The 922,746-nt window shown below is 46.8% G+C and carries 852 protein-coding genes, 8 tRNA genes, 15 pseudogenes and 3 riboswitches (2 of these 878 running past the window's edge); of the genes and pseudogenes, 405 read left to right on the forward strand and 470 right to left on the reverse strand.

What is annotated here, in order from left to right:
- From ACWQXP_RS04610 to ACWQXP_RS04625, 4 genes are all read right to left on the reverse strand, one after another.
- A protein-coding gene (locus ACWQXP_RS04610; RefSeq protein ID WP_454061671.1) for a M16 family metallopeptidase crosses the window boundary here: on the reverse strand, positions 1-545 show its 5' end (the start). The gene continues 910 nt to the left of window position 1, outside the view; the window shows 545 of its 1,455 coding nt (coding positions 1-545); its start codon is at positions 543-545; its stop codon lies off the left edge, out of view.
- Entirely contained in the window at positions 545-2,113 is a 1,569-nt protein-coding gene (locus ACWQXP_RS04615) for a M16 family metallopeptidase (protein ID WP_454061672.1), read from the reverse strand. Before ACWQXP_RS04615 ends, ACWQXP_RS04610 begins: the two co-directional genes overlap by 1 nt.
- Positions 2,114-2,310: 197 nt before the next feature.
- Positions 2,311-2,958 carry a sulfite oxidase-like oxidoreductase gene (locus ACWQXP_RS04620; RefSeq protein WP_454061673.1) on the reverse strand — a complete coding sequence of 216 codons (648 nt, stop codon included), beginning with the start codon at positions 2,956-2,958 and terminating at the stop codon, positions 2,311-2,313.
- A 417-nt stretch (positions 2,959-3,375) separates the two neighbouring features.
- The gene (locus ACWQXP_RS04625; RefSeq protein ID WP_454061674.1) at positions 3,376-4,443 is read right to left on the reverse strand and encodes a NosD domain-containing protein; all 1,068 of its coding nucleotides are present in this window, start codon (positions 4,441-4,443) and stop codon (positions 3,376-3,378) included.
- Positions 4,444-4,597: 154 nt separating this feature from the next.
- Here ACWQXP_RS04625 and coaE point away from each other — a divergent pair, with 154 nt between their 5' ends.
- The 4 genes from coaE to ACWQXP_RS04645 all read left to right on the forward strand — a co-directional run bounded on the left by coaE (position 4,598) and on the right by ACWQXP_RS04645 (position 8,838).
- Entirely contained in the window at positions 4,598-5,227 is a 630-nt protein-coding gene (coaE, locus tag ACWQXP_RS04630; RefSeq protein ID WP_454061675.1) for a dephospho-CoA kinase, read from the forward strand.
- 101 nt (positions 5,228-5,328) lie between these two features.
- Positions 5,329-6,249 (forward strand): thioredoxin-disulfide reductase, encoded by a 921-nt coding sequence (gene trxB / locus ACWQXP_RS04635; RefSeq protein WP_454061676.1) that lies wholly within the window; start codon positions 5,329-5,331, stop codon positions 6,247-6,249.
- Positions 6,250-6,373: 124 nt separating this feature from the next.
- Positions 6,374-7,552, forward strand: a complete 1,179-nt coding sequence (thiI, locus tag ACWQXP_RS04640; RefSeq protein ID WP_454061677.1) for a tRNA uracil 4-sulfurtransferase ThiI — start codon at positions 6,374-6,376, stop codon at positions 7,550-7,552.
- 188 nt (positions 7,553-7,740) lie between these two features.
- A complete protein-coding gene (locus ACWQXP_RS04645) occupies positions 7,741-8,838 on the forward strand; it encodes a hypothetical protein (RefSeq protein WP_454061678.1) in 1,098 nt (365 codons plus the stop codon).
- Between the two features lie 17 nt (positions 8,839-8,855).
- Here the strand turns inward: ACWQXP_RS04645 and proC are convergent, their stop codons facing one another.
- On the reverse strand, positions 8,856-9,668 hold the full coding sequence (gene proC / locus ACWQXP_RS04650) for a pyrroline-5-carboxylate reductase (RefSeq protein WP_454061679.1): 813 nt from the start codon (positions 9,666-9,668) through the stop codon (positions 8,856-8,858).
- A gap of 421 nt (positions 9,669-10,089) precedes the next feature.
- Between proC and ACWQXP_RS04655 the strand changes: the two genes are divergently transcribed.
- From ACWQXP_RS04655 to ACWQXP_RS04665, 3 genes are all read left to right on the forward strand, one after another.
- On the forward strand, positions 10,090-11,193 hold the full coding sequence (locus tag ACWQXP_RS04655; RefSeq protein WP_454061680.1) for a HEAT repeat domain-containing protein: 1,104 nt from the start codon (positions 10,090-10,092) through the stop codon (positions 11,191-11,193).
- 51 nt (positions 11,194-11,244) lie between these two features.
- Positions 11,245-11,787, forward strand: a complete 543-nt coding sequence (locus ACWQXP_RS04660; RefSeq protein ID WP_454061681.1) for a hypothetical protein — start codon at positions 11,245-11,247, stop codon at positions 11,785-11,787.
- A 120-nt stretch (positions 11,788-11,907) separates the two neighbouring features.
- Positions 11,908-14,460, forward strand: coding sequence for a hypothetical protein (locus ACWQXP_RS04665; RefSeq protein WP_454061682.1), 2,553 nt, complete (start codon positions 11,908-11,910; stop codon positions 14,458-14,460).
- Positions 14,461-14,676: 216 nt separating this feature from the next.
- On the opposite strand, the gene ACWQXP_RS04670 is transcribed toward ACWQXP_RS04665, so the two are convergent.
- From ACWQXP_RS04670 to ACWQXP_RS04690, 5 genes are read right to left on the reverse strand one after another with little or no spacing between them, the layout of a single operon-like run.
- Positions 14,677-16,536 (reverse strand): AsmA family protein, encoded by a 1,860-nt coding sequence (locus ACWQXP_RS04670; protein ID WP_454061683.1) that lies wholly within the window; start codon positions 16,534-16,536, stop codon positions 14,677-14,679.
- Positions 16,537-16,585: 49 nt separating this feature from the next.
- A complete protein-coding gene (locus ACWQXP_RS04675; protein ID WP_454061684.1) occupies positions 16,586-17,725 on the reverse strand; it encodes an LPP20 family lipoprotein in 1,140 nt (379 codons plus the stop codon).
- Between the two features lie 12 nt (positions 17,726-17,737).
- Complete coding sequence (locus ACWQXP_RS04680) at positions 17,738-19,273, reverse strand: COG3014 family protein (protein WP_454061685.1); 1,536 nt, start codon at positions 19,271-19,273, stop codon at positions 17,738-17,740.
- 20 nt (positions 19,274-19,293) lie between these two features.
- Entirely contained in the window at positions 19,294-19,935 is a 642-nt protein-coding gene (locus ACWQXP_RS04685) for a penicillin-binding protein activator LpoB (protein ID WP_454061686.1), read from the reverse strand.
- A gap of 37 nt (positions 19,936-19,972) precedes the next feature.
- Positions 19,973-20,533 carry a hypothetical protein gene (locus ACWQXP_RS04690; RefSeq protein ID WP_454061687.1) on the reverse strand — a complete coding sequence of 187 codons (561 nt, stop codon included), beginning with the start codon at positions 20,531-20,533 and terminating at the stop codon, positions 19,973-19,975.
- Positions 20,534-20,738: 205 nt separating this feature from the next.
- Between ACWQXP_RS04690 and ACWQXP_RS04695 the strand changes: the two genes are divergently transcribed.
- From ACWQXP_RS04695 to trmL, 4 genes are all read left to right on the forward strand, one after another.
- Positions 20,739-20,909, forward strand: a complete 171-nt coding sequence (locus ACWQXP_RS04695) for a hypothetical protein (RefSeq protein WP_454061688.1) — start codon at positions 20,739-20,741, stop codon at positions 20,907-20,909.
- A gap of 183 nt (positions 20,910-21,092) precedes the next feature.
- A complete protein-coding gene (locus ACWQXP_RS04700) occupies positions 21,093-22,646 on the forward strand; it encodes a DUF4301 family protein (protein ID WP_454061689.1) in 1,554 nt (517 codons plus the stop codon).
- Between the two features lie 114 nt (positions 22,647-22,760).
- Positions 22,761-24,647, forward strand: a complete 1,887-nt coding sequence (gene acs / locus ACWQXP_RS04705) for an acetate--CoA ligase (protein WP_454061690.1) — start codon at positions 22,761-22,763, stop codon at positions 24,645-24,647.
- Positions 24,648-24,851: 204 nt separating this feature from the next.
- Positions 24,852-25,316: a tRNA (uridine(34)/cytosine(34)/5-carboxymethylaminomethyluridine(34)-2'-O)-methyltransferase TrmL gene (gene trmL / locus ACWQXP_RS04710; protein WP_454061691.1), complete on the forward strand. Its 465-nt coding sequence runs from the start codon at positions 24,852-24,854 to the stop codon at positions 25,314-25,316.
- Between the two features lie 275 nt (positions 25,317-25,591).
- Here trmL and ACWQXP_RS04715 read toward each other — a convergent pair whose 3' ends face one another.
- Positions 25,592-25,984: a DUF4168 domain-containing protein gene (locus ACWQXP_RS04715; protein ID WP_454061692.1), complete on the reverse strand. Its 393-nt coding sequence runs from the start codon at positions 25,982-25,984 to the stop codon at positions 25,592-25,594.
- 571 nt (positions 25,985-26,555) lie between these two features.
- Between ACWQXP_RS04715 and ACWQXP_RS04720 the strand changes: the two genes are divergently transcribed.
- Together ACWQXP_RS04720 and ACWQXP_RS04725 are read left to right on the forward strand one after the other, a co-directional pair.
- Entirely contained in the window at positions 26,556-26,723 is a 168-nt protein-coding gene (locus ACWQXP_RS04720) for a hypothetical protein (RefSeq protein ID WP_454061693.1), read from the forward strand.
- A gap of 647 nt (positions 26,724-27,370) precedes the next feature.
- A complete protein-coding gene (locus ACWQXP_RS04725) occupies positions 27,371-28,342 on the forward strand; it encodes a hypothetical protein (RefSeq protein WP_454061694.1) in 972 nt (323 codons plus the stop codon).
- A 270-nt stretch (positions 28,343-28,612) separates the two neighbouring features.
- Here the strand turns inward: ACWQXP_RS04725 and ppnN are convergent, their stop codons facing one another.
- Positions 28,613-30,010 carry a nucleotide 5'-monophosphate nucleosidase PpnN gene (gene ppnN, locus ACWQXP_RS04730; RefSeq protein ID WP_454061695.1) on the reverse strand — a complete coding sequence of 466 codons (1,398 nt, stop codon included), beginning with the start codon at positions 30,008-30,010 and terminating at the stop codon, positions 28,613-28,615.
- A gap of 400 nt (positions 30,011-30,410) precedes the next feature.
- On the opposite strand from ppnN, the gene kaiC reads away from it, so the two are divergent.
- From kaiC to ACWQXP_RS04755, 5 genes are all read left to right on the forward strand, one after another.
- Positions 30,411-32,063 (forward strand): circadian clock protein KaiC, encoded by a 1,653-nt coding sequence (gene kaiC / locus ACWQXP_RS04735; protein ID WP_454061696.1) that lies wholly within the window; start codon positions 30,411-30,413, stop codon positions 32,061-32,063.
- A 101-nt stretch (positions 32,064-32,164) separates the two neighbouring features.
- Positions 32,165-32,506 carry a circadian clock KaiB family protein gene (locus ACWQXP_RS04740; RefSeq protein WP_454061697.1) on the forward strand — a complete coding sequence of 114 codons (342 nt, stop codon included), beginning with the start codon at positions 32,165-32,167 and terminating at the stop codon, positions 32,504-32,506.
- Between the two features lie 69 nt (positions 32,507-32,575).
- Entirely contained in the window at positions 32,576-32,866 is a 291-nt protein-coding gene (locus ACWQXP_RS04745) for a circadian clock KaiB family protein (protein WP_454061698.1), read from the forward strand.
- A 34-nt stretch (positions 32,867-32,900) separates the two neighbouring features.
- Positions 32,901-36,830, forward strand: a complete 3,930-nt coding sequence (locus ACWQXP_RS04750) for a PAS domain S-box protein (protein ID WP_454061699.1) — start codon at positions 32,901-32,903, stop codon at positions 36,828-36,830.
- A 651-nt stretch (positions 36,831-37,481) separates the two neighbouring features.
- Positions 37,482-38,126, forward strand: coding sequence for a tetratricopeptide repeat protein (locus tag ACWQXP_RS04755; RefSeq protein WP_454061700.1), 645 nt, complete (start codon positions 37,482-37,484; stop codon positions 38,124-38,126).
- Positions 38,127-38,322: 196 nt separating this feature from the next.
- Here ACWQXP_RS04755 and ACWQXP_RS04760 read toward each other — a convergent pair whose 3' ends face one another.
- From ACWQXP_RS04760 to ACWQXP_RS04770, 3 genes are read right to left on the reverse strand one after another with little or no spacing between them, the layout of a single operon-like run.
- A complete protein-coding gene (locus ACWQXP_RS04760) occupies positions 38,323-38,979 on the reverse strand; it encodes a riboflavin synthase (RefSeq protein WP_454061701.1) in 657 nt (218 codons plus the stop codon).
- Positions 38,980-39,030: 51 nt separating this feature from the next.
- Entirely contained in the window at positions 39,031-39,156 is a 126-nt protein-coding gene (locus ACWQXP_RS04765) for a hypothetical protein (protein WP_454061702.1), read from the reverse strand.
- A 39-nt stretch (positions 39,157-39,195) separates the two neighbouring features.
- Positions 39,196-40,383 (reverse strand): MFS transporter, encoded by a 1,188-nt coding sequence (locus ACWQXP_RS04770; protein WP_454061703.1) that lies wholly within the window; start codon positions 40,381-40,383, stop codon positions 39,196-39,198.
- Positions 40,384-40,775: 392 nt separating this feature from the next.
- On the opposite strand from ACWQXP_RS04770, the gene ACWQXP_RS04775 reads away from it, so the two are divergent.
- Positions 40,776-42,140: a chloride channel protein gene (locus tag ACWQXP_RS04775; RefSeq protein WP_454061704.1), complete on the forward strand. Its 1,365-nt coding sequence runs from the start codon at positions 40,776-40,778 to the stop codon at positions 42,138-42,140.
- Between the two features lie 140 nt (positions 42,141-42,280).
- Here ACWQXP_RS04775 and ACWQXP_RS04780 read toward each other — a convergent pair whose 3' ends face one another.
- Positions 42,281-42,616: an STAS domain-containing protein gene (locus tag ACWQXP_RS04780; protein ID WP_454061705.1), complete on the reverse strand. Its 336-nt coding sequence runs from the start codon at positions 42,614-42,616 to the stop codon at positions 42,281-42,283.
- A 215-nt stretch (positions 42,617-42,831) separates the two neighbouring features.
- On the opposite strand from ACWQXP_RS04780, the gene ACWQXP_RS04785 reads away from it, so the two are divergent.
- The 3 genes from ACWQXP_RS04785 (at position 42,832) to ACWQXP_RS04795 (ending at position 46,816) form a co-directional block, all read left to right on the forward strand.
- On the forward strand, positions 42,832-44,691 hold the full coding sequence (locus ACWQXP_RS04785) for a hypothetical protein (RefSeq protein ID WP_454061706.1): 1,860 nt from the start codon (positions 42,832-42,834) through the stop codon (positions 44,689-44,691).
- A 12-nt stretch (positions 44,692-44,703) separates the two neighbouring features.
- Complete coding sequence (locus ACWQXP_RS04790) at positions 44,704-45,759, forward strand: DEAD/DEAH box helicase (RefSeq protein ID WP_454061707.1); 1,056 nt, start codon at positions 44,704-44,706, stop codon at positions 45,757-45,759.
- Between the two features lie 679 nt (positions 45,760-46,438).
- Positions 46,439-46,816, forward strand: coding sequence for a hypothetical protein (locus ACWQXP_RS04795; RefSeq protein WP_454061708.1), 378 nt, complete (start codon positions 46,439-46,441; stop codon positions 46,814-46,816).
- Between the two features lie 170 nt (positions 46,817-46,986).
- Here the strand turns inward: ACWQXP_RS04795 and ACWQXP_RS04800 are convergent, their stop codons facing one another.
- The 12 genes from ACWQXP_RS04800 to radC form a co-directional block, all read right to left on the reverse strand.
- Positions 46,987-47,343: a gamma-butyrobetaine hydroxylase-like domain-containing protein gene (locus tag ACWQXP_RS04800; protein ID WP_454061709.1), complete on the reverse strand. Its 357-nt coding sequence runs from the start codon at positions 47,341-47,343 to the stop codon at positions 46,987-46,989.
- Entirely contained in the window at positions 47,343-48,137 is a 795-nt protein-coding gene (recO, locus tag ACWQXP_RS04805) for a DNA repair protein RecO (protein WP_454061710.1), read from the reverse strand. The genes ACWQXP_RS04800 and recO overlap by 1 nt, the downstream gene beginning before the upstream one ends.
- An 85-nt stretch (positions 48,138-48,222) precedes the next feature.
- Entirely contained in the window at positions 48,223-49,113 is an 891-nt protein-coding gene (gene era / locus ACWQXP_RS04810; RefSeq protein ID WP_454061711.1) for a GTPase Era, read from the reverse strand.
- Between the two features lie 90 nt (positions 49,114-49,203).
- The gene (locus tag ACWQXP_RS04815) at positions 49,204-49,560 is read right to left on the reverse strand and encodes an FtsB family cell division protein (RefSeq protein ID WP_454061712.1); all 357 of its coding nucleotides are present in this window, start codon (positions 49,558-49,560) and stop codon (positions 49,204-49,206) included.
- Between the two features lie 9 nt (positions 49,561-49,569).
- Positions 49,570-50,853, reverse strand: a complete 1,284-nt coding sequence (gene eno / locus ACWQXP_RS04820) for a phosphopyruvate hydratase (RefSeq protein ID WP_454062980.1) — start codon at positions 50,851-50,853, stop codon at positions 49,570-49,572.
- 17 nt (positions 50,854-50,870) lie between these two features.
- Positions 50,871-52,307, reverse strand: a complete 1,437-nt coding sequence (gatB, locus tag ACWQXP_RS04825) for an Asp-tRNA(Asn)/Glu-tRNA(Gln) amidotransferase subunit GatB (RefSeq protein ID WP_454061713.1) — start codon at positions 52,305-52,307, stop codon at positions 50,871-50,873.
- Positions 52,308-52,331: 24 nt separating this feature from the next.
- A complete protein-coding gene (locus ACWQXP_RS04830) occupies positions 52,332-52,652 on the reverse strand; it encodes a YtxH domain-containing protein (RefSeq protein ID WP_454061714.1) in 321 nt (106 codons plus the stop codon).
- Positions 52,642-53,043, reverse strand: a complete 402-nt coding sequence (locus ACWQXP_RS04835; protein WP_454061715.1) for a DUF948 domain-containing protein — start codon at positions 53,041-53,043, stop codon at positions 52,642-52,644. The genes ACWQXP_RS04830 and ACWQXP_RS04835 overlap by 11 nt, the downstream gene beginning before the upstream one ends.
- 24 nt (positions 53,044-53,067) lie before the next feature.
- Positions 53,068-54,543 carry an Asp-tRNA(Asn)/Glu-tRNA(Gln) amidotransferase subunit GatA gene (gene gatA / locus ACWQXP_RS04840; protein WP_454061716.1) on the reverse strand — a complete coding sequence of 492 codons (1,476 nt, stop codon included), beginning with the start codon at positions 54,541-54,543 and terminating at the stop codon, positions 53,068-53,070.
- Positions 54,544-54,604: 61 nt separating this feature from the next.
- On the reverse strand, positions 54,605-54,979 hold the full coding sequence (gene panD / locus ACWQXP_RS04845) for an aspartate 1-decarboxylase (protein WP_454061717.1): 375 nt from the start codon (positions 54,977-54,979) through the stop codon (positions 54,605-54,607).
- A 150-nt stretch (positions 54,980-55,129) separates the two neighbouring features.
- Positions 55,130-55,432 carry an Asp-tRNA(Asn)/Glu-tRNA(Gln) amidotransferase subunit GatC gene (gene gatC / locus ACWQXP_RS04850; protein WP_454061718.1) on the reverse strand — a complete coding sequence of 101 codons (303 nt, stop codon included), beginning with the start codon at positions 55,430-55,432 and terminating at the stop codon, positions 55,130-55,132.
- A 183-nt stretch (positions 55,433-55,615) separates the two neighbouring features.
- Positions 55,616-56,320, reverse strand: a complete 705-nt coding sequence (gene radC, locus ACWQXP_RS04855) for a RadC family protein (protein ID WP_454062981.1) — start codon at positions 56,318-56,320, stop codon at positions 55,616-55,618.
- Between the two features lie 179 nt (positions 56,321-56,499).
- Here radC and rsmD point away from each other — a divergent pair, with 179 nt between their 5' ends.
- The 4 genes from rsmD (at position 56,500) to ACWQXP_RS04875 (ending at position 59,283) form a co-directional block, all read left to right on the forward strand.
- Entirely contained in the window at positions 56,500-57,093 is a 594-nt protein-coding gene (rsmD, locus tag ACWQXP_RS04860) for a 16S rRNA (guanine(966)-N(2))-methyltransferase RsmD (RefSeq protein WP_454061719.1), read from the forward strand.
- The gene (gene coaD / locus ACWQXP_RS04865) at positions 57,062-57,547 is read left to right on the forward strand and encodes a pantetheine-phosphate adenylyltransferase (protein ID WP_454061720.1); all 486 of its coding nucleotides are present in this window, start codon (positions 57,062-57,064) and stop codon (positions 57,545-57,547) included. The genes rsmD and coaD overlap by 32 nt, the downstream gene beginning before the upstream one ends.
- Positions 57,504-58,751: a pyridoxal phosphate-dependent aminotransferase gene (locus ACWQXP_RS04870; protein ID WP_454061721.1), complete on the forward strand. Its 1,248-nt coding sequence runs from the start codon at positions 57,504-57,506 to the stop codon at positions 58,749-58,751. The genes coaD and ACWQXP_RS04870 overlap by 44 nt, the downstream gene beginning before the upstream one ends.
- A 94-nt stretch (positions 58,752-58,845) precedes the next feature.
- On the forward strand, positions 58,846-59,283 hold the full coding sequence (locus tag ACWQXP_RS04875; RefSeq protein ID WP_454061722.1) for an FmdB family zinc ribbon protein: 438 nt from the start codon (positions 58,846-58,848) through the stop codon (positions 59,281-59,283).
- Between the two features lie 47 nt (positions 59,284-59,330).
- Here the strand turns inward: ACWQXP_RS04875 and ACWQXP_RS04880 are convergent, their stop codons facing one another.
- Entirely contained in the window at positions 59,331-59,957 is a 627-nt protein-coding gene (locus ACWQXP_RS04880) for an SGNH/GDSL hydrolase family protein (RefSeq protein ID WP_454061723.1), read from the reverse strand.
- 277 nt (positions 59,958-60,234) lie between these two features.
- Between ACWQXP_RS04880 and ACWQXP_RS04885 the strand changes: the two genes are divergently transcribed.
- Entirely contained in the window at positions 60,235-60,786 is a 552-nt protein-coding gene (locus ACWQXP_RS04885) for an OmpH family outer membrane protein (protein WP_454061724.1), read from the forward strand.
- 102 nt (positions 60,787-60,888) lie between these two features.
- Here ACWQXP_RS04885 and ACWQXP_RS04890 read toward each other — a convergent pair whose 3' ends face one another.
- From ACWQXP_RS04890 to ACWQXP_RS04930, 9 genes are all read right to left on the reverse strand, one after another.
- Complete coding sequence (locus ACWQXP_RS04890; protein ID WP_454061725.1) at positions 60,889-61,269, reverse strand: rhodanese-like domain-containing protein; 381 nt, start codon at positions 61,267-61,269, stop codon at positions 60,889-60,891.
- 21 nt (positions 61,270-61,290) lie between these two features.
- On the reverse strand, positions 61,291-62,205 hold the full coding sequence (locus tag ACWQXP_RS04895) for a hypothetical protein (protein ID WP_454061726.1): 915 nt from the start codon (positions 62,203-62,205) through the stop codon (positions 61,291-61,293).
- A gap of 135 nt (positions 62,206-62,340) precedes the next feature.
- Positions 62,341-62,739, reverse strand: coding sequence for a hypothetical protein (locus tag ACWQXP_RS04900; protein ID WP_454061727.1), 399 nt, complete (start codon positions 62,737-62,739; stop codon positions 62,341-62,343).
- A 162-nt stretch (positions 62,740-62,901) separates the two neighbouring features.
- Positions 62,902-62,978 (reverse strand) — tRNA-Arg (locus tag ACWQXP_RS04905).
- 459 nt (positions 62,979-63,437) lie between these two features.
- Positions 63,438-65,027 (reverse strand): ferredoxin--nitrite reductase, encoded by a 1,590-nt coding sequence (locus ACWQXP_RS04910; RefSeq protein ID WP_454061728.1) that lies wholly within the window; start codon positions 65,025-65,027, stop codon positions 63,438-63,440.
- A 34-nt stretch (positions 65,028-65,061) separates the two neighbouring features.
- Positions 65,062-65,883: a formate/nitrite transporter family protein gene (locus ACWQXP_RS04915; protein WP_454061729.1), complete on the reverse strand. Its 822-nt coding sequence runs from the start codon at positions 65,881-65,883 to the stop codon at positions 65,062-65,064.
- Positions 65,884-66,269: 386 nt separating this feature from the next.
- Positions 66,270-67,499: a sigma-54 interaction domain-containing protein gene (locus tag ACWQXP_RS04920; RefSeq protein WP_454061730.1), complete on the reverse strand. Its 1,230-nt coding sequence runs from the start codon at positions 67,497-67,499 to the stop codon at positions 66,270-66,272.
- 507 nt (positions 67,500-68,006) lie between these two features.
- Complete coding sequence (locus ACWQXP_RS04925; protein ID WP_454061731.1) at positions 68,007-68,327, reverse strand: DUF5615 family PIN-like protein; 321 nt, start codon at positions 68,325-68,327, stop codon at positions 68,007-68,009.
- Position 68,328: 1 nt separating this feature from the next.
- Complete coding sequence (locus ACWQXP_RS04930) at positions 68,329-68,556, reverse strand: DUF433 domain-containing protein (RefSeq protein ID WP_454061732.1); 228 nt, start codon at positions 68,554-68,556, stop codon at positions 68,329-68,331.
- A gap of 167 nt (positions 68,557-68,723) precedes the next feature.
- Between ACWQXP_RS04930 and ACWQXP_RS04935 the strand changes: the two genes are divergently transcribed.
- A complete protein-coding gene (locus ACWQXP_RS04935) occupies positions 68,724-69,734 on the forward strand; it encodes an SDR family oxidoreductase (protein ID WP_454061733.1) in 1,011 nt (336 codons plus the stop codon).
- A 69-nt stretch (positions 69,735-69,803) separates the two neighbouring features.
- Here the strand turns inward: ACWQXP_RS04935 and ACWQXP_RS04940 are convergent.
- Together ACWQXP_RS04940 and ACWQXP_RS04945 are read right to left on the reverse strand one after the other, a co-directional pair.
- Positions 69,804-69,880: transfer RNA gene (locus ACWQXP_RS04940), tRNA-Pro, on the reverse strand.
- Between the two features lie 11 nt (positions 69,881-69,891).
- Positions 69,892-70,140: pseudogene (locus ACWQXP_RS04945) on the reverse strand (tyrosine-type recombinase/integrase); the annotation flags it as partial.
- A gap of 288 nt (positions 70,141-70,428) precedes the next feature.
- Here ACWQXP_RS04945 and ACWQXP_RS04950 point away from each other — a divergent pair.
- The 5 genes and pseudogenes from ACWQXP_RS04950 (at position 70,429) to ACWQXP_RS04970 (ending at position 73,878) form a co-directional block, all read left to right on the forward strand.
- Positions 70,429-71,229, forward strand: a complete 801-nt coding sequence (locus tag ACWQXP_RS04950) for a DUF4158 domain-containing protein (RefSeq protein ID WP_454061734.1) — start codon at positions 70,429-70,431, stop codon at positions 71,227-71,229.
- 157 nt (positions 71,230-71,386) lie between these two features.
- Complete coding sequence (locus ACWQXP_RS04955) at positions 71,387-72,130, forward strand: hypothetical protein (protein ID WP_454061735.1); 744 nt, start codon at positions 71,387-71,389, stop codon at positions 72,128-72,130.
- 51 nt (positions 72,131-72,181) lie between these two features.
- A pseudogene (locus tag ACWQXP_RS04960) lies at positions 72,182-73,177 on the forward strand (Tn3 family transposase).
- A 55-nt stretch (positions 73,178-73,232) separates the two neighbouring features.
- Entirely contained in the window at positions 73,233-73,469 is a 237-nt protein-coding gene (locus ACWQXP_RS04965) for a ribbon-helix-helix domain-containing protein (protein WP_454061736.1), read from the forward strand.
- On the forward strand, positions 73,453-73,878 hold the full coding sequence (locus tag ACWQXP_RS04970) for a putative toxin-antitoxin system toxin component, PIN family (protein WP_454061737.1): 426 nt from the start codon (positions 73,453-73,455) through the stop codon (positions 73,876-73,878). Before ACWQXP_RS04965 ends, ACWQXP_RS04970 begins: the two co-directional genes overlap by 17 nt.
- 72 nt (positions 73,879-73,950) lie before the next feature.
- Here the strand turns inward: ACWQXP_RS04970 and ACWQXP_RS04975 are convergent, their stop codons facing one another.
- Positions 73,951-74,661, reverse strand: coding sequence for an IS6 family transposase (locus tag ACWQXP_RS04975; protein WP_454062982.1), 711 nt, complete (start codon positions 74,659-74,661; stop codon positions 73,951-73,953).
- 238 nt (positions 74,662-74,899) lie between these two features.
- Here ACWQXP_RS04975 and ACWQXP_RS04980 point away from each other — a divergent pair, with 238 nt between their 5' ends.
- Complete coding sequence (locus ACWQXP_RS04980; RefSeq protein ID WP_454061738.1) at positions 74,900-75,247, forward strand: hypothetical protein; 348 nt, start codon at positions 74,900-74,902, stop codon at positions 75,245-75,247.
- A 399-nt stretch (positions 75,248-75,646) separates the two neighbouring features.
- Here ACWQXP_RS04980 and ACWQXP_RS04985 read toward each other — a convergent pair whose 3' ends face one another.
- Entirely contained in the window at positions 75,647-76,297 is a 651-nt protein-coding gene (locus ACWQXP_RS04985; RefSeq protein WP_454061739.1) for an XTP/dITP diphosphatase, read from the reverse strand.
- A complete protein-coding gene (rph, locus tag ACWQXP_RS04990) occupies positions 76,294-77,034 on the reverse strand; it encodes a ribonuclease PH (protein WP_454061740.1) in 741 nt (246 codons plus the stop codon). Before rph ends, ACWQXP_RS04985 begins: the two co-directional genes overlap by 4 nt.
- A gap of 344 nt (positions 77,035-77,378) precedes the next feature.
- Between rph and serS the strand changes: the two genes are divergently transcribed.
- The 5 genes from serS (at position 77,379) to ACWQXP_RS05015 (ending at position 80,178) form a co-directional block, all read left to right on the forward strand.
- Positions 77,379-78,668 carry a serine--tRNA ligase gene (serS, locus tag ACWQXP_RS04995; protein WP_454061741.1) on the forward strand — a complete coding sequence of 430 codons (1,290 nt, stop codon included), beginning with the start codon at positions 77,379-77,381 and terminating at the stop codon, positions 78,666-78,668.
- A 17-nt stretch (positions 78,669-78,685) separates the two neighbouring features.
- On the forward strand, positions 78,686-79,132 hold the full coding sequence (locus ACWQXP_RS05000) for a hypothetical protein (RefSeq protein ID WP_454061742.1): 447 nt from the start codon (positions 78,686-78,688) through the stop codon (positions 79,130-79,132).
- A gap of 84 nt (positions 79,133-79,216) precedes the next feature.
- Positions 79,217-79,304 (forward strand) — tRNA-Ser (locus tag ACWQXP_RS05005).
- A gap of 206 nt (positions 79,305-79,510) precedes the next feature.
- A tRNA-Ser gene (locus tag ACWQXP_RS05010) sits at positions 79,511-79,598 on the forward strand.
- 316 nt (positions 79,599-79,914) lie between these two features.
- Complete coding sequence (locus tag ACWQXP_RS05015) at positions 79,915-80,178, forward strand: hypothetical protein (RefSeq protein WP_454061743.1); 264 nt, start codon at positions 79,915-79,917, stop codon at positions 80,176-80,178.
- A 325-nt stretch (positions 80,179-80,503) separates the two neighbouring features.
- Here the strand turns inward: ACWQXP_RS05015 and ACWQXP_RS05020 are convergent, their stop codons facing one another.
- Entirely contained in the window at positions 80,504-81,169 is a 666-nt protein-coding gene (locus tag ACWQXP_RS05020; protein ID WP_454061744.1) for a DnaJ domain-containing protein, read from the reverse strand.
- A gap of 728 nt (positions 81,170-81,897) precedes the next feature.
- Between ACWQXP_RS05020 and ACWQXP_RS05025 the strand changes: the two genes are divergently transcribed.
- Complete coding sequence (locus tag ACWQXP_RS05025; RefSeq protein WP_454061745.1) at positions 81,898-82,311, forward strand: hypothetical protein; 414 nt, start codon at positions 81,898-81,900, stop codon at positions 82,309-82,311.
- A gap of 22 nt (positions 82,312-82,333) precedes the next feature.
- Here ACWQXP_RS05025 and ACWQXP_RS05030 read toward each other — a convergent pair whose 3' ends face one another.
- Entirely contained in the window at positions 82,334-83,419 is a 1,086-nt protein-coding gene (locus ACWQXP_RS05030) for a hypothetical protein (protein WP_454061746.1), read from the reverse strand.
- A 189-nt stretch (positions 83,420-83,608) separates the two neighbouring features.
- Here ACWQXP_RS05030 and ACWQXP_RS05035 point away from each other — a divergent pair, with 189 nt between their 5' ends.
- Entirely contained in the window at positions 83,609-84,037 is a 429-nt protein-coding gene (locus tag ACWQXP_RS05035) for a tetratricopeptide repeat protein (RefSeq protein WP_454061747.1), read from the forward strand.
- A 241-nt stretch (positions 84,038-84,278) separates the two neighbouring features.
- Entirely contained in the window at positions 84,279-84,542 is a 264-nt protein-coding gene (locus ACWQXP_RS05040) for a hypothetical protein (protein WP_454061748.1), read from the forward strand.
- A gap of 62 nt (positions 84,543-84,604) precedes the next feature.
- Here the strand turns inward: ACWQXP_RS05040 and ACWQXP_RS05045 are convergent, their stop codons facing one another.
- Entirely contained in the window at positions 84,605-85,507 is a 903-nt protein-coding gene (locus ACWQXP_RS05045; RefSeq protein WP_454061749.1) for a hypothetical protein, read from the reverse strand.
- Positions 85,508-85,622: 115 nt separating this feature from the next.
- On the opposite strand from ACWQXP_RS05045, the gene flgM reads away from it, so the two are divergent.
- From flgM to ACWQXP_RS05060, 3 genes are all read left to right on the forward strand, one after another.
- Positions 85,623-85,955 carry a flagellar biosynthesis anti-sigma factor FlgM gene (gene flgM / locus ACWQXP_RS05050; protein ID WP_454061750.1) on the forward strand — a complete coding sequence of 111 codons (333 nt, stop codon included), beginning with the start codon at positions 85,623-85,625 and terminating at the stop codon, positions 85,953-85,955.
- A gap of 331 nt (positions 85,956-86,286) precedes the next feature.
- A complete protein-coding gene (locus tag ACWQXP_RS05055; RefSeq protein ID WP_454061751.1) occupies positions 86,287-86,949 on the forward strand; it encodes a hypothetical protein in 663 nt (220 codons plus the stop codon).
- Between the two features lie 257 nt (positions 86,950-87,206).
- On the forward strand, positions 87,207-88,283 hold the full coding sequence (locus ACWQXP_RS05060; protein WP_454061752.1) for a 3-deoxy-7-phosphoheptulonate synthase: 1,077 nt from the start codon (positions 87,207-87,209) through the stop codon (positions 88,281-88,283).
- A gap of 263 nt (positions 88,284-88,546) precedes the next feature.
- Here the strand turns inward: ACWQXP_RS05060 and ACWQXP_RS05065 are convergent, their stop codons facing one another.
- From ACWQXP_RS05065 to ACWQXP_RS05080, 4 genes are all read right to left on the reverse strand, one after another.
- Positions 88,547-89,059, reverse strand: a complete 513-nt coding sequence (locus tag ACWQXP_RS05065) for a MerC domain-containing protein (RefSeq protein WP_454061753.1) — start codon at positions 89,057-89,059, stop codon at positions 88,547-88,549.
- The gene (locus tag ACWQXP_RS05070) at positions 89,034-89,456 is read right to left on the reverse strand and encodes a Fur family transcriptional regulator (protein ID WP_454062983.1); all 423 of its coding nucleotides are present in this window, start codon (positions 89,454-89,456) and stop codon (positions 89,034-89,036) included. Before ACWQXP_RS05070 ends, ACWQXP_RS05065 begins: the two co-directional genes overlap by 26 nt.
- Before the next feature lie 360 nt (positions 89,457-89,816).
- Positions 89,817-90,581, reverse strand: coding sequence for an iron-containing redox enzyme family protein (locus ACWQXP_RS05075; RefSeq protein WP_454061754.1), 765 nt, complete (start codon positions 90,579-90,581; stop codon positions 89,817-89,819).
- A 225-nt stretch (positions 90,582-90,806) separates the two neighbouring features.
- Entirely contained in the window at positions 90,807-91,592 is a 786-nt protein-coding gene (locus ACWQXP_RS05080) for a hypothetical protein (RefSeq protein WP_454061755.1), read from the reverse strand.
- Positions 91,593-92,430: 838 nt separating this feature from the next.
- Here ACWQXP_RS05080 and ACWQXP_RS05085 point away from each other — a divergent pair.
- A complete protein-coding gene (locus ACWQXP_RS05085; RefSeq protein ID WP_454061756.1) occupies positions 92,431-93,261 on the forward strand; it encodes a hypothetical protein in 831 nt (276 codons plus the stop codon).
- A gap of 21 nt (positions 93,262-93,282) precedes the next feature.
- Here ACWQXP_RS05085 and ACWQXP_RS05090 read toward each other — a convergent pair whose 3' ends face one another.
- From ACWQXP_RS05090 to ACWQXP_RS05140, 11 genes are all read right to left on the reverse strand, one after another.
- Positions 93,283-94,167 carry a metal ABC transporter permease gene (locus ACWQXP_RS05090; protein ID WP_454061757.1) on the reverse strand — a complete coding sequence of 295 codons (885 nt, stop codon included), beginning with the start codon at positions 94,165-94,167 and terminating at the stop codon, positions 93,283-93,285.
- A gap of 10 nt (positions 94,168-94,177) precedes the next feature.
- Positions 94,178-94,882 (reverse strand): metal ABC transporter ATP-binding protein, encoded by a 705-nt coding sequence (locus ACWQXP_RS05095; RefSeq protein WP_454062984.1) that lies wholly within the window; start codon positions 94,880-94,882, stop codon positions 94,178-94,180.
- An 8-nt stretch (positions 94,883-94,890) separates the two neighbouring features.
- On the reverse strand, positions 94,891-95,856 hold the full coding sequence (locus ACWQXP_RS05100) for a metal ABC transporter substrate-binding protein (protein WP_454061758.1): 966 nt from the start codon (positions 95,854-95,856) through the stop codon (positions 94,891-94,893).
- Positions 95,857-95,863: 7 nt separating this feature from the next.
- A complete protein-coding gene (locus ACWQXP_RS05105) occupies positions 95,864-97,489 on the reverse strand; it encodes a hypothetical protein (protein WP_454061759.1) in 1,626 nt (541 codons plus the stop codon).
- A 132-nt stretch (positions 97,490-97,621) separates the two neighbouring features.
- A complete protein-coding gene (locus ACWQXP_RS05110) occupies positions 97,622-97,873 on the reverse strand; it encodes a hypothetical protein (RefSeq protein WP_454061760.1) in 252 nt (83 codons plus the stop codon).
- Positions 97,874-98,089: 216 nt separating this feature from the next.
- A complete protein-coding gene (locus tag ACWQXP_RS05115; protein ID WP_454061761.1) occupies positions 98,090-99,001 on the reverse strand; it encodes a type II secretion system F family protein in 912 nt (303 codons plus the stop codon).
- A 9-nt stretch (positions 99,002-99,010) separates the two neighbouring features.
- Positions 99,011-99,868 carry a type II secretion system F family protein gene (locus tag ACWQXP_RS05120; protein WP_454061762.1) on the reverse strand — a complete coding sequence of 286 codons (858 nt, stop codon included), beginning with the start codon at positions 99,866-99,868 and terminating at the stop codon, positions 99,011-99,013.
- Positions 99,855-101,306 (reverse strand): CpaF family protein, encoded by a 1,452-nt coding sequence (locus ACWQXP_RS05125; RefSeq protein WP_454061763.1) that lies wholly within the window; start codon positions 101,304-101,306, stop codon positions 99,855-99,857. Before ACWQXP_RS05125 ends, ACWQXP_RS05120 begins: the two co-directional genes overlap by 14 nt.
- Entirely contained in the window at positions 101,299-102,540 is a 1,242-nt protein-coding gene (locus ACWQXP_RS05130) for an AAA family ATPase (RefSeq protein ID WP_454061764.1), read from the reverse strand. Before ACWQXP_RS05130 ends, ACWQXP_RS05125 begins: the two co-directional genes overlap by 8 nt.
- Before the next feature lie 11 nt (positions 102,541-102,551).
- A complete protein-coding gene (locus ACWQXP_RS05135) occupies positions 102,552-103,397 on the reverse strand; it encodes a hypothetical protein (protein ID WP_454061765.1) in 846 nt (281 codons plus the stop codon).
- Between the two features lie 84 nt (positions 103,398-103,481).
- Entirely contained in the window at positions 103,482-104,384 is a 903-nt protein-coding gene (locus tag ACWQXP_RS05140) for a TadE/TadG family type IV pilus assembly protein (protein ID WP_454061766.1), read from the reverse strand.
- 377 nt (positions 104,385-104,761) lie between these two features.
- Between ACWQXP_RS05140 and ACWQXP_RS05145 the strand changes: the two genes are divergently transcribed.
- From ACWQXP_RS05145 to ACWQXP_RS05170, 6 genes are all read left to right on the forward strand, one after another.
- Positions 104,762-105,337, forward strand: coding sequence for a retropepsin-like aspartic protease family protein (locus ACWQXP_RS05145; protein WP_454061767.1), 576 nt, complete (start codon positions 104,762-104,764; stop codon positions 105,335-105,337).
- Positions 105,338-105,547: 210 nt separating this feature from the next.
- Positions 105,548-105,991 (forward strand): gamma-glutamylcyclotransferase family protein, encoded by a 444-nt coding sequence (locus ACWQXP_RS05150; protein ID WP_454061768.1) that lies wholly within the window; start codon positions 105,548-105,550, stop codon positions 105,989-105,991.
- Positions 105,992-106,094: 103 nt separating this feature from the next.
- Complete coding sequence (locus tag ACWQXP_RS05155; protein WP_454061769.1) at positions 106,095-106,421, forward strand: (2Fe-2S) ferredoxin domain-containing protein; 327 nt, start codon at positions 106,095-106,097, stop codon at positions 106,419-106,421.
- 15 nt (positions 106,422-106,436) lie between these two features.
- A complete protein-coding gene (locus ACWQXP_RS05160) occupies positions 106,437-106,994 on the forward strand; it encodes a MogA/MoaB family molybdenum cofactor biosynthesis protein (protein ID WP_454061770.1) in 558 nt (185 codons plus the stop codon).
- A gap of 187 nt (positions 106,995-107,181) precedes the next feature.
- Positions 107,182-107,322, forward strand: a complete 141-nt coding sequence (locus ACWQXP_RS05165) for a hypothetical protein (RefSeq protein ID WP_454061771.1) — start codon at positions 107,182-107,184, stop codon at positions 107,320-107,322.
- 8 nt (positions 107,323-107,330) lie between these two features.
- Positions 107,331-107,720: a Uma2 family endonuclease gene (locus ACWQXP_RS05170; protein WP_454061772.1), complete on the forward strand. Its 390-nt coding sequence runs from the start codon at positions 107,331-107,333 to the stop codon at positions 107,718-107,720.
- Between the two features lie 543 nt (positions 107,721-108,263).
- Here the strand turns inward: ACWQXP_RS05170 and ACWQXP_RS05175 are convergent.
- On the reverse strand, positions 108,264-109,196 hold the full coding sequence (locus ACWQXP_RS05175; RefSeq protein ID WP_454061773.1) for a PhzF family phenazine biosynthesis protein: 933 nt from the start codon (positions 109,194-109,196) through the stop codon (positions 108,264-108,266).
- 252 nt (positions 109,197-109,448) lie between these two features.
- Between ACWQXP_RS05175 and ACWQXP_RS05180 the strand changes: the two genes are divergently transcribed.
- Positions 109,449-109,700, forward strand: a complete 252-nt coding sequence (locus tag ACWQXP_RS05180; RefSeq protein ID WP_454061774.1) for a J domain-containing protein — start codon at positions 109,449-109,451, stop codon at positions 109,698-109,700.
- A 14-nt stretch (positions 109,701-109,714) separates the two neighbouring features.
- Here ACWQXP_RS05180 and ACWQXP_RS05185 read toward each other — a convergent pair whose 3' ends face one another.
- Both ACWQXP_RS05185 and ACWQXP_RS05190 read right to left on the reverse strand, forming a co-directional pair.
- Positions 109,715-111,622 (reverse strand): B12-binding domain-containing radical SAM protein, encoded by a 1,908-nt coding sequence (locus ACWQXP_RS05185; protein ID WP_454061775.1) that lies wholly within the window; start codon positions 111,620-111,622, stop codon positions 109,715-109,717.
- Positions 111,623-111,792: 170 nt separating this feature from the next.
- Positions 111,793-113,688 carry a B12-binding domain-containing radical SAM protein gene (locus ACWQXP_RS05190; protein WP_454061776.1) on the reverse strand — a complete coding sequence of 632 codons (1,896 nt, stop codon included), beginning with the start codon at positions 113,686-113,688 and terminating at the stop codon, positions 111,793-111,795.
- A 328-nt stretch (positions 113,689-114,016) separates the two neighbouring features.
- Between ACWQXP_RS05190 and ACWQXP_RS05195 the strand changes: the two genes are divergently transcribed.
- Entirely contained in the window at positions 114,017-114,529 is a 513-nt protein-coding gene (locus ACWQXP_RS05195; RefSeq protein ID WP_454061777.1) for a hypothetical protein, read from the forward strand.
- A gap of 136 nt (positions 114,530-114,665) precedes the next feature.
- Here ACWQXP_RS05195 and ACWQXP_RS05200 read toward each other — a convergent pair whose 3' ends face one another.
- A complete protein-coding gene (locus tag ACWQXP_RS05200) occupies positions 114,666-115,238 on the reverse strand; it encodes a hypothetical protein (protein WP_454061778.1) in 573 nt (190 codons plus the stop codon).
- Between the two features lie 200 nt (positions 115,239-115,438).
- On the opposite strand from ACWQXP_RS05200, the gene ACWQXP_RS05205 reads away from it, so the two are divergent.
- The gene (locus ACWQXP_RS05205; RefSeq protein WP_454061779.1) at positions 115,439-115,642 is read left to right on the forward strand and encodes a hypothetical protein; all 204 of its coding nucleotides are present in this window, start codon (positions 115,439-115,441) and stop codon (positions 115,640-115,642) included.
- A 24-nt stretch (positions 115,643-115,666) separates the two neighbouring features.
- Here ACWQXP_RS05205 and ACWQXP_RS05210 read toward each other — a convergent pair whose 3' ends face one another.
- A complete protein-coding gene (locus ACWQXP_RS05210; protein WP_454061780.1) occupies positions 115,667-116,893 on the reverse strand; it encodes an acyloxyacyl hydrolase in 1,227 nt (408 codons plus the stop codon).
- A gap of 591 nt (positions 116,894-117,484) precedes the next feature.
- On the opposite strand from ACWQXP_RS05210, the gene ACWQXP_RS05215 reads away from it, so the two are divergent.
- A complete protein-coding gene (locus ACWQXP_RS05215; RefSeq protein ID WP_454061781.1) occupies positions 117,485-119,395 on the forward strand; it encodes a tetratricopeptide repeat protein in 1,911 nt (636 codons plus the stop codon).
- Between the two features lie 90 nt (positions 119,396-119,485).
- Positions 119,486-120,394 carry a hypothetical protein gene (locus ACWQXP_RS05220; RefSeq protein ID WP_454061782.1) on the forward strand — a complete coding sequence of 303 codons (909 nt, stop codon included), beginning with the start codon at positions 119,486-119,488 and terminating at the stop codon, positions 120,392-120,394.
- A gap of 187 nt (positions 120,395-120,581) precedes the next feature.
- Here the strand turns inward: ACWQXP_RS05220 and ACWQXP_RS05225 are convergent, their stop codons facing one another.
- The 3 genes from ACWQXP_RS05225 to metH form a co-directional block, all read right to left on the reverse strand.
- Positions 120,582-121,079 carry a nucleotidyl transferase AbiEii/AbiGii toxin family protein gene (locus ACWQXP_RS05225; protein WP_454061783.1) on the reverse strand — a complete coding sequence of 166 codons (498 nt, stop codon included), beginning with the start codon at positions 121,077-121,079 and terminating at the stop codon, positions 120,582-120,584.
- Positions 121,057-121,266 (reverse strand): hypothetical protein, encoded by a 210-nt coding sequence (locus ACWQXP_RS05230; protein WP_454061784.1) that lies wholly within the window; start codon positions 121,264-121,266, stop codon positions 121,057-121,059. The genes ACWQXP_RS05225 and ACWQXP_RS05230 overlap by 23 nt, the downstream gene beginning before the upstream one ends.
- A gap of 190 nt (positions 121,267-121,456) precedes the next feature.
- Positions 121,457-125,131: a methionine synthase gene (metH, locus tag ACWQXP_RS05235; protein WP_454061785.1), complete on the reverse strand. Its 3,675-nt coding sequence runs from the start codon at positions 125,129-125,131 to the stop codon at positions 121,457-121,459.
- Positions 125,132-125,299: 168 nt separating this feature from the next.
- Between metH and ACWQXP_RS05240 the strand changes: the two genes are divergently transcribed.
- A complete protein-coding gene (locus ACWQXP_RS05240) occupies positions 125,300-126,094 on the forward strand; it encodes a hypothetical protein (RefSeq protein ID WP_454061786.1) in 795 nt (264 codons plus the stop codon).
- A gap of 95 nt (positions 126,095-126,189) precedes the next feature.
- Here the strand turns inward: ACWQXP_RS05240 and ACWQXP_RS05245 are convergent, their stop codons facing one another.
- Positions 126,190-126,543 (reverse strand): hypothetical protein, encoded by a 354-nt coding sequence (locus ACWQXP_RS05245; protein WP_454061787.1) that lies wholly within the window; start codon positions 126,541-126,543, stop codon positions 126,190-126,192.
- A 94-nt stretch (positions 126,544-126,637) separates the two neighbouring features.
- On the opposite strand from ACWQXP_RS05245, the gene ACWQXP_RS05250 reads away from it, so the two are divergent.
- Entirely contained in the window at positions 126,638-127,009 is a 372-nt protein-coding gene (locus ACWQXP_RS05250; protein ID WP_454061788.1) for a hypothetical protein, read from the forward strand.
- A gap of 78 nt (positions 127,010-127,087) precedes the next feature.
- Here ACWQXP_RS05250 and ACWQXP_RS05255 read toward each other — a convergent pair whose 3' ends face one another.
- Entirely contained in the window at positions 127,088-127,372 is a 285-nt protein-coding gene (locus tag ACWQXP_RS05255; RefSeq protein ID WP_454061789.1) for a hypothetical protein, read from the reverse strand.
- Positions 127,373-127,525: 153 nt separating this feature from the next.
- Between ACWQXP_RS05255 and ACWQXP_RS05260 the strand changes: the two genes are divergently transcribed.
- The gene (locus ACWQXP_RS05260) at positions 127,526-128,269 is read left to right on the forward strand and encodes an iron-containing redox enzyme family protein (protein WP_454061790.1); all 744 of its coding nucleotides are present in this window, start codon (positions 127,526-127,528) and stop codon (positions 128,267-128,269) included.
- A gap of 109 nt (positions 128,270-128,378) precedes the next feature.
- Here ACWQXP_RS05260 and ACWQXP_RS05265 read toward each other — a convergent pair whose 3' ends face one another.
- The 3 genes from ACWQXP_RS05265 to ACWQXP_RS05275 all read right to left on the reverse strand — a co-directional run bounded on the left by ACWQXP_RS05265 (position 128,379) and on the right by ACWQXP_RS05275 (position 130,027).
- Positions 128,379-128,765 (reverse strand): (deoxy)nucleoside triphosphate pyrophosphohydrolase, encoded by a 387-nt coding sequence (locus ACWQXP_RS05265; RefSeq protein WP_454061791.1) that lies wholly within the window; start codon positions 128,763-128,765, stop codon positions 128,379-128,381.
- A gap of 13 nt (positions 128,766-128,778) precedes the next feature.
- Positions 128,779-129,492, reverse strand: coding sequence for an A/G-specific adenine glycosylase (locus ACWQXP_RS05270; RefSeq protein ID WP_454061792.1), 714 nt, complete (start codon positions 129,490-129,492; stop codon positions 128,779-128,781).
- A gap of 103 nt (positions 129,493-129,595) precedes the next feature.
- Positions 129,596-130,027 carry a thiol-disulfide oxidoreductase DCC family protein gene (locus ACWQXP_RS05275; RefSeq protein ID WP_454061793.1) on the reverse strand — a complete coding sequence of 144 codons (432 nt, stop codon included), beginning with the start codon at positions 130,025-130,027 and terminating at the stop codon, positions 129,596-129,598.
- A 294-nt stretch (positions 130,028-130,321) separates the two neighbouring features.
- Here ACWQXP_RS05275 and ACWQXP_RS05280 point away from each other — a divergent pair, with 294 nt between their 5' ends.
- Both ACWQXP_RS05280 and ACWQXP_RS05285 read left to right on the forward strand, forming a co-directional pair.
- Positions 130,322-130,993: a hypothetical protein gene (locus ACWQXP_RS05280; RefSeq protein WP_454061794.1), complete on the forward strand. Its 672-nt coding sequence runs from the start codon at positions 130,322-130,324 to the stop codon at positions 130,991-130,993.
- Between the two features lie 577 nt (positions 130,994-131,570).
- Positions 131,571-132,536 carry a class I SAM-dependent methyltransferase gene (locus ACWQXP_RS05285; protein ID WP_454061795.1) on the forward strand — a complete coding sequence of 322 codons (966 nt, stop codon included), beginning with the start codon at positions 131,571-131,573 and terminating at the stop codon, positions 132,534-132,536.
- A 1,042-nt stretch (positions 132,537-133,578) separates the two neighbouring features.
- Here the strand turns inward: ACWQXP_RS05285 and ACWQXP_RS05290 are convergent.
- The 3 genes from ACWQXP_RS05290 to ACWQXP_RS05300 form a co-directional block, all read right to left on the reverse strand.
- Positions 133,579-135,879 (reverse strand): hybrid sensor histidine kinase/response regulator, encoded by a 2,301-nt coding sequence (locus ACWQXP_RS05290; protein ID WP_454061796.1) that lies wholly within the window; start codon positions 135,877-135,879, stop codon positions 133,579-133,581.
- Between the two features lie 130 nt (positions 135,880-136,009).
- A complete protein-coding gene (locus ACWQXP_RS05295; protein WP_454061797.1) occupies positions 136,010-138,187 on the reverse strand; it encodes a histidine kinase N-terminal 7TM domain-containing protein in 2,178 nt (725 codons plus the stop codon).
- A gap of 303 nt (positions 138,188-138,490) precedes the next feature.
- A complete protein-coding gene (locus ACWQXP_RS05300; protein ID WP_454061798.1) occupies positions 138,491-139,225 on the reverse strand; it encodes an HAD-IA family hydrolase in 735 nt (244 codons plus the stop codon).
- Between the two features lie 476 nt (positions 139,226-139,701).
- Here ACWQXP_RS05300 and ACWQXP_RS05305 point away from each other — a divergent pair, with 476 nt between their 5' ends.
- The 8 genes from ACWQXP_RS05305 (at position 139,702) to ACWQXP_RS05340 (ending at position 149,823) form a co-directional block, all read left to right on the forward strand.
- On the forward strand, positions 139,702-142,491 hold the full coding sequence (locus ACWQXP_RS05305) for a valine--tRNA ligase (protein WP_454061799.1): 2,790 nt from the start codon (positions 139,702-139,704) through the stop codon (positions 142,489-142,491).
- A gap of 14 nt (positions 142,492-142,505) precedes the next feature.
- Positions 142,506-143,393: a carboxylating nicotinate-nucleotide diphosphorylase gene (nadC, locus tag ACWQXP_RS05310; protein WP_454062985.1), complete on the forward strand. Its 888-nt coding sequence runs from the start codon at positions 142,506-142,508 to the stop codon at positions 143,391-143,393.
- A gap of 4 nt (positions 143,394-143,397) precedes the next feature.
- Positions 143,398-144,261: a biotin--[acetyl-CoA-carboxylase] ligase gene (locus ACWQXP_RS05315; protein ID WP_454061800.1), complete on the forward strand. Its 864-nt coding sequence runs from the start codon at positions 143,398-143,400 to the stop codon at positions 144,259-144,261.
- Between the two features lie 29 nt (positions 144,262-144,290).
- Entirely contained in the window at positions 144,291-145,061 is a 771-nt protein-coding gene (locus tag ACWQXP_RS05320) for a type III pantothenate kinase (protein ID WP_454061801.1), read from the forward strand.
- Between the two features lie 145 nt (positions 145,062-145,206).
- On the forward strand, positions 145,207-145,842 hold the full coding sequence (gene grpE / locus ACWQXP_RS05325) for a nucleotide exchange factor GrpE (RefSeq protein WP_454061802.1): 636 nt from the start codon (positions 145,207-145,209) through the stop codon (positions 145,840-145,842).
- Positions 145,843-145,900: 58 nt separating this feature from the next.
- Positions 145,901-147,784 carry a molecular chaperone DnaK gene (dnaK, locus tag ACWQXP_RS05330; protein ID WP_454062986.1) on the forward strand — a complete coding sequence of 628 codons (1,884 nt, stop codon included), beginning with the start codon at positions 145,901-145,903 and terminating at the stop codon, positions 147,782-147,784.
- Between the two features lie 87 nt (positions 147,785-147,871).
- On the forward strand, positions 147,872-148,999 hold the full coding sequence (gene dnaJ, locus ACWQXP_RS05335) for a molecular chaperone DnaJ (protein WP_454061803.1): 1,128 nt from the start codon (positions 147,872-147,874) through the stop codon (positions 148,997-148,999).
- Between the two features lie 41 nt (positions 149,000-149,040).
- Complete coding sequence (locus ACWQXP_RS05340; protein WP_454061804.1) at positions 149,041-149,823, forward strand: RsmE family RNA methyltransferase; 783 nt, start codon at positions 149,041-149,043, stop codon at positions 149,821-149,823.
- Here the strand turns inward: ACWQXP_RS05340 and ACWQXP_RS05345 are convergent.
- The 6 genes from ACWQXP_RS05345 to recA form a co-directional block, all read right to left on the reverse strand.
- Positions 149,804-150,793, reverse strand: a complete 990-nt coding sequence (locus ACWQXP_RS05345) for a YCF48-related protein (RefSeq protein ID WP_454061805.1) — start codon at positions 150,791-150,793, stop codon at positions 149,804-149,806. The genes ACWQXP_RS05340 and ACWQXP_RS05345 overlap by 20 nt on opposite strands.
- Positions 150,794-150,807: 14 nt before the next feature.
- Positions 150,808-152,460 carry an IPT/TIG domain-containing protein gene (locus tag ACWQXP_RS05350; protein WP_454061806.1) on the reverse strand — a complete coding sequence of 551 codons (1,653 nt, stop codon included), beginning with the start codon at positions 152,458-152,460 and terminating at the stop codon, positions 150,808-150,810.
- Between the two features lie 317 nt (positions 152,461-152,777).
- A complete protein-coding gene (locus ACWQXP_RS05355) occupies positions 152,778-153,239 on the reverse strand; it encodes a RidA family protein (RefSeq protein WP_454061807.1) in 462 nt (153 codons plus the stop codon).
- 18 nt (positions 153,240-153,257) lie between these two features.
- Positions 153,258-154,253 (reverse strand): endolytic transglycosylase MltG, encoded by a 996-nt coding sequence (gene mltG / locus ACWQXP_RS05360; protein WP_454061808.1) that lies wholly within the window; start codon positions 154,251-154,253, stop codon positions 153,258-153,260.
- Between the two features lie 212 nt (positions 154,254-154,465).
- The gene (gene alaS / locus ACWQXP_RS05365) at positions 154,466-157,114 is read right to left on the reverse strand and encodes an alanine--tRNA ligase (RefSeq protein WP_454061809.1); all 2,649 of its coding nucleotides are present in this window, start codon (positions 157,112-157,114) and stop codon (positions 154,466-154,468) included.
- A 67-nt stretch (positions 157,115-157,181) separates the two neighbouring features.
- Positions 157,182-158,267 (reverse strand): recombinase RecA, encoded by a 1,086-nt coding sequence (recA, locus tag ACWQXP_RS05370; RefSeq protein WP_454061810.1) that lies wholly within the window; start codon positions 158,265-158,267, stop codon positions 157,182-157,184.
- Positions 158,268-158,964: 697 nt separating this feature from the next.
- Here recA and ACWQXP_RS05375 point away from each other — a divergent pair.
- Positions 158,965-159,603, forward strand: a complete 639-nt coding sequence (locus tag ACWQXP_RS05375; protein ID WP_454061811.1) for a PEP-CTERM sorting domain-containing protein — start codon at positions 158,965-158,967, stop codon at positions 159,601-159,603.
- A 488-nt stretch (positions 159,604-160,091) separates the two neighbouring features.
- Here ACWQXP_RS05375 and ACWQXP_RS05380 read toward each other — a convergent pair whose 3' ends face one another.
- The 4 genes from ACWQXP_RS05380 to ACWQXP_RS05395 all read right to left on the reverse strand — a co-directional run bounded on the left by ACWQXP_RS05380 (position 160,092) and on the right by ACWQXP_RS05395 (position 164,137).
- Positions 160,092-161,162: an MBL fold metallo-hydrolase gene (locus tag ACWQXP_RS05380; protein WP_454061812.1), complete on the reverse strand. Its 1,071-nt coding sequence runs from the start codon at positions 161,160-161,162 to the stop codon at positions 160,092-160,094.
- A gap of 437 nt (positions 161,163-161,599) precedes the next feature.
- The gene (gene thpR / locus ACWQXP_RS05385) at positions 161,600-162,178 is read right to left on the reverse strand and encodes an RNA 2',3'-cyclic phosphodiesterase (RefSeq protein ID WP_454061813.1); all 579 of its coding nucleotides are present in this window, start codon (positions 162,176-162,178) and stop codon (positions 161,600-161,602) included.
- Between the two features lie 9 nt (positions 162,179-162,187).
- Positions 162,188-163,468, reverse strand: a complete 1,281-nt coding sequence (locus tag ACWQXP_RS05390) for a competence/damage-inducible protein A (RefSeq protein WP_454061814.1) — start codon at positions 163,466-163,468, stop codon at positions 162,188-162,190.
- Positions 163,469-163,534: 66 nt separating this feature from the next.
- Entirely contained in the window at positions 163,535-164,137 is a 603-nt protein-coding gene (locus ACWQXP_RS05395) for a hypothetical protein (protein ID WP_454061815.1), read from the reverse strand.
- A 281-nt stretch (positions 164,138-164,418) separates the two neighbouring features.
- On the opposite strand from ACWQXP_RS05395, the gene ACWQXP_RS05400 reads away from it, so the two are divergent.
- The 3 genes from ACWQXP_RS05400 (at position 164,419) to ACWQXP_RS05410 (ending at position 166,943) form a co-directional block, all read left to right on the forward strand.
- On the forward strand, positions 164,419-165,123 hold the full coding sequence (locus tag ACWQXP_RS05400; RefSeq protein ID WP_454061816.1) for a chlorite dismutase family protein: 705 nt from the start codon (positions 164,419-164,421) through the stop codon (positions 165,121-165,123).
- Between the two features lie 352 nt (positions 165,124-165,475).
- Entirely contained in the window at positions 165,476-165,697 is a 222-nt protein-coding gene (locus tag ACWQXP_RS05405) for a hypothetical protein (protein WP_454061817.1), read from the forward strand.
- 58 nt (positions 165,698-165,755) lie between these two features.
- Positions 165,756-166,943, forward strand: a complete 1,188-nt coding sequence (locus ACWQXP_RS05410) for a hypothetical protein (RefSeq protein ID WP_454061818.1) — start codon at positions 165,756-165,758, stop codon at positions 166,941-166,943.
- Positions 166,944-167,024: 81 nt separating this feature from the next.
- Here the strand turns inward: ACWQXP_RS05410 and ACWQXP_RS05415 are convergent, their stop codons facing one another.
- Complete coding sequence (locus ACWQXP_RS05415; protein WP_454061819.1) at positions 167,025-168,260, reverse strand: EAL and HDOD domain-containing protein; 1,236 nt, start codon at positions 168,258-168,260, stop codon at positions 167,025-167,027.
- Between the two features lie 430 nt (positions 168,261-168,690).
- Between ACWQXP_RS05415 and ACWQXP_RS05420 the strand changes: the two genes are divergently transcribed.
- A tRNA-Met gene (locus ACWQXP_RS05420) sits at positions 168,691-168,766 on the forward strand.
- 996 nt (positions 168,767-169,762) lie between these two features.
- On the opposite strand, the gene ACWQXP_RS05425 is transcribed toward ACWQXP_RS05420, so the two are convergent.
- Both ACWQXP_RS05425 and ACWQXP_RS05430 read right to left on the reverse strand, forming a co-directional pair.
- Positions 169,763-171,256 carry a methyltransferase domain-containing protein gene (locus tag ACWQXP_RS05425; RefSeq protein ID WP_454061820.1) on the reverse strand — a complete coding sequence of 498 codons (1,494 nt, stop codon included), beginning with the start codon at positions 171,254-171,256 and terminating at the stop codon, positions 169,763-169,765.
- 121 nt (positions 171,257-171,377) lie between these two features.
- Positions 171,378-172,733: a glutamate-5-semialdehyde dehydrogenase gene (locus ACWQXP_RS05430; protein WP_454061821.1), complete on the reverse strand. Its 1,356-nt coding sequence runs from the start codon at positions 172,731-172,733 to the stop codon at positions 171,378-171,380.
- Between the two features lie 355 nt (positions 172,734-173,088).
- Between ACWQXP_RS05430 and rpsB the strand changes: the two genes are divergently transcribed.
- The 5 genes from rpsB (at position 173,089) to alr (ending at position 177,004) form a co-directional block, all read left to right on the forward strand.
- The gene (gene rpsB, locus ACWQXP_RS05435; RefSeq protein WP_454061822.1) at positions 173,089-173,868 is read left to right on the forward strand and encodes a 30S ribosomal protein S2; all 780 of its coding nucleotides are present in this window, start codon (positions 173,089-173,091) and stop codon (positions 173,866-173,868) included.
- Between the two features lie 68 nt (positions 173,869-173,936).
- Positions 173,937-174,533, forward strand: coding sequence for a translation elongation factor Ts (tsf, locus tag ACWQXP_RS05440; protein WP_454061823.1), 597 nt, complete (start codon positions 173,937-173,939; stop codon positions 174,531-174,533).
- Positions 174,530-175,261, forward strand: coding sequence for a UMP kinase (pyrH, locus tag ACWQXP_RS05445; RefSeq protein WP_454061824.1), 732 nt, complete (start codon positions 174,530-174,532; stop codon positions 175,259-175,261). The genes tsf and pyrH overlap by 4 nt, the downstream gene beginning before the upstream one ends.
- A 14-nt stretch (positions 175,262-175,275) precedes the next feature.
- Positions 175,276-175,833 carry a ribosome recycling factor gene (gene frr / locus ACWQXP_RS05450; protein WP_454061825.1) on the forward strand — a complete coding sequence of 186 codons (558 nt, stop codon included), beginning with the start codon at positions 175,276-175,278 and terminating at the stop codon, positions 175,831-175,833.
- A gap of 10 nt (positions 175,834-175,843) precedes the next feature.
- The gene (alr, locus tag ACWQXP_RS05455; protein ID WP_454061826.1) at positions 175,844-177,004 is read left to right on the forward strand and encodes an alanine racemase; all 1,161 of its coding nucleotides are present in this window, start codon (positions 175,844-175,846) and stop codon (positions 177,002-177,004) included.
- Between the two features lie 24 nt (positions 177,005-177,028).
- On the opposite strand, the gene ACWQXP_RS05460 is transcribed toward alr, so the two are convergent.
- From ACWQXP_RS05460 to ACWQXP_RS05470, 3 genes are all read right to left on the reverse strand, one after another.
- On the reverse strand, positions 177,029-177,340 hold the full coding sequence (locus ACWQXP_RS05460) for an MTH1187 family thiamine-binding protein (protein ID WP_454061827.1): 312 nt from the start codon (positions 177,338-177,340) through the stop codon (positions 177,029-177,031).
- Positions 177,341-177,343: 3 nt separating this feature from the next.
- Positions 177,344-177,991 carry a precorrin-2 dehydrogenase/sirohydrochlorin ferrochelatase family protein gene (locus ACWQXP_RS05465; RefSeq protein ID WP_454061828.1) on the reverse strand — a complete coding sequence of 216 codons (648 nt, stop codon included), beginning with the start codon at positions 177,989-177,991 and terminating at the stop codon, positions 177,344-177,346.
- A gap of 145 nt (positions 177,992-178,136) precedes the next feature.
- Positions 178,137-178,673, reverse strand: a complete 537-nt coding sequence (locus ACWQXP_RS05470; RefSeq protein WP_454061829.1) for a hypothetical protein — start codon at positions 178,671-178,673, stop codon at positions 178,137-178,139.
- Between the two features lie 243 nt (positions 178,674-178,916).
- Between ACWQXP_RS05470 and ACWQXP_RS05475 the strand changes: the two genes are divergently transcribed.
- Together ACWQXP_RS05475 and ACWQXP_RS05480 are read left to right on the forward strand one after the other, a co-directional pair.
- Entirely contained in the window at positions 178,917-179,480 is a 564-nt protein-coding gene (locus ACWQXP_RS05475; RefSeq protein ID WP_454061830.1) for a Slp family lipoprotein, read from the forward strand.
- 391 nt (positions 179,481-179,871) lie between these two features.
- A complete protein-coding gene (locus tag ACWQXP_RS05480; protein WP_454061831.1) occupies positions 179,872-180,480 on the forward strand; it encodes a hypothetical protein in 609 nt (202 codons plus the stop codon).
- 487 nt (positions 180,481-180,967) lie between these two features.
- Here the strand turns inward: ACWQXP_RS05480 and glgP (ACWQXP_RS05485) are convergent, their stop codons facing one another.
- Entirely contained in the window at positions 180,968-183,160 is a 2,193-nt protein-coding gene (glgP, locus tag ACWQXP_RS05485) for an alpha-glucan family phosphorylase (protein WP_454061832.1), read from the reverse strand.
- Positions 183,161-183,699: 539 nt separating this feature from the next.
- Between glgP (ACWQXP_RS05485) and ACWQXP_RS05490 the strand changes: the two genes are divergently transcribed.
- The 10 genes from ACWQXP_RS05490 to ACWQXP_RS05535 all read left to right on the forward strand — a co-directional run bounded on the left by ACWQXP_RS05490 (position 183,700) and on the right by ACWQXP_RS05535 (position 193,182).
- Positions 183,700-184,059, forward strand: a complete 360-nt coding sequence (locus ACWQXP_RS05490) for a hypothetical protein (RefSeq protein ID WP_454061833.1) — start codon at positions 183,700-183,702, stop codon at positions 184,057-184,059.
- A gap of 86 nt (positions 184,060-184,145) precedes the next feature.
- The gene (locus tag ACWQXP_RS05495; protein WP_454061834.1) at positions 184,146-184,499 is read left to right on the forward strand and encodes a TraR/DksA family transcriptional regulator; all 354 of its coding nucleotides are present in this window, start codon (positions 184,146-184,148) and stop codon (positions 184,497-184,499) included.
- A gap of 41 nt (positions 184,500-184,540) precedes the next feature.
- Positions 184,541-185,179 (forward strand): class I SAM-dependent methyltransferase, encoded by a 639-nt coding sequence (locus tag ACWQXP_RS05500; protein ID WP_454062987.1) that lies wholly within the window; start codon positions 184,541-184,543, stop codon positions 185,177-185,179.
- Positions 185,180-185,652: 473 nt separating this feature from the next.
- The gene (locus ACWQXP_RS05505) at positions 185,653-186,069 is read left to right on the forward strand and encodes a hypothetical protein (RefSeq protein WP_454061835.1); all 417 of its coding nucleotides are present in this window, start codon (positions 185,653-185,655) and stop codon (positions 186,067-186,069) included.
- Between the two features lie 223 nt (positions 186,070-186,292).
- A complete protein-coding gene (locus ACWQXP_RS05510) occupies positions 186,293-187,576 on the forward strand; it encodes an NAD(P)/FAD-dependent oxidoreductase (RefSeq protein ID WP_454061836.1) in 1,284 nt (427 codons plus the stop codon).
- Between the two features lie 71 nt (positions 187,577-187,647).
- A complete protein-coding gene (locus ACWQXP_RS05515) occupies positions 187,648-187,971 on the forward strand; it encodes a hypothetical protein (protein WP_454061837.1) in 324 nt (107 codons plus the stop codon).
- A 148-nt stretch (positions 187,972-188,119) separates the two neighbouring features.
- Positions 188,120-189,283, forward strand: a complete 1,164-nt coding sequence (locus tag ACWQXP_RS05520) for a transporter (protein ID WP_454061838.1) — start codon at positions 188,120-188,122, stop codon at positions 189,281-189,283.
- Between the two features lie 62 nt (positions 189,284-189,345).
- Complete coding sequence (locus ACWQXP_RS05525) at positions 189,346-190,152, forward strand: carboxypeptidase regulatory-like domain-containing protein (protein WP_454061839.1); 807 nt, start codon at positions 189,346-189,348, stop codon at positions 190,150-190,152.
- Positions 190,153-190,467: 315 nt separating this feature from the next.
- Positions 190,468-191,313: a CBS domain-containing protein gene (locus ACWQXP_RS05530; protein WP_454061840.1), complete on the forward strand. Its 846-nt coding sequence runs from the start codon at positions 190,468-190,470 to the stop codon at positions 191,311-191,313.
- Positions 191,314-191,379: 66 nt separating this feature from the next.
- The gene (locus ACWQXP_RS05535) at positions 191,380-193,182 is read left to right on the forward strand and encodes an ABC-F family ATP-binding cassette domain-containing protein (protein WP_454061841.1); all 1,803 of its coding nucleotides are present in this window, start codon (positions 191,380-191,382) and stop codon (positions 193,180-193,182) included.
- Positions 193,183-193,390: 208 nt separating this feature from the next.
- Here the strand turns inward: ACWQXP_RS05535 and ACWQXP_RS05540 are convergent, their stop codons facing one another.
- Positions 193,391-194,977: an esterase/lipase family protein gene (locus ACWQXP_RS05540; protein ID WP_454061842.1), complete on the reverse strand. Its 1,587-nt coding sequence runs from the start codon at positions 194,975-194,977 to the stop codon at positions 193,391-193,393.
- A gap of 732 nt (positions 194,978-195,709) precedes the next feature.
- Between ACWQXP_RS05540 and ACWQXP_RS05545 the strand changes: the two genes are divergently transcribed.
- Complete coding sequence (locus ACWQXP_RS05545; protein WP_454061843.1) at positions 195,710-197,359, forward strand: peroxidase family protein; 1,650 nt, start codon at positions 195,710-195,712, stop codon at positions 197,357-197,359.
- Positions 197,360-197,430: 71 nt separating this feature from the next.
- On the opposite strand, the gene ACWQXP_RS05550 is transcribed toward ACWQXP_RS05545, so the two are convergent.
- Complete coding sequence (locus ACWQXP_RS05550) at positions 197,431-198,402, reverse strand: aldo/keto reductase (protein WP_454061844.1); 972 nt, start codon at positions 198,400-198,402, stop codon at positions 197,431-197,433.
- Positions 198,403-198,671: 269 nt separating this feature from the next.
- On the opposite strand from ACWQXP_RS05550, the gene ACWQXP_RS05555 reads away from it, so the two are divergent.
- Together ACWQXP_RS05555 and ACWQXP_RS05560 are read left to right on the forward strand one after the other, a co-directional pair.
- The gene (locus ACWQXP_RS05555; protein ID WP_454061845.1) at positions 198,672-199,718 is read left to right on the forward strand and encodes an NAD(P)-dependent alcohol dehydrogenase; all 1,047 of its coding nucleotides are present in this window, start codon (positions 198,672-198,674) and stop codon (positions 199,716-199,718) included.
- Between the two features lie 243 nt (positions 199,719-199,961).
- Complete coding sequence (locus ACWQXP_RS05560) at positions 199,962-200,633, forward strand: CHRD domain-containing protein (RefSeq protein WP_454061846.1); 672 nt, start codon at positions 199,962-199,964, stop codon at positions 200,631-200,633.
- Positions 200,634-200,666: 33 nt separating this feature from the next.
- On the opposite strand, the gene ACWQXP_RS05565 is transcribed toward ACWQXP_RS05560, so the two are convergent.
- The 6 genes from ACWQXP_RS05565 to ACWQXP_RS05590 form a co-directional block, all read right to left on the reverse strand.
- Entirely contained in the window at positions 200,667-200,981 is a 315-nt protein-coding gene (locus ACWQXP_RS05565; protein ID WP_454061847.1) for a hypothetical protein, read from the reverse strand.
- 51 nt (positions 200,982-201,032) lie between these two features.
- On the reverse strand, positions 201,033-201,206 hold the full coding sequence (locus ACWQXP_RS05570) for a hypothetical protein (RefSeq protein WP_454061848.1): 174 nt from the start codon (positions 201,204-201,206) through the stop codon (positions 201,033-201,035).
- Between the two features lie 48 nt (positions 201,207-201,254).
- Positions 201,255-201,398, reverse strand: a complete 144-nt coding sequence (locus ACWQXP_RS05575) for a hypothetical protein (RefSeq protein WP_454061849.1) — start codon at positions 201,396-201,398, stop codon at positions 201,255-201,257.
- A gap of 10 nt (positions 201,399-201,408) precedes the next feature.
- A complete protein-coding gene (locus ACWQXP_RS05580) occupies positions 201,409-201,933 on the reverse strand; it encodes a hypothetical protein (RefSeq protein WP_454061850.1) in 525 nt (174 codons plus the stop codon).
- Positions 201,934-201,977: 44 nt separating this feature from the next.
- Positions 201,978-202,763, reverse strand: a complete 786-nt coding sequence (locus ACWQXP_RS05585; RefSeq protein ID WP_454061851.1) for a carboxypeptidase-like regulatory domain-containing protein — start codon at positions 202,761-202,763, stop codon at positions 201,978-201,980.
- Positions 202,764-202,838: 75 nt separating this feature from the next.
- Positions 202,839-203,207, reverse strand: a complete 369-nt coding sequence (locus ACWQXP_RS05590) for a DUF2784 domain-containing protein (protein ID WP_454061852.1) — start codon at positions 203,205-203,207, stop codon at positions 202,839-202,841.
- A gap of 201 nt (positions 203,208-203,408) precedes the next feature.
- On the opposite strand from ACWQXP_RS05590, the gene ACWQXP_RS05595 reads away from it, so the two are divergent.
- The 8 genes from ACWQXP_RS05595 to ACWQXP_RS05630 all read left to right on the forward strand — a co-directional run bounded on the left by ACWQXP_RS05595 (position 203,409) and on the right by ACWQXP_RS05630 (position 209,938).
- Entirely contained in the window at positions 203,409-204,749 is a 1,341-nt protein-coding gene (locus tag ACWQXP_RS05595; RefSeq protein ID WP_454061853.1) for a SpoIIE family protein phosphatase, read from the forward strand.
- Positions 204,746-205,204: an ATP-binding protein gene (locus ACWQXP_RS05600; RefSeq protein WP_454061854.1), complete on the forward strand. Its 459-nt coding sequence runs from the start codon at positions 204,746-204,748 to the stop codon at positions 205,202-205,204. The genes ACWQXP_RS05595 and ACWQXP_RS05600 overlap by 4 nt, the downstream gene beginning before the upstream one ends.
- 29 nt (positions 205,205-205,233) lie before the next feature.
- Complete coding sequence (locus ACWQXP_RS05605) at positions 205,234-205,566, forward strand: STAS domain-containing protein (RefSeq protein WP_454061855.1); 333 nt, start codon at positions 205,234-205,236, stop codon at positions 205,564-205,566.
- Positions 205,553-206,371 (forward strand): MlaE family ABC transporter permease, encoded by an 819-nt coding sequence (locus ACWQXP_RS05610; protein ID WP_454061856.1) that lies wholly within the window; start codon positions 205,553-205,555, stop codon positions 206,369-206,371. Before ACWQXP_RS05605 ends, ACWQXP_RS05610 begins: the two co-directional genes overlap by 14 nt.
- 8 nt (positions 206,372-206,379) lie before the next feature.
- Positions 206,380-207,201, forward strand: a complete 822-nt coding sequence (locus ACWQXP_RS05615) for an ABC transporter ATP-binding protein (protein WP_454061857.1) — start codon at positions 206,380-206,382, stop codon at positions 207,199-207,201.
- 9 nt (positions 207,202-207,210) lie between these two features.
- Positions 207,211-208,155: an MlaD family protein gene (locus ACWQXP_RS05620; protein WP_454061858.1), complete on the forward strand. Its 945-nt coding sequence runs from the start codon at positions 207,211-207,213 to the stop codon at positions 208,153-208,155.
- A gap of 30 nt (positions 208,156-208,185) precedes the next feature.
- Positions 208,186-208,830, forward strand: coding sequence for an ABC-type transport auxiliary lipoprotein family protein (locus ACWQXP_RS05625; RefSeq protein ID WP_454061859.1), 645 nt, complete (start codon positions 208,186-208,188; stop codon positions 208,828-208,830).
- Positions 208,831-208,993: 163 nt separating this feature from the next.
- Positions 208,994-209,938 carry a hypothetical protein gene (locus ACWQXP_RS05630; protein WP_454061860.1) on the forward strand — a complete coding sequence of 315 codons (945 nt, stop codon included), beginning with the start codon at positions 208,994-208,996 and terminating at the stop codon, positions 209,936-209,938.
- A 26-nt stretch (positions 209,939-209,964) separates the two neighbouring features.
- Here ACWQXP_RS05630 and ACWQXP_RS05635 read toward each other — a convergent pair.
- A protein-coding gene (locus ACWQXP_RS05635; RefSeq protein ID WP_454062988.1) for an IS1 family transposase occupies positions 209,965-210,650 on the reverse strand; the annotation gives its coding sequence in 2 pieces (ribosomal slippage) (positions 209,965-210,323 and positions 210,323-210,650; 687 coding nt in all).
- A 194-nt stretch (positions 210,651-210,844) separates the two neighbouring features.
- Between ACWQXP_RS05635 and ACWQXP_RS05640 the strand changes: the two genes are divergently transcribed.
- Entirely contained in the window at positions 210,845-211,474 is a 630-nt protein-coding gene (locus tag ACWQXP_RS05640; protein WP_454061861.1) for a VanZ family protein, read from the forward strand.
- A 48-nt stretch (positions 211,475-211,522) separates the two neighbouring features.
- On the opposite strand, the gene ACWQXP_RS05645 is transcribed toward ACWQXP_RS05640, so the two are convergent.
- Together ACWQXP_RS05645 and ACWQXP_RS05650 are read right to left on the reverse strand one after the other, a co-directional pair.
- The gene (locus tag ACWQXP_RS05645; protein ID WP_454061862.1) at positions 211,523-212,239 is read right to left on the reverse strand and encodes an SDR family NAD(P)-dependent oxidoreductase; all 717 of its coding nucleotides are present in this window, start codon (positions 212,237-212,239) and stop codon (positions 211,523-211,525) included.
- Between the two features lie 32 nt (positions 212,240-212,271).
- Entirely contained in the window at positions 212,272-212,664 is a 393-nt protein-coding gene (locus ACWQXP_RS05650; protein ID WP_454061863.1) for a hypothetical protein, read from the reverse strand.
- 745 nt (positions 212,665-213,409) lie between these two features.
- On the opposite strand from ACWQXP_RS05650, the gene ACWQXP_RS05655 reads away from it, so the two are divergent.
- Positions 213,410-214,171 carry a sterol desaturase family protein gene (locus tag ACWQXP_RS05655; RefSeq protein ID WP_454061864.1) on the forward strand — a complete coding sequence of 254 codons (762 nt, stop codon included), beginning with the start codon at positions 213,410-213,412 and terminating at the stop codon, positions 214,169-214,171.
- A 505-nt stretch (positions 214,172-214,676) separates the two neighbouring features.
- Here the strand turns inward: ACWQXP_RS05655 and ACWQXP_RS05660 are convergent.
- Positions 214,677-215,036: a hypothetical protein gene (locus ACWQXP_RS05660; RefSeq protein WP_454061865.1), complete on the reverse strand. Its 360-nt coding sequence runs from the start codon at positions 215,034-215,036 to the stop codon at positions 214,677-214,679.
- A 357-nt stretch (positions 215,037-215,393) separates the two neighbouring features.
- Positions 215,394-215,717, reverse strand: a complete 324-nt coding sequence (locus ACWQXP_RS05665) for a GYD domain-containing protein (protein WP_454061866.1) — start codon at positions 215,715-215,717, stop codon at positions 215,394-215,396.
- Between the two features lie 528 nt (positions 215,718-216,245).
- Between ACWQXP_RS05665 and ACWQXP_RS05670 the strand changes: the two genes are divergently transcribed.
- A complete protein-coding gene (locus ACWQXP_RS05670; protein WP_454061867.1) occupies positions 216,246-216,503 on the forward strand; it encodes a hypothetical protein in 258 nt (85 codons plus the stop codon).
- A 191-nt stretch (positions 216,504-216,694) separates the two neighbouring features.
- Here ACWQXP_RS05670 and ACWQXP_RS05675 read toward each other — a convergent pair whose 3' ends face one another.
- Complete coding sequence (locus tag ACWQXP_RS05675; protein WP_454061868.1) at positions 216,695-217,060, reverse strand: cupin domain-containing protein; 366 nt, start codon at positions 217,058-217,060, stop codon at positions 216,695-216,697.
- 198 nt (positions 217,061-217,258) lie between these two features.
- On the opposite strand from ACWQXP_RS05675, the gene ACWQXP_RS05680 reads away from it, so the two are divergent.
- From ACWQXP_RS05680 to ACWQXP_RS05695, 4 genes are all read left to right on the forward strand, one after another.
- Entirely contained in the window at positions 217,259-219,415 is a 2,157-nt protein-coding gene (locus ACWQXP_RS05680; protein WP_454061869.1) for a Tex family protein, read from the forward strand.
- A gap of 537 nt (positions 219,416-219,952) precedes the next feature.
- Entirely contained in the window at positions 219,953-220,828 is an 876-nt protein-coding gene (gene ku / locus ACWQXP_RS05685; protein WP_454061870.1) for a non-homologous end joining protein Ku, read from the forward strand.
- Between the two features lie 3 nt (positions 220,829-220,831).
- On the forward strand, positions 220,832-223,339 hold the full coding sequence (ligD, locus tag ACWQXP_RS05690) for a DNA ligase D (RefSeq protein WP_454061871.1): 2,508 nt from the start codon (positions 220,832-220,834) through the stop codon (positions 223,337-223,339).
- Between the two features lie 323 nt (positions 223,340-223,662).
- Complete coding sequence (locus ACWQXP_RS05695; protein ID WP_454061872.1) at positions 223,663-223,908, forward strand: hypothetical protein; 246 nt, start codon at positions 223,663-223,665, stop codon at positions 223,906-223,908.
- Positions 223,909-223,933: 25 nt separating this feature from the next.
- Here the strand turns inward: ACWQXP_RS05695 and ACWQXP_RS05700 are convergent, their stop codons facing one another.
- Positions 223,934-224,290 carry a hypothetical protein gene (locus ACWQXP_RS05700; RefSeq protein ID WP_454061873.1) on the reverse strand — a complete coding sequence of 119 codons (357 nt, stop codon included), beginning with the start codon at positions 224,288-224,290 and terminating at the stop codon, positions 223,934-223,936.
- 488 nt (positions 224,291-224,778) lie between these two features.
- On the opposite strand from ACWQXP_RS05700, the gene ACWQXP_RS05705 reads away from it, so the two are divergent.
- On the forward strand, positions 224,779-224,913 hold the full coding sequence (locus ACWQXP_RS05705; protein WP_454061874.1) for an entericidin A/B family lipoprotein: 135 nt from the start codon (positions 224,779-224,781) through the stop codon (positions 224,911-224,913).
- 32 nt (positions 224,914-224,945) lie between these two features.
- Here ACWQXP_RS05705 and ACWQXP_RS05710 read toward each other — a convergent pair whose 3' ends face one another.
- The 5 genes from ACWQXP_RS05710 to pgm form a co-directional block, all read right to left on the reverse strand.
- Positions 224,946-227,609 carry a response regulator gene (locus ACWQXP_RS05710; RefSeq protein WP_454061875.1) on the reverse strand — a complete coding sequence of 888 codons (2,664 nt, stop codon included), beginning with the start codon at positions 227,607-227,609 and terminating at the stop codon, positions 224,946-224,948.
- Positions 227,606-228,640, reverse strand: a complete 1,035-nt coding sequence (locus ACWQXP_RS05715; RefSeq protein WP_454061876.1) for a cytochrome-c peroxidase — start codon at positions 228,638-228,640, stop codon at positions 227,606-227,608. Before ACWQXP_RS05715 ends, ACWQXP_RS05710 begins: the two co-directional genes overlap by 4 nt.
- A gap of 485 nt (positions 228,641-229,125) precedes the next feature.
- Positions 229,126-232,329 carry a PAS domain S-box protein gene (locus ACWQXP_RS05720; RefSeq protein WP_454061877.1) on the reverse strand — a complete coding sequence of 1,068 codons (3,204 nt, stop codon included), beginning with the start codon at positions 232,327-232,329 and terminating at the stop codon, positions 229,126-229,128.
- 275 nt (positions 232,330-232,604) lie between these two features.
- A complete protein-coding gene (locus ACWQXP_RS05725) occupies positions 232,605-232,892 on the reverse strand; it encodes an encapsulin-associated ferritin-like protein (protein ID WP_454061878.1) in 288 nt (95 codons plus the stop codon).
- A 217-nt stretch (positions 232,893-233,109) separates the two neighbouring features.
- Complete coding sequence (gene pgm, locus ACWQXP_RS05730; RefSeq protein ID WP_454061879.1) at positions 233,110-234,762, reverse strand: phosphoglucomutase (alpha-D-glucose-1,6-bisphosphate-dependent); 1,653 nt, start codon at positions 234,760-234,762, stop codon at positions 233,110-233,112.
- Between the two features lie 577 nt (positions 234,763-235,339).
- On the opposite strand from pgm, the gene ACWQXP_RS05735 reads away from it, so the two are divergent.
- Positions 235,340-235,828, forward strand: coding sequence for a hypothetical protein (locus ACWQXP_RS05735; protein WP_454061880.1), 489 nt, complete (start codon positions 235,340-235,342; stop codon positions 235,826-235,828).
- 203 nt (positions 235,829-236,031) lie between these two features.
- On the opposite strand, the gene ACWQXP_RS05740 is transcribed toward ACWQXP_RS05735, so the two are convergent.
- From ACWQXP_RS05740 to ACWQXP_RS05750, 3 genes are all read right to left on the reverse strand, one after another.
- Entirely contained in the window at positions 236,032-236,496 is a 465-nt protein-coding gene (locus tag ACWQXP_RS05740; RefSeq protein ID WP_454061881.1) for an LEA type 2 family protein, read from the reverse strand.
- A gap of 298 nt (positions 236,497-236,794) precedes the next feature.
- Complete coding sequence (locus ACWQXP_RS05745) at positions 236,795-237,523, reverse strand: alpha/beta hydrolase (RefSeq protein ID WP_454061882.1); 729 nt, start codon at positions 237,521-237,523, stop codon at positions 236,795-236,797.
- A gap of 375 nt (positions 237,524-237,898) precedes the next feature.
- On the reverse strand, positions 237,899-238,171 hold the full coding sequence (locus tag ACWQXP_RS05750; RefSeq protein WP_454061883.1) for a type II toxin-antitoxin system Phd/YefM family antitoxin: 273 nt from the start codon (positions 238,169-238,171) through the stop codon (positions 237,899-237,901).
- 444 nt (positions 238,172-238,615) lie between these two features.
- On the opposite strand from ACWQXP_RS05750, the gene ACWQXP_RS05755 reads away from it, so the two are divergent.
- On the forward strand, positions 238,616-238,984 hold the full coding sequence (locus ACWQXP_RS05755) for a hypothetical protein (protein WP_454061884.1): 369 nt from the start codon (positions 238,616-238,618) through the stop codon (positions 238,982-238,984).
- A gap of 127 nt (positions 238,985-239,111) precedes the next feature.
- On the opposite strand, the gene ACWQXP_RS05760 is transcribed toward ACWQXP_RS05755, so the two are convergent.
- From ACWQXP_RS05760 to ACWQXP_RS05770, 3 genes are all read right to left on the reverse strand, one after another.
- Entirely contained in the window at positions 239,112-239,411 is a 300-nt protein-coding gene (locus tag ACWQXP_RS05760; RefSeq protein ID WP_454061885.1) for a type II toxin-antitoxin system RelE family toxin, read from the reverse strand.
- Complete coding sequence (locus tag ACWQXP_RS05765) at positions 239,412-239,693, reverse strand: type II toxin-antitoxin system Phd/YefM family antitoxin (protein WP_454061886.1); 282 nt, start codon at positions 239,691-239,693, stop codon at positions 239,412-239,414.
- A gap of 529 nt (positions 239,694-240,222) precedes the next feature.
- A complete protein-coding gene (locus tag ACWQXP_RS05770) occupies positions 240,223-241,548 on the reverse strand; it encodes a hypothetical protein (protein WP_454061887.1) in 1,326 nt (441 codons plus the stop codon).
- 1,047 nt (positions 241,549-242,595) lie between these two features.
- On the opposite strand from ACWQXP_RS05770, the gene ACWQXP_RS05775 reads away from it, so the two are divergent.
- Positions 242,596-243,198 carry a transglycosylase SLT domain-containing protein gene (locus ACWQXP_RS05775; RefSeq protein ID WP_454062989.1) on the forward strand — a complete coding sequence of 201 codons (603 nt, stop codon included), beginning with the start codon at positions 242,596-242,598 and terminating at the stop codon, positions 243,196-243,198.
- 261 nt (positions 243,199-243,459) lie between these two features.
- Here ACWQXP_RS05775 and ACWQXP_RS05780 read toward each other — a convergent pair whose 3' ends face one another.
- A complete protein-coding gene (locus ACWQXP_RS05780; protein ID WP_454061888.1) occupies positions 243,460-243,726 on the reverse strand; it encodes a hypothetical protein in 267 nt (88 codons plus the stop codon).
- A complete protein-coding gene (locus ACWQXP_RS05785; protein ID WP_454061889.1) occupies positions 243,723-243,965 on the reverse strand; it encodes a hypothetical protein in 243 nt (80 codons plus the stop codon). Before ACWQXP_RS05785 ends, ACWQXP_RS05780 begins: the two co-directional genes overlap by 4 nt.
- 694 nt (positions 243,966-244,659) lie before the next feature.
- Here ACWQXP_RS05785 and ACWQXP_RS05790 point away from each other — a divergent pair.
- Positions 244,660-245,961, forward strand: a complete 1,302-nt coding sequence (locus tag ACWQXP_RS05790; RefSeq protein ID WP_454061890.1) for an O-acetylhomoserine aminocarboxypropyltransferase/cysteine synthase family protein — start codon at positions 244,660-244,662, stop codon at positions 245,959-245,961.
- Positions 245,962-245,987: 26 nt separating this feature from the next.
- Entirely contained in the window at positions 245,988-247,784 is a 1,797-nt protein-coding gene (gene metX / locus ACWQXP_RS05795; protein WP_454061891.1) for a homoserine O-acetyltransferase MetX, read from the forward strand.
- Between the two features lie 57 nt (positions 247,785-247,841).
- On the opposite strand, the gene ACWQXP_RS05800 is transcribed toward metX, so the two are convergent.
- From ACWQXP_RS05800 to ACWQXP_RS05820, 5 genes are all read right to left on the reverse strand, one after another.
- Entirely contained in the window at positions 247,842-248,447 is a 606-nt protein-coding gene (locus ACWQXP_RS05800) for a lipocalin family protein (RefSeq protein WP_454061892.1), read from the reverse strand.
- A 104-nt stretch (positions 248,448-248,551) separates the two neighbouring features.
- Entirely contained in the window at positions 248,552-249,163 is a 612-nt protein-coding gene (locus tag ACWQXP_RS05805; protein WP_454061893.1) for a DUF6624 domain-containing protein, read from the reverse strand.
- A 47-nt stretch (positions 249,164-249,210) separates the two neighbouring features.
- Positions 249,211-249,699, reverse strand: coding sequence for a LabA-like NYN domain-containing protein (locus ACWQXP_RS05810; protein WP_454061894.1), 489 nt, complete (start codon positions 249,697-249,699; stop codon positions 249,211-249,213).
- Positions 249,700-250,001: 302 nt separating this feature from the next.
- The gene (locus tag ACWQXP_RS05815) at positions 250,002-252,170 is read right to left on the reverse strand and encodes an amylo-alpha-1,6-glucosidase (protein ID WP_454061895.1); all 2,169 of its coding nucleotides are present in this window, start codon (positions 252,168-252,170) and stop codon (positions 250,002-250,004) included.
- A 99-nt stretch (positions 252,171-252,269) separates the two neighbouring features.
- Positions 252,270-252,443: a hypothetical protein gene (locus tag ACWQXP_RS05820; protein ID WP_454061896.1), complete on the reverse strand. Its 174-nt coding sequence runs from the start codon at positions 252,441-252,443 to the stop codon at positions 252,270-252,272.
- A 704-nt stretch (positions 252,444-253,147) separates the two neighbouring features.
- On the opposite strand from ACWQXP_RS05820, the gene ACWQXP_RS05825 reads away from it, so the two are divergent.
- The 4 genes from ACWQXP_RS05825 to ACWQXP_RS05840 all read left to right on the forward strand — a co-directional run bounded on the left by ACWQXP_RS05825 (position 253,148) and on the right by ACWQXP_RS05840 (position 257,736).
- Positions 253,148-254,227, forward strand: coding sequence for a glycosyltransferase family 4 protein (locus tag ACWQXP_RS05825; protein ID WP_454061897.1), 1,080 nt, complete (start codon positions 253,148-253,150; stop codon positions 254,225-254,227).
- 68 nt (positions 254,228-254,295) lie between these two features.
- Entirely contained in the window at positions 254,296-255,582 is a 1,287-nt protein-coding gene (locus ACWQXP_RS05830) for an MFS transporter (protein WP_454061898.1), read from the forward strand.
- A 170-nt stretch (positions 255,583-255,752) separates the two neighbouring features.
- Complete coding sequence (locus tag ACWQXP_RS05835; RefSeq protein ID WP_454061899.1) at positions 255,753-256,376, forward strand: BON domain-containing protein; 624 nt, start codon at positions 255,753-255,755, stop codon at positions 256,374-256,376.
- A 28-nt stretch (positions 256,377-256,404) separates the two neighbouring features.
- Positions 256,405-257,736 (forward strand): MFS transporter, encoded by a 1,332-nt coding sequence (locus ACWQXP_RS05840; protein ID WP_454061900.1) that lies wholly within the window; start codon positions 256,405-256,407, stop codon positions 257,734-257,736.
- Between the two features lie 899 nt (positions 257,737-258,635).
- Here ACWQXP_RS05840 and ACWQXP_RS05845 read toward each other — a convergent pair.
- The 9 genes from ACWQXP_RS05845 to ACWQXP_RS05885 form a co-directional block, all read right to left on the reverse strand.
- Positions 258,636-259,082, reverse strand: coding sequence for a response regulator (locus tag ACWQXP_RS05845; protein WP_454061901.1), 447 nt, complete (start codon positions 259,080-259,082; stop codon positions 258,636-258,638).
- A 253-nt stretch (positions 259,083-259,335) separates the two neighbouring features.
- Positions 259,336-259,935, reverse strand: coding sequence for a hypothetical protein (locus ACWQXP_RS05850; protein ID WP_454061902.1), 600 nt, complete (start codon positions 259,933-259,935; stop codon positions 259,336-259,338).
- A 90-nt stretch (positions 259,936-260,025) separates the two neighbouring features.
- Positions 260,026-260,340, reverse strand: coding sequence for a hypothetical protein (locus ACWQXP_RS05855; protein WP_454061903.1), 315 nt, complete (start codon positions 260,338-260,340; stop codon positions 260,026-260,028).
- A 369-nt stretch (positions 260,341-260,709) separates the two neighbouring features.
- Positions 260,710-261,087, reverse strand: coding sequence for a response regulator (locus ACWQXP_RS05860; RefSeq protein ID WP_454061904.1), 378 nt, complete (start codon positions 261,085-261,087; stop codon positions 260,710-260,712).
- A 110-nt stretch (positions 261,088-261,197) separates the two neighbouring features.
- Entirely contained in the window at positions 261,198-261,854 is a 657-nt protein-coding gene (locus ACWQXP_RS05865; RefSeq protein ID WP_454061905.1) for a hypothetical protein, read from the reverse strand.
- A complete protein-coding gene (locus ACWQXP_RS05870; RefSeq protein ID WP_454061906.1) occupies positions 261,793-263,607 on the reverse strand; it encodes an ATP-binding protein in 1,815 nt (604 codons plus the stop codon). Before ACWQXP_RS05870 ends, ACWQXP_RS05865 begins: the two co-directional genes overlap by 62 nt.
- Positions 263,588-264,967, reverse strand: coding sequence for a sigma-54-dependent transcriptional regulator (locus tag ACWQXP_RS05875; RefSeq protein WP_454061907.1), 1,380 nt, complete (start codon positions 264,965-264,967; stop codon positions 263,588-263,590). The genes ACWQXP_RS05870 and ACWQXP_RS05875 overlap by 20 nt, the downstream gene beginning before the upstream one ends.
- Positions 264,968-265,390: 423 nt before the next feature.
- A complete protein-coding gene (locus tag ACWQXP_RS05880) occupies positions 265,391-266,131 on the reverse strand; it encodes a TerC family protein (RefSeq protein WP_454061908.1) in 741 nt (246 codons plus the stop codon).
- Positions 266,132-266,615: 484 nt separating this feature from the next.
- A complete protein-coding gene (locus tag ACWQXP_RS05885) occupies positions 266,616-267,065 on the reverse strand; it encodes a periplasmic heavy metal sensor (RefSeq protein WP_454061909.1) in 450 nt (149 codons plus the stop codon).
- Positions 267,066-267,416: 351 nt separating this feature from the next.
- Here ACWQXP_RS05885 and ACWQXP_RS05890 point away from each other — a divergent pair, with 351 nt between their 5' ends.
- Both ACWQXP_RS05890 and ACWQXP_RS05895 read left to right on the forward strand, forming a co-directional pair.
- A complete protein-coding gene (locus ACWQXP_RS05890; RefSeq protein WP_454061910.1) occupies positions 267,417-268,055 on the forward strand; it encodes a DUF1326 domain-containing protein in 639 nt (212 codons plus the stop codon).
- Positions 268,056-268,172: 117 nt separating this feature from the next.
- Entirely contained in the window at positions 268,173-268,946 is a 774-nt protein-coding gene (locus ACWQXP_RS05895) for a DUF2182 domain-containing protein (RefSeq protein ID WP_454061911.1), read from the forward strand.
- A gap of 14 nt (positions 268,947-268,960) precedes the next feature.
- Here the strand turns inward: ACWQXP_RS05895 and ACWQXP_RS05900 are convergent, their stop codons facing one another.
- Positions 268,961-269,995 (reverse strand): Vgb family protein, encoded by a 1,035-nt coding sequence (locus ACWQXP_RS05900; RefSeq protein ID WP_454061912.1) that lies wholly within the window; start codon positions 269,993-269,995, stop codon positions 268,961-268,963.
- An 858-nt stretch (positions 269,996-270,853) separates the two neighbouring features.
- Here ACWQXP_RS05900 and ACWQXP_RS05905 point away from each other — a divergent pair.
- The 3 genes from ACWQXP_RS05905 to ACWQXP_RS05915 all read left to right on the forward strand — a co-directional run bounded on the left by ACWQXP_RS05905 (position 270,854) and on the right by ACWQXP_RS05915 (position 272,441).
- Entirely contained in the window at positions 270,854-271,153 is a 300-nt protein-coding gene (locus tag ACWQXP_RS05905) for a hypothetical protein (RefSeq protein ID WP_454061913.1), read from the forward strand.
- Positions 271,154-271,186: 33 nt separating this feature from the next.
- Positions 271,187-271,378 carry a hypothetical protein gene (locus ACWQXP_RS05910; protein WP_454061914.1) on the forward strand — a complete coding sequence of 64 codons (192 nt, stop codon included), beginning with the start codon at positions 271,187-271,189 and terminating at the stop codon, positions 271,376-271,378.
- A gap of 637 nt (positions 271,379-272,015) precedes the next feature.
- The gene (locus tag ACWQXP_RS05915; protein WP_454061915.1) at positions 272,016-272,441 is read left to right on the forward strand and encodes a YbaN family protein; all 426 of its coding nucleotides are present in this window, start codon (positions 272,016-272,018) and stop codon (positions 272,439-272,441) included.
- 169 nt (positions 272,442-272,610) lie between these two features.
- On the opposite strand, the gene ACWQXP_RS05920 is transcribed toward ACWQXP_RS05915, so the two are convergent.
- Both ACWQXP_RS05920 and ACWQXP_RS05925 read right to left on the reverse strand, forming a co-directional pair.
- The gene (locus ACWQXP_RS05920; RefSeq protein ID WP_454061916.1) at positions 272,611-272,976 is read right to left on the reverse strand and encodes a hypothetical protein; all 366 of its coding nucleotides are present in this window, start codon (positions 272,974-272,976) and stop codon (positions 272,611-272,613) included.
- A gap of 144 nt (positions 272,977-273,120) precedes the next feature.
- A complete protein-coding gene (locus ACWQXP_RS05925; RefSeq protein ID WP_454061917.1) occupies positions 273,121-275,373 on the reverse strand; it encodes an acetylxylan esterase in 2,253 nt (750 codons plus the stop codon).
- A 353-nt stretch (positions 275,374-275,726) separates the two neighbouring features.
- Here ACWQXP_RS05925 and ACWQXP_RS05930 point away from each other — a divergent pair, with 353 nt between their 5' ends.
- On the forward strand, positions 275,727-276,491 hold the full coding sequence (locus ACWQXP_RS05930) for a PEP-CTERM sorting domain-containing protein (protein WP_454061918.1): 765 nt from the start codon (positions 275,727-275,729) through the stop codon (positions 276,489-276,491).
- A gap of 13 nt (positions 276,492-276,504) precedes the next feature.
- Here ACWQXP_RS05930 and ACWQXP_RS05935 read toward each other — a convergent pair whose 3' ends face one another.
- On the reverse strand, positions 276,505-276,945 hold the full coding sequence (locus tag ACWQXP_RS05935) for a CBS domain-containing protein (protein WP_454061919.1): 441 nt from the start codon (positions 276,943-276,945) through the stop codon (positions 276,505-276,507).
- A gap of 557 nt (positions 276,946-277,502) precedes the next feature.
- Here ACWQXP_RS05935 and ACWQXP_RS05940 point away from each other — a divergent pair.
- Positions 277,503-277,841, forward strand: coding sequence for a GFA family protein (locus ACWQXP_RS05940; protein ID WP_454062990.1), 339 nt, complete (start codon positions 277,503-277,505; stop codon positions 277,839-277,841).
- Between the two features lie 241 nt (positions 277,842-278,082).
- Here the strand turns inward: ACWQXP_RS05940 and ACWQXP_RS05945 are convergent.
- From ACWQXP_RS05945 to ACWQXP_RS05985, 9 genes are all read right to left on the reverse strand, one after another.
- Positions 278,083-278,157 (reverse strand) — tRNA-Gly (locus tag ACWQXP_RS05945).
- Between the two features lie 153 nt (positions 278,158-278,310).
- Positions 278,311-279,537, reverse strand: coding sequence for a tyrosine--tRNA ligase (gene tyrS, locus ACWQXP_RS05950; protein ID WP_454061920.1), 1,227 nt, complete (start codon positions 279,535-279,537; stop codon positions 278,311-278,313).
- 35 nt (positions 279,538-279,572) lie between these two features.
- Positions 279,573-280,016: a ComEA family DNA-binding protein gene (locus ACWQXP_RS05955; RefSeq protein ID WP_454061921.1), complete on the reverse strand. Its 444-nt coding sequence runs from the start codon at positions 280,014-280,016 to the stop codon at positions 279,573-279,575.
- Positions 280,013-281,416 (reverse strand): dihydrolipoyl dehydrogenase, encoded by a 1,404-nt coding sequence (gene lpdA / locus ACWQXP_RS05960; protein WP_454061922.1) that lies wholly within the window; start codon positions 281,414-281,416, stop codon positions 280,013-280,015. Before lpdA ends, ACWQXP_RS05955 begins: the two co-directional genes overlap by 4 nt.
- 40 nt (positions 281,417-281,456) lie before the next feature.
- A complete protein-coding gene (gene gcvH, locus ACWQXP_RS05965; protein ID WP_454061923.1) occupies positions 281,457-281,840 on the reverse strand; it encodes a glycine cleavage system protein GcvH in 384 nt (127 codons plus the stop codon).
- Between the two features lie 160 nt (positions 281,841-282,000).
- The gene (locus tag ACWQXP_RS05970; protein ID WP_454061924.1) at positions 282,001-283,551 is read right to left on the reverse strand and encodes a tetratricopeptide repeat protein; all 1,551 of its coding nucleotides are present in this window, start codon (positions 283,549-283,551) and stop codon (positions 282,001-282,003) included.
- A gap of 74 nt (positions 283,552-283,625) precedes the next feature.
- Positions 283,626-284,039, reverse strand: coding sequence for a nucleoside-diphosphate kinase (gene ndk, locus ACWQXP_RS05975; protein ID WP_454061925.1), 414 nt, complete (start codon positions 284,037-284,039; stop codon positions 283,626-283,628).
- A gap of 174 nt (positions 284,040-284,213) precedes the next feature.
- Positions 284,214-285,563: a 2-dehydropantoate 2-reductase gene (locus ACWQXP_RS05980; protein ID WP_454061926.1), complete on the reverse strand. Its 1,350-nt coding sequence runs from the start codon at positions 285,561-285,563 to the stop codon at positions 284,214-284,216.
- Positions 285,563-286,288, reverse strand: a complete 726-nt coding sequence (locus ACWQXP_RS05985; RefSeq protein WP_454061927.1) for a cyclase family protein — start codon at positions 286,286-286,288, stop codon at positions 285,563-285,565. The genes ACWQXP_RS05980 and ACWQXP_RS05985 overlap by 1 nt, the downstream gene beginning before the upstream one ends.
- A gap of 78 nt (positions 286,289-286,366) precedes the next feature.
- On the opposite strand from ACWQXP_RS05985, the gene ACWQXP_RS05990 reads away from it, so the two are divergent.
- From ACWQXP_RS05990 to ACWQXP_RS06035, 10 genes are all read left to right on the forward strand, one after another.
- On the forward strand, positions 286,367-287,095 hold the full coding sequence (locus tag ACWQXP_RS05990; protein WP_454061928.1) for an SIR2 family NAD-dependent protein deacylase: 729 nt from the start codon (positions 286,367-286,369) through the stop codon (positions 287,093-287,095).
- A gap of 520 nt (positions 287,096-287,615) precedes the next feature.
- The gene (gene thiS / locus ACWQXP_RS05995) at positions 287,616-287,816 is read left to right on the forward strand and encodes a sulfur carrier protein ThiS (protein WP_454061929.1); all 201 of its coding nucleotides are present in this window, start codon (positions 287,616-287,618) and stop codon (positions 287,814-287,816) included.
- The gene (gene cysK / locus ACWQXP_RS06000; protein WP_454061930.1) at positions 287,813-288,742 is read left to right on the forward strand and encodes a cysteine synthase A; all 930 of its coding nucleotides are present in this window, start codon (positions 287,813-287,815) and stop codon (positions 288,740-288,742) included. The genes thiS and cysK overlap by 4 nt, the downstream gene beginning before the upstream one ends.
- A gap of 73 nt (positions 288,743-288,815) precedes the next feature.
- Positions 288,816-289,643: a HesA/MoeB/ThiF family protein gene (locus ACWQXP_RS06005; protein WP_454061931.1), complete on the forward strand. Its 828-nt coding sequence runs from the start codon at positions 288,816-288,818 to the stop codon at positions 289,641-289,643.
- Positions 289,644-289,679: 36 nt separating this feature from the next.
- Entirely contained in the window at positions 289,680-290,918 is a 1,239-nt protein-coding gene (gene thrC, locus ACWQXP_RS06010; RefSeq protein WP_454061932.1) for a threonine synthase, read from the forward strand.
- A complete protein-coding gene (locus tag ACWQXP_RS06015) occupies positions 290,915-291,190 on the forward strand; it encodes a MoaD/ThiS family protein (protein WP_454061933.1) in 276 nt (91 codons plus the stop codon). The genes thrC and ACWQXP_RS06015 overlap by 4 nt, the downstream gene beginning before the upstream one ends.
- Positions 291,190-291,429 carry an NIL domain-containing protein gene (locus ACWQXP_RS06020; RefSeq protein WP_454061934.1) on the forward strand — a complete coding sequence of 80 codons (240 nt, stop codon included), beginning with the start codon at positions 291,190-291,192 and terminating at the stop codon, positions 291,427-291,429. The genes ACWQXP_RS06015 and ACWQXP_RS06020 overlap by 1 nt, the downstream gene beginning before the upstream one ends.
- Positions 291,430-291,440: 11 nt before the next feature.
- On the forward strand, positions 291,441-292,241 hold the full coding sequence (moeB, locus tag ACWQXP_RS06025) for a molybdopterin-synthase adenylyltransferase MoeB (RefSeq protein ID WP_454061935.1): 801 nt from the start codon (positions 291,441-291,443) through the stop codon (positions 292,239-292,241).
- 9 nt (positions 292,242-292,250) lie between these two features.
- The gene (locus ACWQXP_RS06030) at positions 292,251-292,757 is read left to right on the forward strand and encodes a Mov34/MPN/PAD-1 family protein (protein ID WP_454061936.1); all 507 of its coding nucleotides are present in this window, start codon (positions 292,251-292,253) and stop codon (positions 292,755-292,757) included.
- A gap of 127 nt (positions 292,758-292,884) precedes the next feature.
- On the forward strand, positions 292,885-293,253 hold the full coding sequence (locus tag ACWQXP_RS06035; protein WP_454061937.1) for a hypothetical protein: 369 nt from the start codon (positions 292,885-292,887) through the stop codon (positions 293,251-293,253).
- A 540-nt stretch (positions 293,254-293,793) separates the two neighbouring features.
- On the opposite strand, the gene ACWQXP_RS06040 is transcribed toward ACWQXP_RS06035, so the two are convergent.
- From ACWQXP_RS06040 to ACWQXP_RS06105, 14 genes are all read right to left on the reverse strand, one after another.
- A complete protein-coding gene (locus ACWQXP_RS06040) occupies positions 293,794-294,465 on the reverse strand; it encodes a hypothetical protein (RefSeq protein WP_454061938.1) in 672 nt (223 codons plus the stop codon).
- Complete coding sequence (locus ACWQXP_RS06045) at positions 294,458-294,985, reverse strand: peptidylprolyl isomerase (protein WP_454061939.1); 528 nt, start codon at positions 294,983-294,985, stop codon at positions 294,458-294,460. Before ACWQXP_RS06045 ends, ACWQXP_RS06040 begins: the two co-directional genes overlap by 8 nt.
- 45 nt (positions 294,986-295,030) lie before the next feature.
- Complete coding sequence (locus tag ACWQXP_RS06050; RefSeq protein WP_454061940.1) at positions 295,031-296,128, reverse strand: ligand-binding sensor domain-containing protein; 1,098 nt, start codon at positions 296,126-296,128, stop codon at positions 295,031-295,033.
- Positions 296,125-296,931: a twin-arginine translocase subunit TatC gene (gene tatC, locus ACWQXP_RS06055; RefSeq protein WP_454061941.1), complete on the reverse strand. Its 807-nt coding sequence runs from the start codon at positions 296,929-296,931 to the stop codon at positions 296,125-296,127. Before tatC (ACWQXP_RS06055) ends, ACWQXP_RS06050 begins: the two co-directional genes overlap by 4 nt.
- Positions 296,932-297,003: 72 nt before the next feature.
- A complete protein-coding gene (locus ACWQXP_RS06060) occupies positions 297,004-297,246 on the reverse strand; it encodes a YdcH family protein (protein ID WP_454061942.1) in 243 nt (80 codons plus the stop codon).
- Positions 297,247-297,332: 86 nt separating this feature from the next.
- Positions 297,333-297,863 (reverse strand): ribosomal protein S18-alanine N-acetyltransferase, encoded by a 531-nt coding sequence (gene rimI / locus ACWQXP_RS06065; RefSeq protein WP_454061943.1) that lies wholly within the window; start codon positions 297,861-297,863, stop codon positions 297,333-297,335.
- A complete protein-coding gene (gene tsaB, locus ACWQXP_RS06070) occupies positions 297,860-298,552 on the reverse strand; it encodes a tRNA (adenosine(37)-N6)-threonylcarbamoyltransferase complex dimerization subunit type 1 TsaB (RefSeq protein ID WP_454061944.1) in 693 nt (230 codons plus the stop codon). Before tsaB ends, rimI begins: the two co-directional genes overlap by 4 nt.
- A gap of 62 nt (positions 298,553-298,614) precedes the next feature.
- The gene (locus ACWQXP_RS06075; RefSeq protein WP_454061945.1) at positions 298,615-299,436 is read right to left on the reverse strand and encodes a hypothetical protein; all 822 of its coding nucleotides are present in this window, start codon (positions 299,434-299,436) and stop codon (positions 298,615-298,617) included.
- Positions 299,429-300,811 (reverse strand): DNA repair protein RadA, encoded by a 1,383-nt coding sequence (gene radA, locus ACWQXP_RS06080; RefSeq protein WP_454061946.1) that lies wholly within the window; start codon positions 300,809-300,811, stop codon positions 299,429-299,431. The genes ACWQXP_RS06075 and radA overlap by 8 nt, the downstream gene beginning before the upstream one ends.
- 78 nt (positions 300,812-300,889) lie before the next feature.
- Positions 300,890-301,777, reverse strand: a complete 888-nt coding sequence (locus tag ACWQXP_RS06085) for a hypothetical protein (RefSeq protein ID WP_454061947.1) — start codon at positions 301,775-301,777, stop codon at positions 300,890-300,892.
- A gap of 21 nt (positions 301,778-301,798) precedes the next feature.
- Complete coding sequence (locus ACWQXP_RS06090; RefSeq protein ID WP_454061948.1) at positions 301,799-302,050, reverse strand: hypothetical protein; 252 nt, start codon at positions 302,048-302,050, stop codon at positions 301,799-301,801.
- 169 nt (positions 302,051-302,219) lie between these two features.
- On the reverse strand, positions 302,220-302,510 hold the full coding sequence (locus ACWQXP_RS06095) for a DUF507 family protein (RefSeq protein WP_454061949.1): 291 nt from the start codon (positions 302,508-302,510) through the stop codon (positions 302,220-302,222).
- A 58-nt stretch (positions 302,511-302,568) separates the two neighbouring features.
- On the reverse strand, positions 302,569-302,850 hold the full coding sequence (locus ACWQXP_RS06100) for a DUF507 family protein (protein WP_454061950.1): 282 nt from the start codon (positions 302,848-302,850) through the stop codon (positions 302,569-302,571).
- An 8-nt stretch (positions 302,851-302,858) separates the two neighbouring features.
- A complete protein-coding gene (locus ACWQXP_RS06105) occupies positions 302,859-303,245 on the reverse strand; it encodes a cyclophilin-like fold protein (protein ID WP_454061951.1) in 387 nt (128 codons plus the stop codon).
- A gap of 328 nt (positions 303,246-303,573) precedes the next feature.
- Between ACWQXP_RS06105 and ACWQXP_RS06110 the strand changes: the two genes are divergently transcribed.
- On the forward strand, positions 303,574-304,371 hold the full coding sequence (locus ACWQXP_RS06110; protein WP_454061952.1) for a ribonuclease H-like domain-containing protein: 798 nt from the start codon (positions 303,574-303,576) through the stop codon (positions 304,369-304,371).
- Positions 304,368-305,120 carry a Stp1/IreP family PP2C-type Ser/Thr phosphatase gene (locus ACWQXP_RS06115; RefSeq protein ID WP_454061953.1) on the forward strand — a complete coding sequence of 251 codons (753 nt, stop codon included), beginning with the start codon at positions 304,368-304,370 and terminating at the stop codon, positions 305,118-305,120. The genes ACWQXP_RS06110 and ACWQXP_RS06115 overlap by 4 nt, the downstream gene beginning before the upstream one ends.
- Before the next feature lie 104 nt (positions 305,121-305,224).
- Here the strand turns inward: ACWQXP_RS06115 and ACWQXP_RS06120 are convergent, their stop codons facing one another.
- Complete coding sequence (locus ACWQXP_RS06120; protein WP_454061954.1) at positions 305,225-305,956, reverse strand: HalD/BesD family halogenase; 732 nt, start codon at positions 305,954-305,956, stop codon at positions 305,225-305,227.
- Positions 305,957-306,168: 212 nt separating this feature from the next.
- On the opposite strand from ACWQXP_RS06120, the gene ACWQXP_RS06125 reads away from it, so the two are divergent.
- The 5 genes from ACWQXP_RS06125 (at position 306,169) to ACWQXP_RS06145 (ending at position 310,194) form a co-directional block, all read left to right on the forward strand.
- The gene (locus ACWQXP_RS06125) at positions 306,169-306,510 is read left to right on the forward strand and encodes a type II toxin-antitoxin system RelE/ParE family toxin (protein WP_454061955.1); all 342 of its coding nucleotides are present in this window, start codon (positions 306,169-306,171) and stop codon (positions 306,508-306,510) included.
- Positions 306,507-306,833, forward strand: coding sequence for a helix-turn-helix domain-containing protein (locus ACWQXP_RS06130; protein WP_454061956.1), 327 nt, complete (start codon positions 306,507-306,509; stop codon positions 306,831-306,833). Before ACWQXP_RS06125 ends, ACWQXP_RS06130 begins: the two co-directional genes overlap by 4 nt.
- Before the next feature lie 404 nt (positions 306,834-307,237).
- On the forward strand, positions 307,238-308,482 hold the full coding sequence (locus tag ACWQXP_RS06135) for an IS256 family transposase (RefSeq protein ID WP_454061957.1): 1,245 nt from the start codon (positions 307,238-307,240) through the stop codon (positions 308,480-308,482).
- A gap of 94 nt (positions 308,483-308,576) precedes the next feature.
- Positions 308,577-309,191 (forward strand): hypothetical protein, encoded by a 615-nt coding sequence (locus ACWQXP_RS06140; RefSeq protein ID WP_454061958.1) that lies wholly within the window; start codon positions 308,577-308,579, stop codon positions 309,189-309,191.
- Positions 309,192-309,381: 190 nt separating this feature from the next.
- The gene (locus tag ACWQXP_RS06145) at positions 309,382-310,194 is read left to right on the forward strand and encodes an AbiJ-NTD4 domain-containing protein (RefSeq protein WP_454061959.1); all 813 of its coding nucleotides are present in this window, start codon (positions 309,382-309,384) and stop codon (positions 310,192-310,194) included.
- 112 nt (positions 310,195-310,306) lie between these two features.
- On the opposite strand, the gene recN is transcribed toward ACWQXP_RS06145, so the two are convergent.
- From recN to ACWQXP_RS06160, 3 genes are all read right to left on the reverse strand, one after another.
- Entirely contained in the window at positions 310,307-312,010 is a 1,704-nt protein-coding gene (recN, locus tag ACWQXP_RS06150) for a DNA repair protein RecN (RefSeq protein WP_454061960.1), read from the reverse strand.
- A 26-nt stretch (positions 312,011-312,036) separates the two neighbouring features.
- The gene (trxA, locus tag ACWQXP_RS06155) at positions 312,037-312,384 is read right to left on the reverse strand and encodes a thioredoxin (protein WP_447968097.1); all 348 of its coding nucleotides are present in this window, start codon (positions 312,382-312,384) and stop codon (positions 312,037-312,039) included.
- 238 nt (positions 312,385-312,622) lie between these two features.
- On the reverse strand, positions 312,623-313,174 hold the full coding sequence (locus tag ACWQXP_RS06160; RefSeq protein WP_454061961.1) for a hypothetical protein: 552 nt from the start codon (positions 313,172-313,174) through the stop codon (positions 312,623-312,625).
- A 476-nt stretch (positions 313,175-313,650) separates the two neighbouring features.
- On the opposite strand from ACWQXP_RS06160, the gene ACWQXP_RS06165 reads away from it, so the two are divergent.
- A complete protein-coding gene (locus ACWQXP_RS06165) occupies positions 313,651-314,232 on the forward strand; it encodes a cell wall hydrolase (protein WP_454061962.1) in 582 nt (193 codons plus the stop codon).
- A gap of 1 nt (position 314,233) precedes the next feature.
- On the opposite strand, the gene ACWQXP_RS06170 is transcribed toward ACWQXP_RS06165, so the two are convergent.
- The 3 genes from ACWQXP_RS06170 to lptF all read right to left on the reverse strand — a co-directional run bounded on the left by ACWQXP_RS06170 (position 314,234) and on the right by lptF (position 317,842).
- A complete protein-coding gene (locus tag ACWQXP_RS06170) occupies positions 314,234-315,124 on the reverse strand; it encodes a sigma-70 family RNA polymerase sigma factor (RefSeq protein WP_454061963.1) in 891 nt (296 codons plus the stop codon).
- A 115-nt stretch (positions 315,125-315,239) separates the two neighbouring features.
- Positions 315,240-315,332, reverse strand: a riboswitch (cyclic di-GMP riboswitch).
- 331 nt (positions 315,333-315,663) lie between these two features.
- Positions 315,664-316,752: an LPS export ABC transporter permease LptG gene (gene lptG, locus ACWQXP_RS06175; RefSeq protein ID WP_454061964.1), complete on the reverse strand. Its 1,089-nt coding sequence runs from the start codon at positions 316,750-316,752 to the stop codon at positions 315,664-315,666.
- A gap of 4 nt (positions 316,753-316,756) precedes the next feature.
- Positions 316,757-317,842, reverse strand: coding sequence for an LPS export ABC transporter permease LptF (gene lptF, locus ACWQXP_RS06180; protein WP_454061965.1), 1,086 nt, complete (start codon positions 317,840-317,842; stop codon positions 316,757-316,759).
- Positions 317,843-318,651: 809 nt separating this feature from the next.
- Here lptF and ACWQXP_RS06185 point away from each other — a divergent pair.
- From ACWQXP_RS06185 to aspS, 6 genes are all read left to right on the forward strand, one after another.
- Positions 318,652-318,861, forward strand: coding sequence for a cold shock domain-containing protein (locus tag ACWQXP_RS06185; RefSeq protein WP_454061966.1), 210 nt, complete (start codon positions 318,652-318,654; stop codon positions 318,859-318,861).
- A 504-nt stretch (positions 318,862-319,365) separates the two neighbouring features.
- Complete coding sequence (locus tag ACWQXP_RS06190) at positions 319,366-322,317, forward strand: 6-bladed beta-propeller (protein ID WP_454061967.1); 2,952 nt, start codon at positions 319,366-319,368, stop codon at positions 322,315-322,317.
- Positions 322,318-322,557: 240 nt separating this feature from the next.
- The gene (gene guaB / locus ACWQXP_RS06195) at positions 322,558-324,024 is read left to right on the forward strand and encodes an IMP dehydrogenase (RefSeq protein ID WP_454061968.1); all 1,467 of its coding nucleotides are present in this window, start codon (positions 322,558-322,560) and stop codon (positions 324,022-324,024) included.
- A gap of 52 nt (positions 324,025-324,076) precedes the next feature.
- Positions 324,077-325,633 carry a glutamine-hydrolyzing GMP synthase gene (gene guaA, locus ACWQXP_RS06200; RefSeq protein WP_454061969.1) on the forward strand — a complete coding sequence of 519 codons (1,557 nt, stop codon included), beginning with the start codon at positions 324,077-324,079 and terminating at the stop codon, positions 325,631-325,633.
- Positions 325,630-326,517 carry a pseudouridine synthase gene (locus ACWQXP_RS06205; RefSeq protein ID WP_454061970.1) on the forward strand — a complete coding sequence of 296 codons (888 nt, stop codon included), beginning with the start codon at positions 325,630-325,632 and terminating at the stop codon, positions 326,515-326,517. Before guaA ends, ACWQXP_RS06205 begins: the two co-directional genes overlap by 4 nt.
- Complete coding sequence (gene aspS / locus ACWQXP_RS06210; protein WP_454062991.1) at positions 326,511-328,274, forward strand: aspartate--tRNA ligase; 1,764 nt, start codon at positions 326,511-326,513, stop codon at positions 328,272-328,274. Before ACWQXP_RS06205 ends, aspS begins: the two co-directional genes overlap by 7 nt.
- Positions 328,275-328,297: 23 nt before the next feature.
- On the opposite strand, the gene ACWQXP_RS06215 is transcribed toward aspS, so the two are convergent.
- A complete protein-coding gene (locus tag ACWQXP_RS06215) occupies positions 328,298-329,326 on the reverse strand; it encodes a molybdopterin-dependent oxidoreductase (protein ID WP_454061971.1) in 1,029 nt (342 codons plus the stop codon).
- A 108-nt stretch (positions 329,327-329,434) separates the two neighbouring features.
- On the opposite strand from ACWQXP_RS06215, the gene ACWQXP_RS06220 reads away from it, so the two are divergent.
- On the forward strand, positions 329,435-330,433 hold the full coding sequence (locus ACWQXP_RS06220) for a UDP-glucuronic acid decarboxylase family protein (protein ID WP_454061972.1): 999 nt from the start codon (positions 329,435-329,437) through the stop codon (positions 330,431-330,433).
- Between the two features lie 15 nt (positions 330,434-330,448).
- Here ACWQXP_RS06220 and ACWQXP_RS06225 read toward each other — a convergent pair whose 3' ends face one another.
- From ACWQXP_RS06225 to lexA, 10 genes are all read right to left on the reverse strand, one after another.
- Positions 330,449-331,927, reverse strand: a complete 1,479-nt coding sequence (locus ACWQXP_RS06225) for a proteasome accessory factor PafA2 family protein (RefSeq protein ID WP_454061973.1) — start codon at positions 331,925-331,927, stop codon at positions 330,449-330,451.
- Positions 331,928-331,956: 29 nt separating this feature from the next.
- Positions 331,957-332,784, reverse strand: coding sequence for a proteasome subunit alpha (locus ACWQXP_RS06230; RefSeq protein WP_454061974.1), 828 nt, complete (start codon positions 332,782-332,784; stop codon positions 331,957-331,959).
- A complete protein-coding gene (locus tag ACWQXP_RS06235; RefSeq protein WP_454061975.1) occupies positions 332,777-333,556 on the reverse strand; it encodes a proteasome subunit alpha in 780 nt (259 codons plus the stop codon). The genes ACWQXP_RS06230 and ACWQXP_RS06235 overlap by 8 nt, the downstream gene beginning before the upstream one ends.
- A 26-nt stretch (positions 333,557-333,582) precedes the next feature.
- Positions 333,583-333,828 (reverse strand): ubiquitin-like protein UBact, encoded by a 246-nt coding sequence (locus ACWQXP_RS06240; RefSeq protein ID WP_454061976.1) that lies wholly within the window; start codon positions 333,826-333,828, stop codon positions 333,583-333,585.
- Positions 333,829-333,840: 12 nt separating this feature from the next.
- A complete protein-coding gene (locus ACWQXP_RS06245; protein WP_454061977.1) occupies positions 333,841-335,364 on the reverse strand; it encodes a proteasome accessory factor PafA2 family protein in 1,524 nt (507 codons plus the stop codon).
- A 4-nt stretch (positions 335,365-335,368) separates the two neighbouring features.
- Positions 335,369-337,138: an AAA family ATPase gene (locus ACWQXP_RS06250; protein ID WP_454061978.1), complete on the reverse strand. Its 1,770-nt coding sequence runs from the start codon at positions 337,136-337,138 to the stop codon at positions 335,369-335,371.
- A 211-nt stretch (positions 337,139-337,349) separates the two neighbouring features.
- Positions 337,350-337,673 carry an RNA recognition motif domain-containing protein gene (locus ACWQXP_RS06255; protein ID WP_454061979.1) on the reverse strand — a complete coding sequence of 108 codons (324 nt, stop codon included), beginning with the start codon at positions 337,671-337,673 and terminating at the stop codon, positions 337,350-337,352.
- Positions 337,674-338,854: 1,181 nt separating this feature from the next.
- A complete protein-coding gene (locus ACWQXP_RS06260; protein ID WP_454061980.1) occupies positions 338,855-341,284 on the reverse strand; it encodes a S8 family serine peptidase in 2,430 nt (809 codons plus the stop codon).
- Positions 341,285-342,054: 770 nt separating this feature from the next.
- Positions 342,055-343,368: a DNA polymerase Y family protein gene (locus ACWQXP_RS06265; protein WP_454061981.1), complete on the reverse strand. Its 1,314-nt coding sequence runs from the start codon at positions 343,366-343,368 to the stop codon at positions 342,055-342,057.
- Complete coding sequence (gene lexA, locus ACWQXP_RS06270; protein ID WP_454061982.1) at positions 343,368-343,937, reverse strand: transcriptional repressor LexA; 570 nt, start codon at positions 343,935-343,937, stop codon at positions 343,368-343,370. Before lexA ends, ACWQXP_RS06265 begins: the two co-directional genes overlap by 1 nt.
- 284 nt (positions 343,938-344,221) lie before the next feature.
- Here lexA and ACWQXP_RS06275 point away from each other — a divergent pair, with 284 nt between their 5' ends.
- The 4 genes from ACWQXP_RS06275 to ACWQXP_RS06290 all read left to right on the forward strand — a co-directional run bounded on the left by ACWQXP_RS06275 (position 344,222) and on the right by ACWQXP_RS06290 (position 347,788).
- The gene (locus ACWQXP_RS06275) at positions 344,222-344,983 is read left to right on the forward strand and encodes an ABC-three component system protein (protein WP_454061983.1); all 762 of its coding nucleotides are present in this window, start codon (positions 344,222-344,224) and stop codon (positions 344,981-344,983) included.
- Complete coding sequence (locus ACWQXP_RS06280) at positions 344,980-345,204, forward strand: ABC-three component system middle component 7 (RefSeq protein ID WP_454061984.1); 225 nt, start codon at positions 344,980-344,982, stop codon at positions 345,202-345,204. Before ACWQXP_RS06275 ends, ACWQXP_RS06280 begins: the two co-directional genes overlap by 4 nt.
- Positions 345,194-346,801, forward strand: a complete 1,608-nt coding sequence (locus ACWQXP_RS06285; protein WP_454061985.1) for a DUF2326 domain-containing protein — start codon at positions 345,194-345,196, stop codon at positions 346,799-346,801. Before ACWQXP_RS06280 ends, ACWQXP_RS06285 begins: the two co-directional genes overlap by 11 nt.
- A gap of 312 nt (positions 346,802-347,113) precedes the next feature.
- Positions 347,114-347,788, forward strand: coding sequence for an SOS response-associated peptidase (locus tag ACWQXP_RS06290; protein ID WP_454061986.1), 675 nt, complete (start codon positions 347,114-347,116; stop codon positions 347,786-347,788).
- Positions 347,789-347,876: 88 nt separating this feature from the next.
- On the opposite strand, the gene ACWQXP_RS06295 is transcribed toward ACWQXP_RS06290, so the two are convergent.
- The 6 genes from ACWQXP_RS06295 to ACWQXP_RS06320 form a co-directional block, all read right to left on the reverse strand.
- The gene (locus ACWQXP_RS06295) at positions 347,877-348,518 is read right to left on the reverse strand and encodes a class I SAM-dependent methyltransferase (protein ID WP_454061987.1); all 642 of its coding nucleotides are present in this window, start codon (positions 348,516-348,518) and stop codon (positions 347,877-347,879) included.
- 335 nt (positions 348,519-348,853) lie between these two features.
- On the reverse strand, positions 348,854-349,504 hold the full coding sequence (locus ACWQXP_RS06300) for an IS1595 family transposase (protein ID WP_454061220.1): 651 nt from the start codon (positions 349,502-349,504) through the stop codon (positions 348,854-348,856).
- Positions 349,505-349,634: 130 nt separating this feature from the next.
- On the reverse strand, positions 349,635-350,666 hold the full coding sequence (locus tag ACWQXP_RS06305) for a PEP-CTERM sorting domain-containing protein (protein WP_454061988.1): 1,032 nt from the start codon (positions 350,664-350,666) through the stop codon (positions 349,635-349,637).
- 266 nt (positions 350,667-350,932) lie between these two features.
- Positions 350,933-352,981 carry an NAD-dependent DNA ligase LigA gene (gene ligA / locus ACWQXP_RS06310; protein ID WP_454061989.1) on the reverse strand — a complete coding sequence of 683 codons (2,049 nt, stop codon included), beginning with the start codon at positions 352,979-352,981 and terminating at the stop codon, positions 350,933-350,935.
- Between the two features lie 24 nt (positions 352,982-353,005).
- Entirely contained in the window at positions 353,006-354,895 is a 1,890-nt protein-coding gene (locus tag ACWQXP_RS06315; protein ID WP_454061990.1) for a hypothetical protein, read from the reverse strand.
- Between the two features lie 182 nt (positions 354,896-355,077).
- Complete coding sequence (locus tag ACWQXP_RS06320) at positions 355,078-356,022, reverse strand: AAA family ATPase (RefSeq protein ID WP_454062992.1); 945 nt, start codon at positions 356,020-356,022, stop codon at positions 355,078-355,080.
- Positions 356,023-356,295: 273 nt separating this feature from the next.
- Here ACWQXP_RS06320 and ACWQXP_RS06325 point away from each other — a divergent pair, with 273 nt between their 5' ends.
- The 10 genes from ACWQXP_RS06325 to ACWQXP_RS06370 all read left to right on the forward strand — a co-directional run bounded on the left by ACWQXP_RS06325 (position 356,296) and on the right by ACWQXP_RS06370 (position 365,473).
- Positions 356,296-356,940: a LysM peptidoglycan-binding domain-containing protein gene (locus ACWQXP_RS06325; protein WP_454061991.1), complete on the forward strand. Its 645-nt coding sequence runs from the start codon at positions 356,296-356,298 to the stop codon at positions 356,938-356,940.
- 169 nt (positions 356,941-357,109) lie between these two features.
- Positions 357,110-358,606: an anthranilate synthase component I gene (trpE, locus tag ACWQXP_RS06330; RefSeq protein WP_454061992.1), complete on the forward strand. Its 1,497-nt coding sequence runs from the start codon at positions 357,110-357,112 to the stop codon at positions 358,604-358,606.
- Positions 358,607-358,699: 93 nt separating this feature from the next.
- Complete coding sequence (locus ACWQXP_RS06335) at positions 358,700-359,281, forward strand: anthranilate synthase component II (RefSeq protein WP_454061993.1); 582 nt, start codon at positions 358,700-358,702, stop codon at positions 359,279-359,281.
- A 37-nt stretch (positions 359,282-359,318) separates the two neighbouring features.
- On the forward strand, positions 359,319-360,338 hold the full coding sequence (trpD, locus tag ACWQXP_RS06340) for an anthranilate phosphoribosyltransferase (protein WP_454061994.1): 1,020 nt from the start codon (positions 359,319-359,321) through the stop codon (positions 360,336-360,338).
- Positions 360,335-361,183: an indole-3-glycerol phosphate synthase TrpC gene (gene trpC / locus ACWQXP_RS06345; RefSeq protein ID WP_454061995.1), complete on the forward strand. Its 849-nt coding sequence runs from the start codon at positions 360,335-360,337 to the stop codon at positions 361,181-361,183. The genes trpD and trpC overlap by 4 nt, the downstream gene beginning before the upstream one ends.
- Before the next feature lie 33 nt (positions 361,184-361,216).
- Positions 361,217-361,846 carry a phosphoribosylanthranilate isomerase gene (locus ACWQXP_RS06350; RefSeq protein ID WP_454061996.1) on the forward strand — a complete coding sequence of 210 codons (630 nt, stop codon included), beginning with the start codon at positions 361,217-361,219 and terminating at the stop codon, positions 361,844-361,846.
- Between the two features lie 63 nt (positions 361,847-361,909).
- Positions 361,910-363,097 carry a tryptophan synthase subunit beta gene (trpB, locus tag ACWQXP_RS06355; protein ID WP_454062993.1) on the forward strand — a complete coding sequence of 396 codons (1,188 nt, stop codon included), beginning with the start codon at positions 361,910-361,912 and terminating at the stop codon, positions 363,095-363,097.
- Positions 363,098-363,198: 101 nt separating this feature from the next.
- Positions 363,199-363,996 (forward strand): tryptophan synthase subunit alpha, encoded by a 798-nt coding sequence (gene trpA / locus ACWQXP_RS06360; RefSeq protein ID WP_454062994.1) that lies wholly within the window; start codon positions 363,199-363,201, stop codon positions 363,994-363,996.
- Positions 363,997-364,266: 270 nt separating this feature from the next.
- Positions 364,267-364,473, forward strand: a complete 207-nt coding sequence (locus ACWQXP_RS06365; RefSeq protein ID WP_454061997.1) for a hypothetical protein — start codon at positions 364,267-364,269, stop codon at positions 364,471-364,473.
- Between the two features lie 610 nt (positions 364,474-365,083).
- Positions 365,084-365,473: a hypothetical protein gene (locus ACWQXP_RS06370; RefSeq protein WP_454061998.1), complete on the forward strand. Its 390-nt coding sequence runs from the start codon at positions 365,084-365,086 to the stop codon at positions 365,471-365,473.
- A gap of 337 nt (positions 365,474-365,810) precedes the next feature.
- Here ACWQXP_RS06370 and ACWQXP_RS06375 read toward each other — a convergent pair whose 3' ends face one another.
- Positions 365,811-366,299, reverse strand: coding sequence for a YchJ family protein (locus ACWQXP_RS06375; RefSeq protein WP_454061999.1), 489 nt, complete (start codon positions 366,297-366,299; stop codon positions 365,811-365,813).
- Between the two features lie 104 nt (positions 366,300-366,403).
- Entirely contained in the window at positions 366,404-366,766 is a 363-nt protein-coding gene (locus ACWQXP_RS06380; RefSeq protein ID WP_454062000.1) for a sulfite exporter TauE/SafE family protein, read from the reverse strand.
- A gap of 237 nt (positions 366,767-367,003) precedes the next feature.
- On the opposite strand from ACWQXP_RS06380, the gene ACWQXP_RS06385 reads away from it, so the two are divergent.
- The 4 genes and pseudogenes from ACWQXP_RS06385 (at position 367,004) to ACWQXP_RS06400 (ending at position 371,653) form a co-directional block, all read left to right on the forward strand.
- Positions 367,004-368,608, forward strand: coding sequence for an Rqc2 family fibronectin-binding protein (locus tag ACWQXP_RS06385; protein ID WP_454062001.1), 1,605 nt, complete (start codon positions 367,004-367,006; stop codon positions 368,606-368,608).
- Between the two features lie 720 nt (positions 368,609-369,328).
- Positions 369,329-370,608: pseudogene (gene nhaD, locus ACWQXP_RS06390) on the forward strand (sodium:proton antiporter NhaD).
- A 399-nt stretch (positions 370,609-371,007) separates the two neighbouring features.
- The gene (locus ACWQXP_RS06395) at positions 371,008-371,289 is read left to right on the forward strand and encodes a type II toxin-antitoxin system Phd/YefM family antitoxin (RefSeq protein ID WP_454062002.1); all 282 of its coding nucleotides are present in this window, start codon (positions 371,008-371,010) and stop codon (positions 371,287-371,289) included.
- Entirely contained in the window at positions 371,279-371,653 is a 375-nt protein-coding gene (locus ACWQXP_RS06400) for a type II toxin-antitoxin system RelE/ParE family toxin (RefSeq protein WP_454062003.1), read from the forward strand. Before ACWQXP_RS06395 ends, ACWQXP_RS06400 begins: the two co-directional genes overlap by 11 nt.
- Before the next feature lie 770 nt (positions 371,654-372,423).
- On the opposite strand, the gene ACWQXP_RS06405 is transcribed toward ACWQXP_RS06400, so the two are convergent.
- The 10 genes from ACWQXP_RS06405 to ACWQXP_RS06450 all read right to left on the reverse strand — a co-directional run bounded on the left by ACWQXP_RS06405 (position 372,424) and on the right by ACWQXP_RS06450 (position 381,564).
- Positions 372,424-373,215: an ABC transporter permease gene (locus ACWQXP_RS06405; protein WP_454062004.1), complete on the reverse strand. Its 792-nt coding sequence runs from the start codon at positions 373,213-373,215 to the stop codon at positions 372,424-372,426.
- Positions 373,212-373,952, reverse strand: a complete 741-nt coding sequence (locus tag ACWQXP_RS06410) for an ABC transporter ATP-binding protein (RefSeq protein WP_454062005.1) — start codon at positions 373,950-373,952, stop codon at positions 373,212-373,214. The genes ACWQXP_RS06405 and ACWQXP_RS06410 overlap by 4 nt, the downstream gene beginning before the upstream one ends.
- Positions 373,953-373,969: 17 nt before the next feature.
- Positions 373,970-374,677, reverse strand: coding sequence for a cytochrome c3 family protein (locus tag ACWQXP_RS06415; protein ID WP_454062006.1), 708 nt, complete (start codon positions 374,675-374,677; stop codon positions 373,970-373,972).
- Positions 374,674-375,180, reverse strand: a complete 507-nt coding sequence (mobB, locus tag ACWQXP_RS06420; protein WP_454062007.1) for a molybdopterin-guanine dinucleotide biosynthesis protein B — start codon at positions 375,178-375,180, stop codon at positions 374,674-374,676. Before mobB ends, ACWQXP_RS06415 begins: the two co-directional genes overlap by 4 nt.
- 50 nt (positions 375,181-375,230) lie before the next feature.
- On the reverse strand, positions 375,231-376,463 hold the full coding sequence (locus tag ACWQXP_RS06425) for a molybdopterin molybdotransferase MoeA (protein ID WP_454062008.1): 1,233 nt from the start codon (positions 376,461-376,463) through the stop codon (positions 375,231-375,233).
- Positions 376,464-376,516: 53 nt separating this feature from the next.
- A complete protein-coding gene (locus ACWQXP_RS06430; RefSeq protein WP_454062009.1) occupies positions 376,517-377,485 on the reverse strand; it encodes an Mrp/NBP35 family ATP-binding protein in 969 nt (322 codons plus the stop codon).
- A gap of 36 nt (positions 377,486-377,521) precedes the next feature.
- A complete protein-coding gene (locus tag ACWQXP_RS06435; protein ID WP_454062010.1) occupies positions 377,522-378,007 on the reverse strand; it encodes a MogA/MoaB family molybdenum cofactor biosynthesis protein in 486 nt (161 codons plus the stop codon).
- 27 nt (positions 378,008-378,034) lie between these two features.
- Positions 378,035-378,991 carry a twin-arginine translocase subunit TatC gene (gene tatC, locus ACWQXP_RS06440; RefSeq protein WP_454062011.1) on the reverse strand — a complete coding sequence of 319 codons (957 nt, stop codon included), beginning with the start codon at positions 378,989-378,991 and terminating at the stop codon, positions 378,035-378,037.
- Positions 378,992-379,001: 10 nt separating this feature from the next.
- The gene (locus ACWQXP_RS06445) at positions 379,002-380,450 is read right to left on the reverse strand and encodes a Do family serine endopeptidase (RefSeq protein WP_454062012.1); all 1,449 of its coding nucleotides are present in this window, start codon (positions 380,448-380,450) and stop codon (positions 379,002-379,004) included.
- 760 nt (positions 380,451-381,210) lie between these two features.
- The gene (locus tag ACWQXP_RS06450; RefSeq protein ID WP_454062013.1) at positions 381,211-381,564 is read right to left on the reverse strand and encodes a flagellar basal body protein; all 354 of its coding nucleotides are present in this window, start codon (positions 381,562-381,564) and stop codon (positions 381,211-381,213) included.
- Between the two features lie 237 nt (positions 381,565-381,801).
- On the opposite strand from ACWQXP_RS06450, the gene ACWQXP_RS06455 reads away from it, so the two are divergent.
- Positions 381,802-382,758 (forward strand): MDR/zinc-dependent alcohol dehydrogenase-like family protein, encoded by a 957-nt coding sequence (locus ACWQXP_RS06455; RefSeq protein ID WP_454062014.1) that lies wholly within the window; start codon positions 381,802-381,804, stop codon positions 382,756-382,758.
- Between the two features lie 96 nt (positions 382,759-382,854).
- Here ACWQXP_RS06455 and ACWQXP_RS06460 read toward each other — a convergent pair whose 3' ends face one another.
- The 5 genes from ACWQXP_RS06460 to ACWQXP_RS06480 all read right to left on the reverse strand — a co-directional run bounded on the left by ACWQXP_RS06460 (position 382,855) and on the right by ACWQXP_RS06480 (position 392,141).
- Positions 382,855-383,454, reverse strand: a complete 600-nt coding sequence (locus tag ACWQXP_RS06460) for a Tll0287-like domain-containing protein (protein WP_454062015.1) — start codon at positions 383,452-383,454, stop codon at positions 382,855-382,857.
- Positions 383,455-383,572: 118 nt separating this feature from the next.
- Positions 383,573-384,484 carry a carboxypeptidase regulatory-like domain-containing protein gene (locus ACWQXP_RS06465; protein ID WP_454062016.1) on the reverse strand — a complete coding sequence of 304 codons (912 nt, stop codon included), beginning with the start codon at positions 384,482-384,484 and terminating at the stop codon, positions 383,573-383,575.
- A 227-nt stretch (positions 384,485-384,711) separates the two neighbouring features.
- Positions 384,712-389,619, reverse strand: coding sequence for a hypothetical protein (locus tag ACWQXP_RS06470; protein ID WP_454062017.1), 4,908 nt, complete (start codon positions 389,617-389,619; stop codon positions 384,712-384,714).
- A gap of 665 nt (positions 389,620-390,284) precedes the next feature.
- Complete coding sequence (locus tag ACWQXP_RS06475) at positions 390,285-391,697, reverse strand: sigma-54 interaction domain-containing protein (protein WP_454062018.1); 1,413 nt, start codon at positions 391,695-391,697, stop codon at positions 390,285-390,287.
- Positions 391,698-391,718: 21 nt separating this feature from the next.
- Positions 391,719-392,141, reverse strand: a complete 423-nt coding sequence (locus tag ACWQXP_RS06480) for a response regulator (protein WP_454062995.1) — start codon at positions 392,139-392,141, stop codon at positions 391,719-391,721.
- A gap of 395 nt (positions 392,142-392,536) precedes the next feature.
- Between ACWQXP_RS06480 and ACWQXP_RS06485 the strand changes: the two genes are divergently transcribed.
- The 3 genes from ACWQXP_RS06485 to ACWQXP_RS06495 are packed head-to-tail and all read left to right on the forward strand — an operon-like array spanning position 392,537 to position 393,770.
- Complete coding sequence (locus tag ACWQXP_RS06485; RefSeq protein WP_454062019.1) at positions 392,537-392,755, forward strand: c-type cytochrome; 219 nt, start codon at positions 392,537-392,539, stop codon at positions 392,753-392,755.
- Between the two features lie 15 nt (positions 392,756-392,770).
- Positions 392,771-392,887, forward strand: a complete 117-nt coding sequence (locus tag ACWQXP_RS06490) for a c-type cytochrome (RefSeq protein WP_454062020.1) — start codon at positions 392,771-392,773, stop codon at positions 392,885-392,887.
- 31 nt (positions 392,888-392,918) lie between these two features.
- Entirely contained in the window at positions 392,919-393,770 is an 852-nt protein-coding gene (locus ACWQXP_RS06495) for a universal stress protein (RefSeq protein WP_454062021.1), read from the forward strand.
- Positions 393,771-393,815: 45 nt separating this feature from the next.
- Here the strand turns inward: ACWQXP_RS06495 and ACWQXP_RS06500 are convergent, their stop codons facing one another.
- From ACWQXP_RS06500 to ACWQXP_RS06540, 9 genes and pseudogenes are all read right to left on the reverse strand, one after another.
- On the reverse strand, positions 393,816-394,340 hold the full coding sequence (locus tag ACWQXP_RS06500) for a universal stress protein (protein ID WP_454062996.1): 525 nt from the start codon (positions 394,338-394,340) through the stop codon (positions 393,816-393,818).
- A 6-nt stretch (positions 394,341-394,346) separates the two neighbouring features.
- A pseudogene (locus tag ACWQXP_RS06505) lies at positions 394,347-394,481 on the reverse strand (universal stress protein); the annotation flags it as partial.
- A 12-nt stretch (positions 394,482-394,493) separates the two neighbouring features.
- Positions 394,494-394,763: a hypothetical protein gene (locus ACWQXP_RS06510; protein ID WP_454062022.1), complete on the reverse strand. Its 270-nt coding sequence runs from the start codon at positions 394,761-394,763 to the stop codon at positions 394,494-394,496.
- Positions 394,764-394,919: 156 nt separating this feature from the next.
- On the reverse strand, positions 394,920-396,338 hold the full coding sequence (locus ACWQXP_RS06515; RefSeq protein WP_454062023.1) for an alpha-amylase family glycosyl hydrolase: 1,419 nt from the start codon (positions 396,336-396,338) through the stop codon (positions 394,920-394,922).
- Positions 396,339-396,444: 106 nt separating this feature from the next.
- A complete protein-coding gene (gene glgP, locus ACWQXP_RS06520) occupies positions 396,445-398,988 on the reverse strand; it encodes an alpha-glucan family phosphorylase (protein WP_454062024.1) in 2,544 nt (847 codons plus the stop codon).
- A gap of 455 nt (positions 398,989-399,443) precedes the next feature.
- Positions 399,444-400,223, reverse strand: coding sequence for a DUF1207 domain-containing protein (locus tag ACWQXP_RS06525; RefSeq protein ID WP_454062025.1), 780 nt, complete (start codon positions 400,221-400,223; stop codon positions 399,444-399,446).
- Between the two features lie 257 nt (positions 400,224-400,480).
- Positions 400,481-400,822: a c-type cytochrome gene (locus tag ACWQXP_RS06530; RefSeq protein WP_454062026.1), complete on the reverse strand. Its 342-nt coding sequence runs from the start codon at positions 400,820-400,822 to the stop codon at positions 400,481-400,483.
- Positions 400,823-401,495: 673 nt separating this feature from the next.
- Entirely contained in the window at positions 401,496-402,452 is a 957-nt protein-coding gene (locus tag ACWQXP_RS06535; protein ID WP_454062027.1) for a universal stress protein, read from the reverse strand.
- Positions 402,453-402,509: 57 nt separating this feature from the next.
- Positions 402,510-402,998, reverse strand: coding sequence for a hypothetical protein (locus ACWQXP_RS06540; protein ID WP_454062028.1), 489 nt, complete (start codon positions 402,996-402,998; stop codon positions 402,510-402,512).
- 828 nt (positions 402,999-403,826) lie between these two features.
- Between ACWQXP_RS06540 and ACWQXP_RS06545 the strand changes: the two genes are divergently transcribed.
- The 5 genes from ACWQXP_RS06545 (at position 403,827) to ACWQXP_RS06565 (ending at position 405,850) form a co-directional block, all read left to right on the forward strand.
- On the forward strand, positions 403,827-404,093 hold the full coding sequence (locus ACWQXP_RS06545; RefSeq protein ID WP_454062029.1) for a PepSY domain-containing protein: 267 nt from the start codon (positions 403,827-403,829) through the stop codon (positions 404,091-404,093).
- 29 nt (positions 404,094-404,122) lie between these two features.
- Positions 404,123-404,299: a glucokinase gene (locus ACWQXP_RS06550; RefSeq protein WP_454062030.1), complete on the forward strand. Its 177-nt coding sequence runs from the start codon at positions 404,123-404,125 to the stop codon at positions 404,297-404,299.
- 17 nt (positions 404,300-404,316) lie between these two features.
- Positions 404,317-404,415, forward strand: coding sequence for a hypothetical protein (locus ACWQXP_RS06555; RefSeq protein ID WP_454062997.1), 99 nt, complete (start codon positions 404,317-404,319; stop codon positions 404,413-404,415).
- Positions 404,416-404,647: 232 nt separating this feature from the next.
- Complete coding sequence (locus tag ACWQXP_RS06560) at positions 404,648-404,911, forward strand: GreA/GreB family elongation factor (protein WP_454062031.1); 264 nt, start codon at positions 404,648-404,650, stop codon at positions 404,909-404,911.
- 354 nt (positions 404,912-405,265) lie between these two features.
- Positions 405,266-405,850: a histidine phosphatase family protein gene (locus ACWQXP_RS06565; RefSeq protein WP_454062032.1), complete on the forward strand. Its 585-nt coding sequence runs from the start codon at positions 405,266-405,268 to the stop codon at positions 405,848-405,850.
- A 266-nt stretch (positions 405,851-406,116) separates the two neighbouring features.
- Here ACWQXP_RS06565 and ACWQXP_RS06570 read toward each other — a convergent pair whose 3' ends face one another.
- From ACWQXP_RS06570 to ACWQXP_RS06635, 14 genes and pseudogenes are all read right to left on the reverse strand, one after another.
- Positions 406,117-407,910 carry a V-type ATP synthase subunit A gene (locus ACWQXP_RS06570; protein WP_454062033.1) on the reverse strand — a complete coding sequence of 598 codons (1,794 nt, stop codon included), beginning with the start codon at positions 407,908-407,910 and terminating at the stop codon, positions 406,117-406,119.
- Positions 407,897-408,607, reverse strand: coding sequence for a DUF2764 family protein (locus ACWQXP_RS06575; protein WP_454062034.1), 711 nt, complete (start codon positions 408,605-408,607; stop codon positions 407,897-407,899). Before ACWQXP_RS06575 ends, ACWQXP_RS06570 begins: the two co-directional genes overlap by 14 nt.
- Before the next feature lie 8 nt (positions 408,608-408,615).
- A complete protein-coding gene (locus ACWQXP_RS06580) occupies positions 408,616-409,293 on the reverse strand; it encodes a hypothetical protein (RefSeq protein ID WP_454062035.1) in 678 nt (225 codons plus the stop codon).
- Between the two features lie 10 nt (positions 409,294-409,303).
- Positions 409,304-409,750, reverse strand: coding sequence for an ATP synthase subunit C (locus ACWQXP_RS06585; RefSeq protein WP_454062036.1), 447 nt, complete (start codon positions 409,748-409,750; stop codon positions 409,304-409,306).
- Entirely contained in the window at positions 409,738-411,525 is a 1,788-nt protein-coding gene (locus ACWQXP_RS06590; RefSeq protein ID WP_454062037.1) for a V-type ATP synthase subunit I, read from the reverse strand. Before ACWQXP_RS06590 ends, ACWQXP_RS06585 begins: the two co-directional genes overlap by 13 nt.
- Positions 411,522-412,151, reverse strand: a complete 630-nt coding sequence (locus tag ACWQXP_RS06595) for a V-type ATP synthase subunit D (protein WP_454062038.1) — start codon at positions 412,149-412,151, stop codon at positions 411,522-411,524. The genes ACWQXP_RS06590 and ACWQXP_RS06595 overlap by 4 nt, the downstream gene beginning before the upstream one ends.
- A gap of 112 nt (positions 412,152-412,263) precedes the next feature.
- Entirely contained in the window at positions 412,264-413,622 is a 1,359-nt protein-coding gene (locus tag ACWQXP_RS06600) for a V-type ATP synthase subunit B (protein ID WP_454062039.1), read from the reverse strand.
- Between the two features lie 95 nt (positions 413,623-413,717).
- Positions 413,718-413,970 (reverse strand): annotated as a pseudogene (locus tag ACWQXP_RS06605) (transketolase); the annotation flags it as partial.
- A 183-nt stretch (positions 413,971-414,153) separates the two neighbouring features.
- The gene (locus ACWQXP_RS06610) at positions 414,154-416,562 is read right to left on the reverse strand and encodes a phosphoketolase family protein (protein ID WP_454062040.1); all 2,409 of its coding nucleotides are present in this window, start codon (positions 416,560-416,562) and stop codon (positions 414,154-414,156) included.
- A 111-nt stretch (positions 416,563-416,673) separates the two neighbouring features.
- On the reverse strand, positions 416,674-419,061 hold the full coding sequence (locus ACWQXP_RS06615; protein ID WP_454062041.1) for a glycoside hydrolase family 65 protein: 2,388 nt from the start codon (positions 419,059-419,061) through the stop codon (positions 416,674-416,676).
- A 126-nt stretch (positions 419,062-419,187) separates the two neighbouring features.
- Positions 419,188-419,949: an HAD family hydrolase gene (locus ACWQXP_RS06620; protein WP_454062042.1), complete on the reverse strand. Its 762-nt coding sequence runs from the start codon at positions 419,947-419,949 to the stop codon at positions 419,188-419,190.
- A 139-nt stretch (positions 419,950-420,088) separates the two neighbouring features.
- Complete coding sequence (locus ACWQXP_RS06625; RefSeq protein ID WP_454062043.1) at positions 420,089-420,376, reverse strand: hypothetical protein; 288 nt, start codon at positions 420,374-420,376, stop codon at positions 420,089-420,091.
- A 161-nt stretch (positions 420,377-420,537) separates the two neighbouring features.
- A pseudogene (locus ACWQXP_RS06630) lies at positions 420,538-420,840 on the reverse strand (NAD(P)-dependent alcohol dehydrogenase); the annotation flags it as partial.
- A complete protein-coding gene (locus ACWQXP_RS06635; RefSeq protein WP_454062044.1) occupies positions 420,734-421,018 on the reverse strand; it encodes a hypothetical protein in 285 nt (94 codons plus the stop codon). The gene ACWQXP_RS06635 and the pseudogene ACWQXP_RS06630, both read right to left, overlap by 107 nt.
- Positions 421,019-422,085: 1,067 nt before the next feature.
- On the opposite strand from ACWQXP_RS06635, the gene ACWQXP_RS06640 reads away from it, so the two are divergent.
- Positions 422,086-422,553 carry a response regulator transcription factor gene (locus ACWQXP_RS06640; RefSeq protein WP_454062045.1) on the forward strand — a complete coding sequence of 156 codons (468 nt, stop codon included), beginning with the start codon at positions 422,086-422,088 and terminating at the stop codon, positions 422,551-422,553.
- A 357-nt stretch (positions 422,554-422,910) separates the two neighbouring features.
- On the opposite strand, the gene ACWQXP_RS06645 is transcribed toward ACWQXP_RS06640, so the two are convergent.
- The 19 genes from ACWQXP_RS06645 to ACWQXP_RS06735 all read right to left on the reverse strand — a co-directional run bounded on the left by ACWQXP_RS06645 (position 422,911) and on the right by ACWQXP_RS06735 (position 436,247).
- Entirely contained in the window at positions 422,911-423,849 is a 939-nt protein-coding gene (locus tag ACWQXP_RS06645) for a universal stress protein (protein ID WP_454062046.1), read from the reverse strand.
- Positions 423,850-424,449: 600 nt separating this feature from the next.
- Positions 424,450-424,701, reverse strand: coding sequence for an ABC transporter permease (locus tag ACWQXP_RS06650; protein ID WP_454062047.1), 252 nt, complete (start codon positions 424,699-424,701; stop codon positions 424,450-424,452).
- Positions 424,702-424,760: 59 nt separating this feature from the next.
- Positions 424,761-425,066, reverse strand: a complete 306-nt coding sequence (locus ACWQXP_RS06655) for a hypothetical protein (protein ID WP_454062048.1) — start codon at positions 425,064-425,066, stop codon at positions 424,761-424,763.
- A 396-nt stretch (positions 425,067-425,462) separates the two neighbouring features.
- Complete coding sequence (locus ACWQXP_RS06660) at positions 425,463-425,837, reverse strand: c-type cytochrome (protein WP_454062049.1); 375 nt, start codon at positions 425,835-425,837, stop codon at positions 425,463-425,465.
- Positions 425,838-425,890: 53 nt separating this feature from the next.
- Entirely contained in the window at positions 425,891-427,663 is a 1,773-nt protein-coding gene (locus tag ACWQXP_RS06665) for an acetate--CoA ligase family protein (protein WP_454062050.1), read from the reverse strand.
- 96 nt (positions 427,664-427,759) lie between these two features.
- Entirely contained in the window at positions 427,760-428,284 is a 525-nt protein-coding gene (locus ACWQXP_RS06670; RefSeq protein ID WP_454062051.1) for a hypothetical protein, read from the reverse strand.
- A gap of 54 nt (positions 428,285-428,338) precedes the next feature.
- Positions 428,339-428,923, reverse strand: a complete 585-nt coding sequence (locus tag ACWQXP_RS06675; protein ID WP_454062052.1) for a hypothetical protein — start codon at positions 428,921-428,923, stop codon at positions 428,339-428,341.
- Positions 428,920-429,399: a PH domain-containing protein gene (locus ACWQXP_RS06680; protein WP_454062053.1), complete on the reverse strand. Its 480-nt coding sequence runs from the start codon at positions 429,397-429,399 to the stop codon at positions 428,920-428,922. Before ACWQXP_RS06680 ends, ACWQXP_RS06675 begins: the two co-directional genes overlap by 4 nt.
- Positions 429,400-429,544: 145 nt before the next feature.
- Entirely contained in the window at positions 429,545-429,874 is a 330-nt protein-coding gene (locus tag ACWQXP_RS06685; protein WP_454062054.1) for a cupin domain-containing protein, read from the reverse strand.
- 87 nt (positions 429,875-429,961) lie between these two features.
- Positions 429,962-430,318, reverse strand: coding sequence for an STAS/SEC14 domain-containing protein (locus ACWQXP_RS06690; protein ID WP_454062055.1), 357 nt, complete (start codon positions 430,316-430,318; stop codon positions 429,962-429,964).
- 5 nt (positions 430,319-430,323) lie between these two features.
- Positions 430,324-430,641, reverse strand: coding sequence for a hypothetical protein (locus tag ACWQXP_RS06695; RefSeq protein ID WP_454062056.1), 318 nt, complete (start codon positions 430,639-430,641; stop codon positions 430,324-430,326).
- 214 nt (positions 430,642-430,855) lie between these two features.
- Positions 430,856-431,593: a c-type cytochrome gene (locus ACWQXP_RS06700; RefSeq protein ID WP_454062057.1), complete on the reverse strand. Its 738-nt coding sequence runs from the start codon at positions 431,591-431,593 to the stop codon at positions 430,856-430,858.
- Positions 431,547-432,128: a c-type cytochrome gene (locus ACWQXP_RS06705; protein WP_454062058.1), complete on the reverse strand. Its 582-nt coding sequence runs from the start codon at positions 432,126-432,128 to the stop codon at positions 431,547-431,549. Before ACWQXP_RS06705 ends, ACWQXP_RS06700 begins: the two co-directional genes overlap by 47 nt.
- Before the next feature lie 81 nt (positions 432,129-432,209).
- On the reverse strand, positions 432,210-432,728 hold the full coding sequence (locus ACWQXP_RS06710) for a DUF1264 domain-containing protein (RefSeq protein WP_454062059.1): 519 nt from the start codon (positions 432,726-432,728) through the stop codon (positions 432,210-432,212).
- Positions 432,729-432,794: 66 nt separating this feature from the next.
- The gene (locus ACWQXP_RS06715) at positions 432,795-433,208 is read right to left on the reverse strand and encodes a CBS domain-containing protein (RefSeq protein ID WP_454062060.1); all 414 of its coding nucleotides are present in this window, start codon (positions 433,206-433,208) and stop codon (positions 432,795-432,797) included.
- Between the two features lie 167 nt (positions 433,209-433,375).
- Positions 433,376-433,681 (reverse strand): DUF2934 domain-containing protein, encoded by a 306-nt coding sequence (locus tag ACWQXP_RS06720; protein ID WP_454062061.1) that lies wholly within the window; start codon positions 433,679-433,681, stop codon positions 433,376-433,378.
- A gap of 736 nt (positions 433,682-434,417) precedes the next feature.
- Positions 434,418-434,720: a hypothetical protein gene (locus tag ACWQXP_RS06725; protein ID WP_454062062.1), complete on the reverse strand. Its 303-nt coding sequence runs from the start codon at positions 434,718-434,720 to the stop codon at positions 434,418-434,420.
- A gap of 202 nt (positions 434,721-434,922) precedes the next feature.
- On the reverse strand, positions 434,923-435,270 hold the full coding sequence (locus ACWQXP_RS06730) for a hypothetical protein (RefSeq protein WP_454062063.1): 348 nt from the start codon (positions 435,268-435,270) through the stop codon (positions 434,923-434,925).
- Positions 435,271-435,653: 383 nt separating this feature from the next.
- Positions 435,654-436,247 (reverse strand): superoxide dismutase family protein, encoded by a 594-nt coding sequence (locus ACWQXP_RS06735; RefSeq protein ID WP_454062064.1) that lies wholly within the window; start codon positions 436,245-436,247, stop codon positions 435,654-435,656.
- 492 nt (positions 436,248-436,739) lie between these two features.
- Between ACWQXP_RS06735 and ACWQXP_RS06740 the strand changes: the two genes are divergently transcribed.
- Positions 436,740-437,171 carry a CBS domain-containing protein gene (locus ACWQXP_RS06740; protein WP_454062065.1) on the forward strand — a complete coding sequence of 144 codons (432 nt, stop codon included), beginning with the start codon at positions 436,740-436,742 and terminating at the stop codon, positions 437,169-437,171.
- A 346-nt stretch (positions 437,172-437,517) separates the two neighbouring features.
- On the opposite strand, the gene ACWQXP_RS06745 is transcribed toward ACWQXP_RS06740, so the two are convergent.
- The 3 genes and pseudogenes from ACWQXP_RS06745 to ACWQXP_RS06755 form a co-directional block, all read right to left on the reverse strand.
- Entirely contained in the window at positions 437,518-438,267 is a 750-nt protein-coding gene (locus ACWQXP_RS06745) for a sulfite exporter TauE/SafE family protein (RefSeq protein ID WP_454062066.1), read from the reverse strand.
- Positions 438,268-438,301: 34 nt separating this feature from the next.
- Positions 438,302-439,497: pseudogene (locus ACWQXP_RS06750) on the reverse strand (FAD-dependent oxidoreductase).
- Between the two features lie 303 nt (positions 439,498-439,800).
- Positions 439,801-439,962, reverse strand: a complete 162-nt coding sequence (locus ACWQXP_RS06755) for a hypothetical protein (protein ID WP_454062067.1) — start codon at positions 439,960-439,962, stop codon at positions 439,801-439,803.
- Positions 439,963-440,463: 501 nt separating this feature from the next.
- Here ACWQXP_RS06755 and ACWQXP_RS06760 point away from each other — a divergent pair.
- From ACWQXP_RS06760 to ACWQXP_RS06775, 4 genes are all read left to right on the forward strand, one after another.
- Positions 440,464-441,876: a rhodanese-like domain-containing protein gene (locus tag ACWQXP_RS06760; RefSeq protein WP_454062068.1), complete on the forward strand. Its 1,413-nt coding sequence runs from the start codon at positions 440,464-440,466 to the stop codon at positions 441,874-441,876.
- Between the two features lie 116 nt (positions 441,877-441,992).
- Positions 441,993-442,634 (forward strand): Tll0287-like domain-containing protein, encoded by a 642-nt coding sequence (locus ACWQXP_RS06765; RefSeq protein ID WP_454062069.1) that lies wholly within the window; start codon positions 441,993-441,995, stop codon positions 442,632-442,634.
- Positions 442,635-442,706: 72 nt separating this feature from the next.
- Positions 442,707-443,717 carry a cytochrome-c peroxidase gene (locus ACWQXP_RS06770; protein WP_454062070.1) on the forward strand — a complete coding sequence of 337 codons (1,011 nt, stop codon included), beginning with the start codon at positions 442,707-442,709 and terminating at the stop codon, positions 443,715-443,717.
- A 149-nt stretch (positions 443,718-443,866) separates the two neighbouring features.
- Entirely contained in the window at positions 443,867-444,238 is a 372-nt protein-coding gene (locus tag ACWQXP_RS06775) for a c-type cytochrome (protein WP_454062071.1), read from the forward strand.
- A 242-nt stretch (positions 444,239-444,480) separates the two neighbouring features.
- On the opposite strand, the gene ACWQXP_RS06780 is transcribed toward ACWQXP_RS06775, so the two are convergent.
- The 10 genes from ACWQXP_RS06780 to ACWQXP_RS06825 all read right to left on the reverse strand — a co-directional run bounded on the left by ACWQXP_RS06780 (position 444,481) and on the right by ACWQXP_RS06825 (position 454,988).
- A complete protein-coding gene (locus tag ACWQXP_RS06780) occupies positions 444,481-444,810 on the reverse strand; it encodes a hypothetical protein (RefSeq protein WP_454062072.1) in 330 nt (109 codons plus the stop codon).
- A gap of 270 nt (positions 444,811-445,080) precedes the next feature.
- The gene (locus ACWQXP_RS06785) at positions 445,081-445,533 is read right to left on the reverse strand and encodes an Hsp20/alpha crystallin family protein (protein WP_454062073.1); all 453 of its coding nucleotides are present in this window, start codon (positions 445,531-445,533) and stop codon (positions 445,081-445,083) included.
- Positions 445,534-445,677: 144 nt separating this feature from the next.
- Positions 445,678-445,995, reverse strand: a complete 318-nt coding sequence (locus tag ACWQXP_RS06790) for a DUF2934 domain-containing protein (protein ID WP_454062074.1) — start codon at positions 445,993-445,995, stop codon at positions 445,678-445,680.
- A complete protein-coding gene (locus ACWQXP_RS06795) occupies positions 445,995-446,957 on the reverse strand; it encodes a sugar phosphate nucleotidyltransferase (protein WP_454062075.1) in 963 nt (320 codons plus the stop codon). Before ACWQXP_RS06795 ends, ACWQXP_RS06790 begins: the two co-directional genes overlap by 1 nt.
- 1,061 nt (positions 446,958-448,018) lie before the next feature.
- Positions 448,019-448,270 carry a hypothetical protein gene (locus tag ACWQXP_RS06800; RefSeq protein ID WP_454062076.1) on the reverse strand — a complete coding sequence of 84 codons (252 nt, stop codon included), beginning with the start codon at positions 448,268-448,270 and terminating at the stop codon, positions 448,019-448,021.
- Positions 448,271-448,325: 55 nt separating this feature from the next.
- A complete protein-coding gene (locus tag ACWQXP_RS06805) occupies positions 448,326-448,733 on the reverse strand; it encodes a response regulator (RefSeq protein ID WP_454062077.1) in 408 nt (135 codons plus the stop codon).
- Between the two features lie 168 nt (positions 448,734-448,901).
- Positions 448,902-449,492, reverse strand: a complete 591-nt coding sequence (locus ACWQXP_RS06810; protein ID WP_454062078.1) for a CBS domain-containing protein — start codon at positions 449,490-449,492, stop codon at positions 448,902-448,904.
- Between the two features lie 210 nt (positions 449,493-449,702).
- Positions 449,703-450,365 carry a response regulator gene (locus ACWQXP_RS06815; RefSeq protein WP_454062079.1) on the reverse strand — a complete coding sequence of 221 codons (663 nt, stop codon included), beginning with the start codon at positions 450,363-450,365 and terminating at the stop codon, positions 449,703-449,705.
- Between the two features lie 146 nt (positions 450,366-450,511).
- Complete coding sequence (locus tag ACWQXP_RS06820) at positions 450,512-451,165, reverse strand: response regulator (RefSeq protein WP_454062080.1); 654 nt, start codon at positions 451,163-451,165, stop codon at positions 450,512-450,514.
- A gap of 37 nt (positions 451,166-451,202) precedes the next feature.
- Entirely contained in the window at positions 451,203-454,988 is a 3,786-nt protein-coding gene (locus tag ACWQXP_RS06825; protein WP_454062081.1) for a PAS domain-containing sensor histidine kinase, read from the reverse strand.
- 525 nt (positions 454,989-455,513) lie between these two features.
- On the opposite strand from ACWQXP_RS06825, the gene ACWQXP_RS06830 reads away from it, so the two are divergent.
- From ACWQXP_RS06830 to ACWQXP_RS06900, 15 genes and pseudogenes are all read left to right on the forward strand, one after another.
- The gene (locus ACWQXP_RS06830; RefSeq protein WP_454062082.1) at positions 455,514-455,837 is read left to right on the forward strand and encodes a universal stress protein; all 324 of its coding nucleotides are present in this window, start codon (positions 455,514-455,516) and stop codon (positions 455,835-455,837) included.
- A gap of 92 nt (positions 455,838-455,929) precedes the next feature.
- Positions 455,930-456,373, forward strand: coding sequence for a universal stress protein (locus tag ACWQXP_RS06835; RefSeq protein ID WP_454062998.1), 444 nt, complete (start codon positions 455,930-455,932; stop codon positions 456,371-456,373).
- A 58-nt stretch (positions 456,374-456,431) separates the two neighbouring features.
- Positions 456,432-457,229, forward strand: a complete 798-nt coding sequence (locus ACWQXP_RS06840; RefSeq protein ID WP_454062083.1) for a slipin family protein — start codon at positions 456,432-456,434, stop codon at positions 457,227-457,229.
- On the forward strand, positions 457,226-458,542 hold the full coding sequence (locus ACWQXP_RS06845) for a class I SAM-dependent methyltransferase (RefSeq protein WP_454062084.1): 1,317 nt from the start codon (positions 457,226-457,228) through the stop codon (positions 458,540-458,542). Before ACWQXP_RS06840 ends, ACWQXP_RS06845 begins: the two co-directional genes overlap by 4 nt.
- Before the next feature lie 183 nt (positions 458,543-458,725).
- A complete protein-coding gene (locus ACWQXP_RS06850) occupies positions 458,726-459,166 on the forward strand; it encodes a c-type cytochrome (protein ID WP_454062085.1) in 441 nt (146 codons plus the stop codon).
- Positions 459,167-459,231: 65 nt separating this feature from the next.
- A complete protein-coding gene (locus tag ACWQXP_RS06855) occupies positions 459,232-459,609 on the forward strand; it encodes a hypothetical protein (RefSeq protein WP_454062086.1) in 378 nt (125 codons plus the stop codon).
- Positions 459,610-459,849: 240 nt separating this feature from the next.
- A complete protein-coding gene (locus ACWQXP_RS06860; RefSeq protein ID WP_454062087.1) occupies positions 459,850-460,341 on the forward strand; it encodes an aminoacyl-tRNA deacylase in 492 nt (163 codons plus the stop codon).
- A 30-nt stretch (positions 460,342-460,371) separates the two neighbouring features.
- On the forward strand, positions 460,372-460,740 hold the full coding sequence (locus ACWQXP_RS06865) for a c-type cytochrome (protein ID WP_454062088.1): 369 nt from the start codon (positions 460,372-460,374) through the stop codon (positions 460,738-460,740).
- Positions 460,741-460,831: 91 nt separating this feature from the next.
- Positions 460,832-461,161, forward strand: coding sequence for a c-type cytochrome (locus ACWQXP_RS06870; RefSeq protein WP_454062089.1), 330 nt, complete (start codon positions 460,832-460,834; stop codon positions 461,159-461,161).
- 529 nt (positions 461,162-461,690) lie between these two features.
- A complete protein-coding gene (locus tag ACWQXP_RS06875) occupies positions 461,691-461,891 on the forward strand; it encodes a dodecin family protein (RefSeq protein ID WP_454062090.1) in 201 nt (66 codons plus the stop codon).
- 71 nt (positions 461,892-461,962) lie between these two features.
- A complete protein-coding gene (locus tag ACWQXP_RS06880; protein ID WP_454062091.1) occupies positions 461,963-462,127 on the forward strand; it encodes a hypothetical protein in 165 nt (54 codons plus the stop codon).
- Between the two features lie 373 nt (positions 462,128-462,500).
- Positions 462,501-462,800: a hypothetical protein gene (locus tag ACWQXP_RS06885; RefSeq protein WP_454062092.1), complete on the forward strand. Its 300-nt coding sequence runs from the start codon at positions 462,501-462,503 to the stop codon at positions 462,798-462,800.
- Positions 462,801-462,847: 47 nt separating this feature from the next.
- Entirely contained in the window at positions 462,848-463,030 is a 183-nt protein-coding gene (locus tag ACWQXP_RS06890) for a PEP/pyruvate-binding domain-containing protein (protein WP_454062999.1), read from the forward strand.
- Positions 463,031-463,095: 65 nt separating this feature from the next.
- Positions 463,096-464,123: pseudogene (locus tag ACWQXP_RS06895) on the forward strand (IS481 family transposase).
- Positions 464,124-464,297: 174 nt separating this feature from the next.
- Positions 464,298-465,161, forward strand: coding sequence for a universal stress protein (locus ACWQXP_RS06900; RefSeq protein WP_454062093.1), 864 nt, complete (start codon positions 464,298-464,300; stop codon positions 465,159-465,161).
- Between the two features lie 291 nt (positions 465,162-465,452).
- Here ACWQXP_RS06900 and ACWQXP_RS06905 read toward each other — a convergent pair whose 3' ends face one another.
- Complete coding sequence (locus tag ACWQXP_RS06905; RefSeq protein WP_454062094.1) at positions 465,453-465,752, reverse strand: hypothetical protein; 300 nt, start codon at positions 465,750-465,752, stop codon at positions 465,453-465,455.
- A gap of 811 nt (positions 465,753-466,563) precedes the next feature.
- On the opposite strand from ACWQXP_RS06905, the gene ACWQXP_RS06910 reads away from it, so the two are divergent.
- On the forward strand, positions 466,564-467,328 hold the full coding sequence (locus ACWQXP_RS06910) for an endonuclease/exonuclease/phosphatase family protein (RefSeq protein ID WP_454062095.1): 765 nt from the start codon (positions 466,564-466,566) through the stop codon (positions 467,326-467,328).
- A 15-nt stretch (positions 467,329-467,343) separates the two neighbouring features.
- On the opposite strand, the gene ACWQXP_RS06915 is transcribed toward ACWQXP_RS06910, so the two are convergent.
- On the reverse strand, positions 467,344-468,024 hold the full coding sequence (locus tag ACWQXP_RS06915) for a protein-L-isoaspartate(D-aspartate) O-methyltransferase (protein WP_454062096.1): 681 nt from the start codon (positions 468,022-468,024) through the stop codon (positions 467,344-467,346).
- Positions 468,025-468,615: 591 nt separating this feature from the next.
- Here ACWQXP_RS06915 and ACWQXP_RS06920 point away from each other — a divergent pair.
- From ACWQXP_RS06920 to pfp, 11 genes are all read left to right on the forward strand, one after another.
- The gene (locus ACWQXP_RS06920) at positions 468,616-468,891 is read left to right on the forward strand and encodes a hypothetical protein (protein ID WP_454063030.1); all 276 of its coding nucleotides are present in this window, start codon (positions 468,616-468,618) and stop codon (positions 468,889-468,891) included.
- Positions 468,831-469,007 carry a BON domain-containing protein gene (locus tag ACWQXP_RS06925; protein ID WP_454062097.1) on the forward strand — a complete coding sequence of 59 codons (177 nt, stop codon included), beginning with the start codon at positions 468,831-468,833 and terminating at the stop codon, positions 469,005-469,007. Before ACWQXP_RS06920 ends, ACWQXP_RS06925 begins: the two co-directional genes overlap by 61 nt.
- A gap of 17 nt (positions 469,008-469,024) precedes the next feature.
- Positions 469,025-470,305 (forward strand): MgtC/SapB family protein, encoded by a 1,281-nt coding sequence (locus ACWQXP_RS06930; RefSeq protein WP_454062098.1) that lies wholly within the window; start codon positions 469,025-469,027, stop codon positions 470,303-470,305.
- 431 nt (positions 470,306-470,736) lie between these two features.
- Positions 470,737-471,702: a DnaJ C-terminal domain-containing protein gene (locus ACWQXP_RS06935; protein WP_454062099.1), complete on the forward strand. Its 966-nt coding sequence runs from the start codon at positions 470,737-470,739 to the stop codon at positions 471,700-471,702.
- Entirely contained in the window at positions 471,695-472,021 is a 327-nt protein-coding gene (locus ACWQXP_RS06940; protein ID WP_454062100.1) for a chaperone modulator CbpM, read from the forward strand. Before ACWQXP_RS06935 ends, ACWQXP_RS06940 begins: the two co-directional genes overlap by 8 nt.
- Before the next feature lie 96 nt (positions 472,022-472,117).
- The gene (locus tag ACWQXP_RS06945; RefSeq protein WP_454062101.1) at positions 472,118-472,537 is read left to right on the forward strand and encodes a CBS domain-containing protein; all 420 of its coding nucleotides are present in this window, start codon (positions 472,118-472,120) and stop codon (positions 472,535-472,537) included.
- 986 nt (positions 472,538-473,523) lie between these two features.
- On the forward strand, positions 473,524-473,754 hold the full coding sequence (locus ACWQXP_RS06950; protein WP_454062102.1) for a YgaP family membrane protein: 231 nt from the start codon (positions 473,524-473,526) through the stop codon (positions 473,752-473,754).
- 316 nt (positions 473,755-474,070) lie between these two features.
- Positions 474,071-475,498, forward strand: coding sequence for an MBL fold metallo-hydrolase (locus ACWQXP_RS06955; RefSeq protein WP_454062103.1), 1,428 nt, complete (start codon positions 474,071-474,073; stop codon positions 475,496-475,498).
- A 21-nt stretch (positions 475,499-475,519) separates the two neighbouring features.
- The gene (locus ACWQXP_RS06960) at positions 475,520-476,383 is read left to right on the forward strand and encodes a universal stress protein (protein ID WP_454062104.1); all 864 of its coding nucleotides are present in this window, start codon (positions 475,520-475,522) and stop codon (positions 476,381-476,383) included.
- A gap of 101 nt (positions 476,384-476,484) precedes the next feature.
- Entirely contained in the window at positions 476,485-477,444 is a 960-nt protein-coding gene (locus ACWQXP_RS06965) for a universal stress protein (protein ID WP_454062105.1), read from the forward strand.
- Between the two features lie 34 nt (positions 477,445-477,478).
- Complete coding sequence (pfp, locus tag ACWQXP_RS06970; RefSeq protein WP_454062106.1) at positions 477,479-478,726, forward strand: diphosphate--fructose-6-phosphate 1-phosphotransferase; 1,248 nt, start codon at positions 477,479-477,481, stop codon at positions 478,724-478,726.
- Positions 478,727-478,827: 101 nt separating this feature from the next.
- On the opposite strand, the gene ACWQXP_RS06975 is transcribed toward pfp, so the two are convergent.
- The 9 genes from ACWQXP_RS06975 to ACWQXP_RS07015 form a co-directional block, all read right to left on the reverse strand.
- The gene (locus ACWQXP_RS06975; RefSeq protein WP_454062107.1) at positions 478,828-481,341 is read right to left on the reverse strand and encodes a sialidase family protein; all 2,514 of its coding nucleotides are present in this window, start codon (positions 481,339-481,341) and stop codon (positions 478,828-478,830) included.
- A 151-nt stretch (positions 481,342-481,492) separates the two neighbouring features.
- Positions 481,493-481,762, reverse strand: coding sequence for a hypothetical protein (locus ACWQXP_RS06980; protein ID WP_454062108.1), 270 nt, complete (start codon positions 481,760-481,762; stop codon positions 481,493-481,495).
- A gap of 143 nt (positions 481,763-481,905) precedes the next feature.
- On the reverse strand, positions 481,906-485,034 hold the full coding sequence (locus ACWQXP_RS06985; protein ID WP_454062109.1) for a discoidin domain-containing protein: 3,129 nt from the start codon (positions 485,032-485,034) through the stop codon (positions 481,906-481,908).
- 41 nt (positions 485,035-485,075) lie between these two features.
- A complete protein-coding gene (locus ACWQXP_RS06990; protein WP_454062110.1) occupies positions 485,076-486,158 on the reverse strand; it encodes an ABC transporter ATP-binding protein in 1,083 nt (360 codons plus the stop codon).
- Positions 486,151-487,539, reverse strand: a complete 1,389-nt coding sequence (locus tag ACWQXP_RS06995) for a GH1 family beta-glucosidase (RefSeq protein WP_454062111.1) — start codon at positions 487,537-487,539, stop codon at positions 486,151-486,153. The genes ACWQXP_RS06990 and ACWQXP_RS06995 overlap by 8 nt, the downstream gene beginning before the upstream one ends.
- 56 nt (positions 487,540-487,595) lie before the next feature.
- Complete coding sequence (locus tag ACWQXP_RS07000) at positions 487,596-490,694, reverse strand: discoidin domain-containing protein (protein ID WP_454062112.1); 3,099 nt, start codon at positions 490,692-490,694, stop codon at positions 487,596-487,598.
- Between the two features lie 38 nt (positions 490,695-490,732).
- The gene (locus tag ACWQXP_RS07005; protein WP_454062113.1) at positions 490,733-491,554 is read right to left on the reverse strand and encodes a carbohydrate ABC transporter permease; all 822 of its coding nucleotides are present in this window, start codon (positions 491,552-491,554) and stop codon (positions 490,733-490,735) included.
- Positions 491,555-491,557: 3 nt separating this feature from the next.
- Positions 491,558-492,439, reverse strand: coding sequence for a carbohydrate ABC transporter permease (locus tag ACWQXP_RS07010; RefSeq protein ID WP_454062114.1), 882 nt, complete (start codon positions 492,437-492,439; stop codon positions 491,558-491,560).
- Positions 492,436-493,755 carry a sugar ABC transporter substrate-binding protein gene (locus tag ACWQXP_RS07015; RefSeq protein WP_454062115.1) on the reverse strand — a complete coding sequence of 440 codons (1,320 nt, stop codon included), beginning with the start codon at positions 493,753-493,755 and terminating at the stop codon, positions 492,436-492,438. The genes ACWQXP_RS07010 and ACWQXP_RS07015 overlap by 4 nt, the downstream gene beginning before the upstream one ends.
- 112 nt (positions 493,756-493,867) lie before the next feature.
- Between ACWQXP_RS07015 and ACWQXP_RS07020 the strand changes: the two genes are divergently transcribed.
- From ACWQXP_RS07020 to mdoH, 4 genes are all read left to right on the forward strand, one after another.
- Positions 493,868-494,152, forward strand: a complete 285-nt coding sequence (locus ACWQXP_RS07020) for a hypothetical protein (protein WP_454062116.1) — start codon at positions 493,868-493,870, stop codon at positions 494,150-494,152.
- Positions 494,153-495,071: 919 nt separating this feature from the next.
- Positions 495,072-496,616: a glucan biosynthesis protein G gene (locus tag ACWQXP_RS07025; RefSeq protein ID WP_454062117.1), complete on the forward strand. Its 1,545-nt coding sequence runs from the start codon at positions 495,072-495,074 to the stop codon at positions 496,614-496,616.
- Between the two features lie 2 nt (positions 496,617-496,618).
- Positions 496,619-496,867, forward strand: coding sequence for a hypothetical protein (locus ACWQXP_RS07030; protein ID WP_454062118.1), 249 nt, complete (start codon positions 496,619-496,621; stop codon positions 496,865-496,867).
- Positions 496,867-498,999 (forward strand): glucans biosynthesis glucosyltransferase MdoH, encoded by a 2,133-nt coding sequence (gene mdoH / locus ACWQXP_RS07035; RefSeq protein ID WP_454062119.1) that lies wholly within the window; start codon positions 496,867-496,869, stop codon positions 498,997-498,999. Before ACWQXP_RS07030 ends, mdoH begins: the two co-directional genes overlap by 1 nt.
- Before the next feature lie 59 nt (positions 499,000-499,058).
- On the opposite strand, the gene ACWQXP_RS07040 is transcribed toward mdoH, so the two are convergent.
- Positions 499,059-499,697 carry a CBS domain-containing protein gene (locus tag ACWQXP_RS07040; protein ID WP_454062120.1) on the reverse strand — a complete coding sequence of 213 codons (639 nt, stop codon included), beginning with the start codon at positions 499,695-499,697 and terminating at the stop codon, positions 499,059-499,061.
- Positions 499,698-500,243: 546 nt separating this feature from the next.
- Positions 500,244-500,495 carry a hypothetical protein gene (locus ACWQXP_RS07045; RefSeq protein ID WP_454062121.1) on the reverse strand — a complete coding sequence of 84 codons (252 nt, stop codon included), beginning with the start codon at positions 500,493-500,495 and terminating at the stop codon, positions 500,244-500,246.
- 221 nt (positions 500,496-500,716) lie between these two features.
- Here ACWQXP_RS07045 and ACWQXP_RS07050 point away from each other — a divergent pair, with 221 nt between their 5' ends.
- A complete protein-coding gene (locus ACWQXP_RS07050) occupies positions 500,717-501,109 on the forward strand; it encodes a CBS domain-containing protein (RefSeq protein ID WP_454062122.1) in 393 nt (130 codons plus the stop codon).
- 75 nt (positions 501,110-501,184) lie between these two features.
- Here ACWQXP_RS07050 and ACWQXP_RS07055 read toward each other — a convergent pair whose 3' ends face one another.
- Entirely contained in the window at positions 501,185-502,465 is a 1,281-nt protein-coding gene (locus ACWQXP_RS07055) for a pentapeptide repeat-containing protein (protein WP_454062123.1), read from the reverse strand.
- Positions 502,466-502,810: 345 nt separating this feature from the next.
- Between ACWQXP_RS07055 and ACWQXP_RS07060 the strand changes: the two genes are divergently transcribed.
- The 6 genes from ACWQXP_RS07060 to ACWQXP_RS07085 all read left to right on the forward strand — a co-directional run bounded on the left by ACWQXP_RS07060 (position 502,811) and on the right by ACWQXP_RS07085 (position 505,749).
- Complete coding sequence (locus tag ACWQXP_RS07060; protein WP_454062124.1) at positions 502,811-503,683, forward strand: helix-hairpin-helix domain-containing protein; 873 nt, start codon at positions 502,811-502,813, stop codon at positions 503,681-503,683.
- Positions 503,684-503,765: 82 nt separating this feature from the next.
- On the forward strand, positions 503,766-503,933 hold the full coding sequence (locus ACWQXP_RS07065) for an ATP-binding cassette domain-containing protein (protein WP_454062125.1): 168 nt from the start codon (positions 503,766-503,768) through the stop codon (positions 503,931-503,933).
- Between the two features lie 112 nt (positions 503,934-504,045).
- Positions 504,046-504,198: a hypothetical protein gene (locus tag ACWQXP_RS07070; protein ID WP_454062126.1), complete on the forward strand. Its 153-nt coding sequence runs from the start codon at positions 504,046-504,048 to the stop codon at positions 504,196-504,198.
- Between the two features lie 477 nt (positions 504,199-504,675).
- Positions 504,676-505,239: a Uma2 family endonuclease gene (locus tag ACWQXP_RS07075; protein WP_454062127.1), complete on the forward strand. Its 564-nt coding sequence runs from the start codon at positions 504,676-504,678 to the stop codon at positions 505,237-505,239.
- Positions 505,240-505,298: 59 nt separating this feature from the next.
- Positions 505,299-505,445, forward strand: a complete 147-nt coding sequence (locus ACWQXP_RS07080; protein ID WP_454062128.1) for a hypothetical protein — start codon at positions 505,299-505,301, stop codon at positions 505,443-505,445.
- Positions 505,446-505,551: 106 nt separating this feature from the next.
- The gene (locus ACWQXP_RS07085) at positions 505,552-505,749 is read left to right on the forward strand and encodes a hypothetical protein (RefSeq protein WP_454063000.1); all 198 of its coding nucleotides are present in this window, start codon (positions 505,552-505,554) and stop codon (positions 505,747-505,749) included.
- Between the two features lie 621 nt (positions 505,750-506,370).
- On the opposite strand, the gene ACWQXP_RS07090 is transcribed toward ACWQXP_RS07085, so the two are convergent.
- The 3 genes from ACWQXP_RS07090 to ACWQXP_RS07100 all read right to left on the reverse strand — a co-directional run bounded on the left by ACWQXP_RS07090 (position 506,371) and on the right by ACWQXP_RS07100 (position 509,206).
- A complete protein-coding gene (locus ACWQXP_RS07090) occupies positions 506,371-507,285 on the reverse strand; it encodes a universal stress protein (protein ID WP_454062129.1) in 915 nt (304 codons plus the stop codon).
- A complete protein-coding gene (locus ACWQXP_RS07095) occupies positions 507,282-507,770 on the reverse strand; it encodes a macro domain-containing protein (protein ID WP_454062130.1) in 489 nt (162 codons plus the stop codon). The genes ACWQXP_RS07090 and ACWQXP_RS07095 overlap by 4 nt, the downstream gene beginning before the upstream one ends.
- Positions 507,771-508,003: 233 nt before the next feature.
- Entirely contained in the window at positions 508,004-509,206 is a 1,203-nt protein-coding gene (locus ACWQXP_RS07100) for a glutaredoxin family protein (RefSeq protein ID WP_454062131.1), read from the reverse strand.
- A gap of 873 nt (positions 509,207-510,079) precedes the next feature.
- On the opposite strand from ACWQXP_RS07100, the gene ACWQXP_RS07105 reads away from it, so the two are divergent.
- Positions 510,080-511,300, forward strand: coding sequence for a cation:proton antiporter (locus ACWQXP_RS07105; protein WP_454062132.1), 1,221 nt, complete (start codon positions 510,080-510,082; stop codon positions 511,298-511,300).
- A gap of 39 nt (positions 511,301-511,339) precedes the next feature.
- Complete coding sequence (locus tag ACWQXP_RS07110) at positions 511,340-512,224, forward strand: cation diffusion facilitator family transporter (RefSeq protein ID WP_454062133.1); 885 nt, start codon at positions 511,340-511,342, stop codon at positions 512,222-512,224.
- An 83-nt stretch (positions 512,225-512,307) separates the two neighbouring features.
- Here ACWQXP_RS07110 and ACWQXP_RS07115 read toward each other — a convergent pair whose 3' ends face one another.
- The 3 genes from ACWQXP_RS07115 to ACWQXP_RS07125 form a co-directional block, all read right to left on the reverse strand.
- The gene (locus ACWQXP_RS07115; RefSeq protein ID WP_454062134.1) at positions 512,308-514,248 is read right to left on the reverse strand and encodes a PAS domain S-box protein; all 1,941 of its coding nucleotides are present in this window, start codon (positions 514,246-514,248) and stop codon (positions 512,308-512,310) included.
- A gap of 60 nt (positions 514,249-514,308) precedes the next feature.
- The gene (locus tag ACWQXP_RS07120; protein WP_454062135.1) at positions 514,309-514,698 is read right to left on the reverse strand and encodes a four helix bundle protein; all 390 of its coding nucleotides are present in this window, start codon (positions 514,696-514,698) and stop codon (positions 514,309-514,311) included.
- Positions 514,699-514,766: 68 nt separating this feature from the next.
- Complete coding sequence (locus ACWQXP_RS07125) at positions 514,767-516,140, reverse strand: sigma-54-dependent transcriptional regulator (RefSeq protein ID WP_454062136.1); 1,374 nt, start codon at positions 516,138-516,140, stop codon at positions 514,767-514,769.
- A 395-nt stretch (positions 516,141-516,535) separates the two neighbouring features.
- Between ACWQXP_RS07125 and ACWQXP_RS07130 the strand changes: the two genes are divergently transcribed.
- The 16 genes from ACWQXP_RS07130 to ACWQXP_RS07205 all read left to right on the forward strand — a co-directional run bounded on the left by ACWQXP_RS07130 (position 516,536) and on the right by ACWQXP_RS07205 (position 531,600).
- Positions 516,536-517,420: a universal stress protein gene (locus ACWQXP_RS07130; RefSeq protein WP_454062137.1), complete on the forward strand. Its 885-nt coding sequence runs from the start codon at positions 516,536-516,538 to the stop codon at positions 517,418-517,420.
- Between the two features lie 540 nt (positions 517,421-517,960).
- Positions 517,961-518,416, forward strand: a complete 456-nt coding sequence (locus ACWQXP_RS07135) for an Hsp20/alpha crystallin family protein (RefSeq protein WP_454062138.1) — start codon at positions 517,961-517,963, stop codon at positions 518,414-518,416.
- Positions 518,417-518,520: 104 nt separating this feature from the next.
- A complete protein-coding gene (locus ACWQXP_RS07140; protein ID WP_454062139.1) occupies positions 518,521-518,988 on the forward strand; it encodes a c-type cytochrome in 468 nt (155 codons plus the stop codon).
- A 50-nt stretch (positions 518,989-519,038) separates the two neighbouring features.
- Positions 519,039-519,464, forward strand: coding sequence for a cupredoxin domain-containing protein (locus tag ACWQXP_RS07145; protein WP_454062140.1), 426 nt, complete (start codon positions 519,039-519,041; stop codon positions 519,462-519,464).
- A gap of 44 nt (positions 519,465-519,508) precedes the next feature.
- Positions 519,509-520,483 (forward strand): universal stress protein, encoded by a 975-nt coding sequence (locus ACWQXP_RS07150; protein ID WP_454062141.1) that lies wholly within the window; start codon positions 519,509-519,511, stop codon positions 520,481-520,483.
- Positions 520,484-520,490: 7 nt separating this feature from the next.
- Complete coding sequence (locus tag ACWQXP_RS07155) at positions 520,491-520,769, forward strand: hypothetical protein (RefSeq protein WP_454062142.1); 279 nt, start codon at positions 520,491-520,493, stop codon at positions 520,767-520,769.
- A gap of 66 nt (positions 520,770-520,835) precedes the next feature.
- On the forward strand, positions 520,836-521,876 hold the full coding sequence (locus ACWQXP_RS07160; protein ID WP_454062143.1) for a hypothetical protein: 1,041 nt from the start codon (positions 520,836-520,838) through the stop codon (positions 521,874-521,876).
- A gap of 36 nt (positions 521,877-521,912) precedes the next feature.
- Entirely contained in the window at positions 521,913-523,040 is a 1,128-nt protein-coding gene (locus ACWQXP_RS07165; protein ID WP_454062144.1) for a 4Fe-4S dicluster domain-containing protein, read from the forward strand.
- A 38-nt stretch (positions 523,041-523,078) separates the two neighbouring features.
- A complete protein-coding gene (locus tag ACWQXP_RS07170) occupies positions 523,079-524,770 on the forward strand; it encodes an FAD-dependent oxidoreductase (RefSeq protein WP_454062145.1) in 1,692 nt (563 codons plus the stop codon).
- Between the two features lie 261 nt (positions 524,771-525,031).
- A complete protein-coding gene (locus ACWQXP_RS07175) occupies positions 525,032-526,513 on the forward strand; it encodes a c-type cytochrome (protein WP_454062146.1) in 1,482 nt (493 codons plus the stop codon).
- 48 nt (positions 526,514-526,561) lie between these two features.
- Positions 526,562-527,029 (forward strand): c-type cytochrome, encoded by a 468-nt coding sequence (locus ACWQXP_RS07180; protein ID WP_454062147.1) that lies wholly within the window; start codon positions 526,562-526,564, stop codon positions 527,027-527,029.
- 10 nt (positions 527,030-527,039) lie between these two features.
- Positions 527,040-527,240, forward strand: coding sequence for a c-type cytochrome (locus ACWQXP_RS07185; protein WP_454062148.1), 201 nt, complete (start codon positions 527,040-527,042; stop codon positions 527,238-527,240).
- A gap of 66 nt (positions 527,241-527,306) precedes the next feature.
- Entirely contained in the window at positions 527,307-528,143 is an 837-nt protein-coding gene (locus ACWQXP_RS07190; RefSeq protein WP_454062149.1) for an FAD/NAD(P)-binding protein, read from the forward strand.
- Positions 528,140-528,991 (forward strand): NADH-quinone oxidoreductase subunit B family protein, encoded by an 852-nt coding sequence (locus tag ACWQXP_RS07195; protein WP_454062150.1) that lies wholly within the window; start codon positions 528,140-528,142, stop codon positions 528,989-528,991. The genes ACWQXP_RS07190 and ACWQXP_RS07195 overlap by 4 nt, the downstream gene beginning before the upstream one ends.
- Entirely contained in the window at positions 528,972-530,279 is a 1,308-nt protein-coding gene (locus tag ACWQXP_RS07200) for a Ni/Fe hydrogenase subunit alpha (RefSeq protein ID WP_454062151.1), read from the forward strand. Before ACWQXP_RS07195 ends, ACWQXP_RS07200 begins: the two co-directional genes overlap by 20 nt.
- 466 nt (positions 530,280-530,745) lie before the next feature.
- Entirely contained in the window at positions 530,746-531,600 is an 855-nt protein-coding gene (locus ACWQXP_RS07205) for a universal stress protein (protein WP_454062152.1), read from the forward strand.
- A gap of 434 nt (positions 531,601-532,034) precedes the next feature.
- On the opposite strand, the gene ACWQXP_RS07210 is transcribed toward ACWQXP_RS07205, so the two are convergent.
- From ACWQXP_RS07210 to ACWQXP_RS07220, 3 genes are all read right to left on the reverse strand, one after another.
- Complete coding sequence (locus ACWQXP_RS07210; protein WP_454062153.1) at positions 532,035-532,307, reverse strand: glyoxalase superfamily protein; 273 nt, start codon at positions 532,305-532,307, stop codon at positions 532,035-532,037.
- A 439-nt stretch (positions 532,308-532,746) separates the two neighbouring features.
- Positions 532,747-533,373, reverse strand: a complete 627-nt coding sequence (ycaC, locus tag ACWQXP_RS07215) for an isochorismate family cysteine hydrolase YcaC (RefSeq protein ID WP_454062154.1) — start codon at positions 533,371-533,373, stop codon at positions 532,747-532,749.
- 47 nt (positions 533,374-533,420) lie between these two features.
- Positions 533,421-534,284, reverse strand: coding sequence for a pirin family protein (locus ACWQXP_RS07220; protein ID WP_454062155.1), 864 nt, complete (start codon positions 534,282-534,284; stop codon positions 533,421-533,423).
- Between the two features lie 137 nt (positions 534,285-534,421).
- Here ACWQXP_RS07220 and ACWQXP_RS07225 point away from each other — a divergent pair, with 137 nt between their 5' ends.
- Both ACWQXP_RS07225 and ACWQXP_RS07230 read left to right on the forward strand, forming a co-directional pair.
- Positions 534,422-534,751, forward strand: coding sequence for a winged helix-turn-helix transcriptional regulator (locus ACWQXP_RS07225; protein WP_454062156.1), 330 nt, complete (start codon positions 534,422-534,424; stop codon positions 534,749-534,751).
- Positions 534,752-535,273: 522 nt separating this feature from the next.
- The gene (locus ACWQXP_RS07230) at positions 535,274-536,599 is read left to right on the forward strand and encodes a hypothetical protein (RefSeq protein WP_454062157.1); all 1,326 of its coding nucleotides are present in this window, start codon (positions 535,274-535,276) and stop codon (positions 536,597-536,599) included.
- 244 nt (positions 536,600-536,843) lie between these two features.
- On the opposite strand, the gene ACWQXP_RS07235 is transcribed toward ACWQXP_RS07230, so the two are convergent.
- Positions 536,844-538,559: an ATP-binding protein gene (locus ACWQXP_RS07235; RefSeq protein ID WP_454062158.1), complete on the reverse strand. Its 1,716-nt coding sequence runs from the start codon at positions 538,557-538,559 to the stop codon at positions 536,844-536,846.
- A gap of 654 nt (positions 538,560-539,213) precedes the next feature.
- Here ACWQXP_RS07235 and ACWQXP_RS07240 point away from each other — a divergent pair.
- Positions 539,214-540,464 carry an IS256 family transposase gene (locus tag ACWQXP_RS07240; RefSeq protein WP_454061102.1) on the forward strand — a complete coding sequence of 417 codons (1,251 nt, stop codon included), beginning with the start codon at positions 539,214-539,216 and terminating at the stop codon, positions 540,462-540,464.
- A 5-nt stretch (positions 540,465-540,469) separates the two neighbouring features.
- On the opposite strand, the gene ACWQXP_RS07245 is transcribed toward ACWQXP_RS07240, so the two are convergent.
- The 10 genes from ACWQXP_RS07245 to ACWQXP_RS07290 form a co-directional block, all read right to left on the reverse strand.
- Positions 540,470-541,012 carry a hypothetical protein gene (locus ACWQXP_RS07245; protein ID WP_454062159.1) on the reverse strand — a complete coding sequence of 181 codons (543 nt, stop codon included), beginning with the start codon at positions 541,010-541,012 and terminating at the stop codon, positions 540,470-540,472.
- A 484-nt stretch (positions 541,013-541,496) separates the two neighbouring features.
- Positions 541,497-541,682 (reverse strand): type II toxin-antitoxin system RelE family toxin, encoded by a 186-nt coding sequence (locus tag ACWQXP_RS07250; RefSeq protein WP_454062160.1) that lies wholly within the window; start codon positions 541,680-541,682, stop codon positions 541,497-541,499.
- A 72-nt stretch (positions 541,683-541,754) separates the two neighbouring features.
- Positions 541,755-542,027 (reverse strand): type II toxin-antitoxin system Phd/YefM family antitoxin, encoded by a 273-nt coding sequence (locus ACWQXP_RS07255; protein WP_454062161.1) that lies wholly within the window; start codon positions 542,025-542,027, stop codon positions 541,755-541,757.
- 345 nt (positions 542,028-542,372) lie between these two features.
- Positions 542,373-542,834, reverse strand: a complete 462-nt coding sequence (locus ACWQXP_RS07260) for a hypothetical protein (RefSeq protein WP_454062162.1) — start codon at positions 542,832-542,834, stop codon at positions 542,373-542,375.
- A 125-nt stretch (positions 542,835-542,959) separates the two neighbouring features.
- Positions 542,960-543,109: a hypothetical protein gene (locus tag ACWQXP_RS07265; RefSeq protein WP_454062163.1), complete on the reverse strand. Its 150-nt coding sequence runs from the start codon at positions 543,107-543,109 to the stop codon at positions 542,960-542,962.
- 154 nt (positions 543,110-543,263) lie between these two features.
- Positions 543,264-544,127, reverse strand: a complete 864-nt coding sequence (locus ACWQXP_RS07270; RefSeq protein ID WP_454062164.1) for a universal stress protein — start codon at positions 544,125-544,127, stop codon at positions 543,264-543,266.
- 134 nt (positions 544,128-544,261) lie between these two features.
- Complete coding sequence (locus tag ACWQXP_RS07275) at positions 544,262-545,890, reverse strand: NAD(P)-binding protein (RefSeq protein ID WP_454062165.1); 1,629 nt, start codon at positions 545,888-545,890, stop codon at positions 544,262-544,264.
- On the reverse strand, positions 545,880-546,890 hold the full coding sequence (locus ACWQXP_RS07280; protein ID WP_454062166.1) for a thiamine pyrophosphate-dependent enzyme: 1,011 nt from the start codon (positions 546,888-546,890) through the stop codon (positions 545,880-545,882). The genes ACWQXP_RS07275 and ACWQXP_RS07280 overlap by 11 nt, the downstream gene beginning before the upstream one ends.
- Before the next feature lie 85 nt (positions 546,891-546,975).
- Positions 546,976-548,238, reverse strand: coding sequence for a pyruvate ferredoxin oxidoreductase (porA, locus tag ACWQXP_RS07285; RefSeq protein ID WP_454062167.1), 1,263 nt, complete (start codon positions 548,236-548,238; stop codon positions 546,976-546,978).
- 9 nt (positions 548,239-548,247) lie between these two features.
- Entirely contained in the window at positions 548,248-548,820 is a 573-nt protein-coding gene (locus ACWQXP_RS07290) for a 2-oxoacid:acceptor oxidoreductase family protein (protein WP_454063001.1), read from the reverse strand.
- Positions 548,821-549,389: 569 nt separating this feature from the next.
- Here ACWQXP_RS07290 and ACWQXP_RS07295 point away from each other — a divergent pair.
- Positions 549,390-550,238: a hypothetical protein gene (locus tag ACWQXP_RS07295; RefSeq protein WP_454062168.1), complete on the forward strand. Its 849-nt coding sequence runs from the start codon at positions 549,390-549,392 to the stop codon at positions 550,236-550,238.
- 219 nt (positions 550,239-550,457) lie between these two features.
- On the opposite strand, the gene ACWQXP_RS07300 is transcribed toward ACWQXP_RS07295, so the two are convergent.
- Genes ACWQXP_RS07300 through ACWQXP_RS07325 form a run of 6 tightly spaced genes read right to left on the reverse strand, consistent with a single transcriptional unit; the run spans position 550,458 to position 557,443 of the window.
- A complete protein-coding gene (locus ACWQXP_RS07300; protein WP_454062169.1) occupies positions 550,458-552,428 on the reverse strand; it encodes an acetoacetate--CoA ligase in 1,971 nt (656 codons plus the stop codon).
- Between the two features lie 27 nt (positions 552,429-552,455).
- Positions 552,456-553,634: a thiolase family protein gene (locus ACWQXP_RS07305; RefSeq protein ID WP_454062170.1), complete on the reverse strand. Its 1,179-nt coding sequence runs from the start codon at positions 553,632-553,634 to the stop codon at positions 552,456-552,458.
- Between the two features lie 10 nt (positions 553,635-553,644).
- Positions 553,645-554,295 (reverse strand): flavin reductase family protein, encoded by a 651-nt coding sequence (locus ACWQXP_RS07310; protein ID WP_454062171.1) that lies wholly within the window; start codon positions 554,293-554,295, stop codon positions 553,645-553,647.
- Positions 554,292-555,425, reverse strand: a complete 1,134-nt coding sequence (locus ACWQXP_RS07315) for a homogentisate 1,2-dioxygenase (protein WP_454062172.1) — start codon at positions 555,423-555,425, stop codon at positions 554,292-554,294. Before ACWQXP_RS07315 ends, ACWQXP_RS07310 begins: the two co-directional genes overlap by 4 nt.
- A gap of 39 nt (positions 555,426-555,464) precedes the next feature.
- On the reverse strand, positions 555,465-556,316 hold the full coding sequence (locus tag ACWQXP_RS07320; RefSeq protein ID WP_454062173.1) for a fumarylacetoacetate hydrolase family protein: 852 nt from the start codon (positions 556,314-556,316) through the stop codon (positions 555,465-555,467).
- The gene (locus ACWQXP_RS07325) at positions 556,313-557,443 is read right to left on the reverse strand and encodes a VOC family protein (RefSeq protein ID WP_454062174.1); all 1,131 of its coding nucleotides are present in this window, start codon (positions 557,441-557,443) and stop codon (positions 556,313-556,315) included. The genes ACWQXP_RS07320 and ACWQXP_RS07325 overlap by 4 nt, the downstream gene beginning before the upstream one ends.
- 536 nt (positions 557,444-557,979) lie before the next feature.
- Between ACWQXP_RS07325 and ACWQXP_RS07330 the strand changes: the two genes are divergently transcribed.
- On the forward strand, positions 557,980-559,794 hold the full coding sequence (locus ACWQXP_RS07330) for a trans-sulfuration enzyme family protein (protein ID WP_454062175.1): 1,815 nt from the start codon (positions 557,980-557,982) through the stop codon (positions 559,792-559,794).
- A 102-nt stretch (positions 559,795-559,896) separates the two neighbouring features.
- Here ACWQXP_RS07330 and ftsH (ACWQXP_RS07335) read toward each other — a convergent pair whose 3' ends face one another.
- Positions 559,897-561,735 (reverse strand): ATP-dependent zinc metalloprotease FtsH, encoded by a 1,839-nt coding sequence (gene ftsH, locus ACWQXP_RS07335; RefSeq protein ID WP_454062176.1) that lies wholly within the window; start codon positions 561,733-561,735, stop codon positions 559,897-559,899.
- A gap of 10 nt (positions 561,736-561,745) precedes the next feature.
- Entirely contained in the window at positions 561,746-564,463 is a 2,718-nt protein-coding gene (locus tag ACWQXP_RS07340; RefSeq protein ID WP_454062177.1) for a cation-translocating P-type ATPase, read from the reverse strand.
- Positions 564,464-564,898: 435 nt separating this feature from the next.
- Between ACWQXP_RS07340 and ACWQXP_RS07345 the strand changes: the two genes are divergently transcribed.
- The 3 genes from ACWQXP_RS07345 (at position 564,899) to ACWQXP_RS07355 (ending at position 566,597) form a co-directional block, all read left to right on the forward strand.
- Positions 564,899-566,170, forward strand: a complete 1,272-nt coding sequence (locus ACWQXP_RS07345; protein ID WP_454062178.1) for an acetate/propionate family kinase — start codon at positions 564,899-564,901, stop codon at positions 566,168-566,170.
- Positions 566,171-566,235: 65 nt separating this feature from the next.
- Positions 566,236-566,442: a heme-binding domain-containing protein gene (locus ACWQXP_RS07350; protein ID WP_454063002.1), complete on the forward strand. Its 207-nt coding sequence runs from the start codon at positions 566,236-566,238 to the stop codon at positions 566,440-566,442.
- Positions 566,415-566,597, forward strand: a complete 183-nt coding sequence (locus ACWQXP_RS07355) for a heme-binding domain-containing protein (RefSeq protein WP_454063003.1) — start codon at positions 566,415-566,417, stop codon at positions 566,595-566,597. The genes ACWQXP_RS07350 and ACWQXP_RS07355 overlap by 28 nt, the downstream gene beginning before the upstream one ends.
- 277 nt (positions 566,598-566,874) lie before the next feature.
- On the opposite strand, the gene ACWQXP_RS07360 is transcribed toward ACWQXP_RS07355, so the two are convergent.
- Positions 566,875-567,465, reverse strand: a complete 591-nt coding sequence (locus ACWQXP_RS07360; protein ID WP_454062179.1) for an IS630 family transposase — start codon at positions 567,463-567,465, stop codon at positions 566,875-566,877.
- Positions 567,452-567,745, reverse strand: a pseudogene (locus tag ACWQXP_RS07365) (IS630 transposase-related protein); the annotation flags it as partial. The gene ACWQXP_RS07360 and the pseudogene ACWQXP_RS07365, both read right to left, overlap by 14 nt.
- Before the next feature lie 155 nt (positions 567,746-567,900).
- Here ACWQXP_RS07365 and ACWQXP_RS07370 point away from each other — a divergent pair.
- The 7 genes from ACWQXP_RS07370 to ACWQXP_RS07400 all read left to right on the forward strand — a co-directional run bounded on the left by ACWQXP_RS07370 (position 567,901) and on the right by ACWQXP_RS07400 (position 577,566).
- Positions 567,901-568,386 carry a hypothetical protein gene (locus ACWQXP_RS07370; RefSeq protein ID WP_454062180.1) on the forward strand — a complete coding sequence of 162 codons (486 nt, stop codon included), beginning with the start codon at positions 567,901-567,903 and terminating at the stop codon, positions 568,384-568,386.
- Positions 568,387-568,509: 123 nt separating this feature from the next.
- On the forward strand, positions 568,510-569,685 hold the full coding sequence (locus ACWQXP_RS07375; protein ID WP_454062181.1) for an efflux RND transporter periplasmic adaptor subunit: 1,176 nt from the start codon (positions 568,510-568,512) through the stop codon (positions 569,683-569,685).
- Positions 569,686-569,712: 27 nt separating this feature from the next.
- Positions 569,713-572,829: an efflux RND transporter permease subunit gene (locus ACWQXP_RS07380; protein ID WP_454062182.1), complete on the forward strand. Its 3,117-nt coding sequence runs from the start codon at positions 569,713-569,715 to the stop codon at positions 572,827-572,829.
- A gap of 34 nt (positions 572,830-572,863) precedes the next feature.
- A complete protein-coding gene (locus tag ACWQXP_RS07385; protein WP_454062183.1) occupies positions 572,864-574,126 on the forward strand; it encodes a TolC family protein in 1,263 nt (420 codons plus the stop codon).
- Positions 574,127-574,169: 43 nt separating this feature from the next.
- Positions 574,170-574,322 carry a hypothetical protein gene (locus ACWQXP_RS07390; protein ID WP_454062184.1) on the forward strand — a complete coding sequence of 51 codons (153 nt, stop codon included), beginning with the start codon at positions 574,170-574,172 and terminating at the stop codon, positions 574,320-574,322.
- 487 nt (positions 574,323-574,809) lie between these two features.
- The gene (locus ACWQXP_RS07395; protein WP_454062185.1) at positions 574,810-575,049 is read left to right on the forward strand and encodes a DUF3955 domain-containing protein; all 240 of its coding nucleotides are present in this window, start codon (positions 574,810-574,812) and stop codon (positions 575,047-575,049) included.
- Positions 575,050-575,511: 462 nt separating this feature from the next.
- Complete coding sequence (locus ACWQXP_RS07400) at positions 575,512-577,566, forward strand: S1 family peptidase (RefSeq protein ID WP_454062186.1); 2,055 nt, start codon at positions 575,512-575,514, stop codon at positions 577,564-577,566.
- 72 nt (positions 577,567-577,638) lie between these two features.
- Here ACWQXP_RS07400 and ACWQXP_RS07405 read toward each other — a convergent pair whose 3' ends face one another.
- The 6 genes and pseudogenes from ACWQXP_RS07405 to ACWQXP_RS07430 all read right to left on the reverse strand — a co-directional run.
- Entirely contained in the window at positions 577,639-577,857 is a 219-nt protein-coding gene (locus ACWQXP_RS07405) for a hypothetical protein (protein ID WP_454062187.1), read from the reverse strand.
- A gap of 37 nt (positions 577,858-577,894) precedes the next feature.
- Positions 577,895-578,035, reverse strand: coding sequence for a hypothetical protein (locus ACWQXP_RS07410; RefSeq protein ID WP_454062188.1), 141 nt, complete (start codon positions 578,033-578,035; stop codon positions 577,895-577,897).
- A 116-nt stretch (positions 578,036-578,151) separates the two neighbouring features.
- A complete protein-coding gene (locus ACWQXP_RS07415; RefSeq protein WP_454062189.1) occupies positions 578,152-579,315 on the reverse strand; it encodes an NAD(P)/FAD-dependent oxidoreductase in 1,164 nt (387 codons plus the stop codon).
- Between the two features lie 332 nt (positions 579,316-579,647).
- The gene (locus tag ACWQXP_RS07420) at positions 579,648-579,914 is read right to left on the reverse strand and encodes a hypothetical protein (protein ID WP_454062190.1); all 267 of its coding nucleotides are present in this window, start codon (positions 579,912-579,914) and stop codon (positions 579,648-579,650) included.
- 6 nt (positions 579,915-579,920) lie between these two features.
- Positions 579,921-580,064: a hypothetical protein gene (locus ACWQXP_RS07425; protein ID WP_454062191.1), complete on the reverse strand. Its 144-nt coding sequence runs from the start codon at positions 580,062-580,064 to the stop codon at positions 579,921-579,923.
- 182 nt (positions 580,065-580,246) lie between these two features.
- A pseudogene (locus ACWQXP_RS07430) lies at positions 580,247-580,378 on the reverse strand (DDE-type integrase/transposase/recombinase); the annotation flags it as partial.
- 782 nt (positions 580,379-581,160) lie between these two features.
- On the opposite strand from ACWQXP_RS07430, the gene ACWQXP_RS07435 reads away from it, so the two are divergent.
- Positions 581,161-581,236: transfer RNA gene (locus tag ACWQXP_RS07435), tRNA-Thr, on the forward strand.
- Between the two features lie 373 nt (positions 581,237-581,609).
- On the opposite strand, the gene ACWQXP_RS07440 is transcribed toward ACWQXP_RS07435, so the two are convergent.
- Positions 581,610-582,698 (reverse strand): zinc-binding metallopeptidase family protein, encoded by a 1,089-nt coding sequence (locus tag ACWQXP_RS07440; protein WP_454062192.1) that lies wholly within the window; start codon positions 582,696-582,698, stop codon positions 581,610-581,612.
- Between the two features lie 551 nt (positions 582,699-583,249).
- Here ACWQXP_RS07440 and ACWQXP_RS07445 point away from each other — a divergent pair.
- Positions 583,250-585,031 carry a M3 family oligoendopeptidase gene (locus ACWQXP_RS07445; protein WP_454062193.1) on the forward strand — a complete coding sequence of 594 codons (1,782 nt, stop codon included), beginning with the start codon at positions 583,250-583,252 and terminating at the stop codon, positions 585,029-585,031.
- A gap of 86 nt (positions 585,032-585,117) precedes the next feature.
- Here the strand turns inward: ACWQXP_RS07445 and ACWQXP_RS07450 are convergent, their stop codons facing one another.
- The 10 genes from ACWQXP_RS07450 to ACWQXP_RS07495 form a co-directional block, all read right to left on the reverse strand.
- Entirely contained in the window at positions 585,118-585,567 is a 450-nt protein-coding gene (locus tag ACWQXP_RS07450) for a c-type cytochrome (RefSeq protein ID WP_454062194.1), read from the reverse strand.
- A 4-nt stretch (positions 585,568-585,571) separates the two neighbouring features.
- Positions 585,572-586,291, reverse strand: a complete 720-nt coding sequence (gene queC / locus ACWQXP_RS07455; RefSeq protein ID WP_454062195.1) for a 7-cyano-7-deazaguanine synthase QueC — start codon at positions 586,289-586,291, stop codon at positions 585,572-585,574.
- A gap of 135 nt (positions 586,292-586,426) precedes the next feature.
- Positions 586,427-587,098 (reverse strand): TraR/DksA family transcriptional regulator, encoded by a 672-nt coding sequence (locus ACWQXP_RS07460; RefSeq protein ID WP_454062196.1) that lies wholly within the window; start codon positions 587,096-587,098, stop codon positions 586,427-586,429.
- Between the two features lie 123 nt (positions 587,099-587,221).
- Positions 587,222-587,737 (reverse strand): adenine phosphoribosyltransferase, encoded by a 516-nt coding sequence (locus ACWQXP_RS07465; RefSeq protein WP_454062197.1) that lies wholly within the window; start codon positions 587,735-587,737, stop codon positions 587,222-587,224.
- Positions 587,738-587,957: 220 nt separating this feature from the next.
- Entirely contained in the window at positions 587,958-588,314 is a 357-nt protein-coding gene (locus tag ACWQXP_RS07470; RefSeq protein WP_454062198.1) for an acylphosphatase, read from the reverse strand.
- Positions 588,311-589,753, reverse strand: a complete 1,443-nt coding sequence (hemG, locus tag ACWQXP_RS07475) for a protoporphyrinogen oxidase (RefSeq protein ID WP_454062199.1) — start codon at positions 589,751-589,753, stop codon at positions 588,311-588,313. Before hemG ends, ACWQXP_RS07470 begins: the two co-directional genes overlap by 4 nt.
- Positions 589,754-589,870: 117 nt before the next feature.
- Positions 589,871-590,908: a uroporphyrinogen decarboxylase gene (gene hemE, locus ACWQXP_RS07480; RefSeq protein ID WP_454062200.1), complete on the reverse strand. Its 1,038-nt coding sequence runs from the start codon at positions 590,906-590,908 to the stop codon at positions 589,871-589,873.
- A 154-nt stretch (positions 590,909-591,062) separates the two neighbouring features.
- On the reverse strand, positions 591,063-591,497 hold the full coding sequence (locus tag ACWQXP_RS07485) for a hypothetical protein (protein ID WP_454062201.1): 435 nt from the start codon (positions 591,495-591,497) through the stop codon (positions 591,063-591,065).
- Between the two features lie 103 nt (positions 591,498-591,600).
- Positions 591,601-591,786 carry a hypothetical protein gene (locus ACWQXP_RS07490; protein WP_454062202.1) on the reverse strand — a complete coding sequence of 62 codons (186 nt, stop codon included), beginning with the start codon at positions 591,784-591,786 and terminating at the stop codon, positions 591,601-591,603.
- Positions 591,787-591,849: 63 nt separating this feature from the next.
- The gene (locus ACWQXP_RS07495; RefSeq protein ID WP_454062203.1) at positions 591,850-592,029 is read right to left on the reverse strand and encodes a hypothetical protein; all 180 of its coding nucleotides are present in this window, start codon (positions 592,027-592,029) and stop codon (positions 591,850-591,852) included.
- Positions 592,030-592,290: 261 nt separating this feature from the next.
- Between ACWQXP_RS07495 and ACWQXP_RS07500 the strand changes: the two genes are divergently transcribed.
- The 7 genes from ACWQXP_RS07500 (at position 592,291) to tenA (ending at position 599,593) form a co-directional block, all read left to right on the forward strand.
- Positions 592,291-592,590, forward strand: coding sequence for an FmdB family zinc ribbon protein (locus ACWQXP_RS07500; protein WP_454062204.1), 300 nt, complete (start codon positions 592,291-592,293; stop codon positions 592,588-592,590).
- Between the two features lie 269 nt (positions 592,591-592,859).
- A complete protein-coding gene (locus ACWQXP_RS07505; protein ID WP_454062205.1) occupies positions 592,860-593,705 on the forward strand; it encodes a substrate-binding domain-containing protein in 846 nt (281 codons plus the stop codon).
- Between the two features lie 99 nt (positions 593,706-593,804).
- Positions 593,805-595,223 carry an acetyl-CoA carboxylase biotin carboxylase subunit gene (locus ACWQXP_RS07510; RefSeq protein ID WP_454062206.1) on the forward strand — a complete coding sequence of 473 codons (1,419 nt, stop codon included), beginning with the start codon at positions 593,805-593,807 and terminating at the stop codon, positions 595,221-595,223.
- 95 nt (positions 595,224-595,318) lie between these two features.
- Positions 595,319-597,259 carry a sodium-extruding oxaloacetate decarboxylase subunit alpha gene (oadA, locus tag ACWQXP_RS07515; RefSeq protein ID WP_454062207.1) on the forward strand — a complete coding sequence of 647 codons (1,941 nt, stop codon included), beginning with the start codon at positions 595,319-595,321 and terminating at the stop codon, positions 597,257-597,259.
- Positions 597,260-597,355: 96 nt separating this feature from the next.
- Positions 597,356-598,207 carry an alpha/beta fold hydrolase gene (locus ACWQXP_RS07520; RefSeq protein WP_454062208.1) on the forward strand — a complete coding sequence of 284 codons (852 nt, stop codon included), beginning with the start codon at positions 597,356-597,358 and terminating at the stop codon, positions 598,205-598,207.
- Between the two features lie 55 nt (positions 598,208-598,262).
- On the forward strand, positions 598,263-598,928 hold the full coding sequence (tpx, locus tag ACWQXP_RS07525; RefSeq protein WP_454062209.1) for a thiol peroxidase: 666 nt from the start codon (positions 598,263-598,265) through the stop codon (positions 598,926-598,928).
- A complete protein-coding gene (gene tenA / locus ACWQXP_RS07530; protein ID WP_454062210.1) occupies positions 598,925-599,593 on the forward strand; it encodes a thiaminase II in 669 nt (222 codons plus the stop codon). Before tpx ends, tenA begins: the two co-directional genes overlap by 4 nt.
- 416 nt (positions 599,594-600,009) lie before the next feature.
- Here tenA and ACWQXP_RS07535 read toward each other — a convergent pair whose 3' ends face one another.
- Together ACWQXP_RS07535 and ACWQXP_RS07540 are read right to left on the reverse strand one after the other, a co-directional pair.
- Positions 600,010-600,702, reverse strand: coding sequence for a TIGR04211 family SH3 domain-containing protein (locus ACWQXP_RS07535; RefSeq protein WP_454062211.1), 693 nt, complete (start codon positions 600,700-600,702; stop codon positions 600,010-600,012).
- A 29-nt stretch (positions 600,703-600,731) separates the two neighbouring features.
- Positions 600,732-601,670, reverse strand: a complete 939-nt coding sequence (locus tag ACWQXP_RS07540; RefSeq protein WP_454062212.1) for an REP-associated tyrosine transposase — start codon at positions 601,668-601,670, stop codon at positions 600,732-600,734.
- A 426-nt stretch (positions 601,671-602,096) separates the two neighbouring features.
- Between ACWQXP_RS07540 and ACWQXP_RS07545 the strand changes: the two genes are divergently transcribed.
- From ACWQXP_RS07545 to ACWQXP_RS07605, 13 genes are all read left to right on the forward strand, one after another.
- Positions 602,097-603,689 carry a B12-binding domain-containing radical SAM protein gene (locus ACWQXP_RS07545; RefSeq protein WP_454062213.1) on the forward strand — a complete coding sequence of 531 codons (1,593 nt, stop codon included), beginning with the start codon at positions 602,097-602,099 and terminating at the stop codon, positions 603,687-603,689.
- Positions 603,690-603,962: 273 nt separating this feature from the next.
- The gene (locus ACWQXP_RS07550) at positions 603,963-604,544 is read left to right on the forward strand and encodes a type II secretion system protein (RefSeq protein ID WP_454062214.1); all 582 of its coding nucleotides are present in this window, start codon (positions 603,963-603,965) and stop codon (positions 604,542-604,544) included.
- A 253-nt stretch (positions 604,545-604,797) separates the two neighbouring features.
- Positions 604,798-607,191, forward strand: coding sequence for a secretin N-terminal domain-containing protein (locus ACWQXP_RS07555; RefSeq protein ID WP_454062215.1), 2,394 nt, complete (start codon positions 604,798-604,800; stop codon positions 607,189-607,191).
- Position 607,192: 1 nt separating this feature from the next.
- Positions 607,193-607,705 (forward strand): type II secretion system protein, encoded by a 513-nt coding sequence (locus ACWQXP_RS07560; protein WP_454062216.1) that lies wholly within the window; start codon positions 607,193-607,195, stop codon positions 607,703-607,705.
- Between the two features lie 2 nt (positions 607,706-607,707).
- Complete coding sequence (locus ACWQXP_RS07565; RefSeq protein WP_454062217.1) at positions 607,708-608,106, forward strand: type IV pilin protein; 399 nt, start codon at positions 607,708-607,710, stop codon at positions 608,104-608,106.
- Positions 608,107-608,114: 8 nt separating this feature from the next.
- Positions 608,115-608,915 carry a LysM peptidoglycan-binding domain-containing protein gene (locus ACWQXP_RS07570; protein ID WP_454062218.1) on the forward strand — a complete coding sequence of 267 codons (801 nt, stop codon included), beginning with the start codon at positions 608,115-608,117 and terminating at the stop codon, positions 608,913-608,915.
- A gap of 62 nt (positions 608,916-608,977) precedes the next feature.
- Positions 608,978-610,186: a type II secretion system F family protein gene (locus ACWQXP_RS07575; RefSeq protein ID WP_454062219.1), complete on the forward strand. Its 1,209-nt coding sequence runs from the start codon at positions 608,978-608,980 to the stop codon at positions 610,184-610,186.
- A gap of 37 nt (positions 610,187-610,223) precedes the next feature.
- On the forward strand, positions 610,224-611,954 hold the full coding sequence (locus ACWQXP_RS07580; protein WP_454062220.1) for a GspE/PulE family protein: 1,731 nt from the start codon (positions 610,224-610,226) through the stop codon (positions 611,952-611,954).
- Positions 611,951-613,081: a hypothetical protein gene (locus tag ACWQXP_RS07585; protein WP_454062221.1), complete on the forward strand. Its 1,131-nt coding sequence runs from the start codon at positions 611,951-611,953 to the stop codon at positions 613,079-613,081. Before ACWQXP_RS07580 ends, ACWQXP_RS07585 begins: the two co-directional genes overlap by 4 nt.
- Positions 613,081-613,674 carry a PilN domain-containing protein gene (locus ACWQXP_RS07590; protein ID WP_454062222.1) on the forward strand — a complete coding sequence of 198 codons (594 nt, stop codon included), beginning with the start codon at positions 613,081-613,083 and terminating at the stop codon, positions 613,672-613,674. The genes ACWQXP_RS07585 and ACWQXP_RS07590 overlap by 1 nt, the downstream gene beginning before the upstream one ends.
- 18 nt (positions 613,675-613,692) lie before the next feature.
- A complete protein-coding gene (locus ACWQXP_RS07595; protein WP_454062223.1) occupies positions 613,693-614,268 on the forward strand; it encodes a hypothetical protein in 576 nt (191 codons plus the stop codon).
- Complete coding sequence (locus ACWQXP_RS07600; RefSeq protein WP_454062224.1) at positions 614,265-614,882, forward strand: hypothetical protein; 618 nt, start codon at positions 614,265-614,267, stop codon at positions 614,880-614,882. Before ACWQXP_RS07595 ends, ACWQXP_RS07600 begins: the two co-directional genes overlap by 4 nt.
- 36 nt (positions 614,883-614,918) lie before the next feature.
- On the forward strand, positions 614,919-615,662 hold the full coding sequence (locus tag ACWQXP_RS07605) for a retropepsin-like aspartic protease family protein (protein ID WP_454062225.1): 744 nt from the start codon (positions 614,919-614,921) through the stop codon (positions 615,660-615,662).
- Positions 615,663-615,841: 179 nt separating this feature from the next.
- On the opposite strand, the gene ACWQXP_RS07610 is transcribed toward ACWQXP_RS07605, so the two are convergent.
- The 4 genes from ACWQXP_RS07610 to ACWQXP_RS07625 form a co-directional block, all read right to left on the reverse strand.
- Positions 615,842-616,183 (reverse strand): hypothetical protein, encoded by a 342-nt coding sequence (locus ACWQXP_RS07610; RefSeq protein WP_454062226.1) that lies wholly within the window; start codon positions 616,181-616,183, stop codon positions 615,842-615,844.
- Between the two features lie 102 nt (positions 616,184-616,285).
- A complete protein-coding gene (locus tag ACWQXP_RS07615) occupies positions 616,286-617,047 on the reverse strand; it encodes a complement resistance protein TraT (RefSeq protein ID WP_454062227.1) in 762 nt (253 codons plus the stop codon).
- A gap of 184 nt (positions 617,048-617,231) precedes the next feature.
- Complete coding sequence (locus tag ACWQXP_RS07620; RefSeq protein ID WP_454062228.1) at positions 617,232-617,834, reverse strand: hypothetical protein; 603 nt, start codon at positions 617,832-617,834, stop codon at positions 617,232-617,234.
- A 293-nt stretch (positions 617,835-618,127) separates the two neighbouring features.
- The gene (locus ACWQXP_RS07625; protein ID WP_454062229.1) at positions 618,128-618,469 is read right to left on the reverse strand and encodes an STAS domain-containing protein; all 342 of its coding nucleotides are present in this window, start codon (positions 618,467-618,469) and stop codon (positions 618,128-618,130) included.
- Between the two features lie 376 nt (positions 618,470-618,845).
- Here ACWQXP_RS07625 and ACWQXP_RS07630 point away from each other — a divergent pair, with 376 nt between their 5' ends.
- Both ACWQXP_RS07630 and ACWQXP_RS07635 read left to right on the forward strand, forming a co-directional pair.
- Positions 618,846-619,667: a class I SAM-dependent methyltransferase gene (locus tag ACWQXP_RS07630; RefSeq protein ID WP_454062230.1), complete on the forward strand. Its 822-nt coding sequence runs from the start codon at positions 618,846-618,848 to the stop codon at positions 619,665-619,667.
- A gap of 32 nt (positions 619,668-619,699) precedes the next feature.
- The gene (locus ACWQXP_RS07635) at positions 619,700-620,950 is read left to right on the forward strand and encodes an amidohydrolase family protein (RefSeq protein WP_454062231.1); all 1,251 of its coding nucleotides are present in this window, start codon (positions 619,700-619,702) and stop codon (positions 620,948-620,950) included.
- A gap of 180 nt (positions 620,951-621,130) precedes the next feature.
- On the opposite strand, the gene ACWQXP_RS07640 is transcribed toward ACWQXP_RS07635, so the two are convergent.
- On the reverse strand, positions 621,131-621,574 hold the full coding sequence (locus ACWQXP_RS07640) for a hypothetical protein (RefSeq protein WP_454062232.1): 444 nt from the start codon (positions 621,572-621,574) through the stop codon (positions 621,131-621,133).
- Positions 621,575-621,671: 97 nt separating this feature from the next.
- Positions 621,672-622,052: a hypothetical protein gene (locus ACWQXP_RS07645; RefSeq protein ID WP_454062233.1), complete on the reverse strand. Its 381-nt coding sequence runs from the start codon at positions 622,050-622,052 to the stop codon at positions 621,672-621,674.
- Between the two features lie 226 nt (positions 622,053-622,278).
- Here ACWQXP_RS07645 and ACWQXP_RS07650 point away from each other — a divergent pair, with 226 nt between their 5' ends.
- Complete coding sequence (locus ACWQXP_RS07650; protein WP_454062234.1) at positions 622,279-622,704, forward strand: hypothetical protein; 426 nt, start codon at positions 622,279-622,281, stop codon at positions 622,702-622,704.
- Positions 622,705-622,883: 179 nt separating this feature from the next.
- Here ACWQXP_RS07650 and ACWQXP_RS07655 read toward each other — a convergent pair whose 3' ends face one another.
- Positions 622,884-623,807: a bestrophin family protein gene (locus ACWQXP_RS07655; RefSeq protein WP_454062235.1), complete on the reverse strand. Its 924-nt coding sequence runs from the start codon at positions 623,805-623,807 to the stop codon at positions 622,884-622,886.
- A gap of 158 nt (positions 623,808-623,965) precedes the next feature.
- Between ACWQXP_RS07655 and ACWQXP_RS07660 the strand changes: the two are divergent.
- Positions 623,966-624,546, forward strand: a pseudogene (locus tag ACWQXP_RS07660) (transglutaminase-like domain-containing protein).
- A gap of 67 nt (positions 624,547-624,613) precedes the next feature.
- Here the strand turns inward: ACWQXP_RS07660 and ACWQXP_RS07665 are convergent.
- Positions 624,614-624,934, reverse strand: coding sequence for an SRPBCC family protein (locus ACWQXP_RS07665; RefSeq protein WP_454062236.1), 321 nt, complete (start codon positions 624,932-624,934; stop codon positions 624,614-624,616).
- Positions 624,935-625,049: 115 nt separating this feature from the next.
- Between ACWQXP_RS07665 and ACWQXP_RS07670 the strand changes: the two genes are divergently transcribed.
- The 3 genes from ACWQXP_RS07670 (at position 625,050) to ACWQXP_RS07680 (ending at position 628,042) form a co-directional block, all read left to right on the forward strand.
- Positions 625,050-626,300: an IS256 family transposase gene (locus ACWQXP_RS07670; protein ID WP_454061102.1), complete on the forward strand. Its 1,251-nt coding sequence runs from the start codon at positions 625,050-625,052 to the stop codon at positions 626,298-626,300.
- Positions 626,301-626,695: 395 nt separating this feature from the next.
- Entirely contained in the window at positions 626,696-627,634 is a 939-nt protein-coding gene (locus tag ACWQXP_RS07675) for an RluA family pseudouridine synthase (RefSeq protein ID WP_454062237.1), read from the forward strand.
- Positions 627,635-627,724: 90 nt separating this feature from the next.
- Positions 627,725-628,042 (forward strand): tetratricopeptide repeat protein, encoded by a 318-nt coding sequence (locus ACWQXP_RS07680; protein ID WP_454062238.1) that lies wholly within the window; start codon positions 627,725-627,727, stop codon positions 628,040-628,042.
- 2 nt (positions 628,043-628,044) lie between these two features.
- Here the strand turns inward: ACWQXP_RS07680 and ACWQXP_RS07685 are convergent, their stop codons facing one another.
- The gene (locus ACWQXP_RS07685) at positions 628,045-629,061 is read right to left on the reverse strand and encodes a S1C family serine protease (protein WP_454062239.1); all 1,017 of its coding nucleotides are present in this window, start codon (positions 629,059-629,061) and stop codon (positions 628,045-628,047) included.
- A gap of 47 nt (positions 629,062-629,108) precedes the next feature.
- On the reverse strand, positions 629,109-629,663 hold the full coding sequence (locus tag ACWQXP_RS07690; protein WP_454062240.1) for a mismatch-specific DNA-glycosylase: 555 nt from the start codon (positions 629,661-629,663) through the stop codon (positions 629,109-629,111).
- A gap of 361 nt (positions 629,664-630,024) precedes the next feature.
- On the opposite strand from ACWQXP_RS07690, the gene msrA reads away from it, so the two are divergent.
- Positions 630,025-630,636, forward strand: a complete 612-nt coding sequence (gene msrA / locus ACWQXP_RS07695) for a peptide-methionine (S)-S-oxide reductase MsrA (protein ID WP_454063004.1) — start codon at positions 630,025-630,027, stop codon at positions 630,634-630,636.
- A gap of 290 nt (positions 630,637-630,926) precedes the next feature.
- Here the strand turns inward: msrA and ACWQXP_RS07700 are convergent, their stop codons facing one another.
- Entirely contained in the window at positions 630,927-631,571 is a 645-nt protein-coding gene (locus tag ACWQXP_RS07700; protein WP_454062241.1) for a hypothetical protein, read from the reverse strand.
- Between the two features lie 306 nt (positions 631,572-631,877).
- Entirely contained in the window at positions 631,878-632,522 is a 645-nt protein-coding gene (locus ACWQXP_RS07705) for a hypothetical protein (RefSeq protein ID WP_454062242.1), read from the reverse strand.
- A 403-nt stretch (positions 632,523-632,925) separates the two neighbouring features.
- Between ACWQXP_RS07705 and ACWQXP_RS07710 the strand changes: the two genes are divergently transcribed.
- Positions 632,926-633,291, forward strand: a complete 366-nt coding sequence (locus ACWQXP_RS07710) for a hypothetical protein (protein ID WP_454062243.1) — start codon at positions 632,926-632,928, stop codon at positions 633,289-633,291.
- Here ACWQXP_RS07710 and ACWQXP_RS07715 read toward each other — a convergent pair.
- The gene (locus ACWQXP_RS07715; RefSeq protein WP_454062244.1) at positions 633,260-634,144 is read right to left on the reverse strand and encodes a 50S ribosomal protein L11 methyltransferase; all 885 of its coding nucleotides are present in this window, start codon (positions 634,142-634,144) and stop codon (positions 633,260-633,262) included. The genes ACWQXP_RS07710 and ACWQXP_RS07715 overlap by 32 nt on opposite strands.
- Positions 634,145-634,367: 223 nt before the next feature.
- On the opposite strand from ACWQXP_RS07715, the gene ACWQXP_RS07720 reads away from it, so the two are divergent.
- Positions 634,368-636,212: a MutS family DNA mismatch repair protein gene (locus ACWQXP_RS07720; protein ID WP_454062245.1), complete on the forward strand. Its 1,845-nt coding sequence runs from the start codon at positions 634,368-634,370 to the stop codon at positions 636,210-636,212.
- Between the two features lie 110 nt (positions 636,213-636,322).
- On the opposite strand, the gene ACWQXP_RS07725 is transcribed toward ACWQXP_RS07720, so the two are convergent.
- From ACWQXP_RS07725 to ACWQXP_RS07735, 3 genes are all read right to left on the reverse strand, one after another.
- On the reverse strand, positions 636,323-636,601 hold the full coding sequence (locus tag ACWQXP_RS07725) for a hypothetical protein (protein ID WP_454062246.1): 279 nt from the start codon (positions 636,599-636,601) through the stop codon (positions 636,323-636,325).
- 469 nt (positions 636,602-637,070) lie between these two features.
- On the reverse strand, positions 637,071-638,756 hold the full coding sequence (locus ACWQXP_RS07730; RefSeq protein WP_454062247.1) for a di-heme oxidoredictase family protein: 1,686 nt from the start codon (positions 638,754-638,756) through the stop codon (positions 637,071-637,073).
- A gap of 531 nt (positions 638,757-639,287) precedes the next feature.
- On the reverse strand, positions 639,288-640,532 hold the full coding sequence (locus ACWQXP_RS07735) for a fibronectin type III domain-containing protein (protein ID WP_454062248.1): 1,245 nt from the start codon (positions 640,530-640,532) through the stop codon (positions 639,288-639,290).
- A 51-nt stretch (positions 640,533-640,583) separates the two neighbouring features.
- Positions 640,584-640,664, reverse strand: a riboswitch (cyclic di-GMP riboswitch).
- Positions 640,665-641,005: 341 nt separating this feature from the next.
- Between ACWQXP_RS07735 and ACWQXP_RS07740 the strand changes: the two genes are divergently transcribed.
- Complete coding sequence (locus ACWQXP_RS07740; RefSeq protein WP_454062249.1) at positions 641,006-641,188, forward strand: hypothetical protein; 183 nt, start codon at positions 641,006-641,008, stop codon at positions 641,186-641,188.
- Positions 641,189-641,372: 184 nt separating this feature from the next.
- Here ACWQXP_RS07740 and ACWQXP_RS07745 read toward each other — a convergent pair whose 3' ends face one another.
- Complete coding sequence (locus ACWQXP_RS07745; protein WP_454062250.1) at positions 641,373-645,860, reverse strand: DEAD/DEAH box helicase; 4,488 nt, start codon at positions 645,858-645,860, stop codon at positions 641,373-641,375.
- Between the two features lie 219 nt (positions 645,861-646,079).
- On the opposite strand from ACWQXP_RS07745, the gene ACWQXP_RS07750 reads away from it, so the two are divergent.
- The 13 genes from ACWQXP_RS07750 (at position 646,080) to ACWQXP_RS07810 (ending at position 657,051) form a co-directional block, all read left to right on the forward strand.
- Entirely contained in the window at positions 646,080-646,352 is a 273-nt protein-coding gene (locus ACWQXP_RS07750; RefSeq protein ID WP_454062251.1) for a ribbon-helix-helix domain-containing protein, read from the forward strand.
- Complete coding sequence (locus ACWQXP_RS07755) at positions 646,349-646,795, forward strand: type II toxin-antitoxin system VapC family toxin (RefSeq protein ID WP_454062252.1); 447 nt, start codon at positions 646,349-646,351, stop codon at positions 646,793-646,795. The genes ACWQXP_RS07750 and ACWQXP_RS07755 overlap by 4 nt, the downstream gene beginning before the upstream one ends.
- A 221-nt stretch (positions 646,796-647,016) precedes the next feature.
- Positions 647,017-647,244, forward strand: a complete 228-nt coding sequence (locus tag ACWQXP_RS07760; RefSeq protein WP_454062253.1) for a type II toxin-antitoxin system MqsA family antitoxin — start codon at positions 647,017-647,019, stop codon at positions 647,242-647,244.
- A gap of 181 nt (positions 647,245-647,425) precedes the next feature.
- Positions 647,426-648,292 (forward strand): hypothetical protein, encoded by an 867-nt coding sequence (locus tag ACWQXP_RS07765; protein WP_454062254.1) that lies wholly within the window; start codon positions 647,426-647,428, stop codon positions 648,290-648,292.
- A gap of 159 nt (positions 648,293-648,451) precedes the next feature.
- The gene (locus ACWQXP_RS07770) at positions 648,452-648,652 is read left to right on the forward strand and encodes a type II toxin-antitoxin system VapB family antitoxin (RefSeq protein ID WP_454062255.1); all 201 of its coding nucleotides are present in this window, start codon (positions 648,452-648,454) and stop codon (positions 648,650-648,652) included.
- Entirely contained in the window at positions 648,649-649,008 is a 360-nt protein-coding gene (locus ACWQXP_RS07775; protein WP_454062256.1) for a type II toxin-antitoxin system VapC family toxin, read from the forward strand. The genes ACWQXP_RS07770 and ACWQXP_RS07775 overlap by 4 nt, the downstream gene beginning before the upstream one ends.
- A gap of 203 nt (positions 649,009-649,211) precedes the next feature.
- A complete protein-coding gene (locus ACWQXP_RS07780; RefSeq protein WP_454062257.1) occupies positions 649,212-649,484 on the forward strand; it encodes a hypothetical protein in 273 nt (90 codons plus the stop codon).
- The gene (locus ACWQXP_RS07785) at positions 649,484-649,660 is read left to right on the forward strand and encodes a hypothetical protein (RefSeq protein ID WP_454062258.1); all 177 of its coding nucleotides are present in this window, start codon (positions 649,484-649,486) and stop codon (positions 649,658-649,660) included. Before ACWQXP_RS07780 ends, ACWQXP_RS07785 begins: the two co-directional genes overlap by 1 nt.
- Positions 649,661-649,889: 229 nt before the next feature.
- Positions 649,890-650,441: a hypothetical protein gene (locus ACWQXP_RS07790; protein WP_454062259.1), complete on the forward strand. Its 552-nt coding sequence runs from the start codon at positions 649,890-649,892 to the stop codon at positions 650,439-650,441.
- A 357-nt stretch (positions 650,442-650,798) separates the two neighbouring features.
- Entirely contained in the window at positions 650,799-652,589 is a 1,791-nt protein-coding gene (locus tag ACWQXP_RS07795) for a tyrosinase family protein (protein WP_454062260.1), read from the forward strand.
- Positions 652,590-653,383: 794 nt separating this feature from the next.
- The gene (locus ACWQXP_RS07800; RefSeq protein ID WP_454062261.1) at positions 653,384-654,007 is read left to right on the forward strand and encodes an NUDIX hydrolase; all 624 of its coding nucleotides are present in this window, start codon (positions 653,384-653,386) and stop codon (positions 654,005-654,007) included.
- Positions 654,008-654,507: 500 nt separating this feature from the next.
- Positions 654,508-655,806, forward strand: coding sequence for a carbohydrate porin (locus ACWQXP_RS07805; protein WP_454062262.1), 1,299 nt, complete (start codon positions 654,508-654,510; stop codon positions 655,804-655,806).
- 519 nt (positions 655,807-656,325) lie between these two features.
- On the forward strand, positions 656,326-657,051 hold the full coding sequence (locus ACWQXP_RS07810; RefSeq protein WP_454062263.1) for a PEP-CTERM sorting domain-containing protein: 726 nt from the start codon (positions 656,326-656,328) through the stop codon (positions 657,049-657,051).
- A 115-nt stretch (positions 657,052-657,166) separates the two neighbouring features.
- On the opposite strand, the gene ACWQXP_RS07815 is transcribed toward ACWQXP_RS07810, so the two are convergent.
- Positions 657,167-658,300 carry a lactonase family protein gene (locus tag ACWQXP_RS07815; protein WP_454062264.1) on the reverse strand — a complete coding sequence of 378 codons (1,134 nt, stop codon included), beginning with the start codon at positions 658,298-658,300 and terminating at the stop codon, positions 657,167-657,169.
- Positions 658,301-658,429: 129 nt separating this feature from the next.
- Entirely contained in the window at positions 658,430-659,293 is an 864-nt protein-coding gene (locus ACWQXP_RS07820; RefSeq protein WP_454062265.1) for a PEP-CTERM sorting domain-containing protein, read from the reverse strand.
- A gap of 538 nt (positions 659,294-659,831) precedes the next feature.
- On the opposite strand from ACWQXP_RS07820, the gene ACWQXP_RS07825 reads away from it, so the two are divergent.
- Together ACWQXP_RS07825 and ACWQXP_RS07830 are read left to right on the forward strand one after the other, a co-directional pair.
- Positions 659,832-660,416 carry a TetR/AcrR family transcriptional regulator gene (locus ACWQXP_RS07825; RefSeq protein WP_454062266.1) on the forward strand — a complete coding sequence of 195 codons (585 nt, stop codon included), beginning with the start codon at positions 659,832-659,834 and terminating at the stop codon, positions 660,414-660,416.
- A gap of 40 nt (positions 660,417-660,456) precedes the next feature.
- Positions 660,457-661,065, forward strand: a complete 609-nt coding sequence (locus ACWQXP_RS07830) for a TetR/AcrR family transcriptional regulator (RefSeq protein ID WP_454062267.1) — start codon at positions 660,457-660,459, stop codon at positions 661,063-661,065.
- Between the two features lie 576 nt (positions 661,066-661,641).
- On the opposite strand, the gene ACWQXP_RS07835 is transcribed toward ACWQXP_RS07830, so the two are convergent.
- The 5 genes from ACWQXP_RS07835 to ACWQXP_RS07855 all read right to left on the reverse strand — a co-directional run bounded on the left by ACWQXP_RS07835 (position 661,642) and on the right by ACWQXP_RS07855 (position 666,204).
- Entirely contained in the window at positions 661,642-661,902 is a 261-nt protein-coding gene (locus ACWQXP_RS07835) for a hypothetical protein (RefSeq protein WP_454062268.1), read from the reverse strand.
- Positions 661,903-661,952: 50 nt separating this feature from the next.
- Positions 661,953-662,516 (reverse strand): hypothetical protein, encoded by a 564-nt coding sequence (locus tag ACWQXP_RS07840; RefSeq protein WP_454062269.1) that lies wholly within the window; start codon positions 662,514-662,516, stop codon positions 661,953-661,955.
- Positions 662,517-662,536: 20 nt separating this feature from the next.
- A complete protein-coding gene (locus ACWQXP_RS07845) occupies positions 662,537-663,058 on the reverse strand; it encodes a two-partner secretion domain-containing protein (RefSeq protein WP_454062270.1) in 522 nt (173 codons plus the stop codon).
- Positions 663,059-663,269: 211 nt separating this feature from the next.
- Positions 663,270-664,778, reverse strand: a complete 1,509-nt coding sequence (locus ACWQXP_RS07850; RefSeq protein ID WP_454062271.1) for a glycosyltransferase family 39 protein — start codon at positions 664,776-664,778, stop codon at positions 663,270-663,272.
- Positions 664,779-664,938: 160 nt separating this feature from the next.
- Complete coding sequence (locus tag ACWQXP_RS07855) at positions 664,939-666,204, reverse strand: protoporphyrinogen/coproporphyrinogen oxidase (protein ID WP_454062272.1); 1,266 nt, start codon at positions 666,202-666,204, stop codon at positions 664,939-664,941.
- Between the two features lie 271 nt (positions 666,205-666,475).
- On the opposite strand from ACWQXP_RS07855, the gene ACWQXP_RS07860 reads away from it, so the two are divergent.
- Entirely contained in the window at positions 666,476-667,678 is a 1,203-nt protein-coding gene (locus tag ACWQXP_RS07860) for a substrate-binding domain-containing protein (RefSeq protein ID WP_454062273.1), read from the forward strand.
- A gap of 13 nt (positions 667,679-667,691) precedes the next feature.
- On the opposite strand, the gene modC is transcribed toward ACWQXP_RS07860, so the two are convergent.
- The 4 genes from modC to ACWQXP_RS07880 all read right to left on the reverse strand — a co-directional run bounded on the left by modC (position 667,692) and on the right by ACWQXP_RS07880 (position 671,769).
- Entirely contained in the window at positions 667,692-668,789 is a 1,098-nt protein-coding gene (gene modC / locus ACWQXP_RS07865; protein WP_454062274.1) for a molybdenum ABC transporter ATP-binding protein, read from the reverse strand.
- Positions 668,786-669,463 (reverse strand): molybdate ABC transporter permease subunit, encoded by a 678-nt coding sequence (modB, locus tag ACWQXP_RS07870; protein ID WP_454062275.1) that lies wholly within the window; start codon positions 669,461-669,463, stop codon positions 668,786-668,788. Before modB ends, modC begins: the two co-directional genes overlap by 4 nt.
- Positions 669,464-669,490: 27 nt before the next feature.
- Positions 669,491-670,165, reverse strand: coding sequence for a molybdate ABC transporter substrate-binding protein (modA, locus tag ACWQXP_RS07875; protein WP_454062276.1), 675 nt, complete (start codon positions 670,163-670,165; stop codon positions 669,491-669,493).
- Between the two features lie 125 nt (positions 670,166-670,290).
- Positions 670,291-671,769: an alginate export family protein gene (locus tag ACWQXP_RS07880; protein WP_454062277.1), complete on the reverse strand. Its 1,479-nt coding sequence runs from the start codon at positions 671,767-671,769 to the stop codon at positions 670,291-670,293.
- 422 nt (positions 671,770-672,191) lie between these two features.
- Between ACWQXP_RS07880 and ACWQXP_RS07885 the strand changes: the two genes are divergently transcribed.
- Both ACWQXP_RS07885 and ACWQXP_RS07890 read left to right on the forward strand, forming a co-directional pair.
- The gene (locus ACWQXP_RS07885; RefSeq protein WP_454062278.1) at positions 672,192-673,634 is read left to right on the forward strand and encodes an amidohydrolase family protein; all 1,443 of its coding nucleotides are present in this window, start codon (positions 672,192-672,194) and stop codon (positions 673,632-673,634) included.
- Between the two features lie 271 nt (positions 673,635-673,905).
- A complete protein-coding gene (locus ACWQXP_RS07890; protein WP_454062279.1) occupies positions 673,906-674,670 on the forward strand; it encodes an alpha/beta hydrolase in 765 nt (254 codons plus the stop codon).
- A gap of 48 nt (positions 674,671-674,718) precedes the next feature.
- On the opposite strand, the gene ACWQXP_RS07895 is transcribed toward ACWQXP_RS07890, so the two are convergent.
- The 4 genes from ACWQXP_RS07895 to ACWQXP_RS07910 all read right to left on the reverse strand — a co-directional run bounded on the left by ACWQXP_RS07895 (position 674,719) and on the right by ACWQXP_RS07910 (position 678,037).
- Positions 674,719-675,474 (reverse strand): TPM domain-containing protein, encoded by a 756-nt coding sequence (locus ACWQXP_RS07895; RefSeq protein WP_454062280.1) that lies wholly within the window; start codon positions 675,472-675,474, stop codon positions 674,719-674,721.
- Positions 675,467-676,225, reverse strand: coding sequence for a hypothetical protein (locus ACWQXP_RS07900; RefSeq protein ID WP_454062281.1), 759 nt, complete (start codon positions 676,223-676,225; stop codon positions 675,467-675,469). Before ACWQXP_RS07900 ends, ACWQXP_RS07895 begins: the two co-directional genes overlap by 8 nt.
- 61 nt (positions 676,226-676,286) lie before the next feature.
- On the reverse strand, positions 676,287-677,552 hold the full coding sequence (locus ACWQXP_RS07905; RefSeq protein ID WP_454062282.1) for an FAD-dependent monooxygenase: 1,266 nt from the start codon (positions 677,550-677,552) through the stop codon (positions 676,287-676,289).
- A 107-nt stretch (positions 677,553-677,659) separates the two neighbouring features.
- On the reverse strand, positions 677,660-678,037 hold the full coding sequence (locus ACWQXP_RS07910; RefSeq protein WP_454062283.1) for a hypothetical protein: 378 nt from the start codon (positions 678,035-678,037) through the stop codon (positions 677,660-677,662).
- 302 nt (positions 678,038-678,339) lie between these two features.
- On the opposite strand from ACWQXP_RS07910, the gene ACWQXP_RS07915 reads away from it, so the two are divergent.
- The 3 genes from ACWQXP_RS07915 (at position 678,340) to ACWQXP_RS07925 (ending at position 683,034) form a co-directional block, all read left to right on the forward strand.
- Positions 678,340-678,969 (forward strand): hypothetical protein, encoded by a 630-nt coding sequence (locus ACWQXP_RS07915; RefSeq protein WP_454062284.1) that lies wholly within the window; start codon positions 678,340-678,342, stop codon positions 678,967-678,969.
- Between the two features lie 455 nt (positions 678,970-679,424).
- On the forward strand, positions 679,425-680,426 hold the full coding sequence (locus ACWQXP_RS07920) for an HD-GYP domain-containing protein (RefSeq protein ID WP_454062285.1): 1,002 nt from the start codon (positions 679,425-679,427) through the stop codon (positions 680,424-680,426).
- Positions 680,427-680,568: 142 nt separating this feature from the next.
- The gene (locus ACWQXP_RS07925) at positions 680,569-683,034 is read left to right on the forward strand and encodes a PAS domain S-box protein (protein ID WP_454062286.1); all 2,466 of its coding nucleotides are present in this window, start codon (positions 680,569-680,571) and stop codon (positions 683,032-683,034) included.
- Positions 683,035-683,104: 70 nt separating this feature from the next.
- Here ACWQXP_RS07925 and mtnA read toward each other — a convergent pair whose 3' ends face one another.
- Entirely contained in the window at positions 683,105-684,136 is a 1,032-nt protein-coding gene (gene mtnA, locus ACWQXP_RS07930) for an S-methyl-5-thioribose-1-phosphate isomerase (RefSeq protein WP_454063005.1), read from the reverse strand.
- Positions 684,137-684,248: 112 nt separating this feature from the next.
- Positions 684,249-687,584 (reverse strand): YhdP family protein, encoded by a 3,336-nt coding sequence (locus ACWQXP_RS07935; protein WP_454062287.1) that lies wholly within the window; start codon positions 687,582-687,584, stop codon positions 684,249-684,251.
- A 418-nt stretch (positions 687,585-688,002) separates the two neighbouring features.
- Between ACWQXP_RS07935 and ACWQXP_RS07940 the strand changes: the two genes are divergently transcribed.
- The 3 genes from ACWQXP_RS07940 to ACWQXP_RS07950 are packed head-to-tail and all read left to right on the forward strand — an operon-like array spanning position 688,003 to position 690,593.
- Entirely contained in the window at positions 688,003-688,947 is a 945-nt protein-coding gene (locus ACWQXP_RS07940; RefSeq protein ID WP_454062288.1) for a hypothetical protein, read from the forward strand.
- The gene (locus tag ACWQXP_RS07945; protein ID WP_454062289.1) at positions 688,935-689,357 is read left to right on the forward strand and encodes a secondary thiamine-phosphate synthase enzyme YjbQ; all 423 of its coding nucleotides are present in this window, start codon (positions 688,935-688,937) and stop codon (positions 689,355-689,357) included. The genes ACWQXP_RS07940 and ACWQXP_RS07945 overlap by 13 nt, the downstream gene beginning before the upstream one ends.
- Before the next feature lie 60 nt (positions 689,358-689,417).
- Positions 689,418-690,593 carry a S1C family serine protease gene (locus ACWQXP_RS07950; RefSeq protein ID WP_454062290.1) on the forward strand — a complete coding sequence of 392 codons (1,176 nt, stop codon included), beginning with the start codon at positions 689,418-689,420 and terminating at the stop codon, positions 690,591-690,593.
- Positions 690,594-690,626: 33 nt separating this feature from the next.
- Here ACWQXP_RS07950 and clpB read toward each other — a convergent pair whose 3' ends face one another.
- Together clpB and ACWQXP_RS07960 are read right to left on the reverse strand one after the other, a co-directional pair.
- Complete coding sequence (gene clpB / locus ACWQXP_RS07955) at positions 690,627-693,233, reverse strand: ATP-dependent chaperone ClpB (RefSeq protein ID WP_454063006.1); 2,607 nt, start codon at positions 693,231-693,233, stop codon at positions 690,627-690,629.
- Positions 693,234-693,338: 105 nt separating this feature from the next.
- Complete coding sequence (locus ACWQXP_RS07960; protein WP_454062291.1) at positions 693,339-694,964, reverse strand: [protein-PII] uridylyltransferase family protein; 1,626 nt, start codon at positions 694,962-694,964, stop codon at positions 693,339-693,341.
- A gap of 73 nt (positions 694,965-695,037) precedes the next feature.
- Between ACWQXP_RS07960 and ACWQXP_RS07965 the strand changes: the two genes are divergently transcribed.
- From ACWQXP_RS07965 to lpxC, 5 genes are all read left to right on the forward strand, one after another.
- On the forward strand, positions 695,038-697,341 hold the full coding sequence (locus tag ACWQXP_RS07965; protein WP_454063007.1) for a [protein-PII] uridylyltransferase family protein: 2,304 nt from the start codon (positions 695,038-695,040) through the stop codon (positions 697,339-697,341).
- A gap of 956 nt (positions 697,342-698,297) precedes the next feature.
- Positions 698,298-699,446, forward strand: a complete 1,149-nt coding sequence (locus ACWQXP_RS07970) for a sigma-70 family RNA polymerase sigma factor (RefSeq protein ID WP_454062292.1) — start codon at positions 698,298-698,300, stop codon at positions 699,444-699,446.
- A gap of 140 nt (positions 699,447-699,586) precedes the next feature.
- Positions 699,587-699,928: a hypothetical protein gene (locus ACWQXP_RS07975; protein ID WP_454062293.1), complete on the forward strand. Its 342-nt coding sequence runs from the start codon at positions 699,587-699,589 to the stop codon at positions 699,926-699,928.
- A gap of 253 nt (positions 699,929-700,181) precedes the next feature.
- Positions 700,182-700,562, forward strand: a complete 381-nt coding sequence (locus ACWQXP_RS07980; protein WP_454062294.1) for a hypothetical protein — start codon at positions 700,182-700,184, stop codon at positions 700,560-700,562.
- Between the two features lie 12 nt (positions 700,563-700,574).
- The gene (lpxC, locus tag ACWQXP_RS07985; RefSeq protein ID WP_454062295.1) at positions 700,575-701,522 is read left to right on the forward strand and encodes a UDP-3-O-acyl-N-acetylglucosamine deacetylase; all 948 of its coding nucleotides are present in this window, start codon (positions 700,575-700,577) and stop codon (positions 701,520-701,522) included.
- A gap of 731 nt (positions 701,523-702,253) precedes the next feature.
- Here lpxC and ACWQXP_RS07990 read toward each other — a convergent pair.
- The 7 genes from ACWQXP_RS07990 to ACWQXP_RS08020 all read right to left on the reverse strand — a co-directional run bounded on the left by ACWQXP_RS07990 (position 702,254) and on the right by ACWQXP_RS08020 (position 710,261).
- Positions 702,254-702,532, reverse strand: coding sequence for a MoaD/ThiS family protein (locus ACWQXP_RS07990; protein WP_454062296.1), 279 nt, complete (start codon positions 702,530-702,532; stop codon positions 702,254-702,256).
- Positions 702,533-702,601: 69 nt separating this feature from the next.
- Positions 702,602-705,403 (reverse strand): FAD-binding and (Fe-S)-binding domain-containing protein, encoded by a 2,802-nt coding sequence (locus ACWQXP_RS07995; protein WP_454062297.1) that lies wholly within the window; start codon positions 705,401-705,403, stop codon positions 702,602-702,604.
- Positions 705,404-705,498: 95 nt separating this feature from the next.
- Positions 705,499-706,266: an SMC-Scp complex subunit ScpB gene (scpB, locus tag ACWQXP_RS08000; protein WP_454062298.1), complete on the reverse strand. Its 768-nt coding sequence runs from the start codon at positions 706,264-706,266 to the stop codon at positions 705,499-705,501.
- A gap of 99 nt (positions 706,267-706,365) precedes the next feature.
- Positions 706,366-707,169, reverse strand: coding sequence for a segregation and condensation protein A (locus ACWQXP_RS08005; protein WP_454062299.1), 804 nt, complete (start codon positions 707,167-707,169; stop codon positions 706,366-706,368).
- 109 nt (positions 707,170-707,278) lie between these two features.
- Positions 707,279-708,487 carry a pentapeptide repeat-containing protein gene (locus tag ACWQXP_RS08010; RefSeq protein ID WP_454062300.1) on the reverse strand — a complete coding sequence of 403 codons (1,209 nt, stop codon included), beginning with the start codon at positions 708,485-708,487 and terminating at the stop codon, positions 707,279-707,281.
- A 125-nt stretch (positions 708,488-708,612) separates the two neighbouring features.
- Positions 708,613-709,299 (reverse strand): peroxiredoxin, encoded by a 687-nt coding sequence (locus ACWQXP_RS08015; RefSeq protein WP_454062301.1) that lies wholly within the window; start codon positions 709,297-709,299, stop codon positions 708,613-708,615.
- Between the two features lie 92 nt (positions 709,300-709,391).
- Positions 709,392-710,261, reverse strand: a complete 870-nt coding sequence (locus tag ACWQXP_RS08020; protein WP_454062302.1) for a hypothetical protein — start codon at positions 710,259-710,261, stop codon at positions 709,392-709,394.
- A gap of 661 nt (positions 710,262-710,922) precedes the next feature.
- Here ACWQXP_RS08020 and ACWQXP_RS08025 point away from each other — a divergent pair.
- From ACWQXP_RS08025 to ACWQXP_RS08035, 3 genes are all read left to right on the forward strand, one after another.
- Positions 710,923-712,293 carry an MFS transporter gene (locus tag ACWQXP_RS08025; protein WP_454062303.1) on the forward strand — a complete coding sequence of 457 codons (1,371 nt, stop codon included), beginning with the start codon at positions 710,923-710,925 and terminating at the stop codon, positions 712,291-712,293.
- Between the two features lie 110 nt (positions 712,294-712,403).
- Positions 712,404-713,489 carry an acyltransferase family protein gene (locus ACWQXP_RS08030; RefSeq protein WP_454062304.1) on the forward strand — a complete coding sequence of 362 codons (1,086 nt, stop codon included), beginning with the start codon at positions 712,404-712,406 and terminating at the stop codon, positions 713,487-713,489.
- Positions 713,490-714,029: 540 nt separating this feature from the next.
- Positions 714,030-714,563: a peptidylprolyl isomerase gene (locus ACWQXP_RS08035; RefSeq protein ID WP_454062305.1), complete on the forward strand. Its 534-nt coding sequence runs from the start codon at positions 714,030-714,032 to the stop codon at positions 714,561-714,563.
- Positions 714,564-714,650: 87 nt separating this feature from the next.
- On the opposite strand, the gene amrB is transcribed toward ACWQXP_RS08035, so the two are convergent.
- The 6 genes from amrB to ACWQXP_RS08065 form a co-directional block, all read right to left on the reverse strand.
- A complete protein-coding gene (gene amrB / locus ACWQXP_RS08040) occupies positions 714,651-715,901 on the reverse strand; it encodes an AmmeMemoRadiSam system protein B (RefSeq protein WP_454062306.1) in 1,251 nt (416 codons plus the stop codon).
- 180 nt (positions 715,902-716,081) lie between these two features.
- Entirely contained in the window at positions 716,082-717,086 is a 1,005-nt protein-coding gene (locus ACWQXP_RS08045) for an ABC transporter ATP-binding protein (RefSeq protein WP_454062307.1), read from the reverse strand.
- Between the two features lie 68 nt (positions 717,087-717,154).
- Complete coding sequence (locus tag ACWQXP_RS08050) at positions 717,155-718,120, reverse strand: ABC transporter ATP-binding protein (protein ID WP_454062308.1); 966 nt, start codon at positions 718,118-718,120, stop codon at positions 717,155-717,157.
- Positions 718,121-718,128: 8 nt separating this feature from the next.
- A complete protein-coding gene (locus ACWQXP_RS08055) occupies positions 718,129-719,109 on the reverse strand; it encodes an ABC transporter permease (protein ID WP_454062309.1) in 981 nt (326 codons plus the stop codon).
- Positions 719,110-719,152: 43 nt separating this feature from the next.
- Positions 719,153-720,115: an ABC transporter permease gene (locus ACWQXP_RS08060; protein ID WP_454062310.1), complete on the reverse strand. Its 963-nt coding sequence runs from the start codon at positions 720,113-720,115 to the stop codon at positions 719,153-719,155.
- Between the two features lie 81 nt (positions 720,116-720,196).
- The gene (locus ACWQXP_RS08065; RefSeq protein ID WP_454062311.1) at positions 720,197-722,329 is read right to left on the reverse strand and encodes an ABC transporter substrate-binding protein; all 2,133 of its coding nucleotides are present in this window, start codon (positions 722,327-722,329) and stop codon (positions 720,197-720,199) included.
- 802 nt (positions 722,330-723,131) lie between these two features.
- Here ACWQXP_RS08065 and ACWQXP_RS08070 point away from each other — a divergent pair.
- Positions 723,132-725,138 carry a response regulator gene (locus tag ACWQXP_RS08070; protein ID WP_454062312.1) on the forward strand — a complete coding sequence of 669 codons (2,007 nt, stop codon included), beginning with the start codon at positions 723,132-723,134 and terminating at the stop codon, positions 725,136-725,138.
- A gap of 19 nt (positions 725,139-725,157) precedes the next feature.
- Here ACWQXP_RS08070 and ACWQXP_RS08075 read toward each other — a convergent pair whose 3' ends face one another.
- The 3 genes from ACWQXP_RS08075 to ACWQXP_RS08085 form a co-directional block, all read right to left on the reverse strand.
- Positions 725,158-725,463: a Rieske (2Fe-2S) protein gene (locus ACWQXP_RS08075; protein ID WP_454062313.1), complete on the reverse strand. Its 306-nt coding sequence runs from the start codon at positions 725,461-725,463 to the stop codon at positions 725,158-725,160.
- Positions 725,464-725,500: 37 nt separating this feature from the next.
- Positions 725,501-726,400 carry an Mrp/NBP35 family ATP-binding protein gene (locus ACWQXP_RS08080; protein ID WP_454062314.1) on the reverse strand — a complete coding sequence of 300 codons (900 nt, stop codon included), beginning with the start codon at positions 726,398-726,400 and terminating at the stop codon, positions 725,501-725,503.
- A 183-nt stretch (positions 726,401-726,583) separates the two neighbouring features.
- Positions 726,584-726,787 carry a hypothetical protein gene (locus ACWQXP_RS08085; RefSeq protein ID WP_454062315.1) on the reverse strand — a complete coding sequence of 68 codons (204 nt, stop codon included), beginning with the start codon at positions 726,785-726,787 and terminating at the stop codon, positions 726,584-726,586.
- Between the two features lie 752 nt (positions 726,788-727,539).
- On the opposite strand from ACWQXP_RS08085, the gene lgt reads away from it, so the two are divergent.
- The gene (gene lgt / locus ACWQXP_RS08090) at positions 727,540-728,337 is read left to right on the forward strand and encodes a prolipoprotein diacylglyceryl transferase (protein WP_454063008.1); all 798 of its coding nucleotides are present in this window, start codon (positions 727,540-727,542) and stop codon (positions 728,335-728,337) included.
- A gap of 278 nt (positions 728,338-728,615) precedes the next feature.
- On the opposite strand, the gene ACWQXP_RS08095 is transcribed toward lgt, so the two are convergent.
- The 5 genes from ACWQXP_RS08095 to ACWQXP_RS08115 all read right to left on the reverse strand — a co-directional run bounded on the left by ACWQXP_RS08095 (position 728,616) and on the right by ACWQXP_RS08115 (position 736,391).
- Positions 728,616-729,086, reverse strand: a complete 471-nt coding sequence (locus ACWQXP_RS08095) for a tetratricopeptide repeat protein (protein ID WP_454062316.1) — start codon at positions 729,084-729,086, stop codon at positions 728,616-728,618.
- Between the two features lie 26 nt (positions 729,087-729,112).
- Entirely contained in the window at positions 729,113-732,523 is a 3,411-nt protein-coding gene (locus ACWQXP_RS08100) for a UvrD-helicase domain-containing protein (protein ID WP_454062317.1), read from the reverse strand.
- Complete coding sequence (locus ACWQXP_RS08105; RefSeq protein WP_454062318.1) at positions 732,516-735,761, reverse strand: PD-(D/E)XK nuclease family protein; 3,246 nt, start codon at positions 735,759-735,761, stop codon at positions 732,516-732,518. The genes ACWQXP_RS08100 and ACWQXP_RS08105 overlap by 8 nt, the downstream gene beginning before the upstream one ends.
- A 157-nt stretch (positions 735,762-735,918) precedes the next feature.
- The gene (locus ACWQXP_RS08110) at positions 735,919-736,119 is read right to left on the reverse strand and encodes a hypothetical protein (protein WP_454062319.1); all 201 of its coding nucleotides are present in this window, start codon (positions 736,117-736,119) and stop codon (positions 735,919-735,921) included.
- 5 nt (positions 736,120-736,124) lie between these two features.
- Positions 736,125-736,391, reverse strand: a complete 267-nt coding sequence (locus ACWQXP_RS08115; protein WP_454062320.1) for a glutaredoxin family protein — start codon at positions 736,389-736,391, stop codon at positions 736,125-736,127.
- 663 nt (positions 736,392-737,054) lie between these two features.
- Between ACWQXP_RS08115 and ACWQXP_RS08120 the strand changes: the two genes are divergently transcribed.
- From ACWQXP_RS08120 to ACWQXP_RS08140, 5 genes are all read left to right on the forward strand, one after another.
- Positions 737,055-740,006, forward strand: coding sequence for a PAS domain S-box protein (locus tag ACWQXP_RS08120; RefSeq protein ID WP_454062321.1), 2,952 nt, complete (start codon positions 737,055-737,057; stop codon positions 740,004-740,006).
- A gap of 174 nt (positions 740,007-740,180) precedes the next feature.
- Positions 740,181-740,591, forward strand: coding sequence for a response regulator (locus ACWQXP_RS08125; RefSeq protein WP_454063009.1), 411 nt, complete (start codon positions 740,181-740,183; stop codon positions 740,589-740,591).
- 4 nt (positions 740,592-740,595) lie between these two features.
- Positions 740,596-741,042 carry a response regulator gene (locus ACWQXP_RS08130; protein ID WP_454062322.1) on the forward strand — a complete coding sequence of 149 codons (447 nt, stop codon included), beginning with the start codon at positions 740,596-740,598 and terminating at the stop codon, positions 741,040-741,042.
- Positions 741,043-741,122: 80 nt separating this feature from the next.
- Entirely contained in the window at positions 741,123-741,557 is a 435-nt protein-coding gene (locus ACWQXP_RS08135) for a response regulator (RefSeq protein WP_454062323.1), read from the forward strand.
- A 288-nt stretch (positions 741,558-741,845) separates the two neighbouring features.
- On the forward strand, positions 741,846-743,354 hold the full coding sequence (locus ACWQXP_RS08140; RefSeq protein WP_454062324.1) for a hybrid sensor histidine kinase/response regulator: 1,509 nt from the start codon (positions 741,846-741,848) through the stop codon (positions 743,352-743,354).
- Between the two features lie 456 nt (positions 743,355-743,810).
- Here ACWQXP_RS08140 and ACWQXP_RS08145 read toward each other — a convergent pair whose 3' ends face one another.
- Genes ACWQXP_RS08145 through ACWQXP_RS08155 form a run of 3 tightly spaced genes read right to left on the reverse strand, consistent with a single transcriptional unit; the run spans position 743,811 to position 748,784 of the window.
- Positions 743,811-744,980 (reverse strand): ATP-binding protein, encoded by a 1,170-nt coding sequence (locus ACWQXP_RS08145; protein ID WP_454062325.1) that lies wholly within the window; start codon positions 744,978-744,980, stop codon positions 743,811-743,813.
- Positions 744,977-745,435, reverse strand: coding sequence for a response regulator (locus tag ACWQXP_RS08150; RefSeq protein WP_454062326.1), 459 nt, complete (start codon positions 745,433-745,435; stop codon positions 744,977-744,979). Before ACWQXP_RS08150 ends, ACWQXP_RS08145 begins: the two co-directional genes overlap by 4 nt.
- Positions 745,398-748,784, reverse strand: a complete 3,387-nt coding sequence (locus ACWQXP_RS08155) for a PAS domain S-box protein (protein WP_454062327.1) — start codon at positions 748,782-748,784, stop codon at positions 745,398-745,400. Before ACWQXP_RS08155 ends, ACWQXP_RS08150 begins: the two co-directional genes overlap by 38 nt.
- A gap of 232 nt (positions 748,785-749,016) precedes the next feature.
- Positions 749,017-749,109, forward strand: a riboswitch (cyclic di-GMP riboswitch).
- 162 nt (positions 749,110-749,271) lie between these two features.
- Here ACWQXP_RS08155 and ACWQXP_RS08160 point away from each other — a divergent pair.
- Genes ACWQXP_RS08160 through ACWQXP_RS08170 form a run of 3 tightly spaced genes read left to right on the forward strand, consistent with a single transcriptional unit; the run spans position 749,272 to position 752,258 of the window.
- Positions 749,272-750,453 carry an ATP-binding protein gene (locus ACWQXP_RS08160; protein WP_454062328.1) on the forward strand — a complete coding sequence of 394 codons (1,182 nt, stop codon included), beginning with the start codon at positions 749,272-749,274 and terminating at the stop codon, positions 750,451-750,453.
- 24 nt (positions 750,454-750,477) lie between these two features.
- Complete coding sequence (locus tag ACWQXP_RS08165) at positions 750,478-750,873, forward strand: response regulator transcription factor (protein WP_454062329.1); 396 nt, start codon at positions 750,478-750,480, stop codon at positions 750,871-750,873.
- 41 nt (positions 750,874-750,914) lie between these two features.
- On the forward strand, positions 750,915-752,258 hold the full coding sequence (locus ACWQXP_RS08170) for an ATP-binding protein (protein WP_454062330.1): 1,344 nt from the start codon (positions 750,915-750,917) through the stop codon (positions 752,256-752,258).
- 138 nt (positions 752,259-752,396) lie between these two features.
- Here ACWQXP_RS08170 and zwf read toward each other — a convergent pair whose 3' ends face one another.
- Positions 752,397-754,040 carry a glucose-6-phosphate dehydrogenase gene (gene zwf / locus ACWQXP_RS08175; protein ID WP_454062331.1) on the reverse strand — a complete coding sequence of 548 codons (1,644 nt, stop codon included), beginning with the start codon at positions 754,038-754,040 and terminating at the stop codon, positions 752,397-752,399.
- 185 nt (positions 754,041-754,225) lie between these two features.
- Entirely contained in the window at positions 754,226-754,690 is a 465-nt protein-coding gene (locus tag ACWQXP_RS08180) for a hypothetical protein (RefSeq protein WP_454062332.1), read from the reverse strand.
- A gap of 734 nt (positions 754,691-755,424) precedes the next feature.
- Here ACWQXP_RS08180 and ACWQXP_RS08185 point away from each other — a divergent pair.
- Both ACWQXP_RS08185 and tatA read left to right on the forward strand, forming a co-directional pair.
- The gene (locus tag ACWQXP_RS08185) at positions 755,425-755,883 is read left to right on the forward strand and encodes a hypothetical protein (protein ID WP_454062333.1); all 459 of its coding nucleotides are present in this window, start codon (positions 755,425-755,427) and stop codon (positions 755,881-755,883) included.
- A gap of 160 nt (positions 755,884-756,043) precedes the next feature.
- Entirely contained in the window at positions 756,044-756,352 is a 309-nt protein-coding gene (gene tatA, locus ACWQXP_RS08190) for a twin-arginine translocase TatA/TatE family subunit (RefSeq protein WP_454062334.1), read from the forward strand.
- Between the two features lie 226 nt (positions 756,353-756,578).
- On the opposite strand, the pseudogene ACWQXP_RS08195 reads toward tatA, so the two are convergent.
- A pseudogene (locus ACWQXP_RS08195) lies at positions 756,579-757,225 on the reverse strand (thiamine pyrophosphate-binding protein).
- Positions 757,226-757,334: 109 nt separating this feature from the next.
- Positions 757,335-758,096, reverse strand: a complete 762-nt coding sequence (locus ACWQXP_RS08200) for a PRC-barrel domain containing protein (protein WP_454062335.1) — start codon at positions 758,094-758,096, stop codon at positions 757,335-757,337.
- 227 nt (positions 758,097-758,323) lie between these two features.
- Here ACWQXP_RS08200 and ACWQXP_RS08205 point away from each other — a divergent pair, with 227 nt between their 5' ends.
- On the forward strand, positions 758,324-758,461 hold the full coding sequence (locus ACWQXP_RS08205; protein WP_454062336.1) for a hypothetical protein: 138 nt from the start codon (positions 758,324-758,326) through the stop codon (positions 758,459-758,461).
- Positions 758,462-758,676: 215 nt separating this feature from the next.
- Here ACWQXP_RS08205 and ACWQXP_RS08210 read toward each other — a convergent pair whose 3' ends face one another.
- Positions 758,677-759,192 carry a peroxiredoxin-like family protein gene (locus ACWQXP_RS08210; protein ID WP_454062337.1) on the reverse strand — a complete coding sequence of 172 codons (516 nt, stop codon included), beginning with the start codon at positions 759,190-759,192 and terminating at the stop codon, positions 758,677-758,679.
- Between the two features lie 443 nt (positions 759,193-759,635).
- Between ACWQXP_RS08210 and ACWQXP_RS08215 the strand changes: the two genes are divergently transcribed.
- The 3 genes from ACWQXP_RS08215 to ACWQXP_RS08225 all read left to right on the forward strand — a co-directional run bounded on the left by ACWQXP_RS08215 (position 759,636) and on the right by ACWQXP_RS08225 (position 762,165).
- Entirely contained in the window at positions 759,636-760,118 is a 483-nt protein-coding gene (locus tag ACWQXP_RS08215; protein WP_454062338.1) for an MgtC/SapB family protein, read from the forward strand.
- Positions 760,119-760,235: 117 nt separating this feature from the next.
- The gene (gene mgtE, locus ACWQXP_RS08220; protein WP_454062339.1) at positions 760,236-761,585 is read left to right on the forward strand and encodes a magnesium transporter; all 1,350 of its coding nucleotides are present in this window, start codon (positions 760,236-760,238) and stop codon (positions 761,583-761,585) included.
- A 262-nt stretch (positions 761,586-761,847) separates the two neighbouring features.
- Positions 761,848-762,165, forward strand: coding sequence for a hypothetical protein (locus ACWQXP_RS08225; RefSeq protein ID WP_454062340.1), 318 nt, complete (start codon positions 761,848-761,850; stop codon positions 762,163-762,165).
- Between the two features lie 284 nt (positions 762,166-762,449).
- On the opposite strand, the gene ACWQXP_RS08230 is transcribed toward ACWQXP_RS08225, so the two are convergent.
- A complete protein-coding gene (locus tag ACWQXP_RS08230) occupies positions 762,450-762,887 on the reverse strand; it encodes a CBS domain-containing protein (protein ID WP_454062341.1) in 438 nt (145 codons plus the stop codon).
- A 311-nt stretch (positions 762,888-763,198) separates the two neighbouring features.
- Between ACWQXP_RS08230 and ftsH (ACWQXP_RS08235) the strand changes: the two genes are divergently transcribed.
- Positions 763,199-765,157: an ATP-dependent zinc metalloprotease FtsH gene (gene ftsH, locus ACWQXP_RS08235; protein WP_454062342.1), complete on the forward strand. Its 1,959-nt coding sequence runs from the start codon at positions 763,199-763,201 to the stop codon at positions 765,155-765,157.
- A 210-nt stretch (positions 765,158-765,367) separates the two neighbouring features.
- On the opposite strand, the gene ACWQXP_RS08240 is transcribed toward ftsH (ACWQXP_RS08235), so the two are convergent.
- Complete coding sequence (locus ACWQXP_RS08240; RefSeq protein ID WP_454062343.1) at positions 765,368-766,849, reverse strand: hypothetical protein; 1,482 nt, start codon at positions 766,847-766,849, stop codon at positions 765,368-765,370.
- Between the two features lie 503 nt (positions 766,850-767,352).
- Between ACWQXP_RS08240 and ACWQXP_RS08245 the strand changes: the two genes are divergently transcribed.
- The 8 genes from ACWQXP_RS08245 to ACWQXP_RS08280 all read left to right on the forward strand — a co-directional run bounded on the left by ACWQXP_RS08245 (position 767,353) and on the right by ACWQXP_RS08280 (position 776,457).
- Positions 767,353-768,825 (forward strand): BON domain-containing protein, encoded by a 1,473-nt coding sequence (locus ACWQXP_RS08245; protein ID WP_454062344.1) that lies wholly within the window; start codon positions 767,353-767,355, stop codon positions 768,823-768,825.
- Between the two features lie 192 nt (positions 768,826-769,017).
- Positions 769,018-770,514 carry a BON domain-containing protein gene (locus tag ACWQXP_RS08250; protein WP_454062345.1) on the forward strand — a complete coding sequence of 499 codons (1,497 nt, stop codon included), beginning with the start codon at positions 769,018-769,020 and terminating at the stop codon, positions 770,512-770,514.
- Positions 770,515-770,680: 166 nt separating this feature from the next.
- Entirely contained in the window at positions 770,681-771,499 is an 819-nt protein-coding gene (locus ACWQXP_RS08255; protein ID WP_454062346.1) for an SDR family oxidoreductase, read from the forward strand.
- Positions 771,500-771,832: 333 nt separating this feature from the next.
- Positions 771,833-772,306 (forward strand): CBS domain-containing protein, encoded by a 474-nt coding sequence (locus tag ACWQXP_RS08260; protein WP_454062347.1) that lies wholly within the window; start codon positions 771,833-771,835, stop codon positions 772,304-772,306.
- Positions 772,307-772,414: 108 nt separating this feature from the next.
- Positions 772,415-773,098, forward strand: a complete 684-nt coding sequence (locus tag ACWQXP_RS08265; protein WP_454062348.1) for a BON domain-containing protein — start codon at positions 772,415-772,417, stop codon at positions 773,096-773,098.
- A gap of 770 nt (positions 773,099-773,868) precedes the next feature.
- Positions 773,869-774,489 (forward strand): BON domain-containing protein, encoded by a 621-nt coding sequence (locus tag ACWQXP_RS08270; RefSeq protein ID WP_454062349.1) that lies wholly within the window; start codon positions 773,869-773,871, stop codon positions 774,487-774,489.
- Positions 774,490-774,671: 182 nt separating this feature from the next.
- Positions 774,672-775,337 carry a ribulose-phosphate 3-epimerase gene (gene rpe, locus ACWQXP_RS08275; protein WP_454062350.1) on the forward strand — a complete coding sequence of 222 codons (666 nt, stop codon included), beginning with the start codon at positions 774,672-774,674 and terminating at the stop codon, positions 775,335-775,337.
- Positions 775,338-775,443: 106 nt separating this feature from the next.
- Positions 775,444-776,457: an alcohol dehydrogenase gene (locus ACWQXP_RS08280; RefSeq protein ID WP_454062351.1), complete on the forward strand. Its 1,014-nt coding sequence runs from the start codon at positions 775,444-775,446 to the stop codon at positions 776,455-776,457.
- 300 nt (positions 776,458-776,757) lie between these two features.
- Here ACWQXP_RS08280 and ACWQXP_RS08285 read toward each other — a convergent pair whose 3' ends face one another.
- Positions 776,758-777,897, reverse strand: a complete 1,140-nt coding sequence (locus tag ACWQXP_RS08285) for a glutathione-independent formaldehyde dehydrogenase (RefSeq protein ID WP_454062352.1) — start codon at positions 777,895-777,897, stop codon at positions 776,758-776,760.
- A gap of 375 nt (positions 777,898-778,272) precedes the next feature.
- On the opposite strand from ACWQXP_RS08285, the gene ACWQXP_RS08290 reads away from it, so the two are divergent.
- The 5 genes from ACWQXP_RS08290 to ACWQXP_RS08310 all read left to right on the forward strand — a co-directional run bounded on the left by ACWQXP_RS08290 (position 778,273) and on the right by ACWQXP_RS08310 (position 788,072).
- On the forward strand, positions 778,273-780,069 hold the full coding sequence (locus ACWQXP_RS08290; RefSeq protein WP_454062353.1) for a glycoside hydrolase family 15 protein: 1,797 nt from the start codon (positions 778,273-778,275) through the stop codon (positions 780,067-780,069).
- 501 nt (positions 780,070-780,570) lie between these two features.
- Positions 780,571-781,875 carry a transaldolase family protein gene (locus ACWQXP_RS08295; RefSeq protein WP_454062354.1) on the forward strand — a complete coding sequence of 435 codons (1,305 nt, stop codon included), beginning with the start codon at positions 780,571-780,573 and terminating at the stop codon, positions 781,873-781,875.
- A 320-nt stretch (positions 781,876-782,195) separates the two neighbouring features.
- Complete coding sequence (locus ACWQXP_RS08300) at positions 782,196-785,204, forward strand: CheR family methyltransferase (RefSeq protein ID WP_454062355.1); 3,009 nt, start codon at positions 782,196-782,198, stop codon at positions 785,202-785,204.
- A gap of 88 nt (positions 785,205-785,292) precedes the next feature.
- Entirely contained in the window at positions 785,293-786,960 is a 1,668-nt protein-coding gene (locus ACWQXP_RS08305; protein WP_454062356.1) for a response regulator, read from the forward strand.
- Between the two features lie 566 nt (positions 786,961-787,526).
- Positions 787,527-788,072, forward strand: coding sequence for a Spy/CpxP family protein refolding chaperone (locus ACWQXP_RS08310; RefSeq protein WP_454062357.1), 546 nt, complete (start codon positions 787,527-787,529; stop codon positions 788,070-788,072).
- Positions 788,073-788,383: 311 nt separating this feature from the next.
- Here the strand turns inward: ACWQXP_RS08310 and ACWQXP_RS08315 are convergent, their stop codons facing one another.
- The 3 genes from ACWQXP_RS08315 to ACWQXP_RS08325 all read right to left on the reverse strand — a co-directional run bounded on the left by ACWQXP_RS08315 (position 788,384) and on the right by ACWQXP_RS08325 (position 791,040).
- Positions 788,384-789,415: a sodium:calcium antiporter gene (locus tag ACWQXP_RS08315; protein ID WP_454062358.1), complete on the reverse strand. Its 1,032-nt coding sequence runs from the start codon at positions 789,413-789,415 to the stop codon at positions 788,384-788,386.
- 280 nt (positions 789,416-789,695) lie between these two features.
- A complete protein-coding gene (locus ACWQXP_RS08320; protein WP_454062359.1) occupies positions 789,696-790,658 on the reverse strand; it encodes a bifunctional enoyl-CoA hydratase/phosphate acetyltransferase in 963 nt (320 codons plus the stop codon).
- Between the two features lie 22 nt (positions 790,659-790,680).
- Positions 790,681-791,040 carry a 2-oxo acid dehydrogenase subunit E2 gene (locus ACWQXP_RS08325; RefSeq protein ID WP_454062360.1) on the reverse strand — a complete coding sequence of 120 codons (360 nt, stop codon included), beginning with the start codon at positions 791,038-791,040 and terminating at the stop codon, positions 790,681-790,683.
- A 383-nt stretch (positions 791,041-791,423) separates the two neighbouring features.
- Here ACWQXP_RS08325 and ACWQXP_RS08330 point away from each other — a divergent pair, with 383 nt between their 5' ends.
- The 3 genes from ACWQXP_RS08330 to ACWQXP_RS08340 all read left to right on the forward strand — a co-directional run bounded on the left by ACWQXP_RS08330 (position 791,424) and on the right by ACWQXP_RS08340 (position 794,537).
- Positions 791,424-792,203, forward strand: coding sequence for an SRPBCC family protein (locus ACWQXP_RS08330; RefSeq protein ID WP_454062361.1), 780 nt, complete (start codon positions 791,424-791,426; stop codon positions 792,201-792,203).
- 121 nt (positions 792,204-792,324) lie between these two features.
- A complete protein-coding gene (locus ACWQXP_RS08335; protein WP_454062362.1) occupies positions 792,325-794,055 on the forward strand; it encodes a hypothetical protein in 1,731 nt (576 codons plus the stop codon).
- A gap of 68 nt (positions 794,056-794,123) precedes the next feature.
- Entirely contained in the window at positions 794,124-794,537 is a 414-nt protein-coding gene (locus ACWQXP_RS08340; RefSeq protein WP_454062363.1) for a VOC family protein, read from the forward strand.
- A gap of 19 nt (positions 794,538-794,556) precedes the next feature.
- Here ACWQXP_RS08340 and ACWQXP_RS08345 read toward each other — a convergent pair whose 3' ends face one another.
- The 6 genes from ACWQXP_RS08345 to ACWQXP_RS08370 form a co-directional block, all read right to left on the reverse strand.
- The gene (locus ACWQXP_RS08345) at positions 794,557-795,297 is read right to left on the reverse strand and encodes a DUF72 domain-containing protein (RefSeq protein ID WP_454062364.1); all 741 of its coding nucleotides are present in this window, start codon (positions 795,295-795,297) and stop codon (positions 794,557-794,559) included.
- Positions 795,298-795,367: 70 nt separating this feature from the next.
- Positions 795,368-795,943 (reverse strand): HPF/RaiA family ribosome-associated protein, encoded by a 576-nt coding sequence (locus ACWQXP_RS08350; RefSeq protein WP_454062365.1) that lies wholly within the window; start codon positions 795,941-795,943, stop codon positions 795,368-795,370.
- A 141-nt stretch (positions 795,944-796,084) separates the two neighbouring features.
- Positions 796,085-796,438 (reverse strand): rhodanese-like domain-containing protein, encoded by a 354-nt coding sequence (locus tag ACWQXP_RS08355; protein ID WP_454062366.1) that lies wholly within the window; start codon positions 796,436-796,438, stop codon positions 796,085-796,087.
- 224 nt (positions 796,439-796,662) lie between these two features.
- Positions 796,663-797,841 carry a baeRF7 domain-containing protein gene (locus tag ACWQXP_RS08360; RefSeq protein ID WP_454062367.1) on the reverse strand — a complete coding sequence of 393 codons (1,179 nt, stop codon included), beginning with the start codon at positions 797,839-797,841 and terminating at the stop codon, positions 796,663-796,665.
- Between the two features lie 133 nt (positions 797,842-797,974).
- Entirely contained in the window at positions 797,975-798,556 is a 582-nt protein-coding gene (locus tag ACWQXP_RS08365) for a chemotaxis protein CheB (RefSeq protein ID WP_454062368.1), read from the reverse strand.
- A gap of 80 nt (positions 798,557-798,636) precedes the next feature.
- Positions 798,637-798,816, reverse strand: coding sequence for a DUF1328 domain-containing protein (locus tag ACWQXP_RS08370; RefSeq protein WP_454062369.1), 180 nt, complete (start codon positions 798,814-798,816; stop codon positions 798,637-798,639).
- Positions 798,817-799,513: 697 nt separating this feature from the next.
- Between ACWQXP_RS08370 and ACWQXP_RS08375 the strand changes: the two genes are divergently transcribed.
- Positions 799,514-799,855: a hypothetical protein gene (locus ACWQXP_RS08375; RefSeq protein WP_454062370.1), complete on the forward strand. Its 342-nt coding sequence runs from the start codon at positions 799,514-799,516 to the stop codon at positions 799,853-799,855.
- A gap of 187 nt (positions 799,856-800,042) precedes the next feature.
- The gene (locus ACWQXP_RS08380; protein WP_454062371.1) at positions 800,043-800,648 is read left to right on the forward strand and encodes a DedA family protein; all 606 of its coding nucleotides are present in this window, start codon (positions 800,043-800,045) and stop codon (positions 800,646-800,648) included.
- Between the two features lie 117 nt (positions 800,649-800,765).
- Here ACWQXP_RS08380 and ACWQXP_RS08385 read toward each other — a convergent pair.
- The 7 genes and pseudogenes from ACWQXP_RS08385 to ACWQXP_RS08415 form a co-directional block, all read right to left on the reverse strand.
- Positions 800,766-801,524, reverse strand: a pseudogene (locus tag ACWQXP_RS08385) (enolase C-terminal domain-like protein).
- A gap of 18 nt (positions 801,525-801,542) precedes the next feature.
- On the reverse strand, positions 801,543-803,294 hold the full coding sequence (locus tag ACWQXP_RS08390; RefSeq protein ID WP_454062372.1) for a thiamine pyrophosphate-dependent enzyme: 1,752 nt from the start codon (positions 803,292-803,294) through the stop codon (positions 801,543-801,545).
- A gap of 120 nt (positions 803,295-803,414) precedes the next feature.
- A pseudogene (locus ACWQXP_RS08395) lies at positions 803,415-804,526 on the reverse strand (hypothetical protein).
- 89 nt (positions 804,527-804,615) lie between these two features.
- The gene (locus ACWQXP_RS08400) at positions 804,616-804,945 is read right to left on the reverse strand and encodes a DUF6335 family protein (protein ID WP_454062373.1); all 330 of its coding nucleotides are present in this window, start codon (positions 804,943-804,945) and stop codon (positions 804,616-804,618) included.
- 141 nt (positions 804,946-805,086) lie between these two features.
- Positions 805,087-806,775: an FAD-dependent monooxygenase gene (locus ACWQXP_RS08405; protein ID WP_454062374.1), complete on the reverse strand. Its 1,689-nt coding sequence runs from the start codon at positions 806,773-806,775 to the stop codon at positions 805,087-805,089.
- Between the two features lie 96 nt (positions 806,776-806,871).
- Positions 806,872-807,126 carry a glutaredoxin domain-containing protein gene (locus tag ACWQXP_RS08410; RefSeq protein WP_454062375.1) on the reverse strand — a complete coding sequence of 85 codons (255 nt, stop codon included), beginning with the start codon at positions 807,124-807,126 and terminating at the stop codon, positions 806,872-806,874.
- Between the two features lie 86 nt (positions 807,127-807,212).
- Positions 807,213-809,915, reverse strand: coding sequence for an AMP-binding protein (locus tag ACWQXP_RS08415; RefSeq protein WP_454062376.1), 2,703 nt, complete (start codon positions 809,913-809,915; stop codon positions 807,213-807,215).
- A gap of 520 nt (positions 809,916-810,435) precedes the next feature.
- Here ACWQXP_RS08415 and ACWQXP_RS08420 point away from each other — a divergent pair.
- Both ACWQXP_RS08420 and ACWQXP_RS08425 read left to right on the forward strand, forming a co-directional pair.
- The gene (locus ACWQXP_RS08420; protein ID WP_454062377.1) at positions 810,436-810,813 is read left to right on the forward strand and encodes a VOC family protein; all 378 of its coding nucleotides are present in this window, start codon (positions 810,436-810,438) and stop codon (positions 810,811-810,813) included.
- Positions 810,814-811,051: 238 nt separating this feature from the next.
- Complete coding sequence (locus ACWQXP_RS08425) at positions 811,052-811,483, forward strand: CBS domain-containing protein (protein ID WP_454062378.1); 432 nt, start codon at positions 811,052-811,054, stop codon at positions 811,481-811,483.
- 62 nt (positions 811,484-811,545) lie between these two features.
- Here ACWQXP_RS08425 and ACWQXP_RS08430 read toward each other — a convergent pair whose 3' ends face one another.
- The 14 genes from ACWQXP_RS08430 to ACWQXP_RS08495 form a co-directional block, all read right to left on the reverse strand.
- Positions 811,546-813,039 (reverse strand): NADH-quinone oxidoreductase subunit N, encoded by a 1,494-nt coding sequence (locus tag ACWQXP_RS08430; protein ID WP_454062379.1) that lies wholly within the window; start codon positions 813,037-813,039, stop codon positions 811,546-811,548.
- Between the two features lie 15 nt (positions 813,040-813,054).
- Positions 813,055-814,623 (reverse strand): complex I subunit 4 family protein, encoded by a 1,569-nt coding sequence (locus ACWQXP_RS08435; protein WP_454062380.1) that lies wholly within the window; start codon positions 814,621-814,623, stop codon positions 813,055-813,057.
- The gene (gene nuoL / locus ACWQXP_RS08440) at positions 814,620-816,575 is read right to left on the reverse strand and encodes an NADH-quinone oxidoreductase subunit L (RefSeq protein ID WP_454062381.1); all 1,956 of its coding nucleotides are present in this window, start codon (positions 816,573-816,575) and stop codon (positions 814,620-814,622) included. Before nuoL ends, ACWQXP_RS08435 begins: the two co-directional genes overlap by 4 nt.
- 2 nt (positions 816,576-816,577) lie before the next feature.
- The gene (gene nuoK, locus ACWQXP_RS08445) at positions 816,578-816,886 is read right to left on the reverse strand and encodes an NADH-quinone oxidoreductase subunit NuoK (protein ID WP_454062382.1); all 309 of its coding nucleotides are present in this window, start codon (positions 816,884-816,886) and stop codon (positions 816,578-816,580) included.
- Positions 816,883-817,392, reverse strand: coding sequence for an NADH-quinone oxidoreductase subunit J (nuoJ, locus tag ACWQXP_RS08450; protein WP_454062383.1), 510 nt, complete (start codon positions 817,390-817,392; stop codon positions 816,883-816,885). Before nuoJ ends, nuoK begins: the two co-directional genes overlap by 4 nt.
- Entirely contained in the window at positions 817,389-817,904 is a 516-nt protein-coding gene (gene nuoI / locus ACWQXP_RS08455) for an NADH-quinone oxidoreductase subunit NuoI (RefSeq protein ID WP_454062384.1), read from the reverse strand. Before nuoI (ACWQXP_RS08455) ends, nuoJ begins: the two co-directional genes overlap by 4 nt.
- 76 nt (positions 817,905-817,980) lie before the next feature.
- Positions 817,981-818,943 (reverse strand): NADH-quinone oxidoreductase subunit NuoH, encoded by a 963-nt coding sequence (nuoH, locus tag ACWQXP_RS08460; RefSeq protein WP_454062385.1) that lies wholly within the window; start codon positions 818,941-818,943, stop codon positions 817,981-817,983.
- On the reverse strand, positions 818,940-821,660 hold the full coding sequence (gene nuoG / locus ACWQXP_RS08465; protein WP_454062386.1) for an NADH-quinone oxidoreductase subunit NuoG: 2,721 nt from the start codon (positions 821,658-821,660) through the stop codon (positions 818,940-818,942). The genes nuoH and nuoG overlap by 4 nt, the downstream gene beginning before the upstream one ends.
- 12 nt (positions 821,661-821,672) lie before the next feature.
- Positions 821,673-822,953, reverse strand: a complete 1,281-nt coding sequence (nuoF, locus tag ACWQXP_RS08470; RefSeq protein ID WP_454062387.1) for an NADH-quinone oxidoreductase subunit NuoF — start codon at positions 822,951-822,953, stop codon at positions 821,673-821,675.
- A 74-nt stretch (positions 822,954-823,027) separates the two neighbouring features.
- Positions 823,028-823,492, reverse strand: coding sequence for an NADH-quinone oxidoreductase subunit NuoE (nuoE, locus tag ACWQXP_RS08475; protein WP_454062388.1), 465 nt, complete (start codon positions 823,490-823,492; stop codon positions 823,028-823,030).
- 76 nt (positions 823,493-823,568) lie between these two features.
- Positions 823,569-825,326, reverse strand: coding sequence for an NADH-quinone oxidoreductase subunit C/D (gene nuoC / locus ACWQXP_RS08480; RefSeq protein ID WP_454062389.1), 1,758 nt, complete (start codon positions 825,324-825,326; stop codon positions 823,569-823,571).
- 3 nt (positions 825,327-825,329) lie between these two features.
- Entirely contained in the window at positions 825,330-826,001 is a 672-nt protein-coding gene (locus ACWQXP_RS08485; protein WP_454062390.1) for a NuoB/complex I 20 kDa subunit family protein, read from the reverse strand.
- 1 nt (position 826,002) lies between these two features.
- Positions 826,003-826,401, reverse strand: a complete 399-nt coding sequence (locus tag ACWQXP_RS08490; protein ID WP_454062391.1) for an NADH-quinone oxidoreductase subunit A — start codon at positions 826,399-826,401, stop codon at positions 826,003-826,005.
- 256 nt (positions 826,402-826,657) lie between these two features.
- The gene (locus ACWQXP_RS08495) at positions 826,658-828,559 is read right to left on the reverse strand and encodes a transketolase (RefSeq protein WP_454062392.1); all 1,902 of its coding nucleotides are present in this window, start codon (positions 828,557-828,559) and stop codon (positions 826,658-826,660) included.
- 452 nt (positions 828,560-829,011) lie between these two features.
- On the opposite strand from ACWQXP_RS08495, the gene ACWQXP_RS08500 reads away from it, so the two are divergent.
- The gene (locus ACWQXP_RS08500; protein WP_454062393.1) at positions 829,012-829,407 is read left to right on the forward strand and encodes a hypothetical protein; all 396 of its coding nucleotides are present in this window, start codon (positions 829,012-829,014) and stop codon (positions 829,405-829,407) included.
- A 184-nt stretch (positions 829,408-829,591) separates the two neighbouring features.
- Here the strand turns inward: ACWQXP_RS08500 and ACWQXP_RS08505 are convergent, their stop codons facing one another.
- The 5 genes from ACWQXP_RS08505 to ACWQXP_RS08525 all read right to left on the reverse strand — a co-directional run bounded on the left by ACWQXP_RS08505 (position 829,592) and on the right by ACWQXP_RS08525 (position 834,057).
- Positions 829,592-829,933 carry a cupin domain-containing protein gene (locus tag ACWQXP_RS08505; protein WP_454062394.1) on the reverse strand — a complete coding sequence of 114 codons (342 nt, stop codon included), beginning with the start codon at positions 829,931-829,933 and terminating at the stop codon, positions 829,592-829,594.
- A gap of 224 nt (positions 829,934-830,157) precedes the next feature.
- Entirely contained in the window at positions 830,158-830,529 is a 372-nt protein-coding gene (locus ACWQXP_RS08510; RefSeq protein WP_454062395.1) for a hypothetical protein, read from the reverse strand.
- A gap of 18 nt (positions 830,530-830,547) precedes the next feature.
- On the reverse strand, positions 830,548-831,516 hold the full coding sequence (gene floA / locus ACWQXP_RS08515) for a flotillin-like protein FloA (RefSeq protein WP_454062396.1): 969 nt from the start codon (positions 831,514-831,516) through the stop codon (positions 830,548-830,550).
- Entirely contained in the window at positions 831,516-832,823 is a 1,308-nt protein-coding gene (locus tag ACWQXP_RS08520; RefSeq protein WP_454062397.1) for an NfeD family protein, read from the reverse strand. Before ACWQXP_RS08520 ends, floA begins: the two co-directional genes overlap by 1 nt.
- 847 nt (positions 832,824-833,670) lie before the next feature.
- Complete coding sequence (locus tag ACWQXP_RS08525) at positions 833,671-834,057, reverse strand: hypothetical protein (protein WP_454062398.1); 387 nt, start codon at positions 834,055-834,057, stop codon at positions 833,671-833,673.
- Positions 834,058-834,429: 372 nt separating this feature from the next.
- Here ACWQXP_RS08525 and ACWQXP_RS08530 point away from each other — a divergent pair, with 372 nt between their 5' ends.
- The 12 genes from ACWQXP_RS08530 to ACWQXP_RS08585 all read left to right on the forward strand — a co-directional run bounded on the left by ACWQXP_RS08530 (position 834,430) and on the right by ACWQXP_RS08585 (position 845,953).
- On the forward strand, positions 834,430-835,542 hold the full coding sequence (locus ACWQXP_RS08530) for a PRC-barrel domain-containing protein (RefSeq protein WP_454063010.1): 1,113 nt from the start codon (positions 834,430-834,432) through the stop codon (positions 835,540-835,542).
- Positions 835,543-835,597: 55 nt separating this feature from the next.
- Positions 835,598-836,065: a DUF5069 domain-containing protein gene (locus ACWQXP_RS08535; RefSeq protein WP_454062399.1), complete on the forward strand. Its 468-nt coding sequence runs from the start codon at positions 835,598-835,600 to the stop codon at positions 836,063-836,065.
- Between the two features lie 126 nt (positions 836,066-836,191).
- A complete protein-coding gene (locus ACWQXP_RS08540) occupies positions 836,192-836,704 on the forward strand; it encodes a cytochrome c3 family protein (RefSeq protein WP_454062400.1) in 513 nt (170 codons plus the stop codon).
- Between the two features lie 7 nt (positions 836,705-836,711).
- On the forward strand, positions 836,712-838,907 hold the full coding sequence (locus ACWQXP_RS08545; protein WP_454062401.1) for a molybdopterin-containing oxidoreductase family protein: 2,196 nt from the start codon (positions 836,712-836,714) through the stop codon (positions 838,905-838,907).
- Positions 838,907-839,635 (forward strand): 4Fe-4S dicluster domain-containing protein, encoded by a 729-nt coding sequence (locus ACWQXP_RS08550; protein WP_454062402.1) that lies wholly within the window; start codon positions 838,907-838,909, stop codon positions 839,633-839,635. The genes ACWQXP_RS08545 and ACWQXP_RS08550 overlap by 1 nt, the downstream gene beginning before the upstream one ends.
- 2 nt (positions 839,636-839,637) lie before the next feature.
- The gene (gene nrfD / locus ACWQXP_RS08555) at positions 839,638-840,975 is read left to right on the forward strand and encodes an NrfD/PsrC family molybdoenzyme membrane anchor subunit (protein ID WP_454062403.1); all 1,338 of its coding nucleotides are present in this window, start codon (positions 839,638-839,640) and stop codon (positions 840,973-840,975) included.
- Positions 840,950-841,525, forward strand: a complete 576-nt coding sequence (locus ACWQXP_RS08560) for a quinol:electron acceptor oxidoreductase subunit ActD (RefSeq protein WP_454062404.1) — start codon at positions 840,950-840,952, stop codon at positions 841,523-841,525. The genes nrfD and ACWQXP_RS08560 overlap by 26 nt, the downstream gene beginning before the upstream one ends.
- Positions 841,522-842,013, forward strand: coding sequence for a c-type cytochrome (locus ACWQXP_RS08565; RefSeq protein WP_454062405.1), 492 nt, complete (start codon positions 841,522-841,524; stop codon positions 842,011-842,013). The genes ACWQXP_RS08560 and ACWQXP_RS08565 overlap by 4 nt, the downstream gene beginning before the upstream one ends.
- Positions 842,014-842,063: 50 nt before the next feature.
- Positions 842,064-843,245, forward strand: coding sequence for a cytochrome ubiquinol oxidase subunit I (locus tag ACWQXP_RS08570; protein WP_454062406.1), 1,182 nt, complete (start codon positions 842,064-842,066; stop codon positions 843,243-843,245).
- On the forward strand, positions 843,242-844,573 hold the full coding sequence (locus ACWQXP_RS08575) for a cytochrome ubiquinol oxidase subunit I (protein WP_454062407.1): 1,332 nt from the start codon (positions 843,242-843,244) through the stop codon (positions 844,571-844,573). Before ACWQXP_RS08570 ends, ACWQXP_RS08575 begins: the two co-directional genes overlap by 4 nt.
- A 47-nt stretch (positions 844,574-844,620) precedes the next feature.
- The gene (locus tag ACWQXP_RS08580; protein ID WP_454062408.1) at positions 844,621-844,974 is read left to right on the forward strand and encodes a hypothetical protein; all 354 of its coding nucleotides are present in this window, start codon (positions 844,621-844,623) and stop codon (positions 844,972-844,974) included.
- A gap of 316 nt (positions 844,975-845,290) precedes the next feature.
- Positions 845,291-845,953, forward strand: a complete 663-nt coding sequence (locus ACWQXP_RS08585; RefSeq protein WP_454062409.1) for a response regulator — start codon at positions 845,291-845,293, stop codon at positions 845,951-845,953.
- A gap of 79 nt (positions 845,954-846,032) precedes the next feature.
- Here the strand turns inward: ACWQXP_RS08585 and ACWQXP_RS08590 are convergent, their stop codons facing one another.
- Both ACWQXP_RS08590 and ACWQXP_RS08595 read right to left on the reverse strand, forming a co-directional pair.
- Positions 846,033-846,692 carry a response regulator gene (locus tag ACWQXP_RS08590; RefSeq protein WP_454062410.1) on the reverse strand — a complete coding sequence of 220 codons (660 nt, stop codon included), beginning with the start codon at positions 846,690-846,692 and terminating at the stop codon, positions 846,033-846,035.
- A gap of 328 nt (positions 846,693-847,020) precedes the next feature.
- Positions 847,021-847,173, reverse strand: a complete 153-nt coding sequence (locus ACWQXP_RS08595; RefSeq protein ID WP_454062411.1) for a DUF3309 family protein — start codon at positions 847,171-847,173, stop codon at positions 847,021-847,023.
- An 820-nt stretch (positions 847,174-847,993) separates the two neighbouring features.
- Between ACWQXP_RS08595 and ACWQXP_RS08600 the strand changes: the two genes are divergently transcribed.
- The 5 genes from ACWQXP_RS08600 (at position 847,994) to ACWQXP_RS08620 (ending at position 854,017) form a co-directional block, all read left to right on the forward strand.
- Entirely contained in the window at positions 847,994-849,538 is a 1,545-nt protein-coding gene (locus tag ACWQXP_RS08600; protein WP_454062412.1) for a sensor histidine kinase, read from the forward strand.
- On the forward strand, positions 849,535-849,975 hold the full coding sequence (locus tag ACWQXP_RS08605) for a response regulator (RefSeq protein ID WP_454062413.1): 441 nt from the start codon (positions 849,535-849,537) through the stop codon (positions 849,973-849,975). Before ACWQXP_RS08600 ends, ACWQXP_RS08605 begins: the two co-directional genes overlap by 4 nt.
- On the forward strand, positions 849,972-851,942 hold the full coding sequence (locus ACWQXP_RS08610; protein WP_454062414.1) for a response regulator: 1,971 nt from the start codon (positions 849,972-849,974) through the stop codon (positions 851,940-851,942). Before ACWQXP_RS08605 ends, ACWQXP_RS08610 begins: the two co-directional genes overlap by 4 nt.
- 316 nt (positions 851,943-852,258) lie before the next feature.
- Positions 852,259-852,684, forward strand: a complete 426-nt coding sequence (locus ACWQXP_RS08615; protein ID WP_454062415.1) for an STAS domain-containing protein — start codon at positions 852,259-852,261, stop codon at positions 852,682-852,684.
- A gap of 400 nt (positions 852,685-853,084) precedes the next feature.
- Entirely contained in the window at positions 853,085-854,017 is a 933-nt protein-coding gene (locus tag ACWQXP_RS08620; protein WP_454062416.1) for a hypothetical protein, read from the forward strand.
- A gap of 47 nt (positions 854,018-854,064) precedes the next feature.
- Here the strand turns inward: ACWQXP_RS08620 and ACWQXP_RS08625 are convergent, their stop codons facing one another.
- From ACWQXP_RS08625 to ACWQXP_RS08640, 4 genes and pseudogenes are all read right to left on the reverse strand, one after another.
- Positions 854,065-854,442 (reverse strand): hypothetical protein, encoded by a 378-nt coding sequence (locus tag ACWQXP_RS08625; protein WP_454062417.1) that lies wholly within the window; start codon positions 854,440-854,442, stop codon positions 854,065-854,067.
- 278 nt (positions 854,443-854,720) lie between these two features.
- Positions 854,721-855,401 (reverse strand): PRC-barrel domain-containing protein, encoded by a 681-nt coding sequence (locus tag ACWQXP_RS08630; RefSeq protein ID WP_454062418.1) that lies wholly within the window; start codon positions 855,399-855,401, stop codon positions 854,721-854,723.
- A gap of 479 nt (positions 855,402-855,880) precedes the next feature.
- Positions 855,881-856,240, reverse strand: coding sequence for a PRC-barrel domain-containing protein (locus ACWQXP_RS08635; RefSeq protein ID WP_454062419.1), 360 nt, complete (start codon positions 856,238-856,240; stop codon positions 855,881-855,883).
- Positions 856,241-856,617: 377 nt separating this feature from the next.
- A pseudogene (locus ACWQXP_RS08640) lies at positions 856,618-857,147 on the reverse strand (DUF4372 domain-containing protein); the annotation flags it as partial.
- A 300-nt stretch (positions 857,148-857,447) separates the two neighbouring features.
- On the opposite strand from ACWQXP_RS08640, the gene ACWQXP_RS08645 reads away from it, so the two are divergent.
- From ACWQXP_RS08645 to ACWQXP_RS08675, 7 genes are all read left to right on the forward strand, one after another.
- Entirely contained in the window at positions 857,448-858,866 is a 1,419-nt protein-coding gene (locus ACWQXP_RS08645; protein ID WP_454062420.1) for a hypothetical protein, read from the forward strand.
- Between the two features lie 67 nt (positions 858,867-858,933).
- On the forward strand, positions 858,934-859,254 hold the full coding sequence (locus ACWQXP_RS08650; protein ID WP_454062421.1) for a hypothetical protein: 321 nt from the start codon (positions 858,934-858,936) through the stop codon (positions 859,252-859,254).
- Positions 859,255-859,626: 372 nt separating this feature from the next.
- Complete coding sequence (locus tag ACWQXP_RS08655; protein ID WP_454062422.1) at positions 859,627-860,418, forward strand: PRC-barrel domain-containing protein; 792 nt, start codon at positions 859,627-859,629, stop codon at positions 860,416-860,418.
- A gap of 352 nt (positions 860,419-860,770) precedes the next feature.
- The gene (locus ACWQXP_RS08660) at positions 860,771-860,977 is read left to right on the forward strand and encodes a hypothetical protein (RefSeq protein WP_454062423.1); all 207 of its coding nucleotides are present in this window, start codon (positions 860,771-860,773) and stop codon (positions 860,975-860,977) included.
- Between the two features lie 554 nt (positions 860,978-861,531).
- Positions 861,532-861,738: a dodecin gene (locus ACWQXP_RS08665; protein ID WP_454062424.1), complete on the forward strand. Its 207-nt coding sequence runs from the start codon at positions 861,532-861,534 to the stop codon at positions 861,736-861,738.
- A gap of 51 nt (positions 861,739-861,789) precedes the next feature.
- On the forward strand, positions 861,790-862,332 hold the full coding sequence (locus ACWQXP_RS08670) for a type 1 glutamine amidotransferase domain-containing protein (RefSeq protein WP_454062425.1): 543 nt from the start codon (positions 861,790-861,792) through the stop codon (positions 862,330-862,332).
- A gap of 118 nt (positions 862,333-862,450) precedes the next feature.
- Entirely contained in the window at positions 862,451-862,984 is a 534-nt protein-coding gene (locus ACWQXP_RS08675) for a MauE/DoxX family redox-associated membrane protein (protein WP_454062426.1), read from the forward strand.
- A gap of 67 nt (positions 862,985-863,051) precedes the next feature.
- Here ACWQXP_RS08675 and ACWQXP_RS08680 read toward each other — a convergent pair whose 3' ends face one another.
- The 15 genes from ACWQXP_RS08680 to ACWQXP_RS08750 all read right to left on the reverse strand — a co-directional run bounded on the left by ACWQXP_RS08680 (position 863,052) and on the right by ACWQXP_RS08750 (position 876,911).
- On the reverse strand, positions 863,052-864,086 hold the full coding sequence (locus ACWQXP_RS08680; RefSeq protein WP_454062427.1) for a sodium:calcium antiporter: 1,035 nt from the start codon (positions 864,084-864,086) through the stop codon (positions 863,052-863,054).
- A 257-nt stretch (positions 864,087-864,343) separates the two neighbouring features.
- Positions 864,344-865,618, reverse strand: a complete 1,275-nt coding sequence (locus tag ACWQXP_RS08685; protein ID WP_454062428.1) for an NAD(P)/FAD-dependent oxidoreductase — start codon at positions 865,616-865,618, stop codon at positions 864,344-864,346.
- A gap of 339 nt (positions 865,619-865,957) precedes the next feature.
- A complete protein-coding gene (locus ACWQXP_RS08690; RefSeq protein ID WP_454062429.1) occupies positions 865,958-866,386 on the reverse strand; it encodes a hypothetical protein in 429 nt (142 codons plus the stop codon).
- Positions 866,387-866,841: 455 nt separating this feature from the next.
- On the reverse strand, positions 866,842-867,393 hold the full coding sequence (locus ACWQXP_RS08695) for a GlcG/HbpS family heme-binding protein (RefSeq protein WP_454062430.1): 552 nt from the start codon (positions 867,391-867,393) through the stop codon (positions 866,842-866,844).
- Positions 867,394-867,458: 65 nt separating this feature from the next.
- The gene (locus ACWQXP_RS08700) at positions 867,459-868,100 is read right to left on the reverse strand and encodes an ankyrin repeat domain-containing protein (RefSeq protein WP_454063011.1); all 642 of its coding nucleotides are present in this window, start codon (positions 868,098-868,100) and stop codon (positions 867,459-867,461) included.
- Positions 868,101-868,282: 182 nt separating this feature from the next.
- A complete protein-coding gene (locus ACWQXP_RS08705; protein ID WP_454062431.1) occupies positions 868,283-869,056 on the reverse strand; it encodes a ferredoxin--NADP reductase in 774 nt (257 codons plus the stop codon).
- 1,118 nt (positions 869,057-870,174) lie between these two features.
- Complete coding sequence (locus ACWQXP_RS08710; RefSeq protein WP_454063012.1) at positions 870,175-870,513, reverse strand: glycoside hydrolase family 15 protein; 339 nt, start codon at positions 870,511-870,513, stop codon at positions 870,175-870,177.
- 98 nt (positions 870,514-870,611) lie between these two features.
- Positions 870,612-871,091, reverse strand: a complete 480-nt coding sequence (locus tag ACWQXP_RS08715; RefSeq protein WP_454062432.1) for a hypothetical protein — start codon at positions 871,089-871,091, stop codon at positions 870,612-870,614.
- Between the two features lie 564 nt (positions 871,092-871,655).
- Positions 871,656-872,852: a glycosyltransferase family 4 protein gene (locus ACWQXP_RS08720; RefSeq protein WP_454062433.1), complete on the reverse strand. Its 1,197-nt coding sequence runs from the start codon at positions 872,850-872,852 to the stop codon at positions 871,656-871,658.
- 246 nt (positions 872,853-873,098) lie between these two features.
- The gene (locus tag ACWQXP_RS08725; protein WP_454062434.1) at positions 873,099-873,623 is read right to left on the reverse strand and encodes an ATP-binding protein; all 525 of its coding nucleotides are present in this window, start codon (positions 873,621-873,623) and stop codon (positions 873,099-873,101) included.
- A gap of 225 nt (positions 873,624-873,848) precedes the next feature.
- A complete protein-coding gene (gene nuoI / locus ACWQXP_RS08730; RefSeq protein WP_454062435.1) occupies positions 873,849-874,421 on the reverse strand; it encodes an NADH-quinone oxidoreductase subunit NuoI in 573 nt (190 codons plus the stop codon).
- A gap of 82 nt (positions 874,422-874,503) precedes the next feature.
- On the reverse strand, positions 874,504-875,043 hold the full coding sequence (locus tag ACWQXP_RS08735; protein WP_454062436.1) for a phosphate-starvation-inducible PsiE family protein: 540 nt from the start codon (positions 875,041-875,043) through the stop codon (positions 874,504-874,506).
- A 117-nt stretch (positions 875,044-875,160) separates the two neighbouring features.
- Positions 875,161-875,544, reverse strand: coding sequence for a hypothetical protein (locus ACWQXP_RS08740; protein WP_454062437.1), 384 nt, complete (start codon positions 875,542-875,544; stop codon positions 875,161-875,163).
- Positions 875,545-875,572: 28 nt separating this feature from the next.
- The gene (locus tag ACWQXP_RS08745; protein ID WP_454062438.1) at positions 875,573-876,031 is read right to left on the reverse strand and encodes a hypothetical protein; all 459 of its coding nucleotides are present in this window, start codon (positions 876,029-876,031) and stop codon (positions 875,573-875,575) included.
- 589 nt (positions 876,032-876,620) lie between these two features.
- Entirely contained in the window at positions 876,621-876,911 is a 291-nt protein-coding gene (locus ACWQXP_RS08750; protein ID WP_454062439.1) for a hypothetical protein, read from the reverse strand.
- A gap of 1,201 nt (positions 876,912-878,112) precedes the next feature.
- Between ACWQXP_RS08750 and ACWQXP_RS08755 the strand changes: the two genes are divergently transcribed.
- The gene (locus ACWQXP_RS08755; protein ID WP_454062440.1) at positions 878,113-878,427 is read left to right on the forward strand and encodes an RNA recognition motif domain-containing protein; all 315 of its coding nucleotides are present in this window, start codon (positions 878,113-878,115) and stop codon (positions 878,425-878,427) included.
- Between the two features lie 836 nt (positions 878,428-879,263).
- Here ACWQXP_RS08755 and ACWQXP_RS08760 read toward each other — a convergent pair.
- The 5 genes from ACWQXP_RS08760 to rplI all read right to left on the reverse strand — a co-directional run bounded on the left by ACWQXP_RS08760 (position 879,264) and on the right by rplI (position 883,480).
- On the reverse strand, positions 879,264-879,941 hold the full coding sequence (locus ACWQXP_RS08760) for a response regulator (RefSeq protein WP_454062441.1): 678 nt from the start codon (positions 879,939-879,941) through the stop codon (positions 879,264-879,266).
- Positions 879,934-881,058: a histidine kinase gene (locus ACWQXP_RS08765; RefSeq protein WP_454062442.1), complete on the reverse strand. Its 1,125-nt coding sequence runs from the start codon at positions 881,056-881,058 to the stop codon at positions 879,934-879,936. The genes ACWQXP_RS08760 and ACWQXP_RS08765 overlap by 8 nt, the downstream gene beginning before the upstream one ends.
- A gap of 121 nt (positions 881,059-881,179) precedes the next feature.
- Complete coding sequence (gene nrdR / locus ACWQXP_RS08770) at positions 881,180-881,644, reverse strand: transcriptional regulator NrdR (protein ID WP_454062443.1); 465 nt, start codon at positions 881,642-881,644, stop codon at positions 881,180-881,182.
- Positions 881,645-881,674: 30 nt separating this feature from the next.
- The gene (locus tag ACWQXP_RS08775; RefSeq protein WP_454062444.1) at positions 881,675-882,946 is read right to left on the reverse strand and encodes a serine hydroxymethyltransferase; all 1,272 of its coding nucleotides are present in this window, start codon (positions 882,944-882,946) and stop codon (positions 881,675-881,677) included.
- 6 nt (positions 882,947-882,952) lie between these two features.
- On the reverse strand, positions 882,953-883,480 hold the full coding sequence (gene rplI / locus ACWQXP_RS08780) for a 50S ribosomal protein L9 (RefSeq protein ID WP_454062445.1): 528 nt from the start codon (positions 883,478-883,480) through the stop codon (positions 882,953-882,955).
- 347 nt (positions 883,481-883,827) lie between these two features.
- On the opposite strand from rplI, the gene ACWQXP_RS08785 reads away from it, so the two are divergent.
- From ACWQXP_RS08785 to ACWQXP_RS08795, 3 genes are all read left to right on the forward strand, one after another.
- On the forward strand, positions 883,828-884,385 hold the full coding sequence (locus ACWQXP_RS08785; RefSeq protein WP_454062446.1) for a hypothetical protein: 558 nt from the start codon (positions 883,828-883,830) through the stop codon (positions 884,383-884,385).
- A gap of 7 nt (positions 884,386-884,392) precedes the next feature.
- Positions 884,393-885,907 (forward strand): hypothetical protein, encoded by a 1,515-nt coding sequence (locus ACWQXP_RS08790; protein WP_454062447.1) that lies wholly within the window; start codon positions 884,393-884,395, stop codon positions 885,905-885,907.
- Positions 885,908-886,004: 97 nt separating this feature from the next.
- Positions 886,005-886,090, forward strand: a tRNA-Leu gene (locus tag ACWQXP_RS08795).
- A 93-nt stretch (positions 886,091-886,183) separates the two neighbouring features.
- Here the strand turns inward: ACWQXP_RS08795 and ACWQXP_RS08800 are convergent.
- Positions 886,184-886,594, reverse strand: coding sequence for a VOC family protein (locus ACWQXP_RS08800; protein ID WP_454062448.1), 411 nt, complete (start codon positions 886,592-886,594; stop codon positions 886,184-886,186).
- 217 nt (positions 886,595-886,811) lie between these two features.
- On the opposite strand from ACWQXP_RS08800, the gene ACWQXP_RS08805 reads away from it, so the two are divergent.
- The 5 genes from ACWQXP_RS08805 (at position 886,812) to ACWQXP_RS08825 (ending at position 890,099) form a co-directional block, all read left to right on the forward strand.
- Positions 886,812-887,228 carry a response regulator gene (locus ACWQXP_RS08805; protein WP_454062449.1) on the forward strand — a complete coding sequence of 139 codons (417 nt, stop codon included), beginning with the start codon at positions 886,812-886,814 and terminating at the stop codon, positions 887,226-887,228.
- A gap of 165 nt (positions 887,229-887,393) precedes the next feature.
- Positions 887,394-887,663 carry a hypothetical protein gene (locus ACWQXP_RS08810; RefSeq protein ID WP_454062450.1) on the forward strand — a complete coding sequence of 90 codons (270 nt, stop codon included), beginning with the start codon at positions 887,394-887,396 and terminating at the stop codon, positions 887,661-887,663.
- Positions 887,664-887,894: 231 nt separating this feature from the next.
- Positions 887,895-888,740 carry a hypothetical protein gene (locus ACWQXP_RS08815; protein WP_454062451.1) on the forward strand — a complete coding sequence of 282 codons (846 nt, stop codon included), beginning with the start codon at positions 887,895-887,897 and terminating at the stop codon, positions 888,738-888,740.
- Between the two features lie 294 nt (positions 888,741-889,034).
- A complete protein-coding gene (locus ACWQXP_RS08820; protein WP_454062452.1) occupies positions 889,035-889,334 on the forward strand; it encodes a hypothetical protein in 300 nt (99 codons plus the stop codon).
- Positions 889,335-889,556: 222 nt separating this feature from the next.
- Positions 889,557-890,099, forward strand: coding sequence for a hypothetical protein (locus ACWQXP_RS08825; protein ID WP_454062453.1), 543 nt, complete (start codon positions 889,557-889,559; stop codon positions 890,097-890,099).
- Positions 890,100-890,223: 124 nt separating this feature from the next.
- Here ACWQXP_RS08825 and ACWQXP_RS08830 read toward each other — a convergent pair whose 3' ends face one another.
- From ACWQXP_RS08830 to ACWQXP_RS08850, 5 genes are all read right to left on the reverse strand, one after another.
- The gene (locus tag ACWQXP_RS08830; RefSeq protein ID WP_454062454.1) at positions 890,224-893,391 is read right to left on the reverse strand and encodes an efflux RND transporter permease subunit; all 3,168 of its coding nucleotides are present in this window, start codon (positions 893,389-893,391) and stop codon (positions 890,224-890,226) included.
- Positions 893,392-893,401: 10 nt separating this feature from the next.
- Complete coding sequence (locus ACWQXP_RS08835) at positions 893,402-895,081, reverse strand: FixH family protein (protein ID WP_454062455.1); 1,680 nt, start codon at positions 895,079-895,081, stop codon at positions 893,402-893,404.
- Positions 895,082-895,094: 13 nt separating this feature from the next.
- Complete coding sequence (locus ACWQXP_RS08840) at positions 895,095-896,369, reverse strand: TolC family protein (protein WP_454062456.1); 1,275 nt, start codon at positions 896,367-896,369, stop codon at positions 895,095-895,097.
- Between the two features lie 153 nt (positions 896,370-896,522).
- Positions 896,523-896,882, reverse strand: coding sequence for a hypothetical protein (locus tag ACWQXP_RS08845; protein ID WP_454062457.1), 360 nt, complete (start codon positions 896,880-896,882; stop codon positions 896,523-896,525).
- A 54-nt stretch (positions 896,883-896,936) separates the two neighbouring features.
- Positions 896,937-897,539: a cation transporter gene (locus tag ACWQXP_RS08850; protein ID WP_454062458.1), complete on the reverse strand. Its 603-nt coding sequence runs from the start codon at positions 897,537-897,539 to the stop codon at positions 896,937-896,939.
- A gap of 192 nt (positions 897,540-897,731) precedes the next feature.
- Between ACWQXP_RS08850 and ACWQXP_RS08855 the strand changes: the two genes are divergently transcribed.
- On the forward strand, positions 897,732-898,028 hold the full coding sequence (locus ACWQXP_RS08855) for a hypothetical protein (RefSeq protein WP_454062459.1): 297 nt from the start codon (positions 897,732-897,734) through the stop codon (positions 898,026-898,028).
- Between the two features lie 245 nt (positions 898,029-898,273).
- Here ACWQXP_RS08855 and ACWQXP_RS08860 read toward each other — a convergent pair whose 3' ends face one another.
- Genes ACWQXP_RS08860 through merF form a run of 3 tightly spaced genes read right to left on the reverse strand, consistent with a single transcriptional unit; the run spans position 898,274 to position 898,950 of the window.
- Positions 898,274-898,444: a hypothetical protein gene (locus tag ACWQXP_RS08860; protein WP_454062460.1), complete on the reverse strand. Its 171-nt coding sequence runs from the start codon at positions 898,442-898,444 to the stop codon at positions 898,274-898,276.
- 42 nt (positions 898,445-898,486) lie between these two features.
- Positions 898,487-898,699 carry a GDCCVxC domain-containing (seleno)protein gene (locus ACWQXP_RS08865; RefSeq protein ID WP_454062461.1) on the reverse strand — a complete coding sequence of 71 codons (213 nt, stop codon included), beginning with the start codon at positions 898,697-898,699 and terminating at the stop codon, positions 898,487-898,489.
- Positions 898,696-898,950: a mercury resistance system transport protein MerF gene (gene merF, locus ACWQXP_RS08870; protein ID WP_454062462.1), complete on the reverse strand. Its 255-nt coding sequence runs from the start codon at positions 898,948-898,950 to the stop codon at positions 898,696-898,698. Before merF ends, ACWQXP_RS08865 begins: the two co-directional genes overlap by 4 nt.
- A 387-nt stretch (positions 898,951-899,337) precedes the next feature.
- Here merF and ACWQXP_RS08875 point away from each other — a divergent pair, with 387 nt between their 5' ends.
- From ACWQXP_RS08875 to ACWQXP_RS08900, 6 genes are all read left to right on the forward strand, one after another.
- The gene (locus ACWQXP_RS08875) at positions 899,338-899,736 is read left to right on the forward strand and encodes a MerR family transcriptional regulator (RefSeq protein WP_454062463.1); all 399 of its coding nucleotides are present in this window, start codon (positions 899,338-899,340) and stop codon (positions 899,734-899,736) included.
- On the forward strand, positions 899,733-900,059 hold the full coding sequence (locus ACWQXP_RS08880) for a YnfA family protein (RefSeq protein ID WP_454062464.1): 327 nt from the start codon (positions 899,733-899,735) through the stop codon (positions 900,057-900,059). Before ACWQXP_RS08875 ends, ACWQXP_RS08880 begins: the two co-directional genes overlap by 4 nt.
- Positions 900,060-900,092: 33 nt before the next feature.
- Positions 900,093-900,485 carry a YkvA family protein gene (locus ACWQXP_RS08885; protein WP_454062465.1) on the forward strand — a complete coding sequence of 131 codons (393 nt, stop codon included), beginning with the start codon at positions 900,093-900,095 and terminating at the stop codon, positions 900,483-900,485.
- A gap of 872 nt (positions 900,486-901,357) precedes the next feature.
- Positions 901,358-902,701: a TolC family protein gene (locus ACWQXP_RS08890; protein WP_454062466.1), complete on the forward strand. Its 1,344-nt coding sequence runs from the start codon at positions 901,358-901,360 to the stop codon at positions 902,699-902,701.
- Positions 902,702-902,767: 66 nt separating this feature from the next.
- Positions 902,768-904,243 (forward strand): multicopper oxidase domain-containing protein, encoded by a 1,476-nt coding sequence (locus ACWQXP_RS08895; RefSeq protein WP_454062467.1) that lies wholly within the window; start codon positions 902,768-902,770, stop codon positions 904,241-904,243.
- Positions 904,244-904,313: 70 nt separating this feature from the next.
- A protein-coding gene (locus tag ACWQXP_RS08900; RefSeq protein WP_454062988.1) for an IS1 family transposase occupies positions 904,314-904,999 on the forward strand; the annotation gives its coding sequence in 2 pieces (ribosomal slippage) (positions 904,314-904,641 and positions 904,641-904,999; 687 coding nt in all).
- Between the two features lie 395 nt (positions 905,000-905,394).
- On the opposite strand, the gene ACWQXP_RS08905 is transcribed toward ACWQXP_RS08900, so the two are convergent.
- The 4 genes from ACWQXP_RS08905 to ACWQXP_RS08920 all read right to left on the reverse strand — a co-directional run bounded on the left by ACWQXP_RS08905 (position 905,395) and on the right by ACWQXP_RS08920 (position 909,905).
- Entirely contained in the window at positions 905,395-906,003 is a 609-nt protein-coding gene (locus tag ACWQXP_RS08905; protein WP_454062468.1) for a DUF4396 domain-containing protein, read from the reverse strand.
- A 134-nt stretch (positions 906,004-906,137) separates the two neighbouring features.
- On the reverse strand, positions 906,138-906,761 hold the full coding sequence (locus ACWQXP_RS08910) for an RNA polymerase sigma factor (protein WP_454062469.1): 624 nt from the start codon (positions 906,759-906,761) through the stop codon (positions 906,138-906,140).
- A gap of 362 nt (positions 906,762-907,123) precedes the next feature.
- Positions 907,124-908,326, reverse strand: coding sequence for a permease (locus ACWQXP_RS08915; RefSeq protein ID WP_454062470.1), 1,203 nt, complete (start codon positions 908,324-908,326; stop codon positions 907,124-907,126).
- Between the two features lie 34 nt (positions 908,327-908,360).
- Complete coding sequence (locus ACWQXP_RS08920) at positions 908,361-909,905, reverse strand: BCCT family transporter (RefSeq protein WP_454062471.1); 1,545 nt, start codon at positions 909,903-909,905, stop codon at positions 908,361-908,363.
- 415 nt (positions 909,906-910,320) lie between these two features.
- Between ACWQXP_RS08920 and ACWQXP_RS08925 the strand changes: the two genes are divergently transcribed.
- Positions 910,321-910,545 carry a hypothetical protein gene (locus tag ACWQXP_RS08925; RefSeq protein ID WP_454062472.1) on the forward strand — a complete coding sequence of 75 codons (225 nt, stop codon included), beginning with the start codon at positions 910,321-910,323 and terminating at the stop codon, positions 910,543-910,545.
- A 601-nt stretch (positions 910,546-911,146) separates the two neighbouring features.
- A complete protein-coding gene (locus ACWQXP_RS08930; RefSeq protein ID WP_454062473.1) occupies positions 911,147-912,655 on the forward strand; it encodes an aldehyde dehydrogenase family protein in 1,509 nt (502 codons plus the stop codon).
- A 111-nt stretch (positions 912,656-912,766) separates the two neighbouring features.
- On the opposite strand, the gene ACWQXP_RS08935 is transcribed toward ACWQXP_RS08930, so the two are convergent.
- The gene (locus ACWQXP_RS08935) at positions 912,767-913,159 is read right to left on the reverse strand and encodes a hypothetical protein (protein ID WP_454062474.1); all 393 of its coding nucleotides are present in this window, start codon (positions 913,157-913,159) and stop codon (positions 912,767-912,769) included.
- Between the two features lie 291 nt (positions 913,160-913,450).
- Positions 913,451-914,695 carry a hypothetical protein gene (locus ACWQXP_RS08940; RefSeq protein WP_454062475.1) on the reverse strand — a complete coding sequence of 415 codons (1,245 nt, stop codon included), beginning with the start codon at positions 914,693-914,695 and terminating at the stop codon, positions 913,451-913,453.
- A gap of 439 nt (positions 914,696-915,134) precedes the next feature.
- Between ACWQXP_RS08940 and ACWQXP_RS08945 the strand changes: the two genes are divergently transcribed.
- Complete coding sequence (locus tag ACWQXP_RS08945) at positions 915,135-915,932, forward strand: SDR family NAD(P)-dependent oxidoreductase (protein ID WP_454062476.1); 798 nt, start codon at positions 915,135-915,137, stop codon at positions 915,930-915,932.
- Between the two features lie 622 nt (positions 915,933-916,554).
- The gene (locus ACWQXP_RS08950) at positions 916,555-918,093 is read left to right on the forward strand and encodes a sensor domain-containing diguanylate cyclase (protein WP_454062477.1); all 1,539 of its coding nucleotides are present in this window, start codon (positions 916,555-916,557) and stop codon (positions 918,091-918,093) included.
- Positions 918,094-918,322: 229 nt separating this feature from the next.
- On the opposite strand, the gene ACWQXP_RS08955 is transcribed toward ACWQXP_RS08950, so the two are convergent.
- Both ACWQXP_RS08955 and ACWQXP_RS08960 read right to left on the reverse strand, forming a co-directional pair.
- A complete protein-coding gene (locus ACWQXP_RS08955) occupies positions 918,323-919,198 on the reverse strand; it encodes an HDOD domain-containing protein (protein ID WP_454062478.1) in 876 nt (291 codons plus the stop codon).
- Between the two features lie 324 nt (positions 919,199-919,522).
- Positions 919,523-920,377: a hypothetical protein gene (locus ACWQXP_RS08960; protein ID WP_454062479.1), complete on the reverse strand. Its 855-nt coding sequence runs from the start codon at positions 920,375-920,377 to the stop codon at positions 919,523-919,525.
- Between the two features lie 293 nt (positions 920,378-920,670).
- Here ACWQXP_RS08960 and pyrE point away from each other — a divergent pair, with 293 nt between their 5' ends.
- Positions 920,671-921,243, forward strand: a complete 573-nt coding sequence (pyrE, locus tag ACWQXP_RS08965) for an orotate phosphoribosyltransferase (protein ID WP_454062480.1) — start codon at positions 920,671-920,673, stop codon at positions 921,241-921,243.
- Here pyrE and ACWQXP_RS08970 read toward each other — a convergent pair.
- The gene (locus ACWQXP_RS08970; RefSeq protein ID WP_454062481.1) at positions 921,231-921,671 is read right to left on the reverse strand and encodes a hypothetical protein; all 441 of its coding nucleotides are present in this window, start codon (positions 921,669-921,671) and stop codon (positions 921,231-921,233) included. The genes pyrE and ACWQXP_RS08970 overlap by 13 nt on opposite strands.
- A gap of 42 nt (positions 921,672-921,713) precedes the next feature.
- On the opposite strand from ACWQXP_RS08970, the gene ACWQXP_RS08975 reads away from it, so the two are divergent.
- Positions 921,714-922,139, forward strand: coding sequence for a rhodanese-like domain-containing protein (locus ACWQXP_RS08975; RefSeq protein WP_454062482.1), 426 nt, complete (start codon positions 921,714-921,716; stop codon positions 922,137-922,139).
- Positions 922,140-922,190: 51 nt separating this feature from the next.
- Here the strand turns inward: ACWQXP_RS08975 and ACWQXP_RS08980 are convergent, their stop codons facing one another.
- A protein-coding gene (locus tag ACWQXP_RS08980) for an HD-GYP domain-containing protein (protein WP_454062483.1) crosses the window boundary here: on the reverse strand, positions 922,191-922,746 show its 3' portion. Its footprint extends 323 nt past the window's final position; the window shows 556 of its 879 coding nt (coding positions 324-879); its start codon lies off the right edge, out of view; the stop codon is at positions 922,191-922,193.

Raw genomic sequence — 922,746 nt, forward strand, 5'->3', positions numbered from 1 at the left:
TCATTTTGACGTGAAATTCTGGCCATAATCTGGTTTTTCGCAATGGCAAGCTTTTCAGGATCAAACGAAGGGTTTCGAAGCAGATCAGCAAACACGTGTAGGACATCAGAGAAATCGTCTTTCAGGCAACTCATGGCTGCTGTACCAGCGGTCTCTCCAATGGATGTCTCAATTGTTGCAGCCTTGCCTTCGAGATAATCATCCAAGGCATCGCCCGCTAGGGAGGTACTTCCTCCACTACGCATGACAATTCCCATCAGTTGAGCCAACCCAATCTTCGAGTTGGGTTCAAGACGAGAACCCGTCCGAATCTTTGCCGAAACACTGACGAGTGGAAGCTCATGATCTTCCATCATGACGACAACCATCCCATTATCCAATACCACGCGCGTTGGCTCTGGAATATTCAGTTCTGCGAGAGGTGGAAATTTCAAATCTTTAACATGGTCTACTTGAGCCTGAACAGGCGGTTCCAGCCATTGGCTCAGAAGGAGCATGAGAATCAAGAACCCGCCGCCTTTGACAAGATTTGATTGCATGCGCATTATTCTAGCCCTCCTGAAGCATTCATGTTGGTCCTGACTGGTGGTTCTGAAGCTTCAGTTTCAATCATGCCAACGACACGATTGCTTTCCCGAAACGTCTGGCTGGCGACACGACGGATATCAGCTTTGGTGACGGAGTCTAATCGTTCAATATATTTAAACAATTCACGCCAATCGCCGAATAGCATTTGATAATCCGTTAAATACATCGCTAGACCCAAATTACTTCCCAATGCCCGAACAAGACCGGCTTTCGCTCGAGTGCGAAACTTTTGCAATTCTTCATCTGTCACATCTTCTGTCGTCAAACGTTGTAACTCGTCACGCAGGGCATCTTGTATGGTTGTATTGCTCACCCCTCTGGTTGGCACACCATACGCGATCCAAAGATGAGGATACTTTTCTCCAGGATAGCCACTATAGGAACCGGCTGATACGGCAATTTTCTTATCACGGACCAGTGATCGATAGAAGCGAGAAGTTCGGCCATTGGTTAAAATGTCATCAATGGCATCAAAAACGGGCTGATCCTGATGGGTGACCGCTGGTTTGTGGTAGCCCTCGAGATAAAATGGTTGAGAAGGGTCTCTGAGCACCACGGTTTTTTCCGCAATGGCAGGCGGTTCAATGCTTCTGAGCGGCTCTGGTTTTGGCCCTTCGGGTATTCTTCCAAAGTACGTTTCCAGTAGTGGAATAATTTTCTCTGCTTGTACATCGCCGACAATGGCCGTCACCATATTCGAAGGAACATAGTGTTGACGATAAAATGCTTCGGCATCTGTCATCGTATACGACTGAATATCGCTCGCAAACCCAATCACGGGATGATGGTAGGGATGAGCAATAAAGGCGGTCGAAATGAATTGCTCAAGTAAGCGACCAATTGCGCGGCTTTCTGTCCGAAGACGTCGTTCTTCCATCACCACATCTCGTTCCTTATAAAATTCACGAAAGACCGGATGCAGAAATCGCTCTGATTCGAGATAGGCAAACAATTCAACTTTATTCGATGGTAACGCATAAAAGTACCCCGTCACATCGGCACCGGTAAATGCATTTAATGACACGCCGCCTTCACGTTCAATAATGTCACCGAATTCATTTTTTACGACATACTGACCGGCCGCCTCTTGCATTTGTTTAAAGTGATCATAGCGTTCTCTGACAATCTCAGGATCGGCATTCGATGAAAATTTGGTCTGTTGATAGGATAGATAGGCGTCTTCAAGATTCTTGAGCGCAACTTTTTCTTCCGCGTAATTCGATGTTCCCAGTCGTGGAGTCCCTTTGAACGCCATATGTTCAAACATATGGGCGAGACCGGTCATGCCATTCGGTTCTTGAGCAGAGCCCACATTCACTCGTGTCATAAACGCAAAGACGGGTGCCGTCGGACGTTCAACAATAATGAACGTCCACCCATTTTTTAAGGTGTGGGGCGTGACCTGCTTTGAGAATGATGCGAGATCTTGTGCGAAAACTTGGGAGAGAAGCAGAGGGAAGGAAAAAACAAATAGGAGCACAGTTACGCGAAACGGGTTCCTCAACACATATTTGAGAGATATCATCCTGTCATTACCTCATTCAAGATAGTGGTCCATTAACTATATCGTACCCAGTCAACAAGAAAGCTTGCAAGGTGAATGAAGAATGTCATTCATGTAGGCATCATAGAAGATGACAATGGTTCTGTCACACCACATGATCTATGTAGAACTCAACGTTGCCTGTTAAATTATCTCCCATGAGGTCATCTCACAAATGCTTAGCCATATCGATCATTATTCCAGGGCAGTGCCGTATTCGAATATCCACGAACTTCCCAAAATCCTTTTTGGTCTTGCTCTGTAAAGGTGATTTTTTTAACCCACTTCGCCCCTTTCCAGGCATAGAGTTTTGGGATAATCATGCGGGCCGGGCCTCCGTGCTCTCTTGAAAGCGGCAGATGGTTCCACTGATAAGCCAGAAAGACGTCATCATCCCGACAGACGGACAGTGGAAGATTCGTCGTATATTCATCATACGCTTCAAAAAAGACAAATTTTGCTGACGGAAGTGGACCAACAATATTCAGCAGATGGTTGAAGCTGACCCCTACCCATTCATTATCTAAACGGCTCCAGCTCGTCACACAGTGAAAATCCGTCGTGAGGGTGACTGAAGGCTGTGCCTGAAAATTCTCCCAGTTCCAGACCACTGGATTTTCGACTTGGCCATCAATCTCCAACTTCCAGTCTTCCAGCGTAATCTCCGGTTTGAAGCCAAGATCCAGTACTGGCCAATTATTGACTAAATGTTGCCCGGGCGGAACACGCGGGTCACCATAATCTTCATCAACTTCTCGGGCAGAGTCTCCCCGACCACGTTGCATCAGCTTTTGCTTCGCCCTGACAATTTTTTCATTGATATCCATATTCTTCAATGCTCCCAGCCTGTGATTGCTTCTATGTCATCAGACGTTGGTTCCGAGACTTGTTTAATAGATGAGAGCCAATTAGAACTTTTGCTGATCAATACTATAGCTTAACCGAAAGGTTGAAGGTAGGTATGTTAGGACACGATACATGCAAGACCTCGCGTTTCCCACATACCTTCGACATCGTCATTCAATAACCCAATTGCTCTCTATATGACAGGTGTCCAAGTCCAGCCGATTCAAATACACCAATTCAGCGCGAAACATTGCTTCATACGTACGGAAACTCATTGGAACGGCTATAGTGCGAGAAACCTTCTTCGTCCGTAAGGTGAAGCGAATCAGCACTTGAGCCTTAGCGTTATTGGACATCGTACTGTTGCTGTTGTGCTGTTGTGGATAGGTCAAGAAATTTTATCTGCCGGAATCAACCGGCGGCAACGCTCCTAAGAATTGGAACGTCCCGATATTTCGCAATTTGGTATTGGAAACAAGCCGATAGTCATCCTTCTCCGGCTGGACAAAGGTCGGGGCGACATTCAAATCTGTCTGACTTTGCCGATCGGGTGGTGCAGGAACGTTGGACTGTTCTTTGAGGAGATAGTTCGCATCATTAGCAAACATAACATTGAAGGAGAAGGTTGTTTGGCTTTGCGGAGAGAAAAGAAAGCCAACTTGACTGTCCGTCAGGATATTCCCATGTGCTTCCCCCTGACTCGTATCATGAAAGGCAATCCCTCCTCCGTTATGGACGATGGTGTTCTGAATGATTTTGGCCGTAGACGTATCATGGACCATAATGCCTTCGAACAAGCTCCGAGTAATGACATTGTGCGTTAACAATACTTGAGAGGTTCCTCCGATTGAGACGCCATGATCATTGTCATGGATAAAATTTCCTATAAGAGTGGCTTTGGAGTTGGCAAATGCGATCCCAGTCGTCTCACTTCCGCCAATGACGCAGTCTTCAATTGTCACGTCTTCAACTTCCTGACCAAACACCATGCCTTTGATATGAATCTTTTTTAAGAGAATCCCACCACCATTAAAAATTCCTAATCCTAAACCGCCATGTTGATTGACGGTGAGGTTATGAATTTCAACATTCCGTGCACCGTAGGGCCATTTCCCAATGTGAAGAGTGCCAACACGTTTCAGGCCGGAAAGCACGACCAGGTCCATCCGCTCACCGATAATCTTGAGTCCCTCTTTGCTGTGAACGGTCACATCTTCGGCATACGTCCCGGCTTTGATCCAAATCGTATCGCCAGACTTTGACGCATCGATAGCTTCTTGAATGGAAATATATGTGCCGGTGCCATCCAAGGCCACAGTCCAATTAGCTTGATCCGGGGGGGGGACGGTCGAAGGAGACGCGGCCAAACTTGATGAACTTCCAGGAAATTCGACAGCAAGGCAAAGCATCACAATCATCAGAGTCATGCGATGGAAGTGCTGCACGTGATGCAACGGAGTAATCATGTATAGTCTGGAAAAACGAAAACAGGCAAAATACCGTGTTCAAAATGAGTAAATTCTTTGCCTGTCTTCTTAGGCAATAACCGAAATGGTCCCTGTGGGTCAAGCGAATGTGGACTCCTGCTTCTAAGTTATGATTGTGACAGAGAAAAATCCTATGCTATGGTGCGATATGCTCATCGTGGGCCTGACGGGCGGTTTAGCATCAGGAAAAACAACCATTGCTCAGATATTTCAGCAATGTGGCGCAGAGATTATTGATGCCGACAGTCTCACACGAGAAATCGTCAAACCCCGCAGAGTAGCCTGGAAAGATATTATTCGAATGTTTGGTCGAGCTATATTGACCGAACAGAACACGGTGAATCGAGCGGCCCTGGCCCACAGGGTCTTTGGTCATCCTCGTAAACTCAAACAGTTGACAAATATTTTGTATCCTCGAGTGGCGCGTGAACAGGCTCGAGAGGTTCGTCGGATTGGTCGGGAAAATCCGGATGCCGTCATTATCTATGATGCTGCCATGCTCATTGAATCAGACGCGTACAGGCGTATGGATCGAGTGATCGTCGTGAAGACCCCTCCATACATGCAAATTCAGCGCGCATGCCAGCGCACCGGGATGTCCAGGGTTGAGGCAACACGTCGAATTCAACATCAGATGCCGCTTCGCAAAAAAATTCAATATGCCGATCATGTGCTCAATGGGGCATTACCCCTACGTCAGATACGTCCGATCGTTCGAAGCCTGTATCGTCACTTTCAGGCAAAGGCACGGCAGGACACGTAACCATTGTGTTATGAGTTAGAATCGAGGGATGCCATTCCCTTATTTTCAGCTCGCCTCATAACTAAGGGCGGGAGAATGTTCCAAAGACAAGGAGTTGTTTCATGCATAATGTCGTCATTCTTGGATCAGGCCCAGCGGGCCTCACTGCGGCACTCTACACAGCCCGCGCCAATCTCTCTCCACTACTCATTGATGGCTCGCAGCCAGGTGGACAGTTAACGATTACCACCGATGTCGAAAACTTTCCTGGGTTTCCTAAGGGAATTATGGGCCCTCAGTTGATTATGGACATGCGAGCTCAAGCTGAACGATTCGGTACGGCGTTTCGTCAGGGACATGTGACGAAAGTCGATCTCAATACACGTCCGTTTTCTATCACGATTGATGACGAGGAAACGATTCAAGCAAAGACCCTGATTATTTCTACAGGAGCTTCAGCCAATCTTTTGGGACTCCCATCAGAAAGCCGCTTAATGGGCCATGGAGTCTCAACCTGCGCCACGTGTGACGGATTCTTCTTTCGAGGAAAAGAGATTGTGGTCATTGGCGGAGGAGATAGTGCCATGGAAGAAGCGACGTTTCTCACGAAATTTGCGACTAAGGTCACGATTATCCATCGCCGTGATTCATTACGTGCCTCAAAAATTATGCAGGACCGTGCCGAAAAAAATGAAAAGATTGCCTTTCGCTGGAACTCCACAATCGACGAAATGTTAGGCAACGATGTGGTGACCGGCATTCGCGTTCGAAATGTGAAGACCAAGCAATCAGAAGACCTCTCATGTGCTGGAATCTTTGTCGCAATTGGTCATACTCCCAATACTAGTCTGTTTCGAGGTTCCCTCGATATGGATGAGGCAGGCTATCTTGTGACGCAAGCACACAGCTCCGCAACAAATATTCCTGGTGTCTATGCTGCCGGTGACGTGCAAGATTCTCAGTATCGACAAGCGATTACGGCGGCAGGGTCCGGGTGCATGGCCGCCATCGATGCTGAACGATTTCTTGAAAGTCACGAATAATACTGCAGACCCAAGCTTCGTGATCGCCTCGTACCATGATTGAGGGGCTATTGGCTAAAAAAAAAACAGAGGATTGCCACAATAATCTCACTCGCATCGCATTTCACAAATGATGACTTCTTGAATGTTTCACGCACTCGTCCATTATCATGAGGTGGCACTCAAAGGAAGAAACCGAAAGTTCTTTGAGCAACGGATGGTCCACCATCTGCGATCCGCACTGAAAAATCTCAAGGCTATTCAAGTTGAGGCTTTACCCGGGCGAATTCGAATTAGCTTCCCAGAGGAACATCTTTGGCAACGAATTCAAGAAACCTTGACTCGAACGTTTGGTGTCACAAATTTTTCATTTGCTCGTTCAGCACCCATCTCACTTACCTCTTCAGATTTGACGACCTTAAAGGATGCCATTCAGAGAGACATTCCATCCCATCCATTCAAGACATTTCGCGTCGTGACCAAACGAGCTGAAAAACGTTTTCCAATGACTTCGATGGATATTGACCGTGAAATTGGCGCACATCTTTGTGAGCAGACAGGCAAACGCGTCGATCTCACACAGCCCGACGTAACAGTCTATATTGAAGTGTTAAAAAATGAAGCCTATTATGCCTTTAACAAAGAATCTGGCCCAGGTGGACTCCCGGTTGGAACTGGAGGAAAGGTATTGTGCCTCATGTCTGGCGGAATTGATTCACCGGTTGCAGCTTATCGAATGATCAAACGTGGGTGCCGGGTGGTCTTTGTTCACTTTCACGGACGTCCGTATCTCTCCCGCGCGTCTGAAGAAAAAGTTCGTGATTTAGTGACGTTACTCACGTCGTATCAACTTTCCTCAACCTTATACCTTGTGCCATTTGGTGAAATTCAACAACAGATCGTCCTTGGCGCACCTGCGCCAATCCGCGTGGTCCTCTATCGACGTATGATGATGAGGATCGCCGAAGAACTGGCTCGACAAGAAGAGGCATGGGCTCTTGTCACGGGTGACAGTCTCGGGCAAGTGGCTTCGCAAACTCCAGGCAACATTCAAGTTGTGAGTGAAGTAACCGCTTTGCCAATTCTTCGTCCACTCATTGGAATGGACAAAATCGAAATTACTGCGCAAGCGCAAGCAATTCAATCATTTGAAACGTCGATTGAACCCGATCAAGACTGTTGTACTCTCTTTGTTCCCCCGCATCCGAATACTCGCGCACGACTATCTGACATACTAAAAGTTGAAGAGGGTCTCGATATTGTCGGAATGTTGAAGCAAGGCATCGAACAGGTGGATTGTGTGAATTATGCCTTCCCCTACTGATCATTATTAAATGTCTCCGAGCGTCAATTTCGTACTTTCTTATGCTACAAAGATGGACTCATAGACCTGAACCCATTCCATCTGTCGTTATCCTGTCTACAGGAAACTCGCGCATTCGATCGTTCCACTTGTTACTTCTGCTGCTATTTGTTTTCGGACTTCCATTGTTAGGAACTTGGCTATCTGGTTTGTCTATCTGGCCATTCCTTTCATTTCCTCCAAGACCCAGTCAAACCCATTCAGGGCAAGTTTCCTGGATATTATTTACGACCATGGCGTTGAGTCTCGCTCTTGTGATGACGCCATTTCTTTGGAGATTCCTGACATTTCCATTCCCAGAAGCGACAAACGTTCAGGCTTCATCATTTCCCATTTGGGGATGGTATGGCCTAGCCTCACTATCCGTTGCTTGGACTGCTGCCTGGACTCGGTTGCCTGAACTCGCTGCAATCCAACTCCATACCTTTACCCCTCTTTGGCTTAGCTATATCGTAGTAGCCAATGCGTTGACCATGGGCCGAACAAAGCGTTGTCTCATGGTGAATCAGCCCAAAATCTTTTTTAGCTTATTTCCTATAAGTGCAGTATTTTGGTGGATATTTGAATACCTGAACCGGTTTGTCGAGAATTGGTATTACCTGCCAACCCTAGATGTCGATGCCTTCACTTACGCCTTTTGGGGAAGCTTGTCATTTTCAATAGTGCTTCCAGCTATCTACGGGACCTATGAATTCCTCATGTCATGTCACCGGATCACCCGTCCATTCAAAAATTGGTGGAAAATCCGTATCCAGAATGAACGAACCGTGGGATGGGTATTTCTTTGTGCTGCAGGACTGGGATTAGTGGGTATAGGGATCTGGCCCAAAACTTTATACCCTTTATTATGGCTTTCACCATTGCTCATGCTGCTTGCGGTTCAAATTTTTCAGGGACACGACTCTATTCTGAGTCGACTTCGTCATGGTGACTGGCGACCTGTGATTATCCCTGCACTGAGCGGACTGATCTGTGGGGGTTTTTGGGAGTTGTGGAATTCACAAAGCCTGGCACATTGGGAATATACGATACCCTACCTCCACGCGTTTCAAGTGTTTGAAATGCCAGTGCTCGGCTACGCAGGGTATCTTCCGTTTGGAGTGCAATGTTTGATCTGTATCCACCTACTTTTTTCAACCGTAGAAAGAGAAATGGCGAGAGATGATAGTAATGATCGTATTGAGGAGCCTATAGACTTACGTGTCGGTTGGAAAACATGGTGTTGCCACACGAAAAATGTGTCCTGATTTTGGACTGTTCTTTCTTACGATCCGAGTTCTTGCGATCGCTTCGTGGCCGCTTCTACTGCAGTCATAAAGATTGCTCGAACCCCGCCTTTCTCCAGCTCATGAAGTCCAGCGATCGTCGTCCCTCCAGGAGAGGTGACGCGATCTTTCAAGAGGCCAGGATGCTCCCCGCTTACCGACACGAGATTCGCTGTTCCTAATACGGTCTGGGTCGCGAGTGTTTGTGCAATGTGTCGAGGCAGTCCCATCCGCACCCCGCCATCAGCCAACGCCTCAATCATCACATAGACATACGCGGGGCCACTACCACTTAATCCGGTCACCGCATCCATTAATGTTTCTTCAACCACGACAACTTTGCCTGATGCCTCAAAAATGGCTTCAGCCATCTGTAACTGATCTTGGGTGACGGTCTTCCCTGTGGTCAGGGCTGAGGCACCCTGTTGGACCAGACATGGCGTATTCGGCATAGCACGGATAACAGAGGCAGAAGAAGAAAGACCCCCAATAATTTTCGATAGAGGGACGCCGGCTGCAATGGAAATGACCAGTTGTGTCCTTTTGAGCCCTTTCTTGACTTGGCTGAGAACGTGAGGAAGCACTTGAGGTTTGACGGCCAAAATAATAACAGTTGCCCATTTTACGGCTTCCGTATTATCAGTCCCAATATAAACTTGATATTTTTTCTTTAAGAAATTAAGGCGATCTTGAGACACATCGGTGGCCCAGATATTGGAAGACTTCACTGCGCCAGATTGAAGAAGTCCAGCCACCAAGGCCTCCGCCATATTGCCAGCTCCGATAAAGGCAATTTTCTGATTTTTCAACATTGAGGCGAGTATACCCTGCCATCATCATGGGTTCAACTCACTCGAACCGCAAAGATGCGAACCAATGAACGACGAAAATTGACTCTCTTTGTATGAATCTCTCACGATACGTTTCACCTCACATCTGACGCCTGACGAGAATCAGGGTATATCAGATTCATGATTTTTAAACCCTAACATATTCCTGAGCTGGCCTGAGTTGCTGGCCCTAGCTCTGGAAAGGTATAGTTTTAGTAAAGAGGGGGCGCAAGTGTTTTACTCTTGCATCCGTCATTATGATCAATCAATTATTCAGTACATCATCATCCTATGAGGAAAGGATTGACAACCGTGCATGAGATGGCGAGGAGGGAACACATTCCGCAGAACACTGGAGTTGGACAAAAATCTTCGTTACTCACTGATCTGGGAGGAGAATGTGATGAGGCGTGAAATATCCGCAATAAGCTGTCTTTTGATATGTTTTGCGATAATCACTGATGTTTCCGCGGCAAGTCGGGACAACTTTTCTTCTGAACAAAAAGACAAACTGGCCAAGGTGAATACCATATTTGTGAATGTCTTGGCGCTGACTGAACGAGGTCGTGGTGATGCGACTCCCCTAGCTGAGGTGATCACTCGTCGCCTACAAGAACTTGACTACACAGTCACCACTGATCGTAAGCAACCGCATGACGTTGAGTTTCGTGTCAAATGCGAAGAACGTAAAGCAGGAACGGGAACGACAAGAGCCGGCGGTGATGCCGATCTAGTTGACAACCCTGCGCGTCTTTGGAAAGGGCCGGCTTGTCTCTTGACCTATTATCTGGAGGGTCGTGACTCGGGCTGGCAAAAAGAAGTTCGGACAGATTTTGATGATGTGCGGGCTGCAGCGAAGGCAGCGAATGTAAAAAAGACGGGAGACTATGCGTTAGAGCAATTAAAACTTAAACTTGAAGAATACGACTTTCCGGTTAAGCTCGCCGCAGAATGGGGTCACGAGAAACGGCTTTTAACCTTGCTGGAAGATTCAAAGACACCTGAAGAACGAAAATTGTCAGTGCTCTCGGTAATGCCTAATCTCAAGTCACAAGAGGCTCAACCTTATTTGAAGCAATTTCACCAAGAGGAAAATCACTCCGTGGAGAGCATTGCGGCACTGGCAGCAACGGGAAGCGATGGGATACCTATTCTCACGCAAATATTCACAAATACGAAGAATGATTCTTTAATTCGGGCTGCCGCAGCCAAAGGCTTGGGGTCGATTGGAGCGATAACTGGAGATCATGACATAACACCTCCAGTCTTAAATTACCTAGTCGATCATGTGGATAAGCTCGAGTCATCGGAGGATATTGATTTTCCTGTAATGACCGAAGTGGTTTGGAGTCTCGGAAAATTACGGACTGGAAGATCGATCGACCCACTTCGAAAATTAGAAGAAAGAGTTTGGTTGATTTACGACACCTCAAAACCGATGAATGAACTTCGGAAGGCTGTGGATTGGACCATTAAACAAGTCGATATGGATGAACAAGCGAATTAATACGAAAGGCTCAAATGGTATGATGTTAGGGAGCCACTGACAAATGTAACCGTGAAGACGAGAACGATTCATTGGATTAATAGACGTTTCGTATGGATAACGTCTCTTTTTCTTCTTTTACATCTTTTGTCGCTTTTCAACACGAAACTTCACGCACAACTTGTTGGTGAGCAGGCAGAATTAGAGCGATTAGAAACACAGGCAACCAATGCCATGGCCATAGGTGATCCACATGGCGCAGCGCTTTCAATTGGTAAAGCCGCCATGATGTCAGCCATTTTGGCGAAAAAAGATTTTGATCGGACACTCAAATCGGTCTACTCAGGGACAGAAGCTTTATTCCGCACTCAGGAAAACGCGTATCGAGCTATTGCTCTTTTCGAGCAAGCCGGAGGCCAAGCACCTGCACCAACTGGTGCATGCCAATTGCTAACCTTGGCGAAACACCACAGTGTTACAGCGAAGAAAATTTTCTCGAACATTGATAGTACCGAACCGTCAAAGGCTATATCGATTGTTCAACAGTACATGCCCCAAGCTCAAGAATGGCTGGGAATTGTTCAAGAATTACAGGCTGATTTTGCCTGTTTCTAATTCCTATCGATACTTCATTCAAATCCCTCAGAAGCACTCTTTTTGCGTTCTTTTTGACTCTACGCCTCTGACACTTGTTTATTAAAAACCAATCGCTTCTCATGAGTTTGTCAAAAAAATATGAGTGACCTTATTACACATTGGCAGAATTATTATAAGAAGTTTCCTGCCGCCCTTGTCGAGAACAAAAAGTTGCTAATCATACTCACGGTTTTTCTCTTCGTTGGATCTGGTCAAATGTGGATCGATACAGACAAGCATCGTGTTCATGCTATGCCAGCAAGCCTGGATGCCCTCACTGAAGCACGACAGGTAGCCGATTCCAACGATCAAGTCACCACAGGGCCTCATTCCACTCTGGCCAATTCATCATCCTCGAGTAATACCATTCGCCTATTCAACACATCCGACTCATCACAAACGAATCGTGCCGTGTCAATCGCTCGTCCGTTCCCTAAAGGCAAGATTCAAAACTTTGTTCAAGCGAAAGTCAGTGGAGTAAAGGTTTTGACTCAATGTGATGTGAAAAACAGATGGGATGATGGATCAGTAAAATTTGCCATTATCAGTTTTGTGGTTCCTACACTTTCCGTTCAGGGATCAGTTGAAGTTGAGTTCGTGAACCAACGTTCAGGGAACAATACGCACTACCTCACGCAATCGCAGATGTTGCATGCCGCCTACAACTTTGACGCATCCATTCAGATGAAAGGCGTACGCAATCGAACAGTGCGAGCAAGGAATATGTTGAAGAGTGGGAAATTTCGTTATTGGTTACAGGGCCCTATTGTGACAGCGGTCATTATCGAAGACCGTACACCTGCTCGAAGCGAGGATCAAGATTTTGGTGACGGCAGTCAAGCTCTTCATCCCATCTTTGAAACATGGTTTTATCCTCAAGGAAAGCATGTTCAAGTTGGATACACTGTCGAAAATATTTGGGCAAGTACTGATGCTGCTAAAAGTATGCGAGATCTGTCCTATCGCTTCACACTGACTGCTGGACTCATACAGCCCGAGACAAAATGGACTCATCCTTCCTTTAGTCACATTGGTCAATCTCGATGGCATAAGATCTTTTGGGTTGGAGATGAACCTGAATCAATAAGAATCGATCATAATTTGGCGTATCTGGTCACGACGGGAGCGATTCCCCATTACGACACGTCCTTAAAGGTATTCCCTGCCCTTGAACGTGAAAGATATCAAACCTATCAACAGCACAGCGCCACGTTAGATGGGAACCACGGAGCGAAGCCCAAACATCTTGGCAATTATGTCAAGCCTCTGAATGCACCAGGAAAAAACGATTGGATTGGATTACAAGCCACATGGGAAGTGCTTTGGCTCTACTCTATGAGTGAACGAGGATATGAAATGCTGTTGGGAAATGCTGACCTGGCGGGACGTTTCCCTATTCATCTCAGAGAAGCTGGTTCCAAGGCAGGAAGTGGTGACTACTTTGATCAAACGTGGAGCCGGCACGCTAATCTTTGGCGGCAGGGTGTGAATCTCGGAACAGGCACTGTCGATACATTCGGAAGAATTGTCTCGATTAATGCTCGGCCGACAAGCCAATTTTCTGGAATTTTAGATTCCGGAACCAGTATCGACCGGATTCAACGAGGACCGGTTTCGAGTGGTGGCTGGTCCGAAACGGAATCCAGTCACCATTCGGACGCATGCTACACCGCCTACTTATTTAGTGGGAAGTATTTCTATCTCGAATGTTTGCAAATGGATGCAAACTTTCGCATTGGCTGGCAGCTATCCGGTTGGAATAGTCATTTTGCCAGGCCGGGGAATGAAGGACTGCTAAATAATCAAAATATACGGGCGGAGGCGTGGGGGTTAAAAGTCCTTGTGTATGCGGCCTTTATTTCGCCGGATGGAAAACCCGAGCAAGCATATTTCCTCGATAAACTCCACAATAACATTACCGCATGGGAAGGCGTGCAGAATCTTCCTCCAACCTATCCGGAGAGAGATGAGATCTGGAGCTGGGGAAGACATATTCGGACGATGAATCCGTATTGGTTATTTCCTAAGAAACAACCGTCTCCAATTGGTCAATGGAGTACCGGGACCAGAGATTTTATACAAAACCCACTACGCAACGACGGATCGTTAACGCATGCCACATCTCCATGGGAAGAAAATTTTATGCTTATGGTTTTCGGAATGGCGAAACAAATGGAAGTAGCTGATACGACAAAACTTTTACAATTTATGGCAAAAAAACGATTCCACATAAATCTTGACGGTGTTCCCGCAAATCTCCAAAACTTGATTGAAGCCTATCGCGATCCCACTATCGAAACATCAACTGGACAGTGGGTGCCAAATTTCACAGCATTTGCCAACCACTATCAAACATCCACCAAACCGTTCACTCAAAGGCGAGATAATCTTGCTCCCGACCACAGTTATGCGTTTATTGCCTTATCGGCAGATAGTTTTCTCACCCCCTATACGGTGGACGGTCTGAATGGGCAAGATAGTTGGAAATCCAATAAAGCCGATACGCCGTTCCAAGAACGTCTTGAGACCATCAGCCCGAAATGGTCTCTTATTCCAATGGGAAGTCCTGGCCGCAATGAAAAACCGTCAGTGAGGACTATCGCTCCAGCATCTCCACGCGACCTCAAAACAATTCCTGAGAAAAAGAAGTAGCTGATTCGTCAGGAGAAACAGTAGATCTATAGCGAATCCAAATAAGTTCGAGTCGAGCCAGTCCTTGGATGCGATCATTCCCAAGACCAAGCGTTACTGATGGACAATCGAAAATGGCGACTTCCTAATCCTTTTAATGCCAGCATTTCAGGTATCCAAGTAACCCAGCGAAATGACCCATGTCAAACATTGGAAGTTAATTGAATCGGCTATAGACTATTTTCCGAATAGCTGTTTTAAAATTCCTTTCCCTTTTTTTAAGAGTTCTTCGACGTCTTTTGGATCTCCTTCAAGAATTTTTTTCACTGTTGAGCCGACTTGTTTCTGGAGACGCCGTTGGATTGATCTAAAATCTAACCCCACAGTTGGTTTAGAGAGATGACCCTTCACTGTAAATGGCACAACAAGCTTGCCTTGCTGTGCGGCCATCTTGGCAATCGGCATCTGTTGAATAATTTTCTCAGATATCACATTCCCTAATTGCAAATCGCCATTGACGTTGAGAGATTGATCTCGCATGACCAAGCCGCTGCCCTGCATCAGAAAGTTTTCTTCAACCCCCTGCAATAAGACAGATGTGATGGGGAACTGTTCTTGTTGAAACTCAACGTCTGCTTTCAATATTGAAAAACGTGTCACGCCTTGTTCTTTACTCAAGAGACCTTTCAGTTTGAGTGCTTGCTCAATCTGTTGCAGTAAATCAAATCCCTGGAATTGACCATTCTCGACCAGGAATTGCGCGTGACCGAATAGAAACGGAATGTGGTTATTGGGAACCGTGCCCTTGACTTCCCAGTTCATCGCTCCCGTACCATGCAATGCGAACGCGGAAGGCTGAAGGATTTTCTGAATCTTTTTTATGTTTACATTGTGAATCGTTCCCGTTGAATGAAAGGCGGGAACTTCAGATCGCATATCCCAATGGCCAGCAGCTTGCAGTTGACCATCAAAAATTTGTCCTGCCAATTGTTCCACATGTATCAATGGTCCATTAATTTTTGCCTGAAAATTGAGCATACGTACCGACACTGGTCGATGGAAGGGAAGAGAAACTGGGATATTTTGACTGTGAATAACTGGTGCCGTGCCATGGAGCGTAAGCTTCGTCCCTACCGATTCTCCAGATACACGAAGTATCGACTCACCCATCTCTAGCTCAAACTCAAGAGGATGAAGACGAATTTCTTGTGGAGTCGAATTTAATGGGTCTGTTTCTGTTAATGGTATCTGAACATGCGTAAAGAGCTTGGTCAGGAGAACGGGTTTATTCTCTAACACACTGAGAGGAAGATCTTCTAAATAGATCCTTGATGATGTCAGGTCAAGATCAAGGATTCCGTCAATTGCCTGTCCTTTCACGATCAAACGTGATTGACCAAGGGAGACATGCGCATCAATCTGTGGAATATTCATATTTCTTTGAAGTGGACCAACGGTACCTTCCAACGACACAGGACGTTGTGAAGGGGTAAGCGTTCCATGGGCAGAGAGTTTGGCGATATCCCCTATTCGAACGGATTCTGTTTTCATGTCAACATTTTCAAGCAGATAGAATTGCGTCTGACCATGAGAACGATCTTCATACCGTAACGTCCCGTTTGTTATCGTGAGCTGCTCCACTCCGAACATCGCAAAGATTGAATCACTTGTCTCATCCGGTGTCGAGGCATCAGATGTCTTCTGTTGTTCCCTTCCCAGTGTATCGGCATTGAAGGTGTTATCTTTTGTTCGGAGTAACGTCATCAATGGTCTATGGAGAGCCAAACTTTGAATCTCGACTCGACGAGCAAACAGAGGTTTCCATTTAATGGCTACCTCGATTGACGAGACTTCGACAAAGGAGGCTTGTGCCATACTGGGATCATCAAAGATCTTTGCATCTTCGATTCGAAAACCGAGATGTGGGAACCACATAGCACGGATGTGCGAAATTTCAACCTTTCGATTCAATGCTTGCTCAATCATCGGAATGTACTGATCGCGATACCGGTTGAGGTCTAGCCAATAGGGCATGGTCACGATCACGAGAAGAAGAAGGCCCACAAGACTACCGATGAAGATCATGGTGCGTTTCACAGACCTTTCCTTTGCCGTCCCTCCGAACGGAATAGGGAACTCATGAGTGCTATTTAAGGGGAAGGCACGAAGAAGATGACACAGTCAGAGCCATTTGTTGATCATCATAAATAAACTGAGCCAGCAATTGAGCCATGTCTGTTGAAACGGCTCTCTGCATGGCCTGCGTTGCCCGCACACGGGCTTCATGTTGCGTGATATGCCCTTCACGTCCTGAGCGGGACACTGCACCAATGACCCGTTGACCACCTGATTCTATCACTCGGAGATCGCTACACCAACGGACATATTTGAATAATGGATCGAACAGCGTCAGGTCCTCTAAGCGGGAGGTACCAGTAATGACAAAGTCAGGGCTTTTCTGATGCGAACGATCTTGGAGTTGTCCCGCATAGTCTTGGCTGGAAACCGGTTGCGATTCATTTCGAGTGACAAACCCCTCTTGATTTAATCCGTCCCAAATAGCTTGGTAAATTTGTTCTTGTTGATCTCCCGTTACCTGTACAGCAATGTGCACTTTGTGTAACACGTAAGCATCGAGTTCTTGTTGGATACGTGCGGGGGAATATGAAGTGGGAATCCCCTCTCCGGTATGGCTGATAATCTGCAAATCCGCATTGACCGCTTGCCGAAGTTTCATATCTCGTATGGCGCGCTTGAATCCACGAAGTTTTGTGACAACATTTGTCCCTGTACGTCCATCTTCAATATGGCGTTCAATCGCCTTATCATATTTGGTAATTCGAGTTCGTAGCAAATGTTCAGTTTTCTTGCGATCCAACCCTGCTAAGACAAAGTACTGCTTATCATCTGAACGACGCCAGGCCTCGAGGATTTTGACATCCGCTAGCACCTTTTCTGTCGAGACCTGGGTGAGATGATCAAGCTGTATCCGTCGGCTCGTCTTTGTCTGATCGTCTTGGTCTACCTGTGAATACCTCTCATTGTCTTGGAGCTGAGCATTCACCTGTGCGTGAAAAATTCGAGCGACGGCCGCATAGGCGCGTTGCTCCGCAACGTCACGTGTGTCAGCTTCACCTCTCCCGAGTAAATATTTCTCAGGTGAAAATTCTTGACTCTGTCCTTCAACCCAATCAGGAATCGGGCGCTCTCCAAGAAATGTGCATCCAAAGCCTACACCCAATAAGGGCAGAAAAATACATAGGAAGAATGTCTTTCGAATAGTCATGGACGCAAACATTTATTTAAGAATTCGTTGAGTTAAGAAGTGAGTATCTCCACTTTTCAAAGTCACCTTTTGCGTCATGTGACCCGGGAGCATTTTGCCAAGCGTATCGTAGGAGTCCACCACAATATCATACGTGCCTGGCGGGACCCATAGTCGTGATACCTGAATTTCTCCTGGTAGCGTTCTCCAAGTTCGGATGTCCGCCTCTTCTGTCAAAATGGCCAATATTTTTGCCACACTGACGGCCACGAGTGCCACCCAGGCATGAGATTGGTTATTGACCGCCGCCTGTGTCCCGTAGCCAATCCCGACCGCTGCCGCCATTTTCATGGCTGCTCGTGCTACAGCACGGACAACCAGCGAGGTATATTTATCATCTAAATTCTTGGTGGCCACGGCATCCAGATCATACATCCGTTGTGTATCTCTCTGATAAGACTGCACACCATTGTCTGCTCGAATAGTACTGTACGCCACTGGGGAGGATTGTTGGAGAACACGAGGCAATGCCACACGAACGATATCGCCTTGAAGCCCATACAGCAATGCATCCGGTCCACGCATTCGCTTGGAGTTTCGTTCGAACCCTTGCTTGGTCAAAGCAATCAAGGTCAATGCGTCCAGACTGATGGGGAAATCGAGTAGCAAATCGGTCTTTGTCGGTCCGCGACCATTCAGACTAATGACCACAATTTGAGCCATATCTTGTTCGTGGCTCAACGGCTCCGATGCATTCGGGAAGGCTAGCCGGTAGTCCTGAAATTCTTCGGTCAAATGAAGAGTTTTGGTTATTCGTAATAAATCTTCTTTCAATATCAACGGCATCGAGACTCGAGACCATGGTTCAGCCAACCGATACCCTTCTTCGGCTTTTCGATAGGCGATGAAGGCATTGTTCGGATCGCCTGACGCTTCATACAGCATACCCGTCAAATAGCGGGCAAACGGATCTTCGCGATATTTGTCGCCATCAACGGTATCAGTAATGACATTGAGTCGATGATCAATACGTCTGGCTTCCACTAACGCAGCCGGTACATCGTGGAGACGTGCATAGTTCAAGGCTTTGATGACATTGACCATCACCTGTTCATAGGGGTCGCCTTGATAAGGAAGTTGAGTTTCATTGAGGAGAATCGCGGCCGTTTCATCTCGAATGCGTGTTGTATAAAAATCCTCAATGAGCATGTCAGCCTCTTCAAGAAAGGTATTACTTTCTTGATATCGCCCTGCAAGATGCAATGTCATCCCTCGATCCATGAGGTACAAGAGATGGCTCCGTTGGCCATACTCTTTTTGAGTCTCAAGAATAATCTGATCGGCCCGTTGAGGATTGCCGGCGAGTAGACTGCTTTCGACATTCTGATAGTGACTGCCAAAGGAGCTGCATCCCGATAAAAGAAACGTCAGGCACAACAGTGCAAGAACAAGTCGCCTTCGCAGATGCTGGGAGGGAATGAGGGGATGTAAGCTTAGTGAAATGAGGAAATCGGCAGGGACAGACAGATTGGATTGCTTCGAACAGGCATCATGCTGGTAAAGACCCACAGGTACACATACAGAACGGACTAAAAAAGGAATCGTTTCTTCTCAATAATTTTTTTGATTTTTTTCTGCCCATACCAAGACTTGACATTGTTTTTCAAATCAATCAAGTCAAGGTCAACTTGATAATACACGGCCTTAGTCCCATCCGCCTCGTCCAGAATGTTGGATATATATCCCTTCATCATAAAGTCGGCTCCAATTTCCTGGCCTGGCCCTTTCTGGGTATCTTCTCGAGAATGCACCGCTTGATCTCGTCGTTCTTCACGGATTTCGTCCCGTTCGCTCTTCGCGGCCACAAACGTGACTCGTTGTGAATTGGTCATCTCTCGTTCAAGGTCGGTGATAAACGTTTGAACATTGATATGGTCGTTACTTTTGTTCAAAACTGAGCCAACAATGACCACGGGCTGTCGTCCTTTGGCACGGCTGAAGTTCTCGAGCCATGGACGAGAAATCATTTCTTTGATCATGGTCTCGGCAACCATTCTTGAGTCTGTATCATTCCAACGTCCGCTAAAGTCTGTAACCAGCCCTGTATCAACTCGTGTGACTTTTTTTTCAGACCCACAAGCAGAAATCGAAAAAAGTAGAAGCAAAATGAACATAAAGCTTCCACTTCTGACGAGAAATGTCTTAACTGGTGGTGTCACAGAAATCATCATATGGTTTGCTCAATAATTCTTACTGAGACCCTGAAGGCTAACGTTTGGCTTCTTCTTTTTCCAATTTCTGAAAAAGTCGTTCGGCATTTTCTTTGACATACTCTTTCACTTCACGGCTTAACTCTCTCGCTTCTTGCAAGGCCTCTTGCATATCTTTAAATGAGAGTTTGGTCAAGACGTGATAGCTTTTGGATTCCTCATCTTTATAGCGGTCAATTGGACGCACGCCATTCAACGTCACCGTGGTCACAGTTTTGATCGCACGTTCGATATTTTGTTCTTCTGTCGCTTTCGTGAAATCACCGGCAGTCGTCGAGGCCGCATAATCCTCCATCAAATAGCCGGTATAAGTTTCAAACGTTTTGGCAAGCTCCGCGCGCGATCGATTCTCAGCAGCCTCCCAAGCCAGAGGCTCGTTGTTGACTCCCACGATAGAACCCACACCGTAAATGGACTTGGAGGCTTCGTTATTAAAGGCGCCTGATCCTTCTTTGACCCAATTAGGAGGCCCTCCGCACGCCGTTACGCTGACTATCAAAAGAAGACTGTAGCTGAGTAATAGCCAAGGTGATCGTGTTTGTTGATTGGACAGTTTCATCGTGATCTTCGTGTTGGTGTGCGAATAGGAGTGAGTGGCTGATTGAAAAAATGAGAATGTGATGTAAATTCGCGTCTCACTTAAGAAAAATGCTATCATCCGCCTCGAAACCTGTCAAGAAAACCATTAAATCTGGCGTATGTGTGAGGATTCGAGATCCGTAGTACGCATGTTTGATGTTGCGAATAAATAAAGGAGATGACCTGTGGCCGATGTCAAAATAGAAGATGGCATGATCAAAATCACCGATCTGACAATTCAAGATCCAAACTCGGCGAAAGTCTTGGCCGAATACCCAGAAAATCGATGGACAGAAGTCACTCGTCGAGCTCTGAAAATTGGCTTGGGGTACATGAAAGGGGGCGCTGACGAGTAATACCGTTGAGTAAGAAATTTTTCCTTCTTAATAATTTTAACTTTTTGTTGATTGACCTCGACAACTCTTACCCCTTTCCCTAAAATTATAGAGACTAGCAGTTGTTGAGCAATTCAAGAATACGACCACCCTCTCTCGTATCATAAGTTTCTGAGGACTTCTGTACAATTTCTGATTCTTCACATGTTCACAATCACGAAAGCCGATCAGCAAGTTCTCAACGACAGAGGGATCACGGTTCAACAGATTCAGCAACAGCTCGAAACCTTCCGTGAGGGCATTCCGTATATCACGCTTGATCGACCCTGTACGATTAACGACGGTATCACACGATTCAGCTCCGACACTCTTGATTCTTATGCGAACATTTTCCAAGACGTGCTCTCGTCTGGACGCGCGACGAAATTTGTTCCGGCTTCAGGAGCTGCCAGCCGAATGTTCAAAACTTTACTCACAGCACTTGAAGAACACCAAGGTAAGCATACACAAGCAGTGCCGGAGGATCTTCTTGCACATAGTAAGGATTCAAATGCCTTAGACCATTTCTTCCAACAATTAGAAGCCTTTCCATTTTATGAAGACCTACAAGTTCAATTAGCCAATCAAGGAATCGAGGCGAATGCTCAACATTGGAAAGCTGTATTACAAACACTTCTGCACTCTCCTGGATTAAACTACTCAAACCTTCCAAAAGGTCTATTGAAATTTCATCATTATTCCGATCATTCCCGTACGCCCATCGAAGAGCATATTGCTGAAGGATGTGTCTATGCTCAAGATGCTTCTAGAACCGTACGGATTCATTTTACCGTTTCACCAGATCATGAGAAGCTCATTCATGAACACTTGGGACAGATACGTCATCGAGTTGAAAGTCAAAACATCCAACTCGACGTGACGTTTTCACATCAGTCGTCATCGACAGACACGATTGCCGTTGACCCTGAAAACCGTCTATTTCGAGACTCAACAGGGACACTCGTCTTTCGACCTGGGGGACATGGAGCACTCCTTCATAATCTTCACAATCTCCAAGGAGATATCGTCTTCATCAAAAATATTGACAATGTCGTTCCTCAACGGCTCGTGGATCAATCGAATCGGTACAAGATGGCCTTGGGAGGGTATCTCGTGTCAATTCAACATCAACTGTTTCAACATCTGAACACGCTCTCTCAAGAAGTCATCAATGAAAAACAGCTACAGGACATAGCAATTTTCGCGGAACACACATTCGGCATTTCGATAGCAGATAAGAAAAATCCGCAATCTGTGAAAATACTACAGCAGTTGCTGTTCGAACAACTCAATCGACCGATACGAGTGTGTGGAATGGTAGCAAATACCGGTGAACCAGGTGGCGGTCCGTTCTGGGTGACACATCATAATGGCTCACACTCGTTACAGATTGTGGAGTCATCACAAGTCGATCCACACTCAGAAGATCAACAAGCCATTTTGAAATCTTCGACGCACTTTAATCCTGTAGATTTGGTCTGTGGAGTGAGAAACTTTCAAGGCCAACCATTCGACTTGCCACGCTTTACAAATCCGGAGACTGGATTTATTTCAATGAAATCCTATCAAGGACGAGACTTAAAGGCCCTTGAGTTGCCGGGGCTTTGGAATGGCGCGATGGCATTGTGGAACACACTATTTGTGGAAGTACCTGCAAGCACCTTTAATCCAGTGAAAACCGTTTTTGATCTCCTTCGACCGGAGCATCAGTCCGCCTAAGCCTTGCGAAGGTGCTGCCAATCTCAGCATAATGCATGGCGATAACCAAAAACGTCACAGACCATTATCAAGCCAACTTTTTTGATCAGCTGAGACTAACGAAGGAGTGATCTGATGGAACAGAACATAGAAACTCTCCAAAAATCCGGTCGCGTGATTCATCCACCGGCGGAACTCAAAGCCCAAGCCTATATTCGGGATTATGAAAAAGCTTATAAACAATCCATCGAAGACCCTGAGAAGTTTTGGGAAGACGTTGCGAAAGAACTGCACTGGTTTTCCCCATGGAATAAGGTCTTAGAATGGAACTATCCCTGGGCAAAATGGTTTGTCGACGGGACATGTAATATTTCCTATAACTGCCTTGATCGGCATGTACAGACATGGCGAAAAAACAAAGTTGCGGTGATCTGGGTGAGCGAGGAAGGCGAAGAACGGATTTTCACCTATGCTGAACTCTATCGACGGGTCAATAAATGTGCGAACGCTCTGAAAGCCTTGGGACTATCCAAAGGAGACAGGGTCACCATTTATCTCCCAAAAATTCCGGAACAAATCGTCGCGATGTTGGCCTGCGCGCGGCTGGGGCTTATCCATTCCGTAGTGTATTCAGGATTCAGCGCCAAAGCTCTCCAAGCACGGATTCAAGATGCAGAATCCAGACTGGTCATCACGGCTGATGTCGGCTATGATCGATCAAAAACCATTCCGCTTAAGCCTGTGGTGGATGAGGCCGTCAAACACTGTCCAACGGTCGAAAAGGTTGTTGTCGTACAACGCGAGAAAGGTGGATCTGTTCTTGATCCAGAAAAAGAAATCGATTGGGAAGACTGGCTGAAAAATCAATCCACGCATTGCGAGGCTCTGCAACTAGACTCAGAAACGCCTCTTTATATTCTGTATACCTCTGGCACAACGGGTAAGCCTAAAGGTGTGGTTCACGTTCATGGCGGGTACATGGTCGGAACCTACATCACCACTAAGTATGTTTTTGATCTCAAGGATGAGGACGTATACTTTTGTGTCGCTGATCCAGGATGGGTGACCGGACATAGCTATATTGTCTATGGCCCGTTGCTCAATGGAGGTACGATTCTCACAGCAGAAGGCAAGCCTGACTACCCGAATCCTGGTCGTTGGTGGGATTTAATCGAGCGCTATGGTGTCTCCATTTTTTATACGACGCCAACGGCTGTCCGATTATTGATGAAGTTTGGCGAAGAATGGCCAGCAAAGTACGACCTCTCATCGTTACGAGTGCTGGGCTCTGTGGGCGAACCAATTAATCCCGAAGCCTGGGAATGGTTTTATCGCGTCACGGGTAGTAACAAACCCATCATGGATACCTGGTGGCAAACAGAAACGGGTAGTATTCTGGTCACTCCCCTCCCCTGCGTTCCCTTGAAACCAGGTTCTGCTACTCGTCCATTTTTAGGGATTGAAGCCGATGTCGTGGACCGGGACGGGAACAGCATCGAACATGGCGGAGGCTTTGCCGTCATCAAAAAACCATGGCCTTCGATGATGCGCACCATCTATAACGATCCCGATCGCTACCTGCTGTATTGGAATACCATCAAAGGCTACTATACCGCAGGTGACGTCTGTCATAAGGACAAGGACGGCTATCTCTGGTTTATGGGACGCGCTGATGATGTGGTGAAAGTCGCAGGCAACCGAATCGGTACGGCTGAAGTCGAAAGCGCATTAGTGAGTCATGAAGCGGTCGTGGAAGCTGCCGTCATTGGAAAACCACATAAAACGGCCGGTGAAATGATCAAAGCCTTTGTCATTCTCAAGGAAGGAAATGCCGAAACTCCGGATTTGATTCAAAACCTGCAAGATCATGTATTACATGAACTTGGGAAAATCGCCGTTCCCAAAGAAGTGGAAATCGTCACATCGCTTCCCAAAACTCGTTCAGGGAAAATCATGCGTCGGGTACTGAAGGCCAAAGAACTGGGCCAAGATCCCGGTGATATTTCCACACTTGAGGAATAGCCATGCTATTCCAATAGATCTCGACAAGCCGCAAACTCGACTGCTGTTCATGCTCTCATTTCCAGCTTGACCGTTGATGGAGATGGGAGGTCAGGTCAAGCAACCTTCGGGTTACGTTAAGTCCTTTATCTCCACCCCACTTCACACAACGACCCACACCATGATCTTCGGTTGAGTGGCGAATGTTAAGGAAACGCTTCGACCATGCTGGACATAGTCCTCTACCAACCAGAAATTCCACCAAACACCGGTAATATCATTCGTCTCTGCGCAAACACAGGTTTTCCCCTTCATCTCATTCGACCCTTGGGATTTCGCTGGGGCGACAAAGGAGCCAAACGAGCAGGGCTTGATTATCATGAACTTGCCAACGTCGAACTTCATGACAATTTTGAAGCCTACGTCCACGCTCGAAATCCATCACGCATGTTCGGCATTACCACAAAAGGCCAATCGAGTTATCACAGCATGGACTTTCAATCTGGCGATGCACTCCTCTTTGGTCCGGAAACCAGAGGACTTCCTCAAGAAATCTTAAATGCCCTTCCTGCCAGTCATCTCTTGCGAATACCCATGAAGCCGGACTCCCGCAGTTTAAATTTAAGCAATGCCGTCGCAGTCGTCGTGTACGAAGCCTGGCGACAACATCAGTTTCCTGAATCGCGATAGATACTCGATAAGATAAATTTTAATAAAGTCAGACTCTTTTTATTCCGTTCGTGGCAGGAATTGTTACGACAGGCCGTTGGGTCAGAGGCCAATGAAACTTTTGGGGCATTCAAGGCAGGGAGTTGGCAGGCACGGTGCCTGAACAATAAGCTCGAGCCCTAGGCCCTTAAATTGAAAGGCCACTTCTGCGGTCGCCTAAGACTCGAGTTTACGGTAAATGAGTTTCTCATTGTTTTCAAAACAGGATGCAGGAAATACTTCAACACTTACTCCTGTTACTGCGTTTTATTCAAAACGGTCATAAACTCTTCCTTAAGTGCTTCATCATTGAGGATAGCCTTAAAGATTTCATTATAACCTTCAATGGTCAGGCCGTGATCTTTAACCGCTTGATTCATCTTCTGGTTGGCTTCTTCTTGAAGTGCTTCAGTTTTTGCTGGATCACCTGCCTCTACAATTCGCTGTTTATACGTATTGTTAATTTCTGAAACCTGTTTGTAGGCGCCGGCAAACGGTTCAAGCTTTTCTCCAGCAATTTGTTCTGACGGGGCTTGAGACTCAACAGGTTGTGCATTGACGACGCCGACTGGTGAGAAAATTAGTACGCTACCGATGAGCAAAAATCCTCTTAATGATTTGCATCTCTGTATCATCCGATTCATCTTCATCACGCTTCTCCTTTTTGTAGGTTTGTACATAAGTATCTGATATTTTTCACTTTTAACAGACTGCTCAATATGGCCTGATTAGGGTGAGAAATTGTTACGCGACATTAGCCGTAATGTTTATTAACGCAAAAGATGGGCCAAGGTGATTTTACGCAAGTGGATACCAATGCTCAATGCATCGTAACTCATCGTATAAAAAGGAAAAATTTTCTTTATCGATGTTCCGATCAACGGTCAATTTCGTGCTTCCATAACGTAGGGAATACCATACGAATCTTCATGCCATACCTACAGGTTGAATGAAGACGATTTGACCGACGATTCATGACATTTTTCTTTGAATCAATAAGGTATTCATAACTAGTACGATCAATCTCAATTAGGCATGCATCATGCTTATAAAAGGATTGTTAAAGACAAGAGTCAAGAGAAGTCTCTAAATAACATTTCCCATCTTCAAGCAGGATTTAGGATGTTATGAAATCACCAAATGAAACATTCATCATAGACTCTCAGGATCATTCGCCGGTCAAGGCCCCCCACCCTCTTTTGTTATTGGTTGAACATAACCGTGGGGTGGCCACGATGCTTCAGCGAGCATTGGGGCTATCAAGTATGGATAGCAGAAAATGGACAAGACGGTCTTGATATGATCGGGACTCAACCTGTAGATGGCATTCTATTAGATATGCATACCTCTATGATGGACGGGCGAACCATGCTCGATGAATTACATTAGGCAGGTTATGACAAGCCTGTATGGGTTATGGCAGGTGAGTCTGACATCAAAATGCTTCGTCAGCTTCTCGACGAAGGGGCACAAGGATTTATCATAAAACCGTTATCCCCCAAGACAATTGAAAAGTCCTGCGCTGAAGTTGTCTATCAATTGAGCCGTAGAAAAGAAAGCTTGAATCGTGCTATGACAGCCAGTTGCATAACAATGGTTCATCATTTTATTCCATCAAAAAGTCAAATCCTGATTTCTTCATCTCTAACGTCTTCTCAGAATAATCGTCCGCATGACACACCCCTTTTCTCCCCATCACCAATCCAACAGAATGCAATCCACGTCAACACCGCCAGGTGTCTCAAGAAAGGCGAGCAGCCGTTGTTCGATCGAGGCATTACTGGAGTTGCCGTTTTGCCACGAGCTATTTTTTTTTCGAGAAGACCCTAAAGGTTTTTAAGGAATCTGCCGATAGAGCTAAGGCAGGGTGCGTTATCAAAGATGGCCGTTGTGGACGGATCTAGGCACGACGCCGAAGGCTGGGACCCCTTCGTTAATTTTCGGTATACCCACTAACATCATCTGCGATTCGCCACTGACTTTCTGCAGTTGGGTGGCTCTCGTGTAACAGTGATTTTCACTAAAGGAGTCCGTGTGTGACGAATGCTCGATGGTTTGTTGAATTCCGAGGTCGACTAAATGACGCCGGCCATGTGTGGTATCACATTGGCCTGGTGAGTGTGAGTGCAACCATTGCCATGTTATTACCCTATGTGGCTCAAGGGTTTTTGATGTATTGGGACGTGATCGAGAGCGAAAAAATTTATCTTGTTTCAGTCGAAATTGCGGTAGCCATCACGCTGATCATTGTTTTGAATTTCTTGGGACAAAACCTTCGAGACTCTCAATTAGCCAAATCGGCTCGTGGTGCAGGGTTGGTTCATGTGTTTCCTGGCGGAAGACGTGTCTCTCCAGAGCGTATTACTTCTCTCATCAAGGATCATGGGTTTCCGCACCATGTGATGATCATTGGCTCAACGGGGAATACCTTTGTCGATCCTGAAGGAGACTTACATCCAGTTCTCAAGCATTGTTTTGAAGCCAAAATTCTTCTCCTCAATCCATGCAGTAAGAATGCACGGGCACGGGCTAAATCGATCTTACATCCTGAGATTACACTGGAGAGTTTGATGGCCCAGACCAAAGCCAGCATCGATTTCCTGAAACTGCTTCGAGCAACTCAAAAAAATGTACGTGTGAAGTTCTACTCGTATGATCCGAATGTGAAATTAGCCATTCTAGGAGATAATATTTGGCTCCAGCACTATCACACGAATCTCGACATTCAATGCATGCCGATGTACGCCTTTCAATATAATCCTAAAGAACACGGGCTCTATACCATTTTCTATCAACATTTTGTGGAGAAGTGGGAACACCTGGACACTCCTGAATATGATTTAGAAACCGATGATCTAGTGTATCGCTGGAATGATGGTACAGAAAAACAACGTATCCCATTCTCCTGGGACGGAATACCGCAAGTGGTCGAACCACAGGGGTTGCCGGAATCCGTTCCCGCTCAGAATGATGTTGAGCTGATGGGAGTGCCAATTTCTGCTGTGTAGGACGACACTGAATCCTGAGCTCGTAGATGATGACTTCAGGAGCACCTCGCATGATCAACGTTTCATGCGCTATTCTTGTTTGTGCTTGATAGAGATCACCATCTCGTATATTTCCCCCTCGCAACAGCCAATCCTGTATGTATTTGAACCTCGAAGAGATGGCGTGAACATCTCGACCGTGGCTTTGGACAGAAAGCAAGCTGAAGACATCGTGACTCAGACGACAGTCCCGTCGTTCTGATCATGAGCAGCTCAAGTCAGGAGTGACTGCTATGAGGTGATTCGATAGCACGGCGTATAATGTTGTTGATCAATTTTCATACGATGTTGTTTGATGAAGGATTCCAAGAGGTTATCCATCAATTTCATGATCGCGGAATCACCGTGAATGATAAACGGTCCCTGTTGTTCAATCGCAATTAAAGCTTGCGACTTTACATTTCCGGCGACAATGCCAGAGAACGCCCGACGCAAGTTTGCGGCTAACATATGTGTTGGTTGATCGCTAGAGAGATCTAATTGTGCCATCGACTCGTGAGTGGGCGTAAATGGTTTTTGGAATTCATGATCGATAGATAGATGCCAGTTAAAGTAAAACGCATCTCGAGTTTGTCGACGAAACTCCCGGACGCGCTGTATTCCTTCCTTTATTTCGTACACGCTCTGTCGAGGATTATCAATGACAATTTGATATCGTTGTGCGGCTTGAGGCCCCAAGGTGTTTTTGAGAAACGCATCAATAGTATGGAAGTATTCTTCACTACTTTTCGGTCCAGTCAGAATTAGCGGAAAGGGGATTTCGGCATTGTCTGGATGGAACAGCACCCCGAGGAGGTATAGAATCTCCTCAAATGTCCCCACCCCACCAGGAAATATTATAAATCCATGTCCGAGTCGAACAAATGCTTCAAGACGTTTTTCAATGTCCGGAAGGATGACCAGTTCATTCACAATAGGGTTTGGGGCTTCGGCAGCAATAATACCTGGCTCCGTCAATCCTAAATACCGCCCGTTTTTAATGCGTTGTTTGGCGTGAGCAATAGCTGCCCCTTTCATGGGTCCTTTCATGGCTCCAGGTCCACAGCCCGTACAAATGTCCATCGCCCGTAACCCTAGCTCATGTCCAACTTCTTTCGTGTATTGATACTCAACATCCTGAATCGAATGTCCTCCCCAGCAAACGACCAAATGGGGATCCAGAACAGAATGAATGATTTCTGCATTTCGTAAAATATGAAAAATCGCGTTCGTGATCCCGGGGGATGTTAATAAATCAAACTTGTTATTTTCTCGAAGTTCGTTGTGGACATAAATGATGTCTCGCAACACCGAAAATAAATGTTCTTTAATCCCTTGAATGATTTCCCCATCGACAAAGGCACTGGCAGGTGCGTGCCTGAGTTCAAGCTTGACTCCGCGATCCCGTTGCTCTACGCGAATGTCGAAGTCTTGATAGCGTGAGAAAAATGCTTTGGTGTCATCCGTTTCATTCCCACACGTCAATACCGCTAACGCACTGTTTCTGAACAGTTCATGGAGTCCGCCTTGGCTGGTATCACACAATTTCTCCACTTCGGAGTGGGAAAGCATGTGCATCGAGGTATCTGGCGTAATACTGGCACACAGACCGTGTCCTGAAGATCTTGGTTGTAGAGCGGTTTGTTTCATTCAAATCCTCAATATTTATAAGTAAGAGTTCGTCGTCCATTGAATTACGTTCAATAAGCATGCCTATACATTGATTGCATGGCGAGAAATAACTTTCAACGCACATAACTTCATATCTCCACGCACAGGATTAGATTAACGACAGAACAGGGTTTTGTCCAAGGATAAAATCACCCCGTATTCTCGAACCATGGAAAAGCCATCAACATCTGTCGTTCTGCTAGAACATTTACAGATATAAGAGAATTGCTTTATCATGCGAGGCTCTTTCGGAACGCTAATGCCATCATTGTTATGTGAGAAGAAATTCAATCAGAACGTCTGTACTTCAGAGATTGCCAAGGACGTCTTTTCATGCCGGATTTATGTTCATCTTGACAGTGATTATCGGAACCAACACATGAAAACAAAAAGTTTGAAACACCCATTGCGCACATTGGCAAAAGCCCCCACAGGCATTCAAGGACTAGACGAAATTACCAATGGAGGGTTTCCCAATGGTCGGACAACCCTAGTATGCGGAACTCCCGGATGCGGAAAGACCTTACTGGCGATGGAGTTCTTGATCCATGGGGTGATGAAATTTAAAGAATCTGGAGTATTTTTAGCGTTCGAGGAGTCTGCTGAAGAACTTACCCAAAACGTCCGTTCACTAGGCTATGACCTAAATGATCTTGTGCGTAGGAAAAAGCTCATCATTGATTATATCCCTATTGAAGCCACCGAATTCGAAGAGACAGGCGAATACGATCTCGAGGGGTTGTTTGTGCGTTTGGGACACTCAATCGATTCAATTGGAGCGAAGCGGGTCGCCCTGGATACCATCGAAGCACTCTTTGGAGGACTTTCCAATGAGGCTATTCTACGCTCTGAGTTACGACGACTCTTTCAGTGGCTCAAGACAAAGCACGTGACCTCGATCGTGACAGGCGAGCGAGGTGAAAAATCATTGACGCGACAAGGGTTAGAGGAATATGTCTCGGATTGTGTAATTCTTCTCGATCATCGAATACGTGAACAGACGTCCACCCGCCGTCTACGAATCGTGAAATATCGCGGTACCACGCACGGAAATAATGAATATCCCTTCCTTATTGAAAAGGATGGACTATGTGTTTTTCCTGAGACATCGTTGAAATTGAATCATGAAGCATCCAATGAAACGATCTCTACTGGCGTTCCGTCTCTCGATACGATGTTTCTCGATGGTGGAATCTATCGGGGGAGTACGATTTTAATTTCTGGAACAGCCGGCATTGGAAAGACTAGTCTGGCTTCACATTTTGTTCACGCGTCATGTCAACGAGGTGAGCAAAGTCTCTATTTGCAATTTGAAGAATCAGAACATCAACTCATTCGTAACATGCGATCCATCGGTCTTGATTTAAAGAAATGGATCAAAAAAGATCTCCTGCGTTTCCAAGCCTCACGCCCTTCCCTCGTTGGGCTGGAGAAGCATCTCATGAATATGTACCAGAGCATTCTTTCGCTTAAACCACAGCTGGTTGTCATGGATCCCATCAATGATTTTATTTCGATTGGATCACAGCAAGAGGTGAAATCCCTTATGCTACGTATGCTGAATCTTCTCAAAAGTCAACAAATTACGGTCATCTTTACCTATTTAAGTCATGTAGAAGAGGAGAATGAGCGGACAAATTTAGGAATCTCCTCATTAGCCGATACCTGGATCTCGCTGGCGAATCTCGAGTCACATGGAGAACGAAATCGAAACTTGTTCATTCTGAAGTCGCGAGGAAGCGCTCATTCCAACCAACTGCGTGAATTTATCTTCAGTCCTCACGGTATCCAGCTCAAAGAAGCTTACCTGGGCCCTTACGGGGTGCTGACCGGGACAGCAAGGCTGACGCAAGAAGCTCACGAACAGGCAGAAGCCCAAAAGCGAGAAGAAGAGCTCCAATATTTCGACAGACTGCTTAACCAGAAACGTCAGGGTTTCGAACATCAAATGGCGAGCTTACGGATAAAATTTGAAGAAGAAGAAGCTATTCTTCGACGTCAGATCCAAGCGAGGCAAGTTCAAACGGAATAGATCCTTCAAGATCGTGAAAACATGATGCATTCTCGACAACCATCGCTCGGAATTGCCACATACTCGGATGATTCATCAAAAAGATCTCTGAGACCTTCGAAATGAGAAGAAAGCTCAAACAAACACATACACGGAAAAAAATTGGGGAGAAATTCCATCTCTACCAACTGCGTTTATATGTCGCAGGACAAACGCCAAAATCGCTTGTGGCCATTTCCAATTTACGAAAAATCTGTCAAGAACATTTGGAGGGAAAATATACCATCGAAGTCATTGATCTATTACAGAAGCCGGAATTGGCTCGCGAAGATCAAGTCGTCGCCATCCCGACTCTTGTCAGAAAATTGCCTCTTCCCTTACGTAGAATCATTGGTGATTTATCGAATACGGAACGGGTGCTGATCGGACTACAACTTCGTTCGCAAGCCCCGACGATAATATAGTAAGATTGTATTCTTATGAACAAAATTCCCTCAAAATATTCGAAACAGTCATCTCGTAGGTCCACACCATTGCCGTACCTTCTCCGACTGTACGTCACTGGCGCAACACATTGCTCCATTCGTGCGATCGCAAACATTCACGCCATCTGCGACAAGTACCTTCCTCAAAACTGCGATCTTAAAATAATCGATTTATATCATCAACCGTCGTTAGCACGAGCACAGCACATTCTTGCTGCACCAACACTTGTCAAGGAACGTCCTGGTCCTCAGACTCGAGTTATTGGAGATCTATCCGACAGTCACCGAGTGCTTCGTACGTTAGGATTGCCATTAGAAACAGAAAATTCTCTCAACTGAGGATCTCACTACAATTACTTGCATTCGTCGTGCGATGAAACATAAATCCGATAAGCGTTCTCCTCAATCCATTGAAGAAGACAGACTTCGCCAAAGACTTCAAGAAGCGGAGGACACGCTAGAGGCGATTCGGACAGGTGCAGTGGATGCGTTAGTTGTTGAAAAGGATGGTGGAGAACAAGTCTATACACTCACAACGGCCGATCACCTTTATCGTCGAATCGTCGATGATATGGCACAGGGTGCCGTGGTCATGGATATTGACGGAATCATTCTTCATTGCAATACGACCTTTGCGCAAATGGTCGCTCAATCCAGTGACAGTCTTCTGGGATTGCCGTTTCAGGATTGCCTTCTGGAAAAAGACCAATCTTCTTTTCTCGAACAACTCCCCCTATCTCAGTCTCATTCTCAAACAAACGAGCTCACGTTACAGGTGCGAGAGCATGGCACGCTCCCCGTGTATATAAGCATCACATCTATTCAACTTTCCGACTCCAGGGTTTTTTGCACCATTCTGACCGATTTGACAGAACGAAAACAGCATGAGCGAATTTTGACGGAAGAAAAACTCTCACGATCGATTCTCGAGCAGACTGGAGAAGCGATTATCGTATGTGACCATACGGGAAGAATTATTCGAGCCAGTACTGCCTCCAATCGTCTTTGTTCAAAATATTATTTGTTCCAGCCGTTTGATCATATGTTTCCTTTGAAATTTTCAAATGGGACAGACGACAAAAAATCAGAGAAACATAATTTAACTCAAGCGAGCAGTCTCATAGACCAACTTCTTGTCGGCACATCTGTTCAAGGCATTGACGTTCGACTCGAACTAGAAGATGACAAAACATTTGACCTTCTCATGAGCGGTCGGTCTTTACGTGATGATACCGGACACATCATTGGTTGCGTCATTACCCTGATTGATCTCACCCAACAAAAACAGACTGAAACCCTCGCCCTTTATCATAATCACTTGTTGGAACTAGTGGTTAAAGAGATGCCACTTACCGAGATGTTGAATCAGTTGTGCTTACTGCTTGAAAAGCAAGCGGAAAAATCACTTCTCGCTTCAATTCTTCTTCTTGATCAGGATGGTCGTCATCTTCGTTACGGGGCTGGACCGTCATTGCCTCCAGAATATCGTCAAGCGACAGATGGATTGGCGATTGGACCCGCAGCCGGATCGTGCGGAGTGGCAGCTTATCGTGGCGACACAGTGTATACAGAAAGTATTGCAGACGATTCAAACTGGCGGGAGTATAAGGATCTCGCTCTTTCACATGGCTTGCGAGCCTGCTGGTCGACTCCCATACTCAGTCATCGAAGCCACGTGCTTGGTACGTTTGCACTCTATTATAGTTCACCACGCCTCCCCACCGATAGCGAACGTCAATTACTCTCACTGACATCGAAATCCATCGCCATTGCTATCGAGAGAAAGCAATCTCAGGTCCGACTTCTGCAACAGACTCATACCCTTGAAGCCGTAAATCGGATAGGCAGTTCTTTGGTGGCCGAACTTGATCTACAACGGTTAATTCAAGCCGTAACAGATGCGTGCACAGAGCTTATCGGAGCTGAGTTTGGTGCATTCTTTTACACTCAAATCAAGGAGAAGGGAGAATCTTATGATCTCTTTTCTATTTCCGGTGTTCCTCGTGAAGCATTTCAAAATTTTCCGATGCCAAGAAATACAGAATTGTTTGGACCAACCTTTCGCGGAGAGCGCATCATTCGTTTGGACGACGTCACTCAAGATCAACGATATGGAAAAATGGCTCCGCACTACGGCATGCCCCAAGGCCATCTCCCGGTTCGCAGCTATCTCGGCGTCCCCGTCATATCACGAAATGGAATGGTTTTAGGTGGTTTATTCTTCGGACATTCTCAAACCGCCATGTTTACCGTACAGGATGAAGACATTATTAAAGGGATTGCCGCTCAAGCCGCCATCGCCATTGATAATGCCAATTTGTATCAATCAGCGCAAAACGAACTCGAGGAACGGAAACGGACTGAAGCACAGTTGGCTCAACTTGCGTTTATTGTTCAATCGTCACAAGATGCCATTATTGGCGCCACCTTAGATGGCACGATCACCAGTTGGAACAAGGGAGCGGAAAAATTATATGGCTATTCCTCAGATGAGATACTAGGCGAACACTATTCTCGTCTTCTTCCGAGTGGATACGAACATGAACTCCCCCGCATTTTTGAAAAGCTTCGGAATGGAGAAGCCGTCACTTCATGGAAAACGGAACGGAAAAAGCGGGATGGAACACACGTACATGTTTCATTAACGATTTCACCGATTCATGATGCAATGAATCAACTCATCGGTAGTTCTGCCATTGAGCGAGATATCTCAGAGCAACATCATGTTGAACAGGCCCTGCGAGAAAGTGAACACCGACTTCAAGCCATTTTAGACCACTCACCGGCAATTGTATTTCTGAAGGATTTGAGCGGACACTACCGTCTCCTCAATAAACAACTTGAAATGATCTTTCGCTTACCTCCCGAACAGATTATCGGTCGAACCGATTATGAGTTATTTCCCAACTCGATCGCAAAGACTTTGTGCGAAAACGACCAGAAGGTCCTCGACACCCTCATACCGATTGAATTTGAAGAATCAGTCATGCACAGTGGGGCCATACATACGTATATCTCCATCAAATTCCCCTTGTTTGATTCAAATGGTAAACCGTATGCCCTTTGTGGTGTGGCTACCGACATTACGAATAGGAAACAAGCCGAGCGGGAACTAAAGGAACTGAATGAAACCTTGGAACAGCGTGTCGCAGACCGTACCCTTGCCTTAAGCAATTACCAAACACATTTGCGCACCATGGCCACTGAGCTAGCGTTGACAGAACAACGAGAGCGAAGACGGCTTGCCACAGAACTTCATGACTACTTAGCACAACTGCTTGTGGTCTGCCGCATGAAAGTTTCTCAGGTGAATCAGGAGATGCAGCGTAGTACATCCTTATCTGGCCTGAAAGATATAGATGATATTCTCGCTGAATCCCTCACCTACACTCGAACCTTAATAGCCGAGCTCAGTCCAACGATTCTTTACGAATTCGGATTAGTGGCAGCCCTGCGATGGCTTGGAGAACAAATGGTCCGCCATGGCCTTCACGTTCAGGTGCTGGACAACGATTACACGATTCAGCTTCCTGAAGATAAAGCCGTACTGGTGTATCAATCCGTGCGCGAGCTCCTCTTTAATATTGTAAAACATGCGGGCGTCCCCGATGCGATTGTTTCTATCCAAGGAGATAGGAAAGAATACGTCCAAGTCATGGTCCTAGACAGAGGCGTCGGATTTCATCCTTCAGCGCAGGAGACGAAACACACTCACACCGGCAAATATGGTTTATTTAGTATTCGAGAACGGTTGGAAGCCATCGATGGTCGTTTAGAAATAGAATCTGCCCCAGGCCAAGGAACACGAGCTCAGGTCATGGTTCCAACTGATTGGATATATACTGACGATGCTTACACCAGCCATTCCTCAGCTCCATCAGATCACGTACTGCGAAATACGCAACAACGACCAAATTCTCAAACCATTCGAATTCTTCTTGTGGATGATCACGCACTCGTACGCCAAGGTGTTCGCACTCTACTGGAAAATCATAAAGATTTCCATGTGGTGGGTGAAGCCACAAATGGCAAAGAAGCCATTCAATTTGTCAAAGAAGTCGAATGTCCAGACATCGTGATTATGGATATCAACATGCCAATTATGAATGGCATTGAAGCTTCCAAGATTATTACGCATAACTATCCCACGGTGTCGGTTATCGGTCTGTCAGTCCACGAGGATTCCCAACTTGAAGCCTCCCTGTATGATGCCGGGGCTATGAAATATATCAGCAAAGGAAGCGTTGCGAATGAATTGTCTGAAGCAATCCGTAGCGCTTTTCAGAGTCGTCCAAACGCCTAAGCTATGGCGAAAAGTCTTTTTGTCTTCTCACTGCAACAAGATTGTTCGTAAGAATAAAAGAGACTTGCACAATAATTGTATCCGATCGTTTGTCTCAGGCATTTGAAGGACTTATCAAAGGCCTGGTAGACAACTGCCTGTGTGCGTGATTCGGTGATCCGACTCATGGATGTTAATCTTTTGCGACTGAAGAAATCTCTACTCGACGACTCAAGAAAAACAGATCGTGGAGATTCACAGGATTTTGGATCTAAGTAATTCTATGAACGTTAGGCCTACACACAACACGTATGGGCTGTAACAGCTAGTAACCCGGAACACGTTTGCCTATCGAAGCATGTATGGGAAATTCAGAAACCACTCTCCCCCCTATCCTTCTGCATTGGACGAGCTCCACAGTTTTCCTTCCTGACGGACACAATTTTATATAGTTTAATTGACTTTTGTCATGCCCTTCAGTTTCTTTCCTATGACGTCTTGTCAGTTTCTGTAAACTCTCACCGCACCTACCCAAATGGGGTATAGCCCTGCCTAGAGCTATCACATTATTCTTGCCTTAACGACATCTGCCGATTGAGTTCCTGGCACAGTCCATTTCGCCAACGACTTTGTTGGCGGTCAACTTATCATCTCAATTGAAAAGAGCCACACATGTTCCATATTGCAAAAATCTCTTGCATTTTTGGCATGGCCACAATGCTTCTGTCATGTACGAACGCACCTGACGTCTCAATTGGAGAGACCGTTCATGGAGTCTCGAACGAATCAACATTTCAACAGCTCAAAACAGAGGGAAGATTGTTGGGACTAGAGAAAAAATTTTTGCAAGCGATTGAGAAACTTAATTTAGCAGCAACGTTACAACCAGACGATGCGCATGTCCATCTCATGCTTGGCGAAGCGAATTATCATGTTGGAAATCGACAGGAAAGCTTAACACACTTAGAACGATCTCGAGAATTAACCCCGAACAACTATCAAGTTGAAAGTTGGCTCGGTACAGTTCATATGGGACTTGGGCAATTGGGCGAGGCAGAGTTCGCGTACACCAACGTCTTAACCGTGAAGCCGAACGACTACAATGCCCTGGTGTATATGGGCTATATTGCGTTTCATAAAAAAGATTATCGAAGCTGTCATCAATATTTTCAACGATATAAGAAACTTGTTGAGGTCATCGAACCGGCAAAATTGACTGAGCAGGAAAAGCTTCGCTATCAACAAGCGACCGAATATTATCGGGCCTGTGAAACAAGTTGGCGCTATCAAGCTCGAAAATTGCAAAAGTCACTGTAACCGACATCCACTTCATGGCCAAGATCACTGTCGCTGTGGCCTTGGCAATCCTTCACAGCATTCGCACGAAGAACAGATCACTTCATAACATTGAACGACTCCCCACAACACAATCGGAACGATAACAATAAACGTCGTGATAAACAGAAACAATCGAAGTAATGGACGATCACGAAGCATGATAATCAGATGTGACCTAGATGAGACCGCGCTTTTGTAGATAATCGCGATTGATGACCGGAGTGGGTTGAGCGGAAGTTTTTCCGCTTGATTGAAGCAGGCGTTCGACATACTTTCCAATTAAATCTGTTTCAAGATTGACTGAATTACCAATTTGCTTTAAGCCCATCGTCGTAACTTTAGCGGTATGTGGAATAATCGTAACGGCAAAGGAATTATCTGAGACGTCATTAATGGTGAGACTGATCCCTTCTACAGTTATTGATCCTTTTTTGACACAGTACCGTGCAATTGAATCTGGGACCTCAATCGTCAATTGAATTGCATTCCCGTCTTGTTCCCTCCGTCGAATTGTCCCAACCCCATCGACATGACCGGTGACGAGATGACCACCAATACGTTCATTCAGTTTCATCGCACGCTCAAGATTCACTGGAGTGCCAACACTGGTGGTACCAAGTGTTGTGATGTTCAGTGTTTCAGGAGAGACATCCACCGAAAAATCTTGTGCTCCAAAATCCGTCACCGTCAGACAGGCACCGGAAATACTCACGCTTTCTCCTATATGGATGTCTTCAAGAATCGTTGCTGCCAGTATCGACAGCCGAGTCCCATGCAGTCCTTTTTGCACAGACTTGACCGCGCCCATTTCTTCGACTATACCACTAAACATTAAATCCTCGTCAGAATGTTGAGCATCTGTCCGTTTGAAGACATCTTCACGCTACTCTTTATCTTTCTTTAAAAATACGGTTTTTACCACCACGAAAAACACTACAATCATCACCACAACGCCAAGAGCGGCAATGACGCCAACGATAATATCTCCCGTGCCCATCCCTTCTCTCATCGACTCCATCCTTTCAGCATTTTAGGGGGTAGGCTGATACTATATCATGGCTCCTCTCCGGTTCCCTATCATGATCATACCGAATACCACCGCGGTAATAAACTGGAAAATACCTATCACGGTAAACCCCCCACTATAACCGATGCTGCCAATAAGAATGCCAGCGATCACAGGCCCACTTGCATGGCCAATGTCCATAATTGTTCCTCGCATACCCATTCCTGCTCCGAGAGAGGAATGGTGAGAGAGATCCGCAATCAAGGCTGTCGAAGAAGATGTGATCACCGCCTCGCCAAGTCCAAAGAATGCGGAAACAATGAGTAACATAAGCATCACCTGTATCTGCGGAATAAGGATAAGCATGCCGCCACAGAGACATAATCCAACAATGATAAGTGGTTGCCGTCCGAGACGATCCGAGACTTTGCCCATAAGTGGTTTGGCTAACAACGATGTGAATGCTTGAATACCAAATAAGACGCCAACCTCAGCGGCATTGAGCCCAATCGAAAGACCATAGAGAGGAAGAAAGGCCATGAGCGTTCCATTCGCCATCATTTTTGAGGCTTCAGTGAGACTAGTGGTGAGAATACCTCTATGTTTCAGAATATCTTGAATGCCCTGTCGCACCTCTAAGAAAAGTTTTCGGTTTGTACGCTGAGTTTTTAATGTCGGATGTGCAGATTGGGGCATGCACAAAAATAATAACAGACTCAGTACACCAAAAATGCCTGCAGTCACAAACGTAGAAGTAAAGCCCACCGCATAGACAAGCACACCTCCAAGCATCGGTCCAAGCAACCCTCCACCTTGAGCAGCTGCGGTGTACCAACCCATAGCTTCTCCTCGTCGCTCTGCGTACATCTGTGCAACCATCGCTAACGCCAGTGGGGTATACAGAGCTGTCGCCAGCCCATGAGCAAGACGGAGCATGCCCACAATGGTCAAATCAGAAATCAAGGGATAGAGAAATGGCGGAAGTGCAAAAGCCAGCAGACCGCTGATCATAAACTTTCTTCGATCGAGGAGATCGGACATGACGCCGACCGGAAGTTTCAACAAGACCCCAGTGAGTGTCGAGAGCGCAACGAGAATGCCAACGGTAATCGGTGTCGCTCCTAACGATCCGGCAAAGAGGGCAAGAGCCGGTCTGCGCACCAAGTCGTAGCTGACAAACGCCAAGAAGGCGACTGAACAGAGAAGGGCAAATGTCCGTGGTGGACTCATTCTATGCGCCTATGCGATGTGAGTGGAATAAAACGGGTGATAAATGAACGATGATTGGACTCAAACTATCATTCAAAATTTCATGCTGTCAATCAATGAATTTCTTAAGCGTTCAGGGTAAAAGTATCGTTAATTTCCGGGAACTATCTTTCTAACGATTCCAGTCCATTCTTGAAGTTTATTGACTTTCAATGAACGAGTCGGTCCAATACGCCTCCTATGTTTGTTATCTGCCAACATACTTGATCAATCAGATTTACAATATTGGTTATTGACACATGTAAAAAACTCAGTTCAATTATTAAAAAGTAGTAAGCCGTTCGACCTCCATGAACTCTTTTGTGATCGTGACATGATCTTCGACAATTGCCCGTCGGCCGTGTCCCACTCATATGAATAAGCGTGTTACCGAAGAATTCATATTATTGATCAATGTAGCCAAATGGTTGGTTCTGGCGACCGGAGTGGGACTCTTGGTGGGCTTATCAACCACCTTTTTTTTAAAAGCCCTGCAGATGATGATCGCGGAGACGACTCGGATTCCGTATAGTCTGTTCCTCCTGCCTATTGGGTTAAGCGTCTCCGCGTGGATTACGAGTTCATTAGCGCCTGAAGCGGGTGGGCAAGGCGTCGAGCGGGTGATTCAAGCCGTCCACCTTCGATCGGGACGCATCAAGGCGCAAGTGATTCCAGCCAAACTGATTGCGACGCTACTGACAATTGGAACGGGAGGTTCTGCCGGCAATGTTGGTCCGTGCGCACAAATTGGCGGTGCCGTAGCGTCATGGGCTGCTGAGATCTTTCGCTTTTCTGATGATGACCGAAAGACACTGGTCATTTGCGGTATTAGTGCAGGATTTGCCTCAGTGCTCGGAACACCCATTGCCGGAGCGTTTTTCGGAGTTGAAGCACTTTTCGTCGGGGCTCTGGCCTATCAGGTTCTGCTCCCGTCAGTTATTGCGGCTGTTGTCGGACATCAAGTGACGCTGTTTTTCGGTATTTCTTTTTGGACATCTTCAGTCGAGGTTTCTGTCCTGTTTTCCTCCCCGCTCCTCCTCTGGTCGATTCTTGCCGGTGTCTGTTTTGGTCTATGTGCCCTTGTCCTGATTGAGGGGATAAATTTGGGAAAACGAATTGCCTTCCTCTCTCCTTTCCCTCCCCCACTTTTGGCCTTCCTTGGTGGATTGGCCATTCTCGGAATCGCGTCACTCTCCTCTCTGAGTGCCTTGGGGCTTGGAGACCGTGTCATTCAAGAGGCGGTTGCAGGTCAATCAGTCCTCTGGTACGTGTTTATGCTCAAAATAATTCTGACCAGTATGACATTGAACTTTGGCGGAAGCGGAGGTGTGATTTTGCCCATTTGTTTTGTGGGCGCGACTGCCGGTTCAGTATTCGGGAATCTGTTCGCTCTCGACTCGGGAGTGTTCGCCGCATTAGGAATTGCCGGACTCTTAGCCGGGTCTGTCAACACGCCAATCACCGCGGTTCTCTTGTCTCTTGAAGTATTTGGTGTACAAATTGGGGCATGCGCAATGGTGTGCTGTGCGATCAGTTTTTTGATTTCGGGACATCGAAGTGCCATTCCGACTCAACTGCTTCAGCTCCACAAAGCGCCAGGTATACGCGCGGACTTGAATCAGGAAGTGAGTGAAACACAATTTTTTGTTGATGCGTGGGAGGTTCGAGTTAAAATCGTACGAGAAAAAATCAAAAATCGCCTGATTATTATGACCAAACGATCAAAGCCGAAGCCATAGACTTTCTCAAAATTCCGGAACGAAAACACCCATGAGCTTAAATGATGTAATGAGATATGAGTGACGATTGAATGAGACCTGACAAAAGCGCGGTTAAGGAGAAGAAATGCTCTAAGCCTGATGAGGCGAAGAACGATAGGCTATAGCTCGGACATGGCTTCTTTTTCGGACTCAAAAATGGGCACAAGCTCTCGAAGTTTCAATTCATCAAGAAACGTCGCCACCAAGCCTCTTGGTTGAATCCAGGTCATTCGTCGTTTTAATCCAGTAAATTGCATATATGCCGAGACAAGAAACCCCAGACCTGCACTATCAATAAAGGTCAACCCGGCAAGATTGATAATTAAATGTTCTGACTCATTCAAACAACACTGGTTCATAATGGCTTTAAAATGCCACCGCGCATTGATATCTAGACGACCATGGAGGTCTACAACCGTCGCGCCTTTCACTCCTCGAACTATAACATCTACCATGATTTCCTCTTAACAAGTTTATCGGTCACCTCCTGGGCGGTCTTAAAGACACATTCCTTGCAAGTCTCGGCATCTGCTGTCATTTCGTTGTAGTTCTTAAATCTGTTCCAAAAACCTCCATTTAAATTCCCAATGGAAGTGAGCTCATCAAACATGTTATTGAACATGGTCAGTTTTATCTTCTGATGAAATCTTGCTACAATTAACCGTCGTACATGCCACCAGCTATTCACCCAGTTGATTTAGTAGACGTTCTTCGCAGAAAACAGCTGACTCCTGCGATAGTCTTTTTAACCTCTCGTCGAGCTTGTGACGATGCGATTACCGCATTCGAACGAAGTACGACCCACCTTCCTCCCCAGCGAACCCAGACGATTGCCACATTTTTAGAGCAACTCGCCGTCGAGTACCCAAGTATCACCGGACATCCACTCATGCCGACTGTCGCCCGCTGCGGCGTTGCGGCACACCACGCGGGGCATCTTCCTTCGTGGAAAATCGCCATTGAAGAATTGATGCGAAAAGGGTATTTAGATGCCGTCTTTGCGACCACGACCTTAGCGGCGGGTGTCGACTTCCCAGCACGGACTGTTGTGATTACCCAATCAAGCGTTCGAAAGGCTAGGGACTTTTCTGATCTGACCATCGGAGAGATTCAACAACTGGCGGGGCGTGGTGGACGTAGAGGAAAAGACTTGATTGGGTTCGTCGTCATTACCCCGTCTCCCTATATTGACCTTCAGGTCTTAGGAAAAGGCCTAACAGGTTATCCCGAGCCGATAGAAAGTCAGTTTGTCATTTCATATCCCATGGTGCTCAATTTATTAAAAGCTCACCCTCTTGATCATATCGAAGGAATTTTGGCCAAAAGCTTTGCCCAATTCCAATTAAACCGAAGAGCGGAAGTTCATCAAAACCATCTTGATACCATCCATGAAAATATGCAGCCCTACGGTCCGCGAGTCTGTACTGATTGGATCACGCAATGGCAGGTGTTTGACCAAGCCAAACGAAGGAAAGCCCAACGCCGTCCAGTCACGCATCAAGACTCACCCGCTACTGCCGCGCAATTGCCGTTCCTTACTCCGGGCCGAGTGATTCAAGTCTCAAAAGGGTTTGCCGTGATTCTTCGTCAATATCGAAGTCGCGGACAACGACATCCGATGTTGTCGATCTTGCGCGCGAAGGGCACAATCACAGAATGCCCATTGGTGATGGTGAATCAGCTGTATGACCATGTGCTCGAATTCAAACCTCTTAGAGTTTTTCCCTGGTGTCAGGCCAATACGCTCTCTCGTCTCGCTCAGGAACTGAATGCCCTACCCGTTGGACTCCCGGTGTTACCCGTTCTTGTCGAAAAAGAACAGGAAGAAGATCAGCAAATACTTGCGGTCCTCACGGATGAATTCTCGTGCCCGAGTTGTTCGTCGCATGCGGCATGCCGAAAAGATCATGCGACGGCATCACGACTTCGCCAAAAAGAAAAAGGGCTCACAAAGACCATTCAAGCTCTGCGGACAGGATTGTGGCACCGATTTCAGGAAAAGAGCGATGTGTTACATCATTTTGGCTATTTGACCGCGACGTCTGAATTGACCTCAGAAGGTGAATGGGCTCGGCTGATTCGCATCGATCATTCCCTTCTCATCACGGAACTGATTCGAATGGAAGCGTTTGCGGCCATTGAGCCTGCGCTTTTGGCTGCCATGATGGCAAGTATTGCTCATGACGATGATCGGCCTGGAACATTCCTTCGAATGAGTTCAGGGCTCAGCACCATGCTGCACCACGTTCGTGCTGTCGCAAGCTCCCTGGCGTCGTATGAAGAACCTCCGCTTCTCCGGACAGATGTGGCCGCATTAACTGATATGTGGGTTCGTGATCCGAATCTGAAATGGGTATCACTTGTTCGCATGACGACCATGGCTGAAGGTGATGTCTATCGACTATTTGCCAGAACAATCGAATTTCTCTCTCAATTGCAAACACTCAAAGCTTCACATCCTAGTCTAGCTGAAACCGCCAGCACAGCCATCACCACGATGAGGCGGGAAGTCCTTGAAGAACTTCCGTAAAAGGCTCTATCCATGACGAATGATGAACTCGTAGGTCTTCTTGAATCACTTCCACTTCGTCATCTTCACAAGCTCGCTCAGGGACGAGTTCATCGTCATTTCCGCCTTGGCAAACATCGGTTAATTGACGTATTTCTCTCTCTCCCTTCGGAATCACGTGAAGCCTTAGAGACCGATGTATTACAGTATAAAACCCAAATGTCTGTCCGAGCATCAGACCCTGCACCTTCTCGTGGACCTGTGAAAAAGAAGCCGTTACCTCAAAAATCGAAAGCGAAACACACGACATCCTCATTGCCTCCACCCGTCACCGTGTCTCAATTGCTTGAGGGACTTGGCGTACCCCCTCCAACAAAAGAGTTTCATCCGGACCCATGGCAACAAGAGGCCGTGACACAACTGGCCACGACTGATGTGATTGTGAGTGTGCCAACTGGAAGTGGCAAAACCTTCGTTGCGATCGAAGCGACAAAATATGCCTTCGAACAGGAACGCACGGTGATCTACACTTCACCACTCAAAGCGCTCTCAAATACAAAATACATGGAATTCTCTCAACTCTTTGGTTCCGAGAACGTCGGAATTCTTACAGGGGATCGACGAGACAATGCTCAAGCCCCGCTTTTGATTATGACCACAGAAATTTTGCGGAATTTGCTCTATGATGCCGCGAGTGGAGAAGTCGATCTTCGACTCAACACGCTTGGCCTTGTGATCTTAGATGAATCACAATACCTAGCTGACCCAGAACGTGGAGTGGTTTGGGAAGAAACGATCATTTTTTGTCCGACCCAAGCCCGGCTCCTCTTGTTGTCTGCCTCAATTGGCAATCCTCAAGATCTGGCGGCATGGCTCACGAGTATTCGACCTGTGCCGTGCCATCTCATTCATCATCAAAACCGGTCTGTTCCTCTTCGTGGAGGCTATCTACACCCAAGCGGCATGTTGAGCCCGCTCTTTCGTACCCGCGATATAGTCAAAGGACAGGGCTATACCCTTCACCCTGAGACCAAACGCCTTTCAAGTCAGTACGAAGAGGAAACGGTCGGTCATCGAAATCGTCGATAAGCCAATTTAATAATTCGTCTACATGGAATCTTATGCCGACAATGTCCGATTGAGCGTACGGACGACAATTCATTAATTGCTTGGTCTGAATAATACCTACCTTATTTCGCACAGCCTAGAGCGAGCATATGCGCTCAGCCTACGTAATTTTTTCAACTTTGATACGGTTGGGAGTTTCCTCAAAATCGGTGTGTAGTCGCAATCAGTCGTGGATCTAAAGCCCTAAGCTATTTTGGTATACGCCTTGCTTAATGCTCAGAAAAAGATTTCAGAAACCATTAATGAATTTGATACTGAGAAGAAAACAGGCTTGACGCACTCAAAGAAAATTCAGCTTAAGCCACCGGGAAATCTCGAGAATTAGGGAACAAATCACACACCTTCGTTGTATTTAAGCAACACTTCGTTAAGCGCAGACCTAACTAAATTACTATTTTCTTTTATTTTTCAGTATGTTACATTTAAGTAAATTATGAGCATTAGTATTGCTAAGTAGTAATATAAATCTGTGCGAGTTCATGAAAATAAGTGAGTGGTTAGCAAGATAATTGATATGCATACAATGAAAAACTTTAAAACCTATACTCTCCTGAGCCTTGTTTTCCTACTATTCTTTTCGGGTTGCCAAAGCCTTCAACCCACGGAAAAGAGTGAGTTAAGTCTCCAGGACTCAGAATTTATGGATCTATGGACTCTGTACAACGATTGCGTGATCGACCGAAACCCCTTGCAAATGCAGGAGTATGTCGCGCAATTATCAGAAGCGCCAGGGCCAATCACTATTCATCACTCGCCGATCCCTTTGCCAAAATTTTTGAAAAATTGGACCTCAGCACGGAGTTCTCGTCTTTCCGTTGACCCAAGAGCTATGGCTGTTTCCTGTGCCTTGCAAGCAGGACAAGCTGCCTGGCAATCAGGTCGATACCTTCTGGCACAAGACCTCATGCAATCTATCATTGACGAGTATCCAGAGCCAGAATACGCCTATTATGTGTCACAAGCCCGCACCGCGATTCTACAAATCCCCTCATTCCGCAACGTAACTCTTATTGAGTGACTCTCTCACGTCTCGTGGACGATCGACCCACATTTTCATGAGAGTTGAGACTCTTCCCAAGTATGCTTCTATATGAAGTTAACCTGAACCCACGATTTCTTCATTGATTGAAGTTCTGCTAAGAACATTCAAGCGCGCGTGATACAAAAATATCTGCGACACGGGAAAAGTCAGAGGAGAACTTTCCCTCGAGGCTTTTGAGGTTTTTCTGGTTGACAGATATCACACTGGCACAAACGTCGTAAAGCAGCATAGGAATAGATCCCAGTATCATGGCCGTCACTCCATTTAAACCGAAGCGCATAACGCCCGACGGCTTCAATATCTTGAACCATGATCAGCAAAGGGACGGAGTCTGGCTTGAGTCGTAATTCCCCGGTCCATTCATCAACGCAAGCCGCACAGGGACAGTGTTGACGGAGATAGCGGACGGGATATACCCCATGATGGCCATCACTCCACTCGATACCCAGCACGCCATTCTCCAGCCAATTCATATCCTTTGGTTCGAGTGTCTTGTTTGTCATCAGATATACTCCTTTGAGGATCTTGAGAATCGATTAAATTGAGAAGAACTCTGAGAGGAGACGTTCATCGATGGAAGCGATCTTCCGATTACAACCTCTACATATGTTTCAATAACTTGTTCGATTTCCTGTCGAATTTGTCCGCTAGCTCGAAGACGTGTCATCTTCGCAAACGGCAGTCTCCTGGCTTGCTGGATGAATGCTAAGCTACCAGGAGAAATGGGGAGGCCACGGTCAGACGATCTCTCGCCACACATCAGGCACATCACTCCACCTGCCTGCACAAAGAACCTTACGGGGACGCGTCCTGCCGACCGTCCACATTCTGTACAGGAATCAATTTGAGGACGAAACCCTGTATGCCCAAGAACATGAATTTGAAATAACAGCGCGCACAATTCTGGGTCATCAACGGTTTCCAGAGTCGACAACCCCTCGCTAAGGGCCAGAAAGACAGCATGATTCGGGTCTCGATCTGGGGTAACGGCTCGGATGAAATTTACGATTCGTGCTGCAGCCGTCATAAGCCGTAAATTCTCACGAAGTCCTTCGAACGATCCAGTGATATCGACTTGGCTAATACGTGCCAGTGATTCAATGTTTTTTTCAAATAGCGTCAATTCAACAAGTCGAAATGGTTCAAGTGCACTGCCAAACCGACTTTTCATTCGTCTCGCACCTCGTGCAATCCCACGAACTTTTCCGACTTGTTCTGTATAGAAAGTCACAATCCTGTCAGCTTCTCCCCAGCGCTGACTTTTAATGACAATCGCTTTCGTTTTGTAGAGTGGCATCGTGAGTTATTGTAAAAGTAACAATGTACGGTACAACGTGAATTCTCTCACCGTTGTCTAAAATTTTTCATCGTATACTTTGTCTTTAATATCCTAATTCAAGGAGTAGGTGTTCATTATCTCGCCAATTTTCACGAACTTTGACCCACAGTTCCAAATGCACTTTCAACCCGAACGCCTTCATCATATCCATTCGAGCTTCTGTTCCAATAGCTTTTAATCGTTGGCCCTGTTTTCCGATAATGATTGGCTTTTGTGACGACTTTTCGACAAATATGGTTGCTGTGACGTGAGCACGTGAATCCTCTTCAATAAACTCTTCTAGGAGAACAGCGACCGCATATGGAAGTTCAGCATGGGTATGGAGCAGGACTTTTTCCCGAATCATTTCAGCTGCCATTTGACGCATCGATTGATCAGTAAGAAAGTCTTCTTCATAGTACTGTTGTTCTTCCTCTGGAAGATACGAGAGTGTCAGATCAATCAGACGTTCAATATTCTCCCCATTCTTAGCCGAAATCGGGACAATTTCCGACCATTCACGCATTTGCTGACACTGTTCAATCAACGGCAGCAATCGCGACCTTCTGACTTCATCCACCTTATTTAAGATCAAGAATACACCAGCATAGGTCTGGGATTTCGTGGCAGCCTCAACTTGCTCTACCACAAATCGATCTCCGGCTCCAGGAGGTTTATTGGCATCCATCATCACATAGATCATATCGGCATCAGGAAGCGTGTCTAATGTCGTTCTCACCATTTTCCGATTCAATTGATGTTTGGGTTTATGAAGTCCCGGTGTATCAAGGACCACCAGTTGCGCGCTCGAGAAATGTCCGACTCCAAGGACTCGCGTCCTCGTCGTTTGTGGTTTATCCGAGACAATCGCAATTTTTTGTCGTACCAGCGCATTCAGGAGTGTAGATTTTCCAACATTAGGTCGTCCGACAATCACTAAGGTACCAAATTTCATCGTCGATATATCCTATACAAAATATGGAAAAAACACGTGTCCCCACGTTCAGGAGAAATTCAGATACTGAGAGAAAGGAATAGTAAACGATTACGGCGTCGATTGGGAATCCATGAGACGAGGTTCAACGAATTGATAGACTTTTTCCCCTTGTCTCACCATCCCTAGCCGATTGCGGGCAAGTTCTTCAAGTTTCAGCGGATCAGACTTCACTCGACGAATTTCATTCTCTAGCACGGTATTGGTCTTTTCGATATCCTGAATATGCTGCGCCAATTCTTCGGCTGCGTGAACTTGTTTGAGGTAAAAAGGAATCCCTTCTTCAGTAAAAAAAATGTACCCAAGAAACACTCCACCTAAAATCATTCCGGCAACAACGGGCAATTTGCTGTTGAGTTCACCCCAAAATCCTGGAGCCCTTTTTTTCCGCTTTCGATTTCTTCCCATTTCCAGTCGTTAATTTATGGGCAAGCACGCTTTGCCTGCATAGCGTGCGGAGCTCCCAAGTTCTTCTTCAATTCGCAATAATTGATTATATTTGGCAAGCCGATCTGTCCGCGATAGCGAACCCGTTTTGATTTGTCCGGTATTGAGGGCCACCGCAAGATCGGCAATCGTCACATCTTCGGTCTCGCCGGATCGATGCGATACAATAACCCCGAACCCAGCCCTCTTAGCTAATGTTACGGCTTCTATGGTTTCTGTCAATGTCCCGATCTGATTAAGTTTAATGAGAATCGCATTGCCGGAACGTTCGCGAATGCCACGCGATAGATACTGAACATTGGTGACAAACAGGTCATCACCCACTAATTGGACTCGATCACCCAATTGTGTGGTCAGGTCCTTCCATCCTTTCCAATCATCTTCATTTAATCCATCTTCGATCGAAACAATGGGGAAACGTGTCGTCAACGATTGATAGTATTGAATCATATCAGCAGACGAGAGGCGAGAATGATTCTGACTTTTTAGATGATAGGTATTCTTTTGGTGAAATTCACTGGCAGCCGCATCAAGTGCCAGTACGATATCCCGACCGGTCCGATAACCAGCTTTCTTAATGGCCTGTACAATGAGATCAAGAGCTTCCTCATGCGATGCGACACTTGGCGCAAAACCACCCTCATCGCCAACGGCCGTGCTCAATCCCTGGGATTTCAATATGGCTTTGAGATGATGAAAGACTTCCGTGCCCATCCGCAGAGCCTCACTAAAACTCTCTGCACCAACAGGCATAATCATAAACTCTTGAAAATCCAGACCGTTATCCGCATGGGCTCCGCCATTAATAATATTCATCATTGGCACAGGAAGTTCCCGAGCGTTTAACCCACCAATATAGCGAAACAGGGGTTGTCCAAGTTCCGTCGCTGCCGCCCGCGCCACAGCTAACGAGATACCCAAGATCGCGTTTGCCCCGAATCGAGATTTTCCTTTGGTTCCATCAAGCGTGATCATGGTTGAATCAATCGCAACTTGATCAAAGACATTCATGCCAAGAAGCTTTGGTGCCAAAGACTTTTTCACGCTGGTTAAGGCCTTATTGACCCCCTTTCCCATCCACCGTCGCTTGTCACCGTCTCTCAACTCCAGGGCCTCGCGTGCCCCGGTCGATGCCCCGGAAGGGACCGCCGCACGGCCACGGACTCCACTCGTTAACGTGACTTCCACTTCGACCGTTGGATTCCCTCGGGAATCTAAGATCATACGCGGAACAATCGTTTGGATCGTACTCATCATCAGCGTGTCCTAGATTAAGATTCTTTTAATAATTCGACTTTCAATAACGAATTGACTTTTCCTGGATTCGCTTTACCTTGCGAGGCTTTCATGACTTGACCGACGAAAAACCCTAAGACTGTTTCCTTGCCGCCCTTGTACTGACTGACTTGAGTTGGGTTGTTGGAAAGGACCTCACGAATAAATGTCATCAAGGCCTCATCATCAGAAACTTGGCTGAGGCCTTTTTCTTGAATTAAGACCTCTGGCTCTTTCCCACTAGCATACAGCTCAGAAAAAAATTCCCGTGCCGCCTTCAAGCTAATCGTATCCTGTTCGACCAATCGCAAGAGTTTTACCAATCGCTCAGGAGGCATGGTCGATTCGTGAGCTGAGACGTCATGGGCATGGAGTTCTCGAAGCAACTCGCCCTTCACCCAATTACAAACCGTCTTCGGTTCTGGAAAGGTTTCGACACATAATTCGAAGTAATCAGCCAACGACTTAGACGAGGTGAGAGTTTCAGCATCAGCAACCGGCAATTGATAGTCAGAGATGAAGCGCCGTTTTCGAGCAGTTGGCAATTCTGGAAGCGTTTCATGAACTTCATCAATTATCGCTTGGTCAAGATGAATTGGAAGGAGATCAGGGTCGGGGAAATATCGATAGTCATGGGCTTCTTCTTTACTCCGCATCACCATGGTTTTCCCTTGTGCTTCATCCCACAACCGAGTTTCTTGATGGACGGTTCCGCCTTCCGATAGCACAGTCGTCTGACGCTGCACTTCGTAGTCGATCGCTTCTCGAACAAATCGAAACGAATTAATATTTTTTAATTCGACCTTCGTGCCTAATCGCTGTTCCCCCGATGGTCGCAACGAAATGTTCGGCTCACATCGAAAATTACCCTGTTCCATATTCCCGTCACAGACGTCCAGATAGATGAGAATATCTCTGAGCATTTTCAAATAGGCATCCACATCATCGGCTGAATGCATATCCGGTTCCGTGACGATTTCAAGCAATGGCGTTCCTGTTCGATTCAGGTCCACTCGACTCTCAGGTCTTCCAGGTTGATGGACACTTTTCCCCGCATCCTCTTCCAGATGGGCACGATGAATTCGAATACGTTTGGTCTCACCATTTGGCTGAATCTCAAGCCATCCCTTTTCACAAATTGGCTCATCGTACTGAGAAATTTGATAGCCCTTGGGAAGATCAGGATAGAAATAATTCTTTCGAGCAAAGTGGTGATCCCTGCGGATGGAGCAGTTCAGTGCAAGCCCCACCCGTACAGCCATCTCCACCGCCATACGATTGAGGACCGGCAAAGAGCCAGGCATCCCTAAACAGACAGGGCACGTTTGAGAATTGGGTGAACGACCGAATGTTGTTCCACAGGAACAAAAGAGTTTCGATCGCGTCCGAAGTTGTGCATGAACTTCGACCCCGATAACCACCTGATATGACATAGGCCTACTGTCGAAGACTACACGTTAATGCGTGTAATCATGAGAATGTTGATCACGTTCACGACGCATGGCCTCACGGCCAGCCTCAATTGCCTCTTTCACCGCTGAAGATGCTTCATCGACAAAGTCGCGACTTTTCAAGACGACGTCATCCAAGGCATCAGTGGCTTTCTCTCGAAGATCACGAATATCTTCACCCGTTCGTCGGGCATATCCGACCAATCGTTCACGTGATTCCCGCCCCCCCTGGGGAGCGAGCAAAAAAGCTCCGACGGCACCAACTAAGGCCCCACTTAAGAATGCTAACGCGACGGATCCGGCAGATGCTGATTGATTATTTCCCATATTCGTTCCCTCCTTCTTTAGAAGCACGATGTTTCATTCTGTTCGATGCTGCTTTGATTCCAGCCAACACACTCGAGAATCCTAAGAAAATAGAACCGCCTTTTCCCCGAACAGTTTCATGGACTTGATGAACCGTCTGTCCCATCTCCCCCATTGCCGTAAATAAGGTTGAGGCGCGGTCGACACCAAATTTGGCCTGGTCGGTCAATGCACGCACATTTTCGCTCGTGCCGCGTATCTCTTTTAGCAACCCCGGCAGTTCATTGTTCACGCGCGTGAGCACCCGTTCTGATTGCGCCACGGTTCGTTTGATTTGCACGATGGTTGGAATTAAATACGCCACAAGAACAACAAACGCGATAGCAATGGCCACTGCAGCCAAATCGATCATAGAAAACGTTTCCTTTCTACTCGGTTAACGAATGGGAGGACGTTTCTTTCGCCATTGGGTCGCTTGTTCATAGGCGTAGGCCGCTCGAAGAATTGTGGACTCTTCAAAGGGACGCCCCATCAATTGCAAGCCAATGGGCAATCCAGCCTGGCTAAACCCACAGGGAATCGAGATCGCCGGCAGACCTGCAAGACTCGCTGATATAGTATACATGTCGGATAAGTACATTTGCAGCGGATCTTGAAGCTTTTCTCCTAATGGAAATGCCGGAGTTGGCATCACGGGCGTGACTAACAAATCAACGTCCTGAAAGGCTGAATCAAAATCTCGCGTAATCAGCGTTCTGACGGACTGTGCTTTGCCGTAGAAGGCATCATAATAGCCAGAACTTAGCGCATAGGTCCCAAGCATGATTCGACGCTTAACTTCGGAGCCAAAGCCTTCAGCGCGCGTTTGTCGATACATCTCTAAGAGACCTTTGCGCTCCTTTGTTCGATACCCGTACTTCACTCCGTCATACCGCGCAAGGTTCGAACTTGCCTCAGCCGTAGCGATGATATAATAGGCGGCAATGGCCCATTCAGTTGTCGGCAAAGAAATCTCTTTGATGGTGCCACCTAACTCCTTAAACTCCTCGATGGCGGCTTGCACATGCTGTTCAACCTCTGGATCAAGCCCTTCTGAAAAGAATTCCTTGGGGACGCCAATGGTGAGTTTTTTGACGTCTTTTTTCTTAACAAACCTCGTGTAGTCAGGGGTTGGTTGATCAGAAGAGGTCGAATCTCTCGGATCATGTGCTGCGAGGACATTCAGTAAAATGGCTGCATCGGTCACCGATTTCGTGATTGGACCAATTTGATCCAATGACGAGGCAAATGCCACGAGTCCATATCGCGACACTCTCCCATACGTCGGCTTGAGCCCGACGACCCCGCAACAGGCTGCAGGCTGTCGAATCGACCCTCCCGTATCTGTGCCCAAGGCTGCCACGCATTCGTCCGCCGCCACAGCTGCTGCCGATCCTCCGCTTGAGCCCCCGGGAATACATTCAAGATTCCAGGGATTTCTGCTTGGCCCAAACACCGAATGTTCGGTGGAGGATCCCATGCCAAATTCATCGAGATTGGTTTTCCCCATAAATAAAAATTGCTGTTCTCGACATGCTGCCACGACCGTTGCGTTGTACGGAGGAATGAAGTGCTCTAGCATTGTCGATCCACACGTCGTACGAATCCCGGTGGTGCAAATATTATCTTTAATAGCTAACGGCATGGCCATTAATGGCTGAGTTTTTCGCCATTGTTTGAGGGAGGCGTCAATTGTGTCGGCTTCCTGAAGCACCTGTTCTCTATCGGGCATCGTGATGTAGGCTTTGACCTTGGATTCAACTTGACTGATTCTCAGAAGATACGAACGCGCAATATCGATGGCACCAACATCGCCGCTAGTAAAGAGGCCTTGAAGTTCTTTCAGGGTAAGTTTAAAGAGTGCGGTTGCCATTTAGATCATCACATATTTCTCTGAAATAATTGCACGATGCGTCTAAAATAATGAGTCATTCTCATGTTTTCGTCTCTTGTGATACGGTCTCAATCATACGATTATGTGCGTCAACTTGGATCACCTTGGGAGAATGCACCTTGGCTTCTTCGTCAAGGAAATATTCATAACAGAAGATAATTACTTTGTCGCCAAGGACCCCCTTACGAGCCGTTGGACCGTTAAGAATCACTTCGCCTTTCCCACGTGTCCCGGCAAGCGCATACGTTGAAAACCGCTCGCCGTTATTCAAATTGGAAACCATCACCAGTTCATATGGCAAGATTCCGGCAGCATCCATGAGGTCAGAATCAATCGTCAAACTCCCTTCGTACTCTAAATCGGAGTCCGTCACTGTTGCACGATGAATCTTCGCTCTCAGCAATTGCCGGTACATGAGTCTATCGCTTAGCCTAGTCGTGATTGAAGCACGCGAGATAAAGATAGGAGATGAGGGAGGAGATCGTCGCAACCAAATCGTATCGTCATAAGACCATCAGACAGCGAAAACCCTGGCAAGGCATATTGTTGAAACATAAGGTGCACGCTACGAGGTCTCACGATCCGCAATTATTTTGGGGACGACCAAAAATCCATCTTCTGCCTGAGGCGCATTGGCCGTGGCTTGCTCATCAGTCAAGGATGATATCCGAACATCGTCTCTCAAGACATTCGATTGCTGAGAGGTCGTGGCCGTCAACGGAATGCCCTCAGTATCCACATCTCGTAATTGGTTGACTAATGTCAAAATTTGGCTGAGTTGATCGCTCATGAGTTCTTTCTCGCCTTCAGCAATATTTAAGCGAGCTAACAGGGCGATATATTCGACTTCTTCCTGGCTTATTTCCATACCGTGTCGATTCCCGTATGAGAATTCTCTAGCGAGAAAGCTCTCAAGAACAGTGCATTTCAAAAAAACCTTTATTCACAAATATTTCTAGCATGATTCTGGAATAAAATCTACCAGGATTGGGAGATGACGGTGCGAATCTTCTGATGGTAATTAGGTGGGGAGTGACCGAAATTGGCTTTTTTATGATGACGAGATCAACCCTTTGTCGGCAAAACTCATATATGAGCCATCGCCGATGACCAAATGATCGAGGACTCGGATGCCAAGAATATCGCCGGCAGTTACCAATCGATCTGTTAATGCGTAATCTTCAGGACTTGGCTCAGGATTTCCACTTGGATGATTATGAAGCACGATCACGGCTGCGGCCGATTCGCGCACGGCGCCATTGAACACTTCTCGTGGATGGACAATACTCACGGTTAAACTGCCTTTTGAAATGGTCATATCGCGAATCACTCGATGCTTGGCATCTAACAGGACAATCTTGAAGACTTCATGCCGAAGGTCGCGCAACAATGGATAATAATGATGAAAGAGGTCGCGACTGCTCCCAACCCGAACTCCAGTGCTTAACGGGGCGGCCAGGGTTCGTTTCCCTAATTCAACGGCAGCCAGAATCTGCGCAGCCTTGGCCGGTCCAACACCAGGAATCGCACATAACTCATCAAGACTCCGATTGGAGAGTCCCTGCAATCCGTCAAGCCGTTGAAGCAACTCCATGGCGACTTGGACTGCAGAAGAATCCTGCCTCCCCACACGCAGGAGAATGGCGAGAAGTTGTGCGTCAGACACGGCCTCTGGACCTTGTTGTAAGAGACGTTCGCGTGGGCGTTCAGACTTTGGCCAAGTTTGAATGCCCATTTTTGTCTTTATATTATTCATAGGCATGCCCGAAGACACATTTCACCACTACAAATTCTTGTCATTTTCACATCCTCACCCACTATAGGCAGGTTCAAAGAAACACGTCAAAGTCTCTAGCAATATCATGAGTTGTGATAATCTAAAATGGTGTGGTACGGTACAAAGCCCTAGGGCGATGACTTATAGCGATACACGTCATGAGAGTGATAGCTGGGACACAAAAGGGCCGTCGACTCAAGGCTCCGGTAGGCAATCGAATCAGACCGACCTCTGCGCGAGTTCGGGAAGCGTTGTTCTCTATCCTCAACACTCGAGTATCCGAAGCGAAAGTTCTTGATCTTTGTTGTGGGGCTGGAACCATTGGATTGGAAGCACTTAGTCGAGGAGCCTCACGCGTGGTGTTCGTCGACAACCATCTCGACTCCTTGCAACTATTAAAAGATAATTTGAAACGATGTGGAAATCCCAACCATACGGTTATTGTATCGAGTGACGCCTGGAACAGTGTGCGTCAGCCACAAATACTTCAGGAGGCTCCCTATGACATTATTTATGTGGATCCTCCCTATCAGCACCAGGAGCTTGAATCTCTCTTGTCGAAGGTAGGCACACAACACCTTCTTTCTGACGAGGGGATCATGGTGGTAGAACATTTTTGGAAAACAGCATTGCTCCGAGAAGTGAATTCCCTTGAGCAAGTTCGACAAGCTCGGTATGGGGACACCATCTTGACATTTTTTCAACATATACGTGAGTCTCATGCGAATCGGCGTTTACCCGGGAACATTTGACCCCATCACCTTGGGCCACGCGAATGTGATTGCGCGAAGCCTTCGGATGGTTGACCGCGTGGTGGTCGCTGTCGCACCCAATCCTCAAAAAGGTCCACTCTTTGATCTACGAGAACGGATTGAACTGGCGAAAATCGCCACCAAGCATTTGCCGCATGTCGACGTGGAATCCTTCGATGGCCTCCTGGTTAATTATGTTCGAGAACGCGGCGCCCAAGCGATCATTCGAGGAATGCGAGCCGTCTCTGATTTTGAACACGAATTCCAAATGGCTCTCTTGAACCGAAAGCTTGATGAAGGTGTCGAGACGGTCTTTCTCATGGCGAGCGAAGAGTATTCATACCTGACCTCTAGTATGGTCAAAGAGGTCGCTTCGCTTGGTGGTCCGTTGCAGGACTTTTTGCATCCAGATGTTGCCAAACGCTTGGAAGCATGTTTCCAAGCCGATTCATAAATCTTCTGAAATGAAACTCGCGACTCGTACCACAAAAATTGCCGCCTCGCCTACCTTACAGATGGTGGCCACGGTCAAGGCCCTCAAAGCCCAAGGCATCAAAATTTTTGATTTTGCTGCAGGAGAACCCGCGCAAGATACGCCAGACTGCGTGAAGCAGGCAGCACACAATGCCATCCAGGAAAATTTCACAAAGTACACGGCTGTGACAGGAATTGATGAATTGAAAGATGCCATTATTGAGACCTTTCAGCGCACCCATCAGTTGGACTATGAGAAATCGCAAATCTTAGTGTCGTGTGGGGCCAAGCACACGCTCTACAATTTTACGCAAGCCGCCTTGGAGGCTGGAGATGAAGTGATTATTCCTAGTCCTTATTGGGTGTCGTATCCTGATCAAATCGCACTCACGGAAGCGACTCCCGTCATACTCAAGACAGAGGAATCCTCGCACTATGCCATTGATGCCTCCCTGCTAGATTCACTGATTACTCCGAAAACGAAAGCGATTATCCTCAATAGTCCCTGCAATCCGACGGGAAGTATGTATGACCGAAAAACGTTGGAAAGTGTGGCTGAACTGGCGCTCCGACATAATTTACTTGTGGTCTCTGATGAAATTTATGAACATTTGGTCTATGACGGACATCGACACACAAGCATTGCTTCACTGGGTCCAGAAATCGCTAAACGCACGCTTGTCGTCAATGGGGTATCAAAATCCTATTCAATGACAGGATGGCGAATCGGGTATGCCGCAGGGCCAAAAGACCTCATTACGGCCATGGGACATATTCAAAGTCAAAGCACGTCGAATCCAATGTCGATTTCGCAAAAGGCATCCGTTGCCGCGTTGCGCGAGGGGCAACAGTTTATTAAGGATATGGTACAGGAATTGAGTGCACAACGAACGCTGATGGTCAATCGACTGAATGGCATTTCCGGGATCACGTGTCCGATGCCACGTGGGGCCTTTTACGCCCTGCCCAATGTTTCATCTTTATTTGGACGACGACATGCGCAAGGGACGATCGCCTCCCCGTCTGATTTAGCACACTATCTGTTGACCGAGGCCAAGGTGGCCTGTGTCGCAGGAGAACCATTTGGTGCCCCTGAACACATTCGACTCTCCTATACGCCACCTCTCTCCGTGATCGAGCAAGGGATGGACAGCCTGGCGAGCGCCATTCAGGTCTTACAGTAAAAGGTTTTTGAGAATTCCCGCCTTGACTTTTGTAAATAAAGAGTTACCTAAGAACGACAAGCTCGATAGTAAATGTTTATGAGGAGGAGGCATCGTGCCAATCTACGAATATATTTGTACTGCCTGTAAAGAAAAGTTTGAAGTTCAACGAAAATTTTCAGACCCGCCTATCACCACCTGCACAGAATTTTCATGTCCAAAAGGCGAGCCCGTTGAAAAGCTTATCTCCTCCCCGGCCATTATGTTTAAAGGGTCAGGCTGGTATGTCACCGATTACTCAGACAAACTCAAAGAACCCAAACGACCGGGAGAGGATGGAAAACCGCAGGGAAAAACCGCGGAGACAAAAGCTGAAGGAAAATCCGAGAGCGGCTCCTCATCGACTCCAGCAAGTGACAGCAGTTCAAGTTCATCAAGCTCGCCTGGATCCACACCATCGTCAGGATCATCTGGAAGCGCTTCTTCAGGCTCATCCAGCGGGTCGTCCTCTTCTACTTCATCACCAAGTTCATCCGGTGGGAAAAAAGAGTAAGCCTTTTGTCCAAAAGACTCTTTTTTCTGCTACTTCCTTGACGCACATTAGGTCTGTCTGGATTTACGATACTGTTTTGCCCATAGATGGTCCCATAACAGTTGTGCCAACATCTGATAGCCTTGACTCGAAAGATGAAGGCCATCGTTTGAATACTTGGAAGCAAGTAAATGACTCTCCGGTTCACTCGTTCTTGTGAATAGATCAATACAGGGCATGTTTGACGCCTGACAAAAGTTCATGAGCCATTGGTTGAGTTCCATACGGCATTCAATATAAGTACTCAGAAAATCATGGTCATCATCGTGTATGGCGCTCCGCAGCGATGGAACCGTGATCGCCACAGGAGAAATTAATGCGTTCCTTGCCTGATCATACAATGTCACCAAATTGTTAAAAATACGCTCAGGCTCTATGTCGGCTCCAAGGTCATTGGTCCCTCCAAGAATAATCACCATATCAGGTTGGGACTCGAGGACATCCCAAGAAAATCGCCTGACCATCTCACTCGTCATTTCACCATTCACACCTCGAATTGAAACCGTCCCTTTTTCGCCAAGCCATGCTTGCAGCAGTTCACCATATGGTGTTGCATGATAATACGGAACCTCAGACGTCGGAGATTGATATCCCACCGTCAAACTATCCCCAAAACAGATAATGTTCATTGTCATAGACAATCTTGTCTTACGCGGAGAATAATTTCCCCAAGACTGGGAAACGGTCATTCAAAATGTAAGGGTATGTGGTGAATTCTAACAGCTCTTGACACGAACGATTGCCCTAGTTACTCTCATCAAAGTTCACGACAATACAGGCTGTTTGTTATATTAATGCTCGCTCCGTCAAACACTCTCGAGACAACGAGTTTCACCTCTCAGACATACCGATAATCGTATTTCAATCCACATGACCTTGGAGCATACAACCATGAGGAGGCTAAGACCGTCAATGCAATCTATACGTCCAACCACAGCAACCATCGGTGTTTTGATCAGTGCGTGTCTGTTATTCTTTGGGTCCGGTACGCTGGCTCTTGCCAAAGACTTTAAGATTGCCATCGTTGATCCACAGTCCGTTATTGAAAAATCCAAAGCTGGCAGTCGAGCCCTTGCTACGCTTAAAGAACATGCTCAAGCTCGAGAAAATGTGTTGAAGGCTGATCAAAAGGAACTGGAAGATCTTCAAAACGAATTAAAAAAGTCAGAAGCTTCGGCGGATAAAGGCTTCAAGCAAAAACAAGACGTGTTTACTCGCAAGTTTCAAGAGTTTCAGAAACGCGGACAAGAATATCAACAAGAACTGGGGATGAAGCAAAAAGAACTGGTTCAAGAATATATGAAGAAAATCGAAACTGCGACAGCGGCTGTAGCACAACGCCACGGATTCGCAATAGTCATTGATAAAGGAAGTGAAACCACGTTAAAAATTGTCCTCTATAGCCAACGTGGCCTGGATATCACGAATGAGGTGGTAAAAGAATTCGACAAACGCTATAAATAGTCAGCACGACGCGTACTCGAAAAACTCGACACAGATGATGAGGCAGGGTTGACTCTCTTCGGCGTTCTGATACGACCAAACACTCGATGCGTGATTATTGCGTCATGGCCGCGCGACTTCTTTGAGTGGATACCCTGCCCATTTCCAAGCCTTAAAGCCTCCAGCCATTGATCGTACCTGGGTATACCCCATTTCTACCAAATTCATCGCCGCTAACGCAGAACGATATCCCCCTCCGCAATACAGGACGATGAGTGTGTCTTTCTCAAATGGTTTCCGTTCAATATCCCGTTCAAGAATCCCCCGACCAATATGGATCGAACCTTCCGCATAGCCTTTTTGACGTTCGTGATCTTCTCGTATGTCAATGAATGCAAACGGCTCTTTTCGCATTAATTGTTCCCTCACTTTGTCGACCGATATTTCCTGGATGTGTCCTTTGGCACGTTGCACAAGTCTTTCAAATGCAGGATTATGAGCCATATGACCTCCTCTGTGCTGATATTACTCAAGCGGCTTTTCCCTGTCGGAAGACTGATAATATCGCCAACCAGCCATTGCCCACATGCCAACGAGAGCAAGTAGCCCAATGTAACTACTCCCATTCCGAAACCACGGATCATGCTCATGCACATCTAAGAACTCAATCGTATCGAGTTCCACGAAACGCCCTCGAATGGATACAGTCGACTGATGATTTAACGTCTGTCCACGAACATGAAAGTCTTCTCCAAAGCCTTTCACGACATCACCATTCGAACTCTTCAGGTAAAGCTTACGATCAAATTCTACTGGACGTCCAATCCGTTCACTTGAAGTCTTCAATGTGTTCACGAAGTGATTGTTCGCAATCAACGGACCATCAAGAAATACCAGCGGTAAGACCATATATACGACAACTAAGCTGAGGCAGAGACTATTCTTGCGAAAGGAAAGTGGCAAGCAATACGGTTTCACGTGGACCGCTGTCTTCCACGACCAGACCACATACCCCAATCCGAATCCGGTTAGAAGATAGGTCGGCCAACTTTCTGGCCAAAACCACCCTACATTAAACAATTCCCAGGAAATAGGAGCAAAGAAATGGACTCCATTCGCCCACTTGATTTGCAATGCGTCAAGCCCTAAATGAAGAACCGCGCTTACTGCGAGAATGCCAAATATTGGCCCTGGAGTCCTTGATAGGCAAGCAAAGGCTCCACACAATAACAAGGTCATGAACAATGAGGCTTGAACAATCACATAGAGACGGAGCGTATAGGGATCAATACCGGGAACGAGGCCAAGTACAACCCGTTGAAGAATCCAAGGGACATCAGGCAGGACACATCCGAGGAATATGAGTTTCGGATCAGCGCTTGGAATGACTGACCGGGTCAGCACCCCTTGAATTCCAAAATGGGCTAGCGCATTCGGCATCAGTATGAAGAAAACGCGAGGGGGAGATTGTTGATGACCTGTCTATCAGAAATCAAACACCGAAGGTTGAACGTCAGAAATAGAGAAAATACCGATGGTCAAACAATTCTATAGGTGAGAACACCCGCCTTCAACTCACTCTTCGCCTTGAGAGTTCGTAATGGTATAGAGTATTCCTTCATACCCAGATGGGCCCCGTGCAGGAGTTGCAGCAACGACATACTGAAGACCAACATCTTGTTGTGCTTGCGTTTCACGATCCGGCAAATAGTTGTCGGTCTGATAATCTTTCTCCCAACCAACCGGAAAAAATACACCGATGACGACAAATATTGGATCTTTCTTGGGATCCGCATAGTTTGGGAAAATCGATGTTAACCGATTGACAACCTGATCATGTATCATCATGCCTGTGCCTGCCTCGGTCTCAATAAATCGTACATCGCAATTTGGACAAGCATAAAATGCGGGGCCTTTCTCTTTCCATTGGGCTTCGGGAAGGGAGAAGGCAAAATCAACGGCGTCTTTTTTCAAAACGGTCTCAGCCAGTATTGAAACTGGAGAGAACAAAAGAAGGGAAAATACAATGATGCACGTGTAGAAGGCCTTCATACAAACCTTTGTGGGGTTAAGATTGGTAAACGGTCCGTGATGATGAAACCGGTCGAGAGACTCATCAACAAAAACAAGGGAAAGTGGTGCGCCCGGCAGGAATCGAACCTGCGACCCTCGGCTTAGAAGGCCGATGCTCTATCCGACTGAGCTACGGGCGCGTGAAACATTGATACTTAGAATGAATGTCTGTTTAAGGAAATTACCTCAATCATAACTTTTGCTGTTTCCAACATCTTTTTTACTTTAGACTTCACAGAATCCCTGATCATAGCAAAATATCCTGTCAGTAAAAAGAGAAGGAATTGCAAACTTTGTCAATGAGGCGTTGTCTGGAATGTGTACATGAAGTCTCGAGCCGAATTGAAGGAATGCGTTACACTAAATTAAGAAAATCAATAGACTATAGCCTCACTACCAATTGTCAGTGAGTCGGCAGCAGGCAATCGGCAACAAGACGGATGTGCGTTTGTTCATACACCTCCTGGAGAATCCTCTTAACGGCCATATAGTCGGCAAGATTCTCAAACAGTGGGTGTCGCCCCCCACACCACAGCGCTTGATAGTATGAGGCTTCAGATGCAATTTTGAGGAAACATGAGAAAGTTTCTTTTGTGTTACTACTTGCATAACACTGTGGATTGTGAAGAGTGATTCTGGTGACATTTCACCAATTCAGATTTCCCTGATGCTTTAGGAACGCGAAGTTTACTTTGATGCATTTTGTGCCTGGCATGATACGGTAAAATGCCGCTCAACACATCCGGGAGGACATCACAAGGAACATCTTCCAGTAACTTCGTGGATGGTTTTGGGTCCGGCCCTGAACGCCCCCCCACATAAATATCGACGGCTTCGATAATCTCACCTTTCACTTTCACTTTTTTGCCAATCAACCCAACGTCTGCAACCAAATGATTGCCGCAACTGGCAGGACACCCAGACCAATGCATCGTAATAGGCTTGAGATCGGTACCGAGCTTGGCTTCAATTTTTTTCGCCGTTTCGATCGCTCGACTCTTGGTTTCAATCACTGCCAAGTTACAGTAGTCATTTCCAACACAGCTCACTAAGCCTTTTTGGATTGGGGTAGGATTATAGACATACCGTTGCAACAATGGCTCCTCGGTTAGGTCCCCAATTTTTCTATCAACGACATTCGGGATGACAATGGCTTGATTATGAGCCAGTCGTAATTCCCCTGTTCCGTACGTCTCGGATAGTTGAGCGATCTTCAGAAGATCGCCTGCGTTGATACGACCCACTGGAATTTTCAACCCGACATAATTTAACCCTAACGACTTTTGTCGAAAGACACCCATATGATCATTCACGGACTTCTTTCTTGCATCGTTTCCTGCATGAGCATAGGGACGCCCTAACCGATTTTCCACTTCGATTCGAAATCGTTCCTCTCCCCATCGATCAACCAAAAATGCCAACCGTGCGGTATTGCGCGACTCTCGAAAACCATGATCTCTATAAATTTCAAGTATGGCACACGTCACCCTCAGAACCTCTGATGGTTTTACAAACATATCCAACGATGAAGCAATGCGATACCCCCCAGACCCTAACTTTCCACCTACGAACACATTGAAGCCTGTGGTCATGCCCCCTTTGTCCTGAACCGTTGCTGGCACAAAAGCCAAATCTTGAGTTTCCAGATGCAGACAGTTTTCGAGACATCCCGTAATCGCCATATTAAATTTTCTCGGGAGATTGGAATAGTCCCGGTTTCCAACAATTTCCTCCGTCAAGCTTCGAACCAGCGGCGCCGTGTCAATGAGTTCTGAAGACGTTAATCCCGTTGCTGGACAGGTCATAATATTACGCACGTTATCCATGCCGGTCTGAAGGCTCCATAATCCCACCTCATCCAACCGCTTGAATACCTCTGGCACATCTTCAATAGTCAAATGACGAAGCTGAATTTGTTGCCGCGTCGTCACATCGATCACCCCGTTGCCAAAGCTGCTCGAGACCTCTGCAAGGGTGCGAAGCTGGGCTGAAGTTGCACTCCCCCCAGGTATTCGAACGCGTGCCATGAAGTGTCCCGGCGTTGGATTACGGAGAAACAACCCCATCCACTTTAATCGTTGAATATCTGCATCCTCAATGGATTCCCATCCTGCCTTGGCAAACCGGTCAATGTTCTCACGAACATCCAACCCATCCTTCTCCATCTTAAGAACCTCTACCTTATTCATGCCTTATTACCTTATCCTTTCATATATTGCGTGTTCACCCACGAACCCCGTCAGACTCAAATGTTGAGGGCACGGGGGGACAATTCATTATTGGTACCGGGGTCACCGTCAAGGGAACCCGACTCGTAAACCAATAGGCACCACCAACACAGACTGCCCCGCCGACGAGATTCCCCAACCCGACCCAGACTTGATTCCACAGAAACCCATACAGGGTGATGTCGTGTCCATGGGGGAGAAGTAATGCCATGCTGAAGATTGATTGATTGGCGATACTATGTTCAAACCCACTTCCCACAAAAGCCAAAAGACACCAAAAAATCAACATTACCTTCGCGGCATCATTCGTGGTTCGTGCTGACATCCAAACTGCTAGACAAACCAGCCAATTGCACAAGATTCCTCGAATGAACAATTCCCAACCGGATAGCGACATTTTCATAGAGGCCACATTCATCAGCAGATCAACGTGCGGAGTCTTCGACAAGACGCCTGATTGCACAATCAGCCAGGCAATGCCAAGCGACCCAATCATATTGCCGAGAAAGGACCAGAAAAAAATCTGTCCGACCTGGTTCCAGGTAATCACCTTCGACAAACCACCAATAGTGCAGACCATGTTATTGCCAGTGAACAATTCTGAACCGGCAAAAATCACGAGCGTCAGCGCGATCCCAAACGCCGCTCCCATGACTAACTTGACGGCCCCTGAACCCTCTGCGGCAAACGGGGCACCAACACTAAAGATTAATGTAATTCCGAATCCCAAATAGACGCCGGCCAATACTGATAGCATGACATAGCCAAAAGGAGAAGATTGCTGATACGCCACCTTTGTGCTTGCCACTTGAGCCATTCTTTCGATATCCGTTTCGTACATGTGATGCCTTTCATGAATTGTTTGCGTACCGTGGATATTGTGCAAAAAAAAGACGCCGCCTGCCTGATTGAGGAGATATTGCCTCCCCCTCATCAGCAGTGGCGCCTTTGCCAGCTGTTCTTCCACTCACGTTGACCAAAGACTAACTAGGTCATCTTAATATATGCATAAGCGATTATTGTGCCAACTGTCCTCAATATAAAAACAATCAACAATCATGCAGTATCATTTCTTTAAAGTGGGCCAAAGACGTCAATATTTTTTCGACAAACCAACAATTTTGTTCGTTTCAACCGACAATTTTGTCGTATATGTTTGTTCCATCAAGTGAACTCAGGGATGGTTGTTGAGAAATGAGGTGGTTAAGACCGTGTGAAAGAACGATAAATTTTGTACTTTTTCATCTTATACGCGACTTGTCTCGGAGTGAGTCCTAGCTTCCGAGCAGCCTTGGCTTTAATCCAGCCAACATCTTGTAACACCTGCACTAAACGTTCACGTTCAAGATTTCGAACATCTTTCGGCAATGTATCGAGAGCCTTCAAGGAAGCATTCTTTTGGGGTGAGAGGGTGACATCTCGAATATGGTGCATATAGGACTGTAATGGTTTAGGAATTGCCGAGAGTGTCACAGTCGGTGAATCTGCCAAAACCACAATTCGTTCTATACAATTCTGTAATTCACGGATATTTCCAGGCCAGTGGTAGCGAGATAACATAGCGACCACGTCAGCATCTAATTTGATGTGACGATGATTGTCACGATTGAACCGCTCAAGAAAATGCTCTGCTAACGGAGTGATATCTTCTTGACGTTCACGAAGCGGCGGCAAGACCATTGGGACCACATTCAATCGATAGTAGAGATCCTCTCTGAATGTTCCAGATAACACCATGGCCTCCAGGTCACGATGCGTGGCCGCAATAATTCGAATGTCAGCAGGAAGAAGCTGTGTGCCTCCGACTCGTTCATACTCCCGCTCCTGAAGGACTCGAAGAAGTTTTACCTGTGTATTCAACGGAATATCCCCAACTTCATCGAGAAAGAGTGTTCCTCCTGAAGCCTGTTCCAACTTTCCTCGACGGGTCTTACTCGCGCCCGTAAACGCCCCGCGTTCATAGCCAAACATCGTCGACTCAATTAATGAGTCTGGAACCGCAGCGCAATGCAGAGGAATAAAGGGACGGCCTTTTCTGGGACTTGATTCGTGAATAGCCTTGGCGACCAGCTCTTTCCCCGTTCCACTTTCTCCGCGAATCAGGACTGTGGCTTGACTGTGGCCAGCTCGCCCAATGGATTCATAAACATATTGCATAACCGAACTGTTACCAATCAGACTCAAGGAACCTGCTTCAACGTTCGTCATGTGCCGGTTGGAACTGCTCTCTGGTTCAAACTCTACCTGCTGCCGCTTGAGGGAGGCGTTATTTTTTGATTTTTGTTTTGGCTTTTTTTCATGACAAGCAAGTATCTCTAAAAGTCCTAATGCTTCATGTATGCGAACATCAGGACTAGCCTTTCCTGTCAGAATCGCTTTGAGTTGCCTCACGACCCCGGGAAGATCATCTTTGAGTGATTCCGGAACTTTCATACATGATTACCTTAATAGGGTGTTGAATGAATCTCGGATTAATATTCATCTCTCTTAAAGCCGTATCAAATAATTTCCGCATGTTTGAAGTGAATAGCTGCGCGGAGTTAGTTGATATGCCTCAGCTGGAAAACTTATTGGGATTCGCTATAATCATTCCACATACGCCTGCCATAAACTCAAACACTGCTATCTCTCCCCCGCTCCTGACACTTCCCTAAAGGGTGGCAAAAAAAAACGCCCATTCCCAAATTGGAGAATGGACGTTCGTTGTCCTTCGTCTAAGCTTTGTACATATGTGAGAATCAACGACCTTGTTGCTTCTCCTTAGCTATTAGGTATCAGACACCAATACGCATGTCAAATTTCTTATGATTCCCAATTAATACATCACTCTGCTTTACTCGCATCATATTCTAACGTGTAAGAGGACTCGTTCTAACATCGAGAGATGATATATGCCAAAGAAATTTGCGTGCAATCATTTGGCAATTCTTGGAAATGGTCTTAGAAAATACTCACTTCGTGAAGTTTTCCAGGGGATGAGGTTTCGATAGCTTGGAGGATCGATGCGGTGGTTGCTTGGATTTTGGGCCAACTTGTAGAGGAGAGGATGACAATTGCGATGTTTTGTTCAGAAAATGTTTCGCAAATGCCATGATTTTGATCGGTTGTCAGTAACACATCAACACCCTCTTCCTGAGCTTTGGTCAGTAACTCACTATTCGTGCATGCGCCCCAACCATGTTCAAAAACGGTTTCTACTTGATGCGGAAGCAGGAGCTTGCGCAGCCGAACCGGTATGCCTTGGTCAAAGAGGATTCGCACGTTACATCGCTTGAGGAGAGGCTAGACTTTTAGCCGCATGGGAAAGAACCGTCCGTACCTGCTCAGGAGTAACCCCCGGAAACAATTCAACAAACTCGGCGATCTCCACCCCGTCTTCAAGATTTTCAAAGAGTGCGAGAACGGGGATACGGGTACCGCGAAACACCCACCCGCCACTGACTCGCAGAGGATCACGCTCAACCACTGAACAGGCAGACCAACCTAACATAATAGTATCCTATCTCGAGTCGCTTCATGTTTCAATGCATTCACAAAAGAGGATATTTTAAACTCCTCCTCCCTGACTTTGTCTAGATCATATCACGATTAATCGTATTATAATCCTAAAAGATTTCCACTGGCATTCACTTTAATCTGCTCATGTGAGGAATAAGGATGAGAAAGAATCGTCAGAGGGAAGTCGTCGTGATCACTGGCGCTTCAGCTGGTATCGGGCGGGCAACAGCACGAGCCTTTGCACAACGTGGGGCCTATCTGGGCTTGCTCGCTCGTGGCCAAGAAGGTCTACGCGGCGCTCAGCAAGAGATTGAAATGCTTGGAGGAAAGGCATTAATTATTCCTACAGATGTTGCCGACCATCAACAGGTTGAGGCCGCAGCAGTGCAAATAGAGAAAGAATTTGGGCCGATAGATATTTGGATTAATAACGCCATGGTTTCTGTGCTATCGCCGATTAAAGACATGACGGCAGAAGAATTTCGGCGTGTAACCGAGGTGACGTATTTAGGGTTTGTCCACGGAACATTATCAGCTTTGCGTCGCATGATTCCTCGAAATCGCGGGGTCATTCTTCAGGTTGGCTCAGCCTTGTCCTATCGAGCTATTCCGCTTCAATCGGCCTATTGTGCAGCCAAGCATGCTGTGAAAGGGTTTACTGAATCTCTCCGATCGGAATTAATTCACGATGAAAGCCGCGTGCGCGTAACGATGGTGCATTTGCCAGGGGTCAATACAACTCAATTTGGATGGATCAAAACTCGATTGCCTTACCACCCTCAACCAGTACCCCCTATCTATCAGCCTGAGGTAATGGCGAAGGGTATTGTCTGGGCGGCCTTCCATAATCGACGAGAACTGTGGATCGGAATACCAACAGTCAAGACTATTGTAGGAGAGAAATTTATACCAGGATTGCTGGATCATTATTTAGCTGACGTGGCCTACTCCGGCCAACAGACTACTATTCCCATTGAATCAGATCGTCCTAACAATCTATGGACTCCAGTGGCAGAGGACAGAGGTGCCCATGGCCTATTCGATCAACAGGCTCGGTCCATGAGTGTCCTACTGTGGGCGTCTATGAACCGAGGGATGCTCGCTGTGGCAGGATTCGGACTACTGCTTTCGCTCGCATGCGCGGTCAAACGAAAAAAGCGGGTCAAGTAATGAGAAGTTCAACTGAACGTTCGAATGGAAAGAAGGAGAAGTACGAGAAGAAAGTCAGAGATCGAAAGTTGGTCGGGGCGAGAGGATTTGAACCTCCGACATCCTGCTCCCAAAGCAGGCGCGCTACCGGGCTGCGCTACGCCCCGATCCTTTATTTTCAATGACTTATAGAATGACCCGATTCACGTTTTCCATCAGGTGTTATTACGGTGTTAGCCCCATATTTCTCAAGCATGGCGGCCGCCTGGTGAAGATCCGCTGGCTTAATGGAATTATAACGCCGATGCATTTGTTCCGACTTGTGGCCGACAATCTTCATTGCCGTCATAGTGTCCACTCCTGCTCGCCTCAGGTTCGTTGTGGCCTCGTGGCGAAAGTCATGGAGCTGCAGATCACGAATCCCCGCTCGCCGACATGTGGCGGCCTATGCCGTACGTGGATTTTTCCACGGCTTTCCTTTATACAGGAAAACCCGATTGGTGTCTAGGCGACGCTGGTTCCATAATTGGGTCCGCACCCGAGAACGGGCGAAAATTCCCATAGCGCTGTGAATAATTTCATCTCAGCCAGCTGACAAGACGTTGGCATTCTCTTTCTCCTCTCTCAACGAATTTCCTTCTGTATTCTTTTCCCGGAGTCGAATTTTCCTCTGCTGGGATTCACAATACCTCCTTTTACACTTAAGGAGGTCTTCATGCCCAGAATGGACATTATCACTGCTATCGAACGTAAAGAATTTGATTCGCCGCCTGTTTTCTCCCTCCCCCAGCAACATCACTACTTTGACCCTCCCCTTGATGTCATCCGTACTCTCAAGAGCCTCAGAACTCCTACGAATCAAGTCTACTTTTTGGTGAGTTACGGTTATTTCCGTGCCACCGCTCGGTTTTATCCACCAGCCCAATTTCGAACAACTGATCTTGCCTATGTCTCCCAAAGCTTAGGTTGGTCGTTCAAACAACTCAACCTCGCCTCGTATGCCTCCGAAACGCCGTCACGCCATCGGCATCTCATTCGAACGTTGCGCCACTTTCGATGGTATGACCGCATGGCGCGAAAAATGATGGTTGCCGAAATTCGTACCTTGGCCAAAGTGCATTGGGATCCCAGGCAAATATTTTTTCGTGTAGTGGACCGCCTCACGGCCACCCGTATTGAAATTCCTGGCTCTGACTATCTCAGCCGGCTCATTGCCACCGCGGTCACGCAGCGTCAGGGAGTCTTCGCTCAACGACTGGGACACCATCTCACTCCGCTCACCCGTCAGGAACTGCACGCTCTACTAATGCCCTCACAGAATCCCTCTGGACACGATCGTTATCGCTTGAGTCAACTCAAGCGGTTATCCCAGTCCACGAAGCCGAACCAAGTTCGGGCACGCCTCAACAGTCTTGAACAAATCCGGACGCTCTATCACCTCCTGGCTCCTCTGTTACCTCTCCTTGAACTCCCGCCCACCGGCATCACCTATTATGTTATGCCGAGATTACCATGAAGCAAGATGTCTTTGATCTCAGCCGCCGTGGGGAGCATATTCGTCTCCTCCATCTCCTCGCGTTTGTCGTGCACCACTATTACCGGTTGCACGATAACCTCGTGGATGTGTTCCTGAATGTCCTCCCTTTGACTCTCAATAGTGTGCGATGGGACATATGGAGGCCTGCTATGCCACGCGCGACACGCAGACCACCAGCCTGAATACCCTGCTGACCATTCTCGAAACCGATGTGATGACGGCATTCATTTCGATTCAACACATCATCGAATCCTCCAATCTCACCAATGACGAAAAAGTCGATCGGATTCAGCAGGTCTTTGCGACACGAAAAATGTCTCAGCAACACCTGGCTGAGGTCATGACCCCGCTCAAGGCGAGTGTCGAAGAGACCCAGAACCAGAACACGTACTATACCGGCTTAGAAACGCGGTCGCTTCGGATGCAAGCGCGCCTCATGCCCATTCTCAAAAGTCTGCCCTGGCAGGGAACCGATCACGCCTTGTTGGCTGCGATTCGTTATGTGCAAGAGCACCAGGGAGGTCTAGGCCACGACGCACCAAGGCAGTTCCTCACCTCAACCGAACGGAAGGCTGTGAGCCCTCCTGATCGGCCATTTCGAATCTCCTTATATAAAGCCTTGCTGTTTATTCATGTGGGACAAGGGTTAAAAGCCGGCACCCTCTTTCTCGATCAGTCGTATAAATATCGTGCCCTCGAAGGGTATCTGCTCAGTCGCACGCACTGGCAACAAGTTCGTGATCACTATGTGCAACAGGCTCAGCTGGAGGCGTTCGCGAATCCTCAGGTCGTGCTGGGGGATTTAGAAACGCATCTGCATGAGCAATTTGTCAAGACAAACACATACCTGTGCCGTCACCAAAATGAATTTGTCAGTTAGAAGACGGACACCAGCCTCCTGGTCAAGACTCCCGCTCAAACTACCATCAAGATGGAATCGCTCTCTGCCTTTTTCCCCGGGCGCCACTATGTGGCCTTGACAGAAATTTGGGCGACGGTCAATCAACTCACCCACTTCCTCACGGAATTTACCCATGGACCTCACCACCCACAAGCCGCGCGACCTCCAATGCGAACCTTTCTCGCTGGCTTGCTCGGGCTCGGTTGTGGCATTGGCGTACGCAAATTCGCTCGCATCTCTCGCCATCTGCAGGAAGGCCAAGTCGAGCATACCGTGAATTGGTATTTTACCCCGGCCAACATCCGGGCGGCGAATGATCCCATTCTGCGCATGCTCGACCAACTCCCTTTGCCCACACTCTATCGTCGTTCCCCGGAAGCTCTCCACACGTCCAGTGATGGGCAGAAGTTTGAGGTTCCTGCCGAGTCCTTGAATGCGAATTACTCATATAAATATTTCGGCAAAGGCCAAGGCGTCAGTGTGTACAGTTTTATTGATAAACGGCATCTGTTGTTTTATTCCAGGGTCATTAGTGCGGCTGAACGAGAGAGTGCGTATGTCCTGGACGGGTTACTGCACCAGGACGGAGGACCGAGCCGTATTCATTCAACCGACACCCATGGGTATAGTGAACTTATCTTTGGGGTGATGCATCTCTTGGGATTAGCCTATGCCCCACGCATTAAGAACTTTCAACGCCAACGGCTCTATGCCTTTAAAGGGTTACGAAAGCAGGAGTCGTACCCATCCTTTTTGGTGAAGCCGTAGGGCACGGTGAATACTCAACTCATTTATACCCATTGGGAAGATATATTGCGGTTTGTCGCCACCCTCAAACTACGAGTCACGACTCCCTCTGAATTGTTCCGACGCCTGAATTCCTACTCCTCTCAACACGGGTTGTATCGGGCCCTCAAAGCGTTTGGACAAATTCTCAAATCTATCTTTCTGCTCCGCTATCTCGATGAAGTGGAGCTTCGGCAGCAGATTACGCGTTCATTCAGAACTCATGCTTGTAGAATTTAATTAATAGTGATAAGATAGATGCATAAACGTATAAACGTCTATATTTGGAGTAAAGATGACACGCTGGACCCTTAGTATCCCCAATGACACTGATCGGGCTGTTCGCTCGTTCTTGGCCCGAAGGGGTGGCAAGAAGGGGGACTTATCTAAGTTTGCGACAGAGGCGATGCGTCGAGAAATGCTGCGTCAGACCATCTGCGATTTGCAGGCCCGCAACGCGGATCTGAATGAGCATGATGCCGAGGAACTCGCCCAAGAGGCGGTGACGTGGGCTCGTGCGACTCGTCCTTGATACCAACATCCTCATTTCAGGGCTCCTTTCCCAGGTAGCTCCCCCCGCACAGTTACTTCAGCGATGGTTGGAGGGGCGCTATGAACTGGCCACCTCACCAGCGCAAGTTGAAGAACTAACACGCGTTCTTACCTATAAGAAACTTCAGGCTCGCATTCCCACAGACCATGCCACAGACTTGCTGAATAATCTTGATGCATTAGCGATTATTGTCTCTGATCTCCCAATAATAACCCTGTCTGGGGACCCTGCGGATAATGTAATCCTGGCTACTGCCGTGGCGAGCCGGGCCGACGGTCTCGTCAGCGGAGACAAGACCGATCTCCTAGTGCATCACTCCATTCAGGGGATTCCGATTGTAACTGCAAGACAAGCTCTTGGCTGGATGAGCAAGCCAGGAGTGACGTGACGACCCATTTAAGACGGAATTGGTGCAAATAGCCAAACCAGAACAGAGTCAGCCTTCGAAGGAAATCATTTGCTAGGCAGCGAGCAGCTTGAGCCAAGAACTTTCAGACGCACCTAGGCTCTGCTTTTTAATTCTCAATTTGTGTTTCTCTTTTCGAAATTGGTGTGCTAACTCAATTCCCGCGATGGTCACTTGGGCATTCCGAAACACCTGAAACGCTTGCATGGGACGGATGCGTTGTTTGATGCGGCGATGATCCCGCTCAATGCGATTCGTCAAACATTTGGCTGTGCGAATCGTCGGTCGCTTCAGATATTGGGTTTCTTTGAGCTCTTGAATCGCCAGGTGATTCGCGTGATATTTGTCGAGCGTCAATTTCGTCGGACGACACCATGAGACGATGGCTTTGCGCAGAAACCGTGTGGCGGCGGCGGTGTCACGTTTTGCACTCAACAGAAAATCAACGGTGTTCCCGTGCTGATCCACCGCTCGATACAGATATATCCACTTTCCTTTCATCTTCAGATAGGTCTCGTCGACATACCAGGAGTTCCCCACATGGCGATGCATCTCGTGCCAATACTTTTCACACTTCGGAATATAGTGTTGCACCCACCGACGAACCGTGGTGTGGGCTAGGGAGATCCCACGTTCCTCCATCATCTCCACGAGATCGCGATAGCTGAGTTTGTATGTCACATACCATCGGACGCAGAGAAGAATAATGTCGTGGTCGAAGTGGCGGCCTTTGAAGTTTTTCTGAATTGTCGATAGAGTGTTCATACCCAATAGTATGGCACGGGAATCATGTTTGCACCATTTCCAGATGGAGGAGATCACGCCGAGCGTTACGAGTGGGGCGACGAAGTTATCCGTAAGTTCTGCTCCTCCATCTCTCGTAAGCAACTGACGCAAGTATCGTGTGTGGGAAGGTGCTGGGCTTCGGAAAGATTTTCTCTACGCGTCAACAGTGTATCTCGCTCTCTTGGATTTTGGACCTAATGAGGTAAAGGGACTCGCAGTGTTTCTGAAAGGAGATCAGCACTGCAAGGGGCAGGTCACACTGCAGGAGAATTCCAAGGCATTTCTTTTCGAATCGATGGAAGGCAATCTGTGTGAGGGACTCGAGGGAGGTCGTTTTAAATACATTAGCTCCTCCTATACCACGTCAGCTCGTCGTCTTCAGTTGACCTGGTTTCCTGCAAACACGACCATTGCGTCAATCGAAGGTTTACTTGCTCTCCGACAATCTAATGAGCTCGGCTTTAGCGAAGCACAAACAGTTCCACCCAGCTTACAAACTGCTATCACAGGGTTTGAAACTGATATACACCTGGCGAGTTTGAAGATTCCTGAGGAAGCGGTGTAACATAAACAGGAACTTAACAAAACTCGATCACACTTGAATCAACTCTTCCAACGTGTACTTTCTCCTAAGGGGCTCATTGGGATATGGAAAGGGCAACTCCTGAATAAAGAAGACCTCATTTCCACAGAAATGGCCTTTTGGGAGGCCTCATGCTTCTCCGCGAGTGTGCCAACTAATTGCGATTTCGTCAAAGCTTTACTTAATCGGTCAATCCTTTCCTTTAAGAATGATTCTTAATTTTGAGAGCGTCTCGACGCTGTACTGAGTTTGGTAGGAAATTGCAATACTAAAATAACGTGACTGCCAGTAAATATACCGCTGAATATGGACAATCAACGTTGAGGGAATTTGAGTGGTTCCAAGGGAGCTTAGAAGGCCGATACTCCCAAAGCAGGCGCGCTACCGGGCTGCGCTACGCCCCGACTGAACCTGTGAAAACCACTTGGTCTTGAGTAGAGCTTTCGCTTTTTGTAAGGCTACGGCACGATGACTAATCGTATTCTTTTCTTCAAGACTGACTTCTGCAAGCGTCTTGTGTAAGTCGGGAAGCCAAAACACAGGATCGTACCCAAATCCCTGAGTACCCTGAACAGCCTCCGTGATCTCGCCTTCCAGAGCCCCTTCCGTGACATCAACCTTGCCTTGAGGATTGGCTATGGATACTACTGTAAGAAAACGGGCCTGTCGATGTCCAGCGGTCACGCCTGAAAGTTCTTGAAGGAGCTTTTGGCAATTATCTTCATAGGTGGCGTGTTCTCCGGCATATCTAGCGGCATACACACCGGGCCGACCATCTAAAGCCTGAACTTCGAGCCCGGTATCATCAGCCAGAGTAATATGACCAGTATACTTGGCAATGCCCTGGGCTTTCTTTATGGCATTTTCCTCACAAGTCAGACCGTCCTCTTCAATGACCGGTGCCTGCGGAAAGTCTCGAAGCGTGAGAATCTTCACAGGAAGATCATTAAGGATGGCAAGAATTTCCTCTTGTTTGTGCTGATTGCCTGTAGCCAGCACGAGAATATCTTGGTCTTGATGGTGATCATTCAAGCTAACGGTCCTATTAAATCCTTTTGCATCTTAATCAGGTCCTGAATGCCAATCCATCCCATGGATAGAAACGCATCAAGGTCTTTTTTCTCAAATGGCTCACCCTCAGCCGTCCCTTGAACTTCAACCAGATGACCGTTGCCGGTCATGACCAGATTCATATCGACATCAGCCACTGAATCTTCATCATAGGCGAGATCAATACGAACGTCACTCCCAATTTTCCCTATGCTAATCGCAGCGAGATAATCCTTCAGCGGCCGTTGCTTGATCAGTTGCTTGTCCTTGAGCTTCGTCATGGCATCTGCGAGCGCAATGAACGAACCGGTGATCGCAGCGGTTCGCGTGCCTCCATCAGCCTGAATGACATCACAGTCAATCCAGACGGTCCGCTCACCTAACGCCGTGGTATCTGTGACGGCGCGAAGCGCACGTCCAACCAATCGTTGAATCTCCAGCGTTCGTCCACCTTGTTTCCCACGGTTGGCTTCACGCGGCATGCGGTCATGGGTTGAGCGAGGCAACATGCCATACTCTGCCGTGACCCACCCCTTACCCTTATCACGAAGAAATGATGGAACTTTTTCTTCAACGGTTGCATTACAAATGACTTTGGTTTCCCCCATTTCGATGAGCACTGAGCCTTCCGCATACTTTGTGAAGGAGCGGGTAATTTTCACGGGGCGAATTTCATTGGGCATGCGCCCATCTGAACGTGTTGACGACGTCTCGATCATGACAATATTCCTTTGAAAAAAGAGACTGATTATAAAGAGGGGTTCAGGAAAACACAAACAGCAGGGGACGCATTGGGGTGATTATTTTTCTGGTCTCGGATTGCGATTCGTCTCAGCTTGTCGTTGTCGTCGAACGAGTACGAATCGGAGGCAAAGCAGGCCAACAATCAGCGCACCTATTCCCCACACAAATAGATCTTCATAGGGAAAATGATACGGCATTATATAGTTCGCACGACACGTCTCAGGTGCTTGAAATGATGGTCTTACCTATTTTCGTTGACTCCAATTTCAACGAGTGGTAGATTCAAAATCATCGTCAGAACAACTGAAAATATAACTTTATGTATGACTTCCGTGTTTTAAAAGATCAGCTCGCTCAATTGCAAGAGAACCTTGGATCTCGTGGCAAAGATGTGCCCTGGACCCTGGTTCAAAAGCTAACCGAACAACGCCGCGAGTTAATCGCACGAGTCGAGGAGCTGCGTGGTCAGCTCAAACGAGGTTCCGACAAGGTTGCCAAACTCAAACAAGAAAAACAGCCGACCGATGAAGCCACGACAGAACTTCGTGCTCTGGGTGATCGCATTCAAGATATAGAAGGCCAATTGCGAGAGGTCGAAGAACAATTGCAGACTCAAGCACTTCGTATTCCGAACGTTCCACACGAATCCGTTCCCCAAGGAGCCGATGCTGCAGACAACAAAGAAGTGCGACGCTGGGGAACGATTCCCACATTTGATTTTTCACCGCGGTCTCACGATGATCTCGGTGAGGCGCTTGGGATATTTGATTTTGAGCGGGCCAGTAAATTAACCGGAGCTCGCTTTTCCCTATCATTAGGATTTGGCGCCAAACTTGAACGCGCTTTGGCAAATTTCATGTTGGACCTTCATACTCGAGAACATGGGTATACCGAGGTTCTTCCGCCCTTTATCGTTAATCGGGCGAGCATGACAGGGACCGGACAGCTTCCAAAATTTGAGGATGATGCCTTTCACTTGGTAAGCGAAGATTACTTTTTAATCCCAACAGCTGAAGTGCCTGTCACGAATGTTTTCCAAAATGAAATTATCTCAGAAACGGACTTGCCTATCCGATATGTGGCCCACACGCCCTGCTTTCGGAGAGAAGCCGGATCCTACGGTCAAGATACCAAGGGACTCATTCGTGTCCATCAATTTAATAAAGTCGAACTCGTTATCTTTTCAAAGCCCGAAGAATCGTATGAGGCACATGAAGATCTGACAAAGGCTGCCGAGAAAGTCCTGCAAGCTCTCAATCTACCCTATCGAGTCATGGCACTTTGTACTGGCGATATGGGATTTGCAGCAGCCAAAACCTATGATTTGGAAGTCTGGCTTCCGTCCCAACAGACCTATCGAGAGGTGTCGTCCTGCAGTAATTTTGAAGCCTTTCAAGCCAGGCGAGCCAATATTCGCTATCGCCCTAAACAGGGGAAGCCCAATCATGTGCATACGTTAAATGGATCTGGACTGGCTGTCGGTCGTACTCTTGTGGCGATTTTAGAAAATTACCAGCAAGCTGATGGTTCAGTCGCAATCCCGGATGTGCTCCATTGCTATTTTCCAGACACAACATCGATGACACCGAGGATTAAGCCCAAAGCCTAAGTCTAGAAGTCACGATCATGGACCATACCCGGTTGTCCCAACATGCCTGGGATTTTCTTTCACACAAGCTCTTTGGCTCCGACAATGCTTGGATCACACCGCCGCAGAAATTATTCCTGTGGAATTCAAAAGGCATCTATATCGACTATTACTACCCAAATCCGGACACCAAACATTACGTCGGAGGAGAACAGCTATTAGGGAAACGAATTACGACGGTTCTGCCCCAACCCATGGCCAAAGGCGTACAAACCTCGGTATTTCAGACACTTGATATCCAACAAGCACTTGTTGAATATTACGAATTAACCATAGAACAACAACTCTATCGAGTTGCCGTGCGATTCCTGCCATTTGAAGACAACGTGTTGGGGTTGGTTAATGATTACGTTCATCTTGAACAAGAGGGGACTTCTGTCGTGCGTAGTCGTGTCGTAAGACGTAAAAAGAAACAGGTTCAGTAAGTCCTTCACCACACATCAAACACATAGCCAATTCAGAATCTTCATCGTCAAATCACACTGCAGTCAGTAGGAGCATGAGAAATCGGAGGGGTGCTAGAGTGGACGAATAGGCCGGTCTTGAAAACCGGAGTAGTGAAAGCTACCGTGGGTTCGAATCCCACCCCCTCCGCCAGCCTACGCCTGGCTTCGGCTGGCAGGCCAGCGAGGAAGAGAGCTAAGACGCAATTGAACTACCAGTAAAAAGTTGATGACCGAAGTATACAAAGGTACGAGGAATATTAGTGTTGAGGGAGAACTTGCTCATATACTGCTCAAGAACCAAAGGTATGAGTACGACAAGTAAGAGACAACAATTGAAGCACTGATTATCACAGGTATGGAGGGGTGCTAGAGTGGACGAATAGGCCGGTCTTGAAAACCGGAGTCCTTCACGGGACCGTAGGTTCGAATCCTACCCCCTCCGCCAATATCGCAAATCTTTCATCAAGAACTCATAATTCCTGACAATGTTGCTTATCTTCTAAAATTGCAGCAAACCCCGCCCCGCCTTCCTTCTTCTACCCACAGACCCCCGATAAGTAAAAATAGCCCGAATAGTCTAATCATTAAGACCTTCGCGTTTCTTCCCTAGCTTCATATTCTTTGAGCTTGTAAACGGTTCATCACTCTTTTCGATGTTAAGGATTTTGCTTGTCATTTACATACTCAAGTGAATAACGATCTAGCCGAGAAGGGTAGAACAAGAAGCACATTTCATATTTAAGTTATGAAAGGAGGGTAATATGAATATTACTGGGATTGAACAGGGCCAAGGCTCATTGGGGCAGCTGGCAAATACGCTGTCTTCTGCGAGTAAACCATCGACCGCCGTACAACGACCAGAAGATGAAAAGGAATCGGCAAAAAACCCATTGCAAACTGGCGATCCACAAGAACAAGGTATCAAAGTTGAAATTTCACGCGCAGCTCAAGCATTGGCACAATCGGAGTTTTCATCACAGCAAGGCACACAGCAGGATACCTCTTCTCTCTTAGATAGAGAGTAATGACATCATCGGTGTTTATCGATAGTGGTTGTTTGTCGACGGAATGGTTCCCAACGCGCTCTCGACATATGAATTACCAACCGTAAAGTTCGTCGTATCAAGGTGCGTTTGAAGGAAGATGACTTTTCTAATTCCCTAAAATTTACGTAAAGCTTTAAATTGTGGATTCATCCTTCAAATGCCGTGAAGGGTGAATCGTGGGGCTTGAATTTTAGAACTAATATTTGTCCGGTCAGTAGTCAACTATACCTTTAGTTATTTCGTCATCACGTTCATCGCCTGTCCCATTAATACTAAGACAACGTCGCTCACCTTAAACATCAAGCTATCGTCTGACATAAAATAATTCACAGGCGTGAAGATAACCTTGAGCCCACCCTTCATCGTAATATTTATCGAGTTGTTTTCTTAACGCAATAACATCTTTATCATGATGACTTGCGCAAACTCCTTGCGAGAGGAGCATCTGGTGTGCCACATCGACTAATTGCTCGCGCCGATCCAGAAGATCTTGCGAAATAAAGGTGTGAATGACTTCACGCGCTCTCTGGAGAACAAGCGCTTCTTGAAACGTATCATATCCCTGTTTCGCCACAACACGTTCGCGAATAATCGACAGCTCCTCTTTAATACGCACCTGATCCTTTATCAGAACTGAAAAGACATCTTTTTTGGCTTCATCGCGCAAGGTTTGTTCCATGGCCTCGAAGGCCACGCCTGGATCAGGCGTCGTATCCTCTGACTTTCCAAATCCATCTACTTGCTGGCGGTACCCGCCAAAGCGTATGCGATCATAGGCTTTCCGACTCTCAGGATCATTCAAGACTTCATAGGCGGCATTAATCTCACGAATCTTGATCTCAGCGTCGGGCTTCCCTTGATTGTGATCAGGATGGTAGCGAAGGGCCAGCTTTCTGTAGGCCTTCTTGATGTAGTCATCCGATGAGTCTGGCTCAACTTCCAGAACGGCATAAAAATCAAGACGTGGCAATGCAAGACTCCTTAACGTCATACTTGAGATTTCTTTTATTCATGAATGTCGCGTCGTATGGTTCATGCTTCCCGAGGTAAGCAATTCATCGCGAATGTATCTGGTGTGAACGTATCATAAGAACGAACTGGAAGGCGAAAAGAGAAGTGAATATAGCAGAAGGTTAATGCGCTCTTCGTGTGAGGGGAGGACGACCAGGACCCCCTGGATGCCAGGGACGATTCCCATTTTGAACTCGCATCGATGTTCGGCGCTTTCGCAGATGATGAGCGCAAAACCATCCACTGATGGCTTTGCGAGGGCAATAGATGCAGAGGCCTGCAGCTTTGTGGCGTTGTTGATAGCGTTCTTGGCGTGTCATATCTATAATATGATACCCAATCTGGCGAAATGGATTCAACTTTCTATTAATTTCAATGTGTTATGACTATTTAATTACTCTACTCTTACCAATAAACAGGACAGCAATCTCATTGAATCATCTTATGAATAACGCAGGATACTAAAGTTGAACTTTAATTAATAGCATAACGATACACTCTTGAGTTTCTAGCTATTGTCTCTCGATACACATGAGCTTCCTCCTTTTACTTTTCAGCCTTCTGATAATCCAAAGCCCTAGCATGCTTGTCAGTTGTCTTTCAGAGCTAACCCAGATGCCCTCAGCATTTCCTTCTTACAAGTCTTTTCAATATTTTCCTCAATCTCCCGACACTGTGCATCGCAATTTGAAAGTCACACAACTTCGTGCACACACTCCATCTTTAACGGTCAATCCCTCAGCAGAGACCGAGTCAGAAGTTGTCGAAATTGAAACTCTCTTGAAGTTTTCTGAACACTTTCATCGAAAAGTGGTGAGGGTACGTGGCATCGTGAAGCAACCAGAAATGCATCTTGACGAGACAAAACTCTTCTTTGATTTCGTTTTTGTGTTACAGCATGAAACCGCATCGCTTGTCGTCTTTGGCCGACATGATCGGACACAAGGCAGTAGCCCTATTGCGATGGATCATCAGGTTGAAGTTATCGGCATCTTTTGGAAGGATCGAATGGCTCATGACTATCATTTCGAAAATAACCTTGAAGCAATCACGGTCACCCCCTACCCTTCCTTGATTCCTGACCGCACATCGATCCACTAACATGGAATTTCTTCACATTCTCTTATTCCAAGAATTTCAACAAATGATCAACGGCCAGCTTTGTTCCTTCAGGAGGCATGGATTCTTTGGGAAGTGGAATCGACTGAACGTGCCCTAACACACTTCCCCACTGACCGGATTCAAATTCATTGACTGATAGCTCTTGAGCCCGTCCATAACGATGAGTAAAGTCAACAAGTGGTTGCTCATCGGCAAAATTGTGTCGCCTGACATACACAATTGGCATTCCGAGTCGTACAGTTTCCACAATCGTCGCATATCCCGGCTTGGTCATCACAATGTCTGAATCAGCCAAAATTCGTCGAAATGGAAGCCCGACCTCACTTGTAGACCCAATCCGTTGATAGCCGCGACAGTCCAAGGCTCCACTCACCAGAAACCGATACCCCTCTAGTGCATCGATCTGCTCAAGCGGTACTGAGGACAAGGGAATTCCGCCAAAGGCAATGAGGACTAAACGCTCGCCTGAGTCCATGTTCAGCATACGCCGTATTGATGTTTCCGGTTCGACGGATGGTAACAGCACAGGGCCGACGTCCTGCACTTCTGGAAAGGCGACCATGCGAATGCCGGGATTCGGTCGTATCATCAAGCTGACACCTTGATATGCCTGACGAATATGCGCCACAACGGTTTCGTGCTCCAAACAGCCAGGGACGAGATACTCAGCCAAGACCTGATCCCACGATAAGGAGCCAAACCCTACTGTGGGATAACCTGCCTCCACACCGGCGGCGATACCCAAATGTGAAATATTTGAAATAACGAGATCAGGCTTTGCCTTGTGCATCGCTTGGACTTCATCCATAACACGGGCTTTCCACCCGTCGTGAAACTGAGCATAGGCATTCCAGGTTTGCTCAACATCAATACTCAGCGGACCATGTTGTATACAACCAATGTCCTGCTGTGAATGCGACCACTCCCAGGGTATGGAAAGTGTTTCTTGAAAAAATGCCGCTGGCGTCGTCGTGCGTAAGAGAACTCGCACCTGTGAATGCTGGCGTCCTAACTCATTGAGTACGGGAACCAGTTGCGCCGCATGTCCAAACCCATGTCCTGAAATCGAACACCACACAAGTGGCACAATTCTACCTCCTCATTTTCTAGTCATTGCGTCGCAATTCTCACGTTGACTTGTTATTCACATACATCCACTCTACAATTTCCTGAAATTTGACCACGGATATTAAAAAGAGCGAAACCTGTGCTTGATCAATCTTACATGTCATTAGCGCAATACTTCCGCTTTAGCTTACTTGTAGGAATCGTCCTTATGAGCTTATTGATTCAGGCCTGCTCTCAACATTCTCCACGCTTCCCGACACCCGAAACTTCCAGAGAACGGACGACCTCTCCCACTCAATCAAATGTTGAGACCCAACTCCTTCAGACCGTTGAACATGCGGAAAACTTAGGGAAAGGGAATCCCTTGCTACTCAGCAGCCTCTATAGTCTTGCATCGTATTATCGTTCACAAAAGCAATACACCAAGGCTGAGATGCAATATAAAAAAGCCTTACAGATGAAGGAGGAATTGAGTGGTCCCAATCATCGGGATGTGGTCACCATTCTTGAAAAGTATGCCGACTTGCTTCGAGAAGCAAAACGTTATCCCGAAGCAGACAATTTAGCTTCACGAGCCGCAGCGATTCTTGCAAAACCCTCTTCACCCCCTCAGTCCCCCCAACCTCGGACACACTAATTTTTCAGGCTATTATTCCGACTCTATAGGCTATTTTCTCCTCAGGGTAATGGGAAAGACTTGCCTGCCTGACTCTTTCCTCCAGCATATTTCTTTAACTTTCCTTACGATACATCACGTTCTGTGAAGTTTAGACATCAATGAGGGCTGGCACAGAACTTGTTACTTCAACGTAGTGATGAAGAGTAAATCCATAGCGAAACTCCCTATCAAAAACCCTCTATCGAACCCACGAAAGCCTATGACTATGAAACGGAATACGCTTAAAACCACAAAACCCTCCATTCCTGCCCCTTCACGTTCAGCATCGAAACACCCACGGTGCCCACGATGCGGCTCACGGACGGTTCATCTTGAACAACTACAGCAAGAACTCTTGGCAACCTTGAGTTTACATTGCCTTATTTGTGGACATCATGCATTTCTCGGAAAACCTGTGGTTCGTCTGATACGCCGTCCAGAAATTCCTACCCCCTTGGTCCTCAAAAATTCTCAATCAGCTTAGGCAACTTTCTCATTCCTTTTGACAAATACGTCACGCTGACGGTCGTAAAAAAAATGGATCGTTTACCACACCTCGGCTCGAATGCTGCGAGGTTCAAGGCTATATTGTTGAAACCCTTCCTGAAGCTGATCACGAGCCGCTTTATTCCCACAAAATCGTACATGGTACTGCTGGATATCAGGGACGACGGCTAAGAGCGGACTGAGATCAATCGCTCTGCCATCCATACCTGTCTGCTTTTCTTGCATAATTCGTCCCTGTGTATACGGCCAGTCTTGAGGCCAATTCCGTGTCAATACTGGGTGGTACTGGAAATTATCAGGGAATAGGCGCTCAAGGGAGAGAAGTTCATCATGTGCCATTAACTGCTGAGGTGATCGAACACTGACGATCAGTCTCAGAAATGAACCGGAAAGCGTATCGGAGCGCCCGAAATTTCTGTGTTTCATATATCGGAGATAGGAAAGAAAGGGAGTGATCCCGGTAGAAAACGCCAAGGCGAGAAATTTCATGGATTCCCATTCACCGTCAGGTTCTAAGCGTAAATTCGTGGCGTGACACTGTTGACTGTTTTCGTAAATTTGTAAGGCTGTCCGATCCTGATTCCACTCCACCTTGACATCCAGTGGCTGGGCAGACTGTTGCCATTCGACACATTCATCGGTTTGCCACCAGGCTGACGTATCAGACCGCTCAGTATGGGTAAAGTTGATGATGGTCTCCAAGCAATGTCCGGAATCAACATTGGCATTAGAGCGTGTGTACATCCGCCGCCGCCGCTTTTCCGTTCGAGTCCCCCAGGGCTTTGTCAGGAACGCGGTCCCTGGACGCATCGTATCGTACACAGGATATTCAATCCCTTCGACCTCCCACTGTTTAGGGAGTGCTAATTCGATGATACGAACTTCACCGGGGTCTAAGGTTGTCAGGGAGGTAATCTGTGCGGGCACCATTATTTCTGCCATTGTCTTTACCCTGTCCTACGTTTGAAGCCTTCAGTATCGTGACCAAATCTGTCTATTTCCATTTCTCTGAGTTTTATTTATACTAAAGAATACGGTTTTGTTGAAGGAGGTCATCATGTCCTTTGATCCTATTAACACAAATCCTTACTCTCGTGACAATAATGTGAACCAACCCCCACCCTTCGTTAACAAGAGTAGCAAAGGACTTTCCGAGTCTCGCTCATCAAACTTCCAACCCACTACTCAGGATGTGCTTCGCCTATCTTCCGATCAGGAAGAGTATGATAACCTTGTCAATGCGATAAAGCAGAGTCCTGACATTCGAGAAGAAAGGGTGAAGAAGGTCAAAAAATCTTTAGAATCAGGCGACTATCATATTTCGACTGAAGACATTGCCGATCGGATTATTCACGATACCATCCTCCATAACACACGTAAGTTGCCTTAATTTTTAGAGTTTCCCTCTCACCACTTCCAGCCTTCACTATTTTCCAACATTCGTCATAAACATCGCTCAAACAAGACATCATCAAAGCCTTCTTTAGCTTTTTCTCTTAACAAACCGAATAGTACAGATGAGTGCCCAACCTCTGTTGCTCTATCTTAAACACGAGCTGGTCGTTGCTTCGTGGGAAGATATTTCTTTTTAACGAGTATGGGCCTAGGAATGACCAAGAACTGACTCAATATACTTCGAACAGAAACCTCTGAGATCGAGCGGTGTCAGTCAATATGGTTCTACTTGGATTCGCATCGTCATGAGAAGATACGGCTAAGCTATGAGTCGTCAACAACGAACCCTCTTATCCTCGAGTTCTAATACACTCTGGCTCACATTTCCCGGTGAAGCCACGTCAATGATCCTTCGCTCGCAACTGTTAGGACTTGGGATGGACCATTCCCTACTCTGTGCGCTGCCTCAAGACACACAACTTGCTGATCTGGCTGTGGGGGCTGCCGTCAAAGGGCGCTCGCTCCTTGATGGTGATACGTATCAATTTGAAACAACGGTCCAAGAAATATCCATACATTCACAATCGCTTCGACTCAAGCCTCCGAAGGACATCATTCATCAAGCAGCGAGAGTATATCCACGGCTCGCAGTGGATTTATCCGGAACGGTCCGTCCTATGACTGACCAATCAAAAATTTTAGCTGTCCTTCCGGTCACCATTAGCGATCTCTGTCCATCGGGCTGTCAATTAACGGCTGCAGCCAATGCGTGGCCTTCCGTAAGCAGCATGCAGGTCATCTTAACGTGTCAGCTCCCAGGATCTTCTCATACTTCAAAACTTTTCGCGAAGATTGAATGGATTGATCCAACCTCTGAGCTTCATATTGGTTTACAATTTCGATTCCAATCAGATTCTGATGTCGCACGCCTGGACCTTCTTCAGTGGTATACCTCTCAACAAGCAAAACTTATTAACACCGTCGTGTAAGTTCCTTCTCATTTCCGAACCGTCGCTCCCCTGACTGGTCTCATCGTTCTAAACCGCTCATCAATATTTTTGATTACTTGCGAACAGCACATAACTAAATTACAATGAAACTATTCAGTTATTAAGTATCATTTACTAGGTTACGCCAGAATCACTGAACGCCTAACTCCGACTCGTTCATGATAGGCCAGCATGTAGAGTCTAGGAGTTATAAACGTTCGACTCTCATTTTATCGTTATAACGTTAGGAATTTATCATGACTGAACGAATTGATAACCGCAATATTATTGATATTGGAACCTTGATGACTCCTCGGGAGGTAAAAGAGAAACTCCCTTTACCCGAGTCTGCGGAAATACTCGTTCGTCAGACACGTCAGGCCATTCAAGCCATTCTCAATGGGCATGATCGGCACCGTCTCCTTGTGATTGTTGGTCCCTGCTCCATCCATGATCCGCAAGCGGCCTATGAATACGCAGAGCGGTTAAAAGGCCTCGTAGAAAAAACTCGAGAGCATCTTGTTATTGTCATGAGAACGTATTTTGAAAAACCTCGGACGACTGTGGGATGGAAAGGCTTGATTAATGACCCTCACCTAGACACCAGCTGCGATATTGATGCGGGGTTTCAGTTAGCACGAACCATTCTGCTCAATATTAATGACATGGGTATTCCCTGTGGCACAGAATTCCTTGATCCGGTTACCCCGCAGTATCTTTCTGATCTGATCAGCTGGTCGGCAATTGGAGCCCGAACGACTGAAAGTCAAACTCATCGAGAGATGGCCAGTGGATTATCGATGCCTGTGGGATTTAAGAATGGAACCGACGGTGGTCTTCAAGTGGCGCTGAATGCCATGATTGCGGCACGTCATCCGCAAAGTTTCATTGGCATCAATGTCGACGGAGTGACTTCGATCATCAAAACCAATGGAAATCAAGATCGGCATATTGTTCTTCGTGGTGGCGGAGGAAAGGTGAATTATCAAGCAGCCGACATCGAACAAGCTGCTGATGCACTTGAAAATGAAAAAATTCAGAGACCAATCATGGTGGATTGCTCCCATGGGAACTCAGAAAAAGATCATACGCGTCAAACTAATGTTGCGCGGAACGTTCTTCAGCAAATTTGCCTAGGCCAAGAAGCGATCATGGGTCTCCTGATAGAAAGTCACCTGAACCCGGGCAATCAGAAGTGGGAAAAAGGGAAGAAATTAGCCTATGGCGTCTCCATCACTGATGCTTGTTTGGGCTGGAGCGAAACAGAAACCCTCATTCATGAATTACAAGAAGGCCTCGAACGCGCTTCCAAAGAAAACACGGTATCCCTATAAATAGATACGGCCCAAAACAAGACACCCATTATATCTGCGGATTGCCCTAGCGTAGTTCTCTCCACGAGCCAGTAGAATGAACATAATGTCTTAGGCTCTTCGCCAATTTTCTCGGCATCCCTCAAGGACTTTCCTGAGGCTTTTTTGAATAACTCAAGTATTCGTAGAGGTTATGGTCTTCCAGCTCTTTTCCTTGGAATGGCTAACACCCAATTCCATGGATCACCACAACGACAAATATTACAAAGCAAAGTGAAAACGGACTACTTTCCTAGTGAAGGATCAATGGCTTGCTCAAACGTGGGAGTTGATGGCTCAGATGCATGTTCATGCGTGTGACAGCCAAGGCAATGGCAAAGACGACGATTCCAAAATCCTGCAAAGGCAATTAGCGATGCCCCCAACACATCAAGCGCAATTTCTCCAAAACTGCTTGGGACCATCCAGACATGTGCCGCGACGAGTAAGAAGAGCCCCAGAGCCGTCATATAAGCTGGTCGTATGTCTCGATGTAATGGATAGGTCGCTAATAGCCCAAACCCAGCCAAGACACCAATGATACCGACAAAAAACCATTCAGTGGTATCAGCCAAAAACCCGCCCAAGAGTAGATCTAAGCCGTCCCATGAATGAGCCGCAATCACTGGAAGCGCTAACAAGGCTAACGGTGTGAGGGCACAATGAACTGCACAGACTAACGAGGCGATTGATCCGGCTTTTGAAAGTGTTGGGCCAAAGGTTTTCATAGAATTATTGGCATTTTGGACAGAAGCCACTGAATTCCAACGTATGTTCATTCACGACAAATTGTGTTTCTTTTTCAATAAATGCGGTTAACTTTTTCAGAGGACATAGCAACAAATCAGCAATTTTCCCACATGTTTGGCAACGAATGTGATGGTGATGCTCACGTCCATGACGAATTTCAAATCGAGCTTGCCCTTCTTTATGCAGTTCGATCTGAGCAACAACCCCTAGCTCGCGTAACACGCTGAGTGTTCGATAGACCGTCACCAGATCGATGGCAACCTTATTTTTCGTCAACCGTTCATAGAGCTCAGAGGCGCTCAAGGGATATTTCGTTCGTTCAAGAATCTCCAAGACGGCACGACGAGTTCGAGTTAATCGATGTCCGGCTGCCCGCAGATCTTCATCAATGGTTGATTTCTTGATACGTCACCTCTCTAATTGCAAACCTCTTGCAATTATAAACATCTCACGATGAAAGTCAAGTGGCAGATTTACCGTCTTGAGCGCATGCTGAAACGAATCAAGTAATCAATAAGGCTGTGATTCTACGTATCATTTTCACTCACGTTGTTAATGAATCTGTTGTATTGATCAAGACAGCCTGAAACACGAAGGGATGAGGTCGTTGGAATATCGCGTTCCATAATGATACGAGAGATTTGAAAGAGAGTGAAAGGAATCACATGAGGAGTAGGAGGGAAGCGTAAGTTGAGATCCAGCAGTCAAATTCGCCAAAAATATAACACGATTCGTTCGAGGCGGAAGACTAGAGAATGAAGCAGGTCAGACACCAATTCCATGAAGACGCGTCAGCCCACAGGCGTTTGCGACACTTTCACGGTATTTGAGCCACAACCGCAGTGTCTTCTTCATGGCTGATAAAATGGTATCTTGCTGGGATCGTGTCACTGCATGTGTGAGCACCATTTTATACGCATCGTGCCGATGTCCATTTTCGACCATTTGATGGGCTCTTGTCAGATCCATACAATCAGGGGATATACCGTGATAACAGACCAACGGATGTTTCCGGACAATTGACTCAAGACGTTTTCGTGTCATGGGTTTTGCCGCTGACCGTATTTCCTCTCGATCATTCTTACTGCCTTCAACAAATATCGTCAACACCGCCGCGCCAACGTTCCAATCGCGATAAACTGACACACGCTCAAGCCAAAGACGATACTGACGGCTGGCGGGAAGCAAGGCAACATCTAAAAAATCTTTTGAGGGATACTGCAATCCCTTCATCATTTTCATAAAGAGTTCAGGATGTGACCGTCCTAATGACAATCGTCCAGTATCTTCTTCATAAATGTTTTCAGCCAGCATGGCACGAACATCAGGGGGTGGATTTTGTCCGTAAATACGAGCAAGGAATACTGGAAAGTCACGGACATACACGCCAAATTCTTGTTGATAATGAAGCTTTAGCTGGAATTTCGTGATTGTCGGACCAGAGAAATTCCCCCAAGCCCAATGATCTTTTTGATCCATGACGCCTAACAGATGATTGCGAAATTGTGAACGAGTCAAAGGTTTATTCATTCAACAATCCTTGGCGTCTCGGCGCAGGCCACCTATCCGATTTAAATCTAAAACCGGCACAGTTTATGCTTTCGGTGCGTTTCGGAACTTTTAAAAGTTTCTTAAGTAATCGTAAATCGAATAGGATTCTTAATGAGGCCTAGAGCCTTTGCTTGAAGCGGTAAAGGCTCAAATAAAATATTGAGCACGTAAGAGTCTGCGCTGAAAATGCGTTGAGTCAAAAGATTATCGAGGCGGATCGAACCTTATGGAAGTTTCTCTTGGTGACTGGGAGGCAGAAGGAAAGGGTTTGGATTTAGCAGCTTTAGATGACCGTGGCTTGACTTTTTTAGGCGCAGCTTTTTCATTACGTACGGTTTTGGACTCTATGGATTCAAGCTCTTTCCCGAGATGCAAAAGCACTTGTTGCTGTGATAAGGCTAAAGCTTTTAACTCACCGATTTGTGTATTCACGCGAGTAAATTCTCTTCGTTGAGCTGTGAGTTGATCGCGGAGAGCATGGACTTCCCACAATAACTCGTCACGTTCCAACTTGGGGGCTGGTGCCATGCTTGTTGGAGATTCGATGGTGGCCGAGACAATACGTGGCTCAGGTATCGCGGCGTTTCGTTTTTTTGTATACATCTTCCAAATTGTATCACTAATTTTCTCAGTATTCTCTCGAGCACTGTTCGCTGAACGAGTGACGACGGCAACACTGGCTCCCACTCCGCTCTTGAGAAGACCAAATAGACCGAGGACACACGAAGTCAAACCACGAAATACGCTTTGACCTCCACGTTGACATAGTGAAACGCTCATGTGAAGCCATTCACCTATTTGCTTGCCCCCGCTTCGAACAGCCGCAATCAATTTAGCAAAAAACTTTACACTCACAGAGGGGGCTTCATCCCCAACTTGAATTCTCAAAGATTGAGCATTGTCATACGGCAATTTGGGTTTAGACTTTTCTCCGTCAGAAGGAAGAATATGAATAAGGTTGAGTGGGGTTTCTGTTGTTTTCCAGCCCATTACAAAATTCCAATACTTCTCATGAAAAATTGTTAAAATGATTTCTTTCTATAAATAATACATTATCACCAAAGAAAGTACCGTCCTATTATCAAGGGTGCTCTGTCTGGTCTCCCTATATTTTTTACTCCGATTGGCTGCTAGAGTCAATGGTGAGAGATATGATAGGACAATGCGAAACGTTCGATGATCACGATGCCAGAAGACAAAAACCTGGCACAGAGCCAGACCATTGAGAACTGGCGATGTTCGATGTACGTTCAACATATTGCATACCAGGCTAGATGCCACCACTATACTTGCTGCTGCCAGTAAAAATGACGATTCATGAAAATTAATTAGTGTTTTACGTTTGGATATAAAACATTACTTATTTTAACGTAATTCATTCCATCAATATATTTCAGCAACCAATAGAGACTTAAATATCTGATTCCTTATCCTAATCTTGGCCGACCATTGATCATGCGACTCCTTCAAGAAATGCGACAACAGATAAGACTTACAGTTCTCCAAGTGAACAAGTAATGGTCTCATGAACATGCACTTCTCAACGATGAGCCTGAATATGATATCGAATAGTATTGAACGCATGTTCTGAAAAGCATTCAAAAAGATCAAACGAAAAGAATGTAAGATAGACACGACTCGATGTCAGAATTGCAGGATTGTTAGTCAGCAACCGAAACGGTGAACCAGCTCTAGCCGTTACCCAACTTAATAAAATGAATAGATTTCCTTTCTAAGATTCAGGATTATCAGTACAACAGTAAGTTGACTTTTATATGAAGAAACGATATTCGAAGAAAAGTTTTCCCAGAAGTTTTTTGAACTAACAATGAAATCTCAAATCTATTTTTTCTTTGCGTTCTGTAGTATTTGTGGAATAGTTGGAACGTTGCCGGCTTGCCTTGCTACCCCTCAAGTCGAGACTCCTATCCATGAAAGCCCTCAAGGCCAGGTGCTCCTCAAAACCTTTCCCGATACTGCGGTCAAAGCTTCTCATCCTACCTTCATCGAAATTACTCTGTTGACGGAGACTTTTCGAGGGCTGCATGTTCTGGAAGAAAAACCCTTGTTGGCGACTCTCGTCAGTGGCGAAGAGGAGGAATTGCCAGTTTTGACCGAACAAGAGATACAATTTTTAATGCCTTGGCTCATTGACGCGCTTGCTCAAGCGACCCCTGAAGAATATGTGTGGTTTCAACTGACGAACCAAAAACCCTCAGGACCTCAAGCCACCAGCGGGAGTCTGTATGTTTCAAAGAATTTTTTACGAATTGCCCTGCATACATTTCAAGCTGATCGTCGTCAAAGTAAGCTCTCGTCCAAAGCAAGTTTTTCTCCAACACACATACGACATTGGGAATTAAAATTTTCTCCGGATGCCGCGCTGAAACAATCCGCCAACACTCAGGAAATATTCTCCCAAGATTCAATTGGTGTCGTTGTCGTTGACCTCACTGTTCTGGGCGCTAGAAAAAAACACCAAGAGCGGACGTCTCAACCTGAACCCCGTCTGCAACGCGAGTTTAAAGTTCAAGATCCCAATAGTCGGGAAAAGCAGAATTTACGAAATGAGATTAAAGAACTTCAACAACAACTCGACGAGCAGAATAAGACACTGAGAGAATTGAATAAAAGATTCGACCAACAACAGGAGCAGTGACAAGAAGCATGGCACTCCGAATTAGTGAGAGCTGATGACTTTGGGTTTCCGATATTTTTTCAGGCACCATTGTCCTACGCTCATAAATCCGAGAAGAACACATCCAATGACCACGTTAGTTGGACCTGTCGGCCAATCAAGCTGATACGAGACCAGAAACCCTCCAAAGGCCATCGCCATTCCAATGACAGCAGCCACAACAGGCGCAAGCCATATTCCAAGCTTCACATGCATCGCAATCATGGGTGGGAGCAATAAAAATCCAAACGTGACTAATGGTCCTACAACAAGCACGCCTAATGAAATCGTGATCCCCACAATTCCATAGAGCAGCATATCCCAAACCCACACCTGTTTCCCAAGAGATATGGCTAAATCCCGATCAACAGAGACCAAGAGCAGTTCTTTTCGAAAACCCCACAAGAGAACCGCCATGACGGTAAAACAGACGACCAAGAGCTGTAAGTCGGCATCAGAAATGGCAATAATCTGTCCTTTCAAAGCATTAAGCGCCCCTGCCTCGGGAATCCGGTCTGATGCTAAGAGTAAGATGGTTAGGGCTCCTGCCAAGACATAAAGAACCCCAATGCGTCCCTCGACCACTCCCCGGCCATTCCTCTCTAACACGGCTAATAGGCTTAAGGTTCCCGTTGTCAAAATTGTTGAACCAAGGAGGGCCAGGCCGAAATCGCTGTGTTGCGTATCCGGATGAAATGTCGCATGCCAAAAAATGGCCATCGCAATTCCTGTCGCAGAAAGTGTTGGTAAGGCAACACCGAGAAACACCATGCGACGAACATACATCAGCCCTCCAATAATGGGGAGGACCATTCCACAGAGAAGACCACCATACAAGGCGTTTCGCAACACATAAGCAGGATCCAAAATCTGCAGGACATCGTTCAATGGAGGTCTCCTACTGACTCCCGATTGCCGTGCGGGTGTGCGGGGCAAGAGCGGTAAAGGGTTTCCGCATCAGCGTTTCCTGTTCGATAACGAGTGCCTCCCCAAGTACGCCACCAAGCGTGGGCAGTGCGTGATCTGCCCAAATCAATGCGAGATTGACGTCTGCTTGTAATTTGGTGAATAACGTCAGCATGGATTGGATCGATTGTTGATCTAAACTGGCAAGCGGCTCATCCAATAACAAAATATCCGGATTGGACGCCAATGCGCGGGCAATCAATATTCGTTGTTGTTGTCCGCCCGACAGGAATGCATACGGGTCATTCCGACAATGAAACATTTCAACTTCCCGTAGACTCCAATCCACCCGGTCACGCTCAGCTGGTCCAAGTCCTTGCCAGGGCCTAAGGGTGCCATAGGTGCCCATCTCAATCACCTCTTTGGCTTTCAATTGAAAGAGTCCATTTAGCATTGCGCGTTGGGGAATATAACCAACTCGCACGGTTTGACCATTGGACGTTCGACTGAGAAGAAGTTGTCCTTTTAAGAGCGGGACGATGCCTGCCACGGTTTTTAAAAACGTGGTCTTCCCCGACCCATTGGAACCCAAGAGTGCCAAAGAAGCCCCAGGCGATATCTCCAGGGCAACATCTCGGAGCACTATTCTTTCGGGGTAGCCGATACTGGCATGTTGAAGGGTCAGCAGTGTAGACATCACGTCGACTAATTCTGCAATGAGCGTTGAGACAGTTGTACGGCGTTTAAAATGGACTGGAGATTAAATGCAATTAAATCTTCATACGTTTGTACCTCTGGACTCCCTCCGACCATGATCAAAAACTTCGCGACATGAGCTCCGGTTTGTTCAGCGACCCAGTTAGGAAGCTGATCGCTAAAGTAGGGTTCCCGTAGAACGAGTTGGACGTTGCTGGCTTTCATTGTTTCCACTAATTTCACAAGATGGCGTTGCGTTGGTTCAATCCCTGGCCGGATTTCAATGTGTCCCACTTCCTTCAGTCCAAACCGCTCCGCAAAGTAAATTGTGTCCTGATGATATGAAACAAATGGCACGCCTTGAAGCGGAGCCGCGAGTGTCATCCATTTCTGTATCTGATCATCAATTTCCTGTTTAAAGCGCTTCAAATTCTGTTGAAAAAGAGCTTGTCCAGGTGGATAGATTCGCGCCAAACCTTCAGCAATGGCTTGGGCCATGAACTTTGCATTAAACGGGTCTAAATTAAAGTGCGGATTTCCCTGAGGATGAAGATCTCCTTCACGTCGGGAAAGGACCGTTGGAATTTGTTTAGGTGAGATGTGCACAGAACTATCAATATAGCCTGGATTTCCAGGGAGAATATTGGGATTACGCGCCACATCAATCAATGCCGCCAACCAGGAATGTTCGTTTTGTAATCCCATCACCACTAAGACATCGGCTTGATTGAGTTTAGGAAGAAAACTAGGTTTGATCGGAACACCATGAGGATCCTCCAGGCCCTTGGCCAGACTTTCCGCGCTCACATGTTCCCCGCCAATTCTTGATGTCAAATCGGCAAGATCGGGAATGGATGTGACTATCTGAAGACGGCCGCCTTGATCTATCGGCGGTCGTCCTGCCATGCCAAGATTCACAAGGACGAGGCTCACCATAAAAGTTATTCTCGCAAAACCTCCAAGGACATCTCTCATACGTGCATTACTCTCTTTCCGTAAATCCATGTTGATGACTGCCTATCACCACTTGCCATTGAAAAAGCACTTGATTATTGGGACCCAATGTATTCCCATAATTCGAATGATTGAATTGCAACACGAACCGTTGAAATTCACTGGGATAAAAGGTGATATACGGCGAAAGTGTCATGGCTTCTGTACGTTTTCCTGACGTATTGACCGTCGTCCCTGCCAACCCGGTGAGAGGATTTGTAACTAACGCCGGTTCACTTGGTAGCTGATGATAGTCAAATCGGAACCCTGGTCGCCATCGTTTACTATATCGATATTCAAGATAGGTATACCCGCCCCAGGCTCCACGGGAAACCGTGTTGCCGAACACATCGCGTCGCCCTTGGCCAAAATCATAGAGAATCTCTCCGTGAAGTGCGAAACTTTGCCGAAGCCCGCGTCCTAATGGATACCAGCGATAGTGAAAATCAACATTCAGTGTATGCCGATCGATGGGATCATCATCACTGACCGCAAGCAACGCCTCATCCACCGCCCCCGGCACACGAGACTGTGGTGTAAAGAGACCTGAAAACCCGAATTCAATATTGTGATCATCATTGAGATCGAAATAAGTACGAATCGAGCCAAACAAGACACTGCCATGGATCACCTGTCGTTGAAGGCCGGCTAAGGGCCCTTCACCTGGAAGACCAAAATTAAAACCATATCCAGTGTTGATTTGAAGGTAAAACGGCACCGGGACCAACCACGACAACTCAATTCCATCAGTTCGATTTCCATTTCCAAAAATTTGTGCCAACGAAGGCGGAACATCGATTTGAGGAAGATCATGGGCATGACGCCGACCAAGAAAGCCCCAATCTGAAAAGAACCGTCCTCCTCGCACAGAGAGATTGTATGGAAGACTCGTCGATTGAATAGCGGCTTCTTCAATTTCAAAAAAGGCCTTTCCAAACTCTTCACTTCCACGAGCATTGATCCCTTCGGCATGTCCGGATGCAATCAAATAGGCACGGGCAAAGGGATCGACTTCAGCCGAAGCAAATAATTCGATCGTTCGCAGGGCAGAAGAAACATTCGCGGGAAGACGGGTTCCAACAGTACTGCCGGCGTGATCCCCATCCCCATCAACAAAACGTTGACGACGCTGAGTATAGCCGAAAATGGTTTCAACCACGAGACCAATCGCAGGATTGAATCGATTCAACAACGTTTGCCGTTTGAGTATCGCAGCTTCTCGTTGCTCCGAGGGTTGATCAAGTTCCAACGGCACTTCCATGGGCATGCCACCGGTACGCGGCTTCAAATCTTTAGGATCTGAGGTAATCTCCGCACCTGGAAGGCGTTCCTCAAGAGCGGAATGGGCTGGTGGCTCAGTGATGTCAGAATCGTCTGTCTGGGTATCGCTTGCCCGGGACACAGGTGTATCAGGCAACGTTTTTGTGATCTGTATGTTGTCATCATAGGAAGAAAAACTTTCTTGAGTTCCTAAGGTAGGGTGATCGATGCGGCTCCACCGTGAACTGGCTGAATCGGCCAGACCCGCTCCCGGCATCGAGAAACTACACAAGACGATGGAGTAGAACATCAATCCGAACATAGACCTTAGTCGATAGGGGTATCTCCGACGCATTTCTTCATCCTTTCTCATCATTCTGTACCTGAGTGATGGTCATCGGCCAAACATGGGCCAGTCATGCGAACTCGTCTTCAGAGAGTTCTGAGCATGCTTGGATAGACCAGTGTTACTAGGAAAAGATCTGAGTTATGAGAATGGTGGCGGTCGTGGAGACTGACAAGACGGCAGAAAAAAGGAAGGAATGACTGAATCAGAATCAGCATGTGTATAGGTGATGTCAAGAGGTAAGACTTCAGACAATGGCCGTTCGTATACGAATAACCCATTCGCATGTTGCTGCACCCACTGGCATAAGTCAAAATCCGAATGTTCATGACCATCATGATCAACTTCAGCAAAGACATGGTGAATCTCGAGTGCACCGGAGAAGGGCAGCAAACAGAGGAACACCACCCCGAGGAAAATTGAAATCTTTCGTAATAGGGAAGGCCGAAAGCAAGTAGGATACAATTTCATAGCGCGCGAAATTTAGCAAAGCCTCAATTTTCTGTCAAGTTGTTGCAAGTCAATTGCAAAAAAGATGAACAGGATAAGCACGGGTTCGACCATATGAAGAATGAAGAATATCAGAGGAGCTCAACGGTAGGGTAAGAATTAAAACGACCCCAGCACACCACCGAGAATCTGCACTAATTGATAAATGGTTGGCCCTAATGTGGTCAGAAAGATACCAGGCAAAAAACACAGGACCAAAGGAAATACGAGCTTCACTGACAACCCTTGAGCATGATGCATCGCATTTTCCTGGCGGCGGTGTCGCAGCTCATTGGCTTGACGACGTAGAGTTTGCGCTACACTGGCCCCCAGTTGTTCGCTCTGGATGATGGCAGAAGTGAAATGAGAAACGGAAGGCACAGCCAGACGCTGAGACAGTCGTCGGAAACACTGCAATCGAGAAATTCCTAATGAAATTTCTCGCTGAAAAATACGAAATTCCTTGGTGAGTGAACGTCCGGATGGTTGTGAGCTCAAAATCTTCGCCAGGGCCAAGTCAAAACTCATGCCAGCTTCAGCTAATGTCGAAAGAAGATCAAGAAAAAGTGGTAGATCTTGTTCAACATCACTCACACGTTTTTGGCGTATACCTCTGACGACAAAAATCGGACTTCCTCCGACCAGACAAAACAGAATCCATGGAAGAGCCAATACCATGACCTCTAACCCCCAACCGAAACTCCCTGGCACTTTCGTAAATAATTGTGTGAATGCATTCATGATTTCGAAATAGTACAACGTCAAGAGAATGGCAAGTCCTATCCAGGTCGAGAGCACCATGGAACTGAGAAACAGGAAAGGTGCCGAAGAATGACGAAACCCAGACAAGATAAGCCATCGCCTGAGCCAACTTCGGCGTTCTCTTGGACTTGTGAGGTCTTCGCCTCTCAACGACTCGGAAAACTCAACGATCCGCTTTAAACTTTGTTGACGACGATACAAGGAAAGAATGCCCATGACACAGATCAGGGCACTCAAGGAGAGCGTAAGAATGATAATCGCGTGAATCATTGCTTGGTCTTAAAACTTGATTTCACTTAACTTAGAAATCCATATGATCCCGATAGTCTGGGCAATGATGGCCCCAGCTCCAAGATACGATCCGATTGTTGAGAATAAAAACGTCTCCATGCTCGTGGGATTGACATGCCACATCATGAACGAAAGCCCATAGGTGATCAGTAGAATTGAGAGGACGGACAGTTGCGATTCAACGCTTTGCGTTCTGATTCGATGATCTAATTCTATTCGACTTCGCACGACCGCACTGACATTCACAAGTGTCGTCGCCAAACTCCCCCCACTCCACCATTGAACCGAAAGGATCGAGGAAAATAATTGAAATGTTTCCAGAGGGATTTGTTTGGCCAGTTGCAGAATCACCGTAGACGGATCATCGCCTAAACGAATCCGTCCCACCATATCGGCAAGGTAATGTTTAAATGGAGGTCCTGTCTCGTGCATGGCCATTTCTAATGCTTTGGGTAAAGTCATGCCGCTTTGTAAAAGACTGAGGATGAGATCAATGGAATCAGCTAATTGTAGTTCGATTTCATTCAATTGCCGTTGAATAAAATGAGTCTCAATTAAATAACTCACGACTCCTGTTAGCAGCGCAGCAGCACAGGCAAACGGAAGCGGAACCTCCCCCCCCATTAATAGCACCATAACGGCTCCACCCATGACGAGTGGTATAAATCGATATCGTGTGGGAAACGTACGAATTCGTCGTTGATGAAGGGGTTCACGAATGGAAGAGAAGAAACCATCCAAACGCCGGACATAGCGCCGTCTGATTCGAATATCCCGCCAGGCATAGCTTGCGATGCACGTCAATCCAAGAAAGACGAAAAGAAGGCTGATTTCATACCACTGCATGATGATGATTCAACTCAAATAACGAATGAGGAACAACCAGGCCTAATTCCTCAAAGTGGGAAAGCATCTTGGGAACAACCCCACTGGAAATAAAGTATCCCTGTCCGCCTGGATTTTGAACACCAGGGCGTTGATAATGAAAAATATTCTGCATGAGAATGTTCGTACCTTCGCGACCGACAACTTCGGAAATTCCCTCCACACGTCGCAAGCCATCTTCAAAACGTCGAACATGAACAACCAAATGAATGGCTGAAATAATTTGCTCTCGAATCGCAAAAGACGGCAAATCTGAACCAGCCATCATGACCATCGTCTCCAAACGTGACAAGGCGTCAGGAGGCGAATTTGCATGAATGGTACTCATACTGCCTTCATGACCAGTATTTAAAGCTTGCAACATATCGACTGCCTCATCTCCGCGAACTTCACCGACAATAATACGGTCGGGCCGCATGCGCAGTGTATTAATCAATAGATCTCGTGTGCTGATTTTCCCTCGCCCTTCGACGTTGGCCGGTCGATTTTCCAAACGAACGACATGTTCTTGATCGAGGTTCAACTCCACCGTGTCTTCAATGGTGACGATTCGTTCACAGGCAGGAATAGATTCCACCATGGCACCAAGCAAGGTCGATTTCCCCGCTCCCGTTCCACCAGATATGAGAATATTTCGTTTCGCGCGAACCGCAAAGTCTAAAAACAAGGCCATGTCGGAGGACATCATTTCCAACATCAACAGATCGCGCTTTCGTAACCGCTGTCGACCAAATCGTCGTATGGATAATGTCGGACTATCAGTCGAGACTGGAGGTAAGGTCGCATTGACCCGAGTTCCGTCAGTGAGACGTAAGTCGGCCATGGGCCATGATGCATCAATGCGTCGCCCCATCTGTGCGGCAATTCGCTCAATCACTCTGGCAATATGCTCGCGATTCAAAAATTTAACTTCCGTCCGTTCAAGTCGACCGAATCGTTCGACATAGACATGTTCAGGACTATTCACAAGAATGTCGGTGACCGCAGGATCTGTTAACAAGGGGGCCAATGGACCCAATCCAATCGTTTCTTCTGTTAATTCATCGGCAAGACTACGACGCTCCTCCTCATTAAGCGGAATGTGTTCTTGGGTCAGAATGCGCGCTGTAAATTCTTGAATGGCACGTGTCACGTCTTGACTGCTTCCGCCATAGAGGTTTTGCTCACCAATTTCCAGCAACATACGTTCTTGCAGCATTGATTTAATGGTAATATAGTTAGCCTGAGGTCGCTGTATGACTCTTCTCTCTTTTTCAGGTACTTCGCCGAGAAAACTCGTTGAAGGACTTCTTCGTGTTGTGCGAATTCGTGCGGCAAGGCCAGCGGTACATGATCGATTAAGGCGCTCTCGATAGAATTGCCTTGCGTCCATAACCTTTTCGTCTTCAGGCTTATCCACGCCGCCATCTCCCAAGAAACTCTCCAAGTTGCTGCCATGTTGATTCAGTGTGGGTTTTGAGCCGAAACCTAGTCGCGGAAGTACCCAACAGTTCGATCTCAGAAGTAAGCTGCATCAGGCTTCGGGAAAATCCAAATCGAGTTGACCCGCCAAGACTATAAGGAACTCCGGCATTGGCCGCCGCTAAAATTCCTTTTTGGTACGGAAATACACCATCAAATTGCCGCGTTAATCGCTCTTCAATGTCCGCAGGACTCAGATTGCCGGTAAATGATCGATAATTTTGATTCAGAAGAAGCCGCTGCTTTTCTCTCCCAACCCCAAGTCCTTCCAAAATAGGGAGAAACTTGGACGTCGCAATCACGTTGGGTGCCGTTCCCTGCATCACGATGTAAACCAGGTCAGAAAGATCGAGAACTGATAAGACCGTACTATCGAGAATGGGGAACGTGTCGATAATGACATAGTCAAATGCACGACGTGCAAAATTCAGTATGCGATAGATGGCTTCGTCATCAATCTCCGAACCCTCCAGAGCATCACTTGGAGCCGCTAAGACTTGAAGCCCACAGGTGTGACTTATCGTTAATTGACGAAGTAAGGTTTCATCTAAACGGTCTTTCTCTCTCACAGCATCGACCAACGATGTCGTGGGGAGCAAGTCGAGCATGACGGAACACACACCAAGTTGAAGAGAGGCATCGATCAACAAGACTCGGCCTGGATGGCGTGTCGCAAGAAGGCAGGCCGCATTGACGGCTAACGTAGACTTCCCAACGCCCCCTTTATTACTCACAAAAGAAACTAACTTCCCGGAAGATGCGGGTGTCGCGATCCGAGGAGTATACAGACGATCAAGCAATTGCCTCAGTTCTGTACTCGACAATGGATGTCGTAAAAAATCTTGAATTTTTGCGCGAACCCCATCGATCACCACCGCACTCTCTGAGCGCTCACCGCTAAATTGATCCGGCCGATACATCGCAGCCACTGTCGTTTCTGGGAGCATCTGATGAATCTCATGAGTAAATCTCTTGAGATCATCAAAGTCTTTTTCCATATCAACACAAATTAAATTTGGCTGCCGATTCAATGCCATTTCTTCAGCGCGCCGATAATCAGATGCATAGGACGTAATGCAATGACGATGACTCACTCCTTGCAGGGCAGCCTCAAATTCTCCCTGAAGTCCTTTATCTTCACCAACGACTAAAATCTGTATATTCTGATCCATACTGATTCCTCTTAGATGAGAGTTGGAGCAAGGACAGCTCCCTTAAGTGTGCGATTCACCGAAAAAACCTGAGCAAGATCTTGTTGACTTAAGCTTGGTCGCTCACCCGTTAACTGTGTCGATGCATTGTGACTCCTGGTCATGATCACTTGCTTGCGAAGCCACACATGGGGATAGGTGCCGTAAATTTGAACACGTCCAAACCCTACCACACGATTGATCTTTCCTATTTTTGAAAAAATTGGAACATATCCATCGAGACGTACTTGCAGAGGTTTGAATAGCTGGGGATCAGACACAGCCTGTCCAATATGTGTCAGGAGCTGACCAAAGTGGCCAATCGGCTTTCCATGAATAAGGATTTCTCCCGATGCATTGACCAGCACAGCGACCGGGTTCTGTTCAGACATGGTTTCCCAAGCCTCTTTATCTAAAGCACAAGGCAAGGCACCGAGTAGCGCAAGATGACCTGATTGCGGTAAGCCAACCTGCCTAGCTGGAAGCAATTTCGCCGTTGCTGAACTGGCAACTCCCAAAACGGAAGATGGTTGATGAACAGAATTCCCTCTCAACAAGGACGGTAACGGCCATCCAAAATCCTTGGCGAGTCGAATCTCAGTAACTCCTGGGCGAGAAAAGATTTCTTCCACTTTTGTCGATGAATGTGGTCCCATGATCATTCCGATAATCGCTTCTTTCTGTTCTCGATTTTGAGACTTGGAAAATGAGTCGAGAGCTAAAAATTGAACTGTCGTGTATAAACGAGCTTGTGCCCATGCGCTATATCCCCACTCCACTCCCAACATGCCAACACTCAGAATGCCCCAAGCCAAAACTGTAATGATGAGAAAAATCATAAATTCGTCGTCTTCATGGCTACTGATTGATAACTGTTCATGGCCTGACGCATCTTTCTGAACACTCTTCACATAAATAGATAATTACTGAAACACTTCTCGCCGAAAAACGGCTTGAGCAGAGAGAACATGCGGATACTCCTTCAATGTGCCATGGACACTTGAGCGGAAACTGTCACGATTTGGTGTATTGGTCAAAGACGGTCCTCCCATTTGTCGTTCACTGGGCTCAGGACGATCAGATGAAAAAGAGGAGTTCCCTTCGGACGAAATGTTCACAGAGTCTGGCAGGACAGATTGGGGGAGCCAATTCATCAACAGTGGCTGAAACGGATAATTGATTCGTAAAGCTACGAGCCCTGCAAGTGCTCCCTGTTGAGATGGCCCCAAGCTAAATGATCCAGAGTTCGGATCTTCGGGATTTCCTCTGACCTCCTCCAAGACCGGCTTCCAATTGATGTGTTTACCATTTAGTACCCCTGACATTCCTTGGTATGGCACACTCACAGACCAGGAATTCAAATCAGTTTGCCGTTTACGATCTTGCACGACAATTCCTGGAAAACGAAGAACCTTTCGTGTACTTCCGTCGAGCATGATGTGTTCAACCTTCATTAAGGGACGAAGCATACGATTAACAATTGGCAATCCATCTAAAAACTTTTCCAGTCGATACGAGTCTGTAAAATGATCGACCTCAATGACTAACGCGGCTGGGTCATATATTCGACTCTTCACTTGCGGGTGTTGTAGCGCTTGTTCAAACGTCATGACTGGAGACAATGGAAACAGGGCAAGCTCTCGAGCGGCGACTCTGACTGTCTCTTGCAACAGTTGAGAGACAAAGACCATTCGTGCCACATCAACAACCAGAGCAATCAACAAGGATAGGCTGACAGCAATAAGAGAAAACTCGACTAAAACTGAGCCGCGATCATTCACTCCAGGCACGCGTCTTACTTTTCTGACGCTCTCGTTTTTCTTCATGAAAAAACCCCATCTTCACAGACTGATGCCGTTCGATAAAATCTGGTTCAAGCTTTATGCCAAGGATGAGAAACTGGGAATATTGAAGAAGATTCAACAGGACTTGCGAATAACAAGAAAGACACGAATATACCAGGCAAGAATTTCCTTTATTCTAGGCAATTTTTACGAATTTCCAGAATAAGACCTTCGAGACATTTTATCGTTTACGGAACTAAGTGCTTACATCACTCGCGTAGAGTAGGCAAGAGAGTTCCCTATCGAAGAAATCAAGCACTGGAATTGATCAGCCGAGGAGAACGGTATATTTACCGTCACTTTCATGAATCAGTCCTGACCTCGACAGAATTCAAATGATCCTACTGAATATGTAACCGATGAATACTCCCTTAATTCGCTGGGCTATCGTTTTCGCCATTCTTGTATTAGGCCAGCACTATGTCTTGAAACAATGGGGATGGGGACCTGAGACGTTACAGAATCTTGATGTCGATACCGTTGTGGCTGCGCTGTCCAATTCCAAAAAACAACCAACGACATTGACGAATGATTTTGAAGGAGATGTCGTTATTCCACTCAAAAAAAATGGAGGAGGATGGATCATTTCCGTTGAACTCAATGGGCTATACTCTGCCAACCTGATCGTCGACACTGGCGCTACCGTGACCAGTCTATCCGAGAACTTAGCTTTTGACATGGGACTGACCGCTGATCCACGCTACGCTCCGATTTCGGCCGAAACAGCCAATGGAACCACTACCGCCTGGCTCACTCACGTCCAAACGATTCGATCAGGAGAGGCAGAACTCAATAACTTGCAAGTGGCCATTCTGGATTTCTCAAACTTATCGCAGAGAGATATTAGCGGTCTCTTAGGGCTAAACTTTCTGAATAACTTTGAATGGCAGCTTGATCAGGAACATGAAAGCTTAATTCTCAAGCTCAAATCCTAAGTTTTTTTCTCCTATACAGGTTTAGGGTTTCACAAATCCGTACTTTTTCATCGTCGGCAGATTTTCCTCCTGGCAGTACCTATTCAGTGGACTAACCTCCCAATCTCCTGAAAAAATTCCGAGAAATCTATATATTCTTGACAATTCTAGAAGGCACTGTGGTAATAGTAGACGCACAGTAATATTCACTAGACTTGCGACTGACACATCATGAAATTTTTTGTATATGCAGACAATCTGAATCCTGTTCAGCTCAAACGTCGAGCTCCGGAGCACAAATGGCTTTATCATGCCTATCTGCCGGACCACACGATTCAATTTTCTCGATGGTCTTCTCAATGGCGCTGCGGATTAGCCACCATCATGCCTTCTCAAGGTGAACGCGTATGGGGAGCCGTCTTTGATATTACAGAAGAAGACCTTACAGAACTCGATAAATTTGAAGGTGACCTTCCTGAAGGCGCATTTCGGCATTTAGAAGTGAATGTCGTTAAAGAAGATGAGCAGAAAGAACTAGTCATCACTCATTCTGCACAGGCCATAGGGAAATTTAAGGCTAAAGAACATTATTTAGATTGGATCCTTACGGGAGTCCGGCATTGGAAGCTCCCGGATGAATGCCTAGAAATGTGGCAAATCTTTCGCCCTCGCTAACAGCCAGCCTAGGGCGATATAGTTTTCGATCGCCCAGCACTTCAGAGGAATGTACCCATTCACGTAATCCTAAGTCATTGTTCCAAATAAAGGAGAATCCCTTATGCCGAAACCTAAATATCATATCTTAGTCTGTACAAACTCCCGTCCCCCAGGCCATCCTAAACCGTCATGTGGTGCCGCTGGATCTCAGAATCTCCTCATGGCCTTAAATATGGGATTGATCGAACGCGGGGTGCAACCTGGTGAGGTGTTGGTGACAGGATCAACATGCCTTGGACCTTGTGAACAAGGTCCAACTGTCGTCGTCTACCCAGATGGAACCTGGTATTCACAAGTTAAAGAAACTGATGTCGCAAAAATCCTCGATGAGCATATTAAAGGTGGAAAGCCTGTAGCTGACTTAAAGCCGGATGCCGTCTGGGGGTGATCGTTTAGGATAGCCATGGCTGATCATTCCCACACCCACAGTTCATCGACACCCGGTCATTCGGAAAACCCGTCTCACATTGAACATAAAGACCAGGGGCCTCACGAGATTGGATGCATGGTCATTACCTGTAGCGACACTCGTACTCCAGAAACGGATACGAGTGGTCAACTTATTCAGCAACTACTCAACCAACGCCGCCATCGTGTGAGTTCATATACGATCATCAAAGACGAACCGGAAGAAATCAGACGCTTATTAAGCGAGGCAGCCTCGAATGATTCGATAGAAACCGTCATCATCAACGGCGGAACTGGCATCTCACGACGAGATGCCACCTTTGAAGCTATTGATGAGTTACTTGAAAAACGACTTGACGGATTCGGTGAGATTTTTCGCTACTTGAGTTACAAAGAAATTGGCTCACCGGCCATACTGAGCCGAGCGACGGCTGGACTGTATCACGGGAAGGTGATTTTTTCAGTCCCCGGCTCAAAAGGGGCTGTACAGCTTGCCATGGAAGAACTGATCCTACCAGAAATGGGGCACATTGTCGGCGAAATGCGGAAGTAAATTCACTTTCTTCAGGCTTGTCATGTCTTTGCATGTCAGAAATCTTCTCTAACGGCCTCTCAGCCATCCTTCTCTATCCCGTTGCTCCCCTCAGCCATCAGATTACCGCTTTAGCAGGTATTCTCGCCTTGCTGATCCTTTTGCTTCCAGGTCCAGAAAAGTATAATAATAAAAAAGGTAAGACAGTATGAGCACTATAGGGTTAAAAACGAAACTTGAATATTCGGATTATGTTCATATCCCTTCAGATGGGAAGAAATATGAACTCTTAGACGGTGATCTTCACGTGACACCTGCCCCCAGTCCACTCCACCAACGAGTATCATAACGCCTTCAGTGGATGCTCGAAGTGATACTGGCCGTGGGGAGGTTTTCGACGCGCCTATCGATGTGATTCTTTCAGAGCAAGATGTGGTACAACCCGATATCGTGCTCGTGACCAATCCCGAGCAAGTTTCCGAGCGAGGTATTGAAGGAGCACCGTTCTTACTCGTTGAAATACTTTCATCTTCGACAAAGGAGTATGATCGAACGAGTAAAGCACAGCGGTACGCCACACTGGGCGTTCGTAATTATTGGATTGTAGACCCTGAAATGCAAAGAGTGGAATGTTACCGTCTAGCCAATGACACGTTCGAACTCGTCATGCAAGGTCAGGGATCTTCAAACCTTATCCATCCAGATTGGCCAGAGCTGAAGATTTTTCTACCAAATTTATGGGCGTAACCTCCCCCCTATTCGTTTCCTCCTTCACATCAATCTCAAATTCACTATCAAAAAAGTTTTTGGTTGAAGTGTAGAAGCGAACCTGTCGACACGAGTCATCTGCACTCGAAACATTTCGCCGCGTCATTGAAAAACGCCGTGATGACTTTGAAGAGATTTTTCAATGATGGAGCTACAAAGAAATAAGCTCGCCAGCCAAGTTATAGCGAATCCAAATAAGTTCCAGCTGAGGCCAATCAACTAACCTTGCGCGATTACTCACCTCAGACATGCGGAAGGTTATACCCGCTTGGATTATAGCGAATACAAATACGCTCCAGCTCAACGTACAAGTTGGACTGTATCGTTTCGGTATAACTGAAACGACTATAAGCCGGGCGACAGCCGGCCTGTATCGCGAGAAGGTGATTTTTGCAGTCCCCGCTCAAAAGGGGTTGTACAACTTGCCATGGAAGAACTGCTCCTCTCAGAAATGGGGCACATTGTTGGCGAAATGCGAAAGTAGTCAATTAGGATTTATTGCATGATTTACTTTGACAACATTCAATACATCATCTTCCCTTCAGCCACCATCACCACTTGTCCGCCGACTTTGACGGCTTGAATCATATCATCATCAGAAAAAACCTGAATGATGATACGTGAAGGTCGATCGATTTCATACCCTTGCTCTGCGATAATTTCTGTCGTGGGGCCCACCTCGACCACACCATTTTTCACCAGATAGGCTCCTAGCGCGCCGCTCGCACTTCCCGTTGCCGGATCTTCCTCAATTCCAATTGGTGACGCAAACATACGCGTATGGACTGTCGAGGCGTCATCAACGGTCATCGTACTGTACGCCATAATGCCGTTTGCTCCAAAACGCTCACAAATATCAATAATCGCATTATGATCAGGAACAATCGATTTGACCGCGGTTAACGACCGAATCGGGACAATAAGAACCGGCAAGCCTGTCGAGACGACTTCAATGGGAAACTGGCTATGGTTGACTGAAGCATTCTTGAGACCAAGTGACTGAGCGATATCAAACTGATCTTCTACCTTTTCAACCACTTCAATAAATTGAGGCGCAGGCTGCGACATCACGACCCGATCAATGGTACCCTTGAGGACATAGAGTTCGGCAGGGAAAACTCCGATATTGCACTCGTAGTGTATGCGTGTGATGGGTTCTTCAATAGCAAGTTCCCGTCGCACACCCAGGACAAAACACGTTCCCAACACAGGATGGCCAGCAAATGGAATTTCATGCGTCGGAGTAAAAATGCGAAGTTTAAAATTCGCGTCAGACTGACTCGGTGGTAATACAAACACTGTTTCAGAAAGATTCATCTCTCGCGCGATCTGCTGAAACTCTCTATTTGATAGGTCTATGGCTTGAGGGAACACCGCGACAGGATTGCCGCCGAAGGCCACATCCGTAAAAACATCAGCTTGATAAAAAGGCAGGTAGCGGGTAGTTGAGTCCATCTTGGACAAAGAAGAATCGAGTGACAATTCCTCTATACGTGCATTAATAACCTGGATTGGGCTTTATTGATTGGACTATCATACAGAATTCTACTCAAACCAGCAAAGTTTTGAGAGTTGAGTTTCTTATGAATGTTTATAGAGTTTCCATAGATGCCACGAGACTGTTTCGTGTTTCTACGGAAAGAAGATTTCGTCCATTTATTGACAGATGAAGAATTACTTTGAGAGCATTTCTTTGGAGAATCAGCAATGAATACGATTAGCATTCGACAAGCCTTAGAGCTTTTTGAACTTCCACAAACCATAAACCAAGATCGGCTGAACGAACGATACCGGAAACTGCTACACACGTGGCATCCCAATCGTTATGCAAGCTTGACCAATAACCCGAAAAAATACATGGAAATGTACAAAAAAGGAGAAGACAAAACCAAAGAAATTCACTCGGCGTATCAAGTTCTCAAAGATTGGCTACACAACGAGGAAAAATCCGCACCATAGAGGCATCGTCGACATTAGGGCGTCGCATGACTCACCACCCGGCTCATCCCAGCATCGCCATCTTTTTCAGAGGAATCCGCTTTGGCCATCGGCCACGTAATTAGACCCTGCACTCCATCAGTTCGCTGAATCTCACGGCCGGCTTTCGTCGCATAGATTTGAGGAAGATAGTTGGAACCGTATTTTGAAATATACAGAAAGACATGTTCTCTCGCGTTGACTCGAACAGCCCAGGGTTCAAAGTCGTTTTGGTAGAACTCTTCACACAGCTGCATCGCATCGATGCAGCTCACCCCTGTTGGATCATTGAGCGTGTAATAATAATCTAACGGAATATCGTATTCTTCTTGTTTGTGAATCGTAATGCCAAATTTTTCAGGCTGGCGCACCATGGGTGTATGGCGATAGGCGACAAAGTAGAAGAGTTCCGTTGAATGAATGTACCGTTTATTATCCAGAAGAAATTGCCGCGTATCTTCGGCTTCTTCCCGGGTCTCGCCTGGAAACCCGTAAAAAGCCATCACATGATTCCAGATACCGGCTTTGGCAGCTTCTCGTAAGTTATTTTCAATCACACTTTTTTTCGCGTGCTTATCCATGAGCTCAAGGACCCGCTCATTAGCCGATTCCATACCATAGTAGAGCGTACAACAACCGGCCTTGACCGCCTGCTTCCAAATTTCCGGATCTTGTAATGATTCTTCAAATCGAATCAACGTCGTCCATTTGATCCCGACATCTTGCTCCACGAGCATCTGCACAACTTTCTTGAACAGTGCAGGAGGATATGATTCATCAGCAAACAAAAAGTGCTCCGCATGGTATTTCTCTTTTAATGCCGCAACTTCACGAATGACGTCATGAGCCGGTTTCCCGCGATACTGGTCAAAATATCCCTGACCATGATCACAAAACGTGCACTTTCCCCAATAACACCCGCGCGTGGCAAGATACGGCAGAATGCGAACTGGCACAAAATAGGAATCTAATGGCAACCCGTCAAAATCCGGTAACGGGAGTGCCGTCGTCTTTTCGGTATAGACCTCCTCGCTCACCTGGACACCCTTCTGACCTCGATACATAAGATTCGGAACCGCACTCCAGTCTCGTTCTCCAGCTAAGGCTTCCAGCAACCAGAGTAAGGCATGTTCGCCTTCATACATGATTGCGGAATCAAAAATGTCGGTGAAAAAGTCCTCTTTTTGGGAAATTTCTTCTTGTAGCCGCGTAATGACATTCCCGCCAACCGTGACATGAATATGCGGGAACGCCGCCTTGATCATTTTACAAAACGTCAGGCCCGCCATAAGCTGCATTTGCGTGCCAATCGATACCCCGACCACATCAGGGGCTTCTTTGCTTATAGCGGGAAGAACTAATTGTTGACACACATCTCTGTAAACATTTACCTGCTCATCGTCCAAACAGGCAAATACCTCTTTGGACACACCAGGCCGATAGCCTAAATTGCTTTCCATTGGATAAAACACAAGCGAGGCTGGATAGTAGGCTGCCGAGATGTAATGCATGACTTCTCGAAAGACATTCAGAGCAGACTCAAGCTTCTCGGCATCATAAAACTCTTCTCCACGCGTCACGGACTTCGCCCATTCCGCTCGGTTTGCCAACTCCATCACATCAACTTCAGCTTTCGCTCTGAGAGCATTCAGTTGTCCAGTCTCTTGCTCAGATAATGACGTGCCAGACTGTGCCATGTTCTCAAGCAACTTTTGTTGCTGATCCATCCGCATTTTTACCCAAATAAGAAATGTATCGGTAAAAAACCAATCGTACATTTCAATATTGACATCTTTTTGGATCACCTGATGCCCATGTTCACGTAGCACAGCCGTGAGACTCGGCAAGGCCAAATAAGGTGCAGTCGGCACCCATTCCGGTGGAAAGAGCAACATAGTCTTCATCGTCTTCCTGGATTTTTGAGAAACAGACGATGTGTCGACTTGGATTAAACTCGATGACATATTGTGGTCCTACAGTGTTATAGCCGATACTAATGAAAGGCAATAATTGAAGCGGAACGCAACGCCAAACTTGTCATGACTATTCTTCTGGTATTTATTCATATTCGCTATCACCCTGAGACCGAAGCCAGCGTCGTGTCCTCCGGTGCTATTTTGAACTGTAACGCAGGGATCTTGTTCGTTCCAAAATGGGCGACATAGAGAAACACATATTCACGAATGAAGATCTTGAGATCCCATCCTTCATAATGATCACGTTCAAATTCTTCAAACACCCGTTCAGCATCTTCAACACCCAGCCCATCCTTCACCGTAAAGTAATAATCGAGCGCCAAATCCCATTCAGGGTTCCTATAAAACGTCACGCCAAATTTTTCAGGATTTTTGGCAACTGGTGTATGCTTGCTCAAATCAAACGTCCCGAACCCGATTGAATGAACATGCTCCTTGTTATCCTCGAGTAATTGCGTGGAGACCTTGGCATCCTCGTAGCGCTCCCCAGGAAATCCAAAAAATCCCATAATATGGTTCCAAACCCCATGACGAGAAGAAAGCTCTAAGCTTCGCTGGATCACATCGCGAGTGGTCGCTTTATCCATGAGTTGAAGCACCCTCTCGCTTCCCGATTCGTAGCCCATATGAAGGTACTTACACCCCGACTCCTGTGCCGTTTGCCACACCTCATCGTCAAGCAAACTTTTTTCAAACCGAATATGCGTGGTCCAGGCAATATCCATCTTATGTTCAACGAGCGAATTGGTAAGCTTTCGAAATAGGGCCGGCGGATAGGACTCATCAGTAAAATGGAAATGGCGGGTTTGATACTTTTCCTTGAGATGTGAAATTTCCTGAATAATTTCTTGAATTTTCTTTGTCCGATAACCCGCCGTGTAACCTTCTCCATGATCACAAAATTCACATCGTCCCCAGTAGCAGCCTCGCGTTGCCAAGTAAGGCAGGACGCGATCAGGAACAAAATACTTTTCTAGCGGTAATCCATCGAAGTCTGGTGGAGGCAGTTCCGACATATTTTCAGCATAGGTGGCTGTGCTGACATGAATGCCATCCGCGTCTCGGTAAATCAAATTCGGAACATCGGCCAGCGCACTCTTCTCATCAATGGCCTCGATGAGTCGAAGAAAAGCGGTTTCTCCCTCATACACAACTGCGCTATCGAATAGCGCGAACAACTTTGGCGACTGGGGCAGCACATCGCGCAGACGCGTGACCGTATTACCGCCAATGGTGACATGAATATGCGGGAAATGCTCTTTGATTAAGGCACAAAATGTCATGGATGAAAAAAGCTGTTGTTGTAAAACAATCGAAATACCAATTATTTCCGGTCGTTCGGCTTCAATAGCTGGCTTGAGAATATGTTCAAACACATCCCGATACACATTGACTTGCGTATCTTCTACGGCTTCAAGAATCTCAGACGACATAAAGACTTTATAGGACAAATCCGTTTCCATCGGCGGCATACAGATTCTGGCAGGAGCGTAGACTAAAGAAATCGTGGCGGTGACTTCTCGAAACACATTGATAGCCCACTCCAATTTATTAATGTCATAGAGATCAGGACTGCGAACAATGCGCTTCGCGTCTTCGGCTTTTTCCGCCAACTCACCAATACGGTTTCTGGTGCATTCGCACAAGGCGATCTGAAGATCCACCTCGGCTTCAGTGAGATCACGAACGCGTGAAAGCTTTTTCAATCTATCTAATTGTTGTGGGACACGCTTCAAGACTCTTCGTAAAAAGTCCTCGCTGAAATACCAGTCATACATTTCAAGGTTCACGTCTTTTTGAACAACGTCATGACCAGCTGCTCGGATAAAGGCTGTGAGGGTCGGGAGGCTCAGGTACGGCTCTGAGGGAAACCAATCTGGCGGAAACACCAACATGACCTTACTCGGACGTTCCGGCATCTGCTTATCCACAGCCCGCGCAGGCTGAATCAATGTCGGTGTTAATAAGCCTCCTTTATTGTAATCAATCCTCATAAGTTAGCCCTTCTACAACAATAAATTAAGTCAGATTTAATGAAGGCCGATACAGAGAGTGACCATGAACTATCAACGAGTGTTTTCTATTTAGAAATTCTACTGATGGCCCATTCTATGTCCGAAGAAAATACATGGTCAAGGCCCCAAGCAGACTCCTTATTTTGGGCAAAATTTCATTGACAGAATCATGAATTATCTATAGTATTACAGGGTTGTGACTGGCTGCGTATCAGGTTAGCGTTTTCTCTGATTCCCGCCCGCTCGTTTTAACTCCTTTAATCCCTAACCCATTCCCTCCAAAGGGACAACATGTGAGGATCGCCCCATGACTAATTGCGTCGCAAAAGAGACAAAACATTGGATGTCATATCTCATCGACTCGCTCGTGAATTCAGGGGCCCTTCCAAGTTGGGAAGCTCTCGACTATGTCACCACGAATCTTCTTGGAGATTCCCCTAATGCTCAACTTCACCATTCCAAGTCCCCCTATGAAGCCACGCAACAATTTTTGAATCGAGTCTATGGGCCTATTGTGGAAGCAGCCTCTCGAACAACTGACATGCCAACAGAAGCGATGATTCACATGTTCACCGATATTAGTCTTATTGGAAAGTCAGCCGTCCTCGTCGTCTATTTTCCTGGAAAGAATCAGCCACACCAACTTCTGCTTCTTGACTCTGCACCCGCCTGGGATCTCGTTTTTGAATCCGAGACAACATTCAATCACTGGGCCGAAGAGCGTTACCAATGGATTACTCAAGCTCTTCAAACCATCGTCACTGACACAAACCAGACATTGGATATGCTCAAAGAACCGGCGCTGGCGAATATGTCATAGCATTTTGCCTTGATCTGATTCTACGCGCTTTCTTCACTTATGACATGTGAGGAGGCGCGTTTTTTTTGCTCTTCAAGGTCTAGCAACCCACCCTCTCCTTGGTCTCTCATTGATTAGAGAGAGAAAACACACGTCATTATACCCATACCCACAACGCATACCCAAAAAACGAAATGTAGGAAACGCCGACGATTACCACAAACCACCTCGTTAGGGCTGACATTGAACAACGAAACACAATGATGGCAGAAATCAAGACGACGAACACTTCTCCTCCAGTCACAATGTGACCGTAATGCAGAGGATCCCAGTAGGAAACGGGACTTTCAAACCGCCAATCGGAAAAGGGGAAAAAGTGTCGATGCCCATCATCATGATGAAGCGGAAAGTCCCCAATCACATGAAGCATCATGCTCATGCAAAGAAATTGACCAGCTCTAGAATGGGACTTCCAAGCGATGACCAACCCCAAAATGATAAAGGGAATGGAATTAAAGCTGTCAAAAAAGTTTTGCCAAGACCCGAGATGGTAATCATGACTCCAGATCACATGCTCCGGAATCTTACGAATCACCTTTTCAATAAAATAAAAGAGAAACATCGGCGCATCAGGAAGTAAGGCGCCTATAAGGATATGAAATTGGTATCGCGGGGATTCATCACGACCAAGCACGGCTAGATTTACCAGTAGATGAGCTGGAGTATTCATATCGATTTTATCCGTTATTTTCTTAAAGTGCCGCAATCAACCTGATGCATTCTTGTGAATACCTCTACGATGAGGAATCAATGTGAGTTCTATGTCCGCAGAACAATTTAATCAGAAATCTTGCAGAGACAATTTGAAAGTGATTGAGCTATGATGGATGATAATGGCACTTGCAAAGAGTAATGGAAGGGAGAACACCGATGCCAACGAATGCTTTAAAAAAAAATACGCCGCGAGGGAACGGGCCGGCTCCGATACTCACGACAGCCAAGGACGCAGGCAGTCAACCTGATGCACAAAAAGAATCTGATCTCGCGGCTCAAGAGATAGAAGCGTTGTGGGAGTCTCAAGAAATTGGGATTACGAAGTGGTCAGGGGAAGACGGGAAACGATATGAAGATTAACGTTCTCGCTCAATAGATACCTCGCTAGAACTTATACGTCAATTCGAAGAGATTCACATCGACACCACGATTATCTGACCCCCAGATACCAGCATCCGAGATGTGGTGAAACCGCCAGCCGATCCCAATGTGCTCGGTGACATAATATGTGAGCCCCCCCTGCCCTACGATTTGTATGGGACCTCCGAGATCCTGCCGACCATACTTTTCTCGGCTCACATAGGCCAGCCCAGGCCCACCATTGATGCTAATGTTCCAGGCTGGATACCAAAACACAATTCCAGGAGAAACTGTTCCAATGAATCCAAGCTCGCCATCACCGCGTAAGGCACCTAACGACCCATTCATTCGAAAATAAATTTCCCAACCGGAATCATAATAATATTGCTTAGGAAATCTGACTGAACCGAAAATATCAAATTGCTCAAAATTTTCTTTTTCGGTCGGTGGAATCGCGACAAATTCGGCATTAAATCCACCACGAATCCCGATCTCATCCCATCGATATCCTCCGTCTTTGGAGTTTGGCCTTGTAGTCGACTCCTCTTGATCAGAAGCTGTCTGTTTATCAACAACGTTCATGTGGGAAGTGCCAGGCTTAGACTCTGACTCTGCCGACATGGCGAAAATATCGTAACGAGGACTATCCTGCCCGCCTTTGGGTATCAACCGTTCGCCTTCTGCTGCAATTGGCTCCGCATTGATCGCGTGATCCCAGACTTCCTCGAGACCTCGGCTTGATTCGGCTAAATCTTCTTCGGGATTGCCAATAATTGCCCCCCCTGCCCTATCCGTATGAGAATCTGTCGTATGTGGCATTTCAAAATCGGCATGAGCCAAAGGCTCTATATGTTTCTGAGGCTTACTTCCAGATCCAAGATTTTCCGTATGACCGACAAGTGTCGCCTGCGAAGAGAGGTTGACATCATCACAGGATTCTCTTGCTGCACCTTCACAGGTAGAAGATGCACGTGAAAGACTTGCACTATCCACACGTTTGGCTGCCAAATCCTTAACGCTAGAGGGGCCCCTGTCAGGTATATTTGCAGCTACCCTTGAATACGTATCAACCATATTTTTAGCATGTGCAGAAGGAGCTCCATTTGGGAAATTCACCCGATCATCTTCTGCCACAAGCGGTTCCTGTGCAACCGTGACATGCTCTTCAGACATTGTCGTCTGACTGCCCATCCAAACCAATGCGCCAATAACGACAAAGCTTCCGAGACCGATGAGAAGAGATTTAATCATATGTGTAATCCGTGCGATCCTTTCACTCGAAACGAGGATGTCTCAGGAGGCTAAAGTAAGCCATCTATTACATCATCAATTATTTAATAAATGGCTTAACATACCGATAGAGATTCGATCCAAATGACCTTATTCACAATTCACACGGCTTGTAGGCTCATAAGCGCACGGGGGGTCCGAATGGGCTAGAGGGGGGCTTCAAAAGCTCAGTAAGCTACAAGATAAAGAACAACCGATGAGATGCCGCACCACCTTTCATAACGATCTTAAAAGGTAAATTCACAAAACGGCTATTTTCTACCACACCTCAGAACGATCTTCAAGGAGTACCAGCTCTCGCTGAGCAAAGAACATGAAGAATCCAGTTATTTCAAAATAGTACAGGAAATAGAGTCTATGTAAACTTTTTTTCAAATATCACTCACACAGTCTCGATGTAAAAAGAGAAAGTTTGCGTGAAATCAACAGCATGCGGAACTCTGTCAAAAGCCCATCATGATCTGTCTATGACTTGCAAGACCCGCTTGCCTTTTTAACCCTGCCCGCTATACTGACTCACGCTGACGTGATTTTATCAGAGGAGTTCCAAGGATGGGTCTCACGCCAGGAGTCACAAGAATCTTCGGATGGGCGTCCGTATTTTGTTGGTCCCTTTGGCTTCTGGCCTTGTGGGCTCCCTTCTCACCAGCCAACGCTTCAACCACTCCCATCCCTGAACAGGCCGATGGTCCGCTCCGGATCTGGAATGAAAAGGCCAAGTACTATCTGGTCATCGCCGTTGATCAAACCGGCGTGCCTGGAACCGAACTACCATTTGCGCTGACGGATGGGAATATGGTGGCGAAACAATTTGAGGCTTTAGGCTACCTCCCGCTGGTCGAAAAACAGTTAATCGGGGCAACTGCCAACAAGAACGAAGTCAACGCCGCACTCAAACGTATCCGCAATCTGCCAGAGTGGGCTTCCGTCATCATCTATTACAGTGGGCATGGCGTGGCCAGCCCGAATGACAAGGACGTCTCACTCCAGCTCGCTGGACAAAATGACCTCGACTATGGATTGGGAATTCAAGTCGCAGACTTAATTGAATCGGCAAGAAACACCACCTATCTTGGAGAACTGCATCTGATCATCGACGCCTGTTTTAGTGGAACAGGCGCATTCACTGGCGCGTTGACGCTTAAAGAAGTCGGAGCCAAAACCACCATTTTCACTTCGAGCGCCACAACACAAAATTCATATCCCGTCACACTAGAAGCTGGATCAAAACTTAGCGCGTTCACCCACACAATCTTACAGGCATTGGGACAAGATTGGCGAAAAGCCGACGACAATGGAGACGGCATTCTTCGCTTTGGGGAAATCAAAACCTACAGTTTTAATCAACTAAGAAAATTGCACAAACAAGGGCGTATCAAAGAACAGATGCGACCACAGTTGGTTGGAGGTCATCACGAGGAAGTTATTCTGGCGTATAAAAGAGAAGAAGTCCGTCGATGGGAATCCAGCACGCGGGAGGCGCTGACATTGGTGGCGCTGGAACGGAGTCTCATTCCTACCATGCCGACGGATGCCTCAGAGAATTCAGCGAAACCTGAGATACCTCAAGAGGCGCAACTCCTGGTCAAACAACTCACCCCAACGAATGACGATCCCTATGTACTTGGTATTAAAGCTCAAGCCGAAGGTAGGTTAGAAGACGCCAACGCATTCTTCGAGAAAGCCGAAAAACTCGAAGAAGAACATAAAGAAAAACTTGCCAAAATTTACCTGGCGCGCGGAAGAAATATGATCTATGCCGGGAACTACAAGAACGCACTTTCATGGTATCAAAAACGTATCGGGCTCAAGCCCACAAAAGACCCCGCGCTCTTGAACGAATTCGGACAAGCCTGGCATAGAGCGGGAAAATTCAGGGATGCCTTGCCCTTTTACAAAGAAGCACTGGACCTCCGAGAGAAAACGCTCGAAGCCAGTGATCCTGACTTAGCTGTAAGCCTCAACAACCTGGCGGAACTCTATCGGGCACAAGGTCAATACGCCAAGGCCGAGCCCCTCTACCAGCGCGCCATTCAAATCGATGAAGTCGCCCTTGGTCCCAACCATCCGGGGCTGGCTACGGACTTCAACAACCTGGCGAGCCTCTATCGGGCACAAGGCAAGTACGCCGAGGCCGAGCCCCTCTACCAGCGCGCCTTACGCATTTCTGAAACGGCCTTGGGTGCCGACCATCCCTCGGTTGCCATTCGCCTCAACAACCTGGCGGGCCTCTATGATTCGCAAGGCAAGTACGCCGAGGCCGAGCCCCTCTACCAGCGAGCCTATGGCATCATGAAAGCCAGTCTTGGCCTGGAACATCCCATTACCAGGACAGTCTTATCTAACTATGCCGATTTTCTGATGAAAGCTGAACGCAAGGATAAGATCATTCCATTGATTCCGGATCTTAAACAGGCTTTGCCTGGTATTTTTGCGAAAGAGGCGGAAAACAAGACGGAGTGATGAATGCAACGTGCTGAAAGACTGAGACCAAGAGAACGACGTTCTCAATGAATAGGTCAAGGTTGTTTCAATGACTAAGGAGATTCCTTGATGACAATCAAACACCCGACTTTGAACCACCTTTCAAGAGGTATCCAGTGTTGCCTCCTCGCGTTCTTTATGACCAGCCTGGTTAGCTGTAACCCGGAAGAAGCCATCCAACAGTATTTTGCGGAGAAAGGTCTCAACCCCTTGGCCATTCTCCGGACCGATGTTCAACCGGGCACATTGATTTTAGTGGGGGAGGACGGAACCGCTCACCAGGCTGGTCATGTGCTGGATTATCTGACTGAAAGAGACCGAGGCTCCACTATCCTTCCAATTGACAACTGCGAGTCAGCAACTCATTGCCAGGGCATTCTCAGCGGATACAAGGAAGAACGGGCTATGAATGGATCTGTTGCGCTGTCATTTTTCTACAGTCTGTTTCAGATAAGTCCTGACGTGAAGATAGGATTAACCGACCATGTCCGAATCGATCAGCTTGATTCGACATTTGAAAAGATAAAAGTTGCGGACCTGCAGCGGTTCCTGGGTCGCCGCACGGCCAAGCCCCTCGTCCAGGAAGTCCTCAATGCCATCGCCGATGGTGAAAAAGCTTATGTGGCCTATGAAGTGCATCGTGCCCAGCGTCTCACGATTGCTTCTGCCGAGGGTAAAGACATCGCGCCAAGTCTTGAGACGAAAGCGGTTGGCGAAATTCCCCTTAGCGGGAAAGTCGACCTGACGTACAAAAAGGAATCCGAGCGCCAGCTGTCTGTCGAGAGTCACCAGGCCTACGCTTTCGCGGTGAAAACGGGCGAATTGATTCCTTTTCCGAAAAAGAATCCGGTCGGCGTGCGCTTTAAAGTGACCAGAGCCGTCCAGGCCGGCAACATCAAAGGGACCGATAACGAGTACGCCGCTCCGCTGAAAGAAAATTTTGGGTCGGTAACGCTCATGGATGGGTCAAACCAGTGAGCAACACGTGTTCGGGGTCGCTGATCTACTGCTGACGTTCTCACCCTCACCCTCACCTTCGTTCCACTTCTGAACGAAGCCCTGAAAAAAAGAGGAAAATTTATCTGCACTCAGCACTTCGTATTCATTCTTGCCCTATTTGGACTAAGGATCGCGTAATTCTTCAAATCGTTCGAGATATGGTTGATCAAGTGCTTTGGCAAAAGCCTTGAGCCACGTTTGAATGTAAACCTAGATCTTCATTTTTCAACAAAATAGCCCGTACGTCTTCAATATCCCGCGGCCTGCCAGCGATAACCTTATGAATCACGACATCTTCAGCCGACGCAAAGAACACGTCGGTTTTATGAAAGGAGATCGCGTTGACTCTCTGCAACGCAGCTTGTTCATAGGCCGACTGCGAAAAAATCAAATCGATCCGAATCCCAGTCTCCTGATCCTGGCATGGAAAAACCATGGTTTCATGAATGAAGGCAGTGTCAGGGGCTAGTGATTGAAATCCGATTTTCTTGACCAACCCTTCAATTGCGCTCAAGTGGTCCACTCCAACGCCAAGGGTCACATCAATGTCTCTGGTGAGTCGAGGCTCACCATAGAGCAACACCGCCTGTCCGCCGATCACCATATAGGGAATTTGCTGTTTTCGGAGTGCGTTTGCAATTTTAATCAGCAATTGTTCGAACATTGAAGGCTTTCGCAACTCGAATGTCGACTTCTATTCCTTCTAAGGGATCTTTCGCGCGAAAGACACCAAGATAGTGTGCTTCCTGAAGAAGTCCTTCCACGACTTTAAGATTCGCGTAGACGTCGGGCTTTCTGTTTCGAATCTCATCCCGTTCGAATTGTTCAAGAAGTTTAACGTTCTTAACCATGATGGGCCCCCTGGCATGTCATATCTTCAACTTCTTTAGGGTGATGAACTGAAAGCATCACCCGCATGATTTAAAAGCTGAATACGAAATACGGGTATTGGTAGGCATACTATGCTTATCCTACATCGACAATGAATATTCTCACCCTCATCCTGCCCTCTCCCTATTTTAGAGAGAGGGTTAAGAGGGCTCAATCTGGATCGTAGGAGAGATTCGGACCTAGCCATCGCTCCACAATGGCTAAGTCCATGTTCTTCCGTTTGGCATAATCTTGCACTTGATCTTTATCGATTTTGCCGACTCCGAAGTATTTAGCTTGCGGATGAGCGAAGTACAGCCCACTGACAGCGGCCGTGGGAAACATGGCAAAGGTTTCCGTCAACGTGATCCCTGTCTGTTTTTCCACGTCGAGCAACTCGAAGAGCGTGGGCTTTTCAGTATGGTCAGGGCTGGCTGGATAGCCTGCAGCTGGACGAATGCCTCGATACCGCTCACGGATCAATTCCTCGTTTGAGAGGTTTTCAGCCGTTCCATATCCCCACTCTTTCCTGGCCTCCCGATGCATCCATTCGGCAAAGGCCTCGGCTAGCCGGTCGGCTAAGGCTTTGGTCATGATTGAATTATAATCGTCGTGATCTTCATCAAACCGTTTACAGAGTTCTTGGACCCCGATACCGGTCGTCACCGCGAATCCTCCGATATAATCTTTTAAACCTGTCGATTTGGGGGCGATAAAGTCTGCTAACGCATAATTTTCGTCGCCCTTGGGTTTTTCTAATTGTTGCCGAAGTGTGTAAAACGTGGTCTGGACCTTGGTTCGAGATTCATCGACAAAGACTTGAATGTCATCTTCCATGCTGTTGGCCGGAAAGAACCCATAAATGCCTTTGGCTTTGAGTAATTGCTTGTCAATAATCTCCTGCAAAAGCTTTTGCGCATCGTCAAACAATTCCTTCGCTCGACTTCCGACAGTGGCGTCTTCAAATATTTTTGGATATCGCCCTTTCAACTCCCAGGTATGGAAAAACGGTGTCCAATCGATGAACGGCACCAAGTCCTCCAATGCCATATTGTCAATCACCCGCGTCCCAAGAAAACTCGGCACGGCAATGTCTGAGGCCTGCCATTGAACGGCCGTTCGCCGTTTCCTCGCCTCTTCCAAGGAAATTAACTTTTTTGTCGTCTGCTTGTTTTTATACGCTTCGCGCGTTTGCGCCTGTTGTTCTTGGACCTTTTCAATAAATGCGGTCTTGCCCTCTGGGCTGAGCAATTGTCGTACGACGTTGACCGCGACTGACGCATCTAACACATGCACCACAGGCTGTTGTTGATAGCCTGGGGCAATCTTCACTGCGGTATGCGCCTTACTTGTTGTGGCGCCTCCAATTAAGAGCGGAATATCGAACCCCTCCCGACTCATCTCTTTAGCATTGTGGACCATTTCATCTAGCGACGGCGTAATCAGACCGCTCAGCCCGATCATATCGACTTTTTCTTCCCTGGCTCTTTGCAAAATTTTATCGCACGGCACCATCACTCCCAGGTCGATGACTTCGTAGTTGTTACATCCCAAGACGACACCCACGATATTTTTCCCAATATCATGCACATCGCCCTTCACGGTAGCCATGAGCACTTTACCCTGGGCACTACTACCTGTCGCCTCTTTTTCCTTTTCCATAAACGGCAGCAGATAGGCTACAGCTTTTTTCATGACGCGGGCACTCTTGACGACTTGCGGGAGAAACATTTTCCCTGACCCGAACAGATCTCCGACTATGTTCATTCCATCCATTAAGGGACCTTCAATCACATGCAACGGTTTGTCATACTGCTGACGGGCCTCTTCGACATCTTCGATAATATATTCCACCAAGCCTTTGACCAGCGCATGAGAAAGCCGTTCTTGCACCGTGCCTTGTCTCCAGGCCTCATCTTTCACCACAACCTTCCCGCCTTGTTTGACGGTTTCGGCAAATGTCACTAATCGTTCCGTCGCATCTTCACGTCGATTCAGCAACACATCCTCGACCAATTCCAGAAGGTCTTTGGGAATCTCTGCATACACACCCAACTGTCCAGCATTCACAATGGCCATGTCCAACCCTGCTTTAATCGCGTGATACAAGAACGCCGTGTGCATGGCTTCTCGCACAACATTGTTCCCACGGAAGGAGAAGGAAATATTGCTCACTCCGCCACTGACCTTACAATGCGGTAACGTGGCCTTAATTTGCTTGGTGGCTTCGATGAAATTCACGGCATAATTATTGTGTTCTTCAATGCCTGTCGCGACGGTCAGGATATTGGGATCGAAAATGATGTCTTCCGGAGCAAACTTAATCTCTTCTGTTAAAATTTTATACGCTCTTGTACAGATTTCGACTTTCCGTTCAGCCGTATCGGCTTGCCCGACTTCGTCAAACGCCATAACCACCACAGCTGCTCCAAACCGCCTCACGATTCGGGCTTGTTCTTTAAACTTCTCTTCCCCTTCTTTCAAACTTATCGAATTGACCACACCCTTACCTTGAATACATTGCAGCCCATCCTGGATCACCGACCACCTGGAACTATCGATCATGATGGGTACGCGACAAATATCTGGTTCCGACGCGATGAGATGAAGAAAATGGACCATGGCCTTTTCTGAATCCAGCATGCCTTCATCCATATTAATATCGATTATTTGTGCGCCACCTTCGACCTGCTGTCGAGCGACAGCCAGGGCTTCTTCAAAATTTCCATTTAAAATTAATTTGGCGAATTTTGGCGAACCCGTCACATTGGTCCGTTCACCAATGTTGATGAAATTTGCTTCCGGTCGAATGGCCAGGGCTTCTAACCCACTCAGTCGTGTCACATGCGAGCTTGACACCGGTTGGTGAGGGGGGAGGTCTTCAACGGCTTGAGCGATGGCCTGAATGTGCTCGGGGGTACTGCCACAACAGCCACCGACGATATTCAACCAACCATTATTGGCAAAATCTCTCAAATCCTCACCCATCCGTTCAGGGGTCTCGTCAAATCCGCCAAAGGCATTTGGCAGTCCTGCGTTGGGATAACAACTAATATACACCGGCGCAATGCCAGCCAGTTCTTCAATGTAGGGACGCATTTGTTTGGCACCTAAGGCACAATTAATACCGACACTCAACACGTTCGCATGCGATACGGAGTTCCAAAATGCCTCGATCACCTGTCCTGAAAGCGTTCGTCCGCTTTGGTCCGTAATGGTCACTGAAATCATGATTGGGACGTGCTGCTGCTGTTCTTGGCAATAACGATCAATGGCATTGAGCGCGGCTTTTGCGTTCAAGGTGTCAAAAATGGTCTCAACCAGTAACAGGTCAGAACCGCCGTCCATCAATCCACGCACTTGCTCGTAATAGGCTTCTTCCAATTGGCCAAAGGTGACGGCCCGAAAGGCAGGATCATTGACATCGGGCGACATTGAAGCCGTTCGGTTCGTGGGTCCCATCGAACCAGCGACAAATCGCGGACGACTCGGATCTTTAGCCATAACCGCCTTGACCGCCTCGCGTGCGACTCGTGCCCCGGCTACGTTTAATTCATAGGCCAAAGACTCCATCTTATAGTCAGCCATGGAAATGATATTGGAATTGAAGGTATTGGTTTCAATAATATCGGCCCCAGCTTCCATATACTCTTGATGAATGGCTTGAATAATCTTCGGTTGCGTTAAGGACAACAGATCATTATTGCCTTTGACGTCACTGGGATGATCCACAAATCTAGTCCCACGAAAATCCTTCTCTTCCAACGTATGCTTTTGAATCATGGTGCCCATTGCCCCGTCCATCACCACAATTCTTTCGCCTAACAACGATTCTAAATTTGACATTCAGTCTTTCTCCTCAGAAAACAACATTCATAACAAGCGGTCGACTTCCCTACTTTAGCACTATGAAGACGGCATCGGCTTCACCGACTGAATCGTCTCTGCAGCATATTTACTTTTCTTGACTTCTTTTGACCGTAACAAATACGATGCCAAATAGGAACCTTCTTCATGTTCAGATATCGTACAAATTCAAAAATTATACTGTTTTTCATCGCTCTTTCCCTCACATTCCTTGAGTTGCCTACGCCTTCGCCCAGTCTCGCAAAACCATATTTTGAAGATGGCTTTCTCGGATTGAAACAAACTGAATTACATACCCAATTAGGCATGCCCATGGCGGTGCGGTCACGAAAAGCTGCCTTACGAGTCTTTAGTTATTATACGTTCCAAGATTGGGAAAAATACTTCAGTAATCTGGTTGCACCGGGAAATGGGGAAGATGTGTACACCTACAATCGGGATGGGACTCAAGTTCGATACTCCTTTGCCTATACCCCTGACTTGAATGAACGAAAGGATACACCGACGCTTTACGTGAAACGTGTTGAAATTGAGTTTACTCCGGCAGTCACTCTGGCCGAAATCCCTGACTTAATTTCCGAATTCTCACCTCCCACAGAATCGACGGCCTCAGCGTTTCGGTCCAACTTATGGCTGCTGATATTTAAAGGCAAACCGTCGAAAGAAGCATTTTTCATCTCAAAAGAACAAGGCAGAGAAAGTCTTCCGTGGACATTGGCATATCAAATGTTTGCAATCAATGGACTTCCAGAACATCTGACTCTCGAAGCAAAAATTGACCGCATGGAAATTACCACTCAAAGTCTCCAAATCGTGAAAAACGGTCAACGACTCACCCATGAGCCGATATTGAATCCATTTTCTAAAGAGGTCGCGAATCAACCGCCCCCAGAACCTGATCAGAAAAATAAAAGCATTCCGAAGCCGCAGTATGAGGACTAATAAAAAGGAAAACTGCGACGTGTTGAAAGTAAGTCACCCTGTTTAGTTTTTCACTTTACGTTTTGACTTTTGCAATTAAGGCTTTCTCCTTGTATTTATACGTACCTGATGTCTCTGTCACCACTGAGTAATAAATACGGTTCCCCCCATTGCTGATCACTCTCTAAATCCCAAGCCTCCGCGTTCTGTTCCAGCTTGAGTCGAATCCCGTACGGTCCTCCAAATATGAGCGTGGCAATTCCAGCACCTGAATCTTCCACCTTTTGAGCGAAAACAGTACACAGTGGCTGTTCTGTGTCTTCACACCATCCTGTGACTGAACACCATTCCCCCTGTGGAAGACGATCATAGACTTTAATGTGCGTGATAGGAAGCGGAGGAGAAACCTCTTTAAATCGAAGAAAAACTGAGGATTCACAATTTAAATTACTCTCCACTTCAAGAAACATCCACGCACCTTCCTTGACCCTTGAAAATCACTGCTGATACCATACACCGAATTCAGATTTTTTCTCTTTATCCAAACTTTTTTAGCAGTGCACCTTGAGTAACTTGGCTAACGATCCCATTCAACCTCAGCTTGATTCACTCCCATTCCTTTGCCGGCGGCCAGTTCGAATAACATTCTATGTCGGCTTGACCCTGTTTTTTCTCTGGATGATCGGCTGGGGACTTATTCCCCCGCTCTTAGATCCCACATTTGAAAAGCATGTTCAGGAGAAAAAGGTCATTGTTGGAATGACCCGTGACCAAGCCATGAAAGCTTGGGGGTCACCATATCAAATGAATGTCAGTTATACACCCAAAGGGATCAGACGGGAAGAATGGGTCTATGAGGATTGGCTAGACGCTGGAACCATCACTCATCGCTACCTATATTTTGAAGAAAACCGGTTAGTCGGTGGATGGAAGTAATTTTCAGCTTATTCTGCGAGTCGATCCTTATCCCATCACACATTAGAAAACTAACTGCAAGAGAACATTGACAAAATTTTAGGGAGTTTCCGTAATTTGAGCTCGTCTCTCACGTCCACTTCCGCCGCTAATGATTAAGACACGTTTCCATTCACGAACCTGGTACACCGCCCAGGCATTGGGCTGCCCTTTGTAATACGCCTCGGGATCTTCTCCCTTGGCTTGGAGATATGTAGGTTCCGTAAAACCTTCATCTAAAACATAGTCAAGCAAATTATCAGCGGTCACACCTTTTCCACTGAGAGACACCTCAGCTAAAAAGTTAAGAATTTCATCTGGATTTCCTAAATTTACTGTTTCCATATACTTACAGCTCCCTAAAATCTGTGGTATTCTATAAATGATAGGATTCAAAAAGCAATCCGGTTGAAGTAGCTGATGGTTGTGTGGCTATCGTACAGGCCTCCGCTTTGCGTTATCTCTCCTTTCTAATCCTGCATATTGTAAAGGACCATCATGCGAACTCTCTCCCCAGATCAATTCCGTGAAAAATTATTTGATATTCTTCGACGCAAGCAACATTGGGCATCTTCCTATTTCGACGGAAACACAATTACCAAAGAGCATCTTCATCAACTGTACCATCAAGAATATGTCGTCTACATCCGTGATTTTGCAGTCTTACTCGCACGCATTTTGGGGAAAAACCCACCATGGGAAGTCCGACGACGACTGGCCACCACGATTTATGAGGAAGAGACCGGAGGTCTGTCTTTCCAACAACCACATCAGGAGTTATTTTTACAAATGATGATTGGTCTAGGGTTTGACCGATCAGGATTTCGTGATGTGAAACTTCTTTCAAGCAGCCGGATCTACCGAGAATGGCTGGATCAACTTTGTGACGATGAAGACTGGCTTGTCGGAGCCACTGTCTTAACAGTTTTTGTCGAAGGCACACCGATGGATCCTGATGATGTCATGCATCCCAAGGGGCCAAAATCTCCCGCCGAGATCGAAGACATCATCATGAAACATCCATTAGTCCAATATCAAGGACTCTCGCCCAAACATATGGATTATATACGCGTTCAGCAGATCGTCGAACCCGTCAATCGTCGTGCCATATACGACATGATCATTCATCATACGGCAGAGGCGGAACAACAACAAATTGTATTACAGCAAATGGAGGAAGCCTTACATCAATGGTCCAGATATCAGGACGGCATTGCCAGATCTTGCGGCCTACGCCAGTAGTCACACCAGTTCCTTAGCATCACTCATCCCCTTCCACTCATCATTTTAAGACATGCACTGCCATATTCTATCAGCATAAACAGTTCTACAGTTACGATAGATAAGACCCTTACTTCTGCAGCATATTAATGACTGGAATATCAGCAGGAGGGAATTCGAATTCAGAAAAATTCTCGGGCTTCACCCAAGAAAAGGCTGCACACTCTACAGTCTTCGGGAACCCACTAATGATTGAACATTCAAAAAAACTCAACTCAACGATTTTCTCGAGATATTCATGATGATTGGTCATGAAATGGATAGGCTGGCTAACCTCAATGTCTAATTCTTCTAATACTTCACGAGAAACACAATCCTCCAGTGATTCTCCATCCTGACATTTTCCTCCTGGGAATTCCCAGAATCCACCCAGATGTACCCCTGGTTTGCGTTGTGTAATCAGGTAGTACCCATCTTGTGCGATCAGTGCTGCACCAACTTGAACATGAGGCTTCATGGCAACTTGAAAGTTACAAAGATTTATATGGAAAAACCTTGCAAAATTTCTGCATCGGACATAATAAACAAAACGGCTTCCTTGCAGTACAGACCATTGCTCCAAAATCCATCAACGCTTGGTTAAAATCATAGCCTTTCCCTTTGGGAATCGACTCTTCTGATATAGCCCATAATTTGGTTTTTTGACTCTTGGGATCACCATCACCCACAAACACACGATGCAGGACTCGCATCACATTTGTATCCAGAATCGGAGCATCTTCTTGGAATGCAAATGAACGCACTGCTCCAGCCGTGTATCGCCCAATGCCCTTTAACGACAATAATTCATCAGGATCTTTAGGGATTTCTCCACCATAGCGTTCCACTGATTCACAGGCAATACTATGTAAACGGTAGGGACGAATATTGTACCCCAACGGATACCACGTCTCTCTGACCTGTTGCGGTTTAGCCGCGGCAAGATCGGCAACGGTTGGATATTTTTGTAAAAATTCATGATATTTGGGAACCACCCGATCAACTTGAGTTTGTTGAAGCATCACCTCCGACACGAGAATTTTATAGGGGTCGTTCGTTCTCCTCCAGGGAAGGTCACGGCCAAACTCGGCATACCACTTTAATAATTGAGTTTGGAATTTTCGTTTAATTTTAGCTTCTAAGAGACGTGGGATTTTCGCTTTAGTCAGCTTTTTCTGCTTGGGGGAAGATTTGATGCGTGGCAAAGTAGGACGACCCATTATACCGCGGGTATTGTATGGGGGGCCGATGTGGATTGCAACATCCTTCGCTGCATGGGATTCATTCGAATAATAATTCCTATGAACATTAGACAAACCTGGCACGGTCTCTCTCATCAGGTAACCGGCAACTACCTCGCTTCCCCATCCACTGATATCTTCGACGTCCAATAAACTGATACACCATATCTCTGATAGTCCGTGGAATGACAATACATACATAGAGAAGAGGCCACATCCCTGTCAATTCTTTAGCCACTCTCAGGGCCGCCGTCGACTTTGTAAAAACTTTCCCGTTTTCAAGATACAAAAAGGTTTCAAAATCTTGCGTATCAAAATTGTTAATTTGTAAGATTTGCTGTCCTGGTTCTGATTGCAAAGTTCCAAACATGAATTTTTGCTTCGGATCTCTTCGAATGACAAAATCCACGGTAGCATTGCAAAAGTTACAAACCCCATCAAAGAGAATAACTCGTGGATAGCGCTCCCAAGGATGATCGCTATGTTTCATTTCCCCCATTGATTCACCTCAGAAAATAATCATGAACTCCAAGCCACCCTTTCAACCGCGTACCAATACCTCGGCATATTCTTTTTTACCTAGCTCAATACACTCATGTTTTCGCCATTCTATCATGCCAATTTGGAAACTATAGTTAAAGGCCAGACACGAGAATCATTGCACAGCTTACATATGGTTATGTTATAGCCAAATTGAGTGAATACGATCCATTAATGCTATCCTGCTCCGGCACTCCGCATCAAGCAGTTGAATTTGTCACTAATTTAAAAAAATCTTTCTAGGTTTATTAATATGAAAAACTATACGTATAAAATAACCATCTTATCCCTTCTTATTATGGCTAACGTGGGAATTACACTGTCCTGGACCTTTGCAACTGAACCTATAGGCGTTAGCCGACTCATTCATGTTCCAGAGTCATCGATAAAGACACTACTTACTCCTTCAACTCGTCCCCTGTTCACCGCATCTGAGCTGGAAGCCTTCTTACGTGAGCTAGAAGGCTTTCCTCCAGAATGGAAAGTCTATCATGATCGTCCAGGAGATGAGCTTGGTGAACGAATTTTTACATTAAATCGAGCGCGCGACGAAGCAAGAAATGGGCATCAACTCCTTCGACAACGCATCGCCTTTTTTTGGAGTGGGTTCCTACGAAAATACGATATCCATCATCAAGGCTTTAGAGTTGCTGTCGGACCCGTGCTGACTAAAACCAAGTGGGGAATTATACGATTTAAACCCATGAACCTACCGAATGACATGATTGCAGTCCCTTCAAACAAACTTCTGAAAATCCTACAAACAAAAGTCGACCAAGGCGAACAAATTGAAATTATTATCCTGTATACAGGTTATTTGCTCCCCCACGAATCTTTGATGTACACGTTCTCGCATGAAGATACAGACCTTGGTATGATCTTGCCTTTCGTTCAAATCGATGAGGTCCACTACCTTGTAAAATAACAACAGTCAAGCTTCTATACGCCTTCATATTCGAAGAGGTAGAAGAAACTATTTTTCGTTCAAAATCCAAGCAACCCTTAACTAGACAATCCTAGAAGAATTCGGCTAACCTTTATTAACGTTTCAGAACAGCACATTACGATTGTCAATCATGTGCGCGCGAGAGAGCATCAGAATCCATTATTTTTTCAATCATCTCAATTGATTTGAGTATACGGTAAGAACCTTTCATACTTGTCTTTCAACGACCATGTATTACTCTGTGTAATCACCCATGTGCCAAAGACATTTCAAGTCTTCGTTCATTCCTATAAATCCTTGCCATAATTCATACCGAATGTAACAGCTGAAAATCTTACATTTTCTACCCTGATTGTGCGGGCAGGTCCAAGAGTTACCATTCCTTTCTTAGATGGTTTCTAAGATAAAGGAGGCTCGACATTTATTCTCCAGCACCTCCCCGAAATTCTCACGACCGCACACAAACCTTCTCAAAGTCGGTTCAAGTTTCATCACATTTCGTTTGTCGCTCCGTCCAAAATTCTTTGGGCCTGGCATTCTTATCAAGGAGGATTCTATGCACATTTCGCCATTCACTCACCAGAGTTCTACCCAGCAAACTTACGTAGAACAACTGAAACCTGAACAGCTCTATTTAGAAACAACCATCAAGAACATTAAGACCATGGTCGAAAATGGAGGACCAAGACCCAAGGAATATGCAGAATTGAACAAATCGATGGATACCTTAGTGACTCATAAGAACCTGGGAACGATTTCACAAGAACAATTTACTGAAATTCTTCATGCATTTGGAGCGGCACTCTCAACAGACACGATTCAAGGGTTTGTCTTGCACAAACCCCATGGGTATGCAGGTGACTTCGAGGTCATTGAACGCATTTATAAGCATTATCTCTCCTCAAATCCCAATCTGACGAATTGGGATAGGTTTTTCCACACACATAAGGCTCCTCAAGCCGTACGTAACCGAGTTTCATATTTTTTAGAACAAATCTATACACTCAAAACTCGATATCCAAAACAGGCAAGAGTCTTGAATGTGGCAAGTGGGCCTGGAAGGGATATGTATGAAACACTAAAAGTTGTTGGGCCGTCAAACATCACCTTTGACTGTGTGGATCAAGACCTCGAAGCCATTCAATATGCGAAGTCTTTATGCCACGATTTTCGCTCTCACATTCACTTTATTCACCGGAATGTTTTTCGTTTTGTGCCACAGGAAAAATATCAGCTTATTTGGTCCGCTGGATTATTTGATTATTTCAGTGATTCACTTTTCAAACGTGTCATTAAGCGACTTTTGCCAAGCCTCGAAAGGAATGGGAAATTGGTGATTGGAAATTTTTCAGACGACAATCCTACACAAGGGTACATGGAACTCTTTGACTGGATGCTGATCCATCGGAGTAAAAAGAAACTTCAAGCTCTAGCAGAGGAATGTGGAGTTCCGTCAAAAAATATTTGGGTTGAACAAGAACAGGAAGGAGTAAACTTGTTTTTACATATAGTAAATACCTAAGTGTCAATACCTAAACCGTCAAGAAAGTAGGTTCACCTTTTGCCTCAAAACTCAGGACGCATAAATAACCATGCAGATCAAGAGGCATGTAAAAATGCATAATATCCAATCGGGATGACGTTATCTTCAAGAATGAAACTAACAATACATTTCATAGGAAATCATAATATTACTTTGAAAATTCAAAGCTATTAACTCTACGTCATATTCAGCGGATCATCGCGCCAGATGTCGAGTGCATTGTACAGTTTTTTAACTTTTCATTAAGCCCTATAGCCGTGTCAATAGACTTTCGTCCGTACGAAGTGTGCTATGACGTTCTGTGAGTGATGGGAAGAGGGGCAGAAGTTTTTGATTTCGCTATAGTTGTCTGAGAAGTGATTGTGTCAGAGGACATGTTGCTCAAGCACCTTGCTCACTCCCCGTTCATTTGATGCGTTTTTTGCGGTCGAGATGTTGCTCTCTGCCGGAGTTCGTCCCGGCGGCCGAGGCCCTTGTGTTTCGGCACTCGAGTCGATTCAACCTAGACTTCATGGAACTTCTCATGAGGCTTTGATAAAAATGTCATGCTTGGGATGTTCAAAGTTTTGAACGTGACACGAGGGCCCAAAACCAGTGACGCTCAGGCCACTCATCGGATGAGCTGAACACCTATAGTCGCTTCAAATGACTTTCGATGTTTGAGGCGTAATATTACGTTGTGGCAGTCTTAATTATGAACTGGAAATTAATTGGATTTGCTATAGTGGTGAGGCAGGCTAACTCGCTGCGCTCAAACAAGCCCCGCCCACTATGAGAGGTGTTCACTCAGAGTGGTCTGCAGGCGTCGAAGCAGAGGTCACGAGAAAAAGTTAAAAGACAATACCTTGTCAAAATTTGCTCCCATGCCCTCCCCTCATAAGAAAAAAACGGAGCGGGCACGGCATTTTAAGATTTTCATAGTCCTTGAGACTGATAAACGAAGAAAACTTTCGCATCGTTTTCAACGGATCATTTACAAAACGTTATCACAGGAAATTGGCTGAGGAAAATGGCAGATACACTAACCTGCAAGAACGGAATGGAGAACCTCGCTCACTTCGCCAAGTCTGAATGGTTTTGAAATTCTCCCGTGAAATCCATACTCTTGAAAATTCGAAAGAACTGGATCATTGGAATAACCACTCACCACAATAGCCTTGACAGACGGAGCCAATTTGAGCAATTTCTGAACAACAGTCCTACCACCCATCTCTCCAGGAATCGTGAGGTCAAGGATGACTGCATCAAACGGAGTATCACACTTCAGAGCCTGAGTAAACAGTGCAAGTGCTTCTTCACCATTGGTTGCCGCTTGCTGAGTGTACCCACAGACCTCCAACATTTCACTCAAAACTTTTCGAATTGGGGCGTCGTCATCCATGATCAGAATGTTCCCCTGCCCAACACGTATTTGAGTGGATTGTTTGTGCATCGCAATTTGACTTTCACGGGAAGCAGGTAAGAATATCGTAAATGTCGTACCAATGCCAATTTCTGAATCAACCATGACACTGCCACCATGATTATTCATAATAGAGTACGAGGTCGCCAGGCCCAGACCATGTCCACTTGGTTTTGTGGTGAAATACGGATCAAATATTTTACTCAAATGTTCTTTTTGAATACCAACACCTTGGTCCATAAATGAAACTTTCACCCAATGACCAACAGGAAGTTGTCCCCGGGTCCGACTGCTTTCTGCATCAATCGTGATGTTCTGACCAAGCACCGTGATGGTGCCTCCATCGGGCATGGCTTGCATCGCATTAATCACCAAATTTTGGACGACTTGACTCATTTGACTCACATCGACTTCGACAGTCCACAATTCCTTGGTGATATGAAACTCACATTTGACATTAGAGCCAGTCAACACAAATCGAGAATTTTCTTCAACAATTTGACTCAAAGACGCAGGTTTTCGAATGGGAGCTCCGCCCTTAGCAAATGTTAATAACTGTTGAGTTAAGTCTTGGGCACGCAAGGAGGCCATCTCCGCTTCATTCAGTCGTTGAAACAGCGGATTATCTGAAGCCATAAAAAACTTGGCTAGTGACAGTTGACCTAAAATTGCGGTCAGAAGATTATTGAAATCATGCGCAAGACCTCCAGCAAGTAATCCTAGAGAATCGAGTTTACTGACTCGTAACCGTTCTTCTTCAAATTTCTTTCGAATGGTCACATCTTCTGCCATGCCTGCAATTCGATAGATCTGCCCTTCTTGATTGTGAATGGGATAGGCACGATCGTGAATCCACCGAATTTCACCATCACACTGAAGAATTCGATATTCAATATCCAAGGTGCCTTCGACCAACTTCTGATAAAAACTTCGCTCGACCTTCATTCGGTCTTCAGGATGCACTGCCGCTATCCAGGCTTCTGGATTGAGATACAATTCTTGCGGAGAAGAACCCCAACAATTTTCATAAGCCGGACTGACATAAATAAATTGTTGCGAAACTGAATCGACTAGCCAGAAAACATCGGCAATGGACTCTGCCAGCTGACGAAATCGCTCTTCACTTTCCTGGAGAGAAACTTCCGCCAGCTTTTTCTCAGTTAAATCCCTCGTGACAATCAAAATACTATCGATACCGCCAGAAGTGATCCCCCATTCTGGTACTAACCGTGACTCAAAGAATTTTTCTCCTTCAGGGGAAGAAAAAGCAAACTCAATATACACCGTCGACTTCTCATAACAAACCCGACGTATTGATTTTTCCCATAACAAAGCAACGGTATCGGGTACACCCAACTCTACCGCGTTCTTGCCCAGGTACCATTCCGGGACAACCTCACGAGTCGTATCAAACCATTGGTTTAAATATAAGAACCTCCCACACGGATCGAGCCGTGCAATCATGTCCGGAAGGTGGTCTGTCAGTGTTCGAGCTTCACAGTCCCAACGCAACAATTCATCTTCGAGTCGTTTCTTATCAGTAATATTGAGCATGACCCCTTGAAGGAGAAAAGATATACCATCAGGACCTCGTACAACTTTGCCCTCATCTCGAAACCATAACGCGTGGCCATCATGTGCTATCACACGATATTCTGCACAGAACGGCTCATGAGTTTGGTAAGTAGCCTGATGCTCAGACCGTACACGCTCACGATCTTCATGATGAATATGCTTTATGAACTGATCTGGATTGTTGACCCACTCCGACTGATGAATGCCAACAATCGACTCAAGCTGTGGACTAATGTAGCGAAAGGCAATTCCGCCTTGTTCCAAGATCGCCGTATAAGCAACAGCAGGAATGTGTTCGATGAGGAAACGATATTGATCATGTGTGGGGGTGGTCAGCTTATTCATAACAAAATGTACCCACGCGGGAGAAACTTATAGAAAGATAAAAGCGAAAGCCGTTTATGAATGACTTCACCGAATACGGATGCAATCGCCCCAAGATTCTCTCAAATATGCCAAGCAAGAATCTGCTTGCTTACGAAGTAGAAAACAGAGAGTTCCGTTGCTCAATACGCCGGCTTCTTCCTTTTGCGATCACAGGTAAACTCAGCAAGAAAAGTCTTTCATCAGTCTTCGAGCTATACACTTGAACGTACCCTGCATAGGTTTCCACAATATCACGAGCAATGGCGAGCCCCTGATCATCAAGGTCAGTCTTTTCTAAGCCTGAATAGGTGCTTTCTCCTGAATGAAATGAGGGCAATAGCACATCAAATATTGGTGTATCTTGGATATCGGAAAGCTCGACCTGGATCCATCTGTCGCCTGTGGAACTTGTGATCCCCTGCGTTTTAATGAAGAGTGCCTTCTCTAGATTATCACCATTCCCCACTCGATTAATATAATAGAGCAATAAGTTAAAGAGAACTTGCCGAATTTCCTGTCGATTAAAGACCATGGTGGGAATTTCAAGGTCAAGCGAAACTTCAATTTTCATATGTCGGAATTCAGGATTAAGCGTAATAAAGGAAACACATGAATCGATCAATTCATTGATATTTTCCTCGGCTTGATCGCCTGAATACTCATGACTTGCATATTCCCTGATTTCTTTTGTCAAACTTTCTATTCGCTGAACATCGGAAGAAATGACGTTCTGAAAACGGCTCAAAAACTCTTCATCTTTCCTTCGTAGTTGTGCTAACTGGACGAACGCTTTAATCGAAGATTGCGAGTTCGTCAGCTCTTGCGCTAATCCACCAGACATGGTTTCAAGCGACCGTAAACGATCCATGTGCCGAACAATGGCCTGTGAACGGATGACTTCCTCACGAAGAATGGCATTCTCAAGAGCCAATGCAGCCTCACGAACCAAGGTTGAAACAAAACCTAAGGCTTCGACTTCTTCAAGAGATTCTGGCGAACAGGGACTAATGAGGCAGAATCCCAGTAAACGATTTTTTCGAATAAATGGAAAACAGACGTCAGCACGCAATTGCTCTAAGTCTTTTAAGACTCGCTGTTTCCATTGATCAGGAAATGACAGCCTCAGTTCCTGACAAAAGACTCGAGCTTGAACGATCGCCAAATACCGTGGAAGATCATCCGTAATCGAAAAGGTCAGATTTGCCTTAGAATTACCATTAGAGCCAAAATCCGAAACTTGGATATATTTATTTTTTTCATCATTTAACACAAAAAGCATTGCTGTCTGAGCACGCATACCTCGGCTTAGCGTTCTAATAATTTCTTTCCCCAATAAGTCCATGTCCTGAAGAGTCGCAATATTAGTTGAAAACTGAGAAAGCGCTCTCATGCGAAAATCTTGCCCTTTGGCGGCTGTGCCAGAGAGAGAGCGCCGAGCCCCTATTCTCATTTGATAGGCCCCTGCAACAGTCAATAAATGAACAAACAATTGGACCATGGAATAGCGGTAACTGATTGCTCCAAATACAGACTTCTGTGCCAAGAGCAAGACTGGATAAGCTGGTTGTGAAATCAACAGCAACACGGCGAGGTAACTCAACCCTTTCTCCACAAATGCGGTAAAATTCATGAGGTTATAACGAAGGAGCGTATAGGCCACTAATGATACATGAAAGGTAAAGAGAATCGTCCCGTACGGAAGAACTTCGAACCCGTACCAAAGTGGGAAGTTTGTCGCTCCCCCGGCAAATCCAACCCCCGTTGCAATGGTCAGATAAAGGTATTGCTGACGGCGGAGCCTATCTCCAGTCGTATACGCATCCCACAAGAGATAATGCCCATAAATAACGACTCCAACCCACCAAACAAGAAATCCATGAAACAGGATACCCGGCACTGGCCAAAACGGAAAAAATTGATTGGCTTCAACATCTGCGACAAAGTATGGACTCATATTTGCCAAAAGGAAAATTACTCCGACAATATAATTTCCCTTCAAAATATTCCATTTACTGATATATTCATTTCGAAGAGTAAGAATATGATGGAGAAATGTGACAGGGATAAAAATGGCTCCAGCCATGAGGGAACGGATAAAAAATAACGCGAGATCTTTGGTCTCTGAAATTTGCCAGAAAAAATATCCAAAACTCCAAATGGCTGTGGTGAGCCCAAATAAACCATAGGTCCAATGTCTTGGATTTTGAGGAGCCCGGAAATACACCAACAAGGCTAACCCAGTTGCCGCTATTCCATTTAAAAGACCGCTAATGGCAAAAAAATTCACAGTGAGTTGGGTCTCCATGCCCGTGCGCTACACTCAGGACCTTGTATAGTTGAAAGATTACCAGACTTTGACAAGAACAGTACGTAAAATACACAAGAAGGTCAAGTCAGAACTAACGTCTATAAGGATGAGGCTAAAGTATATATTTTCCTGTTCAACCCTCATCCTGAAGGTCATGACAGGTAGTAGCCTTGACGACTGGTAAAACGTGATTGTACATGTAAAGAAGAATGACGAAAAAACAAGAATTTGGATACTTACCTTGTACTGCTGGTCATATTATTCGGAAACAGACTCATTGAGTCATTGTTTATTCGAGGAAAACTTGCGAAGAAGTTCTGGCAGTTGGGTAAAACTTTGAATGCTCTGCGCGGAGTGGCTGGATTTTCCCGTGCCATTTAATAAGACGGCATGTAACCCTGCTTGGACAGCTCCTTCCCAATCATCTTTAACACTGTCGCCGATATGCAAAGCTTCATGCGGCTCAACAACATGTTCATTTAGAGCAAAGTGAAAGATTTGTTTTGACGGTTTGACGGATTGCACGAGACTTGAAATAGTCACGGTATCAAAAAACGATCTGAGTGAAAGATCGTCAAGTATTTGAAAAAGTCTGGTATCGAAATTTGAAATAATACCTAATTCATAGCCAAGATCTTTTAACGTTTGGAGAACAGGGAACACTTCCGGGTCGGCCTTCCAATGTAAACCCGTACCAAACGCCTCATAGACTTCCTCAAAATAATCGTCAAATCGTTCAAACATTCCAACGCGGTAAAAGACGGCATGGACAATATCAAACCACCATAGACGTTCACATTGTTTTAACTTTTCAGGTTGTGAAACATGAAATATTGCTGGAGGCGCCTGTTGGAATGCCTGTGAAAAAGCTGACTGGATCGCTGACTTTAAATCCGGAGTCGGCTGGACGCCATACTTCTTGGCATACTGAAGATACACATCAGCTACAGACCCGTTAATATGTATGAGGGTTCCAGCAGCGTCAAAGAACACTACTTTTATAGGGGAATATGACATATTTTCAAAATTCAACCTTGAGGACCCACCTCCATGGATTCAACTAGGATGAGATCTTAATTCTTAAAATATTTAAGAAAATTCGAACCAAATTACACGAATCGTCAATGGCTGCATTGGTGGAAAATTGAAAAATAGGATTGGATCGTTGGGTAGAAACCTGGAGCTACATGCAGACCAAGAATAGCTGGACGGAATTGAGAGAAAACAGCTTCTCGATTATTTAGCTTTCTTTGTTCTTTGATCGCGCTCTAAGGCTTTCAAGCGGTCTTTGTTTTTACGGTGTTTTTTCCGAAGATCACGATCTTTTTCTCGACCTCTAGGCATAAACTCCTCCTCCTTGTTTTTAGCATCAGGGACAATGTATACACGATCTATATCATAACTCCACAGCACCCAACAAGTACGACCTCTTGCTTGAAGCCCTCCTAAGTGCATGATAAGATCGGTTTTTCCAATTAAACCTCTGACAACACATGCCCCCACCACAACTTAATAAAACATACGCACCCCAGGAAGTTGAAAAACGCTGGGGCCAATATTGGATTGATAAAGGTCTTTTTACACCTAAAACAGATGGACCTGAACAATCTTATACTATCGTCATTCCTCCTCCCAACGTCACGGGCTCTCTCCATATCGGACATGCCCTGAATAGCACGCTCCAAGATATCTTGATTCGCTGGAAGCGTATGCAAGGATTTAAGGCTCTCTGGCTACCTGGGACCGATCATGCTGGGATTGCCACACAAAATGTCGTTGAACGCCAACTGATGGCTGCAGGTAGCTCACGAGAGCAAATAGGTCGTCAAGCATTCATTAAACGAGTATGGGATTGGAAGCAACAATCCGGCGATACCATTATCGAGCAACTCAAACAGTTGGGTGCGTCATGCGACTGGAGTCGTCAACGCTTCACGCTCGACGATGGACTATCGCAAGCTGTGAATGAAGTTTTCGTAACGCTTTACGAAGAAGGCCTCATCTATCGAGGAGAACGATTAATTAATTGGTGTCCACGATGTCTGACGGCACTATCAGATATTGAAGTCGAACATGAGACCATAAAGGGCAAACTCTACCATATTCACTATCCCGTTGCGGGAAAGCCGGATACCTTCCTCACCATTGCTACAACCCGGCCAGAAACAATGCTAGGAGACACGGCCGTTGCCGTTCATCCAGATGATCTACGCTACAATCATCTTATTGGACAGTCGATTCTATTACCACTGACCAATCGAACGATTCCGATTGTCGGTGACTCCATTCTTGTCGATCGTGAATTTGGAACAGGAGCCGTGAAAATCACGCCAGCCTCTGACTTCAATGATGAAGAAGCCGGCAAACGCCTGAACCTTCCATCAAAACCAATCTTTGATCACCATGCTCGAATCAATACGGAACTGTTCGAAAATGATGACATTGATCCACAACTCAAAGATCGTATTCACGGAAAAGGAGAACTCGAAGCTCGAAAGCTTATTGCCGAAGCCTTGGAAGAACGGGAATTACTTCAAAAAGTCGAAGACCACACAATGGCCATTGGCAAATGCTATAGATGCAAAACTGTGATTTTACCCTATCCCTCGCCCCAATGGTTTGTGAAAATTCAGCCACTCGCCGATCCAGCCATTCAGGCTGTGGAATCGGGAGACATTCGAATTATTCCAGATTCGTGGAAGGGCAATTACTTTGGGTGGATGCGGAATCTGAAAGATTGGTGCATCTCACGACAAATTTGGTGGGGACATCAAATTCCAGCATGGTATTGCAAAACATGTAATATCGACCACTTGCATTTCTCTAAAAAAGACCAAGAAAACCAGACCAACAATCAAAACAAACTTGAAACCTCAACCATGGCAGGCTTTATCGCGCCTGAAGCCACTCCCATCATTTCAAGAACACCCCCAACCTCCTGTCCTCACTGTGGAGGCCACGAACTCCTGCAAGACCCAGATGTCCTGGACACATGGTTCTCTTCAGCTCTCTGGCCCTTCTCGACCCTCGGTTGGCCCAAAGAACATATCGATTTGAAAACGTTTTATCCGACCGCAACGTTAGTCACGGGACTCGACATTCTCTTCTTTTGGGTCGCCCGCATGATCATGATGGGACTCAAATTTACGAATGAAGTACCATTTCGTGATGTCTATATCCATGCTCTGGTCAGAGACGCGGAAGGTCAGAAAATGAGTAAATCAAAAGGCAACGTCATCAATCCATTAACCAAAATGCAGGAGTATGGCACTGATGCCTTGAGATTTACCTTAGCTTCAATGGCTTCGCCGGGACGCGACATCAAGCTTGCCGAAGGACGCATTGAGGGATATCGAAACTTTGTGACAAAAATATGGAATGCAGCTCGATTTATCGCGCTATATGGTGATGGGGAGTTGAAAGCTCTTCCAACTTCGCAGCGATCTTTTGCTGACCGTTGGATTCTTAGCCGCCTGAATCATACCATTCGTGACTGTACGAGATTTTTGGAAGAGTACAGATTTGACCAAGCCACATCGACGCTCTATCAATTTCTTTGGCACGAATACTGTGACTGGTATATCGAATTAGTGAAACCTGCTTTTCAGAATCCAAACTCTGAGCTGGCGCAAGCGACTCGTCATACACTCTACGAATCATTTGAAGTCATTCAACGGCTACTTCATCCGTTCATGCCATTTTTGAGCGAAGAACTATGGCAAGCTTTTCCACACTCGGGAACATCAATTGTCACTCAACCATTCCCGACAGCCGAAAAAGATTGGGATTCTCCAAAAATTGAAAAAGATTTTCAAATCTTTGAGCAATTTGTGAATGCATCGCGTACGAGCCGTGCCCTGCTCAACTGCTCACCGGTTCAATCCATGGTCTTCTGGGGAACGTCAACTGACCCAGAAGAGCTCCTAACACTCAACGAGCTGAAATCGAACCTTGAACACCTGACTCGTGGAACCGTGACCGTAACGGAAAGCGATACCTGGTCAGCACAAAATATCCTACGCATTGTTTCAGGCTCCATCACGATTGGAAGCACAATCGATCAGGAAATCGACTTGCAACGTGCGTTAGACCGCATACGCAAACAGGTGCTTGAAAAAGAAAAAGAATCCAGCCGCCTCCAGGCTCGCCTTTCGTCAAAAAACTTCACAGACAAAGCCGAACCAGATGTGATTCTTGAATCGCAAACTCGGTTCAAGGCTCTTACCGATGAATTAGCCCTGTTGACAAGTAGTCAACGACAACTTTCATCGATCCTCGGATAAGTTTCCCTGTGACTATGTCCGCGCAAAAAACACACGTTCGCTCACTGATCAAACTCGCATTGGAAGAAGATGCTGTCGACGACGACATTACGACCAAGATCCTGATCCCTGCACGCCTTCAAGCAAAAGCCACGATTATGGCCAAAGAAAAATTGGTCCTTGCAGGCTTAGATGTCGCGAAGCAAGTGTTTACACAAGTTGATCGATCATTGAAATTTAAGGCCTATCAGAAAGATGGAAGTGTTATAAAGGCAGGAACGATTTGCTGTATGATCTCGGGAAACGCCAGGTCGTTACTCAAAGCCGAGCGTGTCGCCTTAAACTTTCTACAACATTTATCGGGAATCGCGACGCTCACACGCCAATTTTGCCTCGCGTTAACAACGTCTTCAACAAAAATTCTTGACACACGTAAAACGACCCCAGGATTACGGTCTTTACAAAAACAGGCTGTGACTTTTGGCGGAGGACACAATCATCGACAATCCTTAAAAGATGGAATTCTCATCAAAGACAATCATTTGACCTTACTGTATTCCAAAAAAATCACACTGGATCAAGCTTGTCACCTGGCCAAAACACAAGCCCCCGCTCGCCTGAAAGTCTGTGTTGAAACCGAGACGTTGGATCAAGTAACAGCAGCGATACGAGGCAAAGCCGATATCATTCTTTTAGATAATATGCCTCCTCACATTCTCCGTCAGGCGATTCAGCTAATAGACGGGAGAGCCCTTACTGAAATATCGGGAGGAATCACTCTGAAAAATGTTCAAAGTATTGCAAGCGTTGGAGCGGACTTTATCTCCATCGGAGCCCTAACCCACTCAGCTCGGTCCATGGATCTAAGCTTATCTCTTAACCCGATTACACAATCACATCTCCGTCGACCACGCAATGGGTAGTTTGATGAACAATTCCCCGAAACACGCCGATATCTCCCAAGAGGTCCTTCAGTCGCTGCTTTCAACCAAGGAAATCGGTCGGCCCACGATTATTTACAATGAAGTTTCTTCAACTAATACATTAGGTTTCGAAGAAGCGCAACGCCAGGCTTCCCATGGCACTGTCGTTCTTGCTGATTGCCAAACTGCGGGAAAAGGACGTCAGGGCCGTTTCTGGCACTCCCCTGCTGGAAAAAACCTCTACTTTTCAATCGTATTAACACAACCTGCCTATCAAGCCCATGCGTCATGGCTTCCCTTAGTGACAGGCATTGCCTTAGCTGAGACTCTTGAATTGATTTCTGGACTTTCAATCTCCCTTAAGTGGCCCAATGACATTATCATTCGTGATAAAAAGTTAGCTGGAATCCTCTGTGAAGCTAGGCAAAATGGAGATGGGGCTTGGGCCGCTGTCGTAGGAGTTGGCATTAACATAAATAATAACCAAGGTGACTTTCCTGAAGAATTACAAGGCACCGCCACGTCTCTCAGACTAGAAAGTCACAGGCAATATGATCGACTGCCCTTGTTAGCAGCATTTCTCAAAAATGTTGAGACCTACTACGAAAGATTATCTTCAGCAAATGTTGACGTCATACGAGCCGAATACATGAAACGATGCATCACGTTGCGACGTTCAATTGAAATCCAGCTTCATTCCGGAAATCGGGTCGAAGGGGTAGCCGTCGATATTGGCAATGATGGTGAACTACGCATCATTCCTTCAGAGAGTCACGGAAACCAAACAATAATGGCCATACGGTCAGGCGATGTGATCCATGCCCGAAAACCCTCACAGCTTATTAAGAAGGCTACAATCTCAGATTAATTACGCCATTATTCAGAAACTAGAGAATCATGCTACTCGCCATTGATATAGGGAATAGTCATATTGTCGGAGGAATCTTCGATCAAGAACACCTACGTGCCGCTTGGCGTTTAGCCACAGATCAAACTAAAACCACGGATGAATACGGAATTCTCTCACTTTCCCTGCTAGACTCCTATAGCATATCCACCTCTCAAATAACTGGCTGTATTATATCCAGTGTCGTACCACCCATCACTGTGGTCTTCGAGTCCATGGTCAAAACGTTTTTCAAGCAAAATCCAATTATTGTTTCATATAAAAGCCCTCTTGGCCTTTCCTTGCGATATCAACATCCCCAGGAAATCGGAACGGATCGACTGGTTAATGCCGCTGCAGCCTTTGAACGATACCAACGTGCGCTCATCATTGTGGATTTTGGGACCGCGACAACCTTTTGTACCGTCACGACATCAGGTGAATACCTAGGCGGGGCAATCGCTCCTGGCCTAAAAAGCTCAGCGGATTCGCTTCACCTTCAAACAGCCCAACTCCCAATTATCGATTTGGTCCGACCACCAATGGTTATTGGCACCGATACGATTACCAGTATGCAATCAGGTCTCATTTTTGGCTATTCAGGACTCGTCGATGAATTAGTACGAAGAATTCAAGAAGAAATTCGGGAAACCACCTACGTTATCGCTACAGGAGGCTTAGCTACAGTTATTTCTCAAATTTCCTCTACGATCGATGAAGTCCGACCAAATCTCACACTAGAAGGCTTGGAACTCCTTTATCGACGAACAATCTCCGCATAGTGAACACCCGCCATATCGTCAATTTTCTCTAAATTTTTGAAAAATGTAGGAAATTTCAGCCAGTGGGTTGACTTTAACTATTCCCATGACTATCTGGAGAACACACGATTTTGTACGGATGAAATTAGAGGAGAAAAGGCTGTTTATGAGCACAAGCGATCAACCCATTCAAGAAGATGCTCCCGGGAGCGAAGGGTTAACCCCCTGCTCTTCTTCTGAACAGAAGGAAGACATCGCTCAAGAAACCACATTACCCGATGATATTGAGACTCTTCGGCAAGACCTCAAGGCGAAAACTGAAGAAGCAGACACGGCTCACGATAAATACTTACGCTTAGCGGCAGAATTTGATAATTACAAAAGACGTTCACAGCGCGACCAAAGTGACGCGATTAAGTTTGCCAATGAAAAATTGATCAAAGATCTCCTGCCAACCCTAGACAACCTTGAACGTGCGATCCAAGCAGCACAGGAACAAAGTTTAACCGGCCCCCTTCTGGAAGGCGTGATCTTAACCCATAAACAATTCCTCGAAACATTGACAAAACTTGGATTACAACAAATTACAAGCCCTGGAGAACCCTTTGATCCTTCTAAGCATCAGGCTGTCGCGCAAGTCGAATCAGACACGGCACAGCCCAATACGGTCATCGACGAATATCAAAAGGGTTATTTTTTACACGAACGCATTCTTCGCCCGGCGATGGTGACCGTCGCCAAATCACAATCTGATCAAGACACGAATACTAATAGCGAACAGAGCTGTACTGAAGGAGGATAAGAGCATGAGTAAGATCATTGGAATAGACTTGGGAACGACGAATTCTTGCGTCGCAGTGATGAGCGGTGGAGACCCTAACGTCATTGCCAATTCCGAGGGAGGCCGAACGACGCCATCAGTTGTCGCCGTCAACGATAAGGATGAACGCCTCGTCGGACAGATTGCCAAACGGCAAGCCATTACGAATCCCGAAAATACCATTTTTTCCGTCAAGCGACTGATGGGGCGAAAATTTAATTCACCGGAAGTCGCCGATGCGGTCAAACGCCTTCCCTACAGGATTGTTGAAGCGGAAAACGGTGACGTCGACGTTCAAATTCGTGGAAAACACCATAGCCCACCAGAAGTCTCTGCCATGATTCTCCAAAAAATGAAACAAACTGCAGAAGACTACCTCGGCGAGAAAGTTACAGACGCGGTCATTACCGTTCCAGCCTACTTTGATGATAGTCAAAGGCAAGCCACAAAGGATGCAGGACAAATTGCAGGCCTCAATGTTCTCCGCATTATCAATGAGCCAACAGCAGCATCTCTCGCCTATGGTCTTGATAAGAAAAAAGATGAGCGCATTGCCGTCTACGATTTAGGGGGTGGAACATTCGATGTCTCGATTCTTGAAATTGGCGATGGCGTCTTTGAAGTTAAATCCACAAACGGCGATACCTTTCTTGGTGGAGATGACTTTGACCTTCGAATTATTGACTGGCTTGTTGAAGAATTCAAAAAAGATCAGGGCATTGACCTACAAAAAGATCGAATGGCGCTTCAACGACTGAAAGAAGCGGCAGAACGGGCAAAAATTGAGTTATCGTCTTCGCAAGAAACGGAAGTCAATCTCCCCTTCATTACAGCCGATGCCAGCGGACCGAAACATCTTGTCCTGAAGCTGACACGGTCCAAGTTCGAACAGCTCGTTGATGATCTGATCACGCGTTCCATCGAACCATGTAAAAAGGCCCTTTCTGATGCTGGACTCTCTGCCAGTGAAATCAACGAAATCGTCCTCGTCGGTGGCATGACGAGAATGCCGAAAGTCATCGAACGGGTTAAAGAGTTTTTTGGCAAAGAACCACACAAAGGGGTCAACCCTGATGAAGTCGTGGCCATTGGAGCCGCCATCCAAGGTGGTGTGCTTAAAGGTGACGTGAAAGACGTCCTCCTGCTTGATGTCACTCCTCTTTCATTGGGCATTGAAACCTTAGGTGGAATTTTCACGAGACTGATTGACCGGAATACGACGATTCCGACAAAGAAAAGCCAAGTATTTTCCACGGCAGCTGATAACCAAACCGCCGTGACGATTCGCGTCTTTCAAGGTGAACGTGAAATGGCCAACGACAATAAATTGTTGGGACAATTTGACTTGGTCGGAATTCCATCTGCGCCTCGTGGTCTGCCCCAAATTGAGGTCACCTTTGACATTGATGCCAATGGGATCGTGCACGTGTCGGCTAAGGACATGGCGACACAAAAGGAACAGTCGATCAAGATCACGGCATCCAGCGGGCTGAGCAAGGAAGAAGTTGACCAACTCGTCAAGGATGCGCAAGCGCATACGGAAGAAGACAAGAAGAAACGAGAACTGGTTGAACTCAAAAACCAAGCTGACACCCTTATTTACAGCACAGAAAAGAACCTGTCTGAACATGGTGATAAAGTTGACGAGGAAGAAAAGTCTAAAATTACAACCGCGATTGCCGACTTAAGGGCTGCGTTGGATAGTGCCGACGCTGAGTTAGTTAAAACATCAATGCAAAACCTCACGACAGCCTCTCATAAACTCGCAGAGGAAATGTACAAAAAGGCTTCCGCCGATGCTGCCACCTCTGGCTCACCGGAAGGCCACACTGAGGACACGAATAGTGATGACACCTCTTCTTCAAATTCAGATGAGAAAATTGTTGACGCGGAATTTGAAGAAGTCGACAAAGAAGCAAAATAGAGTAGAATAAATGAGAGGGTGCATGCGACATATACATGATCAACATGCCGAGTACAACCATTTTGACATGGAGACAGCTCTGACATAATGGCACAAACTGGAAAACGTGATTATTATGAAGTCCTCGGTGTTGATCGAAGTGCTTCCGAAGACGACATCAAAAAGGCATTTCGAAAACTTGCCAGACTACATCACCCCGACCTTCAAAGCGATGCCACCAAAAAGAAGGCCGCAGAGGAATTGTTTAAAGAGGCCGGAGAAGCCTATGAAATCCTGAGTGACGCCGAACGACGAAAAAAGTACGACATGTTCGGACACTCAGGCGGACCACAAGGGTTTGGTGGAGCTGAGGGATTTGACTTTGGCCGTGGATTTGACGATGTATTCGGAGATATCTTTGAAGGGTTTTTTGGTGGTGGCCGAGGCCGGTCTCGAGCTGAATCCGGCACCGATCTTCAATACAATCTTGAACTCTCCTTCGAAGAAGCCGTTACCGGAAAAGAAGCTAAGTTAAAAATTCCAAGATGGGAAACGTGTGATACTTGCCATGGAACCGGGGCACAATCTGACAAATCAGTTAAAACGTGCTCAACATGTCGAGGTATTGGACAAATCCGGCTTCAGCAAGGATTTTTCACAATTAATCGACCATGTGGAGAGTGTCAAGGAACGGGGAAAATTATATCCGATCCATGTCGAGAATGTCGCGGGAAAAGACGCGTCTATCGGGAACGTACCTTGTCCGTCACGATTCCGGCCGGCATGGAAACCGGCATGCGGCTTCGATTAGCCCATGAAGGAGAGCATGGCTCCAACGGCGGTCCTCCAGGGGATTTGTATGTTGCCATTTCAGTTAAACCTCATCAGTTCTTCACAAGGAAAGGCAACGATGTCTTATATGACCTTCCTGTTCATTTTGTGACTGCCACTCTAGGGGGGAAAGTCGAAGTACCAACCTTGAAAGGCAGTACCATGGTCAAGATACCTGAGGGAACCCAACCTGATAAGGTTCTTCGGTTAAAAGGAATAGGCATTCCCAGCGTGAAAAACGGTCAACCTGGCGATCAACTGATTCGTGTCCAGGTGAAAATTCCAACAAAATTAACGCTCCGCGAACGAGAACTTCTTATGGCCTTTGCCCAAGAAAGTAATGTCTTAAATGAGCAGGGTGATGGGGAAGGCCTTTTTGACAAAGTCAAAAACTTATTTGAATAATAGCCGACGTCGGCATTTTCTTTATCCGGCGAATGTTCCCTATGCCGGTTTTTTTTGTCTCCTCCACAACAATCCAAAATCATCGTATCTCGCTAGCGGGCTCTCTCTATACGCACATCGTAAAAAGTTTACGAATCCGCCCAGGTCAGTCTATACAGGTTTGCGACGAACGACGCCAGCGACATTCTGTTGAAGTCACAGACGTTACCAAACGCACTCTCTACGGTAATATTCAAGATACCGTCATTGGTCCTCCTCAAGAACAACCTACGATCACCCTTGCGCAATCGGTCTTAAAAGGCGAACACATGGCTTGGGTCATTCAAAAATCCACAGAGTTAGGCGTACATGCAATCATTCCCATTATTTCCGAACGGGTACAAAGCCGAATAGGGAAGAGTTCGATGACGTCCCATCAGGTACGATGGCAGCGAATAGCTCTAGAGGCGGCTCAACAGTCTGAGCGTTGGGATTTCCCAGCCATTCTTGAACCGCAACCATTTCACACATTTCTTCATGCATTATCCGAAACTCAAAACAACCTGATATTAGTTGAACGAGAAGAGCCTACAGTGATCAACACGGCGGCAGAGCACGATCAACCATTCTCAAATAATCAAAACGTTGTTCTCACAATCGGACCGGAAGGAGGCTGGAGTCAAGCGGAAATTCAAGACGCAGAAAATTCAGGAATGAGAAAGGTGACGCTCGGTAAAAAAATCCTTCGATCAGAAACCGCGGCCATAACAGGGATGGTCATGGTACAAGAACGCTTTAAACACGTGACGTTTACAACAATAGATGTTAAGGGGCCTTCTGCGTGAATTTTACAATAGTCCCTTGATCACCGACAGCCCAACCATTAATCTTGTCAGGAAAGGACAGGCCATATAGAGATACAGAGCTAACCGGCTCTGACTCAGTCCAGGTAAACCCAGCATCCTTCGTATAGAGAAGAATCCCACGTTCTCCGATAATCCAACCAGTGACCGCATCCATAAAGTAAATTTCTACTAGATCAGATGGTTTAATACAGGGAGCTCCGCATGGACGAGTTTGATCATTCCACGTCTTTCCTCCATTAATCGTTTGGAATATCGAGCCTTGTGTGCCGATGGTCCATCCAATGTTTTCATTGATAAACTCAACATCAAAAAACGTTGCCGGGCTCTGCTCGGTTGATTGAAGCTTCCAGTGTTTTCCGGCATCCTTCGTCACTAAAATGACGCCTAACGCCCCAACAGCCCATCCAACAGATTCATCAATAAACTTGATTCCAAAGAGGTCCGCAGTTGTATCGCTTCCTTGATCTTCCCAGTTTTCTCCACCATCATTGGTATAGAGAAGCGTCCCTCTCGCCCCGACAATCCAGCCCGTCTGCGGAGTGAGAAAGTGACTACCATATAGCGTGGCACTCGTCCCACTCACTTGTGGAACCCAGGTATTGCCGCCATTACTTGTATGAAGCACTGTTCCATTTTGCCCAAGTACCCACCCATGCTGATCATCCGCAAACGTTACGACAGTGAGCAGGACATTTGTTCGTCGAGGAAGAGCCGTCCAGGTCTGTCCCCCATCCTGAGTTCGCAAAAGTGTTCCCCCAGCTCCCACAGCCCACCCGGCTGCCTTATCTTTAAAGTAGGTGTCAAGAAGTGTCACTTTCGTTCCACTCTCTTGAATGCTCGCTGTGACAGGGTTTGTTGAGTCCGCATGGACAGAACTTGCAACAGACAAAAAAATCGCCACCAATACAAACAACAGTGCGTACATACGTTTCAAATTACCAACTCCCATGAACTCGTTCAGAATTAATCAGATAGATGATTATTAGGATTAAAGGCGCTAGGATCGGGTAAACCACGTTTTAAAATGGTAAATGGTCCAGCAACGGCCGAAACCCATTTCTTTGGCGTACAGCATTTCTTATTTTCCAAAATGTCCCACGAACCACGTTTGACGATCAATTCACCATTTAAAAGACTCAAATCAATTCCTTCAGGGTTTGTCACACCAAACGCTTGCCTGCGGGGCACACGCACTTGAATTTCTTTATCGCTCCAAGAAACGACTTGCGCGGCCAGCCCATTGAGAATCACTTCACTACGTGAAACATCTGCATCTAATCGATATATTTCCCAATCATGCCCTTTTTGATTGATGCTTAATTTTGTGGGTTCGGCAATTTTCAAAAAACTTCCAAACCCTGACCCCTTAATCGTGACAACCTCGTCTAATCCGGCTGACTTCGGAGAGTACGATGTCACCGTGGGCTCTACAACCGTAAATGTACCGGCAACAAGTTTCACGACATCGTGGGCTTCACAGCAGGTTCCATCTTGATGAGGAAGAGACGCTCCTCTCTTCACCACAACTTCGCCACTTTTTGCACTGTACGGTATCCACACGTCAATTTGGTTATCAAGCCATCGATGAATGACAGCCGGAACACCACCGATCTCAACACCATTTTCCCCTGGTTCAAAGTCAAAGGCATACGCGGTGTTCCCCCCTTCAGACAAGACGCCAAAATGCTGTCCCTTAATTGTCAGTAATGTGCCGATGGGCCCACGCAGAGGGCTCAGTTCAGAAACCTTACTCTTCTGAAGGGTGAAGTGAGCAACCTCTCGGGTGTCGCCTTGATTCGTTAATGTCACTGGACCGCTTTTCGCATTTAGCGGAACATGAATGACAATCGTACGATTGGTCCATTGCGCGATACCAGCTGGCTGACCACCAATCAACACTGAAGCATCTTCGGGTAATGTATCCCCGAAGTCTTGACCCGACAGGACAACTTTACTACCAACTGGACCTTCCGTCGGTTGAATAGAAATTTTGGGAATCACGGTTAACGGGACAGCATTACTCAGAATATAATCAACCGGAGCACAACAAGATCCATCTGGTAACGGATCAGATGAAGCTAAGCGAACCTCAACATTTCCAGTACTCGCATTGGCAGGAATGGCAACTTCGATTTTATTCTGACGCCATTTTTGAACTTGAGCTCGGATCCCATTGACCAACACTTGATTGACTCCAAACATCGTATTCGGATCACGCGAACCAGCAGTATTGCCAAAGTTTTCACCATGGATGACCAGGGTTGATCCAGCCTCAGCTTTTGCTGGCTCGAGTCGGCTAATCTGGATTTGCTGTACAGCAAAAGACCCAACAGCAATTTCGGCATCTCCATTAATGACCGTCACCTTACCGGTTTTCGTTTCAAGGGGAACTTTCACCATAATAAAGTCTGGCTCCCATTGTTGAACAAGAGCCGACACGCCATTAAACTCAACCCGATTTTTCTGTGTGGATTGAAAGTCTCCAAACTCCCCGCCACTGATTGTCACAGTCGTTCCCAATGGCCCGGATTCTGGATGAAGTTCCGCATAGATGATGTTGGGCAAAAAGGCAGAAACAATGAAGCCCGCTATAAAAAGAGCAAATTTATTGTTCATAACCAAAAACCCTTATGATGTTAAAATTAGAGTTCCGTAGAGGAAAATACTACGAAGAAATAAAAAAAACGATGAGACGCCTCCCTGGCCGAAGACTCGCGATACCTTATAACTTACACACACTTTTACGTGGTGAATATCTTGGAAGGACTATATCAAGCAGTCTTTTGGCGAGTCAAACAACGAAAGTGAAGCCGGACCGAACATCAATGGAGGTGATTACCACAACAGGTGAGAGTAAAAAATTGAAGCAGAAACTGACACAGTGTTTGAATACAAATCGTTAGTGATGAAATTTCCAAGAAATCATTGAGACATCAAATTATCACCTGAACAATCAATTCGAGTTCAACTGGTGCACAGAGTGGAAGCTCAGCCGCACCGACAGCAAGCCGCGCATGTCGCCCTGACTCTCCAAACACCTTCACTAAAAAATCGGATGCGCCATTAATCACCGCTGGCTGTTCAGAAAATCCAGTCGCCGATGCCACGTGCCCGGTCATTCGCACAATTTGTTTAACTCGATCCAGCGTACCAAGTTCTTGCTGAATGATTGCTAAAGCATTCAGCACCGCCGTCTGCGAAGCCTTAGATCCTTGCTCTGTATTCAACTCCTGACCAAGTTTCCCAGTTATCGTCAGCTTCCCATCGTGGAAAGGAAGGACCCCGCTCACAAAAAGCAAGTCGCCGGCTAAACAGGCTGGAACGTATGAGGCTAGAGGCTTAGGAGCCGACGGAAGAACGATGCCAAGTTCTTGTAATTTCTCTTCAATGGTCATTGAGATAGGAACGAACCATCAAGAAGCTTGTTTACCCAGTTTTTTCTGATACTTTTCAACAGCACGGTTGTGCTCCGCCAACGTCACAGAAAATTGATGACTCCCATCGTTTTTGGAAACGAAGTACACATAGTCTGAGGGAGTCGGATACAACGCCGCGTGAATGGCCGCCTCACCTGGATTCGCAATAGGACCAGGAGGAAGACCACGAACTTGATAGGTATTATAGGGGCTATCGATAGACAAATCACGTTTTCGTATATTTCCGTCAAACGCCTCGATTGCATAGATGACGGTTGGATCACTTTGAAGCGGAATATTCTGCGCCAAACGGTTATGAAATACGCCTGCAACCATTGACCGCTCTCGAGACAACCCCGTCTCCTTTTCTACGACAGATGCCAAGGTTAAAACTTCCTGCACCGACATGTCCATTCCCTTAGCACGTGCCTGCATTGCTGGAGAAAACGCTTTCCAGAATCTGTGAACAAATATTCGAATCGTTTCTTCTTCAGGAGTCAAACGTGTCAGAAAATAGGTATCAGGAAATAAATAACCTTCTAAACTCTGAACCGTTAAATTCAGACTTTTGATAAAATTCGAATCGTGAGTTAATGCAAGAAACTTTGCTTGATCAACCAGGTCCTTTTTGGCAAGAATTTCAGCAATCTGACGTACAGTATACCCTTCAGGGATGGTCACGGCATGATAGTAGACCTTGCCTTCCTTTAATCGTGAAAGAATTTCTGTTGGTGTTAATCCAGCATGAAGCTCATATTCTCCAGGCTGAATTTTGCGATCGGCCCTCGTGAGTTTGCCCATGACCCGAAACCATTGCGCATTGGCAATGAGACGTTGTTCTTGTAAGGATTCGGCCACTTCTCCCAACGACATCCCTCGCTGAATATTTACGATTCGTGTCGTACTTGAATCTCCAGCTGGCCGATTGAGCATAAGAGTGCTGGCGAGAACTGCGAGGAAAAGAAGCAAAGCGATAAAGAAGAGTTTTTTCACACTAAGTCTTCAAGACATTCGCATAATGTTGTGTTTTATGCTGCCATACCCTGATTATTGTTGGTCATCCGACCCTTTGCGCCCTTCGCCTATCTTTGAAAACTGAAAAACTATTAAAAGTACGGACATGGTGCCGGGGAAAGATGGATAGAGATACTTTCGGTTTTTTGCCAAATAAATTAATGAACATTTGATGCATGTTTTCGATAAGACTATGACCTTCCATGTTCTTCAACAAATTCAAAGACCTTCGAAAGAGCTTGTTGGATCCCTTCCGGCTGACTTCCTCCTGCCTGAGCCATATCCGGACGACCTCCCCCAGAACCATCGACATGGGTCGCAATCGATTTGGCAACATCTCCTGCGTTGATGCGTTTCGTCACATCTTTGGTGACAATCACCAACAATGAAACCTTCTCATCCTTCGCCGAACCAAGAACTAATACACCACTGGGAACAGTATGACGAATTCTGTCAGAAAGCGCACGCAATTCCGGCATGGTCAACCCATCCACACGCTGCGTCTGAACCTGAATGTCATGAATCATGCGGGAGTCAATAGATGCATCATCTAACTCTTTGGCGACAAATTTCATTTTTAGTTGTTCAAGCTCACGTTCCATATCTTTTAACGTTGCAAGAGTTTTTTGTGTTTTGGAAATCAAATCGTGAGGGCTGACTTTCATCAATGCCGAAAGTTCACGTACTTGTTCATCAATCTGTTTTGTGTGCTGTAATGCACCAGCACCGGTGAGTGCCTCAATCCGACGAACGCCCGCAGAAATCCCCCCTTCCGAGATAATTCGAAAGATGCCGATTTCTCCCGTCTGCGTACAATGTGTTCCTCCGCATAACTCTTTACTAAAGGACCCGACTCCGACCACACGGACTTCCGTTCCGTATTTATCGCCAAAAAACGCGAGGGCTCCCTCATCAATCGCGTCCTGAATGCCCATGACATTAGTCTGGACGATTGTGTTTGATCGTATTTGCTCATTTACTAACAATTCAATGTCATCGATATCTCGATGAGACAATGACTTGAAATGTGCAAAGTCGAATCGTAAACGATTCGGGGCCACAAGCGATCCGTACTGTTTGACATGCGGACCTAACAGTTCACGCAACGCGGCATGGAGAAGATGCGTCGCCGTATGATTTCTCGCAGCGTCGTTCCGTGTAGCAATATTCACCTTTGCACTCACAGGGTCACCGACACGAAGACTTCCTTCAACAATTTGACCTTGATGCAAGAAAAATCCCATGTCCGTTTTCGACGTCGATTGGATCTGAACTCGGCCATGCGGGCCTGTCAACACACCCTGGTCGCCGACTTGTCCACCGCCTTCCGGGTAAAACGGAGAAGTTTCTAGAACAAGCTCAACCTGATCACCTTGGACCGTATCCTGAACCAATTGTTCGTCCCGAAGAATGGCTTGGACGGCTCCCTCTCCTTCATACGATTGATAACCAACAAACGTTGTTGGAAAGACTAATGTCTTCAGTTCTTTCAGATACGGCTTCACCTCGGAAGTTGTAAAGGCTGTCGCCTTTCTCGCACGTTCACGCTGTGCATTCAACGCGCGCTGGTATCCTTCATGATCTAACTCTAAATTTTCTTCACGAGCTGCATCCTCGACGAGATCTAATGGAAATCCATAGGTATCGTAAAGCTTAAATATTGTTTCCCCTTCCAACGTACTTAGGCCCTGCGTTTTGGCCTCGTTCACGAGGCGATCAAGAATAGGGGTACCTTGCTCTAATGTTCCAATAAATCGCTCTTCTTCACGCTGAACAACTTCCACAACAATGGATGAACTCTGTTCAAGAGAGGGGTAGGCTGCCTTCATTTCTTGAACGACCCGTTCAGTGAGTTCATACAAAAATGGTTCCGTACATCCTAAGAGACGGCCGTACCGAGAAGCCCGCCGGAGAATCCGTCGCAACACATAGCCCCGGCCTTCATTCGATGGCAAAATGCCATCGACAATGAGAAAGGTCATGGCACGTAAATGATCGGCAATCACACGCATCGATCGGTCTGAGCCTGGATCCGTACCGTATGTTTTCTTCGTTCGCTCTCCAATCGCCTTCAAGAGGGGTCGAAAGAGATCAGTATCAAAATTAGAAGTGACTGCCTGATTTACCGCCGCTAAACGCTCAAGCCCCATCCCGGTATCAATACTGGGCTTTGGAAGCGGATGGAGAGTTCCAGAGGCATCTCGATCATATTGCATGAAAACGAGATTCCATATCTCAAGATACCGGTCGCAATCACAACCCACTCCACAGGTCGATCGACCACACCCCAAGGCTTCACCTTGATCGATATGAATCTCAGAACATGGACCACAAGGTCCGGTGTCTCCCATCTGCCAAAAATTATCTTTTTCTCCAAGCCGAATAATGCGAGAAGACGGCACCGCCATACGGTGTTGCCAGATGTCGAAGGCCTCATCATCTTCGCGATAGACTGTGACCCAAAGACGCTCAGTCGGTAACCCGACAACTTTGGTCAAATATTCCCACCCAAAGACAATCGCTTCCTCCTTGAAATAGTCACCAAAGGAGAAATTACCAAGCATTTCAAAAAACGTATGATGCCGATTCGTATACCCAACATTCTCCAAGTCGTTATGTTTGCCACCAGCACGCATACATTTTTGTATGCTGGCAGCTCTGGTATAGGCGCGTGTTTCTTCACCAAGGAACACACGCTTAAACTGGTTCATTCCTGCGTTGGTGAATAAGAGCGTCGGATCGGCTTGAGGGATGAGAGGAGCACTGGGAACGGAGATATGCCCGTACTCTGAAAAGTAATCAAGGAAGGATTGCCGAAGTTCATGTGCAGAAAAATTCATGAATTAACAGACGCACAATGGATAATCGCTAAGATCCAAATAATGAACACTTCTTACGCAATGGAGTTTAGCCTTTGCTCCCCACAACTTTTTTTCCGACAACTTTTGGTTCTGATACTGTTTGTTCAGGGTTCTCGGTCTTGGAAACAAGACCTGCTGCCTCTCGTATCTGCTTTTCAATGTCTTTTGCAATATCAGGATTAGATTTTAGAAACGATTTGACCGCCTCTCGTCCCTGCCCTAAGCGTTCTTCCTTATAGGAATACCATGCACCGGCCTTGTCAACAATTCGGCGGTCAACACCCAAATCGACAAGTTCGCCAACTTTCGAAATCCCTTCTGCGAACATAATATCGAATTCGGCTTGTTTAAATGGCGGCGCTGTTTTATTTTTGACCACCTTGACACGAACGCGATTACCCATGACGTCTTGGCCTTCTTTAATCGATTCGATACGTCGAATGTCCAGACGGACAGAAGAATAAAATTTCAAAGCATTTCCCCCTGTCGTGGTTTCTGGATTTCCAAACATCACGCCGATTTTCATTCGTATTTGATTGATGAAAATGATGGTCGCATGCGATTTGGAAATCGCCCCCGTCAACTTCCGAAGAGCCTGCGACATCAGACGGGCCTGCAGACCCATATGAGAATCCCCCATTTCTCCTTCTATTTCTGCACGTGGCACTAACGCGGCCACCGAGTCGACGACAATGACATCTAACGCTCCGCTTCGTACCAAGGTTTCAGTAATTTCTAACGCTTGCTCTCCGGTATCCGGTTGAGCCACGAGTAAGTCATCCGTTTCAACCCCTAACTTCTTGGCGTACGCAATATCGAGCGCATGCTCAGCATCGATAAAGGCCGCCGCCCCTCCCGCCTTTTGAGCTTGCGCAATCACATGCAAACACAACGTGGTTTTCCCAGAAGACTCAGGCCCAAAGATCTCTACGACACGCCCTCGCGGTAGTCCTCCAACTCCCAGGGCTAAATCCAGTCCTAGCGATCCAGTCGGAATTGCGGGAATATCGGCCTGAACCTCGGCGCCTCCGAGCTTCATAATCGCCCCCTTCCCAAATGACTTCTCAATTTGAGTCAGAGCGAGATCAAGCGCACGCTTTTTCCCATCTTTTTCGGTAGTCTGGTTACTCATTCGTGGTCCTTTGGTAAATTATCGTCGTGTTGGTTTAGGTTTACGTAGAGATCTTTATCATACCGAACCTCGCAGAAGAGGTAAATGGGGTTTCCCTCACATTATTTAGAACCCAATTGTCTGGCTAGCTCTCTCTCACTAGAAAATTGAAATCTCAGTTTCAAATATTTTGTCGTTCATCAACCCGCAATTTCGTGTATCACAGCCCCCCATTTATATCTCATAAATCAACAAGAAAAGAACGAAAGAGACGTAAGCAGAAAAATTAAACTTTTAGAAGAGGATTTAACAGATATCAATTGAAGCAACACATAGACTTACACCACAATGGGTTCGAAATGTCGAATTTATTACGTCTTTTAGAATTACCCTTAAATGATTGATTTTCAAGATTTTCATCTTTCGTTTCTGACAGATTCTGATAAAGCCGTCAAGTTTTCTTACTTTAGACTCAACTTCCAGTGTAACGTTCATATTTATCATCTTTGAAAGCAACAGAACACAATTACTTATTACCGAACACAATCTACCTCCAAGTACTCTCAACCCTCTCAACTTTCGTCACGTCAAGGAAACCGCATGAGAGTCGGCACAGAAGTTGCGGCATTCAGAATGAGTGAAGAGGACATGGAGAAAAATACTTCCTGCTTCTATTTCTTTTTTATTTAAATCTTCTATTACGGAGGAAAAACAATTCATGAAACGTTTCATAACATTATTTTTAACCATAGGGCTTCTAATTGGTACGATCAGTCAGGTTCAAGCTGCTTCAATCACAACCACATTTACATCGAACAATGGACAGTCTGGCAACATGTTCAATATTACAACTTTTGGAAACACGTTAACGGTAAACTCTATGGAGCTTAATTTAGATTCCGAAACTACCAATTCCATAAGCGTGTACACAAGAAATGGAACATTTATGGGATTTGAAAACAATGCATCCGCTTGGACTCTCGTTTCCCAAACCTCGGGTGTGACCTCTGCAGGTGTTAATATTCCGACTTTTATGGATGTAACCGATTTTAGCCTACTTGCAAACTCAGTAACCGGAATCTACGTGACAACGGGTGGGCCTACGAACATTAATTACACCAACGGGAACAATACATTTGCCAATGCAGACCTTCAACTAAACCTTGGTGTCGGAAACGCAGACTTATTTGGCACCGTATTTAATCCGCGAACCTGGAATGGCACAATTAATTATACTGTGCAGAATGGTAGTCCTGTAGGAGCCGTTCCCGAACCAGGCACAATTTCTTTGATGGGCAGCGGACTGGTAGGACTTGCCCTTTGGCGAACTCGCAAAAGAACGGAAATAAAGAAATAACGAACGGCCAGCCATCCCACGTTTAAAAGAAGGCTTGATCCCAAGAGGTACCAAGCTTTCTTTTTTAAGGTAAGGCAGACTGTACCTTGGCATCTCCAGAGGTAAATGACCACAAGAACTTTTGAGGTACGCTATACGTTGAGCCAAACAAAATCGATTGAGAGCCACATTGTCAAACACCATTTTTACACAAAACATGATATTTCAAAAAACATTCCACTTCCTCGTGTGTTTGATAATAGGGAAACTATAAGATGCATAATGGTGATAGGAGATGTCTTTCGACGGACTTTTCTTCAATACAGTAGCCAGGATTTTGGGATAAAACCAAAGCAGTCACCAATTTGTACATCAAGTTGATTCATATTATTTTAATGGCAAAAAGCCAACGTACACAGATCGCCTCTACAATACATGCAACACAGAATTTCTTTTAAAAAAATCCATCGAAGAGCCCCGTGGCCTTCTCACGATTATTGGGCGCAGGGTTACTTATTGCCCAACACTTCAAACGCATCGACCTTGAGTTTCGCTACACCGTCCTCCTGTAAAACCCAAAGCTCTTTTGTAATCACGCCGTGCGCTTTGTTCATTTCCCATTTCGATGTGATGACAGCGGCCTTCGCATTGATAACCTCGAGCGTCGGGTTATCGTAGCGCACCCCTGTATACCCCTGCGAAATCAACTTTCCCCAAAACGACTGAATATTTTTACGCCCGGTAAAGGTTCCAAAAGGTTCCGCGATCATGATGGCATTTTCTTCATAGGCGCTCGCACATCCTACGGCATCACCACTATTAAACGCTTTACCCCACGCCGCACTGGCATTCTGCACGGCGTTGACTAACGTATCCCGTTGTTTCTTCGTCACATTTACCGCGTTGTGCTGCGGGTTCTTGAACATCTCTCCATGTCCTGGAACAATCCAGTCTGCCTGCTGCAACACCATTTGACGAGATTTTTTGAGGCCATCGGGATCTTCTGCTAATGGATCCTCCTGAGGTTCCAGATCAGGCCCCCACCACAAATGCGTGAAGGCATACGTACCTTCCGTCGTTTCCACCAGCAAACTTGCGTCCTCATCTGTGTGGCCAGGGGTGCGAACGACCTTGATTCCAGGAGCCAATTCATAGTTGTCGGGATGATCTTCCCAAAGGTCATCCTTATATGATGCCCAAAAGTCAACAATCACGGCCTCAGGGAATAGCCCCAAGTGTGTTGTGTGGTCTGGATGGTGGTGACTGATAAACACATGCGTCACATCTTTCGGGACAATGTTTAATGAATGAAGGGTGACGAGTACTTCGCCCCAAACCTTGGGCGCCGCCATTCCTGGGTCGACGATGAGCACAATATCTTCCCCTTGCACAACCGAGATCGTACTTGCCACTTTACGCGCACCATCTGTTTGGGCACCAGGGAGAAATCCACGACCGTCAATTGGCTGTACATAGCCGGAAGTCAACACAGTCACACGATTATCAATACTTTCGGCATAGGCCGAAACACCACTCACCGTCCATAAGCCAGCAAACACTATCGCACTAATCATTTTCATAAGGCCCATCTCCTTGGATATTGAGAACACTTGAACGAATACCAGGTAAAATGCCTTAGCCGTTTCAGTCATACCGAAACAATAAAGCGCTCACTTGTACAATGTTGCTATCCAATACGTGAGAGAAAACGTCAATCATTGTCAGTACAGCCAAGCGGGTATAATCTTCCCATGTTTGAGGCGTAGTATTACGCTGCTAGGCGACCTGTAATAAACACTTCAGAGGCTAACAGATCTCACCAGTGGATACCCCTTCATTCCTGTAAGAGGCATACAACAATCGTCGCCGAGGCGACCTGTAATAAACACTTCAGAGGCTAACAGATCTCACCAGTGGATACCCCTTCATTCCTGTGAGAGGCATACAACAATCGTCGCCGAGGCAACCTTTCCTCATAAACTGGAAATTAATTGGATTCGCTATAGATCGCGAATGTTTAAACATTCTTCTTTCCGAATGGCAATTCACACAAGAGCGAATAGATGGCTCCATGGGATGTGAGTCGACTTTGAAATAAACAGAGTCGATCGACGATGACATTGCCGAACACCCATTCTTGTTTAAGGAGATCGGATGATTCGATGATCCGCCCAATTTCACGAGTGTTGGATTTGATCCGAGAAAGCGTCAGATGAGGATGATAAGGTCTGCTCTCCTGCGCATAGCCGAGAGGACTCAGCGCCGACTCGACACATGACACCAGGACTTCCAAATGATCAACTTCACCGAACACACCTGCCCACAGGACTCTCGGTCTTTGCAACGACGGAAACCCTCCAATACCTTTAATTCTCAGCGAAAATGTTGCTGTGTCCTCAACGACTTCCCGAAGAGCTTCTTGAAGAACCGCCACGTGCCCTGGCTCAATATCACCAAGAAATTTGACTGTCAGATGCATAGAGTCGGGCCGCACCCACTTGACGGTGAGAATCGAAGCAGCGTGATCTTGAAATTGATCAAGCGCTTCGCAAATCTCTGAATTTAGACTAATGGCAAGAAACACACGAATGGACATGGGAGAGACCTATGACTTGGAAAAACGCAAAAGATACAAACGGAGGATATTTAGAGCAGCTTGAGACGCTCGCATTTTGACATCCTGTCGATCACCATAGAATTGAAAAGGCTTTACATGAGTGCCATAGGGTCCATCAATTCCAATAAAGACAAGTCCGACGGGTTTGCTCGCCGTCCCTCCACCTGGACCAGCAATTCCTGTGACACTTAACCCCACATCCGTTTGACTTTTCCTGCGTGCGCCAATCGCCATAGCTTGAGCAACTGATGCACTCACGGCTCCATGACGATTCAGCAGTTTCCTAGGAACTTCCAAAAGATCTTGTTTGGCTTGGTTGCTATAACACACAAACGATCGATCGAGATATGCGGAACTTCCTGCAATCTGGGTCAGACGGTGTCCAAGAAGTCCGCCAGTACAAGATTCGGCTAACGCTAAGGATAGCGATGCAGATTTGAGTTGCTGTCCAACGACATCTTCCATTGTCTGTTCGTCTTCTCCATACATGCTGTCCCCAAGAGTTTGACGAATCAAGGAAACAAGTGATTCGAATTCAGAAAATTTCTGATTTGTCGATCGACCCGATCCCTGAGGGATCCAAGCTCGGAGAACCACGGTAACACCCAAAACCGAGGCAAGTAGGCTCAGTTCGACTGACTGGGATTGCCGAATGATTGGGTGAAGCCGATCATCAACCTGCAACTCCGTGAGTCCAACGGTAAAGAACATCTTCTGCTGCAACCGGGTTGATTGTGAAACACATGATGCTAAACGTGGAACCACTTGGGTTTCGAATATGGCTTGGGCCTCTTTTGAAACGCCTGGAAGTGCCATGATCACGGATCGCTTCCATTCAAGAAGAAATCCTGGAGCAGAACCAACAGGGTTTTCAAGCATCTCCGCTCCGACGGGAAGAAACGCCTGACGAGAAACCACGTTGGTTAACGGTCGTCCATGCGCGGCATACCGTGTCTTTAATACCGTAAAGGCCTTTAGGCGTCGTCGCAACTTCCGACCTGTCACGGCGGCCACGGCTTCCCGTGTACAATCATCGACCGTCGAACCAAGGCCTCCTGTAACGATCACCACATTGGCACGACGAACTGCAGTGGTGATGGCCAGCGCAATGTTCTTTTCACTATCACCGACAAGCGTCTTCCACTCTACTGCAATACCACATTTTGCCAGACCTTCAGCTAAAAAGATGGAGTTCGACTCGAGCCGACCGCCATGCAGGAATTCTGATCCAATCGCGATGATTTCGGCCCTTGAGTTATTAAGAGACACGATATACCTTTCTCACAAAATCCTGTTAATTTTGTTAAACAAATTAAAGAGAACAACTTTGTTAGTTTATGGAATTTCAGAAAAATCCAAGTCAAAGCGAACTTCGCCGCCTTCTCCAGGAAAAACTGAAATCGTTGTCGGGAGCAAGGGATTGATGAGGTCATAGGAAAAAGAGGCCACCACTTTCGCTCGATATGCCGGATCCTTGGGCCAAACGTCACTTCGATGAGCTTGCGCATCAAATCGAATTTGTGTTGGTTTAATTAGACGTTCCCCCTGTTTAAGGACCATATAACTGTCCTTTCCAAACTCAGGAAATGATCCGAACACGGTCACACTCACTTGGAGTGCTGAATCTGTGCTAACTCTTGCAATATCCTGTTCTGTCGGAGATGCTGATCGGAACGCATAGTGTGCAGAGAGAACCGCAAGTCCTCCAAGTTTTGTCATGATAAACCCATGCGGTTGCAAAGTCTCTGCTGAGCCAAACCGCCAGTAGAGTTGGGACGGAGGAGTTTTCGACCGTACCGCAGCCTTCCCCTTGAAGATCGCGCTTTGAATTTGCTCGTTCGTTGGGTTTACGACGATGCCATAAGAATCTTCATTGGCCGCGAGTATCGCCACAAGAAGTATCAGAAGCTGAAGGAGATTCCTTATAAGCATCACCATAAGAACAGTAAAACGACCATACGATGCGGATAACAAATCCCTAATAAACTGTCAATTGAAAACCTTTCAATCAATAGTAAAGAAAAACTTTAACTTCATAAGATTTCACATAAATCAATTTTCGAGCATACCGGCTTGTTCTTGAATTCATATTTTCTATGAAAATCCCTCAAAACGTAGAGAAATATTGACAAATTTACAAGAGAGGTGCTAGATAGGCTTTGTCTTTAGTAAAAATAGTTTTTCACACCAATCCTGACATCGGAGTCGGAGGAATTCTCATGGCTAGTCCAGAACCCGCCAAGCGTCAATATGTAAATTTTGCCTACTACAAAGTTGATCCACAGTGGCGTCGTCTTCCAAAAGATGAGCGAGATGCGGGTAAACAAGCATTCATTCGAACAATCGAAGAGTATGCAGGAAAAGTTATCGTTGTCCCTTACACGACTATGGGAATTCGAGGAGATTGCGACTTTCTTCTGTGGCGTATTAGCTATGAACTTGAACTCTTTCAAGAGATGACGTCTAAAATGCTCGCGACCGGACTAGGTCAATATCTCACGACTCCTTACTCATACCTCTCAATGACCAAACGTTCAGTGTACGTGGATAACCACACCCATGAAGACCAAGAAGGTCGCCGTCTTAAAATTACCCCAGGTCGAGCCAAATACATCTTTGTCTATCCATTTGAAAAGACAAGAGATTGGTATTTGCTGACTAAAGCGGCTCGACAGGGCATGATGGATGAACACATAGAAATTGGGCACCGCTACCCATCAGTCAAACTGAATACCACCTATTCGTTTGGTCTTGACGATCAAGAATTTGTCGTGGCGTTTGAAACGGACTCACCTGAGGACTTCCTTGACCTTGTCATGGCTCTTCGTGAAGCAGAAGGCAGTCGTTATACAAAACGCGACATCCCAATCTTTACTTGTCTAATGAAAAGCCTGAAAGAGGTGGTTGATACTTTAGGGGGCTAAGCCGCCATTCAATTTCAGTTGTCTGGCATGCTCCGTAACCAGCGCTACCCCAATTCTCTCCTCCATCGACTTTGGGAAGTATCTTCCCAAGCTTCAGGTATTTCTTGCTCTATCCATGGTATTTCGTATCTCCCAACAAGAAAGCCAAAACCTGCCTTGCCTCCAATGCTGCGGTAGATTTCTCTCGATATCTACCGTATTCACTGCCTCTTAAACTCAGCCTTCCAAACCTTCACGAAAAGTGATGGCCACATCAAAAACTTCAAGAAATAAATCATGCTTCTTCCACTCCATTTTGACAGTCTTTACGCCCGTATGGTATCTAAAACTCTTATAATTAGGATGATTCGTTATGGCAGACAATGAAGAGAACACACTCTTAGTTCGGCGAGATAAGGATGGTGCAGTCACACTTTACGCTGATGAAGATTGGGCTATAGAACGTGGCGTTGACCCATCCGAACTCATATCCGTACCCATACCTCGAGAATTATACGTCACAGGTACAGTCCAACAACTTCGCGAACATGCGGCGACATACCTTGAAACATTAAGTGAATCGGAAGACGCTTGACTGTCCGGCAAGTACTCCTTCCAGCATGACTTTTACTATTTTCACTTAAGGATCACTCATGACATCTTTAGCTTATAGTGATATTGAATCGTCGTTAAATGAGCTTCCCATTCAAAATCGCACGATGCTCCGCTTGTTACTACTCCAGTACTTCTCTATTCCTCAGGATGAAATTGAGTATATGGCTGAAGATCAGCCAGACCCCCGCTTTTTTTCCGGTGAGGAACCAGAGAAGAAACGATCTTCTCGAGAAGCCGTAATTGATGTTTCGAATCGTGCAGCGCAGTATCAAATGTTCCTTCGTCAAAAGCGGGAGCGACCAGGACTCCAAGTCGAATGCCTTGAGCAACTCATGGCGTACACAGAAAAAGAGATCAAAGTCTTAGAACGCTTAATGAGTGATGAATTTAAAATCGATCAAGACACGCGAACGGAAAATACAGCAAACGCCATGACGAATTTAGTCAAAAAATCCATGCGACAACTGGATCGAGCTATTGAACAAGATGAAATATCCGACGAAGATTATCAAAAAAAACGACTACTGCTTGAACACCAACTCCTCCTTCGAAGGCAGGAACGCCAACGCCGCCGGTTAATTGTGGCAAAACAAGACTTCCAGCTCTCCGGAAACACTCCGCTCAAAGACCATGAGATCGCACATATTTGGGGTATTCCGCTAGGAAGTCTGGCAGGAAGAAAGGTGAAAGCCCTTCACCAGTACCTGGTGTCAATCCAGAAACGTTTAGACAGTGCCAATGGGTCCTCAGATGATTCGCTCGACTCTCAAACAACAGAAATCAGGCCAGACTTTTGGCAACAAACACTACAAACGCTGTCAATACAACCTATTGAACGTTCTGTGGTTGCCTATGGTGGACAGGAACGAACCGAAGAACAGCTCATGGAAAAACTAGAGGCATTTATCATTCGAAAAATTCCTGAAGAAGAAGAAACAAGGTTTTGGGGATCAATCACCAAAATTCACGACAGTGAACATGCAGGTATGTGGACGTCTCATGAAGGAGCAATTTTTTCGTTACAACGACTCTCCGCCATGCTCAAGGAACTAGACCAGTCCGACGAGGCGATCGAAGAGGATTTACAAAAGCGGACTGCGCCTCCAACCTTAGACGAACAACTTCCAGAACCAGAACAAGCTGAAGAAACTGGAGAACTTAGCGAAGAGGCACTCGGTATCTTGGAAAAATTGGTTGGAGAACTCGACGATAAACGACGAAACTAGTGGACTTCTTGTTGACGACTTATGCATAACAATTGAGCAATCAGTTTGCCTTGCAACAGGATTTGATCTTCCTAATCCTTTTTACCCCTTCATGCCGGATAAAATCTGGGTTGACCATTCAATGGCTTCAATGTAGGCATTCTGAATGACGGAAGGGTCAATCTGAGCACATTTCACTTCTTGCCATTCGCCCTGCTCAAAAGCAATCACACAGCCCAACACCTCTCCCAATAGACCGGTTCGATCCAAGAGCGCGTCTTTTACCTCTGGCGAGAGCGGAAGCGAATTAAGGACTTCTGACAACGCGCAATCAAAAAACCCATCCAAGACAGAGAATAAGCCAATGGTAAAAAACTGCTCGACGGCATCTTGATGAAGAGCTCGCCCAAGTTGTTCGCACATGTAGGCGCGGACGGTTGCCGTCACTAATAACTCAAAGGGTTTTTCCTCCATACTCGCTAAACTCATCAATGTGACCCACATCCTGAGTTTATCAACCCCCACCATACACGCGGCTTGCGCAATAGAATCCACCTTTCTCGGTAATCCGCAATAGGCTGAATTCACATACCGCAATAATTTATAACTCAGAGAAACATCACTTTTAATTTCTTTTTCAATCTGTGAAATTTCAATATCACGCTCTTGTAATTTTGCGAGTAACATCAATATCGCAACACGATTTGCGGGAACCCGTGCCCCGGCAATCACATTAGGTTTACAGAAGAAGTACCCTTGAAAGTAGTCAAACCCGAGTGCCCGGCAAAACTCAAAATCTTCATGCGTTTCAACTTTTTCAGCTAAGAGTTTAAGGGGATATTGGCGCAGCCACAGAACATGCTCTTCAATTTCTTCATGAGAAAGGGCCATCACATCGACTTTGACAATATCAGCAATTTTGACGAGAGGCTGCAAGGAGTCATGATAAATAAAATCATCCAGCGCGATTGTATACCCTTGCTTGGATAACTCTGTTAAGGCCTCAATAATCTGATCAGTTGGCTCTACATTTTCCAGAATTTCCAACACCACTTGCTCTTTAGGTAACGTTTGACAGAGTTGGCCTAAGATAAGGTTCGCTGTCATATTAATAAATGCAAGGCGATTCCCCACAATCGGCTCAAGACCAATTTCGAGCATGGCATTGAGCATGACATTAGCCGTCGCGGCATCACCATCCACAAAATTGGCCTGATTTGCTCCGCCACCTCGATACAACAATTCATAGGCAAACACATCAACACTACTGCCGTAGATCGGTTGACGTCCGACTAGGGCGGTTGTGTTGTTTATAGAAGAGGTTTCAGTCATAGGCATAGGCGAGAAACCCTAACAAAGAGTTGGGAAAATGAATTTTCCTTGAGCTGATTATTGCCTGTTTCATTCGAGTTCAGGAGAAAAGTACTTAATTAAATATATTTATATGCATGTCAAAATTCACACTACATATGGACCGTATATTGTGATCATTTATCGGTAATGAAAATGCCTTGCTTGAGGACACAGAGCCAAAGAAGATGCAAATTCGCATAATAAAAGAGGTAGAAGACATCTCTCATTAAAACGTTTCAAGGAGTTGTTAGGACCAGATTCAACACAATGCAGAGAAGTGGACCAAGACAATCAGTCGACAGATTTAAGAAGCCCCCTTGTACGATGAAGTAGAATTGAGAGAACACCTACACCTATGGTATAGAAAGATAGTCAGAAGCTCAAAGATGCATTTCAAACTTTTCTGATCATACGTGGCGGTGTAGCTCAGGTGGTAGAGCAGCGGACTCATAAGCCGCGGGCCGGGGGTTCGAGACCCTCCACCGCCACCATTTACTTGAGGCATTCAAACTCTTCGGTCATCCAGCCTACATTCAAATACTCTCATACATCGTTACACGAGTCACGCCCTAAAAAACACTGAACGCATTTCAACTGCTTGCTGACACATGACCGGCGTTGGGAACTTCAACATAAACGTGCATTCCATGCTTCACGGGGCTATTAATTTTGTGGCTGTCCTAAATAACGAGAGTTATTTTAGGACAGCCCCTTATTGAATTCATCTCAGACTCTCAAAAGAGAATTTGCCACAAACACCTCATGGCTCTATTCCTATATAACTCCAGTCTCATCCATCAAGCGTTCTGATCTTGAAAAGGTGCCCATATACACCTTTTCGTCTTCTCTTTCGGATAGATGGAACATTAACTTAAAGCGAGGAAGATCACTGCAAGAATCACCATTTGCCTGCCCTTCTTTTGAGGTATTTACCTGTTGCTAAGAGATAAGCCACACTGAGTCAACACCAAAGGTTCCAGTCTGGACAGTAATATGCAGCGCATGATTACAGACGGCAACATCAAATATTAATTGAAAGTGTGTCCAATCGTTACAAGTGAATAAAAAAACTGAAATGAGAAAATTTGCTAAGCGATGTGTTGTGGGGTTGGTAGGTTTACTTGCTTGGACTCTCTCTATCCAGGTCGTCCCCGTTCAACTTGACGTACAACAGCGAACGCTCTTCCAGTGTCACTCAGAGACAACAACTCAACGGATCTTTCAGAGCATGACCGACGGAGTTGTAACTCAAATGTGGAATGATGGGATTGTCCTCTCAGTTACCATGTCAAAAGCATGGATGAGCCTGAGCACGCACTCCCAAGAACATCTCTATCTCGCCCTTGGATGTCTCGCGCGTGAAAAACAGGTTGTATTTCAAATAACCCCCTCCTATTCGTGAATCATGACCTCGCCAGAATACGAATATTCACGAGGCAAGTGCTCACGTTCATGGTGATGGTCGGCTATAAGAAAAACAAGGAAAATTAGAAGTGTGAAGAAGACTGCATCTCAGCAAGAGATTCTTGATAATACGAGACCAGCCAATCGTCATGACGAGAGTCAACGAGCATTAATTGCCGTTGATCATATGTGTTGGCCCAATATATATACGTAAGGGCTCCACTATGCCCCAACTCGATGTGCATCGCACGACCATCTGACTCACGAAACGTCTGCTCTTTTTGAATCGTGCGATCTGGCAATGCCGACCAGACCTCTTGGGCCGCAACAGTATGGTTTTCATAGCCGGGTACCGGTTCCTGCGCAGGCGTTACATCCTCTTGCCCCCAAATCTCTAGAATCAATTTCTGAATTTCCAACTCAGGCATCGCTGTGAAACGTTTCCAGCTTTGTACAATCACAGGACTATCCCGTACGCTTCCCAGCAACATTCCTTGAAATCCCGACGTGGTTGAAAGATAGCCATAAGAAATGGCACTTCGCCAGACTCCAACCTGCAACGTACAACCACCAATTACTTCTTTGAGTTGAATCTTATGGGAAGGAGCGTTTTGAAAAAGCTCTAACGCGAGACTCATTTGCCTCACGACGTCACCTGAACAGTCATACAGGCTTTGCCCTTTTTTCCATTCAGGCTCCTCACTCCAATCCAATGCCGGTTCATGACCTTCACGAACTATCTCATACAGAGGCCCATCTTCTACAGGCTCACCAACTGTCTCATAGGCCAAGGACATCGGCGTCGATGTTAATTGTAACTCTCGTTGCGTAAAAGCCTGCTGAAGCAAAATTCTCCTACCTAAATGCCGGGTTTTTTCGCAAAGAATCATTTTCCCACTTGCAGACAAGACTTGGCACAACTCATCCAAACGCTCACCGACCCCCGTTTGCTCTTCAGCCTCACGCTGACGTGCTGAATCATGGCTTCGCGCAAACGTATTCCAATCTGCACTACACAAACCAGGAGAATTTTCAGCTTGAAACAGAGCATGAGTCGAAACAATACAGTCATATATTCCAGTCATCTTGTCATGAGGAACTTGACAACTTTCGAAACGAATATTCGGCAACTGACGTTGGATAGCTTGCTCTGCGGCCGCGGCAATTGACTTGGAGGAACGATCAATACCCACAAATTCAATGTCCGGAAACACGGAGGCCCAAAAGGTTGTCAAAATGCCTACTCCGCAACCAAAATCAAGTACGCATCGTGCCGAAGCCAACCGCTGAGCAATGGCGACACCAACTTCAGAAAAGAAACGATACCGTTGACTGTACAAAACCGGAAGAATTTCTGGAGCTGCAGCGAGGTCGTAGAATTGAATATCTGCGGTTGGATTGTTCTGATCTTGCCGATACTGGATTAACTGTTGAAGGGAGGACAGATCCGCTGCTGAGAGAACACTCCGCTGCCACTGAAAATAATCTGGCTCATTCTTGAACAGCTTCAGTCCCCAGGACTGCAAATGCTGTTCAATGCGATGTGAGAGTTCAATGTGCGAAAGTGGATTAACCATGCGTTTCGAATAATAGAGACCTTGAAGTCGCGTCTACAGATCTTCCATCGGGTGACACGACAAGTGTAACTCTTGTGTCATTTTTCTAGAATTCATCCGAATACGAGAGAGTTCGGATCTATTAAAACTTGGAGGACAGCATCATGGCATCTTGATAGGCTATCGGCACCGGATGCGGTTGCTGTAATTGACCCGTGCCAAGTGCGACCAACTTTTCCGTTGTTAACGTATCGAGAGTCAATGGTCCGCTCGCATGAAAATGGGTTGTGTTCATCCCAATTTCAGGCCCTAAGCCCAACTGTTTCCCACCATGAAGTCGTGTTGACGCATTCACCATTACCGCACTTGAATCGACCTCCTGGACAAATCGCATGGCCGTCTCATAATTCCTTGTCACAATCGAATCCGTATGACCAGGACTATATTGAGCAATGTGAGAAAGTGCTTCATCAAGATCATTCACCACTTTGATGTTCATGGTTAGCGATTGATACTTCTCACTCCAATCTTTCTCCGTCGCCTCTTTAATACCCAAGTGTCCAGTCATGGCCATAATCCCCATAATCGACACCGTTTTTGGGCAACCCGTTAATGTGACTTTAAATTCCTCCAGTAACCGACGCATCAATCCAGGAAGGATATGACGGACAATTTTTTGATTAATGAGTACCGTATCAACAGCATTGGACGCCTCAGGATTTTGAATTTTGGCATTGACCACAATGGTTTGAGCCAAGGGAATATCTACATCCCCATCAACATAAATATGCGATAAACCTCCGTCATATCCTAAAACCGGAACTTTGGCCTGCTCCACAATACCTTTCCGAAGGGCGGTCTTTCCTCGAGGAATGACCGCGTCCACATATTTGGTCAACCGAACAAGCTCAAGAGCAGCTTCGGGCTGCGGCCGGTCGATAAACGTCATGACACCGTCTGGAAATCCAAACTCAGCTCCTGCCTTGACTAAACACTCAGCTATAGCCTTGTTCGTGTAAAACCATTCACTCCCGCCTCGATAAAGACAGGCATTTCCAGTTTTGAGACACATTGAAAACGCTTCGAGTGTGACATGAGGCGCCATATCTGAAATGACCGCCACAACCCCTAAAGGGGCTCGCACACGACCAACTTGTAACCCGTCAACCGTCATCCACACATTTGACATCTCACCGATGGGATCCGGGTATTCCACAACCTCCTGAAACCATTTACCCATTTTCTCTAACGACTCATCGGTCAATTTGACACGTTCGATAATTTGGCGATAGATCTGCTTATCCATATCCTTAGAAATCTGCTCAAGATCTTGTCGGTTGGCATCAAGAAAGGTCTGCTTGTTTTCGTAAAACGCTGAGAGCATGGCTTCAAGACCTTGTGCTTTCGCTTGACTGGAAAGGCGAGCTAATGCCCGTGCCGCCTTTTTCGCTTGCTTCGCCAGCCCCTGAACATATATTTTTGCTGGAATTTCCACCATCGTTCGATTCCCTTCTACCCTCATGTTAAAACTGTATGACTTATAAACCTGTGGACTATACAAAGCCACAAACAAGGGAGTCAAAAGAAATACAAGCCAGGCATTCTCAAAACGGCCATCTTGTCATTGAGTTTCAGACTTCCACTCGCTTGAATTAAAAAGGTCTCTATGTTAATCTTTCTAAGTTTGTGAATGTAAAAGTCTTTTTATAATGTCTTCTTGGTCATCTGAGGCCTAGACACTTTTCTTTCTCGAACGCGAAACAGCAGTTTTCGATTTCTATGATGTTTGTCACATATCGTGGCAGACACTGTTCTTTTTCCAATCACATGAAAGGGGGTGGGAAAGCTTTACTATGGTAACGATTAAATCTCTACTGGAAGCCGGTGTGCATTTTGGGCATCAAACCAATCGGTGGGACCCCAAGATGAAACCCTATATTTTTGGTGAGCGAAACGGCATCTATATTATTGATCTTCAAATCACCCTTCACTTATTTAACAAGGCATACCATTTTGTCCGCGATACCGTGGCTTCTGGAGAGTCAGTTTTATTCGTTGGAACAAAACGCCAAGCCATGGATATCGTCGAAGAAGAAGCAACAAGATGTGAGATGTTCTACGTCAATCAACGATGGCTAGGTGGCATGCTCACGAATTTTCAAACTCTTCGTAAAAGCATCGGGCAATTAAAAAAACTCGAAGCGGCTGAAACAGACGGCACCTATGAACGGCTCAAGAAAAAAGAAATTGTCCGCATGGAAAAAGAGCGAACAAAGCTACAAAAGTACCTCAACGGGATCAAAGATATGTCAAACCTTCCAGGCTGCATTTTTGTTCTTGATACCCGAATTCAACACATTGCGGTCAAAGAAGCTAACCGTTTAGGAATTCCCGTCATTGCGATTGTCGACACCAATTGTGACCCGCATGGAATTGACTATCCCATTCCCGGAAATGATGATGCGATACGTTCGCTCAAACTCTTTTCAGCGAGTATCGCTGACGCATGCCTCGAAGGAGTTGAGCTTCGCAAAAAGCAGGAGCAAGCGACTGAAGGCGAAGATGGAGTGATGGCTGAAATGCTGTCAGTCCGAAGTTCAGCTGACAGCACTGAGGGTGTTCAGACTCCCTAACGTTTTCCTGTTTATCGTACGGATCGCAACGACCCATATCTATACATCAAATAAGGAGATGATCACTCATGGCTAGTTCTGCTGCCTTGGTGAAAGAGCTTCGTGGCAAGACCGGGGCAGGAATCCTAGATTGCCAAAAAGCTCTTCAAGAAAATAATAATGATATCGAAAAAGCCATTGACCATTTACGTCAAAAAGGGCTAGCGGCCGCGCAAAAAAAGGTTGGACGAGAAACGAAAGAAGGATTAATTTTTGCATATATCCATCCTGGTTCAAAAATTGGCGTGATGCTGGAAATTAATTGTGAAACAGATTTCGTCGCTCGCAATGAAGAATTCTCAGCCCTGTCAAAAGATTTGACTTTACAAATCGCCGCAGCGAACCCAAATTATGTGAAGCGAGAAGATGTTCCTGAAGACATCATTGCACGAGAAAAGTCTGTTTACGAGGGACAAGCGAAAGAAATGGGGAAACCTGAAGCTGCCTGGGATAAAATTGTTCAGGGCAAACTCGAAAAATTTTATCAAGAACAATGTTTATTGGAGCAAGGCTTTGTCAAAGACCCCAATACTTCTATTAAAGAACTATTAACGCAAAAGATTTCCAAACTCGGTGAAAATATTCTTGTAACACGGTTTACCCGCTATCAGTTGGGACAGGAATGAACCCTCCTCAATATCGGCGCATTCTCCTGAAAATTAGTGGAGAGATGTTAGCCGGTGATCAGGGCTACGGCATCCAACCTTCAATCCTCGACAATTTGGCATCAGAAATTTCTGATGTCATGACTATGGACGTAGAAGTCGCTCTTGTCATCGGTGGGGGAAATATCTTCAGAGGTCTTGCAGCAAGTGCTTCTGGAATGGAACGCGCCTCTGCTGACTACATGGGGATGCTCGCGACACTGCTCAATGCTCTGGCACTTCAAAATGCCCTTGAAGCCAAAGACGTCGCAACACGAGTTCTTTCAGCCATTGAAATGCGACAACTGGCGGAAGGCTACATTCGTCGTCGAGCAATTCGACACCTGGAAAAAAAACGTGTCGTCATTTTTGCTGCCGGCACGGGAAACCCATACTTTACCACTGATACTGCCGCGGCGCTCAGAGCCATGGAAATTGGTGCAGATGTGATCTTGAAGGGGACGAAGGTGGATGGGATTTATGATGCCGACCCCGTCACCCACCCGGAAGCTAAACGATTCACTGAATTACCGTTTCTCTCCGTCCTCAATAAAAACCTCAAGGTCATGGATGCGACCGCGATTACATTGTGCATGGACAACAACCTCCCAATCATTGTCTTCGACCTCACAACATCTGGAAATATTCGTCGCCTGATTGAAGGGCAAACAATTGGGACTCTTGTCGCTCATAATGCTACAATTCAGTAAAGGGACCTCACGCAATGGCACATGCATCTCTTCAAAAGGTGACTCAACTCATGGAAGGGGCTATCGAACACCTTAAGCGAGAATTTACGACACTACGCACCGGACGCGCATCAGTCGCCCTCCTCGACCATATTACGGTTGATTACTATGGGACCCCAACTCCATTAAAGCAGGTTGCCAATCTCTCGGTTCCGGAAAGCCGCCTGCTTCATATCCAGCCGTGGGATCCATCAATCATTAAAGATATTGAGCGAGCCTTGACCGCTTCAGAATTAGGTGTCACGCCCTCAAACGATGGAAAACTCATTCGCTTACCCATCCCTCCGTTGAGTGAAGAACGCCGAAAAGAATTAGTCAAACTTTGCAAGAAATATGGAGAAGAGACCAAAATCCAAATTCGAGGATTTCGTCGAGATGGAAACGACGAGCTAAAACATCTTGAGAAAAGTGGAGAAATCTCAGAAGATGAGCTTCGTCGACTTGAAGCCGAAAACCAAAAATTGACTGATACGTATATACATAAGGTTGATGATTTGTTAAAGAAGAAAGAAGAGGAGATACTCGAAATTTAGAGTGTGCTCTGTGATACCTTCAACCACAATCGCCAGGACGTCAACCCCGTTAGACCTTTCCCCTATTACCGCCACCGTTACTATTTCGGCGTTAGCCCATAACCTTTCAGAAGTTCGTCGCCTTGTACATCCCGCATGCGACATCCTTGCTGTCGTGAAAGCCAATGCCTATGGGCACGGCGCCACGACGATCACAAAAGCACTCATTGACTTGGGGGTTCAACGTTTCGGGGTCGCCACGGTACAAGAAGGCAGCATCTTACGTGCAGAAGGCGTGACCCATCCCATTCTCGTCATGGGCGGTCTTATCCCGAGCCAAATCCCGGAACTCATCCACCATCGACTCACCCCGGTTCTCTCAAATGAAGAGATCACCCACACCCTAGCAGATTGTCTCGATTCTGACCTCTCCCCATATCCCGTTCATATAAAAATTGATACAGGAATGCGACGACTGGGATTCAATTCAGAATCCGTCGTCTCCTTCCTTGACTCAAAACCCTTTTCATCGAAGCTGACAATCGAAGGGGTCATGACGCATTTGGCAGATGCTGATGATCCGAATCACGAATTTACCAGAGCCCAAATAACCTGCTTTCAAACAGTCCTCTCTCAATTGAAACAAACAGGTCACACTGTGGCACTGATTCATACCGCCAATAGCGCTGGAATCATGTACCACCCCTCCTCGCATTTCAATATGGTTCGTCCTGGTCTGATGCTCTATGGACATACCACGCGAAAAGAAAAAGACACAGATATCACCCTGCAACCAGCCATGAAAGTGTCAACCCATGTTGTCCATGTTCGCTCTGCTGACCCGGGAGAGTTTATTGGATATAGTTGCAGTTATCAGACGACCAGGCAATCAAAAATTGCTATTTTGCCGGTCGGATATGCCCATGGTTATTTCCGCAGCCTTTCCAACCGAGGCATGGTACTCATTCAAGGGCAACGGGTTCCAATCGTTGGAAAAATTTGCATGGATATGATGCTCGTGGACGTCACGAATCTTTCACACGTTCGCCTTGGCGAAGAGGTGGTCCTTATCGGAAAACAAGAAAGCGAGGAAATTTCGGCAGAAGAGATTGCAGAATGGGTCGGCACGCTTCCATATGAAATTTTATGTAGCATCGGAACTCGAGCTCATCATGTGTACAAGCCCGCCTAAGTAACCCGAGCCTGCTGTCCGAAATTATGAAGTTTTCAATTTTCGCTTAAGCCGCTTTTCCACACTGGCGACCTTTCCGCCCAGTCGATCCTTTTTACCACGACGGTAATCAACTTTGATCACGCAGGAGACTCGGTCACAGTCTTTTTTCATTCGTTCGTAACATTTTTTCACCACACCAAAGACCTCATCCCACTCCCCCTCAAGAACGGTGCCCATCGGATTCAGACGATAATCGACTCCACTCTTGTCAATAATTTCAAGAGACCGTGACACATACTTACTCACACTTTGCCCTTTACCAAGAGGTGACATACTGAACTCTAACAGCACCATAGTCTACGACTCCTTTACGGGTTGAACCAACTGTTGTTCCTGCCAAGCCTTAGGATATTCAAGCGTTCCCGAAAGACGAAATCCATCAATAACTTCCTGGAGTTGTTCACGCCGCTTGACTTCACTTGGTTCAGAATCTCGAAGGTTTTCACGAAATTTTGAAAGCCAATTGAGGATGTCAATAAGCTCTTCATCCAACACCGCCTCTAGATCTTGACGCAACGCTTTGGCTAACGATGGTGATGCGCCACTCGTGCTAATGGCAACACGCAAATGACCACGCTTGACCAAGGCCGGCATTGTGATCGTTGAAAGATCTGGTTGATCAATGGACCAGACGAGAAAGCGTTCAGTTTTCGAAAGATCATACAACTGCTTCGCAAGACCATGGTCTCCGACCAATGTGTTCATCACCACTGCCACCCCATTTTGAACATCAGTTAACCGAAACAACCTTCCGCGATGAATAATTTTTCCGGATGCGGTATGTTTCCGAAGAATCGTATGCAGAGTAGGATTGACGACCGTGACTTTGGCTCCAGCGTCCAAGAGGCGTTCGATTTTCTCAACGGCTTCATCCTCACCACCAAGGACCAGACACGTCCGACCTTGTACGTCCAGAGAGACTTGAAACCCAGGATTAAACTCCATAGTACATTTCCTTTCAGTTCAACAACCTAGAGGGCTATCTTACCTGAGAGGAAGCGGCCAGGAAAAGGTATATCAAAAGGTGGAAAAACTCGGGAGAAAATACAAATTCGTGGCTGAAATAATCTGAAGCATGTCGAGACCCTCATCAAAGCAGCGGATCTGTCATGACTGGCGGATCAGTCGAATCTGATGAACGTTCATTCTCTTCACTCTGACTATTGTTCGCATCATTTGTGAGAGATTCAGATTCAGGGAGCATAGGTGACGAGTGAGGACCTGAGGGTTCAGGTTGCTCAGGAAGATCATCCGAGACACCAGGCTCTGTGACATGGGAAGAAAATTCATCAGGTTTTTTCACACGAAGGATTGGAGGGTCAGTCACAAATGGTGCATAAACTCGTGTATCAAGTGTGACAATATCGCCTTCATCAACTAAGAGAGAAATTTCAGTGATTTTCTTCTCAAATGTTGCCAACATCGCACCATCAGGAGCAGAAATAGTCAATAAGAGACGATCTGTTTCAGACTGCTTCTTCACCACGACGCCTTGAACACCAGAACGTGTTGCTGAAAGACCTGTGGGAAAATACTGACCGAGATACTTCGGTGCAACAGACGGCGCGCCGAGACCAAGCCCAATACCGACAAGGAAAATGAAAAGCAGAAACCACACTTTCTTCATGACATACCTATATTTCAGCGTAACCTTCCATGTTGTTCTAACGAAACCATTCCTTCATCCATCGATCGTGTCGCTGCAACAAAAACCACGCAGAGAACTCACCCATTTACGGCGACCCCTCCATCAAGATTGATAGATAGATACAGACAATCACAAACACTCAGATTTGTATCTTAACACGATATTTTGTCTTGGGAAGAAAGCAATCAGACGGAGTGCCACAATTTCTGATAGAGTAGTAGCATGTTAGGATATCAATACTTAAGAATTTCATTTATTGTTTGCTTCCTATTCATACAGGCATGTGCCACTTCATCCTCCGTCATCCCTGAAGCACTCGAATCCCGGGTCGACAAACAATTGTCGTTTTCTCAAATCATTCAAAACCCAGACAATTATAATGGAGAATGGGTTCTCCTCGGCGGTGAAGTCCTTCATGCTCAAAATGCAAAAGATGGGACACGCCTTGAGATTCTTCAATTACCGCTAAATGAGTGGGAACAACCAAGACAGCAACGAACGTTATCAGGTGGCCGATTCTTTGCCTTCAATGAAACATTCTTAGATCCGGCCACTTTTCCTCCTCATACACGTGTGACTATCGTCGGTGAGATGACAGGGTCACAACTTGACTCCCTTGATGAAACAGACTACCGGTATCCAATGCTCAAGATTCATCACATACATGTCTGGGAAAATGATTCAGACCGGTCTTTCTATCAACAACAACCTCGCTGGAGCATCTTTGGAGGTGGAGGTACCGGGGGACGAAGTGGAGGCGGACTCAGTATTGGAATCGGTTTTTAGACATCTCTGCTCGTATTGCCAATAACACATCGAATATTAAGTAAATTAACCTAATAATATATTCTGCCATCGTATTTTTCTACCAATGATAGTGCCATTAATGCCTTCCCCCACGTTTTACTCCAATTAAAGATTCGACTAACAAAGAACCTCATTGACTTACGTTGCAATATTTATATCTATTGAGATTCTCTTTAAACATATGGTAGGAAAATATATGTTTATGTCAGACAAAACACGCCGTGAATCCCCACGTTTCGTTCTCCATTCAGCATAATAACTTGGTTGGATGAATGTACTCTCGGCTCCTTGATAAATTCCTTCATAACTACAATTTTAAGTATTAATAATTAACTATAAAAACTCAATCATAATATAGAGGATCGAGAGAATGACAGTTAAGATATTAGATGAAAAAATTAGCACATTTCTGAGCAAACTTCGCCACTACCAAGAACTGAGCAAGCTGACGCCGCAAACTCAAGAACAAAAGACTGCTCAGCGGGAACTGTCAGAGCAACTAATGTCTTTACAGCCATACCTCCAGACATTCAGTTTAGATCATGAGGAAATCAACTTAGAAAACCCAAAAATGACAAACATCTCTGATCGAGCCCTCTCGCATCAGCATACCCATCTCGATTTCTCTCTCAACGAGGCAATCCATGATCTGAAGAAAATTCAAAAACATTTAACGACATGTCCAAGAGAGCAACTCGTCAAAGTACAAGAGTCACCAGAACAATTGAGCAACGACCCTCTGCAAGACTTATTGGCACAGTTTAGTCAATTGGGGCATCAGTCAACTGAGCACATGATGTTCAGACGCCCAACTCTGTGCACCACTCTCAATCGGTTGAATTTTATCGTGAATACATACATTACCCAGGAAGATCAAAAAAAAGAATTTCTTCACGTCCTTCAGGCCCTTGCCTCTCACCCGGAGATTGCCCCTCTACTTTCGGACCCTCTTTCCAAGTTTCAACCGAATAATTTTTGAGAAATCGTGCGATGCAATGACGGAAGATCAAAACGGATTAAGGGCAGCATGAGCCAATGGTTCAATGCAAAGATTAAGGAAATCTCGAGATAGAATTGAAAGGAACGTCAAGCAACAATCGCTCTAGGTCGGGGAAACGAGAGTCGACTAACAATATGAACTTGTAAAGCCGGTCCGGCAATCACAAGGCAATTTCTTAAACGATCTTATTAAGCTTTTTCTAGTCTCAACTCGAAAACCTTTTCATGACATCTGTCAACCATATCGATTGCAACTGCAAGGGACTCGACTAAACCCTCACGAGAATCACAAGCGTTGCCTATGACACGTGTCGAAGGTCACAAATGCCCAAAGCGCACAGAATTCTGAAACCAAAAAATGCGGAAGAAAGTGCTCTCTCAAGAAAAATTCGCGTCCTCACGCATCCAGAAATCGGGATTCACCTCATAGATGAGGACAGACATTACATGCGTTGGCCTGAGGGACATTAACTTGCGGATTCAATCCTCTGAATCGATTCAGAGGATTGCCCGTTAGCGTGTAAGAGCGGCACGTAGAATTTATTGACATATTCCTTCAACATTCGACGGGCACTAAACTCTGGTGCATTCGTACGAATAGCATTTTTTACAATCGCCACCCAACCATGCGGGACTCGATCCTGATCACATTTGTAATAGAGGGGAATGACTTCTTTCTCTAGAACATTATAGAGAACATTGGCATCATGGTCGTCCTGACCCTGTTCATCCAATTCTTTCGATGTCGTGGGGAACGCCCACCCATTTGCCCCATCATAGCCTTCTTTCCACCAGCCATCTAAGACACTCAGATTCGGAACCCCATTTAGGGCTGCCTTTTGTCCACTCGTCCCACTCGCCTCAAAAGGTGCACGGGGATTATTCAACCAAACATCGACGCCTTGCACAAGGAACTTCGCCACATGCATATCGTAATCCTCTATGAATGCGATGCGACCACCCATGTCTCGCGATTGCGCATAGCGGTACACTTCATGGATGAGCTGTTGGCCCGGCTCATCCGCCGGATGGGCCTTGCCAGCAAAGATGAATTGCACCGGCCGCCATTGATTCTGCAAAATGGTTCGAAGTCGATCTAAATCACGGAATAACAAATTGGCTCGCTTATACGTGGCAAACCTTCGACCAAATCCAATCGTGAGGACATAGGGATCAAGGAAAGCTCCGCCGGCCATAACTTGATCGGCTTGAAGACGATTAAACGTCCAGCCTGAACGAATACGATGTCGAATAAAATTTAAGAGCTTTCGCTTGAGAACTTGCCGTACGTCCCAAATCACATGATCTGGGACATCAAGAATTTTCTGCCAGATTGCAGGATCATCCGACTCCGACATCCAGTCAGGCCCAAGGTACTTGCTGTACAAATGATTCATTTCTGAAGCAATCCAGGTTGGCACGTGCACGCCATTGGTCACATGACGGATTGGAACGTCAGACTCTTGAAGGTCAGGCCAGAGACACTGCCACATTCGACGAGAAACGCGACCATGTTCTGCACTCACCCCGTTGACAAGAGAGGAAAAGTAAATTCCTAATGCTGTCATATGAAAATGATCGACCGAGTCATTCGGATGTTTCCCAAACTCAAAGAAGGCCTCCTTTGAAAGACCGCATTGTTCCCAAAATCCAGCGAAGTACTCGTTCATAAGGTGGTGTGAAAAAAAGTCATGACCGGCTTTCACCGGGGTATGAGTCGTAAACATTGAACTTTGCCGAATGTCTTCGATAGCCTTGGAAATCGGCAGACCAGTCCGAACGAATTCTTGAAGTCTTTCTAAGTGGAGAAACGCCGCATGGCCTTCATTCGCATGCCAAGCCTGGGGATGAATTTCCAATGCCCTGAGAGCTCGCACTCCACCAATACCCAAGATCATTTCTTGTGCTAACCGAACAGCTCGATCGCCACCATAGAGACGTGCCGACAATGTCCGATCTTCGGATGTATTCTCTGGGACATCAGTATCAAGAAGATACAAGCACACTCGTCCAACAAACACTTTCCAGACAACGCACACAACCACGCGATGATTGAGTTCTACGGCAATACGACATTGTTCACCTGAAGGCGTCTTGGCCGGCTGAATGGGCAAGTCTTTTCGGTTCAAATTTTCATATTTGGCTTCCTGCCAACCATCAAGCCCGATGACTTGACGAAAGTAGGATTGGCGGTACATAAAACTCACGCCAACCAGAGGAACACCAAGATCGCTGGCTTCCTTTAAGTGATCTCCGGCAAGAATGCCAAGCCCGCCGCTATAAATGGGGACAGAGTTATGGAGCCCAAACTCAGCTGAAAAGTAAGCAATTGGCGAGTCAGTCAAAACTGGATATTTTGCACCAAACCAATGACTGTTTGTCGCCATGTACTCATCATAGGCCTTGAAGGCTTCCACGTAACGACGACGAAAGATGACATCTTCAGCCAGATGCTGAAGTCGTTCAGGCTTTATCTCCTGGAGCTGCTTGACTGGATTATGATGCGTCAGACGCCAGAGAGTCTGATCAAGAGCTTCAAAGAGCTGGCGGCTTGTGGGAGTCCAACTCCACCACAGATTATTGGACAACTCGTGGAGTCGTGGAAGGCAATCGTGCAAAAGGGTTTCATGGGTAGAACCAGTTTTTGGGATATCAGTCATGGACTCTCCAGTCTCGTTATAGGAGTATTGCTAATTCGGTTCAACGGGCTTCCAGCCAAAGAGTACAGACTGGGTCGCATGCATTTCATCACGTCAGACAACCACCCGACCTCTTAATGAACCGAAGCCTATGAATTCAGTCTCTATCTGTCACACCAAGAAAGCGGACTGTAACATTCGGAACTTTAAAATTCCACGTTTCCCAGGCTCATCTACATCGCAACTGCTCACAACCTTAGATACTTTCCATGTTATCACAAAATCTGTTTTACATAGAGTCTAATTTTCGTTAAATTACAGTCACAATTACAGGACAGATTAGGACTCTCCAGTCTCATTTCTCATTTGTAGAAAATGGGACAATCGAACGAGAGCTAGACCATGTATGATTATGTCGGACAGATGTTCCAAAATGAAGAAATGGTTTTACGGAAAGCATGCCCCTGAACTCAAATCAACGATCAGAAATCATTAAGTTCTGAAAAATCACATAACAATTGATCACGTCGACTCTGAAGGTCGGTATGAAGGGGATCTTTATGAGAAAAATCTTGATAATGAGCACAATGATGGGAATGCTTGTCGCAAGCTATGCTCAAGGTGCAATCCCGAATGATTTCCATGGAATGTGGGGAGCCGGGGGATGCGATAAAGCAAAGTATTATATGCGCATTAAAGAGAATAGTATGCAGATGTACGCGGCTGACAAACAAATGTCATTGGGAAGTTGGAATACTCCTACCATCACGAACAAGGGAACGACCATTATTATTGATTCTCAGGAGACAAATTCACAACAAGCCACACATATGGAGCTCACTAAACTTTCGAGTGGGAAAATCACATTATTGCTGAATATTGGAGGAAATGGAGGCATAGATGAACTAGTCGGATGTTAAGCCTCTGGCTAGCCCCTCCCTCTAGACCTTACGTCACACAGAGATCCTCTCTACCTCACGCCGTTAATGACTGTTAAGGGGACAACATGAATCATACCGCTATTGACGTCGAATATTTTCGTAAGAAGCTCATAGCCCTTCGCGATGAAATTATAAAAATCGAAGGAACCGGAGATGAAGCGGCGCAAACAGTCGAATTAGATCAAACCAAGATTGGTCGTGTATCACGAATGGATGCCCTGCAAAGTCAAGCAATGGCCAAGGAATCCCAACAACGTCGACAGATTCGAAAACAGCGAATAGAAACGGCTTTGCAGCGAATTGAGAAGGACATCTTCGGGCTATGCGTCCGCTGTGAAGAAGAAATTCATCCCAAACGATTAGCCTTCGACCCTACCGTCCTGCTGTGCATTACGTGTGCAAATCAAAACGAAACGTAACCGTCACTCATTCTCACCCTCATACCTCTATTCCACATTCTATGTGTCCCCTCTGCCATGGCACGCACATTAATCAAACCTACCACCACGATAACAGGAGAAACTTTTATTCATGCCACACATGTCAGCTCGTCTTTGTTCCGCCAGATCAGTTTCTCTCTCGAGAAGCAGAAAAATCCGCCTACGACCATCACCAAAACTCACCAGAGGATCAAGCTTATCGACGCTTCCTAAGCCGTCTGTTCATTCCCATGCAGCGACAATTACCGTCCCACTGCCACGGGCTCGACTTTGGATCAGGCCCCGGCCCTACGCTGTCCATTATGTTTGAAGAAGCCGGACATTCTGTAGCACTCTACGACTATTTTTATGCCCATGACCGTTCAGTCTTTCAAGAAACGTATGACTTTATTACGGCCTCGGAAGTGGTAGAACATCTTCATGACCTTCAAAAAGAGTTAAACGACTTATGGAAGATTCTCAAACCTGGAGGTCTCTTCGGCATTATGACCAAACGCGTGTATGACCAATTGGCTTTTACGACATGGCATTACAAAAACGATTTGACACACGTGTGTTTTTTTTCGCAAGCAACGTTTCAATGGCTAGCAGAAAAATGGCAAGCCTCATTAATAATTGTCGATCAGGATGTCGTATTCCTGAAAAAACCGTCATCATAATATCGTCCTCATAGGGATGCCGGACAACCCCTAGCACCCTCCCCAATTTCCCAACCAAATCCATAAAATTGGAGATCGTGCAGGAATGGAAATCTCCCATACTCATAACTTGAATATTTATCCAGAAAATTCATATACAAGATTATTTGACAGCTCGCCTGATTGTCCTACGAGGAAACTCCCTGGCATGTTTTCTGCTAGGCAATCTTTAGGCTCATTCGTATCCACGTTGTCATACCCTACTCCATTCTTGCTTTCAAACATACGTTCATGTTTATATAACAATCCCCACAAAAACCCCCTCGTAGAGTCTGTATGTTCAATAAAAACGGAGAGGCCTCATTTATCGTAACGCGTGAAAGGCAAGAGACCAAGTCATCTCAGGACCGCAACAAGTCACAAAACAATGACAAACAAGGCTTTAGTCGTTTCCGCATTACGTTTATTTTTTCATCTAGCAAAGGAGAACATTTATGAGATCCAAGTACTTATTTATTCTGCTCATTTTGCTGTGTCAGAGCCTCATCGTGTCACAAGCCATGGCTCAAGATTATTGTGAATCCCATGCTGACCACTTTGATGAAAATGGAAGGCTGACATTAGAAGCCCATAAGGACTTACATCTCAACGGACCAGAGTATTGGTTCGACTCCAATGCCAATGAATGGAAAGAATGGCCGTCCAGAAAAGCCAGCCATTCGTTAGAAGAGTACAAAGACTTACATCTCAATGGCCAAGAATGGTGGTCTGACTCACGAGCGAATGAGTGGAAAACCTGGCCGAACAAAGAAAAAACCGAATCATTGGACTGCCACAAAAAGCTCCACCTCAGTGGACCAGATTGGTGGTTTGACTCGAACGCACAAGAATGGAAACAATGGCCCCATTGATGTCATTGCTCAGATGACACTCGTGATTCGCCACAAGTGCTTCTCACACAGATTCGTTGGAGCTGGTGTAAGTGACAACCAGCTCCAACCTCTTTCATGACCGCCCACCCTCCTCACGAGCTCACTACGAACAATCCTTTCTCATCGTTCAAGCTGTGTCTTTCAAATATACAAGCGTGAACACGCTTCATCACGTGACGAACTCAATCAATTAGATTCCACGATGCCTACTAATATTCATATTGCCATTGTTGGGGCTGGAGCAGCGGGATTGGCGGCCGCCATCTTTGCTGCAGAAGCCAGACCAGACCTGAAGATTGTTCTCTTTGACAGTGCACGTTCACTTGGAGCAAAGATTTTAGTGTCAGGCGGAGGTCGTTGTAACGTCACCAATGCAGTGATCTCCGCTAAGGATTTCCATGCCCCACCACGGATCGTCGAACGTGTATTAAAACGATTTACTAAACATGACACCATACAATGGTTTGAATCATTGGGAGTATCTCTGAAGCAAGAAGCTACAGGAAAAATTTTCCCTGTATCCAACAAAGCCCGGACCGTACTTGAGGCCCTCCTCCGTCAATGTGAAAAACTTGGAATAGAAATACGAACAAATCATCGAGTCCAGGGCATTCGTAAAATTCAGCAACAATTTCAGATTCAAACGAACGTTGGTGTATTCACCGCCCAACGTATCATTATGGCGACAGGCGGAAAGTCCTTACCCAAATCAGGGTCTGATGGATCGGGATGGACCGTTATGCAACACCTGGGACATACGATCACTGACTGTCAACCCGCACTCGTTCCACTCGTGCTTTCTGAGAATTTTATCCATAAAAATCTTTCCGGAACCTCACACGAAGCCATGCTCTCCACAACCGTTGACGGTAAAATTGTCGACCGACGTACAGGGAGTGTACTCTGGACACACTTTGGCGTCAGCGGTCCGGTCATCATGGATGCCAGCCGATTTTGGGTGAAGGGTCATGCTCAAAAACGTCTAACGACACAAGCAATGTCTTTTTTTCCAGAGCAGACATTTAAAGACGTTGATCGCTGGCTTTTAGAGATGTCATCACGTGATCCTCAAAAGTCACTGGTCACGTTACTCTCGCAACGTCTTCCGCAGCGGGTAGCTAAAACATTGTGCGCGTATGTCTCAAAAATATATTCGGGTACGACTCATTCTTCTAATCCAGATGTTGAGATTTCCGCCTCACCAATCAACCAGTTGCCACGACTCACCCGACGAGTGTTAACTCACACATTGACGGGGTTACAACTTCCAATCGAAAGATCTCGTGGGTGGAACTTTGCTGAAGTCACCGCCGGCGGTATCCCTTTACAAGAAATTAACGTCAATTCAATGGAATCTCGAAAAATATCAGGCCTCTATGTGGTAGGCGAAATACTTGACTGTGACGGACGCATCGGAGGATTCAACTTTCAATGGGCATGGTCCACGGGATATATTGCCGGCGGCAAGGCTGGGCAGGAACTCTAACGCTAAAAAGAAGATTTTCTTGACAGCCATTGCCAATTATACGTAGGATACAGAAAGAGGCCTTCGTCAATATGAAACGAATTGTACACTCTGCCCTCATTCTGACTATCTTGGCGTGTTTTCTGTTTGTCAGCGGTGCGTTTACCGTGCAAGCTGCCAATCACAGCACACACCATGCAGCTCATCATCAAGCAGCCACGCACTCAGATAGTCTTTGTTCATGGATGTGTGCGGCAGGTCACGTCCTACAAACCATCGACTTTGAATTACGTAAACCATCCTTCACGAGTATTGACCTAGACTTCAGTATCCCTTCGTCTCGCAAAATCGTCTTTTCCCGATACTCTCAATCTCGTGCTCCTCCTCATTTCGTCCCAATTGTGTCGTTCTCTTAATCTCCGTACCTAAGACACGTGTGTGATCCATTGTTCAGCTTGTGAGGGTTTTGAGCCGCTCACATTGTCTGACATATGGCTGTATATCTCACGTGCATTAACCGTATTTATACTCATTTTTACTCTGACCTAAGGAATAATGTCGTACATGGAGCGCTATTTTAAAAAATCACATAACTTAGCCCTATCAAAGGCAATTCTTATTTTCACCTGCGTCTTCATCTTGAACATAAGTAGCAGTAATGTTTTTGCGGCTCTCCTTGATGGAATGTTTGATGGATTCGAAGAATCCCTCTCACAACGACTGGCCAAAGATGATGAACAACTCACAATCGGGAACTTTTATACACCCGAACGAGCTGACTCACATGGTCCTATCGGCATGATGGGAGAGCATACCCATAATATTGGAGAACTCATGTTCTCCTACCGGTACATGCAGATGGATATGGACGGAATCCGCGACGGGACATCAAGTTTGTCCCCTCTGGATGTGCGCAACCGTGGCTTTGCGGTGGTTCCCACGTACATGAAAATGCAAATGCATATGTTCGGCGCAATGTATGGGGTGAATGAGACTCTCACTCTCACCGCCATGTTGCCATACCTGCGCAATACGATGGATCATCTCGCAGGCGCAAGTCTTGGTGCCGCCAAGTTCCAAACACGCTCAGAAGGCGCGGGAGACTTTAAAGTAGGTTCGCTGTGGCGTCTTTACGCCTTCGAAGCCCCAAGCATCGGTGCGCATCGCTTTCATTTGAATTTCGGGCTTAGTTTACCCACAGGAGACATTACTCAAAAAGGAACAACCCCGCTGGGAGTCATCCGACTTCCCTATCCCATGCAATTGGGATCAGGAACGGTCGATGTTCTTCCAGGACTGACCTATGGAGGTGCAAAAGGCAATACCTCTTGGGGATTTCAAGCACTTGGGACATACCGGATCGCGCGAAATAAGGCGGGGTACTCGAAGGGTGATGAATATGAAGTGGGTGCCTATGGAGCCTATGCATGGACAAACTGGCTCAGTAACTCCGTCCGATTTAAATGGCGGCATTGGTTCGATTACGACGGACAAGACACCCGAATCACCAGACCGGCCGCTCAACAACTGGTGTTTACCGCCGACCCAGATCTTCGAGGCGGTCAGCAACTGGATATTATGGGCGGCGTGAACGTCTTATTGCCAGAATTTCTTGGATTGGAACATCGGCTAGGAGTTGAAGGTGGCGTCCCGATCTATCAAAACCTAGATGGACCTCAATTAGAAACAGACTGGGCGGTAACCGTAGGCTGGCAAGTCATTCATTAAAGCGTCTTCCGGCCATTATTAAAGTGACAAGGGGTTAGGATTTTTTTAAAAGGAGTCAGATCATGAAAACGAAATACTCCATTGGGTTCATTATCATATTGGTGATTCTTGGGACATGGAATCTCGGGTTGGCCTATAAGATTGAGAAGGTGGTGAATCCAGGTATGTTGAGTGGTCACGTAACCTTTGAAGGAAAAGTCCTAGCCCCGCGGACATTTACCGTACAGAAAAATCCAGAAGTCTGTGGAGAAACACGATCATTGACCAAAGTATCTGTGCAGAATGGAAAGTTACAGGGGGCCGTCATTGCTCTTGAAGGCGTGACAAAAGGCAAAGCCTTCGAAGAGAAACACTATCGAGCAGCCCCCCCGGGCCAGGGAGAATTCTTCTACCATGCAGGGGAAAATCTCAATCTAGATGTACGCACAAAGCATTGTAATTTTGGACCATTTACCGGCGTCGTGGCTCGAGATGAATCCATTCAGTTCACCAATCAAGACTCGATTAAACACACACTCCACACCTACGTCTTAAGAGGCAAAAAAGCGAGAATTCTGAAGACCGTTCATAATCGAGGAATACCCGCATTGGGAAGTATCGACGAAACATTTACCAAAAAGAAGCTGAAAAAACCCGGCGTCGTGGCCATCACGTGTGATCGTCATGACTTCATGGAGAATTGGCTCTATGTCGCCGATTCTCCCTATTTCGCCATTTCGGATGAACGTGGTCAATTCACCATTGACGGAATACCGCCAGGGACATACAACATGATTGCATGGCATCCCGTTCTTGGAACTCAGGAACAGGAGGTGACGATCACACCTCAAAAAACAGTACGTCTCAATTTGGAATTCGTCAAAAAGTAGAGTAAACCGATACGAATCTGTCGATAGTCCCTCGCGTTACTCGCTTCACGCTTTCCTACCTCCATTTGTCTCATGTCCTTCCCATCACATGAAAATCCTTGAACATGGCCATTCTGTAACAAAACACATGACTGGAACAATTCTTTCTGTCGACACGTACCTCAATTTCAATATCTATGGTATAGTCGCCAAGGCATCACGAGAGCGAAGTAGCTCACCAGAATATCGGCAGTAGAAATTCTTTCAACATATTTGTACCCGATTTGATGATTCAGCCATATCTATCGAGACGTTTATCGCAACCCAGGAGGACCTATGAATAACCTGCCATCAGCACCAATTGCTGACTTTATGCAACAAGACCTTGAGACCGTGAGTGAGCAGACGAGCGCAATTGAGGCAGCAGCAAAGATGGCTGAACAACGTATAGGCTGCCTGGTAGTTCATGGAGAAAAGGGGGAATCTGACCATCCTCCGATCATCGGAGTCTTTTCTGAAACTGACTTAGTCCGCAAAGTTTTGGTACGCGACAAAACTGACTCCGAAACCTCTGTCTCTGAGATTATGACGACACCCCTCCATACGATTGACTCGAATCGATCAATGCTTGATGCCAGTCACATCATGGAACAACAAGGCGTTCGACATCTCTGTGTCTCAGACGGAGAAGAGATTGTCGGATTGATTTCCATTCGAGATCTCGTGAGACATTTCGTGTACGCAGATTCAGGTCCCATTCGCGAACTTGATAATGTCTATCGTCCACTGAGTGTGCTTATGCGCCGGAATATCGAACAAATTTCAGGTGAGGAAACAATCTTAACGGCCGCTCAGCATATGACTCACAAGCAAATCGGCGCCTTGCTTGTTACAGAGAGTTCAAAAATGATTGGAATTGTCACGGAACGTGACTTGATCCAGAAGGTCATGGCATTTAATCATGACCCCAAACACATACACGTGAGTGCCATCATGAATCAACCACTGATCGGCATTGATATCAACAGAACGGTCCATGATGCGAGTGACTTAATGGCAGAAAAGTGGATCCGCCACTTACCGGTGACGGAAAATGGAAATATTGTCGGCATCCTCTCTGTCCGAGACCTCATACGAATGGTGGCCCTCAGAGATCGTCCAAGATTTTTGCGCCAACAGTAGCAAAAAATCTCCAATTCATCATTCCACACGACTGATTACCCTCTGACTAATTTATAGATTTTTTGTATGGCAGCACTTATTTACGGACATAAACTCTCCAAAGCCTTTGGTGTTAAACAGTTATTCAATGATCTGACCCTTGGCATCTCCGAGCAAGATCGCATCGGCGTCATCGGACCTAATGGATCAGGCAAAAGCACGCTGCTCAAGATTTTTGCAGATTTCGAACAACCGGATAACGGGACCATTACTCGACGTCAGCACCTTCGAATGGCCTATGTTCCACAACAACCTGATTTTACTTCTGGCTCGACAATCATAGAAGCCATGGAACGTTCCGCCATCGACTCTGGCATGGAACCGAATGAAGCCCTGATCCGTGTTCAAGAGATATTAGGTAAAACAGGTATCGAAAATGGTGACCAACTCGTCGACCCATTATCAGGGGGATGGCGAAAACGGTTGGCGATCGCCTGTGGCTTTGTTCAAGATCCAGATGTCATGTTGCTCGATGAACCCACCAACCATCTTGATCTGGAGGGCTTGAAATGGTTGGAGCAAATGATGTCACAAGCACCATGGCCATGGATCATGGTCAGCCATGACCGTTGGTTCCTCCAACATGCCACGAATAAAATTGCAGAAATCAATACACGATACGTCGATGGCCTTTTTCTGGTAACCGGCACCTATGATGAATTCATTCGTCAACGAGAAGATCATCATCACACACAAACCCAACAGGCCCAAGCGTTGGCGGGTAAAGTTCGGCGCGAAGAAGAATGGCTTCGCCGTGGCCCCAAAGCACGGACCACCAAGGCCAAATACCGAATCGACTCCGCACACTCACTTCAAGCCGAGCTTGCAGAAACGGCCACACGCTTACGGCAGGACAACACCACCATTGACTTCGTCTCCTCCGGCCGTCGGACGAAACAGCTCATTGAGGTCACCAATCTGACCAAAGCATTCGGAACACGTACGTTGATTCAAAATCTCGAACTCTTGTTATCGCCGGGAACGGCGATGGGAATCGTCGGTCATAATGGATCAGGGAAATCAACACTTCTGAAACTCTTAGCCAAAGAACTCGAACCTGATCAGGGAACGATCAGACATGCAGAGCAACTGAAGATTGTCTACTTTGATCAAAACCGTGATCAACTTGATCCAGAAAAAACATTACGACGAACCCTGTCGGACACGGGTCAGTCTGTTGAATATCGCGGAAATACCGTGCATATTACAGGCTGGGCCAAACGTTTTCGATTTCAACCCGAGCAATTGGATCTTCCCGTTAAATTACTTTCGGGAGGTGAACAGGCTCGAGCCGTGATCGCTCGGCTCATGTTGCAACCCGCCGATGTCTTGATCGTCGATGAGCCGACAAATGACCTTGATATCCCAACACGAGAAACATTAGAAGAAAGCCTGCTGGAATTTCCTGGTGCATTGATCCTCGTTACCCATGACCGTTTTATGCTCACCAAAGTGTGCACACAATTTATCGGATTGGATGGATATGGTGCGTATGGACTCTTCGCTGAATATGAACAATGGGAATCTTGGCTTCGAAAAAAACAATCGAAAACACGTAAGAGTGAGATCATCGAGAAGCTTGACGGGAAATCCAAACAAAAAATTAAAGCAAAAAAACTATCCTTTAAAGAACAGAAAGAATACGACTCAATGGAAGCACGTATACTCCAAGCCGAGAACACACGAGATTCTATTCGCACGCGCACGGAGGATCCTGACGTCGCCTCCAATCACCTCAAGCTGCAAGACGCCTACGAAGAACTGAAGACTGCGACCCAGGTGGTCGAACAACTCTACGCACGATGGGCCGAATTAGAAGCTAAACAATAATCCCTCGAATAGATCCCATTCGAAGAAGAAGGGCTTGTTGATTAAGTTAGTCACGAAAAGGCCTCATCACCACTACCACTCATTACAAAATTTTCGAACATGATAATCCCCATTTCTGGTTCGTATAACACTTCTTCAATTTAAAAACGCGATCATCGACATGTAATTATACCGCTGGGGAAAGAAGCCCGCTTACGTTTTCAAGTAATCAGGTCCACGGCCGAGCTTCGATGCGTAACTTGCCAAGCAAACCTGGGCGAACTTTCTGCTCGATGGGAATATCAAACGCGAGCCCTGCACTCAGTTTACCCTTAACGAGTGAGCGCGTCTCTGCGGAGACGCCGGGTTTGCCGGGATTAATGTCCTGAAAGCCATACTTAATACGCCACCCTGCCGGCACCGTCTCATCGGGAAATGCTTCAACCAGAATCAATTCACGAAAGATAAATCCACCCTCGTAATGACGTTTCAGAAACAACACACCATCCACGACATAATCGGGCACCAAGACCTTGATGTCGAAGGCGAAGCTGACCGACTTGGATGTCTTGACGCTCTTGCCCGGATCGAGAAAAATGGAGAAAAGGTGTGGACTCTTGGAGCGGGCGGGCGGACGCTTGGTGCCGGCCTTTCCTGGGAATAATTCGTCGTAGCTGCGAAAGATCGCGGAGTGCTCACGCACCTCACGTCGCGTCATCTGCCACTGACAACCTCGGACACTGGCCACGATTTCAAACTGGTAGGACGCCCGTATACTTTTGCCTTCCTCGTGCGCCTTCTGCACCTCTACCGGCAGCGTGATATCGTCGATGTCCATGATACCGTCAACACGTAACGCGCCGAAAAGAAAGCGAGTCAGATTTTGGTAGCCTTCCTCGGAATTCACAATGCCATAATGACCTGAGTGGCTACGATGCACGAAAGCGCGCGGCGAATTCACATCTTTGCCATCGGAACCCGGCCCATGAGTCGTCGCGTTTTCGATGCGCACGAGACCGTCACTGGAGTCGCCTGCCGCCCAAGCCGAAATACCGCCGGCCACCGTGTAATCACCAGGATTGGTACCAACGAGATTAAAGATACGCTCAGGTGGAAAGTTTTTGACCACAGAGACATCATCGCCCTTAGGCACAGCCAGATATTTTGACATCTTCTCACGATTGAAGTTGTTGATGTCGCCAAAGGAAAGCCAACCCGGCACATTACGCACGATACGCATGTCGATGCCGTTGTGCGGAGTAGCATAAGTATAGAGCTTGTCCACCGCTTTACGTGCTTCCGCCGAACCAAGTTTTGAATTTTGAAGAAAAGCTCGACAAATGAGTCCGCCCATGGAGTGAGCGACAAGATACACACGAAAGTCTTTGGGCGTAATGTTATTGTCCTTGTTCGCGCAAACTTTTTGGCGCAAACGCAGGATAAGAGTACCCAGACCTTTGGCGAAATGCTCGATGGGTGGAGTCTTGCCGTCCCCAAAGTCTTTCGAAGCTTCATCATAGTAGCGATAAATGATAATGCAGCGGTATGGGACAGGCTGGTCAGCACGCTCAGCTGCGACCAAATCATCACCTTCCACAAAGACATCTTGGTACTTGTGATCACTCATCAAACGTACAAGCGGGGACTCGAAAAAGAAACGCTTGACATCGCCTGTCCAAGCCACGCGAGACTTGGTCGACCCGATGTTGAAGCCCATGTATGGGTCTGCAACGGTTTCTTCAATTTCGCCCTGAGTGGCGGCGAAACCCCGAACGTAGATAATGGGATGGAAGGGATGTTGTGAGGTGTTGGCCATAAGGATTCTCCCAATTATAGTTGCGACATTCTCAGTGAGGATAAGCCATTTTCAGGTAGCCACAATTGATAGGTTCAAAATCCACCTTTTTGTGATGCCCTTCAACGAAAACAAATACAGATGGTATCGTGATATATCAAAAGGCATTGTACCTTATTGCGCATTTTCTTCTTCATAAATCATCTATCCTGGGTTGCCTCCCAACACTGACTCCAGCCAAATTTTTCGTCAAACTAACAAATAAGTCAAGTTAGTGGATGTGTCAAAACAAATTAGGATCTCCAATGGAGAAGTAAATAAAAGAGAGAACGTGCCTTTGGATATTCGCTAAAGCCTTAGAAGGCAGTCGATGGCATGTCCGTAAGCTTATGCAGGCATGTCATTCATGAGTCATACTCCCTGGCATTACGAAAGTATTACTTGAGGCAAATGAAATATCAGACCTCCCAAATCTTTGCAAACAAAAGTTCCAGTCCCACCCCCTGAATCGGGAAGAAGGTGAGGCCTGCACGCATATTCCAATTCTCGATGGTGGAGCAATCTTGCCTTGGCAGTAGACCACGAAACTCCTCCCCTCTTTTGAGGAATAGTCGCGCCAAATAGTGCCTCACGAACATTGTGTGTATTTCAGTTAAGAAAAGGCATATTATTTCCTGCATGTCTTACTACAGTAGCCGTGTACCTAAAAACTTGAAATCTAATCATCGGAAATCATAGACCAAGGAGAACAATATGAGGACCAAACATGCCCGACATACTGTAAAAATACTTAAATCTTATAAATTGCAACCGACCGCCATTCTGATAATAGTCCTTGTGACAACATTAGGAATCAGCATGCAAGATCTTCAAGCCTTTGAAGCACGCACCATCGATGGAACAAACAATAATATTCATAATCCAGACTGGGGTGGCAGGAATACTCCGCTGCTTCGTATCATGGAATCCGATTACACTGATGAGATTCATGAACCAGCTGGTTCAACACGTTTAAGTGCACGAGCCATCTCAAACATGGTTGCGGCTCAAGATCACCTCACACAAAATTCAAAACGAGCATCAGATTTTGTTTGGCAATGGGGTCAGTTTATTGATCATGACATTGACCTCACAGAAGGGGCTCATCCTACGGAACCCTATGACATTCTCATTCCTACTGGAGACCATCATTTTGACTCTCAGAGTACAGGTACCCAAATCATGCCATTCACGCGTTCAGCGTATGCTGATACATCGAACAAACCTCGAGAACAAGTGAATCACATTACCGCATTCCTTGATGCGTCTATGGTCTATGGTTCCGACCCGATTCGTGCACATGCTCTCCGAACCAATGACGGAACCGGTCGTCTCAAAATGAGTAAGGGACGGTTTCTTCCGTATAACATTGAAGGCCTACCAAACGCAGGAGGACCTGATCCTTCATTGTTTTTAGCCGGCGACGTTCGAGCGAATGAACAAGTCGGCCTGACTGCCATGCATACCCTGTTTGTCCGTGAACATAACCGTCTCGCAAAAAGTATTCGACGCAACTATCGGACGTTGACCGGGGATAAAGTATACGAAAGAGCACGTCGAAAGGTTGGTGCGCTAATTCAAATCATTACGTATAACGAGTTTCTTCCTGTCCTTCTTGGCAAAAATGCTCTACGCCCGTATCGCGGATATAAACCATGGGTCAACCCAAGCATTGCCAATGTGTTCTCCACCGCCGCCTACCGATTCGGTCATAGCATGCTTTCACCACAGCTTCTGCGCTTGAAGAAAAATGGTAGACCCATTCGTGCCGACCACCTACCCCTTCGCGAGGCTTTTTTTGCCCCATGGCGAATCACTAAAGAGCAAGGGATCGCCCCAGTACTTCGCGGTCTGGCGAACCAACAGGCTCAAGAGATTGACCCATATATCATCGACGACTTGAGAAACTTCCTCTTCGGACTTCCAGGAAACGGTGGCTTTGACCTCGCCTCATTAAACATCCAACGTGGCCGGGATCATGGACTTCAAAGCTATAATGGAGTACGAATAGCCATGGGCTTGCATCCAGCGACCTCATTCGCCGATATCACCTCTGATGTCGACCTCCAGCAACGTTTGGCAACGGCCTATCTAACGGTTGAAGATGTTGACCTTTGGGTGGGAGGACTCGCAGAAGATCATCATCGACAAGCCATGGTCGGCAAACTGTTTTTTAAGATTCTTACAAATCAATTTGAGCGTCTCAGAGATGGTGATCGGCTATGGTATCAAAACTCATTTTCAAGGAGACAGATCAAAAATTTAGAGAACACAACATTGGCCGATGTTATCCGTCGGAATACCCCAATCACACATGAAATTCACGACAATGTCTTCCTCTATAAGAAACCTGCCCATGATTAAGGTTTAATAGCTTGCGGATTACAAGCCCCGACAGAGAGTCGGGGCTCGCAAGTCATTGACACGAATTGACTCTACCAGGCGTATGCTTCAGGGGCAGCCCCACCTGGCCCAGGAAAAATTCCATCCAGTTTTTTGAGCGTCTCCTCAGATAAGGTGAGCTCCTTCGCTCGCATCGTACGGTTTAATTGATCCAATGTCCGAGGTCCAATAATCGGTGAAGTCACGGCCTTCTGGTGAAGCAACCACGCCAACGCGACAATCGCCGGCTCTTCGCCTAGCCTACGGCATAAGTTTTCATATGCCTCCAATTGCGAACGATGTTTCTCAATATCTTTCTGTAAATCTTCGTCTGCACGTCGTCCACTTGTGGCAGGGGTCAACGCCCCTGCCAATAATCCACGCGCCACCGGACTCCATGGAATGAGCCCAATGCCATAGGCTTCACAAGCAGGAATGACTTCAAGCTCAATCATCCGATCATTCAAATTATATAAACTCTGCTCAGAAATCAGTCCTAGAAAATGACGACTCTTGGCCATTTCCTGGGCTTGTGCCAAATGCCAACCCGCGAAATTACTACTTCCGACATAGAGGACTTTTCCTTCACGACACAATTGTTCCATCGCTTGCCAAATTTCTTCCCACGGTGATTCCCGATCTACATGATGCATTTGGTAGAGATCGATATAGTCCGTCTGCAAACGCCGCAAGCTGTCCTCGCATGCCTGCTTAATATGTCGAGCCGAGAGTCGTGACTGATTCGGCCATTCTCCCATACGACCAAACACTTTTGTCGCCAATATAACCTGCTCACGACGACCATTCCCTTGAGCCAACCAACGGCCAACAATCTGCTCGGTAATCCCCTCCCCAATTTTCCAACCATAGACATTCGCCGTATCAAAAAAATTCATTCCCAGTTCACGTGCTCGATCCATAATCGCAAAGCTATCAGGCTCAGTGGTCTCCGGTCCGAAGTTCATCGTTCCCAAGCAAAGACGACTCACCTTTAAACCAGATCGACCCAGATGCACATATTTCATGATACGTTCTCCTCCAACAAAATTATTTACATTTCGAATAATTCATCCGCTGATCAAGCAACCCATGTGAGTAATTGACTCTTATTACCTCGACGAATCTCTCTCGATTATGCCATCATGGTGACGATCATGTAAGTAAATTGACTGTGAGCCACACAATAGGAAAGCACAAGAACACTGACCAATGCATAGAAGTATATCCAAACAGATATCTCATACATTTTTTTCACACATCACAAAAAACACATCCAGTCAGGAGGACGACCTTTATGTTCGCGACTAAAGGGTTTGCAGCGTTAAAAGCCGGAAGTGACCTTGCACTATTTCATTTTGAACGCCGGAACGTGGGCGCACACGATGTGTTGCTGAACATACGTTACTGTGGTGTCTGCCATTCGGATATCCATCAAGCCAGGGATGAATGGGGCGACTCAATTTTCCCAATGGTCCCAGGACATGAAATTATTGGAACTGTTCAGCAAGTTGGAGACGCCGTCACAAAATTTCAAGAAGGCAACATAGTCGGCGTTGGTTGTTTCGTCGATTCCTGTCGCACCTGCACATTTTGCACTCAAGGGCAAGAACAATACTGCGAGAAAGGAATGATTCTCACCTACAATGGGCGCGACAAGCAAGACGACGTGACCTATGGGGGCTATTCAAACCAAATCGTCGTCGACGAAAACTACCTGTTACGCATTCCTTCCGAACTAGAAATTGAAGGAACCGCCCCACTGCTATGTGCCGGAATCACCACCTATTCTCCACTCCGCCAATGGGGTGTCGGGAAAGGCCATCGACTCGCCGTGATGGGACTGGGAGGCCTTGGACACATGGCGGTGAAACTGGGGCGAGCCCTCGGCGCAGACGTGACCGTCTTCAGTCGTTCTGAAAACAAGCAGAAAGTAGCCGAACGTCTTGGCGCCATAGACTATGTGAGCACGTCCCAAGACGGAGTCTTCGCACGTTATGCGCGGAAGTTTGATTTTATGATTGATACCATCTCTGCACCTCATGATCTCAATGCGTATCTCGACTTGCTCAAAACCGATGGCACCCTGATTGTTGTCGGAGTTCCTGATCAACCTTTAGCCATCGACCCCTTCTCACTTATTCTTCGCCGACGTCGAGTCGTCGGGTCACTCATTGGCGGCATTCGAGAAACTCAAGACATGCTGGACTTCTGTGGAGAACATGGCATTACTTCGGATGTTGAAGTCATTTCCATACAAGACATTAACCACGCGTACGAACGAGTCGTGCGCGGCGATGTCCAGTTTCGCTTCGTCATCGATATGAGCACATTAGATCAATAATTCCTCATGTGAAATACACCATGATGGGTAAACAGCTGTATGCGATAGAGATCTTGTCAATGTTTTCTGGAAGAACAACACGCATTACAGAGCGTCATCTGTCCAGGAGTAAACGTAGTCCCGGCTCAGGGGTCTGCACTCACCAAACTACTCTTGCCTAACCTTTCACAAAACGCTATCATTTACTCCACTTCATCTCGATCCATCTATCCTGTTTCATGACCGGAGGCAAGGAGGCCCACCATGAGGAAGAGAAACCAAAGGCCAACCATCTTACTATCGATCATGGGCTGTCTCAGCCTGCTGTGGGTTATGGGTACAGTCACGCCGGTTCAGGCGACATCCTTTACGGCGTTCATGGACAGTTCTCAAGAAATTGCCCCTGCTGGATTGACCAATTCTCCATTGAGGGGCTTAGCGCAACTCCAGCTCAGACAAATCAGTGGAACTTATGCATTGTCGTTTATGATCACGGTGGACAGCGGATTCGATTTTCAGGGATTTGGAACCCCGAATCCAATGGGAGGAGAACTCGTCTCAGCGCTTCACTTTCACAACCAAGATCGAGGATCCAACGGACCTGTCGTCTTTGGAATTTTCGGCCCAAGTTCAGATCTTGATGGCGACACGATGACTCAGGTTAATACAAACGGCACCACGACGGTGACGGGAGAATGGGATCAAACCGAAGGGAACGGCGGAGCGACGCTGACAGATTTTCTTCCTTCGCTCTTGAATGCTCAGCCAGGACAAGAGGTTCCGCTCTATCTCAATCTTCATACTGCCAATGACCCATCTGGAGTCATTCGAGGACAACTCGCTGCCGTTCCTGAACCGGGAACACTCTTGTTATTCGGTAGCGGCTTACTTGGTCTTTTGGGATATCATCGATATCAACGAAAAGGCGTCCAATAAGATTTGATCTTACCTGATTGACTCGCGAGACCGTCATGAAGGAGGAAGTAAGGGGCCGGCCCACTGCCCTTTGACTCGCTGCACGTCGACGAGATTATTTGGAGGGCCTAAGTCCGCCATTAACTTTGTATCGATCCGGCCATGGGAGACATGTAGTAACTGAGGGTTACTGACTCCTGGTGGCTTAAACCAATACCAGCCAGGACAGTCCGGAATCCGGTCACTCCAATTGGGAAGAATATGCCGCAGATCACGTTCAAGCCGAGCTTGGACCTGCGCGGGATCATGATTGCCTAAGAATGTCTTGAGCCCATCATAGACCGCTTCAACATGCGCTCGTATGCTCATAACAGACTTCTCGAATTTAACTGCCTGCAAATATCTAAGGACAACGGATATTCATTCCACGTTACGATGAACAGTTGCAGGAGAAAAGCTAGGAACACAGACCGTGATATATTCTGCCCCTTCAGCTTCAGGGGTACTATAGCGAATCCACTCCCCTGCTTCACAGATCACGGCCTGGTCTGGACGAACGTCCAACACACCATGCTTGGACTCAACTCGTACCATCCCTTTTAGAACAACCTTTGTTTCCGTGAACTCTGGCTGCTGGCCAACTTAAGTCCATCCTGCTGGACATACAATTTTTGCCAGACTCATTGCGTCAGAGCTCGTGGCCACGCGTCCAGCATATTCTTCAATCAATTTTGGATTCTGGCCGACTGGCGGAATCAGACAAGGTTGTTCAAAGAGTTTCGGCATAATGATGAGCTTATTCTTCAGGAAAGTGAAGATCTTCAGGATGTAATGACGACATGGTTACATCTTCAAACTCGTCTCCAGAAACTGGTTCAGACTGAAAACTGCCTCCACTCCTACGGTGGAGCGTAAACGTGATAATGGAAACCTGATTGCCCGGTTGATCAACGGAAAACTGAGCGCTTTTTGTGTAACTGTACTCTTTCGGACTACTCCCATAACGCACCAAGACATGGTAGTCTCCTGCCTCAACTCGTACAGTGCGCTTTTGACCTCTGACGAGACTCACCACCACCTTCGTTGGACCAAACAACTTTACGATCGCATTTTGACCTGAATGGTTTTCAAACGTAATTTTATTCTGAGGCGATTGAGCCGAGAACACTATCCACGATTGACCAAGCATTCCAAACAGGACAAGACACAGGACAAATATTCGACCGTACCGTGATGTAGCAACCTGTCCATTCATCGTATTTCGCATCATGGTTCGAGACTTCACCTTTCCCTCTATCACTTCGATAAAGTTTTCATCCATACATTAAGAAACCCATCAATTCGATAGTCAGCAGTAAACAAGTATTACGGCGTATCGGAAGCAGAGGTTTGATATTGAAAATTAAAATCTTGTTGTTGTCCACTCTGGAACGTCAGATTTTGTTCAAGATACCCCAATGATGGGTGCCACGCACTCACGGTATACGTACCCGCTGGAATGTCCGTAATCGTAAAACGTCCGGTCTCATTTGTTGCTGCAAAATAGGGATTGAGTGGAACAAGAATCCACGTTTGCATAAATCGATGTTGATCGCATTCGACTTTGACGACACCGCTATTCCTGGTTGTCAACTTCGTCGTTTTTTCTTCACCTGTTTCTAAATTGGGAAAGTCAAACAATGGAATGCGTCCTTTGTTTAACATTTCCCATCCACGTAGTGGATGGAGCACCGAATCATTCATCAAGACACGAAGATAGTCACCATCCATACCCGCCATCACCAGTTGATCGAACTGACAACGATTCACTGTCAGCTTGGGGAACTCTGTTGTTGGAGCCTTTCCCCGATCCAGATCTTGAATAAACACTACCACATCAGCAATTTCATGGGCCGATGAAACCCTGGCACGCGGAAGAATGACATTGCCTTCATTGTCAGCAATGGGTTGACAATGCTCTGGATAGGCACCCATCGTCACCTGAAAACGAAAGGGAGGCGGAGCAGGTCCGGATAGTGTAACCATGCCACTCAGCGTCGCTCCATCGTTTACCGTGACTTCTTCATACGCTAAAACAAACCCATTTCCCTGTATGATAACTGCGACCAACAAAACAAATACAAAATGATAAATTAACTTTGACGCATTCAATTCATGACTCCTCGTGTAATAAGTCAAAACATCAAAATACCTCACCGAATTTCTGAGACTTCAACACTTCGTACTTTACATGATTTTCGCCCGTCGTGAATACACAAAACTGTACAGACCAAGATTAAGAAGAACGACGGATAAACCAAGATACCATTGAATCGATAGGGTCAACCCATCTGGATAGATCACCGGAACAAGATAGTGCTCAATAAACCCGCCTGAAAATCCGGCCTCTCCACCGGAGTGTCTGAGCCAATTCTCAAGCGGAGTGAGAGGACATATCCATCCTCCAAATTCGAGAGCTGCAACCCATAACACAGCGGGGAGATGTACCCACAATACCCAATTCCACCTCAGGATCAACAACCCACCCACGAGCACAAACAGAATAAAACAAAGGTGGAAGACAAGGACAAGGTCTGCAAGACTCCGAAACAGCATGATTCAGGTTTTCACACAAGTGCGTTGAGTCATGAAAACGATCAAAAACAGAGAAAACGTAAAAATTTGAACACGGACCACTCAGAAAAGTCAGGTCGTTGTCCGAAAACTATGTAAAGCAGCCTCCCGGGCGTGATCACATACGATTATAACCATCACCATAATTGCCTAACAAACACCAACCAAATATATCATACAAAAATGACGCAATCGCTTTCAGACAATCTCGACACACAGACCATATATGCACCGAATCTAGGCACCATTCTCTTAGTCGAGCATCTGCCAAACAACGTAGAAATATTACAGGAATGTTTCTCCGCCTTTGGATTTGAATTGATTGTCGCGCATGATGGCGACACCACGCTGCAACAATGTGAGCACATGCGTCCTGATGTCATTTTATTAGATCTCATGATCCCCGGCATGAGTGGATTCGAAGTCTGTCGACAATTAAAAGAACAAGACTCAACGAAGGACATTCCGGTTATTTTCATGAAAGCTCAAGATGATCCTGTCAGCTCGGCAAAAGGATTTTCTGTAGGAGCGGTAGATTATGTCACGAAGCCACTACAACTAGAGGAAATCTTAGCCAGGGTGACTGCACAATTGAAAATTCGCAAGTTACAAACACAGCTCAAAGAAACCATTGAAACGCTTCAACAGGAAATCCATGAACGGCAACGTGCTGAGGAGACTGCCAGACTCGCGATGGAACACACGCAGGAAGCCAACGAACATATGAAACGAGACTTGGCCGCCGCCGCACGGGTTCAGCAAGCCTTACTACCAGATGCCGCACCAAACATCCCAGGCGCAGCCTTTGCCTGGACCTATCGTCCCTGCGCAGAGCTGGGAGGCGATTCCTTAAATGTGTTTTCTCTGAATGACCACCAGGTCGGCATGTATGTATTAGATGTCACTGGGCATGGCGTTCCCGCCTCTCTTCTGTCTGTGACACTCAGCCGGGTGCTCATTCCCCGCAGTGATCCTTCATGTCTCTTTGTTCGGTCCGACACAAGGACTGGCCTCTCAACATTAACCTCTCCGGCAGAAGTCGCCACTCGACTGAACCTCATGTTTCCGATGCGTCCGGGAGGACATCAATACTTTACTCTCCTCTATGGCATCCTGAACACTCAGGACGGGACATTTCGCTACGTCTGTGCTGGTCACCCGCCGCCCATTGTACATGCAAAAGGTCAGTATCCAATCATTTGTGAAGCTCGTAGCCTGCCTATTGGGCTGTTCGAAGACGAACACTATGAAGACTCCATCATTCAACTTGAACATGACTCACGACTCTATCTGTACTCTGACGGGGTCCTGGAAGCCATGAATACACAACGAGAGATATTTGGGGAATCACGGTTAACATCAACGATCCAACGCGCACAACATATCGATCTTCAATCAAGCGTTGAGTTCATCGCAACAGCCGCATCAAATTGGACTCAGCACGGACAGATTCACGACGACCTTTCAATCCTGGCCGTGGAATGTCTTGGACAATCAATGCCTATGAACGGAAATGAAACATGAAAGATCGACGTATCATCATGAGTCATTTCGACACGCAAAAGTCTCATCATCAATTACTCGCGTATCGATTTTCAGCGCAAGCCAAAAAATTGAAAGACACACGAGTCAAAGTGAGAGCGATACTCATGGAACATGGATACGATCCAGGCATGATCGAGCAGGTCGTCATCGCCATCGATGAAGCCTGTCAAAACATTATTCGACATGCCTATGGCCGGGAAACCGAGGAAGCCATTGCGTTGCAGATACAACAGAATCATCAGACGCTGGCCATTACATTACGAGACTATGCACCACACGTGAACGTTCCTTACATGGAACTCCGTGACTTGGAGGAAGTTCGTCCAGGAGGGCTTGGGGGGCACTTTATGCATCAAACAATGGACGAGATCTCTGTGGAACCAGCACCTGACGGAAACGGCAATATTCTTCGAATGTTCAAACAAATTTCATAATCTGTGATCGTTAAAAAAGGAAGACCTCTATGGAACATACGGTACGCAGCGAACAGGGCAGTCACATTGTGGCATTGAGTGGAGAAATCGATCTTGAGAGTTCACCTATGGCACGAACCGTACTCTTGGAGGTCGTTGAGCAGGCATCAAAAGTTTTCGTGGATTTGACGTCCGTTACGTATATGGACAGCTCAGGCATTGCCAGCCTGGTTGAAGCGTATCAACAGGCCAAAAAATCCCAGATCGGATTTGTCCTCGTGTCAGCAAGCCCGGCAGTCTTACGAGTCCTACACATGGCACGACTCGATAAAGTCTTTACGATTCACGAAAACCTGGAACATGCGCAACATGCCGGCCTCTGAGCTTCTATCGTATCACGTGATCCGAAAGGTCGAAGCCCTCGGTCGTCACACCATACGGTTAGTAGATTCAATAGGATTCGGGACATCGCTCCTCTATCAAGCAGGCTACTGGCTCCTGCTTGGACATCGACGCCAGCAACCGGTTCACCTCACGCCGCTTGTTGTGCAAATGATGGAAATCGGAATTCGAGCGATCCCGATCATTGCCCTGGTCTCTCTCACGATCGGCTTGATGCTGGCCATTCAAGGCATCAATGCACTCAAAGGTTTTGGAGCAGAACAACAAGTCACCTTTGGTGTTGCACTTTCCGTTGTCAGAGAATTTGCGCCTCTGATGACAGGAATTTTAGTGGCTGGACGATCCGGAGCGGCATTAGCGGCACGTCTGAGTACAATGACAATCCATAACGAAGTGGATGCCTTACGAGTCATGGGTATCAATCCGATTCGTTTTTTAGTCGTACCCAATTTACTCGCTATGTTGATCATGCTTCCGTCTCTGACGTGGCTCTCAGATCTCATCGCACTTGGCGGAGCAGGACTATACATCACCACTGATCTCGGAATGTCCTTCGGCCGATATCTTCAACAAACCATGTACATCGTCAGCACAGCCGATGTGTTACATGGTCTCGGCAAAAGCGTGGTATTTGGTGCACTCATCACCATTGTGGGTGTCGTCAATGGATCCTCGGTGACAGGAGGGGCAGAAGGCGTTGGAAGGGTCACGACGAATGCTGTTGTTCATGCCATCTTAGCCATTATTTTAGCGGATTTAATCATTGTCTTCCTGATGACGAGATAGAGTGAACCATGACAATCGAGAACAGAGACAACACATCGGTCATTGAGGTCAAAGACGTCGTGACGCATTACGGCTCTCGTAAAATACTCAATCGCGTGAATGTTAACATTCAGCCTGGGGAGATCATGGTCATCATGGGAGGGAGCGGTTCAGGCAAAAGCACTTTACTGAGACATCTCATTGGGTTAGAGCGAATCAGCGCAGGATACATTCGGCTTCTCGGTCAGGACATCAGTCAAATGAGTGATTATGAACTGACGCGGTTTTACCGAAGATTGGGTGTGGCCTTTCAGGGTGGCGCACTCTTTAGTTCAATGACGGTAGGGGAAAATATCATGCTTCCGCTTCGTGAACATACCACCCTTGACGAGAAGACAATGGGCATTATGGTACGCATGAAACTGGAAGTCGTCAATCTCCCAGGCTTCGAAGATCTCATGCCTTCAGAATTGTCTGGTGGCATGCTCAAACGAGCGGCATTCGCCCGGGCCGTCATCATGGACCCGACTTTGCTGTTTTGCGATGAACCGTCAGCCGGCCTGGACCCTGTGGTCGCTTCATCATTAGATGAACTGATCCTGCAACTTCGTGACGCCCTCAACATGACCATTGTCGTAGTCACACATGAACTGGAGAGTGCCTTTCGCATTGCTGACAGGATCACGATTTTAGATAAAGGAGAGGTCCTCACCATTGGGTCAGTCGACGAAGTGCGGGAGTCCGGAAACAAACGAATACAAGATTTACTCAATCGACGTTTCGAAGGAACGACCCTTGATCCTGACGAATACTTGGCACGGCTCACAGGGGAAGCTATCGAAGAAAATTAATGACAGCCTATGCGTGATTCTCGAAAACATTATCTCGTCGTCGGGACGTTTCTTGTAGTCTTACTCGGAACATTAATTGTGTGGCTTGGCATGTTGTCAGGTCTATCCCAGGCCACCCATCAGTACTACCTGGAATTTGATAATGTTATGGGCCTAACCGAAGGCGCACAGATTCTTTATGAGGGCTATCCCGTTGGAGAGATTGAAACGATTCGATTTACACGCGGACCAACGGCTGCCGGCTATCGATTGGGAATCAGCATTCGCGAGGATTGGAACATTCCCAAGGATAGCTTGGCCATCATCACTCAGGCTGGATTTCTATCCGCCGTTGTCATCGATATTCATGAAGGGCATTCACCACAGATGCTGAGACCCGGCGAGCAAATCCCCAGTCAAGGGGCCACGAATATTCTCATCACTATGGCATCGGTTGCCAATCAACTTGGTGAGCTGGCCGATACGAGTCTCAAACCGTTGTTGGATAATCTCACTGACGGAACCAGCTCACTCGATACGCTTGCTCAGGATGCACCGATTATTCTTGGAAACCTCAAAACCTTTACCACACATCTCAATGACACCACAGAGCAGCTGCACACACTGATCGAACAAAGCGGAGGTCATGTCGATACCATCTTGAATGATGTCAAAACCGCATCGGGTAATGTGTCAGACCTCACCACAGACTTTCGTCGGACATCAAAGCGTCTCGATCGACTGGTTTTTTCCTTAAATGGATTATTGAAGAAAAACCAGAAAGACATTGATCACTCCATCAACGACCTTCATCACACATTGGAAGTCGTCGCGAGTCATGTGCAAGAAATCAGCTATAACTTAGAAGCCACAACACGAAATATGAATGAATTGACGTCCGAGCTGAGACAAAACCCCGGTGTCATTATTCGCGGCAAGAAGATTCGAGACGATCACGATGGTGGGAACTACTAATCCGTTCATTGACGAGTGGATGAGTTGGCTATGACTTTGAGACAGACAATAATAAAATTCATCTCGGCCTTCATTGTTAGCGTGACATTTCTGTTAGGTGGATGTCTGGGAGGCCCCGCTCCGCAAGACCATTTTTATCGACTGGAACTTCCACCACCTAAATCATCGTTTTCCTCACCACTGTTACATGGTACGATCCAAATCACACGGCCCTGGGCCGATGCCCTCACCAGTGAGCGTCACCTCCTGTATCGTACGATGACTGGAACAGCGCAAGTCCATCGTCATGCCTACCACCGATGGATCGACTCCCCTACACTGATCGTCCAGCAACAAATCACACAGTACCTCCGACACTCAGGAATCGCCACACACGTGGTCACGCCCGAACTACGAATCAAAGCGGACTATCGGTTCTCATGCCGCATTACAAGACTCGAACGAATTCTTGACGAGTCTCCCAGAGTAATTATGGAGCTTGAACTCGGCTTGACTCGTCTACGAGAACGGGAAGCCGTCTTCTTGCAAACCTACCGTGTCGAACAACCGGCAAACGGCCCTAACATCTCTGCGGCAATTGAAGCGTACAATCATGCGCTCACAAAGATTCTCGATCAATTCTTGGAAGATACCTCAACCTTGCCGGAAGCCATACGGCTGACGCATGGCCCCTAAAGTTCGATTTTTTTTGAAACCATTTCACGAGGTAGAGGGATTCGAAATGCACCACTCTCGTCTCTTAGAGAGCAACTCACAAGCTGACGATCATGTTGGACTTCAACGATGACAGCACAAACTTGAAACACTCCGCTAAAATATTAAGCAACCAATTCAAGGCATGAAACTCGAACAAGCCATCACCACGCGCATCCTTCTGAAAGAACGCACGACTCTCACTGGAATGTCCTTCAGTGAAAATCCGTCTATAGCTGTAGGACTACTGTTTATCACGATAAGCCTACCTGCGCTTACGGAAGCAATGGGATGGATAGAGAACTTCCTATTTTCAATGTATGTCCCCTTATGGATTGTTGGTGTGGGTGGAACCATATGCTTAAGCGGCGGCCTATGGCTCACCGTCCATGGGGTTCGTGACCGTCGACGTATTTGGAATATGAATCATGGTAAACGACAGTTACCTATGACCCCTTGGTTATGGGACTATCCTTGGCAGGCATGGGGAGCCACCGATAGTTACCTGAAGAGTGCACTTCGGAGTCTCATTGGACTGCTTCTGTTCAGTGTTTTGGCTTCACCTTTTAATTGGATGGCATTTTTCTGGGAAGGGCGTTCATTCTTTTTGCAGGGAACCGTCGGTCTGCTTAACCTCGTCATCATTGTGAGTATTGGTGGACGATTCATGACGAAACTCAGGCAATACCTGACATTTGGCAACAGCCAACTGGAATTTCAGGATTTCCCTTTTTTCCTGGGAAATCCAATGTCACTGTCCCTCAGAAATGTTCCCACGAACATTTCAACTCTTCACCTGACGCTTCGATGTATCGAGGAATCTGCCCAAAGTGAGGGAACGGAAGCTGACTCACCGTCAGTTATCGCCTGCTACCAGGTTTACCATGATACCCAAATTTTAAAAAGAGAAAATGTTCAATCCGGAGATAACCTGGACCTCTTCTGGATGCTCCCAGATGACGAGACCCTTTCATCGACTCCCAGCGAACGACCAGCGACCTATTGGGAACTTGAAGTAACTGCAGCCGGCCAACACCTGACCTACCAGAGCCGGTTTCTCTTACCTATTTACGCTCAACATTTACGTTAACGCTTCATAAAAAAATTTTGGCATTGTTAATTTAAGAGAGACTCAAGTTCACCGTTCCAATGTGCCATCAGCAGCATGACTGAATACCACAACATGAGTTCACTTTTGCTGTAGCATTTCGTTTTTCGACGGAAGCGGGCTAGAAAATGGCGAACCAAGCTGTTGTATCCTTCTACGGTGAATGTCTCGGCCTTGGATTGCCGGTGTTTCTCTGAGGGGACGAAGTGTTCATACGGTTCCCAATAGTCGGTCATAACAGTCGTAATCGTTGGGCTCTTGATGGCTTCCCATAAGCGTGTCCCAGTCACAACGCCCCGGGTTCCAGTGACAGCATGGAGGAAGCGGTGCCCAAGTCGATCAACAGCAAGCCAGACCCAGCAATAGTTTTTTTATGCCTCACGTAACTATGCAGTTCATCGAGTTCGACGATCTGGGCGGCCTGGCGCTTGACCTGAGCGGCTTCCTCCCCAAACACTTTAATCCACTGGTAGACGGCCACATGACTAAAGCCCAATACACGTCCAATGGACCGAAACCCCAAGCCTTCTAGGTACAGGGTCAACGCCAACCGACGCTGGTCGGCGGTGGCCGTGTCGGACTTATGGGCGACGGTAAACAAGTAGCGACATAGTTTGCACTTGTAGCGTTGGCGTCCGTCCTTCATGCCGCTTTTGACTTTGTCGGAACTGGCACACCGTGGACAACTTAGCATCATCACCTCCAAGGAAAAGGGTAGGAGGTGAGTCTAGCTTATATCTCTTAAGTTAACAATGCCAAAATTTTAATTCATACCGCAGAAATTGACGGTTTGCCTCCGATCCTTGCAAATGACCCGCCAGAGTGGTATCGATAATATAAGTGGCAAGACATTCAGAAACTGATCCGATACGAAACCAGACAGAGACGATGATGAAGAAAACTAAACAAGATCCGCATGTAAGCCAAAAAGCCACGACATCCGAACACAGACACACATTGCAACCCACACAATATCTTACCCCTCATCAGCAAAAATCAGTAGGCTTTATCTGCTATTGGCTTCCCCTATTCCTCTATGCAGGAGCGATCGTTCTGGTATCATCACTCTCCACACCGAAAGTTCATTTTGAAGCAATGGCCCAGGCTTACCTCTCGATTTCAGGCAGATTCTTCTTACAGCTAAACGATAAAATTGTCCACCTCATTGAATACGCCATATTGGGCTTACTCACATATCGAGCCATTCGATTCTCTTGGGGCAGTCAACTAGGCGCATTTTCAGCATTTATCACCATAATCGCCGTTGGACTGTTTGGGTGCACCGATGAATTTCATCAATGGTTTATCCCGTTACGGAAAGTGGAAGTCTTAGATCTCATGGCGGACATTGCGGGAGGCTTCATCGGTATCGCACTATGGGAATGGGGCCGAACCCTTCCAGCAATTCGAGAGATTGAAGAACAAATCCCCTTGAAATTGCAACTCATCAGAGAGCTCGCCACATCAAAGAAAAAAACACCGGCCCCTTCACTACCTGATACGTCTTTAAAGGACTAACTCACAGGATTAACCATTCCTCTACAGTTCATAAGATCAACAACTAGGCTATGAAGATCCATACACGGGAACTATCCCACTTCGGACACAATGATTTTCCTCTGATACAAGAAATGCGATTGTTGAGGCCACGTCTTCGACCTTAACCCAGGCGTCGAAATTCTCATCAGGCATTGAGACTCGATTCGCTGGAGTATCCATAATAGACGGAGCGATCGCGTTCACCCATATACGCTCCTCCGACAATTCTTCTCCCAAACACTGCGAAAACGCCGCTACAGCCGATTTGCTGGTGGTATAGGCTAGTAGTCCCGCTCCTGTTCGAGGTTCACTTCCTGGACGTGCCGTGACATTGACAAGGCACCCGCCTTGTCCAGAATTTCGGAAATGACGAACAGCTTCACGGGAACATAGAAATGCGGTCACCACATTCAATTCGAATTGCATCACAAAATCCTTGCAGGACGTTTCTAGGATAGGCGCGGAGAAAAATCCTCCAACAAGATGAATGGAACCAGAAAAATTTCCTGATGCGGCCACCTCTGAATAGAAGTCCGTAACCGTGTCTTCATTGGTTAAATCTAATCCCGCCACAGCTTGTACGAGTTCAGTATCGAGAGCAGAGACGGCAACACGATCTTCCTCAGACTTACATGGCACATGACACATGACTCCTTCACTCACCAGCTTGCGGACGACGGCTAAGCCGAGCGCACCTGCACCGCCGGTCACAACCATCCTACGATCTTTACCTAATGAAGACATTAAGAAAGCCCTTTCGGTGTGATGGAATACAATTAATCCTCAAGTGGTCCCGGTTCATAATTTCCGTAAAAGCGAACATGAGCAATCTTTCCATTCTTCCAACGTTCGACCACAGCTTGCTCGACTTCGACATGACCTTTATCCGTTTGTTCCCACTTCATCACGCATTCGTAAAAGACCACACCAGTCCCATGACCTTGATCATCGACAGCCGTGGCAAGGATATCGATGCCATGATACGTTTTGACTTTTTTTTGAAACTTTTGTTCAGTGGCCGCCATGGCTTTGCGACCTTTCGTGGGAGGATTTGAATTTTCTTGAGCGGTCGCATGCTCTGAGTAAAAGTCCTCGATCCCTTCGACAAATTTCCCATCTTTTAAGTAAGCTATAACTTGATTGTGAAGGGATTCCAATTTCTCTGACATATCACACCTCCTTGTTCGAAAGGATGAACTCAGACGATACCGCCATGGGAATAATCTCGCGACTGTAGCATGAAGAGTGTGCGCAATCGATTCTAAGCCTCGTCAATCGGATATATCGCCTAGACACTTACTTATTCCTGAGGATACCTTGTGCAGTATTCGATCCTTGATACCCCAATCCTCAATCAAATACACCTGGGTTAGTGTAGAGAGGAGATCTGAGTACAGCAACTATCATGAACCCTTGCTTACCATCAACCGTCAGGTAACAGAGAGCTATTGTTCGTCAAGTATGAGTACAGGCATTAATCCTCTAGCACCTTCCAAACCAAACAGAGTTCTATCATCGGCCTGCAAATAATTTTCCTTATGTGAAGTGAGGATATCGCATTCTCAACTATCAACTAGGTTCGTGACTAAAGGCTCTCTAGAAGGTCCTATGACTACCAAGAAGCAATCACAACCACCCTCCACCCACACCTGAATAATTTGTTGGGAAACCTACCTTTATACGTCGGCACTCAGGTATTAAGAATTCCTAAAAACGCTCCGAAGAAGTAAAGAGAGCACAAATGCGGGAAACTGACGTGCCTCACCTAATCTAAACTCCTACGTGGACACTGACCTTTTCATTCGAATTTCAGCCTTTCTTGGTATTTTCACATTACTGGCATGTTGGGAAGTTCTTACCCCACGACGCCACACACCTTCAGATAAATTAACACGCTGGATGAACAATTTGACGATGTCCGTCATCAATGTCCTCGTTTTGCGTGTCCTTTTCATGTCCGGGGCTATCGGAACGGCTATTTACGTTGAAGCCGAAGGCTGGGGTCTGCTCAACCATCTGATATTGCCAGTATGGGCTGATGGACTTCTTGCCCTTTTCGTCCTCGATCTGGTCGTTTACGGACAGCATGTTTTGTTTCATTCCGTCCCGTTCTTCTGGCGCATGCATAAAGTTCATCATTCCGATATCGAACTGGATGTCACCACCGGCATTCGTTTTCACCCTGGAGAAATGGTCATCTCCCTGTTCATTAAAATGGGAACGATTATGCTGGTTGGTGTCTCACCAGGGGTGGTATTAATTTTTGAAGTGTTGCTCAATGCCACGGCCATGTTTAATCACAGCAATGTCACCATTCCATTGACGGTCGACCACTGGCTCAGAAAACTCGTGGTCACGCCGGACATGCACCGCATTCATCATTCGGTAATATCGGAAGAAAGTACTCGCAATTATGGTTTTAATCTATCGTGGTGGGATCGTGCATTTGGGACCTACCAACATCAGCCTTCTCTGGGACATGAACATATGCCTCTCGGCCTCGAACAGTATAGAGATCCTGGCCACCTCACATGGCCACATCTCTTGGCCTTGCCCTTCCTGAAAGATCCGAACATTCAACCAAGCAGTCAAGGAGCACTTCATAACCCTGAACAAGTCAGCGAGAGAGATCGACTCAAAAGAATGGTCAAGACTGAAGCTAAAGCGTTGATGTAGAGGGGGGCAACCCCGATTTCCAATTTGAGGGCTTCCCCAAAACTCTCTTCATCCGAAAAATCTAGAAACTTCACGTTGATCTCACCTATTTGTTTTTTTCAACACAATACACTGCCCCGCCGTCTTTTAATCTCAACGGCCCTACCAATGGTATTCTGGCTTAGCGCCATTTAAATACGACATAAGGCGTAAGATAATAAGCGAAGACAGAAAGGACCACGCCCCACACCGCCCCGGATAAACCACGCATCATTACGCCAACAAGAGGAGCAAGAAACACAATGAGTATCATTACAATCGCAATGGGTCTATTCCCTTCATAGAAATGCTGTCGCTGCGTACTCTTGAGTGATTCGGTGAAAGAAAGATCAGAGGGAGAATTCATAACGCGATAACGGACAAGAGGAACGGATGACGAGTTATCCAAGCAGACTCATTCTTGGACACAATGATCTTGTGAAAAATACCGAAAGCCCAAATTGAGGGGAACTCATCCGACTGGAACTTAACTTTCCATCATCTCCAATCGTGCATCAAACTCATGACCGCAGGAGACGCAGCGGATGCAGTCAGATTCCACGATCGGTTCGTCATCTCGAATGCCCATACCTCCACAATCTGGACATTGCGATAGGTGCAGCACTTCATCTTGGAGGTTTTCATATCGGGTGCCACGTAAGCAGTAAATCGGTTGCCCATCTAGCATCCACGGTTCGCAGGCCTTATTCACGACAGGCAGGGCAATGTAATGATGATTGGCATAGTCTTGAATTTCCTGATGAGTATTCAACCCATCTTTAATGAGCTTATCGGTTTTCGCGTCATAAATACTGCCATCTTTCACCACAGCCTTTGTTGGTCCCATGAGACACCTCCGTTGGAAATGATAGACCGATTTGAAATCTGTGTATTCGGACAAGTATGCCATATCCACCTACCGGAAGGACAACCTGGGAAAAGCTCTTAGTTTCGCCTCTCGCGTAAATGTCCAGGGAAACGTGACGAGACAAGTAATCCGCTTAGTCCATGCGCTCGAACACAGAGCTTCCTCATGTCGCCAAAGGCGACGATCCTCCACAACAGGCTTGTGATCGTCAGTGAACAGTCAAGCAAGTAAATGGGCTCGAATAATTTTGACGCCGGTTGCTTCTTCTTCAAGACGGCAATAATCAAACGAAAAGCCAGAATGACCGGCTGTATCGGAATCGTCCCAGAGGCACCCTTATTTACTTTTCTTCTTTGTGGATTTCCCCCACGTTTCTTTCAACACCGACTTCCACTCGTCACGAGACACGGCCGGCATCGTCTTAATGCGAATATGCCCCATTGAAGCATTGAGGACCCCGGCCTTCATTGCTGCACGGTTGTGCGGAAATTCCAGGATAGCGACCACATCATATTCACCCAAACAATAATAGGCATGGATCAATTTGCCACCCAGGGATTCCACATTCTTTTTCACCATGTCTGACCGTGCGACACCTTTGGCCTTCATGGTCTTTAATCCTTCGTGAGTAAAGTTCACTAAACTGACGTAAATAGCCATGAAACACCTCCTGGTGATGGAAGAGAATGATGACAGCGGTCGATCATCAACATGATCGTGGGAGTATCCTAAACAAAAACTACAAGGAAGGATAGCGTTTTTATGGATCCTGTCCCCTCGAGATAGGTAGGCTACTCAGAAATCATTCAACAGATAATCCTCGAAAATGAAAAAGGTTCACCAAAGGTTCGGGTACAAACATGTGTCGGACTCAAATGAATGTGTGATGAAAGAACAAGAGGGAGTCAAAATTCAAATGACGGCCACGTGAACAGAGATCACGACGCAAAGGCATAATGGACAGCCTTTCTGAGCAAAACAGTTCTCATCATTTCCCAAAATATCCTCAAAGTGAAACGTGGAGGCATGGAACTTGATTGGGTTCGACTGACACGTTTCTTTTTCACAGTCTCTGGGAAATCACAGAGAACTCTTGTATAGTCTTTCACGTCGAAGTGAGACAGACAGGGTCGCATGAATGGCAACCGAAAGTAGTCCACAACAAATGGTTTTACATTGGAGGATGACATGCCCTCAAAACACACCACCCCCCAAAGTTCGAAACAACGAGGTCAGGCAAAGAAACTAGCACGTACGTCTTCCTCTCGTCCGCGTCAAGTCGATGCGGAAGACATACACGCAATCAGCGAAAGACTCGACATGATGCTTCCTGAGGTCATGGCACGAATCGCTGCCGTTGAGCACGTGTTAATTGAAAAACAGGTATGTTCGCTAGACGATCTGCTGAAAGCTCGACAATTTATAAATGAGCAGGAAAGTTTTTGATCAGATCTTTTTACTCATCCTCGCCTACTACGGCGATGTCTTCACATGCTGACAAGCTGAGACAGTCACTGAAAGATTGTTGCTTCTGCCTTTGCTTACCCAGCATCAAAAGCAGAAAGCTAGAACATCACGGTGAAGGCTGCGTATTTCACCTGATCAGACCTCACAAAGAAGCGGAATAGGATTCATTCTCATTCCGAATCGCGATGAACCGTTTCTGGGGAAAAGGCGGGTACGCAGACGGCCACATATTCCGCCCCACCCTGTTCTGGGGAGCTGTACCGAACCCATTCTCCTGGCAAACACACAATGGCTTGCCCCTCGAGCACATCAAATGCTCCCTGCTCATGCTCGACACGAAGCATGCCTTTTAACACCACCGTGGTCTCTGTAAAGTCTGGACGCTGCCCCGGTTCCACCCATCCCTGCGGCGACACCATCCTCGCCACACTGATCGACTCATCTTTTGTTGCGACTCGCCCCGCATATTCTTCAATGCGTTTAGGTTTCGTCCCAGCAGCGGTTATTATCGAAGGGTCTTCAATCAATCGTGGCATTGGGAGGCCTCCTTTTAATCCTCACACATGATGTTCGCGTGAAAGCCTAGTCAGTCAACCTACATGTGTCAAGAATTCACTGAAAAATGACAAAACACTAGAATACATGATGAACCAATTTTTGAGTCATATTGGAGCCATCCTATGGTATGTTGTGAACGTATCCACCTCCTTATATCAAAAGGCTCTTTTGAAATCATGAAATCAGATGTACACAACACAACGATTGCTTCCGAATTAGGTATCACAAGCAAACAGGTCACAACGACAGTGGAACTATTAGATGATGGTGCCACCGTACCGTTTCTCGCACGCTACCGGAAAGAAAAAACCGGTGGGTTAGATGAGGTCGTCATTACGTCCATTCGAGATCGCATGGCACAACTGCGAGAATTAGACAAACGCCGTACGGCCATTTTGGCTTCACTTGAGGAACAGGGTAAGCTCACAGATGATCTCCGCAGTCAGATTGAAGCCGCAAGCACAATGACGAATTTAGAGGATTTGTATTTACCATACCGACCGAAACGACGTACCCGAGCCATGATCGCCAAAGAAAAGGGACTCGAAACACTGGCTCAAGCTCTTTGGGACCAAGATGCGAACTTGAATATTGAACTGGAAACGGCAAAATATCTCAACCCCGACCAGGGAGTGGAATCAGGAGAGGATGCATTGGCTGGCGCGCGCGATATCATGGCTGAATGGATTAATGAAGATCAGCAGGCTCGGGCATCGATGCGCGCGCTATATTTGGACCAAGGGGTGTTCAAGACAACCGGCATGCGAGGCAAAGATGTCCAAGGCAGTAAGTATCGGGATTATGCTGAATGGGAAGAACCAGTCTCAACCGCACCCTCCCATCGCGTGCTCGCCATGCGACGTGGAGAACAAGAAGGGTTCCTGACCTTTCGCATCATCGTACCTGAAACCACCGCCTTCTCACGCCTGCACCGCCTCTTTCTCAAGGGCCAAGGACCAGCGTCAGATCAAGTCTCGTTGGCTATCCAGGACAGTTTCACCCGTCTCCTATCCCTTTCAATGGAAACAGAAACCCGAGTCGTGACCAAATCTCGCGCCGATCAGACAGCCATTGAAGTGTTTGGACAAAACGTTCAGCAATTACTCATGGCCTCACCGTTAGGTCAAAAAACAGTACTGGCGATCGATCCGGGGTTTCGTACCGGCTGTAAAGTCGTGTGCCTCGATCGGCAAGGGAATCTGTGTCATATGGAGACCATCTATCCTCACCAGGGAACCACAGCCGCAACCAAAGCCGGTGACACGATGATCGAACTCTGCAAACGGTTTCAAATTGAGGCCATAGCTATTGGGAATGGAACAGCCGGAAGAGAGACCGAAGCCTTTCTTCGTGCATTGGCCTTGCCAGCCAATGTTCCCATCGTCATGGTGAATGAAAGTGGGGCGTCGGTATATTCTGCCTCTGCAGTCGCTCGTGAAGAATTCCCTGATCAAGATGTGACCATACGTGGAGCGGTCTCAATCGGACGGCGGCTGATGGATCCATTAGCCGAACTTGTTAAGATTGATCCCAAAGCTATCGGGGTTGGACAGTATCAGCATGATGTGGATCAATCCATCTTGAAACAGAGACTTCAGGACATCGTCATCAGTTGTGTCAATCGTGTTGGTGTGGACGTCAATATGGCCAGTCCGCAACTACTGACAGCCGTATCCGGCATCGGTCCACAACTCGCCACAAATATCGTGGCCTATCGACAAGAATATGGCCCATTTGAAAGCCGGACGGCATTAAAGAAAGTCCCAAGATTGGGAACCAAAGCGTACGAGCAGGCCGCTGGATTTTTACGCATTCCCGAAGGGCAGCATCCATTAGATGCCAGCGCAGTCCATCCAGAACGCTATCCTCTCGTTCAGGCAATGGCCAAAGACTTGGGGTGCAGCGTGAAAGAATTGATGAATGACACGGATCGACAACAAAACATTGATATCAAACGCTACATCACAGAAGAAGTTGGAATCCCAACGTTAAGTGATATTCTGACCGAATTGGCCAAGCCCGGCCGTGATCCACGCGAGCAATTTGAACCGGTAAAATTTGATGACAAGGTACAATCCATAGAACAAGTCGAACCCGGCATGATCCTATCCGGAGTCGTCACAAATGTGACAGCCTTTGGGGCGTTCGTCGACGTCGGCGTGCATCAAGATGGCCTCGTCCATATCAGTCAGCTTGCCAATCGATTTGTAAGTGATCCAAACACGGTGGTCCACGTCAATCAGCAAGTGAAAGTGACCGTTATGGAAGTCGATATTCCACGCAAACGTATCTCACTCTCAATGAAAGCCTTTCCGAGTGAGACGCCACAATGACGTGGCCCTCTCTTTCTAAATATTATTTGGCATCATCCGATGAACGCTGAGACTCAATACTTTTCTCAGGATCCTTGCCTGAGAGGTCTGGAACGTTTTTTTTTCACGCTCTGGCGGAGCGTCGGGTGCAGTTAAAAATTTCGTCATTACACCGGTTGTCATTCACCTACCGATTTCAAGTCTCTGCCATAGTGAACAGTCATGAACACGTCTATCTTTTGTCATTATCTGACATTTGGAATGATTCTGTTGCACCATTCCAAAGCCACGAAGTATTGAATTCACTTTTCTGAGTGATCTTCATTCCGATCATGTCCTCTATCAAATTCTTCCAGTTCCAACACATGTCTCAGTTGAATTTGTCGCGTATTTTTCTCTCGGACAAATCAGTTGCCGCGAAAGAACAATTGATTTCAGAGTCGAGATATCACATACTCATTATAAGGCGTTCGTCCATCATAAATGAACATAGAATTGAGTTGGCGCAACGACCATCAGGCTTCGACTGCATCATCACCTATATAAGAGAGATTGCTATTGGCTTCACGAGCATATTGGACAGGGCAGATTCGGATTGCATTAGTGTCGATACCGGTCGAGATCTATCCGGCGACCAAAAGTGGCGCTCAAATTTCCTTTCGACAAATTCACGAGCCTTCGGGAAAACGTATTAAATACGAAAAGGTTGTGCCAGGCATCGGCCCCATTGATTCCGATGAGATCATCAAAGGATTTGAATATGAAAAAGACAGCTATGTGCTCCTTGATCAGGATGAAATTGATGCCGTCAAACTGGAAAACAAAAAAACGCTGGTACTGACCCAGTTCGTGGACGCCCACGACATCGACGTTCTCTATTACGAAAAACCGTATTACGTCGTCCCGGCCGACGATCTAGCCGAGGAAGCCTATATAGTCTTACGCGAAGCGCTACGAAAAACGAAAAAAGTCGGCCTCGGTCAGCTGGCCGTACGTGGCGCCGACCACGTCGTCAGCCTCAAACCTTGCGGCAAAGGTCTGGTGCTTGAAACGCTACGCTATGCCGATGAAGTACGTCGGGTGCAAGGCTATTTTGATGAGATTGACGATCTAAAACCAGACCCTGAATTATTGACACTCGCCGAATCGCTGATAAAAAGCAAAACGGCCCCGTTTGATGTCAAAAAATTCCATGACCGTTATGTCGATGCCTTGAAGGAGCTCATTGAGAAAAAACGCAAATCGGGTGGCGCCAAAATTCTTCAAGATGTCGATGAAGGCGCGCCAGCTGGAGACAATGTGATTGACTTAATGGCCGCACTCAAAAAATCAATCAGCAAAAGTAATAAAACAGCCTCGCCAAAGAACAAGCGTCGAGCCGCGAAAAAGCCAAAGACCACCAGGCATAAGACTAGGGCGCGCAAAAGGGCGTAATCCATGGCCCACACCAAGCATCAGTCACTGACCGAATACAATCGTCGACGCAACTTTGCGAATACCACCGAACCGAAGGGCATTCTGGCCAAAGGCGATGGAAACTGTTTTGTCGTGCAAAAACACGACGCGACTCGATTGCATTTTGATTTTCGCCTTGAAATGGATGGCGTGCTCAAGAGCTGGGCTGTAACCAAAGGGCCGAGTCTTAATCCCGACGACAAACGTCTTGCCGTCAGAACCGAAGATCATCCAATGTCCTATGCCGAATTTGAGGGCCTCATCCCCAAGCGTGAATATGGAGGGGGGACCGTCATGCTCTGGGACATCGGTACTTGGACACCGGTGCAGGGAAAACACGCAAAGGATATCAATAAAGGTCATCTTCATGTTGTTCTCAATGGTCAACGAATGAAAGGAGAATGGCTACTCATTAAGATGCGCGGTAAACCTCGTGAGAAACGTGAAAACTGGCTACTACGTAAACTCGACGATGGCTATGCCGGCGGATCGGACGATCTCATTGCACGCGAGTTGACCAGCATCAAGACCGGCCGAAGCATGAGCGAAATCGCCGCAGACAAAGAGGGTGAAGTCTCGCTTAAAAGCAAGAAGGGAGCCGCATTCGATCGCACGATAGACAAGGCTAATAGGAAGACTGCGAGTCCAAATCGTAAAAAATCTACCACGAACAGTTCTCCACCAAAATTTCGAAAACCGCAACTTGCTACGTTGACAGACTCGGTGCCGGGCGGCACTGCTTGGTTGCATGAGATCAAATATGACGGCTATCGTTGCCTGTTGGCCGTCGGCGGAGGCAAAGCAAAAATATATACCCGCTCGGGGCTTGACTGGAGTGAAAAATTCGGCGAGCTGATCAAAGCAGCTATTGCACTCGATTTACCTTCCTCGTTGATTGACGGTGAAATTGTCAAGCGTGACAAGAGTGGCAACCCAAGTTTCTCTGCGCTCCAACAAGCCTTGAAGAATGCTGACGGTGGGTTCATGCTGTTTGCCTTCGACCTATTAGAAGCAAACCAAAAAGATTTGACCGATCTCACCACCATTGAGCGCAAAGAACACCTTGCCGCCTTACTCCCCGACAATCCAACAATTCGTTTTGCCGACCACATTGTCGGCGACGGTGAAAAGTTATTTAAAAAGATGTGTCAGGCTGGACAGGAAGGCATCATCTCAAAACGCACCAACGCGCCTTACCGACATAGAAGAACACGGGCCTGGCTCAAGGTTAAATGCACCAAACGTGAAGAATTTGTCATTATTGGTTGGCGCAAATCCAACAAGAAGGGGCGTGCATTCAGCTCACTCCTTCTTGCACAACATGAGAATGATAAACTCGTGTACAAAGGTCGCGCCGGAACTGGCTTTAACGAAGAAATGATGAACGAGCTTGCTACACAATTTGCGAAGCTTTCGCGCAAAACACTTCCCGCTGTAGTGCCAAGTAAGGAAGCACGCGACGCACACGGGATCACGCCCAAACTGGTGGCCGAAATCGCCTTTACCGAATTCACCACTGAGAATCGCATACGGCATGCAAGCTTTCTTGGTTTGCGCCCGGATAAAAATGTGAACGATGTCAGGCCTGAACCAATTCTATCCTCCGCTCAAAAAGTCGAAGATACGGAGACCGAGGTGCCCATATCAAATCGAAATCGTGTGATCTTTCCTGATATACAAGCTACCAAAGGGGATCTCGCGGACTACTATCATGCGATAGCCTCCATGATGCTACCTATGCTTGTCCGTCGCCCAGTGAGCGTGGTCCGATGTCCGCAAGGCCGAGCGAAAAAATGCTTTTTTCAGAAACACGATGCAGGGAGCTTTGGCAAGCATGTCAGGCAGGTGCCGATTAAGGAAAAAAATGGCCAAGTAGAGAAGTATCTGTATGTCGAGGATGCTGCTGGCATTCAAGCCTGTGTGCAGATGGGGACAATCGAGTTCCATGGCTGGGGCGCCAAGATCGATCTACTCGAAAATCCCGATCGAATGGTCTTCGATCTCGATCCCGATGAAGGACTCAATTTCGATCATGTAAAGAAAGCGGCCCACATAATTCGCCGCCAGCTTGCCGATGTCGGACTCAGATCCTTCGCCATGCTCTCGGGCGGCAAAGGCGTTCATGTCGTCGTACCATTATTTCCTAGGGCCGAATGGGCTGAAGTCAAAGATTTTTCTAGACGTTTTGCTTCGGCTCTATCGCAGAAGCAACCGGACCGTTTCACCGCGACGATGTCGAAAGCTAAGCGCAAGGGGAAGATTTTTATCGACTGGCTCAGAAATCAACGAGGATCGACTTCAGTGCAGCCCTATTCGGCACGCGCACGAAAAGGCGGACCTGTGGCCGCGCCCGTCGGTTGGGAAGAGCTTGACAATTATCATTCTGCGAATCGCTTTACGATTTTCGATATAGAAAAACTACTCGATCGAGCGGAAACGGGAGATTTAAAAGACTGGGGAGTTGCAGGTCAAACATTACCTGATATTTAAGATGATCGGCCACAATCTTGATCGAGAAAACTTATTTCAATGCGTTGAAAGTGCTGAATCTGCTAGTGTGAGATGTCGTACTAACGTGCATCGCTCATGAGTATGACTGTGCTCCAGAAGACACATCAGTCACAATTGGGTTCCTAACTTCATCGGGAAATTTAGAGAGACCGCTTATTGTCTCAAACGGCCCGAAGACCAAAACCTGTCCTCATGTTGCAGTTATTGGGTCGACTTGCTCGACATCATTAACGCAGAGAAACAGGCAAATCCTATTAGTTCTTGCAAACAAAGCTAAGTCCTTTGCTGTCGAATGACAATTCTTGTCTCGACTCCATAATCGTGATGTTATTGTGAATGGTCGGGGGCTCAAATTACCACATCCATTTTCGGAAAAGAATTGTGTTCTGATTACTCTTCGCTTTCATCAGCTCGCCAATCGATTTGTGAGTGATCCGTATCCTGTGGTCCACGTCAATCAGCAAGTGAAAGGGACTGTAATGGAAGTCGATATTCCACGCAAACATATATCACGCTCAATGAAAGCCGTTCCGGGTGAGACGCCATAAGGATTTGGCCCTCTCTTTCTAAATATTATTTGACATCATCCGACGAACGCTGAGACTCAATACTTTTCTCAGGGTCCTTGCCTGAGAGGTCTGGAACGTTTTTTTGTTCACGCTCTGACAGTGAGCTGTGTTCAGACTCTGCCTGATCAGGAGAAAGAATTTCTGTTTCTTTCAGTTCTTCAACTTCACTCCCCGGTCCGTGCGGATCTCCTGTGAGGGCATGGCCGACAGGAGCATTACGTTGAATGTGTTCCGGAACCTCTTTGGAAGGATCCACAGCAGTAGGATCATATGAGGAAGACTTTTCTTCAGCTACAGCGTTAGATACCAAAACAAGAATTGAGAACATGACTGCAGGTAATATGACGAAGTACTTAATCATACATCCCCTCCTTCTTTGTGAGTACTACTTTGTTTTTACGCATCATGAACTCACAGTTTATGATTGATAAAATCTGTCAGGAACGCACAACCCATATCAAACGTGCGAACCTAATCATAGCGTATCAAAGACGCTCACCTAACCTCCCTAGACAAATGGGAGGCTCACTCGGCTCAAATATCTATCGGGCCATAATCATCAGACAACCAATATGATGTCTAGCCGCTACCATCGGATTATGACTTCATAAGCTCAACACTTCTTCTTCCTTCCATCAGACAGCTTTTCACCAGCAAAAATTCTCATGGAAAAGTCGTCACTATTCATGGTACTTTTGAGCCTCTCTTGTAGGACTCTTTACACAGGGCATTGATGCGTAGTTGATTCACACAATCAACATCGGGTAGAAACAGACAGCACCATAATGTGTGACGAGCCATGACATAGCTCAGGCTTCGCGTTTTCATTCATAACCAAAGGAGATTGCGATGACGACAAAGTTGGGAATTTGGGGAATGTTACTACTATCCGTACTGTTGTTCGCTACCGGGTGTAATACCCTAGAGGGCGCTGGCGAGGATGTCCAAGAGGCCGGCGAAGAAGTACAAGATGCTGCTGATTAAACGATACTGAGCTCAAGGAATAGCGGAATTCCTTAATCACACATTGAGGAGTTCCGCTCATTCACAGAAGTACTCCTGTCTGCCGAAAGCCATTGAGCAATGACTTTTTCTAACGCATCGCGTTTGAGCGGTTTCGACACGTAGTCATCCATTCCAGCCGACAAACACTTTTCTCGATCACCCTGCATAGCATTGGCTGTCATGGCAATGATGGGTGTCCATTTCTTAGCAATGGCTCCTTCTGCTTGAACCTCTGTTTCTTCTGTGTGACTGCGTTCCGACCTTGCTTCACGAGCCCGTATTTCCCGTGTCGCATCATAGCCGTCCATTTCTGGCATTTGACAATCCATTAACACCACATCATAGGACTTTCTTGACAGTGCCTCGACCGCTTCAAGACCATTCGCGACCACATCAACCCGATGGCCAATTCGCTCCAACATGAGCACAGCAAGTTGTTGGTTGATCGTATAGTCGTCGGCCACAAGGATGCGAGCACTCTGCTGGGCCTCTCTCTCTCGTACCGTATATTGGGTGATTAACGCGCTCTCCGAAGTCTCAGTTCCAGTTTGCGTTTGGGTCAACACCATTTCCAAACATGCCAATATTTGAGACTTTCGTACTGGCTTGGTGAAATATCCTGAAAACCCAGCTTCACGGGCCAGTGCGGCATCACCACGTCGGCCCAACGAGGTCACTAAGACTAACTTGGTTTCGGCAATCGTAGGATCACCTTTAATCGTTTGAGCCAACAGCATGCCATTCATATCAGGCATTTCCCTATCCACAATCGCAAGCTCAAAAGGCTTTCCTTCTTGGGCCGCAGACCGTAACATTTGCAAGGCATCCATTGAAGACTCGGCCTCAACCCCCGTCATACCCCAATCGGTACAATATTGAACCAGTAACAGTCGGTTAATGGGGTGATCGTCAATGCAGCACACACGAACGCCTTGCAACGATACGCTCGGATAAGTGTCCGGCTCTGTGCGATAGGGTGGTTTGCTTAACCTGATGGTAAACCAAAACTGACTCCCTTGGCCTGGCGTTGACTTCACGCCCATCTCTCCACCCATTTGTTCGACCAATTTTTTACTGATCACCAACCCGAGCCCTGTCCCGCCATATTTCCGAGTGGTCGAACTATCCGCCTGAGAAAACGGTTGAAACAGTCGTTCAATAGCGTCGGGCGCAATCCCAATCCCAGTATCGGTCACCTCAAAACGAACGACCACGTCTTCTTGAGTTTCTTTGACGTGCAAGGCTTGAACGGTCACATCTCCCTGATTGGTAAATTTAATCGCATTGCCAATCAGATTGATGAGGATTTGACGTAGTCGGCCGGGATCACCCTGCACGATGTTTGGCACATCGGCAAAAACTAACCCGACAAGCTCTAGTTTTTTTGTTGCAGCCTTTTCAGCCAGGATTTCTAACGTTTCCTCCAGCGCCACCCGTAAATCAAAATCAATCGTTTCAAATTCAAGTTTTCCTGATTCGATTTTTGAAAAATCCAGAATATCGTTAATCACCGTCAACAGCATTTCTCCAGAAGATCGAACAATTTCCGCATAATGTTTCTGCTCGGAAGATAACGGCGTTTCTAACAGAAGTCCGGTCATACCAATGACGCCATTCATCGGTGTTCGAATTTCATGACTCATCGTGGCCAGAAATTCGGACTTCGCCTCCATCGCCGCCAAGGCTTTATCACGAGCCAGGGCGAGCTGTTCTTCGGCTCGTGCCCGCTCACAGACTTCAGCTTCTAAGATCTTTACGACGGAAGCTAATTTTTCAGTCCGTTCTGTCACACGGTGTTCAAGATCGTTATTCGCGCGATCTAAGCTTTGAGTGGACAATTGTAACCTCAAAAATAAAAAAGCCACATATCCAATAAACAGAATACCAAGAAGATACATGACGATCAGATACCGCTCACGGTCCTGTTCACTGGCCTCCCGATGTGCAACATAATCATGAGTGAGGCGCCGTAACACTCGATCAGAACCAGAGGTAAGTAAATTCCGTGCCAGGCCATTCACCACGTCCTGATGTCTTAAAATAATATCCACATGCGCGAAAACGTCACGCATTTTTTCCTGGACCACTCTCCCATCGACAGCTGTTTGGCTTTGAAATTTCGTTAAGAGAACCATGAGCTGTTCTTTTGTTTTTGAGTGCTCCGGTCGGTTGATATATAACAATACATCATTCAATATTTGTTCGATCTGCTGTGTGTAGGCCAACGGTAAGCGCTGTTGTTCCATCTTGATAAGGAGTTCCTCCATTACCAAGGGGAAAACAATTAACGAATTACGCAACGTAGAATATTCTGTCGTGAACCTTTGAAGCTGTTCCTGTTTTTGCTCTAGACGATGAGCATAGGACGCTAACTGAGTTGATAACTCTGGGACATCTAACGAGATCATAGCCAATGAGCCTTGACTGAGAAGATGATACCCAGTCCATAACTGATGCATATTAGTCTTCAAGGTATCATAGTGAGCCAATAACCCTGTTTGAATTCGCAGAATATCCTGAGTGAGTGTCTTTTCCCAATGATTGAGCTTTTGAAGAACCAGCATCCGTTGATGATGTTGTTGTGAGTTCTGCATTTGAACTTGCACATAGAGAAAGGTGAGACTCGCAACCATCCCTAGGAGAAGTAAGATATGTTTTGTGCCAATTCGTTTCATAAATCGTGGCCCTGATACTGGCCAGGGAGGGTATACAAAAAGGCGACAATTGCCGCGATTTCCTTTTCAGTAAGATGTCGTCCCAGTTGAACCCTCGCCATCTTCCTGACCGCATCTGGAAGCGTGGCAGCCGAGCCATCATGAAAGTAGGGAGGTGTGAGGACTGCCACTCGTAGACTTGGAACTTTGACCATGTGGCGATGGTTTTCGTGATCATCCGTCTTAGCTGGAGAACGGTCAACACGATCATCCCCAGTATCCTTATCAGTGAATAGACCAAACTGTTGAAAGAGATTACCGCCAACGTTCGCTCCTTGATGACATGCCACACATCCATAATTTTTAAAAAGTGCATATCCCCGTTTCTCTAACGACGTGATTGCATCTTGCTCTCCACGTAAATATTGATCAAACCGCGAATGAGGCGTCAGGAGCGAATGCTCAAATGTGGCAATCGCATTTTTGATTGTTGCGGCAGTCATACCATCGGCGTAAATTGTGGAGAAATCCTTTGCATATGATTCATCTTGCTGCAATTTGCCAATAATTTCTGGCCACGTGGAACCCATTTCCGCAGGGTGCTGGGTGGGACCGTCTATTTGGTCTTCTAACGTGTTAGCACGACCGTCCCAAAACTGTCGTATATTCAGACCGCTGTTAAAAACGGTTGGAGTATTAATGCCGCCAATCGCGCCTTTGATTCCAGTAGAACGGTACGCTTGATCCGTTCCCCCTTTCGTCAAATCATGGCAACTGGAACAGGCAATAGTATTGTCATGAGACAATCGTGGGTCATGAAAGAGACGGTCGCCAAGTCTGACTTTTTGTTGGTCAAGAGAGATCGTTAACGGAATAGGTTGAATCGGCTCTAGATCATTATTGGAGTCAAGAGACAGAGATACAGCAAGATAGGACTCAACATCCTGAGACGTAGACTCAGGACTACAGCCACTGAGAACAAGACTCACGCCCAAGAGAAGGTAAGGCCAAAGAAACACGAATCTTTTCAGGTCATCACCACGGCGCATCATTGATTCTCAATATCCAATTCTGGCTTAATCGCTAGCCATTCAAGAGAATGAATAGGTTAAAATCCGACCGTTCCAGTTTAAATCTGGATAGTCTTCTCTATAGTTATCGGATTGAGAAGCCCGCCAATAAAGACTATTTCATGGCGTGGCGTGAGAAAACGGTGAAACGAGGTGTGGAAAAAAGAGGAGCAGAGAATGACGATCTACCTAGATTGACAATCAAACAATCTGAAAATATGAATACCAATGTCATGCAACAAGAGACAAGATCCCGTGTTTCATGCATCGCTTCGTGACAGGCAAACCAGAAACAATAAAAAAACTTTGTCGTTTTGAAAATGAGAACAAGTACTCACGACTCAGACCTAGAATAAAGTCATGAAATCAAAGCATTTCAACTTCAGGAGGAATGCTGGGTGACGACATCGATGTCGATAGACTGGGAATGAGACCAAATCGATAGGGCAAAGAAACTCGATAGATAGTTACAGTTGAGACTTTGAAGCTGCTTGAATGGTGTGATACAAGTCTGCTACTGCAGCTTCTTTGGGGAGCAAGGCGATGGCACCAGCTTCTAACATGGCTCGTTGATTCTCACTATCGGTATTGACTGATAACCCGATAATGATCGTGTCTTGATAATACGCTTTGATTCGAGCCGTTGCCTCAATGCCATTCAATTTAGGCATATTCACATCCATAATCACCATAGACGGCTTCAGCCGTTTCACAAGCTCTACCGCGTCTTCCCCGTTCCCCGCCTCCCCGACAAGTTCCAGATCCTCGTGTGTCTCCAATATTTTTCGCAATCCTTCCCGAACCATGACATGATCATCGACTAACAAAATCCGTACCTTTGACATAGAGGATTTCACCATTTGCTCGGCAGCGTCCGATTGATGATCTATCATAAAATCCTGATTTTTCCTCTGAACAATTCTCTTTTCTTGCAGTTTTGTCGGTGCGTTAAATTCTTTCTGTAAAGGAAAATAGAGACTGGCAACGGTTCCTTGTCCCGGTTCCGATTGAATTTCGAATGATCCTCCAAGGGTGAGCATCCGTTCATAGATAGAAAAGAGACCAAATGTGAGCGATTGATCACTTGATTCTTTCGTCGTTTGCATCTGAGCAACGGGAAACCCTTTTCCAGTGTCTCGTACCATAATACGGAAACGATCCTTCAGACGGTGAAGAGAGAGTGACGCGTGGTCAGTGCCGGCATGTTTTATCACATTGAGAAGAAGTTCTCGTGTGGACTGATACAACAAAATACTCTGCTCCTCCTTCAACTCAAGATCCTGAGCATTCTCACATTTGACGTCCACCTTCAATCCGTGATGAATCATTTGACCAGCCAACCATTGCAAGGCCGAAATGAGACCGAATTCAAACAGAACTGACGGGCTTAACTGGGCAACTAAGGTTCGTGTGTAAGTGAGGGCTTGATCAAGAACATCTTCGGTCTCTTTGACAAAACTGAGCCCTTGAGACTCTTCATCCGTGACTTGCCTGATCTGTCCTAACTTCAATCGGCAGACCACTAACAGCTGGCTCAAGTAATCATGAAGTTCAGTCGCAATTCGCTGACGCTCTCTTTGCTCAGTGACATTCAATTCAATCGCTAACTCTCGCAAACGTTTTTGAGAATGGACCAAGTCCTCAGTCCGGTCATTCACCTGACGTGCCAGTTCCTGAGTAAAGCGACGACGATCTTCCTCAGCGCGTTGAAGCTCTGTCACATCTTGGACTTCGATGACAATTCCCACGGGAACGTCATCGTGAAAAATTTGCCTGGCATTACATCGTACAGGATAGAAATGGCCCAGTTTATGGATGAACACATCCTCATGGCCAATGAGCACGGAGTCCAGGAGAGTCCCAGTTATCGGACACTCGTTCATTGGATATCGGGTCCCATCAGCATGAGTATGGTGGACCATGTCATGTAAATTATTACCGATCAGCTCATTAGGCTTGAATCCCAGTACCGCTTCAGTAGCCGGATTGGCAAAGGTTACCAGTCCGGTAATATCGATCATCAGGAGACTCGTTGACGCATTATCAGTTATGGTTTTAGTCAAATTGAATTGTTCTTGAAGTGCGACGTTAGTACGGCGAATCACCTCTCGATCTCGTTTACGTTCAGTGACATTTATGAACTTTATTAAAATGGTCCCGTCGTATTCTCGACTCATTGGATTAAAAAAGACTTCTAACGCGATTTCCCTTCCATCCTGACATAGCCCATACAGCTCATGACCATGTTCTTCGATTCGAGCTTGTGGTCTCAACGATATATCATGAAGGTTACGATGAAGTTCACCGTGCAGCCGTTCCGGAACGAGTTGCTCAATGGACGTGGACACCAATTCCTCATGGCGGTAGCCTAACCAGTCTGCGATTCTGAAGTTTGCCTTGAGGATTAAGCCGTCTTCGTTGACGACCAAAATGCCATTAGGTGACGATTCAAATATTAATCGCTGTTGATCCTCCAGGTTCTTCTGTTTCGAGATATCACGAAAAATCGAACGAGTGGCAATGATTCGCCCTGAATCGTCACGCACGGCCGTGGCACTCAAGCTGACGTCCAAAGATTTTCCATTACGCGTCCGCAGTTTCAATTCTGACCCGTGGATAAATCCATGTTTGAGGAACCGCTCAAAACTCAGCCGGGCATTCTCCAGACAGCCATTGTCGTACAGTTGAAACACTGATTTTCCAATAACGTCTTCTTTCGTAAAACCGATTTTTTCTAATAGGGTTTGATTACATTCGACAACCATCTGGGTTTCGACATCAATGGAGCAGAACATATCCGGTGCATTTTCATAGAGATCGCGGTACCGAGCTTCACTTTTCTTCAGTGCTTGAGCCAAGACTTGAGTCGTACGTAATTCCTGGAGTTCAGCTTGAAGCTTCGGCCCTAATTCAAAGCGTACCGCTTCGTGAACGTTTTGCAGAAGTGGTGCGATCAACAAACGTTGCTCTTGAAAGAGAAGTTCTAGATCCTCTTCTAAAAACAATGGAGGGAGCGTATGTGTTCCGGAATCATGATCGAACGAAGCCAATTCACTGGCCGTAGGAATATTCCCTTCGACAGGCGCGTGCACCTGTGTCCAGAAATGAGCAATGCGCACAAAGGCCAGAAATAGCATGAGTCGTTGGAAGACTTGAGGAGAGAAAAGACGACGCAGTGCGGCACACCATTCAGTGACGTGTTCTGCCTCCATGAATATGACGGCACAGGCAATGCGCAGGTGTCTTCCTATCGAAGAATCCCACGATGGAAAATCCTGAAACGGGGCAGGTAGAACTTCGATCTCAGATAGAATTTTGGGAAGTTCGTCACGTTCGGGGAAGGGCTCTGTGAGAAGTGCCAAGATTTCGTCGGTCGTGATTGGGGAACAGTCGGAATCACCGGCGATGTGTCCGCGTCCGACAAGAAATGCGGCATGTCGGGTCACACAATAACGAACCCCACAAAAACGAGAAAGATAAGTAAAGAGCTTTTCCTTGAAGATCGAGGGAAGTGGACTTTCCAGATAGGCAAACTTCGCAAGATCAAATAAGCCTCGTGCAAGAGCTGGGTCTGCGCTGGCCAATTTAAAAAAAGACGGACACACGCCCATATGTTGCCGGATTTCCTCCCAAAGAGTATCCAGCTCAACATGTTGGGAATCACGGCTCACGATTGCCTCCGAATGTGAAGAAACGTTGGGACCAACAGACCTCGACTCCGAGTAGGCGAAGACGAGTCCAAACAGGGTGACATATTCATAACATCAAAATCCACCTTCGCCTCTGATCTGGTATCGTCGTAAAGAACCAATGACCACTCACGAATAAGTAGATGAGTGGGATTCATGCACTTACTTATCCTTCCATCACCTTACTCGTGATGGAAGATACGGCCTAAAACTCAGGAGAAAGTCATGGAACGCTGGAGAATGGCGAAAGATTTATCTCAATCGTGAGCGAGAGATTTTTCTGTAAATAAATACTCTTTCAACTCTTTACTAAACGTCGAATCCTGTCGTCGAATCCATTCCAATACCATTGCCGCATGCTCCTTTTCTTCATCGCGGTTATGGGCAAGGATGGCTTTCAACTCTGAGTTTTTACAAGCATTGACTCGTTGGTTATACCAATCCACCGCTTCCAACTCCTCCATCAATGATGTAATCGCTCGATGCATGTCTCGCGTTTCATCACTTAATTCTGAAATTGGCTCATGATAGCCTTCATTTGCCATAAGCAGTCCCCTTATATACAAAAATAATTGAATAAGACTGACCGTCTACAATACCTAAACGAACGCAATACTCCAACCATTATACGAATACGAAATTTTCGAAGCAAAGAAATCAACTGATGAGTAGCGTTTTCAGGAAGTTGCATCTGCCGAAAATTAAAACAGCCCATAATTTTGAACACACGACTTACTCCCAATCTTTAGCTTCCTCACCTGATTACGATGTGCTCTCTAACACCGTTGAAATCAGAGCCTGTGCTTCCTCCTGGATTTGCCTGAGATGCGTCTCGCCGCGAAAACTTTCCGCATAAATTTTATACACATCCTCCGTGCCCGATGGGCGAGCAGCAAACCAACCGTTCTCCGTCATCACTTTTAACCCGCCAATAGGACTGTTTATTCCCGGCGCTGACGTCAGAATGGCGGTAATCTTTTCTCCGGCTAATTCGGATGCCTGAATCTGCTGCGGCGCAAGTTTCTTAAGAATGTCCTTCTGCGCAGGAGTGGCCGGTGCATCAATCCGCTCGTAGACCGGAACGCCCAGTTCATTGGTGAGATCGAGGTAGAGTTGCCCAGGATCACGCCCGGTCTTAGCCATCATTTCAGCCGCCAACAGGTCCATAATGATCCCATCTTTATCAGTCGTCCACACGCTTCCGTCACGACGCAAGAAAGATGCGCCAGCACTTTCTTCACCCCCAAAACCAATAGACGCATCAATCAGCCCATTCACAAACCATTTAAATCCGACCGGCACTTCAACCAGACGCCGTCCTAACTTGGCCGCTATCCGATCAATCATACTGCTACTCACCACCGTCTTCCCAACCGCCGCATCCTTTCGCCAGCCTGAGCGTTGAGCAAAAAGATAGGAAATAGCCACAGACAGGTAATGGTTGGGATTCATTAGCCCCGCACTACGCGTGACAATTCCATGTCGGTCGTGATCGGTGTCGTTGGCGAAGGCAATATCAAAACGATCCTTCAAGGCAATCAACCCGGCCATGGCATAGGGGGAAGAACAATCCATGCGAATCTTCCCATCCCAGTCAAGATTCATAAAACGAAACGTCGGATCGACGTCTTCATGCACAACCGTGACCGGGAAACCATATCGCTCGGCAATCGGTCCCCAGTAGGCCACCCCTGCTCCGCCAAGCGGATCAACGCCAATAGACAGTTGTGCATGACGAATCACCTCCATGTCGATCACCAAACGTAAATCATTCACATACGCACCCACATAATCATGTAAGTGCGTGGTTGAGGCCCGCATGGCCTTCTCATACGAGATGCGGGTCACCCCGCGAAGATCGTCCGCGAGAAACGCATTGGCCTTCGTTTCAATCCAGGTGGTGACATCGGCATCGGCCGGACCGCCATGTGGCGGGTTATACTTAAACCCTCCGTCTTCAGGGGGATTATGGGATGGGGTGATCACAATGCCGTCAGCTAAACCCGTTTTGCGATCACTGTTGTAGGTGAGGATCGCATGGGAGATGACTGGAGTCGGCGTGTACCCGTTTTGGTGATCGACCATCACCACGACACCATTGGCCGCCAGGACCTCAAGCGTACTGGCCAGGGCAGGCTCTGAGAGCGCGTGCGTATCCATCCCTAAAAAAAGCGGACCATCTATTTGCTGGTGCTGACGATAGAGGCATATCGCCTGAGTGGTAGCAAGAATATGCGCTTCATTAAACGACAGCCTTAAAGAAGATCCGCGGTGCCCCGATGTCCCAAATGCCACTCGTTGTTCTGGCACCGAATGATCTGGACGACCCGTATAATATGCGGTAACCAATCGGGGTATGTTGGCAAGCATGGAAGGCTCGGTTGGTTTTCCTGCGAACGGGCTAAGATTCTTCATAACATCTCCACATTAAGAAAAAGGTGAATGCCACCTGTCCTGACTTCAGAGAGATAATGGAAACCATACAGTTATTCACCAAAGTATTCAAAGGCTCCCTCATCGTTCATGGCTCTGCTGGGTTTTTTCTGGGTACTCAGCAACACAAGAGGCATGATCACCACAACTCATAGCAGGGTACATTAGGTAATTCTCCAATCAATCCATTTGCAGTCTTAATAAGTGGATGCAGAGCATGGAGTGTTTCGAAAGATAAAGAAATGAACTTTGCTCCCCTCTCTATGGATGAAAATCTATCTTCTCCCACATAGAGTCAATGTCGTGACGCTCACTGACAACGTATTGGCAAGAGATATGCACATTCCATATGATGCGGCCTGGATAATGATTCAGAAATCTTGGTCACGTCCACAACAATGAGTAGAAATGGGGAAAAGGGGGACAGTCAGAATCATCGATCATGTAGAACAATGCCTCAATAGATGATCGGAAACGAATTGAGTCATCAAGACAGCAAGGTACATATCTCCTCAAGATAATAATCCACGCATGACTAAAACGAATAAGGAAACTCCAATTGTCAATTTCAACAGTGCTCTCAAAAAACATTGGTCCTATTGCTTTGGCAATCTGGTTGATCAGCGCCAGTGTGCTGGGCTGGCTTTTTGTCAATGGGACAACGACCCCTTCTGCCGATAGTCGAACAATCGTGCACCTTGCTCCAGCCGAACGAAACTTTATTCTGGCGGAAATGCGGCAACTATTACAGGCCGTTCATGGAGTCGTGACAGGCATGAGTGAGACTGACCAGCCTCGAGGACATGCTCTGGCCGCGTCAGCTGCCCGATCGGCAGGGATGAAAATGGCGGTTGATGACAATCCAGGACTTATACTCAAACTTCCTCTTCCCATGAAGCAGCTCGGCATGTCGGTACATCGTGACTTTGATGAACTGGCAGATACCATACTTGCCGGGACAACATCGCAGGATGTCCTTCAACGCTTATCGGCTATCACCACGAAATGCGTCACTTGCCACGAGATGTATCAACTCAAAGAGGAATAACGAATTGCAGCAGATAAACAGATACCGCCTGCCCTGACAAAGTCGAAACGGTATAATCCGTATCAGCATAGAATTCAATTGGTGGGCATCAAAAGAGCTCAGTCAACGACTTATCACGAAATTAGCAACCTATATCCTGACTCTATTCCAAGCCGTTTTTTGTCGATAAAAATTCGAGTCTGACCCCTAATAATATCATGAGTTTATTCACTATCCAGCAGGATCCCCTTGTTTTCAAATGGTAAGCGTGCCCCTTGAACATACAGCACTCCGTCGACCTGATAATCGACATCCTGACGTTCACGAAGAGTGAGGAATTGTCGCAAGATATCGAATGTGGAGGTGGTGGTCTCGACCGAAATGACCGCATCTCCCAGTCGTGGAATCGTCGACGCCTGACTCGACAGTCCTCGGGCGAGACGTTGATCATTGAGGTGTAGGGTAAAATCAATGCCGGTCACTTCGAGATCGAAATCATTGGGATTGCGAACACGCAAGTCGACTTGCAAGCGTTGTTCAAACATGGTGGTGTCTAGTGGGGTGATATCGACCAGCAGCACTTCTGGCGACTCAGGCTGAACCGTTAATTCGTTAATCGTCGTGCAACTAGCAAGCAATAGTATTCCGCACATACAAGCAAAAAGATAGGAAATATCTTTCTTCATCATACAGAATCATACCTCAATCCAGAGATCAAAGCGATAACGAGTGAATTATTCAGCGTACTATACTTTTGACAAAAATGAATTTTCTTTTAAGAGTTTTCATAAAGCTAGAGAATCTCGAATGTCTTGAGAGTTATCGGCATACCTCATTGCTGACCCAATGACTCTCCCCGACCCTCCGTTTGATAAAGAAGGTGGAAACGGCCTCAGAATCCGTATTGACAGTAGGCGAGAGCAAAGAGCACGACATCACCCTTTTATCATCAAATACGTTTGACGTCCCTTCCTTCATCCGCAGCAACTACGTGCGTCCGATCTGCCCTCGAACCCATTCGTGGACAACTTTGACCATCTTCGGTGTGTGCGTGGAAAATACGTGGTCGGCACCTTCAATCTGGACAAGCTGCTTGGGGTCATTGGCCCGCTCGAAGATGTCGAGCGAGTCCTGGAGTGGAACGACGTCATCCGCAGTTCCATGGACGAGCAGCCAGGGAACCTTAATCGATGGAGCACGGGTAACGACGGTTCCGATAGCAGAGGTGTCATCGATAAAAACTTGCGACAGCGGGCACGCCGGCTCGTCCCACATGAGGCCCTTATCCGGTGTCACGTCGCTGAACTCGCGCTGGGAAAACGCGTCCGTATGAACCATGCCGGCGAGTGAAACGAGTCCGACAATGCGTGGATCTTGACTGGCCAGAAGCACGCCGACCGCCCCGCCCATGCTATGACCGACATACAGGATATTCCATCCGTCGAGCACGTCAAACACGGAGCCCAGGTCATTCACTTCCTTGGAAATCGTGGAGTCCTCAAACCGACCTTCCGAGTCGCCATTACCGGAGAACGACATCCTGAGGGCTGGGATCCCGTCATGTGACAGGGCTTCGGCCAGCGCGACGACAAACGGACGATCTTTATTGCCCGTGACCCCGTGCCCGAGAACAACCATGACCTTTGTACCTTTCTCACCCGCGTGGAAGGTGTAGTCGATCTTTTCGCCTTCGATGTTGCGAATGGTTTCAAACATGATTACCCCTATAAGCCGTTAAGATACTAATAATCATCGTGACCGGCGTCAGTTCGAGTGACGTCGAGAGGTCGAGGGAAAGAACTGCTTGATCTTGTCGCCGATAAAATAGGAGTCTCAGTCAACCTATTTATTCCCTGAAATTGTCAGGCCTCAGTCTAGCTGGCCCCTACCCCGTTGAACAATGGCCTAGGTATCAGAGTTGAGCATGTTTTGAATATCGCAGGTATAGAGAGTTGATGAAAGGGGGTAATCTATTAAGTGGGTTGAACCGGGCATGTTGTGTTTAGAGCATTAGCCAATTGGGAAGCGCAACTGTTTATTATGAAACAGACACCTTGCCCCTTCTTCTAGAATTGTCCAGCACAAACGACATCAGTAACGATGCCCCTGATGAGCCAGATCACAAAGTCCTTCGTCCTTCTTGAGTAATCCTTGCATGCGAACCCCTCGTTTACGCAAGGTCTCACGAAATGATCGAATATTTGCGATCCTCCGACGCACGGCATTACCATCATTCCGAGCTACGGGGATAAGTTCAGCCACGGGTCTCCCATGCTTCGTCATGACGAAATGCTCCCCCTTTTGAGTATGCTCCAGTAATTGCGGCCAGTGTGTTTTTGCATCATAAGCACCAACTTCAAGCATAAAGCATATCTCCCTATTTAGACTAGTCTTAGACAAAATTCTATTGAACGTCAACATCGAGGCTGACAGCGGAAAGTGGCTAAAAGAGCGCGGGAGAGAGATAAAGGAAATATGGTCTTACAAATTAAAAAAGTTGAGCCGATTATTTATTATGAAGCAAGCGTCTTGACCACTTCCTCTTGTCCCCCTACAACTAATCGCTGTTTCTACTCCCCGTTCATGGCTGTCCGGTTCCATGGCCGAGGCACGTGGAAAGTAGAGCCGGCATGTGCTTGCGAACGAAGGAGATGAGAAAGAAGAAGTCAAGCGTTGGGGGCTTGACTTTTTATTGCAACCTGCAAAAATTCTGTAACTCGTTCCGTGCCCTAGGATAGAAAAGATTACGCGTACTCATATTATCCAGATCATCTCCTCGGGGAGTGTAAGCCAACAACGGAGGTACTTATGAGAATGAAGAATGTACCGAAATCATCGATGAGACTCGAAGCATCATCCGTTTATTTCGCTGCAGGTTGTTTGCTACTCATGGCGGCCAGCAGCTGCACAGGGTTGGTCGGCTATGAAAAAATCGTCACGACCAGGGAGGCCGTACCGGGTGCGTTTACGGTGATCACCGCCACGTGTGCAGTCGACAAGAAAGTATTGGGAGGCGGCTTTCACGGAATTGGAGATGACACCATTCGCGTGTCTCAACAATTCCCTCAAGACACGAGCGATGCGAATGGGAACCCCGTACAGGCCTGGCAAGTGGGCGTGACAAATGGAGGGGCATCGCCACGCCAAGTGACCGCGTATGCACTATGTGCCGAATAGGGTCTGCCTGGCAAGACGCTAGCTGGATCATCTGTCATATGGACAAGAAAAGGAGAATGTCCCCTTTTCCAAAACATCGGATTTACAAACAAGCAATTTAATAAATAAGCAAGAGAGCGATCATATGTCAGCTATACGTCTGCTCATCTCGCTTTGCGAGTTTCAGGAGCACAACCTTTTTCCGTTGGTCGTCAATATCGTATAACACGCGGTACGAACCCACCCGCAGCCTATACTGCCCAACAAATTGTGACACAATTATCTCGCCGGATAACTTTTTAATGCGCTTACCTTGTGGTCGTGGATGAGTACTGAGTGATCGAATGGCACCAATGATGGCTTCTTGGGAGTCGGGAGGAATCTTTGTTAAGACTTTTTGGAAGAGGCGCTCAACCCGTTCACTTGGGAAGACGATTTCGTACGCCATCTAGAAACCCATTTTCTTGAAGAGCTGCTCCGCCGGAACGGCTTTTCCCTGTGAATACTCCTTTCGCGCACGTTCGATTTCGCCGAGCATTTTCTTATCTTTTAATTCGTCAATGGTTTCCACTAAATCCAACATGTCGTCATAAGGAACGAGAAATGAAACCGGCTTGCCATGGGAGAGAACCATCGAAGGAGATTTTGATTTGATAAGCTTTGAGAGCTGGGCCTGCGCTTCTCGAACATTGACGGGTTTAGCCTTACGCAATAGATTATGTGCACTCATTTCCATGCCTCCACGTGCATTTCATTTGTATATACATTACCAAAGATCACTGTAATTGCCAAGGGCAATTACAGTATAGCACTACGTGGAGTTGGAACAATTTGAGGGACAAATGTCAGTCAAAATAAGCGCCTTCCCCATCTTTCTGGCGATGCTTTGAAAAGATTTTCTTACAGGAATACTATATAAAACTAGATCTGACCCCAAGAACAAGCCTGGCAAGTGGGTGTAACAAATGGAGGAGCGTCGTCACCTCAAGTCACCGCGTATGCACTATGTGCCGAATAGGGTCTGCCTGACAAGACGCTAGCTGGATCATATGTCATTTGTAAAAAAAAAGAGAATGTCCCCTTTTTTTTCCATGAAGCAAGCTCCCGGCCCATCTTTCTAGTGTGGGTTTGAATAGATTACTACTGAGGCAAATTGCAAAAACTAGACCTGACCGCGATTGATCTGTACTCAAGACTTCTATAACTCTATCGACAAACCTCAAAGATTAAAAGACTTTTCTTTATCGAAAACTAGCGAATCAAATACAACTGTTCTCGCTCTGTCTTTGCTCCAATTCTAGAAACCGTTCGAAGTCAGCCTTTTCCAAGAATTCTGAGCGAAAATCGGAATCTAATATCGCGTTTTCAATATCTTTTCGGACTTTCTTTATATCAGTTTCCCCACTAACATAGAGCGTTAGGAATTTCAGAATAGATTGTCTAACCAAAGAGATTAGTCTCAAGAGGTCTTCACTCTTAAGAAATTTTTCAGGGTCATTCGTGGAAGGAGAGTACTGACCGTGAAACAATTTTCCACGCTTTCTAAACATGGATTTGAGGAATTCGAAGGTATTTTTCATGGAGTCCGAATTGTCTCCTAACAACAAAGAGCAACTCTGCGAAATTCTAAATGTAAGCTCCCCCTTATCGCTAGGTGTGTAAAGAGCTTCCAATGCAATAATCAAATTAGAAAATTGTTCAATTCGGTTCGCTTTTTTATGACAGTCTTCGTAGAAGTCACCAGCGGTCGATATCGCTTTTCTCAAGGTAGTATTCATACTGGAAATTCGGTCTGCATGCCTTTGATACAATAGCCATAACAACTTAATCCTCTCCTTGTCTCCAGGCAGTAGTAAATACTCCAAGTGAGGGGTAGTTGGATGCTGTCTTGGCATTCCGGAGTAATAAATACCTCTTCGTTGGATTAAATTTACCCAGGGCGGATTAAAGTAGGGGACAACATAATCAATGTCAACAATTCCGTCACGAGAATACTGGAGTATTTGTCGGAAAGGAGAAGAATCATTCCAACGTCGGTTCAACCACTCACTGAGAGATTCTACATTAAACCCTTCAGTATCTGGTGCGACAAGAAAATAGTTTCCAGCATCTGGTGGGCTCAGAAAACTTAAAAACGTATTTTCTCCAAGGAGCTGAGCAATGACTCTACTCTCCATTTGAAGAATCTTCCAATCTGGGTACGGAGGTTGCGGTAGGTCGTCATTAGAACTTGTAAAATTGAATAGGTGAAAGAATGCGTATTTTGCAAATTCACCGCTTTTATAGAGCTGACGGTCAAAATCTTCAATGTTTCTGTCAGGTAGAGATATTGGCTCATGAAATGTTTCGTCTGGTAGGAGGTTAAAAAACAAAACATCCAATGTATGCGCTAATCCATCTATATTGCCACAGCACTTTTGCAGGTACGGGTCTTTTGAAAGTATTTCACTTAGGCTATTCCTAACAAACTCAATTGTAAGACCTCGCTCCAAAACTTCTTTAATTCTCTCCTGATCGTCTTCCATGCTTAAAAAGGCTCGTAGAGGAGTTATATACTTTTTTCCAAATGGACCAAATCCCTTCACAACCTCTCGAAGAAATTGAATAAAAGATGTGCTAAGTGACATATCTAAACCCGCTCAAGTGAAATATGTTCTTAATAAGATGATGCTTGTGAATGGCAACAAATTTATTTATGAGGTCAAATCTAGTTTTATATATTTATATTTTCCAAAAATAAGGACAAGTGGATCAGTCCGCATGTTTCGAAATGTTGCCCTTCATACGTTGAATTGTAATATGGAATTCTCTCGTTGTTTTGCTTTCCTATTTGTATCGAATAATAAGAGGTTATGTCTTATCTTGCCTGCTATCAATTCCCGCTCCTCATAAAGAATAGAATTGCTAGAGGTTCAGATTAAAATCGTTTGCAGATTATTCTGCTCGCCATCTATTGGCATTCGATTATTTTTAGTCCCTTCGATATGAAGAGTGACAAGCCGCCCAGAGCATCTACTCAGCAGGATTCCTCCCTCGTACGAGCTAACCACTTACAACTAATCCCGGTTTATAATGAGCGAGCGTTCAGTTGGAGGAATCACTTCGTCGTGCAATTTCGCTCGAACGATCAGGCGCGATTGCGCACATCCCTCCCCGCCCATTCATGGTGCCACTCCATCGATTTCTGCATATTCGCGTTATAAACAAAACGCATTTTTCCGAAATAAATCCGGACGATTGTTCGTTACGCGAATTCACGGAACAACTCGAAATGCATATGCTTAGACTGATAACAATTTTTCTCACTATGGGATTACAGAATGAGACATGCCATTTTTAGGCCATCTTTATAGGCAGGGTCGTTTCCTGAAATTAGTCGACAGATGCCTACAAAAGGAATAGTACATAACAACCCAAATATGTCAACGTTCGCGAGATGCTGTTTTATTTCTTCGTATAATAATTTTTCGGATGACTGGGGTTGCGATATCAGGATGGAGTACGGCATCGTTGTATGAGAACTTGTGAGGACAACCCCATCTCTCTCTTAGTTCGCGATTTATTTAAACCGGTTGATAAAATGACCTACATATCGCGTTCGGAAATCGGGAACCGCTCAAGATAATGAAATGATTGCTCTTAGAATCCTCGCTCTCAGCGCTGTTCTGTTGCTCTCGGGGTGCGCCACGTATATCCCGAGCAACCCCGATAACATTTGCCATATTTTCTTTGGTGAAACGGACTGGTATATAGCGGCTCGTGACGCGCAAGAAAAATGGGGGACACCTATCTTTGTGACGATGGCCATCATGCACCAGGAATCGCGATTCATCGATGACGCGCAGCCAGCACGTGAGTGGTTCTTATGGATTATTCCGTTACCGAGAGACTCGTCCGCCTATGGGTATGCACAGGCTCAGGATCCTGCGTGGCAAGAATATCTGGAAGAGACGGATAATTGGGGGGCCGATCGTGATGATTTTGAAGATGCAATTGATTTTATTGGCTGGTACACGGACGGGACGCAGAAAAGCCTCAAGCTTTCCAAGTGGGATGCCTATCGTCAGTATTTAGCCTATCATGAAGGGCGTGGCGGGTATCAGCGAAAGACCTATCAACGAAAACCCTGGCTTAAAGGTGTCGCTAAGAAAGTGAAGTGGCGTGCCATGCGGTATAATCAACAACTCAAATCCTGCAAGGCTGAGTTGGACGAGGAAGTTGATAGTTGGTTTTGAAAATAGTCTCGCGTTAAAGGCATAAATGAGGAAAGTCTAGAAAAGAATTCGCTGCGATAGAGAACACTGCATATTGGGGGCCCTCAAAACTTTAACTTTTAAGCAGGCCACCCAACCCATAGAAAAATGTACAGGGGTATAGGATTCAAACCTAAACGTAAGTTATAGAGTAAGCTATACTCGCAAGAATGTTTACGGGGAGGGAGTAAATGGGGGAAGAGGAGAATTGGCTTGTTGTCGAGAAACGTCAGCTCCTTTGGTCTAGGTGGCCTGAATGTGAACATGAGCGACATAGCCAAGTTGCTTCAGAAGTTCTTCACAGTCTTCCCATGTCAATCCAAATGCTCGCACGTCTGCTACACCCAATCGGGCGACCACGTCTCGAATGGCCGTGAAATGAGTATTCTCAAACTGACCTTCCATCATTGCCGATTCCGCCCACGAAACCAATACAGAGAGCGATACCTCATGTTGAAGATAGGCGGCCAGTTTATCTACGACTATTTGGCGAGTAATGACTTCACTCATGGTTCTACCTTTTGATGGCCAAGATCTACCGGATACTTGTGGTGAACTTCGATAAGTTTTCCTACGTCATTGTAAATTTCTTGATAAAATCGTACTGTTATCTCCTGAGTGTCAACTTCTTTCACATACCGAGCTTTCCAACCCTGTCGTCCTTGAACATCGAGCCAATATCGCCGACCTCCAGTTGAAAGAATTGCCCAATTTGGAAATTTTCTTTCATTATGTTCACGTGAACTCACCAGGCTGTATCTTCAGATAGAGAAGAAGCCATTTATGGCTCGGCTGTTACGTCTTAGTTTACCGCAATTTCTTAGCCAATCCTACCCAATTCCTAAAAAAAGTATCGTTAATGTCCATAGATTAACTCTTGGCAAGTTCGCTGGGCTTTTGAATCATTTGATATGATACAACATCATTTCGCATGCAGAAATCAGAAAATTCTCAAGACAATTAAATCATTGTTCTAAAAATCATGAAACCGTCCCTATCGCTGTTTTTGCTGGCAAACCCTCGAAAATTTATCAGCCGCTTAAACATCCACTCCTTCTCGTCGTCCATGAGGTTACGTCGGTTCTGAAAACAAACACGTATCGTATGTCCATACTCTTCCCTCAACAACCACTCTTACTTGTCTCGCCAGCTTCCTGACTATGGGAACGTTCGTTGACCCTCTAGTCATTTCTTGGTACTTTTCTGCTCGTCTTAAATTTCTTCATTTCTCATATAGCCGATTCAATGAGCTTCCAATGGTTGAAGTGGGTAATCACACGAAGGTACTTGGATACCTGTAATGCTGGCATCAACAGGATTACTAAGTGGCCATTATCGATTGCCCGTTAGTATAACTTGGCCTTGAGAACGATCGTATCCAAGGGTTGCTCAACTGGTACTTATTTGGACTCGCTATATTCCACTCAGGACAGGAGAGAAGCTATGAGCGAAAAGAAGCCTCAAGGTCTTGGAACAATGGCCGTGCATGCTGGTCAGACACCTGACCCGACGACAAATGCGCGTGCGGTCCCGATCTATGCCACGACATCCTACGTGTTCAACGATACTGAGCATGCCGCGAGTTTGTTCAGTTTGTCTGAGTTCGGGAATATCTATAGCCGGATCATGAATCCGACGAACGACGTCCTCGAGAAGCGTCTTGCGGCGATGGACGGAGGAGCAGCGGCTCTGTGCTTTGCATCTGGCCAGTCGGCCACGATGGCGGCGTTGCTGACCATCTGTCACGCTGGCCAAAACTTTCTTTCTTCAACCAGTCTCTACGGTGGAACCTGGACGCTGTTTACGACGACGCTCAAGAACCTTGGGATCGAGGTTAGGTTTTTTAATGCGGATCACCCCGAACAAATTGCTGAGCTCGCCGATGAGAATACTCGATGTGTATTTTTCGAAAGCATCGGCAACCCGAAAAACGACGTGCCGGATTTCAAGATGATGACGGATGCGGCCCATGCGCAGGGTCTTCCGGCGATCTGCGATAACACTCTGATGACGCCAATACTCTTACGCCCTATCGAACACGGGGTCGACATCGTGACCTATTCGACCACAAAATTCATCGGTGGCCACGGCGTCCATGTCGGCGGTGCAGTCATCGACAGCGCACGTTTCCCATGGGCTGATAATCCTGAGCGCTGGCCGGAATTCTGCGCGCCGTCACCTTCATACCACGGCGCCGTGTTTGAAGAAGTCCTGCGTCCTATGGGCAACATCGCGTACATCATACACATGCGAACACATTGGCTCCGCGATACCGGTGCCGCGATGAGCCCCTTTGCGTCGTTCCTGACCTTGCAGGGCCTCGAAACCTTACACTTGCGTATGCCGCGTCATTGCAAGAACACATTGGCCGCCGCCAAGTTTCTTGAAGCGCACGACCGCGTGGAATGGGTCAACTATCCAGGCCTTAAAAGTCACTCGCACTACAAGACGGCTCAAAAGTATCTGACCGCTGGCGCGGGCGCCGTACTGGGCTTCGGCATTAAGGGAGGAGAACCGGCCGGTAAGAAGTTTATCGAAAACATTCAATTAGCCAGCCACCTAGCCAATATTGGTGACGCAAAAACACTTGTCATTCATCCAGCTTCGACGACCCATCAACAGCTCACTCCAGAAGAGCAGATCCGGGCGGGCGTCTCTCCTGAATATATCCGCCTCTCCATTGGGATCGAGGACGCGGACGACATCATCGCCGACCTGGACCAAGCCCTACAGGCAAGTCGCTAGGCCAGACCAACTTCTGAAGCTATGTCGTGAGTCTGTCATTGAATGCGAACATTCTACGAATCGGCCCTCCACTCCAACACGCACAGACGTGGATTTCACATAACACGCTAGCACTCGAGAATGGCGGTCGGCTTAAGGAAGTCACTACTTGTTATGAGACGTGGGGCACACTTAACCATGAGCGCAGCAATGCCGTCCTCATTTGTCATGCTTTGAGCGGAGATTCGCATGTTGTTCGACATGACGAGCAGGATACCCCTGGCTGGTGGGAGATCCTCGTCGGCCCTGGCAAGCCAATTGATACTGATCGGTATTTTGTGATCTGCTCAAACCTGCTGGGCGGTTGTCGCGGAACGACGGGACCCAACTTCGTGAATCCGGAAGGCACTCAACCCTACGGGGCTGCTTTCCCGATCATCACGGTGCGTGACATGGTCGCGGTCCAACGCCGACTCATTGACCATCTTGGGATCTCGCGCCTCCATGCAGTCATCGGAGGATCGCTGGGTGGGTTACAGGTATTGACCTGGGCCATCGATCACCCGGAAGCCGTCAAGTCGAGCATCGTGCTCGCCGCGTCTGCACGGCTCAGCTCCCAGGGCATTGCCTTCGATATTGTGGGCCGCAATGCGATTCGTCACGATCCGAATTTTGCAGGAGGCCAGTACTATGATGGGCCAGCACCTGAAGCAGGTCTTGCACTGGCGCGTATGCTGGCACACATCACCTATCTCTCCGATGAGTCGATGCGTGCCAAATTCGATCCCACGCGGTTGCAACCTCGATCGGTTGACTCGGCCTTCGAGAGCACCTTCTCGGTCGGGTCTTACTTGGCACACCAGGGAGATCGATTTGTCGAACGGTTTGATGCGAACAGCTACGTCACCCTCTCCACCGCAATGGACCTCTTCGATCTCGGCGACAGCAAACAAAAACTGGCAAAGACTCTAGCCCCGTCCACTTGCCGATGGCTGTTTTTAAGTTTTTCGAGCGATTGGCTCTATCCCGCCTCAGCGTCCCGCCAACTTGTCGATGCACTCGTGGCTCAATCTAAGCCCGTGAGCAGTTGCGAGATTGAGAGTCCCGCAGGTCACGACTCATTTTTACTGGAGACCACCATGAAGGACGGAGGCCGAATGATCCGCGCCTTTCTCGCCAATGATCCTTCTCCAGCCAACTCTTCCTCCGTTTCGTACGAATCTCGCATCGACCAACCAACAAGCATCTTCCACGGTCAACGTCTCGATTACAAAATGATTCTCCGTCTGATGCCTGAAGACGCGAGTGTCGTGGACCTCGGCTGTGGAAACGGGGAACTTCTTTCGATCTTGCGTGACCGGGGCTATAGGCCGCTTCTAGGCGTCGAGCGAGATCAGGAACAGGTCGTCGAATGCGTTGAACGGGGACACCTCGTCATTCACGCAGATTTAGACAAGGGACTCTCGGCGATCCCTGACCAGAGCTTCCAGGTTGCACTCTTGTCGCAGACACTGCAATCGATCGTCGATGTCGCTGGCGTACTCGAGGAAGTCGTGCGTATTGGACGGCGCGGAATCGTGAGTTTTCCCAACTTCGCCCATGCGCCGATGCGTGAGACGTTTCTACGTGAGGGACGGCTTCCCAAAGAAGAAGGACTGTACGCCTACGATTGGCACGACACCCCCAATCGGCGGTTCCCGTCGATTCTTGATTTTCAGGAATTGTGCTCGAACCGGGGCATTCATATCCTGGAGGCCATTTACTTCAACTCGAAGAACGGAAAAGAAATCGTCGACGACCCCAACCTGAACGCCGACGTCGCCGTCGTCGCGCTCACGCGCTGAATGTCAGGAGAGAAACCGATTCGAGAAAATTAGTGACAAACTATCCAGCCAAGATCATCATTGAGACTCCTGCGTTGCGCGGATAAGATTCTCCGTCGCAAAGCCAAGTCCCTGACTAAACATGACCAGACTTTGATAGGTGGACTCCGGAAGATTCGGAGTCCGAGCGAGAATCCATAAATACCCTCGATCTGGTGTTCCCACCACCGTATAACGGTAGTCCGGATCGACCTGCAGTATCCAATAATTTCCCTCCTCCGACGACAGAAAGAATGCCGCCAACTTTGCAGCCCATTGGTCGAACACCACATAGAGTTTTGCGTGATGTTCTTGATCGATAATTGTGGCCACGCCTTCAATGCTTTGTCTTTCACCCTCTTCCGTCACGCAGGCGTTTCGCACACCAAGATCACCAGAATCCAGTAGTCGGTATACTGCCGTCGACCGCAAGCAGTTTCGCTGTGCCCACATAGGTAGTCTCGCAACCTCATACCATTTCCCCACATAGCGAGACAGGTCCACCGAGGTCGCGGTCGGCAGCACCTTGGGTGAATCAAGTGCCGCACAGCCGGTAATCAGAAGGTACACCATCGCGATGATTACATGACTGCCACTTATATGCTGGCGTCTGTACAAGTGTATGCTCTGAGCTTTTATTTGCATGTCTATCCTTTCAAGCAATCTCCTAGCGATAAAAGAGTACAAATACTTTTTCAGTGCTTGTTGAATCAGAATACCTGAGAGAGTTATTGGTGAAGATATGGTCCTTAGATTGATGACTCGGTATCGAGCCACCCCACGGACTTGGCCCAAGTTTCGATTTCTTCCTGTCGAGCGTTGTAACTAGTTGGTGGGTGGTTTCCTTCGTTTTTAGCCGATTCCCGCATTTTCTGAATATCATCCTCTAAAGGCAGCATCCCGACTTCTTTTCGTCGCCTTTCGACATTCTCGCAATCTTCAATCGGCCACGGACTCAGTTTGTCGTTTTCGTCCCAATCAAAGATCGTCCCGTACACTTGAGGTCGTCGTTCGTTGAATCGAATTCGATCTGTCAGATAGGCTTCGGTCCACGCAGACATATCATTTTGTTTCACGGCTTGATGAATGAGTTTGAGACTGTTCCGTTGAAAAGCTGGGAGTCCGATGGCATGTTGAGCGATGAGCCATGCCGCCCTGGCTCCATCTTCTCCCACTAATGATTGGCCTGGCCAGCCGAATTCCTCAATGATGGATTGCAAGTGCTTCGCATTCTGTTCATGGACAGTTGCCATTTCTTTGGCATACCCCTGAAAGAGTTTGTCTTCTTTCAGCAACCGAACACGCATATCGTGATCCGCTCGCTGAAGATCTAACAGGGTTTGGCGAAGTTGCGGATTCATAGGTATAGGTCGCTTTCTGTATAATCACCATCTCTCCGGACAAGTCTTCACGTTGTCGGAATCGATAGCAACATGTTTCCTTGAATGGGCACGAAGCGTGTGGCCGACTGGATTAATGAAGATGCAGTCAAATCAGGCACACCATAAATTTCTACTGATACGTTATGCTCCTGAATGACCTTGCTCACAACTGCAGTGAAATCACCATCTCCTGAAACGAGAACGATGGTATCGGCGAGTTTGGCGTATTCAAGCATATCTAGGGCAATCCCCACGTCCCAGTCACCCTTGGCTGAACCATCACGACGTTGAAGATAGGGCGTAAGTTTTATGTCGAACCCTACCCTCTCTAAAATCTGTTGAAACGCTTTCTGCTTTTGATCGCCTTTATCCGTTGCATAGGCAAAGGCCTTGACGAGGCTTCTATTGGCAGTGGCTTGACTCCAAAAGGCACTGTAATCAAAGTGGCAGTGATAGTGTTGCTTAACCGTATAATAAATATTTTGCACATCAGCGAATATTGCGACCCTATCCATGCTTTTTCCTATTCCTTTTCACGATACACACATATTTTCTATTCATACTATTTATCACTTGATAAATTATACCGTTAGAGTCTTTCTCCATGATAGCTGAAAGTTTTTCAGGTTCCTCATTTCTAACGATGCAGAAAGAGACATGGCTCATTAATGGGTGAGCCAGGGAGATAAGAATGAATACTCGTATTTTTTACAGTGATGAAGAGACGATTTGAAACGCCAGGATAGGGTGAACGAGTCATCCTGAATTCTTATCACATGAGAGACGATTCATGATGACAGTCATTCTCAGATCAGAATTACTTCACGGCGACAATATTGAGAGGATCATCTTTTCTTGTCACATGAATCATGACGTCTGATTTCTTCCGTGTGAACTCCAGGTCTGCGGAAAGATTGCCTATACGAAGGTTTTGTAATTGTAAGGACGGTAAAAACTCTGGAAGATAGGGTTTCGTAAATCGAATCTCTTGTTCTGCTCCATGAAAAGAAATGCCTAAACTTGCCTGGACGAGTAAAAACACCGCTCCTGCCGCCCAAGACTGTGGAGCGCAGGCAACGGGGTACAGAATGGGGCCTTCTCCAGGTCTTCGCTCAAATCCGCAAATAAGTTCAGGCAGACGATGAAGGTCAGAGTGTACGCTCATATCAAAGAGACCTCGTAAGATCTCTTGAATGCCATCAGTGAATCCGTATCGACTCATTCCATAGGCGATCAAGGCATTATCATGTGGCCAGACAGACCCATTATGATACGCCATCGGGTTGTATCGAATTTCATCAGTTGGAATGGTTCGTATCCCCCAGCCAGAAGAAAACTCTTTCCGTAACAAACCTTTATATATGCGTTCGGCATGTTCCTGCTTCGCGATTCCCGTAAAGAGTGTATGGCCTGCGTTCGTCGATCGCACCTGACATGGCTGTTTGTTTCCATCCAGGGCGAGAATATAGGTTCCCAGTTCATCTGACCAAAACTTATGAATGAACTGAGCCTGAAGAGCGTTTGCTTGATCACGTAACTCCAGGGCTTGCTCCGTGTATCCAAGAACAGTGGCCATCTTCGATGCCGCCAGTTTGGCCGCATAGACATATCCTTGTACTTCACACAGGGCGATAGGCCCTTCGGCTAATGTGCCATCGGCATGAAACACAGAATCATAGGAATCTTTCCAGCCTTGCTGCGTTAATCCATTGGGGGTCTTCCCCAAATATTCCACAAACCCATCTTGGTCCTTATCTCCATAGTGATCAATCCAAGCCAACGCACGATTCAAGTTTGGCCATAAGGTCTTGATGAAATCTTTGTCACCCGTTCGATCGTAATAGGCACCGGCTAAAATGATAAAGAGCGGGGTCGAATCGATACTTCCATAATAATGTCCAAAAGGAATTTCTTTGAGAGCCGCCATTTCGCCTTTTCTCGTTTCATGCAAAATTTTTCCAGGCTCGGCTTCTTGTTCCGGACATATCTCTGACGCTTGCGTGGACGCTAAATTGCTTAACACGCCTCGAGCAAGATCTGGATTTATCCATAAACATTCTAGCGCTGTAATAATTCCATCACGTCCGAACACCGTGCTAAACCAGGGCACACCCGCATAGGGGTACAGACCTTCAGGCAGGTCTGTTGTCATCATACAAATGTCATGAAACGATCGGTTAAGCCAATCGTTAAATTGTTCATTCCCCGTATCAATCGTACAAAATCTTTCCTTGGCTGTTTCCAATGCACCACCAGCTTGGTCCTGTGCGGCGATAAATGCCATAGATTCAGGCACGTGATCATTTACGGCACAGGCAATCTCTATGTCGAACGTTTTTTCCTCTTTTGGTTGCAGTGCCAACTCAAAGAGAAATGATTGAGTTGTTGATTCACTTGGAACGGGGTCTGCTTTCAAATACGTAGCTCTTGAGATACCGTCCAACCCCACGTATTGCAAGACCACACTCTTGTCATTGCGTAAGGACGCCGACACATGACCCCGTTGAGAACGTTTTTCTCCACGTACCTCAAAAATATCTGAAAAATCCGCCTCAAATAGGATGGAGAAACTCACGACTAACGACTCTAAAGAATAATTGGCAAATCGTATCCTTTCAAAACACCGAGCTTGCCATAAGATTTTTGCTCGAGAAATATGAAGAGTGCCATGTGGAAGAAACGTTTGCTCATTGTCATGAAATTCGGCATTGGTCAAATCTACCGCAAGTAACGAATTGTCGAGTCTGATCGTCGAACTGAGCAGACCGGGATGCGTTTCACCTAAACTCAATTCAAATCGTGAAAGAAATCGAGTTCCCTCATGATACAACCCTCCCTCGCCAAGTCCAATATGTTGGATATCGCCGTATGGATTAAAAATTCCAAATGTTTCTCCATGCTTCAAGACTCGAGTTTGATTATCGGCTAATGCCGAAGTGGCCAAAATATAATGTTCGCTTCCAATTTGAATGACTTTGTTACCCATGAAACCTCACGTTAGGCTAGCATTTCCCATGATATCTCATCGTTCTGCATGTAGACGTCAGCTAATAAAAACGGCTTCAGAATTCTGAACGATCTTGGCTCATCTATTTTTACAATAGTAACATCTCGCATTTTTAGTCACTAGGGTTGGCTCTTTAAAGTCCAGATAAAAATCACGCAGGCTTGATGCCAGCAGAAGTGATCGCGGACAAGGTTGCTTATCTTTTAAATTATCAAGAGAGAAACTGCCCGTTATTCCTGTATTCTCATCCATACACTTTGCTCCTTTATCAGTGTTCTCATTTTTATCATTTCACAAGACATTCTATTTCGGTTGAGTAATTTTTTCATCATCCAAGAAAAAATTACATACTTATGCCGATTACTTTTTATAGGTTAGGAAATGCCGAAGAGACAGTTTCTTGCATCGGGAGACAAGGTCTCATTCCCCGAGCCGAGCAACCATTCACATGGCATTCGGACATTTTCCAGAATAGGCAAATTGACAAATGAGATCTCATAACTCTTTGTCAATGAAAGGGTCTTACCTGACTTACGAGCTCTCTATTCTATTGATATTCTTAAACATGTTTGAGAAGTATTTCAGCACGCATGCTCGAAAACCTTGGCACTCCCTTCCAGCATCATTTTGAACGACGCATACCACTTCTAAATGTTCTCTACATGTTGAACGACTTCAGGACTTCAGGAATTCAGGAAAAATTCGTAACAACATTTGTTCTTCTAATTCTACAGCCACCTTCAACATGAATTTGTAAATTTTACGCATCTACCTACACTTTCGTTTATATCTGTGAGTGAATTTTTAATAGAAAAATTTTGGAACTATTTGATTCTATTCGTGTCTTCATCACCGACATCCATATTTCTGATTTGGCATGTCGGTTGCTTAATAAAAGGAAAATATTAATTAATCGAGACTATTTAAAAATTCATTCAACAACCAGGAGATCAATTATGAGGATTGCCCAAGTTGCCCCACTCGCTGAAAGTGTTCCACCGAAACTGTACGGAGGGACCGAACGGATTGTGTCATATATTACTGAAGAATTAGTTCGGGTGGGACATGAAGTGACGCTCTTCGCCAGTGGAGACTCCACCACAGCGGGCCAGTTACGCCCAATGGGTTCATGTGCGCTTCGTCAGGGGGCTAATGTGGGCAACCCGCATGCTCCGATGACCTTATTACTAGAGGAAGCATTTCAGGCAGCTGATGATTTTGATCTCATTCATTCTCATTTAGATTTCCTGGCGTTTCCTTTCGCCCGACGTTGTGAGACTCCAATGCTGACCACCTTACATGGCCGTTTAGATCTACCCGAGTTAGTTCCCGTCTTTCGCGAATATCCTGAAATGCCGTTAATTTCGATTTCGCATGCTCAACGACAACCACTGCCCTGGGCGAATTGGGCATCAACGGTCTATCACGGATTGCCGAAGGACCTCTACACCTATCATCCAACATCTGGGGACTATCTCGCCTTTGTCGGAAGACTGACTCCCGAGAAACGGCCAGATCAAGCGATCGAAGCAGCAAAACGCGCAGGCATGCCTTTGCGAATTGCCGCCAAAGTCGACCCAGTAGATCAGGCCTATTTCGACGAAGTCATTCGACCGCTTTTAGACCATCCCTTGATTGAATACATTGGAGAAATTAACGACGCTGAAAAAGATGAGTTTATGGGGAATGCGTATGCACTTCTTGCTCCATTCGATTGGCCAGAGCCATTTGGACTGGTATTCATTGAGGCACTCGCGTGTGGCACACCAGTGTTGGCTTATCGTCGGGGTTCTCTTCCCGAACTCATCGATCAGGGCATTACCGGTACGGTTTGTGACACATTTGAGGATCTCGTGAATGCGATCGAACAGGTTCCAAGTCTTGATCGTCGGCTGTGCCGTCAAGTCTTTGAAGAACGATTCACGGTAGAACGGATGGTCCAAGATTATCTTCGCGTCTATCACGAATTGACGGGTCAAGAGGAAACCTCCGACTTACATTCGACAATGTACTCGTCGGAAACGGCTCAGTTGTGAACGTGACCCTAAACATTTCCAAGATAGACCAATGAGATGGAAAGAGATTCACAATCTACGAGGATGATATGAGAAACTGGTTCCCGTCTTTACTCAAGCAAGGTGGTTGTCGCCTCCTAGCAACACGAGATTTTGGTTTCCTCTGGTGGGCGCAGGTCATTTCACAGATCGGCGATGGCATCACAAAAGTCGCACTGTTGTGGTTCGTCTATCAGCTGACCGGATCGGCGCTCAAAATGACCATTATCGGTGTGCTGCAAACGATTCCGCCTCTGTTATTGAGTCCGCTCATTGGAGTCTATCTCGATCGTTTACCCAAAAAGTTTATCATGATCTTTTTAGATGTCTCCAGGGGTATATTGATCGCGTTGATACCCCTCCTCCATGCATTCGACTTGCTCACATTAGAGATCCTGTATGGTCTGGTGCTCTTTAATGCTGTATTTTCGGCAGGTTTTGGTCCTGCCCTCGCCTCGGTCGTTCCTCGCATCGTCCCAAAAGTAGACTTAATGCCAGCGAATGCCATGATTCAATGCACCACGAATGTCGGTGTACTCGTAGGCCCGGCCATGAGTGGACTTCTGATCGCCTTTATCGGCGTTCAGAATGTCCTGTATCTTGATGCTGCCACATTCCTGTGCTCTGCTCTCTGTTTATTACCGCTTCGAGTGCCACACTCTCAACAGAGTGTGGAAAAGGGCGAATCTCAAACTACCGTTAAGCAGGACTTACAAGAAGGGTTTCGATTTGTCCTCGGTCGGCAACGAATCATTCTTGGGGTCATATCTATGACCATGCTCTTTACATTAGGCGCCAGTGCTTTCGTCTATGTGCTTCCCGTGTTTGTCGAGAACATGACGGACATTGGGCCAACGTGGCTTGGATGGCTATGGTCGGCAATGGGAGCCGGCATGCTGCTCACGTCGATTGTTCTCACATGGGTGAAACAAATGGATGTTCATGCACGACTGCGGTTTATCGCTGGATCGATGGGGATTGGTGGAATGGCGGTGTATGGACTGACGTTCGTGCCTTCTCCCGTCACTGCTGTGTTCTTAGTGGGGTTAGTTGGAGGAAGCACGGCCATGTTTACTCCGTTGATGTGGTCGCTTGTACAAGAAATCACCCCAGAAGTTCTTATGGGTCGGGTATTTTCTTTCGTCAATACATCAGCGATGGCCTCTGCGAGTGCCGGAATGATTGCCTTTGGCTGGATGACCGATGCCATCGGAGCAGCCGTCAGCATTGGATTTGTTGGATTGACCTTTTTGATCACAGCAGCGGTCACCATGCTCGTCAGTCGACGAACGACAAGTCAGACGGTTGCCTTATCGTCAGTGCACCATACAGCCTAACCTGAACATGCCGGTGATCCATTTATGCTCCTGGATTCTTGGTCATTGAGAATTCTTTTCTTGCTCACTTTCATATGAATTGTCCCAATACCAAGCGCGGCGATTCTTGTTGAGAAGTCGAATGTCAAAGGCGTGTCATTCTCTACGAGAAGAAAGGACTGTTCCCTTCGATGGTCAAACTGCTACTCATTGTCATGATCGGATTTATGTGCACGCTGGTCCAGGCTGAAACACGCCAATCCTCTTCCCGAGACGTCCCCAAAAATGAATCGACCGTTCAAGATGAAAATCGTAAAAAACCGAAGATTTTCAACACTACGGAGGACGAGTCCAAGCAAAACATTGTGACTTCTCCGACCCTCACGCTCAAGCTCGCTTTTAAAGCAGATCCACGTCTCTTTCCCTATGATATCGATGTCGAGGTTGACGAGAATGCTGTGCAGATAGACGGGACCGTGACGTCTCAAGATGAAAAAGTCGCGGCGAGTGAGATTGCGTTGCGTATGGCAGACGATAAAACCATCACCAACAACATCATCGTCGATCAAGAAATGACTAATGTGTTGGCGCAGAATCGAGATCAAGCAATCACCATATTTGTCCAAGAACAATTTGACAAAAGCCAAACGCTTCAGGAGTCTCAATTCCAGATCAGCACGAACGACGGAGTTGTCTCTCTGCACGGAACAACCCGGTTTCAGGTCATTCTCTTGGAAGCCGCGCAAGCGGCTCAACATGTTCCCGGAGTGAAAGCCGTGAAGACCGATACGGTCACCTTAGAGGCTGGGCAATGACGCCTCGTACAATGAGATTTTTTCAATTATGTCTAAGATTTCTTCCCATCCTCTTGCGATTCACTCCAGGCCGCCCCTGACTGGCCTTCCAACACATTCACACGCTTCAACCAAGACCCGATCATTATTGTTCCAGCGAGATTTCTCGTTAATCTGGTGGAGCCAATGTATTGCACAAGTTGGAGACGGTGTCACGAAACTCGCATTATTGTGGTTTGTCTATGCGATGACAGGTTCTCCTATCAAAACAACTGTCATCGGTATTCTTCAAACACTGCCTCCGATTCTTTTTGGACCGTTGATCGGGGTGCTGGTTGATCGACTACCCAAAAAACCCATTTTGGTCGGCATGGATTTATTTCGCGCTGTCACTATTGGTCTCATCCCGTGTCTGGTGACGACCGAAGCCTTCACGGTCGAATCTCTCTATATTCTTGTCTTCTGTAATGCTATGGCCACCTCCATTTTTGGTCCGGCCCTCTATGCCTCAATCCCCTTGGTGGTGCCGCGCTCCGAATTAACTGCGGCAAACTCACTCCTTCAAAGTACGATGAGTTTGGGCATCATCTTTGGACCACTCCTGAGCGGTCTAGGGATCGCCGCCTCCAGTTCGCAAGATGTCTTATGCATTAATGCCATCACCTACGTCGCCTCAGCCGTGTGTCTCATGTTCGTTCGCTTACCGAAAAAGTCCGCTCTCTCGCAAGAGACTGAGAATTCACCAGTCTCAACGATCCAAGATTTGATGGAAGGCATTCGCTTTACCTTCTTCACTCAACCGATGATTCTTCTGCTCATTATCACGGCGGGCCTGTATAGCTTTGGCATTAGCGCCTTCAATACTCTGCTGCCCGTTTTCGGAAGAGAAATGTTAGGGTTGGGACCGGTTGAAGTCGGATACTTGACGTCTGCCTTGGGCGTGGGACTCCTCATCAGCTCAATCAGTTTGGTCTGGATCACAACATGGCGATTGTGGCGTCGCATCAACATTTTGGTTCTCACAAGTATCATGACGGCTCTAGCGATATGGGGATTGCTGTGGGCTGATAATTTCTTGTTCGCACTCGTCCTCCTTTGCCTTATTGGCGCAGGATCAGGAGCCTTAACACCTATCGAATGGGGCATTGTTCAGGAGGTCTCACCACCACACCTGCTTGGTCGTGTCCTGGCGCTCTATGGGACAGGCGCGATGCTGGCAGCCATTGCAGGCATGACGACCTTGGGATGGATTAGTGAACAATTTGGCGAAGAATACAGCTTGGCAGGAACGGGGTTCACGTTGTTGATGACGGCATTCGTAGCCAAATTGTTTAGTCGGTGGGCACAGAGGCAAACAACGAATTATAGCGAAACCAATTAACTTCCAGCCGATCCAAATAAGCCAAGTCCGCGCGAAACACCGCATCATACGTACGGAAACTAATTGGAACGGCTATAAGTCTTGCACTCTGTCTTTCACGATTCATTGTCCCAGGAATTAGAGGCCACGCAACACGTGTTTCTCCCCGGCTAACATCCGCGCCTCCCACTCTTCCCTATTGGAGACTGTTGGCTCATCTAAGCAAATATTTTTCACGATCGATATCTCGCCCTTCCGTTGGTAATTGTCCGTCGACCGTCAGCAGGATTAACACAAACACAGCATCGAATCGTTCTGTACTCGCTATGGCCTACCTTCTCCATAAAGCGAGTTTATGGTTGGACATCCTTTGGAGAGGAGCAGGATAGATAGACGGTCCTTTCGTATTGATGCTGGTCTCTTCGGCGAGGTGACCGTCAAAGCATTAAGCGAGATGATCGAATATCCGCGGATAAAGAACGTTATATCTGATGACTTGTGAGTAGGTGAGGCATCTTTTCCATTCTTTTGAAGGCAGAAAAGCGGTGGGGTCCAGCTATTCTGTTGCCCTTGTACCGAAAGACAAAATGGTGACGTGAAAAGACACACGGTATTTGGCTTTCCATCATCTTCTTGATGCTTTCCAGTACAGACGAATGAGAATTTAGGCTACATAAACCATCCGAAAAGGTAAAAGATTCAACTCCGTGGAGAGTCGGCTTGAATCAAGATTGAGGAGAATGAAGATACTCAAATTTTCCTCTTTCATCCCCCTCATCATGTGAAACACTTTTAATCTAGCTATTCCCCGTTGCTTGCTACGGGGTACCAAACAAAGGGAAGAGCTTGAGAAACCGTGGTGTCTCAAAGAGAATAGCTCTTCCTCTGAATACCCCGTTGCTTGCGGCGGGGATCTTTTATTATACTGTTAAGGCTTCTTCGACTTTTTGCGACAACTTAGCGAGCGAGCAGGGTTTTTCAAAAATATAATACACTCGCGCCTGTTCAATTTGCTCAATGATGCCCGCGCTTAAGTCTCCCGACACAAAGATGATGGGGATATATTTTTGATGCTCCTGGAGCCAATTGATTAATGTTAATCCATCCATTTTTGGCATATGATTGTCAGTCACCACCAAATCGACATGATGTGTACTCAACTGCCACTTCGCCACTTCGCCATTTTCAGCTTCAAAACAATCCATACCTTTACGTTCCAACCTTGCACATAACAGCATGCGAAAATCCTCATCATCATCGACGACCATGACTTTTTTTCCCGGGCCAAGAGTCTGAGGGATATCTTCTCTGGTCATAACGTCACAAGAAAGTGTAGGAAGGTTTACTGAGAAATCTAATGTCATCATCAACCTCCTTTTTACTGACTTTTCTAATAGCTTTTTGAGAATCAATAAGTTAAGGAAGATCACTCTATATGAATGATCCTGTCTCACAAGTAGCTCACACTTCTTTTGAAATTTTCTAAACTACGAAGATGACTCGAACGTTTCATCATGATATTTCATAAATATATGGTTTTGTTCACTGGCTGGACTCTTAGAAAATAATTTTAAATAAAGAGACACGAGTAAAGCATTCTGTAACGTCTGGTCCTCTGTATTATCGGGATTCTTGAATGTTAATAACATATCCAGCCTCTCCTAATTGAGCCACAACACGACTGCCTTTTCGAATATTTCCTTTCGACGTTGTGTTGTGGTCAAGATGTAAAATGAGGGTATTCTCTCCATCTTCTACAAAAAGAAAATTTCCGTCTCTTTTTTGAACTTTTCCCTGAACTCGACGTACAACAGCATGCGAAGAATCGGTTTTTTTGACACTGACCTTCTGAAGAACCTGGACGGTTCCCTCATTGTTTACTTTGGCTTTTACATGGTCACCTAAATCGATCTCTTCAATGTTGGGACTCTTTTTTTCAAGATAGACATCCCAGGTTCTTCCAAATGCCGACTCCACCGTGTAAGACTGATCTCTCATTTGAGAGAAATCTTTTCCAACAAATTCACCCTGCACCCGAGTGGTTTTTCCCTCTATGATGATTGGTCCATGTTCAACTTTCTCTGAAATGAATTTAGTATGTGAATGGCCCTTGGGAAAAATCGTCATTCCTTTTGGGGGAGCTAAGGCCAGCACTCCAAACATGACAATCACGGATAGACCAATTTTTGTAGAATTATGATGTCGGATTTGTCTAAGCATGATATGATCCTTTTCCTGCATCAAGCAGGACAATAGGTTAGCGCAGAGAGGGAAGCCCAGGTTCAACTTCCCCCTCCTGAACGCTTCACACTACGAACGGGGCAACACTTTCAAGAGTTTTGCATGACCATTACTTTCCACCATCGCCGTAATCATGGCGCCTTCCTGAACTTTCCCAATAGTATCTGTGTACCGATCGACCTGAATTTTCCAATGAATTCCCTGTGAATCTTGAACCGTAAATAATTCTCCTTCGACATCTTTGATGATCCCACTCACCATTTCTAATGAGTGGCCATCCATGCTTGCGTCCCTGGTGGCATTGTTGAATTCTCCAGCTTGGGCTACTGGGACCAGCCAAAGAGATAGGGCAAACAGCATAATAAGATAAGTATGAGGTTTCATGGACGCCTCCTTTGTTTATGTAGTAATCGAACATCCCTTCTCATATTGAAGAGATTCCCTAGCTTTCATCCTACTTACCGCAAACATCAGACCAAATTGGATTCCAATAGAGATATTTGAGTGAAAGTCATTGATAAACAATTAATTTTCCTAATCTCGCAAAGATAACGTCACGCACGAACACACATGGGAAATTCTTTTAGTGCGTAAATTTTACGCAAGTACTATGAAATTTTTACAGGTAGAGAGGATGTCAACGTGTGTCGAGAGAAGGAGATGTCTAGCAAGAATATTCTGAAAATGAGTGAAAGGAGGCAAAACAAGACAGAAGAAGATTTGAAGAATTGAAACTATTTGTGATGACGAGTCTTAGATCGATTCATCGAGGTTTTCCAGCAATGATTTAAGATGTGCGGGGCGGATAGGCTTTTCTAAGCATCCAGCCAAATTAAAGGGTTGGGAGCGGACCTGAATACCCTTTTCTCCACTCACCACGATAATCTGGATGGCGGGATCAAACGATCGAAAAATTCGAATAAGATCCCATCCAGTAATTTCCACATTCAAGACAGGGGGAAGATTGATATCGATGAGAGCGACTTCGAATCTGTTCTCTTTGATTTTCTTAATGGCTTGCAGCCCGTCTTCGGAGACATCGGCATGATAGCCATACATCCGTAGGATCGCCTTCATGCCTTCACGGCTATTCAAATCATCTTCGACAATTAACACACTTTTTTTTGTCATGAGCGATGGCCAGAGATTTTTTTCCTACAGATAAAACGATGACGACTTTTTCCAACTACTCACATGGCACCTGTTTCTCATAGACAGATCACATCCGAATAGTACGTTAGCTATGGCGTCGTAGAATTATTGAAAATTTCTTGAGCCAAGGTATGAGCTTTCTCAGCTAAATTCACAGCCATCGACATATCATTTTGAGAAAACGCTTCTTGAGATTTTTCCAGAAAACTATGAATAGAATTATAGGTGTCGTGCTGTTCCTTCGATAATTGATGTTCGTCAATATGGCGCATCAAACTTTTTGTTTCCTCTATTTTTGATTTATATGTCACTACCATCTCACCATTCGCATTATCGGGAATCTTTGGAACTAAAAGTGAAGGTTTTTGTTCTTCAGCTGAAGTGAACCGCAGAAGGTGGGAATAGCTTGAGTGAGTTGCGTGTCTATCGCCTTCTCCTAAAATTCTAGAATTAGCGAGTCCAGCGATGTTCGTGTGTGGTGAAAGAGTTCTGTCGTCAATCCTATGACTACCTGCGGGATATAGAGATCTGACCACGGACATCACCTGAAAGTCCCGTACGCCCAATTGCAGTGAAGTGGATTCTAGAGAACACCCCGTCAGTACACAGATCATTCCATAAGCAAGTACTCGACGATCAGCCGCAGATTTCCCCGCATTAATGGATAATAAGCGACACGACATGTCAATTATTTTTCGGTAATCGTATGCTAAACGTCGTACCTTTTCCCACTTCTGATTGAACATCAATCACTCCTTCATGCAATTGAATAAAACGATACGCTAATGGAAGCCCTAATCCGCTTCCTCGAGACTTCGTAGTGTAATATAAATGAAAAATTTTATCTTGGTCTTCTACGGGAATCCCTGGTCCTTGATCGGTGATAGAAATTTGCACTTCATCGATTTGGTGTGTTGATGTCTTAATACGAATCGCTCCACCTTCTTCCATGGCTTGACACGCATTTAAGAGAATGTTGAGAAATACTTGCCTCAATAAATCGGCGTCGGCAGAAACCACAGGAAGGTTGGGCTCACAATCTAAATGAAATGTCATGCGCTTGCTTCCCCATTCTGTTTCCAGCAACCTCACCTCCTTTTCCAGTAATTCATTGATATTGATTGAAGAGATTTCCAACTCCTGTGGTCGCATAAACTTCAAAAATCCGACGACCACTCGATCGAGCCGATGCACTTCACCCTCCAACACCTGCAAACTATGCTGAACCCCGCCGTTCACATCTTTGATTTCTTCCTTTAAGAGTTCAAGATGAATCACCATCGAATTCAAGGGGTTTTTAATCTCATGAGCGAGGCCAGAAGTTAACTGTCCTAACGTCGTCAATTGAGCCGCATAGCGAACCAGTGATTGCAACGCTTTCATCGCTTCCACATCCCGACATAATATCATAGCCCCATGAAACTGCGATGCCGACTTCAAACATACGACGGAGATATAAAATGATTTATCCTCCGCTTTTCTGGGTAAAGAACAAGGCATCGCTTTAAAATCCTTTTTCTCTGTTAGAGCTTGTTCCGCCAATCGAATGAGTGGTGTAAACGCTTCTCCTAATACCTCCAGCCGATGACCTGGCAGATAGGCAATTGGAATATCGACCATCACTTCCATCGCTTGATTGAGAAAGAGAACGGTACCTTGCCCGTCCACGACAATGACTCCATCCTCTAAATGTTCAACCACGCCATGGAGATGTGGTTCATCGCTTAGTGTTTTGAGGCGATCAGATTTTAATTGTTGCCCCAACAATTGGAGTTGAGCCGCCAATTCACGAAACTCGTCTGTCCGACTCAAATCCGTTAACACATCAAAGTGTCCTTGTCGAAGCTGTTCCATCTGAAAGGCCATCGCATGGATAGGCCGTAGCGTAAGAGCGGCTAATCCCATGGTTAATAACCACGCGATGGGCAATGCGATCAAACCAAATAAGACACTGGTTTTAATCGAAGCGTTCATTCTTTCACGAAGTAAGCTCGTATGTATCCCCACAATGACTTCCCCGATCAGCACATCCTCCCATGTCATAGGAAGCGTGCTATCAAATGTGGTGCCTTCCTGATACAGAACTTTGAAGCGATCAAACGGGCCAAGGGAAAGAAGATCCTCCAGTTTGGGCCTATCCGGGTGTTGTCGTTCGATTTTCTCTCCTTCGGGGTGAAGGACGATTGTTCCTTGCGTATCAACAAGCAACGCATAGAGAAGATGAGGCGAATATCCCACGCTCGCTTCGAGAAAATGTTTTAACTCTTGGTTGGCGGCTAATAAGGCAATGGGAGGGGTATTAGACGGTTGAGCTTTAAGAACAACACGCTTACTCTGCTCAAAGATTTGCCGTTTGACGAGTGAAACTTGCTCGAGGGTTTCTTGAATAATGACACTACTTAATTGAGAGAGATTCAGGAATGTACTTCCAATGACGACAACCAGCGTAATAATTGAAACACCTAATGCCTCCTTTCCCTTAACGTTCAAATGCATCATGTAATCCGTATCGATGAAGCTTATTATGAAGCGTTTTCAGACTGACGCCCAGAATTTCCGCAGTCCGTGTCTTATTATTTTGATTAAACTTCAACGTCTGAAGGATAAGTTCGCGTTCAGCACCTTCAATCGTCGACCCTATAGGTAATTGAACAGTCCCTTCCTGCTCGTCGGTATGTGCCCGATGTTTTCCGCTAGGAAATTCTGGGAGATGTTCTTTAGTAATGACCGTCGACGTACAGGTCATCACAGCCCGTTCAATGGCATTGCGCAATTCTCTAACATTGCCTGGCCACGAATGCTTGATTAAACAGTCTAACGCTTCATCGTCTATAGACTGTATCGTTCTCATATAATTGGAATTAAATTCTTCAATTAACGCCTTCACCAAAAGCGGAATATCATCAATTCTCTCTCGTAATGGAGGAAGATGAATCGTACAAACATTTAATCGATAATACAGATCTTCACGCAAGGATCCATCTTGAATCGCTTTCAGTGGATCCTTATTCGTCGCCGCGACGATCCGAACGTCCACTTGCATGGGAATGGTTCCCCCGATTCGTTTGACAGAAGAATCTTGGAGAATTCTTAGAAATTTACTTTGAATAGAGGCGCTCATTTCAGCCACTTCATCCAAAAAAAGGGTTCCCCCATGTGCCAGCTCAAAGCACCCGGGCTTTCGGTCCAACGCTCCGGTAAATGCACCTTTTTCGTGACCGAAAATCTCACTCTCGAGTAAGGATTCAGGGATCGCGGAACAATTCACGGGAATGAATGGTCCCTTATTTCGTTCTGAAAGTTCGTGAAGACTTTGTGCGACCAATTCTTTTCCTGTACCACTTTCCCCGAGAATGAGTACCCTCCCTGGCGTCGGTGCGGCCAACTCAATGAGACTATAGATTTCTTGCATCGGTTTGCTTTTCCCAACCAATTTTCCGAGTCCCCATAGACCTTTTAGCCGTTTCCGCAAGAGGACCATTTCACGTTGCGTCGCTCCCATCTCTAACGCTTTCTCGATCATAATTCGAAGTCGTGGCACATCCAGAGGCTTCGTCAAATAATCATAGGCACCGTGTTTTATGGCCGAAACAGCCGTCTCAATGGTCCCATGTCCTGTTAACACAATGACTGGACTATAGATTAATTCTTTTTGAAGGGACTGAATAAGCTCGAGTCCATTAAATCCCGGCATTACCAAATCTGTGATTACAACATCAGGATGAAATTGGGAAATCTTGTTCAGCGCTTCTTCCCCATCTCCAGCTTCCTGCACTTCATAGCCCCATTTTGTCAGAAGCGTTGATAACCCCTGCCGAGAAGTTTCTTCGTCATCAACGACAAAAATTTTCTGCCCCATATTTAGTCTCACATTAAGAATGTGTGCGCCAGAACGGCTTGAATTTACCGCCTTAGTCCTTGGCTTTTCCAACTAATCCATTTTTTTAGTATTGTGGTTTTAGCCAACGGTCGAATATGGTTTACCAACAAGTACAGGAGCTTACGGCAATCTTTCTCTCGAAGTGAAACTAATGAGTTTCAGCTCTTTTCACAATGTAAAAGTCTTCAATAAAATCATGAAAAATATACAGGAAACTTAATCGGCGCGGTCAAACAAGAGGGGAAACCTTCAAGTTACGAAACAAGTAGGACTTTTAGCACAAGAAAATCGTTGCGATTGTGAGATGTCTACCCTACGATTAGGTGTCTCACATCGATCATTACATATCGCCTGCCCCCTCCTCCCTTCGTACATGATAAAGGTTGGGATAGGTCTCACACATTATTCCGGACTTGGCTGACGAAGCTTTACAGGTTTCGTGTGACCCTTTCGAATTTTTGTATTAATCAATTCAACAAACACTGAGAAGGCCATCGCAAAGTATATATAGCCTTTGGGAATATGAAAAGAAAATCCTTCCCCGATTAACATCACACCAACCAGCAACAAGAAACTCAACGCTAGGATTTTGATCGTCGGATGTTCGTCAATAAACTCACTGATGGCTCCAGAGGAAGCCATCATCACACCAACAGCAATGATAATAGCCGTAGCCATCACCCAGACTTGATCTGCCATCCCAATAGCCGTAATGACTGAGTCTAACGAAAAGACAATATCCAGTATCGCAATCTGTACGATCACCGCGGTAAACGATGCGGCCGCTCTGGTTGTCCCTTCGCTCTCTTCCCCTTCTAATCGTTCGTGAATTTCTAAGGTACTTTTCACTAAGAGAAACAGGCCGCCTGCAATGAGAATCAAATCGCGACCTGAAAAGTCGTGATTAAAAATGGCAAACCATGGAGCGGTGAGCCCCATTAACCATGCCAGCGAAAACAGCAATGCCAATCGCGAGAACATGGCGACGCCTAACCCAAGGACTCTCGCGCGTGCTTGCTCCGCTACCGGTAATTTTCCGGCCAGGATTGAAATAAAAATAATGTTGTCAATACCAAGGACAATCTCGAGTGCAGTCAATGTCCCCAGCGCCAACCATGTCTGAGGATCAGACAACCATTCCATCGCAACAACTCCTTCTTATGAGAGTGGCTTAACGCTACGTGCTTCTTCGTCTGCTCGATGAACATCATTTTCCCTAGGCCATTCGTGCAAGGTGGCCATATAGACATCTAACTGGCTTTCGTTAAGTACAATGGGTGGGATTGGTAGAGTCGACTACGCATGCAGAGGTAGATGTAGGCGAGGATTTTGGAAATTGGACCATTGCACTGTGCAACGGCTTAAACACGATTGAGTCATGGAAACGTTACAATCTTCCAATCTGACACTTTGGAGGTCAATCCTGTCAGACACCTGGATCTATAATGGTAATAATATCAATTCAGTATCGAACATGATGCTTATCTACAAGAATAGCATACCATTTTTATATCACGTGAGAAGTAGATCCAGCGACACCAGGAAAACAAGATTCCTGGTGTCCACTGGGTAACCCACTCACGATACGTGACTCATGCAACAATCGTGTAAAGATCTTCATTCTAGTCTAGTCGTGGTGCATACCCTTTTCATGATCTTCATAATTCTTTTTATGTTTCTTGCCGTGCTTACCTTTTTTCCCCTCTTTGCACTGCTTGTGTTTATCTCGAAGTTCTTTGAGTTTTCCAACTTGCTCTGGCGTTAACTCGGCTTCGATTTGCGCACGGGCATTCATTCGGATTTCTTTCATTTGCTTGTGAAGCGCTTGGAGTTGTTGATGCTTCTGCTCAAGAATCGGTTTGACTTTGGCTTGTTGCTCCTCTGTCAGCTCCAACTTTTTTGTCAATTTCTGGAGTTTCTTTTCAGGATCATGCCCATGATGTTTCCCTTTATCTCCAGCCCATCCTGGAGCTGCCACCAAGACTCCAGAGACCAGCACCATCAGTGCCCACGTCATGATAGTTGTTATTGGACCTTGATGCTTTTGACACCGTTGAACTTCCTTGCTTTGAGTCATTCATTCCTCCCTGTAAATTGAACCTGATTACGGTCTTATGCTCCGCCTCATGTTCACATATTGGCAAACAGCACAAGTTGCTACAGAATGTAGGGCACACTGCCATAGTATACCATATCTTTCCAGGGTGGGTTCGGAGTATGAAGAATTCGAACAACTCAATGCGAATGAATGGCAAAGCAATATCTTAGCTAGGAAGGGTGTGTGAAGAAGGATGGCAGGTCATGGCAGAAAATGATATGCTCATGACAGAAAATGATATGCTCATGACGTCATGTGATAATCAGAACATGGAAAACATGCTGAGGTGTCCGAAAGACGACCTGAGCGACCAAAGAAGGAGTGTCTTGCATGACCGATCAATGGATGCTTCGCGGGGTAGAGTTCAACAACTGTAATTGTGATTGGGGCTGTCCCTGTCAATTTCATGCTCCATCAACCCACGGTTTCTGTGAAGCCTTTGCCGCGGGTCACATCGAAGAAGGCTATTTCAATGACACCCGCTTAGATGGGCTCAACTGGGCCATGGTCCTCCATTGGCCAGGAGAAATTGCAGCCGGTAATGGTAAGCAGCAAGCCATTATTGACAGTCGCGCTACTGACGCCCAACGCGAGGCGCTTCGAAAAATTTTGCATGGCGAATCGACGGCCCCCGGAGCCACACACTTCTTTGTGTTCAATAGCACCATGACTGAAGTCCTTGCCCCACTGTCTGCGCCCATTGACCTTTCGATCGATGTCGAGGCCAGGAAGGCTGAGGTCAACATCCCTGATGTTGCCAAGTCAACGGGAAATCCTATCCGCAATAAGCATACGGGAACGCCCCATCATGCTCGCATCAATCTACCAAATGGGTTTGAATACACCGTGGCTGAAGTCGGCACCGGAACATCGAGCGCAAAGGGCGGGATAGCCTTACAACTTTCCGAAAGCCACGCACATTTTAATACGCTTCACATGAATCAAGACGGCGTTATTCGTGCTGAGTGAGCGACAAAGGATCTACGACAACAATCGTTCTCCTTCACTCATCCTGTTTCCCAGACAGGGAAAGAACACATTCCGTCAATCTCCATTTCTCTTCTGTCTCGATTTAGGTTGAGTCTGGTGGCAGGCCTTCCTCAGCGGGATACGATTGCAATTGTCTCTGGCCTGATTGGCGTGATCGTTCTCGCCTGGGCTTACCTCTTCCATCTCGAATCTGGGATGCCGGAAATAGAGACAAACGGAGTTGGCCGCGTGATGCAGTTTCACCCCTGGAACGGAACTGACTTTGCCTTCATGTTTCTCATGTGGAGCGTGATGATGATCGGAATGATGTTGCCCTCCGCCACCCCGATGACGCTCCTCTATGCTGGCATGGCTCGCAAAGCCAACCGGCAGGGAACGCCGATTGCGCCAACCTCCGCGTTCGTGTCTGGCTATCTAGTGATGTGGGGGCTGTTTAGCATTGCGGCGACACTCGCCCAATTCGGCCTGCACCAAGCCGCACTCCTGTCCCCGATGATGATGACCAATAGTCAAACTCTGGGTGCCGGACTTTTTCTTGTCGCAGGACTCTATCAACTGACCCCATGGAAGAACGTCTGCCTTGAGCATTGTCGTTCCCCAACCTCCTTTATTGCTCACCATTGGCGAACAGGCAGCACCGGGGCCTTTCGAATGGGTCTGGAGCATGGGGTCTATTGCCTTGGCTGTTGTTGGGCCTTAATGGGTTTGCTCTTCTTCGGCGGCGTAATGAACCTTCTGTGGATTGCCGGCCTTACAATTTTCGTATTTCTAGAAAAGGTTTTTCCTTTCGGGGCCTGGGGTGGTCGACTCGCCGGTGTCGGGATGCTCGTAGTCGGTGGGATACTCTTAATGACTTCACTGACTCATTAAAAACCGATGCCAGGTCATGATTGTGGAACCGTGACCCTGGCAATGGTATTCGCGTCGGTACCAAACCAAATTGTTTGTGTGGGCTGGTGGTATATCATATGCCGGACTGTTCCACCGCCGCTTTTGATATTGGTGATGCTGATCACTTCTTCAGTTTTGGGATTAAATCCGATGAGTCGATTCGGGAATGCGCCCGTTTCCACAAACCAGACCCGATCCTGATCATCGACCGTCATCCCATATGGTCGTGCATCGTGGCCACCAGGAGCAAGCCATTCTTTCACCGTTTTTGTAGATGGATTAAACCTTCCGAGATACCCTTCTGCATAGTCGACATACCAGATGGCTCCATCGGAGGTGAGGGCCAATCGTCGAGGCCGCGCATCGGGACGAGGCAGTGAAATTTCCTTCACGGGCTGTGTTGCAGAATCGATGGTTCCCAACTTATTCGAACCAAATTCAGTAAACCATGGACGGCGGGCGGCATCGACAACGATACCATAAGGGCGGGCATTGGCTGTAAGGAGTGGGGTCAATATGACACTGCCTGAATTCATGGCTAATCGGCCCACAAAATTTCCCTGTTGAACGGTAAACCAGATTTCATTGGTGTCTCCAAACACCAGGGTATGTGGATCGGATGCCCCAGAATTAGGCATCATGTATTTGATAATGTTTCCGGTTTTCGGATCGAGTTTGCCGATATGCGAAGCCCGATTACCGGCGTACCACACGAACCCCTGTCCATCAACGATGAGATTGTGGGGGCCCGTTCCGGCATCTAACGGATATTGCCGAAACTTGCCTGTCTTTGGTTCAAACATCGCCACATAATCGCCCTGCTGTCCAACAAACCACACGCGATGATCTTGATCAACATAGGGATCACGCGGCCTCGTCTGCTCCCACGGTACCGTCCATTCCATAATGTCCACAGGATTTTTCCCCACGTGGACTTGTTTCGACTCGGCTGCTGCGCAGCTGAGAAACGCGACAAGACTAAACCAGACAATGATACCAAAGATAAACACAGCTGAATGGCTCTTCATGATGTATGACCTCCAAACACCATTAGCTCATAAGGCAAAGCCCAGCGGCTATCCCTTTTTCTTGGCATTTTTTTCAGCTCGTTTTTCCTTCATCGTTTTAGATGGTTTCTTTTTGGTTTCTTTACGTGAGTCCTGACTTTTTGACATGACGATGACTCCTTGGGGTTTGAATGAATCCTCTCAAATTGCCATTCGGCGCGACATCCTACCGAACCTTTTCATGAAAGTATAGCCATTAAACAATCAAGTATTCTTACGTAAAAACAATCGCCACGACTGACTCACAGAAAATGTACGTTGGAATGTGTCCTGAAAGAAATTTATACGGCAAAATAGACACCAAACCTCTACGCCTAGAGTTATCTTAACATCAATGACAACTGTTTATGCCTCGGACTTCTCAATGATGATCGTGGTTCAAAAAAACCTGAAATTTCCCTTTAAATTCAAGCTTACACGAAGAATAGGTTCAATCGAATTCCCGTAACACTCACGGCATTCGCATGGCTCACACTACCCTATCAATAAAAGTCATATTTGACTCACCACCATCAGAATGTTACCTTAAGGCACGGTTTGAGCTAAGGATACTGCTACAACAAAGTACTCCTAAGTACCAAAAGAGGGGTACATCCCATCTTTTACGATTTGAGCCCCGTTGTACGTGATGCTTTAAACCAAACAATTCGTCTATGCATTTTAGTGCGAGTGTATGGTCGTGCGAGGGTAAAAGATCCCTTGATCTTCTGAGGCAATACCCATGCCTCAGATAACGGGTACGAACGTTCCGACGTCATATTTAGGCAAGCTCATAGCCAGTAAGGTACCCATCTCAGTCAAGAAGGAGAGAGAGATAAGATGAAGATGACTAAAGGTTGGCCAGCTCATAAACGTCCCCATAAAATAGTCAGAATTAAGGATAACCGTAGTATCCCTTGGAAAACATTGGGACTGACAGACCCATCAGAAGAACAGCGGTCTCGGTCAATGGACGAAATTCGACAACAAGTTTTAATGATGTCGTCTCAAGAAATTGGTCAGGGATTTGACGAGATACAGTATGAAGAGACCCCAAAGGCAAGCACGGTCTCTACTCGTGCCAAAACCGAGCGCAAATCACATGGTCGAACGACCAAAAAGCAAACACTCCAACGCTAGGGAGGAGAGAGGCTCAGTTCTTTAGCCGATGTAATGGGAAAAATTAAGAAAGAAACCCAAGGAAAACGACTTCGTGAACATGCTCAACGGCTCAAACGTCAAGAAAAGGCCATGCGTCGTGAGCAACGTAAAGACCAAGCTGCATCCGAAACGCGCCCTGTAGTCGAAGGGGAAGATCCTGACCTTATTGGTCTACGCTGTGGCCCCCAGCCTCCACTGTTTTAAATAATTTCGCCAAAACTCGACAAGGCACTTTCAGACATCAATAATGGTGTTGGCGTAACCGCCATTCGAGGCATTTTTGTGTTTCTGCTCGAGCGGACAACAAGTCCTCTACTACCTTTCCTCACTCACAAGATACCAACACTCCTCTTTTTGTCACAATTATCTCCGACTCTCGCCCTGACACATTTGTTGTGGTTAATCAATGGAATTCGTTCCTACTCAACTCACCAAAATTTCCGAAAATTCGAATAATATAACCAATCACAAAAAGTTCTAGAAGTGTGCTGTGGGCGTGAACGCACCACCGACCCGATCTACTTTCACGGAGAATGCTGAGGTTATTCAATACTGTAATCATAGATGACCTCAGTCGACACGATCGTTCCCAAGGCCAAGCTTTACTGATGGGCAATCGATAATGGCGACTTCGTATTCCTTTTGATGTCAGCATTACTTGATGTCAGCATTACAGATACCCAAGTAACACAACGTTATTACCCACATCAAACATTGAAAGTTCCTTCAAACGGCTATAAATAGATCAACTTCAGAACGCTCAATAATCTGAGCTTAATCGCCGATATAGAACCATTAAGAAAGAGTCGCTTTAACTGAAGATTGTAAGAAGTTCTGATTTATGATTATTCAATCTCTTCCATTACGACTTGGAGTGTTACTTACTGGGTGGATCAGTCTAGCCTTGGGATTCATCGGTATTTTCCTTCCAATCCTGCCAACGACCCCATTTATCCTTCTCGCAGCCTATTGCTTTTCTAAAAGTTCTCCTCAGCTACACCACTGCCTGATCCGTCAACCTACACTTGGCCCCATGATTCAAAACTGGGAACAACACGGCAGTATTAGCAAACGAGCCAAAGTCACCGCGACCGTGACGATGCTGCTGTTTTTTTCCTTTTCCCTGTTTATTCTTTCAGTCGGGATACTCTTGAAAACGATGCTGGTCGGCATTGTGACTGGAGTCTTAGCGTTTATCTGGACGAGACCATTACCACCCTATGACACGACCGGAGAAACTCGCACAAAACTCGCAAACGAAATGTAAGATAAGGTAGGGAAACACAATCTTTCTGATACGAGCCACCAAAGATCTTTCTTGGATACCATTCGTTCACATCTTTTTTAACATGCACACAGACATTGTCGATAGGTCACCTCGCCAATAGCCACCATCACTTCCTCAACAAAATAGAGTGACCTTCTATCATTTGATCTTATGCCGAACGAAAAACGGCCAAAAGATCACTGAGTGCCAGGGTCTTAATTCTCAGTGTCTCCCGTTCATGATCCACTTGAGCTTTGCGTTCTGAATCTCGAGGGTTTTTGACCAAGGCTTTTGCACATTTCATAACCCGATCATACTCTTGTTCGATTTTTTCAGGTACGATTCTATTCGTAGACAGGAGATTTATCACAGACTGCTTTGTCTCAACCAAATGCTTCCGAAACTCGCCTTCGGACAGCGATGAACTCCCATCTTCAGTTCGACAACGATCAAGGTATTGTGCGAGAAGCACATACAACCTCAGTAGGGTCTCAGTTGTTCGAATGTGTTGTGGCACAGATCCTTCTTGAGACATTCATGGCCTCCTTTGGGCTTTGACTTCTCACAGTTGCCCAGTAGCGAGTTGGATTATCACTATCTCGCTCTTTATTGTACCACGCTATTTTGATTGACTAATGATATTTTAGCGCCCACGGAAGGAAAATCACCAAAAGCATCCTTATGGACAGAGGAAATTCGCAAACCACCTTGAAATTTCAAGGCCAGAGGTCTTCTCAATGTTGATTGAACATTGACTCTCACTCTTACCTGCTCGTCCATAGGCTAATCGCGCTCGATGGTACATCGATTCAATCTGCGGTGCATCGAGTTGCCGATTGCTCCCATCCACTAATCCCTCCATTCGAAGTGGTCGAGGGGCCAGTGCAGCAGCAATGTCAGGAATGTCTGCAACTGTCAAAAGACCTCGAATGAGCGAATCTACAGGCTGATAGATATACGGTTTATCCAATAATGTTTCATACGAGGCAAGACCTCCCTGGACATACACGGCTTGAATCTGTGGTTCGAAGAGTGTCGCCAGAAGCGACACAACGCCCCCCAGTGGCTCACCACGCTCCGGATATGAATCTGCGTTGAAAGGAACAGCGAGGTCGTCATCTGAAAAGTTTGATGCGGGAAGCGCAGCACCCCAGATACCGACCCGACTGTCATCAATCTCATCTCGATGCTTAAGATACGCTATCACTGTTCGTAGATCACGAACTCGAGATATGAGTAAACTTTCTCCAAGCATTAAGCTTGTTGCGGCGATACCGGCACTCGGACTGATTCTTCCTCGGTAGATTTCTCCCTGCCGACCATCCCCGGTTCCTCGCAATTCCGTTAAACACACCACAATCCCTTGTTTGAGCAAGCGTCGAATCAACGATTGGCATTCATTTTTTAACCGGCGATTACCTTCCTGAGCCACACCAATGACGACCGGCAATTGGGGAGTATCTGAATGAGAGGGGCGCAGAATCTGCAAACGTACAAAGATGTTTTTTTCAACTTCTAATTTGACATATTCAGATCGGCTGACTCCTTGATACATTGAGTGAACTCGACAGGAAGTGAATGGTTGCATCGGACCGAGAACTGGAACGAGATCTTGCTGTAATTGAATGGCCAACATGGCAGACTCCTGAGTCGCTCGTCCCTCACGAGCAACAGTGAGGTATTGACGAGATAGTTGCTGAACGACTTCATGGACCCGTCGTGAGCTGAATTCTCTTCTGGCCTCTTCTGTCAGACATATGAGCTTGTGTTTTTCAATACACGTGGTCTCCTCGTGTTCCGGGACAGGAATGCCAAACCAATCTTGAAAAATAGGATATAGCTGAGCTCGATGGAGAGGACCAATATTCATGCAATGACTATCTAGAGGACCATTGCTCGACACGTGGCCGGAACCGGAGACCGACCGAAGAGCCTCGGACTGCCCATAGAGTGCATATACGTTTTTAAGATAGTTCCATGCACCATCACCATGATTCCAAGCAAACTCTCGTCCATAGATAAGACGACGCGGGGCCAATGATGCCAAAATAACCCAGGGCCAAAATCGTAATCGAGCCGTATCGGGTAGATTTCTTGTTGATTCCCAATCCCCCATCGAAAGATGTCCAAAGTTAAAGGCGACAACGTTCGATACCCGCATATCGACAGCGCCAACAACGGCCGCAAGATCTCCTCCCCCTGCCACTGAACCGACAACAATGATTCGATCACAGTCAATATGTGGATCAGCACATAACACATCGATACCACGCCGTACATCTTGCACCATCCATCCCATTAAACTTTCACCCACCAACTGTAATTGCATATCAAGCACAGACCGAAAATAGTAGTCTTGCCGATCAACACGAAATGCTCCGGCAAAATCTTTTTGACCGGTAAAAGGATGCTGACGTCGTTCTCCATGACCAAGTAAATCCATGATTAAGACTGTGCATCCTTGGCGAGCCCATGTCATTCCCATGCATTGTAACTCTTCTTCCGATTTTGAATCGTGATGACTGTGACATAGAACGATTGCGGGTGTGTTTGTCGTGATACCGACAGGTCGATACATATTCGCGGTCACAGGAATATCCATGTGGCCATGGAAAACCATATTTTCAATATGACAGGCATTGAGCTTCAAGGTGCCAGTCACGAGAGCACGAGGCGGGGCAACACGTTCCTCACTCAGATTCAACGAGCGACGCAGAGCCTCACATCGAACATCGCGAAAACTTTCCCAATCAGCTTTCGTCTGAATCCCTTTCCCGATCGCAATATCTTTTTGAGCGGCATCGTGAATTCGAGTCGAGAGTTCCCCTCCAAGCTCTCGAATTCGACGATTTCCCGCTGCAACTTTCCGTTCCCACAACCACTGACGTAACGGTAGCGGAAGGCTTTCACTCAGCAGCTGCTTCATTCGCATAGAATCAACCATGGCACATCAGTATGCAACGAATATCAGACATTAGGCTTGGCTCACTCGAATAAATTCTCGAAGAGAGTCCATTCAGGTCAATATTCAATTGGGCATATCATATTATTTGCTTGTCTCACCTTATTGGGTTTACTGAGTATATCAATCAACATCGATCGTGGAATCATCTAAAAGAAGACGACTGAATTCCCTTACATATGATCAATATCTGGAATCAAGTCTCATCTTCTTTGAAAATTTGAAAAGATGAATTTTTCTATTGTCATTGCCCTGAATGTTATTTGATAATACGCGACAATTATTCATCACATTCTCTTCATGGAGATAAAGGAGCCGAACGTATGATAATTGAGAGGTCGATTCGAGAAAAAATTAGAAGGACGGCATGTGTGTTAACGGCCGGATGCGCCATGGCGATGAGTATTGGCATTCAAGAAGTAGAAGCTGTGTCGGTCCAGAACATCTTAACGGCGAACGTGACGACTGTAGACGAAGTCCTTCGTTCCGTTTTTAATGTTGGCGATCCAATTACAATGACCTTCACCTACGATCCCAATCAAGCCATCGATGTCTTTTCGGGGGATCCTGAGATCGGCCAATACCCTTCAGCCCTCAATGATATCGTCATCATGTCCGATCGTTTTTCGACTAACTTCTCAGGAGGCACCGTAACCGTTATTGATAGCCCAGGATTTGAACAAGCCTCCCTTATAAGTAACAATGTGACACAGACTCCCCTGATTGATGCCGTGTTTGGTCCCTTTCAAACAGAAACGCTCTCATACGTGGTCGAATCATCAAATTCAGCCTCTCCCCCCCTGACAAGTGCAACCCTAACTGCCAACACATTTCAACAAATCTTTGAGGCAAACACTCAAGAAGGAGGCTTTCTTCTCTTTCAAAACCTCGACCGAAGCCTCCAACCCATGATGACGTTTTCTGGCACAATCTTCGAAAGCCGACCCATCGACCCCATGAATCCAGTTCCAGAATCCGGAACTCTTACATTACTGGGAACTGGCCTTATCGGCCTTGTGGGATGGCGCTATCGACAGACAACCAAAAGTAAATCAGCAGAAAAGTTTTCCAACTCTCAAAAATTATGATATTGCAACCAAGCTAGCCACCACTCCCAACATCTGAGGCTTTAATATATCCTAAAATAACATCTCCGCGTGCCAGGATACCGACTAACGCGTTCGTTCTCACAACTGGCACGCGAACAAGATGATGCTGTTGAAGTAGTTGTACGACCTCCATGAACGGCGTCTGCTCTGTCACCGTCACCACCTCTTTGGTCATGATCGATGCAACAGACGTACTTCGTAGATCTTTGCCATGTTCAATCGCCTGAAGTAGATCAAACTCCGTCACAATCCCAACTAAAGATTGTTCGTCATCAACCACAGGCAGACTACCAATGTTTCCATCATACAGCTTGTGTCCCACCGTGAGCACCATATCATCTGGACTGCAGGTACTCACCTGATCTTCCATCAGTTGGTGCGCCAAAAGAGTTGCCGGATCACAACGTTGAGAAATCCATTCAACTTTCCTCATTCTTATTCCTCCTCCATCTGACTTACAGAGCCAAGTTCTTATATCAATTCACAAAATCGTTGAATGACGAAACCTTTCATTGTCGTTTCCAAAAATGCTGGCTCCCATTTTATTTACTATCTTCCGCAATGCTATACATTACCAACATTTCACTAAGCATTCATCTAGCACTTGCACTGGATCCTCATCTAAAACCGAGATACCATTCAAGATGAAAGATAACATTCGACTTCCCATAGGTTATGATGAGATTAATGGCTTATGCGTGAGAAGCGAGCAAAGAGGTTACCGAGTATTATGGCCATTACTGGATCATGCTTTTGTGGTGCGGTCACATACACCATCGAAGGAACGTTACGAGAAGCACGATCGTTTCACTGCTCTTCTATAGCCGTTTCAGTTATGCCGAATCTACAGGTGACCCTATTGAATACTGATTGACCCTTCGTTATTGAACCGTCAATCGTCTGCAGGGCATCCAGGCGGGCATAACCTTCCTTATGTTCACGTTGTACCACGCGGAGTTAGTAGTATTTTCCCGCCTGGAACGTATTTAGATTCGCTATAGATGTCGAAAGGCATTTAGTGGGCAGGCGTCAGCTTATGCTCTGGTAAATCCTCAAGAAATTTCGTGGACTTCTGGGGAACATCTACTCACGACCTATAAATCGAAAAATGGTGCGGGGCTACAATTCTGTCGCGTATGCGGCTCGACCCTGTGCGGTACACTCAAAGGGCAGATATATGGCGTCACGCTCGGGTGCACAGAAGGTGATGTAGAAATCAAATTGGGCATACATATCTTTGTCAGTGACAAGGCTTCCTGGAAAACCTTACCATATGATGGCGTTCCTCAATATGAAGAGTGGCTGCCAACAAATACATCTGATAATTGAGAAAAAAATGCTGATTAAGAGAGTAGAAAATTGGAGCGGGCGATGGGATTTGAACCCACTCCGTCGTCTGCTCAGTCCTGAAACCGACTTCGCAAACTCCCACAGAGGGGGCCAGCCCCCTCGTGCACTCCCCACGAAGGGGGACATATCCCCTTCGAAACCCCTAGTCGTAGGTTCAAATACTAGTGTAGTCCAGCAATCCACTGGATACTTTCAAAGAAATTGTAATGGCTTGAAAAATTGGAGCGGGCGATGGGATTTGAACCCACGACAGCTTGCTTGGGAAGCAAGAACTCTACCACTGAGCTACGCCCGCTCTCTAGAGGTGGTCACATTCTATGCGCGTGCTGAAACTTAGTCAAGGTAATTTAGGGAACAATGTGGAGTGATATTTTCCCATCTACCTCTTCAAGCAGCCTTCCGCTCAAATTTGTACGCGACAGGAAGAAGATAGTGAAGCACTATGACGTTAGACGTTCTTGAATTCAATCAAAGCAAACTTTCGTTTGCCAATTTTCATACGATACTGTTCACCGTTTTCAAATGTTGCACTGCCATTGGGATCAGTTAGCTTCTTGCCATCAAGCTGAACTGCATTTTGTGCGATCAGACGACGAGCCTCGGCTTTACTGGGAAGAAGACCGGTTTTCATAAGCAAATCTACCACACCAAGACTTGGGGTATCAGCATTGGCAAAGTCCGAGGACTTAAGCACAACATGCGCGTCTGGTTCATCAGGAAAATCTTTTGATTGAAACCGTTGTTGAAAATCGGCTTTGGCTTGCTCGGCTCCAGCTACACCATGATATTGAAAGACAAGGCGTTCAGCGAGAGCCTTCTTCGCTTCCATCGGGTGTTGTGCATCGATAGTCGACAAGTCTTCTGTGGTCAACAGTTCATAATACCGTCGCATCAGCGTATCACTGACGGACATAATCTTCCCATACATGTCTCCGGGCTTATCTTCCAGGGCAATATAGTTGCCGTAACTCTTACTCATTTTTCGAACACCATCTGTTCCCTCAAGTAACGGCATCGTGATTACCGTCTGAGGTTTCTGCCCATAGTCTCGTTGCAAATCACGACCGACTAATAAATTAAACTTTTGATCGGTGCCTCCCAGCTCGACATCAGCTTTGAGTGCAACTGAATCGTACCCTTGCACCAAGGGATACAGAAACTCATGAACACTGATGGGTTTCTGTTCACGATAGCGGTTCGAAAAATCGTCACGCTCTAGCATACGCGCCACACTGTAATGTGAACATAATTGCACCATATCCTCTGCATGCATCTCACTCATCCATCGACTATTAAATTCTATTCGCGTTTTTTGGGGATCAAGTGTTTTAAAAATTTGTTTTTCATAGGTATTCGCGTTGTCTAACACTTGCTCTTTCGTCAGAGCAACCCGGGTTTCTGATACCCCGGTCGGATCACCAATCATTCCGGTGAAATCGCCAATGAGAAAGATGACTTCATGACCAAGCTCTTGAAAATGTTTGAGCTTTTGAATAAGAACGGTATGACCAAGATGGAGATCGGGCGCAGTCGGATCAAATCCGGCCTTAATTCGTAACGGCCGATGCTCCTTCAGTGACGTCGCGAGTTTTTCTTTCAACTCATCGAGCTGAATCACCTCAACCGTTCCCCGAAGAATAAGGTCTAACTGTCGCTGAAGTTTTGAATCTGACATCAGAGAAGATTTCGTGACTGATTAAGATTTACGCATCAAGATCCGACAGTTTTTTCATATCGTGCATCTTGGCTTATAGAAACCAAAGGACGAATTCGTGCGATCCGCCTCTCCCCTATGCCGGTCACAACTTGCAACTCATCCACTGATCGAAAATGCCCATGCGTTTGACGATATTTGACAATTCTTTGAGCGAGAACCATGCCAATACCCGGGAGCTGTTTCAAATCTTCAAATTGCCCATGATTCAAATCAACGTGAAGATCAGGAGCCTTGCTACCATGTGCAGATAAATGGACTGAAGGAAGGTTAGTCGTGTTATCCGCGAGAGACGAGCGGCTTAACGAGGATGCGCGGTCTAGAGAAGTGCGATCATCAGAAACTGGCCACCCAATGAGCACCAGGCATACAATACCAACACTCAGAGTCCCCACCTTTGTGAGCAATGAGTAGAGCGCTGAGTAATTATCACATTTCACACGCGTTTTTTCGCCTGATGAATTGCTAACCCTTCGACGTCTTCTGCCGCTTCCATCAGGCCTTCGGATAGCGTAGGATGAGCGTGGATCATCGAGGCAAGTCTATCAACTGTGGCACCAACCTCTATCGCCATCGCAGCCTCATGAATCAAATCGGTTGCATGTGCACCCATGATATGCGCACCCAAGAGACGCCCTGACTCTTCATCAGAAATGACCTTAAACAGCCCCGCCGTTTCACCAACACTCTGCGCCTTCCCTAAGCCGATGTATCGAAAACGCCCAATTTTTGTTTGCAGACCGCGTTCACGTGTCTGCTGTTCTGTCAGTCCTACCCTCCCAATTTCTGGCAATGTAAAAATGCCTGCAGGAATGACATCATAATTAACCGTCTGCGAACGACCAAGAATATTTTCAACTGCGACCTTTCCTTGCGCAGATGCTACATGGGCCAGCATGGCTTTACCCACCACATCCCCGATGGCGTAAACACCAAGAATATTCGTCTCCATTCGGTCGTTAATAGTGATCTCACCTCTTGCCCCCAACGTAATTCCGACTTGTTCTAATCCGATCCCTTCTGTATTGAATCGACGGCCGATCGAGACCAGCACCACATCCGTTTTGATCTCCTCGCCCGAGCTGAATTTCACGGTGACTTCAGCATCTCCAACCTGACAAGTTTCAACCTTCGTTTCGATATGCAATTGAATCCGACGTTTTTTAAATTCACGTGCCATCAATGACGAAATTTCTTCATCTTCTTCAGGGAGGAGGGCCGGCATCATTTCCACAACAGACACATCCGAACCCAATCCACTATACAATGAGGCAAATTCACAGCCTTCCACACCTCCACCGATAATCAGAAGACGTTCAGGAATAGACTTCAACTCAAGAGCCTCCTTGCTTGTGATGATTCGCGTACCATCAATGGGAAACAAGGGAAGGTTTGGCCAAGACGACCCAGTGGCAATAATCAAGGCATCGGCCTGAACTGTGGTTTCCGCTCCATCAGCCAGAGACACATGGATCGTCCGATTATCGATTAAAGTTCCCGTCCCTTGTAGATGAGTGACGCCCCCACCTTTCAAGAGCATGCCGATGCCCTTGACCAAATTTGTCACGACTTGATCTTTCCGTTTGACCATTTGAACCACGTCATAGTGTAGGGGACCTTCAATCTGAATACCCAACTCCGCGGCCTTCTTGACCTTTTCCCCTAATTCGACAACTGAAAGAAGAGCCTTACTGGGGATACATCCCCAATTCAAACACACGCCACCCAATGCCTGATTCTCAATAATGGTAACCTTAGCACCCAACTGTGACGCACGAATGGCTGCCACATAGCCGCCTGGTCCTGCGCCAAGTATTGCGATGTGTTTTTGAGAATTCATGAGAATTAGGGTAAATAGTTTATGTCTTACACGTCTCGACTTAAGACTGAGATTTCAGAAACTCAGTATATTGTTCGGCCGTCATCAATTGCTCGATTTCAGCGGCAGTCGATAATTCAAGAACGGCGATCCATCCTTTTCCATACGGATCTTTATTCAGCAGCTCCGGATGTTCATCTAGCTCTTCATTCACTTGAAGGACTTTTCCGCTCACCGGCGTATAAATCGTCGATGTCGCTTTCGTCGATTCGACTTCTCCTAATTCTTGTTCCACCTCAAAGACTGTCCCAACTTTCGGGACTTCAATAAACACCACGTCACCTAAGGCATCTTGTGCAAAATTACTGATACCAATCGTCGCACGCTGACCATCAACCCGAACCCATTCATGCTCTTTGTGAAACCGCAGATCACTCGGCTCCATGAGGGCCTCCTATAAGTTGTAAAAAACGAAAAGGACGTGATTAAAAATGCCGTACAGCAAAACCCAACTCCTTAAACATGCAGAGCGTACACACAAGTACGTGAGCACGAACAGGAGTGGGAACATAGCTGTCAGATATTTTCAACCCTTCCGGAATGTATCAGGAAAACGGTCGTAAATCATAGACCAACCCAATTCCCTGAGGCACATCGGCCTCTCCCGTGAGTTCCTTTAAAGATTCGGAAGACCAGGCTTTCACGCCTAACTTTCTTGGAACCGTCAACCAGAGTCTGGTTGGATCTTTGAAAATCTCTAAAAAACGTTTTGCAACCTTTGAAAGTGACTCTTGTTGAAAACGACCAGGTAATCCGTCAGACGATCCCTGGATGCGCTGCGGACCATCCACATCAAGCACTAAGAAAGAAAAATCGAGATGGTGGCTCTCAAGAATATCTTCATTCAATTGTAACAACGTGCGTAGCGGCTCGTTGAGACCTCCAGCATATAGTTCAAGTGCTACTTGAAATTTAGAATGAGACTGCCTGACGCTATCCATGAGGTCCTGCAAAACCTTCAATTGCGCTCGGGATCTCCAGCCTATCCATCGCCAAAATTCGGATTCTTTCGGGGGAGCAATTCGTCCTGACTTCCTATTGAGACTCTTAATAGCAAATACTTTTTGCGGATGAAACGTCAATCCAAATTCCTGCTGAAATTTCTTTAATGCAATCGGCGTCACGCCATCAAACATTCCCAGCGGTGCATCATCAAGAAAAACAATCCCATCTATTCCAGAACTCGCGAGCACCGCAAGAATATCCTTTAAAAAATTTTGATACTCGCGATTAAATAAATCAAAATACTGAGTTGAACGAAGCCCTTTTGTTTGTTGATCGTAGGCCCGATCAGCCCAACGGTTACCGGAGTCGACATCTAACCGACCGAGACACCTCACATTCACCCCTAAAAATACGGTCAGCCCATGCTGATGCGCGTGCGTCACAAATGAAGAGAAACTTTGCGACAGCCCCGAGGGATCGACCTCCACACTCGAAGACGGCTGAAACAACGCCCCAGCGTCTTCTTTCATCATGCCGCATTCGAGATTAATCAATTGAGTCGTCACACCTCGACGCGACATATTCTTTAAACGTGTCTTCCAATCACGTCCTTCAGCCCATTGTCCGAGGGTCATCTGTAATGCAAACACCTCGGCCTGTTGGCGAATACGCGGAATCGAAGACGGAGGCGTGATTTGAGGAGCAGGCGGAGCAGTAGGAGGGGGAGTCAACGATGCATGAATCTGATCCCTATACTGCTGCGCCTCCTGATGATGCGCGCGACTTTCGGCTTGATCCAACACCTGCTGATAGTGTTTCAGGGCCGTTTTGATCTTGCCAGATTCATGATAGGACCGTGCCAGCAACCATCTCACATCAGACTCAAAGCTCGAACGCGGATAGGTCGACAAGAAGCGATTCAGTTTCTCAATAGCTTGCGCATATCGACCAGAAAGGACGTCTGATTTCGCTGAATGAAAGATTCGCTCCTGAGAACGGACTTGAAGATCTTGAACTTGCACGGGCTTCTGCGATGGGGCACTTTTCCCACAGGCAGAAAATAACAACGCGACAAGTAATAACCAAAACCAATAACTGGCCCTGTTCGTTCCTTGCGATTCAACATCTCTCCGAGTCCAAGCCATAATCATTTAGATACCCTCGAATTGGGAATCCACCAGATTCAAGCCACTCAACAAGATCCCCACTCCTCAGCTTGCCACACTCATGATTTCAGTTCTGGAAAAAAGAAGGCAACTTCAACCTGCGCTGTCTCCAACGCATCGGACCCATGCACAGCATTGGCTTCTATCGACGCACCATGCGCAGCACGGATGGTTCCTGCTTCCGCCTTCTTGGGATCTGTAGCCCCCATCAAATCACGGTTGACCTTAATGGCATTCTCCCCTTCCAGCGCTAAGACGACAACGGGACCAGAAGCCATATATGTCGTGAGATCATGAAAAAATGGACGCTCTTTATGCACAGCATAAAACCCTTCGGCTTGGTCTTTGGAGAGCGTCATCATCTTGAGAGCGATGGGCGGAATTCCCGCTTCTTCATATCGCCGAATAATGTCCCCGATCACATGTTTCTTCACCGCATCCGGCTTAATAATCGCAAGCGTACGCTCCTTCATAAACCTAAATCCTTTCTTTAATTTTTACGTATTATACTAACAAAGAGAAACTCTAAGAGTGCCTTATAACTTCAATAAGTGCCACGCATTCTATGAGACCGCCGACTATGGATGCAAATTTGCTACTCACACAGTTTCAAACGAGATACGAGCAACGAACGACTAGATACGAATCTACGTACACACCTCCGGAGGACGAGTATCTCGCCCTGCTCCTTTGGTCATTTCAATCCTTGCCACTTGCTTCACATTTGCGCATAAATCTCTAAGCCCAGGCGTGATTAAACGGAACGGTCCACCCTTCTCAATCGGCAAAGAAGATCCATCCACTTCGTAGATCAAAATACCGTACTCCCGTGCTTGCGCTAAAGTCAGCGTGGCAGCGAATTGACCATCCAAAGCGTGAAATGTCACATGGTCCGCCTCAAGCTTTACTGTCGCAACATCCAAAAGGCCGCTCATCCTCACCCCACGACCTTTCATATTTGGCATGTGGACACTGACATCCGGCACCTGGGCTTCTGGCGAGATCTTGCTCAAGCTATGTATATCGAAAGTCAATCTTTGAAGAACCTCACCCTCAATAAAAAGCGTATCGATATTTGTTGAGTTTTGTGCAGTCATGACCTTCACCATCGCGGTTAATGATTCATTCACGGGCGTCGGGATGCCACATTCCTGACCTTTCCTGGCAATATACCCATTGAGATCATCGATTTCGGTAGGACGCCCTGCCTTCCAATCATCATACATGGACGTATGAATATCTCGCAGCTCTTGGGATGACTGCACGACTTTTTCAGCCATGCCGTCACCGAGTGGCACACCATGTCCCGAAGCGACCGTCACCACTTCCCGAACAATGGTCGAAATCACCGATGACATTTCAGGATGATCCAAGGCCTTCGCGACACAATCATTTAACAGAACGGTAAGTGGATTAAACACGCAATTCCAGCACATTTTCTCCCACTTGGCACGACGAATATCGGAACTGATCTGACAGGTAATGCCCGCGTCAGTCAGAAGTGCAGCTATCTGCTTCACTCTTAGTGTCTGATTTCCATCGAGTTCTCCAATTTTGAGCCCCCCACGCTTGTAATGTTCAATCACACCGGGCTCAATAATTTTGGAGTAGATGTATGCCACTCCTCCAACAATACGTTCCGCCCCAAACCGTTCTGCCAGTGAATCCTCAATCGTCACGCCATTTTGAAGAGTCAATATTGTGGTATCAGAACGCATCACCGGTTCGATCTGATGACAGACCGCATCAAGGTCGTAAGCTTTAACTCCTAGAATAATAAGATCAGGAGAAGGGAGTGCTGTCGGGTCAGAAGCCAGGTATTTCGGATGAACAGAAAAGGTCCCGAAGAGCTGGCTTCGCACCATCAGGCCATTTGCCTTCACGGCTTCAAGTGTTTTCGGTCGAAGTAAAAACGAGACATTTGAATTCTTTTGGGCAAGTTGAGCACCAAAGAACCCGCTAACTGACCCCGCCCCAATGATCATGATCTGATCCATCACGTAACCTTTCTTGAATGATTTTTACGACGTGAACTCTCAACTGCCTGCATCAGCACTGCCCGTACCGGTGAGGCTTCGGCTCCGGCCAATCGCAGGGGAAACCCTGAAAATAGATATTCACCTACAGGAACATCTTTTAAATTCAGACAGACATAGACGGGAATACCAGCTCGAGCAAAGACGGTATGAGCTGGAAAGCCTGTTTCCTCTTCGTACGGATCAAGACTGTAATAGTCAAAGCCCACAGACAGCGGTTGAAGCGCGCACAACAATTCTGCCGCATCTGGCGACACGGTGCAGTACGTTGAGGAAAATGTATCACGTTGGAGCAATTCAGAATTCCTGGTCTTTAGAAACATATGATGTCGTTGAGGTATTTTCGCCGCCCGCAAATCTTGTGATGCGATGACGTCACAATCAAGATATTCATATACGACAGCCGGCCCATGAAATCGTCCCAGACGCAATTCATCCAAGGTTTCTCCATCTCCCAAGAAATGCGCGGGGGCATCGACATGTGTCCCGGCATGACAGTTCATGGAAAGATGGGACGCCGTTAGCACATCACCTCTTTCAATATCCGTTTCTTTTTTGAATATCGGCAACGAATCACCAGGGTACCGCAGAATCTTTTCAGTGAGGGGTAACGTGAGATCAAGCATGTCAGACATATTATGAATTGGCTTTCTCCCGCCATTCACCTTGACGGTCTCAGGAATCATGATTGTGAAAAATTTTCATTCATGAGAGTATCACCATCTAGAGAAGTTCTAAAGTATTTTGAATGGACAAATTGACATATGAGCCTCCTTGATATTCGAGAACGGATCAGCAAGGCGCGGTCAGTCGCCGTTCTCACTGGCGCAGGTATTTCGGCGGACAGCGGAGTCCCCACGTTCCGGGGAACAGATGGGCTATGGAAAAATTTTCGTCCAGAAGAACTGGCATCATCTGATGCCTTTGAACGAGACCCGAAGCTGGTTTGGGAATGGTATAACTGGCGGAGAGAATTGTTATGTACAAAAACGCCGAATCCCGCCCATGAGGCGTTAGCTCAACTTGAGAAGCAAATTGAAAACTTTTGGCTCATCACTCAAAACGTCGACGGTCTCCATCGTGCGGCAGGATCGACGAATGTGTCAGAAATTCATGGCAACATCTGGAAAGTCCGCTGTACAAACTGTGGAACCATAGCGCCTAACCATGATGTCCCCATAGACATTCTGCCACATTGCCCAAACTGCCAAGGTCTCTTGCGGCCACACATTGTGTGGTTTGGAGAATCCCTGGCACAGGAAGACCTGGATGCTAGCTTTCGAGCCCTTCGAAATTGCGAAATTTTGTTGATTATTGGAACATCAGGCGTTGTCTATCCGGCGGCATCCTTTGCACCCATTGCCAAAGAACATGACGCCTTCGTCGTGGAATTTAATCTCGACCCCACACCAAATTCGGACCTCGTCGATGTTTCCTTCCAAGGCCGTGCAAAAGACTTAGTCCCACTCTTGCTCCCCATCTCTAGCAAATAATCAGCAACCTGGCTTCCACCGCTTGTTTCATTCGTTTCTGCGGTTGAGTGTTCTACGGATGACCTATGTACACGGTTTTGCCCGTGATCGAGTGATCCAGACATTCAAAGGCAAATAGCTAAGTAGGAGAGAAAAGGGGTTACTGGAAATCCCGCAACTCCCGCCTGATGATCCGGGTAGGCCGCCAACCTCCGGACTTTCCACAAGCAAAGGACTCTACCAAATAAGACACGCATGACATAGCCTTACTAAGGGATCAAGAATTTCAGACGTTCTCCTTACGAACGAACTGACACGTGATCACTGAGAATACAGAAATTCGCACACTACCCAATCCTTCAGTTCGATGCCCAACCTTCCTCCGAGCCTTGCTCGCACTTACGACTATCAAATTTATCTGAGGCTTTGTCGTTGAAACGCCCATGACTCATGCCATATCACCCCTTTTCTTGACTGGTTATACGGAAGTCTGTTACGTTTTTTTGTCTAGGTTCTATCTCCAAAAAGCATGGAGTTTTCAATGCAAATCAGCATAAACGGTAAACCAGAAACAATTGACGCAAGCACGGTTTCTGATGTCCTCAAAGTGAAGGAAATTGATCCACAACTTGTTGCGGTCGAGTTAAATACTGAAGTGATTGAGCGAGAACACATGACAACCACCACAGTCAAAGATGGCGATAAATTGGAGTTTTTGTTTTTTATGGGTGGCGGTCAGTGAACGCACTCCGGTTAACTCACATTACAGAAGGTATTGGATCGACCCCGTTGGTTCGATTGAATCGTCTCTCCCCCCCTGGAGGAGCGACGATTTATGGAAAAGCTGAGTTTTATAACCCCGGCGGTAGTGTCAAGGACCGGATCTGCCTCAATATGATTGATGAGGCGGAGAGTCAAGGTCGGCTCAAACCAGGCGGAACGATTGTTGAGCCAACCAGTGGAAACACAGGAATCGGGTTAGCATTAGTCTCGGCAGTCCGCGGCTATAAATTGATCCTCGTCATGCCGGAAGGGATGAGTCTGGAGCGAGCCAGTCTCTTGTCCTCTTATGGGGCACAGCTGGTTCTCACGCCAGCTCGAGAAGGAATGCGGGGTTCGATTAAAGAGGCTGAAAGCATTTTAAGTCAAAACCCAGAATATTTTATGCCTGATCAATTTTCCAATCAGGCAAATCCTGCTGTACACAAAAAGACGACGGCCCCAGAAATTTGGGAAGCACTCAATGGGAAGGTCGACGCGTTTGTTGCCGCGGTTGGAACCGGTGGAACGATTACCGGGTGCGGAGAATATTTTAAGGAACACAATCCCTCAGCCAAGATTATTGCCGTAGAACCGACCGGCTCTCCGGTTCTATCAGGAGGAGAACCAGGACCGCATCGAATCCAAGGAATCGGGGCTGGCTTCATTCCAACAGTACTGAATCGTACGATTGTGGATGAGATTATGACGGTGTCAGATGAAGAGGCCTATCAATACACCAAACAATTGGCGAAAAAGGAAGGGCTCTTGGTCGGCATTTCAGCAGGAGCCAATGTCTTTGCGGCACAAAAAGTTGCTGCGCAAATGCAACCGGATCAACATGTGGTCACCGTTCTATGCGATACGGGTGAACGGTACTTAAGCATGGAAAAATACTTTAATATTTAATTGACACACATCTGAACTCCTGCAGTACGGAAAAAGATCAGGAGCACATCGCAAAATATCGCCGAGTACAGACATGGACTTTTCTGAAGATCAAATCAATCGATACAGCCGCCACATCCTTCTGCCAGAGGTCGGTGGCAAGGGACAGAAAAAACTTGCCAACGCCAGAATTTTTCTTGTCGGAGCCGGTGGACTTGGGTCACCTGCCGCGTTATACCTCGCAGCCGCCGGCATTGGTACGATAGGATTGATTGACAGCGATGTCGTCGACTTATCAAATCTGCAACGTCAAATTTTACATCACACATCTGATGTGAATCGCCCCAAGGTAACCTCCGCCAAAGAAAAAATCCTGGCGTTAAACCCAGACGTCAATGTCGAAGTTTATGAGGACAGACTGACTTCTCGCAATGCATTGGAACTCATCAGTCAATATGATGTCATCATCGATGGCGTCGATAATTTCCCTGCAAAATTCCTGATGAACGATGCCTGTTTTTTTGCGAAAAAACCCCTGATTCATGGTGGCATTCTTCGATTTGACGGACGAGTGTTCACAATTATCCCTGGGCAATCTGCCTGTTTTCGTTGCATATTCAAAGAACCACCCGCACCTGGCCTTGTGGCCACATGTCAGGAGGCTGGAATCATCGGTGTCGTTGCCGGAATCATTGGCATGACACAGGCTACTGAAGCCCTGAAACTCATCTTGGGCATTGGAGAGCCTTTGACCAATAGAATATTAGACTTTAATGCACAGACAACCACCTTTAGGGAAATTCGTACCAAACAAAACCCGAAGTGCCAGCTCTGTGGGCCAAAACCAACGATCACAGAATTAATTGACTACGAGCAAGAAGCCTGTCAACTGCAACCCCCTGCTGGCATCAGCGTCTCGTAATATTACCCACACCCCCTAAAGTGGGAGGATAGTTTTATGGCTAAAATGAAATCACTCGTTTGTCGCGAATGCGGCAAGGAATATCCAACCAAAGACATTCATGTTTGTGAACTCTGCTTTGGCCCATTGGAAGTCAAATACGACTATGATGAAATCAAGTCTTCCATATCACGTGAAAAAATTGAGGCAGGTCCGAAAAGCCTTTGGCGTTACATTGACCTACTGCCTGTCGAAGGACAGCCCACAGTTGGAAAATACGCCGGGCTCACGCCATTAGTCAGGGCTCATAACCTAGGCGCCTATCTTGGCATTGACGAACTCTACATCAAGAATGATTGTGTGAATCACCCCACGCTTTCCTTTAAGGATCGAGTAGTTGCCATTGCCTTAACCCGTGCGCGTGAGTTGGGATTTGAAACGGTCGCTTGCGCCTCCACGGGAAATTTAGCCAATTCTGTTGCGGCACATGCCTCATCTGCCGGCATGAAATGTTACGTCTTCATACCTGGCGATCTTGAAGCCGCTAAAGTCCTTGGGAATTTAATTTATCGTCCCAATGTCATCGAAATTGAAGGGACCTACGACGACGTGAATCGGCTTTGCAGTGAAATTGCCGGAGAACGACGATGGGCCTTTGTCAACATCAATGTTCGTCCGTATTATGCTGAAGGGTCAAAAACTCTGGCATTCGAGACCGCAGAGCAACTGGGATGGCGCGCGCCGGATCAAGTTGTGGTCCCCATGGCTTCTGGTTCCCTTTTGACAAAAATCTGGAAGGGCCTCAAAGAGTTTGAAAAACTTGGCTTGATTGATCAAGTCGCGACAAAAGTCAATGGAGCGCAAGCCGAAGGATGTTCTCCGATTGCAACAGCCTATAAAAACGGGCGAGATTTCTTTAAGCCGGTGAAGCCGAATACCATTGCAAAATCTCTGGCAATTGGAAATCCAGCTGACGGATATTATGCGTTAAAAACTGTTGCAGAAAGTCATGGTGCTATGGACTCTGTGACTGACGACGAAGTCGTTGAAGGCATTAAGCTTCTGGCTCAAACGGAAGGAATTTTTGCTGAAACCGCTGGAGGAGTAACCATTGGCGTGCTCCGCAAGCTAGCCAAACAGGGCCTCATCAAGAAACATGATGTGACTGTGGCCTATATAACCGGCAATGGACTAAAGACACAGGAAGCGGTAATTGACTCTGTGGGACGTCCAATTCGTATCCAACCGAGCTTGTCTCACTTTACTAAGAAATTTGAATTAGAGGAGCCGGCATGACCAAAGTTCGCATTCCCACCCCGCTTCGACCAAAAACTGGCGGAAAAAGCGAGGTAGAAGTTCAAGCATCGAACATTTCTGAGATGATTGAAAGTTTAGAAACGTCGTATCCAGGGATTAAAGAACGGCTCTGCGATGAAACCGGAGAAATTCGTCGTTTTTTGAACATTTATTTAAATGAAGAAGACATACGTTTCCTTGAAGGGAAGAATACACCGCTGAAAGACACGGATGAAGTCTCGATTATTCCCGCCATCGCAGGAGGGACATAATGGCCAAATTACGATTCCATATTCGATACCCAGAAGAGAAAATTCCTGACCCTATTCTCTATGAAATTGGACAAGAGTTTAAAGTCATGACCAGCATTCGCCGAGCCGACGTTCGTGAAACAACCGGGTGGCTCGACGTCGAGTTTACGGGAGAGGTTGATGAAATTGATCGAGCCATCTCGGGACTTCGCGACAAAGGATGCATTGTTGATCCAATCGAACTTAACATTGTGGAGTAGGAACCGCACACGTGGAATTCACTGACGAACAAATTCAACGGTATAGCCGACATATCATCTTGAATGATGTCGGAGGCAAAGGCCAACAAAAAATTCGAAACGCTAAAGTCCTGGTGATCGGTGCAGGAGGACTGGGATCACCGGCGGCGCTCTACCTTGTCGCAGCAGGGATCGGCACGTTAGGACTCGCGGACGGAGATGTCGTCGATCTTTCAAATCTTCAACGTCAAATTCTTCATACGACCGATCGAATCGGGACATTGAAAGTTGAGTCAGGCAAAACCATGCTCTCTGCCCTGAACCCTGACGTCCAACTCAACCTCTATACCGAACATGTCAATGCAGAATCCATTTCCAAGCTGATTCAAAATTACGATATCGTGCTTGACGGTTCGGATAATTTCTCAACACGGTTTCTGGTGAATGATGCGTGCTACTTTGAGAAAAAGACGCTGATCTCAGGAAGTATCTTTCGTTTCGAAGGACAACTCGCAACCATTAAACCTCATGAAGGCCATCCGTGTTATCGATGCTTGTATCCTGAGCCCCCTCCAGCTGGACTGGTACCCAACTGCCAAGAAGCAGGTGTGCTTGGAGTCCTTGCCGGAACAATTGGTGTCCTCCAAGCCAATGAAGCCATTAAGGAGATTTTAGGCCTTGGCGAATCCCTTGCGACTCGACTGTTGCTATATGATGCGCTGGATATGACGTTCCGAAATGTGAAACGTCCTAAAGCGCCAGATTGCTCACTGTGCGGCCCCAACCCATCGATCACAACACTCCAAGAGTATGACGTGTCCTGTAGTATCTAGTTATTGTCCATGCTGACCATTCCTGCGGCCATTGCTGAAGATATGATTGCTCACGCACGTGAACTCACGCCTCATGAATGCTGCGGCATCCTTGGTGGAAAGCTTGAATCCGTCTCTCAGCACTATCGTATTACCAATATTCTCGCAAACCTATCGGAAGATGAATTGACTCGATTCGATGCGCCTAAACTCTCCGACCTGAAGCAACTTTCCCCGGAAGAACGTGCTGACATTGCCTTTCAAATGGACTCGCACGAAATGGGAAAAGCGTTGCGGGATATTCGAGAGCACGGCATCAGCCTTCAAGCATTTTACCATTCCCACACCATGAGTCCGGCTCGCCCATCGCAAACCGATATCACCATCGCAATGGAATTTGAAGGCTATCGTGAAAAACTTAATCTTCCTGAACCCCTCCACATTATTATCTCGCTCCTGAATATAGACTCGCCTGATATTCGGGCATTTCGTATTCGGAATCATGAAGCGACTGAAGTCTCCACCACTGTTTCCTAAATCCGTTTTTTTCTTCTAGAATTCATATAAATTCTTCATAAATACCGCAAAACTTTATAGACTTACGCGATCGTAGCCTGACATAATAAGCATCCTCAGAAGGTCAACTTAGCTGGAGGCATTCTTTATGGTTACCCCATTCCGAACTTGGTGCATTCGGATTCTTTTTCTTGTTATTATCGTGTCCTTACTAACAATTCCTATGGTGGTCGTCGCGTCGCAAACCCCCGGAGATACGAAAAGCTATTACAGTCCGATTGTTCGTATTGAAATGGAAAAAGGCTTTATCCTCATCACGACCGATTCAGGCATCCTCTGGGTCCAAGTTGAAGATCACGTCAAACCTCACCTTAAAACATTAAGCCTTGGGGACATGATTGACGTGATGGTTGAATTTCGACCTGACAATTTACCTCCCCTTCTCAAGACCTGGAAACTGGCAAGGAGTCAGTCTCCGTGTAAATTGTTTGACGGGAAAACCTGCCAAAAACAATGAAACTATCAAAAATCTAAATGTGTGATCATGATGGAATGAGTACTCATGATAAGAACATTGAAATATTCAAAATATTACGCTCATTGAATTACTTAACAGCTTGGTGGAACGGATGTTCCACCACCCTCCCTAAGAGCTTCGCTCCAGAAATATCCCACTAAATAGTGCCTACGGCATTCGCCGAAACGGGTGTTGCTGACAGAAAAGCTGAAAAAACTTCACAAAATTTGCAGTCGCCGTCTGATCTAAAGCCGATTGTTACAACCTCTCGAAACAGATTAATCGTCAAAAGATGGTTCGGTTTAAATCGATATGAAGCACAAAAAACAATGCCAAAATTTTTAATCACAGACGCATCTGACACCGGGAAATCGTCCATTACAGAAGGACTTTCCATCAAAGACTTTGCGACGCGACCTGAAATTGGCAGAGGATTATTCGCGAACAGATAACGACTTACCTGATAGCATAGAATGACCAAGAGAAACTACCTAGGAATGAGATAGGACGACATAAGACAGTAGATAGAGAAGGGAAAATTTATAAACGTAGGCTAGAAAAACGAGAGAGATCGAGAATAATTGCTTCTTCATGGGCCTCTCCCACGAGGCTTTCAAAAAAACTGACCGTATTCGGTATGGTGTAGTCTACAGGCTCAAATAAGACATCAAGCGTTCTCGGGGCGAGAGAATAAGATGGGTAACGACGATCATAGATCATGCCAAACGGCGGAATACTATAGACAGTTCGATAATTACTCAGCATAAAGTGGAACTGTTGTTTCTGAATAAAAACCGACCCTGACGTGACTTCTCGCGTCGTCGCATTCAACGGTCGGCTGAGATAAAACGTCACAACTTCTTCTGGAACGACCAGCCGTAGCGCCTTTCCAATATGTTGCGTAAGAAACGCCACTTCTTTTTCCGTAAAAGCCGGCAAAATCGGAGCCTGATCCATAAACAATAACAGGAGAGCGGATCGGGTTTCCCTAATTAATAAACCTTTGAATATTTGTGTGAGTTGCTCTTCTGTTAAATGCGTTGGATGTGCATGCAACGTCTCAGGCTCATCTGAGTGCGCAGTGGGAGAAAGTTCAAGCCGAACAAAGGAAGCGGGGTCTTCATACACCACACGAGAATACAACTGAGGCGCCGCACAGCCTCCAGTAAGGAAACAGCACAGCACCCCAAGCAGAATTAAACGGTTAGCCATTGGCTTGCGAAATGGATATCGTCATTTCGACACGCTCATGCGGATTATCTCGATCATCTCGTTTCATGTCAACAATCCGATCAACCACCTCCATACCACTGACGACCTCTCCAAAGGCCGTATATTGACCATCGAGAAAATTCGCATCCGCCACACAGATAAAAAACTGTGACCCGGCACTATCAGGATCTTGAGCCCGTGCCATTGAAAGTACGCCCCGTTTGTGAGGCTGTTTGTTAAACTCCGCAGCCACTCGGTACCCAGGACCTCCAGTCCCATGAGTGGTACGATCAGAACTCTTACTGTTCGGATCACCGCCTTGAATCATAAATCCTGGAATCACTCGATGAAATGTCGTACCATCATAAAATTTCTCATTGGCCAATTTCACCATATTGCTTACATGTTTGGGAGCAAGATCGGCATAAAACTTCAGTTGAATATCGCCCCACGCTTCGCCATGACCCGATACCGAAATGATCGCTCGTGTGTGTTCGCTTACTTCTTCTACGTTACTCATGCATGACCCTTTCTCGCATATTAGAAATGACAATGACCGATAAACTTAAAATGGCCCAGACCTCAGGGTTTGTTGCCCCAATCCTTGACTGATATTGACCCAGTTTGTTCCCCTGTTATCACTTCGGAAGGCCCCGGCACTCGTCCCAGCATACAACACACCATCTGGTGTCAGCATCAATGTTTCAATCGCCATTTCTGTTAACCCGGTATTCTTCGCCTTCCACCTTCGACTTTTTTCATCGAGTTGATAAATACCTCGACCGGTCCCGACATACAATCCGGAGTCATCCGAGACTATGCCTCGGATCGAATCATTGGGAAGCGTTCGACTGATGGTATGCCAAGTAGCTCCTTGATCAGTACTTCTAAAGATCCCACCGTCTTGGGTGCCTAAAAAAATATAATCCTTCTTTCCTGTCGCAACAATTCGTAGAAATCGATGATGCAAGCGTTCCTTCGGATCAACCAATTCTGATGACTTTCCTTGCCACTTCGATGCGGTCTCGCCGCTGACATCATATCGAAACAGCCCTTTCCCCGCAGTCGCGGCAAGAAGAATATGATCCTCAACCATGGCCATACTGGCGATCAATAATTGATCCAGTTCATCGGCGATCGCGCTCCATGTTTGCAGGGACTCATTCCATCGATAAATTCCGCGTCCGGTTCCTGCAAAGATACCATTGGAATTGACGAGCAGAGACTTCACTTCAACGCGCTTGAGTCCTTGACTTATCGTTTCCCACTGCTGGCCATCGGCGGTTGTCCGAAAGACCCCACCACGAACCGTTCCAGCATACACCCGCCCTTGCGCATCCGCAGCTAAACAGAGAAGAAAACGATCCGATAAACCTTCATTCATGGATTCCCATGATTCACCTTGATTGTCACTACGAAACACACCAGTCCCAAATGACCCCGCAAACACGACGCCGTTTTTGGTCATGGCTAGGGCCTGCACACTTGGGGAAAATGCCTCTCCCTCTTGATCAGACGAATCTCCATGTATGCGAGGCGTCGACTGCGTACGTGCAGCATCCCAAGAAAACCCTAATAGGGAAAAAGAAAGGAGCGTACTGACCGCAAGACTGAGAAATATATCCGATAGCTGGACAAGCCGATTGTAGGCGGTTCGTATCATTCGTCCCGTCCTTCGTTTGGTGGAACGACTGTGGCTGAGGAAACCGATGGCACGACCTCTTCATCGTCACTTGCTTCTTCAGAAGCATGGGCGGCTGGCCTTGGTTGCCAAAACACTTTCGCTCCGATGATTCCAATCTCATAGAGGACAATGAGCGGAACAGCCATGAGAAGCATTGTAAAGAGCGTTGCATCCGGAGTGATGATGGCAGAAAGAATCAGCGCGATCATGGCTGCATGTTTTCGATATTGGACTAGCATGGCTGGGGCGACGAATCCGGCCCGAGCCAGCAGTGATACGACTAATGGAATTTCAAACGCAAACCCGAAAGCCAAAAGAAACTTCACGTTAAAATCAACATAGGTTCCGACGGCTAATTCCGGACTGATGGATCGATCCATGCCAAAGGAAACAAAGAAATCAATGACCAGGGGCAGGATAATCAGATTACAAAACACAAGCCCAAGCACAAAGCACGCCAGTCCTAAACAGAAGAGTGGAATAGCCCAACCCTGCTCTTTTTTGAGTAACGCTGGTTCAATGAATTTCCAAAACTGGTAGAGAATGACCGGAAAACTCGCGACAATTCCCGCTAAAAACGAAATCTTAATGGATGCAAACAGGGCTTCAGCGGGGGAGTAAAAAATGAGCGTATCTTCAAATGGTCGTTTAAACCAATCTATCAACACGGGAGAATAGGAAAACGCGATCATAAAGGCGACTAACACCGTCGCCCCGATGATGATCAGTCGTCTTTTGAGTTCTGAAACGTGTCGATTTAACGGATGAGCAAGGGTGGGCATAATAGCATTGCAAGGGGAAGAAGGCGTAAGGCCCATGGAAGGCGACCAACACTCCATGGACCTCTTAGATTCTTAAGAAACGGCTACATCACACGAATCATCTCGATGTTGACGGACCAACCAGGCCATACGATCTTTTTTCCCCAACTTTTCCTTCTGTAATTGTTTCTTTAAGGTTTCCTCTTGCGGAGTCAGGACATGATTTTTGAGCAACCCTTGTAGTTCATCATCAAGTCGCTGATGAGCTTCCTCTAATTCACGAAATTCCGAGTTAGAGGCTCGAAGCTGTGCCGCAATTTCTTCGTCTGTCACCATGAGAACCCTCCTTATGTTGAGTAATTCATGAAAAAGACGAGGCCTCCTGTTCCTCTAAAGACTCGCGAGCACTAAAAGGTAATTTCTCAGGGTTCTGCGCTCGGTAGGACGAGAGGCTCCAGTGCCATAAGCATAGCATCCTCGATAGGATTCGTATAGTAGTGACGTCGCGTCCCGTATGAGGTAAACCCAAAACGACCATAGAGCGTTTGGGCGGGATAATTCGACTCCCGAACCTCCAGGAGCGCACGTTGAGCCCCGTAACTCACGCCCATCTCCATGATTTTCTTTAATAATTCTGAGCCGACCCCTCGCCGCCTCATATCAGCCTCAACCGCGATATTCATAAAACGTAGTTCTTCAAAAACGGTCCATGCACAAATATACCCAACCATCCGTGGTGTTGAGGGCGTATCGTGTGAGGCTTGATTAGAAGCGTCCGCACAACAACGCGCAACAAATATCAGACTAAATTCGTTGCCACTCAACTCAGCTTCAAATGATTTTCGAGACCATGGCACTGTAAACACCCTACCTTCAAGAGCTTCCAATTCATCAAGATCTTCAAGCGATGCTTGAGAAATTGAGAGATTACTCACATCTCGTCCCTTGTTCATGGTTGAGCCTGACTCTTGCTTCTTTGAGGTTCAGCATATGGAGGGAGAATATAGCGCGGCGCTATTCCAACTTCTGCCACATCACCACATTCAAATCGTTGAAGACTCGCCAAACCGACACTCACCGCACTCGTCACATGTACATCCGACGGTGCGGAACTGAATAGCGTTGACTGCTCAAGAATAGCTTCCTGGTAATGAAGCCAGCCTTCTCCAAAACCCAAAGCCGGCTCCTTCAGTGATTGAACCATCTTTTCAATCGACCCGACTTGATCATCCGTTACACGTACCAGCTCTCCTGTTTCCCACCGAAACCCCGCCCAATAGATCTCATTCGCCCTAGCTTTAAGCATGGGATAGACAAGCTTATAGTCTGTCCGAGCATTCCAGGCCATCGCTTCAAGTGTCGGGACTGCCACAAGGGGAACATCAAGCGCAGCGCGAAATCCAGCCATCGCTGCTAACCCAGCTCGTAACCCGGTAAATGATCCCGGGCCAATTGAGACGGCAAGACCAGAACAATCGCTAAGTTTCAGTTGAAGAGAACCGAGTAAATCATCGATAGTGGGGATAAGCCGTCGCGTATGAGAACCTTGCGCATCAAGACTACGAGCCCCCAGGACCTGTGAGCCTTCTAAGACGGCAACACTTTGTTGGCTTGTCGCCGTTTCAATCGCAAGAATTCGCATAGCCTAATGAGTTTCCGGAGGATAGTCAGAGCACGAGGGAAACCGTTCCGGCGTCACGCGTGTCATAGTCTGGTATTGACGGCGAGCTCCTGGAACGTCAAGGTGACTGATCCAGATAACCGATCATCTTCGGCTCTGATCTGAAACGGGAGATGAATCGTCGATTCTGAAGAGTCTATCAGGATAGAAACCATCCGAAAGTCCTGACATGCAATGCTCATAAGCATCTCCTCTTCTTGATCTAAATATTCAACATACAGAATATCATAGCGTTGCTTATCCACCCAAAGACGCGTCAGAGACACATCACCATCTGGGTGTTCCTCGTCAGTAATGGTTGGGATGTCTAGACGAAACCCTCTGTCATCTTCATACACGTGTAGACGATCAAGGGTAAGGCCCGGGATCTTTCCGAGCACGACATCCATGGCACGTAAACTCAAACCAACGACGCGTCCAATATCTCCGGTTCTCCCTAGTTCCTGAATTTTTCCTGTCGTAAAACGACCACTCGCCGGCATCATTAACCGATAGGCATCATCTTCTCGTATAAATTGAAAAAAGGTCCCTCCAACTGGGGTTAATCCTTTCAAGCGAATCGAGTTCGGTCGTGTATAAAACACCACCCCTGGTAAGGTCTTAGAAATCGGCAGAATTGATCCGGTAATCGAAGCCTGAAACAGTCCTTTGAGGTTTTGAATACTGGCTTCCTTTAGTTTTAATGCCGCAAGAATGTCACGGGATTTCTGATGAGACACTGTTTGCTCTGGTTGAATGGCAATCGTTGTACAACCTTCAAACAGAAGGCTTCCCATGAGCAGACAGAGTGCACACCTCCACCACGGGCTCGATGGCCAACCACCTCCACGATCCATATCAGGCATCAGCCATCACCAGATCAAACGCACCACGAATTTCTTGAATGCCAATCATTTCCATACCTGAAATCGGCTTCCATTTCTTCAGGTTTCCTACCGGGAGCAAACAGCGTTCAAAGCCCAGCTTCATGGCTTCCCGGACTCGAACTTCGACCTGATTGACGGGGCGAACTTCTCCCCCAAGACCAACTTCCCCCAGAACAATCGTACGGGGATCTATCGGACGATCGCGAAGGCTTGAGACAACGGCCACGACAATACCCAGGTCCATTGTGGGCTCATCGATCTGCAGACCTCCAACGATATTGATATACACATCCTGACCAGACAGATGAAGCCCGAGACGTTTTTCCATGACAGCTAAAAGTAGAGCCACGCGATTGAGTTCTATCCCATTCGCCATCCGCTTCGGCATGGCATAACCGGTCTCAGCAACAAGAGCTTGCAACTCGACGAGAATCGGACGAGATCCCTCAAGACTCGACACGACGACCGATCCTGTTCCCTGTTCCGGACGGCCACTTAAAAATAACTCTGACGGATTATCGACTTCGGTCAACCCACCATCATTCATTTCGAACACACCAATTTCATTCGTTGCCCCAAATCGGTTTTTCACTGCACGAAGAATTCTGTAGGCATGTCCCTTCTCACCTTCAAAATACAATACCGTGTCAACAATATGTTCAAGCAGGCGAGGTCCGGCTATGACCCCTTCTTTTGTGACATGGCCAATAAGAAATACGGGAACCCCTGTCCGTTTGGCATACCACATGAGCTGGCAGGCCACTTCCTGGACTTGGCTGACACTCCCTGGGGCGGAGCTGATCTCTTCGGTAAAAACGGTTTGAATCGAATCAACAACCAGTGCTTGGGGCTCTAGCTCCTTGGCAACTTTGAGAATTTCCTGCAGTGAGGTCGCGGCATGAATATACAGCGATGGACACGACACATTGAGTCGATCACCACGCATCTTGATCTGACGAACAGACTCTTCACCAGAAACATAGAGAACATTGCCATTTCCATAACTCAATGAAGGGAGCGCCTGAAGTAATAAGGTCGTTTTTCCAATGCCAGGATCTCCACCAACCAAAATCACTGAACCCGGGACAACCCCGCCACCTAAGACCCGGTCTAACTCCCCAATGCCTGTCGGCAGACGCATCTCTTCTGTTCCATTGATGTCCCCAATGGGGATGGGAACTTGTGTTTCAATGCCAACACCAGCAGGACGATTCGCCCCGGCCTTTCGAATGATCTCCTCTTTCATGGAATTCCATTCGTTACAGTCTGGACATCGGCCACTCCATCGCGGAGCTTGGTAGCCACACGATTGGCAACAGAATGTCGTTTTCGTACTCACCGTTTTTCTAGACATAGCTGATCAGATTAAATGAATAGTTCGATTCAACGTCAAGGAGGAGATATCGGAAAAGAAAATGTTTGGATAACCGACTCACAAATGCCGACGAACCTTTTTCCATCCCGTCACAATATTGGCCCGTCTTGGAAATGTCTTCTTACTGTCAGTCTCTTGAATTATGACGGTTTGAATGCGACGCTCGACTAAGACTTCTGCAAATTCAACCGTTCGACCAATACCGGCAGAAACATTTTCCCAGCCGTCTTCATCCAGTTTCTCAAGAAATGCGATAAAGGCTTTGGGACCAGGTTGAACCATCATGGGGATTCCCGCTGGAAAGCGATGTTTCCTCAACCATGAACGCACAACTTCATTGGATTCAACACTTGATCGATACACATAGACGAGGTTGTAATAAAACTCCCCTAGTTTTTCGAGTTCAAATGTGGCATCCATTTCAGGTTCGGGCAAGAGGTTGCGTCCCAACGGTAATTGGATGAACGACTTCCCCATCGCCCCCTGAGCATCCGGCGGCAGTAACGCGCCGAGGTCAACTAGGAGAATTGGTCTTCGTCTCTCCCAAACCGCGAGTAACCCCGTTGCCTGTTGATCTGAGACACGAGGACTTTCACGCACCTGAGCTTTGACCGTCAAATTCCCGCGAAGTCGAGGGGTATATTCAAGATACGCGTACCCATCCCCACCTGTCATTGCCTGTCCCATCAATCGTTTTTGAACAAAAAAGTCAATATTTTCACCACCCAGCCCAATTCTTTTACCCAACAAGCCATCACGAAAGAGAAAAGCTTTCAATTGGGTGGGTTTTCCCGGCAAAACCAGGACATCTTCGACAAGAAGATTTGCGTCTATCCGTTCTCCGTACGCCAGCCCCCCCAACGCTGCGGTCCATGGCATCAACATGACTGCGACCAACAATACGATCCGGAACATGCTGCTGAGATTTCGTGTCAAATCCACCATCACCAAGGTCTCCATACTTATTCAAAATAAGCCACGACCACGTTTCCCGAATGAGAACGCATCAAAAGCAGCAAAAATAGCAAATTGAATGTAAATCCACGTAGCCACATGCCAGTAGTATTCACCAATGACAATCAACACAATTGATATGACGATAAACCAATATCCTCGCGAAATATCTAAATACAGATGCCCCAATCCGGCAATCACGGAGAGTGTGGCTGCCCCAATTCCATGCCATGTTTTTTCACGTTCATCTTCAAGTTCGGACATGAATTTCCCCTCAGGCAAATGATCAATCATGGATGTCCAGCAACATTACCATGTGCCTCGCAATGAGTTCTAGGCATGAAAGAACCTTCGCTATGCATTCACCGCTGACGACGGCAAAACCTGATCAACTGAATCAACGAAATGATGTGGGAAAGAAACAGGGAGGAAACTAGCCGAGGTTTCGTTTTCGGAGTTCTTCGGCATAGGTTTTACGGTATAACACATCCCATTCCTGAGATCCCTCTGGGATGGGACGGGAGTACGATTCTAACTTGGCGCGAACGGCTTGAGTCATCTCTTGCTCAATTTTCATCTCTTCATTCAGCACCCGCTTGATTTCCTTTAACACAGCCGTTGACTCTCCCTTTAAATTGGCATCGCGGCTGGTCTGAAGAAACTTGAGAATCATATGGGCTAAATGCGTTTGCTTCTCATCAGAGAGTAGTGGCGACATCATCATCTATTAATTCCTAGAGAACCAGCATGACAAGCGATTACACACAATACGCAGCACTGGGTTACAGAACAATACTACGCTCTCGAACCAACTTTTGTTTGACCATTGTGAACATTTTTTGATAATCCGCTTTCCCGCTCTGAAATTCCGCATCAAACTTCTTCAGTAGCTCACGGACTTCTGCATTCAATCGATCTTCGACCGTGAGTTCTTCGGTAATGGCATGTTCCAGGGCTCGTACGAGAGATTCCGATGGGCCGATTCCGTCCAAATGCTTCTGAGACTGAAGTCGCTGAAGAATTTTTAAAGCAATCGTATGAACACGTTCTTGGTTTAAACGCATGACAACACTCAGGAAACCGGTTCAACTTTAATGGTCGTGGCACCCATAGCTTCCCTGAAACTTTTCGCATCACCGATAATTTTCCCAACGACATTCACACGATCAGCCGGAACAGGATCTTCCCCAATACTCATCGGAGTCCGTCCGAAAAATACGGCAAACATCTCGCCAACTCCCCAAAAAGCCACATCACCCACTTTTACCTGCGTTGTCGCCGTCTCTCGGTGGTCTTTCACGCCCGGGACCTTACAATAAAACTCCTCACCCCACATATTAACTGAGGTTTCAATCGGCAATGCCTCATAAATTGCCTGAGCCGTTCTCGTTGGTTTAAGATCCGCTTCTAGCTTGACACCGCCAACCGATATTCGAATACGTCGTGCTTGCAACTCCATAATGATCATCCTTACCGTTGAATAATTGAACACAAGCGAATGATTTTGAATGTAGCGTGTCCTTTCAGTGAAATCAAGGTTCGTGCAGTCTACAGGCAATTCGTGAACAACTCACGTTCTTGACAAATGCATGTCAGCATAGAAAACTCATTTAGGTTAAAATGCTCACAACAAACAATATGACCTGATCTGCGTCGAATCATCACGCGAGAATGCAACTCCTCTCATATCCAGCCATTTCGAAATCCAACCAGCTGCGTAATTTCGACGAGATCACAATGAGTTCCACCCTTGCAAGAGCATTTTCTACGAAGGCCTCACTGTCACCATGCTAGAATCATCTTTTATCTTCCTTGACGGTATTGGCGAATCCACCGAACAGCGCCTCTGGGATCAGGGGATTGACACCTGGCAAACCTTCATAGAATCTTCGAGGATTCCTGGCATTCCCACAGCTCGGAAAGCGTTGTACGATGCTGAACTGAGAACAGCCCACTATCACCTTGAACGTGGCAACGCGAAATATTTTGCCCAATGTCTCAAGGCCCGCGATCACTGGCGGCTCTTTGAAACCTTTCGGGAAAAGACGGCATTTCTGGACATTGAGACAAACGGAGCTCCAGCCGCCTCTGGCTATATTACCGTTGTTGGCATTTACGGTAAATACGGCATGACGGCACTCGTCCATGAGGATACCCTGACCCACGACCGACTTTGTGAGGAACTGGAACAGTATGATCTCCTCGTCACATTTTTCGGTTCCGGGTTTGACCTGCCCTATATTCGTACCAAGTATCCTCGTATTTCACTCGATCATCCGCATTTTGACTTGTGCTTTGCTGCCAGACGGCTTGGGTATAAAGGTGGGCTCAAACATATTGAAGGAGAGTTCGATTTGCAGAGGCCCTCTAACGTTGAAGGCCTGACAGGATGGGACGCGGTGCTTCTTTGGCAAGCTTGGTGTACTGGAGATAAAGATGCGGGGACTCGGCTTCTTGAATATAATGAGATGGACGTCAAGAATCTTGAGCCCCTTGCCGAACGTATCTTTGAGCAACTCAAACAGCGTTTTCAACCAGCAGTACTTCCTGCCTACATGAAACCAAGGACCAAGCAATCACGATGAAGTGGCAAGGATGGGGACAAACCGATATCGGACGAGTCCGTAAGGTCAACCAGGATACCTTTGCGATACATCCCACCTTGAATTTATGGATTGTGGCCGATGGGATGGGGGGACACGCCGGTGGTGAAATCGCCAGTCAATTTGTCATCGAGACAATCGGACCGTTCGTTGAACAACAGCAAGCCAATAAGAAATCATTGACCACTGAAGACCGCGAGCACCTGTTATGCGACGCACTCACAGCAACGAATCAGGCCATTCGAACCCATGCACGAGAATACCCCGAGTACTCAGGAATGGGCACGACGGCTGTCGTGTTACAGATAACAGAAGAAAATCCTTGGCAGGCAACCATCGCGCACGTTGGGGATAGCCGAGCCTATCTTATTCAAGACGATACCATAACCTTGTTAACCCGAGATCATAGCTTAGTGGAAGACCGTATTGATCTGGGCATTATTACACGAGACGAAGCACTCACCCACCCGCTTCGACACGTGCTCACAAAAGGACTGGGGATCGAATCAAGCGTTGAAGCCTCGGTCCAAACAAAACCACTTCAACCAACTGACAAGATATTACTATGTTCAGACGGATTGACCAAAATGATGACAGACGAGGAATTTTTTAACGTGATTCGTCAACATAATCATTCTCTGAAAGACGCCTGTCAGCAGCTCGTGGAAACAGCTAATCGACTGGGAGGAGACGATAATATTACCGTCGTCTTGGTTGGCGCAGAAACTTGAAAAAAACGTATATCGTTACTCGTGAAGCGTCGTTCGTGAAGCGAAAGAGCAGATTAAGATAGGTAAGATACGAAATACGAGCAACGAACGACGGGTTGTTTCCCCTACGAACGTCGGAACAATGCTGACAACCCAAAATACCCCACCGCATCTTTCATATTGGAAAACCACCGATTGAACCGGCCCATTTCAGGATTGGTCACATACTGCAGCGTGAGAACAATACGCTCTTCATTTTCCCCAAGCGGCGTCACAGCATGATGAAGTTTATCACCATTAAAAAAGATGAACGAGCCCGGCTTCGTATCCAGTGTTAACTCCGTTGTCTCTTTGGATGGATCTTTGGTATGCAATCGACATTCAAGACGGCTTGTTGAACGGTCAAGCAAGCCGATCAAGACCGTATAGCGCGCACCTTTGTAGTACGACGTATCGTAATGATAGCCAATGTGGTCTCCGGCTTCGGTATAAAAATACAAAGCACAGGCATGCGGATCATCCTCTGGACAGGGCAGCAAGCGTTCACCGGCAAGCTGACTGAGCCAGTCAATCAATGCCTGATCTTTATACAACGCCATCAGTGACGGAGCTGATTCCTTAACGATAAAATAGCTGACGCTTCCGCCTTTTTTATGCCCGGGAATAAAGTTGCGGTTCAGTTGAGGACGAACATGCTCAACCTCCTGCATCAAGTCATGAATCGCCTCTTGAGAGAGAAAAGAATCAAGCGCTAAAAACTCTCCCTGTTCGTGATACCTGCGCAACAAGGCCTGTTCATCTTGACGGTTGATGGCCTCACTGATCTCTTCTTTCATATTCGATGCCATAGTGTTCATCGGCATTCTCGTAAATCTTCTACGTTCATCATCAATATCTCTCGAAACACTATGTTGTCATTCGGTTTTTATAAATCTCCAATAATTTACCATGAATAGTTAGGTGCAATCATCTCTTTTAAAGCATGCACCTAATTCCTTACTTGAATCTGCCTGAAATATTATGACATATATTCCTTGACAAATGATGGTAAATATACCATCATTCATTAATGATCAGGAGAATTTCATGGATTAAAGCCGCGCACAAGACTTTCACCCGATTCCCGATTGATGCCCAAGACCAAATCATGACTACACTTCGACTCGCGGCCACAGGTAGAAAATCTCAACTCACGAAACCATTGAAGGGTTTTGGTTCTGGGATTCTGGAAGTTGCCCTGCCTTATCAGGGCGATGCGTATAGAACAATCTATGCAGTTCAGCTTGGAGAAGACATGTGGGTCATCCATGCATTTAAAAAGAAATCGACTCAAGGCATCAAAACACCCAAGAAAGAACTTGAAGTGATAGAGGATAGGATTAAGCAACTAAAAAGGGAGTTACAATCATGAAGAAAGAAAAACTGGAAGTCATCAGGGGCAGTGACAATCCTTTTGGAGATGTCGGGTTACCTGATGCGGACACAAAGCTAGTCAAAGCAGATTTGTGTGGAAACATCATCGACATTCTCGACAAAAAAGGCTGGTCTCAACGGCAAGCGTCCCTCCAGACGGGCATTGATCAAGCAGACATTTGCCGGATCAAAAATGGTGATCTGAAAGGCTTTACGATCGATCGCTTAGTTAAGGTTTTAAATAACCTCAACCACAAAGTTGAAGTGACTGTCCGCCCTATTCGCCGTCGAGCCCGAGTAGAAGCACATGCACAGCTTTGACCTCTGCCTTAGCCCAAAAAACTTAAGGATCTCTATAATGCATAGTGCAATTTCAAGCAACGACACCAATCGTCAAATGGTGACAGGGAATGGGAAAATGAATCGAAATGTAACTGCTTAGCAAATTCAATTGCATGGACCCCTTTAATGCCTATTTTTAATACTGAAGAAATGTTTGTATCAGTTAGTTGAAGTGTCTCGTGAAAAAACCACAATACAATAATTCCGCAGGACGCCTACTTGCAGTCCTTAACGTATTAGACCCCCAACAAAGGGCATGGGAATATCTTCCAGAGTTATATTTGAAAGTAGTGCATGGAGTGAGTTGAAAAGACGCGGCGTCTCGGGTTGCAATGGGTGTTGCAAGACATCCACACACAACCTCAAAAGAAGGAGACGCCACGATGCAAGAGCGTACCAAGACGGAGCAAAAAGATCGAGACACGAAAGATTCGCTGACGGACTTAATTCGGACGGGCGCACAACAGCTGATTGCCCAGGCACTGAAAGCGGAGGTCGCCGACCTCTTGGCCACCTATGCGAACCAACGAGATGAGCAGGGAAATGCCAGGGTCGTCCTCAGTGGCCATCATCCAGCGCGCGACATTCAAACGGCCATTGGGCCCGTGACGGTGCAGGTCCCCAAAGTGCGAAGTCGCCTGGGGTCCCCGGTTACATTTCATTCGGCGCTGGTTCCTCCGTATGTGCGTAAGACGGCTAGCCTGGAAGCCGCAATCCCGTGGTTGTACTTGAAAGGCATTTCCACGGGAGAGATGCAGCCCGCCCTGGAAGCCCTCGTCGGCCCTGAGGCCGAAGGGTTGTCGGCCAGTACGGTGGCGCGGCTCAAGCAGATCTGGCGGGAAGAATATGACTGTTGGCGGCACCAGCGACTCGATGTTGACCAATGGGTCTATATCTGGGTGGATGGGATTTATAGCGGCTTGCGAGCGGAGACGCAACGCTTGTGTGCCTTGGTCATGATCGGCATGAATGTCCATGGGGAGAAGCATCTGTTGGCCATGGAAGACGGGATGCGTGAGTCGACCCAGAGTTGGCGCGAAGTGCTGTTGAATCTGAAAGCACGAGGGCTCACCAACCCCGCGTTAGCCATTGGTGATGGGGCCCTTGGATTTTGGGCGGCGTTGGAAGAAGTCTTTCCCGGCACACGCCACCAACGTTGTTGGTGTCATAAGACGCAGAATGTCTTGAATGCACTCCCGAAAAGCGTGCACCCAAAAGCCAAACACGCCTTACAAGAGATCTGGCGGGCGGAGAGCAAAGGGCTGGCGGAGAAAGCCGTTGACGTGTTTCTCGACACGTATGGGCTCAAATATCCCAAGGCCACGGCGTGTTTGCAGAAGGATCGAGAAGAGCTCTTGATGTTCTATACGTTTCCAGCGGCTCATTGGCCGAGTCTGCGCACCACGAATCCCATCGAATCGACGTTTGGAACGATTCGCCATCGGACGGCCCGCACCAAGGGATGCCTGACCCGTGATGGGATGCTGCACATGATGTTTAAGTTGGGGCAGTGTGCAGAGAAAACTTGGCGACGGTTGCGAGGATTTAGAGAGTTACCCAAAGTCATCGCAGGTATTCAATTGACTGATGGCATGGAAGACACAAGCCCAAACTCAGTCGCCGCGTGAGCAACGTTTCGTGCACTAGATTTGACAATAACTCTATCTTCCACAATTGCTATTCGATATCGACCAGCCCAAGAAGGAGCAGGATCGTAGTGCAATGTCTATGACTGCGCTGGTGGAAATACAACGACTGCATCAACAATTCATAGAGGATTTGAACAGTACTCCAGCACTCAATAATGATCAACGGGAAGTACTTCTTAACGGCTTAACAAGTATCGTGCAAATTTTTTATGTACCTGCGGTCAATCAGCCAGTTCGAGGTATAACAGATGCTGAAAGAGCATTACTTAAAGTGTGCGCCACTAGCTTACCCTCAGAAGAAGAATTAACTCCCAACGACATTGAAGCTATTCGGTTGAGTATTAGAGAATTACAGGAACAAGTTGAGAAAGCGGAGGTCTCACTAACACTTAAGAAAATACTCCTCGAGTTAATCCGATTGAGCGAAGATGCTATTGCGCGATACAACATTCATGGTGCCCGTGGATTGAAAAAAGCGTTCAAACGTATGCTTGCCGAAGTTACAGAACTCTACTACCTGGACAAGAAAGAGCAAGAAAACATAAAAAACTCGTCAACGTGGAAAAAGGTTTTAAAGCACCTTCACAAGTTTGATGTTATTACCGCAAGACTAATGAAGTACCAGCCAATGATTGAAAAAGTTTTTCAGGTATTACTAGGAAATAATGCAGATAATATAGATGTTTAGAGTGGGTAGAACATTCACTTGACAAGAAAATATAAATTCATAATTTAATAAAGCGTAACAGAATATCCTATCTGGTCATGGAGGCCTCACACACTTTACATAATCTTTCAACGAAATTTGCCTAAAAAGTAGGATAGACTGACTAAATACATTCAAGAATTATACGATCTGCAAAACTCAGGATCAGGCAATGAAGGAAGAACGTTTTTCTCGCCGGTTCGGGCACGGCCCCAATGAGCGCGAAATCACAATCAGGGAAGACGCTCCCGACGAAGTACGTGGGGCCATCTTGCAAATAGCAAAGGCCGAAATCAAGCTTACCCCAGAGGACTTGCGAGATATACTATGTACAGTCCTGCGCCAACTACCTAACCAATCCAATTGGAGTTCATACCCCAATATCTGGGACGAGTGTCGGAATCTCATAGAGGGATGTCCTTGGTATCGTGTCTACGATTTCGTCGAGGCTCTCTACCGAAACCTTGAAGAATCAGATAAATTTGAGGGGGCGACGCAGTGGCAAGATCTTATCAACGAATACTTTTTCGAAGCTGGTGTCGGTTGGCGGATGGTCAATGGACTACTCGAGACTCGAGGGCCTGAGGCATTCGCATCTTTAGTAGACGCGGCTCGCGAAAACCTAGAGCAAGCCGGACTTCCGACAGCTCGGAAGGAGATTCATGAAGCCTTGCTAGACCTTTCGAGGCGCCCTGACTCTGACCTTACTGGAGCCATCAGTCACGCAATGGGAGCTTTGGAGTGCACAGCAAGGGAGGTCAGTAAGAACGCACAAGCAACATTGGGGGAAATCCTCAAACGGTACCCCGACCTCTTCCCGAAGCCATTGGACGAGGCCTTGACAAAATTGTGGGGATACGCTTCCGAGAAAGCTCGGCATGTGCGCGAAGGACAAGCACCAACGCGCCTAGAGGCAGAACTGATTGTTGGAACAGCTTCATTGTGTTGCACTTATCTGGCGGCAAAGATTCATGATGTCCAGTAGTTCGCCCCTTACACCGACTAATCATGCTTACTTAGGTACACTTAAATTGAGGAAAAGGTGTATAGGGGAACAGACCAGAGGACATGGACTTAGCCGGACAAACCTGACAGGTCTATGAGGTAGATTTTCTCTTTTTGGAAGAAGCCGAGTTCTTCAGCATCTCCACTGCAGTTTGACGAATAACTTTCGTGACTTCCGCTCCCCCCAGCATTCTTGAAATTTCGTCCTCACGTCCTTTTTCCGCAAGTTGACGGACCCGCGTCACTGTTTTGTTTTTTGCTGACTCTTTTTCTATGTGATAATGGGCGTGCGCCTGGGAGGCGAGTTGTGGAAGATGCGTAATACAAAAGACTTGATGGTATTGAGCGACATCGCGTAGCCGTTTTCCGATCACACCCCCTACTCCACCCCCTACCCCCGCATCGACTTCATCAAACACCAAGACGGGGATTTCGTCGGCCTCGGACAGAACTGCCTTCATGGCTAACATCACTCGAGACAATTCTCCTCCTGAAGCAATCTTTGCCAGTGGATGTAGCGGTTCTCCAGGATTGGCTGAAAACATGAATTCAACCGTATCCTTCCCTGTAGGGCCAAACTTCTCAACATCTGACAATTCATCCATCTGGACAGTGAGTCGGACGTTACTCATTTTCAGCTCGGTAAACTCCTCAGCAATCTTTTTCTCTAATTTCTTTGCTGCCTTACGACGCTTTCCTGATAAGTCTTGCGCCGTTTTTTCTACTTGGCCACGTAACCCCTCAACCTGTTGGCGTAATTGCTCAATTTGCTGATCAACATCACTGTTGCCGCTCAGTTCGCTTTCCAATTCGTCATGCAACAGAATTAATTCATCGATTGACGCACTATACTTCTTTTTCAATCGCTGAAGTTTGGCTATGCGATCATCCAGGTCACCAAGCCGTCCCGGATCATACTCAAGCGTATCGCGATAGCTTCGAAGGCGGTCTGCATATTCGTGAAGCGTGACGGTTGCCGTTTCCCCTAACGGCGACCATTCTCTAACACTTACATCAATCGCCTCAAGTTCTTGAATACGAGTTGTGATGATCTGCAACTGTTCCATGACGGAGGCATCACCTTCATATAAGAGTTGATATGCGTGCTCCACAATTTCACCAATCCGCTCTCGATGACGAAGGCGTTGATGTTCTTGGGTCAGGAATTCTTCTTCGCCAACCTGAAGATTCGCCTCTCGTAACTCTTGAAACTGGAATTGTTTCATCTCCAGATGACGGCCCTGCTCATCACGTTTCGTCATCTTGTCAGCTAGTGCACGCTCCTGCCGACGCCACTCTTGGTATGTTTGAGCATACGACTCTCTCAACGTCTTCGTCCGGCCAAAGCCATCTAGGACGTCAAGTTGCGCCTGCGCAGACAAGAGAGACTGCTGATCATGCTGCCCATGAATATCAAGCAAGCGGCTTGTGATGATCTGGACACCTTGAATCGGGGTAAGAGCCCCATTGATATAGGTTTTATTTTTTCCGTTGCGGGAAAGGACTCGCCTGATGATGAGGTCGGTCTCGCCATCACTCAAAAGGTCCTGCTCCTCAAGTTGAGGAATCAGTGAACTGTTGGAAGGTAACGCAAACGCGGCTTCAATGGTCGCTTGCTCCGCTCCGGACCGAATATGTTCAGCAGAGGCACGACCGCCAGCAATGAGCTCCAGAGCATCAACAAGGAGCGATTTGCCTGCGCCTGTTTCTCCGGTGAAGACGATGAACCCTTCCGGAAATTCAAGCTGCAATTGATCGATAAGCGCAAAGTTGGAAATGCGGAGCTCAGTGAGCATAGAACCCCGTCATCGACGCAACGGGCTTATGCCGTTGCGGATGACTGTGCCAGGAGGGAATCAATCACTTGTTTAAATTGCTGTTTAGAGCGAGCACCAACGATTTTCTCGACTGGCTCGCCACCTTTAAAGAACAAAATTGTCGGGATACTCATAATTTGGAATTTTCCCGCAACTTCAGGAACTTCATCCGTGTTTAGCTTCATGACTTTCAGTTTGCCCTGATATTCTTGGGCTAATTCTTCGACGACAGGGGCAACCATTTGACAAGGGCCACACCACACTGCCCAAAAATCTACCATCACAATATCTGAGGATGTCGCAACTTCAGTTTCCCAATTTTCTGCCGTAGCTTGTGCAACCAATGTGGACACGCGCGCCCCCTTTGCTATACATGAGTGAAAACCAAATTCAGCAAGTCTTCATCCTAAACTGAGATTCCGGATACTGTCAACATTCTTACGCGTATCTCGTTGCTCGCAGTTCGTATCTCGTCGTTCGTATTTCGTATCGTGCCGTCGCTTCACGCTTGCGCGCCGGGCCTACTTCGCCGAAGTGGCTACGAAGGCTGAAAGCGCTACAGCGCGCAGGCACGAACGACGCTTCACGATTTCACCAATCCCATTTTTCCGGCACTCCGGACCACCAATCACCCGGATGGGCTTCTCGCCAAGCATTCTGTTGAATCCACATCTTTTCGGTATGTTTCGAATCCAGTCGATTGGCCATCGCCGAAGTGATATCAAATTGTTGACGAAGACCTTCGTGAATCATTTCTCGAGCCATGCGTGGCATGACGTTTGGTGGGTCAATGATGTCAATAAGTTTTCGTGAGGTCAGATTTAATGCCACCTGTCCCACCTTGACCCAGTCATCGCGTTTTTGTAGATCTGCGAGATACCCCTCGATCGCCTCATAAACATAGGCAAGATACACATAGCCCTCAACGGAAGGAACCTCATCCAAATACTTCTGACAAGCTTCAACCGCACGTCGATAATCTCCTGCCGCCACATACAGTTTAGCCCGATGAAGATGTGAGGCCGATAAAGCATCCTGAATTCGTTGTGTGGCAAACACGCTTTGAGGTGCAAGAAATCCGGCCATCAATACCCCGATGACTAATCCAACAACAATCAAAGATTGAATCCGTTGACCATTCATTGCAATACCTCCCTCAATATGTCCGCTCGTGCTTAGCAGGAGAGACGCCTTCTCACAGTTTCACGTCGATATCGTAAATTCCCTCATCATTCTGCCTGAAGGCGACGGTTATTATTATGTACTTTAAAACTTAACAGAGAGTCGTCGATATTCTTGTCATGCCAAATAGTCACTGATTTTGTTGTCTATTTCGGCGAAAACCTTTTTTAACCATCTAGAATGAATCTTTTAAATGTCAACTTCCTTAACAGAATACACCTCAATTTCATTGACTTTTTGAAATAGTTCTATACACTATTGCTCCAGTTTTCTCTCAATACTCCTACAATATACGCTATTCACGAACAAATATGAACGACAGCCATAGCTCAACTCCCAGGGCATGACCCTTGCCATATAGAACTGCGACAGGCAGGCACCCATTGAAATGCAATGAACCTGAGATTCCCCAACCCTTTAGTCATGGTGAATACGAGATGCCGAACGCAATAAAACATTTATGTCGATTCATTCTGAGTTTGGGGATTGTGATCATCCTGGTCGTGCTCCTTCCTACGGGAACAAACAACTCTGCGGCATTTTCTCCGTTCATACTTGTGCAAAAAAAACCTGACCTACAATCAGTTGTTGCTCAATCTCTCCTTGAAACCACCGCACCGCTCACTGACGACCGACTTGCAGCCCTCACGATCTACCTTGAAGCGCGTGGAGAGAGTTTTGCTGGAAAATTAGCGGTTGCTGCCGTCATTCGAAATCGAATGCATGCCAAATACCAGAGCGACGGAACTGTGAAAGGCACCGTCCTGAAACGTTTACAGTTTCAACCCTGGAATCACGCAACACCAGAGGATGTTCGGCATAGAATTAGTGAATCACGAATGCAGGATAGTTTGCTAGCTTGGCGGATGGTACAGGATGGAAGAAAAATCGTACAAGGCGCACTCTTATTTTATAACCCTCGATTAGTTGAGACTCCCAGATGGGCCACGGTCAGTCATAAAGTTGCCTCGATTGGTGGGCATGAGTTCTTTGTTCCCCCTGGCCGGCTCCAGGTCTGATTCAGCTTTTGGCTTCGTCTAGTTTACATGACTGAGCCAATCGTTTTTTTCTGGAATGTCTTTTTTTTGACTGAAATTTCTGCAATTTCCCATTTGAAGCGTCTTCAAAATCTTTGAGCCCGACTCGTAACTTCCGCAGGGCCTCGGTATGCACCCGACACACACCCGACTCAGTTAACCCTAAGCGAGCCCCAATTTCCTTCATCGTTAACCCGTGAAAATAATAGTGCTGCAACACATCTTGCTGCCGAGTCGATAATTTCGCCAGAGCCACATCAAGCGCTTGATTAGACTCTGACGATAAGCACACAGCATATGGATCCAATTGTTCTTCATCGGGCAACACGTCTTTGAGTGTAAAGGTTTCTTCTTGAGACCCCATCGGCACATCAAGACTGAGCAATCGTGTTTCTCGAAGAGACGTGGCATCTAACTCTTCCTGCGTGACCCCCAAAAGTGCCGCAATCTCATCTCTGGTGGGATATCGTCCTTCTTTTTGCACAAACTCTGTACTGACCTGGCGAATTTGATCATTTCGTGCACGAACAGAACGCGGAATCCAGTCCATTGCCCGTATTTCATCAAGCATCATCCCGCGAATGCGATATTCTGCAAACGTCCAAAATTTCGTTTCCCGTTCAGGATCAAAGCGAGTTATAGCTCCCAATAACCCAATCACCCCAGCACTCGTGAGATCTTCAATATCGAGAGATGCCGGATTTCGTGAGGCTAAATTCCCGGCAATTCGACGAATCATTGGGAAAAACTCTTTTAAGATCTCCGCAGGATCTTGATGAGAAAGAGGAGAACCTGATTTCTCAGACGCATGAACAGGCACGTCCATGCGAGCCGCTGGCTCTCCAACATCAACATGATGAGACTGCTTGGCCATCCAATTCTCCTGAGTCAGCACACCCCCCGCGGTGTTTAAACAATCTTGTTCATGGCAAAAAAAAGCGTCCATCCTTCCGGATGAACGCTCATGCCATAGTCGCCTGAAATTTTCGTTCGGCAACCAGACGAACCTACAATCAATCAGAATCAGTGCAGGTCTCTCGGCTTTGCGTCCTACCCTTACGGATAGTTTGCCTTTATCACCACATTTCGTTAGATCATCTCATAGCACTACGTGCACTCCCCCCACGGCAATTCATATACACAGTTCCTCTATCATCTCTCTATTTCGGGACAATTCAGAAAAGAGTTAAGGCCTCCTGGAAGGCAACAACATTGAAGAACACGAGACGTTCCCCTCTAAGAATTCAGAACATGAAACATTCAACAGGAACGAATAGACAGGAAATTCTTGAAAAGAAAGAAAAAGAGGGAAAATCGGTTAACAAAATGAGAAGGCGTTTGAAGACTGATAGGGAAGAGCACCTCTCACACGACTACCCATCAGGTGGCACAAAGGAAAGAAAAGGAGGGTCGTCACCTGGTTCTTAAGAACAGATTCAACCCAATCACTAAAAACATCAGACAAGCAAACGACCCTGCAGCAATGGGCACAAGGGCTCCATTTTTTCCGAGTACCATACCAAAGGAATGCGTCACCCAAAAGAGGAATCCAATTCCCAAGGCTTGTCCGATGCCCTTTGCGACGGCATGATCACGAACTCCTGTTTTCAACAAACTGATGGCTAGCCCCAAAATCGTCATGACCAACGTCATGGCTGAAAACGCCACTCGCCCCCAATAGTCTGTGGCAAAACGACTACTACTGTGACCATCTCGTTTCAATCGCTGGACATACGCTCCTAGCTGTTTGAGTGTCATATTTTTCGAATCCAGCGCCAGCCATGTCCGGAAGTCTTCAGGAGTAAGAGGAAGCCCCAGTGCTAATTGCGCATAACGGTCAGCGGTCACTTCGCCTCCCGCTTGCACGACACGGCGTGTGGCGTCACGCAACTCCCATCCTTTGTTTGCATATCGTGCCTCTGGAGATTCGATAATTTCATGCAGTTGAAACTGTTCATCCACTCGATACAAGCTAATCGTGCTGAGACGCTGTCCCTCATCCTTCACCTCACCAATCTTGAGCAGTCCATCTTGTCCTAATCGCAACCACACACGATCCGGAGACACCGACAGTGCCGCAGGCTTCTTCTCAATGAGCACCGTCCTGACATAATCCGCTTGAATATTCGCGAGTGGCACAAACACCGCAGTAAAGCTAAATAAAATGGCGCTCACAATAATTCCAACGGCGAAGAACGGTGAGGCAACTTGATAAAAACTCATACCGCAGCTCCGCATCGCTGTAATTTCGGCACTTTTATTGAGGAAGCCAAGCGTTAATAATGTTCCCATGAGCGCAGCAAGTGGGGTAATTTGAAAACAAATATCTGGGATTCGGTAGAAAAAATACAGCAGCATGGAGGACAGATCCGCATCATATTTGAGAAATTTTCGAAGTTTTTCGAAAAAGTCAACCACAAGGTAGACCGTCAATAACGCACTCACGCACATAAGAAACACTTTGGTGTATTGGCGAAACATGTACCAAAACAAAACACCCATACGACTAATTCCTACTGGCTCTCACATAGAGAAACCCGGTTAAACCTAAGATCATCACGTTGGGAAACCACGCGCCGATAAACGGATGAACGACGTAGGTTGTGACAAGAAATTCTCCCATGATATTGAGCAAGTAAAATCCCACGATGATTCCAATGCCGATGGCGAATCCTCCGCTCTTCCCTGATCGTTTGGAAATGATTCCAATCGGAAAGCCCAGCAGGCCGAGTAACAAAGCCGAGACCGGGAAACCCAAATCCTTGTAATGCTCCATTAACCGACGGAGTTGTCCTGAGTCTTGCCAGTTTGAGGTATCCAAATCTTGAATAATCTCTTGATAACTTTTTCGTTGCGTCGTCCCCATCCCTTCTGGCGGCGGAACGTCCATCCAAAAGTCATAGGTTTCAAAACCCACCTCGTGATAATACCGCAGATCAGGAGGCACCTGATGAATGGCGCCATCCAACAACCGTAATCCCAACTGCTTTCGTCCTCCATCATGTAAAACCCGAAATGATTTCGCCACAATAATTAATGGCTTGACCGGATCACGTTGGTCTGAAATAAACACCCCTCGAACACGCTGCGCGTGTTTCGGGTCCGGAACGTAAATCGTCAGATTTGGGATCGGCTCATTAAACACCCCGGAATCAAGCGCCAGGCTAAGTTGATCCTCAATTACGCTCATCGCCAAGCCTTTTAATGACACATTGGACCAGGGCTGTCCCCACTGAGATAAGAACAATGTGGTAAAGAAGACAAAAATCGAAAACATCAAGACTGGAACGCTCAGTCGCCAGAGGCTCATCCCGACGGCACGCATAGCGATCAACTCATTATCGAAGGACAACCGGCTGAAGGTTGATATCGATGCAATTAAACAGGCAATGGGTAAGGTCAGTACTAAGAAGGACGGCATCAGGTAGGCAATAATTTTTAGCAGTGACCAAACACCCACGCCTTTGGACACAAGGAGATCAATTAATCGCAGCATCTCCTTGGCAAAGATAATGAAACAGAGCGCTGTCAGAGTAGAAAGAAACGGGGAAAACAGCTCACGAATGATATAGCGGTCCAGGAGTGTAAACAAAGAAACCTTGTGGGAAGAAAGAATTGCGTGTTTGGGGTCTTATCCGTTTACTTGCATAACCACGACCTTCATATCACGGACGGCATTCGAAAAGAGTACGGCAGTAAAAATACGATTGACCTATTCGAAACAAACTATCTTCCTCCGGCACTGTTGGCTTTCGAAATCCGCGCTATTCTGGACTTCATAATCAGTACCAAAAACAGTGGAAGGCAAGTCACATGGGCTCATGACGGAAACAATCATAGAGCATCTGGACCATACCAGCAATGAAACATCCTATCCACACGCCTCTCGTAACACCACTATCAACATGTGCCATTTCTATACGTTCTTGCCGGAACCTGCGACACCTATCCATCGAGGATGACATGCAAAACGGGCACACGATAGAATTCCACAGATTCACCTAAAGCATGGCCCTTGCTTCAACTTTAGCCAGGCTCTGAGTGGATGATGCCAGCTCAAAGTTAACCAGTTTTTCAACTAGTTCCCCTATTGATAACCGATTCGGTTATTGACACCGAACGTATTCTATGCTAAATCCTGCTGTCTTTTTTTTTGGATTTGTATCGTGACAAGTCACTTTATGTTTAATGCCGTAGAAAGAACAAACCCTTTCTGCGGTTTTTTTTTGTCTATCTCGTGTCTTGAATGAACCGAAACTTCTTTAGCTGATAGCGCTTCACGTTTCAGGTATGTACCTCAGCAAATACAACAGGTTGTTTCTTAGGCGATGCAATTAAGATTTAGCACACGACACAAGTATTCAATCACCTTAACGTTATAACTTATTGTAGGAGGTCCCTGTGAAAAGTAAAGGAACAGTGAAGTGGTTTAATGATCGAAAGGGTTTTGGATTTATTCATGTCGAAGATGGACAAGATGTCTTTGTGCATTACTCTGCCTTAGAGGGCGAGGGGTTTAAAACCTTAAAAGAAGGTGAAGCTGTCGAATTTGACCTTGTAGAAGGTGCGAAGGGGCCACAAGCATCCAACGTCACCAAATTAGGGGGCTAGGATAATCAGGAAACAGAAATCAGGAAGAACCCTTTCAGTTCCATTGCTCGAAAGAAAAGAGCTGTATGCGTTCACAAGCTTACTTAAGAATTGTGACATCCATGCGCTTATAACCGATGATCTTCCTGATCCCTGAATACGGCATTATGACAATCATTAGGGCTCCTGGTGTTTCACTAGCTCATTGTTCACAATGACTCTTGGAGAAACGTTGTGAATCACTCATTTATAAATATGGACTTATAGATTGGCTGAGAGCAGTTCGACTGAGAAGCAATAACGAAGGATCAATTTCAAGAAAAATCTCCTGTATTCTTTTACATGTTTTTGGTCTTTATCATTCTCATATCTAGGCACGTCTCTTACCTTGACTTCCAGAAAACCTGCCTGCTAGACTTCTTCGTAAGTAATTGGATTTATTATTAAAATTAATCAACGAGCCTATCGTGACCACACGGAGACTCGTTTGAGAAATATTACAATTTCTCAAGATACAGAGGGATTATGAGCGACTGGATGGTGAATAAACGACAAACCACTACTCATTCTTTCCACCAAAAGCTGTCGATTGAAGGCCAAGAAGAAGAATGGGGAGGTGGAACAAGTGACGAACAGCTCCCCGCTGCCCCTGAAAACGTCAAGGCAAAGCCAGACAATGGTCGCATCACCATTACCTGGGATCCAGTCCCTGAAGCCCTCTATTACAATCTCCACTTTCAGTCGACAAAGGGCGTCACCATTAAACCAAGTGAACTCAATCGACCCATTGCGAGCAGTGATGATTTCAACCCCGTCATTGGCCTTAAAAAAGAAAACGCCACCACAATTGAAGGCGCCATGAGCCCCTATGTGCATGACGATTTATCGAACAATCTCTGCTATCACTACGTGGTGACGGCCATTACCTCTGAGGGCGAAAGCCTTGAATCACAAGAAGTCATGTCGATCCCTTCCCCCTATTTGAACATCATGCAGTTTGGGGTAGAGGGCACGGATGATGGTGAATTTAGTTCACCGACCGGTATTGCCATTGATCATGATGGAAATATTTATGTGTCCGACACCGACAATCACTCCATTCAAAAGTTTGATAAAGAAGGCACGTTTCTCGCTCGATGGGGAGACGAGCCTGACTCTGAGGAAGGCAAGTTTTATTACCCTCGAGGATTAGCGACTTCTCCGGATGGAGTGATTTATATAGCTGACAGTGGGAACAACCGAGTCCAGAAATTTGATTTAGATGGCAATCTCATAAATGCCTGGGGGAAATTCGGTTTTGCATGGCGCGGTGCTGAGGCGGGAAAGTTTGATGTCCCCTGGGGTGTCGCGACTGATCAACATGGTTATCTGTACGTATCAGATACGAGTAATGCTCGAATTCAAAAGTTCCAAGCTGATGGAACCCCGCTACTCAAGTGGGGCCGTGATGGGGCCTACGATGGGGCGATGTTTTATCCGCGAGGCATTGCCGTAGATTTTGTCGGGAATATTTATGTGGCAGATGAAGGGAATCATCGAATTCAAAAATTTGATCCCCGCGGCAACTTTCTCTTGAAATGGGGAAAAGAAGGAAACGGATCAGGCCAATTTAAATCACCATGGGGTCTCGTCTGTGATGCGCTGGGAAACATCTATGTCGTCGATAGTGGCAATCACCGAGTTCAAAAGTTTGACTCCAGTGGAACCTTTCTCTGTTCTTGGGGCAATCGTGGACTCACGGAAGGTCAACTGAACTTTCCCTCTGGCATTGCTGTCGACAAAGAAGGGTACGTCTATGTGATCGACAGTGGAAACAATCGCCTCACAAAGTTTGCGCCAACCGAGGAAGAACTTGCGAGAGGACGAGAACAAAGCCAGACACAAGAACCTGCGGACCTTGCAACCCCTACAAATATGACAGTCAAATCGGGAGACTCAGAAAACCTTATCAGTTGGCTCGAGGTTCCAGACGCAGTCAGTTATAACCTTTACTTCAGCACCGTACCCGAAGTCACTCCACAAAATTCAACAAAAATTGAAGGTGTCACAACTCCGTACACACACCTTGGGTTAACGAATGCTACCACCTATTACTATGCGCTCAGCTCAGTGACTGATGAAGGCAGTGAAAGCATCCTTTCTGAGGAATATTCTGCAACGCCAACGCTGATTGATATCACCGCACCGCAAAATCCTGACCTTGTCCTTAACCATGGTGCTTCAATGACGAATTCACCAGACCTTGTGGCCACCATTTCTGCAAGAGATGTCGATACTGGCGTTTCAGCCTACTTTATGTCTGAAAATCCCATGACCCCGAGTGCAACCATGCCCGGATGGGTCGAAGTTGAGCCAGAAGAACGGTTTGGTGCCACTATTCCGTTTACAACGTCTGCCGGAGACGGACTTAAAACTGCTTACGTGTGGTTTAAAGACATCAATAACAATGTCTCCGTTCCTGCCAGTTCCAGCATTTTACTCAACACTTCCGGATATGTGTGTACCGGAACATGGGGAAAACCAGGTCGAGGCGCTTCGCTCTTACATGGTGGAGAATTCATCAGCCCACTCTACGGTATGGCCATTGATCGTCAGGGTTCACTTTTCGTTGTTGATAATGGCAATAATCGCATTCAAAAATTCGAAAAGAATGGAAACTTTATCCTCCTCTGGGGAAATTTTGGTGGCGCAAATGGAAGTTTCAATAACGCAACAGGTATTGCCTGCGACGCAAAAGGTGATGTCTACGTTGCCGACACCAATAATCATCGCATTCAGAAATTTGATGGCAAGCTTGGGCATTACCTCTCAAAATTCGGCTCTCGAGGTAATGGAGAAGGGCAACTCAACTCACCATGGGGTGTTGCGGTCGATCGAGTGCGTGGTTATATTTATGTCGTCGACAGCGCAAACTTCCGCATTCAAAAATTCGATGAGACCGGCGAATTTATTATGCAATGGGGCAGTTTCGGCAATAATGACGGTCAATTCTACTTTGCGAGAGGCATTGCCGTCGATCAAACAGACGGGGCAGTTTACATCGTTGACATGGGAAACCATCGCATCCAAAAATTTGACACCAGCACGAATGTTTTACCGCAACTCCTTGCAAAATGGGGTGGTGGCATCGGTGCAGGACATGCCAGTAGTGCACAAGCTCAGGAACCTGGTCAATTTCGCTCACCTTGGGGCATTGCGGTCGATGAGGTTGGTGATGTTTATGTCAGCGATACCGGCAACCAACGAATTCAAAAGTTCGACCGAGACGGAAACTTCATTACCCAATGGGGAGGCTTTGGAAACGCCGCTGGCCAGTTCAACTTCCCGTACGGCATTTGCCTGGATAACCGAGGCGGGGTGCTTGTGGTTGATAGTGGAAATATGCGGGTGCAACAGTTTGTTCCTGCAGAAGAAGCTCAAGATCAATTGCAAGAAGAAGAATCGATGGGTTTACTTCAGGAACAAGCAGAGCATTGACCTCTGAACACATATATTTTCATTAATTCTGTTCAATATGTTGAACCGCTTTAAGGAAGATTGCGTCAACTCAAAAATCTTTGGTCTTTCAGATATTCAAGAGAACCTCAGACAAGTGTCCATGACGATTCAACCGAATAATTCCATTTCTTAACATGTAACTGTATTTGATAGACCAATAGGCTACAGAAACGCTGTCGGCCCCCAGAGAATCACTGCAAAATAAAAGGCCCTCTCAATATGTGGGAAAAAGAAATCCGAATAGGTTTAACATTTGATGATGTCGTACTCATGCCTGCTCGATCAGATGTCATCCCAACTGAAGTGGATACCACGACAAACCTGACACAGAATATTAAAATTAATATTCCCTTGCTCAGTGCGGCCATGGATACTGTGACAGAAGGACGATTAGCCATTGCCCTCGCACGAGAAGGCGGAATTGGCATTATTCATCGTGCACTATCACCTGAAATCCAAGCTGGAGAAGTCGATAAAATTAAGAAATCTGAAAGTGGAATGATTCTCTCACCTGTCACCATTACCCCTGACCAAACAATTCGTGACGTTCGACATCTCATGGCCACCTATCGAATTTCTGGTATCCCGGTCACTCAAAATGGAAAACTGGTTGGCATTCTGACAAACCGTGACCTACGTTTTGAAACACGAATGGATCTAAAAGTCGCGCAGGTCATGACCAAGAATAATCTGATTACCGCCCCAGAAGGTACCAGCCTAGAAAAAGCTCGTGAAATTCTTCATGAACACAGAATTGAAAAACTGCCAGTTGTCAATGATGACTTTGAGCTCAAAGGCCTGATCACCATTAAGGATATTCAAAAACGTATTAAATACCCCTCGGCTTGCAAGGATGAGCATGGACGATTACGAGCGGGAGCCGCCATCGGAGTGGGACCTGATGCGGAAGAACGTCTTGATCGATTGGTCAAAGCTGGCGTCGATATTATCGTCGTCGATACGGCCCACGGACATTCACAAAGCGTCCTCAATATGGTGAAGTTTGTCAAAAAGAAATATACGGACTTGGACGTCATTGCCGGAAACATCGCAACCACTGAAGGCGCAAAAGATCTACTTGACTGTGGAGTCGATGCCGTAAAAGTTGGAGTAGGACCAGGATCAATTTGCACCACTCGTGTAGTGTCAGGGGCAGGCGTTCCTCAATTGACGGCCATTGCAGACTGCGCAAAAGTCCTACACGATCAGGGGATCCCCATCATTGCTGATGGTGGAGTAAAATATTCCGGTGATATCACGAAAGCCTTAGCAGCTGGAGCCTCCTCGATTATGATCGGATCACTCTTTGCCGGCACAGAAGAGTCTCCAGGAGATATGGTGCTCTTTCAAGGTCGCGCCTATAAAGAATACCGAGGCATGGGATCGTTAGGGGCACTGGAACGTGGGGGAAAGGATCGCTATTCCCAGGAGGGGGTATCACCAGCCAAACTTGTTCCGGAAGGGATCGAAGCACGTGTCCCCTACAAAGGCACCTTATCGGCACTGGTCTATCAACTCGTCGGAGGGCTCAGAGCTGGTATGGGATATTGCGGATGTCGGTCAATTCCACAACTCCAAAAGGAAGCCAAGTTTACCCGACTCACACAAGCCGGTCTCCGTGAAGCCCATGTCCATGATGTCGTCATTACCAAGGAAGCTCCAAACTATCGCGCTGATGTGGAGTAAGGGTCTTTCATAACACGAGACCAACCATGTCCATACGAGACATCACCCTATTATGGAGTCTGCCTACGATACGATAGTTATTCTTGATTTTGGTTCTCAGTACACCCAACTGATTGCTCGCCGTATTCGAGAACTTTCCGTCTATTCCATCATCCTCCCTCCCACTACGAGCTTCGAACAAATTTCCATACATAACCCAAAAGGCATTATTCTTTCCGGGGGACCAGGAAGTGTTCTTGAAGAAATGGCACTCAGCCCGGAAACCTCCATTCTGAATAGTGGGATTCCTATTTTAGGTATTTGTTATGGCATGCAAATTTTAACACACCACTTTGGAGGGAAAGTTGGACAAGCCCAGCATCGAGAATATGGACGCGCAGAGCTTATCATTGATGACAATGCTGATCTCTTTCAGGGTCTTTCCAGTGAGATGAAATTCCCAGTTTGGATGTCGCACGGAGATCGCATTGATCAACTACCAAAAGGGTTTGAAATCATTGCTCACACCAGAAATTCTCCTATTGCGGCCATGAAACGAGTCGAAACTCGACAGACACTTTATTGCCTCCAGTTTCATCCAGAAGTTGCCCACACAGAACATGGGCAACATATTCTGTCCAACTTTGCCATCGAGATCTGTCGCTGCCGTCCAACCTGGACGATGGGGTCATTCATCCAACAGGCCATTCAAGACATCCGCCAGCAAGTAGGATCTGGAAAAGTCATCTGCGCACTGAGTGGCGGAGTGGACTCTACCGTTGCGGCCGCATTGACCTACCAGGCCATTGGAGATCAATTGACCTGTATCTTTATTGATAATGGGCTTATGCGAAAACATGAAGTGTCCCTCCTCAAAGACACCTTCTCGACTCACTATCAAATGCCTGTTCAGATGCTCGACAAGACAGACGATTTCCTCCATGCTCTTCGTCGCACAGTCGACCCAGAACGAAAAAGGAAAATCATCGGTCGACAATTTATTAAATCGTTTGATGCCGAAGCGAAACAGATCGGCAAAGTCGATTTTCTCGTACAAGGCACGTTGTACCCAGATGTGATCGAAAGCGTCAGCACTAAAGGACCTTCAGCAACGATAAAAACCCACCACAATGTTGGGGGCTTACCCGCTCGAATGAAATTACGACTGATTGAACCCCTACGTGAATTATTTAAAGACGAAGTCAGAAAACTTGGTCTTGAATTAGGACTGCCCAGTGAGCTTGTCTGGCGTCAGCCATTTCCAGGGCCGGGACTCGCCATACGAATTCTTGGGTCTGTCAACGCAGAGCGATTACACATGCTTCGTGAAGCTGACTCCATTGTCACCGATGAAATTATGAAAGCTGGCCTCTCCCGCGACGTGTGGCAATACTTTGCGGTCCTGCTCCCGATTCGGACAGTCGGCGTCATGGGAGATCAGCGAACCTATGAGTCCGTCGTTGCCGTAAGAGCGGTTTCCAGTACTGATGGGATGACGGCTGACTGGGCTCAATTGCCCCATGATCTATTGGGACGTCTATCGAATCGAATTATCAATGAAGTCAATGGAGTCAATCGTGTGGTCTATGATATTAGTTCTAAACCTCCAGGCACGATTGAATGGGAATGATGCTCTCTCGTCCACCAACTGAAGTCAGGCTTCAAAAAGTTATAGCCCGCTCGGGAATCACTTCTCGTCGACAGGCTGAACTGCTCATGAAGCAAGGACGAGTCACCGTCAACGGAAAAGCGGTCACCGTCATGGGAACGTGCGTCGACCCGAAACGTGATCATATCAAAGTTAACGGCCGTCACCTCAAACCAGCACCTCCAGATGTGTTTCTTATGGTGAATAAGCCCGCAGGCTATGTCTCGACCATGAAGGACCCAGAACATCGCCCAACCGTAGCCGACCTCTTAGATAAAAAGTCGGTTAGAACCTTTCCGGTCGGTCGTCTTGACTACGACAGCGAAGGCTTATTACTGCTCACAAATAATGGAGAAATTGCACAAGCCTGTTTACACCCACGTTTCCATGTTGAAAAAACATATCTGGTAAAAATAAAAGGTCATTTATCAGAGGAAGCTCTGAAGAAATTAGAACAAGGCCTGACCTTGGAAGACGGGGCAACCGCACCGGCACGGGTTAGAAAGGTCAGAAAAGTTGCGGTCAATTCGTGGATCGAACTCACGATACATGAAGGTCGCAATCACCAGGTCAAACGTATGCTCCAGGCCGTTGACCACCTCGTCCTCAAACTGAAAAGAACTAAATTTGGCCCGTTAAATTTAGGAAACCTTCCACTTGGCAATAGTCGGCATCTCACTGACCGAGAAACCAATGCCCTGCGAGACCTCCTTCATGCACCTCACGAACCACAGAAACCGACACAAGCAAACAAAAAGGCACTCTGGGCCAAAAGCACGAAGAAACGATTGACAAAACACGGCGCCAAGACTAGCCAGCAGAACAGAGTAAAACATAGACCACGTCGTCCCGAGGAGTCATTGTGATACGTACGCATCGGTGTGGAGAATTACAGAAAGCTCATGTCGGCCAAACCGTCACGTTAAGCGGGTGGGTCCATGGTCGACGAGACCATGGCGGAATTTTATTTATCGACCTTCGAGATCGACAGGGTCTCACTCAAATTGTGTTCGATTCGGAAGAACAAGCTTCGGCACATCAGATTGCCAGCCAAGTGCGAAACGAATTCGTCATACAAATTTCAGGGTGCATTACGTTACGCCCTGACGATTCAATCAATCCACAACTTCCGACAGGAGAAATTGAAGTACGAGCAACCTCCATCACAATCTTGAATGAGTCTAAACCTTTGCCATTCGCTGTGGAAGACGAGACTCAAGCGTCAGAGTCCATTCGGCTGAAATATCGATACCTGGATCTTCGTCGCCCCAAAATGCAGCAACTGTTAGCCCTTCGCTCAAACGTTGCTCAACGGATTCGAGGCCTGCTTCATGAAAGCGGATTTGTCGAAATTGAGACACCAATCTTAACCAAGAGCACGCCGGAAGGTGCGAGAGATTATTTGGTCCCCAGCCGTGTGAATCCCAGCGAGTTTTTTGCACTTCCACAGTCACCTCAATTGTTTAAACAACTCTTGATGGTCGGAGGGGTCGATCGATATTTTCAAATCGCAAGATGTTTCCGAGATGAAGATCTTCGCCTTGATCGTCAGCCAGAATTTACCCAAATTGATCTTGAGCTGTCTTTTGTTGAACAGGAAGACATCCTGAATTTGACAGAACATTTGATTCGTGAGGTGTTTCACCATGCCCAGAATATTCAGCTCCAGAATCCATTTCCTCGCTACACCTATGATGAAGTCATCACGCAATATGGAACCGATAAACCTGACCTAAGATTCGACCTCCCTCTTGAAGACCTTTCTGAGTTTTCAAAGTCCTCAGACTTCAAGGTGTTTCGAACGACCGTCGAATCCGGTGGCCTGGTGAAAGGGCTGGTGGTCAAAGGAGGAGCAGAATTTACAAGAAGTCGCGTCGATCATTTCGTTGACGTCGCCAAGAATATGGGGGCAAAAGGACTGGCGTGGGTCAAAATTCTTGAAAACTGGAAGCTTGATTCAGTCATTGCAAAATTTCTCAATGCTGAAGTCCTCCAACACTACCTCCCCAATGCACAACCTGGCGATCTGCTGTTATGCGTAGCCGATACGCCATTTATCGTTCATCAAGTCCTTGGTCGTTTACGCACATATTTTGGCGAAGAATTGCAACTTATCCAAACTGATAGCTGGCAACCGCTCTGGATTCTCGATTTTCCGATGTTTGAATACGATGAAGAAACTGAACGATATGTCTCTCTCCATCACCCGTTCACCTCCCCCGCCCAGGACAGTCTCCCGTTCTTAGATACCGATCCACTCAAGGTCCGTGCACAAGCATACGATTTAGTCCTCAATGGATTTGAATTAGGAGGAGGAAGTCTCCGCATACATTCTGCGGCTCTCCAACAACAAGTCTTTGATCTGTTAGGAATTCAAAAAGAAGAAGCGAGAGAAAAGTTTGGTTTTCTTTTGGAAGCGCTAGAACTTGGAGCCCCGCCACATGGGGGGATTGCCTTGGGTTTCGATCGCCTGATGATGCTTCTCGGAAAAACTGAATCTATCCGAGAGGTTATTCCATTTCCTAAAACACAGAAAGCCCAATGTCCGTTGACTGAAGCCCCTTCTCTTGTCAGCCAGAATCAACTCAAAGAACTCTTCATTCAAACAACATGGAAAGCATAGTCCCAGACATATCTACTTCAACATCACACTGGCTTCACATCTAAAATGATGGAATGCAACCCGCTCGCTCCAGCAGGTTGCGGCCTCGTGATCTCTGATGTCTGAACTTTTCCATCGATATCGATCGCACGAACAAAGACCATGTGCTTTCCTGGCTGAGGGGCAACCCAATCATAGTTCCATATCACCCAGGTGAAAGGAGAGAGGGGCGGTTCAATATCGGCTGAGACCCAGGTCTTTTCCTTATCAAAGCTCAACTGAACGTCTTGAATCGATCGAGGCCCACCAAAGGCCAGGCCACGAAGACGCTGGTCCAGACCATGAACAACTTGGTAGTGCCCTGGACTATCGATTCGAGAGAAAATTTTGATGATGCCTTCATCGGTCCACCCTTTTTGCTGCCAATACCCATGGTAATCACCGTCATAGACTTCAATTTCCGTGATCCATTTAACATTCTTAATGCCATACAGACCAGGAACGACAAGACGGAGCGGGAATCCATGCATTTGCGGCAATTTTTCCCCATTCATTAAATAAGCAAGCATCACATCATCTTCCATAGCACGCGAAAATGGAATACTGTCGTGATAGCCATCTGCTGCACGAAAAATGATATCACGGGCAGTATCTTCGTTCACGCCAAGATCTTGCAATAACGATTTCAACGAAATGCCACGCCACATTGCATTCCCAAGACTGCTACCCCCAGGCAACGTATCGATACACATTAAAGTTACGGCTTGATCGAATGATGTTCGGTTTAAAATGTCTCTCCACTTCAAGACAGAAGAATGTTCAACTTCACCTTTGACAAGTAGCTGCCATTGCTCTATATCAATGTCTCGTGAAAAGTTATACGGGGAATCAGAAAAATTCACAGTATAGAACTTATCATTCGGGGTAAAATACACGGTGTCTCTTGGTGGAACAGCAAACATCCCACCCAAATCACACCCAGGCATCACCCCGAATAGACTCGTTAAGCCTCCAAGTTTCAACAAGGACCGGCGAGAAAGATCAAATGGATAGGAAACTGGTTGTATCAACATAAATATCAGTTATTATTATCTACTAGATATGTGAAATACTGCAAGAAGTACGTTTGAAAAATTGTAAAAGGCCTTATTTTTGTCTTTCACCTATGAAGAGGAATACTTATGAGAATACTCATTACGGGTGGTGCCGGATTTCTAGGTAGTCACTTGTGCGACCTGCTCATTGAGCAAGGACACGAAGTCATTGGTATGGATAATTTTATTACTGGTAGACCTGAAAATGTTGCACACCTCATGGGACATGATCAATTCAGTTTTATCAAATACAATGTCTGTGATTATCTTCATGTTGATGGGGCCTTAGATGCGGTCATGCACTTTGCCTCACCGGCGAGCCCACAAGACTATTTAGAATTTCCCATTGCAACCATGAAAGTGGGAGCACTCGGCACACACAAAGCCTTGGGATTGGCCAAAGCGAAAAATGCACGATTTCTTCTCGCCAGCACATCTGAAGTGTATGGTGATCCACTCGTAAATCCGCAACCCGAGTCCTATTGGGGTAATGTGAACCCCATTAGTCCTCGTGGTGTCTACGACGAAGCAAAGCGTTTTGGAGAGGCTATTACGACAGCCTATCACACCTTTCATGGGCTCGATACACGGATCGTCCGAATTTTTAATACGTTCGGGCCGCGCATGCGACCCAAGGATGGTCGTGTGGTTTCAAACTTTATCGTCCAGGCCTTACAGGAAAACCCGTTAACCGTCTATGGAGATGGCTCCCAAACTCGAAGTTTTTGTTACGTTGACGACCTCGTACGTGGAATTGTGGCCTTACTCATGGCACCAAATGACGGACCAGCCACATCAACGAGTGAAGAACCATCAGTCAAGGGAACGACGGAAAGTAAGGTCACCATTCATTATCCAGTCAATATCGGCAATCCACGGGAACTGACTGTTCTCGATATCGCCAAGATGGTCTTGAGTCAGACCGGATCGAACAGTGACGTCAAACATCTCCCGCTCCCCGTCGGTGATCCAAAAGTGAGAAGACCTGACATTCAACGAGCCAAAGCCGTCCTAAACTGGGAGCCAAAGGTCACGCTAGAAGAAGGCTTGTCGAAGACGATTGAATACTTTCGACAGGTCGTCTGACCACTGAACGATAGGTTACAGTTTCAAGTGATCACGAACTTCCTGGGCATAGGATCGGAACGGGTCAGGCATAAGAAACGCCTTGCGACCACGCACTTGAAAAACTGACCAATTAATCACATAGGGAGGAAACTGTCGCTCTTCACGTTCAAGCTCTTCCATGTCAGACCAATCCTCCTCAGCAAGATGGCGAATCACCTCCCCGCGACCAAACGCACGAGTGTCGCGAGGAGGTGAATGTTTCGCCAAGTTGATGGCATCGCGTGTCGTCACAGCTTGGGCTTTCCCTTCTTCCATGAGTCCAAAATATAACCCCTTTTGCGGATCGACGTTATGATATTCCAAATCGAGGCTTTTCAGCCACGGATCTTCCCAGGGTAAACTTTCTTGTTGTCGAAATGTTTCCAACAACCAGAGTTTAGACGCCCAGTCAACTCGTCCAACCAATGTCGTATATTCACCACGCAAATCTCGTAAGACAGACTCCCATTCCTTCAAGATCCAATCAGTCTCTTCATCCTGACCGTGATAATGCTTGTGAGCACATTCCCAAAAACGTTCTTGAATATCGATCGCTGAAAGCCTTTCTCCTGTTGCTAACGTGAGCACCCACGTTCGCTCTTGATCACGAGAGACTTCCCGAAGCGCTTCAACGGGATCATGAAAGTCCAATCCGGTTGGCGCATGCCCATCTTCAATCAGTTGGAGAACTAATCCAGTTGTTCCCATTTTCAAGGCCGTCGCAATCTCGGAAATATTGGAATCTCCAACTAGCAAATGAATACGACGGAATTGAGTAGGATCGGCCAGCGGCTCGTCACGCGTATTGATGATGGCTCGATTGTGTTGCACCCATTCAAAAAAATCATTGACGATATAATCGGCTCGTTGAGAAATTTGATAGGGCACAGTTAGGCTATCAGAGGGATCTTGAGTGAAACGGTCGTCACGAGACAACCGTTCAATCGGAATCCATCCATCAACATTTTCAGTGGAACCAATTCGGCCTGCTCCAGTAAAAATCTGTCTGGTGACCAGAAAGGGAATGAGTTTTCCTAATCCGTTATAACTGAAGGGAAAATTTCGAGAGACTAAATAATTTTCATGACAGCCAAACGTCGCATCGGTTTCGTGGTCAATGTTATTCTTAATTAATGAAACATGCTCAGCTAATCCCAACTCTTCAATCGCGTCCTGGAGTAACCAATCACCGGCACGATCTGCGGCCACGAGGTCTCGTAACGAGTGACATTCCGGAGAGGCAAACTCCAAATGTCCCATATCGACATACATGCGTCCGCCATTCAGAAGAAATCCGCCATTGCCCGGTGGTTCATCATACCCGCGGTGATGAAGATCAAGCACGCCAGACCGTTTCGTTCGAAACAGGTGGTCAATAATTTGATAGGCAATCCATGAAGGAGGACGATCTGGCTGTTCCTCATTAATCAGAAGACCATACTCCGTTTCAATTCCAAAAATTCGATGTAACATGAAAACAACTTTCTTGAGAAGACTATGGGTTATTGAGCAGGCTGCATTGCAGATGGAAGGAGAGTGGCTACTTCATCATCGGGAAGAACACGATACTTCGAAGATCCGGAAATCGTGCGGTCTAGAAGACTACATTCAAGCGTAGAATCGAGTAGGGTTTGACGTAAGTGATTTAGAACCTCTTCATCATCGAATTCTACCTTTTGTACGTCTCCCTCTCGATCCTCAGCACTTTTCTCATTGTGGCTCACATCAGAAGAGATGGTACTGTGCAATAAGGACCCTTTTGCCCAAACCCTCGCAGCAAGATCAATCGCCTCCGTAACTGAGGCGACGTTCTGCCCTATTCGAACTTTGACTTCCTTCAATAATTGCGCTTGAATAGAAGGAGTCCCAGCCACGACGGCACAGAGTTTCGTCTCTTCAAACGTCCCATCATAGTCTATCGTGAGAAACTGATTCCGTTCCGGGGTTTCGCCTAATTCCGCCAAAAGAATTTTCGCAATGAACGGGGCTTTGAATATTTCCTCAAAGGCTTGCTTCACGGTTGGCGCCAGACCATTTTTTAAAAGCCGAGCCCCGGTCACATCAGAAGGTGATCGATTGAATCCTTCAAGATGAGCCATGTCCAGCAACTGAAATCTCAATTTTTCCAGATCGGCTGGATGCCCCATCCCTCCCAATGCAATACGATCATATATTTCATACAACTTTGGCGTCCCTCGACTGACCGTCAGCATAAGAATGCCTTTGTCATAGGAAAGGGCCACAATCGGACTTCCTTGCTTAAACTGATCTTCTAAATATTGTCGCCGATTTCCGACCGCTTCAATCCATCGATAGGGTTCTTCATACATAACGCATCACCTGTGACTCACACAATTCTTTCAAACGCTCAGAAGCAATCTGTTCTACGCCTTGTGAAGAAATACGTTTGACAATCGGGAAGAGATTCGCTTCATAATTTATTCCACCGGTCGCCGCATCAAATTCTGCGGCACTACTCAATAAACGCATGATGAGCACAATCGCTTGTTCCTCAGGAAGTTGATAGAGTGGCGTATCTCCCCACCGATGTAAGTAATGGAGAATTCCGCGAATGGTCGGCGACCCGGACCCGGAAACGGCATAGTCCACGCCTTCAAATTCAGCTCCAAGTATATCGTAAAAGAAAATTTTTCCCTGGCGTCGCTCTTGGTCAAACCCTGCAAAGACTGGGGCCACGGTCCCAGTTCCGGCTAATGCCGCTGGGGCATTTTCTTTCAGTAGCTTTGTTAAAGCACGAAGCTTTCCTTCAAAGCTTAAGTCCTGAAGTTGGCTCCGACGATAATATTTAAACGAATGCTCCAATATCCGTGCCATCTCAAAGGCCGTGGCAGGAACACCGGCAATCGCCATCACGCAAAACCGGTCGAGCTCCAACACTTTATCTGTTCGATCATACATCACGGACATACCAGCCGTCGCGCGACGATCTCCGCCAACGATCACACCATCCTGATATTTAAAAGCCAGGACCGTTGTTCCCTGAGTCACCATAGTCTGTTGGTCATGTTGGGGAATAGAACTCTGCGCGTGATCCATTCGCAACGTATCGAACGAATACCCCTGCTCTCGCAACATGTGCATGAAATCACCTTGTCGTCCCACTGCGACTACTCCCCTGTCCGTTGTCGATAACGCTCGGCTTGCTTGGGATCGACCTTGCGCATACGTTTTAACAGATTATCTTTTTCTGCCGACTCCGTATCCGGGCGCTTAGGTCCACCACCATCTTCTGATGGTCCCGATGGTTTGGAAATAGGACCCGTCGGTTGCTCCCGTCGTTCAAGCTCAATTGGCGTTCGTATGTCACTGGTCACGAATCGTTGACCTTTGAGTATATGCTCAGTATTCATCATATAACGACTCCTCTACTTCGTTGATAACACCATGACGTCTGCAAGACCCCCTGCACCCTCGAGTGTCGATTTCAGAGCATGAACTGCTGTGGGATCGACGACATTATTCAGATCAAGGAATTTAGAAACTCCGGCTTCCGGTTTAAATTGGATACGTTCCCACTGTACCGACTGGATCAGATTTCCAAATCGCTTCACACATGTTCCTCGAATACCACCTCGCGTATCGGCCGGTCCTTCATTCATTGCTGTCAGAATCTCACCTTCTTGACAAACGCGTTTCACCTGTCCTTCGCCTTCTAACCCTAAGTACAGGCCTCGTTCAGGGTTCATATTATGATATTCCAGATCGAGACTTGCCAACCAGGGGTCAGACCAGTCCAATTGTTCTTCTTGACGAAAACGTTCGAGTAACGACAGTTTGGTGACCCAATCTAGCGCACCAACCAAAGCAAAGCGGTCTCGAGCCAGGAGGGTCAACACATTGGCCCATTCATGCAAAATCCAATCAGTCTCGTCGTCAGAACCACTAAAGGCTTTCTGTGCCGCCTCCAAATATATGGCCTGGATTTGACAAGCCGAAACAGGAGCACCATTGTTTCGATTGACCAGTGTTTTAAGTTCAGGATCGCGCGATAGCACTTGGATGGCTAGCACAGGATCTTCCAATTCCACAACCGGGGCAGCGTGTTGGGCAATCAAATCCAACACCAGTCTGGTCGTGCCAACCTTGAGGGCTGTCGCATATTCACACATATTCGCGTCACCGACAATTAAATGCAAACGACGATACTTGTTCCGATCAGCATGCGGCTCATCACGCGTATTCAAAATCGGCCGGTTAAACATCGTGTCGACGCCCAGAGACACTTCCATGAAATCGGCACGTTGTGATAATTGAAACTCGCCAGGTTGATACCCTTGCTCCTGTTTTTCAGTTCCAATTTTTCCTGCACCGGCCACGACCTGACGACTCACCAAAAATGGAATCAGGGCGGCTTGCAATTTAGCAAATGGGATATCACGAGCTACCAAGTAGTTATCATGACATCCGTAGCTATGACCGTGAAAATCCGTATTGTTCTTGTACAGCTGTACGGCTGAATTCCCGAGATGCTTGTTACGACGATCTGCAGCCTGCTGCACAATACGTTCTCCAGCTCGATCATGCGCGACAAGATCTCGCAGTGTTCGACATTCCGGTGTCGAATATTCCGGATGGGTATGATCGTTATAAAACCTGGCTCCGTTGCTGAGCACCAGATCACTTTTCATTTCGTGAAAAGACACTGATCGCTGAGCATCTTCCTTGACAAACTCTTCTTCCTCTTTATCCTGCTGTAATCCAGAAACGCGAAAGCCTCGCTGATCCGCGTGAGGATCTTCACCACGATAGTCCCATTGCTGTTGAAATTCTCCTTCAAGGTGGGCACGAACCAACTCCATGGACTCGACCACGGGATCCACATCGTGCTGATCCTCTCGGGTTATGCCATACTCGGTTTCGATACCAAATAGTCGTAATGAATTTGACATGGCGTTAAATGATCGTATGAATTCTTCGTTCAACCGCAGATGATTCACCTCGAAATGTCGAAACTCCAATGACTTGATCAGGGTGATAGTCCAATAATTTCAACCATTCTTCAGCAGAGTCATCTGGAGGAAATATTTCACCTTCACGAAATTCATCTTTCACGGCGATAGAGAGATCTTCTTCCGAAATCCCTCCACTTGTTCCTTCAATCTCACGCTCAACGGCTTGCTCTTTGGCTCGTCGAACGATACTCGCCAACACAGCACCACTTAACAGATCACAGCGATACAATGTCTCTCGACGACCATTACGTAAACGGATGGCAAGAACGCGATTTTCATCCGTTCGAGCAAACAGCCGATCCACCATGGTTGAAATCATCGCCTGTCTCGCCAACTCTTGATTGCCTTGATGCAGTTGGATCGTGTCAGCATTGAGGGGAATTTCTGAAGAAAAATAAATGCCAAGTATATCCGTGGCTTCCTCCCGATTTGGACGGGATATTTTCACCTTCCTATCAATTCGGCCAGGCCGCAAGACCGCTGGATCAATCAGGTCAGGACGATTCGTCGCCAGGATGACGACCACATCATGAAGCGACTCGATTCCATCTAATTCCGCACAAAACATCGGCACCAGCGTATTCGAAATATTATACGAGCGGGCTGCACGCCTCGTCCCGAGAATTGATTCCGCTTCATCAATGAAGATAAACGGTAAGAACCCGGCTTGACGACGTTCACGAGCCTGCGCAAAGAGATCGCGCACAATTCGCTCAGATTCACCAACCCACATATTCAACACCTCAGGACCTTTGACATGAAGAAAGCTTCCTCGCTCGATTGGAGGAAACGTGTCCTTCGCATCCTTGTTTGTCCGATCGTCTGACAATTTTCCAGCCTTCTCTTTCACCAACTGCGCTAAGCTAGCAGCCGTTGCCTGCCCAATCAATGTTTTTCCACAGCCCGGAGGTCCATGAAGCAAAAATCCTTTGGGTTGAGTGAATTGATATTGTTGAAAGGTCTGATGATGGAGAAGAGGATATTCAATGGCTCTCCGAATTGCAGCAATCGCGACCTTCTGTCCGCCAATGTGCTCCCACGTCACAGACGGAATTTCATCCAAAACATGTCCTTCCGTTTGCGATTTGTCCAGTCGTTCGATCACCAGTCGCAGTGATGGATCAACACGAACTTCATCTCCAGGCTTAAACTCCACATCGCGTAGCTCAGCGGCTCGCTGTAACAATATTCCTTGACGACCCGGTTCCTGATCCATTCGAAGACGTCCGTCTGCGAGCGCTTCTCGAACTTTGAGAATCGGGCCGTTCAAATCGTATCCTAACGACCGAATAACCACATACGCTTCATTCACAAGCACCTGACACCCAATCAGTAAATCTTTCTGCTTAACCCGGGGATCAACATTGGCATAAAATTCACTTCCCCCTACCATAATTCTGGCCATGCCTTCTGCTGGCAAGTCAAGAAGCGTACCAATTCGATTCGCGGGAGCCGTTAGCTTTTCAACAACGGAATTCAGTTTTTTAACTTCAATTTCTCGTTGCTGCTGCTCGACCCCTTGCTGGAGGACAAACTGCTTGAGCTTGCCAAGCAACGCAACCCGAGGATCTCCCTCAGGCATGGACGCCAGACATTCATCAAGTAAGGCCAGTGGGCTTGGTGAGACAGACTGAGAAGTAGAATGAGAAGACGTTCCAGACGCCTGAGACCGAGAAAGACGCTCAGCACCTTTATTATCATGATCGCTCATACAATTTTCCAATTCGAAACAGATTCAATTAACCATAACACATTCGATACCATTATCACGGTATTCGCCTCGATGTTCAAGCCGGGAGATTACTCAAAACCCAACATCGCACGTTTGGACAAAAAAAACAGGGGAACCTTTAAAAAAAGGCTCCCCTGCATAATGATCAGAAAAATTTAGTCGTCGCTAAGGCTGGAGGATTCTCGGCAACTTAAAACCTCCGGCCTCCCCCACCTCCACCATATCCACCGCCACCGAAGCCGCCACCGCCATCTCGGGAACGAGGTGTTTGTGGACGAGCTTCATTCACCGTCAAGGTTCGCCCACCCATCTCCGATCCATTCAATGCCTCAATAGCCGCTTTGGCTTCTTCATCTGTGGTCATTTCAACAAACCCGAAACCTCTCGATCGTCCGGTAAACTTATCCATAATAATTCGAGCTGATTCTACGTTTCCGTGCGGACTAAACAAATCAGATAACTCTTGGTCGACTGCCGAATAGGGCAACCCTCCGACGTAAATTTTTGAACCCATCGGGTTCCTCCTTTAATTTAACGATTGTTGTCTTGCAAGACAGAATAAGGAAGGTGTAGCCTGAGGACGCGTAATTGAGGCGACTTCGGTGTGACTTCCAAAATAAGTTCCGCAGCAAAACAACACTTATTCAGGGCCATCCCATTCGACACCTAGCTACCAGGCCCACAGAGGATAGCTACGGTAAAAGGACGATAGCCTACCATTAAAAAAAAAGCAACAAAAAAGAACCCAAAGAAAGAACCATCACCTAAGGGTAACGTCGCATACTAAAAGGTTAAATTGCCTCTACTCCTCACTGAAGGTTGGAGGCGTTTTGGGGTCAGACTCGACTTATAAAACCATCCGCTCAATTCAACGGTAAAAGAAAGCATACACAGAATCTTGACGATCGCCATCAATGACTGCCGGCAATGCCACTAGAGGATGATCTGCGATCAGAATTCTTAAGAGACCTGGGTGTAGAATCACCATATCCTAAAACGGAATGCATCACTTTATCATTATGCTGGAGGAGGTAGGATATACAGTGGAGCCTCAGCCATTTCAAGCACAAAGAAACGCACACTCATTTATCGATGACGGAAGGAGTAAATCAGCCTTGAGGAACGGGGTGCCTCTTACAGCGTAGCCTACAGCACCAGACGTGAATTGACACGGAATCACTGGCATGGCAAAGAGTATTTTCCACCAGGAGCCCAAATACTCTCGACCCATTGGCTCGAACACCGAGCGAAACGCTCTCACTTAAAATCTAATGCAGGTCAAACGTATGTACACCAAAATTTACCCAATAGGTGAAAACCAGAATTGATCGCTATGCACTATGCAATTCACACAGCAGAAAGAACTCCCGTCGGTGTACCATAAAGCCATTTATCAGGACTTTTATTCTCAGCTCACTCCTTGATTGGCTCTCTGCTTCGAGGCCACACCAACAAAAACCTAAACGGCCGTATCAGCAGACCCGCGCGCCGATCAAGAACCGAACAGACATAGAAGAGCGGCGTCCGAACGTGGCCACTACACGACGTGAGTGTGGACACTGGAAATCCGATAGCCTAATCGCAGAAAACCGCAAGTTTGATCTGTTGGAATGAGTCCGGTGTCTGCGGAGACACCGGACTCCTAAGCGGCGGCGATTCATCATTGAGTTAGAAATGGCCTTGTCACACACAAGGTTACAAACGGAGAATTGTTCCTCCAAGATCATTCCATCCCGTAACTGAAGGACCCCATGCTGAGCCGTTCCACCATTTATGATAGAGACGGGAGTTAGTGCCAAGCGCAAAGACATCGAGGCGGTTTGGCCCCCAAGAGACAACTCGAGGTTGCCCAATGATCGTGCCGCCAAGATCTTCCCATCCAGTAACTGACGGGCCCCACGCCGAGCCGTTCCACCACTTATGATAGAGACGGGAGTTAGTGCCGATCACAAACACATCGAGGCGGTTTGGACCCCAGGCCACGACTTCCGGATTGCTTGCAATCGTGCCCCCCATATACTCATATCCGGTGACCGAGGGACCCCACGCCGAACCGTTCCACCATTTGTGGTAAAGCGCAGAATTGGTGCCGAGGACGAACACATCGAGGCGGTTCGGGCCCCACGAGGCAACTTTGGGTTGTCCAATGATCGTACCGCCCATATACTCATACCCGGTGACCGAGGGCTCCCACGCCGAGCCATTCCACCATTTATGGTAAAGCGCAGAATTAGTGCCAAGGACGAACACGTCGAGGCGGTTCGGACCCCAGGCTACGACTTCTGGATCGCTGGTAATCGTACCGCCCATGGACTCATACCCGGTGACCGAGGGACCCCAAGCCGAGCCATTCCACCATTTATGGTAAAGCGCAGAATTGGTCCCAATCACGAAGGCATCCAATCGATTGGCGCCCCAGGAAACAACAGGACCAGAAGGAGTTGGACGTGCAACCTGACGAGCAGCTGCCTCGGCATTAAGGAACGTGCCAACGGGTTTGTTAGAATCAGTGACAACAGCAGTTCCCGTCGTCTGAAGGATCGTTCGAATCTCAGCGTGGGTTAGACTGGGGTTTACCTCCAGTAACAAGGCGGCGGTACCAGCAACTTTCGGAGTGGCACCAGATGTACCTCCAAAACCATTCCGAACACCATTATCGGAAGAACTGCTAGCCGTTACGTCGTGTAATGAATCACCTGGTGCGGAAACAACCACTCGATCTCCAAAATTGCTGAAACTGGCACGTCGATTCTCTGTTGGATGATATTCTGTTGCGCCGACGAGAATAGATCCGGTTTCCGGAATAGGGTTACCGGAATCATCAAGACCTGCGTTGCGATTGCCATTACCAGCCGCGACACAAACGACCACACCATGGGAGATTGCCGTGCGAATCGCAGCGTTTACAGATGGAACCATTTCATAGTTTCCAAATGAACCGGTCTGCACTTCAAGGATGATTACCTTCCGTCGACCGCCACTATTAGATGTGCGGACCCAATCGATACCCCGTGCCCAGGCGTTCCCGCCAAGAAAAGTTCCAGGCCCACTATCCGCTTGCACGGGCCACAAGCTGGCATTAAAAGCGAACCCAGCCATCCCCAAGTTATTGTCCGCCCCTCCTGCAATCCCCATGACAGCTGTGCCGTGGGATATCGATGAACCCGTGGAGACATTCGTGCCTCCATCATAGGCATTGTACGCGTGGCTGAGGTCAAGTCGACTGGCAAGGTCTTGGTGAGTCGTGCGGTAACCCCAATCAATATCGGCCACGACCACGTCGGTACCGCTGGCAATATCCCACGCACGGTCAGCGCGACACCGAAAAATATACCACTGATTCTCGTGACCAGTTGTCGGATCCACAATGACTTGATCGGAAGTGCCGACGAGCGGTTCATTCAGTGGACTGAGCGGGGGTATTGCTCGTGGAACCGCGACAGCCCGCTCGACCTCAGGTAACTGGCATAGCTCGCGGGCAATGTTTTCCGTATTGGCGTTCGTCGGAAAATGTAATGTAATGAAACTACCCAGATTTGGAATACTGGCATCATACTCGCGAGCGATTGCTTGCGTTCGCACAGCTTCGTGGTCTGACATCTGAATGCTGGGTTCTGCGTGGAGCAGACCATAGGTTTGTAATTTTTGATTAAGGTCGGAGAGGTTTCCAACACTAGGACTTGAAATCGTCGCAAATCCTCCAGTCGGCGAACTACTGAGCTGTGGCCGTAACCCATCACGAAATTCTATTTCTACAACACCTGGCTCGAATGAGTTAGACATATCGAAGTCAGGAGTATCACTCGTTGGACCAAAACGGTTGAATCCGTCATCGTCTTCCATCTGAGTTGAATAAGCTGGGCCTCCCATATCGCCGGTCGGCATGTTGTCCTGTCTGGGAACATCTTTCATTTGCCCATTCGGCATGTCATCACCGGTCGCCTGGTTATTCGTGCTGCCAGTGGGCATGTCATGGCTAGCGGCCTGATTATTCGTGCTCCCAGTGGGCATATCATTGCCGGCAGCCTGATTGTTCGTGCTCCCAGTTGGCATGTTATTTCTTCCTAGTTCATCTCCCGTATTGTCTCCCGTTGGCATATCATGACTGTTTTCCATATTATTCATAATGATTCCTCCTGAGCATTGATTCCTTCTCTAAAAATTAATGTGTACTGACGATATAAGAAAGTTTGACGCACACCCTTAGCGCTTTCACATCTTCACCATGCACATAGCGTTCTGTAACGGAAAATCTACAATCTCCGATCACCTCCTTTCCGTAGACGTTCCGTGCATCAAATGTAAGTTAGGGTGTTCAATGATCGAAATGACAATCAAAAATACTCAAACGCCTAGGACTCGTATCGCTTTTAACAATCATGAACTGCAGAAGTTGTTCCAGAAGGAGGATCCACAGAAGCGAGCATCTAGAAAACGGTTACTCTGATGGTTTTATAGAAATGTCGAAACAAATTCCGACTGCGGCAGGATGGAAGAAAGTTGGTGACTTATTATCCAAATAGATACGACTGGTATATATTTGGATACATAAGAAACCGAATGGAGGGACCTAGAGTTATAGCATGAGAGGGATAACCCTCAAGTATGTTTTTTTATAGGCTTCCCTTACCAGAGTGAAGGGCAACAACATAGGACATTTTGCACTGTCGCCTGATCTACTTTTTTGTAGGATAGCTCCCTTACTAGCTGTCTAGTTCCCTATTTGAGCTCTAGAATTTGTTCCTCTTAAGGGCATCCTCGTCTTTGGGACTTTGGCTGTCGGGTGTTTGATGTGGCATGAAGAAACTGCTCATGCTAGTTTTCCTCTTACGCCATGGTCAATACACGTTGTCAAACCGCGTCGGAGTACCGACTAGAAACGGAGAGTATTCTAATCATTTTACTTTTCCGACAAACATGGGAATTCCTAATCGTTTCCGTGGCGTCTCGCCTTTAAAGAGTAGTCCTTTACGTTTCGGTGTATCGCCGCGTTCGCCAATATGTTGCGCGTGTTTGTGCGCGTGAATACTCGACCCCAGCGAAACAGTGTGCTTCCCATAACGTTTTCGTAACAAATCGACGGCGTCATAGAATCGCTTGTATTTCTCGATGTGGAGTGGAGGTTCGAATAGATTTAGTTGAATGCGGTCGTCATTGACTAAATGACAAAGTGTCACGCCGCTTGAGCGATACTGCAGCACTTCGGAAAATAAGCGATCGAATAACGGGGTGAGGGCTCGCACGACTTCATGTGAAAACGCGGTCGGTCGGTTAAATCGCATTTCGAGCCCAAAGTCGTGAAAGTCTTGCGTACGCATGAGACAAATTGCGCCACCTGCTGCGAGGTCGTAGCGTCTCGCTTTCATACAAGCGTTCTCGATGTTCTTCGACAATTGCGCAAACAGAAAGTCTCGATTGTTGGACGGTGGGGAGAACGTTTTGAATTTTTGGATCGATTGATAGTCGTCCTGTTCTTTCGTATCGAGTGGTAAGACGCTCTTGCCTTGGAGCTCTTGCCAGAGTTCATAGAACGGTTTCGTGAGATGTCGTCTGATCCAATCTTCTGGTAGCTTGGCGAGTTGAAGCGCCGTATAGATTCCATGTTTTGCGAGATACGCAGTCGTTTGACTTCCGATGCCCCAGAGTTTTTCTACAGGTAATTGACCGAGATACCGATGTAAGTCGACGCCGCGAATACATGTGAGGCCTGACGGTTTTTTCCATTTCGAGGCGATCTTCGCCACGACCTTCGATGGGCCTAAGCCCACAGAGAAGGTAAACCCGAGTTCTTGGTCTAACGCGTCTTTAATACGTTCAGCGATCTGCGGATATGATCCTTTGAGAGGCCGTTGTAAACCGGTAATGTCCGCGAAGCATTCATCGATGCTGTACTCTTCGACATCTGGCGTATAGCGTCGCACGATCGCAAATAAGCGTTTCGAGAGCAGACTGTAGGTTTCGTAGTCCGACGGTAGTAGCACCGCATTGGGACAGCGTTGCATTACCTCGTTGAGACGCATTCCTCGAGTGACGCCTTGCTTCTTCGCTTCGTAACTCATTGAGGCGACAATTCCTCGTTCTTTTCCGGTAATCACCGGTCGACCTTTCCACGCAGGGTTACGAGACTGTTCGCATGAGGCGAAGAACGCGTCAGCATCGATATGAAGGATGGCGTTCGGGAGGTGGTGAATGTTCAGGGGGGCGCCCATTAGTATTTCCGTATCACGGCTGTTACCACCGCTACGATTTTCAATTCGTCTTTCGGAACGATCGGTTCGTAATTCGTATTTGCCGCTTCGAGGGTTACTTTGCGGCCCCGCTTTCGATACGTTTTCATCGTCCATTCGCCATCGACTTGCGCGATGACAATCTCGCCAGACTTCGCTTCCTTTCGCCATTCGACGAGTACGAGATCGCCAGGGAGAATACCCGCATCAATCATCGAATCGCCCTGGACACGTAACATGTACGTTTTTTCTTTATTCGTGATGAGATACTCGTCAAGCGTGACCGTATCGAGCAGTTCTTCGTCAGCGGGTGAAGCCCAACCGGCTACGACCGTCCCGAGCCACGGGATTTCGTGAAAGTAGCGCGTGGGCAGAAGTCGTCCCGTTTTGTCTTTCTGTAGACGACCATTCTCGATTAACCGATTTACGAGACGAAGGGCTGCGAATTTTGAACGGAACTTCGCGAGTTGTGCGATTTCTTGATACGACGGCATACGTTGATGCGTGCGGTGAAACTGTACAATCTTTTGAAAGTGATCGTTGAGTGGCATGGGCGGGAGTGTAAGTGTACGAACGTACACTTGTCAAGAAACGTAGAATTGCGCACAAGAAATCAAGCTTATAGCCTTGATTAATAAGCGAGATCCTGTATTATTTCAGTCAAATCCCAGGACTTGTGAGCCGCTATTTTTACTCGTCCATCTACTCCTGAAAAGATTTAGTAGACCGCTTACGACCCAAAGCGGCCACATATAAACTGAATGTACCTATGTGAGTAAATAGAGTTGCTCGCAGATTAAATATAGATTTTTGCATTAAAAGTAGATAGTTATTGATGATGAAAACAAGGAAAGAATACGGTGATGCACAAAACGTTGCTCTTGTCTCTCAAGTAAATAGACTGTGTCCTTTATGCTTAGAGCCGCTATTCTATAAAAAGAATGGGAGATCCTATAAGATTTATGAAATAGCTCATATATACCCTTTAAATCCAACACAAAATGAAATTAACTTGCTGGCTGGAGAAGAGAGGCTCAGCGAAGATGTAAATGATGAAAATAATGTCATTCCTTTGTGCCGGATATGCCATGGAAAATTTGATAAACCGCGAACTGTGGAAGAATATAGGCATCTTTTTCAATTAAAAAAGAATTTACTGGAACGCAGCCGGCAGGAAGAATTGTGGAAGCGTTATGAAATTGAAAAAGAAATTTCTGCAATGATTAATGCTATATATCAGGACCCAGAATTGGTAGTTGATTCAGAAATTGAATTTTCCCCTAAAAAAGTAGATGACAAGTTTGATGGCAGTGCATCTCGGCCAACTCAATCAAAAATTAAAAATAATGTAAGAGAATATTACGTGTCTTTGAAAGATAGATTTTCTTCCCTAAATCAATCGGACGATGACCGTTCTGATTTAATTTCGTTGCAAATTAAAACTTACTACCTGAAACAAAAAGACATGGGATTCAGTCAGCAGGTCATTTTCGAAAATATTGTTTCTTGGATTCACGCTAAGACAAACCCACAAACGTTAGATGCTGCGGAGATACTTGCGTCCTTTTTTATTCAAAATTGTGAGGTATTTGAATGATTATGCCGGATAAGTTTTCTTCGCTCGATGAGTCAACTTTGGGGAAAGTAAGCCATCTTCTTCTTGATGACGTTATAGAAATAACTGTGTCAGATCTCATGAAAATGAAGGTTGGCAAATTCGTTGATGTCGGTGAATTCATTCTTGCATTGGATGTCCTTTTCGTTCTTGGAAAGATTGAGTTAGATATTGATAAAAAGGTTGTCCGATATGTTGCTTGAATTGCGGTGCGACAAATTCAGAGAAAAGAAGGTTTCCTTTCATGGGGGATTAAATGTTGTATTGGGTGATAATGTGGCCACTAACTCAATTGGAAAATCAACTTTATTAATGATTGTAGATTACGTATTTGGTGGTGACAGTTTTTTGGAACATAATAGTGATGTTATAGAGGAACTTGGGCATCATGACTATCTCTTTAAATTTATGTTCGAGTCTAAACATTATTGCTTTAAGCGAGGCACCTTTAAGCCAGCTCTCGTTTTCAAGTGTAATGAAGCTTTTGAAGAAGATGAGCCCATAACAATAGACGAGTACAAGGCTTTCCTAAAGAAGGCTTATGTATTAGAGGATTTTGATCTCACATTCAGATCATTTGTATCGTTGTTTTCGCGAGTCTGGGGGAAAGAAAATTTAGATGTAAATCAGCCACTCCATAGTTTTAAAAAGCAGCGTTCATCTGACTGCATCGAAAATATTTTAAAAATATACGGAAAGTATGAAACTATTCGAATTTTATCTGATAGCTACAAAAACATTAGTGAAGAGAAATTGACTATAGGAAAAGCCTTCAAACAACACCTGATACCAAAAGTCTCAAAACAACAATACAAAGAAAATATCCAAAAACTCCATGGCATAGATCAAGAAATTGAGGACATTAAAGCAAACTTAAAGAGGTATGCAGGCAATATAAGGGAAATTGCAAATCGTGAAATTTTAGAATTAAAGATTAAAAAAGATAAATTGTTGTCTGAAAAATTCAGAGTAGAGAGCCGCTTGATTAGGGTCAGGGATGACTTATCAAAAAATAAACATGTTAAAAGTAAAACTTTCACAAAGTTAATGCAATTTTTCCCAGACATTAATGTAGCTAGGGTTTCTGAAGTTGAGGACTTTCACTCAAAAATATCTAATATTTTAAAAAATGAGTTAAGAGAGAGCGAAAACGAACTATCCGAGACCCTAGAGTCAATTAATTCGGAAATACATGATATTGATTTTCATATTTCTTCAACATTATCTAATGTAGAAAACCCGAGCGCTATAATTGATCGAGTGCATGATCTAGCAAGTAATCACGCAAGTACATCGTCAGAGATACAGTATTTTGAAACCGATGAGCGTGTTAAGAGTGAACACAAAGAATCAAAGAATGCATTGACTATCGAAAAACTCAGAGTTCTTAAGCTAGTTGAAGATGTCATAAATAACAAGACAAGAAAGTATGTCAGCATGATATACAGCGAAGACAGGCGAAGTCCGACTATTTCCTTACGACAAAACAGTTACACCTTCAAAGCCATTGAAGACACTGGAACGGGAAAAGCTTATTCCAATCTAATTTTATTAGATCTCGCAATTCTTCAAGATACTAAACTGCCGTTTGTAATTCACGATTCCGTACTTTTTAAAAACATTGAGAATGAAGCTGTGGCAAAGCTGGTTAATTTGTATGAATCAATTGGCAAGCAGTCCTTTATAGCAATTGATGAAGTCAATAAGTATGGGACAAAAGCAGCAAAGAAATTGCTGAAGCAGAAAGCTATTCAGGTTACCAATTCCGAGGTTCTTTATATAAAAGATTGGCGGAAATAGTCACACATTTAGTTGAATTTTGAATGTCCGCTTCTGGCCCAGGCTGTGTGAAAACTCGAAATTTTCTGGATTCAGCGGGTGCCTCACCTCTTGCTTATACAGAGATCGTCGTATACAAGCGATCCTCGAAGGCTAAATTTTTAGCTCCAAATTTTATACGGAGTTTTCACACAGCCTGGGCCGAAACCTGACAAAATGTTGAGTGAGTAAGATGCCTCCTTAACCTGTCGCTTTAGTAAACTTCAGAGAGTGGACGATGAACTTCAATAAGCTATTCAGTTACACAGTCATAATTGAAGGGTAACTACTATCATGTGCGGTCGGTATGTCCGACTTGAAAAGATCGAAGACCTCTTACTGATTTTAAATGCCAAGCTTACGTTTAAGGTAGCGAGCAGCTACAACATCGCTCCAAGTCAAATGGTCGCGTGTGTTCGCAACGCACCAGAAAACGAGCATCGAGAATGTACACTCCTCAAATGGGGACTCGTTCCGTCGTGGGCAAAGGACGTTTCGATTAGGAACAAGATGGTTAACGCACGATCTGAAACGGTTGCCGAGAAACCTTCCTTTCGTTCCGCGTTTAAGAGGCGTCGCTGTTTGATCGTGGCGCATGGCTATTACGAATGGAAACGCGAGGGCAAGAGGAAGCAACCGTACTACATTCGCTTCAAAGATCAACGCTCGTTTGCGTTTGCAGGCTTATGGGAGCGAAACGATAAGGCCACGAAGGAACCGATTGAATCGTGTACGATTGTCACGACCGGACCCAATGCGTTTATGGAGTCGATTCATCACCGTATGCCGGTCATACTCGAACCGAGTTACTACGATCGATGGCTCGATTCGACTGTCAGCGATCCAATCACTCTCAACCCGGTCTTGGGTCCATATCGTAATAACGACGAGATGGAAGCGTACCCGGTCAGTACGATGGTGAATAGTCCGACGAATAATCGCGTTGAATGCATCCAACCGTTGACGTAGTCGCGTCATAGGTCGAAAAACGATGGGTTGTGTCTCATCTCGAAACCTGCGCAACCTAGATCGTCTGACGTACCCATAACAATTCAGATTACTTTTTCACCAAATAGATATCAAAGCGGTATTTTTTGGTTTTTATTGACGTCTGCGGTGTCATGTTTGCCAGAAAATTGGCAGAGGCGGGGCGTTTCACGACTACACGGTTGGTGGCCTTCGACAACGCAACATTCAATAGCTCATCGGCATCTGCGTCTTTTCCCACAATTTCTTGCAACATTCTCATCTCTTTTTTTACTAAGGCCGATTTTTCTTTCGGAGGAAACATAGGGTCAAGATAGATAACCTCGGGCTCAAACGGGACTTGGAATAGAGCCTGCTGACTATCTCCACATGTCAGCGAGACATTCTCCGTTATCAATGCACCAATTTTTTCATCCTCCATTGCACGGCGTAAGGCACCATCAAGTAATTTGGCGATGACGTCTGATCGTTCAATCATATGCACCTGACATCCCATCGTGGCGAGCACAAAGGCGTCACGTCCTAGGCCAGCGGTCGCATCCACAATATTCGGCCTATGGCCTTTTTTAATCCCCACAGCCCGACTTATGGCTTCGCCACCAGTATGACCATATTTTCTGCGATACGCCGTTTTGCCAGAAACAAAATCAATCTCAAGGGGCAAAACATCTGTTCTTTTTTGATCGATTAATTGTAATCGTTTCGCTCTCATCTGAAGTCCTGATCAAAAGGCTTACATCTTTGGCAATGAATAACTATAGAGTTTTATCAATCTATTATTTCGATAGCTACGCTACCCAATATGTAGGAAAATAGAGGGCTTCTACCAGAGACCTAAAACTACGTTGTATATAGGCCGATCTTCCGCACCCATCGCTGTCTTCTATTTTCCGAAAAGAGGACGGTCAGTTGAACCCTTCCTTGCCAATTCCCGAATGCCGCATTAACCCAAACAGTTACAACGATGACTAATCAAGTCATGATGAATTTCGCACTCAACTCTGATTTTACTACAGCAGAATAGATTTTGGGGCTGTCGTAGATTAGTTATAACCTGCACCACCGTTTCAGGGTGATAAATTGTTGGTGGTGGGACCCATAATTAAATCTGAATTCTGATTCTTTTAGGAACCAGTAGAAGTGCTTGGCCGGAATGCCATTATATTTGCGTAACACACGTTTGGCTTGGTTCCAGAAATTCTCAATCCCATTGATATGATTGCGTCCCTCTGCAAACACGGCAGAATGATTAATCCGGTAATGCTTAAATTCGGAGATATCTAAGGCATTGTACGAACGATAGCTATCGGTGTACACAATGCTATCAGGCTGGATTTTACGGCGGATAATCGGCATCAGTGTGTCGGTACGCGTGTTAGCAATAATCTGAGTATAGACCTTCCCACCTCGTTTTAGGATGCCAAACACCGGAACTTTTCCTGCCGCCCCTCGTCCACGCTTGCCTTTCCGAACTCCACCAAAATAGCTTTCATCCAACTCAATCTCTCCCGAGACCTCTGAGGCGGCGGCCTCGAGTTTCTCCGCAATGAGCACTCGAACTTTTCGATAAAACAACGTCGTCGTATTCGCCTGAAGCGCCAGAAGGTCTGCGGCCGCACGAGCCGTGACTTCCAACACAAAAAACTCAAGAAGCTTTCTTTGCGTTTTCTTCGTTAATTTGCAACGCTTTACGCTCATACGCCATCATAGATAGTCTTCGTTATCTACGACAGCCCCTAGATTTTTTTTATCACTTGCTCTTACTCCATCATTTAGAACATTGGGTTCTAACTTTGCGTCCCAACAAGGATCAGCCTTTTCTCTACTCTCATGATCTCCAGTTCCAGCGATACACAAAAAGGCCAATCAACCCTGTGGCGAACAGTAATATGGTAGAGGGCTCTGGTATGACTGTCGAAGACACAAATGGATACAAGAATTGGCGACCTCCAAAATCATCATTTTGTAACGGAGTCGGATTGCCGATGAAGACATCTGGGATTGCACTTTCCATAAGAATGTTAACACCGGGTGTATCAATTCCAGGATCGGCATCAGGGACATCGAATAGAGATAACGGCGACGCGCTTGGAGCAAACGGATCGACCAGGCCTGCCCAAGAATTGGTTAGTGTATTCAGTGCGGTTACACTGGAACGTCCATCAAAGTTGTCATCAATGAAGACCCCAGGGTTGAGAGTAAATTCAACATCTCCCAACCCGACCGAGTGTCCGATTTCGTGGGTCAACAAAAGCTGAAAGAAATCAAGAGAGTACGCAGCTTGAGGATTATTATTGATCGTGATATCGGCTCCCGATATCGCACCGCCATTATAACTAATCGTTCCCGATGTCAACGTGACACCACCGCCAACAGCATTAAAAAACGTCTCTCCTCTTTGTCCAAAATCTCCCTGATCCCACAAGACCGAATCCGTAGCTGCAAGTAAATCAATTTCAGCACCAGCAATGTTCACACGACCAAACCCAGTTCCAACAGCCGGCGTCTCCAAATCGGCTACAAAAGACAAATCTGATCCCAATCCGGAAACAGGATCATCTACCGTCCATGCAGCAAAAGCATCTTCGATCGCATGTTGAAAATCAGTCACACTCGGTGGCTCCCCTTGCCATGAGAAAAGATCCCTGTATCCTGCATATGACCCAGTCTGGAGAGAGTAACGCAGTCCACCACTCAACGATCGTTCTAAATCATGAACATGCCTTGAATCAGCATCCCACCGGAACCCTCCAGAAAGTCCTGTGTTCCCAAACATCGTCATGGCATACGATGAGTTCGTTTCGGATAATATCAACAGAAAGACACACAGAGTCATAACGATAGAATTAGCATTTTTCATATAGTGTTCCTTGAAAAAAGTAAAATTAAGCCATAAATCAATAAAGAATGATATATCCTGCTTCATCAAGCTAACAAACATCGTATGATTCCTCATACCTTTGACTTCTGCTTTCAGGCTCAGGCGACTATTGATTTGATATTCCTGAAATACGACTGTCAGAACATCCCGATCATACTCCTCCAGAGATGAGAAATGGAGTCACACCTCGACGCATGGTCATACTTAGAGGGAAGTACTATCAGAATGAGGGGTAGAGCAAACAACTACGAAGCGGAAGAAACGTTTTCCACTAATAATGCGCTGAAACCTGCTTCATCTAATACGGTTAAGCCTAACGCTTGAGCCTTGTCAAGCTTCGAACCAGGCTCAGTTCCTGCTACAACATAATCGGTTTGCTTGCTGACGCTCGAGGTCACACGGCCACCAAGGGATTCAACTTTTTGCTTCGCTTCTAGTCGCGTGAAACCTTCCAGAGTTCCGGTAAGGACGAAGATTTTTCCGGCTAATGGCTGATCGGTAGAAATTTTTACGGTATCGAGTTCTTCAACTGTCACGCCCAACTCTTCCATGCGTTGCAGCACAGAAAGGTTTTGAGGTTCTTGAAAGAAACTGTCCACGCTCGCTGCGATCTCCGGACCAATTTCATGTATTTGTTGAAGTTTTTCTTTTTCTGCTTTGCTCAACCTCGCTAATGACCCAAAGTGCCGGGCTAACACCTGAGCGATATGTACGCCGACATTTCGAATGCCTAGTCCAAAAATGAATCGCGATAACAGCACCTGTTTACTCTTTTCTATACCTGCCAATAATTGTGTGGCAGACTTTTCAGCAAACCCTTCGAGCGATAACAGTTGATCTTTCGTCAAAGTGTAAAAGTCGGCTAAATCCTTGACGAAACCTTGGTCAACCAATTGGGCCACCGTTTTCTTCCCAAGTCCATCAATGTTGAGCGCACCTTTTGAGGCAAACAATTCGAGCGCCCCTTTTAATTGAGCCGGGCAAACGGTTTGCCCCGTACAGTATAGAATCGGGCCTTCTTGAATCGTATGGGACTGACACACTGGGCAGGCAGTTGGTGGAGTAAAAGGCTCTGCGCGAACCTCTCCAGGAATGTCAATTCGTTCCACCACATCGGGAATCACATCCCCTGCCCGTTCAACCTTGACCGTGTCGCCAGGCCGAATGTCTTTGCGTGCGACCTCATCAATATTATGGAGTGACGCCCGACTCACGGTCACACCACCTATTTCAACGGGATTCAGCATCGCGATCGGTGTGAGTGCCCCTGTCCGTCCCACTGAGACCATAATGCGATGAACCTTAGTCATTTCCTTACGTGGTGGAAATTTAAACGCCATTGCCCAACGCGGGCTTCGTGATTTTTCTCCAAGTGCCTGTTGCCAGTCATAGCGATCGACTTTCACAACAATTCCATCGATTTCAAAGGGTAATTGATCCCGCTGCGACTCCATGTCGACATGAAAGGCCATCACCTCATCAATTGATCGGCAACGTTGTCGATGTTCCGGAATCGGCAATCCCCATTCCCCTATCTTTGAGACCGCGTCCCAATGCGAAGAAGGACGATCACCTTGTTGCAATTTGAGATCGTAACAGGTGATCGTCAGGGGCCGACTTGCCGTAAGGCGAGAATCTAACTGTCGCAGTGAACCCGCGGCGGCATTTCGCGGATTCGCAAAAGGTTCTTCCCCTTCTTCGGTGAGACGCTGATTGAGGGCATGAAAGTCTTTAAGCGGAATATACACTTCACTTCGAATCACAAGTTGTGACGGAACAGCAGACACGTTCAGTAATTGGAGGGGAAGAGCGCGAATCGTGCGCAAATTCATCGTGATATTTTCCCCAATCCTTCCATCCCCGCGAGTCGATCCGCGGATAAAATTCCCGGAATCATATACCAGCTCAACTGAGAGACCATCATATTTTGGTTCGACCGTGTATTCGACCATCTCGACGTCAAGTTCACGACGGACTCGTTGATCAAATGCCTGAACATCCTCTTTCTTGACATGTGAATCAAGACTGAGCATGGGATATTCATGCTGGACCTTTTCAAATTTATCTAAGGGGACACCCGCCACTCGTTGGGTTGGCGAGTCGGGGTTAACCAGATTAGGAAACCGTTCCTCAAGATCTTGGAGTTCCTTGAATAGTTGATCGTAGACTGAATCCGAAACCTCAGGTTGGTCTTTCAGGTAATACAGACGGTCATGATGGTGAATTTCTTCTCGGAGTTCCCGAATTCGCGTCAAAACAGATTCAGGAATCTCTGTTGAATTCTTGGATGACATTCTGATGGCTCCGACCTAATCAACCTAGTCCCGAATGAACTGAGAGGCGTAACTACGAATGTCATGACCGTTGAGGACATGAAATTGTCGAAGTCGGTTCACCGTCTGTCCTGAAAACCGGCTCAGAGGGATGGGAATCAGTTTTCGCCCAAATTTTCGAGCAATTTGTCGCCATCGGGCCTTTGGCGGAATCGGCGAGACGAGTGCAACATGGATCTCTTGTGAATGGCGGCAGGCGCCGGCAATGAGTCGTTCTTCCAATGTACGCGTGAAGTCGAGTTGCGGGTCTGTCCAAATATCGGGTATCGGTCTGGGAGGAAACAAAAACATGGTTCCCCCATATTGAGACTGCCCGATTCCTGGACCAATCATATTGTCCAAAAATGGTGTCGCAAAAAAGCACAACGTCGACTCTTCTTCATGTTCTGCATACCACGTCGCTTGCCATGAAAATTTCTCTGCATCGGCCGGAATTTCAAAGAGAAACACAATGACTTCAAGCGTCCCACGGGAAGGGGGAAGATCTTTGACGTAAATTTCAAGATTTTGTGATTTCCTGGTAATGGAATGTCGCAGTGTCTCGCGAATGTCAATCCCGTCACGCAGCGAAGTCGTAAATTTTTCGGCTTTGGCCAACTCGGCACCCAAAAGAGATTTCGCTTGCTGACGAACATGTGCGGAAAACGATTCAATTTTATCGTCTTCCGGAGGCCAGGAACATTGTCCAAACGGATTCCATTGAAACGCCCAATTCCGTTTCTTCCGTTTTGGCGGTGCCGGTCGCAACGACAGCGATTTCCATTCGAGACGTTCGCCGGCTAAACGGTTTTTGGCTTTGCTCACCGTTCCATCTGGAAACTGAATTTCTCCGAGTCCAACCGAAATAGCGGGTAGGCTCCACGGAGGCACGCGTACTTCTTGAAATCGATAGTGCTTGGCCGTATCTAACAGCGTGAGCGCGAACTCATCACCTGCCAGCTGTTTGGCTGCTAAAACTAATGTATACAAATCAGGAGTTAATCGACGATGTAAGAGAGAGAGATTTCTCACATATTGCAAATACATTTGTAACAACTGTGGAGTAACCCAATTTGATTCTTGTGCGCTATTGGCCTGCCAAGTCCTGAGCCATTCGGTCCGCGTTTCAAGAAGCAACTCTTTGATGCCATCAATGGAAAGATGCGTATCAGCTCGGGCTTCCTGCCTGCGCGTTTCATACAGCTCAGTCACAAACGGAAGCTCACCCAACACAAAATAGAGTGACTCAAGCTGAACCGCATAGGACTCCGGTCTTCCCTGAAGCGTGTCAGGCGCGTCATACGGCGCACGGCTCTGATAAGCCGTTCGTATCCAGGGCCAATCTTCTAGTGAGCACAGACAGACGATTGATTCGTAATAGAGTTCGAGTTCGTGAAGACGAAAGGCCATCCAAGCAATACGTTGCCAGCGTTGCGTGCCGGTCGTAGGGGCTGGAATGGAGGGCAGCATGGCGGCTCCATAGGAGGCCAAGGACACGTGTTTGAGCGCATAGGGGTCAGCAGTCGAAAAGGCCGATGGCTCAAAACGTGAGACCTCTCGATCGATATATGCACGGGGAATACCTTCGATGAGCGCCACACGAATGCCCATAATGACCGCCTGACAGGGATCGATTGGAATATAGGAATAGGTCGCGTCTTCTCTGGCTTCGGGAATAAGAACTAATTGAATATAGGGGAGATTGGCAATGGCTGATTCCAGAACATCTTCCACGGATGGTGGAAGAGGAATCGCAACACAGTCCACGTGTTTTTTCGTCAACAGATATTCTCGAACTTCTTGTGCCACATCGCCACTCCCGTGACGTATCGGCAACAGCGAGATGCGCGGGGATAATTGAAAAACAGTTTCCGTGACCTGTTTGTCAGATATCATATTCGCCTGTGCTATTGAGAGAAGATCGTCTAGAAAAGCCTGAGAGCAGACTTGGAACGTCGCTCGTTGCTCGTTTTTCGTGTCTCGCTAAAGAAAAAAGAGAAAAGACAATTTATCGTTTGTGATGCCTAAAAAGACTCCTCACACGAAATACGAACGACGAGATACGTTTTTCTTGTGCACTACTGATCCGGATGAAGAGGATGCCCTTCATCAAAGAAAAAGTCGCCCAATCCCTTTGGAGTGGATTCATTGCCGATTGCGCGGCTTCGGCGACGCGCAAGTGAATCAAGGTCCAAGGCTTCCTCCCCCAACACCTTTGTCAGCGCTTCCTTCCAGGCCTCATCCTGACCGAGGGGATGGGAGGAGTCTTGCGCCAATCGCTTCAGCGCATATTGCACCATATGGATCCCATCACGGACAGAAAACTCCAAGTCGAGTTCGTGAGCCTTCTGAAGAAAATCAACAGTCAGACTAAGAATATCGGCTGGAGCAAACGGCAGATGATAGTGCAGGATCGCCAGTTCATGATCGCGGGCGGGGAATTCGACCTTTAAGGTCGGTTGTAATCGTGAAAGGATATAATCGGGAATCTCATACGTCGAGGCATCTTCATTCATCGTAATGCAACATCGAAAATGGTCATGGGCTTTGATTTGAATGCCGGCAATAATCGATTCGACACTCCGTCGATAATCAAGCAAAGGGGCGAGTGATGCCCAACTTTTTTCATTCATGCGGTTGCCTTCATCCAACAGACAGACACTTCCGGTCAGCATCGCCGTCACCAGCGGGGACGCCTGATAGGAGATGGTGCCTCCCTCTGAAATTACCGGAGAGACGAGAAGGTCTTCCGGTCGCGTATCGGCAGTACATTGAAATATATAGAGATCTTGTTTCTTTTCTTTGGCCGCAGACATGGCCAGCGTCGTTTTCCCCACGCCAGGCTGTCCGGTGATACGAGGAGACAATGGCAGGTCTCGCGGATCTACCACCAACCAACAAGCCAACAGTTGCTGGAGCAGCTCACGATCTCCGATCCACTCCTGATTAAGTGGAATCGGTTGGGCGAGCCGAAGGGTGACTTGGTCAACAACCTGAGTCCGTGACACGTGCGGGGTATTCATCATAAACCTGTCATACTCAAACGAAGGATCACCTAAAGATCGAAGGGGAAAATCAAAAGTAGCATAGGAAAATTACAAGGGTCAAACTCCTCAAATGAAGCGGAGTTGTTTCATCATTTTGGCGTCGTAAATGTTTGACATTACTTACAACCCACACTATTCTTTTAGAGATAGTACCTTCGTTCAGGATTTGTCCATTCATACCTACAGTCCATGACCAAAATTCCTGGATAATAAAATTCAGTCGATGACTTCAACATTGGAGGAATGTGCATGATGGTATCACCTGTGATAAGTACAACACCGCTCTCTCGCATGCCTGTTCAATTGAGTCACACATTGCGAATCATCGGTAGCGTGGTTTTGTTTGGCGGACTTTTAAGCGGATGTGTCAGCAGTGAAAAATATGAAGCAGAAAAAGCACGAGCACTCAATTTCCAAAGACTCCTGGCTCAAGAAGAAAAACGAACCGGTGAGGTGAATGCGAAATATCAAGAAACCCAACGCGAACTCACAACCTTAGAATCCCAAAACCGTGACTTAACCGCTGAGATTGATGCCATGCGTGATCAATTTACCAGCACACAAGATGAATTAACTCGACTCCGTGACGGAAAAATTGATGACGTCAAGTCGGATGACCTCACACTTTCTGAACCTTCCATTTCAGAATTTGGACTCGAAGATATCGAGTTTAAGGATTCAGACTTTGCCGATATCGGAGGTGACCTCGGAGAAGACCCCATGGCCACGTCAATGATGGATGGCTCGGGACAATCGCACACCGTGTCCAAAGGTGAAACATTATTTAGTATTTCCCGACAACATGGTGTGAGCGTGAACGATCTGAAGAGTTGGAACAACCTGCCTGGAAATCTCATCACGCCGGGACAAAAACTTATCGTTAGTAGGCCCTAGGAATATACATCTAGCATTGATTCGTGTATTCGTGGCACACGAGAATTTCCTTGCCCCTGTTGAATGCGGTCTTGGATTCACAGGGGCATTTTCTTTTTATCGATCCTTCATCCTGCCCACCCGCGTCATTCATTGATTTTAAAACGAATCGTGTGGTACCGTCTGATCGATGAAAAAACCTTATTATTCAGTAGGTTTTGAAGAGTTTTGCGAATTAGCCACTCAAGGAAACTTGATTCCGCTCTATCGCGAAATCTTCGCTGATTACGAGACACCCGTTTCGGCATTTTCGAAAATTAATTCTGGACCAACAGCTTATCTATTTGAAAGCATCGAAGGGGGTGAAAACTGGGCACGATATTCTTTTTTAGGGAATCATGCCAAACTCGTCGTCTGGGAACAGGACAATGAAATCATCATTAAGGAAGGCAAACACGTTTCTCGTCTGCCGATGGAGTCCAACCCCCTCGCGCATATTGAACAAGTGCTAGCCCCCTATCATCCCGTCGCCGTCCCTGGGCTTCCGCGATTTCTTGGTGGAGCGGTTGGCTATCTTGGCTATGATGTCGTTCGATCATTTGAACCAATTCCAGAGGTTCCCAAGGATGATACGAAGCTCCCTAAGCTTGCCTTTTTACTGACCGATACACTCGTCATTTTTGACAATATTGCCCACACAATTAAAGTTGTAGCAAACGCTCATATCACCACGCACAGCAAAACGGCACTGAAACGAGCCTATGTGGAAGCCAAAAGCCGGATCGACGAAATGATTGATCGGCTCAAAAAACGTGCGTCTCGTCCAAAGCCTCAAGATCGCAGATCTCCTTTGCGATTTAGGTCCAATATGAGCCGTGATCATTTTGAAAAAATGGTGATACGAACAAAAGAATATATTCAAGCGGGAGACATTGTTCAGGGAGTCATCTCTCAACGATGGCAGACAACGATCAAATCTGACCCCTTGGAAATTTATCGTGCCCTTCGTGTCATTAATCCGTCACCCTATATGTTTTACTTACGCATTGCGGGTGTTCAACTCGTTGGGGCTTCACCTGAAGTCCTTGTACGATGTGAAGATCATCAAGTTGTAGTCCGTCCCATTGCCGGGACTCGTCGTCGTGGGACATCCAAAGAACAGGATCAAGCTCTCGCTGATGAACTCCTCGCAGATGCCAAAGAACTGGCAGAGCATATCATGCTCGTGGATTTGGGACGCAATGATGTGGGTCGGATCGCCAAAGCCGGTTCCATCGTGGTTGATCCGTTTAAGACGGTAGAACGGTACTCTCATGTCATGCACATTGTCTCACAGGTCACTGGAGAACTTGCGCCGCCCTATTCCGCCTATGATGTCATGAAAGCCTGTTTCCCGGCCGGCACGGTTTCCGGAGCACCCAAAATTCGTGCTATGCAAATCATTGAAGAATTAGAGCCCACAAGACGTGGACCCTATGCCGGAGCGGTGGGGTATTTTGGGTTCTCGGGGACGATGGATACCTGTATCAATATTCGGACGGTGGTGATAAAAGATCAGCAAGCGTATATTCAAGCCGGCGCTGGCATTGTGGCAGACTCTGACCCGGCCAGCGAGTATGAAGAAACGTGCAATAAGGCTGGTGCAATGATGCGTGCAATTGAAATGGCGGAGCAAGGATTGGACTAAGAATGTACAGGAGATGGTGTAAGGCAATATGAAAGTACATAGGCATCGCTCACTACGCTTCACATTTCACGTCTGACGCTACACGAAATTATTATGTTACTCGTCATCGACAATTACGACTCCTTTACGTATAACGTCGTCCAATATCTTGGTGAATTAGGGGCTGATGTTCAGGTCTATCGAAACGACAAAATTTCGATTGCCGAGATTGAACGACTCGCCCCCGAACGGCTCTTAATTTCTCCAGGTCCATGCACACCAAACGAAGCAGGCATTTCAGTTGAAGTCGTTCGACATTTTGCTGGGCGGCTCCCGCTCCTGGGGGTCTGCCTCGGCCACCAATCACTGGCCTATGCGTTTGGTGGTGAAATTATTCGTGCCGATCGCTTGATGCATGGAAAAACGTCGATGGTTCATCATGATGGGAAAACTCTGTTTCACGGACTCCCCAATCCATTTGAAGCGACGCGCTATCATTCATTGATCGTCAATCGCCAAACCCTACCGAAAACCTTTGAAGTCTCTGCCGAAACAGTCGAAGGGGAAATTATGGGGATTCGGCATAAAGACACCGAGGCGGAAGGGGTACAATTCCACCCTGAATCTATCTTGACGACCTCAGGAAAAGACCTTTTCCATAACTTTATTCGCATGACGATACCCGTTAATAACTAAGAATCTGGACATCTTGATTGAGGCACGAGAAACTCACATGATGAAAGATGCCATAGCAAAGCTGGCCGAAGGCGTAGATCTTTCTGAACAAGAAGCCAAAGAGGTGATGCTGCACATTATGCGCGGAGACGCATCGGACGCGCAGATTGCGGCCTACCTCATGGGCATGAGAGCAAAAGGCGAGTCAGTTGATGAAATTAGCGGATCCGTCAAAGCGATGCGGAGTCTCGCGCAACGAGTTCCCGTTGCCGATCCAATGATTGTAGACACGTGCGGAACCGGAGGTGACGGCGCGCAGACGTTTAATATTTCTACAGCCGCAGCCTTCGTGGTTGCCGGAGGTGAGATGACCGTCGCCAAACATGGCAATCGCTCAGTCTCATCCCGATCAGGAAGCGCCGATGTGTTACAGGCCTTAGGAGTCGCCATTGACCTGCCAATCGATCGCATGAGTGATTGTATCAATGAGGTTGGAATCGGCTTTCTCTTTGCCCCGCTCTATCATGGCGCCATGAAACATTGTGCCAAACCGCGTGCAGAAATGGGTATTCGAACGCTCATGAATATCTTGGGGCCTTTATCCAACCCGGCACAAGCCTCCATTCAAATCCTCGGGGTGTACGAGAAATCACTCACGGAAAAGCTTGCGCAAGTCTTGATTCGGCTCGGCACGCAACACTGCTTCGTCTTACATGGACTCGACGGACTCGATGAAATTACCTTGACCGACCAAACGTACATTTCTGAAGGAAAAGCCGGACGTGTCTCAAGTTACACGATTAGCCCCAAAGACTTTGATCTTACACTCGTCAAAAGTCAGGAGTTAACGGGTGGAACAGCAGAGGAGAACGCTGCCATTATCAGAGAAGTTCTTCGCGGACGAAAAAGCGCGAAACGTGACATTATCCTCATCAATGCGGCTCCAGCATTTGTGGCTTGCGGGAAAGTCAAAACGCTCAAAGAAGGCTTTGAACAAGCGACAACCGTACTCGACAGCGGAGCCGCCTATGAAAAGTTGGAAAAACTCGTTCAGTTTACTCAGCAGCATACATCATGATTCTTCATCGAATTCTTGAGCATAAACAAGCCGAATTGCGACATAAGCAGAGTCGCGGGTATATCGCTGAGCTCAAAGGACGGATTGCTGATCGATCCTCTCCAAAGGGATTTATCGACGCTCTAGAAGCTGGAATGACCGAGGACTCTCCGGCTCTGATCGCCGAAGTCAAAAAAGCCTCCCCAAGTCAAGGCCTCATGCGTCCAGAGTTTCAACATAAATTTGATCCCGTTGACATTGCCAAAATGTACGAACGAGCCGGAGCCTCAGCCATATCCGTCCTGACCGATCAGGAATACTTCCAGGGATGCCTGGACCATCTTGCGTCCGTCAACGATCAGGTCACGCTCCCCACCTTGAACAAAGAATTCATGCTTGAGGAAATTCAATTCTATGAAGCACGGGCCTATGGTGCGGATTGCGTGCTGCTGATTGTCGCCGCCCTGGATCGTATTCAGTTGCAAGACCTCTACAGCATTGCGCGAGGCATGGATTTAGACGTCCTGATCGAAACCCATGACGAACGTGAACTTGATACGGTTCTAGAACGAGTACCCGATGCGAGAATGATTGGGATCAATAACCGTAATCTGAAGACGTTTTCAACAGATCTTGGTGTGACAGAACGCCTCGCGAAGCGTATCCCTGCCGAAAAACTCATTGTCAGTGAAAGTGGTATTCACAAACGGGATGATGTTCTTAAAATCAAAGAGGCCGGCGCCAAGGCCATGTTAATCGGGGAATCACTCATTCGCGCCGATGACATTGAAGAAAAAATACAGGCATTACGCTCTGCACTTCAAACAGAATCAAACCCCGGTGAATCGACGACTCGCTGGGTGTAATCTTTAAAACTCATTGACGTCGACTCGTCACATATGATTCCCAAAATAAAAATTTGCGGCATCACCAATGCCGACGATGCGCAAGTCGCAGTGCGTGCCGGAGCGGATGCTCTGGGGTTTAACTTTTATTCCCAAAGTCCACGTTTTGTTGAGGTAAACGTCGTGAAGTCTATCGTTCACCAGCTTCCACCAGGTGTATTGCCGATTGGAGTATTCGTGAACGAAGCCCTCACGATCGTTCGGAATATGATGGATGAATGCGGACTCGTCCTTGCGCAACTTCATGGTGACGAAACTCCAGCCTACTGTGAAACATTAGGCCGACCTGTGCTAAAAGGTATTCGACTACGAGATCGCAGCAGCTTCCTTTCTCTGGCCGAATACAAAGGCCGTGCCGGGGTCAAAGGATTTGTACTCGATGCATTCTCAGAGTCCGAATATGGAGGAACGGGAAAGGTCGCTGATTGGGATTTGGCCGCTGAGGCCGCGAAGGCAGCTCCAATCTTATTGGCTGGGGGATTGACACCAGAGAATGTCCAAGAAGCCATTCAAAAAGTTCACCCGTCTGGCGTGGATGTGAGCAGCGGAGTTGAAACCGCTCCCGGCAAAAAAGATCACACAAAGGTTCAAGCCTTCATTCAAGCCGTTCAACTTGTCTCCTGATTGATTTCACCGCTATACTCACTTTTTGGATTAGGCATTCCACCATTAACACTTTTCATGACTATGATTCCTGACGCTCACGGACGATTTGGTAAATATGGCGGTCAGTATGTTCCAGAAACGCTGATGCCAGCGATCCTGGAACTAGAGCAGGCCTACCTCAAAGTTCGAAAAGATCGAGAATTTCAAAAAGAATTTCATGACTATCTGAAGCAATATGTTGGACGTCCAACCCCACTCTACTTTGCCAAAAAGCTCACCAAAACACTCGGCGGCGCAAAAATCTATTTAAAACGCGAAGATCTCTGCCATACCGGTGCCCATAAAATCAATAACGCTGTCGGGCAAGTACTGCTGACACGCCGAATGAAGAAGCACCGTATCATTGCCGAAACGGGTGCGGGTCAGCACGGGGTGGCGGTGGCCACCGTCTCTGCTATGTTTGGGATGGAGGCTGAAATTTACATGGGGACCGAAGATATGGAACGGCAGGCGCTGAACGTTTTTCGTATGCGCTTGCTCGGATCGAAAGTCACCGGGGTTGATTCTGGAAGCCGGACATTAAAAGATGCGATTAATGAAGCCATGCGTGATTGGACAACCAATATTAAAACGACCCATTATCTTCTCGGCTCGGTGTTAGGTGCTCACCCCTACCCGATGATGATTCGAGACTTCCAATCAGTCATTGGGCGTGAAGCACGCAAACAAATATTGGCAGCTGAAGGAAAATTACCGCAGTGCCTGGTTGCGTGTGTGGGTGGCGGCAGTAACAGCATTGGCCTGTTTTACCCCTTCATCAAAGATTCGAAAGTCAAAATGGTCGGAGTCGAAGCAGGTGGAGATGGACTCACGAGTGGAAAGCATGCCGCCAGATTTTCTGGAGGTAAGCCTGGAGTCTTGCATGGGACCATGACCTACCTTCTTCAAGATCAGTATGGGCAAGTCAACCTAACGCATTCTGTTTCCGCGGGGCTAGATTATCCTGCCGTTGGTCCGGAGCACAGCCTGCATCATGACTCAGGAAGAATTCACTATACCTCGGCGACGGATCAGGAAGCCTTGGCGGCGTTTGATTTGCTTTCTCAAGAAGAGGGCATTATCCCGGCACTCGAAAGTGCTCATGCCGTTGCCGAAGTCATCAAATTGGCTCCAACAATGAAAAAGAACCAAGTCCTCATTATGAATCTCTCAGGACGAGGCGATAAAGACGTGCAGCAAATTGCCCGCATGCGCGGCATCCCGTTGTAATGATTCTCGTAACTTCCTGAACGATACACGAACGACGAGCAACAAACGACTCTTCTTACTCCACGAGCGGTGAATTACGAGCAACGAGATACGAACTTATGATGAATCGTATCCTACAGACATTTGAGCGTCTTAGCCGTGAAGGAAAGACTGCGCTCATCCCATACATTATGGCCGGAGATCCCTCCTTATCGATCACGGAATCGCTTGTGTGTGAACTTGAAGCAGCCGGCGCAGATCTGATTGAGCTGGGTGTTCCATTTTCTGACCCAATTGCCGATGGACCGGTAATACAGAAAGCCGCAGACAGGGCGTTGCAATCAGGCACAACGCTGAAGGCCATCCTCACCATGGTCAAGACGATTCGAACGAAAACCCGCGTGCCTTTGATCTTGATGACGTACTACAACACCATCATGGCGATGGGAGAAGAAAATTTTTGTGCTCAAGCCGTCCAAGCTGGAATTGATGGTGTCATTGTTCCGGATATGCCTCCCGAAGAATCTGACGTCTTATGTCAGGCCTCCGCAAAGTATGGTGGGCCAATCGTGATTTTTCTCTTAGCGCCAACCAGTACACATGCTCGCCAAGCAGAGGTGATCAAACGGACCGAAGGATTCATTTACTATGTGTCGATCACAGGGATCACCGGATCGAAACTGAGTGACATGAAAACCGTCGAAAAGAATGTCCGAAAAATTCAGAAAGCCTCTCGTAAACCTGTGGCCGTCGGCTTTGGCATTTCCACACCAAAACAAGCCGGGGAAGTCTCTGAATTTGCCGATGGTGTTATCATTGGGAGTGCCCTTGTACAACGTATCAGTGAATATCACAAGAATCCCGACGTGCAGAAAACCATTCGCAATTTCATTCTGAATTTAAAACGCGGCATACAGTGAAAAGATAGGAATTCTTGGTCTCGAGGATTCCTCACATCGGCAACTTTTGTTCACACTCGAAAACTAACGACATCAACCTGCCTAAATTTGCCTAGAGAAATACGAATTTTCCTACCTCTGCCGACTTCCAGGACTAATTGGCTTCCTAAACAGTTGTTTTCCAATAAAACGGAGCTTGAGATATTCCTCACCGTGACTGGCATTGCTTTTGTATATATCTGGACCTATCACAAACAACATCTGGATATGGCCATAACCGAAGGAGCGACTTTGTCTATCTATGACTCAGAATATTTAGACCCCGAAGATGAGGACAAAGCTGTAGAAATACGGTTAGATGATGTCGTGTATCGAAGTGATGATGGCCCGGCTGTGGTACTTTCAATCAAACGAACCTGCTCTCTCAGCGGGGAAACGAAAGTCGGCCATGTGACGCTCGGCCATGAAAACACTCTCCGCCTTTATCTCGAAAACTAGACTCGATTTAAGAGCATAGGCTTTCCACGCTCTCGCTACAAACCTTACTCCTCTCTTCTTTGCCTCAAGTTATTTCATTAAATTTGTATTCCACGGTCCATCGTATCCAATCACTCCTTTAGTAGTATTTTCATTGAAATACTCATGTGATACTTGAGCTTTATGTATTGAAAGGGGCAAGCCACGGCGACACCTGTCGATGTGACGTTTACTGAGAGGAAGTTGGACCGGGCTGATTCTTTGTCCGTAGACAGTTCTCACATTGTGAGATACCAAGGGTGTGCGAGATATAAAATACCGAGAAATGTTCAATCCCACACTGCGTACACACAACGGGAGTACTGCGTGAGGTAGGGGGAATCCAACGAGCAGGACGATACTTCATGATAATCGCGACACTTCCATTTGAGATTACAGTATCTTTCGGTTCATGACGTCAAATTATTAAGCCTGAGGTCAACTTCAGTTACAGCATTCTCAGGATCGTACGCCTCAGGAGTTCGGAATCATTGACACAATACGCGTATAATAGGTGAAGGTCTCCATTCGTTTCCAGAGACTCTCTTGATACCAGGGGCTTCGCATACTGACCGAAACAAAGGAGGATACGATGTTTGGGCCAATTACGATCCCATTCGGATCAAAAATGTTAATGAATACCGTGACGCTCAAATCTGGGGTGACATTTGAGCAGGTCGAACTCGCTGTAGGGGAAATGTGTATGGTCGTGAAGGAAACGTATGGGGGAGACAAAGGGGGGTTTATTGCCGGACAGGTCTTTAAGTTTTCAGGGTTCGTGTCAGAAAAAGGCTCTCTGGATTCCCAAAACCCTACAGACGATCATTATGCCATTGTGACGTATTGGCGATCATTCGAAGAGCATGAACAATCCCATGCCGACGAACTTTTCAACAAAACCTTTTCGGCACTTGCTACGATGTGCTCTGACACAAAAGAACTTGGCTATGAGATGCTCTGGCAAGGTGAAGCGAAAGCCTAAACCATATCTCGTCGCTCGTGAACTCTATAACCGTTCCAATAACTTGCAAACGTCTGTCGTGTGCAATCGCGCTTTGTCAGTAAGACTTGGATACCTGTAATAAAGATATCAGAAGACTTGAGAGTCGAACGTTGAAATTGTAGAGATAGCTTTCTATCATTGGAACTATCGTGTCCAAGCGTTTTTGCGACCAATCATTTGCATTCGCTATAGTTCGTAAAAATCAAAAAGCCTCTTTACGCGAGATACAAGTACGAATAACAAGGACAATTCAGGAGCGATAAATCCACAGAGCAGATCGTCTCCCAAAGGGGGCCTCTTGTATTCAAGCTTCCCCCTAGTTGTTCCCACAACATTTCTTGTATTTTTTCCCACTCCCACACGGACATGGATCGTTGCGGCCAATCTTCGGCTCACTTCGGACAAATGTCTGGTTAGTTGGATCCGCGGCGTCAGTAAAGAACCATGTACCATCTCGTTTGGTAAATTGACTTAGCTCATGATGATGTTGTGGGCCTTCATTTGTCTCAAACGTGGCTTGAAAAAGAACCGTCCCGTGTTCATCATTGACCCCACCCTGTTGGGTTTCAATAATTTCTAACCCGATCCACTTGGTCGACTCAGCCCATTCGCGGCTGGCTTCTATATCGATATCACTTTTCGTTTCGGGATCGTGTGTTCTCTCAATAAAGTCCATGTTGACCTGCGTGTACGCCGTATATCGAGCGCGCATGAGTTCTTCGGCCGTCTCCGCTTGCCGCTGACCGTTAATAATCGGCTCACAACATTCCTTAAACATCTTTTCACTTAGACACGGACACTGCATACATTTCTCCTTTGTGTTTTGAATACCGGTCGACAGAAAATATTCTCACTACAACACTCAACGGATTTCGTTGAACCAAGAAGCAAGGCATACGGCTTTCACCCTTAGTCTTTGACAAACAGATACACTCCAAGCATCACCAGTATCATAGCAAATATTTTTTTGAATTGATCCGTTGATACATGCTCAAGAAGATGTGTGCCAATCTGAGCACCGACAATACCTCCGACACCTAGTAACAAGCCAACTTTATAATCCACATGTGCCAGTTTATTTTGGGCCAGGAGTGCAGAGATGGCAATCAACAAAATACCAAGAAACGAAGTGCCAATGGCTTTCTGTGCCGTAAACCCGAAAAACAATAAGAGCGGAACCATCAAAAATCCTCCGCCAAGGCCTGTAAAGGCGGCCCCCAACCCCACAACCACTCCACACGCCACCATTACAACAGAGGATATCTCCATCATAAAACTCCTTTCCCGATACAAGAAAAAATAGCCAAATTAGATCTTTGCTATCGACTCAAATCTCTTTATCCGCCTTAATTGCTCTGAGAGGTGTTCACTGAATGGTGCAGATCCAATCTTCACGTCAAGCAATATCATATTTCATCTATTGTCAGACAGGTTCATTCTCACTTTCGATGAAACGGTTGAGACCAACACTCCCATTGATCTCGACTCGTAAGCTTGTTAAGACACTACATGGCGATTTCCCTTTCAGACTGTCGAGCCGTGACAAAGGAATGCCAACAGGTACTCCTGGATGGGTTGATTCAAAAGATTCATCAACCTCAACCATTTCTCCTCACACTCGATATTCGAAAACCTGGAGAATCCTGGACACTGCTGATTTCTGCTGAGCCAGGGTTCGCTCGCCTACACATCAGCACACACAAGCCAAAGAACCCTCAGACTCCCTTTCAATTTTGTCAATATTTGCGTGCACACCTCGAAGGCGGGCGTATTCAATCGATCGAACAGGAGCTTGGGGATCGAATTGTGTATATCACGGTCGTGAAATCCTCGAATCTCTATCAAGTGGTTGTGGCGTTGACTGGCAATCAATCGAACGTATTGGTGTTAAACCAGGAACGTATGATTCTTCGGTCCTTGAAACCATCTAGATTAGAGGTTGGAGAGCCGTATGTTCCTCCTATTTTTCAGAAAAAAGAGGCTGTACGCGCAACCTCAGCCTCTCCCCAGATAGAAGAGAGAATAACACCCAAAGAAAATTTTGTGCGATCTCTACCTTCCCAATCACTCGCCAACAAAGTAGAGGACTTCACGAACAGAATTCCGGTTTCTGTTGAACTTGAAGAGCGATTTCGTAAGAAGATAGACCTACAGCGTCGCTTGGAATGGTTTAAAGTTCGAACCGCCGAAGCTCGAAAGTCTTTAAAACAGGCAACACGTCGTCGTCACACGCTTGAAGCTGACTTAGTAAAGGCCCAAAAGTATCAAGAGTATCAACGATATGGTGAATTATTAAAGACTCAACTCCACACCATACAACCGCGACAAGCCGTCATCGACGTTGTGGATTATTACGATCCGGCATTGCCAACGCTTTCACTACCACTGAATATCTTGAAAGATCCAGTCTGGAATCTGGAAGATTATTTTCGCAAATATCGCAAATACATCTCCGCGCAAGAACATCTTCGGCCAAGATTAGAACGAACCGAGAATGAGATTCAATCGTTACAAGAGGAATTGGAAAAATTGAAAAACGAAGAACTTACTGATCTTATCGATTCGCCGACTGGCAACTCTGAGGTTCCGAGTAGTCCAGCCAGTCTGTCCCGCCTTCCTTCCTCTAAGGGAGGGAAGAAAACTGGGAAACACCAAACACATGTAAAGAGAACTTCATACCATAACGATCAGACAAGCACAGGGAAAAAAGAAAAATCCCATCAATCGACAAAACAGTATCGAACGTTTGAATCATTTGACGGGTTGACGATCTTGGTTGGAAAAAGTGCGACGGACAATGACTATCTCACAATGAAAGTAGCAAAGCCTGATGACGTCTGGCTGCACGCACGCGGTACGCCAGGGTCACACGTCGTTATCAGGATCGACAAGTCCACGGAGGTACCACATGAAACACTTCGCGATGCGGCGACACTCGCTCTGTTCTATAGCAATCTCAAGAAAAGCGGAAAAGGTGAGGTAATCTACACGCTTCGTAAGTTCGTCAGAAAATCAAAAGGACTTAAAGCAGGAGCCGTGCATGTCACAAGAGAAAAAAGCCTATGGATTGAGCTAAACAAAGATCGCCTGGATCGATTAAAGGGAGGACTCTGAAACGTACGATTCGGAAATCAGAACGGTGCAACCACCCCAAGACATTTCTCCCCTTTTCTCATAGCGCTGGCTATTTCATCACAAGTTGGTTTTCTTATTCTAGAAAAAGAAGAATGACTCTTTTTCTGAATGTCCCCTTTTTTGATGCGACCGTCACCACTGACGAGATAGCCAAAAAAGGGAATGTCCCCTTTTTCGATACACTGAAAAAAGTAGGGTAAGAGGTGAGATTATGGTTAGGTTGATTACTGGCTTAGGAAGAGGCAGGAACAAAATGAAATCGTTGTATGCCTGATGTCGTTGCTACAACTCCAAGGCTCCTCCTTCTGTAGTCATTCCCGCAGAAGCGGAAATCCAGGGTTTTTATGGTTTCTGGATGCCCACCTACGTGGACAGAACAAACAACAGTATGTTGAGAGCCGAGGGTTGGTTCCCGAATCATTCAATGGTCGCCAAGCCCGAGACTCATTTATTTTGTTAGAGGATCTAAAATATGGCCAAGCACTGACGTCAGTGGTGATCCCCTTATCCATGGTGTTCACTGTGATTAACTTCCTCGCTAAACGAGTTTTGTATACATATGTGCATTCTGGATTGAACAGATCGGATCTTTGCCGCATGGAATATTGCGGCAATCGGGATCGGGCCAGAATGATACTGAGAACAGGATTAGCTGCGTGAGCCTTCGTTGGGCTTGCCCTTCTCCTACCGTCGGAAGTGATGGCCTCCGAGCCGCGAGAACAGATACTCCATGCTGCGACTGGTGACCCACAGGCGCTCTTCTGTCTGGTCATCTTTCTTTTGTCGTACCTCCTCGTTATGAGCGAGGAGAAGACACGTTTGCGAAAATCGATGCCAGTCACGCATGCTTGGTGCAGGCATCATCTGGGCAGTCATTGGCATGGGCGCACCCGACTACAATGTAGACCACGAACAGCTCAAGCACGCCCTTCTGCATGATCTCGATGAGTATGGCGGCTTGCTCCTGTTCCTCATGGCGGCCATGACTACATCAACGCACTCGAAGAGTTGAACGTGTTTGTGGCGCTCCGGTCCTGGATGGTGAGCAAAGGCTTCAGCTACCGGCAGCTTTCTGGGTCTCCAGCACAATCGCGTTCTTCCTATCGGCTATTGCCGACAACCTAACCACAGCGCTGGTGATGGGTACGGTGATTCTTGCGGTGGGCACAGGTAATCCTCAGTATATGTTGCTGTCTCATTCGTCAATATTGCCTCCGCCACAAATGCCGGCGGCACTTTCAGTTCGTTCGGTGATATTACGACGTTGATGATCTGGCAGTCCGGTCTGGTGGAGTTCGTCGAGTTCTTCGTACTCTTTATACCTTCCGCTGTCACCTACCTCGTTCCCGCTGTGGTGATGAGTTTTTTCGTGCCGGCCGGAACGCCGGTAAAGCTAAAGGAATATGCTCGTATGAGACGTGGCGCGTGGTTCGCGATCCTCCTAGGACTCCTAACCATTGCCATGTCTGTCTCATTCGAGCAGTTCCTAGGCCTTCCCTCCTTCATGGGTATGATGACCGGCCTTGCGTTGCTCATGTTCTTCACGTACTACCTCAGTCAAACCCAGAGGGAGGGAGAGGATGATGGATACACTACTGTTCTTCTTCGGTGTCATGTTCAGCGTCGGCGGGCTCGCCTTCATCGGTTACCTCGAGCTTGCCTCTTTGGTCATGTATGAGGACTGGGGACCGACTGCGGCGAATATTGTGGTGGGGATGACTTCGGCTATCATCGACAACATCCCTATCATGTTCTCAGTGTTGAGCATGCATCCCGAGATGAGTCAATTCCAATGGCTGCTCGTCACCCTTACCTGCGGTGTTGGGGGCAGCTTGCTCTCGATTGGATCGGCGGCCGGCGTCGCGCTCATGGGGACAGTACGAGGACAATACACTTTCCTTGGTCACCTCAAATGGACACCAATCATTGCCCTCGGCTGCGCGGCAGGAATCGGTACGCATTTCATGGTCAATGCCTGATTTGCGCTGGGCACAGCCAGGTGTTACTCATGTTCTCCCCCACCCGCCCACTGGTTTCCCTGGAATCGGCAACAGGGGTCCTCTACCTGGCGATCATTATCGGAAAGTTCATCGCAGCCACGTTCAAGTTTCAAGGAAAGAATAGATTTGATTTAACGCATAGTCGACTTATGAGAAAACTTCCCAACTCTCATAACTGACAAGATATTATCGCACGCAAGGAGATATGTAAGAATATGGCGGTGAATCAAAGGAAAAGTGGATGGTGAGGTTCGTCATATCGGAGACAAGCAACGAGGGTAAACCGAGAATGTCTACTTCTCACCAACCTCCATTTCCCATTTGAACTTGACAGAATTCTGTACAGAATTGTACTCTTCTGGAATAGGAGGAAAGCTTGTGGCAATTTCATCCAAGGACATTATTTCCCTAACTCACGCGAGAACAAAATTGACGGAACTTTGCGAAGAGGTTCATGTAAAGGGACGAGAAAAAATTATTACGAAGAATGGGGAAAGTTGCGCCGCGTTAATCGATGCGAACCGTTTAGACCATTATCATCGTCTGGAGCGCGAGCACATTCACCTCACGCTTCTTGAAGAGGCCCTTCGCGGGATCGAGGATCTTGCTGAAGGAGAAACGCTCACGCTTTCCCAACTCAAGACTCGACATGGCCGGTAGACGGCCAATCTTTACTCAATACTTCTCTGCCAACCTCTTGGCCATTCAAGTCTTCTTGGGGTCAGAGGGTCACAAACGCTTTGAACGTTTCTTAGACCACCTGTTCGACGAAATCGTTCCACGGCTGTGTCGATTTCCAAAGTCTGGCCGCTCATTTTTGACTCATGCGATCCATTCCGCAGAAGCCAAATCCCTGGTGAAGAAATTACGCATGCGCCTAAACCGTGATGATGACCTTCGGGAATGTATCGTCGATGAGTACGTCGTGCTGTATCTTCTTTCTGACAATCGCATTGTATTCCTTTCCGTCAAACACCATCGCCAACTCTCTTTCGATCTCAAGCGGTTTTGGCAGGAAAAGTAGCAGCCCAGTTTAACAAGGAGGTAGGAACCTCACATTAAGCGATAAAATCTCTATCCCACCATTTTTCCACAGATGCAAAATGAAAACTGGCGGCGCGTGAACTGTGATACATGATTTCGGGCACCTTTTTTGACATCTTCGAGATGAGATCCATCGATAGTCATTTCAAATACGTTCCCAAAACTCGAAATACGAATATCGGAACCAATTCGAATTTTTCAATTTGGCTATAGCCGTTTCAGTTACTTTCCAATGTTTGAAGTGGGTAATCACACGGTGTTAGTCAGGCTGGCTCGACTGGACTTGGACACCTATAATCGATAGGTCCGATGGAGTGTTGAGTCACCAATATCGAATGCATGTAAAGAACGCGTAGGTATGCATCCTATCGTATCCAAGCTTCCATGCTAGCAACCATTTGGATTCGCTATAGTCTACCTTGTCTCGGTCCCTCATATTGCACGTATCCTACTTTCCCCGACACCCAGGAGTGTCGCATACAACGTTCCTTCCCTTCTAGTGAAAGCTTGGATACGCTGTGCAATAGCTGAATCACGTTCTGCGGCACGTAAAGCAAGGATGCTTTTATCCAGCGCACGGAAATGCAAGGAAAAGGTGCGATCTCAAGAAAGAGGTCAGTGATCCCGATATTTGCGGGAAAGTGCCGTGATGAGAAAACTCCCTTTTTCTCATAACGTAGATATAGCTTCTCTAAAACCAGAATGGTGACCTCAAAAGGATCTTGGGCATCGTTGCCAGCGTTAGCGTCACTATTCCCCTACCCTGACCAACATGCCACGATCCTTACATATATTGAAGGTGTGGTAAAACCAGGAAACCATGACAACGAGGAAGAAGGCATTGAGGCCTGTGGCCCACATGAGATGCATCCCTGGAAACTCGTCATTAAGCAAGACCTGTCGCATCCCTTCGAATACATGAGATGGCGGAATGATCCATGCAATGTGTTGAAGAAGTTCCGGCAACACTTCCATTGGATAAAACACACAGGAGATAGGTTGAAAGAGGAACACCATACCCCAGGCTAATACTTCGGCTTGCTGCCCAAAACGCATAATAATCGATGTCGTAAGAACGCCAATGATCCATCCGGAAAGGAGTAAGTTGAAAATAAACGGTACCAAGGCAAATCCTATAAGGAAAATATCATAGGAATACACGAACAAGGCAAAAAGCATCATCAACGATCCAACGGCTGTCACTTTGAGAATACTCATGACCATCGTCGCAACCAGATACTCACCAACCGTGAGTGGACTGGCAAAGAGATTCATAAGATTTCTGGCCCACATTTCCTCAAGGAAGGATAAGGCGATACCTTGTTGTGCGCGAAACAGCACATCCCACAAGATCAGTGCACCAAGAAAGAATGTCACGGCACCATGAAGTTCGTTGCCCTGCTTCGCCAAATAGATGGTAATAAATCCCCACACGACTAAGTCTAAAAATGGCCAATAGAAAATTTCCAACAGGCGCGCGACACTTCGCTGGTATAAATACAAGTGACGGGAAAGCAAGCCGCCAATACGGCCAACGTTCATTGAGATTCCCTACCTTCCCTGGCCAGCTTTAAAAATACGTCCTCAAGATCTTTCTGCCCAAATCGTGACACAATGTCTTGAGCGGTTCCTTCGGCAACAATCTTTCCCCGTTGTAAAAAAATAATGCGGTCAGACATTTCTTCCATTTCCCGCATATTGTGCGAGGTATAGAGAATACTTAAGTTTTCTGAACGACGGTATTCTTTGAGAAAGGCTTTAATTTTGTGGGTAATATCAGGATCAAGGCTGGCAGTCGGTTCATCTAATAAGAGAAGCTTGGGTTCGGTCAATATGGCTTTGGCCAATGTCAGCCTGGACATTTGGCCAGATGACAACTTACGAGTAAGCTTGTCTTGAATCTCTTGCATATCGAGTTGCTTGATAATGGCATCAATTTTTTGAGGAATGTCCTTCAATCCATAGAGCCTCGCAATCACCTTGAGATTTTCTTCGACCGTGAGTGAAAACGGCATGGAGATGTACGTTGAAGAAAAATTCACGTCGCGCAAAATGGATTCACGATGGGTGGTGAGATCCTTTCCAAAAATACGAATTGAACCGGACGTGGGAGTAATCAATCCTAAGAGCATATGAATGGTCGTCGTTTTCCCAGCTCCATTTGGGCCGAGCACTCCTAAAATTTCTCCTGCTTGAATGTCAAAGGAAATATTGTCCACGGCACAAAAATCACCAAATCGCTTCGTGAGATTGCGCACTTCAACCACAGGGTCAGACATGATCATGGTGTGTGAGATTAAAAGAGAAAATCACCGATCTTATCGGGAAGATGACAGGTTTCGCACTTCTTACTCAGAACTCGACCTTGATGCGTGGTGGTATTGTCGTGACAACGAATACAATCGGCCATCGATGACTTCCAAAGTTTCGAATCTTTTGGCAAATCTGGTTCATGAGGTTGGTCGTCTAGGTCGACATGTCCACGAGGAATCACCATATCATAGCCTTTGATTGGCATTCCGTGAACAACTCTCGCATGACATGTGGTACAGCCTTCACCTTGCCCACGTTGCTCGAAGGCTTCCATATGTTGCCGATGACTCATGATAAGACCGACATCCTTGACACGTTCAGGTAAATCACGCGTCGCGATCTCAGAAACACGCAGAATCGCACGATGACAACTGAGGCAAACTGATGAATAGACCGTGGATTCCAAGTTATGCGGCTCGGTAGGCGTTCCAAAGAACGTAATGACCACATCTTCTATTCCAGCGAGCACTTTATCTTCAAGAAATCCGCGAACGCCAGGTCGAACATGACATGCGACACACGTGACCTCTTTATGCGTCGAAGTCGTCCATGTCTCATAGGCCGGCTTAATGGTATGACAACTGGCACAAAAGGTGGGAGCATTTGTGAGCGGAATAGCCACGGCACTCCCTAGAATAATCACACCCACAAGGGCCGCGATGATGCCAAGGGCTTTGCCGGTAGAAGTCATGTATATGAACGATGTGGGAAGTGCTTAATGACGATTTCAGCTAACCGTTTAACATCATCTCGATCAATGCACGGCACAGGCGTATTCGCAATGGGTTTCATCGAAACAATCGCGAGTAATCCATCTGGCGACACTGGGACTTCGTCTAAGGCTTCTCGAACCACAACGATTTTGGGATAGCCCTCTCCCTTCCAGCCCTCTGCAATAATCAGATCAATTTCTGCGTTGACGAAACGGTCACGAACCTCTTCCACTTTCATTTCTTCCGGAACATCCGCAAACATCGCCATACTGCCCTTGGAGAGGACAATAACCGTACTCGCTCCCGCGCGCTTATGACGCCAACTATCTTTACCCTCGGTATCAAGTTCAAATCCGTGACCGGCATGCTTGATGGTGGAGACATGATACCCCGCTTGAGTCAATTCAGGAATCAATCGTTCAATTAAGGTAGTCTTGCCACTGTTGGACCGTCCAACAAAACTCAGGATGGGTGGAGCCATACGTCACGACGCTTTCATAAAATGATTAATCAATCCATATCGCTTGATTGTTAAAAGTTCCGACCTAATAATTGAACAGAGACCATATCACCTGGATTTAAATGTTCAACATCCTCGGGGACATCGATGAGACCATTGGCCTTTACCATCGAAGTCAGAATGCCAGAACCTTGTCCCCCGGTAGTTCGAACAGTCAGCACGCCATCTTCGTGCTGAAGAATTCCTCGTAGAAAATGCCGGCGGTCTGTATGTTTAGAAAATGTTTCCTGAAAGACCGCTTTGACGACAGGGCGCTGGAAGGAACGATGACCTCCCATTTTCAAAATCGCAAGCCGAACCAGTTGGTCGAATGTCACCATCGAGGAAACGGGGTTTCCAGGTAATCCAAACGCGAGACTTCGTTGAATTTTCCCGAAGGCCACCGGTTGTCCTGGACGAATTGCTAATTTCCAGAAATTCATCTCAGCGCCTAATTCTTCAAATACCGGCTTCGTAAAATCATAATCGCCCATCGAAACTCCACCGGACAATACGAGAATGTCACAAGTAAGGCCCTGATAAATTTTCTCTTTTAAAGAATCAGGATGATCGTTCGCAATCCCTAAAAGAAGAGGAATACCCCCAGCTTCTTGTACCCCTGCCGCAATACCATAACTGTTGGAATTCACGATTTTGCTTTCGTCAAATCGTTCATCAAGATCAGCAAGCTCATCACCCGTTGATAAGATGGCCACTCGCGGGCGTTGGGACACTGAGACAAATGATTTGGCCAGAATCGCCAGCATGCCGATTTCGCCCGGGCGCAATAACGTCCCTTTGGCGATAATGCAATCACCTTGCTTCACATCTTCACCTTGTGGTCGGATATGCACACCTTGACCATCTTCAGGTTTCATAATACGAACATGATCGTCACCTAACGGTTCCGTGAACTCCACACGGACGACTGTATCAGCTCCCGCGGGCATGGGTGCACCAGTCATGATGCGGATGGCTTCTCCTCGGCCCACGGTTTTTTGCGGCATATTTCCGGCTGGAACATCTTCAATAATTTTCAGCTCCGGAATTTTAGTAATCGCAAAGTCCTGCTTAATGTCTTCCCATCGGACAGCGAATCCGTCCATTGCAGAATTATTCCAGGGCGGATTGTCACGAGGCGCAATAATATCCTCACCGAGAACACGTCCCATCGCTTCCAACAACCCGACTTTTTCGCATCCAAGGGAAGCTGCGGAATCCAGAACGATTTGCTGTGCTTTTTCGAGGGATGTCAATCCATTCATGGTCAGTGCCAAACTACCTTTCTAAGGTTCTCATTTCGTCAACGTCGTGATAGTTACTTTTTCTTCACGAACGGGGCTGGACGAGCTGTTGGTTGCACCAGCGTACCCTTTTTTTTGCAGAAATCATCAACTTTATTCGCAATATTATGAATGGCCTCAGCCGTGGGGAGATCTGAATGAAAGAGTGCATAGGGTTCACCACGATCGCTTTGCGTGACAAGTTCAGGGTCTAATGGGACTCGCCCTAAAAATGGGACGCCCATATCATGGGCAGAAGCCTCTCCTCCACCTTTTCGAAACACTTCAATATGTTCATGACAATGGGGACAATCCAGACCACTCATGTTTTCTACAATTCCAACAATAGGAATTTCACTGTCTCTTGCAAACGTGACAGATTTTCGCGCATCAAGCAACGCGACTTCCTGAGGTGTCGACACAATCACGCACCCACTCACATCCCCGATTAAGTCAATCGTCGTGACCGACTCATTGCCGGTTCCGGGAGGCAAATCAATGAGCAAAAAGTTGAGGTCTTGCCATTCCACTCCACCCAGCAATTGATTGATGAATTCATATTTGTAAGCATCACGCCAAATAATGGGGTCGTCAGAGTTCTGAAGTAAAAATGACATGGAGGCGATTTTTAAATTATAGACTTGATGAGGAATAATGCCTCCGCCGGAACTGATCTTCAGCTTCTCCCCTTCAGCGCCAACCATCTTGGGAATGTTAGGTCCGTGAATATCCATGTCACAAATACCGACTTCATAGCCTTTGAGCGCCAAGCTGATGGCAAGATTGGTGGTCATCGTGCTTTTCCCCACCCCACCTTTGTTACTCATGACTAAAATTTTGTAATCAATGCGCTCCATTCGCTTGGCGACCAGCCAACGACTATGTCCTTCTTTATCTTTTTGGCACGTCTCCGTTTCATCACAGATCGCACAAGCCCACATATACGTGCATACGTCTCCACTGTCTGCTGTCGATGGTTGAATGACCTTTAACTCGGTTGCCATGGAATGCCTCCGCTCTCTAACAAAATGAACAATGACTTATCCTGATGTATAACTATCACCAGATAGCTTCTCAATAGTGTGATCAAGTAAGGGTAACAACACCGATAGATTTTCACGGGCCCCACGCGCACTGCCGGGAAGATTGACGATCAGTGTTTCGCCTCGAATGCCAGCCGTGCCTCTTGATAACATAGCCGATCGGACCTTCTTCAAACTTTCAGCACGCATCGCCTCACCAATGCCCGGTATTTCTTTATCAAGAACATCTTTTGTGGCTTCCGGGGTCCAATCCGTTGGACGAACACCTGTCCCCCCAATAGTTAACACGATATCCATATGTTCAGTATCACAAAGTTCTTGCAGTGAATCGTGAATCAATTGACGTTCATCAGAAATAATGCGGTAATGACTGACAGCAAAATTCTGCTCTTTCAGTACCCGCTCAAGTTCTTCACGTCCGGTGTCATCTTGACGCCCTTCAACGATTTTACTACTAATGACTAAAACAGCGACACGTACCAATCAGAGACGCTCCCCAACAACGCGAGGTTAACGAGGGCCTGCTCCGGGAACGTTGACATAATCATCATCGGTCCCCCCGCCCCCTCCAGCAGCTTGTGTAGCCGGTTTCATGCGTGCAGGGGTCATCGCTGTTGACGAAGATGGTGTCCCCGACTCGGCATCCTCATGAGTTTTTTTCTTTCCAAATATCCGCGCACTAATAATGCCGACTTCATAAAAGAAGTACATAGGCAGAGCCATGATGCACTGATTGAATGGATCAGGCGTTGGCGTCAAAATCGCTGCAAATAAAAACGATCCTAAAAAGGCCCATTTACGATATTTTTTTAAAATTGGAGCATCAACCCACCCCAGCTTCGCCATGAGAGTCAAGACCAAGGGCACTTCGAAAATCATTCCGAAGACCATCATAAACCACAACGTAAATCCGACATAATTGGCAATTGAAATTTGAGCAATAAATCCTGCATTTAATCCATAGGAAATTAAGAAATGCAAAGCAAAGGGAAGGACAATAAAAAAAGCAAAGGCAAGACCTAAGTAAAAGGCTATCCAACTAATCGCGATGAATGGGCCGGTGAACCGACGTTCTTGGACATGAAGCCCAGGAACCACAAATTGCCATGTTTCCCAGAGAATTTGTGGGGTTGCTAACACCAGCGCGAATAAGGCGGCCACTTTAATATTTTGAAAGAGGGCTTCCGCAGGCGAAAGAAACACAAAGGGAACCTTGGGCAGATCTGATGGCACCCACTCGAGTGACCCAGGAATAAAATAATTTTGCAGCGGCACACGAATCCAATTCACCAAGGTGTCGGCATAGAAAAAAGTCACAATGAAAATGCCGGCCATGACAACAACGGTACGGGTCAATCGCCATTGGAGCTCATGAAGATGCTCCATGATCGGCATTTTTTTGTCTTCGAGCGGCTTGAAGACCTTTTCTTCAAGCCACTCGGACATTTGAGATCGCTTCTTTTCCATAATCGGGAAACTACTTGGGATTCACCGCAACGAATAAATTATTCCCGCGCCGGTTTAACAATACGACCACCAGCTCTTCTTTGGCAATTTTGGAAGCAATTTGCTCATATTCATCAATCGTCGTGACCGTTTCCCGACTGACCTCTTGAATCAGATCACCTTCCTGAATACCGGCCGCTTCGGCTTCACTCCCCGAAGCCACTTTACTCACCAAAACACCTTTGACCTCTTCTGGAATTTTCAGCTCACTTCGTTTGGCAGCGGTCAAGGCTTGAACCGAGAGGCCGGCCAGGACATTATCCGGCGGAGCCATGGAAGATGGGGCTTCAGGAGATCCCCCCTGTGCCAGCATTTGATCGGACGGTCGCTCACCTAACTCGATACTTAATGTCGTTTCTTTTCCGTCACGTAAGACGATAATTTCTTTTTTCTTGCCAACCTTCGTCCGTGCCACAACATTACGCAGATGATTCACGTCACGAATCGTTTTACCATCATATTTCAAAATGACATCCCCACGTTTCAGACCTGCTTTTGCCGAGGGACCCTTTTCATGCACTTCACTAATTAACACGCCACCTTGTTGATCTTCAGGCAATTGAAACGATTGGGCCAATGAAGGGGTCATTTCTTGAATCGCCACCCCCATCCATCCGCGTACGACTTTTCCTGTCTCGATTAAACTTTGAGCAATGTCCTTAGCGATACTCACGGCAATCGCAAATCCAACGCCTTCAGATCCCCCTGTTCGAGAAAAAATGGCGGTATTAATGCCGATGAGTTCCCCTTTCATATTGACCAATGCACCCCCAGAGTTCCCTGGGTTAATAGCGGCATCGGTTTGAATGAAATCTTCATATTCCGTAATACCTACGCTTCCGCGCCCTAACGCACTGATGATGCCAAAAGACACAGAAGACTTCAGACCAAAGGGGCTGCCTAACGCCAACACCACATCTCCTACTCTGAGGCTATCATAGGTACCCCAAGGCATGGCCGTTAAGTCACTAACATCACCAGTAATTTTAATCACGGCCAAATCTGTCTTAGGATCTGTGCCAACGGTGGTAGCAGGAAACTCACGCCCATCATGCAGGGTCACGGTAATCTTTGTCGCATCTTCCACAACGTGGTTATTGGTAATAATTAAACCCTTGGCATCAATAATCACCCCGGATCCCGCACTCATACCAGGAGGTCCCTGTGGGCCAGGAGGTCCAGGTTGCGGGCCTCCTCCGGGAGGGCCTCCGGGAGGGCCACCAAACGGTCCAGGAGGCAGCGGTCCACCTGAGCCTCCTCCATTCGTCACGGCAACATTGACGACCGTCGGTCCAATTTTTGCCACAATTTCAGAAAACCCTTCGATGAAAGCTCCTGGAACAGTGGCATGAACCGCAGATGGGAGTAACACACAGAGGATAAACCACAAGGTGATCATTCCCTTACTTTTGTTTGGCACAGAATCAACACGAGCCAAAGAGGGCTTGAAAACGTTCAGAAAGCGGCACCTTGGAAGTCTCTTCATAGTGATATTCTCCCCTGTCGATAAATGGTGGGTTTTAATAAGTTTTTTCTAAAGACAGTACGCAAATGTTGAGACACACAACGGCCACCCCGCCGAGGCATTGATAGACGTTATCCACATGAAAACTCTAGATTCTACACTAATTGTTTCATTACGTTCAAAGCCCTTTATTTATTAATATTCGCCTATGTGAGGCCCTCTCCATATAACTAATTATATATACGTATAAACTAATACTGATTATTTCACCGTGTCACCGTGCCTTCAAGCAGTAACATACAGAGCGGCAGGGTGGGGAAGCGAATATCCTGAAAGTATATTGACGTGGTAGGTCACGATGATTCCAACGGATTAAGGAGGCAATCGACGCGAGCAGACCTGCTCCGAAGCGAAGCACCCGACAACACGAACAGAAAATGAAAACCCTCGATCAACTCAATCGTTGTACGAGTAACCCCTAAGGCTGGCTTATGAGTGCTTGAGATCCTAACCCATCAAACGAATCCATAAGTATGTGTTAACAGGAAATGAGTTTGATATGATCAGAAGGTAATGGAAGGAAAGAAAAGGGCTAAGGCAGGAAAATCACTCAGATTGATCGTCTTATTCCCACGTAGGCGGATTTCATTAAACGGTAAACAAGAAAAATGATCATAATTCCCGACAGCTATTCACGATACAGACAACACTTTAACTATTCGACAATATCTAAGAGACTTCCAAGAGTATGTTCTTGAACGGCGATCGCGCTGAGATTCGCTTCAAATGACTGCCGACTGATCAGCACATTCACCAACTCCTCTCCAAGGTCAACATTGGAAAGCTCTTGCTCAATCAGACCCTGCTCGGATTCTAGGAGTGCAACAGGACCGGCAGTCTGAACAGAATCAAGGGTGACATGCACACCGCCCCCAGAAGACTCTTCGAAAGTCGTCCGCGTTTTTTTATATTCTGTCGTATTCGCATTGGCAATATTATTCGCAGCCGTCACAAGCTTGGCTTGAGCCGCTGCGAGTCCTGAAAGGGAATATGACAGGCCGACTGACATATCAATAATGTCCTTAGCAAAATTCAGTTAACCAATATCTTCACATCTCTCACTTCGTCCCATCGTCGTATACAAAAAATACTTGATGATTTTCATTAAAAAAGATAGAGAGACTTCAAGAACGTACGAGAACAAAATCGATATTCAACTCTCCCCTTGAGTAGACGTCGCTGTTGAAAATCGTTAGTGTCTGTTAACAATAGTTATTAAACAATTCCGTTTTACTCATATTACGCTATGCAGGCTTTAGTCTTTGATAAACAATTACGTGTGGAACGGGATTACCCCACGCCAGAGGTCTGTTCCGGCGAAGCCGTGATCCGTGTTCGTCGTGCCGGCATCTGTAGTACAGACCTTGAGCTTTGCAAAGGCTATATGGGGTATTCAGGAATCATTGGTCACGAATTTGTCGGGATCGTCGAAGAAGCGAATGAACGACCGGACTTACAGGGACAACGGGTTGCGGGAGAAATCAATGCCGCTTGCCATGCCTGTGCAACCTGTCATGCTGGCCGGCCCACCCATTGCCCCCACCGTACCGTACTCGGTATTAGCGGACGCGATGGAACCTTTGCCGAGTTTTTCCGTCTACCCTATGAAAACCTTTTTCCGCTATCAGAAAATTTAACCGACGACCAAGCCGTGTTTATTGAACCACTCGCCGCGGCCTGCGAAATTACTCAGCAAATCGATGTCCGTCCAAATGATCGAGTGGTGGTCATCGGTGACGGCAAGCTCGGATTGCTCTGTGTACAGGTATTAAACTTAGCAGGATGTTCCGTCACGCTGCTTGGGCATCATGAGGAAAGAAATAAATGGTTACGCGAGTGCGGAATTCATGTGACATCTCACGCTCAAGATATCACGGCAAGAGCTGACCTTATCGTAGAAGCGACAGGCACCCCCGAGGGATTTTCCCTTGCGAGTGCCCTAGTCCGCCCCAGAGGATCCATTGTCCTGAAATCGACTTACCACGGGAATCTCACATTTGACATGTCGAAAATTGTCATCGATGAAATTTCCGTGCTCGGTTCTCGTTGCGGACCGTTTGCTCCTGCTATTCGCCTGCTTGAGCAAGGTCTCATTCAAGTTGCGCCGATGATTCACGCCCACTACGCTCTCCAGGATGGACTCGCAGCGCTTGAGAAAGCCGCGTCAAAAGGGACCCTCAAAGTGAACCTGTGTATGGAATAAACGCAACGTGTTCCTACTTGAGAAAAACAATACCGACATTGGCACCCATCTAACCAATCTCATTAGCCATCTACCTCTTAGCCATTACGGCATGTCTTATTTCTCCGCCCCAAGAGGAAACGAAATAATAATCCCGCCCATCACATCACCAAGCTTGTGATCACGCTTCGCACTGAGAATATGAGTATTATGACAACTTACACAGCTCTTCGATACAGCTTTGTCTGCATAAATGGCCATAAAATAGTCTTTTTCTCCACGTTTAATGACCGCGGTGTATGGCTGACTAGGATCTTTGGTAATTGCTTCCAGTCCTTTGGTTTCAATTTCGGTGGTCGGACCATTACGCTCATATATAGGCCATAAACTCGCCAAGCGGAATTGCAACCCAAGACCCTGCTCCTGCACCGCAAGCCCCGACAACAAGAGCATTTGAGCGGGAAGAGGTAGGGCATTGCGTTTCTTCCAGCCTTCCGAGGCCATCACCGTTCCCGTGTCTTGCATCCGGGAAACGACATGTGTGGCATACAAGGTTCTATCTGCTTGGATCACCGCATGGAGGTAGTCAGCAACCACTCTGGGAGAAATACCGGCCGTTGCCTCGGCATCTTGAGCATCAGACTGTGAAACCGTACTCACGAAAATGAGCGGTAGGGCGAGAAGAACAATACGAAGCATGGATTGATGGTGTGTCATGGCTCACGCTCCTTTCATCTAGAAATAGTGAAAGATGTTGCCGACATCATAAAGTCACTTTCATCATTCAAATCCTAAACCCTGCTCCAACAGGTCGAGGCCATTCCTTTCTATTCAATCACTGTTGCAGTTCGACTGACGGAATAATTTTGGAGTCACCCAATAGTTCCATCCCGAATCGCGTATTTTCTTGAGCCTCGTTTGCATATAAACGCCCTGTAGGAGCCTCGAAATCCACTGACATCTCAGTGGTTTCTTGCGCTTTGATGGTCACAGATAATTCTTCCTGAACCATCGGATGCCAGACAACCACCTTGTAGGTGCCAGGAGGAATATTGTCTATGGAAAATGTTCCCTGTTGATCGCTGATAGCAAAATAGGGAGAATCCATCGCCACGCCCCAACTTTCCATGTAGGGATGAAACCCGCATTGCATCGCAAAAATATTTCGCCCCCTCTTCATTTTAATTTTTGGGCTGACAATGCGTCCAGCCCGATTTTTCACTTTTTTCCCAGCCATCAAATCCTGTTTTTTGAGCTTTGGACTCACCGGCAACGGAAGATTAAACAGAACGCGCGCGCCCATCTTTGACGTTTCATAGGCTTGAATATCATGCATGACGGGATCCTTGTTCACGACCTTCACTTCATGCCGATCGCGAACAACCGTGATATATGGAGCAAACTTACAATCAATGGCTTCAATGTGGGGAGGCCTATAATCAAACTTTTTACCCTTTTTGATTTTTTCAATAAAGATGACAACATTTTGAAATTGCCCTTCGGGCCCTATTTGAAATGGCTGAAGCAACCGCCACCCATTTCCATTTGAAATCCGACCGCAATAGGCAGGATCTGGAAAACTGACAAGGTTATAGCCTTTAGGGTTGGGAAGCTCACCCTGAAGCGTAATGACTCCAGACAATGTCCCTCCATTTTCTACTTGAATTTCTTCATACTTTGCCGAGGCGGACTGAATCCATAATCCCAGGAATAACACAAGTGCGAAACCAACCACTCCCAATCTCATTGACACCTCCTTACTGATAGAATCACTAAACCTCACACACTCTATCAAGAGCATATTACCAGAATTGCAGTCAAAAAAACGGGGGAGCCTTGATGGCTCCCCCGTTTCTGAAACCAGAATCAAATAAGATTCCTATAGCCGTTCCAATAAATTTCCGACATTTGAGACAATTTCTTGCGTCGTGTCAGAGTTATTTTTCGACATAAACCCTTTTGATTTCGCTATTGTCATTTCAGCGATGCTGGAATCGGTTTGATGGACTCCATCTGGTCTCCTTGAGCCGTCTTGCTTCCTGAGGCAGTACCGCTTAACGGAAGGACACTCTGATCAGCAGATGGGAGCACTCGTAGGTACCCCCATTGACCTGACTGAGAGTATGGTAACCGTCCATTGCTCCAGACATAATCGCCTGGCATAGCCCAATTCCCACCTGCAGATGGCAAGTACACATCCAAGCCTTCCGAACCAGAGAACTCGACAGTGCTAATCATATCTGCACCGGGAAGGAATGGTTCAATGGGCCATTCGTGTTTTTCAACGGTGAACATTCCGTTCTGTTCACTGCTCGCACCAAAGACATGGATGCGAACCTTATCCCCAGCATGAGCAAGAATCAGTGGAGTTGCAGGATCTTGAGGATCATCAACTTCACAGGGTTGGAACATCTTGCCTAATGTACAGCCAGCCTCTTCGCGATACAAGTAAGGTTCGGCTCGGTAATTGACGCCAGTTAATCCGGCCACATTTTGCACATACGGCATGAAGCTGGTTCCGATAATATTATCCTCATCCTGGAAATACAAAGCCACATCACGATAACTTTCCCGGCGTTCATTTCCTTGGATCGTACGATCCACAATCACATCAGCATTCCAACTGTTCTTGAGAGAAATATCCTCCCCAGTTTCTGGATGCCGGTACGTCGACCCCGTCGGTCCGATTATAATCCCGCCAAATAACCCGTTACGAGGATTCATTGACACATTGCCCCAATCCCACACCAACGACTGTCCTTCTCCATTAAATGGGTCGGCATAGTAGGTATAGATTCGAGACTTTCCAGGAGCGACGGTTTGATCCCCTGGATTATTTCCAAGATTCACCCCTTGAGAATCCTTGGGGTCAAAGGCTAGGCCGAACGCAGAGAATGAGGCCTGACCTTCTTTGAGCTTATTTGTAAGTTTGACCGTAATGCAGTCACCCACGTTGGCTCGTAGCGTTAGCGGCATCGGTTGCGAATCCCCTGACACTTTCGTAACTTCCTCCTCTAAGACATAAATTTTGGCTTCGGGGTTACGCAATTCAATCTTTCGTTCAAAGTCAACTTCAATGGCTTCCGGCGCATTTGAATTAAAACTCATGTCGGGATGATCCATTGCCACAACATTAAAGCTTTTCACCGGAGCATCTTTTGGACAAACAGGAAGCCTCTTTGGCATTCCTTCTGCGCCATACGCCTTATTAGGCAATGGTTGGAGGTCAGCCACGGGTGTATCTAACACTCGCATGATCCCCCAGGCTCCTTCCGAGAACTTTGAGCTACGACCGTTAAAGAACATATAGTCACCTGCCTGGTGGCGTGGACCACCAGCTTCAGCCAGGACTAAGTCATATCGTTCTGCAATCCCGATGTGCAGGGAATTCTTTCTGTTGGCTTCTTGCGCATAACGCTCTGACCAGAACGTATGCCCAGAAATCGTGAAAACATTACTTTCATTCATCGTCACGTCTAACATCCTGAATACCACCGCATCTCCTAAATACGCTCGAACCATAGCCGTACTTGGATCGCCATGGACCGCACTGCTAAAAATCTTTGATGAATCCGGATTGTTTGCCAATCGTTGCGCGAACGGCTCAGCCCGAAAATTCAAGGCCCCACCCGTCGTATGCGTTCCCCCGTTTAAAAACGGCATCGGAGTCATTTTAATCTTGTCATTTGGTGGCATAATAAAGGAAACGGTACGACCAGCTTCAAGCGCAACCTCGACCGGTTGGCCCGGCGGATTACCTGCCGTCACGATATTCACGGTGTGGGGAACGGTATCCATAATATGCACCATGAGTTCTCGGAAACTCCCTGCGACATCATGGCCCACACGTTCCGTCGCATGAATATCGGCCACTGGGCCTGTCCTAATTGGGTTTCCGGTTTTGGGGTCATGCCACGTCGAACCGAAAGGTTCAGCGATCATGGTGCCCACCGCACCATGCGGCCAGGTGGTCCCACCAAAGGCATGATCATGCCAGAAGACACTGCCAACGTCGGCATCTACCCAGAAGCGTTGACGGACATATTCAACCGTCACGATATCGTCAACCGGATGACTATTTTGCAGTGGCTTGGCAAAGGTTAAGGTGTCTCCAGTGATTTTGGTAATTCGTTTCACTTCTTGCCCTTTGACATTATCGGCTCCCACAAGAATCGGAATACCAACATGATATTGTTTGGCATTCGTCACCTGAAGAGTCGTATCCCCTTTCTTTGATGCCTTGGTAACCTTGGCATTCATTGGGATAGGCAAGCCCTTCTTTGTAGGTTTTTCGAATTGGGTAAAGGGCCGCATGGACTGTTCATACGAAAATCCAGAAATCACACCATCAGAGGCCTGATTGTCGAACTGAAAGAAATGGAAGTGAGTATTAATTTTAGACGATTGGAAATTCGTAATATCGTCATCTAACCATTCACTCGTGAGCGTCCAATCAATGCAGTCATAGATATTGGCTCGAACAACAAGCGGAAACTTTTTATCATTATCGGCCCTGACGGCTTCTTCTTCCTCATGGACGACATACAGCAATCCATTGGGATCGACAATCGCCGGCTCTTTTCCTTCCGCAGCCGATAATTCAATCGGCAATTTAATAAAATGCACATTATAATCTTGTGAGCCCGCACGATCCGGACACAGGCTCCAGTTTCCATTTTCACCAGCCTTAGCCGGTTCAACGGATCGTGTGCCATCATCGTTTAATCGAATCATCTCCAGCCAAGGTGCTGGATTATGGTCATTGGAAAATGGAGCACGTTTGCCAAAATGCGGCGTCAACCATGGCCAAGCCACTTTTCCCGTGGTTGGCTCAAACCAGATGGCTCGTCGTTCTCCTGGCTCATAGCCCTGCCATTCAGGTTTATATTTAGGATTTTCTCCTATTGACGGTTCTTTTTCACTCAGAGCCTTCTGGCCATCCCACACCCAATCCAAGACCGTGGCATCATAGGCCTTGAGTTGTCCGAGTTCATCATCTTTGTGTCCTGGTTTGCCTTGATTACTGAGCTGCATTTCGACCCAGTCTTTAATATTCACGACTGCAGGCTTGGCTTTCCAATTACTCTTTCCTGAGCCGACAATTTTAAATTTTGAACCAAACCAGTTCACGGTTTTCATCACCAATTCATCGGATGTCACGGGCTTGTGAATTCGATCGAGACGATCTGGCAATTCACGTAAGGGAGGCATCACATCATTTTGAACACCGGGAACCTGGAGAGTGTTATACACTCTCCAATATCCCCACATCCCAGCAACATAATGATGGGCAACGTGACAATGAAACAGGAAATCTCCTGCCAGCCATTGGCACAAGCCAGATCCACATTCGGTCTCTAAGTCCAAGGCTTCTGAGGGCCCAATGACTTCCACATCGACTCGGTCTGACTTCGTTCGAACGATAGGATATTTCACCGGACCATTCTGCCCTGTGCTCCAGACCGGCATTTGCGTGGCCCGGGGACTACGCTGCCAACGAATGGACCCACCATGGGGATGATGTGAATGAAACACTTCTGATCCACCATGCACAATTCTGAATTTTGCGGGATCGCCTAAGTAACTCCGTGGAATCGTTGGAGCAGCATCTCCAAAAGAATATGAGCTGTAGGCCATCGACTCATCTTCGAAGCCAAAATGTTCATGCTGCACATGCATGTTGTTGGTCCCGAACGGCTCGCTTCGGTAATTCAATGCCCGTGCACCAGGACGGTAGGCATCGGTCAGTGGATCGCGCTGAGGTAAAAAGTCGCCATGCTTATTCACGGGACGAAATGCCTCGTCACCCACTTCGTGATAAATCAACACAAACTCTCGAAAACTGGGGCCAGTCCCATTTTCAATCATCACTTGCCAACCACTCGTGGCTTGCGTCGCTGGTCCCGTCCCTAAGGGTTCCCAATATTTCGATCCTCGTGGTTCCACCACAAACACCCCGAACAGTCCCATGACGGTTAACTCACGATCGTTGCTAAACGTGTGAAACTGTTTGGCACCTTCTTGCGTATCGGGATGGATATACCACTCCATGTCAATCGACTTGCCGACTTCATCTTCTTCAGCATCGTCACCCGCTCCGGCCGCTATGGAATCAGGGTTTGTGGTGAGGGCGGGCTCCCCTGTTTTGCTCATCACCATGTCAGATCCATTGATGTGTAGACTCACATCCTCACCAAACTCGAGCCTGTTTCGAAGAGTGATTTTGACGCAATCCCCTTGGTTCCCTCGAATCACGAGCGGTTGAATCCATTGGTCTTGAATGCCATTCTTGACGGCACCTGGATCACTATGTCCTTCCGATTCACGTGCCTCTGCATTTTTCGCTTCTTCCTCCCGAATTTTCTCGATATTTTCCGTGAGCGCGTACATATAACCAGGATAATAGTCCAACCATTGGTTTAATGAAATTTCAGCATTGATGGCTGAGATATCATATTTTTTCACCGGTGCCGTCGACGGGCATCGTCCTCCTTTGCCGGAAACCGGCTCGACTCCAGTCGTCGATGCAAGTAATCCATTCGCTGGTCCAGCACCATACTGATGCATCATCGACATGGAATTGTAGGCACCAGAATTATGTTCGTCGTGCCCCATTTCCTTTTGCATCTGTTCCATGAGTCGTTGATGCTGAAGCTCCACTAACGCCGCACGCTCAGCTCGTCCTTCAACAGAATTCTCGACAATCGTCTGCCCTTTTAACCTTTCTGCCCAGCCCTTACTTTCCTGGCTCATCGCCACGGAATGGATGCTCGCAGATGGGTCTTCAGCCAAACCCATCGACGGAGAACCCAAGAGGAGAGCTCCTCCTAAAGCTCCGAGCAACCACTTTGCACCAAATGTTTGACCTGTACGCGTAAACATTCAACGGCCTCCTTATTAAGTGAATACAGCATGACAAATAATTGTTCGTACTATGTGATCAAAATCTTTCACGTTTCTTTTTATAGAATGGAATATGTCTTTACGCTATATCTGCAATTTTTGACGTTCTATAGCGAATCCAATTAATTTCCAGTCGAATGAGTAAGGGAGCCCTAGGCGACAGTTGTTGCGGACCTCTGGTTGGGTTGAATAGGCCACCGACGATGACATGCGGTTGTCCCCCTGAGTTGATGATTACAAGTCGCCAAGACAGCGTAATACTTCGGCCTCAAACATCGGACGTTATTTGAAACGGCTATCGGTTGATAGAAATTGTGTCGGTGAAGGGGTTCCTTTCGGAAGGGTTGGGCACTCCGGAGGCCGGTCCATCACACCCAAATCCTTCACCGACATTGGCCATATACAGCAACCTTAATGCCATTCCTCAAAGAAGATCAGTCATCCAGATGATATGCAGTAATGACGGGAGGTCTGGTTGCCTATCATTGCTACACGATATATTTTTACTTTGTGCGAAAAATCCAGCTATTTACACCGTTTTAAGACAAGATAATAGAATAGCAATTAAAAACAACGTGTTATGATGTCTATATTATTGGACGCGAAACGAGGAACTTTGGGGAATAATGGGACAGAGAAGAGTCTTACTGAATCTGGTAGGCCTTAAGTTTATTGTAGAGATTGGCTCGGCTTATGTTGAGTTTTCGCGCTGCGCGGGTTTTATCTCCCTGGGTCTCCTGCAAAGCTCTAAGAATTTCCTGCTTCTCGACAGCCTTTCGAGCGGCTTTACTGATGGAAGGAAGATCTGAAGACTCATCAACACATTGCGGTGTGCCCAATATATCCTGAATAGTCAGTTCAGAACCCTGCGTAATCACGACCGCACGTTCGATGACGTTCTCCAATTCCCGCACATTGCCCGCCCACTCATGGCTGACTAGCGCCTTCATCGTCGTCGAGGAAATCGAGAGACCGGTTTTTCTATTCTTCACACAGGATCGTCCTAAGAAGTGATGAACGAGAAGAGGGATGTCCTCTCGACGATCTCGAAGAGCTGGAACTAACAATGGAAGCACAGCCAGCCGATAATAAAGATCCGAACGAAATGTTTTTTCTTCAACTAGACGTGTCAGTGGCTTATTGCATGCAGAAATGACTCGAACATTAACCTTGATAGGACGATTCCCTCCAACTGGCTTAATTTCTCCTTCTTGTAAAACTCGAAGTAGCTTCGCTTGAAAGGTCGGAATGGTATCGGCAATTTCATCTAAAAAAATCGTGCCGCCTTCAGCTTCCTCAAACAGTCCTTTGCGATCCACAATGGCACCTGTAAAGGCTCCTTTGACATGACCGAACAATTCACTTTCCAAAAGAGATTCTGGCAAAGAACTACATTCCACCACCACGAATGGAGAGTTACAACGAGGACTTAATTCATGAATAGTCTTCGCGACTAATTCTTTTCCGGTACCACTTTCGCCTTCTATTAACACGGTCGACTCAGAGGTTGAAATCAACCCAATCATCTCGACCAATCGCTGCATTGACGCACTACGTCCAATCAAGGAGTGACTGAGTTGTTTGTCCGGAATAGATGAGACATTCAGTGCTGAAAGACCCTCCAGTCGTGTTTTCCACACCGTGCTCTCTTCTGGACATTTTCCCATCATTACCACGCAGGCTGTGTTTCCTTCATCGCCTGGTACCGAGAACGAATTGGGAAAGGGACAAGAAGGATCACTCTGCCCGATAATGGCCGTCTCTCCATCTGTTGCAGATTGAAGTTCCTCGTACAAAAAAAGTTCTTTTGCTGCACATGTCGTGCAGGAATCTTTTGAATTCGATACAGAGTCGCATTCAGGGGTGGAGAGATTACTCAAAAGTGGACAGGATGAGGCTAATGTCTGGGCTTGCGCATTCGCATACACTAATTTCAAGGTTGGATCAAAGATGACCACTGGCTTGGGCAGGTGATTCGCAAGAAGAGTGAGCCCCTCCAGACGTGAGAAAAGAATACAATCATCATCAGGCTGAATTTGCAGAAACGATCCGGCCATCGTTCACACTTCCTTTCATTGTCACATCTTGTCCCATAACACGGTATTTTGACAAGTCTGAGACTTGTCGAGTGGACAAAATTGTTGAAGCGCCCCCTTGAGATCGCTTACGCGAACAGGTTTATCAAAATAGGCAGCAACTCCACAAGCTTGTGCGTGTTTCCTCGTTTGGGAATTCCCGAAGGCCGTGATCAAGATTATAGGGCAATTTTGAACAAGCAGGCATACGTTTTTAAGATATGTAAAGCCTCCTCCAGGCATTTTCAAGTCAGTGATGATGAGGTTGGGTGAGTATGTCTTCAGTCGAGAAAGAGCGTCATGACCATCGCAAGACTCGGTAACCTGGCATCCGTTATCACTTAATTCATCCACGAGCAGGCTTCTCATTGCTGGATCGTCATCGACAACGAGTATAGTACAGGTAATTGACTGACAAATCCTCACTTCCAAGTCACTACTCCATCTTTCCGACAGTTAGCCACGGAGTGTCAGATATCACTCGATTTCCGACCTTCTCTCATTAATGACAGCAAGTCAAATGCCAGCGGAAGAAAACATGAATATACTTGGATTACAGTATTTTATAGCTACTCCACTGTTGAAAAAGGCTACAGAGAGCGTTTCCTGTTGTGACATGAAGCAACAGTTCCTTTAACAAAGATTCATCCCGGAAAAATCGGGATACATTATTATTTACGATATAAATCGGCCTTGAGACACAAAAATATCACGCCAAAAATTTATAAAAACATAAATGGCACAGCTTTTGCCGAATATACATTAATAAATATCAGAGCTCGCTAGCCCATCGATGCAAATGCAAAGAAAGGGAATATAATATGAAACACCTATCGACAATCTTTATACTGTGCCTGGTGCTTGGGATGGCTTCATTAGGAATAGGGCAAGAATTGTTTGGAGATCCTCAAGAAGGAAAATCTATCTATATGCATCATTGTGTAAATTGTCATGGGAAAAATGGAGATGGGCAAGGACCGGACACCAAGTTCCTTACGGTGAAACCGGCGGATTTTCATTCCGATGCGTCACGATCTTAAACTGATTGGGAACTGATGACGACGATTACTTTTGGGGTTGCCTTTTCGCCGATGCATGGATGGGCAAACCGATTAAACGAACAGGAGCGCTGGGACGTGCTCAGTTACATTCGTCTGATGGCTCCCCTTTAATCCGGTTACTTAAAAAAGCTTTTCTCGTATCATGAAAAATTCCAAGATATTTCAAACCATTTTTCACCCGACTGATTTTTCGTTTGCGAGCGAAATGGCATATGCCCATGCCTTAAAATTGACTTTGGCAGCGAAGGCTGAATTGACTGTGATTCATTATGCTGAACAGGGGCTGGTCACAAGCTGGGATTATTTCCCTAAAGTACGTGAAACCTTGACGGATTGGAACGTTCTTGCAAGAGACTGTGCTAAAGATGACATGCATGCGCTTGGGATGCGAGTGGATGGCATTATTGCGACAGGACCGGATATATTCTCCTCAATCGTTCAACATTTGAATCAAAAAAATCCTGATGTTATGGTCCTCGCCACTCACCAAATCGAAGGATTGAATCGATGGCTCTATACGCCACTAGCCGAACCATTGGCAAGGGAGGCCCGATGCCCGACATTGTTCGTTCCACCATTGGCAGAAGGCGGTGTCTCATGTAAAGACGGAACAGTAACCCTTGAACGTATATTAATCCCTATTACCCGGTTGATTCCTCCTCAACTGGCTATCGATCGTGCTGTCGAGCTCGCCAGCTTACTCGGTGCACGCAGGATAGACTGGAAAATTTTTCATGTGGGTAAAAAGGAGCATATCCCAGCTGTACACCTACCCTCACGTGAAGGGTGGAAATGGAAGAAGTTCGCCCGCCCCGGTCATCCAGTTGATCAGCTTCTTGAAATGGCAGCTGAATTTTCTCCTCACTTGATCGTCATGATGACTGAAGGTCATCGTGGCCTGTTTGATGTTTTTCAAGGCAGCACGACCGAACGAATCGTTCGTGGTGTCCGATGTCCCGTCCTGGCGGTTCCGGTCATATCCCCAGATAGATGACTGATGTAATCTCAAAAAAAAGAATGTAGCGCCAGTCAGGGTATCTTATAAACCAATCCTCGCATTTTTCGGTAATTGCCGAGCCACAAGAACCGAACATGGAGCGTGACGAGCAACACGGGTAGAAACACTTCCAAGAAATTTTTGTTTGATCCCAGTCAGGCCACGCGAGCCCATAACGATCAGGTTGGTTTTGAACCGACGTGCAGCTTTCAGAATTTCTTCAGCAGCATGTCCAGTCGAAATATGATCGGCGTTGCTATGCCTGTTTATGAGACCTCGCTTCGCTTCCTTCACGAGTGCACGACCCACTATTTCCTTTCGTGATTGAATGTCTTGGGAAACCTTCGCGAGATCCACTTGACCGAAAGAATCTACTTTTAGTTCTCTGAAATCATCCTGTACAATTCGATAGTCCGTTCCCTCCACCACATGAAAAACGATGATTTCAGACTCAGCCGGAAATCTTAACGCATTGAGAAACTTAAGAGCAGCCTGTGCTTCAGTGGAACCATCCGTCGTGAATAACACTCGAATCCCTCGGTGTATCCAATGGCTGGAACCACGCACAACAAGAACCGGGCAAGGAGCCTCTTGAAGAATCCACTCACTCACACTTCCTAAGAGAAAACGTTGAATGCCTGAGAGACCTCGAGTTCCTAAGACCGCAAGGTCGATATGTTCCTGATCAAGTACAGAAAGAATTTCTTTTCCAGCATTACCTTACTTCATCATGGTTCGAACGTCCAATCGAGCGTTGCCCAACTTGCCTTTAATTTGTTCTAAATTTCTTCGTGACTGATCGATCGCTTTCTTATAAAGGGTGTTTAGACTCTTTTCTACTTCTCGCGAATGCCCAATCTGTAGCGCCTTATAGCCACCTTTCACATGCACAAGAAACAATTCAGAGTTTACTGGAAACTGAATGCCTGACAAAAAACGAATAGCAGTTTTCGAGTCACGTGAAAAATCGACACCCAATAAAATTTTCATAGTCTTGCTTTCCTCTTTTCCGCCCTACGACATGAATGATTGCCTTCGAAAGGATAGTTTATCGCCGCACTACGATCCCATCAACGGAGTAGAATCATAGGCGTCCATGATCAACAGGCAACATAATATTTCGTTTCATGGTTAAAAGCCCAACAGCTAACGGGGCTCCTGTGCAGAGACTGAAAAAATATGAGCATCAAAAGGCTTCAGGCGAATATACAGTCCACGGCCAACGACGTCTTCATAATTGAATGCGTACTCGTGTCCAGTCAATTGGTCACGATACGAAAAGATTGAGGGAAAACCATCTTCAGCTTCTCTGCCGTCAAAGAGATCAAGAAAGCCTTGTGATTCAATTGCTCCAAAATTTACGGCGACAATCTTTTGTGACGTGTGAAGTTCCCATAGATACCCAATGAGGTTTGTATAAGAAGAATCACTTGCCGAATGCATTGTAAGGAGTCGCCATTGACCTTCGTGAAAGATCCTCTCATTGGTAATTTGAAGCAAATGACCATACAGGTCCATTATTTCATGATCGAGAAGTTCTTCTTTCATTCGTGCGAGTTGAACCGGCAACCGAATTTCCTTCCCTTCAAGCTGGCCCTGATGATAAAAGCGCATACCGGGTAAGGTTGCCGTGAGCGTAGCAACGGCAGGAAGACGAACATTGCCAAACATCGACGCACTTCTTGGTTCATCATGATTTTCTAAGAATCGAACAAGGTGTTGTTGATAGTTCACATCAGCGTTGAGATGAGCAAGGATCTCATCGGAAGCCGAATGGCACAGTCGATCGTACAATCTCTTGTCATACGTGAAATGGAATCCCAGCTGTTGTAAATCCCATTCAAGATCCCAATACACTTCAGCCATCCAGACCAAATCAGACACCGCGGTGATGGCTTCTGTCCAGAATTCGATAGCAGGAGTGCCTTCTATTCCTAGAAAATCACCCCATGTCTTCTGAAACACTTCATTCAGCACCAGCATCGCCATGTCACATCGAACTCCATCACAGTGCTGAGCGATTGTTTTCAGTTCTTCAATTAAGGCCGTACGAGTGGCTTCTTGAAAATAATTCAACTGAGCCGTATCCGTCCAAGCCGGGAAGTAGGGATCTTTTCCATGAGCGAGATTCAGAGCCCTCCCGTTAACATGTATTGTAAAGAATTCGTCTGAAGGGGCCTCAAGGTTTTTCGCGGTTCCTTGAATGTAGTATTCTGGATGCAATTGGACCCACTCATGATCCACAGCTGTATGGTTTGGCACAAAATCGAGAATGAGCTGCATGCCTCGTTGATGAAGTTTCTCCAAGACACGATCGAGCTGATCCCACGTGCCAAGTTCTGGATCTGGACGGTACGCACGAATGGCATATGGTGACCCGACAACATCCTTGGCTGTCCAGTCAGGCAAGGCTTGTTCATACTCTTTCTGTAATCCTGGGTCACTCCGTGCAATTGATCGACTGTGAGGACTTCGCTCCCAAATACCCATCAACCAAATGTAATCAAACCCTTTGCTCTGAAGGTCATCCCATTCTTGATCTGGCACATCACCAAGACGAATCATTCTTTTTTCTTTTCGTGAGAGCTCCTTCAACCAGACCCAGGTATTGATTTCATAGAGATGAGGATGGGGACGGCATGAGGGACGGAAGGCACAGGGATTCATGGGGCTACCGGTACCAGAGGATGTCAGAAATTTCTAATGGGATGAACACAGAGGGATGGCAAGGGACGATTCGGGGAGTATAGTGCTCAACGGGTCGAGACGCTGGCACTTCAGCTTTGAACCGATACGCATTCACCATTCCAGGAATCGTTTCTGTTTGCTTCATGGTAACTCGAACGACACCTTCACCATGTTCATCGTCAGCGTACAATTCCACGCTGATCCAGCTAGAATCCATATCTCCCATGTACACTTGGACATCGAACGCATAGTGATCATCATATTGCGTGACATGCAATTCCCCAAATCGGAGAGTTTCCCAGGTTTCTTGCATGTTCTTTTGCCATTTCTGTAATTCCTTCCCGACTTGCGTTTCATTGGCTACCCGATCACGATACCGTTTGGCAGCGGGAATGTACGTCTGCTCCACGTACTCGCGTACCATGCGATTGCTACTGAAGTGCGCCGTGAGCCTGGACATACTGGCTCGTACTCTATTCGTCCAGGCATGAGGAATGCCATCCTGATTGCGGTTATAAAATTCAGGAATGATCTGTTGCTCTAGAATCTGGTAAAACTGTTCGGCCTCAAGGGTATCCCGATTGAGATTGTGTTGGGTATTTCCCTCTCCGATTGCCCACCCGACTTCAGGTGCATAGGCTTCATCCCACCACCCATCGAGCACAGACAAGTTCAGTCCGCCATTGACCAGTACTTTCATGCCGCTGGTTCCAGACGCTTCCAGAGGCCTTCGCGGCGTATTCAGCCACACATCGACGCCGGCCACCAGTTCCTGAGCCAACGCCATATCGTAATCCTCCAAGAACACGACACAATTGCTGAACTGTGGATCAGAAGCAAACTGTGCGAGCATCTGCACAAGACGCTTACCTTCGTCATCCTTCGGATGCGCCTTGCCGGCAATAATCAGTTGCACTGGTCGCATTGAGTCGGACAATAATCTCGCAAGACGACTCCGATCATGTAAAAGAAGTGTGGGACGTTTATAGGCTGTGAATCGTCTGGCATATCCGAGTGTAAGCGCATTGGGATCCAAGACATGTTTCGTACGCTGAATGTGGTCCGCTGATGCGCCATGCTCCTTGTGCTGTCGGACGAGACGTCGTCGGACATAGTTGATCAACGCTTGCCGTTGAGCCACGCGAAAGGCCCAAAGTTCCCGATTCGGAATGTTTGAGATCAGGGGACATAATTCTTCCAGCGTGCCCAACCATCGCGATTTTCCGCAAATGCGCGTCCACAATGCGTCGGCCTCTGAAGAGTCCCACGATGGGACATGAACACCATTCGTAATAGATCGAACAGGCACTTCAGCCGTTGGCCATTGGGGGAACAACGGTTGAAAAATCTCTCGGCTAACATGCCCATGCAGACAACTGACCCCATTTACATAGCCACTTCCACGTATGGCGAGGTAGGCCATGCTGAAAGGCTCCTGATTGTTTGCAGGATCTCGGCGGCCCAATGCAAACAGCTGATCCTTTGACACATTAATCATCGTTGATAAGAATTGGGCATATGGACGAATCAGATTGGGTTCAAACCTGTCAAAACCTGCTTCGACTGGAGTATGAGTGGTAAAGACGTTACCGGCCCGAGTGGCACCAAGAGCCACTGGGAACGACTGTCCAGTTTGGGTCATAAAACTTTTTACCCGTGCGAGGATGGCAAAGGCAGCATGTCCTTCATTCAGATGGCAGACATCAATTTCAAGATCGAGTTCTTCTAAAACACGCCAACCTCCCACTCCAAGGACAATTTCTTGCATCAGACGCTGTTCCGGTCCTGCGGGGTAGAGATTGGCCGTGATTCCGCGGTCACGTGGACTGTTGAGTGGATCATTACTATCCAATAGATACAACATGACTTTTCCAATCTGAGCTTGCCACACTCGCACTAATAACGTTCTCCCCGGCAACTCAAGTGTAATGCGTAGCCATCCCCCATCCGGATCCGGAACCGGTGTGACGGGAAGGTTGATAGGATCATTATAAGGGAACGCTTCAAGTTGCCAAGCGTCTGCATTGAGAATCTGTCGAAAGTAGCCTTGTTGGTATAGAAGACCAATACCCACAATTGGAACACCGAGGTCGCTTGCCGCTTTTAGGTGATCACCGGCCAAAATGCCAAGACCACCGGAGTAAATCGGAAGCGCCTCACTCAGCCCAAACTCCATGCTGAAATATGCAATACCCTTCACCTCAGTCTCTGTATACGTTCGCCCAAACCATCCTGGATTCTTGAGATATTCCTGTCGTTGCTCCAACCAGCCTTTCAGTTCCTGTTTGAGGTTTTCCTCACGCGTCGCTTCTTCAAGACGAGCTTGCCGCACACTTTGGAGAATAAAGTAGGGATTGGCCGTTCGCTCCCATGCTTCTGGATCGAGCCGCTCCCAGAGTTGGTCACTGAAATGGCTCCACGTCCAGCGCAGGTCCAATGCAAGTTCATTCAATCCTTCGAGCCCTTTTGGCAATGAACGTTTGGAGAAATAAGTCGAAATAGTTGAATCGTCAATTTGATCTCTCACCTGATATATCCTTTTCCTAGATTATTGAATGTATGAATTTCTTATTGGCTCAGGGCAACTGATCGCAGAAACAGTCCGAGACTCAAGCTGAAAAAATAAGGCCTAAGATACATTCAACTTCAAAATTTTTATCTTTTTAATGTGCGATTTGACAGAGCATGAAATTCAATTTTTCTTGCAGATCAGGAGATGCTACGCCCCTACAAGGTGATATCAAATCGTATCGAGGATCGCCTTGTCGTTGGAGTTGCGACAGACTTCGCACTGCTTGCTATCGGATAACTCACTCCTTCTTGTCCACTATCCTCCTCTTTAGCTCATGAGATCGGAATAAGGACAAATAATCCGAGAACACTACAGACAAACAGTTTTGTGTAATGCTGCTTTAGGTAACTCTTCCGATTATATTTCGGTTTTAACATTCGATCGTTCTGTACTTCTGCTCCAGGAATCCGTCAAATCTCAATATAGAAACCAATGCCATAGGTCTCGATCTTCTGATCGAAGAATTGTCCGAAAGGATTATGGCCGCGATAGTAACTCAGAAGAAGCCGATACCGGCGAGTACTTCCTATACGCGACCACTCAAATCCACCCATGATGCTCGTATTCACATTCCAGTCAAAATGTTCGACTGACTGGACGTCAGCTCCCAACACTGGTGCAAAGTACACACCCTCCATGAGCTTGCCCAAAATTGGCGAAACGCGTGGAGCAGCCCGAAATTCTAGCCCCCCATGGAATAAGCCTCGATCAAGCGCAGGAGACCGACGGATAAGGTAGCTTCCTCCGGTATAGACTCTCCACCAGTGTGAATCGAATGAGACAATGGCATCCACGGCTTCAAACCCAAGATTCACTCGATTAAAGCCAGGGTTTCTCAGGAGAAACTCATCTCCTACATGGCTACTCTGATGATACACACGCACGCGTGTGGACAGTGGACCACGGCGCCACGTAAGAGGAAATCCAACCTGGAAGTCTGAATTGATGAGATCTGTCGAGTCTGCATCCAAGTCGAACTGCGAGAAGATCGCACCAAAGAGGTTGAACTGAAGTCCATCACAGTTTGTTTCATGTCGATATCCCCACAGGCCAAACGTACCACCGGCGGTGATAAGGCCGACATTCAGAGACTCATTAGCATTTCTGAAACGCACACGTTGATAGCCCCCGATAAACCGAGGTTCTTTGGGAGCAGCTAGGAGAGGACGGAAGACGTCGTCGTCCGGCAAGCCAACACTATGGAATGTGTCATTCTCTGATATGTTCAAATCGTCTGAAGTTTCAGCATAGCGACAATCAACGTGTCGTGCAGACGTTGATGAGAACCACTCTCCTTCTTTCGCCCATCCAACACCCGGAATAAGGGTAACAATGACAACAAAAACGAACCCTGAACCAAACGTCTGTAATCTTTTCCTATTTCTCTTACATTTTCTCATGGTCAAATGGGACATAAATCCCTCACTTTTTTATCACTCGTCGTAATTCAGTGGCCAAAGGATCTCAGAAAGGCAAGGACACTGTTGATTTCCTCATCCGACAACACAAACCTCCACGTTCCCATTGCCGTATTCGGTATGCCCTCGTGAACGCCGTGCCACAATTCTGCATCAGTTTTCTTTTGAATTTCTGGGGAAGTGAGATCTGCAACGGGCGGATTAAAGAGCGTATACCCATCTCCCTTACCTTCTTGCCCATGACACTTCTCACAATATTTCAGATAGAGTTTTTTCCCCTTGTTGAAATCTCTCTCTTCTGCAATTGTATTTGCCGGAAATACACACATGACAAGCAGGAATCCAATGAACAATATCATAGCAGTCTTCATATCGTACCTCATTCACTGATGAATAACTCGCAAATCGTATAGTAAGAAGGCAGCTAACACCCAAGGCCGACATTCATTCAACGGATAGCAAAGGCCTTGCCGTTCCTCACGAGTGACTATAAACAAAAAGAGAACTTGAAAACAGAAGATCTCGAGGTAAAGACAAGAGGTCTAACTTCAGGGGATTTTCTCTACAGCGATGTTTTTCAGTGGTGGCGCAAAAAGCGACAAATCATAGATGGATATCATCAGCACACAGGTCGCAACTCACAGATCAAATTTTAACTAGAGGATTGGCACAGAATATTCATAAGAAATGAGCAACCGTTCAAATTTTCTGAACTTGGAATTAAGGTGATTGAGCGTTATACACGCTTCACAGTTTTTGTCCTCGCACTAGCCTCGGACTATTGTCTTTTTCTCACATTGATCATCCGTAGCTCATCCTTGCTTGGGTTCGCACCTAGACTTCTTCTGCTTATAAATCCATGTCTAACTTTAAAAAACCTTACGTCATCCATTTCAGAGCATCAGTAATATTTAGTAAACATCTTGAGCACGGTCAGAATTTTTGACATCACTCTTATACGCTATGCTCTTGCCACCTATCCATGTCACAAAGCAGAAAAGTTGACCACAGTTATTAGTAAGCGAAAAGAAGTTTCAAAATTTGTCACCCAGTTATTGCTTGCGACACCTGAGGTCTGCCAGGACGAGTTATCAACACCGAGCATGGGGCATAACGAGCGATTTTCCTAACGACCCCTCCTAATGGTATCGGCTTGCCACCCTTGAAACCTTTTGATCCGACAATGATCAATGCAGCCTTTAAGCGCTCAGCGGTTTTAAGAATTTCGTCGGCAGGATCTCCTTCAGTTAAAACCGTATCGACTTTCATATTGAATTCTTTGACCCTTTGACGCATATTTTCCAGATGACTGGCTCCGTCTTTTTCCATTTTTTTCAGTAACCGTTCTGCCAATCGCATAAATTCTGCTTTCCCTTTCCCAAAATACCAGCCCTCCAAGTAGGCAGGCCTACCGATCACATGCGCGACGGTCACTTTGGGAGGTGTGCGACACGTCAAAAGACGAAGCATATGCACCAGATGCGACACGTCAGATAAACCATCAGTTGCCAGTAGTATTTTCGCTGCAGTTTTCCCCATCGTCGCTCGACTGAGTTTCCCACGAACCAACAGAACAGAACACGAAGCGTCCCTCATGACCCAATCACTGGTACTTCCTAATAGAAAGCGTTTGATATTGGAAAGTCCCCGAGTTCCCAGGATAATCAGATCACTCTGATAGTCCTTCGCGGCCTGTAAAGTTTCCGCTCCTGGAAGCCCTTCTCTCACGAGAGATTGGACGTGCAAAGGTTGCAGTTTAAGAATCTCCTTTTTCGTACGCTTAAGAAAAATCTCCGCTTTGGCTACGAGTTTCCCTCTTGCCCGATCAATCACTTGGTGCCAATTAAATGGCCCACCCGACGGCATGAGTGGGGGAGCATCTTTTAATTCGATAACATGAAGTAAGTATATTTCGGATTTCTTTGGCCATTCCACGGACGCAACATACCGAATAGCCTCTCTGGCATCTTTTGAAGAGTCAACCGCGACCAGAATTTTCATTCCGTAATCCTTTCATACGAAACCTTTTACTTTCTCTGCAGATGATGAAACCTCATTTTAGATAGAATGGGGAGAGCGATATGTAGCCGCTGATCGTCCCTTTTTCCTTTGGACACCGATATCTACCCGAGAACGATATTTTGTCGTACCGGATATTCCTGCGTGCTTCCCTGTGCCTCCATTATGGGTCCACTCCCCCTGACATTCTTCCGAGGAACTGGCACACTGAAATTCCTTGTAGACCATGCCGCTGTCATCATGTGGCGTAATCACACAGAATCCATTCGAGGCTCTCTCCTTTGTATTCTTATCTACATTCATTACAGGACAATGCATCTTGGCCGCGTGCATCGGAGCTCTGACTGTTCCCTCGCACATCTGGATAAAAATGACTCCGTCAATCGCGCCATGAAATAAGACGCGTTCGTGTCCATTTTCATGGATTTCTCTTTTGCCAAGCCAACTGGTGATGGCATCGCCCGCCTCAACGGTTCCACCGGAGGCCGTCCCGGAAATCAATAAACAAGAAATCAATGTGGAAATCATAATTTTGAAAAACGTCTTGAAACGCATGTCATACCTTCGTCTACGTTGAATCCGCGAGCTTCCGCTTTATTCTAGCAAAGCAAAACTGACGCCAGACAACAGTTCGGTCGCTCAAACGTTAAAGTCTGTTCTTAACACTTCCCCCGCGACATCCCTGATCACTCCATATTTACCTTGCACCCTATGTATCCGCGAACGAACTGTGGAATTATGAGACCACCGCTCCGTATGGCTTTGTAGCAAAAGTCACCAGGTCTTGTTCCGAGCGCAACGCTCACATGTGAATTCAGTGCGCTCGTAGAGACGTGAAACTCCCCTATCTAGCCATTAGAATTCTTTGTACCCATCCACCCACTACGTGAGGGGAAATGTGATTAACCCATGCGTACTTTTCGCTGCATACATTGCGTAGGATTCCTCTCCAGTAAAGGTCAAAGCACAATATCCGAAACGCTCTTTCTCATAGTGAAAAGAAAGGGCTGTGGTATTGTGGCTTTTGTAGCCTTTGAGAACTTCTAAGGTTGGATAAAACGGTACGTTGGTTGCAGGATGAACTAAACAATATAGTTCGATCCCACTCAGTCAAGTACTCGAACCCACGTGGCATAATGACTTTCGTTAGAGCAAGCGATAACCGCCTTCTCCCGACTAGTAGTATGAAGGTGCGCCACAAATTGGAAATACATTAAATACATATATTAACGGCTCAAGTCATCTTAGGATCAAGCACTACTGATTCGTCCGCTATAGTCCACGAGTGATGGGAGCAAGGCAAGTAAGGGGAAAATGGCATGTTCAAAAACTCAAACTTCACAAAGGGGGTTCGGAATGAAGAATTATTTCATGTTAGGGATAGCGATTGTGAGTTTCGTATGTTGGGTAAGCCCCGCATGGGCTTTATTCGGTGAAAAAAAAGCAGATCTTCTGAAAGACTCACATATCACGCTCGTTCAGGCCGTGGATAAAGCCCTGAGCAATGCGCAGGGAAAAGCCGTGAGTGCAGAGCTTGAAAAAGAAGATGGGAAAACTGTTTTCGAAGTCAAAATCATCGATGAGACCGAGTCCTCTATCAACAGGCTCACCCCGCTTCCGTAGTCCAAGCCGCATTAGAAAATCGATCAGAAATGTGCACGAATGCACTCAACCTCTTCGTCTCTCTTTACGGTGCAGAGGCAGGCAACCTCGCATTAAAGGTCATGGCTCGTGGAGGAGTATTTATTGGAGGAGGCATTGCTCCAAAGATTATCCAGAAACTCAAGGAGCCCATCTTTATGTCTGCCTTTACGCAAAATAAAGGATGAGACCATTGTTGGCGGCTATGCCAGTGCACGTGATTCTCAATGATAAAACTGGACTGTTAGGGGCATCCCGGTACGCGGTTCATCGCGAGGCGCAAAGAAATAACCATTTAGGTTAGATGACTCACTTCGATTCCGATTCAAGGTGGGACGCCATCCATCCGCCAGCCGAGATGGTCAAGAGCAGGCATGACACTTTTATTGAATAGAGCAAGGAGTGATTGGACTCGCCGTAGTAGGCAATCACCCTATCACGATTGAATGCCGCTCTTGCGCGTGTAATGGTAAAAAGTTTGCTCCAAGTTAGTTGAGTTACACGCGCACAAAGACGACATCAAAACCTACCTGGCCGTGGCTGAGCGGGACACACGCTTTATAGAGGAGCGCATCAAGCGCGCTATTCTGGTCGATCTGCGCACCCAACCACCGAGGATGATTGCCTCCGGCGCAATAATTGAAGTGCTTGACGAAAATGGTGAGGCGCACATCTATCGCATCGTCGGTGAAGATGATGCTGACCCCGCACGAGGTCTTAGTATACCGTTTTCGCCCCTCGCCCGCGCATTGATCCGTAACAAGGTTGGCGATGTCGTTGTGTGGAAAAGACCAGGTTGAGCTCGAGATCGCTTCGATCCGCGTTTCCTGATGCAGTCAGGGCTTGACTCGCCTGCGCTAGTCATCTGTGCGTTCCAAAGACCTGGAATGTCTGCATCACCCGAGTCCGCTGTTTGTTCCATCGATGTTTCCGTTCGGTTCGATTGAGCAAGCACTTCGCTGTGCGAGTCTCCAATCTTTTAGTGCAGTACTGTGGCTCCTTACACGGAGTATGATAATTTTCTGACCGAAGTAGAGCCCTTTGAGGTGATTCGAGGAATTGGATAGTATATTCATTCCTTTGATATCGCAGGGAAAGACTATTTACACCAATTCTCTCTGGATTAGGTGACGCGAAATGAAAAGGATTGAGCTATGACTGATAACAATCAGAAGGTTTATGTGATTCGACATGGAGAGACTGAATGGAGTGTAAGCGGGCAGCATACAGGTGTTACAGACATTCCGCTGACTGATAACGGCAGGAAAAATGCGAAGCTACTTCAACCGATTCTGGCAAAGCAGTCCTTCGCTCTGGTCCTAACAAGCCCACTGCAACGTGCTAAAGAGACCTGCCAACTGTCCGGTCTTGGCGAACTGGCTGAAATTGTCCCAGATCTGGTCGAATGGAATTATGGAGAATACGAGGGATTGACTTCCTCACAGATTCACAAAAAGACCCCAGGGTGGACAGTATTTGTCAACGGCTGCCCGGGTGGTGAACAGCCTGAGGAGGTTGGCCAAAGGGCTGACCGCGTTATCGCCAAAGTTCGTGCTGTCAAAGGAGATGTTGCGCTGTTTGCACATGGTCATATCCTGCGAGTACTCGGAGCTCGCTGGCTCGGTCTTCCTGCTATGGCTGGACGTCATTTTCTTCTGGATACCGGCACGTTGAACATTCTTGGGTATTACCGAGGAGTCCCAGCCGTGCAAATATGGAATGCCCCTCTTTTTCAATAAACTCGAGTTACTAATCAAACTCTGAGGTGAACAGTGCTCTGGATGCTTCTAATAAATTGTGCTGCACTGTGCAGACTCTGCTAACGTCGTGCAGTGGATGCCTCAATTGTCTGGAAGTAACAGGTTTGCTATGCCGGAACTTGATCAGATCCCCCTCATTCTTCTCGGTATTGTGGGAATTTGTGCAAATAGCAGTACCCGAGCAGAGGAATCTTTTGACAGAATTGGTGTATAGCGGAATCTGCTAATACTTGCCGGCTAAATTCTTAGCCCGCTGAATATTGCGTTGCGAGCTCCTCGATTTCTTGTCGGTATCTCTCATATTCGGAAGACTTAGATCGGCTATAGTTCCAGTTTTTGTATAGGCCGGTGAGTCGCGTGAAAAACTCTCGAGTTTGGTCCCGGTCTTTAAATCGATAATCCTGGTCGATCAGTGATTTAAGAAGGCGCAAACTCTCTACCTGTCTACCGAGTGGCATGGAGACATCCACTTCGTCGAAGGCATCCTGCTGAAGGAAAACCATGTCGAGCAACGTGGCTTTGTGCCAAATAATAAAATCTTCCAGCGTCATCCCTTCTTCCCCAGTCACTTGCATCATCTTATAGACGTCATCACCCCGCTTGAGCAGCGCCAAGATCGCTTTGGCCTGATCGGTCCATCCCACTTCCAAATTCGTGTCATACCATATCCGCAACTGCTCACTATAACGAGACCAGGACATGAGCGGGTCGACAGCCGGATAATAACGCTTATACGCTCGTTCAGCCGATAAACCTAAAAATGTTTTAACCGTGGACAAAGTCGATTGAGTAACAGGCTCTTCAAAATTTCCGCCTGAAGGTGAGACAGTCCCGATCAGTGTCAAGGTGCCTATCGCTCCGTCAGCGCACCGAATCATTCCAGCTCTTTCGTAGAGAATCCTGATTGAAGAATCCAGATAAGCTGGATACGCCTCCTCACCTGGAATTTCTTCCATACGACCTGATGTTTCTCGGAGGGCTTGTGCCCATCGTGATGTGGAGTCTGCGATGACGAGCACGTGGTATCCCATTTGTCGATAATATTCTCCAAGAGTGACTCCCGTATAAATAGAGGCTTCCCTTGCAGCCACCGGCATGGAGGAAGTATTGCAAATGATAATGGTTCGATCCATGAGCGAACCGCCCGTCTGGGGATCTTTCATGCCCGGGAATTCAGTGATGGTCTCGACGACTTCCCCTGCCCGCTCTCCGCAGGCCACAATAATCACGATATCGGCATTCGAATACCGCGCAATCAAACCCTGCAAGACGGTCTTTCCTGCCCCAAACGGACCGGGAATGCAAGCCGTTCCACCCCGGGCTACCGGGAAGAAACTGTCAATCAGGCGAATGGTAGTTGTCAATGGTTCGGTTGGATACAGTCGTTCAACTTGCCTCCGACTGAGCATGGCTTCGGGAATCGGTCGACGAATTGGCCAATGCTGCATCATGGTGATATCCCTCTCCTGACCACCCGATGCCGCGATTCTTGCGATGGGTGTCGTCAACGTGAATGTCCCCTCTTGAAGCCACTTGACTATCACGCCTTCCGGTTCATTAAACGGAACCATGATTTTATGGACGAAGCGTCCCTCCTGAACAGTGCCAATCACCTCACCGGCATGAAGAGTCGTGCCAATTTTTGCAGCCGGCACGAAGGACCATTTTCTGCTTTGATCCAGGGCGTTGGCATAGACCCCTTTTGCAAGAAAAAATCCCTGGTCCTGGGCGAGGACGTGTAAGGGATTTTGAAGACCGTCATACACCTGACCCAACAATCCCGGCCCAAGGGTGGCGGATAGCAGTTCTCCTGTCAGTTCGACCCTGTCACCCACTGTGACTCCGGAGGTGTCTTCATACACCTGCATATCCGCTGTCCGTCCCTGTACGCGAAGGACTTCGGACTTGAGACGAAGATCGCCTACGCAGATGTAGGCCACCTCGTTTTTCATGATATTGCCCTCGGTGACTTCGACCGCCACAAGGCTCTCCCGCACTCTGATGACAGAAGCTACCCCTGAGATGTTACGCTTTACCATAAACTTGCTTTCCACCAAAGAGGTGCTCATGTTCAATCATCATCTCTTCCACTAAGGATTGAAAGCGTGTGATTGCTGCTTCCTCGCTATGTAGCAGCCACTGATTAAGCATGCCCCATTTCACCAAATAGATGAGCACAGCATCGAAGGTGAAGTAGTGGCCTTCACACAGACGATCCAGAAACCCCCAGGTCAAATTTTTGAGTTTTTGTTCTAGGGCTAATGGTTCGTTTGATTCCAAAAATCCTCGAATTTCCGGAATCCATGGAAACACTGAGGTCAGGTTGAAGTCCGCCTTGTTCCAATGACGTTCAATCTGCCGAACGTAGGGACCTCCTCCCCACACACGACTTTTCCTAGGAGCTGTTCGTCCACGAGTCCTTCGGCGTAAAGCAGCGACTATGGTTCTTTGGATCATGTCGAACTCAATAATGGTCCGTAGCGTTGGCTGGGTAACTTCATTCATAAATCGTGTATAAAAGGTCACCATTTCTGAATCGGTCCGATTCATCGGTTGCCGTTCGTAATCAAAGTAACTCCAGGTCTGCTCAACGACGTTGGAGTCTTCCTCAGCCAGCATCCGCAACCTCGCATCTAATCGCTCACGGCTGATCGGCAGGACTTTGGCCTTGTGAAAATGGGGTAATGCCGGCAAGCTCGCATACAAGGTATAGTATCGCCTCTGCCAGATTCTCATCTTGGTTCCTATCGGATCACGCCTTCCAGGACGGCCCTGTACCGTGGCAGCAAATGTTTCAATAGCAATTCGGCCACTGCCTGTTCCGTCAGATCTATTTCAATATCTTGCCCGACAAGCCGTATTCGAATGCCCGGCGTGTTCTCCCCCATGGGTTTTAGCTCGATGCCTTTTCTAAGCACCTCTCCAGACATTTCCATAACAAAGTTGGTCAGGGTTCCTTCCTGGACCTCCGCAGGTTTTGACCGCAATTCATCCACCCCAATGAGCTCAGTAGGCAACAGGATCTCAGCTGGTTGAGCACCCAAATCGTGAGGCGTCGCTTGTCTTGCAACTTCAAGAATAAGTTTCTTGATAACATCTTTCTCCGATAACTTTCGCGAAACAAGCCTTTTGACTTGGTCCTCAAAAAGATTGGTGATTGCGGATACAAGCCGAAGCACCGTATCTCGATACGCAGACTGAAGCGCTGCCTCAGCTGCCTTCTTCTCTGCCTCAGCTTCGATGCGCATTGTAATCCGGATCTGTTCCGCATCAGCCTTAGCATCGGCCACAATTTGAGCGGCCTTTCGATGGGCCTCTTTAACAATATGTTGCGCCTCATTCCGTCCTGCCTCGACGCCTTGATTTCTGAGTTGTTGGATAAGCTCTTCTACACCGGATGATTGTTGGGGAATATCTGCCATGGTTCACCTGCTACGCTGGAATCGCCGCACTGAGTAATAAGGCAAACACGAACGCAAACACTGCAAAACCTTCGACAACCGCCGCAGGAGCCAGCGTTAGTCCAAATACCTCGACCTTGCTTTTCGTCACATTGATTGAAGCGGCGACACAATTTCCTTGTGCCATCGCGCTAATCATCAGTGCCAATCCAACCAATAATCCGATTCCAAACAGCCCAGGGCTGCTCTCTTCCGTTACCGCTCGATTCAATGTCAACATGACGACAATGCCATAGATGGTCTGGGACGAAGGCATGGCGGACACGCCGATGAAACGGCCATGCCCACTTTCCGTTTCGAGGAGGGCACCGATGGCAGCTTGCCCCGCTCTCGTGCAACCGATCATGCTGCCGATGGCTCCCAACGCCATCGGACTATAGATCCCGACCCAACCGAGAATTAATATTAAGGACTCCACGTCGTACCCTCCTTCTTGGCAAAAGCCCGAAATACCGTTCCTTCTTCAGGTACCCCCCAGCTGAAAAACTCGATGTAGTTCAAGCGAAGTCCGTGCACCACGCCACTCATGATGCCTAGCACCAAATTAATCCCATGACCCAGTAGCAGGATCAGCAAGGCCAGGAACGTCCCGAATCCCGCGACGCTTTCAGATATTTGTTGAGCCAGATCATTAAAAGCCAACGCGAGTGAAGCGCTGGCCAGGCCAAGGGCAAACAATCGAAGATAGCTGAGCACATCCCCAAAGGCTCTGGTCACACCGGCAAGTGCCAGGACCCCGTCAACCAGACGCCATGGCAGATTGGATTTGCTACCCGAGAAGAGGAGGACACAGAACATGCCCACTCCCATAATCCAGGGACTCACGTCAGCAAAAACCTCGGGTACCAGGTCTTGAGAACTCAGCCACAACGCACAGCCGCCTACAATGATGGCCGTCCAGCCTATCGATGCCACAGCTTGACGTTTCCCACGATGGGTCCATGCCGTACCCAGGTTTGCTATCGTAATATGAACGGTTCCAATAAGTATGGAGAAGATCATCATAGTAGTGGCGTCTTGAATATCAAAAAGTTTTAATGAAGCCAGGATGCTTCCTTTTGGTGGAGAAACGCCGAAAAAGCTACCGGTCAGAACACCCCATACCACGGAAGCTGCCACGAGCACAGCGAAAAGTCTCCGCATCCGACACCCAGTCTCAGTGTGGCCCATCCGCGCCCAATATCCAATCAGGATAACCCCGAGCAGAGCTCCATAGCCTGCGTCTGACAGAATCATCGCGAAGAACACGGCGAAGGAAAAAAAGACAATCGATGACGGATCCCACAATCGATAAGACGGCATCATGTAAAATGACACCAAATCCTGTCCGCCAGCCACTGGTTCCGGGTTCTCAAGCAACGTGGGAGGCTCGTCTTCTGGACCAGGCTCTTCAACCGTCAATGCCAACCCTGTTCTTTGCGCATAGGATTGAAGATTCTGGCCATTCGACAGTTTGGTCCATCCCTGCACGGCGAATATTGGGGCGCTGTCGAATGTTTGTTGAGCAGCATTGGCACGAGCCTCTTGGTTTTCCAGCTGATTGACAGTACGGATGAATAAGGTGAGCCAACGTGTGAGTGCGACTCTCGCTGCCTGGAGGTCTTCGAGCTCCACCTCAACTTCCTCAAGACGGGATTCCAGATCCGAAAGCGAGACGTCTTCCATAGGCACATACTCTCCCGGTGTAGAAGTCGGTTTTTGTGAAGCGACGATCACCACATACCGAAAGCGATTGTCCCGATTGATTTCTTTCCAGACGACACCGCTTCCCTGAAGCTCTTTCATCTGGTAGTGCGGTACGATATACAGCCACAGTTTGAGCTCGCCCAAGACCTCAGGTGGTGGGGATGTAAAATAACCCCATGGGCATAATTCTCCAATTCGGCGAAGAAGGAAGTCGCGTTCATTCTGAAGAGGCTGTATTCTCTCCTTGATTTCAAGCGCTCGACCCTCGACTGATGCTGCATGAAAGTTAGTTGGATTCAATATTTGATGTCGTTTTTCGGGGCAGGAAAGCAAGAACGTTAACGCGTTTCTGGTAGTTTGGGAAAGTCCGGCCGTCTCGGCATGTCCTGAGTTTTTCCCGAGGGGCACAACGTGAATACACCCCATATCCTGTAGGTCCTCTAGCACCTTCTCCTTGTCACTCATCAAACCATAGAACGTGACTTTGCTGAGTAACGCGATGCTCACACTACCCCCTCGACAACGCCGACGTGTTCAGCTCTTTGCTCATGTCTGCCTTTCGCAATTTTAGATCTGACTACCGCTGCCCGTTCGTTGTCCGCCAGAAAGATTTGAATGCGTTTGATATGCATTCTGGCTCTCGGGATCAACACTTTGTCAAAGAGGTTGAGCCGTTGGGTCGTCCGCCGAATGGCCTTGTCAAGTCGCTGAATGCGTTCAACAGAAACCTGGACTCTGATTTTCAGCTCAAGGATGCGGACCAATCTTTCAGCAACCGCATCAACCCATTGAGGCTTGGCCATTATGGAGTAATCGCGTATTCTTGTATTCACCTTCTCTAAGACCGGAAGCTTGACTCCAACGACATTTTCTTCCACGAGTTGGTAGGACTCTATAGACACAAGGGCCTCCAGATCGATGTTCGGATTTGCCAACATTGGGATATTGTGAGCCACGTCGGACAGAAGATTCTCTTCCTGAGTCTGTTCTTGCGACAAGGCGTCCTGAGCCCGTGCCTGTTCCGTCATAAGTTGCCGACGCTTGAGATCGAGCGAGGGCAAGAATCGATGGTACATATGAAGGCTCTGTCGTGCCTGTTGAAGAGCGCTTTTGCTAAGGGCGAGTTGTGCCATTCGTTATTCTGTATCCGCTTCAAAAGCCGTCTCACCATCGGTACGCACGGCATCGCTGTGAGAGGCATACAGCAATCGTCGCCTAGGGCGATCTTTCCTCCTAAACTTGCAATTAATTGGATTCGCGATAATTCTCCGAATCCGTATGGTGTGTTTCCTTCTCCGGCCAATACTTATCCAATAAGGATTGTTTCATTAAGGTTTCTTGTGGCGAAAAGCATTCAGCTAAAGTTTGCCAACAGGCATCCAACGCCTGCTCCAATGGCATGGACACGCCGATATCCATGAAGCGCTCCCGGAAAAGTTTGCCGAATTTCAGGAGCTTCTCGTCAAAGACAGACAGTTCGAATGCCATGGCCTGCTTTTGCATGGCCTCACCTGCATTGGAATAAAGGCGGATCATAGTATTCATGATCTGTCCATGATCCTCCCGTGTCACTTTTCCGATCACTCGTTGTTTGAGTCGGGAGAGTGAACCGAACGGATCAATCATGCGGTCATGTAAGTACAGCTGACCTTCCGTAATATAACCGGTGTTGTCCGGTACAGGGTGTGTTACATCGTTTCCAGGCATCGTCGTCACCGTAAGAATGGTGACTGAGCCGGCTCCTTTAAAGTCACAGGCCTTCTCATAGCGCATGGCCAACTGCGTATAGAGGTCACCAAGGTAACCCCGGTTTGACGGAATACGTTCCATGGCAATGCCGACCTCTTTCATCGCATCCGCATAGGCGGTCATGTCGGTCATGAGGACTAACACTCGCTTCCCTTCTTCAACCGCAAATCGTTCGGCCACCGCTAACGCGAGATCCGGGACCAGCAATCGTTCCACAATGGGATCGGAAGCAAGATTGACGAACATCGCCGTGCGATGAAATACCCCGTGGTCTTCAAACGTCTGGCGGAAAAAGTAGTAATCATCAAAGATGAGGCCGAGTCCGCCAAACACGACGACATCGGCATCAGCCTGAAACCCAATCCGTGCGAGCAATTGATTGTAGGGTTCTCCTGCTACCGTAAAAATGGGAATTTTTTGGCTTTCGACGAGGCAGTTGAAGAGATCAATCATTGGGATATGGGTATGAATCATAGTGCCGGGAAGCACTCGCATCACAGGATTCACGGTCGGGCCACCGATCCCGATTTTTGGCTCTGTCGAGAGATCAGGTCCGCCATCCATGAGTTCACCGGATCCCCGGAAGATGCGTCCGAGAATACTGGACGAGTAGGTGACCTGCATGGGATGGCCAAGAAAGCGAACGGAGGATCCCGTGGAAAACCCTTTGCTGCCTCGAAACACCTGCAGGCTCACGACATCGCGATCAAGCTCCACGACACGGGCAAGTGACATGTCGCCATTGACATTTTCCACCATGGCCAAGTGTCCGACTGGAACACGCTCTGCCCGGACTTTGATGATGTCGCCCACAATGCTGAGAATGCGGGTATATCGGTTCAAATCTCGGATCATCGAGAACTCCTCAATGGTGTCATCTTGTTTATGTGTTTGCTGTTTTCACGAGTTGCTCTTTTGCTGCACTCACCACGTGCTCGTCCGTGAACCCAGAGATGTAGCAAAGAGTACAACAGCATTAAGGCATGCCCAACGGAAAGCACCAAACGATCTCGGTTCGGCCATACATATAGGATCATTGGGCTCGAACCGCAAAAAACGATTCCACAAACAATATGCCGCTTGGGCCATTGCCATCGGCGTACCTGGATAACCTGAGTTAGCCTGTTGAACTGAATCCATCGATAACGTGTGAGTCGTATGAATACAGAGCTGGTCTATCTTCTCATGCTGTTTGTCTCTCATGACGTTCACCTTCATTCGTCAACTATAGAATTTATTTCACCAGTGTACGACAAGTCTCCTACCGCATTTGAAAGGGTCCCTTCTCCCTAAGAAGTTTTTGTCGTAGAGATTTAAACCGTCCTTTGTCCAGGCCTGGCACGCTGTGCACCACACCTTTCGAGCTCAACGTATCACTTCGCCTGTTCAAAGATTGTCTGCTTCTGTCGAACGTGTCTTCCGAGACTTCGTCCCCTGTTGACCCCATTGCCACCCACTAATGTCAGGCATGTCCTCGCCATGCTTAACAATGTACTGTTTGTGTTCAATGAGTTTGTCGCGGATGGCCTGTTTGGCATAAGCTGCACTCGACCCTAAGTGTGGAACACGGTCGATCACGTCACCCACGAGATGGAATCGGTCGAGATCATTCAGGACACACATGTCGAACGGGGTCGTCGTCGTGCCCTCCTCCTTGTACCCACGCACATGGAGATTTTTGTGGTTTGTCCGTCGGTACGTCAACCGGTGAATAAGCCAGGGATAGCCGTGGAACACAAAGATAATGGGCTTGTCCGTGGTGAACAAAACATCAAAATCCTTATCGCTCAAACCGTGAGGGTGCTCACGTTCTGGTTGAAGTGTCATGAGATCCACGACATTGACCACTCGAATTTTCAACGCCGGTAAGTATTGGCGAATGAGATCAACCGCCGCGAGTGTTTCGAGCGTCGGGGTATCACCACAACACGCCATCACGACATCGGGTTCTCCACCCTTATCATTACTCGCCCATTCCCAGATGCCAATACCGGCTGTGCAATGTTTAATCGCCTGATCCATGTTCAACCACTGCCGGGCAGGTTGCTTGCCCGCCACGACTACATTGATGAAGTTACGGCTGCGCAAACATTGGTCGGTCACGTACAGTAAACAGTTCGCATCGGGCGGGAGATAGACACGAACGACCTCTGCTTTTTTATTGACCACATGATCGATAAAGCCCGGATCCTGATGGCTGAAACCATTGTGGTCTTGCCGCCACACGTGGGAGGAGAGCAGATAATTCAGTGAGGCAATCGGTCGTCGCCAGGGAATGTCATTGCAGACCTTGATCCACTTCGCATGTTGGTTGACCATGGAATCGATGATGTGAATAAACGCTTCGTAGCAAGAGAAGAAACCGTGCCTGCCCGTGAGCAAGTAACCTTCCAGCCAGCCCTGGCACTGATGCTCACTAAGCATCTCCATCACGCGACCATCCGGTGCCAGATGGTCGTCGTACGGACAGCTCTCGGCGACCCAAGCTCGGTTGGTCACTTCCAAGACGTCCTGCCAACGATTGGAGTTATTCTCATCTGGACTGACGAGGCGGAAGTTCTTGGTTGCCATGTTGCGCTTCATCACGTCCCGTAAAAATTGGCCCATGATGCGGGTAGATTCCACCACCGAGGCACCGGGAGACGAGACCGTGATGGCATAGTCGCGGAAGTCGGGCATGCGCAAGTCTTTGAGTAGTAATCCACCATTCGCATGCGGATTGGCACTCATTCGCCGATCGCCTTTGGGAGACAGGTCGGCGAGTTCCGTTTTTAGCTGCCCATTCTTATCAAAGAGTTCATTAGGTTTGTAGCTCTTCATCCATTTTTCAAGTAACCGCACGTGGGCAGGGTTGTCGTGCATCTCACCCATGGGTACCTGATGGGAACGCCAGTAGTCTTCAGTCCGCTTGCCGTCGACCTCCTTGGGACCGGTCCATCCCTTGGGGGTGCGGAGAATAATCATAGGCCAGAGAGGTCGTTTCTTGAAGCCGTTTCGATGCACATCGGCTTTGATTGTCTGAATTTCCTTGATAATTGTATCGAGCGTCTCGGCCATGAGTTGATGCATCTTCGCCGGCTCATGTCCCTCGACGACATAAGGCGTATACCCGTAGCCGCGGAAAAGGTCATCCAGCTCTTCGTGACTGATTCTGGCCAGGACAGTGGGGTTAGCGATCTTGTAGCCGTTGAGATGGAGAATGGGCAAAACGACTCCATCCGCCTCCGGATTCAAGAACTTGTTGGAATGCCAGCTTGTGGCGAGTGGACCGGTTTCTGCCTCACCGTCACCAACGACGCAGGCAACGATCAGATCTGGATTGTCAAAGGCGGCTCCATACGCATGCGAAAGAGCATACCCAAGCTCTCCGCCCTCATGAATCGACCCAGGAGTTTCCGGAGCCACGTGACTAGGAATGCCGCCGGGAAACGAAAACTGCGTAAAGAAACGTTTCATGCCTTCTTCATCCTGGGAGATGTTCTGATAAATCTCACTGTACGTTCCCTCAAGGTAGGCATTGGCGACGAGAGCAGGTCCGCCATGTCCTGGGCCGGTGATATACATTATGTTGAGGTCATGTGCCGTGATGATCCGATTCAAGTGAGCATAGATAAAGTTCAAGCCCGGCGTAGTGCCCCAGTGGCCTAACAAGCGCGGTTTGATATGGTCTTTTGTCAATGTTTTCTTGAGTAATGGGTTGTCGTAGAGATAGATTTGTCCAATCGACAGATAGTTTGCAGCCCGCCAGTACGCATCGATGAGGTCCAATTCTTTTTTTGACAGTGGATTTGACATGTAGATCTCCTCGCAAATAGGGATACTTGGAAACTGGATCGTGTCCGAAGCATCAATCAGATATTTATTGAATTCCCTAGAGTATCTCAGATTCCCTTGATATATTCGTCCTTAAAATGGCTTCCGTTTGATAATCGATCTGGTGGCAACGGAAGTCTTGGGTGAAAGGTAAATTTCTTCATCTTCGTGTCGGATCACCAGACCATCACCCTCCCGCAATGTATACGTGGCGACATCCGGCCCGAGTTCCACTTCCAGGATTTGACCGTGATAGGTCAGCGGAAATCGTAACCGAGCTGGTTGGTCAGGTGCGCGCCTGGGCTTGAACGTGAGCACCCCATCGTCGTCTCTCATTCCGGCAAACCCATATGTCAGGGCCATCCACGTTCCCCCCATTGAGGCAATGTGGCATCCATCGTTGACGTTTCCTCCGATATCTGCGAGATCCATCAGCAGGGCGGCTTGAGCGTATTCAAATGCTTTTTCAACATATCCAATCTCCACAGCGACGATACTCTGGATACAGGATGAGAGTGAGGAATCCCCTGTGGTCAAGGGGTCATAATAGTCAAAGTTGCGTTTCTTTTGTTCGGAGGAGAAGTTCTGACCCACGAGAAACATTGCCAACACAATATCGGCCTGCTTGATGACCTGATATCGATAGATGACGAGCGGGTGGAAAAACAACAGAAGCGGGTATTTCTCCGATGGGGTATTCTTAAAGTCCCACACCTCTTTTTCTAAAAAGGCATCATCCTGTGGGTGTATTCCCATTTTCTCATCATAGGGGATGTACATGTTCTCCGCAGCTCTCCGCCATTCCTTGACTTCATCCATTTCCAACGCCACCTTCCTGGCTAAAGCCGCATACACCTCTGGCCTTTTTTCGTGCAGTGACTCAATCGTCGTCGCAGCATACTGCAGATTCTCTCGCGCCATGAGATTCGTATAGGTGTTATTATTGACGACAGTATTGTACTCATCGGGACTCGTCACCCCGTGAATACAAAACTTTCCTCCCTTGTGTTCCGAAAAAAATCCGAGATCACTCCATAATCGTGCCGTTTCAAGCAACATTTCTGCTCCATAGTCATACAGAAACTCTTCATCGCCTGTGGCGTTCACGTACTTTCGCAACGCATACATGATGTCCGCATTGATGTGGTACTGGGCTGTTCCTGCCGCATAGTAGGCCGATGCTTCTTTGCCGTTAATCGTTCTCCATGGAAACATCGCACCTTTCTGGTTCAACTCTCGAGCTTGTTCCCTGGCCTTCTCCAACATGCGATACCGAAACATCAGGAGGTTTTTGGCAATGCGCGGTGACGTATAAATCAGGAATGGAAGGAGATAGATTTCCGTATCCCAAAAATACTGGCCTTCATAAGCATGCCCCGTAAGCCCCTTGGCTGACACTCCGGTAGTATCGGCTCTCCCTGCTGCCTGAAAAATATGAAACAAATTGAATCGAATGGCCTGCTGGATTTCAATGGTAGAACGCTTGTCCTGTTTGGATTCAATATCGCTAATGTGAACATCACTCCTTCGCCAGAAATCATCCATGTATTGCTCCTGCTCAGCCAGAATGCCATCAAATCCATAGCCCATGGCTCTGTCCAATGTCCGTTCGGCCCTATCGCATAGACCTCGGGGGGAGGCAAGGTTCGTGGTGTGATAGGTGATATACTTTACTAGGTGGATTCTCATGCCAGGTTGAGCCTCGACAGAGAACACGATGGCCCCGAAATCCTCGGAACACTTGCTTTGATAAGAATGAGCACAGTCGGTCTTGAGATCATGGGCGATGCCACAGGCGAGCGTCATGTTACTATTCATCGTCCCATGACACAGTACCACGCGACGATCTTTAGCATAATGCTCTCTTGGGTGGAGTACCCGTTCAATAAAACCCTTCGTCTGACGCGGATCGTCATCTCTCTTATGATCATCTTGAATGTAGAGCATTTCTGAGGAAATGACGATCGGGGCCTCTGCATTCAATACGGTCACCTCGTAGGACATGGCCGCAAGGTGTCGATGCGAAAAAGACACGAGACGTCGCGATTTGATTAACACCTGTTTCCCTGATGGCGTTTCCCACACAACCTCTCGGTCCAGCGTTGCGGATTTCATATTCAGGCGACGTTCGAAGCTCAGCAGGGTAGCGCTCGTGAGATGAAAGGGCTCATCGTCGACATAGAGCTTGATTTTTTTGCTGTCTGTCACATTCACGATGGTCTGGCCGGTCTTGGCAAAGCCATACGCTTCCTCACCATACATAATCGGCCATGAATCATAAAAGCCATTCACGAACGTGCCATTCTGAACCACGGGCACTCCTTCTTCAGGACATCCACGCATGCCGAAGTAGCCATTGCCCACTGAATACATTGATTCGGTTTGAGACAGGAAAGCTGGATTGTACTGTGTTTCCACCATGTTCCATTCATCAGGTGGATAAATGTGCCGAGGTGGCACAAGGCGTTCATGGTGAATCATCCTAACTCACCTCATCCATCAATGTTGTCGAAGCTTCTTTAGTAGATCCTGTCATTCGAATTTCTTTCTGGAATTCAAGAGACCAGGGACCAAAACCGTTATACAGTTCGTCACACGCCAGTGCATTCAGGGGACTAATTCTCTCAGGTCCGTGACAACGATATGAGCTCCATGTATCTTGAGTTCTTCGGCATTATCTTTCCGGGCAACCCCGATCACGAGACCAAAACCTCCACTGATTCCGGCTTGGACACCAGAAATAGCATCTTCGACAACGACGGCACGCTTCACCTGGACATCGAGCATTTCAGCGGCTTTCAAGAAGGAATCCGGGGCTGGTTTGCCGGCCAAATGTTGCTGGACGATTGTATTGCCATCTATTTTCACCTCAAAAAAATCCTCGATTCCAGCAGCTTGGAGCATCGCGTGGCACTTCTGGCTCGAAGTCACAACAGCCGTGCTGATTCCCTCACCACGGACGTATTCGAGAAACGCCAGGGCCCCCTCGTAGACCTCTACACCATCTGATTCAATCTTCTCCTCAACCAATTTGTTTTTGCGATTGCCAAGCCCGTACACGGTTTCTGTTTGAGGCGGATCATCGAGCAAGCCTTCAGGAAGAATGATCGTGCGTGATTGTAGAAAATCTCGTACTCCGTCGAGCCGTGGTTTTCCATCGACGTGCAACGTATAGTCTGTGATAATGTCAAAAGGCTGAAATGTTTCATCGGTTCTCACCGAGCGCTTCGTCAGATATTCGTCAAACATTATTTTCCAGCACGCCGCATGTATCTTTGCCGTCTTCGTGACCACACCATCCAAGTCGAAAAGCACAGCGTCGTACTTATCCTTGGTAACAGGATACTTAGTATGTACTCCGTTCATCATGTATTCCTTTTGTATGGCGTGTCCCAACGCTACGATCACGTCCATTGGTAATCATCTTCAGTTCAAGAGCTGATGAGGAGTCGCAGCTATATTCCATCTATTGATTCTTGAAAACTCCACGAACTCCCCCTTTCTCATGTTACAGTAAGTTATAAGTTAGGCTTAGCCAGACCGCGTACAGCTGATCGTGCCCTTTTCCTTTGGGCCGATATCCACCCTCGAGCGAAAGTTTGTTGTCACGATTCACGACGTCAAGCGCACCATGAAATAAGACGCAATCCTTTCCGATTCCATAAATCTCTCCTTTCCCGAGCCAACTGGTGATGGCGTTGCCCGCCTCAACAGTTGCACCGAAGGCCGTCCCAGAGATCAATAAACAAAAACCTGAAATAGCTACCAGAGTTTGGTGGAACTTGTTGAAACTCATTGAATACCTACTCTTGTTAAAAGAATCGTGTCCAAAGACACGGTGTTGGTCATTAACATGCTTCTCAGTATTACCTTACAGCCTCAGACACTTCCTTGCCCACGTGACTAGAGGGTTCCATTAGGTGGAACCATACGGCCCACCGTATTTGGTGTCACTGATTAGTCGAAGAGGACCAAGGGCTTGAGCATGCCATCCTCTTTGGTTTTCATCATGCGGAACGCCTTTACCACCTCGTTGAAGTGGAAACGATGAGAGGTGAGCGGCGTAGGATCCACCCGACCGGTTTCAAGAAGTCTCAGCAGCCGTTTCATCCGCTCAGCCCCACCCGGACACAGTCCGGTTCGTATGATCTTATCACCCATCCCGACCCCCCAGGCTGCCCTTGGAATTCCCACAAATTCTCCATCGCCGTGATACCCGATATTGGAAATTGTTCCCCCGGGTCGCGTCGCCTTGATACAGGGTCAGATTCGTTCGCTTCCCGATGGCACCGGCCACTGTATGGACATCTGACGTACAGATCAATGCGGCAGAAGTTTTTATGATGGCATCGTTAGGACCTGGATCAGGTATCGGCTTCTCCATGACGCCCACTTCGTCTATATGTTTCATCACGAACGTGTTCATCGTATTCGCCATCACGTGATCTCCTGTCTATGAGTAAGGTTCTTGTTGTGGAATGCAATGGAAACAGAAGAAATCGGTTGTTGTACCGATGTCTTAGTTTTCCTATTTTCTTCTCATTCTGTATTTTCATTTATCAAGATTAATGCCATCGAAAAATGTGAGAAGTTTTCAATGCTTCCGAACATAAAAACTTTTTAAAGAATTCTAAATGTGGTTTTTTGACCCCAATAGCCTCATACGATATTGTTGCGAAATGCCTCATATTCCATGAGAGTATTGTTTCTTTAAAGCCATCATACTCTTCGAGATGTTGTGGTTTTGAACGTCGATTCTTTGTAATAGAAAGCGAGTTTAAACAAGATATGTTCTTTACGAGATTGAGAGAGCTTAAGAATTCCTTTACAAACAGCTTTAGGCAAAGGAAATGAGGGCTTTCTGTGTTTTGAATAAAATACGATTAGGACGATGAGGATCTTCCAGGTAGTCCTCTTACGAATAAAAAAATATTCCTAGATAAAGAGATCATGATGAAAAGCAATGCTCGAACTATCAAACCGCTTTAATTTGAATGATGGAAGACCACATCATGGATGATGGTGGAATGATTAGCGATGCGCGAAGGCACCGACTGAACGGAAATATATTTCTGTCACTCACGATTCAGAGAGGAGCGCTTTTTCTAACGAGTGATGTAGGGAAGAATTGTTGACATGTTTTATGCGTTTGACGTTCTCGCTCGAAATTTGGCCGACCAGTGGATGGTTATGGATTCTTGAATTTGGCACCCTCGCTTCACGATCTCGGACATATTCTCCTATTCCCAGCATAAATCACGCATAGACGAGTGAAATCCCAATAAATGTGACTGGTCTCAGACGCTGAACTGAACGCAAGTTGAGAGATCATGCTTTCTATGTTGGAAGTTATCACGAAAATCACAGGGGAGAAATTCCCCATCTTAAAAAGTATTGTTGTGGACAAATGAGCCGGATACGCACAAATACTTCATATCCGACCGAACTTTTTTATTTACAATAAATTTTCCAAGTTGTTCACGAAACAAGCCTATGCTTTAAGGCATGCATGTTGCCTATCTTTCTGTTCTAGACTTGTGGGAAAAATCTGAAATCTGGCAACCGTCCCAAATACGCAAGGACGACCCCAATGATTCATCCGATAATCCTGAGAATCTCGGGTACAAAATTCTATTGCTGGAAGATGACGAGGAAATGCTTCGGCTGCTTGATGAAGAGTTTCAAGGATTTGGATTCCAGGTGAGGCAAGCCATGAATGGCAATGAGGCCTTAGCTCAAATCGATCAAGTCAAACCGGATGTCGTTGTATCTGACTTTCGTATGCCCGGTGGCGGACTCGATTTTCTTCGAAAACTCCGCGCGAAGTGTGAAACATGTCGCATTGTTGTGATCACCTCGTTAAGAGATGATGCGGCCATAGCAGAGGTGTTAGAACAAGGAGTTGATACGTTTCTAGGGAAACCTGTACGAATGTCAGAACTTTTGGGTACGGTCAATCGTTTGCTCGACTAACGAGATATGGCCCTTCGTGTTCTCTTGTCTTTTCATTCCAATCCGAGCTTGCAGATGGATTCGAAAAACAATAAAAGAGTTATATGACCATTATGATAATACAGAGCAGTAGCTCTAACGTAGATGTAAGGGTGAGAACCACCAACTTTCACTATTATACAATATGACCCAAGTTGTTCATGACCTGAGAAATTGCGGATTTACAGAAAATTTCGAGTTTCTTCATAACTCGTGTCATGCGGTCGATCGTGTCGCAACCTTCAATGCTGAAGAGCCTACCTTTGGTAACAGCTGAACGGCATCACTACTTCTTGATTCAAATGACCAAACAATCTTTGGTTCCATGATTTCCAAAAATCACTTCTTGTGTTGGTGACGAATGACGGCTACCGAACATCCAGCACGGTGCACAACCTTGTTCGACACACTGCCTAAGAACATCTGTTTGACTCCCGATAACCCACGCGAACCCAACACAATAAGATCTGCTTGCATATTTCGAGCGGATTTAAGAATTTCAGCCGCTGCATTGCCATAGACCAACTGTTCATCAATATGAAGATCTGGTAAAGATAGTGCCGTTCGAGTCTCTTTCAGCAATTTCGCCCCTTCTCGTCCTCGTGCATTAAAGAGTTCTTCGGCTAATCTGGCAAATTCCTCTTCATCCTTTCTGCTCATTCGCAACGCCAATTCCGTCTCATACACCTGTTTTTGCATGACATGAAGTACGGTGACTTGCGAAGAAGACGGTAATTCCACCGCGTTCACAAAGTCGATGGCCGCCTGGGCGTCCAGTGACCCATCCGTAGCCAATAGCAGCTTTATTTTTCGATCATTCAAGTTTTTTCGTGGATGATTCCTGGCGATCAATACAGAACATGGCGATTCCTGTAGCACCCATTGACTCACGCTGCCGATCAAAAACCCGGTCACTTTGGAATAGTTTCGTGTTCCAAGGATCACGAGATCAATACCTTTCGTTCGAATGAGCTTTAATATTTCCTCTCCCGGAAAGCCCTTTTTTACAAGAGATTGAACACGCACATCCTGATGTCTTAACGTGTTCTCGGTCTTACTCAGAAACTGATGCGCCTGCTCAAGCTCTTCTTTTTGAATATTTTCCACATGCTTTGATAGTTTTAAAATCCGTTCTTTCGCTAGTCCCGTGATCTTTTGAGGAATGGCGTGCACATGCAAAAGAAAAAGATTGGATCCTTTAGGAAGGAATAATTTCTTGAGTATCCGAATAGCGCCGACTGAGGCCCGAGTTTTTTCCAATGCCAACAGGACTTTCATCCACAGGCTCCTTTCAAGGTAGTTGAATTGAAGGCGTATTCCTCACACGTTTCGCCTAATGTGAAATCTTTGTTCTCTACGAAATTGAGACTGTATCACAAATTGTCTTATAGATTATGTCCTTGCACGTTACTGAAAATCCATTTCATAGTGAGGCTTTCAACAGGTCGCAGAAGGTCCTCCTCGTCTCCACTCCAATGCTCTCAGCATAATCCTCAAGATGAACCCTCTTGTCCTTGCACAGCAAAGACCTTGCCGTTTTATTGAAGACTCCTAAGAAACAGGAAATCAATGAAAATAGGGGATCTTACCCTAGATAATGAGGAGATGCATTGATAAAAGAGTCGTTTTTCTACAGAACGGGTTTCCAGGGATGGTGCAAAAAGCAACAGAGAGAAACAAGTACAAGCAGGTTGTTCAAATGCAATTGGCCTACTCAACTAAACGCGACCTGGGGCACCTCAATTCCATGATTCAGAGTGTACAGCGTTTCAGGTAATGAATGAATGGTTGCCCATTGGGTCATGGCCCAATTGAATCATGCCACCCTAGGCCTTCAATGGAACTTACTTGGGTTCGCTATAGTGTATTCTCATAATCTCACGTTAAGGTTTTTTGAAATCGGCGGGCAGCGAACCACAACATCGTCGCTCCCAATACTGCCAATGCCGCCATTTGAGGCCACAAGACTTCCGGGCCAACGCCTTTCAGGAATATCCCACGAATGATGATAAGAAAATACCTAAGCGGGTTGAAATATGTCATCCACTGCACCATTTCAGGCATGTTCGAAATGGGAAACATAAAACCGGAAGGCAGCACAGCTGGAAAGTAGAAGAAAAAAGCGCTCATCACTGCCTATTGCTGTGTTCGGCTCACAGTCGAGATGAATAAACCAATTCCGAGAGTGCTTAATAAATACAATGCGGTCGCAGCCAAGAGGAGGGACAGACTACCCGAATGGGTACCTCAAACCAGTAGACAGCCACACCCGTGATGAGGGTAACATCAGCAAAACCAATGAGCGCAAACGGCAGGGGTTTACCCAGGATAAATTCAAGCTGTGAAATTGGTGTCACCATGATCTGCTCCAACGTCCAGATTTCTTTTTCGCGAACGACGGCATGCTCGCCAACATCAACGTGACCAGCATCACCACGAGTGAGATGACACCGGGAACGTAGAAGTTGCGGCTTTCCAGATTCTCGTTGAACCACGCACGCGTTTCGAGTTCCACTCGGCCTGGGTTAATCTGTCGTCCAGCCGCCTTCCTCAACCAGGTCATCAACACTTTTTCGCTGAACGGAGCGGCAATTCGTCCGACATGGTCCAAGATGATCCCAGCAGTATTCGAGTCTGTCCCTTCGACAACAACCTGGAATGGCGCGATGCGGCCGTTGCGTATGGGTTAGGGAACAATCGTCGCCTAGGCTACGTACCTTCATAAAATAGAAATGAATTGGATTCGCTATAGATCATCAAAATGAATGTCAGTTGCATAGAAGAGTAAGGTTCCTACCTCACTATAGTCTTAGCTCTTGAAAAGTTGGAAAGCGATATCCGTATTTCCTTATTTAGAGTTCTCTTGGAGGCAATCTTTGTGTCGACAGCCATTAGCGCAGGTTGTTGCGGAGTTGATAATAAACGATGGACCAAACTTCCTCATCTGAAAGCAGATATTTAAATGCTATATGGGATGTGCCTGGCACCCCGAATTTGATAATGGAAAACAGTTCTTGATCGGTAAGTTCACGTCTTACTGCTTTATGCCCATGACAATGGACACACCTGGCTCGGCCCTCATACAGGGTTTTGCCCTGTGTAATCTGTTCCATTGAGGGAGATGAGGCTTTGGGTACTTTATGGCCTCTAGGAGACTTAGGAGACTGGCTGCCACCTTCCTTTTCTGTCTTCGTGTGGCCGAGCTCAGTTATAAAAAATACCAAAATCATCGCGAAGGGTAGGGTTCCCAAAAAGAACGTCTTCATCACATCTCTCTATTTCTACCTTTCCTGACGACGTTTTATTCCATGAGTAAAATTCAGGCCTTGCTCATAATGATACCGACAGCAACCAAAATCCCTCCAAGCAACGCGACCAAACGCTGCCTCATCCCAGCGATGGCCGTTCGAACTGTTTCTGGAGAATCAATATCAAGCGCGACACCACCGACATCAGCTTTGTGGGTAATGTGTGGGGAAAGGATTTTAATCGCAACCGGAAATCCAATCTGCTCAGCAAATCGAACAGCTTGCTCCGGGGTGTTGGCAATATGCGTTTCAACCGTTGGAATACCATACGCGGCAAGAATCGCCTTGGCCTCCGGCTCGCTGAGGAGAAACCGTTCTTGGGCTAACGCCTGTTCGATTACGTATCGGGCAGAAGATGAGATCGGATGAAATTCTTGTGGAACGGAAGGTGGAATTTCCATCAACATGTCTTGGGTTTGGCGATAGCGAACGAGATGAAGAAACGCACGAACAGCTTTTTCCGGAGTCTCGTAGGTAGGAATATTGGCCTCCGCAAACAGACGTCGTGCCTTCACGGCTGTTTCGGCCCCGAGCCAACTGGTTAGCACATGTTTTTTGAAGGCTGACGCGTGTATTGCAGTAATGACGGAGTGAGCCGCGTCTTCACTCGCGACGATGGCCGTTGGCGCATGTGTCACCAACAAGGCATCGATGTCTTGATCTTGCATGACAATGTTCAGTGCGTTGGTGTATCGTTTTGCTGAGGCATCTCCAACAATGTCGATAGAGTTTCCACGAGACCAGGTGTTGGGCAACACGGTATCCAATTGCTGGATGGTCGTCTCAGAAAGCCGAAGCAAAGTCCCACCAGCATCCGCCAGTGCGTCCGCTGCCAACACACCTGGTCCCCCACCATTCGTCAGAATGGCGAATCGATTTCCTGAAAAAAAGCGAACACGTCCCAACGTTTCGACGGCGTCGAAGAGTTCATCGATTTCAAAGACCCGAAGAATCCCGGCTCGACGAAACGATGCATCATACACATCGTCAGATCCTGCGAGAGCACCAGTATGGGATACTGCCGCTGCAGCGCCTTCGGGCCGGCGCCCAGCCTTTATCGCAAGGACAGGTTTATTGCGAGCCGCAGCTCTGGCAGCCGACATGAACTTTCTCGACTCAGTAATAGATTCAATGTATAGAAGAATGGCGTCAGTGCTGGGATCGCTTCCAAGATAATCAAGCACATCCCCAAAATCGATATCAACGCTATCACCGAGGGCTAGAAAATACGAAAACCCAATGCCTCGGGACCGAGCCCAATCAAGTACGACTGTGCACAATGCGCCCGACTGAGAGACAAACGCGAGGTTTCCTGTCATGGCTTCGACATGCGCAAAACTCGCATTCAACGCAAGATGCGGAACGAGAAGACCAATTGTGTTCGGCCCTAAAATCCGCATGCAATGCCTCTGAGCAATTTCCAGGATGACGGATTGTACGCTTATTCCATCCGATTGTGATGGTTCTTTGGAAAGGCCGGCGGTCATAATGACAGCAGCCCGAACCCCACGCTCACCAAGATCCTGAATGATTGACGGGATCGTTTCTGGAGGTGTACAAAGAATCGCAAGATCCGGAACGATTGGCAGCGCATGCACATTAGGATAGGCCAGAACTCCCGCAACAGCTTGATGCTTGGGATTCACGGGCATAATGGGTCCGAGAAATCCGGCTCTGAGTAGATTGCCCATCACCACATTCCCAACTCGATTCAGCTTGTTCGAAGCCCCAATAACTGCAATCGATCGAGGCTTAAACAAAAATTGTAAGTGACGTATGCTCATAGCCTCTCGCTACGCTGCGTGGCTTTCGACCGCTGAGACAGGCCCCCTTTTTCTCACGCTAATTCTGTTGTTGAGAGAACCAACACTAAGCACGGTTCAATCCTCATCTTCATCTTCAACATCTCGCTTTCCTCCAACATGACAATGTAAGCAATGCACAAAATGTCCCGGTCGATGAGCCCCCTCCCCTTCTTCAATGAGATGACGGACCGTCGCATTGTTTAAGAGAACGGGTTTTGTCTTTTCCTTTTCCGTATCCATCGTGTGACAGTCTGAGCATGAGGACGTACTAGTGGCCCGAAAAATAAACTCGCCATGCGGATTCCGCGCCGTCCCCATGGTAATACTAGCTAATACCCCGCGGTGCTCAGTATGGCATGTCAGGCAGGATTGCTTACGAACAATGACTTCTTGATGTATGCGATGTACTTCAGGTTGGGATTTGAGTTGGAACTGCTGAAGCGTGTGGCAGACAAGACACTGTGTATCCGTTGCCCCAATAAACGGTTCATGACAGGTCCCGCAGGTGGCAATGTCTGCGTGATATCGGCTGAGATGACCAGGAGCCCACAACGTTTCTGGCGTATACACCGATCCCCAGGCGATGTAGACAATGATCAAACCTGTACTCGTCAAAACGACGGGTAACACCCATCGACGTAAACACCACACAAGCTATACGCCTCCAAAGTAGAGTGCGCCGCCAATATGTATCAGCGTGAGCACGACGCATGTCACCGTCAAGGGGCCATGCACACATCGCCACGACCGGAGGGTTTCTTCCTCTAGAGCCAGATTGTGAAGATGAGATTCTACAGCTTCTTCAGTCAGGCCTTGAGCGGCTAGTTCATGACGTTGCTCGTATAGCGTCCGAAACGCCAAGTAATGGAGAGCTTGTCCCGTAATGCCACTAAAGACCACGAGTAGCAATGCAACGAGCGCAAGCACCGGGACCGCGGCGTGAAAGTGAGCACCTGAATGAACCACAATAAGCAACGGTCCAGCAATTCCCATGATCTGATGAATTTGAAACCAGTCTTTGGGCCAAACTTGATTTGGATGCAACCATCGTTTGATAGGATACACAAAGGTTAGCGCGATCATACCGAAGCCCAGCCACCCCACGACATGAGCCACTTGAGTATGTCCGAAGGGCCGTTCTGGTTGTGAACTCAACATGAACTCAATTGCCAAAGCAATCGAAATTAATGCAATACTCATCCAGATGATGATTTGGCGTCGGCGAGAAATCGTATTCATGGCAAATCTAAAGAATCTGCATATCGCGCCGGCAACAACGCTTTTACTTTCGCTTCGACGATATCGGGATCTTTCACTCCACGCAGCTTAAGCTCTTTCCCGGTTTCGGTTGACTGAATAACCAGAGTTCCAATACCCCAAAATCGAGAAATTGGACCTTGCACCAGATACATGTTCTTGATCATCTCAAGCTTGAGAGAGTTCATGTCACGTTGGGTATATCCATTCTTAATAATTACGCGCGTCGGAGTCACGACATAATATGCCCAACGACGAATAAGAGCGACGACCAAAAGTAACACCACGGCACCAGCCAACCACAGCGGCCAACCTGGTAGACCAAAACGAAGAAACAAGACTCCTCGAAGTGCTGTCAGGAATGTAAAAAAATAGAGCCAACTAAACTGCCCCCATGAAGGAAAGGCCTGCCAGATTATTCGCTCTTGTTCTCGCCCTTCATTCATAGGGTTTTTCATAGCTTCGTAACTGATATGGTCTCGTTGCGCAGACGCACATACGATCCCTGCTTTCACAGGAAAAAATAAGGTCGTCGGATACAACCGAATGACCTGAACTCATGCATCTTTGAGTGATGCAGACATTGGAACGTGTCGTATTCTTTTACCTTACAGCATCGTAGATCATCAAAATCGTGACGCCTTTTTCAGTAGTAATCGGCGCAACTTCCGCATGCTCTGGCATGAGTCGAAAGCTCCCTGGACCAAACGATTTCCCTTCGGTCTCGTAGTGCCCATCGAGTACATAGTGCTGAACCACACCTCGGTGTGAATGAGGAATAATCTTCCCTTGGGGTGGGACACGAAGGAGCATCGTTTTCGCTCCTAAATCTTTCTCTTCACGAAGAACTTTCACCTCTGCCGGTCCAGGGAATTCCCGTAATTCTTGCCAGTTCATATTCTGTGTATCGTGATTGATGTCTTCTTTAATCATCTCGTCTCCTTTCCTCTCTTCTAATAGTTAGAGCTACTCTGAGTTTTAAATAATCTCTCCGGATGATCCCATCACATATAACGGCGGTCAGGCCTTCACCCATTTCCACGCGTCATGAATGTGTTTCGAGGAAAAACATTTCAATTCCGTCTTGACCATGGGGTTGAAGATCGTTGTATACCAATCCAGCCATTGCTCATCGCCCACAATGGCCATTCGCGTAAAGTCACGTACATGGCGAATGCTAAATTTGAAATCTTCCCAGAAGACTCCAATTTCCACCCCACTAAACTGAGTCATATCACAGAGCAAATTCAGCGATCCATATTCGTTGATAAGATTTTCAAAATAAGGTACCAAGACCTCATAATCATTGTTGGTCAGTTTGCCATCAACTTTGATCCCGACGGTACGACCAGAGCTTTCATCCAACACTCGATACATATTCCTTACTCCCACTCCCAATCGACATCAGGTCCCTTCTTCTTCGCTTTATGCATTCGAGGACTCGGTATCGCCGGTTCATTCTTGACTGGCCTATGTGTCACTCCCAGAAGTTCAATCTTTATAGGTTGGCCATCTGCATTCACACAATCGAACTGATCAAAGACAACGTGAAGACAATATCGACCTGAATGGTCAATTCCAACTGACGCTGAATACCATCCGTCGAGTGGGCTCCCATCAGCAGTGAGGATTTCCCAATCCCAGCAATCCCTTTGCTCTGGCACTCTGACCGTCAGGTGCTTCTTTTCTGTGGCTTTCACACTATGCCCTCCCCATGAATAATGCTGCTAACACACCTAAGGCTTTAACGAAGGAAGGTAAGCGAGAAGGTCTGCCATTTGAGTCACCTCTCACGCACCTTCGAATCCAGCCACAGCCATACCCGTTTGACCTTTCAAGATACTGATAGTTGAATAAGAATGCTCGTAAAGTTCGGCTCATGAAACATCGTTTAAATATCCCGTCAGATATTCCTTATTTAAACGTCATCATATAGGCTGTAATCGCATAAATATCTTTTTCCGGGAGTGGAGGCTTGGGAATATACGCCCCACTATCTGGGACAAAATCGTTGGGATTTTGATTAAAACGATACACCCAATCAGCTTGTAAGCGCGCCCCCATCTTGATTAATGATGTACTGGATTTACCTCCCGTATATCCCCGACGATTGCTCGCCGGTGTCCAATGACAGTTTTGACACGCATGCTCCTGATAGAGTTGTTTCCCGCGCTTTAACTCCTGAGCTGTGCCAGATCGCATCACCCCTTTCTTCACTCGAGGGTCCTTGATCGTCTGCAAGAAATCTACAACTTCACCAGCTTTTGATGGCGAGAGCGAAAGATGTCTCCCTTTACGCTTAGCTTTGTAATCGAAGCCAAGCGGATACAGCTTCGCATCAGGGTTTTGTAGCCATTTCCCTAACCACTCTTCCTGGTACTTGTTCCCAGCCCAGATGAGATCAGGAGCCTGTTTGGTCCGTCGTGGCATCGGGTCTCCCTCGAGGCGGTGGCATACAGTACATCTTTTCATCACAATCGTTTTCCCGAGGTTGTCCTCTTTTGCGTGAGCTAGAGATGTAACAAGAATCAATGCAACAAATGTGGTGATCACGCACATACGATGGATTCGTCCTCGCCTCTGTCTACTAAATAGTGTATGGTGATCACTCAGATTGTTGGCAACATTCATGGTCTTCTCCACCTCTCTCATGCTCCATCTCCCTCATCATGTCATGCCCTCTGTTACCACCATGTCTGCCTCCTGGTCCCATTCCTCTACCTCGCCCCATGCCTCGCCGTCCATGTCCCCCGGAGAAACTCTGTTCATACTGCATCACCGTCCAGATATCCTCGTCAGTGAGCAGTCCACCAAACGGAATCATGGCCGTCCCCGGGGAACCATGCTTAATGACCCAAAAGATCTCGCCCTCCGTTCGGTGTCGCCAAAACCCATGAGAACGAAATATTCTCGGCGGAGGATTGAGGTTAATTCCACCTGGGCCGTCACCACGACCTTGTACCCCGTGACAGTTCACACATGTTCCCTTCCCTTCATATATAGCCTTTCCCTTTGCCACAATATCTGGCGATTGCGGAAGAGGACTCGTGAGCGCACGCGCTTCCTCAATTTTATCAGCTGGTACACGGGCCCTCATCATGTGTTGCCCGTGTTGCCCGGCTGCCATTGTGATACTAGTCGTAATCGAAAACATGATGATACTCACTGTCAGATATGTGAAACGCATGACCCTCTCCTTCAAATTTGGTATTCGTCTTGGTGAACAAATAGATGCCCCTTGATAAATTTCTCATCGCAACGATGTCGCTTACTTCGGTTGACTAAAAATATGACCAATTGATTGTGGAAAGGTCACAGTCCCATCTGGAAACTCTTTCCCCTTTTGCCATAAATGATAGATCACGCCATCGGTCTTACCAGCAGCCTCAGCGATTTCTTTTTTCTTGTTCTCATCGTCGACATCAAGAATGAAAAGCCTCCCAGTGTCAATCTCTTGTTGATGATCATGGAAATGCCGATGCCATTGAATCAAGGGAAGTTTCCGTGCAACATCCTTTGCCACAAAATATTCTATGGCAACCAACGGCGCATTGGCCGCAGTGGTTTCAAATAAGAGGCACTGAAAAATCGTGTCTGAAATTCCTTTACAGTAATGGTGGAACGGACCACCAATCTCTCCATTAGCCATGAGATGAGGGGCCTGCACATGAAGATCATAGCCATCCGCCGGCCCTCCACCTGCACTCATGGCCTGGGTCGAGAGACATCCTATCGTCAAAATGCACACGGCACCGATGAGTCCAATACGTCGAATACATGCAGACATAGCAACCTCCTTGAATAATAGACCAACACGAGCTTCCGAGAACGAAAAACTTTCTGCTTCTTTGTCTTAAAACTCAATTCCAACATCGATCCCTAACATTGTTCGAAGTAGGTCATGGCGTGTGATGGTTTTAGAAACCACACCATTTTCTTCTACCGGTAAATTGAGCAAGCGATTCTTCTCCATGAGTTGGGCAGCCTCTCGTAAGGAAGTGGAAGCGGAAATGGCTATTCGATCTTTTTTCATCAGGTCTTCAGCTGAAAGCGTTTCAAGGTCTTTTCCGTCTTCTAGGGCTTTCAATAAATCAAATTCACTGATGAAGCCGACAAATCGGCCTGCGTCATCTACAACTGGGGCGCCAGGTGTATGACTGGATAACAGCGCAATGGCAACGGAATGACCATTAGAGTTTCTTTGAATGCGCATGGTGTTGCTGCCTGAAATCTGTCCCACGGTCTCAAATTGATTAGTCGCTGGCATACTGACCTCCTGTGTTTGTGAGTCATATTTCTCGATGTGAGCAGGTGGTTCCTTACAATTTCCTAGCTCCTTCTTGTCTCGTCACATAATATTCCGACTTGCGTCCGCTCTACGAACGTTATCCTTCATCATTTTGCTGCCTCGAAAAAGGAGCGACTCAAGCCTTTTCATTGTGAAGACAGTATCTGACGTTCCGCCTCAAACCAGTCTGCTTGATCTTCCCCATGACAGCCCCCTCGCTGCTGGTAGAGCTCATACGCTCGCCTGGCAATCCGAGCATCGAGATTTTCCGTAAAAGACGATTCTCCGTGATTAGAGGAATCAACAGAGATGATGGTGTCGTCGCCAGAGGGTACAAACCTGGAGGACTTGAAGTCCCTCTTTTTGATCAGGACGCTCTTTCCGGATTCAGAGGTGGAAACTGGGTTAATCGGTTCTTCAGTGCCAACAGTCTGCCGAGTCGTTTGCATCATGAGACCTCCATTAAATCTTTTTCACCGAAGAATGAAAATTTATGAGTTTGAGCCTACGACTCAACTATTGAGTTATTTTGGATTTGAATAGCAAAACCAACAGCGGTCTTTTCTTTGCTACTCCTTCTCCTTTGTTATGGTCCTTATCAAGTTCAGTGCCAGTTCGAGAAATACTGATTTCCAAGGGTTTTTTGAAGCGCGCGAACCCAGACACACACTGTTTGAGGAATTTGGCCACAGTCATTTGATCGACAGGAGGGAAATTGTCGTCACTTAAAATGGGGCAGATGGGGAGTGAAGTTGGAAAGGGTTCTTTCCACAACGGCGTGACAGACTTTGAGTTGTTCACGAATTCGAACGTTTATAAGGACCGAGGAAAGGGAGCATTCAAAGAGAGGATCAGGGTATTTCTACAAGTGCTCGACATCAAAAGGTGATGGGGAAAAGATTTCATCGCGTACAGCATCTTGGTCGTGGAAGGTCAACGTGGTAACGAAGTATGATTGTCGAAGGATCTCCTGCGTGACATGCCGTCCGTATACCTATTGAAACAAACCCGGTCATGAGACCATGAGTTGGTACATACCGTGACATGCTGTACAGCAACTGGTGATGCTCGAAAGCTAGTACATCACTTCCTGCAACAAGGTTCCATCGATGATAGCCTCTGCAAGTCTGTCGAAATCCCGATGAACAGATACTCTCATCTGTTTAAAGGACAACGGTAGCTTGAGCATTAGAGCAGGATTAGTATCGGCCGCCATCTCCATTCCACCAAAGCGTGCTGCTTGACTTTGTCCGACTGATCCGGGTCACTTAATCCAGTCACGACGCCATGGACGGCCTGTAACAGTTGTCGCGTTTCTTTGAGGATAAACGCACATTCAGCCGGTGCCAGGTGAATAGCGGCGGCCATCATCACCAGGGTCTGTGGTGCCTGTGATGAAATACCAGCCCAACATACACGCACCAGCAACCCCAAAAAGCAAAGCGAGTCGAAAGAGTTTCTTGGAAAGTACGTGTGGAGTGCCACGTTCATACACCTTCGTTGTGAACAAGCTATCTCTTACAACACGGTTCGCTCGAACACATGTTGGGTTTAAAATCAGCGAATGAATGAGAGTCCCACAGGGCTGGGGGTGTTTCGTGTCGCCTCAAGCCGGTAGTCAGGTCGTCGTTTCTTCTCAAAACAGCCCAAAAAAGATTCGCACAGAGAAGAACTCCGCCAAGCAACAAGCCTCCTACACCGGCATACGCAAAGATCTCTGTGACCACATGTTCATGGTCCACGACCAATTGATGGTGCTAACAAAAACATGGTGAACTATGAAAGCGGATACAAGCTGCTGAACCCGAGAAACACTGATGCGTTTTTTTAACCTCGATGTCAGATCAGAAAACATAACAAGGATAACCAAGCCTAGCGAGAATGCCGAAATACCCGTCGCATGAAAATGAACTCGTTGAGCATAACGCCAAATCTTGTCCTGGCTGTTTTCGTCATGGACGGTGGGGTTGGCGGTCACCCCTTCGGCAATAAAACTCCTATAGGCATTTTCATTGACTCCGAATGAAATACCGATACTCACGTCCCATCAAAACAAGCGCAAGCCCCACTCTTATGTTTTTTTATTTCTTTGTGCATGTTTTGTCTCTACACTCGGCACGCCTCCTTAGTGGCTGTCGCAATACCTCATTTTTAATTGAGGTTCAAAGAGCAGAACTCCGTCTCATTCATTGTGAGGGTCTTCACTTGCCAAGTATATATACTGAAGATGCCACACCTTATCGAGCACTGACGCATAACTTTTATTGTGACCTGAATCGTTCGTTCTTTCCCAATTTTGAATTCCTCTCCACACCCTCAAAGAGAGATGAGAAGAAGATAAGCTTCTGAAGCCCCCTTTGATACACTGACATTACAAATCGAACGGAAAATTTCGTTTGGCAAAATTGTCAGCCAGAAACTCTCTTAACTTTCTATCGACTCGATGATTCCACACGCATCTCGTGGCCCACCGGCACATCCTTTGTTCAGTTCATCCTCTTGATCACAGTACAAATCCGGGTTTGTATGAATAATGAAGGCACTGCCATTTTCATCAAACACACTCAACCGACCACTTGAGAGTGTCACGCGACTGGTAGCCATGTGGACTTTACCCACTCCGTCCTTCACTTCGATGTTGACTAAGTCTCCCATATGATAGGGATGATTAAATAAAGGAGCATCAGGGTCAGAATTGGAGTTTGGTCCAGGATCGTGATGCCCTTTGGCCTCACCGCATGGCACGCAGTTGGCAACTTCATGAATATGGACAGCATGTTTTCCGTCCTTGAGCCCCTTCACTTCCATCCGAATATCGACAAGCTTCAACCCCTCTGACGACTCGCGTTCTTTTAGGGTGGCAGTTCCAGTAATGTTTGAATCAGTACAACCCTTAATCGTGGCTTTGGCGACTTTTGAATACGGGCCATGCCCGTGATGAGCACATCCCAAACTGACTCCTGTGCCTAGAATGACTGAGAAGAACAGCATTCCCTTGATTGACAGCAATTGTGCCATCGCAACCTCCTTTTAGCTATGAGTACGTTTTTCCCCTCATTCTTATAATCAGGGAATGATTTGTCTACATTTTTCGTGGAAACGGTTTCCACTTACTTCCATTTCTTGTGTAGAAAAGCAAGAGTGGCGCCAGACAACGAATTGGTCTTTCCTCCGACATATGTTCGTCTTTGAACCTGACTGTAATTTGCTATTTTTAACGATATTCACGATCAAGTCTGCACCTCAAACGATAATGATGCGGAATTTTGCATCACACGCCAGTCGAAAAACAGTCGCTTGTAAGACATTTCATCACTACTCATAGTGGGAGTTTTTATTCATTGCATGAGTTGGTGAAAAGCATCATGTTCTGTCTTCCGTAGTTAGCCGAGGAAGGGGAAGCATGTGTGAAAATTTCATGGTATATTTCGACGTCTGGAAAATTCACAGTCATGCCATGGCTTTTAGTAGGTGAGGTAAACAGAACGAACAATACATAAGGAGTGTCCGATGGATTCAGAAAAAATTTCTGCAGCTGAAAACTCAACCATAGAAGGAATCGTCGGAAGCAATAGGCTGCGTTTTCAACATGAGCAAAACGGTTTGGCCATCGCCGTGTTATTACTCTCGAACCACGCGCCTGGAGCGCCAGTCGTGGATCAGAAGGGAAAATTTGTTGGGTTTATCAGTGAATTTAATATACTGCAAGCCCTCGCAGACGGGAAGGACCTCAATCGGGTTACCGCTGCAGATCTGATGGTCAAAGACCGTGTACCCGTGACAGCCTACACGACCATCGGTGAAGCCGTGAAAATTATGGAGAAAAGTCGATTCTTGAACCTTCCGGTTGAAAAGGGCGGTGTGACGATTGGATGTATCACAAGACATGACCTGCTCCAGGCTTGGGTCAAACTTGGATTAGGATTGGAATGGAAATGCTAACAATTCGAATCACAGGCCGAACACATTGCTGGAAGCTTCTGCGCCCATCAAGGAGGGACACCCCCATTCTGTTTTTGACAATTCCTTAGCTCAATCTCCGTTTTCACTCAACACCCAAAACATATGATTACGGGGTTGAAGAATCGTTCTCATCTTTACCTCCATCCTTTCCGATTAAACTTCGAAAACCATCAATTCTCCAATGGTCTGAGAACAGTCAATCCAAATTGCCGTCGACTGTACAGTATAGCGTTTTCCACGTACGCTCCCACACACACATGTTATGTCTTGATCAACAGAATAACACGCTCATATACAGACTAAGACTCTTGTCGTTTAGATTCATCTACAGCACCATGGCCCCGAGCATCGCTGCGCTCATGAGAAACAGGATCCCCGCAAACATTTTCTGTAAGAAATTCTGGGGCAAGCGGCTGGCGATCACACCACCGAACACCGTGCCGACTAAGCCGAGGCCGACGAACGTTCCTAAGATCGTCCAGTCCAGCGTTTGCTCGTGATGACTCAGCACCTCGAGATATTTGGCAAACCCGCTGAATGACTTGAGCGCGATGATGATCAAGCTGCTGCCAATTGCAAGGTGCATGGGCAACCCACCAAGAAGGACCAGGGCCGGCACAATCAGAAATCCGCCACCAACACCAACAAGCCCCGTCAACATGCCCACAAGGAGACCGTCCAGCGCAACTTTCCAGACGGTACGCTGATGTGTGTCAGGCTTGAACTGAGTGGGCCTCAGCATGAACACACCCGCCGCTAGCATCACAAACACGAACAATAAGAGCTGCACTCTACCCGAGACAAAGATGGATAGCTGTGCTCCCAGCCACGCACCAACCATTCCGGGTAGCCCAAACCAGAGGACACTGTGCCAGTGGACATTCTTCTGAACGGCGCTCTGGAGCCCACCAACCGCGGCGATACAGCCAACGATAAAAAGAGAGCCGGCTATCGCAATCTTCTCATCTTGGCCTACGAGATAGACCAGGATGGGGACAGTCAAAATCGACCCACCCGACCCCATCAGTCCAAGGCTCAGACCAATAGCTAGGGCTCCTGTGAAAGCTAGAAACAACAGTCACCTCGATTTTTCATCTCGGTGTGTAAACTCAGACACGGCCCTTGAGCATGCCATGCCAATATAACGGCGGTAGCACATGTTTCTTGAGCAGGTACATGCTCAGCCGCTCTTTTGACTGATCGAACGGAAAAGTCTCGCAGGGATTCTTGTCGTAAGCAAACTCGGCTAAGATGAGTTTCCATAGTCAGTGACAATTGGACACGACGTGTACCCGTCGTAATGGACGTGAGGCTCCTTCCCCTTAATGACACTCAAGAGATTCTCAACTAATACTGGGGCCTGACGGCGGATCGCTGCTGCGGTTTTCGAGGTAGGCAGACTACTGGCATCACCCAGACTGAACACATTCGGATACGTAGAATGCTGAAGGGTATGCTTGTCGACGTCTACCCAGCCAGCATCATTGGCAAGTCGACTCTGCTTGATAAAATCAGGTGCACTCATCGGTGGCGTCACGTGAATAAGCGTATAGTCGAACTCCTCATATTCACCGGGCCGGTCCAGCCGTTCAAACACTGCGATACGCTCTTCGGGACGAATAGCCATGAGATTACGATGGTAGTGTGCCGTAATGCCGCGATCCCGCATGACTTGGTCAAGGACCTTGGCGTAATGAGGCGCAGTAAAGCTGTCTGCCATCCCACTGACAAAATGGATTTCGGCCTTTTGGCGGATCGCGCGATCACGAAAAGTGGATTCGGCTAAGTACATGATTTTTTGCGGAGCCCCACCACATTTGATCGGCGTCTTGGGGTGTGTGAAGAGCGCTTTTCCGCTTTTAAACCCCTCGATCGTCGGCCAGGTGTGTTGCACCGTTTCGTAACTATAGTTGCTGCAAATGCCAAATTTCCCGATGTTGCCTTTAAGGCCTTCGATCTTCTCCCAGTCGAGTTGCATGCCAGGACAGACCACGAGATAGTCATAGCGAAGCCGTAAGCCACTCTGCACGAAAACTTCGTTTTTCTTGGGATCAATACCTGCCACCGTCTCAAGGAGCCACTCTGCCTTTTCTGGAATTACTGAAGCTTCACGACGTTCACTGAACTCCCGGGGATAGATGCCGCCTCCCACGAGCGTCCACAACGGCTGATAGTGATGCACGGTAGATGGCGCCACGACAGCCACGCTTCCGAATTCGAGTATTCGGCAAAGACGAGCGGCCACAGAAACACCAGCCGCACCTCCTCCAACGATCACCACTTGGTAATGACGCATTCTGGAGATATCAGCAAAGAAATTGGTCTTTTCTTTAGTCGAGTGAATCATCTTGGTCCCGTCTCTGTCATGCTGTTAGCTCCCTAAACCGCTTCGTGAAAAAGCAAAACTCCCCTCCAACTGCATTGGGTAAATATCTGATCGATACGAGCCATGTGCACACACTGCCATTCTCCACAACAGCTACTTATCAATTAGTTGCTCAGAGAGCATGGCATCCACACTTACCCTTCAACACTTTGTCCATAGAGACCCACACCACTACCCGTGGGCTCATTCTCTCGCAATCTGAATCGTGCCGTGTCATCTAATCTAAGAAATCGCGACATAGCGCATGGTCATGGCCTGCATCACGATCGCAAGCCCTGTACATGACACGACGATCGCCGAATGCTTTTTATTGATCTGATAGGCCACCACAATAAAGTTCAAGATCATGGATACAAGTAAAAAATAAAACGCGACGTTGTTCATGGCGTTCTCCTTTTAGATTGTTCTTGAAATAAAGCCTTCACATCTTTCCATCTTTGCCTCGCTTTGACTCACGGCGCGGCTACTTGAACGGTATATGAGCAAGCATGATGCCAGAGCAGCAACGTGTGCACCTTGATCAACATTAAGGGAGTGAGAAGCCTAAAGAGATAGACTACTCCTCAAGAAACTTGCACCATTCAGAAAGATCACGGGTTTATGAGGCGTCGCTCACACTTATGTAGCAATTTGCTTCACCCCAACGCCTCCCTAGCGAGGACTTTTTCCACAATTGAACTGTACTGAGCTTTGCGTCTCCTAGAAAACACCTCATTGAAGGAATGGGCATTGGACTATATCTCTTTCACCGCAAACACGAATTCTGCGTCACGGCACCTGTATTGCAGAAGAGTTGATTGCAAGAAGAAGTATGCTGCACTCATTCAACCATGATTTCTCTAACAGCGACATGAACAATCGTACTGGAGAGGGAAGGAGGACAACATGATTTTCAAACAATATTATTTAGGATGCTTAGCTCATGCGTCGTATTTGATCGGAGATGAGGAAACACAAACCGCGGCCATCGTTGATCCACAACGCGACATCGACCAGTATCTCAAGGACGCTGAAGACCAAAAATTAAAAATCCAATATGTCTTTCTTACGCACTTTCATGCCGATTTTGTGGCTGGACATCTTGAGTTGCGAGATCGGGTGGGAGCCGAGATTTGTTTAGGTGCCAAAGCCCAGGCTGACTTCCCCTTCCGATCATTCAAGGATGGCGAAAAGGTGGAGTTCGGAAAAGTCCGCCTCCAAGTGCTCGAAACCCCAGGGCATACGCCTGAAGGGATTTCTATCCTCGTCTACGATCTGAAAAAGAGTGAGACCACTCCCCACGCGGTACTTACAGGGGATACATTGTTTATTGGTGATGTGGGACGTCCTGACCTCATGGCATCTGTTGGCGTCAGTGCCGATGAGTTGGCTGGCATGCTCTATGATTCTTTGCAGAACAAACTTCTTCCTCTGCCGAACGAAACGCTCGTCTACCCCGCTCATGGAGCCGGGTCTATGTGTGGGAAAAACCTGAGTACGGAAACCTTTTCTACCATGGAGACACAACGCAAATACAACTATGCCCTACAGCCGATGAAGAAAGAAGAATTCATCAAAATAGTGACGGCAAACCAACCAGAGGCACCAAAGTATTTTAGTTATGATGCCAAGCTGAATAAAAGTGAACGTGCCACCCTCGAGCAAGTGTTGAAACAAGAACTGAATCCCTTACCGCTCGACAAAGTTCTTAGATTAATGGGCCGGGGGGCTCAAGTGGTGGATGTCCGCGATCCTGCCGATTTTGCCGGAGGGCATCTCGTGGGAAGTGTGAATATTGGACTCGGGGGGAAATTTGCAACTTGGGCGGGTACGATTCTTTCTCAAAAAAAATCGATAGTAATCATTGCCGAGCCTGGCCGTGAATCAGAAGCCGCGATGCGGTTAGGGCGAATTGGCTTTGATCAGGTCGAAGGGTATCTAGACCAGGGAATGGAAGCCTTGGGTCATCGCTCTGATCTCGTGGGTCGCACGGCTCGTATCACGGCCCAGACAGTAGCAGAGGAACTACAAACGGTCGAACCCCCACTTATACTTGATGTGCGTAAAGAAGAGGAATGGAAAGAAAAACAAATTGGTCACAGTGTAAATATTCCGGTGAATCATCTAGAAGAACGTCTCGATGAAGTGACTCGAGACCGACAAATTGTCGTGCATTGTGCTTCAGGCTATCGCTCTTCCATTGCGGCGAGTCTCTTGGAAAAACACAGAATTACCAATGTCATGGACCTTGTTGGTGGGATCGATGCATGGGAGAAGGCTGTGGAACAACCAAAGAGTACTGCTGCCGCAGCGTCGTGACCTGATCATTCGGCCATTAGCCAGACAGAGGCACAGCCTTCGAAGTATCAAGGCAGGAGGAACTTCTCTCATTGTTATTTTTTGTAAAGGGTTAAATCCAAGCAGAGGGAAAAAACATGAAAACGAAAAAAATGAATAGGCTTCTCTTTTTCTTCCTTGCTTTGGCGATGACAACCGTCCTGAGTTTCTCAGTATGGGCTTCTGATCCTCAGCAAGGTTCTTCGATCATGGCCCCAAAAGAAAAGGCTGCAAATGTAGTGGCGGGAGAATTTCTCAAGGAGTTAGGCGCAGCGCTGACGGCGGAAATGAAGAAAGGTGGTCCCATAGAAGCTATTACGATGTGCACTGGGCTGGCTCCGAAGATTGCTAATCGATTATCTCGGGGAAACGGCTGGCGCGTAACACGAATTGGCACACGAGTACGGAACCCCTTACTCGGTATGCCGGACGCCTGGGAACAGGAAGTGCTTAAGCAATTTTCAACACGCGCCAAAGACGGCGAGCGTTTTACTGAGATGACCTATAGCGAGGTTGTCTCTGAACCGGGAGGCCAATATTTTCGATTTATGAAACCGATTGGTATTCAACCGAAATGTGAGCTCTGTCATGGAACCCCTCAGCAAATACCCGAAGCGATTCAAGATATGCTCAACAAACACTACCCCCATGACGCAGCCACGGGGTACAAAGTGGGAGACCTCCGCGGGGCGGTCAGCTTAAGTATCCAATCGATGGGCAGGGTCAATAAACCGTGCTAGCAACATGACGAAGGAAAAGAACATCCTGATGTAGGAAAGATTCCAAAAAAGATGATCTTGAAGGAGTACGTTATGAACATTCAACAAAGATGGTTTGTCATATTCATGGTATGTGTAGCATTCGCGGTGTTTTATTTGAATACAGGCGTTGACGCCAACCTCACACCACCGACGAAGTTTAACACCGATACCGTCGAGATTGACGGTATGAGTGTGCCCGACATCGGCCCCCTTCCAACGATTGTCCCTATTCCACCGACCAATGTGAACTACAAAGCAAAAGTCGATTTAGGGAAACAACTGTATTTCGATGGCCGATTATCGAAAAATAATGCTATCTCTTGTGCATTTTGTCATCTTCCCACGATGGGCTTTGCGGATCCCAAGCCAGTTTCTATCGGGGTAGGGGGAAAGAAAGGCGGCCGGAATTCGCCAACAGTGTATAACACGGCGTTCAATCCTGTGCCGTTTTGGGATGGTCGAGTGAGTTCGTTGGAAGAACAAGCCTTGGGTCCGATACAGAATCCGGTTGAAATGGCGGAAACACATGAGTTTGTGAGCATAAAGATACGGAAAATAAAAGGCTATCAAGATCTATTTCAAAAAGTGTTTGGCACAAGCGTCAACCTTCAAAATATTGCGGAAGCCTTAGCCGCGTATGAACGAACCGTCATCTCGACGAACTCCTCCTTTGATAAGTATGTCTTGGGAGACAAAACTTCAATGAATGATTCGGCCGTGAAAGGTGTGGCACTGTTTAAAGGAAAAGGGCGATGTATCCTCTGTCATAACGGTCCAAACTTTACCGATAACCAATTCCACAATCTTGGTGTCCCCCAAGTTGGGCCTCAGAAGGAGGATCTGGGACGGTACGATGTGACACGTTTAGAGAAAGATAGGCGTGCATTTAAGACTCCGACACTCCGGAGCATTGACGAGACGGCTCCGTACATGCACGATGGCGCGTTTCAGACATTAGAAGAAGTCATTGATTTCTTAGACAAAGGCGGGGGAGACGATGCCAACAAGAGCACTTTCATGAAACCACTTAATTTGACGAAGAAAGAAAAGGGTGAGCTTTAGGCGTTCCTTCAAGCGCTCAAAGGAGAGGAAATCCCGTTTGCAATGCCGACACTCCCAGAATAAGAAGACGCTTATGATGTGCCTGTCAGGAAGAAATTCGATGTGGAAAAATCCCGAAAAAGTTCAATCCATAGAAGGAGTCTATTAAAATGTATCAGATATTCATGATAACTAAATTTCTTGGAATCTTTATGTTCTTAACCGTTTCCGTGTACGCACAAGATTTTTCCGAAGATCCTGTAAATGGGCGTCACATTTATGAACGTAGCTGTATGCGCTGCCATGGTCAAAATGGAGATGGAAATGGAGAGGAAGGCGCCTATCTGATCGTGAAACCAGCGGACTTCCACTCGCCAGAATCCATCATGAAAACGAACAGCGACCTGTTTTCCACTATAAAATACGGAGTTGTGTATAGTCCGATGCATGGCTGGGCTGACCGGTTAACAGACCAAGACATTATGGATGTGATTGCATATATTCGTCTGCTTGCCCCATTTCAAGCAGTCGCAAGCAAGTAATCCTTTACCACAACTTTTGATGCCCCAACCAGGGTATGAACAGAATAGTGTGAGGTGTTGAAAGTCAATTCGAAATGTTAAATGTCGCCTCTGATGGTCATGAATGGTACTCAGATCTATCGAATATGACGTGAGGTTAACTATTTAAACCATAAAGCTTGACCAATCTTTCTCCGACCTTCTAGGTGGGGAGTGCTTGCTGCTTTAATTAGTAAACAAGAAGGAGGTAACGGTGGAATATGTTATCGGCCTCCGCCCTGTCCCATCTCACCACCCTGCCCTACTCCACGGTTTGATCCGGTCAAAGGAGAACTTGGTGACTCGGAGCGGTCTTGAGAAGGGATAGGCTCCTGCAAATGTTCTTGCTTCGTTTCTGTCTCTTTGAGCTGCTCAAGAAGTTGTTCTTTTTCCCAATACATCTCTTTTTCTGGGTCCTGGTTCTGAAGTGAGGCTTGGCTTTGAAGACGATCAGGATCGTGAGAGGAGTTTTGAGACCAAACGAGATCACTCATGGTGAACGGTAAGAATAAACTGAACGCGAATGCACACAGTCGGAACTTTCGATCTGTCACGATAATGCTCCGCTAAAACGAAGTGAGAGTAACCGTTCTCCATCGTCTTGCGCTCATTCCGAACGCGAATATGGCCAGAAACACGAGAAACGTCTGGCATACACGACTGAATTGAACAGTTTATCCATGCGCTTTCCTCATGATTGACTCTTGGCTCCCTGGTATAAGCGGGAAGATAAAAAGGCCTCTTCCCGCTTATACCTTCGTTGCTTCTATGTCGTAAACACCCATTCGTTCAACTACCATAAGATTATTGTGTTGCGCCTCTGCTCAGCCGACCTTTATCTCATGTGTTTTGACTTTGGCCTTTTCGCTTTTCGGCAAATGAACCTGCATTACGCCATCTTTGAATTGAGCAGAAACCTTACTTTCATCAGTATCGTCAGGCATACTAAAACTTCGCTGGAAGCTGCCGTATGCCCGCTCGACACGATGATATTTTTTGTCTTTCTCTTCTTTTTCATACTTTCGTTCACCCGAGAGTGTGAGTATTCCCTCACGAACGGTGACGTTGATATCGTCTTTTTTCATTTCTGGCAAATCAGCCTTAATCAGGTACTCTTTGTCATCTTCGGTAATATCGACTAACGGTGCCCATTCAGTCAATCGCATCGATTCCTTCTCGCCGTTTTTCGAAACCGGTGCACGTCCAAACCATGAACCCAGGCGTTTTTCGAAGTCTTGAAACTCTTGCATCGGATCCCAACGTGTTAGCATATTCATAACAAGTCCTCCTTGTATAATAAATATAATGCAAACCTATCCCTCTGCATGTCCTTCAACAAAGATAAATTTTCGCCTCTAGTAACGTGACAGCGGTAAACGATGAACATCTGATCTGTGGTCTTCAGAGGCTGGAAACAACCATTACGGACTACATTGACTGTCTGACATTACCTCCCGTTCAGCGGCAAGCCAGTCTGTAAGATCGTGTCCATGATGCCCGCCTCGATCGAGAAAGCGTTCATATGCCCTAAAGGCTATTCGTTCTTCAAAATGTGGAGTAGGTATATCCTGACGACCAGCAGTGTCGCCCCAACTCGTACGATTAGGGGTTATGACATCTTCAGTTAATGTTTTAGTTGAAGTTCTGACTCGTTTTTTAATGAGCTTCGCACGACGTGGTGACACGTCAGAGGCTTGCTCCGGTGATAGGTTATGGGTTGCTGTATCTTTTTTTTTCATCACGAGACCTCCACAAGCTCAGGACGTTTCACATGTTTTTGAGAAAATGCTGGCTCTTTTCCAATTACTCGAAGCATATCAATAATACGTTCAGGTCGACCCCAATCACTCCATAAAACATCTTTGAGTTCGATCACTCCAACAGATTCAGGGGCACGGGCTAAAAGATCAGATGAAAAATTTCTTTTTGGCATATCACAATAAATCTCATCGAGCGTCGAGCTTTCCCGAGATGTACCAATCGCATGTTCTAATCTTTGAAATGGCTCCATGACTTCAGGCATGTACTTCCACCCTAATCGCCACAACGTCGTCACGTTCGCAGCCATTATAAACGTGTTCCAGAGAGCTTCATTGGACAACGCCGTTAAGCCCTCGAGAGGGCCTGGTTTCTCAAGAAACGCATGAACTCGACGCACGCACTGTCCGTGACTCCAACCCAGAGGCCCTCCCGGCTCAATCCATCCGTATTCAAGCTCAAGGCCTGTTGGCCGGACACCTAAGAGCATGATGCGATTTTGAAAAATGCTTGTTGCTTGAATTGCTCGCTGTACCGTCTCTATAAATTGATCTTTAGGAAACACAAAATGATCTGCCGGGTAGATCACGACGGTGGCATGAGGATTTCGAGCTCGAATATAGGTCAACGGCAAGAAAATGCCGGCAGCAGTATCTCGATTCTGTGGTTGAAGAATAACGTGCCCAGCCGTTTCTTGAATAGCCTGGGACAACGCATGTTGACGATGATGTCGAGCCACCACGGTGACTTGTTGAGCAGGTGCGTTAGTATGGATTGCTCGATCCCACGTGTGTTGAAGCATGGAACGGTTCCCCACGAACGTACAATACTGCTTCGGAAGATGATAGCCGAGCCATTCTTCAATAAAGGGACGTGTACGTTCTCCTTCACCGCCTGCAAGTACGATAGACCAAAGATTTTCATTCACGTGGGTTGACATCATTGAGTCTCCCTCTCTGGTTAGGAAAATTAATGAATCAATAAGTGCGCTGGCTCTATTCAGCTTGCGTCGTATGAACTGGCAGTGATTCAAGAACAATGCCAATAACAGACAGGTATTTTCATAAACGCGTTACGATTTTCACGCAGGTCGAAGTCTATTTGATTGAAGTGTGTTCGCTCTCTACCTAAGCTGGATTCATGCTTCAAGTAACGGCGATGCCAGGTCCTTACGACTTCGAATAGGGCATGGAGCGTGACGTTGAATGGGAACATGAATCTATAATGGTGAAGGGAAGGACATACAAGTGAGGTACTCATGTCGAAAGGGCGTGAGGCGATTGACCACATATCCAAGAAAGCATATGTCCCAAAAATCAACATCGTCTGATACCGTGTTTCAGTATCGTCAAGAACTGGGACACTCATCCAAGCCGCGTTAAGGGATCGGGAAAGACCGCTCCACATTCTCGACAAACCAAACTTTCTGAATTCTGATTATCGTTCGTTATTAGAGAGTCAACGACCCGACTATGAGAACATAATTTGTCATCATATTGTAATAACCATATCTTCTGTAAACGTCCGGCTTCCTTGGATGTCATAGCACATTCCCTGTTCTACATTTGTCCAAAGAACCAAGAACATCTCGTATCGCATTCTACAGCTGGTCTGAGGCCACCGGTTTTTTCACCCATGGGATCAACACCACAAGAATCAACTGTCCGGAATGTCCGTATTCACGGACATTCCGGACAGGAGAATCATTTAGACCTCTGTGTTCCAAGCTTCCTAAAGACTTCTATCCCACTGAGCTCGTTGAAATAGCGCTCGATAAGACTGACAGAGAGCGATACTAAAAAAAGAAGGGACAGGGGTTCTTCATTTCCATCGTGCGAACAGTAAACCGCATAGCCATGAGTTTGTAATCCTCAAGTAACGTTCTTTCATTCATCCGATTCATGGAGAGACAGTAAGCCATCCCGAAATCCTTCAATATGTCACCTCGCAGATGCCTTATGTTTTATGCAAATATTTGAAAAACGAATCCTTGTCCCTCTTCTTCTATTCGTAATCATCAGTAGCATCTGCCGAAGAAACGTCACTCACTGAAACCCGCTTCGTCCTCAGAGACTGATTGCTGAGTATTTTGAGGTCCAGCAGCGTACCGCAATTCAAACAACGCCACATTTTTGAGAATAACGGTTCGATTGAATTGGAAGGATCGGATTCCAACAGAGTGACGACAAGAAGCCCGTTACACCGAGGACACCGTTTCCCTACACTGACAGCATCTGAGGAGAGAGTACGATTCATATTTGATTCCTATCGAGTGAAATGTACATTGCCTTTTGGGAGCTTTTCATTCCGTTTACCTGCGTGAGGAGAGTTGGGATGAGGACATCTGCTGCTCTTGGTTATCTTCGAAGATCCGCTGGCAGATATTTTGGAATGGTTTGATGTCAAAAGGTTTTATCAAAAAGGCCTGGGCACCTTCTTGAAGAAATAATCTCATTGTTGATTCGTCAATTCTACCAGACATCACAATCACAGGCATCGTATATCCCTTCCAACGAAGCTCATCCAACATGGTGCGCCCATCCATAATCGGCATATTCACATCCAATAGGACACCATCAACAATCATATGTGTTAAAATTTCTAGTCCTTCGCGACCATTATGTGCAATGACGACATCAAATCCTAAAAATCCCAATGCCGATTCTAGAAATCGAGTATTCACAGGCTCGTCATCAACGATTAAAATGCGTTGTTTCATTATGTTCCTCTCAACGTGAGAACTCGAACGACCATGTCGAATAAAAGATCCCCGCCGCAAGCAACGGAGTAATCAGAGGAGGAGCTACTCTTTTTGTGGCTCCACGGTTTCTCAAGCTCTTCCCTTTGTTCGGTGACTCCGTAGCTAGCAACGGGGAATAGTTAGATTTCAGACTCTGTTCATAAGCGGTAAGCAGTGAGGACAATAGGTTGGCACGATACTCACTTCTGAAAAATCTACGCGATGTGTGAGCAAGAAGTATGGAAGCTCACACCAATCTTCTGCACTGATAACACAAACATTCGAAATCTGTACCTGTTCGCACCGATAACACCAATCTAACGCCACCGATTTGGCATGTCCGGGTGCAAGGAGATGATGGAGAAGATCAGCATGCGATACCATGCCTACTAAACGACGATTTTCCACCACAGGAATTCTCGACAATCTATGTTCTACCATAGCATGTAGGGCATCCGACAAAGAGTGCTCTATCCTGACAGAAATGAAAGAGAGGTTCATAATTTGTTCTGGTTGAACTTTTGATTGGTCCAAACCTTCTGTCAATGCTTTCAGAACATCGCTTCTCGTGACAATCCCCACCAGGTGTTGCTCTTCATCCACCACAGGCCAGCCAAACAACCGTGCGGAAAACAACTGCCTCGCGAGTTCTTTGCCAACAGGAACACCTTTTTGCAACGGAACGACAAAAGGACTCATGATATCTTCGACAAGTATTGAGGAGGATGAGATTTTCATAAGTCATCTACCTGTAAAATTAATGGTACAGAAGCCGCAAACAATAGCGGTCAGGTTAGTGAAAGCGATGGGCAAAAGAAACTAGGCAAACCCCTAGTTATGAACAAAAGATTTACTAGGCAGGCTTTAAGAATTGGGAAAACCGAGGAGTCATTACCGTTGCAAAAAAGAACAATCTCGTAACATGCTTAGGGAGAAAAACCGTACTCGTCAGCAGAAAGGGGTATTAGGAGGTATCGGTTCGGTCAGTCCATGGGCCAAGGCATATTTTGTTAAATCTGCAATACGATGAAGTTTCAGTCGTTCCATGATTTTAGACTTATGAAACTCCACTGTCTTTACAGAAATGTGAAGAATCGTGGCGATCTCTTTTGTTGACTGTCCTTCTGCGATTAATTGAAGGACTTCCTGTTGTCGAGATGTCAAATGACCCAGTTTAGCCACACAATCTATTGAGCTTTTGTTTAATTCACCATTGTCCACATAGGAAATTAGTGGAGTGAGGTAAGTATGGCCCTGAAGCGTGCGGTGAATGGCTTCACTCAGTTCTGTGGCCGCAGAGCGTTTCAGTAAAAATCCTGAAGCCCCTGACGCAAATGCCTGTCGGACATAGCTTGGATCGCCATGCATGGTAAGAAAAATCAGCTTACAGGCAGGAACTAGCTTCTTGAGCTGTTGAGCGGCCTGTAAGCCATTCAACGTGGGCATCGACATATCCAGGACAATGACATCCGGCTGTAGTTGTTGGGCAACTCTGACCAAGTTTAGACCATCTTCAGCTGTTCCAACAACCTCAAACTCGGCCTCGAGCACTTTTTGTATACTGGCTAACACCATAGGATGATCATCAGCTAACACAACACGTGGACGCATAAAAAAATCCGCACAACAAGAGGGCTTTGAGGGAGAGTCTCGCAATGAGTTCATAACCTACGGTAGCCTATACCCGACTCTGTCGGAACTAGGAAAGCCCCTAGTTTTGTGACAAATATTCCAGGCAAAGGCCACAGGAATGTGATTTATTCTGAAGAGATTACCCCTTGAGCAAGAGCATACTTCGTCAATTCTGCGGTCGTGTGAACGTGTAATTCTTGCATGATTCGCGATTTGTGAAACTCAACAGTTTTGTTCGAAATATTTAGGATACTCGCAGCTTCCTTAATAGACTTGCCTTCTGCCACGAGTTGGAGGACTTCTCGCTGCCGTGGGGTCAACGTATTAATTGGCGATGAAGATGGAGTCCTTGGAGACATATTTTTCACAGATAACAGGAAATCCTTCGCAATAACCGGCGTGACATAAAACTGGTCTTTCAGAACGGCCTGAATCGCCTGCGTCAGCTCTTCAGCAGCCGACCGTTTCAGAAGAAACCCTGAAGCTCCGGCGTCAAATGCTTGAGTCGCATAGGCTGGATCAGCATGCATCGTCAGGAAGATAAACTTTGTACGTGGAAGAAGCTTGTTCAGTTGGCGAGCAGCTTCGAGCCCATTCAAGAGTGGCATGGAGATATCAAGCACAATCACATCCGGTTCAAGTTTTTGAGCCGACTGGATTAATGCCCTTCCATCTTCAACCAAACCGACGATCGTATAATCTTCAGCTAAGATTTTAGATAATCCTTCCAAGACCATCGTGTGATCATCAGCCAAGAGGATGGTAGGACGTTTCTTCAATCGTGCATGACTCCTTTTTGAATAATCCGAGAATGTATCACTTCTTTTTTCCAGATGATATTTTTGGAAAAGGAATGACGAGACATATTTCCGTCCCTCGTTCTGGCGAGGAATTTACCGAGAGCGTGCCGTGAACCAATCGCGCTCGCTCTTGCATGCTAATGAGACCCAGCCCATGTCGACCGGACCGTACAGCCTCGACATCAAATCCTTTACCATCATCCTTGATACGGAGCGTGATGTCAGGATGTTCTTCCTGTAATGACACCGCAACCTGAGAGGCTTCGGCATGTTTAGCCATATTCCTCAGACTTTCTTGCGTCACTCGGTACAGACAGGATGCCACATCTTGACTGAGATTTCGTTTCAAACCCCTTGACGTGAATGTAATCGGTATCTTTTCCCACTTTGAAAAATCTTTGACAAAGGATTGTAACGCCACCTCCAAACCAAGATCGTCCAAAATGGAAGGATGCAGTTGATAGGCAAGATGTCGAACATCGTCAGACAGTGAAGAAACTTGTTCATACAATGATTGAAGGGTTTGGTTCATGGGATTGGCAGGAGGTAGGTCATGCTGCACAGTTTGTATGCTGAGGGCCAGGATAGCCAAACGTTGGTTCATGTCATCATGAAGTTCATGCGATAGTCGTCGTCGTTCATCCTCTTGAGCAGAAATGAGTTGCCCACCAAGAGCCTGAAGTTCTTCCTCACGCTGTCGTAATGATTCTTCTGCATGTTTCCGTTCTGTGATATCGAGTGCAACACCACCGAGAAATTTCTCTTCAGAACCACTATAGACCGGGAATGTATACATTAACCACGAACGGATCTCTCCTCTGTTATCCAATGTGGTTTCTTCGGATTCTACTACTTCGCTGATGCTGGAAATTTTCTGACTATGGTGTCGAAATGCACGAGCCACTTCAGGGGGAAATAATTGATGATCGGTCTTACCCAGACATGATCCTACGTTAAAATTCAACTGTCGTTCAAATCCTTGGTTCACATAGACATACCGACCTTGTTTGTCTTTGAGAAAAGCTACCGCTGGACTATGATTCATAAAGGCCTGAAATCGTTTTTCACTGATTTGCAAGGCTTCTTCTGATTTTTTTCGATCCGTAATGTCTCTAAACGTCACAACCGCACCTTCAATCGTTTCATGTTCCCCATAAATTGGGGTACTCGTGTACTCAACTGGGAAGCTGGAACCATCTTGACGCCAGAATACATTCGTTGCAACCTGATGAGTCTCACCGTTCTTCAACGAGAGGTAGATGGGACATTCATGCCATGGGAAAGGGGTTCCATCTGATTTCGTGTGATGCAATACAGCATGAGCGACTTGATCTAATAATTCTTCAGATGTCCAGCCAGTCAATTTTTCTGCTGCCGCATTAAAAAACGTGATTTTTCCTTCGATGTCGATTCCATAAATCCCCTCTCCCATTGAATGCAAAATCAGTTCATTGTGACGCCACAGACGGTCAATGGTTTCCTCGGCTTTTCGTCGTTCAGTGATATCAATACCAGTGCCAATAATGTATTCCACCTCGCCGTTGTCGTTGACGAGGGTTGTATAAGAACCCGTAATCCACTTTGTATCTTGGTCCTTGGTTACCCAATGATGTTCAAAATGAGTCGAAGGTCCTCCCTGACAGAGGTCTTGAAAGGTTTTTTTAATCGCCGGGATTTCTTCTGGAAGCAGCAGAACATCCCAGATAATTTTGTCTTTCATCTCTACAACAGTATAGCCGGTTAAAGTCTCACAAGCATGGTTAAAACGAACGATTCGTGCTTCTGGATCAAGCACCACGACAAGTGCGCCGGAGGTTTCCAAGACCGCACTCACAAATTCCCGTTCCTTATTCAGCTCCCGTTCTATCGTTTTTCGATCTGTGATATCTTGATGCGTTCCAATGACACGTAAAGGCTGTCCCGTTGAGTCGCGACTGACTACCTTTCCAGTATCGAGTATCCATTTCCAGTTCCCGTTCTTCATCCGAAGCCGGTATTCCGTCTGATAAATCGGGGTCAGATTATCCAGATGATCATGAAGATTCTGCAAGACTGAAGCGAGATCCTGTGGATGTAAACATTGTTTCCAACTGTCAAACCTCCCATCCAATTCGTCGACATTGTATCCAAGCATGTTCAACCATCGTTTATCGTGATGGCCCATGCTAGTCTGGGGATTCCAATCCCACACACCCAGATTGGCACTTTTAAGGGCTAATTCTAGCCGTTCCTCGCTTCTTTGTAGAGCTTGCTCCGCCTCGAACCGCGACGTAATATCACGTAAGATGACGGTATAGAGTTTGTTATCTCCGATATCAACCTTTGAAATAGAGGCTTCAATGGGAAATTCTTCCCCGTTAGCTCGACACCCATACACCACCATGCCGGGATAGCCCATTGGGCGCGGAATGATCCCACAGTGATCAAACTCTTTAATATAACGACGATGAGCATCTCGAAATCGCCGAGGAAGGAATTGGTCTAAGGATGCTCCGATCGCGTTCTCAGCTGAACATTTAAACATGGTTTCAGCGGCAGGGTTAAACACGATAATTTGCTGATGCTCATCGATAGTCACCACGGCATCCATCGCCGTATGAATGATGCCTTCATACTTTGCCTGGCTTTCATTAAAAGCTTCCTCGGCTTGTTTGCGTTTTGTCACATCGATGATTGTGCCAGACATCCAAAGCGGTTTACCTCCAGAATCGCGAAATAGGCACCCCTGGCAAGACATCCAATGAATCGTTTGATCAGGCCAGACGATGCGATGTTCAATGTTAAACGGATCATAATGGTTGATGGTTTTCAGAATGGCATCATTGACTGCACTCTGGTCAGACGGATGAATGAGATCAAGATAGGCTTGATAAGTACCGTCAAAAGTTCCGTGGGATACGCCAAACAGTTCTTCAACATTCTCAGACCACAGCACTCTCTTTGTCGTGATATCCCACGTCCAGGTTCCTACCTTGGCTGCTCCCATCGCGAGCCGCCGTTGACCTTCACTTTTCACTAAGGCCTCATCCGCGAGCTTTCGGTCGGTGAGATCCTTGGCAATCACCACGATTGAATCAATTGCTCTATCGCCCGTGTGTAAGGGGGTATAGGTCACCATCATGAAGCGTCTCTTCAAAACTCGAAAGTTAATCCAAAATTCGTAACCGACGGTTTCGCCAGCAAGCGCTCGATCGAAATATGGCTTCACGATTTCTTGGAACACATCTTCCCCTAAGAGCATTGACATAGGCATTCCTACAATTTCCTGACGTGAAAGACCATGTGCCATTTCATACGTATGGTTGACCTGACGATAGCGATAATCACAACCCACCACAGCAATATGATCAGGAGAACTTTCAAAAACTTGATGACTGAGTTTCCTGGCCTCCTCTGTAAGATACTGCCCTGTGATGTTCAGATGCATGATCACTGCACCAATATTTTCGGTTTGTGAAATCGGCGTGATCATCACTTGAAACCAACGAAATTCGTTCGGGGCATGACAAGAATACTCCCACGTGAAGCACTTTTGACTACCATTGAGAACAGCACATAACCCCTCGGCTACGGTCAAAGCTTCAGTGGCACAATTCTCATGACTCTCCTCACAGATTTTTATATAACTGCTGCCCATGCCGCACCGAGGTCCTTTGAACGCATTAGCCTTTGCAAAACGTTTCCAGGCTTGATTGACGAACAAGATCACACCGTCTGTGTTAACCATTGCGATGTGGGCTGGAAGAGCATCCAGAATGGCTGAATTGATTTGATCCTGTGAAAGCGTTCGGAGCATCCCCATTTTAGTCAATGTTTCAATGAGTCTTCCGAAATTACCTTATGATGCCTTTTGATCTGCTGGAAGAGGAAATTGTTCGACAACACCGTTTTGATATGACGAGAATACAGTTAAATCATATTCCTTTTGAATCTTCAGGTATACCCCCTTCTCTATTGTTGCCAGAAATGATCGAATTACCTACTTATATTCTCGGAAATATACGTGGATAACGACTTTAGAAAAAACGGACTCAATTGCCTCCTTCGCGGGAATGACAGGGATCGGCCTGAAGAACCTAAGGTGTTGGGGATATTTGGGTGCATCCTCATTCTGAAGATGTAGAAAAGTGCTACAGTCCCCTCATAAACATGAATATGTTTCTACCTGTCAGATTTCGTCGGCTCGAGTAGACTCCAACAAATATGCGAAGCTCTTAGCGATCGAACTCTCTTGGCATAACTCTTGATCTTCAACTCCAGTATGTACAATAGGTATCGTTTTGCTCTCTATTCTTCATAAAGGCGCTACATTACAAAGGAGAAACAATTGCGAATCGTATTGGCAGTGGATGGATCACAAGCCTCGTTTCAAGCTGCGGAGGCGCTCGCTCAATTTGCTCCATGTGAGTACCTCATTATGCTGAATGTCATAGACAGTCCCACTGTCGGTTATCAATCACTGTGGCCCGAAATGAAAGACCTACCGCAAATCGTAGAAAAAGAGGTGCGACGTGATGCGCAAGAGATTTTGGAGCGGCTCAAAGGAAGCCTTACGATGTCTGTTGAGTCGCTCTCTCAAAAAATTAAAAAGGCAAGCCTCCCGAAATCATTCTCGATATTGCCGCAAAAGAAAAAGTCGACCTCATTGTGATGGGCGCTCGCGGTCTTAATCGAGTGTCAGAACTCGTGTTTGGGAGTGTTTCTCACAGAGTGATGTCTCATGCATCGTGTTCGACCCTTATTGTGAAAACTCCCATACCCCGACTTCAGCACCTGCTTCTTCCAATAGAAGGTATCGAAGATTCGAGCCGCGCCGTCGCGTTCTTTGAGAGAATGCCGTTTCAAGAACGTTCTAAAGTCACGGTGTTTCACGCTGTCCCGTTTGATAGCGACTACGCGATGGAAGAGAGTTTGTTATCCGGATCATTCAGAGAAGAGCTGATGGTCGCGGGAAGGGCCTTGACGGATCATGCGGCGGCTCAGCTCACAGATTTGGGGTACCAAGCGGAATCTCTTGTACGGTACGGTCCTCCCGCAGAACTGATTGAAGCTACGGTTGTTGAGAAGCAATCAGACTTAATAGTTGTCGGTTCGCATGGACGAAGAGGGCTCTCTCGTTTTTTTATGGGAAGTGTCTCGCATAGCGTGGTTCACCGTTCACCATGTTCTGTCTTAGTTGTGCGATGACCGTGATGTTTTTGAAAAAGCTACAAGGTGGATAGGTCCAAAAGCAGAAGGGACGAACATGTTTTCATTCTACAGCCCGACGATTTTTATTGTACTGCTTTTGGTCATAGCGGGAATGGGGTTTCATGTCCTCCGCGAATATGAACGGGCGGTTATTTTCCGGTTTGGTCGACTGGCCCGCGGAGTGATTGGAAAAAACGGACCGGGCGTGATCATCATTATACCTTTTGTCGATAAGCTCGTTCGTGTGAGTTTGAGAACTGTGACAATGGACGTTCCCGCACAGGATGTCATTACCAAGGATAATGTGTCCATCAAGGTCAATGCAGTCATATATTTCCGCGTGGTTGACGCACAGCATGCCATCGTTGAGATAGAAGACTACCTCTATGCCACCTCGATGTTGGCCCAGACGACGCTTCGTAGTGTGCTAGGACAAAGCCAGCTCGATGATCTTCTTTCAAGACGAGATGAAATCAATTCCGATTTACAACGCATTCTGGATCAATCCACGGAACCGTGGGGGATCAAGGTCAGCGCAGTCGAAGTGAAAAACGTAGACCTTCCCCATGAAATGCAACGCGCCATCGCTCGACAAGCGGAAGCCGAACGGGAGCGTCGCTCGAAAGTTATCCACGCAGAAGGGGAATATCAGGCATCTCAACGATTGACTGAAGCCGCCAACGTACTGAGTGAGAATCCAGTGTCCCTCCAATTACGATATTTAGACACGCTTACGGGCATTGCTGGCGACAAAAATTCGACCATTCTTTTTCCTATTCCCATAGATCTCTTGAGCGTCTTTGCTCGCTCAGTTGAAAAGATGGATTCGCCCAAAGACGGAGGGAAACAATGATGACAAATTCGGCCACACAGTCTGACAGATCAGTGTCTAAAAGAGCGGAGAAATTTCTCCGACTACTCACTAAAGCATTAGCAGTCTCGGGCGTTGAAATTCGGTTATGGAATGGAACCCATTGGTGTACGAGTGGTGAGGGAATTCCCAAAGTCACGTTGATTTTTCACGATCCGTATAGCGTTCGCCAAATGTTTATTGATCCAGATTCCTTAACCTTGGGAGAAGCGTATATTAATGGAGCTTTTGATGTGGAAGGCAACATGAAAGAAGTGTTTGCCTTAGCAGACTCCCTGACGTATTTCAACCCGAGTCTCTACCAAAAGAGTCAAGTTATCCACTATCTTCGGGCTATTCCTCAGCGACCTTTGTCCCAAAAAGAAGGGTGGAATTCTGCTACATTGTCTGATGTTCAAGAGTCTCGCGAACAAGTCCGACAGGCCATCAATTTTCATTACAACCTGCCAATAGAATTTTGGCGCCTGTGGTTGGATCAATCTCTGACTTACAGTTGTGCCTATTTTCGATCTCCTGAATCCTCGCTCGATACAGCCCAAGAAGATAAACTTGACTACATTTGTCGTAAATTAGATTTGCGACCAGGAGAAACATTTCTGGATATGGGCTGTGGGTGGGGAAGTCTGACAATCCATGCCGCCAAACATTATGGCGCACAGGCCCTGGGAGTCACGCTGAGTTCAAAGCAGGCTGACTTTGCTTCTGAGAAAATTCACGAATTCGGCTTGCAAAACAATGCCTCTGTGAAATTATGTGACGTTCGAGATATCAAAGGTGAATGTCTCTTTAACAAAATCTCCAGCGTCGGGATGTTAGAGCACGTACCTCAATCAGAGCTTCAGGAGTACTTTTCGCTTTCCCATAGGTTGTTAAAACCCAATGGGGTGTTCTTTAGCCAGGGAATCACCAGAAATCCCACTCTCCCCATGCGTCCGGGGAAGGAATTTCTTGCGACCTACGTCTTTCCTGGGCATTATCTGGGAACCATCGGCGAGATCCTGAACGCTGGCGAGCAAGTCGGCATGGAAGTTCGTGATGTCGAAAACCTTCGAGAGCACTATGTCGCGACGCTGAATCATTGGCACCATCGACTTGAGTCCCAACGATCTTCAATTGAACTATTGACCAATCCTAAAACGTTTCGAGTGTTTCAGTTATACCTGGCCGGGACCGCGTATGAAATGTACAAAGGGCGGGTGCATGTGTACCAATCACTATTTATAAAACCTGGTGGGAATATTAGTGGCTCTCCTCAAACCCGAAAGCCTTGGTACGTTGATTCAATGGATGAATGAACCTTGTAGGACAACCGGTTTGTGTTTTCTGAAATCTGAAAAAGGTGTTCGGAAGATACCTAGAGATTTAATTGGAACAACTGGGGATATCCCTAGTTCACTAGTCCCCTCCCCCTACGATAATGTAACACGCTAATTGGGGAGATATTCATTCTTAGGAACCCAATCTTTAAGGTAGAATCTATGAATAACAGTCGGCGCGTAAGACAAATCTTTAGCATCATGTTCATGACACTGACATTCCTTCATGCGAATGCCTTAATGAGCTTGGCACAGGAAGATACAGTCATAGAAGGAGGACGATATCTTTACAAAAAATTCTGTGCCACTTGTCATGGGGGGAGAGGCCATGGAGATGGTCCGAAGGCTTCATCTCTCAAGATTCCACCAGCAAATCTTACACACTTAAGCAAAATCAATGGCAAAAAGTTTCCATTTTGGGAGACCTATCGCATCATTGATGGCCGCGAACAGATAACGACTCACGGACCTCGTGATATGCCTGTCTGGGGTGTCTGGTTTCAGATCCCAGATGATGAAGTGTCAACCGAAACTCAGTGGGCGGATCAGGTGAGAGGAAGAATATGGCAATTACTGGCCTACCTCGAATCTATTCAGGAATAGCCAGGGAGAAGGCATCAAAAAGGTGACCATACTACCCTGGTTTGTGGAATAAAGGAGAACTCGTTGTGCAAAATGTCGAACTAACACTTCAGCAACGTATACTCCAATTGAATGATGACATGAAACGGTTACAACTTCAGCTCGCTCTATTTGATGAGATCCTGTCGCACAATGACATCACATTACACTTGGACGATTTCGATGCTCGCGTGAACCAGGAGATAGCGGAAATCTTCGGCAGTTCTTCAGAGATGCTGGAAGCCTATGCCCGTGCCAAACACGATGAAACGGCTGGTTGGATGAATCTACCAGAAGTAGCACGGGAATACTCTTGGAAAGATCGTGAAGCAATGAGCTTCAAGCAACGCGCTCGTGTCTTGGAACGATGCATCGCAAATTTAATGGCTCGTCGGTCCATCCTACTGAATCTCAAACATTTATAAGAGCGCGTAGAGCACAATTACTAACGCTCGATGGAATCCCGCGTTGCTCCAAAATACCACACTGCATAATTGGGGTTGTCCCTAATTTCCCCTTTTCTAGACCTCCCAAGTCGATATTCAGAATTATAGCCGGTCAAGAAGTAGGAAACTTCCCACGAAATGCCTCGAAAGTATGTCAGGCATCCGCTTTGCTTTAAACAACAAGATACGACTCAAAAAGCAATATAAAAGGAGGACATTATGTCGATCTCCAACAAACTGAAAGAATACCTCGAGAGTCAAAAGGTTCCTTACCAAGTGCTACCGCATACGGAAGTGTACACCTCATTAGAAACGGCACAAAGTTTACATGTCCCAGGTAAAGACCTTGCGAAGGTCACTATGGTCAACGTGGATGACAAACTCGTCATGACTGTTCTCCCATCAACTTGGAAAGTCGATCTACATCGACTGAAGGAGGTTTTTGGAGCAAAGGATGTACGATTAGCTTCCGAGGGTGAGTTTAAAGATTTGTTTCCCGACTGTGAAGTGGGTGCGATGCCACCGTTTGGCAATTTGTACGGATTAAAGGTCTACGTTGATCATTCGCTCACGGAAGATGAAGAGATTGTGTTTGATGGCGGCACACATCAGGAAGGGGTAAAAATGCGATACAAGGATTTCGCAGCTCATGTGAACCCAGTGGTGGAGACATTTCATCTCGGACCATCCAAAATCTCAGAAGGAGAATGATACACCCGTCATAACATGAGGAGAGACATAATGAGTGTTCTGTTGTATTTACTTGTAAGCTCGTTTGGATTACTACTAATCGGATCAGAAGGTCTCGCACAGGATTCTTCAGAAGATCAAGCCAACGGCCAAGGCATCTATGAAACACATTGTCTTCGATGTCATGGAAGCAATGGAGAAGGAAACGGGCCAGATGCTTCGACCCTCACGGTACCTCCCACCAATTTTCAATCAGTTGAATCAAGAATGAAATCTGATCTTGATTTGCGTTCGGCAGTGGTCTGGGGGCTGGCCTTTAGTCCAATGCATCAATGGTTTGACAAGCTAACTCCTCAAGAAATGAGAGCTGTCGTCCAGTACATTCGCCAGATAGCCCCTTTCGAGGCAACAGCGCACTAAGATTGGTCTATTGCACAATATGAAACAGAGTGTCATACCCCAATTGAGAATGATAGATAACCTAAAATTGGCATGCACCACCGTTTTTCTTATGAACCTATGTTTTGCCATGCTTGTCCCTGAAACATATGCGAGTGCAGAGAAGGGAAAGGTCATTTTTGAAGAAAATTGTGTGGAATGTCATGGTGAAAGGGGAGATGGACGTGGTGCCGTAGGGCCGTACCTCGAAGAACAGAGACCAGCGGATCTCTTAGCTGAGAAGACACGAGCTCGATCAAATAAAGAGTTGTTTGAAATTATTCAATATGGCGTCCACTTCGAAATGCCTGGATGGGAAGGTGTTCTTAGCGATCAGGAAATAGTCAATGTCGTGAAGTATCTTCGCGCCCTTGCGTCGGCATCTTTACCAGCCGGTGAATAGGATCATCATGGAACTACTTCTTCATATTGTCGATATCCACAAGGAGAGAAGCTCATGGACAAAAAAACAGCAACCACAACTCAACGCTTTATCCATGGTCGACGACATCGACCAACTTCGCTGTCAACATGAGATATTTCAGGGATTGATTAGAAAACATGCCAAGCCGGGATCGATGATTTCGATGCGAACATCGAGGAACTAATCGCAAAGATCTTTAACAACTCATCGGAAATGATGGAGTGTTATACGAATACACAACTCAGCGAGGCATTCGGATGGATGAATGTACAAGAAGAATCGCAACAAAGTGGGGAGTCAAGATACGAAACAGATCAGTCTGCAGCAGCAAAAGCGAATTGTGGAACGCTGTATCGCAAATCTTGAAATTCGCTTGAAAATCGGGTCCTGAAACAGCGCGGGAAGCCCACGCAAGGTGTTCATGTGTAATCGTCGCGGACGACTTGAATGGAGGAGAACTCCATTTATTACCATAATTTCTTAAAAAGGAGGCTTGACCATAGGAGACATGTTGAAAGTTATTGAAGTATTGGCAGAATCAGAAAAGAGCTGGGAAGACGCAGCATCTCAAGCGGTAGCGAGGGCGAGCAAGAGTGTCCATGGCATTAAGTCCATGTACATAAAGGAAATGGAGGCAAAAGTGGACAATAACAAAATTACCCAATATCGGATTAATGGGATGATCTCGTTTGTGTTGGACAAAAAGTAAGAGCAGTTTTTTCAAAAGAACGTAGACGCTTATCACACCGCTGTCAGAGGTGGAGGTATTTTCCGTATGACGTGAATATTGGAATACGGGAAATCGGCGAGTCTCGGGTACATGCGGTTGAGCAAGTTGCGCTAGCTTTCAGCGCAGTCGTCACGAATTTGAAATGCATCACGGAACATGAAGAAGCCCATTTTGCATGTGACACCCCAGACGATAAATTATTATTGGTCGATTAGTTAAACGCCCTGATAAACGAGATGGCGCGAGAACACATGGTGGTCGGATGCTTCAGAATCATCCTAAGCGATCATCAGCTCGACGCGTAGGCCTGGGAAGAAAAAGTGAAGCGCTAGAAGTTCACGCCCGTTGTGGAGGTCAAAGAGGTCACGCATACCGAGTTGCGAGTAGAGTACGTTGAATCTGATGAATGGGTGGGTAATGCAATGAGGTCCATGATTTGAATACTTAGGAGACTTTTTCAACTTTAATCGACAGATGGTATGCCATTAAGGGACCGTCCAGAAAATTGAGTTTTCTTATGACGACGGGGGAAAAGGAACCACGAGTCTTTTAAACATTCTAAAAGCCTACACCAAGGGCTTAGCTTCATTGAATGGTTCATTTGATCTTTTCAAACCAGCAACTGCTCCGTTACCGCAGGGAGAGCAAAAGATCGCCGAAGCCGAGCACATGCTGCAACTTGGCTATACCGAAATCGGTCAGTCCTTAGTAGGCTTTCAGCTTTTCCAGTGCTCATGGCCACATCAGGTGAAGGCAAGCATCGGTTCTTCTGAAGAGGATCAACTCGAACAATTTAAAAGTCCGAATTGCAGTAAGGTTCATTCAGTCAAGAACCCATTGAAACCCGGTAAAACCATCACGACATTTAATCCCTATGATGACTATTAAGCAAAGTCCCCTATATCCTTTGGTTTAAAGATATTAATCTTGATGATATCCCTCGTGTTGGCGGAAAGAATGCGTCACTCGGAGAAATGTTCAGAGAACTTGCCGACAAAGAGGTAAAAGTACCGAACGGGTTTGCTATCACCGCTCAAGCGTATCGAGACTTTTTTCATGAAGCCAAACTCGATCGAAAAATTAAAAAGATACTTTATGGTTTAAACTGCAGGTATTAGGATTTAATCTGACAGTCAGGTAGAGTCCTCGAAATCCCAGGTGCTGGGAAAAAGGAGCGAGGACGATGACACAGGAGCAAAGGATCATTAAAACGAAAGTCGGGTTGCTGGAACTCGGCAAGCAATTGGGGAATGTCTCCAAAGCCTGTCAGACTACAGTTGGGATAGCTTTTATCGGTTCAAAGAATTATATGAGACTGGCGGAGAAGCCGCGCTGGAGGAGATTTCTCGGCGGAAGCCCCTTGAGAAGAATCGGGTCGCCCCGGAAGTGGAAGACGCGTTGATTAATCTGACCATTGAACAACCCGCGTGGGGGCAAGTGCGAATGGCCAATGAGTTGCGGAAAGAAGGGGGCACGCTCTCGCCGGCCGGGGTGCGCTACATCTGGCTCCGCCACGATCTAGAGACCATGCGGAAACGCCTGAAAGCGTTAGAGACCAAAGTGGCTCAAGAAGGGCTGGTGTTAACAGACCCCCAAGTCGTGGCCTTGGAGAAAGCGACGGTTGCCAAAGAAGCCCAGGGGGAGTTCGAGAGTGAATGCCCTGGATACTGTGGCGCCCAGGATACCTTCTCTGTGGGCACGCTCAAGGGCGTCGGGCGGATTTATCAGCAAACGTTTATTGATACGTATAGCAAGGTCGGCTTTGCGAAGCGCTATGATCGTAAAACGCCGATCACGGCTGCCGACTTACTCAATGACCGGGTCTTTCCGTTCTTTGCGGAGCATGAAATTCCATTAAGTCGAGTGCTTACGGATCGGGGCACCGAATACTGTGGAGCGCCGGACCGGCATGCCTATGAACTCTCGCGCGCGGTGGAATATGTTGATCATACACGGACGAAGACCAAGAGCCCACAGACGAATGGGATTGTCGAACGGTTTCATAAGACCCTGATGAATGAATTCTATCGCGTGACATTCCGCAAGAAAATCTATCACACGCTCGAAGAGTTACAAGCCGATTTGGACACGTGGATGCGAGCGGACAATGAGCAGCGGACACATCAGGGCCGCTGGTGTTATGGCAAGACGCCAATGCAAACGTGGAAAGATAGTGTGGCGCTGGCCAAAGAGAAAATGTTGGCCGCGTAATCCAAACTGGACTCGCTGTCTGTCAGATGAAGTCTTGACTTATACACACCTCATCTGGGGAAATTTAAAATGACAAGATACACGAGACGATCGGCGATCGAAACGATTGTGTTCGACAGATCAACATCCTCAGTTAATAAAAATCACGTTGCCCGATGAAACGAGGAGTATCGTATGCGAGTGTTATTAGCTGTCGACGGTTCTGAGTATTCTAAGCAAGCCAGTGAAGTTATTCGTGAATTAGCATCAGTGGAAAGCCTCACGATTCTACATGTGATCGACCTGCCTCGATTGACCTACCCCATGATTGGTCCAGATATTGCCAAAGATCTTGCAATGACCGTCGAACAAGCCATGCGGAACGAAGCGGAACAGGTGTTAAAACACACCATGTCACATCTGTCGACTCATTCCTTTCCTGTGGACAGACGTCTTGAAGAAGGAACTCCTGCGGAAAGAATCCTCGCCCTGGCTCAAGACATCAAGGCTGATCTCATTGTACTTGGAGTCCGCGGTGTCGGTCAGATTAAAGAATTGGTAGTAGGAAGCGTGTCACATCGAGTCCTCACACATGCCCCCTGCCCTGTTTTACTTGTCAAAGCTCCCATAAAAGAAACAAAAAAAGTTCTTCTCCCGCTTCAAGATCTTGATGATGTGCAACGAGTGAAACCATTCCTCTCAAGGCACCCATTTCATAAAGGTACAGAAATTACGGCATTTACGGTCGTTTCGATTCCACGGTCTTTTTTACGAGCTGGAGTCTCGGCTTCAGAGTCGAAAATCCAACGCGCTCTCGAAAGTACTGAATCATTTCTTGACGACGCAGTAAGTCAACTACATAGGTTTCACTACTCTGTGACAGGGGTTGTTGGAATGGGTGAGCCGGCTGCAACTATTCTCCAGCAGGAATCGGAGATGAAACCGGACCTCATCATGATGGGAGTCAATCAGCCGTCCGCTGTCAGCCAATTTTTGGTAGGAAGTGTTTCACACACGATTCTTCACCACTCAAATTGTTCAGTGTTGTTCATTAGATAAAGGGGGGTTTCGAGTAAAACTCGTCAATTTTCTGTTGGTACTGTGAGGTTGGTATGATCAGTCCTATACTATATGACAAATCAGTTTCGCTGTGATGCCTCTTTCTGCATCCCCCACTCTCCGATCACGGAACAGGCACCCACATTCTCTTGGAATCTTGGATTTTTCTTTAGGCTGCTTGAAGCACGAACGACATAATCTCGCGTAAATCATGAATTGTTAGAGCCGTACTCCTCCCATTAAAAAGATTTGCACCTTCAGCGATCGAGGACAGTGCCTTCATGTTGCTCTTCACTCCTCCTTACTGATACCAAAAGATTGCTTTGCATCCATCGCTCGTTTTTCAGCATGCTGGAGGACAGCCTCTAAACCACAGGAACAACTGACTACAGGCTTCTCTACCGATTGATTCTGCGCTTCATGAAGAATTCTCAGGGCATCTGCTATCCATTGACGATCCTGGAGAATTTGTCGACGAAGAAAAGCATTTTCCTTCTGTACATCTTCCACTTCGCGAATAAGCTTTCGGTTTAGTTGACGGACATCGGATAATTCTTGCTCAAGCTGGTCACTTGTTAACACAGACATCATGTCGCCTCCTCCTTTTACACCTTATATGGAACCTAAAACATTCCATGGTATGAATAAAAAATAAATCCTTAGGGACTCGGCTTATCTGTAAAATACTCTCTAGAATGACTCTTTGGGAACTGGGGAAATCCCTAGTTTTTCAGAACGGCTAAAGAGAAAGCCTGAGATAATATTGAAAGGCAAGCGAAACACCCGTATACGAATATGGCGCAGCGATTCATGTATTGAACATGGAATACCCAATTATCGAAATGCCTGGTGACACTCCAACTTTAGTGATGATTCCTGTCGAAAGCCTGCAACACAACCAAATAGCGTTCTTCATCGATTGCCAAAAGATTGCATTCGTGTCTTGAGAAGGAAGTCGGAAGAAAAATATTTATCAGCAGAGGGGCAAGGTAGAATGTGAGGACGACAAATTTTTTATCCTATAAGTTCGTTAAGCTTACCTGATTAAGAATCTGGCGTCGTTCTTAAGCTATGCAGGAGAGAGGTCATATCGTTTGATTACACAGAAATGTCGACGAAATTTAATCGCAGGAATTGAGTCGTGAGTTCCTAAACACTGACTGGCCAGAGATGTCTACGGGAAGATTTTCCATGTTGTGTTAACATAAAAACAGATTGATGGCAGCGGAACTCAACTATAGCGAAACTCATTTATTTTTAATTGATGCTTATTAGGGCACAGTCACGGTAGAAGCATCGAATTGGGGCCGTTCCTTCATTCAGAGCCAATACCGTTAAGCATATTATGGTGTCCTAAGTGGCTAACGGTCGACAGAACGATGGGACAAACTAATGAGGACGTGTGACGATTCGCAAATTTGACCAAAATCCCCAAAGCGAATCGTCGATCGAATTTCGGATCGCCACCTACAACGTGCATCGGTGTCGCGGATTAGACCGACGCGTCTTACCTCGTCGCATTGCAGAAGTGTTGCGCGCACTCGAACCTGACGTGATTGCGCTCCAAGAAGTCCTGGGAGCAGGGCCGAAGGGCCACGGCCATGATCAGGAGCTTGGGGCTGCACTCGGGATGGGATGGGTCATGGGGACCACGCGATTGGTACGAGGCCGTTTGTATGGCAACGTTATCATGAGCCGGTTTCCCATCAACCAACACACGCAATTCGATCTGACGTGGAAGAAGCGAAAAGCCCGAGGATGCCAACGTGTCGATGTTCTTATACGTGAGCACACCCTGCACATCTATAACGTTCACCTCGGCGTAGGATTACGAGAACGCCAATATCAGGCCAAGCAGTTGGGCACGTTCATCGGCCAGGACAGCATCCAAGGGCCAAAGATCGTACTAGGCGATTTCAACGAGTGGGGTCGTGGATTTGCGACGATTGAGCTCACCCAAGTATTGAAGAGCCTGGACCTGCGCGCGTTTCTCAAGCGACGTCGAACCTATCCTGGAGTCTTTCCCGTCCTTCATTTGGATCATATTTTTTACGATGGACGCGTCGAGGTGTTAAACGTGCAGGTCCCCCGTACACGAAAGTCGTTAATTGCTTCAGACCATCTTCCGCTCGTCGCAGACCTTCGTGTTCAAGTCCCAGCCCGTTAATCATAGACAATATTTCTACCGACCGCCTTCCCTCGCTTGCCCAGTCATAGGGACGAACGTTACTGCGAGGAGTTCCGTTCGGGTATAGCCTTCTTTAGTGCGCTGTATCAACACAAGACTTTGCGGATCTCCGCCAACTGGCAGCACAAGTCGGCCGCCAATTTTCAGTTGATCCAATAGGGGTTGTGGAATGTGATCAGGAGCAGCAGTCAGAATAATGGCATCAAAAGGCGCTTCTTCAGGCCACCCTTGATAGCCATCATTCACTTTAATAGCAACATTGTCACAACCCAGATCGTTCAAAATATGTTCTGCCCGTTTGGCCAATAGTTCGACAATTTCAATACTAAAGACTTGGGATACGATGTGTGCCAACACGGCTGTTTGGTAGCCAGATCCGGCACCAATTTCTAGCACACGATCTTCAGGCTGAAGCTGTAAGGCTTCAGTCATGAATGCAACAATGAACGGTTGTGAAATCGTTTGCTTGTGACCAATAGACAGAGGATAATCTCCGTATGCTTCAGCAGAATCGAGCGGCAAGACGAAGCGATGCCGAGGCACATGACGCATGGCTGTAATAACTGCCGGGTCTTTCACTCCCCGTGCAAGAATTTGATGATCAACCATTTTGTTGCGTTCAAACTGCCTACTTGTCTGATCATTGCCAAGAGTGTTTTCATCACATCCCATCATGAAAGTTCCTAACTGGGGAAGAAGCATTAGGCAAAAGAATGGCCAAGATCCTCGCATCGAGACTCTCGTCGTCTGTCACAATTAAGTCACTCGTTTTCTTTTAAAAGGACTCAGAAAATAAAGGTAACGCTCTGGCTCCCGGAACACATTTCGCTTATATGATCTATGTTCTTTCGAGATAAAACGAAGAGTCAAGCTTTCAAAATATCACTAGAAGGACAAATGTTCTTTTCTACCACATACATTGAATTTTTCCTGGTCCGAAAATTCGTCAGTTTCTATTTCCGCTCGTTCTGCTCCTACGTTGGAAAAGGCAAGAATCATGAAATGAGAAAATGACTTTCTATTTCTTACCTGAGAAACTAACTTGGCTTATTGCTTGCATGTATATTAGTTTAAATTTCTAAGGTGAAAGATTACATATAGGGACTGTTGAATAATAGGGGGCAATGATGAAATTTTTCGCTAAACTACGCCCCGTCCACAAATTCGTTTCTCTCTTTCTTAAATGCCGTTGGTGATGCGCTCCTTCAAGAGCCGGCCTTCCACGATAGTACAATCCTCGTGCGAGCCAAAGGAAACACAGAGACCGTGCAGACATCCTCAGCATTAAACCCCGGTGTCATCAATCCTTCTGTGACCGATGGGGCCGTCCTGCTTGATGATCATGTGCCCAGGCTCTCTCAAAAACGGCTAGCGGGAGTCTTGGCCTGGTGGGTATCAGGCAGTCGCGACATTATCAACGGAATGGCTGTCGAACCAGATGAAGACGACAATGATGAAGTAAATCAAATACGGTTCGCCTTGTGCTGGAGAAGGATCCATGTGTTAATGCCGACCAAGTTCGTACGATTACACAAAAAATAGTCGTAACTTTAGAAGGACTGGCTCTCAACAAAAGGCAAAAACAGATGGCCGTATTCGATACTCGGTGCGTCTTCGGAGTTGACAAGGTCGTGAATAAGCTCGAGGTCAAGACATAAACGCATCGAGTTTTATTATGTCATTCGAGGAAACATTTTTTGGATTTTTCGTCGCCTTAGCAGCTGGAGCATTAATTGGACTAGAGCGACAACAAGACAAGACAGCAGCGCAGCGTCCTGGTCCTGGTGGAGTTCGCACTTTTCCGTTAATTGCTTTAGCTGGAGCTCTCTCAGCATTGCTCGGTCAAACACTTGGATTTTGGCCGATCCTGGGAACCCTTCTTGTTGTAGGAGGATTTTTGGTCGTTTCCTATAATAAAGAGCGTGGGAAACATCCGGCATCTGGTATGACGACACCCATCGCAGCTCTCATTACATTTCTTCTTGGAGTCCTTGCGCTTCTACCCAACCTCCAACTAGACGCCACTCACCGATATCTCTTGATTATCGCAAGTGCTTCAGTCGTCATGGCCCTTTTATCGTTTAAAGAGCCACTCCATCAAGCCATCACTCATGTTTCAGATGACGACATTTATGCAACGGCCAAATTTGTCATTTTGGCGTTAGTTGTCTTGCCACTCCTTCCCAATATGACCTTTGGACCACTTCATGTTCTGAACCCATTTAACATTGGAATCATGGTCGTTCTCGTAGCAGGAATTAGCTTCTTAGGCTACATTGCAACCAGGATGATCGGAGCCGCAAAGGGGTTGGCCACTACAGGCATTCTTGGAGGGTTAGTTTCATCGACTGCCGTGACTATGAGCTTGGCTGGTCAGGTCAAACATTCACCCAACCTTTCTTTACCTGGAGCTACGGCGATTCTTATGGCATCCAGCACCATGTTTGTGCGAGTCTTGGTAATTGTCGGCATTTTAAATGTCGATCTCCTTCCAGTTCTCATCGCCCCATTAGCAGCGATGGCGTTAAGTGGATATGGGATGGCGTGGGTCTTATACTCGAAGTCTTCCCATTTGCCACCCGAAAGCGCCTCTGTACACCATCGAAACCCCTTTGAGCTCAAATCAGCACTAACGTTTGGCTTGTTGTTTGCTGCCGTATTATTTATAGCCAAAGCTGCTCAGATATACCTTGGAAATCTTGGCCTGTATGCCTCGAGTCTTTTAGCTGGGACCACTGATGTGGATGCCATTACCCTCTCAGTCATACAATTTCACTTAGAAGGGCTCAATTCGTGGTCTGCGGCAATCATGATTACCCTTGCTGCGATGACCAATACGATTGTCAAGGGCCTTCTTGCCACGTGGCTCGGAGGACGGGGACTTGCTAAGCACGTGATGCCTGGCATTGGGGTAAGTTTAGCCGCCGGCGCATTAGGAATCGTGGCGATAGGCTAAGGAACTTGGTTATCGATCACTGGTCAAATCTCTTTTTTAGCCAATGTTTTAAAAAATGAAAGAGTCCCTTTCTGCTACACAGACTCAAGTTTTCTGCGTCCCACATTTCCCCACCGATTCTTCCCATTTTTCTTTTGTCCCCAAGAAAGATATAGGACAACGGGTTTTCATTGATCTTTGCTGACCTTCATCATTAAAATCACCTGATACATGATTTGCGATAGGCCAACCTAATTTTCGAAACAGATAGTCATTGCGATATAACAGAGATGAAAAAAATTTTGGATTGTAAAGGGGCGTCCTCATGGCTGAGTGAGTGATAGACCATTACGGCTTCTTATTGCCCACTTACAATCAATTCGAAATTCGTAAGACTTTTCGATAGGATACTTCTTTAGAAAAAATTATTTAGAGTACGGTTTCGCTATCTCATGCCTACTACACCACGCGATTATTACGACATCCTCGGTATTGAAAAAACTACTTCCGCAGACGACCTCAAAAAAGCCTACCGTCGTTTAGCCAGAAAATATCATCCTGACCTCCATCCTGGCGAAAAAAAAGCTGAAATGGAACAAAAGTTTAAAGAATTAAATGAGGCCTATGAAGTCTTACGTGATGAAGACTCACGTAAGAAATATGATCAATATGGTATGCAATGGAAGGAAGCGGAGGCCTATCAGCGTGCCCAACGTGAGTCAGGGGCACAGGAGCCATCCGGGGGATGGGAAACATTCTATACACAAGGAAAAGGCCAGGATTTTAGCGATATCTTCTCTGATCTTTTTGGACGAGAAGCGAAAAATGCAGGGGCGTCGTTTCGAGGATTTGCTATGCCCGGTGCTGACCTGGAAGCAGCGGTCCAACTTCCGCTTCGAGACTTTTTGTCTGGGACTACCCGACGATTGGAATTAACTGATGCGACTGGAAAACCGCATATCATTGACGTCCGAATTCCCAAGGGCGTCAAAGAAGGCGAACGCCTACGGGTTAAAGGAAAAGGCGCACCTGGTCGAGGAGGAGGACCATCGGGTGATCTGTATCTCCGCATTCATGCATTACCGCATCCTGTCTTTCAGAAACAAGGCATCCACCTCTCAGTGACGCTTCCCATCTGGCCATGGGAAGCAGCATTGGGAACAGACGTAGAAGTCCCGACATTAACAGGCCCGGTGCGACTGAAAATTCCACCCAAGAGTCAATCCAAACAGAAAATGCGGCTCCGCGGGAAGGGGTTACCGTCACGAGGAGGAAAACACGGCGATCAGATTGTCATTCTTGACATCACCCTACCTACTGAAATGACTAGCCATGAACAAGAGCTTTATCAACAGCTCAAGACCATTGATCATCCGAACCCGCGGGACCATCTCATCAAGGAGGCAACCCATGCCTGACGAACCAAGGCAAGATATTGATCAAGTCATCGCCGAACTTTTTCAGCCAGAATGGTATCGACGAGAGGAACTCTGTACTCAATTAGGGATCGGCGATGAACTCTTGGAGGTATGTCTACGATGGGAAATCGTCCATACATCAAATACTGATCAAGAAGGGCAAGACCTGTTTGAAGCCGAAGCCTTAGAGAGGCTTTCCCGTGGACTCCGACTGCATCGCGATTTAGGTATTAATTGGGCCGGGGTAGCCGTGGCATTAGAGCTGTTAGAGCGGATTGAAGATCTTGAGCAAAACCTTCTTCACTCACGAAACCAATAAGACCGAACGCACCCACTTTTCACAAAATCAATACACGTGTCACTTGAGTCCTGTTGATCGAAGGCACAACCATGCGACCTCATGAAGGAGAGAACCATGCAAGAGTTCAATCTTCGCAAAAAAGTTCGAGACATGATGACGACCAGAGTTGCGGCGGTCACACGCCAATACCGTGCGCGAGACCTTGCCGTCTTATTGCAATCGGATACCTTTAGTGGAATGCCCGTGATTGAGTCAGGAAGCCTGCTCGTAGGAATGGTTACAGAGTTTGATCTCTTACAAGCCTTGAGCAACGGGAAAGATTTGTCTGTCATCACAGCAGGAGATATTATGAATGCACTCCCTATTTCTGTAAAAGAAACTGATACGGCTAAAGAAGTTATCCAAATTATGCTTACTCATCGAATTATTCGTGTACCGGTGGTCCGCGATGGGAGGCTTATTGGATTAATCGCACGATCAGACATTCTTGATCATATGATTGAACCAAATCTGCTCAATGTCTACGGAGGTTGATGATCGTTAAGACAATATAGGAAACCTGCCAGTAAATACCCACAGATAATTTTAGAAGACAGACAAACTTCATTTAAAAGACCGACGAAAACGTTCAGAGAAATTCGCTTGCCTTCCCAAAAACCCCTGACTTCTTATTCCTCTAATTATTGAAATCCAAATACTCTAGTCGGTATGCTTGGACAAGATACATGCAAGACCATGCGTTCCTCACCTACATGATCCAACCTAACTCAATAATCTAACTGAGGTATGCATTAAAGATGTCCGAGTCCAGGCGAGTCCCGGCGGCCGAGGCCCTTGCGTTTCGGCACTCGTATGGATTCAACCTAGACTTCATGGAAATTCATGGTCTTACCTTGTCATGAGGCTTTGATAAAAATGTCATGCTTGGGATGTTCAAAGTTTTGAACGTGACACGAGGTCCCAAACCAGTAACGCCCAGGCCAGACTCATCGGATGAGCTGAACACCTATAGCCGCTTCAAATGACTTTCGATGTTTGAGGCGTAATATTACGTTGTGGCAGTCTTAATAATTAACTGGAAATTAATTGGATTCGCTATAGTGGTGGCGCAGGCCAACTCACTGCGCTTAAACAAGCCCCGCCCACTATGAGAGGTGTTCACTCAGAGGACGCTAGCGAAACCTCATCTCTCCTCACGGCATACACATGCCCGGTAGAACGCAAGAACACACATCGACCCTATAAAAGAGTCGTGGCACGGCTAGAGCCTGCAGGCGTCGGAGCAGAGGTACTGAGAAAAAATCAAAAGATTATATAAAGGTTGTCTTCTGACTTTACCTCTTGCTGCGTTCTGGAACTCCTCTTCAAGCAAGGGTGTAGAGAAAAGGGACAGTTTCCAGCTTGCCTGAGCGAAACTTTTAACAAATCTTCCCAGAATAAGGCCATGTCCTCCTGGCATGACTCTTGATGCTTAGATATTTCAAGATTGCATCACAAATGCTTTTGCAAGGGGGTGTCGTATGAAATGCGATTCAGAACACAACATTGGACATATTGAAAGAATCATCCGTGTGGGATTGGGCTTGACGCTGTTGGCAATTGGTGGGTTAACGGCTCTTCCGATGTGGGGATCAATGCTCACACTCATTCTCGGAATTGTTGCCCTCCTAACAGGCCTCTTGGGATTTTGTCCAGCCTGGCGCTTATTGGGCGTCAACACATGTCATCATACCCATGCAAAGGGTTCCTAAATGCGATTAGAGAAAATTATCCGATAGCGCAGTCTATTTAATGCAATTCAACTCATTAACTAAGATGCGTAATCCGTCCCAAGAAAAAATTTCTAATCTTATAGATAGGTATCATGACCTCAGGATGTCAAAGAGGAAGTTCGACAATCATGGATGACGTATACTTCTTTGGGATCCTGACCCTCGTTATTGGAGTCATCGGCATAGTGGTTTTAATACGCGGGAAAAGAAAATAACCCTCTACCGAGATCGAACGGTCCTCTACCTCACGTCATGGTTTGTAGAGTTCCTGAGAATCGTGAAAATGGAGGATATCATGCTCTTCAAGCAATATTATTTAAAGAGTCTATCGCACGCATCCTATCTTATCGGCGACGAAGAGGCTCACCTAGCAGCCGTGGTGGACCCGCAACGTGATATTGATCGATATCTCGAGGATCTCGAAATCCATCAGCTTACACTTCGATACGTATTTCTTACTCACTTCCATACTGACTTCGTCGCTGGCCACCTGGAACTTCACCAACAAACAGGCGCTGAAATTTGCTTAAGCGCTCAGGCACATGCCGACTATGCCTTTCGTCCCATGCGTAATGGGTTCGACGTTGAGCTTGGTGCTGTTCGTCTCAATATCATCGAGACGCCTGGACATACGCGAGAAAGTATATCGATCATCGTGTATGACCAATCAAAGTCACGAGAACAGCCTTACGCGGTCCTCACTGGCGACACGTTACTTATTGGTGATGTGGGACGCCCAGACTTGATAACGGAAAATGGATATAGCCCATCTGTAATGGCGGGACAGCTCTACAATTCACTGCACGATAAGCTTCTTAGCTTACCTGATGAAGTCCTCGTATATCCCACGCATGGCGACTCTGTGTGCGGGAAAACATTAGGAATAGAACATGTTTCGAGCATTGGCACGCAACGTCAGAGCAACCATGCCTTACAGCCGATGACGAAAAATGCATTTATCACGTTAATGACGACCGATCGTCCTGAGGTTCCTGAATACTTTAGCTATATCGCGTTTCTGAATCGACGCGATCATCCAACGATGAGTAAAAAGATCGAGGAGTCACTGAATCCACTCGAACTCGATCAAGTCATTCACCTCAAAAGTGATAGAGCCCAGATTCTTGATGTGAGAACCCCCGAAGAGTTTGCCACAGGACACTTGTGTGGAAGTTTGAACATTTCCCTTGATGGGAACTTTGAGATATGGTCGGCCACTATACTCAACCGCGAACATCCGATCGTGCTTCTTGCGAATTCCGGCCAGGAAAAAGAGGCCTTGATTCGACTCGCTCGAGTTGGGCTCGAGCAAGTTGTCGGCTATCTTCAGCGAGGTGTGTCTGCCCTCGCGTCCACTCCTGAACTGACGCTTCAAACAGACCGTCTTTCCGCAACCCACCTCAGTGAACTCATCATGACGGCTCATCGGCCTCATATTTTGGATGTTCGATCAAAACAAGAGTGGCAACAACGACACATCGATGATAGTCGAAATATTCCGCTGCCAAAACTCACGATGCATCTTCAAGAAATTCCGAATGATCATCCCATCGTGACTCATTGTGCGAATGGGTATCGATCATCAATCGCCGTCAGTCTCCTAGAACAGCACGGTTTTACCAATATCAAAGATCTCATTGGAGGATTCGATGCGTGGGAAGCGCAAGTCGTCAATCCCTCACTCCACTCCTCTGAGTCGCTTCATCAAGCCGGTGATCGTTGAAAAGGGGGAAAGGAGCAATCGATGAAAGTTGTGGTTGCCATTGATGGATCAGAGCATACGACATTGATCATTCAAAATCTAAAGGCATTGGCTCCCATGGAAGATATTCTTCTGCTCCATGCTCTTCAAGTCCCACAATTGGCATATCCGGGAACGGGAATGAGTATTGGCCATGAGTTTTCTAAACATGCGGAAGAGGCATTACGGGAAGACGGAACCCGGATACTCGAAGATGTTGCGTTACAATTACCAGATGATCTTGGGCCAATTCATCAACGACTTGAGCTAGGCCACCCCGCAGAAGTGATTCTTTCAATATCTGAACGTGAGAAACCCGATCTTATCATCGTTGGTTCACGCGGTCTCGGAGTCATTCGAGAGCAAGCTCTTGGGAGTGTCTCGCATCGAGTGATGACTCATACGCCCTGTTCCACACTGGTCGTGAAAGGTAAGAATGACTCCTTCCAGAACGTTCTGGTTCCTATAGAACACAAGACAGATGCTGAGCATATTGTTTCGTTCCTCAGTACACATCCGTTTCGAGGAAAGGTTCACCTGACGTTTCTTCATGTCATACCATTCGCACAACCCGTTCTTCCTGTGGGTGCGCTCATTCCAGAATCTATGAGGAAAAACCTCATCGAAGATAGCGAACAATTCACGAATGAGATCGCCACACGCCTATCTGCTGTAGGCTATGCCACATCGACAATCGTGAGATCTGGAGCGCCCTCCATCGTCATCCATGAAGAAGCACGAAGACTCGGGGCCACCTTGATTGTCATGGAAAGACAAAAAAAAGATACGTTGAATCGATTTCTCTTGGGGAGTGTTTCACATTCGGTGATCCATCACGGGACATATTCGGTGTTACTCTTGAAATAAGACAGAGAGCGCCTTCATTGGCTAATGCCCCTTGAGAGAAGGAAGGACCATGAACACGAGAAGATGTCTCTATACGAGAAAAAAGGGACGATGTATTTGAGATGAATATCTTACTTGCCGTTGACGATTCCACGCACAGCCAGAACACGATTCAATTTCTGAGGCAAGTGCATTTCCCTTTACGATCGACACTCAGGATCTTAATGGTTGTCGAGCCGCTACCCTCATCGTCTAAGGCTCGGGGGAAACACGATGACCCAGCCTCGCTTGCCCATGATCGTGAAAGAAAGAAGGCTTGGGATCTAGTGAATAGGATGGCAGAAGCCTGCTGGAAGCCCAACCTCAGGATTATTCCCTTAGTTGACACTGGAATTCCAGGGGCAACTATACTCGATGCCATTGAAAAACACGACATCGATCTGACAGTGCTTGGGACATATGGGCGTACAGTTTGTCAACGATTTTTGCTTGGGAGCGTCAGCGAATGGGTGCTGACTGAAGCCCCCTCCTCAGTCTTAATCGTGAGAGGTGAATCTGAAACACAGAGGATTTCCCGTGCTTCTGGTATGAAGATATTGGTAGGGATGGATGGTTCAGATGATGCCAAAGCAGCGGTCAATATTTTCCGTCAATTGAAGTTTCCTCCTTCAAGCAAAATCATTGTCTGTTCGACCGTAAACGAACAACCCACTTTGGACACTCACTTGACTGCGCATACAAAGAAGCCGGACAATGACGCAGTGAAACCGTTGGCGTCAACAGTCCAACGCACTCCAATACACCGAGCCGAAAAAATGCTAGGCGTGTACGTTGACCTGCTAGAAAAAATGGATTTACACGTGCAGAAAAAATTGGCATATGGCCACCCAGCCGAGCAACTCCTCATCCTTGCAGAACGAAAGAAATGTGATGTGATTGTGCTGGGGTCTCGCGGGACCACTGGTTTACGTAAGTTCTTTTTAGGGAGCGTTTCGAACAGAGTGGCGTGTCATGCGACATGTTCCGTGTTGGTGGTTCGGAAACCTTCAACACCTAAGAGGTCTCAGCGGCGCGAGTCCTGACACGTCATCTTCTCATACACACGCAAGACACATCATGCAGAAACCAACGCCTCAATTCGGTATTCTTGTCGGTGGAGGACCAGCTCCAGGGATCAATAGTGTCATCGAGGCAGCGACAATACGAAGTATCCTTTGTGGTGCAGAAGTTGTGGGAATACAAGATGGATTTCAATGGATCATGCAAGGAGATACGTCAAAAATTTATCCACTCACCCGAGAGTCTGTCAGCCACATCCATTTTCGTGGCGGATCATGTTTGGGAACCTCACGCGCCAACCCCACGAACAATACACAGCACTTAACCAATACCTTAACCTCACTTGAGGCACTAAAGATTTCCGCCTTAATTACGATAGGTGGAGATGATACGGCTTTTTCTGCGTTAAAATTGGAGCAAATCGCTGATGGGCGACTCCAAGTTGTCCATGTTCCTAAAACTATTGACAATGATTTGTGTTTACCCCGTGGAATACCGACATTTGGCTTTCAAACGGCACGACATCTTGGGGTTGAAATCGTCCGGAATCTCATGATTGATGCACAAACAACTTCTCGATGGTATTTTGCAATCACCATGGGCCGAAAAGCGGGACATTTGGCTTTGGGAATCGGCAAAGCCGCTGGCGCCACATTGACTGTCATTCCTGAGGAATTTCAGAAGAAAAAGGTGACGCTGGCCCAATTGTCGAGAATAGTCGTCGGTGCAATCGTGAAGCGACTGAGTCAGAATCGAAACGATGGCGTCGTGGTGATAGCCGAAGGGTTGGGGGAATGTCTTACCCAAGAAGAGTTGACTAACTTAGGGCTCATCGAACATGACGAGCACGGTCATATTCGATTAGCTGAACTTGATATTGGGAAAATCTTGAAAGATTATGTCGCCAAAGAATTGCAATCTCATGGGATCAAGATGACGTTAGTATCTAAAAATATTGGATATGAGCTGCGGTGTGCCGACCCAATTCCTTTTGATATGGAATATACGCGGGATCTTGGATATTGTGCAGCGCAATTTCTCCTCGATGGGGGGAACGCCGCCATGGTCACAATTGACAACGGGCAATTCTCTCCGATGCCCTTCAAGGATATCCTTGATCACGAATCAGGACGAACCAAAGTGCGAATGGTGGATATCAACTCTGAATATTACAGGATTGCGAGAGCGTATATGGCTCGTCTCACACCCGAAGACTTTAACAATGACTCCAGGATACGTTGCTACGCAGATATTCTCAATATGTCCCCTCACGAGTTTTGCGCGACGTTTTCTTCATCGATCTAACAGCAGAATACCTCATATGCAAGATGGTTTTCATTAAACAAATTGCGAATGAAGGATTTCAAACGATCAATTCGTGTCTAGATATAGACAAGGACGTTCTTTTAGTTATTCTCACGCGACGTGGCAACTCTTTCCGGATCTTCGACTTTGTTGTGGATGACGAAATAATCTAACTCCAATGCATCGGTATCCGATTGCACATCGAATGTCATCGTGTGGGTACCGGCGGAGAGCCTATCCAATAGCCGTATGTCTTCCGTCATCCCATAATCACCGAGGGATCCTTCATCGGCTATCTTAATGGTCGACTGTCGTTGACCATCTAACAACAAATGGACTACATCACCAGCGCTTTTCCCCTTGGTATACCGCATGCGAAGGTACGGGTTCGAAATGCCATCTGTTACATTCAACACATAATTCGCTTTCCCCGGCCCTCGTACCGTAAATTTTCCGGAGGCCGTCTTACGCGGTACTTTCATCATTGTGCCAGAGCGATAGTCCTCTGCCTGCTTGGTTACGACATATCCTTGGGGTTCCAGCACTTCGACTTTGAAATCCGGGGCGGATGTATTGTGTCGCGAGTAAAATGGCCGATAAAAAAACCAGGAGTCGCCTGGTAGGATTCCCCATTCCCCATATTTGGGAACGATCGTGTACGTTTGCATAATCCCCGGCAACGATGCAGCCTGTATCCTGGCAATGTCACTGTTATCATCGGCCACCCACATGGACCGCATGGTGACAAATGGCTTGCTAACGGTGTCATACGTCACATCCGTTACACGTACCGTCGTCCTACCCGGTTCAGCTTGTAGATGTAACACCGCTGACGACCCATTCTTATACCCTACCTTAATGGTCATCTTTTTCGGATCGATATCCAATCTCTCGATCGCCGTGTTCGGATACACTGGATGTTCTTCTGCAGGTCCAACGATTATCGATGCCCCAAAACAGACACGATCCTCCCGCCCCACTGGCGGTTGCGGAATGATCCGTGCGTATCCGTTAGCATAGAGGACAAATATTTGCGGGGGATCGTGCTCCTCGTCTGCTCGTTTAAGAAATTGGATGAAATCGTGGTCCGGTCTTGATTCCCCCCCCACGATGTGGACAGCCATCCCCGATTCAAAAGCCCACCCGGATACATCCATGACTCGGACCGCCACTTCACCGTCGTTATAGAGGTCCATGCCTTGGAGATCGACAAGGTCCACAAACCCTGAAGTGACTAAACTCGCATACTGACCGGCAGTCCCGGATGCAATCACCTGGGGAATGTCCCAATGCGGTGCAGTTTTTTTCGTCTTCGACAGAAATTTTAAACTTTGGGTGTCTGCATCGTAGTAGGCAATATTGGGATGTCCTCTCGCAGACACTCCTAACGAAGCAAAGCGGCCGACATCCCCCATCGCATCCAGAACGATCATCTCCGACCAATGTGCCGCGGTGGCTTCTTTGTGTAGATATTTTAAGTCTTTATTCGTGGCATCATAGTATGCGACATGCAAAGCGCCATCCGGACCAAATGCCATCGAGGCATATTGGCCGACATCTTTCACTGCATCGAGCACCACCGGCGCTGCCCATCCCTGTTGATCCAGGAAGATGTATTTTAAATTCCCATTGCTTGCATCGTAATAGGCGATATGTGGATAGCGTCCTTCATACGCTCCGTTCATTTTCTCTTTTCGACCCTCATAATATACGGACATTGAGGCGTAAGATCCGACGTCTCCGACGGCATCTAAGACGATTGGCACCGACCATTCATCTCTATCATCCTTAGTGACGTATTTTAAATTTTTGGTGTCCGCATCGTAGTACGCCACATGCAGTCTGCCATCTGGGCCGATCGCCAGTGTCGCATGCTGCCCGACATTGCCGCTCTTATCCAGGATCGTTGGGGTAGCCCATCCGCCCACCTTTTCGGGATCACTCTTGTGACTATATTTTAAATTTCCATTGTCCGCATCATAATAAACGATGTGATGTACCCGGTCTCGGCTAATACGTAAAGCGGCATATTGCCCAACATCGCCAACGTCATCGACGACCTCAGGCTGACTCCAGTTCCCTTTTGTATCCCGGACAATGTACATAAGTCTGTGATTTAGGGCGTCATAATAGGCTATGGCGGGCGGCGCGGCTAAACCTACCCAATGTCTATCTGTCGGCGGATACGCCAGTGACACAAAGCGACCGATATCGGCATTGACCGCATCCGGTCTTTCAATCGGATACCAATAATAGCCAGGCGACTGCCAGGCAAATTTCATCGTCTGTTGCGCTGCATCGTAATATGCAATCTGCGCGGTTGGTCGCATGTCCCACGCCTGCTCGCAATTCGTGATGTCTGAAAGACAGAGATCCTTCTGACCAGTTGAGAGTGGATAATAGGTTGGAAATGTCGAAGTAATTTGGTATTCGGACACATAGCCGCCATAGATCGGAATATTCACGTTGTCTTCTTCCACACATTGTGATGGAAAGCTCATATTTTTAGCGTGACGCAATGTGGCTGCTCCGACAACGTTCACGAATTGCAGCCCCATCAACATGACACACAGAATCCCGAATACCGATAGAATTTTTTGTGATTTTAAAGCCATCAACCAATATCCTTACGTATCACTCTATTGTCCAGTTGCATGGTAAAGATTGACTGGTGAGGATCATCCCACCAACTCCAGCTATCGAGGTGTTCATTTTTCATTTCAGATTAACAAATCACGCTATCTGGCTGCGCCATCACTATCCGTCTCAGTTTTCAAGAATTTGACAAGGGTTTTTGGCGGCCGTGATGTCACGGTCATCTACGAGATGATCTACTATTGGTGTTGAAAGTTTAGCCCTAACTATGTTGGTAAGATGCAAAAATGACAAGAGCGCCTGAAGAACACCCGGCACATCCTGTTCATTACCATCCAATGGCAATGCGCAAATCTTTAAACTGCGGTCGATTAAGATGATAATACCATTTTCGTGCAGCGTCCTCGAAAGCCGTGTGCCACTTCCCGGGTTTTTTGCCATCTACTCCAAGCGGTTAACAATCGTGCTTCAATGTTGTCAGTGTTTCAGATTTTGATGGATTCCGGTGCGCATACTCGACAGTGGAATGACGTTGTAAAGCGCTCCCTTTTTTTGCATCCTTATAAGAAGATCATATCAATATTCTACCATTTGGCAACTAATCGGAAAGTCGTGCCTGTTAACCATATGCCGTGCTCATCAACGTGATAGTGTTCATTGTTCTCTACTATAAGCTGCTCGGGCTTATCATCTTTGTGGATTGGCCAGCGAACATAAATTTTCTTAGCAGTGCCTTGCGGCAGGTTGACATCGACATTCAGGCTCTGCTCGTTGTCATTCCATTTCGCCTGCATCATGAGTTTTCCGAAATGTGTGGGAAAATCAGAAAGGGAAATACCATCATCCACAAGCCACTCGCGCGGAGTGCCAAACAGCAAGTTGAGGATTTTACTATCGTCTTCTTCCATCACGATGAGACCACGGACCGAATTGACATACCCCGACCCGACCCACGTATGCGGCATGTCACCGATATATGTCCCCTTGCGGCTTTCGGAATGGACAACCTCAGCAAATTGATTCCAATTCGCCGGGCGCCTGCCCTTGAATAAAACTTCATGCAAGTCGAATGCTTCCTTTCGATACCCGAGGGTGGTCAGAGCCAGAATATTTCGTACTTCGTAAGGCGTATAGGCATAGGATTCCAACCCTGTATCGCGTTCCATCACCATCCGGTAGTAATTCCGAAACGTCTGTTTCAGAATATCTACCGGAAGAACATGCCTTGCTTCAGTGGGAAACAGGGCAATGGCAATGGAGGTCGGGTCGGGAGTGCCCTGATCCGCTTCTCCAGGAATATAGTCGAGGGACTTCCAGGCAATGGTCTTTTCAATGGATTCCCTAACGCTTGTTCTCAAATCTTTTGCCTCAATCCTCGCCCAGCCTGCGATCTCCTCCCGACCAAGGATCTCAGCCATTTCAATACCGTCTGCCCAGCCACAAATAGCCCAGAAATCGTCCCAATAGCTGTGTACGGGTTTGATGAAACCTTCATGGCTGATGGACGGGGGTAATATGCCTTTCAGGCGTTCACCAGACTCAAGTTTTCCGTAAGAGTCTGGATCAAGCGTACGCGCTCGCAATGTGACCAGGTATTTCATTGCCCGGTGAGCAGCATCAAAATGTTTTGCCAGAAAATCCCGATCACCGGTAAAACGATAGTACTCCATGATCGCATAAATGAACTGACCCTGACTGTCCCATTCGATATTTCTTCCCCATCCGTCATATACCTGACCGTTGTTGCTGAGAATAGGAGGCACGAGTCCATCGGGCTCAACGCGTTCGGCATACCAGTCGAGATATTCCTTAACCTCCTCGAAAAAACCCAGTCGCATGAGCGTGGAAGAAATCATCGCGCCGTCCCGCATCCAAGTCCGGTTGTAGCTACGCGCTCCAGGCTGGATGACCACGCCATCATTGTTCAACAGAATATAGGCTGCTTGAGATTTCACCGTATCTTCGACTGCCTTATCTGCTAGTTCAAAGCCCACTCGGTTAAGCTTGTTAGTCCAGAATGTCACATATTCCTGCTGCAACGTTTCGAAGTCCTCGGCGGTTTTCAAATTAGACAGAGTCTTATGCAAGGGAGCAGCAAGAACAACCTCCTTGGATTCACCGGGCTTCAAGGTAAACGTATATATCCAGGCAGCCGAGAGCAGCCCGGCCCCGGTTTCATCATCAATAGATGCCGTATCGCCCTCGCGATCCGTCCTTGCGCCTGGAACACCCTTACCTCGTAGGCTGTTGGCAATATCCCCGTGGGCATAGTGCAGGGCAAGGAAACTGTCGGAGGGCGAAAGGGAGACGTAGCTATTCTTGTCGTTGATCCGTAGTGGTTTCCCGGTTTCGTACTCGTATTTAATTGAGTTGATAGGAGCGAGTCCGCCATATTGCCACTTGGGATTGATCTGTGCGGGCCTGACACTGACGATGATTTCCCCTGACCGAACAGCATTGGAGCGATTTTCAAGTGTATGTCGCACATACGTGATGCTTGTATCGACGGGACCGCTGGTGATGGCTTCAGATCTGAAGTGCAGCCCATTGCCTGCTTCCCATTGTACGGAGGGAACAGGGAGGTACCCATCTTGTAATTCTTGGGTAATAGTTGCAGCTGTGGCAGCCGAATAGAGATTTTCACCTTCTTTGACATAGGGCATCAGCGTGGGACTATCACGCCTGAATTCCAGATTGCCATACTCATCGAACAGACTTTCTTCGCTATCCTTTGGCAAACCGACCAGCGTCCAGTAGGTTTGCTGTCCACGTAAATGAAGAGGATAATCGCCGTAAGGAGCTTTTCGAGCATCAAACTGAAACTGGACAAATGGGGTGAAGGCTTCCATGGGACCACGCAATGAAATATCGCCAATCTCGAAACCGCCTTCGGCGATTACAGGGTTAGCAAGCACCAGCCTGATATAGCGCACCTCTGATGCCTCATGCGGAACAAAATCGGTTTGTCCCTCTGAGCCCGAACTGGTAATGGAAGAAACCTGTTTCCATTCCTTTCCATCCAGTGAAATTGACATCTCTACCGAACCAGCATACTGCTGGCCCCAGTCTATACGGAGTCCAGAAATCGTCCTGGCCTTGCGAAGGTCCAGAAGCAATTCCGCTCGGTCAACAGCTTGGCTTTTCCAGACCGTATCTCTCCGACCATCCATCATGGCCGGAACATTATTTCCACCACCGGAGACCACAGTGATCTCCACCAGATCATCTGTCCCCTTAACGTCGAATTCCCACAAAGAATGCCCCCATCCGGTTGCTCGCGCCCGTGTTTCCAGCCGGACATATCGCCCTGAAACGGGCCGGATGTAGATATCATCCATCTGCCCGTCGCTAGCATTATTTACATACACCGTGGTCCACTCTTGGGCATCGGTAGAAACCTGGAGGCTGTATTGGCTTGAATACGCGTGTTCCCAGTGGAGAGTGAAGCCGGTCATCATAACTACGTTTCCTAGATCAACGAGAACCCATTCCTGATCCTTTGGCTGACTGGACCAGCGGGTCTCAGTGTCACCATCAGCCAGGTAATCCGGTTTGAATTCCTCGCTCTGGATCGAGGATGCGGAAATGCGCCACGCGTCCTTGGACGGTATCTTAGCCGGTATGTCGGATGTCGATAGTGCTGGCGTCACGGACCATACCAACAGAGCTAGGGCAGTCAAAAACGACCACATGCTTCTTTTATGAACTGTCATCAATGTTCTCCTTTGGCTTCCCGTGATGGATTCGAAAGAGTTTACCGAAGCACCTTGCCGTGATTCTCGAATAGATGGCAGTGGTCTGCCGAAATAGACACCGTCAGTCTGTCTCCTTTCGTGGCACGAAAATTACCGGACCCCCGAAAGATCAGTGGCTCATCGGTATCTGGCGTATCCAGATAGACATAGGAATGGCTGCCGAGTGGTTCCACGAGCATGACCTCTGTCTTTACAAAATTGTGATGGCCTTCTGTCGACACATGCTCAGGACGAATACCAAGCGTGACCAGAGAATCAGGAGAAAGTTCTCGAGAACGGGCAGGCACTTGAATCGTCGCGCCGCTCTTAAGTCGAACAATGATGTTATCCGACCGGCTTTCTACTACCGATCCGGCTAGGAAGTTCATGGCTGGAGAGCCAATAAAGCCAGCCACAAAACGGTTGACAGGATGATTGTACAGTTCGTGCGGCGAACCCGTCTGTTCAATACGACCATCCTTCAGAACGACGATACGATCTGCCAGTGTCATCGCCTCTACCTGGTCATGCGTGACATAAACCATGGTTGTCTCAAGCGTATCATGCAGTCGTGCAAATTCATGACGCATCTTCACACGTAAGGAGGCATCCAAGTTTGACAGAGGTTCATCAAACAGAAATATGCTCGGGCGTCTGACTGTTGCCCTGCCAATGGCTGCACGTTGTCGCTGACCACCGGAAAGTTCTTTTGGTTTACGATCAAGCAATGCTGTCAGGCCAAGTGTATCGGCCGCAGCGCGCACAGCCTGATCAATTTCTCCCGCAGGTGCTCCGGCAATTTTCATTCCGAAACTCATGTTTTCATAGACAGTCATATGCGGATACAAAGCATATGATTGGAACACCATCGCAATCCCACGCTTCGAAGGCGGAAGCCTTGTGACATCTTTTTCTCCGATGGTGATTGTTCCTGTATCAATATCTTCAAGACCCGCAACCGTACGCAACAAGGTGGACTTTCCGCAGCCCGAAGGGCCGACAATCACGGCAAACTCACCATCTTCAACAGCCAGATCAATGCCGGATAATACGGCGGTGTTCCCAAAGCTCTTGTGAATATTTTTCAGGGTCAAACTAGCCATGACGCGTATGCCCAGCGAGAGGCAGAAACGGTTCGTCCAGAATCGAACCATTGGATTTGATAATTTCCGAATAGTAACGAGCCGTATCCTTTGGTGTTCGTTCAAGGGTCTCAAAATCAACATGAACTATCCCAAATCGCTTGGCGTACCCAAGAGACCATTCATAGTTGTCCATGAGTGACCAAGCCATATATCCTCGTACATCTACGCCTTTCGCAATCGCTGCTCGGATTGCGCACAGATGCTGATTCAGATAATCCATCCGTAATGGATCAATGACACGGCCATTCATCGCTTTCGGTGGATCAAAAAATGCCGAGCCATTCTCGGTGATATACAGCGGCATCTCTCCATAACGCTTCTTGAGCCACAGCAGCGTATCGGACAGGCCGTCTGGATAAACCTCCCACCCTGTTTCGGTGTAGGTCTTATGGGGTTGTCGAATGGTCCCGGCCCTGACTGGTAAGGCGTCCGGCTTATCACAGGTTACGGCACGGGTGTAATAATTCAGCCCAATAAAATCAATCTTCTGACGAATAAGGTCGAAATCTTCAGCGGGCCATTCAGGCCAGGCGTCACCGAATATCTCCTTCATTTCCTCCGGATAGGATCCCAGAAGTGCAGGATCAAGAAACTGCCTGTTCATATACGCATCTGCGCGGTTGGTGGCCGCTAGATCTTTGGGATTCTCTGAAGCCGGATACTTCGGCTCTATATTGACGACAAGGCCGATTTCATGTGCCCCGACAGTTCGATAAGCTTGAACAGCCGCACCATGAGCGCGCATAAGATTATGCGCGGCAATGGGCGTTTCATAGTGACAGGAATGCCCTGGGGCTAGTGCGCCATACAAGTAGCCGCCGTCAGTGACCACCCATGGTTCATTGAGTGTCGTCCATTTTTTTACCCGGCCATCCAGCCGCTGATACATGGTTTCTCCATAGTCTGCAAACCAGTACGCAATGTCTGGATTGAGCCATCCCCCTCGATCTTCCAACGCTGCCGGCAAATCCCAGTGATACAACGTTACGAGAGGTTCAATACCTGCTTCCAGAAGGCCGTCAACCAGTTTTTCGTAAAAATCCAAACCTTTCTCATTCCGGCGTCCCTTGCCTTCAGGAAAAATACGGGCCCAGGCCACAGAAAATCGATAGGCCTGTAACCCTAGATCTTTCATGAGCGCAATGTCCTCACGCCATCGATGGTAATGATCGCAGGCTACGTCGCCGGTATCACCATTCACAGTATTTCCTGGTGTGTGGGCAAAACGCTGCCATATACTTGGGCCTGCACCATCTGCCAGTGGAGCTCCTTCAATTTGGTATGCCGATGTGGCAGCACCCCAGAGAAATCCGTCAGGAAACGTCAAATTGTTTTTCATATATGTTCGTCCTCATGTTTGAAGCGTCTGAAACTCATATGGTCGCAGCAACCGGTTTATGGTGGCGTTCCGAAAACGTCCACAGGGTTTCCATTGAATGTCATTCTGACGTTGCCCTTCTGGAAGGTTGGCAGGAGATAGCCGCCAGGAGGCATGGTCAATCCTTCTAGTTCAACATGCACCTGACCGCCTGTATCACGCGCCGTATAGGAAACTTCGCCATAAGGCGTTCTCAGCCCATGCACCCGGACCCCTTCACCTTGAAGCCAAGAGCTTGGCAGGCCAGCGCCGATAACAAGTGAGTCCGTTTCTGTATTTGCATAGGCAAACAGATCAAGCACCGCCCGGATGAAATCCGACCCCACCCAGGTATGAGGCATATCACCTATAAAATGCGGTTCTCGTTTACGTCGGCTGATCACCTCACTCCATTGGTTCCATTCAATCGGACGGCGGTCATCCATATAAAAGTCTAGCAAGGCGTGAGCACGTTCTACTTCACCTAGACGCACAAAAGCACTCACCTGGCGGAATTCATATGGTGTATATACACCCCACGTCTTTTTCTCATCCCGCCGCGCGACAAACTCTGACCAGGCTTTCTCAAACGTGGCGACCAGCAACTCTCGGGGCAGGGTTGCTGCGGCATTGGTCGGCGACAGCGCGATTGTCGTAGATGTTGGGTCAAAATCCTTTCGGTCGGCTGCCCCCGGCACGTATCCAAGCTCTGCACCCAACAACTGGACGGATGCTCCAATATCCCCGGAAAATTCGGAGGCATCGGTCATGATTTCTACTGAGCGGTCGGTATGCTTCAGTTCCTCAGCAAGAAAAGTCGCATCATTCAGCCCTTTTAATCCCCAGAAATTATCCCAAAATGAATAGGCTGGTTTGTCCGAATAGCCCTCATGGCTGATCGAGGGTGGCAACAGACCGTAGAGTGCTTTGCGGTCACCCTCAGGATTGCGTTTCGTCCGTTCCAATAACCTCAGTGTATCAAGCGCGGCGGCAGCTTTATCGGCATAAGGCCACATAGACTCAGCAAAGGCAGAATCTTTGGTGTAACGATAAATATCCGTTATCAGAAAAATCAGTTCGCCATGGCTGTCATTTTCGACAACTGGATCAGCGCCACGTTTATCCACACAGCAAGGTACTTTACCACTCGAGAACTGATATGGTGCGTACCAGCGGGCAAAATCGATTGCCGGCCCATTGAGCCCAAGACGCAGAAAGCTTTCACTCATCATGGCTCCGTCACGTATCCACGAACGAGCATAAGATCGTGGTCCTGGACGCAGTGCAGGCCCTTCGCGCGTAATCATCATATGAGCCAACGCGGTTTTGAGGGCATTGAGAATCTGCATGGATTCAGGAGGTCCTGAAATTTCCACCTGGCCAAGAATCTCACGCCATTCGTCGGCTGCCGCCAGTTCGGCGAATTCAATGGTCTTGCGGCTTAGATCAGGCGTATATACGTCACCATTTCCGAGCACGGTGACGAGCGTCACATCGCGAACCTCACTTGGCTTCAGATCAAAATGAAAATACATGACGCCGGAGCCGAAGCCTCCTGGAGCAGCCAGGCTGTGTGAGTCTGTCGTTGCTGCCATATGTTGTCTATGCGGGAAGCCGACTCGTTCAAAGCCCGTTAGTGACACGTGGTCCGGCTTCAGGTCAGGATAGACAGACCAGTTCTCATTCACTTGAAACGCGGTACCATTCCAGCTGATTTGTTCAATTCTGCTGGCTCCCCCAACCAGGTTCAGTGTCTGGGTATGCGGGTTGACCTGTATTGGGCGAATGGCAAGAGCCAGCGTGAGCGTTCGCCGGATAGTGGTGGTATTGGCCACACGGTATCGAGTCACCACATCGCGGGCGTTGCCGTCCGTCTCACTGTCTTTGTTCAGATACACAGGGGGGCGATGTGCACTGATATCCAGAGTAAATCCCTCATGCGTTCTGCGCACTCGTGGCAAAGGCAGATACTTGTCCAGCAGACTGTGGCTATGCTCGGCATTCGCCCAACTCTTCACGGTATTGTTCTCGATCACAAACGGTTCAATCGAGAAAGCCCCGGGTCCTGGTTCTATTGCGCCATCTTCTGACAACAGTGCTGCACGTCCCCCCTGAGGGGCACCGACAATCGTCCAGTAAATCTGCTCACCAAAGAAACTGCGAGGATAGAATCCCTTTTGTGCTTTCTGAGCGAGGGAGAGCAAGAAGTGATTATCATCTTGCCCGAATTCCGGTGGTTCGACCGTTGCATCCATCAGGACAATCTGATCTGTGGATTTCGGTATAACTGAAAGACGAATATAACGTCCGAATGCTTCTGTTGTTCGAAAATAACTCGTGGTTCCTGTCGAGGAAGGTCCTATATTCAATTGCCAGTCCGGCTCCGTCCAGGCTCTTCCATCTTCTGAAACTGCTATATCAATCGCTTTGGGGACCTGCCCTTTGGCCCATCGCAACGTCAGACCTCCAAGATCGCGCATAAAGCCTAGATCAAGCGTGAGGTCCGTGGCTTTTGACGTCGTCCAGACAGTCTTTGAGTTACCGTCAACTGCGGTAGGAGCAGGAACATCACCGACTGTTGCGATGACAGGAGGAACAACTGTCGGCGGTTCAGACAACGCTCGAAACTCAAGTGTATCGAACTCTACCGCACCTGTGTCACCGTTAGCGCCAACAATAACAAACTCCATGTTGGCGATAGTCTTCAGATGAGAATCTTTGGTTGGTCCCCAGGCAAATTGGAAATCGTCCCGCCGGATACGGATTGTTGTCCAATCATCAGAAAACTCGTAATTACGAAATTGCTTCCACCAGACATTCGCACCACTTTCATCAACCAGCTTCACCTCAAAGGTCGATTGTGGGGCATCGCCCTTGAGCTGGAAGACCATTTCGAAATTTTTTGATAAATCTAGTGGTAGTGCCCGGCGTGCGTATGCGACTCCTGAAGTCCGGAATTCATACGAAAGTTGGAGCGCCTTGCCTCTCTTGCCTTCTGTCGTCCTGACAAATGCATCGCTGTCTTCCGTGGCGTCTGCTGTCCATTCCCCGACATTCTCAAAACCATCTAACAATTGGACTTCTTGATGGGCGGGTTTCTCCCCCGCTGCGCACACGCCAATTGACAAGGATGCCATTCCGGCAAATAACCAGCATGGTGTCCACCATGAACATCTCATTCTTTGACACTTCCCGCCAGATAACCACTCATATAGAAACGCTGAAGTGTCAGAAATAGAATGAGGACCGGTGTCACCGTGACCACCGCTCCTGCCATCATCAATTCGACATCCTGCACATGCTCTCGTGATAGAGATGCCAAGGCAATTGGTAAGGTATATTTATCACTGTCGGTGAGAACGATGAGTGGCCACAAAAAATCGTTCCATGCAGCGAGGAAAGTAAACAGCCCTAGTGTGATCAGTATGGGTGTGAGTAACGGTAAGATAACTGACCGGAAAATACGTATTTCACTGGCTCCTTCAATTCTGGCCGACTCAATCAGTTCGGTCGGAATGGACAGGGCATACTGCCGGACCAGAAAGATCCCAAATATGCTGGCCACGAAGGGGATCAGCACACCAATCCAGCTATTGACCAGTCCCATACCTTTCAACATCAGAAACAGCGGAATCATAGAAACCTGCGCAGGAATGACAAGGGCGCTCAGAAGCCCTCGGAACAGTAATTGCCGGCCCTTGAATTCCAGTTTGGCAAATGCATATCCGGCCGAGACATTAAACGTGAGCGACAACAGCGTAGCCGACGACGCGACAAACAGAGAATTTAGGAAGTTTCTGCCCATGCTTGAATACTCAAAGAGCATAAGATAATTGGTGAGTGTCGGGGTTTCCGGTAATAGCGGTGGCGGAAAACTACTGGCTTCTCCTGGAGACATAAATGAAACACTCAGCATCCACAGCAACGGACCAACGGCAAATACAGCAAGGAAACTTAAGCCGATATTTGCACCAAATCCTCTCGAGTGTGTTCTCATGAGTTACACTCCGCTTCCGTACCGTCGCATGATAACAAGCTGGCCAATGGCCGCAGCGATCATAAACAGAAAAAGAATGAAGGCGACTGCGGATGCAGAACCCAGACTCCACCATTTGAAGCCTTCTTCATACATTAAATAGATGATGCTGAGTGTACTTTGGACAGGACCGCCCTGTGTCATCACATAGGGTTCGGCAAAGAGTTGGAAATACCCTGCCATGGTCAGTACCCCAACGAGAAACAGCGAGGGAACCAGAGCAGGCAATGTGACATAGAAAAAACGCTGCCGGGCATTGGCACCATCAATGCGGGCCGCTTCGTACAGATCGCTAGGTATTGCCTGAAGACCCGCCAGAAGAATAATCATATTGTACCCAAAGTTTTTCCAGACTGCGAAAAGGATAATTGACGGCATGGAAAAATTCGGATCACCAAGCCAGTCCACAGTGGGCAAGCCTAATCCGTCAAGACTATAGTTGAACAACCCATAGCGGGTATGCAGGAGATATCGCCATATCACGGCTACGGCCACAACCGTCGTCACCACCGGCGCAAACAGTGCGGTCCGGAAGAATCCCTTGAAACGCACCAGCTGCCCGTTCAACAACAGTGCCGCCGCCAGTGAAACCATTACCGACAGCGGCGCACCGGCCAGCACGAAGTACAGAGTATTACCCAGTGCCTGCCAGAACAGCGGTCTCTGCAACAGCTCGGTATAATTTCGGAAGCCGACAAACCGCAGATTAGAAAGATCGGCCAGAGCATAAATGTCAAAGTCTGTCAGACTAATGGCCAGGGCAGCCAGTACGGGCAGAAAGAAAAAGACGGTAATGATAGCCAACGCTGGACCGGCCAACAGCCAGCCTGCAATAGATGGTTTCACGAACTGTCTCCTTCTTTCCGCGCCAGCATCCAGCGTCGCTTTTCGAGAATTCGATCAATCCGGCTATCCAATTCACGCGCTGTCTGGGCAGCGGTCCAGTTCTCATGGACTGCACGCTCGGTCACCATACGCAATTCCTGCACGATGCGTTCCCATTCAGGGATTTTTGGTGTCGGAACTGCACGCTCAAGCTGCTCCATGAAAGCCCTGACATATGGATCGGTAGAAAGCCGGTTTCCAAGCCAGCTTGTCCGTCGAGGCGGCAGATTGCCGCTTATCTCGTAAAACTGTTGCTGGATTTCTGGACGGGAGAGAAATTCAATAAGCCGGAATGCTACGTCTCTATGTACTGAATGTTTAAACACCACGAGACTTGAACCGCCGGCTGTCGATGCACCTGGACCAGTCGGTCCCGGCAATATAGCCGTCATCCAGTTATCCTGCATCTCGCGAGGCAATCGGCGCCGAAATTCTCCTATATTCCATGGCCCGCTCAGATAGAACGTAAAGTAACCGCGTGCAAATTCATCCCACACATTGGACATATGGGATTCACTGAAAATTGGTGCAAGCCCCTTTCGGAAAAAGTCGAGATAAAAATCAATACTTGTCACCAGCTTCGGGCTGGAAAAATTGCCATATCTTTCACCGTCTCGCAGCAATGGAACTCCTTGCTGGAGAGCAAGGGACACTTGCATATCAAATTCATTCAAAGGCAGGGAAAGGGCAAAGTTGTCTTTCCCAACGTGTTGCTTCACGGCCGTTGCCGCCTGCATCCATTCAGCCCAGTTACGTGGTGGGCGATCAATCCCGACGGCACTGAGTATATCCTTTCGGTAGAAGAGCAACCGCGTATCCACGTACCAGGGCACCCCATACAGTGCCTCGTTCACTATATTCGTCGCCCAGATACCCGGGAAATAATCCTGCTTCACAATAATGGAAGAAGCCTTGGTCATTTCGTCCAGTCTGGCAATGGCATCCAGCGCGGTAAATTCCGCTATCCATGTATTACCCATCTGAGCGATATCAGGCAGAGCGTCTCCCGCAAATGCCGTCAGCAATTTCTCATGGGCGGCAGTCCAGGGAACTTGCTGAACAATGACACGAACACCCGGATTCTCTCGTTCAAACCCTTTGAGCAGCTCGGGAACAATCTCCCCTTCGCGACCCATGGCCCAAAAGTTGATTTCTACTATGTCATCCTGATCGCTGCTGTTTGTGCACGCAACCGTCATGGCAATCAGCACAATCATGACAACCACAAACTTGGCCAAGTGTTTTTTGCCCAGTCTTTTTTCTCCATCTATTGTCATACTCTCAAATTCACTTTTACTGGTTGAGCGCACTGTCTAAACATGACCCGCACATGAGATTGCTCGAAAATGGTATAGCCACACAGATAGCAGGATAGCATCGAAAATGGTAATGAAAAGCTGTCCTTCACGACGACCTGAAGGTGCGCAGAGTCGTGACCAACCCATCGATCCTGCCAACATTCATGTTCGGGCTATCGGCCGGGTTGGGAATCCAGCCATGAAGATTGCCGGAATTCACCCTGTTAAGACGTTAGGAGCATCTACAACGATTAAGGATGTATCACCAATCAGGTTGATCTTGTTAAGTTTATCTAGAAATTTGACTGACTGGTTAGATGAATACCTAAACTTCCCCCAGCTACCCTTGATTTCAATTGAAATCTCAGATTTTTAGTCACGCTACCTAGCTGTACGATAGGTTTTGCCTCCGCCTTTGAGAGACTGGGGCAAGATGACCCTCGGCCTACCGGAACATCATGGACCTAAATGGGGTTTAGGTAAGTTTTCGACAACAGAACGTCCATAATCATACGAGAAATCTAACAAAACTGGGCATGATACATTCTTACGTTGCCTTTATGAATAACTGTAGGCAGAATCGTGAGTGTATACTTTTTCAACTTGCATTAACCTCCTTCTCTGATAGTTTCCAAATACTCGTATGGTGTTCCCTTCATTCAGTTAAGTTTCTCGTGTACGGACTCTCGAAAGCTCAGCATCAATGGGAAAAGCTCCCAGGACAAAAATCTAGCCTCTCTGCTGTATATCGAATCGGTCTAATATTGTAATTGGATAAATCTCTGGTAATTTTCGAATAAAAATCACTTGCTTCCTCTCTCTGAAAATACAATAATTTCACTGTCACCTGAGATCTGAAAAAATTGTGTCTTCAGTTTATTTTTAATGAAAACTTGGTTTTGTCGAATATATTGATTAGTCAACTACTTCCCACTTACAGAATATGAGGAAAGAAAACAGAACATAAGGCTGATTCGTTGGCAATGTATGACAACTGAAGCCAAGAGGTGAGTGATATTGAATGTATCGTGGCATCACAAAACACTCTTAATAATTGGCGTTATATTTACACATTCATATAATAACCAATTGCTGATAGGCTTCTATACCTTCGCCACATTAACGAGAAGATTAAGCAGATGAGATTGAGAGGGAATTCTTGACACTTCCTCTCAGATCTTCCCTTCACCTTACATAGTCTCCTCTCCCAATCATGAGTAGGGAGATACTTAAAACTATATGGATTGGTATAGGTACGTATATATTTTATGATTCAGAAATTCTTAGGAGTTCGAATGAAACGTAATGTAGTTCAAATTTTCGCGCTTCTCACGTTCATCATGTGTCCACTTTATGTCGAAGCAAAATTTGATTTTGTTGATGTGGTGAAACAAGCGGAAGAACTCGCCCATCAGGAGTACGAAGCCCCTCAACCTGTCCCCCAAGTCATGCTTGATATGTCGTATGATGCCCACCGGAGCATTCGCTTTGATCCCGAGAAAAGTTTGTGGCGGCAAAGCAAATCAAAATTTCAAGTCATGTTAATGCCGCCAGGACGCTATTTCACTCATGCCATTCACTTGAATGTCATCGATGCAAGTGGGGTCAAGCCCATTTCTGTCAGTAGAGATAACTTTACCTTTGATGACCCTGAAGTTGAGAGGCGCGTCCCGATGAATGTTGGGGCCGCAGGCTTTAAGCTGACCTTTCCGCTCAATTCATCGCATGAGCAAAATCAGTTTTTGGTGTTTGCCGGAGCTAGCTATTTTCGTGCAGTCGGTAAGGACAATTGGTTTGGGATTTCAGGGCGAGGACTGGCCATCGATACGGGATTATCTACAGGGGAAGAGTTTCCTGCATTTACAGAGTTTTGGTTAGTTCGACCCTCTCCTGACGCAAATGAGATGGTGTTTTATGGCCTGTTAGATAGTCCGAGTCTCACGGGCGCCTATCAATTTACGGCTGTCCCCGGTAGCCCAACGCGCTTACGAGTCAAGATGACCCTCTTCCCACGGAAAGAAATCAACTTAGTGGGTATTGCACCTTTAACCAGTATGTTTTTTTATGGCGATAACACCTCGCGGCCAAAGGGAGAATGGCGCAGGCAAGTTCATGATTCTGATGGATTGCAAATCCATGATGGCGTGAACGATGAATGGCTATGGCGTCCATTATTAAACCCCAAAACCCTGGAAATGGACTATTTTATGACAGAGAATGTGCTCGGCTTCGGTCTGGAGCAGCGTGACGTCATCTTTTCAGATTATGAAGATTTAAACGCACGTTATGAGCAGCGTCCCAGCACGTGGGTTGAGCCTCAAGGCGAGTGGGGCAAAGGTCATATCGTACTGGTGCAGCTCCCGACAAACGATGAGACGAATGACAACATTGTGGCATTCTGGTCACCACAATCTTCTGTGACACCAGAAACATCACTGACCTATTCTTATCATGTGAATTTTGGAGAATCCAATACATCGCAGAATCCCATGGGCACCGTGGTCAACACTTTCATTGGTGATGGGAACCGTATCGGCGGTGGAGCCGCTCCTGGTGCCTATCGAATTACTGTTGATTTTGAGGGAGGTAAATTAGATAAACTTTCTGCTGGTGCTCCTATTAGCAGTCACGTGACAGCGCTAGAGGGTTCCGAGATTCTTGAGCATTACGTGGTCTACAATGAAGCTATTAATGGATGGCGCTTATCAATACTCGCTAAACATGTCGCATCGAAGCCCCTTCATCTTCGAGCATTTTTGCGTAATGACCAATATACATTAACGGAAACCTGGACCTATCGTTTACCCGCAAATAATAATATTCTACCTGAAGGAAAATAATCATGGCATCCACACCTGCCGAGCAAGCTCTTTCACGCGTATGCGATTACCTTTTAGCAAGCGGTGTTGAATTAAATCATGAAATGAACAGGCAGGCTCTTCAATTGGTTGAAGCAGCATTTAATTCCGGGGAGAAAGATTTGCTCGCATTTGTGATGACTCGTATGCCTGAACATTTTATGCTCAAGACGAGAGAGTTACCGCCCCCGGCACCAAAAATTGTGCGCGGTAGCATCGAATATGGTGGCTAGTGAATAATCAGACTGCCTTCCAGACAACGACCGTCCCCCTTACATCCCCAACAGTCCGTTGGCCTACCGTTGCGCGGTTTCGGCGCACCTTGCTGACCATACTTGTTCTCGGTCAATCATTATTTGCGACCTCTTACATGGTTTCTGTACTGCCATACCATGGCGATGGTGGTGTGGAACTGAGCATTATTGCTTTGTTTTTCCTCCTTTTTGCTTGGATCTCAGTTGGCTTCTGGATCGGGATGTTTGGTTTTGTGATTCGCTGTGTCGGCGGTGATCGTTTTTCTTTATTGGGCCGTCATACCCCTGAAAAATTGGCTGCGATGAATCTCGCACGAACAGCGATAGTCATGCCGATTTATCATGAACCGATCAATCGTTCACTCGGTGGATTGCGTGCCGTCTATCGATCCTTGGAGCAGACAGGTCAACTAGAGCATTTCGATTTTTTCATACTGTCTGACAGTCGAGAGCCGAATATCTGGCTATCGGAACAAGCTGCATGGCATCAATTGTGTCAAGAACTGGGAGCCGAAGGTCGTTTGTTTTATCGTCGCAGAACGTTGAACCAACATTACAAGAGCGGAAATATTGCTGACTTTCTTCGCCGCTGGGGACGAGGCTATGAATACATGATTGTTCTCGATGCAGACAGCCTTATGAGCGGGGAAACCTTGGTGAAGATGGTCCAACTCATGCAAGCCGAACCGCAAACAGGCATTCTTCAAACAAGTCCGACACTCCTTAATGCGCGTTCTTTGTTTGCGCGAGCTCAACAGTTTGCCAACCAGGTGTATGGACCATTGTTTACAACAGGGTTAGCATCATTGCAATTAGGAGAAGCCGTGTACTGGGGACATAATGCCATTATCCGTACTCATGCGTTTATGCGTCATTGCGGCCTAAAGCAATTACGCGGTCCTGGACTGTTTCAGGGTCCTATCTTGAGTCACGACTTTGTGGAAGCATCCTTCATGGGGCGAGCCGGTTATGAAATATGGCTTGAACCTCAGCTCACCCATAGTCATGAAGAATCACCCCCGACACTTGCGGATGACTTGAAACGCGATAAACGCTGGGTTAAGGGCAACATGCAGCATCTGTGGCTCATGTTATTCGAGCCCCGGTTACGACTGGCGCATCGAATGAATTTTCTTAACGGCATCATGTCCTATTTGGCCTCCCCGTTGTGGTTACTATTCCTCATCCTCACCACGATCGAAACTGCCAGGTTGGTGCTGTTCCCTATCGATTACTTTCCAGCCCAGCACAGCCTCTTTCCAGTCTGGCCGGAATGGAATCCTGAACGGGCAATTGGCTTGGCAAGCACTACACTCTTTTTACTGTTTGTGCCAAAGTTTCTTGCAATCTTTGATCTGATGCGAAGCCATCAACTGAAAAGCCATGGAGGACTGCTGCGAGTGTCAGCCAGTGTAATCATAGAGAATCTCGTGTCTGCGTTGTTGGCGCCTATTCGTATGCTGGCCCATAGTCGCTATGTCGTGGAATCGTTGTTGAACCTGTCATTACGTTGGGCTGGACAGAATCGGACTGACGAAACACGATGGTCCGATGCGATCCTTCATCAGGCACCTGGCACAGTGATCGCTGGAGCATGGGCGACCTTTGCCTACCAACTTCAACCGATGTTCTTTTATTGGTCCCTACCCGTTGCATTACCATTAATACTTGCCGCACCCATCTCCGTGTTTCTCAGTCGGGTAGGTCCAGGTGACAAATTAAAACGTTTGGGTTTTTTGCAGACTTCTGAAGAATATCACGGTTCCCAATTACTCGATGATCTCACGAAAAATCCAGATGTCCTTCCTAACCACCAAACGAATATAGCAGTTCAGGCTATTTTGGACCCTGTCCTTAACCGTGTCCACCAGGGAATGACGCATGCGCATCGAGGTGGATTAAAACAGGAAATGATATTTGCACTTCGTACACGATGTTATCAAGAAGGGCCCGAAGCACTCTCCACTAATGAATTGTCCCAACTGATGCGTGATCGCAATAGCTTACAGTGGCTACATGAACAGGCATGGCAAGCTGCACCTCAATCATACTGGGGTAAAGCGATTCAGGATCGTCAACAGACAAAAATGCATGTTCCAGCTACAGCATAAGCGATAAGCGTACCAGCTTTCTCAAATCATCATTCGGCCTCCCAGTGACTAAACGTATTTTAGATCCACAATTCAATCGGGGCCTTGTTGATTACCGTTCGAAGAATATCGCTTCGAGTGAGAATACCGATGACATTGCCTGTCTCCGTGACAATAGGCATAGCCCCAATTCGCTCTTCAAAGAGAATGCTGGCGATTGCTCGAATTTCTGTCTCTGGACCAGCCGACAATACGTTACGCGTCATAAGCTGTTGAATAGGACCATTATGCGCATTGACTCCCGGCTGCTCTGATGATGCGTCAATCTCAATTGTGGCACGAAACAAATCTCGATCCGAAAGAATCCCGACAAGATGGCCTTGCGACGAAAGCACTGGAACATGACGAAATCGTTGCCCTTGTATAATGTTCCAGGCATCGGAAAGTTTTGCCGTTGGAGAAAGTGTGACAACTGGCGCACTCATGATTTGTTTGGCAAGAATTGCCGGTTGTCGACTATCGCGAGATGGTTCAGATTGCTGATAGGTTTCAGCGGCACGAGAGGCTTCTGTCTCTGGAGATTGAATTTTTGAATCTTGTAAACGTGACTCAGTTTTTTGAATAGGAGAAGACCTTTGGACTTTCTCGACCCTTCTACCACGAATACTTCCTGGCGTATATGGAACCTTTATTCCTCCATCTTCCCAGACAACAAACATACATAGCCTTTCGGAGATACGTACCGTTTAACTGTGCCTTCTGTGAGTTTTTGCGGTTATTCAATTATTGTATATGAAAATGGTCTTGTCAGCTTCCTTGGAAATTCCATTCGTTGGTCAACCCATCCACAAAGTGCAAGGCTATTCCTAGAAAATCTGCATTTGAAATGAAACTTCATGAATATCTGTCCCGAGAATATTGAACAGTGAGGTTTATCGGCTATAGTTTCATGCATGGTAGCCTTATACCGTGTCGTTAGTTTGAGATTGGCTTCTCGAAAATCGGCTTAGACCAAATTAATCAAATTTAATTAGGGGCCAGAAGGTTCGCGCCCCGGAAATTAGCCTTAGCCAGGTATCCCTCATCAAAGAACGTTCCTCTCAGATCAGCACCCAATAAGCTCGCGCCTAATAAGTCGGCGATCTAAAATTTGGCTTCCGAGTCCATGAGCAGATCAAAAAAAAGACCAACCAAAACCGGCGCTTCATATGGGCAACTCAGAGGAAGTCTCCAAGACCTAAATAGGTAATTCACCTCAAGCGCTCTTACGCCTTTTGCACACGAAGAAAAGGTAAGATTTCTACGCCCTCTCCGAGCAACTCCAAGCCAAACCGTGAGTTCGCCGCCCTCTCATGAACACTCCGTCGACTTTGAGATGGCTGAAACTCAATATTGACGTTCAACGCTTGACCACTCTGAACCACGACAGGTTTTTCGAGAAATTTATTTACCCCCAGGGTGCCTCGCTGAAAGAGTATACTCTCCGGGTGAAATGTCGGATAGTGAAAAGTGCCCATCTTTTTGGGTGATATAGTAATAGGAATTATTCACACGAGTCCCCAGGAAAACATATATGAATGAAACCCATGTTGCATGACGAAGACCTTGCGTCCTTTACGTATAAGGATGGGTTCATTTAATATTAAAGAATATCCCATCGAATTATGATGGAGAGGACGCCCTACGGGCATCAAACTTTCTGTGGCACTCGCTATTCAAAACAACAAGGAGGTTTCTCATGTTAGCTGAAATCATGCAAAAATCCTTAAAGTCGATTCCTTCAGATACATCCATCGCAGATACTGCTGATAAAATGCGACAAGAAAATATCAGTGCGCTCTTAGTTGAGCGGAACGGCATGTTCATCGGACTCCTCACTGATACCGACATTGTTCGCAAAGGAGTTAGTGTTAAGAGGAATCTGGAGCAAACCACCGCAGAGCAATTGATGACCACCGACTTTCCATCCATACAAGTGACACGTACATCTCATGAAGCGCACGACATGATGGGCGATCTCGGCGTTCGTCATTTAATTATTTGTGAGGGAGATAAAATTGTGGGCTTAGTATCCGTGCGTGATCTTGTTTTACACTTTAAAAGTTATGAGCCGAGTCTCGGAGTAGATTAATACTTCAGATTATTCTTTGCACTCATCATCGACAAAAAACCGAGGATCCTCATGGGGTCCGTTACGTCTTAAAGGTTATGGAATGGTTGTGCATGTCGCTGACCTTATCAGTCCCGTTGGAAGGTCTGTCAGTTCATCAACACAGCCCTTGTCAATTTGGACTTGTGTCAATCCAACGACAAAATGCAAGACGACTCCTCGAAAATCGGTACCCTGCAAGGAAGCTCCATGAAAATCTGTTAAACGAAGGTCGGCTCCATAAAACTGAGCGTGATCGAGTATGGCCTCTTGTAGTTTGGCTTTATAGAAGGTTGTCTGTTCAAGGTTGGCTTTTCGCAGATCAGCATCCACTAAGTTAGCCCAGGCAAAGTCAGCACCTTCCAGATTAGCACTGCGCAATGTGGCTTTGGCCATGTACGCTTCATCGAATGAAGCTCCCTTCAGATCAGCATTCGATAAATTGGCCTCTAATAAATCCGCTACCTGAAAATTAGCTTCAGTACAGTTGGTCTTTTGAAAATTCGTCTTGTAGAGCACGGCTCGTTCGAGTGTGGCCTCTCGAAGATTAGCATGCATAAGATTGGCTTCATTGAGATTCGCGAGGGTTAAGCCCGCACCCCGTAAATCCGCGTGCTGTAAATCAGCGTCTTTCAGGTTTGCTTGAAAGAGATCCGCCTCTCGAAGCTCTGCATGCACTAACACGGCATTGTTGAGCTGTGCTTTTCGAAGATCAGCACGGAATAACTTGGTCCGAGTTAAATTGGCCTGCTGGAGATTGGCTTCTACAAGATGCACTTCTTCCATTTCCGCATCTTGAAGATTTGCGACGCCCATATTAGTCTCAGCAAGATTGGCGAATCGTAAATCAGCGGTACCAAGATTGGCATGGTTGAGATTGGATTTTCGAAAGTCGGCTCCTTGAAAAAATCCATTTTGTAGATTGGCTCCTTGAAAATTAGCCGCATAGAAGGACGCATCTTGAGCATTGGTTTCCTGAAGGTCGGTTTTGACCAAAGTTGCCCCCTTGAAATTGGCTTGATAAAGATTCGCCCCATGTAAATTCGCTCCACTCAGATCAGCTTCTCGCAAATCCGCTCTCGCTAAGTCAGCCTGGCACAAATTAGCCCGTTTTCCTTCTGAACTACTAGGATCCACTAACCACTCTCCATGGGCACTGAGAACTTGAGAGAGCACTTCTGGACTTATTTCCTTATTCTGGAATGGTCCATCACAGGCTGGTTGATTACTCGCATGGACGAAAGCCGTCGAAAAACTCGCATCAAGATAGACGATGCACCCGATGAGCAACAAAAAGCTCGACACACAACTAACTTTGAATCCAATTTGTTTTCTCATTATTTCTCCTCAGATATCTTGGCAGCAACATCTATTCCCAATGAGACAAAGCCTTTCTAAGAAGGCATCGAATCTTTGTACAAGATTGTTCCCTTGATTAGATCAATGTTTCTCTTCCTACGTTTGCTGCTTATTGCGACATCTGTTAGCTCGTAAGCTGTAGCGAATAACCTCATTACTGAATAGGGTGTGAGCTAGAAAGTTTGTCTTGCCCTGACATAACATTTTTTCTACCCTGAAAACGAAATGTGTGGCGCCAATCTTGCTGAAGATTCTCATATTAGGTTATTCACGACATAAGCATCAGCAACAGAGACAACACACCATTTGAGAGTTGACAAAATCATGCTTTCCTCGATAAATCACGATGTTGCCGAACGCTTAGAAGAAGTCGCTCAACTCCTCCATGATCAGGGCAGCAATCTTTTTCGTGTGCAGGCATATCGTCACGCAGCTGAAACCTTAGTGCAGTTAGAGAAACCGGTCAATGAAATCTTGAAATCAGAGGGACTCGATGGGCTGAAACATTTACCTGCCATCGGTGAAAGTATCGCGCGGGCAGTTCGAGATCTTGTGCTAACCGGCAGGCTGCCCATGCTGGAACGCCTGCGAGGTGAAACTGAACCAGTGAATCTGCTGGCGTCTGTTCCCGGAATTGGGAGGAAAATGGCCGAACGACTCCATTATGAACTAGCAATCGACACTCTCGAGGATTTGGAATTGGCAGCCTATGATGGCCGACTCAGCCATTTCAAGGGAATTGGGGACAAACGCCTCTCTGGGATTATTTCCAGTTTGACTGAGCGCCTAGGACGAGTACGATCAAAAAGCGAGAGCACACATCTCGAGGCACCTTCCATAGAGGAGCTCTTGGATGTCGATCGTGAGTATCGTGAAAAAGACGCAGCGAATCAACTCCACAAATTTGCACCCCGCCGCTTTAATCCAACCGGGCAAGCTTGGCTGCCAGTCTTACATACAGAACGTGGAGTCCGTCATTATACCGCATTGTTTTCAAACACCGCACGAGCTCACCAAAAAGGAAAGACCCACGATTGGGTTATTCTTTTCTATGACGATGGCAAGAGAGAATGGCAATGCACGGTAATCACAGGAGAGTGGGGAATACTGAAAGGTCACCGAATTGTGAGTGGGCGTGAATCCGAATGTCTCAAGTATTACGAGGAAACTAAACCAACTGAGCCTTCCCTACCATAATTTTGAGTCCACCGGGGTTTGATCGTCCACGAACGTGCTTGATGTTACTCACCTTACCTTCAACAGTGGTGAATAGAAAATCTTGAATGGGCTCGATCTTACTCTTGGCCATCAAGAAATATATGGGCTGCTTGCAGCAAATGGCTCGGGAAAAAGCACGCTCGCTTATATCGTAATGGGCTGCGATGGGTACGCCGCGAACAAAGGACGGACAGACGTGCTTACCTGGTGCGTGAAGCGTCGTTCGTGAAGCGTATCTCGCATAAGAAAAGCGTTCCGATCTTTCTTTTACGAACGACGATTCACGAGCAACGAGATACGAACAATGAGCGACGGTTAAAGACTATGCTATAGCGAGTGCCGTGCCCTTCGTAAAGGTGACGCGTCCCCTAGCTACAGTCACCCACGAAGCCGCCATTAGCAGCGTCGACCAGAAAGAATTAGAGACCCTGCTGGCTCACGAATTAGACCCAGAACAGGCAACCGAGCTCATCGTCAGCGGCATGTTGCAATAGACACAGAAAATCCCTGTAGCTTCTGTGTGGCTTCGTTCCCAAGAAGCTGAGTCTCGAAGAGAGGCTCAGGGGGCAAGGGTGAGGGAATTCTTAAGAACGTTAAAACAAGATAGTAATTGAGGCCCTGTGTTAAAGAACCAACAATCTGTCATTCCCGCGAAGACGGGAATCCAGGTTTTTATTCGTGTTTATATGACCGCCTTGCACCTTATGTGGCTCCCGCTCGATCAGCCTTTTTCTCTGCAACCAGGGGGGCAGTCCGCACATACGGTACCGTTTAGTGGACTCCTTTGACAGAGACACAAATCGTGCCCAATTACATTGCTAACTGGAAAAAGATCCTTTATCCTTAAGGCATAGAATCGTTTTTCCGAAAGGTTTTGTGGCCTTCTTTAGCGGGGGAAAACCGCCATTTCTTTCCTTTGTAGCAATAGGCGGATGAAACAGGGAAACAATTGGCGTAATAAAGGAAATTCAATGATGACTTCCACTCCTTCATTTCTCAAATTCACTTACGAAGATTATCTCTGCTTTCCTGATGATGGGAAACAGCATGAGCTCATAGATGGAGAACATTACGTGACGCCTGCTCCTTTGACCAAGCACCAACGCATCATCTCTAATTTACACCGTCTCATTGGACCATTTATCCATGATCAGAACTTAGGCATTGTCTTTTCGGCACCGACGGATGTGATGCTGACAGAACTTGATGTTGTTCAACCAGATTTTCTGTTTATTTCTGCTAATCGGATGGACATTGTGACTGAGGCCAACATTCAAGCAGCTCCTGACCTAGTTGTAGAAATATTGTCAGAAGGCAATCGGAAAATCGATGAAGTGATCAAGCGAAAATTGTATGAACGCCATCAGGTCAAAGAGTATTGGCTCATCGATCCCGTGTTAGAGACAGTGAAACGCTTCCAACTCCAGACCAACGTATTCATAACTCCAGACCTCTTAAGCCTTGAAGCTCATGACATACTGACCTCTGAGCTCTTTCCTGACTTTTCTCTCCCCTTGTCTGATTTGTTTGTATAAACTAACTCTGAACATATTTCTTCGGCCTGCCTTTTGCTTCATCTTCATGAAGGAGAGCTATGTCAAACGGTGACCAAATTAAGGCAGCGATTAATACGCTTCCGAAATTGGTATACATCCAACCACGGCTATGGCTCTCAGAGAAGGATTGGCAATTGTGGGACCAACAGATTCAGGCGGACTTCGAGGGCGGAAAGTTGGACTGACTCATCAAAAAGACTCTCGATGAAAAGGAGAACGGGAGTTTGAAGGAATGATAAATGCATCGCCCAACGGTTGCTTTAGGAAACGCCTTGAAACACTTCCTGCCCCATCAAGAATCTAGCCAAACAGAACTTCCAGCTCCTCAAAAATGCCCCCCGGCATCCTTCTCTCCATTTCAAAAAGATTGGTGGGTTTTGGTCAGCCCGCGTGGGAATCAACCACAGGACTTTAGCTGTTAAAGATGGAGAGGACTTTATCTGGGTGTGGATTGGCCGTCACGATGAATATGAACGACTGCTTACGTAAAGCTTCAACTTCTGGAATTGTTACAAACCGCTCTTAAGTGGCCTCTCATTTGAATATGCCACCTGTATGGAAACTCATGATGACAATACCAAAGGAACACCATTTCACAACTAGGAAAAATCCTCGTTTAAAAAAACATCCCTAGGTTTTACGATTAGGGCTTTCCTGCAAGCAGCAGACGTACAGAGATGAAGACTGGCGAAGGGAGGTCAAACAAGTACACCAGGAGTTCATCCTGACAAGCCCACATGCCTTAACCATATTGCAAATGATCGAAGCGTCCAAAATCGAAATCTTATTCATCGGAGGGTTTTAGCGGATGGCTCCCCGCCTTTATCGGGAAACCATATCGCACTGACCTGAACTATTAAAAAATGAGCACAGCGCAAGACCCCACGCCAACCATAATAGGCCTATGAATCGACGATGACCGCGGACATGACTGCAGGGTGAAAGACGACGATTTAGGAAATGAGGTCTAAGTTTTCAAACTCATGTAAAAATATTGTGCTTAAACTCTTTGATTAAAAAGAACCCTCTCACCCTTGCCCTCTCCCCCTGGAAAGGGGGCGAGGGAAAACTTAGATGTACTAGAGAAAAGTTAAAACTCTATAAGATCTGTTATGACACTCGAGGGCGAATCACCAATGTTGAGCATGACGTATACCCCGCCACCCATTCAGAGACGCTACCCATTTGGAATCGTTCGGGTCCGGTTAATCCCTTTGAGCCTAAAACTGCCAAATCAACTTTTTTGGTTTCGAGCTGATCAAGAATTATTTTTCTTGGATCGCCCTCTTTAACATCGACTGTCACCCGATACCCTTCCTTAAGAAAGAACGCTCGATATTGTGCGGTGACTTCCTTTGCGCGCTGTTGAAACGGCTTCATCAAACCATGTACGTGCGATTTCGAAAGAAGCTTTGGACCTATATCCGTGAGAAACTGTGGGACAACCGAGAGAACGTGAAGTGCAATAGCCTCCTGATAGATCCATGAATGAAACGCGGCGACAGCACGCTTCGAAGCATTTGAGCCATCAACGGCTAAAACAATCTTTGGCTTTTCAGGAATCGGCTCTTTTACTGTTAAGACCGCACAGGGCGCATGCGTCAAAACTTTTCGTGAGACACTCCCCATCAAATAGCCAGTGATATTACTCAGCCCCCGTGATCCCATGACAATTAAGTCGACTTTTCGTTTTTCAGCCTGTTTCGTGACCACATTGGTGACATGGCCGTGCATTAACACCGTCCGAATCGCCACAAAGGGTTTCGTCTGTGCCTGATTGATGACGAGCGCAGCGTGGATTTCAGCCTGCTTCAACAGCTGTTTGCCATGTTGATTCATCGCCGTGATCACCTTCGTGACTTTGGCCTGACTCGCGCCCTCTTTTTTCATACCCTGTCGCAACTGCACATCATCGACGACATGGAGGAGCACGACCTCTTTTAGGGATTGATGAAACAATGTCCCCAACGCCTCAACGGCCCAATCTGAAAATTCAGATCCGTCAACCGCACATAAAACTTTCATACTTCCTCCTTCGCCTTGACACCTTTATGAAATACCGTATACACATAAATTGGGATGGCCAGATCACCAAGTTGTTGAATAATTAGGGGTCGCACCTCTTCCCACTTCAGCCCTCCAACGCCAGTCGCCAATCTCGGTAATGCAAGGCTCTTCACACCCTCTTTCTCAATCAATAATTTCAGTTCTCGCAATGCATGATTGATATACACTGTTGTCGCCCGACCAGGTCGACCGCCTTGAACGGGGGAAGCTTCTTGTGTCAGTAAATGGATAAGACGTTTTCCCCCAGGACCTCCCCACACAACAACTTCGCCAGGTTTCGGGTTTGAGGTTTGGCAATAATGACGAAAATCTTTTACCATGGAAGGCCATTCTTCCCGTAAACTGAGTGCCAGTCCTTGCGAAAAATGATCTCCTGGTGCCACCCCATGTGCAATGCATTCAGCGTCTGTCAGTAGAATGTCTCCTTCAACTTCATGAATCATTAATTCACCCTCCCTACAAGTAAAGTTTTTGTTGATCCTCTTAAATTAAACGACTTCTCAACAGAGTTACCGCCGCTTGTATGTATCGAACATGGATGACTCTCATCCCCTGCCCTAAATAATATCGAGCAATAAACATACCATTATACAGCGTGCAGGAAGATCAGGTGTCGATGAGAGTAAGCCAACCGCTTCTTTGCCATCTTCAATGACAAACTTGCGTCGAATGTTCATTACACTAACCAGCCAGGTGATCCAATAAGAGTGGTGCCTAATCCAATCATCACCACGCCACTGATAAGTTTTAACCAACGTCCTTCTCGTTCTTGTAACTTTCGATGGCTCAAGGTGAACACAGCAATTGTCACCATAAAAACATCATCTGCAATATAGGCAAGATTGTATAGGCCAAGGTAGCTGTAATACCGCCACCATTCGAAATCTTGACGGGCCAGTAATTCAGTATAGATCGCTGGAAATCCTGCGGTACATACCAACTCAATCATATTCACCAGCGTTGCAAGAACGATGACCCCAAACAGGGCACCTAGCGTATGTTCTGCTTGAAGGATCTTCCGCATCCGCGTGTACAGTCCTGGCTTTGCTGATTCTGGAATCGTGAGAGAGACTCCTTTTCGAAAGGCGAAGAAATCTTTGACATTAATCGCCCCAATTATCAGTGCGATTCCTCCCAACAGGAGTTGCGTCACGCGGGAATACCCTATGATAAGGAACACGTTGAGCCATGCTGCCATGAACGCGAAATAGACGAGCCCACTCACGACAACAAATGTGCCCGCTATCAGAAACATCTTCTGTCGATCACGAAGCGTTGCCAGAAGGGAAAGCAAAAAAAGCAACACCCACATGGCACATGGATTGAATCCGTCGAGAAGACCAAGTAGTACGGTAAAGAGCGGAAGACCAAGATCAGGTAGGCTGCGCGGACCAACGAATGGAAGAGTAATCTCCGATGTCTCGGTGGGCTTATGCGTTATCGAAGACGTACATGGCTCGTCATTCTTCAGAGCACACGTTCCATCCGGGGGATCGTGTTTGGACTGAGGAGGAGGTCTGGCTAATAAATTCCGAATCATTTGGCCTGTGACTTCTTCCGATGTAAACCCAACAACAAGTTCGCCTTGAATATAAAATGTAGGAACACCAATATGTTTGACACCCAACCTTGACGCAAGATGAGTTAATCGAGTGAGGGCCTCTTGATCCTCATCAAGGTCTCGTATTTTTATTCGAATTTGTGGATCTTCACCTTTCAGTTGCTTCAGAAAAGTTTTTGCTGCTGCACAATGAGGACAACCCTTGCGAACAAACACTTCGAGATCAACAGGGTGTGACTCTTGTGGAACTTTGGGGTTGGGCGTCATTCCCAGCAAAACTATAACGCACACTATCGCAAAAACCTGTTTAGCAATCACGACTCTCTTTTCCCTCCAAAGGTTTCAACTCCAAGGCTTTAGTTACCAAGCATTGATATGTCTATAGCAAAAGAAGGACCAGAAGCTGCGCTCAATCGTCCAATATGGCTGACTTTGCTACCTTGAGATATTCAACGTCCTTTGCCTTTCCCCCGCCTTTCCTTTGCCCTTATTTGGGACACTAAGATGACACCAAACTGTGGAATTTTCCTACGGTCTGTGATGAAGCATTCCTCAAAACTTTTCGCGTTCTAAATAAATTGACGGTTCGGTAGCCGTTTCCCATAAAGGAGCTTGATCGCTCTGTCATGGCATCCGGCTTGCTGAGACTAAAAGGTAAAGGAGAAACGACTGTGGGTAACACATCGTTCAAGAAAATCTTGACGCCTGTTGATTGTCCCTCAGTTCCCGTGCAGAATTTTCGATGGGCCTCCAACTAGCAAAAACGTTTGAAGCTCAAGTTATTCTGCTCCATGTTATCGATTTCAAGACGTTGGAAGCCCTCAATGCCATGGGTCTCGCTAGACCATCTGAAGAAAAGACCTCTAAAATGTCTTCGGCATCACGCCAGACTTCTAGCCAGAGATTTACTGAAGACAGAAGAAGTAAAAGGGATCAAGATTAGGCGTTTCTTAAGGGAAGGAAAACCCTTTGCCCAAATGACTCGAACCGCACAGTTGGAGAAAGTCGATCTCGTCGTGATGGGATGATGTCAGGCGCATCTTTTCTGGCAGCAACGCAGAGCAAGTTATTCGAACGGTAAATTATCCTGTGCTCTAGATTCCATTTCCCTGGCAACGCGTAACCATGAAAGCTAAACAGTACCATAACGTGTACATAACAAATCGCCTCGTTAAGCCATAAAGGATTCTCTTGAATGTCCTCCTCGAGCTTCTAATCCTCATTTTACTTGCCAGGGTCTTCGGAGAGACGGCTGAACGCATTGGGCAACCCTCCGCAGTGGGCGAACTCAGTGCTGGCGTTTTGTTGGCCGCCGCCGCGGCTCTTTGTGGGCCATCAGTTCCCATTTTCACTCAGTTTACCGCGAGCAAGACTCTAGAAGTGATTGCTCATCTTGGAATATTTTTTCTTGTCCTGTTGGCAGGAATTGAATCAAAACTCGATGAACTTCGACAAAATTCACGTAGTGCCATTTTTGTGGCTCTTGGAGGTGCGCTTGCTCCTTTGCTCGCCGGCGTTATCTTGGGATGGCTATTTCTTCCTGAATCAGAGGTCAAGTCCATTCAGGCCTTTCTGATTGGCATCACCATGTCTATTACCTCTATTCCAGCGACGATCAAGGTCCTGGCAGAATTCGAATTACTCCATTCAAGAATAGGACAAACAATTGTTGGCGCAGCCATTGTTGACGATATTCTCGGATTATTCTTCCTGGCCATCCTGACCTCGATGATTCAGACCGGGCATATCCCAGACCCCATGGCTTTCATCATTCTTCTAGGCAAGGTCGGCATCTTCTTCGGCATTACCATTAGCCTGGGCATCCATGTGTATCCAAAAGTTAGTCAGAGCCTCAAAGCGCTGAAACTCGCTGCCGTGGAGTTCAGCGCTCTGATGGCTGTGGCCTTAGCATACGGTCTTCTCGCAGAAGCTCTCGGAATGCATTGGATTCTCGGAGCCTTTATGGCTGGACTTTACTTTGAACCAAGTCGGGTCGGTCAGGAAGCGTATGAAGAAATGAAATTAATCGCGACAGGGATCACTCAAGGAGTCCTTGGCCCATTATTTTTCATTTGGATTGGACTCAATGTGGCATTCGATGCCGTGATTCAGATTCCCCTGTTTATCCTTCTACTCGTCGTCATCGCCTTTGTCGGTAAGTTAATCGGATCGAGTCTGCCTGCTTACTGGCTAGGACTCAATCGTCAGGAGGCATTGGCGGTCGGGGTCGGCATGAGTAGTCGTGGGGCGGTAGAGCTTGTCGTGTTAAGTATTGCGTATGAGGCAGGCCTATTTGCTTATGGGAATAATGAAAACCTTATTGTTTCAAACCTGTTTTCAGCATTAGTGCTCATGGTCGTGATCACGACCTTCCTAACCCTTGTTATTATGCGAAGAGTTCTTCCAAAATAGCTAAACTGATTAGGACGAATTCCTACGCATTGATGAGATATGAGCAAAACACATTCACCAATCAGCAGACTTCAAGAGATACGATTTGTCCTTTGGTCGATCCTCATCCTCAACCTCTTCGTCGCTCTCGCTAAACTGAGCTATGGATTAATCACCGGGTCCTTAGGGATGCAAGCGGATGGATTTCACTCCCTGTTCGATGGGGTTTCAAATGTGATTGGGCTGGCTGGCCTGTGGTTAGCCTATAAGCCTCCTGATAAGGATCATCCCTATGGACATAAAAAATTTGAAGTCCTTGCTGCTGCTGGAATTGGGGGGATGCTGCTTGGCACATGTCTGTATTTACTGTGGAAAAGCATTCACGCACTGGAACAAGAGGCTACCCCTCAAGTCACGGGGCTGAGCTTTGGAGTCATGATCACAACGATGTTGATTAATCTTGGAGTGACAAGGTGGGAACAAAGAAAGGGAAAGGAATTACACAGTGAAATTTTGATTGCGGACTCTTACCATACCGCCAGTGACGTATTGACCTCGTTCTCCGTGCTCATTGGTTTATTGGCTATTCGCCTTGGATATCCCATTGTCGATCCTCTTGTCGCCATGTTTGTTGCGGTCGTCATTGCATGGACAGCGATCAAGGTGCTCAAAGAAGTCACGGATTCCCTTGTGGATAAAGTTCGCCTAGATCCGGATAGGGTTCATTCTGTCGTTATGGAGATTCCAGGGATACTCGATTGTCATGAGATTCGAACACGGGGTCTTTCTAGTCATGTCTTTGTTGATCTTTCAATTCACGTTCAACCGCACATCTCCATCCAGTTAGCCCATCAGTTGGCCCATGATGCGGAAGACGCGATGAAGAAACATTTTCCAAATGTTGAAGACGTGATCGTGCATGTCGAGCCGGAAGGGCACACATGATTTGTATACAGTTTAAAGTTAGGATTGTTGACTTAAGACTTCAGACCTGAAACCTGATTCTTGAAACGTGAAACTATTGTTTATCAACCAGAGTGATAAATTGGCAAGAAAATATGAAAGGCAGTTCCCTTCCCAAGTTCGCTCTCCACACGAATTAACCCATCATGCTCTTGAATGATGCCATGGACGACCGTTAAGCCTAACCCTGTCCCTTCTCCAACTGGTTTGGTTGTAAAAAAGGGATCAAAAAGCCTGGAAAGGTCTTCTTTCTTGATTCCACTGCCTGTGTCTGAAAGGGTCAGATGCATTAGGTTGTTGCTAGTCCCAATAGCGATTCGAAGAGTGCCACCCTCAGGCATGGCGTGACATGAGTTCAGGACTAAGTTCAAGAGGACTTGACTAAGCTGATCTTGATCAGCAAAGACATGTGGCCTGTCGGGATCCATATCCGTCTCAACCTGTATCTGATGAGTATTCAAGCGTTCTCGCATAATATCAAGTGTTGTCAAAATGATCGTGGCAAGGTCAAGAGGACGACGTTCAACTGGTCGCTTTCTCGCAAAACTGAGCAATTGATTCATGATTTTGGTAATACGCTCAACTTGTGTCACGATTGTCTCCAGCCCTTTCTTCGTATTCTCATCAGAGCTTTTTCTCATCAAGAATTCGGCACGTCCTAAGATGACGTTCATGGGAGTGCCGATTTCATGGGCCATTCCTGACGCTAACGTACCTAACTCAGCGAGTCGTTCCGTCTTTCGAAGTCGATCTTCCAGAGTTTTTACTTGAGTCACATCAAAGATATAGCCCTCCAACGCACAAAGGGTTCCATCAGCAGAAAAGACTCCTGCCCCCTGTTCCCATACCCATTTTGTTGATCCATCCGCAGTTTGTATTTTATACGACAATTGAAAAGATCGACGTTCTGCATTCGCAGCTTCAACTTCTTTCCATATTCGCTCTCGATCTTCTGGTGCAATCACATCTCGACCGTAAGAAACCTTTCGGTTTTTGACAAAATCTTCAGGCGAATATCCCGTAAGCAGGTGACACCCGGAACTTATAAACTCTATGGGCCAACCAGTATCATTCGTACATCGATAGACCATTCCTGGAAGATTTTTCATCAAGGTGGACAAGGTTCGTTGAGTTTCTTGCAAGGCTGCTTCAGCCTTCAGCCGTTCGCTGAGATCAAGGATGATTGCCACAAACACCTGAGTCGATTTATGAGCCACGAGTTGGAGATGAACCTCAACTGGGTAGTGCGTTCCATCTTTTCGACAGTGTTTCGTACGAAACTCAATCCTTGGAACGGTGCCAGCTCTCAATGGTTGAATAAGCTTTCCAAACGTTTCATGGGTAAACTCTGGCTTCAAAGACACTGGGGTCATCTGACTTAGCTCCTCCATCGAGTAACCAAGATTTTCCTGTGCCCCACGATTGACCCGGACAAATTTTAATGTTTCGACATCAAATAAGAAGATTTCATTTAAGGATTCATCCAGCAAACTTCCTAATTGTGTAATGTGTTCTTCAGCCAGCTTTCGCTCTGAAATATCCCGAAGAATCACGGTAAATAATTTATGACCGGAAACCTCGACGCGAGAAATTGACGCTTCAATTGGAAATTCCTCACCATTGGTGCGCAGACCCGAAATAGCGCCCAAATCTCCCATGCGGCGATTTGTAACCATCGCATGGCCAAACTGTTCAATATGATGATGATGGTTCTCGCGAAATTGTAAAGGAATAAACCGATCAATAGTTGTGCCGATGACTTCAGGAGCCGAACACCCAAACATCTTTTCGGCAGCCGCATTGAAAATGACAATTTCTTGCGCTTCATCAACGGTAATAATGGCGTCCATGGCAGAGTGGATGACCCCAGCAAGCTGAAGCTCAATGGCTTCCAATCCTTCTTTTGTATGCTTATGAATATTATGAATGGCACGAAGTTCGGCCACCTCTTCACGTAGGGCAAATAATTCATGCTCAAGTTGTTCTTCTCTTGATTTAGGATTCATGTTAGTTGTTTCAGGTTTAAAGTCTCACGTTCAAGTCTCAAGCTAAAAGTACCTGAAAAATTACTTGAATTTGTTACCCTTAAGATTTGAGTTGCGAAGATATTTCATGAGCCCATTTGTTAAACGAATAACTTCTTGAACTTGACCTTTCAATTTATCAAATTCTTTTTCTGTCAAATATGATTGATCACTCGCCACATACAATTGAGCCCTGAACTCGCCAGCAGATCCTTTGGCAAGTGAAAGGAACTGAATAAATTCTTTCGAACCATCTCGCTCAAAACCCTCTGCAATATTTGACAAGATCGATACACTGGCCCTCCGAACCTGGTCACGAAGTCCAAAATCCTTAGCAAACTCTCTGCGGCTAGACACATGATAGATTTCATGACAAAGTATTCTTGCTTTTTGCCAGACTTGAAGATCTTCAAAGCATTCAACTTTTCCCAATTGTTCTCCTACGCTTTAACATTAAACTTTGAACCTGAAACTTGAAACTTGAAACTCATATTTATACTTTAGACTTTACTCCTCTCTTCCATTTCACCTAATTTCCTGTACAGAGTTTTCCGGTCAATTCCCAACACTTGAGCCGCTTGATATTTATTACCACCCATTTTTTCAAGAATTCGCCGAATGTACGTTTGCTCTAATTCTTCTAAGGGAAGCATTCGATCGACCGCATCTTCAACCAATTGCCCTTCACCTCGGACCTCACGAATGACCGGAGGTAAATCCTCCAGGGTGATTTTTTCTCCTGGGCAAAGTGTGGCAGCCCGTTCAATGATATTTTCAAGTTCTCGAACATTCCCTGGCCATTGATAATCCAATAATCGAGCAAGAGCCCCTTCGACGACTTCATGGATGCTCTTTTGCTGTCCAGCAATACTTTTCTCAAGTAACCCTTGAACTAATAGTGGAATATCTTCCTTACGTTCACGAAGCGCTGGGAGACGAATTTCAATTACATTTAACCGATAGTAGAGATCTTCTCGAAAATTCTTGGCTTTCACTTCTTCCTCTAACTTCACATTTGTTGCGGCAATGATCCGGACATCGATAGGGCTAGAGCGAGTGGCACCAACTCGTCGAATTTCTCGTTCCTGCACTGCTCGAAGTAATTTGGCTTGAAGCATCATGGGCAATTCACTAATCTCATCCAGAAAGAGTGTGCCGCCTTGTGCTTCCTCGAACAGACCCCGTTTATCCGATTTGGCGTCCGTAAATGCGCCCCTCACGTGACCAAACAATTCGCTTTCGAGCAATTGCTCGGGAATGGCCGCACAATTCACTGGAACGAAGGGAGCTGACTGACGTTGGCTATTAAAATGAATAGCCTTGGCCACAAGCTCCTTGCCTGTTCCACTTTCTCCAGTAATTAAGATATTCGTTTGTGAATCGGCGACACGACGAATAAGGTCAAACACCTCACGCATGGGTTTGCTTTTTCCGAGAATTTGATCAAACGAGAATTCCCGATATACCTGCTTTCGAAGATACTTAACTTCACGGCGCAACAGTGCCTCGCGCATAGCCTTATCAACCGTCACCAAAAGCTCTTCCGTCTTAATCGGCTTGGTGAGGTAATCAAAAGCTCCCTTCCTCATAGCTTCAACAGCCGTTTCAACGGTCCCAAATGCTGTCATCATGATAAGGTTGCATTCTTGATGATTCTTCGCGACTTCTTGAAGGAGCTCTAAACCATCCATCCCTTTCATTCGAAGATCAGTCAAGACGATAGAGAATGGTTGGTTGGCAAGTCGTTGCAAAGCCTCTCGTCCCTCTTGAGCTGTTTCAACATGATAGGATTGATCGAGTAAAATATCACGGAGTACATTTCGCATCTCTGGATCGTCATCAACGATCAGAATTCGATTTGGGTCTTGAACCATACACCACCTAAGTTACTGGTTTAAAAATCTAACGCTAGCTCCTCCTACTTCTTACGCTACAAAACATCTTTCTGTTCAAATAGCTTCACTTCCAGACTTTGGGGCAAATAGCCCCTGCATTCGCTATATTCACTGTAGCAAAATAGGACAAATTTCTTCATCCATCTTTTGTGATTAAAGTAATCCATAATCTAGTAAGGAGAGTTGAGTTCAATGATTCATCGTCACTTTTACCCTAGAATTCATTAAATCAACTAGACTCACATGAATATCCCTTTCTTTTCCTGCTCATCTCCATTCATCGCAATAACCGCAGTGGCACTCCTCTTGCTCACTTTAATTCATGTGCGACTTACTCTTGGATCTTGTGGAAATTCATAAAAAGGAATTACGAGATGAAATTGCTTGTTGCAATCGATGGTTCGACTCAGTCAATGAATGCAGTTCATGCTCTTGCACATTTCAAGCCTCCGGAAGAATTAACCCTCGTGCATGCACTGACGCTGCCGGAATTAGACCATCCTATGATTACATCTGAAGTCCGCGATCAAGTGCGTGATAACATTGAAAAGCAATTGCGTCAGAAAGGAAATGCCTTGCTTACCAATGCGGTTCAAGATTTACCGAGGGATTTTGGACCAGCGCAACAAATTCATCAAATCGGATCTCCAGCGCAGGTCATATTGGAAACCGCACAGTCGGCTCTTCCTGACGTGATCCTGATAGGAGCCCGAGGGTTAGGAAAAATGAAGGAACTCCTATTGGGAAGTGTCTCTCACCGTACCGTGCTCCATGCGCCTTGTTCGACCGTTATTTTCAAAGATCCTTTGGCCTCTTTACGAAAAATACTTCTGCCAGTTGAGGGAGAAGAGGATGCTCACGTGGCATTTAAGTTTTTAGCAGAAAAGCCCTTTCGCGAGTCTGTGGAGATTCAACTCATGCTGGTATGGCCTCAGCCTCAAACCCCTTGGCCTATCACTTTAGGACAAAGCAAGTTGATAGAAGAGCATGCGATCACACACGCACAAGAACAACTCGACTCTCTCACTGTCAAGCTAGGCACCATGGGGTATCCAGCAACCAGCTATGTCGGATTAGGAGATCCTTCCTACGCCATCTTGGAACAACAACGTGCCAATAAGGCCGACATGATAATGATGGGCTCTCATGGACGACACGGCATTTCTCGCTTCTTACTCGGAAGTGTTTCTCACAGCGTGCTTCATCAAGCTGACTGTCCAGTTTTTATTGTACGTGAAGCGCAGTACGGAACTACATAAGTACCTCTGAACGAAACATCATAGCCAAGCGTCATGAAGGACCTCTCAGTGCATGTATCTCTGGCCATCTGGCCAAGATCGTGTTCTGTGAGTTTGTCATCCCGTTCTGCTCGCCCAGAACGAAACAATTGATGATACTACTTGCGAGCTGCAAGTATGGTCGTCCACAACAAAAAAACGCCAATCTTTGTCGCTAACCTCAGCTATTAAAACAGAACATCCAAACATTGCTCTCTCTGTGCCAGAGTCTTGATCCCCCCATTGTCTTGGAACGAAATTCAGTATTTTCCTGTTTTCTCATTCACGACCTAGTCCATGACTGTTGAGGTGTTCTGCCCCATTTCTCTAGAAAATAGGTGAGGCGCCTTTCCACAGCATTGAGAACATGAGAAGACGCTTGGAAAAAAATTCTTTACATATTCACCACATATAAAAGTATTTTGGGCCACAGTGATGGTACGTAGCTTGCTTCATCTCTCACCTAACAGGACATGAAGACTTCTAGTCATATTTTATGTATTCCAAAAATGGAGAAGGACGATGAACACACTGACCCGATGGGACCCATTAAGTGAATTAGACGACCTCCAAAACCGGCTTTCAACCTTGTTCGGACGTGCACCAGTCAAGCAACGTGGTGGCAATCAAGAAGCATTGAGCGTGGCTCAGTGGGCTCCTCTTGTAGACATTTCGGAAGATGAAAAAGAGTATGTGATTAAGGCCGAGCTCCCCGAAGTGAAAAGCGACGAAGTGAAAATTTCGGTACAAAATGATGTCTTGAGTGTCACGGGTGAACGAAAATACGAGAAAGAAGAAAAAAGCAAAAAAGTCCATCGAATTGAGCGGGCGTACGGAAGCTTTGCTCGTACATTCACCGTCCCTGAAGACGCCGAAGCGGAGCAAGTGTCAGCAGAGTTTAAGGACGGGCTTCTCAAGGTACATCTTCCGAAAACACATAAAGCCAAACCTAAAAGCATCGAAGTGAAGGTGGGGTAACGTTCGCGTATGAGATGCAGCGGTCGTCGGTGGATCGATGTGTGGAAGAGGAACTCTACATTCCTCAGCGACAAGTTCTTGTATAAGGTTTTGGGAAAGAAATTATGAGATTTTCACAGGTACAACATGGAGGGATTATTTGGCTTATGTGTTCACTGATCAGTTGCGCGGGAGGCTCTGCGTTTATGCACTCCAAGGTTCCTACAACCCATCGTCTTGAAGCTCGTGCGCTGGTCAACCCTCTCCCGCGATCTCAACACGTCATTGATGAAGGAAAAACTCTTTACGAGGGTAAGGGTTTGTGCATTCGATGCCATGGAACGTATGGCGATGGTAAAGGTACTGGATCAATCAAACTACACACTCCACCCAGAAACTTTCGAAAGCATGACTTTTGGAAACATCGCAATGAGGGAGAACTGTTTTGGACTATTAAGAACGGAAGTGCAGGGACAGGAATGTTGGAATCCCAGAGTCTGTTGACCGACCAGGAGATATGGAAAATCCTCCGATACCTGGCCACGTTTCCGAAAAGTCCTGAACCGCCGCCGGATGCAGATAAGACAAACTGACTTCGTTTATCTCTTAACACATTGGCCTGAGGAAGAGGAGAAATCAGACTATGCGACTCAAATACATCACTAGCAGAATGCTCATCGGATTGCTGGTCGTGATTGGCATTTGGGGAATAGGATTGTCGCTGGGACATTCTCAATCTGAGCAATATGTTGATGTGCTCATTAAAGATTTCGAATTTCGTTCAACGCAAATGCCTCTTCAACTCAATGCCCAAACAGTCATTAACGTCGTCAATAAAGATGAAGTTCGTCACGACTTCGGATCTTCAATCTTTTACAATTCCAATACTCGAGTGGAAAGTGGGGGAGTCATTGCTTACGGAAATGACGTCGGAGGAGCGTTTATTGAACCAGGCCATAAGGCGACGTTTCACTTTGTGATTCGTGAATCAGGACGATATCATTTCCAATGTTCTATTCATCCTGACATGAAAGGAGAAATTCTTTTAATCAGTGCAGGGACGGCATAATCAATATACTGTTTCGCACGAAAGAATTTCAGGAATATCTCCAAATGAACACATTCATTCGCCGCATACTCTTAGCTACTGATTTTTCTCCCTCGTCCGAACGAAGTGTTCACATGGCACTGAAGTGGGCAGAGGCATGGGAGGCTAAACTGGACATCGTCCATGTGATAGGCATTCTTCCTCCTATCTACCTCACTTCTTTTAGCGCAAATAATTACATCAAAGCGCAAGAGAAGACTTCACAGGCCCAATTGGAGACTCTTGTTATGCAAGCAAGAGAAAGAGTATCGGAAGTTCAGTGGCATCTTCTTCACGGCATACCCTCGGACGAAATATCTGGCCTTGCCGTATCGTCTCAAACCGATCTCGTTATTATGGGAACCCATGGATGGACAGGAATTGATCGGGTCTTGATGGGAAGTGTAGCTGAACGCGTAATCTGTAAGGCTCCGTGCCCAGTTCTCAGTGTTCGAAATATGGAACGTGGGCAAACGACGACAACTGGCGAACCGAAAGCTGAGACTGCTAGCGCTGCTCCTCGTCATATCCTCCTTCCCATAGATTTCTCTGATTGCTCCCTTGAGGCATACGAATATGCCGACAATCTTGAGAAGTCCTTTGAGGCCTCAATCACCTTGCTCCATGTACTGGAACCCTTTTCTTATAGTTTAGATTTCACTCTGAGTCATCCCGTGGAAGACCAGCAGCACCGTGAGGAAGTGAAAACGCGGTTAGCTTCCCTGACTGACGCGTTCACCAGACAAGGGATTACTGCCAGGTATATGATTAAGACCAAATCTGTCTCCGAAGCCATTGTCGAGTCACTGACTGAATCAGGTGCTGATCTTATTGTCATGGGAACTCATGGACGTCGAGGACTCCGACGCTTAGTCATGGGAAATGTTGCGGCGGCGGTCCTTCGCCAATCTCCAGTTCCGGTCCTCACAGTCAAAAGCCCAAAATTTAAACATGATTCTGAACATACCCAGAAAGAGACTGTTCAGGAATCCCCTCAGTAGAATAACCATGAATACTTTGAGTTCCACCGATAAGCCATTACTTCAGCAAATGACCGTTGATCCTTGGCTAAAAGCACTATTCGATCGTCTAGAGCATCAGGCTCTCGCACCTGATTTTCAGGCACAGAGAGAATTAGGACTTTCGTTTGCACTACGTCCCTATTTTGAACCGAGCCAACCCTTTCAAGTCGTACCGCTTCACGAGGAAGTGGAACTGGCGTCGTTGTACCTCTATAGCGATTACTTTCCGACTGATGGCCATCCCACACTGATTGAACAGGTGTGAGACCTCATTACGGAACATGTCCCACAAGAAGAACGTGAATGGCTGGATGCCGTCAGGCATTCATATATGGACGTCTTTGAAATCACACAGATAGAGGTGGGAGCAGATTCCAGCAGTCTCTTACTAAAGTCTTTAGGTGATGGACAAGAGTTTCGTGTTACTGAGAATATCTTGTCCTCCACTCTTAAAAAAGGCCAAATCCTTCTTACTCGGCTCATTCGTCAACCTGATCATATCTCCTTTCCTGGAGCAGCAGTGACACTGTCAGCAAACATGGGTAAAACCCTCTTCACGTTAATAGATGACGAGCGTCGTGAAATAGAAATAGGGTTAGGGCAATTTGCGTTAGGAGAATGGCCAGCGTTTGCTAAACAATATGGATATGTTTTTCTCTGGACTCTGGTAAAAGTTCGTAGTGGCGCAATATGGATGGCAGATTCCCAGGTACAGTACCGTGAGGCAAATGGCAAGCCCTATCTTTACGCCATAGCAATCTATGAACATCGAGAGCCAGCAATTTTTGAGAAAGGGTTAGATCAGCTTAAAGGGTTTGAACGGGCCTTTTTACCTGAAACCACTGACCGGAAACCGTCAGGTAATGATTTCACTGTTATGGTATGGGAGCAGAAAAATACCGATGCAACTCAAGGAACCTCAGAGTTGTGTGTGGCGAGATTAACACTCACTCGCACTCAACTCTTTGTTGAAACTGATTCTGGAGAACGTCTCGACACCCTCAAGCACGAACTAGCTCGAACATTTGGATTCTCACTACACTTTCGAGGAGAAATCACGACACCTCCAGCTCATATTCCACCTGAGGTTGACCTACTCTCTGAAACCTTTAACGCAAGGCCTGTCATTGTAGCCATAGAAGATGATCAGAAAATACTGAGACCCTTATTGGAGACGGTGTATTTGGACTGGGCAGAACGGCCATGTCCAGTATTACATGATGAAACTCCACGACATGTCTGTTCGAGAGATGGAGACACGGGCACAGTTGCCGCTCTGATTGATCAAATGGAACAAGACGATCTCGCCTATCGTCGCACGGGGACACGAGGGTATGACTACAATATACTCCGAGGGCATGTCGGAATTTAATCGCTCCTGATCATACGGCTTCTCTTTCTCAAGACAATGACTCCTTCTCACATAGATAATGTCGGCCTTCTCGCACGTGAAGACTTCCCGCGCCTACTGACTGCCCTCAAGCATGCAGGCTACCGAACACTCGGACCTGTCGTACGAGATAACGCCATAACCTGGGATGAAATTAACAAAGTGGACGATCTGCCCATCGGCTGGCAAGATCATCAACAACCGGGACAATACCGCCTAGAAGCGAAACACACTCAGCGGTTGTTTGATGTCGTACATGGACCAGAATCCTTAAAACGGGAAACCTTTGCACCGCGAGAGCCACTCTTAACGATCGAACGTCGCAAGAACAGTTTTTCCGCTGAACCAGTTCTTCCACAAAATGCCCCAACAGCCATACTCGGTGTCCGTGCTTGTGATCTTGCAGCTCTGAATATACAGGATCGCATTTTTCTTCAGGATCAATTTCCAGACCCATATTATCAAGTACGACGCGAATCGCTTTTTCTGATCGCCGTCAATTGTACTCGTGCGTTGGACACATGTTTTTGTGCGTCAATGAACACAGGACCGATGGCTACATCAGGCTTTGACTTAGTGCTCACTGAAGATGATCAAGACTTTGTTCTAGAGGCGGGAAGTCCCGCAGGGGAAGAGATTCTTGAACAGCTTTCACTCTCGCCAGTATCCGATGCTCGACTAAAGCAGGACAACGACCGAATCGAAGCTTGTGCGGCTAGTCAAACTCGAAACATCGATTCCACTCGCCTCCCTGAAGCCCTGTATGAAGCCCATGATCACTCACGGTGGGATGAGGTTGCGAACCGGTGCTTGGCTTGTACGAATTGCACCATGGTCTGTCCCACATGTTTCTGCCATACCGTTGAGGAACAACCAGATCTGACTTATCAGAAAAGTGAACATACCCGAGTTTGGGATTCGTGCTTTACCCCTGATCATGGCTATATTCACGGCAAAAACTTCCGTCCCACGATTAAGGATCGCTATCGTATGTGGTTGACGCACAAGCTTGGAACATGGGTCGATCAATTCGGCATGTCGGGTTGTGTGGGTTGCGGGCGATGCATCACCTGGTGCCCAGTCGGCATTGACATCACTGAAGAAGTGAAAGCACTTTGCAAACCAAGAGAATCATCGTCTACTTGATGAATGGGAGGGTTAGAACCGCGAACTCGCGCTGAACCATGACAAGCCATTCTCTCAAAATTATTATCATTGGTGGCGTCGCGGGTGGCGCGAGCGCGGCGGCCAAAGCTCGCCGCATCAATGAAGCGGCAGATATTGTCATGTTCGAACGCGGCTCATTTGTCTCATTTGCCAACTGTGGGTTGCCATACTACGTCGGCAACACCATCGCAGATCGGCACGAACTCTTGCTTCAAACACCGGAAAGTTTTTGGAAACGATTCCGGGTCAAAGTAAAAATTAGCCATGAGGTATTAAGTATTAACCGTTCCAAACAACATGTAGAAGTGAAAAACTTGAAAACCGGCGCTATCTCGCATGAACCATATGATAAACTCATTCTGGCTCCCGGTGCCGGTGCGATCGTCCCTCCCCTACCAGGAATCATTGCGAAAAATATTTTTACCGTCAAGACCGTTCCTGACTCCGATGCAATCAAAACGTTCATGGCAGAACATACTCCCAAGCAGGCCGTAGTCGTTGGTGGAGGTTTCATCGGGCTTGAAACCGCAGAAGCTCTCATAAATCTCAAGTTAGATGTCACTGTCGTAGAAATGGCCGATCAAATCCTGCTTCCATTCGACCCAGACATGGCAACTCTCGTTTCCGCGCATCTTCGAGAAAAAGGCATTCATCTCATCGAAGGCGATGGAATTCGAGCATTCCATGATCGGGATGGCATCGCATATGAAGCTGAGCTGCAAAGTGGTCTGCGACTATCTATGGACCTTTCCATTCTCTCAATTGGGGTACGACCGGAACTCAAACTAGCTCGTGAAGCTGGACTTCACATCGGGGATGCTGGAGGAATTGTCGTGAACGATCACCAACAAACGTCAGATCCAGATATCTATGCGGCCGGTGATGCCGTGGAGGTTCGACATTTGGTGACCGGTAAGGCAACACGTATGCCACTGGCCGGCCCGGCCAATAAACAAGGACGTGTCGCGGGAGCCAATGCTGCGGGTGGCGATCTGCACTTCCCAGGTGCCCTGGGTACGGCCATTGTGGAGACCATGGGAATCATTGCCGCCAAAACCGGCTTATCGGAAAAGGATGCAAAGACACACGACTATGACTACTTCGTGTCTGTCACCCATCCACTCGATCACGCAGGGTATTACCCTGGGGCGGAACAACTCCATATGAAGTTGACAGTTGAACAAAAGACAGGAAAGTTGCTCGGCGCTCAAATTATTGGGGAACACGGGGTAGACAAACGAATTGATGTGCTCGCAACTGCACTCACCGCAGGATTAACCGTCGAAGACTTAGAACAGTTGGACTTAGCCTATGCTCCTCAATTCAATTCGGCCAAGGGACCAGTCATTATGGCCGGATTTGTTGCTGCCAATACGCTACGAGGGGAAGTACAGACCATCACGAGTGAGGAATTACAGCATAAACTCACGAATAATCCGGACCTACAACTCCTCGATGTGCGAAGCCCAAGCGAATTTGCTGAACAACATCTCCAGCAGGCCCGTCTTATTCCAATTGATAACCTTCGCGAACACCTTCACGAGCTCGCCCCTCAAACAGAAACCGTGGTCTATTGCCGCGTGGGGCTAAGGGGATACCTCGCTGTACGCATCTTGCTTCAACATGGGTTCGAGCACGTCTACAATCTCACGGGGGGAATGTTAAGTTATCCCCTACTTCCAGAAAATACGAAAACCCAAAATATCTAAATATCCAATCCTCGTTTCTCTTTTTGTTTACGCGTTAAGTTACAGCTTAACGCTCTCGAGTTAACGTATGACTTCTCTCACCCAAAGCATTATTTCAATTATATCTATAAATGCTTTGTCATTACTGGCTTTGCCTTTCACTGTTCCTTGCATAGAATCCTGGTGTCAAATTTGCTGATTACTCTACTCAAATGCATAAGAACGTTCATTTTGAGGCAAAAAACGACAATATGAATATTCATACTGTGGAGTAATTCCCCAATGAAAACCCAAAAGACTTTTGCCATTTTTTTTGAGGAGGTTTTGACCATGCATCACGTCGGCCGAGCGTTGAACGCGTCATCATTAACTGTTTGTGCAGTCATTGTGGGTGTCTTTGTATTTCTTTTCAACCCCGGCGTGAGTAGGGCGGGTGGAGAGCAAGAAGGCAAGAAACTCGTCGAAAATCTCTGTTCCACCTGCCATAAATTTAATGGTGAGAGTGAAAGTCGGTTCAATATAAAAGCCCCAGATCTCATGTGGGGAGGAAGTAAATTCCAGCGACCATGGCTACTGGATTGGCTGACAGGAAAGGTCCCAATGCTCTATCAAAAAAGCTATCGCTGGGATCTTTCCCAAGAGCCAGAGACCCACATCACTGTATCTCAAAAGGAGGCCGAGGCCATTGCGGATTACTTCGAAAAGGACTTGCAAGACTCGCGAGTGAAGAAGAATGCGATCGATATGAGCACGTTTAGTCAGCAAGAGGCTAAGCTTGGTGAGGAAATTTTCACGCAACATTCCTGTATTGGCTGTCATCAAATCATGGTGGATGGGAAAAAGACCGGAGGGCCGCAAAGCGCTTCGTTCTTTGATGCAGGAAAAAGACTGAACGCTGATTGGATCTACCGCTTCAACTCCAGCCCCCCAGATTTTGTGCCGCACAGTGGGGAATTTGTGGGGGATGTCAGTGAACTCGGACTTCGATATGTCACAGGGTTTATCGCCACTCGAGGGGTTGATGACTTTCCCTACTATGAACCTTGGAAAAGTGACGAGTTCGATCATCCGAATGTCGAAAATGGCGCTCGCATTTATAAAGAATATTGTGCGCAATGCCATGGAGCGGAAGGGAAAGGCGATGGGCCTGCGGCGTCGGGATTAGAGCCCAAACCAGCAGTCCATGCCAATATCCCGTTTGAAAAGATTCCTCTCGATTATCTGTATAACGTGATTTATTACGGAGGAAAAGGCGTCGGGAAGTCACCCTTGATGCCGTATTGGGGACTGACGATTGGCGGAAAACAAGGTGTGGCCGATGTCATTGCCTATTTAACAGCGACATTTAAAGGATCACCGGACACCGCGAGCTCGGCTTCACCATCCGACACAGCATCAGGTGTGTGTCCCCAACCACGAAACACGAAGCAAGCACCTGGAAAGTTTCGCAAGCTTGCTAATCCATTGCCGAATTCTCAAGAGAACATCAAGGGTGGAGAAATCTTGTATCATGAAACGGCGCAGCCCTTGGCGTGCATACAATGTCATGGGGAACAAGGCGACGGGAATGGACCCATGGGGGCCGCGTTGAATCCACATCCGCGGAACTTTACGTGCGGAGAGACCATGAAAGACATTTCAGATGGACAGATGTTTTGGATTATCAAAAATGGATCTGCAGGAACTGGAATGATGGCGTTTGCGGGTATGCCGGATAATCAAATCTGGCAGCTCATTCACTATATCCGAACATTAGCCAAGTAATCGATGATTGATCATTCATTGATGCCCAGTTGAAGAAAGGGGACTCCAATGAACCAGCACATATTGAACGTCAAAAGACGTACTTCCCTAGTAACGGTTTTCACGCTCATCTTGAGTGTTCAGCTTGGATTTATCGCCTACTCCGGAGAATTGAAGTCGCGTGTTCCTCCTGATCAACTACAAGAAGCACAGTCGCTCAAGAATCCATATTCCGTCACCAAGGAGTTTGTTGATAAAGGAAGGATTCTTTACGAAGGACGGGCCTTTTGTTCGGTTTGTCATGGACGTGACGGGCAAGGGCTACCAGTAGGACCAGACTATGATAGTTCTTCTCAACCTTTGCCTACAAATTTCACTGATGGAGCATGGCAAACGGCAAGAAGCGATGGAGAAATTTTTTGGATTCTCAAAAATGGAAGTCACGGAACAGATATGGCTGCATTTATGCCCCAATATGTCAGCGAAAAAGAGGCATGGCAACTTGTCACCTATTTGAGATCGTTTCAAGGGGCCTAGAATCTTTTATTTGGAGAAGGTGACTGCCTATTGGCCAATCACTCATCTCACCAGCAGCCGACTTCACTGTCCAGGACAGAAGTCAGATAATCAGCTGCTCGATGTCATTCGACATGGCTGTCCAGGAACAGCCATGTCCTCTTGGAACGGTGATTTTTCAGATGCGGAAACGCATGATATCTTTGCCTACCTCCGGATTCTCAGTCAGTAACCTGTTTCAATTATTCGCTTTTCTCATATCGTAAAAATTGTGATAGAGAAGACTCTTGAGAATCATATGCGTTCCAATCCCTACCTGATTCACGCAGCGACGATTGTCGAGAAGCGACACGAAGCCTCAGATATCGTCAGCTTCCGATTACAACTGACTGATCCTGGCGTTCGGCAGCAGTTTCGTTTCCAGGCTGGCCAGTTCAACATGCTCTACGTCTTCGGAGTTGGGGAAGTTGCCATCTCGATCGTCTCAGATCCTGATGAACCCGAGTACCTGGATCACACAATCCGTATTGTGGGCCGGACGACACAGGTGATGGGGCGCATGAATATTGGAGATAGCCTAGGTGTTCGTGGAGCATTCGGCAAGGGATGGCCTATGGAAGAAGCTAAGGGAAAGGACGTGTTGGTGATTACAGGCGGCTTAGGGTGCGCACCTGTCGTGGGCGCGATCGAGTACATGTTTCAGCGAAGAGAGCAATATGGCACGATTAAAATTCTTCATGGGATCAAAGCACCTCATGATCTTTTATACCGAGAGCGTTTTGACATATGGCGAAATCACCCAGATACGGAAGTCTATCTCACAAGTGACGAACCGGGCAAAACTTGGCATTACCATGTGGGAGTGGTCACAGAACTATTTGATCGCATCAACCTAAACCCTGATCAAACTCTCGTGATGATGTGCGGTCCAGAAATCATGATGCGCGTGTCGATGAGTATGCTGACACATCGAGGACTTCGCCCTGATCACATGTACGTCTCACTGGAACGTCATATGGAGTGCGGCATCGGGCTTTGTGGGCATTGCCAACTGGGGCCATTCTTTTTGTGTAAAGATGGACCCGTAATGCGACTCGATCACGTTATGCCGTTTTTAGGAAAAGGTGGCATATGAGAAAAGAAGCTCTCAAATATCAGCAAAAGCACGAGTCAGCCCAGGGATCAACACGTCCAACGCTGGCAGTGTTTAAATTCACGTCCTGTGATGGATGCCAACTTAATGTGTTGAACATGGAAGACGAGTTATTAACGCTCGGCGAGGCCATGGATATCGCCTACTTTCCTGAAGCATCAAGTCGGATGACCCCAGGCCCTTATGATATTGTCCTAGTCGAAGGATCCATTACCACCCCAGAAGACGCCTCTCGCATTATCGAAATTCGAAACCAAGCAAAGATTCTCGTGACGATTGGCGCATGTGCCACTGCAGGAGGCATTCAAGCCTTACGCAATTGGGGAAATGTCGAAGCTTTCAAGCAGGCTGTTTACCCAAGTCCAGAGCACATTCTAAGCTTGAGCACCTCAACCCCAATCTCAGAACATGTGCGGGTTGATTACGAACTTTGGGGTTGTCCGATTGATCGCTATCAACTGCTGAATGTGTTGACGAATCTGATTGCGGGAGTCGAACCTCGAATTCCAACCCACAGTGTGTGCCTTGAATGTAAACGTCAGGGACAGGTGTGTGTCTTGGTGGCCAAGGGTCTTCCGTGTCTTGGACCTGTCACACGTACAGGCTGTGGAGCCATTTGTCCTCAAATGGGACGTGAGTGCTATGGATGTTTCGGTCCTGCTGAGAGTCCATCTCAGGGCCCTGGTGTCCCGCCCAATACGTCGTCTCTAGCTCAACAATTTCATCAAGGATTCCAGATAATTCCCCGGGACATGGTTCGTCGATTCAGGGGAATCAACGGATATGTTCGACCATTTCGAGAAGAGAGCGATGCCTGGGAAATCAAGTAACATCAGAACCATTAAAGTTGGCATGATGGCACGAGTTGAAGGAGAGGGTGCACTCCATGTCACCGTCCGTGATCAGGAAGTTCAAGATGTGCAACTTCGAATTTTTGAACCCCCTCGATTTTTTGAAGCCTTTCTTCAAGGACGTCATTACAGCGAAGTCCCAGACATCGTGGCTCGCATTTGTGGTATCTGCCCCGTCGCCTATCAAATGAGTGCGGTTCATGCCTTGGAACCCATCTTCGGGATTGAGGTACCACAATCCATTCGAATTCTGCGTCGGCTCTTCTATTGCGCAGAATGGATTGAAAGTCATGCGCTTCACATTTATATGCTTCATGCGCCAGATTTTCTTGGTTACGCAAGCGGGATCGAAATGGCCAAGGACTATCCTGATATTGTCAAACGAGGGCTTCGGCTCAAAAAAGTTGGCAATCAACTTTTAACCCTACTCGGCGGTCGATCGGTCCATCCTGTGTCTGTAAAAGTCGGAGGTTTCTCTCGAATTCCCTCAAAACGAGAATTGGAAACCCTTAGAGAGGATCTCTTGTGGGCTCGAGATGCGGCAATCGACACCGTTCAATGGACAGCTGCATTTGAGTTTACCGACTTAGAACACGAGTACACATTTGTGGCTCTCCGATCAGCGATGGACTATCCGATGAACGAAGGACTTGTGGCGTCCAACCGCGGACTAGAAATCTCTGCTGTAAACTTTGAACAACAGTTTCAAGAGGTACAAGTTCCCTATTCCAATGCACTCCATTGCCTGTTCAACGGACAATCATACTTAGCCGGCCCTCTGGCGCGTCTCCATCTCAACTTTGATCGGCTTTCGCCTCTTGTGAAAGAGGTCCTTTCTACAACAGAACTTTTTTTACCGTTTAAGCAGGCATCGCAGGGAATTGTGGCGCGATCGCTAGAGATTCTGCATGCCGTTGATGAGGCATTGCGTATTATTGAACAGTACAAAGATTCGAAGGATGCATCGGTTTCCGTAAGCCCTCGAGCTGGCACTGGCATGGCCATCACCGAAGCTCCACGTGGACTTCTCTATCACCGGTATCAGATCAATGAAGATGGAACAATCCAGGTTGCGAAGATCGTTCCACCAACTTCTCAAAACCAACGACGAATTGAAGAAGACCTGCGAGCTTTTCTACCCCACATTCTTGATCGACCAGACGAAGAAGTGGCTTTACAATGTGAGAAAATCGTACGCAGCTATGATCCATGTATCTCTTGTGCCACGCATTTTTTAAAATTGCACATCAAGAAAATACATTCATGATCACGACGCGGGTTAGGACTCCTGGCGCCATGGCACTCTGAATATCCGTAAGAACACTCCCCCCACACGCGAGAGCATCACCAAGAAAAACTGCTACTATTCTGAATCAATGGATTTGCCAGGTTTTCAGAGAAAGATGGAGGACCATTGACTCATATATCCAAAGAATTTCCTTACTCGCTGACAAATGTTATCTTACAGGTTCTAAAAAATATCGTACACTTGAACGTCGTTCTAGTAGGAGCCATGTTTCAAATTACTCGATTGACATCATAAGCAAAACAGTAACGACACGATTCAGGTTATGGTATCGACATCAACAAACAATTCCTGAACGAGAGAAAGCAGCTATGGCACGTTAGCGACGTGCCTCGAGCTAGTAGGCGGGTGACATCAAGAATCCGAAAAACCACTGATGTTAAACCGTGAAACTTTGAACATGTAACAGGAAGGAAGTTAGAATCATATGACATCTGATACAGGCTCACCCCTTCAGACAATTTCACTGAATACCATATTTCATGCGAACGACTTCTCGTCGAATCCAGATATTGCCTTTGCGCATGCGCTCAAGCTTGCGTGGGGCGCAAGTGCGAAACTCACTTTGTTCCATGTCAATGAAGGTTTAGACGAACTGAATTGGCAAGAGTTTCCATCGGTGAGAGCGACGCTGGCCAAATGGGATCTCCCCTCTCACGAACATTCAATAGATCATAGGCCGCATTCCAAAATTGATGTTGAAAAAATCCTCTACAGAGGAAAAGATCCTTCAGACTCAATCCTCGAACATCTCGACCGTCATCCTGCAGACCTCCTGGTCCTTGCAACACATCAACTTGGCGGACGACCATTTTTTCATTCTGTCTCTGAGCCCGTCGCACGAAAATCTAAAATCATGACCCTATTTGTTCCCTTCTCCACAGATGGCTTTGTGTCACCAGAAAACGGAACGCTCACTCTACAGAACATTCTTATTCCCATCGATCATGACCCACAGCCACCGGTGGCCTTACAGGCCATTACAACCCTGATAAATACCTTGGGCTGTGTCAATACTTCCGTCACCGTGTTGTATATCGGCGATGAGCAAGAGATGCCCGAGTGCGATCAATCTCAACGGACCAACGGTACCTGGAATTACATCGTTCGATCTGGTGACGTGGTTGAAGAGATCTTACAAGTCGAGCAGGAATTAGCGGCTGACCTTATTGTGATGCCCACGCAAGGACATCAAGGATTTTTGGATGCACTCCGTGGAAGTACAACCGAGCAGATCGTTCGAAAAGCGCGATGCCCAGTCTTGGCTGTACCGGCAGAATAACGGGAAGGATTATCTGTGACACACGACACTCAGATTTGAAATTGACGAAGCTCTTACCCAGAGAAAAAGCCTCAGAGAGAAATGAGGTGGTTAAGACCCACTGATCAACAGTCAGTGGGCTGGTAGGAGAACAATCCTTTGTGATGAAGGATTCACTATAAGTCCTGATTAAGAAAACCTGTTTTAGGACCGTTTCAGATTGCTGACTGGAAGAGATTAAATGACCTCGTCACCATGCGATTTTATAGACAGTGGAAAATCGGGTTACGCAGATCAATTGAACTCACCGTCGAACTCGGAAATTTACTGTCTGGTCATAGCCTCTTTGACAATCGTTTAAACTGTTCCGCAGAGTTTAGCCAATAGCCGGCATTAACGATGGTTGAGCGTCGGGGCGTAGCTGAGTCAGTTGGAAGCACTTGTGAGAACCTTCGTCACAGTACCTGGTGCCCAAACGTAAGTTTATTCCCATCTGGATCTGCTACAGAAAATTCTTTCATTCCCCAAGTTTGTACCACTGGTTGTATTCTCAACGATGGGTATTTGTCAGGGGCATCCGTATTGAGATCATTGGCAACAAACTGACGATATAGAGGAGCAATGTCATCAACGCGCACATAAATGGAATTTCCAAATACTCCATCTCCGCTATGGGACGAAAGATGGACTAAACATCCATCTCGTTCAATTAGAGAATATTTCGACATGAAAGAGGCTGGGTCAGCTTCGGGCGGGCGTACGATTACGAAGTCCAAAATACTGGTATAAAATTTTTAATGACTCCGATATTTCGCTACATTTGATGAATGGTTCAATTCCCATAACCTTAGAATTCTAACATCTTAATAGATAATATTTCCGCAATGTCCATTTGCGGGTACCTTTTCCCCCTGGCCGAAACGGCCCAAAACACCCAAGAGCAGTCATTGAAAAACCGCTAGGTACTCGATTCCGCCTCCCTTAGCCCTGCTGCGATTTCAACTGGACAATCCTGTGGTCTACACACTCACTCATCACAAAGCCGACAGATGCGTCGCGCACCGTCTTTCGCATCGGTTAACGATTGAAGCACAGTTTCTAAGATCCGCGCGAGGACCTCTCGTTGCGTCGCTGTTAGCAACGTAAGAACCGCATGCCTGCGACCGTCTACCCGTTCTTAGCAAAATAGCTGGTCATGAGGTTCCGGTAATTGGGAATATGGTTCGAAAATAAGGTGCCCAATCCTTCAATATCATTGCGCCAATCGCGATGCAGCTCACACGCCATGCCAAACCAGCTCATCATTTGCGCGCCAGCAGCCTGCATACGTAACCATGCACTGTGACGGGTGACCTCGTTGAAGGTGCCAGAGGCGTCGGTGATCACAAAGACGTCGTAGCCCTCTTCAATCGCCGAGAGAGCGGGGAAAGCCACGCATACTTCTGTCACGACCCCGGCGATAATGAGTTGCTTCCGACCTGTTTTCTTCACCGCACTGACAAAGTCCTCATTGTCCCAGGCATTGATGTTTCCTGGACGCGCAATGTAGGGCGCTTTGGGAAACATCTCTTTCAGTTCGGGAACCAAGGGGCCGTTGGGGCCATTTTCAAAGCTAGTCGTCAAGATAGTCGGGAGGTTGAAATAGGCACCACATGCCGCCACGGCCAAGACATTATTTTTGAACTCACCGGGTCCAAAATCTTGTACGACGGAGATCAGGCCTGATTGATGATCCACCAACAATAAGGCCGCGTCATCTTTGGAAAGACGCTTATACTGGTAGTTTGATGCCATGGGTTGATCCTTCCTATAAAAATTTTGTTTGCTGGGTACTCAAAATATTAGAAGCGACCGGCTCGATAATCGGTCATGGCCTGATGAATCTCTGCTTCTGTGTTCATGACAAACGGACCTTGTCCCACGATGGGCTCGTCAATCGGTTCTCCGTTCAAGACGAGAATGGTCGCCTCGCTTGTAGCTTCCAGGGCAACATGGTCACCATTTCGTTCGAATCGCGCCAGCTCTTTGCCATTAAGTGCTTGCGTGCCATTCATCATCACCGTGCCTTTCATGCCTAAGAGTGCGGTAGTAAATCCTTCGGGCAAGGACAGATCGAGCTTCTGTCCTGTGTTCAAGTGTATGTCCCAGACATTGATGGAGGTAAAGGTCTTCGCCGCCCCCCTTGTGCCTTGATAATCACCTGCGATGACTCGAACCATACCGCCGCGTTCAGCTAACGTCACAACCGGAATATCGTTGTTGACAATTTCCTGATACCGCGGTTCGCCCATTTTGTCTTTCGCAGGCAGGTTGACCCAAAGCTGGATCATCTCGAGGGTGCCGCCATTGTTGGTAAAGTCCCGTCCATGCATTTCTTCATGGAGAATCCCGCGTGCTGCCGTCATCCATTGGACATCGCCTGGTCCGATTTTTCCGGAATTCCCGGCATTGTCTCGGTGTTCGACCTCACCTTGATACACAATGGTGACGGTTTCAAACCCACGGTGTGGGTGTTGTTCAACTCCCCGTGGTTTGTCGGACGGTTCGAATGCCAGAGGGCCAGCATAATCAAGCAGGAGAAACGGGCTCAACTCCTTTCCAAGATCGTCATACGAAAACATCGTCGTGACGGGGAACCCATTTCCAACCCAATGCTGACCGGTTTTTCGTTCGATGTTGACGAGGTTTTTGGATTTCATTGTCATAGCATTCTTCCTTTTTTTCCGTGTAGCAGCGAGATAAAAATCGTTTCTTTTTCAATGCTTCAATGATATATAAACCTTACACGTTCTTTATGCAAGTACGGACCTTAAGGATACCGCCAAGACCAAAGGAGACCTCAATGCCCACAAAGAATGTCTCTTGCCCGGTAGAAGTGACACTAGAAGTCATTGCGGGACGATGGAAAATCTTAATTATTCATCAGTTACTTGAGGGCACCAAGCGGTTCAATCAATTGCAACGGGAGTTAGGCGGTATTACCCATCGCACGCTCACCAAACAATTGCGTGAAATGGAAGAACGAGGGTTGCTTAAACGAAAAGACTATCGAGAAATTCCACCTCGTGTGGAATATTCGTTGTCTCCCGTTGGACGCTCACTCAAACGCGTGTTGTTGGCCATGCAGGAATGGGGGGAATACTACGGACGGATCGCATCACGTAAAAACTAAGCAGAACACTAATCCACATACCTCGTTTTCAATCTGCCGCCACCGCGTAAAACCTGACATAACCTCTGGACGAAAATCACATCATCGAACATCCGCATTGAGAGAGATAGCGAACATTAAACATCTAAACCATCATTATAATTCACCAAAAAAAGCGGATTATAATTATGTTGTATTTACCTCAAGCAATATGCTCGAATCGTTCACAAGTGCATCGAGATGATTGGCCTCGATACATTGCTCAATGGCACTCAGTCATTGAGAAGAACGAAAACGACTCTCATCGATAGAAGAACCAAAAACCTTCGATGCTTCTGGTGGTCAACCAGCTGCCACGTCAGTGGAGAAGAATGTAGATTAAGAAAAGAAGAATGTCCCATTTTCCAACTGAACCTCTAAATTTAACCCAGTTTAAAAAAGGAAAGATCAGGGAACCTTCCTTTGACTATCTGGAGCAGCCAACAATAGGCGTGAAAATCGCGTTGAAATTCTCATCCATTCTTTTTGAATAGGGAGCTCACAATGTTGAAAACATTTCAAAAGAACCGCCAACCGAAAATTGTCATTCAGTCATCATATCCTTTTTTTCAACGCCGTCATTTAAGGACACCTAAATTATTTTTATTGACATTGATCGTAGGGACCGGCATGTTGTTTCAAACGTTATTGTTGCCGATGCCAGTCTTTTCTGAGTCGGAAAACGTTTACCCAGAGGGTGATAAAGAATATTTTAAAGCCCTCCTAGAACTCGAAAAAGACGAGGCTTACAAAGAATTTTTGATGAAAAGTGTTTCGTACGCGGGTGACAAGAAAGTGGATTATATTGACTATAAAGGTGTCAGGCCCACTGTCGATGGAGAAGGAGCCGAATCTACTGATACTGAGACGGATGCCGCTCATTTCAGAAAACAAACATACCAATCCATGCGCAACATGGATTGGTTTAGGAAAAACAATTATCAAAATTTCATCCGAAACGTTGGTCAGAATATTTATCCCGTGATCATTGCGAGTGACTATGAACCAGGAAAAGAGGGGGTCGGCAGTACCTATTACCTGTACCGAAGAGACCGTCCTGTAGAAACGGTCACGCCGACTTCGGTCATGTATGAGATGGAAAAAATTCTTTCCCACATACCAATGGGCGTCTTTATTTTGATCTCCCCCTACTTTGACAATGCGGCCAATCGACCCGAAGGATGGGAAGAACCTTTGATTGAATATAAGAAATATGTTGAAAAGATTAAAGAACTTTTAGAAAAAAGTGATATGAGTCAAGCAACATCCGGCAGAGCCATAACGATGTTAGATATGGTGAATACGTATTTACAGGACTGTATAGCAAATGGTACTGGTGATGAAAAGTCTTATAGTGCATTTGCTCATAAAATAATCCCTCACATCGCCGAGGCCATGAAAGCCGCCATGGAATTGCAAATACAAGCGGGGTTGAGCGCACTAAGCCAATGGAAACAAAAATTAGGTCCCCAAGAATGGGACAAACTCCATGTGTTAATTCCCGTTGTGTGGCCCGTGGCTCAAGGCAATCCACGACGGCAGTTATTTGAACATCTCATGACTCCTGAACGGGCGAAAACAAACATCTTTGAGGTTCACGCACGATCGCACGATGAGGCCCGAACGACCTTAGGCAGAATAAAAGGTGATTCGGTGATGGCCAGTCTCACATTTGATAAGGACACCCACTTTGGCATGATGAGTTACTTACGTTTATCATCACCAACTGATCTCGTGCAGGGAGCCAGTAAAGAAGAATTGAAGAAGTACCCAAAAACCAAAGCAGATATTCTCCAGATGAAAACACCCCCACAGCAATTACGAAGGTAAAAGGAAACATCCTTCGTTTTGAAGCTTGCAGAGTGCGGTATCTTCAAAGAAACTTAGACCTCCTCGACTTGGGGGAAATCGAGAAGCAGAGAAGTTACGTTTTGACGTTAAAAAGAAGAATGACCCCTTTTCCCAGAGCAAGGTATTGGCTAAGAAACTTCGGTCTCCTCGGCGTGAAAAAAATCGAGAAACGGAGAAGTCACATTTTGATTTCAAAAAAAATAATGTCCCCTTTTCTATTCTCCTATTTGTCCAGAATACCTTGACGTCTCCATGCATTTAGCACATCTGCAACATTTAGTTGCTCATGTGCTTTGTTCCAGGTGGTATAGAACGATGTATCATCACTATGCGGCGTTGGACTTGGAGGGTCAATCTTAATACGTGTTGGCATCATTACCGATTCTCCTAACAGTATGCACTCGCCTCGCCGGAGCGTAGCAAACATACTAGTAATACCCCGAACGGAATCCGGGAGTAGGTTTTTCACGTAACTCTGATCATCTGGATTCGATATCCTAAGACATAGAAAAGAGTTACACTGGGAAAGAATTGTCGAAGAAACTTCACGTGGTCTTTGGCTAATAACAGTGAGGCTGATGCCGTATTTCCTTCCCTCTTTTGCTATTCGTTCTGCTGATTCACATGCTGGCCGAGAGTTTGAGTCATGCTCATTTAGGTAAATATGTGCCTCATCGGCGAATACGGCAATTGGATATGAGGCCCCGTTCAATCTGCGATACCAATATGAAAAATCAAAAAGACAACGTAGGATAAGAGAGATTACTGAATTTCTAACATCATATGGAACAGGACTAAGATCAATGATCACAAGTTTCTTTTGATTCTCTGGCTGCTCACCTAAGAGTCGTCGGAATAAGTCTTCCATAGATGCGCTTGTAGCATAAGTTTTAGGATTAAAGATGAGATCGTATCGTCGGTCATTCAACCTAGAATCAACTCTCATTAAGAGACGAGTGAATTGACCAAAAAGTGGACTTTGTCTTTCTCGATTATTTGCACCTTGAACCATTTGAGTATCCAACCGACGAAATTCTTGTAATATTTCTTTAAAATTAAAGTAAACCGGAGTATCGATAGTAATTCGATCAAGCCCAAGCGCCTGATTCTCAGGATGGTTGTCTTTAGCTGCCTGAAGTAGATCTTTAAACTTAGCAATTTGATTCGGAGCAGCAGATTCGGTTCGGTCAACCATAAGGCCAAGCAACTCTTCGCTGTTCATCAGCCAATATGGCAACTCAATATCATTGCCTGAAATAACGTCTGCTTCATTTCCAAAAGCAGAAGAATATTCGCCATGGAGATCGAATAGCACGGCAGTTGATTGAGGAAATAAAGAAATCTTCTGCAGGAATGAAGCTACCGCCCATGATTTACCGCCACCAGTTTGCCCGAGTATTGCCCCATGCCTTGAAAGGAACGCGTCTAAGTTTATATTTGCTGGTTGACTTGGAATTAGAGAAAGATGACCAAGGGAAAAAGTACCTTCAGCATACTGTTCATAAACTTTATTAATTGTAACAGGAGAAACAGCAAGAGCTGAGGAATTGACGGTAGGTAACACATCCGTTCCTCTTTCAAATTTCCCACCAGGATCCAATGTTCCAACGGGTACTGCGCACACTACTCGTTTATGTCCTTCAATTATTGCCAATCCTTCGGCTTCGGCAGTTTTAACCTCACTTTGAATCGGAATTGATTCCCGCATATCAATGGTTGTAATCATTGCAAGTAGCCTCCCTACGGGTAGGCAAACTGATAGAAAAGTACCGGGCTGACCAATCAGGAGAGGAGTAGGTCCGTGTGCAGTTGAAAGATTGACAATCATTGTGGGTGGGACACCCTCCTCAATACCATCCCCATCTGAATAATCAATTAAAGAGATGAAAATTCGTTCGCCGGAAACGCTAACTATTTTACCAATTCGATAATCACTCATTTCTTATGTTCCTTATTACTACTATGGAATTAGCAGTTCCGTAAGAGAACTAAACTTCCATAGATCAGTTCCCGTATTTATCGTATTTCCATCAATGTAGCAATAAGTAGGAAATCCCGCAGATAACGCAGAAAACTTTTTTAATTCTGAAATGCATTCAGGCTCTTGGCCGCAAAGTGCCACTAGTCGTATCTGCCCTGCACTAAGTTTTGGGAATAAAAGTTGATCATTTATATGCTTGTCACCAAAACTAAATCCGCAACTGACTAAATATTTGTATTTGGAACCAAGCAGCCTAGATGTACGGGTAAATAATTGATCGAAAGGATCAGCAAGCGTATCGAGGACCTTTTTACGACGTGGTAGTATCATGGCTCTTTGCGACGAGACTTTGTTTAAATCCAAACCGCTCTCAAATACATGTCCATTTTCTAATAGCCAAGAAATTGAACCATGGAGTTTGAGAATATTTAGATGTAATTCTGCTCTTTCGCTAAAACGGTTTTTTTCGATTACACCACGGCTAAGATCAAAAACTAAAGGATCGAAAGTCCGAGTTATATTAAAAAGTTGGGGATGATCTGAAAGAGAAAGGCGGCGTATCCTGGTGATCGAGCAAGATCACCACCCTTTCAAACAAAAGGAGGATACGCCATGAAAGAGCGTAACGTTGTAGAGCAGACGAATCAAGATGAGCATACGGAGGATCCCTTGACAGCGGTGCTGCGTAAGGGAGCACGTGACCTTCTGACTCAAGCGGTGGAGGAGGAAGCTCGAGCATTTCTCGCTAGCCATGCGACTCTCCGCGATGACGAGGGGCATCAGATGATTGTCCTGAATGGCTATTTGCCGGAACGCACCATTCAAACGGGGATTGGGGGCGTCCCGATCCGAGGCCGACGAATCCGTGATCAACGGAAGATTCCGAAGACCGATCGCATTGCGTTTACCTCAACGATCCGGCCTCGCTATCTTCGGCGGAGCAAGAGCCTAGAGGAGTTGATTCCGTGGCTCTATTTGAAGGGGATTTCGACCGGAGATTTTTCCGCGGCCTTACGGACCCTTGTGGGTAATCCTACGGGGCTCTCCCCGGCCACGGTGTGTCGGTTGAAAGTTGGCTGGCAGCACGAGTGGGAAGTGTGGCAGCAGCGAGATTTGACGGGGAAGCGGTATGTGTATTTCTGGGTGGATGGTCTGCACGTAAATGTACGCATGGAGGACTCGCCCTGTCTTTTGGTGGTGATTGGGGCCACGGCCGATGGGCATAAAGAGCTGGTTGCAGTAGAGGATGGGATCCGAGAGAGCGAGCAATCCTGGAAGGACCTCCTCCTCAATCTCCACCGCCGTGGCTTGACCATGGGGCCAGACTTGGCGACGGGCGATGGTGCCTTGGGATTCTGGAAAGCCCTACCTCAAGTCTATGGTTCGACCAAGGGACAACGGTGTTGGGTGCATAAAACGGCCAACGTGTTGAATAAACTGCCGAAGAGCTTGCAGGCGAAAGCCAAGGCCGGGCTCCACGAGATCTGGATGGCCCCCACCAAAGCTCAAGCGACCAAGGCCTTTGATGGATTGATCCAGACCTATGAAGCGAAATACCCGAAAGTCGCCGACTGTTTACAGAAGGACCAAGAGGCCCTGCTGGCCTTCTATCAGTTTCCAGCCGAGCATTGGCAGCATATTCGAACGACAAATCCGATTGAATCAACCTTTGCCACGGTGCGCTTACGCACCGCCAAAACACGAGGCTGTCTGTCTCGAACGACCGCGTTAACCATGGCTTTCCAATTGGTGCGCTGTGCAGAAAAAACATGGCGACGGTTGCGAGGCTATCAGCGGCTCGTCCAGATTACTGAGGGCATCATATTCGTCGATGGAGAAGCAGTCACCAGGAAGGCCGCCTAAGGAAGTCATACCCAAGATTTGACAATAGCTCCGAAAGTCCTACATAGCGGGCCATCAAAACCCGTTTCAACCCGAAGCCCGACATGCCTAGCAGCTAACTCAAAAAGAACATCATAGTTCGTTGTTATTATTGTCACAGTAGCTGGCGTGCCATGCGCTCTTTTCTTCAAAGCCTCGAGAAATCGTATATGGTGTGTAATATTTGGATTTTCAACAGAAAGAATATTTTCAAAACTTAATTTCCGGATTTCACATTCAAGTTTCAAGTACCTAGGATCGTTTGTATTTACGCAGTATTCAGTTACTAAATCCGAAAGATCTTCAATATTTGGTGTCCCGATAGTAGGATCATAAGTGAACCCTTTATCATTGAAAATTTCATCAACTAGCTCCTTACTTGTAGCTCCCAGATTCTCAATAACTGCTTTGGTTAGATCAGGCAGAAGAGGATATCCAGCCTCTTTTGAAGTACCTGAACCAAACAAAAAGCCAATATTATTTAGACCGGTCTCGATGCCAGGTAACAACTGCGGAAGAGTGAAGCTCATTGCGATATCAAATTCCTTAAAATGAAGTAACTAAGAAGTATTAGTATGCCACCCCAACCTCTTACTCTTGTTTCGATTAAAATCCAGTTTGGGACGAGAACAAACGCTCAACATCACTCGTTCGGCAGCCGCAAGCGCAAACAAGCTGTCCCAGGCCCAGACTTGATTCAGAGAAGCACTTACCCATCGAATTGGAATAGGTTAGACAAATTTTTCGTCATTTCATGAATTAAGTCAAGGCGTGGATGGAGGAAATAATATGGAAATACCCTTTAGGGAAGGGACGGGCAACACGGAAAAGATCAGTGACATTCCTCAGGAAATGGGGACATTCTCCTTTTTCTCTATTATATGGTCCAACGATGCAACAACCTAACAAGGTACCCAAGATTGAGAAAGAGACATAAGAATGAGCAGCAAATCAAGTTTTTTGAGGAAACGCCGCTCGTGCCGTACGTGCATCCATGAAAGGTTTCCCTTTGGCCTAATAGACGTGACGGCGTTGCTTGACTGTGAGGATGATCACCTGTTTTTTGCCTTCCCAAACTTCGTACACGATTCGATAGGCTCCCACTCGTAAAGATCGCTCTCCTGCATGATTCCCAACTAACGGTTCCCTTGAAGTGGTGCGGTCTCCAAGGTCTCCAGCTTCCACATCATTCGCTGACAAAGCTGGCGATCTGCCTTGGCTATTTGTGGGCTATACCGTGTTCCAATTCACGTGTGAATCGAACCGCATAATTCACGAGCGTGCCAGTTTTTTCTTCATGGTGGAGAGCGCAACGGTCTGCCCTTTACGGGCTTGCTTTTTGGCACGGAGGATGACCTGCTCTTCGTCGGGATGGGATCGCAGGTCAAGCGTCTCTAGCAATCCCTCATACTCATCGGCACTCAGGAGCACAGCGGCATCAGTCTCATTTTTTATAATCACAACTTGTTCGTAAGATTCATTGACTTTTTGGACAATCGCTGAAAGTTTATGCTTGGCTTCGGCCAACGGGATCGTACGTCGCATGTAGATTCTCCTTCTTGCTTTAATTCCATGTAGTCCTTGATGCTAGGCTATTTCACTCAAAAGTCAAGAAACTGCCTTTCCCCCCAACATCCAACCCTTCCCTTTTGACCTATTCAATGCGAAGTTCCCAGCAAATGATGGCAAGGGGTCATTGATGATTGCAGTGAAGTGACAGACAAGACTAGCAAGTTCAGTGACCTTCCTCAGGACAGAAAAACAGGAGATAGAGAACGATACCCAAGCCAAGGAGAAACGAACTCCACAACATCCAACGATTAATCTGACCAAATCTCTTCCTATTTTGCACCTTGTCTTCTTGCTCATATTTACGCGTCGACAAACGATTCAGCTTGGGCTTACTGCGATCGTGTCTCGCTCTGCGACGGTCTCCTTACCTTCGCCACCAAACCGAGTCGCGAAATATCCTATGATAATTCCGACTATAGCTCCTTCGAGTACGAACCAAAATGGCGAGGACAACGTGCCGTTTGGGCCAAAGCTATGCACCATGATGGCCTTCAAATCGTTGTAGGCGAAGAACGTCAGCACGAAATTCATCCATGCGCCAATCACGGTGGAACGAAACCACCATGGCATCGGCATCTTTAAGATAGGGTGCCATGTAAAGACTCCATATACGCCAATGACGGCGCCGACAGTCGTATACCAGAACAAGATTCCCCAGCGTAAGAACCAACTGGCCTCAGGTAAAACAAATGGCAACAAAAGAAAGCCTACAAGTCCAACGATAAAGCCAATTCCCTTGCCGATTGCGATTCGAGTAATGAGTGATGGATTACCGAACATGGTACACCCTCCTTTCACCGCTTAGCTTTGCATCCCATTCAGGGACTGTTCAAAAAAGACTTGCCTCATAGACTTCATGTGTTGGTCGTATATACGCTAGACATTTCTCTCGAAGTGAGGAGATCTTAATTGGCATGAGGTAATGCGAGCCAACCCAAGGCCCAATTCCCGAAAAGTCGTTTCTTCGTCGCATCTTGTGAAATACTTTCTTTATCTTTTACGAAATACGAGATACGATTCGCGAGCGACGCACTAGAAAGATCCGCTAGCGGCATTCTTCAACAGTCCCTTCAATGACATTCTTCAGGACAGAAGAACAGGAGATAAAGAACGATACTCAATCCAAGGATGAACGAACCCCACAGCATCCAACGATTAATCTGACCTAATCCCTTCCTGTCTTGCATTTTGTCTTCTTGATGCATACCTTCACCTCACAAGAAGTACAGAACAATGTGTATGATGGACAACTGAGTGCGACACACTTCCCAAGAAAAAACGACTGAGTCCAGACCGACTGTGTGTTCGCATCACAATGAGATCTGGCTTACGTTGCTTCACTTCATCCGCAATGCTCATAGAAGGTGCCCCCATGACGGCGAACCCATTGGCTTCATGTCCCAGGCTTCGTAACTTTGTTGCCACATCTTCGGTAAACTGCTCACCATGTTCAATGATTTCTTTTCGAAATTCTTCTGGGATCATCGCGCCCACAGGCCAAACAGGTTGCGAAAAAGGCACGACATGCATCAACGTGACATGACCAGATTCTTGAAACGGTTTTGTCTCAAAAAACCGAACAATTGCTTCTCCATCCTCTTGATTCCCGAGAGGAATGAGAATATTTTGAATTTTCCGCAATGACTCTTTGACAATAAGAGTCGAACACGGTGCATGCGTCATGACTCTATGCGAGACACTCCCAAACATTTTCTCTTGAATTTGGCCGAGCCCTCTCGCCCCTAGTAAGATGAGATTGGCCTGTCGCTTTTCCGCGGTATCGATAATGATTTCTGCAGGATTACCGAGCTGTAAAGATTTTTTCACTGGACCGGGATGACGTGGCAAAAGAGAGATGATGCGCTCTAATAGTCGTTCTCCTTCCTCTCGCATTGCTTTCTCGACTTCTATCGACAAATCTTTAGCTATCCCGACGCCAATGCTGGGATACGATAATCTAGGAACATCAACAACCGTCAGCACGATCAATTCCTCTGCGCGAGATAACCCACTCAGTCCTCTTGCTGCCTCGTAGGATTGTTCAGATCCATCTACTGCCAAAATGATTTTCATGATAATTTCTCCCGTTACCTTCGTTCACTAATTCCCTTTCCTTTTTTCCACATTGAAGTCTGCCCTCACCTATCCTCTTCCCTTCGGGGAGAGGGAACAGAAGCTCCTCGGACTTGGAAACGGCCTTCGTGATTTCACCGAACTTCTTGGACCATATCAATGACACCACTCGGACATTCTTCTGCGCACATACCACACCCTTTGCAATAGTCATAGTCAATTTCGTAGCGTTTGCCAGGACCGAGCTTGATTACGGCATTATCTGGACAGACACCAAAGCAGTTATCGCATTCAAAACAGGTTCCACAGGATAAACACCGTCTTGCTTCGAACAAGGCCGTATTCTCATCGAGTCCGCTCACTACTTCCTCAAAACTGTCTTGTCGTCTTACCAAAGCCAAATAGGATTGCTGACTTTGTTCAGCCTCCGTGTAATACCATGGGTTCAAGTTTTCAAATGACGCAAATGGATTAGGTGCCTGCTTCACGTATTGAGTTCCTCGCAGATAGTCATCAATGTGCCGCGCAGCCTTTTTTCCGTGCCCTGTCGCCACTGTCACCGTTCGCTCAGCAGGAACCATGTCCCCTCCTGCGAAGACACCCAAACGACTGGTCATCATGGCGTCATCGACTTGAATCACGCCATCATGAGAAATCTTGAGACCCGGAACGTCCTGTAAAAATTTTAAATCGACGTCTTGCCCAAGCGCCAGAATGACGGTATCAGCCTCAAGGGTCTCGTACTGTCCTGTGGGTTGTGGCCAGCCATGTTCATCCAATTCCATTCGTTCGACCGTTATCGTTCCATCATCCATCTGCTTAATAGTTTGGAGCCAACGCATCAACACACCCTCTTCTACAGCTTCCTCTACTTCAAATGTGTGGGCCGGCATATGCTTCTCATCTCGACGATAGATAATCATCGTCTCAGAAGCCCCAAGACGTTTTGCCGTGCGCGCAGCATCTATGGCCGTGTTTCCCCCACCATAAACAGCCACTCGTCTCCCAATTTTTGGAGGCGTCTTCCCTTCCATATTCGAGAGGAAAGAACGTGCGTCCACAATTCGACCAGCGTCTCGACCAGGAATGTCAACCCGTTTACTCAAGTGAGCCCCAACCGCGAGAAACACGGCCTCCCACCGTTCATTCTTGATCGTCGCTTCCAAATCTTCAACTTTCTTATTCAGCACGATTGTTACGCCCATGGCTTCAATTCGAGAAATTTCTGCATCGAGGACATCCCGAGATAGGCGGTACTTTGGGATGCCAAATCGCATCATTCCTCCAGGTTTGGGACCCGCTTCATAGATCGTCACCTGATGACCAAATCGTGCAAGATGGTAGGCAGCTGATAGACCACTTGGCCCTGCGCCCACCACGAGCACATGTTTTCCTGTGGACGTTCCTGGCTGTACGTGCCATCCCTGCTTGATCGCATGATCTCCAAGAAAACGCTCCACAGCATGAATGCTCACAGGCTCATCAAGCTGGCCTCGATTGCATGCAGGTTCGCACGGGTGATAGCAGACCCGACCGTGAATCGCCGGAAATGGATTGTCTTCCATGATGGTTCGCCATGCTTCTTCATAGTTACCTTCTTCCGCATGATAGAGCCATGATTGAATATTTTCCCCAGCCGGACATGCGTGATTGCAGGGGGGAAGATGTTCTGCGTACACGGGACGCATACTTCGCCAGTTTCCTGTATGATTGGCAAGGCTCGAACTTGGATCAAGTGTAATCGCAAAAGGTTTACGTTCCATTTTTCTCACCCTTTTCCAATAAACCATACCGTGTAATATTGGCATCGGCCATGACTTGAATAGCATCAAGCGATTCACAATCTGTGGGATCACTAAACAAATGTTTGAAACGACCTTGCAATTCTAAGTAGCGTTCGACGGGAACCTGGCATCGAATCGGCGTGCAATCCGTCACTTCTCCATGTTTCGCTTCAAATAACGGAAACAGGCCACTCTCAACGGCCAAGCGCGCCACCTTAAGGGTGAGCGCTGGGTCAGATTTCCATCCCAGCGGGCAAGGCACATGAATATGGATGTACCGTGCCCCATGCAGACCCATCGCCTTCGCCACCTTTGCTTCGAGATCATGCAAATCCGCAACTGATGCGGTTGCGACGTAAGGAATCCCATGAGCCATGGCAATACGAGGGACATTTTTCCCAATTCCGGTTGGGTTTCCAGGGTTTGCCCCAACCGCTTGTGTCGTATTTGTCCAGGCTCTTGGTGGCGTTGAACCTGAGCGTTGAACTCCAGTATTCATGTAAGCTTCATTGTCGTAACAGATGTAGAGCACATCATCATTACGTTCAAACATACCTGACAGACACCCAAAACCAATATCCACAGTCGCACCATCTCCGCCCTGGGCAATGACCCTGACCTCTGATTTCCCTTTAGCTCGCAATGCCGCCGCCACACCACTAGCGACAGCAGGAGCATTTCCAAAGAGGGAATGCATCCAGGGAATTTTCCAGGCACTTTCGGGGTAAGGACTCGAAAAGACTTCTAAGCATCCAGTTGCATTGACCGCGACAAGCTGATTATCCGACGCCCGCATCGCCGCATCGATGGCATACCGGGCGCCTAATGCTTCACCACAACCTTGGCAAGCTCGATGACCAGAATTGAGTGAATTGGTTCGTTCCATCTGAGATTGCACGGTTCGATTGGATTCATCGAGCAGACGATTTCCCACTGTAAATGTGCCGGTTTGATAAAATTTGATATGTTGATGTGCCATAGGCTTTATCTCTCAATCATAGGAGCACAATACCCAATAACGATCTGATAGGATTTACCATTCATCATCTTGGAAGCAACATTCATCACGAGGTTGACAGGATATTTATTTCTGGACGGCCTATTTGCTTTAATACATTCTCAGGGATAGGACCAGATCGACGTTGCCGTTGTTGCCGAACAAATTCATTGTTCACAACTTTCCAATTGAGGTCGAGGAAATGTGGTTCTTCTAATCCCTCGAGACATGCTTCACGGATCATCCGCACGATCGAGCTTCTCGGAATCGCTCGGCCGCCTAGACCTGCGATGACGGTCATCACGACAAGCGGCAAATTCTGCACAGCCATTCTTACATCGCTCGAGACGATTCCTCCCTTCCCAACGGCTAAATCCTTTTCGATCACGACGATCCGCTTTGCATTTTTGACGACTTCGTGCAAGGCATGAGTCGGAAAGGGACGGTAGGACGAGATTTTAACGGAACCAACTGAAAGGCCAGAAAGACGCAATTCGTCAACAGCATCTTTGATTGTCCCATTAACTGAACCAAGCGCGATGATAATCGTTTCAGCCTCCTCTGTACGGTATGGCGTTAATAGACCGCCCGCCATTCGACCGAACTGTTCATGAAAGACCTCGCTCATATGTGGAATGGCTTTAAGGGCTCGAATATGTTTGTGATGAGCAAGATAGCGCACTTCCATAAAGGCATCAGGGCCGACCATGGCGCCGATAGAAACAGGATCCGAAGGATCCAAGACTTGAACCGGTTCAAATTCTGGGAGGTACTCATCGACTTGTTCTTGGGTTGGTACATCCACCAACTCAAAAGCATGCGTGAGAATATACCCATCCATACAGACCATCACGGGAACACTTAGTTCTTCAGCTAACCGAAAGGCCTGCATATGAAGATCTAGCGCTTCTTGATTATTTTCAGCGAAGAGTTGAATCCAACCAGCATCACGCATCGCCATACTGTCCGAATGGTCATTCCAAATATTGATAGGCGCTCCCACCGCTCGATTCGCAATGGTCATCACGATTGGCAAACCAAGACCTGCGGCGTTATAGACGGCTTCAGCCATAAATAAGAGGCCTTGACTTGTCGTTGCCGTATACGATCGTGCTCCCATGGCTGATGCTCCAATGAGCACACCTAACGCAGCAAACTCCGATTCCACATTGAGAAACTGGCAGAGACCAACCTCTCCGGCCTTTACCTTTTGAGACAAGGTTTCCACAATATGCGTCTGTGGCGAGATGGGGTAACAGGCCATGACTTCAGGACGACAGAGGGCTACGGCAGTGGCCACGGCCTGGGATCCTTCGATTTGTTGTTTCATTCCATACCTTTACACCAAGAGAGTTGGCTCAATATTCTGCTCATAAACTTTCGCGACTATCTGAGTATTCACATCACCTATATGGCCTGGAAATTTTTGCTTAATCGCCCTCTCCACGGATTCTTTACTGAGTGCACCCGTGAGCTTCGCAAACCCTGCGACAAGCCCCGTATTGACCAACGGTCGCCCCAGATGGCGAATCGCGATTTCAGAAACAGGAATCACACAACAATGTCCCTCAGGAAGCGTCGAACAAAACTCTGCGACCTGCAAAGCCTCTAGTGTTCGGGCGGAGTTGATGAGGACGTATCCCGTTTTCGATAAACCACTAAAAACATCGACATGTAACAGCAAGGTGGAATCTTGAATGATGACGATATTTGGATGGGAAACTGGTTCACGTGACCGTATTTCCACATGGCCAATTCGACAATATGCTGTCACAGGAGCACCCATTCTTTCAGATCCGAAACTTGGAAACGCCTGCGCATATTTCCCATCAAAGAAAGCCGCGATGGAGAGCAGCTCAGCTGCTGTCACGACCCCCTGCCCGCCACGTCCATGAATCCGAATGTGAAACATCATTTACACTTTCATAGAACTGTGTGGAATGTCTTCACTCGTTCGCATCCAACTATCTTTATTCGATAAACGCAAGAGCTATGCCTTGCTGAAGTGCTCCGATAAGGCCTGTGAATTAGTGTATGAACCAGAGAAGAATGAAGGAAATATCTTTTAATACAACAATGGGGGTTGTGGTTTGAGGCGAAACGCAACTCGATGAGAGATGAGAGCTGGGGCAAAAGGCATCAGCTGAGAAGCATCGCTAGACCGCCCTTATGGTGACATGTGAATGGTCCGATATAGAGACCATAAGTTTCCCCACGATCTCGATACGGAAGCGAAGCAAAGAAAACACAGATTTTCATAATACAATCCAGGAGATAAAGCACTTTCCCATGAAACACACGAACTGATCCTATTCTTTATTTCCGTTCTTCAATAACTTCCCCCTAATCTATTCCTGCGGTAAAATGTTGATAGAAGTGGTTATCCTGTTCATTGTGCGTTAGGGGAGAAAAACTTAGGACTGCTAAGAAGGTCAGTACCACGGAAACCCTTTGGAACACTTATAGCTATAGAGGTTCACCATGAATAATTCAAAAGGCCAAAGCTTTGAAGAATTTTGGGGTGAGGTGAAGAATGAAATCCATAGTCATCCGGTTATCATGCATAATCCCTATTGCCAATGGTTTAAAAAGGGCGAGGCGGTCGAGGAGCAGTTAATTGACTTGTTTGAACAATTTGCCGTCTTTTCCAAATGGTTTTTATTAGCCCAATTGATGAGAGTTTTGAATGCGTCGGACCTTGAAGCTGAGGCCCATGCACGATACATATTGGCAAACGAGTTGGGTGTTCGAATCAATTCTGACGGTTCGACAGAAAACCAACCATTCAAAACCCAATGGGCGCATATCAACTGGCTGCGAGATACGGCCCGGCCACTGAATCTCGATCCAGAAAAACTTGGCAGTTGGGATTCGGCATCTTCCTCCACCCGCGCCTTTATCAGAGGACTAGAAGAAACCTATGGCAACAAGGATGGTGAAGTTGGCCGGGGTGCAAGCTATGCCATCGAAACATGGGCTGCCTGGGGCATTGGACAGGGTGAGGCAGCCGAGTCCAATAATTTCTGGAAAGAATTGATAACGGGAATAGAAAGGTATAACAAGAAAAACAAATTGGCTGGTGATTCGGCCATTCCTTTGAAATTTTTCCTGTTCCATTTTAATAGCGAAAAAGGACACGGTGATAATGTTCTGGATGAACTAAAGGAATCGTTTTCGAAACCGGAATTTGATGGGAAAAAATTTATTGAGGCTGGGGGCAAGGCCCTGAATGCTATTTACACATTTTGGTCAGGTCTGGATCAATCTCGGAAAGAAATGAAAAACGTCCAATCCTTGAGGGAACCTCGGTTGCATCAAACAGCATTCTGAAGAAGATCACGACTCAAATGTGAATATTCATTGAACGTTCAAATGGGATTTCCCCTCACCCGACCCTTCTCCCTCCAGGGGGGAGGTGTCATCGTTGAATGTTAATGTACTATATACCCACTTATAGCCGTATCAAATAACTTCCGATATTTGAGGCGTAGTCTTACGCTATATGGCAGTCTCAATCATTCAACTGGCATTTAATTGGATTCGCTATATTCATCCGCTTTTGCCTACCAATCGACTCGCGTAGATTTCTTCAAATTCTTTCAAACAATCCAGATTAGCGATGGACGATTGGTTGACCAAATTTTTCTTCTGAAACATATCCCGAATAGTCGATTCCATTTTTTTCCCGTTCATCGTTTTGGGAACTTCTCGAATCTCGTAAATTTCATGAGGCACATGACGAGGCGTCGCTTGTTTTCGAAGCCTTTGTTTGATTTTCCCCCTGTAGTGAGACACGCCATCGGTCCCGTTCTTTAACACCACGAAAAGAATCATCCGTATATCGTGATCTTCCTCAACACCGATGATCAAACTGTCCACCACTTCCTCTATGCCTTCAACGATTCGGTAGATTTCTGCGGTGCCAATACGAACACCACCAGGATTTAATGTGGTGTCGCTCCGTCCATAAACAATGACACCCCCATCATTCTTGATTTCAATATAGTCCCCGTGGAGCCAAACATCAGGGACTTTGTCGTAATAGGCATGAAAGTATTTAGTGTTCTCTGGATCATTCCAAAAAGCTATCGGCATGGATGGAGCGGGAGAACGACAGGCTAGCTCTCCTTTTTGATTGAACACGGGGTGATTATTCTCATCCAGAGCCACGACATCCATGCCTAATCCCACACATTGAACTTCTTCTAACCGAACCGGAAGCATCGGATTGCCTAGCATGAAGCAAGAGATGATATCCGTCCCTCCACAAATGGACGATAATTGCACGTCGTGTTTCACATTGTGATATATCCAGCGAAAACAGGTGGCATCTAAAGGGGAGCCTGTCGACAAGACCGTTCGAAGCGAAGACAAGTCGTGTGTGTTCGATGGGTTCATTCCCTGTTTGACGTTTTGTGCAATGAACTTAGGACTCGTGCCAAACACGGTGATTCCCGCCTCATCGATCAAATCCCATAAAACCCGTGAGTCCGGAAACACAGGAGATCCTTCATACAGAACAATCGTTGCCTCTTGTGCCAGAGCTGACACCAACCAGTTCCACATCATCCAACCACATGTCGAGTAATAAAACACCACATCTTTCGTTCCAATGTCAGTATGTAACGCATGTTCTTTATGGTGTTGGAGTAACGTTCCACCCGCTCCGTGCACAAGACACTTCGGTAGTCCGGTGGTTCCCGATGAATACATGATGAACAAGGGGTGATTGAACGGAAAAGAGTTGAATAAAAAATTTAAGGAATTCTCTGTGCTGATAAATTCTTCCCAGGTCACGACTGAATGAAAGCGCAATGTTTCTGTACTCGACGATGTGTTGCCCTGCGGAACAATGACGATATGTTGCAGACTAGGGATATCAGGGATGATGACGTTCAATGTTTCTATGACGGAATATGACTTTCCGTTATAGACATATCCAGCAACACAAACGAGGACTTGAGGATTCACTTGTCCGAATCGATCCTTAACCCCTTGAGGTCCGAAATCGGGAGAGCAAGAAGTCCATATGGCTCCAATAGCTGTTGTTCCCAGCATGGCAATGATGGTTTCAGGGATATTGGAAAGATAGCCGGCAACGCGGTCTCCCGGTTGTACTCCGTTGCGTAACAGAGAAGACGCAAACTGTTTAACTTGAACGGTAAGCTCGCCGTACGTGAGCGATCGAAGGGCTTGCCCCTCTACCTTGCTGAGAATGGCAGTTTTTTCAGAAGATGCAGTGAGCAGATTTTCCGCATAATTGAGCTCGGCGCCAGAGAACCAGCGTGCGCCAGGCATGACTGAGGAAGAGAGGGTTTCATCTGGAAGATGCGAAAACCGTATGCCCGAGTATCTTCGATAAAATTCCCAGAAGGTCTCGAGATGCTGCACGGACCACTGATGCAGTTCGACGTAGGTGGTGAAATTCTGAGAAAATTCCTGGTTCACGGCCTGCAAAAACCGGAACATCCCCGATCGTTGCACACGTTCAGTATCAGGTTGCCAGAGGATTTCATTCATAAAGAAATCCGAGCCTACGGTCGGCAGTTAGACGATTTCGACAATCATGGCTGTTGCCTCTCCGCCTCCAATACATAAACTGGCCACTCCACGTTGTAACCCTTTGCTTTTCAGAGCATGAATCAGAGTCACGAGAATTCGTGCTCCCGTCGCTCCAATAGGATGACCCAGGGCAATCGATCCGCCATGAACATTGACCTGATCCGGATCTAGCTGTAAACAATCATGAACGATTAAGGATGTGGCGGCAAAAGCCTCGTTGATCTCAAACAGATCGATATCGCTCAGTTGAAAGTTGGATTGCTTGAGGACCTTTTTCACCGCATCAATTGGAGCGAGGGCAAAAGTCGCCGGAGATTGTGCGTGCGTGGCGTACCCCACAATTCTCGCGATGGGGGTCAAATTCGAGGATTCTCTACCAATCACCAATGCCGCCGCTCCGTCACTGATCTTCGCTCCGTTACCTCTGGTAATCGTCCCGTCCTTTTTGTCAAAAACGGAAGGAAGGAAAGGGAACTGGTCGAGATCATCACTGTTCGGTTGTTCATCTTGGTCCATCACCGTGGAATGTCCATTTTGGGATAAGGGGACGGGAACAATTTCCTTGGCGAGCACGCCGTCTTTCTGTGCCTTCCTCACGCGCTGATAACTGGCAATGGCATAGGCATCCTGACGTTCTCGAGAAATACCATGCTGTTGAGAAACGTTTTCACATAATGTTCCCATATGCCCGTTTTCATGCTGATCCCATAACCCGTCGCAGATGAGACTGTCGATAAGTGAGGCATTTCCCAAATGGCGACCTCGACGCATCTGAGGAACAAGAAAGGGTGCCTGACTCATGCTTTCCATTCCACCGGCAACAATGAACTGCCCCTCATTCAGTCGAATGGCTTGGTTCGCCATCATCACGGCCTTCATTCCCGATCCACAGACCTTATTGATGGTCGTCGCACCAACATTTTCCCCTAGACCGCTTTTGAGAGCAGCCTGTCGGGCAGGAGCTTGACCGGCGCCCGCAGAGATGACATTTCCGAATATGACTTCATCCACCTGATTTCGATTGATCCCAGCTCGATGAACCGCTTCGGCAATGACGATTGAACCAAGCTCCGGCGCTGACACGGATGACAACGCTCCATTAAACTTTCCGATGGGGGTACGTACGGCGCTGTAGATATAGGTGGATTCTTGTGATGATTTCATGTTGTCAATCTTACAGTTCTTTGTTGACCGTTGCGCGCGGCAATTCAAATACATCTGAAGTTTTGGCATAAAAATCGGCGCCCATCCGGCCAACATTGTTCATGCGTTCCGGAGATATCCCTTTTTGCCACTCGATATTTTTCAGTCGTGTGGAAAGGTGAATGTGCTTCACGTTACCAAGAACGAGCGTGCCCACTCCTGCCCCTTGCCCTAGCGGAATGGTTTGGTTGAGTTCGCACACCAGTTGCACCGGGCTTTCAGAGATAAATGCCGGTTCCCCAGGGTTACGAAGAATGGGCTCTACTTTGGCCTCATCGAATTCGTTTATGTCGGATTTGTAGGGAGCGGAGGAGAGGTTGGCCTTTTCAGCCGCATGGTAGGAAACCGTACCCACGACATATTGGCCCGTGGCTTTGATATTTTTCAACGTGTCTTTTTCTGATCCATCCCGGTTAAAAAAAATCGAGTTGGAAATGATCGCGGGGTTCATAGAACAAATATTAAAATAACTAAACGGTGCCAGGTTGAACGTTCCGGTCTCCGAAATGCTTGAAATCCAGGCGATGGGGCGCGGTTGAACGATGGAGTTCATTAAATGATAGATGTCCACCCAAAAATGGTCCTTGGGATGAATGTCAAAAAACTCAGTGTGAAGAGTCATACTGTTTTCTCCTGCCAGCTTGTCGGATAGTCGGGATCTTCCAACGCCTCACTTTGCCGAGTCAAACACAACGGCGCGAACGTATCCACCATCACCGCCTGTTCATTCGTTTGTCTGAGTCCAATGGAATTTTTATAGGCTCCGGGATGCGGACCATGTGGGATACCCGATGGATGATAGCTGATCGAACCTCGTTCAATGGTTTTGCGGCTGGTGAAATCACCGGAGTGATAAAACAGTAACTCATCGCAATCTACGGACGAATGATAAAAGGGACAGGGAACCGCGTTCTCATCGAAGTCTAGGACCCGAGGGAGAAAGCTCATGACCGCGAACCCTCCGCCGGTAAAAGTCAAATGGGAAACTGGAGGTAAGTGCACTCTTCCGGTTTTCGGTTGAATGTTTTTCAAGTTGATGGCATAGGGATAGACATACCCGTCCCAGCCAGTCATTTTGAAATAATTATGTGAATAAAACGTGTGTGTGAATGCTCCCTGCCGTTTGCGCACAATAGAAACCGATTCGTTGCTTGCCATCAGCTCGACGTCCCACTCGGGACATTTGAAACTTCGTTCAGAATACGGAGCATCCATCTTCAACTGCCCCTGAGCATTGATGTACTCGTTGGGAATGGAGAGGTGCTGCTTCGCTTCGACGTAGATCAGTTTCGGAGGGCTGGAAAAGGTAAATCGATAGGGGCATGACCGGGGAACGATCAGATAATCTCCGGAAACGAGTTTGAGTTGTCCAAACAGGGTTTGAATAGTAATTTCACCTTGCGCCAAAAAAAACAATTCATCGGCATCGTTGTTCGCAAAAAAGGCAGAGTCAAACACCGCTGGATGGCACAAGCCATACGTGACATTGTCATTGAAGGCAAGCAGTGTTCTCCCGCTGATGAAGTGCCCTTGAGACTGCCCCATTGAACTTCTGAAGTGTCGTCTCTGTAATAGCGTTTCGTCACGTTTTTCAAGAGAGCCCCAAGCTGCTTCTGAGTAAGGTTTGCTTTCCACCTCACTCGTGGGAGGGTGGTAGAGGTAGCAGATAGAGAAAGGGGCTTCAAATCCTTCGCGGGTAAAGCAATATTCATTCAATAAACGATCGCCCGCATAATGTGCGGTGTGATGCATGTTCGGTATGTTTCCCATCTGCAAGTATTTGAACATAGCTCATCCAACCCAATGGGTCAGCCTCCCAATGTGTTCAATTTCCAATTCCACCTTGTCTCCGGTTTGGAGAAACTTGTCTAGTTCAAGGCCGCATCCAGTCCCGACTGTACCACTGGCAAGAATATCTCCGGGATAGAGCGTCTGATCTTCCGCCGCAAAGGCAATCATTTGTGCAAAGCTGAAATGCGACGATCCGCTATTGCCTTCCGACCATAATTCACCGTTCACCCAGGCGCGCATCAGCAAGCTTCGAGGATCGGGAATGTCTTCGGGAGTGACCAGCCACGGACCCAAGCCGGTATTAAAGTCTTTGGCTTTAGCTGGACCAAGCCCCACCTTCATGACTTTTCCCTGGAGCTGACGAGCACTAAAGTCGTTCACAATTGTATAGGCACCGATAAAATTTCCCGCCTCTTCAACGGATACCCGATGACATTTCGTTTTAATGACAATGGCTAATTCCAGTTCATAGTCTTTTTTATTTTCGTGTTCCGGAAAAAACACCGTTGTGCCATCACCACTAAAACATCGAGTGGATCCATTGTACCAAACAGGAAACTCATACCATTCAGGCACGACATCCAACCCTCGTTTTTTTCGGGCGGTGCGGACATGGTCTTCAAAGGTATAAAAATCTAGAAATGCCCCAGGACATTCCACCGGTGGCAGGAGAGTAATATTGGACAATGCAATTGGAGGCTGTTGCAACATTTTCTCCCATTGTTGATCACCCTCCCTGAGCTTATCCAATGCCTCGGTCGTGGTCATATGCATTAAGGGATAAATTTCGTTTCCGATGAGAATACCGTGGTCCTGCCCTCCTACGGGCGTCACGTATCTCAACAGTTTCATGACGCGGGTTCCTGCAATTCGATGGCTTCAAACAAGGCTCGGAAATTGCCTTCACCAAATCCTCCATGGCCACAACGTTGAATGATTTCATAGAAGAAAGGTCCAGCGCTTTCATCGTTGTAAAGAAGAGACGCGTCCTTGAGAAAGATTTGCAGTAAGTATTTACCGTCCTCACCGTCCATCAAGATGCCATGTTTTTTTAAGTCTGTCAGGTTCTCTTTAAGGTCAACGATGTGTTGTTCGGCCATTCGTTCCGGCAACAAGTCGTAATACGTATCAGGTGTTGTGAGAAATTCAATGCCCTTTGATCGAAATTTTCCTACCGTGTCCACCAGGTCATCCACGGCCAACGCGATGTGTTGAATGCCCGCTCCATGATTTTTGTCGACAAAGGTCTGAATTTGCGAGTCATTGAAATGCGGATACAGTGGTTCATTGGAAGCAAATTTTACGTGAGAACCGGGATCATACATAACCTGTGAAAATAACCCGGTTCCTTTTTTCCCAGACTTGAAATCTGGGGTATGAAAGGACACGGTCCAAAATTTCTTGAAGTCCATCACCTGCTCAAAAAAATTCCAAATGGGGAAAATAGTTCTGGCGTTGATGGTGATATGGTCAATGCGGTTCAATGGTGAATGTCCAGGCGATGGAGAAGATAACTTCTCAAACATGGGGATTTCATCATCCTGTCCTTCAATTTCCAGGAAGGTGAATTCTAAGAAACCAATCGGAGAAGCAATGGTGATAAAATGGTGGCGACTATTTGGGGAATGAATATCTTTCTCCCTGTGGACGAATGTCGCATGGTGGTCTTGTAAATAGTTGATCGTTCGATCCAGGTCTTCTACCTGAAGGACGATTTTACGAACTCCTGGACATAATGTTTGCAAATATTGAGCGGTATAGCTATTGGTTGTCAGTGGAGATGACACCATGATCTTAATGTCATTGGCGGAAAAATAGATGGCTTTGCTTTTGAATTTCTCCTCCCAATCGCGTGTGGACTGATGAGACTCGAGAAATCCCATTTTATTGAGGTAGAAATCACGACTGCGGTCGAAGTAATCGACGACAAACTCGATCGAATAAACTTTTTTGATTCCCAGCGCTGAGGGCAATTCCATTGCCTTGTTCCCCATGAAAAAGAGTGTATGTGACTGATGGCGTTTTAACGGATTTGGCGATGTATTCTGTATTCTTATTATATAATGAGAATAGCCTTGTTGCCTAATTGACGAAAAATAATATTTGACGTAACAAAGACTTATGGTACTCAACATCCATGGACTTTGATACTGTATTTGGAACGGGACCAATAGAATGGAATCTGGACAACATTCTTTTCTGACTTGATCAAGCCGCACTCACGACTGAAGCATACCAGTTACTTTCTTATCGTAGAAAAGGTTAATCTATCCCCTACTGATCATTAAGATTTATGATTAAACGCAGATGGAATTGAACTCGAATTCTGTCTCAGGCCAGACATGGCTTTTCAGTAAATGAGTTTGCCTAGATCCAATCAACGACGATAAGGAGGGAATGGGAGTCCTTAAGCTCATTTCCCCCTCAAAACCCACGTATTCTTCTATTCACTTAAGCTTTGCGACAGAGCCTCATGCAGGTATAGTGCATTCATTGCCGGAAGGAAGGCCGCTTTATGGAGTATACGCCAAAGGACAGTACGACCCCATCTCAAGAACAGAGCTTAGCGGGAATGCGGAAACTGTCGCCAAAACGCAATACAACAGGTTCAGACAGTGCCGAAGCGCTGGTGACCGAACAGTTAGCGCATTTTGGAATCAATGCGAATAGTGATTTCGGAGTAGTTCTTGCCAGAATTACCCAACGCCTTTATGAATCACAAGCCGACTTCGAATTGCTATGGAATCTGACACTCAAAACCATTGAAACACTCGACCGCAGTGATCAAATTGCGTATTTCAATGCCAAGAAGTTTCTCTCCTTCCAACTGGCCAAATTACTGGACACGGCACAGAACCCATTTCGGCGAACGTACCAGGCATTGGATTACCATCCATCGACACGGGCAACGAAGGGACCGTATGCCGCAATTGATAACGTCACCGCACTTTTTTCCGCTACGCCCGTGATCGCCAGAACGGCAACGTATATCTACGCTTGTGCCGAATGGATCGAAGATGCATTCAAGGGTAAGGAACTTCTGCTTGAGATCTATTCCCGATTATTGAACCCAACTTCGGTTTCTCTCGCAAATTTCATCGTCGATCTCGAAGCCGGCCCCTATGCCGAACAATACTTCGCATGGAACTTTAGCAGCGGTATGGCCGCGATCGACGGGGTATTGTCACATGTGCTTGGACGTGACGATGTCTTGATCACCAGTCGTAATATCTATGGAGGTGCCCATCAGCTCATTTATGATTGGTACGCCAAAGAAGGCAATCTCGAGATTGCCGTTGAACAATTCGATGGATGTGAGGCGACAGACTTTGCAACCTGCTGGACCCGAGTGAAAAAGAAATACGCCGATCGCTTCGCCGGCGGACGTAAGGCCTACCTGTATGTGGAGTCACCGTCTAATCCACATGGAGACGTCCTTGATATACCAGCAATCTGTCGACTGGCCCACCGTGAAGGACTACGGGTCATGCTGGACGCCACCGTGGGCACACCATTTCTCGTTCGTCCTTTACAACGAGAGGATCCCGATGAACGCCCAGACTTTGTCATTCACAGCTATACCAAAGACCTCAGCGGCACCGGGGCTGTCATCGCCGGAACGGTGATCGGTCGCACTCATGACATGTTTGCCCCCAAGGGGTACGAACCTGATGAAACAGCCCAAACCGAAGGCGCGAAATCATGGAGTGACACCATGTTCTGGAATGTTTACTATATTAAAGGGGCATTCCTTAATGCTGATTCGGCCTTTGAAGTCATTCAGGGCATCCGTACGCTTGACCTCCGCATGTTGGCCAAGTGCATTAACACCCAAATCCTGGTCCAATTCCTCGATACTCATCCTCAAATCAACGTGCGTTCCAATGCACTGAACACCCATCCCAATGCAACTCTACGAAAAAAATTGTTATTTCTCGGGTTACCCACACCCCTGTTTACGATCGATATCGATCAAATATCTCCCGACGTATTTCATCGTTTTTTTGATTCGCTGTCACCCACCTTCGGACACATGATTTCACTGGGCCAATCCAACACCATTATCAGCTGCCCGGCTTTAACGACTCATTCAGAACTCGACGAAACGGAACTGACCGACGCTGGCATTCGTCCTACCACGATTCGTTTCGCAATCGGGGATGAACATCCGCGTGATCTGATTAATCATTTTCTCAGTACAGCAAAACTTGCCATCGATCCAACTCAGCCGGGGTTTAGCGATCGTTTTGGTGATCCATCTACGATCGAGACCTTGATTCGAGAGTGTTATATCGACATCCATCGACGTTACATCGAATCGGCATTTTGAGATTCATAGAGACTTTTCGTGGCTATCCGCCACGGTTTCGTTGAAGGAGTGATTAGATTGTCTTAATGTGTATGGACGGGGCAGGTGAATTCTTTGAATGTTCTAGGTCGCTGGTTTCATCATAGGTTCGCCCGCTTGATGCAAGCGAAGCAGTTCCTGAAGATTTTCACCCGACATCACCTCATCGACTAAAAGTTTTTCGGCTCCTTGAGTGAGCACGGGCTTGATTTGAGTCAGAAGTTCCTGAACACGTTTTTCCTGGCTAGCAATTAGCTGTCGTACTTCTTGATCAATTTCACGAGCCGTTTCTTCTGAATAGGTGGATCTGGGAGAAGAATCATTCGGAGAAAGAAACATGGATGGCCCCGATTGATCTAAGGCAACAGTGCCCAGAGTCGTGCTCATGCCGTAATCTTTTATCATCCGTTTGGCAATATTCGTCGCTTTTTGAAGATCATCAGCTGCCCCAGTCGACGCTTCCCCGAAAATAAGTTCCTCGGCGACTCGACCACCCAAGAGCACGGCAATCTTACTTTCTAATTCTGATTGAGTGAGCAAATACCGATCTTCAGTTGGTAACTGCATGGTATACCCTAATGCCGCAATCCCTCGTGGAATGATAGAAATTTTTTGAACAGGATCAGACCCTGGAATGGTCATGGCGACCAACGCATGGCCAACTTCATGATGCGCCACTCGCTTACGTTCCTCTACGCTCAGCACGCGACTCTTCTTCTCGAGTCCAGCGACCACTCGTTCTACCGCTTCTTCCAAGTCTACCTGTGCGACGGTTTCTCGATTTCCTCGAACTGCCAATAAGGCCGCTTCATTCACCACATTCGCTAAGTCAGCTCCGACCATTCCCGGAGTCATAGCGGCAATTTTCTCGAGTGAAACATCTTCTTCAAGCTTGACGGCTTTAGCATGAATCTGAAGAATAGCCTTTCGGCCTGGACGATCAGGTCGGTCCACTAACACCTGACGGTCGAATCGTCCCGCCCGTAACAGGGCCTGATCCAGAATTTCAGGACGATTGGTGGCGGCCAGAATAATGACCCCGACACGTGGATCAAATCCGTCCATTTCAACCAATAATTGATTCAATGTCTGCTCTCGTTCTTCGTGAACCATGGGACCTGTTCCTCTAGCCTTTCCAAGGGCATCGAGTTCATCAATGAAAATAATACATGGGGCCTTCCCTTTGGCATTTTCAAACAAATCTCGTACTCTCGCGGCACCTACTCCCACAAACATTTCAACAAACTCCGAGCCGCTAATAGAAAAAAACGGCACGGCAGCTTCGCCAGCGATGGCTCGAGCCAGTAATGTTTTTCCTGTTCCGGGAGGGCCAACCAACAGAACACCTTTAGGTATACGTCCGCCGATACGGGTAAACTTCTCTGGAGTCTTAAGGAACTCGATCACCTCTAATAGTTCTTCTTTGGCTTCATCCACACCAGCAACATCTTTCATGCTCACCGGGATATCTTTTTCCATGTAAATCTTTGCCTTGGATTGACCAATGCGCATGAAACTGCCACCTGCTCCTTGACTGACTCGTCGAAACATGAAAATCCAAATGGCAGCAAAGATCAATATTGGAATCACCCATGATGCCACATCTTTCCATAAGGTACTCACAATAACTCCAGAGAATTCGACGTTCTTCTCCTCAAGAATCTTCACTAAATCCGGGTCATCTACTCGAATCGTTTGGAACCCATTCCCCTTCTCTTCCTGGACATCAGGCTTGAGCTTTCCATTAATAATCGTATCCGTAATCGTCACCTCAGCGACCTTGTCATCTAGCAACCAAACCTTAAACTGACTATAGGACACTTCATCCAGATGTTGAGAAGCAAAATAGATTTCCTGCAGAAAAATCAGCAGCCAAAAAGCCAAAATAAAATACCAAATAGAGAAACGAAATTTTTTATCCATAGCTTTTCCCTTAAGCTGAAGAACCCCTAATTCGCCAGTTTATCGCTTTAAAGACCTCCATGGCGACTAAAATGGTTGATGCGAGAAGAAAAATCGATCCCCAATCACCAAATGTCACTGGGGACACATCTAAAATATCTTGTGTCACAGGAATATACAAAGAAAGGATATGAATACCCTGGGCGGCGAATACGCCAAATATTAAAATCCAATTATTCCGTAAAGGAATCTGGAAGGCAGATGCACGCTCCGATCGACAATTAAAGACATGGACGTTTTGCAGGAACACCATGAGTAGCAGAAGAAGATTGCGTGCTTCGGCTTCCTCGAAACCCGACGTGAGCCACCAATACCAAGCACCAGAGGCCACGAGACCCATGACAACCCCCGAGACGACAGTTTGTTGTATCATCAGTCTGTCGAAGATCCCGTCTGTCGGTCTCCTCGGCGTTCGAGCCATTGTCTCGGCTTCACCGGCTTCAAATGCCAATGCCACATCTTGGGGACCATTGGTGACAAGATTCAACCACAGCAGTTGCACCGCTGTCAGCGGCAAAGGAAGCCCGGCAAGAAGTGCGATAGCAAATAGCATAATTTCTGCAGCTCCGCATGATATCAGGAGCGCGATGACCTTTCGAATGTTATCGTAAGCGACACGACCTTCTTCGATGCCAGCCACAATAGACGCAAACCGATCATCAGTGATGATCATTGCCGCACTGTCTTTGGCCACATCAGTTCCTGACCCCATGGCGACACCAAGATGAGCTTTTCTCAACGCTGGTGCGTCATTCACGCCATCTCCAGTCACCGCAACGAAATGTCCTTGCTGAACCAGAGCATCGACGATTTCATATTTCTGCAATGGGGTCATGCGCGCATACACTCTGACTCGTTTTATTAAATCAAAAAATTGATTGAGCGTCTCCGATCCTAATTTCATTAACTGCGGCCCGGTTGCCACTTCCTGTTCGGTTGAAGCAATACCAAGCTCACGTGCAATTGACAGCGCCGTTGCAGGATGATCGCCCGTGATCATGGCCACCTGCACGCCTGCACCTCGACATCGCTCTACGGCTTCCTTGACTTCCGACCGAAGCGGATCAATAGCTCCAATGAGCCCTAAGACGGTTAACGGAGGCATATCCTGTTCATCGAACATCCCATTCTGGGTATGGGGATCCATACGTCCATCGGCCAAAACCAAAACACGGTACCCCTCTGCGGCTAATTGAAGAGCTGCCTCTTCCAAAAGCTGAGGTTCAATTGGTTTATCCCCAGTGGGTGTCGCCATTTGAGAACATTTGGGAAGAACAACTTCCATGGCCCCCTTGACGGCAGTGTGTACAACATTCTCTTCTCGATAAAATGTTGCCGCATATTGACGTTCTGATTCAAACGGAATAATACCCACGATCGGTATTGCCCGTCGCACCTCCGAAGGATTCGCCCCAAGCTTATATCCAAGGGCTAGCAGGGCAATATCGACTGCATCGCCATGATGAACCCACTCCCCTTTTTCACTGATCAATTGTGCTTCATTGCACATCACGCCGACTTTTCCAAGTCTCTGTAACTGGGGCCATGCCACACTAAGGTCTTGAGATTCTTCCTGAGCCGTGATGTTCCCGTCACCTGTGAATCCTTGTCCACTCACGTCAAAACGTTCTCCTGTGGGTAGGACCAACTTTTTTACGGTTTGTTGATTGACGGTTAATGTTCCAGTCTTGTCACTGGCAATGAAGGTGCAACTTCCCAACCCTTCCACTGCTGTGAGCTTTCTCACAATGACATGACGTTTGGCCATACGGGAGGTCGCTACCGACAAGGCCACCGTCATCGCAACTGGTAGACCCTCTGGAATTGCGGAAACAGCCAGTGCGACGGCCATAAAAAAGACTTCCGTTAGTGGGATTCCATTGTTCACGGCTATAACGGCCAAGATGATACATGCTCCGACAATCCCGACACTGATCATTCGTGCGAAATGATCCATCCTGACAACAAGCGGTGGTTTGGTTTCTTTGGTCTCTGTCACAACCTTGGCAATTTGCGCAACTTCTGTTCGAGAGCCGATCTCAACCACGATCCCAGTCCCTCTTCCAACCATGACCGTGGTTGCCGCATACACCATCCCTATTCGATCGACTAAAGGTACATCAGAATTACTGGTAGGGGCAGTAGCCTTGGTGACTGACAGGGACTCCCCTGTCAAAAGAGATTCATCGACCGCTAAATTTGTTGTCTCAATGAGGCGTAAGTCCGCTGGAATTCGACTGCCCGACTCCAATAGACAAATATCTCCAGGAACTAATTCTTCGGCCGGGATCTCTTTTTCAGTTCCGTGTCGACGAACCCGAGCGTAGATCTTGAGAAGCGATTGCAGGGCTGCGGCACCTTGTTCTGCTCTCCACTCCTGATATGCGCCAAGCGCGGCATTCAGCAAGATAATGGCAAAGATGAACCCAGCATCGGTATGTTCACCGATGACGATGGATATTCCCCCAGCGATAAGCAGGATATAGATAAGGGGACTTAAGAATTGATGAAGGAAAATGGTAAAAATGGTCGGTGGCGGCTTAACTGGCAGGCGATTCATTCCAAACAACTGTTGTCTTACCTTGACCTCTTCGTTGTTCAGTCCTTCTAGGTTTGTTTGTAATTGATCGAGAACGGCTTGTTCCGACAACGAATGCCACGAGACTTGCGTTGAATCGATTGGCCGCATCAAGGATTACCTCTATCAAGAAGCCAATAAATGAATACCAGGATAAGTGTCTTTGTTCTGTTCAAACCTATTGGCATCAGGATCAGACTACTCTACTAATCTGGAGCTGGATACACGAGTTTTATACACTTATGGACATCTACCTGCTGCTTTTTGCCACATCAGATTATTTTTCCTTTGGCCCAAATTTCCACAAATACATGGGTTCGACACAGTGAATCAAAAAATCTTTAAAAATTTCCCCTGAATATCGCTCCCTTCATAAATCCTATCTGGCGTCATGTTTGCTATACTTTTCTTCTGAATGAATGGAAGCATGTCTGTGCTGTTTTTTATTGTATCCAGATTATTCAATTCTTCTCTAAGCAGGAATGTGCATGTTCTCTGCCAACAACCGGAGAGAGATGAATGAGCAAAACGGAGCGTGAGCTTGTTATGAAAATTCTTGTTATTAATAGCGGCAGTTCTTCCATAAGGTTCTGCATCATGGAGATATCCTCCGCTCAGGCAATAACAAGCCATGACACATCTCGCTTCTATATTCGAGGGACGTTGCAGGGAATAGGAACTGATGCCTCCTTAGACATATCAGAACAAGAAACGACCATTTTCCAATCATCCAACCACATCGACAATCATGAACAGGCTTTCAAGTGGATATTTGATTCTTTGAGGCGCCTTCAACAATCTGGAGACATGCAGTTAAACATCGATCTTATAGAGGGTGTTGGTCATCGTGTCGTTCATGGCGGACATCGCTTTTCACAATCAACTGTTCTCGATGATGAAGTCCTCCATGAAATTGAACAACTGAATGATCTGGCCCCCTTACATAACCCCGCGTGTCTGGCTGGCATCCATGGGGCACGAGCATTTCTGAATGATTCCGTACCAATGGTTGCCGTGTTTGACACGACGTTTCATCACACCCTTCCTGAGTATGCAGCAACGTATGCCATTCCCCATGAACTTGCTGAACGGCATCACATCAGAAGATATGGATTTCACGGAATTGCTCATGCGTCGTTGGCTGACAGTTATGTAACCCACACCGGCAAAACGTTGAATGATCAACGACTCATTACGATGCAATTGGGTAATGGCTGTTCGATGACCGCAATAGCATTTGGGAAGTCTATTGAGACCTCGATGGGATTTACACCCAGCGAGGGACTCATGATGGGAACTCGATCAGGAGACCTTGATCCCTCCATCATCAGTTATTTGGTAAAGAAGGAACAGGTTCCTGTGATCGGTGTTCAGAATTGGCTCAATGAACATTCGGGACTTTTGGGCGTCTCAGGACGAACGAATGACATGCGCCAAATACTCCGGGCAGCGAATCACGAAGAGGATGCGCGATCAAAGCTCGCAATCGATATGTTCTGTTATCGAATCAGAAAATATCTTGGCGCCTATCTTGCCGTCTTGGGTGGAGCCGACGCGATTGTGTTTGGCGGAGGCATTGGAGAAGGCGCACCAGAGATTCGCGCACAAATATGTAAAGAAATGGAATGGTGTGGGTTGAAACTGGATAAAAAGCACAACCAGGCTGCAGTAGGATTGACACCTGGAAGTGTCGCCAAAATCAGTCCAGACGGCACGGACATTGCTGCATTTGTCATTGGAACTGATGAGGAGTCATGGTTAGCATCTGAAACAGCGCGATGCCTTAGCTCCCGTCATCACAAAGAAAGACAAAACTGATAAAAAACGTGTATTCACGAGTGTAGCTTTCACGGTCCTCTTCTTTGGGCTTATCCAATTAATCCCTGTCACTCAGAGCAACCCAGCTATCATCTAAGGAAGTCGATTCTCCACCTCATATTCAATCCACTCTCAAGCGAGCTTGTTATGACTGCTATTCTCATGAAACGGTGTGGCCTTGGTATAGCCAGGTAGCTCCTGCAAGGTCGAAAAGAATTGAACTTTTCCATCTGGAATCAGTACACTGGCAAGTGCAAAAGACAAGAAATTGAAAGAAATTGCAGAAAAAGTCGACGAAGGGGAAATGCCTCCCTGGTTTTATCTTCCTCTTCATCCCATGGCGCGACTTTCATCTAATGATCGGCAACAGCTCCGTGAATGGGCGACAAAGAGTTTACATGTGACGCACAACAATAAAGATGAATAACGAAATTATGTAGACGCATTCTCGAACTTTTTGCTCATTTGCATTGATGTTTTATCGCCTCGCCAACCCATGAATCCTCTGATCGGTTCTATCGGACAACAAAGCAATGAAGACTGTTACTACAGTCCCATTCACTTTATAAAAGTAGCATTACGCTGGGGACAGTCTCAAAAGTGTAACTGGACTTGGACACCTCGAAGCCAGACGTCAGATGGGTTATTGAGACACCAACGTTGAAGGCTTGTGAAGATCGCGTGTCCTATAGTATTTTAACTTTTCACTCGTACATTGCGAAGATCGTATCGATCGCTTTCTCCAAGGATTGGTGAGGCGAGCGATGTTTCCTCAACCGGGCTTTGAGAATCGCCCAATGCTGTTCAATGGGGTTCAAGTCGGGCGAGTACGTCGGCAGATATTTTAGCGTACAGCCCTTGCTTTCAATGAGGGTTTGGGTGGTTGGCGACTTGTGAAACGACGCATTATCCATCAGGACGATCTGGCCCGGACGAAGCGTGGGCAACAAGACGTGTTCGAGCCAGGCATTGAACACGAGCGTGTCACACGAGCCCTCAAACCGCATAGGAGCTTGCAGCCGTGACTCATGTAGGGCCGCGATGAGACTGATACGCTGCGCGTTGGTCCCGGAAACGTCGCCCAGCACTTTTGTGCCGCAAGGGGCTCGGGCGTAGGGGCGATGCAGGGCTTCATCCACCCCACTTTCATCCAGATAGACGAGAGAGTGTGGGGCCAGCTGAGCCAGCTCCTCTTGAAACTGTACGCGGGCTTGTTCGTCTCGTTCGACGTACCGAAGTGTTTTTTTTTCGAGTGATGCGCAAGCGGTGACACGCTTTCCATATGGCCACGGCACTTACTGAAAAACCCTCGCCTAATTCCTCCAATGTCGCGTCTGGATGGTCCGCGATATACTGAGCGACCACAGCATCGTCCAGTTTCCGCGACGCATATTTCCCACGGGGTTTCGGCGCCAGCCCTCCCTCAGTCTGATACTGCCGGAGCCAACGATACAACGTATCCCGTCCGATTTGGAAGATGTGACATGCGGTTGTTTTCGCGCCGCCCTCTAACACATAGGCTACCGCCCGTTGTCGGAGATCGAGGCTATACGCATTGCTCATACACTGAATCATACCATGCTAAACGTCTTAGTTAATAGTTAAAATACTATAGTATGCCATCGTGTCCACGTATACCGGCGGCACCCAATTGGAGTCGCGTTAATAGTCAAAACACTGTTTGCTGATATGATACAATATGTTATGTTGAAGATATTCACGTGTTTACCATGATCACAATGACTTCTCGCACTCAGTTGGCAACAAGCATGGCCCATATATGGTTAGTGCTGTGGCTTGTGGCCTTTCCACTAATCCATATCCACCCAGAAGCCGATCATGCGCATGGAAGCCAAACCCACGAACATGGAGGGCTGTTCCATTCTGTGCTCTCTCAAGATCTTGCGTGCGAATATCATCATCATTCCCCCCATGACTTTCCAGCACAGAAAGGTACGCAGGACATTCCCCACTGTGATCATGCTCAGACCCATCTCCTCAACCATGATGAGATAGGATTTTCGATCCTGAGTGCGTCCTATCATGATTCTTTGACAACAATTGATCAGCCAATAACCTTTCTTCCAGTCGTGCATAAGTCTTCATCTATCGTATCCACGTTACGTTCGTTACAGCTCTCATCGGAACGTGCACCACCCATTCGACTCATACATTCTCACAACCCTATCCGCCCTCCTCCGACCCACTCGGCATAATATCGCCACCCTTCAATGACCGGACACCGTGCATTGCATGCATGCGTGCCTCTAATTTTGTCGCGCCTTCTTCAATTTATTAAGAGGTCGTGTTATTCATGAGTCACTGACAAGAGTATTTCTATGAATCTACTTTGGTTATTCACCGTGCTTCTTTTTATCGGTTGCTCTGAGCCCACCAATTCTGACATCTCCTCAGACATCGTGATGGCTGACCATGAGAGGGCTCCGGCATCTTCAACAACGTCAGAAACCAGCATTCATCTTGACGATGTGCCACCAAAGGCGCGGGAACGCATACGTACGGAAGAAGCCATTGAACGACTCACCCCCCATGTGGTGACCGCTCCGGGGAACGTCACGTTAGACTTGAATCTTGTCGCGAAAGTCGCTTCACTCATCCCCGGCCAGGTGGAAAAACTCACCGGCAAACTTGGACAACACGTGCTGAAAGATCAACCGTTAGTCGCCATTGAAAGTTTAATCTTGGACGAACTTGTTCAAGAATATCTCGTCGCCAAAGCGAAACGAGATGTCGCGAAAAAAAATTTCACTCGTACGAAACAATTAGTGAAAGAACATATCGTCTCTCAACGCCGTGTCCTAGAAGATCAAGGCACCGCGATCGAAACACAAGCCGTCTTTCAGCACGTACGAGAAAAACTATTGAATATGGGACTCACACCCAAGGAATTACATGAACTTGAACATGGCAGTCATCTGGAAGGACATAAGTATATTCTTCGTGCTCCACTTGGCGGCACGATCACCCATCAACAAGTCGTGTTAGGACAAGGGGTGTCGGTGGGGGAAGAATTATTTGAAATTGTTGATACCAGTCGGGTCTGGGTTTTTGCGAATCTCCCAATCGAACAAGCGCGTCGATTTTCAGAAGGCGATCAGGGCAAAGTCGTTCCACGTGGAGGACAGCCTATCACAGCCCAATTGGCTTACATCTCACCGGTGGCAGAGGAAACCACAAGAACCGTACGGGTCCGACTTGATGTCGACAATCAGCAAGGACGATTAAAACCCAATGAATATGTCGACGTGCAATTACTGGATGAACAACTTCCGGTCTTGTCGATTCCTGATACGGCAGTCACCATGGTGAAAGGCAAACGCGGAGTCTTCGTTCAAAAAGAAACAGGATACAACTTTGTGTTGATTGAACTTGGGCAAGAAGGGGGAGGCCTTGTGGAAATTACACAAGGCATTCAGTTGGGTGACAAAGTTGTGACTCAAGGCGTGTTTGATTTGAAAAATGCATTACTTCAAGGATCGATCGAAGGGCATTAAACGAAACTCAGCCCTACTTACACCCATATGGAACGGTTACTGACGCTATCTCTTCATTATCGCTTCTTCACGCTCATCGCGTTACTCCTCGTCACAGGAACAGGCGTCTGGTCGTTGGACAAGCTGACGGTTGATGCCGTTCCTGATCTGACCCCCGTGCAAGTGCAAATCCTCACACGTTCATCGGCGCTTGGCCCACTCGAAGTGGAGCAGTTCATTACATTTCCAATTGAAACCTCGCTAAGCGGTCTCCCTGGATTGAAAGAAATTCGATCAGTCTCACGATATGGGTTATCTGCCGTCACGGCAATTTTTGAAGAAGACTTAGATCCTTTCTTTGTTCGTCAACTTGTCAACGAGCGTCTAGCTGAGGCATCTGAAGATATACCATCTATCTATGGAAAACCCATGATGGGACCTCTGACGACAGGCTTGGGCGAAGTCTATCAATTTACTCTGCGCGGCGAGTCATACAGTCCCATGGCGCTCCGAACCCTCCTGGAATGGGACATTGCCAGACGACTTCAGGCCGTGCCGGGTGTCGTCGAAGTCAATATCTGGGGAGGCGAAACAAAACAGTTCCAAGTCATGGTTGATCCAGGAAAACTCCTGGCATTCAAGCTCTCACTTCAACAGGTCTTTCACGCACTTGAACAGAATAATGCTCTGGCTGGTGGTGGTTACATTGAGCATGAACGTGAACTCTACCTGATTACCGGTGAGGCGATGGCGACTACGACTGCCGAGCTTGGGAAAATCGTGATTGACCATGGTCCAGGCGGGGTCCCGATATTTGTGAAGGATATTGGCGAAGTCAAAGAGGGGGCCGCCTTACGTATCGGGGCTGCAACACGGATGGGCGAAGGTGAAACAGTCATCGGCATGGTACAAATGCTTGCTGGCGCCAATGCTCAGCAGGTGGTCACCAAGGTAAAAGAAAAAGTTCAAGACATTCAATCGACTCTTCCCCCTGGCATCGTGATTGAACCCTATTATGATCGAACACTGTTTGTAGAGAAAGTCATACGAACAGTGCGAAATAATCTTCTAGAAGGAGGCTTGTTGGTCATCGCCATCTTGTTTTTGTTTCTGGGGGATCTTCGCGCCGGCCTTATTGTTGCCACGGCTATCCCGCTTTCCATGCTCATGGCGGTCACAGGCATGTATCAGGCTGGACTCTCGGGTAACCTCATGAGCTTAGGCGCCATTGACTTTGGTCTCCTTGTCGATGGAGCAGTCGTCATGATTGATAACATTTTGCGAAAACTCGGGACGCGAGAACCTCGTTCTCCTGAAGAAAAACTTACGACGATTCACGCAGCAGCTAAAGAAGTCTTACGTCCTGTCGTTTTTGCCATCGGTATTATTATTTTGGTGTACATTCCCATTCTCAGTCTTTTGGGTATAGAGGGAAAAATGTTTCGTCCAATGGCGATCACGGTCATTTTTGCTCTCATCGGATCGTTATTTTTTGCCGTAGCTGGTGTTCCAGTTTTGGCGTATTGGTTTGCTCGGGGGAAATCCGATCATGAAGAGACCTGGCTTATTCGTCGACTCCGTGCCATCTATCAACCGTGCCTACAATTTTCGCTTATGCGACCAATTTGGGTGGTTCTTCCCGCGCTTGCACTCTTTATGCTCAGTCTATTCATTGGATCACGGTTGGGCATTGAATTTCTTCCACAATTAGAAGAAGGAGATCTGGCCATACAAGTCTGGCGATTACCCAGCATTTCGATGAGCGAATCCGTCGAAACCGCTCTTGCTGTGGAACGCGCCTTGCGAGAGTTTCCTGAGGTCCAACAAGTTGTCAGTAGGACGGGAAGCCCTGAAGTGGCGACTGATGTCATGGGCATTGAGTTGTCAGATGTCTTTGTCGTACTCGCCCCGCCCTCATCATGGACCTCAGCCTCAACGAAGGAAGGTCTCATTTCACAAATGGAGACGGCGATTGAAACAGCGGTGCCCGGTGTGGGGTTGGGATTCACACAACCTATAGAAATGCGTTTTAACGAATTGATTGCCGGGACTCGATCAGACTTAGCCGTAAAAATTTTTGGCGAGGACATGCAGGAACTACGGAATCAGGGTGAACGAGTCGCACACGCACTCGAACAAGTGTCAGGAGCCCAAGATATTAAGGTGGAACAGGTAACAGGCGTCCCAAGGATTCGCGTGATCGTAGATCGTGATCAGATTGGGCGATATGGACTGAATGCAAAAGATGTGTTGACGGTTGTCGAATCAGCTCGCGTCGGACAAACGGTTGGCACCGTGTTTCAAGGACAGCGCCGATTTGACTTGATTGTACGGCTCTCAGATGACGCGTCTGCGGGCCCTGCCGCGCTTGGGACTATTCTCCTTCCCACCACTCATGGAGAACTGGTACCGCTTTCACGGGTGGCTTCCATCCGTGTCGATGAGGGTCTGGCACAAATCAGTCGTGAAAATGTGCAGCGGCGACTTGTCGTCGAAGCCAACATTCGAGGCCAAGACCTCGGGTCATTCGTCGGCGAAGCAAAAGAGATTGTCAACAAAACGGTCAAGCTTCCGGCTGGCTACTACATTGAATGGGGCGGACAATTTCAACATTTGCAAGAAGCCTCAAACCGCTTAGCAATTGTGATTCCCATCACGTTGCTGCTGATCATTGCGGTCTTATCGGTCATATTTGGCACTATGCGATTAACCTTATTAATTTTCTTAAATGTCCCACTCGCATTATCAGGGGGACTGATTGCATTATGGTTTCGCGGGCTTCCTCTCAGTATTTCTGCGATGATTGGATGCATCGCACTATTTGGAATCGCGGTCTTAAATGGAGTCGTCCTTGTCAGTCGAATTCAAACGTTAGAAATAGAAGGGTTTTCCACTCACGAGGCCATCATTCAGGGAGCCCTGGATAGACTTCGACCAGTACTGATGACGGCGCTCGTGGCCAGCCTTGGGTTTTTGCCCATGGCCATCGCGACCAGCATGGGAGCCGAAGTGCAACGTCCCCTTGCTACGGTCGTCATTGGCGGCCTGATCACCTCAACCACTTTGACCTTATTGGTCATACCATCCCTATACGGCATGATGGGTCGACCTAACCGGTCAGCAGACACTTCACGTAACCTAAATACCGTAGTCACGGAATCATGAAGACCGGATTCACCAGAAAAGAAGGAGATACGATATGGTTGTGATGAACATTCTTCTCATGCTCCTCATCATGAGTGGATTGCAAACGGTGGCAGCAAAAGGTCAGGTTGAGAGGTCCAGTCCAAACACTGAGACTTATAATCTTCCTGAGATTCTTTCTATTGCCTTGGAACGCAACCCACGTATCGAAGAAGAACATGGGATTGTTGAACAAAAACAAGGGAACACACTGTCGGCGTCAGCGTATTCCAATCCTACGATTGTTGTGCATAGTGGTCGAGGCTCCTTAAGGGACCCCTCTATGAACACGACCATCACGGAGCGATACGTCACACTCAGTCAACCATTGGAATGGCCAGGCACACGCATTGCCCAACAACAAGCCGCTCAAGCAAGTGTAAGGAGTGCGCAAGCCGGGGTAGAAGATGCCAAACTGAACGTTATCGCGCACACCAAAAAAGTGTTCTTTGATTTATTGCTCTCGCAACAAGAGACAGCGCTCATCAAACAAAATGTCCAAGCCATGAAAAAATTGAAAACAGCGGTGCACGCTCGAGTCAAGGCTGGAGAATCGCCACCGTTTGAGGTCATCAAGACGAACGTTGAGACCTTAAAAATTCTCAAAGAATTGCTTCGGACGGAAGGGGCAGAACGATCGGCAAAAGCCACATTGAATAGTTTAACTGCCGGAGGATTAGGTGACGAGTTTACGATACAGGGAGAGTTTCTCTCTTCAGAAGGTGACCTAGATTTCACGAAGTTTTCGAAACAAACATTATCGACTCATCCGAAATTGGTAAAAGGGCAAGAACGCGTCAAGGAAGCGGAGAAACAGCATCGTCGAGAACTTCATGCGCGAGTGCCAAACATCACACTTAGTGGAAGTTATCAGCGGGATGTAGGACGAGAAGCCTTTGTCGGAGGCATTTCCATTCCGATTCCTTTATGGAATCAACGTCAAGGAGAAATTGCCAAAGCGAAAGGCGTCATGCGTCAAGAGGAGGCGATTCTTCTTCGAACACGCACAAGTCTACACCAAGGCATTATTCAAGAAACTCAAAAATCCAACATCGCAGCGGCTCAAATTTCAACATATGAAAACGGGCTTCTTAAACAAGCACAAGAAGCCTTGCGAATTGCGCAAGTCAGTTTTAGGTACGGAGAGGCGAGCTTGCTGGAAGTCTTAGATGCTCAACGCGTGTTTAGAGAAACTCAACTCGAATACATGCGAGCCAAACATGAACTATCGGTTGCTCTAACGGCACTCGAACAGTTAACTGGGAAACTCAACGATTAAGGAATAATAGCAAATCCCATTAATGGTAGGAGGTGCTGAGAGCATGATGTTTCAACAGGTCAATAGCCTCATGGACAATCATTCCTTACTTGAAGCCCTTGTACAACAGAGAGATGGGATTGTAGGTATCCTAGGACACGATCGCGGAACACGCCATGGCTCATTGCAAGTTCAACTCTTACGGAAACGCACTTGACGAACTGAACCTGGGATTATAGGTGTCCTAGGACACGATCGCGGTCCACGCCATGGCTCATTAGCCAGTTCACCCCCTACCGAGACTCGCTCGGCAAACTGAAGCTGGGAATTATAGGTGTCCTAGGACACGATCGCGGTCCACCCCATGGCTCATTGCCAGTTCATCCCTTACCGAGACTCGCTCGGCAAACTGAAGCTAGGATTATAGGTGTCCTAGGACACGATCGCGCTACACCCCATGGCTCATTGCCAGTTCACCCCTTACCGAGACTCGCTCGGCAAACTGAAGCTAGGATTATAGGTGTCCTAGGACACGATCGCGGTCCACGCCATGGCTCATTGCCAGTTCACCCCTTACCGAGACTCGCTCGGCAAACTGAAGCTAGGATTATAGGTGTCCTAGCTTTGTAGAACCTGTCCCGCCAATCCGACAGCCGCTATTGAAGCCTTAACTCACTCAATACATGAACTCAAGAAAGTCAAAAGTGTCCTGGCTGGTGATATTTATCGGAATTGCCATTCTCGGAATGTTGTCCTTGTCTGCATTCCACCTCATTGGTAGCACAATTGATGCTAAGAGGTTTTTACACGAACCGTTTGCTCTGTTGCCTATCGGGTATGCACTACTTGTCATTGGTGGAATTGGCGCATTGGGCAGTTACTTCACGAACGCCAGACTCAAGAACCGAATCCGTACCAAGAATCATAACGTGAAAGATCAATGATACTGACAACGGTTTGCTGAACGGTTTTTTATCTTTCGTATCTTAACTAAAGGTAGGCCATTCAGACCGTGGTGTCACAGAGAATAGGACTTGTAAGTATATCAACAACGTTTATGTCATATCATCAACTCCCCTCCCACTAACCACAGCCCAGCCCCCAAGTCATGCACTCGAAAGACAGCCACAAATGATGCTTCTTGTTACAACCTGCCCTGCCCCTTCGTAGCATCTACAGAAATCCTATCTCATGAGAACTACCTCACATTGCTCAATATTCATTCTTTAATTCATGACACGCAAACCAATATCCCCAAGGAAGATCAGGGCTATTTTTTACTGTCGGATCAGTGTATTTCCCTAAGATTCCTACTAAATGATTACCGTTGTTAAGGTCAGGCCACAGAAAACCGATAAATACTAATAGGAGAACTCTCTGACAACCCTGACGATAGGTTCTGAGATATGACATATCATCGACAAGCCATGGATTCCTATTCAACGCCCACCATCGTGAGCCTCTTGTTTTTTTCGGTCCTTCTGCTTTGTCCAGTCATCGCACGATCTGACAATAATATGACTTTTCTCGATAAAAAAGTCATCAATAGCTTGAGATTGAGCGTGTACGAAGTGGTTGTGCCAAAAATTGAAAGTCAAAAAATTCAATATGCCAGGGAACTACCGTTCCATAAACTTAGTTATAAGGAACGGGAAGAAAAATATTTTAGTATTGGAACTGCGTTTTTTATTAATGAAAAGGAACTCATGACGGCGGCTCACGTACTTAAGTTGAAGTATTTTTCACTCTTAACAGATTTTCATATCCGGGATTCAGACGGTCGAGTGTATAAAATTGGACAAATAAAACAGTTTTCTTCAATTCGGGACATGGTGGTATTTGAGCTGGAGGAGTATCCGGAAGACATTATAGCCCTGAATGTATCCAAACAGGTTGAAATCGGTGATACGGTGTTTTCAGTCGGAAATGCGCAAGGAGAAGGCCTTTCGTTTCGAGCGGGTCAGGTCGCTTCATTTACCACAGAACCAGAACACGGAAAATGGAAAGACATTCGATTCACCTCTCCAGCATCACCGGGCAACAGTGGGGGGCCCTTGCTCAACGTCAATGGCCAAGTGGTCGGACTCATTATCCAAAAAAATGCCAGTGAAAATTACAATGTTGCTGTCCCGATGACTGAATACGACAACCTCAACGGCACGGCTGAATTTTATATGAGAAACATCTCACTGAATTTAAATGGAAGTCAAAATACTTATTCCATGAATTGGTCCGAGCACATTGCCCTGCCCAATACCATCCATGTCATATCACGTAAGGCCCAATCCTCGTTAAATGCTGTGTATGAACAAATTTCATCAAAGGTTTCACAAAAATATGCTGATGACTATTTCCCAAAAGGTAAACGGTTTCGTGCCTACTTGCGAAACCAAGTCAATGTCAGGCAATTCGGAGTCTTAAAATCTGATGCAGATTTTAATATGTGGAGACTCAGCAGTTATTCGAAAAAAACGATTCCCATATCTGAGGATCAGAAGATCACATTGAGTAAAAGTGATCTTTCGACCTTACAGGTCAAGATAGAAAAACCCCGCAACGTCACGCTTGAGGCCTTTATGGGAAGTCCCAAGATGGTCATGGATCATTTGTTGAAAGCATTACCCCTGACACGTGATTTCGATGTCGAAAAAGTTAGAATCGTCAGTCTTGGAGATCCGGAAAAGACCGAAATATGGGAAGACAAATTAGGAAGACCATGGATCTCATCATTATGGTATCGACCGTATAGCAATTCATTTGTGTACAGCCATTGCTTGGCCTATCCCAAAGGCGTGATATGTAATGTTGACATCAAGAAAGCCTGGTATTTAAGTACCGGCTATGTCAGTCTGATGAAAAAGGATTTAAATGAGGTGGCGGTCGGATATGAAGGTGATCTCTACGATTGGATAGATTACGTGTCTCTGAGCCAGAACTACCTCCCAAGAACATTTAAAACAAGTCAGATCCGCGTACAGAACGGAAGACTACATATTAAGCTGAATGATTTCACGCTTGATTTGAATAGTCACGCATTCAATGAAAAGACCAGTCTTCATTTTCATTTCGGGTATTCAAACAAAAGCCTCCTTGAAGAAGAACTGTTGTTATTTGAGGTAATCCCGAAAAAGGGAGTTGACGCGCATTATCGAATTCAAAAGTACTTTTCGCCAAGTAAGTTCAGTTCTGACACCTACTCGTCTCAATGGGATGATATTGTCAAGAAGGTTGAAGATTTCTCTGGAAAGGTCTTTATTGACAATAAGCACCAAGTCATACGAAAAGTCGTCACTGGAGGAACGGAAGAAATTGCCTCAGTAAACGGTGATACCATTCAAAGAGAAACGGTCATCGGGTGTTACTATAAGTTGTCAGAAGAAAATCCACTTGCCAAATGTAACGAATTTACGAACGGTATTAGTTTTTACGAACAAGAGAGCAACGGAAGTAGAGCCTCCTAGCATACGCTTCTTCATCTCATCAATACGAAGTCGACGTAGGTCTTTATAACATCCAATAGTTGCATTTAAACCTCACCACCGAACAGCGAACGCAATCACTTGAGACACGGCCTCAGCCAATAGTCTATCCTGAATCAGCGGCGGCACAGTCTCGCCCAGGACAAGCGATATCGCCTCCCCGTGCTCTCCAACTGAAGCCCCAAGATGCTTCAAACAGGACTGACCGGGATCGGCCTGCGTCCTTACTTCCCATGGGTGTTGAACGCTCAGACCGCAATATTGTAAAGACACTCTCCTAAAAAATGCGGCTGGTTTCCAGCCGAATGGTTCACACCCCTCGCAATCTCTTTGCCAGCGTCCCTTTTTCAATACCTGGATAGCCTGGAGGCATCAGATCGCCGAGACCCTCACGGTTCGCGTCCCAAAACAGTTCGTGGTCGAAAACGGAAAGCTTTGCCTTCGTAGGCATTGAACACTCACCTGAAAGAACGAAGCAATACGATTCACCTGTTTACTCGAATGATGGTCTCGCTCTCATCACAGTCATGGAATTTTCTTCTCATACTTGTATGTGTTGCCGTGATGCTACCGGTAGTCTTCGAGAAAGCGATGATCGATCCAGTGTTTCAACCACATGCTGGAACGACCGTTCCACCAAAACGGCCCCCACGTTGACAATGCGGTGCCGTCGCCGAGGTTGAGGATGGCGAGATAGCGTTTTTGGGGTTCGTATTCGGCTAGTGGTTTACTTTCCAAGCTGGCCAGCAGGTTTGCATGGATATAGGCAGCCTGGCGCACACCAAACACACCAAGTTTGGGCAGATTAAAACCTTCCATAGAGGCGCAATCACCGGCCGCGAACACCCGTTCATCAGCGATCGAATGCAACATGGCGTTGATTCGAAGGCCGTCCTTGGGACGGGTCGGTAGGCCGGTCTTATGCACAAGCGGATGGGCTTCAAGTCCGATTGCCAGGACGACAATATCAGCCTCGATGAGGCTACCATCTTCGGCAATCAATAATTCTCCCTCGCGACGGACGACTTGGGTTTGCGTGCGGATGACTACCCCGCGTCGCGTCAACTTCCGCTGAAGTGCTCTTGCTGCGCCAGCAGGGGCATCTGGGATAAGCCGATCGCCATTGGTGACGAGGCTTAGCCGAAGATCGCTATCATGGCGTGCGGCTAAAGCAATCAAATTGGCCGTCACCTCAGAACCCGTAGGCCCGCCGCCAACCACTACGATCCGCAACGTCTCGCGCTCACGAAATTTAGCCTCCAAATGCTCACGCAGCTTCCACAATTTGGCAACAGGTTTGACCGACCAGACGCTCGGATCGTTCGCCGCACCGGGGATAGCGTTCACATCCACCTGACTGCCGACATTAATGGACACATAGTCAAAAGCCAGAACACCGCCATCGGCCAAGTGAAGCTGACGGGCTCGGGAATCCACAGACTCAACACGAGCCTGAATAAACTCGCCACCGTGGGCTTCTATCAACGGTCGGGGATCAATTTGATCCGCCACAGGCTCATACATCCCCCCCAACATTCCAGTGGCCATACCGGAGTACCAGAATTCTGTTGGATCGACCAACACCACTCGCGCCCCACGCTCGACGAGCGTCTCGGCATGGGCGACAACATACAAATGGGCATGGCCGGCACCGACCAGAATCACCGTGTGCTGTTGGCTCACGGCCAAACCTCTCTTTTGATTACTTCCACAAGATCTCCAGCAACTCATCAAAATTCATCAGAACCACATCCCACAAATTAAAGGAGACGAAAAGGAATTCCCACGTCTATAGCTTTGTTCGCTGAATCGCAAGTTGATACACCTTGGACGACGGTTCATGACGCTATACTGCGTCGACGCTGATCAACTACCGAAAATGTGTCCTGAGCCCGGTTCGTTCCAAGACGGTCCGAAGCATTGTGGGGAACTGGTCGGATCTCAAAGAACAGCTCTTTTTAACGCTCGGAAAACGGAAAGTTATTCGGCCCAAAACCGTCATCAAATTTTGGTTTGGCACACCTGAAATAGTTCCATATGTCCATATAGTGAGTATGTCTACCTCATCGGGTCATCTCAAGATAATAATGGAGGCCATCATTGAGAGACGCTTCGACCACTAAGACTAAGTTGTCCACCTTATCGTGGAGCGTAAAGGTAGCGGTTCCAGTGCCAGTCTTCGCAAACACTCGCCCCTCTAGGATCGTTAATGTGCCGGTTCCCAACAACAACTCCGTTTCACGATTACTAGCGAATTTAAAGAACCCTTTTTCACTGATGATCAGAATAACCCAGGCGTCGTCACGCATGTCAGGTAGACGTTTACTCACCCCCTCCTATGTGCCCGCCACCTGCTCGAATGAGGAAATGGGAACGAGAGGTGTATCAGGACGAGCTTGCAAGGCACCACAGCCCAAAGAGATTGCCATAATCCATGCCAGTGCTAAGAATGTCCATGCTTTAATATGCCCCTTCATCATTGCCTCCTTTATTCTTCCGAACACTGACTAAGACCACGGCAAGAGTTTGTCTCCTGCCTCATATTCTCTGAACCAGAATCTCCCTGCAATCAGCTCTAGATGTCCTGCAAAGAATGAATAGGATGATTCGGCAGAAACTGACCAATCTGCGATATCATTTCTCGTCGCACCACCGAAAAGAAAAGCAGAGGTTCGTCGGTCACCGCCAAGCGACCAACAACTTTGCACAGAAACCATGTAGCCGCAGCCTGATCTCGTTTTGCACTGAGAAGGAAGTCCACGGCGCTCCCATGCTGATCCACTGGCAGATAGAGTCACATCTAGTTCCCATTAAGTCGTGTAGTATACAGAATCAGATGGGTGAGACTCATGCAACGAAGGCCATATCCATGCGAATCGATCCTCTTTCCCTAAGGTCCATTTGTAACCTCAAATCCGAAAGTCTACTAGGAGTCAGGATGACCCGAGCATAGACTATTAAGTCGACTGAAGCCTTTGTTCTCTTCAAGATTGACGGAAAGCTGACCCCATGTCTTATATTGAGGATGGCTTAAGTCCAATGAAAGGATTATTAGACATCTTGCAAGCTAGCGTGAACATGAAATTGTCCTGGACAATTCGAAGACGGGCTAATCGTAGATGGAGTTAATGGGAGAATGAATGGTATGAAATCCTGTCAATCTGGGATAAAGACAGTCATTCTCCATGTCCAAGAATTGACGGGAACAAATTTCAACAAGCGTCGGCTAAAAAACATTCACCTGACCTGGCAACTCGGCTGTGTCAGAGTCAGAATGCGATCCTGTGAAATTTCATCAGAAAATATGTCCTGATGCACCGAAATCACACACACTTATCATGACTTTCGCCGGACAGCCTTGCGAAATCTCGTCAGGGCTTGGGGGCCAGAAAAATCGCAATGAAAATTACTGGACACAGAACTCGGGAGGTGTTCGACCTTAATAACATCGTCAATGTCCAAGATTTGGCCGAAGCCGGCCGTAAGGTGGTCACTCTGCATCAGGAACGAATGATCATTCCGCGTCGTGGGTATTCAGTGGACACTTCTCGAAAGGGTAAGTATAATCTACCGAGAGCTGGCGTAGCTCAGTTGGTAGAGCAGCGGTTTTGTAAACCGCCGGTCGGGGGTTCAATTCCTCTCGCCAGCTCCATATTACACTCAAGAATCCATCTGCTTCTGTAGTATTGGTTTTCATCCCTCCTCTAAAAACTTGATGCGTAGCATCAACGGTTTTTATCTATCGAGCCAGCCCTACTTTTCTTCGAAGAGAACATTTTTCAGTGTATAAGGCTTGAGCAGTCTATACACAGACGGGATCACAATTGTTTGGACTACAACAGACAAAGAGAAGGGTTCTCTGATACTTTTCGAACCCTTCAACCATCGAATGGACAAATGAGGCACGAACAGGGCATCAATAAAATGAGAGGACACTGATCTCTAGCTAACGACTCACAACATTCCCTGCCTCACGCAAAGCCAACTCATTAAGCACTATCAAATTTCTTAGAACAGAAGATTGCCTAAAGATGATTGCTAGCTTGAAACGATGCTCCTGCTCGTGCGGCCGATAGTATCTGATGAATAAATTGCAACTTTTCTATGACGGGTTGAACAAGAACTTCTGGCATCAGATCAATCAAACCCATGGCACGATTCATTTCGTTCAGCATTGTGCCCAAGTTTTGATAAGATTTTATCATCGTCATGAATTCAGCCTGTGTAGGATCGATACCAACTTCTGCGAAGTTGTGCCTCGCCGTATCCAGGACGCTTACCATGGCCAGATATTTCGCAAAAGTTTCCGCAAAATCTTCCCACGGGTGCATCGTCGCATAGGCACTGATGAAATTCTCTTGCCAATTATTGGGAGGCCCTTCCTGATAATATCGTTCTAACGCTTCCGAATAGGTCGGGTTTTGGTAGTCCCCGAATAACCGAATAAAGCCCTCTTCTTCTTTGTTTTCTATCAACATTTCCCAGTAATAATGCCCAATCTCATGTCGAAAATGCCCAACGATGGTTCGATGGGCCTCCCCAAAAGAGACGCGTAGTTTTTCCCTCTCCACATCTTCTGTTTCCTGAAGATTGATCGTAATTTTACCATGGTCATGGCCTGTATAGACCTGTTCATGATCTCCCATGGGTTTCCATTGATTGCCGGAAAAATTCGTATCAGCCTTAAAGTCAAATGAAAGTGCTGGCTGAATCCCATCCTCCGCTTTGCCATAAGACAAACCTAAAAAGTCCAACGTATATAGGAGACGTCTTTTGGCTGCTTCAAGTCGATACCAACGTTCTCGATTCCCCTCCACAGAAAGATCAGGAATCGTGTCGTTATAGCGACAATAATCGCACAAACCTGTACGAGACATTTCATTGGTGTTCGCAACAAGACAGCGATTGCACACATGTTCGACTTCATAATTATGACATTTAACGAGTAAGGCCTGGCACTCCCTAAACCCACACTGAAAGGTTCCGTTGGGTGCTAGGATTAAACCGGTTAATCGTTGACATGCTGGACACCAGCCAACATCTGAATTGCATGCCACACATCGGGTGTTTTCAAAAAATAAGGTATTACTGCAATGACACGTATAATTATTCATAGAATATATTCCTTTTATTAATAGATCTGTTGCCGAAGTAAACTCACCACGTCAGAGCGGCCAGGAAAATCGGCCCCTTGAAAAGTATAAGGGACGGAGGAACCAATATCTGGCTAAACATTAACGTGTCATTATCCTTCTGGTTGTTGGCTGCCACTCAAATATTCACACTCACTCAATACGATGGTTTGCTCTATCCCGTGCTACCAAGATTTGGCCATCCTGTATTATACAAGATTTAGGACAATCAGTTGAGCGACCCACATATCGCTTTCTCTCTGTATACGGAAAACGATTCCCACGAATTCATTTATCCAATCCTTTACCGGTCAAAAGGCTTCATGACGTTTCAAACAGTTGTACCATCCTCTCAATTCTGGTATGAAGAGATTAGTTCCTCGCGTATTGATGATTAACGATCTCTCACCAGTTGAACATTCGGCACTGCATTTTCGAGAGCCGTAAATTCATATTCCATGGTGAAGCACTCCAACCACATTTCGCTCACTGTTTATTCACTCTGTATCTCGTCAGAGTTATAAGGAGCACGAATGAGTAAAACGTCATCAAAATCTCAGGCCGCTCCACGTTGGACATTGTCTGATCTTCTTGCTCAACCGGACAAGGATTTTGAAACTTTATGCCGCAAGCAGGAACGCCAAGTGCGTCAACTTGAACGACTACGGCCTCGATTGAAACAGGATGTCTCCTCAACACTCTTTGAGCAGGCCTATCAGTTGAAAGAGTCCATTGCTGAAACTTCAGCGATCCTCTATGCCTTTTCTTTTCTTTGGTTTGCGGAGAATACGCAACAACAATCATCACGAGCCTTCCAAGCTAAGGTTCGTGAACGGCTCACGAAGTTTGACAATCGAATCCTCTTCTTAGACCTTTGGTGGCAGGGGCTCGCTTCTCGCCACGCAAAATCCCATCTTCTTCAAGCAGGATCCCTTCAGTATTATCTCGACATGCTCACGCGCTTAAAACCTCATACCCTGAGCGAATCCGAAGAACAAGTCATTACGGTGAAAGACAGTACCGGTCGAAGTGCCATTGAAATGTTGTATGGGGTCTTGACGACGGGATTTAAGTTCTCCCTTAAAGTTGATGGAAAAGTTCAGACTCTGACACGTGAAGAGTTAACCACCCATGTCCGCCACGCCTCAGCCCAACGTCGACAGGCCGCCTATCAAGAATTGTTCCGTGTCTACTCGGATCATCGCGACATGCTTGGGGAAATGTATAAATCACTGGTGTTGGATTGGAAAAATGAAGGCGTCACACTTCGCCAGCATCGGACACCAATCGCTGTTCGAAATATGGCCAATGATGTTCCCGATCAAGCCGTGACGGCTCTTCTTAATACGTGCCGAAAGAATGCCAAAATTTTCCAGCACTATTTTCGTCTCAAAGCCAAACTTCTTAAGAAAAAAATGTTTACGCGTTATGATCTGTATGCGCCACTTCAGACGTCTTCAACAGAATACTCGTTTCCACAAGCGTGGAAGATGGTCAAGGAGTCGTATCAACACTTTTCTCCTGAAGTCGCACAACTGGCAACACGCGTCATCGAGGAACGGCATCTTGATGCACAAATTCGTCCAGGAAAGATGGGGGGAGCATTTTGTTACAGTGTCACTCCCCGCCTCACGCCTTATGTCCTCATGAATTTCAATGGCCAGCCACGGGACGTCTCAACCCTTGCACATGAACTTGGTCATGCCGTGCATGGCATGCTCGCCCATCAGCATTCGGTGCTGACCTTTCATTCATCGCTCCCTCTTGCGGAAACCGCGTCAATTTTTGGCGAACAACTGTTGTCAGAGAATTTTTTAAGTCACGAACGAAAGGTCAAGTCGAAACAAGCACTCCTCATGACGCAACTTGACGATCTCTATGCCACAATTCTTCGGCAAGCTTACTTTGTAGAGTTTGAGCGGCTCGCTCATGACTTGATCGCCGATGGAACAACGATTGACGCTCTTGCACAGGCGTATCTGCAACTCCTCCGTGAACAATTCGGACGCGCCATTCACGTTTCGAAAGAATTTCAGTGGGAATGGTTAGGCATTCCGCATATTTATTCCAGTCCGTTTTATTGCTATGCCTACAGCTTTGGCAATTTGCTCGTCTTAGCTCTGTATCAACGGTATAAACAAGAAGGGCAATCATTCCTCCCGAAGTATCTTAAGCTCTTGTCAGCCGGTGGTTCCGCCAGTCCTGAATCACTGCTGAAACCGCTTAAGGTCAACATTCGTTCAGAAAATTTTTGGCAGGAGGGATTCAATCGGATTCAAGATCTCGTTCTGGCATTAGAAAAGACAATGCCGTGACTCGACAGATCTTTCACTAAGAACAGCTACTTGCTGAGTGCTTAGAAAGGCTGCATGTGGAAGGACTCCACGAAAGGGTAGATCGCTTAAAAAATTCCGGCTTGTTGCTGTAACCAACGAATATAACGAATAATTTCTGTGACGTCTTCAGGAGTCACACTCTCGATTTTAGGCATATTGCCAAACTTCCAATGATGCGCGCGAACGCCCTGCGCTGCAGCCCGCTGAAAGGCAAAATCAGCATGATGATTAGGCTCATAAATTTTATGAACGAGTGCCGGGCCTTGATTCGTTCCACTGCCTTGCGGGCCATGACAGCGGGCACAATTGTCGTTGAATAAATCCTCTCCCTTCGTTAACTCGGTCGGCATCTGATCGGTCTTGATCATCACGGCAGGCGACTCTGAGGCGTCATGGCCTTCATGACTCACGTCAGTCTTGGCTTCTGAACACCCAGAAAACAAAAGAAGACATGTCATCACCAACACCAAACCCAGGTTGCGCTTTAATAAAGATTTTCGAATACGGTTCTTCATCTCATCAATCTTGAGGCTGTTGGATCTGAGGTTCGTGATATTTTGACACTGATGGATCGTCCATGCCAACCATTTGAAATCCTTCTTGACGAAAGAGACAACTATCACACTCCCCGCACGCTCGTCCATCTGCATGGGGTGCATAACAACTATGTGTGAGGTGTAATGGGGCCTCAAGTTCCAGACCTTTTTGAATGATTTCCGCCTTGGTCATCATCATCAGTGGTGTGAGAATATCAATGGATTCATCTTCAACACCTCTTTGGGTTCCGAGCCGTGCAACCTTAACAAAGGCCTCAACAAATTCTGGCCGACAGTCAGGATATCCTGAATAGTCACGAACATTCGCACCAAAGTAGATACGCGTCGCATGGGTCACTTCCGCATAGGCCAACGCAAGACTTAAAAATATGATATTGCGAGCAGGCACATAGGTGATAGGAATTCCCGCCTGACGAGCATTCAGCGACTGCTGTTTCGGAACCTCTAGGTCTTCCGTAAGCGCCGACCCTCCAAACGCACGAAGATCGAGCTCAATGATTTTGTGCTCTTTGGCCTGGAGCCACGTCGCGATACTTGCAGCGCGAGTGACTTCAATTCGATGACGTTGCCCATAGAAAATTGTTAGCAGGTAGAGATCACACCCCTCAGACTTGGCAATCGCCGCGGTGACGGTTGAATCAAGCCCACCACTCGCCAAAATGATCGCGTTGCTATTGGACATGAAGCTGTTGCAGTTTGTCAGGACAACGTTTACGTTCGTATGACCAAGAATTCACAACATATAAGATACTGAAATGACGCATAAAGAAAACCCGGATAATGATGACAAAACGTTTGCACAAGCACAAGCCAATGGTCAGGAACGCTGTTCAGCCCGTTCGATTTTCTCCATGAGCTCCCGATTGGTTTGGCAAGCCACACACAAACGTGCAAACGGGAGTGCCTGCAGCCGCTTCTCACTGACCTCTTCTCCACATTCGGCACACATACCATAGGTGCCTTCTTCCAGGCTGACCAGCGCTTCCTCAATTTGCCGACGTTCTTTATTTCTCATTTCTTGAAGAGAAATCCCCATTTCTCTGTCCAAATCAACAAGTGCTTGATCGCCGCTATCCATGGCAGATTCTAACCGTCGTTGCTGTTCTTCCGTCAACGATTGCCCCAACTGCTGTTTAATGGCTTGTGTAATGGCATCACGTTTCGCAAGTAAAATCTTTCGAAGCGTCGCTTTGCGACCTTTGGTCGTACTTGGATGTATGGTTTTTGACTCTTTTTTCATAGTGTCCTTTTGAGATGATTTTGAAGCTTCCTTTTTTGGGGGAGAAGAAGACTGTGCTGAACGACGAGTCACTTTTTTGACTGAGGCCGATGACTTTCTTGAGGCACTGGACTTAGAGGTCGCACTGGATTTTTGGGACGCAGGCTTTGCGGTCGTCTTCTTTTTTGAAACAACTTTCTTAGGAGGAGGACTCTTTTTGCCTTTGGTTGTGCGAGAGACACTCTTTTTTTTCTGAACTTTTGAAGCCATACATCAGCGCCCTTTCTGGCCGAAGCGTTTTACAGGCATCGAAAACGAAAGATCGTCTTAACCCTGCAAACCGAAATGGGAGGGTGATCTTAGCAAAATTTATCCATCAGGCAAATAGAGGGGTCATGAGTACGTGATGAGTGAATGTATCGAACAATCGTGAAGTTTCTCCCTGCCTGCCAAGAACGCGAGTTCAACAAGAAATGCGACGTCAACAATTTCTCCGCCTAATTGACGAATGAGATGGACCGTGGCCGCAGCCGTCCCTCCTGTGGCTAAGAGGTCGTCCACAACCAACACCCGTTCACCAGGAACAATGGCATCCCGGTGAATGGCCAGCGAATTAGATCCATACTCTAAGTTATATTTGACCTCGTAGACATCAGCAGGCAATTTTCCAGGCTTTCGCACAGGCACAAACCCCGCATTGAGCCGATAGGCTAACGGGCTCCCAAAAATAAAGCCACGTGACTCTATTCCGACAATTTTTGAAATATTGGCCGACACGTAGTAGTCGGTGAATTCATCGATAATCGCTTGAAAAGCCTTTGCATCTTTTAGAAGCGTCGTGATGTCATAGAAAAGGATTCCAGGCTTGGGGAAATCGGGAACTTCACGAATAATTGATTTGTAATCCATGTTATAAGACCTTTTTGTTCCGCATATCATGCTCGATAGAATAAGTTATGTCTACCGTTGTTTTTCATCATCGTACATTGCCTCCCGTTCTCACACACCACACGTGTTTCTCGGACGGATTCCTCATTAGACACAAAAAGAGACCACTTCGCGTGCGATCAATACGAAACAGTGATATTTCAAGGCCATTGACGGCAACGAACTTAACGATGAATCGGCCTTAAGGCCGAAGAATTCTAAATTCGTCTACATCATTAATCACAGAAGTCCATTCAACATGAACGTGCTCGACGTGAGCGAGAGACGGTCCTTGGCGCAAGGCATTGAGAAAAGCCTCCACGGCTGAAAGACGTCCTTCCACTTCGGATTCCACTTGTCCACCAGGAAGATTTCGTACCCATCCATGAAGATTGAGACTATTGGCTTGTTGCTGAGTAAACGCTCGATAGGCTACGCCTTGAACGCGTCCCTCCACAAGAATATGGGCACGAACCAGACCTGTATTCAAAGGTTGCCCTCCACGCTGAGACGGTTCTTCTATATTCTGATGATCGGATATTCCCAGCCATCCGTTCATTGATACAATCGAACCACGTCTGCACCAACTCGCGTCCCGTCACGAATGCAATCAGGGATGCCGAGACCTTCAAAAGCCGCTCCGGTGAGATGGATGCCTGGAAGATCATTCATCACGGAGCGAATCTCCTGAAGTCGTTTCGAATGACCGCAGACATACTGTGGCATCGCCCGGTCCCATCGGTAGACTTCAGTGAATAACGGTTCACACGAGATGCCGACTATTTCACGTAATTGTTCCCGTACGTAAGTCACCATGGCGGCATCGCTTTCTTCTAGAATTGCTTCCCGACCTTTACCCCCCACATAACATCGAATCAATACATGCTCAGGCTTTGCTCGATTCGGCCACTTTAAGGATGTCCAGGTTGCCGCAATCAATGACCGCCCTTCAATTCGAGGCACGACAAATCCAAAGCCTTGTATCTCCTTCTTCACTTCGTGCTCCGGAAAGGCGAGAGAAATCGTTGCCGTCGAACAATATGGAATTTGATTGAGTAGCGAAGACACTTGAGGGTGCAACGGCTCAAGCAGTTTGGCACTGACGTAAGCCGGAGTCGCCAATATCACGTCATCCGCGATAACCCTTTCCTGGTTATCGAGAACGACGGTATAGCCGGCAGGAAGCGTTGCTCTATTTGGCGCAATTTCAAGAACGTGCCTTCCTGTGAACAGGGAAGCTCCATTGGATTCGATCTGTTTGACAAGTGCATGAATGAGGTCGCCAAGTCCACCGCGAAGAGTTGTAAACATAGTGCGTTGAGGCTTCTGCGTTGCGGATCGGGACATTGAGTGTGCGTGCTGAGTTCGCATGCCTTTGATCAAACTCCCATACTGCTGCTCAAGCTCATAAAATCGTGGAAAGGTAGATTTCAAACTTAACTCATTCGCATCACCGGCATAAATCCCAGCAACCAGAGGTTCAAGAAAGTAATCAAACGCCTCAGCTCCAAGTCTTCGACGAAAAAACGAGGCTAACGATTCATCATGTTCCACATTAGTGGAACGTGGCACAAACCACTCCCATCCCATTCGAAGCATGCCCAATGGTGAAATCAAACCACCGGACACAAGTGCACTGAGGCGTGTCGGCGCAAAAGCAAGCAATCCCTGAGGCAATTCTCGCATCTGCCCTTTGGTAAAACAAAAGGTTTGGCTATTTTCTCTTTTGGTATTGATCAATTGGTCGGAAAGACCGAGCTTCTCACACAACTCTAACGCCCAGGGCTTGGATGTTAAAAATGAATCCGGGCCCCCTTCTATGACAAATTCATCAACATGATGCGTCAGAACTTTTCCTCCGAAACGATGATGTCCTTCGAGAATGGTACAGTCGATGGGAAAACATAGCCGTTGACTTTCCTCTTGGAGCGCGAACGCCGTCGCAAGGCCTGAGATGCCGCCTCCGACAATGACGATACGACGTACAGATTGACTCATATGATGAAATAACCCCTTATAGGAGTGAGGCCTGACTCACAAGGAAAACCATACCGTTCCCTACGAACCAGGATACAAACGAAGTGGGAGTTAATGTCGCCGGGGTACGCTGAAGATCTAGACCTCGACCTCACGCGTACTGAATTGATGGACAATGTCTATCGTCGCTTCGACAGCATCAACGGGGATATGAGGGAGAATCCCATGACCGAGGTTAAAAATATGACCGTCTCGCCCATTAGCTTGTTGCAAAATTTTCCGAACTCGTTTCTCAATTTCTTTCACGGGAGCCCCAAGCACAAGAGGATCAAGATTCCCTTGTACAGCCAGATCATAGCCAATGGTTGCCCAGGCTTCATCGAGTCGGACACGCCAATCGAGGCCCATCACATCACAGCCAGTCTTTCGCATTAACGGAAGCAGGGTGGCCGTGCCGGTTCCAAAATAAATTTTAGGCACTCCAGCTGACGCCAAAGCCGTAAAAATTCGTTGCGTATGCGGCAACACATATTCTTCATAATCGTCAGGACTCAAACACCCAACCCAACTATCAAACAATTGAATGGCCTGGGCCCCGGCATGAATTTGCACCTGCAAATATTCAATCACGCCATTCGACAACTTGGTGAGTAAGGCATGCCAGAGATCTGGTCGGGCAAACATCATATCTTTTGTCAGGCGATAATCGCGAGAACTTCCACCTTCGATGGCATAGCTGGCGAGGGTAAACGGAGCACCAGCAAAACCAATGAGCGGAACACGATTGGCAAGAGCCTTTCGTGTCATGGCAATCGCGGCACCAGCATATCCAAACGATTCCCCATCAACTGGGATAAGCCGTTCGACATCAGCATCCGAACGAACAGGATTATGAAACACTGGCCCCTTGCTTTCAATGAACTCCAAGTTCAGCCCCATGGCTTCTAACGGAAGAAGGATATCAGCAAAAATAATGGCCGCATCCAGGGAAAACCGTTCAATCGGCTGAAGAGTCACTTCCGTGGCTAATTCAGGTGTTTTACAGACGTCAAGAATGGAGTGACGCTTCCGAACTTCGAGATATTCCTTCATGTAGCGACCTGCTTGACGCATAAACCAGACAGGCGTTCGGTCGACAGGTTCACGTCGACAGGCTCGAAGAAAGCGATCATTCATGGCGGGTATTTTACGAGTGCCCCTCTAGGCTGTCAACGAAACCATTCGTTGACTCTTTAAATCATGTATTCTGTGAAGACCGAATATAAAAGGAGTGGTCTCTTATCGTTTTCGCCACGCGTCGATATTATGATCATGCAAAACGTCCCCCCACTCATTTCAAAAAAGGTTGAAGGCGCTCAAGCATGGATTGACTGATTTCATTAATCTCCTGAAGTTGTTCACTTGAGACGATCTGAGCATCATCTGGCTCTAATTCGATACGATAATGGTCCTCGTGCTGCGAAAACCATTCTATATACGGATGGGGTGGCAGTAAGGGATGAGGGTCAAAGGAGATAAGGCTCACCTTTCCGATCTGTGGATTCTCCAAATCAGCAAGAGAATCAATAGCTCTGGCATCATCAATAAATTTTGAATTCTGAAATCGAATGACCTTCCCACTAATTTCTCCGGTAAATTGTCCTGAGAGACAAAAATCGATAAGACCTAAACCTGCAAACATCATTTGGCCAACAACGACTCCTTGAATTCGACTGTCCAAATACCCCTCTTTCACCCAGCGAAAATTTCCAAATTTCTGCGCCATAATTGTTCTGGTAAGAGGAAAAGGAATTAGAGAAGCATGGGGATCTTGTTTGAGGAAACCGGTGGCAGTGAAAGTTTTTCAGGAAAAAATCAGAAACATATCCCTATGGTTTGCAAATAGGACAATGTACGAGTCGGCTCAGCCCTGTATTTTCTAGCTCTTCAAGCGCGGTTTCCCTATTGGGATACTCAAACCATCCGCCTTCCCAGAAGTCAGCGCGTCCGGTCATCGACGGAATTTCCAGACAACGCTCGCGATGAAGCATCGCCTGGTCAAGAGCATGTTTCACATGGATCCAATAATTCATAACGCAATAAATGTTTGAGAGATAATGTTTTGAGTCATCTAAACCTTAGTCCGCTAAAAGTTGCCACTCATCCTTTTCAACAATAACCTTTTCCCCGGCTTGCAGTTTTTTCACATCATCACGATGTAACAGTCTAAAATAGCGGTCAATACGATCTTGTTCATCAATACGTTCTTCTTGCATCAGACCGCTAGCTAGCTTGTACTTCCGAATGAGCACCGGCATGGCACGCCTCCTTCTCGTTCTGGTAGAGTTCCATAAAATTCAAACCTCGTAAAGTAATGGTTTGACTTTGAAAATGTCAAGATTCTCGCCTACAATACAACTGAAAACTGTTTCGAGGCAAGCCATAGCGACGCTTCCTATTCATTCTGTATAATAGTGAAACCAATTATAACTCGACAATAATAATTTTCCGGCGCGTTGAATAACATTCAATGGCTGAACTGACATTTTCTATCCCGAAAAGCCGAAGGAGGGTTTATTATGCCAACATACGAATATCTGTGTGAGGCTTGTGAAAATCAGTATGAAATCATGCAGCCACTCAGTGCTAATGCCGAAGAAACTGTGTGTCCGAAATGCAATGCGACCAAAAGTCGGAGGCTCATGTCTGCCTTTGCCTCAAAAGTCGTGGGAACACATAAGACAGGGTTTGCGGAAATGAAAGCTTATAATATGTTAGATGAGCGAGCCAGCAAGTTTTCAAAGCTCCCCCCACTGATTGGGCAACGTGCTATGCCTATCCCCCCGCCCGGCGCAACAACCCCTGGCGATTCAGCATAAACTGGTGCAAGGTACGATTTTGACGAACGTGTATCCCGATGATGCGACGTTCGCCCAAATTCGTTCATCATCATCGAGGCAAAAAGAAGACGTTCGTACAGGCTCCAGGTTATTGCTTCTTGGCTTGACATTTATGCCTGAAAACAGGAATTATTCCGCGGGTTTCTGTTGATCATTTAAATAATGAGTTGCCAAAAACCAAAAAAAGCGCCTCGCATCATATTTCACCTTTTAGGAATGAGCGGTCGATTTGGAATAAGGGTGTTGTTGTGAAAATATTCCTTTTCATCATCAACCTCTTGCTTGCCTGTGTTGTCTGGACGGGGACGCTATTTGCCGAATCACCATCTCAAAACGATTCAGACTTATCTGGAACCATTCTGATCACAGGAAATGGTCCGGAACAGCACTTGGTTGCAAATTTGGCTAAAGCCTTTGAAGAAAAACATTTTTCGGTTTCAGTTGATGTCTTCTGGCATGAAAACGCGAAACCCATACGAACAGTCGAGTTACGGGAGACCGATATAGGGGTGACGGGGTATCCTGCACCACACCTTCGTTCGACCCCCGTTGCTCGTGACGGGATTGCCATACTGACGAATTTTTCAAATCCTGTCTCTGAAATGACCCTCACACAGATCGCCGGGGTTTTTTCAGGAGAAATTCTCTACTGGTCTCAGGTCTACGAAGAAGCACCAGAAATGAAGATTAGGCTGGTGAGTCGAACCGACAATCAAAACATTCGACAAGGATTGGTTGATGTGTTAGGCATTACACGAATTTCCCGCTCAGCCAAAGTCGTGGACCAAGAACGACATGCTATCAATATCGTGACAGGGGACTTGGCAGCCATCACTTTTGTTTCAATGACACCGGCATTGCGCGCGAAGGAAGACGGGGTCGCCATCAATCTCATTTTTGTCGATAAGGTTGAGCCCGAATATCAAACAGTACTGGACAAGACCTATCCGCTTCAGCGACCGGTGATCTTCACCACCGGGAAGGATCCAACGCCGCTAACCTTAGCCTTTGAACAATTTTCCCTGTCTCCGGAAGGCCAACGTATCGTGAAGACGAATCACTATTATCCTCTTGATACGAACGAACCTGAATGAAGGCAAGACCGATTGAACAATCATGCACGGCTTGTTTTATCACAGTAAGACCATGACATCTTTTATCGTTGCCTAATTGATACAAAGTACACGAACCTTATGTTTAGAAAAATTCTTGTGGCCAATCGAGGCGAAATTGCGATGCGGATCATACGCGCCTGCCGTGAATTAGGCATTGCGACCGCAGCTATTTACGCAGAAAGTGACGCGACCGGCATTTACGTCAAAAAGGCGAACGAAGCGTATCTTGTCGGGCCCGGTCCCGTAAAAGGCTACCTGGATGCTCAGCAAATCGTGCGTCTCGCTAAGCGAATTCATGCCGATGCCATTCATCCCGGCTATGGCTTTCTGGCTGAAAATGCGCAATTCGCCACCTTATGCGAAGAAGCGGGTATTACCTTCATAGGGCCGTCACCCCACTCTCTTGAATTATTAGGGGATAAGGTTAAAGCGCGTGAATTGGCGAAGCAAGTCGGAGTTCCTGTTGTCCCTGGGACTGATGGTCCAGCCTCCAGCGTCGAAGAGGGTATCACATTTGCGCAACGAATCGGGTATCCCGTTATGGTGAAAGCCAGCGCAGGAGGAGGCGGCCGTGGTCTTCGAGTGGTTCGATCTGATGATGAGCTCAAAGAGGCCATGGAAGCTGGTGCACGTGAAGCCTTAGCGGCTTTCGGCAATGGCGAATTATTTCTTGAGAAATATGTCGAGCGTCCACATCACATTGAGTTTCAACTGCTTGCCGACAAAAATGGCTACGTCATCCATCTAGGAGAACGTGATTGCTCCATTCAACGGCGTCATCAAAAACTCATTGAAATTGCACCGTCGCTCATTCTCACCCCCCGCTTACGAGCTGAGATGGGAGAAGCCGCGATCTCTCTGGCGCGTGCGGCTCAATTTTACAACGCCGGCACGATCGAGTTTTTACTCGATCCTGATGGTCGCTATTATTTCATCGAAATGAATCCACGGATTCAGGTTGAGCATACCGTGACGGAACAAATCACCGCTGTGGACATCGTCCAATCCCAAATTTGGATTGCAGCCGGTCGTCCCCTGGTCTTCGGACAACATGAAGTGAATCTGCAAGGTTATGCGATTCAATGCCGTATCAATGCTGAAGACCCGCAAAATGGATTTCGTCCCTCATCTGGAAAAGTCACCGCCTACCTCTCTCCCGGTGGAGTAGGAGTACGAATTGACGGTTTGGTCTATAAAGACTATACCGTTCCCCCGTATTATGATGCGCTCCTCGCAAAACTCACCGTACATGGGCGAACCTGGGACGAAGCCGTCAGACGAACACATCGTTCGCTGGAAGAATTTGTACTCCGTGGAGTCAAAACCACCATTCCGTTCCTGACAAAAATCATGGAAGAACCGGACTTCCGAGCCGGTCGTTTTGATACGTCCTATCTTGAAGGACATTCGGATCTGTATACCTATGAAGAAATGGTTGAACCAGAAGATTTAGTAGTCGCATTATCCGCAGCGATAGCTGCCTACGAAGGACTCTAGCCCTTCTGATTTTGACAGTCTGATGAGTGAACATATTATTAAGTCACAAGGCTCATCATCATTGACGAACCTTCTGTTTTGGTGAAAGGCGTACGATGGCTTCCAAATCTCGTTCTACAAAAAAAACAAAACCTGCTCGTTCGTCTTCTGAAAAAAACCCCATTCACAATACAAAACTTGATCTCAAGGCATCCCGTGGAAGAAAGCTACACATTACCGATGTCGCACTGCGTGATGGACATCAGTCTCTCCTTGCCACGCGAATGCGAACAGAAGATCTTCTTCCAATTGCCTCACAATTAGATTCTGTCGGGTTCTGGTCACTTGAAGTCTGGGGCGGAGCCACTTTTGACTCATGCCTTCGATTTCTTAAGGAAGACCCATGGGAACGCCTTCGGGCCTTTCGCGAAGCAGCGCCCAACACTCGACTCCAAATGCTGCTTCGTGGACAAAATTTAGTCGGATACCGACATTATGCCGATGATGTCTTAGAAAAATTCATTGAACTCTCGGCTAAAAATGGAATTGATGTGTTTCGAATTTTTGATGCTCTCAACGATATACGAAATATGAAATATGCCATGGAAGTTGCGAAAAGTTGTGGCAAACATGTCGAAGCGACGATTTGCTACACCGTGAGCCCTGTGCATAGCCTTAATCATTTTGTCGAACAGGCGAAGCAACTCGAAGACCTTGGGACCGATACCATCTGCATTAAAGACATGGCCGGGCTTCTCCCCCCATTCGAAGCCTATGAACTCATGACGCGCCTCAAAGCAACCGTGCGGGTTCCCATTCATCTGCATACGCACTACACCTCAGGAATGGCTTCGATGTCAGCCCTCATGGCCGTTCTCGGAGGACTGGACATTCTAGATACCGCGATGTCTCCCCTGGCTGGCGGCACCTCTCACCCTCCAACAGAGTCCTTTATTGCCGCGTTACGGAATACCCCCTATGATACGGGATTAAATCTTCAAGACTTAGCACCAGCCGCCGATGGTCTTCGAAAAGTGCGCAAACGGTATCGCCAATTTGAAAGTGATTTCACGGGAGTCGATACGGACATTTTGGTGTCGCAAGTTCCTGGAGGCATGCTTTCAAACCTCGCAGCACAGTTAGCAGAACAGAATGCCCTCGATAAAATGAAAGAAGTGCTCAGTGAGATCCCGCGTGTTCGCAAGGATATGGGATATCCCCCATTGGTGACCCCATCAAGTCAAATCGTCGGAACCCAGGCCACGCTTAATGTGTTAACTGGCGAACGATACAAGGTCATCACAAACGAAACCAAAAACTATTTTCGAGGACTTTATGGCACACCGCCTGGCTCACTCAATTCGTCTATTCGAAAGCAATCGCTCGAGGGAGAACAACCAGTCAAAGGGCGTCCAGCGGATAGTCTCGATCCAGAACTTGACGATGCCAAAGAAGAGCTGAAGGAACAACAAGCTTCACCTGAAGACTTAGTCTCCTATGCCATGCTGCCATCCGTTGCACTACAGTTTTTTGATGAACGCGAACGTGGAGAGCTGAAACCTGAACAACTCGACCCACCAGGCGAAGGCGGACCATTTGTGGCCACCGACCTGCACCTTGCACCTGTTGAATTTAAGGTGACCGTCCATGGAGAGTCCTATCACATCCGTGTATCCGGAGCGGGACGAACGGTAGATGGGATCAAACCCTACTACATCAAAGTTGATGATAAACTCGAGGAAGTCTATCTTGAACCTCTTCAAGAAGTCTTAGCCGGAGGACCGGAAGCGGCGGTCAGCGATGGTGAAACAAAATCGACGGACGGACGACCAAAACCCACCAAACCTGGAGACGTGACGACCCCCATGCCCGGACGAGTCGTGAAGGTTTTTGTCAATCAAGGTGATGCCGTCGAAGCAGGAGACTCGTTACTCGTCGTTGAAGCCATGAAGATGGAGAATCGCGTCCAATCTCCCATTGCGGGTACGGTGTCAGCCATCTTTGTTCAAGAAGGAGATGAAGTGAATCCCGACGAAACGCTGATTCAACTAGAGTAAGCTGTGCGCTGTCAATTCAAGCGTTGTTGGTATGTCTTTGTCGTCTTTACGTTTATCGTTCACTCTGGGTGTACGAACACACCGAATCCCCCACCTTTGATTGAATCAATTCAACGAATACCCCTCCGAACCGTTAACATTGGTGGCCATCAGATCGCCTATATCGAAACAGGATCAGGGCATCCTCTTATTTTGATTCATGGTTTTGGGGGAGCCATGTGGAACTGGGAACACCAACAGTTCGCCTTGTCATCACACTATCGAGTGATCACCGTTGATCTCTTGGGTTCCGGGATGTCCGCCAAGCCTAACATCGCCTACACCCCTTCGATGTTAACCACGTTTTTCATCAAATTTATGAATGTGTTAGACATTGAAAAAGCCACATTACTTGGGAATTCCATGGGAGCCGGGCTAGCCATGGCAACGGCCCTCACCGAACCTCATCGTGTAAAATCCCTGATTTTAATCTCTGGTTTTCCTCAAACCTTCAAAGGCACGATTCATTCATCCCTCTATCAACGATTTCTTGAGCACCGTCCCCCCCTGTGGTTGGCCAAGATGGGAAATTGGATGGCTGGACGTTGGGCCACTCGACAGGTCCTTGAAGAAATCCTGTATGATGTTACATTATTAACGCCAGCGGTGATCGAACGATCATATCAAAACAGAATGCATGTGGACGTGCTCACGCCTTTATATTCACTCGTGGAACATATGGATGAATGGGAGCACCAATATGGAGCACGCCTTCAAGAGATACGTCAGCCCACTCTGATCCTTTGGGGAGAAGAAGATCAAGTTTTCCGACCGACTGTTGGCCAACACTTACAAGAGCTGATCCCTCAGGCAACATGGCATCTCATTCCCAAGGCCGGACATCTTCTTCAGTGGGAAAGACCTGAATCAGTTAATGCCTATATCCAAGATTTTTTAGCGAAACCGTAATCGTGATATGATACGACAGACCGTACAGCCTTAACCTGTCACTATGGAGAATCACATGAATACTGAGATAAAGACCTGGTATACGCTCATTGCGCTCGTGGGGCTCTGGTTGTTTGCTGGATGCTCGACAATGGGAGGTAAACACGAAAACGGATTTACCTATACCGAGATACCCGTCACCTATGAAACCGCGTACCCAGGAGAGGGTAATCACATACTGTTTCGTGGGAAAGAACTTCCATTATCGGGAGCACCCATAGAGGTGGGTGATACGCTTCGCTCAGCACAAGTGACCAAAGAAGATTTGTCACTCAGCACGTTGAACGGACTCAACAACCCAATACGGATCATTAATATTGTGCCGTCGCTCGACACGAAAGTCTGTGAACAACAAACGCACTATCTCAGTGAAAAAAACCAAGGTCTCGACCAGCAAGTACAACTCATTACCATCAGCGTCGATACGCCATTTGCGCAAAAACGATTTGCACAGGAAGCCAACATCGATAACGTATTATTTTTATCGGATTATCGTGGTGGAGAATTCGGAAAAACCCATGGTCTGCTTCTGGGAGGGCCGCATGTGCTAGCCAGAGCGGTCATGGTAGTTGATCAACACAACATCCTTCGGTACATGCAAGTGACGCCCGACCTTGGGAAACTTCCCGATATGGAGGCCGCCTTTCAAGAAGCGAGACGCCTCCTGGACACTCCCTCATGACATTCTCAGATCAATTACGGAGACGTGCAGCCTCGATCTGGAAGGCTCAATTAACTCACCCCTTTGTCATCGCATTAGGGAAAGGCACGCTCCCAGCTCGAAAATTTCAATATTATATTCTGCAAGATGCCCGATATCTTGAAGAACTCGCCAGAATATTCGCCACTGGAGCCAAACGTGCCAGAGACCCAGAAACAGCCCTTCATTTTGCCAAACTCGTAGAAGAAACGATTACGGTGGAACGTGGACTTCATCAAAACTATGGTAAACATTGGAAGCTATCGCCCAAACAAATGCGAACGAGCCCAATGTCTCCAACAAACTATGCCTATTGCCGGCACATGCGAAGCGTGGCGCAGGAAGGCACACTGGGCGAAATAACCGTTGTCGCACTTCCCTGCGCCTGGATCTATTGTGAAATTGGGAAACATCTCTTACGAAAAGGGCTCCCCAAAGCCACTCATCCTTACCGTGATTGGTTGATGATGTACGGCTCACCAGAGTTCGCTGAAGTGGCTCAATGGATGCGTACGCTTGTAGACCGCTGTGCAAAGTCGGCTGGCTCAGCAGAAAAAGCTCGAATGGAAGAAGCCTTCCTGATCAGTTCCCGTTACGAATGGATGTTTTGGGACATGGCTTGGCGTGAAGAAAGCTGGCCAGTGTAGCAAGAGATACCGAATGGTTCTAGAATGAGAAGAAGCAATTTCTACGTATTGGAATTTGAGAATTGAATAGCGTAAAAATAACTGTCGTGATACGTCGATTGGCAGCAAGACTCCTTGCAACCCCGCTCTTACACTATTCGATTCAATCAAATCTGGGGTTTTCCTTTCCATGCTTCACAGCCTTGGCAGTGCGGGTATACCCGGAAGCTTCCCTCATCATTCACAATAAACTTCGTATCTTATAGCCATTTCTAATAACTTCCGCATGTTTGAAGTGAGTAATTTCGCGGGGTTAGTTGATATGCCTCGGTTGGAACTTACTTGGATTCGCTATAATATGTTGAGTCCAAAGTCGACAAAATTCAATCCGACTCCTTGAGGACAACACACATGCCGGAATCCATTGTTGTTCTTACTTACGAATACCGTGAGGAATAGCTACTGGTCTTTCGAGGTCGTGCTTTAATGACCACTCCAAAGATCAGACCAATAAGCACGAGAGCGCCACCATACACCAGCCAATCACGTTGTACGTTGTCTTCCAATCGTTTCACCGTAGAGGTCAGTTCACTCACATCATGACGTAAGCGTTCGTTCTGCTGAGTCAGTTCGACATTACGGGCATGCTCTTTGATTGGATTAGCCGAGACTCGCTTCAGTTCATTCAGCTCTTTGGTCAGTGATTCGACCTGCGAACTCAGCGTCCGATTGGTGGCCTCAGCTTCTTTGTACTTAGATTGAATACTGGCATGTACCTGACGGTCTTTTGCCATTTGCGCGTCAAGCCGTTGAAAACGTTTCTCTGAAGCCGCAAGTTTATCGCGGGCAATCGGGGCGGCAACCAAATATTGAGACCGCACCCAACCTTCCGTCCCACCGTCGGTTCGAACTTGAGTGAATTCACCCTCCTCATCAGTCCCGAGTACAGTGAGGCGAGTTCCACTCGGTAGACCACTATGAATAATACGATGACCCGTAGTCGGCCCACTCCTCATCGGTACTTTCAACTCGTCAGAGATATAATTCACATCTCCGACTGCCGCGAATGACTGCGTGGTGAGCGTAGGATAAGAAAACAGGAACAAGACGAAATAGATGAAGAATTTCAAAATGAATAGCCTCCTTGCTATAGGGATCATTACTTGACTTTACATAACTGATGAGCCTTTGCTTGTTCACGACTCAGCCCTTGACTCTCGAGTGTCCGTTGGATGTGCGAGATCCGAGAAGGAGAAACCCCAAATCGGCCTGCGACAACACTCAACGGTTCGTTCGCAACTCGCCGCAGCAACCAGGCTGCACACTGATACGCTCCCTGATGCTCCCGTGTAAGCAGGTCCTGGGGCTTGAGGGAATAGACCAGTCCGACCCGGGTTAACACCTGCTTTCCCGTCAAACGAGTCGGCGGTGTTTGTGCACGGATACCATTCTTCAGAGGTTGTCTCTTCACAAGTTTCACCATGGAGGCTAAAAACGGCTCAGTCCCTAAGAAAATCTGACTTCGCACATGTTTCCAGGGAGACGGCTCATCAAGACCGTCTTGCACAAATTGCTGATAACGCCGTCGAGCCTCATCTTTTGACCGGTGAAAAAGCTGATAAATTCCAAGCACATCCACCCAATCCGAGGCTGTCTCCCGACCCGCCGTGACTCGATAACTGCTCCACTTCCAATCTTGAACCTGTTTGACCAAACCGGCTCGCACCGGATTGAGCACGATATAACGGCACAGCTCTAATAAATAGACATCCTTCTCAACAAGAATACTCTTGAACCGGCCTTGCAGCACATGTCCCATTTGTTGATGACGACGATTAAAGGTTTGGGTGTATAGACTATTCAATCGTCGCATACCCCGACTAAGATTCCCTTCAGGCGTCTCAAGCACGAGATGGTAATGGTTATTCATCAAACAGTAGGCATAGCATCGCCAATGTTGTTGGCTCACTTCACAACCGAGGAGATTCAGAAATCGGCAACGGTCCTGGTCATCAAGATAGATATCATGCTGCGCGTGACCCCGAGCCGTCACATGATATAGCGCACCAGCATACTCCAACCGTAATTGTCTGGCCATACTCACTAAGGCTAACGGGCAAGATCTATTAAGTCAAACAATGACCCCGACTGATGACATTTAGGTGAAGATGGGAAGACAACCCTTGATAAACGGCATAGCACATGACGCTCTCCACAAATGCACTCGCGTTCCTTCATGCGTCGTGAATGTGCAACACGATCAACAAAAACACCCATTAGACCAAAACCCTCTCTAGCATTGAGAGCTCAGTACTAGGAAAGATTTACATTACCTTGACTCTCCCATAATCTTCACCTACAGTGCGGATTGCCTTCATACCGTCAGATCTCTCTGGGCATCGGGAAGCGAATGACTGTTTAAAAAGGCACAGAGCTTTCATTTCCGAGCATGCAACGATTCCCACTCGATTCTGACCCTCAATCATTCAGGGCCTTCTCTCCCCAACACATCTAGGGTGATCCCATGAAATCTCTTCGCATTACCATACTCGATCTCGTCACGAAAGGACCGACGAAGCGCATGTATGCGCGCGTCATGAATCCTAACCTTGCCAGCATTATGCCTCAGGTGGTCGCCGTCTGGTGCGAACAAGCTGGTCATACAGTTCGATTTGTGTGTTACACCGGTACGGAAGATTTGAACAATGAACTGCAAGGTGAGACGGATCTTCTTTTTATCGGAGCCTTTACTCGTTCAGCGATGACGGCCTATGCCATCAGCAACTTATACCGACGTCAAGGAGCCGTCACGGTACTCGGCGGTCCTCATGCACGGAGTTACCCTCAAGATGCGGCACAATATTTTGACTACGTCCTTGGGTTTACCGATAAAGCCGTTATTCAAGAAGTGTTGCAAGATTGTACGCCCTATCGTCCTCTCGGCCGGCAACTAACGGCCAAGAAACAGCCGGTTGATCTTCCAGGTGTCAAAGAACGTTGGAAATATATTGAACCCACGATTGCCAAAGCTCCAACAATTAAAATTGTACCGATGATCGGAAGTTTAGGATGCCCGTATACCTGCAATTTCTGCATCGATTCAGAAGTTGATTATGAACCTGTCCCAACAGATCAAATTCGTGAAGACTTGCGTTTTCTTCTCCAGAAGATTCGTCATCCGAAAGTCGCATGGCACGATCCAAATTTTGGTGTTCGATTCAATGAATACATGACGACAATCGAAGAAGCCATCGGGCTCAGGAAAGTTGATTTTATTGCAGAAATGACCTTGTCCCTCCTATCGGAACCCCACTTAGCACGCTTACGAAAAAATGGATTTAAAGCGATGCTTCCGGGAATTGAGTCGTGGTATTCCCTTGGGGACAAATCAAGAACGGGGAAAAACATTGGCATCGAAAAAGTTGACCAGGTTTCTGACCATATCAACATGATTCTCCGCTATATTCCCTATGTCCAAACCAATTTCATTTTGGGGTTAGACACGGATGAAGGACCAGAACCCTTTGAACTCACGAAACGATTTCTTGACCGCTCCCCAGGAGCATTTCCGGCATTCTCCTTGCTCTCTGCCTTCGGACAATCGGTGCCCGTCAATCTAGAGCTCCAAAGGGAAGGTCGTGTGCTCCCGTTCCCATTCCATTTTCTCGATAATAATAAATCAATGAATGTGACACCAAAACATTACACTTGGCAAGAATTCTATGATCATGTGGTCGAACTGTCTCGCTATGCTTTTTCGTGGCCGAGAATCATTCGAAGGTTCCAGGCCAATAGAGGGATCATTCCAAAATGGATGAATGGCTTGCGAGCAGTGTCTTCTGAAGGTTTTGGGCGTATCCGATACCATACAAAAGTTCGAGGATTACTGGATTCAGATCCACAGCTCCTCAAGTATCTTACAGGAGAAAGTCACCACCTTCCCTCGTTTTATGAGAATCGTATTCGAAAAAGTCTTGGCCCTCTTTGGGATGCATTACCGCAAGGCTCACTGATCCACGATCACAATGCTTACCTGAAGTCGACACCTCCCCCTTCAGACTGGATAACCACACCGATCACCCCTAAAATAGCAAGTCCTGTGACGGCCAGAACCTAACATACGATCATTCCAAGACGCAGAAATCATCTCTTTCTCAAAAAGGAATTATCTCTTTCTACTCTCACCCTCAACTCTATCACTCTTGACTAAAAATTCTGTGCCTGGTGGTCATATTGAGTTTGAAACGATTCGACACCTTTCTGCCTGAGTATAAAATTTGCACTCTAGTCCTTTAGGTGCGAAAATATGATGCAAGAGTGAAGCGATAGGCATACGTGCATCATGAGGTAATACTCTCAGACCTTTCTCAAGATTACGTCGATAACAGCTATGAAACACGAACATGGCTTTACATATTTGATGACCATGTTTTTCGTCGCCATGATGGGCATCTCGTTAATGATCATCGGCCAGGAGTGGTCGGTGACGATGAAGCGAGATCGAGAGGCAGAACTCCATTTTCGCGGCACGCGCATCAAGGAAGCCATTGAACGTTATGCGGCTGACTATGAAGTGCAAAAAAGTCTTCGCCCCAATCGGTACCCAGTGCAATTAAAAGATCTGACAAAAAAGCCGACTCGATACCTTCCCACGATTTATAAAGATCCCATGACCGGAAAAGACTTTGAACTGATTAAGACCGGTACGGAAATTCATGGAGTCCGGAGCACCAGTAAAGAGAAACCGTACGATCAAGTCAACTTCAAAGGGGCAAAAACGTATCACGCCATTCGTTATGAGGTAACCGGGCAATCGGCAAACTGCACTCCCGGGGTTGATGTGAGTAAAGTGGAGACATTTGTTGGATGTTCAGAGCCAACTACAACAGAAATAGATCCAGCAACCGGGAAGCCAGCTGAAAATTCCAATGGCCTGCAAAATACATTTCCGGCACAAGAAAACATTCAGTAAATGGCTCATCTGCACGAAGTTCATTCGCTTTCCAAGACCTGGCATAGAACTTCATTAGGTATTAATGATATCGAGAATCGATAAATCTCAAAATTTAATTTAATCAGCAAAACTTCCGATAAAGAGAATAGTCTGGCATGAAATAGAAAAATTCTAGCCTGACTATTAGAAGTATGCTAGTTTACGTGTGTTCTTGATACGATTCTCTACAAGACGCACCGCAAAAAGTATTCCTACTCGCAGCCAACAACTCATGAAACATTTTCGCCATCGCTTGACGCTCACCTTTCGCTTTTTGACCATCAGCCTTTTTGCTTCAGCACTCTTCGTCGCCTGCACGACCCATCAGCTTGATATGGCAGAAGAAATGGTCGCTCAAGAAAATTGGGACGGAGCCGTCCTGGCCTATCGAGACGCTGTTCGGGAAGATCCATTTAATGAAGAACTCCAAGAAAAACTTGATGAAGTCAAAGGCCGTGCCGCAGAAGCCCACTACACACATGGAAGAAAATGGCTGAAAGACCATCGTTTAGCGGAAGCCTTACAATCCTTTCAAATGGCCTTAGGGCTCGTCCCCGGGAAGGCTGAATATCAGACTGCTCTTACTGACGTTTTACGATTAAAAGAAGCGCGGCTGGCCTTACAAGAAGGGAAAAAACTTCAAAATTTAGGACAGCTTGAAGAGGCCATGGCTCGCTATGAACGTGCCATTCAACTCGATCCGAGCTTAACGGAAGCGCTCAATAATATTACCGCGATTGCTCAGCAACAGAATGAGCAGAAAGCTGTTGGTGGATCAACAGAACCCGTGACACTTCGATTTCAAAATACACGGCTGAAACAGGTATTTGAAATTCTTGCGAGAACGGCCAACATTGACATCCTGTTTGACAAAGACGTGCGCGATGACCTCGTCACGATCTTTACAAGAGATACACCCTTTGACGAAGCGTTAACACTCATTTTAAACACCAATCAACTGTTCGCGAAGCGGGTTAGTCAGGACACTTTATTAATCGTCCCGGACACCAAACAAAAACGAGAACAATATCAAGACCTTAAAATTCGAACATTTTATTTATCGAATGCCAAAGCCAAAGACATGGCGAATTTACTTCGGACCATCCTCGAAACGAAACGTGTCTATGTCAATGAACCGCTGAATACCGTCGTCGTGCGCGATGAACCCGCGAAACTCTTACTGGCCGAACATATTATTCACGCCAATGATCGTGGCGATGCCGAAGTGCTCTTTGATGTCGAAGTGCTTGAGGTCAATCGGACGAAAACCAAACGCCTCGGACTTAACTTTGCCAAACAAGCTGGCATGGGCATTTTCCCTCCTGGAGCCACAGAGTTTAGCAATATCTTGCAGAGTTTCACCTTTCGTGAGCTTGTAAATCTCGGGCCTGATTCGTATCTCTTTACCTTTCCAGGAAGTTTTCTTCTTGATTTTTTCAAGCAAGAGTCTGACGCAAAAACACTTGCAGCGCCAAAGATTCGAGTGCTCAATAATGAAAAAGCCTCAATCAATATTGGTGATAAACAGCCGATCTTGCTCTCAACCACCAACGTGTTACCTGGACAGTCGACGACGGGAGCCACACCCACAACGTCAACGGTCACCTCGATTGAATTTAAAGACACGGGAATAAAATTAACCGTGGAGCCCAGCATTCATTTAAATAACGAAATCTCCTTGCGGTTGCAGATAGAGGTGACACGATTAGGTGATCGAGTCGTGCTGCAATCGAATCCGGAAATCTCACAATTTCGATTTGGAACTCGTACGGCCGACACGGCCTTAAGCTTGAAAGATGGAGAAACCGTTGTTCTTGCGGGATTACTGCAGGAGGAAGACCGAAAAACACGAGAATCGGTCCCGGGTGTTGATGATGTACCGCTCTTAGGCGACCTCTTAAGTAATTCAGAAACAAATAAAGTAACGACAGAAGTGATACTCGTGATCACGGCACATATTGTCAACAGCGTCACGCCTGCGGACTTAGCCAAACAAACCTTGTGGTCAGGTACTGCAAAAAACTATGACACCAAACCGTTATTTTCTGAACCAAATGTGGCCGTGCCCGTTCTGTTGAATGAGACGACCCCATCTGGACCACAGATGGACGAGCTTGACCCAACAGCCCCTTCTGACGATTCTGATGTACGTTCTAACACTCCGAACTCTGAGTCCATTGAAAACTCTGAATCCACACCAGACGAGGCCACACAAACCGTCACTCGATTAGCTCTGCTTCCACCGGCTCTTTCCACACAAGTCGGGAAAAGCATTCGCCTCGATCTCACTGGACAGGATATTCCGTCTATCGAACAAACGAGTTTGATGATCACGTATGATCCACAGATACTTGAGTTTCAACAGGTACTGGAAGGAACATTTTGGAAAGACCAGAATGTTCAACCGAGTCTCACCGTTTCCGACGTCCCCAATATGGGACAAGTGGTCATACAAATGAATGGGGCTGGTAAGACCGTGAAAGGCAATGGACAGCTCGCAACTCTGGAGTTTCACGCAAAAGCCGAAGGCAATGCTTCCCTACAAATACAACGCTCTTCGTTTGTTAGCCCGACGGGCCAACCCGTTCCAGTGATTACCCAACATGGGAGGATTTGGGTTCAATAACGTGAAATGCTGTCGTGGAGTGACGTTCCTTGAGCTCTTGATCACACTGGCAATCATCTTTATTTTGGCATCGGTGGCCTTACCGATTACCAAGGTGAGTACCAAGCGATCTCAAGAATTGGAGCTGAGGCAAACATTGCGTACCGTCCGTACCGCGCTTGATACGTTTCGACGTGACTGGGCCAGAGACGGCGACACACTCCTGGGGCCTCTGTGTGTAAAAAATCAACTCGCGTGCAAGGAGAACACGGGGCAAAGTGGATATCCCAAATCATTAGAACAATTATTACGAATTGAATTAACCGGTGCAGAAGCACAAGTTAAAGGAACGCACAATATTCGCCGGTATCTGCGTCGAGTGCCAATTGACCCGCTCACGGGTAAGAATGAATGGATACTCCGATGTTATCAAGATGAAGCTGACACCGACCGATGGTGCGGAGAGGATGTGTTTGATCTTCATACGACCAGCACCAAATCCGCCCTGGATAAGACCAAGTACCGTGACTGGTGAACATGCGTACCGTTTCAACATACAAGGGTGGCTTTACACTGCTGGAACTGCTGATCGTAGTGGCCATTGCTGCGATTTTGATCACATTGGCTGTTCCATCATTTCAAACGTCTTCGACCAAAGCCAAGGAAGCAGCATTAAAACAGAATTTATTTACGATGAGATCACTTATTGATCAATTTTATGCTGATCGTGGCAGCTATCCCCTCACCTTAGAGGAGTTGGTATCGGAACATTATATTCGTGAATTACCCATGGACCCATTTACGAAATCGTCCACATCATGGGAAGAAATCCTGGAAGAAAAAGATCAGGAGGATGACTCTCCAGCTGGAATCTATGATGTGAAAAGCGGAAGTGACTCAACAGCGCTTGACGGTAGACCCTATAACGAATGGTAGGCATTGCAATGAAATACCTTCACTATTTTCAGCCCACGTCGCTCCTCCTTGCGGTATGGATCCTTGTGATCGTCGGGTGTACTCATTCCCCGGCCACAGTCAACGAAACCGTTCAGTCGCCTCAAGCCGCGCCCGTACAGGAAGTCTTGATCCATGAAGCGAGAGAGGAAGCCAGTTTGTTGCGATCAGAACTCGCCATGATCAAAATTTCTACCGCCAAACAGCAGGCAGAACTCCAAGCTGCTCTGAATCGCGTCAAGACACTACAAGAGCGGGAAGAAAACATCTCAGCAAGTGTTCGAACCGTCAAAGAAACACTCTTGGCAGCTGAAAATGAACGCGACCAACTTCGTCAGGAAAAAGTTGAGCTCCAAGCCCAGTCAGCGGCTCTTCCAGATCTTCAACGATTGATCGCGGAAATGCAGACCATCCAGACATCGGTACACGAAATGATGGCCAATATGCAGACACTGATGACAGAAGTGGTTCAGATTAAACAAGATATGAGGCGGAATCAGAGCAAGTCTCAACGCGGCACTCCAAACTTAACAGCCTTTTCCATGACGGCCTCTTCGACGTCAAAGACGGGCATAGACACGTGGATTGTCAGTGCCGGCGATACCTTGTGGCACATCGCTCGACAACACGGCATCTCAGTTGACGACTTAATGGATATGAATGCATTAGAATCAGATATGATTGTGGAAGGGCAAGCTTTGAAGATCCCTCAACTTGCCTCTCATCAACCTGACCAAGAACAGCAAGATGATCACATGCCAGAGTCTGAGGCTGTCGCCCAGACTGAATAAACGCAACGACTTGCTCCGTAGTCTGGCATCACTCATTTGACTGTTTCGAAAATCTCCAACACGTGCCACTATTTCGTTACAGAGCCGCGCGACCCGATGGGAGCATCTTTGAAGATTCAACGGAAGACGATAATGAACGATCGGTCCGAGCTCGGTTGGAAGGTCAGGGAATCCTCATTCTCGAACTCAATGGGAAAGGGGTTCAAAGCGGAAGCCACACATTTCAACGAAAAAGGAAACCACTCTCACTTCGAGAGTTTCTCGTGTTTAATCAAGAATTTCTCGCCTTGATTAAATCCGGGCTGCCGATGCTTCGAAGCTTTGATCTGTTATCGGAGCGAGCCTCAAAGGAAGCGTTTCAGCAAGCGCTTCTGGGTCTTCGGGAAGAAATACGTGGTGGATCATCGATTTCTGATGCCATGGCCAATTATCCTACATACTTTTCAGAGCTCTACCAGGCATCCATCAGATCTGGCGAACAATCTGGAAATTTGCCAGAAGTGATCCAGCGATATATCGAATACTTAAAACTCCTGATTAGTGTCAGAGAAAAAGTCGTTAAAGCTCTCGCCTATCCGTCATTTTTAGTCGTATTTGGTTTTGCCATCGTCGGGTTTTTGTTGGCGTATGTCATGCCCATCTTTGCGGAAGTGTATGCCGAAAGCAATACGGAACTTCCCCTGGCCACAAAACTTTTACTCGACACGATTACGTATGCTGGGGTGTGGCTACCGTGGGCACTCGTAGGGTTGCTCGTCACAGGAATTGGATTCCATCTCTGGTGGAAAACACCTCAGGGACTCTTGCAAACTCATCGTTGGCTTCTTCACATTCCCATGATTGGTGATGTCGTTCTGAAAAATCAAGTCATTCGTTTAACGCGAACGCTTTCCACGATTCTTGCCGGCGGCATTCCCTTACTCTCAGCGCTTCAAGTGACGGCTCGTGGCATGACGAATCAAGTATTCACGCACGCCTTGCGCGCCACCATCGATTCAGTCAAAGATGGAAAAAGTCTCTCCTCATCATTGAAACGCGAATCCTTTCTTCCAAGGATGACTATCGAAATGATTGAAGTCGGAGAAACAACCGGCTCCCTCGAAACCATGCTTCTTGAAGTGGCAGAGTTTCATGAAGGCGAATTAGATCTCCAACTCTCACGTTTAACGACATGGATTGAACCACTCCTCTTGCTTGGAATGGGGATACTCGTCGGTGGGATTGTCATCATTATGTATCTACCAATCTTTAATCTCGCGGGCGCTATTTAAAATGTCGAGTCCGCATAGCGCACATTAGAGAACAGAAATGCCCACACCGCTCAAACGTGTTGCGCTTGAAGACATTTTCATTAAGCGTGGTCTCATTCCTGACACGCAAATGGAACAACTCGTCTCTCAAGCACTTGAGACTCATCGCCCTTTAAAAGCCATCTTATTGGAGGAGGGCATTGTCTCCGAGGAGCACATCGTCCAGGCATTAGCCGAACAGTACGGTTTACCGTATGAACCACTCAATGAATTTCGCGTCAATCCTGATTTTTTTGAAACGATTCCAGTTGAATGGATGCATCGATACCCATTTGTCCCGCTCTCAGAAGAGGATGGAGTGCTCACCATTGCCATTCCCAATCCTCAAGATGTCCGAGTCCTTGATGAGTTGGAACTGTTCCTGGGACGTGAATTGCGGTTGGTAGTCTCAACCGACACCGCTATTCAGGACGCCTTGGCAGCGAGTGAAGGCAATAAACAGGTTCTTTCTCGTATTCAGGCAGAATTGGACCCTGTGCTCATTAAGGAAGATGAGAAAGGGGAAGAAATCCTCTCTGTTGAACAAATCACAAAAGATCAAAGTCCAGTCGTCAAACTCGTCAATACCATTATTCTAAGTGCACTGCAGAAACAGGCGAGCGACATTCACATTGAAGCCAGTGAACAAGTGGTCCAAGTGAAGTTTCGTATTGATGGGGTGCTCTATAATGCCATGGAACCGCTCTCCAGCTCATTCCATGCCTCACTCATTTCAAGGCTCAAAATTATGTCTGAGCTGGACATCGCCGAACGACGTATTCCACAGGATGGACGATTTAAACTTCACGTCGAAAAACGTACGGTGGATTTTCGTGTGTCCATTCTTCCCAGTGTGTTTGGAGAATCCGTTGTCATTCGAATTCTTGACAAACAACATATCGCCGTGGGTGCAAAGGGTTTAAATCTCGATGTCATGGGATTTAACCCTGAAGATTTGCGTCGATTACGACGTGCCATTACGCGCCCCTACGGCATGGTACTGGTCACAGGACCTACTGGCAGTGGGAAAACAACCACGCTGTATGGTGCCCTCAACGAGGTTCATACAGTTGAAGATAAAATCATCACCATCGAAGATCCAGTTGAATATCAATTAAAAGGGATTGTGCAAATTCCTGTGAATGAAAAAAAAGGATTGACCTTTGCACGTGGATTACGCTCGATCTTACGTCATGATCCGGACAAGATTATGGTTGGAGAAATCCGTGACGTCGAAACCGCCCAGATTGCCATTCAATCTGCCTTAACGGGACATTTGGTCTTCACCACCGTACATGCCAATAATGCGTTTGACGTGATTAGCCGTTTCGTGAATATGGGAATCGAACCGTACAATTTTGTCGCCTCGCTGAGTTGCATACTGGCTCAACGATTAGTCCGAGCAATCTGTCCTTTTTGCAAAGTCCCGATCGAAGTCGACAAGAATCTCTGTGAAGAATCAGGACTCGACTATGAGAAAGTGAAAGTCAACACGCTCTATGAAGGAACGGGTTGCCATGAATGTCACGGACTGGGCTATCGCGGGCGAAAAGGCATTACCGAATTCCTCGACATGACGGACTCGATGAAGGAAATGATCCTCGCCGGCAAGTCATCATCAGAAGTTCGCATCGCGGCCATGGCACAAGGCTTGACGACATTGAGACAGGCCGCTGTCCAAAAAGTCTTTCGGGGCGAAACCACACTGAAGGAGATCAACCGGGTCACCCCGGTTGACGATGCGGTATGATTACCTACCTCCCAATGACCAAAGCCAGTATCGGGTTGTCCATTACCCGTGATTCTCTCTGCTTGGTTGAAGTTCGCCGAAGCTGGCATCGCGTCACCTGTCGGCACATTGCAGAAACGCTTCTTCCTCCAGGCTGCTTACGCTTATCCCCTGCCCGACCCAATATTGAGAACATGAAAGAGTTTGTCAACAGTCTCAGCACTCTGATGAAGCACTGTAAACTTCCGAAATCTGTGGCCCTTTCATTGCCCGATATCTGCGGACGAACAACCATTTTAACGTTCCCTTCATATCCGGCTAAACAATCCGAACAAGATTCGGTAGTACGATGGCGATTCCAACAGGATATGAATATTGCCACTGACAAAACCCGCTTTGCCTATCGCACCTTTTCCGCGTCAAAAACCCAGACGAGTCCAAAGCAAGTTCTCGCCACCGCCGTACAGCATGACATTATTGAACAATATGAAGAAGCCTGTCTTGAAGTCGGACTCTTGCCAAATTCGGTAGGGCTATCGGGCTTAGATGTCTGTGATTTCTATCACTCAACAATGCCTGAATTCAGTCGGCCAACCAAACGAGCAAACGAAGCAACCAATCAGGAGTATCTTTTCTTGTATGTGGCAAATTGGGGCTTTTCGTTTATGGCATTTCGCAATGCCGACCCAATATTTCTTCGGGTTAAAGCGTTGCCTATCCCGCGATTCAAACAAGACATTGAACCCACAGATCAGTCAGAGACCTTGCAAAACTCTGGCCCCACAGTCAGTCATGAAACGCGTGAAGTCGCCAGTCAAAGTCAAGAGCAGTATTCGTCTCTCCATCTGAACAATGTTTCTAACGAACTGGTAGCTACATTACAATATTATTTTGAATCTCATCCATCTGTCCGATTGGAAAATGCTTCCATTCCCCTCTATTTCGCTGAAGGCGTGCTCAATGGTGCGGAACTGCTGCCAACGGAACAAACGATCGAGAACATGCTCAATGCCACGATCTTACGCCCCCCACCATTGTCAATCATGAAAGTCGCCGATACGTTGCATCCAAAAACCAAAGTGGCAATGATGAAGTCTTCACCACAAATGACCTGTTTTTCCGCCCTAGCGAGTGTGTCGATCTTATAATGAAACCGCGAACTCACTTATCGCTTGCCGCGCCAGGAATGGACGGCCTTCTCCTTGCCCAGCGAGGGTTAATCGTGTTGACGATCGCATGTGCAATGATCGCTGGTGGTATTTGGTGGATCAGTCAAGAAATTGATCGTGAACGTGCTGGCTTTATCCAAAAGACCAATGAACTACGATTAATGAATCAACAAATGATCAGTAATGCCTCGTCGCGCGGAATTGATCTTTCGGATGAACGAATTCAGGCGCTTCCCAAAGAAATTGTTTTTGCGAAACAAATTCGGAAACAATTAGGGTTTTCTTGGACTCAATTTTTAAATGACTTGGAATCCACGGTTCCGGATACCATTGCGATGGAATCCGTAAAGGTCAATTTTAAAGAAGCATCCATTGCCTTAAGTGGCTCAGCCAAAACACTCACGGATATTAATGGATTAGTCGATCAGTTAGAGGCGCATCCGTCATTCCATCATGTTGTCTTGTCACAAACTGCTCAGAAGCAGAATAAGAAACAACACAACACATCGTTTGTGATGTTCACGCTGACTGTCTTGTATGAATCAACCCAGGCTTCCACCTTCAAGAGCTAACGAAAAGAACTGACGCCCATGCCTTTCGCATTTATCAAACGCTCAAAAACGACCTTTCAGGTATCACGCAATCTTATTCCCCTTACCCTGATCGCCTGCCTATCATGTCTCGCTGTTTTGGGCATGTATATCTTTGTATTTTTTCCTGCAAACACGCAACTCGAGAAAGCCTCGCTGGCCTATTCGGCAACCGTACTGACCCAACAACAATTGAAAGCCGCGCAAGACACACAAGAGACGTTAGGAGAAATCTGGAAGAATCTTCCCATTCCAAAAGACTTTACGCGCTTAAGTGTGTCGATTGCTTCATTGGCGAAGACCCATCATGTCCGTATTCCAGGAATGGGGTATGACCTTCAAGAACTTCGGCATCAGCTCGCAACCAAAGGAATTCTTTCGTTTGAAGCTTCAGGGGAATATAAATCCATTCGAACATTCATCTATGAACTCGAGTCAAAATGGCCGCATCTGTTCATAGAGAAGCTGTCGGCTGAACGAGCCAAAAAATCATATGAAGTTGGGTTTAATATTAAGGTGTCGACATTTCTGAGACAACCTCCCGGTCTGTCGACACGCAATCGTCAGGAATTATGACCAATCAAACCAAAATACAAATGCTCGTCGCCTTACTATTATTGTGGGGAGGCGCGGTCGTGTTTCAATTCTTAGAAGAAACGGAATCTCCCGAGACATCTTTGAATACCCTTGCCTCCGTCAAGGTGAGGAAGACAGATCAGGATTCGCTGGCATTAGCAAAATCATTTAACAACCCCCGACAAAGCGTGACACTGGCGGCACCTCGTAATATTTTCACACCATTCAATCTCCGTAGAGACCAACATGCATCTTCTTCCGAACAAGGAGAGACTTCCCAGAAAAAAGTACAACAACCTGCAAGCACTGAACCTAAATTCGTGTCTCCTCCTGGCCCCTCCCCTGAAGAATTAGCGTTCCAACGAGCACAGCAACAACTCAACAAATTTCGTTTTCTGGGATATCTGAAAAAAGGTGGAGAAAGTCAAGCCTTCCTCACGAAAGGAGAGTCCATCTATATTGTGAAGCAAGGTGAAACCGTTGAAGGTCGAATAGTCGTGAATCGTATTGACCCCACATTAGTCATTTTATCAACAAGAGTTGTAGAATCCGGGAACCTGGTTCAAGCTGAAATTCCTTTGACGAAAGATGCCCCAGGTTCGTCACCTTCATAACACAAGCCTTTGGCTCATCAGATAATACCAATACCCATGACAATCATTATCCATAAAAAATTACCATCCAAAACAGCCTTACTTTTCTCATTGCTTATCGGCATGTCTTCCTTGTCAGTACCGCAATCCACATTTGCTGCGTCGACCTACCGATGTGAAGATTCATCTGGCCTGACTGTACTCACGGATAGTCCTGCGCAACTTGAACACTGTACTGTCTTATTAGAAGAACCATCTAAGAACAACTCAGGGACAACGTCTCAGCCAAAATCCACGCTTCAGCCCATGTCATTATTGACTGAACCCAATGCCAGTGAGCCAAAAGACATACCCCAAGAATATCCCTTCATTGATGAGCAGGGCCAATCGTCGCAAGATGAACGATCAGAAGCGATAACCATTCCAGTCACATCCTATGGAGGCTCACTACTGGTTACCGTCCAACTCAATCAAACCCGAGAAGTGCAGCTCATTCTCGATACTGGTGCAACGATGACTGTTCTTTCCCAAGATGTGGCCCTTGACCTTGGACTTATTTCAAGTTCGAAGACCCAATTGACAACCGTTTATACAGCTGGAGGACCGATACAAGTCAATGTCAGTACTGTAGACTCCATTCAAGCCGGAACAGCTCAAGTCCATGATGTGGATGTCGCCATCCATGATCTTCCTGACGGTCAAAAAGGCATAGATGGTCTATTGGGCATGTCTTTCCTCCATCACTTCCTCGTGACCTTAGATACCAACCAAGGCTTACTTCATTTAAAACCGCGTTCCTGAGCCCGCGACGCAGCGTAAACTTTTGGCTCGACACGGAACGGTCGCTTTTTAAGCATTGCAGAAAATAGAGTGAGATGAGCTAGTGGGAACTAGCCATGATCAGATAAGAAATCTCTTATCACGACAACGAAAATGGTCGTGATAAGAGATTATTGGAGCAGCGTTAGACAACAACAGAGTTAGTAGGGATAATAACGTCCGTGATATCGATAATAATGGAGACAATTCCGATATCGAGAAAAAGAATATCTGAGGTTATTACAGGTATACCCTCGTTTCCAATCCTTTCCAGTATACTCTTGAGGCATTTGATTTTTCTTCAGCGCATCTTCAACAAATCGATCGACTTCCGCTTGATCCCCTGGATTAAAAGGCCGCTCCATGACTTCTTTGTTAAGTGCCCGTTGCATAGCGGCTAGGTCTTCCTCATCATCGGCAAGAACGACCTGCGCTCCCACGAACACACAAGTCAGAATAAAAACAAGACTAATCAGGTGCTTGAGATATCTGCGATGTACCATACATTTTCTCCTCAGATACATGAACAACCCATAACCTAGGTGGTCCACTCACAACATTCTTCTTGATTGCAATCATTGACTCACACCATGAAGAATGTAAGGTTAAAACACATTAGCGAGTGAGCGAGTCAGTCCTTTTGTCAACAACTCTTGCGCCTCCTCATATTCCAAATTCGCCTGATTCGCCGTACTCACAACTCGCGTACGATATTTTTTGAGTTTGCCCACTTCTGAAAAGGTTTGCCGTTGCGTGCCAGCCATACCCTGCGCTAAATTTTGCTCACTATCCGATCGAACAATCACGCCTTTGGGTGCCTTTTCAACGACCTGCACATCCGTAACGGCCATAAACGTCACATCTTTGACGAACGCATCCGCCACAGTCTCAGTCAGTCCTCCGACAACAGAGCCAATCAACCCCCCAGCCGCGCCCCCGATGCCACCATGTGTAGCAAGACCCACACCAGCGCCCGCAGCGCCACCAGCGAGCACTCCTCCGTAACCGCCACCTAATGCGGCCTCAGCAGCCGTCGGACTGGCTTTTGCCACACTTAACACATTGGCTTGCAATCGATAGTGAGCTTCATCGGGATCATCGGTCACTCGATAGCCTCGTTTTTCAATGGCTGCTTTAATCGGTGTTTCAATGTCAAAATTATCTTTGTCTGAGGTATTTCGAACTTCAATATAAATCACTTTTTTATCAGGTCCAACAGGATCAAGAAAAATAGTGTCACTCATTTTGGTTTGAACATCCAGATCCTTTTTCGCAATAGACGTATGTAATGCGTTACATCCGGTCATGGTCCAGACCAGAACTCCTAAAACCAAAACATTGACAGTCACCTTCTGAAAAAAAATCATAGCTACACCCTCTCCTTCCTCGCACCATTCAATTTTTGACAAGAATACATAAACCCCTCATCTTCGTCTCCTTAAAAGTCGAGTTGTCAAGATATCCATACAGTGCTACTCAAAATTTACTTAAGAATCTGCCCTTAGTGATGGAACTGTCTTCTCATGGCTAGCTTGAATGTCAACCAGTCCTTTATGACAGGTCTTTCACACAACCTCGATCAACACTTTGATCTGCGATTTGCCACAATGCTTGAGGGGCCAGCTTACCAGCCCATGTCACGATGGCATTTCCAACCTTTGCGGTAATTTTGTCAGATTCAACATGAGCCGTCACTCCGTCTCCAAAACGACGGACCCGGCCTTTTCCACCGCCCAACAGTGCCGGATTACTTAAGAGTGCACCAAGCCCTGAAGCAACGGGTGAAACCAAAATTTGAATTTTCAGGGAATTGCTCTTATTCAGTAACTTCTGTTCAATCGTCGTCCCTCCCCCAAAGGCTGCAGCACCGGCTGTTTGGATGGTTGGCTCTTTTTCACTCACCCAAGCTGGAAAGGTTTTTACGATACAACCTGACAATAAAATACCTTTTTGTTCACTCCATAATTGATTAGCATAGTCCAAGTCCGCCGAGACGACCCCATACTGACTTTTTTCAATATTTTGAATACTCGACTTCAACACATCAATGATTTCTTCCATCCTTGGGTCGGCAGCATTCGCAGAATGCTGAAGGTGTAATGTGACGAGCAGGACAATTCCAATAACCTCAAAACACACCCATTTCCTCTTCATATTCCTCCTCCTAACATTCTAATGATTCGATGGTGAGCACGTTAAAGTACCACAGGAATCATAGAGATTCATCCATATAATTTTCAATTCTACTGTGGAGAAATTCTTCGTCATTGGGTATGAGATGACGAATCGCTGGTGGCAAAACGTCTCACAAGAAAAAGCACCAATAGCCTACAACATGCACTAACGACGATAAGAATCAGAGAAAAAGCTCAATTGAACAACTTTACAACTGTAAAACAGCTATAGTCGTGAACGTGTAAATATAATATGAAAGACAGGTGAAAGGATCAGGAAAGTGTAGAAAAGGTTGAATACGCTTCGTCTGCGCTAAATATTGGGATTAATTGAACGATATTCGTTTGCTCCAAGATATGCTGAACGGTCTCTTGAGGGTTGACGAGTAGGACTTTTCCTTTCATTTGTTTAAATGTCTTTGCGGCAGAGACCAGAGCACCAATACCAACACTATCGATGAACGTCACCCCACGTATATCAAGAATAATGCCTTTTGTACCTTGCTCTCGGTGATAATCAATAGTCTCGTTAAAGTTATTTTTTGAAAAAATATCTAGTTTCCCGATTAAACTCAGGACTTGCATTCCATTGACTGATTTTTGCTTGATAACCATAGCAGTAACACTGACAAGGACAATACGCGTTCTCGACGTTTACACATCTTGAATACCTAAGATATATCTTCTAACTCGGTTTTTTTCAAAAAGACTTTAGCCTTGGTTTTTCAATTGAAACTCAGAAAAAGATCATTGCATCCTCAGGATACTTGTCCTATCCTTATGACCAACATGGCTGATTGAGACATAAATCATTAAATTCTGAATAAAGGAACGTGGACCGTAGCTAATTGGTTCATGCCATCACAGGATCAACGGCATGGCCAGACAGGGATCCTCAAGCAACGATCCCATTATGACAAATGAGCCATTCACAACGTCTATGTAAACCGTGAGGCCAACGATTTCCCTAAAAACATCGAGATTCATGATCATGCCAACGCCTCAATCCCATCGTTTTCCCATCCCGCCAACCTGGTTAACTGAGTTGCCTCAGAAAGATTATTGGTCAACACCATTTGCCGAAAGTTTGTTATCACAATTAGACCTGACTCAAGGGATCACTGTACTAGACATTGCATGCGGAAGCGGGATACCAACATTTCACCTAGCTCATCACGTCGGTCACACGGGAAAAGTCGTTGGACTCGATATGAGTGAGGCTCAATTGGTTCGAGCTCGAACCTATCAGGGTCCACATTTTCCATGGCTTGAGTTTCGTCAAGGCGATATACGACATCTCCCTTCAGACCTCGAAGTGTTTGACCGCATCACCGGAAACTTATCATTTATGTTCTTTCGCCCAAACCGAAAAGAAGCCCTCCAACAGTTAACGTTATTTCTCAAACCCGGAGGACAATTGGTGTTGACATTTCCATCTCTCGGAACATTTGATTCCCTCTGGCAACATGTGGATCAAGAAATGGCACGCCGAGGGTTGGACGCAGAGCGAAGAGCCTTAACCGAATATCGAGAAGAACGACCATCGGCAAAGGATGCAAAACAATGGCTGACAGAAATAGGCCTGGAACGCGTTTCGGTCAACGAATACCCTCTCGAAGTTGAGACAAATGCGGGGCAGGCCTTCCTTTACCATCCATTATTACGTGGAGGATTTCTCGACGATATCTATGACTGCTTTACTGACCAACAACTTGCTGAAGGTTTCATGAGTACCATCGCCAATGATATTCAACGCTTTGTACCTCTCATCGCACAACGATGTGTGATGTCAGGCTGGTGCCCTCTAAAATAAACAAGTCATTTGTGACTTCGCGAAACGAGAACATGATTTACCTCAAGACACTCTTTCGCACATCATGCTTGCTGCTCATGAGTACCGTTTTTCTCAGCTGCAACCTCATTGGCGGGGCATTTGAACACGAGCCTCAAGAACTAGAAAAAGAACTGAGCGCTGAAGCACAAACCCTCATGAAACAGGCATTCGAAGGAATCGACCCGGCACAACTCCGTGACTATCACATTCATCTGCTTGGAATGAATACAGAGTTAAATGGTACGTTTGTGAATGAGGAATGGCAATCACCATTTGGCGGACTCATCCATTACATCCAGTTTCAAGTCTATAAGAGTGCAGCCGCCATCACAGATGAAGACCAGGCTGACGATCAATATCTTACACGTCTCAAAACCCTTATTGAATTTATGCCGCAACATGGAAAATTTGGAATTATGGCCTTTGATTATTTCCACAATGAAGAAGGCCGCCCGATTAAAGAATTGAGTACATTTCATGTACCCAATGCCTACGTCATGAGCAAGGTCGAGGCTGCCCCAGACCTCTTCTTTCCCATCATTTCAATCCACCCCTATCGAACCGATGCCCTCGACGCTTTAACAAATTACGCCAAGCAAGGCACCCGATTTGTCAAATGGCTACCAAACGCCATGGGTATTCATCCGGCATCTGAACGCATGAACGAGCAACTCGAAGCGTACTATCGGATCATGCATGACTACGATATGACGCTCATCTCGCATACGGGTGACGAAAAAGCAACGGAAGCAGAAGAATTTCAACACCTCGGTAACCCGCTTTTCTTGAAAAAACCTTTGGATATGGGTGTCAAAGTGGTGATGGCCCACGTCGCAAGTTTAGGAGAATGCCGAGAAGAAGATGCGGCCATTTGCACACCTGGCATTCCCTACATCGACCTCGCAATCGACATGCTTGAAGAGCCACAGTATGAACACCTGCTGTTCGCTGATATTTCTGCGCTAACACAAGACAATCGAAAAGATAATCTCGACAAAGTTCTCGGCAACAGCTCCATTCATGACAACTTAATTAACGGCAGCGATTATCCCCTCCCTGCGGTCAACATCGTGATTCAAACACGAACGCTTGAATCGGCTGGATACATTACGGCTCAAGAACGTGAATCACTCAATGACATGTACGACTTCAACCCTCTCCTCTTCGACTTTGTGCTTAAGCGCACTCTTCGCCATACCAAGACAGGGGAAAAATTCCCGGCCTCAGTCTTCCTTGAGCATCCCGATCTTCCAATACATTAATACGTCTGATTTGTATTCAACAGAAATAAAAATTCCAGATCTGGCTTTTGTGAATTTCCATTGCTGATTTGGAGCGAGACGACAGAGCAAGGGAAAAGTCAACTTTTTGGGATGGGACTGAGGCAAGGCAAGCTAAGCAAACAGGGGGCATCCAACACCCTCCTAGACATTCATGGAATCTCAATCAATGAGGATCCCAATAGAAGGGACAAACGGAAGTGGACCAAACCCAAATCCAAATGGTGGACCATAGCCATAGATAGGAGGCGGACCAAATCCCACGGGAGGGGAAGGTAGAAACTCATAGGAGGGAGGATATTCTTGAGAATAACGATCATGCCTTCGAGTTTGTCGGCTCATCTTCTCTTGAAGTTCATGAAGCATGATCTCTTGACGCTTCAGTTGCCGTTCCAATTTATCAGTCTTCGTTTCTTTATCCTGAGAATGTGACTGAATGCATTCACGTTGAGAAGCCCCGGTATATGTATAAGACGTGCATTGCCAAGGGAGGGGTTGTTCACTCGCACCTACCGGAAATGAAAAGAGCACGAGCCCACATAGCGCTATTCCAGGACTCATTTTTTTCCATCTATGGAAAAAGTCAGAAGCGTGAGATGTTTTCATGGCTTAGCCTTCTTTATCGTCTCTTTAAGGATATCATGTTATCGAAGTTGAGAACAATCATGACGCGTAGAATATTGAATGCATTTTTCCGTGTGTTTTAGGATTGCCTGAAAATTTCTTCCATACTTTTGAGAGCTTTCGCACTGGTCTTTCGAATAATTGCCTCAGTCTTTGAAGTCAGTTGCACATTTTTCGTGCGTGTCCCAGTCGCTTGTAGCTCTAAATATTTTGCATCTTTCGCATTCTGAATGGCCCGACGTGCTTGCGAGGCCGACAATTGAGGAATGATCTTTTCCGCATCACTCATGGTAACTGGGATCTGATTCTTTTGCTTCAAAAATAATTCCGAAAATAATGTCCAATAGTAACTCTGCTGAAGCTTTGGTTCACGCGCAAATGCGGTGAGCCATTCTTGCGCCGCCTCTTTATTGACAGCCTCGATATAGCGCATGATTTCTTTATCAGAAAATCTCTTCACACTCAGATCCCTCCAATTTTCACGCAGGTGAATCACACCTCATACATCCTGTGAACATTAAAAATTAATGCATACTACGTATAAAGTCAAGACGCAAGTTATTGTAACAGTTAATAAAATAACTTTATTAGATAGCATAAAGACTTCATAATACATGTCAAATTGACTAGTATAATGAATATAGATATAGTGAATTGATCGCAATTATGACAAAAGGAGGTACAGCATGAACACACGTCAATTGATTTCTACTGGAACAGGACCTGTGTCGCGACCTACCCCCTCACGACAAGTCGGCTTACGCCAAACTTCTATTATAAGCGGCCTACTGTTTTTGACATTAGGAATAATTTCACCTGTTTGGGCAGGAAAAGGACAGAAAACATATACGACACCACTTCATTTGACTGGACTTTCCATTCATGTTGGTCCTGGAGGCCTTCACCCGGGTATTGGAGGACATCGACATAGATTTCGAGGCCCACAGGGACACCTCAGAAGACACTTTGGACATCGACATTATTTTGGCCCATCCCCGTTTGCCTATCGGTACTATGAACGGCATACATATAGACCACGATATTTTGGAGGACACCCGAACCATCGTGGCCACTTTAAAGGTGGAAGACTTCATCGCCGACATCGACATTAACGACGACCCACCCCCCCTGAGAATTTTGTTCGTTCGGGGGGTGAGTCCTTACACGTCAGATGAATGCGAGGGGAACCATGGATCATAAATGAGGATCGCGATGCGCATGTCGCATTAAAATCATACACATCATGGTGAGTGCACGACCAGAAAAAACCAAAAGACATATCAGGCAACAGTTACATCAACACACCATCGATCGGTTCAATTTTAGGCGGCACAGACGTTTCTCCCAATTGTTGCCGTAAATCAATTTCAATATTTCGGCAAATCGCATTCATCGGAACATCCTCGTTTTTCCCATCAAATGGGTCTTCGGTTCGACTTCCCACTCGTTCCATAACCGTAAACATGAACGCCAGCATCACGTAAATAGGTAGTGTTTCCCATCCCAAATGTTGCACCAGTGAGAAGGGAAGAAGTAACAGAAACGCCCACACAAATACCTTGGTGAAAAACCCATATTGACGAGGCAAGGGAGTATGCTTAATTCGTTCACATTTACCTTGAGCAATATAAAAATCTTTGACAGAGTCCATTAATCCCATCACATAGGGGCGCGGGGCAATCCAGCCAACATCAAACACTTCCTGTAATCGTTTCGCTTGCCAATGATTCAGCTGTGTCGCTTGATTGGCCACTCCATCCAACCGGTCTAACTCAGCCTTATTAACGAAGGGAGCAAGGACATTCGACATGTACCCCTCTAACAGCTGTAAACGCAAAGCCTGCAAAAATGCGAAGTGCCGATAAATAAACTCTCGATGCAGTTCCGCGACCTGCTCAGGATGGGCATCGCTCCCTTGAGGAGGTCGAATATAAACAAGCACTTGCGAGGCAAAATTTCTTGAATAATTCGTTAATTCCCCCCAAACGATCCTGGCTTCCCAATACCGTTCATAAGCCGAATTATTTCGAAACGCCAATAAAATTGCGATGGCCGTTCCAAATACACTAATCCCGGTAAAAGGAAATGCGAGTTTTTCAAAAAAGAATTCTAAATGAAGTGTGCAGACTCCGTAGCCATACAGGGTATAAAACAAGACAGCCCAACCGTCAATTTGTAGAAACCACTTGAATGGAAGCCTTCTTCTGACAATCATTGAACAATCATTTCTTTGATACGATTAAAATGTGATGACGTAACAGAGCACATTTCATATAATTCAATTGTGAGTTCACAACCTGTCAAAGTATGAACTCAGAAATCAACCTCAGCCGTCAGGAGTGATCCATTTTGCGTGAGCAAACATTGCCAGACATGAATCCCTATCTGGCATCGAGCCGCTATATCGATTGGGAAACACCGGCCGTTATAGCTCAAGCTCAACAGTTAGCCAACAACCATCGGTCTTCTCTTGATATTGCCAAAGCCTGCTTCGAGTTTGTGCGTGATGACATCAAACATAGTTGGGATTATGCCCTCAACCCTGTGACGTGCAAAGCTTCTGAGGTTCTTCAACATGGCACCGGGTATCGTTATGCGAAGAGTCATCTGCTCGCCACATTGCTCAGGGCAAACAATATTCCAACAGGAATTTGTTATCAACGACTGACCATCAGCGACGATAGACTACCTTTTTGCTTACATGGCCTCAACGCCCTCTATCTTGATAAATTTGGTTGGTATCGGGCTGATGCGCGAGGGAATAAGGACGGGGTCACTGCATCGTTTTCCCCTCCCGTAGAAAAGTTAGCGTACCCACTTACGACTCAAGGTGAAGCTGATTTTCCAGAGATATGGGCTGAACCGCTCAATGAAGTCATTTCAGCTCTTGAGAACAAAAAACCTATCAAGAAGTCGCAGACAACTTACCTGACATACCTAGGACTACCTCTTGACTTACATAAATTCAATACCCGGCAGAATACCTCAAGATTCAATTCTTCCATTGCACCCCAATCACCATCACGCAAAATGCTTTTTGAGCGCCTGCAAGAGCGCCTGATAAATGGGATTGCATAATTCCCCAACTGCCGCATCATCCGGTGATTCATAGGACGACTGCCACTCAACGAAGGCTGTGTTATTCTCTGTGATGGGCAACACCCTGGCCGCCCCGATATAATGCTTCACCGCATCCTTCGCAACCGGACCGGGACCATCGTCGATGCGATACATGAACGTCCGTTCGTGATCGTCAAACAACACGAGCGTTTCATGAAAGACACCGTTGAGTATACGTTTTGCTCCAACTTGATCACTCTCAAGTTCGCTGATCTTATCCACTTGCGTCACGACACCGAGTTATATTAAAAAGTTGGGGATGATCTGAAAGAGAAAGGCGGCGTATCCTGGTGATCGAGCAAGATCACCACCCTTTCAAACAAAAGGAGGATACGCCATGAAAGAGCGTAACGTTGTAGAGCAGACGAATCAAGATGAGCATACGGAGGATCCCTTGACAGCGGTGCTGCGTAAGGGAGCACGTGACCTTCTGACTCAAGCGGTGGAGGAGGAAGCTCGAGCATTTCTCGCTAGCCATGCGACTCTCCGCGATGACGAGGGGCATCAGATGATTGTCCTGAATGGCTATTTGCCGGAACGCACCATTCAAACGGGGATTGGGGGCGTCCCGATCCGAGGCCGACGAATCCGTGATCAACGGAAGATTCCGAAGACCGATCGCATTGCGTTTACCTCAACGATCCGGCCTCGCTATCTTCGGCGGAGCAAGAGCCTAGAGGAGTTGATTCCGTGGCTCTATTTGAAGGGGATTTCGACCGGAGATTTTTCCGCGGCCTTACGGACCCTTGTGGGTAATCCTACGGGGCTCTCCCCGGCCACGGTGTGTCGGTTGAAAGTTGGCTGGCAGCACGAGTGGGAAGTGTGGCAGCAGCGAGATTTGACGGGGAAGCGGTATGTGTATTTCTGGGTGGATGGTCTGCACGTAAATGTACGCATGGAGGACTCGCCCTGTCTTTTGGTGGTGATTGGGGCCACGGCCGATGGGCATAAAGAGCTGGTTGCAGTAGAGGATGGGATCCGAGAGAGCGAGCAATCCTGGAAGGACCTCCTCCTCAATCTCCACCGCCGTGGCTTGACCATGGGGCCAGACTTGGCGACGGGCGATGGTGCCTTGGGATTCTGGAAAGCCCTACCTCAAGTCTATGGTTCGACCAAGGGACAACGGTGTTGGGTGCATAAAACGGCCAACGTGTTGAATAAACTGCCGAAGAGCTTGCAGGCGAAAGCCAAGGCCGGGCTCCACGAGATCTGGATGGCCCCCACCAAAGCTCAAGCGACCAAGGCCTTTGATGGATTGATCCAGACCTATGAAGCGAAATACCCGAAAGTCGCCGACTGTTTACAGAAGGACCAAGAGGCCCTGCTGGCCTTCTATCAGTTTCCAGCCGAGCATTGGCAGCATATTCGAACGACAAATCCGATTGAATCAACCTTTGCCACGGTGCGCTTACGCACCGCCAAAACACGAGGCTGTCTGTCTCGAACGACCGCGTTAACCATGGCTTTCCAATTGGTGCGCTGTGCAGAAAAAACATGGCGACGGTTGCGAGGCTATCAGCGGCTCGTCCAGATTACTGAGGGCATCATATTCGTCGATGGAGAAGCAGTCACCAGGAAGGCCGCCTAAGGAAGTCATACCCAAGATTTGACAATAGCTCCACGACACCAGATGCCCACGATAAATCATGAAACTTTCGTAGAGTCTCCCAAACCGTGTCACACGGGGCATCAACGACGACTGAGTTGTAACACTTCCCCATGGTTTTCCTCCTCCGAGCAGGCTACCCTAACTTGGTAGCCTGGACTCATGTTTCAAGCTTTTACTTCGTCACAAAACGACTCCCTCATACGATATTCCTATTCAATTTTTGAACGATTATAGTAGCATACCAACACAAATCCTATGATGATTGAAAGAACCAACAGAACGAGACTGAATGTTCCGCCTACAACACCCAACACGGCCAAATATCATAACCAATCTATTTCTGTCATGCTCTCGAGACGAAACAAGACGTAAACGTGATTACTGAATTCCTCATTACGTCAGGAGAAAAACCCAAACGTCTCGATAGGTTTCTCGCTCACCGACAGCCAGAAATCTCTCGTTCAAGCTTGCAACGACTGATCATGCTGGGGCGAATACGGGTTAATACGTTCATAGTCAAACCAAGCCAGAAGGTGAAGCCAGGGGACACGATTACTATGGACAGGCCTCAACCAAGTGCCTTGAAGGTTGAGGGGAAAACCGTTTCTTTGGAAATCATCTACGAAGATGAGGTACTCATTGTCGTGAATAAACCTGTCGGAGTTGTGATGCATCCAACATCAGGGAATTGGGCTGGAACATTGCTGAACGGCGTACTGGATCATTTTCAAGCCACCAATCAGGATAAACTGACTCCTGGAATCGTCCACCGCCTTGACAAGGATACCTCTGGACTTTTGGTCATCGCCAAAAACCGAGAAGCTCATCGAACGCTTGCTAGTCAATTTGAAAATCATTCCATCACACGTCGCTACGAGGCCATCGTCTGGCAGATTCCTATTAAAAATCACGGCGTGATTGACTTGGCAATTGGACGCGATGCACATGTCCCTAAAAAGCACTCATCTCATACAGCCACCCCACGAGCGGCAGTAACGGAATATTGTGTTATACAGCAGTGGAAGAAGTTAGCATCTCGCATCATGCTTTCTCCACACACCGGCCGCACCCATCAACTTCGAGTGCATCTTGCGTCTCTCGGCACGCCTATCTTGGGAGATTCTCTCTATGGCGGGACGCCAGTGTGTCACGTTGCCGAGATCGCCATTCCACGAGTCATGCTCCATGCACAGACCCTTGGCTTTCAACACCCAATATCGGGGGCATTCAAGGAATATACGACCGACGCACCATCCGACATGCAGACACTTCAGATGCAGCTACAACGCTTTGCCGAGGAGCTAAGAGCGTGACTGTCGAATGAAACAGATGCCACCTCGTAACTTTGAGGGAAACGATGGTATGATCGAATCTTACACTGGTGTATCGAGAAGGAGGACTGCATGGATATCGAGACATTTCGACAGATGGTTGCGAAAAACCCCAAAGGCTTTCTCGGTCGCTATGGCCTCGGAAAGAAGATTTACGAGGACGGCGGCAATCTTGAAGAAGCAGCGGAAAATCTCCGCGTTGCAGTTGAGCTTGACCCAATTCATGTTTCCTCTCACTGGATATTAGGCCAAGTGTTGGGGAAATTAGGAAAACATGAAGAAGCCAAAACAGTACTCACAGCAGGGATAGCTGCGGCCACGTCAGGTCGTTCGAATGGAGGAGGTGATCTAGTCCCAGAAATACAGGCCTTCATGCAGACTTTAAAATAAATTTATGACTCTCCCAACGTGACGTGAAGAACTTTTTCTTTTTCTTCTCGAAGGATGCGAAGGTCTATGACCTGACCAGGTGTGGTACGTTCAATTAAATAACTTTTCAATTCTGCCGCCGACGTAATCGGCGTTTCATTAATCGCTAACAGCACATCGTTTTTCTTCACCCCTGCGATTCGCGCAGGGCCATTCGCCAATGCGGCAGCCACCCGCCATTGCTGATCAATCTTCATGACCTTCATACGAATACCCAGTTTGGAGAATGCATAGGACTTTCCAGCTTTTAACGTGGTCACAATTTTTTCAATTAATGGACCAGGAATCGCAAAGGCAAACTGACTACATCGACGTTCACGACTTTCGGTTTGCGTTTGAATTATGGCATGAATCAGACCAACAAGATGGCCATCCGTTCCAAACAGTCCACCACCGGAGTTTCCACTACAAGCCGAAAGGTCGACCTGTAACAACCGGGATTGTGCCGTGGGTAAAAAGGTTCGAGGATTCCCTAAACGCCCAAAGGACAATGCAGGGCCCCATCCAAGCGGATACCCAACGGTAAACACTTCATCCCCTTGACGTGATGCTTCTTCCTCAAATGGAACAAAGGCAAGTTCACCTACATGCGAATTCTCATCAAGCTGATACAACGCCACATCGAGAAACCTATTCACACCGATTAACTGTGCAGATAATTCGGCAAGCCCATCAGTGAGCACATGAATCGCTTGTGGTATCTCAGTCTTGCCACCGCTTGTCCGTTCAACGGCATGTCGCGCGGTCAGGATATACCCTTCGCCAAGATGAACCCCTGAGCCACGGATCGCAAACTGCGATTGCACAGATTGACGAGATGCTTCATCCGAATCATGGCGCAAGATTCCGACCGTAGCATGCTTAGCTTGTTCAACCGCATCATGCAATTGGAACGACCACGCATCCGTTCTAAGTCCTTGCGTTGAGATGAGCAGCAATACGATGCATTGAATCAGTACAAGTTTTTTTCTAAAAGTCATCGTGCATTCCCTTTAAAGACGCACACAAACAAAAAGTTTTCAGTTTCTCAGCGGCGACCGGAGTTGTCCTGTCGTACGCGATTCAGTTCTATAAAATTCTTTAACATATCGTGATACGAGTAATGGGCATTCCGACCGCTCGGATTTGGAAGCACCATCACCTGTGCGCCTTCCAACAATTCTGGAGCAAAACCCACTCGCGACCTGGAAGACGTACGTTGTCGACACGTCCCAGAATCGGCATGAGGCGGAAACACCACAGGATAAAGCGTAACACCGAGTAGCGCAATAATACGAGGACGGTACCGACGAACTTTTTCGACGAATAACGCCCGCCCTTCAGCATACTCACCTTTTTTCAGAACACTACTGCCTGGAGTTGTGCGAGCAACAATGTTAGTTAATCCTAATCCCCACTCTGGCAAACGCCAATCATCATGATAGGTAACAGGATACGGAACAAAGTTCGCCTCATACAATAGCTTCCAAAATCTATTGGAATGGCCGGCATAATGATGGCCGACCTTCGCAGATTTTGTCCCGGGATTAATTCCGACAAATAAAATTTCTAAGCCCGGTTTGATATGATCAGGAAGAGTCATCAACGTTTCCGGATAAGCCCTACTTTGGTGAGTGCAAGGCCTCCTCATCCGCTAGTTGTAAGAATCACCATACCTTACTATCAATCTGGCATTCGAACCCTTACCGCTTCAGGACATGAAGCGAGACGTCTGAAGCTCAACGGCTAACTCCATGGTCAAATATGCTTCCAAATACTGATACCTCCGGCAACGGTGCAACGCATGTGAACAGACCTGGCATTGGTGAGCGGATAAGGAGTGTAACATTTCATGAACTAGATAGACTGTTTGGTATAATACATGAAGCATGGATACACGGACAGAAAATCTCTCGAAACCCCTGGCATTCGAGATTTAAACAGGAGTGAGGCTCATGAAAAATATGATAGTTGCGAGTATCTTGGCGTTCAGCGCAATCGTTCTCATACTCGGGCAGGCTCCAGCATCTTCGATGGATACTGGTACATCTGGCGGGAAATACGCAAAGGCTACTTTTGCCGGTGGATGCTTTTGGTGTATGGAACCACCCTATGACAAGCTGGAAGGTGTGTTATCGACAACCTCAGGATATATCGGAGGACATACAGTCAATCCAACATACGAGGAAGTCTCCGCTGGAGGAACGGGACATGCTGAAGCGATCGAGGTGATTTATGATCCGAGTAAGATTACGTATACTGCTCTGCTCGAAGTCTATTGGAAAAATATTGATCCGACAACGCCAGACCGACAATTCTGTGATCATGGCGATCAGTATCGACCAGAACTTTTCTACCATACTGATGAACAACGACGACTGATAGAAGAATCTATAAAGAAGATTGAGGAAACAAAGACATTTCCTGAACGTATCGCCACGGAAGTCTCTTCAGCCAAGAAGTTTTATCCCGCTGAAGAATACCATCAGGATTATTATCTAAAAAACCCTTTACGGTACAAATTTTATCGATATAGTTGCGGCCGGGATCAACGGCTAAAGGAACTCTGGGGTTAATTGGAGGAGTTGCATACAAAGTGACCTAAAATCCTCGTGTCGGCGGTGCAACTCTATTCCATATCACCACCTGTAGGTATTACAGGTATAATTTTATAGTGAATCTATCCACACATATCTCAAAAATGGCACTGAAACACAGTTCCAACTCCATAACTTCCTCAATCATCAATCGAAATCAATCCTATTGTTTCACATTTGGTTCGACATACATTGCAACCAAAACGAGAGCATTTTGAGCAGATCACTGAGCATGGCTATGATTGAAAAAACAGAACATGTGATTATGGTCAAAGGCTTATTTTGTGAACAAGAGACGTGAGTTTTTGATCTAGCGTCACAATTGTATCTTTCCACAACGATTGTCCTGAAACACAATCCCTTTGTTCTGTCGCGATTGTTAGGTCTTGTTCGCGTATCAAAATTCCAGATTGTGTACGAAATAGTGTAAATAACACTCCCGATTTCATTTTTTTGTATGCAGAGCTTCCATACACAGTATCGACCGGCAGGAATATATTATTATAGCGATCCGCGTATTGACTCAGGTTTAATGTAGAACTGGATTTTAGTTCATGTGCAATATGAATTTTAGTGTTTTCATCTTCAATGTTTGCATAACGACCTGATAGTCTTTCGATACGATACATGGCATTCAAACCAAAAAGAGTTGCCCAAGACTTCCACTTTAAGAACTGAGCATCAAGACGAAACTCATCACCGTAAATTTTATATTTTTTTTGTTCACAAAAATCACCCAACCGAAGTGATGCACCAAACTCTTGAACGTTGACCGGTGTAAAGGTTAATTGTGCGATGGGTTTTTCGTTAGTCAGCCTGCTATATGTGTATATATTGCCAAGCACTAGAAATGTCAGAACAAGAAGTGCGAGAAAACTAATGGTTAAACCACTGCGTACGATGAGCTTAAACATACCTTCATTCTAACAATATTTCATTTAACATATTAGTATTACACGCATCGTTGATAGTTAATTGACAAATAAATCATGTTGCTCCGCTCACTTCTTATCCACCTCTCTAAGAATTGGTCACTCCAGACAACCTTGGCTACGATTGGTGGATAACCGTGAAGCAGTTTTGAGGCAGTCTAGATTGAAGACTCTTACCAACTGACGTATTGATTACAGGTAGCCAAGAAAAAGCTGATAATAATTTTGAGAGGGTTAGTGGCAGTGGGTGTAAAGTAATAAAAGACCAGTTTATAATGGCATGTTCGCTTAATGCTGTCCTGTACCATTTCGGAGATTGGCCAGAGTTTCTTCTGCCTCAGGAATAAGATCTTGACGATTTTGATCTTTGGCTATCTTAAGTGCAGTCGTAGCTAAAGTCAGAGCTTCCTCTTGTTCTCCACGATCGGCAATACTTTCAGCAATGACTAATCGAGCATTGATTGCCATCGGCTCCCGCTTGATGACTTCTCGAAGAATTTCTACGCCTTTCTCTGCATCACCACCCATAATACCGGGAAGCTTGACAAGCAAGGTGCCTTTGGAAGACAGCGCATCAATATGTTTAGGATCAAGTTCAAGTGTTCTGTTCAATTCATCCATCATTCGGTTATATCCAAAGATTGCGCCCATCGTAGGCTCACCATCTATACGCATCTGCTCGCCCAACGTGCAAAATAGAGAAAAGTGGGCTTCGGCATAATTTTTATCGGCTTCAATCGCTTGTTCTGCAATAGCCTCGGCACGTTCAAAATGCCCCATCCGAACATCGCGATCTTTCGCAATACGTCCTTTTTGACATTCTTCTAATGCACGTGCACTGAGATCTTGAGCTGTTTGTTCAGCCATGGCACTCGCAACAAAACCTCCAAACCATAAGACACCGATGAATGTGATCAGGTAAAATCTTCGCATCAGAACAGGTCTCCCTCTCACTCCACATTCCATGAAGCCAGCATGCAATTCGTATAAGACCAACCTTTTACTTATACCAAACGCTCGTTTAAAAAGTTAAGGCAAATGAGCAACATATGTTTATAATTTTCAACTGAAATGTCCTGTTTGTCAAAATTTCTGGCCTTCTCGTCATTTCATTCCTTTACCGATCTTCGTCAAAATTCGAATCAGTTTGAGCTTTCGGTGATTATTAATGAAAAGAACGAACTTTGTTCCGTTCAACTTCTCACACATATTGATAGAGCTTGATGCAGAATGCTGAACACTTCGCACGGTTGTAATAAATTGCTTTATGATCTTGCTCCAAACACAATTTCCAATTATGGTGCATATGGAGGGATGCTAGCTTGTTGAAAAGACTATGCGTTTACCTGGACGTGTCATAGGATTGCTCAAAGAATATATGCATGACTTGGTCGAGCAGGCCAAGCAAGACGAAGCTGCGTCTCAGTCATTTGGATACGCTTCACCTCCGTATCACACCGATCAAGCCATTTCAGATTTACTGGCGATCTTAGATGACCGGATTGAATCGGAGGGCGTCCAAGTCGGGCTGCACGTGGAATTCCTTCATCAAATGTGGACGCTATGCGATCAGGCCCGTGCACATATTACCGAGACCGTCTGGCTTGAACAAAAACTGGTCGACGAGAAACCTTCAAAAGCACAAACTCGAGCCTTCACTTATCATGCCCTTATTGATTATCTTGAGCACCAGCCTGAATAAGTCCGTCAACTTCGCGTTGTAACCATACCGACACCCAATCTTCTCGTCTCTTCACCTCGACACAACACCATCCATGCTTCATATAGTGAGCAACGATTTCCTGTTGATCATCAACAAGAATCCCAGACAAGCATAAGTCAGTGTTCGCACTCGACACTCGCGTCAAAGACTGACACCCTGCGAATAATATTCGCCTATCGATATTGGCGATAATCAAGTCAAATGACTCATCAGGCAAAGCCTGAATATCTAATGTGCGAAGTTCAAGCTCCGCACCAAATTGATTCACCTGCGCATAGTCTTTGGCACAATCAATAGCCACGGCATCATGATCAATGCCTAAAGCGAACGTCGCGCCAAACCGCAACGCCAGCATCGCCAAAAGACCGCTTCCCGTTCCAACGTCCAACACACGCTCCCCGCCTTGAATTCGTTCTTCTATCCATTCAGCCAACAACTGAGTGGTGGTATGATGGCCAGTTCCAAAGGCTTGTCTGGGATCAAGAATCAGTTCAATCCCTTTTTCTGGAATATCTGCCGTCTTCCAACTTGGCCGGACAAGAATCCGCTGACCAATGTGAATAGGTTGAACTGATTCTGTCCATCGTACATTCCAATCCTGGTCAAGCACCACATGAGCCGCAATCCGATCAGGATCAAACGACCCTCTCAATTGTCGAATCGCATCCTGAATCTTCACCAGCATCTCGTCAGTCCAGGCATCATGGTCATAGTAGATGTGAATCAGACCATCTTGCTCCCAAACTCCCAGCATATGATCATCAACAAGGAGACCAGCCAATTCCGTCGCACTGACTGAGGCAGCGATATGGACATCAATAAAGGAATTCATTTAGGAGCCGATCCAAAATAAACACAATCTACTACGAATACTCTGGATTTGGACAGATCTTCCAATCCTTATCGTTAAATAGTTCAAACTATTCGCCTCAAACGATCGAAACATCTGCCTCAAACCAGCTCCTTCTCGTAACGATCGTTTACCGTGGATTGACTCCTTCGATTGACGAAGAGGTTAGTTGGCGGTATGGTCGGCAGACGAGATAAAGAACACCATGAACCACAAACGAACACACACGATTGAGCAGGGCATTGCCAAAGCCGAACGTCTGCTCATCGCCGGAACACAAGCGAGTACATTCTTTACCAGATGGCGACTCGTGATATTTTTCACCGCGTTTGTGACCTGCTTAGCGTTGTATAAGAGCGAATGGTTTCATACAGGAAACCTGGCGTTGCTTGGATTTTTCATACTGTTCATCACCGTGACATATTTTCACGGCAGACTCAAGAGTCGAATACATCGGCTTCAACGTTGGAAAGAAATCAAGCACTCAAACCTGGCTCGCCTTCGCTTGGATTGGTCATCCATACCCACACGAGACTTTATCGCCGCAGCAAATCATCCGTATGCCAACGATTTGGATATTATCGGAACACAATCGCTCCTGCAATTACTCGACACCACCTTTTCTCTCCCAGGTCAACACCGATTGGGCGAATGGCTCTTAGATGAAAACGAACAACCCTTAACGTTCTCTGACTGGACAGCTCGACAAAGCCTTGTCAAAGAAATTTCACAACTCCCACTCTTGCGAGACCGTATGCGACTCGAAGCTCGACTCGTCAGCGAACACCCACTCGATGCGAACCGAATCCATGAAGCACTCAAACTGGGCGTGACCATTCCTCATCTCTCTCTACGATTATTTGCGTCAATCGCGCTCTGCCTCTCAACTGTGGTGTTAGGAATCTTAGCCGCCAATGGTAATAGTTCGGGATATTGGGTTCTATCCTTCGGACTCTACGTGATTCTGTATTTCTATACCGCCGGACATATAGCTCCAGTGTTTGGACGAGTGCTCGACCTTCACCATGAACTTGAAAAGCTCGTCGCCGTCTTTCGGCTTTTAGAGAACCGTCGCTTTGTCCACCAACCGCAGTTAGCAGATCTGTGTTCACCCATAACGACCAAAGAAGATAAACCCACCGTGCTCACACAACAATTAGCTCGTATCTGCTCAGGACTCAGCATCAAAGCCCATCCATTGATACACATGATCCTCAATGCCATCATCCCGTGGGATCTCAGCTTTACCTACCGGCTTCAAAAAACGTGCAAGCACTTGCAGACCACACTTCCACGCTGGATGGATCAATTGGCCACACTCGATGCCGCAAGTTCATTGGGAACGTTTGCCTACTTGAATCCTGATTATGTCTGGCCAATTCGAGAAGAACCTTCTTCCCGGCAAGCCGATACCGGATTTACAGCCAAAAATATGGGACATCCACTGATCTCGGCACAACAACGTGTAGCAAACAGCCTGGGTTTTCGCGAATTAGGTCAAGTACTTCTCGTAACCGGATCAAACATGTCTGGCAAGAGCACCTTTCTTCGAACCATTGGCATCAACATCTGTTTGGCCCAATCAGGAGCCCCTGTCTGCGCACAGAGCTTCTCCTGGACATGGTTACGACTATTTTGTTGCATTCGCGTGACTGACTCTTTAGCTGAAGGCCTTTCCTACTTTTATGCCGAAGTCAAACGCCTCAAACTTGTCTTAGATGCCGTCAATGAGAGAGACGGTCACGCCGTGCTTTTTCTGATCGATGAAATTTACAAAGGGACCAATAACCGTGAACGGTTGGGGGGAAGCCAAGCTTTCATTCACGCGCTACAGAAAGGCTATGGGCTTGGCCTTCTGTCCACACATGACCTGGAATTAGCACAACTTGAAACCAATGGCTCACGCGTGAGTAATGTGCATTTTCAGGAAACAGTCGAGCAAGGCAAGTTGCAATTTGACTATCAGCTTAGGCCTGGTCCCTGTCCAACGACCAATGCGCTTCGCATCATGGAGCAAGAAGGGCTCCCGATACCGAAAAGTGAGAAATAAGAAGAGAGATGGAGGGAAATCTAAAGTGCAAAGTAAAAAAGGCAAAACGAAATGAAAAAGCTTGGTCTTAGCCTTTTCATTTTAGATTTTACAATTTTCAATTCTGCTAGCTACGGCGTGAACAACTGAACGTCCTGTTGAGCTTGGTCGGTCTTTTCTCCAGTCGTTGTCCCACACTCCGAACACAAATATTCATACAGATTTCCGCTCGGAAGCACCAAGAGCAATCGCTCACGTGCTGGTGTCGCAGACTTACACTTCGGACAATACAACAAGGACGCACGAAGAGCGCCAAATTGTTTTTGTGGTGAAGGTGGCGGCGATGCAGGTCGTCGCATGCCCATACCTGGCGGGATAGGGGGAGGGCCTGAAAAAGGTGGTCTCGGCATGAACTGATCATATCCAAGAGCGTGGGCAGCGTCAAGAAATTTCCTGGCGACTCACTTCTTATTACTTCTATTACTTTACAAGAAATTCATCGCGACCACATACAAGCCAATCAACGAAAACAGGCCAATGACTGCGCCCAAGAAAAACCATAGCGCATCAGCAACCGTTTTTTGCTTCTTGCTTCTCTTCGCTCTCCTACCTGGCATTTCTCTATGATATCGCGTTCCTTCACTTTTGGGCTATGACTTTTCTAGATCTACTCATCCATTGGCCTAAAACCTTCATATGTCTACCAAGAATACATTAAAAATCTTGAAAGAAAACCTAATGTATTACATGAATATCCATAAACCCTTGCATTCTCATCTTTTAGAATGAAACACCGCACAAATGCACGACGCCTGGCTTTCCCATGCCAGGCGTCGCGCAATGATCGAACAGTTCTACATCCACTGCTAATTTACGAGCTTATGAATGTGAGCAGGCCGGATGGTTTGGCGTATGAAGGCTTCTCAAAAATTTCAAGACGTCCTCTTGCTCACTTTGTTCCAAGGAAAAGTAACTCGCACGAGCAGCCACCGCTTCACCACCATGCCAATCGATGGCTTCAGTTAATGTCGTCGCTCGACCGTCATGCATGTACGGGGCAGTATCGGCAATTCCCCACAAACGAGCCGTAATGAACAGTTGATTCTCCACATCGGACGCCTCATGAAGCGTCTCTTGAAGGCGCGGCCCCATATCATGCCGCTTCAAGTCTGAATATAACTTGATTTTAATCCCGCCCTTCAAACTTTTCTTAAAATTTGCAGGCTCTTGAGTTAGGTCAACTTGGTAATACGGCTCCTTGAACGGATGAGCGGGATCTTCTGGGTGTTGAAATGGCAAAGTCTTTCGAGAGGTCTTCATGACAGGACTGTGACAACTCGCGCACCCAATCTTGCGAAAGAGCTGCCGTCCTTTACCCTCTGCCTTCGCTTCGCACGGCGGCGCAGTCGTCGTATTAAATATGGCCAAGGAGGACAACTGACCAACACTGATTTCATTCTTTACGCCATCGCCATCATGATCAACATCTTCCCCGACGATTTCTACAGGCTCCATTCCCATATGAAACCGTAGGGCACCACAATCAAAATCACGTGTCGTGACATTATTGCCTTTTCGCCCAAACGGCCGTACAACGAGATCTGTATCAACCCCAACAACATTGGATGTGTCCAAGATGACTTCTGGCATTGCATCTGTTCCCTCAAAAAATGAACGTGTCTGCATTTGACCGCCGAGACCATAAAACGATGTCCGGGATGGTTGAATCGCAATAAAATGCATTAATTCGGAATCGGCCTCTTGCTTCAGATCTGCCGCGGCCCTCATCTTTGCCATTCCCGTTTCATTACTGCAATTGGTCGGAATTAAACCATTACCAGAAGCGATTTCATCAGACGGATTTTTCTTGAGTTCATGAAGCTCATGCGGAGTGAGATTTCGAGAAAAAACTGATCCAAAATGTACATCATTCGTCACCAGCTCATATATTTTCCCTACATTCTCCGGCAGCAAGGCTTGCTGTGCAATATCTTGTAAATCTTTCGTCATTTCTTTGGCCAACAATTCCACACCACCCGAACCAAACACAAAAGGAGGATTAATAACACGCCCATTAAATGAGGCATACTCTTTCTTGTCACTATTAGCTACATCAAATTTGGTCACGGCCGGAAACGCATTGGCAGCCGCTCCGCCTACCCCGCCGACCTCAAACGTGGCTGGCACCGCATCATTACTCAACACCGAATGACATTCTAAGCATGTCTGCGAATCAAGCCCATTCATTCGCAAAAAATGCCCATTCCCCTCATCGGAGTTGGCCTGTAGCGTGGGACGGCTACCAAATGGATTCTTATCTTCCATCTCATCGAATGGACCATCTCCTAATCCATCGTGTTTATTAAACGGCGTGGAGAATACACGCTTCCCCTGATCGATAATCTCCGATAATGAGGCCGATTGACTTTCAATTTGAGTATGGGTAATTGGCGCATCTAATTTTTTCATTTCGCCATTGGGAACAGGCCCTGCCGCACAGGAGACTAACGGTACACCTGCTATCAAGGTGGCAAAACACCAACCTGTGAGTAGCGTTTTATTCATGGCAAACCCTCCCTGTTAGAAAAATATGATAAATCTAATCTTTATATATTTGACTCCGATCATGAATGTCGCAAAACTTATACCGCTTAACCATAACGATGTGCGTTGCGAGATATTGAGATCTAAGTCTTTGGTATAGCTTAAGAAGTTACAATGAGCGGGGATATGAATCCCGAGAGACGCAAAGCCGAGAACCGTATCCGATCAGATACAGACTGTATCGACCTGCGAAAAAGCAGAATCCGTAACGCGATGTTCCCTAATTAACTGCTAGAGGATGAAGGGATCATATAGGATTTATCGTTCGAGAACGATGAAGCACCATGGCGAGGGGTATCACAATTGTTGATCTCACCCAGAGTAATTGGAAAAACAGCAGACAGAGCAAGCAGCTATCCGCTTTCGACACTAGCCACAACTTTAGGGGTAACTGATTATCAAAGCGATAACTGCGACAGCTGGGGCTTTAGCACTCATCTTGTCAATTAGCCAACCCCCTACCCCTAATAATGCCCAAGGGAGCAGACGGGATTATGAAGGGAGGGCGGAACCTGCTTGAGCGGTATAGGTGGTATCGATAAATTTCCAACTCCCGCCTTCCTTGTACCAGAGCCGCACATACAGCGTGGAGCCGTCCGTGGGTAACTCCTTGACGGTGCTGCTACTCGTCATTCCTAAATACCCACTATCATAGATATCCAGCGCTCCCTTACTCGTCCCAACATATAACCACCACTCGGTGACGCTGACAGTATTCGCCGTCCAGGAAAAGGTCTCTCTCGCACTCCTTAACGTCGCACCGGGAGCGGGACTCGTGAGCTCTGGGAGGATAGTGCCCGTGTGAGCGGTGTAGGTGGTATCGATAAATTTCCAACGACCGCCCTCCTTGTACCAGAGCCGCACATACAGCGTGGAGCCGTCCGTGGGTAACTCCTTGACGGTGCTGCTACTCGTCATTCCTAAATACCCACTATCATAGATATCCAGCGCTCCCTTACTCGTCCCAACATATAACCACCACTCGGTGACGCTGACAGTATTCGCCGTCCAGGAAAAGGTCTCTCTCGCACTCCTTAACGTCGCACCGGGAGCGGGACTCGTGAGCTCTGGGAGGATAGTGCCCGTGTGAGCGGTGTAGGTGGTATCGATAAATTTCCAACGACCGCCCTCCTTGTACCAGAGCCGCACATACAGCGTGGAGCCGTCCGTGGGTAACTCCTTGACGGTGCTGCTACTCGTCATTCCTAAATACCCACTATCATAGATATCCAGCGCTCCCTTACTCGTCCCAACATATAACCACCACTCGGTGACGCTGACAGTATTCGCCGTCCAGGAAAAGGTCTCTCTCGCACTCCTTAACGTCGCACCGGGAGCGGGACTCGTGAGCTCTGGGAAGGAAAGGGTAGGAATTGTTGGCGCTAGAACTTGCACACTTACTTCAGTGGAGGGGGAGCTTTCATTGCCATCAGCATCATAGGCGGTTACTGCAAAATAATACGTGAGACCAGCCTCAAGACTTTGTGGTTCATAAACCGTAGTATTCCCAACGTCAAAGTAAATGCTATACGAACCGGACGTGGTCCCCTGATAAACTATGTATCCAGCTAAATCAGATTCGGAATTAGCGGTCCATTGGACCTTTACAGAATCTGTGGCGGTAGACTGAATGATGTTGGCAGATTGAACAGCTGTTGGGTTAAGAAAGAGACAGCACGCCAGACCGAGTACGACCAGAGTCTTGTGAATAAAAGGACTTGAATAAACGTTTGGCATGGGCCTCCTCCTGTCGCGAAAATGGCCCCATTCCTCCCGCTTTTCCCTTCCTTAGGTAACCCAGCCATCAAGAGTTTCTCTTGATCCGTGGTTTTGCGTCCCCACCTCACGATGGGTTTGCCTTTATCAAGAAGGGGCCTTATTACAGAATAAAAGAGCTTATTTGAGTTCTTTCCTCATAGATAGATATAGTTAAAACAATCCTACAGATCTTTTCGGCAGAAAGCCCAAATACTGGACAAGGAAAAGAAAAGGGGTTCTAAAACAAAAATATATAATGATGGTAATGCGATAAAATCATTCCAGACGACGAGCAACATCGCAAAATTCACTCTATATCGAAAAAGAAATTTTCGTTAATGCCCTTGAGCAATATAATGTCCACACGATTGGGAAGAAAGAATTGTTCGAAATGATTTTCCCCCTAAGGCCTGCTTGACTGGGTTGCGTACACGAACTGCAGAAGCGACGCCATGAGAAGCTGGAAGAACAGACTGAATCATTATAAATGCCACAAAACAGCTGATGAGCCCAGCACCAGCCCTCCTAAAACCGGAGAGAAACTTCGAGCGTGGGACCACAAGGACGAGAAAACGACGATGGGCACCTTCCTACCGGCGACCGTGTCCATCCGAAGACATGACCCGACGATCTAGAATTACTTCCTCACGCGTCGTACCAACTCATCAACCGAGTCGTTTGACGCCAAGCTCAAAAATTTCCGCACGGTCATGCAAAGGTTCAGACACAAGAAAGTTCATGTATTCAGAATGGTAAAGCTGTCTGGCTAGAACCATATATTCCGTATGATCCGGATGAAGGAGGTTCGTTGAGAAGATATTAGGCCAAGGCCACGACTAATGAAGGTTCAGAAACAGGTACACCCTGACGGAAAAGAATGATCTTTGAGGAATTGGCGGCGACACGCTCTCCTGGCAGAATGATACCCACAAGATTCAGCGGATCGGCAGCGGAGATTCGCATGTCTTGCGTATCCGATTGAGTGTCGCGTCGAACAGCACGAAGTGATTCAACCGCTTCCGGCAAGGCATACTGCTCTCCGGTAAAACCATTCACGAAGCGTCCTCCGCGAATCTCTCCGCGCCACTCCATTCGACGGTACTGCGTCAACAGCTCACGCCACGTCACCGAAAGCAACTCGCGCTTCAAGAGATCACGAAACACAATTCCATATCGAGCCAGTAACTGCCTGGCCCATTTCTCATGAAGCTGTGAGGTCGTGAATGGCTCGTCACTGTCTCCATGGTAGGGCTTTTGCAATAAATCCCATCGGCCGGCACTATGACGAGGACGACGCGCACGTTCCCTGCCCGCTGCATTCCGACGCTTGGGGTTGATCAAAGCACGGAGATTATCAAACCCATCAGCAGTAACAAGTCCCGCCGCAACTAATTCCCAGAGCGCCTGCTCTACCTCAGAAGCAAGATGCCCCGTGCTCCCCGTCAAGTCAGCGAAAAAGCTCGCACCTCTGCCTTCGAGAGATTGAAGGACATCCTGTGCAACGCCACTCAATACCTGGCGAATCCCCATCGTCATATCCTTTTCTTTTTGTCGGCTCAGCATCATATGCCACGGGGAATTTTCCCGCAAAAAGAAACTGATCGGAGCCAGGCTCGTCGGATTAATCCGACGACGGGAGGATGGCGGTAACTCTTCAATCTGAAAAAACGCTTCTTTGCATTTCTCCACCTTTCCCGAGGAAACGCGTGGTTCCTTATACGGAGGAGTGAGCCTTCCCCAAGCGACCGTCCCTCGCAGACAGAGCATATCCAAGAGTTCGGGCCTATAATTAGAGACACGTTCTTTCAGGAGTGAAGATTCCCACGCCGATGCGGCGGTCTCAAAACCGGCTAATTGCGTGATGACCTCCCGCAACCCGGCCTCACCATGTAATTGCGAACCCGGCGCACGATGTTGCCAACGAAAAAGAAAACGCATGAAGTCTGCTGCGGCAACAGGTTCGGTCTCCCGACGTAATGAACTGACTGTTCGTCGATGAATTCTGGCAAGTAATCGTCGATCACACCATTCTTCAAGTTTTACTTTAACTTCAGATTTCCCCCATTTGTCCAGTGGGCTTTCTTCAAAATTGCTTCCGCCATTCTCACCCCAGCCATCTTCCTTATAGGGAGAGGGTGCATGAAAAAATGGAGAGGGAGTTGAAGCGGGACGGTATTGCCCGCGCAAGACTTGCCCCTGCCCTTCTAAATGCAGTAAAGCCTGGCTTATCGCTTGCCCTGGTAAATACAAGGCACTCGAAAGTTCATCAACAGTGACAGGACCACAACTTTCCATCCAACCCTGCACGACAAGTGGCAAGACAGTTTCCGCTTCTATTGCCGGGGCCTCAACAACAGGGAGGAATTCCAATTGCTCCGGAGCCACAACCTCAACAGATGAATACAGCTTTTGAATGATTGGGAATTGCTCCGTCGTTACCCACCCACGAACCGTATCGACTTTTCCATTATCTGCCTGACGCACTTCTATGACGATGGCGCGCTTTGACTTAAGAAGCTCAGGAAGAAAGTCTTGCCATGGCTTACCGAGTTCCTCAGGGACCCAAACCAAAAGATGAAGTACTTCATGAAGTTCGTCAGCATCACGAACTTTCGGCCACGCCTCTTCAATCACGGCAGAAATGGCTGCAGGATCTAGCGCACCGAGCTCTCCCCCCATATCGCCGGGAAGCACTTGGCGAAGATTGACGGCTCGCGCTCGACGTTCTTCTAGCGGCGCATCATCCAGAAACGCGTAGGGATTCGCATTCAGAATTTCATGAGCAAAAGGCGATGGCGCTGGCGACTCAACAGCCAAACATTTCACCTCACCGGACTCCAGTCGCTGAAGAAGTTGAATCAACCCGTCGATATCCATGGCTTCCGTCAGACAATCACGAACCGTCTCTTGGACTAATGGGTGATCAGGAATGGGCACATCGCCTACATGATTATCCTGACAAGCCGTCGCCATCGGGAATGCGGCACCAAGCAAATCTTCTGCACGCATTCGCTGAAGGTGAAGGGGAACTTTTTTGCCTTTTTGAAAACGCAGCAACGCCAAAGACCGTGAAATATTCCAACGCCAACGCGTGACAAACAGCGGTGAAGCCAAGAGCGCTTGAATCAGCACATCGCGCACGGTTTTGGAATGGAGAAAGGAAAAAATGGCATCGAGTGGAAAACTGTGCTTCTCTCCAAGCGATAAGACTAACCCTTCATCCGTTGCCGCGGCTTGTAATTCAAAATCAAAATTCACACAAAACCGCTTGCGAAGCGCTAACCCCCAAGCCCGGTTTAATCGCCCTCCAAAGGGCGAATGAATCACCAACTGCATACCACCCGCTTCATCAAAAAACCGTTCAGCGATAATCAGCTGTTGCGTCGGCACTGCTCTGAGAACTTGGATTCCAGACTGGACATAGGCAAGGATCTGCGCAGCTCCAGCTTCATCAACACCGCATTCTGCCTTCAGCCAGGCTTGAACATTGACAAGGGAGTCGTGAACAGGCCCTTCAAGTAAACGACTCACCTGCTCTCGAAGCTGTGCCACTTCATTGGAGAGCTCGGCTGTACGGGAAGGAGCCTCACCTCGCCAAAAGGGAATATTGGGAGGTGCCCCATGTGCATCTTCAACTCGCACTTTTCCCGTCTCAATTCCACGAATACGCCACGACGACGTACCAAGCAGAATAATGTCTCCGGCTAAGCTTTCAACGGCAAAGTCTTCATCGACCGACCCGACAACTTTGCCTTCCGGTTCAGCGATGACCGCATAGGTTGCGGTGTCAGGAATGGCTCCGCCCGAGGTAATCGCGGCGAGCCTCGCGCCTCGCCGCGGTCGGATCTGTCGTTGCACTCGATCATGAAAGACATAGGCTTGCTGACGTCGACGTCCCGGCACATAGCCTTCTGCCACCATATGCAACACCGCATCAAATGTCGCTCTCGTAAGATTTCGATAAGGAAAGGCCCTCGTACAGAGTTGATACAGACCCTCCACCGACCATTCCTGGGACGCCACTTCTGCCACAATCTGTTGCGCGAGAATATCAACAGGCTCTAAAGGAATGGTCACCGGATCTAAATTACCGCGACGAATGGCATGGACCGCAGCCGCGCATTCGACAAGATCATCACGCGTTGTGCAGAACAAGCGGCCCTTCGGCGTCGCGCCCACCCAGTGCCCTGCCCGCCCGATCCGTTGCATGCAGGTCGCAATCGCACGAGGCGATCCGATTTGACACACCAGATCCACATGACCGATATCAATTCCTAATTCCAGCGAAGCCGTCGCCACCATGATTTGAAGCTGGCCAGTTTTCAACCGATCTTCTGCAGCAAGCCGAATCTTTCGAGACAAGCTGCCATGATGCGCCATCACCTTCTCTTCCCCTACACGTTCAGCGAGATGATGGGCGACGCGTTCAGCTAACCGCCGCGTGTTGACGAAGACCAATGTCGTACGATGCTCGCGTGCGAGTTCGGCAATTCGATCATAGATCTCTGCCCACATGGCGTTCGTCGCAATGGGGCCTAATTCGTCTCGCGGGACTTCAATCTCAAGATCAAGTTTTCGCTTCTGCCCCACATCAACAATCTGACATGATGGAAGGGTTGAACCTCCCCGACCTGCCCCATTCCCTGTGACTCCGCCGCCCACAAGAAAGTCTGCAATCAATTCCAGCGGCCGTTGCGTCGCAGACAGACCGATTCTCACAGGAGGCTTTGGACAAATCGCTGCCAGACGCTCAAGCGACAAGGTTAAATGCGTCCCGCGTTTATTCGGCGCGACCGCGTGGATCTCATCCACAATCACGGTCTTCACGTTCCGAAGAATCTCTCGGCTTTTGCGAGCCGTCAGCATCAAGTACAAGGTTTCGGGTGTAGTAATCAGTATATGAGGAGGATGTGTCAGCATACGTTGACGAGCCGACGCCGGTGTGTCTCCGGTTCGCACTTCAACTCGTAGCGGCGGAACAAGATACCCAGCCGACAATGCGAATTGCGTAATCTGCGCTAACGGTTCTTGAAGATTTTTCTGAACATCATGACTCAAGGCCTTGAGCGGTGACACGTAAACAATCTTCGTCTGATCGGTTAATTCACAGGCCAGCGCCTGCTTCAATAAGACATCAATACATGTCAAAAATGCCGCCAGCGTTTTCCCCGATCCCGTCGGTGCCGCAATCAACGTATGCTGCCCGGAGGCAATCACCGGCCAACTCGCCACCTGAACATCAGTCGGCTCACCAACCTCCGACCGAAACCACTCAGCAATAATGGGATGAAAGGAATTAAGTGGCATAGACTCTGTCATTCCGGCAATCAGGAGGGGGAGGCACTCTTATAAGCACACACCAGACGTATCGTAGACGTTCAATGAACCAAGGTAAAGTCGAAACAAGATGGGACTTGAACCTACTGACAGACAAAATATCCGCCTAAGTATACACACTTGAAATTAGATAAAAACCAACATATAGTATGTATAAAAACAAGAAGAATATACACACCAAGGAGCAACATGGCAAGAGTCAACGTCATCATTCCAGATCAAATACTGAATGACTTAGATCGAGCAGCAGCAGAGGAAAGTATGAGCCGGAGTGGACTGCTTCAAGCGGCGACGCAGCGGTATCTAGAGGAACGCCGTCTAGAGAAAGAAACGGCTGCTCGAAAGAAAAAGATGGAACAAGCCGCCTTGAAGATGGACCATCTAGCAAAAAAATTTGGCAAATGGGATGGAGTGGGAACTATTCGCGAGTTCCGTGATCAACGGACCGGAGCGAATCGGTGATCGCGGCGTATCATGCAGGGTATGTGGTTGATGCATCAGTTGCCGTCAAATGGTTCACTCACGAAGGTGAAACTCATCGTGATGCCGCATTACATCTTCGGGGTCGTCATATCGAGGGTCACACACGAATGATGGTTCCTGAACTTTTTTTACTGGAGGTCCCCAATGCCATAAAGGCCGGGCGAAAAGGCACAGAAGAAGAACTATCCGAGGTCCTTCAAACCATTGTGGATCTGGATCTGCAGGTGGAACGACATTCAGAGGCCATCCTCAGAAAAACGAATGCTGTTGCCTCAGCATACAAACTGACATGGTACGACGCAGTGTACGTCGCACTCGCAGAGATCTCAGGATTTCCATGTGTGACAGCAGATGAAGCGTTGCTTCGAAAAATGAAAGGACATAGTATCGTAGTCCATCTTCGTGATTTGGCCTTTCAGTAAACACATCGAGACATATTATCTCTACCGCTTAGAAGATGACCTCAGATGCCAGACTGCTGTTGTATTACCCAAACATTGCTGCTGTATATTCAGCATTCGCGACGACTTCCCCTCGAATATAAGGCAGGCACAATATTTCATTTATTATTTTTTGAAAATTAGCCACATCACTAGCCCCACATTATTTATTAGCCAACAATAAAATGAAGGAGGACAAAGTGATGAAATGCGTGATTTGCAAACATGGAACAACTCAGTCCGGTCGGGTGACAATGACCCTGCAAAGAAGCGAAATAACTCTGGTTATCAAAAATGTACCATCAGATGTCTGCAGCAATTGTGGAGAAGAGTATGTGGCTGAAGACACAACGACCCATTTACTCAAAACAGCCGAAAACATTGCTCATGCAGGAGTCGAAATTGACATTCGTGAATATATCGCAGCTTGAGATATACAGAGCAAGTCTAAAATTGTCTTTATTGAAAAGATCAGAGAAATCGTCATGCATTATTGGTCAGTTGCAATCGGTAGCTAGCCAAAAACCGAATTTTAATTCTTGCCAAGACCCACATCTTCAATCCTGAAATACATCATCGAAAAAATTCGCCTCACTAGCGCGGTCAAAAATAATGTTAAGTTCACAGAAAGAAAAAGAATGGCAAGCGTTTAAGGACTTTCTTGAGGCGTCCCCAACCCTTGCCTTACAAATAGAGAATTGGCACGTTCAAGAAGCGGACGGGAGTTATCCAGATATTATTTGCGTGAAACAAGATGGTCAAGAGTTTGGGTTCGAATTAGGTGAATGGATCATCGAAGAACAGATCTCCCAGAGCATAAAAATAGAAAACTTCAAATGTAATGTTATAAGAGCAATAGGAGAACAACCTAAAAATTCAATGACTCATATTAAGCTTGTATTACTTACCCACAAAAATAATCAGTTACGATTTATTTCGAACGATTCCGAAAAGTTAAGAAAAGAACTCTTTTCGTTAATTAAAAAGACTGATCTGCAATGGACAAATGAACCTCAGTGGCAGTCACCAGGTGGCTATCACTGTAGTAATTTCGCCGGTTACGCAACTCTTGAAAAATATCTACAGGAAGTCTGGTTTCTTTCGGAGAATGCTGGAATTTCTCGTAAACCTTGGATCCCTTGGATTGAATTTAAAGGGAATGCAGGATCCTACTCTGGAGAGCCAGCTCGGAAAGCTCTTCAGGATATTATCATCAAGAAGATACATCACTATGGAACTTCTTCAGAACAACAAATACATTTACTTGTTCACTACGGGCCAAGTGCGTTCAACCACAATACCCCATTCATAGATATAACAACACCGGACTTTCAAAGCATTGCAAAAATTACAAGTAAAGTCGTGCAGTCTTGTCGACAGGTACAGGACATCCCTTTCGATAGAATTTATCTTTGCAACACACTTTCGTCTGAATTAGATGCCTACGAAATTTTTCCGCAACTGGCTAAGTGTGAATAATACATAGACGTCAAAACACTTGCTTCATATAAGAGAATCTCCTCTACTTGAACAACCTCACTGCATCCGCGGAACTTTCTTAGTGCCTGCCAGAGTTAGCAAGAAAAACGATCACACTACGAGTTGACATATATGCATAAATCATGCATACTCATACATATGAGAACAACCTTAAACATTGACGACGCCCTTCTAGAAAAAGCCGCTAAACTCACTGGGATTGCAGAAAAGACCTCTTTAGTTCGCTTGGGATTGGAAGCCCTCATTTCTAAAGAAGCTGCGCTGCGGCTTGCTCACCTTGGCGGATCTGAAAAACAACTCGTCTTGCCACCCCGACGTCGCTCAGCCGCAAAAAGATGACCCTAGTCGATACATCTGTATGGGTTCATCACCTCAGAGTTGATAGTCCTCGCCTTACATCGCTTTTACAAGATAACCTGATCCTTCTCCATCCTTACGTCGTAGGCGAACTGGCTTGCGGCATGTTAAAAAATCGTGCCGAAATACTTGGGCTACTGCAGACCCTGCCAGAGGCTCGTATCGCCGATCAGCATGAAGTGCTTCACCTTCTAGAGTCTCAAAAACTATTTGGCACTGGGTTAGGATGGGTGGATATCAGCCTCTTGGCTTCTGCCCAATTGACTAGTTGTGGTTTATGGACAAACGATGGGTCGCTACAAAAGGCGGCAAGGAAACTCGGCATTCAGGAAGTATAGAAAAGCACCGCTAACTATGATCATCACCAAAAGAGATTCATAGGCTTGCTTTCCACACTAGGACACCTTGTATTTGACTGTTTCACCTCTCGACTTTTCGCCCGGTTGCCATACTTCCTCTAACCTTTAGCATAGAAAAGAACTCTTGCTCATAGCTGTATGTATGTGTATAGTGATACACATTATATATAGGAGGTCACACCATGCCTACCGAAACACTCAAGCTGGTTCGAAAACAATACCTTGTTTCCCCCAAAAACGTGATAAAGCTGGATCGGATTGCCAAAAAAAAAGGGACATCGGCCACGGCCATCGTCAGAGAGGCGATTGACGCCTACGATCCTGAAAGACTTGACGCAGTTGGTGATACTGAATTGATGGGATTGGTGTCCACGAAGCTCAAAGAAGCCATTCATGATACACAGATGATGCGAAAAAAGTTGAGCAAGACCTTCAAGTCTTTAGGGATTGAATAATGGCAGCCTGGAAAGATTTATTACTCGACACGTTAAAGCTCACGGAGGAAGTGAAACGACTCACTCGTGACATCGAACGACTGAATGGGCATGTGATTGATGTCGACAAACGATTAGTCCGCCTTGAAACCATGGTTGAAATGGCCAAAGGCCAGAAATTACTGAAAAACATATAGTCTTTAGCCGGTGTGTACCATGTGACCTTTTCTCGTATTCAAAGCACGTGTACAATGCAACTATGTCCACAGAGTATTCATCCTCATCCCCTGGCTCTAATCGCCATCCAAGTCAATTCGGCGACCATCAGACTCAGGAAAAGCTGTCGAATGCGCAACGCCTCGCTGCTGAAGCCCGATTGCTCCGCGCCCTTGAACTCTCTGATGCCTCCCTTGAGTTACAACGTACGTGTTTGGACAAGCCCTAGCATTCATTGCTCATCGCCTCGACGAGGCCAAATACCAGGGACTTCTGACAGAGTATGCTCTGATTGGAGAGTTTGCCGTTTCTGCCTGGGGAATTCCGCGTGCCGCCCATGGTGTCGAATTCGCCTTGGCATTAGGGGCAGCGAGTCCCACAGCATTCTCACAATACCTCAATGCAGAATTTCATGTTGGGGACCAGGACGATCCGCTACGAGGAGTCTACCAACTTGAATACTCAACGAATGATCTCAACATCCCCATTCAGTTAAGCCTGTTACCGTCTCAGTGGACCCGTATCATTGTGGATAACGCAGTCGAATTGTCCATTCTTGAATTCACCATTCCAGTTATTTCCTGGCAGGTCTTGATACTCTTAAAGCTTCACGATGGTGGACCACAAGATCTTCTTGATGCCCAACAAATCTTTCGTGCTCGTCAACCAATTCAGGAAGACCTGGACACCATTGCCAAGCTAGCCGCTCAAGTGAACCTATCAGCCACTTGGCAAAAGTTTGCTGAACACCTCTCACCATGATAAATTGCCCTCAGAGACATATACGACATTACATTGGAGTCTATACCAGACGTCATATTTTACGAATCGGATAACTTCCTTATTTACCTATTGGGCTCGTTGCTAAAATTTTTACTTTAGAATCGGGATAGAAAATCATGTACACCATTCCCAAGAGCCGCACCAAATAGATACATGTCAATAAAAAGCTCCTTCCCCCCTTTCCGTCCGATTTAGTTAATAAAAGATATTCTGCCATTCACCTCGCTTTTAAAAACTCCTATTCCCAGTAGTCTTTTTTACCAAGACGAGCATACTTATTTCTGTTTCCCTTTTATGTCTAATGAGCGCTACAATTACATATTAGGGAGGACAAATATGAAAAAATCGTACTTATATCTCTCCACATTCGCCGTGGTATTTTTTGTAGTCTGCCATTTTTTTATCCTCGAAGCCCTCGCTGCCTGTTTTCCTGATTTACCTTCGCCTCAGCTGACATTTGAACGGACTGAAGATTATGAGGTTCGAGGAAGGGAGTTCACACGCTATCGCATGAGCATCGCGAATGCCTCAGAATATCCAGAAGAACTTTTTGCCGCGGCGCCACAGCTGCCAGCCTGTGGAAATAATACTAATTCTTCTCGTACCTGGCTGGATATTCTCGACAATACCGATCGTCGGATTTATGGATTTTGCGCGGCAAACCTCCAGAATGTTCTTGACCGAATTTGGTTTGCCAGGCCGAGAGGAGAAGCCCCACCACCTCGTGTCTACGTCAACCTTCGAGATCGAGAGTGCGACGTGACCTTGACGTCTAATGACGTCTCGACAACTCCTGTGCGGATTCGACGGAATATTTCAGACTATTCTGATGAGCAACTCAATGCCCTTCGCACAGGGATCGAGGTCATGCAAAGTCGATCAGATACTGATCCTACGAGTTGGATCTATCAAGCCAATATTCATGGTGCGTTTGCTCAAGACGGAACTCCCCAACCGGCATGGAACTCATGTCAGCATGGCAGTTGGCATTTTCTCGCTTGGCACAGAATGTATCTGTACTATTTCGAGCGCATATTGCGACAAGCATCTGGCGACCCGAATCTGACACTTCCATATTGGAATTATGGAGACACAAACAACCCGAATGCTCGACAAATCCCACTGCCCTATCGACAGCCATCCAACACGGGTGACAATCCACTTTATGTTACAAATAGAAGCTCAATCATGAACAACGGGGGATTGCTCCCGGAGTCTGCCGTCGATCACTCGGTTGCATTTGCCCTGACAAACTTTAGCTCGCCTGCAGGCAGCGGTCAGAGTTTTGGCGGTCAACGATCAGGACCAGGACACGGTCTTAGCCCGCACAGTGTATTTGAAGGAACGCCTCACGATGTTCTGCATGTCAATATTGGCGGATGGATGGGATCATTTGAACGTGCGGCTCGTGATCCGATTTTTTGGCTACATCACACGAACATTGATCGTTTGTGGGAAGCCTGGCTCGCTCAAGGAAATGGTCGGTCAAACCCCACGTCTGGACAAGGAGATCCTTGGCTGAATGAGACCTTTACATTTTTCGACGAAACTGGAGCAACGGTAACTTTGACCGGTGCTGAGATTATCCATACCATCGATCAACTGAACTATCGGTATGATGATCAGCCCTCCCAAGTTGAACAAGCATCTAGTCGTCAGATTGATCAAAAGGTCCTTGCCAAAAAAAATATGAAAGACATACAGCTGAAAGATGAACCTCTCTCGATTACTTTACAACTTGCGGGTGAGACACATGAGTTGGTTAAAGGCGATCTCATACTGGACCTTGAAGATGTGCAAGTTGACGCACTTCCTCTCGGCCATTATGAAATATATGTGAACTTGCCTGAAGGCGAAGAGCCTAATTATAAGAGTGAATATTACGTTGGCAATATGTCTTTCTTTGGACCTGCCAAGACGGATTCCCCAAAAGTTTCCTCACGATCATTCAAATTTTCACTGGCCGAAGTTGAGAAAAGATTGAAAAAAAATCATCAATGGTCAGATGAAGTACGAGTCACCTTTATCAAGACAGGTCCTAAGAGTCCATCAGGCCAAAGAATGATCGAAAAAATGGCGCAACCTGCTACGGTACAAATAGGAACTATGAAAATTGTAAGGGAATAATTGGAAGACTCAATTTATTCGGTCAAACCGTCACCAGTCCTTTTCAGGACTGGTGACGGTAGAGTTGAAGAAGCTTCCATTTCAGCTCCTCTATCTTGAGAGTCAAGCGACTGTCCTCCAGACAGAGTCCTTTCTCGTCTGTTCAAAGACCAACCCCTTATAGCCGTTTCGGTTATACCGAAACCGTAATGCGCCAACTTGTACAATTTGATATCCACTACGTGAGATAAAACGTCAATCATTGTTAGTACATCCACGCGGGTATAACCTGCCGATGTTTGAGGCGCAGTCTAGACGACCTATCATTAACGCTCCAGAGGCAAATTGTTCTCACCATTGACAACCACTCCACCCCTGCGAGAGACAGACAACAATCGTCGCCGAGGCGACCTGTAATAAACACTTCAGAGGCTAACAGATCTCACCAGTGGATACCCCTTCATTCCTGTGAGAGGCATACAACAATCGTCGCCGAGGCAACCTTTCCTCATTAACTGGAAATTAAATGGATTCGCTATAATACCTGCGTCACCACACAACCTTTCTCTCATCAATGTCGGGCTAATAGATTCTGTTCTGAATGGTAGGTGAGCTGATCGTACAAGCCGGTCCTGATCTAGCAACCGTGTTCCTTCTTTAAGCTTCTCCAAAACATGGACAGGCGAACAGTAGAGCTTTCTGGCACATGCCTTCTAGATTTTAATGCAATGTATAATCCGAATGGGCGCTATAGCCACAACGATTATTGGGGTATAATGAGAAAAATTCACACGCTCTATTGGAGATAAACGCCAATGCTTACATGGCTCACGCGGTTTATTGAGCATCATCATAAACTGCACCAAATGGCACTTCTCATGTGGCGACAGTTTCCTCCTCGTTTGGCGGGAATCCTAAAAGGACTGCTCGCCAGAAAATGGGTTGTCGGAGCTATCGCGGTCATGATCGATGAGAATACGTCACCTCCGGAGGTGCTTTTGGTAGAACATAGTTATCGTCCTCAACATCCTTGGGGTCTGCCTGGAGGCTCTCTCGAATCCACTCCTGGAAATCCAAGCAAACCAAGCCAAACTCCCCTACCTGACAATGTCATTGAATCAGCGCTCGACCGGGAAATATGGGAAGAACTCGGCATAGGCATCACAGTGTTAAGCCTTCTCAAAATCGATGCGATCCCATATGTTCCAGAAGAACCTGGCCCATACCGCTTGCACTTCTATTTTCGCTGTGTTCCACAAGACGGATTCTTGGCTTTGCGACAGAATTTGGAGTCTGGCCGAATGAAGCCTCGCTCACCCGAAATCAAGCGCATACGCTTGATTCCTCTGACTGATCTTAACCAGTACGAAGTGTTTTCCACTGATGTGAAATTTTTGAGTGAAGACCTCCCTCGCTTGGAACCCTCGCTGCAATGGTGAAAAATGCGACTCTTCCCCATGTTAGACGAGCTGCCTCCTATTCAAATGTGACAATATATATGTACCACTCAACGACCTCCGCTAGGCTCGAGGATCAAAACGCTTCTGCGAACAGGAATGAGAAATAGGGAAAAAGAGAATTTAGTAAACGTTTGTGCAAATCATGTAAATTGACTGGTGGACGATTCTTGTCACAAGGGAAAAATTTTCATAAGCTTAATCATCCGGCAAGCAAGCACCTCCAATAATGTGTTAAACCTATGAATTCACTTGTGTTGACTCTATACAATGGTGTGCAAAATCGGAGAATTTCCTGACACGATTCGTGAAATTCTCACTAAGTGTTGTGTTGCTCTAACCATCAAATATCCATCAACACCTTTTAGTTTTTAGTGAAACGTCTCTTGAGCCATCAATACAGTAAAGTTTTGTCAAATCGGCATAAGAGGTCGTTCAACCTCCTCATCATCATACGACCAGTGCTGATACTTGCGGGAGTGATGTGGCCATCACTCTGGTGCATCGCCGATGACCGTTCCCCCATCGACTCGGTTTTGGATACCTGGTCTAACATCGGTTCCCAATTTCAGGCAAACGGCATTCGCATGGAGACCGTGAATACGACAGGCTTAGTCAGTAATGTCTCTGGTGGGATAAGGCAAAGAACTACGATTGTCGGCGATATTGATTTACTGCTCACCGTCAATGCTAGTCGATTAACTGGATGGGAAGATGCCGGAACGTTTTTCGTCTATGGGTTGGGTCTATATGGCAATGATCCCAGTGAAGATGTTGGAGACTTGCAAGGAGTGAGCGCGATTGCCGCGCCCAATACCTGGAAACTGTTCGAGGCCTGGTACCAGCTCCCATTATTCGATGGCCGGGTGTCACTCTTAGCCGGACTCTACGATGTCACTTCCGAGTTCGACGTCATCCGATCATCATCAGAGCTCTTTCTTCAAAGTTCCTTCGGCACCGGTGCCGAATTGGCGCTTGGCGGCGAAAGCGGACTTTCGACATTTCCAACGTCATCACTAGGGCTGCGAGGACAGGTGAATCTCACCAACGACTTCACGCTCCGTGGAGCGGTGATGGATGGTGTGGTTGGCGATCCAAACAATCTTGATGACACACACATCATCCTGCATAAAGATGACGGCCTGTTTCTTACAATGGAATTGGCTTATTACCGTTTTGGAGAATTAGAGCTCCAAGAACGAGCTCAGCAACCCGACCGGCTCCTTCGCCGTCGCCTGACCCGGGCAGCCGCCCTGCAATACGATGGGAAATATGCCGTTGGGACATGGTTGTTTACAAGAGAGTTTGATGATCTTCAGAAAGTCGACTCCTCCGGGACCTCTATCACACGCAATGAAACCTACGGCATATACGCCCTTGCTGAACAAGGGGTGTACCATGAACCCCAGGATCATCATGAAGGCTTGAATGTCTTTGCGCGAGTCGGCTGGGCCGATCCACGAGTGAATCAAGTCGAATGGTATTTGGGAGGAGGGCTCGTCTACACCGGACTTTTTCCAACACGAAATAGTGATCAAACGGGTTTTGGGGTTGCCGCAGCATTGAATGGTGCCAACTTCAAAAGATCTCAACGTCAAGCCAATCAACCTGTGAGTCAGTCCGAAATTGTCCTGGAGTTCACCCATTCCTTTTCGCTTCACCCCGCTCTCAATCTTCAGCCAGACATTCAATATGTCATTAACCCTGGTACTGACCCAACCAGATCAGATGCCCTGGTCATTGGAGGAAGATTAGAAGTTTACGTCGACTGGTTTCAATAGAGAGATAGCCCACACAAAGTAAGACGAGAATCATAGAGCTCGTATCGCATTCGCCCGCCACATTCATCCATTGAAATCCACTACACGTTTCGCGATTTTTTTCACGAGAGTTAAGGGTCTCCAACACTTCTGTGTTATCCAACAACTCGTTAATTCTTCAGTACGATTGAGCAGTATATAACCGAAGCCCTAAAAATGTGTTCTGTAGGTTGTATACATCATTCTTTGAATGCGAGCCGTCTCTTTGGAGCAACGTTTTAGGAGTCCTAACGTCACCTTTTTTTACATTCCTTCTTCCAACTGCAGGTTTTTTCCTTCAGTACATTTGGCCTTCAGTGGCCGTCACGCCCATCGACTTAAACGCACTTACGCATAAAACTCATTTTCGATCAACAGGTTGAATTTCCTAGAGATGCGCTATCATCGACAAGTACAACAATTGCGTTTGTTAATGTTCCTATATCTATACATTTTCCATCACTCATACGAATGGCTTCGCGCCACAGAGGAGGTGGTCTCATGATACGCTCTTTCTCCCTCATCCTATTTTTTCTTGTGACGTTCACTGGTGGGCAGTCTGCACTAGCAACCTCGCTCACAACAATTTTTGGGCCAAACACGACACCCGGAGCTCCACCAGATCCGAGTGTATTGAGAGGCTTGGAGGGCTTTACGACATTCACGGGGGGTGAAACGCTCTTCTTTCAAAATGGGAATTTTTATGTGGGCGGTGCAGGCCCTGCGACAGACAATCCCCTATCAGCTCAAGGGCTAGAAAATTTTGGAGGAGTGCCCCAGGTCAATAACCGGGCATTTGGCGTTGCTGGTCCAGGAACGGCGAATATTAACTTTTTCCCTGGCTTTGTGGACGAGATCACACTCCAGGTTCGTGGAACGGAAGATGGACTTTCGGTGGGACCCACAGCGCCTGGCACCACCTTTCCTAATAGTACACCACTCAGCAATGCCGCAGGCACGCTTGAGGTTTTCACCAACCTGGGACTCCAGGCAACCATTCCCATCGCGAACGCTGATTATTCCCCGTTGACCTTGCAGTTAGGTGGCATGATTAATGGGAACTCATTTCGACAACTGGTCCTCAGTAACAACGGCCCTTCGAACTCCGCCATTGCCCTGGGCGAGTTAACGGTAGCAGCGGTTCCTGAACCATCAACCGTGCTCCTACTCGGCTCAGGCCTTATCGGCTTGGGACTCTGGCGATTACGAGGACATCGTCATAGCTAATTTTGTCTGCTGTTTATTCTGTGAATAAAAAAGCGCCTGCCACTGACTCGTGACAGGCGCTTTTCTTAGGCACTCGTTCAAGGAATGAATTGAACGAATAGGCCTAGCCTATCAGTTAACGGGCGACTAACCCCGTGACACTTCCTGGAACAGGCAACGTTCCTCTTGGTGAAATCGCACCGGTACGATTCACAAAAAATCCCCGAATCTGCCCATCCCCATTATTCAGTGTGACTAAAAATTGATTATTTTGAGTCAGGACGACATCACGGACACCCGTGCCGGTTGAGATGGGGGTATCTTGATTCGCAGGAAAGAAGTACTCGAGGGTGCCATCGAAATTTATTCGATACAATGAAATCGTGCCATCTCCCGTATTCGTAGCATAGCCAATCGTTTGATCACTGGATAAGACGGTCCAACAGGTGGCTGTCCCTTGCTCGATTGAGCCCACTCTGCCGGATACTTCACCGGTTTCACGATCGATGCGGTACGACACGGTCATCCCTGGCCCCCCGTTATTGGCTTCAGTAATATTCACGAAATCTCGATCGCTAAATGAAAAACCAAATGGAGTGGGAATAAACGAGGGACGTTTTTCTGGTCTTCGTTTAGGGGTACCATTGCGTCGCATCACAAACGTCGTCAGGGTATCGGTGGCTTTCTCGGTGATGAGCAACACGGTGCCTGATTTATTAAATCCGACCTGTGCCGGGGCCGTGAGTTGCGTCCGATCTATGATGCGTGTGGAATTGTGAATCGGGACCAGTATTCCGCCTGCTGTAAAGCGGAATCCACTGATATTGTCATATCGCATATGTCGAGGGTCTTGTTCATTCCCGCTTCCTTCATTCAACACGTAGACCAGCGTACCAAACACCGTCACACTGAGCGGCCGAAAACCACCAGAGGTGACCTTATTGACGAACTGCAACCCTGCCGTCTGCAAGCGAAAGCTGGTCAATTCGCCACTCCCGGGACTCACCACAAACATCCAACGATCACTCGCATCCGTCGTTAACGCCGCTTGATTGCCAAGCGGTGTCCCGGTTCCAGTCCCTCCAGTGGGGAAGCGACCAATTTCCGAAAGATTACCTCGACTATTAATGTCAAATGCAATAACATCATTGCCATTCACCTCGTTACTAGCCGTATACACAATGGCTTGCGCCAATCCACTGAACCCAAACGTTGCAATGAGTACAGTTGCACTCATAAGTTTTTTTACGTTGAGTAACACGTTGTTCATGACTACCCTCCTGGTTGATGATGATTTAGTGAATAACCCAAACAATGATCGACGAATATTCACGTGAAAGGCTCCGACAAAAAACGTTCTCATTCTTTGTATTCGTCGACACGAATTAGAAAGTCGGCTTCATTGGCTTGACACACTTTCTAAACATTGCAGTCTCTTGTCTTGTATCGCGGCAGCCTTCAGCCTATTCCGTCTCGCGACCCCGCCTAGTAACAGCAGACCTGTTCCGAACAGAAGCACGGCCGACGGCTCTGGTACGGGAGCCACATTGGAAGGAGTGTCAGTCGAAATATCGTCAATGTTAAACCCCAAAGACGAGTCAATTTGATCTCCAAAGCTGATCAATTGTGCGGTGCTGAATCCCTGATCATTGATTAACCCTAAAAAGAAGACTTCGCCTCCATCGAATAATCGTTGCTCAGGTGTTCCCACATTGAACACGCTGCCTCCCCCAGCTGTGAGCAAAAAATCGTTCGCCAGCGCCGCATCAGGACCTGCGATAACCGACAACCCGAGAGCGCGAATCGGTTCGGTAAAATTCAAGGTCAATTCATCCCCGAACAAGAATTCATTCGAAAACCCATCGTTGACTCCCAGATAGTTCAGCGGTGAGGTGGTGAGAAATTCTGCAGAGACCAGCAAGCCGGTCCTTCCAGGAATATTGTCAACATTGCTCGTAAAGCTAATTCCTTGAAATGGCACTCCATCTTGAATTGACGTACCGGCATCCACATCATCGAAATTGACGACCGAGGTCTGCCCCGACAACGCGCTTTGAAATGCTGAACGATCGGTAAACCCAAACGTCGCAGCGTGGACACCAGCACTGACAGACAGCAACATGAGACCAACGATCACGACCAGAGTCGGCCTTCCTCTTAACCGTTGGTTCAGTGCGATCTTCATGTTTCCTAGCCGTTGAGTATCCCGAACGGCTTTTCGAACGGTTGGCCTATCGGCCCATGGACCCAGACAACGCTTCATGGCACCCTCCTTTGATAATGAGTGGATACTGTGAATAAAAAAGGAGATGAGAAAATCTCCTTGGAAAAGACAGCTCAGGTCAGCAGAATCCAGTTCCTCATTCCTCATGATTTGGAATGAAGATAGTGGAAAGCCGATAATCTTACTTACCAGTAAGTTAATCATTCGCAAACAATTAACTTACTAGTAAGTAAATGTCAAGACGTTACCAAGATTTATTTTTCTAAATATACATGATTTATTATAATTCGATGAATTATCTATACAAAAGCACAATATATTGATGCTCAAAGCGCTATATATACATATATTTGCCAAGACATTATTAAGCATGTATGCTATAAAATAATTACTAACCAGTAATTCTTTATTTAAATGAACACATCTGACTTTTTGGCTTTGATCGCTGCCCCCTGTTCAACATTAGGGGTAGAGTCCAGGTACTGACAGGAACAAAAACTCAGGCTTGAGAAACAAGGCAGAAGGGCTTTCGAGTCAGAGAGCAAACAGGTAACAGCTTGATAAGAATTGGGGTGACATGGCTTCGAAGTTGAGAGACAAGCTAGTCGACACGGCCTTAAAACTCTTTTACGACCAGGGATTTCATGTGGTCAGTGTCGATACAATTTTGGCAGAAGCTGGAATATCGAAACCCACGCTCTATAAATATTTTCGATCTAAAAACGAATTGATTTTGGCTGCCCTTCGTCGGCGTGATGAACAGTCTCGCAATTGGCTCATGCGCGAAATGGAACGCCGCGGCTCTACACCTCGAGAACAACTTCTGGCATTGTTCGATACCCTCGGCGAGTTTTTCCTCACGGAAGAATTTCGCGGCTGCATGTTCATTAATGCCACCGTAGAGTTTCCCCAGCTAGACGACCCCATCCATCAAGCGGCCACAGAACATAAACGGATCTTTGGTCGACATGTTGGAGACCTGGTTGATAAACTTGATGTGTTGACACCTAATGAACTCACCGAGCAATTGCTCATACTGATGGAAGGAGCCGTGATCACCGCCCATGTCAGTCAACCCAAGTCGACCGCTCAGCAGGCCAAGCGATCTGCAGAGATCATGATCGACCACGCACTGCAGGAAGCACAAGCACAACGTCCTTGAAAATAATAACGCGCGTTACGTTAATTGCCACGCCAACACCATGCGGACCACCAACCTAAATCCAACGCCAACACCGAAAGAACGTTTAGTCGAATCAGCCCTTCAACTCTTCTATGAACGGGGGTTTCATGCCACGGGCATCGACATGATTTTAGCAAAGGCGAACGTATCCAAACCGACACTGTACAAATACTTCGATTCAAAGGACGCACTCATTTTGGCCGCACTTCATCGGCGTGATGAATCCGTCAGACAATGGTTCATTACTGAAATTGAACAACGTGCTGCAACCCCAGCTGAACGCATACTGGCATTATTCGATGTGTTGGCGGAATGGTTTCAATCACCAAACTTTCAAGGATGTATGTTTATCAATGCCACCGCCGAATACGCACAACACGATCATCCAGTCCATCAAGCTTCGGCGAAACATAAACGGGTCTTTGGCCAATACATTCTCACGCTGGCCAAAGATGCTGGCCTCGCCAACCCCGATGAACTCACCGCCCAAATCTTGGTACTCATGGAAGGCGCGATCGCTACGGCCCATGTCAGTGGCCCTGGCATCGTCGCTCAACAGGCGCGAAAAACCGTTGAAATTCTGCTCGCTCACTCCGCTGTCTCTTTAGACTATAGCGAACCCAATTAATTTCCAGTTAATGAGGAAAAAGAAAGCCTAGGCGACGATTGTTGTCTGTCTCTCGCAGGGGTGGAGTGGTTGCCAAGGGTGAGAACGATTTGCCTCTGGAGTGCTAATGATAGGTCGTCTAGACTGCGCCTCAAACATCGGAAGGTTATACCCGCGTGGATGTACTAACAATGACTGACGTTTTCTCTCACGTAGTGGATATCAACATTGTACAAGTTGGCGCGTTATCGTTTCGGTATAACTGAAACGACTATAGACCATCGCGCACAAATGACTTCACAATCTTCCTCGCCCGCGATATTGAATCATCACTCACTACCAAAAATTGCAGACTCAATCCCACAATGGTTGGATTAGCCGCGTGCGTATGATGTTGAAAAGTGGCGAAATATTCCTCCCTCTAAGGGGACGGCAAAAACCCAAGATTCACCCAACATATGAAAGGGGACGAGGCACGACTCTGAACCAAAATGACAGAGAAATGAAACAAGAGAATTTGAAGTTACCAATCGAAAGACAGCCTTACTTTGCATCAGCAATACAGACGAACAACGCGAGATAAAAAAGAGTAAATTTTTAAAATGCGCAGGACGGAACTAATAAGGTGAGAGTTTCAGCCTCAGACGGAATCTTCAGACCTAAAGCCATACGGCCTGTTCCCAAGCGTGTTACCTCAGACAGAGGGCTTGAACGACGGCCATCATTTGACTGCACACTCATGCTGGGATGACCTAAAAGCGGACTCAGGAGAAAACCACCTGGCCCCCGCAATGCCTGTCGACTGCGCCTGGTAAAGCTGCTGTAATTTCCACCTTTACGAAAAACAACTTTCTCCATAGAGAGACGAAACCTTTATCAGCTCATCTGGCAACGGAACAATGGTGCCACTAAGATTCTGGATTGGGGACGAAATACTCATGAATGTTACCCGCTTGACCTGACCCATGCGTATTACTCGTGATGCGAGAGTTATGAGTGAGGACAATGTCCTTTTTTGTGTGAATGTCGATCCCGATTGGATTCCCATTACCATTTCTCGTATTCACAGAAATTTCTGAATCATCCATCACAAGGCGTCCACTCCGAATGACCACTGCACCCCCGCGAACTCCATTCGTTGTTATGGCCGCTTCGTCGGATAGAATGATTTCCCCGTAGTGCTCAATCGTGCTCGCCTCAAACTCTTGCATATCAACAGGAACCTCGGACGACGACTTGATGCTCACAACATGAATCAAGCCCCCTTCTGCTGAAAGGCTTGCAGAATGAGAATCATTTCCTATACCACGGGATTTCAAAATAATGTCTCCCCCAACTACCGAAATAGTTTCTCCTTCAGACACCTGAAAATCTGCGCCTTCAAATACGAGAGACTCAGGCGACGTATTCGTAAATCCAAAGGTTGTTGGGTTATTTAAAAACCCAAAACCTTTAAGAGGAGCAGCCGTCAAAATACTGTCAAGGTTACGATCTAATGAGGCATCGGCATAGAACGTGGCTCGTCTTCAAATCTAAGAAAGTCGGCGGTACTGACGTGAAACGAACCTGTAAGATCAAGCTTAGCTTCTGCCCCGAAAATGACACCGGCTGGATTCAAGAAAAACATATTGGTCCCTTCAATGCTTGAGCGAAGGGTCCCATCTATACTCGAGGGCACCCCGCCTGTCACACGACTTAGAATATTGACAATCGTCGCAGGACCATTGAAACTCGCGATTTGACCCGTGCCTAGGTCAAACTGGCTGAAGCTATGAAATTGATTTTGGCCTCTGACCGTTCCTGCTTCTATAGAATGGACATCACCTATTTGAGTCACGACGGTATTAAATGGGAGACTCGAATCGAGAGTGATCGTTGTGGCTACCTGAGCTACAACGAATGCTGGCAGGACCATTGAGAAAAACACTACGCCTAGAATACAAAAAGAGACTAATGGTGAATACAAACGGCCCAACTTCTGAGTCAACTGTCGGAGAGGCGACCTACGTACCATTCCATTTCATCGCATCATGAGATTTGTCGGGGGTGGATGCTCTCCTCTACTTCATGTCATCGACGATAATGTAAGTGAAAGCAAAAGTAAACAGACTAACTGACAACTGATCCTGATAAAATCTCTGGAAGAGCACTACAGTTCAATTTTGTGAATAGAAAATGCTGAGCTATACGAATGAGAACGACATTGACAAATGAAACGATGGCATTCAAATTCTTGGACTGTCCTTCCCGACCTCATACAAAATCAATTTAATTCCACTTGAATGAAACGTAAGACCCGAGATGTAGTGTTCATCAAAATGCTGCTCTAACGGTCCCTTCGGTCTGTCATTTTTCGTATGACGAGAGAACACCCAAAAACGATTGCGTCCAGCGATGATTTCTCTCAATTCCATTGGTAGTTTTTTGGAGGTCAGTACTTTGTCTTTGGTCCGAAATGGTCTGATGCCCATGAGCCGGGGAGCTGGAAGGTAATGAAACAGGTTCGCCGTCATATGTGGAGTCATGCAGATAACGACATCCCCCTTCACAACATGTTCGTTCAAAAAATGCGCGGCTCCTCTATTGTCTTCGCGGTGATAGCGCGGATCAAAATAATAATTCTGTATCGAAAGACCACTGACCGCAATAAGCACACCGACACAAAACAATCGAACAGACCGCCAACGAACTGACTGTATACCCATTGCCAGAAACACGAGAAATGGTAGCAACGATGGCATAACGTAGCGTTCGTAAAACGGACGGTAGGTAACAATCGCGGCAAGACTCATAAAGATAATAGGTAAGAAAAAGAAGAGCACCCATACAAGACATTGCCGTTTCTGGGACAGCCAAAGTTTTTTTACGCCAGACCACGCGAGACCTGACGTCAACAGGATAATAGGCACGATAGACATCATATTCAATGCGATCGTTCGTAGGTTTTCTGTGAACTGTAAAGAACGAAGATCTGGTCCTAGAGAATATCCAGTTGAAAACAACCAAAGGATATTCAGATACGACAAGGGATCGAATCGTTGTTCAATTTTCCCGCTGACTTGAATACTATAGGTCCAATAGAGGGCAGGTAGCAGAAGTAAGCCCATGCTAAGGAATGTCGGTATCCAAGACGGCCATTCATCTAGAGGACGAGTAATAAGAATGTAGAGCACTAAGAATAGAAGAAACGGAATGGCTGCGGCATGACAGAGGAAGGTTAAAACCGCAACCATGACGAAAAATACTTTGAGAGTCAGTCTATCTTGATGATCAATACACCGCTGAAGCAGGAACACGGCTAACACACACAAAAACAAAAACATGGTGTAGGGTCTAGCTTCTTGGCTATAAAAAATGTGAAACGGCGAGATCGTCAAAAGCAATGTTGCCCACAAACCCGTCTGATCTCCAAAGGTATGGCGAACGGTATGATAAAACAGTGGAAGCGTGAGAGATCCGCATAGAAAGGCTGGTATCCGTAATGAAGTCTCTAGATCACTCCAATACAAAAAGGCGTGGGTGACAAGGTAATACAAAGGCAAAACATTCGTTTGCACGTCTGTTTGAAAGAGCACATGAGAGAGGGAACCATTCGAACTTAAATAGGTCAGAATTTCATCATGCCAAAGACTTTGATACCCCAACCGATACGCTCGCAATCCCGTCCCCATGATGGTAATGACAACGAGCAGAACGAATGAATTTCTTTTTCCTGAAGTGAGACGAGCTAGCATCAAAGCACAAACATTAGAAGAAACGATGGGAAGAGGAGTTCAATGAAACCGGCATACACACATGCATAACCCTCAATGGACGTACAGGCATGGCTGCTGACTCGGCTAGGTAGGGCATGCTCCAAATGATCATGGGGTTCAATAGATTTCTGATAATTTGTTATCTTTGAAATTTCTGCACCAGTGTATCACGAAGATTGAGAGCGGATTCAAAATTTTCATCGATATCCATGTGTGTAAACACCGCATTTCTTCCTGTGAAATAAAGATTCGAATATCCTTCAAGAGCGGCCTTGGCAACCGTTAGTTGCTCTTCATACTGTCGATTATAAATAGGATACCCAAACGGTTCGTCCAACAGGAGTGCATCGATCACTCTTCCCTTTCGAATGAAATTCACGTTATCAAGGTCTTGAATAACTCGTTCAATAATCTGTTCTCTCGGGTAATCCATCGTCATTTCTGCACACAGAACCGTCTTGTTTTCCGGTATGCCATAATCTGAAAAATTTTTAAACTCTGACACTCGGTTCATTAAGAAATTCTTGTGCGCAAAATAGACCCAATGATTTTGAGAGACTTGCGGCTGATCCAGCAACAAATAGACAAGTGAGACAGGTTGAAATTTCAATCGAATGGGAATGTTCAATAATTGCATGAATACGGTAAGAGGTAGTGTAGAAACCACGGCATCGAATTCCTCAGTTCGTTCTCCATCTTCTGTTTCATAGGTGATCGCCACTATCTGATTGCCTACAACATGAAGAGCCTTAACCGATGTGGACAAACGCACATCCTTTTGGATGTCCTGGTAGAATCGCTGACAAAACGCTCCGTACCCCCCTTCTTTGGGATAATAAAAGTGACGAAAATACGTTTTGCTATTTCGTTTAATCATATCGAGAATCCCAGAGACACGAATTTTCTGAGTCGCCCATGTCGTTGAAATTTCGTTTGCCGATATGCCAAATAATTTTTCCGTGTAAGGTCGAAAGAAAAACTCGGTCAATGACTGACCATAATGCTGCAATGCAAACGAATCAAAAGAGGCCGCCGCGACACCAGACGTTGACTCGCGGGTAAAATAATCCCAGATGAAAGACAGACCGGGATTTGGAAAAAATTTTATGGCTAACTCCAATGGGTTGACTGGATCAGTGATCCATTTGCCATCAATGAAAATCTTGCTTTGCCTGATGTTTCGAACAAGAGGAACCAGAGAGGAGAATGTTTTTAATGTGGCTTGGTTCGTCGTATAGAATCGGTGTGCGGCAATATCGCAGTGAAACCCATGCCATCGAAAAGAGCGTGCCAATCCACCACAACTCGATTGGTGTTCAAAAATTGTTGACGACCAACCGAATTGCCTCAATAGCCACCCGACACTGAGTCCAGAGATTCCACCACCCAGTATCGCGATTTTCATAACTGAACCTGACAGTGAACTTGAGAATCGACCATGATTGCCTCAAAACACAAAAGACGGTGATGATAACATACTTGCCCTTCACGGAGACCAAGCGGACATGACACCCATGAATGAAAACCATTCTCCTGCAATGCCACTCTCTTCTTAATTCTTTCTACAGCACATCCTCAGGGAATCATGGTCACACTTTCAAGTGACATCAATTCCGAATCCTTCCACCTCTATACTTTTGCCTAATGGTTGGGTAGCATGCCAGCAAAGAATTGACATGAATAAAAAACAACGACACACAAATCCCACTAAGCCGCATGCGATACCAGGGACAGAAGACCCTATCAAGAATAGGATCTTAACCATGCGGAAAGCCAAAGGATTTTCACAAATTGAACTGGCCAATCGTGTCGGACTGACTCGCCAGGCCATGCACGCAATTGAACAGAACCAGTATCTCCCCAACACGTCGATGGCCCTACAATTAGCGCGAGCCCTAGAATGTACGGTTGAAGACCTCTTCTCCCTTTCACCGGATGGACAGAAAATTGAAGCAGAGTTATTGGGAACCAGACCAGTCGAAGGACAACCTTTACGGGTGAACATCTCGCAAGTCGGTACCCGTATCCTTGCCAGGCCCTTATCACAATTGGGAGATATGCTGAATTACGTCGTCCCCGCCGATGGAATCGTCACAGGAGACATTCCGCCCTCAAAAAACAATCGTCAGGCTTCTCGAGTGCACGTCAATCTTCTCCATGATCATGAACACATCAAGCAGAACATCGTGATAGCCGGCTGTGACCCTTCGCTGTTTTTAGCAGGAGAACATGTTCGTCACCATCATGCCTTCGCTGGGGTGACGAATTGGACGATGGGAAGCACCAATGCCGTCAAGGCACTCCTTCAAGATGAAGTCCATATGGCAGGCGTACATTTAGTGGATGCCCAATCCGGCGAAAGCAATCTTCCGTTTTTAAAGCAACATGTCCGAGGAACAGATTTTGTTGGCGTGCGCTTCGCCTCCTGGGCTCAAGGATTCTTAGTGCGCACAGATAATCCAAAACACATTCGAGGTGTTGATGATTTAGCAAAACGCGGGCTTCAATTGGTCAATCGAGAAACAGGTTCTGGGGCCAGAATTTTATTGGATGCTGTCCTGAAAAAAGCCGGGATTCCTGGCAAACAAGTCAAAGGCTATGAGCACGAAGTCCCTTCGCACCTGGAAGTCGCACGGCATATTCGGGATGGACTCGCCGACATTGGAATCGGTGTGGAATCGGCGGCTCGACAGTACGGGCTCACATTCATCCCCTTACGCGAAGAACAGTATGATCTCATACTACGAAAAGATATATTGGCCTCCCATCCCACGATCAGTCGTCTCTTCGATGCCATCGTCAGTCGTCCGTTTCGACAAGAATTACTCGCTCTTGGCGGGTATGATCTTTCAGAAATTGGAAAATCCCTGAACTGGTAATAGACATCCAACGCTACACATCATGTTCGTGACTAAAGGACACCGCTTTAATTTGAGCATAGACCTGTTGTCCTGCATGAAGGTTTAACGTCACAAGCGACTTTCGCGTAATCGTCGCAAGCAGCGGCACCCCAACATCTAATTGAATATCAACAAACGGATGATTCACATCAATGGTTCCAATATCGGTAACTGTGGCTTCAAGGATATTCAGCACGCTACTTTGAAACGTCGGAGCTCGTGCGACAATACTCACATCCCGTGAAAGTATTTGCACCCGCAAGCGATTGCCGATCGACTGCGCTTGATGTGGAACGTACAAATGCCGTCCTTCAAACATCAGTTTCGTCAATCCAAATTCCCTATCTTGAGCTGCAACCGTGCTATCGATGACCGCTCCAATATGACTTTCTTCCATAAAGGATCGTGAATCAACTTGCGCAAACACTTCACCTAACGGACCGACGCCTGTCACTTTCCCCTCTTTCAGCATGACCAACGTCGTGGCTAATTGCAGCACTTCCCGTAGTGAATGACTCACATAAATAATAGGGATTCGTAATTCCACATCCAACCGTTGAATAAACAGAAGAATTTCTCGTTTTCGTTTGAGATCGAGTGAACTGATCGGCTCATCCATGAGTAGGAGTTCAGGGCTTGTCAGTAAAGCCCGACCAATGGTCACACGCTGTTGTTCTCCTCCAGAGAGATTGTGTGGACGCCGAGTTAATAACTTTCCAAGGTCAAGGATGTCGACGATTTGTTCAAATGATAATTTCCGTTGTTCACTGGGTATACGCTTTAGTCCGTACACTAGATTTGATTGAACAGATAAATGGGGAAATAACCGTGGCTCTTGAAACACATAGCCAATCGAACGTTGTGAAATCGGCAAAAATACTCCTTGGGTTTCATCTTGCCATACGGCTTGACGAAACCGGAGTAACCCGCAAGGCGATCGCTCCAATCCTGCGAGACAGCGAAGCAACGTCGTCTTACCGCATCCCGACGGTCCAAAGATGGCCGTGACTCCGGTGACAGGAATCTCCAGTTTTGCTTGAAGATGAAAGCCAGGATACCGGACATCGAATTCGGCAGCGAGAGTACTCATGAGACATGAAGAGGTAAGCGTCGGTTTACAGTATAAACAATCGTGAGAATGACGAAAGAAAAAATGAGAAGAACGGCAGACAGGATGTGCGCTTGGGTATATTCCAGGACTTCAACATGATCATAAATGGCAATGGACAGAACTTTTGTCACACCAGGAATATTTCCACCCACCATCAGCACGACCCCGAACTCACCAAGCGTGTGGGCAAAGCCTAAAACCACTGCACTCAGAAACCCTCGAATGGCCATCGGAGATGCCACAGTGAAAAAGGCATCCAACTTTGAGGCTCCCAACGCCCACGCGGCCTCTAACGGCTTTCTCCCGACAGACTCAAAGGCGCCATGTAACGGCTGAACCACAAACGGCAACGAGTAGAATGCGGAGGCAATGACAAGTCCGGTAAACGTAAAGGAAAGCGATGATCCCGTCAGATCTTTCCATGGTCCGCCAATCGGACCATGTGGTCCAAGCGCGACCAGCAAATAAAACCCAAGAACGGTCGGTGGTAACACAATCGGCAACGCCACAACCGCTTCCACGAACGTCCTGAAGCGAGACTTCGTAAACGCCAACCACCAGGCCAAAGGAGTCCCGACGATAAGCAACACCACAACGGTCACTCCCGCCAGCTGCATGGTCAACCACAACGGTCCCCAATCCATGGGTGTCATACTTTATCTATTACGGCTTGAATGAATTTATTCCACGCCATACCCAAACCTCTCGATGATGACTTTGGCCTCCGGCCCTTTGACATAGGCCAAAAAATCTCGAGCCGCCTTGTGACCTCGAGCATGAACCAGGAGTACCGCCTGTTGATACAATGGATCATACAGGCTCAACGGAACATCCCAACGACTTCCAACTCCATTAATTTTTGGATCTAAGACTTGAGACAGTGCCACAAGCCCCAGATCCGCATTGCGTGAATACACAAATTGAAACGTTTGGCTAATATTTTCTCCCTGAACAATCTGTCCCTCTAATGCAGGCCAAAGGCCTAATTGCTCAAGCGTATGTTTGGCTGCCGCACCATATGGTGCGGTCTTGGGATTGGCTATAGCCACATGCTTGAAAGGTTCTTGAGTAAGAACCGTCTTCCCATCCCCCTTAACCAAATTGGAATCAGCACTCCACAACGTTAGACGTCCTACAGCATACGTAAATCGACTATTCTGAACAGCTAGTCCTTTTTCTTCCATTAGCTTTGGACGTTCAACGTCCGCAGAAAAGAACACATCGAAGGGTGCACCATGTTGAATTTGCGCATAGAGCTTTCCACTCGACCCTGAACTGACGACCGCGACATGTCCCGTGTCACGTTCAAAATTCGTGGCAATTTCATTCAGCGTCGCCAAAAAATTTGAAGCCACGGCAATCCGCACCTTTTCTGCCCAGACAGCAGATGTGGGAAAAAATACCAAACAGAAAAGAATGCAAACACTCGTAGACAGTCTGCTCATCATGCCATCTTTTCTATTCTAAGATAGTCCTTTCGTTATAATCTGAATTTCGTCAGGATAAAGAAATAATCACTATCCTTTTGTCCCCCAGGTGGTAACCCTACGCTAGCGGGAAGCCGATCAAAATAACTCCCCTTGAACCAATGGACATAGCCGGCATCAAATTCCAGGTTAGTGTTGATATTCCATTGAGCCCGAAACTCGACATCCTGACCAAGATAATTTCCTGATCCCCCGGTCGCATCTTGAAGTCCGTTACTGGCAAAGGCTCCTTGGGAGTTGGCGAGGTACCACACCCGATGCTTGAACTGGAATGTCCAGCCTTCGTCAGGAACCACAATCACGCGCCATCCCGGCGAGCTAATGTTCGTTCGAAAAAACGGGCCAAAACTGCCGGTGCGGTTAAGCTCAAAATTCCGGGAGCCAAAGAGCGTATCAAAGACGGAATCTTGGCTATCGTTGGGATTCCGATCTCCACTCGCATAATCGTAATGAATCAAGAATCGGGGCGACCATGGGAGATCGAATGTATAGCCGAGATCAATATGCTGAAAGTGTGCAAAGTGATCAGTATTACCTCGTCTTCCTGTCTGCCATACGCTCTCGATTTCATAGTCAGGTTGACCTTTCCTGGGGTCTTCATAGAGCCTCAAACCAAAGGTGGAAAATGATCGCTGCGCACTCACGGTAGAACTGCGTTGATCATTCAATCCGAAATAATACAGATTGAAGCGCAGCCAGGGGACCCGATTGGATTCTCCATAGACCCCCCAGAACACACTTTGTTTTGATTGTTCATCAAGTTCTGTCTGATCTCGTAAAACCGGCTCCACGAAAAATGCGCGAACTCGCCAATCCTTATCGTTGGCCAATTGCCAATGCACGCCATCAAATGCATTCGTGGTATTACGAAAATCGTTACGGCCAATCAGTCGACGACGACCAAAGTCCATTGTAAGTCGCCCAACATGCAGATCGGTGCGAAGACCAGTGCCAAATAAATTTTCGCCAGTCGCCGAGACCAACAACTGCAGAATGTCCCATTCATTCCTAATACCGGCATTCACAAAATCACCGGGATCAGTGAGATGGACTCGAGAATCCTGTCCTTCAAATAGCAATTTCAGCGCTCCTCCATTCAGACCTAATCGCAAACGTGATCGTTGCTGAATTTGTGGGTCCGTTCGTCCCAAGGGCTGACTCGATCGCCAGGGATGGTCGTACACCTCGAACCGGGTCCTTTGTTCAAGACCCAGATCTATCCAATCTGGAAGATGTAACGCATTCTTCAGATACCGATTCCATAACCATTCTTTCTCTCGAATTAAGACAGCATCGGCAGGCTCCAGCACAGACAATTGGGGTGGCGCGTCATTCTGCTCTTGGACTCCATGAAGACGGGAAGAATTGGCCTCCCCTACATGTGTGTGATGAGTGGAAATTTCTGAAGAAGCCTCAGCGAGGCCTGTCACACTCCACAGAAGCAAGCCAACACCTATCGACAGTCCGTTCACAACACACACGTTCCTTCCAAACTGGTCCATCACATCCCCTGCCACTTCCATTCAACATGGTAAGTTGATGAATCATAAAGATGGATAAATAGTACTTTTTACATAACTATAAGTCAATATTAAATTACCATACAGGCTAACTCAATTCACAAGACAACCTCACACGTCGCTAAGAATGAAAAAAGCACTGTCCAGCAATCAAAGAACTGAGGTCTTCATACACTGCCAGAAAATTCAACAAAGAAACCCATAACAGATGGAATTTTTCAAGGAGATGACAAAAGAATGATGAACATATGCTGCATAATTGTGAGACATTCTTTCATTGCCACGCATCACCGATAGACATTCGCCTTTTCCATGCGAGGAAGTTAGAATTTGATATTCACATTCATTCCATGGAATGGAGGAAAGGCACTTCAATGAAGACTCACAAACGTCCATCTTTTCAGCAAGGCCTGACCTCAACTTCGCCAATTCCAACACGCACCATTTCCAATGAAGAATTTACGCCAATCTCGCAAACCCGTCTCCAAGAACACGTCGACCATGTCATTGAAACACAAAGTACGGAGATGGCAAGCCGACTGGGAATGGACCGGCGAACCTTCCTGAAAAAGACCGGCGGTATGGCTGTGGCCCTACTCGCCATGAATCACGTATTTGGAATTTTTTTTGATGTCCTCGCCGTTGAAGCAGCCGAACCTGAAGCCTTCCTCTCTCGTCGAGGCGAACACTTCTTCGTCTTCGATGTCCAGACACATTATGTCAGTTCGACCTTTACCAACCCCGGGTGGAGGGAAAGCTTACTGGCATTGCGCCAGCGTGCAAAGGACATGGGACTCAATCCCGCTCTCGCGCAAGACAGTAAGACCATGGCCGATTTAAGTTGGGAAAACTTCGTCAAAGAAGTTTTTCTGGATAGTGAGACATCATTAGCATTAATTAGCACTCCGCCAGGCCCCTATCCCTGGACTTCCGTGGTCCCGCCCAAAGAAATGGCCCATATTCGCGATGAAATTAACCGCATCACAGATTCCCAACGCATGCTGGCTCATGGATTGGTCATGCCTCAACTTGGCAAAGTTGATTTGGACTTTATGGACCAACAGCATGAAGTCTTTCACGTCGACGCATGGAAATGTTATACCGGTGCGGCGCCAAAAGGATTCGACCATGGCTGGTGGTTACATGATGAAGAGATTGCCTATCCCATGCTGGAGAAAGCGCAAAAACTGGGAGTACCCACCATCTGTATTCACAAAGGGCTTCCGCTCGGCTCTGTGGCCGAGTACAACCATCCCAAGGATACCATTCAGGCGGCAAAGGATTTCCCTAAGCTGGATTTCCTGCTGTATCATTCCGGCTTTTTAGGGGTCCATCAAATCAATCTAGAAAAGGCCCGAAACGGCGAAGTGCCGTGGACCAGCGAGTTTTGCCGCATGAAACGAAAACACCCACACCTGACAAACATTTACATGGAAATTGGCTCAACCTTTGCGCAACTTGTTATTACCGAGCCCAAAGCTTGCGCGCATCTCCTCGGACAACTCCTAGCGGCATTCGGAGAAGACCATATCTTATGGGGAACGGACTCCATTTGGTATGGAACCCCTCAATGGCAAATTGAAGCTTTTCGGCGCTTTCACATTCCTGAAGAATTACAAGAGAAACATGGCTATCCACCACTCACGCCAGAAGTGAAGGCCAAAATTTTTGGATTAACCGCCGCTCGCGTTTTCAAGATCGATGTTCAGGCTCAATATAAACAGTTACCCAAAGATTATCTCAACCGAATAAAAATGGCATACCTCGAAGAATCTCCCTCGCCAAGTCACCATGCCTATGGATGGGTCACAGGGTAAACCCAATCGAAAGCACAGATCGTACATCGAGCTGGTAAAGAAACATGACGATGTCATCAGTTATAGCCGAGTCAGTGATACCGAATAGGTAGAATACCAAATTGCTAAATTTTGACATTCACTATGTCAGTTATAAGATAGGTTGCTGTTAGAAATTCCATGCGGGTATCACCTTCCGCATGTTTGAAGTGAATAATCGCGCAGAGTTAGTTGATATGCCCAGCTGGAACTTATTCGGATTCGCTCTAATGCAGAAAAAACGCCTCCACCAATGACGCTGTCTTCACGATTTGAAATACCCGGAGCCGATTCAAAGCTCATCATCGGCGATTATATTCCTGGTGAAGAACGTCAAATTTTGTTCATCACTGGATTTCTGTCAAAGCGATGGGGCAACAAAAGCAAAGCGCTCGCTGACCTCTGTCGACAATACGATTGGGGGTTTTGTTGTTTTGACTTTCGTGGCAATGGTGACTCGGAAGGCGCGTTCCGCGACTATACCTTGTGCGACTGGCTTGATGACGTCAGACGCGTGACCCGCATGATCGCTGAGGGGCCGCCACTGACGATTATCGGTTCATCACTAGGCGGTTGGCTTGCATGGATACTAGGACAAGAATTCACCCAGGTACGAAAATTACTCCTCCTCGCACCTGCTTTTAACATGATGGGCAAACGAGCTAACGACATCTCTCCTGCTCGACGGAACGAATGGGAGCAAACAGGCTGGATGCCATGGGATGACGATATGCTTCACCGAGACTTTCCGCTGTCATGGAAATGGGTAGAAGAAAGTGAATCCCTGTGGGCAGAACGAGTCACTCAAACCCGACAGGTTCCAACTACCATCGTACACGGCCTACAAGATCGGGTCATTTCACCTTCAGGAAGTTGGGAGATGACGGAACAGCTCTTAACACACGATGCCCAGTTCCCTATCGAACTGCTTCTGAAGATCGGTGATCACCGATTTAGCAGTTCGTCAAACCTGACAACCTTCCTAGAACTGGCCAAACAAATTTCCGAGAGCCCCTGAATCTCTCTCAAAAAACTTTCGCTGTCTCATTCGTATGAGGAACGACAATTACTCATCTAACCGTCCACCAAAACTCCCAAAGTTCCCGCCGAACCCTCCTTGTCCGGTGCTCCAATACTCACCGCGTCGCCAGCGTTGGAATGGATGGGTTTTTTCAGGACGGGTAAATCGCCAGAGCGCATAGACCATCATGAGCGCCGCGCTGAGATTCATCCAAAACCCGACATTGGAAGACTTCTTTTCCGGTTTCTCAAGGAATTTGACTTCACCTGAGGCCGCCGCTAATCGAACGGTCGCTTGATAGAGGGGTTTGCCGAATTCATGGGTTTTAAACATCGGCACAAAAAATTCAGCCGACAGGTCATTGAGCTGTTCCCGGGTGATGACGGACAATAGACTTCGTCCTAACACGACCACCGCTTGCCGCTCTTTGATTGAAGCCAGCAGTAGGAGGCCGTGCTGTTGCTGTGCCGTTCCAATCCGCCACTCTTCATATAATGTCGAAGCATACTTTTCTACACTCAGCTCAGGCCCGACAGTCGGCAGCGTCACCACAATCATCTCAACTCCTGTCCGTTGCTCGATTTCCTTGCACACACCTCGGATCCGTTCAGACCAATGACTAGACAACACCTCGGCATAGTCGCTGACATACCCCAAAGGCGTCGGGAGGTTCAGCTCAACTTTTGGTCGAGGGTATTGGGCGAACGCCATCGGAAGCATAAGGCCGCTTCCCCAAACGATAATTACACCAATTACAAAGAGACGTCTCAACAGCTCTTTCTTGTACAACGCGCTACGCATGTGGTCGAGTTTCTCGAACTTGATGAATAATCTGTTCCAAGTCTCGTACATATCGATTAAAGAGTTGCGGCCAGGCGTGCTTGCCTGGGCTTCGCAATCCTTGCTTGACCTCAAGGACTTCAAGAAACGCAGACTCTCCAATCTGCAGGGTATGAGGAAGATTCGACAAAAAAGCCTCAGAGGTTCCACCTGAGGGATGACCTAACACCCGGCACAATCCTCGAAGACACGGAAGCAGCGCCATGAGTGAAAGCGGTAACAAGGCAGCGATGGCCTCAGGCCGTCCATAACCTTCAACAAATCGTTGCCGGACTCGCAGCAGATTCCCGTTCAATTCCTGTTGACATTGCAGCCAGAGATTTTGCTCATTGATATGGGTGATCAAAAAGGGATCTCGGCCTTCCAACAACACATGGTTATCTTTGATTTCAAAATATTCTAATGGGAAATATTCAACGGACTGTCGAAGTTCTTCTTCCGTCAGTAATAACGGTGGAACAATCCCATGCTTTCGCCATTTTTCAGTCAATTGAGCAACATGTTGGAGATTGGCTAGGGAGCATTCGTGTAGAATGAGTAGAAGATTAATGTTAGAATGCCCCTCGACATATTCCCCTCGCACAAGACTCCCATAGAGAATAATCCCTTCAAGTTGAGTATCTAACGGCTTACGCAGAGCCTTCAGATAGCCACGGATGATGCGCTGAACCACCTCAGGCATGGGAGGCCAATCAGATTGCATACTCGACATACTCTCTATTCCTCACAACTTTTTCAATGACGGAACCCGCAACACTGGTGCGTCCGTCCTGTTACAAATGATTAGGAACGTGCCGAGCTTTGGAGTCTGGCAATAAGCCGGCAGCTTTGAACCGGTCAAGCCAAGAAAACGGAGGTGTTTCGCGTAAGCCAGCGGTTGCCGTTAATACTTGATATTGAAGACGAGGATTTTTATCAATCGTCATAAACACCCGATCACGCAGATAGGATAACAGCGGATTGCCTGTGTTCCAGAAAAATACCTCTTCATCAGCTAACTGTTGTAGCATCGTGACCTGCTGACGCCGGCGAACTTCAAATGCCTTCAACCCTGCGGCAGACCAGTCTTCGGTTTTGGCACAGGTTTCGATCACGTCTCCGAGCATTTCTGCATCCACCATGGCCTGCATTCGCCCTTGCGATGCATGAGGATTCATCCCATGTGCGGCATCTCCAATTAACACCGCTCCATCCGTCACCCAGGTTTTGGCTCGAACTCGACCGGTTCCCATATACGCGGTTTGGCTCCAATCATTCAATGTGTCAAACGTCCGACTCAGATCAGGATAAATGATCTTCCATCGATCCGCCAACGCCTTCGTACCTTCTTGCTTCATCGAAGCGAGCGCCCCGGAAGGAATCATATAAAATACATAAACCTTACGGCCAGCTCCAGGAAAGATTCCTAAGATCGTCCGTTTGCCAACAAAGTATTGCGACTCGGTGAATTCCTCCTGTCCCTCAAGCATGGCCACGAGATAGCTTTCTTGATATCGATGCAGTTGTGCTGAAATGCCTAAAGCTTGACGGACGGTAGAAAATGGCCCATCCGCTCCCACCACCAGCTTAGCCCCAATTCGAACAGATTTCCCTTGAATCTCGGCTTCAACTCCACAAACACCTGTTTCATTGCGTAAAACTCGTGTAAAGGTCGCGTTATACTGTACCGCCTCAGGCTTTTCAGCTTCTAATGTCTTGAGGACGGTTTGCTGGACAATATTTGGCCACATCACTAGCGCTCGATTATACGGTTTGGGCAACATGTCATAATCGACCGTGCATAAGCGCTTCCCGCCAACCCGACGAAAATGAAAATACCGCACTGGCCTAATCGCATGGGCCGGCACGCGCTCTAACAACCCGAGTCTATCAAGAATTTTCTGGCCGTTTGGTTGTAGTATTTCTCCGCGCAATCCCTGGGGATGTCCCGGGGCTTGTTCGAGAACAAGAGAGCCAATATTTTTCCTCGACAACTGGATGCCCAACAGAGCCCCGCCGCCGCCGCCACCAATAATGACCACATCCTGCATTAGATCCATAGGACACTCTCATGAATCCTGACGCGAACACTCATTGAAATACAAAAGTCAGGTTGTCTCCATTGGACAGACAGCATGAGCTTCAAGACCTGAATTCGGAAGGAAGCTTAGGTAGTTTGGAAAATATCATGAAAATGCTCGCCGGCTTCTTCCCATGCCTTTGGATAGGTCTTTTGAAGCCATCCCCGCAGGTAAGATTTTTGATCAGCGGTGAGCATTTTCTTGATCTGGTGAGACCGTCCTTGAAGCGGCTGCAGAAATCCTACTTGCTTGACAGGGTCCAACGTCGCAGTCCGTACATACACATTAGTAAATACGGTTGGCGTCCCCTCCTCGCCATCTCCTTGAAGCCACACAGAGATATACTTCTCCAGCTGGAGCCCGGAACTATCTAATGCGGGATCCGTTTCATGGAACAATTCATTTTCTGTCTCAACCAAAGGGATTGAGTCTTCTGCGCGAAATAATAAATTATGATTCCACATACTGTTCGAAATCTCACCATTCGTCTAACCGGCGCCATACTCTCAGGCACTTCCTGAAAAAGTCAAGATCAGTGGCAAAAGGAATAACCAATGAATCAACCCCTTGACACGACCTCAGCCTCCATTTCCAGAAAATTTGCGTCAAACCTTTATTCGCATGTCATCAAAATAAAGTCTAGAAATAAGCATTCAATTGCATTACTCTAGGACAAACAGTTCGTTCTCTGGTGCATAATTATCTAGGCAAGACAGAATCGACATGTCCATTCATTCACTTAGTCTGCGGAGAGGAGGAAGGTCTCGTGACACTTCATAAAGTCTGTACCGTTTTTATTCTTACATTTTTCACTTTGGCCGGCTGTCAAGGTACCGGTGAAATGGTTAATTTTGATCTTCGGGCCATGCCAGCCAGCTCGGCAGCTGGGGAAGCCTTTCATGATGATACTCTTAGAATCGCCGTTTCGCCGTTTCAGGATCATCGGCAAGAACAATCAAGAATTGGGAAACGCACGCATTTCTGGGGAGGGACGACTCAGTTCAATGCCTGGAATGGTCAAATTGGAGAAGGGTTAGCTGATCTGGCGGTCGCCTATCTTCAACAACGAAAGTGGCACACGACCCGCGAGGCTGAAGAGAACTTAGCTGATGTTATACTTTCAGGCCAAGTTTTAAAGTTGGACGCCCAAGCCAAAAGTGGCTTTGGGTTTACCAATATTCAGGTTTCCATGGAAGTTCGGTTTGAAGCCAAAAATATGAGTGACGGCAGCACCGTTCGCACAATTTTAGGGGCGAATGGGTCCGATACCGTCGTGCTGTTTAGTCCAGAAGACGTTGAAACATTAACCAGCGATGTCGCGAAAGAGTTATTTGACCAACTGTTTCGGGACCTCACAGTCAAAGATCGGGCATTTCACCTGCGCTCAAATCTTTAATAGTTGACCGTCTCCAATTTTTTGGCTTCATCTGGTCTCCTTAGCGACTACGGTGCATTATTAATTAGGTTAATATATTCAGTCATAAATACTTACAACTGATTCATGGACCTTTAAAGCAAGAGAACAAATCTTTTACTCATGCTCTTTGCAATAATGCCAAAATTTTCACGGATGATGTCTTACGAACCTGTACGATTTCTATGTATTGTTTTTTTGATCATCACATTTATCTTGATTGCGACCACACTGGAGAGACGTTTGAGATTCCGCAAGACAGGGATATCTCCTGGATTCTCTCTCCGCATTGACCCTACACAATTAATTACGAAGCCCCATTGGGCTGCGTGGTTTTTGAGAACTGTTCGACAAATATTTATTTCTCTTACTCCCTCGTCTTCATCCTATTTGCAAACGATTATTCGTCTGATGAAACATCAAATTGGAGAAGCTCGATGGATCCTACTGCCAGTGCCCCCCCCTCGCCACAACCTTCAATCTTAATTGTTGAAGACGAAGAAGGGCCGCGTGAATCCATTAAAATGGTGCTGTCGCCGTACTTTAACCTCATTACGGTCGACAGTGCTGAAGTGGCCTTGGAAGTCCTCAAACGCCAACCGATTGATCTTATCACCTTAGACCTGAAACTTCCCGGTCAACAAGGAATTGACCTTCTTCAGAACATTCGTCAGCAGGGGAAAGAGGTTGAGGTCATCATCATTACGGGATATGGCACCTTACAGTCAGCCATGGAAGCCATTCGCCAAGGAGTCGCCGCGTATATTCTCAAACCCTTTAACGTAACCGAACTCCTCGCTGTCGTCGATCAAACATTCGAGCGTCGCCGTCGAATGACTTCTCTCCAGGGTGCCTTACAAGCGTTTGGAAATTTGTGGAGCGGTGACGACAATCTTCAATCTGCAATCAAGAACTTTGAAACCTTATTAGAGGCCAAAAATCCAGAACTGGCACAACACTCCCATCGAGTGAACTTTTATTCATCCCTCCTGGCAGAACATCTCAAGTTATCAGCGGAAGAAAAAGAATATATTCAATTGGGTGCCTACATTCACGATATTGGGAAATTTGGCATTCATAATCGTTTGATCTCTGGAGATCTTCCCCAACCCGAACAGGATCAAGAAGTCGTCAAATGCCATCCCATCATCGGCGTGAAAATGATTCAAGCCCTCCCGTTTCCAGCACCAGTCTCTCAAATCATCCACTCTCACCACGAACGATACGATGGGACCGGCTATCCGGACGGACTTGCGGGAGATGAAATTCCGTATCTTGCTCGAATCGTTGGATTAGCGAACCTGTTCGACCATTTAGTGGTTGGATATGAAAGCCAGGGACCTCTGGCTATCCCAGAAGCTCGGGAACACATCCGCCGTGAAGCGGGAAAAGGGATTGACCCAACCTTGGCCGACCTGTTTGCGAAAGTGGTATGGTAAGCCTATCGCGACAAATGCGTACGACTCAGAAGGTGATTGTACCAACACCAGAATGGACATGAACATGCTGCCATGCATCATACGAGTTTCCGTTTCATACTTACCAAAATAGTCAGCGTGCATCTCGAAACGAGAGAATGTCATGAAAGAGATCGAATCTCCGCAACACATTCCGATACATAAGTCAAAAAAAGATATCGACTCCGCATCGACTAAACCCTCTTTAGACTCGTTATCCCCAAAACATGCGAACTTCCTTCATCACCATACCGCCGGTGAAGAATGGGAACAGGCCTTTAATGCCCTAACCGATCAGATAATTATTTTAGATCGTACAGGAATTATTTTGTGGGCCAATAAAGCCGTATCTGAGTACTTTGAATCTGTCCATCCAAATCTTATTGGTTTGGATTATCGAATTCCCTACTATGGGACAATCCAACTTAAGGAACTCCCGCCATGGGAAACTGTTCTTGCCGGAGCGCTCTCTGCTGTCATGGAAACGTGGCTCTCGAGTCTCAAAGGCTGGTTTCTCGTCTCCTGCTATCCACTTTATGACCGAGAGGGCGAACAGTGGGGCGCGATTTCTGTCGTCAAAGATATTACAGACCAAAAACGCGTGGAGGAAGCCCTTCGCCATATCGCGCAAGGTGCCCCTGCCGCTGGAAGCGTCGCCTTCTTCCGTTCACTCGTCAAAGATCTCTCCAATGCGTTGAATGTTGAATATGCCATCCTCGCCGAATTTTCCGGATCAGATAAACACCAGGCTAAAACCGTCGCAGCATGGGCACATGGCACCTTTCTTGAGACTTTTTCTTGGGAAATTTCGCAAACGTTTGGCAGCCGCATTCTCGGAAGTAAATACTCCAATTGGACCAACACTGCACAGCAAGAATTGCCTGATGACCCGATTCTTTCCAAATGGAACATTTCGAGTTATATCGGCAGTCCACTCATGGGAACGTCAGGACAGATTATCGGACTGGTCATCGCACTAGGGAAATACCCACTACGCAACATCCAGGTTGCCCAATCAATTATCCCGTTATTTGCCGTTCGAGCAGCCAGCGAATTAGAACGAAAGCGTGCAGAAGAAGCCTTACGTGACAGCGAGGAACGCTATCGGGCTATAGTCGAAAACTCGTATGATTTAATTTTTGAGACGACCCCTTCCGGAACGTGCCTCTATCTCAGCCCTAATTGCAGGCACGTCCTAGGGTATCAAGTCAATGAACTCCTGGGGAAAAGTTTTTTTGACTTTGTCCATCCCGATGAGCGCGAGAATCTTGCCAATGAATTTGAACAGAAGGTCAAAATTCTTGAATCCGGAGAAATGGTCTGTCGGCTTCGACACTACGAAGAAGAATGGCGTTGGTTTGAAAGTCATACGAGACCATTCAGAACAACAACCGGGAGTATCTTGGTTGTGATTGATGCGAGAGATATTACAGAACGAAAACGGGCAGAAGATGAACGGGTACGCGCCACAAAGCTTGAATCAGTCGGGGTCTTAGCTGGAGGCATTGCTCATGATTTCAACAATATCTTGACGTCCGTCTTTGCCAACGTTGGACTCTCGAAAATGCTTGCCTCCAAACAACAAGCTCCTGCTGATGCCAGTATTGTTGAACGATTGGCGGCAGCGGAAAAAGCCTGCCTGAGAGCACGAGATTTAACGAAACAGCTTCTCACCTTTGCCAAAGGTGGAGCACCCATAAAAAATGTGGCATCGATATCCACATTCATTACCGACACCGTTGAATTTGCCTTACGAGGATCCAACGTCCGATGCGAGCTACATCTCCCTCAGGATTTGTGGACAGTCGAAGTCGATGAAGGCCAAATGAGTCAGGTCATTCAGAACTTGATCATCAATGCGGATCAAGCCATGCCAAATGGCGGCGTCATCACAGTCCAGGCTCGCAACACTCAGATCAAGCAAACAACAAATCTTCCTGTAACTCCAGGACGATACGTCGTCGTCACAATAAAAGATCAAGGTGTTGGTATTTCCTCAGAGTACGTGAGCAAGATCTTTGATCCCTATTTCACCACCAAACAAAAAGGCAGCGGACTTGGTCTTGCCACAACCTACTCCATCATGAAACGCCATGATGGACATATTACAGTCAGCTCTGAGGTAGGAGTTGGCACCACGTTTCTTTTGTACATTCCAGCAGCCCAAACCATGGCCATTGAATCACAGGAAGAAGAAGAGGCGTTGATAGCCGGAGCAGGACGCATCTTGATTATGGATGATGAAATAGAGATTCGTGATATTTTGGGGAAAATGCTTCAGCACCTGGGATACGAGGTGACCTATGCCAATGAGGGAAACGATGCCATTCATCACTATCAAAACGCACAACACCATCACAACCCGTTTGTTCTCGCGATTATTGATTTGACCATTCCTGGTGGCATGGGAGGCAGGGAAACGGTTCGTCGATTGAAAGAGATTGACCCCAATGTTTTAGCCGTTGTTTCGAGTGGGTATTGCAATGATCCAGTTTTAGCCAATCCGGAAAACTTTGGGTTCAAAGGCGTCATTGCCAAGCCCTATAATATCCTTGATTTGTCAAAAGTCCTGAGTCAAATCCTTCTGTAATCAGCAGAGCACCCCCTGCTTACCGACCAAACAGTCTGACACGATCACTGAACAGGCTCATGACCACATGTTAGGAGACCATCGTCGCAATAGTGTGTGGAGCCACCACCCCACGATTTGTAATAATCCCAGTGATATATTCTGCAGGCGTCATATCAAAAGCTGGATTCAACACGTCGATACCTTCCGGGGCAATAGAACGTCCACTATGAAGAGTCGTGACTTCCGTGGACGATCGTTGTTCTATCGGAATGTCTTGCCCGGAGGCCATTGTGACATCAATGGTTGATGATGGGGCCGCCACATAAAATGGAATACCATGGACTTTAGCCAGCACGGCCACGGAATATGTTCCAATCTTATTGACCACATCTCCATTCGCTGCAATTCTATCAGCTCCAACTATACATACATGGATTCGTCCCTGCTGCATCAGAGCCCCAGCCGCATTGTCCGTGATTAGCGTTACCGGAATCCCATCCTGTTGAAGTTCCCATGCTGTTAGCCTGGCCCCCTGCAACACCGGACGGGTCTCATCGGCAATCACACGAATGCCTTTTTTTGTTTTCCAGGCTGACCGGATGACACCTAAGGCCGTTCCATAGCCTGCCGTGGCCAAAGCCCCGGCATTACAATGAGTAAGAATCGTTTGTCCATCCGTAATTAATTTGGCTCCAAAGTCACCGATCGCCTGATTCATCTGTATATCTTCTTCTAAAATTGTCTGTGCTTCATGAATCAATTGTTGTTGCAAGGATGAGAGAGACTCCTCTTTCCTATGCAGCAAAACCCGTTTCATTCGATCAATAGCCCAGAATAAATTCACAGCTGTCGGACGGGCATCACTCATCGAGTCACACATCACATGAAATTCTCGCTGGAATTCTTCAAACGACGACACATGAATACTTTGTCCTCCCAACGCCAAACCCATCGCAGCCGTAACTCCAATAGCCGGAGCGCCTCGCACTCGAAGATTGCTAATGGCCTCTACGACCGTTTGGTAATCGTGACACACCAGCACCTCAACCTTTTCAGGCAAAAGACTCTGGTCAAGAATGTTCACCAAACCATTTTTCCATTCAACTGTCGGGATCATTATGAATCCTTTTTAAGCATGAGTAAAAAAACCGTTTCCTATCAGAACATCAAGACATTTTCACTTGCAGCATGGACAAGAAGAGTCTTTGACAATGGAAAAACTCTTGCACACTTCATTCCAAAGGAAGATTTTCTTCCTGCTTGAGTGCTTCAGAACGTTGGTCATTGACTGGAAGGATCATCGAGTTCCGAAGAGCATCAAGAGCCAACTGAGAAAATCCCGTTAATCCAGAGGCAAATAACTCCAACGGTCTATAGCGAACCTCAGGAGTGGTGATTGATCCTTGCACATGAAATAACGCAGTCACCAATCCTTTTTGATCCCCCCCCCCCACTCGATCAAACAAGGGGATTTTCCTCAAAAATTCGGTGTGCTGACCAAATGGACTGACGGCAATCGCAACATCCAGTTTATCTGCTACCAGATCAAACTTCCCGGCTGTGGTCATTTTCATAATTGGACTGTCGACCATGACATTGTCTGATGAAATGGTCCCATCCTGAATATTCAACGTGGCCGTCATTTTGTTATACGGGAAACCCTGCTCTTGCAAGTCGACTTTTCCGCGCAAGACCGTCGCAAGATTCAAGAGTGATAAAATTTGAGGCAAGACAGTTCCTTTCTTGACATGTCCCTGCTTCATCATCACATCGATATTTCCATTTAACGTGGCCATGACCCCACGCGGATTTCGACCATGCCCTTGTATCATGCCACGTACAGATAGTTGCCCCGTGATCAAGCGATCTTCATGCCCGAACGACTGCTGAATATGATCGAACGGCAACCCTTTCATATGAAAGGACGAACGGATTGCCACAGGTCTCTCTTTTGGAAGATGGATGAACACTCGACCGGCAATTGGTTGACCATAGGCTTGACTGCGAATTCGGTCAAGGGTCACTAAGCTATCACGAATTTTCAGAATTCCCGAAAGGTTTTCCCCTTCTAATTTTTTATACGTTGGATGATCGATATGAATATTCCCCATCACGATACTCGTCCCAGCCAGGTCAGCCAGCCAATCGCGCAAAGACGACCCCCTCCCCTTAGGAATCAGTAAATCAATGTCAAAATTTGATGACTCAAGCACCACATCTATTTCAGGCTTCTCTCTCCAATGTTTCACCGTTCCAGTTAACTGAATGTCACTCTTCTCCATCTTGAACTCTAACTGCTTCACCTCTGCAAAAGTTGGATTCAGTTTCAGACGAAACAACAACTGGGTGATTGGCGTCGGAAGATCCCTGGAGTCGACCACTCCATCGGTCAACGCAATCCACCCTCTTGGACTCCAACGGGACCAGTTCAGGCCACGACCTCGGACGTCAAGAGAAACTTCAAGTATCCCCGCACGTAAAATTCGATTGCCAACGATGACCCCTTTGGGCAACAAACCTAAATTGATTGGTCCGGTATTGACTCGAGCATGAACCTCAAAGGCAGGATTGACTCGCACATTGGCCCGGACAGAGAATCGGAACGGAAGGATCGCCAGCTCGGCCTGATGAATAACAAAGTTTCCATTTTGATGAACACCGAGATCAAAACTCAATGCGCCTCGTACGCCGCGGGGCTTTTTAATCACACGAGGCCAATGAAGCGATGAATCAAGTAAGTCGAACGTCCCCTTGAGTTTCGGAGCATCAATAAGTCCGGACAATTCAGCATGAAGGGGCACCTCTCCAGTCATCGCCACCTCTTGGAATTGTGGAGATTGATGTATGAGATGACTCATCAGTTCCTGTCGTAGTGTGGCATCAACACTGAATCGTTCGAATACGGGACGTCGAGTCGCCTGAATCGTCCCATGTAATCGAAATGGACTCTTACCAACAACGCCCTGAACCTCATGGAGCTGTATTTCATTTGCCGAGAAGAGGAATTTACCCTTTTCAAGAGAAACGGGATCAGGCAACTCATCCATGTTCCACGTCAGCCCATGGGGTTCATATTCACCAGAGCGAAATACCACTCCTTCAGGACTATTCAATTGTCCCGAAAACTGCATATGTAAATTTCCAACACCTTTGAGACCCGTGAGGCGTGCAAGATAACCATGAGCCTGTCTTGAAGAAGTGAGTTGCGCAATCACATCTGTCATCTGACTGGCCATGATCTGACCTTGAAGATCAACTTCGATCCAGGGACCTGAATCTTTAAATAAGATCATCCCATGCGCTGACTGAATTGGTAACGACTCATACATTCCTCGAAAATCAATGAGTCGAATTCGATCTGGCTCTACGACAATTTCTCCGTCAATCGCTTCCAGCACCGGCTTTCCAGTTTGATGCTTCCAAGAACTTTGAACAAGCTGAAATGTTCCGACCAGAGAAATACCCACATCCGAGCGAGTTGAACCCGCCACAGTCGCTTGCCGAACTTGAATTGTCCCTCCGACTTCCGACGCCTCCCATAAAGGAAGAAACGTGGATGGCACTCGATGCTTGGGGATAACCGTCTGAACCGCCTGCAAAGAGAACGGGGTCGACTCAAAACTGGCAGACATGGTCAGATCTCCTGGAGCCAGGAGCCCAGAAATATTGGCATTCCCGGACAGAGAACCCGCCTGACTGTCTATCTGCAATTCAGGCAATGTTAACTCATACCCAATGCGACCCGGCATCAGTGTCACGTGACTATCAATCTGGGCTAATCCAAGATCGTCGACCCCTCCGGTTTGAATAGCAAAGAAATCCGTGACCTGTCCCATAGCCAAATCCCGAACCTTCAAGTTACCATTCATCTTCAACATGTGCGAAACATTCGCAAAGTGAAAGACGGCCTGGGCGTCGTCCGAAGGACTAAAATTAACCATGCCATCAAAGAAAAACACTGAAGCCGTTTCAGGCTGTCGAATTTTCCCAGATGCCTCGACCGTGGCCGAAAACATATCGGGTTCCTGACCGACGAGCGAGAGCGTCACGTTTTCAAAGACGACTCCACGCGCTTCTTCACGAGGCGATCCATCGATAAAGGTGATGCTTCCATTGGAAATCATCACCTCTTCTACCGACAATAGATCAGCCAACACTGTCTCCTTCAGAAGATTTCCGTCGGACGGTAACATTCCCCATTCTCCAGCACGATCTCGCTTGACTTCCATCTCTGGCTGATCAATCAAGAGCTTTTTGACGGCAAATTCTTGACGAAGGAGAGGAAGAAATTTCAAATCAAGACTGACACGTGTTGCACGAAAGAACGCGTGGGCATCCGGATGCTCTTTCACAATCACTTCTGACACTTCGACATGTGGATACGGCCACAACGACAAGCGCGCTTGCCCAACAGTGAGGTGTGGACCCAATGTACGCTGCATATATTCGAACGCCATGTCGGTGAAATATGTCGGATTCAGAAACAAAGGGAGAATCATAAATACGCCAAACACGACAATCACAAGAAGACTGCCACCAGCAACGATTCGAGAGAAGCGACCTTTCACGAAATTTCTATTCCCAACTCCAAAAGGGGTAAAGTCAATACGAAAGAGCTCATCAACCAGTCAGTAAAATGGTCGTCACCCGACTTGTCGGAAGAACCTATGAGCACAATTTCCCAGCATCACTGTATCAGAGGTAGAGATACATCAAAAAGTATCTCACCAGCAGGGATAATTTGCCTTGTGACGAGAAAACGCAAACGTATCTGACTGCCAGCGAAGATTCAGAGAGTCCACGGTTCGTCGGGACACCATTCATGTTATTATACGTCAAAGAACTCACCCATGCTGTTGAACAGCATGCTCATCATACTATCGATAAGAGAAGGTGAAACCTCGCGTACATCACTTCCCTCAACTTGACATGCCTAAAAAGTGTCGATATTCTTCGACTTAATTCACTATTCATCGCATCACGATCGTGCCTCTTAGGAGGCCTTCTGACGGAGATCATCTTCCTATTAACACACATCGGATTGCTCCCCCTCTTCATGCACAATCAGAAGGACATCTGCCAAAACTCCTTATCAAGAAACTTCTTAAACTTTATGACTACCCACACCCCCTGAATCCCCAAATCATCATTCCCGGATACGATAAATCTCATGCACTGCGAACGGCCTCGCTCTGCCGTATGGTCGCTAAAGATCTCGGATATCCAGCAGACCGAATCAGGCTTTTTGAAATTACCTGTCTCCTGCACGACCTCGGTCGAGCTGGACTTGATCAGCCGTTATTTGGGAAAATTTGGTCATGGGCCAAAACTCACGGCATCCCGACTCGACCACGAGAATGGCGCACTATGTACCCGCATACCCCGTATGGTAAAGAAACCGAAGCCTTTCTGCTTCGATACGGAAAAGATCTTGAACGTCAAAACATTCCCTTGGATGAATGGACCACGGCACAAGTTGAAATGCGCTTAGGCTTTGCACGACGTTTACGAAAACACCTTCGTGGGGTGAAACCACATCTGAGGGACATGGGCATCTCATGGGTTCCATGGATGGAACAGATCATGCTCTACTATTATTACCCTGAAAAATTACGGCATGCACCACGATGGGTTCGCCAATTAGCGGAAATCCTCGTCGCCTGCGAACAACTAGAGGCCTATAATAATCGGCAGCGTGGTCGTGATTACTATACCCGGTCACGTGAAAGCTTGAAGCAAGCCTTTCACTACCTTCAACAATTACAATCCGAAGGTATTGTGAGCGAACCGGTTTTGTTAGCCATTCAACAACTCATGACTCGCCAATCGTTCATCAAGGTGTTGACAGATGCACGAGGAAAACCCTTTACTCAACAAGATTTCCGTTACATCCAGAACCTTCAGAAAGATTTCATACCATGCCAGTCGTGACTGAACAGATGCAGTATAAGATGAAGGGTGGCACGCACATTGAAAATATCACACAACCTATTCAAGAAACGCTGAAAGTATCTGGGCTTCAAGCTGGCACAGTCACCGTGTTTGTCAAACATACCACCGCCTCAATCATGATTATTGAAGACGAGCCTGGGATCAGAGGTGACACAACCCGTCTATGGGATCAGTTAATCCCATCCAATCCTGACTGGTTACACAACACCCATAATCCTGGTGAGGACAACGGCCACAGCCATCTCCGCGGCCAACTTCAAGGAGCGTTCGTCACCATTCCTTTCGTGAATTACACCCTCACGCTCGGCACCTGGCAACAAGTCGTCCTTATTGATTTTGACACACGCGCTCGGACAAGAGACGTCGTGCTTCAAATGATAGGAGAATAAGATCAAGTCCACAACACCGTTATTTATGCTCACGATGGATTCTCACAACGAATGTAAATCATGAGTAAAAATTACAAAGTACACAACACCCTCCATTCGTTGGTAAAATCGATAAACCTTTTCTCCTTTGTGATTTTGATTCTGCTCATGCTTGACCTCTCATGGTCCTTTGGTGCTGAGACGAGGACGGAAGACCATCATTTCTACACTGCATCCACAATCCAAAAGCCACAAATTTTCTTCACCAAAAATCAACAACCTTCCTCATTAAGTCCTGACGAAATAGCGACTATAGAAGTGTTTGAACGTGCCCGCCGCTCAGTTGTCTATATTACGAATACCGCCCTGCGTCGTGACTTTTGGTCATTAAATACGTTTGAAGTTCCTCAAGGATCAGGGTCGGGTTTTATCTGGGATAATCATGGACATATTGTCACGAACTTTCATGTCATCTATCAGGCAGACTCCATACAAGTCGTCTTGGATGATCAGTCAACCCATAAAGCCAGCGTCATTGGTGTTGACCCTGATCATGATCTTGCGGTGTTACATATTCATGATCACACGAAAAATTTTGACCCCATTGACGTTGGAAGCTCAAAAGATTTGCGTGTAGGACAACGAGTCCTCGCCATCGGCAACCCATTTGGCTTGGACCACACCTTGACCACTGGAGTCGTGAGTGCCTTGGGGCGCACGATCAAATCGTTGAATGAACGAACCATCGAAGGTGTCATCCAAACCGATGCCGCGATCAATCCTGGAAACTCAGGTGGTCCATTACTGGATAGCCGTGGCCACTTAATAGGCGTCAACACACAAATCATCAGCCCCAGTGGTGCGTTTGCAGGGATTGGCTTTGCGGTGCCTGTCAATACCATCAGCCGTATTGTCCCTCAACTCATTACATTTGGAAAAGTGATTCGGCCTGGGCTTGGCATTTCCCTCATTCCTGACTCCATTGTTGCTCGTTGGGGAATTAAAGGTCTGGTGATCGCTCGTATCGAACCTGGAGGACCGGCAAGTCAAGCAGGCCTTCAAAGTGCCAGAGAAATGCGCGGAGGACGAATTCGGCTAGGCGATGTCATTACAGCAGTTGACGGTAAACCCGTCAGAGTTGTGGACGATCTCGCTATGATTCTTGACCGATATAAAGTTGGAGACCGTATCAAGATCAAAATTCGCCGACAAGGAAAAGACCAACATCTGTCCTTAAAACTTCAAGCCATACAATAGCCTTTACTCGTATGATCAGTATTTTCAAAACAATTACGTTAGGGAGACATCCTCGGACTGTGTCGCGAAAGTCATCGCACCGTCTTGAAAGTCAACCGTCACACGTTCTCCATCCTTCAACTCTCCTTTCACAATGAGTCGAGAAAGCGGGGTTTCGATATCACGCTGAATTAATCGTTTAAGCGGACGAGCCCCATACACAGGATCATAGCCACGTGAAGCCAATTCCGTAATGGCCGAATCCGTCACGTCCAACGTCATGCGACGTTCAACTAAACGTTGACGAAGTCTCTCTAATTGAATCTGCACAATGTGACTCAAGTCTGTGGTTGTCAGTGGGTGAAACACGACCGCTTCATCAACACGGTTCAGAAACTCTGGACGAAAATGCTGTTTTGCCTCACTCATGACTAATGCATGCAGTTGTTCGTATGACAATCCTTGCTCCTGCGCATCTAAAATCTCTTGACTCCCTAAATTCGATGTCATAATCAGAACTGTGTTTTTAAAGTCTACGGTACGTCCTTGAGAATCGGTGAGTCTTCCATCATCTAAGACCTGAAGCAAGACATTGAAAACATCATGATGGGCTTTCTCAATTTCATCGAATAAGATGACGGAGAATGGCCGACGACGGACAGCTTCGGTCAACTGTCCTCCTTCTTCGTAGCCCACATATCCAGGAGGCGCACCGATCAGTCTCGCCGTCGTATGCTTTTCCATGTACTCGGACATGTCAATCCGAATCATATTGCCTTCGTCATCGAAAAGAATACTGGCTAACGCCCTGGCGAGCTCAGTTTTTCCAACTCCAGTCGGCCCAAGGAACAAGAACGATCCAATCGGTCGCTGAGGATCCTTCAGACCAGATCGTGCTCGCAGCACCGCATCCGCGACTGCTTGCACCCCTTCCTCTTGCCCAATCACCCGTTCATGAAGCAAGTCCCCAAGGCGCAGTAACTTTTCCACCTCTCCCTGCATCAGACGACTAATAGGGATTCCGGTCCACCGACTCACAACTTCGGCGATATCTTCTTCATCGACTTCCTCTTTTAATAAACGATGTTCTCCCTGTTTTTCACCAAGATGTTCGCCTTCGGCATGGAGTTCCTGCTCAATACGAGGAAGCGTCCCATAGCGTAACTCGGCGACTCGATTTAGATCATAATTCCGTTCGGCTAATTCAATCTCTCGTTTCACATCTTCCATCTGCTGGCGAAGATCCTGGAGCCGTCCAACTGACGCTTTTTCGGTATCCCATTGAGATTTGAGCTCTTCAAGCGCCTGCTGTTTTTCTGTCAGTTCTTGATTGAGATTTTCGAGTCGAACCTGGCTTCCAGGGTCAGTTTCTTTTTTCAGGGCTTCACGTTCAATTTCCAACTGCATCACTTTTCGAGAGAGTTCATCCATCTCCGCTGGCATACTATCGATCTCCGTCCGTAGGTGCGCAGCAGCTTCATCGACCAAATCAATAGCTTTGTCAGGCAAGAACCTATCCCCAATATATCGGTGCGAAAGCTTGGCAGCGGCCACAAGCGCCACGTCTTTTATTCGAACCCCATGATGGACCTCATACCGTTCATTCAGACCACGTAGAATGGATATCGTATCTTCCACAGAAGGTTGATCAACGAGCACTGTTTGAAACCGTCGCTCAAGGGCAGCATCTTTTTCAATATGTTTTCGATATTCGTTTAGGGTCGTAGCTCCAATTAAATGAAGCTCTCCCCTGGCTAACATTGGCTTTAACAGATTCGCGGCATCCATCGAACCTTCTGCCGCCCCTGCCCCGACGACGGTATGTAATTCGTCGATAAAAAGAAGAATTTGCCCTTGAGAAGACTGTATTTCCTTCAAGACTGCTTTGAGTCGTTCTTCAAACTCACCACGAAATTTTGCACCCGCGACCAACGCCCCCATATCTAGAACCACCACACGCTTTTGTTTCAGTCCTTCAGGGACATCTCCCTTAACGATACGTTGTGCCAGCCCTTCGACAATCGCAGTTTTTCCGACTCCTGGCTCACCGATGAGAACGGGGTTATTTTTTGTTCGTCTCGACAAAATCTGGACAACCCGACGAATTTCTTCATCACGACCAATGACAGGGTCAAGCTTCCCCTGCTCCGCAAGTTTCGTCAGATTTCGTCCATACTTTTCAAGTGATTGATAGGTGCCTTCTGGATCCTGGTTCGTCACACGTTGATTCCCTCGCACATGTTGAAGTCCTGCAAGTAATTTATCGCGCTTGAGACCGATGGCGCGAAAAATCCCACCTTCTTCCACCATCGCCAACAGTACATGCTCGACACTTAAATATTCATCCTGGAGTCCGTTCATTTCATCTTCCGCATGCGACAATACCGAGGCAATCCTTGGTGTTAAATGAATTTGCCCAGGGCCACCTGTACGACCTTGAACTTGAGGGATTTTATTGACGGCCTGCTCGGACGCTTGCTGTACGGCCACCGGCGACACACCTGCCTGCTCAAGAATGGGTTTCGTGAGTCCACCATTCTGATCGAGTAAAGCCAACAACAAATGCTCGACATCCACGCCTTGATGATTTCTCCGCATGGCAATGCCAGAAGCCGCTTGAAGAGCTTCTTGAAGTTTTATTGTCATTTTATTCATATCCATCATATAACCCCTTTATGTACATAGTTCTTCCTCATCCACGTATCATCGTCATCTTTGGTCTGTCCTCTAGATAACCATAAATATGAACATTTCAAGCCTTAAGATCTAAAGCCCGATGGTCTGTTGATAGAGACGATGAACGACTGAGGTATGATGGCCATAATCATCTAAAAATGCTTGAGCTGTTTTGGCATATGATTCACCTTTGGGATACCCCATACGGACGGCACATTTCGCCACCTCTTCTAGATCACGGGGAAGGACATGCGTTTGGAGATCATTCACCATTTGCAATTTATGTTCGAGGTCGCGAAGAAATCGATAGGCACTATTCAGTTGTTCAACCGATTCTTCAGACAAAATCTTTACTCCACCTAAAAGAGCCAGGGCCTTTATCGTATTTCGTTCCATCACCTGTGGTGTTTGGTGAACGTGTAACAACTGGAGTGCTTGGACCAAGAATTCGATTTCTCGAATTCCTCCGACACCCAATTTGACATGCCGTGTTTCTTCGCCCCGTCGAAGAAGTTTCGTATGAATTTTCAGTTTCAGTGACCGAACCGTTTGCAGGACATCTTGAGTCGTTGCATTCTTTTTTCCCAAAATGAATGATCGAATGCGACGAAGAAACAACCTGCCGATCGGCTTCGCTCCAGCAATCGGATACGCTTTAATAAATGCCATCCGTTCCCAGTCTCGTCCACGAGTTCGGTAATAATGCACTGAATCCTCTAGCGATTTGGCTACGGCTCCAATGTCACCCTCAGGACGTAAACGTAAATCGACGCGAAAGATCGCGGCTTCATCCGTCGTGACATCAAGCACACGCGTAATTTCGCGCGCGAGTTTCTCAAAGTATTCATCATTAGAGATTGGAAGTTGCCCGTTCGCCGATTGCGTTTCACCATCACCCGTTTCATACAGATACACAAGATCCACATCAGAACTATAATTCAGTTCCCCTCCTCCAAGTTTTCCCATTCCCATGACGACAAATCCCGTCCGAGTCAACTGTCCATGCCGGTCACGATGAGATGGCGTCCCATGTTGTGCGCGGAAATATTCATCAGCGAGTTCATAGACCGCTTGGATCAGGACATTGGCCATATCTGAGAGAGAGCCCACCGTTTCTGAGACATCTGCCACACGCAACATGTCTCGAATACCGATACGCAGCATTTCTCTCCGCTTAAAGCGTCGTAGAGCATCCCCTTTCATGTCATAACGCTGAAACGTGGCTAAAGATTTTCGTAGATCGTCATTCATTTGCCGACGAGTCGGAGCCCGACTTTCAACCTGCTCTTCGACGAGCCAATACATGAGCATGGGATCGCGAATCAGCGTCTCGGCCATGGCCGGGCTATTGCCAAAAATCATACTCATCAAATGCAACATTCTCGGTGCTTGGCCTAAAAATTGAAAAAGCGATCGACGTTGAACACCTGTCGCGATATAGTGGTCCCAGAAATTTAAAGCCTGATCAGGATCAGCCGTTTCGCCAATCGCCCACAGTAAGTCTGCTAGAATGACCGACAGGGCCCGACGTTCTTCTGGATGGCCAGCCATCGCCTGCAGATTAGCATCGGCCTGAGCTGGCCTCTCAAATCCATACGGCCTAAGTAAGCGATCCACTTCATTGGCCCCTAAAGTCGATGAAAGTAAAAGAGGCGTGGGATCGAGTGTGTGAGCTTCAGGCTTGGCGCGTGAGATTCGTTTTTGAGGGTCTTTCATAAAGAATGCCTATTATATACGATCAGACTATGGACCTTACAATGCATCCCCATTTCAGGATATTCTTATCGTGATGGACCATCAGCATCGAATTCAAGAATTGCAGGATGCCTGTCCTGAGCTTAATCCGCTCATTATCCAGGATTTTGTTCATCGAATGGACCCAGAATATTTCGATCACTTTTCGCTGGATCTCGTCATCGAACATCTCGCTTTAGTCGGTACCCTCACACCTGAGAATCCATGCGCTATTACCATAAAAAAATGCCCAAAGCATATCTACCAATTAACGATTGTCGCCTATGATTATTATTCAGAGTTTTCCATGCTTTGTGGCCTCTTATCGTCCGTCGGGCTCGACATTCGAAATGCGACAATCTATACCTTGACGGAACACGTCGCGACACAGACTTCGCTATCTAATCGCCATCGACGTCAAGCCCAAACTGGAGCAGGGTCTGCCCTCGCCGCGAAGTCAATACGTGGGCTTTCTCGAAAAAAAGTGGTCGATGTGTTCAACGTCAAGCTGTTACCGGGATGCGTCTTTCACCGTGCCCAGCAGATGACCTTTCGAGAAGCCGTATTCTCTATGATCCGCCTGCTCGAGGATCGCCATTTCCGAAAAGTTCGTAGCCATGTCAATCGTGCCCTGATTGAAACACTTGAGCGACTCAAGCCGCATGTCTCCGATGTGGTTCATCCAGTGGAAATCCAATTTCACAACGATCGTGCACCAGATGCCACCGTCATGGAAATTCGTGCGACAGATACGCCAGCCTTCCTGTATACCTTTGCCAATGCCCTCACCATGCGCGGAGTCTATATCTCAAAAGCCAAAATTGAAGTGAAAGGTCACACCGCTCACAATGAATTATTTGTCCAAGGGCGAACGGGAGGAAAAATCAACGATCGCCATGAACAACAAGAACTCACGTCCACTGCGGCACTCATCAAAGAATTTTCACATTTTCTGACATGGGCACCTGATCCAGGGAAAGCCCTCGAGCACTTCGACCAACTCTTGGATGATCTACAAGGAGACCAACAACACCCTCAAACATTTTCTCTCTTACGACAGCAATCGTTACTCGGCCATCTCGCCAAATTGTTTGGGAGTAGTGATTTTCTTTGGGAAGACCTGCTTCGCCGACAACATTCGAATCTTTTACCGGCCATGTCAGGTTTCCTGAAGGGGCCCATTATCCGCGAAAAGGCTGATCTTGACCGAGCACTAACCGCCCAACTTAAATCCTGTAAATCCACTGAAGAGCGAAGATCTCGCCTGAATACGTTTAAGGACCAAGAATTATTCCGAATCGACATGAAGCACATGCTGGATACCGCTTGGTTGCCTGACTTTTCACTCGCCTTAACCAATCTTGCTGAAATCGTCCTTGACTATGCGTTGCGCGAAGCGCAACAGGTTCTGGCCAAGCAATTCAGACGGCTTAAACTCGCAATCCCACAGTACTCATTCGCCATTTTTGGTCTGGGAAAATTGGGAGGAAAAGAACTTGGCTATGCCTCTGACATTGAAGTATTGTTTGTCTATGAGATGAAAAAACCCGCTGGCCGTGCACTCCCATTGGTCTCAACTGACTACTTCGAACAACTCGTGCAAGAAATTCTTCGTTGGATTGAAGCCAAAAATAAGGGTATCTTTCATGTCGACACACGACTGAGGCCTTATGGTGACAAAGGCCTTCTGGCAAATTCCTTCGAAGAAATCTGCAAGTATTATAATCATGATGGTTCGGCAGCCCCGTTCGAACGTCAAGCCTTGATCAAACTTCGTCATGTTGCCGGCGATACTATATTAGGGGAAAAAGTGGAAACGCATCGTGATCGATATGTCTATAGCGCCAAACCCTGGCAGTTACACATCGCTCTCGGTCTCCGAACCAGACAAATAAAAGAACTCGTGCCAGGACAGTCCATTCATGTGAAATATAGCCCAGGCGGTATTATTGATATTGAATACCTCACTCAATATCTCCAGCTAATGCACGGTCATCGCTTATCATCGCTCCGTACATCCAATACGCTTGAGGCATTAAAAACACTTCAACGGCGGAAGATTCTTCAAGCTGATGAAGAAACTGTTCTACATGAAGATTATCTATTTTTTCGTCAGTTGATCGACGCACTTCGTATTGTTCGAGGACATGCGCAAGACCTGGTGTTGCCAGAATCCAGTTCTGATGGCTTGATTTTTTTGGCCCGACGCTTAGGGTTTACGACAAAAAATTGGAATGATGGAGCTCTGGCACTGGAAGTCGAAATTCAACATCGCATGAAACGAGTCCATAAAATATTCCACAAATTTTTTCTCCAAAAGGGCAGATCTATAGTGAATCCAAATAAGTTCGGGGCCTAGGCCACGAACGCCCAACGCACCACTGACCTTGTCGTTTCAATCTTTACTGAAGTTCACTAGGGTCACTCAATGATGTTCTCATAGATGGCCTAGGACACGAACGCGTAACACGCCAGTGCTCTTTGTCAGTCCAACCCCTACTGAGTGAGACGCACTCGGCATACGAACCATGAGGGTTACAGGTGTCCTCGTAGCGACGATTGTTGTGTGATCCTGCGTAACCTCAATAGGTACCTGACGTTCAACGCGGTTCTGCTCCTGAGATGTCGACTTGAGGTCGCCAAGCCAGCGTCATTACCCACGTCAAACATTAGAAGGTTATACCCGCACGGATTCTCTGACAGCAATTGACCTTGAATATCACGTAGTGGATATCAAAATTTGGCAATTTTGGATTCTACCGATTCGGTATAACTGAAACGGCTAGAGCAATGTCATTTCCGCAATATCATTCCCCAGTCTTCCTCATATTGCCTTAAAGAACACTGCCCACAGAACGACCCGCACCATCACTTTTCATCTGTTCATGGCCATTAACTTGAAAAACTGTCAAATAATGCCTCACAGAGTCAAAGATTCCAACCTTTTTCCGCTGTTGACTCCAGGAACCTCCTTACTCATCCGATGAAACACATGAATAGAGAACTCGGAAAGAAGGTACTATTCAGTCTTCCTTCATGTCCTTTCTGAAATACATGAGAAATTTAAATTGAAATATCAATCTTTACAACAGGTTAGGCAATCTCAACCGCAACCAACAAAACCTTCTCCTCTAAATGACCACTCAACACCTAACGGACAACAGAGGGATACCTGAAGGTAAATACACTAATTTTTTCTACTCTTATTCATACGTGGCTTGTTTTTTGCTTTTTTCATGATTATCAAAGGTCAATTATATGATCTGTTATTTAAATGAAAAAGTCGAAACAATTCACCCCATGGAAACCTAGATTATGAAACACACACAAGCCACTCTTTCCAACACTCATATTGACGAAATGCCATCAGATGCTGGTCGAACATATACCCCGTCAGCAGGGACCAATTCCCCGGCACTCGAATCTCTGTATTTTCGTTCCTTCGGACCAAAACCCTTGCTCGACCGTCACTCTGAAGCCGAATTGGGAAAACGTATTGACCAAGCCAGTCATTCAATACGAACCACGGTAAAGCAAGGTCTGCAAGTGGCTAAACTCTTGCCGAAATCAACACCTCAACAGCAGGCCATTGACAAACTCAAAGAGATTCATCAACTCACTGGACTTTCCGTCCCTGCTATTGAAGAAGCCAGACTCACGTTGTTGACCTTAGAGAAAGAAGACGGACGACACTCAAAACAGATTGCCTTGCTCTGCAAACAGCTGCAAGCTGCCGGCTTACAGTTGGAACAGGCCAAAACAGAGCTTGTCCAACGAAACTTACGATTAGTCGTCGACATTGCCAAACGGTACGCTGGACATGGCCTTGCCTTCTTAGATCTTGTCCAGGAAGGTAATATTGGTCTAATGAAAGCCGCAGAGCGGTTTCAACATAGCAAAGGATTTAAATTCAGCACCTATGCAACCTGGTGGATACGCCAAGGAATTACTCGAGCTCTGGCTGATCAATCACGAACAATTCGTATCCCAGTCCATATGAACGAAATTTCGAATAAGATTGCCCGTGTGTCCAAACGATTGACCCAGCAATATGCCGCACCAGCACAAATGGAAGACATCGGAACGTTTTTAAATATTAGCCCTGATAAAGTCCAGGAAACGGTACAGGTTTTTCAAGATCCACTCTCACTTGAAACGCCGGTCGGAGATGGCGAAACGCTCTTAACGGACTTTGTAGCTGACGTCAAATCCGCTTCTCCAGAATCTCCTATTGCGAAAAAACAAACCAATCAACAAGTCCAGCGTGTTCTCAGCACACTGACCGAAAGAGAGCAAATGGTCATTCGCCTCCGATTTGGCTTCGGGCAAGATGAACCGTGGACGCTAGAGGAAGTGGGACAGACGATGTCGGTCACACGAGAACGTGTGCGACAGATCGAAGCCAAGGCCCTCCAAAAACTCAAAGATCCCAATATGAAACAATTATTGGCTGCCATCAAGTAGCGCTTGCAGATTCAGAACGCTTTTCTTTTCTCAGCACCCATGAGCCACATGAGGCCAACCCCCCTTGAGGTTGGCCTCTATTTTTTTTTATGATGATTCGCTCGTGTGCCAATCTACGACTCTCTTAACTGGATAAACTAATGAGCCAACAACCTGACAACCTCGTGCTATCACTCCGTGAGGACTTCCGCTATCATCTTGAACAATTTTATGCATGTCTCCATCTTGCGCCTCCCTATAACAGCGTCGAAAAAGCCATTCGCTTTTTCTCGACCTCGTTACAACAGAAGTCTGAAGAGGAACGAGAACAACTCGCGACTCATCGGCATCTCAGATGGCCTCTCTTTGAAGAAGCATTTATTGAGTCTGGATTACCAAAAAAACACCATGGAATCATTCGAGGACTGATTCAGGCAAACAAATGTGACCATCTTCCCAAAGAATACGTTGTATTCACGCAACCCTTTGTCATTAATTCATAAACGCTCCTATAGCGGTTTCCAATAACTTCCGTATGTGTGAAGTGAGTCATCGCACGGAGTTAGTTGATATGCCTCAATTGGAACGTATTTGGATTCGCTAGAGTGCACGCGAGACCCCGCGTAAATTCTCTGTAAACTTTCCCTTTACATCTAGCTCTCAGCAACACGTTATTTTAGAGTTGCGTGCATGACATGACCAGCCGCCAACAAAGTTGCTCTTGCCATCAAAAGAACGTTTTTTCACAGGATCCGATTGTTAAACACTCTTCAGGGGTCAAAATGTCTAGGAGAGCCTTCATCACATTCGGAAATTCTTCAAAACACAAAATGCGGGATGCCTGCTGGTGAGATGACTATAGCCGGTTCAAATAATTTCCGCGTGGTTGAAGTGAGTCATGGCGCGGGGTTAGTTGATTGCCGAGCTGGAACTTATTTGGGATTCGCTATAGTAGACAAAAATGATACAGGTGCAACATTCACGCAACATTTTTACTGGACCTTTGAGGATAAACACGTTACCATTGTTATACATTTCATTCAATTCATAATCGTTTTTGCTCATTCATTATTCGGCATCTTAATTGCTCTTTCTATTGCTAGAATTTCCCATTTTCAGCATGTGACTCCAACCTAATGAGAGGCGTGAATGAGATTTCAACAAACGATTGGTAAGGCGATCTCTGTTTCAGGAGTAGGACTTCACTCTGGAGAGAGGGCTGAACTGACGATTCACCCTGCGCCTCCTAGTACAGGCCTCGTGTTTCACAAAGTCACATCAGGTGTGCTCGAAGCCTGCCCAGCTACCATTCAATGCCTCCATCCAACGGATTTATGCACAGCGCTGAGCTTCAATGCGTTTCAAATACAAACAGTTGAACATCTCCTTTCCGCACTTTCTGGGCTTGAAATTGATAATGCCAGCCTCGAGCTTGCTGGCAATGAAATCCCTGCTCTGGATGGCAGCTCGGCGCCATTTGTGAAATTGCTGCAAGAAGCGGGAATTATCGAACAAACGATCCCGAGAACGTATTTGAAAATTGTACATCCTATATCGGTTGAACGCGGCAATAAATCACTGACCGTCTACCCCGCCCCGCTACAGAAGGTTTCTTATTCTATTGAGTATGATCACCCGCTCATTCAATCTCAAACCTATGTTCATCACTCTTCTCCAACAGAATTTCAACGAAATATCGCAAGCGCCAGAACATTTGCTTTCAAGGAAGAAGTAGAAGGGCTCTGGTCTCGAGGGCTTGGGATGGGAGGTTCATTGGAAAACACGCTCGTCTTTTCGGATACAGAACTTTTGAATGAAACCGGCCTCCGCTATACAGATGAATGCGTTCGTCACAAAATCCTAGACCTTATCGGTGACTTAGCCTTACTCGGAGTACCGGTTATTGGTCACTTCATTGCTGATCGAGCTGGCCATCAACTCCACGCTGAATTAGTCACAGCCATTAATGCCAACCCTGATTCCTGGATACTGATAAATACTGATCTTGAAGGCAACACGACAGATTCTTTGGTACCAGACCAAGACTCAAAGAGATCAACAGCCCCCGAAGCCCATCATGTGTATTCTTCATTTTAAGCTCAGTACGCTTTCATGCGCTATACCGAAAACCTCGCGACCAAGAAGCGACCATTCCACATCCTGAGCGACAGCTAGTATTCTTTCATTCTCTATCCAATTTCAATAACCGAGGTGGAGGGTGTCATGTAATCAACAGTTGTTCATTTCTTCACTCACTCTCGCGCCTGGAAAATCCTTCGAATAACCACCTCAACGCTTTCTTCATCGACAAACGGAGATTCAATAAAGGACTTCAACGCGAGAACGGGTTCTCCATACAATGTATGGCTAGTCATCTATAAACATTTGAAAAGAGAAAAAAGTCTGAAAATTGCTTTGTAGAGATGATGGCTTATAGCTGTTTCAGTTATACCGAATCGGTAGAATACCATATTGCTAAATTTTGCTATTCACTACGTCATATATAAGATCGATTGCTGTTGCTGTCAGAGAATCCATGCAGGTATAATCTCCAACTCTTTGAAGTGAGTAACCGAGCGGGGTTCGTTGATATGCCCCAGCTGGACCTGGACACGTGTAGTTGAAGCATCAGGTCGATGGCTGAATCACGCCGTTGAATGCTATGCAAGATTGCACCTTCTTGCATGGTATCGTGTCCAGGCATTCAAATTGTTGGATTCGCTATAATACTCCAGAAGCTACGGAGTTAATGGCCATGCGTACTTAACTATGCATGAATGATTGACAATTGTCGGCGAGATCCCTCATGGGGAGGGAGGAGACTGCGGTTAGGGATTATGCCAGCGGGCACCTTCAAGTTCGGGATTAAACTGATGTGTGAGTTTGAGCGTATCGCCATCCTTAATCTTTGACTCTAAGGTTGAAATCTTCAGATTAATTGTCACCATGACTTGATTAGAAACGAGAAACGATTGAAAGGGCTCAAACTTTTCAGCATGGACTTGAAAGAGTTCCCGCACCGTTATTGGTTCAGGGACTTCGCATTCAAATTCAGGCTCTTCGACGGCATCCTGAAGGGTCTGACCAAACACCAACACCTTAATCATATCATCCTCTCAAAGGTTCTCAATCACACATCAATTATTTAAGCACGAATCCCTCTCAAGACACAATTGTTATTCTTGCGCTTCGTTGAGCAATTCAGCAATATGCTTAACGGATACGGTACCCCTCAGCCCATTTTTCAACTGAATCATGCAAGCCGGACAGCTGGTAGCCACGGTTTGAGCACCGCTAGCAAGAATCGCATTCCGCTTACGCTCGAAAATTTTTTGTGAAGTCTCATAATCCTTGACAATATACGTTCCTGCTCCTCCGGCACAGCGATCAGCATCTTGCATTTCAACGAACTGCATACCTGGTAAATTCGACAATGCCTCGCGTGGAGCTTTCGTCACGCCAGCGGCCCGTAAATGACAAGAAGAATGATACGTCACTTTTTCTATCCCCTCACTTTGGGACAATGACGTCGTTCTGCCCTTCACCTCAACCAGTTGGTTATTTCCTGCCAATTCAGAAATATGTTTCACACGTTTAGCGAGTTGCCTCGCAAGCGCTTCTTCAGGTTCACCTTTAAATAACCGAGCATAGTCTTTTAAGCTGAGCGTACAGGAGGCACAGCCCGTGACGACTGTCTCATACGAGGCCAAATTGGCAATATTTTCTCGAGCGCCATCTTTGACTAACTCACGATGACCATATGTTTCAATGGGTGTTCCTGAGCAACGCTGAACAGGCAATGCCGGCTCAAGACCTTGCTTACGTAAGACACCAATGACCGCATCACCCACACCATCATCAAAATAATTCGCAGCACATCCGTGAAAATAGGCCACCTTGGAGTTACTCTTCTCAGGCTCCTGACAAAGCTCGAAGTACCGATCACGCAACGTACGTTTCGCTAATCGGGGCAATATAAGATCTTGAGGAATTTTGGCATTCGGAGCAAGTCGGCGAAGGATTGGACGAGTGAGGCGCTCAAGAACACCTCTCACCGTCGGTTGATCCCAGATCTCTTGGGTATGTGCAGCCATTTTGAGTAAAGGTTCAAAGAGCCTGGGACGAGCATGTAGGGCAAAGACCCAACCCATGAGTCGATTGGGATGTTCTGCACGACGCTGCAAGATCAAGTCAGATACATCGACGTCAGCCGGACACACGGTCCGACATGACTTGCAATTCAAACAGGCCTCGACTACACGCTTTGAATCCAGATAACGATAATCCTTGGCCGTGACAATTTCGAACCATCCACGAGAACTCATATCTTCAGATTGAAAGACATCATACACGGGACACACGGCGTTACACTTGGCACAGGTCGCACAAGGTTTGGCAAGACGCTCGTAGTCAATATGCTCAGTAAACGATTCATTGCTAATCTTGACCCCTGGATTCATGACTCCAGTTGGATCAAGCATCTGCTTCACCTCAACAAATACCTGATACAATTCCTCACCAAACATCGGACGAACCATTTCCGCTCGAATGCGGCCATCTCCATGCTCTCCACAAATAGACCCTGAAAAATTTTCAAGAACCACCTGATGAACCTCGCGATGCGCCTTCACCATCCCTTGAAAATCATTTGGATCGTTAAGATCCAATAAGGGGAGGATATGAGCGTTACCATCACCAATATGACCAAAGACCGCAACTGCAATATTTTGCTCTCCAAAAAACTTTTCCAGGTAACGAATGAGCTCGGCGGTTCGTTCGGCTGAGACCACCACGTCATCCACAAAATTAATAGGCTTTTTTCGTTGATCATAGCGGTATAAGGTGGGATACAGAGCTTTCCGAGCTTTCCAGAGTTCCTGCTGTTTTTCACCATCAAATGCTACCACCGGCTCAGCTGACAGGCGATATCCACGACAGAGGCTCAGAAGTTGCTCACTTCGCCGAGGATCTTCTCCTTGATCAAATTCGATAAGTAGTGTGGCCGCGGAGTCAGATGGAATTCCATACGTGTCTCGGCCAATTAAGTTGAGGGTATTGGCATCCATGACTTCGAGAGCACTTGGCATAAGCGTCAACAAGTCTGGAACGGCCTCCCCCATTTCCTCTAAATACTGAAAATGAATGAGGGCGGAGGCCGTGGAGGTTGGTCGATCGACTAATCGTATCGTCGCTTCACTGAAAATCCCGAGCGTGCCTTCACTTCCGATAAAGAGTTTTGGTAAATCCCACACCCCTTGGTCTATTCCATCAATCAAATCAAACAGATTATATCCAGAACTGTTTTTACTCACATGAGGACGTTTGGCTTGAATCAGTGGCGCATGGGCTTTGACTAAATCAACAAGAGATTGAATGGCAGGATGATCGGAAAAAATCTGAGACAGAGCCAAAGCACCGAACTCATAAGATTGAGCGTGCAACCAACCCTCTTGAGGCAAACGAACGCGTAGCGCCTGCACATTATCTTTGACCGACCCGTAACGGAGGGTATGTGGACCAGAGGAATTGTTTGCCAACATACCGCCGAGTTTACACATCTCTCCGCTGGATGGATCAGGACCAAACATGAGATTCGACGTCACGAGTTGTTTATTCAATTCAGCCAACACGATGCCCGGTTGAACGCGTGCCCACTTTTCAGCGTGATTCACTTCGAGAATCTTATTCATCTTGGAGACATCGAGGATGATCCCCGTCCCTATCGCTGATCCCGTGAGATTGGTCCCAGCTGCTCGTGCCGTGAGCGGAATACCGTGACGGACCGCGTAATCCATAATCAGGTCAATATCTTCTTCAGATTCGGGTAGAGCAATGACTTTTGGGGACAGTCGATAGATACTGGCATCAACCGCATAGGCTTTCAGTGTGGATACATCGCTCTTGACTTTCTCGCCACCAAGAAGTCGATGAAGATCTTGGACAACTGGGGATTTCTTGTCAGGAAGAATGAGAGACATCGAGCCAGGTTAGAACTCCTATACAAAGAGGAGATTGAGAAAAACAGCTGAATCATGCACCGTGTTTACATTCTTTAGTGTACACGGTCGAGGGACTAGGCGGGAAGGTCAGCATTCCCTTCAGAGGAAGCGACATCTGAAGGCAATTCGTCATCACCAAACGGAAGTGCTAACGTCGAGGGGTTTCCAAGGTCTTGAATTTCTTTAAGTGGAGGAAGGTCACGGAGATCACGCAGACCAAAACGCTGAAGAAACTGCTTGCTCGTTCCATAGAGAATTGGACGCCCGGGAACATCTTGACGTCCGACAATTCGTACGAGCTTTTGGTCAAGGAGTGTCCGGAGTACTCCAGAGGTCTCAACGCCTCGTATTTTTTCAATATCCAAACGAGTAATGGGCTGTTTATAACTGACAATCGCTAAGGCCTCAAGGGCTGATGGAGAAAGTTTCGAAGTGGATTTGGTTTTCGAGAGACGACGAATGTACGTCCCGCAATCCGGTCGAGTCGCCAAAAGAAATCCGCCAGCAACTTCAGAAAGACACAGGCCTCGTCCTTCACTCTCATAGTCTGTCTGTAAATCTCGTAGAGTTTCCACAATTTTCGATTTTGGAACTCCTTCTAACACCGAAGCTAATTTATCAACCGTGACCGGCTCATGCGACACAAACAACACGGCTTCAAGAATGCCTTTAATTTCTGGATCTGCGAGATCAGACGTCTCTGTTCCATTCCCGTTTAGTTCCTCTTCCTTCAATACGGCAATCGACGGACCATCTGAGATCGAAAGCCCCTGCTCGTCTGCCACACATTCACCCTCTTCTGATTCAATGCTATCTTCTTGACGTAAAGCTTTGACTGTCATCCTAAGCCTCCGTGAAACATTCAACAAGTTCTACAAGAAAGCACTCAATTTTTTCTTGTCGATACAAACAGACCATCATCTTCTGGCATTTTCTCCCAGCTAACTCACCGATGGCTCAGCGCTGCCATCGCCTGGAACAAAATGTCGAGATACGCGGATTGGGCCAAAGATATCACTTTGATAGAGGCGTACTAAATTCATGCGGACGAGCTCTAACAAAGCCAGAAACGTGACAATGATCAGAGGACGTGAATCAAGACGCTCAAATAATTCCTCAAACGTGGCTGACGATTCAACCTCGAAACGTTCGAGAATCGCATGAATTCTATCCTGGATAGACAAAGACTCTTTCGTCACATCGATAAACACTTGACCAGGTGTCGCTCGATCTAAGACCCGCTGTAGGGCTCCGACAAGATCAAATAAACTGAGATCCTCAGAGAGGATGTCATCGTCAGTTGAACTGAGCTCATGACCTTGAGTCACCGGAACCGGCTCACGAATAAAGGCTTCCCCCCAGATTTTCCCTTGAGTAGAAAGACGGAATGCCGCATCTTTGAACTGTTCATATTCGACTAGCTGACGGACCAATTCCGCACGAGGATCCTCGCCTTCCCCCTCATCTTCTGCAGGAGTCTCATCTTTGGGAAGGAGGAGCCGAGATTTAATCTGAAGCAGCGTGGCAGCCATAACCAGAAACTCTCCAGCAAATGAGAGATTCAGATTTTTCAGTAAATTGATATACGATAAGTATTGTTGCGTAATTAGCGCAATTGGAATATCGTAAATATTAATTTCTTGTTTACGGATAAGATGGAGAAGAAGATCAAGGGGCCCGTTAAATGAATCAAGTTGAACTTTGTAGGCATCATCTAGCGATTCATCAATTTGTAGACTTTCCATAGAGTACGTTTCTCGTAACAGTCAAAATCATTGTGAGATCTTTAAGGTATACCATCTTTTGTGGGCTCCATCAATCCCTTCTCTATATATTGTGGAAAATGTAAAATACTCATACAGAATGTCGCCATTTCTTTAATCCCCAGGCAAGAACACAGAGAAACCCTAAGAAAACCAAGATAACAGAAATAATTTCACTTACGTTTTTTTGCTTATTAGCACCTTGACCTGTTCCCTCAAAAATCGTCCCAGAAAATTGTGGAGGAATAAGAAATTCCACATTATTAAAATTCGTGTGCGCAGCAAACGACGAGTCGGTAAAATCACTGATCTTTTGAAATGTGGCATCCTGAAAGTCGGCATCCTGTTCAAACCTCGAAAACCGAAAAAACGCTTCTCGTATAAACAGCGACTCTGAAAAAATCGCAGGTCCAGTAAATTGAGCTCCAGAGAACCCTGTTCCCATCTGAAATTGAACCTTTGTAAAATCCGCTCCTTGCTCAAAGATCACCTCGAGAAATTCAGCCAATCCAGTAAACCGGCTTTCAATAAAGTGAGCGTCGTGCTTGAACTGGGCTTTATGAAACCGAGAATGTGTCCCAAATAAGACCTTGTTAAATAATGCTGGTTTTTCGAAGTGCGCACGAACAAAAAATCCCTCATACAGTATCTCAGAGTTTGAGAAATTCAGACCCTGAAGAAAAAGTGTGTGTGAAAAATCTACCGACTGCTCGAACCTCGTCCCCGTGACAGAAAACTCTCCCAGTATGATGACCAGTCCTTGCCGTAAATTCGTTGCCCAGTTGCCTTGAATGACCGCATTATGAACAGAAACCGACCGCTGAATAATCCGACCTTCTTCAATCTGGCGTTCAGCTACGACCTGTTGAGCTGAAGCTGACGGCAGAGTGGCAGGGCTGAGAGGCTGAAGAGGTAATTGGTCCAACATGAGATCACCAACGATCATCACTCCGCGAAGATCAACCTGCTTCCCCTCTTTCAGTACCTTAAACAGGGAATCGGCATGAATAGCAAGCCTTTCGCGCTCCTCGGCAGTACAAGTTCCAATGAGATGTCGACGAAAGATCTCAGGTTCCGTGGAAGACGATTGGCGGACTTCACAGGACACTGCAAAGGTCACGCTTCCCACGCTTGCAGTGATCACGCCAACAATCACGATACACTGGAGTGTTAGGCTAATCCGGAGACGATGCCTCCTCACGATCGAGCACACCAAGCGTTGAATGTTTCTTGGACAGATATCGGCATAGCCAGTGGGAACGAAAACGATAACCAGCGCCTCACTCAATACGCCGGACATTCATCTTCATGGTTAAAGAGTACTGAAGGGACTTGTATCTCGCCTTGATCGAAACGCGTGGACCATCACGATTGTAACGGTTGGAGATGAAAAACAACTCAGATGAACGTGACCATGCCCATGCCTTAGGATGATTGGCCTTCAGACTCCGAAGGTGTTTTGACGTTCACATCTTTCAGCATAAGGTAGAAGTCTTGATGATCAAGGTCAGATTGATTCATTCGTTCTTCAACATCACTCACGGTTTTTGGAGGAGGAACCACGACCTTCTCACCATCTTGCCAATTGACCGGCGTTGCGCAGGAAAATCGTTCGGTTGTCTGCAACGCTGTCACCAGGCGTAAAATTTCGTCAACACTTCGCCCAACATTCATAGGGTAATACACCAGAGCTCGAATGACTCGCTTCGGATCGATCACAAACACCGTACGGACCGTGGCCGTAGAACTCGCATCAGGATGAATCATGCCATACAGCTGGGACACCTTCATATCCACATCCGCAATCATGGGAAATGGAATATGGACACCCATTTTATTTTTCATGTTCTGAAGCCACGCCAAGTGGGAATGGACACTATCAACACTCAGTCCGATGAGTTTCGCCCGTCTGGAAGTAAACTGTTCATGCCGACGCGCAAATTCCAATATTTCAGTCGTACAAACCGGAGTAAAGTCAGCCGGGTGCGAAAACAAAACTATCCAATCTTGCTCCTGCCACACGCTAAAATTGAAATCTGAACTATGAGTGGTGACGGCGCTAAAATCTGGAGCGCGATCACCAATTCGAAGCAACCCAGTCCCTTCAGACATGTATCCTCCTTTACGGTCTCATGATTACCAAATGGTCAAATGAATGCAGTTCTCACCACCCTTGCCACCCTTGTTCGGGCAGACGGTGAGATTTACCAGGAACGCGAAAGATCTTCGTCATCATCTTCCATACCTGAATCGTTATCGCGAAAAAATTTCTCGGTTCCGAGTTCATCAGAGAGATCATCGGTCAGATCATCATCATTTTCGTCATCTAGTCCTCTGGGAAAAGCATCATCTACAAACTCGTCTGCAAGATCATCAGTCAATTCATCCAGATCATCATCGGCATCATCAGCACCTTCTATCGTGAGTTCATCCACTTCAACATCAGAATCCGTGTCAAGGGTCGTTTTGGGCGATTTCAACGGCCTCAATGAAGTGCTTTCTGCACTCAGAACTGCGACTAATGGAGACTTCGCAACCTCTTCTTCAGTAAGAATCTCCTCCCTGCCTTTCTTCGTAACGACTTTTTCGCGAACCGCCTTTGATTGAGGAGGCTTCTTCACTGACTCGATGGAGCGAGACTTCTCAGATGATGACTTCCTTTTGGTTTTTGGAGGTGATGGCGAAACATTGGATTTCGTTGTGACCTTTTTCATTTTGGGCTTGGTTTGGCTTTTTACGATTTTCGACGGTTTGACGATTTTTTTCACAACTTTTTTCTTCACAGTTTTGGTTGTCGGTTTCTTTTTTGTCGCCTTTTTGGGTACAACTTTGGCTGATGACTTTTTCAGACTCGTGGTCTTGGTTTTCTTGGCCAATTGAGGCTTTTTTGTTGTTTTGGTGCTTTTGGTGGCTTTCTTTTTCGTGGCAGGCTGACGTTTAGGCTTTGTTGATCCTGCCTTTTTGCTTGTCTTCGCTTTACTCTTAGATTTCGTTGTTGACTTCACTCGACCCATGGATGACTTAGCCTTTGACTTGGGCTTGGCTTTCGACTTGGGCTTGGCCTTCGTTGCCATTAGCGAACCCTCCTAGTGTAGTGTTTCACAAATTCGTGATATCGCCTAAGAAACATCAAGGCTGGCATCCTATAAGAATCAGACAGCAAGACAGACAATCTGGAAGGTTGCATCGTGATCGCCGCCCTTCAGCCTTACAGAGGGCTTCCCCCCTCCGCATCATTGACAGATAGACCGTCTCTTGAATTCCTGCACATCAGGAAAGACCATAAGCCATGACGGTTATGCCGACTTATTCCCCTCGTGCGTATACATCTATGGTCACTTGCAGTGAGGCCTTTCGCCTTCTTAGGTGGCTCCCATCTACCATGGACCGCCTACGTGTTTCAAGAAAAGATTTTCAAAACGCAAAAAACATTCTACGGTGCGACCAAAGGATGAAAGCCTGTGATACAATGCCACGGCCTGGAAAGACCAACTCCAGTCTTTCACCTGTATCAAAGCACTGAATACAGCAAGATCACGAAGTCCCTCTCTATTCCTTTCTGAGCATGCATAGGGTCAAGCACCAAGTCATCACTCACGAATCACCATCAATCATCATAACCCTCGGCACGAAAACGCCCACGCAGGCTATTCGCATATCTCTTTACTTAGCGAAATTTCATCATAACGTCAATGCATGATGACCAACCGTATTCTCTAACGACGAATCTCGACGATGACTTCTTACACAATCACTGAACCGCCAACTCGAACACGATGGAAAATTCTTGGACTTCTCCTTCTCATTAGCATCGTCACCTATATTGATCGAGTCAATATCTCAGTCACGGCTCGTCAGATGATGCCCGCCCTCGGGCTGACCGATATGCAAATGGGATGGATTTTTTCAGCATTCGTCCTTGGGTATGCCGTTTTCCAAATACCAGGCGGATGGCTTGGTGATCGCTGGGGGCCTCGTCGCGTTCTCACAGTTGCCGTCCTTTGGTGGTCAATATTCACGGCACTCACGGCACTTGCCCCGACTCTTTCAATAACCAACGTCATCGGTGTCATTGGCTCTCTCATGCTCGTCCGATTTCTCATTGGTGTCGGCGAAGCCGCGGCTCTCCCCAACTTCAACAGATCCGTTGCCAACTGGCATCCCCCTCATGAACGCGGCCTGGGCATCGGCATTACCATAGGAGGAATCGGAGTCGGCTCAGCACTCACTCCACCAGTCACCGCTTGGATTATGGTCAACTATGGATGGCAAACTGCATTTTATGCGGCTGGAACGTTGGGAATCGGCATTGCGCTTCTCTGGTATTGGTATGCAACAGATCACCCACGGCAACATCGACATGTGAATGAAGGGGAGGCGCTCTTTATAGAAAAGTCCACAATACAGGGTCACCAAAAAACCCACAATTCAAGTTCCCACCCAACTTCACCACAAAAGGATGCACCAGTACCTACAGGAAAGAACCCTAGGGTTCCATGGAGTGCCATTATTCGGACCCCCACAGTATGGTGGCTGGTGCTGAGCTATACATGCCTTGGTTATGTGGCCTATGTCTACATGTCATGGTTCTATCTTTACCTCGTGAATGTCCGTGGCTTTGATGTCTTACGCGGAGCGTTCTTTGCGTCAGCACCATTCCTGGCCATGGCGATCTTCTGTCCATGGGGAGGATGGGTCACGGACAAAGTAACTCAGACTCGTGGACTCAACGTCGGACGAGCAAGCGTTGGAGCAATCGGAATGATTCTCGCCTCACTCTCAATCGTGATTGGCGCGAATAGTCAAACCCCATTTTGGGCAATTGGCATGCTATCACTCGGCGCCGGTTGGCTGTATTTCACGGTTGGCGCTTTTTGGGCAGCCACAACTGACCTTTCGAAAGCACACGCGGGCACACTCTCTGGAATGATGAATACCGGGGCAAACCTCGGTGGCACCATATCACCAACTCTCACACCTTGGCTGGCTGAACAGTTTGGATGGGCCGCAGCACTAGGAGCTGCGGCTCTCTTGGCGTTTATTGGGGGAATGTTATGGTTTTTGATTCGACCTGGAGATGGTCTACGGCAAACATCAAAAATATAAGGTCACAGTGAGGATCCTGACACCGATTCTCCGCCAAGACGATCGTCAAACTGCTACACTAGCGCCGCGATGCCGAACAGTAGCCTCAAAACACGGATAACGATAAGGACATGACAACTTTTCTAGCGACTGGATATAAACCTCAACTGGACAGCCTGCGCGCATTGGCTGCCTTTGGGGTATTTATGCAACATTTCCTGGATGAAGAAAACCTCTTTCGCACAACAATTCCAATTGGGGACCTTGGGGTCCGCCTGTTTTTTGTCTTGAGCGGGTTTCTGATTACCGGCCTCCTTCTTGATGGGAGAGATCAAGTTGAAACCTTTCGCCGACCAACCCCAACACTGTTCATACATTTTTATGTACGGCGCTTCTTACGGCTCACCCCGATCTATTACCTTGCTCTCCTTCTTATCCTCGTCTTTACAGCAACGAACACTTCCCAACTATGGTGGTTCTTTGCCTATCTGCAGAATATTCACTTTACCCTTAACAATGAGTTCACGATTGCTGATCACTTCTGGACACTCGCTGTTGAAGAGCAATTTTATCTCTTTTGGCCATTTGTCATTCTGTTTGTCCCAAGAACCTACATTTTCTCTGTCGTCTTAGTTGCGGTCATCATCGGCCCACTGTTTCGTCTGCTCTGTCTCAGCATCGGGCTCACACACTTCCAGGGAAGTATGCTCATGCCAGCACACCTTGACACACTCGGGATCGGCGCACTCCTCGCGATTCTGTCACGCAAGGTGGAAATCGACAAGTTTCAGCTACAGCGAATACTCATCATCAGTTGCAGCATAGGGTTCTTGCTCTTGAGTAGCGTATTGATTTCAAAAATTATTGATGCACCATCGTCCATTGAATTCGTTCTAGGGGAACTCGGAGCTGGATTATTGTTTATCTGGATCATCGGTAAAGCCGCAGAGGGATTTATTGGACCAATAGGTTTCGTACTCAATCAACCCATCCTTATCTATCTCGGTCGCATTAGTTATGGAATGTATGTGATCCACCTATTTGTTCCTGACCTCCTCAACGGCATCGGCTTGATGTCCCTACTGCCTCACGTCTTCAATCATGATGAATGGATCCGTTTATTCCTGTTCAGTGGGGTATCGATTCTGCTTGCGATGGGATCATGGCATCTGCTTGAAAAACCCATCAATAACCTCAAACGCTATTATCCAATGTAAATCGACGCCGATAGCCCTTTCAAATATTTCCTGCCTTGGCTACCTCAAATCGATGCGTCAGGGGGAGAACCGGGATCAACGCTCAATGCCTATTCGGCTCCCTGGCAGGTACGCAACAATCGTAGCCAAGGCTACCTCAAATCGATGCGTCAGGGGGAGAACCGGGATCAACGCTCAATGCCTATTCGGCTCCCTGGCAGGTACGCAACAATCGTAGCCAAGGCTACCTCAAATCGAAGCGTCAGGGGGAGAACCGAGATCAACGCTCAATGCCTATTCGGCTCCCTGGCAGGTACGCAACAATCGTAGCCAAGGCTACCTCAAATTGATTCCTCAGGGAAAGAACAGACTCTAACGTCGGATACTTATGAGTCCCTGCCAGTAATTCACAGCGATCGGAGCTAAGGTCTCAACTGAAAATGAATTGTATTCGCTACAGCACTTGCGTGAAACCTCATTCAGTACATTTTAAGATTCACTCTCTTAAGACTTCCTCTACCTTGATGAGCTACACCATTACTTGATAGAGTCTTTTCCATTATGTCGGATACACCTAATTTTCAATTCCAGAAAAAAAACCCAAAAGCGACCATCTACACCAAACTTGGGAACATTGAACTTCGCTTTTTCCCTGATGCGGCCCCACGGCACATCGAAAATTTTATTAATCTGATCAAGATTAAGTTTTACGATGGCACCACCTTCCATCGTGTGATCCCGGGATTCCTGATTCAAGGAGGCGACCCGCTCAGCAAAGACCCCAATCGCGCCCTTCATGGCACCGGTGGTCCTGGCTATAGCATTCCCCCGGAAACGAGTGACTATCCGCATCGACGAGGTGCGCTCGCGATGGCCAAAATGCCACGAAATGAAGATCGGACTCGTGACATCAATGACAATGGCTCACAGTTTTTTATTTGCGTAGAAGATTCTGGAAGTTTAGACCGGATGTACACCGTGTTTGGAAAAGTCATTCGAGGCATGGCCGTGATCGATCAAATCGTCGCTGGCGTCACAGACGATCGAGATAATCCACTTGAGCCCATTGAGATGACGATGACAGTAGAAGAATAAAAAAACGTATCCGACTGCTCGTAGTTCGTTGAAAAAGTCCTTCAGTATCTTACGAGCGACGTTTCACGAGATACGAGCAACGTTTTTTCAAAAAAACGTGATACTGGCATACGTCACCGTTGAGTTAAACTGATCGGTGATACCGCGATCATACCGCAAAACTTCCCCTTTCTCAGCCTGAATCAATTTCATCAATAGGAAAATAGTCGAAAAGCCCATGATGTGACGCGCATCTCCTTCTTCTAAGATAAATTGCGCAAACGCTTCGGGGTTCATCTCTTCAACTTTTTTCAGCATTTCTAAATCCGTTTGCATACAGCGATGAAATGAAAAGTCTGTCGGAGGTTTATTGTCGCCGTAGCGCAACCCGATATGGGCCAGACTGGCGCTACCAATGACGCACACCTCTTGACTCGTCGCCGCGATCGAACTTTTTAGCGACACTAAAAAGGCATCTATTTTTTCAAAGAGCGGTTTCAGCTCAGCATCCGCTAACGTGGATGGTGGAAACGAGCAGAGAACGGGCACGATTGTCACTGGCCTCTGACTTCCAATCGTGTGCTGCAAAAACGGCAATTGGAATTCGATACTATGTTCCTGTTCGTGTCGGATATCTTCTTCAAAAAACTGTGCCCCACCATTGGCACGAAAATGCTCAAGAATCGGTTTATTGACAGGTAAGACCCCTAGCGGCGTCTCAAAATCCTTATCCGTCACGGCGATGCCATGCTCCAAGTCAGAATGACACGTTCCAAGCACGATAAAGACATCGGGCGTCACGGCCTCGCGCAATTCCTTATACCCCCAGGCATAAATAGGGCCAGCTTCCTTCGGTTCGTAATTCGGAACGACCATCGCCTTGATTTTTTCTCCTTGATGATCTGACGGCTTTTTTTCCGGTCCCTCTTTTGAATCAAAAAAACTATCCAATTGTTGCCGTAAAGCATCAGGGTCGGCCTCATAGCTCTTTCCTGCAAAGACGACTTTTCTGACAGGAGTTTGCCGATAGGCCGCAATCGCGTTCACTTTCGCTTGTTCACATCGCTCTCCTTCAAGAAAAAGCTTATCCTCCAAATCTTCCACCAGTCGGGTCAACTTGTCAGGCATCAGAAACTCACCATATTGCTTTAAATACTCGGCACCGACTTCTTCCAAAGAATGTTCTCCATCAAAAAATTGAAACAAGAAAAAGAAGTTTAAGGGGATGACTAATTTTTCTTGAGAAAGTCGGGAAGGATCCCAGAGCAGGATATATTGTTCCTCTCCCTGTTTGAGGGGCGAATATTGTAAATTGCGTAACGATGGATAGTGCTTGGGATTTTTTGTTGTACTCGTCATGATCTATTAAGGCTCCTTCTCTGATACATCGCCAACTAACACACAGATAAAAAAGGACAGCTGAAGCAAAGATTATACGAGCCCCACCAGGAGGGCAGCAACCGAGAAGAATAAAAAAATTGACAAGAAAGCGATAAGAAAAGCTCTCTCATCCGGACTTTAACATGATTTAGAGGACAATTACGTATGCAAATGACACCAGACCTGGTGCCCTTGTTCTGCAGGACCAATTTGAATCAGCGGCGGTTCAGTCGTCTTACACACATCCATCACTTCTGGACAACGGGTGTGAAACCGACAGCCAGACGGAGGATTCAGTGGAGAAGGCACATCGCCTTCCAAAACTATCCGTTCAGCGCGCTGTGACGGATCTGGGATAGGATTCGCGGATAAGAGGGCTTGCGTATAGGGATGCTTAGGATCACGAAATAAGGTTTCAGTTGGAGCGACTTCGGCTAACTTTCCGAGATACATCACAGAAATCCGATGGGCGAGATATTCCACAACATTCAAATCATGGGTAATAAATAAATAGGCGAGCTGAAACTCCTGCTGAAGATCTTTGAGTAAGTTAATGATCTGTGCCTGAATCGAGACATCCAATGCCGAAACGGCTTCGTCGCACACAATAAACCGTGGACGTAACGCTAGGGCTCTCGCAATGCCGACTCGCTGCCGTTGTCCACCAGAGAACTCATGCGGATAGCGTGAATGATGCTCTGGACGAAGACCAACACGTACCAGCAGTTGGTCGATTTGATCTTGCAAATCTTTGCCTTTGGCTAAGCCATGAATTTTCAGAGGTTCGCCAACAATCGATCCAACAGTCATTCGCGGGTTCAAAGAACTATAGGGATCTTGGAAGATAATCTGCATATGTCGACGAGCCTGTCTCATCTCCTTCGAATCGAGATGGAAAATATTTTTCCCTTCGAAAAGCGCTTCCCCTGCTGTTGGTTCCATCAGACGAAGAATCGTTCGTCCCACAGTCGTTTTTCCACACCCCGACTCACCCACTAGCCCAAGAGTTTCACTCTCTTGAATCGTCAGACTGACATCATCGACAGCTTTTACCCATGCAGACGTCTTTGAAAATACTCCGCTTCGTACTGGAAAATACTTTTTCAGGCCGTTGACTTCAAGGAGCGGCTGGTCATTCAGGAGTCCACGTTGACTGACTGTCATAACAATTGTATTCCAAGTTCCCAATCAGAATTTTTCACTTTCAACTTTTCCTTGCTTCACTGAATGGCTCACGCATGCAGCCAACATGATGTCTCATGACCGGACTCAATTTGAATGAGCGGTGGTGGTTGTTCCGAGCAATGCTCTAAGACTTCCAAACATCTCGTGGAAAAATGACACCCTTTCGGATACTGCAAGGGGGAGGGCACCGTCCCTCGAATCGACTCAAGCCGCTTCCCCCGCTCACCAGGTCGTGGAAGGGAGTTCAGTAGGGCCTTGGTATAGGGATGCGAAGGGTTTTTGAACAGTTGTGCGACACTCGCCCGCTCCGCAATCTTACTCGCATACATGACGATTACATTTTGGGAAAACTGTGCCACCACCCCTAAGTTATGCGTAATGAGTAAAATCGCCATTCCCATTTCCTCTTGAAGACTTTTTAGAAGATCCAAAATTTGTGCCTGTATCGTGACATCAAGGGCCGTCGTCGGTTCATCAGCAATTAACAAATCAGGTTTACAGGCTAAGGCCATGGCAATCATCACTCGCTGCTTCATACCTCCCGACATTTCATGCGGATATTGATCGATACGACGTTCAGGTGAAGGAATGCGGACCTTATCAAGCAACTTGAGCACTTCTTTTCGAATTTCACTCGCGGAAAAATCGGTGTGAATCTGCAACGTTTCTCCGATCTGATTTCCAATCGTAAAAACGGGATTCAACGAAGTCATGGGTTCTTGGAAAATCATGCCAATAGACTTTCCACGAATCTTGCGCATCCCCTGCTCCGGCAAATCCAGGAGATTTTGTCCTTTAAAGAAAATTTTCCCACCGACAATGCGTCCCGGCCTATCGACCAACCGCATGATGGAAAAGGCTGTGACTGACTTGCCACATCCTGATTCCCCGACCAACGCAAGAGTCTCACCCGGTTGAATTGAAAAGCTCACGTCTTCAACTGCCCGAATCTCTCCTTGGTCGCTAAAGAACGAGGTCGAAAGATTGGTTAATTCGAGAAGAGGTTGAGGCATAGGAATCATTAGCGACTTCGAAGTTTAGGATTCATCGCTTCACGGAGACCTTCTCCGACTAAATTAAACGCCAACACGACGACAAATATGGCAATCCCCGGAATAAAGAACAGCCATGGTGCATCAAAAATAAATCCTTTTCCGCCGGATAGAATATTTCCCCACGTCGCAAAGGGTGGCTGCACCCCAAAGCCTAAAAAACTGAGCGCCGATTCCGTCAAGATGGCTGTCGCAACGCCAATCGTCGCTGACACGAGGACTGGCGCAATGGCATTAGGAACCATGTGCCTAAAAATAATGCGCTTTTCTGGTAACCCGAGAGCGTGAGCTGCCGTCACAAAGTCCTGTTCACGGAGTGAAAGAAACTCCGCTCGAACGAATCGACAGGTTCCCATCCAACTGGTCAGCCCAATGACAATCATAATATTGTAAATGCTCGGAGGGAGTAAGGCGACGACAGTCAAAATCAAAAAGAACGTTGGGAAACACAGCATGACATCGGTAAAACGCATGATGAGCGTATCTACGGAAATAAACCATAACTTGACCTGTCCGTAGTAACCGGCCAATCCTCCGAACAGAATACCGATAAATACGGAAATCCCCACCGCGATAAACCCAATCGAGAGCGAAACAAACGAGCCTTGCAGCATACGAGAAAACACATCACGCCCTAATTCATCGGTCCCGAAGACATACACCCCGAACACCGGTTGTTCTTGTAGCGCCACAACTTCAGCCGAGGGAGGGGAAAACGGTGGCTGAAACTTGTCGGGTAACCGAACGACTTCGGCGTCAAACACCACTATCCACTCTGTCAAGACCTTTCCCGCGACCGCTGCAATGAGGAGAAACGCCAAAATGATTCCACCGGCAACGGCCATGCGGTCTTTCTTGAAAATTCGAATAAATTCTTCCCAGGGTGTTTCATGCGGAAGAAGCGGTTCGTCTTCTAACACCGTATCAGTCGTAAGTGCCTGTTCAGTCATACAACGATCACTAACTCTCGAAAAACAGACTAGGGTGATTGAGTCATTGCAGTCGAATCCGAGGATCCACAACAGCATATAAAATATCTGACAAGAGCGTTCCTGCAAGGGTCAACACGGCCGCAATGAAGTTGATGGTTAAAATGACCGGGAAATCTCTGGCAAGAATCGCTTCGTATCCAAGACGCCCTAACCCGGGCCACGCAAAAATCTGCTCAAAGATCACTGATCCACCAATTAGACCAGGGAGCAGTAATCCAAACATCGTCACAAAGGGCAGTAAAGCGTTCCGTAAGGCATGTCCATAGACCACCGCATCCTCTTCTAACCCTTTGGCCCGAGCGGTCCTGACATAGTCTTGACTAATGACTTCCAACATTTGCGATCGGACATATCGAGACAACACCGCCACGCCCAAGACCGCGGACATCAACGAAGGAATGACTAGGTGCCACACGCGGTCCATTAGACGAAACGCCGGTTGCGCATCCTCCATCCCAAAGGTTTTCATCCCGATGACTGGAACACCAAAGACTTCAACAATCCAGAGGATCATAATATAGGACAAGAAAAATCCTGGAACGGAAATCAGGGCATAGGCCACCAACGTGCTTGACCGATCATACACGGCACCACGTCGCATGGCCGCGTAAATACCGGTTGGAAAGGCAAATGTCCAAATCAGCAATGTGGCACAGATAAAAAGCGGCAGTGAATTCAGAAAACGATGCCATATTTTTGGTAAAACAGGCTGGCTATCTTTAAAGGACTTCAGTTCACCATTCACTAAGTCCTGGACCCAGTAAGCATACTGAAGGTACAGCGGATCATCTAAGTGAAAGGCCGCTCGAATCCTGGCTATGTCTTCAGGCTTCATTCTTGGATTGGCCGGATCCACTTCGCTTGGCTCTCCTGGGGCAAGATGTATCACGGAATGCGCCACGATCGACACAATGACGAGCAGGACAAGACGCTGGAGAACGTTGCGTGTAATGAAAGTCCACATGATCTTATATCGATATTCGTTCCATGATTATACGCAAGAAAAATCAAAAAGAAATGCGATCCCCCTGCCCTTTCGTTTTCATTAAAAATCTGGAGTGAACGCGAGCTTCCTCCACTTATGAAAATACACCGATACATCACCTGACTTCGTTGGATAAATTTTGGAGTACGTCTCTGCCCCATTTTCATCCTTGTCAACAAGCACAATTTTCTTATCGAGGACAAGCGTCGTGAGCGGGGCATACAAAAAGGTATACGGTTGATCATCATGAATAATTTGATGCAATTGATGAGCAAACTTCCGTTGACGGTCGCGATTATATTCTTGCCGAATACGCACGATCAGCTCATCAGCCCGAGGATTGCGGTATCCCACAAAATTCAGCTGTTGCGGCCCAGCTTGGCTGGAATGCCAGATCTGATAAAGATCAGGATTGATATCCATGCTCCATCCCAGGACCACCGCATCAAACTCTCCGGTATTCACAAAGTCTTTTAAAAACACCGTCCATTCAAAGTATTGCGTGCGACATTTGACGCCTATTTTCTTCCAAGCATTTTGGACAATGGTCATAATATTTTGTCGAATGGGATTGCCACTGTTGGTGATGAGATTAAATTCAAAGAGCTTTCCATCTTTCTCTAACCACCCGTCGGCATTTTTCCGCCATCCCATCTCTTCAAACAACTCTAAGGCTCGTTGGGGATCATAGGGAAGCGGTTCAATTGTCTGATCATACCATTCGGTATTTTGAGAATACGGTCCAGTCGTTCGCTTGCCTTCTCCATACACGACATACTTCAAAAAATCCTTCACATTCACGGCCATGCCCAACGCTCGCCGAATCTTCGCCTCGGCAAATAAGGGCTTGCGGTTATTATAACCAATGTACGTATACGCAAACCCCATACTGGAAAATGACTGATACGACGGAGCATCTTTATATCGCGCAACCTGATGAGGCTGAGCGACATAATAGTCAATCGCTCCGGACAAAAATTCCATTTCCTGTGTCAACAAGTCGGGAATCACCCGCATGTAGTATTCATGATATTCAGCCGGCCCGTCCCAATAGGCTTCAAATCGCTGAAGCTGGATAAACTCATCCCCTTGCCAATCAACAAACTGAAAACGGCCGCTCCCGATCGGCTGTCGATTAAAGAGACTGTCGCGCATCCCAAAATTTGCTTGAGCCTCTTCCGACAATTCACGCTCCTGCATTTCCTGATTCATGGCCTCTTGATTGAGGAGATGCTCGGGCAGAATCCCCATCGTCCATGCATCAATCGCTGGCGAATACAGTCTTTTGTAGACGACATTGACCGTATGCGCATCAACCACTTCCACCGACTTGATGGGTTCGAAGTTCGATGTCCGCGGCGACAAATTTTTGGAGTCCATAATGGCATCATAGGTAAATTTGACATCACCTGCGTCAAATTCGTGTCCATCATGAAAACGTACGCCTTTTCGAAGATGAAAAAGAATATGCGGATTATGCTCACTGACGGGCAACAATTTCGGGAATTTCGCCTCGAGTTTGCTTTGAAGCTCTGGAGCGATTTCAGACTGGATCGATACATACTGATCATAAGCCACATCGTCCCAATACCATTCCCCAACGACAGGAGCCAAATGCCGGAAGAGATCTTGATCAACATGATCCAACACAAACTCAATTCGTTCAGGAACATTGATTGACAGGGAGATGTTTTCAATCGACGGATTCCCATCTTCATCCTTTACCATTAACGACACGACTTCATTCCGTTCTTCGGGAGGCAAAAGACGGATTGAGATGACATGGGAACGGACATCGGCAAGAGACCGATGATTAAGGCGACGCGTCAATCGGCGCACCAGCTCCTGACCGGTTACAGGTTTTCCATCAGGGAAACGGTATGAATCTCGAACCAGTAGATACGCTTTTTCCGTAATGGCCCAATCTGTCGCAAGACGACCGCGCAACTTTAAATCCTCATCCAGGTCTAACAATCCTTCGAACATATGATTCGTAATAATGGCACTCGGAAGATCTGCATTTAAGATAGGGTTAAGTATTTTTGCATCAGCAGCAGATCCCTCAATATACGTGACAAGACGGTTGGGGTTCCCAGCCGCTTGGTTTTCGTATGTGGGAACCCAGAAGTATGATTGAAGGAGAAAGACGGTAAGGATAAAAGGAATGAAGAGCAGTATTCGTTTAATCGTCATACAAATGAAAACGTGGCCACAAACAGGAATGATCGAGGGGATTTAATAAATGGTAACAGGAAACCTAGAAATGACGCTACTCAGTCACAACGAAAAACCTCATGTATCCTAAACGACGAACTGGAGCATGTTGTTCGTCAAACACCATGAGCATACTGATGGGAAATCGTACCCAGACACATAGCAAATTTCATGGTAAATTTCCTGCTTCTGTCCACATCCGCCTTCCTCCAACTCCACCTCCTCCAATGGGTTAGGATATAAAGATGTTTCCAGGCTATACGGTTCAGAGCAAGAAACTCATGAAATGTTTTCTCATGTGGTACATGAACCTATCCAAACTCAGCAGAGACGGCGTACATGCCAAGACAGACGATGTCCATTACGCTCTATTTACTCTTACGGCTCTCCCCTACACATTGTACTACAGACTCACTTCCTACCCAATCTATTGTTAAAAATATATACATGACAATCCTGGGCCTCAGATAGAGTTGACGAAACGCTCACACCTTTTTTGTACCAAGATAGAAACCAAATGAACATCAAAGAAATGTTGTCTATTGAACCAGAAGACCTGATCAGCTAAGATTCAAACTTATTGCCTCTCTTTTGTTGATTAAACAGAATAACCTTCATCATCAGTTAGGAGGTACAGCACTTCGATATTTCTCGCATACCTTTTCTTTTTCAATACGCCCCAATACCCTTTCCTCATCTACTTCTGCAGTCCTTCTGTACTCATTGATATTCTCCTAGAACACAACATTTTTCTCACTCCTGACTCGGAAGGGGCGCTTGCATGAATACGCATCGACAGGCATTCACGATTCTGGTGGTAGATGACAACCCCGGCCTCAGTATTCTCATTCAAAAATATCTGCATCGAGAAGGTTTTACCACCATCGTCGCTCAAAGTTGCGCTGAAGCCCTCACATGGCTTTCCCTACAGCACGCAGACCTCATGCTTCTCGACCTCCAACTCACAGATAGTCATGGAGCCGACCTCATTCAGTCTCTGGAAGAACACCAACAATTACCGCCCTTTATTGTCGTAACTGGACATGGCAATGAACGGCTTGCGGTAAAAATGATGAAATGTGGTGCACGCGATTATGTCATCAAAGACGACATGTTTCTTGAATTGCTCCCATCCGTTGTCATTCATACCTATGAACAGCTTCGACGGGAGAGTCGTCTCTTAGCTGCTGAAGAAGAATTAAATACGGAACGCGAGCGTCTGGCTATCACCTTAGCCTCCATTGCCGAGGGAGTGATCACCACGGATACGAGCGGACGCATTACGTCCATGAACCATGTCGCAGAAACACAGACAGGGTGGACACAACTCGAAGCGATTCGCCAGCCAGTTGAAAAGGTGATCAATCTCGTCCAGCAACATAATATGACATTTAGGGAAAACCCCGTTCAGGAAGTCCTTGATACTGGGAAAACGCTTCATCCGATCCAACACCGACTCCTGTTTTCCCGAGACGGAGTCGAACGTACCGTCGCGACGAGCACCGCGCCAATTCAACGACATGATAAAACCCTACTCGGCGTTGTGCTTGTACTTCGCGATATGACAGACCGCATTCGTGTTGATCAAGAATTGTTAAAAGCCAGCAAACTCGAATCTCTCGGGATTTTGGCTGGCGGCATTGCGCATGACTTCAATAACTTGCTCACGAGTATTCTTGGGAACATCTCTCTATCAAAGGTTTCACTCAACCCTCGGACCGAATCCTACGGGTACCTTTCAGAAGCCGAGCAAGCTTCACTTCGAGCAAAAAGTCTCACACAACAACTGCTCACATTTGCGCAAGGCGGGGCACCAGTCAAAAAACCCATTAATCTCGAACCAATGATGACCGAATCAGTGACCTTTGCCTTACGGGGGACAAAAAGTCGATGCCACGTTTATCTCCCCGTCGATCTGTGGAAGGTTGACGCAGACAGAAAACAACTCAGTCATGTTATCCATAATTTGGTTCTCAACGCGCATCAAGCCATGCCGAGAGGAGGCATGGTGACCATCCGGGCTAAAAATGTCGTTTTTCGTCCGAACGACATTGAGCACAAGATCGCCATACCTTATGGACGCTATGTACAAATCGTCGTGGAAGATCAAGGAATTGGAATCCCTGCAGATTATCTGACTCAAATTTTCGACCCATATTTCACAACAAAACAATCAGGAAGCGGCCTAGGTCTTTCCACTGCCTATTCTGTGACAAAAAATCATGGAGGCACGATGACAGTGTCATCCGAGTTGGGTCAAGGAACCCAACTACGGGTGTATTTACCGGCTTCGTCAAGCCAAGAGAACACAGACGACATGACCGTACCCCCCTCGATAATGGGAGCAGGAAAAATTCTTGTCATGGATGATGATGATTCTGTCCGCTTGCTGTTGGAAGAAATGCTTAATCACCTTGGCTATGAAGTCGAAAGCGTTCCAGATGGTGATAATGCGATCATTCGCTACCAACAAGCCAAATCCACGCAGCAAGGTTATTCTGCCGTCATTCTCGATCTAACGGTTCCAGGAGGATTAGGGGGGAAAGACACGTTGGAAAAACTTCGGCAGATCGACCCTGAGGTTCGAGCCATCGTTGCCAGTGGATACTGTAACGACTCTCTGCTCTCACGGTATACCGCATTTGGATTTCTTGGAATGGTCGCAAAACCTTTTCAGTTAGGCGAGCTCCGTGAAGTCCTGCATCGGGTCACACGACATGGAAGAACAACAGCGCAACACGGAACAGATCATATGTCTGGACATGAGGTTCAGCAGAAGACGCGTTGAAACCGTTGACTATTTCTCCTTACACTTCAATTTTGATGTCTGAGCCATCAACAATGACTTCATAGGTTTTTACGCACGCGGCAGGGTTATTTGTACAGGCTCCCGTTTTCACATTATATTCCCACCCATGCCATGGACAAGTCACAATCTCTCCAGCCAAATCACCTTCGCCTAACGGACCTCCGCGATGGAGACATGTATTATCGATCACACGGTACGATCCCTCAAGATTAAATACGGCAAAACTTTTATCCTGAACTTCTGCGACAAACCCGCTTCCTGGAGAAATCTGTTCCGTTTTTGCAATTGAGATAAGGTCACCCATTACGCTTCCTCCTGACAGTTTCAGAGAATGGCAAAAATTACTTCTTGTCCAATGGCTTTTTAATTTTTTGCAACAAGCTTGAGATCGATGGGGCCCCTTCCTGATCATCAGATGAAGAGCGCATGGTTTTCTCAATCAGCGTTGCCGCGATCGCCTTCAACGCTTCCGTTTGTGGCGATGAAGGGTTGGCGATCACGATTGGTTTGCCCACATCTCCGCTATGACGAATCTCAGGATCCAGCGGAATACTCCCGAGGAAGGGAACTTCAAACTTTCGAGCCGCCTGCTCCCCACCACCATGTGAAAAAATGTCTGTTCGTTCACCGCAATGCCCGCACACATAATAACTCATATTTTCAATCACTCCCAAGATAGGCACATTCACTTTTTGAAACATGACAATGCCTTTACGCACATCCTGCAGGGCAACCTCCTGCGGAGTGGTCACGGTAATCGCACCGGTCATTGGAACGAGCTGCGCCAACGTCAACTGCACATCTCCGGTGCCCGGCGGCAAATCAATGAGTAAATAATCCAACTCTCCCCACACGACATCACGAAAAAATTGCTGGATCGCTGAGTGAACCATCGGACCTCGCCATACCACCGGCGTTTCTTCTGGAACAAAAAACCCCATGGAGATGACTTTGACGCCATAGCCTTCTGCTGGAAGTATTTTTTTATCATCCTTTCCCGGAGGCTGAGTAATGCCCATCATGGTAGGAATATTCGGACCATAAATATCAGCATCCATCAACCCAACTTTTTGACCGGCTAAACTTAAAGCCACCGCTAAATTAGCCGTGACGGTCGATTTCCCAACCCCGCCCTTTCCGCTGCTCACAGCAATCACATGCTTCACCCCTGGAATAGGATTATCTATCGGTGCGGTTGAATCAACTGATGGTTCACTGGATTTCGAACTTTCTTCAGACATGCGTTTAGACTCCCTTTACTCGAAAAATCGTTTATAGAATGACACCCGCGCCTCACGTGGCGAGGGCGGGAAAGTAGCAATTATCATCTCCCTGTGTCAGTGACTTCAGGACACGAGTAGACGATGTAGCAGGGCACGACCTTCAATGAATGAATTGACGGGCATTACGGGCTGGCATTGGGATCATCCAAGTTGTGTGGCAAACTTTTTTCGCGACCGACCAAGTAGCGGTTCGTGATGACATTGTCGGTTAGCAGAAATGACAGGATCCAAAATTTCTCCGCAGAGAATACAACGCCACCCTGAAAACTTTAATGCACCTGTATCATCTGCAACATCCTCAAATCTATCGCTCACCATCACGCCTTTACACCGTGGACATTCCATTTTATGCTCCTGACTTCGTATGAGATTCGTTGAAAAATATGAAAGCGAAAGTTGCGAGTTCGCCGCATTATGTAGAATATTATAAAGTAATTGTGTTTCCTTATCATTACCTGGGTTAAACCATTGATTTAAAAGACTATTATTTGCCCTCGATCATGTCAATACGTCAATGTCTCATCGCGCGGTCTCGTTAATCTCCTATCTAAGGCAATAAAGTCGAATAACTCTACGTTCTTACTTGCTCGATATATTGTAAATTATCATTGTGATTCTTGCGTGATCATATATTTACTTGAAATTCTTATCCCAATCATGCCTTGAGCATTTTCAAAATAATCCCCATCTATAATTTCAAAAGTACCCAGATATTTCTATCTGGCCTTCTATCGCGCATGAGGAATCAACACATAAAATTTATAGTTTGGACCTCTATGTAAGCAAAGACTAGCCCTGCGCTTCGATTTCTAACAGGCACAGGTTCATCAAAAAATAACGATTGCAGGACTTAGGGAAGCGAAAATCTTACAATGCCTTTTTAGGCTCACCCGATCCCCCCACAACTCTGCACTCGCGTTGCGAGCGTATGTCGCCCTTGCAATCCATTTTCGTCATACCTACTATGCAGACCATGGCAGAATGCCTTTGAATACGCTTCGTATTATTCGTTGCGAGACAATCGAGCTAATGAAAACCATTGTTGATTTTCCCTTATCACGAAAAGGAATTTATTTGTAATGGAGTATGTGTTCGCCATCCCCTACCCGGAAATTGACCCCGTTTTTTTTCGGCTTGGACCATTAGCATTTCGTTGGTACGGCCTCATGTACCTTCTTGGGCTCGGGGCCGCCTACTTTCTCATCAAATCACGAGCCTCACATAAAAATCTTTCCTTATCAGCCGAACAACTTTCCGACCTCATCGTCTTTGCCGCATTTGGCGTCTTTCTCGGAGGACGATTAGGCTACATCCTATTCTACAATCCAGCATTTTACATAGAGAACCCCCTGAAAATTTTGGCCGTATGGGAAGGCGGCATGTCTTTTCATGGCGGTCTTGTCGGTACCTGTGTCGCGCTTTGGATATTTAGTCACCGCCGAGGATTTCCGCTATTATCCATTGCTGACCTGGCGGCAGGAGCCGTACCTATTGGGTTAGGATTTGGAAGGTTGGGAAACTTTATTAATGGGGAATTGTATGGACGGGCAACGGATGTCTCATGGTGCATGGTCTTTCCACAAGGTGGACCTGCCTGCCGACACCCATCTCAACTGTATGAAGCTCTGCTCGAAGGTCTCTTACTGTTTTTGATACTCACCGTGATCAATCGGCGACAAACACCTCCCGGCACGATCTTCTGGAGTTTTTTAATTGGCTATGGATTCGCGAGATTCTTTATCGAACAGTTTCGTCAACCAGATAGCCACATCGGATTCCTCTTCAATACATTGACTATGGGCCAACTGTTGTGTCTCCCCATGATTCTGATAGGGACAATCATGTTACTCAGAGGATACTGGACATCAAAGACGGCTTATAGCCGTTTCAAATAATTACCGGTGCTTGAGGCGCAGTCTAGACGACTTTTCATTAACACTCCAGAGACAAACCGTTCTCACCATGTGGCAACCACTCCATCCCTGTGAGAGGCATACAACAATCGTCGCCTAGGCTTCCTTTTCCTCAACTGGACTTGGACACATTTAAACCGTATGTGAAATGGCTGATTGAACGATCGACGTTGAAAATCTGTGAAGAATGCAAGGCCTTCCAGCCTATCGCGTCCAAGCCTATCAGCTTGAAAGCAACTGGATTCGCTATAACACCATCATCAACTGCCTACTCCGCCATATCCACCAATTCCTCCGCCTCCACCAATACCTGGCAGTACGGGAGCCGTCGTATTCTCCCTTGGTTTATCAGGGACATTGCCGTAACGACGTAACGGAGGAGAATTCCAGATGACCTTATTCCCTGGAGCAAGATTGGCGGCCTCAATATAATGCTGTCTTGCTCGTTCTGGATCTCCGAGCCGCTCTAAAGCCAGAGCCAGATTGTAGTGCGCTTCCGCTAATTCTGGATCAGCGTGCACAGCTTGCTCAAACTCCACGATTGCGGCTTCCCACTGTCCTTCAGAAAATCGTAGATTACCCTTATTGATTGACGTTAAAGCCGTTGGATGTGTGCCGCTTGGGGCATCCAACACCCGTTGAGGCATCGGATCAGGTTGACTCGTACAGCCAGGCCCGCTCACCAGGCCTCCGATGATGATCATCAACAATCCAATCTGCTTCGCATTCATTTGACACCTCTTCTTTCTGCGCATTCTTAGACGTGAACCATTTGCCCAAGACGTAAAAAAATAAATTGACATTGCACCTCATGCAATCCCAAACACTGTCGGGCCGCATGTTTATAAATCGCTGCTTGCTCTTGATAGGATCGCATACGGACAGGAATATCCTTCTCTTCTATGCGATCAGTTTTATAATCAACAATTCCAATCTGCTGGTCGAGTTCATACACAAGATCAATGACCCCTTCCATCACACATGTCGTGTCAGTTATAGCCATTTCAGAGTTCCGCACGCAATCCCAGGGAATGGTAAATGGGACTTCACGACCTACTATGGTGGCGCGCTGAAGCACCTCATAGACGGGAGAGGAAAAAAACGTCTTTAACATTTCATACACCTCACCTTGAATGTCATCTCGCTCCTTCTCCCAATCGTCAAGAATATCCCGCGTACACACTTCGACAACCTGCCGTTTGAGCCTATGATGATTATGAGAAAAGTCCCATTGTTGGAGTACACGGTGAGTGAGGCTCCCGACTAACGTCCCTCGTCCACGACGCCTGCTTTCTATATCCTCAGATTTCTCCATGTGTGCCCCAAAATTCTTGCGAGACGTTGGCGTAAGATAGGTTGGGCTTGAGATATGTTCTTTCCACGCACCGTCTCGTACCGTCCAACTCTGAAACCAAGGCTCCAGAGTCATCGGATCTGTTAATTCGTAAGTCATCGGACCTGCCTTAGCCTCCTGCGCATCAGATGACGCGATAAATGTCTGAGGAATAGATGTTGAACGAAGAGTCAGATGTTCACAATCATGACTCCCCACGGTATCGGTCGTGACTTCTTGAAGAAGACGAAGAAAGGTTCCCGCCGCCTGCCGTTTAAGAGCCCCACCAGACAACACCAAACGTTCTCGCGCCCGAGTCATGGCAACATACAACAAACGCCGCTGTTCAGCTTCTTCTTTGATCCGCATCTTCTCTTTGGTCAGCACTCGCCCTAATGACGTATATGATCCAATAGACACTCCAACAACTTCCGTTGCCCAATCACACGAGACTGATGGGCCATCAGAGCCTGCCTGGGAACCATGATGAAATCCAGGCAAAATGACAATGGGAAACTCCAGCCCTTTCGCCTTATGAATCGTCAAAACTCGAACCGCATCAAGGGATTCTTCGGCAAGCGACCGTTCTGCCTCACTCGGCTGCTCATGTAATCTAGTCACGAGCAGCTTCACAAATCCTGAGAGCGTCAGAGAAGGTCGATCCTCCATATCCATTGCCATTGATCGAATTTTTTGTAGATTCGCCACAGCCTGCTCTCCATGCCGGGACGCCATCGCCAGTTCAAGGACTGGTAAGCGAGTGAAGATGAGGTCGAGGGCCTGCCCCAGTGGATACAGAAATGCCTGTTCATGCAAGTTAGCAAGCGTGCCATAGAGCTGCTTGATCGTCTGTTTTTGAGAACCCTCCCACCGATCAAGTTGTGCGGAATCACGGCAATCAAACGCATTCAATTGTCGCAGATCGTAGACCTCTCGATCATTCAACCCTCCAATGGGAGAGCGTAGAATTCCGAGCATCCCAATGGCATCGCCCGGTTGATCAAGTACACGGAGCACGTTAATCAAATCAATAACTTCCGGTCTTCGATAAAAATGTTTTTCACCATCCGTAATATAGGGAATTCCATGTCGTTGCAAGGCTTCAAGATACACGTGAGCCTGGGTGAGCTTTCGAAATAACAACCCAATATGTCCGGGCCTCACAGGCCCAGACGTTCCTGCGGTTTCTATGGTCACTTCACCTGTCAGTAATTCTTCTTTCATCCAACGAGCCAGTTGCTCCGCTTCCAGCCGAGTCACCGTAGAAGCATCAACATCCTCTTGTTCTTCCTCGGTCTGAACAAGACGGAGTTCTACTCCTGGTGAGTGAAGCATATCGTGACGATACGAAAATAGCGTCAACGGAATATTTCCTGGCTGTATATGTTCCCGTGGTTGGAACAACCGATCAAACACATCATTCACCACAGTGAGGATCTGACCATGACTACGAAAATTAGTCGTTAACTCATACACGACACCTCCGTCACTCAAGACTTTTCCAAGGACATGATCAAACGCCTCAAGATCAGCACCACGAAAGGTATAAATGGATTGTTTGGGATCGCCAACGATAAAGAGTTTTCCAGGAGTCAACTGAACGGACCGCCAATCCGATGTACAGGCGTCTCGTGTTTCACACAAATACAACACGATTTCATATTGAATCGGATCAGTATCCTGAAATTCATCTACTAAGATCGCATGATACTCGTGTTTGAGACGTTCACGCACGGCAGGATAATCACGAAGTAACGCTCGAGCACGGATTAAGAGTTCCTGAAAGGTTATCCATCCATCATTGATAAATTGCTGTTGAACATTCGCCACGAAAGGGATCAAGGTCTCAAGAAGGTCGTGAATGAGCGAGTGGTCAACCGCAAAGATTGATTGCGCGAGACGAATCAAGGCACGGGCGTTGGAAAAATCTTCTTCCAGCCAACCCTGCGGCATTTTCCCTAAATTGGCAGACAACAGGTCCTTGTCTGTATTGCCAAAGGTCTTCACACCATCCACCCCCTGCTCAAGAAGAACAGTCAACACCTGTTCTGCAACAGCCAGTGCTCGTTCAACTTTTCGTGGTTTGGGTGCGGCATACGATGTCAACAGCATTTTCGCACAATCGCGTTGCGAACTGAACCACTCACGAAGACGGCCTGAAACCTCAGTCGATTTCGTTTGTTCCAACAACAGATCAAGCGAAGACGTATCAAGTGAAAGATTAAATGCCAACTCACGAAAAGACCCAAGCGGGATACGTGGAAGAAGCGTTCTCCATCGTTCATGCTGCGTTCCAGATTGTCCGAGTTCATCATCAATCCATGCATCCCATTCACGCGTGAAATATTCATTGAATCGAGAACCATCATCTTCGTGAAAGTTTGGCGGCACCCCACTTTCTAAGGGATTCAGTCGAAGAAGGTGTGCGGCAAAACTATGCAAAGTCCCAATCTGTGCGTGTTCCACATCCTCTAATGCGGCTTGAGCTCGCGCGACTATCTCATTGGACGAAAGTCGAAAACTTTCCTGATATCGCAACATTTGACTATGAACAAGGGCAGACTCACTTTCTGCCTGATCCCAATTCACGAGATCAATCAGTTGGTCTCGAAGACGCATCCTCATTTCTGTCGCCGCCTTGTTTGTAAACGTGAGAGCAACAATTTTGGTGATTGGAATGGGATTCGGCTCTCGCAACAACGCTGACAACAACCGATTCACTAAGAGCGTCGTCTTCCCCGTACCTGCACCGGCCACCACCACCACATTTTGCTCAAAGTTGCTCTCCGCCAAACGACGAACGGAAAAATCTGAAATCGTTGAAGAATCAATCACGGAGAATCTCTTGCTTTCTCATTTGACGAATCTGTTTGGTCTGACTCGATCGATACGACCGAATCCACGTCGTCTCATGGAACCGCCGGCAGGCAGTCGATACCGGGCAATGTTTGCAATACTCACCAGGAAGGATGAAATATTCGCCCTCGCGAATTCCATGAACAAGGGTCAACAGTGTTTTGTGAAGTTGTGGTCCTGCATTTGAAATCCATGACGCTCGGTCAAACACCGCGCGGGCTACCGAAATTTCTCGATTGGGCGCCAGATAGACAAACTCGACAGATTCCGGTCGAAAGGGCTGGAGAGATTCAGCCGTATCATCGTGAATATTCAAGACAGACATTAATGAATACAAAGGAGGCTGAAGAGCGTACCCTCTAATTCCTGAAGCCAGTAAGTCTCTCTCTTGGGGCTGTCGCTGTGAACTGACTTTCAATTTATAATCGACGATACGAAAGGTTTCAGCCGTCTGGTGACGATCCACCCGATCTAACCGGCCATGGATCTTAAGCGAATTCAACTTGGGATCCGACAGATCAACATGCCCTTCAGCCTTCACTTCAACAGCAAATGGACGAAACCCACTGATCAAATATTCCTGTTGACTCGTGTCAATTTCTTCCATCACTAATTCGTTGATGACATCCTTGAAAAGCTGCCACATTAGCCAATACCCCGTGAAGCCTGTCGCCGCATGTGACGTCAACACCTCATCGATGAGCACAGCAATGAGGGACCGCGTGGAATGTGAGGATGACTGTTGATCTGGCCATCCATCTTGAATGAATCGCACATAGACCTTTTGCAACACGGCATGATAGAGAAGTCCCATAACCGAAACCGGCAATTCTTCGGTCTTGCGATTTCGCCGATCATTCATTCCAAGAAGGTGAGAGGCATAATAGCGAAAGGGACATTGAGCATAGTGCTCAAGAGAAGTCGGCGAGATACCTTGAACCGTCAAACGCTGCCAATGTGCATCGATAGGCCCAACTATGCCATCATGGACACCGGGCATGGTCATGGGACGTTCAATGGCAGCGATCGCAAACATTCCTTGTTGAAAGATCAATGAGTTCCGGTCCGCGTGATCAAGAAGTACAGAAGGATCACGTCCTTGTTGAATGAGTTTCAGGGCAAGTTCCTCACGTGTGAGGATGCTGTCTCGAAAAAGGTGATCCTCCAGCCTATCTGAAAACCGTCTGGCAAGTGACCACTCCGGAACAGGATGGTCCAAACTCTCGTATCGTGCCAGTTCCCGAAGGAATAAGGATGGAGCTAATGGACGCCCCTCCTCATCCGCACGTTGGTAGGAAAGATAGAGTCGGTCCTGTGCAGCCCGATGAACAAGTGCAAACAACAGTCGTTCTTCGTCATAACCTGCATGTTTTTCATCGATTTTATACCCTAATGTTTCAGCCAAGACTCTTCTGTGTCCATCTCGCAAAAAAGCATCTTCTCGGATATACCGTGGAAAAACTTTTTCATTGAGACCCAAAATAATCACGGCACGAAATAGCAACCCACGAGCCGCCATTGCATCAAGTACACGAACGCCGCGATACGGCCCCGGAGCAAGAGGTTGCGAACATTCCTGAATGACACGTTGTAAAACCTGAGTCCATTCTGCCCACGTGATCGTCTCTTGAACCCCATCAAGCTGTTTAAGTAGCTCAAAAATATGTTGAATTGATTCAGCCAGGGACTCATCGGAAACGGTTGCAAAACCAGGTTGCCCCGCATCACCCCGGATTGATAATGACAAGTGCTTTTCAATCAACTGCTTGTACGCTTCAGTCAGTTCCGCGACATGTCCCAGCGATGGTAATGCCCCACAATCATCGATGAGTTCCTGTGCCAGCCGGTCTAATTCGCGTGCCGAGGCAAGAAAAATAGGTGAAGACAATGTGCTATTTTTTACGAACCCACCGTCATCAACATGACAGGCAGCCCTCTCTACGATAGTCGAGAACCTCGCCCATTGCTCTATTCCACGCACAATTCCTAACGTGTGAATAATTTCATCCCACCGATCTGAATGCCATAACGATTGTGCCTGCTTGCCACAGCCGACCTGATAGTGTGGAGACCTGAGCACATCGATCATGTCACTGGCAGGAAATCGATTGACAGGCAGGTCAGCGAGTTGTAGAAGAAGTTTGATCCCCGGCTCGTGAATAATTGGCTGTACAGCTGACGACGTAAACGGAATTCGATGTTGTTCAAAGAGACGGTTGAGCATGGATTGATAGGCCTCCAGCGAACGAGTCACAAGGCCGATGTCTTCAAACCGATATCCATGAAGTTCCCTCAAATTTAGGATTTCTTTACAGGCCAGCGTTAGTTCATCTTCCGCTCCAACCGCATTCATCACTTTGACCGACCGACGACCCATCGGACTTTGAGATTGTGTAAATACAGAATGTGCTGACAATTCAGATGTCTCACCGCGGACAGCCCCTGCCAACAAATGACGATCATGAAATCGTCGAGCAAACGCAAAAGCCGGATCATCAATACAGGGGAAATAGACACTGACATCTGCGAATTGAGTCACCGTCTCAAAAAACGACAGTTGAATTTGTGTGAGATCATAAAAACCGTAGTAGTAGATACGCGTGAGTCGAGCCAGAAATGCAGAATGCGGAACATGCGGGATCACCAATGACGTCAGATCATCCGGGCCGCCAACCTGTAATCGCTGTGTCATGACAGCCATGGCTTCATACAGTGAACATAACGTTCGGAGTCCGTCATCTCCCCCGGATTCAAAAAGGCCTTCATCAACAGCTTGCCGAATCACGGACGGAGGAATCATTGCATCTTTGAGGTCACGGATTGTCGACCACAACGCGGCACACAAACCGGGCGACAGATTCAATTCACTCGCCGGCAGCAAGTCTGCCTGTTGAGATCTCAGTATGAACTCTAGATACTGTCGAAATGTGAACTCTGAGATCAATCGAAAGGCTGGCGCTTCAGTAGTAGATGGGACCTGCGGAATCAGCTCATCATACAAGCGAAGCGCTAACTGATGAAACGTGAGAAAGTGCACATCATAGAGGGCTAACCCCTGCTCAACACAAAGCAGCCACTGAAGACGGCGACGAAGAACTTCTGATGGAACGATAATGGCCAGAGGGGTGTAGGAATTGGCAGATTTCTGTTTTCGAATCTCTTCGACGAGAGATGGTTCTAAAACAGGTTGGAATGGTCCGGTCACAAGGTGAAACATGTGCAACCAATATGGAAAAGTCTAAAGTCAGAAGAAGATAATGATACGGGGACGGGAAATGTGTGAAAGGGAAAACTCTACAAACAAGCAACTATCGTCGATTCTCTTAACCTGCACAAAACAGCATAGGATATTGCGAGACAAACAACAATGACACTTACCCGGTTTCTGGCCCAACGAGTTCACCATTACAATCACTACACACCCAATCTCCATCATTAAATTTCATTGGATCACCACAAAACGGGCATTCTGGTGGAGGGCCGGCCTCAACGACTGGGATAATGGGGATTTCAAAATCCTCATCATCTTCATCCATTCCAAATGGTCGACTGCCTTCTGTATGTGTGTCTGCCATTGTCGTTATGTCTCTTTTAGTTTCATCTTCGCGGCGAGAGCTTTTTCTGCCGCTTGGCGTGTTGGAACACCAATGAAGGTGAGCTTGCCATTCAAAATCGTTGCCGGTGTTGCACGAATAGAATGTCGCTCAGCTAATTCTCTACCATTTTCCGTATCGATTTCGATCTCGCGATAGGTAAAACTATACTTGACCTTCATGCCCTTCCACAGCGTTTTCGCTGCAGGACAAGCATTGCATGCTTTCGATACAAGTAATGTAATATTCGCCATAAAAAATATGAGTCCTCCTCAATCAATCAACATTATCGGATTTATGTTACCACTAGAGAAAAAGGTGCCGCAAGGAGGCAAGACCTTTTCCCTTTAATTCGACCGTTGCCATTCACCATATCGCAATCCTTTCACTCTGATGGTTAGACCGCGGACACCTGGTGTATTCACAATGATCCCAGAACGGTCCTACACCTTGTCCTAACGAACAGGCCAACGACTCAATATCAAGACAGCCGCCACGCATGGCCCGGAACTTGATGAAACAACAATAGTTGTAATCCAATGACCGACAAGCAAGGAAAAAACCCACGACAAAATTTTCGTTGATAAATGAGAAAGAACCCATTATGATCATACGTATTCATACTTTCAAAAATATGTAGGTTTCATCTATCGCTTTATCATGACTCGTCAGCCGCTCTTTATCCTCGACGACCATTCATAACCTTTCATTCTCTCCTGTCTTTATGTTTTTCGACTGACAGATGGCTCTCCATCTATTAGTCAAATTCATCGCATACACCGAACTAGGAACAAGTCATTAATCCAGGCTGGTACAGGATTTGCTCAATTACTGATACATATTGAAACCACGTCGCGTAAGTCATTGGGAATACCGGCGACCGTTCAACACTCTGAGGAAACAAGATCACGAAGCTTATGACGATCGAGACACCTTCTTCTGAGCCAAATAACCCCATTCCACAGAATCGCCTCCAATTATGGTTATCGATTCTGTTCGGCAGTATTATCGCCGTGATCGTCATTATCAGCGGTGTCACATTCTCTGTAGTTCAGCAAAATACCGTGACGGAGCAAGGAAAGGCGTTAGCGACGATTTCTTCAGCGTTAGGAAAACGACTCGACAGAATTTTATTTGAACGTCAAGCCGATATTAACGTCTTAGCTCATACCCCGATAATGGCGACCAGTGACCATGCCGTCATCACTCAACACTTACAACTCTTCCAACAAATCTATCCAGCCTATAGCTGGCTTGGTGTCACGGATGAAAAGGGACAGGTTATCGCTTCGTCCATCCCGGCAACCGTTGGAATCATGATGAATCACGATTCAGCATTTCAAGCGATTCAACAGTCAACTGGTATCTACATCGAAGATGTGAAGGTCAGAAATATTTTAGGCGATGGCTTGGCACTCATGATTGCCAGCATCATTAAACCAGCCAGCAACACCGAACCAGGTTCTCGAAGAGGAATATTTGCGTACATTTCTCTTGATTATTTAGCGGCAGAATTCAACCGACAAACTACCGTTTTGCGTGAACAATACCACACCATATCGATGCTCGAATGGCAGTTGCTTCGCAATGATGGTCTGGTGTTATTCGATTCGAGTCCCGAAAAACTCGAGTCAGTCAATCTTCAAACCCTGAAAGTCCCGTCTGCTCAGGCTGTCGCGAAAGGAGAGGTTGGGTTTGTTCAAGAACGCCATCGGCGAAGAAACATTGAGGTCCTAACCGGATATAGCCAAATGAAGGGCAGTGGGTTGGCATCAACGTTACATTGGGGAATCTTAGTTCATCGGGATCTCGATGAAATTCTGTCCTCATCTCATCGTATCTTATGGAAGTTCGCAGTATCGGTCATCATCCTTTTAACGCTGCTAGTCCTTCTCGCATGGAGTATCAAACGATTACTACAGCTCCAAGTCCTCGAACGAATAGCCAGTCGATCCGCTCAAATAGCCGAAAAACGCTTTCGAACGATTGTTGAAGCTGCTCCCAGTGGCATCGTCTTAATTGATCGCACTGGCATGATACTCTTGGCAAATGCCTTACTTTGTGAACAATTTGGCTACAAGAATTCTGATCTAATCAATCGCTCCATTGATACCCTCGTCCCAGAACGATTCCGTCAAAATCATCCCAAACAACGTACCGCCTTCTTTAGTGCCCCTGAACCGTGCAGCATGGGTAGTGGACGTGACCTCTTTGGGTTGCGCAAGGATGGGACCGAGTTTCCTGTTGAAATTGGGCTCAACCCCTTGATCACCGACCAAGGCGACTATGTCCTCGCATCCGTCATTGATATTAGTAAGCGAAAGCATGCAGAAAAAGAGTTACGGGACCTTCATCGAACCCAAGAACTTATTCTCCAATCTGCCGGTGAAGGAATTTACGGAATCGATTGTCAGGGAAATACTACTTTCGTGAATGTTGCGGCGGCAAAGATGTTGGGATATGCTCCCGAAGAGCTTCTAGGCGTCCCAATGCATTCCACAATACATCACACCAAGCGAGATGGATCGCCCTATCCACAAGAAGACTGCCCAACGAGCACAGCACTCAAAGATGCAGCCCTCTATCATGTAGAAGATGAAGTGTTATGGCGAAAAGACAAGACTAACTTTTCTGCCCAGTACACCTGTACCTCAATTCGTAATAATGAGAATAAGATTGAGGGGGCCGTTGTCACATTTCGTGACATCACCGAGCAAAAGCGATATCAAAATGAAATCTTAGAACTCTCTGAGCGTCTGCAGATTGCCACACAATCTGCCGAGATCGGCATCTGGGACTGGGATATCACCAACGACAAGTTAACCTTCGATCAACGAATGTATACGCTGTATGGTCTTTCTGCAGATTCTGTTCACGTCACGTATGAGACCTGGGCAAACGCACTGCATCCCCATGATTGCGCACGTGTCCAGGAAGAACTCCAAGAATCTCTACGAAGCCAAACCCACTTTCACTCACACTTTCGAGTAATTTGGCCAGACCACTCTATTCACCATATTCAAGCCTTTGCCGGCATCAATCGCAACACAACGGGAGAGGCCATACGAATGACTGGTGTCAATTTTGATATCACGCATGAAAAAATGAACGAGGAAGCCTTGGCACAACACGTTGAAGATCTGAAACGATCGAATGCTGAATTAGAACAATTTGCCTATGTCGCCTCCCATGACCTTCAAGAGCCATTACGCAAAATTCGAAATTTCTCTGAATTATTGCGCGCACGTGCTAAAGACCAATTACCGGCGGAGTTCGAAAAACTCCTTACCCCCATTGTCAGCGGCGCCATGCGCATGCAAGCCCTCGTCCAGGATCTCTTGCTGTATTCTCGTGTCGCACGTGGAGGGCAATCTGCAGAATTAGTCAATCTTCAAGTCGTAGTGGAGAACGTAAAAAACACCTTGGAGTCGGCCATTACCGAGAGCCACGCGACACTCACGATTGGGGCGCTTCCAACCCTTGAAGCTCATGCCACTCACATCGAACAACTCTTCCAAAACTTAATTAGCAACAGCTTGAAGTATCATGGACCACAGCCTCCTCTGATTGAAATATCTGCAACAAAAATCAATGACTATTGGCAATTTGCAATCCGCGATAATGGAATTGGTATTGACCCACAATATGCAGATCGCATATTCGTCATCTTTCAACGACTCCACACGAAACAAGAATTCGCCGGCACCGGCATTGGATTGGCCATTTGCAAGAAAATTATTGAACAGCACGAAGGGAATATTTGGGTTGAATCAAAACTCAGTAAAGGCTCAACTTTCTTTTTCACGCTTCCCGAATCTCGAGCACAGAAAAGCCTTAAGAATACTCACGTGAGTCTTGTAAAAGAATGAGAAAATTACCCTACAGGCCCAGAACAGACCTTCCGTCTATTCTCATCGTATGTTACGCTTTACCATCATACCGATTCATATCCAGTTTCTCTGCCGTTCTTACATTGCCTTTATCACTTTCACTTAACCGAGAGGATCCCTGTGTCACGTCAAGCAGACCCCATTCATGTTCTCATGGTTGAAGACGATGAAGAAGACATTGAGCTAACCAAGGAATCCCTGAAATCCTCCAAAGTGACACTCAATCTTCAAGTCGTCGAAGATGGCGAACAGGCCTTGTTCTATTTACGGAAAACACCACCATATACTGAAGCCACTCGACCAGACCTCATACTTCTCGACCTTAATCTTCCAAAGAAAAACGGCCGTGAAGTCCTTGCGGAAATGCGGCAGGATGATTCATTACGCTCAATTCCAGTCATTATCCTGACCACATCTGATCAAGAAGAAGATGTACTCAAAACATATCAACTTGGGGCGAATTGCTACATCACCAAACCAGTTGGACTCGACCAATTCACAAAAGTGGTCAGCTCCATCGACAATTTTTGGTTTTCAATTGTAAAATTGCCGTCTCGAACCTAACCAGATGTCCATTCGCACTCGTCACATTTTGATCATTGACGATGATGCTGATGACATTCTCATCTTGGAAGAATGTTTGACGCGCACGAGCCTCAATTTTCACATATCGGCAATCCATACAGGAAGTGAGACAATCCCCTATCTTCATCATCTTTCTCACGGTAAACAAAAAAACAAGCCTGACCTAATTATTCTAGACCTTCATCTTCCTGACATTGGTGGCGTTGAAGTCATTCACGCTATACGCCGAAACCTTGCACTCTGCATGATTCCCATTATCGTCTATAGCGGATCTGATGACCAACGACGTCTTGACGCATGTTATGCCGCCGGTGTGAATTGCTGTCTCAAGAAACCGTCTAATATCGATGAAGCCATGACGCTCGCCCAAGCCATACACGAGTTTTGGTTTTCGACCCTGCGACTTCCCTTTGACTACGCTCATCATTAATTGCCATCGGCCATTGACATTCGCCAGACAGACTCAGCGCTCCGAAGAGGTTACCGAGGTAGAATCAGAAAAAAGTTATCATGACAAGAGGAAAACCAATTACAGTCTTGTTGGTTGAAGATGACGAAGAAGATGTCCTCTTAACAAAGGATGCGCTTCGAAACTCGAAGTTAGCGATCGAACTTGAGGTGGTCACCAATGGAGAGCATGCCTTGACCTACCTTCGACAAGAACCCCCCTATACCGACAAACCTCGACCGGACTTGGTCCTTCTCGACATTAACCTGCCTCGTAAAAATGGGTGGGAAGTCTTAAAGATGATTAAAACCCATGACAGCCTGAAGTCACTCCCCGTCACTATACTCACGACCTCAAGTGAAGATCCTGACATACAACGTTCGTATGATTTAGGAGCCAATAGTTATATAACCAAGCCAGTCGGTATTGAAGAGTTTCATCGAGTGGTCCAAGCCATTCAAGATTTTTGGTTTACAATCGTGAAACTGCCACGGTAGTCGGAATACTAATCTTCAGACTTCATATTTTTACAACAGGACTCATGATCTGCGGCGATATTCTCACAATGCACAATGAGGAGCTACAATCTTCTGAGCAAGTACCCATTGAGTATTAAACTCAAGCCGTTCAATTGATAGTTGCGAACCTAAACGACATGCTCTCGACATACACGGGCATACTGAACAAACATCTGATCGTGGAACGAATGGCCATGATAAAGAACTCACTATTCGGCACAATCCTTTCCTCCAATTCCACACACTCAACATTTATGTCCGGTGCGCATGGCTGAATCTTCATCACACCAAAAGACCGGCGAACAGGAATTTCGCGCCCTTGTCGAACACAATATCGATGGGATGGTCATTGTGACTCACGACAGAAACATCAGTTACGCCAACACGGCTGCCTGTCAATTATTTCAACGTTCAGCCGAAGACCTCATCGGAACTCCAATCGGTTTTCCCATCGCGGCCGGACAAACAACAGAAATTGACCTCGTCAATCCAGATGGAACTAGCACTCCGGTTGAAGTACGAATTGTCAGCGTAACCTGGGAAGGCCAAACAAGCTATTTGGGTTGCCTCCGTGACCTGACAGAACGCCGAAAGGTCGAAGAGGAACGAGAACGCCTGACGACACAAATGCAATATGCCCAAAAGCTTGAAAGCTTGGGAGTACTAGCTGGGGGTATTGCACACGACTTTAATAATTTACTCATGGCCATTGTGGCACGAGCCGGTCTCGCGCTTCGAGCAATTGGCCCCGATGCTCCCGCCAGCCAACATTTAGAGCAGATTAAGGTATCCGGACTTCGCGGTGGGGAACTCGCCAATCAAATGCTTACCTATGCCGGAAAAGGCAAACCGATTATCCAAAGCATCAATATCACACGGCTCATTAAAGACATGGCGCATTTACTTCGACTCTCGATCTCCAAACACGCAACATTGAATTATGATCTCGCAGATGATGTGCCCCACATTGAAGCGGACCCTTCGCAATTACGGCAACTCATCATCAGCGTTCTGACTAATGCATCGGAAGCGATTGGAGACAACAGAGGAAACATTACCATCTCCACAGGCACAGTGAGTACACAGACCAGTCAAAGGAAAGGCTGGTATGTCACAGGAGATCTCCCATCATCTCATGGAATCTATATTGATGTGGGTGATACGGGTTCTGGTATGGATTCAGAAACGATACCCAAAATTTTTGATCCATTTTTTTCTACGAAGTTTACGGGACGAGGACTAGGCTTAGCTGCCTTGCTGGGAATTGTCAGAACCCTAAACGGCGCCGTTGCGGTCACCAGTCGCACTGGAGAAGGTACCCACTTTCGTCTCCTATTTCCTGCTCTCCCCATAACATCATCTCCCAAAACAAAATCAGTAACTCCTGACCTCTGCTGGAAAGGCACAGGAACCGTACTAGTCGTCGACGATGAAGAAGATGTTCGACTGGCGTCTCAACTTATACTCGAAGAAATGGGATTGACCGCGTTGACCGCTGGTGATGGACAAGCCGGACTCGAGATGTACTCACGATATTGTCACGAAATCACACTCGTCGTCCTCGATCTCACAATGCCCCGAATGAATGGTGCTCAGCTCTTCAAAGAAATTCGCCAACTCAGCCATGATGTCCCATTCATTCTCTCGAGTGGTTATAACGAAGATGAAGCGTCAAAACGGTTCCAAGGAACGGGAAGGTACGATTTCCTTCAAAAACCCTATCAAATTGACGTTTTGATAGCGAAAGTTCGAAAGATGATAGAAACGAGACCATAGAATACGAATCCGCTCTAGGTACTTGCCGTTTGCCTCTCATACGATTTCTCATCGACTCTGCTTTCTCATTGGTATTTTTTTCGGGAAGACTCTTCATTTTCTCTACCGCACTGAGGCCCTCATGGCCTAGATTGACACAAAATAAAAGAGGTCTAGCAGACAATGATTGGAGGATGCATTCATCTAGACAACCTCAAACATGACCTGCGGCTTCACAACTCACAATACGTTTAAGATGATGACGGATGGCTCAGGAAAGTATCCTTTGGAACCGGATGAAAAAGTATTGCCCTCGATGGCTTCAAAATCCGGCTTATGAACAGTTTGAGAAGAGAGTGAAGATCTGAAGAGGAGTAAGAAGGAAGGATGACGCTAAACATCTCAGTAATCCTGACGGTCGATTATCAAGAAATGAGTCAATATCGCATGAAGATCTTCACCCCAGCAAAACAACCATTACCGAGCATGAGGAAAAGCGTCTACACGTCCCAAACAAGAAGGGGCTTTGGTTTCAGGTGAAACAGCCTTCAAAAAAGTCATGCAGAATTTACTGCCTTCTCCTTCAACCGAATCGACCCAAATACTACCACCATGCATCTCCATAACTTTTTTACACAAGGCGAGTCCGATTCCCAAACCATCAGTTTTTGACCCATTATCTAAGCGCTGAAAAACAGCAAAAATTTTTTCAGTGGCATCCCCGGGAATGCCAACGCCATTATCGCTGACAGTAATGTTCCATTTCGTTCCAATATCACTCGCAAAAATTTGAATACGAGGAGGCTTTTCGCTCCGAAACTTTAGCGCGTTCCCAATAAGGTTTTGAAACAATTGCTGAAGAAAGAGTTCATTGCCCATCATAGTAGGCAAACTCGCAACAGTAATATTTGCCTGCGTTTCCTGGATGGACTGTTCGAGTTGAGTCAAGGCTTCCTGTACAACCTGATTCAGGTTAACCGAAACAAATGGTTTCGCCGCACCTCCCAACAGGGAATAATCAAGAAGGGCTTTGATTAACCGTCGCATATGGTAGGCACTTTTAAGAGACCGGGCAATGTAGTCCTGAGAACGATCACTAAGATTGCCATTCAGTTCCTTTTGAAGCAATTCTAAAAATGTAATAATTCTTCTCACCGGCGCTTGTAAGTCATGTGACGCGCGATGAGTAAATTGCTCAAGCTCTTGCTGAGATCGCTCGATTTCAAGGTGCTGCTGTTCTGTCTTGCGAATCAATGCAGCCTTTTCAATGGCTCGCGTTACTGCACCAACAATACCTTCTGCCGTAATTTTTCCTTTAACGAGATAATCCGCTGCGCCACTCTTTAATGCTTCGGAAGCTACCGTTTCATCACCTTGCCCGGTCAGCATTAACACCGGAATGTTTTGGCTTTGTTCGTTTTGGTTCAATAAGGAAATAAACTCTAGTCCGTCAGCATCAGGTATTTGATAATCTATCAAGATACAGTCAGGGTGTTCGGTCTGACAGAGTTCCCAGCCTTCGTCACTGGAGTCAGATTCGATGATCCGGATATTCCGTTGAGGACTCTTACTCAAATGACGACGAAGGACTTCTCGGTCTTCCGACGAATCGTCAATGATCAATACACAGATTTCTGATGTCTTCATGTTGGTCCTTCCATATTCGGCATCACCACGACTTCAAACCAATAGTCTTTTAATCGAGTCATTGCTTTGATAAATCCTTTAAAGTCTAACGGTTTTTGGATATAACTATTTGCACCTAATGCATAACAGGCACGAATATCCCGATCATCTGTGGACGTCGTCAGGATAATGACGGGAATAACTTTTAAATACTCGTCCCGTTTGATTTCCGTCAACACTTCACGTCCATCGGTTCCTGGTAAATTCAGGTCAAGAAAAATTATTCCAGGGACTTGAGTGCCTGAATCCTTCGCATTCATTTTTTTCGTCTGAAGATAGTCCAACGCCTCATCCCCATCCGTACATTGGACCACGGGATTGGCCACTCCAGCCGCGCGCAAAGACCGCACCGTCATTTCATAATCCTCAGGACTATCTTCAACTAAGAGAATGGGTTGTTGTGGCGTCCATCCCATCAGGCACACTCCTTTGTAAGGTAAAGAAAAACGTGCTTCCAACCCCATATGTCGAGTCGACCCAGACTTGTCCACCATGGCGTTCAATCAGTTTCTTCGTGATCGTCAGCCCGGCCCCCGTCCCACCGCCAAACTTCTCACGTCCATGGAGGCGTTTGAAAATACGAAAGATGCTCGAGAGGTGTTTCTCTTTGATTCCAATCCCATTATCGCGAACATAAAAGACCAGAGACGCATCACGCTCGGAATCGATCTCGCTCCTCGTCTTTGGCGTCTCGAAAAATGATTCCGTCTGACTCTTCTTGTCAGAAAACGCAACGTCTGGGGCTCCATCCGTAGTGGAGAAGTAGCCGATCTCAATCCATTTCTCATGCTTATCGTTATATTTCATCGCATTGGTAATTAGATTGCGGAAGATTTCCCCAATTCTGACATGATCACAGTATACAATGGGCAAAGACCTCGGAATGCGGACAGCCACGCCACATTCCTGTAACCGGATATCCAGGGAATCCAGGATCTCATCCAGAATCTTCTGAACATCGGTCGACGTCACCGCAAGTTCAGTACGTCCCACTCGAGAGTAATAGAGAAGTGAATTGATCAGATCCTCCATCCGTTTCGACAAGCGAAGAAGCGTCTCACAGCGCGACTGCCCCTCTGCATTCAATTGATGTCCATAATCCTCAAGGAGAATCGTTGAATAATTATAGATTCCTCGTAAGGGCTCCTTCAGATCATGGGAGGTAATATAAGCAAAGTCATCCAATTCCTGATTCGAGCGATATAAGTCATCCATGTATTGACACAAGGTAGTTTCCTGTTTTTTGCGCGCCGTCACATCTTTAACCGACGCCAGCATCAAAATTTCTGATTCAGACGGAACCGGACACAAGCCGATTTCCACAAGAAATTCCAATCCGTCTTTCCGCCGCGCATAAAGATGACTTTCCTCACCAAACGTTCGTGCCTCAGGTTGAGCAAAAACTCTGGCTCGATAATCTGGATACTGTTCACGAAACCGTTCCGGCACTAAACATTCAACGGTCTGGCCAAGCAGCTCGCCTCGCTCATACCCAAACTGTTCTTCCAATGTCTGATTCGCCATGACGATGGCGCCGTTTTCATTGACTATCAGCAACCCGCTGGGCACAGCTTCAATCACACGATTAAGTTGTTCTTGATGGCGTTTTCGCTCAGTGATGTCTCGAAAGGTCACCACGGCACCAATGAGCTGTCCGCGATCATCACGAATTGGGGTACTGGTATATTCGACAGGAAAACTTGTCCCGTCTTTGCGCCACAAGACTTCATCCTCGACAGTTTGGGTGGCTCCTAATAAATACGCTTTGTACATCGGACAGTCTTCACCTGGATAGCAAGATCCATCAGGTTTGGTGTGGTGAACCTTCATGTGCATCATCGTCCCCAAGAGCTCAGCCGGTTCATACCCTAACGTCTGTGCTGCGGCAGGATTGACGAAGGTCGTCTTTCCGTTAAGATCTAATCCCCAGATACCTTCGCCAGAAGAATTCAAGATCTGTTTATTCAATTCGGAAAGTTTGAGGTGTGCTTGTTCCGCCGCATGACGTTCAATGGCGGTGGTTATGCGATCTGACACAGTCTGGAGACTGCGTAAGGCATACTCCGTTAATGGACGCCGGGAAAACATCCCCATGACACCCAGGACATTCTGACCGCTCATCAATGGATATCCAGCGAACGCCACCAGGCTTTCCTGCTTCACCCACTCTTGATCTGGTACTCGCGGATCTCCGATCACGTCGTTTGTCAGATGGGGCCGCTTCTCAGAGGCGATTTTCCCGATTTTAAATTGACCGACAGGAATTCGCCCATGAGCTCCGTCTTGGTGTGTGTAGAGCCCTGCACTCGCCCGTAGTTCCAGTATTTGCTCGGAAGTATTGAGAATCCAGATACGGGCTAAGGCCGCATCAAGGTTCTGTACCAAGGCTTCAGCGCACCCCTGGAGCATTCCCTCAATATCGTGACTCTGCTGGATCACACGTCCGACCTCCGCATCCAGCGCCACCATTTTGTTTCGCTCACGCAAGGTGAATTCCGCCTGTTGCCGATCGGTAATGTCTTTAAATGTGACAACGGCACCTTGCAACGTACCCATTTGGTCACGAATCGGAGTACTGGTGTATTCGACGGGAAAACTGCTTCCATCCTTGCGCCAGAGAACCTCGTCATCCACCTGATGAACAATCCCATCCTTGAACGCCGCATACATCGGACATGATTCACGAGGATACGGAGATCCATCCGGCTTGGTATGGTGCATCGTGACATGCATGGGGACTCCAAGTAATTCCTCTGACGTGTATCCCAACATAGCCGCTCCAGCCGGATTCACAAAAGTCGTATTCCCATGAGTGTCAAGCCCGAAAATGCCGTCTCCCGCGGACTGTAAGATGAGTGCGTTGAGGGACTCACTTTGTAATAAGGCTTCCATGGTCTGTTTTTGTACAGTCGTATCGATGACGGAAGCCAACACACGAGAACCCTTGGACGTCACGAGAGGGGCCAATCCAATGTCGAGAGGAAACTCTGAGCCATCTTTTCGAAGGCCATAGAGGTCACGGCCGCTCCCCATAGTACGCATAGAAGGTGAGTCGAAATACGCCATTCGATAGTGAGGATGGTGGTGACGAAAGCGCTCGGGAATAAGGACTTCAATCGTTTGACCAAGCAGTTCTTCACGTCTATAACCAAATTGCTGGAAGATGTGCGTGTTCGCCTGAACGATCGTCCCATCCGGGTCAATCACGACCATCCCGTTCGAGGCAATTTCCAAAAGGTATTCAAAATAGTCTTTATACTGGTGTTCCTGTTCAAGGCGCATTCGTAATTCGAGTTGAGTCATGACTTGCCTCGAGACGGCAGACAAGGCCACTCGTTGTTCCTGTGACAATGAGCGAGGGACTTGGTCAATCACACAGAGCGTACCGATCGGCATCCCATCGAGAGTCTGTAAAGGCGAGCCCGCATAAAACCGTACGTTTGGATCCTCGGTGACAAGAGGATTGTCCATAAAGCGCACATCGGTTAACGCATCAGATACTTCAAACACTCCTGCTTCAAGAATGGCATGAGCACAAAAGGCCATGTCTCGAGGGGTCTCAATTGCTGTTATGCCTACTTTCGATTTAAACCATTGGCGGTGTTCATCAATCAGACTGATCAGGGCGATAGGTGTCTGACAAATATACGCAGCGAGCTTCGTCAAGTCATCGAACGATGGTTCTGGCATCGTATCAAGAACCTGATATCGAGCAAGCGCAGCCAGACGCTGATTTTCATTTGAAGGCAATTGAGCTGGGATCACGTGTAGTCCCTCATATTATATTGTTCGGCCTATCGTTACCTCGGCTTAAGAATGTGCCCCATATAGTGATGAGACACATTTGAGCCCGACCTGTCTTTAATGAACTGACTCAACACCTCGACATGAGCACTGACACACTTATTGTTCCAAAACTCCATGACGTCTCTCGCCATTCTTGCCTCTGACATTCTTCGCCTAAAGCTTCGCTCAGGCAAACCGATAACAGAAGATATAGTGAAAAAAGCAAACCATCCGTGAGGATGGGACGCAAAGCCAAGGGACCCAGTGAAACATCGTTCACTCAGAGGTACGCCCGGTTGCCGCTTACCACAACCTCCCCTCCACGCTTGCGTCTCCTCCATCGGAATAAACGTATCCTGTATACCCCTTTCTTTTGTTGTCGGCTCATAGTGTCAATAGCCATGAACAGGCATGAATGTAATGCAAACGTGAACCAACAGATGAGCAGATGGATGAGGATAAATCGATGAGGTCGTCCCAAAATCCTGGAACAGACGTATTGAAAGTATTACTTATTGACGATGATGAAGATGATGCCCTCATCACGCAAACATTACTTGCCGATGTTCCTGGTTCACCCTTCGAGATGGACTGGGAGCAATCCTATGAACGTGGATTGGCGATGATCAAAGAAGATACCCATGATATTAATCTTGTCGACTATCAGCTCGGCCCCCACACAGGCATTGAAATCTTACATGAAATTCATGGTCGAGGACTTCAGGCACCCGTCATTTTACTCACGGGACAGGGAAGTGAATCGATTGTATTGGAAGCTATGCGGTCAGGAGCATCAGACTATATTCCTAAAGGGTCTATGTCCTCCGAGAATATCGAACGAGCTATTCGCCATGCCGTCGAAAAGAGCAAGCTTCAAAAAAATCTTGACGATCATCATCACCAACTTCAACAGGCCAATGCCAACTTATTAAGAAAAAACGAAGAAATTCAACGGTTTTATCATGTGCTCGCTCATGAGCTCAAAACGCCCCTCACCGCGGCCAGTGAATTTGTTGAAATCATGCTCGAAGGCCTCGCGGGACCGCTGACTCCAACCCAACAAGAATATTTAGAAATTGTTGACGGCTGTTGTGATTCGTTACGACAAAATATTAATGATCTGTTTGACATTACGCGACTAGAAACCGGGAAACTCAGTGTCAATCCTCAACCAGACTTACTGGACAATTTGATTCATCAGGTTGCGACGTCTCTCGTTCCCATGGCACAGCATAAAGAGATTCACCTTGAATACTCGCTTGCGCCTGATCTACCGACGGTCGCCATGGATCAACACCGCATTCGTCAAATCTTGAATAATCTTCTAGGGAATGCCTTGAAATACACGCCCAAAGGCGGAAAGGTAAAAGTTGAGGTCACCCATGATGTCGTGGATGAGGAACGGGTGAGAATTGCCGTTTCTGATACAGGGTCTGGTATTGCCAACGACCAGCTTGAGCATATTTTTGATCGTCTTTATCAAATTCGAAATGATGACTCACCATCCGTCGCCGGCTTGGGACTTGGGCTCTATATTTCTCAAGAATTGGTGAAGCTTCATGGCGGAACGCTGTCAGTGCAAAGTTCCCCTGATACGGGAAGTACATTTTTCTTTACTCTTCGTAAATCCCCTCAACCCGAATCGTAGAAGAAGCGAGAAAGAGAGACCATTATGCAAAAAAATATTTTGGTTGTCGAAGACGATGAACGTATCGTGAAAGCCTTGAGCGTTCGATTGAATGCCAAAGGCTATCATGTCCTTGCCGCCTATGATGCGATCATGGCCATTCAAAAAGCCATGGAACAACCTCCAGACCTCATGCTTCTTGATATTACCATGCCCGGAGGGAATGGATTGACTATCGCTGAGCGCATCAAATCCTCAACAAAGACCGCTCACATTCCCATTATTTTTCTGACTGCCAGCAAAGAGCCACATTTACATAAACAAGCACTCGACCTCGGTGCCGTAGCATTTTTCGAAAAACCATTCGATTTCGAAGAACTCCTCGCCACAGTCCGAGCCGCCTTGGAACACCCGAACGTAAATTTGTCCGTCACCGGGTGAACAACGACGCACGTGATATTTTCGAAAAAGACGATCGCAACATGACCACAACCATTGATCAAAAATTTGCAACTGAGACCATTCACCTCCTACTCATCGAAGACGAAGAAGATGATGCCATCATCGCGCATTCGCTCCTCTCGAATATCCGAGGTGTCGACTTTAAGATTGATTGGGTTTCTTCCTATGAAGAGGCGCACGCTTCAATTGTGCAAAGCCATCATCATGTCTGTCTACTCGACTACTGTCTTGGCGCTCGTACCGGACTTGAGTTGTTACATAACGCACTTCAGTATGGCTGTAAAACACCTATTATCATGATGACCGGAACCACTGATCGACACATTGACTTCCAAGCCATACAACTGGGAGCCGCAGACTATCTCATAAAAGGGCAAATTGACGCCCCCCTACTCGAACGAGTGATCCGTCATGCCAGAGAGCGGAAAAAGGCTCAGGTCGAACGGGAAGCACTCCATGCAAAACTATTGGAAACCTCTCGCCAGTTAGGCATGGCTGATATTGCCATCAATATTCTCCATAATGTGGGAAACGTCCTGACAAGTATCAATGTGTCGGCCGGATTAATCTGCCAATCTCTACGGCAGTCACATGTCCAGGAAATCAGCCTTGTCGCCACCATGCTGCAAACCCATCATGATCAACTTGGCGAGTTTTTCACGAACGACCCTAAAGGCAAACTAATCCCACAATATCTTGAAGAACTTGGCAAAGATTTATCCTCTCGCGTTCAACAGACCGTCACGGAAGCGGAATCCCTGGTTTCCAAAGTGAACCACGTCATACAAATCATTAATGCGCAACAAAATATCGCGAAACCAGGCGGGATGCAGGAACCCGTTCGTCTTGCTGATTTGGTCGAACAGGCCCTCATGATCAGTCGTCGAGAACTAGAGGAACATCACATTGAGATTGTCCAAGAATATACCGATCTTCCGCAAGTCGTTGTTGACAAACATCAAGTGTTGCAAATCCTTGTGAATCTCATTTGTAATGCCAAGCAAGCGATGATGGCTCAAGAGCGGGAGCATCATCGCCTGACATTGCGTATTGAATCCTGTCCTGAACAAGAGGGATTTTTGCAAATACAGGTTACAGACAGCGGGGTGGGAATTCCATCAGAACATCTCACTCGCATCTTCGCTCAAGGGTTTACGACTAAAACGAAAGGGAATGGGATTGGTCTTCACAGCAGCGCCATCGCCGCCAAAAACTGTGGAGGGTCACTTCATGCAGAGAGCGATGGAAACGGTTCCGGAGCCACATTCACCCTAAAACTACCCAATACCGTGGCACAACAACCCGGGTCCATGTGTGTGGACTCACAACACCAATCAACAGATTTCAGCACACCACAACAATAAGTACTCCCTGCCCTACACACGTTCAAATCATCACGATCATAGACATGATCACGAAACATTTTTAGGGTCATAAGGTCAGTGAATCTTCAGCCATGCGTTGATGAATTGCAAAGAAAGCTTAGACGCATGCTGGCAGGATCATTCATAGTTTCGCCACATGCGGCCATCTTTGGCTAACAGAGCGTCAGCATCAGGCGGCCCCCACGTTCCAGCGGAATACGAATGAATCGCATGTGTTCCTAGACTATCCCACACCTTCAGAATCGGGTCGACCACACTCCATCCCAATTCAACATTATCACTCCGTTGAAAGAGTGTCGCGTCACCTGCCATCACATCATGAAGCAAGGTTTCATACCCGGTGCTCGGGGCGTCGCCAAAATAATCAGCATATTGAAAGTCCATGTTCACACTCCCAACCTGAACTTGTGGTCCGGGAATTTTCGCTCCAAAGCTCAAAGAAATACCTTCATCAGGTTGTATCCGAATGACTAGAACATTCGGAGTTAATCGGTCCACGGGAGTCTTTCGAAACAACATCAATGGAGCGGATTTAAACTGAATGACCACCTCGGTCACTCGTTTCTTCAGTCTCTTCCCCGTTCGTAAGTAGAATGGCACACCTTCCCATCGCCAACTTTCAATTGACAACGTCATGGCCGTATAGGTTTCTCTTAAGGACGTTGAAGCCACATTGTCCTCTGATCGGTAAGGAAGAACCTGAGTCCCATTATAGATACCTGCTCCATATTGTCCGGCCACGGTTGACTGCAAGACTTCCATGGGATTCATCGGCTGAATCGCGCGAAGCAGTTTAGCTTTTTCATTCCGGACGGCTTCGGGATCAAACGCATTCGGGGGTTCCATAGCGACAAAGGCCAAAATCTGCAACAAATGATTGGGAACCATATCCCGTAATGCACCAGCCTTGTCATAATATGTGCCCCGATGCTCCACACCTAAAGTTTCCGCGACCGTAATTTGTACATGATCAATGTATTGTCGGTTCCACACAGGTTCAAAAATGCCATTGGCAAATCGAAATACTAAAATATTCTGAACCGTTTCCTTCCCCAGATAATGATCAATACGATAAATCTGCTTTTCATCTAACACACTGCGCAATGTGGAATTCAAGGTCTGCGCAGACGACAAATCATGGCCAAATGGTTTTTCAATGACGATGCGTCGAGCTTGTTTGTTCTCTTGTGCGACCAGCCCCTTGGCTCCGAGATTTTGGACAATTTCTCCAAAAAATGATGGAGAGGTCGCCATATAATAGAGATAATTTCCGCCCGTACCATACTGAGTATCCAACTCGGAAAGCATTTTCCGCAAATGCTCATAGGTTTGTGGATTGCGAAAATCACCAGACAGATAATACAAACGGTCGAGCAGCCACTCTTTAATCGTCAATTCAATCGGGTGAGTTGAGAGTTCTTGAATATCTCGACGAATTTTGACACGAAAATCTTCGGTGTTCATCGAAACACCATCAACTCCAAGGATCGCAAATTCTTGAGGCAAATGACGACTGACGGCCAGGTTGTATAAAGCAGGAATAAGTTTTCGTTTTGTCAGATCTCCCTGTGCACCGAAAATCACAAAAATAGTCGGCGGTCTTGTCTGACCTTGACCAGCCTGAGGATAGACACCCGAGTTATCATCTTGAAAGTTGAGTTCAACATTTTCTGAAAATTCTTCTGCGCCGAGAGGGCCCACGTCGGGGGAATTTCCTTGATTTGTTGAACGTGATGGACGTGGAGAGTTTGGGTGTGGCATCAGTTCTTCATTCCAACAGAATCGTTAATCAGACGATGGGCAAAAACTCATTCTTCATATTATCTTAGCACTCATAGCTGATAACGAAACACCTATTATGGAATAGTTTCACTCAAAGAAAGGACTTCAGAGATGAGACAACGACATCATCGACTTTGCAAAAAACCTTGCAAGACTCATGGAACTCAATCGATGAGTCTTTTCCCCGCTTTCACCGCTTCGTTGGCCACGCGCTCCGCAGTGCCCCAAGCTTTCCCCACAGCTTTCCCCACAGCTTCACCTGTTCTCTTCGCCACTCCCTGGGCTTTCCCCTTCACCGTTCGGGTTTTCTTTTTGGCCGTCTTGAGACCAACGGCAGCTTTCTTTTTCCCAGCCTGCTTCAACTTGAGCGCTTTTTTCTTAGCATCAGTTAATGTGCGAGAAGCTTGCGTAGCCTTCTTCCCCACTTCCTTTTTCGTGGTTTTGACCGTAGTGGCCGCTTTTTTCTTGGCGCCGGAGATCGCCTGAGAAGTCTTTTTTGTCTTACGATCGACCTTCTTTTTGGCCTGCTGAATGGCAGATGCAGTCTTTTTACTCGCGGTACGTTTGGCTTTGGTTGCAGTGTTGGCGACTTTTTTCACGGTACGTTTGGCGTGACGTTGAGTAGGCATACCTATCCTTTCTTTATAGGAGAATATCGAATCTACGCCGAACGATACCATGAAGATTCGTTGTTGTGAAGAGGCGAAATGCAACGAACACGGCTCACTCGATCATTAGACTCGTACAAATATGTTTAGACATGTTCAAGATCTTGCCATTTCAGATTTTCGTCGAAGGCGGAAAATAATGATGACGAATACCTACATGCTTGCTCAATCATAAACTCCAGCAGGTTCTGGATTCAGATCTTAATAGTAAAAGACATTCATTGAGCGTTCACTACGTGACCGCATAATTGGCAACACAAACAACCATCGCTTCCTCCAAGAGCGATGGTTCCGTGTGTCAACTCAGTGAAACATTTCATTTCCTGCACGACGTTGTTCATAAACAATGTCAAATCGAATAGTTAGTAAAGATCACGGGCAACGATCTCCGTCCTCCCGTGGAGAACTAGACGTTATCGTAAACATGACTAGGGTTTTATCTAGTAACCACAACATACACGGTTTAGTAATGTTTAAGTAAAATTCATAATTTCTGAGAAATGATGGTCCCGTCTATTCAAGAGGGAGGAAGCCTGAGCATCCGCTGACCTTATCGTCCACTAAGAAAGAGAAGGGCGTGGATACATGCGTTCGCTGGTTGTGACTTCACAAGGCACCTTACTGTCCCGGCAGTGAAGTTTTGATATAACGGCAAACATAAAATGAACGAGACCGGTTAGTTTGGAGGTGACGCAATGAGAAAACCAAATCGCTTATTAAATGTTATGATAATGAATCTCGCATTGTTCACGGCAAGTTGTGATAACTCAGATATGCGTACCCAGGAAGAATCAAAACATCTGAAAAAAGAGGTCAAGGAGAATGTTCAAGATACACTTGAGTCAACTAAACAGTTCACTGAGAACAAGTTTGATGAGTATAGTCAAGCCATAGAAACGTCCATGAATGCGTTACAACAAAAGCATAGGCAACTACAGAAACAAGCACTGCAAGATGGAAAAGAGGCGAATATTGAACTACAGGATGCTCTCGCTACGCTGGAGATGAAAAGAGAGCAACTGCAAAAACAAATAGAAGAACAGAATTCCAACCGCGATACTCCGTTAGAAGATCTGCAGTTGAGTATTGAACAAGCATTAGAAGAACTTGAAGAATTATATGAAGTGACCATTGCTCGTTTTTCGAGACAATAATTGATTGCATGGTCATCAAAAGTAATAATGAGTGGTTTATGAAGGTCGTAGAAGAAGCATTCTGAGATAACACCATCGGTGTTCTGTCAAAAGACTTCTATGGAAGATGGACTTCAAAAGCAAAAAGACAGAACACATCGCATAAGAAAGGGAGAAAAATATGTTTGGTTCATTTGGATGGATGGAATTACTCTTGATCCTCTTTATTGTGTTGATTATCTTTGGGGCAGGAAAGATTCCTCAACTAGGAGAAGGACTCGGAAAGGCCATAAAAGGCTTTAAAAAATCAGTCAATGAGCCTGAGATCAATGAACCCACAGAAATATCTGACCCGCGTGAACCGATGCAACATGAAGGTCAACAAAGTGAAGGATTGAAAGCGGAAGCGACGCACGAAAAGCTTCAGACCGATCCACCTAAGCATTCACGGGTTTTGGAAAAGGGTTCTGAACCATTACATCATGGATAATACGCGTCGGATGCAGGCCATCATGACACGAATACACGGCACGGCACATTTTGACCATTAAATTTATGAATGTGGAAAATGAGAAATGTGATGAACCCGACGTTATCTAACTGAGTAAGATGGGAATTTGGGAGGGAAGTCATGACAAGCAAAACCAAGACTGATTTCCTCAAGAATGTCATGAATCAGGATTCTACTGGACCTAAACGAGTTCCTTTGTAGCCCCTCACGCTCCCCGCCCCGCGAGAATCGCAATCTTTTCTCCAACATTAAGAATGTCAGCAGCAAGATCTAAATTCTTTTTATTTGGTAGACCGGCCTCCACCACAAATACATTCGAAGTGTGCTGGGACACATTCCGTTGAGTTTCTGGTTCTGAGACTTCCATCCCTTGAAAATCGACTGGAAATGTGATGTGCGCGACACCGCGGTAACCCAGTGCTGCTCGACAAGCTAAGTCCGAGACATTTTTGACATGAGCAGCCTCCATGACACGAGCATTGTACACGGTCACATCCGTAAATAATTTATCCAGCTCGACATCCTGTTGCGTCTTCGTCCCAATCAAATCATGATAGGGCAATCCTGTGATGGCTAACACAGGTTGACCATCAAGCTTCGCATCGTAAAGACCGTTCAACAAGTGAATACCTCCCGGCCCAGATGTCGCGAGACACACGCCAAGCTTTCCGGTGTACTTCGCATAGGCACAGCAGTTTCTTCATGACGAACCTGGACAAATTGAATTTCCTGCTGTCTAGTTCGTAGGGCGTCCATGATCCCATTAATCCCATCTCCAGGCATGCCCAAAATCACATTCACGCCCCATTCATGAACGGTCTGGATCAACAACTCTGCTGCCGTGATGGTCATTCCACTCCCCCGTTTTATACAAAAAAATGATGACTAACGAGTCGTTTTTGAAAATAAGGTCAATGATCAACAATCCTTCAGGTCTACATTCCCTGGACTCAACAGCTTGTCATTTCCAGTACGTGGGTCGTCCAAAATAATCGTAGACACGCACTTCTAATTCACGATTGACCGGCATAGACGCATCATACTCTGGACAATTCTTGGTTTGTTCCTGTGTCATATCGACTTCAACCGTTTGATCTGACCATTGAATGGTTTTGATCCAGTCTGGCGCAACAAGTACTTTCTTTCCTGGCAACCAATTGCGAGTATCAATCACAAAATACCGAATGTTCCATGTATCATCATCTGCGATACAATCTTCTACATGACCGATTTCCCCATCGGTAGCCTTAATGACATACCCTATGAGTTCGTCAATGCTTCGCAAATGAGGGTTGGCTTGCTCTTCTGAAATGGTGTCCCACCTATCCCTCACGTCATGATCTTCTACTGCCGGGATCGCACCCATCCCCACGGGAGCAGGGAACAATGGATCAATCCCTCCCCAATACGCTGGCCACTGGTAATATTGAACGAGCTTTGATTCCTCCTGAAGTGAAACAGGCTTATCGATTTCTATCCCTGGACTCCGTTCAATTTGATCTTTTGTTAATTTGACTGGAAAGTGATGACTGCTCCAGTCAGGCTTGCCGATGGATTCTAACGACAGTAACACTAATCGGCCTGGCAACCACTTTCCAGTATCGGCAACGAGATATCGAATCATCCATTCGCGATCATCAAAGAAGAAGTCTTTCGATTCTCCGATCTCACCGTCTGTGGCCTCAAGGGTGAACCCTTGAATGGCGTTGAGACTTCGTAACATGTATCACCTCCTTGTATGGTGAAACACCGCTCTTCTTGACCAGTAAAAAAGGACTACGAATCAGAATTGACCACCAAGCTTAACTATCGAGTAGACTACCATTTTGAAGCAATTCACCTGAACTCATAAAAACCCTTGCCCTGTCTACCCATACACGTGTAAATACTCAGAATTGCTCAATATCCACATACCTGGAATAGTTTAGTGAATCATCCGTAGAAGTGCTCATGCCTGGGGGACCGGAGGTATGGGCTGCGGAGGTCGTCCCGGAGGTTGAGGGGGATTGGGATCTGGAAACGGCGGCGAAGGATCAGGCAGTGGAGAGGGGCCTGGATTGGGAGGGTCTGGATTTGGGTTTGGCGTAGTGAATTTTAAACCCATAGGCCTATCATATTCACCTTTAAGACATGATGGTGTTCGAGAGTTGGGGGTAACAATGAGAGCATACATCGACTTCCGTATAGAATTGACATAAGAATGATTCATAAATGTATCCTTTTTCAATAGAATCTGACCGACTTACTTGAACTCTGAAAACTTGAATAAACCGTGGGCTTCATCACAACCAGTTTTTATGAATTTACGCTTCTCCTCTCGCTGGATATTTATTGTCCATCACCCAATCCAAGGTGGAGAGTAAGTCTGTAAAACTTGGTCGTCCAAACGGCATGCTATTAATGACGGCAGAGTACAACTCGCCATCCGGCCTAACCCAAAATACTCCCGGCTCACAAAATATTGACGGTTCTGATTCTTTAATACTCTTCGAAATATACAGGCCCCATTGACGCATGGAATCTACACTCAGCCCATAACCAAGCGTCAATCGTTTAAGGCCCCATTCTTTTTGTGAAGTACTGGCACGCTCTTCATCGTCACCACTTACGGCAATCACATCCATTCCTTTCTTGGTAAATTCATCCAGCTTCTTTTCTAAATCCTTCAAATAGGTTTGGCAAACCGGACAATGGAGGCCTCGATAAAAGACAATCATCGTAAAAGTACTCGGATGTTGAGCTGAAAGTGTCCAGGTTTTTCCATTCACCGTCTTGACCTGCAAATCCGGAGCTTGAGTTTGAGGGAGCGGTTTAGTCATGTGCATCGCCCTTTCATGGTTTAGGAATTCTCTCTGGGCCATTAAACAAGATGATGGATCAGATAAGTACTCAATCCAGTATAGAGGCAACATATCAAATCAAGTACTATGCACAACCCTAGTCTGCACGCTTATGCAAGACTAGGCACATATGCGTAGTCCAATCAGGATGGCGTTCTTCTGCCACGATAATCCAACGAAAACATCGAGATAAGAGATAAGACTCATACGATACTCTTCAATGAGTCCTGCCGCATCATATGTTGTTCTGGGTTGTTCTGGGTCCTTCTGGTCATCAAATGGGTATCACCAAACCAGGGTTGCATAGAGTTGAAAAACGACGAGAATTTCTATATTACCGTCATTTAGAAATCAGTAACGATTGCCAACGGTGAGTCATGACAGTCTTAACATGATGACCCATTTTCTCAAGGATAGCCACCATGAATGAATGGACGATCGATTGGATACAAATACACATATTGGGACAACTCATGATCGCGATGGTCCTTGGAGGACTCATTGGACTCGATCGTGAGCTCGCAGATCGCCCGGCTGGGCTCCGCACACATATCTTAGTTGCTGGAGCATCCGCACTCTTCGTGTCAATGGGTGACATCTTGGTCGTTCATTTTGATTCATCCGTTTCTCACGATATCCTGCGGACGGATCCCATTCGGTTGATAGAAGCCGTCATTACTGGCATTAGTTTCTTGGGAGCGGGAACCATTATTCGCGGGAGTTCTGATGGGAAAATCCACGGGCTCACAACAGCAGCTTCAATATTGGTCGCGGCCGGCATTGGTGTCAGTGTGGCCATTGATCAATTCATCTTAGCCATAGGCATGACTATGTTGGTGTTGTTCATCCTTCGAGGTCTTCACCTCGTCGAAATTAAGATGGGATCAACCAATCGGGATGAGTGAAGCACATCTTCGTACATGTGAAGGTCATGGCCTCCAATCACTCAACATGAAGAGTTCGGATCATTTGGACACCAAGCAGCTTAGAAGATAATCAAACGGATTGTAGAGGGAACCATTATGACGAACCCTGACCTAGAGAAACTTATTGCACAAAAAGACTGGCGGGCATTGAACACACACCTCTCGACTTTGCCTCCCCCAGAAACAGCTGAAGTTCTTTCGAATCTCGAACAATCAGATAGAGTTCTTCTCTTTCATATGCTTCCACGCTCACAATCCGTAGAAAGTTTTTCCTATCTCGAAACAAGTCTTCAAGAATCGTTGCTGACTGAATTGACTGACGAAGACACCCAACAAATCTTAACAACACTTCGGCCTGATGATAGAACTGTCTTATTAGAAGGCCTTCCTCGAGAAACGCTGTCACGACTGCTTCGTCTTCTTAACCCACAGGATCTTCAAGAAGCCCGTCAATTGCTCGGATATCCCGAAGAGAGTGTTGGAAGATTGATGACCCCCGATTTTGTAGTCGTGCTTCCCAGATGGACAATTGAGCAGTCACTTCGTCACATTCGATCACGAGGACAAGGAAGTGAAACCATCAGTACAATTTATGTGACGGATGAAAACTGGAAATTGTTAGATGCGCTTGAATTAGAGCAATTCGTATTGGCCCAGCCCTCCGAGACGGTCGCGCAAATCATGAATAATACGTTTATTGCGCTATCGGCTCAAGACGATCGAGAAGAGGCCGTCCGTCAAATGCAGAAATATGATCTTTTTGCACTTCCCGTCATCAACGATCATGACGTATTACTTGGAATTGTCACGATAGATGATGTCTTCGATGTCGCGGAGGAAGAAGCCACTGAGGACATCCAAAAAGGCGCTGCAGTGGAGCCATTGAAACATAGTTATCGCGAATCGAGTATCTGGGCTCTTTATCTCAAACGAATCCCTTGGCTCGGAGCACTCCTGTTGGTGAATCTGGCGGCATCGGGTGTCATTGTGATGTTTGAAGACACGTTAGCATCGGCCTTGGCTTTAGCGTTTTTTATTCCACTCTTGATGGGAAGTGGAGGCAATACCGGTGCGCAGGCAGCCACACTGATGGTGAGAGCATTAGCCACTGAAGATATTAAGGTCTCTCAATGGCTCACGACTGTCACCAAGGAAATATTTGTTGGAAGTATCCTGGGCATCACATTAGGCATTGGGGTTGGATTGATCGGCTACTGGCGAGGCGAAGCCAGCATTGGGTTGGCGGTTGGGCTTTCAATGGCTGCAATTGTGCTCGCGTCGAACCTTATCGGTGTCTTATTTCCAGTTATGTTGACAAAACTCCATGTGGACCCGGCTGTGGCTAGCAGCCCCATGGTGACCTCAACCGCAGACGTCACAAGCCTTATTCTCTATTTTTCTATTGCCACCACAATTTTGAGAAATTTAAAAGAAACCGGCCTGTAATCTATGAGAGCTATCATCTGGGTGTAGGAGAGCCACGCGTTGCCCTCCTCCCGTCCTTTCTCTATCCAGGACAGACTTTTTCTATCAAGGACAGAATAGGTAAATGTTCCCCCCCAAAAAACCAAAAGCGGTGCTGAGAACCTCTTGCCTTCGTCATCAAGTGTGCAAGGGTTTCCCTCAGTTGTTTTTCTGTTGCATGAGCATACACTGAAAAAACAGTTTATCGTTATTCTTTATTATCTCATCATTTCAAGGAGGACTTATGCAAACGTTTAAACATATCACGGCAGGAGGAAGTTTCCTTCTTTGCACGACCGCATGGGCAGCCCTCGCATTGGCGAATCCGGCTTTACTACCGGAACATCCTGGTCATCCCATGAAGGCTTTAGAAAGTCCAGTGACAGGGAAATCTCTCGCGAATGATCCAGGAAGATCCCAAAATTATGAACAAGAGGCTTTACGAAATGCGAGTCAAGATGCCAATGAGAATTTAAAAACCCTTACCGCCGAAACAAAAGAGGAAAACAAGAGCAATCAATCGATGAATGACGTGACAGCAAGTTCATCAGAACAACAATAAAAAGCCACGTTCGTTTCTACTGTATGGTTGGCTTGTCTAGAAGTGGCTGGGAGGATCGACACCGTTCGACTGCAATCCCAGCCACTCGCACTCGAAAAAGTCGTAACTCACAGGAATATACCTCAGGAACCGGAACAGAAGTTGTCGACTTCACATGCGAGTTCATCTTCTCCATAAGACAAGAATGGGCCTATGGCGGAGAAATCACCAGGACCACATATCTGACAGATTGATAATATGATGTGTATAACTTACTCCACCCTTTTACATTTTAACTTAATATATTACATACGACTTTGAGAAATACCTTGTAGAACTTCTCCAGTCATTTCTCCATTCATAGGACTGTTCGCGATGTCTCCGAGGGCAATGATGCCGACGACTTCTTTATCGTCATTCACCACAAGCAGTCTTCTGACTTGTTTATCCTTCATCAGTTGAGACGCCTCATCGAGCTTTTGATGTTCATGGCACAGCATAAAATTCCGTGTCATAACATCTTGCACCATGGTGGTGTTGGGGTCACGTCCTTCAGCAACTGATCGTACGGTAATATCTCGATCAGAGATCATTCCCACTAACTCCCGATCGTTTACAACAGGTAAAATGCCTATGTCACATTGACGCATTTTATCAGCCGCTTCCATAATGCTTTGTTTCGCTTGAACCGTTTCAGTCCCAAATGTCATGACATCTTTCACTGTCAAGGATGCGTTAGCCATAACTCACCTCCATGGTGGAAAGTAGAAGAAATATCACGCATTTCTTAAATTGCATTGTTACTATGTACCGCGAGGAAGGATAGGGGAACTCTCACTTTCCCTAGTCACACGAATAGACGATTGCAGGACTAGTTAGGCTTTTGGTTCTGCAATAAAACGCTAGAAATAGGCACGCATACTAGGTGAAATAAAGGAAACCAGGGAAATTCCCAGGTACCGAATGTTAAAAGTCATGATATGTTCCTTCCAATCGTTAGATTAACAACCCCCTATCCCCTCGCTTCATCTTATCGAGCGAGAGGTGATGATCTATGTTGAACAACAAATTTAAAAAATCTTTCCTGTCTCATTCTTCACAGGAAAAGGGACATGACGCAGAAAACGATCATCCTCATCAAGCTGATCATAAAAACTCACCACGTCAATCATTCCGGTCACTGTGGTTCCCCTTCCTTACTGTTGTATTCATGTGGTTGCTCGCGTCAACGATTAGTGGACCGTTTGAGGATGTGTTCACACAAGAAGTATCGTATTCTGAATTCAAACAGCAGGTGAGAACCGGAAATGTCGAAAAAGTTGTGTTCAAAGGCGATCAAATTCAAGGAGAATTCGTGAATACGGTGAAGGTGATGAAGAACGAGGGGGAAGAGCGTACATCTCGGTCCTTTTCAACGACGCTTCCTTCTGTTGGTGATGACGCGTTAATGCCAAGCTTGGAAGAACAACATGTGACAATCCATGCAGAAACACAAGAAAATTCATGGTGGAGTCTCTTGCTCATTTCCTGGTTACCATGGATATTGATTTTTGGATTGATCGTGTATGCCCAAAAAAAAGTACAGGATAGAATGGGAGGTCAAATCTTGGGGTTTGGGCAATCTCCAGGCAAAAGGTTCGAACAAAGTGAAAGTAAGGTGAAATTTCATGATGTGGCGGGATTAGAAAATCCTAAAAAAGATCTCCAAGAAATCATTGATTATTTGAAAGATCCGTCCCGATTTCAGTCCATTGGGGCAGAGCTACCCAAAGGGGTGTTATTGCTCGGACCGCCAGGAACCGGAAAAACATTGCTAGCGAGAGCCTCCGCAGGAGAAGCCGATGTGCCATTTTTTAGTCTGAGTGGGTCTGAGTTTATTGAAATGTTTGTCGGTGTGGGAGCATCCCGTGTGCGAAATTTATTCGCGAACGCGAAAAAAGAATCTCCCGCGATAATTTTTATCGATGAAATCGATTCAATCGGACGAGCTCGAGGAACAGGGTTGGGGGGCGGACATGATGAACGGGAGCAAACCCTCAATCAAATACTGTCAGAAATGGATGGGTTTGATGCCCATGACGCCGTGGTGGTGATGGCAGCAACCAACCGACCTGATGTCCTGGATACGGCCTTAACTCGCCCAGGTCGATTTGATCGTCATGTGACGATTGATCTTCCAGATAAACGAGCTCGAACAGCAATTCTTCTCATTCATACCAGAAATATTCCTCTACATGAGGATGTCAATCTCGAACATGTTGCGCGGCGTACCGTGGGGTTATCGGGAGCAGATTTAAAAAACCTCGCCAATGAAGCAGCACTGTTCAGCGCCCGAAAGCACAAAGAGAAAGTCGAAAATGAAGATTTCGACCAGGCCTTGGATAAGATCCTACTGGGAGCCGTGCGTGAGGACATCATCACCGATGATGAAAAACGTATAGTGGCCTATCATGAAAGTGGCCATGCCTTGGTGGCGAAGCTCATGCCTCATGCCGATCCTCTACGAAAAGTTTCAATCATTCCACGAGGACGAAGCCTCGGAGCGACAGAACAAATTCCTGCTGAAGACCGACACAATCTCGGATATAGGTATCTGCGCGATCGTTTAGCTATTTTACTAGGTGGACGAGTCGCCGAAAAACTTATATTTAACGAATATACGACAGGAGCCGCGAACGATCTGAAAGAAGCGACAAAATTAGCAAAGCGTATGGTATGTCAATGGGGAATGAGCGAACGACTTGGCCCACTCACCTATCGGCTGGGAGAAGAACATGTATTTTTGGGAAAAGAAATAGCCCAGGACAAAGATTACAGCGAACATACGGCGCAAATTATTGATGAAGAAACCCAATCCTTAGTGGTGAATATCGAAGCGAACGTTGAAGAATTGTTAGCACAGAATAAAACATCATTAGATGCCCTGGCTGAAGCGCTTCTGGAACAGGAGACCCTTGAAAATCACGTCGTGGACAATCTTCTAAAGAACATAACAGCTCCTGCTGCTGTGTAAGACATTGAGATGGCAAAATGGAATTTGTTGAATTCGCCATTCACATACGGCACTCGCAAGGAGAATGACTTTTGAGTGTCTTGAAAAGAATCTTGCCTTGAATTGCGCTGCAGGTTGCCGTAAGGAGTTTTCTGCACGAAAACTTTATAAAAGTGTGAAGCAGACACGGGTGTCATCCAATCATTCTGACAAACACAATGTATTTTTTTGTTACTTCATCTCACCGAGTGTGATGGCAATACCTTGTCGATCGAATTCTCGTTTGAGAAGGAGAATAAAAGGAATGGTCAGCAATGTGGTCACCATGCTGATATACACAAAAATTTGTAGAATAAGGGTTCGTTCATCAGGCACTCCCGCTATATCCAGCCAACTGCCAGAAAAAGATGAGAGCAACCAAGCCATTGATGGATTGCCAAAAAGCGTATAGAGCCCTGCCCCAATGACTCCTTCGAACATATCCGTGACATTAGCCAACGACATGAGAAAAGCATAACCAACACCAGCATACTGAAGTTTCACCGTCTCTCCGGCCAACGTCAGCGGAATGATAAATGCCGGAATAGTGGCAAAGCCAAAGAATGTCTGAAAAAGTAGCCGAAACCACTCATATCGATTCCATTCGGGTAATGGGTTCAGGTTCTCCGGCCAGGAGTTGAAAACATCGAATGCATTCCACCATGGATGTTGTGGATGTAAATAGAGATAAAAGCTCAAGGGGAAAGAAATCACAGCCAGAGTCACGACGGCATAAAGATATTGATCCCATGAAATAGAGTGATATCGGTTCACCACCCAGCGATACGTGAGGACTGAGAGGAAAAACGTGATTCCCCCAACAGACAGAATGGTTCCAAAAGAAGTGGGACGAAAATGGCGCACGTCAATTAAATAGCTACGCTCGATAAAGCCAATCGAGGGACTGAATTTCCAAAAAAACATGAAGAGAACCAGAAACCAAATGACTCGATTGTTTGCGCGAAACTGGGAAAATCGATGTGGTAACGACTGAAGAAAGAGTCTGATGCGTTGCCATGATGGAACAGATTGGGGAAGCTCAATCTGATGTGGAACAGGAGTTTCTTCGATGTATCGCCATCCGACATAGGCCGTGGCCAGAGGTGGAATTCCCGTGAGGAGAAAGACGATCCAGTATTCGAATTTTTCTACTAAAATTTGTTGCTGAACCCATCCCCCAAGATAAATGGCCGCGGCAGTCGCCAATCCTAATACCGTCCATTGAAAGTTAATGAATGAACCAACCTGATTAAGATGCCGACCACGCTCGACCATGAGCGCATCGCACACCACGTCGACAAATGCATAAGTGGTGAATGCAAAATTGAAAACGAATAAATAGAGTAGCGGAATACGAACACCAGCCAGGGAAAGCCCCGCACTGAAAGACCAGAATCCCAAGGCCAGGCATGCCATGAGAATATACCAGGATTTGCGTCGGTACCCGTACAGGGGAATCCGATCGGAAATATACCCCCACACGGGTTTAATAAGCCATCCAAGACTTCTGAGTGAATTGAATAATTGTCCACCTGTATCACCTAAGGCCAGGACATTTTTAATGAAATACAGAATGGGAACTTCCGTAAAATAACTCGTGCCTTGGACAAAATACGGGATACCGATGACCCATTTAAATGACTTGTGGGTATTTTTCTGAGTCTGGAGAGTCATGAAACGTTCACGATGCCTGCTGTGAGTTGTACAGAGGTGAGTGATATTGGTTTCTTGAAAACAAGGTGTTCAATCAACCATACTCAATTTTTCGACTCTCTCCCCACGATCAGAATCCTATACTCCTGAGTGCGATTCCATGAGCTGGTTTTCCGTGCCACTCGTGCATGGCTCTCCTCCCCCTCATCGAGCCAAGCCATAAGCCGCCTCGTGATCTGTCCGCATACCTGATTATCCATGAAGTACCCCCTCCATGTGAAACATGTCGTTCCTATACTACGAGGATGAGGAGAACTGAACAATAGCACCACCAGGGTTATTGGTAGTACGAAAGTGGGAAAAAAGTTGATACAAAAGTTTAGAGCAAGAACGACAAAGTATCCCGAAAAAATGAACAGGAGGGCAATCGTACATCATCCCACAATTTAGAATTTTGAATCATAGCTAATGAATGGGAGTGGTTGTTTTAATACAGATCTTGAGCGGTTCAATGAGGGAAGACAATGCTACAGCCGTCGAAAATTAAGTCATATATTCTAAAAATTGTGCTCATCGGGTTTATCTCCATAGCGCTCATTCCGAATCTGAGCAGAGCTGAATCCGACTCCCTGAATATTACCGACAAGGACATCACCGTAGCCATAGAAAGCCGTTTTATTATTGAAGAGAACGTCCCAGCTAATTTCATCAATGTCACGACAGAGAATGGCATTGTGACCCTTTCCGGAAACGTTGACAATTTACTCGCCAAGGACCGAGCAGAAAAAATTGTTGAAAGTGTGCGTGGAGTACGAGCCATAATCGATCTGATTGCGGTGGAACCATTTATCCAACCCGAAGATGAAATCATCAAGAAGAACGTCAACACGGCATTGGCCGATGATCCGGCTGCAGACTCCTATGAACTCACCATTCAGGTGGACGATGGCACGGTGACTCTTCGTGGGATGGTGGAAAGCTGGCAAGAAAAACAATTAAGTGAAACGGTGACCAAATCGGTCAAGGGGGTAAAGAACATTCGAAATGAGATCACGGTCAATCCTGTCACGATTCGGTCAGATTCGGAAATCGAAGCCGAAATCATTCGTCGGCTTCAATCCGATGTCTGGGTCCACGAAGGGCTCATTGGTATCATTGTTGAGAAAAACCAAGTCACCTTAACAGGGTCTGTCGGTAGCCTCGCAGAAAAATATCGGGCCTTTACAGATGCGTGGGTCAATGGTGTCACTTCCGTGAATGTAGAACAACTCGAGGTGGAATGGTGGGCACGTGACCGAATGCTGCAAAATCCAACAGAACGGGTTTCATCCAACACTCAAAAAGAAGAAGCCATACGTCACGCGTTTTCCTATAGTCCTCGACTTCATCATGTCAACATCTCGATTCAAGTCAAGCAGGGTACAGCGATCTTGACAGGCATTGTAAATAATGTCGCCGCCAGACATGCGGCGGAAGAGGCAGCCAGGCAGACCGTCGGGATTTGGCGTGTGCGTAATTTGATAAAAGTCCGATCAACTGATCCAGCCAATGACGAAGCGTTGGAACGTCGAGTTCAGAACGCGTTCAATCAACATCCTATGATTGACCGCTATGACCTGATCGTGATGGCACGAAATGGAACGATTTCCATCGAAGGGTATCTACAGTCTCCGACAGAAATCTTAGAAGCGGTTCGCACCGCAGCAACAGTGAAGGGTGTCACCAAAGTTTTAAATTATCTAGAGATTAAATCCTCTTCAATGCAGAAAAGTGATGAAGAAATTTGGGAAGATATCAGACGATCGATATGGTGGGATCCTCGTCTTTATGATCAGGATATCACTATTGTCGTCGACGATGGGGTGATCACTCTCACAGGTAAAGTCCCGTCCATCATCGAATGGCGACGCGCCACGAAGATTGCGAAAGAAGCCGGCGCGGAACGTATACGAAATCGTTTGAAAGTCATAGACGGACCGGATTTTCTGACGAGCTAACAACTTCCAATGACTCACTTGGAGTGGAGGGAAGATGCCTCCCTTCGGCGTCAGTCGTAGTCTTGTCGTTCATCATTCTGAGAAGGGGTGTTCTGTATGGCATGTCGTACTAAAACCGTTTTAACCGTATCAGCAAGACCCAACAACCATGAATACAACCCCTGTGATCTTTGAAAAGCTTAAGAACACCAGATGCACACAATCTCACATAACATGATGCGAAGGTGGTTAACATGGAGTCTTACATTGACGTTAGGCTTCTTTTCACTGCAGGTTGTTCATTCTGAAAATGAACAACTGGCCATGACGACCGATGCGAATATCGGCTTGGCGATTGAATACCGATTAGCGCAAGACCATCGAGTACAAGAAAATCTTATCGAAGTAGTGGTCGAACGGGGGATCGTGACATTCACGGGCAGGGTCGACAATCTACTTTCCAAAGAACGGGCATCAGCCCTTGCTGAAACCATCAAGGGTGTCCGCAGCGTTATCAATCGCATCATTGTCGCCCCTTCTACCCAATTGGATGATGAAAACATTCAACATCACGTACAGTCAGCCTTGCTGGAAAATCCGGCAACAGAACTGTACGAGATTGATGTCACAGTGCAAGACGGAAGTGTCCACTTACAAGGCACGGTTCAATCATGGCAAGAAAAGCAGTTAGCGCTTCAAGTAGCCAAAGGAGTCAACGGGATAAAAACACTCACACACGATATTATGATCAAAACGATAGATGACCGTTCCGATCATGCGATAAGAGAGGAAATCATTCAACGGTTGACGTATGATGTGTGGGTCAACCCCGAATCATTAGACGTCGTGGTCCAAGATGGAACGGTGTCATTATCCGGAACCGTAAACAGCTTGGATCAGAAGTCCCGCGCAATCCACCTGTCTTGGGTCCATGGCATTACCGCCGTTCACGGCGATCAACTGAACGTGGAATGGTCACCGTCTCAACGTCTACGTCGTACTGGTCTCGTCACACCTTCCGATGAAACGATACAGCAGGCCATCAAGGACGCACTCTCCTATGATCCGCGAGTCGTAAAATCCGATATCACCATTGAGGTGAACGAAGGATTGGTGATCCTCACGGGAACCGTAGACACTCTCTATGCCAAGCAAGCCATTGAAGAGGATGCTCAAAACACTGTCGGGGTCTATCGTGTTGTGAATCATGCAAAAGTCCAATCGCAGACCACCATACCTGATGAAGAAATTTCCAGTCGGATGCAAGCCTCAATTTCTCGAGATCCGTTTCTCGACCAGGAAAACATTGACGTTACGGTTCATCATGGGACAGTGTTCCTTCAAGGTCATGTCACATCTCGATATCAACAAGCCCGAGCCACGACGCTTGCCTGGGGCGTCAAAGGGGTCGTCAATGTCAGCAACACCCTCCAACATCCTATTAAATGGACGTGGGAATCGGATATTGAACTCCGTCAGAACATCAAAGAACAATTTTGGTGGAGTCCTTTCCTGTCAGTCGAATCTATCACCGTTCAAGTCGAAGATGGTGTGGCAACATTAGATGGAACCGTTGATTCTTGGCAACAACGACACATTGCCAAGGACAACGCCTTGGCGGCAGGAGCCAAATCAGTCCATAACCGAATACAGATTCAATCACTTGATGGCTCGTCATTCGTTCCGACACCTGAAAAACTCTATAGATAAAACCGAGATAAAAAAGACCCCTCTCATGAACACGGGTACACAACATTGACACACGGCTTGTTCAGATCTCACAACCGACCGTCTCAATCGTTCTCTTCAAAAAGCGAACAGACTTGACCTTCGAGCAGGGAGAGAAAGTCATTCTCCAATCCAATATGAGTTAGCCATGCCTCAAAATCTCTTTAACGGACTTCTTGCGGGTCAGAAAGCGTTGGTGACGGGTGCCAACAGCGGCATTGGGACAGCGATAGCCAAGTCATTAGCGAAGGCTGGTGCCTCCGTCGTCGTCAACTTCGTAACCGAGGAAGACAAGGCTGAGGAAGTCGTCAATGCAATTAACACCAATGGCGGAGAGGCCATAGCCCTATATGCGGATGTAAGCAATGAAGAGCAGGTGCACATCATGTTTCGAAAAATGTTCGAGACGTACGGCACAATCGATATTCTCATCAATAATGCCGGCATCCAACAAGACGCTCCATTTCAGGACATGACGTTGGCGCAATGGAACCGTGTATTGTCCGTCAATCTTACTGGTCAGTTTCTGTGTGCCAGGGAAGCCGTGCGAGAGTTTCTTCGGCGTGGACAGAAAACGCAAACCTCTTCTGCTCTAGGCAAAATCATTTGTATTTCATCAGTTCACGACACAATTCCCTGGGCTGGCCACGTCAACTATGCCGTGTCCAAGGCAGGAATAAGCATGTTAATCAAGACGATGGCACAGGAACTCGGCCCACAGCATATACGGGTAAACAGTATTTCCCCCGGTGCGATTAAGACACCCATTAATACAGCAGCCTGGAATACTCCAGAGACGGAAGACGCATTGTTACAATTAATCCCATATGGACGCATTGGTCATGCCGAGGAAATCGGCAAGATGGCGGTGTGGCTGGCCTCCGATGAATCCGATTATGTGACAGGCGCCACGTTCTATGTGGATGGAGGCATGATGCTGTATCCAGGATTCCGCACTGGGGGATAAAAGATGATGTGTTAGAGGATCTGATGAGCGAAAAGCGAGCGACAGGAAAGTGGGCGTGCTGATGATGAAGCAAGCAAACATACTCTGATTACATCGAACTCTTCAAATCCAGGGATGTTGCTAGTAGCACCGAATGATCTTTGTTGTTAGAAGGAAATGGCTCTCACTTTTTCAATTCTCATAACATCGGTAACGTATCAGAGCACAAGAGTAATCACAGAAAAAGCTTTTGTTGTGAAACGGTCGTTGCCGCACCGACTTGGTCATCAGGAGGAGAGGAAAGAAACCACAACATAATGTTTTATATTTACTCAAAAAAGAAAGGATAGGATCATGAAAGTACGAGAACTTATGACAAAAAGTGTAAGCACATGTGAACCCAATACCAGTCTTGCCGCAGCAGCGATCATGATGTTGGATAGTGATTGCGGCATACTTCCAGTCGTAGGCTCTGAAAATAAGTTGCTGGGAGTGTTAACCGATCGAGATATTACCATCGCTCTCGCAACGAAAGGAAAAACGGCATCGGAAGTTTTTGTGCATGAAGTCGTACAAGATCACACTGATTCATGTGCACAAGAAGATGACATGAAAAGAGCATTAGAAATTATGGCCGATGGGAAAGTACGACGATTGCCGGTGGTGAATGAGGAAGGGGTACTTCAAGGAATCATCTCAATTAATGATGCAATTGGACATGTGCAACCAGGAACGAAGAAAGGACTTTCTGAAACTGATGTGCTGATGGCACTGAAGAGCATTTGTGGGTATCAATCGACAATTCCAGATCAAACAATGGTTCATTAATACAGAGTTTATCTCAAGGGTTTTGAGGAGTTGTTCAACAAGTCATTGAGCATTACCATTTAAGAAATATCCTCTTTATCAATCTTTAGCCTAGAAAGGACCACAATCATGAAGTTGTTACCTGTATTCACCTCAACAGTTGCTGCTCTGACTCTATCGATTGGGTTAACAGGTCTTCCTGGAGTTGCTCATAGTCAAGTGGGTTACGCTGACTATGATTATGCGCCCTACTACAATCCATACAATGACCCCTTTTACAATCCCCCAGGTCCGTATTACGACTCGCACTACTATCCCCGCTATGGGACGTACTATAACCCCTGCTATGACGATATTGGCCAATTAACCGATACCAAACTTCGTTATTGTATCAAGCGAGACCTTATGGCGAGTCCGTTTGTTGATAGAGAAGATATCCACGTAAGAGTCGATAACGGCACAGCCACCCTTTCGGGTAGTGTCGAAGATCGGAGTGCCATGATCGACGCCGTCGAAATTGCGTATGACGCTGGCGCCTCAAAGGTTCGTAATAAATTACGTCCACGTGCCAGAGAGAGTCGACCATGGGCCGACATGCGAGATTCAGAACTGAAGGCAGAGATTGAAGATGAATTGGATTTCAGTCCATTTGTCAATGCCGATCAAATTCGCGTGAAGGTGCGAGATGGCGTCGCGACGTTGTACGGAGGAGTTGAGAATGAAGGGGAGATTGCGGATGCTGTCGAAAATGCATACGAAGCCGGAGCAAAACGTGTCAGAAGCAAATTGTGGGTCGACCATGAACTTTCATAGATCCTAAGGTCATCTTGATTTCGCTGTCACGAAGTCAAGGTCATCACGGAAGGAAACCTCATCACCATGATGAATGAAATTGTGCGGAGATCAAGGTGAGAGGTTTCCATTCCGTGATCCCTTTAAGTTCCAAAGACCAGTGAAGTCTATACACAACATCTTATGAAGGCGTCAAGGTGTGGGAAGATATGGCTGTCGGCAAACAAGGAACAATTCAAGACTCCGAAACCTTCGAATGTGTGAAAAACTGTCAACTCGCAAATCCGTGTCCGAGATAATACTGATGCAAAATACATGTAAAAATGCATTGATACGTGGTATGCCTAGGTGCATTTCTACATTCGTCATTTGGTCGACAGAGTGTTGCCCGTTGACTCTTGAGAAATTGTAACCTGGTATCTGGTCTTATCCTTACATTCCACGCCACCTCAGATTAATCCATTGATTTCGTTTCAGATGATCCATATTTGGCGACGCTGAATCATCAGAATCGGATACACACGTTTATCAGCTCTGCTTCGTCCAACCTTCCGGACATAAAGCGAAATCCACACACCGCCAAAACGATGACTGAAGCTTCAAGGGTTTTAGAGGGTTGTGGCAGCGGGAATCTCACGTTAGCGTAATTATCATATGTATACGTTCTGAGAATTACCATGATTCATAAGAAGTTATCGAAAGGTACCTCTAACAACCATGACAGTGGATTCACGGCGATGAATCAGTCGTCTTAACTTTTATCACCCTCTCGCAATGAAAGGCACGCAACCATGAAGTCGCTTCAAACCTGTCTATCCACAATTAGCGTAACCACCCTGGCCATCTGTCTCTTTGGATTACCGGGACTGGCACACAGCCAAGTAGGGTACTTCGAATATGAATCCAATCCGTATTACGGCTCTTATTACGATCCTTATGATCCCTATTATTTTGACGATAATATCCTCACCGATCGGGAGATTCGCAGACGCACAATGCGAATACTATCGATAAGTCCATTTGTCGATGAAGAACATATACGCGTCGAGGTTGATAAAGGTATTACAACCCTTTCCGGAACGGTGGAAGATCGAAGTGCGATGCTCGACGCCGTGGAAATTGCCTATGATTCAGGAGCATGGAAAGTTCGCAATAAACTGCGCAAACGTGATTGGAACAATCAGCCGTGGGCCGAGATGCGAGACTCGGAACTGAAAGAAGAGATTGAAGACGAGCTGGCCATGAGTCCGTTTGTGAACGCCGATCAAATCGCCGTGGGAGTTCGAAGTGGTGTCGCGACGCTCTATGGCGGAGTCGAAAACAAAGGTGAAATTGCAGATGCCGTCGAAAATGCCTATGAAGCGGGAGCCAAGCGAGTCAAAAGCAATTTATGGATTGATCCTGGCCTCTAATCATTTCTTATATGTTGCTTAACATGGTTGCTTCATCAAATGACGCGAGAACGTGGAGGGATAAGTCTCGTTTATCATTGTTCAGGAATACTGAAGGAAGTAAGATGCGAGGCCTCCATATGATGAACACCCATCAACCCTGCGAAGGAGCCATTTCATAAGACGGAGTTTGTGACCATCAGATGGTAAAATTTGCTCCCTCTATTTTAGCAGCGAACTTCCTGTACCTGGGCGCACAACTCAAGGAATTGGAAGCGGCAGGTGCAAACCGAATTCACATTGATGTCATGGATGGGCATTTCGTTCCAAATCTGAGTCTCGGGATACCAATCGTGGAAGCTGTCCGGCAGGGAACCACGCTTCCAGTGGAAGTCCATCTGATGATTGAGCATCCTGAGCGGTATCTCGAAGACTTCACTCGTGCGGGCTCGGATCAGATCATCGTTCATCAAGAAGTTTCACCACATTTGCATCGAACGATCCAACGGGTCAAAGATCTGGGTAAAAAAATCAGCGTCGCGCTCAACCCTGCGACGCCTGTACTCGTGCTAGATGATATTTTCACTGAATTGGATACAGTCCTCATCATGACGGTTAATCCAGGATTTGGAGGCCAGCGATTTATCGAGAGCACGCTCTCTAAAATCCGTCATGTTCGTCAACTATTCAGAAATCGGCATCTGGAAGGCGAGGTCGAGGTGGATGGAGGGGTCGACCTTCACACCGCCCCACGAGCGATTGAAGCCGGAGCCGACGTCCTTGTGGCCGGCTCGTCAATTTTCAACGATCCACAAGGTCCTGGCTCTGGCTTGCGACAGCTCCAAGGATGCTGCGGACAGATCATGTGAGATTGCGAATGCATCTCATATCAGAAAACGACGTCATAGCTTCTCCAGATAGGTCTTTCTTTTGAATGTCGTCCGAACCCCCTCACAATAAAATGGAGAATATCCCATGGCAACCATGAAAGCCGTTCAACTAACTCGTGCGAAAGGTCAATTCGAATTGATCGAGCGTCCAATTCCTGAACCAAAAGCGGGCGAGGTCCGAATTAAAGTCGAAGCCTGTGGAATTTGTCACAGCGATGTCTTTGTCAAGGATGGACTGTGGCCCGGCATCACCTACCCTCGAATTCCCGGCCATGAAGTCTCCGGTCATATCGATACCGTGGGAGAACAGGTGACGCAATGGAAGAATGGAGACCGGGTAGGTGTGGGATGGCATGGAGGACATTGTTTTCAATGTACCTGCTGCCGTATCGGAGATTTTATCAACTGCGAACAAGCCAAAATCGCAGGAATCAGTTATGACGGAGGTTATGCCGAATATATGGTCGCTCCGCAGGAGGCTGTTGCCCATATGCCTGAGGGTCTCGATTTGGTGATGAGTGCTCCATTGATGTGCGCCGGGATCACCACGTTTAATGCTCTACGAAATAGTGGAGCACGAGGAGGAGATCTGGTCGCGATACAAGGGGTGGGCGGCCTCGGCCATCTCGCCGTTCAATATGCACACACCATGGGTTTTCAAACTGTAGCGATTTCAGGAGGCAATGATAAAGAACAACTTGCAAAAGAATTGGGAGCCCATCATTTCATTAATTATCATGATGGCTCTCCGGCTGAAGAATTACAGAAACTTGGTGGAGCCGAGGTCATTCTTGCAACGGCTCCCAGTAGCAAAGCGATTGCGTCTTTAGTTGACGGGCTCACACCTCGAGGGAAGTTAGTGATTGTGGCTGCAGCCTCAGATCCGCTAGAAGTGATCCCGATTGCCATGATCAGTGGTCGCATGATTGCCGGATGGCCGAGTGGTCATGCCAAAGATTCCGAAGATGCACTGAATTTCAGTGCTCTCGCGGATATTCGCCCGATGGTTGAAACCTATCCACTCGACCAGGTCTCAGATGCGTACACACAGATGATTACGAATAAGGCACGGTTTAGAGTCGTCTTACAGATTGACTAAGCGTCGCGATATTCTTGACGCGCACATGCGAAGACAGGGTCTCCCACATAAAGAAAAGGGCAGGCATAAACACTGGAAAGAAAGGTTTGAACTTTAGAGAACATCACTGATTTTCCGTTAACAAGCATGGAAAAAATCTTGTGGCTCGACATGTTTTTTATGGCGATTGCATACCAACAGATTCCTTGCAGAAAAGAACGTTTTTCGTCGATATAAAAACGAGGGCTTTTATAAAAACAGGTTTGCGTGTGACGCTACGCTTAACTTTTCTTCACTGTTTAATTTCAACACATTCAATTCTTATCCCGCAGGCTTCAGAAGAACCTTGACCCAGCCATTCTCACGCGCATCGAAATGTCGATACGCCTCTGGGGCATCTTTCAATGACAATTGGTGAGACACAAGAAATGATGGGTTTGCTTTGCCAGAAGCAATAAGCTTGCTTAACCGGCGATTATAGGCTTTCACATTGGCTTGACCAGTCCCAACATGTTGCCCCTTTGTCCAAAAGAGGCCCCAATCAAATGCCAGCTTTCCCTGCTGTGCTAACGTATCAGATGATTTCGGATCTTCCGGCAAGAACACGCCGACAGCACCAATGCCCCCAGTAGGGCGAACCGACTGAACTAAATTATTCATCGTCATGTTGGCCTGTTCCTGCCCCTGGGGAGTATGGGCATGGTAGCCCACACATTCGCATCCTGTATCTGCTCCTTCTCCCTTGGTTAATTCCATGATCTGCTCAACCGGTGAAATTTTCGAGTCATCAATGGGGATGGCACCAATTTTCTTCGCCAGTTGAAGACGGTCAGGATGACGGTCAACGATCATGACCAGACTGGCACTCTTGAGTATAGCCGAGTACGCTGCCATCAGACCGACCGGGCCCGCACCATACACCACGACAGAATCACCTGGTTGCACACCTGCTAGCTCAGTCGCATGGTACCCGGTTGGAAAGATATCGGAGAGCATGACGTAGTCGTTTTCCTTTTCCACTGCATCTTCCGGCAAACGCAGGCAGTTAAAATCACCATAGGGCACACGGAGATATTCGGCTTGTCCACCACGATACGGCCCCATGCCGGCATACCCGTAAGCACCTCCAGCCATTCCAGGATTGACGGTTAAGCAGAAAGCCGTCAATCCTCTTTCGCAATTTTTACAAAACCCACAACTAATATTGAATGGGAGGCAGACATGATCGCCAACTTGCACTTGGGAGACAGCATCACCAACTTCAATCACCTCTCCAAGGTTTTCATGTCCGAACACCGTACCGGGTTCGACATTCGTTCGTCCTTCATACATATGTAGATCCGAACCACAGATGTTGGTGGTTGTCACTTTGACAAGCACATCTGTTGCGCGTTCGATTGTAGCATCAGGAACCTCAGCAATGCTGACGTCCCGAGATCCATTATACACAAGTGCTTTCATCTTGGAATTCCTCCGTCTGTTAGGGAGCAAACGTCACTTCATGATGAAGAAAAATGTAGACAGATTAGACACGAAGAAGCTCTCGCCGGGAACTGGTGAAAACCCTGGACCGAAAAGTCTATCGACGAGGATTGATCCGAGTGGATCCAAATCTACATGAATGGTTGAATGCCTAGATACATTGTTTTAATCTTAGGAATTAGACACAATGATAAATCATACACATGGTCATTGCTAATAATGAATTGAAAACATCTGTTGAGCAGTGCCATGATGAACTCATGTGAAGACACGTTTGAGAGTCGGTATAGTCAATCAAGTATTTTTTGATTGATGGAATCCCCCCTCACTCTTCCAAAATAAAGAAACAGAACAATGTCGTATCAAGCCATCGAAGATTACAGCATCATTGGGGATTTACATACCGTCGCTCTGGTTGGCATGAACGGATCTATTGATTTCATGTGCTTTCCACGCTTTGATTCCCCAACAATATTTTCGGCACTACTTGATGATGAAAAGGGCGGGTATTTTCGCATTGATCCTCAATTAGAAAATGGCCAGCCCAAACAATTATATCTGACCGACACCAATATCCTGTTGACCCGCAAGTATTCCAAGCATGGCGTCTCGGAAATATTAGATTTCATGACCATTGAACACGAGGAAAAAGTTCATGATCTCATCCGCCGGGTGAAAACAGTACGCGGCCAGGTTGATTATCGAATGGTGTGTGCGCCGAGATTTGACTATGCTCGCGTCCGTCATCGAATCGAACGCGTCCATGATCGGGAGGTCCTCATTACATCCGAAGGTCCTGATAGCTTACGGCTGCGACTCCATGCCACGGTCCCACTCCAGGTGCAAGACCATGATATCGTGGCTGAATTTACATTATCCGCAGATGAATATGCAGCCTTTGTCATGGAAGCCGTGCATGATGAGCATGAACCAGCCCCACTGAATGACGAATTTCTCTCTTCTGCCTTGAATGAAACGATGAATTATTGGAGAGAGTGGATGTCGATTTCTCAATATCAAGGACGTTGGCGCGAAACCGTCCATCGGTCGGCACTCACCTTAAAGCTCCTGACATTTGAGCCGACTGGAGCAATCATTGCGGCACCCACGTTCGGGTTACCTGAAGAAATTGGGGGCTCACGAAATTGGGATTATCGGTATACCTGGATCCGAGATGCCGCGTTTACCATCTATGCGTTTATTCGACTGGGGTATACCAAAGAAGCCCAAGCTTTTATGAAGTGGATTGAAGCACGATGCGATGATTTAAACCCTGATGGGTCATTGCAAGTCATGTATGGACTTGATGGACGAAAAGACCTCACGGAAAGCCAGTTGTCGCATTTTGAAGGCTATCAACACTCCTCACCAGTCAGAATTGGGAATGGGGCATTTAACCAGATTCAACTCGATATCTACGGAGCGCTCTTAGATTCGGTCTATCTTTACAATAAATATGCCGAACCCATTTCCATTGATCTGTGGCATAATCTTGAGCGGCTCATCAATTGGGTCTGTGCGAATTGGCAGTCTCCCGACCATGGCATCTGGGAGTTCCGAGGTCAAACACACCAGTTTTTGTTTTCTCGACTCATGTGTTGGGTTGCCGTTGATCGAGGAATCCGTCTGGCCCAGAAACGCTCGTTTCCTGCCCCTCTTGATCGTTGGCTCGCAACACGGAATGACATATTCAATGAAATCATTTCAGAGTTTTGGGATGATTCGCGACAGACGTTTGTACAATACAAAGGCAGTCACACATTGGATGCCTCAATTTTGCTGATGCCGCTTGTGAAATTTGTCGGGCCTACCGACCCACGTTGGCTCTCAACCCTTCGAGCGTTAGAAAAGGATTTAGTAGAAGATTCGTTGGTGTATCGGTACAAAGAACAAGAAGAAATCGATGGGATTGCAGGGAGTGAGGGCAGTTTTTCCATGTGCTCATTTTGGTACGTTGAATGTTTATCCAGATCCGGAGATCTCGAAAAAGCTCAGTTTTTCTTTGAGAAAATTATCAGTTACAGCAATCATACCGGGCTGTATGCGGAAGAACTTGGGCCAAGCACGGCACATCTGGGCAATTTTCCGCAAGCACTCACCCACCTCGCATTGATTAGTGCGGCATACGATTTAGATCGCCGGTTAGGGTAACCTCTCCTCAGTCAGTCAGATTCTCATGATCGTGCCTACGATTGAAAAGAGAATCTTTCCCTTGCGCAAAGCATTCTAAACAAGATTGCTGCCAAAAGATTTATGACACAAGTCTCACGGTTCCCACGCTGTGTATTCAGCCACAATCGCAAGCCTGAAAAGCCGACGCGTGCCATGGAATGTACGAGGTCTTGCGTTGCGACATGTCTGAGGCCCCAACAGACACACATCATGCAAGGACCCTATACAAAAACTGGTGAACTAGGGTTTCGAGGAGTACACCATCAAATTGCTTTAGCGTACAAATAAACCAATACGAGACATATCGCAGAAGGGTGCAAGCTCATGGTCCCAAGAGATTTTGCTGAAAAGGTTACTGAGTCTGGTGGTGACAACTTCGCAGGTTTAACTGGTTGAGAGAGTACAATTCATCGTTGATTCACTCGTTCTGTAACGATCCCGCACATACTCGTATCGGAACATTGATAAAGGAGAGCCATCATGGCTATTCACACAGCACCAAATAGTTTTCCAGATACTCTGATCGCCGTTGGGCAAAGTCAAAAAGACATACTCAAGCCAACTCTCATGAGCGCACCACTTTTTGCCGCGCTCAAAACGGTGGGAACGTCTCATGTTTATGCTGACACTGCCGATAGTGAAGAACTTCACAAACTGCTTGAAGAAGAACACCACACCATTATCGAAGAGATCGATGGCAATACCGTCAATCAACCGCTCGTCAAAAAAGTCCTCACACGCTATCTCCAACAAGACTTTTCGGATTCCTGGCCTCACAAGCTCATTGAAGCACAGCGAGAATCTTCTGTCCGGGATCTTGTACCCATGGCATACGCCATCGTGTGCGGGCGAATTGGTAATGATCTCATTCATGCATTTGCCAGTGGCCGATCATGGGAGGTGAGCTTACAGCTTCATATGAGTGTCATGACCGAACCGGAAACCGCAAAATACATGGGTCGGTCTCTACGAAAGATGGTGCCCAGTGCGTTCGTGAAAGTCCCATTGACCCCTCATGCTCCGGCATGTTTCCTCATTGCTCGAGATCTCGAGAACGAGGGAATTCCCGTCAACTTCACATCGACCTTTTCTGCTCGTCAGGTTGTCGCGGCAGCCCTGTTAGGCAATGTCACACGAACCAACATTTTTATGGGACGGCTTGATCAAGGATTTCAAGCGGAGCTTCTCGGCGCTCATGTCACACTTGAAGCGCAACGGATGTTACACAAACTACGAACCAATGCCAGAGTCAAAACACAATTGATTGTGGCCAGTATTCGGCAATGGGAAAGCCTGGTTCAAACAGCCGGCTGCGACGTCTACACGGCACCGTGTCAGGTGCTGCGAGCCTTTCTTCAACAGAATGACGTGCCTCCGGAATCCATAGAAAATCAACTAAATACGTCCTATGTGGATCAGCTAGGCATTCCCGACTCTGTCAGGCATCACACGAAGACCGAACGGCTTGCACGTCTCTATCAGGTCGAGTCAGAATTTTTAGAATTTCTTCTCACCTATCGTCAGACGGATGAATACCAACAACTTGATGATCCAGACACGTTGGTCACACGCTTCGAGGAAGCCGGATTCAAAGACTTTTTTGCCTCTCCGTCTTCTTCGCAGTGGAAAGAACTGCAACGGGGCAAAGTTCCCAATCTCATCGCCCCAATTACACAACAGTTCGATATCGATACCTTATATAGTTTGCTCGCCGATGCGGATTTTGAACAACATCAAAACGAGATGGATCAAGAAATTGAAGAACATCTCGTTAAGGAAAGGTAAAGAACCACAAAGGGGTTTTCGAGAAAAAAAGTCTGATGCACAAACCATAACATGTGACGAGACACCGAAGGAGTGAAAGACATTGAGAAGCCTAGCTTGGAGAACACAGACATGCTGAAGAAAGGCTGTTCAATGGATTAAAAGACTATGAAAAAGTTATCATCTGAAGTTGGGGCGCATAAAAATCAGATGCGAAACATAGTTATAGGCTTCATCGTTCTGATAGAATCAGCTGCTTAAACATTCAACGAGACTTTCGTTCTTTGTTTAAAAGATTTCTATCTCTTTTTCCGTTTTCTTTTGTCTAGTGATGGGGCCTCATGGCCAAAAAACGCACACAGCCGCCAAAGAAATCTTCTGCCAACACCTCTCAGAATAAGAGGCGACGACCCTCCACCTCTGCGACCACATCAGCCTCTTCTGAACAGCCACAACATCACCAAAAGAAAAGCCAGACGGAAACGGTGCGTGCCATAATTGCCATCGGTGCATCAGCCGGCGGCTTAGAGGCACTAAAAATATTTTTTCAGGCGATGACGGAAAACATGAATCTAGCATTTGTTGTGATTACCCATCAGATGCCGGACCGCATGAGCTTTTTGCCCGATCTGTTAAGCAGAGTCACCTCCTTGACCGTTCTTCAAGCAGAAGATGCCATGAACGTCAAGCCGAATACCGTCTATGTCTCACCTCCGGGTCATTTTCTTGCTATTTACCAGGGGTCCTTATATCTGACGGAACTCCCTAAAACCGGCCTCCGTCTCCCTATTGATCATTTTTTCCGTTCGCTAGCCGAAGATCAGGCAGAGAAAGCGATTGGCATCGTGCTGTCTGGGACAGGGTCTGACGGCACACTCGGAGTAAAAATGATCAAAAGCGAAGGCGGCATGACTATGGCGCAAGAACCCGGCTCGGCCAAACAGAGCGGAATGCCGCAAAGCGCCCTTTCGACAGGATTAGTAGATTGTGTCCTTCCAGTCCAGCACATTCCCGATAAGGTGTTTCAATATTTAAAACACCGACCATCTTCATCAACTTCATCAACGACGGAGTTAGAAAGTCCTATAAGAAAAACCCTCGTTCTTTTGCGCGAACAAACCAAATATGATTTTTCCGGATATAAATTCAATACCATGCGTCGCCGCATCGAACGTCGCATGGGAATGCACCATCTGACAGACATCAATGCGTATAACCGTCTGTTACAAGAGCAACCTCAAGAAAGCAAGATTTTGGCCAAAGAAATGCTCATTGGCGTAACCACGTTCTTTCGAGACGCTCTTGCATGGAACGCGTTAGCGCAAACCATACGTGAGTACCTCTCCGCCAAGTCTCATCAGAATTCCATTCGCGTATGGGTTGTCGGGTGCTCAACGGGGGAGGAAGCGTATTCACTGGCAATCGTGATTCATGAATGCTTATCAACACTACAGAAAAATCTGGATGTCAAAATTTTCTCAACAGATCTCGATGAGAACAGCATATCGACGGCGCGCACCGGGATATACGCAGAAAGCATCGTCTCGGATATTAGTCCAGAGCGTTTGAAACAATTCTTTATCAAAGAGAACCATCACTACCGAATACAGAAGGAGATTCGGGATATGGTGACCTTTGCGCCTCAAAACGCCATAGCGGATCCACCGTTTAGTCAATTAGACTTCTTATGCTGTCGGAACTTCCTCATTTATCTAGAATCAAAACCTCAAGAACGTCTGCTTCATACCTTTCGGTATGCGCTCAAACAGGGAGGGCTTCTATTTCTCGGCCCATCTGAAACGCTTGGAAAAGTGACCGAACAGTTTGTGCCGATCGAAAAAAGATGGAGAATCTATCGAAACCTGGGTAATGTCCTCTATACTCAGTCGGCTCCTTCACCAGGGGAAATCGTGGTTGACACTCGTGAAGATCGAAATAAAGATGAATCGATTCCAAGTGATCCCAATGATATCCCCCAAGCGATTCATCAACTTCTCGCAAGTACCTTTGCTCCTCCAGCCGCGGTTATTCATGAGCATGGGAATGTGGTGTTCATACATGGAAGAACAGGGTTATTTTTGGAACCGTCCTCGGGTCCAGGCCATATCCCGCAAAACCTCTTTCGAATGGCACGCGAAGGGCTTCGTCAGGTGTTAAGTGAGAATGTGCAGAAAGCAGCCAAAACTAACACACCGATTCATGAACACGTATGGATAAAGACGAATGGAGAACGGCAACGCATTCACGTCTCAGTGAGGCCACTGTCTCATCCAGCCATTCTCCGTGGACTCTTTCTCGTCATTTTTGAACGAGGCGATCAGCAAGAGAAAGAGTCTCGACATACCGTTGAATCGACTCGTGCTCATCGCTCCGTCCAAAAATCCAAACGTGATCCGTCCGGGATAGATCAGGAGTTAGAAAACACACAACGCCATTTGCAACAGACGATCGAGGAACTCGAAACGTCCAATGAGGAACTGAAATCTGCCAATGAAGAGGGACAGTCGATTAACGAAGAATTGCAAAGCACGAATGAAGAATTAGAGACGTCCAAAGAAGAAATGCAGTCGCTAAACGAAGAACTTCATACTGTAAACCTTGAATATCAAGGGAAAATCGAAGAATTGTCACAAGCCAATGACGATCTGAAAAATATCATGAATAATACAGAAATTGCGACGGTATTTTTGGACAAACAATTACGCATTAAACTCTATACCACCCCCATCACCAACATTATTAAAATCATTCCCAGCGATATAGGACGACCCATTGAAGACCTCGTGTCCAAACTAACCTCGAATGGGCTGACCCAAGATGCAGCCGAGGTTCTCCACACGCTGACGAACAAAGAAAAAGAAGTTTCTACCACCGAGAACGGTCTCTATACCATGCGGATATTTCCGTATCGCACGACCGACGATAAGATTGAAGGTGTGGTCATCATTTTTATCGATATAAAGGATTTGAAACAGCAACAAGAAATGAACAATCAATTGCTGGCGATCATTGAATCCTCAGAGGATGGATTCATTGGCTATACAATCGAGGGGACCATTATTGGCTGGAATACCGCAGCCTATAAAATATATGGCTACTCCCACCGAGAAGTGTATAACCATAATATCGATATCATTATTCCAGATGAACACAAAGAAGAAATGGACCGCATTCGCAAGCAAGTGCGACAAGGTGAATCCATCCGACCATTTGAAAGTATACGAAAAAGAAAAGATGGCAAACGGATCTCCGTCTTGATCACGATCTCGTCTATTCGGGATCGTCACGGGACGGTCACAGGGTTTTCGACGATCCATCGTCCAATCGATATGAAATATTCCAGTACGTGAGTCACGGATCATGGCCAAAAAGTCTAAACAGACCAATCAGGAATCAAATACCTCCCTGCGACACCGGGCAGAACAAATGTGGCACTCGATGCCACAGAAATCTAAACATGTTTCGAAGGATGATCTTCATTCGTTGGTGGAAGATCTGCAAATTCATCAGATCGAGCTCGAAATGCAAAATGAAGAACTGCAACGGACTCAGTCAGCACTTCAAGATTCTCAAGCCAAATATTTGGATCTCTACGAGTTTGCACCAGTGGGCTATCTCAGTGTGGATTCGGAACATTTCGTACGAGATGCCAATCTGACTTCCGGCATCCTTCTCAACTGTTCTCGTAATAACATTCTTGATCACAATATGCTCGTATTTGTCGAGCCGAACTTTCGGCCGATGTTTATACAACATATCAAGAAGACCTTCGCCACAAATCAGACGGAATCGTGCGAACTGCAACTGCATCGATCTCCGGAACAGGCAGTGTGGTGCCGACTTGACAGCAAGGTCATTGAATGCAACCCGCACATTTCTCAGGCTCGTATCATTGTGACAGAGATTTCGAAAACCAAAGAGGCAGAACTGAAGCTCACAACGCTGAAAGAGGAGTTGGAACAGCGCGTCTTGAACCGAACAAAGACACTGCTTCGTTATCAAGAGCAACTCCGGTCGTTGGCCTCCCAGGTAACACTCTCAGAAAAACGCGAGCGGCGCCAACTCTGTGTGGAGTTGCACGATTATTTGGCCCAAATGCTGGTGGCCAGTCGAATTAAACTTACCAAAGCGAAAGACTCTTCGTCAGACCTCATGCTGCCATTACTCAACGAAATTGATGAAATTCTTCATCAGTCACTCGAATATACTCGAAATTTGATTGCGCAGTTGAGTCCGATCATGCTGTACGAATTCGGGTTGTGCAAGGCGCTCCAATGGTTGGCCGACCAAATGAGGCAATATGATTTACACGTGGATGTTCTGATTTTAGACCATGATTTTCAATTGGATGAAAATGAATCCGTATTGATGTATCACGCGGTGCGAGAACTGTTATTGAATGTTGTCAAACATGCCAATACCGATCAGGCAAGTATTGAAGTTCACGTGACGACAGACCAGGAACTGATCGTGACGGTGTGCGATCAAGGCTCTGGCTTTGACCTTGCCATCCTTGATCCTTCCCATACATCGGCACCCGAACATTTCGGGTTGTTTAGCATTCAAGAACGGTTGGAAGGTATGTGGGGTCGACTCGAACTGAAGTCAGCTTCCGGACTCGGGTGCACGGCAACCCTGGCTCTTCCGCTCGCAACGAAACAGAGGCCAGATCGTAAATCTGACGACATCGGGGAGATAGAGCCTCATCCTCCTCAATCAACGAGGCGGAAAGAAAGCCTCATTCGCGTGCTGTTAGTCGATGATCATGCTATGGTGCGGGAAGGCCTGCGGACGTTAATTGAAAGCCATCATCTGTTGGAGGTCGTCGCAGTGGCAGGAAACGGACAAGAAGCCATCGAACAAGCCAGACAGTTTCAACCAAAGGTCGTGGTGATGGATGTCAATATGCCCGTGATGAACGGAATCGAAGCCACTCGCCGTATTAAGCAAGCATGGCCATCCATCAGTGTGATCGGACTGTCAATGCAGGATGAATCACAGGTCCGTGAATCGATGAAAGCGGCGGGCGCGAGTAACTTGTTAACCAAAAGCGGTCCTGTGGACAATTTGCTTAACACCATTCTTCAAACCGTTGATTCCGCCTAGGCGTATCCTGAGCCTCTCCCCGCCCTGGTTGGAACGTATTTGGATTCACGATCGTCTCATTAAATCATCTGAACATTTTTTTCATGCTAGGGTTTTATTCAGTTGTTGAATAGGTTATTTGGTTGATAATGTACAAAAACGCTGGTGTAAAAAACACGAGTATTTCAGTCGAAGATTGAGTAGTAACCTAACCTTGGCGAATATCACTGAACAAAGAAAATATTTATGCTGTGGGAATGGTCGAGGACAGGTTTAATTTTTTTATTAGGGATGCTAGTCGGGTGGTTTTTGTGCGCCGATTTTCCTGTTGGACCATCTCCGGATATTTTGATCTCTATGAATTAAATGGAAAATTGTTAAACACCCAAAATCGTGACATCAAAATCAGCTCCTGTTTTGACCATAAGCGTGCTAAGCTGAGCCATTACCTGTTGGGAATGAGACACGCGAGCATTCAAGAAGTATCCTCAAAATCAACAGACAGACCAGAAAAATGAAGCACGAGATTGATCAAGATCAAAAAGGTACCGATAACGTTTGAGAGTTATTAATGGAGGAGAAACACCATGTCACTGAAGTCTCGTCAACAATTAACCTGGCTCAATGGTCGCTGCGTGCATTCTTATATTCTGGCAATATGTCTGTTGGTTTCGGCCTGTTCGCATGGCTCGGATTCTTCGTCCCACTATAAGAATACCTCTTCAACCGGACACGGAGACATGTCGAGTTATCCAAACGACTCAAAGCATCATGAAAGTTTTCATCATGGAAAATTTTCTCCTGCTCTTGAAGAAGAACTGGGTCTCGATGATGACCAGAAAGAAACCCTGCACCAAATGGAAACCGACTATCGCAAAATGGTTATCTCACATAATGCCGATATTCGGGCTCTTGAGGTCGATCTCGCTCGAATTTTGGAAAACGAAGAACCAGATCGGTCCGCGTTGGAAGACAAATCCCAAGCGATTGGTCAGATTAAATCTGATTTGACGATGGCGCGCATAGATTCGCTTTTGCAGCTAAAAGAAGTATTAACAAAGGATCAATACGAGCAGTTTCGATCAATTCTCCGAGAACGTATGGAAGGCATGGAAGAATCACCTCATCATTAAGCGTAAGAGCGCAAGGGTATCTGTCATTGTTCCGCATCAATCGACCTAACCTCTCAAGGATCGAATAGTTGCAGGAATATGCGTAACCCAGTGGTTGTGACTATTTCTTATATGAAGACGCTCTGGTACCGCATTGGAATTCAGGTGCCATGAACAGATCGCGTTATCATGCAAGAGTGGGATTCACGTAAGATAATACCTGTGCGCGTGTCCGCAAGCTTCAATCTAGGCTTTGATGCACAAATGACCTTCACTAGACGCCCATGGAGCAATGTCGTGACAACGCTCTCATCATCGTGAGGCCATGCTGTTCAGGTAAGAAAGAGCAGTGTCATCCCACCAACATACGCAAGCAAAATCAACATACTTTCAAATCCAATGTTCGCAATGCCGTGTTCTTCTCGCCGCAGAAGACCGAGTAGAAGGATGCTGTTCATCAGGATGGCTAAGGCCATCAAGTAGATTTGTTTGTCTGTTATAGCATGATAAATGGACCCCTCTTGATAGGCAACATCAGAGATTGCCACGAGAAGGACATCGAAGGTATTGCCTCCGATGATTCCACCCACCGCCAAAGTGAGTGCGCCACTTCGCACGGCCGCTATGGCCGTCACCAACTCAGGCAATGACGTGCTGACCGTCGTGAAGAGGCCCCCTGCGATGGTTTCCGAGAGACCGGTATGATTCACAAGAGAAATGGCGGCTCGTGCCAAAATCCAGCCAGCGCACCCCACGATGAGAGCGCAAGCTGTAAACAGAAAGGATAACCTTAGTAAATTTTCCTGCAGGCTGTCTGCTTCCGGTATGTCAACTTTCGTCTCAAATGTGAGCTTAGGCTTCCAGAGGGGATCTGTGTGTGAATGCTGAACGAGCCGTAGACCAAACAGATAGACCGCGACGATGAGTGCGGTGGCAGGATGCGTACCCCATACGCTAAATTCTGGTCCAACGATCGTAAGCAGAATCAATGAGAGCATGGTGATCAGAAGCACGCCGTTCATCAAATTGACAGGTGACGCTGCTGCATGCTCAAGGTTCGCACGGCGGTACGTCATGTCAGCCACGGCAAGAAAGGCGGTTTGTATTGCAATACCACCCAACGCATGACTGACGGCAAATTCTGCATGTCCTCCAAAGGCAGTTGTAACAGAGGTGACAATTCCCGGTAATGACGTACTGACACCGAGAAAGATCGCACCTGATACCGCTTCGCCAAGGCCAGTTCGAGCCGCCAACCGATCGACGAGTCTCGTGAGCTGCCATCCGACCACCCCGATGATGGATGTCGAAATCAGAAAAAGCAGGAGACTGAGAGAAAATGACCAGTTTTGCGGTTGTATCATCTATTTATTGTTCCCTGCTGTGCGAAACAACTGGATCAGGAGTATTTTGAGGTGACAGGAGCAATAGATGTTTTGTCTTACGTCTTGATCCTCACCATGGGTCTATTCCTCCAAGCCTTGAGTCTCATGTAGATTTGTTTGATGCCTGGATAGGAAAGGCCGTCATGGAGTCGGACACGGAGAGATCGGACGTTATCAGTTTCGTACCGTTAAAAATAGGGCGATGGAAGGATCGCCACATGAGTCTTCACAAGATCAATCGTCCCATTCCACATGGTCCTTAAGACGCTTCGCGTTTCGCATGCTCAACAAGTAAAGCGGCTAACGCGCAAGAGGCTATACGGGCAGGCGATTCATCTGCCCGGCTCGTCAGAATGAGAGGCACACGAGCGCCTAACACAATGCCGGCGGCGCAGCTTCCACCCAGATATTCGAGTTGCTTGGCGAGGATATTCCCGGCTTCTAAATCAGGCGCGACCAAGATATCGGCATTCCCTGCGACAGAGGAAGTAATCCCTTTCACCTGAGCGGCCTCTTCCGAAACTGCGTTGTCAATGGCCAATGGTCCGTCAAGTATACCGCCGGTAATCTGACCACGCTCGGCCATTTTACATAGGGCTGCTGCCTCAACCGTCGAACGGATCTTAGATGACACCGTCTCGATAGCAGACAGAATTGCCACCTTGGGGGTCTCAATGTCCAGTGCTCGGGCCATGTCAATGGCATTCTGGACGATATCACGTTTATCATCCAGGTCCGGATATATGTTAATCGCGGCATCAGTCACGAATAGCGGCTTCGGATACGACGGGACATTCATCACAAAAACATGACTCATTCGTCTTTCGTCGACCAATTCTTTGTCTGCGTCGATCAAGGCGCGGAGAAGCGTTTCTGTCTGAAGGGCTCCCTTCATGAGCGATGCGACTTTTCCCGTACGAGCCAACTCCACCGCCGCATTCGCAGCAATCGTGCTGGTCGACGCGTCATATAATTCGTATTCCCTCAGATCAATGCCATGCTCTGCCGCCACGTTCCGAATGGCCTGTTCGTCGCCGATTAAGATGGGATCAATAAGTTTCTCGTGTGCGGCTTCGACCGCCCCACGTAAGGAAAGAACATCCACAGGCCAAACGACGGCCGTGCGAATGGGTGATACATGTTTAGCCAGATCAATCAACCTGTGACATTGCCCCCCTGGCTTAGCCGTATTGTCGGTTTTCGTCTTTGTCGAGACGTTCATGAGAGCCTTCTTCCTTCCTGCCTCACTTAAATGGCCAATGTAAATGCTTCGGGGTCTGTAATGGTGGTGATGACGTGTGTACGAATCGCGCCGCGTCGGCGCCGTCATTGACTCGGTGGTCAAAGGCAAAAGAATTCGGAAGAATGAAACGTGGGTCCATCTGTGGGTGTTCCATCGTGCCACACACCACCGGTTGCAAGCGGGCACGCCCCAGCCCAAGAATCGCCACTTCCGGATAATTGATAATCGGCGTAAAGGTGGTTCCACGGCCAGGGTCACCGCTGATAATCACGATGTCGTATGGTTTCTTTGTCATAGATTGCCGTCGAAAACAGGGCACCTCACGGAATCCAAAACCATCTCGCTCGTTCGCTTTGAACATCGCGTGCAAACCTCACGAGCCTGCACGATACGCCATGTACGCTCAATCACCATTAAACCTAACAATAATCAATGGTCCTGAAACCTGAAGAGAACCCTGGAGTGAAAGAAAAGTCAATCGAACCTTGAAGATTGAGGATTGTACCTGCGGAACACTCAGTGTTTGCTGATTGTGCTGAAAACTATCATCGCCATCGTCTGGATACATTTTCTCTGTGCTAGGGTTGTTCATAGTATTCAACGAGTCATGGAATCGATTAAGATCAGCGGTGTATAATTTTTTACGTAAGCTTTCTCTTACACATGCGTAAAAAATCACTTTTACATCTTTATCGAGAAGTGGCCAGACACACAATATTTGCTTTGTGAAAGGAGAGAATGACAATGACAATATGGAGTGGAAGAAAACCCTATCATCCCTACACTCAAGATTTAGATTGGACGGAAGAACAGGCCAGTACTGAGTACCAGGAAAGGGAAGAAATACGAAGTGTGGCTTCCTGTCTGCTCGGCGGTGGCATGTTTATATCCAGTTATCTTCCAGCCATGCGACGATCGGGTATGGGGAATATCTTTTCGGGCGTGGGAGCGGTGTTGTTCTTCGAAGGAGTGAAAAGGTATTGCTCTGTTGACTGTTCCTCTGACATGAATCATGGACAGCAATCAAACACGAATCTATTGGGCCGTCGAAAAGTGAATACAGAGCAAGCCATTAAAATTCAAGAATCAATTCTCATTCAACGTCCAGCAGTTGATCTGTATCAATTTTGGCGTAATATTGAAAACCTCCCGTCGATTCTGACGCATATACATTCAGTAAACGTAATCAATGAGCACCTCTCCCATTGGATGATCGAAACGGTATCTGGTGGTCCCACAATCGAATGGGACGCCAAAATTATTAATGAAGTGCCCAATAAACGAATTGGCTGGAGTACGCTGCAAGACTCGGATATCGATCATGCCGGATCAGTCGTGTTTGAGACGATGCCGGATGGAAATCAGACTCAGGTAACCGTCACGCTTCAATACGTCCCTCCTGCAGGGCGGCTCGGATCAACCATTCTCAAGGTATTGGGGCAAGATCCAAAAGCCAAGATTGTCGAAGATTTGCAGCACTTTAAAGAACGCATGGAAGCGCCAGTATTGAACGAGCAACCCTAAGGCGATGTCCATTCATCGTGTCGTGATGACTCTGAAATGATCCTTATTGCTGGAGTGATGTGAAACGGGAGCATGTAAGAGGTGCACGTCAGAATCTAAACAATCTATCAGAGAGTGATACATGGGACGGGTACTGATGATCAAGCGATATTCGGGCAGACTGACTGTTCTCTTCTTCGCCGTTGTGATGACGACATTAGTCGCATGCACTTCGACACCACAAACGGAGCAGAGGGAAGCGCTCCAACAGAACGCATCGCCACAGGAGCAATTAGGTACGGTTAACTTTCCAACCTCAGCCCGTTCACGTGAGGCTCAATGGCATTTTTTACGGGGCGTCGCCGCCCTGCATTCCTTTTGGTACCCCGTAGCGCTCGATGAATTTCGTGCTGCAACACGTCTGGAACCTGATTTCATGATGGGCTATTGGGGAGAGGCGATGACGCATAACCACCCGGTGTGGAACGATCCGCAAGAGACCGAAGCAGCACGCAATGTGATTGCGAAAATCGAGAACCTGCCACACATCACACCGCGTGAACGTGCCTGGCTGCACGCCATAGAGATCTTGTATGGAAAAGGCGACAAGCCTACGCGTGACCGTGCCTATGCTGACGTCATGGAGAACATTTCTCGAGATTATCCATCTGATTCAGAAGCGGCGCTGTTTTACGCACTCGCTCTTCTTGGCACCGTCAAAACCGGACATTCAGATGCTGAAAACACTCGGCTACACGCCGCGGACATCGCATCACGTGTGTATCAAGACCACCCGAATCATCCAGGTGCGGCACACTATATCATTCACGCGTATGACGATCCTCACCATGCCCATTTGGCGTTAGATGCGGCGGAACGTTATGCCAAGATTGCTCCAGACGCGCCCCACGCCCTGCACATGCCATCGCATATTTTCTTGCAGCTTGGTATGTGGCCGCAAGCTGCCGCCTCGAACGAGGCAGCATGGACTGCTTCAAATCAGTGGGTACAACAACGAAATCTTTCACTCAGCAAGAGGGATTACCATACTCTGCATTGGCTGATGTATGTGTATCTGCAGCAAGGCCGTTATCAACAAGCTGAAGAATTGGTCATGGTGATGCATCAAAGCCTTGCGCATTTTTCAAAGGATAATCCGAGAGATTTTAGCTTTGGGTTATTGACGCATGCCAGGATGATTTCCGATTTTGCGTTGCAAACGAAAAACTGGGGAGCCGTTGAGTCATACTTACAAGAAGGTCAGACAGAAATTGAGGTGGCGAGGATGGACATGCCTGCCTCATTCAATGCGTATGCGGCGGCTGCTCAAATTCCGATCCTCTACACTCGTGGCATGGCTGCCGCGATGACAGATTCCGTCGGGGCGAACGAGAGTCTCGCGAAGTTAGACCACATTCGTGAACAACTCGCTGATAGCCCCGAGCCCTTCATCGTTCAAGAGGCAAAGTACATCCAGATTCGAATATTAGAAATTGAGGCGGTCCTCGACATTCAGGCTTATGAGTTTAACAAGGCCATCACACTCATGCAGAAGGCGACCAGGCTGTCGGAAACAATGCCACCACCATCAGGACCACCTTCAGTCAGCAAACCAACATTTGAATTGTTCGGTGAAATATCGTTGCATGCAGACCAACCCAAGAATGCGGCGGAACAATTTTCGATTTCCTTGAAAAGACATCCAAACCGTGCGAGTACGTTATTAGGATTAGCACGCGCCGCCGTGAAGAACAGAAAGAGCGATGAGGCGACTCACTTCTACACCGAATTGCTTCGTCAGTGGAGTCACGCTGATGCGTTACTAGCAGACTTGCAAGAAGCAAAGCAGTATGAAATAAATACTCTCCATTAAGGAGTCATACGATCTATATTTCGGCCAATCTGTCAGCACAACATCGTGATACAGGGGGATACTGAGTCATGGCTATCACACTAAATCACACTATTGTACCTGCACATGATAAAAACGCATCAGCCCGTTTTTTTGCACAAGTTTTTGGATTACCGTATGACGGTCCAACCGGACACTTTGCTCCGGTGTACGTGAATGAGACGCTGACGCTAGATTTTGAAGACGACGAGTCCTTTGATTCTCACCACTATGCATTCCACGTCAGCGACGAAAAGTTTGACGAAATTTTCAAGCGAATTAAAGAGTTACAAATCCCCTATGGAAGTGACCCTTGGAATACGGACAATCATCAATTGAATCACTGGAACGAGGGACGAGGCGTATATTTTCGTGATTTGGGTGGCCATTTACTCGAATTACTGACTCGAGTGCCAAAGTCCGAAAACCAAAGACGAAACACAATCCAAACGTTGTCAGAATGACCATGTTTGTTGTTCGGCCTTACCGAAGAACCTTTAAGCTGTTTCTTAGCTTTTGTGCATCGTGAGGCGCACAGGATTTCTGATCATTATCAAAGTAGCAGTAGATCGTCTTTCCTTCATCGGCCCATCGTTTGATTTTTTTCGCATAGCCTGACAGAGTGCGGCCGTCATAGGTGCCGGTATACGGCGTCGGGTGTGGTCCATGGAGCCGGAGATACACAAAATCGGTCGTCACAGTATCCGGAGAACGATAGCCTTTATAATCATACACACACAAGGCACAATTATGCTGAGCCAACAGGTCATACACTGCCTGGCACAGCCAACGTGGATCGCGGAATTCAAATGTGTAGCGATACTCAGGAGGCAGGGTATCCAAGAACATCTTAAGCCGCTGTTTATCGAAGCGCCAGTTGCCCGGCAACTGGAATAAAATAGGACCAAGTTTGTTTCCGAAAAAGTTTATTGAGTCAAATAAATGTCTCAATCCTTCTTTCGGGTCTTTGAGTTTTTTCATGTGGGTAATAAAACGACTAGCCTTACAGGAGAAGATAAAGTTTTTTGGCGTTAGCGCACACCAGCGTTTGACCGTGTTCTTGTCTGGAAGATGGTAAAAACTATTATTGACTTCCACGGTATCAAATAGGTTCGCATAAAAAGGTAACACCTGGTCTTTCTTTAGATCATCTGGATAAAAATTTCCTATCCAATCGTCATAGGACCAGCCTGACGTTCCAATGTAGATTTTGCCTCGGCTCATGCTGTGTAATGTGCACAGATCATGAGAATGTTTTTCTTGGGACAGGCATATCGTGTCACATTGAAATGTTTCATGATTTCCCTACACGCACTCCAGGTTTGTCAACCAACTGAATCGTGCTGGCCTGGAGGCCTTTATGACCTATTTCTTCGACAAATCGTACCCCAGTTCCAATTTCCAATCGATCGAAATCCTCTTGCAGCACACTGTTTTTATGAAAATATATTTCGCTGCCTTCCGTATTCGTCAAAAACCCATAGCCTTCTTCTGGAAAGAGCTTGCTCACGAACCCCACCAGATCTTGTTCTGGGTGTGATTTGACATGTTGCCGTTGACGATCAACAAGTTTTTTTAACTGCCGTTTGGCTGCCTCAAATGCACTTCGGATAATGGGTGGTAATTCCGAATACCGCCCCTCCCCAGGATTTCGAGTCACAACCAACTCATGGCCTGGCGGAACAGTCATGTCGATACGAACACGATAGGGATTCCCGGCATGTTCATGTTGCGCTTTTTCCAGGGCAATTCTACAACTACTAAGATGCTGACAGACTTTTTCAAGGGACACAACCTTGTTTCGAAGCAACGTCTCTAATGCCTCCGTTTTCTCCACATTCCGATACGTGATCTCTAGCGGAATTTCCATTACCCCCTCCTTGACGATACATTGTTGTTTTTTGATTCTTATCCGGAAAGCGCAGGTTCAACGTTCGCAAAACACTACGCAATGAATGGGAGTCAATCATGGATTGCTCATCAAACTGCAAGATGCAACTACAGCATTGACCTACTGAGGTGCCATTTCATGCGATACGGATCTTTCGAGAGGGAGGCCAGCAGCACCCCAGTCTTCTTTTCCAGCTTCATAATCATAGACGTGCTGATAACCAAGCTGATTCATTTTCTCGGCCGCCTCTGGTGAGGCCGTGCATTCGGTGTTTTGACAATACACAACAACTTCCTCACCTTTATTCGAAACCATTTGTTGAATGTGATCTTCAAAGCTTTCATTCATTGGAACATTCACAGCACCCGGAAGATGAAATTCTTTGTATGATTCAGGACTAAGTACCTCAACCACGGTCATCGAATCATTTTGCAGCATTTTGTTATAGAGTTGTGCTCGTGAAATGGCTTGCATCTTTAATCCCTCCTTTTGGTATAAACATGCGAAAAAATCTTTGCCTCTATACGCGTGTTGTTTTCTATGCGTAACCTTAGAGTGATGGTGTGTAAATCATACATGCCCACAGTTATCAGTTATACACAATCCAACGCCTGCTGAGGTCGTCCTTTTTCTGCCCGCGGTTCAAGTCGATCCATTTTTCGCTAACTGGCTAAATCGAATACGACGATTCAGTGTATTCAATATCGGAAAATGGCCGCGGCGGTGCAGTCTTTGGGCATGTCCTCTTGACTCAACGCATAGATGCTGCCGCCCTTAGTTAAAGTATGAATCGCTGAAAAATCCAGCAATTCTTGACTTTCAGCTTTTTTGTTCTGAGAAATCTCTACCGTATTATGAACGAGGTCCACAACACCCCACTCTTCCGCGGATGCTATAACAAATAGGACATCGAGCCGTCCATGCACAGCCGCAAGCGCAATATCCGATATCTGATTGGAGGTTTGTCCCGTGCCAACCAGATCCTGATATCGAGCTTTGGCAGCAATAATGGCTTGCTCAAACAGAGGGTGAACGAGAGGCCAGGCTTGTTCCTGAATCTCATCCGGAGAAAGTTCTTCAGCATTTTTTGTTATGCCTTCTTTCATGAGATGGGGATAACGGTTGATCTCGTGAAAAAGATAGTGGTAATGGTCGACAGCCGCAAGGAGCAACGGAGCATGTTGATCTTTCAGGACTTCAAAAACGCCGGCTTCCACCTGCTGAAAATATTGAACAATTCGTTCTGTTGTGTCATTATCGCCAGCTCCCTGTCCATGAAACATGGCCGCACGTCTATTGTCTGCGTTCGGAGCACCTGTATGAAATTGTAATTGTTCTTCATGGTCTTCATTTGGCAAAGTCTGCTTCAGATTATGAGGGATTCCTTCAAGAACTAACTCCCGCACGCTATAACGACTACATTCGTAGAGATGTCGCGTCTGTTGGCTCAAGGCTAATACATAAAACAAGCCATCGCCGCTCAAGAGGGGGAGAAGCGGTTTACAATAAAATCGTTCTCCGACAGACACTCTCTCTTCAAACGATAATGGAAGACAATAGAATTGGAATGCTGTATCCGATAAGAATAACGCCAAGCCAGCGTGTTGATGTTCCCAAAATTCCTGGTCCTGTACCAGCTTACGCCCGGGTTCAAGTAGCGCAGCTGCTTCTGGTTTTCGAAGACCACGACTCCTTAATTGACTTTCAGCATCACGAAGAAGATTTTGTAAACGAATAGGATTTTGTTCAGTGTCTGGTCCGGCTTGATGAGTGGGGAGATAAATCGTGATACAGAAACCTTCCTGGACTTCCAGGATCGCCTGAATCGTGGCTCGAGAAATAATCAACTCGGTTTTTTGAACTGTTTTCTGATCCATGAATTATCCTTTCTTCTCAATCGTCGCTTATGGAAACATGCAGCGAACAGTGGCCGAGAGGACTTGTCGAATGATCATGAGCAATTAGCCGCATGTTGGCCGGTCGTACCAACTTAGGAATTGAACTGTTGGTTCAATGTGCTTCACCTTGTCCGTTTGTAAACTCGGCAAGCGCCGTTGGTATTTCGTTAACTCGAACGATTCGTTCGACATGGTCAAAAAAGACGGCATGTCTTGGCATTGAGGGTTTTGGAGCTTCATCTGGATCTTGGGCCAAGGTGATGCCATGATGTTCTTTGATTGCATTTAACCCGGCTGTGCCATCTTTTCCTCCTCCAGTCATGACCAGTCCAATGACTCGATGACGATAGTGCCTGGCTGCACTTATAAATAGTGCGTCTATTGAGGGCCTTGTAAAATGCTGCTTCGGTCCGTGATCAAGTCTCAAAATATGCTGTGTGTCTAATAAGAGATGATGATCACGTGGAGCAAGATGAATTCGATCGTTTTGGAAGGACATGTTATCTGTGGCCTCAATTATTTCTAAGGAAGTATGGCGACCGAGCACCGTGGCCAAGTTCACGCTCGCGAATGGATGACGATGAAGAACAACCGCAATCGCTGCCCCCAATGGAGCGTGGAGTTGACTAAATAAATAAGAAAGGGTCTCAACGCCACCCGCAGATGCGCCAATCACAATAATATCCCGTTTCATTGCTCACCATGTTTGAACAATGGCAGCAGATGTTGTGTGACCTTCCGACAACATTGACGAATACATCATCTGCCTTGCGTTCATGTCAGTTTTTTAACGGCCACCACTCCGATCAGTAATAAGATGGCACAAATGGCTAGAAAAATATAAAACAAGACTTCTGCAATATCTGCTGCGCCCGCGGCAACTCCTGAGAAGCCGAACACTCCAGCAATCAGCGCGATCACAAAAAAGATGGCAGCCCACTTTAAGAAAAGCATATATCCTCCTTTGGTCGGTGAAAAACAAGAAACCGAACGGATTAGGAAACACTATCACAGTAGGCTCCGAATAGTTCCGGCGAGGAAAACACATTGACAACCCCCTCTAGTACGTACCGACGGAATAGTTTGCACTCAGCATTCGTAGATGGTAAATGCTGAACATCCTGCCCGTCATTTTCTCATCAGCTCTTCCAACAGATCTGCAGGATAGGTCAAGCATCAAAAAGACATGATCAAACGTCTTGCACCATTCAGCATCTTATTGCGACATGCCCGAGAGCGCTGAAACATTTCCTGTACTCCTTTAAACATTTTAATCGTAAAAACTGACGGGTTAATACTAGAGAGAACCCTGGAGTGTGGCAATATATCGCCCGCCGATGAGGTCCTATCGCGCTCAAACCTCACATGATGCACCTAGGGTACTCCTGAAAAGGGGAGAGGCGACTAGGCATTTGCACTGGCGAATCAAGGGTTTATAGCAGTTGCCATGGTATTTCATACAGCTACACTATTCCCTACATAGAAAATGTTGGTTTGTTACACGCAGGTTTCAATCCGTGTTCACTGGGGCTAGACGTTCACAAACAATGAGATAGAACAATGTGGCAGAGCTCGGCTTTTCAAGGCTGAGTATCAGGTTAGAGAAAAAGTCATCTTTTTATTCACGGTGTTCACTAGGAAAGGTCATTTTATGAAAAAAAATAGCAAGGACTTTCAATTCTTTTTACGCTCTTTTGCATCGAGTCTGGTGATTATGTCGATTTCCCTCATTGGAGTCACTGTGTATGGCGAGGAGACAGATTTTGATCCAGCTTCCATTGCCGCGGGTACGATCGAAGGTGAAATTCTAGAAGTTGAAAAACATACCTTAGTGATCAAAAAACAGAACGGCGAAGAAGTCCGGGTTCGTATGCCAGGACAAACAGAGGAATCAGCCAAGAACTTTGGAGTGGGAGATCAAGTTGAAGTCCACGTGACACCAGAAGGAATTACCACCTCGATCCAACCATTAACAGGAGGGTTGAGGCGTTAACCGATTGATGTTCTTTACCACCAGATATATATGTGAAACAAACCCCAGCAAGAAACAGAGCCTTATATGTTCAGGCAATCTTCAAATGCTGCTACGGGACATTCCATGCCCCAGCAAGCGTTTAAATTCTCCCTGAAACGCTGACAAGAAGATGCACTTATCTACAATGTTCGATCCAACATAGTATATGGTCGACTGGGCAAAAACTTTGGTCAACGGATTAGGCTATACTGGCTTAACCATGTTGATGTTTCTGGAGAATGTGTTTCCGCCCATCCCATCTGAAGTCATTATGCCGTTGGGAGGCTTTTTAACGACAACCCAAGAACTCACCTTCATCGGGGTGGTGCTGGCAGGAACACTGGGCTCAGTGTTAGGGGCGTTGCCACTTTATTATCTGGGCCATCATTTTGATGAAACGTACTTGAAACACCTGACCGACCGGTATGGTCGATGGCTGTTGATGACATCTGCCGATATTGATTACGCCAGTGCATGGTTCCAACGTCATGGACGTAAGGCCGTCTTTTTTGGTCGTCTGGTGCCAGGAGTCCGATCTCTGATATCGGTCCCGGCGGGGTCATGTCATATGCCAATGGGAACGTTCCTTCTCTTGACAGCTGGCGGGGCGGGAATATGGACAACATTCCTTGCCTATACAGGTCGCTGGTTGGGAAAACATTATGAGCAGGTCAGTCAATATATGCAACCGCTTTCGTATTTTGTTGCAGCGTTATTTCTAGTGGGATTCGCGTGGTGGACATATAAAAAATATTTTCCCAATATGGATTGAAAATCGAAGGAAAGTCCTAGAATGAACGTAACAGAGGCTAAAACGGTTTGAGCCTACGTTATGCAAAGCATTATCCATTGATGATTCATGAATATCTTGCCTTTCGGGCTTTCCACATCATTCGCCAGCGGCAATATCCATATGAGCTGGTGCCCGTTCTCTGATGATTCGTAAGCCTTGCAGGTCGTCTGACGACACTGGTTCCTCGAACCAGCAGACTTGAGATTCTTCAAAAAATTTCTCGGCAAAGGCCAGGGCCTGTTACCGAGAATACGCGCCGTTCGCATCGACAAATAGCTCGGTCTCATGACCGATAGCCTCTCGGGCCGCCCGTACCCGGTCTCGATCATCGTCGGGAGATCGTCCGACTTTCATTTTGACACTGGACACCTGTTGGTCGGCCCATTCTGCAAGTTGTCGTTGCACTTGCGAGACAGTATAGGAAGTAAAGCCTCCACTCCCGTATACCGGAATACCTTCCCGTGCAGCACCGAGCAATGTTACGACGGGAAGATCGAGCACTTGCGCTTTTAAATCCCATAAGGCCGAATCCACCGCTGCCATCGCCATCGAGGCAATGCCGGGTTTTCCCATGTTCCGAACCGCGCGGCGCATGACTTCCCAACTTTCCGGAATACTGAATACATCGCGCCCCTGGATTACCTCCGCCAAAGTTGTTTTGACAAGAATTGCTGTCGCGAGGTCCGCGTAGGTATATCCAACTCCCGTATGACCCGCAGCGGAAACTTCCACCAAGACTAATGTGGTTGCCTTCCAAGCCAACGTGCCATCCGATTCTGGGTACTCTGTCGGGACCGTATATGCCGAAACGTCGACCCGTCGCACTGGACATGAAAGAGTTGGGATGCTCCGCATGAGATTGATATTGTTATTTTAGATCATTTCGCGGACTTTATCGGATAATGATGTTAAGGCAATTTTCATGCGATTGGGTTCTCCGCGAGCCAGCGATTCGGCAAAATGCATGGCTTGCTTGAGCTTGATTTTAGCCGGATATGGCGGCGTAAACGGATCGACTATCGCGTCAACCAGGACCGGGCCAGGCGTGGCGAGCGCTTGATCCAATATAGGTCCGCAATCTGCGGGATCCTCAATCGTAAATCCTGTCCCGCCGCACGCTCTGGCAACAGCGGCAAAATCTATTGGCTCCAGCTCGCAACCGTATTCGGGATTTCCCAAGAACACCATCTGTTCCCATTTAATCTGTCCTAACGTATTATTTTTAATCACGATGACTTTGATCGGGAGTCGATATTTGACTGCTGTCGAAAATTCAGCCATCAGCATGGAAAAACCGCCATCTCCCACAAACGCGACGCACTGTCGGTCCGGATAGGCGATTTGTGCCGCCATGGCGTACGGCATGCCGCAGGCCATGGTTGCCAACGTGCCAGAGACGGTGTGCATCTGGCCGCGTTTGACCTTAATCTGACGTGCCCACCAGGTTGTAATAGTACCAGAGTTGCACGCCACGATGGCCGTGTCCGATAAGCGTTTCCCCAGTTCCCAGGCCACGACTTGTGGTTTCATCGGTTTGTCGGTCATGGTTCCTCGCTGTTCCATTAACTCCCACCATTCTTCCATGCTCTGCTGCGCTTGCTTCAAGAAATTCCGATTTTTATTAGGTTTGAGGTGTGATGAGAGCGCCCGCAATGTTTGCTGACTGTCGGCAACCAAGCCGACTTCCACGGGATACCGAAGACCAATTCGTGCTGGATCGAGGTCAATTTGGACGGCTCGAGCTCGTCCGGGTTTCGGATAGTATTCCATATACGGGAAAGACGTGCCGACGAGGAGCAGCGTATCGCAATCTTCCAATGCTTCTTGAGAAGGAAGGGTTCCAAGCAGTCCGATCCCTCCTGTCGTGTAAGGACTGTCGTCCGGCACACAAGCTTTTCCCAACAAGGCTTTGATAATTGGTGCGCCTAATATTTCGGCAACCTGTTCAAGTTCATCTGTGGCTTGGAGCGCGCCGGCACCGGCTAAAATGGCTATGCGTTTTCCTGCATTGAGCACGTCTGCTGCACGATGAAGTTCTTGTTCATCGGGGAGTTTGGCGCCATGCGCAATTGCGTGGGAGGAATGTTGGGGAATGTTTCGCGGCGTTCGACCGGTCTCGGATTCTTGATCTTGCAGGTCAACCGGAAAGGTCAGGTGAGCGACACCGCGATAGCTGAGTGCGGTACGACAGGCAATATCGACAATATGCTCAACATGAGCGGCACTCATGATGCGGGCATTATAGACGGTGACATCTTCGTAGACTCTCGTCAGATCAACATCCTGCTGAGAATGTGTATTGATCAAGTCGCTGAAATGGTGACCAGTCAAAGCGAGGACCGGCGCCCCATCGAGTTTGGCATCGTAGAGTGGACAAGCAAAATGCAGCCCACCCGGACCCGAAGTCGCCAGGCAAACACCGAGCTTACCTGTATATTTAGCATAGCCGCAGGCCATGAAGGCAGCGGCTTCCTCATGACGCACATGAATAAACCGAATCTGGTCTTGATGAGTCCGTAAGGCTTCCATGATGCCATTAATTCCGTCGCCAGGAAGCCCAAAGACGACGTTCACGCCCCAATTGATGAGTCGTTCAATTAAGACGTCAGATGCTGTTTTCTTCATTGTGTGGTCCTCTCGTTTATGAAGGGTGAGTCATTGCTCGCTTCGTCAAGATGCTGTTCAAGAGTCAATCAATCGGCTTCCTTCACTACCGATCGTCATCCATGTTCTTTGCTCGCATGGTTACGATCCATGTTGAAAATGTGGGATGAGGCTGTGCGCTGGGAAAGTATGCGGTCGATGGCCATAAAATGGAACTAGAACAAACCCTTGTCGTAGGGAGTGGGAATGTGCGATTCCCTTATAAAAGGCGATCGATGGATCAGGATGATGATTTCTGTATTGAGAGGGTGGTGAGGGCTGAGAACCATAGGCGGTAAGATGAAAGAGATGAAGACGAAAAATCTGTTGGGCTTTTGGAGTGGCTTGAATTTCAATATCTCCTATATCCCAATAGTGTTTCCAGCCTTGAGTATGGGAATCAAGAAGCTGCTGGAATGATCCGACATTAGACAGGCTTTCCATGGCTGCGTGCAGAGGGTTACTTATCGCACGGTCCTTTGTCGTGAAGATAGCGACTGTTTTTTGAACAGTGATCTCTTGCTGACAATTGATATTGACTGTTGCCTGTGTTTCGATCCAATCGGGCTTCCGTTTGATGTGGGTGTGTGAAATTGAAGAATTTCCTATTGAGAGGTCGGGAATCTGTGCCATACGGAGATGTGACTGCTGGCTTTCCACGAGCAGGTACAGCTGGTGGGATGGTGTGACTCCGGTTTCAAACGTACGAAAATGCTTTGCTGTTGTTTCACAATTTTGAATTAAGTCTTGATTGTTCACACCTCCATCCAGTGCCGCGCGGACATCGAGTCGGCCAGACCAATTTTCTGCTGTAAATGTCCAATGCAATATTCCCAGATGAAGGTTGATTGCATGCGCAAGACGATGTGTCGTGTTAATACTCCCGCGTGCATATCAAGGACTTGCTGATAATGCATTATGTGGACGTTTTGCAAATCAAACCATACGTCACCATCAATGCTAAATGTTAAACTTAACCAGTTCGGCCAATTCACCATATCTTCGTGTATCACCTCATGATGAGCAATCACACTGGCTAATTGATTGTAGTGGCCAGCTAGATAGGTGCCGGGGTAATGACATTCACCAGGAAAAGATTCTTCAGCAGCATCACGTGTCGCAAAATATCCGTTACCTACCGTGCAGAGCGCTTCTCGACGAGGTTGATCATTTCGATTCCAATGGTAAAATTTAAAGCACCATGTATCCATCATGAGCCGGAACTGCGAGTCTTGTGTTCTTGATCATTTTCTGACTTTACGCATAGGGAATATTCATTCAATGTTGCTTCGATCATGATCATTCAATAGTCGTTTTCATCAGAATGCAGGCGATTCGTCCGTTCCTCATAATCTTCCGACGAAGCCGGATCCAACTCCCAACGTTGAGCATCTCGCTCACGTTTTTTCCCCACATCTAACGGCTCAGTATCTTCGTAGGTCAATCCCACAGACTCACCCATTTCATCGATGTCGTCTTGATCTGGCGTAAGCATAGAACCCCCGACTCCTTCTTCTCCCGAGTGTTTCACGTCCGCCGTTGCGTCCATATCGCCGCCAGAGAGGGTTTTTCTTTTTGGGCGTTCAGATGCTGACTGATCTTGAGGTAGAGGATGTTGAGTCTTCTTTTTCATTGTATTCATCTCCCGTTCCAATGGATGAGTAGGCTGTTCATCATGAGTTGCCTAAGACCTGACGCATCTCACTATCCTATTGCTTTTTTTTTAAATATACGACTGGTCAAAACCCTAGAATCATATGGTTACGATGAATGATTAGCGAAATAGATGAGAGAAATATTTTTCGAGGGATCTTCTCGTAGTTGGTTGACTTGTATATCCCACGTATCCATCAGGACGAATCACGTAGACGCAACATTGGTCGGCACCGTATCGACGATGCACCACTCCGTTTGAGTCTCGAATATACGCAACAGATATGTGAGGCTGAATAGAATTGATCGTGACGAACACTGAATGAACCAGATGGCTAAATCGTGTGTCAAACCCACTGTGAAGCGCATTGAATTCTTGTATGCTTGGAGCATTTCTGTTTAAACCCTGGAAGAATAGCAGGGTATGATGTTGATGTTGGAATACATCAAAAAGGCAATGATACTCGTGTGGAGTTTCCGATGAAAGAATGACATTTGGCGCGCGTTCTCCTGCACAAGGTCTAGATTCCCGATTGGAAAATAGATTCTTTCTCCGAGAGAAGCCCCAATTATGGTGAGAAATTTGGTCGATTATAATGTCACTGTCTGGATAGCGAGTATCCAATTCTGCAACGGCTTTCACGATACGATCCTGGATCGTAGGGAATTGATTGAGAAGGGAGGCAAGATGATTTCGTCCCCATCGCATGAGTGGATGACCTACCGTCATCATTTTTGTTCCCCAATGAGTGCCTGCTAAGATAGAGGCCGCAATCGGGCGACGTTCTACCTCGTAACTGTCAAGTAACGATTCAGGTGAAAGACCTTGATTGACAAGAGCCAACTTCCATCCCAGGTTGAACGCATCTTGAATTCCTGTATTCATTCCCTGCCCTCCGGCTGGACTATGAATATGAGCGGCATCCCCAGCTAGGAACACGCGGCCCCTCCGATAAGTTGAGACAAGGCGACGAGAGATTCGAAAACGGGAATGCCAGACGAGCTGACTGAGCTTGCTCGTACTGCCTGGTCCGTTGCCCACTCGGTGCGTCCAAGAAGCTTGAAAATCTTGAACCACAAGCTTCGAGTCGGATTGATGCGGAACTGCTTGCGTTGCATCGATCACCACTCGATAGCGATGAGGGTTCGGTAAAGGGATCGCGAATAAGACACCAGAGGGAGATAGAAAGATGTGCCCTTCGTCCGACGGAAGGTCACCCTCTATCGTCAGATCTCCCAAGAGAAAGGATTCCACATATTGTTCTCCTTCAAAGGGAAGTGTCAGACATGTTCTCACCGAACTGTGGGCTCCATCACAACCGACTAACCAGGAAGCCGACACGGGATCTTCTCGTTGTTCCGACCTCATATCGTGCACTATGGCCGTGATGTTCTCCGGGTGGCGTTCGATGGCCGACAACCGAATCGGTCGTTCCACCGTGCCGCCTAGTGATGTGAGTCGCTCTATGAGCAGTCCTTCCGTTTCACGTTGGGGTAACACGAGGACAAAGGGATAGGGCGTATTCAAATGTTGGAAATCCAATCGAGCGATTTGTCGACCATCAGCATACAGGTTGAGTGCATGAATTTTTCGTCCGCGCCGGCACAACTCGTCGGTAAGGCCGAGTTGTTCGAAGCACTCCAAGGTTCGCGCATGGATCGCGAGTGCTTTGGAATGCTGGGAGGGTTGTTCGTCTTGATCGATGATCCGATAGGCAATCCCTCGTCTGGCGAGATCGCATGCCAGAGTTAAACCCGTTGGTCCGGCACCAACGATCAGAACATCAGCATGTTCCTTGCCTGTCTTCATAAGGTCCTCGTTATAACAACACGTCATTCACGACGTTCTTCACTCCATAAAATGTACCGGAATTCACGAGCTATGTAGAATGAACGTCTTCGTGACTTACGATGAGGACTTCACGCCATAATGATTCTCAAGATATTGAATGATTTCCGTTTCATCTCCTTTAATAACTCGGTCTCGATCGGAATCGATAAGGGTTGGCACCTCGTCTTGTCCGGATACTCGTTTCAGACGATCTCGTTTGGATTTGTCCTGTGACACATTTCTGAGAAGATAATCGATCTGACATTCTGACAGTTTCTTTCTGACTTGAGTACTGTATGGGCATTCTTCGAATTGATACAATTCCAACATCGCACTCTCCTTATTGTGATTGATCGCGATCGCACGAAAGCCAAGAATTCGTCAAATTGCTTTTTCGAGTGCTGCATGATAAGCCTCTAGTGCTTCTCTTTATCTTGACTGATCTCATGGCGGTCACCTGATAGGTTTGAGATCTCAGTATACAACGCATCAGCAATTTGTTGTGGTGTTTGCGATTCCTTGCCAGCGTCTTCAAGGTTTTGAGCCGACAGGGTTTTACCAAATCGCACTGTTATGTGACTCACCCGTGGCCTCCATCGATGACGAGGCAACGCCTCATAGGTTCCTGTAATCCAGGCTGGGACAATCGGAATGCGTTCCGTCGCCAATAAATAGCCGATACCAGGGCGAAACGCATGAAGTTTTCCATTGAGTGATCGTTCACCCTCTGGAAACCAGACAAGATCGTTCCCTTGTTTCAAGACGGCGATGCCAAGTGCCAAGCTTGAGAGAGGGTTTCTGGACTGATCGATTGGAAGAACTCGAGCGGCACGGCTGATCCCACGCATCAATGGATTGGTAAACATCATTCCCGTCCATCCTCCCCAATGGGTGTGAGCGAGCTGCTCGTTGGAAAAGGCCGCCGCAATCGCGAGAGGATCCAGCAGACTGGTATGGTTCGATGTAATCACGAATGGGCCTTTCGGAGGCAGATGTTCAATGCCGTGAATCGTCAAGTTATACAGCTTTTTCATGAGCCATCGATTTATTCGAAACATGAATGATCCAAGACCACGAATGAGTGGTCCTGGTGGGGTGAGCCATTGTTGCTGCTCTTCATCAAGTAGTGCATCTGGGTGACGAAGTTGATCGGTTATCTGTTCAACGTTGGATGCGGAGTCAGCATCGACCGTCATGTGAAGAAACTCGCGAACGGTTTCGATACGGTTGATTTCCTCCTGGTCGAAATTTATTCCAACCGCTTCTTGCAATTCTAAGGTTAGATTTATCCATTCCAACGAATCAACGCCGAGGTCTAATTGGATATTCGAGTCCGGGGTCAACCGTATGTCGGGAAACCGCTTACAGAGCCAATTCCATGCTTGTTGAGCGTGCGGGTAACTGAGAAGGTGTTGATCTTCCGGCGACATGCGGTCAAGAGGAAGGGGCCCAGGCTGTTGCGCATGTGTATGGTCTTGGTGTTTTGCCTGCTCGTACAATGATTGAAGGAGATGACGACGGATTTTCCCCAATCGAGTACGAGGAAGTGGGTCGAAACTCAGAACATAGTCGCTGAGACGGTGGTGAGAAGGAAGTTGCTGTGATTGACGTTCAAGATCTTCTCGAATGAGTCGTTCGAGTTCATCCTCTTGACGACCACGATGAGAACCGGCTTTGGGAACAATCACCGCTACAAGCTTGTTCTTCACCGCCAAGACGCCGGTTTCTTGAACATGGGGTGTCTGATTGAGACTATCTTCAATAAAGTCAGGTCGAATATTTTCTCCGCCGGGTAAGACAATCATGGATGAAGCTCGTCCGACGAGATACAGATAGCCATTTTGCATGGTGCCGAGATCGCCGGTACGAAAATATCCGTCGTCGGTAAAAGCGGATGTGTTTTTGTCGGGAAGATTCCAATACCCTGAAAAGACATTTGGACCTTTGACCAGCACTTCGCCAGATTCCGCATGGTCTTCCGACTTGGCAATCTTTAGTTCGACACCTGGCAACGGTCGACCGGCCGTGTCGAGACGATTGTTGCCGGGCTCGTTTACGGTGAGGATCGGAGAGGTTTCGGTCAAGCCATAACCTGTTCCCACCTGCCATCCCACGCCTTCCAGTTTCCATGCTAATTCTGATTCCAAGGCGGCTCCGCCTGAAACCAACGTGCGCAATTGAGGGTTCAGACGCTTGTGTAATGAGCCGAAAAGTGTACGACCGAGACGGATACCAAGACGACGTCGGAGCATGGTGGAAAAAGCAATACCCACCCGTAGAAGAGTAAAGACAAGGGTCCCTTGTTGTCTCAACCGTGTTTCCAAAGCAGAGTCGAGCGCTTCATACAGGCGTGGAATGCCAATAATGGCGGTCGGCTGAGTTTCATGAAGGGTACGAAATAACTGTGGGCCAGTCAAAGAATAGGGAATGACTATTGGGATTCCAACAGCAAGCGGAGCCAACATGCCAATCATGAAGGGATAAACATGATGAAAAGGCAATGGGACCATGAGACGGTCGTCTTCGGTGATGAGATTGAGCGTGAGCAAAGCTTGTAAATTCGAGAGCAGATTGCGATGTGTCAGGGGGACGCCCTTGGGGCGTCCTGAAGTTCCAGATGTATAAAATAAAACGGCTTGACTCTCGGGCGAGACACCTGAGAAAGCCGTCTCTTTTTCTACGAGATAGTGCTTCCAGCTTTGCGGATGATGCGAATCGGCATCGAGCAGGATGACGTGGAGAATGGGGTTTGGGTTAAGAAAATTAGACGATTGTGCGAGATTCGTCGTGGTGAAAACCCATTGCGCTTGACTGTCGGAAAGCACATGCTGCAAATCTTCCTCTTGCATTTGATAATCAATTGGCACTGGAATGGCACCTGCCACAAGAAGCGCACAGCAAGCCACAATCCACTCTGGTTGATTCGGGGCAAGAAGGACAACGGGAGAGTCCGCCAAAAGCCCAGCTTGTGACAGACCCGTTGCAAAGCGCAGTGTCGTTTCATGTAGTTGACTAAACGTAAGGGTCTGGCTGTGGTCCTTCGACAGAGCAATCACTGCAGGCCGATGACCTTGATGGGGCAAGGCCTCAATCACATGCTGTAATGTTTCATTGTTCATAAGCACACGATCAGGATGACAAGGATGACATGTACAGTTTTAGTATGGACGTACCCGTGGTCTCTTTTGACCTAGTCGAAACCCTAGGCTTCAAATCGTCTCCATTCACACCTCCCCTTCAATGCTCAGGATACATTGGCTCTTTCATTGTTCAGGATGAGGTCGCACTGTCAATTCTGTAAAGGGTTTTTTGATTACGAATATGGGATTTGTTGAATAATCCGTACCATCCTCCTGCCTGTGCATAGGGCCAGGGTTTTGGAACAGCATGAAAGGGTTTGAGCTTGGCGAAGGGGCTGCGAAAGGAATGTAGGCATTTCACGTGGACGGCATGCCAAATACCCGCACGGTCATATCCTGATCAACAGTGTTGATGGTTTCGAGATTCTTGCAGGCAGCCTTGATCAGACCTAGGGTTTTCATCAGCTACTCGCGCATTGAATAGCATCTACAATAGAGCTGTATGAATAACAAGAGATGGAGAAATCATAAATGGTGAGAAAGGAGATCTAATCACGTCATGCAAACGGTCAATGTACGCTACATTGTCAACAACCTCGACACAGCCATGTCCTTCTATTGTCAAAAGCTTGGGTTTGAGGTGGAAATGAATCCCACTTCGGGGTTTGCCTTGTTATCAAAAGGTGTTTTACATCTTATCTTGAATACGGTTGATGCCGGTGGGGGTGGGCAGGAAATGCCGGACGGGGAAACACCGAAACCTGGAGGATGGAATCGTATTCAACTAACGGTCGATGACCTTGGCGCAGAAGTGAAAAGACTGCGTGAGGAGGGAGCGAAGTTTCGTAACAATATCGTTGAAGGCAAAGGCGGAAAGCAGATTTTGCTCGAAGACCCATCTGGAAATTTCATAGAACTTTTTGAATCTAACAGATGACTCGTGTGTGATTGTCAGGACTAGGCATTCGGATCTCAACATTTCATCATATGTGGATTTGTTCAGTGAGGTGAAAAACTTCAGTTCATCGAGAAGGCTCACAATATGCCAATCGACGCTCAGCAGGAAACACGTATGGAAATATGTTTTTGGAAAATCGGCTGCGATTTCAATGCAGACTGTAAGGCTAGCGTCGAGTCACGACATTCAGGCTAGAAAAGCAGAGAGGAAGTGCAAGATGACGATGATTAAAGATATTATGACTGTAGAAGTTGATATTATCGGTCCAGAAACCAACGTCCAGGAAGCCGCCGGAAAGATGAAACAACTCAACGTTGGAATTATGCCAATTTGCGAAAACCATAAGATTATTGGTCTGCTGACTGATCGCGATATCATTTTGCGCGTGATTGCTGAAAAGAAAGATCCAGCACATACTCTTGCACGCGACGTCATGACTCAAGATATAATTGTGGCCGGTGAAGAACAAGATGTTACGGAAGCCCAACAGTTGATGAGTCATCATCAGATCCGTCGCCTACCAATCGTCAATCGGAACAATCTGTTCATTGGAATGCTCTCGCTCGGTGATCTGACTGCACGCAGTTCAGCTTACCGTGGAGGGGAGGTCTTTGAAGAAGTGTCTCAACCGTCAAAACCCAATCGATAAAACAGCGATGCAGACCGAAAAGGGTTAGTCGTGTCATGATGATTGTTGACGTTGCGGGTTTTTCATTGACTCATCAACGTCATCATCGTGTCCGAGGTGACACTCGTTACCGCATTCGACATTGATGGCTGCATCGATTCGATCAAAGCAATCAATGGAACAGGATACGTTCCAAACCACAGCAGGAGAATCGTCAGGCCAGCAAGCACCACCCCGCTTAATCGTTGGTTCGTCGGCATCCGTGCCGATAGAATGGCATGATTGACTGGATGAGAAGCCATGACCCGAATGAGACGAAGGTAATAGAACAACCCAATCACGCTGTTCAACACAAAAAGAATAATGAGCAGCCATAATTCTGCACTCAATCCTGCAGCAATGACGTAAAACTTCCCGATGAAACCGGCAGTTAGAGGAATACCGGCCAGTGATAGCACCATGGCCGTTAAAATTCCCGCAATCCAAGGGTTACGCCAAAAGAGTCCTTGATAATCTTCGAGTTGCTCCGGTTCGATACCAGATGTAGAGAGATGGGCGATGACGCCAAAGGCTCCAAGCGTCGTGACAAAATATGCCACCAGATAGAAACTCACTGCTTCAATGGCCATAGATCCACTCGCCAATAATGCGACAAGGAGGTACCCCATATGCGCAATTGAGGAACAGGCCAATAAACGTTTGACGTTGTGTTGAAGCAGTGCCAGCAGGTTCCCAACCACCATGGAGAACGCCGCGAGACTACTCAGCACCACTATGACAAGAGAAGAATGGGACATCTCAGTAATCAAAAACAATCGTAAAAACACGGCCACCATGGCCCCCTTCGACACCGTGGCAATAAAGGCAACGACTGGTGCCGAGGCGCCTTGATAGACATCCGGGGTCCACATGTGAAAAGGGACCATCGCGATTTTAAACCCGATGCCGGTTAACAACATGGCGAATCCAGCTAACAGAAAGACGTTGACGATTCCTGTCTGTGAAAACACGGCGGCCAACTGTATAAATTCTAAGGATCCTGTCTCAAAATAGATGAAGGCCATGCCAAACAAGAGAAAGGCAGACGATGTCGCAGAAAGAATCAAATATTTCATGCCGGCTTCCAGGGAGGAAAGATTATTCCGTTGATAGGCAATAAGCCCATACAGTGAAATGGTCAGGAGCTCCAACCCTAGAAATAATGATGCGAAATGCGTGGCCACGGTTAAGATTTCCGCTCCGACGGCGGCGAGAATTAACAACACGTAAAATTCTTCCAGATTGCCCTGTTGCGCTTTAAGATAATCATACGCGAGGAGGGTCACAATCAGGCTGGCCGAGACGATCAGTCCTATGAAGAACAACGCATACGTATCGACTTGCACGAGAGGCGTGATCGTGCGGGGAGCCACCTGAACAGCGAAGGGGACACTTGCCAGACTGAGGAGACATCCTGACACGGAGATAATCGCCACAACGAGATGCTGACGTGAAATCGCAATCCACATCATCGAACATAACGCGGTTCCTGCAGTAAGAAGAATAGGCAGTAAAGCCGTAAAGTCTGTCACACTCATAATCTTGAGAAAGCGTTAACGGTCTACGGATAACCTCGGTAGCCCTGTCGTCGACGGCGAACCCATGGGTGCCGTGCGGCTGGTCAACGCGGTCTCCACCTGTTCTTTGGCCACGATCACTTGAAGCCGATCCAATGTCAGCCTGGCCGTTTGAAGTATGGGGTGCGGATACAATCCCCACCACGTTTGTATGATGATCATGGCTCCCAACAACACCAGAGAGCGCCTGGACAAGTCGGGAATCTGCCAGCCGTTGATGTTGGGGCCATGGAATGTCCGTTGCATCAACGTCAATGAATAAATGGCCGCTGCGACGATACCGAGGGTCGCAAGTGCGGCTAATGGAATATTCACTCTATAGGTTCCCAAGAGTACAAGGAATTCGCCAATAAAATTCCCGAGTCCTGGTATACCCAAGGACGCCATCACAAAAAACATGGTGATTCCTGCAAGCTTCGGAACGATATCCCAAAGTCCACCCATTTCGTTCATGTCTCGCGTATGCAGTCGTTCTTGAAGAGCCCCGGCCAGCACAAATAACGCCCCAGTACTAATGCCATGGGCTAGCATTTGCATAATGGTTCCTTGAAGAGCTTGACTGTTCCAGGCAAAGATACCAAGCAGCACAAAGCCCAGGTGCGCGATACTACTATACGCGATGAGCCGCTTAAGATCTGTTTGAGCAAAAGCCATCATCGCCCCATACAAAATCCCAACCACACCAAGCCCCATGACCATCGGGGCGACCGTCTGTGCGGCATCAGGAAACAGTGGAACGGCAAACCGCAAAAGCCCGTATCCTCCAGTTTTTAACAGCAATCCGGCAAGAATTACACTTCCTCCTGTCGGCGCTTCCGTATGTGCATCAGGGAGCCAGGTGTGCAATGGAACCACTGGCAGCTTGACCGCAAAGGCGGCAAAAAATCCAGCAAACATCCAGAGTTGAGTGGATGGAGGCAGCGTAAGCTGTAAGAGGTGAAAATAGTCGAAGGTGATGAATTCATGTTGATGATAATGGGCAATGCCCACAGCCAAAATCGAAATGAGCATGAGCAGTCCGCCGGCTTGGGTAAAGAGAAAAAACTTCAAGGCCGCATAGGCCCGATGTTCATGTCCCCAAATGCTGATGAGTAAATACATCGGGACCAGCATCATCTCCCAGAATACAAAAAACAGAAAAAGATCTAGTGAAACAAAAACACCCACAACACCAGTCAACACCCAGAGGAGATTGAAGTGAAAAAATCCGACTCGCTGGGTGATTTCCGTCCAAGAGGCTATGACCGCCGTGATGCCTAAGAAACTGGTCAAGAGAATCAGCAGAAGACTGAGTCCGTCGGCACCAACATGAAATTGAATACCAAACCGTGAAATCCACGGAACACTGAGCTTTGCGAACCACACGCCATATTCAGAAAGAAACCGATGCTCTGGCCCGATCAACCAGAGTCCGAGGCCGATACCGAGAGAGATGAGGAGGGTAATAAGGGCAATCCAGCGTGGCCAATAGGCTCCCCACCGTTCTGACAGCCAGGCCAACAGACCACCCAGGAGAAGAATCCCTAATAAAATCGTCAGAATCATGCATACACCATTAGAGCAATCAACGTGATTGACCCAGCCGCAACAATGGAGGCATACCATCGCACATGTCCGGTTTGAGTCTGACGGAGCATGGTATGGCTACGATGAATGAACCAACGAAGACTTTCATACATTTGTTCAAACAAATCATCTTTATTCCATCGAGCGATGTGTAAAAATGGTGAGACGAAGAGTCTGTCGTAAGCTTTGTTAAAGATATCGGATTTCCCCGCTTGGGCCGTTCGCAGAAATGGGGCAACAAACAGGTGTTGATACAAGCGATTCAACATCCACCCCGTCAGGAAAAACTGCCGGACGTGAGGCATAGGCGGAGACTCACTGATGGCCGTCGTCATATGGGGATGACGAAAAAACAAGAAATACGCTACGACGATCCCACCTATTGCGACCATCGTCGTCACACTTTTTATGACCAATTCGTGATCTGAGGCAACTGACGTTCCAGATTGAAGTGGAAGAGCCGCAGCCATAATCTCCGCAAAGGAATATTTTCCGAATATGGACGATTCTATCCACCCACCGCTTATGGATAAGATGGCAAGGATCATCAGTGGAATTGTCATGGACCACCGCCCTCTCACCGTTGGATGCGTGTGTTGCTCTCCCCAAAACACCAAGAAGACAAGTCGAAAACCATAGAGAGCCGTGAGAAACACGCCTAGAACTCCGACCGCCCAAAACCACATTCCTGATTCTGAAGAAGACCACACTTCCCACAAAATCCACTCCTTACTAAAAAATCCAGCAGTGACAAAAGGCAGGCCGGCAAGGGAAGCCATGCCGATGACGGTGGTCCAATAAGCCAATGGCAACTGACGACGTAAGCCACCCATTTTAAAAATGTTTTGCTCATGATGAAGATTGTTGACCACGGCGCCGGCCGCTAAAAACAGGAGGGCCTTAAAGAAGGCATGGGTCATAAAGTGAAAAATGGCTGCTGATGCGGCCCCGACGCCCAAGGCCAAGAACATATATCCAATTTGGCTCATCGTCGAAAACGCGAGAACACGTTTGATATTGCTTTGGACTAATGCACTGGCAGCTGAAAGCAAGAGCGTGAGAGACCCAATCACTGCCACAATGAATTGAATCGTCGGAGCTTGATGAAAGACAACTTGCGTACGAGCCAGCAGGTAAACGCCAGCGGTGACCATAGTCGCCGCATGCAGCAGTGCACTCACGGGCGTGGGCCCTGCCATGGCATCAGGAAGCCACGTTTGCAAGGGCAGTTGTGCAGACTTTCCGATCGCTCCACCAAGAAGAAGGGCCGCGATCAGAATAGCCAATGGAGAATTCATAGCCCAATGCTGTGGGACCTCATGCATCAAGGTCTGAATGTCGAGTGTCCCGAACTGAATGACGAACACGCACAATCCAGTGAGCAGGGCAGCATCTCCGATGCGGTTCATAATGAACGCTTTACTGGCTGCCTGCCCATTGGCTGGGTCCTGATACCAAAAGCCGATGAGCAAATAGCTGCAGAGTCCAACGCCTTCCCAACCGAGAAAAAGCAAGAGCAAGTTGTCGGCTAACACCAAAAGCAACATCGCGGCCAGGAAAAGATTCATATAGGCAAAAAATCGTTGATAGTGATCATCATCGTCCATATAACCCATGGAATACACATGAATAAGAAATCCAACGCCGGTGATGACTCCGATCATGACAAACGACAAACCATCCAGGTACAACCCAATCTGCGATGAAAAACCAGAAACCTCGATCCATGGCCATAATGTTTGTCGAAACATGAGCTCGTCATTTTCATTCTGAAATAATCCCACGCCCACCACGCCAACGGTGAGCAGAGATAAGCCGACTGATCCGACACCGATCAGATTCACTCTTACACGAGCGAGCTCATCAACATTTGCGAGCATCAGAAATCCGAGTAACGGAAACATGGGAATCAACCACAACCATTCCAACATGATTACCCCGATAGCGTATCTGCAGCGTCGGCATCTAAGGTTTGCAAGTGTGAGTAGAGTTGAAGAATTAATCCCAACGCGACTGAGACTTCTGCGGCGGTCAAGGTGAGGATGAAGATAAACATGATTTGCCCATCGGCTTGTGCCCATCGGGCTCCCCCGACGATAAATGCAAGAGCCGCAGCATTCAACATGATTTCCACCGACATCAACATAAACAGAAGATTTCGTCGGACAAGAAGTCCAATCAATCCAAGAGCGAATAATATGCACGCGAGTACCAGTCCATGTTCGAAAGGCATTTCTGTCATGAGGCCTCCCCTGATCGAGCTTTCCGCCCTAGATGATAGGCACTGATGAGTCCGGGAAGGAGCAAAAATGAAGCAAGTTCAACGCCGATCACATAGAGATGAAACAGTTTCTCACTCACCTGTTGAGGGCCAATCAGCATCACATTGCTCGTACGCGTGGTTGACCCATCCAACACAATATCGAGTAATTCCACAACAAGAATGAGCGCCAGAACCATGGGGCCCATCCACATCTTAGGATTGAACCATGCCTGTTCCAATTGTAGACCTTCACGGCCCATATCCAACATCATGATGACAAAGACAAATAACACCATCACCGCTCCCGCGTAGATAATGACCTCCAAAGCCGCGGCAAATGGCGCTCCGAATAAGAAAAAGATCATGCTGACTGCTAAAAGAGAGACGATGAGGTAGAGAAGAGCATGGATAGCGTTGAAGCGGGTGATCACCATGATAGTAGCGACAATGGCCACAGCCGCGATGATATAAAATGATATAATCATGGCATAAGATTTCGCACATCAATGGGTGGATCTTCGTTCACAGCCTGTCCCTTGTCTTTTTCTGTGATGGACACGCCAGCCACACGGTAGAAATTATACTCGGGATATTTTCCGACGCCGTTAATGAGCAAATCTTCTTTTTCATACACAAGATGTGGGCGATGATATTCACTCATTTCAAAATCGGGAGTGAGTTGGATCGCATACGTCGGACAGGCTTCTTCGCAATACCCACAGAAAATACAGCGAGAAAAATTAATTCGAAACCACTCCGGATACCGTCGACCAGCGGCATCTTCTGTTGCTTGAAGTGCGATACAATCGACTGGACAGACGACAGAACAGAGATGGCAGGCCACGCACCGCTCTTCACCATCTGGATCCCGAGAGAGGATAATTCTTCCTCTCCAACGAGGAGCCAGATAGGGGTGTTCGTCTGGATATTGCACCGTAATGGGCTTTTTGAATAATCGAAGAAATACGCGCCAGATAGCCTTGATCATGTGTGTCATACGAGAGCCTTTCCCAATGCTCTGATGGATGGAAGGCCTGTGAGACTAGCCACCGGGTCACGTGTCAGCATACGCTTTAGGTCTCCCCTTGATTCACGAGCATCAGCGCCCCGGTGACGAGAAGATTCACAAGCCCCAACGGAAGCAACACTTTCCATCCAAAAGACATGAGTTGATCAAAACGAAGTCTCGGCATGGTTGCGCGTAATAAGATGAACACGGACAGACACGCCATGGTTTTCAGTGAAAACCAAAGCCAAGGCGGAAGCCATGGACCATGCCAACCAGCAAAAAACAAGACCACCATCATGGCAGAAATCAGTGTGATACCCACATATTCCCCCACAAAGAACATACCGAACTTCATCCCTGAATATTCCGTATGATAGCCCGCCACAAGCTCGCTTTCGGCCTCAGGAATATCAAATGGCAATCGATGCGTCTCGGCCAAACCAGCCATAAAAAATATGAGGAGTCCCAGGATTTGAGGAATACAAAACCAGAGGTCTTGTTGCGCCTGGACGATAAGACCCAGATTGAACGTGCCGGCCAACATGACAACCCCCATAAGTGAAATGCCCATGAACACTTCATAACTAATCATTTGCGAGGCGGCACGAAGTCCTCCCAGCAACGAATATTTGCTATTGGAAGCCCAACCACCCAGTACCAAACTATAGGCACCTAGAGAAGACATAGCCAAGAAAAACAAAATACCAATGTTGAGATCGGCGATGACAATCGAAGGGGTAAACGGAATCACCACAAAGGCAAGTAGCGTCGTGACCATAATTAAAGCCGGAGCCAAAATAAACACAGCTTTGTCCGCAAAAGGTGGGATCCAATCTTCCTTTGTAAAAATTTTGATCATATCGGCCACAACTTGAAACATTCCGAATGGTCCGACTCGATTAGGCCCATACCGCTCCTGCCAAAGTCCGAGAAGACGTCGTTCAATCCAAATCAGCAACCCACTGATAGTAAGCACGGAGCTCAGAGTCAGAACAATGAAGACATACATGTGCAAGGTGTGAGTCATCCGTGCTTCACGACTTTCAGGAGGCCCCACCCTGGAAGGACCCCATTCGTTAGAGGAGGCACACAGGCAAGGCCTGCGATGCCATTCGGAAGACCCGTCTCTAGTTTAATCGGGACGGTATACGTGACATCTTGGAGCACGAGTTGAACAAGATCACCAGTTTTCAATGCCCGTCTTTCTGCCTCATCAGCATTGAATGTCAGATAGGATGAGGACTGACGTTCAGCCATAGCGGGAGATTTGATACTGAGTTCTTCAGAACCAAAAATTTGGGAAATAGAGAAAATCCACCATTGATTTTCTCGTGGTTCAAATTCAGACGGTATATGCTCAAAGAAGGTCATCTCAGAATCCACCGTTGTTGTGAGGAGTCGCACACCCGCTGGGCCCTCACGCAGTGGACCTCCTACTTCGCTTTGAAATTTATTGACGGCCTGAATGGAATTCCATCCTGGTGACCAGAAAAAAGGATTCACTGACGGAGGCGGTTGAAGGGACGTGCCTTCCATCGAAAAGGCGAGCGGTGAGTTGGCATCCGGTGGCGGCATGGGTTCATGAATAGTGAGATCGGAGTCTACAGCTGTTCGACCACTATATCGGTGTGGAGCCCGTGGTATTTTTTGCTCATGGATACGAAAATGAGAGGAAGGGAATTCGTGAACGAGCGATTGAAAGACGTCATGGGTTTCGCCGAGTGTGCGGAGAACATCATCAAGCGTCAACCATTCACCGACAGGTGAAGGATGATCACCATGGATCTTTGCCAGATCTCGAACCCACTCCCAACTGGCTTGAATGTCCTCTTGTGGGACATACGTTTGGTAGTATCGCTGGGCACGTCCTTCATTGTTCACCAGTGTGCCTGTGCTTTCAGCAAAGGTGCTGACAGGGAAAATTCCGTGTGCTTTGGCGGTCGTCGGTGTAGGCAGATGATCAAACACGAACACATTTGGTACTGTCATGAGAAATTGATCCACGTTCGCTGGATCGGCTCGTCGATATAAATCATTTTCTAAAATAAGAACAGTGTCAATCGTGTTGTGTTTGACAAGGTGAAATGCTTTTTCCAGATCATGTCCGCCCAACAAGGCCACCCCGACACTATTACATTCAGGAACGGTAAAACACAGATTCACATCGCAATCTTGTTGATGCAGCGCCCATGCAATGTTGGCGGCAGACTCGATGACGGCCATACTCATTGAGCTGGTACCGGAAATGATCAAAGGGTGTTTGGCCGTGCATAATGCCGTGGCGATTTCCTGAGCTCGCGCGAATAGCGATGAAGAACAATCCGTGACTGGAGGAACGTTGGAATTGAGCGCATGGGCCACCGCAAATCCTAATCGTGCCATGTCATCCGGATGCGCATGATAGGACCAGGTTGCCAGAGCATCAAGATCACTCCGTTGGAGGTTGGCGACATATAAGGGTCCGGTATTGTCTTGAATGGCTTCCCGAACTGCCGCATCATGCCATCGCGGGATATGGAGGGCATCAGCAAGTTCCATCGGTTGTTGCCGGACTGACTGTCGAAGTGCAAGGAACAGACGTGGTGCGGTGTGAAGTAGATCTTCGCCTAAGACCAAGACGGCATCGGCCTGTTCCACTTGTTGGATAGTGGCGGAGGCGACCGGACCTTCACGCAGAATGTGGATGATCTTTGAGACTAACGATGATTCCTTCATCGAAACTCCCGTGAAAAAATTATCCTGTCCCACCAGCGTTTGAAGGGCGAAATTGCTTTCAAGAGAAGCCCGAGGTGAGCCGATGCCGATCATTCGTTCAGACCGTGAAATGAGAGGCGTCAGAGATTGCAGCATGTCCTCTCGGGTTGGGTGTTCAACCGGCGACTCTCCCGTTTGTAAAAATGGCCTCATCATGCGTTGTGGATGGTTGACAAATTCGTAACCAAACCGGCCACGATCACACAGGAAATATCCATTGACGTGCGCATTGAAACGGTTGACGATCCTTCGTAGTATTCCCTGGCGTTCCCCGGTCGTCGTATTACACCCCAAGCTGCAATGTGGACAGATTGATGGAGCCATTTGTAGATCCCATTTACGTGTGTAATGCTGACGGAGGGTGTTATCGGTAAAGACACCCGTTGGACAGACCTCCACGAGATTGCCACTGAACTCGTTTTCAAGCGTACCGTCTTCATAGCGTCCAAAATACAGACGGTCACGCGAACCGAATACATTCAAATCTCGTCCGCCAGCAATATCACGATAGAAGCGCACACAGCGATAACATTGAATACACCGATTCATCTCATGGAAAATGAAAGGACCAAGATCTTGGTTACGATAGGTTCGTTTGGTGCCGCGATAACGACGGGTCGTGTGGCCTGTCATGACGGTCATATCCTGAAGGTGACATTCCCCTCCCTCGTCACAGACGGGACAATCATGAGGGTGATTCAGCATGAGCCATTCGATCACGCTTGAACGAAATGTTTGGGCCTCTTCGTCTTCAATGGAAATTCGGATGCCTTCTGAAGCCGGTGTTAGGCAGGCCATCACCAGACGACCCTCCTGATCCTTCTCGTCTTTGAATTGTTTAACGGCACACTGGCGACAGGCACCAACCGATCCCATCGCTGGATGCCAACAAAAATACGGAAGGTTGAATCCAAGCGTCAGGCACGCGGCCAGGAGATTGTTATCAGGGTCCACGTCGTAGGAGTGTTGATCAATAAAAATAGTCGCCATAGGAGCGTTCCATCACGTGACATAGGGACAGTGTTGTTCGCGGATGTGTTGGTCAAAGTCCTCTTTGAAATATTTGAGTCCACTTTTTAATGGTTCCATGGCTCCAGGAGCATGAGCACAAAACGTATGGCCTGGGCCTAAGAAGCGTGTATGTTGATGAAGGGTTTCAAGATCAGCAACGGTTCCTCTTCCCAGCTCAAGATCCGAGAGCAACCGTTCAGTCCACGGAAGTCCTTCTCGACAAGGAGTGCACCACCCGCATGATTCTTGAGCAAAGAAATGTTCGAGATTGTGGATAAATGCGACTGGACAAGTTCGGTCGTCTAGGATAATCATCGTTCCCGTACCCAACCGGCTACCGGCTTGGGGTACCGACTCAAAATCCATCTCAAGGTCCAAGTGTTGTTCAACTAAAAAGGCCGTCGACGCCCCGCCTGGCAACACTCCACGAAAGCGAAAACCGTCCTGCATCCCGCCTGCATGTTCTTCGAGTATTTCTCGAAGCGGCGTGCCAATTGGAAGTTCCCACACTCCCGGCCGACGAACCTTTCCACTTACTCCATAGAGTTTGGTGCCTCCATCGTTGGCGAATCCTAGTCTTTGATACTCCTCTGCGCCACGAGTGATAATATGAGGCACGTTCGACAGCGTTTCGACATTCTGAACAATAGTCGGTTTTCCCCACAGCCCACAGGCCTGAGGATAAGGCGGTTTATCTCGAGGAATGACCGGTTTTCCTTCCAACGCGTTGAGTAGGGCGGTTTCTTCTCCACAAATATAACGTCCAGCGCTTGTGTGAACATGCACCTCGAAGCTGAAATCGGAATTCAGAATGTTCTGGCCGAGGTATCCCTGTTCTTTCGCTTCGTCTATGGCCTGTTGTAACCGGGTAGCGGCAAGATGATAAGCCCATCGAAGAAAAATGTATCCCACCTGAGCTTGGATCGCATACGCACTCACTATCATCCCTTCGATGACGAGATGTGGATGACCTTCCAGCAGGAGTCGATCTTTAAAGCTTCCGGGTTCCATTTCATCGGCATTGGCAACAAGATATTTGGGAGAAGGTGCGTCATTCCCCATGGGCACGAATCCCCATTTTTTCCCAGTGGGAAACCCCGCCCCTCCCCGCCCACGAAGATTGGAGTCCGTCACGAGTTGCTGCACATCGTGCGGTGTCATCTCCTGGATCGTCTTGTGTACCGACTCGTATCCACCTTTCCTCGTATATTCAGTCAATGACAACGGGTTACGGTTGAGGTCGATATGCTGTGTCAGTGGACGTGCTTGCATGATTGTTCTCAGTCTTGAACTTCATGGTGTACAGATGGTTGAGAGGATTTGCCTAGATACTATCTCCGAAACTTTCATTCGAATTGCTCCAAAATCTCATCGATGTTTTCTAGCGTGAGGTTCCCATAGATCTCATGATCAACCATCATGGCTGGAGCTCGGTCACATGCACCCAAACACACGATGGGTAAGAGGGTGAAGCGTCCATTCGCACTGGTTTTCCCTAATTCAAGTTGTTGGTGACTTTTGAAATGTGTCTGAAGTTGGGTGCATCCCATGACCCAACAGCTAATGCTATCGCAGAGAAGAATGACATGACGTCCGACGGGTTTCCGAAAAATAAGATTGTAGAAGGTCGCAACAGCATCCAATTCCGCCGGAGTCATGTCTAAACAACCCGCGACCGCTTCTAAGTCCTCATCAGAGACCCATCCTTCTCGTTCTTGAACGATTTTCAAAGCCTGAAGACATGCAGCACGTTTGTGTGGATACTGTCGACTTTCTCGTGCAATCTGGTGTCGCTCTGCCTCAGTTAACATTCTGTTTCTCTCTTTACTCTTCTAACATTCGTATGACATCGATAAACGAAGAACCCATTTCAAACTGAAGATGTTGTCATCGGTCCACATCCGCAAGCACATAGTCCACACTTCCGAGAATAGCCACCAGATCGGACAATAAGAACCCACGAGACATACATGGGACCATCTGAAGGTGTGGAAATGAGGGAGTCCGAATTCGTGCACGATAGGCCCAGGCTTCACCATCGCTAATGAGATAATAGCTATTGAGACCTTTGGTGGCTTCAATACCGACACTCACCTCGCCAGGCGGGATGACTGGCCCCCAACTCACACTCAGAAAATGTGCAATCAATGTTTCGATGTCGACCATCGTCCGTTCTTTCAAGGGAGGCGTAGTGAGCGGATGATCGGCTTTGTACGGGCCCGCGGGCATTCCCTCAAGGCATTGTTGAATAATACGAAGACTTTGACGCATCTCTTCGACACGAACAATTCCACGGTCATAGCAGTCGCCGCGTGCGGCCACCGGTATCTCAAAATCGAAATATTCATATCCTGAGTAGGGTCTGGCCTTCCGGAAATCCCATTCACAACCTGTCGCACGGAGTCCTGGTCCGGTGATTCCCCATGCAATAGCCTGTTCTTGAGTGTAATGGCCGATACCTTGAGTTCGAGCCTTAAACAGAGGGTTGTGCAGCACGAGATCATCGTATTCATCTAACCGTGGTGGGAGATACTTCAGAAAGTTCTTGATTAAAGTTTCCCACCCTTCGGGTAAATCCTGCGCGACACCACCAATGCGAAACCATCCTGGATGCATGCGGCCGCCGGTGATCACTTCGACAATCTGAAAAATGTGTTCTCGATCCGTAAACATGTAAAAGACTGGTGATATCTGTCCGACATCCTGAGCAAATGTGCCATACCACACCAAATGACTTGCAATTCGAAACAATTCAGCCATCATGACCCGAATCACTTTCACGCGATCCGGAACCTCGATGCCTGCAAGTTTTTCCACGGCTAACACATAGGGCAATTCATTCATGACCCCGCCAAGATAATCAATGCGATCGGTGTATGGAATGTAGGTATGCCATGTTTGTCGTTCAGCCATCTTTTCAGCACCACGATGATGAAACCCAATGTCGGGGACGATATCCACAATTTCTTCGCCATCAAGTTGAAGAACCAGACGAAGAATGCCGTGGGTACCTGTGTGGGCAGGACCGAGATTCAAAAACATGAAATCTGAATTTTTTCGAACCTGCGTCATGCCCCAATCTTCGGGATTAAATTGCAGGGCACGCTCTTCATCTTGTTGTTTTTCCACCGGAAGGCGAAATTCGCCCATCTCCGTGGCTCGTGCAGGATGGTCTTTTCGTAACGGGTGTCCAGTCCACGTCGAAGGAAGTAAGATTCGTCGCATGTGCGGATGGTTGACAAAATAGATACCAAATAAATCCCAGATTTCACGTTCGTACCAATTGGCAGATGGCCAGATATCAATGATGGAGGGAAGTGAGGGAGCGTCTCCGAGCAAGGCCACCTTTAGGCGAAGGTCTTGATTGCGGTCAAAGGAAAGGACATGATACACCACGGTAAAATCGCTCGGTTGTTGATCGACACGATGGGTTCGGACTCGTTCATCGATGGCCGTCAGGTCATACAGCATGGCATAAGGCTTACTCACCTCATATTGTAAAAATTGAAGTATTGAACGAATCTGATGTGGAGGCACCCACACCGTCGGGACTTCATCGATTGTCGGTTGCCACCACAATTCCGTAGGCTCAAACTGACGTTGCAGTTCTTCGATGATGTCTGGTGTCTGTATAGACCTCATCATGGCTTAACGGGGTTCAGAACACCGATCCCCTTCAACGGTAGAATTCATTGAACGTAGACGATCGATTTGTTGACGTTCACTTCGCTTGAGGTCCCGGCGAATCGGCATGATGGGCTTGTGAACGTCTTGTGACCCAATGGTCCAACTCAATGGCCGTCTTTCTGAGCCGACAGCCTCTTGAAGGACCAGCAATCCTTCCATAAATGTGTGTGGTGGCGGCGGACATCCTGGCAGATACACATCCACAGGCAAAAATTTATCCACTCCCTGGACGACGGAATACACATCGTACATACCTCCTGAATTTGCACAGGAGCCCATCGATATGACCCATCGGGGTTCCATCATTTGCTCGTACAAGCGTTGAATGATCGGAGCCATTTTCATAAATACCGTACCCGCAATGACCAGAACATCAGCTTCTCGTGGGCTCCCACGGACGACCTCAGACCCAAAGCGTGCGATATCGTATCGACTGGTGAGACTCGTCGCCATCTCGATGTAACAACAAGATAGTCCGAAATTCATGGGCCAGAGCGAATTTTTTCTCCCCCATGCAAGAAGATCTTGAAGACGTGCCAGGAACACGGAGCGTTTCACGGCTTCATCGAATGATCCATCTCCTTGTTCAGCCACCTGGGGTACAGATCGAGCATCACGTAACTGCCAATACATGTTAGTCTCCCGTTGACTGTCTTGAAAGATATTGTTGTGAACGTCCCCAATCGAGCGCACCTATTCGCCAAAGATAGAACAGCGCGATGAAAAGAATCGTGATAAACACCGTCATTTCCCAAAACCCAATCCACCCAACTTCTCGGACGGCGACAGCCCACGCGTAGATAAAGACGGCTTCGAGATCAAAAATGACGAACAGCATCGCCAGCAAATAAAATTGGACGGGAACCCGCAAATGACCGGTCCCCGTTGGAGAAATACCTGATTCGTAGGGTTCCTGTGTTGCGCGTTCGCGATGATGTTCTCCCAGAATGTACGAAAGCCCAAGCATACCCCCCACAATAATCACTACCGTTCCGGCATAGAGACCAAGCGGCCAAAGATCATTTAGGGGCATGTCATCATGACTCCATTCCTTTCTCACCGAGGTAGAATTCCACCATTAGCATGAGAAACAACCCATGCCTACTGGAAACAACCCTAGTTCTACATCAGACGTATAAAAGTGAAGGGCTTGTCAGGCAGACAAAACCATACAGGAAGACCTGTCTCGTTCATAATGAACCGGCTTGGCAATCTGTGAAGCCGGTTCAGATACCAAGCATGCGTCTCGATGCTGTCGATGTAATTGGTTCGACAACAGACATCAGACGCTATGGTGTCTCAGATGTTGCTCCAATCATGTCGTGAACTTTTTCGATAATGGCTTGCGCATTAATTCCAAAACGATCCAAGAGTACCTCAGATTTGCCACTTCGAGGAATGGCACGCACCGCAAGTCCATGGACTCGGATGCGCTCTTTCGATACGGCCTTCAACACGGCATCTCCCAGGCCACCATGCTCATAATGATCTTCAATGGTCAGCATTCTTCCCTCGGTGATTCGACCGTGTTCGAGTAAGGCTTCCTGATCAATGGGCTTAATGCTATACAAATCAATGACACGCACGAAAATGCCTTGCTGACGAAGTTCGTCATACGCGGCAAGCGCTTCGAAGAGCGTAATGCCGGCGGTGACGAGGGTCACCACGTCTGCTTCGTTTTCACGTAGGACTTTTGAGCCTCCAATACGAAACGATTCCTGATTGTGATAGAGAATTGGCGTTTTAGGTCGTGTGGTACGAATATACACAGGACCGTCATGTTCTGCAGCGGCTCCGACAGCCCAATGAGTACACACCGCATCGGATGGGTATAGCACCGTCATGTTGGGCTGAGCCGCCATCATCGCAATATCTTCTAGGCCCATTTGGGAAGGACCGTCTTCTCCAATGCTGATCCCAGCATGGGAGCCCATGAGTTTAATGTTTGAATGACCAATGGCGGCCATGCGGATAAAATCATAGGCTCGCGTTAAGAAGCAGGCAAAGGTTGATGCAAATGGGACCTTCCCACTCGAAGCCAGACCCATAGCAACCCCGACCATGTTTTGCTCGGCAATAAACTGTTCAAAAAATCGTTTAGGATGTGATTCGGCAAACTTCTTCACATGAGTGGAATTCTTCACGTCCCCGTCGAGAGCCACCACAGAAGAATTATGTTTCCCTAGTTCTTGTAATGCCGCTCCAAAGGCCTCGCGTGTGGCCACGGCGTCAGTTTGCTCGTATTCCGGAAATGGTAATGCATGATTCGTAGGGCGTGGTGGTGCTGACGAGGGGCTGTGCATTTCGACGCACATCTCAGGAACGTTAGTCTCCAATTGGCTTCGAAGTTCTTGAAGAGCCTTCTCGGTTTCATCGTCATTTAATGCTTTGCCATGTCGTCCCGGTTGGTCCTCTAAAAAAGAAATACCGGCCCCCTTACGAGTTTTCGCTAAAATCACGCTAGGTTGATTTTCGATAGTCGCGGCTTCTTGGAAAGCATTGACAAGCTCGTGCAGATCGTGGCCGTCAATGACCATGGGGTGCCACCCACATGCTGCCCATCTGTCGTGATATGCCTCCATATGATGTTCATGAATTGTTGGACCAGATTGTCCAAGTCGATTGATATCAACAATGGCACACAAATTATCCAGCTGGTAATGGCTGGCGATTTCAGCGGCCTCCCAGACGGATCCTTCGGTACATTCGCCGTCACCAAGGAGCACGTAGGTTCGAGCTGAGAGGTGATCAAGATATTTTGCATTTAACGCCATGCCGACCCCAGCAGAGAGCCCTTGGCCAAGCGAGCCAGTCGGAACTTGAACAAATGGTAATCGTGGCGTCGGATGACCTTCGAGATCAGAATCAATTTGTCGGAGTTGGCGCAAGTCTTCTGGATCCAGAAATCCAGCTTCAGCCCAAGCAGCATAGAGAAGCGGCGCGGCATGTCCTTTAGAAAGAATAAATCGATCATTGGCGACGTTCTTTGGATCCTTCACATCATGGTGCAGGACATGAAAAAATAATGTCGCCACGATATCCGCCGCCGAACAGCAACTTGTGGGATGTCCGCTTCCAGCGTTGGATGTCGCTTGAACACTATGAATTCGAAGTTGTGTAGCTTTGTGGCGTAGTCCTCGAATAAGAGTCTCCGAAACCGCTTCAACGTTATCACCGATGAAGATGCTCATAATTATTGCTCCTTTGGTAGATCCGACATAAGCCGTGGACTGTTTCCCATGATAAGTGTAGAAAAAAGTTTGATACACTAGGCAAAACCCTAGGTCGTGCAGTGCATGATCTTAATGATCACTTCATGTCTCATGAGTCATACACTCGTTCATTACATGACTCATTCCCCAAAACCAGTAACAAAGGACTGGGAGTCGATGATCGATCATAAGACAATTAATGGTTTGTCTTAATTGAATCGATCTTTGAGATAACATGGACATATTGAAGATCCTTACCCTCGTTTCCCAGTTCCTCAGTTCAAGGGTTTTCCGCAGTTACTTTCTGGGATAATAGGAGGTAGAGTATGACTTTCAGGAAGCTTGACCAATCAAGTCCATCGATATGATCGATAAATAGAGATAAAACAATTCAGGATTTTTTAGGGTGAGTCCATGGATGAGAAATAACGATGTTTTCAACTGACATCAAGAAGGACGACTGGAGTGAGTTTTTTGATGATTTCACTCATGCTCACCAGAGTTGGCTCGTGAGAATGACAAACATGGGTGCGGATTCTGGGGTGCTGGGTTGGGAAAACGAGTTGCCATTTGAAGGCTTGACTCTTCAATTAGACAATGGGATCACGTGTATATCTATCATCGTACGACAAGATTCTGTCCCTCCCGGACATCTTCTCCATAGCGTCAATGGCGCGACTCAGATCACGCTTGAACAATCCGAAGATAATGAACACCTCAGGCTGCATATCAAGGCCATGAATAATGTCATCACGACTTTTGCATTCCGTCGAGCTGCTGTTCCTGATCAGCAAACGAAACCCGCAAATCCAAAGCCTAGTTTGTAGTTGGATTGTCAGCGCAAGAATGACGACTTCGCGAGAATAACATGCCCCATCGACAAACTATGTCACCCTCAGAAGTATCGAGCGAGCCTGCTCCGTAATCGGTTGATCTGGAAAATTTACAGAGAAGTCAGTCCTCTACTCGTTCATGAGCTTCCAAAAAGAAGACCTATCCTGCAAGAATGTTTTATTGTTCATCCCGACTATGAATATGAGCAGGAGGATAAGTGGCCTCAATGGCGGTGAAATCTTCAAGAATAGTGAAACTGTGACTTGCACCTTTAGGAATAAGCCATGAATCACCAGGATCCAATATCATCATTTGCCCTTCAATCTGAAGTTCTGCACGACCTTTAATGACATATCCGACAGTCTCATATTGACGGGCCGTGGGTGGTTTTGACTCACCTGAGGCCTCATGTTCCCATAAACGCATGGAAAGGTTTTTGCCTGTTACAAGGTATTTTTGCCCCATCTTTCCTTTAGGAGCATGATCGGCACACACTTTTTTGATTGTCGAATCTACCATCGTTATGTTCCTCCAACGTTCTCGTGACTCATTGAATATATAGGCGTAATGTTTTGTAGAAAGCGTGAATGCATGAAACATTTTTTCATAAATTTTTTCTTAGGCACATCATCATACCATCAAGAGTATCTGAGGATGAGATAACAGATAACTAGTCAAAACCCTGGGAAGAAGCACCCAGATGGTTAGTCGATGAAACCAGAGTCCGTTGTTACGGCAGAACATTAAAATAGCGGAGAATTGTCTTTTTCATCTAAGGCTCGACAGGGACCCAGGATAGTCATAAGTACAATTCCTTGACCTAACGTGGATGACGCCCGTATATGCCGACGCCACTTTTTGGGGACCACCAGAGATTGAGAGGATGATTCGGCGGCAAGAAAATTTTGAGATGACCCTTCACTGGGAACGATGACCGATTCATTTTTATCAAATTGGTTTACATTGTTTAGGTCACCCTGCTCCCAATCAATTCGACGCTCTCCATCAAATTCTCTGTTCTTTTTCTCTATCTCGGCTTTTAACCATCGAGCAAACATCATAGCCATGCCAACAAGAAGAAACAGAACAAAATACACAAAAGGCTCAATTGCCATCTTTTTCACATCCTATAGCTAAGGTTTGTTTGGTGTATCTTCAGAATCGGCTATGGACTCTCTCATGGTCGTGTCTGCTTGAACATTCTTCATGCGATAATAATCCATAATGCCTAAATTTCCATGACGAAATGCTTCGGCCATCGCTTTGGGAACTTCTGCCTCCGCTTCAATCACTCGTGCACGCATTTCCTGTTCAAGAGCAACAGCCATCGCACGACGTTCTTCGGCTTTGGCTTGTGCAATTTGCTTGTCGGCGTTAGCTTGATCGATTTGAAGTTTGGCACCAATATTCTCCCCCACATCGACATCAGCAATATCAATAGACAAAATTTCAAAGGCCGTACCGGCATCCAACCCTTTTTCTAAAATATGTTTTGAAATTTCATCTGGATTTTCCAGCACATCTTTGTGGGTTGCTGACGAGCCAATGGTACTCACCATGCCTTCGCCTACTCGGGCTATCACGGTCTCCTCTCCGGCCCCACCAACCAGGCGATCAATGTTGGCTCTCACTGTGACACGTGAATTCACGATCAGCTGAATGCCATCTTTGGCAACGGCGGTTATCCGCGGGGTTTCAATCACTTTCGGGAGTACCGACATTTGTACAGCTTCAAGCACGTCTCGACCAGCTAAATCAATGGCGGCAGCCCGTTTAAATGGCATCGGAATATTGGCTTTATCTGCAGAGATCATGGCATTGACCACCCTCACAACATCACCTCCCGCCAAAAAGTGAGCTTCGAGATCGTTGATGGGAATTGTTAAGCCGGCCTTCACCGCACTAATTCGAGCAGTCACAACGGTGGCAGGTGGAACGCGACGAAATCGCATACCAATGAGTGTTAGCAAACCAACGTATGCGTTTGAAGCCCAAGCAGCAATCCACAAGGGAATGGGAATTAAATAGAGAATGCCAGCTAAAATCGTAAAAACAATAAGAAGAAGACCGACGGTGCCGACTATTTGCGTTTCCAATTCCATTACGACTTCCCCCTCTCCTTCTCGCCCAGTGCGATTTGTCTTACCACAATCCGGTTCCCATCTACTTGCACGATCGTGACCGATTGCCCTGCTTCGATAAATTCTCCTTCAGAAACCACATCGAGCCGTTCGCCATCAAAATGAGCGATACCAGAAGGACGAAGTGCCGATGCGACAATCCCTTTCGTCCCAACCCTGGGTTGATAGTCCCCTTCGTTCGAATCATATTCCTCTTTCGGCAACAAGGCCGTTTTAAGCACAAGATTATTTCCTAATGGAAGATGAGGAAGAAAACGTAAGAGGAGAAGACCAAGCACGATCGCCAGAATAATTGAAAGTGCGACTTGTCCGATCGAGGTGACGATGGCTTCCCAGGATGCCCCCGCTCCGATGAGACTCAAGGCAAATCCAGCAAGGAGCGAGACAATTCCCAAAATCCCTGCGACTCCGAAACCTGGGACCACAAAAATTTCTAGGCCGATACCAATAAGACCGAGTCCAACGAATAACAGTTCTTCCCAACCAGCAAGATGAACCAGCCCATGCCCTCCAAAAAATAATATCAGACTCATGAGCCCCAGGACGCCTGGAATGCCGAACCCTGGGGCCCTCATTTCGATAAAGAGGCCAAGCATTCCCATCGTCATGAGCAACGAGCTCACAAGTGGATGCGTCAGAAATCTGACAAGACTTTCAGCCCAAGTCTGTGTCGCATGTCGAATTTCTGCATCAGATAAATTAAGAGACTGTAGCACTGACTCAAGACTATTGGCTTGCAGATCAGCGATAGTCAGATTCAAGGCTTCTTTTGTGGTCAGAGTCAGCAATTTTCCTCTGGCAATAACATCAGGAATGACGACATCTGCATCGACCATTGCTTCCGCCAGGAGAGGGGGACGTTTTCTGCTTTCTGCCGTTCCTCGAAACTCCTTTCTAATGTAGGAAATTGTTTTTTCGGACGCCGTATTGGCGGACGTTCCAGGAAGTCCCATTTGCACAGGAGTGGCTGCTCCAATCGTAGCTCCTTCAGCCATAATGATACGTTCCGTGGCCAAACTGATCAGGGCACCGGCAGAAATCGCTCGCTTATTAATAAACGCCACAGTTGGAATTTTTGACGTTAACAGTGCATCTCGAATGATCACTGCGGCATCAACACGTCCACCAAATGTATTAATGTCCAGAATGAGAGCCTGACTTTTTGCGTCGGTCGCTTCTTGAAGCACTCGTTCCACGAACGGAGCCAAGCCCATATCAATAACTCCCTTGACGGGAACCACATAGACAATCGACGGGGACTGAGCCATTGACAGAGGTGGATCATTGATGAAAAGGCCCCAACACATTCCAGATAGCAAGATAAGCAGAAAAGAAATTTTATAGAGGGCAGGGACGTACACGTGAGGCGGGTTCCTTCACATGGGTTGATCAAGTCCGGCCATGACTGCTGATCTGGATCCTATTAAGACCTTACAATTTAAGACCTTACAATCTGGTCACTCTATCCAACTTTTTATTAATAAGAAAAGCTCATAAGCCGACCGTGGATGAGCTCACGGTCAATACTAGCACAATGCTAATGAGCCAGGCTTTGATTCGAAACCAGACACCATCAACTCGGAGAGGTTGGACATTCTCGACGTATTCAAGAACGTGCAGGAGGGATCACAATTAGAACGTTAGAGGTTAGGAGAACACAAGAAGAATTCTCTTAAAACAGAACAACTCATCACACATGTCCATCATGATGAATAATCAAACCCAGAGTTGGTCATATTCTTCACACCTATCATAATTCAGTTGCCCCCCACACAAAAGGTGGAGGGCTAGCGTCTGAGCTTTCTTGTCAACGATGAATCAAAGCGTCGCATTCTCGCACAGAGACAAAGAGTTGAAGATACTCATTTTGACATTTCCCAAGATCATTTAGCGTAGTTAGGAAGTGAGACACACAATCCGTTTCATTGATCGATCTCTTTTGTGACATCTTAGCTCGAAGGACTACACGGCACATGAAGCGCTACGTATGTACGGCTTATTTCCCACGATAGCCCCATAGAGATCTTAATACAACGCTTAACGATCCAGCCGCAAGGAAAACACACATGAGCCTTCGACGACCTGAATGTGTGATTAGGCAACACTCCCTCTAGGTCAGACCAGAGGAGGATCTTCGGAATCTTCTCCTGTTAGCACTTCGGCCTCTTTCTTCTCCATCGTATCCATTTCACTGATTAACCCTAGTAAGAGCTGGCGGCGTTGCTGGATAGATTTCTGGACGAGGTCGCGAGAAGTTGGTTCTTGAGCCGATTCTGGCATATTGAGAAGGGCTTCGCCCTCGGCCATTGTCGCGAATTTATATCCACTCAATTTCTTCGTCCTTCCATCTACTCGCTTAATGACCTCTTCCGTCTCGTCATCAAATTTTTCAAGTTGCTGAGGATCGACCGGAGTGTGACTTAACTTTTCCAGTTTATCTAATTGCTGTTTGAGTTGATCCACTCGAGATAGTGATGAAAAAGATGCGTTCGTATTTGCCATAAGTTCCTCCATTCCTTGTTCTTATTACAATGCACACCATCTTCGACTTTTCAGCTAAACAAGTCTAAAACAATCGACCTTTACAGTTATACAAAGTTTTTAGCACCAAGGCTACTGGGAAAAACCCTTGAGTGAAGCAGCAAAAAGACGGGACAACTTCGTGAAACTCCATGCTGACGCGATGAATCGTGAGTCAAGCACGAGTGCAGAAAATTTTATCTCGACGTGTACAAATGTACGAGAGGCCATCATGGTTTTGTCTATCTCGTGAACTAGTGATATCTCGATAAAATCAATGAAAGAAAACCAAATTACCAATACTCCATAGAGGTCACGATGAGAAAGCGATTACTACCTGTATACCTAATTGTTATGTGCGCGCTTCTTAACCCTGCATCACAGTCCTTTGCAAATGAATCCGATGATTCTTTGAGGGGGGCCTATAAGGCCAGTGAGTTGATAGGGAAAAATGTGAAAACAATCGAAGAGAAGGATCTTGGGGAAATCCAAGACATTGTCATTGGTAACGAAGGAGAAGTTGGCTATGCGGTGCTTTCATTCGGAGGAGTCCTCGGTATCGGCGATAAGCTCTTTGCGGTCCCGTGGACCTCATTGGCTCATAGTCCTGATGGGGAGTATCTCACGTTAGATGTCGAAGAGAAAAAATTAGAGAATGCTCCTGGCTTTAATAAAGACGATTGGCCCGATATGCAAGATGAACAATGGAAATTAGTGATATTAGAATTTTACCAAGCCCCGCAGACGAATCAAAAAGAGTCGGTCAAAAATTCTAGGTCACTTCCCGACCATACGAATCATGCACATTTTTCCGCATCGCAAGGGTACCTTGTTGGAGGTGAAGGGAAAACCGGTAACAGCGTTCGATATGACGGCTCAATGATTTGGGAAGGTCCTAGTTATGCCACAGTAGATGTTGACCCCAAAGCCAATGAAGGAGTGGTAATGGGGATTGTTCGTACCCATGATCATACCTACACCATCCTGTTTACAGAATTTAACGGGACAGAATCCTTCATGGATGGTGGGATCGCCACAGATTTAACGTTACATGGGACCTCAGGGCAAGGCGCTCCAATATTCCCCAAATTATCAACTCCTGTTGCTGGATGGGGAAAAGCCACGGTGTTTAAAGATGATGATGTCCTGTATAAGCAATATCCAGCTCACTTCATGTTAACTGAAGCGGGACGGGATGAGGAAACCCACCAGGTCCAATTTCTTGAGCCTGATCGGCTGAAGAACTTTATCACCGCCTCAAGCTCAGAGACGTCGAGTGAAAACATGCAAGAGATCAAAGCGGATATTCACAAGACAGAAGATTCCGTGAATCCTCGCACCTTGCAATTGCATATCGTGGCCCATTCCAACGATCAAGATGAGGAAAACATCCCCCCCTATGACAATTTCATTCATTTCATGTGGGATAAGATCACATGGGAGAATGACAAAGAAAAGAGTGAATAACATGTAGTCGGCAACGTTTGATGGAATAAAACCGACTGGTAGAAATGGACAAGATATGACACATGCAGCCGTCAAGGATATTGCGAAAGATTTATCCCAAGAGTTCCCGCGTAGTCCGCGGGAACTCTTGGGAGGATATGTGATCGCCGCTCGAACATTGGATAAATGTCGGGCCGTGCTCAATCACTCTCAAGGAGAATACAAATTTAATTGTCCATTAGATCAAAGATTTTTTGAATTCACCGGCATTAACGCCGAAGAATTTAAAATCTTCGTGGAGTCTGGTGCCTCTGACGATGAGGTGATCTCTTGGATTTCCCAGCATGCGACATCACGACCACGGATTGAGATCATCAAATGGAATAATCAGCTCCGAGGAATGCGTATTGGTGAATTACCGGATGATGCTCAAGAATTTTTAGAAGATTATATTCCCCAACATGTTCCCTCGAATAGACCTGTCTACTGTTGGTTTGATGTCTATGACTTGGAAGAACAACGGTTAACCGCCACTCCTGCGTAGCATGTTGAATAAGACTCTTGCTCTGGTGAGAAATAATCACTCTTCAACAAAGAGAAGAAGTTAAGATCATCAGGAAAACATTCTGAAGCACATTGACGATCGGTAGAGGTGACTGAAGGAGGACAATTGATTCAATGGACAGGCATAGTGGTGGTTGGAGTCGGGATTGGATTAGCGTTGATAGTGGGGACCCTGTATTCCACGGGAAGTGCCGATCTTGCTGTCCACGATCAGCAACCGATTACGTTCAGCCACCAACGTCATGCCGGACAGTTAGGTGTGGCCTGTCAGTTTTGCCATCGTTTTGCCTCAGTCAGTCCTATTGCGGGGGTACCTCCCGTCTCAATTTGTATGACATGCCATCAGTCCATGCCCACTCAACAGCCAGACCTCAAACGGCTCACCCTTTACTGGAATGAACAACGTCCGATACCGTGGATTCGTCTTCAGCGTCTTCCAGATCATGTCTATTTTACGCACGAAATGCATCTTTTCGCAGGAGTGACGTGCCAGGATTGTCATGGGATAGTTGAAAAGATGATGGGCACGCCTCGCGCCTCTACATTTGAGATGGGGTGGTGTCTCACCTGTCATCAGCAACAGCACGCCTCGACCGATTGTTGGACATGCCACAAATAGGTGAACGATGGATATGAATCGCCGAACACTCCTCAAAGTCCTCAGCCTGACCGCAGCAGGATCTGCTCTTCCCGGTTGTGAACGAGAGGTCCATAATTTGGTGCCATATCTGCTTCCTGATGAACAGATCGTGCCTGGTGTCGCAACCTGGTACGCCACGACATGTCAGGAATGTGAAGCTGGTTGCGGCATCCTTGCGCGCGTCATGGAGGGAAGGGTCAAGAAACTCGAAGGAAATCCAGCGCATCCCATTAGCCAGGGCAAACTGTGCGCTCGAGGTCAGGCTGGTCTTCAGGGTGTCTATAATCCTGATCGAGTGAGGGGTCCGCTCAGAAGGGAAGGAGAAAGAGGGAAAGGTCGCTGGCAGGAGATTTCCTGGGAAGAGGGCTTGAGTATTTGGCTCGAACAGTTACACGCACACCATGGCTCCAATTGTCTGATTTCACCACCCGTCAATGGGTCGCTGGCCACATTGTTCCAAAAAGTAACGGAGCACCTGGGGGGCAGAATGATGATTCAGGAGAACCGCGAAATACACACCTTGCGCACAGCCAATGTACTGAGTGTTGGGAAAGACACTCTCCCCTATTATGACATTGGAGAGGCCGATTTCATTTTATCCTTCGGGACGCCTTTTCTGGAACATTGGATTTCTCCCGTCGCCTACGGAAGAGCCTATGGGCAATTTCGTCAAGGCCGTCCTATGGTTCGGGGACGATTTATTCAAGTCGAACCACGACTTTCACTGACGGCCGCCAATGCGGATCGGTGGTTACCGATTACTCCTGGCACAGAAGGTCTGCTTGCCATCGGAATTGGGGCTGTCCTCATTGAACAAAAGTTGACTCGAATGTCGGGTCCGTTACCCCAGTCGCATAAAGATCTTTTTTCTATGTTTTCACTCGAGACAATTGCCATTGAGACCGATCTCTCAGCACAGACCATTCGAGAGCTCGCCGAAGAAGTCGCTTCAGCAGACGCGCCACTTATTCTCGGAGGCGGTCCAGCTGCCAGTCACACTAACGGCACGATCAATGCCATTCTGTTCTTCGCTCTTAATTTTTTATTAGGACGGGTGGATCAACCTGGTGGGGTACAATGGACGTCATCAGCACAATTTCAGATTAAGACAAAAAAGCACGATCGAGCCAGCGATCGCGTCCTTTCCGAGTTGACGGAGGATTTCTCCCAGAATCGTTATCAACTTTTGCAATTGTATCGTGTGAATCCTCTCTTTACCCTTCCTCCCTCGACACAGATTCAGCAACTGTTTTCTCAAGCTAAATTTATCGTGAGTTTCAATTCATTTATTGATGATTCCACCTCCATGGCAGATCTGATTCTTCCGGTTCATGACCCCTTGGAATCCTGGAGCGACGTCATTTCCAGTGAGCATAGCGCTCAACCAACTCTCAGTTTCTCTCAACCCGTGATTCGTCCCCTGTATGACACACGCGACATCGGAGACGTATGGCTGTATGCAGCTCGACAACTCGGAGAACCGCAAACGTTGGAATTTCCTTGGACGTCATTTACCGAGATGATCAAACAAACGTGGTCACCGTATCTTCAGGCACAAGAACCGGACACCTCACCCCAAGACATCTGGCCCCATACGCTACAACGAGGCGGATATTGGCCTGATCGCTATATGGTTTCAGGAACCACCCTACCGCCTGAGGTCATCCCATATGAGTCTCCACAATTTTTAGGAAATTCTGATGAGTATCCTTTTTATTTCTATCCGTTCCCTTCATTGGCCCTGCATGATGGTCGAGGCGCCAATCGTCCATGGCTTCAAGAACTTCCCGATCCGCTGACCACACGAATGTGGGGCAGTTGGGTGGAAATCAATCCTCTTACTGCCAAACAACTCCATATACAGCATGGTGATATCGCTCGAGTCAGCTCTTCGTATGGGTCTGTCGATGCCCCCGTGGTGTACGTCCCTGGACTTCGTCCAGATCTTTTGGCAATGCCGATTGGACAAGGTCATCGTACCTATGGACGGTATGCCAAGGATCGAGGATGTAATCCGTTGACACTGATTGGTCCGGCGTTTGATTCCCTCTCTGGCAGCGTAGCGACGGGAGGCACTCGAGTGAACATCACACGGCTATCCTCTGGATCAGAGCTGGCTCTGTTAGAACAGTCTGGGCAGACGCCCTTTCTTTCCCATCTTCACCAGACAGGAGGACTCTAATGAAAGATGTCTCGACACAATCCGAACCTTCTTCATCCGATTCAGGACCCTATCAATGGCACATGGTTGTCGATCTTGATCGATGCACAGGATGCGAGGCGTGTGTGGTTGCCTGTCATGCAGAAAATAATATTCGCATATCCGGAGAAGCAGAGGCGGCACAAGGTCGTGCCATTAATTGGATACGAATCGAACGATATTGGGAAGGTGAATATCCTGATGTGAAAGTGAAATTTCTTCCAGTCTTATGCCAGCAATGTGACGAGGCCCCGTGCGAACCAGTCTGTCCGGTCTATGCTTCGTACCACACGCCCGACGGTCTCAATGCTCAGGTTTATAACCGATGTGTTGGAGTTCGATACTGTGGAAATAATTGTCCTTATGGTGCTCGCCAGTTTAATTGGATCGAACCACATTGGGATGAACCCTTACACGAACAATTAAACCCTGAGGTTTCTGTACGCCCTGGTGGTGTCATGGAAAAATGTACGTTTTGCGTCCAAAGAATTCGAGCGGCTAAAGAAATAGCCACAAAGGAAGAACGGCGAGTACGTGATGGAGAAGTGACCCCTGCCTGCGTGCAATCCTGTCCCTCTTCCGCCTTGGTCTTTGGAGACAAACAGGACCCCAACAGCCACGTGTCGCGTTTATCCAAGAATGATCGTGGCTTTCATCTTCTTGAGTCGTTAGGCACGAAACCCTCAGTGACGTATCTCCGTCGCCTGTGATCATGAAACCGGAAAAGTCAAATTTGGAGGCAAGCACGGATATCAATCGAGATCTTCTCACTCCCCTTGAGCAGACGGATTGGACCTATTATCTTTTTATTGCCGTGCTCGCGAGTGCCGTGCTCGTTGGAGCTGGGGCATGGACGTATCAAATTCAAAACGGAATAGGACAAACCAATCTTCATCGACCGATATTTTGGGGTTCTTATATCGGGTCTTTTGTATATTGGATCGGCGTCAGCCATTCCGGAACCTTTATTTCCGGTGTATTACGTCTGACCAACGCTGAATGGCGTCGGCCAGTCACACGAATGGCTGAACTCATGACCATCATTTCTGTCATAATTGCAGCCCTGTTCGTGTTTGTGCACCTGGGAAGAGTATGGCTATTTTACTATCTGATTCCTTATCCGAACCAACGAGAAATATGGCCAAATTTTCGATCACCACTCATGTGGGATGCCACGGCGATTTTCACCTATGCGACGGCGAGTAGTATCTATCTTTATTTACCCTTAATTCCAGATTTTGCCTTGCTTCGCGAACGAATTCATGGTTGGAGAAAAAATGTGTATCGGGTCTTAGCGATGGGATGGCATGGGTCCCAACGTCAATGGCAGAACTTAGAAACGGCGATTAAAATTATCACACCCCTCATTGTCATGGTGATGATTTCGGTCCATTCAATTGTTGGATGGGATTTTGGAGTCTCACTCGTTCCCGGTTGGCATTCCACGATTTTTGCTCCGTACTTTGTCGTTGGCGCCGTGCATTCCGGCTTAGCGATGGTCATCATCGGACTGTACGTTCTTCGAAAGATCTATCGGTTACACGAGTACGTACGAGTTGAGCATTTTGAAAAACTGGCGAAACTCTTAGTGGTGACGACACTGTTATTGGCCTATCTCTATTTTGCCGAACAGCTCACCATCTGGTATGGCAATATCCCTGACCATCGATCGGTCCAACAATCGCTTTTGACCGGGACGTTTGCCTTCCCTTTTTGGACGATGATGCTTTGTGTGTATCTCGTGCCATTATGTACGCTCACCATACCTCAATTTCGACGCTGGCCTCTTGGGTTAATGATCGTGGGGGTCTTGATCAATATTGGCATGTACATCGAACGGCTCCTCATCATGGTGCCTCCACTCGTTCATCCTCGTTTATCGTTTCAGTGGAGCCATTATTTTCCCTCTGTTGTGGAATTGACCATTCTGGTTGGCGCATTGTCTCTCGCCGTGCTGTTGTATTGCCTGGCGATTAAATTCGTTCCAGTGATTTCCATTTGGGAAGAAAAAATTGGGAGGATACATGCCGCACCCCATTCCTCATCGTGACCCAACGATGCTCTTTGCGTTATTCAAGTCTGAAACGACGCTTCCACCTCTCATCGAGCAATTGCGCCGACTCGGACTCTCTGATGATCGAATGGACATCCTGTCCTCTAGACCAATTCAGCCAGCTCTCCTTCGATCATCAAACCGGTTGCCCTTGCATCGCATGACGATTCTTGCCGGCGTTCTAGGGCTGGCCTCGGGTCTTGTTCTGGCTGGAGGGACAGCCATGCTCTATCCGATCCAGACAGGAGCACAACCCATCGTCGCATTTCCAGTCCTCGGCATTATTGCATTTGAAATCATGATGCTCGGGGCCATTGTCTGCACATTTCTGATCATGGTCAAACGCATTGTGGGTATTCATCAATCCTCAAAGTTCACACATGATGCTCGAATCGATGACGGAATGATTGGGGTGTCTATTCAGATATTACCATCACAAACCAGCGTGTCTCAGGTTCATCATCTGCTCTCGCAGGCCGGTGCCCATGAAATTCAAATATTGATGCCTTCCAACAATTTCAGCGTGGTTCGAGAGGTGGGTGCATGAATCGGCTTCCGGTATTCATATTGATGACGTGCTGCTGGCTTGGAAGGGTGGGAGGACTCGTGGGAACCGTCGTGTTGATGGCGTGCTCTCAGGAAATGGAATCACAACCTTCTTTTTCTTACCAGGAAGCCCCACGAAGACAGTCTCCTCCAGATAGCATCGCACGATCGTCGGCAACGTCTGGCGCTCAATTGCAGCCGCCGCAGGATGAACAGGGAAGTCGTCTTTTTGCGGTGAATTGCCGCCACTGTCATGGATCTCATGGCGATGGTGATGGACCTGTCGCAGGTTATCTTCAGCAACTCCCCGTCAATCTTCATGCCCCCTCTGTTCAAAGCAAATCGCCGGAAGAACTCTTTTTGGTAATCACTCAAGGACTGGATGTCATGCCTGCGTTTAAACCGTATTTATCGTCACAGGAACGATGGGCATTGGTCAATTTTGTCCATTCTTTGAATCATCAAACGACGGGGCAGCCGACGCCATAATGCGATCTTTGAAGCACCTTCATGATTCTTCTAAGGAATTGTTCTAAACGATGTCAGATTTTCACCTGGCCATTGGAATTTTCAGCCTAGCCCACATTGCCATTGCCGGATTAGGGGTAGGGTTTATGGTTTTAACGCCTTGTGCGGAATTTCTTGGACGTACATATTCAAGCTTTACTCAACTTGCTCATTCGTTAACCAAATTTACCGTGGTGACGTATACCGTCAGCATTGTCCTGGCTGTCTTCATGCTTGAATTATTTATAGGATTGTATCCATTGACAAATTCATGGATTTTCAATCAATTCCGCATCCCTATTGCTATCGCGCTTTTCGCGTTTTTCCTCCAACTCCTATGTCTGTATGCCTACTATCATTTCTGGGATGTCATTCGTGCCAAAAGCGTATCTCTTCACATTTTCCTTATTGGGTTCGCCGTTGGGTTCATTCTTATTTGGGTTGGAATCCTGGATGGAATTGGATCATTTATGCTCACACCCGTGACAGAAGAAGGCGGATGGGCCAAGCTCATGAATCCAACGTGGCTGCCGCTCGTTATCCATCGATTTTTCGGCAACCTTGTCATGGCAGGCTATGTCTTAGCTGGCTATGCGGCCTGGCAGTTGGGAAGACATGCAGATTCAAATCATACACCATATCTGGAGACGATGTATAAGACCGGATTCACTGTTGGTCTGTGCACGTTAGTTGTTCAACCGGCAACCGGCATAATATATGCCTTGAAAATTCGGGAGATTCAGCCGGAGTTATCTCAACAGCTCTTGCAGGGAATACCACTGGGCTTGGTCGTAGTACAGGTGGGTCTCCTGGCCTTCTTGTATTGGGGGAGTTATGTCATCCTCCAACACAGCCACCGTTCTTCAACATCTCCACGCAGGTCTCTCCTCCTATTCAGTTTCTCCCTCATAGGGTTGATCGCCTGTTCGGCATACCCATTTCTCAGACAATTGCTCACGATGCTGTTGACGATGATCTTGTTGTGGAAAATGTCTGTCACGGTTCCAACTCTGTGGGCCAAGCCGATACCATTTCTTACTTTTGGACGGTCGGTTCGGTATATCACGATCGGCCTTGGAATCGCTTCGATTATCCTCTATCTCTCCATGGGAACCATGCGAGAACTCAGTCGCGGCTCTGACACGGTCTATGGCGTGCTGAAGGAACATCAAGAAATTGAAGCACTACCACAGCAGCTTCATGAGGGATTATGACGCCAGAATCGTTGGAATTATCCATCTTCACGGGACGACTGGTCATCGCCGTTACGGCCTTAACCCATAGTCTGTTGGCGACGTTTATTGTTGGAGCGTCTCTTATCGGTGCCGTCACGGCAACGTTGCATATCCTGACAGGTCGCACTTGGTATCGGCGCTTGGCCCATATGATCGCCTTTGCGCTCGTGTTGACGACCGCCACGATATCATTCTTTGGTGTCCTCTTCGTCATCGCGCTGAATGTATTCTGGCCTCGTTTTTGGCATCAGTTGTTCCAGGTGATGTTTTGGCTGTTTCTTCTCGAAGCGGCTTTGTTTTTATGTGAAGCGTTTTTTGCCTATGCCTGGTTTTATCTTTGGCAATGGGGAGAATCAGGATGGCGACGACTGGTCCACCTCTCCTTTATCTGGATAGCCGCTGGCTCATCGTTAGCTGCCATGTTTCTCATTGATGTGACCGCATCCTACATGGTTACGCCTGTCCCTCTAGACTCTGGATGGGAAAATATTTTCAATCCGACAATGATTCACCTTGATCTGCACCGGTGGTTTGGCAACCTCACCTGGGCTGGATTTGCTATGAGTGGAATCTGTGCCATTGGGCTCTATCGTGTTCAGAACTCTCAGGATTATGCCTTCTATTTGAAAGCCGGAACCTATTGTTTTGCCATTGGATTTGGAGCACTCTTGCTCATGCCGATTATCGGTTATCAGTACATGCTTCATCTTCGCTATGGGCAGCCTCAGGCCTTTTATGCGATTATGTTGGGTGAGCGTTCTTGGTTATTTGGTCTGATCGGATTGACCTATGGTCTGTTGATCCTTTTGGGATCCTTCTATCTCACACTCTTGATTCGTAAGACTGTTCCGTCATCGTCTTCGTTCTTTACGTATATCGTCATGTCCCTTTTCACCATCATTCTGGCCACTGCGGTATTAGCGTTGCCCTACAACCTTTCTCATCATCCACTTCTCCAAGAATTGGTGACTCAGCGCACATTTTCACTCGGGAAGATGCAGCCCTACAAATATTATGCTCTTGCAGCATTGGTCATATTTGGTCTACTGAACGCGATCTATGCAATTCGTTTCTGCACGACTTCCTTTTCAGAAATCGTGGAACACGCACTACGCCAACGCTCACGGATGCTGCCTTCCCTGTTATTGACACTCGCAAGCTTGACCATTGTGATTTTTTTGGCCATGGGATGGGTTCGGGAGTCGGCACGAGCCGTCAATGGATATTTAATTTATGGGGCGATGACCATCAATGATGAACAGCCCACCTATGGACTTGACGATAACAGCAGTAAGATTAATGAATGAAAATAGTCTCGGAGAGCAGTAAAGAAATTTATTAAAAGGAGTGAACGATGAACGTGAACTGTTGGATAAAGAACCTTTGGCTCGCAAGTGTGACCGTCGTTCTTGTGTTGGGTATGTGGGAGATTGGCCTCCACGGGTCCACAGCAAAAGCTCAGGATTCCTCGTCAACCAAGCAACAAGAAAAAGTCGTTTCAGGAGTACTGAAGAAATGGGACCTCAAAGAACAACAAGGAATGATTGTGACAGATTTAGGGGAGCCGGTCTTTTTTGATATCCCACAGGTCAATAGGATGACAAAGCTCAGCCAAGGACAACAGGTCACGGCAAAATTCGATTTACAGGGTAATCTGATCACCATTATCGAAACGCCGGTCCCTGAGTTAAAACATCCACTTCATTAGCACGTAAATATACTTAGCACATGGTCAGTAGGCCTGTATTATGAAGTCAATGAGAAGTCATCATCTGCTCCACCTTGAGACTGACCGATAGATGGCATTAACGGTCGTTGATTCATTTTGACAACCTGTATTCATCTTACAATACAACAAAATATTAGAGCGATCGAAACAAAAACTTCAATGATTAGATGAATATTTACATCCACACGCACCAATATTGTCTAGGGGGAGACCCATAGACTTTTTGCTTGCGTCACTGCATAATGGCTTAGGTATCATTTCATAATATTTGATTTACTATGAATTCAAGGTTCAGATGAACAAAGCTCGAGTTCTTTTAGCCGAAGACCACGTACTGGTCAGTGAAGGTTTGACGAAATTGCTGGAAAAAGACTTTACCTTGGTGGGGACAGTTGTTGACGGCCGTGCGTTAATTCAAGCGGTCAAAACACTCACTCCAGATATTGCCGTTATTGATATTTCATTACCATTATTAAACGGGCTGGAAGCCGCACGACAGATAAAAAAGTACGAGCCTCAAACCAAGATAGTCTTCTTAACCATGCATGCTGAAGATGAATTTATCAAAGAGGCCTTTAATACTGGCGGATCTGGATATATTCTAAAGAGTTCGGCAACCGCAGAACTGGTGTTTGCCCTCAATGAAGTTCATCGAGGCAATACTTATATTTCACCCTCTATCGCGAAAACCGTGTTGTCACAAAATATCAATACCAATGCAGTGCCTTCGAAAAATCATGAGACAGACAGGAAAAACCTCACCCCCAGACAGATGGAAGTACTCCAATTAATCGCTGAAGGAAAATCTAATAAAGATATTGCCGTGATATTGAACTTAGCCGTGAAGACCGTGGAATTTCATAAATCGCGAATCATGTTGGAGCTTGGTCTCAAAACCACATCAGAACTGACTAAGTACGCTATTTCAAATGGCATAATTTCCGTTGATATAAGCTGAACGTCTCACCTGCTGTTTCATCTCACACCTTTGTGACGTTTGCTTTCCAATGAAGGCTAAATTCACTTCCATTAGACCTTTACGATGTAGAGGCAATGCCTTTCATGATGGCGTATTTGGTCAGATCCGCTTTAGTTTTTAGGCCTAAGGCTTGGATAATTTGTGTTTTATGATACGCGACGGTACTGAGAGATATCTTGAGTAGATCGGCAATATCCTTTGATGACAAGCCTTGTGCCACCAACCTCAAAACTTCTTCCTGTCTTTCGGTCAAACGACCAGAGAGTTCTGTGCCAGGCATACCATCATTGCGAGCGAGTACCTGGTCTCGAACTTCTTCTGAAATCAAGGGAGAGATGTATGTTTTATGTGAGAGAACATCTTGAATCGCTGCTAACAATTCATTACCTGCAGTTTGTTTGGGAATATACCCATCCCCCCCACTTCGAAACGCTTCCATAATATATGTGGGTTCTAAATGCATCGAAACAAAAATAATTTTCAAAGTTGGGAACGCCTTCTTCAAACTTCGTGCGATATCATATCCATTGCCATCGGGCATTGAAATATCTAACAACATCACATCAGGCTTCTTCTGCTGAACTTCACTCACTAAATGCGTTGTCTCCTGGGCTAGCCCAACCACGTCATGATAGGGCTCAAGCAGTGACTTACAACTCTCTAAAACGAGAATATGATCGTCAACAAGAAATATTCGTCCTCGTTTATCAATAGCCATGAAACAGCAATAAGACCGTGTGAACGTAGCTTCCAATCAGGCATTCAACAACTCCTTCGTCGCTAAAACCTGACTGAAGGTACAACATTTTTTCCCTGTAATAGCTGGTTATCGTTACATTTCAAACATTCATGCACTGACCCAATACTTAAAAGAAGAGACATTGATGTTGCCTACAACTTTTTACATGGCAGGGAACAACAACCTCCTAGATTCATTTTTTATTACACATTACATCGACCTCGACCCCTATTACCATTTTTGTTTATCGGCACATACTTCTCATGCGGTGAGGGTTAAGAATGTCAGTCCTACTTTTGCTGAATTTTTAAATTTTTCCAGTCAGCGCCAAAACGAGAACGATTAATAAGACAAGACCCAACCCGCCGCTGGGACCATAGCCCCACGATGCACTATGTGGCCATGTCGGCAGTACCCCAATTAATAAAAGAATTAAAACTATGAGTAAGACTGTAGACATACATCACTTCCTTTTTTAGTAAAATAGAGGATTGTAAAATTTCGGACCGCAGAAGTGTCATGAAACTTTTCTTAATAATGTTTTCATAACTTGCCCGTATTTCTCATCCACACAGGTCATCATAGGACCCTTCTTATAGAGTGAGGATGTGAGTTATGTCTTCTTGATCAACGCACTACTCCGAATCATGGATTCTTTCAACTAGGCGCGATGGTCATTCACAGCCTCCCATCACCTCTTTATATATAAATCATCCTAGATTCGTGCCTAAGAGAAACCCTTGGTTATATGTCACATGACCCTTGCTATTCTCCTCTGACGCCTTCCACCTACCGCCAGCATTCTTATATCGAGAGTGGCTGAAAGAGAAGAGAAGTATAAAAATTGGCCTCTATCCTAGTTAAAAGAGACAGACAACGAAAACATGAAGGCTAGATAGGATGATTCTCTTTCGTAATCAACATTCCCGTCGGTATACTTATACGGTTCAAGGTCTTCACTCTTAGCAGACTTTCAACATTTTTCATGTTATTCAACATTCAAAAACAGCCATTGATCGAGTTGATTATAGCGAAACCAAATAACTTTCAGCCGATTCAAATAAACCAACTCAGCGCGAAACACCGCTTCATACGTACGAAAACTAATTGGAACGGCTATAACTCGAACAATTTGAATTTCTAGTCATCGCGTTGAGATTTGACTTATACCCTCCATGGATCATGTATGATGTCATGGGTACCATTCACGTTCATCACTTGTAAGGCCAATCTTCTTTTTTAACTCCACAAGTGAATCGCTGTGACATATGGGGAAATCTTTGAAGCTAGAATTGAGTAACCATCGAGAATCTGAGACTTCTGAAGATGACAGGAAAAACCCCACTAAGGACTCCTCCCGACAATTGAAATTAAAGTCTCTTACGAAAATATCGGATAGTACGACTTCAATTGGAATTGGCATTCTCATCCTGACCATTTTTCTTCTCGATCTGAACATTAAAACAGGAGTGGCGATAGGCATACTCTATGTCGTGCCTATTTTGCTCACACCTTGGCTATCCTATTTACACGCACCATTCCTCCTCGCAGGTATCTGTACCATTCCAGCAATTGCAGGAGTCATCTTGTCACCAGGCATTGACGTGACCCAGTCAGAGGGCACAACGGCATGGAATACCATCATCAATCGTACGATATCCATTTTCATGATATGGGCAACCGCCTTCGTCACCTACCAATACCGTTGCAGCACAGAAACCCAGTTGCGATTAGCATCCATGGTGGAATCCTCTCACGATGCGATCATTGGCCAAACCTTACACGGAAAGGTCACGAGTTGGAACAAGGGAGCAGAGGACATATTTGGATATTCGGAACAAGAAAGCCTTGGACAGCTCATGACCTTTCTCTTTCCTCCGGACTTACTGTCCGAAGAAGATGATATTCTGGACAAACTCCAACACGGACAAAGAATCTCCAACTTTGAAACCATTCGCCGTCGTAAGGATGGGAAAGATATCTATGTGTCGTTAACCATCTCTCCAATTATTGACCGATGGGGTAATTTGATCGGTGGATCAAAAATTGTTCGGGATATTTCTCAACAGAAAAAAATGGAAAATATGTTAGCGATTCAAAATTTGACCATGGTTCAATATACTGATGCACTCAAGCAATCAAATGAAGATCTTTTCCAATTTGCGTATATTGCCTCTCATGATTTACAAGAACCACTTCGAACCATTCACGGATTTACCCAGTTATTAGCAGAACGATACCAAAACCAATTAGACGAGCGAGCGAAGGAATATATTGGCTTCGTGACCGACGGAGCCGCACGTCTACAAATCCTCACGCAAGATCTTTTGAAATATTCGAGGATCCAGTCGCAAGAGGTGAAAAATCTTCCAGTCAATACGAACAATGTCCTCACAATCATTCTGCAGCAACTACAGACAATCATTGAAGAAAAACAAGTACGCATTACCCATACGCCGCTCCCCACCATTTCTACGGATGAAGAACTGTTCCAACGTCTTCTTCAGAATCTTGTCACCAACGCCATCAAATTTCAGGGATCGGATTCGCCACAAATACATATTTCAAGTCGAGAAGATGCGAATGAGTGGGTGTTTATGGTACAGGATAATGGGATTGGAATCGAAGCAGATTTTTTTGAACGAATTTTTCTCCCATTCAAACGACTTCATACCAGAGACGAATATCAAGGGACGGGAATTGGCCTGGCTATCTGCAGGAAAATCGTCGAACGTCAAGGCGGACGTATCTGGGTCGAGTCAGAGGTAGGCAAGGGAAGTACTTTTATATTTTCGATTCCCAAACACTATCAGGAGAAACAATGACGATTCCTATAGAAATTTTATTGGTAGAAGATAGTCCATCTGATGTCCGTCTTACCCAAGAAGCTTTTGAGGCCGCGCGCATCTACAACACGATTCATATCGTACAGGACGGCGTGAGTGCCCTCAAGTTTTTGCGGCAGAAGGTTCCATACGAACATGTCCCTCGGCCGGACCTCATTTTATTGGACTTGAATCTCCCTAAAAAAGATGGGCGTGAAGTGTTGAAAGAAATCAAAAGTGATTCGAGTTTACGACAGATACCACTTGTAATTTTGACCACGTCTTCTGACGAACATGATGTCTTGCAGAGCTATGATCTTCATGCCAATGCGTATCTGGTCAAACCCATTGACGTCAAAAATTTCATTAACATGATTCAATCTCTTGAACAATTCTGGCTTTCCTTCGTTAAACTTCCACCCAAAAATTTTTCATGATGGACGCCAATACATCAACCACGCTTTCCATTCTTTTAGTCGAAGATAATACCCCTGACGCCCGAATGGTGCAGGAACAACTGACACACACCTCAACACCGCATTCTTTTTTAATCACGCATGCTCAGACGCTTCGTGAAGCGTTAACATTTCTTCATACGACGACCTTTCACGCTATCCTCCTGGATTTAAATCTTCCAGAATCCAACGGCATGGAAACACTGAAACAAATCCGGAAGACGAATACGTCAACGCCGATCGTAATTCTCACGGTGAACGAGGATGAACCCTTGGCACTTGAAGCCATTAAGCTCGGGGCTCAGGACTATGTTCCCAAATCGCAACTGACTTCTGGACTCCTGCCGCGCACGTTACATTACGCTATTGAACGTGTCCGAAACGACCACAAGCGCGGAGAGACTGAAAGGATGTACCGGCTCTTTGTTGAAGGAGCCACCGGATTGGCGTTTATCCTTCTAGACGTGAATGGACATATCATCCATTGGAACGAAGGCGCACAACGACTATTTGGCTATTCGGATGAAGAAGCATTGAAGAAATATTTCTCATTTTTATTTCTTCCGGAAGATCAGAACCAGAACCGTCCAGAAGCAGAATTACGCAGAGCTCAGATCGATGAAAAAGGCGATGACGACAATTGGCTCGTCTGTGCAGATGGGACACGATTCTGGGCAAGTGGAGCCGTGACGGCCGTTCGTGACAGCCAAGAACAACTCATCGGGTTCGCGAAAGTCGTTCGAGACAAAACGTTGACAAAAGAAGCCAATGACAAATTGGCTGAACTCAATCGAACTCTGGAAGAACGAGTCAACACACGAACTCAAGAATTAGTCCGATATCAAGATCGATTACGGGTTATGGCATCAGAACTCACTATCACGGAACAACGGGAACGTCGCCGCCTCGCCTCGGACCTGCACGATTACTTGGCACAACTTTTGGTTGCCTGTCGTTTGAAATTAGCCCAGTGTCAATCGCACCAAGAGAAAGAGAGTATACTAAAAACCCTTGGTGAGGCAGACGACCTATTGGATCAATCGTTAACCTACACACGAACCCTGGTCAGCCAAATCAGTCCAACCTGTCTTTATGAATTCGGCCTACAGGCTTCCCTTTCCTGGTTAGGAGATGAGATGAAAAACCAGGGCTTAACGGTTCATGTCAATGATGGAAATAGGACGCTGAACTTTCGAGAGGATCATGCGGTCTTAATTTATCAATCTGTTCGTGAACTGTTATTTAACGTCTTAAAACATTCCGGAGTCAACGAAGCGATATTGACGGTATCTATTCCCAATAACACTCACCTACAGATTGAGGTAAGGGATTCCGGCCGCGGATTTATTCACCACTCAACAGATACTGCGAATCATCCAACAGAAAAATTTGGCATTTTCAGTATTCGGGAACGAATAGAAGCGTTAGGCGGGGATTTCCTCATTACATCGACTCCCGAACATGGAACAAACGTGCGTTTTCAGATTCCACTCGAAACGGAGAAGCAAGAGGAACCACAAGACGATAAACATACGACACCTGACCCGGCTATTTCGCCTCCTCCACATCGCTCCTCTCTATCAGATACCATTCGCATCCTCATCGTCGACGATCACAAAATGGTTCGTGAAGGGTTTCGTTTCATCTTGAATGCTCAAGAAGATTTTGAAGTGGTGGGAGAAGCAGAAAACGGGGAAGACGCCATCCTTCAGAGCCGGTCTCTTCACCCAGACATCATCATTATGGATTTTCAAATGCCCAACATGGATGGATTAGAAGCGACACGCAGAATCATCCGTGAAAAACCGGAAACCATTGTGATTGGCCTATCTGTTTACGATTCAACCGAAGCTGTTCAATGGTTCTTAGACGCAGGAGCGAAGGCGCTGGTCGCAAAAGGTGGACCAGCCGATCACTTAGTGAACACCATTCGTCAATTTGTGCTTTGAAGTCATTCTTGTCAGTAGGCTTTCATCAAAATTTTCCAGAAATCATCATCCTCAACGAACCGATTTCCCGCTCAAACTTCACACCGCGGCCAGTAGACGAACGTCTGTCTTCCCTTAGCCTTCTTCTTGTCAATACAAAAATTTAAACATAATCAATCACAGTCAGTGGATGATGCGGTATAACCCTTGAATTAGGTATTTACACTCAAGGGGTAATGACAGTGGTGTGATTGAGAAAAGCCTTTACAATACCAACGATTCGTCGATTAATGATATTTCGGAATACCGATTCCATAATCCACGGAGGAAAGAGACGATGCATTATAAAATTAGTTGCATTCATCAACAAATCGTTCTCACCATTACTCCAGACGCTATCATTCAGACAAATCATCTTCACCAAACAAAATTATTAATGGAGCATGCGATTTCATCCTCCGTTTCTTTCATAGTTCTAGACTTGCAAGCGTTAGCATCAATTGATTGGATAGGGAGTCGGATCATTTACCAATTAATTCATGAAAGTCAGAAAAATGGTAAAGTTGTTTTCCTTTTGCATACTCAACCTTCTCTTGAAGCAGACCTTCAGGAGAAAGGCATCTTGAACATATCCTACGCAATGAAAACAGAAGAAGAGTTAACTCAGGCCATACGGGAAACATTACACAAACGCAAGGATGTGACGATGTACCCACAGCAAAATGTCACGACCAGCGGGACTCGGAGCGTCTCGCTGTTATAAGGCTCTTCCCATACATGACAGATCCTTTCATAAATAATTGGAATCATCTTCACAGATATAAATCGCCTGCCTCAATCTCCGATGTAACTCTCTTATTCACTCCTAGCAAGAGAGACCACCCTCAAATATTTCACATACGACTGGCATGATCAATCTCTCGTGTCCTCTGTCTCCATGTATGTCTCGGTCACATACATAACCTCCTGAATAAAATCTCTGAGATTTCGCATTCTTTCCATGACAACGTCACCCAGGGCACTCCGCATTTAAAGCAAGGGTAAGTGACAGTACTGCCTGAATGGACTATTGGCTAATCTACCTTCTCACAAGGTGAATATATGTTGCCTGTCACATTGATAACTTCATTAACAGTATACTTTTTGTCGGTAAGGAGGTCCCCTTGAAAACAATCAATCCATCTACCCACATGATGATTCACACTTCTGAAGAATTCACACAATGTGTGCCGGCGAATTTCCCTCACTTTTTGGAACGATCTTCCAAACTCATTCGTCGTATTCTCCAAGATATGGGACAATGGTCAGACAATATGGCACATGAAAAATTGCTTTTACGACTCTCGTTTAATCTCGTTGAAAAATTCATTGAATATTGTCCATCTCAACTACCTTGTCGACCACTTTTGCTTCTCGACGGATATATTTCGAAGTACTTTGGAAGGCCTCAGGAACACAAAGCCCCCTCCACGTCCAATCAGCTGATGTATCGATTTCTTGACGGCTTATTGAATCGAGCTGTCATCAGCCGTGACGCACTCATTGGACTCTTCTACCACCTTTACGGCCTACGACCGCGTGAGGTTCGTATCCTCTTAGGGATAGAAGAGGAGCAAATGCAACGAATTTATAAAAACTTCAGACGATGGAAACAGAAAGGGTGGTACCTCGCCATGGAAGAGGCAGACTTGACCGAAAATGAAATAAAACACCTCCACAATAGTCAAATCAAACACCCGGAAATCTTCAATACCCAAGCCAGAGAAAATCTGGAAATTTTACTGCCGTTTTATCGAAAAAGTGATCCTCCCCACTATCCATGTCTCACCAAAACGAAGTGGAGGGAAGTTTTTACCGAAGGGTATGGCTATGATTATAAAATGTGGCATTTACCATTGTGCCTCACATGCCTACACGAGGTTGCTGGGTTTGGAGATGATTTTTGCCTCCCCACCGATTTGCGCCTCAATCTTCATATTTCGCCCTACTCGGTTAATGAAGAAGAATTGTCTTTTCAGCATTTTAAACGTTCAAAAATTCGCGGCACCTGCACCACGCAACGACATCCTGTTCATTCAAGGCTGCAAGTTGCATGAGAGTATGGAGATGGCTATCGACGAGGAAAGAAGGTGTGATTGGCAAGTCACTTATCTGTCGGATAGCACATAAGCTCTAGGAACGCGTCCTGAAACAATCTTTTGTTCACAGGTTTTTCAAAGGTATAAGAAGCGCCAATCATCTGGGGAAATTTAACCATATTGATATGCGGAGTGTCTCGAGCGGAGAAGGTCGCTATAATGGGAGGATGAGGATCACACGTGGTCACTTCAGATATCATCGATAAGCCATTTTTTTGGATAGAGTAATCAACAACAACAAGATCGATGATTTGATCGTTTAATATTCGCATACCTTCAGGGAGACTCCAGGCCCGCCGTACATCCAACCCGAAACTATCAGGCAACCAGTCAAGCAGTTCATAGAGATTAAGATCAGAACCAAATAGAAGAATAGTGCACATGAATGCCTTTGACAATACAACGATGACTGGATGGCACAAATCTGGGATTTGCTAAGGTTTAATCATTTTACATATCATGCCACGGACCGGAATAATCTTTCCTCAACGGTAAGCGCATGCGGCTGCTTATGACGTTCTCAATACTCATAAAATTGCTTCTACAATCTTTCGTGTGTACAGAAAGACAACTTGAGCACATTGGTGTAGAGCAACATGTTCAGGTTATCGCTTCCGATTCGAGAATATTTCGATTAGAACGTCTAATCGAAAATACAGCTTTACCAATATTGGGGCTTGCCGTAATGCTCGTAGAGACCCACTTCATAGACTTGGTCAATTGGAACTAGTGGATCGTACTCCGGCGACTCTTGAATGGACTCTTTGCTGACATCAACCTCTATCAGTTGCTCTGTCCAATTTATGGATTTTCCCCACATCGGACTGATCAGCACTTTTCTGCCGGCTAACCATTTCGCGGTGTCAACGACAAAATATCGTAACAGCAAATCTGTATCATCAACGATAAAATTGACAACTTTTCCAATTTCACCGTCATTGGCTAATAACGAAAAATCTTTCAGACCGTTTGTGCTCGTCAGAATTCCGGGAAAGACCGACATCTCATTTTCGTTTATTGGGTAATAAGCAGACCAGCGATAGAATGAACAGATCTCTCGTTCTTTTCCCCAAGATAGAGGTTGATTAATTTCAAATTCTGGACTCGCTTTTGCCTGCGCATGACTGACTGACGCAGGATAGGCACTTGTTTCACGCTTTAATGCCGATAAACATTCCTTCGCAATGAGCAAATGCCGACCTTCTAACCAGTTTCCTGTATTGACTGCCACGTACTGAACATTCCAAGTTTGGTCATTGAAGTACACATCTGCCACGGTTCCAATCGTTCCGTCCGTACCCTCCACAACATACGTTTTCATTTTGTTGAAGTCTTGCAACATGCCATGCTCCTTTCCTTGATACCTAAATTGACTATCTCTCCTTCATCGCGTACTAGCAGCACCTATAAAGTGTGTTACGTTTGTCAATACGATTAATAATGAATATCACGGCTGACAGGTTTGGGTGCCTCAGACACGAAAAACATATCAAACCTAAGGGTCGATTCATGGTGTACTATTCTGAGGAATCACGCCAATAGACAAATCAGTCTGCTTAGGAATGGAAATGTCTATGAAGTGCAACGTTAGGGAAAATAAGAAAACATACGAGGTAACATGGATGGTACAAGCCTGTGATGGTAGATTAAAAAGTCGGCAATGCCGTTACTGTGAAATTCTCTGGCTGAAAATATTTTTTGAGGCTGAGCTGGATACGATCGAGGAAAACAATCGGGTAAAACCGGGCGGATAAAATTTCGGCCGGAGAGAATTTCGTTTTAATGATTCTCTCCGGCCAAAAATAAAAATTCTACATACAATTAATTCCAGTAAGGATCATATCCATAGTATTTATGAATGCTCTGCCCCCACGTGACATCGGCCATGTCTGGCCAATTATCTTTATCAAAACCCGGAGCTTTCTCTAATATTTCTTTTGATACATCTAGTACAAACACTTTTTCTTCTTGGACAACCTGGAACGCCTGCCAAGGTATGGCAAACAATTTGTCCCCCATACCTAAAAACCCACCAAATGACAGAACGGCATATGCGATTTTACCTTCCGAAAGATCAATCATTAAACTTTTAATTTCCCCAAGATCTTCTTTGGACATGTTTTGTACCGTCGTTCCCGTGATTGAATCTGCCGATAATACCGCACGAATTTGAGTAGTCATCGCTTGCTCCTTAGTTAGATATTAAAAATACAATTTCATATCAACAAATATCACGACTCCAGGGAACTGATAACTATCAGATACCCTGGCTTCTGCATAAGAAATACCTCTCCTCGTTCAATCCTGAAGAGAAGAATAGAAAGATATTTGTGTATCACCTCTCCAGGAGGTCCACGGCCATTTCCAGCACTCACGTGAATTTCCTTTTCATAATACATAGTGTAAAAGCTGTATCGAGTTACACAGTGGGAACGGCAGACAAAAGAGATTGGACTGGAAGACCTGTGTCCTGCCCCGCACTTGAAACCTTTGAACCGAATGCGACGCAGATGGATCGATTAATTCTGCTGGCTGTAGAAATCTGAGAGTGAATGCGCGACATCGTGCCGCATCACGTCGGAAATAAGGTTAAAGCGTGGAACATTGCCGCGCAGACCAATCAGTGTATGCATCTTGACGGCCGCCTTGGTGCTGCGAAACGGTGCCCACGGAAACAGCACCAGGCACAGGTCGATTGTTATGGTGTCCAGGACAAAAACCGTGTGCGACATATCCAGACCGAAATTTTCCCTCTCATACAGGGTGCGTGCCTGGGGGATCAAGCGCTGGGCAAAGGCGGCATAGATCCGCCAGTCTCTGCGCTCGTTGGCATCGGCCAGCGTGGCACGTTTCACTGGCAAGCGAATATCCATGTAGTACAGCTTAGCCGTTTCGCCGAGAGTCTGGCTTCGATGTCGAGCAAGCTTTCGCGATACGTCAACGGTGCAAATGACAAGGTACTGAAGTGTTCAATGCAAGGCAGCATACGACCTCGGTGATTGTCACGATAGCGTGCGATGATTCTCGTCAAGGCGGTCCAGGGCAGACAATCCATCAACAGCGCAGACAAGGTCTTGCCGACATACATGACAAATTTCCCGCTAAAGACCTAGGTAACAATGGTCAGAAAAGGGAGCTTGAGTTCAAGTCGACACCACCTAAATTGTTCAAAATCTTTAAATTGTTCATTCGTGTATACCGCAACGCGTCTCAGTGGATCGGAAAGCAGGGATATTTCCTAAATTTCAGAGTCCAGGGTTCCAGACAGACCTCACAGGGGTTTCAGCCAGTGGTTTCTCACAGGGGGTTAGGTAAATTAGCACTAATGGTTGTGCAACAATCACTATATTTCATTTACTCAAACCTTTAAGTAAAGGAGGTAAACATAATGTTTACTCAAGACCTATGGGCTAGATCACTTATGCTAGCAGGCATACCGCTATTAGCCTTGCCACTCATCGCGCAAGCAGGTTCGTCCAGAGATCACTCAGATCGCGGTGGATCTCAGAGCTCGTATTCCCAAGAAAAAGAAAAAGTTGTACGGGGAGAATTTATGCGTAAGGATGGAGATCAAATCACCATACGGTCGCGGGACGGCCGTAAAACTTCTTTTAGAATCAATAATCAGACAAACCAACTGTGCCCAAACAGTTCAAGTTCCCAATCGGGACAGTCATCTCAAGGATCTTCGATGAGTCAAGGATCTCCGATGTCTTCATCAGGGAGCAGCGGGCAAAGCTCGTCAGAGGATTCTGAAAAGCAAGGATTTACGTTTGGAGATTGCAATTTCCAGAATGGAGATTCTATCAAAGCTAAAATTAATCAAGAGGGTAATGCCACCTATGTACGATCGATGGGATATCGCGGCGAAGATGATCGTTTCGAGGCAGGCCGATCGGGAGAAGATTATTTTGTGTTGCCCGCGGGTCAATTAGGCGGCCTGGATATTTCCGATAAAGATGCAAAATACACCGTCAAAACAAAAAATGGACAGGAAGTTGGTCATATTTACCGACTTGTGAATAACAACCAAGGTGAGCCTTCTTATGCCATCGTTCGAAAGACTGACGGGCAACTCATCTCAGTGCCTTGGCAGGCCATGGAAGGTCAGGGAAATAAAACATTTAAGCTCAATGTGTCAAAGACACAATTAGGCGATCTTCCAATCCTAGAAGAAGGGGATGACACCGCTCAACACGTAGAGCAACATTGGAACTTAAATGAAGATTTTTACGAGGATCGTGAGCAGGCTTATAGAGCCACTCTTTCCCCCGGGGATCGCGGAGAATCTCGAGATCGACGAGGACAAGAATCTGCCTATAATTATGACGATCAACGCGCCTATCGAGGATGGTTTGCTGGCCAAGACAGAATTCAGGATAAACACATGAATCAGCCGGAACGCTATCGCGGCACGGCTCGTGAATTTCGTCAACGTTCATGGTCTGATCGTTACTCCCCTCAAGGACGTACAAATCAATCACGAGATCGAAGAGATCGGGGGCAGGGATCTGAATCCGCGTATAAGTATGAAGATCAAGAGGCATTTAAAGGACATCATGCCGGCCAAGACAGGATTCGAGATCGTCACATGAACCAGCCAGAACGCTATCGCTCCTCTGATCGTGATTCTCGAGATCGGTATTCAGACGAATCACGGAATCAAAGAAGTCAACGATCCATGTACTCTCAAAGTCGAGATCGGAATGACGATGATTCTGGTAACACGTATGAACGCTACCGGGAACGCCGTTCTTCAGATGATGATAGAAGTTACGATTCGAGACCAAGTCGTTATCGGCCGTAATTATAAACACGCGTTGGCCTCTAAGCCTGCAAGGCTTAGAGGCCAATCCAAAGAAGAAAGAAATTTGATGAGTATTTTTTTGATGGCGACAGCAACATGTTTATTTTTTTCTGTCCAAGGGGCTTCAACTTTTGGGATGGGTTCTGACTTGAATCGACAAAATCAGGTATCTCAAGAATCCTCGAAAATAAATACACAACAAGGGATGGGGTCATCGATAGATACGGAACCTTTATCAAGCACCTCTAAAAAAAATGAATTAGAGCGAGAAAGAAAATTAAGACCTGGTGATGCAGGCAAAAATGGCGTGACGTCAGTCTTCGGTGGTCACAGAACAGGATCGGCAGCAACACGAAATAGTGGTCTGAACAACAAACGAATCCAATAAAAGTCTACACTTCGATATTTTGAAACCTAACTTTCTATACCAACAGGTCTTTAATTCGACCTATCCATTCTCTTAAGACCGATTCCCCAACCCCTCTTTTTCTTCTCATTCTCGTGAATCATCACAGGCGTTCCATCATTTCATTCTATAAGTAAGATTTTTCAGAAAAGACTGCAATTTTTACTTTCCATCATTCTTATGAACCTACTTGCGTAGTATAGCCAGATTGTAAATACAGACGAATGAGCCTTTGCTAGGGATAATCTTTGCGGAAACAAGGGTTGCTGCTAGGATAATCTCTTCAGAGATCTCCCTATAGTACAGAACAGACAATCGTAGCGGATAACCATAACATTCGAACGGAGGATTATCATGATGAGAACGCATCGTTTTAACAGCAGTTGGATTAGTGTATTACTTGCCTTTATCTTAATGGGAGGAGGCGTGGCCTGGGCTCTCGATCAGCAAAACCGCATGTCCAATGATAAGGCTGCACCTGCGTCAGATCTACTGTTAAATGCCAATACCCTTATTGGCAATACCGTTATCGACAAATCAGGCAAAGAAATGGGGACGGTTAAAGATTTTCTCATCGATCAGAAATCAGGACAAATTGCGTACATCATTCTTGCATACGGAGGAACATTCGGTGGCAACATAGGAATCAATCAGGAAAATTATTCTATACCTTGGAAAAATGTCACACTGACACGTAACAAAGAAGACCAAAGCATGATTGTTGAGGTGGCTGAAGCGCCTATCGGTGAATCACAAGGAACACAATCCGCCTCTGCAAGCCCCAAAGATCAAGAACAGTTTAATGCTAATACTATGGAGACGATAGAAGGAACAATCCAGAATGTGAAACATGAAATGCTCAATGGAATGCAGGTTATGACCGTCGACGTAAAAACTGCCTCGGCACAGGAACACGTTCGTCTTGCTCCAAATGACTATTTACAAAAGCAAGGAATGGAAGTGGAACAAGGCGACGCAGTCAAGATCAATGGATCACGGGTGACTCGTGATGGCAATCACCTCCTGTTAGCCTCTCAGATCACGACCAAAAAGAATGGAAAAGCCTTAGAATTACGACAAGACGACGGCACACCCAAATGGAACCAAGAAGAGAGTATTAACGCTCAAAGTCAATCTCGTCATTGATGCGACAATCACCTGAGGACCTGCATGAAGAGGACTAAGGCTCTGTTTCCTCTTCATGTAGGCCTTAACCTACCTACCGATTCGGGTTGTACCCTACTATTATTCCGAAAAATTTCATCGTTTCTAAAAAAGTATCACGACTAGGGTTATTGCCAGTTTTCTACTGTCATTAATCATGATATTACACTGAAAATTACAAGATAGAGGAGTCAATGCTCCGTTCAAAACTTCCATGAAAAAGTTGCGATACTTAACATTGAAATAGCCGTCATGTAAGTGCTCCCGAAATACAGCAAGACTGAGAATAAAATTTTTCTTATGTATATTATTATCTGATGTTAAGGAGGGCTTGATGATGAGTAATGATTTTCATGAAAAAAGAATTAATACAAACCGCTCGCGAATACGATATACCAGCGAACCATCTTATACGTTAGAAGCATCGCTTGACGAAGAATGGGAAAGACAAAAAAATCAACATCAAAAACATGTTCGCATATCAAATCCGGCACATGCCATTTCCCAAAATTATAAAAGTAAACTAAACGCTCAGACGTAAAACGTTGGGTACAAAACGTCATGCTGAGATGACAAGAAACTGTACTCAGGATGGACCCCAGTTCCCAAAAATTCAGCACCAAATATTTTGGTGATAGTGAAGCGACAGAGGGACAAGGTCTGGGTCTGAGTGGCGCGTAAGCCTCTCAAATTGATAATGCATACTTCGGCCTTACATCATAGATGGCTAGTATTATCTGCATTGCGAGCAGATAATGATCCATTCCACTCTCTGTTAATTAAAAAATTTCTTCTCTCTTGAACTCACGGCCATACACTTTTCCCATAGCTCGCCTATTGACTAACGCATAATCATTCTCACGTCATTAATCTTCCACATTCTATTCTTGACAAACGTTATCTCTTAGGAATGATGATGGCTCCTGTCGAAATTCCATCAAGCACAAACTCGCGAAGTCATGCGGCCCAGCTTGACATTTGTGAATGTCTACGCAGATATCTTTTGCTCCAAGGGTTTTATACAGTTTCGTATCCCGTTAAATCTGGTCATACTTATTAAAATTTCCCAAATACAACCAGACAGGAGGTTCAACGTTGTCACACATTTACAAAATCATTGAATTGACGGGAAGCTCTCGGAATTCCATGGAGGACGCTATTAATCAAGCCATTGGAAAGGCTTCAGACACTGTCCGGCATATGCGATGGTTTCACGTCACGGAGACACGTGGAGATATTGAGGACAACAAAGTCGCCCATTGGCAGGTGACAATAAAGGTGGGCTTTACGCTCGATGAGTAAAAATTATAGACCCACAATGATTGTGATATCACACTATTGTATGGAACTCACATGGAACAACGTTTATTACACCGAAACGTCCTTGTGTTAGTCGAACAACTTTATGAAGACTTAGAACTGTGGTATCCCGTGCTGAGGTTGCGAGAAGAAGGCGCCACCGTACTCATCGCTGGTGCGGGGACGTCAACGTATCACGGAAAACATGGCTATCCAGTCACGGCAGATATGAGAATTGAAGATGTTCAAGTAAAAGATTTTGATGCCGTGATTATTCCTGGTGGATATGCTCCAGATCATCTGCGTCGAAATCCTTTAACTCTTTCATTGGTACGAGAAATGATGGAACAGGAGAAAGTTATCGGGACGATTTGCCACGCGGCATGGGTCGCGATCTCCGCAGGGATTGTGAAGGATAAACAGATGACTTGCTTTCATTCCATTAAAGACGACCTTATCAATGCTGGCGCCCAATATAGCGATACCGAAGTGATTCGAGATGGCTTTCTTATTTCATCTCGTCAACCCTCAGATCTTGGTATGTTTTGTCGAGAAATTATTGAAGTTCTCTCTGAAAAAACGACGACCAAACCATGACGAGCCTATCATAACGACCGAAGGTCGATCGCAGAGAGAGAAGAAATCGTAGGAAAAATTATTATACGTTTGGACTTGCGGCAAACTCGTTGCCGTATATCGCAGATGAGGCTTCTGTATGACTAAAGATCCCGCCTACAAGAAGCAAGAGAACAATCGAGGAAAAGCATTTCAAGATTACTGGCCTCTCGCATCTTTGATTTTGATTGCAGCCGCAGCAGGATTTGCCTTAACTCTGCACACGCAGGGCGGTCTCATGAGTTGGATGCATTATTTCATGGGCATTTTTCTCTGCTGTTTTGCGATGTTGAAAATATTTAATCTTTCAGCGTTTGCTGATGGATTTCAAATGTATGATCTTATTGCGACGCGAAGCCGTACCTATGCTTACATCTATCCATTTATCGAACTGGGATTAGGATTGAGTTTTCTCGCTTTTTTTGCGCCAGCACTGACTTATATCGCGACGATCATTATCATGATCATTGGGACTATTGGTGTGATCTCTGCACTACGACAAGATCTGGATATTAATTGTCCATGTATGGGTTCTGTTCTTGAAGTCCCTTTATCCACGGTGACTCTGACCGAAGATGTCGGGATGGGAGTCATGGCGGCCATCATGTTGGTGACAACAACGAACATCCTATAATCATTATTTCAATAGGAGAATAATATTGCCAAGAACATCTATGCGTTAACTGAACAGCATACAATCGTTATTTTAAAACAAGATAGAGGGCCCCTCCGATATACAGCAATAAGATAGTGAAACTTTCAAATCCAATATTCGCAATCCCATGCTGCTCTCTCCGAATCAATCCCATAAGAAGAATACTCGTCATAATGATCGTTAGTCCCATAAGGAAAATTTGATCAGGAGTGATCGCATGATAAATAGACCCAGAATGATAGGCGACATCAGAAACGGCAACAAGAAGTGAATCAAATGCATTGCCACCGAGAATCCCTCCAATTGCCAACGTGAGCGCCCCCTGCCGGACCGCGACAAGGGTCGTAACTAATTCTGGAAAAGATGTGGCAACCGAAGTGAATAGTGCACCAACTACGGTTTCAGACAAACCTGTATTCTGAGACAAGGCAATCCCTGATTTGGTAATAAACCACCCTCCAAATCCAACGATGATCGCAGTTGGAATGAATTGGGTCCACAATCGCCAGAGAGGAATATGCTGGTCTCTCAAATTATCAATCTGGTCTTCACGGGTTTCCGATGTTTGGTGAGGTCGCCACATCGGATTGGCTTGAACTTGAAAGACAAGGTAAAGTCCGTATGTATATACTCCAAACATGAGTGGGGTCATAGGATGAATAGTGAACTGCTGAAAATTGGGCATCATGGCTGCCAGAACCGGGAAGGCTATCAATACAATAGCGAGGGTGCCTTGCATGACATTAGCTATTGATGCTGCTGCATGTTCAAGATTGGCTCTTCGATACGTCAAGTCTGCCATGACCAAAAACACTGTTTGTGCGGCTACGCCGCCTAGGGCATTACTCACGGCAAGTTGAGCATGCCCTTGCCTTGCTGCCGTGATTGTCGCACTGATTTCAGGGAGAGAAGTCATCGCGCCAAGAAGAAAAGCTCCTGTTAACGCTTCTCCTAAGCCTGTCCGATCGGCAAGACGATCAGCCAATATCGTTAATCGGTACCCAACGATCGCAATAACAACAGCGGAAATCACAAAAACTACAATACAGGTCGAAAGGCTCCATCGAGTAGAGTCAGTCACCAAAGAGAATATATCCATGCAGAAAGATTTCAGTCGTCTACGTCATCGAAAAAAATGTAGATGTTTCACTCGCATCATCCGTGTATCTGAGACCATTTGAAATGGCTTCCCCAACGAAATTACTATACGAAAGATGTACGACGTTGAAACCTCCTATAAACCCTGGATAGGTTGTTCGCACGTTTTGTTGATATCGTGTGCAGGCATGAGAGAGATTTTCCCTGCCGTAAATGGGAACAACCAGGTGGGCTGAATGTTCAACAACCATTCACATTATTACGGAACGGGTTTCGATAAGACTTTTTCTCGATGAGACGTTCACTTGGCTTGTACGTGACGTAGTACCACAACCATTCGATCGTGACGCGAACACGATCAAACCCAATGAGATAAAAAATATGAACAACCGACCAAAGTAACCAGGCGCCGAGACCGGAAAATTTTCTTCCTTTGATCTCCGCAACCGCTCTGGCTCGCCCTAATGTCGCCATCTTCCCTCTGTCTTGATACTGGAAGATTTCACGTTGTTCAGATGGAATACGATGCGTAATAATATTGGCGACATAACGACCTTGTTGCATGGCGACAGCCGCCAAGGCCGGAAGAGGATGTCCATTGTGACTAGAACAAGAAGCCGCATCACCGATGATGAACACCCATGGATACCAAGAAAGGGAAAGGTCCTTTTCTACATACACTCTCCCCATTGGATCTAACGGTGCGTCAAGGGTTTTCATTAAGGGAGAGGCCTCATTTCCGGCCGCCCAAATCACATTTGCTGACTCAATACGGTGCGTGCCAACCGTCACGACCTTGTCAGATATGTCAGTGACTTGGGAACCCAACTGCACCTCGACGCCTAGTTGTTCTAAAGACATTTTGGCATAGTGAGACAATTCTTCGGGAAAATCATCTAACAATCGAGTGTGCATCTCAACAAGGATAATGGAAATTTTTTGGTCCTTGAGTGAAGGAAAATCTGGTCTAATACTGTACTGAGCTATCTCGGCTATGGCCCCGGCGAGTTCGACACCCGTCGGTCCACCCCCGACAATGACAAATGTCAGATACGGCGTCACTTCGGGGCTAGGAGCCAAACGATCGGCTTGTTCAAACGCAAGGACAATACGGTCACGAATGCGCAGAGCATCGGATAAGGTTTTGAGGCTCCACGCATATTGACGCCACTCTGGATGACCGAAATAGGAAGGCTGAGAACCCGGAGCAAGAACTATTGAATCGAAGATAATTCTTTCATTCGTCAATTCCACGACATGATGGTCACAATCAACTGATATCACCTCGTCCATGATGATTCTTACATTTGATTGAGCACGACAAATTTCTCGAAGTGGAGTCGCAATATTTCCACGGGAAAGAGCTGCAACCGCCACTTGATACAGGAGTGGCTGAAATACATGGTGATTGGTGACATCAATTAAGGTGATATGAACGGATGCTCCGCGAAGAGCTCGCACAACCGATAGGCCACCAAAACCTCCACCTACCACAACGACATTTAACGGCTTCATAACAAATTTCGCTCTCCACAGTTGCTCTACTTCATAAATAATTTAGCCTTGCACAATAATAAACCGTCCGATGTTCAAGATTCACAGTAATGATTGAAGACTAACAGGAAATAGGCAGAAGGTCTTGTTGGAACAAGGGAATTGAAGATTTCGTATCCCCCGAGGCAGACGGTTAGGAACATTAAGAAGATAGGAGTCGATAGCAGCCCTGTGCAAACCCTTACGGGTTCACACAGGATCAGGTAGCAGACAAGCTTAGCGACAACGTTTTCTCGAACTTGAAGAAATAGTACTTTCTTACTGAGGACAACCAGAATTTTTTTTGGTATTTCAGAATTATTATTCTTTACTTTGCACTAAAATTGCCACACGTGCACTCCCACCACCCGTCTGAACATTCAAAAACGTCATACCTTGTCTTGCTGAATCAGGTACGGTCACTTCTACATGTTTCGCATCAACATAGGTCATCTCTTTTCCTTCTTGACTCCCAATGGTCACGTGATGCAAACATTCTTTGCTTTTCCCGAAATCACCGGTGACAACAATTTTGTCACCCGGCTTTACTTCATCGGGTTCAACCGTCTTGATCACAGGACGCCGACTTGAATCACAAATCGGATCATCTTTGACCTTCTGTTCATTAAACCCCTTGATCGCTTCTGGAGTTGCCGTCTCTCCTGTAGGAGTTTGAGCGGATGCATAGTCAACAAAAATGAAATTTGTAAAAAGAAGAGCCGTTGCGAGCAATGAAAATAAATTCATCATGACAAGATTCCTCAAAGACAGGGTGAATAATGGCACTTGAATGTTGGAAGGATCACGGGAATAAATTACTTCATGAAACTCAGGTATCCGTAAGCTTAATCATTGTAGACATCTTCTAACCTGAAATCTACTCATTCACGATCTCAATGAAATCACAACTAGATCTGTGGGTCAATCCCATGATCTGTTGCCTGGCGTGAATGCCAAAAGTCACAAATTTCTGAGGAACCGATGAAATGCCTAAAATAGTAAGGAAAAGGTTGTGCCTAAACGGAAGGGCAGATCAGCCAGAATCAATCCTTATAACACTAACGTCTGGACGATACATGTATATAGCCAGCAATGGTGGGTTAATTGCCTACAAAGCGATGGAAATCGATAAACAATAGCCTCACTGTTCGCTCGCAAGCCCATTTACCACAACGTTTGACTAGACGGAAACACAACTGGGGACATCATTGCCCTGACTTGTCGGCTTCCTGAGTTGAACCCGCACCGATACTGTTCAACCCGGCTTGTGCACAGGCAACATCAAGATGACCCCCAGGGGCTCCCCCCACTCCAATGCCACCCACAACTTCACCACCTAACACAATAGGCAGACCACCAGCCAAAAGAAGCATATGTTCATTCATGTGCTGAAGACCTTGAAGTGCCGGCATCTTAGCCACTAATCCGGCTAACTTTTCGGTCGGCTGCCTCAGACTGGCTGAGGAGTAGGCTTTCTTGCGACTGCTTTCGAGAGTATGTGTGCCAGCTCCGTCTTGCCTCAACACCGCACGAATATTTCCTCCTCGGTCAACCACGGTGACACTCACTCGATACCCATCGGCCAAACATTTATCGACAGTGGCATGAGCCGCCTTTGTCGCCAAAGAAAGCGGTAACACACTCTCACGAGGCAACTCCCCTGCCCACCCATTTGACGTGACCAGACCAACTAAACAGCAAGTGAGAAGACTACGCTTTGCGCAAAACAGGTATGAGGTAACACGCTGACTCTCCATTCCGTTCACCTTTTTCCTCCCTATATCAAAAGTTATGGTTTTTTAGTATCTTTTAGATTTCACTTTCAGCTTTCAGAATCGCGTGCAGCGGCTGACTCTAAAATACTGACAATTTCTTGGAATCCCTTTTGTCTGGCATGAAGCAACGGCGTCACTCCGTCATGATCAGCAATATGGATATCAGCTCCTGCATCGACTAATGATTGGACAATTTTTTGATGGCGGGGGCCACCTTGACTCAACACGATCGCTTCTAAAAGCGCAGTCCATCCTAAATTGTTCACATGATCAATATCAACTTCAGTCTTCAATAAGATCTGCACGACTTCGAGATGTCCTCGTTCACAGGCTGGAATCAACGGTGTTCCGCCAAAACGATTGTAGACACTAAAATCGGGATTTGCGTCTAAGATGAGCGTTAAAATCTCAAGTGTACCTTCAGCCCCGGCTAATAATAACGGACTATCCATCTGGGAATCTTGCGCATTGACATCGGCACCAGCTTCAATCAAGAGGCGAGCAATCTCAAGAGAGTTATTGGCCACCGCCGCCAGTAACGCCGTACGTCCCTCGGCATCTCGACTCTCCATATTGGCCCCGCGTTTCAACAATTGCTTGACCAAGGCAAGATCATGTTGAACAACAGCTTCAATCAAGAGCTGCTCTCGTTCATTGATCGGCATATCGGGTTTTGCAAACAACCCCATAGTTCCTAGGAGTATTGCGATACTCAACAGAAGCCTTATCAAGCTTTGAATTGCCAATCGTCTCCTTTGCCGTCACCGATCAATCATGACCGTCGCGGAATTGCAACCCTACATTCACTATTTGTCAGGATGCACGACAGACAAAAAACTCAACATTGGGAATAGTCTAAACATTCACACACTCAGTACCCGATAAACTCTTCAGTCCGAATATCATGTTCACGAACCCCAGCCTTGACCAACATAGACCGAAATCCACTGACCATGGTAGATGGGCCGACGACATAATAAATAGGGCTATCGATACCCTGCAAATGTCTCATCAACATTGCCTGATCGACGTACCCGGTTTCCCCTGTCCAGGAAACATGAGAGTGTTCGGGTTGAGTCATGGTGCCGACAAGGGTGAAGTTGGGAAGCTTCCCTTGAAGATCTTGGAGTTCATGAAGAAAAGGGGCATCTTCCGAACGACGGTTTGAGTAGAAAAGCGTGAAACGATGAGGAAGACTCTGAGCTGCAGCATCGACAAGCATACTCCGAAACGGTGTAATCCCAATGCCACCAGCAAGAAACACTAACGGCCTCGCAGCATTTTCAGGCAAGGTCAACTGGCCAAATGGACCTTCAATCTTGACCGTCGTTTCCAGAGGCATGTTCATCAGCACTCGTTTAAAGAGGGTATCACGCAAACGGGTCACCACCATGAGACGATTTTCTGTCGGTGCACTCGCGATCGTCAATGTTCGGCTATCACCATCTGAGGTAGTTTCAGGAGAGTCAAGAAGCGTGACGTCGATGAATTGCCCAGCATTGAAGGTAAAGTCAGCTGGTCGTTCAAAATAAAAGGCCATCGTCTTATGTGCCACTTCACGACTTGCGATTAATCTGACTTGATAGATTTCCGGTCCGGTCACGGTTCGGTTTACTCTATGATTCATATATACGATTTCATTCATTTTTCCATCTCCCTTGTCCAACCACCAGGCCGTACGATAATAATCATTTCATCAACCATAGCGAATCCAAATAATTTTCAGATGAATGAGGAACGGTTGCCTAGGCGACGATCGTGGTATATCCCGAGTATCGCTGAAGGACAGCAAATGTTGAACTCTGCTTTCCCTTTGGCGTGTTGACTGATTGTACAAGTTGGCGCTTGATCGTTTCGGTAGAACTGAATCGGCTATAGAAAATAACGATGCGATAATCAGCGATTCTGCCTTCGTGGTTTATCGAACGCTCACTCATATCAGATTGCTACCAATTCTAACCGTTCTATTTATTTTGCAGAGTGAGTAAAAGAATTACAAACAAAAAATAGAATACCGAGACTTCCAGCAGGCCTGAGAAAATCCACTTTCAATATATTCACATCAACATAAAATTTAGAAAATTATGTATTGTGACAATGGCAAACGTTCCCTTTTCAGATCTTTGAATCATTCACTCACAGATAGCGTTCAATTCCTGATTGTGGAGGATAGACGTCATTGAGCAGACCCTACATCGAGTGAACGAGCTGAAATTGAGAGGATACACTTAGCCAGGCACATAGCATGATAGAGTAGAACTTCATGAACGTAGATACCGTGAAAAGACTGTGTCCAAGTAAGGACTTTATACTAAGTCACGTGACTCGTGAATCTGTCAGCAGAGGGATAGGAGGAGAGATGCAAGAGCGCCACCCAAGACCATGATGCACGTGGCATTATTTCAATGAAAGGTGGGTGGAAGCGTGATGAGACAGTGACGAATTTTGTTTGTACACATTAAAGACATTGACGGTCGCAAGCCTCTCTCTCAGGCTAGAGAACATAGATGACGTCTGTTTCGTCTGCTCTCTTGAATAATACAGATTTATCCACACCATCAAAATAACAGCACCGATAACAAATAAATCATAGATAGGATTCATGTTTCACCTCGCATGCCATAGAAGAAATGCAAGGTATATTCCTTTCACACGTTACCGTCAGAAGATAAAGACAACACAGCCTGCAACATATTGAAATTTAACAAGTTTCAAAGGAATACTTCATTTATCGATATAAATTTAGCAGACGTCATTAATCAGTCATTCACGATTTCGTGTGATTTCGCACATCTCATGACGAGCGATATTACACGTTCGACTCGCTAACCTCTCATATCTGATGATCCAAATCACCCCAACCGTCATTTCATCGGCTGCAGAATCATACTTTTCAGTGAGGGAAGTATCCTGAAAGAGGGCGGCAAAATTCGCCGCAGCCCTGAGACCAGCAATCACGGATGCCACGGTATAGGCGTGCAGGGCGTAACGCTCTTCCCAAAGATCATAGGACGGTAAGAGTAAAAGTGTTTGTGGGTCTCGGTAACGAACTGAAAAGTCAGCCGCTTTATTAATAAGCGTATTGTAGAGAGCCGAATAAATTCAACGTCTCTCAAGCTTTGGTAATGAATCCATAGCGCCCAAAGGGTCAACACGGTTGAATCTTCCTGAATAGGAAGGACCTCTTGTCCAGCGACTAATCAAGAATGCCAATTGCTGGCCAGCGATCCATCCGGATTATAATGCTGGAATAAATAGCCTTCGTCGGATAGCACCCTGGCGCAATAATCAAAATATTTCATACAGACATGCGAATATCCAGCCTTGGCTAACGCGGCAGCGACAAACGCACCATCCCGTCCCCACATATACGAGTACGTATCTTTTCCAAAACGAATAATATCCGAATCAGTGGCAGCAATGATGGCACCGCGGTTATCAATTTGAGTTCTGAGCCTAAGCAGGCTTCGGTGAAACAGATCGGTCAGAGATTTGGGCAAACTTTGGAGTTGGAGCGAGTCTTCCTGTACCCATGTTTTCCAGTATTTCGACGAACGGTTGAGGAGTGCTTCCGGGGTGGTGTTATGGACTTCCAAATTGAGTTCGGCAACTTCGGAATAGGTCTGGCCTGCCGCAATCCAATAGCGGTTGTGGTTCCCTTCGCGGCCAATTCCAACCATATGCTAATGGTGGCATGAGGCGAGCCCCATGCCGCAGCTTCCCCACTCAGTTCTCCATTTTCTATTTCCTTTACAGTCACCAAACTTCCTGAAGTCACTCTTTTTCCACAGGCAAAATGGTTCACTCCCCATTGGTCATGTGCCCAACAGCTGATCAGAAAATACCGGTGCATTTTGTATTGGATGATCGAACAGCTCCGGGGATCAAAATACGCGGTGCCTCCTATGTCGTTCCCATACAGAAAAAAATCATGACTCAAAAAGAGCCGGACTTGACGAGGTTGAGCTTTAAGATTACGTACTTCGATTTTTTTAATGTTGATGTTTAAATCCAAATCCACCACATCCGAGCATCGGAGTTCCAAACCTAAGGACTCATTTTTCAGAACAACTTTTGTCACAAGACTTTCATTTTCATATCGTAAAATTTTTCCCATTCCGGGCCCATCCACGAATACTGTCCATCGACCAAGACCCCGAAGAGGAAAGGATGTCCGCTTCCATGGTTCTCCTGTCCGATAAACGGGAAGTACACGTCCCGGATCTGGTAATCCGAATCAAAATTTAAAAGGAAAGACCCGTTACTAACGGGGTTGTCTTTAGGCATACTGTCCTTTCATCGATAATCCGCTGATACAGTTCTAAATATTTTCTGGCCATGCTGGCGATTGAGAAATGTTCCTCCACGTGGCTGCGGCAGTCACTAGGGTTAATAAGATGGATCGCTTTCACGGCCTCAGCCATGCGATCGATTGAATCCACCACGAACCCCGTTTTTCCATGAAGGATAATTTCAGGTACCGAGCCTTTACGAAAAGCAATGACTGGAGTCCCGCAGGCCATGGATTCAATCAACACAAGCCCAAATGGTTCGTCCCATTGAATAGGAAAGAGTGTCGCTTGTGCATACTGGTACCACAGTTTTTTCTGAGCGCTATCAACTTCTCCGATATAGATGATCTGCTTATCTGAATCCAGAATAGGTTTCATCACCATTTCATAATAATCACTACCAGGAATCAATTGGCCCACGTCTGTCACAAGATCGATTGATTGTTGTAATCCCTTGAAATATTCACGGTCTTTGGCTTTGTTTTGGACATTGCCGGCAAGGATAAGTCGAGAGCCTGTTTTTTTCGCAATCTCGATGGCTGTATCCTGCCCTTTATCTTTCGTGATTCTTCCGATCGAGAATAAATAGTCGTGATGACCTGGACTGCCCTTGAACGGATAGTCGTCTACGTCAATGCCGTGATGAATCACCTTTTGCGCGTTGACTAATCCATGATGCTGCATGATCTGATATTCACTGATCGGGACAAAATATGCCCTGGAAGAAGAAACAAGCGTCTTATTCCATCGCGTGAATCCTGCATAGTCTTCTGCAGCGACATGGAGTGTCATCACAATGGGAACTGGACTTTGACTCATACCTTGAAAAAGATACTCAGCCATATCGGCATCATGTAGGTGAATCACATCAATGTCACCCTTTTGTGCTCGTTGAAGTGACATGACAAGATGTCTGTGCATCTGTTCCTGCTTCAGGGGGGTGTGGTCACTGCAGTACTCACTGAAGCTTTTTTCAATGGTCGTGAACTGTTCTCCAACTACACGGGAATCACCCGAACAGGCAACAATCGAACGATGGCCTAATGAATGCAATCCTTTGTCAATGTTATACACCACGGTTTCGATAGGGGCGTAACCCAAGTCCTGCCTGATGGGACGGTTGAGGGTCGCAACATGGAGTACATTCATTTTGTCCTCGTTTCATGGTGATGAGAGTTTTAAAATTCGGGAAATACGCGCAAACAGCTTCAGGAGAGCGTTACATATACACTGCACGTGTCTTGCAATCTTCTCATAGGATGATACTCGTCCTTATCCAGTTGCTTGTGAACCGTTGCGATAACTAGAGAACTCCTTTCATTATTCATTGCCTCATTCTGCTTGTAAGGGCATTTTTTATCAGATACATAAGGCTCATGAAGTCGTACGGTCACCTTACGCTTGGTTCGGCACACTACTCGTCAGGCGAGTAGCCGGACCTTCCACTGGTAAGGTGATCTGTAAGGAAGTCCCCATGCCTAGTTCGCTTTCGACCGTAATTCGGCCTCCATGCGCCTCAACGACATCCTTCACAATCTTCGTCCCCAGTCCTGTGCCGCCTACTTTTCGGCTGATCGCCTTGTAGGTAATCAGACCAACCCCTCCTTGAAAGGTCCGTTCCCGGCTATCCTCTCTAAACGCAGACGCGTCAACGTTCGGCGCATGCCAGAGGTCAACAAAGCGGAGCACAGCAGCTTGTTTATCCACGTTCCAAAACATGCCCAATTTCCAATTGAGGCTCTCACCGATGGCGCGAAGGATTTCCTGACCTGCGTCCTTCAGCGTGGCAGACTCGGCCAAGACACGCGTCACCGTGTATTGAGCAAGGAGACGCCGTTCTGAGCGTGTGACTTGGGCTAACGCAGCCTTGAGTTCTCTGACTTGTTGCCCACCCATGCGCTCACTGTCTCTGGAACTCATGATGTCCTTGTCTATTTCATGTTCAGATAGCTTCATATTCAGCAGACGCTCTTACTAAGTGTGTCTCTCGCATTTCAAGAGGGTTTAAATTTTGAGAGATGCTTTACGCTCCGCAGCCCTCTCTGACTACCCTGTAATCCTTGCTCTGGACAAACCCGGTTATGTATGAGACGATGATTCACACTGCTTTTGACGACACCCTTTCACCGTGCATCATTCAAGAGTCTAGTTTTCATTCAGTGGTTGGCCGGGAAAGGCCACGTTGAAAAAGGCCACGTTGGGGTCTTGGAACTCCAGGCGCTTCTCTCGGTTCGGAAACGACCGATCCCCGATAGCGAGCAGCTGTTCCTTGTTGAGGAGCAAGTCCCGCTTGTTGCACACTGCCCACTCGTATTCTCGCGTCATTCCCAGCGCATCAACCGGACAGGCTTGAACGCACAACCCACAAAAGAGACAGCGGGTCATATCCATGTCATATGCCTTCGCATATCTCTTGGTCGGCTCGCCTGGGACTTCGGCGCTCACGACCGTGATGACTCGCGATGGACAGACGGCTTCACAGAGGTCGCAGCCCACGCATTTGTCGGTCCCATCCTCATACCGCAGTAAGGCCAGCATGCCCCGATAGTTCTCAGGAAGCAGCCGTTTTTCATGTGGATATTGAAGCGTGATTGGTTTGTAGTGGAGGAGGTGGCGCAGAGTCACTTTCATTCCCATGGCCAGCTCATAGAACGTGATCAACTTGATCCAAGTTTTGAATTCTCCGAGGTACCGGACAAGGACATTAGGCAGTCTCATGAGCAGTCTTTCTCAAGCATAAGCTGGACACGTAGATCGAGAATGCGTGCGACCAGACGTCACACTTCTTGCACTCAAAAGATTAAGAGGCAGAAACGACGCCACTTTTCTCCGGCGAAGGGGGCCGAGAAATCCGATGGGCAAGATACACCGTACACACCAAAGCGACAATGACAAGCACATTCGCTCCTAGATCAAGGAGATATCGGTGGAACACGTGATCGCTTATTTCGTTCGTATGACCGACCTGGGCTCCAGTCGTGAGGATGCGTCGAGTAGAGGCAATTACGCAGATGTACAAGAACGGTTCCAAGGTAATCACTTTAGTCTTAAGAAAATTAATGATGGTGCGAAACAACTCCAAAAGGATAATGACCAACAGGAGATCATGCATCAGCACTAGTGCGGCGGAGATGGCCTGCGAACCAACCGTCATGGCAAAGGCATACCAGGCATGCACAAAGACCACCATGCTGATTATCAGGAAACTAAATCCAGTGGTCAGATACCCCAAGCCATCGAGGGTTTCCATCATGTTGATTGTCATCCCGTTGACCGCCCGATCAAAGATTGCCCAACGGTTGACCGAATTTTTCGTTATGGCTGTAGCTTGCTTCTCCATCAATTCCCTTCTCGAATGAGTTGTTATGTTGGCATACATATCGTTCGCCCTTAATAATGGCTTTTTATTTGCTCATACCTACCCGGGCACTCGTAGGAACTGCACAACCGGACAAGCTTACCCGGGAATCTGAACAAACGCTTGATCATACGATTGCGCTAGTTCCTCCAAGTCATGATTCATGACAAATTGAATTGCAAACCAGTCTGGACCTTTTGCCATCTTCATGGTCTCGATTTGCCTTTTAACGGCTTCCCTTCGCTGTGTCAGGTCATCAAGCGTCGCATTCAAAATAGTCTGGTGTTTTGTGTCCAGTCCTTCTTGTTGAACTTGCATGATAAGTCTTGCGTGTGCGTATCGAAGTTTGTCCATTTTGTCTTTTACGAACATTGAATACTCTGTTCGAGTTTCTTCTGAAGGGGTCGATTCGAAGCTCTCACAGCCCGCGCCCATCATCCAGAAGATACCAACTAACAGATACACGCCCCTAGAACATTTCATGTGTACCTCTCCAGACGGAATTTCAGGCTTAGCTCGCATACTTGGCGAGTGCTTGATCATACGATTGTGTCAATTCTTCCAACGCTTGATTCATGCCAGATTGAAGCGCACTCCAATCTTCCACGTTTGTCGCCTTCAGCTCGTCGATTTGCTTCTGAACTTTTTTGCCTTGGTCTGTCAGATTCTTCAGAGATTTACCCAAGTCCGCCTGGACTTGAGTCCCAGATCTGGCTTGATGAGCTCGATCGACTAGCTTTTCATGATCATCGTTTAGTTGATTTAATTGGTCTTCGACGACCTTCACATACTCATTGCGGTTCTCTTCCAAGGACGCCCGGCTTGTCTCAACGACCTCTTTCGCTCCGGGTTGATGGGTTTCTTCAGCAAACTGAGTATCTTGTGGAGCGTTCGATTCGGAAGTTCCACAACCGACGACCATCATCCATGCGATTCCGATAAGAACATTGACTCCCACAGAATACTTCATATGTTTTTCTCCTAGTTGAATTCATCGAACGTTTTGTGAAATTGCACGGATCATGTTTTAAAGGAGTGGCTCCTCGGCCATCCTTTTCCTAGCTTGATACACCTGAGCCAGTAAGAGCAGTTTTAGGTGCGACTCGTGCTCGGCCCATTATCGGTGTCGGTACCCTCTTACGATGTTCTAGAATGAGTGGGTCCACAACTTCTCCACAATTCAAACAATGAAACACAGGAATCGCAATGATACCCATCTCATCTTCAAGATCCATACAGGTTTCTTTGGTCATCAACCCATGGCAGCGGAAACAATACACAGGTGGCACCTTTCGTCATCACACCATATGGGTGTTGTTTTCATTTTCTATTTAACTAAGAGCCTTAATTCTTCTCAACGCTTCAAGTGTTGTTTAGTCTATAGTGGAATTTGGTGTATCTTCAAAAACTCCCTTTCTCCTCACTTCTTTTAAAAGATGCGTTCGAGAATTTGGATCATTTTTCTCACGACTCAAGACATCTCTCCATGGGTTACTGTCCAAGAAAAATTTCCCTCAGACTGTACGTTCACCATGGAGTCGTGTCTTTGAGTCAATCCTTTAGAAACTCAAATGTGTCTTATTCCGGTCGACATCGACATGTTGACAATTTTGCTCCGCCAACATGAACTGTCCAGCACTTGCGTCCGACGGAATTCGGCCTAGGCAGGCCTTCAGAGTGTCCCGATCACTTTCTACTGCGATTTGAGCACGACTCTGTTCTTGTGCTTTATAAAAATTCTTCATCCTATCTTCGTGATCGTCGGCCGACGAGACGCCTGGCAGTATCAACAGAAAAAACATCAAGGATGCGACGAAAATCGTGCGATTGATAAAGAGATTACGTTTCATGGCAGAACTCCTTTGTTATTAAATGCTGCATGTGTGACGCACACGTTGTGGAAATCACAAAGGTGCGTCCTTTCGAGGTTGAATACAGGGGGACCAATGAGGGCGTTCAATTTCGCCATCGTATGGTGACAAGATTTTCAAAAACAGTGACTTCTCGCCATTTGATTCATCTCGGAAAAGTAACCACACGGCCATACCAATCATAGCGACTAGGCCAGCGACAACAATTTCCGTTTCTAACGCTGAACTGAGTTCCAACATCCTTAGTCCCTTTCTGGGAGTTTCCCTGAGAAACACCAACAATCCGGCTTGAATCTTTTGACTATTTCTTACGACCTAGCAGCAGGTTCAGATCAACTGATCGCGGTCTGAAATCTACTACTCAACAAAGATTCTTCTAAAGTTTAGGATTTGAGGTTTGTGGCATTCTCTCGATAGGTTGCCCATACAGCTGCGGCCCAAAATAGAAACATGATTGCTAACAGCATCTCGAATGGATACATTGGTGCACCTCGATTCTGTGACCATGACGGTCAGGAATGACCTCTTCAGAAACCTGATCTGATGATCAGCGTTACAATCGTGATCGCTGCACGACAGCGATTGTTAAGAAGGAGGATCGGCGTAGAGTGGCGCGGACAGAGGAATCAGACGCGCAGGAAGGAATTAGGAACGCGCGAGGGATAGAAGTGTCAACGTAGGTTCATACGTCATAGAATCACTCTATACCTCATCCAGGCCGGAGTCAACGTGCCTCAAGCCAGTCGAGGTAAAGATGGTGACTCTGTATTACAGAATAAATTTCCACTTCACAGACTACACCAGGGAGTTGCTTCACATATTTCACTATTTTATCTAGCAGTCTTTTCTTTATGACAACTCGCAACCTCCAGAAATTTTCTACAGACTCACATTCGTGTTGATCCCCCCTTGTCTCAAAAATTTTCGACGGTTTTTTGCTCAAGGAAGTCCTACTATCTTTAATGCTCACTCGGTGATAGAGTTACACTCCTTCATCGCATAGGGACTGGCGCTGAAGGATAAAGCGGTGAACAAACAAGGCCCTTACCCGATGTTGTGTTGCCGGGGAATCTACTCGAAAGCCTGACCTCATGTGTTTCAGTATGTACGTCTTGCTCAATCTAGTCGCTTCACCGTTTCCAAACCCAAGACAATGTCATGTTTCAAATGGAGGAACTCCATGAGTTCAAAACTTTATGTTGGTGGGTTGCCGTATTCTTCAACTGGATCAGAGCTTACAGATCTGTTCTCAGCGCATGGAACGGTGGAGTCGGTGAACGTGATCACAGATAAGTTTACTGGTCAGTCCAGAGGCTTCGGTTTTGTGGAAATGAGTACAAAGGAAGAGGCTGAGGCGGCCATTGCGGCGCTGAACTCGACTGAACTAGGAGGCCGAACCCTGACCGTGAATGAAGCGAAACCCCAAACTCCGCGAACTGGAGGGGGCGATTTTGGTGGGGGCGGATTCGACCAAAAACGCCGAAGCCGATTCTAAGAAAATTCATCTCCCATTTCACAACCTGGCTCAAACGGAGAAGCCACCTCGAAGTCGTGGCTTCTCCATCACTGATTTCGTTTTCCTCTCAAAGGCCTTAACCCTAATCTGAACAGAGAAAGTGCGTCGGTCAGATATATGACCACGGACAGAATCTCAGAATTCTAGTCTGACGAATAGACTCTTCATCAGTATCTCTGTGGATCGTATAATCATAGCCCTCAGACGAATTTCCTCAAGGGATTCTCATGGAGAACCCATTGGAGGTTTATGACTTCTTGTTTTCACCTTCTTCGTTTGGAGAAAGGGATCCTATGCAATGAAGAACACGAAGCGATGATGCGATTTTCATAATTCATCACGAGAATGAAATGAAATGGGACAACAAAAAGAGAACAGAATAACACTCACTGAGCATTAGGAAGCAAAAAACCTACATCCAAACGGAAACGTATCAGTCCCAATTCGAAAGTCCTTTGACAGCCTTTGGGACTCACGGATCCAGCACGAAAACCAAAATTCTCTGTTGAGAGATGAAATTTGGCGCTAAGTTTACTGATATCTGACCTTGTGTTTCGAGAGGCAACGCGGACGTGCCAAGCACACGACACGCAATGACCATGGGGCAGAAATACACACGCAAAACGACGTTGTGGAATAAACGGGGTAGAAGCCTGTGTCTGAATTCTTGTATGGGACTAGAAGAAATGATAAGCGAAGGATCGAAGTATTTCGCGATCTAAATGTCGATAAGCAGTCGACTGGCAAGGTCGATCAGACCATGAGGAAAAGTTGCACAAACTTGTATCAAAGTCTCTTATCGATTCAGGAAATATCTACGACTGTCTTGGTTCCAATTCAATAATTCCTTTACGAATGGCGAGAATCGCCGCTTGTGTACGATCATACACATGGAGTTTGTGAAAGATATTTCTAACGTGGTTTTTTACCGTTTTCTCACTGAGATCTAAGACGTTCGCGATTTCTTTGTTTGTTTTTCCATCGGCAACCAGTCGAAGCACGGTAATTTCACGTTCAGTCAGATCGTGTTCAAGAATACCCTTCTTTCGACCTTTCCCTTCAGATAAGAGTGAAAATTCCGCAAGAATTTTACTGGCAACTGAGGGGTGGATGAGTGACTCTCCACTTGAAATCGTCCGAATCGCCGCCACGATTTGCGCTGAGTCACTGTCTTTCAGTAAATAGCCAGTGGCTCCAGCTCGAACAAGATCAAAGATATACTGCTGTTCTTCATACATGGTCAATGCAATAACCCCGATATGAGGAAACTCCCGTTTAATGATGCGTGTGGCCTCCACCCCTGTCATCCCAGGCATACTCACATCCATCAATATGACGTCTGGCAGTAATGAACGAGCCTTTTCAACGGCTTCTCCACCGTCCTGGGCTTCCCCAACAACATCGATATCATCTTTAGTCTCGAGAATGGCACAAAGCCCCTCTCGTACAACACGATGATCGTCCGTAATTAAGACTTTTGTTCTTTTAGCCATGTGCGAGTTTCTCCTTTGATCCTATCGGAATGTGAATCGTCACGCTCGTTCCTTTTCCTAATTGAGACTCCCAATGCACTTTTCCAGACAACATCCTAGCGCGTTCCACCATCCCTTGTAACCCAAAATGATCCCATTTGGCAGGATTGTTGGATTCCAGTTCTATATCAAACCCCGTGCCGTCATCCGTGATCGAAGTGGATAGAAACCCTTTTTTCGCTGTAACATCAACATGCACGTGTGAAGCCTTGGCATGCTTGGCCACATTATGCAAGGCTTCTTGAACCATACGAAACACAAACACCTTGGTCTTTGGATCCAATCGAGAATGCGCACCCGTCGAAGAAAAGGCCGTACCAATTTTGTACTCTGCTTCAAATGACTTCATATAGTTTGAGAGAGACGAAACCAGATCGAGATTATCATAATGACCCGGTCGCAGATTATAGACGACTTCACGTGCTTCTTGAATGGCCCCTTTTAATTGACCTTTTGTTTGATCCAACAACGTCAAACATTTAACCGGTTCTTGTTGAACAAGTTCCCGACAACGTTCAAGCTTGAGATTGGACCCGACTAGCGTTTGCACTAAGCCATCATGAATTTCACATGCAATACGGGTCCGTTCATCATTCACGGCTCCTTCCGATTCTTCTTTCACGTAGAGCTGAAATAGTGACTGATAACGAGTCAACGTTGTTTCAATCTCTGCGGTCGCGCGAATGCGAGCTTCAATCAATTGCCACATAAACTTAGCACTCGATCCACCGATGATCGACAAATGAGGCGCATGAATCCTGAAGAGGGCTTTTTCTACCTCTGGATTTCCAGTGACATCGATCACGAGATCAATCTCTTTACTTTTTAGAAAATCTTTATAATTTTGTGTAACAGGAATCTTCAAACGTTTCGCGAGTCGAATCCCACGTGTTCCGGAACGTGTCTCTGCCAGTCCAACGACTCGCACTAATGGATCTTCTGCAAAAATCTCAATTAAGGCGGTTCCACCTTTTCCACCACCAATGATCGCCACACGTGTGACGGCAATCGTTGCCTTAGGCTTTCTTACCGATTTACCCTTCGGGGATGGCTTCGGTTTGGTTGGTTGTCGAGGCATGGGAGGAGAATTGTGAAGGGAAGAATCTCGAAGATCAAAATTATACGGAGTAACCGAACGTTGCTTAGGCTTCCAAAGAAATCAGAACGGTCCATGATTACATATCGTAACCCTTTCGAAATTATGACACACGCTTTTCTTGCGCAAGAAGTTTGATGGTATCCATGAACTGATCAATATCCTTGAACTCTCGATACACCGACGCAAATCGAACATAGGCAACCGGATCAAGGTCTCGAAGCTCACGAATCACTTCCTCCCCCACATCACGGCTCGGGATTTCTGTTTCGCCTTTATCTTGGATCCGTTTCTCAATACGATCAACCGACGCCCCGAGAGCACTAATACTCACAGGACGCTTCTCGCACGCCTTTTTAAGACCGGAGAGGATTTTCGTACGATCAAAGGGCTCACGTCGATTATCTTTCTTGACCACCATCGGCATGCTCTCTTCGATTCGCTCATAGGTCGTATAGCGGCGGCGGCATGAAAGACATTCCCGGCGACGGCGAATGATTTCGCCTTCTCGTGCTGTACGAGAATCAATCACCTTATCATCGAGCTGGTCACAGAATGGGCACTTCACCCGAACACGGTCCTGTCGTTGAATGTACCCTTAGACGGGTTGATAGGAATGAAAAATGGGAAATTGAGCACACATGGCTTTCACTTCTTTTTTCACACGCCGCTGCGTCTTGGCATCGTGAACGTGTTGAAGCACTTGATCCATCAGATCAACCATCGCTTTCATTTCGGCCTCGCCCATACCGCGCGTCGAGACCACGGGAGTACCAATTCGTATCCCGCTCGCGACAGCAGGCGGCTTTTCATCATATGGAATAGCATTTTTATTGACGACGATTCCTGCCGAATCCAGCCCTGCTTCAGCATCTTTTCCTGAGACGCCTTTCGGCGTGAGGTTGAGCAGAAACAAGTGATTGTCAGTGCCTCCGGATACGACACGATAGCCTCGCTCAAGAAACCCTTCAGCGAGCGTCTTCGCATTGGCCACAACCTGCCGTTGATAGGCGGTAAAAGCTGGAGACAGCGCCTCCTGAAATGCTACAGCCTTGGCAGCCACGACATGCATCAGTGGGCCACCTTGTAATCCCGGAAAAATGATTTTATCGACCGCCTTGGCATGTTCAGCTTTACACATAATCATGCCTGATCGAGGACCACGCAACGTCTTGTGAGTCGTTGTAGTGACAAAATCTGCATACGGCACCGGATTAGGGTGCAGACCAGCAGCAATTAAGCCGGCAATATGCGCAATATCAACGAGCAGATAGGCTCCAACAGCTTGGGCGATTTCTCGAAAACGAGAAAAGTCTAAGACACGCGAATAGGCGCTGGCTCCCACGACGAGCATTCGAGGCTGACATTCTTCTGCAATTCGTTGAACCTCATCATAATCAATACGTTCGGTTTCACGATTGACGCCATAGGAATACGATTGAAACAGCTTTCCAGAAAAATTCACTTTATGCCCATGAGTCAAATGTCCGCCATGCGCCAAGTCCATGCCTAAGATCACATCACCAGGCTTTAAGACTGACAGGTATGCAGCCATGTTTGCAGATGAGCCAGAATGAGGCTGCACGTTGACATGTTCACAACCAAACAGCTTCTTCGCACGTTCAATGGCTAACTGTTCAACCGTATCGACATGCTCACAGCCACCATAATAGCGTCGACCAGGGTAGCCTTCGGCATATTTATTCGTCATCAAGCAGCCTTGAGCGCCGAGAACAGCTGGACTGGCGTAATTTTCTGAGGCAATCAGCACCAGCTTTTCACGCTGACGTTTTTCTTCAGCTCGAATGGCCGAATAGACATCAGGGTCCGTCTCCTGAATCGCTTTCAATGTACCCACGGGATGACGCATGAATCTTTACTCCCCTTCAGACGTTTCTTCGAGTGAAACAGCTTCGCTTGTCTCACTCGAGGCCTGCGCTTCAACCGATGACTCCTCATCGCCTTTCTTGACGACGGTCACGGAAAACTCCGGCGCGAGATCACGATGCAATTTAACGGGAATTGAAAATGTTCCAAGTTCCTTAATGGGCTGAGCGAGTTGAATTTTACGCCGATCAATCTCAATACCTTCTTTAACAAGTTGCTCAGCAATGTCTTTTGACGTGACCGATCCAAACAATTTATCGTCTTTTCCTGTTTGAACCTCAAACGATAATGCGACCTTGGAAATTTTCTGCCCTAATTCCTCAAGGCCTTGAAGCTCTTTTTTCGTTTGATGGGAAGCTTCCCGCTTCAAATGTTCAAAGGTTTTGAGATTTCGAGGGTTGGCTAGAACAGCCTTACTTCGAGGGATGAGAAAATTTCTGGCATATCCGTCTGCAACCGTGAGAAGGTCACCGACATAGCCAAGACCGTCAACATTTTCCTTGAGAATCACTTTCATGCACCTAACTCCTTCCACTGTTGTCTGGCACAAGCGCTGTATGACCAATCAATCATTGAATTCACCTGTCGTCTTTATTCGAACTTTTTCACGAGGGACCTCACATTAAGGTCATACGCCATTTGCTCTTCCGATCATCGGCGACGAAGACCCACCGATCATGCACACCTTAACCATTTGGAGAATCAAATTACGTGGGGGAACCGTTCTTAAAGAAGATTGATCATAAAGTCGGGTCCAGAAAAAGTCAATTTCCCTCGAAAATACCGGACCTTACTTCATGAAACGTTTATGCCTAGACACTTGAGAAATAGCTACTCTACAATGGGCAAGAAAAGACAATATATATGTTTATGAAACGTTTGTTTGTCGAAGGGTTTGGCATGTATATGCCATTTCAAACAGCACACCCTCTCATGTTGTTAGTGAGAAAAGGACTCAACCCTCGATTCTACTTGAGTTCTTTCATCCCCTCTCTCTTCATTCTGTTGACTATACCGACCTTAGCCTATGGGTTTGATGTCTTACGCCCCATCGATACCAAGGGACTAACCACATTAAATGTTCGACTCAGCAGTAAAGCCATTCATCCCCCACGAGAATTCGTCGTCACGACTCACAATTTGCCCGATATCACAATCGCCAAGCCGATGGTGGGGCCACCGTCCAAATCAGCAATTTTAGAAAACGATCAACGTCATCGTATGGTCGTCCTGACTTCGGAAGAAAGCGGCAATATCACAGTCTACGTATTAGACAATATCGACTTAGCGCCATATCTGCAGACTCTACGAGCACTGACTGCCAATCGCGGATGTGCTCACGATCGCATGACCATCACGGGAGGCCTCGGCTGTGTCGCCATCTCCTTAAAAGAAATCATTGAAGCGGAGATTCTCCCATAGGCCCAGCATGAAACTTCAAGCACTTCTCAGCCATTACGCCAATCAATTACAGGAAGAGCGAGACCTGGCCATGACCCTTGGCCTTGATGCTCCCATCGAGATCTTAAAGGCCAGACATCTTCAGACCATCGGAAGTTTGCATCTGTATGCTATCGAATGTGCAAATGAGCAGAATCTTCTGCAGGACATCCCATTTACCATATTACCGTCGAATGACTGTGAGCCGACTGAAGGTATCGTACTGGGTCGGCTCAATGGTGAGATGATTATCCAAACCGTCGATGCTTTCGGGGACACCATACATCACGGCATGTTAATTCCTGATACCTCAGGCTACCTGGAAACCGCATGTACACGGCTCAACGACATGGCTGGCAAACCCGAATCATTCACCTTGGGACCAGCTGAACGACTCGTTCCCTGGCTTGACCCTGACGAGACGACATATGATGCCAACGCAAGAACGCATGGTGCAACTTCGGTTTTGACGACAATATGGAATGATGATGAAGCGGCTCGTCAAGCCAGCTTGAGCACGCTTCTCGTCGAGCAAGCCAAACTGAACAAACGTATCTTATTGATCAGTCCGGATCACGAATCACTTGACCGTCTGGCCGGAACCATGGCCAAAAAGCTTCAAAATGCCGCCTTGCCCTATAAAAGCCTTCTCACTCGGTATGAAATTCCAATCCTGCAAACCATGCATGGACTGGCACTTCAAGAAATCGGGTTTGAGGCTCATATGCATCAGTTTTATGCCAAGGCGAATTCCCACAAAGTGGCCCTCAGGAAAAAATATGACCGGTTTCGAGAACTGACGCCCATTTTGTCATATAAACGGGACAAACAAAAAGATTTGAATGAGGTCAAACTCCTCGAGTGGCGTCTCTTAACTTCACTCAGCGAATGGCAGGGAAAGATCAAATCCCTTGATAAAACGGTCGCAGACTATGAAGCCATTCCCATCTGGAAACGCCTGGCTATGCAAGCAGCGGGTAAAAACATTGAAACACTTAAAGAGTACCGCATCATCTATGTCGAAAAAACGCAAGAACTGATGCGAGAAATAGAAATTGCCCAGCAACGCATTCGAGAATTGATTCCCGAAGCTGCCATCCCCAAAGATATGCGTCCGGAATATGATGAATTGAAAGAGGACATAAGTAAGCTTGGAGGAACAAAAAAAATTCGAGAGATGCTGGCCGCCGGAGAGGGAACCAATCGCCAAGCCTTTATCCAAAATAAGCGCATTGTGGCCACTACAGCTAGCCGTGTCTTAACCGATCCCCTGTTCAAACGCGTCCGTTTCGATGTGGCCATGATCGACAATGCCCCTCGAATTCCAGCTCCATGTTTACTGGGGGCATCCGGACTGATTCGAGAACGTATTATTCTGAGTGGTAACAGCCATGAGTTACAAGCTTGGACCAACAAAGAGACGGCTCATGCGTTAGGTATGTGGCCGCAAGACCTGTTCGGTCTCTCCTCCAGGGATCAGGTACAAGGAACTCAGGTTGGATAGCTTATTGCTCACAGTTCATTCAATAAAACGAGAAATCTCAAGAACCTTTTTTGATCTTGACCCGTTTCCCGTAAAAGACGATAATCATTTCTCATGTGCCGAAGTGGCGGAACGGCAGACGCACCAGATTCAGGGTCTGGCGCCCTCCGGGGTGTGCGGGTTCAAATCCCGCCTTCGGCACCAAACTTTTCCCCGGTGATATCAGAAGCATCTTCGTGTTCTACTCCGTCCTAATCTAAATCAATAAGTCCCAGTGCTGGTTCACCACCGATGATGTTACTCAGATGCTGGACCTTTAAGTTCAATCGTGTTCCCTTCAGGATCTTGAATGTAAATTGAAGGTCCATTCCCTTCAGCCCCATATCGAGTCTCAAGTTTGCTACCCACCACACTGTGTTGGGTGAGATGCTCTCGAATGGCCTCTTCATCAAACAATTCGAGTCTGACACAGAAGTGATCCATGTTTCGGCCCTCTTTCTCAGGTGCTGCCCCGCCCTTTCGCCCAATCTCGCTATCGACCGCGACAATATCAATCAATGCCTCACCCGCACGTAGTTGCACAATACCAATTTCTGGAGACAATTGCCTTTCAACTGCGCATCCTAAAACATTACAGTAAAACGTCACCAATGTTTCTGCATCTCGGGCACGTATGACGACGTGGTCCAACCTCCGGATCTGAATCATGCGTTGTCTCCTTTATGCCTAGCAAAGGCAATATTATCTAGACGATAGGTAAACTTCAAATACAGCCCGGCAAACAATAACCGACATCCCAAACTTCTTTCTGAGCATTCCGGAACTGGTTATTTCTATCAGACAAAAAACCCTATATAATTAAAAATATCATACAATTTTCTGTGTAAACTTGAGTCTATCGTTAGAGAGGCTGCGCTCTTCCAGTATGGAAAACTTGCTTGAAAACGACCACAGCAAGCCCGGGTCTCAAAACCCCAAACGTATCTATCTCATTGACGATGACCCAGCTGCGCGGTTCCTCCTTCGACTCTTTCTTGAACACCAAGGCCATCAATGCTTTGAAGCAGAACAGGGATCTCCAGCTCTGACATTCCTCAAAGAAGGACATCTTGTCGATCTGATCCTCACCGACAATCAAATGCCGCATATGAGCGGGCTAGAATTTTTAGAAAAATTACCAGAAACCTTGTCGTCTCCGCCTCCCGTCATCATCTACACCGGCCAATTCAGTGAAGACTTAAAACATCAAGCCCTTCAACTTGGAGCCTATGCGGTGCTCAGCAAACCCTATACATTCCCTGAAATCTTAGAGACGATTAATCAGGCATTAGCCTCATCATAATCCCCACTCATCACGATCGTCATCATAACCAGGACGCACTTCTCACCTGAACAAGTTCCGCCTCACCATGCTGAGCTCTTGACAATTAAGGGCAGGTTGGGACAATGACCCCATTCATATGATATCGCTTTTCTTACTGGCTTCATATATACGGTTCATTGAAACATGTTTTGGATCAAAACAGTGGAAGTGAAGCTTGAGAATGAGATGAAGAAAATTGTCTTAGAACGGCCTTCGCTCTTTGGGCCTCGACGTCGGGTTAAATTTATTGAAACCACACTTCCTGCAATGATTCGCTCAGCAGACACCAACGTCATTAGTGTCACGCATCGACGCAGAGGATGGCGCTTTCGACTTAAATATCCCCTACAAACGACTTACTATAAAAGAAACCCAATAGGGAAGTGGATTCAAATTGGGAAAGTCTATCCCTAAGCAGGGAGTTTGTCTTAGGGTCTAGACTCTTGTATATTTTGACTGCACGTGACGAATAATGGATGGGAACACAAGAAACCATAATATTGAGTTGTGCCAGGCATAGATCTGCCATTCGTCCTTTCAGTTTCGTCAAGCACCAATACGCAGATCAGACACCACAAGACTCCAAATACCTTGAGTAAATACATCACCTACTTCACGAAGTGCTCATGGATCGGCCTGATTCTATTGCTCCTACTTTCAGGGTGCACCACACGATCATTATCTCCGAAGGAAACTCAGCAACTGACAACCAAAACCTACCCGGCACTTTCACCTGAAACCATCATTCCGGCAGTATCTGATTTATTTTTTTTAGTTGATGACCAAGCCTATCAACAAACACAAACTCAGGATCGTCTGATTGCCACAAGAAATCATGGTCTCAACATCGGACTCACCTTCGTAGAAGCCCAAGATACCTGGACAGTCGAAACCCAGAAAACGCGTCAAGGCACAACAGTATCATTAAACGTAACGAGTCAAGAAACATGGATTACGGGAACAACTGAAGTCGAACGACCAGAGGGACCAGCCACGTACACACAATTTTGGAATCGTTTAGATTTTTTACTTGGACAATCGACCAACTGGATGACATGCAACAACCTCACAAATGAATATCTGGAAGACCGAACCTGGGGCGATACCTGGTGGCTATGCAGTGGGGTCAAAGACCGAACTCCCCCTGAACTCATTGAAGGCACGTGGAAAACGAGCGAAGGATTTTCGCTCTCATCCGAAGACAATAAACACTGCGCACAGGAAGTGCGCGAGGAAAAATACGGAATAGCTCAGACTCCACGCCAACGAGAAGTTTATCGAACGCTTTGCCTTGAAAACCTTGGTTACGAAAACACCAACGACCCTTCTGACCAACCTTCCTCAGAAACACCGTTCCCAGATGAACCCTTTCCTGATGAACCATTTGATGATCGGTTAAATCCCAATCTACCAGGTAGACCAATGCCTCATTTACAACAGGACCAGGAACAATGGCCCTCGACTTCTCATCCTCAATACCCCACAGACTAATCCCGCACTCGCCATAAAATCGTTTCGATTTCTACATGAACTATGTTATGGTAAAAATATCTTATTGATTTTCTTCTTTTATGATAATCGCTTCGGAGAGTTCCCTGCCCATTTCATCTACCACGCACTTATCTCCAATGAATTCTTATGACTCCAACAACCCAGACCTGTAGTTTTGGATCATACCATTACTAACTTTCGGGCATTCCTTCATACGTGTAACATTGAATGAACCTCAGGCAAGAGGTAGCGTATGGTGAGATCCGCGTCAAACGTCAAGGAGTGAACACTGCCATGAATGGTTCCGGCACTCTCGTGTACACATCAAGATTCACTGGCACCATCTGGATCGGCATCATCCTGATATTAGGCCTGCTTTTGACCGGATGTTCGAGATCAGCTTGGATGAAACCGGATGGCCGTGAAGTTTCCCCATATGAACAATTGACTTGCGCCGAAGAAGTCAGAGAAATGCCTGGAAACCATGCACTCAACCACGACGAATTACAACCAAAGATTGAATCCTGCATGGAAGGAAAGGGCTATCACCGGCGCCCCTGGTGGCTGCTCAACGATTTGCACTGGGATATTTAATTTCCCTCGAAAATTCAACGCAAACGTGAGGCCTTCTATCGGCTAGATCCGTCCCTCCTTTTCTCACGCCTCACATCTTTTCCCTCCTCAGACTAAGACCTGTCGCTTCCAAAGAGCAGACTCTGATATGGTCAGGGATTGTTCAGAAATCACCACTATTCAACATCATTCGCCAAAGGCATGCCTACAGTCGTTATACATCTATAAAAGGGGGAGATCATTATGTTCGCAACTCATCCTTCGCGCAATTCCATTATCAGATGGATTTTTATAGGCCTGATTTTTTTACCAAGCCTCGCGTATTCCGAAGTCATTCAGGGATTTAGAGATCTCAAATTTGGCATGACAGAACAGGATGTCCAGGCATTAGAGCACTGCACAACTTCATCAGAATGCCTGTACGAACTGGCTGGAAAAAACCGTTACTTACAGCCGGGTTATTCATTACAAACCACCAACGCGCATGCACCCCAAAAGCTCTCAAAAATTTCCATTGACATGGGAAGATTTACGAATGAGTTGTATGAAGAACTCCAAATTCGCTTACAGGATCAATACCAAGTCACCTATGATTTACAAAACAGTGAGATCGAATCCTTTCAAAACGAACAATCCTCTAAGCTCACCTCCGCCTTCGAAAATGGCCAAGTCCTCCTACAGGTAAGCAGACGAAAATTTGGAGTCGTCCTCCTCAGCGTCATTTACCAAAATACAGACTTGGCGGATAAATTCCTCAAAAACCATCCCACATCGCCAAAACCATAATGGCCGTAGGCATCTGTCTTATTCACGCACGTAACATAGGGGGGTTGATACTTTCTGGCACTGACGTCCCGAGCTCTGTTCACGAAACATAAGACAAGATATGACATCCGGCAGTCTTGAAGTTTTATGAGTCACCTGATCGTAAGGCTGAGCCTTTTATCATTGAAGTGTCTTCCCGAAGCTTGAGCTTCCATCTTTTCCAAATCAGAAAAAGTGCTGGAATAACAAGTAATGTCAAAATCGTGGAGGAGACCATTCCCCCGATCATCGGGGCCGCGATGCGCTTCATCACATCAGCCCCAGTTCCCTGAGACCACATAATCGGGAGCAAACCCAACATGATAGCTGAGGCCGTCATCATTTTCGGACGGACCCGTAATACGGCCCCTTCGAGGATCGCTTCCCGAAGATCCTGAAGAGTGTGGAGCTGGTTTTTCTGTTGGCGGCGGGCACAAGCTTCATCCAGAAAGATGATCATAATGATTCCTGTTTCCACCGCGACTCCAGCCAATGCAATCATCCCGATCCACACGGCAATACTGAGATCATAATTCAAAAAATGCACATACCAGATTGCTCCCACCAGTGAGAAGGGAATAGTCAGCAAAACGAGAAGGCAGTGTGGGATCGAACAAAAATTGACGTAGAGTAGGAAAAATATCAAAAAGAGAGTAAGCGGGACCACAATTTTGAGTTGTTCCTGTGCCCGTTCCAGATAGGCGTATTGCCCCGCCCATTGAAGCGAGTAACCGGGAGGCAGTTTCACCTCCTGCTGAACCAGTTCCTTGGCCTTCTGGACATAGGTGCCGAGGTCCTGGCCAGCAACATCGACAAACACGATGCTGGCCAAAGAACCATTTTCATCCCGCACAGATGGCGGTCCCATGGAGGTGGAAATGCGGGACAATTGGGCCAGAGGAATATGTTCACCGTTTGGCGCGGACACGAGGATGCGTTTAAGCGCGTCCACATCCTGTCGCAGATCACGCGGATATCGCACATTGATGGGATAGCGTTCCCTGCCTTCGACTGTCCAGGCAATGTTCTTCCCTCCGATTGCGGATTCGATCACATCCTGCACATCTCCAACAGTAAGACCATAACGAGATGCCGCCACCCGGTCGACGTCGATATCCAGGTAATATCCTCCCGTGACTCGTTCGGCATATGCACTGCGAGTGCCCTTCAATGGTTGAAGCAGGCTTTCGATTTGCATGCCGATGTTTTCCAGTTCATCTAATTGCGGCCCTAGAATGCGAATGCCTAGACTGGTTCGAATGCCGGTTGCGAGCATCTCCGTCCTCGTTTGAATCGGCATCCACCAGATATTCGGCATACCTGGGAATTTCACTTTTTGATCCATTTCGGCAATGAGCTTGTCCCACGTCATGCCGGACCGCCAGTCATCCTCAGGTTTCAGGGTAACGATGGTCTCAGCCATGTTTAATGGAGCCGGATCAGTCGCCGTGCGGGCCCGGCCCATTTTCCCCATGACCTGGTCCACTTCAGGGAATTCTTTCAACAGCCGATCCTGGGTTTGAAGAATTTTGGAGGCTTGCTGAATGGACATTCCTGGAATGCTGGTCGGCATAAACAGTATCGTCCCTTCATTGAGCGGGGGCATGAATTCTGAGCCTATTCGGTTGTAGAGAGGAATGACGGCAATCATCGCGATCACGGCTAAGACAACCACCAACCATCGGACGCGCAACACCCCTTTCAATACCGGGGTATACGCCCATACAAGAACCCGGTTGAGAGGATTCTGCCGTTCCGGCTTAATCCGTCCACGAATGAACCATCGCATGAATAAGGGGGCCAAGCCGATGGACACGAAGGCGGCAAAAAACATCGCGAACGATTTCGTGTAGGCCAGCGGCTTGAACAACCGTCCTTCCTGTGCTTCCAGTGTAAAAATAGGGAGAAAGGAGACGGTGATAATCAACAAAGAAAAAAAGAGCGGCCTCCCAACCTCCCGAGCAGCTTGAATAATGACGTCATCCCGCGAACCGGAACGGCCGTGTTGCTCCCATTCCTCTAATCGACGGTGAGCATTTTCCACCATCACGATGACGGCATCCACCATGGCACCGATCGCGATCGCAATCCCTGCAAGAGACATGACGTTTGACGTGACGCCCATGTAATACATGGCAATAAAGGATAAGAGAATCGCCACGGGCAGCATCAGGATGGGAACCAGCGCTGAGCGCAGATGAAACAAGAACACAAGGCTGATCACGCTCACGACGAGGGTGATTTCGAGCAATTTTTCTTCCAGGGTGGCGATCGCGCGAAGGATCAGACTGGATCGATCATACACGGGAACGATCCGAATGCCCTCAGGAATAGAGGAACCGATTTCCTTCAGTTTTTCTTTGACGCGTTGAATGACTTCCAGAGCATTTTCGCCATAACGCATGACCACGATGCCCCCGACCGTTTCTCCTTGTCCATTTAATTCCAGAAGGCCTCGCCTGAGATCAGGACCGAGAGTGACCGTTGCCACTTCGTGAACCGTTATGGGTGTGCCCTTGCCGTCCGTCCCAAGGGAAACATTTCGAAGGTCGTCAAGCGATTGGACATACCCCCGACCACGTACCATATACTCGCGTTCATTTGCCTCAATTACTCGGCCGCCCACTTCATTATTGCTGCGGCGGATCGCCCGAATGACCTCCGGCAGACCGATACCGTATCCTTGCAATTTCACGGGATCGACTTGAACTTGATACTGCTTGACAAACCCTCCTATGGACGCCACTTCTGCCACTCCCGGCACACTTTGCAGCCAATAGCGAAGATACCAATCCTGGAATGATCGCAGATCGGCTAAACTGTGGGTATCGCTGTCATCCACGAGAGCATACTGAAAGACCCAGCCCACTCCCGTAGCATCGGGGCCAAGAGCAGGTGAAACGTCCTCCGGGAGTTTTCCTGCAAGTCCCTGCATATATTCCACAACCCGGCTTCTGGCCCAATACATGTCGGTGCCGTCTTGAAACACAATGTAGACAAACGACAACCCCAGAAAGGATTGTCCACGAACATATTTGATGCGTGGGGCGCCCAACATCGATGTGACAATGGGATAGGTGATCTGGTCTTCAACCAGGTCGGGGCTGCGGCCCGGCCACTCCGTCAAGACGATCACTTGCACATCGGAAAGATCAGGCAGGGCATCCAGGGGCGTGTGATAGACCGCCCAGATTCCCCACCCCATCAGAAACAGGGTGACGATCCCCACCATGAATCCATTACGAGCGCTCCAGTCAATAATCCGTTCAATCATGGTAAATGACTCACATGCCCGACATGCCGGACATCTTTCCTCCTACTATCACAGAAAAGGGTTCCTTGATCTCGGGTTGCCCCGAACGTTGAACCTCGATCGTGAGATCCCATTGTCCGGCCATTCCAAGATTCACCTTCGCCTTATACATTCCTGGCTCTCCACCTGCCATGGGAACAGTGGCGGGAATCATCCCTGGCATTGGCATGGTATAGGTTAATTGGACTTTGGCGTCGGAGACCGGTTTGTTATTGTTGTCGGTTATTGTGACGTGAACTCGGTTATCTCCCATGCGTGCTGGTGTTGGATCCGTGGAAAAGACCAGCGTGAGTCCGCCGGCTGTCTTTTTCTTTGTGGCAGTTGTCTCCATTTGTGACCTATTCTTACCCTGCCCCATTTCACCCCTTTTCATGCCGCCCATGTCCATCTGCCCCATTTGGGCCTGCTCCATTTTGACCCCGCCCATACCTAGTGACCCCATCATATTCGTACTCGCCGCGAGCGTGCTTTCCGAATCGAGCAGAAATGTGCCGGATGTCACAATCCGCTCATCTTTTTGAAGGCCTTCAACCACTTCATAATATGCTCCGACTTTCGGTCCCAGCGTCACCTCGCGTGGCTCAAACATGCCTTCTCCTCGAGCCACAAACACCACTTTCCTCGTTCCGGAGTCCAGGACGGCTTCCTCCGACACAGCGAGGGCGTTTCCACGAGTCACCTGAATGCGGACCGTCCCATACATCTCAGGTTTCAGTCGCAGATTGGGATTCTGAAACACGAGACGAACCTTTACGGTGCGAGCTTGCTGGTTCAGATAGGGATAGATGTATGTAATCTTTCCATGAAAGGTTTCTCCGGGATGGGCATCGAGGATCAGCGTTCCCGATTGGCCTACTTCAATAAACGGCACCTCATATTCAAAAACGTCCGCCAGCACCCATATGGTCGATAGATCGGCAATGGAGTACACGGTCAGTTCAGGTTTGACATACATGCCCTTAAACACTTTCTTGTCCACAATGAATCCCGTTGCCGGGGAGTAAATGGTGATATAGGTTTGGGGTGTGCCACGGCGAGCCAATTCCTCAATTTGCTTATCGGTAATCATCCACAACCGGAGCCGGTCGCGAGCAGCCTCTACTAATTGATCCCCCTGTTCTCGAGCTTCCAACAGTGGGCTGTGTTGAATGTCTTCTTTCGCGCGTAATGCCAGGAGATATTCCTCTTGAGTGGACACGAGTTCCTGACTATACAGCGTAAATAATGGTTGACCTTTCCTAACGAATTGTCCCGTATAATCCACAAAAAGATCCTCCACCCATCCCGCCATCCGGAGATTGACATGAGTAATGCGCTGCTCGTCATACTCCACTCGCCCAACCGCTCGGACAACAGTCTGGAGCGCCTGCCTGTCAACCACGGCTGTTTTCACGCCAATCAGCTGTTGGCGTGCCGGTTTCACTATGGCATAGGCTTGGTTCGTTCCCATTTCTGGGGAAGAAGGCCTGTTCATGTTTCCCTTGTTACCACTGGAGCGTACTGTTTGATCGTCTTGTTCTGTAAATTTGGCGATCAATGGTTGGATGGTATTCCACATGGTTTCTTGAAACACAAAGATGACAATGACCAAAGCCCCGATGACGGTCCCCACTATCAGCCAGTGGCGTTGTCGTGAAGTGATGTTTCGCATCTTCTACCTCTCGCTAAAGATCTTTACCCACCACCTGCTCGAGTTGCGCCATTTGTTGTTCCCGATTTGCGAGTGCCCGAAAATATTCAAGTTGATAGCTCAGCAATGCTCGCTCGGCATCGATTAAGTCGAAAAAATCCGATCGATCTGTTCGGTAGCCGGCATAGGCAGCCTGAAGCGCTTGCTTTGCTTGTGGCAACACCGTGGTGGAGAAAAGCGTGATAACTTGCTGCGTCGCCTGAATTTGCGCCACTAAATCCTTAATCTGAAATTGCGTGAGGTTCTCAAGGGTTTTTTTTCTGGCCCGGGCTGCGGCCACCTGTGCGGTCGCCTCACGAACCCCCGCGTCGTACTTGGATTTGGTCCAGAAGGAAAATGGAATATTGAGCATGACATTTCCTCCGAATCCATTATCGGCCTGGAAATTTTGCCAGCGTTGCAGTTCGACTCGAAGGTGGGGATAGTACCGTAACTTCGCCAATTGGGTGGCCGATTGAAATTGATCCACGGCTAAATCAGCTTCTTGAATTTCCGGACGCACCAGAAGGGCTTCCTCCATGAGGGTTTCAAGAGAATACGTTAAGGGCTGAATATCGGGAGTGCGTGGAATGCCGAGAACAGCCAGAGGAGCTCGATCGAGGAGGGTATTCACATGAGCCTGGGCTGTCTCTCGACGTTGTTCTAAGATTGGCAAATGTTGAAAGAGTTTCGAGAGTTCCACTTGAGCTCTCAGAACGTCTACTTGGGAACCTTTGCCGACTTTAAATTTGGCATTGGCAATTTTGAAAAATTCCCTCAACAACTTGACTTGTGCATGGTGGACGGCCACCGCCTTATGGGTATAAAACAACTCATAGTAAGCCATCGTAACGGATGAAGTGATTTCCAGAACTTTAGCGGCCAATCGTTGTTCTGATTGTGCCGCCTCATGAATGGCTACGTCTTCTTGTAGAGACAACAGGCCTGGTACCGGAAAACGCTGGGCTAATCCGTAAATGGTGGTATCCGTTTTGGTGATATTCAACGATTCTGGAGTATTCCATAACTGAATTTTCACTTCTGGATCATCCAACACCCTCGTTTGGGGAACGCGTTCCTTCATGGCCAAGACCTGCTGCCGAACTGCAGCCACCTCGGGATTGTTCTGAAGAGCCTCCTGAATCAGTGGTTGTAATTCCACAATCGTGGTTTGTCGTTCAGGCATGTCTGCCCTAGCCACATCAAGCGATCCTACCCAGAGGATGTTAAGGACAACCAAGGCCCCACATAATCTTGATATTGGTTTCATATGATTCTCCAAACCGAACCGAGTCTCCTTCCCTTTACGGAATCTACGAGGGAGGGAAACTCAGGTTCGTCAATCTGTTCTGACAACAGAAAGATTGGTTTGAGCTGTCTTAATTCAACAATTGACTGGGATTAAGAAAAGGCAGGGAAGGTATCAAATACGAAAGACGGAAATCTGGACAAGGATATCCCTTGAGGGCAGGAGATCGCCTCGCTCAGGTACAGAGAGGAATGGACTGATTGTCACTGGTTCAAAAAATGTGGGAGCAATGCTCGAGGGAAGAACAAAATGAGAAAGTCCTGAAGAAGAAAGATCTGGTCCGGATTGGACTGCCAGAGATTTAAACCCTTTACAGAACTGAGAAGCAGGCTCTTCCCCCGGCTTGGAACAATCACTCCCCTCGCTGACTTTCATGCCACTGTAAATCGGAATCAAACAAGCATAGGCATTAAAGCTAAACGAAAGAAAGAGAATGACAAGAAATAGAGTGAACAATTTGAGGAGTAAGCGCATACCTGACATCTTAATAGGAAAACTATTTTTAAGGCAAGAAACATTGAGAGTAAATCAATATGACAGCCGAAATTCTTGCCTGGCCTCACGGAGCACCAGGATTGCCGACCGACAAAATATCGCAGCCACCAGTAATCCCATCGCGATGTCCGGCCATGCCGAGCCAGTGAGACTGACACCCAGAGCCGCGAGCAGCACGCCGGCATTGCCAATCACATCGTTTCGAGAGCAGACCCAAGAGGACCGCATATTGATGTCATCTTGCCGATGTCGCCAAAGCAATAGCAGACAAAACACATTGGCGAGAAGCGCAAGTGTCCCGAACACACCCATCACCTCGGCAACCGGCACTAATCCTTGTAGAATCTTGATCACCACCTGCACAAAGACACCGAGACCAAATAGGGCCATGATCATGCCCTTTAAGACGGCCGCACGAACTTGCCAAACCGACCCTCGTCCAATGACATAGAGGCTGAATCCGTACACAATGGCATCCCCTAACATATCGACCGAATCAGCAAGAAGAGCGGTCGAATGTGACAGAATCCCCGCCCCGGCCTCAAGGAAAAACATGATGACATTGACCCAGAAGACAATGCGAAAGACGCGGCGTTGCTGGTCTGAGACCTTTTTGACGGAACAGCATTCATCCATGAAATTCATCGTATCATGAAGTTCTTATCACAACCAGGTCATACGGACCCACGACCTACCATCTTTCATTCAGGTCAAAACCAGGGTTTGTATTGGTTTCGCATGTCTTCAAACTTTGATATCTTCATGCAGTTCCATAGCTAACACGTTCGATTTCGTGAAGGGAAATGCGAACTGCAACAAGGATTTGCCATGGCGGCAAATTTCAAAAGTCAAAAATTTACCCGAAGTCGCCGATTATGGCTCGGAGCTTCATTGGTGATTCCTTGTGTAGCCGCGGCCACTATTGGATTTTGGTTGCTCAAGGATGCAGCGGACATTTGGAAATTCTCAACACTTGCTTTTACGGCTGGGATTCTCAGTTTAGCTGCAGCAGAAGACATGATGAAGGAAGCGCATGAAGCGAGTGAAGATGTTCCCTGGTCAGCAGCGTGTTTTATTGCCGGCTTTGCGCTACTCTCTTCCTATTTTGACATGTCGGAATCATGAATCCTTAAGGAAAGGTGTTAGGAACCTTTAGTTGGTTTTTTTCGGAACATCCTACCGTCGCCATTTGGTGAAATCACAATGATGGTTCCCCGCATAATGGGATGCAACCGGCAATAATAGGGATAGGTTCCAGGTTGAAAAAACGAAAGCGTGTAACTCATGCCAGGAGGTACCGGATCTGAGTCAAAGGCACACGCTTCTCTGGTTACACATCCATCGTGAGTCGCGCTATGGACGGTGGCCGTTTAATTATTCCACTGGATAGAGAATCCAGCCGGAATGGTGGCAACCATGGAAGCATAGTAAGGAGCTGGCTGTTCCATCGTAATGTAGTATGTTCTCGATCCATCCGTTGCCAAAGCCTCTTCGAGAAGAAGAATCCCACACAAACCGGCTTTGGCCACATTAACTGTCATCGGCTGCCTACTCTAAAAAGGACTGATCATGTAAGAAAATGTTCAGTCTGATTTACGCGTCTGCTGAATTGGCGGACAGGGCATGGTCCCGTAGGAACAGAACACACAACAATCTTCGTTCTTGGGCCGAAGGATCGCTTGGCATCCCTGGCACTCGTACAAGATTCGGCAGGAATCCGGTGACATCGTTTCAGTTGTTTGAAACCCACACTCGGGGCAGTGTATGGTTGAGATCAATTCCCTGATTCTTCTCATTCGCTCTTCCCTCTTTTTTTAGCAATGCATTGTTGTGAATAAACACCATACCCAATGAGGCCAATAGAGAACGCCAAAGATGGGAGAACCACATAGTCAAGGTAGCCTGTCCACGCCCCCAGTCCAGCTAGGCCTAGAAGAATGACGGCCAGGGGCGTGATACAACAAATGAAAGAGGTAATCGCTCCTACGATTCCCGTCGTGATCCATCGATTTGCTGCCTTGCTTTTTGAGAGATTTTTGTCCATCATGAAATGTTTCTCCACTTAGGACCGCTTGCTTATTCTGGCCGTTCTTAAGCATTCTCACTGGGTCCGCTGCCAACGCAGCACTCCGCCATTTGACCATCCACCACCACGGCAGGAACCGCACGAATGCTAAGCTGCATAGCGCAGCTTGAAACAGCGTAATTTTTCATGTCTAGGACGGTAACCTCGCATTCGGGATACGCAAGTCGGTTGACCAGAACAATCGTGTCTTCACAGACCGGACGCCCTCGTACTGAAAATCTCTCTGTTACGTCTCATACTCATAAGGATTCCTCCTTTTCTTGCATGTGAATGTTTCTGCTTGCCTCATGTACATGGTAAAACCTGTATTAGCTACAGATGCAAGAGTTTTTTTGAGGAGGGAATGTGATGTTGATTGGTACCCTTTCGAAACAGACAGGTTGTAACATTGAGACGATTCGGTATTATGAACGCATTGGTCTTTTACCGAAACCGCGACGCACGGAAGGAAGACATCGCCTCTATACCAGGGACCAGCTCAAACGGTTGGTATTTATCCGGCGAAGCCGCGAACTGGGATTTTCGCTCAATGAGATTCGTGCCTTGCTACGACTGGTTGACGGGAAACGGTATACCTGTCAGGAGGTTAAAACGATCATGGAGAAACACCTGGGAGAAGTCAGGGAAAAAATCTCTGATTTAAGAAGACTGCAAAAAACACTGAACACGATCTCATCTCAATGTGAGGGAGGAGTAGTCCCTGATTGTCCCATTATTGAGGCCCTGTTTCAGGAGAAACCCCAATGAACACCATTGCGGTATACATTGGAGCGGCAATCACTGAAATCGGTGGCTGTTTTGCTTTCTGGGCATGGCTCCGGTTGGGCCGGTCGCCTTGGTGGGGTACAGTGGGGATCGTGAGCCTTGTCATCTTTGGAGTGTTATTAACTCGGTCTGAAGCCGTTTTTGCCGGACGGGCGTATGCGGCGTATGGAGGGGTGTACATCGCGGCATCGCTGGTGTGGCTCTGGGCTGTCGAAGGTGTTATCCCAGACCGGTGGGATGCGCTTGGAGCCGGACTCTGCTTAGCGGGGGCCGCTATGATTCTTTGGGCCCCGCGAACGATATAACTGATTCAAACAACAAGGACCCATTTGCTTTCTATGTCGTGGAATCAAGTTCGTCAATGGGCCATGGTGGTGAAACGTGATGTGTGTGCCGTTTATTTGGCCTCACGCGATCCTCGTGTGCCTTGGTATGCAAAAGTTGTGGCTGTATTGGTCGCAGCCTATGCCTTAAGCCCCATTGATTTGATCCCTGACTTCATTCCAGTGATCGGCTATCTTGATGATCTGCTACTTATACCGTTTGGGATTTTGCTGGTGATTCGTTTAGTACCGCAGGAACTCATGGCTGAGCACCGGCTTGCTGCAACCAAGATGGAGACGTTACCAAAAAGTTGGGGAGCGGTGGTGGCAATCATCATTCTATGGATGACAGGCATTATCTTCACAATGTGGTTGTTCACAAAAATTATCATAAAAAATAGTTACTGACAAAACAGGTCATAATTTTTGACTATTCTTGTCGCGCTATGGAAACATTTTTCATAGATGATTGTTTACTCTGTAGAATAAGAAAGCCATTAACTAGGACGACCACCATGACAACAAAGAAGCTAGAGAAATAAGAAAGAAAAAGTGTGCGGTCTTCCTAATAATTGACAATGGATACGAACGGTAATATACATAGAAATGACCTCTACGATACCTTCACGAATTTCCACCATTCAATCCCTGGTTATCCTCTTTGCTTTTCTCCTGTGCAATGGCGGCCTCTTCTTTTGCCACATGGTCTATGCCTCTGAAAGCGAGCATTCTCATTCATCGGCATCCCATGATACTCAAGGAAGTCATGGTTCCGGGTGTTCTGAGTCTCTTGTCTCCTCCATAACCTCTCCTGCAGAAGATCAATTCTCGCTCTTCCCCTCCATCGGTCTGGGGGTTGCGCATCACCTCTGGAGTTCTCCTTCTGTTCATGACTTTTCTCTGGCTAGTCGTATTCCTGTCTTAACTCACCCTCCCCTCTTTATCCTCCTCTCGACTCTTCGGAATTGAGCTCTTCCTTCTGTCTCTTTCATTAGACTTTTATTCACAACAGAGCCCTTGGTGTCTTGAAAAATGGAACCCTCTGCCAAGCTTTCAATTCGGAGGATGTTATGAAATATTTACAGTTTGGACGACCTGATATCTCTGCCTCTTGTCTATTTTTAAATTGTTTGGTGATACACGAGACGTCCAAGAATTTCTACAGGTTGAGCATGAAAGAATGGATGATAAAGATCGGACTGACAACAATTCTCATAGGATTGTTTGGATTGAGTTCATATGGTTGTGCGTCGCAAACGCTTCAAGAACAGAATAGGAGTATGAGACACACGATGCCGCTCAAGACGGTGGATCATTCCACGAATCATTCATTAGAACCTTCCGTACCATCCCTATCCCCAACCGCTTCAACCTCATTATCTTTGCAACACGATAAGAAGAATATTGCTGGTCCTTTCACGCTATCGCGCGTAGAAGATCTTGCTCAGCAGCACAATCCCACCTTACGACAAGCAAGAATGCAGATTAAGGGAGAACGGGCGAAGGCTCTGCAGGCGGGCCTCTATCCCAATCCTCTCATGGGATATAGCGGAGAACAAATCGGCGTCAACGATACGGTCGGAGAGTTTCAAGGCGGGTTCGTCCAACAACAGATTGTGACTGCTGGAAAACTGCGATTAAGTCGAGAGAAATATTTGGCGCGGGCGTCGGCAGCAGAATTCCAGGCATTGGCTCAGGAATATCGAATTATTAACGAAGTCCGCATTCGATACTACCAAGTACTCGCCGCACAAGAACGGCTAGCCATTCAACACGAACTCCTTAAAACCGTGCAAGACCGTCTTCTGACAGTGCGGGAAATGGTCAATGTAGGACAAGCGAACCTGACCGATCTTCATCAAGCCAAGGTCCTGCTTGGTGAGCAAGATCTCAATGTAAAAATGGCAGAAAACGAATTGGAGATGGAATGGGAATGGCTCATGACTGTCGTTGGAATACCCCAACCTCTGACTGCAGTTCCTGGAGACCTAGAGGAGCCAACCGACTCTCTTGAATGGAAATCCGCTCTTCAGCATTTACTGACCGAAAGCCCGGAGCTGGCATTAGCAAAAGCGGTCTTAAAAGCCGATGCCATCACCATTGAACGCGAAAAAGTTCAGCCGATTCCTGATTTGGTCCTACGAGGGTCGGCAGGCCGTAACTACGATGCCCGACAAACCGTCTATGGAGTCGGAGCGTTTATCGAGGTACCGATTTTTGACTGGAACCAAGGCACTATTCAGCAGGCACAAGCCGACTATCGACAACAACAGGCCGAGATTCGTTTGACGGAACTCCGTCTGCGTCGCTCATTGGCCAAACAATTTCAACAATACCGGACGGCCTTGCAACATGTGAAGAGCTATCGAACGGTCCTCTTACCGGAATCCGAGCAGCGTTATCGACTTCGTCTGAAAAGCTATGAAAAAAATCGAGAAACATGGCCCGCCGTCCTTGAAGCCCAGCAAGATTTTTTCGGACGCCGGTTGATCTACATCGATCATCTAGTTGCACGACAAAGCACTCGGGTAGCCATTCAAGGATTGTTATTGGTTGACGGATTGACCGCGCCTGGTGGGGTAACACTCCCGGGACATATCGATGCAACACCAAAGCCTCGATAGCGGATCATTTGAATAATTATCTCACGCACCCAATGAACTCATGATGACTGAGAGGAGAATACGGCCATGAAATTTAGCCCCACCCGACGACAAATATTGAATACTGGTATCGCCTTGGGATTGGGATCTCTGTTGACTCGATTTGGAAACGCGCAAACCATCTCGCATCAACCCATCCAGACCGATAGCATGAATGAACAGAATGCCAAAGGTGAATTCTCCCAGTACTCTCGATTTCATCCAAGTTATGGAGGGCCACCAAACTCCGATCAGTTTTTAGGAAAACTGGTCCCTGGATTTCGAAAATCAGGGCTGGAACCGGTATTGGTTGAGACACCGGACTTGGAAAAAGTCCCATGGAAAATGGTCAATGGGGCTAAAGAATTTATGCTTCGCTGCACGCCCGTGAAGCAAGAGTTTCTCCCTGGTCAGTTCATGGATGTCTGGGGCTTTAATGGCACGATGCCCGGGCCTACGATCGAAGTCTATCAGGGGGATCGAGTCCGTTTTGTGGTTCATAATGACTTGCCGGAACCGACTTCCGTGCATTGGCATGGCCTGGAATTACCCATGCAATACGATGGGGTCCCAGGGGTGACCCAAGATCTCATTCCACCAGGGAAAAAGCATATCTACGAATTCGATCTCCATCAAACAGGAACATTTTTTTATCATTCTCATGTGGCGATGCAAGAAGCCTTTGGGATGGCCGGCTTGTTCATTATTCATCCTAAGATTGCGTATGATCCTCCGGTCGATCGAGATTTTGTCTTACTGTTTCAAAACTTTTTTATCCCCCCCAATGCCAACAGGGCCGATTCCATGGCGATGGACTGGAATTGGCACACGATTAATGGTCGAAGCGGTCCCTATACCACTCCCATGGTCTGCAAACATGGAGAACGGGTCCGGGTCCGTCTCGTGAACTTTAGCCCCATGCAGCATCACCCGGTACATTTTCACGGTCATACATTTTGGCTAACCGGAACTGAAGCAGGGCGTATCCCCACTAGTGCCTGGGTTCCTCGAAATAATACGCTAGTTGGAGTCGCCATGGCACAAGACTTTGAATTCGTCGCTTTCAACCCAGGGGACTGGATTTTTCATTGCCATATGGTGCATCACATGATGAATCATATGGTACGGCAGGTGGGACCACACATTCGAGGGGGATTCGATTTCTCACAGTATGCCGACTCATTGCCTGCCCGTCCGTCCGTCGATCCAGCTCTGCAAGAACCCGCCTTTCAGGTGCCGGGGTATCCGCAAAAAATGCAGGACATGCACATGCGCCACGATCACCAAGCCATGGCGACAATCACGAACCGCCGGGAAGCCAAAGGCATGAGAGCCAACTGGTACCATGGGGTCAAGGGATTAATGACTGTGCTCCGGGTCCTACCGGAGGACTTGTACCATCGAGTCATGCTCAGCGACGAAGATATTCAGCCCGGTGAAATCTATAAGGCGATTGCCAAGGGACGTCATCAAACTCAAGGAAGACAGGGTGTAGGAAATCATCACACCCAGCCAGGACCATAAACGTGAGGGCATTGTTAACTTAAGAGATATAAGCTAGACTCACCTCCTACCCTTTTCCTTGGAGGTGATGATGCTAAGTTGTCCACGGTGTGCCAGTTCCGACAAAGTCAAAAGCGGCATGAAGGACGGACGCCAACGCTACAAGTGCAAACTATGTCGCTACTTGTTTACCGTCGCCCATAAGTCCGACACGGCCACCGCCGACCAGCGTCGGTTGGCGTTGACCCTGTACCTAGAAGGCTTGGGGTTTCGGTCCATTGGACGTGTATTGGGCTTTAGTCATGTGGCCGTCTACCAGTGGATTAAAGTGTTTGGGGAGGAAGCCGCTCAGGTCAAGCGCCAGGCCGCCCAGATCGTCGAACTCGATGAACTGCATAGTTACGTGAGGCATAAAAAAACTATTGCTGGGTCTGGCTTGCTGTTGATCGACTTGGGCACCGCTTCCTCCATGCTGTCACTGGAACCCGGGGCGTTGTGACTGGGACACGCTTATGGGAAGCCATCAAGAGCCCAACGATTACGACTGTTATGACCGACTATTGGGAACCGTATGAACACTTCGTCCCCTCAGAGAAACACCGGCAATCCAAGGCCGAGACATTCACCGTAGAAGGATACAACAGCTTGGTTCGCCATTTTCTAGCCCGCTTCCGTCGAAAAACGAAATGCTACAGCAAAAGTGAACTCATGTTGTGGTATTCAGTCATGCTGCTGATGGCACATTGGAACGGTGAACTTGAGTCTCTCTTAAATTAACAATGCCAACGTGAGAAGGCCACACGTTAGATTCAAAAGCAGAAGACACGAATGAAACAGAGCATCTACGGATGCAGATTTGGGGAAGGATTGCCACTGGCTGTGCGTTGGAAGGAAAACGTGATGGGTTACCTTGTAACGCCCCAGTATTATCAGTCTGATAGACCCAACATGCCATCCCTTTCACCGCACAATTTATTGGGTAGAAAGAGAAAGACTTGGAATTCTTCAGCATTATAGGACCAAAAACCATCGGCATAGGACTGTCAAATTCCGCGACAATCTATTCCGTCTTCAGGCAACATTATGGCGACTGAGGCCGAAACCCCAATCGCCATAACGCGGGCTCACCATAATTGTTCTCCGTGGCAATTATAATGTGCTCCTAAATCCAATTACCCCCAATGATGAGCATGTACTAAGGCATGGCCCTTGTTCCGCGCAATCAGCCAGCGGTTGACCGGAAAGGCCGCAATGCCGGCCAGCATCAGCGCCACAGCCAAGCTCCCCCAGAAAACTGGGTCCAGCATCCCAGCATCCATCGCGCCGGGGATGACCAACATGATCGCATTATCCACAATCTCCATGATGGTCATGGACAGGGTGTCAGCCGCCAAGGCCAACCCAAACGCCGTGTTCCAGGCCATGCCCGCCCGGCGAAGTGGCCAAAGCGTCATCCCATACCCAAAGAGAAATGCCAATACGACAGCCAGTGCGATCGTTGGCCAAGTGCTCCAACCCAGTGCCGTGCCGATAACCATTCCCAACACTTCACCAATCGCACAACCCGTCAGGCAATGTAGTGTCGCCATTAAGGCCGTGCGGTTGAGCGACGAGGTCTCAATTTCATGCTGACCATCACTCATGTGGTGACGAGCGTGCATATGGTGGTGATCCTCAAACCGCTCGTGACGGTTTTCCTCTGGATTAGCTGTCCCGCAACCGCACAAGCATGATTCTTCATCCTGTTCCAATGTCGCGGTGCTAGATTCGATCTGCATCATGTGAAACCTCCTGGTAAGTGATGAATGATGAACCGTTCACTCCTGCAGACGGAGGCATGGTGGAATTATTACAGTGGCTCGAATCCGTGTTAGGAAAGGAAGGACTTAATTTTTGGAGACAGATAGAAACACTATTAGGAACACGTACAATTGAAACAACCATGTTTGGTACAGACCCCACAGACCTGTTCCAATCTGGCCTTCAATGCTTTGCGCGCGCGGTGAAGTCGGACGGTAAGATTGTTCGGCGTCACCCCGAGGTCATTGGCAACCACATCCATGGATTCTCCTTCTAAATCAATTCGCCGAAGGAGGTCTGTATAGGAGGGTCGAATGTCTTTCAACAACAGGGTCAGGCAAACACAAACTGTTGGTCGAACCTCATCCAACGCGGGAGTCTGGTCTTCACCGGCGGTGATCATCTCCTGAAGCAGACCCTCGACTTTTCGATTGTTGGAGGCATAGGACCGATAGTAATCTACGACGGTATTCCGCAGGATACGATAGAACCAACTAACGGCATTCTCAATATTTCTCAGATCGTGACCTCGTTCGATGGCCTTAATGAAACTCTGTTGTAGGAGATCCTCCACAAGAGTGTCATCTGATAGACGTTGTCGAAGAAAACCTCGAAACGCAGACTCCTGCTTCATTAAGCGCTGAAGAAGGTCATCCAGCACAGGAATTTCGACATGTTTCAGGTCTTCTGTGTTGGGTAGCTTTTGAAGAGCTTCCGGTTCAATGTTAGGCTCCTTCATCGTCAACTCATATCTGCAGTTATTGAGGAGTTTTTACACTCTGAAGGGATATGCCTTTGACCGTCCCACTCTAACGAGAATCAAGAGAACCCCTCAGGAAATAGAGAATAATGTAGTAGTTAGTTTTTTTTAAAAAGTCTTCATTCCTTCCCCGTCAGTTCTGGAAAATCTTGCTTTTTGTCTATCACCTCTTCAATGCACCTGACAAGGTGCGGAGGGGCCATTTGAGGGGGGGCATTGTTCTAGGCAATAGATAGTTCTTTAATCAAAAAAAAACGGGATGCCAGGCGTCTTTTTTCGTGATTGGGCGAAAAAATCTGATGGAATTAACTGCTTAATATCGCTGTATCGGTTCGCCCAATTCACATTAACCCAACGAGAAGTCCTCCAATTAACCAGATAAAGGCCGCGATGGCCAACCAGTACAACACCTTTTCTCCTAATGATGTATCCTCCATATCGTGCCCCCCGTTTTGTGTTTTATTCCACCACAAGAATCCCGCACTCATGGCCAGGAAGGCCACATTGAGAAATAATGTATAGTCTACTTTGAAAAATTCTCGTTCGGTCACACTTTTCGCCATGCTAGGATCCGGTAACAGACCCAGAACCGAAAACCCATAATGCAACAGGAGAGCTGTCGCCACCAGAACCGCAAGGAAGACTCCAAGGATATACAGGGCCATGGTCCACCCGTAGTATTGAGCCTGAATCCGCAGGACGGGAAACACGACCAGGTCACTAAAAATAAATGCGATAATCCCGGCAAAGCTGACTCCGTTGCTGAATAACACCGCGGCTAAGGGGATATTTCCCATCGATCCGATGAACGTAAAAAAGGCGGCGACAGGGCCAATCAGCGTCTGTAGAAGAATTTCCCACATCGCAGGATCGGATTGGTCCGACCCGACGAACAATGCCTGGAAAAAGCTTTTTGGAACAAAGGCCGCGATGATGCCAGCGACCGTAAACCCAATGGTGACATCTTTCCACACCATGTCCCATTCCATGATATAGCGGTTCGAAACTTTACGCCAACCTTCTTTAGATCGGATGAGGCGTTTCCAGTCAGGTATGTCTTCTTCTTGTTCTTCGCCCATCGCCTTTTTGGCATGGTCGCGAGCGTGGTCTTCGAGTTTCTCGGGCAAAGTCAGTTTGACCACCATCCACATCAAAAGGATCAGAAAGACGCCTCCCAAATATTCGCCCACCACAAACTGCCAAGAGAGAAAGACAGCAATAATGATTCCGAGCTCAATGACCAAGTTCGTGGATGCGAGTAAAAAGGCCAGTGCCGGAATCAATCCTGCGCCCTTCGTGAAGAGGGAACGGGTCGTGGCAAGAGCCGCAAAACTGCAGGAACTAGAAATAAATCCGAAAAAAGTACCGAGCGCCACGCTTTTAGCCCCGGCTTCTCCCATTCCTTTTTTCATCCGCTCCTGCGTGACAAAGACCTGGATCAAACTACTAATGAGATAGCCCAATCCGAAGGCCCACAGAGCCATCCAGAATAACCCCATACTGGTGACAGCCGCTTCATGATAAAGTTTGAGAAAATTGTCCATATGTGTTGGAAAAAGATACAGACTCTAGATATCTCTATTGGCCCTTCTGTTTCACCTCTTGGGTATTCATTTCCTTTGTACGCAATGTTTTAATCAGACCGACACACGTCACGAGTAAGAGCACGCTTTGGGGAAGGCCGGCGGATATGGATGCTGATTGCAGAGCGTTCAGTCCTCCCGCCAGCAATAGGACGGCGGCGGCGGCCCCTTCCGATATGCCCCAAAAGACGCGATTGGCCACCGGAGGATTGGGATTTCCACCCGAGGTCACCATGTCGTCGACAAAGGAGCCAGAATCCGACGAGGTAATAAAGAAGATCACGATAAGCACCAATGCGGTCCATTGCATAAAGGACGTCCACGGAAGATGTTCGAGTAATAAATGCAAGGACATCGCCACGTTTTCCGTCACCGGTTCAAGAAGATTGCCATCACCAAACCGCTCGACATACATGGCCGTTCCGCCAAATACCGAAAACCAAAAACAGTTGACCAAGGCCGGCAAAAGCAATACGTAGACGACAAACTCCCGGATGGATCGACCTCGCGAGATTCGAGCAATAAAAATTCCCACGAAGGGGCTCCAAGAAATCCACCATCCCCAATAAAATAAGGTCCAGGTTGATTGCCAATTAGAATCTTGCCGCGGATCCAACCATAAACTCGTACCCACAAGATTTTGAAGGTAATCTCCGATGCCCGTTAAGAATAATTTGATTTGGAACAGCGTCGGGCCCGTGAAAAAGACAAACAACAATAGAAAAAGCATTATCGATCCGTTGATAACACTTAAATATTTAATACCCTTTGATACACCAGTAACAGTGGAGATTGTTGCCACCAGTGAGATCAGAACAATAATCCATATTTGTACATGCGTGACATATTCGATATTAGTAACCTGGCTCAATCCCGCATTGATTTGCATGGCTCCTAACCCCAGCGACGTCGCGACTCCTAAAAGCGTGCCAATAGTGCAAAACGCATCAACAATATGCCCAAGCCATCCATGAATTCGGTTGCCCACTAACGGATATAACAACGAGCGCGGCGCAAGGGGAAGTTTGTAACGAAAATGAAATAATGCGATTCCCAACCCAAAAATGACATAGACGGCCCATGGGTGAAAAGCCCAATGAAAAAAACTGAATTGAATAGCCTCTTGCGCTGCTGCCGAACTGAATGGTTCAGCACGTGGTGGTGTTTGGTAATGATAGAGAGGTTCGGCCACTCCCCAAAAAACTAAGCCCATACCCATTCCGGCTGCAAATAACATGGATAGCCAGGCCGGCAAACTAAATTGAGGCTCTTCGTCTGGATCACCCAGACGAACATCTCCATGCCGGCAGACCAGAAGCCAGAACACAAACCCCACGAAAAAGGATGTCGTCAACACGTAATACCATCCCAATTTCATGCTAATGAAATTAAGAAGGTTATCGAAAAGGGTTCCGGCCGTCTCGGTAAACAGCCCTCCGAACCCGATGAGGATAATATTAAATCCTGCTGCGAGCAGAAAGACCGGCAGGCTCACACCATCCCGCCAGTCTCGTAAAGCATTCAGTAGACTCAATTTCATATATTCACGGAAAGAATCCTCACTTCATTATCACAATTACTCTGAAAATTTCTTCAAGCGTGAAAATCTAACGCCACACCACTGCATTCTCGACTGAAATTGAGGAAATTTCCAGAACGCTTGCTTCATCTGTTATTATATAGAGAAAATGATAACTTCTCTTTTAAGATCAATAAGAGAGCCATTACCTTATGATTTATTGTGAGGGATCAAGGAAAGAAGACAAACTCTATAAAACCCTGGATGAGTGAACTTTTAGTCTTCCCACCTGTAGACCGAAAGCGAGAGGATTACCATTCAACTTTTTATACAAAATTGACTTCGTGCTATCAGGTTCGAGAAGCCTGAACATCTTTTCTCTCATTATTAGCAAATAAAATGGCTGTGCAAATCCATCGAGAAATGGAGGTCGACCATGACATACTTCAGCAACATTGATGAATGTGAAAAAGAAGTGGAATATTTACGCGAGCAAAATCAAAAACTTATCGATGAACTCTCTGAAATATCAAAAGAAAATGCTTTTTTTCGCGAACAACTCTCTTTAGAACGCAATAGACTGAAAAAAATACTCGATAAAGCAGGAGGAAAACATCGACCAGCAGAGGATCTAGGTGAAGACGATTTCTGTCTCAATTAATGTGCAAGCCACTCATTGTTCTTGAAGGAAGCAAAAGAACGACATTAGGGAAAAGGTAGTCTTCGAGTCTCTTCATGATGATCATGCACGTTTGAACCTTTCGGCAAGACTGGACAATGACACCTCACAGAAAAAAATCCTCGTACTTCAATCTTAACGAAAAAAGATCGAACGACTAGTTCACCTTATCTATTTTTCTCTGCGTTCTTGACACTTTGAACGAGAAATCTTTGCCTAGAATTCACCAATTCTTTGTAAACCTTCACAATCAATAATGATCCCCGCAGCAAGCTCTCGGGGTATTCAGAGGAATTCTGATCACATTGAGACACCACGGTTTCTCAAACTCTTCCCTTTGTTCGATAACCCCGAGGCAAGCCACGGGGAATAGATTTCAAAGTTATTATTATGTCGTGTTTGATCTTAACCTGGACATGCAACAACTTACGTTCTCATAGAAATGCACTTGCAGTACAAGGAGACATAGAGCCATAATAATAGTTGTCTTCATCGGTAAACTTCTGCATCCGTTAGACGTCCGTGTAGGATCACTCATGGACTCACTTCATCCCCATCTTTCACATTGACGAGGAGGCTTATCATGAGTCTTGCAACTCCAGAACTTCGCATTGACGATCGCGTGAATGACTTTGTGACTCGTCCTAGCAAACTTCTGATCGATGGTCACTGGGTAGAAGCCGATTCTGGCAAAACTTTCCCGACGTTCAATCCGGCAACCGGTGAAATCCTGGCTCAAGTGGCGGAAGGAGAAAACACCGACATCGACAAAGCTGTACAAGCAGCTCGTGCAGCTTTTGACCAGGGACCGTGGCGTCGGATCACCACATCAGAACGTGGAAAACTGATTTGGAAACTCGCAGACCTTTTAGAGTCCCACTTAGAAGAATTTTCTCAGCTCGAAACGTTAGACAATGGCAAACCCTTGACGGTCGCACGTGTAGCTGACGTTCCCTTAGCCATTGACTTGTTTCGATATATGGCAGGATGGACGACCAAATTGGAAGGTACCACTATCCCCATCTCAGTCCCATTTACTCCTGGGGCGCAATACCATGCCTATACCCTCCGTGAACCCGTTGGCGTCGTCGGACAAATTATTCCATGGAATTTCCCGTTGCTCATGGCAGCTTGGAAACTTGGTCCTGCGCTCGCTGCAGGCTGCACAATTGTTCTCAAACCTGCCGAGCAAACCCCTCTCTCGGCGCTTCGCCTTGGCGAATTGATTTGTGAAGCCGGCTTTCCAGATGGCGTGGTGAATATTGTCACCGGCTATGGAGAAACCGCAGGTGCCGCTCTAGCCGCTCATCCTCAGGTTGATAAAGTTGCCTTTACCGGTTCGACAGAAGTTGGGAAAATGATTCTCAATGCCGCATCGCATGACTTAAAAAAAGTGTCACTGGAGCTCGGAGGAAAATCACCGAACATTGTTTGTCATGACGCCGATCTTGATATCAGTATTCCTGGCGTGGCCAGTGGTATATTTTTCAATCACGGACAATGTTGTTGTGCCGGGTCACGATTGTTTATTGAAAAAGATATTTTTGATGTTGTCGTCGAAGGCGTCGCGGAAGAGGCAAAAAATATTCACATTGGACCGGGCCTTGATCCAACGACGGATATGGGACCACTCGTTTCTGATGAACAACAACAACGAGTGCTCGACTATTTAGCAGCAGGACTTTCAGAGGGCGCCGAAACCGTCGTTGGCGGGAATAAAGTCGGCGGACAAGGATATTTCGTGGAGCCCACCGTATTGGTGAATACGAAACCCAACATGAAGGTGATCAAAGAAGAAATTTTTGGTCCTGTCGTCTGCGCAATCCCCTTTCAGGACATTGAAGGAGTGATCCCTGCGGCGAACGACAGCATTTATGGATTAGCATCTGCGGTTTGGACTAAAGATATTAGCAAAGCGCATAGAATTGCAGCTGAACTTCGGGCTGGAACCGTCTGGATTAATTGCTACAACATCTTCGATGCCGCGCTTCCATTTGGAGGATACAAACAATCAGGTTGGGGGCGGGAAATGGGACATGCGGCATTAGAGTTGTACACCGAAGTCAAATCAGTCTGTGCCAAATTATCGTAAGGGTTTCATGGTCACGGCGCAGACCGAGAACAATGATCGGTCTGCGCTTGTGAGCCAAAACCTAGACGATTTTATCGCTCACGGTATCGGCAATCGGACAAGGACTTCACTTCACGAAGCTGTTGGTGGCAATTCTTGAGATTCACGGGAAGATGAACTTTCTTTCTGCTTCTGCAATCTGGCACGCCGCGCGTGTTCAAGATCTATCACAATCCCTCGTGGTTCTTTTTGTAAGAGACGTCTCCAACAACGACGACATAAATCATGGTCTTTCATACTCACAGCACGTCCCAATTTACTTGAATGAGGATTTCGTCTTGGAGACACCAAAATTTTTACTTCGCTCCCGCATTGCGCACATTGCATAAGACCTGGATTTTGAACTTTTGAGGGTTTCCCCGATCGAATAAACACACTACCCCGTTGCTTTTGATGTTTTGACGCCCACCACTCTTCTGTCATCATTTCACTCTCTTTCATACCAATCGGTAATAGCCGTTTCATGAACCACCTCGCAAATGAAATATAAATACGTAAAGACTCCATGCTCCTTATAACTTGAGCAAAGGATATGCCGAAGAAACCGTAAAACAATGAAAATCGAGGGATTTGAGATTTCGTCTCACTTTCAGTAGGTTGCGCAGGAGTTTGTCGCACGGTGAGTCTGCTAACGAGAAATCACGTCTTCATGAGTTATGGCGTTTTCTGACACGCCGTTGTGACTCATGACATCTGAAACTGGAAAAAGAGAGGGCAGAAAAAATTGATGAAGAAAATCAATCGAAGCGGCGTGAATTACTGAGGCTGTTGAATGGCAAATTGATAAATGATGCCGGCATCAAGCTCAAGACCTGCCCCACCAAACGGTGCCCCAACGACAAGGTGGTTTCCATAGGAAAAGAGTGTTTCACCAAACACATCACTGGCTCCGGTCGACGGAAGAGGATCATGAAGAGTGTGAATAAGCTTTCCAGGGCCATGATCAAAGACGTATACAACGCCGCCTTCAATTTTCCCTGATTCAAGAATTCGGTCACCTGGAGCGGCAACCACTAACCAGTCATCAAGAAGCGCGACTGACTTTCCAAAACGTGCGCGTTCCGTTGGACTAGGATTGTTTAAGATATGCAATAAGTCTCCGGACTGCACATCAAAAAGATACGCCAAGCCTTCTTCACGGTAGCGATCATGAAAACCAAGGGCTCCGATCAACACCACTCGGGCATTTGCGGCCAATGCCCATCCAAACATTAAGGAATCAGAAGGGTTGGGAGGTTCAAAGGTGCGAACCAGTTTTCCTGTTTTAGCATCATAGAGATACACCACTCCAGCCTCGTGCTGATCAACATGTCCAAAAGGTGCACTGACAAATATGGATTGTCCGACCAACACCACGGCATGTCCAAACTGCGTTGGTTGTTTCGCGCCATCACCTCTAGGATGAAATGTTTTCTGTAGTACACCCGTTCCTTCATGAAACAGGTAGGCCGCACCGGTGCGAAACCTGGTTGAGGTACTCGCTTGAGGATCACCCACCAATATTCGGTTGCCTTGAACAGCTAAGGCATGACCAAACACCCCGCTTGTCGGGTGCGGATTATCTAACGTGAGCCGCAATGCTGTCGTCCTTCGGTCAAAGATGTAGACCGCTCCGGTATGCGTCCTTACGGAATCTCGCCCATGCGGGGCTCCGATAATGACACTATGCCCGGTAAGGGCCACAGCTTGGCCAAATAAGGCCCCTGGCGTCATGGTCGGAATCGAATAGGTCTGAATTAAATTTCCCTGAGTATTAAAGAGATACGACTGACCGGTGTCATGGCCTGCCACGTTCGCATACGGGGCGCCCACTAATACCTGCCCACTGGACTCCATCACCGACATACCAAATCCATCGAGAAGCCGTGGAGAAGGGTGATGAACAGTGGCAAAAGGTTGTCTCAAGCTCACATCTGGATTGATGGTCTCAGTCTGTCCCGACGACCACAAGCCGAGAACAAATCCAAATGTCGAAATAATTGTAAAACAAAGACGACTCATGAACTTCATCAGAACATGAACATTGTGAGACTTGCAATACAGGGCAGGAAACAAAACAACCTAGTACAACAAAGAGAGCAGCATACAATTTGGTAGGACAGGTTAGGCAATTGTATAAAGACTCTGTCATATTAAAAATTATCTGTCAGACCCATCGCCTCAGAATGAGACAGATATTTGTTTTATCAGAATCGAATGCCACAGCAAGTGACTCCATCTACAGAGATTCCATGCTCACAAGGACTTACTCTGACTAGAGCGGGTTCAAAACTACGTTTCTTCAGGAAACGAACCAAGGTACAATGGCCTGGAGGCCACTTGGCAAGATATCTAATCCACCTATAAGCTGTGGGGTCATCAGACATGCTCGTGATGATCCGACAACGTACAGCTGTGGCAAACTGCAGCACGCCCACCATCCTGACTAGAAGGACAAGACATGCCGTCTCGAAATCAGCATAAAGGCTTGGCAATAGTAACAGGCGCCTCTCGAGGAATCGGTGCGGAATACGCTCAACGACTGGCTAGCCGTGGCTACCCACTCTTACTGGTCGGAAGAGATAAAACTCGGCTACAACAAGTCAGCGAACATATTTCACGTGATCATCACGTGAAGGTCATCATTGAATGCTTGGACCTTTCAATAGTAGGAGCTGCACATCAACTCTTTGCTCTGGCCCAAAAAAGCAAAACACCTGCTGACATCCTGATCAACAATGCAGGGTTTGGCATGTATGGGACATTTTCCGACATGCCGATGACGCGAATTCGAGAAATGCTTCAACTGCATATCACTACTGTCGTAGAAAGTACCCGACTCTTTTTACCTACCATGATAGAACGCCGGTCAGGAGCAATTATCAATGTTGCATCCGTGGCTGGATTCCTGCCTATTCCTTATATGACTGAATATGCAGCTACCAAAGCCTTTCTCATTTCGTTCTCCGAATCGCTCGCTGAAGAAGTTCGAGAATCAGGAGTCACCATTCAAGCCTGCTGCCCTGGGTCGACCGATACAAACTTTCACAACACTGCAGGGTACCGTCCAACCAACCCATTAGGATCCCAAACGGCTCAAGAAGTTGTGCAGGCATCTCTCACAGGACTCGACAAACACGGTTCCCGCATTACCGTTGGATGGCAAGGTTGGCTATCCGATAGATTCTCGAGGTTTCTGCCTCGATCGATGATGATTCGAATGGTAGGAAAACAAGTAAAACCACGAACACGAGATTGACACACCTCTCCCCGACTCACTGATCGATACACCCACACTGAAGTCATTTCAATACAAAATACTTGACAGCTCTGTCCCTTTTGTACGCCTAAGAAAGAACAGATAGGTTGTCATGGCCATACCATATCGAAATAGTACTGAAGCCAGGCATCTCTGAACCCACAAACCATCTAATCACCGTCTAGAAGTAAAAAATGAGAGATTACAGCCTATTGCAGATCGTTCTTCTCTGTTGCACACATCGTCCTTTTAGCAACAGATTCAAAAGATTCCAAACAATCAATCTTCAACGGTTAACAACCGATGAGGTACAGGAAGAGGCGCGACTTCAAGTAAAGAGAAAAATAGACAAGTATTCTCATCATTATCCGATTAACCAAATTGAAAAAAACATATTGCAACTGATGCAACGTCGAGGCAATCGATCGTCACGTATACGAAAATATTTCATATCAAGGGACTCCTTTGTCTTCTGATATGACAGGATGTCTCGTGACCTTCAACAACTGATCAGCAAGCAGGCAGCGGACAAGAGAATCAGAAACATTAAGGAATATACAAAATCTTCCAAGATTTGCAGTACGACTCACTAACTTAGGATTCATCTTGACCTTGCCATATTATGCGGCTTCCTCCCCTCATCACCATCAGTATTGGGTTGGTCTCATTAACCGTTATCACAATGATGCTGGGAAACACATTCCTCCAGGTGGTTCCAGACGAACGGGAGCGTGTCTTAACTTATCGTCGAACGCTCTCTGAAGCACTCGCGATTCAATATTCCACCCTGGCAAGTTACAACGATTTTGAGACCATCGAAATCGCGATGAACGAACTGGTCGAACGCACCCCTGATATCCTCTCTGCGGCTTTAGTCTCTGCAACTGGTGAAACTCTTACTGCGACTTCGCATCATGAGAGTTTGTGGACTCCTCCAGAAAACAACGAGTCCACGCTCGATCATGTCCAGGTTCCCATTTATCAAGATTTGGCAATATGGGGTATTCTGCAAATTCGCTTTCAAGCACATTCAGTCTCCCAACCGACTACATTCATAACGTTACCATGGGTTCCTTTCATCATCTTTGTGGCGTTGTTGGGATTCCTGGAATACTATTTTTTCATGAAACGCACATGGCGGCACTTGGAACCCTCTTCCGTAATTCCACAGCGAGTCCAGGCAGCCTTAGATAACTTAGAAGAAGGGGTGGTGATTCTCGATACACGAGATCACATCATCTTGGCCAATAGGGCCTTCCTGTCTCAAACAGGAAAAGAAATATCGGCTATACTTGGAACAAAACTCACAGACCTGATGTGGTTAACCACTGAAGAGTATCTTAAAGAAAAAACTCCATGGGAACTTGCACGCATTCAGAATCGTCCGCAAACTGGAGTCCCGCGTGTCCTAGTAGTTTCACAGGGGCTTCTCAGAAAATTGCTGATCAACTGCTCCCCAATGACCAACGAGTATAGAGAGGTGACTGGCATGCTCGTTTCGTTTAATGATGTGACGGAATTAGACCAGGCTAATGCCCAATTGGTGAGTGCCTTACACAGTTTGAAAGAAACTCAAACTGAAATCATGAAGAAAAACGAGGAACTCGAAAGACGAGCGACACGTGACCCGCTCACCGGATGTTTCAATCGCCGTGCCTTTTTTGAACAATTCGAGCAGGCATTTATAGCGGCAAGAGCCAATAGCGCAACATTAAGTTGCATTATGACTGACATCGATCACTTTAAATTGTTTAATGATCGATATGGTCATGCTCTTGGAGATCAAGTCATTCAGGTTGTGATCAAGACGATGAGTAAATGTATTCGACCAACTGATGTCATTGGTCGTTACGGGGGCGAAGAATTTTGTGTGATTTTGCCGGGCGCCGATCGTACAGTGGCCATGACAATCGCTGAACATATGCGCCAAAAAATTGAACTGGAAAGTGGCGCGAAAGTTCGAAATACCTCAGGCATACGTATCACCTCCAGCTTCGGAGTGGCGTCGATTAGTTCGGATCTCGTTGATCCAGCGGAACTCGTCGATCACGCGGACAAAGCGTTATATGGGGCAAAGGAAGGTGGAAGAAACCAGGTAGGGTTTTGGAATCACCGTCAAGGTATTGCTGAGTTGCCCTATTCTCCAGTCGCTGTACCGTGAATTATAGCGAATCCAAAGATTGAAAGTAGGTATGCTAGGACACGATACATGCAAGTCCTCGCGTTTCTCACATACATTCGACAACGTCACTCAATAATCCAACCGATCTTTGGATGACAGGTGTCCAAGTCCAGCTGAGGCATATCAACTAACCCCGCGCGATGACTCACTTCAAACAGTCGGAAGTTATTTGAAACGGCTATCGCTGAAATTGGATGATTTCTATCCGTTAGGCGGAATGATCCATGGTTGGCGACATCATTTCAAGCATGAGCGTCAAGTCTTCTTGCGCACACGTGATCTGCTGATCAATCTCTGCATCTGTCAATACCTGAAGTTCGGCTACCCGAATCGTCATCCATTGTCTCCAACATTCTCTCGGTAAATCCAAGAGCTGACATTCCATCACCACCCCGGCCATATGAAGAATCTCCAATTCCAATGTGCGTTCTGAAGCCTCTGACAGATTCATATGATATCGAGTTGATAATTGATAGTTGATGGGGAGATGCCATTTCGCTAATAACCGCGCACCCACTTCCGCAGCATCAAATCCCATGTGCTTCTGCTCAAGAGCTGGACGGATAAGATCTTCGGCCTTTGCTTGCTTGAGAACTTCGGCAGCAAGATCAGGCATTTTGAGATACAACACCAAATGCCCGATATCACTCAGTAATCCTCCGACAAATAACCGTTCGCTATCAACGAGGTTACATGTTCTTGCCAATGTTCGGGCAAGTAGTCCACGTTCGACGCAGCATTTCCAAAATGTTTTCATATCCATAATCGCTGGGGTGATCTGAGAAAACGTGGTGGCTAATGAACTGGCGAGTACCAGATCATGAATAGGCTGCATTCCCAAAATACTGGCAGCGCGCGAGACCGATTCGACCTTTCCGGACAGCCCGTAAAAAGGACTGTTGACCAATTTCAAAACTCGAGCCGTCATTCCAGGATCAACTGACAGTGCTCTCGCCAACTCAACCATTGAGGCCTTCGGGTCCTCGATCACATCCCTTACTCGAAGATAGACATCGGGCAACGTTGGCAGATCCTCACAGTTTTCTATGAGTGTTTCCACGGTCATTTCTTGTAGTTCACCCATGCTTGATTACCAGTTCGCCCTCACCCTATAGCTGATTCCATTAATTTCCGTACCCTTGAAGCGTTTGATACCGCGTTAAAAGTCCGTATGGTTAAGCTGGAACCTATTTGGATTCGCTATAGACAATTGCAGATCTGTTATTCATTTGATCGGTATTTGACGAAGCACTCTTGATAAAAAATGAAAGAAAGGAGAGCGTTGAAGGGAAAGAGACACGAACAGAGAAGTAACGAGCGTGACAGGAAGATAGCTAAAGAACAGCCAAAGGCCCCTTTTGTAACATGCGAGAGACGAGCGACAAGTTACGAACAACCAGTATGGTAGCTAGGTCGTCGCATCTGCCCGCTGCAAGGCTCGCATTAATACTGGGTCGCTCATGGCCACTTCGCTCAAGGCATCCATGATATGTACCTCCTTCGACTTCACAAGAGCTTTGGCTTTAGAGTACTGTCGCGCATTAAACCGAGCAACCGAGGGTTGCCCATTGATGATCTGACAAGCCAGGACTCCTCCTGTCTTCAGTTCGCAAGTTCCCCCATGATCTAATAATGTCCGCGCTTCAGCCTGACTCACTCCATGAAATTGTGAAAAATCTTCCAAACCGCTTGTCTCAACGAGCTTTCCATCAGGCATCACGCACTTTCGTTTAAAATGCTGCGACCAGTCTTTGCGAAAATCAATGTATTTTACATCACCACCACGCACAACCGACAATTCTAATTTGGCATAGTCGAGTCCAAGATTTCTTTGCTTTAATCGTTTTTTTAATTCTTCGGGAAGTGTTCGATAAAAGACACGAGCGGCTGCCTCCTCCATCGAAAGCCCCCAGCTCTGGCGTAACTGCTCGGCATCAGCATACTGCTCAAGATCTAATACCCACGTTTGTTTTGGGTCTTCTCCCGCTGCATCAACTTTGCAGACAAAGAGCCCCTTGGTCACCAGTGCCCCGGCTTGAGGATACTCATACAACCCGCCATCCGTTAAGAGTTGCGTCATCGTGTCCAGAGGGACTTCGTAACTTTCAGATAAGACTCTGGCATGGGCCAGGAGGTCCTCAGACTCTGTCATGGCACAAACCATGACATTTCCCGGCGGATCATGATCGGTATAATTTTCAAGAATATTATAGAGAATCGGTAATTTTTCTTTTTTCAGCGGACGTTTCTTCACCTTAAACATCAGAATATACTCCTCATAATAACTCGTTGCTCATGCCTGCGCGCTGTGCCGACTCCGCCATAGTAGCCTCTTGGCTATGGCGGCTGGGAGCGCTTCGGCGCGCAAGCGTGAATCGTCTCTTGTCTTTCGTGAAAAGCAAAGAGAGTTTTACGCAAGTTACGAGCGACGAACGACGTTTCACGAATTTGGCCTTGCTGAACGAGACTTTGTTAACACTCCATGTTTGCATTTCCTCATGACCCAATGGTACAAGAATGGCCGTTTTCAGCACAATTGTTCTTGCATTCGATTGCATGATGTCAAAGCACGATCTTCTTCACACCTTCCATACGACCAACGCGTTCCAATGGAATGAGCAAACGGGGTTTCGGCTCGCATCGGGACGGACCAGCCCCTTTTATATTGACTGTCGGATTGTATTATCTCATCCAGGTCCCCGTCACCTTGTGGCAAAACTCGCGTATGACTCTCTCCAACATTTAGCATTTAACCTCGTTGGCGGACTTGAAATTGGCGCCATCCCACTCGCGACCTGTATTTCAGATTATGGCTACACGACTCAGTCTCGCCGAGAGTGGCGAACATTTGTCGTCAGAAAACACGCGAAGGATCATGGCCTTGGCAAACTGATTGAGGGAACCTTCTCCTCCGGAGAAACAGCACTCATCGTTGATGATGTCCTCACAACCGGAGGGTCGCTGATTAAAGCCGCAGAAGCCGCAAGAGACGCCGGGCTTGTCGTCACCCATGCCCTAGTCATTGTCGATCGTTCAGAACAAGAAGGACAAGAACGGCTCCAACAGAACGGCATTCAATTAGTCCGTCTTCTCACCTTGGACGACCTGAAAAATACTCAACCGACTTGAGAGTTCATCGAACGACTGGGTGAGGTCAGTCTTGCCTGACAGTCAAATTCAATGCCCCACCAATTTTCAGTCACAACATCTGTCCCTGCCACGCCTTCAACCACCCGCTTTCGTCCACGAGTCGGCCCTTCTCTTCGTATGAGATAGGCACCATGACAGTACTGTCTGATCTGATGTAACGCATCCGTTCGGTTCGGCGACAATAAATGGCCGTCATGATTTCGGAAAACATATTGGACCACTCCGCCTCCCGCGTCATTTGGATGAAGAAGAACCCCGGCCCCACAGCCTAGTAGACCGCCAACTCCAAAGACGATTCCCAGCAAACTTGACCAACGCTTTACCAAGAGCATAAGATTTTTATAGGAAGTTGACGATTCTTGTTTCACAAACGTATGAAATGACAAGTAAAAGTTGATAATGCACATGAGTATACCGTTGCGTGAACGACTTATAAAGGAGACCTCAACATGAATCAGGTGAAAATCCTCATTATCGTCCCTCTTACTTTGTTTGTGATCTTGGGACTGAGCCTCACGAGTTCCGCGGCCCAACCCTATGTACTCAATGTGCAACAAGTAAAGGACGGACTCGACAAAGTCTCGGACCCCTTGCAAAAAGGGTTTGTCCTCGTTGACGTGAGAACACCAGAAGAACATCAGGAAGGGTTCATCCCGGGAACCGACTTTAATATCGATTATCGTGAATTACCACAGCGCTATCGAGATCTTGAGGCCAAACTCGAGGATCATATTGTTGTCTATTGTCAAACTGGACACCGCAGCAATATTGCCGCTAATACCTTAATGGAGCTGGGATACAAACATGTCTATAACGTCGAAGGGAGTATGAATGCGTGGCAGGAAGCCGGCTATGCCGTTGAACATCCTCGATGAGTGAAACTCATTGCATCTTAATTGCTCATCCGTCATGAAAAGACAGGGGCATTAGGATCGGATAAGACCGTCTGTTTCTTCCATCACTTTTGAATAAATCCCATCAAACTCTTGATGAATTTCGCGAAAGGCTGACAGTAATTCAGGATCAAAATGAGACGGTCTTGTTCGATCATTTCCATTCAACATCAAGTCACATGTCTTCTTGTGAGAGAAGGATAGTTTATACGGCCGCTTACTTCTCAGCGCATCGTAGTGGTCTCCTAACATCACAATTCGCCCGGTGAGAGGAATTTGTTCTCCCTTAAGTCCATAGGGATACCCGCTCCCATCCCATCGTTCATGATGGGTGATTGCCACCTCCCTGGCCATCTTTAACAATGGGGAGGAAGATCCCGACAACAAGCTCGCACCCAATGTCGGATGCGTCTTGATCATTTCCCATTCTTCTTCCTCCAACGGACCTTTTTTTCCCAATACGGCATCAGGGATTCCAATTTTCCCCACATCATGCATGGGTGCCGCAGCAAACAGTTGAGCTGCGGCTTCTTCGCTCCAACCAATGCATAACGCCATGGTTTTTGAATAATGGCTCAAACGTTCAATA

It is taken from the genome of Candidatus Nitrospira salsa (assembly GCF_965152625.1).

What these genes read in the sequence shown, in the direction of transcription:
- ACWQXP_RS07690 (WP_454062240.1), bottom strand. Translation starts at nt 629,663, where the DNA reads ATGACTCTTCCTGATCATATCAAACCGGGCTTAGAAATTTTATTTGTC.
- ACWQXP_RS07720 (WP_454062245.1), top strand. Translation starts at nt 634,368, where the DNA reads ATGAACCACAAACGAACACACACGATTGAGCAGGGCATTGCCAAAGCC.
- ACWQXP_RS04750 (WP_454061699.1), top strand. Translation starts at nt 32,901, where the DNA reads ATGAAACATAAATCCGATAAGCGTTCTCCTCAATCCATTGAAGAAGAC.
- tsaB (WP_454061944.1), bottom strand. Translation starts at nt 298,552, where the DNA reads ATGCGAATTCTTGCGATTGAAACGGCGACAAGCCAACAAAGTGTTGCC.
- ACWQXP_RS05885 (WP_454061909.1), bottom strand. Translation starts at nt 267,065, where the DNA reads ATGACTCAAAGCAAGGAAGTTCAACGGTGTCAAAAGCATCAAGGTCCA.
- ACWQXP_RS06455 (WP_454062014.1), top strand. Translation starts at nt 381,802, where the DNA reads ATGCAGGCTTTAGTCTTTGATAAACAATTACGTGTGGAACGGGATTAC.
- ACWQXP_RS05425 (WP_454061820.1), bottom strand. Translation starts at nt 171,256, where the DNA reads ATGGTTAATCCACTTTCGCACATTGAACTCTCACATCGCATTGAACAG.
- alaS (WP_454061809.1), bottom strand. Translation starts at nt 157,114, where the DNA reads ATGAATTTTTCTGCACATGAACTTCGGCAATCCTTCCTTGATTACTTT.
- ACWQXP_RS07465 (WP_454062197.1), bottom strand. Translation starts at nt 587,737, where the DNA reads ATGGATTACAAATCAATTATTCGTGAAGTTCCCGATTTCCCCAAGCCT.
- ACWQXP_RS05175 (WP_454061773.1), bottom strand. Translation starts at nt 109,196, where the DNA reads ATGGACTCAACTACCCGCTACCTGCCTTTTTATCAAGCTGATGTTTTT.
- ACWQXP_RS07785 (WP_454062258.1), top strand. Translation starts at nt 649,484, where the DNA reads ATGGCAGCCTGGAAAGATTTATTACTCGACACGTTAAAGCTCACGGAG.
- glgP (WP_454061832.1), bottom strand. Translation starts at nt 183,160, where the DNA reads ATGACTGATATCCCAAAAACTGGTTCTACCCATGAAACCCTTTTGCAC.
- ACWQXP_RS04620 (WP_454061673.1), bottom strand. Translation starts at nt 2,958, where the DNA reads ATGGATATCAATGAAAAAATTGTCAGGGCGAAGCAAAAGCTGATGCAA.
- ACWQXP_RS05015 (WP_454061743.1), top strand. Translation starts at nt 79,915, where the DNA reads ATGAATATTACTGGGATTGAACAGGGCCAAGGCTCATTGGGGCAGCTG.
- ACWQXP_RS08840 (WP_454062456.1), bottom strand. Translation starts at nt 896,369, where the DNA reads ATGAAACCAATATCAAGATTATGTGGGGCCTTGGTTGTCCTTAACATC.
- ACWQXP_RS07300 (WP_454062169.1), bottom strand. Translation starts at nt 552,428, where the DNA reads ATGAATGAAATCCTCTGGCAACCTGATACTGAACGTGTGCAACGATCG.
- ACWQXP_RS05305 (WP_454061799.1), top strand. Translation starts at nt 139,702, where the DNA reads ATGCCCCCACCACAACTTAATAAAACATACGCACCCCAGGAAGTTGAA.
- hemG (WP_454062199.1), bottom strand. Translation starts at nt 589,753, where the DNA reads ATGAGTCAATCTGTACGTCGTATCGTCATTGTCGGAGGCGGCATCTCA.
- lptG (WP_454061964.1), bottom strand. Translation starts at nt 316,752, where the DNA reads ATGGGTGTTTTGTTTTGGTACATGTTTCGCCAATACACCAAAGTGTTT.
- ACWQXP_RS08970 (WP_454062481.1), bottom strand. Translation starts at nt 921,671, where the DNA reads ATGTGCATTATCAACTTTTACTTGTCATTTCATACGTTTGTGAAACAA.
- ACWQXP_RS06725 (WP_454062062.1), bottom strand. Translation starts at nt 434,720, where the DNA reads ATGAACGTGGCACTCCACACGTACTTTCCAAGAAACTCTTTCGACTCG.
- ACWQXP_RS08345 (WP_454062364.1), bottom strand. Translation starts at nt 795,297, where the DNA reads ATGAGCCGAGGCAAAATCTACATTGGAACGTCAGGCTGGTCCTATGAC.
- ACWQXP_RS05140 (WP_454061766.1), bottom strand. Translation starts at nt 104,384, where the DNA reads ATGAAGAAAAACGAGAGCGTCAGAAAAGTAAGACGCGTGCCTGGAGTG.
- ACWQXP_RS07415 (WP_454062189.1), bottom strand. Translation starts at nt 579,315, where the DNA reads ATGAGTTGCTGGAGATCTTGTGGAAGTAATCAAAAGAGAGGTTTGGCC.
- ACWQXP_RS05890 (WP_454061910.1), top strand. Translation starts at nt 267,417, where the DNA reads ATGACCGATCAATGGATGCTTCGCGGGGTAGAGTTCAACAACTGTAAT.
- ACWQXP_RS06955 (WP_454062103.1), top strand. Translation starts at nt 474,071, where the DNA reads ATGCTCTTCAAGCAATATTATTTAAAGAGTCTATCGCACGCATCCTAT.
- ACWQXP_RS08005 (WP_454062299.1), bottom strand. Translation starts at nt 707,169, where the DNA reads ATGGAAAGTCTACAAATTGATGAATCGCTAGATGATGCCTACAAAGTT.
- dnaK (WP_454062986.1), top strand. Translation starts at nt 145,901, where the DNA reads ATGAGCGGTGGAGACCCTAACGTCATTGCCAATTCCGAGGGAGGCCGA.
- ACWQXP_RS06140 (WP_454061958.1), top strand. Translation starts at nt 308,577, where the DNA reads ATGTCTATGACTGCGCTGGTGGAAATACAACGACTGCATCAACAATTC.
- ACWQXP_RS08845 (WP_454062457.1), bottom strand. Translation starts at nt 896,882, where the DNA reads ATGCGCTTACTCCTCAAATTGTTCACTCTATTTCTTGTCATTCTCTTT.
- ACWQXP_RS05080 (WP_454061755.1), bottom strand. Translation starts at nt 91,592, where the DNA reads ATGGGCTGGAAAACAACAGAAACCCCACTCAACCTTATTCATATTCTT.
- tenA (WP_454062210.1), top strand. Translation starts at nt 598,925, where the DNA reads ATGACATTCTCAGATCAATTACGGAGACGTGCAGCCTCGATCTGGAAG.
- ACWQXP_RS06930 (WP_454062098.1), top strand. Translation starts at nt 469,025, where the DNA reads ATGTCATTCGAGGAAACATTTTTTGGATTTTTCGTCGCCTTAGCAGCT.
- ACWQXP_RS06035 (WP_454061937.1), top strand. Translation starts at nt 292,885, where the DNA reads ATGGTTACCCCATTCCGAACTTGGTGCATTCGGATTCTTTTTCTTGTT.
- ACWQXP_RS07425 (WP_454062191.1), bottom strand. Translation starts at nt 580,064, where the DNA reads ATGATGAAGGGGCATATTAAAGCATGGACATTCTTAGCACTGGCATGG.
- ACWQXP_RS06250 (WP_454061978.1), bottom strand. Translation starts at nt 337,138, where the DNA reads ATGAGCGATCATGATAATAAAGGTGCTGAGCGTCTTTCTCGGTCTCAG.
- ACWQXP_RS05625 (WP_454061859.1), top strand. Translation starts at nt 208,186, where the DNA reads ATGACTTTGAGACAGACAATAATAAAATTCATCTCGGCCTTCATTGTT.
- ACWQXP_RS06875 (WP_454062090.1), top strand. Translation starts at nt 461,691, where the DNA reads ATGTTGAAAGTTATTGAAGTATTGGCAGAATCAGAAAAGAGCTGGGAA.
- ACWQXP_RS05245 (WP_454061787.1), bottom strand. Translation starts at nt 126,543, where the DNA reads ATGTTTCTTGAAGTGGAGAGTAATTTAAATTGTGAATCCTCAGTTTTT.
- ACWQXP_RS07710 (WP_454062243.1), top strand. Translation starts at nt 632,926, where the DNA reads ATGCGTTTACCTGGACGTGTCATAGGATTGCTCAAAGAATATATGCAT.
- ACWQXP_RS05150 (WP_454061768.1), top strand. Translation starts at nt 105,548, where the DNA reads ATGAAATTTTTTGTATATGCAGACAATCTGAATCCTGTTCAGCTCAAA.
- ACWQXP_RS06040 (WP_454061938.1), bottom strand. Translation starts at nt 294,465, where the DNA reads ATGGCTAACCGTTTAATTCTGCTTGGGGTGCTGTGCTGTTTCCTTACT.
- ACWQXP_RS05415 (WP_454061819.1), bottom strand. Translation starts at nt 168,260, where the DNA reads ATGCCTATGACTGAAACCTCTTCTATAAACAACACAACCGCCCTAGTC.
- ACWQXP_RS06615 (WP_454062041.1), bottom strand. Translation starts at nt 419,061, where the DNA reads ATGATTCACCATGAACGCCTTGTGCCACCTCGGCACATTTATCCACCT.
- ACWQXP_RS08910 (WP_454062469.1), bottom strand. Translation starts at nt 906,761, where the DNA reads ATGAAGGAGCCTAACATTGAACCGGAAGCTCTTCAAAAGCTACCCAAC.
- ACWQXP_RS08485 (WP_454062390.1), bottom strand. Translation starts at nt 826,001, where the DNA reads ATGTATTGGCAGTTACGTGATGCTCGATCTGTACCCCAGGTGGCTGAA.
- ACWQXP_RS08595 (WP_454062411.1), bottom strand. Translation starts at nt 847,173, where the DNA reads ATGTCTACAGTCTTACTCATAGTTTTAATTCTTTTATTAATTGGGGTA.
- ACWQXP_RS06565 (WP_454062032.1), top strand. Translation starts at nt 405,266, where the DNA reads ATGACTGATAACAATCAGAAGGTTTATGTGATTCGACATGGAGAGACT.
- ACWQXP_RS05185 (WP_454061775.1), bottom strand. Translation starts at nt 111,622, where the DNA reads ATGAAGACTATGTTGCTCTTTCCACCGGAATGGGTGCCGACTGCACCT.
- ACWQXP_RS06635 (WP_454062044.1), bottom strand. Translation starts at nt 421,018, where the DNA reads ATGGCGAATACGATGAACACGTTCGTGATGAAACATATAGACGAAGTG.
- ACWQXP_RS07600 (WP_454062224.1), top strand. Translation starts at nt 614,265, where the DNA reads ATGACCAATCAAACCAAAATACAAATGCTCGTCGCCTTACTATTATTG.
- ACWQXP_RS07320 (WP_454062173.1), bottom strand. Translation starts at nt 556,316, where the DNA reads ATGAAACTGTTGAGATACGTGACGCCCGTAGGAGGGCAGGACCACGGT.
- ACWQXP_RS08670 (WP_454062425.1), top strand. Translation starts at nt 861,790, where the DNA reads ATGGAACAACGTTTATTACACCGAAACGTCCTTGTGTTAGTCGAACAA.
- ACWQXP_RS08365 (WP_454062368.1), bottom strand. Translation starts at nt 798,556, where the DNA reads ATGAAACGGGATATTATTGTGATTGGCGCATCTGCGGGTGGCGTTGAG.
- ACWQXP_RS05575 (WP_454061849.1), bottom strand. Translation starts at nt 201,398, where the DNA reads ATGCCGAAACTCTTTGAACAACCTTGTCTGATTCCGCCAGTCGGCCAG.
- ACWQXP_RS07280 (WP_454062166.1), bottom strand. Translation starts at nt 546,890, where the DNA reads ATGGCACATCAACATATCAAATTTTATCAAACCGGCACATTTACAGTG.
- ACWQXP_RS06410 (WP_454062005.1), bottom strand. Translation starts at nt 373,952, where the DNA reads ATGTCTGACCCTGTGGTTGAAGTGCGCAATCTCACGAAGCGATTTGGT.
- gatB (WP_454061713.1), bottom strand. Translation starts at nt 52,307, where the DNA reads ATGTCATATCAGGTGGTTATCGGGGTCGAAGTTCATGCACAACTTCGG.
- ACWQXP_RS07795 (WP_454062260.1), top strand. Translation starts at nt 650,799, where the DNA reads ATGAAAAAATCGTACTTATATCTCTCCACATTCGCCGTGGTATTTTTT.
- ACWQXP_RS08560 (WP_454062404.1), top strand. Translation starts at nt 840,950, where the DNA reads ATGCCGCACCCCATTCCTCATCGTGACCCAACGATGCTCTTTGCGTTA.
- ACWQXP_RS08050 (WP_454062308.1), bottom strand. Translation starts at nt 718,120, where the DNA reads ATGCCTCAACCTCTTCTCGAATTAACCAATCTTTCGACCTCGTTCTTT.
- acs (WP_454061690.1), top strand. Translation starts at nt 22,761, where the DNA reads ATGGAACAGAACATAGAAACTCTCCAAAAATCCGGTCGCGTGATTCAT.
- ACWQXP_RS08295 (WP_454062354.1), top strand. Translation starts at nt 780,571, where the DNA reads ATGGCTATTCACACAGCACCAAATAGTTTTCCAGATACTCTGATCGCC.
- ACWQXP_RS05340 (WP_454061804.1), top strand. Translation starts at nt 149,041, where the DNA reads ATGCCGGTTTTTTTTGTCTCCTCCACAACAATCCAAAATCATCGTATC.
- ACWQXP_RS08675 (WP_454062426.1), top strand. Translation starts at nt 862,451, where the DNA reads ATGACTAAAGATCCCGCCTACAAGAAGCAAGAGAACAATCGAGGAAAA.
- ACWQXP_RS07190 (WP_454062149.1), top strand. Translation starts at nt 527,307, where the DNA reads ATGCGTTCCAATCCCTACCTGATTCACGCAGCGACGATTGTCGAGAAG.
- ACWQXP_RS08055 (WP_454062309.1), bottom strand. Translation starts at nt 719,109, where the DNA reads ATGACTGAACAGGCACTTACGACTGATACGGTGTTAGAAGACGAACCG.
- ACWQXP_RS08325 (WP_454062360.1), bottom strand. Translation starts at nt 791,040, where the DNA reads ATGTTCAAAGCGAACGAGCGAGATGGTTTTGGATTCCGTGAGGTGCCC.
- ACWQXP_RS06370 (WP_454061998.1), top strand. Translation starts at nt 365,084, where the DNA reads ATGTTTGGGCCAATTACGATCCCATTCGGATCAAAAATGTTAATGAAT.
- ACWQXP_RS07570 (WP_454062218.1), top strand. Translation starts at nt 608,115, where the DNA reads ATGAAATACCTTCACTATTTTCAGCCCACGTCGCTCCTCCTTGCGGTA.
- ACWQXP_RS08895 (WP_454062467.1), top strand. Translation starts at nt 902,768, where the DNA reads ATGAAATTTAGCCCCACCCGACGACAAATATTGAATACTGGTATCGCC.
- ACWQXP_RS05525 (WP_454061839.1), top strand. Translation starts at nt 189,346, where the DNA reads ATGAAAACGAAATACTCCATTGGGTTCATTATCATATTGGTGATTCTT.
- ACWQXP_RS06915 (WP_454062096.1), bottom strand. Translation starts at nt 468,024, where the DNA reads ATGATGGGATGTGATGAAAACACTCTTGGCAATGATCAGACAAGTAGG.
- ACWQXP_RS08140 (WP_454062324.1), top strand. Translation starts at nt 741,846, where the DNA reads ATGGCTGAATCTTCATCACACCAAAAGACCGGCGAACAGGAATTTCGC.
- coaD (WP_454061720.1), top strand. Translation starts at nt 57,062, where the DNA reads ATGCGAATCGGCGTTTACCCGGGAACATTTGACCCCATCACCTTGGGC.
- ACWQXP_RS05240 (WP_454061786.1), top strand. Translation starts at nt 125,300, where the DNA reads ATGTTCAGATATCGTACAAATTCAAAAATTATACTGTTTTTCATCGCT.
- ACWQXP_RS06030 (WP_454061936.1), top strand. Translation starts at nt 292,251, where the DNA reads ATGCTGACCATTCCTGCGGCCATTGCTGAAGATATGATTGCTCACGCA.
- ACWQXP_RS07670 (WP_454061102.1), top strand. Translation starts at nt 625,050, where the DNA reads ATGAAAGAGCGTAACGTTGTAGAGCAGACGAATCAAGATGAGCATACG.
- ACWQXP_RS07765 (WP_454062254.1), top strand. Translation starts at nt 647,426, where the DNA reads ATGTTAAGTTCACAGAAAGAAAAAGAATGGCAAGCGTTTAAGGACTTT.
- ACWQXP_RS08975 (WP_454062482.1), top strand. Translation starts at nt 921,714, where the DNA reads ATGAATCAGGTGAAAATCCTCATTATCGTCCCTCTTACTTTGTTTGTG.
- ACWQXP_RS08880 (WP_454062464.1), top strand. Translation starts at nt 899,733, where the DNA reads ATGAACACCATTGCGGTATACATTGGAGCGGCAATCACTGAAATCGGT.
- ACWQXP_RS08575 (WP_454062407.1), top strand. Translation starts at nt 843,242, where the DNA reads ATGACGCCAGAATCGTTGGAATTATCCATCTTCACGGGACGACTGGTC.
- ACWQXP_RS06290 (WP_454061986.1), top strand. Translation starts at nt 347,114, where the DNA reads ATGTGCGGTCGGTATGTCCGACTTGAAAAGATCGAAGACCTCTTACTG.
- ACWQXP_RS08705 (WP_454062431.1), bottom strand. Translation starts at nt 869,056, where the DNA reads ATGAATGAAATCGTATATATGAATCATAGAGTAAACCGAACCGTGACC.
- ACWQXP_RS08245 (WP_454062344.1), top strand. Translation starts at nt 767,353, where the DNA reads ATGCTACAGCCGTCGAAAATTAAGTCATATATTCTAAAAATTGTGCTC.
- ACWQXP_RS05935 (WP_454061919.1), bottom strand. Translation starts at nt 276,945, where the DNA reads ATGAGGAAAGTTGAATGGATTTCTCAACGTTGTGATCCGGCAACTCTT.
- ACWQXP_RS08930 (WP_454062473.1), top strand. Translation starts at nt 911,147, where the DNA reads ATGAGTCTTGCAACTCCAGAACTTCGCATTGACGATCGCGTGAATGAC.
- ACWQXP_RS07005 (WP_454062113.1), bottom strand. Translation starts at nt 491,554, where the DNA reads ATGAGAACACACTCGAGAGGATTTGGTGCAAATATCGGCTTAAGTTTC.
- ACWQXP_RS06465 (WP_454062016.1), bottom strand. Translation starts at nt 384,484, where the DNA reads ATGAGATTGGGAGTGGTTGGTTTCGCACTTGTGTTATTCCTGGGATTA.
- rplI (WP_454062445.1), bottom strand. Translation starts at nt 883,480, where the DNA reads ATGAAAGTGATTCTCAAGGAAAATGTTGACGGTCTTGGCTATGTCGGT.
- ACWQXP_RS05375 (WP_454061811.1), top strand. Translation starts at nt 158,965, where the DNA reads ATGAAACGTTTCATAACATTATTTTTAACCATAGGGCTTCTAATTGGT.
- ACWQXP_RS06945 (WP_454062101.1), top strand. Translation starts at nt 472,118, where the DNA reads ATGCAAGAGTTCAATCTTCGCAAAAAAGTTCGAGACATGATGACGACC.
- ACWQXP_RS08775 (WP_454062444.1), bottom strand. Translation starts at nt 882,946, where the DNA reads ATGCGTCATCCCGTGGGTACATTGAAAGCGATTCAGGAGACGGACCCT.
- ACWQXP_RS04920 (WP_454061730.1), bottom strand. Translation starts at nt 67,499, where the DNA reads ATGAAAGTTCCGGAATCACTCAAAGATGATCTTCCCGGGGTCGTGAGG.
- ACWQXP_RS06870 (WP_454062089.1), top strand. Translation starts at nt 460,832, where the DNA reads ATGAACCTATGTTTTGCCATGCTTGTCCCTGAAACATATGCGAGTGCA.
- ACWQXP_RS07270 (WP_454062164.1), bottom strand. Translation starts at nt 544,127, where the DNA reads ATGAAAATCATTTTGGCAGTAGATGGATCTGAACAATCCTACGAGGCA.
- ACWQXP_RS06795 (WP_454062075.1), bottom strand. Translation starts at nt 446,957, where the DNA reads ATGATGTCAACCCACGTGAATGAAAATCTTTGGTCTATCGTACTTGCA.
- ACWQXP_RS07885 (WP_454062278.1), top strand. Translation starts at nt 672,192, where the DNA reads ATGAAGACTCACAAACGTCCATCTTTTCAGCAAGGCCTGACCTCAACT.
- ACWQXP_RS08520 (WP_454062397.1), bottom strand. Translation starts at nt 832,823, where the DNA reads ATGGCTCAGTCCCCGTCGATTGTCTATGTGGTTCCCGTCAAGGGAGTT.
- ACWQXP_RS06385 (WP_454062001.1), top strand. Translation starts at nt 367,004, where the DNA reads ATGGCGATTTCCCTTTCAGACTGTCGAGCCGTGACAAAGGAATGCCAA.
- nadC (WP_454062985.1), top strand. Translation starts at nt 142,506, where the DNA reads ATGTCCGCGCAAAAAACACACGTTCGCTCACTGATCAAACTCGCATTG.
- ACWQXP_RS08740 (WP_454062437.1), bottom strand. Translation starts at nt 875,544, where the DNA reads ATGAAATGTTCTAGGGGCGTGTATCTGTTAGTTGGTATCTTCTGGATG.
- ACWQXP_RS07780 (WP_454062257.1), top strand. Translation starts at nt 649,212, where the DNA reads ATGCCTACCGAAACACTCAAGCTGGTTCGAAAACAATACCTTGTTTCC.
- ACWQXP_RS05765 (WP_454061886.1), bottom strand. Translation starts at nt 239,693, where the DNA reads ATGAGTGCACATAATCTATTGCGTAAGGCTAAACCCGTCAATGTTCGA.
- ACWQXP_RS07750 (WP_454062251.1), top strand. Translation starts at nt 646,080, where the DNA reads ATGGCAAGAGTCAACGTCATCATTCCAGATCAAATACTGAATGACTTA.
- nuoI (WP_454062435.1), bottom strand. Translation starts at nt 874,421, where the DNA reads ATGAGACTGCCTAATGTCCTTGTCCGGTACCTCGGAGAATTCAAAACT.
- ACWQXP_RS06570 (WP_454062033.1), bottom strand. Translation starts at nt 407,910, where the DNA reads ATGGTAAAGCGTAACATCTCAGGGGTAGCTTCTGTCATCAGAGTGCGG.
- ACWQXP_RS04655 (WP_454061680.1), top strand. Translation starts at nt 10,090, where the DNA reads ATGAGGCGTGAAATATCCGCAATAAGCTGTCTTTTGATATGTTTTGCG.
- ACWQXP_RS04740 (WP_454061697.1), top strand. Translation starts at nt 32,165, where the DNA reads ATGAGAAGAAAGCTCAAACAAACACATACACGGAAAAAAATTGGGGAG.
- ACWQXP_RS05845 (WP_454061901.1), bottom strand. Translation starts at nt 259,082, where the DNA reads ATGATGACATTAGATTTCTCAGTAAACCTTCCTACACTTTCTTGTGAC.
- ACWQXP_RS07820 (WP_454062265.1), bottom strand. Translation starts at nt 659,293, where the DNA reads ATGAAGCGTTGTCTGGGTCCATGGGCCGATAGGCCAACCGTTCGAAAA.
- ACWQXP_RS05035 (WP_454061747.1), top strand. Translation starts at nt 83,609, where the DNA reads ATGAGCTTATTGATTCAGGCCTGCTCTCAACATTCTCCACGCTTCCCG.
- ACWQXP_RS07390 (WP_454062184.1), top strand. Translation starts at nt 574,170, where the DNA reads ATGATGTTTCAACAGGTCAATAGCCTCATGGACAATCATTCCTTACTT.
- ACWQXP_RS05285 (WP_454061795.1), top strand. Translation starts at nt 131,571, where the DNA reads ATGCACATTTCGCCATTCACTCACCAGAGTTCTACCCAGCAAACTTAC.
- ACWQXP_RS07770 (WP_454062255.1), top strand. Translation starts at nt 648,452, where the DNA reads ATGAGAACAACCTTAAACATTGACGACGCCCTTCTAGAAAAAGCCGCT.
- ACWQXP_RS06450 (WP_454062013.1), bottom strand. Translation starts at nt 381,564, where the DNA reads ATGTCAGTCGGCCTGTCATATTCCCTTTCAGGACTCGCAGCGGCTCAA.
- ACWQXP_RS05725 (WP_454061878.1), bottom strand. Translation starts at nt 232,892, where the DNA reads ATGGCAAATGAAGGCTATCATGAGCCAATTTCAGAATTAAGTGATGAA.
- ACWQXP_RS05710 (WP_454061875.1), bottom strand. Translation starts at nt 227,609, where the DNA reads ATGAAACGAATTGGCACAAAACATATCTTACTTCTCCTAGGGATGGTT.
- ligA (WP_454061989.1), bottom strand. Translation starts at nt 352,981, where the DNA reads ATGTCATCCAAGAATTCAACAGAGATTCCTGAATCTGTTTTGACGCGA.
- ACWQXP_RS08030 (WP_454062304.1), top strand. Translation starts at nt 712,404, where the DNA reads ATGACAACTTTTCTAGCGACTGGATATAAACCTCAACTGGACAGCCTG.
- ACWQXP_RS06220 (WP_454061972.1), top strand. Translation starts at nt 329,435, where the DNA reads ATGAGAATACTCATTACGGGTGGTGCCGGATTTCTAGGTAGTCACTTG.
- ACWQXP_RS04950 (WP_454061734.1), top strand. Translation starts at nt 70,429, where the DNA reads ATGCCCAGAATGGACATTATCACTGCTATCGAACGTAAAGAATTTGAT.
- ACWQXP_RS05120 (WP_454061762.1), bottom strand. Translation starts at nt 99,868, where the DNA reads ATGCAGTGGTATGAAATCAGCCTTCTTTTCGTCTTTCTTGGATTGACG.
- ACWQXP_RS05615 (WP_454061857.1), top strand. Translation starts at nt 206,380, where the DNA reads ATGACAATCGAGAACAGAGACAACACATCGGTCATTGAGGTCAAAGAC.
- ACWQXP_RS05910 (WP_454061914.1), top strand. Translation starts at nt 271,187, where the DNA reads ATGGGAAAAATTAAGAAAGAAACCCAAGGAAAACGACTTCGTGAACAT.
- ACWQXP_RS04780 (WP_454061705.1), bottom strand. Translation starts at nt 42,616, where the DNA reads ATGGTAGATGTTATAGTTCGAGGAGTGAAAGGCGCGACGGTTGTAGAC.
- ACWQXP_RS08835 (WP_454062455.1), bottom strand. Translation starts at nt 895,081, where the DNA reads ATGCGAAACATCACTTCACGACAACGCCACTGGCTGATAGTGGGGACC.
- oadA (WP_454062207.1), top strand. Translation starts at nt 595,319, where the DNA reads ATGGCTTCCAAATCTCGTTCTACAAAAAAAACAAAACCTGCTCGTTCG.
- ACWQXP_RS04795 (WP_454061708.1), top strand. Translation starts at nt 46,439, where the DNA reads ATGGATCTATGGACTCTGTACAACGATTGCGTGATCGACCGAAACCCC.
- ACWQXP_RS05920 (WP_454061916.1), bottom strand. Translation starts at nt 272,976, where the DNA reads ATGTCTCAAGAAGGATCTGTGCCACAACACATTCGAACAACTGAGACC.
- ACWQXP_RS07110 (WP_454062133.1), top strand. Translation starts at nt 511,340, where the DNA reads ATGAGCAAAACACATTCACCAATCAGCAGACTTCAAGAGATACGATTT.
- ftsH (WP_454062176.1), bottom strand. Translation starts at nt 561,735, where the DNA reads ATGGATAAAAAATTTCGTTTCTCTATTTGGTATTTTATTTTGGCTTTT.
- ACWQXP_RS07260 (WP_454062162.1), bottom strand. Translation starts at nt 542,834, where the DNA reads ATGTTCGGTAATCCATCACTCATTACTCGAATCGCAATCGGCAAGGGA.
- ACWQXP_RS08725 (WP_454062434.1), bottom strand. Translation starts at nt 873,623, where the DNA reads ATGAGTTCCAGAGACAGTGAGCGCATGGGTGGGCAACAAGTCAGAGAA.
- ACWQXP_RS06790 (WP_454062074.1), bottom strand. Translation starts at nt 445,995, where the DNA reads ATGAAAAAAAAAGATACAGCAACCCATAACCTATCACCGGAGCAAGCC.
- ACWQXP_RS07315 (WP_454062172.1), bottom strand. Translation starts at nt 555,425, where the DNA reads ATGCATCACACCGCACATTATGCGGGCGATCGTTTATTGAATGAATAT.
- modC (WP_454062274.1), bottom strand. Translation starts at nt 668,789, where the DNA reads ATGAGTACTCTCGCTGCCGAATTCGATGTCCGGTATCCTGGCTTTCAT.
- ACWQXP_RS07890 (WP_454062279.1), top strand. Translation starts at nt 673,906, where the DNA reads ATGACGCTGTCTTCACGATTTGAAATACCCGGAGCCGATTCAAAGCTC.
- recN (WP_454061960.1), bottom strand. Translation starts at nt 312,010, where the DNA reads ATGCTCACTGAGCTCCGCATTTCCAACTTTGCGCTTATCGATCAATTG.
- ACWQXP_RS05790 (WP_454061890.1), top strand. Translation starts at nt 244,660, where the DNA reads ATGAGCGAAAAGAAGCCTCAAGGTCTTGGAACAATGGCCGTGCATGCT.
- ACWQXP_RS05535 (WP_454061841.1), top strand. Translation starts at nt 191,380, where the DNA reads ATGGCAGCACTTATTTACGGACATAAACTCTCCAAAGCCTTTGGTGTT.
- guaA (WP_454061969.1), top strand. Translation starts at nt 324,077, where the DNA reads ATGGAGTCTGCCTACGATACGATAGTTATTCTTGATTTTGGTTCTCAG.
- ACWQXP_RS05055 (WP_454061751.1), top strand. Translation starts at nt 86,287, where the DNA reads ATGAGTCGTCAACAACGAACCCTCTTATCCTCGAGTTCTAATACACTC.
- ACWQXP_RS06765 (WP_454062069.1), top strand. Translation starts at nt 441,993, where the DNA reads ATGAAAACGAAAAAAATGAATAGGCTTCTCTTTTTCTTCCTTGCTTTG.
- ACWQXP_RS07580 (WP_454062220.1), top strand. Translation starts at nt 610,224, where the DNA reads ATGCCCACACCGCTCAAACGTGTTGCGCTTGAAGACATTTTCATTAAG.
- ACWQXP_RS07305 (WP_454062170.1), bottom strand. Translation starts at nt 553,634, where the DNA reads ATGAAATCATCACAAGAATCCACCTATATCTACAGCGCCGTACGTACC.
- ACWQXP_RS08390 (WP_454062372.1), bottom strand. Translation starts at nt 803,294, where the DNA reads ATGAAGAAAACAGCATCTGACGTCTTAATTGAACGACTCATCAATTGG.
- mgtE (WP_454062339.1), top strand. Translation starts at nt 760,236, where the DNA reads ATGACGAACCCTGACCTAGAGAAACTTATTGCACAAAAAGACTGGCGG.
- ACWQXP_RS05745 (WP_454061882.1), bottom strand. Translation starts at nt 237,523, where the DNA reads ATGTTTGAAACCATTCGCAACATCGAAGGCGAAAAGATCGACTACACC.
- ACWQXP_RS05860 (WP_454061904.1), bottom strand. Translation starts at nt 261,087, where the DNA reads ATGACAAAAAAAAGTGTGTTAATTGTCGAAGATGATTTGAATAGCCGT.
- mobB (WP_454062007.1), bottom strand. Translation starts at nt 375,180, where the DNA reads ATGGCTCCACCCATCCTGAGTTTTGTTGGACGGTCCAACAGTGGCAAG.
- ACWQXP_RS05985 (WP_454061927.1), bottom strand. Translation starts at nt 286,288, where the DNA reads ATGATTCCTGAGACCGTCAAGGTGAATGGCGGGAGAAAGCCAATTCAT.
- ACWQXP_RS05590 (WP_454061852.1), bottom strand. Translation starts at nt 203,207, where the DNA reads ATGCTGTTTCGGAGTCTTGCAGACCTTGTCCTTGTCTTCCACCTTTGT.
- ACWQXP_RS06680 (WP_454062053.1), bottom strand. Translation starts at nt 429,399, where the DNA reads ATGAAAAACCCTATGAATGAAGGGCGAGAACAAGAGCGAATAATCTGG.
- ACWQXP_RS06110 (WP_454061952.1), top strand. Translation starts at nt 303,574, where the DNA reads ATGCTAGAATCATCTTTTATCTTCCTTGACGGTATTGGCGAATCCACC.
- ACWQXP_RS05810 (WP_454061894.1), bottom strand. Translation starts at nt 249,699, where the DNA reads ATGGATAGGGTCGCAATATTCGCTGATGTGCAAAATATTTATTATACG.
- ACWQXP_RS06650 (WP_454062047.1), bottom strand. Translation starts at nt 424,701, where the DNA reads ATGAGCGCTTTTTTCTTCTACTTTCCAGCTGTGCTGCCTTCCGGTTTT.
- ACWQXP_RS06260 (WP_454061980.1), bottom strand. Translation starts at nt 341,284, where the DNA reads ATGAATAATATGGAAAACAGTCATGATATGCCAACGGGAGACAATACG.
- ACWQXP_RS08720 (WP_454062433.1), bottom strand. Translation starts at nt 872,852, where the DNA reads ATGAATGTACTCCATGTTGCGACCCTCAACCGTCCCATCAGGCAGGAC.
- ACWQXP_RS04785 (WP_454061706.1), top strand. Translation starts at nt 42,832, where the DNA reads ATGCCACCAGCTATTCACCCAGTTGATTTAGTAGACGTTCTTCGCAGA.
- ACWQXP_RS06665 (WP_454062050.1), bottom strand. Translation starts at nt 427,663, where the DNA reads ATGAGCATACGTCACTTACAATTTTTGTTTAAGCCTCGATCGATTGCA.
- era (WP_454061711.1), bottom strand. Translation starts at nt 49,113, where the DNA reads ATGAAATTTGGTACCTTAGTGATTGTCGGACGACCTAATGTTGGAAAA.
- ACWQXP_RS06490 (WP_454062020.1), top strand. Translation starts at nt 392,771, where the DNA reads ATGACGACGATTACTTTTGGGGTTGCCTTTTCGCCGATGCATGGATGG.
- ACWQXP_RS07195 (WP_454062150.1), top strand. Translation starts at nt 528,140, where the DNA reads ATGAGAAAAGAAGCTCTCAAATATCAGCAAAAGCACGAGTCAGCCCAG.
- ACWQXP_RS06485 (WP_454062019.1), top strand. Translation starts at nt 392,537, where the DNA reads ATGAAACACCTATCGACAATCTTTATACTGTGCCTGGTGCTTGGGATG.
- ACWQXP_RS07585 (WP_454062221.1), top strand. Translation starts at nt 611,951, where the DNA reads ATGATTACCTACCTCCCAATGACCAAAGCCAGTATCGGGTTGTCCATT.
- ACWQXP_RS06770 (WP_454062070.1), top strand. Translation starts at nt 442,707, where the DNA reads ATGAACATTCAACAAAGATGGTTTGTCATATTCATGGTATGTGTAGCA.
- pgm (WP_454061879.1), bottom strand. Translation starts at nt 234,762, where the DNA reads ATGAAGAATCTTAGCCCGTTCGCAGGAAAACCAACCGAGCCTTCCATG.
- ACWQXP_RS05915 (WP_454061915.1), top strand. Translation starts at nt 272,016, where the DNA reads ATGATTATTCAATCTCTTCCATTACGACTTGGAGTGTTACTTACTGGG.
- ACWQXP_RS07375 (WP_454062181.1), top strand. Translation starts at nt 568,510, where the DNA reads ATGAATCTACTTTGGTTATTCACCGTGCTTCTTTTTATCGGTTGCTCT.
- ACWQXP_RS05130 (WP_454061764.1), bottom strand. Translation starts at nt 102,540, where the DNA reads ATGGATCAGAATATACAGATTTTAGTCGTTGGTGAAGATAAAGGACTT.
- ACWQXP_RS05260 (WP_454061790.1), top strand. Translation starts at nt 127,526, where the DNA reads ATGCGAACTCTCTCCCCAGATCAATTCCGTGAAAAATTATTTGATATT.
- ACWQXP_RS06515 (WP_454062023.1), bottom strand. Translation starts at nt 396,338, where the DNA reads ATGATTCGTCTTGGTGATGTGCCAGATCAAGAATGGGATGACCTTCAG.
- ACWQXP_RS08215 (WP_454062338.1), top strand. Translation starts at nt 759,636, where the DNA reads ATGAATGAATGGACGATCGATTGGATACAAATACACATATTGGGACAA.
- ACWQXP_RS07730 (WP_454062247.1), bottom strand. Translation starts at nt 638,756, where the DNA reads ATGAATAAAACGCTACTCACAGGTTGGTGTTTTGCCACCTTGATAGCA.
- ACWQXP_RS08360 (WP_454062367.1), bottom strand. Translation starts at nt 797,841, where the DNA reads ATGGATCAGAAAACAGTTCAAAAAACCGAGTTGATTATTTCTCGAGCC.
- ACWQXP_RS08230 (WP_454062341.1), bottom strand. Translation starts at nt 762,887, where the DNA reads ATGGCTAACGCATCCTTGACAGTGAAAGATGTCATGACATTTGGGACT.
- ACWQXP_RS06085 (WP_454061947.1), bottom strand. Translation starts at nt 301,777, where the DNA reads ATGGTGGATTTGACACGAAATCTCAGCAGCATGTTCCGGATCGTATTG.
- ACWQXP_RS04910 (WP_454061728.1), bottom strand. Translation starts at nt 65,027, where the DNA reads ATGAATAAGGTAGAGGTTCTTAAGATGGAGAAGGATGGGTTGGATGTT.
- ACWQXP_RS06640 (WP_454062045.1), top strand. Translation starts at nt 422,086, where the DNA reads ATGCATGTTGCCTATCTTTCTGTTCTAGACTTGTGGGAAAAATCTGAA.
- ACWQXP_RS05480 (WP_454061831.1), top strand. Translation starts at nt 179,872, where the DNA reads ATGACAGTTAAGATATTAGATGAAAAAATTAGCACATTTCTGAGCAAA.
- ACWQXP_RS07565 (WP_454062217.1), top strand. Translation starts at nt 607,708, where the DNA reads ATGCGTACCGTTTCAACATACAAGGGTGGCTTTACACTGCTGGAACTG.
- ACWQXP_RS08825 (WP_454062453.1), top strand. Translation starts at nt 889,557, where the DNA reads ATGTTCGCAACTCATCCTTCGCGCAATTCCATTATCAGATGGATTTTT.
- ACWQXP_RS08435 (WP_454062380.1), bottom strand. Translation starts at nt 814,623, where the DNA reads ATGATTCTGACGATTTTATTAGGGATTCTTCTCCTGGGTGGTCTGTTG.
- ACWQXP_RS05565 (WP_454061847.1), bottom strand. Translation starts at nt 200,981, where the DNA reads ATGAGCATACGAGCGCATGTTGAAGCGGTCTATGATGGGCTCAAGACA.
- ACWQXP_RS04675 (WP_454061684.1), bottom strand. Translation starts at nt 17,725, where the DNA reads ATGACTATTCGAAAGACATTCTTCCTATGTATTTTTCTGCCCTTATTG.
- ACWQXP_RS05560 (WP_454061846.1), top strand. Translation starts at nt 199,962, where the DNA reads ATGAGGAAGAGAAACCAAAGGCCAACCATCTTACTATCGATCATGGGC.
- ACWQXP_RS08285 (WP_454062352.1), bottom strand. Translation starts at nt 777,897, where the DNA reads ATGAAAGCACTTGTGTATAATGGATCTCGGGACGTCAGCATTGCTGAG.
- ACWQXP_RS08160 (WP_454062328.1), top strand. Translation starts at nt 749,272, where the DNA reads ATGAGGTCGTCCCAAAATCCTGGAACAGACGTATTGAAAGTATTACTT.
- ACWQXP_RS07145 (WP_454062140.1), top strand. Translation starts at nt 519,039, where the DNA reads ATGCGACTCAAATACATCACTAGCAGAATGCTCATCGGATTGCTGGTC.
- ACWQXP_RS08135 (WP_454062323.1), top strand. Translation starts at nt 741,123, where the DNA reads ATGACAAGAGGAAAACCAATTACAGTCTTGTTGGTTGAAGATGACGAA.
- ACWQXP_RS04975 (WP_454062982.1), bottom strand. Translation starts at nt 74,661, where the DNA reads ATGAACACTCTATCGACAATTCAGAAAAACTTCAAAGGCCGCCACTTC.
- ACWQXP_RS06620 (WP_454062042.1), bottom strand. Translation starts at nt 419,949, where the DNA reads ATGATGAACGGAGTACATACTAAGTATCCTGTTACCAAGGATAAGTAC.
- ACWQXP_RS07055 (WP_454062123.1), bottom strand. Translation starts at nt 502,465, where the DNA reads ATGAGAAAACAAATTGGATTCAAAGTTAGTTGTGTGTCGAGCTTTTTG.
- ACWQXP_RS08185 (WP_454062333.1), top strand. Translation starts at nt 755,425, where the DNA reads ATGAGAAAACCAAATCGCTTATTAAATGTTATGATAATGAATCTCGCA.
- radA (WP_454061946.1), bottom strand. Translation starts at nt 300,811, where the DNA reads ATGTCTAGAAAAACGGTGAGTACGAAAACGACATTCTGTTGCCAATCG.
- ACWQXP_RS06850 (WP_454062085.1), top strand. Translation starts at nt 458,726, where the DNA reads ATGAATAACAGTCGGCGCGTAAGACAAATCTTTAGCATCATGTTCATG.
- ACWQXP_RS08495 (WP_454062392.1), bottom strand. Translation starts at nt 828,559, where the DNA reads ATGAGCATCTTCATCGGTGATAACGTTGAAGCGGTTTCGGAGACTCTT.
- ACWQXP_RS08805 (WP_454062449.1), top strand. Translation starts at nt 886,812, where the DNA reads ATGGAAAACTTGCTTGAAAACGACCACAGCAAGCCCGGGTCTCAAAAC.
- ACWQXP_RS05180 (WP_454061774.1), top strand. Translation starts at nt 109,449, where the DNA reads ATGAATACGATTAGCATTCGACAAGCCTTAGAGCTTTTTGAACTTCCA.
- ACWQXP_RS08875 (WP_454062463.1), top strand. Translation starts at nt 899,338, where the DNA reads ATGTTGATTGGTACCCTTTCGAAACAGACAGGTTGTAACATTGAGACG.
- ACWQXP_RS05430 (WP_454061821.1), bottom strand. Translation starts at nt 172,733, where the DNA reads ATGGTGGAAATTCCAGCAAAAATATATGTTCAGGGGCTGGCGAAGCAA.
- ACWQXP_RS07775 (WP_454062256.1), top strand. Translation starts at nt 648,649, where the DNA reads ATGACCCTAGTCGATACATCTGTATGGGTTCATCACCTCAGAGTTGAT.
- ACWQXP_RS05075 (WP_454061754.1), bottom strand. Translation starts at nt 90,581, where the DNA reads ATGAATAAACCTTTGACTCGTTCACAATTTCGCAATCATCTGTTAGGC.
- pyrE (WP_454062480.1), top strand. Translation starts at nt 920,671, where the DNA reads ATGATGTCAAAGCACGATCTTCTTCACACCTTCCATACGACCAACGCG.
- ACWQXP_RS08025 (WP_454062303.1), top strand. Translation starts at nt 710,923, where the DNA reads ATGACTTCTTACACAATCACTGAACCGCCAACTCGAACACGATGGAAA.
- ACWQXP_RS08850 (WP_454062458.1), bottom strand. Translation starts at nt 897,539, where the DNA reads ATGGATGAATGCTGTTCCGTCAAAAAGGTCTCAGACCAGCAACGCCGC.
- thiI (WP_454061677.1), top strand. Translation starts at nt 6,374, where the DNA reads ATGTTTCACGCACTCGTCCATTATCATGAGGTGGCACTCAAAGGAAGA.
- ACWQXP_RS06990 (WP_454062110.1), bottom strand. Translation starts at nt 486,158, where the DNA reads ATGGCTAGTTTGACCCTGAAAAATATTCACAAGAGCTTTGGGAACACC.
- ACWQXP_RS07180 (WP_454062147.1), top strand. Translation starts at nt 526,562, where the DNA reads ATGAACCAGCACATATTGAACGTCAAAAGACGTACTTCCCTAGTAACG.
- ACWQXP_RS04760 (WP_454061701.1), bottom strand. Translation starts at nt 38,979, where the DNA reads ATGTTTAGTGGTATAGTCGAAGAAATGGGCGCGGTCAAGTCTGTGCAA.
- ACWQXP_RS07845 (WP_454062270.1), bottom strand. Translation starts at nt 663,058, where the DNA reads ATGGTACGTAGGTCGCCTCTCCGACAGTTGACTCAGAAGTTGGGCCGT.
- ACWQXP_RS05280 (WP_454061794.1), top strand. Translation starts at nt 130,322, where the DNA reads ATGAAAAACTATACGTATAAAATAACCATCTTATCCCTTCTTATTATG.
- ACWQXP_RS07090 (WP_454062129.1), bottom strand. Translation starts at nt 507,285, where the DNA reads ATGAAAGTTTTATGTGCGGTTGACGGATCTGAATTTTCAGATTGGGCC.
- ACWQXP_RS04770 (WP_454061703.1), bottom strand. Translation starts at nt 40,383, where the DNA reads ATGAGTCCACCACGGACATTTGCCCTTCTCTGTTCAGTCGCCTTCTTG.
- ACWQXP_RS05670 (WP_454061867.1), top strand. Translation starts at nt 216,246, where the DNA reads ATGCCCTCAAAACACACCACCCCCCAAAGTTCGAAACAACGAGGTCAG.
- ACWQXP_RS05870 (WP_454061906.1), bottom strand. Translation starts at nt 263,607, where the DNA reads ATGATGCATTTGAACGTTAAGGGAAAGGAGGCATTAGGTGTTTCAATT.
- ACWQXP_RS08330 (WP_454062361.1), top strand. Translation starts at nt 791,424, where the DNA reads ATGACAATATGGAGTGGAAGAAAACCCTATCATCCCTACACTCAAGAT.
- ACWQXP_RS04935 (WP_454061733.1), top strand. Translation starts at nt 68,724, where the DNA reads ATGAGAAAGAATCGTCAGAGGGAAGTCGTCGTGATCACTGGCGCTTCA.
- ACWQXP_RS07630 (WP_454062230.1), top strand. Translation starts at nt 618,846, where the DNA reads ATGCCAACGCCTCAATCCCATCGTTTTCCCATCCCGCCAACCTGGTTA.
- ACWQXP_RS08290 (WP_454062353.1), top strand. Translation starts at nt 778,273, where the DNA reads ATGTCGTATCAAGCCATCGAAGATTACAGCATCATTGGGGATTTACAT.
- ACWQXP_RS05755 (WP_454061884.1), top strand. Translation starts at nt 238,616, where the DNA reads ATGAGAATGAAGAATGTACCGAAATCATCGATGAGACTCGAAGCATCA.
- ACWQXP_RS07460 (WP_454062196.1), bottom strand. Translation starts at nt 587,098, where the DNA reads ATGGCTTCAAAAGTTCAGAAAAAAAAGAGTGTCTCTCGCACAACCAAA.
- ACWQXP_RS07635 (WP_454062231.1), top strand. Translation starts at nt 619,700, where the DNA reads ATGATTTACCTCAAGACACTCTTTCGCACATCATGCTTGCTGCTCATG.
- ACWQXP_RS07995 (WP_454062297.1), bottom strand. Translation starts at nt 705,403, where the DNA reads ATGTCTCTCATTCTTCCTGACAAGAAATCCCCAGTTGTCCAAGATCTT.
- ACWQXP_RS07860 (WP_454062273.1), top strand. Translation starts at nt 666,476, where the DNA reads ATGAATAAAAAACAACGACACACAAATCCCACTAAGCCGCATGCGATA.
- ACWQXP_RS05400 (WP_454061816.1), top strand. Translation starts at nt 164,419, where the DNA reads ATGGCTAGTCCAGAACCCGCCAAGCGTCAATATGTAAATTTTGCCTAC.
- ACWQXP_RS06215 (WP_454061971.1), bottom strand. Translation starts at nt 329,326, where the DNA reads ATGTTGATACAACCAGTTTCCTATCCATTTGATCTTTCTCGCCGGTCC.
- ACWQXP_RS04755 (WP_454061700.1), top strand. Translation starts at nt 37,482, where the DNA reads ATGTTCCATATTGCAAAAATCTCTTGCATTTTTGGCATGGCCACAATG.
- ACWQXP_RS05660 (WP_454061865.1), bottom strand. Translation starts at nt 215,036, where the DNA reads ATGGGACCAACAAAGGCTGTGGTGAAAGATGGCAGTATTTATGACGCG.
- gcvH (WP_454061923.1), bottom strand. Translation starts at nt 281,840, where the DNA reads ATGGAGCCGAGTGATCTGCGGTTTCACAAAGAGCATGAATGGGTTCGG.
- ACWQXP_RS06165 (WP_454061962.1), top strand. Translation starts at nt 313,651, where the DNA reads ATGCCGAACGCAATAAAACATTTATGTCGATTCATTCTGAGTTTGGGG.
- ACWQXP_RS07175 (WP_454062146.1), top strand. Translation starts at nt 525,032, where the DNA reads ATGAAAACCCAAAAGACTTTTGCCATTTTTTTTGAGGAGGTTTTGACC.
- frr (WP_454061825.1), top strand. Translation starts at nt 175,276, where the DNA reads ATGGCACATGCATCTCTTCAAAAGGTGACTCAACTCATGGAAGGGGCT.
- ACWQXP_RS05315 (WP_454061800.1), top strand. Translation starts at nt 143,398, where the DNA reads ATGAACAATTCCCCGAAACACGCCGATATCTCCCAAGAGGTCCTTCAG.
- ACWQXP_RS08020 (WP_454062302.1), bottom strand. Translation starts at nt 710,261, where the DNA reads ATGGCAACGAAGGCCAAGCCCAAGTCGAAAGCCAAGCCCAAGTCAAAG.
- ACWQXP_RS05160 (WP_454061770.1), top strand. Translation starts at nt 106,437, where the DNA reads ATGGCTGATCATTCCCACACCCACAGTTCATCGACACCCGGTCATTCG.
- ACWQXP_RS08545 (WP_454062401.1), top strand. Translation starts at nt 836,712, where the DNA reads ATGGATATGAATCGCCGAACACTCCTCAAAGTCCTCAGCCTGACCGCA.
- ftsH (WP_454062342.1), top strand. Translation starts at nt 763,199, where the DNA reads ATGTTGAACAACAAATTTAAAAAATCTTTCCTGTCTCATTCTTCACAG.
- ACWQXP_RS07265 (WP_454062163.1), bottom strand. Translation starts at nt 543,109, where the DNA reads ATGCCGCTAGCGGATCTTTCTAGTGCGTCGCTCGCGAATCGTATCTCG.
- ACWQXP_RS04835 (WP_454061715.1), bottom strand. Translation starts at nt 53,043, where the DNA reads ATGATCGATTTGGCTGCAGTGGCCATTGCTATCGCGTTTGTTGTTCTT.
- ACWQXP_RS05410 (WP_454061818.1), top strand. Translation starts at nt 165,756, where the DNA reads ATGACATCTTTAGCTTATAGTGATATTGAATCGTCGTTAAATGAGCTT.
- ACWQXP_RS07000 (WP_454062112.1), bottom strand. Translation starts at nt 490,694, where the DNA reads ATGGCATCCTTGTCAATTGGCGTGTGCGCAGCGGGGGAGAAACCCGCC.
- ACWQXP_RS08630 (WP_454062418.1), bottom strand. Translation starts at nt 855,401, where the DNA reads ATGTTGCAAGACTTCAACAAAATGAAAACGTATGTTGTGGAGGGTACG.
- ACWQXP_RS08695 (WP_454062430.1), bottom strand. Translation starts at nt 867,393, where the DNA reads ATGGAGAGTCAGCGTGTTACCTCATACCTGTTTTGCGCAAAGCGTAGT.
- ACWQXP_RS05675 (WP_454061868.1), bottom strand. Translation starts at nt 217,060, where the DNA reads ATGCCACGATTGATTGAAGACCCTTCGATAATAACCGCTGCTGGGACG.
- ACWQXP_RS08920 (WP_454062471.1), bottom strand. Translation starts at nt 909,905, where the DNA reads ATGAAATTGAGTCTACTGAATGCTTTACGAGACTGGCGGGATGGTGTG.
- nuoC (WP_454062389.1), bottom strand. Translation starts at nt 825,326, where the DNA reads ATGATGAGGTCTATACAGACACCAGACATCATCGAAGAACTGCAACGT.
- ACWQXP_RS05195 (WP_454061777.1), top strand. Translation starts at nt 114,017, where the DNA reads ATGACTAATTGCGTCGCAAAAGAGACAAAACATTGGATGTCATATCTC.
- ACWQXP_RS06530 (WP_454062026.1), bottom strand. Translation starts at nt 400,822, where the DNA reads ATGAAGACTGCTATGATATTGTTCATTGGATTCCTGCTTGTCATGTGT.
- ACWQXP_RS06645 (WP_454062046.1), bottom strand. Translation starts at nt 423,849, where the DNA reads ATGAAAGTCCTGTTGGCATTGGAAAAAACTCGGGCCTCAGTCGGCGCT.
- ACWQXP_RS05145 (WP_454061767.1), top strand. Translation starts at nt 104,762, where the DNA reads ATGAATACTCCCTTAATTCGCTGGGCTATCGTTTTCGCCATTCTTGTA.
- ACWQXP_RS05100 (WP_454061758.1), bottom strand. Translation starts at nt 95,856, where the DNA reads ATGAGAGATGTCCTTGGAGGTTTTGCGAGAATAACTTTTATGGTGAGC.
- ACWQXP_RS08935 (WP_454062474.1), bottom strand. Translation starts at nt 913,159, where the DNA reads ATGAAACGGCTATTACCGATTGGTATGAAAGAGAGTGAAATGATGACA.
- ACWQXP_RS06425 (WP_454062008.1), bottom strand. Translation starts at nt 376,463, where the DNA reads ATGAATGGATTGACATCCCTCGAAAAAGCACAGCAAATCGTTCTGGAT.
- ACWQXP_RS06845 (WP_454062084.1), top strand. Translation starts at nt 457,226, where the DNA reads ATGATGACAAATTCGGCCACACAGTCTGACAGATCAGTGTCTAAAAGA.
- ACWQXP_RS07805 (WP_454062262.1), top strand. Translation starts at nt 654,508, where the DNA reads ATGTGGCCATCACTCTGGTGCATCGCCGATGACCGTTCCCCCATCGAC.
- nuoI (WP_454062384.1), bottom strand. Translation starts at nt 817,904, where the DNA reads ATGACACACATGATCAAGGCTATCTGGCGCGTATTTCTTCGATTATTC.
- ACWQXP_RS05135 (WP_454061765.1), bottom strand. Translation starts at nt 103,397, where the DNA reads ATGATTTTTCTCATCATTACAGTTTTGGCTTGGGGCATTCTGAGTGTT.
- ACWQXP_RS07745 (WP_454062250.1), bottom strand. Translation starts at nt 645,860, where the DNA reads ATGCCACTTAATTCCTTTCATCCCATTATTGCTGAGTGGTTTCGGTCG.
- ACWQXP_RS08045 (WP_454062307.1), bottom strand. Translation starts at nt 717,086, where the DNA reads ATGACAGTCAGTCAACGTGGACTCCTGAATGACCAGCCGCTCCTTGAA.
- ACWQXP_RS08830 (WP_454062454.1), bottom strand. Translation starts at nt 893,391, where the DNA reads ATGATTGAACGGATTATTGACTGGAGCGCTCGTAATGGATTCATGGTG.
- ACWQXP_RS06170 (WP_454061963.1), bottom strand. Translation starts at nt 315,124, where the DNA reads ATGGCCAAGCAGTCTCATCATGTTGATGTTGGAGAGCCAGCGGCTCGC.
- ACWQXP_RS05740 (WP_454061881.1), bottom strand. Translation starts at nt 236,496, where the DNA reads ATGATGAAGAAAGATATTTCCTATCTTTTTGCTTGTATGTGCGGAATA.
- ACWQXP_RS06805 (WP_454062077.1), bottom strand. Translation starts at nt 448,733, where the DNA reads ATGAAACAACGCATTTTAATCGTTGATGACGAGCCTGTGAATACTCGA.
- ACWQXP_RS06430 (WP_454062009.1), bottom strand. Translation starts at nt 377,485, where the DNA reads ATGGCAACCGAGTTAAAGGTCATTCAACCATCGACAGCAGACAGTGGA.
- ACWQXP_RS07340 (WP_454062177.1), bottom strand. Translation starts at nt 564,463, where the DNA reads ATGCGGCCAATCGATTCAACGCAAGTCTCGTGGCATTCGTTGTCGGAA.
- ACWQXP_RS08335 (WP_454062362.1), top strand. Translation starts at nt 792,325, where the DNA reads ATGGGACGGGTACTGATGATCAAGCGATATTCGGGCAGACTGACTGTT.
- ACWQXP_RS06550 (WP_454062030.1), top strand. Translation starts at nt 404,123, where the DNA reads ATGTGCACGAATGCACTCAACCTCTTCGTCTCTCTTTACGGTGCAGAG.
- amrB (WP_454062306.1), bottom strand. Translation starts at nt 715,901, where the DNA reads ATGACGAGTACAACAAAAAATCCCAAGCACTATCCATCGTTACGCAAT.
- nuoH (WP_454062385.1), bottom strand. Translation starts at nt 818,943, where the DNA reads ATGACTCACACCTTGCACATGTATGTCTTCATTGTTCTGACTCTGAGC.
- ACWQXP_RS06205 (WP_454061970.1), top strand. Translation starts at nt 325,630, where the DNA reads ATGATGCTCTCTCGTCCACCAACTGAAGTCAGGCTTCAAAAAGTTATA.
- ACWQXP_RS05190 (WP_454061776.1), bottom strand. Translation starts at nt 113,688, where the DNA reads ATGAGGATTGATTACAATAAAGGAGGCTTATTAACACCGACATTGATT.
- ACWQXP_RS08130 (WP_454062322.1), top strand. Translation starts at nt 740,596, where the DNA reads ATGTCCATTCGCACTCGTCACATTTTGATCATTGACGATGATGCTGAT.
- ACWQXP_RS05540 (WP_454061842.1), bottom strand. Translation starts at nt 194,977, where the DNA reads ATGGCCAACACCTCACAACATCCCTTCCATCCCATTATCTACGTTCGG.
- ACWQXP_RS08940 (WP_454062475.1), bottom strand. Translation starts at nt 914,695, where the DNA reads ATGAGTCGTCTTTGTTTTACAATTATTTCGACATTTGGATTTGTTCTC.
- ACWQXP_RS07650 (WP_454062234.1), top strand. Translation starts at nt 622,279, where the DNA reads ATGAACACACGTCAATTGATTTCTACTGGAACAGGACCTGTGTCGCGA.
- ACWQXP_RS06375 (WP_454061999.1), bottom strand. Translation starts at nt 366,299, where the DNA reads ATGCAGTGTCCGTGTCTAAGTGAAAAGATGTTTAAGGAATGTTGTGAG.
- ACWQXP_RS05780 (WP_454061888.1), bottom strand. Translation starts at nt 243,726, where the DNA reads ATGAGTGAAGTCATTACTCGCCAAATAGTCGTAGATAAACTGGCCGCC.
- ACWQXP_RS05855 (WP_454061903.1), bottom strand. Translation starts at nt 260,340, where the DNA reads ATGAAACCTCATACTTATCTTATTATGCTGTTTGCCCTATCTCTTTGG.
- ACWQXP_RS08015 (WP_454062301.1), bottom strand. Translation starts at nt 709,299, where the DNA reads ATGTCTGAAGGGACTGGGTTGCTTCGAATTGGTGATCGCGCTCCAGAT.
- floA (WP_454062396.1), bottom strand. Translation starts at nt 831,516, where the DNA reads ATGGAATTGGAAACGCAAATAGTCGGCACCGTCGGTCTTCTTCTTATT.
- ACWQXP_RS08095 (WP_454062316.1), bottom strand. Translation starts at nt 729,086, where the DNA reads ATGAATGCGAAGCAGATTGGATTGTTGATGATCATCATCGGAGGCCTG.
- ACWQXP_RS04615 (WP_454061672.1), bottom strand. Translation starts at nt 2,113, where the DNA reads ATGATATCTCTCAAATATGTGTTGAGGAACCCGTTTCGCGTAACTGTG.
- ACWQXP_RS06005 (WP_454061931.1), top strand. Translation starts at nt 288,816, where the DNA reads ATGGACTTTTCTGAAGATCAAATCAATCGATACAGCCGCCACATCCTT.
- ACWQXP_RS05045 (WP_454061749.1), bottom strand. Translation starts at nt 85,507, where the DNA reads ATGGCAGAAATAATGGTGCCCGCACAGATTACCTCCCTGACAACCTTA.
- ACWQXP_RS06135 (WP_454061957.1), top strand. Translation starts at nt 307,238, where the DNA reads ATGCAAGAGCGTACCAAGACGGAGCAAAAAGATCGAGACACGAAAGAT.
- ACWQXP_RS07210 (WP_454062153.1), bottom strand. Translation starts at nt 532,307, where the DNA reads ATGTCGAAATATTCTCTAATTGAACGAGATGGATGTTTAGTCCATCTT.
- ACWQXP_RS07945 (WP_454062289.1), top strand. Translation starts at nt 688,935, where the DNA reads ATGCCAGTCGTGACTGAACAGATGCAGTATAAGATGAAGGGTGGCACG.
- ACWQXP_RS06280 (WP_454061984.1), top strand. Translation starts at nt 344,980, where the DNA reads ATGATTATGCCGGATAAGTTTTCTTCGCTCGATGAGTCAACTTTGGGG.
- ACWQXP_RS08650 (WP_454062421.1), top strand. Translation starts at nt 858,934, where the DNA reads ATGAGTATTTTTTTGATGGCGACAGCAACATGTTTATTTTTTTCTGTC.
- ACWQXP_RS05555 (WP_454061845.1), top strand. Translation starts at nt 198,672, where the DNA reads ATGTTCGCGACTAAAGGGTTTGCAGCGTTAAAAGCCGGAAGTGACCTT.
- ACWQXP_RS04955 (WP_454061735.1), top strand. Translation starts at nt 71,387, where the DNA reads ATGGAGGCCTGCTATGCCACGCGCGACACGCAGACCACCAGCCTGAAT.
- ACWQXP_RS07815 (WP_454062264.1), bottom strand. Translation starts at nt 658,300, where the DNA reads ATGAACAACGTGTTACTCAACGTAAAAAAACTTATGAGTGCAACTGTA.
- ACWQXP_RS05115 (WP_454061761.1), bottom strand. Translation starts at nt 99,001, where the DNA reads ATGATTCACGCGATTATCATTCTTACGCTCTCCTTGAGTGCCCTGATC.
- ACWQXP_RS08915 (WP_454062470.1), bottom strand. Translation starts at nt 908,326, where the DNA reads ATGGACAATTTTCTCAAACTTTATCATGAAGCGGCTGTCACCAGTATG.
- ACWQXP_RS07200 (WP_454062151.1), top strand. Translation starts at nt 528,972, where the DNA reads ATGCCTGGGAAATCAAGTAACATCAGAACCATTAAAGTTGGCATGATG.
- ACWQXP_RS06400 (WP_454062003.1), top strand. Translation starts at nt 371,279, where the DNA reads ATGGCCGGTAGACGGCCAATCTTTACTCAATACTTCTCTGCCAACCTC.
- ACWQXP_RS06715 (WP_454062060.1), bottom strand. Translation starts at nt 433,208, where the DNA reads ATGCCAGCGACTAATCAATTTGAGACCGTGGGACAGATTTCAGGCAGC.
- ACWQXP_RS06160 (WP_454061961.1), bottom strand. Translation starts at nt 313,174, where the DNA reads ATGAATGGTCAACGGATTCAATCTTTGATTGTTGTTGGATTAGTCATC.
- ACWQXP_RS05205 (WP_454061779.1), top strand. Translation starts at nt 115,439, where the DNA reads ATGCCAACGAATGCTTTAAAAAAAAATACGCCGCGAGGGAACGGGCCG.
- rpe (WP_454062350.1), top strand. Translation starts at nt 774,672, where the DNA reads ATGGTAAAATTTGCTCCCTCTATTTTAGCAGCGAACTTCCTGTACCTG.
- trxB (WP_454061676.1), top strand. Translation starts at nt 5,329, where the DNA reads ATGCATAATGTCGTCATTCTTGGATCAGGCCCAGCGGGCCTCACTGCG.
- ACWQXP_RS05355 (WP_454061807.1), bottom strand. Translation starts at nt 153,239, where the DNA reads ATGACCATTGAAGAGAAATTACAAGAACTTGGCATCGTTCTTCCGTCG.
- ACWQXP_RS05530 (WP_454061840.1), top strand. Translation starts at nt 190,468, where the DNA reads ATGAATAACCTGCCATCAGCACCAATTGCTGACTTTATGCAACAAGAC.
- ACWQXP_RS08950 (WP_454062477.1), top strand. Translation starts at nt 916,555, where the DNA reads ATGCGGCTTCCTCCCCTCATCACCATCAGTATTGGGTTGGTCTCATTA.
- ACWQXP_RS07295 (WP_454062168.1), top strand. Translation starts at nt 549,390, where the DNA reads ATGAATAATTCAAAAGGCCAAAGCTTTGAAGAATTTTGGGGTGAGGTG.
- ACWQXP_RS07045 (WP_454062121.1), bottom strand. Translation starts at nt 500,495, where the DNA reads ATGGGCACTTTTCACTATCCGACATTTCACCCGGAGAGTATACTCTTT.
- ACWQXP_RS05830 (WP_454061898.1), top strand. Translation starts at nt 254,296, where the DNA reads ATGAGAAACTGGTTCCCGTCTTTACTCAAGCAAGGTGGTTGTCGCCTC.
- ACWQXP_RS08855 (WP_454062459.1), top strand. Translation starts at nt 897,732, where the DNA reads ATGGCGGCAAATTTCAAAAGTCAAAAATTTACCCGAAGTCGCCGATTA.
- ACWQXP_RS04870 (WP_454061721.1), top strand. Translation starts at nt 57,504, where the DNA reads ATGTTGCCAAACGCTTGGAAGCATGTTTCCAAGCCGATTCATAAATCT.
- ACWQXP_RS05580 (WP_454061850.1), bottom strand. Translation starts at nt 201,933, where the DNA reads ATGGATGAAAACTTTATCGAAGTGATAGAGGGAAAGGTGAAGTCTCGA.
- ACWQXP_RS07825 (WP_454062266.1), top strand. Translation starts at nt 659,832, where the DNA reads ATGGCTTCGAAGTTGAGAGACAAGCTAGTCGACACGGCCTTAAAACTC.
- ACWQXP_RS08645 (WP_454062420.1), top strand. Translation starts at nt 857,448, where the DNA reads ATGTTTACTCAAGACCTATGGGCTAGATCACTTATGCTAGCAGGCATA.
- ACWQXP_RS06555 (WP_454062997.1), top strand. Translation starts at nt 404,317, where the DNA reads ATGCCAGTGCACGTGATTCTCAATGATAAAACTGGACTGTTAGGGGCA.
- serS (WP_454061741.1), top strand. Translation starts at nt 77,379, where the DNA reads ATGTATGACTTCCGTGTTTTAAAAGATCAGCTCGCTCAATTGCAAGAG.
- trpA (WP_454062994.1), top strand. Translation starts at nt 363,199, where the DNA reads ATGAATCGTATCCTACAGACATTTGAGCGTCTTAGCCGTGAAGGAAAG.
- ACWQXP_RS08305 (WP_454062356.1), top strand. Translation starts at nt 785,293, where the DNA reads ATGCCACAGAAATCTAAACATGTTTCGAAGGATGATCTTCATTCGTTG.
- ACWQXP_RS06600 (WP_454062039.1), bottom strand. Translation starts at nt 413,622, where the DNA reads ATGATCCGAGATTTGAACCGATATACCCGCATTCTCAGCATTGTGGGC.
- ACWQXP_RS07850 (WP_454062271.1), bottom strand. Translation starts at nt 664,778, where the DNA reads ATGCTAGCTCGTCTCACTTCAGGAAAAAGAAATTCATTCGTTCTGCTC.
- ACWQXP_RS04625 (WP_454061674.1), bottom strand. Translation starts at nt 4,443, where the DNA reads ATGATTACTCCGTTGCATCACGTGCAGCACTTCCATCGCATGACTCTG.
- ACWQXP_RS08790 (WP_454062447.1), top strand. Translation starts at nt 884,393, where the DNA reads ATGAAACTTCAAGCACTTCTCAGCCATTACGCCAATCAATTACAGGAA.
- ACWQXP_RS06660 (WP_454062049.1), bottom strand. Translation starts at nt 425,837, where the DNA reads ATGAAGACGTTCTTTTTGGGAACCCTACCCTTCGCGATGATTTTGGTA.
- ACWQXP_RS07625 (WP_454062229.1), bottom strand. Translation starts at nt 618,469, where the DNA reads ATGGTTATCAAGCAAAAATCAGTCAATGGAATGCAAGTCCTGAGTTTA.
- ACWQXP_RS05165 (WP_454061771.1), top strand. Translation starts at nt 107,182, where the DNA reads ATGAGCACTATAGGGTTAAAAACGAAACTTGAATATTCGGATTATGTT.
- recA (WP_454061810.1), bottom strand. Translation starts at nt 158,267, where the DNA reads ATGAGTAACCAGACTACCGAAAAAGATGGGAAAAAGCGTGCGCTTGAT.
- ACWQXP_RS07450 (WP_454062194.1), bottom strand. Translation starts at nt 585,567, where the DNA reads ATGAAGAACCGTATTCGAAAATCTTTATTAAAGCGCAACCTGGGTTTG.
- ACWQXP_RS06510 (WP_454062022.1), bottom strand. Translation starts at nt 394,763, where the DNA reads ATGAAAATTTTATTGGGTGTCGATTTTTCACGTGACTCGAAAACTGCT.
- ACWQXP_RS08320 (WP_454062359.1), bottom strand. Translation starts at nt 790,658, where the DNA reads ATGAACGTCTCGACAAAGACGAAAACCGACAATACGGCTAAGCCAGGG.
- ACWQXP_RS06840 (WP_454062083.1), top strand. Translation starts at nt 456,432, where the DNA reads ATGTTTTCATTCTACAGCCCGACGATTTTTATTGTACTGCTTTTGGTC.
- ACWQXP_RS07555 (WP_454062215.1), top strand. Translation starts at nt 604,798, where the DNA reads ATGAAACATTTTCGCCATCGCTTGACGCTCACCTTTCGCTTTTTGACC.
- clpB (WP_454063006.1), bottom strand. Translation starts at nt 693,233, where the DNA reads ATGGATATGAATAAAATGACAATAAAACTTCAAGAAGCTCTTCAAGCG.
- ACWQXP_RS04700 (WP_454061689.1), top strand. Translation starts at nt 21,093, where the DNA reads ATGTTCACAATCACGAAAGCCGATCAGCAAGTTCTCAACGACAGAGGG.
- ACWQXP_RS07960 (WP_454062291.1), bottom strand. Translation starts at nt 694,964, where the DNA reads ATGAAAGACCCTCAAAAACGAATCTCACGCGCCAAGCCTGAAGCTCAC.
- ACWQXP_RS06415 (WP_454062006.1), bottom strand. Translation starts at nt 374,677, where the DNA reads ATGACTTCTACCGGCAAAGCCCTTGGCATCATCGCGGCCCTTGTGGGT.
- ACWQXP_RS04775 (WP_454061704.1), top strand. Translation starts at nt 40,776, where the DNA reads ATGAATAAGCGTGTTACCGAAGAATTCATATTATTGATCAATGTAGCC.
- ACWQXP_RS05550 (WP_454061844.1), bottom strand. Translation starts at nt 198,402, where the DNA reads ATGAAATATGTGCATCTGGGTCGATCTGGTTTAAAGGTGAGTCGTCTT.
- ACWQXP_RS08205 (WP_454062336.1), top strand. Translation starts at nt 758,324, where the DNA reads ATGCCTGGGGGACCGGAGGTATGGGCTGCGGAGGTCGTCCCGGAGGTT.
- nuoK (WP_454062382.1), bottom strand. Translation starts at nt 816,886, where the DNA reads ATGACAGAAATGCCTTTCGAACATGGACTGGTACTCGCGTGCATATTA.
- ACWQXP_RS07160 (WP_454062143.1), top strand. Translation starts at nt 520,836, where the DNA reads ATGGACGTCTTTGAAATCACACAGATAGAGGTGGGAGCAGATTCCAGC.
- ACWQXP_RS08075 (WP_454062313.1), bottom strand. Translation starts at nt 725,463, where the DNA reads ATGGGTGACCTTATCTCAATTGCAAAAACGGAACAGATTTCTCCAGGA.
- ACWQXP_RS06995 (WP_454062111.1), bottom strand. Translation starts at nt 487,539, where the DNA reads ATGAAAAACAATTTGACGTTTCCTGACGGATTTCTCTGGGGTGCTGCC.
- ACWQXP_RS06785 (WP_454062073.1), bottom strand. Translation starts at nt 445,533, where the DNA reads ATGAATATGCTAACACGTTGGGATCCGATGCAAGAGTTTCAAGACTTC.
- ACWQXP_RS07230 (WP_454062157.1), top strand. Translation starts at nt 535,274, where the DNA reads ATGTTGAAAACATTTCAAAAGAACCGCCAACCGAAAATTGTCATTCAG.
- ACWQXP_RS08525 (WP_454062398.1), bottom strand. Translation starts at nt 834,057, where the DNA reads ATGGCAAATACGAACGCATCTTTTTCATCACTATCTCGAGTGGATCAA.
- ACWQXP_RS08690 (WP_454062429.1), bottom strand. Translation starts at nt 866,386, where the DNA reads ATGATGAATTTATTTTCATTGCTCGCAACGGCTCTTCTTTTTACAAAT.
- ACWQXP_RS06380 (WP_454062000.1), bottom strand. Translation starts at nt 366,766, where the DNA reads ATGATGGAGATATCCTCTGTTGTAATGGTGGCGTGTGGAGTGGTTGTG.
- nuoJ (WP_454062383.1), bottom strand. Translation starts at nt 817,392, where the DNA reads ATGATTATATCATTTTATATCATCGCGGCTGTGGCCATTGTCGCTACT.
- trpC (WP_454061995.1), top strand. Translation starts at nt 360,335, where the DNA reads ATGATTCTTCATCGAATTCTTGAGCATAAACAAGCCGAATTGCGACAT.
- ACWQXP_RS07735 (WP_454062248.1), bottom strand. Translation starts at nt 640,532, where the DNA reads ATGCCAAACGTTTATTCAAGTCCTTTTATTCACAAGACTCTGGTCGTA.
- ACWQXP_RS05800 (WP_454061892.1), bottom strand. Translation starts at nt 248,447, where the DNA reads ATGCAAATAAAAGCTCAGAGCATACACTTGTACAGACGCCAGCATATA.
- ACWQXP_RS07900 (WP_454062281.1), bottom strand. Translation starts at nt 676,225, where the DNA reads ATGTCGAGTATGCAATCTGATTGGCCTCCCATGCCTGAGGTGGTTCAG.
- ACWQXP_RS07740 (WP_454062249.1), top strand. Translation starts at nt 641,006, where the DNA reads ATGAGAAGCTGGAAGAACAGACTGAATCATTATAAATGCCACAAAACA.
- ACWQXP_RS06285 (WP_454061985.1), top strand. Translation starts at nt 345,194, where the DNA reads ATGTTGCTTGAATTGCGGTGCGACAAATTCAGAGAAAAGAAGGTTTCC.
- lexA (WP_454061982.1), bottom strand. Translation starts at nt 343,937, where the DNA reads ATGCCACTCAACGATCACTTTCAAAAGATTGTACAGTTTCACCGCACG.
- ACWQXP_RS07325 (WP_454062174.1), bottom strand. Translation starts at nt 557,443, where the DNA reads ATGGAATTGCCCTCAGCGCTGGGAATCAAAAAAGTTTATTCGATCGAG.
- ACWQXP_RS04800 (WP_454061709.1), bottom strand. Translation starts at nt 47,343, where the DNA reads ATGACAAACAAGACACTCGAACCAAAGGATATGAATTGGCTGGAGAAT.
- ACWQXP_RS06105 (WP_454061951.1), bottom strand. Translation starts at nt 303,245, where the DNA reads ATGGAGTTGCAAGCACGACGTATTCGAATATCGGTTGGCGGTGTCAAG.
- ACWQXP_RS07205 (WP_454062152.1), top strand. Translation starts at nt 530,746, where the DNA reads ATGACATCTGATACAGGCTCACCCCTTCAGACAATTTCACTGAATACC.
- ACWQXP_RS04665 (WP_454061682.1), top strand. Translation starts at nt 11,908, where the DNA reads ATGAGTGACCTTATTACACATTGGCAGAATTATTATAAGAAGTTTCCT.
- ACWQXP_RS06775 (WP_454062071.1), top strand. Translation starts at nt 443,867, where the DNA reads ATGTATCAGATATTCATGATAACTAAATTTCTTGGAATCTTTATGTTC.
- ACWQXP_RS08375 (WP_454062370.1), top strand. Translation starts at nt 799,514, where the DNA reads ATGAAAAAAAATAGCAAGGACTTTCAATTCTTTTTACGCTCTTTTGCA.
- ACWQXP_RS06225 (WP_454061973.1), bottom strand. Translation starts at nt 331,927, where the DNA reads ATGTTACATCGAATTTTTGGAATTGAAACGGAGTATGGTCTTCTGATT.
- ACWQXP_RS07170 (WP_454062145.1), top strand. Translation starts at nt 523,079, where the DNA reads ATGACAAGCCATTCTCTCAAAATTATTATCATTGGTGGCGTCGCGGGT.
- ACWQXP_RS08380 (WP_454062371.1), top strand. Translation starts at nt 800,043, where the DNA reads ATGGTCGACTGGGCAAAAACTTTGGTCAACGGATTAGGCTATACTGGC.
- ACWQXP_RS05880 (WP_454061908.1), bottom strand. Translation starts at nt 266,131, where the DNA reads ATGGAATGGTTGTCTGATCCTCAGACATGGTTGGCGCTGGGGACATTG.
- ACWQXP_RS07950 (WP_454062290.1), top strand. Translation starts at nt 689,418, where the DNA reads ATGAGTAAAAATTACAAAGTACACAACACCCTCCATTCGTTGGTAAAA.
- ACWQXP_RS08820 (WP_454062452.1), top strand. Translation starts at nt 889,035, where the DNA reads ATGAATGGTTCCGGCACTCTCGTGTACACATCAAGATTCACTGGCACC.
- ACWQXP_RS05060 (WP_454061752.1), top strand. Translation starts at nt 87,207, where the DNA reads ATGACTGAACGAATTGATAACCGCAATATTATTGATATTGGAACCTTG.
- ACWQXP_RS04965 (WP_454061736.1), top strand. Translation starts at nt 73,233, where the DNA reads ATGACACGCTGGACCCTTAGTATCCCCAATGACACTGATCGGGCTGTT.
- ACWQXP_RS07485 (WP_454062201.1), bottom strand. Translation starts at nt 591,497, where the DNA reads ATGGCGCAGAAATTTGGAAATTTTCGCTGGGTGAAAGAGGGGTATTTG.
- ACWQXP_RS08125 (WP_454063009.1), top strand. Translation starts at nt 740,181, where the DNA reads ATGGTTGAAGACGATGAAGAAGACATTGAGCTAACCAAGGAATCCCTG.
- grpE (WP_454061802.1), top strand. Translation starts at nt 145,207, where the DNA reads ATGAGCACAAGCGATCAACCCATTCAAGAAGATGCTCCCGGGAGCGAA.
- metH (WP_454061785.1), bottom strand. Translation starts at nt 125,131, where the DNA reads ATGTCAAATTTAGAATCGTTGTTAGGCGAAAGAATTGTGGTGATGGAC.
- ACWQXP_RS07125 (WP_454062136.1), bottom strand. Translation starts at nt 516,140, where the DNA reads ATGGTTCAAGACCCAAATCGAATTCTGATCGTTGATGACGATCCAGAG.
- ACWQXP_RS05000 (WP_454061742.1), top strand. Translation starts at nt 78,686, where the DNA reads ATGGACCATACCCGGTTGTCCCAACATGCCTGGGATTTTCTTTCACAC.
- ACWQXP_RS05500 (WP_454062987.1), top strand. Translation starts at nt 184,541, where the DNA reads ATGTGTCCCCTCTGCCATGGCACGCACATTAATCAAACCTACCACCAC.
- ACWQXP_RS06705 (WP_454062058.1), bottom strand. Translation starts at nt 432,128, where the DNA reads ATGCGTTTCACATATCTGACAGTGAGTATCATCATGTTTTCGATTACG.
- porA (WP_454062167.1), bottom strand. Translation starts at nt 548,238, where the DNA reads ATGAAACAACAAATCGAAGGATCCCAGGCCGTGGCCACTGCCGTAGCC.
- ACWQXP_RS07245 (WP_454062159.1), bottom strand. Translation starts at nt 541,012, where the DNA reads ATGAGCTTCACTCTTCCGCAGTTGTTACCTGGCATCGAGACCGGTCTA.
- ACWQXP_RS07015 (WP_454062115.1), bottom strand. Translation starts at nt 493,755, where the DNA reads ATGACAATAGATGGAGAAAAAAGACTGGGCAAAAAACACTTGGCCAAG.
- ACWQXP_RS05990 (WP_454061928.1), top strand. Translation starts at nt 286,367, where the DNA reads ATGAGCCTCCTTGATATTCGAGAACGGATCAGCAAGGCGCGGTCAGTC.
- ACWQXP_RS05300 (WP_454061798.1), bottom strand. Translation starts at nt 139,225, where the DNA reads ATGTCATATTCCCCTATAAAAGTAGTGTTCTTTGACGCTGCTGGAACC.
- thpR (WP_454061813.1), bottom strand. Translation starts at nt 162,178, where the DNA reads ATGTCCATTCGTGTGTTTCTTGCCATTAGTCTAAATTCAGAGATTTGC.
- ACWQXP_RS06540 (WP_454062028.1), bottom strand. Translation starts at nt 402,998, where the DNA reads ATGATTTCCACATTGATTTCTTGTTTATTGATTTCCGGGACGGCCTCC.
- ACWQXP_RS07685 (WP_454062239.1), bottom strand. Translation starts at nt 629,061, where the DNA reads ATGACTTTTAGAAAAAAACTTGTACTGATTCAATGCATCGTATTGCTG.
- ACWQXP_RS05290 (WP_454061796.1), bottom strand. Translation starts at nt 135,879, where the DNA reads ATGAATAAGCTGACCACCCCCACACATGATCAATATCGTTTCCTCATC.
- ACWQXP_RS07990 (WP_454062296.1), bottom strand. Translation starts at nt 702,532, where the DNA reads ATGATTAAGGTGTTGGTGTTTGGTCAGACCCTTCAGGATGCCGTCGAA.
- ACWQXP_RS07920 (WP_454062285.1), top strand. Translation starts at nt 679,425, where the DNA reads ATGGATCCTACTGCCAGTGCCCCCCCCTCGCCACAACCTTCAATCTTA.
- ACWQXP_RS04685 (WP_454061686.1), bottom strand. Translation starts at nt 19,935, where the DNA reads ATGATGATTTCTGTGACACCACCAGTTAAGACATTTCTCGTCAGAAGT.
- ACWQXP_RS05380 (WP_454061812.1), bottom strand. Translation starts at nt 161,162, where the DNA reads ATGAAAATGATTAGTGCGATAGTGTTTGCTGGCTTATGGACGGTGAGT.
- ACWQXP_RS05600 (WP_454061854.1), top strand. Translation starts at nt 204,746, where the DNA reads ATGAAAGATCGACGTATCATCATGAGTCATTTCGACACGCAAAAGTCT.
- ACWQXP_RS07440 (WP_454062192.1), bottom strand. Translation starts at nt 582,698, where the DNA reads ATGAATAATTATACGTGTCATTGCAGTAATACCTTATTTTTTGAAAAC.
- nrfD (WP_454062403.1), top strand. Translation starts at nt 839,638, where the DNA reads ATGAAACCGGAAAAGTCAAATTTGGAGGCAAGCACGGATATCAATCGA.
- ACWQXP_RS07255 (WP_454062161.1), bottom strand. Translation starts at nt 542,027, where the DNA reads ATGCGACGTACGATCCCGTTGGCCGAAGCCAAGCATAAACTTTCAGCG.
- ACWQXP_RS05815 (WP_454061895.1), bottom strand. Translation starts at nt 252,170, where the DNA reads ATGGGTAACAAAGTCATTCAAATTGGAAGCGAACATTATATTTTGGCC.
- ACWQXP_RS06130 (WP_454061956.1), top strand. Translation starts at nt 306,507, where the DNA reads ATGAAGAAAGAAAAACTGGAAGTCATCAGGGGCAGTGACAATCCTTTT.
- tatC (WP_454061941.1), bottom strand. Translation starts at nt 296,931, where the DNA reads ATGCCCACCCTTGCTCATCCGTTAAATCGACACGTTTCAGAACTCAAA.
- ACWQXP_RS08760 (WP_454062441.1), bottom strand. Translation starts at nt 879,941, where the DNA reads ATGGCTAAAAGAACAAAAGTCTTAATTACGGACGATCATCGTGTTGTA.
- ACWQXP_RS07140 (WP_454062139.1), top strand. Translation starts at nt 518,521, where the DNA reads ATGAGATTTTCACAGGTACAACATGGAGGGATTATTTGGCTTATGTGT.
- ACWQXP_RS05470 (WP_454061829.1), bottom strand. Translation starts at nt 178,673, where the DNA reads ATGAAGAAAGTGTGGTTTCTGCTTTTCATTTTCCTTGTCGGTATTGGG.
- gatA (WP_454061716.1), bottom strand. Translation starts at nt 54,543, where the DNA reads ATGGCAACCGCACTCTTTAAACTTACCCTGAAAGAACTTCAAGGCCTC.
- pfp (WP_454062106.1), top strand. Translation starts at nt 477,479, where the DNA reads ATGCAGAAACCAACGCCTCAATTCGGTATTCTTGTCGGTGGAGGACCA.
- ACWQXP_RS08660 (WP_454062423.1), top strand. Translation starts at nt 860,771, where the DNA reads ATGATGAGTAATGATTTTCATGAAAAAAGAATTAATACAAACCGCTCG.
- ACWQXP_RS04830 (WP_454061714.1), bottom strand. Translation starts at nt 52,652, where the DNA reads ATGGGAAATAATCAATCAGCATCTGCCGGATCCGTCGCGTTAGCATTC.
- nuoL (WP_454062381.1), bottom strand. Translation starts at nt 816,575, where the DNA reads ATGTTGGAATGGTTGTGGTTGATTCCCATGTTTCCGTTACTCGGATTT.
- ACWQXP_RS08700 (WP_454063011.1), bottom strand. Translation starts at nt 868,100, where the DNA reads ATGGGGTTGTTTGCAAAACCCGATATGCCGATCAATGAACGAGAGCAG.
- ACWQXP_RS08340 (WP_454062363.1), top strand. Translation starts at nt 794,124, where the DNA reads ATGGCTATCACACTAAATCACACTATTGTACCTGCACATGATAAAAAC.
- ACWQXP_RS07510 (WP_454062206.1), top strand. Translation starts at nt 593,805, where the DNA reads ATGTTTAGAAAAATTCTTGTGGCCAATCGAGGCGAAATTGCGATGCGG.
- ACWQXP_RS05210 (WP_454061780.1), bottom strand. Translation starts at nt 116,893, where the DNA reads ATGATTAAATCTCTTCTCATCGGTCTCGGAAGCTTTGTCGTTATTGGC.
- ACWQXP_RS08960 (WP_454062479.1), bottom strand. Translation starts at nt 920,377, where the DNA reads ATGTTTAAGGTGAAGAAACGTCCGCTGAAAAAAGAAAAATTACCGATT.
- ACWQXP_RS06275 (WP_454061983.1), top strand. Translation starts at nt 344,222, where the DNA reads ATGATGAAAACAAGGAAAGAATACGGTGATGCACAAAACGTTGCTCTT.
- ACWQXP_RS07550 (WP_454062214.1), top strand. Translation starts at nt 603,963, where the DNA reads ATGAAACACGAACATGGCTTTACATATTTGATGACCATGTTTTTCGTC.
- ACWQXP_RS08590 (WP_454062410.1), bottom strand. Translation starts at nt 846,692, where the DNA reads ATGGCTATTGATAAACGAGGACGAATATTTCTTGTTGACGATCATATT.
- ACWQXP_RS08150 (WP_454062326.1), bottom strand. Translation starts at nt 745,435, where the DNA reads ATGGGATGGACGCCACAACAACCCATTCTCTTAGTTGAAGATAGTCCT.
- ACWQXP_RS07075 (WP_454062127.1), top strand. Translation starts at nt 504,676, where the DNA reads ATGATGACTTCCACTCCTTCATTTCTCAAATTCACTTACGAAGATTAT.
- ACWQXP_RS06575 (WP_454062034.1), bottom strand. Translation starts at nt 408,607, where the DNA reads ATGAGAATCTGGCAGAGGCGATACTATACCTTGTATGCGAGCTTGCCG.
- ACWQXP_RS06980 (WP_454062108.1), bottom strand. Translation starts at nt 481,762, where the DNA reads ATGGCAAAAAACCCGGGAAGTGGCACACGGCTTTCGAGGACGCTGCAC.
- ACWQXP_RS08065 (WP_454062311.1), bottom strand. Translation starts at nt 722,329, where the DNA reads ATGACGATTAAACGAATACTGCTCTTCATTCCTTTTATCCTTACCGTC.
- ACWQXP_RS05105 (WP_454061759.1), bottom strand. Translation starts at nt 97,489, where the DNA reads ATGCGTCGGAGATACCCCTATCGACTAAGGTCTATGTTCGGATTGATG.
- ACWQXP_RS06760 (WP_454062068.1), top strand. Translation starts at nt 440,464, where the DNA reads ATGATTTTCAAACAATATTATTTAGGATGCTTAGCTCATGCGTCGTAT.
- ACWQXP_RS08400 (WP_454062373.1), bottom strand. Translation starts at nt 804,945, where the DNA reads ATGAAAAAGAAGACTCAACATCCTCTACCTCAAGATCAGTCAGCATCT.
- ACWQXP_RS08115 (WP_454062320.1), bottom strand. Translation starts at nt 736,391, where the DNA reads ATGGCGAATATTACATTACTTGTATCGAAAGCATGCAATGCTTGTCCT.
- ppnN (WP_454061695.1), bottom strand. Translation starts at nt 30,010, where the DNA reads ATGAAACAAACCGCTCTACAACCAAGATCTTCAGGACACGGTCTGTGT.
- ACWQXP_RS07240 (WP_454061102.1), top strand. Translation starts at nt 539,214, where the DNA reads ATGAAAGAGCGTAACGTTGTAGAGCAGACGAATCAAGATGAGCATACG.
- ACWQXP_RS08685 (WP_454062428.1), bottom strand. Translation starts at nt 865,618, where the DNA reads ATGAAGCCGTTAAATGTCGTTGTGGTAGGTGGAGGTTTTGGTGGCCTA.
- ACWQXP_RS08490 (WP_454062391.1), bottom strand. Translation starts at nt 826,401, where the DNA reads ATGCCCCTAAATGATCTTTGGCCGCTTGGTCTCTATGCCGGAACGGTA.
- ACWQXP_RS08890 (WP_454062466.1), top strand. Translation starts at nt 901,358, where the DNA reads ATGAGACACACGATGCCGCTCAAGACGGTGGATCATTCCACGAATCAT.
- ACWQXP_RS07225 (WP_454062156.1), top strand. Translation starts at nt 534,422, where the DNA reads ATGCCCACAAAGAATGTCTCTTGCCCGGTAGAAGTGACACTAGAAGTC.
- ACWQXP_RS06470 (WP_454062017.1), bottom strand. Translation starts at nt 389,619, where the DNA reads ATGTTTACGCGTACAGGTCAAACATTTGGTGCAAAGTGGTTGCTCGGA.
- ACWQXP_RS08240 (WP_454062343.1), bottom strand. Translation starts at nt 766,849, where the DNA reads ATGACTCTCCAGACTCAGAAAAATACCCACAAGTCATTTAAATGGGTC.
- ACWQXP_RS06240 (WP_454061976.1), bottom strand. Translation starts at nt 333,828, where the DNA reads ATGATGAATACTGAGCATATACTCAAAGGTCAACGATTCGTGACCAGT.
- trmL (WP_454061691.1), top strand. Translation starts at nt 24,852, where the DNA reads ATGCTGGACATAGTCCTCTACCAACCAGAAATTCCACCAAACACCGGT.
- ACWQXP_RS04880 (WP_454061723.1), bottom strand. Translation starts at nt 59,957, where the DNA reads ATGACAATGAACATTATCTGTTTTGGGGATAGTTTGACGGTGGGATAT.
- ACWQXP_RS05700 (WP_454061873.1), bottom strand. Translation starts at nt 224,290, where the DNA reads ATGATTAAGTACTTCGTCATATTACCTGCAGTCATGTTCTCAATTCTT.
- eno (WP_454062980.1), bottom strand. Translation starts at nt 50,853, where the DNA reads ATGAGTACGATCCAAACGATTGTTCCGCGTATGATCTTAGATTCCCGA.
- ACWQXP_RS06865 (WP_454062088.1), top strand. Translation starts at nt 460,372, where the DNA reads ATGAGTGTTCTGTTGTATTTACTTGTAAGCTCGTTTGGATTACTACTA.
- ACWQXP_RS06950 (WP_454062102.1), top strand. Translation starts at nt 473,524, where the DNA reads ATGAAATGCGATTCAGAACACAACATTGGACATATTGAAAGAATCATC.
- ACWQXP_RS06545 (WP_454062029.1), top strand. Translation starts at nt 403,827, where the DNA reads ATGAAGAATTATTTCATGTTAGGGATAGCGATTGTGAGTTTCGTATGT.
- ACWQXP_RS05200 (WP_454061778.1), bottom strand. Translation starts at nt 115,238, where the DNA reads ATGAATACTCCAGCTCATCTACTGGTAAATCTAGCCGTGCTTGGTCGT.
- ACWQXP_RS07615 (WP_454062227.1), bottom strand. Translation starts at nt 617,047, where the DNA reads ATGATTTTTTTTCAGAAGGTGACTGTCAATGTTTTGGTTTTAGGAGTT.
- ACWQXP_RS07445 (WP_454062193.1), top strand. Translation starts at nt 583,250, where the DNA reads ATGAGTAAAACGTCATCAAAATCTCAGGCCGCTCCACGTTGGACATTG.
- ACWQXP_RS05805 (WP_454061893.1), bottom strand. Translation starts at nt 249,163, where the DNA reads ATGAATCCGCAACTTCGCCAAACCCTGTTAGATCTTCAGCGAGCGGAT.
- ACWQXP_RS05085 (WP_454061756.1), top strand. Translation starts at nt 92,431, where the DNA reads ATGAAATCTCAAATCTATTTTTTCTTTGCGTTCTGTAGTATTTGTGGA.
- ACWQXP_RS05840 (WP_454061900.1), top strand. Translation starts at nt 256,405, where the DNA reads ATGTCTAAGATTTCTTCCCATCCTCTTGCGATTCACTCCAGGCCGCCC.
- ACWQXP_RS08180 (WP_454062332.1), bottom strand. Translation starts at nt 754,690, where the DNA reads ATGCCTACTCAACGTCACGCCAAACGTACCGTGAAAAAAGTCGCCAAC.
- ACWQXP_RS07040 (WP_454062120.1), bottom strand. Translation starts at nt 499,697, where the DNA reads ATGTTTGTTGTCTGGGAAGATGGAGGAATAAAGGTTCCATATACGCCA.
- ACWQXP_RS05650 (WP_454061863.1), bottom strand. Translation starts at nt 212,664, where the DNA reads ATGTCAGAGAAATTGGAATCCCTTCACAATCAAGTTATAGCTTACTTA.
- ACWQXP_RS07385 (WP_454062183.1), top strand. Translation starts at nt 572,864, where the DNA reads ATGGTTGTGATGAACATTCTTCTCATGCTCCTCATCATGAGTGGATTG.
- ACWQXP_RS05595 (WP_454061853.1), top strand. Translation starts at nt 203,409, where the DNA reads ATGACGCAATCGCTTTCAGACAATCTCGACACACAGACCATATATGCA.
- ACWQXP_RS07610 (WP_454062226.1), bottom strand. Translation starts at nt 616,183, where the DNA reads ATGGTACATCGCAGATATCTCAAGCACCTGATTAGTCTTGTTTTTATT.
- rimI (WP_454061943.1), bottom strand. Translation starts at nt 297,863, where the DNA reads ATGAACAAGGGACGAGATGTGAGTAATCTCTCAATTTCTCAAGCATCG.
- ACWQXP_RS05715 (WP_454061876.1), bottom strand. Translation starts at nt 228,640, where the DNA reads ATGATGCGCCGTGGTGATGACCTGAAAAGATTCGTGTTTCTTTGGCCT.
- ACWQXP_RS06735 (WP_454062064.1), bottom strand. Translation starts at nt 436,247, where the DNA reads ATGGCACAATTGCTGTCAATCAAGGGAATGCTGTTCTTCTCAGTCATT.
- rsmD (WP_454061719.1), top strand. Translation starts at nt 56,500, where the DNA reads ATGAGAGTGATAGCTGGGACACAAAAGGGCCGTCGACTCAAGGCTCCG.
- ACWQXP_RS06825 (WP_454062081.1), bottom strand. Translation starts at nt 454,988, where the DNA reads ATGGGGATGCTCCGAACGCTTTCACAGGATCAAATCAATTCAGCCATT.
- ACWQXP_RS05620 (WP_454061858.1), top strand. Translation starts at nt 207,211, where the DNA reads ATGCGTGATTCTCGAAAACATTATCTCGTCGTCGGGACGTTTCTTGTA.
- rph (WP_454061740.1), bottom strand. Translation starts at nt 77,034, where the DNA reads ATGATCGAGACGTCGTCAACACGTTCAGATGGGCGCATGCCCAATGAA.
- ACWQXP_RS08310 (WP_454062357.1), top strand. Translation starts at nt 787,527, where the DNA reads ATGTCACTGAAGTCTCGTCAACAATTAACCTGGCTCAATGGTCGCTGC.
- ACWQXP_RS05665 (WP_454061866.1), bottom strand. Translation starts at nt 215,717, where the DNA reads ATGGCTATTTACGTCAGTTTAGTGAACTTTACTCACGAAGGATTAAAG.
- ACWQXP_RS08145 (WP_454062325.1), bottom strand. Translation starts at nt 744,980, where the DNA reads ATGAAGACATCAGAAATCTGTGTATTGATCATTGACGATTCGTCGGAA.
- ACWQXP_RS08500 (WP_454062393.1), top strand. Translation starts at nt 829,012, where the DNA reads ATGTTTTCAACTGACATCAAGAAGGACGACTGGAGTGAGTTTTTTGAT.
- ACWQXP_RS07050 (WP_454062122.1), top strand. Translation starts at nt 500,717, where the DNA reads ATGTTAGCTGAAATCATGCAAAAATCCTTAAAGTCGATTCCTTCAGAT.
- ACWQXP_RS05875 (WP_454061907.1), bottom strand. Translation starts at nt 264,967, where the DNA reads ATGGGGCAGAAAATTTTTGTCGTTGATGACGAAGAAACTTCTCGGCAG.
- ACWQXP_RS07155 (WP_454062142.1), top strand. Translation starts at nt 520,491, where the DNA reads ATGAATACTTTGAGTTCCACCGATAAGCCATTACTTCAGCAAATGACC.
- ACWQXP_RS08605 (WP_454062413.1), top strand. Translation starts at nt 849,535, where the DNA reads ATGACGATTCCTATAGAAATTTTATTGGTAGAAGATAGTCCATCTGAT.
- ACWQXP_RS05225 (WP_454061783.1), bottom strand. Translation starts at nt 121,079, where the DNA reads ATGTTCGAACAATTGCTGATTAAAATTGCAAACGCACTCCGAAAACAG.
- ACWQXP_RS06685 (WP_454062054.1), bottom strand. Translation starts at nt 429,874, where the DNA reads ATGATTAAAGAAGACATCAATCACGATACACAGAATATGAACTGGCAA.
- ACWQXP_RS07235 (WP_454062158.1), bottom strand. Translation starts at nt 538,559, where the DNA reads ATGAGTGATTATCGAATTGGTAAAATAGTTAGCGTTTCCGGCGAACGA.
- ACWQXP_RS06020 (WP_454061934.1), top strand. Translation starts at nt 291,190, where the DNA reads ATGGCCAAATTACGATTCCATATTCGATACCCAGAAGAGAAAATTCCT.
- ACWQXP_RS07835 (WP_454062268.1), bottom strand. Translation starts at nt 661,902, where the DNA reads ATGGAGAAAGTTGTTTTTCGTAAAGGTGGAAATTACAGCAGCTTTACC.
- ACWQXP_RS06720 (WP_454062061.1), bottom strand. Translation starts at nt 433,681, where the DNA reads ATGATGCAAACGACTCGGCAGACTGTTGGCACTGAAGAACCGATTAAC.
- modB (WP_454062275.1), bottom strand. Translation starts at nt 669,463, where the DNA reads ATGACACCCATGGATTGGGGACCGTTGTGGTTGACCATGCAGCTGGCG.
- ACWQXP_RS08200 (WP_454062335.1), bottom strand. Translation starts at nt 758,096, where the DNA reads ATGTTACGAAGTCTCAACGCCATTCAAGGGTTCACCCTTGAGGCCACA.
- ACWQXP_RS05395 (WP_454061815.1), bottom strand. Translation starts at nt 164,137, where the DNA reads ATGGTGATGCTTATAAGGAATCTCCTTCAGCTTCTGATACTTCTTGTG.
- ACWQXP_RS07725 (WP_454062246.1), bottom strand. Translation starts at nt 636,601, where the DNA reads ATGCCGAGACCACCTTTTTCAGGCCCTCCCCCTATCCCGCCAGGTATG.
- ACWQXP_RS06255 (WP_454061979.1), bottom strand. Translation starts at nt 337,673, where the DNA reads ATGGGTTCAAAAATTTACGTCGGAGGGTTGCCCTATTCGGCAGTCGAC.
- ACWQXP_RS06475 (WP_454062018.1), bottom strand. Translation starts at nt 391,697, where the DNA reads ATGGCCGGATCGTTTCTGCAAATTCAGCCTGATGATGATTGTATTCTT.
- ACWQXP_RS04890 (WP_454061725.1), bottom strand. Translation starts at nt 61,269, where the DNA reads ATGGCTCATAATCCTGCATTTGAAAGACTTGTGCAACGTGCCAAAGGA.
- ACWQXP_RS07290 (WP_454063001.1), bottom strand. Translation starts at nt 548,820, where the DNA reads ATGTTTCACATTCGGATTCATGGACGTGGCGGGCAGGGGGTCGTGACA.
- ACWQXP_RS06320 (WP_454062992.1), bottom strand. Translation starts at nt 356,022, where the DNA reads ATGAATACCCCGCACGTGTCACGGACTCAGGTTGTTGACCAAGTCACC.
- ACWQXP_RS07150 (WP_454062141.1), top strand. Translation starts at nt 519,509, where the DNA reads ATGAACACATTCATTCGCCGCATACTCTTAGCTACTGATTTTTCTCCC.
- ACWQXP_RS07975 (WP_454062293.1), top strand. Translation starts at nt 699,587, where the DNA reads ATGAGCCAACAACCTGACAACCTCGTGCTATCACTCCGTGAGGACTTC.
- ACWQXP_RS06740 (WP_454062065.1), top strand. Translation starts at nt 436,740, where the DNA reads ATGGATTCAGAAAAAATTTCTGCAGCTGAAAACTCAACCATAGAAGGA.
- thiS (WP_454061929.1), top strand. Translation starts at nt 287,616, where the DNA reads ATGCAAATCAGCATAAACGGTAAACCAGAAACAATTGACGCAAGCACG.
- ACWQXP_RS07910 (WP_454062283.1), bottom strand. Translation starts at nt 678,037, where the DNA reads ATGTGGAATCATAATTTATTATTTCGCGCAGAAGACTCAATCCCTTTG.
- ACWQXP_RS08865 (WP_454062461.1), bottom strand. Translation starts at nt 898,699, where the DNA reads ATGAGAAGAATCAGGGAATTGATCTCAACCATACACTGCCCCGAGTGT.
- ACWQXP_RS08355 (WP_454062366.1), bottom strand. Translation starts at nt 796,438, where the DNA reads ATGCAAGCCATTTCACGAGCACAACTCTATAACAAAATGCTGCAAAAT.
- ACWQXP_RS08530 (WP_454063010.1), top strand. Translation starts at nt 834,430, where the DNA reads ATGTGCGCGCTTCTTAACCCTGCATCACAGTCCTTTGCAAATGAATCC.
- ACWQXP_RS07970 (WP_454062292.1), top strand. Translation starts at nt 698,298, where the DNA reads ATGAAACACACACAAGCCACTCTTTCCAACACTCATATTGACGAAATG.
- ACWQXP_RS07220 (WP_454062155.1), bottom strand. Translation starts at nt 534,284, where the DNA reads ATGACAATGAAATCCAAAAACCTCGTCAACATCGAACGAAAAACCGGT.
- coaE (WP_454061675.1), top strand. Translation starts at nt 4,598, where the DNA reads ATGCTATGGTGCGATATGCTCATCGTGGGCCTGACGGGCGGTTTAGCA.
- ACWQXP_RS07135 (WP_454062138.1), top strand. Translation starts at nt 517,961, where the DNA reads ATGAACACACTGACCCGATGGGACCCATTAAGTGAATTAGACGACCTC.
- ACWQXP_RS05835 (WP_454061899.1), top strand. Translation starts at nt 255,753, where the DNA reads ATGGTCAAACTGCTACTCATTGTCATGATCGGATTTATGTGCACGCTG.
- ACWQXP_RS07275 (WP_454062165.1), bottom strand. Translation starts at nt 545,890, where the DNA reads ATGGAACGTAAACCTTTTGCGATTACACTTGATCCAAGTTCGAGCCTT.
- ACWQXP_RS06090 (WP_454061948.1), bottom strand. Translation starts at nt 302,050, where the DNA reads ATGTCCGAACTTGAAGATGAACGTGAAAAAACATGGCATGGAATTGGG.
- zwf (WP_454062331.1), bottom strand. Translation starts at nt 754,040, where the DNA reads ATGCCACACCCAAACTCTCCACGTCCATCACGTTCAACAAATCAAGGA.
- ACWQXP_RS05475 (WP_454061830.1), top strand. Translation starts at nt 178,917, where the DNA reads ATGTTAGGATATCAATACTTAAGAATTTCATTTATTGTTTGCTTCCTA.
- ACWQXP_RS04895 (WP_454061726.1), bottom strand. Translation starts at nt 62,205, where the DNA reads ATGCCGAATGCGCTAGCCCATTTTGGAATTCAAGGGGTGCTGACCCGG.
- ACWQXP_RS07130 (WP_454062137.1), top strand. Translation starts at nt 516,536, where the DNA reads ATGAAATTGCTTGTTGCAATCGATGGTTCGACTCAGTCAATGAATGCA.
- ACWQXP_RS06120 (WP_454061954.1), bottom strand. Translation starts at nt 305,956, where the DNA reads ATGAACACTATGGCATCGAATATGAAAGAAGAGATCAGTGAGGCCATC.
- ACWQXP_RS06800 (WP_454062076.1), bottom strand. Translation starts at nt 448,270, where the DNA reads ATGAATCGTACTCTCTCCTCAGATGCTGTCAGTGTAGGGAAACGGTGT.
- ACWQXP_RS06580 (WP_454062035.1), bottom strand. Translation starts at nt 409,293, where the DNA reads ATGGCAGATATTCCCCAACAATCATCCGGTGTAGAAGAGCTTATCCAA.
- ACWQXP_RS06935 (WP_454062099.1), top strand. Translation starts at nt 470,737, where the DNA reads ATGCCTACTACACCACGCGATTATTACGACATCCTCGGTATTGAAAAA.
- ACWQXP_RS05230 (WP_454061784.1), bottom strand. Translation starts at nt 121,266, where the DNA reads ATGGTTAAGAACGTTAAACTTCTTGAACAATTCGAACGGGATGAGATT.
- ACWQXP_RS06075 (WP_454061945.1), bottom strand. Translation starts at nt 299,436, where the DNA reads ATGCCTGATATGGATCGTGGAGGTGGTTGGCCATCGAGCCCGTGGTGG.
- ACWQXP_RS08860 (WP_454062460.1), bottom strand. Translation starts at nt 898,444, where the DNA reads ATGACAGTTAATGTGGCCAAAGCCGGTTTGTGTGGGATTCTTCTTCTC.
- ACWQXP_RS05750 (WP_454061883.1), bottom strand. Translation starts at nt 238,171, where the DNA reads ATGCTTGAAGTTGGTGCTTATGATGCAAAAACACACTGGCCGCAATTA.
- ACWQXP_RS07595 (WP_454062223.1), top strand. Translation starts at nt 613,693, where the DNA reads ATGCCTTTCGCATTTATCAAACGCTCAAAAACGACCTTTCAGGTATCA.
- ACWQXP_RS06245 (WP_454061977.1), bottom strand. Translation starts at nt 335,364, where the DNA reads ATGTCAAATTCATTACGACTATTTGGTATCGAAACCGAGTATGGCATA.
- ACWQXP_RS08655 (WP_454062422.1), top strand. Translation starts at nt 859,627, where the DNA reads ATGATGAGAACGCATCGTTTTAACAGCAGTTGGATTAGTGTATTACTT.
- ACWQXP_RS05850 (WP_454061902.1), bottom strand. Translation starts at nt 259,935, where the DNA reads ATGCTTAGACAAATCCGACATCATAATTCTACAAAAATTGGTCTATCC.
- ACWQXP_RS08225 (WP_454062340.1), top strand. Translation starts at nt 761,848, where the DNA reads ATGCAAACGTTTAAACATATCACGGCAGGAGGAAGTTTCCTTCTTTGC.
- ACWQXP_RS05630 (WP_454061860.1), top strand. Translation starts at nt 208,994, where the DNA reads ATGAAACTCGAACAAGCCATCACCACGCGCATCCTTCTGAAAGAACGC.
- ACWQXP_RS05925 (WP_454061917.1), bottom strand. Translation starts at nt 275,373, where the DNA reads ATGCGAATGAAGCAGCTGCTGAGTGAAAGCCTTCCGCTACCGTTACGT.
- ACWQXP_RS05640 (WP_454061861.1), top strand. Translation starts at nt 210,845, where the DNA reads ATGATGAAGAAAACTAAACAAGATCCGCATGTAAGCCAAAAAGCCACG.
- ACWQXP_RS08955 (WP_454062478.1), bottom strand. Translation starts at nt 919,198, where the DNA reads ATGGGTGAACTACAAGAAATGACCGTGGAAACACTCATAGAAAACTGT.
- ACWQXP_RS08410 (WP_454062375.1), bottom strand. Translation starts at nt 807,126, where the DNA reads ATGTTGGAATTGTATCAATTCGAAGAATGCCCATACAGTACTCAAGTC.
- ACWQXP_RS07545 (WP_454062213.1), top strand. Translation starts at nt 602,097, where the DNA reads ATGAAATCTCTTCGCATTACCATACTCGATCTCGTCACGAAAGGACCG.
- ACWQXP_RS05605 (WP_454061855.1), top strand. Translation starts at nt 205,234, where the DNA reads ATGGAACATACGGTACGCAGCGAACAGGGCAGTCACATTGTGGCATTG.
- ACWQXP_RS05345 (WP_454061805.1), bottom strand. Translation starts at nt 150,793, where the DNA reads ATGGGAGTTGGTAATTTGAAACGTATGTACGCACTGTTGTTTGTATTG.
- dnaJ (WP_454061803.1), top strand. Translation starts at nt 147,872, where the DNA reads ATGGCACAAACTGGAAAACGTGATTATTATGAAGTCCTCGGTGTTGAT.
- ACWQXP_RS05220 (WP_454061782.1), top strand. Translation starts at nt 119,486, where the DNA reads ATGACAATCAAACACCCGACTTTGAACCACCTTTCAAGAGGTATCCAG.
- ACWQXP_RS06335 (WP_454061993.1), top strand. Translation starts at nt 358,700, where the DNA reads ATGTTACTCGTCATCGACAATTACGACTCCTTTACGTATAACGTCGTC.
- ACWQXP_RS06145 (WP_454061959.1), top strand. Translation starts at nt 309,382, where the DNA reads ATGAAGGAAGAACGTTTTTCTCGCCGGTTCGGGCACGGCCCCAATGAG.
- panD (WP_454061717.1), bottom strand. Translation starts at nt 54,979, where the DNA reads ATGTACCGGCAATTGCTGAGAGCGAAGATTCATCGTGCAACAGTGACG.
- ACWQXP_RS04765 (WP_454061702.1), bottom strand. Translation starts at nt 39,156, where the DNA reads ATGAGAGAAGGGATGGGCACGGGAGATATTATCGTTGGCGTCATTGCC.
- ACWQXP_RS05655 (WP_454061864.1), top strand. Translation starts at nt 213,410, where the DNA reads ATGTCCGTCATCAATGTCCTCGTTTTGCGTGTCCTTTTCATGTCCGGG.
- ACWQXP_RS05405 (WP_454061817.1), top strand. Translation starts at nt 165,476, where the DNA reads ATGGCAGACAATGAAGAGAACACACTCTTAGTTCGGCGAGATAAGGAT.
- ACWQXP_RS05545 (WP_454061843.1), top strand. Translation starts at nt 195,710, where the DNA reads ATGAGGACCAAACATGCCCGACATACTGTAAAAATACTTAAATCTTAT.
- rpsB (WP_454061822.1), top strand. Translation starts at nt 173,089, where the DNA reads ATGGTAACGATTAAATCTCTACTGGAAGCCGGTGTGCATTTTGGGCAT.
- ACWQXP_RS06975 (WP_454062107.1), bottom strand. Translation starts at nt 481,341, where the DNA reads ATGGCTTTAAAATCACAAAAAATTCTATCGGTATTCGGGATTCTGTGT.
- ACWQXP_RS08715 (WP_454062432.1), bottom strand. Translation starts at nt 871,091, where the DNA reads ATGGTTGGAATTGGCCGCGAAGGGAACCACAACCGCTATTGGATTGCG.
- ACWQXP_RS07800 (WP_454062261.1), top strand. Translation starts at nt 653,384, where the DNA reads ATGCTTACATGGCTCACGCGGTTTATTGAGCATCATCATAAACTGCAC.
- ACWQXP_RS08250 (WP_454062345.1), top strand. Translation starts at nt 769,018, where the DNA reads ATGCACACAATCTCACATAACATGATGCGAAGGTGGTTAACATGGAGT.
- kaiC (WP_454061696.1), top strand. Translation starts at nt 30,411, where the DNA reads ATGAAAACAAAAAGTTTGAAACACCCATTGCGCACATTGGCAAAAGCC.
- ACWQXP_RS07905 (WP_454062282.1), bottom strand. Translation starts at nt 677,552, where the DNA reads ATGGATCTAATGCAGGATGTGGTCATTATTGGTGGCGGCGGCGGCGGG.
- ACWQXP_RS04930 (WP_454061732.1), bottom strand. Translation starts at nt 68,556, where the DNA reads ATGTTAGGTTGGTCTGCCTGTTCAGTGGTTGAGCGTGATCCTCTGCGA.
- ACWQXP_RS07115 (WP_454062134.1), bottom strand. Translation starts at nt 514,248, where the DNA reads ATGAATCCTAAATCAAGAGAAGAACAACTTGAGCATGAATTATTTGCC.
- ACWQXP_RS08615 (WP_454062415.1), top strand. Translation starts at nt 852,259, where the DNA reads ATGCATTATAAAATTAGTTGCATTCATCAACAAATCGTTCTCACCATT.
- ACWQXP_RS08635 (WP_454062419.1), bottom strand. Translation starts at nt 856,240, where the DNA reads ATGACTACTCAAATTCGTGCGGTATTATCGGCAGATTCAATCACGGGA.
- tpx (WP_454062209.1), top strand. Translation starts at nt 598,263, where the DNA reads ATGAATACTGAGATAAAGACCTGGTATACGCTCATTGCGCTCGTGGGG.
- ACWQXP_RS06815 (WP_454062079.1), bottom strand. Translation starts at nt 450,365, where the DNA reads ATGCGTCCACGTGTTGTGTTAGCTGATGATCATCCTATGGTGTTAGCC.
- ACWQXP_RS06050 (WP_454061940.1), bottom strand. Translation starts at nt 296,128, where the DNA reads ATGATACGAACCGCCTACAATCGGCTTGTCCAGCTATCGGATATATTT.
- ACWQXP_RS08735 (WP_454062436.1), bottom strand. Translation starts at nt 875,043, where the DNA reads ATGGAGAAGCAAGCTACAGCCATAACGAAAAATTCGGTCAACCGTTGG.
- tyrS (WP_454061920.1), bottom strand. Translation starts at nt 279,537, where the DNA reads ATGTCAGATTCAAAACTTCAGCGACAGTTAGACCTTATTCTTCGGGGA.
- ACWQXP_RS07620 (WP_454062228.1), bottom strand. Translation starts at nt 617,834, where the DNA reads ATGAAGAGGAAATGGGTGTGTTTTGAGGTTATTGGAATTGTCCTGCTC.
- ACWQXP_RS05570 (WP_454061848.1), bottom strand. Translation starts at nt 201,206, where the DNA reads ATGGTACGAGTTGAGTCCAAGCATGGTGTGTTGGACGTTCGTCCAGAC.
- ACWQXP_RS08210 (WP_454062337.1), bottom strand. Translation starts at nt 759,192, where the DNA reads ATGACTAAACCGCTCCCTCAAACTCAAGCTCCGGATTTGCAGGTCAAG.
- ACWQXP_RS08505 (WP_454062394.1), bottom strand. Translation starts at nt 829,933, where the DNA reads ATGGTAGATTCGACAATCAAAAAAGTGTGTGCCGATCATGCTCCTAAA.
- ACWQXP_RS08430 (WP_454062379.1), bottom strand. Translation starts at nt 813,039, where the DNA reads ATGAGTGTGACAGACTTTACGGCTTTACTGCCTATTCTTCTTACTGCA.
- ACWQXP_RS06230 (WP_454061974.1), bottom strand. Translation starts at nt 332,784, where the DNA reads ATGTATGAAGAACCCTATCGATGGATTGAAGCGGTCGGAAATCGGCGA.
- queC (WP_454062195.1), bottom strand. Translation starts at nt 586,291, where the DNA reads ATGTCCAATAGCAACGCGATCATTTTGGCGAGTGGTGGGCTTGATTCA.
- ACWQXP_RS06675 (WP_454062052.1), bottom strand. Translation starts at nt 428,923, where the DNA reads ATGAATACGATTTCTCGCCGACGCCAAATCATCATCTGGATGAGTATT.
- ACWQXP_RS06810 (WP_454062078.1), bottom strand. Translation starts at nt 449,492, where the DNA reads ATGAAAATCTCATCCTCCTCAATACTTGTCGAAGATATCATGAGTCCT.
- ACWQXP_RS04915 (WP_454061729.1), bottom strand. Translation starts at nt 65,883, where the DNA reads ATGGCTCAAGTGGCAAGCACAAAGGTGGCGTATCAGCAATCTTCTCCT.
- lpxC (WP_454062295.1), top strand. Translation starts at nt 700,575, where the DNA reads ATGAGATTTCAACAAACGATTGGTAAGGCGATCTCTGTTTCAGGAGTA.
- ACWQXP_RS08415 (WP_454062376.1), bottom strand. Translation starts at nt 809,915, where the DNA reads ATGAACAATGAAACATTACAGCATGTGATTGAGGCCTTGCCCCATCAA.
- gatC (WP_454061718.1), bottom strand. Translation starts at nt 55,432, where the DNA reads ATGGAAATAAGCCAGGAAGAAGTCGAATATATCGCCCTGTTAGCTCGC.
- ACWQXP_RS06495 (WP_454062021.1), top strand. Translation starts at nt 392,919, where the DNA reads ATGAAAAATTCCAAGATATTTCAAACCATTTTTCACCCGACTGATTTT.
- thrC (WP_454061932.1), top strand. Translation starts at nt 289,680, where the DNA reads ATGGCTAAAATGAAATCACTCGTTTGTCGCGAATGCGGCAAGGAATAT.
- ACWQXP_RS08550 (WP_454062402.1), top strand. Translation starts at nt 838,907, where the DNA reads ATGAAAGATGTCTCGACACAATCCGAACCTTCTTCATCCGATTCAGGA.
- ACWQXP_RS07640 (WP_454062232.1), bottom strand. Translation starts at nt 621,574, where the DNA reads ATGAAAACATCTCACGCTTCTGACTTTTTCCATAGATGGAAAAAAATG.
- radC (WP_454062981.1), bottom strand. Translation starts at nt 56,320, where the DNA reads ATGAATAATATAAAGACAAAAATGGGCATTCAAACTTGGCCAAAGTCT.
- ACWQXP_RS06960 (WP_454062104.1), top strand. Translation starts at nt 475,520, where the DNA reads ATGAAAGTTGTGGTTGCCATTGATGGATCAGAGCATACGACATTGATC.
- msrA (WP_454063004.1), top strand. Translation starts at nt 630,025, where the DNA reads ATGATAGTTGCGAGTATCTTGGCGTTCAGCGCAATCGTTCTCATACTC.
- ACWQXP_RS07310 (WP_454062171.1), bottom strand. Translation starts at nt 554,295, where the DNA reads ATGACTCTTCACACTGAGTTTTTTGACATTCATCCCAAGGACCATTTT.
- ACWQXP_RS06015 (WP_454061933.1), top strand. Translation starts at nt 290,915, where the DNA reads ATGACCAAAGTTCGCATTCCCACCCCGCTTCGACCAAAAACTGGCGGA.
- tatC (WP_454062011.1), bottom strand. Translation starts at nt 378,991, where the DNA reads ATGGAAAAGAAGCGATCTCAAATGTCCGAGTGGCTTGAAGAAAAGGTC.
- trpD (WP_454061994.1), top strand. Translation starts at nt 359,319, where the DNA reads ATGATGAAAGATGCCATAGCAAAGCTGGCCGAAGGCGTAGATCTTTCT.
- ACWQXP_RS07680 (WP_454062238.1), top strand. Translation starts at nt 627,725, where the DNA reads ATGGATATCGAGACATTTCGACAGATGGTTGCGAAAAACCCCAAAGGC.
- ACWQXP_RS08745 (WP_454062438.1), bottom strand. Translation starts at nt 876,031, where the DNA reads ATGAAGTATTCTGTGGGAGTCAATGTTCTTATCGGAATCGCATGGATG.
- ACWQXP_RS08425 (WP_454062378.1), top strand. Translation starts at nt 811,052, where the DNA reads ATGACGATGATTAAAGATATTATGACTGTAGAAGTTGATATTATCGGT.
- ACWQXP_RS06690 (WP_454062055.1), bottom strand. Translation starts at nt 430,318, where the DNA reads ATGTATCGAGTGTTGGATGAAAGCTCTGGTCGTACCGTCGGGATCAAA.
- ACWQXP_RS06315 (WP_454061990.1), bottom strand. Translation starts at nt 354,895, where the DNA reads ATGATATCTGACAAACAGGTCACGGAAACTGTTTTTCAATTATCCCCG.
- ACWQXP_RS06095 (WP_454061949.1), bottom strand. Translation starts at nt 302,510, where the DNA reads ATGATGATGTCGCCACTACTCTCTGATGAGAAGCAAACGCATTTAGCC.
- tatA (WP_454062334.1), top strand. Translation starts at nt 756,044, where the DNA reads ATGTTTGGTTCATTTGGATGGATGGAATTACTCTTGATCCTCTTTATT.
- ACWQXP_RS08260 (WP_454062347.1), top strand. Translation starts at nt 771,833, where the DNA reads ATGAAAGTACGAGAACTTATGACAAAAAGTGTAAGCACATGTGAACCC.
- ACWQXP_RS06060 (WP_454061942.1), bottom strand. Translation starts at nt 297,246, where the DNA reads ATGGTGACAGACGAAGAAATTGCGGCACAGCTTCGAGCCTCTAACTCG.
- scpB (WP_454062298.1), bottom strand. Translation starts at nt 706,266, where the DNA reads ATGACAGTCAAAGCTTTACGTCAAGAAGATAGCATTGAATCAGAAGAG.
- ACWQXP_RS07830 (WP_454062267.1), top strand. Translation starts at nt 660,457, where the DNA reads ATGCGGACCACCAACCTAAATCCAACGCCAACACCGAAAGAACGTTTA.
- ACWQXP_RS04815 (WP_454061712.1), bottom strand. Translation starts at nt 49,560, where the DNA reads ATGGGAAGAAATCGAAAGCGGAAAAAAAGGGCTCCAGGATTTTGGGGT.
- ACWQXP_RS04715 (WP_454061692.1), bottom strand. Translation starts at nt 25,984, where the DNA reads ATGAAGATGAATCGGATGATACAGAGATGCAAATCATTAAGAGGATTT.
- ACWQXP_RS08270 (WP_454062349.1), top strand. Translation starts at nt 773,869, where the DNA reads ATGAAGTCGCTTCAAACCTGTCTATCCACAATTAGCGTAACCACCCTG.
- ndk (WP_454061925.1), bottom strand. Translation starts at nt 284,039, where the DNA reads ATGAAGGAGCGTACGCTTGCGATTATTAAGCCGGATGCGGTGAAGAAA.
- ACWQXP_RS08060 (WP_454062310.1), bottom strand. Translation starts at nt 720,115, where the DNA reads ATGTGGACTTTCATTACACGCAACGTTCTCCAGCGTCTTGTCCTGCTC.
- ACWQXP_RS05040 (WP_454061748.1), top strand. Translation starts at nt 84,279, where the DNA reads ATGACTATGAAACGGAATACGCTTAAAACCACAAAACCCTCCATTCCT.
- ACWQXP_RS05465 (WP_454061828.1), bottom strand. Translation starts at nt 177,991, where the DNA reads ATGGAGTTTAATCCTGGGTTTCAAGTCTCTCTGGACGTACAAGGTCGG.
- recO (WP_454061710.1), bottom strand. Translation starts at nt 48,137, where the DNA reads ATGCCACTCTACAAAACGAAAGCGATTGTCATTAAAAGTCAGCGCTGG.
- hemE (WP_454062200.1), bottom strand. Translation starts at nt 590,908, where the DNA reads ATGAATGATCGCTTTCTTCGAGCCTGTCGACGTGAACCTGTCGACCGA.
- ACWQXP_RS07715 (WP_454062244.1), bottom strand. Translation starts at nt 634,144, where the DNA reads ATGAATTCCTTTATTGATGTCCATATCGCTGCCTCAGTCAGTGCGACG.
- ACWQXP_RS06115 (WP_454061953.1), top strand. Translation starts at nt 304,368, where the DNA reads ATGAAGTGGCAAGGATGGGGACAAACCGATATCGGACGAGTCCGTAAG.
- tsf (WP_454061823.1), top strand. Translation starts at nt 173,937, where the DNA reads ATGGCTAGTTCTGCTGCCTTGGTGAAAGAGCTTCGTGGCAAGACCGGG.
- ACWQXP_RS08255 (WP_454062346.1), top strand. Translation starts at nt 770,681, where the DNA reads ATGCCTCAAAATCTCTTTAACGGACTTCTTGCGGGTCAGAAAGCGTTG.
- ACWQXP_RS04790 (WP_454061707.1), top strand. Translation starts at nt 44,704, where the DNA reads ATGACGAATGATGAACTCGTAGGTCTTCTTGAATCACTTCCACTTCGT.
- ACWQXP_RS06045 (WP_454061939.1), bottom strand. Translation starts at nt 294,985, where the DNA reads ATGAGTAACGTAGAAGAAGTAAGCGAACACACACGAGCGATCATTTCG.
- ACWQXP_RS06700 (WP_454062057.1), bottom strand. Translation starts at nt 431,593, where the DNA reads ATGAGAGAGGTGGAGAAGACCATGAATGTTGCCAACAATCTGAGTGAT.
- ACWQXP_RS08070 (WP_454062312.1), top strand. Translation starts at nt 723,132, where the DNA reads ATGAATACGCATCGACAGGCATTCACGATTCTGGTGGTAGATGACAAC.
- ACWQXP_RS08085 (WP_454062315.1), bottom strand. Translation starts at nt 726,787, where the DNA reads ATGGAATGTCCACGGTGTAAAGGCGTGATGGTGAGCGATAGATTTGAG.
- ACWQXP_RS06900 (WP_454062093.1), top strand. Translation starts at nt 464,298, where the DNA reads ATGCGAGTGTTATTAGCTGTCGACGGTTCTGAGTATTCTAAGCAAGCC.
- ACWQXP_RS07495 (WP_454062203.1), bottom strand. Translation starts at nt 592,029, where the DNA reads ATGCCGGTGCTCATTCGGAAGTACAAGCTAGCTAGCGGTCTGATGCAA.
- ACWQXP_RS05460 (WP_454061827.1), bottom strand. Translation starts at nt 177,340, where the DNA reads ATGGTGCTGTTAGAGTTCAGTATGTCACCTCTTGGTAAAGGGCAAAGT.
- ACWQXP_RS08035 (WP_454062305.1), top strand. Translation starts at nt 714,030, where the DNA reads ATGTCGGATACACCTAATTTTCAATTCCAGAAAAAAAACCCAAAAGCG.
- ACWQXP_RS06295 (WP_454061987.1), bottom strand. Translation starts at nt 348,518, where the DNA reads ATGAGAGCGAAACGATTACAATTAATCGATCAAAAAAGAACAGATGTT.
- ACWQXP_RS05515 (WP_454061837.1), top strand. Translation starts at nt 187,648, where the DNA reads ATGAAACGAATTGTACACTCTGCCCTCATTCTGACTATCTTGGCGTGT.
- ACWQXP_RS05215 (WP_454061781.1), top strand. Translation starts at nt 117,485, where the DNA reads ATGGGTCTCACGCCAGGAGTCACAAGAATCTTCGGATGGGCGTCCGTA.
- ACWQXP_RS07080 (WP_454062128.1), top strand. Translation starts at nt 505,299, where the DNA reads ATGTCAAACGGTGACCAAATTAAGGCAGCGATTAATACGCTTCCGAAA.
- ACWQXP_RS08755 (WP_454062440.1), top strand. Translation starts at nt 878,113, where the DNA reads ATGAGTTCAAAACTTTATGTTGGTGGGTTGCCGTATTCTTCAACTGGA.
- ycaC (WP_454062154.1), bottom strand. Translation starts at nt 533,373, where the DNA reads ATGGCATCAAACTACCAGTATAAGCGTCTTTCCAAAGATGACGCGGCC.
- ACWQXP_RS05320 (WP_454061801.1), top strand. Translation starts at nt 144,291, where the DNA reads ATGCTACTCGCCATTGATATAGGGAATAGTCATATTGTCGGAGGAATC.
- ACWQXP_RS05680 (WP_454061869.1), top strand. Translation starts at nt 217,259, where the DNA reads ATGAAATCAGATGTACACAACACAACGATTGCTTCCGAATTAGGTATC.
- ACWQXP_RS06905 (WP_454062094.1), bottom strand. Translation starts at nt 465,752, where the DNA reads ATGATGTCTGTGTTAACAAGTGACCAGCTTGAGCAAGAATTATCCGAT.
- ACWQXP_RS06305 (WP_454061988.1), bottom strand. Translation starts at nt 350,666, where the DNA reads ATGAAAAATGCTAATTCTATCGTTATGACTCTGTGTGTCTTTCTGTTG.
- ACWQXP_RS06100 (WP_454061950.1), bottom strand. Translation starts at nt 302,850, where the DNA reads ATGCGTTTAAACCAAGAACGTGTTCATACGATTGCTTTAAAAATTCTT.
- ACWQXP_RS06940 (WP_454062100.1), top strand. Translation starts at nt 471,695, where the DNA reads ATGCCTGACGAACCAAGGCAAGATATTGATCAAGTCATCGCCGAACTT.
- ACWQXP_RS08110 (WP_454062319.1), bottom strand. Translation starts at nt 736,119, where the DNA reads ATGGCAGACACACATACAGAAGGCAGTCGACCATTTGGAATGGATGAA.
- ACWQXP_RS05980 (WP_454061926.1), bottom strand. Translation starts at nt 285,563, where the DNA reads ATGGATCAGATCATGATCATTGGGGCGGGGTCAGTTAGCGGGTTCTTT.
- nuoG (WP_454062386.1), bottom strand. Translation starts at nt 821,660, where the DNA reads ATGGCGACTATTTTTATTGATCAACACTCCTACGACGTGGACCCTGAT.
- ACWQXP_RS05820 (WP_454061896.1), bottom strand. Translation starts at nt 252,443, where the DNA reads ATGGATGAGAATACAGGAATAACGGGCAGTTTCTCTCTTGATAATTTA.
- ACWQXP_RS05930 (WP_454061918.1), top strand. Translation starts at nt 275,727, where the DNA reads ATGATAATTGAGAGGTCGATTCGAGAAAAAATTAGAAGGACGGCATGT.
- ACWQXP_RS07370 (WP_454062180.1), top strand. Translation starts at nt 567,901, where the DNA reads ATGATCACAATGACTTCTCGCACTCAGTTGGCAACAAGCATGGCCCAT.
- ACWQXP_RS08080 (WP_454062314.1), bottom strand. Translation starts at nt 726,400, where the DNA reads ATGTCTGAAGAAAGTTCGAAATCCAGTGAACCATCAGTTGATTCAACC.
- ACWQXP_RS07705 (WP_454062242.1), bottom strand. Translation starts at nt 632,522, where the DNA reads ATGCGAAGATTTTACCTGATCACATTCATCGGTGTCTTATGGTTTGGA.
- ACWQXP_RS08420 (WP_454062377.1), top strand. Translation starts at nt 810,436, where the DNA reads ATGCAAACGGTCAATGTACGCTACATTGTCAACAACCTCGACACAGCC.
- ACWQXP_RS07400 (WP_454062186.1), top strand. Translation starts at nt 575,512, where the DNA reads ATGACATATCATCGACAAGCCATGGATTCCTATTCAACGCCCACCATC.
- ACWQXP_RS05275 (WP_454061793.1), bottom strand. Translation starts at nt 130,027, where the DNA reads ATGGGGGAAATGAAACATAGCGATCATCCTTGGGAGCGCTATCCACGA.
- ACWQXP_RS06710 (WP_454062059.1), bottom strand. Translation starts at nt 432,728, where the DNA reads ATGTCTGCATGTATTCGACGTATTGGACTCATCGGTGCCGTGTGCATT.
- ACWQXP_RS07345 (WP_454062178.1), top strand. Translation starts at nt 564,899, where the DNA reads ATGAAAATTCTTGTTATTAATAGCGGCAGTTCTTCCATAAGGTTCTGC.
- guaB (WP_454061968.1), top strand. Translation starts at nt 322,558, where the DNA reads ATGTGGGAAAAAGAAATCCGAATAGGTTTAACATTTGATGATGTCGTA.
- ACWQXP_RS05970 (WP_454061924.1), bottom strand. Translation starts at nt 283,551, where the DNA reads ATGATTATGGCTTGGACTCGGAGAGATGTTGAATCGCAAGGAACGAAC.
- ACWQXP_RS07810 (WP_454062263.1), top strand. Translation starts at nt 656,326, where the DNA reads ATGATACGCTCTTTCTCCCTCATCCTATTTTTTCTTGTGACGTTCACT.
- ACWQXP_RS06405 (WP_454062004.1), bottom strand. Translation starts at nt 373,215, where the DNA reads ATGAACGTTGGCCGTATTGGCGGCTTGCTTTCCCGTCACTTGTATTTA.
- ACWQXP_RS05265 (WP_454061791.1), bottom strand. Translation starts at nt 128,765, where the DNA reads ATGAAGCCTCATGTTCAAGTTGGTGCAGCACTGATCGCACAAGATGGG.
- merF (WP_454062462.1), bottom strand. Translation starts at nt 898,950, where the DNA reads ATGATGGACAAAAATCTCTCAAAAAGCAAGGCAGCAAATCGATGGATC.
- ACWQXP_RS08170 (WP_454062330.1), top strand. Translation starts at nt 750,915, where the DNA reads ATGACCACAACCATTGATCAAAAATTTGCAACTGAGACCATTCACCTC.
- ACWQXP_RS07925 (WP_454062286.1), top strand. Translation starts at nt 680,569, where the DNA reads ATGAAAGAGATCGAATCTCCGCAACACATTCCGATACATAAGTCAAAA.
- ACWQXP_RS06755 (WP_454062067.1), bottom strand. Translation starts at nt 439,962, where the DNA reads ATGAACAACGTCGCGTTTTATTTTTTACTTGTATCCATGATCTTGAAC.
- ACWQXP_RS05905 (WP_454061913.1), top strand. Translation starts at nt 270,854, where the DNA reads ATGAAGATGACTAAAGGTTGGCCAGCTCATAAACGTCCCCATAAAATA.
- ACWQXP_RS06325 (WP_454061991.1), top strand. Translation starts at nt 356,296, where the DNA reads ATGATGGTATCACCTGTGATAAGTACAACACCGCTCTCTCGCATGCCT.
- ACWQXP_RS05865 (WP_454061905.1), bottom strand. Translation starts at nt 261,854, where the DNA reads ATGTTCAATCAGAAGTGGGAAAAGGTACGACGTTTAGCATACGATTAC.
- ACWQXP_RS08885 (WP_454062465.1), top strand. Translation starts at nt 900,093, where the DNA reads ATGTCGTGGAATCAAGTTCGTCAATGGGCCATGGTGGTGAAACGTGAT.
- ACWQXP_RS06190 (WP_454061967.1), top strand. Translation starts at nt 319,366, where the DNA reads ATGAGCGACTGGATGGTGAATAAACGACAAACCACTACTCATTCTTTC.
- ACWQXP_RS08405 (WP_454062374.1), bottom strand. Translation starts at nt 806,775, where the DNA reads ATGAAGACAGGCAAGGAACATGCTGATGTTCTGATCGTTGGTGCCGGA.
- nuoE (WP_454062388.1), bottom strand. Translation starts at nt 823,492, where the DNA reads ATGTTAACTGAGGCAGAGCGACACCAGATTGCACGAGAAAGTCGACAG.
- ACWQXP_RS05510 (WP_454061836.1), top strand. Translation starts at nt 186,293, where the DNA reads ATGCCTACTAATATTCATATTGCCATTGTTGGGGCTGGAGCAGCGGGA.
- ACWQXP_RS07025 (WP_454062117.1), top strand. Translation starts at nt 495,072, where the DNA reads ATGAAACGTAATGTAGTTCAAATTTTCGCGCTTCTCACGTTCATCATG.
- flgM (WP_454061750.1), top strand. Translation starts at nt 85,623, where the DNA reads ATGTCCTTTGATCCTATTAACACAAATCCTTACTCTCGTGACAATAAT.
- ACWQXP_RS08300 (WP_454062355.1), top strand. Translation starts at nt 782,196, where the DNA reads ATGGCCAAAAAACGCACACAGCCGCCAAAGAAATCTTCTGCCAACACC.
- ACWQXP_RS07020 (WP_454062116.1), top strand. Translation starts at nt 493,868, where the DNA reads ATGAAAAGCTGTCCTTCACGACGACCTGAAGGTGCGCAGAGTCGTGAC.
- ACWQXP_RS06300 (WP_454061220.1), bottom strand. Translation starts at nt 349,504, where the DNA reads ATGAGCGTAAAGCGTTGCAAATTAACGAAGAAAACGCAAAGAAAGCTT.
- ACWQXP_RS07165 (WP_454062144.1), top strand. Translation starts at nt 521,913, where the DNA reads ATGACTCCTTCTCACATAGATAATGTCGGCCTTCTCGCACGTGAAGAC.
- ACWQXP_RS05705 (WP_454061874.1), top strand. Translation starts at nt 224,779, where the DNA reads ATGACGACAAAGTTGGGAATTTGGGGAATGTTACTACTATCCGTACTG.
- ACWQXP_RS08565 (WP_454062405.1), top strand. Translation starts at nt 841,522, where the DNA reads ATGAATCGGCTTCCGGTATTCATATTGATGACGTGCTGCTGGCTTGGA.
- ACWQXP_RS06265 (WP_454061981.1), bottom strand. Translation starts at nt 343,368, where the DNA reads ATGGGCGCCCCCCTGAACATTCACCACCTCCCGAACGCCATCCTTCAT.
- ACWQXP_RS08785 (WP_454062446.1), top strand. Translation starts at nt 883,828, where the DNA reads ATGTTTATGAAACGTTTGTTTGTCGAAGGGTTTGGCATGTATATGCCA.
- ACWQXP_RS05505 (WP_454061835.1), top strand. Translation starts at nt 185,653, where the DNA reads ATGAGATCCAAGTACTTATTTATTCTGCTCATTTTGCTGTGTCAGAGC.
- ACWQXP_RS05350 (WP_454061806.1), bottom strand. Translation starts at nt 152,460, where the DNA reads ATGAACAATAAATTTGCTCTTTTTATAGCGGGCTTCATTGTTTCTGCC.
- ACWQXP_RS05760 (WP_454061885.1), bottom strand. Translation starts at nt 239,411, where the DNA reads ATGGCGTACGAAATCGTCTTCCCAAGTGAACGGGTTGAGCGCCTCTTC.
- ACWQXP_RS08165 (WP_454062329.1), top strand. Translation starts at nt 750,478, where the DNA reads ATGCAAAAAAATATTTTGGTTGTCGAAGACGATGAACGTATCGTGAAA.
- ACWQXP_RS06235 (WP_454061975.1), bottom strand. Translation starts at nt 333,556, where the DNA reads ATGCACATGTTGCGAGAGCAGGGGTATTCGTTCGATACGTTGCGAATG.
- ACWQXP_RS08265 (WP_454062348.1), top strand. Translation starts at nt 772,415, where the DNA reads ATGAAGTTGTTACCTGTATTCACCTCAACAGTTGCTGCTCTGACTCTA.
- ACWQXP_RS07500 (WP_454062204.1), top strand. Translation starts at nt 592,291, where the DNA reads ATGCCAACATACGAATATCTGTGTGAGGCTTGTGAAAATCAGTATGAA.
- ACWQXP_RS06535 (WP_454062027.1), bottom strand. Translation starts at nt 402,452, where the DNA reads ATGAAAATTCTGGTCGCGGTTGACTCTTCAAAAGATGCCAGAGAGGCT.
- ACWQXP_RS07605 (WP_454062225.1), top strand. Translation starts at nt 614,919, where the DNA reads ATGACAATCATTATCCATAAAAAATTACCATCCAAAACAGCCTTACTT.
- ACWQXP_RS08585 (WP_454062409.1), top strand. Translation starts at nt 845,291, where the DNA reads ATGAACAAAGCTCGAGTTCTTTTAGCCGAAGACCACGTACTGGTCAGT.
- ACWQXP_RS05490 (WP_454061833.1), top strand. Translation starts at nt 183,700, where the DNA reads ATGAGAAAAATCTTGATAATGAGCACAATGATGGGAATGCTTGTCGCA.
- ACWQXP_RS07855 (WP_454062272.1), bottom strand. Translation starts at nt 666,204, where the DNA reads ATGAAAATCGCGATACTGGGTGGTGGAATCTCTGGACTCAGTGTCGGG.
- ACWQXP_RS07590 (WP_454062222.1), top strand. Translation starts at nt 613,081, where the DNA reads ATGAAACCGCGAACTCACTTATCGCTTGCCGCGCCAGGAATGGACGGC.
- ACWQXP_RS07700 (WP_454062241.1), bottom strand. Translation starts at nt 631,571, where the DNA reads ATGTTTAAGCTCATCGTACGCAGTGGTTTAACCATTAGTTTTCTCGCA.
- ACWQXP_RS07760 (WP_454062253.1), top strand. Translation starts at nt 647,017, where the DNA reads ATGAAATGCGTGATTTGCAAACATGGAACAACTCAGTCCGGTCGGGTG.
- ACWQXP_RS08120 (WP_454062321.1), top strand. Translation starts at nt 737,055, where the DNA reads ATGACGATCGAGACACCTTCTTCTGAGCCAAATAACCCCATTCCACAG.
- ACWQXP_RS08625 (WP_454062417.1), bottom strand. Translation starts at nt 854,442, where the DNA reads ATGTGCACTATTCTTCTATTTGGTTCTGATCTTAATCTCTATGAACTG.
- ACWQXP_RS06965 (WP_454062105.1), top strand. Translation starts at nt 476,485, where the DNA reads ATGAATATCTTACTTGCCGTTGACGATTCCACGCACAGCCAGAACACG.
- ACWQXP_RS04885 (WP_454061724.1), top strand. Translation starts at nt 60,235, where the DNA reads ATGCAATCTATACGTCCAACCACAGCAACCATCGGTGTTTTGATCAGT.
- ACWQXP_RS08010 (WP_454062300.1), bottom strand. Translation starts at nt 708,487, where the DNA reads ATGTCCGGCGTATTGAGTGAGGCGCTGGTTATCGTTTTCGTTCCCACT.
- ACWQXP_RS07895 (WP_454062280.1), bottom strand. Translation starts at nt 675,474, where the DNA reads ATGCGTAGCGCGTTGTACAAGAAAGAGCTGTTGAGACGTCTCTTTGTA.
- ACWQXP_RS07540 (WP_454062212.1), bottom strand. Translation starts at nt 601,670, where the DNA reads ATGGCCAGACAATTACGGTTGGAGTATGCTGGTGCGCTATATCATGTG.
- ACWQXP_RS04690 (WP_454061687.1), bottom strand. Translation starts at nt 20,533, where the DNA reads ATGAAACTGTCCAATCAACAAACACGATCACCTTGGCTATTACTCAGC.
- ACWQXP_RS05095 (WP_454062984.1), bottom strand. Translation starts at nt 94,882, where the DNA reads ATGTCTACACTGCTGACCCTTCAACATGCCAGTATCGGCTACCCCGAA.
- ACWQXP_RS07095 (WP_454062130.1), bottom strand. Translation starts at nt 507,770, where the DNA reads ATGATTCATGAAGTTGAAGGAGACATTCTACTGACAGACGCTGAATGC.
- ACWQXP_RS08370 (WP_454062369.1), bottom strand. Translation starts at nt 798,816, where the DNA reads ATGCTTTTCTTAAAGTGGGCTGCCATCTTTTTTGTGATCGCGCTGATT.
- trpB (WP_454062993.1), top strand. Translation starts at nt 361,910, where the DNA reads ATGATTCCTGACGCTCACGGACGATTTGGTAAATATGGCGGTCAGTAT.
- ACWQXP_RS08510 (WP_454062395.1), bottom strand. Translation starts at nt 830,529, where the DNA reads ATGGCAATTGAGCCTTTTGTGTATTTTGTTCTGTTTCTTCTTGTTGGC.
- ACWQXP_RS08765 (WP_454062442.1), bottom strand. Translation starts at nt 881,058, where the DNA reads ATGCCTCGACAACCAACCAAACCGAAGCCATCCCCGAAGGGTAAATCG.
- ACWQXP_RS05900 (WP_454061912.1), bottom strand. Translation starts at nt 269,995, where the DNA reads ATGAAGAGCCATTCAGCTGTGTTTATCTTTGGTATCATTGTCTGGTTT.
- ACWQXP_RS05610 (WP_454061856.1), top strand. Translation starts at nt 205,553, where the DNA reads ATGCCGGCCTCTGAGCTTCTATCGTATCACGTGATCCGAAAGGTCGAA.
- ACWQXP_RS08105 (WP_454062318.1), bottom strand. Translation starts at nt 735,761, where the DNA reads ATGTTTCACCTTGTGACCGGACCATTCCAACCTGTTTTAGAACCATCT.
- ACWQXP_RS08315 (WP_454062358.1), bottom strand. Translation starts at nt 789,415, where the DNA reads ATGATACAACCGCAAAACTGGTCATTTTCTCTCAGTCTCCTGCTTTTT.
- ACWQXP_RS05825 (WP_454061897.1), top strand. Translation starts at nt 253,148, where the DNA reads ATGAGGATTGCCCAAGTTGCCCCACTCGCTGAAAGTGTTCCACCGAAA.
- ACWQXP_RS08350 (WP_454062365.1), bottom strand. Translation starts at nt 795,943, where the DNA reads ATGGAAATTCCGCTAGAGATCACGTATCGGAATGTGGAGAAAACGGAG.
- ACWQXP_RS07330 (WP_454062175.1), top strand. Translation starts at nt 557,980, where the DNA reads ATGGAGTATACGCCAAAGGACAGTACGACCCCATCTCAAGAACAGAGC.
- ACWQXP_RS08750 (WP_454062439.1), bottom strand. Translation starts at nt 876,911, where the DNA reads ATGAAACGTAATCTCTTTATCAATCGCACGATTTTCGTCGCATCCTTG.
- ACWQXP_RS06595 (WP_454062038.1), bottom strand. Translation starts at nt 412,151, where the DNA reads ATGGCACAACTCGCCCTTAGCAAAAGCGCTCTTCAACAGGCACGACAG.
- ACWQXP_RS07965 (WP_454063007.1), top strand. Translation starts at nt 695,038, where the DNA reads ATGGACCATCAGCATCGAATTCAAGAATTGCAGGATGCCTGTCCTGAG.
- ACWQXP_RS08800 (WP_454062448.1), bottom strand. Translation starts at nt 886,594, where the DNA reads ATGATTCAGATCCGGAGGTTGGACCACGTCGTCATACGTGCCCGAGAT.
- ligD (WP_454061871.1), top strand. Translation starts at nt 220,832, where the DNA reads ATGGCCCACACCAAGCATCAGTCACTGACCGAATACAATCGTCGACGC.
- ACWQXP_RS07410 (WP_454062188.1), bottom strand. Translation starts at nt 578,035, where the DNA reads ATGCCTACGAAGGCAAAGCTTTCCGTTTTCGACCACGAACTGTTTTGG.
- lpdA (WP_454061922.1), bottom strand. Translation starts at nt 281,416, where the DNA reads ATGAATTCTCAAAAACACATCGCAATACTTGGCGCAGGACCAGGCGGC.
- ACWQXP_RS07380 (WP_454062182.1), top strand. Translation starts at nt 569,713, where the DNA reads ATGGAACGGTTACTGACGCTATCTCTTCATTATCGCTTCTTCACGCTC.
- ACWQXP_RS05645 (WP_454061862.1), bottom strand. Translation starts at nt 212,239, where the DNA reads ATGTCTTCATTAGGTAAAGATCGTAGGATGGTTGTGACCGGCGGTGCA.
- ACWQXP_RS08535 (WP_454062399.1), top strand. Translation starts at nt 835,598, where the DNA reads ATGACACATGCAGCCGTCAAGGATATTGCGAAAGATTTATCCCAAGAG.
- ACWQXP_RS05255 (WP_454061789.1), bottom strand. Translation starts at nt 127,372, where the DNA reads ATGGAAACAGTAAATTTAGGAAATCCAGATGAAATTCTTAACTTTTTA.
- ACWQXP_RS08905 (WP_454062468.1), bottom strand. Translation starts at nt 906,003, where the DNA reads ATGATGCAGATCGAATCTAGCACCGCGACATTGGAACAGGATGAAGAA.
- proC (WP_454061679.1), bottom strand. Translation starts at nt 9,668, where the DNA reads ATGTTGAAAAATCAGAAAATTGCCTTTATCGGAGCTGGCAATATGGCG.
- ACWQXP_RS07470 (WP_454062198.1), bottom strand. Translation starts at nt 588,314, where the DNA reads ATGAACGGATGGCTGGGAATATCCGATCATCAGAATATAGAAGAACCG.
- ACWQXP_RS08580 (WP_454062408.1), top strand. Translation starts at nt 844,621, where the DNA reads ATGAACGTGAACTGTTGGATAAAGAACCTTTGGCTCGCAAGTGTGACC.
- ACWQXP_RS07655 (WP_454062235.1), bottom strand. Translation starts at nt 623,807, where the DNA reads ATGATTGTCAGAAGAAGGCTTCCATTCAAGTGGTTTCTACAAATTGAC.
- ACWQXP_RS08280 (WP_454062351.1), top strand. Translation starts at nt 775,444, where the DNA reads ATGGCAACCATGAAAGCCGTTCAACTAACTCGTGCGAAAGGTCAATTC.
- ACWQXP_RS06350 (WP_454061996.1), top strand. Translation starts at nt 361,217, where the DNA reads ATGATTCCCAAAATAAAAATTTGCGGCATCACCAATGCCGACGATGCG.
- nuoF (WP_454062387.1), bottom strand. Translation starts at nt 822,953, where the DNA reads ATGCAAGCACGTCCACTGACACAGCATATCGACCTCAACCGTAACCCG.
- ACWQXP_RS08945 (WP_454062476.1), top strand. Translation starts at nt 915,135, where the DNA reads ATGCCGTCTCGAAATCAGCATAAAGGCTTGGCAATAGTAACAGGCGCC.
- ACWQXP_RS06985 (WP_454062109.1), bottom strand. Translation starts at nt 485,034, where the DNA reads ATGACAGTTCATAAAAGAAGCATGTGGTCGTTTTTGACTGCCCTAGCT.
- ACWQXP_RS08925 (WP_454062472.1), top strand. Translation starts at nt 910,321, where the DNA reads ATGACATACTTCAGCAACATTGATGAATGTGAAAAAGAAGTGGAATAT.
- ACWQXP_RS06860 (WP_454062087.1), top strand. Translation starts at nt 459,850, where the DNA reads ATGTCGATCTCCAACAAACTGAAAGAATACCTCGAGAGTCAAAAGGTT.
- ACWQXP_RS06625 (WP_454062043.1), bottom strand. Translation starts at nt 420,376, where the DNA reads ATGAGTTTCAACAAGTTCCACCAAACTCTGGTAGCTATTTCAGGTTTT.
- ACWQXP_RS08610 (WP_454062414.1), top strand. Translation starts at nt 849,972, where the DNA reads ATGATGGACGCCAATACATCAACCACGCTTTCCATTCTTTTAGTCGAA.
- ACWQXP_RS05495 (WP_454061834.1), top strand. Translation starts at nt 184,146, where the DNA reads ATGAATCATACCGCTATTGACGTCGAATATTTTCGTAAGAAGCTCATA.
- ACWQXP_RS06610 (WP_454062040.1), bottom strand. Translation starts at nt 416,562, where the DNA reads ATGTCAAATCCACTGTCAAAAAAAGAATTGGACCTCATCGATGCGTAC.
- ACWQXP_RS08810 (WP_454062450.1), top strand. Translation starts at nt 887,394, where the DNA reads ATGTTTTGGATCAAAACAGTGGAAGTGAAGCTTGAGAATGAGATGAAG.
- ACWQXP_RS07060 (WP_454062124.1), top strand. Translation starts at nt 502,811, where the DNA reads ATGCTTTCCTCGATAAATCACGATGTTGCCGAACGCTTAGAAGAAGTC.
- pyrH (WP_454061824.1), top strand. Translation starts at nt 174,530, where the DNA reads ATGAACCCTCCTCAATATCGGCGCATTCTCCTGAAAATTAGTGGAGAG.
- trpE (WP_454061992.1), top strand. Translation starts at nt 357,110, where the DNA reads ATGAAAAAACCTTATTATTCAGTAGGTTTTGAAGAGTTTTGCGAATTA.
- ACWQXP_RS05155 (WP_454061769.1), top strand. Translation starts at nt 106,095, where the DNA reads ATGCCGAAACCTAAATATCATATCTTAGTCTGTACAAACTCCCGTCCC.
- ACWQXP_RS05520 (WP_454061838.1), top strand. Translation starts at nt 188,120, where the DNA reads ATGGAGCGCTATTTTAAAAAATCACATAACTTAGCCCTATCAAAGGCA.
- ACWQXP_RS08570 (WP_454062406.1), top strand. Translation starts at nt 842,064, where the DNA reads ATGTCAGATTTTCACCTGGCCATTGGAATTTTCAGCCTAGCCCACATT.
- ACWQXP_RS06125 (WP_454061955.1), top strand. Translation starts at nt 306,169, where the DNA reads ATGATCAGGAGAATTTCATGGATTAAAGCCGCGCACAAGACTTTCACC.
- ACWQXP_RS07030 (WP_454062118.1), top strand. Translation starts at nt 496,619, where the DNA reads ATGGCATCCACACCTGCCGAGCAAGCTCTTTCACGCGTATGCGATTAC.
- ACWQXP_RS06460 (WP_454062015.1), bottom strand. Translation starts at nt 383,454, where the DNA reads ATGACACACCATCAATCCATGCTTCGTATTGTTCTTCTCGCCCTACCG.